The sequence below is a fragment of the Burkholderia sp. WP9 genome (assembly GCF_900104795.1).
Lineage (GTDB): Bacteria > Pseudomonadota > Gammaproteobacteria > Burkholderiales > Burkholderiaceae > Paraburkholderia.
Genome location: NZ_FNTG01000002.1, coordinates 1,313,186 through 2,235,931, shown reverse-complemented (window position 1 = coordinate 2,235,931; position 922,746 = coordinate 1,313,186). Strand labels below are relative to the sequence as shown.

General features: G+C 61.7%; 785 protein-coding genes, 4 tRNA genes, 3 rRNA genes, 9 pseudogenes and 1 riboswitch (2 of these 802 only partly in view). Of the genes and pseudogenes, 438 read left to right on the top strand and 363 right to left on the bottom strand.

From position 1 onward, the window contains the following. From BLW71_RS31175 to BLW71_RS31160, 4 genes are all read right to left on the bottom strand, one after another. Positions 1-427, bottom strand: partial view of an ABC transporter ATP-binding protein gene (locus BLW71_RS31175; RefSeq protein ID WP_091806329.1) — the 5' end (the start) only. Its footprint begins 440 nt before the window's first position; only the first 427 of its 867 coding nucleotides appear in the window; it begins with the start codon at positions 425-427; the stop codon falls past the left edge of the window. Then, positions 424-1,446, bottom strand: a complete 1,023-nt coding sequence (locus BLW71_RS31170) for a TauD/TfdA family dioxygenase (RefSeq protein ID WP_091806326.1) — start codon at positions 1,444-1,446, stop codon at positions 424-426. The genes BLW71_RS31175 and BLW71_RS31170 overlap by 4 nt, the downstream gene beginning before the upstream one ends. Positions 1,447-1,518: 72 nt before the next feature. Further along, positions 1,519-1,758 (bottom strand): MbtH family protein, encoded by a 240-nt coding sequence (locus tag BLW71_RS31165; RefSeq protein ID WP_091806324.1) that lies wholly within the window; start codon positions 1,756-1,758, stop codon positions 1,519-1,521. Positions 1,759-1,887: 129 nt separating this feature from the next. After that, positions 1,888-2,559 carry an RNA polymerase factor sigma-70 gene (locus tag BLW71_RS31160; protein WP_091806321.1) on the bottom strand — a complete coding sequence of 224 codons (672 nt, stop codon included), beginning with the start codon at positions 2,557-2,559 and terminating at the stop codon, positions 1,888-1,890. A gap of 472 nt (positions 2,560-3,031) precedes the next feature. Here BLW71_RS31160 and BLW71_RS31155 point away from each other — a divergent pair, with 472 nt between their 5' ends. The 15 genes from BLW71_RS31155 (at position 3,032) to BLW71_RS31085 (ending at position 24,313) form a co-directional block, all read left to right on the top strand. Continuing rightward, positions 3,032-5,188, top strand: a complete 2,157-nt coding sequence (locus BLW71_RS31155; protein WP_091806318.1) for a collagen-like triple helix repeat-containing protein — start codon at positions 3,032-3,034, stop codon at positions 5,186-5,188. A gap of 79 nt (positions 5,189-5,267) precedes the next feature. Continuing rightward, positions 5,268-6,536, top strand: a complete 1,269-nt coding sequence (locus BLW71_RS31150) for an isoprenylcysteine carboxylmethyltransferase family protein (RefSeq protein ID WP_091806315.1) — start codon at positions 5,268-5,270, stop codon at positions 6,534-6,536. A gap of 801 nt (positions 6,537-7,337) precedes the next feature. After that, a complete protein-coding gene (locus BLW71_RS31145; RefSeq protein ID WP_286162158.1) occupies positions 7,338-9,629 on the top strand; it encodes a YjbH domain-containing protein in 2,292 nt (763 codons plus the stop codon). A 102-nt stretch (positions 9,630-9,731) separates the two neighbouring features. Further along, a complete protein-coding gene (locus BLW71_RS31140; RefSeq protein ID WP_091806309.1) occupies positions 9,732-10,451 on the top strand; it encodes a hypothetical protein in 720 nt (239 codons plus the stop codon). 654 nt (positions 10,452-11,105) lie between these two features. Further along, on the top strand, positions 11,106-12,521 hold the full coding sequence (locus BLW71_RS31135) for an undecaprenyl-phosphate glucose phosphotransferase (RefSeq protein WP_091806307.1): 1,416 nt from the start codon (positions 11,106-11,108) through the stop codon (positions 12,519-12,521). Between the two features lie 136 nt (positions 12,522-12,657). Further along, complete coding sequence (locus tag BLW71_RS31130; protein ID WP_502686861.1) at positions 12,658-13,830, top strand: polysaccharide biosynthesis/export family protein; 1,173 nt, start codon at positions 12,658-12,660, stop codon at positions 13,828-13,830. Next, complete coding sequence (locus BLW71_RS31125; RefSeq protein WP_091806301.1) at positions 13,827-14,279, top strand: low molecular weight protein-tyrosine-phosphatase; 453 nt, start codon at positions 13,827-13,829, stop codon at positions 14,277-14,279. The genes BLW71_RS31130 and BLW71_RS31125 overlap by 4 nt, the downstream gene beginning before the upstream one ends. A 56-nt stretch (positions 14,280-14,335) precedes the next feature. Continuing rightward, positions 14,336-16,558, top strand: a complete 2,223-nt coding sequence (locus BLW71_RS31120; RefSeq protein ID WP_091806299.1) for a polysaccharide biosynthesis tyrosine autokinase — start codon at positions 14,336-14,338, stop codon at positions 16,556-16,558. 75 nt (positions 16,559-16,633) lie between these two features. Further along, positions 16,634-17,872 (top strand): UDP-N-acetyl-D-mannosamine dehydrogenase, encoded by a 1,239-nt coding sequence (gene wecC, locus BLW71_RS31115; RefSeq protein ID WP_091806296.1) that lies wholly within the window; start codon positions 16,634-16,636, stop codon positions 17,870-17,872. Then, positions 17,869-19,203: a hypothetical protein gene (locus BLW71_RS31110; protein ID WP_286162157.1), complete on the top strand. Its 1,335-nt coding sequence runs from the start codon at positions 17,869-17,871 to the stop codon at positions 19,201-19,203. The genes wecC and BLW71_RS31110 overlap by 4 nt, the downstream gene beginning before the upstream one ends. Further along, a complete protein-coding gene (locus BLW71_RS31105; RefSeq protein ID WP_091806290.1) occupies positions 19,200-20,459 on the top strand; it encodes a hypothetical protein in 1,260 nt (419 codons plus the stop codon). Before BLW71_RS31110 ends, BLW71_RS31105 begins: the two co-directional genes overlap by 4 nt. Next, the gene (locus tag BLW71_RS31100; protein ID WP_091806286.1) at positions 20,456-21,547 is read left to right on the top strand and encodes a glycosyltransferase family 4 protein; all 1,092 of its coding nucleotides are present in this window, start codon (positions 20,456-20,458) and stop codon (positions 21,545-21,547) included. Before BLW71_RS31105 ends, BLW71_RS31100 begins: the two co-directional genes overlap by 4 nt. Further along, a complete protein-coding gene (locus BLW71_RS31095) occupies positions 21,544-22,353 on the top strand; it encodes a heparin lyase I family protein (RefSeq protein WP_091806283.1) in 810 nt (269 codons plus the stop codon). The genes BLW71_RS31100 and BLW71_RS31095 overlap by 4 nt, the downstream gene beginning before the upstream one ends. Continuing rightward, on the top strand, positions 22,350-23,558 hold the full coding sequence (locus BLW71_RS31090) for a glycoside hydrolase family protein (RefSeq protein WP_091806279.1): 1,209 nt from the start codon (positions 22,350-22,352) through the stop codon (positions 23,556-23,558). The genes BLW71_RS31095 and BLW71_RS31090 overlap by 4 nt, the downstream gene beginning before the upstream one ends. Then, positions 23,555-24,313, top strand: a complete 759-nt coding sequence (locus BLW71_RS31085; protein ID WP_091806276.1) for a WecB/TagA/CpsF family glycosyltransferase — start codon at positions 23,555-23,557, stop codon at positions 24,311-24,313. Before BLW71_RS31090 ends, BLW71_RS31085 begins: the two co-directional genes overlap by 4 nt. 184 nt (positions 24,314-24,497) lie before the next feature. Here BLW71_RS31085 and BLW71_RS31080 read toward each other — a convergent pair whose 3' ends face one another. Further along, a complete protein-coding gene (locus BLW71_RS31080; protein WP_143048403.1) occupies positions 24,498-25,394 on the bottom strand; it encodes an EAL domain-containing protein in 897 nt (298 codons plus the stop codon). A 433-nt stretch (positions 25,395-25,827) separates the two neighbouring features. Between BLW71_RS31080 and BLW71_RS31075 the strand changes: the two genes are divergently transcribed. Next, on the top strand, positions 25,828-26,106 hold the full coding sequence (locus tag BLW71_RS31075) for a transposase (protein ID WP_091806273.1): 279 nt from the start codon (positions 25,828-25,830) through the stop codon (positions 26,104-26,106). A gap of 147 nt (positions 26,107-26,253) precedes the next feature. On the opposite strand, the gene BLW71_RS31070 is transcribed toward BLW71_RS31075, so the two are convergent. Together BLW71_RS31070 and BLW71_RS31065 are read right to left on the bottom strand one after the other, a co-directional pair. Beyond that, complete coding sequence (locus BLW71_RS31070; protein ID WP_091806270.1) at positions 26,254-27,648, bottom strand: sensor histidine kinase; 1,395 nt, start codon at positions 27,646-27,648, stop codon at positions 26,254-26,256. After that, a complete protein-coding gene (locus tag BLW71_RS31065) occupies positions 27,638-28,315 on the bottom strand; it encodes a response regulator (protein ID WP_091809086.1) in 678 nt (225 codons plus the stop codon). The genes BLW71_RS31070 and BLW71_RS31065 overlap by 11 nt, the downstream gene beginning before the upstream one ends. A gap of 271 nt (positions 28,316-28,586) precedes the next feature. On the opposite strand from BLW71_RS31065, the gene BLW71_RS31060 reads away from it, so the two are divergent. The 8 genes from BLW71_RS31060 (at position 28,587) to BLW71_RS31025 (ending at position 35,645) form a co-directional block, all read left to right on the top strand. Continuing rightward, entirely contained in the window at positions 28,587-29,606 is a 1,020-nt protein-coding gene (locus tag BLW71_RS31060; protein WP_091806267.1) for an ABC transporter substrate-binding protein, read from the top strand. 42 nt (positions 29,607-29,648) lie between these two features. Then, positions 29,649-30,443 carry an ABC transporter ATP-binding protein gene (locus BLW71_RS31055; RefSeq protein ID WP_091806264.1) on the top strand — a complete coding sequence of 265 codons (795 nt, stop codon included), beginning with the start codon at positions 29,649-29,651 and terminating at the stop codon, positions 30,441-30,443. Positions 30,444-30,459: 16 nt separating this feature from the next. Further along, positions 30,460-31,323, top strand: coding sequence for an ABC transporter permease (locus tag BLW71_RS31050; protein ID WP_091806261.1), 864 nt, complete (start codon positions 30,460-30,462; stop codon positions 31,321-31,323). A gap of 462 nt (positions 31,324-31,785) precedes the next feature. After that, positions 31,786-32,052: a hypothetical protein gene (locus tag BLW71_RS31045; protein WP_091806258.1), complete on the top strand. Its 267-nt coding sequence runs from the start codon at positions 31,786-31,788 to the stop codon at positions 32,050-32,052. A 361-nt stretch (positions 32,053-32,413) separates the two neighbouring features. Then, complete coding sequence (locus BLW71_RS31040; protein WP_091806255.1) at positions 32,414-33,847, top strand: tetratricopeptide repeat protein; 1,434 nt, start codon at positions 32,414-32,416, stop codon at positions 33,845-33,847. A gap of 100 nt (positions 33,848-33,947) precedes the next feature. Further along, a complete protein-coding gene (locus tag BLW71_RS31035) occupies positions 33,948-34,430 on the top strand; it encodes a glycoside hydrolase family 108 protein (protein WP_091806252.1) in 483 nt (160 codons plus the stop codon). Beyond that, entirely contained in the window at positions 34,430-35,119 is a 690-nt protein-coding gene (locus tag BLW71_RS31030) for a hypothetical protein (protein WP_091806249.1), read from the top strand. The genes BLW71_RS31035 and BLW71_RS31030 overlap by 1 nt, the downstream gene beginning before the upstream one ends. Positions 35,120-35,327: 208 nt before the next feature. Continuing rightward, complete coding sequence (locus tag BLW71_RS31025) at positions 35,328-35,645, top strand: DUF4148 domain-containing protein (protein WP_091806246.1); 318 nt, start codon at positions 35,328-35,330, stop codon at positions 35,643-35,645. A 329-nt stretch (positions 35,646-35,974) separates the two neighbouring features. Here the strand turns inward: BLW71_RS31025 and BLW71_RS31020 are convergent, their stop codons facing one another. The 3 genes from BLW71_RS31020 to BLW71_RS31010 all read right to left on the bottom strand — a co-directional run bounded on the left by BLW71_RS31020 (position 35,975) and on the right by BLW71_RS31010 (position 38,666). Beyond that, complete coding sequence (locus BLW71_RS31020) at positions 35,975-36,223, bottom strand: hypothetical protein (protein WP_091806243.1); 249 nt, start codon at positions 36,221-36,223, stop codon at positions 35,975-35,977. 94 nt (positions 36,224-36,317) lie between these two features. Continuing rightward, positions 36,318-37,490 carry an acyltransferase family protein gene (locus BLW71_RS31015; protein ID WP_091806240.1) on the bottom strand — a complete coding sequence of 391 codons (1,173 nt, stop codon included), beginning with the start codon at positions 37,488-37,490 and terminating at the stop codon, positions 36,318-36,320. 129 nt (positions 37,491-37,619) lie between these two features. Beyond that, positions 37,620-38,666, bottom strand: a complete 1,047-nt coding sequence (locus tag BLW71_RS31010) for a phytoene/squalene synthase family protein (protein ID WP_091809084.1) — start codon at positions 38,664-38,666, stop codon at positions 37,620-37,622. Between the two features lie 357 nt (positions 38,667-39,023). On the opposite strand from BLW71_RS31010, the gene BLW71_RS31005 reads away from it, so the two are divergent. The 3 genes from BLW71_RS31005 to tehA all read left to right on the top strand — a co-directional run bounded on the left by BLW71_RS31005 (position 39,024) and on the right by tehA (position 42,161). Next, positions 39,024-40,499 (top strand): ATPase domain-containing protein, encoded by a 1,476-nt coding sequence (locus tag BLW71_RS31005; RefSeq protein ID WP_091806237.1) that lies wholly within the window; start codon positions 39,024-39,026, stop codon positions 40,497-40,499. A 6-nt stretch (positions 40,500-40,505) separates the two neighbouring features. After that, entirely contained in the window at positions 40,506-40,856 is a 351-nt protein-coding gene (locus BLW71_RS31000) for a response regulator (RefSeq protein WP_091806234.1), read from the top strand. A 282-nt stretch (positions 40,857-41,138) separates the two neighbouring features. Continuing rightward, positions 41,139-42,161, top strand: a complete 1,023-nt coding sequence (tehA, locus tag BLW71_RS30995) for a dicarboxylate transporter/tellurite-resistance protein TehA (RefSeq protein WP_091806231.1) — start codon at positions 41,139-41,141, stop codon at positions 42,159-42,161. A gap of 79 nt (positions 42,162-42,240) precedes the next feature. Here tehA and bla read toward each other — a convergent pair whose 3' ends face one another. Continuing rightward, a complete protein-coding gene (gene bla / locus BLW71_RS30990) occupies positions 42,241-43,176 on the bottom strand; it encodes a class A beta-lactamase (protein WP_091806228.1) in 936 nt (311 codons plus the stop codon). Between the two features lie 100 nt (positions 43,177-43,276). Between bla and BLW71_RS30985 the strand changes: the two genes are divergently transcribed. Further along, the gene (locus BLW71_RS30985) at positions 43,277-44,155 is read left to right on the top strand and encodes a LysR family transcriptional regulator (protein WP_091806225.1); all 879 of its coding nucleotides are present in this window, start codon (positions 43,277-43,279) and stop codon (positions 44,153-44,155) included. Positions 44,156-44,159: 4 nt separating this feature from the next. Here BLW71_RS30985 and BLW71_RS30980 read toward each other — a convergent pair whose 3' ends face one another. Both BLW71_RS30980 and BLW71_RS30975 read right to left on the bottom strand, forming a co-directional pair. Next, complete coding sequence (locus tag BLW71_RS30980; protein ID WP_091806222.1) at positions 44,160-44,414, bottom strand: hypothetical protein; 255 nt, start codon at positions 44,412-44,414, stop codon at positions 44,160-44,162. A gap of 55 nt (positions 44,415-44,469) precedes the next feature. Then, positions 44,470-44,973 (bottom strand): lecithin retinol acyltransferase family protein, encoded by a 504-nt coding sequence (locus BLW71_RS30975; protein WP_091806218.1) that lies wholly within the window; start codon positions 44,971-44,973, stop codon positions 44,470-44,472. Between the two features lie 469 nt (positions 44,974-45,442). On the opposite strand from BLW71_RS30975, the gene BLW71_RS30970 reads away from it, so the two are divergent. Together BLW71_RS30970 and BLW71_RS30965 are read left to right on the top strand one after the other, a co-directional pair. Further along, positions 45,443-45,730, top strand: a complete 288-nt coding sequence (locus tag BLW71_RS30970; protein WP_091806216.1) for a hypothetical protein — start codon at positions 45,443-45,445, stop codon at positions 45,728-45,730. A gap of 5 nt (positions 45,731-45,735) precedes the next feature. Continuing rightward, on the top strand, positions 45,736-46,506 hold the full coding sequence (locus tag BLW71_RS30965) for a PP2C family protein-serine/threonine phosphatase (protein ID WP_091806212.1): 771 nt from the start codon (positions 45,736-45,738) through the stop codon (positions 46,504-46,506). Between the two features lie 34 nt (positions 46,507-46,540). Here BLW71_RS30965 and BLW71_RS30960 read toward each other — a convergent pair whose 3' ends face one another. From BLW71_RS30960 to BLW71_RS30920, 9 genes are all read right to left on the bottom strand, one after another. Then, positions 46,541-47,896, bottom strand: coding sequence for a sigma-54 interaction domain-containing protein (locus tag BLW71_RS30960; protein ID WP_091806209.1), 1,356 nt, complete (start codon positions 47,894-47,896; stop codon positions 46,541-46,543). Beyond that, positions 47,896-50,952, bottom strand: coding sequence for a peptidase domain-containing ABC transporter (locus BLW71_RS30955; protein ID WP_091806206.1), 3,057 nt, complete (start codon positions 50,950-50,952; stop codon positions 47,896-47,898). Before BLW71_RS30955 ends, BLW71_RS30960 begins: the two co-directional genes overlap by 1 nt. A gap of 67 nt (positions 50,953-51,019) precedes the next feature. After that, a complete protein-coding gene (locus tag BLW71_RS30950; RefSeq protein WP_091806203.1) occupies positions 51,020-51,772 on the bottom strand; it encodes a peptidylprolyl isomerase in 753 nt (250 codons plus the stop codon). Between the two features lie 37 nt (positions 51,773-51,809). After that, positions 51,810-53,183, bottom strand: coding sequence for a beta-barrel domain-containing protein (locus BLW71_RS30945; protein ID WP_091806201.1), 1,374 nt, complete (start codon positions 53,181-53,183; stop codon positions 51,810-51,812). Next, positions 53,161-55,734, bottom strand: coding sequence for an FHA domain-containing protein (locus tag BLW71_RS30940; RefSeq protein ID WP_091806198.1), 2,574 nt, complete (start codon positions 55,732-55,734; stop codon positions 53,161-53,163). Before BLW71_RS30940 ends, BLW71_RS30945 begins: the two co-directional genes overlap by 23 nt. A gap of 229 nt (positions 55,735-55,963) precedes the next feature. Further along, positions 55,964-57,418 carry an efflux transporter outer membrane subunit gene (locus BLW71_RS30935; protein WP_091809082.1) on the bottom strand — a complete coding sequence of 485 codons (1,455 nt, stop codon included), beginning with the start codon at positions 57,416-57,418 and terminating at the stop codon, positions 55,964-55,966. Positions 57,419-57,644: 226 nt separating this feature from the next. Continuing rightward, on the bottom strand, positions 57,645-57,926 hold the full coding sequence (locus BLW71_RS30930; RefSeq protein ID WP_091806195.1) for a hypothetical protein: 282 nt from the start codon (positions 57,924-57,926) through the stop codon (positions 57,645-57,647). 283 nt (positions 57,927-58,209) lie between these two features. After that, positions 58,210-58,644 (bottom strand): DUF4399 domain-containing protein, encoded by a 435-nt coding sequence (locus tag BLW71_RS30925; RefSeq protein ID WP_091806192.1) that lies wholly within the window; start codon positions 58,642-58,644, stop codon positions 58,210-58,212. Between the two features lie 47 nt (positions 58,645-58,691). Then, the gene (locus BLW71_RS30920; protein ID WP_091806190.1) at positions 58,692-59,195 is read right to left on the bottom strand and encodes a DUF4399 domain-containing protein; all 504 of its coding nucleotides are present in this window, start codon (positions 59,193-59,195) and stop codon (positions 58,692-58,694) included. A 368-nt stretch (positions 59,196-59,563) separates the two neighbouring features. On the opposite strand from BLW71_RS30920, the pseudogene BLW71_RS42975 reads away from it, so the two are divergent. Both BLW71_RS42975 and BLW71_RS42970 read left to right on the top strand, forming a co-directional pair. Beyond that, a pseudogene (locus BLW71_RS42975) lies at positions 59,564-60,409 on the top strand (caspase family protein); the annotation flags it as partial. Between the two features lie 18 nt (positions 60,410-60,427). Then, entirely contained in the window at positions 60,428-61,546 is a 1,119-nt protein-coding gene (locus BLW71_RS42970; RefSeq protein WP_502686860.1) for a formylglycine-generating enzyme family protein, read from the top strand. A 67-nt stretch (positions 61,547-61,613) separates the two neighbouring features. On the opposite strand, the gene BLW71_RS30910 is transcribed toward BLW71_RS42970, so the two are convergent. Next, the gene (locus BLW71_RS30910) at positions 61,614-63,815 is read right to left on the bottom strand and encodes a serine/threonine protein kinase (protein WP_091806184.1); all 2,202 of its coding nucleotides are present in this window, start codon (positions 63,813-63,815) and stop codon (positions 61,614-61,616) included. A 415-nt stretch (positions 63,816-64,230) separates the two neighbouring features. Here BLW71_RS30910 and BLW71_RS30900 point away from each other — a divergent pair, with 415 nt between their 5' ends. The 13 genes and pseudogenes from BLW71_RS30900 to BLW71_RS42800 all read left to right on the top strand — a co-directional run bounded on the left by BLW71_RS30900 (position 64,231) and on the right by BLW71_RS42800 (position 72,167). Then, the gene (locus BLW71_RS30900; RefSeq protein ID WP_091806179.1) at positions 64,231-64,509 is read left to right on the top strand and encodes a hypothetical protein; all 279 of its coding nucleotides are present in this window, start codon (positions 64,231-64,233) and stop codon (positions 64,507-64,509) included. An 88-nt stretch (positions 64,510-64,597) separates the two neighbouring features. Then, positions 64,598-64,882, top strand: a complete 285-nt coding sequence (locus tag BLW71_RS30895; RefSeq protein ID WP_091806164.1) for a hypothetical protein — start codon at positions 64,598-64,600, stop codon at positions 64,880-64,882. A gap of 183 nt (positions 64,883-65,065) precedes the next feature. Continuing rightward, positions 65,066-65,275 carry a hypothetical protein gene (locus tag BLW71_RS30890; protein WP_091806176.1) on the top strand — a complete coding sequence of 70 codons (210 nt, stop codon included), beginning with the start codon at positions 65,066-65,068 and terminating at the stop codon, positions 65,273-65,275. Between the two features lie 316 nt (positions 65,276-65,591). After that, on the top strand, positions 65,592-65,798 hold the full coding sequence (locus BLW71_RS30885) for a hypothetical protein (protein WP_091806173.1): 207 nt from the start codon (positions 65,592-65,594) through the stop codon (positions 65,796-65,798). A 515-nt stretch (positions 65,799-66,313) separates the two neighbouring features. Further along, positions 66,314-66,592 carry a hypothetical protein gene (locus BLW71_RS30875; RefSeq protein WP_091806167.1) on the top strand — a complete coding sequence of 93 codons (279 nt, stop codon included), beginning with the start codon at positions 66,314-66,316 and terminating at the stop codon, positions 66,590-66,592. A gap of 88 nt (positions 66,593-66,680) precedes the next feature. Next, a complete protein-coding gene (locus BLW71_RS30870; protein ID WP_091806164.1) occupies positions 66,681-66,965 on the top strand; it encodes a hypothetical protein in 285 nt (94 codons plus the stop codon). A 498-nt stretch (positions 66,966-67,463) separates the two neighbouring features. Continuing rightward, on the top strand, positions 67,464-67,751 hold the full coding sequence (locus BLW71_RS30865) for a DUF3303 domain-containing protein (RefSeq protein ID WP_091806161.1): 288 nt from the start codon (positions 67,464-67,466) through the stop codon (positions 67,749-67,751). A 7-nt stretch (positions 67,752-67,758) separates the two neighbouring features. Further along, the gene (locus BLW71_RS30860) at positions 67,759-69,396 is read left to right on the top strand and encodes an MFS transporter (RefSeq protein WP_091806158.1); all 1,638 of its coding nucleotides are present in this window, start codon (positions 67,759-67,761) and stop codon (positions 69,394-69,396) included. A 107-nt stretch (positions 69,397-69,503) separates the two neighbouring features. Continuing rightward, positions 69,504-70,118: a TetR/AcrR family transcriptional regulator gene (locus tag BLW71_RS30855; RefSeq protein ID WP_091806155.1), complete on the top strand. Its 615-nt coding sequence runs from the start codon at positions 69,504-69,506 to the stop codon at positions 70,116-70,118. Positions 70,119-70,213: 95 nt separating this feature from the next. After that, positions 70,214-71,443 carry a YbfB/YjiJ family MFS transporter gene (locus BLW71_RS30850; protein ID WP_091806152.1) on the top strand — a complete coding sequence of 410 codons (1,230 nt, stop codon included), beginning with the start codon at positions 70,214-70,216 and terminating at the stop codon, positions 71,441-71,443. A 153-nt stretch (positions 71,444-71,596) separates the two neighbouring features. Further along, positions 71,597-71,752: a DUF3309 family protein gene (locus BLW71_RS30845; protein ID WP_091809080.1), complete on the top strand. Its 156-nt coding sequence runs from the start codon at positions 71,597-71,599 to the stop codon at positions 71,750-71,752. Between the two features lie 150 nt (positions 71,753-71,902). Then, a pseudogene (locus BLW71_RS30840) lies at positions 71,903-72,043 on the top strand (SDR family NAD(P)-dependent oxidoreductase); the annotation flags it as partial. Next, on the top strand, positions 72,024-72,167 hold the full coding sequence (locus BLW71_RS42800; RefSeq protein WP_353615902.1) for an SDR family oxidoreductase: 144 nt from the start codon (positions 72,024-72,026) through the stop codon (positions 72,165-72,167). The pseudogene BLW71_RS30840 and the gene BLW71_RS42800, both read left to right, overlap by 20 nt. Here BLW71_RS42800 and BLW71_RS30835 read toward each other — a convergent pair. The 5 genes from BLW71_RS30835 to BLW71_RS30815 all read right to left on the bottom strand — a co-directional run bounded on the left by BLW71_RS30835 (position 72,164) and on the right by BLW71_RS30815 (position 78,455). After that, a complete protein-coding gene (locus BLW71_RS30835; protein WP_091806149.1) occupies positions 72,164-73,516 on the bottom strand; it encodes a four-carbon acid sugar kinase family protein in 1,353 nt (450 codons plus the stop codon). The genes BLW71_RS42800 and BLW71_RS30835 overlap by 4 nt on opposite strands. 26 nt (positions 73,517-73,542) lie before the next feature. After that, on the bottom strand, positions 73,543-74,841 hold the full coding sequence (locus tag BLW71_RS30830) for a ribulose-bisphosphate carboxylase large subunit family protein (RefSeq protein WP_091806146.1): 1,299 nt from the start codon (positions 74,839-74,841) through the stop codon (positions 73,543-73,545). Further along, a complete protein-coding gene (locus BLW71_RS30825; protein WP_091806143.1) occupies positions 74,838-75,377 on the bottom strand; it encodes a VOC family protein in 540 nt (179 codons plus the stop codon). Before BLW71_RS30825 ends, BLW71_RS30830 begins: the two co-directional genes overlap by 4 nt. Positions 75,378-75,480: 103 nt before the next feature. Continuing rightward, positions 75,481-77,367 carry a TRAP transporter large permease gene (locus BLW71_RS30820; RefSeq protein ID WP_091806139.1) on the bottom strand — a complete coding sequence of 629 codons (1,887 nt, stop codon included), beginning with the start codon at positions 77,365-77,367 and terminating at the stop codon, positions 75,481-75,483. Between the two features lie 62 nt (positions 77,368-77,429). After that, positions 77,430-78,455, bottom strand: a complete 1,026-nt coding sequence (locus tag BLW71_RS30815; RefSeq protein ID WP_091806136.1) for a TRAP transporter substrate-binding protein — start codon at positions 78,453-78,455, stop codon at positions 77,430-77,432. Positions 78,456-78,652: 197 nt separating this feature from the next. Between BLW71_RS30815 and BLW71_RS30810 the strand changes: the two genes are divergently transcribed. From BLW71_RS30810 to BLW71_RS30800, 3 genes are all read left to right on the top strand, one after another. Next, entirely contained in the window at positions 78,653-79,708 is a 1,056-nt protein-coding gene (locus BLW71_RS30810) for a LacI family DNA-binding transcriptional regulator (RefSeq protein ID WP_091806133.1), read from the top strand. A gap of 460 nt (positions 79,709-80,168) precedes the next feature. After that, positions 80,169-80,540 carry a hypothetical protein gene (locus tag BLW71_RS30805; RefSeq protein ID WP_091806130.1) on the top strand — a complete coding sequence of 124 codons (372 nt, stop codon included), beginning with the start codon at positions 80,169-80,171 and terminating at the stop codon, positions 80,538-80,540. A 524-nt stretch (positions 80,541-81,064) separates the two neighbouring features. Then, positions 81,065-81,538: an Lrp/AsnC family transcriptional regulator gene (locus tag BLW71_RS30800; protein ID WP_091806127.1), complete on the top strand. Its 474-nt coding sequence runs from the start codon at positions 81,065-81,067 to the stop codon at positions 81,536-81,538. Between the two features lie 58 nt (positions 81,539-81,596). Here the strand turns inward: BLW71_RS30800 and BLW71_RS30795 are convergent, their stop codons facing one another. Further along, on the bottom strand, positions 81,597-82,826 hold the full coding sequence (locus BLW71_RS30795; protein ID WP_091806123.1) for a YbfB/YjiJ family MFS transporter: 1,230 nt from the start codon (positions 82,824-82,826) through the stop codon (positions 81,597-81,599). A gap of 408 nt (positions 82,827-83,234) precedes the next feature. Between BLW71_RS30795 and BLW71_RS30790 the strand changes: the two genes are divergently transcribed. Then, complete coding sequence (locus BLW71_RS30790; protein WP_091806120.1) at positions 83,235-83,714, top strand: hypothetical protein; 480 nt, start codon at positions 83,235-83,237, stop codon at positions 83,712-83,714. Positions 83,715-83,726: 12 nt separating this feature from the next. After that, on the top strand, positions 83,727-84,626 hold the full coding sequence (locus tag BLW71_RS30785; protein ID WP_091806117.1) for a 4'-phosphopantetheinyl transferase family protein: 900 nt from the start codon (positions 83,727-83,729) through the stop codon (positions 84,624-84,626). Positions 84,627-84,653: 27 nt separating this feature from the next. Here BLW71_RS30785 and BLW71_RS30780 read toward each other — a convergent pair whose 3' ends face one another. The 5 genes from BLW71_RS30780 to BLW71_RS30760 form a co-directional block, all read right to left on the bottom strand. After that, entirely contained in the window at positions 84,654-85,352 is a 699-nt protein-coding gene (locus tag BLW71_RS30780) for a 4'-phosphopantetheinyl transferase family protein (RefSeq protein ID WP_091806114.1), read from the bottom strand. Between the two features lie 85 nt (positions 85,353-85,437). Continuing rightward, positions 85,438-86,766, bottom strand: coding sequence for an MFS transporter (locus BLW71_RS30775; RefSeq protein WP_091806111.1), 1,329 nt, complete (start codon positions 86,764-86,766; stop codon positions 85,438-85,440). A 194-nt stretch (positions 86,767-86,960) separates the two neighbouring features. After that, positions 86,961-87,200, bottom strand: a complete 240-nt coding sequence (locus BLW71_RS30770; protein WP_091806107.1) for a DUF2783 domain-containing protein — start codon at positions 87,198-87,200, stop codon at positions 86,961-86,963. 63 nt (positions 87,201-87,263) lie between these two features. Next, on the bottom strand, positions 87,264-88,973 hold the full coding sequence (locus BLW71_RS30765; RefSeq protein WP_091806105.1) for an FAD-dependent oxidoreductase: 1,710 nt from the start codon (positions 88,971-88,973) through the stop codon (positions 87,264-87,266). A 54-nt stretch (positions 88,974-89,027) separates the two neighbouring features. Further along, complete coding sequence (locus tag BLW71_RS30760; RefSeq protein ID WP_091806102.1) at positions 89,028-89,987, bottom strand: MBL fold metallo-hydrolase; 960 nt, start codon at positions 89,985-89,987, stop codon at positions 89,028-89,030. A 240-nt stretch (positions 89,988-90,227) separates the two neighbouring features. Between BLW71_RS30760 and BLW71_RS30755 the strand changes: the two genes are divergently transcribed. Then, a complete protein-coding gene (locus tag BLW71_RS30755) occupies positions 90,228-91,115 on the top strand; it encodes an IclR family transcriptional regulator (protein WP_091806099.1) in 888 nt (295 codons plus the stop codon). A gap of 14 nt (positions 91,116-91,129) precedes the next feature. After that, positions 91,130-92,008, top strand: coding sequence for an IclR family transcriptional regulator (locus BLW71_RS30750; RefSeq protein ID WP_177205146.1), 879 nt, complete (start codon positions 91,130-91,132; stop codon positions 92,006-92,008). Between the two features lie 120 nt (positions 92,009-92,128). Here BLW71_RS30750 and BLW71_RS30745 read toward each other — a convergent pair whose 3' ends face one another. The 3 genes from BLW71_RS30745 to BLW71_RS30735 all read right to left on the bottom strand — a co-directional run bounded on the left by BLW71_RS30745 (position 92,129) and on the right by BLW71_RS30735 (position 94,988). Next, positions 92,129-92,992, bottom strand: coding sequence for a MurR/RpiR family transcriptional regulator (locus BLW71_RS30745; RefSeq protein ID WP_091806094.1), 864 nt, complete (start codon positions 92,990-92,992; stop codon positions 92,129-92,131). 75 nt (positions 92,993-93,067) lie between these two features. Continuing rightward, the gene (locus BLW71_RS30740) at positions 93,068-94,150 is read right to left on the bottom strand and encodes an ABC transporter ATP-binding protein (RefSeq protein ID WP_091806092.1); all 1,083 of its coding nucleotides are present in this window, start codon (positions 94,148-94,150) and stop codon (positions 93,068-93,070) included. A 64-nt stretch (positions 94,151-94,214) separates the two neighbouring features. Beyond that, on the bottom strand, positions 94,215-94,988 hold the full coding sequence (locus BLW71_RS30735) for an SDR family oxidoreductase (RefSeq protein ID WP_091806090.1): 774 nt from the start codon (positions 94,986-94,988) through the stop codon (positions 94,215-94,217). A 334-nt stretch (positions 94,989-95,322) separates the two neighbouring features. Here BLW71_RS30735 and BLW71_RS30730 point away from each other — a divergent pair, with 334 nt between their 5' ends. The 3 genes from BLW71_RS30730 to BLW71_RS30720 all read left to right on the top strand — a co-directional run bounded on the left by BLW71_RS30730 (position 95,323) and on the right by BLW71_RS30720 (position 98,462). Next, on the top strand, positions 95,323-96,555 hold the full coding sequence (locus BLW71_RS30730; protein ID WP_091806088.1) for an ABC transporter substrate-binding protein: 1,233 nt from the start codon (positions 95,323-95,325) through the stop codon (positions 96,553-96,555). Positions 96,556-96,723: 168 nt separating this feature from the next. Beyond that, positions 96,724-97,614: a carbohydrate ABC transporter permease gene (locus BLW71_RS30725; RefSeq protein WP_091806086.1), complete on the top strand. Its 891-nt coding sequence runs from the start codon at positions 96,724-96,726 to the stop codon at positions 97,612-97,614. Beyond that, positions 97,611-98,462, top strand: coding sequence for a carbohydrate ABC transporter permease (locus tag BLW71_RS30720; RefSeq protein WP_091806084.1), 852 nt, complete (start codon positions 97,611-97,613; stop codon positions 98,460-98,462). Before BLW71_RS30725 ends, BLW71_RS30720 begins: the two co-directional genes overlap by 4 nt. Positions 98,463-98,568: 106 nt before the next feature. On the opposite strand, the gene BLW71_RS30715 is transcribed toward BLW71_RS30720, so the two are convergent. Next, positions 98,569-98,862, bottom strand: a complete 294-nt coding sequence (locus BLW71_RS30715) for a DUF1330 domain-containing protein (protein WP_091806082.1) — start codon at positions 98,860-98,862, stop codon at positions 98,569-98,571. A 246-nt stretch (positions 98,863-99,108) separates the two neighbouring features. Here BLW71_RS30715 and BLW71_RS30710 point away from each other — a divergent pair, with 246 nt between their 5' ends. Beyond that, entirely contained in the window at positions 99,109-99,780 is a 672-nt protein-coding gene (locus BLW71_RS30710) for a DsbA family oxidoreductase (protein ID WP_091806080.1), read from the top strand. 177 nt (positions 99,781-99,957) lie between these two features. On the opposite strand, the gene BLW71_RS30705 is transcribed toward BLW71_RS30710, so the two are convergent. Beyond that, a complete protein-coding gene (locus tag BLW71_RS30705) occupies positions 99,958-101,118 on the bottom strand; it encodes a porin (protein ID WP_091806078.1) in 1,161 nt (386 codons plus the stop codon). 19 nt (positions 101,119-101,137) lie between these two features. On the opposite strand from BLW71_RS30705, the gene BLW71_RS41800 reads away from it, so the two are divergent. Further along, complete coding sequence (locus BLW71_RS41800; RefSeq protein ID WP_177205145.1) at positions 101,138-101,311, top strand: hypothetical protein; 174 nt, start codon at positions 101,138-101,140, stop codon at positions 101,309-101,311. A 220-nt stretch (positions 101,312-101,531) separates the two neighbouring features. Here BLW71_RS41800 and BLW71_RS30700 read toward each other — a convergent pair whose 3' ends face one another. The 6 genes from BLW71_RS30700 to BLW71_RS30675 all read right to left on the bottom strand — a co-directional run bounded on the left by BLW71_RS30700 (position 101,532) and on the right by BLW71_RS30675 (position 107,692). Further along, the gene (locus BLW71_RS30700) at positions 101,532-102,221 is read right to left on the bottom strand and encodes a nucleoside 2-deoxyribosyltransferase (RefSeq protein WP_286162156.1); all 690 of its coding nucleotides are present in this window, start codon (positions 102,219-102,221) and stop codon (positions 101,532-101,534) included. 91 nt (positions 102,222-102,312) lie between these two features. Next, entirely contained in the window at positions 102,313-102,753 is a 441-nt protein-coding gene (locus BLW71_RS30695) for a hypothetical protein (RefSeq protein WP_091806073.1), read from the bottom strand. A 176-nt stretch (positions 102,754-102,929) separates the two neighbouring features. Further along, positions 102,930-104,621, bottom strand: a complete 1,692-nt coding sequence (locus tag BLW71_RS30690; protein ID WP_091806070.1) for a purple acid phosphatase family protein — start codon at positions 104,619-104,621, stop codon at positions 102,930-102,932. Positions 104,622-104,954: 333 nt separating this feature from the next. Then, positions 104,955-105,179: a hypothetical protein gene (locus BLW71_RS30685; RefSeq protein ID WP_091806067.1), complete on the bottom strand. Its 225-nt coding sequence runs from the start codon at positions 105,177-105,179 to the stop codon at positions 104,955-104,957. A gap of 131 nt (positions 105,180-105,310) precedes the next feature. Next, positions 105,311-105,730, bottom strand: a complete 420-nt coding sequence (locus BLW71_RS30680) for a hypothetical protein (RefSeq protein WP_091806063.1) — start codon at positions 105,728-105,730, stop codon at positions 105,311-105,313. A 30-nt stretch (positions 105,731-105,760) separates the two neighbouring features. Continuing rightward, positions 105,761-107,692, bottom strand: coding sequence for a putative bifunctional diguanylate cyclase/phosphodiesterase (locus BLW71_RS30675; protein ID WP_091806058.1), 1,932 nt, complete (start codon positions 107,690-107,692; stop codon positions 105,761-105,763). Positions 107,693-108,028: 336 nt separating this feature from the next. Between BLW71_RS30675 and BLW71_RS30670 the strand changes: the two genes are divergently transcribed. Further along, positions 108,029-108,367: a hypothetical protein gene (locus BLW71_RS30670; RefSeq protein ID WP_091806055.1), complete on the top strand. Its 339-nt coding sequence runs from the start codon at positions 108,029-108,031 to the stop codon at positions 108,365-108,367. A 307-nt stretch (positions 108,368-108,674) separates the two neighbouring features. Beyond that, complete coding sequence (gene trpS / locus BLW71_RS30665) at positions 108,675-109,703, top strand: tryptophan--tRNA ligase (protein WP_091806050.1); 1,029 nt, start codon at positions 108,675-108,677, stop codon at positions 109,701-109,703. 50 nt (positions 109,704-109,753) lie between these two features. Here trpS and BLW71_RS30660 read toward each other — a convergent pair whose 3' ends face one another. The 3 genes from BLW71_RS30660 to BLW71_RS30650 form a co-directional block, all read right to left on the bottom strand. Next, positions 109,754-110,065 (bottom strand): hypothetical protein, encoded by a 312-nt coding sequence (locus tag BLW71_RS30660; RefSeq protein WP_091806046.1) that lies wholly within the window; start codon positions 110,063-110,065, stop codon positions 109,754-109,756. Positions 110,066-110,268: 203 nt separating this feature from the next. After that, complete coding sequence (locus BLW71_RS30655) at positions 110,269-110,703, bottom strand: DUF1801 domain-containing protein (RefSeq protein WP_091806043.1); 435 nt, start codon at positions 110,701-110,703, stop codon at positions 110,269-110,271. Between the two features lie 220 nt (positions 110,704-110,923). Beyond that, a complete protein-coding gene (locus BLW71_RS30650; RefSeq protein ID WP_091806039.1) occupies positions 110,924-111,727 on the bottom strand; it encodes a helix-turn-helix transcriptional regulator in 804 nt (267 codons plus the stop codon). A 152-nt stretch (positions 111,728-111,879) separates the two neighbouring features. Between BLW71_RS30650 and BLW71_RS30645 the strand changes: the two genes are divergently transcribed. Continuing rightward, positions 111,880-113,007 carry a DmpA family aminopeptidase gene (locus BLW71_RS30645; RefSeq protein WP_091806036.1) on the top strand — a complete coding sequence of 376 codons (1,128 nt, stop codon included), beginning with the start codon at positions 111,880-111,882 and terminating at the stop codon, positions 113,005-113,007. A 56-nt stretch (positions 113,008-113,063) separates the two neighbouring features. Next, entirely contained in the window at positions 113,064-114,164 is a 1,101-nt protein-coding gene (locus BLW71_RS30640; RefSeq protein ID WP_091806034.1) for a polyamine ABC transporter substrate-binding protein, read from the top strand. A gap of 71 nt (positions 114,165-114,235) precedes the next feature. Here BLW71_RS30640 and BLW71_RS30635 read toward each other — a convergent pair whose 3' ends face one another. Continuing rightward, the gene (locus BLW71_RS30635; protein WP_091806032.1) at positions 114,236-114,679 is read right to left on the bottom strand and encodes a hypothetical protein; all 444 of its coding nucleotides are present in this window, start codon (positions 114,677-114,679) and stop codon (positions 114,236-114,238) included. Positions 114,680-115,146: 467 nt separating this feature from the next. Next, a complete protein-coding gene (locus BLW71_RS30630; protein ID WP_091806030.1) occupies positions 115,147-117,318 on the bottom strand; it encodes an EAL domain-containing protein in 2,172 nt (723 codons plus the stop codon). Between the two features lie 317 nt (positions 117,319-117,635). On the opposite strand from BLW71_RS30630, the gene BLW71_RS30625 reads away from it, so the two are divergent. Continuing rightward, positions 117,636-118,295: a LemA family protein gene (locus tag BLW71_RS30625; RefSeq protein WP_091806027.1), complete on the top strand. Its 660-nt coding sequence runs from the start codon at positions 117,636-117,638 to the stop codon at positions 118,293-118,295. Between the two features lie 49 nt (positions 118,296-118,344). Here the strand turns inward: BLW71_RS30625 and BLW71_RS30620 are convergent, their stop codons facing one another. After that, entirely contained in the window at positions 118,345-119,481 is a 1,137-nt protein-coding gene (locus BLW71_RS30620) for a porin (protein WP_091806024.1), read from the bottom strand. A 305-nt stretch (positions 119,482-119,786) separates the two neighbouring features. Beyond that, on the bottom strand, positions 119,787-121,970 hold the full coding sequence (locus BLW71_RS30615) for an FUSC family protein (RefSeq protein ID WP_091806021.1): 2,184 nt from the start codon (positions 121,968-121,970) through the stop codon (positions 119,787-119,789). 315 nt (positions 121,971-122,285) lie between these two features. Here BLW71_RS30615 and BLW71_RS30610 point away from each other — a divergent pair, with 315 nt between their 5' ends. After that, a complete protein-coding gene (locus tag BLW71_RS30610) occupies positions 122,286-122,615 on the top strand; it encodes a DUF4148 domain-containing protein (RefSeq protein WP_091806018.1) in 330 nt (109 codons plus the stop codon). 164 nt (positions 122,616-122,779) lie between these two features. Here BLW71_RS30610 and rpoD (BLW71_RS30605) read toward each other — a convergent pair whose 3' ends face one another. The 7 genes from rpoD (BLW71_RS30605) to hpnI form a co-directional block, all read right to left on the bottom strand. Next, positions 122,780-124,633 carry an RNA polymerase sigma factor RpoD gene (gene rpoD / locus BLW71_RS30605; protein WP_286162154.1) on the bottom strand — a complete coding sequence of 618 codons (1,854 nt, stop codon included), beginning with the start codon at positions 124,631-124,633 and terminating at the stop codon, positions 122,780-122,782. Between the two features lie 303 nt (positions 124,634-124,936). Then, complete coding sequence (locus BLW71_RS30600; protein WP_091806012.1) at positions 124,937-126,097, bottom strand: porin; 1,161 nt, start codon at positions 126,095-126,097, stop codon at positions 124,937-124,939. 279 nt (positions 126,098-126,376) lie between these two features. Further along, positions 126,377-126,679 carry a DUF4148 domain-containing protein gene (locus BLW71_RS30595; RefSeq protein WP_091806010.1) on the bottom strand — a complete coding sequence of 101 codons (303 nt, stop codon included), beginning with the start codon at positions 126,677-126,679 and terminating at the stop codon, positions 126,377-126,379. A gap of 553 nt (positions 126,680-127,232) precedes the next feature. Beyond that, the gene (locus tag BLW71_RS30590) at positions 127,233-128,198 is read right to left on the bottom strand and encodes a lysylphosphatidylglycerol synthase domain-containing protein (RefSeq protein ID WP_091806007.1); all 966 of its coding nucleotides are present in this window, start codon (positions 128,196-128,198) and stop codon (positions 127,233-127,235) included. After that, on the bottom strand, positions 128,195-129,046 hold the full coding sequence (gene hpnK, locus BLW71_RS30585) for a hopanoid biosynthesis-associated protein HpnK (RefSeq protein ID WP_091806004.1): 852 nt from the start codon (positions 129,044-129,046) through the stop codon (positions 128,195-128,197). The genes BLW71_RS30590 and hpnK overlap by 4 nt, the downstream gene beginning before the upstream one ends. Beyond that, positions 129,043-130,464: a hopanoid biosynthesis associated radical SAM protein HpnJ gene (hpnJ, locus tag BLW71_RS30580; RefSeq protein ID WP_091806001.1), complete on the bottom strand. Its 1,422-nt coding sequence runs from the start codon at positions 130,462-130,464 to the stop codon at positions 129,043-129,045. Before hpnJ ends, hpnK begins: the two co-directional genes overlap by 4 nt. Before the next feature lie 104 nt (positions 130,465-130,568). Beyond that, positions 130,569-131,774: a bacteriohopanetetrol glucosamine biosynthesis glycosyltransferase HpnI gene (hpnI, locus tag BLW71_RS30575; protein ID WP_091805998.1), complete on the bottom strand. Its 1,206-nt coding sequence runs from the start codon at positions 131,772-131,774 to the stop codon at positions 130,569-130,571. A 524-nt stretch (positions 131,775-132,298) separates the two neighbouring features. Between hpnI and BLW71_RS30570 the strand changes: the two genes are divergently transcribed. After that, a complete protein-coding gene (locus BLW71_RS30570) occupies positions 132,299-132,754 on the top strand; it encodes a BON domain-containing protein (protein ID WP_286162153.1) in 456 nt (151 codons plus the stop codon). A 193-nt stretch (positions 132,755-132,947) separates the two neighbouring features. Further along, the gene (locus tag BLW71_RS30565) at positions 132,948-133,919 is read left to right on the top strand and encodes an AraC family transcriptional regulator (protein WP_091805992.1); all 972 of its coding nucleotides are present in this window, start codon (positions 132,948-132,950) and stop codon (positions 133,917-133,919) included. A 17-nt stretch (positions 133,920-133,936) separates the two neighbouring features. Here the strand turns inward: BLW71_RS30565 and BLW71_RS30560 are convergent, their stop codons facing one another. Further along, positions 133,937-135,574: a 3-(methylthio)propionyl-CoA ligase gene (locus tag BLW71_RS30560; protein ID WP_091805990.1), complete on the bottom strand. Its 1,638-nt coding sequence runs from the start codon at positions 135,572-135,574 to the stop codon at positions 133,937-133,939. Positions 135,575-135,961: 387 nt separating this feature from the next. On the opposite strand from BLW71_RS30560, the gene BLW71_RS30555 reads away from it, so the two are divergent. The 5 genes from BLW71_RS30555 to BLW71_RS30535 all read left to right on the top strand — a co-directional run bounded on the left by BLW71_RS30555 (position 135,962) and on the right by BLW71_RS30535 (position 143,149). Next, positions 135,962-137,749, top strand: coding sequence for an acyl-CoA dehydrogenase (locus BLW71_RS30555; RefSeq protein WP_091805987.1), 1,788 nt, complete (start codon positions 135,962-135,964; stop codon positions 137,747-137,749). Beyond that, positions 137,749-139,440 (top strand): electron transfer flavoprotein-ubiquinone oxidoreductase, encoded by a 1,692-nt coding sequence (locus BLW71_RS30550; protein ID WP_502686841.1) that lies wholly within the window; start codon positions 137,749-137,751, stop codon positions 139,438-139,440. The genes BLW71_RS30555 and BLW71_RS30550 overlap by 1 nt, the downstream gene beginning before the upstream one ends. 60 nt (positions 139,441-139,500) lie before the next feature. Continuing rightward, the gene (gene bktB, locus BLW71_RS30545; RefSeq protein ID WP_091805985.1) at positions 139,501-140,688 is read left to right on the top strand and encodes a beta-ketothiolase BktB; all 1,188 of its coding nucleotides are present in this window, start codon (positions 139,501-139,503) and stop codon (positions 140,686-140,688) included. Positions 140,689-140,721: 33 nt separating this feature from the next. Next, the gene (locus BLW71_RS30540; protein WP_091805982.1) at positions 140,722-141,573 is read left to right on the top strand and encodes a 3-hydroxybutyryl-CoA dehydrogenase; all 852 of its coding nucleotides are present in this window, start codon (positions 140,722-140,724) and stop codon (positions 141,571-141,573) included. A gap of 427 nt (positions 141,574-142,000) precedes the next feature. Next, a complete protein-coding gene (locus BLW71_RS30535) occupies positions 142,001-143,149 on the top strand; it encodes a porin (RefSeq protein WP_091805977.1) in 1,149 nt (382 codons plus the stop codon). Positions 143,150-143,179: 30 nt separating this feature from the next. On the opposite strand, the gene alr is transcribed toward BLW71_RS30535, so the two are convergent. The 12 genes from alr to BLW71_RS30475 all read right to left on the bottom strand — a co-directional run bounded on the left by alr (position 143,180) and on the right by BLW71_RS30475 (position 158,177). Further along, the gene (alr, locus tag BLW71_RS30530; RefSeq protein WP_091805974.1) at positions 143,180-144,352 is read right to left on the bottom strand and encodes an alanine racemase; all 1,173 of its coding nucleotides are present in this window, start codon (positions 144,350-144,352) and stop codon (positions 143,180-143,182) included. 20 nt (positions 144,353-144,372) lie between these two features. After that, on the bottom strand, positions 144,373-146,223 hold the full coding sequence (locus tag BLW71_RS30525) for a hydantoinase B/oxoprolinase family protein (RefSeq protein WP_091805971.1): 1,851 nt from the start codon (positions 146,221-146,223) through the stop codon (positions 144,373-144,375). Then, on the bottom strand, positions 146,220-148,343 hold the full coding sequence (locus tag BLW71_RS30520) for a hydantoinase/oxoprolinase family protein (protein ID WP_091805968.1): 2,124 nt from the start codon (positions 148,341-148,343) through the stop codon (positions 146,220-146,222). The genes BLW71_RS30525 and BLW71_RS30520 overlap by 4 nt, the downstream gene beginning before the upstream one ends. Before the next feature lie 69 nt (positions 148,344-148,412). Then, entirely contained in the window at positions 148,413-149,582 is a 1,170-nt protein-coding gene (locus BLW71_RS30515) for a porin (protein ID WP_091805965.1), read from the bottom strand. A gap of 189 nt (positions 149,583-149,771) precedes the next feature. Next, positions 149,772-150,641 (bottom strand): ABC transporter ATP-binding protein, encoded by an 870-nt coding sequence (locus tag BLW71_RS30510; protein WP_286162152.1) that lies wholly within the window; start codon positions 150,639-150,641, stop codon positions 149,772-149,774. Further along, entirely contained in the window at positions 150,631-151,473 is an 843-nt protein-coding gene (locus BLW71_RS30505) for an ATP-binding cassette domain-containing protein (protein WP_091805962.1), read from the bottom strand. Before BLW71_RS30505 ends, BLW71_RS30510 begins: the two co-directional genes overlap by 11 nt. Next, positions 151,470-152,441: an ABC transporter permease gene (locus BLW71_RS30500; RefSeq protein WP_091805959.1), complete on the bottom strand. Its 972-nt coding sequence runs from the start codon at positions 152,439-152,441 to the stop codon at positions 151,470-151,472. Before BLW71_RS30500 ends, BLW71_RS30505 begins: the two co-directional genes overlap by 4 nt. Further along, the gene (locus tag BLW71_RS30495) at positions 152,438-153,373 is read right to left on the bottom strand and encodes an ABC transporter permease (RefSeq protein ID WP_091805956.1); all 936 of its coding nucleotides are present in this window, start codon (positions 153,371-153,373) and stop codon (positions 152,438-152,440) included. Before BLW71_RS30495 ends, BLW71_RS30500 begins: the two co-directional genes overlap by 4 nt. Positions 153,374-153,380: 7 nt before the next feature. After that, positions 153,381-154,946: an ABC transporter substrate-binding protein gene (locus BLW71_RS30490; RefSeq protein WP_091809073.1), complete on the bottom strand. Its 1,566-nt coding sequence runs from the start codon at positions 154,944-154,946 to the stop codon at positions 153,381-153,383. Between the two features lie 146 nt (positions 154,947-155,092). After that, on the bottom strand, positions 155,093-155,764 hold the full coding sequence (locus BLW71_RS30485; RefSeq protein ID WP_286162221.1) for a cysteine hydrolase family protein: 672 nt from the start codon (positions 155,762-155,764) through the stop codon (positions 155,093-155,095). Positions 155,765-155,957: 193 nt separating this feature from the next. Next, positions 155,958-157,040 carry a LacI family DNA-binding transcriptional regulator gene (locus BLW71_RS30480; protein WP_091805954.1) on the bottom strand — a complete coding sequence of 361 codons (1,083 nt, stop codon included), beginning with the start codon at positions 157,038-157,040 and terminating at the stop codon, positions 155,958-155,960. A gap of 231 nt (positions 157,041-157,271) precedes the next feature. Then, on the bottom strand, positions 157,272-158,177 hold the full coding sequence (locus tag BLW71_RS30475; protein ID WP_091805951.1) for a LysR family transcriptional regulator: 906 nt from the start codon (positions 158,175-158,177) through the stop codon (positions 157,272-157,274). A gap of 95 nt (positions 158,178-158,272) precedes the next feature. On the opposite strand from BLW71_RS30475, the gene BLW71_RS30470 reads away from it, so the two are divergent. From BLW71_RS30470 to phbB, 8 genes are all read left to right on the top strand, one after another. Continuing rightward, positions 158,273-161,872: an indolepyruvate ferredoxin oxidoreductase family protein gene (locus BLW71_RS30470; protein ID WP_091805948.1), complete on the top strand. Its 3,600-nt coding sequence runs from the start codon at positions 158,273-158,275 to the stop codon at positions 161,870-161,872. Further along, positions 161,869-162,801 carry a branched-chain amino acid transaminase gene (locus tag BLW71_RS30465; protein WP_091805945.1) on the top strand — a complete coding sequence of 311 codons (933 nt, stop codon included), beginning with the start codon at positions 161,869-161,871 and terminating at the stop codon, positions 162,799-162,801. The genes BLW71_RS30470 and BLW71_RS30465 overlap by 4 nt, the downstream gene beginning before the upstream one ends. A gap of 65 nt (positions 162,802-162,866) precedes the next feature. Further along, positions 162,867-163,280: an acyl-CoA thioesterase gene (locus BLW71_RS30460; RefSeq protein ID WP_091805942.1), complete on the top strand. Its 414-nt coding sequence runs from the start codon at positions 162,867-162,869 to the stop codon at positions 163,278-163,280. A 479-nt stretch (positions 163,281-163,759) separates the two neighbouring features. Further along, a complete protein-coding gene (locus BLW71_RS30455; RefSeq protein ID WP_091809068.1) occupies positions 163,760-165,550 on the top strand; it encodes a PHA/PHB synthase family protein in 1,791 nt (596 codons plus the stop codon). Beyond that, positions 165,519-166,964, top strand: a complete 1,446-nt coding sequence (locus BLW71_RS30450; RefSeq protein WP_502686840.1) for a bifunctional enoyl-CoA hydratase/phosphate acetyltransferase — start codon at positions 165,519-165,521, stop codon at positions 166,962-166,964. The genes BLW71_RS30455 and BLW71_RS30450 overlap by 32 nt, the downstream gene beginning before the upstream one ends. Continuing rightward, the gene (locus tag BLW71_RS30445) at positions 166,961-168,154 is read left to right on the top strand and encodes an acetate/propionate family kinase (RefSeq protein WP_091805936.1); all 1,194 of its coding nucleotides are present in this window, start codon (positions 166,961-166,963) and stop codon (positions 168,152-168,154) included. The genes BLW71_RS30450 and BLW71_RS30445 overlap by 4 nt, the downstream gene beginning before the upstream one ends. 8 nt (positions 168,155-168,162) lie before the next feature. Further along, positions 168,163-168,924: an enoyl-ACP reductase FabI gene (gene fabI, locus BLW71_RS30440; RefSeq protein WP_177205197.1), complete on the top strand. Its 762-nt coding sequence runs from the start codon at positions 168,163-168,165 to the stop codon at positions 168,922-168,924. Positions 168,925-169,011: 87 nt separating this feature from the next. Then, positions 169,012-169,734 carry an acetoacetyl-CoA reductase gene (gene phbB / locus BLW71_RS30435; protein WP_091805930.1) on the top strand — a complete coding sequence of 241 codons (723 nt, stop codon included), beginning with the start codon at positions 169,012-169,014 and terminating at the stop codon, positions 169,732-169,734. 99 nt (positions 169,735-169,833) lie between these two features. On the opposite strand, the gene BLW71_RS30430 is transcribed toward phbB, so the two are convergent. Further along, positions 169,834-170,484, bottom strand: a complete 651-nt coding sequence (locus BLW71_RS30430; RefSeq protein WP_091805926.1) for a BON domain-containing protein — start codon at positions 170,482-170,484, stop codon at positions 169,834-169,836. Positions 170,485-170,668: 184 nt separating this feature from the next. Next, complete coding sequence (locus tag BLW71_RS30425) at positions 170,669-171,115, bottom strand: hypothetical protein (protein ID WP_091805921.1); 447 nt, start codon at positions 171,113-171,115, stop codon at positions 170,669-170,671. 195 nt (positions 171,116-171,310) lie between these two features. On the opposite strand from BLW71_RS30425, the pseudogene BLW71_RS41180 reads away from it, so the two are divergent. The 3 genes and pseudogenes from BLW71_RS41180 to BLW71_RS30410 all read left to right on the top strand — a co-directional run. Further along, a pseudogene (locus BLW71_RS41180) lies at positions 171,311-171,454 on the top strand (haloacid dehalogenase type II); the annotation flags it as partial. Between the two features lie 111 nt (positions 171,455-171,565). Continuing rightward, positions 171,566-172,354, top strand: a complete 789-nt coding sequence (locus tag BLW71_RS30415) for an aldolase (protein WP_091805915.1) — start codon at positions 171,566-171,568, stop codon at positions 172,352-172,354. 85 nt (positions 172,355-172,439) lie between these two features. Continuing rightward, entirely contained in the window at positions 172,440-172,982 is a 543-nt protein-coding gene (locus BLW71_RS30410) for an SRPBCC family protein (protein ID WP_091805912.1), read from the top strand. A gap of 62 nt (positions 172,983-173,044) precedes the next feature. On the opposite strand, the gene BLW71_RS30405 is transcribed toward BLW71_RS30410, so the two are convergent. Beyond that, a complete protein-coding gene (locus tag BLW71_RS30405) occupies positions 173,045-173,659 on the bottom strand; it encodes a LuxR C-terminal-related transcriptional regulator (protein ID WP_091805907.1) in 615 nt (204 codons plus the stop codon). A gap of 117 nt (positions 173,660-173,776) precedes the next feature. Here BLW71_RS30405 and BLW71_RS30400 point away from each other — a divergent pair, with 117 nt between their 5' ends. Continuing rightward, entirely contained in the window at positions 173,777-174,397 is a 621-nt protein-coding gene (locus BLW71_RS30400; RefSeq protein ID WP_091805904.1) for an isochorismatase family protein, read from the top strand. A gap of 224 nt (positions 174,398-174,621) precedes the next feature. Beyond that, positions 174,622-175,956 carry an MFS transporter gene (locus tag BLW71_RS30395; protein WP_091805901.1) on the top strand — a complete coding sequence of 445 codons (1,335 nt, stop codon included), beginning with the start codon at positions 174,622-174,624 and terminating at the stop codon, positions 175,954-175,956. A 37-nt stretch (positions 175,957-175,993) separates the two neighbouring features. Here BLW71_RS30395 and dhaK read toward each other — a convergent pair whose 3' ends face one another. From dhaK to BLW71_RS30350, 9 genes are all read right to left on the bottom strand, one after another. Further along, entirely contained in the window at positions 175,994-176,983 is a 990-nt protein-coding gene (gene dhaK, locus BLW71_RS30390; RefSeq protein ID WP_091805898.1) for a dihydroxyacetone kinase subunit DhaK, read from the bottom strand. Positions 176,984-176,997: 14 nt separating this feature from the next. Continuing rightward, positions 176,998-177,636, bottom strand: coding sequence for a dihydroxyacetone kinase subunit DhaL (gene dhaL, locus BLW71_RS30385; RefSeq protein ID WP_091805895.1), 639 nt, complete (start codon positions 177,634-177,636; stop codon positions 176,998-177,000). After that, positions 177,633-178,679: an ABC transporter ATP-binding protein gene (locus BLW71_RS30380; RefSeq protein ID WP_091805892.1), complete on the bottom strand. Its 1,047-nt coding sequence runs from the start codon at positions 178,677-178,679 to the stop codon at positions 177,633-177,635. The genes dhaL and BLW71_RS30380 overlap by 4 nt, the downstream gene beginning before the upstream one ends. Then, on the bottom strand, positions 178,672-179,775 hold the full coding sequence (locus BLW71_RS30375) for an ABC transporter ATP-binding protein (protein ID WP_091805889.1): 1,104 nt from the start codon (positions 179,773-179,775) through the stop codon (positions 178,672-178,674). The genes BLW71_RS30380 and BLW71_RS30375 overlap by 8 nt, the downstream gene beginning before the upstream one ends. A gap of 3 nt (positions 179,776-179,778) precedes the next feature. Beyond that, entirely contained in the window at positions 179,779-179,973 is a 195-nt protein-coding gene (locus tag BLW71_RS30370; protein ID WP_091805886.1) for a hypothetical protein, read from the bottom strand. Next, the gene (locus BLW71_RS30365) at positions 179,970-180,923 is read right to left on the bottom strand and encodes a carbohydrate ABC transporter permease (protein WP_091805883.1); all 954 of its coding nucleotides are present in this window, start codon (positions 180,921-180,923) and stop codon (positions 179,970-179,972) included. The genes BLW71_RS30370 and BLW71_RS30365 overlap by 4 nt, the downstream gene beginning before the upstream one ends. Further along, entirely contained in the window at positions 180,920-181,876 is a 957-nt protein-coding gene (locus BLW71_RS30360) for a carbohydrate ABC transporter permease (RefSeq protein WP_091805880.1), read from the bottom strand. The genes BLW71_RS30365 and BLW71_RS30360 overlap by 4 nt, the downstream gene beginning before the upstream one ends. Before the next feature lie 74 nt (positions 181,877-181,950). Further along, on the bottom strand, positions 181,951-183,279 hold the full coding sequence (locus BLW71_RS30355; protein ID WP_091805878.1) for an ABC transporter substrate-binding protein: 1,329 nt from the start codon (positions 183,277-183,279) through the stop codon (positions 181,951-181,953). Between the two features lie 113 nt (positions 183,280-183,392). Next, positions 183,393-184,412 carry a LacI family DNA-binding transcriptional regulator gene (locus BLW71_RS30350; protein ID WP_091805875.1) on the bottom strand — a complete coding sequence of 340 codons (1,020 nt, stop codon included), beginning with the start codon at positions 184,410-184,412 and terminating at the stop codon, positions 183,393-183,395. 358 nt (positions 184,413-184,770) lie between these two features. On the opposite strand from BLW71_RS30350, the gene BLW71_RS30345 reads away from it, so the two are divergent. After that, on the top strand, positions 184,771-185,409 hold the full coding sequence (locus BLW71_RS30345; RefSeq protein WP_091805871.1) for a dihydrofolate reductase family protein: 639 nt from the start codon (positions 184,771-184,773) through the stop codon (positions 185,407-185,409). Positions 185,410-185,497: 88 nt separating this feature from the next. Here BLW71_RS30345 and BLW71_RS30340 read toward each other — a convergent pair whose 3' ends face one another. Together BLW71_RS30340 and BLW71_RS30335 are read right to left on the bottom strand one after the other, a co-directional pair. After that, complete coding sequence (locus BLW71_RS30340; protein WP_091809066.1) at positions 185,498-186,283, bottom strand: 1,6-dihydroxycyclohexa-2,4-diene-1-carboxylate dehydrogenase; 786 nt, start codon at positions 186,281-186,283, stop codon at positions 185,498-185,500. A gap of 130 nt (positions 186,284-186,413) precedes the next feature. Beyond that, the gene (locus tag BLW71_RS30335) at positions 186,414-187,751 is read right to left on the bottom strand and encodes an MFS transporter (protein ID WP_091805868.1); all 1,338 of its coding nucleotides are present in this window, start codon (positions 187,749-187,751) and stop codon (positions 186,414-186,416) included. 149 nt (positions 187,752-187,900) lie between these two features. Between BLW71_RS30335 and BLW71_RS30330 the strand changes: the two are divergent. Both BLW71_RS30330 and BLW71_RS30325 read left to right on the top strand, forming a co-directional pair. Next, a pseudogene (locus BLW71_RS30330) lies at positions 187,901-188,134 on the top strand (site-specific integrase); the annotation flags it as partial. 34 nt (positions 188,135-188,168) lie between these two features. After that, on the top strand, positions 188,169-188,738 hold the full coding sequence (locus BLW71_RS30325) for a GNAT family N-acetyltransferase (RefSeq protein WP_091805862.1): 570 nt from the start codon (positions 188,169-188,171) through the stop codon (positions 188,736-188,738). A gap of 142 nt (positions 188,739-188,880) precedes the next feature. Here BLW71_RS30325 and BLW71_RS30320 read toward each other — a convergent pair whose 3' ends face one another. After that, complete coding sequence (locus BLW71_RS30320) at positions 188,881-190,383, bottom strand: FAD-dependent oxidoreductase (RefSeq protein ID WP_091805859.1); 1,503 nt, start codon at positions 190,381-190,383, stop codon at positions 188,881-188,883. 111 nt (positions 190,384-190,494) lie between these two features. Between BLW71_RS30320 and BLW71_RS30315 the strand changes: the two genes are divergently transcribed. After that, positions 190,495-190,920 carry a MarR family winged helix-turn-helix transcriptional regulator gene (locus tag BLW71_RS30315; RefSeq protein ID WP_353615900.1) on the top strand — a complete coding sequence of 142 codons (426 nt, stop codon included), beginning with the start codon at positions 190,495-190,497 and terminating at the stop codon, positions 190,918-190,920. 124 nt (positions 190,921-191,044) lie between these two features. Here the strand turns inward: BLW71_RS30315 and pdxR (BLW71_RS30310) are convergent, their stop codons facing one another. Continuing rightward, positions 191,045-192,574: a MocR-like pyridoxine biosynthesis transcription factor PdxR gene (pdxR, locus tag BLW71_RS30310; protein ID WP_091805853.1), complete on the bottom strand. Its 1,530-nt coding sequence runs from the start codon at positions 192,572-192,574 to the stop codon at positions 191,045-191,047. Between the two features lie 191 nt (positions 192,575-192,765). Between pdxR (BLW71_RS30310) and BLW71_RS30305 the strand changes: the two genes are divergently transcribed. From BLW71_RS30305 to BLW71_RS30265, 9 genes are all read left to right on the top strand, one after another. Continuing rightward, positions 192,766-193,518: an SDR family oxidoreductase gene (locus BLW71_RS30305; RefSeq protein WP_091805850.1), complete on the top strand. Its 753-nt coding sequence runs from the start codon at positions 192,766-192,768 to the stop codon at positions 193,516-193,518. Positions 193,519-193,624: 106 nt separating this feature from the next. Then, positions 193,625-194,335 (top strand): SDR family NAD(P)-dependent oxidoreductase, encoded by a 711-nt coding sequence (locus tag BLW71_RS30300; protein ID WP_091805847.1) that lies wholly within the window; start codon positions 193,625-193,627, stop codon positions 194,333-194,335. 392 nt (positions 194,336-194,727) lie between these two features. Further along, positions 194,728-195,534 (top strand): hypothetical protein, encoded by an 807-nt coding sequence (locus BLW71_RS30295; protein WP_091805844.1) that lies wholly within the window; start codon positions 194,728-194,730, stop codon positions 195,532-195,534. A 625-nt stretch (positions 195,535-196,159) separates the two neighbouring features. Further along, positions 196,160-196,939, top strand: coding sequence for an acetoacetate decarboxylase (locus BLW71_RS30290; RefSeq protein ID WP_091805840.1), 780 nt, complete (start codon positions 196,160-196,162; stop codon positions 196,937-196,939). A 15-nt stretch (positions 196,940-196,954) separates the two neighbouring features. Further along, positions 196,955-197,737 (top strand): 3-hydroxybutyrate dehydrogenase, encoded by a 783-nt coding sequence (locus tag BLW71_RS30285; RefSeq protein WP_091805837.1) that lies wholly within the window; start codon positions 196,955-196,957, stop codon positions 197,735-197,737. Positions 197,738-197,747: 10 nt separating this feature from the next. Next, positions 197,748-199,019: a DUF3734 domain-containing protein gene (locus BLW71_RS30280; RefSeq protein ID WP_091805834.1), complete on the top strand. Its 1,272-nt coding sequence runs from the start codon at positions 197,748-197,750 to the stop codon at positions 199,017-199,019. 118 nt (positions 199,020-199,137) lie between these two features. Next, complete coding sequence (locus BLW71_RS30275) at positions 199,138-200,142, top strand: DedA family protein/thiosulfate sulfurtransferase GlpE (protein ID WP_091805831.1); 1,005 nt, start codon at positions 199,138-199,140, stop codon at positions 200,140-200,142. Between the two features lie 331 nt (positions 200,143-200,473). Next, positions 200,474-201,505 (top strand): LysR family transcriptional regulator, encoded by a 1,032-nt coding sequence (locus BLW71_RS30270; protein ID WP_091805828.1) that lies wholly within the window; start codon positions 200,474-200,476, stop codon positions 201,503-201,505. 365 nt (positions 201,506-201,870) lie between these two features. Then, complete coding sequence (locus BLW71_RS30265; protein ID WP_091805825.1) at positions 201,871-202,386, top strand: Ohr family peroxiredoxin; 516 nt, start codon at positions 201,871-201,873, stop codon at positions 202,384-202,386. Positions 202,387-202,577: 191 nt separating this feature from the next. Here the strand turns inward: BLW71_RS30265 and BLW71_RS30260 are convergent, their stop codons facing one another. The 6 genes from BLW71_RS30260 to BLW71_RS30235 form a co-directional block, all read right to left on the bottom strand. Next, on the bottom strand, positions 202,578-203,153 hold the full coding sequence (locus tag BLW71_RS30260; protein ID WP_286162151.1) for a YbhB/YbcL family Raf kinase inhibitor-like protein: 576 nt from the start codon (positions 203,151-203,153) through the stop codon (positions 202,578-202,580). Between the two features lie 67 nt (positions 203,154-203,220). Next, positions 203,221-204,771: a DHA2 family efflux MFS transporter permease subunit gene (locus BLW71_RS30255; protein WP_091805819.1), complete on the bottom strand. Its 1,551-nt coding sequence runs from the start codon at positions 204,769-204,771 to the stop codon at positions 203,221-203,223. Between the two features lie 105 nt (positions 204,772-204,876). Next, positions 204,877-206,190 carry an HlyD family secretion protein gene (locus BLW71_RS30250; protein ID WP_091805816.1) on the bottom strand — a complete coding sequence of 438 codons (1,314 nt, stop codon included), beginning with the start codon at positions 206,188-206,190 and terminating at the stop codon, positions 204,877-204,879. Between the two features lie 34 nt (positions 206,191-206,224). Beyond that, positions 206,225-207,742 (bottom strand): efflux transporter outer membrane subunit, encoded by a 1,518-nt coding sequence (locus BLW71_RS30245; protein ID WP_091805813.1) that lies wholly within the window; start codon positions 207,740-207,742, stop codon positions 206,225-206,227. A 90-nt stretch (positions 207,743-207,832) separates the two neighbouring features. Further along, complete coding sequence (locus tag BLW71_RS30240) at positions 207,833-208,333, bottom strand: lecithin retinol acyltransferase family protein (protein ID WP_091805809.1); 501 nt, start codon at positions 208,331-208,333, stop codon at positions 207,833-207,835. A 778-nt stretch (positions 208,334-209,111) separates the two neighbouring features. Continuing rightward, complete coding sequence (locus BLW71_RS30235) at positions 209,112-210,137, bottom strand: LysR family transcriptional regulator (protein ID WP_091805805.1); 1,026 nt, start codon at positions 210,135-210,137, stop codon at positions 209,112-209,114. A gap of 810 nt (positions 210,138-210,947) precedes the next feature. Here BLW71_RS30235 and BLW71_RS30230 point away from each other — a divergent pair. Beyond that, a complete protein-coding gene (locus BLW71_RS30230; protein WP_091805803.1) occupies positions 210,948-211,448 on the top strand; it encodes an Ohr family peroxiredoxin in 501 nt (166 codons plus the stop codon). Between the two features lie 116 nt (positions 211,449-211,564). Here the strand turns inward: BLW71_RS30230 and BLW71_RS30225 are convergent, their stop codons facing one another. Further along, positions 211,565-212,773, bottom strand: coding sequence for an NAD(P)/FAD-dependent oxidoreductase (locus BLW71_RS30225; protein WP_091809063.1), 1,209 nt, complete (start codon positions 212,771-212,773; stop codon positions 211,565-211,567). An 803-nt stretch (positions 212,774-213,576) separates the two neighbouring features. Here BLW71_RS30225 and BLW71_RS30220 point away from each other — a divergent pair. The 4 genes from BLW71_RS30220 (at position 213,577) to BLW71_RS41175 (ending at position 216,955) form a co-directional block, all read left to right on the top strand. Next, positions 213,577-214,332: an SDR family oxidoreductase gene (locus BLW71_RS30220; RefSeq protein ID WP_091805800.1), complete on the top strand. Its 756-nt coding sequence runs from the start codon at positions 213,577-213,579 to the stop codon at positions 214,330-214,332. A 5-nt stretch (positions 214,333-214,337) separates the two neighbouring features. After that, positions 214,338-215,210 (top strand): hypothetical protein, encoded by an 873-nt coding sequence (locus BLW71_RS30215; protein ID WP_091805797.1) that lies wholly within the window; start codon positions 214,338-214,340, stop codon positions 215,208-215,210. A gap of 78 nt (positions 215,211-215,288) precedes the next feature. Beyond that, entirely contained in the window at positions 215,289-216,086 is a 798-nt protein-coding gene (locus BLW71_RS30210; RefSeq protein ID WP_177205143.1) for a DedA family protein, read from the top strand. A gap of 671 nt (positions 216,087-216,757) precedes the next feature. Further along, positions 216,758-216,955: a hypothetical protein gene (locus BLW71_RS41175; protein ID WP_143048402.1), complete on the top strand. Its 198-nt coding sequence runs from the start codon at positions 216,758-216,760 to the stop codon at positions 216,953-216,955. A 6-nt stretch (positions 216,956-216,961) separates the two neighbouring features. On the opposite strand, the gene BLW71_RS30205 is transcribed toward BLW71_RS41175, so the two are convergent. From BLW71_RS30205 to BLW71_RS30195, 3 genes are all read right to left on the bottom strand, one after another. Then, the gene (locus BLW71_RS30205; protein ID WP_091805792.1) at positions 216,962-217,369 is read right to left on the bottom strand and encodes a cupin domain-containing protein; all 408 of its coding nucleotides are present in this window, start codon (positions 217,367-217,369) and stop codon (positions 216,962-216,964) included. A gap of 71 nt (positions 217,370-217,440) precedes the next feature. Further along, a complete protein-coding gene (locus tag BLW71_RS30200; protein ID WP_091805789.1) occupies positions 217,441-217,920 on the bottom strand; it encodes a carboxymuconolactone decarboxylase family protein in 480 nt (159 codons plus the stop codon). Between the two features lie 178 nt (positions 217,921-218,098). Beyond that, entirely contained in the window at positions 218,099-218,980 is an 882-nt protein-coding gene (locus tag BLW71_RS30195) for an RNA polymerase sigma-70 factor (RefSeq protein ID WP_091809061.1), read from the bottom strand. 423 nt (positions 218,981-219,403) lie between these two features. Here BLW71_RS30195 and BLW71_RS30190 point away from each other — a divergent pair, with 423 nt between their 5' ends. The 9 genes from BLW71_RS30190 to BLW71_RS30150 all read left to right on the top strand — a co-directional run bounded on the left by BLW71_RS30190 (position 219,404) and on the right by BLW71_RS30150 (position 228,860). After that, entirely contained in the window at positions 219,404-220,405 is a 1,002-nt protein-coding gene (locus BLW71_RS30190; protein ID WP_091805786.1) for a bestrophin family protein, read from the top strand. Between the two features lie 116 nt (positions 220,406-220,521). Next, positions 220,522-222,894 (top strand): bifunctional salicylyl-CoA 5-hydroxylase/oxidoreductase, encoded by a 2,373-nt coding sequence (locus BLW71_RS30185; RefSeq protein ID WP_091805783.1) that lies wholly within the window; start codon positions 220,522-220,524, stop codon positions 222,892-222,894. After that, complete coding sequence (locus BLW71_RS30180) at positions 222,891-223,664, top strand: SDR family NAD(P)-dependent oxidoreductase (RefSeq protein WP_091805777.1); 774 nt, start codon at positions 222,891-222,893, stop codon at positions 223,662-223,664. Before BLW71_RS30185 ends, BLW71_RS30180 begins: the two co-directional genes overlap by 4 nt. Further along, positions 223,661-224,221 (top strand): MarR family winged helix-turn-helix transcriptional regulator, encoded by a 561-nt coding sequence (locus BLW71_RS30175; protein ID WP_091805774.1) that lies wholly within the window; start codon positions 223,661-223,663, stop codon positions 224,219-224,221. Before BLW71_RS30180 ends, BLW71_RS30175 begins: the two co-directional genes overlap by 4 nt. A gap of 25 nt (positions 224,222-224,246) precedes the next feature. Then, on the top strand, positions 224,247-225,098 hold the full coding sequence (locus tag BLW71_RS30170; RefSeq protein WP_091805771.1) for an enoyl-CoA hydratase family protein: 852 nt from the start codon (positions 224,247-224,249) through the stop codon (positions 225,096-225,098). Between the two features lies 1 nt (position 225,099). Then, positions 225,100-226,308, top strand: a complete 1,209-nt coding sequence (locus BLW71_RS30165) for an acyl-CoA dehydrogenase family protein (protein ID WP_091805768.1) — start codon at positions 225,100-225,102, stop codon at positions 226,306-226,308. Continuing rightward, on the top strand, positions 226,305-226,748 hold the full coding sequence (locus BLW71_RS30160) for an acyl-CoA thioesterase (protein WP_091805765.1): 444 nt from the start codon (positions 226,305-226,307) through the stop codon (positions 226,746-226,748). The genes BLW71_RS30165 and BLW71_RS30160 overlap by 4 nt, the downstream gene beginning before the upstream one ends. Continuing rightward, complete coding sequence (locus BLW71_RS30155) at positions 226,745-227,140, top strand: RidA family protein (RefSeq protein ID WP_091805762.1); 396 nt, start codon at positions 226,745-226,747, stop codon at positions 227,138-227,140. Before BLW71_RS30160 ends, BLW71_RS30155 begins: the two co-directional genes overlap by 4 nt. 79 nt (positions 227,141-227,219) lie before the next feature. Next, positions 227,220-228,860, top strand: coding sequence for an AMP-binding protein (locus BLW71_RS30150; RefSeq protein ID WP_091805759.1), 1,641 nt, complete (start codon positions 227,220-227,222; stop codon positions 228,858-228,860). A 94-nt stretch (positions 228,861-228,954) separates the two neighbouring features. Here BLW71_RS30150 and BLW71_RS30145 read toward each other — a convergent pair whose 3' ends face one another. Then, positions 228,955-229,809, bottom strand: coding sequence for a LysR family transcriptional regulator (locus tag BLW71_RS30145; protein WP_177205142.1), 855 nt, complete (start codon positions 229,807-229,809; stop codon positions 228,955-228,957). A gap of 111 nt (positions 229,810-229,920) precedes the next feature. Here BLW71_RS30145 and BLW71_RS30140 point away from each other — a divergent pair, with 111 nt between their 5' ends. The 5 genes from BLW71_RS30140 to BLW71_RS30120 all read left to right on the top strand — a co-directional run bounded on the left by BLW71_RS30140 (position 229,921) and on the right by BLW71_RS30120 (position 235,930). Beyond that, complete coding sequence (locus tag BLW71_RS30140) at positions 229,921-230,907, top strand: zinc-dependent alcohol dehydrogenase family protein (protein ID WP_091805753.1); 987 nt, start codon at positions 229,921-229,923, stop codon at positions 230,905-230,907. A gap of 227 nt (positions 230,908-231,134) precedes the next feature. After that, a complete protein-coding gene (locus tag BLW71_RS30135) occupies positions 231,135-232,358 on the top strand; it encodes a dienelactone hydrolase family protein (protein ID WP_091805749.1) in 1,224 nt (407 codons plus the stop codon). 73 nt (positions 232,359-232,431) lie between these two features. Beyond that, a complete protein-coding gene (locus tag BLW71_RS30130) occupies positions 232,432-233,109 on the top strand; it encodes a glutathione S-transferase (protein WP_091805746.1) in 678 nt (225 codons plus the stop codon). A 274-nt stretch (positions 233,110-233,383) separates the two neighbouring features. Next, the gene (locus BLW71_RS30125; protein ID WP_091805743.1) at positions 233,384-234,886 is read left to right on the top strand and encodes a DHA2 family efflux MFS transporter permease subunit; all 1,503 of its coding nucleotides are present in this window, start codon (positions 233,384-233,386) and stop codon (positions 234,884-234,886) included. 210 nt (positions 234,887-235,096) lie between these two features. Continuing rightward, positions 235,097-235,930 carry an AraC family transcriptional regulator gene (locus tag BLW71_RS30120; RefSeq protein WP_091805740.1) on the top strand — a complete coding sequence of 278 codons (834 nt, stop codon included), beginning with the start codon at positions 235,097-235,099 and terminating at the stop codon, positions 235,928-235,930. 79 nt (positions 235,931-236,009) lie between these two features. Here the strand turns inward: BLW71_RS30120 and BLW71_RS30115 are convergent, their stop codons facing one another. The 4 genes from BLW71_RS30115 to BLW71_RS30100 form a co-directional block, all read right to left on the bottom strand. Further along, a complete protein-coding gene (locus tag BLW71_RS30115; RefSeq protein WP_091805737.1) occupies positions 236,010-236,729 on the bottom strand; it encodes an aldolase in 720 nt (239 codons plus the stop codon). 4 nt (positions 236,730-236,733) lie between these two features. After that, complete coding sequence (locus BLW71_RS30110) at positions 236,734-238,074, bottom strand: MFS transporter (protein WP_286162150.1); 1,341 nt, start codon at positions 238,072-238,074, stop codon at positions 236,734-236,736. Positions 238,075-238,175: 101 nt separating this feature from the next. Then, a complete protein-coding gene (locus tag BLW71_RS30105; protein WP_091805734.1) occupies positions 238,176-239,075 on the bottom strand; it encodes a LysR family transcriptional regulator in 900 nt (299 codons plus the stop codon). A gap of 325 nt (positions 239,076-239,400) precedes the next feature. Continuing rightward, a complete protein-coding gene (locus tag BLW71_RS30100; protein ID WP_286162149.1) occupies positions 239,401-239,964 on the bottom strand; it encodes a TetR/AcrR family transcriptional regulator in 564 nt (187 codons plus the stop codon). Positions 239,965-240,245: 281 nt separating this feature from the next. Here BLW71_RS30100 and BLW71_RS30095 point away from each other — a divergent pair, with 281 nt between their 5' ends. Then, entirely contained in the window at positions 240,246-240,557 is a 312-nt protein-coding gene (locus BLW71_RS30095; RefSeq protein WP_091805727.1) for an H-NS histone family protein, read from the top strand. Between the two features lie 119 nt (positions 240,558-240,676). Here BLW71_RS30095 and BLW71_RS30090 read toward each other — a convergent pair whose 3' ends face one another. Continuing rightward, positions 240,677-241,501: an IclR family transcriptional regulator gene (locus BLW71_RS30090; RefSeq protein ID WP_091805723.1), complete on the bottom strand. Its 825-nt coding sequence runs from the start codon at positions 241,499-241,501 to the stop codon at positions 240,677-240,679. A gap of 153 nt (positions 241,502-241,654) precedes the next feature. On the opposite strand from BLW71_RS30090, the gene BLW71_RS30085 reads away from it, so the two are divergent. From BLW71_RS30085 to BLW71_RS42410, 5 genes are all read left to right on the top strand, one after another. Then, positions 241,655-242,419, top strand: coding sequence for a substrate-binding periplasmic protein (locus BLW71_RS30085; RefSeq protein ID WP_091809055.1), 765 nt, complete (start codon positions 241,655-241,657; stop codon positions 242,417-242,419). Between the two features lie 29 nt (positions 242,420-242,448). After that, the gene (locus BLW71_RS30080; protein ID WP_091805720.1) at positions 242,449-243,105 is read left to right on the top strand and encodes an amino acid ABC transporter permease; all 657 of its coding nucleotides are present in this window, start codon (positions 242,449-242,451) and stop codon (positions 243,103-243,105) included. Next, positions 243,102-243,848, top strand: coding sequence for an amino acid ABC transporter ATP-binding protein (locus tag BLW71_RS30075; protein WP_091805717.1), 747 nt, complete (start codon positions 243,102-243,104; stop codon positions 243,846-243,848). The genes BLW71_RS30080 and BLW71_RS30075 overlap by 4 nt, the downstream gene beginning before the upstream one ends. 7 nt (positions 243,849-243,855) lie before the next feature. Then, on the top strand, positions 243,856-245,148 hold the full coding sequence (locus tag BLW71_RS30070; RefSeq protein WP_091805714.1) for an NAD(P)/FAD-dependent oxidoreductase: 1,293 nt from the start codon (positions 243,856-243,858) through the stop codon (positions 245,146-245,148). A 166-nt stretch (positions 245,149-245,314) separates the two neighbouring features. Beyond that, positions 245,315-245,644 (top strand): hypothetical protein, encoded by a 330-nt coding sequence (locus BLW71_RS42410; protein WP_091805711.1) that lies wholly within the window; start codon positions 245,315-245,317, stop codon positions 245,642-245,644. A 394-nt stretch (positions 245,645-246,038) separates the two neighbouring features. Here BLW71_RS42410 and BLW71_RS30060 read toward each other — a convergent pair whose 3' ends face one another. Both BLW71_RS30060 and BLW71_RS30055 read right to left on the bottom strand, forming a co-directional pair. Further along, complete coding sequence (locus tag BLW71_RS30060; protein WP_502686839.1) at positions 246,039-246,383, bottom strand: hypothetical protein; 345 nt, start codon at positions 246,381-246,383, stop codon at positions 246,039-246,041. Between the two features lie 741 nt (positions 246,384-247,124). Further along, positions 247,125-248,252: an aminotransferase class V-fold PLP-dependent enzyme gene (locus tag BLW71_RS30055; RefSeq protein WP_091805708.1), complete on the bottom strand. Its 1,128-nt coding sequence runs from the start codon at positions 248,250-248,252 to the stop codon at positions 247,125-247,127. A 241-nt stretch (positions 248,253-248,493) separates the two neighbouring features. Between BLW71_RS30055 and BLW71_RS30050 the strand changes: the two genes are divergently transcribed. Both BLW71_RS30050 and BLW71_RS30045 read left to right on the top strand, forming a co-directional pair. Further along, the gene (locus BLW71_RS30050; protein ID WP_091805704.1) at positions 248,494-249,291 is read left to right on the top strand and encodes a hypothetical protein; all 798 of its coding nucleotides are present in this window, start codon (positions 248,494-248,496) and stop codon (positions 249,289-249,291) included. Positions 249,292-249,324: 33 nt separating this feature from the next. Further along, entirely contained in the window at positions 249,325-249,708 is a 384-nt protein-coding gene (locus BLW71_RS30045) for a nuclear transport factor 2-like protein (protein ID WP_091805700.1), read from the top strand. 25 nt (positions 249,709-249,733) lie between these two features. Here BLW71_RS30045 and BLW71_RS30040 read toward each other — a convergent pair whose 3' ends face one another. From BLW71_RS30040 to BLW71_RS30030, 3 genes are all read right to left on the bottom strand, one after another. Continuing rightward, positions 249,734-250,048 (bottom strand): helicase, encoded by a 315-nt coding sequence (locus tag BLW71_RS30040; RefSeq protein ID WP_091805695.1) that lies wholly within the window; start codon positions 250,046-250,048, stop codon positions 249,734-249,736. 107 nt (positions 250,049-250,155) lie between these two features. Next, positions 250,156-252,405: a xanthine dehydrogenase family protein molybdopterin-binding subunit gene (locus BLW71_RS30035; RefSeq protein WP_091805692.1), complete on the bottom strand. Its 2,250-nt coding sequence runs from the start codon at positions 252,403-252,405 to the stop codon at positions 250,156-250,158. After that, positions 252,406-252,933 (bottom strand): (2Fe-2S)-binding protein, encoded by a 528-nt coding sequence (locus BLW71_RS30030; protein WP_091805687.1) that lies wholly within the window; start codon positions 252,931-252,933, stop codon positions 252,406-252,408. Between the two features lie 145 nt (positions 252,934-253,078). On the opposite strand from BLW71_RS30030, the gene BLW71_RS30025 reads away from it, so the two are divergent. Then, the gene (locus BLW71_RS30025) at positions 253,079-253,975 is read left to right on the top strand and encodes a LysR substrate-binding domain-containing protein (protein ID WP_091805684.1); all 897 of its coding nucleotides are present in this window, start codon (positions 253,079-253,081) and stop codon (positions 253,973-253,975) included. Here the strand turns inward: BLW71_RS30025 and BLW71_RS30020 are convergent. Next, entirely contained in the window at positions 253,962-254,849 is an 888-nt protein-coding gene (locus BLW71_RS30020; protein ID WP_091805681.1) for a LysR substrate-binding domain-containing protein, read from the bottom strand. The genes BLW71_RS30025 and BLW71_RS30020 overlap by 14 nt on opposite strands. Positions 254,850-255,090: 241 nt before the next feature. Between BLW71_RS30020 and BLW71_RS30015 the strand changes: the two genes are divergently transcribed. The 8 genes from BLW71_RS30015 (at position 255,091) to BLW71_RS29980 (ending at position 263,923) form a co-directional block, all read left to right on the top strand. After that, entirely contained in the window at positions 255,091-256,047 is a 957-nt protein-coding gene (locus tag BLW71_RS30015) for an amidohydrolase family protein (protein ID WP_091805678.1), read from the top strand. Then, positions 256,047-256,973 carry an amidohydrolase family protein gene (locus BLW71_RS30010; protein WP_091805675.1) on the top strand — a complete coding sequence of 309 codons (927 nt, stop codon included), beginning with the start codon at positions 256,047-256,049 and terminating at the stop codon, positions 256,971-256,973. Before BLW71_RS30015 ends, BLW71_RS30010 begins: the two co-directional genes overlap by 1 nt. Before the next feature lie 119 nt (positions 256,974-257,092). Further along, positions 257,093-258,487: a UbiD family decarboxylase gene (locus BLW71_RS30005; RefSeq protein ID WP_091805672.1), complete on the top strand. Its 1,395-nt coding sequence runs from the start codon at positions 257,093-257,095 to the stop codon at positions 258,485-258,487. Further along, on the top strand, positions 258,484-259,074 hold the full coding sequence (locus BLW71_RS30000) for a UbiX family flavin prenyltransferase (RefSeq protein WP_091805670.1): 591 nt from the start codon (positions 258,484-258,486) through the stop codon (positions 259,072-259,074). Before BLW71_RS30005 ends, BLW71_RS30000 begins: the two co-directional genes overlap by 4 nt. A gap of 40 nt (positions 259,075-259,114) precedes the next feature. Next, positions 259,115-260,221 (top strand): CobW family GTP-binding protein, encoded by a 1,107-nt coding sequence (locus tag BLW71_RS29995; protein WP_091805667.1) that lies wholly within the window; start codon positions 259,115-259,117, stop codon positions 260,219-260,221. Positions 260,222-260,364: 143 nt separating this feature from the next. Next, positions 260,365-261,705: a nucleobase:cation symporter-2 family protein gene (locus BLW71_RS29990; protein ID WP_091805664.1), complete on the top strand. Its 1,341-nt coding sequence runs from the start codon at positions 260,365-260,367 to the stop codon at positions 261,703-261,705. An 86-nt stretch (positions 261,706-261,791) separates the two neighbouring features. Next, complete coding sequence (locus BLW71_RS29985) at positions 261,792-263,171, top strand: isoxanthopterin deaminase (RefSeq protein ID WP_502686859.1); 1,380 nt, start codon at positions 261,792-261,794, stop codon at positions 263,169-263,171. A 20-nt stretch (positions 263,172-263,191) separates the two neighbouring features. Further along, positions 263,192-263,923 carry a maleate cis-trans isomerase family protein gene (locus BLW71_RS29980; protein WP_091805658.1) on the top strand — a complete coding sequence of 244 codons (732 nt, stop codon included), beginning with the start codon at positions 263,192-263,194 and terminating at the stop codon, positions 263,921-263,923. An 87-nt stretch (positions 263,924-264,010) separates the two neighbouring features. Here BLW71_RS29980 and thrS read toward each other — a convergent pair whose 3' ends face one another. Beyond that, a complete protein-coding gene (gene thrS, locus BLW71_RS29975) occupies positions 264,011-265,225 on the bottom strand; it encodes a threonine--tRNA ligase (protein ID WP_091805655.1) in 1,215 nt (404 codons plus the stop codon). A gap of 366 nt (positions 265,226-265,591) precedes the next feature. On the opposite strand from thrS, the gene BLW71_RS29970 reads away from it, so the two are divergent. Beyond that, positions 265,592-266,077, top strand: coding sequence for a GNAT family N-acetyltransferase (locus BLW71_RS29970; RefSeq protein WP_091805652.1), 486 nt, complete (start codon positions 265,592-265,594; stop codon positions 266,075-266,077). 30 nt (positions 266,078-266,107) lie between these two features. Here the strand turns inward: BLW71_RS29970 and BLW71_RS29965 are convergent, their stop codons facing one another. Continuing rightward, positions 266,108-266,692: a flavin reductase family protein gene (locus BLW71_RS29965; RefSeq protein ID WP_091805650.1), complete on the bottom strand. Its 585-nt coding sequence runs from the start codon at positions 266,690-266,692 to the stop codon at positions 266,108-266,110. A 211-nt stretch (positions 266,693-266,903) separates the two neighbouring features. On the opposite strand from BLW71_RS29965, the gene BLW71_RS29960 reads away from it, so the two are divergent. Next, positions 266,904-267,710 carry an aminoglycoside phosphotransferase family protein gene (locus tag BLW71_RS29960; protein WP_091805648.1) on the top strand — a complete coding sequence of 269 codons (807 nt, stop codon included), beginning with the start codon at positions 266,904-266,906 and terminating at the stop codon, positions 267,708-267,710. 44 nt (positions 267,711-267,754) lie between these two features. On the opposite strand, the gene BLW71_RS29955 is transcribed toward BLW71_RS29960, so the two are convergent. Further along, positions 267,755-268,087, bottom strand: coding sequence for a hypothetical protein (locus tag BLW71_RS29955; RefSeq protein WP_091809052.1), 333 nt, complete (start codon positions 268,085-268,087; stop codon positions 267,755-267,757). Between the two features lie 250 nt (positions 268,088-268,337). Next, on the bottom strand, positions 268,338-269,849 hold the full coding sequence (pdxR, locus tag BLW71_RS29950; protein WP_091805645.1) for a MocR-like pyridoxine biosynthesis transcription factor PdxR: 1,512 nt from the start codon (positions 269,847-269,849) through the stop codon (positions 268,338-268,340). A 109-nt stretch (positions 269,850-269,958) separates the two neighbouring features. On the opposite strand from pdxR (BLW71_RS29950), the gene BLW71_RS29945 reads away from it, so the two are divergent. Continuing rightward, on the top strand, positions 269,959-270,699 hold the full coding sequence (locus tag BLW71_RS29945) for a GNAT family N-acetyltransferase (protein ID WP_091805642.1): 741 nt from the start codon (positions 269,959-269,961) through the stop codon (positions 270,697-270,699). A gap of 70 nt (positions 270,700-270,769) precedes the next feature. Here the strand turns inward: BLW71_RS29945 and BLW71_RS29940 are convergent, their stop codons facing one another. Next, positions 270,770-271,306 (bottom strand): GNAT family N-acetyltransferase, encoded by a 537-nt coding sequence (locus BLW71_RS29940; protein WP_091805639.1) that lies wholly within the window; start codon positions 271,304-271,306, stop codon positions 270,770-270,772. A gap of 231 nt (positions 271,307-271,537) precedes the next feature. Here BLW71_RS29940 and BLW71_RS29935 point away from each other — a divergent pair, with 231 nt between their 5' ends. Further along, positions 271,538-272,206, top strand: coding sequence for a VC0807 family protein (locus BLW71_RS29935; protein ID WP_091809050.1), 669 nt, complete (start codon positions 271,538-271,540; stop codon positions 272,204-272,206). 9 nt (positions 272,207-272,215) lie between these two features. On the opposite strand, the gene BLW71_RS29930 is transcribed toward BLW71_RS29935, so the two are convergent. Beyond that, positions 272,216-273,082 (bottom strand): LysR family transcriptional regulator, encoded by an 867-nt coding sequence (locus tag BLW71_RS29930; RefSeq protein WP_091805636.1) that lies wholly within the window; start codon positions 273,080-273,082, stop codon positions 272,216-272,218. Between the two features lie 124 nt (positions 273,083-273,206). Here BLW71_RS29930 and BLW71_RS29925 point away from each other — a divergent pair, with 124 nt between their 5' ends. The 7 genes from BLW71_RS29925 (at position 273,207) to BLW71_RS29895 (ending at position 278,867) form a co-directional block, all read left to right on the top strand. Next, positions 273,207-274,151: an AEC family transporter gene (locus BLW71_RS29925; RefSeq protein ID WP_091805633.1), complete on the top strand. Its 945-nt coding sequence runs from the start codon at positions 273,207-273,209 to the stop codon at positions 274,149-274,151. Positions 274,152-274,274: 123 nt separating this feature from the next. Further along, positions 274,275-275,117, top strand: coding sequence for an AraC family transcriptional regulator (locus tag BLW71_RS29920; RefSeq protein ID WP_091809048.1), 843 nt, complete (start codon positions 274,275-274,277; stop codon positions 275,115-275,117). Positions 275,118-275,290: 173 nt separating this feature from the next. Further along, the gene (locus tag BLW71_RS29915; protein ID WP_091805630.1) at positions 275,291-276,256 is read left to right on the top strand and encodes a quinone oxidoreductase family protein; all 966 of its coding nucleotides are present in this window, start codon (positions 275,291-275,293) and stop codon (positions 276,254-276,256) included. 103 nt (positions 276,257-276,359) lie between these two features. After that, the gene (locus tag BLW71_RS29910; RefSeq protein ID WP_091805627.1) at positions 276,360-276,536 is read left to right on the top strand and encodes a DUF1427 family protein; all 177 of its coding nucleotides are present in this window, start codon (positions 276,360-276,362) and stop codon (positions 276,534-276,536) included. Positions 276,537-276,728: 192 nt separating this feature from the next. Beyond that, complete coding sequence (locus BLW71_RS29905; protein WP_091805624.1) at positions 276,729-277,307, top strand: DUF4337 domain-containing protein; 579 nt, start codon at positions 276,729-276,731, stop codon at positions 277,305-277,307. A gap of 61 nt (positions 277,308-277,368) precedes the next feature. Then, positions 277,369-277,986, top strand: coding sequence for a LysE family translocator (locus BLW71_RS29900; protein ID WP_091805621.1), 618 nt, complete (start codon positions 277,369-277,371; stop codon positions 277,984-277,986). A gap of 188 nt (positions 277,987-278,174) precedes the next feature. After that, complete coding sequence (locus tag BLW71_RS29895) at positions 278,175-278,867, top strand: class I SAM-dependent methyltransferase (RefSeq protein ID WP_091805618.1); 693 nt, start codon at positions 278,175-278,177, stop codon at positions 278,865-278,867. A gap of 36 nt (positions 278,868-278,903) precedes the next feature. On the opposite strand, the gene BLW71_RS29890 is transcribed toward BLW71_RS29895, so the two are convergent. The 7 genes from BLW71_RS29890 to BLW71_RS29860 form a co-directional block, all read right to left on the bottom strand. Beyond that, positions 278,904-280,178, bottom strand: a complete 1,275-nt coding sequence (locus tag BLW71_RS29890; protein WP_091805615.1) for an RNA polymerase sigma factor — start codon at positions 280,176-280,178, stop codon at positions 278,904-278,906. 3 nt (positions 280,179-280,181) lie between these two features. Continuing rightward, complete coding sequence (locus BLW71_RS29885; RefSeq protein ID WP_091805612.1) at positions 280,182-280,589, bottom strand: VOC family protein; 408 nt, start codon at positions 280,587-280,589, stop codon at positions 280,182-280,184. A 126-nt stretch (positions 280,590-280,715) separates the two neighbouring features. After that, entirely contained in the window at positions 280,716-281,129 is a 414-nt protein-coding gene (locus tag BLW71_RS29880; protein ID WP_091805609.1) for a YciI family protein, read from the bottom strand. A gap of 147 nt (positions 281,130-281,276) precedes the next feature. Continuing rightward, a complete protein-coding gene (locus tag BLW71_RS29875) occupies positions 281,277-281,630 on the bottom strand; it encodes a YciI family protein (protein ID WP_091805606.1) in 354 nt (117 codons plus the stop codon). A 269-nt stretch (positions 281,631-281,899) separates the two neighbouring features. Then, positions 281,900-282,373, bottom strand: coding sequence for a hypothetical protein (locus tag BLW71_RS29870; RefSeq protein ID WP_091805603.1), 474 nt, complete (start codon positions 282,371-282,373; stop codon positions 281,900-281,902). An 870-nt stretch (positions 282,374-283,243) separates the two neighbouring features. Continuing rightward, positions 283,244-283,516: a DUF1488 family protein gene (locus BLW71_RS29865; RefSeq protein WP_091805600.1), complete on the bottom strand. Its 273-nt coding sequence runs from the start codon at positions 283,514-283,516 to the stop codon at positions 283,244-283,246. A gap of 114 nt (positions 283,517-283,630) precedes the next feature. Then, on the bottom strand, positions 283,631-283,966 hold the full coding sequence (locus tag BLW71_RS29860) for a hypothetical protein (RefSeq protein ID WP_177205141.1): 336 nt from the start codon (positions 283,964-283,966) through the stop codon (positions 283,631-283,633). Between the two features lie 398 nt (positions 283,967-284,364). Between BLW71_RS29860 and BLW71_RS29855 the strand changes: the two genes are divergently transcribed. Together BLW71_RS29855 and BLW71_RS29850 are read left to right on the top strand one after the other, a co-directional pair. Next, positions 284,365-284,838 (top strand): GNAT family N-acetyltransferase, encoded by a 474-nt coding sequence (locus tag BLW71_RS29855; RefSeq protein WP_091805597.1) that lies wholly within the window; start codon positions 284,365-284,367, stop codon positions 284,836-284,838. Positions 284,839-284,873: 35 nt separating this feature from the next. After that, the gene (locus tag BLW71_RS29850; protein WP_091805594.1) at positions 284,874-285,224 is read left to right on the top strand and encodes a DOPA 4,5-dioxygenase family protein; all 351 of its coding nucleotides are present in this window, start codon (positions 284,874-284,876) and stop codon (positions 285,222-285,224) included. A gap of 52 nt (positions 285,225-285,276) precedes the next feature. Here BLW71_RS29850 and BLW71_RS29845 read toward each other — a convergent pair whose 3' ends face one another. From BLW71_RS29845 to BLW71_RS29820, 6 genes are all read right to left on the bottom strand, one after another. After that, the gene (locus BLW71_RS29845) at positions 285,277-285,588 is read right to left on the bottom strand and encodes a high-potential iron-sulfur protein (RefSeq protein WP_091805591.1); all 312 of its coding nucleotides are present in this window, start codon (positions 285,586-285,588) and stop codon (positions 285,277-285,279) included. A gap of 70 nt (positions 285,589-285,658) precedes the next feature. Beyond that, entirely contained in the window at positions 285,659-286,348 is a 690-nt protein-coding gene (locus BLW71_RS29840) for a nitroreductase (protein WP_091805588.1), read from the bottom strand. Positions 286,349-286,469: 121 nt separating this feature from the next. After that, positions 286,470-291,416, bottom strand: coding sequence for a response regulator (locus tag BLW71_RS29835; protein ID WP_091805584.1), 4,947 nt, complete (start codon positions 291,414-291,416; stop codon positions 286,470-286,472). 317 nt (positions 291,417-291,733) lie between these two features. Further along, positions 291,734-292,456, bottom strand: coding sequence for a PepSY-associated TM helix domain-containing protein (locus BLW71_RS29830; RefSeq protein WP_091805581.1), 723 nt, complete (start codon positions 292,454-292,456; stop codon positions 291,734-291,736). Further along, positions 292,453-293,136 (bottom strand): Fe2+-dependent dioxygenase, encoded by a 684-nt coding sequence (locus tag BLW71_RS29825; RefSeq protein ID WP_091805578.1) that lies wholly within the window; start codon positions 293,134-293,136, stop codon positions 292,453-292,455. The genes BLW71_RS29830 and BLW71_RS29825 overlap by 4 nt, the downstream gene beginning before the upstream one ends. A gap of 67 nt (positions 293,137-293,203) precedes the next feature. Further along, complete coding sequence (locus BLW71_RS29820) at positions 293,204-295,390, bottom strand: TonB-dependent receptor (RefSeq protein WP_091805575.1); 2,187 nt, start codon at positions 295,388-295,390, stop codon at positions 293,204-293,206. Between the two features lie 453 nt (positions 295,391-295,843). Here BLW71_RS29820 and BLW71_RS29815 point away from each other — a divergent pair, with 453 nt between their 5' ends. Continuing rightward, complete coding sequence (locus tag BLW71_RS29815; RefSeq protein ID WP_091805572.1) at positions 295,844-296,839, top strand: aldo/keto reductase; 996 nt, start codon at positions 295,844-295,846, stop codon at positions 296,837-296,839. Positions 296,840-296,881: 42 nt separating this feature from the next. On the opposite strand, the gene BLW71_RS29810 is transcribed toward BLW71_RS29815, so the two are convergent. From BLW71_RS29810 to BLW71_RS29795, 4 genes are all read right to left on the bottom strand, one after another. Beyond that, complete coding sequence (locus BLW71_RS29810; protein WP_091805569.1) at positions 296,882-297,682, bottom strand: ROK family protein; 801 nt, start codon at positions 297,680-297,682, stop codon at positions 296,882-296,884. A 35-nt stretch (positions 297,683-297,717) separates the two neighbouring features. Then, the gene (gene zwf, locus BLW71_RS29805) at positions 297,718-299,325 is read right to left on the bottom strand and encodes a glucose-6-phosphate dehydrogenase (RefSeq protein ID WP_091805567.1); all 1,608 of its coding nucleotides are present in this window, start codon (positions 299,323-299,325) and stop codon (positions 297,718-297,720) included. A gap of 160 nt (positions 299,326-299,485) precedes the next feature. Further along, the gene (locus BLW71_RS29800; protein WP_091805564.1) at positions 299,486-302,296 is read right to left on the bottom strand and encodes an MGH1-like glycoside hydrolase domain-containing protein; all 2,811 of its coding nucleotides are present in this window, start codon (positions 302,294-302,296) and stop codon (positions 299,486-299,488) included. 51 nt (positions 302,297-302,347) lie between these two features. Continuing rightward, entirely contained in the window at positions 302,348-304,330 is a 1,983-nt protein-coding gene (locus BLW71_RS29795) for an amylo-alpha-1,6-glucosidase (protein WP_091805560.1), read from the bottom strand. A gap of 211 nt (positions 304,331-304,541) precedes the next feature. Here BLW71_RS29795 and BLW71_RS29790 point away from each other — a divergent pair, with 211 nt between their 5' ends. The 3 genes from BLW71_RS29790 (at position 304,542) to BLW71_RS29780 (ending at position 307,509) form a co-directional block, all read left to right on the top strand. Further along, a complete protein-coding gene (locus tag BLW71_RS29790) occupies positions 304,542-304,880 on the top strand; it encodes a hypothetical protein (protein WP_091809046.1) in 339 nt (112 codons plus the stop codon). 59 nt (positions 304,881-304,939) lie between these two features. After that, positions 304,940-307,093 carry a phosphocholine-specific phospholipase C gene (locus tag BLW71_RS29785; RefSeq protein WP_091805557.1) on the top strand — a complete coding sequence of 718 codons (2,154 nt, stop codon included), beginning with the start codon at positions 304,940-304,942 and terminating at the stop codon, positions 307,091-307,093. A 146-nt stretch (positions 307,094-307,239) separates the two neighbouring features. Then, complete coding sequence (locus BLW71_RS29780; protein ID WP_091809044.1) at positions 307,240-307,509, top strand: cupin domain-containing protein; 270 nt, start codon at positions 307,240-307,242, stop codon at positions 307,507-307,509. Between the two features lie 43 nt (positions 307,510-307,552). Here the strand turns inward: BLW71_RS29780 and BLW71_RS29775 are convergent, their stop codons facing one another. Beyond that, entirely contained in the window at positions 307,553-308,668 is a 1,116-nt protein-coding gene (locus tag BLW71_RS29775) for a succinylglutamate desuccinylase/aspartoacylase family protein (protein ID WP_091805554.1), read from the bottom strand. Positions 308,669-308,706: 38 nt separating this feature from the next. Continuing rightward, positions 308,707-309,474 carry a transporter substrate-binding domain-containing protein gene (locus BLW71_RS29770; RefSeq protein WP_091805551.1) on the bottom strand — a complete coding sequence of 256 codons (768 nt, stop codon included), beginning with the start codon at positions 309,472-309,474 and terminating at the stop codon, positions 308,707-308,709. Positions 309,475-309,597: 123 nt separating this feature from the next. Between BLW71_RS29770 and BLW71_RS29765 the strand changes: the two genes are divergently transcribed. Continuing rightward, a complete protein-coding gene (locus tag BLW71_RS29765) occupies positions 309,598-310,518 on the top strand; it encodes a LysR substrate-binding domain-containing protein (protein ID WP_091805549.1) in 921 nt (306 codons plus the stop codon). Positions 310,519-310,531: 13 nt separating this feature from the next. Here BLW71_RS29765 and lysA read toward each other — a convergent pair whose 3' ends face one another. Continuing rightward, a complete protein-coding gene (gene lysA, locus BLW71_RS29760; protein WP_091805546.1) occupies positions 310,532-311,773 on the bottom strand; it encodes a diaminopimelate decarboxylase in 1,242 nt (413 codons plus the stop codon). A 112-nt stretch (positions 311,774-311,885) separates the two neighbouring features. Between lysA and BLW71_RS29755 the strand changes: the two genes are divergently transcribed. Both BLW71_RS29755 and BLW71_RS29750 read left to right on the top strand, forming a co-directional pair. Beyond that, complete coding sequence (locus BLW71_RS29755) at positions 311,886-312,815, top strand: LysR family transcriptional regulator (RefSeq protein WP_091805544.1); 930 nt, start codon at positions 311,886-311,888, stop codon at positions 312,813-312,815. A 174-nt stretch (positions 312,816-312,989) separates the two neighbouring features. Then, complete coding sequence (locus tag BLW71_RS29750; protein WP_091805541.1) at positions 312,990-313,844, top strand: oxidoreductase; 855 nt, start codon at positions 312,990-312,992, stop codon at positions 313,842-313,844. Between the two features lie 29 nt (positions 313,845-313,873). Here BLW71_RS29750 and BLW71_RS29745 read toward each other — a convergent pair whose 3' ends face one another. From BLW71_RS29745 to BLW71_RS29710, 8 genes are all read right to left on the bottom strand, one after another. Then, the gene (locus BLW71_RS29745; RefSeq protein WP_091805538.1) at positions 313,874-314,290 is read right to left on the bottom strand and encodes a rubredoxin; all 417 of its coding nucleotides are present in this window, start codon (positions 314,288-314,290) and stop codon (positions 313,874-313,876) included. Positions 314,291-314,743: 453 nt separating this feature from the next. Further along, positions 314,744-315,964, bottom strand: a complete 1,221-nt coding sequence (locus BLW71_RS29740) for a Rieske 2Fe-2S domain-containing protein (RefSeq protein WP_091805534.1) — start codon at positions 315,962-315,964, stop codon at positions 314,744-314,746. Between the two features lie 171 nt (positions 315,965-316,135). After that, a complete protein-coding gene (locus BLW71_RS29735; protein WP_091805532.1) occupies positions 316,136-317,587 on the bottom strand; it encodes a glycosyltransferase family 2 protein in 1,452 nt (483 codons plus the stop codon). A 48-nt stretch (positions 317,588-317,635) separates the two neighbouring features. After that, the gene (locus BLW71_RS29730; RefSeq protein ID WP_091805529.1) at positions 317,636-318,235 is read right to left on the bottom strand and encodes a cytochrome b; all 600 of its coding nucleotides are present in this window, start codon (positions 318,233-318,235) and stop codon (positions 317,636-317,638) included. Positions 318,236-318,422: 187 nt separating this feature from the next. Then, on the bottom strand, positions 318,423-319,229 hold the full coding sequence (locus tag BLW71_RS29725; protein WP_091809042.1) for a class I SAM-dependent methyltransferase: 807 nt from the start codon (positions 319,227-319,229) through the stop codon (positions 318,423-318,425). Positions 319,230-319,526: 297 nt separating this feature from the next. Next, positions 319,527-320,639 carry an SAM-dependent methyltransferase gene (locus tag BLW71_RS29720; protein ID WP_091805526.1) on the bottom strand — a complete coding sequence of 371 codons (1,113 nt, stop codon included), beginning with the start codon at positions 320,637-320,639 and terminating at the stop codon, positions 319,527-319,529. 68 nt (positions 320,640-320,707) lie between these two features. Then, positions 320,708-321,484, bottom strand: a complete 777-nt coding sequence (locus tag BLW71_RS29715) for a DUF1295 domain-containing protein (RefSeq protein ID WP_091805523.1) — start codon at positions 321,482-321,484, stop codon at positions 320,708-320,710. Positions 321,485-321,554: 70 nt separating this feature from the next. Next, positions 321,555-322,163 (bottom strand): lipocalin family protein, encoded by a 609-nt coding sequence (locus BLW71_RS29710; protein ID WP_091809040.1) that lies wholly within the window; start codon positions 322,161-322,163, stop codon positions 321,555-321,557. A 286-nt stretch (positions 322,164-322,449) separates the two neighbouring features. Here BLW71_RS29710 and BLW71_RS29705 point away from each other — a divergent pair, with 286 nt between their 5' ends. The 6 genes from BLW71_RS29705 (at position 322,450) to BLW71_RS29680 (ending at position 329,452) form a co-directional block, all read left to right on the top strand. Next, positions 322,450-323,514, top strand: coding sequence for a DMT family transporter (locus BLW71_RS29705; protein WP_091805520.1), 1,065 nt, complete (start codon positions 322,450-322,452; stop codon positions 323,512-323,514). A gap of 176 nt (positions 323,515-323,690) precedes the next feature. After that, positions 323,691-323,894 (top strand): DUF3562 domain-containing protein, encoded by a 204-nt coding sequence (locus tag BLW71_RS29700; RefSeq protein ID WP_091805518.1) that lies wholly within the window; start codon positions 323,691-323,693, stop codon positions 323,892-323,894. Between the two features lie 136 nt (positions 323,895-324,030). Next, on the top strand, positions 324,031-325,134 hold the full coding sequence (locus BLW71_RS29695) for an NAD(P)/FAD-dependent oxidoreductase (protein ID WP_091805516.1): 1,104 nt from the start codon (positions 324,031-324,033) through the stop codon (positions 325,132-325,134). 127 nt (positions 325,135-325,261) lie between these two features. Then, entirely contained in the window at positions 325,262-325,723 is a 462-nt protein-coding gene (locus BLW71_RS29690; RefSeq protein ID WP_091805514.1) for a GNAT family N-acetyltransferase, read from the top strand. 306 nt (positions 325,724-326,029) lie between these two features. Continuing rightward, positions 326,030-327,739: a molecular chaperone HscC gene (locus BLW71_RS29685; protein ID WP_091805512.1), complete on the top strand. Its 1,710-nt coding sequence runs from the start codon at positions 326,030-326,032 to the stop codon at positions 327,737-327,739. 6 nt (positions 327,740-327,745) lie between these two features. Further along, complete coding sequence (locus BLW71_RS29680; RefSeq protein ID WP_091805510.1) at positions 327,746-329,452, top strand: J domain-containing protein; 1,707 nt, start codon at positions 327,746-327,748, stop codon at positions 329,450-329,452. Positions 329,453-329,581: 129 nt separating this feature from the next. Here the strand turns inward: BLW71_RS29680 and BLW71_RS29675 are convergent, their stop codons facing one another. From BLW71_RS29675 to BLW71_RS29610, 14 genes are read right to left on the bottom strand one after another with little or no spacing between them, the layout of a single operon-like run. Then, a complete protein-coding gene (locus tag BLW71_RS29675; protein WP_091805508.1) occupies positions 329,582-330,985 on the bottom strand; it encodes an MFS transporter in 1,404 nt (467 codons plus the stop codon). Between the two features lie 25 nt (positions 330,986-331,010). Beyond that, positions 331,011-332,276 (bottom strand): NAD(P)/FAD-dependent oxidoreductase, encoded by a 1,266-nt coding sequence (locus BLW71_RS29670; RefSeq protein ID WP_091805506.1) that lies wholly within the window; start codon positions 332,274-332,276, stop codon positions 331,011-331,013. Continuing rightward, complete coding sequence (locus BLW71_RS29665) at positions 332,273-333,235, bottom strand: VOC family protein (protein WP_091805504.1); 963 nt, start codon at positions 333,233-333,235, stop codon at positions 332,273-332,275. The genes BLW71_RS29670 and BLW71_RS29665 overlap by 4 nt, the downstream gene beginning before the upstream one ends. A 16-nt stretch (positions 333,236-333,251) precedes the next feature. Continuing rightward, positions 333,252-334,742: an aldehyde dehydrogenase gene (locus BLW71_RS29660; RefSeq protein WP_091805500.1), complete on the bottom strand. Its 1,491-nt coding sequence runs from the start codon at positions 334,740-334,742 to the stop codon at positions 333,252-333,254. Between the two features lie 40 nt (positions 334,743-334,782). Continuing rightward, positions 334,783-335,613 carry an aspartate dehydrogenase gene (locus BLW71_RS29655; RefSeq protein ID WP_091805496.1) on the bottom strand — a complete coding sequence of 277 codons (831 nt, stop codon included), beginning with the start codon at positions 335,611-335,613 and terminating at the stop codon, positions 334,783-334,785. Then, the gene (locus BLW71_RS29650) at positions 335,606-337,264 is read right to left on the bottom strand and encodes a thiamine pyrophosphate-binding protein (protein ID WP_091805491.1); all 1,659 of its coding nucleotides are present in this window, start codon (positions 337,262-337,264) and stop codon (positions 335,606-335,608) included. Before BLW71_RS29650 ends, BLW71_RS29655 begins: the two co-directional genes overlap by 8 nt. Further along, a complete protein-coding gene (locus BLW71_RS29645; protein ID WP_091805486.1) occupies positions 337,257-338,054 on the bottom strand; it encodes an SDR family oxidoreductase in 798 nt (265 codons plus the stop codon). The genes BLW71_RS29650 and BLW71_RS29645 overlap by 8 nt, the downstream gene beginning before the upstream one ends. Then, positions 338,054-338,950 (bottom strand): IclR family transcriptional regulator, encoded by an 897-nt coding sequence (locus BLW71_RS29640; RefSeq protein WP_091805483.1) that lies wholly within the window; start codon positions 338,948-338,950, stop codon positions 338,054-338,056. Before BLW71_RS29640 ends, BLW71_RS29645 begins: the two co-directional genes overlap by 1 nt. After that, entirely contained in the window at positions 338,951-339,850 is a 900-nt protein-coding gene (locus tag BLW71_RS29635) for an alpha/beta fold hydrolase (RefSeq protein ID WP_091805480.1), read from the bottom strand. Between the two features lie 50 nt (positions 339,851-339,900). Continuing rightward, complete coding sequence (locus tag BLW71_RS29630) at positions 339,901-340,428, bottom strand: cupin domain-containing protein (protein ID WP_091805477.1); 528 nt, start codon at positions 340,426-340,428, stop codon at positions 339,901-339,903. 26 nt (positions 340,429-340,454) lie between these two features. Beyond that, entirely contained in the window at positions 340,455-341,222 is a 768-nt protein-coding gene (locus tag BLW71_RS29625; protein WP_091805472.1) for an SDR family oxidoreductase, read from the bottom strand. After that, the gene (locus tag BLW71_RS29620) at positions 341,215-342,306 is read right to left on the bottom strand and encodes an aromatic ring-hydroxylating dioxygenase subunit alpha (protein ID WP_091805469.1); all 1,092 of its coding nucleotides are present in this window, start codon (positions 342,304-342,306) and stop codon (positions 341,215-341,217) included. The genes BLW71_RS29625 and BLW71_RS29620 overlap by 8 nt, the downstream gene beginning before the upstream one ends. A gap of 49 nt (positions 342,307-342,355) precedes the next feature. After that, on the bottom strand, positions 342,356-342,667 hold the full coding sequence (locus BLW71_RS29615; RefSeq protein WP_091805466.1) for a recombinase-like helix-turn-helix domain-containing protein: 312 nt from the start codon (positions 342,665-342,667) through the stop codon (positions 342,356-342,358). 1 nt (position 342,668) lies between these two features. After that, entirely contained in the window at positions 342,669-342,983 is a 315-nt protein-coding gene (locus BLW71_RS29610) for a non-heme iron oxygenase ferredoxin subunit (RefSeq protein WP_091805463.1), read from the bottom strand. A gap of 440 nt (positions 342,984-343,423) precedes the next feature. Here BLW71_RS29610 and BLW71_RS29605 point away from each other — a divergent pair, with 440 nt between their 5' ends. Next, positions 343,424-344,497, top strand: coding sequence for a porin (locus tag BLW71_RS29605; RefSeq protein ID WP_091805460.1), 1,074 nt, complete (start codon positions 343,424-343,426; stop codon positions 344,495-344,497). A 79-nt stretch (positions 344,498-344,576) separates the two neighbouring features. Here the strand turns inward: BLW71_RS29605 and BLW71_RS29600 are convergent, their stop codons facing one another. Continuing rightward, positions 344,577-345,551 carry an IclR family transcriptional regulator gene (locus BLW71_RS29600; RefSeq protein WP_091805457.1) on the bottom strand — a complete coding sequence of 325 codons (975 nt, stop codon included), beginning with the start codon at positions 345,549-345,551 and terminating at the stop codon, positions 344,577-344,579. A gap of 302 nt (positions 345,552-345,853) precedes the next feature. On the opposite strand from BLW71_RS29600, the gene BLW71_RS29595 reads away from it, so the two are divergent. After that, a complete protein-coding gene (locus BLW71_RS29595; protein ID WP_091805453.1) occupies positions 345,854-346,141 on the top strand; it encodes a hypothetical protein in 288 nt (95 codons plus the stop codon). Between the two features lie 99 nt (positions 346,142-346,240). Then, positions 346,241-347,944: an acid phosphatase gene (locus BLW71_RS29590; protein WP_091805449.1), complete on the top strand. Its 1,704-nt coding sequence runs from the start codon at positions 346,241-346,243 to the stop codon at positions 347,942-347,944. Between the two features lie 52 nt (positions 347,945-347,996). On the opposite strand, the gene BLW71_RS29585 is transcribed toward BLW71_RS29590, so the two are convergent. Beyond that, positions 347,997-348,689, bottom strand: a complete 693-nt coding sequence (locus BLW71_RS29585) for a DUF4410 domain-containing protein (protein ID WP_091805446.1) — start codon at positions 348,687-348,689, stop codon at positions 347,997-347,999. A gap of 160 nt (positions 348,690-348,849) precedes the next feature. On the opposite strand from BLW71_RS29585, the gene BLW71_RS29580 reads away from it, so the two are divergent. The 3 genes from BLW71_RS29580 (at position 348,850) to BLW71_RS29570 (ending at position 350,582) form a co-directional block, all read left to right on the top strand. Next, the gene (locus BLW71_RS29580) at positions 348,850-349,209 is read left to right on the top strand and encodes a DUF3564 domain-containing protein (RefSeq protein ID WP_091805444.1); all 360 of its coding nucleotides are present in this window, start codon (positions 348,850-348,852) and stop codon (positions 349,207-349,209) included. A gap of 370 nt (positions 349,210-349,579) precedes the next feature. Continuing rightward, the gene (locus BLW71_RS29575; protein ID WP_091805442.1) at positions 349,580-350,329 is read left to right on the top strand and encodes a DNA/RNA non-specific endonuclease; all 750 of its coding nucleotides are present in this window, start codon (positions 349,580-349,582) and stop codon (positions 350,327-350,329) included. Continuing rightward, complete coding sequence (locus BLW71_RS29570; protein ID WP_091805439.1) at positions 350,322-350,582, top strand: hypothetical protein; 261 nt, start codon at positions 350,322-350,324, stop codon at positions 350,580-350,582. The genes BLW71_RS29575 and BLW71_RS29570 overlap by 8 nt, the downstream gene beginning before the upstream one ends. Before the next feature lie 71 nt (positions 350,583-350,653). Here the strand turns inward: BLW71_RS29570 and BLW71_RS29565 are convergent, their stop codons facing one another. Next, a complete protein-coding gene (locus BLW71_RS29565) occupies positions 350,654-352,393 on the bottom strand; it encodes a class I SAM-dependent methyltransferase (RefSeq protein ID WP_091805436.1) in 1,740 nt (579 codons plus the stop codon). Positions 352,394-352,728: 335 nt separating this feature from the next. On the opposite strand from BLW71_RS29565, the gene BLW71_RS29560 reads away from it, so the two are divergent. From BLW71_RS29560 to BLW71_RS29550, 3 genes are all read left to right on the top strand, one after another. Then, positions 352,729-353,109, top strand: a complete 381-nt coding sequence (locus BLW71_RS29560) for a hypothetical protein (protein ID WP_091805433.1) — start codon at positions 352,729-352,731, stop codon at positions 353,107-353,109. 259 nt (positions 353,110-353,368) lie between these two features. Beyond that, a complete protein-coding gene (locus BLW71_RS29555) occupies positions 353,369-353,710 on the top strand; it encodes a hypothetical protein (protein ID WP_091805430.1) in 342 nt (113 codons plus the stop codon). Positions 353,711-353,712: 2 nt separating this feature from the next. Further along, positions 353,713-354,597 (top strand): 4-hydroxy-tetrahydrodipicolinate synthase family protein, encoded by an 885-nt coding sequence (locus BLW71_RS29550; RefSeq protein ID WP_091805427.1) that lies wholly within the window; start codon positions 353,713-353,715, stop codon positions 354,595-354,597. Positions 354,598-354,641: 44 nt separating this feature from the next. On the opposite strand, the gene BLW71_RS29545 is transcribed toward BLW71_RS29550, so the two are convergent. Further along, the gene (locus tag BLW71_RS29545) at positions 354,642-355,196 is read right to left on the bottom strand and encodes a transglycosylase SLT domain-containing protein (protein WP_091809037.1); all 555 of its coding nucleotides are present in this window, start codon (positions 355,194-355,196) and stop codon (positions 354,642-354,644) included. 254 nt (positions 355,197-355,450) lie between these two features. Further along, the gene (locus BLW71_RS29540; RefSeq protein WP_091805425.1) at positions 355,451-356,164 is read right to left on the bottom strand and encodes a Crp/Fnr family transcriptional regulator; all 714 of its coding nucleotides are present in this window, start codon (positions 356,162-356,164) and stop codon (positions 355,451-355,453) included. A gap of 91 nt (positions 356,165-356,255) precedes the next feature. Here BLW71_RS29540 and BLW71_RS29535 point away from each other — a divergent pair, with 91 nt between their 5' ends. Beyond that, positions 356,256-356,795 (top strand): Mpo1 family 2-hydroxy fatty acid dioxygenase, encoded by a 540-nt coding sequence (locus BLW71_RS29535; RefSeq protein WP_091805422.1) that lies wholly within the window; start codon positions 356,256-356,258, stop codon positions 356,793-356,795. A gap of 49 nt (positions 356,796-356,844) precedes the next feature. Here BLW71_RS29535 and rarD read toward each other — a convergent pair whose 3' ends face one another. Beyond that, on the bottom strand, positions 356,845-357,741 hold the full coding sequence (gene rarD, locus BLW71_RS29530) for an EamA family transporter RarD (protein WP_091805419.1): 897 nt from the start codon (positions 357,739-357,741) through the stop codon (positions 356,845-356,847). A 597-nt stretch (positions 357,742-358,338) separates the two neighbouring features. Here rarD and egtD point away from each other — a divergent pair. Beyond that, positions 358,339-359,319 carry an L-histidine N(alpha)-methyltransferase gene (gene egtD, locus BLW71_RS29525; protein ID WP_091805416.1) on the top strand — a complete coding sequence of 327 codons (981 nt, stop codon included), beginning with the start codon at positions 358,339-358,341 and terminating at the stop codon, positions 359,317-359,319. A gap of 146 nt (positions 359,320-359,465) precedes the next feature. Here the strand turns inward: egtD and BLW71_RS29520 are convergent, their stop codons facing one another. Then, positions 359,466-359,759: an acylphosphatase gene (locus tag BLW71_RS29520; RefSeq protein WP_091805413.1), complete on the bottom strand. Its 294-nt coding sequence runs from the start codon at positions 359,757-359,759 to the stop codon at positions 359,466-359,468. 223 nt (positions 359,760-359,982) lie between these two features. On the opposite strand from BLW71_RS29520, the gene hpnA reads away from it, so the two are divergent. Both hpnA and BLW71_RS29510 read left to right on the top strand, forming a co-directional pair. Continuing rightward, complete coding sequence (gene hpnA, locus BLW71_RS29515) at positions 359,983-360,993, top strand: hopanoid-associated sugar epimerase (RefSeq protein ID WP_091805410.1); 1,011 nt, start codon at positions 359,983-359,985, stop codon at positions 360,991-360,993. A 136-nt stretch (positions 360,994-361,129) separates the two neighbouring features. Then, positions 361,130-361,672, top strand: coding sequence for a hypothetical protein (locus BLW71_RS29510; RefSeq protein WP_091805407.1), 543 nt, complete (start codon positions 361,130-361,132; stop codon positions 361,670-361,672). Positions 361,673-361,733: 61 nt separating this feature from the next. Here the strand turns inward: BLW71_RS29510 and BLW71_RS29505 are convergent, their stop codons facing one another. Both BLW71_RS29505 and hpnC read right to left on the bottom strand, forming a co-directional pair. Then, complete coding sequence (locus BLW71_RS29505; protein ID WP_091805404.1) at positions 361,734-362,906, bottom strand: glycosyltransferase; 1,173 nt, start codon at positions 362,904-362,906, stop codon at positions 361,734-361,736. Next, positions 362,906-363,772: a squalene synthase HpnC gene (gene hpnC, locus BLW71_RS29500; RefSeq protein WP_091805401.1), complete on the bottom strand. Its 867-nt coding sequence runs from the start codon at positions 363,770-363,772 to the stop codon at positions 362,906-362,908. Before hpnC ends, BLW71_RS29505 begins: the two co-directional genes overlap by 1 nt. Positions 363,773-364,113: 341 nt before the next feature. Between hpnC and ispH the strand changes: the two genes are divergently transcribed. Together ispH and hpnH are read left to right on the top strand one after the other, a co-directional pair. After that, a complete protein-coding gene (gene ispH, locus BLW71_RS29495) occupies positions 364,114-365,058 on the top strand; it encodes a 4-hydroxy-3-methylbut-2-enyl diphosphate reductase (protein WP_091805398.1) in 945 nt (314 codons plus the stop codon). Between the two features lie 10 nt (positions 365,059-365,068). Further along, the gene (gene hpnH, locus BLW71_RS29490) at positions 365,069-366,223 is read left to right on the top strand and encodes an adenosyl-hopene transferase HpnH (RefSeq protein WP_091805395.1); all 1,155 of its coding nucleotides are present in this window, start codon (positions 365,069-365,071) and stop codon (positions 366,221-366,223) included. Between the two features lie 148 nt (positions 366,224-366,371). On the opposite strand, the gene BLW71_RS29485 is transcribed toward hpnH, so the two are convergent. Further along, entirely contained in the window at positions 366,372-366,977 is a 606-nt protein-coding gene (locus BLW71_RS29485; RefSeq protein WP_091805391.1) for an MlaC/ttg2D family ABC transporter substrate-binding protein, read from the bottom strand. Between the two features lie 212 nt (positions 366,978-367,189). Here BLW71_RS29485 and hpnN point away from each other — a divergent pair, with 212 nt between their 5' ends. Further along, positions 367,190-369,805, top strand: a complete 2,616-nt coding sequence (gene hpnN / locus BLW71_RS29480; RefSeq protein WP_091809034.1) for a hopanoid transporter HpnN — start codon at positions 367,190-367,192, stop codon at positions 369,803-369,805. A gap of 2 nt (positions 369,806-369,807) precedes the next feature. Next, positions 369,808-370,824, top strand: a complete 1,017-nt coding sequence (locus tag BLW71_RS29475) for an MlaA family lipoprotein (RefSeq protein WP_091805388.1) — start codon at positions 369,808-369,810, stop codon at positions 370,822-370,824. A 70-nt stretch (positions 370,825-370,894) separates the two neighbouring features. Here BLW71_RS29475 and BLW71_RS29470 read toward each other — a convergent pair whose 3' ends face one another. From BLW71_RS29470 to BLW71_RS29440, 7 genes are all read right to left on the bottom strand, one after another. Beyond that, positions 370,895-371,626: a phosphorylase gene (locus tag BLW71_RS29470; protein ID WP_091805386.1), complete on the bottom strand. Its 732-nt coding sequence runs from the start codon at positions 371,624-371,626 to the stop codon at positions 370,895-370,897. Between the two features lie 3 nt (positions 371,627-371,629). Beyond that, entirely contained in the window at positions 371,630-373,660 is a 2,031-nt protein-coding gene (gene shc, locus BLW71_RS29465) for a squalene--hopene cyclase (RefSeq protein WP_091805382.1), read from the bottom strand. Beyond that, positions 373,657-374,925 carry a hydroxysqualene dehydroxylase HpnE gene (hpnE, locus tag BLW71_RS29460; protein ID WP_091805379.1) on the bottom strand — a complete coding sequence of 423 codons (1,269 nt, stop codon included), beginning with the start codon at positions 374,923-374,925 and terminating at the stop codon, positions 373,657-373,659. Before hpnE ends, shc begins: the two co-directional genes overlap by 4 nt. Before the next feature lie 4 nt (positions 374,926-374,929). Further along, complete coding sequence (gene hpnD / locus BLW71_RS29455) at positions 374,930-375,778, bottom strand: presqualene diphosphate synthase HpnD (RefSeq protein ID WP_091805376.1); 849 nt, start codon at positions 375,776-375,778, stop codon at positions 374,930-374,932. A gap of 273 nt (positions 375,779-376,051) precedes the next feature. Next, a complete protein-coding gene (locus BLW71_RS29450; RefSeq protein ID WP_091805372.1) occupies positions 376,052-376,990 on the bottom strand; it encodes a sensor domain-containing diguanylate cyclase in 939 nt (312 codons plus the stop codon). Continuing rightward, complete coding sequence (locus BLW71_RS29445; protein WP_091805369.1) at positions 376,987-377,610, bottom strand: chemotaxis protein CheC; 624 nt, start codon at positions 377,608-377,610, stop codon at positions 376,987-376,989. The genes BLW71_RS29450 and BLW71_RS29445 overlap by 4 nt, the downstream gene beginning before the upstream one ends. Then, a complete protein-coding gene (locus tag BLW71_RS29440) occupies positions 377,603-377,971 on the bottom strand; it encodes a response regulator (RefSeq protein ID WP_091805367.1) in 369 nt (122 codons plus the stop codon). Before BLW71_RS29440 ends, BLW71_RS29445 begins: the two co-directional genes overlap by 8 nt. Before the next feature lie 708 nt (positions 377,972-378,679). Here BLW71_RS29440 and BLW71_RS29435 point away from each other — a divergent pair. Both BLW71_RS29435 and BLW71_RS29430 read left to right on the top strand, forming a co-directional pair. After that, on the top strand, positions 378,680-380,971 hold the full coding sequence (locus BLW71_RS29435; RefSeq protein ID WP_091809032.1) for a hybrid sensor histidine kinase/response regulator family protein: 2,292 nt from the start codon (positions 378,680-378,682) through the stop codon (positions 380,969-380,971). A 226-nt stretch (positions 380,972-381,197) separates the two neighbouring features. Further along, positions 381,198-382,208, top strand: coding sequence for a hypothetical protein (locus BLW71_RS29430; protein WP_091805364.1), 1,011 nt, complete (start codon positions 381,198-381,200; stop codon positions 382,206-382,208). Positions 382,209-382,305: 97 nt separating this feature from the next. Here the strand turns inward: BLW71_RS29430 and BLW71_RS29425 are convergent, their stop codons facing one another. Then, positions 382,306-382,860: an NADPH-dependent FMN reductase gene (locus BLW71_RS29425; RefSeq protein ID WP_091805361.1), complete on the bottom strand. Its 555-nt coding sequence runs from the start codon at positions 382,858-382,860 to the stop codon at positions 382,306-382,308. Positions 382,861-383,226: 366 nt separating this feature from the next. Between BLW71_RS29425 and BLW71_RS29420 the strand changes: the two genes are divergently transcribed. Then, complete coding sequence (locus BLW71_RS29420) at positions 383,227-383,433, top strand: hypothetical protein (RefSeq protein ID WP_091805358.1); 207 nt, start codon at positions 383,227-383,229, stop codon at positions 383,431-383,433. A gap of 168 nt (positions 383,434-383,601) precedes the next feature. On the opposite strand, the gene BLW71_RS29415 is transcribed toward BLW71_RS29420, so the two are convergent. Further along, positions 383,602-383,871 (bottom strand): DUF6723 family protein, encoded by a 270-nt coding sequence (locus BLW71_RS29415; protein ID WP_286162148.1) that lies wholly within the window; start codon positions 383,869-383,871, stop codon positions 383,602-383,604. A gap of 11 nt (positions 383,872-383,882) precedes the next feature. After that, complete coding sequence (locus BLW71_RS29410; RefSeq protein ID WP_091805353.1) at positions 383,883-384,167, bottom strand: hypothetical protein; 285 nt, start codon at positions 384,165-384,167, stop codon at positions 383,883-383,885. Between the two features lie 329 nt (positions 384,168-384,496). Between BLW71_RS29410 and BLW71_RS41795 the strand changes: the two genes are divergently transcribed. Next, on the top strand, positions 384,497-385,165 hold the full coding sequence (locus BLW71_RS41795; protein WP_177205139.1) for a hypothetical protein: 669 nt from the start codon (positions 384,497-384,499) through the stop codon (positions 385,163-385,165). A gap of 223 nt (positions 385,166-385,388) precedes the next feature. Here BLW71_RS41795 and BLW71_RS29400 read toward each other — a convergent pair whose 3' ends face one another. Beyond that, positions 385,389-385,679 carry a DUF1272 domain-containing protein gene (locus BLW71_RS29400; RefSeq protein WP_091805350.1) on the bottom strand — a complete coding sequence of 97 codons (291 nt, stop codon included), beginning with the start codon at positions 385,677-385,679 and terminating at the stop codon, positions 385,389-385,391. A 134-nt stretch (positions 385,680-385,813) separates the two neighbouring features. Continuing rightward, the gene (locus BLW71_RS29395; protein ID WP_091805348.1) at positions 385,814-387,190 is read right to left on the bottom strand and encodes a GntT/GntP/DsdX family permease; all 1,377 of its coding nucleotides are present in this window, start codon (positions 387,188-387,190) and stop codon (positions 385,814-385,816) included. 229 nt (positions 387,191-387,419) lie between these two features. Between BLW71_RS29395 and BLW71_RS29390 the strand changes: the two genes are divergently transcribed. Continuing rightward, positions 387,420-388,406 carry a sulfonate ABC transporter substrate-binding protein gene (locus BLW71_RS29390; RefSeq protein ID WP_091805344.1) on the top strand — a complete coding sequence of 329 codons (987 nt, stop codon included), beginning with the start codon at positions 387,420-387,422 and terminating at the stop codon, positions 388,404-388,406. 36 nt (positions 388,407-388,442) lie between these two features. Here the strand turns inward: BLW71_RS29390 and arsC are convergent, their stop codons facing one another. Then, the gene (arsC, locus tag BLW71_RS29385; RefSeq protein ID WP_091805341.1) at positions 388,443-388,802 is read right to left on the bottom strand and encodes an arsenate reductase (glutaredoxin); all 360 of its coding nucleotides are present in this window, start codon (positions 388,800-388,802) and stop codon (positions 388,443-388,445) included. A gap of 1,112 nt (positions 388,803-389,914) precedes the next feature. Between arsC and parA the strand changes: the two genes are divergently transcribed. Together parA and BLW71_RS29365 are read left to right on the top strand one after the other, a co-directional pair. After that, positions 389,915-390,577: a ParA family partition ATPase gene (gene parA, locus BLW71_RS29370; RefSeq protein WP_007178644.1), complete on the top strand. Its 663-nt coding sequence runs from the start codon at positions 389,915-389,917 to the stop codon at positions 390,575-390,577. A gap of 25 nt (positions 390,578-390,602) precedes the next feature. After that, complete coding sequence (locus tag BLW71_RS29365) at positions 390,603-391,661, top strand: ParB/RepB/Spo0J family partition protein (protein WP_091805332.1); 1,059 nt, start codon at positions 390,603-390,605, stop codon at positions 391,659-391,661. 57 nt (positions 391,662-391,718) lie between these two features. Here the strand turns inward: BLW71_RS29365 and BLW71_RS29360 are convergent, their stop codons facing one another. Next, positions 391,719-393,068, bottom strand: a complete 1,350-nt coding sequence (locus tag BLW71_RS29360; RefSeq protein ID WP_091805329.1) for a replication initiation protein — start codon at positions 393,066-393,068, stop codon at positions 391,719-391,721. A 2,091-nt stretch (positions 393,069-395,159) separates the two neighbouring features. On the opposite strand from BLW71_RS29360, the gene BLW71_RS29355 reads away from it, so the two are divergent. Next, the gene (locus BLW71_RS29355; protein WP_091805326.1) at positions 395,160-396,365 is read left to right on the top strand and encodes a DNA-binding protein; all 1,206 of its coding nucleotides are present in this window, start codon (positions 395,160-395,162) and stop codon (positions 396,363-396,365) included. A 71-nt stretch (positions 396,366-396,436) separates the two neighbouring features. On the opposite strand, the gene BLW71_RS29350 is transcribed toward BLW71_RS29355, so the two are convergent. The 3 genes from BLW71_RS29350 to BLW71_RS29340 all read right to left on the bottom strand — a co-directional run bounded on the left by BLW71_RS29350 (position 396,437) and on the right by BLW71_RS29340 (position 398,744). Next, positions 396,437-397,519: a tyrosine-type recombinase/integrase gene (locus tag BLW71_RS29350; protein ID WP_091805323.1), complete on the bottom strand. Its 1,083-nt coding sequence runs from the start codon at positions 397,517-397,519 to the stop codon at positions 396,437-396,439. Between the two features lie 59 nt (positions 397,520-397,578). Next, the gene (locus BLW71_RS29345; RefSeq protein WP_091805320.1) at positions 397,579-397,977 is read right to left on the bottom strand and encodes a DUF2471 family protein; all 399 of its coding nucleotides are present in this window, start codon (positions 397,975-397,977) and stop codon (positions 397,579-397,581) included. A 113-nt stretch (positions 397,978-398,090) separates the two neighbouring features. Beyond that, the gene (locus BLW71_RS29340) at positions 398,091-398,744 is read right to left on the bottom strand and encodes a helix-turn-helix domain-containing protein (protein ID WP_091805317.1); all 654 of its coding nucleotides are present in this window, start codon (positions 398,742-398,744) and stop codon (positions 398,091-398,093) included. A 149-nt stretch (positions 398,745-398,893) separates the two neighbouring features. Here BLW71_RS29340 and BLW71_RS29335 point away from each other — a divergent pair, with 149 nt between their 5' ends. Beyond that, positions 398,894-400,093: a glycine C-acetyltransferase gene (locus BLW71_RS29335; RefSeq protein ID WP_091805315.1), complete on the top strand. Its 1,200-nt coding sequence runs from the start codon at positions 398,894-398,896 to the stop codon at positions 400,091-400,093. 13 nt (positions 400,094-400,106) lie between these two features. After that, complete coding sequence (gene tdh / locus BLW71_RS29330; RefSeq protein ID WP_091805312.1) at positions 400,107-401,138, top strand: L-threonine 3-dehydrogenase; 1,032 nt, start codon at positions 400,107-400,109, stop codon at positions 401,136-401,138. 75 nt (positions 401,139-401,213) lie between these two features. On the opposite strand, the gene BLW71_RS29325 is transcribed toward tdh, so the two are convergent. Next, positions 401,214-401,864: a YceI family protein gene (locus BLW71_RS29325; protein ID WP_091805309.1), complete on the bottom strand. Its 651-nt coding sequence runs from the start codon at positions 401,862-401,864 to the stop codon at positions 401,214-401,216. Between the two features lie 108 nt (positions 401,865-401,972). On the opposite strand from BLW71_RS29325, the gene BLW71_RS29320 reads away from it, so the two are divergent. From BLW71_RS29320 to BLW71_RS29260, 13 genes are all read left to right on the top strand, one after another. After that, entirely contained in the window at positions 401,973-402,638 is a 666-nt protein-coding gene (locus tag BLW71_RS29320; RefSeq protein ID WP_091805305.1) for a TetR/AcrR family transcriptional regulator, read from the top strand. Between the two features lie 13 nt (positions 402,639-402,651). Then, positions 402,652-403,131, top strand: a complete 480-nt coding sequence (locus tag BLW71_RS29315) for a nuclear transport factor 2 family protein (protein WP_091805301.1) — start codon at positions 402,652-402,654, stop codon at positions 403,129-403,131. Between the two features lie 211 nt (positions 403,132-403,342). Then, positions 403,343-403,861: a hypothetical protein gene (locus BLW71_RS29310; RefSeq protein WP_091805298.1), complete on the top strand. Its 519-nt coding sequence runs from the start codon at positions 403,343-403,345 to the stop codon at positions 403,859-403,861. Between the two features lie 602 nt (positions 403,862-404,463). Further along, positions 404,464-407,814 carry an enterotoxin A family protein gene (locus BLW71_RS29305; RefSeq protein ID WP_177205138.1) on the top strand — a complete coding sequence of 1,117 codons (3,351 nt, stop codon included), beginning with the start codon at positions 404,464-404,466 and terminating at the stop codon, positions 407,812-407,814. 491 nt (positions 407,815-408,305) lie between these two features. Continuing rightward, complete coding sequence (locus tag BLW71_RS29300) at positions 408,306-408,803, top strand: MarR family winged helix-turn-helix transcriptional regulator (protein ID WP_091805292.1); 498 nt, start codon at positions 408,306-408,308, stop codon at positions 408,801-408,803. A gap of 24 nt (positions 408,804-408,827) precedes the next feature. Next, the gene (locus BLW71_RS29295; RefSeq protein ID WP_091805289.1) at positions 408,828-409,235 is read left to right on the top strand and encodes a DUF1398 domain-containing protein; all 408 of its coding nucleotides are present in this window, start codon (positions 408,828-408,830) and stop codon (positions 409,233-409,235) included. Next, entirely contained in the window at positions 409,232-409,927 is a 696-nt protein-coding gene (locus BLW71_RS29290) for a DNA alkylation repair protein (RefSeq protein ID WP_091805286.1), read from the top strand. The genes BLW71_RS29295 and BLW71_RS29290 overlap by 4 nt, the downstream gene beginning before the upstream one ends. Positions 409,928-410,175: 248 nt before the next feature. Then, positions 410,176-412,566 carry a HAMP domain-containing protein gene (locus BLW71_RS29285; RefSeq protein WP_091805284.1) on the top strand — a complete coding sequence of 797 codons (2,391 nt, stop codon included), beginning with the start codon at positions 410,176-410,178 and terminating at the stop codon, positions 412,564-412,566. Positions 412,567-412,610: 44 nt separating this feature from the next. After that, positions 412,611-413,345, top strand: coding sequence for a methyl-accepting chemotaxis protein (locus tag BLW71_RS29280; RefSeq protein ID WP_091805282.1), 735 nt, complete (start codon positions 412,611-412,613; stop codon positions 413,343-413,345). Next, positions 413,342-413,884, top strand: a complete 543-nt coding sequence (locus BLW71_RS29275; protein ID WP_091805279.1) for a hypothetical protein — start codon at positions 413,342-413,344, stop codon at positions 413,882-413,884. Before BLW71_RS29280 ends, BLW71_RS29275 begins: the two co-directional genes overlap by 4 nt. A 37-nt stretch (positions 413,885-413,921) precedes the next feature. After that, complete coding sequence (locus BLW71_RS29270; RefSeq protein WP_091805276.1) at positions 413,922-414,893, top strand: chemotaxis protein CheX; 972 nt, start codon at positions 413,922-413,924, stop codon at positions 414,891-414,893. Positions 414,894-414,913: 20 nt separating this feature from the next. Next, complete coding sequence (locus BLW71_RS29265) at positions 414,914-415,279, top strand: response regulator (RefSeq protein ID WP_007178665.1); 366 nt, start codon at positions 414,914-414,916, stop codon at positions 415,277-415,279. Positions 415,280-416,134: 855 nt separating this feature from the next. Then, positions 416,135-416,881: a winged helix-turn-helix domain-containing protein gene (locus BLW71_RS29260; RefSeq protein WP_091805273.1), complete on the top strand. Its 747-nt coding sequence runs from the start codon at positions 416,135-416,137 to the stop codon at positions 416,879-416,881. Between the two features lie 101 nt (positions 416,882-416,982). Here BLW71_RS29260 and BLW71_RS29255 read toward each other — a convergent pair whose 3' ends face one another. Beyond that, positions 416,983-417,741 (bottom strand): SDR family oxidoreductase, encoded by a 759-nt coding sequence (locus tag BLW71_RS29255; protein WP_091805271.1) that lies wholly within the window; start codon positions 417,739-417,741, stop codon positions 416,983-416,985. 116 nt (positions 417,742-417,857) lie between these two features. After that, positions 417,858-418,817: a GlxA family transcriptional regulator gene (locus BLW71_RS29250; RefSeq protein WP_091805267.1), complete on the bottom strand. Its 960-nt coding sequence runs from the start codon at positions 418,815-418,817 to the stop codon at positions 417,858-417,860. 239 nt (positions 418,818-419,056) lie between these two features. On the opposite strand from BLW71_RS29250, the gene BLW71_RS29245 reads away from it, so the two are divergent. Then, positions 419,057-419,695, top strand: coding sequence for an HD domain-containing protein (locus BLW71_RS29245; protein WP_091805264.1), 639 nt, complete (start codon positions 419,057-419,059; stop codon positions 419,693-419,695). Between the two features lie 48 nt (positions 419,696-419,743). On the opposite strand, the gene BLW71_RS29240 is transcribed toward BLW71_RS29245, so the two are convergent. Beyond that, positions 419,744-421,330 (bottom strand): Na+/H+ antiporter, encoded by a 1,587-nt coding sequence (locus tag BLW71_RS29240; protein ID WP_091805261.1) that lies wholly within the window; start codon positions 421,328-421,330, stop codon positions 419,744-419,746. Positions 421,331-421,870: 540 nt separating this feature from the next. On the opposite strand from BLW71_RS29240, the gene BLW71_RS29235 reads away from it, so the two are divergent. Both BLW71_RS29235 and BLW71_RS29230 read left to right on the top strand, forming a co-directional pair. After that, positions 421,871-422,404 carry a hypothetical protein gene (locus BLW71_RS29235; protein ID WP_286162147.1) on the top strand — a complete coding sequence of 178 codons (534 nt, stop codon included), beginning with the start codon at positions 421,871-421,873 and terminating at the stop codon, positions 422,402-422,404. Then, positions 422,404-422,664, top strand: coding sequence for a hypothetical protein (locus BLW71_RS29230; RefSeq protein WP_091805257.1), 261 nt, complete (start codon positions 422,404-422,406; stop codon positions 422,662-422,664). The genes BLW71_RS29235 and BLW71_RS29230 overlap by 1 nt, the downstream gene beginning before the upstream one ends. 424 nt (positions 422,665-423,088) lie before the next feature. Here BLW71_RS29230 and BLW71_RS29225 read toward each other — a convergent pair whose 3' ends face one another. Continuing rightward, positions 423,089-423,811 (bottom strand): GntR family transcriptional regulator, encoded by a 723-nt coding sequence (locus BLW71_RS29225; RefSeq protein ID WP_091805254.1) that lies wholly within the window; start codon positions 423,809-423,811, stop codon positions 423,089-423,091. 161 nt (positions 423,812-423,972) lie between these two features. Here BLW71_RS29225 and BLW71_RS29220 point away from each other — a divergent pair, with 161 nt between their 5' ends. From BLW71_RS29220 to BLW71_RS29205, 4 genes are all read left to right on the top strand, one after another. Next, entirely contained in the window at positions 423,973-425,193 is a 1,221-nt protein-coding gene (locus BLW71_RS29220) for a pyridoxal-phosphate-dependent aminotransferase family protein (RefSeq protein WP_091805251.1), read from the top strand. A gap of 180 nt (positions 425,194-425,373) precedes the next feature. Then, positions 425,374-426,660, top strand: coding sequence for an MFS transporter (locus BLW71_RS29215; protein WP_091805248.1), 1,287 nt, complete (start codon positions 425,374-425,376; stop codon positions 426,658-426,660). A 39-nt stretch (positions 426,661-426,699) separates the two neighbouring features. After that, positions 426,700-427,449: a 2-keto-4-pentenoate hydratase gene (locus BLW71_RS29210; protein ID WP_091805245.1), complete on the top strand. Its 750-nt coding sequence runs from the start codon at positions 426,700-426,702 to the stop codon at positions 427,447-427,449. Positions 427,450-427,482: 33 nt separating this feature from the next. After that, entirely contained in the window at positions 427,483-430,500 is a 3,018-nt protein-coding gene (locus BLW71_RS29205; protein WP_091805242.1) for an FAD-binding and (Fe-S)-binding domain-containing protein, read from the top strand. 37 nt (positions 430,501-430,537) lie between these two features. On the opposite strand, the gene BLW71_RS29200 is transcribed toward BLW71_RS29205, so the two are convergent. Next, entirely contained in the window at positions 430,538-431,455 is a 918-nt protein-coding gene (locus tag BLW71_RS29200; protein WP_091805239.1) for a helix-turn-helix domain-containing protein, read from the bottom strand. Between the two features lie 157 nt (positions 431,456-431,612). On the opposite strand from BLW71_RS29200, the gene BLW71_RS29195 reads away from it, so the two are divergent. The 7 genes from BLW71_RS29195 to BLW71_RS29165 all read left to right on the top strand — a co-directional run bounded on the left by BLW71_RS29195 (position 431,613) and on the right by BLW71_RS29165 (position 437,902). Beyond that, positions 431,613-432,512, top strand: a complete 900-nt coding sequence (locus BLW71_RS29195) for a DMT family transporter (RefSeq protein WP_091805236.1) — start codon at positions 431,613-431,615, stop codon at positions 432,510-432,512. Positions 432,513-433,132: 620 nt separating this feature from the next. After that, positions 433,133-433,849 (top strand): ABC transporter permease, encoded by a 717-nt coding sequence (locus BLW71_RS29190; RefSeq protein WP_091805232.1) that lies wholly within the window; start codon positions 433,133-433,135, stop codon positions 433,847-433,849. Beyond that, positions 433,846-434,742: a glycine betaine ABC transporter substrate-binding protein gene (locus BLW71_RS29185; RefSeq protein WP_091805229.1), complete on the top strand. Its 897-nt coding sequence runs from the start codon at positions 433,846-433,848 to the stop codon at positions 434,740-434,742. The genes BLW71_RS29190 and BLW71_RS29185 overlap by 4 nt, the downstream gene beginning before the upstream one ends. Before the next feature lie 15 nt (positions 434,743-434,757). Further along, positions 434,758-435,411, top strand: a complete 654-nt coding sequence (locus BLW71_RS29180) for an ABC transporter permease (protein WP_091805226.1) — start codon at positions 434,758-434,760, stop codon at positions 435,409-435,411. Beyond that, positions 435,408-436,616, top strand: coding sequence for an osmoprotectant ABC transporter ATP-binding protein OsmV (locus BLW71_RS29175; protein WP_091805223.1), 1,209 nt, complete (start codon positions 435,408-435,410; stop codon positions 436,614-436,616). The genes BLW71_RS29180 and BLW71_RS29175 overlap by 4 nt, the downstream gene beginning before the upstream one ends. A gap of 202 nt (positions 436,617-436,818) precedes the next feature. After that, entirely contained in the window at positions 436,819-437,076 is a 258-nt protein-coding gene (locus BLW71_RS29170; protein ID WP_091809029.1) for a hypothetical protein, read from the top strand. 226 nt (positions 437,077-437,302) lie between these two features. Then, complete coding sequence (locus tag BLW71_RS29165; RefSeq protein WP_091805220.1) at positions 437,303-437,902, top strand: LysE family translocator; 600 nt, start codon at positions 437,303-437,305, stop codon at positions 437,900-437,902. Between the two features lie 20 nt (positions 437,903-437,922). Here the strand turns inward: BLW71_RS29165 and BLW71_RS29160 are convergent, their stop codons facing one another. The 6 genes from BLW71_RS29160 to BLW71_RS29135 form a co-directional block, all read right to left on the bottom strand. Next, positions 437,923-439,176, bottom strand: a complete 1,254-nt coding sequence (locus BLW71_RS29160; RefSeq protein ID WP_091805217.1) for a winged helix-turn-helix domain-containing protein — start codon at positions 439,174-439,176, stop codon at positions 437,923-437,925. Between the two features lie 97 nt (positions 439,177-439,273). Continuing rightward, entirely contained in the window at positions 439,274-439,546 is a 273-nt protein-coding gene (locus BLW71_RS29155) for a hypothetical protein (RefSeq protein WP_091805213.1), read from the bottom strand. Positions 439,547-439,715: 169 nt separating this feature from the next. After that, positions 439,716-441,449, bottom strand: coding sequence for an FAD-dependent oxidoreductase (locus tag BLW71_RS29150; RefSeq protein ID WP_091805210.1), 1,734 nt, complete (start codon positions 441,447-441,449; stop codon positions 439,716-439,718). Positions 441,450-441,539: 90 nt separating this feature from the next. After that, positions 441,540-442,532 carry a DedA family protein/thiosulfate sulfurtransferase GlpE gene (locus BLW71_RS29145; RefSeq protein ID WP_091805204.1) on the bottom strand — a complete coding sequence of 331 codons (993 nt, stop codon included), beginning with the start codon at positions 442,530-442,532 and terminating at the stop codon, positions 441,540-441,542. Positions 442,533-442,871: 339 nt separating this feature from the next. Beyond that, positions 442,872-443,123, bottom strand: a complete 252-nt coding sequence (locus BLW71_RS29140; RefSeq protein WP_007178686.1) for a hypothetical protein — start codon at positions 443,121-443,123, stop codon at positions 442,872-442,874. Positions 443,124-443,672: 549 nt separating this feature from the next. After that, the gene (locus tag BLW71_RS29135; RefSeq protein ID WP_091805201.1) at positions 443,673-445,376 is read right to left on the bottom strand and encodes a methyl-accepting chemotaxis protein; all 1,704 of its coding nucleotides are present in this window, start codon (positions 445,374-445,376) and stop codon (positions 443,673-443,675) included. 301 nt (positions 445,377-445,677) lie between these two features. Here BLW71_RS29135 and BLW71_RS29130 point away from each other — a divergent pair, with 301 nt between their 5' ends. Further along, a complete protein-coding gene (locus BLW71_RS29130; protein WP_091805198.1) occupies positions 445,678-449,217 on the top strand; it encodes an ATP-binding protein in 3,540 nt (1,179 codons plus the stop codon). 22 nt (positions 449,218-449,239) lie between these two features. On the opposite strand, the gene BLW71_RS29125 is transcribed toward BLW71_RS29130, so the two are convergent. Next, positions 449,240-449,641: a RidA family protein gene (locus tag BLW71_RS29125; protein ID WP_091805194.1), complete on the bottom strand. Its 402-nt coding sequence runs from the start codon at positions 449,639-449,641 to the stop codon at positions 449,240-449,242. A gap of 103 nt (positions 449,642-449,744) precedes the next feature. Continuing rightward, positions 449,745-451,145: a GntP family permease gene (locus tag BLW71_RS29120; RefSeq protein WP_091805191.1), complete on the bottom strand. Its 1,401-nt coding sequence runs from the start codon at positions 451,143-451,145 to the stop codon at positions 449,745-449,747. Between the two features lie 311 nt (positions 451,146-451,456). Here BLW71_RS29120 and BLW71_RS29115 point away from each other — a divergent pair, with 311 nt between their 5' ends. From BLW71_RS29115 to BLW71_RS29050, 14 genes are all read left to right on the top strand, one after another. Further along, on the top strand, positions 451,457-452,932 hold the full coding sequence (locus BLW71_RS29115; protein ID WP_091805189.1) for a sigma-54 interaction domain-containing protein: 1,476 nt from the start codon (positions 451,457-451,459) through the stop codon (positions 452,930-452,932). A gap of 87 nt (positions 452,933-453,019) precedes the next feature. Beyond that, entirely contained in the window at positions 453,020-453,280 is a 261-nt protein-coding gene (locus tag BLW71_RS29110) for a hypothetical protein (RefSeq protein ID WP_091805186.1), read from the top strand. Between the two features lie 499 nt (positions 453,281-453,779). Beyond that, positions 453,780-453,983 carry a hypothetical protein gene (locus tag BLW71_RS29105; RefSeq protein ID WP_007178697.1) on the top strand — a complete coding sequence of 68 codons (204 nt, stop codon included), beginning with the start codon at positions 453,780-453,782 and terminating at the stop codon, positions 453,981-453,983. Between the two features lie 241 nt (positions 453,984-454,224). Further along, a complete protein-coding gene (locus BLW71_RS29100) occupies positions 454,225-455,424 on the top strand; it encodes a serine hydrolase domain-containing protein (RefSeq protein WP_091805183.1) in 1,200 nt (399 codons plus the stop codon). Between the two features lie 138 nt (positions 455,425-455,562). Then, complete coding sequence (locus BLW71_RS29095; protein WP_091805180.1) at positions 455,563-455,853, top strand: H-NS histone family protein; 291 nt, start codon at positions 455,563-455,565, stop codon at positions 455,851-455,853. A 604-nt stretch (positions 455,854-456,457) separates the two neighbouring features. After that, positions 456,458-456,982: a formaldehyde-activating enzyme gene (gene fae, locus BLW71_RS29090; protein WP_091809027.1), complete on the top strand. Its 525-nt coding sequence runs from the start codon at positions 456,458-456,460 to the stop codon at positions 456,980-456,982. A gap of 83 nt (positions 456,983-457,065) precedes the next feature. Further along, complete coding sequence (locus tag BLW71_RS29085) at positions 457,066-458,103, top strand: aldo/keto reductase (RefSeq protein ID WP_091805177.1); 1,038 nt, start codon at positions 457,066-457,068, stop codon at positions 458,101-458,103. Beyond that, the gene (locus BLW71_RS29080; protein WP_091805173.1) at positions 458,100-459,539 is read left to right on the top strand and encodes an NAD-dependent succinate-semialdehyde dehydrogenase; all 1,440 of its coding nucleotides are present in this window, start codon (positions 458,100-458,102) and stop codon (positions 459,537-459,539) included. The genes BLW71_RS29085 and BLW71_RS29080 overlap by 4 nt, the downstream gene beginning before the upstream one ends. Positions 459,540-459,657: 118 nt before the next feature. Then, complete coding sequence (locus tag BLW71_RS29075; RefSeq protein ID WP_091805170.1) at positions 459,658-461,040, top strand: MFS transporter; 1,383 nt, start codon at positions 459,658-459,660, stop codon at positions 461,038-461,040. A 418-nt stretch (positions 461,041-461,458) separates the two neighbouring features. Then, a complete protein-coding gene (locus BLW71_RS29070) occupies positions 461,459-462,019 on the top strand; it encodes a fimbrial protein (RefSeq protein ID WP_091805167.1) in 561 nt (186 codons plus the stop codon). Between the two features lie 277 nt (positions 462,020-462,296). After that, a complete protein-coding gene (locus BLW71_RS29065; protein WP_091805162.1) occupies positions 462,297-462,854 on the top strand; it encodes a fimbrial protein in 558 nt (185 codons plus the stop codon). 74 nt (positions 462,855-462,928) lie between these two features. Next, positions 462,929-463,672, top strand: coding sequence for a fimbria/pilus periplasmic chaperone (locus BLW71_RS29060; RefSeq protein WP_091805159.1), 744 nt, complete (start codon positions 462,929-462,931; stop codon positions 463,670-463,672). A gap of 185 nt (positions 463,673-463,857) precedes the next feature. Next, a complete protein-coding gene (locus tag BLW71_RS29055; RefSeq protein WP_353615899.1) occupies positions 463,858-466,440 on the top strand; it encodes a fimbria/pilus outer membrane usher protein in 2,583 nt (860 codons plus the stop codon). Between the two features lie 735 nt (positions 466,441-467,175). Beyond that, positions 467,176-468,777: a peptide chain release factor 3 gene (locus tag BLW71_RS29050; protein ID WP_091805156.1), complete on the top strand. Its 1,602-nt coding sequence runs from the start codon at positions 467,176-467,178 to the stop codon at positions 468,775-468,777. 105 nt (positions 468,778-468,882) lie between these two features. Here the strand turns inward: BLW71_RS29050 and BLW71_RS29045 are convergent, their stop codons facing one another. Beyond that, on the bottom strand, positions 468,883-469,755 hold the full coding sequence (locus BLW71_RS29045; protein ID WP_091805152.1) for a LysR substrate-binding domain-containing protein: 873 nt from the start codon (positions 469,753-469,755) through the stop codon (positions 468,883-468,885). A 396-nt stretch (positions 469,756-470,151) separates the two neighbouring features. Between BLW71_RS29045 and BLW71_RS29035 the strand changes: the two genes are divergently transcribed. Further along, entirely contained in the window at positions 470,152-472,581 is a 2,430-nt protein-coding gene (locus BLW71_RS29035) for a bifunctional acetate--CoA ligase family protein/GNAT family N-acetyltransferase (protein WP_091805146.1), read from the top strand. A gap of 147 nt (positions 472,582-472,728) precedes the next feature. Here the strand turns inward: BLW71_RS29035 and BLW71_RS29030 are convergent, their stop codons facing one another. From BLW71_RS29030 to BLW71_RS29020, 3 genes are all read right to left on the bottom strand, one after another. Beyond that, entirely contained in the window at positions 472,729-473,274 is a 546-nt protein-coding gene (locus tag BLW71_RS29030; protein ID WP_091805141.1) for a hypothetical protein, read from the bottom strand. Positions 473,275-473,383: 109 nt separating this feature from the next. Next, positions 473,384-474,406 (bottom strand): fimbrial protein, encoded by a 1,023-nt coding sequence (locus BLW71_RS29025; RefSeq protein ID WP_091805136.1) that lies wholly within the window; start codon positions 474,404-474,406, stop codon positions 473,384-473,386. A gap of 104 nt (positions 474,407-474,510) precedes the next feature. After that, the gene (locus BLW71_RS29020) at positions 474,511-475,299 is read right to left on the bottom strand and encodes an IclR family transcriptional regulator (protein ID WP_091805133.1); all 789 of its coding nucleotides are present in this window, start codon (positions 475,297-475,299) and stop codon (positions 474,511-474,513) included. A gap of 345 nt (positions 475,300-475,644) precedes the next feature. Here BLW71_RS29020 and BLW71_RS29015 point away from each other — a divergent pair, with 345 nt between their 5' ends. The 9 genes from BLW71_RS29015 (at position 475,645) to BLW71_RS28975 (ending at position 484,692) form a co-directional block, all read left to right on the top strand. Beyond that, complete coding sequence (locus BLW71_RS29015; protein ID WP_091805130.1) at positions 475,645-476,694, top strand: sugar ABC transporter substrate-binding protein; 1,050 nt, start codon at positions 475,645-475,647, stop codon at positions 476,692-476,694. Then, a complete protein-coding gene (locus BLW71_RS29010) occupies positions 476,691-478,211 on the top strand; it encodes a sugar ABC transporter ATP-binding protein (RefSeq protein ID WP_091805127.1) in 1,521 nt (506 codons plus the stop codon). The genes BLW71_RS29015 and BLW71_RS29010 overlap by 4 nt, the downstream gene beginning before the upstream one ends. Further along, entirely contained in the window at positions 478,201-479,250 is a 1,050-nt protein-coding gene (locus tag BLW71_RS29005) for an ABC transporter permease (protein ID WP_091805124.1), read from the top strand. Before BLW71_RS29010 ends, BLW71_RS29005 begins: the two co-directional genes overlap by 11 nt. Before the next feature lie 25 nt (positions 479,251-479,275). Beyond that, positions 479,276-479,602 (top strand): UxaA family hydrolase, encoded by a 327-nt coding sequence (locus BLW71_RS29000; protein WP_177205137.1) that lies wholly within the window; start codon positions 479,276-479,278, stop codon positions 479,600-479,602. Between the two features lie 43 nt (positions 479,603-479,645). Continuing rightward, positions 479,646-480,965: a UxaA family hydrolase gene (locus BLW71_RS28995; protein ID WP_091805118.1), complete on the top strand. Its 1,320-nt coding sequence runs from the start codon at positions 479,646-479,648 to the stop codon at positions 480,963-480,965. Positions 480,966-481,100: 135 nt separating this feature from the next. Further along, a complete protein-coding gene (locus tag BLW71_RS28990; RefSeq protein ID WP_091805115.1) occupies positions 481,101-482,141 on the top strand; it encodes an aldo/keto reductase in 1,041 nt (346 codons plus the stop codon). A 7-nt stretch (positions 482,142-482,148) separates the two neighbouring features. After that, entirely contained in the window at positions 482,149-482,979 is an 831-nt protein-coding gene (locus tag BLW71_RS28985) for an amidohydrolase family protein (RefSeq protein WP_091809021.1), read from the top strand. Positions 482,980-483,043: 64 nt separating this feature from the next. Beyond that, positions 483,044-483,787 carry an SDR family oxidoreductase gene (locus tag BLW71_RS28980; RefSeq protein ID WP_091805112.1) on the top strand — a complete coding sequence of 248 codons (744 nt, stop codon included), beginning with the start codon at positions 483,044-483,046 and terminating at the stop codon, positions 483,785-483,787. A gap of 56 nt (positions 483,788-483,843) precedes the next feature. Next, on the top strand, positions 483,844-484,692 hold the full coding sequence (locus BLW71_RS28975) for an ureidoglycolate lyase (RefSeq protein ID WP_091805109.1): 849 nt from the start codon (positions 483,844-483,846) through the stop codon (positions 484,690-484,692). Positions 484,693-484,852: 160 nt separating this feature from the next. On the opposite strand, the gene BLW71_RS28970 is transcribed toward BLW71_RS28975, so the two are convergent. From BLW71_RS28970 to BLW71_RS28960, 3 genes are all read right to left on the bottom strand, one after another. Further along, positions 484,853-486,205, bottom strand: a complete 1,353-nt coding sequence (locus tag BLW71_RS28970; protein WP_091805106.1) for a pyridoxal phosphate-dependent decarboxylase family protein — start codon at positions 486,203-486,205, stop codon at positions 484,853-484,855. A 54-nt stretch (positions 486,206-486,259) separates the two neighbouring features. Further along, positions 486,260-486,562: an ArsR/SmtB family transcription factor gene (locus BLW71_RS28965; RefSeq protein WP_091805103.1), complete on the bottom strand. Its 303-nt coding sequence runs from the start codon at positions 486,560-486,562 to the stop codon at positions 486,260-486,262. A 116-nt stretch (positions 486,563-486,678) separates the two neighbouring features. Then, on the bottom strand, positions 486,679-487,113 hold the full coding sequence (locus tag BLW71_RS28960) for a PaaI family thioesterase (protein WP_091805101.1): 435 nt from the start codon (positions 487,111-487,113) through the stop codon (positions 486,679-486,681). Between the two features lie 269 nt (positions 487,114-487,382). Here BLW71_RS28960 and BLW71_RS28955 point away from each other — a divergent pair, with 269 nt between their 5' ends. Continuing rightward, positions 487,383-489,005: a methyl-accepting chemotaxis protein gene (locus BLW71_RS28955; protein ID WP_091805098.1), complete on the top strand. Its 1,623-nt coding sequence runs from the start codon at positions 487,383-487,385 to the stop codon at positions 489,003-489,005. A 112-nt stretch (positions 489,006-489,117) separates the two neighbouring features. On the opposite strand, the gene BLW71_RS28950 is transcribed toward BLW71_RS28955, so the two are convergent. Beyond that, positions 489,118-489,321: a cold-shock protein gene (locus tag BLW71_RS28950; protein WP_007178724.1), complete on the bottom strand. Its 204-nt coding sequence runs from the start codon at positions 489,319-489,321 to the stop codon at positions 489,118-489,120. A 218-nt stretch (positions 489,322-489,539) separates the two neighbouring features. Here BLW71_RS28950 and BLW71_RS28945 point away from each other — a divergent pair, with 218 nt between their 5' ends. Continuing rightward, a complete protein-coding gene (locus tag BLW71_RS28945; RefSeq protein ID WP_091805096.1) occupies positions 489,540-489,815 on the top strand; it encodes a hypothetical protein in 276 nt (91 codons plus the stop codon). Between the two features lie 201 nt (positions 489,816-490,016). On the opposite strand, the gene BLW71_RS28940 is transcribed toward BLW71_RS28945, so the two are convergent. Next, positions 490,017-491,126 (bottom strand): AGE family epimerase/isomerase, encoded by a 1,110-nt coding sequence (locus BLW71_RS28940; RefSeq protein WP_091805093.1) that lies wholly within the window; start codon positions 491,124-491,126, stop codon positions 490,017-490,019. Between the two features lie 297 nt (positions 491,127-491,423). On the opposite strand from BLW71_RS28940, the gene BLW71_RS28935 reads away from it, so the two are divergent. From BLW71_RS28935 to BLW71_RS28910, 7 genes are all read left to right on the top strand, one after another. Further along, positions 491,424-492,110, top strand: coding sequence for an MgtC/SapB family protein (locus BLW71_RS28935; protein WP_091805090.1), 687 nt, complete (start codon positions 491,424-491,426; stop codon positions 492,108-492,110). A gap of 132 nt (positions 492,111-492,242) precedes the next feature. Then, on the top strand, positions 492,243-493,571 hold the full coding sequence (locus BLW71_RS28930; protein ID WP_091809019.1) for a hypothetical protein: 1,329 nt from the start codon (positions 492,243-492,245) through the stop codon (positions 493,569-493,571). 328 nt (positions 493,572-493,899) lie between these two features. Next, the gene (locus BLW71_RS41790) at positions 493,900-494,058 is read left to right on the top strand and encodes a hypothetical protein (protein WP_177205136.1); all 159 of its coding nucleotides are present in this window, start codon (positions 493,900-493,902) and stop codon (positions 494,056-494,058) included. 438 nt (positions 494,059-494,496) lie between these two features. Then, positions 494,497-494,799 (top strand): hypothetical protein, encoded by a 303-nt coding sequence (locus tag BLW71_RS28925; RefSeq protein ID WP_091805087.1) that lies wholly within the window; start codon positions 494,497-494,499, stop codon positions 494,797-494,799. A 109-nt stretch (positions 494,800-494,908) separates the two neighbouring features. Further along, positions 494,909-495,862 carry a 3-hydroxyacyl-CoA dehydrogenase family protein gene (locus BLW71_RS28920; protein WP_177205135.1) on the top strand — a complete coding sequence of 318 codons (954 nt, stop codon included), beginning with the start codon at positions 494,909-494,911 and terminating at the stop codon, positions 495,860-495,862. 189 nt (positions 495,863-496,051) lie between these two features. Further along, positions 496,052-496,663, top strand: a complete 612-nt coding sequence (locus BLW71_RS28915) for a flavin reductase family protein (protein WP_091805081.1) — start codon at positions 496,052-496,054, stop codon at positions 496,661-496,663. Between the two features lie 169 nt (positions 496,664-496,832). Continuing rightward, entirely contained in the window at positions 496,833-497,267 is a 435-nt protein-coding gene (locus tag BLW71_RS28910; protein WP_091805079.1) for a cupin domain-containing protein, read from the top strand. A 122-nt stretch (positions 497,268-497,389) separates the two neighbouring features. On the opposite strand, the gene BLW71_RS28905 is transcribed toward BLW71_RS28910, so the two are convergent. Beyond that, the gene (locus BLW71_RS28905) at positions 497,390-498,850 is read right to left on the bottom strand and encodes a polyhydroxyalkanoate depolymerase (protein ID WP_091809016.1); all 1,461 of its coding nucleotides are present in this window, start codon (positions 498,848-498,850) and stop codon (positions 497,390-497,392) included. A gap of 218 nt (positions 498,851-499,068) precedes the next feature. Here BLW71_RS28905 and BLW71_RS28900 point away from each other — a divergent pair, with 218 nt between their 5' ends. Further along, the gene (locus BLW71_RS28900) at positions 499,069-499,722 is read left to right on the top strand and encodes a glutathione S-transferase family protein (RefSeq protein ID WP_091805076.1); all 654 of its coding nucleotides are present in this window, start codon (positions 499,069-499,071) and stop codon (positions 499,720-499,722) included. Between the two features lie 85 nt (positions 499,723-499,807). On the opposite strand, the gene BLW71_RS28895 is transcribed toward BLW71_RS28900, so the two are convergent. The 3 genes from BLW71_RS28895 to BLW71_RS28885 form a co-directional block, all read right to left on the bottom strand. Beyond that, positions 499,808-501,781 (bottom strand): methyl-accepting chemotaxis protein, encoded by a 1,974-nt coding sequence (locus tag BLW71_RS28895; protein WP_091805073.1) that lies wholly within the window; start codon positions 501,779-501,781, stop codon positions 499,808-499,810. A gap of 163 nt (positions 501,782-501,944) precedes the next feature. Beyond that, complete coding sequence (locus BLW71_RS28890) at positions 501,945-504,281, bottom strand: heavy metal translocating P-type ATPase (RefSeq protein ID WP_286162146.1); 2,337 nt, start codon at positions 504,279-504,281, stop codon at positions 501,945-501,947. 139 nt (positions 504,282-504,420) lie between these two features. Next, a complete protein-coding gene (locus BLW71_RS28885; RefSeq protein ID WP_091809014.1) occupies positions 504,421-505,092 on the bottom strand; it encodes an FMN-binding negative transcriptional regulator in 672 nt (223 codons plus the stop codon). 297 nt (positions 505,093-505,389) lie between these two features. Between BLW71_RS28885 and BLW71_RS28880 the strand changes: the two genes are divergently transcribed. Both BLW71_RS28880 and BLW71_RS28875 read left to right on the top strand, forming a co-directional pair. Further along, on the top strand, positions 505,390-506,808 hold the full coding sequence (locus BLW71_RS28880; protein ID WP_091805067.1) for a DUF1254 domain-containing protein: 1,419 nt from the start codon (positions 505,390-505,392) through the stop codon (positions 506,806-506,808). Between the two features lie 264 nt (positions 506,809-507,072). Next, a complete protein-coding gene (locus BLW71_RS28875; RefSeq protein ID WP_091805064.1) occupies positions 507,073-510,819 on the top strand; it encodes a DUF748 domain-containing protein in 3,747 nt (1,248 codons plus the stop codon). Between the two features lie 19 nt (positions 510,820-510,838). Here BLW71_RS28875 and pdxR (BLW71_RS28870) read toward each other — a convergent pair whose 3' ends face one another. Beyond that, positions 510,839-512,386, bottom strand: a complete 1,548-nt coding sequence (pdxR, locus tag BLW71_RS28870; RefSeq protein ID WP_091805061.1) for a MocR-like pyridoxine biosynthesis transcription factor PdxR — start codon at positions 512,384-512,386, stop codon at positions 510,839-510,841. A 129-nt stretch (positions 512,387-512,515) separates the two neighbouring features. On the opposite strand from pdxR (BLW71_RS28870), the gene BLW71_RS28865 reads away from it, so the two are divergent. The 7 genes from BLW71_RS28865 (at position 512,516) to BLW71_RS28835 (ending at position 519,510) form a co-directional block, all read left to right on the top strand. Beyond that, the gene (locus BLW71_RS28865; protein WP_091805058.1) at positions 512,516-513,613 is read left to right on the top strand and encodes an ABC transporter ATP-binding protein; all 1,098 of its coding nucleotides are present in this window, start codon (positions 512,516-512,518) and stop codon (positions 513,611-513,613) included. 110 nt (positions 513,614-513,723) lie between these two features. Further along, positions 513,724-514,773: an ABC transporter substrate-binding protein gene (locus tag BLW71_RS28860; protein WP_091805055.1), complete on the top strand. Its 1,050-nt coding sequence runs from the start codon at positions 513,724-513,726 to the stop codon at positions 514,771-514,773. A gap of 177 nt (positions 514,774-514,950) precedes the next feature. Continuing rightward, positions 514,951-516,219, top strand: a complete 1,269-nt coding sequence (locus BLW71_RS28855; protein WP_177205196.1) for an ABC transporter permease — start codon at positions 514,951-514,953, stop codon at positions 516,217-516,219. A 15-nt stretch (positions 516,220-516,234) separates the two neighbouring features. Continuing rightward, the gene (locus BLW71_RS28850) at positions 516,235-517,074 is read left to right on the top strand and encodes an ABC transporter permease (protein ID WP_091805049.1); all 840 of its coding nucleotides are present in this window, start codon (positions 516,235-516,237) and stop codon (positions 517,072-517,074) included. 152 nt (positions 517,075-517,226) lie between these two features. Then, positions 517,227-518,294 carry an OmpA family protein gene (locus BLW71_RS28845; RefSeq protein WP_091805046.1) on the top strand — a complete coding sequence of 356 codons (1,068 nt, stop codon included), beginning with the start codon at positions 517,227-517,229 and terminating at the stop codon, positions 518,292-518,294. 191 nt (positions 518,295-518,485) lie between these two features. Further along, a complete protein-coding gene (locus BLW71_RS28840) occupies positions 518,486-519,127 on the top strand; it encodes a response regulator transcription factor (RefSeq protein ID WP_091805042.1) in 642 nt (213 codons plus the stop codon). After that, complete coding sequence (locus BLW71_RS28835; protein ID WP_091804962.1) at positions 519,124-519,510, top strand: Hpt domain-containing protein; 387 nt, start codon at positions 519,124-519,126, stop codon at positions 519,508-519,510. Before BLW71_RS28840 ends, BLW71_RS28835 begins: the two co-directional genes overlap by 4 nt. A 35-nt stretch (positions 519,511-519,545) precedes the next feature. Here BLW71_RS28835 and BLW71_RS28830 read toward each other — a convergent pair whose 3' ends face one another. The 13 genes from BLW71_RS28830 to BLW71_RS28770 form a co-directional block, all read right to left on the bottom strand. Further along, a complete protein-coding gene (locus BLW71_RS28830) occupies positions 519,546-520,337 on the bottom strand; it encodes a lytic transglycosylase domain-containing protein (protein ID WP_286162145.1) in 792 nt (263 codons plus the stop codon). Positions 520,338-520,399: 62 nt separating this feature from the next. Continuing rightward, positions 520,400-521,143: a TadE family protein gene (locus tag BLW71_RS28825; protein ID WP_177205195.1), complete on the bottom strand. Its 744-nt coding sequence runs from the start codon at positions 521,141-521,143 to the stop codon at positions 520,400-520,402. Between the two features lie 89 nt (positions 521,144-521,232). Then, positions 521,233-521,583 carry a DUF192 domain-containing protein gene (locus BLW71_RS28820; RefSeq protein WP_091804955.1) on the bottom strand — a complete coding sequence of 117 codons (351 nt, stop codon included), beginning with the start codon at positions 521,581-521,583 and terminating at the stop codon, positions 521,233-521,235. Then, the gene (locus BLW71_RS28815) at positions 521,580-522,461 is read right to left on the bottom strand and encodes a type II secretion system F family protein (protein WP_091804952.1); all 882 of its coding nucleotides are present in this window, start codon (positions 522,459-522,461) and stop codon (positions 521,580-521,582) included. The genes BLW71_RS28820 and BLW71_RS28815 overlap by 4 nt, the downstream gene beginning before the upstream one ends. Positions 522,462-522,464: 3 nt before the next feature. Continuing rightward, the gene (locus BLW71_RS28810) at positions 522,465-523,313 is read right to left on the bottom strand and encodes a type II secretion system F family protein (protein ID WP_091804949.1); all 849 of its coding nucleotides are present in this window, start codon (positions 523,311-523,313) and stop codon (positions 522,465-522,467) included. 10 nt (positions 523,314-523,323) lie between these two features. Continuing rightward, the gene (locus tag BLW71_RS28805; protein ID WP_091804946.1) at positions 523,324-525,225 is read right to left on the bottom strand and encodes a TadA family conjugal transfer-associated ATPase; all 1,902 of its coding nucleotides are present in this window, start codon (positions 525,223-525,225) and stop codon (positions 523,324-523,326) included. Positions 525,226-525,247: 22 nt separating this feature from the next. Beyond that, on the bottom strand, positions 525,248-527,011 hold the full coding sequence (locus BLW71_RS28800) for a type II and III secretion system protein family protein (protein WP_091804942.1): 1,764 nt from the start codon (positions 527,009-527,011) through the stop codon (positions 525,248-525,250). Between the two features lie 24 nt (positions 527,012-527,035). Beyond that, complete coding sequence (cpaB, locus tag BLW71_RS28795; protein WP_091804939.1) at positions 527,036-528,127, bottom strand: Flp pilus assembly protein CpaB; 1,092 nt, start codon at positions 528,125-528,127, stop codon at positions 527,036-527,038. A gap of 20 nt (positions 528,128-528,147) precedes the next feature. Next, positions 528,148-528,354 carry a hypothetical protein gene (locus BLW71_RS28790; RefSeq protein ID WP_091804936.1) on the bottom strand — a complete coding sequence of 69 codons (207 nt, stop codon included), beginning with the start codon at positions 528,352-528,354 and terminating at the stop codon, positions 528,148-528,150. A gap of 1 nt (position 528,355) precedes the next feature. Next, a complete protein-coding gene (locus tag BLW71_RS28785) occupies positions 528,356-529,075 on the bottom strand; it encodes a hypothetical protein (protein WP_091804933.1) in 720 nt (239 codons plus the stop codon). After that, the gene (locus BLW71_RS28780) at positions 529,072-529,956 is read right to left on the bottom strand and encodes a hypothetical protein (RefSeq protein ID WP_091804930.1); all 885 of its coding nucleotides are present in this window, start codon (positions 529,954-529,956) and stop codon (positions 529,072-529,074) included. Before BLW71_RS28780 ends, BLW71_RS28785 begins: the two co-directional genes overlap by 4 nt. Further along, a complete protein-coding gene (locus BLW71_RS28775) occupies positions 529,953-531,485 on the bottom strand; it encodes a pilus assembly protein TadG-related protein (RefSeq protein ID WP_091809012.1) in 1,533 nt (510 codons plus the stop codon). Before BLW71_RS28775 ends, BLW71_RS28780 begins: the two co-directional genes overlap by 4 nt. 25 nt (positions 531,486-531,510) lie before the next feature. Next, positions 531,511-531,792, bottom strand: a complete 282-nt coding sequence (locus BLW71_RS28770; protein ID WP_091809009.1) for a Flp family type IVb pilin — start codon at positions 531,790-531,792, stop codon at positions 531,511-531,513. 515 nt (positions 531,793-532,307) lie between these two features. Between BLW71_RS28770 and BLW71_RS28765 the strand changes: the two genes are divergently transcribed. From BLW71_RS28765 to BLW71_RS28745, 5 genes are all read left to right on the top strand, one after another. After that, entirely contained in the window at positions 532,308-541,334 is a 9,027-nt protein-coding gene (locus BLW71_RS28765) for a YadA-like family protein (protein ID WP_286162144.1), read from the top strand. Positions 541,335-541,430: 96 nt separating this feature from the next. After that, on the top strand, positions 541,431-542,558 hold the full coding sequence (locus BLW71_RS28760; protein WP_091804925.1) for an OmpA family protein: 1,128 nt from the start codon (positions 541,431-541,433) through the stop codon (positions 542,556-542,558). Positions 542,559-542,802: 244 nt separating this feature from the next. Then, positions 542,803-543,411, top strand: a complete 609-nt coding sequence (locus BLW71_RS28755) for a response regulator transcription factor (RefSeq protein ID WP_091804922.1) — start codon at positions 542,803-542,805, stop codon at positions 543,409-543,411. Positions 543,412-543,423: 12 nt separating this feature from the next. Continuing rightward, positions 543,424-544,440, top strand: coding sequence for an Hpt domain-containing protein (locus BLW71_RS28750; RefSeq protein WP_091804919.1), 1,017 nt, complete (start codon positions 543,424-543,426; stop codon positions 544,438-544,440). Continuing rightward, the gene (locus BLW71_RS28745) at positions 544,437-545,498 is read left to right on the top strand and encodes a hypothetical protein (protein ID WP_091804916.1); all 1,062 of its coding nucleotides are present in this window, start codon (positions 544,437-544,439) and stop codon (positions 545,496-545,498) included. Before BLW71_RS28750 ends, BLW71_RS28745 begins: the two co-directional genes overlap by 4 nt. A gap of 105 nt (positions 545,499-545,603) precedes the next feature. On the opposite strand, the gene acnA is transcribed toward BLW71_RS28745, so the two are convergent. The 6 genes from acnA to BLW71_RS28715 form a co-directional block, all read right to left on the bottom strand. Continuing rightward, a complete protein-coding gene (acnA, locus tag BLW71_RS28740) occupies positions 545,604-548,321 on the bottom strand; it encodes an aconitate hydratase AcnA (protein WP_091804913.1) in 2,718 nt (905 codons plus the stop codon). A 40-nt stretch (positions 548,322-548,361) separates the two neighbouring features. After that, a complete protein-coding gene (locus BLW71_RS28735) occupies positions 548,362-549,813 on the bottom strand; it encodes a bifunctional 2-methylcitrate dehydratase/aconitate hydratase (protein WP_091804910.1) in 1,452 nt (483 codons plus the stop codon). A 25-nt stretch (positions 549,814-549,838) separates the two neighbouring features. Next, on the bottom strand, positions 549,839-550,345 hold the full coding sequence (locus BLW71_RS28730; RefSeq protein WP_091804907.1) for a hypothetical protein: 507 nt from the start codon (positions 550,343-550,345) through the stop codon (positions 549,839-549,841). 103 nt (positions 550,346-550,448) lie between these two features. After that, positions 550,449-551,636 (bottom strand): bifunctional 2-methylcitrate synthase/citrate synthase, encoded by a 1,188-nt coding sequence (prpC, locus tag BLW71_RS28725; RefSeq protein ID WP_091804904.1) that lies wholly within the window; start codon positions 551,634-551,636, stop codon positions 550,449-550,451. A 160-nt stretch (positions 551,637-551,796) separates the two neighbouring features. Beyond that, positions 551,797-552,813, bottom strand: a complete 1,017-nt coding sequence (locus BLW71_RS28720; protein ID WP_091804901.1) for an HpcH/HpaI aldolase/citrate lyase family protein — start codon at positions 552,811-552,813, stop codon at positions 551,797-551,799. Between the two features lie 268 nt (positions 552,814-553,081). Continuing rightward, the gene (locus BLW71_RS28715) at positions 553,082-554,065 is read right to left on the bottom strand and encodes a malate dehydrogenase (RefSeq protein ID WP_007178772.1); all 984 of its coding nucleotides are present in this window, start codon (positions 554,063-554,065) and stop codon (positions 553,082-553,084) included. Positions 554,066-554,559: 494 nt separating this feature from the next. Here BLW71_RS28715 and BLW71_RS28710 point away from each other — a divergent pair, with 494 nt between their 5' ends. From BLW71_RS28710 to BLW71_RS28595, 24 genes are all read left to right on the top strand, one after another. Beyond that, complete coding sequence (locus BLW71_RS28710) at positions 554,560-555,360, top strand: GntR family transcriptional regulator (RefSeq protein ID WP_091804898.1); 801 nt, start codon at positions 554,560-554,562, stop codon at positions 555,358-555,360. A gap of 168 nt (positions 555,361-555,528) precedes the next feature. Next, positions 555,529-555,945 carry a succinate dehydrogenase, cytochrome b556 subunit gene (sdhC, locus tag BLW71_RS28705; protein WP_091804894.1) on the top strand — a complete coding sequence of 139 codons (417 nt, stop codon included), beginning with the start codon at positions 555,529-555,531 and terminating at the stop codon, positions 555,943-555,945. Positions 555,946-555,948: 3 nt separating this feature from the next. Continuing rightward, a complete protein-coding gene (gene sdhD / locus BLW71_RS28700; RefSeq protein WP_091804890.1) occupies positions 555,949-556,317 on the top strand; it encodes a succinate dehydrogenase, hydrophobic membrane anchor protein in 369 nt (122 codons plus the stop codon). Positions 556,318-556,321: 4 nt separating this feature from the next. Further along, positions 556,322-558,097, top strand: coding sequence for a succinate dehydrogenase flavoprotein subunit (gene sdhA, locus BLW71_RS28695; RefSeq protein ID WP_091804886.1), 1,776 nt, complete (start codon positions 556,322-556,324; stop codon positions 558,095-558,097). Between the two features lie 24 nt (positions 558,098-558,121). Continuing rightward, positions 558,122-558,826, top strand: coding sequence for a succinate dehydrogenase iron-sulfur subunit (locus BLW71_RS28690; protein WP_012428644.1), 705 nt, complete (start codon positions 558,122-558,124; stop codon positions 558,824-558,826). 1 nt (position 558,827) lies between these two features. Continuing rightward, positions 558,828-559,100 (top strand): FAD assembly factor SdhE, encoded by a 273-nt coding sequence (locus tag BLW71_RS28685; protein ID WP_091804882.1) that lies wholly within the window; start codon positions 558,828-558,830, stop codon positions 559,098-559,100. An 81-nt stretch (positions 559,101-559,181) separates the two neighbouring features. Then, a complete protein-coding gene (gene gltA, locus BLW71_RS28680) occupies positions 559,182-560,483 on the top strand; it encodes a citrate synthase (protein WP_011490488.1) in 1,302 nt (433 codons plus the stop codon). Between the two features lie 329 nt (positions 560,484-560,812). Continuing rightward, entirely contained in the window at positions 560,813-562,222 is a 1,410-nt protein-coding gene (gene leuC / locus BLW71_RS28675) for a 3-isopropylmalate dehydratase large subunit (protein WP_091804879.1), read from the top strand. A gap of 6 nt (positions 562,223-562,228) precedes the next feature. Next, on the top strand, positions 562,229-562,387 hold the full coding sequence (locus BLW71_RS28670; protein ID WP_040124161.1) for an entericidin A/B family lipoprotein: 159 nt from the start codon (positions 562,229-562,231) through the stop codon (positions 562,385-562,387). An 87-nt stretch (positions 562,388-562,474) separates the two neighbouring features. Next, on the top strand, positions 562,475-563,128 hold the full coding sequence (leuD, locus tag BLW71_RS28665; protein ID WP_091804876.1) for a 3-isopropylmalate dehydratase small subunit: 654 nt from the start codon (positions 562,475-562,477) through the stop codon (positions 563,126-563,128). 71 nt (positions 563,129-563,199) lie between these two features. After that, on the top strand, positions 563,200-564,267 hold the full coding sequence (leuB, locus tag BLW71_RS28660) for a 3-isopropylmalate dehydrogenase (protein ID WP_091804872.1): 1,068 nt from the start codon (positions 563,200-563,202) through the stop codon (positions 564,265-564,267). A 361-nt stretch (positions 564,268-564,628) separates the two neighbouring features. Further along, on the top strand, positions 564,629-565,750 hold the full coding sequence (asd, locus tag BLW71_RS28655; protein ID WP_091804869.1) for an aspartate-semialdehyde dehydrogenase: 1,122 nt from the start codon (positions 564,629-564,631) through the stop codon (positions 565,748-565,750). A 139-nt stretch (positions 565,751-565,889) separates the two neighbouring features. Further along, positions 565,890-568,490 carry a FimV/HubP family polar landmark protein gene (locus tag BLW71_RS28650; RefSeq protein ID WP_091804865.1) on the top strand — a complete coding sequence of 867 codons (2,601 nt, stop codon included), beginning with the start codon at positions 565,890-565,892 and terminating at the stop codon, positions 568,488-568,490. Beyond that, positions 568,487-569,299: a tRNA pseudouridine(38-40) synthase TruA gene (gene truA / locus BLW71_RS28645; RefSeq protein WP_091804862.1), complete on the top strand. Its 813-nt coding sequence runs from the start codon at positions 568,487-568,489 to the stop codon at positions 569,297-569,299. The genes BLW71_RS28650 and truA overlap by 4 nt, the downstream gene beginning before the upstream one ends. Then, positions 569,296-570,009 carry a phosphoribosylanthranilate isomerase gene (locus tag BLW71_RS28640; RefSeq protein ID WP_091804859.1) on the top strand — a complete coding sequence of 238 codons (714 nt, stop codon included), beginning with the start codon at positions 569,296-569,298 and terminating at the stop codon, positions 570,007-570,009. Before truA ends, BLW71_RS28640 begins: the two co-directional genes overlap by 4 nt. 60 nt (positions 570,010-570,069) lie before the next feature. Further along, complete coding sequence (trpB, locus tag BLW71_RS28635; protein WP_091804856.1) at positions 570,070-571,263, top strand: tryptophan synthase subunit beta; 1,194 nt, start codon at positions 570,070-570,072, stop codon at positions 571,261-571,263. Between the two features lie 11 nt (positions 571,264-571,274). Continuing rightward, positions 571,275-572,180 carry a DNA-methyltransferase gene (locus tag BLW71_RS28630; protein WP_091804853.1) on the top strand — a complete coding sequence of 302 codons (906 nt, stop codon included), beginning with the start codon at positions 571,275-571,277 and terminating at the stop codon, positions 572,178-572,180. Positions 572,181-572,226: 46 nt separating this feature from the next. Further along, positions 572,227-573,039 carry a tryptophan synthase subunit alpha gene (gene trpA / locus BLW71_RS28625; RefSeq protein ID WP_091809007.1) on the top strand — a complete coding sequence of 271 codons (813 nt, stop codon included), beginning with the start codon at positions 572,227-572,229 and terminating at the stop codon, positions 573,037-573,039. A gap of 81 nt (positions 573,040-573,120) precedes the next feature. Continuing rightward, a complete protein-coding gene (gene accD, locus BLW71_RS28620) occupies positions 573,121-573,993 on the top strand; it encodes an acetyl-CoA carboxylase, carboxyltransferase subunit beta (protein WP_091804851.1) in 873 nt (290 codons plus the stop codon). Between the two features lie 284 nt (positions 573,994-574,277). Continuing rightward, positions 574,278-575,588: a bifunctional tetrahydrofolate synthase/dihydrofolate synthase gene (folC, locus tag BLW71_RS28615; protein ID WP_091804848.1), complete on the top strand. Its 1,311-nt coding sequence runs from the start codon at positions 574,278-574,280 to the stop codon at positions 575,586-575,588. A 29-nt stretch (positions 575,589-575,617) separates the two neighbouring features. After that, the gene (locus BLW71_RS28610) at positions 575,618-576,547 is read left to right on the top strand and encodes an SPOR domain-containing protein (RefSeq protein WP_091804844.1); all 930 of its coding nucleotides are present in this window, start codon (positions 575,618-575,620) and stop codon (positions 576,545-576,547) included. Between the two features lie 7 nt (positions 576,548-576,554). Then, positions 576,555-577,049 carry a CvpA family protein gene (locus BLW71_RS28605; RefSeq protein ID WP_035561040.1) on the top strand — a complete coding sequence of 165 codons (495 nt, stop codon included), beginning with the start codon at positions 576,555-576,557 and terminating at the stop codon, positions 577,047-577,049. A gap of 163 nt (positions 577,050-577,212) precedes the next feature. Then, entirely contained in the window at positions 577,213-578,763 is a 1,551-nt protein-coding gene (gene purF / locus BLW71_RS28600; RefSeq protein WP_091804841.1) for an amidophosphoribosyltransferase, read from the top strand. A gap of 308 nt (positions 578,764-579,071) precedes the next feature. Next, positions 579,072-580,262 (top strand): O-succinylhomoserine sulfhydrylase, encoded by a 1,191-nt coding sequence (locus BLW71_RS28595; RefSeq protein WP_091809005.1) that lies wholly within the window; start codon positions 579,072-579,074, stop codon positions 580,260-580,262. A 295-nt stretch (positions 580,263-580,557) separates the two neighbouring features. On the opposite strand, the gene BLW71_RS28590 is transcribed toward BLW71_RS28595, so the two are convergent. Continuing rightward, positions 580,558-581,337: an AraC family transcriptional regulator gene (locus BLW71_RS28590; protein ID WP_091804839.1), complete on the bottom strand. Its 780-nt coding sequence runs from the start codon at positions 581,335-581,337 to the stop codon at positions 580,558-580,560. A 39-nt stretch (positions 581,338-581,376) separates the two neighbouring features. Further along, entirely contained in the window at positions 581,377-581,718 is a 342-nt protein-coding gene (locus BLW71_RS28585; protein WP_027803023.1) for an FKBP-type peptidyl-prolyl cis-trans isomerase, read from the bottom strand. 186 nt (positions 581,719-581,904) lie between these two features. Here BLW71_RS28585 and BLW71_RS28580 point away from each other — a divergent pair, with 186 nt between their 5' ends. The 3 genes from BLW71_RS28580 (at position 581,905) to BLW71_RS28570 (ending at position 584,971) form a co-directional block, all read left to right on the top strand. Then, on the top strand, positions 581,905-582,711 hold the full coding sequence (locus BLW71_RS28580; protein WP_091804836.1) for a sensor histidine kinase: 807 nt from the start codon (positions 581,905-581,907) through the stop codon (positions 582,709-582,711). 92 nt (positions 582,712-582,803) lie between these two features. After that, on the top strand, positions 582,804-584,147 hold the full coding sequence (locus BLW71_RS28575; RefSeq protein WP_091809002.1) for a hemolysin family protein: 1,344 nt from the start codon (positions 582,804-582,806) through the stop codon (positions 584,145-584,147). A gap of 101 nt (positions 584,148-584,248) precedes the next feature. Further along, positions 584,249-584,971 carry a sulfite exporter TauE/SafE family protein gene (locus tag BLW71_RS28570; protein WP_091804832.1) on the top strand — a complete coding sequence of 241 codons (723 nt, stop codon included), beginning with the start codon at positions 584,249-584,251 and terminating at the stop codon, positions 584,969-584,971. A gap of 120 nt (positions 584,972-585,091) precedes the next feature. On the opposite strand, the gene treY is transcribed toward BLW71_RS28570, so the two are convergent. From treY to BLW71_RS28530, 8 genes are all read right to left on the bottom strand, one after another. Next, on the bottom strand, positions 585,092-587,950 hold the full coding sequence (gene treY, locus BLW71_RS28565) for a malto-oligosyltrehalose synthase (protein ID WP_091804829.1): 2,859 nt from the start codon (positions 587,948-587,950) through the stop codon (positions 585,092-585,094). Next, positions 587,947-590,157 (bottom strand): 4-alpha-glucanotransferase, encoded by a 2,211-nt coding sequence (malQ, locus tag BLW71_RS28560; protein ID WP_091804826.1) that lies wholly within the window; start codon positions 590,155-590,157, stop codon positions 587,947-587,949. Before malQ ends, treY begins: the two co-directional genes overlap by 4 nt. Continuing rightward, a complete protein-coding gene (gene treZ / locus BLW71_RS28555) occupies positions 590,154-592,076 on the bottom strand; it encodes a malto-oligosyltrehalose trehalohydrolase (protein WP_091804823.1) in 1,923 nt (640 codons plus the stop codon). Before treZ ends, malQ begins: the two co-directional genes overlap by 4 nt. A gap of 134 nt (positions 592,077-592,210) precedes the next feature. After that, positions 592,211-594,430 carry a glycogen debranching protein GlgX gene (gene glgX, locus BLW71_RS28550; protein WP_091804820.1) on the bottom strand — a complete coding sequence of 740 codons (2,220 nt, stop codon included), beginning with the start codon at positions 594,428-594,430 and terminating at the stop codon, positions 592,211-592,213. Positions 594,431-594,535: 105 nt separating this feature from the next. After that, on the bottom strand, positions 594,536-596,746 hold the full coding sequence (gene glgB / locus BLW71_RS28545; RefSeq protein ID WP_091804817.1) for a 1,4-alpha-glucan branching protein GlgB: 2,211 nt from the start codon (positions 596,744-596,746) through the stop codon (positions 594,536-594,538). After that, positions 596,739-600,203 carry a maltose alpha-D-glucosyltransferase gene (gene treS / locus BLW71_RS28540; protein ID WP_091804814.1) on the bottom strand — a complete coding sequence of 1,155 codons (3,465 nt, stop codon included), beginning with the start codon at positions 600,201-600,203 and terminating at the stop codon, positions 596,739-596,741. The genes glgB and treS overlap by 8 nt, the downstream gene beginning before the upstream one ends. Continuing rightward, positions 600,200-603,652: a maltotransferase domain-containing protein gene (locus BLW71_RS28535; protein WP_091804811.1), complete on the bottom strand. Its 3,453-nt coding sequence runs from the start codon at positions 603,650-603,652 to the stop codon at positions 600,200-600,202. Before BLW71_RS28535 ends, treS begins: the two co-directional genes overlap by 4 nt. A gap of 467 nt (positions 603,653-604,119) precedes the next feature. Beyond that, complete coding sequence (locus BLW71_RS28530; RefSeq protein ID WP_091804808.1) at positions 604,120-604,782, bottom strand: DUF1345 domain-containing protein; 663 nt, start codon at positions 604,780-604,782, stop codon at positions 604,120-604,122. Positions 604,783-605,142: 360 nt separating this feature from the next. On the opposite strand from BLW71_RS28530, the gene BLW71_RS28525 reads away from it, so the two are divergent. The 4 genes from BLW71_RS28525 (at position 605,143) to BLW71_RS28510 (ending at position 609,821) form a co-directional block, all read left to right on the top strand. Then, a complete protein-coding gene (locus tag BLW71_RS28525) occupies positions 605,143-605,736 on the top strand; it encodes a sugar dehydrogenase complex small subunit (RefSeq protein ID WP_091804803.1) in 594 nt (197 codons plus the stop codon). A gap of 156 nt (positions 605,737-605,892) precedes the next feature. Next, positions 605,893-607,494 carry a GMC family oxidoreductase gene (locus BLW71_RS28520; RefSeq protein WP_091804799.1) on the top strand — a complete coding sequence of 534 codons (1,602 nt, stop codon included), beginning with the start codon at positions 605,893-605,895 and terminating at the stop codon, positions 607,492-607,494. Between the two features lie 19 nt (positions 607,495-607,513). Further along, positions 607,514-608,938 (top strand): cytochrome c, encoded by a 1,425-nt coding sequence (locus BLW71_RS28515; protein ID WP_091804795.1) that lies wholly within the window; start codon positions 607,514-607,516, stop codon positions 608,936-608,938. 145 nt (positions 608,939-609,083) lie between these two features. Beyond that, positions 609,084-609,821 carry a metallophosphoesterase gene (locus tag BLW71_RS28510; protein WP_177205134.1) on the top strand — a complete coding sequence of 246 codons (738 nt, stop codon included), beginning with the start codon at positions 609,084-609,086 and terminating at the stop codon, positions 609,819-609,821. A 41-nt stretch (positions 609,822-609,862) separates the two neighbouring features. Here BLW71_RS28510 and BLW71_RS28505 read toward each other — a convergent pair whose 3' ends face one another. Both BLW71_RS28505 and BLW71_RS28500 read right to left on the bottom strand, forming a co-directional pair. After that, positions 609,863-610,564, bottom strand: coding sequence for an RES family NAD+ phosphorylase (locus BLW71_RS28505; RefSeq protein WP_091804788.1), 702 nt, complete (start codon positions 610,562-610,564; stop codon positions 609,863-609,865). After that, a complete protein-coding gene (locus BLW71_RS28500; protein ID WP_177205133.1) occupies positions 610,561-610,998 on the bottom strand; it encodes an MbcA/ParS/Xre antitoxin family protein in 438 nt (145 codons plus the stop codon). Before BLW71_RS28500 ends, BLW71_RS28505 begins: the two co-directional genes overlap by 4 nt. A 112-nt stretch (positions 610,999-611,110) precedes the next feature. Here BLW71_RS28500 and BLW71_RS28495 point away from each other — a divergent pair, with 112 nt between their 5' ends. Continuing rightward, entirely contained in the window at positions 611,111-611,794 is a 684-nt protein-coding gene (locus BLW71_RS28495) for a hypothetical protein (protein WP_091804783.1), read from the top strand. Between the two features lie 134 nt (positions 611,795-611,928). Here the strand turns inward: BLW71_RS28495 and BLW71_RS28490 are convergent, their stop codons facing one another. Continuing rightward, on the bottom strand, positions 611,929-612,780 hold the full coding sequence (locus BLW71_RS28490; RefSeq protein ID WP_091804780.1) for a LysR family transcriptional regulator: 852 nt from the start codon (positions 612,778-612,780) through the stop codon (positions 611,929-611,931). A 104-nt stretch (positions 612,781-612,884) separates the two neighbouring features. Between BLW71_RS28490 and BLW71_RS28485 the strand changes: the two genes are divergently transcribed. Further along, a complete protein-coding gene (locus tag BLW71_RS28485; RefSeq protein ID WP_091804777.1) occupies positions 612,885-613,268 on the top strand; it encodes a tautomerase family protein in 384 nt (127 codons plus the stop codon). Positions 613,269-613,352: 84 nt separating this feature from the next. Here BLW71_RS28485 and BLW71_RS28480 read toward each other — a convergent pair whose 3' ends face one another. Beyond that, positions 613,353-614,147 carry an SDR family NAD(P)-dependent oxidoreductase gene (locus BLW71_RS28480; protein WP_091809000.1) on the bottom strand — a complete coding sequence of 265 codons (795 nt, stop codon included), beginning with the start codon at positions 614,145-614,147 and terminating at the stop codon, positions 613,353-613,355. A 204-nt stretch (positions 614,148-614,351) separates the two neighbouring features. On the opposite strand from BLW71_RS28480, the gene BLW71_RS28475 reads away from it, so the two are divergent. Further along, entirely contained in the window at positions 614,352-615,188 is an 837-nt protein-coding gene (locus BLW71_RS28475; RefSeq protein ID WP_091804774.1) for a TOBE domain-containing protein, read from the top strand. A gap of 91 nt (positions 615,189-615,279) precedes the next feature. On the opposite strand, the gene BLW71_RS28470 is transcribed toward BLW71_RS28475, so the two are convergent. The 4 genes from BLW71_RS28470 to BLW71_RS28455 all read right to left on the bottom strand — a co-directional run bounded on the left by BLW71_RS28470 (position 615,280) and on the right by BLW71_RS28455 (position 618,306). Further along, positions 615,280-615,987: a sulfate/molybdate ABC transporter ATP-binding protein gene (locus tag BLW71_RS28470; RefSeq protein ID WP_091804771.1), complete on the bottom strand. Its 708-nt coding sequence runs from the start codon at positions 615,985-615,987 to the stop codon at positions 615,280-615,282. Position 615,988: 1 nt separating this feature from the next. Next, positions 615,989-616,663 carry a molybdate ABC transporter permease subunit gene (gene modB, locus BLW71_RS28465; RefSeq protein WP_012428598.1) on the bottom strand — a complete coding sequence of 225 codons (675 nt, stop codon included), beginning with the start codon at positions 616,661-616,663 and terminating at the stop codon, positions 615,989-615,991. A 22-nt stretch (positions 616,664-616,685) separates the two neighbouring features. Further along, the gene (modA, locus tag BLW71_RS28460; protein WP_091804768.1) at positions 616,686-617,456 is read right to left on the bottom strand and encodes a molybdate ABC transporter substrate-binding protein; all 771 of its coding nucleotides are present in this window, start codon (positions 617,454-617,456) and stop codon (positions 616,686-616,688) included. 148 nt (positions 617,457-617,604) lie between these two features. Next, complete coding sequence (locus BLW71_RS28455) at positions 617,605-618,306, bottom strand: phosphatase PAP2 family protein (RefSeq protein WP_091804764.1); 702 nt, start codon at positions 618,304-618,306, stop codon at positions 617,605-617,607. Between the two features lie 393 nt (positions 618,307-618,699). On the opposite strand from BLW71_RS28455, the gene BLW71_RS28450 reads away from it, so the two are divergent. Next, entirely contained in the window at positions 618,700-619,896 is a 1,197-nt protein-coding gene (locus tag BLW71_RS28450; RefSeq protein WP_091804761.1) for an extracellular catalytic domain type 1 short-chain-length polyhydroxyalkanoate depolymerase, read from the top strand. A 107-nt stretch (positions 619,897-620,003) separates the two neighbouring features. Next, entirely contained in the window at positions 620,004-620,180 is a 177-nt protein-coding gene (locus tag BLW71_RS28445; RefSeq protein WP_074766744.1) for a DUF3563 family protein, read from the top strand. Here the strand turns inward: BLW71_RS28445 and BLW71_RS41785 are convergent. The 7 genes from BLW71_RS41785 to BLW71_RS28415 form a co-directional block, all read right to left on the bottom strand. Further along, on the bottom strand, positions 620,177-620,404 hold the full coding sequence (locus tag BLW71_RS41785; protein WP_177205132.1) for a hypothetical protein: 228 nt from the start codon (positions 620,402-620,404) through the stop codon (positions 620,177-620,179). The genes BLW71_RS28445 and BLW71_RS41785 overlap by 4 nt on opposite strands. 54 nt (positions 620,405-620,458) lie before the next feature. Then, positions 620,459-621,958, bottom strand: coding sequence for a cryptochrome/photolyase family protein (locus BLW71_RS28440; protein WP_091804757.1), 1,500 nt, complete (start codon positions 621,956-621,958; stop codon positions 620,459-620,461). A 248-nt stretch (positions 621,959-622,206) separates the two neighbouring features. After that, a complete protein-coding gene (locus tag BLW71_RS28435; RefSeq protein ID WP_091804754.1) occupies positions 622,207-622,626 on the bottom strand; it encodes an organic hydroperoxide resistance protein in 420 nt (139 codons plus the stop codon). 173 nt (positions 622,627-622,799) lie between these two features. After that, complete coding sequence (locus BLW71_RS28430; protein ID WP_091804751.1) at positions 622,800-623,252, bottom strand: MarR family winged helix-turn-helix transcriptional regulator; 453 nt, start codon at positions 623,250-623,252, stop codon at positions 622,800-622,802. Between the two features lie 170 nt (positions 623,253-623,422). Further along, the gene (locus tag BLW71_RS28425; RefSeq protein ID WP_091804748.1) at positions 623,423-624,229 is read right to left on the bottom strand and encodes a BPSS1780 family membrane protein; all 807 of its coding nucleotides are present in this window, start codon (positions 624,227-624,229) and stop codon (positions 623,423-623,425) included. Then, complete coding sequence (locus BLW71_RS28420; RefSeq protein ID WP_091804746.1) at positions 624,220-625,215, bottom strand: homoserine kinase; 996 nt, start codon at positions 625,213-625,215, stop codon at positions 624,220-624,222. Before BLW71_RS28420 ends, BLW71_RS28425 begins: the two co-directional genes overlap by 10 nt. A gap of 226 nt (positions 625,216-625,441) precedes the next feature. Beyond that, positions 625,442-625,837, bottom strand: coding sequence for a hypothetical protein (locus tag BLW71_RS28415; RefSeq protein WP_091804744.1), 396 nt, complete (start codon positions 625,835-625,837; stop codon positions 625,442-625,444). A gap of 199 nt (positions 625,838-626,036) precedes the next feature. On the opposite strand from BLW71_RS28415, the gene BLW71_RS28410 reads away from it, so the two are divergent. Next, positions 626,037-627,563, top strand: a complete 1,527-nt coding sequence (locus BLW71_RS28410; RefSeq protein WP_091808998.1) for an AMP nucleosidase — start codon at positions 626,037-626,039, stop codon at positions 627,561-627,563. Positions 627,564-627,617: 54 nt separating this feature from the next. Here the strand turns inward: BLW71_RS28410 and BLW71_RS28405 are convergent, their stop codons facing one another. Beyond that, entirely contained in the window at positions 627,618-628,148 is a 531-nt protein-coding gene (locus BLW71_RS28405; protein ID WP_091804741.1) for a chromate transporter, read from the bottom strand. Further along, positions 628,145-628,714, bottom strand: coding sequence for a chromate transporter (locus tag BLW71_RS28400; protein ID WP_091808996.1), 570 nt, complete (start codon positions 628,712-628,714; stop codon positions 628,145-628,147). Before BLW71_RS28400 ends, BLW71_RS28405 begins: the two co-directional genes overlap by 4 nt. 97 nt (positions 628,715-628,811) lie before the next feature. On the opposite strand from BLW71_RS28400, the gene BLW71_RS28395 reads away from it, so the two are divergent. Beyond that, positions 628,812-629,729, top strand: a complete 918-nt coding sequence (locus BLW71_RS28395; RefSeq protein ID WP_091804739.1) for a transcriptional regulator GcvA — start codon at positions 628,812-628,814, stop codon at positions 629,727-629,729. 70 nt (positions 629,730-629,799) lie between these two features. On the opposite strand, the gene BLW71_RS28390 is transcribed toward BLW71_RS28395, so the two are convergent. Then, positions 629,800-630,543 carry an LOG family protein gene (locus BLW71_RS28390; RefSeq protein WP_091804736.1) on the bottom strand — a complete coding sequence of 248 codons (744 nt, stop codon included), beginning with the start codon at positions 630,541-630,543 and terminating at the stop codon, positions 629,800-629,802. Between the two features lies 1 nt (position 630,544). On the opposite strand from BLW71_RS28390, the gene polA reads away from it, so the two are divergent. From polA to BLW71_RS28375, 3 genes are all read left to right on the top strand, one after another. Beyond that, positions 630,545-633,286 (top strand): DNA polymerase I, encoded by a 2,742-nt coding sequence (polA, locus tag BLW71_RS28385; RefSeq protein ID WP_091804734.1) that lies wholly within the window; start codon positions 630,545-630,547, stop codon positions 633,284-633,286. A gap of 168 nt (positions 633,287-633,454) precedes the next feature. After that, complete coding sequence (locus tag BLW71_RS28380) at positions 633,455-634,804, top strand: NAD(P)/FAD-dependent oxidoreductase (protein WP_091804732.1); 1,350 nt, start codon at positions 633,455-633,457, stop codon at positions 634,802-634,804. Between the two features lie 105 nt (positions 634,805-634,909). Next, on the top strand, positions 634,910-635,782 hold the full coding sequence (locus BLW71_RS28375) for a dienelactone hydrolase family protein (RefSeq protein ID WP_091804729.1): 873 nt from the start codon (positions 634,910-634,912) through the stop codon (positions 635,780-635,782). Between the two features lie 123 nt (positions 635,783-635,905). Here BLW71_RS28375 and BLW71_RS28370 read toward each other — a convergent pair whose 3' ends face one another. After that, positions 635,906-636,775 (bottom strand): sulfurtransferase, encoded by an 870-nt coding sequence (locus tag BLW71_RS28370; RefSeq protein ID WP_091804726.1) that lies wholly within the window; start codon positions 636,773-636,775, stop codon positions 635,906-635,908. A gap of 120 nt (positions 636,776-636,895) precedes the next feature. Next, positions 636,896-638,002, bottom strand: coding sequence for an aromatic ring-hydroxylating oxygenase subunit alpha (locus BLW71_RS28365; protein ID WP_091804723.1), 1,107 nt, complete (start codon positions 638,000-638,002; stop codon positions 636,896-636,898). 287 nt (positions 638,003-638,289) lie between these two features. Here BLW71_RS28365 and BLW71_RS28360 point away from each other — a divergent pair, with 287 nt between their 5' ends. The 4 genes from BLW71_RS28360 to folE2 all read left to right on the top strand — a co-directional run bounded on the left by BLW71_RS28360 (position 638,290) and on the right by folE2 (position 642,531). Further along, a complete protein-coding gene (locus BLW71_RS28360) occupies positions 638,290-638,598 on the top strand; it encodes an exodeoxyribonuclease VII small subunit (RefSeq protein WP_007178839.1) in 309 nt (102 codons plus the stop codon). Next, positions 638,595-639,476 (top strand): polyprenyl synthetase family protein, encoded by an 882-nt coding sequence (locus tag BLW71_RS28355; protein WP_091804721.1) that lies wholly within the window; start codon positions 638,595-638,597, stop codon positions 639,474-639,476. Before BLW71_RS28360 ends, BLW71_RS28355 begins: the two co-directional genes overlap by 4 nt. Before the next feature lie 85 nt (positions 639,477-639,561). After that, entirely contained in the window at positions 639,562-641,469 is a 1,908-nt protein-coding gene (dxs, locus tag BLW71_RS28350; RefSeq protein WP_091804719.1) for a 1-deoxy-D-xylulose-5-phosphate synthase, read from the top strand. Positions 641,470-641,724: 255 nt separating this feature from the next. Then, entirely contained in the window at positions 641,725-642,531 is an 807-nt protein-coding gene (folE2, locus tag BLW71_RS28345; RefSeq protein WP_091804716.1) for a GTP cyclohydrolase FolE2, read from the top strand. A 72-nt stretch (positions 642,532-642,603) separates the two neighbouring features. Here folE2 and tsaD read toward each other — a convergent pair whose 3' ends face one another. Next, positions 642,604-643,632, bottom strand: a complete 1,029-nt coding sequence (gene tsaD, locus BLW71_RS28340; protein ID WP_091804714.1) for a tRNA (adenosine(37)-N6)-threonylcarbamoyltransferase complex transferase subunit TsaD — start codon at positions 643,630-643,632, stop codon at positions 642,604-642,606. A 122-nt stretch (positions 643,633-643,754) separates the two neighbouring features. Between tsaD and BLW71_RS28335 the strand changes: the two genes are divergently transcribed. The 11 genes from BLW71_RS28335 to BLW71_RS28285 all read left to right on the top strand — a co-directional run bounded on the left by BLW71_RS28335 (position 643,755) and on the right by BLW71_RS28285 (position 656,214). Continuing rightward, positions 643,755-644,972 (top strand): BaiN/RdsA family NAD(P)/FAD-dependent oxidoreductase, encoded by a 1,218-nt coding sequence (locus BLW71_RS28335; protein WP_091804711.1) that lies wholly within the window; start codon positions 643,755-643,757, stop codon positions 644,970-644,972. 68 nt (positions 644,973-645,040) lie between these two features. Beyond that, positions 645,041-645,253, top strand: coding sequence for a 30S ribosomal protein S21 (gene rpsU / locus BLW71_RS28330; RefSeq protein WP_028196180.1), 213 nt, complete (start codon positions 645,041-645,043; stop codon positions 645,251-645,253). A 223-nt stretch (positions 645,254-645,476) separates the two neighbouring features. Next, complete coding sequence (locus BLW71_RS28325; RefSeq protein WP_091804708.1) at positions 645,477-645,923, top strand: GatB/YqeY domain-containing protein; 447 nt, start codon at positions 645,477-645,479, stop codon at positions 645,921-645,923. An 82-nt stretch (positions 645,924-646,005) separates the two neighbouring features. Beyond that, the gene (dnaG, locus tag BLW71_RS28320) at positions 646,006-647,871 is read left to right on the top strand and encodes a DNA primase (protein ID WP_091804703.1); all 1,866 of its coding nucleotides are present in this window, start codon (positions 646,006-646,008) and stop codon (positions 647,869-647,871) included. Positions 647,872-647,963: 92 nt separating this feature from the next. Further along, on the top strand, positions 647,964-650,366 hold the full coding sequence (gene rpoD, locus BLW71_RS28315; RefSeq protein WP_091804700.1) for an RNA polymerase sigma factor RpoD: 2,403 nt from the start codon (positions 647,964-647,966) through the stop codon (positions 650,364-650,366). Between the two features lie 605 nt (positions 650,367-650,971). Further along, a complete protein-coding gene (locus tag BLW71_RS28310) occupies positions 650,972-651,835 on the top strand; it encodes an NmrA family NAD(P)-binding protein (protein ID WP_091804697.1) in 864 nt (287 codons plus the stop codon). A 226-nt stretch (positions 651,836-652,061) separates the two neighbouring features. After that, positions 652,062-652,592: a c-type cytochrome gene (locus tag BLW71_RS28305; RefSeq protein ID WP_091804694.1), complete on the top strand. Its 531-nt coding sequence runs from the start codon at positions 652,062-652,064 to the stop codon at positions 652,590-652,592. A gap of 98 nt (positions 652,593-652,690) precedes the next feature. Next, entirely contained in the window at positions 652,691-653,119 is a 429-nt protein-coding gene (locus BLW71_RS42405) for a hypothetical protein (protein WP_286162143.1), read from the top strand. Between the two features lie 202 nt (positions 653,120-653,321). Next, the gene (locus tag BLW71_RS28295) at positions 653,322-653,516 is read left to right on the top strand and encodes a hypothetical protein (RefSeq protein WP_091804691.1); all 195 of its coding nucleotides are present in this window, start codon (positions 653,322-653,324) and stop codon (positions 653,514-653,516) included. Between the two features lie 915 nt (positions 653,517-654,431). Then, positions 654,432-655,565, top strand: coding sequence for a porin (locus BLW71_RS28290; RefSeq protein ID WP_091804688.1), 1,134 nt, complete (start codon positions 654,432-654,434; stop codon positions 655,563-655,565). A 295-nt stretch (positions 655,566-655,860) separates the two neighbouring features. Further along, positions 655,861-656,214 carry a transposase gene (locus BLW71_RS28285; protein WP_091804685.1) on the top strand — a complete coding sequence of 118 codons (354 nt, stop codon included), beginning with the start codon at positions 655,861-655,863 and terminating at the stop codon, positions 656,212-656,214. Positions 656,215-656,325: 111 nt separating this feature from the next. Here BLW71_RS28285 and BLW71_RS28280 read toward each other — a convergent pair whose 3' ends face one another. Beyond that, positions 656,326-657,885, bottom strand: coding sequence for a methyl-accepting chemotaxis protein (locus BLW71_RS28280; RefSeq protein WP_091804682.1), 1,560 nt, complete (start codon positions 657,883-657,885; stop codon positions 656,326-656,328). Between the two features lie 200 nt (positions 657,886-658,085). After that, positions 658,086-658,832 (bottom strand): Crp/Fnr family transcriptional regulator, encoded by a 747-nt coding sequence (locus tag BLW71_RS28275; RefSeq protein WP_091808992.1) that lies wholly within the window; start codon positions 658,830-658,832, stop codon positions 658,086-658,088. 167 nt (positions 658,833-658,999) lie between these two features. On the opposite strand from BLW71_RS28275, the gene BLW71_RS28270 reads away from it, so the two are divergent. Then, a complete protein-coding gene (locus BLW71_RS28270) occupies positions 659,000-660,631 on the top strand; it encodes an acyl-CoA synthetase (RefSeq protein WP_091804677.1) in 1,632 nt (543 codons plus the stop codon). A gap of 132 nt (positions 660,632-660,763) precedes the next feature. Here the strand turns inward: BLW71_RS28270 and BLW71_RS28265 are convergent, their stop codons facing one another. The 3 genes from BLW71_RS28265 to BLW71_RS28255 all read right to left on the bottom strand — a co-directional run bounded on the left by BLW71_RS28265 (position 660,764) and on the right by BLW71_RS28255 (position 662,414). Continuing rightward, positions 660,764-660,988, bottom strand: a complete 225-nt coding sequence (locus BLW71_RS28265) for a hypothetical protein (RefSeq protein WP_091804673.1) — start codon at positions 660,986-660,988, stop codon at positions 660,764-660,766. Positions 660,989-661,278: 290 nt separating this feature from the next. Beyond that, positions 661,279-661,482, bottom strand: a complete 204-nt coding sequence (locus BLW71_RS28260) for a cold-shock protein (RefSeq protein WP_007178877.1) — start codon at positions 661,480-661,482, stop codon at positions 661,279-661,281. Positions 661,483-661,778: 296 nt separating this feature from the next. Continuing rightward, positions 661,779-662,414, bottom strand: a complete 636-nt coding sequence (locus tag BLW71_RS28255) for a LysE family translocator (RefSeq protein ID WP_091804670.1) — start codon at positions 662,412-662,414, stop codon at positions 661,779-661,781. Between the two features lie 466 nt (positions 662,415-662,880). Here BLW71_RS28255 and BLW71_RS28250 point away from each other — a divergent pair, with 466 nt between their 5' ends. After that, positions 662,881-663,144, top strand: coding sequence for an H-NS family nucleoid-associated regulatory protein (locus tag BLW71_RS28250; RefSeq protein ID WP_091808990.1), 264 nt, complete (start codon positions 662,881-662,883; stop codon positions 663,142-663,144). Between the two features lie 159 nt (positions 663,145-663,303). Here the strand turns inward: BLW71_RS28250 and pcaG are convergent, their stop codons facing one another. After that, positions 663,304-663,891 carry a protocatechuate 3,4-dioxygenase subunit alpha gene (gene pcaG, locus BLW71_RS28245; RefSeq protein ID WP_091804667.1) on the bottom strand — a complete coding sequence of 196 codons (588 nt, stop codon included), beginning with the start codon at positions 663,889-663,891 and terminating at the stop codon, positions 663,304-663,306. 3 nt (positions 663,892-663,894) lie between these two features. Beyond that, positions 663,895-664,599 carry a protocatechuate 3,4-dioxygenase subunit beta gene (pcaH, locus tag BLW71_RS28240; RefSeq protein ID WP_091804663.1) on the bottom strand — a complete coding sequence of 235 codons (705 nt, stop codon included), beginning with the start codon at positions 664,597-664,599 and terminating at the stop codon, positions 663,895-663,897. A gap of 108 nt (positions 664,600-664,707) precedes the next feature. Here pcaH and pcaQ point away from each other — a divergent pair, with 108 nt between their 5' ends. Continuing rightward, on the top strand, positions 664,708-665,703 hold the full coding sequence (gene pcaQ / locus BLW71_RS28235) for a pca operon transcription factor PcaQ (RefSeq protein ID WP_091804659.1): 996 nt from the start codon (positions 664,708-664,710) through the stop codon (positions 665,701-665,703). A gap of 259 nt (positions 665,704-665,962) precedes the next feature. Then, entirely contained in the window at positions 665,963-667,096 is a 1,134-nt protein-coding gene (gene hppD / locus BLW71_RS28230) for a 4-hydroxyphenylpyruvate dioxygenase (RefSeq protein WP_091808987.1), read from the top strand. Between the two features lie 19 nt (positions 667,097-667,115). Here the strand turns inward: hppD and BLW71_RS28225 are convergent, their stop codons facing one another. Further along, positions 667,116-668,048 carry a LysR substrate-binding domain-containing protein gene (locus tag BLW71_RS28225; RefSeq protein WP_177205131.1) on the bottom strand — a complete coding sequence of 311 codons (933 nt, stop codon included), beginning with the start codon at positions 668,046-668,048 and terminating at the stop codon, positions 667,116-667,118. Positions 668,049-668,213: 165 nt separating this feature from the next. Here BLW71_RS28225 and BLW71_RS28220 point away from each other — a divergent pair, with 165 nt between their 5' ends. Next, entirely contained in the window at positions 668,214-669,251 is a 1,038-nt protein-coding gene (locus tag BLW71_RS28220; protein WP_091804652.1) for a DUF1338 domain-containing protein, read from the top strand. Between the two features lie 40 nt (positions 669,252-669,291). Beyond that, positions 669,292-672,291 carry an FAD-binding and (Fe-S)-binding domain-containing protein gene (locus tag BLW71_RS28215; RefSeq protein ID WP_091804649.1) on the top strand — a complete coding sequence of 1,000 codons (3,000 nt, stop codon included), beginning with the start codon at positions 669,292-669,294 and terminating at the stop codon, positions 672,289-672,291. 31 nt (positions 672,292-672,322) lie between these two features. Here the strand turns inward: BLW71_RS28215 and BLW71_RS28210 are convergent, their stop codons facing one another. Together BLW71_RS28210 and BLW71_RS28205 are read right to left on the bottom strand one after the other, a co-directional pair. Beyond that, complete coding sequence (locus BLW71_RS28210; protein WP_091804646.1) at positions 672,323-672,955, bottom strand: helix-turn-helix domain-containing protein; 633 nt, start codon at positions 672,953-672,955, stop codon at positions 672,323-672,325. 378 nt (positions 672,956-673,333) lie between these two features. Further along, complete coding sequence (locus tag BLW71_RS28205) at positions 673,334-673,990, bottom strand: arylsulfatase (RefSeq protein ID WP_091804643.1); 657 nt, start codon at positions 673,988-673,990, stop codon at positions 673,334-673,336. Positions 673,991-674,354: 364 nt separating this feature from the next. On the opposite strand from BLW71_RS28205, the gene BLW71_RS28200 reads away from it, so the two are divergent. Beyond that, a complete protein-coding gene (locus BLW71_RS28200; protein ID WP_091804640.1) occupies positions 674,355-676,928 on the top strand; it encodes a DNA-binding protein in 2,574 nt (857 codons plus the stop codon). Positions 676,929-676,987: 59 nt separating this feature from the next. On the opposite strand, the gene pstS (BLW71_RS28195) is transcribed toward BLW71_RS28200, so the two are convergent. Continuing rightward, positions 676,988-678,013: a phosphate ABC transporter substrate-binding protein PstS gene (gene pstS / locus BLW71_RS28195; RefSeq protein ID WP_091804637.1), complete on the bottom strand. Its 1,026-nt coding sequence runs from the start codon at positions 678,011-678,013 to the stop codon at positions 676,988-676,990. A 309-nt stretch (positions 678,014-678,322) separates the two neighbouring features. Here pstS (BLW71_RS28195) and BLW71_RS28190 point away from each other — a divergent pair, with 309 nt between their 5' ends. Then, positions 678,323-679,360, top strand: a complete 1,038-nt coding sequence (locus tag BLW71_RS28190; RefSeq protein WP_091804634.1) for a transporter — start codon at positions 678,323-678,325, stop codon at positions 679,358-679,360. A gap of 61 nt (positions 679,361-679,421) precedes the next feature. On the opposite strand, the gene BLW71_RS28185 is transcribed toward BLW71_RS28190, so the two are convergent. Next, positions 679,422-680,462: a CHAD domain-containing protein gene (locus BLW71_RS28185; protein ID WP_286162142.1), complete on the bottom strand. Its 1,041-nt coding sequence runs from the start codon at positions 680,460-680,462 to the stop codon at positions 679,422-679,424. A gap of 179 nt (positions 680,463-680,641) precedes the next feature. Here BLW71_RS28185 and pstS (BLW71_RS28180) point away from each other — a divergent pair, with 179 nt between their 5' ends. Then, positions 680,642-681,676 (top strand): phosphate ABC transporter substrate-binding protein PstS, encoded by a 1,035-nt coding sequence (pstS, locus tag BLW71_RS28180; protein WP_091804626.1) that lies wholly within the window; start codon positions 680,642-680,644, stop codon positions 681,674-681,676. Between the two features lie 18 nt (positions 681,677-681,694). On the opposite strand, the gene BLW71_RS28175 is transcribed toward pstS (BLW71_RS28180), so the two are convergent. The 7 genes from BLW71_RS28175 to oxlT form a co-directional block, all read right to left on the bottom strand. Further along, on the bottom strand, positions 681,695-682,966 hold the full coding sequence (locus BLW71_RS28175) for an MFS transporter (protein ID WP_091804622.1): 1,272 nt from the start codon (positions 682,964-682,966) through the stop codon (positions 681,695-681,697). 159 nt (positions 682,967-683,125) lie between these two features. Next, positions 683,126-684,343 (bottom strand): YbfB/YjiJ family MFS transporter, encoded by a 1,218-nt coding sequence (locus BLW71_RS28170; protein WP_091804618.1) that lies wholly within the window; start codon positions 684,341-684,343, stop codon positions 683,126-683,128. 354 nt (positions 684,344-684,697) lie between these two features. After that, a complete protein-coding gene (locus BLW71_RS28165) occupies positions 684,698-685,624 on the bottom strand; it encodes a LysR family transcriptional regulator (RefSeq protein ID WP_091804615.1) in 927 nt (308 codons plus the stop codon). 169 nt (positions 685,625-685,793) lie between these two features. Continuing rightward, a complete protein-coding gene (locus BLW71_RS28160) occupies positions 685,794-686,225 on the bottom strand; it encodes a PAS domain-containing protein (protein ID WP_091804612.1) in 432 nt (143 codons plus the stop codon). 105 nt (positions 686,226-686,330) lie between these two features. Beyond that, positions 686,331-687,581: a formyl-CoA transferase gene (gene frc, locus BLW71_RS28155; protein ID WP_091804609.1), complete on the bottom strand. Its 1,251-nt coding sequence runs from the start codon at positions 687,579-687,581 to the stop codon at positions 686,331-686,333. 25 nt (positions 687,582-687,606) lie between these two features. Next, the gene (gene oxc, locus BLW71_RS28150; RefSeq protein ID WP_091804606.1) at positions 687,607-689,349 is read right to left on the bottom strand and encodes an oxalyl-CoA decarboxylase; all 1,743 of its coding nucleotides are present in this window, start codon (positions 689,347-689,349) and stop codon (positions 687,607-687,609) included. 64 nt (positions 689,350-689,413) lie between these two features. After that, entirely contained in the window at positions 689,414-690,745 is a 1,332-nt protein-coding gene (oxlT, locus tag BLW71_RS28145) for an oxalate/formate MFS antiporter (protein WP_091804604.1), read from the bottom strand. Positions 690,746-691,175: 430 nt separating this feature from the next. Between oxlT and BLW71_RS28140 the strand changes: the two genes are divergently transcribed. After that, a complete protein-coding gene (locus tag BLW71_RS28140; protein ID WP_091804601.1) occupies positions 691,176-691,565 on the top strand; it encodes a hypothetical protein in 390 nt (129 codons plus the stop codon). A 109-nt stretch (positions 691,566-691,674) separates the two neighbouring features. Here the strand turns inward: BLW71_RS28140 and BLW71_RS28135 are convergent, their stop codons facing one another. Together BLW71_RS28135 and BLW71_RS28130 are read right to left on the bottom strand one after the other, a co-directional pair. After that, the gene (locus tag BLW71_RS28135) at positions 691,675-692,460 is read right to left on the bottom strand and encodes an alpha/beta hydrolase (RefSeq protein ID WP_091804598.1); all 786 of its coding nucleotides are present in this window, start codon (positions 692,458-692,460) and stop codon (positions 691,675-691,677) included. 142 nt (positions 692,461-692,602) lie between these two features. Further along, the gene (locus tag BLW71_RS28130) at positions 692,603-692,953 is read right to left on the bottom strand and encodes a DUF4148 domain-containing protein (protein ID WP_091804595.1); all 351 of its coding nucleotides are present in this window, start codon (positions 692,951-692,953) and stop codon (positions 692,603-692,605) included. A gap of 305 nt (positions 692,954-693,258) precedes the next feature. On the opposite strand from BLW71_RS28130, the gene BLW71_RS28125 reads away from it, so the two are divergent. The 5 genes from BLW71_RS28125 to BLW71_RS28105 all read left to right on the top strand — a co-directional run bounded on the left by BLW71_RS28125 (position 693,259) and on the right by BLW71_RS28105 (position 699,577). Next, positions 693,259-694,269, top strand: a complete 1,011-nt coding sequence (locus BLW71_RS28125) for a GlxA family transcriptional regulator (RefSeq protein ID WP_091804592.1) — start codon at positions 693,259-693,261, stop codon at positions 694,267-694,269. Positions 694,270-694,414: 145 nt separating this feature from the next. Further along, positions 694,415-695,629, top strand: coding sequence for a M24 family metallopeptidase (locus tag BLW71_RS28120; RefSeq protein ID WP_091804588.1), 1,215 nt, complete (start codon positions 694,415-694,417; stop codon positions 695,627-695,629). Positions 695,630-695,708: 79 nt separating this feature from the next. Further along, a complete protein-coding gene (gene glyA / locus BLW71_RS28115; RefSeq protein WP_091804585.1) occupies positions 695,709-696,968 on the top strand; it encodes a serine hydroxymethyltransferase in 1,260 nt (419 codons plus the stop codon). 239 nt (positions 696,969-697,207) lie between these two features. Next, complete coding sequence (locus BLW71_RS28110) at positions 697,208-698,590, top strand: MFS transporter (protein WP_091804582.1); 1,383 nt, start codon at positions 697,208-697,210, stop codon at positions 698,588-698,590. Between the two features lie 333 nt (positions 698,591-698,923). Further along, a complete protein-coding gene (locus tag BLW71_RS28105; RefSeq protein ID WP_091804579.1) occupies positions 698,924-699,577 on the top strand; it encodes a response regulator in 654 nt (217 codons plus the stop codon). Positions 699,578-699,617: 40 nt separating this feature from the next. Here the strand turns inward: BLW71_RS28105 and BLW71_RS28100 are convergent, their stop codons facing one another. From BLW71_RS28100 to BLW71_RS28090, 3 genes are all read right to left on the bottom strand, one after another. After that, positions 699,618-700,181 (bottom strand): hypothetical protein, encoded by a 564-nt coding sequence (locus tag BLW71_RS28100; protein ID WP_286162141.1) that lies wholly within the window; start codon positions 700,179-700,181, stop codon positions 699,618-699,620. 116 nt (positions 700,182-700,297) lie between these two features. Next, on the bottom strand, positions 700,298-700,567 hold the full coding sequence (locus BLW71_RS28095; protein WP_091804573.1) for a hypothetical protein: 270 nt from the start codon (positions 700,565-700,567) through the stop codon (positions 700,298-700,300). 298 nt (positions 700,568-700,865) lie between these two features. Continuing rightward, positions 700,866-702,182, bottom strand: coding sequence for a PQQ-dependent sugar dehydrogenase (locus tag BLW71_RS28090; protein ID WP_091804570.1), 1,317 nt, complete (start codon positions 702,180-702,182; stop codon positions 700,866-700,868). 241 nt (positions 702,183-702,423) lie between these two features. Here BLW71_RS28090 and BLW71_RS28085 point away from each other — a divergent pair, with 241 nt between their 5' ends. Further along, the gene (locus BLW71_RS28085) at positions 702,424-702,999 is read left to right on the top strand and encodes a cytochrome b (protein ID WP_177205130.1); all 576 of its coding nucleotides are present in this window, start codon (positions 702,424-702,426) and stop codon (positions 702,997-702,999) included. Positions 703,000-703,015: 16 nt separating this feature from the next. Here the strand turns inward: BLW71_RS28085 and BLW71_RS28080 are convergent, their stop codons facing one another. Together BLW71_RS28080 and BLW71_RS28075 are read right to left on the bottom strand one after the other, a co-directional pair. Then, the gene (locus BLW71_RS28080; protein WP_091804564.1) at positions 703,016-703,729 is read right to left on the bottom strand and encodes a hypothetical protein; all 714 of its coding nucleotides are present in this window, start codon (positions 703,727-703,729) and stop codon (positions 703,016-703,018) included. Positions 703,730-703,901: 172 nt separating this feature from the next. Beyond that, the gene (locus BLW71_RS28075) at positions 703,902-704,921 is read right to left on the bottom strand and encodes an SGNH/GDSL hydrolase family protein (protein ID WP_091804561.1); all 1,020 of its coding nucleotides are present in this window, start codon (positions 704,919-704,921) and stop codon (positions 703,902-703,904) included. Between the two features lie 330 nt (positions 704,922-705,251). Between BLW71_RS28075 and BLW71_RS28070 the strand changes: the two genes are divergently transcribed. The 15 genes from BLW71_RS28070 (at position 705,252) to BLW71_RS28000 (ending at position 725,482) form a co-directional block, all read left to right on the top strand. Beyond that, on the top strand, positions 705,252-707,996 hold the full coding sequence (locus BLW71_RS28070; protein WP_091804558.1) for a winged helix-turn-helix domain-containing protein: 2,745 nt from the start codon (positions 705,252-705,254) through the stop codon (positions 707,994-707,996). A gap of 154 nt (positions 707,997-708,150) precedes the next feature. Continuing rightward, the gene (locus tag BLW71_RS28065; RefSeq protein WP_091808985.1) at positions 708,151-709,290 is read left to right on the top strand and encodes an acyl-CoA dehydrogenase family protein; all 1,140 of its coding nucleotides are present in this window, start codon (positions 708,151-708,153) and stop codon (positions 709,288-709,290) included. Positions 709,291-709,316: 26 nt separating this feature from the next. After that, the gene (locus tag BLW71_RS28060; protein WP_091804554.1) at positions 709,317-710,504 is read left to right on the top strand and encodes a lipid-transfer protein; all 1,188 of its coding nucleotides are present in this window, start codon (positions 709,317-709,319) and stop codon (positions 710,502-710,504) included. A gap of 75 nt (positions 710,505-710,579) precedes the next feature. Then, on the top strand, positions 710,580-711,515 hold the full coding sequence (locus tag BLW71_RS28055) for an SDR family oxidoreductase (RefSeq protein ID WP_091804551.1): 936 nt from the start codon (positions 710,580-710,582) through the stop codon (positions 711,513-711,515). Positions 711,516-711,551: 36 nt separating this feature from the next. Further along, complete coding sequence (locus BLW71_RS28050; protein WP_091804548.1) at positions 711,552-713,120, top strand: acyl-CoA synthetase; 1,569 nt, start codon at positions 711,552-711,554, stop codon at positions 713,118-713,120. A gap of 48 nt (positions 713,121-713,168) precedes the next feature. After that, entirely contained in the window at positions 713,169-714,326 is a 1,158-nt protein-coding gene (locus BLW71_RS28045; RefSeq protein WP_091804545.1) for an acyl-CoA dehydrogenase family protein, read from the top strand. A gap of 26 nt (positions 714,327-714,352) precedes the next feature. Further along, a complete protein-coding gene (locus BLW71_RS28040; protein ID WP_091804543.1) occupies positions 714,353-715,351 on the top strand; it encodes an acyl-CoA dehydrogenase family protein in 999 nt (332 codons plus the stop codon). Positions 715,352-715,438: 87 nt separating this feature from the next. Beyond that, positions 715,439-716,233, top strand: coding sequence for a crotonase/enoyl-CoA hydratase family protein (locus tag BLW71_RS28035; RefSeq protein ID WP_091804540.1), 795 nt, complete (start codon positions 715,439-715,441; stop codon positions 716,231-716,233). Further along, complete coding sequence (locus tag BLW71_RS28030; RefSeq protein WP_286162139.1) at positions 716,226-717,311, top strand: NAD(P)H-dependent flavin oxidoreductase; 1,086 nt, start codon at positions 716,226-716,228, stop codon at positions 717,309-717,311. The genes BLW71_RS28035 and BLW71_RS28030 overlap by 8 nt, the downstream gene beginning before the upstream one ends. A gap of 89 nt (positions 717,312-717,400) precedes the next feature. Next, complete coding sequence (locus tag BLW71_RS28025) at positions 717,401-718,957, top strand: acyl-CoA synthetase (RefSeq protein WP_091804537.1); 1,557 nt, start codon at positions 717,401-717,403, stop codon at positions 718,955-718,957. Positions 718,958-719,301: 344 nt separating this feature from the next. Continuing rightward, positions 719,302-720,660, top strand: coding sequence for an MFS transporter (locus BLW71_RS28020; protein WP_091804534.1), 1,359 nt, complete (start codon positions 719,302-719,304; stop codon positions 720,658-720,660). A gap of 141 nt (positions 720,661-720,801) precedes the next feature. Then, entirely contained in the window at positions 720,802-722,370 is a 1,569-nt protein-coding gene (locus BLW71_RS28015; protein WP_091804531.1) for an AMP-binding protein, read from the top strand. A gap of 206 nt (positions 722,371-722,576) precedes the next feature. Continuing rightward, positions 722,577-723,737, top strand: coding sequence for a CaiB/BaiF CoA transferase family protein (locus tag BLW71_RS28010; protein ID WP_091804528.1), 1,161 nt, complete (start codon positions 722,577-722,579; stop codon positions 723,735-723,737). 40 nt (positions 723,738-723,777) lie between these two features. Then, positions 723,778-724,527, top strand: coding sequence for an electron transfer flavoprotein subunit beta/FixA family protein (locus BLW71_RS28005; protein ID WP_091804525.1), 750 nt, complete (start codon positions 723,778-723,780; stop codon positions 724,525-724,527). A 10-nt stretch (positions 724,528-724,537) separates the two neighbouring features. Further along, on the top strand, positions 724,538-725,482 hold the full coding sequence (locus tag BLW71_RS28000) for an electron transfer flavoprotein subunit alpha/FixB family protein (protein ID WP_091804520.1): 945 nt from the start codon (positions 724,538-724,540) through the stop codon (positions 725,480-725,482). 73 nt (positions 725,483-725,555) lie between these two features. Here BLW71_RS28000 and BLW71_RS27995 read toward each other — a convergent pair whose 3' ends face one another. From BLW71_RS27995 to BLW71_RS27955, 9 genes are all read right to left on the bottom strand, one after another. After that, a complete protein-coding gene (locus tag BLW71_RS27995) occupies positions 725,556-726,632 on the bottom strand; it encodes an MBL fold metallo-hydrolase (RefSeq protein ID WP_091804517.1) in 1,077 nt (358 codons plus the stop codon). Between the two features lie 157 nt (positions 726,633-726,789). Further along, positions 726,790-727,614 (bottom strand): SDR family NAD(P)-dependent oxidoreductase, encoded by an 825-nt coding sequence (locus tag BLW71_RS27990; RefSeq protein WP_091804514.1) that lies wholly within the window; start codon positions 727,612-727,614, stop codon positions 726,790-726,792. A gap of 25 nt (positions 727,615-727,639) precedes the next feature. Beyond that, a complete protein-coding gene (locus BLW71_RS27985; protein WP_091804511.1) occupies positions 727,640-728,056 on the bottom strand; it encodes a MaoC family dehydratase in 417 nt (138 codons plus the stop codon). 12 nt (positions 728,057-728,068) lie between these two features. Beyond that, the gene (locus BLW71_RS27980; RefSeq protein WP_091804508.1) at positions 728,069-728,509 is read right to left on the bottom strand and encodes a MaoC family dehydratase N-terminal domain-containing protein; all 441 of its coding nucleotides are present in this window, start codon (positions 728,507-728,509) and stop codon (positions 728,069-728,071) included. A 27-nt stretch (positions 728,510-728,536) separates the two neighbouring features. Then, positions 728,537-729,721 (bottom strand): lipid-transfer protein, encoded by a 1,185-nt coding sequence (locus tag BLW71_RS27975; protein ID WP_091804505.1) that lies wholly within the window; start codon positions 729,719-729,721, stop codon positions 728,537-728,539. 31 nt (positions 729,722-729,752) lie between these two features. After that, positions 729,753-730,892: an acyl-CoA dehydrogenase family protein gene (locus BLW71_RS27970; RefSeq protein WP_091804502.1), complete on the bottom strand. Its 1,140-nt coding sequence runs from the start codon at positions 730,890-730,892 to the stop codon at positions 729,753-729,755. A gap of 45 nt (positions 730,893-730,937) precedes the next feature. Next, a complete protein-coding gene (locus BLW71_RS27965) occupies positions 730,938-732,818 on the bottom strand; it encodes a feruloyl-CoA synthase (RefSeq protein WP_091804500.1) in 1,881 nt (626 codons plus the stop codon). A gap of 210 nt (positions 732,819-733,028) precedes the next feature. Continuing rightward, complete coding sequence (locus BLW71_RS27960; protein ID WP_091804497.1) at positions 733,029-735,875, bottom strand: winged helix-turn-helix domain-containing protein; 2,847 nt, start codon at positions 735,873-735,875, stop codon at positions 733,029-733,031. Positions 735,876-736,005: 130 nt separating this feature from the next. Further along, the gene (locus tag BLW71_RS27955) at positions 736,006-736,623 is read right to left on the bottom strand and encodes a DUF2889 domain-containing protein (protein WP_091804494.1); all 618 of its coding nucleotides are present in this window, start codon (positions 736,621-736,623) and stop codon (positions 736,006-736,008) included. Positions 736,624-737,007: 384 nt separating this feature from the next. On the opposite strand from BLW71_RS27955, the gene BLW71_RS27950 reads away from it, so the two are divergent. After that, positions 737,008-738,171, top strand: coding sequence for a porin (locus BLW71_RS27950; RefSeq protein WP_091804492.1), 1,164 nt, complete (start codon positions 737,008-737,010; stop codon positions 738,169-738,171). A 99-nt stretch (positions 738,172-738,270) separates the two neighbouring features. Next, positions 738,271-738,621 (top strand): BON domain-containing protein, encoded by a 351-nt coding sequence (locus tag BLW71_RS27945; protein ID WP_091804489.1) that lies wholly within the window; start codon positions 738,271-738,273, stop codon positions 738,619-738,621. Between the two features lie 75 nt (positions 738,622-738,696). Here BLW71_RS27945 and BLW71_RS27940 read toward each other — a convergent pair whose 3' ends face one another. The 4 genes from BLW71_RS27940 to BLW71_RS27925 all read right to left on the bottom strand — a co-directional run bounded on the left by BLW71_RS27940 (position 738,697) and on the right by BLW71_RS27925 (position 744,283). Next, entirely contained in the window at positions 738,697-740,118 is a 1,422-nt protein-coding gene (locus tag BLW71_RS27940) for an aldehyde dehydrogenase family protein (RefSeq protein ID WP_091804486.1), read from the bottom strand. A 34-nt stretch (positions 740,119-740,152) separates the two neighbouring features. Then, entirely contained in the window at positions 740,153-741,073 is a 921-nt protein-coding gene (locus BLW71_RS27935; RefSeq protein WP_091804483.1) for a TauD/TfdA dioxygenase family protein, read from the bottom strand. Positions 741,074-741,226: 153 nt separating this feature from the next. After that, entirely contained in the window at positions 741,227-742,915 is a 1,689-nt protein-coding gene (locus BLW71_RS27930) for a GMC family oxidoreductase (RefSeq protein WP_091804480.1), read from the bottom strand. A 78-nt stretch (positions 742,916-742,993) separates the two neighbouring features. Further along, positions 742,994-744,283 carry an MFS transporter gene (locus BLW71_RS27925; RefSeq protein ID WP_091804478.1) on the bottom strand — a complete coding sequence of 430 codons (1,290 nt, stop codon included), beginning with the start codon at positions 744,281-744,283 and terminating at the stop codon, positions 742,994-742,996. A gap of 701 nt (positions 744,284-744,984) precedes the next feature. Here BLW71_RS27925 and BLW71_RS27915 point away from each other — a divergent pair. Continuing rightward, positions 744,985-746,655, top strand: a complete 1,671-nt coding sequence (locus BLW71_RS27915) for an electron transfer flavoprotein-ubiquinone oxidoreductase (protein ID WP_091808981.1) — start codon at positions 744,985-744,987, stop codon at positions 746,653-746,655. A 69-nt stretch (positions 746,656-746,724) separates the two neighbouring features. On the opposite strand, the gene BLW71_RS27910 is transcribed toward BLW71_RS27915, so the two are convergent. The 10 genes from BLW71_RS27910 to BLW71_RS27865 all read right to left on the bottom strand — a co-directional run bounded on the left by BLW71_RS27910 (position 746,725) and on the right by BLW71_RS27865 (position 756,661). Next, positions 746,725-748,068: a TAXI family TRAP transporter solute-binding subunit gene (locus tag BLW71_RS27910; protein WP_091804472.1), complete on the bottom strand. Its 1,344-nt coding sequence runs from the start codon at positions 748,066-748,068 to the stop codon at positions 746,725-746,727. A gap of 199 nt (positions 748,069-748,267) precedes the next feature. After that, complete coding sequence (locus tag BLW71_RS27905; protein WP_091804468.1) at positions 748,268-748,621, bottom strand: RidA family protein; 354 nt, start codon at positions 748,619-748,621, stop codon at positions 748,268-748,270. Between the two features lie 78 nt (positions 748,622-748,699). Beyond that, complete coding sequence (locus BLW71_RS27900) at positions 748,700-749,872, bottom strand: NAD(P)/FAD-dependent oxidoreductase (RefSeq protein ID WP_091804465.1); 1,173 nt, start codon at positions 749,870-749,872, stop codon at positions 748,700-748,702. Beyond that, on the bottom strand, positions 749,865-751,283 hold the full coding sequence (locus BLW71_RS27895; protein ID WP_091804461.1) for an FAD/NAD(P)-dependent oxidoreductase: 1,419 nt from the start codon (positions 751,281-751,283) through the stop codon (positions 749,865-749,867). Before BLW71_RS27895 ends, BLW71_RS27900 begins: the two co-directional genes overlap by 8 nt. Continuing rightward, entirely contained in the window at positions 751,273-751,644 is a 372-nt protein-coding gene (locus BLW71_RS27890) for a (2Fe-2S)-binding protein (RefSeq protein ID WP_091804458.1), read from the bottom strand. The genes BLW71_RS27895 and BLW71_RS27890 overlap by 11 nt, the downstream gene beginning before the upstream one ends. A gap of 7 nt (positions 751,645-751,651) precedes the next feature. Further along, the gene (locus BLW71_RS27885) at positions 751,652-752,788 is read right to left on the bottom strand and encodes an NAD(P)/FAD-dependent oxidoreductase (RefSeq protein ID WP_091804455.1); all 1,137 of its coding nucleotides are present in this window, start codon (positions 752,786-752,788) and stop codon (positions 751,652-751,654) included. After that, complete coding sequence (locus tag BLW71_RS27880) at positions 752,785-753,582, bottom strand: ABC transporter permease (RefSeq protein WP_091804452.1); 798 nt, start codon at positions 753,580-753,582, stop codon at positions 752,785-752,787. The genes BLW71_RS27885 and BLW71_RS27880 overlap by 4 nt, the downstream gene beginning before the upstream one ends. A gap of 15 nt (positions 753,583-753,597) precedes the next feature. After that, positions 753,598-754,470: an ABC transporter permease gene (locus BLW71_RS27875; protein ID WP_091804449.1), complete on the bottom strand. Its 873-nt coding sequence runs from the start codon at positions 754,468-754,470 to the stop codon at positions 753,598-753,600. Next, a complete protein-coding gene (locus tag BLW71_RS27870) occupies positions 754,457-755,536 on the bottom strand; it encodes an ABC transporter ATP-binding protein (protein WP_091804446.1) in 1,080 nt (359 codons plus the stop codon). Before BLW71_RS27870 ends, BLW71_RS27875 begins: the two co-directional genes overlap by 14 nt. A gap of 57 nt (positions 755,537-755,593) precedes the next feature. Next, on the bottom strand, positions 755,594-756,661 hold the full coding sequence (locus BLW71_RS27865) for an ABC transporter substrate-binding protein (RefSeq protein WP_091804443.1): 1,068 nt from the start codon (positions 756,659-756,661) through the stop codon (positions 755,594-755,596). A gap of 157 nt (positions 756,662-756,818) precedes the next feature. Between BLW71_RS27865 and BLW71_RS27860 the strand changes: the two genes are divergently transcribed. The 6 genes from BLW71_RS27860 (at position 756,819) to BLW71_RS27835 (ending at position 762,712) form a co-directional block, all read left to right on the top strand. Further along, positions 756,819-757,772, top strand: coding sequence for a LysR substrate-binding domain-containing protein (locus BLW71_RS27860; RefSeq protein WP_091804441.1), 954 nt, complete (start codon positions 756,819-756,821; stop codon positions 757,770-757,772). Positions 757,773-757,825: 53 nt separating this feature from the next. Further along, positions 757,826-758,260 carry a YybH family protein gene (locus tag BLW71_RS27855; protein ID WP_091804438.1) on the top strand — a complete coding sequence of 145 codons (435 nt, stop codon included), beginning with the start codon at positions 757,826-757,828 and terminating at the stop codon, positions 758,258-758,260. 598 nt (positions 758,261-758,858) lie between these two features. Next, the gene (locus tag BLW71_RS27850; protein WP_286162138.1) at positions 758,859-759,254 is read left to right on the top strand and encodes a hypothetical protein; all 396 of its coding nucleotides are present in this window, start codon (positions 758,859-758,861) and stop codon (positions 759,252-759,254) included. Between the two features lie 333 nt (positions 759,255-759,587). Continuing rightward, complete coding sequence (locus BLW71_RS27845; protein ID WP_286162137.1) at positions 759,588-760,055, top strand: HisS family protein; 468 nt, start codon at positions 759,588-759,590, stop codon at positions 760,053-760,055. Positions 760,056-760,780: 725 nt separating this feature from the next. Then, positions 760,781-761,962: a porin gene (locus BLW71_RS27840; RefSeq protein WP_091804432.1), complete on the top strand. Its 1,182-nt coding sequence runs from the start codon at positions 760,781-760,783 to the stop codon at positions 761,960-761,962. A 267-nt stretch (positions 761,963-762,229) separates the two neighbouring features. Continuing rightward, positions 762,230-762,712: a cupin domain-containing protein gene (locus BLW71_RS27835; protein ID WP_091804430.1), complete on the top strand. Its 483-nt coding sequence runs from the start codon at positions 762,230-762,232 to the stop codon at positions 762,710-762,712. A 110-nt stretch (positions 762,713-762,822) separates the two neighbouring features. Here the strand turns inward: BLW71_RS27835 and BLW71_RS27830 are convergent, their stop codons facing one another. Then, the gene (locus tag BLW71_RS27830) at positions 762,823-763,740 is read right to left on the bottom strand and encodes a LysR family transcriptional regulator (RefSeq protein WP_091804427.1); all 918 of its coding nucleotides are present in this window, start codon (positions 763,738-763,740) and stop codon (positions 762,823-762,825) included. Positions 763,741-763,879: 139 nt separating this feature from the next. Between BLW71_RS27830 and BLW71_RS27825 the strand changes: the two genes are divergently transcribed. Then, a complete protein-coding gene (locus BLW71_RS27825; RefSeq protein WP_091804424.1) occupies positions 763,880-764,644 on the top strand; it encodes an SDR family oxidoreductase in 765 nt (254 codons plus the stop codon). Positions 764,645-764,763: 119 nt separating this feature from the next. Here BLW71_RS27825 and BLW71_RS27820 read toward each other — a convergent pair whose 3' ends face one another. Continuing rightward, positions 764,764-765,378 (bottom strand): TetR/AcrR family transcriptional regulator, encoded by a 615-nt coding sequence (locus BLW71_RS27820; RefSeq protein WP_091804421.1) that lies wholly within the window; start codon positions 765,376-765,378, stop codon positions 764,764-764,766. A gap of 85 nt (positions 765,379-765,463) precedes the next feature. Here BLW71_RS27820 and BLW71_RS27815 point away from each other — a divergent pair, with 85 nt between their 5' ends. After that, entirely contained in the window at positions 765,464-766,594 is a 1,131-nt protein-coding gene (locus BLW71_RS27815) for an MBL fold metallo-hydrolase (protein WP_091808979.1), read from the top strand. Between the two features lie 187 nt (positions 766,595-766,781). Here the strand turns inward: BLW71_RS27815 and BLW71_RS27810 are convergent, their stop codons facing one another. From BLW71_RS27810 to BLW71_RS27795, 4 genes are all read right to left on the bottom strand, one after another. Then, a complete protein-coding gene (locus tag BLW71_RS27810) occupies positions 766,782-767,630 on the bottom strand; it encodes a hypothetical protein (RefSeq protein ID WP_091804418.1) in 849 nt (282 codons plus the stop codon). A gap of 398 nt (positions 767,631-768,028) precedes the next feature. After that, positions 768,029-768,247 (bottom strand): HP1242/YdcH family protein, encoded by a 219-nt coding sequence (locus BLW71_RS27805; protein WP_091804415.1) that lies wholly within the window; start codon positions 768,245-768,247, stop codon positions 768,029-768,031. 138 nt (positions 768,248-768,385) lie between these two features. Then, a complete protein-coding gene (locus BLW71_RS27800; RefSeq protein ID WP_091804412.1) occupies positions 768,386-770,020 on the bottom strand; it encodes a PEP/pyruvate-binding domain-containing protein in 1,635 nt (544 codons plus the stop codon). After that, positions 770,017-771,978: a phosphate transport regulator gene (locus tag BLW71_RS27795; protein ID WP_091804409.1), complete on the bottom strand. Its 1,962-nt coding sequence runs from the start codon at positions 771,976-771,978 to the stop codon at positions 770,017-770,019. The genes BLW71_RS27800 and BLW71_RS27795 overlap by 4 nt, the downstream gene beginning before the upstream one ends. Before the next feature lie 255 nt (positions 771,979-772,233). Between BLW71_RS27795 and mgtA the strand changes: the two genes are divergently transcribed. From mgtA to BLW71_RS27775, 3 genes are all read left to right on the top strand, one after another. Further along, a complete protein-coding gene (gene mgtA, locus BLW71_RS27790; RefSeq protein ID WP_091808977.1) occupies positions 772,234-774,912 on the top strand; it encodes a magnesium-translocating P-type ATPase in 2,679 nt (892 codons plus the stop codon). A 42-nt stretch (positions 774,913-774,954) separates the two neighbouring features. Next, positions 774,955-775,992, top strand: coding sequence for a PTS sugar transporter subunit IIA (locus BLW71_RS27785; protein ID WP_286162136.1), 1,038 nt, complete (start codon positions 774,955-774,957; stop codon positions 775,990-775,992). A gap of 586 nt (positions 775,993-776,578) precedes the next feature. Further along, on the top strand, positions 776,579-778,108 hold the full coding sequence (locus BLW71_RS27775; RefSeq protein WP_502686838.1) for a DesA family fatty acid desaturase: 1,530 nt from the start codon (positions 776,579-776,581) through the stop codon (positions 778,106-778,108). Here BLW71_RS27775 and BLW71_RS27770 read toward each other — a convergent pair. Beyond that, positions 778,099-778,617: a RidA family protein gene (locus BLW71_RS27770; RefSeq protein WP_091804401.1), complete on the bottom strand. Its 519-nt coding sequence runs from the start codon at positions 778,615-778,617 to the stop codon at positions 778,099-778,101. The two genes, BLW71_RS27775 and BLW71_RS27770, sit on opposite strands and share 10 nt — an antisense overlap. A 188-nt stretch (positions 778,618-778,805) precedes the next feature. Here BLW71_RS27770 and BLW71_RS27765 point away from each other — a divergent pair, with 188 nt between their 5' ends. The 7 genes from BLW71_RS27765 (at position 778,806) to BLW71_RS27735 (ending at position 786,816) form a co-directional block, all read left to right on the top strand. Further along, positions 778,806-780,299, top strand: a complete 1,494-nt coding sequence (locus tag BLW71_RS27765) for a cytochrome P450 (RefSeq protein ID WP_286162135.1) — start codon at positions 778,806-778,808, stop codon at positions 780,297-780,299. A gap of 157 nt (positions 780,300-780,456) precedes the next feature. Further along, a complete protein-coding gene (locus BLW71_RS27760) occupies positions 780,457-781,410 on the top strand; it encodes a nitrilase-related carbon-nitrogen hydrolase (RefSeq protein ID WP_091804396.1) in 954 nt (317 codons plus the stop codon). A 251-nt stretch (positions 781,411-781,661) separates the two neighbouring features. Continuing rightward, complete coding sequence (locus BLW71_RS27755) at positions 781,662-782,552, top strand: LysR substrate-binding domain-containing protein (protein ID WP_091804393.1); 891 nt, start codon at positions 781,662-781,664, stop codon at positions 782,550-782,552. Positions 782,553-782,715: 163 nt separating this feature from the next. Beyond that, the gene (locus BLW71_RS27750; protein ID WP_091804390.1) at positions 782,716-783,465 is read left to right on the top strand and encodes an SDR family NAD(P)-dependent oxidoreductase; all 750 of its coding nucleotides are present in this window, start codon (positions 782,716-782,718) and stop codon (positions 783,463-783,465) included. A gap of 136 nt (positions 783,466-783,601) precedes the next feature. After that, a complete protein-coding gene (locus BLW71_RS27745) occupies positions 783,602-784,930 on the top strand; it encodes an MFS transporter (RefSeq protein WP_091804387.1) in 1,329 nt (442 codons plus the stop codon). A 45-nt stretch (positions 784,931-784,975) separates the two neighbouring features. After that, positions 784,976-785,818: a transketolase gene (locus tag BLW71_RS27740; protein ID WP_091804384.1), complete on the top strand. Its 843-nt coding sequence runs from the start codon at positions 784,976-784,978 to the stop codon at positions 785,816-785,818. Beyond that, positions 785,815-786,816: a transketolase family protein gene (locus BLW71_RS27735; RefSeq protein ID WP_091804381.1), complete on the top strand. Its 1,002-nt coding sequence runs from the start codon at positions 785,815-785,817 to the stop codon at positions 786,814-786,816. The genes BLW71_RS27740 and BLW71_RS27735 overlap by 4 nt, the downstream gene beginning before the upstream one ends. Before the next feature lie 38 nt (positions 786,817-786,854). On the opposite strand, the gene BLW71_RS27730 is transcribed toward BLW71_RS27735, so the two are convergent. Next, on the bottom strand, positions 786,855-787,604 hold the full coding sequence (locus BLW71_RS27730; protein WP_091804378.1) for a Crp/Fnr family transcriptional regulator: 750 nt from the start codon (positions 787,602-787,604) through the stop codon (positions 786,855-786,857). 1,108 nt (positions 787,605-788,712) lie between these two features. Here BLW71_RS27730 and BLW71_RS27720 point away from each other — a divergent pair. The 3 genes from BLW71_RS27720 to BLW71_RS27710 all read left to right on the top strand — a co-directional run bounded on the left by BLW71_RS27720 (position 788,713) and on the right by BLW71_RS27710 (position 794,484). Then, the gene (locus BLW71_RS27720) at positions 788,713-790,260 is read left to right on the top strand and encodes a methyl-accepting chemotaxis protein (RefSeq protein ID WP_091804370.1); all 1,548 of its coding nucleotides are present in this window, start codon (positions 788,713-788,715) and stop codon (positions 790,258-790,260) included. Positions 790,261-790,715: 455 nt separating this feature from the next. Then, a complete protein-coding gene (locus BLW71_RS27715; RefSeq protein ID WP_286162134.1) occupies positions 790,716-792,593 on the top strand; it encodes an EAL domain-containing protein in 1,878 nt (625 codons plus the stop codon). A gap of 40 nt (positions 792,594-792,633) precedes the next feature. Next, positions 792,634-794,484, top strand: coding sequence for a GGDEF domain-containing protein (locus BLW71_RS27710; protein ID WP_286162133.1), 1,851 nt, complete (start codon positions 792,634-792,636; stop codon positions 794,482-794,484). A 60-nt stretch (positions 794,485-794,544) separates the two neighbouring features. On the opposite strand, the gene BLW71_RS27705 is transcribed toward BLW71_RS27710, so the two are convergent. The 6 genes from BLW71_RS27705 to BLW71_RS27680 form a co-directional block, all read right to left on the bottom strand. Next, on the bottom strand, positions 794,545-794,907 hold the full coding sequence (locus BLW71_RS27705) for a cupin domain-containing protein (RefSeq protein ID WP_091804361.1): 363 nt from the start codon (positions 794,905-794,907) through the stop codon (positions 794,545-794,547). 147 nt (positions 794,908-795,054) lie between these two features. After that, positions 795,055-796,131 carry a polyamine ABC transporter substrate-binding protein gene (locus BLW71_RS27700; RefSeq protein ID WP_286162219.1) on the bottom strand — a complete coding sequence of 359 codons (1,077 nt, stop codon included), beginning with the start codon at positions 796,129-796,131 and terminating at the stop codon, positions 795,055-795,057. 314 nt (positions 796,132-796,445) lie between these two features. Then, positions 796,446-796,667, bottom strand: coding sequence for a hypothetical protein (locus BLW71_RS42395; RefSeq protein WP_091808973.1), 222 nt, complete (start codon positions 796,665-796,667; stop codon positions 796,446-796,448). 197 nt (positions 796,668-796,864) lie between these two features. Then, positions 796,865-797,167, bottom strand: a complete 303-nt coding sequence (locus tag BLW71_RS27690; RefSeq protein WP_091804355.1) for a DUF4148 domain-containing protein — start codon at positions 797,165-797,167, stop codon at positions 796,865-796,867. Between the two features lie 170 nt (positions 797,168-797,337). Beyond that, on the bottom strand, positions 797,338-798,423 hold the full coding sequence (locus BLW71_RS27685; protein WP_091804352.1) for an aldose epimerase family protein: 1,086 nt from the start codon (positions 798,421-798,423) through the stop codon (positions 797,338-797,340). A gap of 33 nt (positions 798,424-798,456) precedes the next feature. Beyond that, complete coding sequence (locus tag BLW71_RS27680) at positions 798,457-799,674, bottom strand: XylR family transcriptional regulator (protein ID WP_091804349.1); 1,218 nt, start codon at positions 799,672-799,674, stop codon at positions 798,457-798,459. Positions 799,675-799,909: 235 nt separating this feature from the next. Between BLW71_RS27680 and xylA the strand changes: the two genes are divergently transcribed. The 4 genes from xylA (at position 799,910) to BLW71_RS27660 (ending at position 805,265) form a co-directional block, all read left to right on the top strand. Then, positions 799,910-801,232: a xylose isomerase gene (gene xylA / locus BLW71_RS27675; protein WP_091804346.1), complete on the top strand. Its 1,323-nt coding sequence runs from the start codon at positions 799,910-799,912 to the stop codon at positions 801,230-801,232. Positions 801,233-801,401: 169 nt separating this feature from the next. Further along, on the top strand, positions 801,402-802,430 hold the full coding sequence (xylF, locus tag BLW71_RS27670) for a D-xylose ABC transporter substrate-binding protein (RefSeq protein WP_091804343.1): 1,029 nt from the start codon (positions 801,402-801,404) through the stop codon (positions 802,428-802,430). 79 nt (positions 802,431-802,509) lie between these two features. Next, positions 802,510-804,069 carry a D-xylose ABC transporter ATP-binding protein gene (gene xylG, locus BLW71_RS27665; RefSeq protein WP_091804340.1) on the top strand — a complete coding sequence of 520 codons (1,560 nt, stop codon included), beginning with the start codon at positions 802,510-802,512 and terminating at the stop codon, positions 804,067-804,069. Then, positions 804,066-805,265 (top strand): sugar ABC transporter permease, encoded by a 1,200-nt coding sequence (locus BLW71_RS27660; RefSeq protein ID WP_091804337.1) that lies wholly within the window; start codon positions 804,066-804,068, stop codon positions 805,263-805,265. The genes xylG and BLW71_RS27660 overlap by 4 nt, the downstream gene beginning before the upstream one ends. A gap of 27 nt (positions 805,266-805,292) precedes the next feature. Here the strand turns inward: BLW71_RS27660 and BLW71_RS27655 are convergent, their stop codons facing one another. Next, a complete protein-coding gene (locus BLW71_RS27655; protein WP_286162132.1) occupies positions 805,293-807,155 on the bottom strand; it encodes a tetratricopeptide repeat protein in 1,863 nt (620 codons plus the stop codon). Between the two features lie 485 nt (positions 807,156-807,640). On the opposite strand from BLW71_RS27655, the gene BLW71_RS27650 reads away from it, so the two are divergent. Next, complete coding sequence (locus BLW71_RS27650; RefSeq protein WP_091804334.1) at positions 807,641-809,911, top strand: xanthine dehydrogenase family protein molybdopterin-binding subunit; 2,271 nt, start codon at positions 807,641-807,643, stop codon at positions 809,909-809,911. 43 nt (positions 809,912-809,954) lie between these two features. After that, complete coding sequence (locus BLW71_RS27645; protein ID WP_091804331.1) at positions 809,955-810,416, top strand: (2Fe-2S)-binding protein; 462 nt, start codon at positions 809,955-809,957, stop codon at positions 810,414-810,416. A 343-nt stretch (positions 810,417-810,759) separates the two neighbouring features. Here the strand turns inward: BLW71_RS27645 and BLW71_RS27640 are convergent, their stop codons facing one another. The 8 genes from BLW71_RS27640 to BLW71_RS27605 form a co-directional block, all read right to left on the bottom strand. Then, the gene (locus BLW71_RS27640; protein WP_091804328.1) at positions 810,760-812,286 is read right to left on the bottom strand and encodes an efflux transporter outer membrane subunit; all 1,527 of its coding nucleotides are present in this window, start codon (positions 812,284-812,286) and stop codon (positions 810,760-810,762) included. Beyond that, positions 812,283-813,350 carry an efflux RND transporter periplasmic adaptor subunit gene (locus BLW71_RS27635; protein WP_091804325.1) on the bottom strand — a complete coding sequence of 356 codons (1,068 nt, stop codon included), beginning with the start codon at positions 813,348-813,350 and terminating at the stop codon, positions 812,283-812,285. Before BLW71_RS27635 ends, BLW71_RS27640 begins: the two co-directional genes overlap by 4 nt. Continuing rightward, positions 813,347-813,556, bottom strand: a complete 210-nt coding sequence (locus BLW71_RS27630) for a DUF1656 domain-containing protein (protein WP_007176114.1) — start codon at positions 813,554-813,556, stop codon at positions 813,347-813,349. Before BLW71_RS27630 ends, BLW71_RS27635 begins: the two co-directional genes overlap by 4 nt. 55 nt (positions 813,557-813,611) lie before the next feature. Further along, positions 813,612-815,714 carry an FUSC family protein gene (locus tag BLW71_RS27625; RefSeq protein ID WP_091804322.1) on the bottom strand — a complete coding sequence of 701 codons (2,103 nt, stop codon included), beginning with the start codon at positions 815,712-815,714 and terminating at the stop codon, positions 813,612-813,614. A 6-nt stretch (positions 815,715-815,720) separates the two neighbouring features. Further along, positions 815,721-816,341, bottom strand: a complete 621-nt coding sequence (locus BLW71_RS27620; RefSeq protein WP_091804319.1) for a MarR family winged helix-turn-helix transcriptional regulator — start codon at positions 816,339-816,341, stop codon at positions 815,721-815,723. An 85-nt stretch (positions 816,342-816,426) separates the two neighbouring features. Continuing rightward, complete coding sequence (locus tag BLW71_RS27615) at positions 816,427-818,085, bottom strand: ATP-binding protein (RefSeq protein WP_091804316.1); 1,659 nt, start codon at positions 818,083-818,085, stop codon at positions 816,427-816,429. 4 nt (positions 818,086-818,089) lie between these two features. After that, entirely contained in the window at positions 818,090-819,607 is a 1,518-nt protein-coding gene (locus tag BLW71_RS27610) for an ATPase domain-containing protein (protein ID WP_091804312.1), read from the bottom strand. Positions 819,608-819,692: 85 nt separating this feature from the next. Then, complete coding sequence (locus tag BLW71_RS27605; RefSeq protein ID WP_091804308.1) at positions 819,693-820,595, bottom strand: LysR family transcriptional regulator; 903 nt, start codon at positions 820,593-820,595, stop codon at positions 819,693-819,695. A 186-nt stretch (positions 820,596-820,781) separates the two neighbouring features. Here BLW71_RS27605 and BLW71_RS27600 point away from each other — a divergent pair, with 186 nt between their 5' ends. The 4 genes from BLW71_RS27600 to BLW71_RS27585 all read left to right on the top strand — a co-directional run bounded on the left by BLW71_RS27600 (position 820,782) and on the right by BLW71_RS27585 (position 824,791). Further along, entirely contained in the window at positions 820,782-821,858 is a 1,077-nt protein-coding gene (locus tag BLW71_RS27600; protein WP_091804305.1) for a hypothetical protein, read from the top strand. After that, positions 821,855-823,213: an MFS transporter gene (locus BLW71_RS27595; RefSeq protein ID WP_091804302.1), complete on the top strand. Its 1,359-nt coding sequence runs from the start codon at positions 821,855-821,857 to the stop codon at positions 823,211-823,213. Before BLW71_RS27600 ends, BLW71_RS27595 begins: the two co-directional genes overlap by 4 nt. A 19-nt stretch (positions 823,214-823,232) precedes the next feature. Then, complete coding sequence (locus tag BLW71_RS27590) at positions 823,233-824,246, top strand: alpha/beta fold hydrolase (protein ID WP_091804299.1); 1,014 nt, start codon at positions 823,233-823,235, stop codon at positions 824,244-824,246. Positions 824,247-824,350: 104 nt separating this feature from the next. Continuing rightward, positions 824,351-824,791 (top strand): hypothetical protein, encoded by a 441-nt coding sequence (locus tag BLW71_RS27585; protein ID WP_091808969.1) that lies wholly within the window; start codon positions 824,351-824,353, stop codon positions 824,789-824,791. A 23-nt stretch (positions 824,792-824,814) separates the two neighbouring features. Here the strand turns inward: BLW71_RS27585 and BLW71_RS27580 are convergent, their stop codons facing one another. Continuing rightward, positions 824,815-825,408: a histidine phosphatase family protein gene (locus BLW71_RS27580; protein WP_091804296.1), complete on the bottom strand. Its 594-nt coding sequence runs from the start codon at positions 825,406-825,408 to the stop codon at positions 824,815-824,817. An 88-nt stretch (positions 825,409-825,496) separates the two neighbouring features. Then, positions 825,497-825,649: riboswitch (adenosylcobalamin (AdoCbl) riboswitch) on the top strand. A gap of 2 nt (positions 825,650-825,651) precedes the next feature. Here BLW71_RS27580 and BLW71_RS27575 point away from each other — a divergent pair. The 4 genes from BLW71_RS27575 (at position 825,652) to BLW71_RS27555 (ending at position 830,977) form a co-directional block, all read left to right on the top strand. Further along, positions 825,652-825,894, top strand: coding sequence for a CbtB domain-containing protein (locus BLW71_RS27575; protein WP_502686837.1), 243 nt, complete (start codon positions 825,652-825,654; stop codon positions 825,892-825,894). 11 nt (positions 825,895-825,905) lie between these two features. Then, on the top strand, positions 825,906-826,637 hold the full coding sequence (locus BLW71_RS27570) for a CbtA family protein (RefSeq protein ID WP_091804293.1): 732 nt from the start codon (positions 825,906-825,908) through the stop codon (positions 826,635-826,637). Positions 826,638-828,338: 1,701 nt separating this feature from the next. Then, a complete protein-coding gene (locus BLW71_RS27560; RefSeq protein ID WP_091804287.1) occupies positions 828,339-830,702 on the top strand; it encodes a DUF6531 domain-containing protein in 2,364 nt (787 codons plus the stop codon). Positions 830,703-830,788: 86 nt separating this feature from the next. Next, a complete protein-coding gene (locus BLW71_RS27555; protein ID WP_353615898.1) occupies positions 830,789-830,977 on the top strand; it encodes a hypothetical protein in 189 nt (62 codons plus the stop codon). 583 nt (positions 830,978-831,560) lie between these two features. On the opposite strand, the gene BLW71_RS27550 is transcribed toward BLW71_RS27555, so the two are convergent. Together BLW71_RS27550 and BLW71_RS27545 are read right to left on the bottom strand one after the other, a co-directional pair. Beyond that, positions 831,561-833,480 carry an FUSC family protein gene (locus BLW71_RS27550; RefSeq protein WP_091804281.1) on the bottom strand — a complete coding sequence of 640 codons (1,920 nt, stop codon included), beginning with the start codon at positions 833,478-833,480 and terminating at the stop codon, positions 831,561-831,563. Between the two features lie 314 nt (positions 833,481-833,794). Further along, positions 833,795-834,607 (bottom strand): 2OG-Fe(II) oxygenase, encoded by an 813-nt coding sequence (locus tag BLW71_RS27545; RefSeq protein ID WP_286162131.1) that lies wholly within the window; start codon positions 834,605-834,607, stop codon positions 833,795-833,797. 299 nt (positions 834,608-834,906) lie between these two features. Between BLW71_RS27545 and BLW71_RS27535 the strand changes: the two genes are divergently transcribed. Next, positions 834,907-835,749: an HTD2 family dehydratase gene (locus tag BLW71_RS27535; RefSeq protein WP_091804275.1), complete on the top strand. Its 843-nt coding sequence runs from the start codon at positions 834,907-834,909 to the stop codon at positions 835,747-835,749. A gap of 161 nt (positions 835,750-835,910) precedes the next feature. Here the strand turns inward: BLW71_RS27535 and BLW71_RS27530 are convergent, their stop codons facing one another. Further along, positions 835,911-836,279, bottom strand: a complete 369-nt coding sequence (locus BLW71_RS27530; RefSeq protein ID WP_091804272.1) for a response regulator — start codon at positions 836,277-836,279, stop codon at positions 835,911-835,913. Positions 836,280-836,753: 474 nt separating this feature from the next. Between BLW71_RS27530 and amaB the strand changes: the two genes are divergently transcribed. The 8 genes from amaB (at position 836,754) to BLW71_RS27490 (ending at position 851,752) form a co-directional block, all read left to right on the top strand. Further along, positions 836,754-838,253: an L-piperidine-6-carboxylate dehydrogenase gene (gene amaB, locus BLW71_RS27525; protein ID WP_091804269.1), complete on the top strand. Its 1,500-nt coding sequence runs from the start codon at positions 836,754-836,756 to the stop codon at positions 838,251-838,253. 139 nt (positions 838,254-838,392) lie between these two features. Further along, positions 838,393-839,565, top strand: a complete 1,173-nt coding sequence (locus BLW71_RS27520; protein ID WP_091804265.1) for an NAD(P)/FAD-dependent oxidoreductase — start codon at positions 838,393-838,395, stop codon at positions 839,563-839,565. 122 nt (positions 839,566-839,687) lie between these two features. Continuing rightward, on the top strand, positions 839,688-840,884 hold the full coding sequence (locus BLW71_RS27515) for an aminotransferase-like domain-containing protein (RefSeq protein WP_091804262.1): 1,197 nt from the start codon (positions 839,688-839,690) through the stop codon (positions 840,882-840,884). A 463-nt stretch (positions 840,885-841,347) separates the two neighbouring features. Further along, entirely contained in the window at positions 841,348-843,141 is a 1,794-nt protein-coding gene (locus tag BLW71_RS27510) for a DUF2138 domain-containing protein (RefSeq protein ID WP_091804259.1), read from the top strand. Positions 843,142-843,297: 156 nt separating this feature from the next. Beyond that, a complete protein-coding gene (locus tag BLW71_RS27505) occupies positions 843,298-844,044 on the top strand; it encodes a DUF1175 domain-containing protein (RefSeq protein ID WP_091808963.1) in 747 nt (248 codons plus the stop codon). Beyond that, positions 844,041-848,843, top strand: coding sequence for an alpha-2-macroglobulin family protein (locus BLW71_RS27500; protein WP_091804256.1), 4,803 nt, complete (start codon positions 844,041-844,043; stop codon positions 848,841-848,843). The genes BLW71_RS27505 and BLW71_RS27500 overlap by 4 nt, the downstream gene beginning before the upstream one ends. Positions 848,844-849,009: 166 nt before the next feature. Next, on the top strand, positions 849,010-850,638 hold the full coding sequence (locus BLW71_RS27495; RefSeq protein ID WP_502686858.1) for a DUF2300 domain-containing protein: 1,629 nt from the start codon (positions 849,010-849,012) through the stop codon (positions 850,636-850,638). A 307-nt stretch (positions 850,639-850,945) separates the two neighbouring features. Next, positions 850,946-851,752 (top strand): YfaP family protein, encoded by an 807-nt coding sequence (locus tag BLW71_RS27490; RefSeq protein WP_091804248.1) that lies wholly within the window; start codon positions 850,946-850,948, stop codon positions 851,750-851,752. 262 nt (positions 851,753-852,014) lie between these two features. Here BLW71_RS27490 and BLW71_RS27485 read toward each other — a convergent pair whose 3' ends face one another. Continuing rightward, positions 852,015-852,491, bottom strand: a complete 477-nt coding sequence (locus BLW71_RS27485) for a PRC-barrel domain-containing protein (RefSeq protein ID WP_091804246.1) — start codon at positions 852,489-852,491, stop codon at positions 852,015-852,017. A gap of 388 nt (positions 852,492-852,879) precedes the next feature. Next, positions 852,880-854,877, bottom strand: coding sequence for an RNA polymerase sigma factor RpoD (gene rpoD, locus BLW71_RS27480; protein WP_091804242.1), 1,998 nt, complete (start codon positions 854,875-854,877; stop codon positions 852,880-852,882). A gap of 782 nt (positions 854,878-855,659) precedes the next feature. Here rpoD (BLW71_RS27480) and BLW71_RS27475 point away from each other — a divergent pair. The 5 genes from BLW71_RS27475 to rrf all read left to right on the top strand — a co-directional run bounded on the left by BLW71_RS27475 (position 855,660) and on the right by rrf (position 860,976). Then, positions 855,660-857,192: ribosomal RNA gene (locus BLW71_RS27475) — 16S ribosomal RNA — on the top strand. Between the two features lie 66 nt (positions 857,193-857,258). Continuing rightward, a tRNA-Ile gene (locus BLW71_RS27470) sits at positions 857,259-857,335 on the top strand. 68 nt (positions 857,336-857,403) lie between these two features. Further along, positions 857,404-857,479, top strand: a tRNA-Ala gene (locus BLW71_RS27465). A 297-nt stretch (positions 857,480-857,776) separates the two neighbouring features. Further along, positions 857,777-860,655 (top strand): 23S ribosomal RNA (locus BLW71_RS27460). 208 nt (positions 860,656-860,863) lie between these two features. Next, positions 860,864-860,976: ribosomal RNA gene (gene rrf, locus BLW71_RS27455) — 5S ribosomal RNA — on the top strand. Together the 16S, 23S and 5S rRNA genes with 2 tRNA genes alongside form the textbook arrangement of a ribosomal RNA operon. Positions 860,977-861,353: 377 nt before the next feature. Here the strand turns inward: rrf and BLW71_RS27450 are convergent. Continuing rightward, positions 861,354-861,818 carry a hypothetical protein gene (locus BLW71_RS27450; RefSeq protein ID WP_091804238.1) on the bottom strand — a complete coding sequence of 155 codons (465 nt, stop codon included), beginning with the start codon at positions 861,816-861,818 and terminating at the stop codon, positions 861,354-861,356. Positions 861,819-862,560: 742 nt separating this feature from the next. Next, positions 862,561-863,418, bottom strand: coding sequence for a FadR/GntR family transcriptional regulator (locus tag BLW71_RS27440; protein WP_091804235.1), 858 nt, complete (start codon positions 863,416-863,418; stop codon positions 862,561-862,563). Positions 863,419-863,701: 283 nt separating this feature from the next. Between BLW71_RS27440 and BLW71_RS27435 the strand changes: the two genes are divergently transcribed. The 8 genes from BLW71_RS27435 to BLW71_RS27400 all read left to right on the top strand — a co-directional run bounded on the left by BLW71_RS27435 (position 863,702) and on the right by BLW71_RS27400 (position 871,337). Beyond that, entirely contained in the window at positions 863,702-864,910 is a 1,209-nt protein-coding gene (locus tag BLW71_RS27435) for an ABC transporter substrate-binding protein (RefSeq protein ID WP_091804232.1), read from the top strand. A gap of 97 nt (positions 864,911-865,007) precedes the next feature. Then, positions 865,008-865,868: a branched-chain amino acid ABC transporter permease gene (locus tag BLW71_RS27430; protein ID WP_091804229.1), complete on the top strand. Its 861-nt coding sequence runs from the start codon at positions 865,008-865,010 to the stop codon at positions 865,866-865,868. After that, entirely contained in the window at positions 865,865-866,920 is a 1,056-nt protein-coding gene (locus tag BLW71_RS27425) for a branched-chain amino acid ABC transporter permease (protein ID WP_091804227.1), read from the top strand. The genes BLW71_RS27430 and BLW71_RS27425 overlap by 4 nt, the downstream gene beginning before the upstream one ends. Beyond that, the gene (locus tag BLW71_RS27420; RefSeq protein WP_091804224.1) at positions 866,917-867,684 is read left to right on the top strand and encodes an ABC transporter ATP-binding protein; all 768 of its coding nucleotides are present in this window, start codon (positions 866,917-866,919) and stop codon (positions 867,682-867,684) included. The genes BLW71_RS27425 and BLW71_RS27420 overlap by 4 nt, the downstream gene beginning before the upstream one ends. Then, positions 867,681-868,382, top strand: coding sequence for an ABC transporter ATP-binding protein (locus tag BLW71_RS27415; protein ID WP_091804219.1), 702 nt, complete (start codon positions 867,681-867,683; stop codon positions 868,380-868,382). Before BLW71_RS27420 ends, BLW71_RS27415 begins: the two co-directional genes overlap by 4 nt. 32 nt (positions 868,383-868,414) lie before the next feature. After that, complete coding sequence (locus BLW71_RS27410) at positions 868,415-869,695, top strand: Zn-dependent hydrolase (RefSeq protein WP_091804216.1); 1,281 nt, start codon at positions 868,415-868,417, stop codon at positions 869,693-869,695. After that, positions 869,692-871,182, top strand: a complete 1,491-nt coding sequence (locus tag BLW71_RS27405) for a M81 family metallopeptidase (RefSeq protein ID WP_091804214.1) — start codon at positions 869,692-869,694, stop codon at positions 871,180-871,182. Before BLW71_RS27410 ends, BLW71_RS27405 begins: the two co-directional genes overlap by 4 nt. A 78-nt stretch (positions 871,183-871,260) precedes the next feature. Then, a tRNA-Val gene (locus BLW71_RS27400) sits at positions 871,261-871,337 on the top strand. Positions 871,338-871,602: 265 nt separating this feature from the next. Here BLW71_RS27400 and BLW71_RS42390 read toward each other — a convergent pair. The 5 genes from BLW71_RS42390 to BLW71_RS27380 form a co-directional block, all read right to left on the bottom strand. After that, positions 871,603-871,737 carry a hypothetical protein gene (locus BLW71_RS42390; protein ID WP_286162130.1) on the bottom strand — a complete coding sequence of 45 codons (135 nt, stop codon included), beginning with the start codon at positions 871,735-871,737 and terminating at the stop codon, positions 871,603-871,605. A gap of 3 nt (positions 871,738-871,740) precedes the next feature. Continuing rightward, complete coding sequence (locus BLW71_RS27395; protein ID WP_091804211.1) at positions 871,741-872,796, bottom strand: permease; 1,056 nt, start codon at positions 872,794-872,796, stop codon at positions 871,741-871,743. Positions 872,797-872,820: 24 nt separating this feature from the next. Further along, a complete protein-coding gene (gene mnmH / locus BLW71_RS27390; protein WP_091804208.1) occupies positions 872,821-873,888 on the bottom strand; it encodes a tRNA 2-selenouridine(34) synthase MnmH in 1,068 nt (355 codons plus the stop codon). Positions 873,889-874,020: 132 nt separating this feature from the next. Beyond that, positions 874,021-875,085, bottom strand: coding sequence for a selenide, water dikinase SelD (selD, locus tag BLW71_RS27385; RefSeq protein ID WP_091808958.1), 1,065 nt, complete (start codon positions 875,083-875,085; stop codon positions 874,021-874,023). A gap of 106 nt (positions 875,086-875,191) precedes the next feature. Beyond that, positions 875,192-875,455 carry a beta-xylosidase gene (locus BLW71_RS27380; RefSeq protein WP_286162129.1) on the bottom strand — a complete coding sequence of 88 codons (264 nt, stop codon included), beginning with the start codon at positions 875,453-875,455 and terminating at the stop codon, positions 875,192-875,194. Between the two features lie 287 nt (positions 875,456-875,742). Here BLW71_RS27380 and fdnG point away from each other — a divergent pair, with 287 nt between their 5' ends. The 8 genes and pseudogenes from fdnG to BLW71_RS27340 all read left to right on the top strand — a co-directional run bounded on the left by fdnG (position 875,743) and on the right by BLW71_RS27340 (position 885,850). Next, positions 875,743-878,811 carry a formate dehydrogenase-N subunit alpha gene (fdnG, locus tag BLW71_RS27375; protein WP_091804204.1) on the top strand — a complete coding sequence of 1,023 codons (3,069 nt, stop codon included), beginning with the start codon at positions 875,743-875,745 and terminating at the stop codon, positions 878,809-878,811. Positions 878,812-878,820: 9 nt separating this feature from the next. Further along, entirely contained in the window at positions 878,821-879,753 is a 933-nt protein-coding gene (gene fdxH, locus BLW71_RS27370; protein WP_007176169.1) for a formate dehydrogenase subunit beta, read from the top strand. Next, positions 879,740-880,396: a formate dehydrogenase subunit gamma gene (locus tag BLW71_RS27365; protein ID WP_091804199.1), complete on the top strand. Its 657-nt coding sequence runs from the start codon at positions 879,740-879,742 to the stop codon at positions 880,394-880,396. Before fdxH ends, BLW71_RS27365 begins: the two co-directional genes overlap by 14 nt. A 110-nt stretch (positions 880,397-880,506) precedes the next feature. Next, the gene (gene fdhE, locus BLW71_RS27360; protein ID WP_091804196.1) at positions 880,507-881,502 is read left to right on the top strand and encodes a formate dehydrogenase accessory protein FdhE; all 996 of its coding nucleotides are present in this window, start codon (positions 880,507-880,509) and stop codon (positions 881,500-881,502) included. A 40-nt stretch (positions 881,503-881,542) separates the two neighbouring features. After that, on the top strand, positions 881,543-882,973 hold the full coding sequence (selA, locus tag BLW71_RS27355; protein WP_091804193.1) for an L-seryl-tRNA(Sec) selenium transferase: 1,431 nt from the start codon (positions 881,543-881,545) through the stop codon (positions 882,971-882,973). Continuing rightward, complete coding sequence (gene selB, locus BLW71_RS27350) at positions 882,970-884,883, top strand: selenocysteine-specific translation elongation factor (protein WP_091804190.1); 1,914 nt, start codon at positions 882,970-882,972, stop codon at positions 884,881-884,883. Before selA ends, selB begins: the two co-directional genes overlap by 4 nt. Positions 884,884-884,930: 47 nt before the next feature. Beyond that, a tRNA-Sec gene (locus BLW71_RS41780) sits at positions 884,931-885,023 on the top strand. Positions 885,024-885,115: 92 nt separating this feature from the next. Continuing rightward, positions 885,116-885,850, top strand: a pseudogene (locus BLW71_RS27340) (IS6 family transposase). Between the two features lie 150 nt (positions 885,851-886,000). Here the strand turns inward: BLW71_RS27340 and BLW71_RS27335 are convergent. Beyond that, positions 886,001-886,942 (bottom strand): LysR family transcriptional regulator, encoded by a 942-nt coding sequence (locus tag BLW71_RS27335; RefSeq protein ID WP_091804187.1) that lies wholly within the window; start codon positions 886,940-886,942, stop codon positions 886,001-886,003. A 116-nt stretch (positions 886,943-887,058) separates the two neighbouring features. Between BLW71_RS27335 and BLW71_RS27330 the strand changes: the two genes are divergently transcribed. The 8 genes from BLW71_RS27330 to BLW71_RS27295 all read left to right on the top strand — a co-directional run bounded on the left by BLW71_RS27330 (position 887,059) and on the right by BLW71_RS27295 (position 894,116). Continuing rightward, positions 887,059-887,592: a PrpF domain-containing protein gene (locus tag BLW71_RS27330; RefSeq protein ID WP_091804184.1), complete on the top strand. Its 534-nt coding sequence runs from the start codon at positions 887,059-887,061 to the stop codon at positions 887,590-887,592. 95 nt (positions 887,593-887,687) lie between these two features. Next, positions 887,688-888,716, top strand: a complete 1,029-nt coding sequence (locus BLW71_RS27325) for an amidohydrolase family protein (RefSeq protein ID WP_091804181.1) — start codon at positions 887,688-887,690, stop codon at positions 888,714-888,716. Beyond that, the gene (gene ligK / locus BLW71_RS27320; protein ID WP_502686836.1) at positions 888,713-889,423 is read left to right on the top strand and encodes a 4-carboxy-4-hydroxy-2-oxoadipate aldolase/oxaloacetate decarboxylase; all 711 of its coding nucleotides are present in this window, start codon (positions 888,713-888,715) and stop codon (positions 889,421-889,423) included. Before BLW71_RS27325 ends, ligK begins: the two co-directional genes overlap by 4 nt. A gap of 121 nt (positions 889,424-889,544) precedes the next feature. Then, a complete protein-coding gene (locus BLW71_RS27315) occupies positions 889,545-890,459 on the top strand; it encodes an amidohydrolase family protein (protein ID WP_091804177.1) in 915 nt (304 codons plus the stop codon). After that, complete coding sequence (gene ligA / locus BLW71_RS27310; RefSeq protein WP_286162128.1) at positions 890,456-890,866, top strand: protocatechuate 4,5-dioxygenase subunit alpha; 411 nt, start codon at positions 890,456-890,458, stop codon at positions 890,864-890,866. Before BLW71_RS27315 ends, ligA begins: the two co-directional genes overlap by 4 nt. Then, the gene (locus BLW71_RS27305; RefSeq protein ID WP_091804173.1) at positions 890,859-891,701 is read left to right on the top strand and encodes a class III extradiol dioxygenase subunit beta; all 843 of its coding nucleotides are present in this window, start codon (positions 890,859-890,861) and stop codon (positions 891,699-891,701) included. Before ligA ends, BLW71_RS27305 begins: the two co-directional genes overlap by 8 nt. Further along, positions 891,698-892,651: a Gfo/Idh/MocA family oxidoreductase gene (locus BLW71_RS27300; RefSeq protein WP_091804170.1), complete on the top strand. Its 954-nt coding sequence runs from the start codon at positions 891,698-891,700 to the stop codon at positions 892,649-892,651. The genes BLW71_RS27305 and BLW71_RS27300 overlap by 4 nt, the downstream gene beginning before the upstream one ends. 295 nt (positions 892,652-892,946) lie before the next feature. Beyond that, positions 892,947-894,116, top strand: coding sequence for a porin (locus BLW71_RS27295; RefSeq protein ID WP_091804167.1), 1,170 nt, complete (start codon positions 892,947-892,949; stop codon positions 894,114-894,116). 54 nt (positions 894,117-894,170) lie between these two features. Here the strand turns inward: BLW71_RS27295 and BLW71_RS27290 are convergent, their stop codons facing one another. After that, the gene (locus tag BLW71_RS27290) at positions 894,171-895,112 is read right to left on the bottom strand and encodes a LysR family transcriptional regulator (RefSeq protein ID WP_091804164.1); all 942 of its coding nucleotides are present in this window, start codon (positions 895,110-895,112) and stop codon (positions 894,171-894,173) included. Between the two features lie 435 nt (positions 895,113-895,547). Here BLW71_RS27290 and BLW71_RS27285 point away from each other — a divergent pair, with 435 nt between their 5' ends. The 9 genes and pseudogenes from BLW71_RS27285 to BLW71_RS27250 all read left to right on the top strand — a co-directional run bounded on the left by BLW71_RS27285 (position 895,548) and on the right by BLW71_RS27250 (position 906,299). Then, the gene (locus tag BLW71_RS27285; RefSeq protein ID WP_091804161.1) at positions 895,548-896,870 is read left to right on the top strand and encodes a Rieske 2Fe-2S domain-containing protein; all 1,323 of its coding nucleotides are present in this window, start codon (positions 895,548-895,550) and stop codon (positions 896,868-896,870) included. Positions 896,871-896,979: 109 nt separating this feature from the next. Further along, positions 896,980-897,942: a PDR/VanB family oxidoreductase gene (locus BLW71_RS27280; protein ID WP_091804158.1), complete on the top strand. Its 963-nt coding sequence runs from the start codon at positions 896,980-896,982 to the stop codon at positions 897,940-897,942. A 134-nt stretch (positions 897,943-898,076) separates the two neighbouring features. After that, positions 898,077-899,180 (top strand): OmpP1/FadL family transporter, encoded by a 1,104-nt coding sequence (locus BLW71_RS27275; protein WP_286162127.1) that lies wholly within the window; start codon positions 898,077-898,079, stop codon positions 899,178-899,180. Positions 899,181-899,293: 113 nt separating this feature from the next. After that, positions 899,294-900,757 (top strand): aldehyde dehydrogenase, encoded by a 1,464-nt coding sequence (locus tag BLW71_RS27270; RefSeq protein ID WP_286162126.1) that lies wholly within the window; start codon positions 899,294-899,296, stop codon positions 900,755-900,757. Positions 900,758-900,761: 4 nt separating this feature from the next. Next, a pseudogene (locus BLW71_RS42965) lies at positions 900,762-900,875 on the top strand (NAD(P)-binding protein); the annotation flags it as partial. A 49-nt stretch (positions 900,876-900,924) separates the two neighbouring features. Next, a complete protein-coding gene (locus BLW71_RS27265) occupies positions 900,925-902,295 on the top strand; it encodes an IS30 family transposase (RefSeq protein ID WP_091793389.1) in 1,371 nt (456 codons plus the stop codon). Between the two features lie 73 nt (positions 902,296-902,368). Beyond that, complete coding sequence (locus BLW71_RS27260) at positions 902,369-903,859, top strand: GMC family oxidoreductase (protein WP_353615897.1); 1,491 nt, start codon at positions 902,369-902,371, stop codon at positions 903,857-903,859. Between the two features lie 137 nt (positions 903,860-903,996). Beyond that, a complete protein-coding gene (locus BLW71_RS27255) occupies positions 903,997-905,460 on the top strand; it encodes a methyl-accepting chemotaxis protein (RefSeq protein ID WP_177205129.1) in 1,464 nt (487 codons plus the stop codon). A 149-nt stretch (positions 905,461-905,609) separates the two neighbouring features. Further along, complete coding sequence (locus BLW71_RS27250; protein WP_286162124.1) at positions 905,610-906,299, top strand: substrate-binding domain-containing protein; 690 nt, start codon at positions 905,610-905,612, stop codon at positions 906,297-906,299. Between the two features lie 491 nt (positions 906,300-906,790). On the opposite strand, the gene BLW71_RS27245 is transcribed toward BLW71_RS27250, so the two are convergent. The 8 genes from BLW71_RS27245 to BLW71_RS27210 all read right to left on the bottom strand — a co-directional run bounded on the left by BLW71_RS27245 (position 906,791) and on the right by BLW71_RS27210 (position 915,134). After that, positions 906,791-907,912 (bottom strand): porin, encoded by a 1,122-nt coding sequence (locus tag BLW71_RS27245; protein ID WP_091804140.1) that lies wholly within the window; start codon positions 907,910-907,912, stop codon positions 906,791-906,793. Positions 907,913-908,209: 297 nt separating this feature from the next. After that, positions 908,210-909,802, bottom strand: a complete 1,593-nt coding sequence (locus BLW71_RS27240; protein WP_091804137.1) for a gamma-glutamyltransferase family protein — start codon at positions 909,800-909,802, stop codon at positions 908,210-908,212. 14 nt (positions 909,803-909,816) lie between these two features. Beyond that, entirely contained in the window at positions 909,817-911,187 is a 1,371-nt protein-coding gene (locus BLW71_RS27235; RefSeq protein ID WP_091804133.1) for an aspartate aminotransferase family protein, read from the bottom strand. 73 nt (positions 911,188-911,260) lie between these two features. Then, the gene (locus BLW71_RS27230) at positions 911,261-912,025 is read right to left on the bottom strand and encodes an ABC transporter ATP-binding protein (protein ID WP_091804130.1); all 765 of its coding nucleotides are present in this window, start codon (positions 912,023-912,025) and stop codon (positions 911,261-911,263) included. Between the two features lie 11 nt (positions 912,026-912,036). Next, positions 912,037-912,762 carry an ABC transporter permease gene (locus BLW71_RS27225; protein ID WP_091804127.1) on the bottom strand — a complete coding sequence of 242 codons (726 nt, stop codon included), beginning with the start codon at positions 912,760-912,762 and terminating at the stop codon, positions 912,037-912,039. Beyond that, a complete protein-coding gene (locus tag BLW71_RS27220; RefSeq protein WP_091804124.1) occupies positions 912,762-913,457 on the bottom strand; it encodes an ABC transporter permease in 696 nt (231 codons plus the stop codon). Before BLW71_RS27220 ends, BLW71_RS27225 begins: the two co-directional genes overlap by 1 nt. Before the next feature lie 81 nt (positions 913,458-913,538). Beyond that, a complete protein-coding gene (locus BLW71_RS27215; RefSeq protein WP_091804120.1) occupies positions 913,539-914,336 on the bottom strand; it encodes an ABC transporter substrate-binding protein in 798 nt (265 codons plus the stop codon). A 126-nt stretch (positions 914,337-914,462) separates the two neighbouring features. Beyond that, on the bottom strand, positions 914,463-915,134 hold the full coding sequence (locus BLW71_RS27210) for a GntR family transcriptional regulator (RefSeq protein WP_091804117.1): 672 nt from the start codon (positions 915,132-915,134) through the stop codon (positions 914,463-914,465). Positions 915,135-915,599: 465 nt separating this feature from the next. Here BLW71_RS27210 and BLW71_RS27205 point away from each other — a divergent pair. Beyond that, positions 915,600-916,302, top strand: a pseudogene (locus BLW71_RS27205) (IS6 family transposase). An 11-nt stretch (positions 916,303-916,313) separates the two neighbouring features. Here the strand turns inward: BLW71_RS27205 and BLW71_RS42035 are convergent. Next, complete coding sequence (locus BLW71_RS42035) at positions 916,314-916,685, bottom strand: hypothetical protein (protein ID WP_218157153.1); 372 nt, start codon at positions 916,683-916,685, stop codon at positions 916,314-916,316. Here BLW71_RS42035 and BLW71_RS42795 point away from each other — a divergent pair. Beyond that, positions 916,600-917,124: a cupin domain-containing protein gene (locus tag BLW71_RS42795; protein WP_218157136.1), complete on the top strand. Its 525-nt coding sequence runs from the start codon at positions 916,600-916,602 to the stop codon at positions 917,122-917,124. The two genes, BLW71_RS42035 and BLW71_RS42795, sit on opposite strands and share 86 nt — an antisense overlap. A 53-nt stretch (positions 917,125-917,177) precedes the next feature. On the opposite strand, the pseudogene BLW71_RS27195 reads toward BLW71_RS42795, so the two are convergent. After that, positions 917,178-917,741 (bottom strand): annotated as a pseudogene (locus BLW71_RS27195) (transposase); the annotation flags it as partial. A gap of 298 nt (positions 917,742-918,039) precedes the next feature. Further along, positions 918,040-918,480, bottom strand: coding sequence for an RrF2 family transcriptional regulator (locus BLW71_RS27190; protein WP_091804114.1), 441 nt, complete (start codon positions 918,478-918,480; stop codon positions 918,040-918,042). A 24-nt stretch (positions 918,481-918,504) separates the two neighbouring features. Here BLW71_RS27190 and BLW71_RS27185 point away from each other — a divergent pair, with 24 nt between their 5' ends. Next, on the top strand, positions 918,505-919,053 hold the full coding sequence (locus tag BLW71_RS27185; protein ID WP_286162123.1) for a nuclear transport factor 2 family protein: 549 nt from the start codon (positions 918,505-918,507) through the stop codon (positions 919,051-919,053). A 9-nt stretch (positions 919,054-919,062) separates the two neighbouring features. Further along, a complete protein-coding gene (locus tag BLW71_RS27180; protein ID WP_091804111.1) occupies positions 919,063-919,998 on the top strand; it encodes an NADP-dependent oxidoreductase in 936 nt (311 codons plus the stop codon). A 586-nt stretch (positions 919,999-920,584) separates the two neighbouring features. Here BLW71_RS27180 and BLW71_RS27175 read toward each other — a convergent pair. After that, positions 920,585-921,768, bottom strand: a protein-coding gene (locus BLW71_RS27175) for an IS3 family transposase (protein WP_091793237.1) whose coding sequence is annotated in 2 segments (ribosomal slippage) — positions 920,585-921,504 and positions 921,504-921,768 — 1,185 coding nt in all. Because the reading frame shifts where the segments join, the coding sequence is not laid out codon by codon here. Between the two features lie 79 nt (positions 921,769-921,847). Here BLW71_RS27175 and BLW71_RS42960 point away from each other — a divergent pair. Then, positions 921,848-922,460 (top strand): annotated as a pseudogene (locus tag BLW71_RS42960) (transposase family protein); the annotation flags it as partial. 116 nt (positions 922,461-922,576) lie between these two features. On the opposite strand, the gene BLW71_RS27170 reads toward BLW71_RS42960, so the two are convergent. Next, positions 922,577-922,746: the 3' end of an alpha/beta fold hydrolase gene (locus BLW71_RS27170; RefSeq protein ID WP_091804109.1), read on the bottom strand. 847 nt of this gene lie beyond the right edge of the window; only the last 170 of its 1,017 coding nucleotides appear in the window; the start codon falls outside the window, past its right edge; the stop codon is at positions 922,577-922,579.

The window sequence follows — 922,746 nt, the reverse complement described above, 5'->3', positions numbered from 1 at the left end:
CGACGTCGCGCGCGGCGTCGGCCGCGAGTCCGCTGGTCGCGAGCGCTTCGTCGATCGCCGCGTGGTCGGCGCGCGACAGTCCGCGCAGCCAGCCGCCGTGCGCGTAGCGGCCGTACGCGACCAACTCGCGTACGGTGAGGCCCGAAGGAATCTGGTTGAACTGCGCGAGCATGGTGAGCGTGCGGGCGAGTACACGGCGCCCGTGCGAAGCGAGCGGCACGCCGTTGACATCGACACTGCCGGACAAGGCCGGTTGCAAACCGGCGAGCGTGCGCAATAGCGTGCTTTTGCCGCAGCCGTTCGGTCCGCACAACGCCGTGACGCGGCCGGCCGCGATGTTCAGGTTCAGACCGTGGAGCACGACGTGATCGCGATAGCCGACCGTCAGCGAATGCGCCGCGAGCGCCACGCCCTGCGATTCCGTCATTGCGCGGCCATCCGTTTTTCGCCTTCGGCTTCGCTATAGCTTCGGGCCATCGCCACCACGACTTTGCGTGGCCCTTCGAACGGATCGCGAGCATGCGCGGTGAGCATGTTGTCGAGCATCAGCACGTCGCCGGTCAGCCACGGAAACACGATACGTTGCTGATCGAGCACGCCGCGGATCTCCGCGAGTGCGTCCGCTTCGAGTGGTTCACCGTCGCCGTAATAGACGTTGCGCGGCACGTTTTCCAGGCCGACTGAGTCGATCAACGCCTCCTGCATGTCTTCATCGAGCGACGAAAGGTGGAACAGGTTCGCCTGATTGAACCAGACGTGCTCGCCCGTGCGTGGATGACGCGCCACCGCCTGGCAACGCTCGCGCGTGCGCAGCAGCAGTTCGCCGTCTTCGCTATCGCGCCACTCGCACTCGATGCCACGCGCGCGGCAAATCCGCTCGACCGTGCGCGGGTCGTCCGAACCGAACGCCTGCTCCCAGGGCAGATCGAGCCCTTGCCCGAAATTGCGCACATAGAGCAGTTCACGCTTCGTAAAGCGCTCGACTAGCGACGGATCGAGCGCACGGTAGATCGCACGGCTATCGGCGATCGGCGTCGCGCCGCCTGAGCGTGCAGCCAGCGCGCAGTGAAACCAGATACGCAAAGGCCATTCGCGCGTGTACGACTGTTCGTTATGCAAAGGAATCGAGCGATGCGGCGGATATTCCGTCGACGTGTAAACCGCGCCCTCCACCTGGCTGCGCGGCGTCGATGCGAATTCATAGCCGATCAGCGGATGCCCGAACGATCCCGCGAAACGTTGAAACGCGTCGATCGAGCCCACGTGAAAACCGGTGAACAGAACACCGCCCGCGCGCTCAAGCGTGTCGTCGACTATCACGCGCAGCAGCGGCGCCGCTTCCTCCAATGAAATCGCTGCGCCCGCGCGTGGCGAGACGATAGTCGGCAGACCGGGCTCAATCGATAGATCGGCGAGCGTGGGCAGTGGCATCGAAAGCATGGTCATACTCTGAATCCTTTTGCTGAAGCGGCGTGGCCGGGCGCATGCCCGAGGCTGCCGGATTTCACTGCGCGCGCTTTACGCCGTTCCGTCCATGTGGCGGCGCAAGCTGGCAGGACGCATGTCAGTCCATACCGTCTCGATGTGCGCGAGGCATTCGGCTTTCGGACCACTCACGCCCACTTCGCGCCAGCCGGCCGGCACGTCGCGGAATGTCGGCCAGATCGAGTACTGCTCTTCGTCGTTGATGACGACCGTGTAGGCGAGGTCGTCCGCCTCTTCTGCTGCCGTGCTGGAGGTCTGCTGTGCTTGCGTCATGATGAAAGGCTCAGTCGATGAAAGGTCAAAATGCGCCCGGACAGTGCGCTCGCATGTCCCGGCACAGCGGTGTCCGCGTGTTGCGCGCGCACCGCTTCTATTCAGTTGACGTTTGGAGTGCGCGCTTTTTTACCGCCGACGCGCGCGGCCACTGCAAAACGCGGGACCCGCCACGCCGCGATTGCAGGCGTCGAGGCAATCAGCGCAATGCTTCTCCGCGTCGCGCACCATGAAATGCACCAGCGTCTGCGAGACGTCGAGTGCGCGCGCCGTGCTTTGCAGCGTTTCTTCGCGCAAACGCACCATTTCGAATGCGGCGCGACTGCGCGGCGGCAGTTGCTCGAGCGCGTTGTAGACGTGCCGCAGCGTGTCCCTTACGAGCAGCGCGGCTTCCGGCGAGGGTTCCGGTGATGGCACGTGCAGGCCGTCGTCTTCGTCGGCGTGATAGGTGTTTTCGAGGCTCTGGCGGCGAAAGGCGTCGATCGACGCGTTGCGCACCATGCGCGTGACGTAGGCGACCGGTTGCCGCACCGCGTCCTGATCCGGAAAGTCGACCAGCTTGATGAAGACGTCGTGCACCACGTCTTCCGCGAGACTCGCGCAACCCACGAAACCGCGCGCCAGGTTGACGAGCATCGGGCGGTGCTCGATCAGCACGTCGAGCAGCGTGCCCTTCTCCCAATTCACCGGGCGCGGGTGGGCGCGAGTGCGGCGCGAGACGGGGGGACAGGCGCCGCCGGCGCTGAGAACCGCTATAGGCATCGCTGTTGAAGGCTCTCGCCGGACAAGCACCTCAGCCATAGATTCGCTCCGTTTTGTCAAAGGACAGGGCACCAATCTAACGTAAACGCGAATCATTCTCAATCAAGATTGGGAATGACCTTACAGTTTTCGATAGTTTTGTATGGTGATTCGGGGGGCGTAGCGGTGGGTGGGCGACGGTCGTTGCTTCTGGCCAGCGGCAGCTTTGATTGTTTTAGGTATCCGTATGATTTTTTTCAGACGTATCGAAGGGATCTCGAACGCGGTGAGAGTTGGCTGCGCGATCGATTGACGGCAGTTTGCACTGTTACGTTAGGCTGCGGCGTTACGTAGCACGCAAGCGGAACATGATTTTGTCGAGTTGAATAAATTGCTGTTTTTGCAATTTATATTTCATATATATCAATAAAATTCGATATATATTCTTTTCATTATCAATGTTACAGCACAACAGACCTTGGCGTGCATCTTGCAAGAATGTCCCTATCAACAGTCGTTCTACGGGGACATCATGAAGAAACTTGCCGGTCGGACAGCCATCGCTGTTGCGACATCCACATTACTCGCGCTCTACGGTTGCGGATCGACACTTCATACCCCAAGTATCGGTGGGGGCGGACTGGGGGGCACTTCGGGCACTTCCTCGGGCACGTCCGGCACTTCCGGGACGTCGGGTACTTCCGGTACTTCCGGTACTTCGGGCACTTCGGGCACTTCGGGCACTTCGGGCACTTCGGGCACTTCGGGCACTTCGGGCACTTCGGGCACTTCGGGCACTTCGGGTACCTCGGGTACGTCGGGCACTTCGGGCACTTCGGGTACCTCGGGTACGTCGGGCACTTCCGGAACGTCGGGCACTTCCGGGACGTCGGGTACTTCCGGGACTTCGGGTACTTCGGGTACTTCGGGCACTTCGGGTACCTCGGGTACCTCGGGTACCTCGGGTACTTCGGGTACCTCGGGTACCTCGGGTACTTCGGGTACCTCGGGTACTTCGGGTACTTCGGGTACTTCGGGTACTTCGGGTACTTCGGGTACTTCGGGTACTTCGGGTACTTCCGGAACGTCGGGCACTTCCGGGACGTCGGGTACTTCCGGTACTTCGGGCACTTCGGGTACCTCGGGCACTTCGGGTACTTCGGGTACTTCGGGCACTTCGGGCACTTCGGGCACTTCGGGCACTTCGGGCACTTCGGGCACTTCGGGCACTTCGGGTACCTCGGGTACCTCGGGTACCTCGGGTACCTCGGGTACCTCGGGTACCTCGGGTACTTCGGGCACTTCGGGCACTTCGGGTACTTCGGGTACTTCGGGTACTTCGGGTACTTCGGGTACTTCGGGTACTTCGGGTACTTCGGGTACTTCGGGTACCTCGGGTACCTCGGGTACCTCGGGTACTTCGGGCACCTCGGGCACCTCGGGTACCTCGGGTACGTCCGGCACCTCGGGTACGTCCGGCACCTCGGGTACTTCCGGCACCTCCGGTACCTCTTCCACCCCCATCGGCACTGTCGTCACCCAAGCTAGCAATCTCATCACGGCAGTCGGCACCACAGTCGCCGATACCGGCACCAAGGTCACGGGCACGTCGATTCCTGGCGTGAACGGGGCAACGACCGCCGGCGTTGGCACCGCTCTCACCGACCTCGGCAACGGCGTGAAGGTGCTGGGTAACGGCACCGCCGCCGGCCTCGGCACCCTGGGTAGCGCGGCCAATCCGCTCGGCCCGACGCTGAACTCCACCACGGGCGTCATCTCGAATGCCGGTGCTGCCGTCACCGCACTTGGCGGTGCGGTGTCGAGTCTCTCGAGCGGCCCGCTCAAACCCCTCTCTCCGGTGACTTCGACGCTCGGCAGCATCGTCGATGGCGTGGGCAGCGGTGTCGGTTCTGTCGGAGCGGGATTGAACACCACGCTCTCCAGCGCGCCGGTCCAGCAACTCGAGACCGGACTCAGTTCCGCGATCAACCCGATCACCCTAGCCGTCTCCAACACGACGCAGACCATCGGCAACGCGACGGGCCTCGGCACGCCGCTGGACAAGCTGCTTGGCACGCTCGGCAACGGACTCAATGCGGCCGGGGTAAAAGTGTCGGGAGCCACGGGTGATCAGGTCGGCAAAGATGTCGGCGGAATCGTGAGCCAATTGGGTAACACCGTCACGAGTGCGGCCGGATTGCTCACTGGCGCGACCACCAATCCGCTCGCGCCGATCACGGGTTTGCTCGGGCCGCTCGGCGGACTCGGCGGCACTGGCAGTTCGGGCGGCGTCTCCATTCCGCCGTTGACTGGCCTGATCGGCAACCTCGGATCGCTGGGCGGCGCTACCGGAGGTTCCAGCGGCACAGGCGGCGCTGCCGGTCTGCTGGCACCCGTCACAGGGCTCCTCGGCAAGGTCGGCTCATTGGGTGGGACGACCGGCACGAGCAGTCCGCTCGCGCCCGTCGTGACCCTGGTCGGCTCGTTGACGAGCGGCGTGACGGGCGCACTCAATGGCGCCTCGCAAGGAAGCACGCCCGCCAATCCGCTCACGGGTCTTGTCAGCGGATTGACCGGCGGCTCAGCGAGCGGCACAGGCAGCAGCGGCTCGACCAGCAAGAACCCGCTTGCGCCGGTGACGAACCTCGTCGGCGGATTGCTCGGCGGCGTGGCGACAGCCGGCAAATAAGCGTTACGCAAGCACAGCGGCCGGGCGCAAAAAAACCAACAGCCCGGCCGCCGTCAATGTCATGACTACGAGGGATGACATGAACTCCACTTTCAATACGGTCGCGCGCACGCACGACCCGCGGCCGCGCTCGGCGACGCCGTTTTCGATTGGCTTGCTAGGGATCGGCGTCGGATTGCTCACGCTCTGGTTGCTACGCGACAGCGGTTCGATCGATGGCGCGACGCGCAGCACCGTTGCCTGCCTCGCAATCATCGCGACCATCGCAAGCTACGAGCTATTCGTCGCGCGAGTCTATTTGCGCCCCAGCGCCGGTCTCGCGAGTCGCGCGGTGCGGCCGCTGAGCATCGTGCGCGTCGAATTGCGCCTCGCGGCGCTGGCCTCGGTGTACGCTGGCATCGGCGCGCTTTACTGGCTGCTGCCCGAGTATCACGGCGCCTTCTATAACCCGTTCTGGTCGCTGCTCGGTACGCTAGCACCGTATGTGCTCATCGCGGCACCCTTCTACTTTGCGTGGATGGACCGGCATCAGCGCGAAACCGACGACGCGTACCTGCTATGGGCGCGCTTCTTATTTCGCGGCGTGCGGCCGGCGAACTGGCGCCCTGTCCGAGAGATGCTGGCCGGGTGGATGGTGAAGGCGTTCTTCCTTCCGCTGATGATCGTCTACCTGTCGACTAATGCGGACCATCTGAATGCGTCGTTGACGACCGCGCTGAATGCGCCGTTTTCGCTTGCGACTTTCCGGTTTATGTATGACCTGTCGTTCGCGATGGATCTGATGTTCGGCACGGTGGGTTACCTGTGTACATTGCGCATTCTTGATAGTCACGTGCGCAGCGCTGAGCCGACCACGTTGGGTTGGCTCGTTGCACTGATCTGTTATCAGCCGTTCTGGTCGCTGATTTCCAACCAGTACATCCGCTACGAAGGCTCGGTCTTCTGGGATAGTTGGCTTATTTCGATGCCTGTTGTGCGGGTAGTCTGGGGTGCTGTCATCATTGCTTTGCTGCTGTGTTATGCGCTGGCGACTATTTCTTTTGGCTTGCGGTTTTCGAATCTGACGAATCGCGGGATCATTACTTCGGGACCTTATCGGTTCACCAAGCATCCGGCTTATATCGCTAAGAATCTGTCTTACTGGATGGTGACGGTGCCGTTTGTCGAACCGATGGGGTGGAAGGTTGCGGTGACGCATTGTGCGGCGTTGCTTGCGGTGAATCTGCTTTACTTCCTGCGCGCCAAAACAGAAGAAAAACACTTGATGAATGATCCGGCGTACCGGGAGTACGCGGAGTGGATCGGGAGGAATGGGGTGTTTGCGAAACTTGCGCGGGTGTCGGGATGAGCGAGGCGGGCTGCGTGAGGACCCTGCGTCCATTGCACGTTCAACTGAAAAAAATCGACGTTCTGATTTGTTGAGTTAGCCGTTGCGGATCCATCGATTGCGTAGAGAACCCGATAGGTTCGAGGCAGAAAACGCCACCAAAAGACAGCCCACGGATACCCAAATTCGTACGCCCTGGATACCGCGATAGTGTGCAATTGAAGCGCTCGGATCGGCGCACTAGAGATAACGCTCGCCAACTCCCTTTCGCTGTTCCCGGCCGCAGCAAACCGTTACGGCCTACGTAACGTTACGAGTCCGCAAACCAGTAAGTTTGCGATCTGCTCGCATCGCTTGCGGAAGCTCCTCGAATACCGTAAAGGCCTTGTCCGACAAGGACTCTCTCCGTTCACATCAAATCCGCTCCGCCTCAACGCATCAATTGGCACGCTTGCTGCTTTAGATTTTCTGGTGCGCAACGCAGAGAACGACTGCGGGCACACACGGTGGACAGTACATTTCCTCAATCGCCTTTCCAGTTTGGTTGGCCACAGGCTTTTTGTCCTATCGGCCGAATTCCAGATTGCGTGCAATTCCGCGCTTCTTCGCGCACGCGTGTGGTTTTGTATTTGCGAAAAGTGCGATTGCTGTAGCAAGAGAGACGAGAACTGCTCAGGCAAACACAAGTTGAGCGGACCAATAAGAACGTTTGGCGCGAGAGACCAACACGGGGAATAGAATGAACAGGGCGAATTTTGCGTGGCATATAAAAGCAGGAGGTCTGAATGGTACTAACCAGGGGCAACGTGCGCAATGCGCCGAATGACCCGCGCGCAGCGCTCGCAGGGCCTCCGTTCTTCTCCGCATGCTTTTGCGTTCGCAGCAGCATTGTCATTTGCGGCGTCGGCGCAGGCGAGTGAGCCTGCGCTGAACTCGCTGGGACAGGCCGGAGGATTGGTTATTCCCTACGCTTTCGCGCTGCCCAACGGCATGGCGGAGGCACAATATAACGATTACGTGGATCCGCAGTATGGCAAGCGGGCAACTGGTTCGCAGATCTATTGGGCGGCCTTTGGCATCTTCCCGTACGTGGAAATGTCGGGGGGATTGGCGAACTATCCGACAAACGGGGGCGCAGTATTTACCAACGGAGAGCACACGATTCTCCGGCATTTGACAGCCGAAATAAAAGTAGAAGTACCTCGCTTCTTTAAATATCAGCCGTCCATCGCTTTCGGCGCGACCGACGTCGGCGGCCGGACGCATTATTTCCGCTCAAAGTATGGTGTCGCGTCGCAAGCATTCGGGCCGGCGACATTAACCTTAGGCTACGGCCAGGGTGACAGGCTCGACGGGTTGTTCGGCGGCATCCAGCTGTCGCTCTGGAAGACCGGCTTCTCGCTCCTTGCTGAAGATGACGCAAAGACACCGTATGCAGGTTTGCGCTATCAATCGCCGCGCATTAGCTGGCTAGCGGACGCAAACCTGATCGGAACGGTGACACGATCACTGCGCTCCACGGACGGCGCGTCGCCACGCACGTCGATTGCGATTGCTGTGCAGATACCTCTCGGCAGGCGCTTCGACGCAGCGCGTTGCGGCGACGGTCTTTGCGAAAAACAGCAGACGTCCGCTAGCGATACTGTGACGGACATTACTGAAGAAGAGGTCATTCGACGCGACACGCTCAGGCCTGTCAGTCTGCCCATTGCCGACACAGCACCCTCCCTTGCTGCAGCGCCGATCGCCTATGTGCCGCCGTTGCAGGCTTATGCGTCTGCGCTGTTAAGCGACGTATCGACCGCCCCACCGCAGAAGGAGATCGATACGTTCTCCGACTCACTGGACACCTCGGCGCTCGACGCAATCGCAACACAGATTTTTTCCGCGGGCCTTGAACGGGTACGCGTGGGGATGGCGGGGCATGATCTGGTCATCGAATACGAAAACCATCGTTATAACCAGAACGAGGCGGACGCGCTCGGCATTGTCCTGGGCATCGCCAGTATCAATGCGCCACATGAAACCGATAAAATTCGCGTGGTCATCAAGAAAGCAAATGAACCGCTGGGTGAAGTGGCCGTGGATCGGGAAGCATTCGCACAATTCATCAAGGGCGGAGCACCCACTGCTGCAAGCGGATCGATAACGATGCGCACGCGTCCAACCTACGACGCCGACTCCATCGCCTGGCACGGCGACGAACGCAAACATGGACTGACGCGCATCCAGATCGAGCCCATTGCGAGCTACCTGTACGGCACGGAGTACGGCAATTTCGATCTCTCTCTAGGTGCCAATATAGAAGGCTTCGTGCCGCTATGGCGTGGCGCGGAGTTCTATGCGAGTTATATCGCGCCGCTGTACAACACGAAAAACATGGACAGCGGCCGCGTCTTCAGCGACTACCGCTTACGCGGCGGCCTATCGACGGTGGCGTTGGGCCAGAGCTTCTGGATTGCGCCGCGGGTCCTTAACGTTGCGGCCATTGGGAAATTCGATTTCGATTACATCGGCGTTCAGAACGAGACGACGCTGTTCGTCCCTGGCCGCCCTGATCTGGTTCGCCTTCGGCTCGCCTATCTGCATCACGAACCCGGGCATGACACGCTGCCAAGCGAAAAGAACGCGATGCTCACGTATCGATGGGTCCAACCAGCTTGGAACCTATGGGTTGAAGCGGGTGTAGCACGCTACGTCGGCGGCGATAAAGGCCCTTTGATTGCCGTCACTCGATGGTTCGACGACGTATCAGTCAGCGTGCATGGAGAACATAGCGGTCAGGGCAGCTTCGTTGGCGCGTCAGTCAGTTTCCCGTTGACCCTGCGTCAAGGCATGAAGCCAGGTATCACCCAAGTGTACGGCTCGGAGCAGTTTGCGCTCGATTTCCGCTCACGCGTGGGCTCGACAAATTACCTGTCGCCGGACGCGGCGCAGAACATGGGCTTCCCGTACAGCACACAGCAATACCTTCTGAACCAAGGGCGATTTAGTGGTGAGTATTTCTCGACCCAGCTCTACAGAATGCGCGATGCCTATCTCCGCTACGCGAACCCGGATGACAAAGCGAATCGACCTGACTCCCTGAGCGACAGGGCGCGCGTGGAATTCTAAAGCTGCGCTTTTGCATGACAGATAAGAGTAGTGCGCAGGCGCAGGTGAAATGCAGGTGCCATCGCCAGCTAACCGTAAGTGATTTTCACCTTGGAGAAAAAAATGAAACTTCTAGACGCTGCAGCGTCGCGTACCCTTAAGTTCGGATCTATTTTTCTGGCAGCCGTGGCACTGACCGCTTGTGGCGGCGGAGGCAACCCTGCACTAGGCTCGGTTAGCGGCACCGCTGCTATCGGCGCACCGTTGGCGAACGCGAGTATCCAGTTGGCTTGCAAGAATGGCTCAGGCAGCGCCGCTGCTAATGCAAACGGTGCGTATTCGGCCGCGTTCAATTTCGACGGTCCCTGTGCCATCACTGCGTCGAGCGGCGCGGTCACCATCCACTCCTTTGCTGCCGGTACCGGCACCTACAATGTGACACCGCTCACCCAATTGCTCTTGAGCTATCTCGCGGGTCAGCTCGGAACGACCGTCGACGGGTTGCTTGCCGGCATCACCTCAAATGCCTCGTACCAGTCCGCACTGACTAATCCAACTATCATTGCGAACGCTCAGGCCGGTGTCGCTCAACTGCTGAAGACGATGTACGGCATCACGCTCTCATCTTCGTCGTTCCTCACCGTTTCATTTATACCAGGACAACCGGGCGCCGACGCCGACCTCGAGACGTTGCGGGCGGCCGGCGCGATCACCAGCGACGGCCAGCCGGCAGCGTCTCTCGCTGCAGCAGCTGTCTCGGCGGGCGCGGCTTCACCGATTGCTGGCAGTGGCAGCAACGGCGCCACGGGTGGCACGGGCGGGACTGGTACGACCACCAAGTAATGCGTCAGACGCCACACGGTGGCGTCTCTCGACTTTCAATCACACCACTGATTGCCGGCATCCCTGTCGGCTTCGTACAGCCACTTCACAGGAAATTCAGAAGCAGGACGTTACGGCACGCCGTTACGTTACGGCGCCGCGAAACCTGTGTGATTGAACGCTGCGGATGATCGCGCGCAAGCGTGAAGCCCTTGTCAGGCTTGATTCTGCAACGAGATGGCAAACTTTACGTCCTCAATTTTCATCCTGGCATATTTACTGCTTTAACCCTATCGCTGCGCAAAAGACGCAGGCAACAGAAAACGGGGAAAGCAAATGAGTATCTCTTTCAATAGCTCGGTCTGGCTCGGGGTGGGCCAGTCCCGTGGCAACTCACGCCACGGGAACGCACCGGGCGCGGCAGCACACTTTCGGCCAATGAGCGACGGCATTTTGCGCGACCGCGCAAAGCATCGGCGCTGCTGAAAGTCGTTGTGTGACCGATCAGCCAGCAGCTCAACCATCCCCTCCGGAATCAGTAAGACCTCGGCTTCGTCGACAGGCTGAGCTCTCGTAACAGAGGAATGCTAAAAAACAAAATCCATCTTGTCATGAGACGGATTATTCCAGGTGTGCGACGTGCGCCTGGAAAATGTATAGGACACGGCCCATAGCATGAACGCTACATCAATTGCACATGAGAGCAAGAAGTCGGCGGGCGTCCATGGATTGCTCGCGCGAGTCCTCGACGTCTCGTTGATCGTCGGCGGTGCTGTTTCAGCTTCGCAGATTCGCTTCGACGATCTGACAGCGGCTCACGTAGACACTGGTTTCATCGCATTTGCCGCGGCCTTCGCGTTGGCGCTCTTTCCAGTGTTCGGCGTATATCAATCGTGGCGAGGCCGCTCCATGCTTCGCCTGATCGGTCAGATCAGTCTAGCGTGGCTAGTCGTGCAAGGTTGCGGGCTGGTTCTCATGTTCTCGTTGCATCGGACCGATTTCATCTCGCGACTTTGGTTCGCCTACTGGACGGGCACGACTGGTGCAACGCTGATCGTCTCGCGATCGTTGACGTATGCACTGCTGCGGCGCGTCCGCAATGCAGGTCTGAATTTGCGCAGCGTTGCGGTTGTTGGCCGCGGATCACATTGCCAACAAGTGGTGCGTAGCATCCAGGCAGCCCGTACCAGTGGTTTTCGGGTAACCGCCGCATTCGACGTGCATCCGGGTGAAGAACGTTCCGCCTCGAACACACCACTGTTCGATGATTTCCGCGATTTCTCCGAATTCGTTCGGGCCGAGAATCTCCAGGAGATCTGGCTTGCACTGCCTCTGTCAGAGGAAAGCATGATCTCGCGCTGTCTGCACGAATTCCGTGACGACCTGGTCAACATTCGTTTCCTCCCGGATGTGAGCAGCCTGGCCTTGTTCGACAGCAGCGTCATCGACCTCATCGGCGTGCCGGCCATCAATCTCGTCGCGTCGCCTTTGTCGTCGCACGCCTTACTGAAGAAAGATATTTTCGATCGGGTATTTGCGATCGCGGCGCTGGTCTGCGTGGCCCCTCTGATGGTTTCCGTTGCAGTCGCAGTCAAGCTGTCCTCACCCGGTCCGATCTTCTTCGGGCAAAAGAGAAAGGGAGCCGATGGACGCGTATTCACGATCTACAAGTTTCGGACGATGCGAGCCCACGCCGCCGAGCCCGGCGTCATCAAACAGGCGTCACGCAACGACCCACGGATTACCCGAGTAGGCGCTTTCCTGCGTCGCACAAGTCTGGATGAATTACCGCAATTCCTGAACGTGCTGAGAGGCGACATGTCGGTGGTCGGGCCGCGCCCGCATGCCATTGAACACGACGAACTCTACCGGACCATCGTCGACGGATACATCCACCGGTACCGGATCAAACCTGGAATCACCGGATGGGCGCAAGTGAACGGCTTTCGAGGAGAAACCGACCGCGTCGAGAAGATGCAGAAGCGAGTCGAGCATGACTTGTACTACCTGAGGAACTGGTCCTTCGGACTGGACATGAAAATCGTACTGGCAACCGTGGTACGCGGATTTATGCACCGCAACGCGTATTGAGGGAATTTGAACAGGTTTCCGCGGAGCAAAAAACTATAACAACGGCTAGCGCGTCTTGATGACTCAATCGGTTGACACATCGACGACTCCGACCAGCTTACCTAAAAAAGAAATGAACGATACGAGGGTCTATCTTATGGGACATTCGAAAACAACTCCTGAACACGGTGCCGCGCGTCAATATCGACGGCACGCACGCGGACTTTTATGTGTTGCACTCTGCTACGGACTCGTGGCATGTGCAGCCGCGCCTGGTATGCGGATGCCGACATCCGCAACCTTGCCGACGGGAAACAGCGACGCGCAAGGCGCTCAAGCGGATCTGCAAATTCCGATCGTCGACATTAACACCGCACTAATCAAGAAGCTGCGCGAGACCGCCGATCAGACGAGCACGGATCAAACGCGTGAATTGTCTGGACTGTCCGGACCTTATACGCTCGGCCCAGGCGATGTACTGCAGATTACCGTCTGGGACCATCCCGAACTCGCAGCCGCATTGGGCACGCAAAACCAGAACAATGCCCGACCGTTCGATCCTGCCCAAGGCTTTGTGGTCGACAACAGCGGCAACATACAATTTCCGTATGCAGGCTCGATTCATGTATCGGGTCTCCGTGTCGAACAGGCTCAGCAAGCAGTGTATGCAGAGTTGTCGAAGGTCTTCATCAAGCCGCAACTCACCGTTCGAGTCACATCGTTTCGCGCCAAGCAGATTTATGTGGACGGCGAAGTCAGGACGCCCGGCGCTGTGCCGGTCAACGACATTCCGTTGACGCTCTACGAGGCGATCAATCGTGCCGGTGGCTTTAGCGCGACCGCCGACCAAAGCCGGATGGTTCTGGTTCGCAATGGCGTTTCACATCGTCTGAACCTTTCAAAGATGCTCGAGAGCGATCAGAACCCATCCAATATCCTGCTCAAGAACGGCGATCTGCTGAGAGTCGTATCGCGCGACGACAACGGTGTGTTCGTCATGGGCGAAGTCAATAAGCCGATCACCGCGCTACCAATGAAGAGCGGCAAGCTCACATTGAGCGATGCGCTTTCGCAAGCCGGAAGCCTGAATACCGCCAGCGCGGACGCGGCCCAACTCTATGTGATACGCGGGTCGACAGAATCACAGGCCGAGGTATTCCATCTCGACGCCCACTCGCCGGTATCAATGATCCTGGCCAATCAATTCGAATTGCAACCGAAAGACGTGGTGTACGTCGACGGCAACGGCCTCGTGCGTTTCAGCCGCGTATTGAGTCTGCTTCTTCCCGCCATCAATGCTGGTCTAACTACGGCGATTGTGACGAAATGATCGATACGGTACTCATAGTCTGTGAAGGCAATCTCTGCCGCAGTCCCATGGCGCAAGGGCTTTTGCAGCGGGAATTGTCCGACGTCGAAGTGACTTCAGCCGGTCTTTCCGCTGCCAAAGGCGCACCGATCGACAGCTTTGCGCGCGACATGCTGTCGGTTCGAGGGATCGACATGTCATCTCACGCGGCCCGGCGTCTCAACGAGCGAGTGTGTGGCGCGGCTGACCTGATCCTGGTCATGGAGTTGACTCAGAAGCAGGCAATCGAAACGTTCTACCCGACCACCCGCGGACGCGTCTACCGACTGGCAGAGGCAGAGCACGCCGATGTACCGGATCCCTTTGGCCGCTCGGCGCGCATCTACGATCAGGCAATGGCTCTAATCGAACGAGGTGTTCGGGACTGGACAAAACGCATTGCGGATCTGTCCCGGGGTTCGCGTACATAACATGATGAGTTGGTGAGTCATGCCAATAAACCGCTGAAATACGAGTTCACAAAAAAATGAAAAATCAATTTTCCCGCGACGAGGACGAAATTGACATTCGTGCACTTATTGATGTCATTTTCAAGAATAAGAAGTTGATAGCTGCGGTCACTATCGTATGCCTTGTCTTCGGCGTGACGTACGCGTTCCTCGCGACGCCGATCTATCGCGGCGATATCACGGTTCAGGTTGAAGACAACTCCGATATCGCGGGCGCGGCAGCCGGTAATCTGATGAGCGGTTTGACGTCTATTTTCGACATAAAATCGACCGATGATGGGGAAATGCAGATCCTCGACTCGCGACTTGTCACGGCGAAAATGGTCGACGAGTTGCGCCTTTACATCGACGCTAAGCCCAAATACTTTCCGCTATTTGGGGCATTCGTTGCGAAGCACAGAAGCTCGCTGTCGCAACCGGGAATTTTCGGCGTAGGCGGATACGCATGGGGCTCGGAAAATATCATCGTCGATCAATTCGACGTACCTGGTGAGTTTGAAGAAGACAAGTTTTCCGTCACCGCACTGGGTAACAACCGCTATCGACTCTCGGGCAGCGACCTCGACGCCGATGTCACCGGTGAGGTCGGCGTCCCATTGGTAGCGAACACGCCTTCCGGGGCGGTCAAGCTGCTGGTGTCGCAATTGAGCAGCAGAGAGAACGCAAAGTTCGAGCTGAAACGCTATTCCCGAATTCAGGTCCTGGAGCAACTGCGAAAAGATCTGGTGATTACGGAGATGGGCAAGGATCAATCCGGCGTGATTGGCGTGACCTATGACGATCAGAATCCCGCGCGCGCGGCTGCAGTTCTGAACAAGATCGCCGAAAACTACGTCACCCAAAACGCCGACCGAAAGGCGGCAGCAGCCGAGAAGTCGCTTGTCTTCCTGAAGAGTCAACTTCCGGAGGTAGAGCATAGCCTGAGACTCGCTGAGGATCGGCTCAATGCTTATCAGAACCGCCACAAGGTCGTGGACCTCAGCGAGCAGGCAAAGGCCGTGTTGGGACAGGCTGTCGAGGCGCAGTCCAGTCTGTTCCAGCTCGAGCAGAAACGGAAAGAGCTCGCAACGATGTACAGCGCGCAATATCCCGCTGTGCTTGCCTTGGATCAACAGATTGCCGCCGCGCGCGCGCATATCGACAACTTCAACGAGTCGATCCAGCGACTTCCCGACGATCAGCAGAATATTGTCCGACTGAATCGAGATGTGACCGTGCAAACGAGTCTCTACGTCGGCTTGCTCAACAGCGTTCAACAACTGCAACTCGCCACAGCAAGCAAGATCGGCAATGTGCGTGTGATCGACCATGCACTAGTCGCCGACAAACCGACGAAACCGAAGAGAGCCCTGGTCATCGTTCTGGCAGCCGTCATCGGGTTGTTCGGTGGAATCGGATTCGCTTTGGTCCGTTCAACGCTGTTCGGCGGTCTGACTGATCCTATGGATATCGAACGTGATCTGTCTCTTGACGTCATTGCGACTATTCCGCTGAGCGATACCCAACGTCAATTGACGCGAGTCCGGGAACGCGGTGGCCGTCGCGGTCCGTCGATTCTCGCACTGGCGCGGCCGCAGGAACCGGCCGTCGAAGCCATTCGAAGTCTCTGCACCGCGTTGCAATTCGCCCTGCTGGAGAACCCGAAGAACAACGTCATCCTGATGACCGGGCCCTCGGTCGGGATCGGCAAGTCGTTCACATCCGCAAATCTGGCCACTCTGCTGGGGATGTCCAAGAAGCGCGTGCTTCTGATGGACGTGGATCTTCGCCGCGGCCATCTGGCTGCCGAGTTCGACGTGTCCGGAAAAGTCGGTCTCTCCAATGTGCTTCGCGGCGACATGTCACTGGATGCGGCCGTCATCAAAGATGTTTCGCCGAACGTGGACTTCCTTGCGACGGGTCCGCTACTGGCGCAGCCGGTCGAACTACTGTCGTCGGGTGGCATAGCTAATCTCCTCGCGGACGTGTCCAAGCGATACGACATTGTTCTACTGGATTCACCGCCCGTCCTTCCAGTCACCGACGCCACCATCTTCGCGCCCTTCGCCGGAATTGTTCTTCTGGCAGCGCGTTCGGGCATGACCAGCAGTGGCGAGCTTCTCGAGTCCGCCAAACGAATCGAGCGCGTTGGGGCAAAAATCACCGGGATTGTGTTTAACGGCTTCAAACCAAGTCTGCGCTCCGCGCAGTACGGGGACTACGGCGGCTATGCGTACCTGAGTAATGCGTCTGACACGTAATCGGGCGACTGCAGACCATGAGGCAACCGGAAGCTTTTCTCCATTGAAAATTTATCAAGCGACGAGACCAACGCTATGTCATTCGATGTCGTTTCCATCATTGGACTTGGTTATATTGGATTGCCCACCGCTGCGGCGTTTGCCGCACGCCGAAAGAAAGTTATCGGCGTCGATGTATCGCAGCGCACAGTCGATACAATTAACAAAGGCGAGATTCATATCGTCGAACCAGAGCTGGACATGCTGGTTCACGCCGCCGTCACACAGGGATATCTGCGCGCGACCCAGACGCCGGAGCCAGCCGATGCATTCCTGATCGCTGTTCCAACGCCGTTTTGCGATGGCAACAAACCCGATCTGAGCTACATTGAGGCGGCAAGTCGTTCGATCGCTCCTGCGCTTAAAAAAGGCGATCTTGTCGTGCTCGAGTCGACTTCGCCTGTGGGAGCGACCGAGAAGATGTCGGCATGGCTCGCTGAATGCCGTCCTGACCTAACCTTCCCACAACATTCGGGCGAACAGTCCGACATTCGCATTGCGCACTGTCCGGAACGCGTGCTGCCGGGACATGTCATTCGCGAGTTGGTCCAGAACGACCGCGTAATTGGCGGCATGACTCGCCGATGCGGCGAGTTGGCTCGCGATCTCTATCAGATCTTCGTTCAGGGCGACTGTATTCTGACCGACGCACGTACCGCCGAAATGTGCAAGCTTTCCGAAAACGCGTTTCGGGACGTCAACATCGCGTACGCGAACGAACTGTCGATGATCTGCGATCGGCTCGACATCAACGTTTGGGAACTCATTCGACTCGCCAATCGTCACCCTCGCGTGAGCATTCTCCAGCCAGGGCCTGGTGTCGGTGGACATTGCATCGCTGTCGACCCGTGGTTCATCGTCGACTCCGCCCCCGAAGAGGCCAAACTGATTCGGGCCGCGCGCGGCGTCAACGACGGCAAACCGCATTACGTGATCGATCAAACGAAGCGCCTCGCCGCGCGCTTCAAGGCACCCGTGATCGCCTGCCTTGGCCTGGCATTCAAGGCCAATATTGACGACCTGCGCGAAAGTCCGGCGATAGACATCGTCAATCAACTAGCCGACGAACACGTGGCGGACATCGTTGTTGTCGAGCCCAACGTGACGGTTCTTCCGGACGCGCTTCGTGGCAAGGTCGAGCTAACAAACCTTGCAAGCGCGATTGAAGCCGCCGATATTGTTCTGCTGCTGGTCGATCATCGCGAGTTCAAGGACATCAACCGGCGCCGCTTGCAGTCGAAGCTGCTTGTCGATACGCGGGGAATCTTCGCGTGACTGAGCATGCAAAGGCGACGACGGTGCGCCACCGCTCCAGGATCGATACGCTGGCCAGCGCTGTATCCGTTCAACGTATTGAAGCCCTGATCTGCACCGGATCGCCGGGACTGCATCGCGTCGTGGTTTTCTTCGCGATACAGCATGTCTATTCGCTCGCGGAACTCGGGCGGACCGCATCAAGCATGTCTATCGCGCAGATGGTTGCTTTCTTCACCGCGATCGGATGGGCGACATTGATACTGGTGCGCGTTCCGGCGGCTACGACCGAGCGAAGTGCCGTTGCGGCTTTCTATCACGTCGGCGCAATGAGCCTTGTCACGACTGTTTTGTGCACGGTTCTTGGCCTTGGGATTGCCGTGTCCAAAGTCATTCCGTTCGATCTGTGTGCGTTTCTTGCCTTGCTGTGGGGTTGGACTGCTTATCAGATTGCTCGCCACTACTTTGTTGCCTTGAAGCGCTATCGCGCCGCGATCGCGTTCGACGTCGCACTGATCGGTGGGTCGGCCGGCATGCTTGCCATATTTCGTTACGCCGGGCTCTCCGCAGCGGCTGCGCTGGCGACGGGACTCGGTCTGATTGCAATTGCTATGTTCGTGAAGATCGGTCGACCCGACCTGCAAATGCTGCCAAGGAAACTGGAGATCGAAGGGCTTCAGTTCGGTCTTACGAACTTTCTGTCCGGCGGCATTCCCCTGATTTTCGTTCCGGCCGCGACTGTGATGTGTGGCGCCGCTTTCGCGGGGATGCTCTCGCTGCTGTCTTCGGGGATTGCGATCGGGATGCTGCTGCCGCGGGCGATATCGATGATGCAATTGGCGGACCTCGCGAAGCGTAAGGCGGCCTTTCTGTCCCTCGACGAGTCGCTTCGCCGAATGAGCCGCTGCATCAACTGGTGCAATGGAGCGATGCTGGTCTGTAACGTCATTCTGGTCCTGTTGTTCACCGCGAGACAAGCACGCGACGCAAGCTTTCCGACCGGCGTCGTATTAGCCGGATTGCTGCTCGCGATCCAATGCGCGGTCGGCATGACGGGCGTAGCAAACAGTAGCGTCATGATGATATTCGAGCAAGGTGCTGTAACAGCGAAGATCAACGTCTTAACGGCTTTGGCGTTCGCATTGCTCGTCGCCCCCTGCTATGCATCCGGCGCGCTGACCGGGTTCGCGATGATTCTTTGCTCTGCGATTGTGATCACAGTCTGGCGCAACTGGCTGATTCGGCGTCACGCGCACTTGATATACCACCAGTATCTGACTCGTTGCCGATTGGCGGATGTTTCCAATACGGAAGTCCGGTTGCAATCACTAGTCTGTGGAGCGCCCCGATGAACGCTAGCACTATGTCAATGTCACTATCGCGTGAATCTCGATTCACGGGATGGCATTCGGTCGGCGCATGGGCGATATCACTCGCCTACCTTCTTTTTTGCGTCAGCGATACGTTTTTATCGCTCGAAATGGATGGCTCTCAGTTCGTAAAGCTAGGCGCGTTCGTCCTGCTGTCGATCGCGATTTTGCTACGCCCAAGATTTCACAAGCTCGTTACATTGATGCTGCCCTTCCTGCTAACTCTCTATATAGCGATGTGGCGAGCTTTCAATGTCGACGCCGGTGGGGAAGAATTCATGCGGTTTCTCGCACCCATGGCGATCACCGTTGCAATGTTCGCGTACAGACGCAGGCTTTCACCGGTTATCTTCATGTTCTTTGCTGTCGTAGTAAGCAATGACTTGTTCCAGTGTTACTTCTACCTTGCATATGGGCTAAAACTCCCCCTGTTTCTGCCGGTTAAATTCGACTCCGGCCTGTATCTTCGCGCGCAAGGATGGATAGGTTTCTTCTCAGAGTTCAGTTTTATTAATTTTTGTGCGTTTCTCTTATGCCGTCATCACCAGCCAACGAGGCGATCAAGGCGAGTGGCGTGGATCTTCTTGACATTTTCGCTATTGGGCGTCTCCTTCAAGATTTTTGCGACGATTGGAATGTACTTTGTCGTCGCGAGAAAGTTGACCGTGCGTTCTGTGATCGCAGCCATCGGCGGAATTGGCGTCGTACTGTTCGCATTGCTGGCGGGACTGCTTGATTCACTAATCAAGGTTGCCATGGCCAAACTCTCCTTCTACGTCGTAGCAGGCAATTCGGCTCGAGCAGAATCGTATCGCGTTATGTTTCAATCGTTGATGAAAGGCAATTTCTTCGGCGAGGGCCTCGGCTCGTTCGGTGGATCGGCCTCAGTCAAGTATCACTCGCCGCTGTACAGCATCTATCACTTCAACTGGTATGGGCTTGGAAACACTCTCACGACCACCGACACGTTTTATCCACACCTCTTCGTTGAGCTCGGTGTTCTGGGCGCAATCTTATGGCTCAGTTTCATGATCCTGTATGGGCAAGTTAGTCGACGCAGGCATGTTTGGCTATTCCTAGTTGGCGCCTTCTGCTTCGACAACCTGTTCTCCTTGTCGTTCGTGTCTGCATCCTATGTCTTCTCGGCATTGATGCTCATGTATCTGTTCTCGAGCAATGCACCGTCACAAAATCGGTCCTCATCGCTCAGCCAAGAGGTTGTCGGAGCCGTGAAATGAGCGTGCGAATTCTTCAGGTTGGTCCGGGGCATGGGCAAAAAGGTGGCATCGCAACGGTGCTTTCTCAGTTGGCCACAAGCCGAGATCAATTCGAGAAGGCCGGCGTATCTCTCTCGTTCTTCGAAACGCGCGGATTCCGGAATATCGGCGGACCGCTGGCGTTCTGGATGGTCGATGTTCCGTTGTTTGCGCGATCGGCTATTTCTGTTGATGTTGTGCATTTTCATGTCTCCGAGCGGGGGTCGTTCTACCGGAAACTTGTGCTGTTCCTTATCGCGCGACTCTTTGGGAAGCGCACGGTATTTCAGCTGCATTCAGGCAATTTCGAACAATTTTTCGATAGATCGGACTGGCTGCCCCGTCGGCTGGTCGAACTGTTTCTTCGCAAGGTTGACTGCGTAATCGCGGTTTCGACGCCTCTAGCAAATTGGCTTCAGCAATGGCGGAGAAAGGATGCAGTTCGGGTTATCGGAAATATGGCGCTTGACGCAGAGCACGGTGCGCCGGTACCTAACCGCCTTGCGCACGCGAGGCCATATATTGCATTTGCCGGCCGATTGAATGAAGCCAAGGGGCTCGATGAGCTCCTTCAAGCCGTTGCCGCTCTGACGCGGAAAGGGCGCGATATCGAACTCCGTGTGGCCGGAATCGGTGACACGCACCGCTGGAGGCATATCGCCGAATCGCACGGAATCGCCGACCGCGTGGTATTCGAAGGTTGGCTGGAAGGCGATGCGAAGCTCGCGTTTTATAGCGGTGCACGTTTGTTCTGCATGCCCAGCCATTTCGAGTCGTTCGGCATTTCTACACTCGAAGCAATGTTCTGCGGCTTGCCCGTGGTAGGAACCCGCGTGGGCGGATTTCTCGATCTCATTGAAGATGGCGTGAGCGGGTATCTCGTTGATGTCCACGATTCACGCGGGCTGGCAGAGGCGCTTTGCAAACTAGTCGACGATCCGGAGCATGCAGTTCGAATGGGCTCCGCAGGACTTGCTCGCGCTCAAACGTGCTTTAGAGCGGAATCAATTGTCGAACGATATGTTCAGTGCTATCGATACGTTGATACGCAATGCGGGAGTAAGCGATGAACCCGAAACACCTTTCCTGGCTACGCCACGTTGTGACAGCCTCGCTGTGCCTCGTCACAGCCTGCTCGGCACAAACACGTGATGCTTCGGTTCTGGATATGCCGGGTTTTCACAATCTGTTCGCCACCAATTGGGCACACGGGTTCGGTCCGGCGGTAGACATTCAGAGTCCGGATACGCAAGACCTCATTGTAGTCAATGATCCGCTATCACCTGATCAACGCGCGGTGAAAGTTAGCATTCGACGCAGCGAGAACTTTTCCCACGTCGCGAACGGCACGCCCCGCGGCGAAATGGTGTTCGCACGAGCGGCAAAAATCGTTTCTGGCCGTGAGTACCGCATAGAGTGGACCACGTTGCTGCCGGCCGATTTTGTATTCGACGACGACCAGATGCAAATCATCATGCAAATCCATCAGACAGACATGTGGGTGGGCTCTCCGCCAATTATGCTGCAACTACACGGGAGCGATTACGTGTTTTCTGAGCGCGGCGGTTCCGATACCAGGCACGGCCACGACGCCAGCTTGCCCGGCGCAAGTTCGGACCGTGGTAAATGGGTTCGCTGGACTCTCCACTATCGACCTGATTCGACCGGCGAGCATGCGGTAACGGAATTATGGAAGAACGGCACTCAGGTCTTCGCTTCTCGCGGCGTCCCAAATGAGTACCCTCAGGAGCGCCACGCATACTTGAAGCTTGGAGTCTATAAGCCGAGTTGGCAAAACTTTCGTTCGAAAACTACCGAGACAGGTCTGTTCTATGGGCCCGTCTCGATCTCCGAGCGCGTGGAGTCAAGCGAATGACTATCCATCTGAACGCCAGCGAACTCGCCGATGCACTGATTACGCAATGCCGTGCCACGGACTATGCAGGATACGACCCATTCGATGGCCTCAACAGCGAGCTGTTCAAGAAACTAGGCCTTGGCTCTCTGCCATTCGCCAAAATAGCGTGGCTGCAACTCCATAAACGCAGTCTTGCAAACTTGCGGCCGTTAGTCGGTGTGGCGCGTCGCCGCAACCCCAAAGGTATTGCATTGATCATCCTCGGTCTTCTCGAGTACGAAAAACTGGTCGGTAACGGATCACAAATCGAGGAAGCCATTCGGCTTGCGGAATGGCTGCTAGAGGAGCGTTGCGATCGGAGCAGATGGAAGCATAGTGCATGGGGGTATCACTTCGACTGGGCCGCGCGAGCCTTCTTCGTACCCAAAGGCACGCCTAACGCAATCACGACTTGTTACATAGCACGCGCACTTGCGGCACTTGGAGACGAAACTGGCAATCAACGGTTCGTCGACGCCGCGACAGATGCCGGTCTATTCCTGAATTCACTTCACCGGAATGACGGCGGTTATTACGCATACATTCCAGGCGAATCCGCGTTCGTGCACAACGCCAACCTTTGGGCAGCCGCCGTTGTCGGAGAAACGGCGAAACGGATAGGCAATAGCGCTCTGATGCAGCGTGCGCTAAGCGCCACCCGAAGCTCAGTCGCGGCGCAGCGCGGGGACGGAGCATGGCGCTATGGCACGCGCGATCATCATTCGTTCGTGGATGGTTTTCATACCGGCTATAACCTGGAAGCGCTAGCGGCGCTACAACAGGCGGCAGACACCAGCGAGTTTAGCGACGCCATCAGCCGCGGGATGGACTACTACCGGAAAAACTTCTTCTTGCCGGACGGCACCGTCAAATATTACGACAATAGCATTTGGCCGCTCGATACTCATTCTGTCGCTCAAGCTATTCTGACATTGCTGAAGGTGGGGGGGGCTGATGAAGATCATCGGTTGGCGACCCGCGTATTTGAAAGAGCGTTAGAAACACTCTACATGCCGGATGAACGGCGCTTCATGTATCAGAAGAACAGACTGACAACTAATCGAATTAACTACCTACGCTGGACGCAGGCATGGGCTTTCTACGCGATCGGTACATACGCGAATCGCGTCCAGTTCAAGCGCACTGAAAAGAACTTGAGTATCGCCGGGGAGAAAACACAATGAAACGAATTGAGCTATTCGGATGCCCGATGGACCTCGCCACCATGCAGGAGACCGTGCAAATCATCGGTGACCGCATTGAAGCGCGGCAGTTCACGCAGCACGTCGTTGTGAATGTCGCCAAGCTTGTCAACATGCAGACCGACAGCGTACTTCACTCATCGGTTCGCGCCTGCGACATTATCAACATAGACGGCATGGGCGTCGTTTGGGGTGCACGTCTCTTGGGTTATCCCGTGCCGGAGCGAGTAGCAGGAGTCGATCTCTTTGACCGCCTCTTGCACATGGCGGCGACGCGCGGGTTGCCGGTGTTCCTGCTGGGCGCAACGGACGAAGTCGTAGGTCGAACCGCAGCGACCGTCGCAATGCGGCATCCAGGTCTGCAGATCGCTGGTTACCATCACGGATACTTCTGGGACGACGAGGAAGGCGTAGTCGAAAAGATCCGTCATTCCGGCGCCAAGCTTCTTTTTGTGGCGATCACATCGCCACAGAAGGAGAGTTTTATTCACCGCTGGCACGATCGCCTCGGTGTCGACTTTGTGATGGGCGTCGGCGGTACTTTCGACGTGGTCGCGGGTAAAGTGCGCCGGGCTCCGCAATGGATGCAACGCAACGGCCTCGAATGGGCTTACCGCGTTGCACAGGAGCCGGGACGTATGTGGAGGCGCTATTTCATTACAAACAATAGGTTTGCGGTAATGCTATTGAGAGCACGCCTTGCGTCGACGTTCAAGCGGATGGCGGAGGAACACTGAACATAGACGTGGATATCGGCCTTCCAATGCCCAGTGAAGGCTTACTCAAATGAGGAATAGATCGACCGGTTATCAGGTCGATCTTCTCGACCCGGCGGCGTGGGCCTCGCCTCGCCATGTTGCTCTTTTTTCTGGGACATGCAGCTTTACTTCGCGCCGAACCGTCATCGAGTATGGTCGGGCGTCATAGCGCCCGCCCTAGCCCCAACACGCTCCCCAACCCAGCCTGCGCACGCGCAAACATTGACCCCTGCACCAACGCGTCAGGCCATCGGCTCACCCACTGGAACTGTTCTTTCGTATCGACACCACTCACCACCACCCGCACATCGAGCGCATGCAGCAGGTCCATCAGCGCGGTCATCACCGCCCCCGCCCGCTTATCGTGCGGCACGGTCGCCATCAATTCCCGCGCGACGGTAACGGTATCCACATCCAGCACACCAAGCAGCGCCATCGACGAACCGCCGTTGCCCCAATTGCCGAGCGTGATGCTGATGCCCACATCCCGCAGACCCGCGGTCAACGTCCGCAAGGACAGCAGTTTCGCCGCTTCAGCGCTATCTGAAACCTCAATTTCAAACAGCGCAGGCGACACCCCATACGAGTCGGCCACACGCGCAATTTCGCCCGCGAGCGACTCATGCAGCGCCACATGAACCGGCATCGCGATCGCTACCGGCTGCAAGGGCAGCTTCGCTTCAAGACAACCGCGCAGTTCGCGGCATACACCGTCCACAACGAACAACGCCATTTCCAACCCGACCTGCGGATGCTCGATCGGCAGCATGAAACTGCCCGGAAGCAGCACGCCATAATCAGGATGCGTCCAACGAACCTGCGCTTCCAGACGTGCCAGAGTTCCGCTCGCCGCACGATATGCACCTTGAAACACAAGGTGAAATTCACCCGCGCTCAACCCCTTCAAGACACGGCTTTCGAATTCGCTCAGTCCCACAGGAACATCACCGGCATCATCCGGGTCATTTGGCGCGATAGGCGCGATAGGCGCGGCATGCGCAGCACGCTTCGTGAGCGGGAGCGCAAGCAATTCAGGTTTGGCATAGTCGAGCGTGTGCATGGCGAATTTGTTTTTTGTCTCGCCGACATATGCACATGTCGTGCCAACAGACGCGATCACTACCGCTTAAAGCCCGCCGAGTCGCCGGAAACCCCCGCCGGGCATCGCATTGCACAGCACAAGGAGCAACCTTGGCGAAGCATGATTTGCTTCGCCAAACGTTTGCGCGATACCACACGTTACGTAGCGTTCCGCTTTACGTTACGTTGCGCCGCACATCGTCGCGAGTGCGCGGAACAAATGCGAGTATCGACCAAGCTCGCCAAGTCCAGTCCACCAAGGAAGTCAAGAATATCAAGCGAGAAAATCCGGAACAATCTACCGCGACGCGTCGCAACAAGACAATTTGACCGATAAGAAAAGATTTACTAGTATCGCCACAGATGCAGCGGAAAACGACTGCGCATTCCTCACACAGTGTTCCGGGGCAGCCATGCTACAAATCCCTCTTTCCGACGACGACTGGGCGCGCGTCCAGAGTCTCTTTCCCGACCTTCGATCTACCCGCGGTCGGCCTCGCCGCAGCGATCGGGAAATTCTCAACGCGATACTCTGGTTGCAGCAAAGAAAAGAGAAATGGCACAGGCTTCCGGCCACTTTTCCGCCGCAGCAGACTTGTTATCTTCGATATATGACCTGGAAGAAGACGGGCGTGCTCGACCAGGTGAATGAGCTGCTTCCAGTATGTTGCGCAGAGCTTTCGAGTTGCTGATCGGCTATTTGATTTGCTTCGCATGCCGTAGCAAATTGGAGGCGAGCTACTGCGTTGACGGTCGTGTTTGCAGGACGCACTGATCCGCATCACCGTCAGTCATTAGATCCTCTGCAACCGTACACGCGACGCCGCTTTACCGAGGCTTTAAACCGCCTGAGGCTGCTCTGCCGCCGCGCGTGGAAACGAAACGCTGATATGCACGCCTTTGCCGCCCTCGCCCGGCTTCAGCGTGATTGCGCCGTGATGGGCATCTGCGATTTCACGCACAATGGCAAGGCCGAGTCCAGTGCCCTCCGTATCCGCGGACGCACGGAAAAACGGCTCGAAAACGCGGCTGCGCGACTCGGCCGGAATGCCGGGGCCATCATCCAATACGCGTACGGTGACGGTATCGGCTTTGGCATCCACGCCCACGGTCACGTGACCGCCACTTCCGGTATAGCGAATCGCATTCTCAGCGAGATTCGCTATCAACGCCTGAAGCAGCCCGCGGTGCCCGGCTACCGGGGCGGTCCCGTTCAGTTCGGCGCCCAGATCGATGCCCCGCGCCTGCGCGAGCAGGGCGAGATCCTCCACAACTTCCATGGCAAGTGGGACCAGGTCCACCGTTTCCACCGCCAGTTGCGTGTTGTCTGCCGCCTCGGCTTGCGCGAGCAACAGTAGCTTGTTCGTGAGCCCGACCATCGAACGATTACTGCGATGCATGGCGGCCAATGCTTCATCGAGAGCGGGGTTCAAGCCCCCCTGTTGACGCGCGAACTGCAACTGCGTGCCGAGCAAAGTAAGCGGCGTGCGCAACTGATGCGCAGCGTCGGCGATAAAGCGGCGCTGCGCGGCCACCTGAACGCCCAGCCGCGCAATGCACTGATTGATAGCTTCGACGATTGGCCGCAACTCGGTATGCAGCCTCTCGACACGAATGGGCGCGAGTTGCATTGGATCGCGGTCGGCCACATCCTCTTTCACTTTCATCAGCGGCCGTAATTCGAAAGTCAGGCCGATGCACACCAGTGCGACCGCCAGCACGATCATCTCGATCTGCCGCACAAGTTGCGGCTGCCACAACTGCTCGGCCATCGCGTCGCGCGAGCGCACGGTTTTCCCGACCGTCACGAGCACGCGATGAGTCGCGCCGTTGTCGTACATCAGACGCACAAGGCCGACCGCGCGCACGGCATGGCCCTGCAAATGCGTGTCGTAGTGATCGGGCGTATCCGCGGTCTGCGCCGGACGCGTGGGAAACTCAGGCGTGCCCGCGAGGAGCCGGCGGTCGTCGACGCTCACGCTATAGAACACCTGGTCGCGGTAAGGCGACACGAATACTTCGAGCGCGGCGGGCGGCACATCCACGCGCAGGAAACCGTCCACCCATTCCACTTCGCCGGCGATCATCCGCGCCGACGAGATCAGTTGATTGTCCTGCACCAGATCCGCCGTGCGCCGCGCGTTATCGTATTCGGCCTTGCCGGTCACGAATACATACAACGCGAGCGGCACCAGCAGCCACCACAACAGGCGCATGCGCAGGCTATTGGTCATCTTCTTTCTTGCGCAGTAGATAGCCGAGGCCGCGCAGCGTGACGATCGCCGCCGAGCTGCCGTCGAGTTTCTTGCGCAGACGCGAGATGTAGATTTCGACAGCGTCTTCGCTAGGCTCGTCCGCAAGCGTGAAGATCGCGTCGACCAGCGCCGGCTTGGTGACGGTTTTACCCAGTCGCAGGATCAGCGCTTCGAGCACGGAGCGTTCGCGCGGCGTGACGTTCAGCGGTGTCCCCTTCAGCGTGAACTGCCGCGTATCGATGTCGAACGCCAGATCGCCGCACACCACTTCGCTCGCCTTCGAGGGCGACTGCCGGCGGATCGCCACCTTGATCCGTGCAATCAGCTCACGCACTTCGAACGGCTTGACCAGATAATCGTCCGCGCCGGCCCCAAGCAGTTCGACCTTTTCGTCGATCGAGCCGCTCGCCGTGAGAATTAGCACCGGCGTCGCGTCGCCGCGCTGGCGCAGACGGCGCAGCACGTTCTTGCCCGACAGCTTGGGCAGATTCAGGTCGAGCAGGATCACGTCGTAGTGGTTGGTGCGCAGCAACTGGTCGGCCGCGTCGCCGTCCTGCACGGCGTCGAGCGCGAACGACTCCTGCTCCAGCATCTTCGCGAGCCAGTGCGCCAGTGTGGGGTTGTCTTCGATGAGCAGCAGCTTCATGGCGGGAACGGCAAAAGTCAGGCCGTCGATTGTGCCGTAAAACAAGGTCTTTGCGCGCTTCCCCTGTGGTTTGCGCCATACGCTGTCGAGTTTTCGGCGGGGTCGCGGCGAAGTTGCGGCGGGGTTGCGGCTAAGTTGCGGGTTAACACCCATGATTTGCCCCCAACCCCGAAAGCTACCAGAAGGTTTCAAATTTCTATAATCGCCGTCATTCACCCAGAAAGCGCCGCACGCATCACCCAGCGGCGACTAAACCTAAGGAGACTGCTTCATGCGTACCTTGCGCCAGATTGCCGCCGTGTCAGGTGTTGCATTCACCCTCGCCGCCGCCTCGGCCGCGGCCCACGCCGAAAAGCTCACGATCATGGTCGGCGGCGCCACCAAAATCATCTATCTGCCCGCCAAGCTCACGGAGCAACTCGGCTACTTCAAGGACGAAGGGCTCGACGTCGAAATCCTCTCGCAACCGGCCGGCGTCGACGCGGAAAACGAATTGCTCGCGGGCGCGGTACAAGGCGTGGTGGGCTTTTACGACCACACCATCGACCTGCAAAGCAAAGGCAAGGAAGTCCAGGCGCTGGTGATTTTCGGTCAGGTGCCGGGTGAAGTGGAGATGGTTTCCACCAAGGCGGCGGAGACCTTCAAGAGCATGGCCGACTCGAAGGGCAAGACCCTCGGCGTGACGGGCCTCGGCTCGTCGACCAGTTTTCTCACGCAGTACCTCGCACAACGTGCGGGCGTGCCATCGACACAATACACGCTGCTGCCCGTCGGCGCGGACAATAGCTTTATTGCGGCCATCAAGCAGAACCGCATCGACGCGGGCATGACGACCGAGCCGACTGTCTCGCAGTTGCTGAAGACCGGCGACGCCAAGGTGCTGGTCGACATGCGCACCCTGGAAGGCACGCGCGCCGCGCTTGGCGGCACCTATCCGGCTTCGAGCTTCTACGTGCAGCGCGCGTGGGCCGAATCGCACAAGGACGAGGCCGCCAAGCTGTCGCACGCTTTCGCGAAAACGCTGAACTTTATCGCGACGCATAGCGCGGAAGAAATCGCCGCGAAGATGCCGAAGGACTACTACGGCAACAATAAAGACCTGTACGTCGGCGCGCTGAAAGCATCGCTGCCGATGTTCACGAAGGACGGCAAGATGCCAGCCGACGGTCCGGACACGGTATTGAAGGTGCTCTCGGCGTTCAATCCTTCAGTGAAGGGCAAGCATATCGATCTCGCCAAGACCTACACCAACGACTACGTGTCGGCAGCGGTCAAGACCGCGGCGAAGTAACGCTCTTATATCAACGTCACGAGAACAGCGAGGCAGCAGCCGATGAATCAACCCATGTCACGCGATACGCCTGCGATCGAGATGCGCAACGTATCGTGCCGTTTCATTTCTCCCGATGGCAAGGCGACCATCGCGTTGCGCGACTTCAGCATGTCGGTGGCTCGCGGCGAGTTCGTCGCGGTGGTCGGTCCCACGGGTTGCGGCAAGTCCACCACACTCAGCATGATTACCGGCTTGCTGAAACCCACCACGGGCGAAGTACGGGTGATGGGCGCGCCGGTGGACGGCATCGATCCGCGCATCGGCTTCGTGTTTCAGGCCGATGCCGTGTTCCCGTGGCGCTCCGTGCTCGACAACGTGGCGGCGGGCCCGCTGTATCGTGGCCGCTCGAAATCGGCCGCGTATGACGAAGCCAACGAATGGCTGCGTCGCGTGGGCCTCGACAAGTTCGGCAAGCACTATCCGCATCAACTCTCCGGCGGTATGAGGAAGCGCGTGGCACTCGCGCAGACTTTCATCAACAAGCCGGAGATCCTGTTGATGGATGAACCATTCTCGGCTCTCGACATGCAGACGCGCACGTTGATGCAGGACGAGCTTCTGCAATTGTGGGGCGGTGTCGGCTCGGTGGTATTCGTCACGCACGATCTGGAAGAAGCGATTGCGCTGGCCGACCGCGTGTTCGTACTGACCGCGCGCCCGGCCACACTGAAGAAAGTGTACGAAATCGATCTGCCACGTCCGCGCGTTACGTCCGAGGTCCGCTACGACCCGCGCTTTATCGAAATCTCGCGTGACATCTGGCACGACCTGCGCGAAGAAGTGCAGATTGGTTAATCAAGGAACGGCAAACATGTCTACAAGCCCTCAACAGATGATGCCTTCGGGCATCGACGCCGCATCGCTCGCGCAAGTCGAACGTGTGGCCCAAAAACGCATCCGGCAGCGTCACGCGCTCGTGATCTCGTTGCGTATTGTCGTGCTGGTGGTCGTACTCGGCGGGTGGGAACTGTCAGCGCGCCTGAAGTGGATCGACCCGTTCTTCTTCTCGATGCCAAGCGCGATTTTCGACCAGATCGTCGACTGGTTCGTCAACGGCACCTCGCAAGGTCCGCTGCTCACCCAGGTGTGGGTCACGCTCGAAGAAACCGGCCTCGGCTTCATTATCGGTTCGGTCGCCGGGGTGTTCTGCGGCATCGTGCTCGGCCGCAACAAGCTGCTCTCCGACGTATTTAGCCTCTACATCAAGATCGCCAACTCGATTCCGCGCGTGGTGCTCGGTTCGGTGTTCGTGATTGCGCTAGGTCTGGGCATGGCGTCGAAGGTGGCGCTGGCCGTGGTGATGGTGTTCTTCGTCGTGTTCGCCAACGCTTTCCAGGGCGTGCGTGAAGCCGACCGCTATATGATCGCGAATGCGCAGATTCTCGGCGCGTCGCGCCGCCAGGTGACGACTTCGGTGGTGATTCCGTCGGCGTTGAGCTGGATTCTCGCCAGCTTGCACGTGAGCTTCGGTTTTGCGCTGGTCGGTGCGGTGGTGGGCGAGTTTCTCGGCTCGAAGCAGGGTATCGGTCTGCTGATCTCCACTGCCCAAGGCGCATTCAACGCAAGCGGCGTGTTCGCAGCGATGATTGTGTTGGCTGTGGTCGCACTCGCAGCGGATTATCTGTTGACTGCGGTCGAACAGCGGCTGTTGAAGTGGCGCCCGGCTGCGGTTTGATCGCGGAGTCGTTGTACGCTGAATAGCAACACTTGCGTCGAAGGGTAATGCCGTTCAGTCATGGACTGAACGGCATTTTTGTTTGTGCGCTCGCCACCGCCGACACATGTCGTATTCGGCGCCACTCCACCCGCCGATATTTTTTCCAAATACTCATTCAGGATGGCTGATTAATACTTGAATCCGAAAGCGATCTATACGTCTGCTTCACATGACGGAGGCAAAACCGGCTCTCTGAACCGTCCCCGAACAATAAAGCCTCAGCGCGCACCTTTCCTTGCTACACGAAGCACTTCGATAACGCACCTCTCTGGTGCGCTGCGCAGAATTCGACAAGGAAGCCGGTAATCGTCTCCGCCCTGTGTTCCGTCGGATTGTCCGCCGTGTGTTGCGTGCAGGTCCGGCGGAACTTCCGCAATGAGGTGTCGCGAGAGCGACGCCGAGGGTTTGAAGGAGATGGACATGAAGAAGGCTCTGATCATCGCAGGCGGACTGCTTTGCGCGTTCACATGGCAAGCGCACGCTCAGGACGCCGGCACGGAGAGTACGGCGCAAACTCAACCGTCGGCAGCCGACGCGGTGGGCGGGCAACCCGCCACCACTTCGATGTCCGGCAGCCCTGCAAGCACACAAGGACTCTCGCGCGCAGCTGTCTACCAGCAACTCGTTCAATCGCAGAAAAACGGCGAAGCGGCGCGCTTGCAAGATCTGTTCAAGGGCGGCAATTAAAGGGCGCAACAGCATTGAAGCCGGCGACATGACCTGGATAGTGAGTCATCCACTTCATTGCATGACGACGCCGTATTTTCGTACTCGTCTGGCTGGACGAAGCGAATGCGGCGTCTAATCGAAGTAGCCATTATTCGTAGACAGTTGGCCGCGTGCTTCGCCATTTCACACCGCCTGTCTCACTGCAACAAACTCGCGATCGGCATTCGTCGGTCCACGCACAACACATTTGCGCCGTTCACAACGGCCGTCATCCCGTACACGCCCGCCGTACAAGACACCGTGCGCTATGGCACGGTCGATGCATAAGAGTCGACACCCAGTCGTGCACTTACCAACATCGGTTGAATCGAGGTGCGTCATGTCGAGTGTGCAAAGTCAGCGTCGTCCAGTGAATTGGCGGAGCCGGTCTCTTTCCGCGGAGAGTGGTTCGAAGCATCGCACTCGAACTCATCACCTTGCCAGCGGATTCGTGCCGTTCGGATTACGGACCGCCGGTTTCATCGGGCGCGGCCCGAAGCAATTGTGGCCCTATGTTTTGCCGTGGGTCTTCGCGGTGCTCACCATCGGCTTCTTCTGTCTCGTCGTACGTGGCGTACTGACGCGGCAATTGCTGGTGCCGCCGGTTGAAACGCCGCAGTCGCTCGTGGAACGCGGCTATTCGTCGAACTTCCTGGCGGAACGCATCATGTCTTCGATGAGAGCGATCGGCCAGGACGCCGAATCGATTCCCCACGACACCATGACCGATAACGACGCGCAACCGGACATTCAAATCCCCGGTCAGGAAATGTCATATGCGACGACGGTGCGTTTCATTAAAGGCATCATCAAGCGCACGGACGTTGTCGTTCACGTCGGCATCACCAAGGTGAACGACAGCGCGGATTCCTACATCGCCCATGTGCAGATTGAAGGTGGCCCCTTCAATTCCCGTGAAAGCACGGTGCCTTTCGAAGGACGCGATCTGGAAAAGTTCGTGCACGACATCGCTGTCAAAGCCATGCGTCTGGCCGAGCCGAATATTCTCGCCAGTCACCTCTATTCGCAAGTGCAGAGAACCCGATGCTCGCTCGCGCAATGTGATTATGGCGAGATCGTCTCGATCTATGACGAAGTTCTGGCACTGCCCGCCTCCGAACAAGGCGAATGGGCGCTCGCCGGCAAAGCGTGGCTGCTCGCCAATCAGGGACTCTCCAAAGAAGCCGAACAGCAGACCCGCGAAGCGCTAACCGTCTACACACATTCGGCGGTGCTGCGTGCGAGCCTGGGCATTGCACTCGAACAGCAGCATCGCATCGACGACGCACTCGAAGCATTGCGAGCCGGCGCGAGCGAGAAGTCGAAGACGGCCGAGAATTTGCGTCTTCTCGGCGACGTGCTGCTGCATGCGAATCGTCACTCCGAAGCACTCGACGCATTCAAGCAGGCGGACCGCATGAAGCCGGATTCCGTCGACAACCTGCACGATTGGGGCGAAGCGCTCGTCACTGTCGGCCGATATGACGAAGCGATCGAAAAGCTCTCCCGCGCGGTCGCACTGCGCCCGGATCTGGCACCTTCATACGCGGAATGGGGCCGCGCACTGGATCGCGAAGGCGATCTGCTCGGCGCCTCGCGCAAATATGCGCAAGCGTTGCAACTCGACGCAGGGAGTCTGTCGGCGCGGGAGAGTCGTCTGGCGCGCGTCGCCAAAGCGGTTCAGGAAGGCGATCGCCGCGACATGACGAAACCCGATAGTCAAGTCAGACCGGTTTCCCATCCCCCCGCAGCACTTCCGTTTCAAACCGCTTAACAGGCGCCCTGTAGTACCGGATGGACCGCCACGCAAGCGGCTCGGCCCAGACACACTTTTACCGTTGCAGTCATACACACAGTGGAAGAGGAGATGATCGATGGACAACTTCGATGAAGCGTTCAAGGCTCTGATCGGAAATGAAGGCGGGTACTCCTTCAATCCGCATGATCCTGGCGGAGAAACGATGTGGGGCGTAACAGCACGCGTGGCGCGCAGCCAGGGCTATACCGGCGCCATGAAAGATCTGCCGCTGGACACCGCTAAACAGATCGCGAAACAACGGTACTGGGATCCCTTGCACCTCGATGAACTCGACTCGCGAGTGGCGTTCCAGATATTCGACGCCAACTACAACGGCGGACTGGTGGTGTTGTGGATGCAAAAGGCGTCCGGCGCGCAAGAAGACGGCAAGTTCGGCCCGGACACCCTGGACGCGGTCAAAAGCGCGGACCCGCTGAAGTTTGTCATGCGCTTTGCCGCCTATCGCTTGCGTTACCTGCGGAACCTGCATGCATGGCCGAATTTCAGCCGTGGATGGACAGAAAGAATGGCCGCTAACCTTCTCCTTGGAGCAGCATGATGGACTGGTCAAAAGTAGCATCGAACATTGGCAGCACCGCCCCGCTTCTCGCAGGGCTCGTGGGTGGTCCGGTCGGCCTCGGTGTCACCGCCGCCGCTTCGATCATTTCACATGCACTCGGAACGCCCAGCGATCCCACCTTCGTGGAACCCGCGCTGAACGATCCCGGCGCAATGGAGAAGATCCGGCAGGCGGAGAGCGCGAACTCGTTGCAGTTGCAACAACTGATGGTCACTGCCGCACAGGCAGGCCTCGCGCACGAAAGCGACATGGCGCGCATTCAGGCCGCCGATCGGGCCGACGCGCGTGCAATGGGTATCAGCAATAAGGACTGGGTGCCCAAGGTGCTCGCCATGGCGGTGACGGCAGGCTTTTTCGGCATTCTGTTGCTCATGGCGTTCCAGCCGCTGCCGGGGCCGAACAAGGATCTCGTCAACGTGATTGTCGGCGCATTGGGAACGGCGTGGATCAGCATCATCGGCTACTACTTCGGCACCTCGGTAGGATCGATGCGAAAGACCGAGTTACTCGCCAAGCCCAGCGTTCCCATTACGCCGGACAGCGCCGTCACGCTACGCGAGCCCGCCACTTCCGCGGCGCGTTCACAAGCGGCGCCCGCTCCTTCGCATGGCGAGATATTTCAGCCGTTCGCGCCGGGTGGACAAGGTCCGATCTATTCGGGCAGTTGACTCGCGCTTCGACGTCCGGACGATGCAGCGACGAGGGAACAACTCTCCATGCGCATCGTCCGTTGACGGCAGTTTGTCTCAGTTTCAGCAACAAACATTACCTGAAACGGGGATTACTCTCTCCAGATCGCAAATCTAGAATGCAATCACTGACTACGAACGAGAACGCTCGTAGCAAGACAAAAAACCGAACTGGAGGTAGTTGATCATGAAATCGCTCATTCAAGCTGTTGTTATCGCCACTGTACTGGCCGCTCCTGTCGCTTCGTTTGCGCAGTCCAACCAGCCCGCGACCCGCGCTCAAGTGCGTGCGGAATTGATTCAACTCGAGAAAGCAGGCTATCACCCGGGCCGCGACGACCCGCACTACCCGGCTGACATTCAGGCCGCGCAAGCTCGCGTCGACGCTCAGAATGGCACGGCGCAGGCAGCACAAAGTGGTTTTGGCGGTGTGGTGAGTGGCGCGTCGCAATCCGGCCGCCCGGCGCTCGCGAACGGCCCGAGGTCGGTCTACTTCGGCAACTAAGCCGGGGCCCAAGCGGTAATCAGGCAGGAACCCAGCCTTAACCCGCTGTTCAGCGGTCCGACGCACGCAGGCACCACGGCTTGCGCGTAGCCGGGGCGCTCAGCGCGCGGACACAATGCGCGCACTGATTCAAATGAACTGGCCCGCGACCGAGTCTTCCCGATCGCGGGCCAGTTGTGTATTCCTTACCTCCGTCATCGGGCTCCCGATGGCTTCCGCCTGGACCTTCGCGGTCCGGGCGCTTTTTACTGGCAACCGGTTTGGCGGCGCCACAACCCTGGCAAAATTCGGTTATGGCGCGGTTTCATATATTGGGCGAGCCAATCGCGTCAGTCGCGCGCCACCAGATCGCCCACCTGACCGCGCCCGGTGACGAGACAGCTGGATAGAAAATTCTCGCCCTGGCTGCTGGCGCCCATGTCTCCAAAGCCTTTTTTCAGCGCGTTCGATTTGACCAGCTCAGCGCCCTGGTGGCACGTTATCGTCCCCATCTCTCCCGCTTGCGCGCGCATCAGCGCCCTATCCGCCATCAGATAGCCAAGCAGCAGCACCACGGCAATATTGAACGCCTGTCTCATGGTTCGCCTCCTCTTTTGAGCAGACTAACGCGAACCTTGGATGCGTGGTCCTAGGGGTTTCCCGATCGAACGCTATTTCATGATGCAGATTAAATCAGGTAATGCTTCCGCGCGAACCGTTATGCGAGGTGACTGGATCCGGCGTGACGCGCAGAAAGCGAAACTTCTGAATGCTCTTCTGCACACGTTTTGTATTCTGCTCGAACAGCATATAGACCGCGTACGCATACAGGTAACACGCAACAAGCATGATCAGGAGCACCAGCGCGCCGCGGGCATCGAACTGGATACGCTGCCCGAATCCGACTGCGGCGACGAATAGAATGAAAGAGAAATGCGTCAGATACAGCGAATAGGAGAACGCGGAAAAGCGTACCGCGACACGCGACACAAGCGCCGGACGCAGTCGAACGTTTTCCCAGAGAATGCAGCGCAGAAACAGGAAACACGGTACGCCGACGATCCAGTCGTTGCTCCACAGGAACAAACGCGAACACACCAGCGCGGTGATGAACGCCGCTCCGCTGGCGAGCGTGAACCAGGGCAAGCCCGTACGCGCGCCGCGCGACGGAAAGCGTTTCTCCAGCACCACCAGGACGACGCCGAGCAGCCATAGTCCGAACCCGTTCAGAAGCGACGGAAACGCAATCATCGTGGCGAGTGCGAATGCAGCCGCGCCGAAGGCCACAAAGCCTCGCCGCCGACGCAATAGCACGACGCACGCGGGAAACCAGAGGTAATACCAGAACTCGTTGGCGAGGCTCCACAGCGGTCCGTTTGAACCATAAGTGCCGCACGCGAGGGTCTGCAGGAACACGAGGTTGCATGCCAGCGTCGCGCCTCCAAGATGCGACGCGACGTTGATCTGCTGATCGAACGTACCTTCGGTGCCAAGATAGAAAGGCCCGCCTGCCAGCGCGATACCCATGCGGTCCCAGAACATGGTCAGCAGCAATGCGGGAATCAGCACGATCCACAGCCGCGACATGCGTTCGGTCAGATAACGCTGCCAGTTCCATGTTCCAGCCTCGACCTGGCGCAACACTGAACCGCCCACGAAGTATCCGCTCAGCAGGAAGAACACGATCACCGCGGTGTGGCCGTAGTTGCTGATGAAATAAAACAGCTTGCCCGCCAGCCCGATTCCGGCGCTCGCTCGGTAATCGACAAACATGAGATTGCGCAGATGGCTAACGCACACCGCGCCCGCCGCTAATGCGCGGATCAGGTCCAGCGTGTCGCAATGTTGTTTGCCGGTAAGCGCCATGTAAATCTGAATCGGACAGAGGAGTTGTCCGTCAAACTACGGCCCACCCTGCTTTTATTCGGTACGCTCCCCCACATTGCATGGGAGATGGGGCGGCGCCCTACCGAAACAGCAAACGGCTCACAACATTCAGAAACGCGCTTCGATCTGGCTGATCCGCCGTTCGACAGCGTGGCGCACCAGCCCATTCGAAGGCACCAGCAACAGGGACGAAGCGATGATCTGATACACCTTGTTGCGCCTGACTTTGGAGACTTTCTGCGGATCGAGCCAGGCATTGTTGTCCACGAGAAGGATGAGCGTCTCCAGACCGATCAGAATCGGCCAGAGGCTCGCGAGACGCAGGCGTACCGCAAACGCCGGAATTGCCAGCGTATAGTCGAGCGCTTCGCGGAAATGATCGAGTGTCTTGCGCAGCAGTTCGATCATCAGCGGGCGGGCCCGCACGGAATTGGCCGGCAGCAGCAGGTCTTGCGCGCTTAGACCATATCGGTCGAGCATAGTCTGCGGAAGGTAGCAGCGGCCAATTCGCAAATCCTTGCCACAGTCACGCAGCACGTTGGTCATCTGCAGCGCCTTGCCGAAACGCACGCCGCGCCGCGCCATGGTTTCGGGCTGCTCTTTCAGCGTGCCGGGCATGTGCGCGTAAGTCATCGTGGTCCAGAATTCGCCAACGCAACCCGCCACCAGGTACGTGTAGCGGTCGAGTTCTTCGTATTCTCGCAGCGCCGCGATCTGGCCGGAACGTTCGTCCGGGAAGGTGCGAAGGTCGAACTCCATGCCCTCGGTCAGCGTCGAAACGATCTCGCGAACGGCCTTGCGATCGAATTCGCTCAGTTGCAACAACACGTCGAGCGCCGGACCGAGCGATTCGAGCAGCACCTTCTCATCCGACTGGACCTGCTGCCCGGCCACTTCGGCCGCCATGCGCTGGAACAGCGCACCGTCGTCCGCCGCGCCGTTCACCTGATCGCGCAGCGACAGCAGCAAGGCGAGGCGTTGTTCCGGAGAGATCAGCGAAGTGTCCGCGATCGTGTCGGCCGCGCGCGCCAGCAGGTAGGCAAGTCCGATCGGATCGCGCATCCCGGCGGGCAGCACGCGCAGCGTGAGATAAAAGGAGCGTGAAACGCCTTTCAGGAGCGGGCCGAGAAGGAAGGCCCGGGTCGAATTCGGCATGGACGGGATCAGGTCAGGATTAGCGAAAAGCGGGCAGAAATCTGGCGCTGCCGAATTGTATACGGCGCGGCGCTGCCACTCTTCTTCCTGTTGCCATTGCATCGATTGAAAAGCTTGCCTATATGGTGGCCATCGGATCGGCCCATTCGCGCCCATTGGCCGCGCGTCCCTTACGCGCCGCCCCGAGTGGCGGTTCGCCAACCGGGCCGCCACCAGATAGAATCCCCCGCATCCGCGCCCACGCGAGAGCGTTGCCGTGCGACAGCGGGAACGCAAATTGCTGGCGAACGTAGTTTGAGTAACAGACGGTTCGAGTGCGGGCCGTCGCTTCTGCGCACCTTGAATGACACTTCGACAATGACTATCCACGAATCTCCGACGTCTTCCCGACCCAACGTGGAAACTGGCGTCCCCGGTCTCGACGAGATCCTGGGCGGAGGTCTGGTCCGCGGCGGCGTCTACCTGCTGGAAGGCATGGCCGGCGCCGGCAAGACGATTCTGTCGAGCCAGATTGGTTTTCATCGTGTAAGCCAGGGCGAGAAGGTGCTGTACATGACCTTGATCGCCGAATCCCACGACAAGCTTTTGGGGCATCTCAAGGGTCTGAGCTTCTTCGACGAAAAAGCGGTCGCACAGCAGATGCTGTTCGTCTCCGGCTATCACGAACTGATGCAGGACGGTCTCGACGGCTTCCTCAAACTGATCGCCTCGAGCATTTACGATTACCGCCCGAGCCTCATGATCATCGACGGCTTTCGCAGCGCGCGCGAATTCAGCGAAACCGAGTTGTCGCTGTCGAAATTCATCCATGAGTTGAACGCGCTGGTCGCGGCCATGGATTGCACGACCTTGCTGCTCGCGCCGCTCTCGGGTAACGAACCGCATCCGGAACATACGCTGGTCGACGGTCTGATCGAACTGAACCGGTACAACGACGGCATGCGCCGCGCGCGCGAAATCGAAGTCCACAAGATGCGCGCTCGCAATCATTTAATGGGCAAGCATTTCTTCCGCATTGCCGAAAGCGGGCTCCTGATGTTCCCGCGTCTCGAAGCGCAATGTGCCGTACCGCCGGGTCCGGTGGATCTGAAAGCGCGCCTCGGCTTTGGCCTGCCGCATCTCGACAGCCTGCTGGGCGGCGGCTTTGCGCAAGGCTCCACGACTACGCTGATCGGGCCGTCGGGCGTCGGCAAGACGCTGCTGTGCCTGCAGTTTCTTGCGGCCGGCGTCGCGCGCGGCGAACGCTGCGTCTATCTTGGCTTTTACGAAGGTCCGCAGCGGCTGATCGGTAAAGCCGAGGCCGTATCGATCGGGCTCACCGAGGCTCACGAAGACGGCCGGCTCGTCATCCAGTGGCAACCGGCCGTTGAGCTGGCTGTCGACGAGCTCGCGGCCACCGCGCTCGCCACGGTCAAGAAGATCGGCGCGTCGCGCATCGTGATTGACGGGGTGGAGGGGTTCCGCGATTCCGCGTTGCGCACCGAGCGTTTTGGCCTGTTCCTGAATGCGCTGCTGCACCAGCTTCGCGAAGCCTGTGTCACCACGCTGCTGACTGAAGAACTGCCGCTTTATGCCGACCCCGGCCATGCGAAGAGCGTGCGGATGTCGGCGCTGACCGAAAACCTCTTGCTGCTGCGTTACGCCGAAACGGAAACGGGCCTACGGCGCATGATTTCCGTGGTCAAGCAACGTGAGAGTGCTCACGACACCTCCTTGCGAGAACTCGTGATTTCGGCTCAGGGCCTCGACGTGATCGAAAAACTGGCGAACCCCGCCAACGTGTATCCGGCGACGGGCCTGTCGGCCATGCTGCCGCCACGGCGAAATACGTAGCCGCCCATGAAAACCATTCTGGTCGTGGACGACGAGTTCGACATCCTCACAGTGTGGCGGCTGCTTCTGGAGCGGCACGGCTACACGGTGCTGGTCGCGTCGAACGGGGCCGCCGCGCTCGAACAGATACGCAAGACCCGTCCGGACATCATCGTCTCGGACTGCATGATGCCGGTCATGTCGGGACTGCAGTTGTGCGCGGCGCTCAACGCCGATCCCGATCTGCGCGCCATTCCGATCATTTTGTGCAGCGCGGCCGCGGATATCCCCACGCAGCCGAATCCCACCATTGCATACGCCCGCAAGCCGCTGTCATTCGACGCATTGCTCGCGATGCTTCAGCGCATGGCCGCATAAAGCAACGTCAGGCCGCTGATTCGGCGGGCCGACGCGCGAAACACGAAAGCGCCCGGCCGCAACCCGCCTTCAGCGCTGCGCGCTGGCATCCGGAACGCCAGCGAAACCACGCGCAACGCGGCCAACAGCTCCCAGCCCATGCCACTCCCGGCATCTTGAGACGATCGCGCCATTTGTTGAGCGCGCCCAGCGTTCTGCGTTTTGCCGCCGCCTTTTACAGTACGTCATCGATCGCGCGATACCGGAACACTGGCGCGCGACGCAACTTTCGGAGGATCGGTGATGAGCAGCAATCGCGGGAGGATTCCAGTTGCTTTCTTCGGGATCGCGGTGGGCGCACTGGCGTTTGCCAATTTGTGGCGCGTGGCGATCAGGCTCTGGCACCTGCCGGCCGCGATAGGCGGCTTGATGACGGTGGCCGCGCTCGTCGTGTGGATCGTCATTCTGGCCGCCTACGGCCAAAAATGGTTGACGCATGGCGCCGAAGCGCGCGCGGAAATGCAGCATCCTGTGCAATCGTCGTTTGCGGCGCTCGGTCCGGTTTCGAGCCTGCTCGCCGCGCAACTTATAGAGCCGTACGCGCATACGCTGGCGCTCGCGCTGTTCGGCGTAGCCGCGGTTGCACAACTTGCGCTCGGCGTGTATTTGCATGGACGGCTCTGGCAGGGCGGGCGCAAGCCTGAACTGGTAACGCCCGCCATTTACCTGCCGACGGTTGCGCCGAGCTTCGTTGCCGGCACGACTGCGGCCGCGTTCGGGTTCCATCAGTTGGGCGGGCTTCTCTTCGGCGCGGGTGTGCTGTCGTGGCTTGCGATCGAATCGCTGATCCTGCACCGCGCCGCCGTGCACGAACCACTGCCCGAAGCATTGCGCCCGCTGCTCGGCGTGCAACTCGCGCCGCCGGTGGTGGGTGGCGTGACCTATCTGAGCCTGAGCAGCGGCACGCCTGACCTGTTTGCCCTGGTGCTGCTCGGCTATGGCCTGTACCAGGCGCTGCTGCTGTTGCGCCTGCTGCCGTGGATTCGCCAACAGGCCTTCATGCCGGGTTACTGGGCCTTCAGCTTCGGCGTCGCCGCCCTGCCGACCATGGCCCTTCGGATGGTCGAACGCGGCGCGACGGGTCCGCTCGAATGGGCCGCACCGCTTCTGTTCATCGCGGCGAATCTGATCATCGGGATCCTGGTGGTGAAGACGCTGGGTCTGCTGGTGCATGGCAAGCTGATTCCCGCGGCCGCGGCCCCTGCGTCTAGCTCCCAGTCCGCATCGGACGCACCGGCCGCTTCACGAATCGCACAAGCCGGCTAGACTGCCGCTACGGATTCAGCGAGGCGCGCCGCACTTTCGCGCGGCCCAGGTTGCCAGCGCGACCCGCTGCGCGCCGCGCTCAGATGGACGCCGCCACCAGCGCGCCCACATCCGCAATCGCCGCATTGCTGCGCGCCGCGCTGCCATCCGTTTCAGTCAGGTACACGGTCACCAATACCGGACCGCGGCCGGGCGGCCACAGAATCGCGATGTCATTGGCGCTGCCGTGATCGCCAGTGCCGGTCTTGTCGCCCACGCCCCACTCCTTCGGCAACCTGGCGCGAAGCCGCGCTCCGCCGGTTTCGTTGGCGGCGAGCCACGCCAACAGTTGTGCCCGCGACGACGACGACAAATGCTCTCCAAGCAGAAGCTCGCGCAGATTGCCGAGCATGGCGTTAGGCGTGGTGGTATCGCGCGGATCGCCGGGAATGGCTTCGTTCAGCGTCGGCTCGTTACGATCCAGACGCGTGATGCCGTCGCCCAGCCCGCGCGCGAATGCGGTCAACCCTGCCGGTCCGCCGAAAGTCGCCAGCAACAGATTGGCCGCCGTGTTGTCGCTCAGCGTGATCGCCGCCTTGCACAACTCGGCGATGCTCATGCCCGCGTTGCCGGTCAGCTCGCGCGTGTGTTTGCTCGTGGCGGGCGAATTCGGTACCACGTCGCTATGTGAGAACACCACGCGCCGCTGAAGATCTTCCGCGCCGCGGTCCGTGCGCGCCAGCACGGCGCCCGCCGCCAGGACCTTGAAGGTGCTGCACATCGGGAAGCGCTCGTCGGTCCGCAGACCCGCGTGCAAGCCCGACGTCGTATCGACGATCGACACCCCCAGGCGTCCACCGCTCGCCGCCTCGATTTCGGCAAGCCGCCGACGGATCGCATCCGCCCGGGCCAACTCGCGCCCCTGCGCGGTGGCCCCCGTGTTAACCGCCTTGCCGAACGCGCCGGCACTCCCAACCGCAACCCCAGCTATCGAAACACCCAGCATCGCGCCCGCGAACTTCCGTCTCGTGATCATCGCCGCTCCTTTGTGTGAAGCCGCAACTATCGGTTTTCCGCCCGCCGCTGACAAACGATGATAAGTTAGCCAACTCACAAGAAAATCTTATGCCTTCGCCATGAGACCGTACCTGCCATTGAACGCGCTGCGCGCTTTCGAATCGTCCGCGCGGCACTTGAGCTTCACGCGCGCGGCGCTCGAACTGAACGTCACCCAGGCCGCCGTCAGCCAGCAGGTTCGAACCCTGGAAGAGCGGCTGGGAACTGCGCTCTTCAAGCGCCTGCCGCGCGGCCTTGCCATGACCGACGAGGGCCTCGCGCTGCGTCCGGTGCTGACCGACGCATTCGATCGAATCGAAGCCGTACTCAAGCAATTCGAAGGCGGCCACTTTCACGAGGTGCTGACACTCGGCGTGGTGGGCACATTCGCAGTGGGCTGGCTGATGCCGCGCCTTAAGTCGTTTCGCGACGCACATCCGTTCGTCGAACTGCGGCTGCTGACAAACAACAACCTGGTCGACCTCGCCACCGAAGGTCTCGACTTCGCGATCCGCTTCGGTGACGGCACGTGGCCCGGTTCGCTCGCGACGCGGCTGCTCGACGCGCCGCTCGCGCTGCTGTGCACGCCGGAGATCGCCGCGCGGCTGTCGAAGCCGGACGACCTCGCCAACGAGACCTTGCTGCGCTCCTATCGCGCCGACGACTGGATGAGCTGGTTCGCGGCCGCCGGTATTCCGCCGCGACCGATTCGCGGTCCGGTGTTCGATTCGTCGCGGCTGATGGTGGAAGCGGCGATGCAGGGCGCGGGTATCGCGCTCGCGCCCGCGTTGATGTTCGATCACGAGATCAACACAGGCCGGCTGGTACGCCCGTTCGAGGTGGAGGTTCACGCCGGCAGTTACTGGCTGACATGGTTGAAGGGCAAACCCATGACACCGGCGATGCTGCTGTTCAATCAGTGGATCATCAAGGAAGCGGCCGCGCAGGCGCGCAACTAGCCAGTTAGCAGAGCGCCGTGCGGCGATGGCCGTTCATTGCGGGCCGTTCGGCTTGCGGCGGGAACACATTCCACGAGCCGTCGTCATGACGGAAGAAGAAGATCGACAGCAGGCCGCCTGGCCGCAAGGCTTCCACGCAGACATAGCGCTGATGTTGCGACGCACGGTGGCAAAACTGCACGACGCGTGCGGGCATCGACGGGGTCGGGGCGAGCCATTTGTCCACAGCCCAATGCAAGGTCTTTTCCGCGGCAGCCATGATGTTCTCCTTGAATGCTTGAATGTTTGAATCACTGAAACGGGATGTGGCCGGCTCACGCCAACTGCACGGAACCTTGAGCGCCCTTCGCGCTGGCTTCCACGAAAGCCTTCACGAGGCACACCAGCGCATGCATGCCGGTACGCGGATGGCGCAGGCAGCAATGCACCTGTTCGCTACGGCTTTCGCCGAGCAGGCACCATGAGCAGAAGTGCTCGCAGTTGTTCGTCAGCAGGCGATAGTGGTTTTCACCGAGACGGGAGCGAGCGCGGCGCACGGCTTCGTCGCCGACGTAGCGGGCCGACGGAGTCGAGCGGATCGACAGCGGGTGGCCGGCAACGAAGCGTTCCAGTTCCACTTCCTCAACCGGGCCGCGATGCGCTGAACTCGCAAAGCCCGCGTAATGAACCACGCGGCCATTGCCCACATAAATGCCGTGGTGTTCGTAACCGCGACGTTGCGTGACGAGATGCGCGCCGATCGGCAGGTCGATGGTGGACGCGGCGTCGCGGCGGTCTTCGCTGCTGTCGCTGCTCGTCTGAAGAGGGTTCGTGTTCATGGCTGGCCTCGCTTCGATTTCCAACACTGTTGCGAGGTTATTTGCATCATCCAGGCCATGCGCGCAAAAGCCTTTATTTAAAGGGCTTCGCGAGAAATTGCAGCGTTTCGGATGCGACGAGTGTGCGATGTGAACCGACAGAATTTTCGGCGAACTGTTGGCGTACGACGCTCATTTACGGTTGCCGCACGAGACGCAAGCCGGTCCGATAGCGGGGGCATAGGGACGCAAGAATCTGTTGGGTCCGACACCGGTTAGCGTTCGCGCTTGTTGGCTTCCAGCCGACCGATGAATCCGCATGCGCTCATCCGGTATGTGCGCCAGGGCACGCAATCGCCCGGCCATCAAGGCATGACGACAAACCACGAAAAAGGCCGGCGAATTGGCATGGCACTTGCATTCTAACGCCCAGATTCATTAAAAACCGCGCGTCACCGCGCGCGTTACACGCGGCCAACCGGAGAACGACATGTCTTCTATTACTGTGAACGACCTCTCGCTGAATCTCGCGCTAGACCGTAAGGCGATGACAGCGATTCGCGGCGGCGGCGGCGCACCGTGGGTGTATGGCTGGATTCAGCCTTACGTACGCAGCACGCCCAGCATCGGTCCCGTCGTGAACCTGTACGACGTGACCAACAACTTCTATGCTAACCAGATGATCAACACGTTCCAGTCGGTCGACGTCCGCAACACCGGCGCGAACTCGAACATCAGTGTCTCTCCCGACGCACGCAGCAGAAACGATACGGTGTAAACGTTGTGACCTGTGCGAGCCAATTTCGCTGGACGTCGTCAGCGCGTTCCGATCCCGGACGCGTCCGCGAAATCAACGAAGATGCCTGCCTGGACCAGTCCGACCTCGGGCGCTGGGCCGTTGCCGACGGCATGGGCGGGCACGCGGTCGGCGATCTGGCGAGCCGTCTGGTGATCGACGCGCTCGCCCGGCTGACCTCGCCGGTCAGCATGAAGGCCTTCGTCGCCGACGCGCGCTCGCGCCTGCAAAGCGCCAATCGTCAATTGAGGGAAGAAGCCGCGCGCCGCCAGGTGCAGCGTATCGGCAGTACAGTCGTCGCATTGCTTGCCTGTGACCGCTTCTGCGGCTATGTGTGGGCCGGCGACAGTCGCCTGTATCTGCTGCGCGAAGGCAGCTTGCGGCAACTCACCCGCGATCACAGTCAGGTTGAAGCGCTCAAGTCGCTCGGCGTGATCACCGAGGAAGAGGCGCGGCACCATCCGGCGCAGCATATGATCACGCGAGCCGTTGGCGCGACAGACGTACTCGAACTCGACGACGACGCCATCGAAGTGATGGACGGCGACGTCTTCCTGCTCTGCAGCGACGGCCTGAGCAACGAGGTCGGCGAAGAAGACATGCTCGCGGTGCTCAGCAAGGCCGCGAACGCAAACGCCTCTGAAGAACTCGTCGAGCTGGCTCTCGCGCGCGGCGGCCGCGACAACATCACCGCCGTGGTCGTGCGCGCAGAAGACCCGAACGCATCCGACAAAACCTTGCTGAACCCATCCCCTTGAGCCCGTTGCACTGACAGCGATTAATGCTGCGGACTCAAGTCTCTTCGCTTTCGTCGTCGCGCTCGTCCGCGCCGTTCCGGGTAGCGGCCGGCACATTGCGATTGCGGAAGTCCTTTGAATGCAGGCCGTGCTTCTTCAACAGCATCTGCAGATGCGAACGGTTCATGTCGATACGGCGGGCCAGTTCCGCGACCGTGCCGCTCACTTCGCGAAGGCCGCGCTCGAGAAAGGCTTTTTCGGCGTCGTCGCTGGCTGCACGCTTTGCGTCGCTCAGCGACATCAGGTTCGTCACGCTGATCGGTTCCTGCCCTGTCGTGGTCGCCGCGTTGAACGACGCCGCGGATCCGGGCGCCGCGGGCCGCATGTCCTGCGGCAAGTGATCGATATCGGCCATATCGCCGGCCAGACACGATACGCGATACATCACGTTGCGCAGTTCGCGGATATTGCCCGGATACGCATAGTTCAGCAGAAAGTCGCGCAGACGCGGCGTCATTCGCACGGGCCTGCGCTTGAGCGTACCCGCGGCTTCATCGCCGAACCACGCGATCAGCAAAGGAATTTCATCGCGGCGCTCACGCAGCGGCGGCAGCGTGACGTGAATCACGCTCAGCCGGTAAAAGAGGTCTTCGCGGAACTTGCCCTCTTCACTGAGTTGCCGCAGATTGCGATTGGTCGCCGCGACAATGCGCGTATCCACCGCGATCGTTTCATCGGACCCGACGCGCTGAATCTCGTGCGCTTCCAGCACGCGCAGCAGCTTCACCTGCCCGGCGAGCGGCAATTCGCCGATCTCGTCGAGAAAAATCGTACCGGTATGGGCGCTTTCGAATTTACCCTTGCGGTCATTCGAAGCCCCCGTGAATGCCCCCTTGCGATGCCCGAACAATTCCGACTCCAGCAAATTGTCGGGAATCGCGCCGCAATTCACGGAAATAAAGGGCTTGTCGGCACGCGAACCGTTGGCGTGAATCACCTTCGCCATCAATTCCTTGCCGGTGCCGCTTTCGCCGTCGATCAGCACGGGCAAATCGGTCGGCGCCGCTTTCTCGGCGATTTCGAGCGATTCGAGCAAACGCGGATTGTCGCCGAACGTCCCTTCGAAAATGAAGCTGCGTTCGAGCAGCGCCTTGCGCCGCGCGCCTCGTGATTGATCGACGCGCTCCTGCGGTTCGGCGGCTACCGCCGCTTGCACGAAGCGCTCCTTGTGCGAGAGTTGCATCACCTCGTCGCGCAGCGAGGTGGCTTGCCGAAGCAGTTTGTCGATGTCCGCGCGCTCCAGCCGCGACGACCAGCGCAACGTCGAGCGCAAGATCTCGATCCGCTCGATCAGGCCCGCGTACGAAATCGCGGGGCTAGCCTCTTCAATCTGGTCGAGTATTTTCATCATCATGCGCTCAACTGTTTCTGGACCAGTTGGTAATACATGCCGCCGCGCTGGATCAGCTCATCGTGACGGCCCTGTTCGACAATCGCTCCTTCGTACAGCACGAGAATCTTGTCCGCGCGCATGATCGTGCTGAGCCGATGCGCGATGATCACCGCCGTGCGGCCTTTCAGAATGTCGTGCATATTGCCGAGGATATTGCTCTCCGACTGCGAATCCAGCGCCGAGGTCGCTTCGTCGAACACCAGCAGGCGCGGATCGTGATACAGCGCCCGTGCAATGCAAAGCCGCTGGATCTGCCCGCCGGACAAGCCGATTCCGCGCTCGCCGACAATCTGCTCGTAGCCGAGCGGCATCTTGCTGATGAATGCGTGCGCGTCGGCCATCTTCGCCACTTCCTCGATGCGACGCCGGTCGGGCGCGTCGTCGCCGCTCGCGATATTTTCCGCGATCGTGCCGGAGAACAGCAGGTTGCTCTGCATCACGTAGCCAATCTGCGCACGGTAATAGGCTTTATCGACCACGCCGAGATCGTAGCCGTCTATCGTCATCTTGCCCTCGGTCGGCGTGTAGAAGCCCACCAGCAGCTTGGCGAGCGTGGTCTTGCCCGAACCGCTGCGGCCTACGATCGCCACCAGTTCGCCCGGCTTGATATCGAAGCTGATGTTCTCGAGCACGTAGGCCGAGTCGTTTTCGCCGTAGCGGAAATAGACGCCGCTGAGGCTGATTTCGCCCTGAAGTTCGGGCAGCATCACACGCGAGGGTAAATCCTGCGGTTTCTGTTCGGGCTCGATATCGAGCACGTCGCCGAGGCGCTCCATCGCCACGCCCGCGTCGTTGAGCATGCTCCACAAGCCGACCAGTCCCATCAACGGACCGAGCACGCTACCCATGAACGCGTTGAACGCGATCAACTGACCGATCGTCATTTCACGCGCCAGCACGAGATTCGCGCCGACCCAGAGAATGGCAATCGTCGTGGCGGCGTTCAGCAACTGACTGCCGAGTCCCACGAGAATGTTGAATGCATGCGCCCGATATTGCACTTCAAGCGCCTTCGCGTACTTCTTCTCCCAGCGCAAGCGCACTGGCCGCTCGATGCCCATGCCCTTGATCGTCTCCACGCCCGCGAGCGCTTCCATCAAAAACGACTTCGATTCAGTCGAAGCGGTGAACACTTCGCGCGCATAGCCCTTGATCTTCGGCGTGGCGATCGCCGTCAGCGCCATGATCGGAATGACGAACGCGATCAGCACCAGCGTCATCTTCACGTTGTAGACGAACATAATCGTGAAGTAGATGAACACCATCAGCAGGTTCAGCGCGGTGGTGACGGTGGATTCGGTCAGGAAGGCGCGGATCGTCTGGTTCTCCTGGAAGCGCGCGAAAATGTCGCCGGTCTTGCGCTTGGCGAAAAACGAAAACGGCAGCGACAGCGTGTGCTTGAAGAACTGCGACATCATCGCGAAGTCCATGTTGCGCACCATGAAATTGGCGAGATAGGCGCGAATCGACGACATCAATTGCGAAAAGACATTGGCGATGATCAACCCGCCAATCAGCAGATGCAGCAGGCTGACATTCTGATGCACGATCACGCCGTCGAGAATGTTCTGGATAATCAGCGGCGGAATCACACCCAACACCTGAATCACAAAGGTGGCGAGAAACAGGTGGCCGAGAATCTTTTTGTACGGCGTGAGATAGCCGACAAAGCGTATCCACGGCGAACGCGCGGCGGACATTTGCAGCAGATTCGGGCCGCCGGTGAACAGCAGACAGGTACCGCTCCACCCGCGCTCGAAATCTTCCACGGTCATCTTCTTGAAGCCGACGGCCGGGTCTGCGACCCACACATACTCTTTGGAGAGTCCATACACCACGACGTAGTGGTATCCCTCCCAATGCACGATGAACGGTAGATCGAAGCCGCGCAACGAATCGAATGTGCATTGCACACCGCGCGCCGTGAAACCCAGCGATTCGCCCGCGCGGGCGAGACTGTCAAGCGTGGCGCCCTGAGTCGTGACATTGGCGAGCTCACGCAATTTGCCGAGCGTCATTGGAATGCTGTAGTGGCGGCATATCATCGCGAGGCACGCCGCGCCGCAATCCATTTCTTCAGCCTGCTCGACCAGCGCGAAGCGTTTGATGACTTTCTCGCCGAACTCGGGCTTGGTCTGCAGATCGAGCATGAGCGGCAGCTTGCGCCGCTGTTCGACCCGCTTTTGCCGCTGCAACTCGCGGTCCCCGTAGCGAATCCGCTCGTCGAGCACTTCACGCAGCTTCGGATTGCGTTCGAGAATGAAGTGAACCGTGCGCTCCGGAATCACCAGCAGGCGCGTGTCGGTTGTCGCGACAACCGAAGCCATCTGCTCCTGACGCATCAGGCACGCTTTCTCGCCGAATATTTCGCCTTCGCCGAGCGTGGCAAGCGTGTAGTCGTGGCCTTCCTCATGCCGGACGATGCGCACTTCACCCTGGCGCACCACATACAGCCGCCGGTCCTCGCGCCCGTCCTGCTTGAGAATTTCCTTGCCGGCCGCGACCCGCTTCACACCCACGCTGCGTACATATTCTTCGAGTTCCGCCTTGTTCAGTTTGCCGCGCAGATCGAACAACTGCGCGACGAAGCCGCCCGCTGAGTTGATCGCCACATAACTGGCGACGAACGCCAGCGCGGCCTGATTGCCGGCGATCACCGGCTCGATTGCGGCGCGCGGAATGAACAGCAACTCGGTTTTCGCCGACGCCCGCACCGACGCTTCATGCACATAGGCGCGCAACATCGCAATATCGGCGAAGATCTCGCCCGATTTGCGCACGCCCATGCTGGTTTCCTTGCCGTGCTCCTCCGTGAAGATCCGCACGGAACCTGAACGAACCACGTAAAGTCCGTCGGCCGTCTCACCCGCGGAGCAGACCGTTTCGCCGAATGAATAGAAGCGCGCTTGCGCATATTCGGCAAGACGGTCGATCTCGTCGCGCGAAAACGGCGAGAGAATTTCCACCGAGGTTAGAAACTCGGCTGTGGAAGGCGCGGTCTGGGGTGCATCCATGTGCTTGCGGACCTCGAATCGGCGTGTCGTTGCTTTGTTTCAATGCGGCGTGCAGGGCACGAACGCGCTAGCGCGCTTCGATCACGTGCTCCTGAGCGCGTGCAATCAGCCAGCTTTCGCGCAGCAGGCGCCGGACTTCCGAAGCCACATCGGCATCGAGCGTTGCGGGATATTTGGCCGTTACGGCGAAAATCTCGAAGCACGATCGATCCGCCGATGGAAAAGGCCCCAGCAGGTCGCCCACTGCCGCATTGAAAATCTTCGCTTCGATATCGGGCTTCAATGAGCCGCGCAGCACCTTGCCGATCACGCCGCCAGCCTCACGCGTATCAGCAATAGAGTGCTCGCGCGCCATGTCGGCGAAACTGTCGGGATCGTCGTGCAGATACGAAATCATTTCCTTCGCCTTGCCCTCGCTGTCGAGCACGATATGGCTCACTTCGATCGCGTCGAACTTCGGCGAATTCAGCGCGAAGTAGTCCTTGATCGCGGCGTCGTTGCCGATCTCGTCGAGCATCTTCTCCTGGTACAGCCCGTCGGTAATGAAGGCCTCGAATTCGTCGAGACTGACATTGAGCGCATCGAGGTACTGATTCATATCCGTCGCGCGATGCAAGCCGCGCACGCGGCGGAATTGATCGGCGCGCTGCTGGATTTCATCGGCGCTCACGGTGATGCCCTGCTTCTTCGCGGCGTGAACCGTGAGCTTGTCGCGCACGATCTGCTCGATCAGGCTTTCGAACTGGCCGGTCAGTTTCAGAAGACGAATGAACTCGGCCACGTCCACGACTTCGTCATCGATACGCACTATCGCGGTCATCTCATTCGCTCCTTTTATTGACGTGTGATCCGCGCGGTCAACCCGCCACCTGCCTGAACGGATCGAGACCCAGATCGATCAGGCGGCGCTCACGCACCACGATCTCGGCGCTTGCCGTCATGCCGTAACGCAGTGGATAGCGCGTGTCGGCAATCTGGTAGTAATCCTTGTCGAGCGTGACGCGGCCTTCGTAGACCGGCTGCTTGTCCGTCGAGGACGGTTTGGTGGCCGGCGAAATATAGGCCAGCGTGCCGCTAATCAGCCCATAGCGCTGATAGGGAAAGGCATTGAATTTCAGCTTGACGGGCAGACCTTCGTGCAGAAAAGCACGGTCGTGTTCGGCAATTTCGATCTTCAGCACGGGCCGCGCGTCTTTGGGCGCAATGCCGCCGAGCGGTGCGTTGGCCTGAATCTTGTCGCCGCGCTGCGTCGACGTGACGTCAGTGATGACGCCCGAGACCGGCGCGAGGATCAGCAGGAAATTGTCCTTGTCGATATTCTCGAAACGAATCCGCGCGGCCGCCTCGGACACCAGCCGCGCGCTTTGCAGTTGCAGGCGCAACTTGTCTTCCGCGTCGGTAATGTCGCGCACCGCCGAATCGTATTGAAGCTGCAGGTCGGTGGTCTGCTGGCCGCTGGTTTCCAGTTGCGCATTCGCCTGCGCATATTCGTGGCTCAGGCGGAAATCCAGTTCCGCGAGTTTCGATTGCGCGACACGGTATGCGTTATCCGCTTCCATCGCCGCGGTGCGTTTCTGCTCCACCTGCAATTCGGCGATGCCGCCGCCGCCCGGCTGCGCAAAGAGCCGCGAGTAGCGGTCCAGTTCCTGACGCGCCGCTTCACGCGTGCGGCGGGCATTGTCTAGCACGCTGCGCGCTTCGTCGAGTTCGGCCTTCTGCCCCTCCGCGAGTTTGGTCGTGCCTTCGGAAACGCGATTTTCGTGCTGGCGCGCTTCCACTTCCATCTGCGCCTTCAGCGCGGCGGCTTTGCGCTCCATCAGCGCCTTCTTCTCGGGAAACTGCTTCCAGTCGCGCTCGGCGTCTTCCAGTTTGAGCTGTGCTTGCAGCGCATTGCTGGCAGCCTCGATCGCGCCGCGCGCATTGAGCCGCGCGAGCACGTCGCCTTTCGATACGGGTTGCCCTTCGGCGATATACAGATCGGCGAGTTCGCCGTCGATCGGCGCATAAATCCGGCGCACCTCCGATTCGGGCGACAACGTGCCTTGCGCGCTGACGATCACGTCCGCGCGCCCCACGAACGACCACAGCAGGCCGACCACGACGAGCGCGACCATCGCCCAGATCAGCGCGCGCGCGAGCCGCACCGGCTCCGCCATCAGAATCGCAATGCCTTCGACACTGTGATCCTCCAGCGCCTCCGACAACGGTCTAGGGTGACTGTCGCGTTTCACTCTGCTCGCCTCCGATCAATGCCAGCTTCGCTTTCAGAAGTCCCGGATCCAGCACCATGCGCAACTCCGTCAGCGAGCGGCGCTGCAAATTGGCTTCGGCGTCGATATCGGCGAGCAGACGGTCGAAGTCGGCGGGATGATCGGCCTTCAGTTGCGTGTAGATGCGCGTACCCTGTTGCGCCGACGTTTGCGCATCCGAAAGCAGACGCGCCTCGCTGCGAAATCCCGGCGAAATACCCGCTTCGAGGCGCTGCGTTCCGCCGATCGATCCACTCGCGCGGTACTGCTTCCACAGGCTTTGAGCGCGCAACATCAGGTCTTGCGCACGCGCCAACGCTTTGTCGTGCAAGGCGGCCACGTCTTTCTGAATCGACTGCAGGAACCACACGTCTATTGCCGGATCGAGGCTTGCGTAGAACGACAGCAGGCGCTGGTCGTAATCCTTGTCGCCGCGCGTTTTCTGCAATTGCGCATACTGGTCGAGCAGAGCCTTCTTGTGCGCCATTTCCGCAGCGAGCACATCGGACCACGGCCCGGCGGGCATGGCTTGCAACCCGGCTAGTGCCTGTTGTGCGTCACCGTGCTGCCATGCCGCCGTCACGGCGTCATGGCGAGCAATGACATCGGGTGACGGCAAACGGCTGGCCGCCAGTTGCTGAAACTGCGCCTGAAACGGCGGCGTGCTGAAATGCGCCGCTTTCAGCATGGCGAGCAATGGCGTCAGTTGCCGGCTCAACGCGGCATTCAGCAAATCGGTGTATTGGCGCAAATCCTGGCGCACCCGGTCAATGCCCGCGAGGCGCGGATAGCGCTGCGCGTAATCGTCGAGCACGGGAGGCAGCGCAGCGGGTTTGTCGCGCGCCAGTTCGGTGCGAATCGTGCCATTCAGGCGGTCGATGGCGGCCAGATAAACCGAATCGTCGCTTTCCAGTTTGCGCAGATGGCTCAGTGCCTGCGCATAGGGGTCGGCGAACACGGGCACGTAGGAAGCGATCCGGTCGAGCGCGCGTTGATGGCTCTTCGCGTCGTCCTCCCAGCGTTGCAGCAGATTGCCGATCTTGCCCTCGTCCGTGTACATGCGAATCGGCGCTTCCATGCCACCGCGGCTCGCCACGAAGCGTTCCAGATCGCCAACCCACTGCAATTCGCCGATCAGAGACGTGGCATCCACATTGTTTGTACTCAACGATCTCATCTCGTTGAGCAGCGCGTCGGCCTGATCGAACTGCGCCTTTTCCAGCGCATTCAGCCAGTTGGGCACTTTCGCCTTCAACAGCGCTTCACTCGCGAGCGCGCTGACTTTCGTGTCCGTGGGGTGGCTCGCCAGATAGCCCTTTGCCGTGGTAACCGCGCTGCTGTAATCGCCGCTTGCCAGCAGATTCTTTAACTCGCGCTCCGACGAACCACGCATGTAGAGCGCCGAGGCGACCGCCACCAGCACCACCCCGGCCACGCCGCCCCACACCGCAATGCGCCGCACGCTCGTGCGGTCGCCGATCGCAAAAGCCTTGCCGAGTTCGCCCACGAGCAGGCGCCAACGTTGCGGTTTGCGCTTGCCCGCGCCTGCATGCGCGGCGCCATTCGCTCCGCTCGAGCCGCTCGCCACTTTTTCCGTGCCCGTCGGCGTATCGCGTTTCGCGTGCGCGGACGGGGACTGCGCCGCCTCGTTGACTTCGTCCTCGCGTTGCAGACCGGGGTCGACGCAAAAGATATCGAGGAAGGAATGCGCGGCGCCAACGAACGTTGTCTTGTCTGGATCGCCGGCTTCGTCGGCGGCCGGGTTGAGAAAGAGTTGGGTCACGGTGGGCTCGACTTCAGGGGGCTTCTGCAGCGTCACCCTGTAGACGAAGTGATCTCCGCCAAATGCAACGAGGTCTCCCTCTACGAGCGGCAGCGCGGATTCGTCCAGTCGCTTTCCGCCGACGAATGTGCCGTTGGTGCTGCCGAGATCTTCGACATACAGCTCACCGCCCTTCAGAAAGATGTGGGCGTGACGGCGCGAAATGTAGTTGACCTGATGCGGATAGCGGTCCTTGTAGCGCGAAAAGACGTCGTCTGTTTTGCTGACGAGAAACGGAAACGCCTGTACCTCAATGGGTTGCAGGCCGAGGTCGTCGCGCTGCGGCACAAGCAGCAATCCCGGCGCGGCGGGAGAAGCGGCGGCCGCCACGATACGCGCGCGCGGCTCGATGCTCACCCGGTAGCAAAGCTCGCCGCCGAAGCACAGTTCGTCGCCGGCGCGCACGCGGGCCGGCGTTTGCCGCACCGCGACACCGTTCACCGTCGTACCGTTCTTGCTGCCGAGGTCGGCCACGTAGACCGCGCCGTGTTCCGTGAAAATCCGCGCATGACGGCGGGACAGGCGCGCAATCCGTTCCGCGGGATAGTCGGTAAAAGGTGCCTCGCTGCGCCCAATTGCAAACAGATTGTCGACGATCCGGATCGCGTCAAGCGCGGGACGCTGCCCGGACGCAGCCGGCGACAACACCACGTCGAACGCAGCGTCTTCAGTCGCGCGTATCTCAGCAATCGAAGCTTCGCCGGCAGCCATTTTATCTGGATCACTAAGCGTTTACCCGTTGCGAGGAGCACGCAACGGAAACGGGACAAAGGACTACGGCGGAAAGATATTGTTTGAGTGAGCCGCGCATTAGGCGGCCCCTTAAAGATTGTAAGTCACACATGGCGAGTGTCAATTTTCCGATCGTCGGTTATGAAGGCAATGAGTGCGTCAGTTACAGCCGAAATACCCCCTGCGGCGCGCCACATTGCGGATTAGCTCAGTGCTCCTTTACTTCCGTCTGCACGTCGACGCTCGGCCAACCGCCGCCCAGCGCTTTATAAAGCAATACGGTGTCGGACAGAATTTGCTGATGGTTGGCGAGCAGTTCCTGTTGTGCTTCCAGCAAAGTCCGCTCGGTTTCGAAAACCTCCAGCTGGGACACCACGCCGAGTCGTAACTGCGACTGGATCTGGTCCGCCACGATTTGCAACCGCGACACTTCCTGCTGCAACTCCACGCGCTGTTCCTTGTGCGAATTCACATTGACCAGCGCGTTTTCCACTTCCTCGAACGCGGCCATCACCGCCACGCGATACTGCTGTTCGGCAACCGTCGATTGGGCCTGCGTAACTTTCACATGTGCCCGCACGCCCGGATCGAGCAGCGGAATGTTGATGCTGGGCATGAATCCGTACGTGAAGGATTTAAGCAGGTCGGTCAACGCAAAACTGGCAGTGCCGCCGTGCGCAGTCAGGCTGATGGTCGGCAATTGCGCGAGCTTGGCCTGGCCGACGAGGTCGTAGGCTTCCAGCACTCTGAACTCAGCGGCGACCACGTCGGGACGCCGCGCGAGCAGTTGGGCGGGCAGGCCGTCTGGTACGGGCGGCAGTTGCACACGCTGCTGCAAATGCCCCTTGGGCATCTGAAACTCGCCAGCCGGCACGCCGAGCAACGTGCAGAGGGCGTTGTTGGCAAGCGCGCGCGAGCGGCGCAGCTCGAGCAACTGATTGGTCAGGCGGTTGATCTCCGCCTGCTGCCGCAACACCTGGGTTTGCGGCACGAGGCCGTTGCGGCGCTGGCCGTCGTAAATCGTGAGGATCTGCCGGTTCGTTACGAGCGTTTTCTGCTGCTGCTCGATCTGGTCGTCGAATTGCAGAATCTGGAAGTACGTGCTGGACACGTTCGACACCAGTTCGAGATACCCGGCGCGCCAATCAGCCTCGCTGGCGTGGAATTCCGCCTTTTGCGCCTGCACGCCTTTTTCGACTTTGCCCCAGATATCGATGTCCCAGTTCACCTGCGTCGCGAGGTTGTACTGCTTGGAGAAGGTCTGGTGCGTGGTTTTTTCGAAATCGGCGCCGGCGCCCAAATCCATGGTCGGCAAGGCGCCCGCTTTGGCTTCGCCGATCTGCGTGCCGGCCACGTTGATACGCGCTGCCAGTACCTTGATGTCGAAGTTACCGGCAATTGCCTTCGCGATCAGCGTGTCGAGATAGGGATCGTGGAAACCCTTCCACCAGTCGGGTTCGATGGTCGCGGCCGCCGACACCGGCGAGCCCTTCTGATCCGACCAGGACGTTTTGGCGGGCGTGTCGGGACGCTTGTAGTCGGGCATGCTCACATCGACGCAGGCCACCAGCGAGAGCGCGCAAGCCGTTGCCGCGCAAACGCAGCGCAGCACCGATATCCTGCGGGCGAGGCGCTGACGAGTTGATGAAAGCAACGCTGACACGATGGTCTCCGATAACGCCCGTTTCAATGCACGAGGAGAACGCACCCTTTAAGTAAAGCATCTCCTGCGCGGCTTCACCATCGAAGCGATGCAAGAAGATCGGTGCGGGGTTCGTGCGGTGAAGCGGGGGGGCGCGTGGAAAGAACGATTGGCTGCGAGATCTTTTTGAGGAGCGGGCGGTAAGAGCCCGCGGAGGCCGTCTCGCCTCCGCGGCGGCCTGCGCCGTTTAGTGCACGTTGATGTTGTTGCTTGCGCTCACGTGCGGATCGATCGTGGTCGTGATGCCGGAGACGAACGCTGCGTTGTTGCCGTTGGCGTTCTGAATGTCCAGTTGCGTGTTGATCAGTTGGGTGGCATTGACCGTCTTGCTGTTGTTCGGCGCGTACATCGGCATGAAGTTGAAGTACGACGACGAAGGATAGTAGCCCATGCCACCGCGCACGGCGCTCATGGCCTTGCTGTCGAGTTGTTCGGTGATGGACAGGTCTTTGATGGTCAGCGTGTTCATGGTCAATCTCCTGGAAGGGAATACTGCACAGTTTGCGGTTGGGTTCGAGCAACTTGTCTGCTCGAGTGTCACTAATGCATGGGCTGTGCCAGTCTTCCTTTTTTCTCCTAATAAATTTGTCGGAGCGCCGTAGATAAAGGGTTGCTGGGTGGACCGGGAGACGGATCGCGAGAGAAGCGGAGAAGCGGTGCGCGGAGGATGGTGGATCGCGGCCAACATACCGCGCGAAGCTGTTGGTTGCGGCGTAACACCCGATTGCCGGAGCGTCACGCCGCGGATTGCGTCACCGCGCAATGACGGTGATCTTCTTCGAATACACAGGCGGATTGTGCGGGATATGCATGTCGTCGCCCATTAGCAACTGCAACGTGTGCTTGCCTGGCGGCAGCTGAATCGTGGTCTCCGTTTCGCCCGCACCGAAATGCAGATGGTTGCGATCCGACGGAATTTCCTGATCCATCGGCGGCAGGTCGGTGTCGATCAGCAGATGATGGTGGCCGGTATTCGGATACTTGACGCCTTTGGGCGCCACGCCCATATACCGCAGGCCGAACCACACCTTGAATGGCTTGTTGGCCGGGACGACCTGGCCGTCGTTGGGATAGCCGATATATGCATGGGCACCCGCCGGTGCGGGCGTCGTACCCGCAATGACGACATTTGGCGAAGCCAATGCCGCCGACATGACGAGCGCCGCGGCCGCGATGATCTTGTACATGGAGGTCTCTCCGTCCTGACGGATCCGCTTTGAACGAACGGATCGCGCTAGTCTTTTAGCACGGTGATGGTGATCTTCTTCGAATACACGGGCGGCACATGCGGCACGTGGTTGTGATCGCCGAGAATGAGTTGCAGTGTGTGTTTGCCCGGCGGCAACTCGATCCGCGCGTCCGTCTCACCCGCGCCGAAGTGCAGGTGATTGCGATCCGATGGGATTTCCTGATCGAGCGGCGGCAGGTCGGTGTCGATCAGCAGATGGTGATGGCCGGTGTTGGGGAACACGACGCCCTTCGGGCACACGCCCATGTTCCGCAAGCCCATGCGCACCCACAACTTGCCGCCGTGAATCACCGCGCCATCCGGTGGCCAGATGATGTATTCCTCCGCGCCCGGCGGCGAAGTGGTTGACTCGGCCAGCGCCAACGCGCCGGGCACCATGTTGCCGAACACGAGGACAAGCGTCGCGCGCAGCGCCTTGCGCCGCGCCTCGCGATGCGCATTCGCTCCATGACGCACGTCGGTAACAACGGGGGTAACGGTTCTTCGCATAGCGCACTCTCCCGACGAATGGTCATGGCGACCCGACTGCACGACGCAGGCCGGACGTTTCGGCTGGACGCCACGGGCGCACGCGCGGTTGGACAGCCGCCCCTGGATAAAACGACCGTGCCACCTTACTTTGTGAATTAGCTTAGGACGTAACTTGCCAAAAAGATACGCCACACTCGTTAACCGTATAACGCATTCGGGGCATGCCGACTGTTGTGGCGCGCAAAGCGCGTGCTATCGTTATTAAGAGGTTGCAGATGGATGGTCGATAGCGGCGTCGATGCTTCGCGCCTTTGACTCCAGCAACTGCTGCGAGTAGCGCGGTCCTCGATTGCCTATGTTCTGTCCGGAACAAACAGGATGTGAAGATGTGGCGAATATTCATGCTGGTGTGCATGGCCGGGGCAATGCAGGCGCATTGGGGCGATGCTTATGCGGCGCCGCAACCTGATGGCGTCGAGCGGGGCGCGAATGCGGCGAACATGGCGACATTGCCGCTCACTCCGTTCACGCCACAATCAGGCAAGCAGTCTTCTCCACGTATTGCGCTAGTGATTGGTAACGGCGCGTACGGTGCCGATCACGCCGATCGCGCCGAACTTGCGGACCGCACCGACACGCAAGTCGATGCACTGCGTGAGAACGCCCCACGCGATGCCGAAGACATGCGTGACAGGCTGAAAACACTCGGCTTCGACGTGATCATGCGTACCAACGCGACGCCGCAGCAAATGCGCGAAGCCATCGGTGAATTCCATGAGCGCCTGCGGTCAGGCGGCGTTGGCCTCTTTTATTTCGCGGGACACGGCATGCAAATCGGCCCGCAAACACTGCTCATCCCCGCGGGACTCGATTCTCGCTTGCCGGCTGCCGTCGTCGGAGCGGGCGTCGATCTCAACGCCGTATTGCAGGCAATGCGCGCGCCGCGTGACGGCCAGTTCAATCTCGTGATCCTCGATACGTGTCTGAACAACCCGTTCTCGGCGGACGTGGCGGGCAATACGTCCGCGCTTCCGGACAACACGGTAGTGGCCTACGCGACCGCGCCTGGCGGTTTCGCGGCGGACGGCGTGCGTCATGGCGTCTACACGAATGCATGGCTGCACGCGCTCGACAGCGCTCCGTCGCAGCCCCTGGCGAATCTGTTCCAGCGCATCGCGGCGCAGGTTCGCGACGTAACGGGTGGCGAGCAAACGCCGTGGCTGGCTTCCTCGCTGCCTCGGTCGTTGCTCGTGTCCGATGCTGCGTCCGCCGCTCTGGACAATCCCGTGATCACGCTGCGCAGCAGAGGCATCTTGCCGAAAGACAGCAGCGAACAATACGAAATCACATTCTGGAATTCGATCAAGGACAGTAATTACCCGGGCGACTACGAGGCGTATCTGAAGGCCTATCCAGGCGGCCGCTTCGCCACGCTCGCTCACGCGCGCATCGAACGTTTGCGCGCAGCGGGGGCGTCGAGTTCGCCCTCCGCAGCCACACCTGCCGCGCCTTCCGTGGCACCGGCGCCACAAGCAGCACGGCCAACGCCGCCGCCCAGTGCGCCGGCACCGAAGCCCATCGCAAGCGCCGCCCCGCCGGCCGCGCCACCTGCGGCGGCGGTAACGCAAAAGCCCGTCACGCATACGCCGGTCGCCGGCGAAAGCCGCGATTGCGCCACCTGTCCGATCATGATTACCGTGCCTGCAGGTTCATTCTCGATGGGCAACAGCACCGACGATCCATCGGAAAAGCCGGTACATCACGTGAGCATTGGTGCGCCGTTCGCGATCGGCAAGTACGAGGTGACGGTGGAGCAGTGGAACGCGTGCGTGGCAGCCAACGGCTGTCAGAAACTCACACCCGAAAGCAATACCAACAAAGCCGCCCCAGCGCGCGATCTCAGTTGGGACGACGCACAGCAGTACGTGAAATGGTTGAGCAAGAGCACCGGCAAACCGTACCGTTTACCCACCGAAGCGGAATGGGAATATGCGGATCGCGGCGGCACCACGACAGCCTACTGGTGGGGCGACCAGATGCGCAAAGGCAACGCCAACTGCAAGGACTGCGGCGACCCGTGGCACAAGGAAGGACCTGAGTCCGCCGGCTCGTTCGCGCCGAATCCGCTTGGCCTGTACGACATGAACGGCAGCGTGTGGGAATGGACCGCCGACTGCTGGCACAACTCCTACCAGGGCGCGCCTGCCGACGGCCACGCATGGGACAGCCCCGGCTGCGACATGCGCGTGATTCGCGGCGGTTCGTGGCGCGAGGGCGGCGGCTATATGCTCAGCGCGACACGCTTCAAGTACAGCTCGGGCGTGCGCCAGTCGCAGGATGGCTTTCGGGTCGTCAAGGATCTCAAGTGACTGGTGTGAGTTGTCGGGCCCGCGCCCGGCTCGCCACCGTCAAGCAAGCCGCATCCAAGGTGCGGACTTAGGGCGAGCGTGGCTTCGTCGTAATCGGCGCGAAATCGGCGACGATGTGATCACGGCCGTATTTGCCGCCGATCTGTGCGAGCCTCGCGTCGAGCGCGCGCAGATAATCGGCGCGTGCTTCGCTTTCCGGACGCGGCTTGTCGAATAGCGGCGCCGGCGTAATCAGCAGCACGACCATCTCCGATCCGAACGGCTTTGAAATGATCCAGTCCCCCGCGCTGCCGATGGTGGCGGCGTAGTGCGGCGGCGCCTGATTGTCCTTTGCGCGCGGGCTCGGCACCATGTGCACGACGCTGCCGTCGAGCTGGTAGTAGTCGAGGTTCACATACGAGTCGTAGCCCGGTGTGGTGACGTCGACAACGAGCGGGTCGCCATCGCTCAACTGTCCGCCTGACGGCCTCACATGCAAGGCCGCAACGTGTCCGGCCTGCATGTTGCCGACCCAGTAGGGCGCGAGCGCCTTGATGGTGTCGCACTTGTCGTCGGCGAGCGGCTCGACGGCCAGCGTCAGCGTATCGACACCCGGCAACGCCGCCAGCGTGTCCTTCAGATGCGCGGTGCCGTAGCGTTGCGAGACATAGCCGCGCACCGTCAGCGAATGGTCCTGTACTGAGGCGGACAGCGCCGAACAGGGCACTTGCGTCAACGCGGGTGTGATGGCGGCGAGCGTGAGCGCCGGCTTCGGCGCGGGCGTGGGTGGCGTGACGGGCACGGCCGCGACCGGACTTGCCGGGGGTGCCGTGGCAGGCGCCGCCGCGACGACATTGGCCGGCGGAGGCGGCGCTGCCGCGGCAACCGGCCCAGAGACCGTCTCAGCCGCAGACGACGAAGCCGTCTGCTCCGCCAAAGCCTGCGACGCGCCCGCCGGCGTCTGCGCCCCGTTCTGCCGGTTCGGCGCCGAGCGGAATGCGAACACCCCGACCGCCGCCGCGCACACCACCGCGAAACTCGCGAGTCCCACCTTCGCCAACGTACCCGACTTCTCCGCGCGCGCCTCGTTGTCGAACTCCGCGATGAAGCGCTCCACGCTCGGCATGCGCGTATTGCGATCGAACGACAGCGCCGAGCGCAGTGCGCGCCATTGTCTCGAGTCGAGATTGGCCGGCCGCTGCGGTTTGAAATCGGCATTGCGGGCTTGTGTCGCCGACAACCGGTCGAACGGATGGTGGCCGGTCAGCAGCTCATACGTGATGCAGCCGAGCGCGTAGATATCGTCGCGCGGATCCGGCTCGCGGTGCTCGATCATTTCCGGGCTGGCATACGCGGGCGTCAACGCGCCGAGGCTGCCCGGATCGAAAACGGTGGCGTCGCTCTCTTCTTCCGGACGCTGAAACACGCGAGCGATGCCGAAGTCGATCACTTTCACTTCAGCATTCGTCGTGAGAAATACGTTGGCGGGCTTGAAGTCGCAATGCACGAAGCCGCGTTCGTGCGCGTAAGCGAGCGCGCTGCTCATGCCGCGCACGATCGGCAGCGCGGCGCGCACCGGCATGCCCTGGTAGCCCGGCGTGCGCAGCAACTGGCTGAGCGGCTTGCCGGACAGGTACTCCATGGTCAGATAGACGATCGGCCCGTCGCGGTCGAAGTCGTACACCGTGATGATGTTGCGATGCGCGAGCACCTGCGCCTTGCGCGCCTCGCGCTGTAACGCGACAAGCGAATTGGGGTTGCCGCGGAATTGGACGTTGAGCACCTTGATCGCGAGGTACGGTTTGCGATCCGAGGCCTCGAGCTTGCGCAGGTCGAGCGCCTTGTACACCGTGCCCATACCGCCGACGCCCAGGCATTCCTCGAGCACGAAGCGGTTATTCAGCGTGTCGCCGGTTCCTTTGATCTGGTCCTGTCCCGTCGCGCCGCCGTTGCCGTTGCCGTTACCGGCTGCGTGGGATGCATTGCCGACGCTACCGGCACTACCCGCGCTCGCCGAGCGCACCGATGGAATTTCGACTGTGGTCTGGATGCCCGTTTCGTCGCCGCCCGCAGCCACGTTCGAAACGCGCAACTGTTCGATACGCCGCCGCACTTCCACATAGAGATCGTCGGGCAACGGTGCTTTGCGCTGGGCGGCGCCAAGCATGTCCAGCAGCTGCGTGGGACCGAGTCCCTCGGTCGTCAACGTGCTGTCGAGTTGAGCCACGAACTCGTCACGGGACAGCTCGCCGTTCTGAAAGTCGTGAATCACACGCGCAAGGCTAGCCATTTGTGCGAAGCACCGCCGCTGCCGTTGGGCCGGATCGCATGCGATCCCAGCCTCTCAGGCCGATAGAAAACCTGTCGTAACCAGTTACATGTGCCGCTTCGATACTAGCTCCAGGTCCGTGCTTTCGCAAACCAGGATTGGCCCGCTGCCTGCGCGCTGAACCGGTGTCGTGGGAAATCCAACAGCATGACGAGGTCTGTCGGGCGCACGCCGTCAGCCGCTCATCTCCCAGATGCCGCGATGCGCCACCACCAACCTCGCACCGCCACGCGAAAGCCTTACGCAGCAAGCCTCCTCCAACTTTCTTAGGAACCTTGAATAAAACTGGCACAGCCCGTGCATTAGTGACACTCGAGCAGACAAGTTGCTCGCAACCTTTCCCAGGCCAATGCCCTTTCCCTTCAGGAGATTCACCATGAACACGCTGACCATCAAAGACCTCTCCATCACCGAACAACTTGGCAGCAAGGCCATGAGCGCCGTGCGCGGTGGCACCGGCTACTATCCTTCGTCGTCGTACTTCAACTTCAGCCCCGTGTTCGCCCCGAACAACAGCAAGAAGGTCGATGCCACGCAGTTGATCAACAACGAACTGAACCTGCAGAACGCCAACGGCAACAACGTCGCGTTCGCCTCCGGCATCCACTCGACGGTCAACCCGTACGTCACCACGAGCAACAACATCCACGTGTAAGACGTGACGCGGCGAGGCGCCCGGCTCTCCGGCGCGCTTCACCGCCCGCCGACTACCCGCGTCCTGCGCGTACCTTTGGAGAAGCACCATGTCATCCCTCATGATTCGCGATCTGTCCGGCACCCGCGAGCTCGACCGCCGCGCCATGTCGGCGGTGGCCGGCGGCACCGGCAGCAGCGTGCCCGGCCTGCCCTCGGTTGCCGGCCTTGGCGGCATTGCCAACGTCAACGTCTCGATAAACCAGAACCTCAACCAGATGCAATACGTCAACGTTGCGGCACTCAACAACGTCGGCGTGATCGGCGCGGGATTCGTGCCGCTGCACCTGAACGTGAGCCCTTCGCTCTGGGGCGCTAACTACGCCAACGTCTGACGGCTCGCAGTAGCGAGGGCCGGGGGGCCTCACTACTGCCGGCAGGCCGTCACCGTCCGGCGAGCCGTGGATAGATTTCCTATACTGATAGTGCGAGGAGACCTCAGCACATGTCACAAGACACCCGGGCGGCAGCCGGCAATTCACACCGGCCAGCCGCTCGACTTCTTTCCTGGAGCCACCATGGCGAGACTCATCATCAAGGACCTCACCGATAGCGTCGAACTCGATCGTCAGGCAATGGCCGCCATTGTTGGCGGCGCTCGTATTGGCGCACGGCTGAATGTGGCCGCGCCGCTGGTGCCGGCTTCCGCACGCGTCGTCGAGTATCCGCCCGGATTCCCCGCGGCGCACCAGACGATCGCACGCGCGGCCATGCAGCGCAAACCTTAAACCGCGCGAACTCTCAGCGCGATATTCACGGAAGCGGCACGCGTCACACACGCGTGCCGTTTTCTTGTGCTGGAGATGGAGCGCTGCTGCCCGACAGCCCGCACGCGGTTGGTCGGGCCTTGCCGAACACTTCCTTGCCATTTCACCGTCCCCGGACGTCATGTCGATTAGGCGCATGCCGTCTCGCCCCTGCAGGCATTGCGTTGACGCCTCGCATACGGTTTCCTCGCTCAACGCGCGCAATTTGGCATAGCCCTTGCAGATGATGGACTGAGCACCGCACCGTGCTCTCCCATCCAACTTCAGGAGCAATGCCATGAAATCCGCCCTCATCATTAAAGACCTGCCGCGTTCCGCGGATCTCGCCCATGACGAACTGACGCTGACCGCCGAACAGATGAAAGCTGTTCGCGGCGGTCGTTCCGTTGTCGTCACTGTCGACGGCGGCTCGCAAGCTCACGTCGACGACTTTGGAATCAACACCGCCATCTTCGAAGGACGCATTAGCGGCACCTACCTGTAGGACGCGCGAGATGTCCGCAATTGGAAACAGGCCCCCTGCGCGACCACGTTGCGCAGGGGGCCTGTCCGTTTGATCGGGTCAATGCCCCCGCCTACCGGCCGATCGCGTTCAGGCAATCCGCGCTGACGACAGCGCGACAGCCAAGCCCCCTTGCCGCGAATTTCGCGCGCTCCGCCTCCAACTCCCGCTCGACAGTTTCCAGCGACTTCGCATTCCCGAAGTCGGCACACGCGCGCGCCGATGCAGCGGGGTTCTCCGCACCTGGTGTCGTAAGAGATCCAACAGCATGACGTGGTCTGTCGGGCGCACGCCGTCAGCCGCTCATCTCCCAGATGCCGCGATGCGCCACTACCAACCTCGCACCGCCACGCGAAACCCTTACGCAGCAAGCCTCCCTCAACTTTATTAGGAACCTTGAATAAAACTGGCACAGCCCGTGCATTAGTGACACTCGAGCAGACAAGTTGCTCGCAACCTTTCCCAGGCCAATGCCCTTTCCCTTCAGGAGATTCACCATGAACACGCTGACCATCAAAGACCTCTCCATCACCGAACAACTCGACAGCAAGGCCATGAGCGCCGTGCGCGGTGGCACCGGCTACTATCCTTCGTCGTCGTACTTCAACTTCAGCCCCGTGTTCGCCCCGAACAACAGCAAGAAGGTCGATGCCACGCAGTTGATCAACAACGAACTGAACCTGCAGAACGCCAACGGCAACAACGTCGCGTTCGCCTCCGGCATCCACTCGACGGTCAACCCGTACGTCACCACGAGCAACAACATCCACGTGTAAGACGTGACGCGGCGAGGCGCCCGGCTCTCCGGCGCGCTTCACCGCCCGCCGACTACCCGCGTCCTGCGCGTACCTTTGGAGAAGCACCATGTCATCCCTCATGATTCGCGATCTGTCCGGCACCCGCGAGCTCGACCGCCGCGCCATGTCGGCGGTGGCCGGCGGCACCGGCAGCAGCGTGCCCGGCCTGCCCTCGGTTGCCGGCCTTGGCGGCATTGCCAACGTCAACGTCTCGATAAACCAGAACCTCAACCAGATGCAATACGTCAACGTTGCGGCACTCAACAACGTCGGCGTGATCGGCGCGGGATTCGTGCCGCTGCACCTGAACGTGAGCCCTTCGCTCTGGGGCGCTAACTACGCCAACGTCTGACGGCTCGCAGTAGCGAGGGCCGGGGGGCCTCACTACTGCCGGCAGGCCGTCACCGTCCGGCGAGCCGTGGATAGATTTCCTATACTGATAGTGCGAGGAGACCTCAGCACATGTCACAAGACACCCGGGCGGCAGCCGGCAATTCACACCGGCCAGCCGCCCGATTTCTTTTCGGGCGACGCACCGCCAAGTTGCTCCCCGACGACGCCCGACTTACCCACGCCCGCAAACACCCCGCATCGCTTCTTCGGCGTGAAAAAACGGGCTTGTTCATTTAGCCTGGTGAATGTCCGCACGCGGCGACGCCGCCGGCCGTGCGCTCACCTATGATGCTTAGGACGCCACGTGGTTTTTTTCGCCGTCCGCCAATAGCACGCACTATCCGGACAGCTTGTTGGCGCTAAAGCGGTCGCGCCGCATCCACGACGCACCGCAGACCTTCAGCGACGATGGCAGCGCGCCACGAGCCGGCATCGCCAATTCGAATTGGAGACGCCCATGAAATTCATCGTCCAATGGACCGGTCAACCTACTGCCGAGGGTTCCGTCATCGAACGCTTCATGAAGACCGGCGGCCAGGCGCCGGACGGTATCAAACTGCTGGGCCGTTGGCACGCTATCGGCGGATTGCACGGCTTTGCGGTCGTCGAAGCGGACGACACGCGCGGCATCTCGGCGCTGGCGCTCGAATGGGGCGACCTGCTCACCATGAGCATCTTCCCGGCCATGACCGACGAAGACCTGGGCGCCGCCCTCGGCAGACATCTGGCCGCCCGCAACAAGTAAGCACATCATGAGCGCCGGGCTCGCCGCGCCGCTTCCGAGCGGGCAACTGCTGCCGTTCCGCGAATCGCTGCTGGCGATGCTCGGCATCGCCTTCGTCGCGATGCTGGTGGCGCTGGATCAGACCATTGTCGGCACCGCCCTGCCGCGCATCGTCGCCGAACTGAAGGGCTTCGACCTGTACGCGTGGGTCGCGACGTCGTACATGCTGGCTTCCGTCATCACGATTCCCATCTTCGGGCGACTGGGCGATCTGTTCGGCCGCAAGCGCTTTCTACTCGCCGCGATCCTGTTGTTCACCGGTGCTTCCGTCTTGTGCGGACTCGCCAACAGCATGTTGGTATTGGTGATTTCGCGCGGCCTGCAAGGGATCGGCGGCGGCATTCTGATCGGCACGGTGTTCGCCACTGTCGCCGATCTGTTCCCCAATCCGAAACTGCGGTTGCGCTGGCTGGTGTTCGTCACGTCCGCCTTCGGCATCGCCAACATGATCGGGCCGACCCTCGGGGGCATGTTGACGCAATATGGCGGCTGGCGGCTGGTGTTCTTCGTCAACGTGCCGGTCGGACTCGTGTCGCTGCTGTTCGTGCAGCGCTTTCTGCCGCCGCTTCTCCATCTGCGGCGCAAGGGTCCCGTGCGGCTCGACTGGCTCGGCGCGTTCGTGCTCGCGCTCACGTTCGGCGCAGTGCAACTGCTGATCGAGCTGCTTCCGAGGCGCGGTCTCGACACCACGACCGTCGTGCTGATCGTCGTGAGCGCGACTTGCGGACTGATTCTGTGGCTATGGGAGCGGCGCGTGGGCTATCCGATCGTGCCGGTGGACATGCTCATGGACCGCAAGCTCTCCGCGCTCTTCGCCATGTCGGTGCTCGGCGGCTTCGCGCTGTTTTCGCTGGTGTTTTACGTGCCGCTGCTGTTTCAGGGCGGCTACGCAATGTCCGCGCATGACTCGGGCATGCTGATTACGCCGCTGCTGCTCGGCACGACGGTGGGCAGCGTGGTCAACAATCGTATCGTCACACGGATCCATCGCGCGAACGGCATCATGTATGTCGGTTTTGCGCTATCCGCGCTCGCCTGTCTCAGCGTGGTCGTCTTGCGCGGCACGGAGCCGCATCTGGTGTGGATGTCGTGTATGGGTATCAGCGGAATCGGCCTCGGCCTGGTCGCCACCAGCCTGACGATTTGTTCCCAGCAGATCGTCGCGCGGGATCATGTCGGCGCGGCCACCGCGCTGCTTCAATCGCTCAGAACATTCGGCGGCATGCTCGGCACCGTGATGACCGGCGCGTTGCTCGGCCATCTCTATTCGCGCGGCGTGCATCGCTCGCTCGACTCCTATCAGGCGACGCAGTGGTTCAAATCCTTCGCCAGTCCTGAACTGCTGGTGGATCGCGCGGAACAGGCCGCGTTGATCAATCGTCTGGTAAGCGCCGGCCACGCGGGCGACGCCATGATGAGATCCGCCCGCGAAGCACTGGTGCAATCGATTCACATCGGCATTCTGGTGGCTGGCGGCGCCGCGCTGATCGGGCTGTGCCTCGCGTGGTTCGTGCCCCCCGTGCGCATCAGCTATCCGGAAAGCGACCTCACGCCCGACGGCCAATCAGCCGCAGACGCCATTCCACCGCACCGCAGCGTGCTCTAAAGACGCCGCCCCATCTTCTTCTTGCATTCTGTATCGGTCGATATATAATTCGTTTCTATATCGACCGATACAGAATAGTCGTCAGCGACGCAGGAAGGACATTCATCATGGCAAGACCTCGTGAATTCGATGAGCACGACGTGCTGGAAGCGGCGAGCGCGGCTTTCTGGACAAAGGGCTACGAGGCGACCACCACGCGCGACCTGGTCAAATCGACCGGCCTGACGCAGCCGAGCCTCTACAACGCATTCGGCGACAAGCGCGCGCTGTATCTGCGTGCGCTCGAGCATTACCTCGAGCACACGTTGCGCGAGCGCATTAATCGGCTGGAGCGCAGCGTGTCGCCGGCTCAGGGCGTTACCCTGTTCTTCCATGAGATCCTGGAGCGAACGTTCGCCGACCCTGGCAAACGCGGCTGCATGCTGGTCAATACGGCGATCGAAACCGCATCGGACGACGAAGCATTCCGTGAAATCGTCGCCACGGAATTCGCAGAAGTCCGGGCGTTTTTCTACCGCCGCATGGTCGCGGCCACCGAAAGCGGTGAGATCACCGCCGTCGTTTCCGCCGACGACGCCGCAACGCACCTGCTGGCCACGCTGATCGGCGTTCGCGTCCTCGCGCGGGTCGATCCGCAACCGGCGCTGCTGATCGGCGCGATAGCGCCGGCTCTGCTGCTGCTCGGTTTGCCTGCTCTACCGGCGCAAGACAACAACGTCTGAGCCGGGCGCCTGACAAGGCGCAACCCTCCACTTCGATTTCATCACCGCCATCCGGCAGCGCCGCCATCAGCGCGCGCACCGGTAAAGGAACCGTCATGTCCGCTGCACCGATAACGTCCGCCAGTCCAGTCTCACTCGACGCCCGCGCGCTCTTTGCAACGCTCGCCGGACTGTGCGGCAGTCTCGTCGCCATCGGCCTCGCCCGCTTCGCTTACACGCCGTTGATTCCCTCGCTGATCCAGGCGCACTGGTTCAGCTCGTCGCAAGCGGTTACGCTCGGCGCGGCGAACTTCGCCGGTTATCTGGTCGGCGCGTTGATCGGCCGGCCGCTTGCATCGGCGCTCTCGAACCGCACCGCGTTGCGCCTGCTGATGGTCGTGGTGACCGCCGCCTTCTTCGCCTGCGCGTATCCGCTTTCGGTGAGCTGGTTCTTTGCGTGGCGTTTGTTGTCGGGCATTTCCGGTGGCGCGATCATGGTGCTGGTGGCGACCTCGATTCTTCCGCATATTCCGGCGCCGCGCCGTGGCTTCGTGAGCGGCATGATCTTTCTCGGGCTGGGCCTCGGCATCGCGGCATCCGGCACGTTGATTCCGAAATTGCTCCACTTCGGCTTGCAGACTGCGTGGATCGGCCTCGGCATCGTGGCATTGGTGCTGACCGCCGTGAGCTGGTTCGGCTGGCCCTCCACGAACCCGCCCGCCGCGGTCGTGCCGCCCGGCGCACATCACACGGCGCGCCCGCACGGCTTGACGCTGCGCGTGCTGTACGCGCAATACGCGGCGAATGCCCTCGGCCTCGTACCGGCGATGGTGCTGCTCGTCGACTACGTCGCTCGCGGCTTGGGGCGTGGCGCTGCAATCGGCGCGGACTACTGGGTGCTGTATGGCCTCGCCGCGATCGTCGGTCCGGTGATCTGCGGCAACGTTGCCGATCGTATCGGCTTCGGCAAGGCGTACCGCGTCGGACTGCTTCTGCAAGCAGCAGCGGTGGCCCTGCTCGCCTTTTCAGGCAGCGCAGTGGCGCTGGCTGTATCGACCGTGATTCTGGGCATTTTCACACCGGGCGTCGTGCCGCTCGTGCTCGGACGCATTCACGAACTCGTGCCGCACGATCACACCGAACAGCGCGCCGCGTGGAGCCGCGCGACGACAGCCTTTGCGCTCTTCCAGGCACTGGGCGGATACGGCTACTCGTACCTTTTCTCGCACACGCATAACGATTACGCGTTGATCTTCACTTGCGGAGCGATAGCACTCGCTATCGCATTCGTCGCGGATCTCGTTGCATCGCGTATCGGAGCCGCCGCCCGCAACACCGCGCAGTGACGCGACAAAGAATTTCCAGGTCGACTTTCGCCTTGGGCATGCGGTTTGCTGATCCATGACATCGATACTGCAAGTACGCAGGAACGCTCGCAATGCGGGCCCTGTGTGGCTGTCGTGAAGGCAGATCTTATCAACCAGGCGGAGGTCATTCATATGTTGGGAACTATTCTTCTAGTCGTGCTGATTCTTCTCCTGATCGGTGCGCTCCCGTCGTGGCCGCACAGCCGTTCTTGGGGCTACGGTCCTACCGGCGGTATCGGTCTCGTGGTGATCGTGGTGATCGTGCTGCTGGTCGTCGGTGTCATCTAGCCGTTGATGCCGTAGCGAGGTAACAGTCTTATTCTTTGAAGTTGGGTCGAAGGCCGCCGGATATCTCTGCAGTTCGCTGCATGGATATCCGGCGGCCTTTCTTTGTCGACGGTCGACTCACATCCCAAGTTGCCACGCCGGGGGGACACGATGGAAAAATTACTCGCGAATCAGGTTGCTCTCGTCACAGGCGCCAGTTCGGGCATTGGCTACGGTGTCGCCAAAGCGCTTGCGGACGCAGGCGCGGCCGTCGTCGTGAACTATCACTCGCATGCCGAGGCGGCCGAGCGCAACGGAGGATATCGGCAGGGTCGCAATCTGGCTCGCCTCGGATGAAAGCGACTACGTGATCGGCACGACGTTGCTCGTCGACGGCGGCATGACGCTGTATCCGGGCTTCGGGGACAACGGTTAGCCGTTGCCCGTGAGCAGTTGTTCGAAGAGATCCGTATCGCCCATCTGCCCGCCCTTGAGCATGATCTCCATGCCATCGAGTTCCGCGCGATCGGCGTGAAGACGGCACACCGTGACGCCCGCCGATAACGGTGCGATATACGACAGTCCCCATGCGCCGAGCGCGCGCACGGCAAGACTCGACGTGTCGCCGCCCGCAATGCCGATGCGGTGCAAGCGCACGGCACCGAGCACCTGTTGCAACAGTGAAGCACACGCGTGCGCGAGTGCCGGCAGCGCGCCGCCTTCGCCCGACGGTTGGCGCCTTGTGAACGCAAGTACGTTGCGTCCGTCGCGCAACGGGCCGGTGATCGCCGCCAACCGGCCGGCCAGATAGTCGCTCGCCGCGTCGCCCGTCATTTGCAAGGGGTCCAGTTCCACGCGCAGATAGGATTGCGCCGCGCGGATCTGCACCTCGGTCAACGGCGACAGACTGCCCGCCAGCACGAAAACGGGTCCGCGCGCACGGGTCAACAGCGGCGCGCTTCGGGTTTGCGCCGCGGCAAGTTCGGAGCCGGTCTCACGCGCTAACGCGTACGCCTGCGCGACGCTGCTCGCGCCGATCGCGAGCACGGGCGCCGATCGCGCGGCATGACGCGCGATGAGCCGGCCAAGCGCTAGCAGATGCGAATCGTCGAGCACGTCGAACAGCAACGCGTCGGGTTTCGAATCGAGCCGGCGCTGGACTTGCGCTTCGAGCCCGGCGTCGTCGCCGGCATAGCAGCGCCAGTCGATCAATTGCACATTGTCCACACCCTGACGCTGAAGATGCACGCGCAAGTCCGCTTCGTTCATCGGCGTAACGGGGTGCCGGCTCATAGTCGGATGACGGTCGATGCGATAGACCGTCTGCGCGCTATCGTTCGCACCGGCTGCCGCGAATAGTTCGCCGAACACGCAATAGCGGCGCAAATTCGGCTGACCGCCGATCACCGCGACGAGTTCGTTCGCACAATACGCTCGCAACGTGCGCAGCGCCACGCCGATGCTGCCGGTCTCCGGCGCGCTATCGAACGTCGAACACACTTTGTAGTGCATCACCCGCACGCCGAGTTCCGCAAAAGCGGCGCCGACTTGCTCGAGCTCCTGCCGCTGCGCAGCGGGTGCCATGCTCCGAGCGGCGCCCGCCACGCCAATTGCATCGAGCCGGCCGAGCGTCGAAAGACGCGCGGCATCCGGCGGCGCGAAGAACAGCATGGTGCGCAAACCCGCGCGAGCGAGATGAGCCAGCGTGTCGGTCGCGCCGGTGAAGTCGTCGCCGTAGAAGGCGTAAGCGGGAGCGTCGCTGGATCTCTCGCGAACAGTGCTCATCGTTTGTTCCGTGTCGCGTGCAGGGGTCACGTGCGGCTGCCGAAAAACGCCAGCGCGCGCCGCAGTTCCGGCATGTGCTCGGCGTACTCCGGCAGCGGCGTGCCGGCCTGCACCGCCGCCCAAGCCTGGCGCACGCTCGTGACGCCCGCAGCGGGGCCGTCCGGATGCGCGAGAATGCCGCCGCCCGACATGAACAACAAGTCGGTCGAGCGCACCGCGTCGAAGGTCGCCTGCACGGTGCCGGCCCACTGCCCTGACGAAAACGCCGGCAGCACCGCATCGTCGCGACCGGCGGCGAGCGGTGTCGCGCAATCGCGCGCCGACTCGATCACTTCGGCGTCGCTCTGGGCGAATTTTCCGGCGAGACCGTGCACGTGCATATGATCGACGCCGCTCAAGCGCCACAGCGTCTGATAAGCCTGAAACGACATGCCGAGCGCCGGATCGCGCGACATCATGCCATAGCCGTTGCGGTGCGCGTGAAGCACCAGCGGGGTCGCGCGGCGCAGCGTCTGGATCGCGGAAAAGCCGCACCAGTTGATGCTCGCCATCACGCAACTGCCGCCTTCGCGCTCGACCAGTTCCGCGTGGCGACGCATGGCGTCGAGGTCGTCGGTGATATTGAACGCGACCATCACAGGCCGGCCGCTGCGTTCACGGTAGCGGCGCACTTCGGACATCACTGCCCGCACGCGCTCCGCAAGCGGCGCATGCGCGGGATTTGCGCACACCTCGTCGTCCTTGATGAAATCGACGCCCGCCTCGCACAGATCGCGCACCAGCGCCGCCGTTTCCGCCGCGCTCAGGCCGACATTAGGCTTGATGATGGTGCCGATCATCGGCCGGTCCTTCACTTGCGTCAGCGCGCGCGTGCCGGCCACGCCATGTCGTGGCCATTCGAAACGCGCACGATACGAAGCCGGCAAACGTAGCGAGAGCAGACGCATGCCCGTCACCTCGCCGAGATCGTATAGATTACCGGCGACGGTCGCCGCCAACGTGGGTAGATTCGCGTCGATATTGGCGAGCGGAAACGACAGCGTGATGCGCGCGCGCCGCCACGGACCCGGCGTGCCCTGACGCGCGAGCCATGCATTCGGCAAGCTGGGCTGCGCCGCCGCCTCGAGTTCTTCGACGCGCAGCACGCTCGCGCGGCTGCGTGCGCGCAGCGCATCCGATTCGTTGGCGACGCGCACGAACGTGCCGCTCGACTGTTCGCCCGCCATGACGTCCGCGACGCGGCGAGGGTCGAGCGGCGTCTCGATCAGATAGTCGGCTTCGAGCGTGTCTTCGTCGACGGTCTGTGGTTGCGGCGCCGCGCTCATAGCGTGCCCAGATCAGGAAAGCGGCGCACCGGCTCGCGGCCGTCCCAGTCGAGCGACGCCTTGTAGATCATGTCGAAGAGCTTGCCTTTCGGCCCGGCGATCTCGGACAACTCGATCACCGTACCGGGATGATTCTCCGTGTCGAAGTAGACAAAGCGCCCGTTGCGTCCCACTTCGCCGCTCATCGCGACTTTGAAACCTTGCGCCTGCAGGCGCGCGAGATCGGCGTCGAACGAGGTGGTCCAGTAAGCGTTGTGCTGCAAGCCCGTATGGCCCGCGGCGAGAAAGTCGCGATACATCGACGGTGCGTCGTTGCGCGTCTGGATCAATTCGACCTGCAACGGTCCCGAGTTCGCCAGCGCAACCGAGTTATGCACCTCGTACGTTTGCCCACGGTACGTATAGTTTTCGATCGGCACGCGTTCGTTATAAAACCACGGACCGACGCCGAGCACGCGGCTCCAATAGTCCATCGCGGCTTCGATATCCCGCACCACGTAACCTGCCTGCCGGATTTCGCCAAAGAAACGACTCATGAAACTCTCCCGATGCTGCGGGGTTGAAAGACGAGCGACGCCCCGGCGCGGCGAAAACGCAGCGCCCGAAGGTCGAACCTGTTAAGAAACCTGAGAGACCCGCTTAGAGAAACCCGATCGAAATCCAGGGAATTGCCGCGACCACGATCAGGCCGACGAGCAACGCGCCCATATAGCCGACAATCGGCCGAATTCCCGCGTCGGGATTGACCTTGCTGATCGCGCACGCCGAGTAGTAGCCGACGCCGAACGGTGGCGAAAAGAGGCCCACACCCATCGAGAGAATCACGACGATCGCGTAATGCACTTCATGCACACCCGCGAGCCGCGCAATTGGAAACAGCAGCGGTCCGAACAGCACGATCGCCGGAATCCCTTCGAGCACGCTGCCGAGCATCACGAATACGACGATCGACACCGCGAGAAAGCCGTATGCGCCGCCAGGCATCGAGCCCATGACTTGCGCGAGATCCTGCGAAAAGCCGGACTGCGTAAGCGCCCACGCCATGGCAGTGGCACAGCCGATGATGAAAAGAATCGCACCCGACAACGTCGCCGCATCCACCAGCATGCGGCCAAGCCGCCGCCAGTCGAAGCGGCGATACACCAGCAGGCCGATCAGCATCGAATACGCAATGCCGATGGTCGACACCTCGGTCGCCGTCGCCACGCCTTCGACCACGGCCATGCGAATCACAAACGGCAGCGCGAGCGCGGGCAGCGACACGATGAACAGACGCCCGATTTGCCGCTTGCTGAAACGTTGCGCGCCGCTCAGGTCTTCCTTGCGATAGCGCCACCACACCACCGCACACAGAATCAGCGCGAGCACCGCGCCTGGCAGCATGCCCGCCGTAAAGAGCGCGGAGATCGACAGGCCCGTCACCGAACCGATCGTGATCAGCACAATGCTCGGCGGAATGGTTTCGCTTTGTGCACCGGTCGTGGCGAGCAGCGCAACCAGATCGCCTTCGGAAGCGCCGCGTTTTTTCATCTCCGGGAACAGCACCGGCGCAATCGCCGCCATGTCCGCCACTTTCGAACCGGAGATGCCCGACACCAGGTACATGGCGCCGATCAGCACGAACGACAGGCCGCCATGCACATGGCCGACGAGGCTCGCGAGAAACTCGATCATCGCGCGCGCCATGCCGGTCATCTCGATCAGCAGGCCGAGAAAGACGAAGAGCGGCACCGCCAGCAGCACGAGATGCGACATGCCTTCGTCCATGCGCCCGACCACGACTTCGAGCGGCGTAAAGGTCGAGAGGCCCAGATAACCGAACGTGGCGAGCGCAAACGAAAACCCGATCGGCACGCCCGAAAAAATCCCGACCGCCACGACGCCGACGAAAAAGATCACGAGATTGGTCTTGCCGAGCGTTTGAAACCACGGCCCGGCGAACACGACCACTGCGCCAAGTACGGCGGTGATCCCGAGCGCGATCACGACGTCGCGCACGCGGCTCACCTGGGCCAGCCGGATCAGCCCGACCAGCAGCATGAGCGCGGCGCCGATCGGCAACGCGAGCGCCCGCCACGCATTGCTGATCTGCAAGGCGGGCGTCACGATCGCCGCCTCGCCGGAGGCATAGTCGTACGCAGGAGCGATCAACAGCGCGAGCAACGCGATCGATGCGGCGATCGCCAGCGTATCGACCAACGCGCGACGCGGCGCCGACAGCCGGCTGACCAGCGCGGTCATGCGCATATGTTCGCCGCGCCGCAACGCGAGCACCGCGCCGAGCATGGCGAGCCACAGGAACAGAATGCCCGCCAGTTCATCGGACCATACGAGCGGCTGGTGCAGCGCGTAACGACACACCACGCCCGCCAGCATCACGACGATCTCCATGGCGAGCAGCGCCGCCGCGCACACTTCGACGAGCGCGATCAGACCGCGATCGAAACTCCTCAGCCAGCGGCGCGGCATGCTCGCGGTGTGCAACGGCACTCCCGCTTCCGCCGGATTCAATGCGTGATTCGACATCCTGCTGCCTCCTCGCGGCGGCTCGCCGCGCTTCGTCTCAGCCTCGCCCGTATGCAGCACGGTCAGGCCAGCTTGCCGACTGACTGTTCGAGCAGGTCCCACGCCTGATTGCCGAACTTGCTTTTCCATTCGGCGTAGAAACCCGCCTGGCGCAACGCCGCGCGAAACGTATCCGGCGCAGGACGGTTGATCGAGAGCCCCTTGCTTTGCAGATCCGCGACTGCCGCGTCGTTCAGCTTGCGCACGTCCTCACGCTGCCTGAGCGCCGACTGGTTGAACGCGTCGCTGGCAATGCCCTGCAGATCCTTGGGCAAGCGTTGCCACGCGCGCGGGTTCAGCACGAACCAGTAGCCGTCCCACATGTGATTGGTCAGCGAACAGTACTTCTGCACCTCGTAGAGCTTGGCGACCTGCACGATCGGCAGCGGATTCTCCTGGGCATCGACAATATGCGTTTGCAGCGACGAATAGACCTCGCTGAATTGCAGGCTCGTCGGCGCGGCGCCGAGTCCTTTGAACATATCGATGCTGAGCGGACTCACCGGCACGCGAATCTTCAGACCGCGCATGGTCTGCGCGCTCGTGATCGGGCCATTGCTGGTAGTGGTCTGACGAAAACCGTTGTCCCACATCTTTTCGAACGATTCGAGGCCGGCCTTCTGCATCGCCGCGCGCACGTACGCGCCGAGCTTGCCGTCCATGGCGCCCCACACCTGGTTGTAGTCGCTGAACGCGAAGCCGACCGCGTTGATCGCAACCGATGGCGCAAGCGTCGATACCACCAGCGCCGACGGCGTGAACATTTCGATGCCGCCGCTGCGCACCTGCGCGAGCATGTCGGTGTCGCCGCCCAACTGGTTGTTAGGGAATATCCGGATCTCCATGCGCCCTTTCGACGCCTCTTTGATCTGGTTGGCCGCTTCCTGCGAGCGCACGTTCAACGGATGCGTGAGCGGCAGGTTGTTGCCGTACTTGAACACGAACTCCGGGCCGGACGCCGCGCGCACGATCGCCGGAAAGCCCAGCGCGCCGGCTACCGGCACGGCGGCTGCCGCACGCAGCAGTGTGCGTCTCGCGAGGTTGGTCATTTGAGCGTCTCCTTGCTTATAATTGATGTGAACGTCGAATCCATCAAAAACCATCATCGCCCGCTCTTACGCCTTGATTTCCAGTCGCCGGTGTTGAGTCGTCGCGTGATAGCTGCAAGACTAGGCGTGCGCGGCAAGCGCTGTCAAACCGCGAACTTGATGGTTTTTGATGGACTTCCTTTCTGTGAAGGACTGCTATGTCCGAAACGGTTCACCTCAGCGCCGCTGTGCGCGCGCGCATTCCCGACATTGCGCGCGCCGCCGGCGTTTCGACCGCCACAGTGGATCGCGTGCTCAATGGCCGCGAAGGCGTGCGCGCCGTGACGGCGCAACGCGTGCTGCAAGCGGCCGCCCAACTCGGCTATCTGCTCACGCCTCAGGCGCCTACCGCGTCCGCCTCGAAGCCGATGCGCATTGCGTTCCTGCTGCCCGCCGGCACCAATCGCTATTTGCGCATGCTCGGCGACTACATCGACTTCGCTCACGATCAGTGGAACGCGTTGGATATGAAGTGCCGCGTGCACTACGTCGAGAGTTTCAACCCGAAGGAACTGGCCGACCGTCTGTTGCATTACGGACAGCGTGCGGACGGCGTGGTGTTCATGGCGCTCGAACATCCCGTTGTGCGCGATGCCGTGAATGCATTGGCCGACCAGGGCGTGCCGGCCATCACGTTGATTTCGGATTTATCGAATGCGCGGCGGCTGGCTTATGTGGGTATCGACAATCGTGCGGCCGGGCGCACGGCTGCGCTACTGCTTGGACGCTTCATGGGCCCGCGGCCGAGCGGAAAGATCGCGATGCTCGCGGGCAGCCTCAACTATCGTGGACATGAGGAGCGCGAGATCGGCTTCCTCCATTTGATCGAATCGACGTTCCCACAAGTGCGCGTAATTGGATTGCGTGAAGGACACGATGATAGCGAGCGCAACTATATGCAGACGCGCAAGCTACTGGAGCAGCATCCGGATCTGGCCGGCATTTACAACAGCGGCGGCGGATCGGATGGCGTGGCGCGCGCGATTGTCGAAGCGCGTTCGGAACAGAAGATTCTGTTCGTCGGTCATGGCTTGACGCCCGACACGCGAGCCTTGTTGATCGACGGCACCATGGACGCGTTGATCACGCAAACGCCGCAGGCCATGGTGGGGAATTGTCTGCGCATTTTCCGCAACGTGCGCGAGAAGCGCGATGCATTGAGCGACGTGAAGCCTGTGCAATTCAGCATTGTTCTGCGGGAAAATTTGCCCTGAGATGACCGCGAGAGCGTCACGTAAGAGAACGTCGCACGTCAGGCACGCCGGATGCTCAATCACTTTCGTATTCAAACCTCGATACGAAAGGAGATCACACCATGCCTTATCTTCTCGGCTGGCTGCTTGGCGTTCCGTTGATCGTACTGGTCATCCTGTACCTCATTTTCCATTAACTCCTTGGTGAGAGTTCACCACTTGCGCAGTTGAACTGAACTTCGTTTCATTGCTTCGTTTCACTGCGGCGCGGCCTCTCTGAGGCTGCGACACGAAAGGCGACGCCGGTGTTCGGCTGTCGCCTTTCGTGCGTCCGCTCGATGCTCGCTTGCGGGAGCACGCGCGTGCATATCTTTCCGCTTGCACTGCAGCGAATGGCGCGTAAAACTAATCTTCGCTGGTCCACGCACGATGCCATATCTGCATACGTATGCCCGGAAAGCGTGCGAGCACGGAGGGACCGATGGCAAGCAACGAGTACACGCTGTCACACCAGGACGTGGTGGAGGCCGTCATTATTCATCAGGGTATTCATGAGGGCTTCTGGACGCTCAACGTCAATTTCGACGTGGCGGCCGGCCACGGCGCGCAAACATCCGATCCATGCCTTGCGGTGACGATCAGGGGCATCGGCATCACGCGCGCGTCGCCGGCCGATCCGTTCGCGATCGACGCCGCATTGGTCAATCCGCCGGCGCCCCAGCGTGTGGAAGGAACGGTGCATATTGCGGCGGCCGTGAACGGCACGCATGAGCACGGCATGCAATTTTGTCGCGACGTCTATCGCAATGTTGCGGTACAGAGCGCGGTAAAGGGGCCCGTCAAAGCGGGCTAACCAAGCGAGAACGTGTGGCTATTTTTCCAAGCGATCCATGATGGCCAGTGCGCTGCGCTGTAGCGGATGCGCTCAGTTTAGAGCGGCTTCCATGCTAACCAGTACACGCTCCACCCAATGATTCGCCGCACGTTGCCGCATCGGCCTATGTAAAACCGTGCATAGACGATGAGAAGAAATTGCCGTCGATGCCACGCTCCGTGCAAACACGAGAGCCAATGCATGTCGGCTGGGAACATGCGTTCATGCCCGGCGAGCGCGCCCTCCGACGTGGGTAACGCCGGAAATCGCCCGCGTGCCGCCTTCCTGTGAAAGACAGCGAGACCCGGATGGCGGCTTTTGGCCGCATGAGACCGTGGGCGCGAGGCCCGCGGCCCGGACGGTTGTCCCGGGCATGAATGCACCCTGAAAATATATCCGGAGACAGTCTGGATAGGCTTCTTAAAGCAATGAAGCTTATGGTCAGAGTCGGGACAATATTCAGCTAGAATACAAATTTAAAGAACAATCTTCCGCCATCGCCCATGAGCACCCGAAATCGCCCGCTCGACAACCAGGATCGCAAGATCCTGCGCGAGTTGCAGAAAAACGCGCGCCTGAGCAACGCCGAACTGGCGGAACTGGTTGGCATGTCGACCACCGCGTGCTGGAACCGCACGCGTCAGTTGGAAACCGATGGGTATATCCGCGGCTACGTCGCCCTGCTCGATCAGCAGAAGCTCGGCTTCGCGGACGTAGTCCTGCTCGAAGTCACTTTAGACCGTCACGACGACGACGCCCTCGCCCGCTTCGGCGCCGAACTGGCTACGCTCACCGAGGTGCTCGAGGCTTATCTCGTGTCGGGCGACTACGACTATCTGGTGAAGGTGGCGGTCGACGGTACGGCGGGCTACGAGCGTTTTCTGCGCGAGAAGCTCTACAAGATCGCCGGCATCCGTCATAGCCGTTCGATGTTCGCCTTGCGTTGCATGAAGAGCATCCCGTCCGTGCAGGTGTGACGTGTGAGGAGCGAAACGTGGGCGCGCGGCGCACTTGCCTGCATGCGCGGACCCACAATCAACGCAGCGGCTTCTGACACGCCGCCAGCACCGCGCCTGCCGCGAGCAACAGCGCGGAATACACCAGCCCGCGCGCGAGGCCCGCGCCGTCCGAGACCCAGCCGATCACCATCGGCCCGACGATCTGTCCGAACGCGAACACGATTGTGAACGCGCTGATGCCCTTGGCCCAGTGACTCGCGGGCAGATTGTGGCGCACAAAGGCCGTAGTCGACGCCACGGCCGAAAGGAATGTCGCGCCGAACAGCGCGCCGGATACGAACGCCACCCAAGGCTGCGTGAACAGCGCGGGCAGCAGCGTCGCCACTGCAAGCAATGTGTTGAGGACCGCAAGCGCCTGGCCGCCGCGCATACGGTCGAGCAGACTCGACCACACGCGCGCCGACACCACGGTCGCCACGCCGAGCAGCAGATAGAAGCCTGTGACGACAGCCGCGCTCATGCCCGCATTGCGCAGCAACGCGACGATGAACGTCATGTAGCCGATATAGCCGACGCCGAACAATCCGTATCCCGTCAGCGCCAGACTGAATCGCGGCCAGCGGGGCGCGTTGGCGGCCGTGTGTGACTGCGCAGCTGACGACAGCGTCGGATGCACGCTCTCGATTTTTCGCGCCGCACCGACGGCCACCGCGGCGAGCACCGCGCACGCGAGCGCGAGTGCGAACCACGCGAACTGCCAACCGTGCGCGACGTTGACAATGGTCAGCGGCACCAGCACCGACGACGCCACGATGCCCCACCCCGTGCCGCCGTAATACAAGCCGAGGACAAGCCCCGCGTCGTGCGGTCTCGCCGACGCAAGCCGTGCCGCCAACACGCCACCGCTGATAAAAATCCCCGCACTGCTCGCGCCGGTGACCACGCGCAGCGCGAGCAGTGAGTGCGTGTCGGCAACCAGGCCGCTGCCGGCCATTAGAAGCGCCGTCGCCACGCAACCGCCGCCAAACAGCGCGCCGGCTGACCAGCGGCGCGCAAGGCGCGGAAAAGCCAGCGCACCGAGCAGATAACCCAACGCATTAGCCGTGTTCATCGCGCCGGCTTGCGCGAAGCTCCAGCCGAGGTCGAGTTTCATCGACGGCAACAGCAGCGCGTAGGCGAAACGGGCAAGCCCGAGCGCAATCGCGCTTCCTAGCGACAGCGTGGCGGCAAGCATCAGCGTGGGGAGGCGCTGCGCCGTCTGGGCAGGCTTGGAAGTCGAGGCGGCGTCGAGTGTTTTTATCGGCATTTGGCTGGCGGAAGTGGGCAAGGAGACTGCAAGCCGTTTGTGCCGGAAAGGCTGAATTCGGCACTTCGCCATCATATCCGCGGACGCCTCGCGGGGTTGACCGTTAGTTGCGTTATGGCATCGACCTTCTGCGCCATGGCCGCGCACGTGTTGCGGCAGGCGCCGGACGTGCATCACTCTGACAACACGTCTAAATGCGAATGATTTGCATTTAGACGGAATTTGGCTCATCATCCAACCCAGCCGGCTCAAGGTGAACCAAGCAGCTGATGCCGGCACCCGACATAACCTCTGACGCAGGTTCTGCGTCATCGCCCATCCGTCGCACGACATGCGCTGGCCTGCGACGCGGCGTCTGTCCCATCTGGCCGGCGCGATTCGTTGGACCGTGTCCACCCAGGAGCATCGATGAACTTTCGCTCTCAGCACACCGGCCGCCCGGAACTGATCGACGACCATCCGGCCGATTCCGCCGACGCCCCCGATCGCACCGTCCTGAGCGCCGTGCGCACCTGGCTGCGTCCCTCTTGCGAGACGGCGAGCGGCGATGCGCACTGGCGCGAGATACTCAGCGGCGCCGGCTTGCGCCAGGACGGCATCGAACACTTCGATCTGCTGATGCGTTCGCTGATGCACGTGTCGTATCGTCCGCTCGACATGCGCTGCCGCTGCGCCCGCGATCTCGGCAAAGACGAAGCGGTGGTTTTGCAAACCATCGCGCTGCTGCAAAAAACGCACAGCGGCGCCGCGTTGCGCATGCTGAACGACTGGCTGCCGGCGCCCGCGGTTAGCGGTGTTCTGAAGTTGATTCGCTGGTTCGCCATCGATTTGCTCGACGCCGGTGTGGAACTCGACGTGCAAGCACGGCGCGTCACGTACATGCATTGAGGAAGCCGGCCTATGTCATTGGACTCGGACCAGGTTTGTCTAACGGCCTCGCGTGGGCGCGACAGCGGCGCGTCACGCGCAGTTGAAGGCGGCGTTGAAGGCGCAATTGAAGGCTCAGTTGCAAGCGCAGTTGAGCGCACCGATGAGGGCACCGCTGAGGGCGCCGCTGGCGCACCTGCAGCGCACGCCGCCCGACTCGCACGCGAGATCGCCACGGCAACGGCATTCCAGTGCCATCCACTGACGCGTAGCCGTCCACACAATGTCGTCGCACCACGCGCAGGCGAATTACATCTGTGGCGATTCCGCTGCGAATGGCTACCGGTGCCCGTGCAGGAAGGCGATAACTGGCTCTCCAAGACCGAGCGCGAGCGTGCGCGACTGCATCCCAACACCGCATTGCGCAAACGCTTCATCAGCGCGCGCGTGGTGGTGCGGTGGATCGTCGCTCACCTGTTCGACTGCGAGCCGCACGCCGTCGATCTACACGACGACGGCAACGAGAAACTGCGCGCGCGCCATCCGCGCGACGGCCGCGGCATCACAATCGATATCGCGTACGGCGGTATCTGGATCATGATCGGTGTTGCATCGACAACGCTCGGATTGAGTGTCGTCGTGCCCGCGCCCGGCGCGGCGCCGGATCAGACGCCGGAAGCATCGCGCCGGCACGCTCGCTATAGCAGCCTTTGCAGTGCGTTGCGTTACGCGCCTGTCGATATCGATCTCGAACTGCTGTTCAGTCCCACCGCGACCGGCGCGTTCGATCTCGCGGAATATGGCCGCTGGCATGTACTCGATGTGCCGATGGCCGGCAAGATTCGTGCGGCGGTCGCGCTAGCGCAGCCGCTCACACAGGTACATACGTTTGGCTGGCCGAAGTCATTGGTATTTGGGGAAGCAAACGCGTAACGCGCTGCATGGGCCGCTCTATGGCCTCTAGCGCCGCAACGCCGTCGCCGACCAGGCGACGCACGCCGCGTAGCCGTCCGGCGCGGCAAGCCAGCGCGCGTCGACTTCACGCATGTCGTCGGGAATCTGATTGCGCAGCGTCACGCGCATGCTCTCACGCGGCAGCACCGTCAGATGTTGCAACCCGCGCGTGATGCCCGCGCCCGTCGTTTTGACGAGCGCTTCCTTGGCAACCCATGCATCGTAAAACGCAGCGGTTTGCCGAGCCGCGTCGAGACCTTCGATCCATACGGCTTCTTTCGGATCGAGCGTCAGCGTCGCGATCGAATGCCAATCGAATGTGTCGCTGTGCTGCTCGATATCGACACCGACGCGCCGCATCGGCGAGATCGCGATCAGGCCATGCTCGCCCGCATGCGACACGTTGAAATCGAAGCGATCCGACTCCGCGAGATGAGGACGGTGGTTGGCATCGGCTGCAAAGCGCACGGCGTGTGCCGCGATGCCAAGGCCCCGCGCGAGTTGCTCACGCAACGCGGCACGCACGGTGGCGAAACGCAACGCGTCTTCATGACGGCGAAAGTGACGGGCGCGCGTGAGTTCTTCGTCGCTAAGGGACGCGAAAGCCGGGGCGTTCAGCGACTCGGCGAAGTCGATATCGATCCGCCACACTGCAATGTCGGACGGGCCGTCGTGCGGCAGCGGAACAGGGTCGATGAAATGCATCGCGAAGGTTCGGACGGTCTACGGGCTGTCGCAACAGAATACTCGCGACTGTACCCCATAATCCCGTCCGGACCGGTACGCGTCTTCACGCGCGTTTGCCGTCCTTCGGCACGCCGAGCACCATTGCCACGCCGCTGACGAACAGCAACGCGGTCAGCACATACAGCGCGTTGTCCATGCTCCCGGTGTGCGTCTTGATCAACCCGATCACCCACGGACTGACAATACCGCTCGTAATGCCGATGCTGCTGATCAGCGCGATCCCGGCCGCCGCCGCCGTGCCGGACAAATACCCCGACGGCACCGTCCAGAAGATCGGCAGGGCCGCGAAGATCAGCACCGCAGCCAGAGAAAGAATCGCGAGCATCGCGGGAAAGCTGCTCAGATGAAGCGTCAGCAACGAGAGCGCCACGCCGCCGCCAATCGTGCACACCGCGAAATGCCGGCGACGTTCACCATGGCGATCCGAATGACGCGCGATCAGAATCAGCCCCACCGCGCCGATGGCGTTGGGAATCACCGTGTACAGGCTGATGGCGAGTACATCGTGCACCCCGAAGTCGCGAATCATCAGCGGCATCCAGAAGTTCAGCGTGAGCGAGGCGCAGGTCAGCGAAAAGTAGACGAACGCGAACAGATAGACCCGCGGATTACGCAACGCCTGCGTGAACGAGCGGGACGAATGCGCGTCAGCCGCAGGCCGGCGGTCTTCGTCGCGTTGCGCGATCAATTGCGCTTTCTCCGCGGCGGTGAGCCACGCGGCATGTTGCGGGCCGTCCACCAGATAGAACGCGGCAAGCAGGCCGAGCACGATGGCGGGCGCGCCTTCGATCACGAACATCCATTGCCAGCCGAACAGGCCCAGCACGCCGCCCATGTCACGCATGATCCAGCCGGACACGAGGCCACCGAGCACCCCTGCCACCGCCACACCCGCGAAGAAGATCGACAGCACGGCCGCGCGCCGCCGCGCCGGATACCAGTAGGTGAGATACAGCACGATGCCGGGAAAGAAGCCCGCTTCGAACACGCCAAGCATGAAGCGCAACACATAGAAGTGCGTGGGTTTCGACACCAGCATCATGCCGACCGACGCAATCCCCCACAGCAGCATGATCCGCGTGAACGTGCGGCGTGCGCCGAAGCGGGCGAGCAGCATGTTGCTCGGCACTTCGCACAACACGTATCCCACATAGAAGACCGCGGCGCCAAGCCCGTACATTGCGTCGCTGAAGCCGAGATCGTGCTTCATCTGCAATTGCGCAAAGCCGATATTGATGCGATCGAGAAACGACACCACATAACAGAGAAACAGAAACGGAATGATCCGTAGCGAAACCTTGCGATACAGCAGGTCGTCGTGCGCGGCAGCGGATGCGCCCGGCTCGAGCGCGGGGGCGAGGGGTTGGCTCATCGGTTATCTCCAAACGTGAGGGTCCAACGGACCCGTTGGGTCCGGCGTCTTGCTGCGCCGCGTTGTTGTCTGCTACTGAAACGGCAGGCGAGGTGGTCGACACGCCGCGTTGCCGTCGTGGGTTGCGCGTGGCACGAACGGCCACGCGCGGGTTTTCGTTACAGGTACGGGTTCAGGGTTCTACGAGAGCCGGGTCAGGCCGCCAACGGATGCGACTGCGCGCCGCGCCCCGAAGAAACGTCGATCACCCCCTCGCGCGCATGCTGCATCGCTTCGAGCAGCGTGGCGTGATCGCCGATATGGTTGGCGAGCAGCAGGATCAGTTGCGCATTGGCCGATTGGCTCTGCGCATCGTCCAGATCCCGATGCATATCGATCAACGCCTCGTAGAAATCGTCGGGACGGGCGAGATTCGGTTGCGTGTTCAGTGTCATGTCTGTCTCCTGCTATTTTTTGCTGATGCGGCGCGTGCTACGCGAGCCGCTTTTGCCGGACGTTCAAGCCGTGCCTTCCACGTACAGCGCGCGTTTCAATGCGGCTTCCACATCAGCCGCAGCAAGCTGCCGCCAGCGCGCGCAAACATGCTGGTCCGGACGAATCAGATAGAACGTGCCGGGCGTTGCGTCATAACGCGAGTGGGCCAGCCCTTCGATATCGTGCGCGACTTGAGCGCCTGCCAACGCGCCGCGCTGTTCGGAGTCACGCGTCACCACCACGAGCTTCAACGGAATCGGTCCGCTGCGCAACGCGTCCAGTGCGGCCTGAGTAGACTGATCGACACCTTGCCCGCCACAGAACAGCACGCCGGTGAATTGCTGGCCGAGGTGCTGCAAGAGCCACGCGGGCTGTCCCGCCACCTGCATCGGCGCATCCACGCACGACGCGCCCGGCACCATTGCCCCTTCGAAAGGCTCGCTGTCCGCTGTATTCAGCGGAGAATCGCGCAGCACCGCCGGCACCGAGAGACGGCCGCTGTTGGTCAATTGCCGCGCGAACGGATGATGACGCGAGAGCTTCAGCACCGCGTCGCGGAACACACGGCTCACGGGGCTCTTCGGCGTAATGAAATCGGTGGAGCGGGTGGAGTTGCGGATGTTTTCGTCAGCGGCGAATTCGCGTTCGCTCGCATAGGTGTCGAGCAAAGCGTCGGAGGCCTTGCCTTCGAGCACCATGGCCAGCTTCCATGCGAGATTTTCCGCATCCTGCACGCCGCTATTCGCACCGCGTGCGCCGAACGGCGACACGCCATGCGCCGAGTCGCCGGCGAACAGCACGTTGCCGTGGCGAAAGCGGTCCATGCGCAAACACGAAAACGTATAGACGCTGACCCATTCCAGCTCGAACTTCGCGTCCGGCCCGAGCAACGCACGCACGCGCGGGATCACGCGCTCCGGCGTCTTTTCCAGCACCGGATCGGCGTCCCAACCTAACTGGAAATCGATCCGCCACACGTTATCCGGCTGACGATGCAGCAGCACCGACTGATTCGGATGGAACGGCGGATCGAACCAGAACCAGCGTTCGGTTGGAAACTCGGCTTCCATCTTGACGTCGGCGATCAGGAAGCGATCCTTGAACGTCACGCCTTTACTGTCGAGTCCCATCAGGTTGCGGATCGGACTGCGCGAGCCGTCGGCGGCAACCACATAGCGGCCGCGCAACGCATATTGACCGTTGGGCGTATCAACGCTCAGCGTCACGCCGGCGTCGTGAGTGCCGGGCGTACCGCTTTGCTGCACGCCGACCACTTTGCTTTTCCAGCGGATCTCGAGATTGGGCATCTCCTGCGCGCGTTCGAGCAGGAAGCCTTCAACGTAGTATTGCTGCAGGTTGATGAAGGCGGGCCGGTTGTGGCCCGCTTCCGGTTGCAGATTGAACGTGTACACCAGTTCGTCTTTCAGGAACACCTTGCCGACGTTCCAGCTGATGCCCTTGTCCACCATTCGCTGGCCGCACCCCAAGCGATCGAAAATATCGAGCGAGCGCTTCGAAAAGCAGATCGCGCGCGAACCGGTGGACAGCGAACAATCGTCGTCGACCAGCACGACCGGCACGCCCTGCTGCGCGATATCGATCGCGGTAGCGAGACCCACCGGGCCCGCGCCGACCACGATCACGGGATAGACCGCCTGCTCCGCGCCGCCTCGCGCGCTCTGTTCACGGCACGGCTGGTACTCGAACGACAGCGTCTGGTAGTTGGTGCTCATCTTGTGTCTCCGTCCTTCTCTGCTCTGCTTTGTCTTGCTGTGCGTCTGTCTCGGTCAGGCTTGCAGCGCGTCCCACATTTCCTTGTCGCGTTGCGCGGTCCAGATGCGCGGATGCGTGATACCGCTTGCTTCGTCGAAAGCACGCGACACGTCGAACGGCAGGCAGTGCTCGTAGATAAAGACATGGCCGAACTTCGGGTCCATCGCCTTGCGCGTGTGCGCCATCGCGGCCTTCAGGTCGAGTTGCTGCTCGACGGCTTCTCGGCCCTGCTGCAGCAGCGTGGTGACGAAGTCCTTCGTGTAATCCAGACCTTTGTTGACGTCTTCCGGCGTGGTCAGCGCGGGGCCGCGGCCCGGCACGAGCTTGTCGGCCTTCAGCGCGCGCAATGCTTCCAGCGTGGCCGGCCATTGTTCGAGTTGGGCATCGCCGCAATAGCAGGCCGCGTCGTACTCGACCAGGTCGCCGGAGAACAGCACCTTCTGCGACGGCAGCCACACCACCGTGTCGCCCTTGGTGTGACCTGCGCCGAGATGCGCGATGCGCACTTCGAGCTTGCCGAGGAACAGCGTCATTTCCTTTTCGAAGACGAGCGTGGGCCACGTCAAACCCGGCACCGTTTCGACACCGGCGAACAGGCGAGGAAAGCGCTCGATTTCCGACTTCATGTCCGCTTCGCCGCGCTCGACGATCATTTCGTACGTGCCGCGGCTCGCGATCACCTCCTGCGCGCCTTCCTCGAAATACGCCGATGCGCCGAGCACGCGCACCGCGTGGTAATGCGACAGCACGACGTATTTGATCGGCTTATCCGTCACGCTGCGAATCTTCGCGATGAGGTCTTGCGCCATGGCCGGCGTGGCGGTGGTGTCGACGATCAGCACGCCGTCGTCGCCGATGATCACGCCCGAATTCGGATCGCCTTCAGCCGTGTAGGCGTAGGCGTTCTCGGACAACTTGGTCCACGTGACTTTTTTGACTTCCAGGTCGGCCTGGGATGCGAATGCCTTTGCCATGATGCGTGTCTCCCTCAAAAGTTGGACGTGAGGCGAGACGGCCGGCTGCGCGAATGCCGCGCGGGCTGACGGTATTGGAGGATTGTCTCGCCCCGTTTTGACTCTGTGACTGCGCCGGTGTGTCGGGGTGAATGCATCTTAGGACGGCAGGCAATTATTTGTCAATAGCGAAATGTATCGCTATACGCAAATCTCAAACAGCCTAAGATCAGCACAGCGAGACGCGGCCCTTCGGTTAACATGAACCCTTTTTTACGGACGAGCGCAGGTGTGAGCAAAGCAGCGAAACCGGCCACGGGCAAAGGCGCGGACGCCCGCGAGACAGCGGACGGCGGCAAGACGCAGCGTGGCATTCAGAGCGTCGAAGTGGGCGGCCGCGTGTTGCTGGCGCTCGCGCAGGCGCGCGCTCCGCTCGCCTTGTCCGACCTCGCCACCGCCGCGCAGATCGCGCCGGGGCAGGCGCATGCTTATCTGGTGAGCTTGAGCCGGCTGGGTCTGATCAAGCGTGACGAACTGTCGGGCCGCTATGAACCCGGTCCGCTGTCGCTGCGGCTCGGGTTGCTACACCTGGAGAACCAGCCGGCGTTTCGCGCCGCCGTGCCGCGCGTGGCCGCCTTGGCCGAGGCGATCGGCTTTAGCGTCGCGATCTGTCTTGCCGGGCCGCAAGGGCCGACCATCGTTCGCTATGAGCACGCGGGCTTTCCGCTGCACGTCAACTTGCATGTGGGCACGGTGATGTCGCTGCCGGCAACATCGACTGGACGCGTGTTTTGCGCGTTTCTGCCGCGCGAGGTGCGCGATGCGATGTGGGCAAATCAGTCCGGCCCCGCGAATCGCACCATGACGCCGCCTGACGAAAGCGCCGCCTTCGAGACCGCCCTCGACGCGATCCGCGTGCGCGGCCTGGAAAGCAGCATGGATGCGCCGAGTCCGGGCATCAGCAGTCTGAGCGCGCCGGTGCTGGATGCCGATGGCCGCCTGTCGCTCGCGCTCACCGTGATCGGCTCGACCGGCGCGATCGACGTCGCAAGCGACGGGCCGATCGCGCGTGCGCTGCTTGCCACGGCGCGCGACATCGGCGCCCAACTGGCAGCAGAACCTTCCTTGTCAGCGTCTTTCGCATCGTGACCGATTCTCTCGACATGCTTCACGCCCCATCCGCCGATGCGAAACCGCAGCGCGGCATCCAGTCGCTCGACAGCACCGGCGAGTTGCTGGCGGCGCTGGTCGCAGCGGCGCGGCCGTTGAACCTGCGCGATCTCGCGGCCGCCGCCGGCATGCCGCCAGCAAAGGCGTTTCCGCATCTGGTGAGTCTGCTGAAAATCGGTTTGCTCAATCGCGATGCGTCCGGCTGTTATGAAGCCGGGCCGCTCGCGCTGGAGCTTGGGCTGATCGGTTTGCAGCGCTTATCGCCAACGCGCGAAGCGGAACCCGAGGTGGTCGAACTGGCGTCGTCCACGGGCATGAGCGTCGCGATGGCGGTGCTGGGACCGCTCGGGCCGACGGTCGTGCGCCTGGAGGAATCGGCGCGGCCACTGCATGTGAGCCTGCGGGTCGGGACAGTGATGTCGCTGGTGAACACGGCGATAGGCCGCGTGTTTGCCGCCTACGTCGCGGACGACGTGCGCGCCGGTTTGCTGAAGCAGGATCATCTGCGGTTGGCGGGGACGGATGCGGCGCAGGTTTTTGCGGGGAAAGCGGCGTCAGAGGGTGGAGCTAAGGTCCGCGGCGGCACGGAGGCAACGTCTGCGCCGCCTCCACTGACTCAACCCTACGCGCAGCGCCTCGCGCAAATCCGCGCGCATGGAATCGATACGGCGCTGAGCCGGCCTGTGCCGGGCATCGACACGCTGGCCGCGCCGGTGCTGGATCATACGGGCAGCATCTGCCTGGTACTGGCATTGATGGGACCGAGCGGCAGCTTCGACAGCGAATTGGCGGGCGGGCCGGCGCAGACGCTGCGCGCCGCGACCATGCGGTTGTCACGGCGCTTTGGATGGATGGTGGCAACGACCGAGTAATCGTTTTTTTGAATTGAAGAAAGGTCAGTTTGTAAGCGTTTGGGGAGCCGGGTAATCGAAACTGCAGAAGATTGAAACCCGCGTCGGCGTTCCGCGCGCGGCTCACCAAGGCGCCTCCAATCAATCCCCCGCCGCCTCCGGCTCATGCGAGGCCAACCTCGCCTTCGCATGCCGCATCTTTTCGAGCGTATTCGGCCCTGCTTTGAGCGCGACGCCGATCGCCAGCGCGTCCATGATGCAAAGATGCACGAGCCGCGACACGCCCGGCGTATTCGGATCGATCGGACTCGGCACGCGCAGCAGCAGCGGAATATCGACCAGCCACGCGAGGCGCGAGCCGACATTGGTCAGTGCAATCGTCGTCGCCCCACGCTCCTTGGCGATCTGAATGCTCTCGTTCACTTCGACGCTGCGGCCCGAATGTGAAATCGCAAAGGCCACGTCGCCCGGTTCCATGAGGCCCGCGTAAAGACGCTGGAGATGACCATCCGTAAATGCGGTGGACGCAATGTCGAGCCGCAGAAACCGCAACGCCGCATCTTGCGCGACCAGCCCCGAGCCCGAACCGACGCCGAAGAAAAACACCCGCCGTGCGCTCGACAACGCCGCAATCGCACTCTCGACCACTGCTGGATCCAGCGCGCCGCGCGCATGGGCGATACCGTCGATCGCCGCTTCGCCCACCTTCTCCATGAGCGTTTGCACATCGTCGTCGCGCGCCACCGCCGTGGATGCGTACGGCACGCCGCCCGCTACGCTCTGCGCCAATTGCATCTTGAAGTCGCGCAGGCCATGCGCACCGATCGCGCGGCAAAAACGCGTCACAGATGGCTCGGACACCTCGGCGCGCTGCGCAAGTTCGGTGATGCTCGCGCGCATCGCGAAGTCGACGTCGTTCAACACCATCTCGGCGACCTTGCGCTCGGCGGGCCGCAAACTGGCGAGTGCGCTGCGAATGTGGGGAATCAAGTTCGGTGCGGACACCCGGTGTTCCTTACGTGGCAGCATCAATCATGCGTGAGGGCGAGCCTGGATCGACCTCGAACGACAACACGCGGTTCAGACCAGCCTGCGTCCACTTTCCGTATCGAACAGGTGAATATGTTCGGCCGGCAGGCGTAGCGCAACGCGCTCGCCGGGCTCGACTTTCGAGCGCTGACGAGTCGTCACGCACCACGTGCTGCCGCCTATTTTCCCGTACAAGTGCGTTTCCGCGCCAGTCGGCTCGACCACTTCGACTTCCATCGTCGCGTCGGGTGCCGGCGCCATCGTCTCGATGTGCTCCGGCCGCACGCCGAGCGTGACCTTCGCGCCGAGCACGGCCGAAGCGGGCGCGCCCTCCAGCACGATCTCGCCGCCGTCCGTGAGTTTCAGCGCGAGACCCTGGCCTTGCGCGCGGTTCGCGATCACACCTTCGGCAAAATTCATCGACGGCGAACCGAGAAAGCTCGCCACGAACAGATTGGCCGGATGATCGTATAGCTCAAGCGGACGGCCGATCTGCTCGATACGCCCCGCGTTCATCACGACGATGCGGTCTGCCATGGTCATCGCTTCGATCTGATCGTGCGTGACGTAGATCACCGTATTCTTCAGCCGTTGATGAAGCGCCTTGATTTCCGTGCGCATCTGCACGCGCAGCTTGGCGTCGAGATTGGACAGCGGCTCGTCGAACAGAAACAGCGACGGCTCGCGCACCACGGCGCGGCCCATTGCCACGCGTTGCCGCTGGCCGCCCGACAGCGCGCGCGGCAAACGGTCCAGATAACTGCCCAGGTTCAGCATTTTTGCAGCGGCCTCGATCCGCGGCTTGAAGCTCGCCGCCGACTCCTTGCGAATCCGCGGCCCGAACGCGATGTTTTCGTAGACGGACAGATGCGGATATAGCGCGTAGCTCTGAAACACCATCGAGATATTGCGCTGCTGCGGCGCAAGGCTGTTCGCGCGCGTGCCGCCGATCATCAGATCGCCGCCACTGATCTCTTCGAGTCCCGCCACCATGCGCATCAACGTGCTCTTGCCGCAGCCCGACGGCCCGACCAGCACGACGAACTCGCCGTCGTCGATGTCCAGATCGATGCCGTGCACCACCTGCGTGTCGCCGTAGCGTTTGAAGATGCCGCTCAGTTGCACTGCTGCCATGCTGTCCTCATCGTCTTCTTTCGTTGACTCGAATTCACGCCGCCCGCATGTTGCTTCAGGCGGTTCACAGTGATTCGAGCGTCAGTTCTTCCGCCATCAGACGGTTGCCGGCCATCAGGCCGCCGTCCACCGGCAACGCGACGCCGGTAATCACGCGCGCCATCGGCGAGGCGAGAAACAGCACCGCGTCGGCAATGTCGTCGGGCGTCGCGAAGTCGCGCAACGGGTACCACTTTTTCAGATCCTCGAAGACCTGCGGATTCTTGTCGACGCGCGCCTGCCACGCCTGCGTCTTCACCGTGCCCGGACACACGATGTTGGCGCGAATACCGTAACGGCCGAGTTCGAGCGCAAGCGCCTTCGTATAGCTGATGAGCCCGGCCTTCGCCGCGCTGTAAGCCGGATGACCGAGCGCGGCCATGCCGTTCACCGAGCCGATCAGCACCAGCGCGCCGCGCTGCCGCTCGATCATCGACGCACGCACGGCTTCGACCGTGTGATACGTGCCGTTCAGATTCAGATGGATGTCGCGCTGCCAGCTCGCAACGTCCGTCGTGGCAAGCGTCAGACCTTGTGCCGCGCCCGCGTTGGCGACCAGCACGTCCACCGGACCCCGCACCTTGACCGCGGCGGCCACCGCCTGCTGCACTGCGGCGGCCTCGCCGAGGTCGACCGCAATCGGCGTGACATGCGCCTCGCCGAGTTGTGCGGTCAACGCGCCGAGCGCGGCGGCGTCGATGTCGAGCGCCAGCACCGTATCGCCCTGTTCCACGAAGCGTTTGCACAACACGCTGCCGATGCCGCCGCAAGCGCCCGTTACCAACACCACACGATTCATTGTCCGCCTCGCTCTTCAATCGCACCGCCAGGCCTGGATTAGCCTGTAAATTTCTTACAAGCCCGGCTTTACGCGATCGTCTAGTCATCCCGAAGATTGGGTATCCATGACATCACGCCATGCAGAATATCCCTGCTTTACAGCATCTTATGCACAAAACCGGCTCGGAAAAAATATGGCAGACCCTACGTGACAAGCCATTTTTCGTCATGTAGGATTTTTTCAAACAATTTAACCCAAAGCGGCCGGCGACGGCAGCCAACCACCCCACCATCGTTGGATGGGACCGGAGTCAGCGCCAGCGCGCTCACTCCGCTCGACACAGGAGAGAGAAATGTCGTTGCATGCCCGTGCTTCCCTCGCGCTCGGCAAAGTTGCCGTGGCGCTCGCGTTCGCAGGTATCGCCGTCGCGGCTCACGCCGACACGGTCCGCGTGACCGTCGCCCACTACAGCGACGCGACCGCGCCGTACTTCGAAAAAATGGCCCGCAACTTCGAGAAGGCCAATCCCGGCACGACCATCAAGATCGAAGACGTGAACTGGGACACGCTGCAACAGAAGCTGCAAACAGACATTTCCGGCAACGCCAACGCCGACCTCGCGATCGTCGGCACGCGCTGGCTGCTCGACTTCGTGAAGGACGACGTCGCGGAACCGCTCGACGGCTACATGGATGCGAGCTTCAAGGGCCGCTTCATCGGTCCGTTCCTCGCACCGGGTGAAATCAATGGCAAGGTCTACGGCCTGCCGATCGCCGCTTCGGCGCGCGCGCTGTACTACAACAAGGACCTGCTCGCGAAGGTCGGCTATCCGGACGGCCCGAAGACCTGGAACGACGTGATCGAAGCGTCGAAGAAACTGAAGGCGCAGGGCATTGCCGGCTTCGGTCTGCAAGGCAAGGAAATCGAAACAGACGTCTACTATTACTACGCGCTGTGGACCAATGGCGGCGACGTGGTCGGCAAGGACAACAAGGCGGCGTTCAATTCGGCGGCCGGCATCAAGGCGGCCACGTTGTACAAGTCGATGATCGATCAAGGTCTGACGCAACCGGGTGTGACTGGCTATAGCCGCGAAGACGTGCAGAACCTCTTCAAGCAGGGCCGCGTTGCGATGGTGATTTCGGCGCCGTTCCTGTCGAAGCAGATCAAGAAGGAAGCGCCGAATCTGAAGTACGGCATCGATCCGATTCCGATGGGCACGACGCACGCTACGTACGCTGTCACCGACTCGATCGTGATGTTCAAGAACTCGAAGGTGAAGAAGTCGGCGTGGAAGTTCCTCGACTATCTGTTCACGAAGGAACCGCGCGTGGAGTTCACGACGACCGAGGGCTTCCTGCCGACCACCAAGGCTGAATCGACGGATCCGGCGTTCAACGATCCGGACACGAAGGCCTTCGTCGCCTTGCTGCCGACGGCCCGCTTCGCACCCACGGTGACGGGTTGGGAAGACACCGCGAAGGCCGTGACCGACGCAATGCAGTCGATTTACCTGGGCAAGGCGAAGCCGGCTGACGCATTGAATGCGGCGGCCACGCAGGCGAACAAGTCGCTCGGCCATTGATTCCGTAGCGATCCGGTACTGATCTTGCATTGATCTCGTCTTGATCTGCTGAACCCGGAACGCGCGCCGCCACCGAGCAGGCGGTGCGCGTTCCGGCCATCACGCACTATCCGGCCCATCCCGTCGCGCCTGCTTATTCCCGCGGACGCGTCTTACGATCGAGCACGCATGAGCCGTTCCGCTTCTACGCGCCTGCAAGCGCCCTGGTTGCTGATAGCGCCGAGTCTGATATTGGCGCTTTTCATCATCAGCTATCCGATCTTCAATATCGTGTGGCAATCGCTTCACGAGGTCTCGCGCTTCGGCGCCATTCGCGATTTCACCGGCCTGCAGAATTTCTATACGATCTTCGGCGACCCTGCGTTTCTTGCCGCCGCCAAACGAACCCTCGTCTGGACCGTATGCGTGGTCGGTGGCACGGTGCTGATCTCGGTGCCGGTCGCACTGGTGCTGAATCAGGATTTCTATGGACGCGGCGTGGCGCGCACGATTGTGATGCTGCCCTGGTCCGTCTCGCTGACCATGACCGCCGTGGTCTGGCGCTGGGCCTTCAACGACGACTACGGCATGGTCAACGTCACGCTGCAACGGCTGGGATTGATCAGCGGTCCGATTCATTGGCTGGCTACGCCGGAACTCGCGTTTCCTGTCGAAATCGCGGTCGGCATACTGGTCTCGATCCCGTTTACGGTGACGATTCTGCTCGGCGGATTGTCGTCCGTGCCAGGCGATATTTATGAAGCCGCGCGCATGGACGGCGCGAGCGCCTGGCAGCAGTTTCGCAAACTCACCATGCCGCTGTTGCGGCCGTTCATCAACATGACGATTCTGTTGAATGTGATTTACGTGTTCAACTCTTTTCCGATCATCTGGGTGATGACGCAGGGCGGCCCCGACAACAGCACGCACATTCTCGTCACCTATCTCTACGAGCTTGGCTTCCGGCTCGGGCGTCCTGGCGAAGCGGCAGCCGTGTCGCTGATCATGCTCGTCATGCTGTTCGTATTCTCGATCGCCTATCTGCGCCTGCAGCCCGCGAAAGAAGGAGATCCGTCATGAGTCTGAGCGTCAAGATGAAGCGTTCGCTGTGGTGCTGGCTCGCGCTGTCGCCACTGGTCGTGGTCGTGCTGTTTCCATTTGCCGTCATGCTGTTCACCGCGTTGAAGCCGGCTTCCGAGATTTTTGTCTATCCGGCGCGGTGGCTGCCGGTGCATTGGCAGTGGAGCAATTTCTCCGACATGTGGGTGGCAGCCAACTTCGGCGTGGCGCTGCGCAACAGCACGGTGATCAGTTTGCTGTCGACCGCGCTTGCGCTGGCTGTCAGTCTGCCGGCGGCTTATGCATTGGCGAGGTTTCCGTTTCGAGGCCGCGGGTTCTATCGCCAGTTTCTGCTCGTCACGCAGATGCTGTCGCCTATCCTGCTCGTGGTCGGCCTGTTCCGGCTCGCCGCGATGATTCCTTATGGCGATGGAAACCTGGTCGACTCCAAGATCGGCGTGATCGTTTCTTACGCAGCCTTCAATATCGCGTTTGCCGTGTGGATGCTGTCTTCGTATTTCCAGACGGTGCCGCGTGATCTGGAAGAGTCGGCATGGCTCGAAGGGTGCGGACGGACCAAGGCGGTCTTCAAGGTATTCTTGCCGCTGGCCGTGCCTGCGATCGTCGTCACCGCGATCTTCACGTTCATCAATGCATGGAACGAATTTGCGGTCGTTTATACGTTGATCCGCTCACCCGAGAACAAGACGCTGACCGTGCAGGTGACCGACATGGTCGCGGGGAAATACGTCGTACAGTGGCATCTCGTGATGGCCGCCACGCTCTGCGCGACACTGCCGGTTTCGGTTGTGTTCGCGTGGCTACAACGGTATCTGGTGAAGGGACTTGCGTTGGGTGCGGTGAAGTAGAGTTTGCGGGTAAGCGCGGCAGGTGGCGGCCTGCCCGCGCATTCATCATGCCGCGTTGCCGCCCGGCCGGGGCGTGCGCCGTATGAGCGGCGCCCCATCCTCGTTGTTACTCGGCGCCGCGCACAATGCGCAGATCGCGCTCCACGCCGTCGCCCAACGCCTCCAGCGCTTTCTTGTAGGGCTCGCTGTCATAGGCGGCGACAGCCGCTTCGTAGGTCGGAAATTCGATCACGACCGTACGCTCCTTCAAACCCTGCTCACGTGCCTCGTCCGCCACGCCGCGCACGATGAACTTGCCGCCGGCAGCCGCCACGGCGGGCGCAGCGAGCTGTGCATACGCGGCCAGCCTGGCCGCATCTTTCGTCGCGCGATAAGACGTCACCCAATATCCCTTGCTCATTTGAAACTCCTTTCAACGTTGGAAAAGCAGTTGTTGCCGTAGACGACGGATTATGACGTTTATCGGCATCCCTGTTGCTCGCGTGGTCAATCGCTCTCGCCGCGGTGGTGAATTGTAAGTCCCCGGCTCGCACCCCGTCACGAGTGCGCTCCTGCAAATACCCGCGATTCGGGTTACGCTGTTCGCGGCTGTCGCCCTCGCATCAGGCCGGCCACGCAATAGATCATCTCCATCAGGAACACCGCAATGACACAAGCGCTCACCATCGATTTTGTCTCCGATATCGCATGCCCGTGGTGCGCGATCGGCCTCTCCTCGCTCCAGCGTGCGATTTCGCGCCTTGGCGACGCGCTCGACGCTCGCATCGTCGTGCATCCGTTCGAGTTGAATCCGCACATGGGGCCGGACGGCGAGAATATTGTCGACTACCTCGGCAAGAAGTATGGGCGCACGCCGGAGCAGATCGAGGAAACGCAGGCGGCGATCCGCGAGCGCGGTGCGAGCGTGGGTTTCGAATTCGGCCCGCGCAAACACGTCTACAACACCTTCGACGCGCACCGTCTGCTGCATTGGGCCGGCATCAAGGGCGAGCAGTTGCCGCTCAAACTGGCGCTGCTGCGCGCTTACCACTCCGAAGGCAAGGACACGAGCGACCACGAAGTGCTGATCGAAGCGGCGCAATCCGTAGGACTCGACGCCACGGAGGCCCGTGACGTATTGCAAAACGGAACGTACGCAGCCGAAGTTCGAGCGGAGGAGCGGAACAACGAGGCGATGGGCATCCAGTCGGTGCCGGCCATTATCTTCAATCGCCGCTATCTGGTGAGCGGCGGACAACCCGTGGAAACTTTCGAGCAGGCCATCCAGCAGATTCTGGCCGAAGCGAAGAACGAGGATTCACAGGACGCGTCGCGCTGAACCTTGTCCATGCGGTGCAACGCTGCGTGGGAGATGGGAGATGGGAGATGGGACGATTGCGCGGCTGACCCGGACCGCTCCGATCGACCGAAGGCCTTGAGCATCGCGCCTGAAGGATGACGTATGCCCGGCAGATGCCAGGCATACGCATTCATCAATCACTCGATCCGAAGCTGCTTAGAACGCGTGACGCATACCGACAGTGACCGCCACCTGCGTGTTGGTCGCCGACGGCGACAACGTGTTGATCATCGCATGCGACAGGACGGAGTCCGCCGGCGCGCCGTGCACGTTCTGATAGACGCCTTCCAGATAGAAGTCCGTGCGCTTGCTGATCGCGTAGTCCGTTTGCAGCATGGCCGTGTTCCATCCCGGCGACGAACCGTTATATGCGCCATGCGTGTACGTATAGGCGCCCGATACGGTCACCGCGGGCGTGAGCGCGTACTTTGCGTTCACTTCGTAGTTGTCGAGGCGCAGTGAACCGTTCAGCGATCCGACAGACGTGTCGCCCGCACCGAGGTAGCTGCCCGTGCCGAACGAGAACACGCCCGCTGCGTTGTCGATCTGAGAATGGCTCCACACCAGCCCGACGGTAGCCGGCCCGAATGTGTAATTGCCACCTAGCGACCAGATACGCTGGCGTTCCGCGAGGAAGTTCGCGCTCGTATCGCCCGACGTGACCGCGCCACTGCCGTTGCCCGCGTTGTTCAGTTGCAGGTAGCCCGCAGCGAGATTGATCGGACCTTGCGCATAGGAAACGCCGAATCCATATGAACGGTTATTGCCGAAGTCGCCCGCCTTGTTGCTGAACGAATACATCGTTTCGAACGTAATGCCGCGGTAGGTCGGGCTCGCGTACTTCACCGAGTTGTTGATCACGACGGAATTCGCAGCGAGGTTGTCGTTTTCGAACGGATGCGCGGCCATGTTACCGCCCCACGTATTGAACTCCGCCGTGAGCGGTCCGACGAGGTCGTTCATCACGTCGAACTGGCGGCCGAACGTCAACGTGCCGTAAGGATCGCTTTGCAGGCCGACCCATGCCTGGGAGCCGAAGCCATCACCGGAGAATGCCTGGGCGCCGTTGTTCAGCAGGAAGCCTTGCTCGAGTTTGAAGATCGCGTGCAAGCCGCCACCCAGATCCTCCGAGCCCTTAAGGCCGAAGACCGTGTTCTGAGTCGAACTGCTCACTTCCTGCCAATTACTGTGTCCGAGCTGATTGTTCGTGTACACCAATCCAGCATCGATAAGGCCGTAGAGGGTCACGCTGCTTTGCGCATGCGCCGACATTGTATATGCGCCAAAGAGCGCGACCGCGAGTAAAGACTTTTTCATACTTGTTGGCTCCGTGATCGTGATCAAGCAGTCATTGAGGGTATCAATTGCTCTTTCCGCCAGCGCCATGACCGTGCATGCAGTACGTTTCTACAACCGTTGTTGCGCAAACTGCGAGAAGCATGAGGTGTTGTTTGATTTTTATTGCGCGCAACGAAATTCAAATGGTTTTGCCATCGTGCGCGCTGATTGATTACCGGGTTTTCGAATCGCTCAGTGAATGCGTACCAGCCACTGCGGCGGAAAAACGAGCAGTCCAATCATAGGGCGATGAAAATAAACGGCGCGTCAAAAAAATAAACGGCGTGGCGTGAAAGGAACAACGAGGGGGCGAAGCTTAGCGTTTTCCGGCGCGATTGGGGAGTCGGCGGAGCGGGATTTTTGCGGTGCGTCTGCTGACGCAGGCATCGGCCTTATGGCTTTTTGAAAGCGCTGTATAGCGTCTTTGCGAGCGCACTTAACTCGCCGCCGCCCTCGCGAAGCGCCGCGATCTGCGCGCCGCTCTCCAACGTCTGCTCGGCCCTGTGGGTCCGATCGCGCGCAACAGCTTCCAGAATGGCCTGCGGCAGCGCAGCCAGTTGATCGACCACCTTGAAATCACCCAACCCGGTGAGCATCGGGTTATCGGACCCGCTGAGCATGGTCCGTGCGTCAGCTTTGAATAAAACAAGCGGCTTGTCCGCGTGCCACGCAAGCGACGCTTCGACAACCGTGCCCTCGTCGGCGACCCGGCCGTTGAGATTGGCCACAACCGCATCGCAACGCGTAAGCAATTGATACGTATCCAGACTGAAAATCGCGCGGTCGAGCATGCGCACGGCTTCTTCGACCGAGGCGCCGAGTTTCTCGAGTTCCGGCTTGAGCTTCGCGAACTCCAGCCCGTCGCGATGCGGCAGAAACGTCGACAATCCGGCAGCCTCCAGCGTGGCGGCAATCGAATCCATTTCGGATCGCTCGGCTGCGTTGAACAGCGGCCCTGCGCAATACACTCGTAGCATCGTTTTTATGTTCCGTGAGGATGGCGAAATCGTGAAGTGTTCCCGCAGCGAGCGTGCCGGCAGTCGACTGCGAAGAGCCTTTACGATAACGGCGCACGAACCCATGTCAATGCAGAGTGTGTCACGTGTTGCGCGGAGCAATCAGCGAGCGGGCAGGCAGTTTGCCTGCGAGCCCACTCGCCCGTTCGCGCGCCATTCAGTCGTCGTGCCGATGCTTGTGATGATGCTTGCGCGACCGGTAGCCGCGGGAATAGTCGTCCGCGTACGAGTTGGAGCGCGACATGTTGCCGCCGAGCGCCGACCCGGCGCCGCCGCCCAGCGCTGCGCCGACGAGACCGCCGCTGCGACCGCCCATTGCATTGCCCGCCGCGGTGCCGGCACCGCCGCCCAGCGCGCCGCCGATGATCGCGCCCGTGCGCTCCCTGCGGTTCGACGTCACCGCGCCGCCCGCGCCGCCGCCGACTGCTCCGCCGAGCACGGCGCCCGTGCTGCCGCCTAACGCACCGCCCACTGCTGCGCCGGCCACGCCGCCGAGCGCGCCGCCAAGCGCGTTATTCATATCGCCGGCGAGCGCCGACAACGATGCCGAAGCGGTGAGCGCTGCGACGGCAACCATCCGGAGGATTCTCTTCGACATAAAAAGCCCTTTCATTGTTTGGACGGCGCCGAGTATAACTGCGCTTTTGAAAGGCTTTTGTAACTACGTCGCTTCACATCCGTAAGACGTGTAACAAAATCATCCGGAAAGGTCGAGGAGGCGTAGTTCGTGCGGCGCGCGCGAGGTCATGCCGGCGAGCCCCGCGTGTTCGAACCTTATCTGCGCCGCGTCTTCTTCAACTCGATCGTCTCGAACAACTCGTAGTTCTGCGTCGGAGTCTGATCTGCGCCAGGCGCGTGATAGTAGCTCATCGTAATCGTGGTCTCGCCGCCGGGATGCCCGGGATCATGATCGAACACCGCAATGCCATAACCGGTGCCGGTATCGCGTTGCGCCGACCAGATCGCGTCTTCCACTGCGTCCGCGCCCGCACGCACGAACGTCCCGGACGTGGTGCCGGCAACCGGGCGGTTGGGCCGCGTGAAAATACGCGCCTGGGGCAGCCCCGTGCCGGCATCCACGCCATAGACATCCAGCGGCGCGCTCGTGCCGCCGCCGCCGAGAATCAGGTGAATCGTGCCGTGACTCGTATCGAACGTCGACGCGCCCGCGGACACTGCCGACATCACCGGTTTCGGCTGCAGCGTATCGACCGGCTGGCCCGTCGCGATGTCGGTGCCTTTGTGGTGATTGCAGCCGCGTACCGGGTAACTGCGTTCGTAATCGTGATCGTGCCCGCACAGCACCAGGTCGACGCCATAGCGGTCGAACAGCGGCAACCAGGCTTCTCGGATGCCTTTATCGGAACCGTTGCCGGTCTTCGATGAACTCAGCGCGTCCTGATGCATCTGGACGACGATCCAGTCGACTTCGTCGTCTTCAGCCGCACGGCGCAACGTCCTTTCGAGCCAACGCGTCTGCTCGCCCGCGCTATACCCACGCACATAGAGCGACGTGCCGGGTTGGATCGGCGGATTGCCGGTGCTCGCAACGGGCGCGAGAGGATCCGGGCCGGCGACGAAGGCCGCTGCGTCCTGATACACGACGTCGTCAGCATCGAGCGAAATGAAGAGCACGGAACTCACGCGAAAGCTGTACCAGCGGCCCTGAAAGCGCGTGTGATTGTCCGGCAGCTTATAGCGTGCGAGATACGAGGCGAGGCCCTGCTCACCGTTATTGAATTCGAGTTCGTGGTTGCCCGGACACGGCATCCACGGCCGGTTCGACGCCGAAGTCTGGCAGTTGTTGCCGAAGTCGCGCCATACCTCCGGCTGGTGCGCCGGATTCAGATTGGCGTAACACAGGTCGCCGTTGAGCAGGTGGAACAGAGGCTCAAAGCGCTCGACTGCCTGCACCGCGAAACGGCTTTGCGGCGACGACAACACCCAGCCGGTGTTCGGCGTCGCGAGATCGCCATAGCTGGTCCAGCGGAACGGCGCGCGGCCGCGCGGCGCAGTGCGAAAGCTCGCCGTGAAAGGCTGAGCCGCATGGCTGTCGTTCTCCGCGCTCACCTGGTATTCATAGCTCGTAGCGGGCTTCAGATCGCGCAGATGCGCGTGATACGTGAACACGACCTCGCCGTTCAGGCCATCCGTATAAGTGGTCTGGACGCCATGCACCGTATGTTTCGCCGCACCCGCGACACCGACACGGACTTGCGGGTTCACCGCGGGTGCAAGCGACGCCCAGGAGACCGTGACCTCACCGGCCGGATCGTTACCCCAGGTCAGGTGGACCTGCTCCGGTGTGCCGTCAGGCGCGCTGTTCGCCGCGCGCGCCGCCGATGAAAGCGTGCCCGCCGCCGTAGCGAGACTGGACGCACCGGCGAACTTCAGGAACCCGCGGCGCGAGACGATGGAAGCACCCTGATCGGTCGGCGAAGTCTTTACGATTTTTCTGTTCGACATGTCTGGTGTTTTTGTGCGGAGGTGGAAGGATGCCGGCGCATGAGCCTGGCGACACCCATCCTAGGCGCGGGGCGATGACACCCGGATGAAACCGCCCAAAGCGGACAGTTCCATGCGTCCACTCCGCATTGCCATTCAGACAATTGACAGCTTGGTCGATCGATAAAGATCTTTGATTGATTTTAAAGCTGCTAACGGTAGAACGCCCGACTACCAGCGGGTGGCAACGTGCACAACGTAATGGGGTATCTGGCGGCGCTCGGCGAAGCGCGCAGAGAATTCGCCGGCGCATGCATTCCGTCGCGGATCATGCAGCCGGCAGCAGACTTCCGCTCACGTCTGCGGATTCGTGTCGTCTGTGGGTTGGGCGTTGTCGGCAACGTCCTGCTGGTCGTTGTCTTTCTTTTCCAACATTGATTCCAACTTACCGGCACCTTCGAAACCGGCAACAGCGGCGATGCCTTTCGTAAGCAAACCCGCTTCCGGATCCACTTTTTCCGCCGCTTCAACGGCGGCGATCGCCCCCGCAATCTTTCCTACTTCGTCCAAGAGTCCCATGTCGCTTTCCTCAAGAAAAAGTGAGCATGCATCGTCTCACGAACTCAACGTGCTGTCGTCAAATGTAAAATCGAAAATGACGATTAGCTGACGCTGCGCAGTGGCGCGGCGGCCTTTGGGTTCGGCAAGCGCTAGCGCCTTGGCGGTTGCGGATTATTGGCAGGATTGGTATCGAACCTTGAGACGCGCTGAACTCCATCTTCGCTGACCAATCCCAATAGTTCGTTCTCCATGATATCCGCGACATCCTTGCCGTAAACCTCGCCGCCGTTCACATAGACGGTAAACGAGCGCAAGTACCTGGCTTGCTTCTCCGGATTCTCGATCGTCTCGAGAGTCCACTGATAGAGCGGATAATTTTCCGTACCCTGCTGTTGCGCTTCGCGCACGTAGTCGGCGAATGCGTCGAACTGGCATTTCAACGTCGCGTCATGCCTGAGCAGCACGTCACGAAGCGCGCTATGCGATGCACTCGCCGGGTCAGCACGCAATGCGTCGGCCAGTTCTGGCGAAACGGTAAGCCGCAGTTGGTATTGCAAGGTGGGCTCCATATCGGCCTCCGTGCCGGAATTGATAAGCGCTCATTGCTTCGCGGAATGCGCGGCAGCCTTTTCTTCGATCCGCGCAATCTCGTGCCCCTGCACGGGCCTGCCAAGCAGAAAACCCTGAGCATGCGTGCATCCGCACACGCGCACGAAATCCAGCTGTTCTTGCGTCTCGATGCCCTCGGCCGTGGTCGGCATGCCGATCTCCCGCGCCAATGCCACGATCCCACGCACCACCGCAGCCGATTCGCGGCGATGCACGGACTCCTTGACGAAAGAGCTGTCGATCTTGAGCTTGTCGAACGAAAAACGCACAAGAGTCGACATGGTCGAAAAGCCGGTGCCGAAATCGTCCAGCGCAAGACCAATGCCTAATGCCTGCAGCCTCGCGATATTACGCCGGGTCACGACATCGTCGTTCAAGAGTACCGTTTCCGTGACCTCGATATTCAGGCGCTGCGGCGGCAGTCTGGTCTTGCGCAGAATCCCCGCGACGGTCGACGCAAACGACTCCTCCCTCAATTGCACCGGTGAAACGTTCACGGCGACGGTGACCTTGTCGCGCCAGGTCACCGCTTCCTTGCACGATTGCAGCAAAGCCCACTGTCCCAACGCCAGAATAAGCCCCGTGCGTTCGGCAGTGGGAATGAATGAGGACGGCGGGAGTTCGCCGCGAGTCGGGTGGGTCCAGCGCATCAGCGCCTCGCGTCCTGACACCGCACCGCTGCTGAGATCGACGATGGGCTGATACTCCATGCGCAAGCCGCTGAACGAATGCAGCGCGCCTTCCAGGTCGCTGCGCAGAAGGCTCAGGCTTTCATCCGATGCGTGCTTGCCCGCATCGAAAATGGCGTACGCACTCTTGCCGCTGCGTTTCACGGCATACAACGCGCGATCGGCGCAAATCAGCAATTGCGGGCCGGTTCTCGCGTGCTCGGGATAGAGCGAGATCCCCACGCTCGCGCCGATATGCACCAGCGCCTCGCGCAGCGCGAATGGGCGCGCCAGGGTCTTGACGATGCGGTCCGCCAGAATCCGGACGTCGCGGGCCTGCCCGCCACCATCGGAAAACGCCACGAACTCGTCGCCGGCCAGTCGTCCAACGAGCTCGCCGCCGGGCAACACTTCGCGCAAGCGGATCGCCGCTTCCTGAAGGATCTGGTCGCCGGCGGCATGGCCAAGACTGTCGTTGATCGCCTTGAATCCGTCGAGATCGATCAGTAGAACAGCGAACGATTGGCCTTTGCCCAACGCTCCTCTCTCTGTGCGCTCAAGCAGCAGCTCACTGATACGCGTGCGATTGGGTAAGCCCGTCAGGCTGTCGTGATGGGCGAGCCGATGGCTGCTTTCCCGTGCGAGGAGTAACGCGACCGTATCGCGATTGCTGCGCAGCGCGACCGTAAAGAAGCCTGCGGCGCAAAAGGGCGCCTGAAACAGCAACACCAGTTTGCCGGAACCAGGAGACAGCGCCGCGCCAAGAGCAAGGGGCGCCAGAATGCACGTAATCTGCAGCATGACGAGCCGGGGCGTGCCGGCATTGCGTCCGGCCAATCCGCCAATCACGCCCACCGCGCAAACGTTGCCGAGCAGGAAAAGTGTTTGATCTCCGCTGATATTGCAAAGCAACGCGCCGAAACCGAACAGCATGCTCCAGAGCAGGCTCGCGAACAGAAACGCGGATGTCGGTGTTGGCCGCCCCTTGGCGCTACGCGAGGAGCACAACCAGATCAACGCGAGCCGTGCGATCAGCAATGCGACAACAGCGGCGCCCCAGCCTGCGTAGAGGGGTCTGGGATGAAGGAAGTATGCGGTCGCGCAGACGCTGATTTCACAAACGGACGCAAACACAATCGACGAGGTTCGCGTGAACAGATTCGCAAGCAATATCTGCCGATTGTCTGCGCTCAGGTTCTGAGCGGAAGAGACGACCCACTTGAAAAATGGAGACCTTGGTTCGCTGAAAGCCATGACCTACGCATTTTTGTTGGTGGATGGGCCGAAAACGGCTTGTACGGCAATTATTACGTAACCATAAAGTAGCAGGTTTATTCGACTGAGGAAATGGCCACGGTCGCCGGGAAGAAGAAAAAATGACGCAATAGCGCGGCTTCTTGACTGCGATTCAGCCCGCGCTCGCGGCATGCGCTTTAACCGCACGCTGCGCAAGAGCGATGAAGCCCGGCATTCACGGTATCGTCCAAGGCCTTCTGGACGGATCGAGTATCGATGTACGATGCCGTATAGTGGATGCACCGCTGATCTCCAGCGGACTGCCCGGACATTGGCGCGATGGGGGACCACACAATGACAGTCGCAAATACATCGATGCACGTCTCTCACGAACCCGTGCCGGAGTCGCTGCAGACCCTGGTCGAATATCTCGAGCTTTCCCTCGACAAGGCGGCGAGCGTGGTCATGACGCGCCATACAAACGACGCTTGCACCATCTACCTCGGCGACCCGGCCGGCCTGCTCGAGGAAATGAAGAAGGTCGGCACGATCTCCATCCCGCTCGCCAATGACATGCTGGAGCTGACCCGCTCGGGCATCAACGAGATGGAAATTGGCGGCCAGGCCTATCGTTTTGTCCGCACTTTCACGCAGGTCGAGAACGCCGCGGCGGTCGTTTTCTCCGCGGCTTAGGCGGTAACGCGCGGGTCGGCGGCTTCGCGCGGGGAAGCCGTCTGCACGCTCCGGGCGGGGGTGTCGAGAGAACGGCCGCGGCGCCGGGCTGCGACATCGTCCGGTGCGTGGTTGGCGGCATGGCAATCCGCCGCGTTATACTCCGCTCATGGATACGAAGCCGATCACGCTGAGCTGTTGGTGGCGCGCCTGACTTAGGCGGCCCGTTTCCACTCGTCCATCGAAACGTGATGCCGCCAGTCCTGGCGGCATTTTCGTTTGTGCGCGCTGACGGCTGGTGGTATCGACAAAACGCAGAACCCAGACCATGACAGACGCAAACCAGACGACGAACCCGCCCATTATTCTCACCGGCGACCGCACGACCGGTCCGCTTCACCTTGGCCATTACATCGGCTCGCTGCGCTCGCGCGTGCAGCTTCAGCACGAAGCGCAGCAATTCCTGCTGCTTGCCGATGCGCAGGCCATGACCGACAACGTGGGCCGTCACCAGAAAGTCACGGAAAACGTGATCGAGGTGGCGCTCGATTACCTCGCCGTCGGCATCGACCCGGCCAAGTCGACCATCTTCATCCAGTCGCAGGTGCCGGAGCTGGCGGAATTGACCCAGTATCTGCTCAATCTCGTGACGGTCGCGCGCCTCGAACGCAATCCCACCATCAAGGCGGAAATCGTGCTGCGCGGTTTCGAGCGGGACATCCCCGCCGGCTTTCTGACGTATCCGGTGAGCCAGGCCGCGGACATCACGGCGTTCAAGGCGACGCGCGTGCCCGTGGGGGACGACCAGTTGCCGATGATCGAACAAACCAACGAACTGGTGCGCCGTTTCAACAACACGGTCGACAAACAGGTGCTGGTCGAATGCGAAGCGGTGCTCTCGCACGTCGCGCGGCTGCCTGGCATCGACGGCAAGGCGAAGATGAGCAAATCGCTGGGTAACGCCATTACGCTGGGCGCAACTCCCGACGAAATCACGAAGGCCGTGAACAACATGTACACGGACCCCAACCATTTGCGCGTGAGCGACCCGGGCCAGGTGGAAGGCAACGTGGTGTTCGCGTTCCTCGACGCGTTCGAGCCCGACGTACCCATGGTCGACGAACTGAAGGCGCACTATCGCCGCGGCGGCCTTGGCGACAGCGTGGTCAAGCGCGTGCTGAACGAACGTCTGCAATCGATGCTCGCCCCCATTCGCGAGCGCCGCCGCGAGTTCGAAACCGACCGTGCGGAGGTCCTCAACGTCCTGCGCCGCGGCACGCTGCGCGCACGGGAAGTGGCAGGCGCGACGGTGTCGGAGGTGAAGGGCGCGCTCGGCCTGAACTATTTCGAGAACTGAGCGCACGTGGCGGCAAGGCGCCCGGTAGCCGGGCGCTCCGCCTTGCCGGCCTACGGCTTGCCTTTCAGCGTGAACGGAGCCAGCAGCGACTGCACATCGATCTGCTGCCCTTGAAGCAGAAGCAGCCTGGCGTGAAGCACGGTGTTTTCGAGCACAAGCTTGGCGGTGCTGAGAAGATACAGCGCATGAATGTCGGACACCGACAGGTTGCCGGCTTCCACCTGATGGTGGCGCTCGACGAGAGAAGTCATGACAAGACGCCTGAGCTCCTGCTCTCCGAAAGGAAGATCGGCGTAGTCGATCGGGTCGTCGGCTTCAACCTCTCTCAGCATGTCAACAAGCGCTTCCGTGCTCACTTCCATGATTCGGCTCCCACGTTGTCGGTTAGGAACAGCATAGCCAAACTACGTCGCGCAACGCTCTCAGACTAACGGGTCTAATTGTGGGCGTCTAGTGTGACGGATTGGGTTATGCGGTTCGCGCAACGTTGGATGCGTACGGTATTCGCGAGAGGGGGCGAGGCTTGATGCCGCCGGCGGGATACCACGTAAGCATAGCCATAGCTTCAGGCCTCGTCGCTTTTGTCGGCTTTCGCCCGCTTAGTCGCAGGCGCTTTCTTCTTCAATTTGCTCTGGTTGTAATCAATCGCGGCACGGATGAGTTTTTTTAGAGTACGCGCCTCGACCTTGTCGCCCTCGAAGAAATCGATTGCCCGTCGTGCGTTGCCTTCGAGGCCTGCGTTGAAGAGCTTGTCGGGATCCGCGAGGCTCGCTCCGTTTGCAAACGTGAGTTTCACCTTGCCTTTGTGGGCGTTGGCGACCGCGATCATTCCGTCGCGGTACCACACGGGACTGCCCATCCACTTCCATTCCTCGACAATCTCCTCGTCGGTCTCAAGAATGATCTTGCGGATACTGGCGAATGTTTTTCCGCGCCAATCCGTTAGTTTTGCGATCAGCTGATCGATGCGTTCCGATGGATTCGCTGGATCTTTATTCATCGAATTCTGGTTCCGTTTCGTAGAGCCGCAATGCTTGGAGCGGCGGCATTGTCAGACGAGTCGGCACGCCGTATCGGCCTGGATATGACGCGCCGTCCTACGCGCCGACCTTATACGCAAGGCGGTTCGGCGCGGTGACTACAACCGATTCTCGACGATTTCCCTTGCCGTGTCGAATGGAGAGTCGGGGAGGCACTCGCCGCATACGAACATCCCAACATCAGAGCGCTTCCGGCTCTTCGTCAAGGATGAGCAGGAATAGCGTTGCCTGCGACGATATATCCAGTTTCCTATAGAGATTTCGCCGGTGAACCTTCGCGGTCGCAGGCGACACCCCAAGCAACCGCGCCATATTCTTGGTCGAATGGCCCGCAAGGATCATCAGTGCGATTTCAATCTCACGATTGGTCAGCGATTCGGTGGAGCGCTTGCGCAAGGCCTGTTCGAAATGAAGGCGTCGGTCGCTTTCCGTCGTCGTACCTGCAGCCGGCGCGAGCGCACCGGCCTGCGCCGTCACGGCATGGCACATCAATGGAATGATCCACGCGCTGTAAAGACAGAGCGTGCCGATTTCGGAGGAATTGAAGCGCCGCTTGCTGCCTAACGATAGCGACAATGTCCCCCCGCCCGGCAGCGGCGCGAGAAACTGCATTTCATCTTCGAGTACGTTGATCGAAAAATAGCGGCGAAAGTACTCAGTCTCGCGGAAGTGATCCGGCGCAACTTCGTCGAGACAATACACACCCGGACTGATTGCACCCAGACTGAACTGGTAGAACGGATCAAGCAAATAAACGCCGTTCAAATATCCGTGGAATAGCTCGTCGTGTGGCTCGCGGGTCTGAGTCTCAGCAATCAATCTCGGCTTGTCGCCACTCCAGAAGATCACCGCCACCCAATTGTCGAAGTGGGTCACTCCACGCAATAAATCCGTGAGCGCAGTCCAGAACTGCTTGTCGTCGAGTTTTTGAACCAGACGTCCAAGCCGTTGATGAAATGCCACGTCCGACACGTCAAGCTGCATGTCTATCTCCTCCAACTACCCCTATGAGGGTAGATCGCACTGTCGTTCTAACCCTTCGGCCTGATGTTCACCCGCAGCCTCGCGCCCTAGTATCGCAGTACCCCGACGCATACGCGTGGACGGGCAGTTCGCAGCGATACAGGAGCAAACCTATGGGTGTCAGAAACATCGGCGTTCGGATCGGTCACGGCATGCCCGGCCCGTTCAACGCCATCACCGACGTGCAAGGCGTCAGAGTCGGTCATCGTACCCTGGTCGAAAACCGGAAAGACATCTCGATTCGAACCGGTGTCACGGTCATCGAACCTCGCCCTGGCATGGCGCGGCTCGAGCCATGCTTTGCCGGCTGTCACATACTCAACGGAAACGGCGACGCGACCGGTCTGGAATGGATTCGCGAGTCAGGTCTGCTGTCCACGCCGATCGCTTACACCAACACGCACAGCGTCGGTGTAGTTCGCGATGCGCTAGTCGCCGCCGAGCGCTCATCGGTCGGCGAAAGCCAGTACTGGTGCATGCCCGTCGTGCTGGAAACTTTCGACGGCGTGTTGAACGACATCTGGGGGCAGCATGTCACCGCTGCACACGTTCACGAAGCGCAGGCGCAAGCAGCGAGCGGGCCAGTCGCCGAGGGCTCGGTCGGCGGTGGTACCGGCATGATCTGTCATGAATTCAAAGGCGGTATCGGAACGAGTTCTCGCAGACTGGAAGCGCATGAAGGGGGCTGGACGGTTGGCGCGTTGGTCCAGGCGAACTACGGCCGCCGCGAGGCACTTCGCGTAGCCGGATATCCCGTTGGCGACGCGTTACGGGAAGTGCCCTCGCCATTCGGCGCGCGCCAGAGAGGCGTGCCGGGGATGGGATCGATCGTGGTGACGCTGGCCACCGACGCCCCGCTGCTTCCGCATCAATGCAACCAACTCGCGCGACGCGCGAGCATTGGGCTCGCTCGCGTGGGCGGCGGTACTGAATATGCGAGCGGTGACATCTTCGTCGCTTTTTCAGTGGGTAACCATGCTATCCCGCCTGCGGATTACGGCATGGGGGGCGAGCGTCTTATGAGCGTGCTGGGCGTCAACGGTGATTTCATTTCACCGCTCTTCGTCGCCGCTGCCGACGCCGTTGAAGAGGCGATTCTCAACGCGCTATTCGCGGCCGACGATATGCATGGACAAGGCGTTCATGTGCACGCGCTCGGCGCGGCGCGGCTTCTGGAAGCGCTGAAGCAGGGCGGTTGGCGCCACGACTCGCATCCTGTCATGCATCAGTTCGCGGGCTGACCTGCTTCGCCATATCACCGTTAAGCAAGACACCTGACTACTACCGGAAGGGCACTATGTCTCCCCGCTATCTCATCACAAGCATTCTCACCGCGGCAGGCTTGATGGCCATGAGCGCACATCATGTGAAAGCAGACGAACTGAACGTCTACAACTGGTCGGACAATATCGCGGATGACACAGTTTCCGGTTTCGAAAAGGAAACGGGCATTCACACGCGCTATGACGTCTACGATGGCGACGACACTTTGCAGGCGAAACTGCTTAGCGGTTCATCCGGCTACGACGTGGTGGTGCCATCGTCCGCATACGCTGCCAGGCAGATCGAAGCGGGCGTCTATCGGAAACTCGACAAGAGCAAGATTCCCAATCTGGCCAATCTGGATCAAGGGCTCATGAAAATGCTTGCGTCAGCCGATCCGGGCAATCAGTACACGGTGCCGTGGTCGTGGGGCACGGACGGCCTTGGCTACAACGTAACGAAAGTGACGCAACTACTCGGCAAGGACGCGCCGTATGACAGTTGGGACTTGCTGTTTAACCCGCAGTATTTATCCAAACTCAAATCCTGCGGCGTTTCCGTACTCGACTCGCCCGAGGATGCATTCTCGGTTGGGCTGATCTACCTGCATAAGGATCCGAACAGCACAAACGCTGCTGACTACCAGGCTGTCTATCAGTTGTTCAAGACGATTCGTCCTTATATCACCCAGTTCAATTCCTCCGGCTATATCAACGACCTGGCCAACAACGATGTCTGCCTCGCGCTCGCATGGTCGGGCGACGTCGGGATCGCCAAGCGGCGAGCGCAGGAGGCGCATCGCGCCTACGAAGTTCGCTACGTGATTCCGAAAGGCACGGCCGTGCTGTGGTTCGATCTGATGGGTGTGCCGAAAGACGCGCCTCATCCAGAAGCCGCGATGCAATGGATCAATTACATCCTTCAGCCTAAAGTCAGTGCGGCGATCACCAATCACGTCTTTTATCCGAACGCTAACGCTGCGGCCCGTACTTTTGTCAATGCGGATATCCTCTCGAATGAAGCGGTCTATCCGAGCGGTGAGCGAATGAAATCGCTGGTGCTGTCGTTACCGCTGCCGACCGAGATTCTTCGCCTGGAAAACAGGTTGTGGACACAGCTCAAAGCGGGACGCTGAGCCCGCCCCGAAGACCATGGCATTGCCGCTCTGTTCGTGAAGCGCTCACGCGCATCGCCGACAGATAAGAATCAAGCGCTTTTTTCCCGTAGCGACGCGACATATTGCCTGGCTGCCTCGTTGCCGTGCGCGACTGCGCGCGAGGCAAGAGAAAACCCCAACTGCGTTTCATGGGCAGCCGCGCTGCGATCGTCGTCGAAAACTTTTGCAGCGCGGCGCATGTGCTGCGCGGCCTGCGTGTGAAGTTCCGACGCGGCGGCATGATGTTTTGCGGCAGTCAAACCGCTTTCAATGGACCCTGCCGGCAATGGCGCGCCGGTATGTTTGGCGGCGAGATTGGACTCTGCGATGGCAAATAGTGCATGGCCTTGCGCCAATACCGCCTGGTGGGCAGCGTGATCGTAATCCTTGCCCGCCTCGTAAATCTGCGACGCCTCCCGGTGAAATCGCGCTGCTTGCTCATGATGCGATGCAGCAGCGTCGAGGTGTTCCTTTTTGCTTTGCTTGGTATTCACGGCAGATCCTCCGATAACGGACTGGGTTCAAGGTAGCCGACTGCTCGCGGAAGGGCAACCGGGCGGAATCCATTATCGAAAGGTACTCTCTCTCGCGGTGGCGTGGGCTTTTGGGGGGCGGCGCCCCCCTTATCCGTGCTGCCCGACCGAAAGCGAATCTGTCCCGGCGTTTGAGATTGCACACTGCCCCGCCAACGGCGAGACGCTTGCCGCAAACTGTCAATGCGGGTTTGATCGCAAAGTGCCTGACGCCGACTCGAACACGCAGAGCGATCCGGCTCTTCTCGTCAAGACAAAGAGCACAAGGCATGCCATCGCGCTAGCCGTCTATCGGCCTTGATGAATCGGGAGCGCAGGGGTTTTTCTCTGCTGGCGCCGAAGCAGTGTGCTGATGCGCTGCTTGCGTGGGAGCAGTGGACAGCACGGTAGCGGCTGACTGTCTGAGCGCGGTCGGGGAAACCGGCCGCTCACGCCGCTGTCGCAAGAATCGCTTCGACGACCGCGTCCCTAGCGAGCAGGTAAGCTTCACTGCGCGGTCCATGGTTGATTGCGGTATCGATAAATGCGCGCTTGGCGGATTGATCGGCGAATCCGGCAGGGAAGATCGAATCCATATCGGAGAAGAATGTCGAGAACGGGCAGATCTGACAGGCGGACGCGAGCGGAGCTTCCGCAAGCGTGCCGCCGGCGTTCGACGCAGACGCCGTATTGCTGATGTCTGCCAGCCGACTCAATGCGTGCCGGTCCTCGGACACGAGATGCAGCCGCTCCTCCCAGATCAGCAACTGCGCCAGCTTCACGAATGCGCTGTTGCGATCGAGGCCATGTGGCGTGCGTGGTGTACTTGGGCGCGTCGCCAGCCAGTTTGCCAGCTGGTCGGCGGGCATCGGCTCAGCGATCGCGTAGCCTTGCACGGCATCCGCGCCTAGAATGCCGATCGCGTCGAGCAGATCGACGTGTTCGATACCTTCGACCACCACCGACTTCCCGAGCGAGTGGCCGAGTCTCGTCAACTGATAGATAAAGCGCAATACGCTATTGGCATCCTGGTCCGCGAGGTTCGTGATATTGCGATCAATCTTGATCCAGTCGAACGGCAACTGCCGCAGACGATTCAGGCTGCTATGACCGGAACCCAGGTCGTCCTCCGCGAGAATCACGCCCAGCGCCTTGAAGCGGTTCAGTGCCTGCAGAATGTCGTTGCTCGCGGGCAGATCGTCGGTTTCCAGCACCTCCAGCGTGAGAACATGCGGTGTGCAGCCGTGCTGCGTGAGCGCGTGCTGCGTCGCCGCGAAATAGCGGACATCGCTGAGTGCGGCGGGCGGCAGATTGATCGAGACGGCAAGGTCGATGCCGTCCTCCAACCACACATTTCTTTGCGCGAGCGCCTGGTTCAGGCCGCTGACATAGAGGTCGAAAAAGTCGTTCGACGACATGACTGGAAAAAATGCGGCCGGACTTAGAACATGTGCGCCGTCACGCAGGCGGGCGAGTGCCTCGATCTTGGTGACCTCCCCCGTCCTGATGTCGAGCAAAGGCTGGTAATACATCAGTAACGCGTCAGAGTGGAGAAGCTCGGTCCAGCGCTGCCGCTGCGTATAGGGAACGGTGCGCGTGCGACCTTCGAAGTTCTCGATCCTGTCGATCGCCAGCCCCAGCAGACTCTGGAGCATGGCAAGGAACGCACTCTGATCTTCAGACGAATAGCCTCCCGGGTAGGGGCTGTAGAGCGAAAGAATGGCATTCGCCGTCTTGCCCGGCTGCCGCAACGGAATGGCAATGCTGGAGCGAAAACCCGCTGTTTCGGCGCGCTCCCGCCAGGGCTCCATGCTCGGATCCGTTGCAATATCGACAACTCGCTGCACCTCGCCGCTGCGCCATGCGCGCCCTGCCGGCCCCTGCCCTTGCGGCTGCATCGGGTCTGTCGTGATCTGCTGCTCGCTGCCGGCCTCGACATGCGAAACATACGTGCGGATCGCCCCGCCCGACGCGGACTCGAACCGAAACACGCCCTGTGAGTCAGGGCGGCCAACAGAACATCCCGCGACTTCTTCGTGCCGGCTAAGGAGATTCACCGTGATGCCGATCAGTTCGGTATAAGTTTCGGCCTCCCACGCCACACGTGTGAGCGACATGAGAACCTGCTGCCGCGACGCCTGGACCTGTTGATAGGCCTCGGTCTGAAAGGCGAGATCGCGCGTCAACCGGCGCGCCAGCAGCGATAGTGCCTCGTTATGCTGCGCCGTATCGACCAAACGACGAATCTCAGTCGAGAGGATGATCCTGCTGCGCACCAGTTCTTCGCGATCGAGGCCGACAATCGCGTGCACGCGGCCCACCCTCAACGCCATTTCACGATGGTCCCGTGCAGTCAGATCGGGGGACGCCATCTTCAACAGCGTGTCCTGCTGCTTCGCTTTCAGGTGTTCCAGTTCGTCTGGCGACAGCGCTTCGAGAATGGCTTTCGACCTCGGCAGTGCGGCCAGTTTCAGATAAAAGGCGTCCACTATGTGCGCGGCGTGATCGGTCATCGCGCTCAACAGATCGGTGAAAATGAGCCGGCGCGCTGGATCGTAAAGATCCGCTTCGTCATCCATCAAATGATTGATTGCGCCGCTGCTTTGCGCAGGATTCGCCATAAGCTTGCAGTCTCTTCTGTCGGTAGTGCGACGCATATCCGGCGACGAGCACCGGCGCCAACAAGGCGGTTTCGATGAGACGGCCGCGTTCCCAGCATCGCATGAATGGATGTACGTGAACCCTATCATAGGGCATCGGCGTATTCCCTCATGACAAACGCCATATTCAGCCATATTCAACGATGCAGCGCGTCGCGCTTGATCGTAGTCAAACTCAGCCGCGCCGCTTCGTCTAACCTGGTCGAAGTCGCGGGTTATGGGGACAAAGCCGCACGGCGACTACTCCTTTAACCTCTGGTCACCAGAAAGGAATCGCGATGACAGTGGCGCTGATCGCAGCGTTCGATGTGGCAACCCGATCGTTTACGAAAACGGTTTGCTTCATGGCTGCTGCCTTTGCGCTTCTGGCAACAGGTGGTTGCGGCACCTATATTGCGCCGCCGAACGACGCCGAACTCAAGGCATCATTAAGCGAGGTGCTGGATCTCTATTCGCAGCGGCTCCGGCTCGTCGACCAGGTGACAGTAATCGCACAGGCCAAGCTGAAACACGGGACGTCCGTACTCGCGGAGGTGGCGAGTGTCCGCGCCCAGATCGTTGCCATGGAGGCCACGCCTGCGCTGGCGAATAGTCCCATAGCATTCGAACGTTTCGACGTTGCGCAAAGGCAGCTTACCGAAGCGGTGTCCGCGCTGATGGTCGAAGCCGAATCCGAGCCGCGCCTCAATTCGGACGCCACCTTCCGTGCGCTTCAAGGCAACCTCGCCCTTTGGGCGACACGCATCGGTGCCGCTCGCACACGTTACGACGAAGCGGCCCAGATCTACAATGCGGCATTGCACACGTTCCCGCATAACATCGCGGCAAAGTTGTGCGCCGAACACGACAAACCTGTATTCAGCGTGGCGGACCGTCGACCATCGGGGAGCCTGCCGCACATCGATTTCCGGGAACTGCGTGGTGCTCTACGCGTCTAGCCGCCAAAGGTGCCCCACATGTCGCCGGCGATGAGCAAGCGGCGTCGCGTTAGAAGCGATGACGCAAACCGACAGCAGCGACGAATTGATTCGCCCCCGAGGCGCGAGAAAAGTTAGAAATCTGGGCGCCTTGAATACCCGTTCCTTCTAATTGGTTCGCACGCTGGTATAACGCTTCGGCATATACGTCCGTTCGCGGTGACAGGAAGTAAGTGTTCAACAGCCCGAGCTGGTGCCATTTCGGATAGCGCACGCCAGTAGGCGTGTCGAAGCGGCCGTATGTAAACACGTAATTTGCCGAGACATGCCACTTAGGCGTAATGAAGTAGCGCAAGTTGATTTCGGCGTTCTCGAAACGGATGTCGTCGTGTGGCAACGAAATGGCCGTGTCGGCGACGTTGTTGATCGACGTCGCGTTGTCGAGCCGCGTCTCGCTCAGCACGAGTCCGACGAGTGCGTTGTCGTACCGGTAGTTTCCTCCCACCGCATACGTTCGTTGACGGTCGGCGTTAAAAGGCGCACCCGCCGGCTCAGCACCATTCGTGTTGGCGGTGGCGAGATTCGAAGCGTGGTTGAACTGGAAGTAACCTGCGCCCACGCGCATTCCGCCATAGTGGTAGCTGGCGCCCAGGCTGTACTCGCGGCTGTCGTCAAAAGCCCCGGCCTTGTTTGAAAAGCCGTACGTTCCGCCGAAAGTCAAACCGTGAAACTCCGGGCTCGAGTATTTGACCGAGTTGTTCGTACGCGTATAGTTATCCAGATTATCGTTGTCGTACGGATGCGCGAAGGCTGTTCCGCCGTAAGCGGTCCCACCGAGTGCGAAAGGCTCGACGTATTGAACCACCGCGTCGAACTGACGGCCTAACGTAACCGTCCCTGAACGCTTCGAGGCCAGCCCGACGAACGACTGGAACCCGAACAGCCGGCCCTGCTGCGCGGCTGTACCCGTCATGACGGAAAAGCCGTTGGTCAGCGTAAAGAGCGCATTCAGGTCGCTGGTAATGGGTTCTTCGCCCGTCAGCGCCCAGCGGCTGATGTTGACGTCGCCGTTCTTCGCTTGCCAGGCCGACCGATGTCCCGACGCGTTACCTGCATCGCTAACGTATGCAATCCCGGCGTCCATCGATCCTGTCAGCCGCAACGAAGCTTGCGCATGCACGAATGGCGACGTAATAGCCAGAACCACAGCAACTCGCAACCGCGCGTGACGATTCGCACCGCTGCGGTGTCCGCGTGTGTCCCCGAAGTGCGCGGAAAGCGCAATGGCTCGGCTTCTGGCCGATTGCCTGTAATTGTTCATTGAATGACGCGTAGGGTTGGTATCGATGCCGGTCAGTGGTCTCCATGACCTGATTTCAATGGCATTCGATTGTTGAGCGAATATGGCGCTCGACTTTTTACCACCGCACTATCGCGCCCATACAGGTGCCAATGTGTAAAGCACTCTTCCACCACACAGCGCTAATGGCGATACGCAACGCGTCCCCACCCTCAGTCGCGCGGAAACGGCGCGTCGCGATCCAGTAGTGCGGTCCGAACGAAATGCAGGCAACCGATTATCCTCAGCATGCGATAGCGCTCCGCCGTATGAGGTGTCAACTCCTCCAGCCGGATCTGCGCCGTGCTGATCGCCACGTTGACGGTCGCGAGCGCGCTTCTAAGATGCTTCGCATTGGGTTGATCGAACAGCACCGGCAACGCGCGCACCGCCAGATCGATCGATGCGAGCCAGCGAGGCTTCGTCGTCCGGCCACTCATTTCGTTCGCCTGTTGCAATTCGCCACGCAGGTCGATGGCCGCGTGCCCCACTTCGAGCGTGGCGAGCATCCATTGCAACGCGTCGCGATGTCGATGCGATTGCGTAATGAGCAGCGTGCGCAGTTGCGACATCAGGTCGTGAGTGCTCGACTGAAAGCGCCCGTCGAGTCCGGGCAGTGGCGCGGTGCACGCCATTGTGACTTGCCCCCTCAAGTGACGCTTGATCTTCTCGACGAGCCAGGGCATTTGAGGCGGAAAGATGACCGCGAACGCGATCGCGCATAGCAGCATCGACGTGAGAATTGCCAGGCCGTTGTTCATCAGAACGTCGGGAGCGTAGTCGATTACATTGTCGGGCCCGGCGAGCAAGCAGAAAAACACTGCGAAGCCGACACCGTATGCCGCCGTGGACCGCCGCGCCGTGAGGAACGCACCGAGGCCGAGCGGCAACAGAAGCGCCGCGCACAAGAGCGGAAACCCATCGATGTTCGGATAGACGTGAGACAGGAACACGCAGCCGAACAGAATCGAGAGCGCGGCTCCAGCTGCAATCTGCAAGGTGAATTTTGGCGGCACGGGCGAGGTCGAACTCAGTGCGCAGGTGATAGCCGCGCCCGTCACCAGAAAGCTGCCGCCGGGCCAGCCGGAAGCGATCCAGAACCAGCTCGCGGCGCCGACCGCCAATACCGTGCGAACGAATGCGAGTCCAACAACATACGGACTGGTTTGTGGTTCGTACCGTACGCGCGACCGGTCAAGCGCATGTTTGCGCGAATTGGCCAACGAGAGGTAAATGTCGAAATACGACAGGAATTCGCCGGCGAACCGATGAACCAACTCCATTGCGGTGACGTAATCCAGCATGGAGCGTGGCGCGACCCGTTCGATCTCCCGCTGCGTTTCGCGCGCACGCCGCGCGAGACCGCTCTGGAAACCCTTGATTCGCTCCAGTAGCTCCGACATGTCGGCCTCCCCCTTTTGCAGCTTTTTGCCGACATCCACGAGCAACACGGAGAGTTCGTCGAGAAACGGGGAAATGGCGGCGATCGTTTCTGCCGCGCCGCTGCTGTGCAACCGTTTGAGAAGTTGGTGCAGCGCATGCAGGCGGGCGCACGCATTCATGAAGTCGCTATTCAGTCGTGCGAGCCGTGCCGCCCGGGCACGCATGTCGGGGTCTTCGTACGAGGCGAAGGTGCGGGTCGCTTCGAATCCGACGATCTCGTCGACGAGTGCGGCAAAGCGCTTCTCGAACATATCCGCCGATGATGCCGTCGACAGTACGCCGGCTGCAAAATCCGTGAACTCAATGGTTCGCCGCTTCAACGTGCGGAATAAAGTGGTCGTCGCCTTGATCGGGAAGACGAGCGCGCTCACCGCGGTCGAACACAGAATACCGATCGAGACCTCGGCAGCGCGAGTCAGCGCGGCCAGAAAAATCGTGTTCGGCTGCATCAACGCAGGAACGCCGATCAGCGCCGCCGTATAACCGGCGAGCACGAAGCCATACCACCGAAAGTGCCGGTTTCGAACCGCCGCCGCTGTGCACAGCCCAATCCAGCAGGTCAGTCCGAACAGATACAACTCCGGGTCCTGCACGCAGACGCCCGCGAGCAGAATCGCAAACACGGTGCCGACAGCCGTGCCAATTACCCGGTAAAAACTCTTCGCGAGCACCATTCCGCTGACGGGCTGCATCAGAACGAAGACCGTCGTCATCGCGGTGCGCGGCTGCTGGAGGTCGAGCAGCATCCCGATGCCGAGCGCCAGCAGCGCTGCCGCCACCGTCTTGAACAGGTGCAACCAGATCAGACCGTCATTGAGCGCCCAATGGGACGACGCCTTTCTCGCCAGCCTCAGCCAGCGCGAAACCTCGTTTCTTTGGCTCAATGAGGGACTACGTGAATATCGGAGGTCCATAGGAAAACGCGGCGGTGGTTGCCCTTTACGGAATTGAACCGCGTCATGGCTTCGTCCGTCGCCAAGGGAAGAATGTCCATTCTAGGACCGCCAAATACGCGTATTAAGCGGGCTCTTAGGGAACCTCCGTTGTCGCCAGGGTAACAATGCGCCCGTGCGGCCCACGTCATTCACGCGCGTACGGCCCGGGGGAGATCAGCAGGCTCGATCGATCTATCCTCATCCACCAAGGGACCATTCCACCCGAGGCGGCTAATTTATTACGTCATCCTTTATAAAATGAGTCATATCAATCAAACACAGATGAGGTCAATCATGTTCAGGTCGCTTTTCCCGGTTGTTGCTATCAGCGCCATTCTTGCGGCACCGGCAATTTCGTTTGCACAACAATCCGATCAGCCGGTAACGCGCGCCCAAGTGCGCGCCGAACTCGTCGAACTTGAAAAGGCCGGCTACAACCCGGCGCGCGGCGAAGATCCAACGTATCCCGCCGACATCCAGGCCGCGGAAGCCAAGGTCGCCGCACAAAAGGCCTCGGCAGCCTCGTACGGCGGCTCGACGGTCGGCACCTCGGCAACAGGCACGAGCCGCGCCGCGGTTCCGGCGGCCAGCCTGGATAGGCAGTCGCTTTACACCAAGCATTAAAGACAGACCGTGCGGAATGGAGGGCGCAGGGCCGCGAGGGTCACTGCGCCGCCAGCGTTGCGGGTCGCGTATGACTGCGACTCGCGGCGAACGGCTCATTTGCGTGCCACCAAAACCAAACGAATAGTTCGAAATGAGCGCGACCGAGCCGGATGCCAAACGGCTCAATGCTCCAGATAGCCTTTCAAGGTGTTGATCCCGTCGGAGTGACGCAGTTTCTGCAATGCCTTGTTCTGTATCTGGCGAACCCTTTCACGGGTCACGTCGAACTGATCGCCGAGTTCTTCCAGTGTGTGTTCGGAAACCGCATCGACGCCGAAGCGTAGCTTGATCACCTTCGCCTCGCGCGGCGTCAGCACACCCAACGCCGCGTCGATAGCCACACGCAGATCGGCTTGCAGCAGGGCGTCGAGCGGGGCGAGCGCGGAGGGATCTTCGACCATTTCGCCAAGCGTGGTGTCCGCCTCCTCGCCGATCGGTATATCGAGCGAAACCGGCTGTCTCGTGACTTTCTGCACGTTGCGCACCTTGTCCTCGCTCATGCCCAGGCGCGCCGCGAGTTCGCTGGAACGGGCTTGCCGCCCCGTTTCCTGACGCATTTCGCCCGCCACCCGCTTGACGCGGTGCATGGCGTCCGCCATATGGACCGGCACTCGTATCGTGCGGCCATAGTCCGCAATCGCTCGCGAAACTGACTGACGAATCCACCAGGTGGCATACGTCGAGAACTTGAAGCCACGCCGGTACTCAAAGCGGTCCACTGCCTTCATCAAGCCGATGTTGCCTTCCTGAACCAGATCGAGCAACGGCATGCCGCTCTGCACGTATTTCTTTGCGACCGAAACGACCAGCCGCAGATTGGCTTCGATCATCGCGCGGCGCGCTTCCTGAAGCGCGCGATCCGCCACGTTCATCCGTTTGCTGATCCGCTTGAGTTCCTGCAGCGACAAGCCTTCGCGCGCCTCGATCCGGGTCAGCTTTTCCTGCTGGCCTTGAATCGACGGCGCGCAGCGCATCAACGCCGCACTGCAAAGCGGTGCCGCGGCGGCCGCGCGTGCAAGCCAGCCGGAATCCGTTTCGCTTCCGACGAACGTACTAACGAACATGTCGCGCGGCATGCCGCTTTGATCCACGGCGAGCCGCAAAACGTTTCTTTCGATGCCGCGAATCTCCTCGACCGCCTGCCGGACTTCGGCGCTGAGCTCGCCGATTGTGCGCGCACTGAAGCGAATCTGTCCGACTGTGGATGCGATCAGCGCGAGCATGGCCTGTGCCGTATCGCGCTGGCTGATTCCTCCGGCCACCGCTGCCCGCCACAAGGCAAGCCGTTCGCGTGCCTGCGAAAAGATCGCCTTGCAACTCGCCGTCAATTGATTGATGCGGGTTTCGTCGGCCTCGGCCGTGGCGCCTGGTTCATCGGATGCAATGCCGTCGTCGGCCTGCCCTGACTCGCCAGCTTGCATTGTCCGGAGCGCCTCATTGGCGCATGGCTCGAAGATTCCGTCGACCAGATCGTCTATATCGAGTTCGCCGGATGCAACACGATCCGCGCGCGCGAGGATCGCCTCGATCGTGGCGGGACGCGAGGCGATTACCTCGAGCATCTCCCGCAAGCAAGCTTCGATACGGCGCGCGACGGCAATTTCGCCTTCGCGCGTCAAGAGAGGGGTTGCGCCCATTTCACGCAAATAGGCGCGCATCGGGTCGGCCGCCGGTCCGGGTTCGGATATGGCGATGGTCAGCGCCGTGGCCGTTTCGTCTTCGGCGACATCGTCGGGCGCCGATTGCTGGGCGGCGTCGTTCAGCAAAAGCGTGTCGCTGGCCGGAGCGGTATCGCGCACAGCAATACCCATGTCGCCGAACGCCTTGACGATGCCTTCAATGGCGTCTGACTCCGCGACGCAATCCGGAAGGTGGTCGACTATCTCCGTGTGGGTCAGGAAACCGCGCTCCTTGCCCAGCTTCATCAGCGCGCGTAGCTGTATTTCCCTTGAATCCTGTTCCATCGACACTTGCACCGCTTTCTCCATCCTGGCTGCATGCCTCCACAAGCAAGGTCGACGCGCGTAGCCGCATGCGTTGGGTGGCGCCGACGCACTGGCGCGGCGCCAGATGAGCGCTCGCGCCTTTGTGCTTCAGGCAAAAATTCTAGAAGTCTTGTACGGGTAGATCAATCGGACATCGAAAGAACCTCAGTTCCAGATTGGACAACAATGGTTCTGTACCGGGGTCCACCGCAATGTACGAAAACCCTTCGCCGGCGCCGGTCAGGGCGGCGGCGAAGGTGGGGACTTGGCATCCGGCCAATTCACACAGGTGGCTTAGAACATGTGCAACAAGGCAACGCGATAAACCATCTGGTTACGTCCAGACGATACGTCGGCCGAGCCTGGAATATTGGCGAAGTCGAAGTCAGTACCGGTATTCGCACTGACCGCATGCTGATACGCCCCCTCGGCAAACACAGACGTCCGCGACGACAGATCGTAATTGAGCTTCAGACTAAGTTGATGCCACTTGGGATCGAATTGCCCGACCGTCGACGAAAGCCGCGCCTGTGTGTACGTGTAGCATGCGCCGAGATATAGCGCGGGGGTGAAGTGATACAGACCGCTCACTTCGAAGTTATCGAACTTCCACGCGTTCCATGTGCCGCCAGGAGGTTGCGTGGTGCCCGTGAAGTACGCATTCGCCGTCGGATCATAAACATCGACATGCGAATACGCGAGACCGACGAGCGCCTTTCCGATCGTGTAGTTGACGCCGATGCCGATGTTCTGCTGTGACCGGGCGTTGAAAGTATTGTCGCTGGTCACCGCGCCGGACGAATTGGCTGGCGCAACCACGGCGGAACTCGCATTATTCAGCTTGAGATACGAGGCTCCGATCTGCAGGCCGCCGTTCTGGTACTGCGCACCGAAACCATACAGCCGGTTATTCGAAAACCCGCCCGCCTGATTGCTGAATGCGTACATGCCTTCGGCTGTGAAACCGTGAATGGTCGGCGTAACGTATTTGATCGAGTTGTTGACGCGGAACGAATAGTCGGTGTTGTCGTTGTCGTAAGGGTGCGCGAAGAGATATCCCGTCCAGTTACCGTTCGCTGTCATCGGCGAAAACATGTCGACGCTGGGATCGTATTGCCGCCCCACGGTGAACGTGCCGTACTGGTCCGACGCAATGCCCACGAACGCCTGGCGGCCAAACTCCCTGCCGCCTTGACCCATCTTGCCGGTGTTCACGTCGAAGCCGCTTTCGAGCTGGAACACAGCGTGATATCCAGCGCCGAGATCTTCGGTTCCCTTCAGACCCCAGCGGCTTCCGTAGTCATACCCGCTTTGCATCTGGAACGCGTCATGCCCTCGCGCGTTGGTCGTGTAATTGAAACCATCTTCAATCTTCCCGTAAAGCGTCACGCTGCTTTGCGCATGTGCGGCTGTCGCAAGCGTGATTGCGGACATCGCCACGCAGATTCGTTTCATCACCACCGCTAATCCCCTTCCGTTGAATGGTTTGAATACCTTCGTTTTTTGTCGACCAGCAACGCCTTCACGCGCCACCGCATGAAGCCATTCGATTGATCGATGCCAAACGTTAAGTGATCCAAATTTCTTCGCGTATCAGCGAAATCGGAAGAGTCCTTTGCAACCGGCGCAACAACACGGTTTGAAGGGGTGAATCATCGGCAGACAGGCCGCCGGCGTGCGTCGTTGCTGCCGAAAGCACAGCACGGTTCTTGCGCGCTAGCTCGCAACAAGCACTTATTTTCGGGGTCCGCCGGACTCCGACTTACCCTGATCATCTTCGCCATATCCGGCCTGTGCTTCCTTGCGGCCGGCAGCATGACGCGCAGCCACTACCGCTTCCGCGGCAAGGATGTCGTCCGGGTAATGCGGGTCGCTGCCCGCGCCGGGGTGCCACCCTGCCAGTTCCAGTTCAACCAGTTCTGCTCTTACCTGAGCACGCGTAAGAGGCGTGGTCGATTGTGCGAACGCGAGTGCGGGAATAGCGGCGGCAAGTGCGACGAACGCGCTGAGCACGCCATGTTGGAACGTAGACTTCATGTTGAACGGCCTCGTGGGACGTAATGGTTTGAGCGACAGCCAGTGTTGCTATTGGCTGCCGCAGTCTATCCATGTCCTCTCGAATCGGTAACCGTCGCGCCTGGAAAGTATTGTTTCCGAAAACGCGCTGTTTCAGACAAAGTTCGCAATAGTGGCTGCATGTGCCATGCAAAGTCGTATCGGCGGCATGGCAACGACCAGGCGGTGGCCGAACCTAGCGCACTGCCCAAACAAAACCACAGTCTTTGCACACGACAATAGCCGCCAGCGCAGCCTCGATCTGCGCTGTTCGCGCTTGCTCATTGCTGGAAAAGCACAGCGATTCGCACATGTCACCCTCGTACGCATACGTCAGATCGGGTGAGTCGCATAGGACACATTCCGCAGGGACGCCTCCTTGAACGGAGCGTGCGCCCATATCACGTGAAGGAGCGGGCTGAACTGGCGTTTGCGTCATCTATGCTTTTCTACCTTGATTGTGTGTGTACTGTGGCGCCGGCGCGGCTTGATTTACCGCAACGAACATCGAAGCCGATAAGATATCGGCTCCGATTCACCTCACGCGCCCGCGCACGATTTCCGCCGCCTGCCATGAAACAAGCGCAATGCAGCCGAATGTTACCTCGCGTGCCCGCTTGACGAGTGCCAGCGATAGCGCTGCCTCCCGATCCACGCCGACCACCAGCGCGAGAAGCATGACCGCTGCCTCCTGCACACCAAGACCGGCCGGCACCATGAACGCCGCGTGACGCACGGCTTGGGTCAAAGCTTCGATTGCCAACGCGCCGCTCACCGACACCGGATGCCCCAGCATGGACAGCGCCCAATATGTTTCGAGCGCGCCCACAACGTAGCCGGCGAATTGCCAGAGGAAAGCGCCCAGAAGCAGGCCCGTGCGCGACATCAGTGCGTCGATATCCGCATCGAGCCGCTTTCCGTCGATATCGCGCAGCAAGGGGTGCGCGTGGCCCAACAGTCTCGCTGCGAAGCGCTCGATCCTGTGAAATAGCCAGCCACGACGTAGGAGTACGGCCGTCAGGACCGGGAGCGGCAGTGAGAGCGCCAAGGCGAGCCCGATCGTCTTTATCGCGCTGACTTGATGCGTGGATGTGGCGATCAGTACGAGCCCAAGCGCGGCAAACGCGTATTGCACGGCCATCGTGACCAGCACCTCGACGACGACCGACGCACTGACCGCGCTCGCGTCCCGGATGCACCAGCGTGCGAGGCCGATTCCGACGAATTCGCCGCCAATGCTCGCGACCGGCAGCAATCGGCTGACCGCCTCGCGCACGGTCGCGACCCACCAGAGAAACGGCAACGAGGCCCGCTTGCCCAACAACAGATACCACGCGTAGGCGTCTAGCAACAATGGCAATGCGTGTAGCGGCAGCAACCACAGCAGCCCGAATCCGGCTTTAGCGATGACGCGCATGACATCGCCCGCACCTTCATGCAATACGAGCGCGATGAGTATCGCGATGCCGAGCGGCAATCCTATCCAACGCAGCCATTTCATGTCGATTGCACGCGCCTTGCGAGCAAATCGACAAAACCGCCCCGCGTCGCGCCCGCGGCACCGATCGCCTCTGCCACGCGCGGGGATAGCAGCGCGTCGAGTTCATCTGCGTGACGGTACGACTGCATGCCGGGCGTCAATGGAGCGTCGCCCGGTGTGGCAGGGTGACAATAGATTTCGCCGACACCGCCGGGCAGCCCTTCGAGCGCGGCAAGCCAGGCCGATTCGCTCATGCGCCCGGTGTCCGCGAGTCCGACCACATAGTCGTTGTGTGCGATGCCGGCGCGGTCGAGCCGGCATCGCACCAGGCTCATCCATGGCCGCAACCAGAGGGGTGCATCGCGTTCGATCGGCAGACGCATCGCGTGCATTCCGAAGTCGCGTCCGATTTCGATGATCAGCGAGAGCACGGTCGGATGCAGGTGAAAATGCTTGTGCGTGTTGACATGATCGAGTCGCAAGCCCGTCTTCGCGAACGCCGCGAACTGCGCGCGAATTTCGAGAGCAAGCTGTGCGCGAACGTGTGGCAGAAAATAGAAGCGGAAGCCGTCGCGCACCATGTTGCTGCCGAACCGGCCTTCTGCGTTCACCAGTGCGGGAATCACCTCGCGTGGCAGTAGAGCCATGCCATCGGCGAGGACCAGATGCAAGCCGACGCACAGCTGGGGAAGCGAGCGGGCGCGCGCAACTGCGTCCTCGGCCGCGGGCGCGCCCACCATCAGGCTCGCTGCGGTCAAGACGCCGTGCCGGTGGGCGAGTTCAACCGCTTCGTTTACGCGAGGATGCAAGCCGAAGTCGTCGGCCGTGATAATCAGCATCCGTTGACGCAAGCGATCAGTGTCGTTCATGCCTCGTGCGCGCGCAGGAAACGGAAGAATTCGACGCCTTCACGCAAGCGCCGCTTCATCATGTCCCAGCTCGTCAGCATCTCGCGCAGGATTTCCCAGATCTTCGACGGCCGGAAATAGAAACGCTTATAGAAATTTTCTAGCTGATGGTAGATCTCGTCGCGCGAAAGATGCGGATAGCCGATCGCCGCGAGCTGCACGCCTGATTTGCTGACGAGGTTGATCACCTTGTTCTCTTCGAGCCAGCCGTTTTCAACGGCCTCGTTGTAAAGCCTGGTGCCGGGATACGGCGCGGCGAGCGACACCTGGATCGTGTGCGGATTGATCTCCTTGGCGTATTCGATCGTCTTCTGGATCGTGTCCTGCGTCTCGCCGGGCAGACCGAGAATGAAGGTGCCGTGAATCTTGATGCCGAGATTGCGGCAATCTTCGCTGAAACGGCGCGCGATGTCGGTGCGCAGACCCTTCTTGATGTTCAGCAGAATCTGGTCGTCGCCGGACTCGTAGCCGACCAGCAGCAGGCGCAGGCCGTTTTCCTTCATGATCTTCAGCGTCGAGTACGGCACGTTCGCCTTCGCGTTGCACGACCACGTCACGCCCAATTTTCCGAGCCCGCGGGCGATTTCCTCAACGCGCGGCTTGAAATCGGTGAACGTGTCGTCGTCGAACATGATCTCCTTCACTTCGGGCATGTTGTCGCGAATCCACTTCACTTCGGCCAGCACGTTCTCGACCGAGCGCGTGCGGTAGCGGTGGCCGCCCACGGTTTGCGGCCACAAGCAGAACGTGCACTTCGAGCGGCAGCCGCGGCCCGTGTAGATCGACACGTACGGATGCTTCAGATAGCCGATGAAGTAGTTGTCGATCTTCAGATCGCGCTTGTAGATGGGCGCCACGAACGGCAGCTCGTCCATGTTTTCGAGGATCGGGCGCGCTTCGTTGTGCTCGATCGAACCGTCGGCGGCGCGATAGCTCAAACCCTTGATCTGCGAGAACGGTTTGCCTTCGGCCACTTCCTGACAGGTGAAGTCGAATTCTTCGCGGCAGAGGAAATCGATCGCCTCGGTGGCAACCAGCGAATTGTGAGGATCGACGGCGACCTTCGCGCCCACCATGCCGATCAAAACCGACGGCTTGCGCTTCTTCAGGTCTTCGGCGAACAGGGCGTCGGTCGGAAAGGACGGCGTGCTGGTATGGATCACCACCAGATCGTATTGCTGCGCAATGTCGAGCGTTTGATCCACCGACAGACCATCTGCCGGTGCATCGAGCACGCGGCTATCGGGCACGAGTGCCGCAGGCTGCGCAAGCCACGTCGGATACCAGAACGAGCGGACTTCGCGTTTGGCCTGATAGCGCGAACCCGCGCCACCATCGAAGCCGTCGTACGACGGCGCCTGCAAAAAAAGCGCTTTCATGATTGCTCCGGCAACTTGTGTTCTATAGGGAAAATTTCGCGTTGCGCGAGCGAACTGTATGTCATTTCAAAGTCCATCGGATGCTTCAGTGGAATCCGGCGCGTTTATACGGAAGGATTGATCGGGTTGCTGGACGGTGCGACCGGCACGCGCGCTCCGCGCCACACAACGTGAGAACCGAACGCTCCCGCAAGCCATTGCAACGCCAGCAACGTATCACGCAGCGGCACGAGTGGCAGATCTCGCCAGAACGAATGTGAATCACGCGCGCCACGCGCGTGGAGCACTATTCGCGCGGCCACGCCTATGGCCGAATTCACCGCCAGCGCTGTTGCCCCCCAGGGATGCGCGCTCGCTAGCTCGCCCGAACGAAAATCTAGCGCCAGCCATGCACCGGCCACAATCCATGGTGTGGCAAACGTGATGATGAGCGACGCGAACCCCGGCTGATTCACTGACCGGATCGTACGCAACCAGCGGGTTTCCCTCAGCCACAGGGACGCGAATGTCGGTTCAATGACGTCCGTAGCGACCATCACAGGTGACAGCACCGTGCGGAGTCCAAGGTTACGGACGTGCTCCGCGAGCCAGTAGTCGTCGGCCAGGCAATCTTTCAGCACGGCGAAGCCGCCGATGCGCTCAAGCGTCGTGCGTCGCAATGCGAGGGTCGCGCCAAAGCCAAACCGGCGGGAGCCAACCGCGTGCGCCACCCGCACGGAAGGCGCAAACCACTCGTTGATGAAGAGCGCGCCCAGGCGAGGCCAGAAGCCACCCACACTCTGCGCGACGTAAAGACACGTCACCACGCCGACTCCGGCATCGGCCAACGGCGCGGAGACAGTACGCAAATAGTCGGAGTTGACTGCGATATCGCTGTCGGCGATCACGATGATGTCGTACTTGGACCGTTCAACCAAGTTGATGAGATTACTCACCTTCAGATTGCAGCCATGCACCCGGGAATCGATTGCGAGTTCAATGTCGCGGTCCGGATACGCAGCCTGCAAACGCCTCACAACTGGAATTGCGGCATCGTCGGGCGAGGACACGCCGAACAGAATCTGGAAGTGGGAATGCGTCTGCTCGCAGAACGTGGCGAGATTCTCGTATAGCCTCGGCTCAGCCCCGCACAAAGGTTTCAATACGCTGACGCCGTCGACCATTGCCCCGTATTGCTGAAATCGGTTTCTGCCCGACCGGCTCGCGCGTAGAAACGGTGTCGCGAGCGCTGCGACGACCGCGTATAGCGTGGCCATGAAACACAGCACAACCAGTGGCCACCGGAAAGCGGACAAAACGACGTGCATCATTGAACAGTACCCCGTGCTACTTCTCTCGATGACCGGCCCGGCCGGCCAACGCGCATCCAATACAGTTGACTACCGGGACGCAACAGCAGTTTTCATCGAATCTCGAGATGGTGGTGTAGGCGAGGCCCGTGTTATTGATCTCGCGCAATGCTTTTGCAATTGCGTTATCGAAGCTCTCGCAGCAGACCGGAAATAGTGCTTCCCGGTTAGGCGCGACGGCATATTAAACGCGTCCTCACTCCCGATATACGCGACAACCTCGAAAACACCTTTACAGAATTAGCCTGTACTACGCGCGTGGGCTATTGCGCTGAACCGAATGCGCTGCGCGGAGCGCCAAGGCCCGATTCGAAACAGAACGCTTCCAGACAAACTGGCCACTTCTATACGCGCTTCGAAAGCGCTCGATTTACTCACCGTTTCGACAACAGTCTCTTCCTGCGACATCGACGAATACAGGGGAATCATCCCCATAGAATGGCGATTGCCAGGTGCGGCGCTCCGCCCTGCATATCGATGATGTGATGGCAAATTTCTACGAAAGCGCGCCCCTCTCAAAAGCGCGGTCGATATTTACCCAGCAAAGCTCTCTTGGAGTTTTTATGAAATCAGCAGTCGTTCAGACGATCACATTGTGTGTCGCATCCATCATCTCGGTTTCGGCGCTGGCACAGACCGCAGCGTCCGACGATATAGCGTCGTCCGCGCCCGTGGCTGCACCCCAGGCTGCACCCCAATCCGGCCCGAAAGCGCGTCGCGCGCAGAATCACCTGGTGCAGAAGAACGTTCGGCACGCGCTGACTGCATCGAAGGGGCTTAACTCGTCGGGAATTTCGATTCTTGCGAAAGACGGTGTGGTGACGCTGGTCGGCAGTGCGCCGGATGACAAGCAGATCGCTCGCGCCGTTACCGTTGCGCAGAGCGTCGCCGGTGTGCAGCGCGTCGACAATAGACTGAAGGTATTCCAACCCGGTAACTAAGCAAGCGCGGCGGCTGGCAGATCATGCGACAGCTGTCTTCAGCCGTTTCCGCCCGCGAGGCGTACGTTTGCGCGCCTCGCCTATCGCCCATTCGCATTCGGCCCCGACCTATGACAAAATAAGCCACGCATAACATCGAGCAGTTGCGCACAACTGTACCGCCCCCTTGAACTCGCTCTCGGCTACCGTCTCAATGTCCTTGGTCAACGGCTTTCTAGCCGGCGCAGACCCCATGGCGATTGAGAGGCTGGCTGAACGATCCGGCATCCCGCATGCATTGCTGCACAGACCGGGAGCGCGCGTTACGCAGGAGCAGTTCTCAACACTCTATCGGTTGCTTGCGGCCGAATATGACGATGAAATGCCTGGCATTTTCAGCCGGCCATTGCGCAATGGCACGCTCAAGTATCTGTGCCTCAGCCTGCTCGACGCTCCTCGGCTGGATGTCGCGATGCATCGGTTCGGGCAGTTCTTCCACCTGATTCTCGACGACTTCACCGTGAAGTCGCAACGCGACGAGTCGCTCTGCAGGATCGAACTCATCGCGAACGAGGCAAACAGGTCTCAGAATGCGCTTGGCCAGGAGCTGATGTTAAAGCTCGTGCACGGTGTGGCGTCCTGGCTAATCGGGCAGAAAATCCCTCTGGTCAAGGTGGAGTTCGATTTCCCGCGGCCATCGCGGGAGACCGATTATCTCTACCTGTTTCCCGGACCGGTGCATTTCGGTTGCACTCAGACTTGCATGTCGTTCGACGCCAGATATCTCGACATGGCCATCCGGCAACACAAGTCCGATCTGAAGAAGTTTCTGGCGCGCGCGCCAGAAGACTGGATCTTCGTGTCGTTCGCCGAACAGATGGTTTGTCACCAGGTGCGCCAATACATTGCGGGTTGCCTGCCCGAGATTCCCACAATCGGAGTCGTCGCACAGGGTCTGCACTATTCAGTGAGAACGCTGTGCCGCCGCCTCTCGATTGAAGGTACGACCTTCCAGGCAATCAAAGACGAACTGCGCCGCGACATTGCTGTCCAGCGTCTCACGCGTTCGGCCGACGCCATCGGCGTGATTGCCTACGAAGTGGGTTTTGACGATCCGACCGCCTTTCACCGCGCGTTCCGCCACTGGACGGGCAGTACGCCGCAGGCCTACCGCAAGATGATTTGAGTGATTTGCGCTCAAGGCTACGCCGAGGGCTTCGCTGCATCGACGAGATGCTTGCCAAATCGCTGCTTGAGAACCAGTTTCTGGAGCTTTCCCGTCGCGGTCAGCGGCATCTCCGGAACGAAAACCACATCATCTGGAATCCACCACTTGGCGACCTTACCACCGTAAAACGCCAACAATTCCTGCGCGCTCAATGTGCTGCCAGCACGCCTTACCGCAATCAACAGCGGACGCTCGTCCCATTTCGGGTGCTCGCACCCAATGCAAGCCGCTGATTCGATCTCGGGATGAGACATTGCGACATGTTCGAGTTCGATCGATGAAATCCATTCGCCGCCGGATTTGATGACATCCTTGCTTCGATCCGTGATCTGCATATAACCGTCGGAATCGATCGTTGCAACGTCGCCCGTTGAGAACCAGCCGTCTTCCAGCGCCGTTTGCTCGACGCCGTAGTAACGATCCAGCACCCAGTGGCCACGCGCCATCAGATCGCCCGCCGATTTACCGTCCCACGGCAACTCCACGCCGCCCGAACCGACGATCTTCAGATCGATGCCGGGCACGGCGCGCCCCTGTTTTGCATCGGTGCACTTCTGCTCCTCAGCGGACTTCTCCTCGTAGCCATGCGACGGCGAGCATACGGTGCCGAGCGGCGACAGTTCCGTCATACCCCACGCATGCACGGCTTTGATGCCAAGCTCGCGCAACGACGAAGCGAGTTGCGGCGGGCACGCCGATCCCCCGACGATCGCGCGCTTGAAGTGCGTGCTGTGCTTGCCCGCACGCCGCATGTAGTCGACGAGGCCAAGCCAGATGGTCGGCACGCCGGCCGAGAAGGTGACACCTTCCTGTTCGAACAGCGTCCACAGCGACTCGCCGTCGAGCTTCGGCCCGGGGAGCACCAGCTTGGCGCCCACGAGCGGCGCCGAAAACGGCAACCCCCACGCATTGACATGGAACATTGGCACGACGGGCGCAACCGTATCCGTCGCGGACAGACACAGCGTATCCGGCAACGCCGATCCATAGGCCATCAGACTGAGCGAGCGATGCGAATACAGGACGCCTTTCGGATTGCCGGTCGTCCCGGACGTGTAGCACAAAACCGCTGCGCGCTGCTCGTCGAAGCGCGGCCAGTCGAACGACTGAGGCTGACCGGCGATCAACGTTTCATAGCTCTCCAATGGCACAGCGAATGTTTCCGGCAATGCCGACTCGTCGCACAACATGATCCACTTCTCGACAAGCGGACATTGGTGGGCAATCTGCTCGACAAGCGGTGCAAACGACATGTCGAAACAGATGAACCGGTCTTGCGCGTGGTTGACGATATAGGCGATCTGCTCAGCGAAAAGCCGCGGATTGATGGTATGACAAACGGCGCCAATGCCGGATACGCCATAGTACAGTTCCATGTGGCGATACCCGTTCCACGCGAGCGTGCCGATCCGGTCGCCAGGTTGGATCCCGTACGCTGTCAGCGCATTCGCGAGCTGCATCGAGCGGATATGGCAGTCGCGATAGGTGTAGCGGTGGATATCACCCTCGACGCGGCGCGACACGATCTCGACCTTACTGGAGTGCCGCGCGGCCTGCTGGAGCAACGACGACAACAATAACGGCGCGTACATCATCTGGCCAAACAGGTCCATGGGCTTGTCTCCGGTAGGGTCTTCACTCGCGATGCTTTGGAAGGTGTCGAACGCCCGGCATGACAAATATGGCCAGTCAGTCCAGTCGCAAACATCGCTGAGGGCAGCGTCAGGCTGCATGTTCAGTCTATTCTAGATTCGCCCGCTTCCCTGAGCATTAGCAAGCTTGGCCGATTCATTGACATAATCGGCCAATCCTTTCCCGGCCAGGTCCGCACTTTCTGCCGACGGAAAAACGGCAGCTTTTGTCAATGAAACGGCAGATTTCGCCATCGGGCGTACGCACGCGAGGCAGTAGGATGGGTCATCCGAGCTGCCGTCCATGCCCGAATTGCGGGTTTCGCATGGCAAGCCTCTCGTTCGCATACCCATATCAAGGAGACGGAGATGTATAGCGCACCCATCAAGGACATGCTGTTCGTGATGAAAGAACTGGCCGGTCTCGAAGACATCGCGACGCTGCCGGGCTTCGAAGACGCGAATCTCGACACCGCGCAGGCCGTGCTCGAAGAGTCGGCGAAACTGTGCGGCGAAGTGCTGGCGCCGCTGAATGTCGAAGGCGATCGCAATCCGAGCAGCTGGAAAGATGGCGTGGTCACCGCGACGCCTGGCTTCAAGGAAGCGTTTCGCCAGTTTGGCGTTGGCGGCTGGCAGGGCGTGCAACATCCCGTCGACTACGAAGGCCAGGGCCTGCCGAAGCTCATCGCCACCGCCTGTATCGAGATGCTGAACGCGTCGAACCTGTCGTTCGCGTTGTGCCCGCTGCTCACGGACGGCGCCATCGAGGCGCTGCTCACGGCGGGTAGCGAAGCGCAGAAACAGACCTACGTGCCGAAGCTCATTTCCGGCGAATGGACCGGCACGATGAACCTGACCGAGCCGCAGGCCGGCTCCGACCTCGCGCTCGTGCGCACGCGCGCCGAGCCGCAGGGCGACGGTTCGTTCAAACTGTTCGGCACGAAGATTTTCATCACGTGGGGCGAGCACGACATGGCGAAGAACATCGCGCATCTCGTGCTCGCGCGCACACCCGACGCACCGGAAGGCGTGAAGGGCATTTCGCTTTTCATCGTGCCGAAGTTTCTCGTCAACGAAGACGGCTCGCTCGGCGAGCGCAACGACGTGCATTGCGTGTCGATCGAACACAAGCTCGGCATCAAGGCGAGCCCGACCGCGGTGCTGCAGTTCGGCGACCACGGCGGCGCGATCGGCCATCTGATCGGTGAAGAGAATCGCGGCCTCGAATACATGTTCATCATGATGAACGCGGCGCGCTTTGCGGTCGGCATGCAGGGCGTGGGTGTGTCGGATCGCGCTTACCAGAAGGCGGTGGCGTACGCGAAAGACCGTGTGCAAAGCCGTCCCGTGGATGGCTCGGCGAAGCAACCGGTCGCAATCATTCAGCATCCCGACGTACGCCGTATGCTCGCCACGATGCGGGGTCTGACTGAAGCCTCGCGCGCGCTGGCGTATGTGGCCGCGGCGCACTGCGACATCGCGCATCGCCATGCCGACGAAGCCACGCGCGCGGAACATCAGGCGATCTACGAATACCTCGTGCCGATCGTGAAGGGCTGGAGCACGGAGCTGTCGATCGATGTGACGAGCCTCGGCGTACAGGTGCACGGCGGCATGGGCTTCATCGAGGAAACCGGCGCCGCGCAGTATTACCGCGACGCGCGGATTCTGCCGATCTATGAAGGCACGACCGCGATCCAGGCGAACGATCTGATCGGCCGCAAGACCGTGCGCGACGGCGGCAAGGTGGCGAAGTCGCTGCTCGCCGGCGTGGCCGAAACGGTCGACGCGCTCGGTGCGCAGCAGGGTCCGGCGTTCGAATCGATGAAGAAGTATCTTGCGCAGGGGCATCGCTCGTTGGGCACGGTGGTGGATTTTGTTGTCACCAATACGAAGAGCGATCCGAATGCGGTGTTCGCGGGCAGCGTGCCGTATCTGAAGCTCGCGGGCATCGTGCTCGGCGGCTGGCAGATGGCGCGTGCGTTGCTCGTGGCAGCCGGGAAGCGTGACGAAGATCCTTCGTTTTACGGTGCGAAGATCGCGACCGCGCAGTTCTATGCTGAGCATGTGCTGACGCTCGCATCGGCGCTGGAGGCGTCGATTGTCAGCGCGAAGGGTGGCGAGAGTGTGCTGGCGCTGTCGGAAGATCAGTTCTGATGGGCACCGGCAAAACAATGACCCCCGCAAGTCTCATTGAGCAGTACGGCCCGCGCGAGTCGATGGAATACGACGTCGTGATCGTCGGCGGCGGCCCGGCTGGGCTGTCCGCGGCGATTCGCCTGAAGCAGCTGGCGGCGGAAAAAGGCGCTGAAATTGGCGTGTGCGTACTGGAAAAAGGCTCGGAGATCGGGGCGCATATCCTCTCGGGCGCGGTCATGGATCCGCGCGCCATGACCGAGCTGATTCCGGACTGGAAAGAAAAAGGCGCACCGCTGACCGTGGATGTGACCGAAGACAAGTTCCTGTTCCTGACCGAAACCGGTTCGAAGAGCGTGCCGGTCTGGGCGTTGCCGGATAACTTCAAGAATCACGGTAATTATGTGATCAGTCTCGCGAATGTGACGCGCTGGCTGGGTCAGCAGGCTGAGGCGCTGGGCGTGGAGATTTTCCCGGGCTTTCCTGCGGCCGAAATCCTTTATAACGACGACGGTTCGGTCAAAGGCGTCGCGACCGGCAACCTGGGCATCGGCAAGGATGGCGAACCGACCGAGAACTTCCAGCTCGGCATGGAGCTGCACGCGAAGTACACGCTGTTCTGTGAGGGCGCGCGTGGGCATCTTGGCCGTCAACTGAACGATAAATTCAAGCTGCGCGAAGGCGTCGATCCGCAGGTCTACGGTATCGGCATCAAGGAACTGTGGGAAATCGATCCGTCGAAGCACAAGCCGGGTCTCGTGATGCATACCGCCGGCTGGCCGCTGGAGAACGACACGTATGGCGGCTCGTTCCTCTATCACATGGATAACAACCAGGTGGTGGTGGGTTTTGTGGTCGGACTTGGCTACACGAATCCGTACCTGTCGCCGTTCGAGGAATTCCAGCGCTACAAGACACATCCGGCAATCCGCGCGGTGCTCGAAGGCGGCAAGCGGGTGTCGTACGGCGCACGGGCGATCACGGCCGGTGGCCTCATGTCACTGCCGAAGCTCGTGTTCCCGGGCGGCGCACTGGTCGGCGACGATGCGGGCTTCCTGAACGCATCGCGGATCAAGGGTTCGCATGCGGCGATCAAGACCGGCATGCTGGCCGCCGACGCCGCTTTTGAAGCCGTGCAGGCTGGACGCACCAGTGATGAACTCACCGCGTACCCGGAGAGCTTCAAGACCTCGTGGCTGCATACCGAACTGAATCGTGCGCGCAACTTCAAGCAGTGGATGAGCAAGGGTCTGTATCTCGGCACGCTGATGGTGGGCATCGAGCAGAAGCTGCTGGGCGGCAATGTGCCGTGGACGCTGCATCACCAGCATTCGGATCACGAGATGCTGAAGCCGGCTTCGCAGTGCAAGCCGATCGTCTATCCGAAGCCCGATGGCAAGCTGACGTTTGACCGGCTCTCTTCAGTGTTCATCTCGAACACGAACCACGAAGAGAACCAGCCCGCTCACCTGACGCTGAAAGACCCTTCGGTGCCAGTGAACGTGAACTGGCAGACCTACGCCGGCCCGGAGTCACGTTACTGTCCGGCAGCAGTGTATGAGTTCGTGAAGAACGACGACAACACCGAACGTCTCGTGATCAACGCGCAGAACTGCGTGCACTGCAAAACCTGCGATATCAAGGACCCGACCCAGAACATCGTCTGGGTCACGCCTGAAGGCGGCGGCGGTCCTAACTACCCGAACATGTAACTTCCTCACGCGCACAGCGGGACAAGCTGCGCGCGTTCAAGTGATTCCAAGGAGTCTCAAGTGCAAAGAGAAGTGGTTGTTGTCAGCGGTGTGCGCACCGCGATCGGCAAGTTTGGCGGAAGCCTGAAGGACATTCCGCCCTCCGAACTCGGAGCGCTTGTCGTACGTGAGGTGCTGGCACGGGCCGGCGTGGAGGGCGATCAGGTCGGTCAGGTCGTATTCGGCAACGTGATAGCCACCGAACCCAAAGACCTGTACCTGTCGCGCGTAGCTGCGATCAACGGCGGCGTTAGCGAAACGGCACCGGCTTTCAACGTCAATCGTCTGTGCGGCTCAGGCTTGCAGGCCATTGTCTCCGCAGCGCAATCCATTCTGCTCGGCGATGCCGACATCGCGATCGGCGGCGGCGCGGAAAATATGAGCCGTGCGCCCTACATCACGCCTGACGCACGCTTTGGCGCACGAATGGGCGACACCCGCCTGATCGACATGATGCTCGGGGCGTTGAACGATCCGTTCCATACAGTACCGATGGGTGTGACTGCCGAGAACGTCGCCAGCAAGTACGGCATTACGCGCGAACAGCAGGACGCACTCGCAGTCGAATCGCATCGGCGCGCCGCCCATGCCATCGCCGAAGGCCGCTTCAAGGATCAGATCCTGCCGATTACGCGGACCGTAAAAGGCAAGCAGGTCGTTTTCGACACCGACGAACATGTGCGTCTGGAACTCGATCCCGCTGAACTGAGCGGATTGCGGCCCGTTTTCCAGAAGGAAAACGGCACGGTCACCGCAGGCAACGCATCCGGCATCAACGATGCGGCAGCCGCTGTTCTTTTGATGTCGCGCGAAGCGGCGGATACGCGCGGCCTGAAACCGCTGGCCCGGCTCGTGTCATACGCGCATGCCGGCGTCGATCCTCTCTATATGGGCATCGGCCCGGTGCCCGCCACGCGCATTGCACTCCAGCGCGCCGGCCTCGGCATCGGCGATCTCGACGTGATCGAGGCGAACGAGGCCTTTGCCGCGCAGGCCTGCGCCGTGACGCAACAGCTCGAACTCGACCCGCTCAAGGTGAACCCGAATGGCTCCGGCATTTCGCTCGGTCATCCGATCGGCGCGACGGGTGCGCTGATTACCGTCAAGGCGCTGTATGAATTGCAGCATATCAACGGGCGGTTTGCGCTGGTTACGATGTGTATCGGAGGCGGCCAGGGTATTGCGGCTATTTTCGAGCGCCTACAATAGAACACTGTGTCGCATTGCTGACAAGGAATAGCCATGACAATCAATACCGTTGGGATAATTGGTGCAGGGACGATGGGCAACGGCATCGCTCAGGTCGTTGCAGTCGCGGGACTGAAGGCGATCATGATCGATGTCAACGAGGCGGCGCTTGCGAAGGGCCTGGCCACGCTGACAGGCAGCCTCGAACGGCTGGTCGCCAAGGGCAAGCTCGACGCGGCGGTGAAAGAGGCTGCCCTCTCGCGCATCGAGACGTCCACCGACTATCAGCGCCTCACCACCGTCGACCTCGTGATCGAGGCCGCCACGGAAAATACCGATCTGAAGATCCGCATCTTGCGGCAGATCGAATCCGTCGCGCGGCCGGAGACGATCATTGCATCGAATACCTCGTCGATCTCGATCACCGCACTCGGGGCCGCGCTGACCGATGCGTCTCGCTTCATCGGCATGCACTTCTTCAATCCGGTGCCGCTCCTGCCGCTCGTCGAAATCATTCGTGGCATACAGACCAGCGCGGCCACGATTGAGGCTGTACGTGAGCTGACAGTCAAGCTCGACAAGTCACCGATCAGCGTAAAGAACGCACCGGGCTTCGTGGTGAACCGCATTCTGGTGCCGATGATCAACGAAGCGTTTTTCGTGCTCGCTGAAGGCATCGCCACGGCGGAGGAGATCGACCTCGGCATGCGCCTCGGCGCGAATCACCCGATTGGCCCTCTGGCGCTCGCGGATCTGATCGGGCTCGACGTTTGCCTGTCGGTCCTCGATGTGTTCCTGAAGGACTTCGGCGATTCGAAATATCGCGCAAGCCCGTTACTGCGCGAGTTGGTAGCGGCAGGCCACCTTGGACGCAAGGTGGGTCAGGGCGTCTATCGCTACGACTAGAGGTTCAGCAAGGCGATCGGCCACGGTGTCACCCGTGGCCGATTGCGAGCCATTAGCCGGCGAACCGGTGCGCGCCAATCGGTAACAACATGTGCCGAACGCGACATCCGGTCAGGGAACACGGCCCAGCAATCGTGGCTTTTTAGCGACACGCTGGCGCTTGCAAAAGCGAGCCGATGGTCTATGGATACATCTCGAATGGCGGCTCCTGCCGCCTTAAACCGCTCGCAAGCCTGCTGCACATTGCAGGCATTTCCATCAGACGTGTGACCGCCTTATTGTTCCTGATTCTGGAAGGAACCAATCCATATTATGCGATATGAGGCAAAAAACTCACCGACTATGCTCCCGGTTTCAGCCTCACCCAGCCAGTCTTCAAGGGCATTGAGGCGGTCAAATGAACAATCATAGTTAGGACAACCGTCTGATGAAAAAAGCCGTTATTTCCAGTGCCGCCGTGTCACTTTTCGTCCTTGCCGCGTCCCCCGCATTCGCACAGAGCTCGGTCACGCTGTATGGTCTCGTCGATACGGCGCTCCGCTATCAGACGAATGCCGCCGCGGATGGCAAAGACCAGTTCAGCATGACGGTCGGCCCGGAAACCCACAGCCGTTGGGGCCTGAAAGGCACCGAAGACCTGGGCGGCGGCCTGTCCGCGATTTTCCGCCTTGAAAACGGCTTCGAACTCAACTCCGGGCAACTGCATCAGGCAAACACGCTGTTCAGTCGACAAGCGTTTGTCGGCCTGTCGAGCGACAAGTACGGCACGCTGACCTTCGGTAACCAATATGCGCCGCTCTACGACACCATGGGCGATGTGTTCGACCCGATGACCGTCGGCGATTACTGGCAAGACAGCTGGGCATGGAATGGTATTGGCCCGTACCTCACGATCAACAACTCGGTGAAGTACAAAGCCTCGTTCAACGGTCTGAGCATCGACGCAATCTATGGCTTCGGCAATCAGGCGGGCGCGGTCGGCCTCGGCAGCACGTATGGCGTGGAAGTAACGTACACGCACGGTCCCGCATCGCTCGACGCAGGCTTCCAGCAAACCTCGGTGACGTCCGCAAGTGGCAGCCTCGTCAATGGCGCAAAGATCAACATGCTGCACGTGAGCGGCGCGTACCAGATCACGCCCACCGTACGCCTGCTGGCCGGCTGGTTACGCGCGCAGGATCGCAGCGGCACCACTGACGCCAACATGCAGCAAGCGGGCGCGCCGAAACTGCCGGGCAGCAGCCCGAACCGTATCGACGACACGCTCTACATTGGCGGCAACTGGCAGGCAACGGGGCCGCTTCTGATCACCGTGGCCGGCTACTACGGTCACGCTCGCAATGCCGAAAAAATCGACGGCACGCTCGGCTCGGGTATCAACTACTCCGCCACCGTTCTCGCCGAATACTCGCTGTCGAAGCACACGGAAGTGTATGGCACCGTGGACTTCGCGCGCGGCAATGGCGCATTCGCCGCCGACTACCCCGGCTCGACCAACCCGGCCACCGGCGCGGTCGACACCGTTGGCCGCACCAACAACGTCGGCGCGGCAGTCGGCATCCGCAAAATGTTCTAAAGCCGTAGGGGACGGATCTGCCGACACGCGTCAGTCGGCGCCCGGCAGATTCGTCGCCGTCACATCGACGTGAGGCAGACTCCTCGCCAGTCGCGGGATCAACTCCATGACGGGCAGCCGCAGCGTTTCCGCCATCTCGTCAATCGTGATCGACTGGTCGCCGTCCTGACCCAGCAACGTGACGACACTGCCAGTTCGCGCCTGTGCAATGTCCGTGATATCGATCACGGTATGCTGGAAGGAGCGGCGTCCGACGATGCGTGCCGCTTGTCCGTGCACCAGCACGCGACCCAACGGCGGCACATGATTCAGACCGTCCCAGAAGCCGATCGGCACCACACCAATGCGCACACCGCGTTCGAGCCGGATCGGCTCCGCATAGCCGATGCCGAGCATGGACCCGGCCGGATGCTCCTGAACGTGAATGATGCGCCCGCGCACGGCCCGCAACATCGGTCGCAACGGTGCGCGGGCCATCCAGCCCGCGTCGAGCGCGCCGTATAGCAGTCGCCCGGGATCAACCGCCTGATACGCCAGATGCGGATGCGCGAGCATGACTCGCGAGCTCGCCAGCATCGTCGTCACGTTATCGAATCCCGCCGCGCGCGCATCGGCCAGCGCCGCATCGAATACGCCGGCCTGCTTGCGCGTCACATCATCGCTCTCCGGCGAACTAAGATGCGTGTACACGCCTTTGAGCCGAACGGTCGACTGATCGCGCAGTGCTTCGAACGCGGCCTGCCATTGCGACGGCAGAAAGCCGAAGCGCCCGAAGCCCGGATCGATTTCGACGAAGGCATCGACGGCCACGCCGGCCTCGATGAATGCGCGCAGGCTTTCCTGACTCTGGATCGTCACCGTCAATCCCAACGCTGCGACCCGCGCCGCATCCTCGGGCAAGGTCGACGCAAACAGCAGAATGTCGCGATCGATGCCCGCGCGGCGAATCGCGACGCCCTCTTCCGGGCTGCCGACGCAAAAGCCGTCCACACCCGCTTGCGCCGCCAGCCGTGCAACCTTCGCGGCACCGAAGCCAAAACCATCGCCCTTGCAAACGAAGTAGATTTTCGTGGCTCGCCCCACCTGTTCGCGCGCGAGCGCCAGATTCGCCGCGATAGCGCCATAGTCGAGCTCGGCCCAACTGGGACGCAGCAAGCGCATGCGTTGAGTATCAGTATCTGGCGCGAGGATTGAACCGGTCATAGTCAAAGCACCTGTCGTAGTCAGAGTTTGCCGAGAGCCGCGGCATCGGCACCGGTGGATTGCAGGAACAGCGCCTCCTGCTTCGCCACGCGCTCCTGACTGGTCAGCGTCTGGAGGCGCTCACGCAGCTCGGCGGTGCGCTGCCCGTCTATGTCGCGCGCCGCGCCTTCCAGCACGACGCCGTACACTTCGCGCGCCAGCTGCTCCGTGATGCGATCGTCCAGCACGTCCTCGCGCACGGCTTGCGGCGAACGCGTCAACGGATCGCCATGACCCGCGCCGCCCGCCGCGATATGGCAGAAGCGGTCGCCCTTGCGAAGCGCGGTCACCGTGCTCGGCATGGTCGGCAGCAATGTGCTTTGACCGTCGCGTGTCAGCAGATTGAGTGACGGCGACCCGCTCAGCCCACCGTGCGAGCCAGTCGGCCGATGCGCGCGCCGGTCCGAGCGCAGTCCGAGCAACGCATGGTCGCTGCGCAGTTCATAAGCGCGGCGCATGGCGAGGCCGCCGCGATGCCGGCCCGCGCCGCCCGAGTTGGTGACGAATCCGTATTCGGTGATCTTGAGCGGCAGACGTGCCTCGATCAATTCGACCGGCTGGTTCGACAGGTTGCCGAGCGGATTCGCAATGCCTTCGCAACCGTCGTTGCGGCCACCGCCCCAACTGCCGAGCACGCCGTCGGTAATCAGCCAGTTGCCGCCACGCGCGCCGCCCTCGCCATCCGGATTGCGCCCGGAAATCGACACGACCGACGGACCGCCTTCGCCCAGCGCCGGAATCGTATCCGGGACGATCTGCGCGAACGCGCCTTGCAACACGTCGAACATACGGTAAGCGATGATCCCGCGCGCCGCGCAGGCCGCCGGTTCAACGGGATTCACGATCGAGCCGCTTTCGGCGTACACCTGCACAGGCCGCGAAAACCCTTCGCAGTTCGGCACATCGACGCCGATCGCGCAACGCACCGCCGCATACGCGACCGATTGCGTGGTCGCGAACGGACCATTGATCGCGCCCTGCACCTGCGCGTCGGTCCCCGTCCAGTCGATGTTCACCACGTCGTCCGCCACCGTGACCTTGACGCGAAACGCGATCGGCACCGGCGTATCGCCCAGGCCGTCGATGAAATCCTCGTAACGGTATTCGCCATTCGGCATCGTGCTGATGGCCTGGCGCGTCAGACGCTCGGCGTAATCGTGCAGCGCTTCGACCAGCCTCCCGAAACCATCCGCGCCGTACTTGTCGAGCAATTGCACGAGCCCCCTTTCCCCCGCCTTGCACGACGCCACCTGGGCACGCAGATCGCCGCGCAACTGGCCCGGCATGCGCGAGTTCGTCTCCAGCAGCGTGACGAGCGCGTCGTTGACCTCGCCGGCATCGCACAGCTTCATCAACGGAATCCGCAGACCTTCCTGATAGATTTCCGTTGCGCCGATCGCCATGCTGCCCGGCGCCATGCCGCCGACATCGGCATGGTGGACGATGGTCGCCACATAGCCTTCGATACGCGAGTCGTAAAACACCGGCTGAATCAGATACACGTCCGGCAGATGCATGCCGCCCGACGTGTAGGGGTCGTTCATGATGTAGATGTCGCCGGGCTTGCCGGCCGTGCCGAAGCGGCGCACCACGTTATCCATCGCGGCCGGAAACGCGCCGAGGTGAATCGGCAACGTCAGGCCCTGCGCGATCACGCGGCCGGCACGGTCGAATACCGCGGTGGAGAAGTCCATGGAATCGCGCACGATCGGCGAATAGGCCGTGCGCAGCACGACGAGCGCCATTTCGTCGGCGATCGAGCCGAGCGCGTTCTTGACGATTTCAAGCGTGATGGCATCGGTGCCCGCCGAAGCGGCCTGCAGGGTAGTCATGCGGATTGCTCCAGAAACGTGATGACGATGTTTTCGTGGGCATCGACGCGCGCGCCGGCGTTCGGCGGCACGACGCAAGTCGAGTCGTACTCTTCGACGATCAACGGGCCGGTCATCGGCGCGGCGCGCAGATCGGCCCGCGAGATCACCGGGGTGTCGATGAAGCCGTGCGTCTTGCCGAAATACGCCCGGCGCCGCACCGGCGCGCGCGCAGCCGGCGAATTCGCGCGACTGCCGCCGGCGCGTTGCGCGTCGTAGGCGCGGTCTTTCTGCGAGCGCAGCGAACCGACCGCGCGCAGATTGACGAGTTCGATAACCTCGTCTGCGGACGCGTGGCCGTAAGTGCGTTCGTGTTCCGAATGAAACGCGGCGGCAATCGGCGCAATGTCGAGCGGTTCGCCGGCACGCCATTCGATCGGCACAGTCAGCTCGTAAGCCTGGCCCGTGTAGCGCAAATCCAGCGCGCACGTCACAGCGATATCGGCGAAGGCATTGCCCTCGGCCGTCATGTCCGCCGTGGCGCGCGCTACGAGGTCTTCGAGCGCGTTGCCCAATTGCATCGCGGCGGAGTGATCGAGGCGGCAGAACATCGTCTGCATGAACTCGTGTTGGGTCGACGAGAACAGCAGACCGAGCGCGCTGAACACGCCGGGGCTCGGCGGCACGATCACCGTCTTCATGTCGAGCAGTTCGGCGATCGCATGGACGATGACCGGCCCGTTGCCGCCGAACGCGAAGAGCGCGAATTCGCGCGGATCGCGGCCGCGATACGTCGATACGGCTTTCACCGCGCGCGTCATCGTAGAGGCCGCGATCGAGAACACGCCATACGCGGCTTCGTACAGATCCGTGTGCGTGGGCTCGGCGATCTGCGTGCGCATTGCGTCGAGCGACTTTTGCTGATTGATGCGCAACTCGCCGCCGGCAAGGAACGCCGGATTCAGATAGCCGAGCGTCAGCACGGCGTCGGTCAGCGTCGGAATCGTGCCGCCCGCGTCATAGCAGACGGGGCCGGGCACCGAACCCGCCGAATCGGGGCCGACCTTGACGAGCCCGCCCGCGTCGATACGCACCAGACTGCCGCCGCCCGCGCCGATCTCCGAGACGTCGATGAACGGCAGCTTCACCGCGTGGCCGCCACCCTTCACGAGCTTGCTGCTGACGTTGATGCCCGCACCCACCTCGTACTCGGTAGTGCGCGCCGGCTCACCCTTCTCGATGATGGCCGCCTTCGCCGTGGTGCCGCCCATGTCCACCGTGATGCAATCGACGTAACCCGACGCGCCGGCGACCGAAGCGCCCGCGATCACACCGGCCGCCGGCCCGGACTCGATGATCGTGGCCGGCTTCTGCATGACCATGGCCGCGCTCATCACGCCGCCGTTCGAATGCATGATCTGCACCGGGCCGGTCATGCCGATGCCGCGCAGCTTGTCGATCAGCGAATGCAGATAGCTCACCACCACGGGCCCGAGATACGCGTTGACGACGGTCGTGCTGGTGCGTTCGTATTCGCGGATTTCCGGCAGGATTTCATGCGAGCAGGTCAGATAGACGGAGTCGCCCAGCACACTGCGCAACAGATCGCGAATGCGGATCTCGTGTTCCGGATTCGCATACGCATGAATCAGGCTGATCGCGACCGCTTCGATTTTCTCGTCGGCGATACGTTGCGCAATTTCCAGCACTTGCGCATCGTCGAGCGGCGTGTCGACCGAACCATCGGCGAGCAGGCGTTCGTCCACCTCGTAACGGTGCCGGCGTTTCACGAGCGGCTCCGGTTTCTGATACGCGAGGTTGTAAAGCATCGGCACCCGCAGGCGGCCGATCTCGACCACGTCGCGAAAACCGCGTGTAGTGATCAGCGCCGTGCGCGCGCCTTTGCCTTCGAGCACCGTATTGGTGGCGACGGTGGTTGCATGAACCAGTTCGGTTATCTGGCACGGTTGCGCATCGAGCGAGGCGAGCAGCGCCTGCACACCCGCGACGATCGCAATGCCGTAGTCCTGCGGCGTGGACGAAACCTTCCTGGTATGAATCACGCCGTCATCGCCGATCACGACGATATCGGTGAAGGTCCCGCCGATATCGACACCGGCCCGGTAAAGTCTTTCAGTCATTACACACCTTGCTTGTTAGTCGATGCGGCGCAAACGCTTGGCGGGTTTGCGCCGGTCAATGCAGTGCTGCTAGAACTTGTGAACGAGTCCCAGGCTGAACACGGCCTGGTTCTGTCCCGAAGAAGGCAACATGGTCTGAATCTGCGAGGCGAGCAGACCGTTCGAGGTCGCGGGCAATGGTCCGCCCGTAGGTCGCGGAAAACCGCCGCCGGCCGCGCGCAAATAAATCACCTCGGTGTAGATGGAGGTCCGCTTGGAGAGGAACTTGTCGACCAGCAGATTGACCTGATGCCAGTGCACCTGCGTAGGACCGCCCGGTCCGCCGGTGATGTTGTCGCTCGTGTACGTGTAGGCCATGCCGAAGAACAGCGTTGGATCGATCGTGAAGCGCGCATTCGCTTCATAGTTGTTGAAGCGATAGTTGATGCCGCTCGTCAGCGTCGTGCCCACGTTGTTGTAGATCGCGTTGCTGTACATCAGGCTCAGCTTGGCCGGTCCGATCACATACGACGCGCCGATGCCCGCAATCTGCTCGCGTTTGGACGTGATCGGCGCATCGCAACAAGTGATCGCACCGTTGGTGTTCACATTCGCGGTGGTGTTCACGCCCGGTTCGTTGTAGAGCGAATAGGCCGCCGCGATAGAAAACGCACCCTGCGAATAGATGCCGCCCACCGACCACATGCGGTTGTTCGCAAAGGCGCCGGGCGCGTTGCTGAATGCGTACATGGCCGTACCGGTGAAGCCCTTCAGATTCGGCGAGACGTATTTGATCGAGTTATTGACGCGCAGAAAGTCGTCGGTATTGTCGTTGTCGTACGGGTGCGAAAACATCACTCCTCCCCACGCGCCGTTGGACGTCATGGTCTGCAAGGTGCCGACGATCGCGTCGTACTGGCGGCCGAAGGTCAGCGTGCCGTAGTTCGTATTCGAGAAACCCACGAAAGCCTGGCGGCCGAACATGCGGTTGTTCTGACCAAGCGCACCGTTGACCGGATTGAAGCCGCTCTCGAGCGTGAAGATCGCCTTGGTGCCGCCGCCGAGGTCTTCGGCGCCCCGCAGTCCCCAGCGGCTGCCGTACTCGCCGTTGCCGGTGAGTTGCACCGCGCTGTGGCCACCCTGATTCGACGAGTAGGTGATTGCCTCGTTGATGATCCCGTACAGCGTGACCGAACTCTGCGCATGAACGAGACCGCTCCCGCCCATCAAAGCCGCCATGATGAATAACTTTTCCTTCACCGCTCTTCTCCAAACAAGGAATCGCGACACCCCGGTCGGCTAGCGATCGATTGATAATAGCAAGTGAATCGATTCACCAAAGGTTCAAAAAAATATCCTAAGGTGGGCCGGCTCACTGCTTGACCCGGATCTTCTTTTCTACTGCTCGGACCGCCTCTCCTGTGTCGACCAGCGTTAGTGCTTTACCACTTACTGTGGTCCCACCCCTATGGTGTGCCGGCCGATGCCTTTCGGGATCGCAGCCAGCAACTCCCTCGTGTAGCGCTCGCGTGGTTCGAACAGCACCTGATCCACGGCTCCCGCTTCCACCACGCGCCCTTCCCGCATCACCACCACCCGCTGACACAGCTCGCCAACCAGCGCCAGATCGTGGCTGATCACGACCAGCGAGACACCGGCGCTTTGATGAAGATCGCGCAACAGGCGAATGATCTCCGCCTGGATCGATACGTCGAGCGCGGAAGTCGGTTCATCGGCAACGACCAGTTCCGGACGGCGCGCGAGCGCCCTTGCAATACCCACGCGCTGGCGCTGACCGCCCGACAGCTGATGCGGATAGCGCGCCAGCACGAATGCAGGCAGCCGCACCATGTCGAGCAACTGGCGCACCGGCACGCCGTCGTTGCCGATCGCTTCCGCGAGCGTCGTGGCGATCGTCTTGCGCGGGTTCAGCGAGTTCGTCGTGCTCTGGAACACCATCTGCACGCGCTGGCGGAACGTGGCGTTCTGCGAGCGCGTCATCGTGTTCAATGCATCGCCCCTGAAACGGATCGAGCCGGCCGTCGGCGCGGTGAGGCCGACCATCATGCGCGCGACAGTCGATTTGCCGCTGCCGCTTTCGCCGACAATTGCGAGCGCATCGCCCTTCGCCACTTCCAGACTCACGCCCGACACGGCATGGAAGCGGCGCCGGTTGAACATGCGCTCCAGCGGCGAGCGCGCCAGCGCATAGGACTTGCCGACCTCCTGCAGCGCGAAGATCGGCTGCGCGGCATGAGCGGCATGAGCGGCATGAGCGGCCTGAGCGGCCTGAATGCCGTTCGGCACGTTAGCGGACATTACGCGTCTCCTCAGGTTGATGACGGCCGGCAGCACGCGTAGCCGGCAAACGCGGAATGCTCGCGATCAGATGCCGCGTGTATTCGTGCGAAGGCCGCAGAAAGATGTCTTCCACCGGGCCGGCTTCGACCACGTACCCCTGTTTCAGCACGACGGCGCGTGAACACAATTCGGCCATCAGGTCGAGGTTGTGCGTGATGAACACGAGGCCGAGATCCATTTCGTCCACCAGCGTTCTCAACAATTCGACGATCTGCGCCTGCACGGTCACGTCGAGCGCGGTGGTGGGTTCGTCCGCGAGCAGCAGCGCCGGTTCGCAGACAATCGCGGCGGCGATCATCGCGCGTTGCTTCATGCCGCCGCTCAGTTCGTGCGGATACGCCCGCGCCGTGGTGCGTGGATCTTTGAAGCCGACGCGTGCGAGCACGGCATGCACTTCGTTGCGGATCGCACGGCCGCGCAGTGGACGGTGGGCGCGGACCACGTCGGCGAGTTGCGCGCCGATCGTGAAGGCGGGATTGAGCGCCGTAGCCGGATCCTGAAAGATCATGGAGATGCGCCGTCCGCGCAATGCGCGCATGCGCGCCTCCGATGCACGGCCCAGATCTTCGCCGTCGAGCACGATACGCCCGCCGCTGATACGGCCAGCGTTGCCAAGCAGGCCGAGCACCGCCAGCGAAGCAACGCTCTTGCCCGAACCCGATTCGCCGACGAGCCCGACTGCCTCGCCACGTCCCACTTGCAAATCGAGCCCATGCAACACTTCGGTCTGCGTCTTGCCCGAACCGAACGTGACGTGCAGGTTTTCAATCGACAGCAGCGCTTCGTTCATAGCGACGCTCCCGTCAGGTTCGCCGCACGCGCATTGCGCCGCCGCGGATCGAGAATAGTGCGCATCGAGTCGCCGAACAGATTGAAGGCAAGCACGCTGACGAACACCGCTGCGCCCGGGAACACCGACACCCACCAGTTGTCGGTGAAAATCAGTGCGCGTGCATCGGAAAGCATCGCGCCCCAGCTCGGCGTAGGCGGCTGCACACCGAGTCCGATGAAACTGAGCGACGCCTCCACGATGATCGTCACGCCGAGCAGCAGCGACGCCTGGATCAGCACGGGCGAGATGATGTTGGGCAGCACATCGGACAACATGATGCGCGCGCCGCTCGCGCCTTGCAGAACCCGCGCCGCGACATACTCCGCTTGCGACTCGGCCTTGGCGAGACTATGGGTAAGCCGCGCAAGACCCGGCGCGTAGAGCACGCCGATCAGCAACACGAGCTTGGTCTCGTTCGAAATAGCGAAAAAGCCGATATGCAGCGTATCAGTGCCGGTAATGCCGACGAGCGCGATCGCCCAGATCAACAGCGGAATCGACGCGAGCACTTCCATCACTTTCATCAGCGTTTCGTCGAGCCAGGAGCCGGCCTTGTAACCGGCCACTAACCCAATGCCCGTACCCAGCACGAGGCCGATCGCAACCGCGCAGAGTCCTATCGACAGCGACGCGCGAGCGCCCCAGATCGTGCGGCTCAGAATGTCACGGCCCACCTGGTCGGTGCCGAGCCAGAACGCCGCACTCGGCGCCTCCAGACGATGTTCGATATAGAGCTGCAGCGGATTCTTCAAGGGCAGCCACGGTGCGCACACGGCAATCACGCCCAGCAGCACGATCGTCACGAGACCGATCGCACCGGCCGGTTCATGCATCAGCGCGCGCAGCAGCCGGCCAGCCGATGCGAGCCAGGCGCCGATAACATGCGGCTTGCGTTGCACGTTGGGTAGAGATGAATCAGCCATCATGTTCTATTCGCCTTCGGATCGAGATAACCATGCAGGACGTCGGCGCACGTGTTCGACGCGATGAAGATCGTGGTGATGACGAGCACGATGGCCTGCACGGTCGGATAGTCACGCTGGAAGATCGCCGTGAGCAACGCGCGCGAGACGCCGGGCAAATTGAAGATCTGTTCGACGATCAATGCCCAGCCGAACATGTAGCCGTAACTCATCGCGGCCGTGCTCACGAGCGACGGCAATGCGTTCTTCAATGCATAGAGGCGAATACGCGACGGCGACAAACCGAGCGCCCTGGCGGTTCGCACGTAATCCTGCGAGAGCGCGTCGACCATGTTCGCCCGCACCAGGCGGCTCAGCACCGAGACGTAGTACACCGACATCGTGAGTACGGGCAGCACCAGCGCGAGCAGATGCGTCGCCGCGCCGTCCGACCAGGGCGTGAGACCACCTACCGGAAACCACCCGGTTTTCAGCGCGACATAGCGGATCAGCAGCAGCCCCAGCCAGAACGACGGCACGGATAGACCTACGATTGCCACCGCACGCAGCAGATGGTCCGTGCCGCTGTTCTCTTTCAATGCCGCCACGGTGCCGAGCACGATCGACACCACAATCGTGAAGATGAACGACAGCGTGACGAGCTCGACGGTATTCGGCAGCGTATCGGCGATCTGCGGGCCGATCGGATTGCCGGTCACGTAGGACTTGCCGAAATCGAGCGCGAGCGCACCGTTCAGCCACGTGCCGTACTGCGCGGCGACCGGCCGGTCGAGCCCATACTGATGATTGAACGCGGCGACCTGTTCGACGCTGGCGTCGCTACCCAATGTCAAACGCGCGGGCGATACGGGTGTCGCGCGGCACATGGCGAACAGCAGCGCGCTGACCACCAGTAGCACGAGCACGGACGAAAACAGCCTCGAAACGGCTTTCATATCGACCTCATACCTTCGCCAGATAAACGTTGTCGAGCTTCAGCGAGAAGCCGGTGTTCACCTGGAAATCCTTCACGTTGCTGCGCCACAAATTCTGCACTTCCAGCGCACCGATCCAGACCGCCGGACAGTCACGCGCCAGCACTTGTTGAAGCTTCGCGAGGATCGGCTTGAGCACAGCAGGATCGTCGACCAGATAGCTGTCGTCGATCAGCTTCAGCAGTTCTGCGCTTTCGTAGCCGCTCGCTTTCCACAGACTCTCGGTTGGGCGGAACAGCGCGTTGAGCAGGTAAGTCGGCTCTGGCGGTGCGATGAATCCGGTCAACGCCGCTGCGTGGTTGCCGACCAGCACCTGCGAGATCATCTGCCCAAAATCGAGCGGACGCAGATTGACGCGGACGCCCAGCGACGCGAGTTGCGCCTGAATGAAAAGCGCCGTCGACGACGTGTCGATCAGATACGCAGGCTGCACGTACAGCAAATCGAACGAAGCGCCGCTCGCGTATTTCGAGCTTTTCAACGCCGCTCGCGCGTGGTCGAGATTGAATGCCAGACTTCCCGCCGAGCCTGCGTCGTACCACGACGACGCCGGCGCAAACGGCATGCTGTTCGCCTTCACTGCGCCGTAGCACAGATCACGGCAGATCTTCGCGCGGTCGAGCACGAGCGAAACGGCACGGCGAAACGCCAGATCGTCGAAAGGCGCCTTGCGGTTGTTCACGCACATCATCAGCGGGCTGGTCGGCGAGGGACGGCTATCGCCCGCGAGGCCCGCCGACGTGCGGATCTGTGCAAACGTCTGGGCCGGCGGCGCACTGATGATCTGCGTCTGGTTCGACATCAGCGACGCGAGCCGTGACGACTCTTCCGGAATGATGCGAAACACGATCTTGTCCCAATGCGGCTCGCCTTTACCCCAGTAAGCCGGATTGCGCTTCAGTTCGACGAAGTCGTTCGCCTTCGACTGCACGAAGATCGCCGGGCCCGTGCCGACTCCGATCGGCGTCTGCTTGAAGTATTCCGCCGGGTGTTGCTCACGGCTGCCCACTGGGAAAATGCCCATGTACTTCGACATGTAGTCGAGCAATGGCCGGTAGGGACGCTTGAGGCGGATCACGGCGGTATGCGCGTCCGGTGCGCTGACTGAGTCGATCACAGTCCAGAACGGCCGGCGGAATGCCTTGTTCGCGGGGTTCAACACGTAGTCGAAGCTGTACTTCACGTCGGCCGACGTAAAAGGCTGGCCGTTCTGAAAGTTCACGCCGCGCTGCAAATCGAACGTGTACGTGAGTTTGTCAGGCGAAATCGTCCACGCGCGCGCCAGTTGCGGCACCCGCTGGCCGCGTGCGTCGATGCCGACCAGATTCTCGAAGATCAACTGGTTGATCGCCATGACGTCGTGATTCGGCTGGTTGAGCGGATCGAGCGTTTGCGGATTGCTCGGAATGGCAACCGACAGTACCCCTGCTTCGGCCGCGAATACCCGGCCTTCGAGCGCGAACGGCAGGGAAAGCCCCGCAATGCTTGCGGCGCCCGCGCGGAGCAGTTGGCGTCGCCTGTTGCTGAAAGTCATGAAATCCTCTGCTTTTTCAATGCCGCGCAACTCACCGCGTCTTTCGTGAATCGATTCACAGACAATAGTGAGCTTAGCGCAGCGAGTCAACTTTTCAAAAATATCGGAAACCCTGGTTGGCGGGTTCAGCGCGCGTTGCGACGGGCCTAGGCGAGCAGCAGCGAGGCGTCGGCGAGCGACAGCACCGCAGTGCGCGAATCGAATGCGGTGGAAAAGAGATGATCATGGACGACCTGATCCGGGTCGAAACAGCAATCCTTCACGGTGTATAAGCGGAAGTCCGAATCGCTCGCATAGGCGACTGACGACAGCACCACACCGGTCGACGCAATGCCGGCCATGATCAGCGAATCGATACCCTGCGCGGAAAGCCGCGCCTGCAGATCAGTGCCGAAAAATACGCTGGCCCGATGCCCGATGATGAGCGGCTCGTTGGCCTGCTGGCCGAGTTCCGGCGCGATCCTGTCGTTGATGAAAAGGCCGAGTTGCTTGAGCCCCTGCCCGTTCTTGTTCAACGGACTGACTTCCGGATAGCCCGGACTGAACTGGATCTTGGCGAAGTAGACGCTGACGCCTTTAGCCCGCGCGGCATCGCACAGCTTGCGTGTATTGGCGAGCAGAGTAGGCGCGACGGCCGGAAAGAGCGCCAGGATGTCGGTCTGATAATGCATGACCACCAGCGCCGTTTGCGCCGGCACGATCGCGGGAATCCGCGCGCCCACGCTCTGCGCGGACGCGGCGCTGATTCCGCCCTCCCCGCAGCCATCGAGACCCAGTCCGGTCGCCACTGCGCCGGCAAACACGCCCGCCGTTTTCATAAACCGTCGGCGGCCTGCGCGGCCGCCGCCCTTGCTGTTGTCCTGACCCGACTGTACCCCGTTCTTCCTGTCGCTCATATTGCGCCTCGCGTTTTGGTGAATCGATTCACTACAGGTAGGTACGCACTGTCGGCGGCGAAAAATCCGCTGTCAAGAAACTTTGCGATCGGATAAACCCTGGGATCGAATCCGGCTAGCGCTTTCTGCGGCGTGCAGCGCTGGGGGGCGCGCCGCACGACTCGCGCACGATCATCCGCATGGGATGTTTCGAGCGGCGGATGCCGGACGGCGCGGTGCCGTCGATCAGTTGCAACATCATGTCCGCTGCTTCGCGGCCGACATCACGCGGGTTTTGCGTCACCACGGTCAACGCCGGCGACGCGATGCCCGAATACTCGTGCTCGCCGATCGATATCACCGACAGGTCGGCCGGAATCGACAGCCCGGCTTCCCGCACGACTTCGAGCACGATGGCCACGTCGTTCAGCGTGGCGATGATGGCGGAGGGCCGGTCGGGACCGCTGAGCAAGGCGCGGCAGACCTCCTTGTTAAAGGCGCTGGTACGCAGCACGAGCGCGGGGTCGAGCGCGATGCCGGCGGCCTCGCACGCGGCCTGATAGCCGCGCACCATCTCGCGGCCCACCCACGTGTTTTCATGACCGGCGACGAGCGCAATGGCGCGATGTCCGAGCGATGCGAGATAGCGCACGGCCTGGCGGCAGCCGTCGGCGTGATCGGTCAGGACCGAATTGAATTCGCCCTGTGCATCGCGCTCCCACAGCACGACCGGCATATTCAGCGTATGTAGGAAGTTGAAATAGGAAGGCGTTTCGTCGTCGGAAATCGCGCCGATGAATCCGTCGATACGGCGCTGCTTCAGGCTCGACAGAATGGCGCGCTCGCGTTCGAGATCGTAGTGGGAATTGGCGATCAGAATTTCGAAACCCCTCGCCCGCAGACGCTCTTCGGCGGCGCTGACCATCTGTGCGGCGGTGTGCTGCGTGATGTCCGAAATCAGACAGCCGATTGCGCTGGAACTGCCTTTGCGCATGCTGCGCGCCACCACGTTCGGCACGAAATTCAACTCGGCCACCGCGGCGCGCACCGCCTCCTGAATGGCTGGCGCCACATTCTCGCGGCCGTTCAGCACACGCGACACCGAGCCGACCGACACCTTCGCGAGACGCGCGACGTCCTGCACGGTGGGCGAACCCTGGGGGGATTTGCGGCTGCGCAACGCGGGCTGAACGGGTTTGCTGGCTTTCTCTTTGGGCATGACGGAAGGCGAAAAGGTCGTCGATCGACTCTTAATGAATCGATGCATCGAGCCGATTATAGTGCGTCCCGGCTCCGGCCAATGCCGGCGCGGCTTCGCGGCGGAAATGAGCGGCCCCACCTACAGACAGAAAACAGCCGCCAGGGTATGCGAAAAACAGATACACGTGAAACTGCGACGTGGATTCGGGCGATGCACCGCCTCTTTCGTCGCTCCGCCCACTCCTCGCTTTCAACTCCCGCATGCATGAATGAGGAACTGCTGAAACGCAACGGCCGGCGTATCCAGCGTTGCGCCTTTGCGCCACAACATGCCCGCGTCCATCTGGGGAATCGCGTTGAGAATCGGCCGCGCGTCGATCCGCTTGCCTTCCAGCGACCACGGACGAAACACCATATCCGACAGAATCGTCACGCCAAAGCCATGCGCCACCAGACCGCGCAGCGCTTCCATTGAACTGGTGCGAAACGCGATGTTGGGTTCGACATTGTTCTGCTTCCAGTACCGCAGCGTCGATTGCTCGCCTTCGTCCACGGTAATCAGGATGTACGGATAACTTGCGATATCCGCGAGCGAAGGCGCGTTCAGTTGCGTGAGCGGATGGGTCGGAGAAGTCCACAACTGCCGGCGCGACCGGATCAGCACGTGGTGCCGGAATTGCCTGATATTTTCGACGTTGGACAGCAGGACGATACCGAGATCGACGACTCCATCGAGCACGGCCTGTTCGATCGACTCGCGGTCGAGGTCATGCAGATCGATTTCGATGTCCGGATACGTCGCGCGAAAACGCCCCATCAACTCGGGCAAAAAGTACCCCAGCACCGTATACGACGCAGCAATGCGCACGGTTCCCTTCAGATCGTGCGAGCGGAACGGCGCCTTGTAGACCGCGTCGCGCACCGAATCGAGTATGTGCCGCGCGTGGTTCAGGAAATCGTGCCCGTCCGGCGTCAACGTAACGCCCTGAGGCAGGCGCTCGAAGAGCCGCGTACCCAGGGTTTCCTCCAATGCCAGCACCGCATTGGTGATCGCCGATTGCGACACGTGCTCAGCCGTCGCCGCCATCGAAAGCTGCCCGCTCTGGGCTGCCGCCACGAAGTAACGCATCTGCCGCAGGGTAACGTCTTTTGACATGTGTTTTTCGAATAGCAGGATTCGGTATTCGTGATTTTACGTTGGAAATTCCGCTTCCTATACTCCGCCCCAATAAAGCCGCCGGAGACTTCACCATGAACGCCCCGCTAACGCCCCCGCTACGTGACGCGCTTGCCAACGTATCGCTCGACGATAAATACACACTCCAAAAGGGCCGCGTCTATATGAGCGGCACTCAGGCGCTGGTGCGGTTGCCAATGTTGCAAAAGGCGCGCGACCGCCGCGCCGGCCTGAACACCGCGGGTTATGTATCCGGCTATCGCGGCTCGCCGCTCGGCGCGCTCGATCAGGGTCTATGGAAAGCGAAGCAGCATCTGAAGGAACACGATGTCGTGTTTCAGCCGGGGGTGAACGAAGATCTCGCGGCGACCGCCGTGTGGGGCACGCAGCAACTCAATCTCTGGCCGGGCGCCAAGGTCGACGGCGTATTCGGCATGTGGTACGGCAAGGGGCCGGGTGTCGATCGCACCGGCGACGTCTTCAAGCACGCGAATTCGGCCGGCACCGATCCGAACGGCGGCGTGCTCGTGCTGGCGGGTGACGACCATGCGGCGAAGTCGTCGTCGGTCGCGCATCAGTCGGAGCATATGTTCGTGGCCAGCGGCATTCCGGTGCTGTATCCGGCAAGCGTGCAGGAGTATCTCGACTACGGTCTGCACGGCTGGGCCATGAGCCGCTACGCGGGTCTGTGGGTCGCGATGAAATGCGTTACGGACGTAGTCGAATCGAGCGCGTCGATCGACATCGACCCGGACCGTTTGCAGATCGTCCTGCCGGACGACTTCGAGATGCCCGAAGGCGGCCTCAATATCCGCTGGCCCGACCCGCCGCTCACGCAGGAAGCGCGTCTGCTCAACTACAAGTGGTATGCGGCGCTCGCCTACATTCGCGCGAACAGGCTGAACCGCGTGGTGATCGACAGCCCCAACCCACGCCTTGGCATCATGACCGCCGGCAAAGCGTATCTCGACGTACGGCAAGCGCTCGCCGATCTTTCGCTCGACGACGAAACCTGCGCGCGTATCGGCATACGCGTGCTGAAGGTAGGCTGCGTATGGCCGCTCGATGCGCAGAACGCACGCGATTTCGCCACTGGCCTCGACGAGATTCTGGTGGTCGAAGAAAAACGCCAGATTCTCGAATACGCGCTCAAAGAGGAACTTTATAACTGGCGCGACGACGTGCGCCCGAAAGTATTCGGCAAGTTCGACCAGCGCGACGACGAAGGCGGCGAATGGTCCGTGCCGCGCGGACAGACCCTCTTGCCCGCGCACTACGAGCTGTCGCCGGCCTTGATCGCGAAAGCGATCGCCCGGCGCCTCGCCAAAGCCGATCTGCCAGCGGATCTGCGCGCGCGGATCGAGGCGCGCATTGCCGTGATCGAGGCCAAGGAACGTGAGGCGGCCACGCCGCGTTCCGTGACGGAACGGCAACCGTGGTTCTGTTCGGGCTGCCCGCACAACACGTCGACTCGCGTGCCGGAAGGCTCGCGCGCACTGGCCGGCATTGGCTGCCACTACATGTCGATGTGGATGGATCGCAAGACGGAGACCTTCAGCCAGATGGGTGGCGAAGGTGTTGCGTGGACCGGCCAGATGCATTTCACGAACGAGCGGCACGTATTCGTCAATCTGGGCGACGGCACCTATTTCCATTCCGGCCTGCTCGCGATTCGCGCGTCCATTGCTGCGAGTGCGAACGTCACCTATAAAGTGCTCTACAACGACGCGGTCGCGATGACCGGCGGCCAACCGGTGGACGGCGTGCTCACGGTCCCGCAGATCGCGTTTCAGGTCGTGGCCGAAGGCGCGAAGCAAGTGCTGATTGTCACCGACGAGCCTGAGAAATACGACGCGAACGTGCGCCTCCCGGAAGGCGTCAAGGTGTATCACCGCGACGAACTCGACCGGTTGCAGCGCGAGTTGCGCGAGGTGGCGGGTACGTCGATTCTGATCTACGACCAGACGTGTGCGACCGAAAAGCGCCGGCGTCGCAAACGCGGCACCTATCCCGATCCGGCGAAGCGCGCCTTTATCAACGACGCGGTATGCGAAGGCTGTGGCGATTGCTCGGTGCAATCGAACTGCCTGTCGGTCGAGCCGCTGCAAACGGCGCTCGGCACCAAGCGCAAGATCAACCAGTCGTCTTGCAATAAAGATTTTTCGTGCGTGAAAGGCTTTTGCCCGAGCTTCGTCACAGCGGAAGGCGCGCAGGTGAAGAAGCCCGCCAAGCATGCATCCGCCGCCGCGTTGCCCGATTTCACGGCACTGCCCCGGCCCGCGATTGCGTCACTGTCGAAGCCGTATGGCGTGCTGGTGACAGGTGTCGGCGGAACCGGCGTCGTGACGATCGGCGGCTTGCTCGGCATGGCGGCTCACCTCGAAAACAAGGGCGTCACCGTGCTCGATATGGCTGGGCTCGCGCAGAAAGGCGGCGCCGTGCTCAGTCATGTGCAGATCGCCGCGACACCCGAACAATTGCACGCCACGCGGATCGCGGCTGGTGAAGCACGCCTGATACTGGGCTGCGACGCGATCGTCTCCGCTTCCGCTGAAGTGCTGGCACGCACGCAACACAGCGTGACGAAAGCAGCGATCAACAGCGGCGCCACGCCGACCGCGCAATTCGTGCGGGATCCGCACTGGCGCTTTCCGGCCGATCAGACGCAACTGGATCTGCGCGCGAGCATCGGCGAAGACTGCGACTTTATCGACGCCAATCGTCTCGCGCTCGCACTGTTAGGCGACACGCTCTATGCCAATCCTCTGTTGCTCGGCTTTGCATGGCAACGCGGCTGGCTGCCGCTTAGTTACGAAAGTCTCGATCGCGCGATCGAACTGAATGGCGTGGCCGTCGAAAAAAATCGTCTGGCGTTTGCATGGGGACGCTATGTCGCACAGCACGGTGAAGCAGGAGTGGACGCTTTCGCGCCATCGAGCGGCGCGCAGCAGGCCATTGTCGTGCAGATGCCGGAATCGCTGGACCGGCTGATCGAGCGTCACGTCGAGCAGCTGAGTCGCTATCAGAACCCGCGCTATGCGGCGCGCTATGTTGAAGCCGTCCAACGTCTGCGCGCGGAGGAAACGGCTGTCATGGGTGGGGCGAAACCGCGCCTCACACCGGTCGTCGCGCGCAACCTGGCGAAACTGATGACCTATAAGGACGAGTATGAAGTCGCCCGTCTCTATGCAGATCCGGCTTACATGGACAAGTTGCGCGCACAGTTCGAAGGCGAACCGGGTCGCGATTACAAGCTCGCGTTCCATCTCGCGCCGCCATTGCTCGCCAAACGCGATGAACACGGCCACCTGAAGAAACAACGATTCGGGCAATGGACGCTCACCATGTTCCGCGTACTCGAAAAATTCAGATTCCTGCGCGGCACGGCGTTCGACGTCTTCGGCAAGACGGAGGAACGGCGCAATGAACGTGAGTTGATCGAGCAGTACTTCACGCTGATCGACGAATTCTGCGTAACGCTCGACACCGCCCGATTCGATGCAGCGATGAAGCTCGCCAATCTGCCCGACGAGATTCGCGGTTTCGGTCACGTCAAGGAGCGCAACGTGCTCGCCGCGGCGAGTAAGCGCGAACGCTGGCTTGCCGAATACCGGACCGATGCGGCCAACATGTCACCCGTTTCATCTTCCTCACTTTTCGAAAAAGCGATATGAACACGAACATGCACGACCGTGATGGCGTGATCTGGATCGACGGCGAACTGGTGCAGTGGCGCGACGCGCAACTTCACTTTCTGACTCATTCGCTCCACTACGGCATGGCGGTATTCGAAGGCGTCAGAGCGTACGAAACCGCTGCGGGACCGGCGATCTTCCGGCTCGACGACCATACGAAACGACTCTTCAATTCCGCGAAAATCTTCGAAATGGCCGTGCCCTTCAGCTTCGAAACGATTCGCGAGGCTCAGTTGGAAGTGGTGCGCCGCAATCGGCTGACGGCGTGCTATCTGCGCCCGCTTGTCTGGCTCGGCAGCGAACAGATGGGCCTCGGTGCGCGCGGCAATACAGTTCATGTGGGCATCGCTGCATGGCCTTGGGGCAGCTATCTCGGCGAGGAGGGCCTCACGCGCGGCATTCGTGTCAAGACTTCGTCGCTGTCGCGCCACCACGTGAATGTGTCGCTGGTGCGCGCCAAGGCGAGCGGCTATTACATCAATTCGATCCTGGCCAATCGCGAAGTCACCCGCAATGGTTACGACGAAGCGCTGCTGCTCGATACGGAAGGCTATGTGTCCGAGGGAGCGGGCGAAAACGTCTTCATTGTGCGCAATGGCGTGTTGTATACGCCGGACCTTGCCTCGTGCCTCGACGGCATCACGCGTGCGTCGGTCATGGAAATCGCACGGGACCAAGGCCTTCAGGTCGTCGAAAAACGCATTACCCGCGACGAAATGTACTGCGCCGACGAAGCCTTCTTCACGGGCACGGCAGCGGAGGTCACGCCCATTCGTGAACTCGACGATCGCGTGATCGGCAACGGCGAGCGCGGACCAATCACCGCGTCGCTGCAGGAAACGTTCTTCGCCGCGGTGGCCGGCAAGTCGGAGCGCTACGCGCACTGGCTCACGCACGTGGCCCGCTAAACTCGATTTTGCACGGGCCGGGCGCCGGCGCGCCGCTCCCGGCCTACCTACGACACCGGACCATCATGCCCCACTCTTCGTCATCAGAACGCCTTCCCGCCGACGCAATGCCCGTGCTGCGCGTCGTGCCCCAACCGTCGAGCGCCAATGTACACGGCGATGTGTTCGGCGGCTGGATCATGTCACACGTCGATATCGCCGGATCGATTCCCGCGAGCCGACGCGCGAACGGACGCGTCGTCACCATCGCCGTCAATTCGTTCACGTTCAGGCAGCCCGTTTTTATCGGCGACCTGCTGAGCTTCTACGCGAATATCGTCCGCGAGGGACGTACGTCGATCACCGTCAACGTGGAAGTGTTCGCGCAGCGCATGGGCATGGCCGCGGACCTCGTCAAGGTGACGGAGGCCACGCTGACCTTTGTCGCTACTGACTCGGCGCGAAAGCCACGCCCCTTGCCGCCCATTGAAGCGGTTTGACGCTGTTTGACGCCGTTTCCGCACCTTCTGCCACCCCGACCCTATGCGTGGCCTCGCCGAATCCCATCGGCTAACTGTAGAGGGGCCGCTCCTCACGAACCCCAGCTCGCCGACAACATTGAATTGTCACGCCCGACGCGTTTGGCATCGTGCCAACGTGACTGAAATCAAGGCAGCAGGTCACATCTAAAAACGACCAATCACCTGTGCCTTGCGCGGCGAACCGCCGACCGGGTGTCTCTTGACCCAGATCAAGAGCGACGCCCAGGGCGCCGCTAAAGTCACATTCACGACACTTGTTGCGCCGCACAATCATGGAGCATAAAACGCTCCGTCCGCCCGCGATTTCGTCGTGCCAGCAATTGCTGCTGTCACCGACACAAGTCGACCCGGCGCGGCTCATCCGTCATAGCTATCCCGCTGTCGTCAGTGCGTTCGGCCATGTCGCCGTGCGCACAGGGCAATCAAAAGGAATTCAGATGGACACTCGCTCCAGGTTGGCTGCCGCAGGCAATCACACACTGCCCGACAGATCCGCCGCCTCCGCTTCAGCCGCACCCTTCCGGGAACTGGATCACGCCAAAGAGGCGATGATCGCGCGATTGACGGCGGGCCTGTCGCCGGCCGCGTTGGGCGCGGCATTCTCCGACTGGCTTATCCATCTCGCGGCGGCACCCGGCAAGCAACTGGAACTCGCGTCGCTTTGGGTATTGAACACACGGCGTCTCGCCGACTATTGCGCCCATGTCTCTTCCGGCGCATACGCTCCCTTGCCGGCGGAGCCGTCGCCGAAAGACGATCGCTTTCGTGCCGACGTGTGGCAGACCGAACCGTACCGGCTGTGGCAACAGACATTCCTGCTCGCCGAGCAATGGTGGAATACCGCAACGCGCGAAGTCCCCGGTACCACGCGTCACCATGAAGACGTCGTGTCGTTCGTCGCGCGACAGTTGCTCGATATGCTGGCGCCTACCAACTTTCCGCTCACCAACCCGGAGGTATTCCAGCGCGCTATGTCGACAGCGGGCCTGAGCCTGGTTCAAGGTGCGGGCAACGCACTCGAAGACGCCACACGCCAGGCGAGCGGCATGCCGCCTGCCGGACTGGAGCAGTTCAAGGTGGGCGTCAATCTGGCCGTCACGCCGGGCAAGGTCGTGTTTCGCAATCACCTGATCGAACTGATTCAATACAGCCCCACGACTGACGAGGTGATCGCCGAGCCTGTGCTGATCGTCCCCGCCTGGATCATGAAGTACTACATCCTGGACCTGTCGCCGCAAAACTCGCTGATCCGTTATCTGGTCGGACAGGGACACACCGTATTCTGCATTTCGTGGCGCAACGTCGACGCCGACGACCGCGACCTCAGTCTCGAGGATTACCGGCAACTCGGTGTCATGGCCGCGCTCGACACCGTCTCGAAGATCGTCCCGGATCACAAGATCCACGCAACCGGCTATTGCCTCGGCGGCACGCTGCTGTCGATTGCTGCGGCAGCAATGGCCGGCTCGGGCGATCATCGGCTGGCATCGGTCACGCTGTTCGCGGCGCAAACGGATTTCACCGAGCCGGGCGAGTTGCAGCTCTTCATCGACGACAGCGAAGTCTATTTCCTCGAAAGCATGATGTGGTCGCAAGGCTATCTCGATGCCAGGCAAATGGCCGGTGCGTTCCAGCTCCTGCAATCGAACGACCTGATCTGGTCGCGCATCGTGCATGACTACCTGCTGGGCGAGCGCGCCCCGATGATCGATCTGATGGCCTGGAACGCGGACGCCACCCGCATGCCGTACCGGATGCACTCGGAATATCTGCGTCAACTTTTCCTCGACAACGACCTCGCCTCCGGCCGATATCAGGTCGACGCGCGCCCGATCTCGATTCGCAACATCCGGGCGCCGATGTTCGTGGTGGGCACCGAACGCGATCACATCGCGCCGTGGCGATCGGTCTACAAGATTCACGATCTTGCCGACACGGCAATCACCTTCGTGCTGACGAGCGGCGGTCATAACGCCGGGATTGTCAGCGAACCGGGCCACCCGCACCGGCAATTCAGAATCAAGGAGACCGCCGCCGACGATCTGCTCGTGAGCCCCGACGAATGGACGGCCGCCGCCGCCCAACAGGAAGGCTCGTGGTGGCCCGTCTGGTCCGACTGGCTCAAGGCCCGATCGAGTCCCGAGCGGGTCGCGCCGCCGGCCATCGGCACCGAGCCGGGCGCGCACGCGCTTGCGGATGCGCCAGGCACCTACGTTTTCCAGAACTGAGGGGGCACTCGTGAACGATCTTCAGTTGCATAACCGGACCTTCGACGAACTGGCGATTGGTGAATCCGCCTCGCTCGAGCGGACAGCGGGGCAGCTCGACATCGATCTGTTCGCCGCCGTGTCGGGCGACGTCAATCCCGCGCACACCGACGCGACCTTCGCGTCGAGCGACATGTTCGGCCATATCGTCGTGCACGGCATGTGGACCGGCGCGCTGATCTCCGCGCTGCTCGGCACCCGGCTGCCGGGCCCTGGCACCATCTATCTGGATCAGGACCTGCAGTTTCGCCATCCGGTCACGCCGGGCGACACGATCACCGCCACGGTGACGGTGAAGGAAAAGCGCCCCGACAAGCGGATCGTGCTGCTCGACACGCGCTGCACGAACCAGAAGGGCGACATTGTCCTGCTCGGCACGGCCACGGTGATTGCGCCGTCTGCCCCGATTGTCTGGCATCCCTCCCCGCAGCCTGAAGTGTCCGTGCGCCGGCACGACCGTTACGAGGCGTTCATTCGTGAAGCGCGCACCCATACCGCACTGCGCACGGCCGTCGTGCACCCGTGTTCACCGGACGTCATTCAGGCAGTCCTTGAGGCGCGTGACGCAGGCTTGCTCGATCCCCTACTCATCGGACCCGAAGCGAAGATCCGCGCCGCCGCCGAGGCCGCCAACGTGAGTCTCGACGGCATCACGATCGAAGCGGTCGCGCATAGTCACGCCGCCGCCGCGCGCGCCGTCGAGTTGGGCGCAGCCGGCAAGGTTGCCGCATTGATGAAAGGCAGCCTGCATACCGATGAACTGCTCTCCGCGGTCGTCGCCGCCGGATCGGGCCTGCGGACTGGCCGACGGATCAGCCATGTCTACGCCATGGACATCCCCGCTTACTCCAAGCCGCTGATCGTTACCGACGCGGCGGTCAATATCTCGCCGACCCTCGCGCAAAAGCGCGATATCTGTCAGAACGCGATCGACCTGCTGCATGTTCTGGGCGTCGAGCAGCCGCGGGTCGCCGTGCTCGCCGCGGTTGAAACCGTTAATCCGGCAATGCCGACCACGCTCGACGCGGCGGCGCTTACCGTGATGGCCGCACGCGGCCAGATAACCGGTGCGCTTGTCGACGGACCGCTCGCCTTTGACAACGCGATCAGCCTTGCCGCGGCGCAGACGAAAGGGGTTCACTCGCCGGTGGTCGGTCAGGCGGACATCCTGCTGGTTCCGGATCTCGAGGCGGGCAATATGCTGGCGAAGCAGCTAGTCTATTTCGCCGGAGCCGACGCCGCAGGGCTCATTGTCGGTGCGCGACTGCCGATCATCCTGACGAGCCGCGCCGATAGCCTGCGGGTGCGCCTCGCGTCGGTCGCGCTGGCGAGGCTCGTCGCCGAAAGCAGCCTTGGCGATCTGCTCGAATCATGAACGCCCCACTGCTCCTCACATTCAATCCTGGCTCTTCGACGGTCAAGATCGGGTTGTTCCGCGTGGTCGCCGGTGAAGCCGTGAGAATCGGCCAGGGCATGATCGACTTCCGGCACCAACCGTTGCAGTTGCATCTCGTGAACGACGGCAAGACGACGGACATCGCACTGCAATCCGCCGTCACCGACGATCTGCACGACGTGCTCGACGAAACGCTCGGCTGGTTCGCCACGCACTTTTCGCTCGACGATCTCGTTTCAGTCGGTCATCGTGTCGTGCATGGCGGCGATCGCTTCGCCGGTCCCGTCGCCATTACTGACGAAACGCTGGAGGCCATTACCGCGCTGGTCCCGCTTGCGCCGTTGCATCAGCCTCAGAGCGTCCGGTTGATCAAAGCGATTCGGCACCTGCGGCCTCATCTGCTGCAGGCCGCGTCGTTCGACACGGCATTTCATCGCACGCAGTCGGCTCTCGTCCAACGTTTCGCGATTCCACGCGGACTCTTCGACAAGGGCATCAAGCGCTACGGCTTTCACGGTCTGTCATATCAATTCATTCGCGGCCAGCTCGAACTTCAGTTCCCGCCACTCGCACGCGGCAAGGTCATCGCCGCGCACCTGGGCAGCGGCGCGAGCCTGTGCGCGTTCGAGGCCGGCGCAAGTCGCGATTCGAGCATGGGTTTCTCGACACTCGACGGCATTCCCATGGCGACGCGATGTGGTGCGCTCGACGCCGGCGTCGTGCTTCACCTGCTCGAACAGCAGGGTCTCAGCGTCAGCGAGGTCGAGCATATGCTGTATGAGCAGTCCGGCCTGCTCGGTGTTTCCGGCATCAGTGCGGACAGCCGCGAGCTGCAGGCAAGCCACCGCCCGGAAGCCCGCGAAGCGCTCGATCTGTTCGCTTTTCGTATTGCGGGCGAGGTCGCGCGGCTTGCCGCCACACTCGGCGGCCTGGAGAGTCTGGTCTTCACAGCCGGGATCGGCGAGCATCAACCCGAAGTGCGACTTGCCGTATGCGAGCGCCTCGCCTGGCTGGGCGTCGAACTCGATCGCGATGCGAACGACAGCAATGCGCGTGTGATCAGCAGCGCCCGCAGCCAGATCACGGTCCTCGTGCTGCCGACAGACGAAGAGCAGATCATCGCCAACGAGGCTATTGCGGTACTGCATCGCGAGGCAATGAAATCATGAATTCCATCATCGATCTTTCCGGCAAGCGGGGGCTGGTTGTCGGCATCGCGAACGAGCACAGCATCGCCGCGGGCTGTGCGAAGCTGTTTCGAGCAGCCGGTGCGGAACTGGCGGTCACTTATCTGAACGACAAGGCCGAACCGTTCGTCCGCCCGGTTGCCGAGGCGCTTCATTCAACTCTCGTGATGCCATGCGACGTACGCGTTGCGGGCCAGTTGGAAGCAGTTTTCGAACGGATCACGAAAGAGTGGGGACGGCTCGACTTCGTGCTCCATTCAATCGCCTTCGCCCCCGCCGACGACCTGCACGCGAGCCTCGTCGACTGTTCGGCCGAAGGTTTCGCACTCGCGATGGACGTGTCTTGCCATTCGTTTATCCGCATGACGAGACTTGCGCTCCCATTAATGCCCGATGGCGGCAGCCTGATGACCGTAAGCTTTTTAGGCGCCGAACGCGCGGTCGATCATTACAACGTGATGGGGCCCGTCAAGGCCGCGCTCGAATCGAGCGTGCGCTATCTTGCTGTCGAACTGGCGGAGCGTCGCGTCCACGTCCATGCCATTTCAGCCGGCGCGGTCAAAACGCGCGCCGCGTCCGGCATCGACCATTTCGACGCGTTGCTCGACGACGTCCGCACGCATACGCCCGCGCAGCATCTCGTCACGATCGACGAGATCGGCCGGATTGCAGCCGTGCTCGCGAGCGAGGCGGGCATGACGCTGACTGGATCCACTATTTACGCCGACGCGGGCTTTCATGTCACCGCGTGAGCCGATCGAGCCCGTAAACGGTGCTCATCCAGATCATGGGCCTCACACGGCTCTCACTACATACAAGCTTTCCAAAAGGAGCACGCGATGACAAGAACGGCACTGATTACCGGCGGAGTAAGTGGAATCGGCGCGGCAACCGCGCGACAGTTGAAGAGCGCCGGCTATTCGGTGATTGCCAACTACTTCGGAAACGATGCCGAAGCCGATGCGTTTTATAAGGAAACGGGCATTCCCGTGTTCGGCTGGAACGTGGCCGACTTTGATGACACTCAGCAAGCGATTGCCAAGGTCGTCGCGCAATCGGGGCCGATCGACGTGCTCGTGAACAATGCCGGCATCACCCGTGACAGCACGCTGCACAAAATGACGCTGGAGCAATGGCGCAGTGTGATCGACGTGGATCTGGGCGGCTGTTTCAATACATGCCGGGCCGTCATAGAAAGCATGCGTGAGCGCCGCTTTGGGCGAATCGTGAATATCAGTTCGGTCAATGCGCTTTCCGGGCAATTCGGCCAGACGAACTATGCCGCCGCCAAAGCAGGGCTTATCGGTTTCACCAAGTCGCTCGCGCTCGAAGGCGCATCCCGCGGCATTACCGCTAACGTGATTGCCCCAGGCTATACCGATACGGGTATGGTGCATGGTGTGCCGGATGACATTCTCAAAGCGATTGTCAGCGGCGTGCCCGCGGGACGACTGGCAACGCCGGATGAAATCGCGCGCGGCGTCCTCTTCCTTGTTGCCGATGACGCTGCGTTCATCAACGGCGCCACGCTGTCGATCAACGGTGGCAAATATATGGCGTGAGAGTTGCGATGCTGTCGCATTGGCAGGACAACTGCCGCTGCGGGCGCATCGCCGGATCTCCTTCTCCGCGATGCGCCCGCTTCGTTGCAAACGGTATGGCTATCCGATCGTCAATTCGTCGTTGACCGCGTGCACGCCGGGTGCCGCCCACGCCGCTCCGCGCGCGATCGATCGCTCCGCATAGGAGCCGACCTTTCCGGTCAGCGTGACCGTGCCGTCACTCACGCTAACGCCGATGCGATTCGCTTCGCGCTCGACATGCCGAACGAGCGCTTTGCGGATACTGTCAGCAATATCGTCACCCGCCGGATTCTCGTGCACAGCGATGAGATTCGAAACCCCCGTCACACCGCGCATAGGGTTGATCATGCGCGTGGCGAGATGACGCTGATAGGCCCGCTCGAGCTTGCCTCGCAATGTTACCCATCCATTGTCGACCTGAACCTGCACGTGGACATCCGATACGCCCACGGTCCACTTCAGGATCGACCGGACAGCGTTCGCAATGTCCTCGTCCGTTCTTTCATCTCCGTGCGGCAGGCGAATATCCATTCTGACCGTCACCGCTTTCACGCCCGCCACGCGTTTTGCCGCCTTCTCGGCGGCCAGCTTTTCCGCATAGCTCGTGGGATGGCCGGACAGCGTGACAACCCGGTCTTTCACCTCGACGTCGATGTCAGCCAGCGACACCGCAGGATCCCACGCCAACTCGTCTGCAACTTCTGCCTCCAACTGCTTGTCCGTTTTCATTGCGCTCTCCTGTCAGTTCCATGTGCTCATCTGCCACTTGCAATTCATGATGCCGCTCGCAATAGTTCGTTTCCATGGTTCGTCGCCTTCAAAGGGTGGGATAGCAGGCTCCTCACGCCACGTTTGAATGGACATACGGCCCGCGTCCTGGAGATCCAGCCGCGCGCATTACCATGACACTTCTCTAGCGCCGTTGAGCATGCCGGTAGCGGGCATGCATGGCGCGAAACCCCAACGTCAACGCAAGCGCTGCACCTACCGCCATCAGCGACAAAAGGGATACGTAGCCGATCAACTGCGTGAATTCGTCGGTACGATCCTGCCCGATCGATGTGATGTACGCGCGCGTGTTATCTGTTGCGTCGGCCGATGTCGTTCGATACAGGAAGAAAGATCGGCAGATATCGTCGTCCGGCTGCCTTGCCGGCAACAGTGAACCGGCCGCAACGCTGCGCACCCCGGCACACTCGGGCGCCGCCATGCCGGCCATGACCGCCGTGTCCAGCGGATGGTCATAGACGGAACCCGTCCACGTTACGGCGACCGCGAGCAGTGCGCTCAAGGCGACGAACTGAAACGACCGGATCCACCGTCGATGCCGGGTGCGTTCAGGTTCAAGCGCGTAGTTCATCGGACCCTCCGGCGCTTCGTCGCGAAGCGCTACTCAACTTAGGGTAGCTTTCGAAGCCGCTGCTCCAGTTGAGGTACATCAATCCGTGACTAGAGCGCGTCGGCGTCCGGATGAGCGTTCTGCGGCCTATCGTTGAATCAACGAGCCGCAGTGAGCACCTATGCACACTTGAACCCGTTTTTTTGCGAGCGCATCATGTCACTTCAGAACACCAGCCGCCCACAATGGCTCACTTTCGACTGCTACGGTACATTGATTCAATGGGATAAAGGCCTGCGGGCCGCCGTCGGCGAAATGCTCCGGCGCAAGCACGGCAGCCACGTCGACCCGGCAAGACTAACGGGGCGTTCATTGCTGCCCGACTACACGCGGGACGCAACGCTCGCGACACTCGATCAGGTGCCGACACTGTTCACTACACCCGGTTGGTAAATTTCAGGGGCAACGATCATGGCGCATACACTCTTATCCACCGGCTCCACGGCGGCGTCACGCAACGTGCGACTCGATGCAGACGCAGTGATGCAGGCCCGTATCGAACTGGCCGCCTGTTTTCAGCTCGCCGCGCGGCATGGCCTGGAGGAAGGGATTTGCAATCACTTCTCGGCCATTGTGCCAGGCCACGATGATCTGTTTTTCGTGAATCCGTATGGCTACGCGTTCGCCGAAATCACCGCGTCGCGACTTCTGGTTTGCGATTTCGACGGACATGTTGTCGACGGTGAGGGCAAGCCTGAAGCGACTGCGTTCTATATTCATGCGCGGGTACACCGGTTGATGCCACGCGTGAAGGCTGCGTTTCACACGCATATGCCGAATGCCACTGCGCTGTGTCTGCTGGAGGGTCCGCCGCTGCTATGGCTTGGGCAAACGGCTTTGAAGTTTTACGGCCGCACGGCCGTCGATGAGCAGTACAACGGCCTGGCACTGGACGACTCGGAAGGCGACCGGATCGCCGCCGCGATGGGCGAGGCCGACATCCTGTTCCTCAAGAATCACGGTGTGATGGTGGCGGGGGCGAGCATCGCGGAAGCATGGGACGACCTGTACTACCTGGAGCGCGCCGCAGAGGTGCAGCTCAAAGCGATGGGCTCCAATCAGGCACTCAAGCCCGTGCCGCATGATGTCGCGCAGCGCGCTTACGAGCAAATGCGTCTTGGCGATAAAGAAAGCGCTTGCGCGCATCTCGACAGCGGTATGCGGGAACTACGCAGGTACGGAATTGCGTTCGACAAGTAAGTCCTGCTCCACGAAACAGCAGCAGGTTGATCCGCCGCTCCGCAGTAGAATAAATGTCTCTCGTGCGCGTCGAATACAGAGCGCTATGAAAACCCGTACACGGTTCGCCACGGCGATACTGGCTGTGGCCGTCGTCATCGCGTTGCTCGTCGTCCCACTGCCTCGGCAGGTTGGGTTCGACACGCATATCGTGACGGTTGCGTCGATTCAGCGCCCTCCCAACGTCGTGTTCGACTTCGTCACGACCCCGGCTCACTGGCCGGACTGGCATCCGTCATCGCTCGCGGTCAGCGGCTCGGCCGACCATTCGCTCAATCCGGGCGAGCAGGTGACGGAGGACTTCCGTGTAGCGGGCAGGCGCGGCCGCGTCGTATGGACAGTCATTGCGCGGGAGCCTCCGGGCAAGTGGACGATAGAAGGGAAGATCGACGGCAGACCGGCAGGCACTGTCACCTATTCGCTGACATCGAGCGGAAGCGGAACCCGCTTCCAACGTGAATTCACGTATCGCGCGCCTACGTTGTGGTTCGCGATTCTTAACTGGCTCGTGCTGCGCGCGCGGATTCAACTGGAATCCGACACGGCGGTTTCGCAGCTAAAGCGCCTTCTGGAAGCAGCGCAGCATTAGCCGACTCGCTCGGCTGGTGTGGCGACTTGCGGTTTCGCGGCCGGCGGCGATCGGCGGATACGCTAGGCAAGCAGTGTTTTAACCAGCGCGTTTGTCGAGGGCGCGTCGAACTTCTTCAACAGCTTCCCCCGAAAGACCTCCACGGTGCGAGGACTGATTCCCAACGCGATTCCGATCTCCTTCGCGGTCTGGTTCTGGATCAGCAGTGCCGCCACATCGCGCTCGCGCCTGGTCATTGAATTCTTGGCGTCCGCAATCAGCTTGTTGGCGGAACTTGCACCGCCCGACAGGCTCGTTGCGACACCCATCTCCGAGAAGAACCACAGCGCCTCGCGATACGGGTCGTCCCGGTGTTCACTGACACCCGTCACGTTGACCCAGAAAAGTTCGCCGTCGGCACGCTGCATGGCGCGCGGTTCCGCGATGCGGCCGAACTTCTTCAGCGCCGGAATCACGCGTGCCCCGAACCGTTCGAACGCCACCTGATTGGGGTAAAGCATTCGGACTGACTGCCCTATCAGGGTCTCGCTCGTGGCGCGAAACATGTCCATGAACTGCAGGTTGCAAGCGAATATCACACGCTGACGCGTGACCATCAGCGCGACCGGTACGTGCCTGAAAACCTGTTCAAAGTCGATCGGACCAGACGCGGGCGCGGCAGCCGGCATGCCTTTCATACGACCTCCTCACAGTAAGGGTGACTCCGTACGTAACCGATACGTATTGTTGTACGTATCTTGCACTCCTAGACTTCTACGTGCAATGACAATTAACCCGTTGAATTGGAGGAAAAAATGGACGACTACAAAAATCGCTCGTACGGAGCGGTCGAGATTGGTATGAAGGGTAAGGTCGGGATCGTCGTGGTGGACTATCAACTGGCTTTTACCGAGTCGAAATACCCGCTTGGCGGCGCGCCACTCGTCATGCGCGGACTGGAAAATACGGCGCGTCTTCTGAAGGTGGCTCGCGCGCACGACGTGCCCATTGCGACATGTTTCACCGCTTACAAGACCGAGCGTGATATGCCGCACTGGAAAATCGCCGCTGTCCGCGATCAATTCAGGCTTGACCATCCGAGTTCCGAACTGGACCCGCGCATCTACGATAAGGAATACGACGTAGTGGTTTGCAAGTTCGGACCGTCGATTTTCTTCCAGACGCCGGTGGTGCCGTACTTCATCAGGGAAGGCGTTGAGACAGTCATCATCACTGGCTGCAATACGAGCGGGTGCATTCGCGCATCCACGATCGACAGCTTCCAATGGGGCTTCCGCACCATCGTTCCGGAAGACTGTGTGGGCGATATCGAAGAGGGCCCGCACCGCGACAATCTGCGCGACGTCGGTCGACGATATGCGGACGTGTCGAGCGCCGACGAAGTGATTGCGTATATCAAACAGTCGACGAGATAACGCACGGCAAACAATGGCCGGTATCGGCTTGTGCAAGGACGGCACGCTTATCCGAGGCGTCCGTCCGTCAGCACACCGGACTGGCGAACTACTCGACTCAGCGCGTTCAACTCGACGGTCGCCTCTGCGGACCTGAAAGAACCCGTACGTCCCGCTCCGCTCCTTATCCGCATAGTGTCCAGCTCGGATGGTCGGCGCGCGCTCAATTTCCCATGGAGTTTCCCATGATTCACGCACGCACTCTCGACGGCACTCTCGTACCGGATGAAGTCGAGCACAGCATGAGAAGAATTGCCGTCGCGAGTGTCATTGGCACGACCGTCGAATGGTACGACCTGTTCGTCTTCGCGACTGCTTCGGCCCTCGTGTTCAACAAGGTGTTTTTCCCGAGTTTTGTGCCGTTGATCGGCACCTTGCTTGCGTTCGGCACGTTTGCCTCGGCGTATCTGGCGCGTATTGTCGGCGCGGCGCTGTTTGGCCATTTCGGCGACCGGTTGGGACGCAAGTCGATGCTGCTCGTGTCACTGGTGATCATGGGCATGGCCACGTTTTGCATCGGGCTCCTGCCCTCCTACGCGTCGATCGGCATCTGGGCGCCGCTTCTGCTGCTCACGCTGCGCATCGTGCAAGGCCTCGCGCTCGGCGGCGAATGGGGCGGCGCAGTGTTGATGGCAGTCGAACATGCGCCCGCAAACAAGCGCGGGCTTTACGGTTCGTGGGTACAAATCGGCGTGCCGGCAGGTACGTTGATCGCCAACCTCGTGTTTCTGCTGAGCAGTTCACTGCTGCCCAACGCCGCGCTGCTTGAATGGGGATGGCGTCTCCCTTTTCTCGTCAGCGTATTGCTGGTCGCCGTCGGCCTTTACGTTCGCTTGAACACGTCGGAAACGCCGTCGTTTCGTAAGATCAGAGACACTGACGCCCAGCTCAAGGTGCCGTTGGCCGAGTTGCTGGGCAAACACTGGAAACAGGTGCTGCTGGGTGGCATCGCGACCATGTCGACCGGCACGTCGTTCAACCTGATCGTTGCGTTTGGACTGACCTATGGTACGCAGACACTTGGCTTTTCACGCAATGCGATGCTATCCATTGCGCTCATCGCCTGCGCGCTTTGCATTGTGCTGTTGCCCGCGTTTGGACGGCTTTCCGATGTGATTGGGCGCAAGCCTGTGATCGTCGGTGGAATCGTCGCCGAGGCATTGCTCGCATTCCCGCTCTTCTGGCTGCTCGACACGCGCGAGTTTTCCTTCGCGTTGCTCGGATATCTGCTAATGATGACCGCTTTCGCGGCCAACTATGGGCCGATCGCCACGTTTCTCGCGGAACTGTTCGGCGCTCAGATCCGGTATTCCGGCCTGTCAGTCAGCTACATGCTGTCCGGACTGTTGGGCAGCGCCGCGACGCCGATCGTCACGACAGCACTGCTGTCGGCAACCGGAAAAGGTTCGTCGGTTGCCTGGTTCATGGTCGGGTCGGGGGTCATTTCGGTTGCCGCGCTGCTGCTGATTGCGGAAACGCGGAGGAGGGATGCGCGTACGGCCACCTCGCTCAGCTTCTGATCCACCACGTCGGCGCGTTTCTCACAGCCAACGCGCCCTACATGCCCCAACGCAACGACGGTGTATGCACCGGGCTATCCCAGTGGCGCGTCATTTCGTCGTCCAGCACACATAATGTGATCGACGCGCCCGCCATCTCCAGCGAAGTCGTCAGTGCGCCCACCTGGGCCCGGCCGATCTTCAGGTCGCGTTGCTGGAGCCATGCTCGCGTCGAATTGAATAGCAGGTAAAGTTCGCCAAGCGGTGTTCCACCCAGGCCGTTGACGAGTACCAGCAATTCAGCTCCGGCCTGGGGCTTGAGGTCATCGACGATCGCCTTGAGCAGCTCTCCCGCGATCGCATCGGCCCCCGCGAACCGCGCCCGGCGCCGGCCCGGCTCGCCATGAATGCCGACGCCGACTTCGATCTCGTCGTCGCCGATCTTGAACGTCAGGGTGCCGGCCGCCGGCACGGTGCAACTGGTGAAAGCGACGCCCATGGACGCCGTGCGCTTGTTGATCCGGTCGCCAAATGCCTTGCACTGTTCAAGGTCTGCGCCGCTTTCCGCCATACTGCCAACCAGCTTCTCCACTATCACCGCACCCGCGACCCCGCGCCGCCCGGTGGTATAACTGGAGTTCTCTACGGCCACATCGTCGTTGATCAGCACCATCGCGTTCGGAACCTCCGTCATCTCGGACGCCATTTCGAAATTCATCAGATCACCAGAATAATTTTTCACGATGAACAGTACGCCGGCCCCGGTATCGACGGCGGCGGCAGCAGCCATCATCTGGTCCGGTGTGGGTGACGTGAAGATCTGGCCCGGACAGGCGGCGTCGAGCATCCCGTAGCCGACAAAGCCTGAATGCAGTGGTTCATGTCCCGAGCCGCCTCCCGATATCAGGCCCACTTTGCCAGGCTTCAGTGTCTTGCGCCTCACGAACACAGGTTCGTTGTTGAGCACGACCAGGTCGCTATGCGCGGCGGCAAATCCCGCCAGGCTTTCGGCAAGGAAATCGTCCACGTGGTTGATGAATTTTTTCATGGTCTGGCCTCCATTCACGGTTGGTTTCGCGCGAGGTGCGCGCACACCGCCGCAATCATGATCTGACTGGAACGCGCGCCGGGATCGATATGACCACGCGAGCGTTCGCCCAGAAACGATGCGCGCCCTTTGGTCGCGAGCATGTCGCGGGTGGCAAGCATGTTCTCTTCAGCCACCCGTGGCAACGTATCGAGCACCGTCTGCCGCATAGTGGGCGCCCCGGTTGCGGCCAGTTCGCTAAAACGCGCGGCGACCGGAATCAGCACGTCCATCATCGTCTTACTGCCGACGCCCGTCTTGCCCCGCTGCCCGACCGCCTCGACGCCGGCCGAATAGATACGCGCAAAACCCGCAACGTCCAGGGGATTGTTCGCGGCGGCTTTAGACATCCCGCTCAGCAAGGAAAAGAACAGCGGCCCGGATGATCCGCCGACCGTCGACAGCACCTTGCTCGCCGCCCGTTCCAGCGCGACCCCGAAGGTTTCCGCTTCGATGTCCGCGCGCATTGCAAGCAATGCCTCCATGCCGCGCAGCAGGTTGAAGATGTGATCGCCATCGCCGATCTGCTGGTCGAGTAAGGCTATTTCGTCCGAGTGTTCTTTCAGCGCTGCGTATGCGGCGTCGATACACTCCATGACCGTTTTGCCGTTCATGTCGGGATCCTCCTGCCGTCTGCACGGAAATATAAGAGGCTGCGAGCGGGCAACGACACCCGCACCGACTGCCCGGGGCTGAAGTTGCGTTCGGCCATTGTGGTCGCCACTACCGAGGTTCCAGCGCGATCCAGAATCAGCAGATGACGCAACGGTGAGTATTCGAGCACCTTCAGGTCCAATGCGCCGCGTGCCTGATTTGTGCCGGGTGCATCACGTGCGTCGCCATCGTGCAGCACCACGTCTTCAGGACGAATCGCCACGGTCGCGGTGCCGGCCGGCACCGCTGCTGAATCGAACAGCGTGGGCGGCAGTAGATTGATCGGCGGCGAGCCGAGCCGTTGCGCCGCGCTCAATGAGGCCGGATTACCGTAGACGTCGCGCGGCGTGCCGAGTTGTACCAGTCGGCCGTGTTCAAGAATGCCGATGCGGTCGGCTAGTGTGGTGGCTTCCACCTGGTCATGCGTGACGTAGAGAATGGTCGCGCCAATCGTACGATGGAGCCGCTTCAGCTCGATGCGCAATTCCTCGCGCAGTTTTGCATCGAGCGATGACAGCGGTTCGTCCATCAGAAACACTTTCGGCTCGCGCACGAGCGCACGCCCGATCGCAACGCGCTGCATCTCGCCGCCCGACAAATGCGTCGCCATGTTGTCGAGCTTCGCTTCCATATGCAGCATCTTCGCAACCGCTTGCACGCGCGCGCGGACCTGTTCCTCGCTGCTGCGACGACGTGGCGAACGCAGTGGAAACGCCAGATTGCCGAACACGGTCAGATGCGGATACAACGAGTATTGCTGAAAGATAAACGCAACATCGCGATCGGATGGATGTACACCGGTGGCGACCGCGCCGTCGATCAGCACGTCGCCGGCATCGGGACGTTCCAGTCCCGCGATCAGGCGCAGCGTTGTGGTTTTGCCCGCGCCGCTCGGCCCGAGCAGCACGACGAATTCGCCGTCTTTCACGTCGATCGACAGGTCGTCCACCGCTACGATGTTGCCGAAGCGCTTCGATACATTGCGTAGCCGGATTTCAGCCATGACCCTCTCCGCTGACAGAAAGCGTGGCAGCAGCGCCCGGCAGCAGGCGCTCAGTAGCGGCGTCATACAGCAGCGCGCGTTCTTTCCGAAATGACAGACCGATGGTCGTGCCCGCGGCAACACCATCGTCTTTTCTTGCCCGCACACGCACGACACCCAACGCAGTTTCAACCACCAATATCTGGTGCGAACCGAGATACTCGTCGGCGATCACCTGACCGCGCAGCGGACCGCGCTCGTCAATCATGATGTGCTCCGGTCTGATTCCCAGCAACACGCGCGCGGCCGCCGCATCGCAACGTGGTACGGAGACCGCGGCGCCATGCAGACTCACCTGCTCCTGGCCCGCGATAACCGCTCCGTCGACCGGCAAGAAATTCATGGGTGGACTGCCGATGAAGTTGCCGACGAACACAGTGGCGGGAAAATGATAGATCTCGTGAGGCGAGCCCGCCTGCAACACCTCGCCCTGATTCATCACCACAATATCGTCCGCCATGGCCATCGCCTCACTCTGATCATGTGTGACGTACACCGTGGTGGCGGTGAGCGCGTTGTGCAGTTTGCGCAACTCCAGGCACATCAGTTCACGAAAGTCCGCATCGAGCGTGCCGAGCGGTTCGTCCATCAGGAATGCTTTCGGTTGCCGCACGATCGCGCGGCCGAGCGCCACGCGTTGCCGGTCGCCACCGGACAGGCCGCCCGTCTTGCGATCGAGAATGCTCTCGATGCGCAGCATATGCGCCGCTGCATCGACGCGGGCAGCAATCTCGCTGCGCGACACGTGTTCGTTCTTTAGCGGAAACGCAATGTTATTGCGCACTGTCATATGCGGATACAACGCGAACATCTGGAACACGAAGGCGATATCGCGTTGACGCGCGCGCAACGCAGTCACGTCCTCACCATCGATCAGTATCTGCCCGGAAGTCGGCAGCTCGAGACCCGCTATCATCCGCAGGGTTGTGGTTTTTCCGCAGCCTGATGGTCCGAGCAGCACGACGAAGCGTCCCGCGCCGATGATCAGACTGGTGTCGCGCACCGCGACAAAATCGTCGAAGCGCTTGTGGAGATGAGCGAGAACGATCGTGGACATGATTCAGTCAGGGAAATGGCTGGTAACGACGAACGCAAGCGCACCCACCAGGATGACCGGAAACGACCAGGTGAAAAGAGCCAACGAAAACGGCTGCACGAGCATTGCGATACCTAAGCCAATCAGTACTGTCGACGCACCCTCGCTGTACCTGCGACGTAACAGCCAACAGTGCGGTGGAATGAATTCGCGTTTCATTTGCGCACGGCTCCGAAGGTGATGCCCCGCAACAGATGCTTGCGCAGCAGAACGGTGAAGAAGAGAATCGGCAGCACGAACAAAGTGGTTGCAGCGGCAACAGCCGGCCAGTCCTGACCGCCTTCTCCGATAATGAATGGAATGAACGGCGGCATGGTCTGCGCATCGCCGCTTGTCAGCAGCGAAGCAAATGCGTATTCGTTCCATGCAAAGATCAGGCAGAAGATCGCCGTGGCGGCAATGCCCGTCATCGCTTGCGGTAGCACCACCTTCACGAAGGCCTGCAAACGTGTGTAGCCGTCCACCAGCGCGGCCTCCTCATACTCGCGCGGAATCTCATCCATGAAACCTTTGAGCAGCCATACCGCGAGCGAGACATTCACCGCCGTGTACAGCACGATCATGCCGACATAGCTGTCGCTCAAGCCCAGCGCGCGATACATCAGGTAGATCGGAATGGCGACTGCAATGGGCGGCATCATGCGTGTAGAGAGAATGAAGAACAGCAAATCGTCGGAAAGCGGCACCTTGAAGCGCGAAAACGCGTATGCCGCCAGCGTGCCGAGAAATACCGCAAGAAACGTCGAGCCGAATCCAATCACAAGCGAATTCACGAAGCGCGGCAAAACCTTTGAAGGTCCGGCGATCACCATGTTGCGCTTGCGCACCTCACGCTCATACCAGGTCTGCGCAGGCGGCAGGCTTGCAATGAACTCCGGCGTCTGCCGCGAGCGGATCGTGAACAGGTTCACATAGCCTTCCATGGAAGGCTGAAACAGCACGACGGGCGGATACGCTATCGCATCTTCCTGCGTCTTGAAGCTCGTCAGGAAAATCCAGACCATCGGCAACGAAGCCGCCAGCGCGTACGTGATAACGACCGCCGCCGCGAAGCGCTTGGCTCGCGGAGATGACGCCACCACGGAATGTTGTGTCGCAGTCGGTCTCATCGCTGTTTGATCCGGTTAAGTGCCTTCACGTAGATATTCGCCGCACCGAATACCGTCACGAACAGGATGATTGCGAGCGCCGACGAATAACCCGTCTGCCACTTTTCAAACGCGGCACGCTTGAGCGTGATCGATACCGTTTCAGTCACCGAACCTGGACCGCCGGATGTCAGCAGGTTCACCATATCGAACATCTTGAAGTTTTCAATGCCGCGAAACAGCACCGCCAGCATCAGGAACGGCATGGTCATGGGCAACGTGATCGACCAGAACTGTCGCCACGGCGTTGCGCGATCCACTTCCGCCGCTTCGTAGATATAGTCGGGAATTGAGCGCAGGCCCGCCAGGCAGATGAGCATGACGTAAGGTGTCCACATCCATGTATCGACCATTACAATGGTCCACGGTGCGAGCGATACGTCACCGATCATCTGGAACGATCCCGGCGCGATGCCGGTGAAGAAGCTGACGATATCGTTGAAAAGCCCTGTCTGCGGTTGCAGCAGGAACGTCCAGAAGTTGCCCACAACTGCGGGCGATAGCATCATCGGCAGCAGGATTAGCGTGGTCCAGAAGCTATGTCCGCGGAACTGCCGGTTGATCAGCAGGGCAAGACCGAAACCCAGCAATACCTCCAGCCCGACCGACCAGAAAACGAAACGCGCGGTCACCTGCATGGCGTACCAGATATCTTCGTCGTTCAGAATGTCGATGTAATTTCCGATACCGACAAAACGCGCCGGTACGCTCGGCATGTTCGACTTGAAGTTGGTGAACGACAGTCGAAGCGCCCAGAGCAAAGGGAAGATATTGATCGCGAGCAGCAGCAGAACGGTCGGAAGAATGAAGATCCACGCGATCGCCCGATCCGACAGCCCGCTTAGCCGTTTCGAAATGCGCATTGGCGCACCCGCTTCGAGACGCGTGGAAGAAAAAGGCTTGTCTGCGAACATGCCTGACTCCTTTAAGCGGACCGGAGACAGGCTGCTCAGCCCTCACCGGTCCAGTCAAGTCCAGCTAAACGCTATTACTTTCCCTCTTCCTTAAAGACCTTGTTCCAGTCTTTCACCAGCAGATCCAACGCCTCTTTAGCTGTGCCCTTGTCGGCTACGACGTAGTCGTGCACGCGTTTTTGCATGTCGAGCAACAGTTCGGCATAAGCGGGCTCCGCCCAGAAGTCTTTGACGATCGCCATTGATTTCAGGAACGCGGGTGCGAACGGCGCGCTCTTCGGAAAGTCCGGCGCATCGACCACTGATTTAGCCGCCGAATAGCCGCCGAGTTGCCACCATTTCTTCTGTACGTCCGGTTGCGCAAACCACTTGATGTATTCGAGCGCGTCTTCCTTATGGTCCGAGTACGAGACCACTGAGATGCCCTGCCCGCCCAGTTGCGTGTATTGCTTCACCTCACGCGGATTCACGAAGAAGCCGATCTTGTCGCCGCCGACGTTCGGGTCTTTGTAAAGCCCTGGAAAGAACGCGAACCAGTTCATCTGCATCGCCACCTGGCCTGATTTGAACGCGTCGAGTCCTTCCTGCATGTAGGCGTTGGTCATGCCCGGAGCCGTGCAACACTTATAGAGCGCCTTGTAGTATTCGAGCCCTTTCACCGCGCCTGGCGAGTTCACGAAACCGTCGAGGTGATAGGGCTTCTTCGGATCCTGATACTCAAAGCCGAAGTTGTACAAGGCGTTGGTCACGCCCATCGTGATCCCCTCGGATCCACGCTCGGTGAAGATATACACGCCGTAGACCGTCTTGCCGTCGATCTTGCGCCCCTGAAAGAACTCCGCGGTCTGCTTGAGTTCATCAAGCGTCGTGGGCGGCGCGAGTTCACGGTTGTATTTCTGCTTGAATTCCGCGCGCAGCTCCGGGCGCGCGAACCAGTCTTTACGGTAGGTCCATCCGACCGCGTCAGCCATCGCAGGCAAGGCCCAGTAGTTCGGCGTATTCTTTGGCCACTCGGAATATCCCACCACCGTGGCCGGCACGAAGTCGTCCATCGAAATCTTGTTCTTGGTGAAGAAGTCGTTGAGCTTCACGTAATGCCCATTGACCGCCGCGCCGCCAATCCACTGACTGTCCCCAATGATCAGATCGCACAGCTTGCCGTGCGAATTGAGTTCATTGATGAAGCGGTCGGCATAGCTGGTCCACGGCACGAACTCGAACTTCATCTTGATGCCGGTCTTGGCCGTGAAATCTTTCGACAGTTCGACCAGTGCATTGGCGGGATCCCAGGCCGCCCAGCAGAGTGTCAATTGCTTGCCCTGTGCGTGCGCGCCCGTTGCAATGCCGAGCCCCAGCGATATGAGGGTTGCCGCCACTACCCTCGCTGACGTTAGACGTAACATGTCTCTTCTCCTTGTCTTTCTCGGGTCTCCAACCTGATGACATTCAGCGCCCATGCGCCGGGCGCCGTATTTCGGCTCTGGCGGATCAGAAGTCGGTCCGCGTGTCGCGAGCGTCAGGCATGCGCATTCTCACGAAGATAAATCCGGGTTTCCGGCGTGGGGATGGCAAGCGCTCCCCGAACGTCGTTTAGAAAGTTGATGGCGGCGAGCCCCGCCCAATGAACGATGCCGCGGACGTCCTGATCCAGGATCACGTCGATCGCGCGTTCGGATAGTTGAGTGCGAGTTTCCGCGGTGCATTCGTGGCCGATCAGGACCAGGCGGGCCTTGTCGCCGGACTCCTGCAATGCCGCTGCGATGCCGGAGATGCCGCCGCCGGTCACGTAGACGCCGACGAGATCAGCATGGCGCGCGCGCAAACCCTGCACGGCAAGACCGGCACCGTCGTCGTCTTCCGCGAAATCCGGCTCGGCAACCCAGCGCAGGTTGCGGAAATCCTCTTCCAGCACCTGCGAGAATCCGGTGCGCCGCTCCACCTGATCATGCAGGCGGGACGATCCCGACAGCACGGCGACCGTGCCGAGCCGCGTGCCCAGAAAGCGGCCCATCAGCAGTCCTGCGGTGCGACCGGCAATCCGGTTGTCGACACCGACATACGCGGCGCGGCGGCTTGCAGGTAAATCGGAGAACACCGTGACGACCGGCACGTCGGCCTCGCTCATCTCTTCAATGAAACGCTCCACCCACGGATAGTCGAGCGGTGCGAGAACCAGTGCGTCGTAGTCGACCACCTGGGCGGCGAATGCAGCGGTGTCGCGCTGGGTGGAGAAGTCACAGCGATAGAACGAAGGGGTGATTCGATGTTCGCGAAAGAAACTGGCGGACAGCGCAATGTTGCGTTCGACGTGATCCAGAAAGCGCGAGTTGACTTGTGGCAGTGCGAACGCAACGCGGAATGAACCGACTTTTGCTGGACGGCCGCGGCTTGCCCGCTCGTCGCGTAGATTGGCGAGCGCCAGATGGACACGCTCGGCGGTTTCCGGTCGCACGGCATGATCGTCGCGTAAGACGCGATCGACCGTGGCGACGCTTACGCCGGCACGACGCGCAATCATCGTACGAGTAGCCGGCATGGGTCTCCTCCGGTGCCGAGCGTAGAACGGTTTTGTTTACCGAAGGTAGTTTTTCCTCGAAAAAATGCAAGCTTTTTCTCCAAGAAAAAAGCGTCATTGTTTTGCTGTGCGTAGTTGTGCATCGCATTGGGGGTTCCCAATGCGCAGCGGCAAGGGCGGCGATCCCGAGGATAAAATCCGGTAGCGGACGCCTGCCCGCCTATGTGACGGTTGAACGGTGGTGTGAAAGAGAGGTTTGAAGTCATCGCTTACTGCGTCGCAAGCGGTGACTACGAGGAAATTGAGGGGGAAGTTGGGGTGCACAAATTTCACATCATATTAAAGTTAGGACGACATCCGAACATGCGAGAGGAGAATCATGAGTAAAGTATTCGTCAACATTGGACTCAGCCTAGACGGCTACATGGCACCGGAAGGAATGACCATGGAGAATTGGGACAATCCTGAGTACAGGAACTGGGGTGCCAAGTGGGGCGCGCTGATGGCCTGGATCTTCAATCAACAGTACTTCCGCGAGAACCTCAAGCTTGGACCGGGGGGAGAGACCGGCCCGGTCAATGACCTGCTTCGCAGCACTACGGAGCGCATTGGCGCCAACATTATGGGCAAGCGAATGTTCGACCAGGGCGAGCGCGCCTGGCCGGAAGAAGCTCCGTTTCACACACCGGTTTACGTCCTGACCCATGAAAAACGCGAAGCCTGGGTGCGCCCGGGTGGGACGACCTTCTACTTCATCAATGACGGGCCGGAGCGTGCCCTTGAGCTCGCTCGGGAATCCGCAGGCAGTCGGGATATTCGTATTGCGGGCGGAGCCGATGTGATCCAGCAGTACCTGACCATGGGCGTCATTGAAGAGCTCGAAATCGCTTTGTCGCCCGTGTTGCTCGGCGGTGGGCGGCGTCTCTTCGAGAACCTGCGCGAGCCCGGGCCGCGGTTTCGCATTGACAAGGTTCTTGATGGTCCTGCTGCCACACACTTGCGCTATGTGCGTCTGTGAGGACGGGCTGATACCCGGTGCAGCGGACGGCGCGCTGCTGCAATGTTTCAGGATATAACGCAGCGATGCGCTGGGTCGAGCCTTCGCATTAGCCCTGGTCGCCGCCACCGACAGGCAGTACCGTACCCGTGATATACGACGCTTCATCTGAAGCCAGGAACAGAATCGCACTCACCTGCTCGTCGATTGTTCCGTAGCGATGCATCAGGCTGGACGCTATCGTCTGGTCGACGATACCTTGATACCACCCGGCCTCCCGGTCGCTTTGCCTTTCGGCATTGCGTGGTACTTTGCGCGGAGGCGCTTCAGTGCCACCGGTAGCGACAGCGTTCACGCGAATACGATCCTGCGCATGCTCGAATGCGAGACTCGCGGTCAATGCATTGACACCCCCCTTGGATGCTGCATATGGCACACGATAAATGCTGCGCGTCGCGATCGACGATACATTGACGATGGCACCGCCCTGCTGCGCGATCATGGCCGGCAAGACGGCACGACAGCACCACAGCGTCGGAAAGAGCGAGCGTCGAACTTCCGCCTCTATCTGTGCTTCCTCGTAGTGCTCGTACGGTTTGGCCCAGATGGTGCCTCCAACGTTGTTCACCAGAACGTCGATGCGCGCGTAGGTTTCAAGCGCTGCCTGCATCAACAGGCTTGCACCAGCGTAGGTTTCGAGGTCGGCAATGACAGTCAGGCACCGTGCACCCCGCGCGGTGATTTCCGCGGCGGTGTCATGCACCAGTTCCGAACGGTCGCACAGCACGATCGCAGCACCTTCTTCCGCGGCACCAAGGGCGACGCCGCGCCCGATGCCCTGGGCCGCGCCGGTCACAACGACCACTTTGTTCTGAAATCGATGGTTCCTGGTCATGCCTGTCATGGTTGTCATGCAACGTCGTTTGTCGAGAACTTCTCGTAGTGGAAGCGTGCGTGAGTCACACCGATATCGCGCAGGCTATTTCCTCGGGCCGCTTCGGTAGCCCACGCGATCGGGAGGTGGATCAATGCGCTACGACAATATCGCTGTCGGTCACGCGCGCGGTCGTGCGAATCGCGATGACGCCAAGCATCGCTGCCGCAAGAGGTACGGCCAACGCCAGATAGAATCCGCCCGGGCCTCCGTGGGCAAGGACCGTACCGCCCACAGCGGAACCCGCGATCGCACCGACCCGCCCCATTCCGATTGCCCACCCGGTCGCCGTTGCACGCAGTGTCGTTGGATAGGCGCCCACCACCAGATAATTCAGCGCGATCTGCTGACCGCCGATACCAAGCCCTGCCGCGCCCGCAAGCGCAAAGACCAGGCCCCACGCAGTCCCGGCATAAGCAAGCCCGACGGAAATCGCAATGCCAAGTCCTAGCAGCGCCATCAGCAAACGGCGAGTGCTTACTCTGGGAAGCAGCATCGAGAGGGGAATGGCGCAGACGATGAACACGGCATTCACGATTACCGTACCCATCGGCGCTTGCGAAACTGGCAGGCCCGCGGCTTTCAGCACGGTAGGCAGCCACGACAGGAACATGAACCACGCAACCCAGTTGCACAGATAGACGGCCCAGATAGCAACCGTGTTGCGCGCATTGCCATTGCTGAACAGCGCGGTAACGCTGGCGCGGGCAGTCGTCTTCGGGGCCTGGAATGTCGCGTCGGCCGGCAACGCAACGCTCACGATGCGACGCAGTGTGTTGCGCACACGCTGCGCACTGTCGTTGCCTGACCGACTGACCAGATATTGCAGAGACTCCGGCAACGCAAAATACAGCACGACGAGGAGCAGCAGTGGCGCGCCTCCGCCGACGACGAACACACCCTGCCATCCGATCACGGGCATCAAGCGCGCAGCCAGCAGCCCTCCCAGCATCGCTCCGGCTGGCAGGCCCAGCAGAACACCTGTCATGATCGAGCCTCTGTGGCGCGCCGAGCCGTACTCTGCGGCAAGGGCGAGCAGAACCGGTGTACAGCCGCCCATGCCGAGGCCGGCGATAAATCGCAAAGCCAGAATCTGCACGGTGCTACTCGCGAACGCGGTGAGCAGCGACGCAACGCTGAATACAGCGACGCCAACGAGCAGCGCCGGACGGCGGCCGATCCTGTCGCCGATCAGACCCAATGTCATCGCGCCAATCGTCATGCCGAGCGTCCCGGCGATCAGGATGGGCGCAAGATCGCCCGGACGCAAACCGAACGTCGCGACAATCGCCGGGCCCGTAAAGGCGATGGCTTGCGTATCGAAACCGTCGAACACTGCGGTTGCAAAGCAAAGAAGGAAGATGCCCCACTGATAGAGCCGAAGCGGCTCGCGATCAATGAGCGATGCGATGTCGAGAGGCTTGTTCAAGATGTCTCCGTGCGTGCGCGACAGCGTCGCTTTTGTTTTATATCGGTCGGTAACGGGGCTCAGGTTATGCGAATCGGCACTAATCCGCCAATACCGATTGGGACTGCCTCCATACCGTCAGCGCATGAAGGTGCTGGCGATCCAGCAGCCTGATGAGCAGGATGCATCCCGTTCGTGTGCCCCGCACGTTGCCCGCCATCCTGAGTCAGGAGGCGGTGCGGCGGCTCATCGCAGCAGTCGGGAAGCTGAAGCAGCAGACCGCACTGCAGCTCGCCTATGGCGCCGGATTGCGCGCGAGCGATGAGTTGGCGCTGAAGGCAGCGACACCGACAGCCAGCAGATGACCCCTGCGCCTCGAACAGAGCAATTGCCGCAAGGACCGCTCCTCCGTATCCCACGGGAATTTATAATTCAGCCATGACTTTCGATACTTCAGACCGTGGCATCGCGACGCCCCGGCTAACATTGGTGCCCGCGAGAGATGAGTTCGCTGGCATCTTGCGCGACTTTTATCTCGACAATCGTTCGCATCTTCAACCTTGGGAGCCCCTTAGGTCCGATAGCTTTTTCGACTTGAGCGAGATTCATCGCAGGCTTCAGTCGATGGAGGCGAACTCTGCTTCAGGAAATGCGTTGCACCTGTTTCTATTCCTGGACGAAACAGGCGAATTGGTTGGCGAATGCAACTTTACAAACATCGCACGAGGCCCGTTCCAGGCGTGTCACCTCGGCTTCTCTCTCGGCAGGCGATTTGAAGGAAAGGGGCTGATGTACGAGGCCTTAGCGGCAGCGATTCCATACGTTTTCGCCAATCTCGGGTTACATCGCGTAATGGCGAATTACCGTCCGGAGAATGTGCGCAGCGGCCGGTTACTCCAACGCCTGGGTTTTGAGCGCGAAGGCTTGGCTCGATCGTATTTGAAAATCAACGGAGTTTGGACGGACCATGTTCTTACGTCCGTTATCAATGAAGCAGCGGAGTACTAGCCTGTGAATCGTCGCGGACGAGAGCGCTTGCACAGGCCGCGGCAGAGTTGATTGGCGCATCAACCAGAGAGTGAGAGTGAGATGGCTGATTGCCACATCAGCCGCCACACCCATGTGCGCTCCCACAGGCATACGAGAGTCATCAGTTCGCGAGCGCTAGTCCACCAATGCGGAAGTAACGCTCCAGCGACTCTATCCGGTCACTTGCGACGATCGCTCCGACATAACCGTCCGGGCGCACAAGCACCCAATCTCCGGACTGCAGCGCGTACGCATCACGGAAATGACCTCCGTCGTCGATGACATCACCGCGAGCACCAAAGGTATGAATGCGCAGGCCAGCTCGCGGCGCCACCTTATCGCGTTCGACGTCGTAGCCTAGCAGTGTCCAGTGAGTGCCCCTAAACAACTCGAAGACACGCGTTGAATGGCCGGTTGCACGACGAATGGGCGCATCGGGCGCGCGGTCGCCTGCCAGCAGACCGGCAGAGCGTTCAGGACACTCCATCGCCAGCGAGGACTCGGGGTAGCCGATGTCGAGTTGCTGAACTTCGCGGCCGCGCCGAAGCTCTCCCCGCTTCATCTCGTCGAGAAGCCTGGTCGAAAGACCAAGCATGTCGCCCGCGATTGGCCGGCGTTCTTCCTCGTAGCTATCGAGCAGCTCATCGGAAGCGCCGGCACTCACCGCTGCCAATTTCCAGCCAAGATTGTAGGCATCCTGCACGCTGGTATTGAGCCCCTGGCCGCCCGTCGGCGGATGAATGTGCGCAGCATCCCCGACGAGAAACACGCGACCGTCCCGGTAGCGATCGGCGAGACGCGCGTTCATGGTATAGGCAGACGCCCAGGATACCGAGTGGACGCGCATATCGTCGCGGCCAGTGCGTTCGGCCACCATGGCAGCAAGGCCTGCGGCGGTGAGGTCGACATCGCCTTCCAGCGCAACGGGCGCCTGTATCTGGAACAGATCCGTTCCGGCGAGCGGGCATAGCGATAGCTGCCGCTCCATCGAACCCTCGTTGAATCGATGCCAGGCGTCGCGCTCCAGCCCCGTCAGGAAGACGTCGGCCACGACGGCACGCACGCCAAGTGTCTTGCCTGGAAAAGCGATGCCGAGTGCCGCGCGCACAAAGCTGCGGCCACCGTCGGCGCCGACCAGATAGCGCGCATGAACGGTCTGGTCGCCAGCCTGAGCGGCAATACGCGCCGTCACACAGTCCAGTTCCTGTTCGACGCCGACCAGTTCGCAACCATACTCGACCCGATGACCCAGTTCAGCGAGTCGCTCGCGCATGACCGATTCAGTCAGGAACTGAGGAACGAGCAACGGCAGGCGATAAGGTTCGGCGGGCGTCGGGGATGCATGCTCGACGACGTCCGATTCGACGTAGCTGCCGTCGTCACGATATTCGCGCTGCGGCGGATACACGCCCCCTGCCACGACCACGCGATCGATGATGTCGAGATCCTCGAAAATTTCCTGCGTTCGCAGCTGTATGCCTTTGCCCCGCGAGCCCCGGAACGGTTCGTCCATCTTGTCGAGCAAACGGAACGACACGTTTCGTCGCGCCAGCTCGATAGCGAGAGTCAGACCGGCGGCGCCCGCCCCGCAGATCAACACGTCTACAGCCGGATTTCTCGTCATCACCCGCTCCATTATGTGTAATATGCACGCAATAGGAGGAATGGTATGTCGCCAAGAAGAAATGTGCAAGATACACATATATCCGAGCGTATCCGGGAGTTGCATCTGGCATTGATCAGCATCGTCAGCGTGATGAACCGCCCCGAACTGGACGAGAGAATGGTCCGGGAGGCAGGCATTTCGCTCGATCGTGCGTTGTTTCCATTGCTCGTCATAGTCGAGCGGCTAGGCCCCATTGGCGTGGTCGATCTCGCCGGACGGGTCGGGCGCGATCACACCACGGTCAGCCGTCAGGTGGGGAAACTCGAGAGCCCCGGGCTGGTCGAGCGGCGAGCCGGTATCGAGGACGGTCGCGTTCGGCAAGTCGTCGTCACGCCCAAAGGGAAGGCGATGACCAACGCGGTGGATGCAGCACGCGATCGGCTGGGCCGCGCGTTGTTTGCCAAGTGGGAGGAGGCGGAAATCGACGAACTCGTCCGGCTGATGCGGAGGTTTGCAGAGGATATCGAAACCCAGGCGTCCGGAGCCGGGACGTAAAACGGAAACAGATTCCATCCCGGCATTCACTTCACGGAAGTCGTTTCGATTCAGGTCCCGGCGGCGGCGAAGGTCGACCGCCGCCGTGAAACGACCTCGCTCAGCAACCCGTGCGCGGCGTGACTCATTCGTCCAGACACGCCCGCAACATTCGTGCGAGACGATCCGCTTCACGCGCATCGACAATGTTTGCGAAGCCCATCACGAGGCCGCGCGGCGTACGTTGCGCGCGGGCGTTCGCGTACCAGATCGACAGCGGCAGCACCGCGAGCCCCGCATCGCGGGCGCGCGAGGCCACGGCAACATCGTCGACCGGGCCGTCGGGACCGTGGGCGAATTGCGCCGTGAACTGGATTCCGCCTGGTGGCAAGTCAACGATCAGCCGCTCTCCAAAGGCCTGCTCCAGCGCATGCATGATCAGCATGCGCCGCTCGCTGTACAGCGCACGCATCCGCTTCAGATGCCGCGCAAAATGCCCCTGCTCCATGAAGTCCGCCGCCGTCGCCTGAAATAGCGGCGGCGACCCGGCGTTCATGCTGCGTGCCACCCGCCCGACCCGCTCGACGGCCCGCTCCGGCACGACCGCATACGCGAGCCGCAAACCGGGAAACATGACCTTGCTGAACGTGCCGCAATAAACCACGCGATCACGCCGGTCGAGGCTCTTCAAAGCTGGTAATGGGCGGCCCAGATAGCGGAACTCGCTGTCGTAGTCGTCCTCGATGATCCAGCCCGACATTTTCTCCGCCCAGTCGAGCAGCGCGATGCGTCTTGTGAGTGACAGCGTGTGACCAAGCGGGTTCTGATGCGACGGCGTAACCAGTGCGAAGCGCGCGTGCGCATCCAGAACTATGCCGCGTTCGACATCGATCCCTTCGCGGTCCACCGGCACCGGCACGAGTTGCACGCCCGTCTCGGCCAGAAAACCGCGTGCGAGCAGATAGCCGGGGTCCTCGAACCACATGCGATCGGTTGGGCGGGCGAGACTGCGCAATACGAGTTCGAGCGTCGCACGGTAACCGCCGGTCACGAACACTTGTTCCGGCAGGCAGGTCACGCCGCGCGACAGCCCGAGATAGGTGGCGATATGTTCGCGCAGCGGCCGGTAACCCGCCGGATCCGGGTACGCGAACATCGCCCGTTCGCCGCTACGCGCGCGACGCGAAAGGAGCCGGTTCCATACCTTGCCCGGAAACGCGTCGAGCGCGGGCAGTCCGGGTTGCAACGGCCTTGGCTCTCCGCTCATCGCAGCGGCAATCGCCGGCTGACGAGGCGCCGGCCGACCATCAAGCGCTTCGGCGGGAGTTTGCGGCGCGCCCGTTGCTTCGGCACTCCGCTTGCCGTACGCATCCGGAACACCTTGCGCCTGAGGCGGGCGCGTCACCGACGCCGGCAGCGACGGCGATACGAAGGTGCCCGCCGCGCCACGCATCTGCAGGTAGCCTTCATCGACAAGGATGGTGTAGGCCAGCTCGACCGTGCCGCGCGCCGTGTTCAACTGCGTGGCGAGGCCGCGCAGCGCCGGCACGCGATCGCCGGGACGCAGATGCCCCGCGGCAATCGCGGTCCTGAAACGCTCGCAAATCTGCAGATAGATCGGCAACTGCTGCTGCCGATCGATTTCTATGGTCAAGCCGGGAGTCGGCGCGGTCATGACGGTTTTTGTCGGGCAAGGGGTGAGGGAACAACATGGACTAGTCAGATCGACACTTCTTGGCACTTCTCGATAAAGCATGATTTTTCCACAATAGCCTCACGCGATGCGACTGCGGTGAACACTTTCACTCGATACGCCACCCGCCAGGCGACCCGCGCGTTCATTTACTTTGATCTGGAGAATTTGCCATGAAAATCGTCGTAATCGGTGGGTCGGGCCTGATCGGATCGCGTCTCGTCACGCTGCTTAGCGAGGCGGGGCATGAGGCAATCGCCGCGTCGCCGCGTACCGGCGTGAACAGCGTGACAGGCGACGGCCTGAGCGACGTTCTCGCGGGCGCGGATGTCGTCGTGGATGTAACGAACGCGCCGTCATGGGAGCCGCAGGCGGTGCTCGACTTCTTCCGCACCTCGGCGCGCAACCTCGGCAAGGCTGAAGTGGCCGCAGGCGTGCGCCATCACGTCGCCCTATCAATTGTCGGCTGCGACCGCACGCCGGAGAACGCCTATTTCACTGCCAAGGTCGCGCAGGAAGAGGTGATCGAAGCAGCGGGTGTGCCGTACACGATCGTGCGCGCCACCCAGTTCATGGAGTTCATCGGCGGAATCGCGGATTACGGCACGGACAGCGGCACGGTGCGCATCGGCGACGGCCTGTTTCAACCGATCGCCGCGGACGATGTCGCGGCAAACCTCGCGCAGGCCGCGCTCGCCGCGCCGCTGAACGGCACCGTCGATATCGCCGGCCCGGATCGCGCGCCCTTCGCGGAGATCGTCGCGCGTTACCTGAAATCGGCAGGCGACACGCGCCCGGTGGTGATGGATCCCGATGCGAAATACTACGGCGGTCGTGTCGAGGAGCAGTCGCTCGTGCCGCTCGGCGACGCGCGGATTGGCCGCGTCAGTCTCGATCAGTGGCTGACGCAGGCTAAGAAGGGGTGAATGCCCGCGGTCTTTTAAAAAGCTGCATCAACGTGTCTACGTTTGCCTTGATCGGAGCCGTCGGCCCGATCCGCGTTGAAGCCAAACAAAATTTTTTGGGTCAAGCATGAGCACGTCACACAAAGTTGTCGTCGTTACCGGTGCGTCGCAAGGAATAGGCGCCGAAGTCGTCAAGGCGTTTCGCAAGCTCGACTATCGCATTGTCGCGACTTCACGTTCGATCAAGCCATCGGAAGATCCGAACATCCTGACGGTTGCGGGTGATATCGGCGATCCGGCAACCGCCCAACGGATCATTTCCGAAGGCGTCGCGAAGTTCGGCCGGGTCGACACGCTGGTGAACAACGCCGGCATTTACATCGGCAAGCCCTTCACCGAACACACGGCAGAAGACTACGCCGCTGTGGTGAACGTGAATATGGCGGGCTTTTTTTACATCACGCAACTCGCCATCGCCGAAATGGAAAAGCATTCGAGCGGCCATGTGGTCAGCGTGACCTCCAGTACCGTCGACGCTGCGATCAGCGGCGTGCACTCGGTACTGGCGGCGCTGACGAAAGGTGGCTTGAACGCCGCCACGAAGTCGCTAGCGATTGAGTACGCGAGGAAAGGCATTCGCGTGAATGCCGTGGCGCCGGGGATCATCAAGACGCCTATGCACCCGCCGGAAACCCACGAAACGCTGGATGCTTTCCATCCGCTCGGGCGCATGGGCGAGATGAGCGATATTGCCGACGCGATTCTGTTTCTTGATTCCGCACCGTTTATCACGGGAGAAATCCTGCACGTCGACGGCGGCCAGAGCGCCGGTCGCTAATAACCTCGGGCATCGCAAGGCGGTGCTCGGTTTTTTTCCCACTCGGCTGAGATGCACACGCACTGTGAAATGCTGCGGAAGCGAGGATTGTTGCCGACAAGGCAACGCGACGAGTTCCTCTAGCTATCTACCGGAATGCAAGCGTTGAACCTACGATAACTTCCGAACGACATAGTAGTCCCCTACCCACCCTTCGACTGTGTCGAGCGTCGGTGAACTCGTTTCGAAACACGCCAGGTTCTGGTCGCCATTACCTGGTTGTTTCCCTGAGCATTTGCCACATGAGTTTGCCGGCAGAAGCCATGGTGGGAGCCAGGGTGGATTGGTCACGCATCTGAACCGAACCAGCATGGCTTCGCGACAGCCTGTGTTGGAATACGAGGGGCATTATCGTGTTTCATCTGAAATCCAAACGAGTCTTATTGAACGCCACGTGCACCCTCTTATGTGTGTTTATGCTGGCAGAAGTCGGAACACAGGCAAATGCGGCAACAGTCACGCGTGCGCCGGAGATTGAAACCTCCGGTTTGCAAGCTTCTTCGTCGGGCCCCCCTTTCGTAGGCGATGACCCGCTTGCCATTCGGGACAGGATCGTGAATCAGCACTTGAGTGGAGGCTCGTCGTCTTTGGGCGATCGTGTCCTGCGCCTGATCCGCATTCCCACCGGTAGCCAGCGCCACAATACCGACCTGACGGTAGCCCATCTCGATCGCGACCTCGCCTTCGTCGTACCCGTTCCGTATGGGATCAGGTATCAGGCGGAGAAGCATCTGTTGACGGTAAACGTGGACTTGTCCGATGCCGACAATCACGCAGACATCCTCCTCAAAAAGACAGTAAGCGGCCCCAGCGGCCGAAGGCTTGTGGTCGCGCCGGAAGCGAGGTTAAAGGGGTTCATTCAGCATATCGATATGATTGAACTCCAGTCCGGCGACAGTAAGAAGACAACGGTTCACGGACGTGTAACGCTCTCACGCGCGGCGTACGCAGAAGCGAACGGGGACTACGCGATTGTTCTCATGGGTCGCCTGGTGCCACCCTATGTCAACGACCGGATCGATCGCAGCGATCCTACCGATGACGAGCCTACTGACATCACGACAAGAACTTCCAGGCTCTATGTTGATATCCACGCCATCTGGCTGGTGAGCCCGCAGCGGGGGATCGTGCTATCGAAGGCACTGCATTTGTCGAAGTAACTCAATCTGATAGTGAATATGGCGCACGGTTCGCTCTTCCGAATGACTTAGGATTTCCCGGCCACGCCAGAGAGGGCTGCGCAACGCGCCGACGACCTCTACCTGGCATTTCCAAATTCGGCGATGGGTGGCTCGCAGACAACACAGTGAGCCCGTTCGCATATCAACGTTACACGCCGCGCCACTTACGATGATTTCGTACGGCTTACTGGCGCTAACGGCACACTACCGACAAACAACGCCATCGCGAAACAGAAGAAAAGCACTGCATAGACTGGCTGGACTCGACCAACAGTTCATGGTTGCTCGATGGGAACCGCAAGAATTCTACGCGACCACCTCCACAACGCGACAAAGCCCTATCCGCCCGTCATTAATTGTTGCCGCCGAGGCAACACTATGAGGTCCTTTTCAGGGCTACTGCCGCAAGACGACCACGCTTACGCTTTGTCCTGACGGTGACGGCACACGCTGCCTGATACAAGTCGTGAAACACAAGAGCGTAAAAGAAACGTGAAAACGCGCAGGACAAGCCTTCACTGCATTGCGCGCACGTCATTGCCCGCGACAGCAAAAGCTGTTGCGATGCGCGTTACGCAAACCCTCACCATCCGAGGAACGATCCGTGACAGAAGAAGATATTCGCAACAATGCCTTTGCGATGCCCGTACACAATCCAGCATATCCGCGTCCGCCCTTCCGTTTCATCAATCGGGAGTACTTCATCATCTCGTATGAAACGGACATGGATGCCCTTAGGGCCGTCGTTCCGGAACCGCTGACGGTCGACAATGCAATTGTCCACTACGAATTTATCCGCATGCCCGATTCTTCGGGGTTCGGCGACTACACGGAAAGCGGCCAGGTGATCTCGGTGCTGGACGAGGACGGCAATCGCGCCAACTTCACACACGCGATGTATCTCGACGACGAAGGCCCAATCGCAGGCGGCCGAGAAATCTGGGGGTTTCCCAAGAAGCTGGCTTCACCGAAGCTCTGCGTCGACGGCAAGGACACGCTGCTCGGCACGCTCGATTACGGAACGCAGCGCATCGCCACCGGCACGATGGGCTACAAGTATCGTCCTCTCGAGACGGCTGCTGAGCGCCGCAAGCTCGCGGATACGCCCAACTATCTGCTCAAGGTCATTCCGCACGTCGATGGTTCGGTGCGCATCTGTGAACTGGTGCGCTTCTTCCTGCGCGATGTCGATGTGATCGGTGCGTGGGAGGGGCCTGCCGCGCTCGAACTGCATCCGCATGCACTCGCATCGGTGGCCGATCTGCCGGTTCGCAAGGTGATCGGCGCACGTCACATCATTGCAAATCTCACGCTCGACGTCGGCGAAGTGGTCTATGACTATCTTGCCCCTGCCGAGTCGTTGAAACTCGCAGTCAACCAGTAAGCTCTCGGAGGACGTATGGCATTGAATGATAAGGTCGCGCTCGTTACGGGTGCAGCAAGTGGTATTGGCGAGCACTGCGCACGCAAGCTCGCATCAGACGGTGCGACGGTCGTGATCGCGGATCTGAATCTCGATAACGCTCAAAAGGTAGCTGAAGATATCGTTGCCAAGGGCGGCAAAGCGCTCGCCGTCGCGATGGACGTAACCAGCGAAGAAGCGGTCAATGCGGGCGTGGCCGAAACGGTGAAACGGCTGGGCGGCATCGACGTGCTCGTGTCGAATGCGGGCATCCAGATCGTCAACCGGATCGAGGATTACGCATTTTCCGATTGGAAGAAGATGCTGGCCATTCACCTCGACGGCGCGTTCCTGACCACCAGGGCCGTCATCAAGCATATGTACGCATCGAACAAAAGCGGCGCTGTGATCTACATGGGTTCGGTGCACTCGCACGAGGCGTCGCAGCTCAAATCGGCTTACGTGACCGCGAAGCACGGGCTGCTCGGTCTCGCCCGGGTTGTCGCGAAAGAAGGCGGACCGCGTGGCGTGCGCGCCAATGTCGTGTGCCCGGGCTTCGTCAGAACGCCGCTGGTCGACAAGCAGATCCCCGAGCAGGCGAAAGCCTTGGGAATCTCCGAGCAGCAGGTTGTGAAAGACGTCATGTTGAAGGACACGGTCAACGGCGAATTCACGTCGCTAGCCGACGTTGCGAACACGGTTGCATTCCTCGCCGGCTTCGAGTCGAACGCGCTCACCGGACAATCGATTGTTGTCAGCCACGGCTGGTTCATGCAGTAAGGAGACGACCATGTATCCGAGCCAGCGCAACAAACTGCAGCAACCCCATCGCATCAAGCTCCCCGCCTATGACGAAATTGGACTCGTGCTGCAGGGTGGCGGTGCATTGGGCTCATATCAGGCCGGCGTGTATGAAGGAATGGCCGAGGTCGGCGTGGAACCAACACGAATATCCGGAGTATCCATCGGTGCGCTGAATACGGCGATCATCGCCGGCAATGCGCCTGCGGACCGGGTGGAAGCGCTGCGCGGCTTCTGGAACACGATTAGTCAACCTGCGGATTTCTTCTCACATATCGGTGCGCGCATTCCAGCGTGGCCGGGGTTTGAAGATATGGGGCGCAGGTGGTCGAGCGCATGGGCTGCGACGCGTACGCTGATGGAAGGTCAGGACGGGTTCTTCTCTCCGCGCACGCCTATGCCTCTCGCCGGGCTCGGCAGGAAACGGCCTGACCAGGTCAGCTATTACGACACGTCGGCGTTGCGTGAGTCGCTTTTGCGGTACGCAAACTTCGATCGCATCAATGACGGGAGTATTCGCGTATCCGTTGGGGCGGTCAACGTGCGAACGGGCAATCTCGTCTACTTCGACAATTCGGCAATGCGTCTGGCGCCGGAGCATTTCATCGCATCCGGTGCGCTGCCGCCCGGCTTTCCGGCAGTCGAGATCGATGGAGAGTTCTACTGGGACGGCGGACTGGTTTCCAACACGCCGCTTACCGAGATCATCAAGGAAAGCCAGCATAAGGACACACTCGTTTTCCAGATCGATCTGTGGAGCTCGCGAGGCAAGCTGCCAGGCGACTTCCTCGACGTCAGCGAGCGCACCAAGGACATTCAATATTCGAGCCGAACACGAGCGATCACCGCGTTCATGTCGCAGAACCAGAAGCACGCGCAAATGATCAAGGCGCTGCTCGAACACATTCCTGAAAAAGTGCGGCTTGCGCACCCGTTGCTGCAGGAGGCGCAGAAAACGGCGGATGGCAGTGCGGTGAATGTCGTGCACCTGATCTACAAGAACAAATCGTTCGAGGGGCACTACAAGGACTATGAATTCAGCAAAGATACGATGCGTGAGCACTGGGCCAGCGGTCTCGAGGATATTCGCCGCTCGTTCGGACACCCCGAGTGGTTCGATATTCCGAGCCGCGAAACCGGCTTCGTCACGCGGGACGTGCATCGTTATCGGCAGGAAGTCAGCGAAACCGCCGCACTGGACAAGGATGCTTTGCCGCCATCGAAACGCACGCCAGAAGAAGAACTGTCTGGCGCAAAGTAGCGCGTATCGACACCACACCCTCCGGTTTGGTAGAGCTTGCAAGGATACCTCAGCGACATTCATGCAAAGCGATGAACGAACTTCGAGACGGGTACGCGCAAGCCGCAAGGAGAGCACCATGTTGTCCCATGAATTGATCGCACGGTATGGAATGCTAGTCGTATTCCTGAATGTGCTGGGTTCTTCGCTTGGCCTGCCGTTGCCTGTCATTCCGACATTGATCACCGTTGGAGCAGGCACTGCGCTCGCCATGCACACGGTGTCGTCGACATTGTTGCATTTCGCGACGATACTCGGCTCCGCTGTCATTGGCGGTGTGCTGGGCGACCTGATCTGGTTTCAGGGTGGCAAGCGATACGGCGAACGCACGCTCCATACCGTTTGCAAACTGTCGCTCTCGCGCGAAACGTGCGTCAGGAAGACGGAGCGCTTCTTTGGGCGATGGGGAGTCCGCGTGCTGGTCGTTGCGCGCTTCGTACCTGGCTTATCGCTCGTTGCCGTGCCACTGTGCGGCGCGATGGCGGTCAGGTTGCGTTCCTTTGTCCTGCATGATTGCGCAGGCGTTGCGCTGTGGGCATCGGTCGGCCTGGCGATCGGTGCGCTATTCGCGTCGCAGATTGACGTGGTGTTCGTACTTATCTCCCGCCTTGGCTGGCAGGCATTGATCGTGATCGGCATCGCGCTGGTGCTTTTCGTGTTGTATCGATACTGCCGGAGAATCATGCTGGCAAAAGCGCTCGAGAAGGCGCGGATCAGCGTGGGCGAGCTGCATGCGTTGCTCGCGAATAATCCGCGGCCAATCCTGTTCGATATCCGCTCCGCCGAGCGGAGAATGCTCGACCCGTTTGTCATTCCAGGCGCCGTATTTGCCGATGAACGGAAACTGCCGCAGATCGTGGAGCGCTACGGGGCGAACCGGACGCTCGTCATCTATTGTTCTTGTCCAAACGAAGTCTCCGCGGCGTGGATGGCCAGGCGGCTGCGACTGGCCGGCGTCAAGCTTGCATTACCACTTACTGGCGGTATCGATGCATGGCGTGTGGCGGGCTTCGACGTCGAGCCGATAATCGCGCTGAGCGACGCTGCAATCAGCGAAGAAGGGAGAAAACTTTTTGCGCATTGATTACATGCGTGTCCACAAAGCGACAAGGCGGCCCGCGGGAGGCACCCTCACGGCGATGGCCATTCCAGAATGACAAAACCGCTAACTAATGCCGAGCCCACCTTCCACGGGGATGACTTGCCCTGTCACGTCATCTATTCGCCAGGGGTTACCGCGGACGCCACGAGATTCCACGCCCGACCGCTTCCTGCCATCTCCGGCCCATTGACCATGTGAGAACTTCGCCCACTCCTCGTACCGGGGAAATAGCGCGGTGAGGACGCCCACACATCCATCGCAAAAAAACTGCGAACGATGTCACAAATAACAGTGGTAATACGTCTGGCTTAGCATGGACTCCCCAACCCGCGCTCCCATCTTAGCTTTCCCATCACGCTGCCCTACCGCCGGCGCCGACGATCCGTTTGCAAGCAGATTTGCGACCAGTTACGCCGGCGTCGTTTCGTTTCTGGCCGTTGCCAGTGAAGGCAGCTTTGCCCGCGCAGGCGACCGCCTCGGCATTGGTCGTTCCTCGGTTAGCCGCAACGTGCAGAAACTCGAAGCGCAGCTCGATACACGTCTCTTCCTGCGCACGACTCGCAGTACGTCGCTGACACGCGAAGGCGAACTCTTCTATGAGAACTGCCAGCCGGGTATGGAGCGCATCGCCCAGGCGCTGGAAGACATGCGAGAGCTGCGCAACGGGCCTCCACGCGGCCATTTGCTCATTGGCTCCACGCCTGGCTTCGGCCGCAAGATTGTCGCGCCGCTGCTGCGAGGTTTTCACACGCAATATCCCGAGATCGCCCTGGAACTGTTGCTGAACGACCGCCCCGCCGACGCCGACTTCACTACCGATCGCGTCGACGTATCGTTTCGCGATGGGCGCATGGAGGACAGCGGAATCGTAGCGCGGCAGCTGATTCCGATGCAGATGATCGTCTGTGCGTCGCCCGCTTATGCGCGAATTCACGGCTTGCCGCGGCATGTCGATGAACTGGCGGATCATCGCTGTATCAACTTCCGGACGGCGTCTGGCCGCGTTCGGACGTGGGAATTCAAGGTCGACGGTCTCGCGCAGCGGCGCCAGCCTGTCGCGCTGCATACGTTCAACGACGAGGATCTGATCCTGCAGGCGGTGCTCGATGGGGTCGGCATCGCGCAGTTGCCTGCCTACCAGGTTTGCGATCGGCTTGGCAACGGGCAGCTCCTCCGCTGCCTCGCGCAGCATGCACCCGAAGACGGCGGTCACTACCTCTGCTATCTCAGCCGCAAGCATCTTCCGGCCCGGATCCGTGTGTTCATCGACTACATGACCGAGCACACGAGAGCACTCGATCTGCAGTGTCTGACGACTATGACGGCGTTATCGGCCGTCGACTGATGCCCTCAGAACGACGCGGCGTTGACTGATGTTTCTGATGCAACACAGCGAAGCATTCAGGGGTCCTACCGCGTGACGTAGCGCACGCCTAAGATGCTTCCTGTACAGACGGCCCGCGAATCGCGGCCAGGCCAGCAAGACACAGCAAAGCACATACGCAATATGATGCAAGCCGAATTCTAAAAATCGCCAACGGTTTGACAGCCGCACTCGCACTCACGCCGTCGTTGCGGCGTCGCCCACATCGGGCGAAAACCTGAAGGAAGCACTGACGGTCACAATGTGCGTCATTGCTCCGTGAACTTCGACGTCGTTCCGAGAGACGCACGCCGCGCAATAAGCGGCAAGCATCCACGAGGCACACCATGACAACATTGCGTCCACCGCCGCTGACATTGCTCGATAAGTATGACGGGCAAGTCGCGCAAACGCTGTATTCAACCACTGTCACCGTAACAGGCGGCGACGCGGGTCACGGACGCGCGTCGGGAATTGCCCGCTCGGATGACGGCCAGCTCGCAGTCGATTTGCGATTACCGGAGGCACTAGGCGGCCCTGGCGGCGGCACCAATCCGGAGCAGCTATTCGCGGCGGGCTACGCAGCCTGCTTTCATGGCGCGATGAGTCTGCTTGCGGCCCGGTCGGGCATTCCGATTCCCGGCGCCTCCGTGGACGTCACGGTCGACTTCGGCCGCGACCCGATCGACGGCTTGTTCAAGCTGACGGCGCACACCCGGGTCTGCTTGCCCGGTGTCGAGCGCGCCGTCGCGGGGGAACTGGTGCGCAACACGGAACGCTTTTGTCCTTACACCAAGATGGCACGGCATGGAATTGAAAACGTCGTCGCGCTTATGCCGTCGGACGACGACAGCAACTCATAACGGCGCGTGCTTGATTTCTTGAGGGAACTCGAACAGGAACAAAAGCGGCTCTGTCGAAAGAAGGCGGTTCGCCATGATGAGCTAACCGGCATGAGCGACTGAAACTCTCGTTTCCAACTGCGTATCAAGCGCCCGCAAGGGGCGCTCCTTCGTCAACCGCGCCCGGGCATGGTCGTTTGTCCGGCCGTACGTTACCGGCCGTAGTAGCCAACAAAAGATGCCTTGCCGAGCACCTTGTCACCCAACGCCTTGTTCAGTGCAAAACCATGCAGCGCAGCGGTGCCGGTCTTTGGAATGCCCGTCGCGGCGTAGAAATCGTCGACCGACAGCGCATACAGCGTAAAGATATAACGGTGGGGCTTGTCGCCCTCCGGCGGGCACGGGCCACCATAGTTGCCGTTGGCTCCTGCCGCGCCGGTGTCCTGGAAGTCGTTCATGCCCGCATTGGCGCCGACGGGCAAACGGGACGGATCGTTGCCGGCCCCTCGGGGCAGTTGCGTCACGGCTGCGGGAATGTTGTAGACCGTCCAGTGCCACCAACCGCTACCGCTCGGCGCATCCGGGTCGTATACCTGTAGTGCGAACGACCGCGTCCCCGCCGGCGCATTTTTCCAGACGAGTGCGGGTGACACGTTGCCACCGGTACAACCGAAAGCGTGGAGCACGAATTTGTTATCGATCTTGCCGCCCGGAGCAATGTCGGGGCTCGAGAGCTCGAAGTCGGTCGGCGGCTGCGCAACGGCCGACGCAGCCAGAAGGATAGACAAGCTTGCGGCAGACAAAAGACGACAAAGTAGCTTCATTGAAATCCTCGCGTATGTGAAGCGTGCTTACTCAGTGGGCACCCGCCGCCCCGGCGCCACCCTTGCCGGGCTTGGTGAGCCAGACAAGCGGAATGATCACAATGAAGATCATCGACGAGAGCCAGAAGATATCGTTCAGTCCGAGCATCGCGGCCTGCGCATTCAGTGAGCGTTCGAAAAACGCCGCGGCCTGGTCCATGCCACCGCCAAGCGTCGCCTGGAGGTTCGCGATCGCACCCATATAGTCGGGGTTGTTCACGCTCGACTGTTCGGCGAGTTGCGCATGGTGCAGAATCGTGCGGTCATTCCAGCCCGTCGAGATCAATGACGTGCCGACGCCGCCCGCGAACACGCGCACGAAGTTGGACAGGCCGGCGGCCGCCGGAATTTTGTCGGGTGACAGCCCAGACAGGATAATCGCGGTGAGCGGTGTGAAAAAGAGCGCCATGGGGATGCCTTGCAGCAGCGTCGGCAACACCAGGGTATAAGGATCGACGCCCGTCGTGTAGTGCGAGCGCATGAAAAACACGCCCGCAAAGCCGAGGAAAGCCAGCGTCGCGAGTACCCGTGCATCGGACTTCGGCATGATCTTCGCCATCACGGGTGCGAGCAGCACGGCAAAAATTCCGAGCGGCGCGGTCACGAGACCCGCATCCACCGAACGATAGCCGAGATAGCCCTGGATCCACTGCGGCAAGATCACAAGGTTCGAGAAAAACACCGCGTAAGCGACCGAAATCGCAATCGTGCCGCCGCGGAAATTGCGTCCTGCGAAGAGGCGGAGATCGACAATCGGGTTCTTCTCCGTGAACTCCCAGATCAGGAAGAACAGGAAACTGATCGCCGCGACAATCGCAAGAATGCAGATCACGGCCGAGCTGAACCAATCGAGATCCTTGCCCTTGTCGAGCATGATTTGCAGTGACGCGACCCAGACGACGAGCGACATCAGGCCGACCTTGTCGATGGGTAGTTTGCGCGCCGGTGTCTCGCGGTCGCGGTAGATCATCCACGTCACGGCCGCGGCAAACAGACCCACTGGAATGTTGATGTAGAAGATCCACGACCAGCTATAGCTATCGGTGATCCAACCGCCTAGCGCGGGACCCGCGATCGGCCCGACTGTCGCCGTCATCGCCCACAGCGACAGCGCCGTCGAGCTTTTTTCCTTCGGATACGAGCCGAGCAGAATCGCCTGCGAGAGGGGAATCAGCGGGCCAGCGACGGCGCCCTGCAATACGCGCGCAGCGAGCAGCACGATCAGGTTCGGCGCGACGCCGCACAGCCACGACGAGAACACGAACAGCACGATCGCAGCCACGAACAGTTTGATCTGGCCCACACGCTGCGTGAGCCAGCCCGTCAGTGGAATCGCGACCGCATTGGCCGCCGAGAACAGCGTAATCACCCATGTACCTTCATCGACGGATACGCCGAGATTGCCCGAGATAGTTGGAATCGCAACATTGGCAATGGATGAGTCGAGCACGTTCATGAACGTCGCGAGCGCGACGGCGATTGTCGCGAGCACCAGCTTTCCACCTGTCAGCGGAGGCGGTGCAAGTTGCGTCGAAGAATTCATCTCGCTTCCAGTCTGAAGTTTTCGACAGATCCGGCGCATTGATCCGGCCTGTCAGACTATTGAAAAAACCAGGGCGCGACTACGAGGTGCACCCCGGGATGCGATTTAACCTGCTCGCTGTTTAGCGCCACGCTTGTCGCTTGCGTCGCGCTTCTCGGAAGGTGTCGACGATACGGCGTTGCCGATGGACCCGGCATGCAAAGGGACCATGTTCTGCGCGATGATCTTCTCGATCTCGGCGTCTGCCTGCGCGCCGTATTCGGCAAACACGTCTGTGCGATACGACGTGTTCGTCGCCGCGCCGAGCTGCGGGCCCGTGTCGTCGCGCGTATCGACATCGACATCCATCGACAGGCCGATGCGCAGCGGATGCGCCTGGAGTTCCTTCTGATCGAGCTGGATACGTGCAGGCAGACGCTGGACGATCTTGATCCAGTTGCCCGTTGCGTTCTGCGCCGGCAGGCTCGCGAATGCGCTGCCCGTACCCGCCGAGAAGCCGACGACGCGGCCGTGATACTTAACCTTACCGCCATACACATCGGCCGTCAGCGTGACAGGTTGGCCGATACGCATGTTGCGCAACTGGCTTTCCTTGTAGTTCGCGTCGACCCACACGCCGTCGAGCGGCACGATCGCCATCAACGGTGTGCCCGACGACACGCGCTGGCCGACCTGCACCGATCGCTTCGCGACATAGCCAGTGACGGGCGCCGGCAACGTGTTGCGCGCATAGGCTAGATACGCATCGCGCACTCTCGACGCGGCGGCTTGCACGTTCGGGTGCTGTTCGATCGTCGTGCGGTCCGTCAACGCACGGTTGGCTTGTGCCTGTTGACGCGCGGCGTCGAGCGCGGCCCGCGCGGCCGTCATGGTGTCGCGCGCGTGCGCGATGTCTTCGGCCGACACGGCGCCCGTCTCGGCAACGGTCTGGCGGCGGCGCAGATCGTCCTGCGCGCGAGCCAGATCGGACTGCTTCTGGGCGACGTTCGCCGCATAGAAATCGTTGTTCACGTACAGGCTGCTCACCTGCCGTACGGTCTGTCCCAGTGTCGCCTCGGCGTTGCCGAGCGCGACTTTCGCATCGGCGTTGTCGAGCGTGACGACCGGGTCGCCGGCCTTCACGATCTGCGTATCGTCGGCATTCACCGCGACGACGGTGCCGGCCACCTGCGGCGTCAGTTGCACGAGGTTGCCGCTGACGTATGCATCGTCGGTGGATTCGTGATGGCGCGCATAGGTCATGTAATACGCGCCATAGGCCGCCGCCGACACGACGACAGCCACGCCGAGCAGCGCAAGCAGCGCCTTGCGCTTGCGTGTGTTGGGTTCCGTTGCAACAGAAGCTTTCGTCTGTGCCGCGTCATGTTTCGCGCCCGCCACTTGGGTCTCCTGGCGCTCCGTTGCATCGATTTCGCTCATTTCAAGTCTCCAGACAGAATCGGTAGGCAGCTGCTCAGCGCGCGGCGACGACAGGCGTGATGGGTGCGGACGCGTCGGCGCGCGGCGCAGCTCCGGCGTTTGCGTTCGAGGTATCGACGAAACCGCCGCCCAGCGCAGAGGCCAGTGCTATCTGCTGATCGAGGCGATTCATGCGCAAATTCGCGACGCTCTGATTGGCGGAAAGCGCGTTGACGTCGGCGTTCAACACGGTCAGTTGATTTGTGAGACCGGCCTTGTATTGCACCAGCGCGAGTTCGGCGGCTTTGCTAGCGGCGTCTTGCGCGGTCTGCGCATCGACAAGCTGCGCATCCGTCGAACGCAGGTCGGCGAGTTGCGTTGCGACTTCGCTCAACGCTGCGACGAGCGCCTGGTTATAGGTCGCGACGGCATAGTCGAAATCGGCATAGCGGCCCTTCAGTTGCGCACGCAGCTCGCCTGCGTCGAAGATCGGCAGGTGGATTGCCGGACCGACCGACGCCGTGCGGCTCGCTGCCGTCAGAAAGCGGCCGAAGCCAAAAGCGTCGAGTCCGATTGCAGCGCTCAGGTTGATGTCGGGATAGAACTCGGCCTTCGCTTCCTTCACGCCATGCGTCATCGCGTCGACGCGCCAGCGCGCAGCGACGATCTCCGGGCGGCGACTTACGAGATCGGCCGGCAGGTTGTCCGGCAGGCGCACTTCGTCGCCAATGCCAAGCGTCGGCCGTGCGATCTGCAGGCCACGGTCGGGCCCCGCGCCGAGCAGCGCGGCGATCTGATAACGCGTCGTGAGGATTTGCCCATCGAGCGATTTCAGCGCAGCACGGCTCGTTGCAAGATTGGCCTGCGCGGTCTTGCGTTCAACTTCCGTTTCAAGGCCCGTCGCGATGCGGCCCGCGGTAATACGATCGATCTGTTCGCGCTGCGTGATTTCCTGTTGCGCGATATCGCGCAACACATACAGACGCGCGAGCTGGTTGTACGTGCGGGCAATCGACGTCGTCAGAGTCAGCTTGACGATTTCGACGTCGGCCTCGCTTGCCTGAAGCTGCGAGATCGCCGCTTTGAGCGCTTCGCGGTTTTTCCCCCACAGATCTAGATCATAGGAAGCGCTCAGCAGGCCTTTGTTCTCCGTCTGCCACGAGCCACCAAACGGAGGCGGTATGAATGTCGTATTCGAGAACTGTTGACGTGTGAGCGAATAGCTCGCGTCGACGCGTGGCATCGTGCCCGCCCGTGCCGTTTCGCTGTATGCCGATGCAGACGCAACGCGGGCATGCGCCTGGTCGAGCGTCGGGTTGCTCCTCAGCGCTTCGTCGATCAGCGCCTTGAGTTGCGCGTCGCCGAACTGGTCAGCCCAATTGGCGCCGGGCCAATGTCCTTGCTCGGCAGGAAGGCTTTGCTGCGTCGCGTACTGCTGCGGATCGGCCGTTTTCGCGTCGCTGTGAATGCCGGCGTAGTTCACGCACGCCGACAGCACCGCCGCTAACATCGCCGAGACACCCAGCTTGGGCACGCGTGATGCGCGCTCTCCGGTGTGTGACTGAATGCTCATTTTTTGGCCTATCGGATCGTTGAGTAGAAGAGTTCTTCGTAGAGAAACGCGGTGCACATGTAGTGCGACCTCGACGACATGCAGTGCAGCTTAAACAGCGACGGTCCCGGCGAGTCGGCTTCGCGTGGCCTTGGGGGGCATACATTCGGTCCTTGCGAGCGCAAAGAGCGTCTTGATGCCTGTCCACGGATTCCTTAAGCAGCGGCGTACCTGTTCACTACGCCCAACGCCTGATACACACCATGTGCAGAAGTGTTCGCAGTTATTGGTCAGCAACCGATATCGGTCTTCGCCGAGGCGGGATCTAGCCCTCGCCACAGCATCAGTTCCGGTATAGATGGCGTCTGGTTCAGAGCGAACTTTTATTCCCTTTCCTGCTGCAAAACGGTGCAGCGGAATATATTCAATGGGGCGTCGTTTCGCGGAATGATGAAAGCCCCCATAGTGAATAACCTGTCCATTCCCGACATAAATTCCGTGGTGTGTATAGCCATCCCGCTCGCTAACAAGATGGGCACCAACCGCGATGACGCGTTCTGCGCCGGTCAACGCCGGCGAAGTTGCGAGCCAATCAACATATGGAGTTTCCATGGCGAGCTACCAATGTCATATCCGTGATGAGTTCAGCACTACCGGCGAAACTTTTCATCAACACATCAAAGAGCCAATTCCCCTCCCCAGGGCGGAAGGCAAAGCGAGTCCTTCCGAGGAGCCTCCCCTCAGGAAAAGTGGGCCACTTCATCACAGTGGATTTACATTCACCGGCCGTCGACAAATGGGCGGCCAGGCAGATGGAGCGGCGCGGTCGCCTCAATCACATCCATGCGGATTGCCAATCCAGTTAAATGTCCGCTTGCGAGCCGGGTCTTTCAGTTCTCGTGCTTCGCTGGCTATGGGAGAGCGCGTTTAGGAGGCAGATATCAGACTCAGAAAATGCCGCTGAACGAGACAGCAACTGCAAGTCCGACACTGACCGCGGATAGCATGATCCAGCCTACAAACACCGACAGGGGTCCGAGACGCAACATGACGCCCTCCACTAGCGACCTCAACGACCTGTCAAGTCAGTCGAGTCAATCGCGAAGCCATGTTGGAATAGTAGGCGCCGAGTCCCGACCTCGGTAGATACGCATCGGACCACTCACTGTTGCCGCGTAGACACCAATAGGTGCAGCCACGGTACCGCTCGCCGAAGCCGTCGGGATATGTACGATTTCGTCGACCACAATGGCTCTTTGAAGAGGGAAGTGATTAAAGCCCTCAGCCGGTCATTACCGACGCAAATATCTTTGTGCAATGTGAGTGGGGTTTGTGACCGCGAAGCATATCGATAATGTGATCGCACCACATATGGGGTCTATGAGTCGCCTCACGCCTGACGCCCGTTTTCCAGATCGTCCGGATTGAATTCCCCCAGGCAGAATGGGTTGAGCGCCCGAATCTCCTCCGTCATGAAATCGACAAGCACGCGAATGCGCGACGGCAGATTCTGTCGGCAGAGATAGCAGATGTAGTGGCCCCGGTCGTCCGGCAAGTACCGCCTTAAGGCCATGACAAGTTCGTTGCGCGCGACGTAATCACATATCTGATAGCCCGGCATCTGGGCAATTCCGCGACCTTCCAGGACTGCCCGCAATACCAGGTCTGCATCATTGAACGTCAATCTGGCGGTCGGCAGATACTTTCGCATATGTCCGTCGACCTTGAAATCCCACTCAAAGACGCGACCGTTGGATCGCAGGTTGATACAGTCGTGCTGCGCCAGATCTTCCAGCGTAGAGGGTAGTCCCCGCTCTTCGGCATAAGCAGGGGATGCGCAGAGTACCCTCTGCATTGGAATGAGCTGTTTCGCAATGATGCTCGAGTCCTCAATGAACCCATCGCGAAACGCGACATCGATCTGTTCTGCAGCGAAATCGGCGGGCCTGTCATCCAAGCTTAGATCTACCGCGATATCCGGGTAAACCTCGGAAAACTTGAAAAGCAACGGAGCAACCACCTTGCGTCCAAATCCAACTGTCGAGCGGATTCGAACGAAGCCACGAGGTGGACCTTGGCGGAGGTCCAGCATATCGTTCATTGCCTCGACGATATGGGTAACGCCCTGGTTGCAGTTCTCGAAGAACCTTTCGCCCTCCTGCGTCAGGTTTGTGGTCCTTGTCGTTCGGAGAAAAAGGCGAGTGCTTAGCTGTGTTTCAAGCTTCTGAACATTTCGACAGACGGCCGAGCGTCCAATCCCCAATCGTTCCCCGGCTTTGACGAAGCTTCCCTCGGTCGCGACCGCCATGAACGCGATGATCCCCGCGTAGCTCGTCGCGAAACAGGTAGACAAGGCATCAGCGTTATTTGGTATGCCAACGCGAAAGCCTCGCTGTGATGTATCCGATTGATCCATTGATGGCCCCACTACTGACACATGAACGGGTGAGTCGTCCAGGGCGCCAGCATGCGTTCTCGCGCCGACAACGACTATTCGTGCTACAGCTGGTGACCGTGATTGACGCCGCCCGGGCGAGACGGGGAACGCCTATGAATGCAGCTCGGGGACCATCGCACAACAGTCCGGGACCAACGCTTTAGCCGGACAGATACCGCCGGCTGCATCAAGGACGGTCAGGATTTCCTTACAAGTGTTCCTTATTCCGCTCTGTCTGGCCCGTCGAGACGGCCGCATACGGCGCCGTCAGACTGCGGTCTGACGTGTAGAAGTCTAGCACTTGCCTGGTGCAAAAAAATTGCTGAACTCGGCCGCTATCATCTGGCCGATGCGATTGGGTTCACTCAATTTTCATCTGCTTCGCCCGGCTCGATGGAGACCCGCCCGTCTTGATATCCGACGTCCATCCACACGCCCGCGCGCGATCCACCATTCGATCAGCCACCTTGAGCGCGTGTCGCGCGCGTTTCAGTTTCGTATGACCAATTTGGATTGGCGCCAAACCGGAAACATCATGTCTCCCTGGACGACTCTACCGTTGCCATTCGCGCTCATCTACCATGGGACGGCGTTGTCCCGTCGCCGATCAAGAAATCGGGGCGAGCGAGAGGTCGCCCCATTTACTATATGATCGTTCGTTCCATTCAACGCCTCGAAGTCCCGGAGACCGTGCTTGCTCCTGCGAGTGCGGGCCGCACCGATAAGGCAGGCTTCGACAAATTGACGGCTGAGAGCCGGAACGCGCTTCACTGAACTCGAGACCGCACCATGGACGACAAGAAGCTGCAAGCTCCCCCGCTTTCTCTCCTCGACAGGTATCGGGGCCGGGATTTTCGTCCACTGTACACAACCACTGTCACCGTTTCCGGCGGCGAGACGGGACACGGTCGTGCATCAGGTGTGGCTCGTTCAGATGACGGAAATCTTGTCGCGGAACTGCGGCTGCCCACTGAGTTCGGCGGCCCCGGTAATGGGACCAATCCCGAGCAGTTGTTCGCGGCGGGTTTTGCGGCGTGCTTTCACGGCGCGCTAAACCTGATCGGCAAACGCGCTGCAATGGATATCCACGATGCTGTTGTGGAAGTGCAGGTTGCGTTCGGTCGTGATCCCATGGATGGAGGCTATGCATTGGTCATCGATGTTCGGGTTCGGATGCCGGGCGTTGACCGAGGCGTAGCGGAAGAGATGGTTCGGACCGCTGAACGCCTGTGTCCGTATGCGAAGATGGCCAGACAAGGGACTGTCAATATCGTGACCGTTGTTGATTGACTCAACGCCTCTCGCGCGACAGCAACGTGTGATTGTCTGTTGAAGACGTTCATTGCCGCTGCCGCACGTGACTGACGCACTCCGCTCACCGCAACAGCCAGGGCGGCGCCAACAGGTTAGCCGAAGGACGCCTGCGGGTTACCCGCTGCCAACGCTTCGGTACGGTTCGGCGCCGGCGGGTAGATCCACTGCGTGTTGATCATCTGTTTGCGTGTCTTTCCTTCTGCGTGCGTCAGTTTGATCTGTCTATCCCATCCTTCCGAGTAAATAGCCCCCCACTCGCCGAGGTCGAGGCAGGTCGCATAGAACGGCTGCCTGTATTCGAGTGTCGGAACGCCGATCAGGTCTGCTGCCACGTTGTGTCCACCGAATTGCCCCATCACGATAGCGTGTTGACAGGACATCAATGCATAGTGCCCGTCGTCGTCGCTCCGAGCTCGCGCAACATCGCCCGCTACGAATACTTCAGGTGCTTCTGGCACGCGAAGATCAGGTGTGACCTCGACACGTCCAAGTGGGTCAAGATGCGAGGAAACTTGCGCAGTCAGCGAGCTGGCACGCATTCCACCCGCCCAGATCACGGTCATGGCTTCGATACGGTTACCCGCCGCAGTGCGAACCCCGTCCGCGTCGACCGACACCACGCCAGATCCAAGTACTGTCTCAACGCCCAGCGAGTCAAAAGCTTCAGATACATACGGTCGAGGATTGGGGCCGAGATCGGGACCGATATCGTCCTGGGATCCGATCACGACCACGCGGACTGCCGCGTCGGCGCCAAACAACTCGCGGATTCGCTTAGGCAATTCAGTTGCAACCTCGATACCCGTAAAGCCACATCCGACAACTGCAATAGTGTTGCGTGCCGGCGAATCCGGCCGTTTCGCCAGTTCTCTTAAGTGGTTGTCGAGCACTACCGCGTCCTCGATACGATCGACAGAGAACGCGTACTCCGCCAGGCCCGGAATTGGTGGCCTGTTCAACCTGCTGCCACTGGTCAACAGCAACCGGTTATAGGCGAGCGAAAGCGTCGACCCGTTGGCCGACACGACACTTACCGTTTTGTCATGAACGGATATCGCTTCGACACTGCCTTCCAGAAACTTTACGCCCACGGCGTCCAGAAGCGGACCCAGCGGTGCAGCCATCCGCTGCGGCTCGCTTTCATACAGCCGCGGACGGATCTGCAATTCGGGCTTCGGAGAGATCAATGTGATTTCAACGTCACTGGTCCTTACGCCAGCACCATCGAGGACGCGAGCTGCGCCTAGTGCACCCCACACTCCAGCGAAGCCGGCACCCACTATCAGGATTTTCTGCGACATGATGATTGCCTTCGGTTGAAAAATTACGAAGTCGACGATAAGCACCGAACTCATAGCAACGGGTGCCTGCTTTATTCAGCGGCGAGTGTCGAGATCGCTGAGCATGATTCCCGAACTCGGAGAACGATGGCGGCCGCGCACGCAAGCGACGTTACAGACGTCGCTTGCGCGGCACCGTCAGGACAGATCGTAGGCTCGGACATCGAAGGGCAGTAGCCCCGCGAGCGAACTCATCATGTTGCCTCGAGTGCAACAATCAACGAGACGGTACGACAGTGGCATCAATCGCCCCGCTTACGTCCTTTGCGCAAAACCGAGTCGATGTCCGAGTGTGAGTGTGGGCAATTGCCCGTAGATGACATGCGCAGTGAAAGGGCGGCGCTTTCCGACGGGCGGAGTCCTTGATCTGTCTTTGATTGGTGCCGGACGGGAAACGCCGTGTGTCTGTTTGGATGTCTACCGCAACAGACGGCACCCGCCTACGATCACGATGTGCTTTAACGAGCATAGCGCATGCTCAGGGCACATCCGGCCCGCAAAATGCACTGTCGGAGTCCACTTCAACCAGCGACACCGAGGATGACTGTCCATCGGAACCAGCGCTGCGACGGACAGTTGGACCCACGCGCCGGCCACCCGTGGTTGTCGGCCTCAAGGCAGCCCGAACGCGGGTCACTAAAGTGCGAGTTGATCGTGGGAATATCGCGAATCAGGTCGATTCATCCGCGAAAAATCCCAGGTTTTTCCTCATCTGCATTCGAACCCGCGTGGGGTATCGAGTGGTCGACAAAGGATAGCAAACCATGAAAATCGTCGTCATCGGCGGCACCGGCCTGATCGGCTCGAAGGCCGTCGTCATTCTTCGCCAGAACGGACACGAGGTCGTCGCCGCCTCGCCAAGAAGCGGAATCAACAGCATCACAGGAGAGGGGCTCAAGGACGCCTTGGCCGGCGCGCAGGTGGTGATCGACCTCGCTAATTCACCATCGTTTGATGACAAGGCGGTATTGGAATTCTTCGAGACGTCCGGCCGAAACATTCTCGCGACTGAGGCCGCAGCAGGTGTCCGGCACCATGTTGCGCTATCCATCGTCGGAATCGACCGGACGCCCGACAATGGCTATTTCCGCGCCAAGGTCGCGCAGGAGAAGCTGATCGAGACCTCCGGCATCCCCTACACCATCATCCGCTCCACGCAGTTCATGGAATTCCTCGGCGGTATCGCCGCGTCGAGTGCGGATGGAAACGTAATCAGGGTTTCGCCAGGCCTGTTCCAGCCCATCGCGGCTGACGACGTTGCCGCGATCGTTGCCGATGTGGCGCTCACGGCGCCGCGAAACGGCATCGTCGAGATCGCCGGCCCGGACCGAACGCCGTTCAACGAAATCATCGCCCGCTATCTGACGGCCGCCGGCGATCCGCGTGAGGTCGTAAAAGACCCCGAGGCACGATATTTCGGCGGCCTGGTCGAGAAACATTCGCTCGTGCCTCTGGGCGAGGCGCGCCTCGGCCGCATCGGTCTCGACGAATGGCTCCAATTGATTGACATGACTAACTAACCATCATGCGTACCATCCAGATCCTGCTTCAAACGACCATCCTGCCTTGCAGCGACGACTGGTCGATCGCGCGATTCAGCCGCCTGGCGGAATTACTGCAAACACATCAGGATCCTGAAGGGCGCGTGACGTTCAGGGTCGTTGCTCGGGACCGCGAGCGGCTTGGGCAACCGGACCCGATTCTTTCCCGACTCGATGAAACCGGGTTCGACGAGTTGTGGTTGTTTGCCGTTGACGAAGGCGACGGTCTGACCTCCGAAGATTGCGAGGGGATCACGCGATTCCGACGGGCAGGTCGTGGTTTGTTGGTCACCAGGGATCACATGGATCTGGGCAGTTCGCTGTGCAGTTTGGGCGGGGTGGGCAAGGCACATCACTTCCACACGCGCAATCTCGACCCCGACCAATCCAGGCGTGTGGCGGACGACCCATTCTCACCCCACATCTCCTGGCCCAATTTTCACTCGGGCACAAACGGAGACTTTCAGGAAGTCACGATTGTTGGACCCACCCATCCCGTACTGGCAGACCCTGACTCTCCTGGTGGCGCAATCCGGTTCCTGCCCGCACACCCCCATGAGGGTGCCGTCGACGCTCCCGAGCATGAACCGGCTCGAGTGATCGCACGAGGCAAAAGCAAAGTAACAGGAAAGAGTTTTAATCTTGCAGTCGCATTCGAACCTTCGGTCCGCGGAGGTCCCGCAATCGCCCAAAGTACTTTTCATCATTTTGCGGACTACAACTGGGACACGCGACTGGGTTGCCCGAGCTTTGTGACCGAACCTCCTGGGAACGGGATGCAGACCGACCCGCAAGCCCTTCGGGACATCCACCGTTACTCGGTCAACCTCGCGCTGTGGCTAGGTGGAGCACTCTGAAGCTGTTTGCGCACAATCGGACTATCGAAGCGAGCCATCGGGGCTGCACCGAGTTCAAATCGCATTCAGATTCGCTTCATGCGCCATCAACGCAAACGATTTCTTAATTCACCAGAAACAAGTACTGATAAATCTCATGCTGATCTTTCCCGCTCGAATGCTACGACCACGACAAAATCATTTCCACAGGATTACCCAATGTTTACCCATGAGTTGCTTTCCCAGTATGGAGCGTTGATCGTATTCTTCAGCGTGCTAGCCTCGTCGCTCGGTCTACCGTTTCCCTCCATCACAGCCCTGATGACGGTCGGCGCGAGCATCGCTACTGCAAGATATGACCTCGCGCGCGCACTGCTCCACTTCGCCATTCTGCTCGCCGCCGCCGTTTCCGGTGGAGTTCTTGGCGACTTGCTCTGGTTTCAAGGCGGCAAGCGGTACGGCAGACGCGCCCTTCAGTTGGTATGTAAGCTGTCGTTCGTGAAGCAATCGAGCGTTGCCAGGTTCGAGTGCTTCTTTTCTCAACGTGGCGCGCGTGCATTAATGATTGTCCGTTTCGTGCCCGGCCTTTCGTTGATCGCCGTTCCTCTTTGCGGAGCAATGGCAATTAAAACGCGCTCCTTTATTTTGCACGACTGCGCCAGCGTATGCATATGGGCATGCGCTGGTCTCCTCGCAGGTGCGCTGCTGGCCGATCGACTCCACGGATTGTTCGCACGCGTTCACCAATCTGGATGGCAGGTGTCGTTGTTGGGCATCGTCGCGGTGGGTCTTCTTTGCCCTGTATGGTTTGCTCATAGGGCTCTCACACGCCCCCCGGTCGTAGACAGGCAAGCGGGCACGCCCCTCTATGCCGCCGACATCGCGGGTTATTGCTGATCAACGCGGGACCACATCGGCACGAACACCGCATGCCCTCACTCAAGCGTCGAATAGCCCGGACTCGTCTGGTCCGATATTCGTAAGCCTTGTGTCTTTTCTCGTCACCAGGTACATGGTTTCGCGCAAACACAGAATTGAGTCTTCAGTCTCACTGCCTTGCAGCACCCCATGGTTGGTCGAACCGGGAGTGGAAATTTGAGCAATGCCAGACTCAGACGTTTGCTCATACGCATTGTTTCCAGGATTCGCGAGATCATCAGGATTGTCGAAGGTCGCGAGTGCGACCTGGCCAAGGCAAGCGTAGCGCCGTTCGAAAACGAGGCGGTCAATACCCCGTCAGGGCCAACGGAGAACGACGTGATTCGCGTCACTTCTCGGAAATCGACTCGCGCACAGGCGTTTGAACACACGGCGCTGACACACTGGCAAGGTTTGATCGAGGTCCCGTTGGCTTGTGCCGGTCTGGACGTCGTGAGCCGCCTGTCACAGCTAGACGAGTGCTCTTCCGTTCGAAGAGTGACGTCCGCCCGTGTCGACGCGGCGCCATTGGGACGATAGACCCGGCGGCATAGCGTGGCCCAAGGTCTGGTGATGGATGTCGTGCCCTTCAATGAAGATGAAATGGACCCAGCCGCGCAAAGCATGGCCGCGGCCTTACGGGAGAGCACATGCGCAGCTCAACCGAGGCAAGCCGGCACCTGTTGACGCCGCTTATGGCAAAGTCTAATGCTTCCAATCTCTGTGGCGGATGCATCTGGGCGCGCTTTCGCTGCGCAGATCCGCCGGAAGTGAAAGCGGCCCGCGACGACGCCAACGCCGATGCCCTTGACAAGCCAAACAGGCAAAATCAGAGCGTCGCCGCATGAGCGTACTTACTTCTCTGGCACGAGAACAGGCGCACCCTTGTTCTTCAGAAGAAGCACGATGAACTTCGCGGGTTGCGTCTGGCTCGCGTTGCGCCCGACGGTGTGCACGTCGTTAGGACCTTCATAGAAAGTCTGTCCAGGCGTGAGCGTGACCTCCTTGCCGCCCTTGACCTGCATCACGATCGAACCCTCCAGCACATAGACGAAGGCGTCCGCGTAATGCCGATGAACTGGATCGACAGAACCCGGCGGATAGGTCACGGTGATCATCAGCGCTTCCTTGCCCGGAAAGTCATCGAGCGGCTTTGTCATCAGCGGTGTCACGACGGCTTCAGGAGCCGCCGCACAGGCCCCGCCGATATGCGCGCCCGCGACGACGAGCACTACGATTGCGGTGTTCTTGAGTGAAAACATGATGTGCCTGCCAAATAACGCGTTCCGCACATGCGGAACGACGGTGGAAAGGAACAGAAGAACCAGACGGTTCAGGTGAGGTTAGCCTTGTCGAGGCCGAATACCTTGTCGGCCGAACCCGGCACGGTCCTGAATGCGACGTTCGCGCGGTTCCATGCGTTGATCGACATGATTTCGTACGTCAGGTCGGACAGTTCCTTCTCGGAGAACTGGGTACGCACGCGTTCGTAGATATCGTCCGGCACGCCCAGCTCGGCAAGCTTGGTCAACGCTTCAGTCCACGCGAGTGCGGCGCGCTCGCGCGGCGCGAAGAGCGTCGATTCGCGCCACACCGCCAGGTGATGGAGTCGCAGTTCACGCTCGCCGTGCAGGCGTGCTTCCTTGACGTGCATGTCGACGCAAAAGCCACAGCCATTGATCTGTGACGCGCGGGTCGAAACGAGATCGCGGATCGATTGTTCGATTGCGCTGTCCTTCAGTTGATTGCTGAACTCAAGGAATTTCTTGAACAGTTCCGGCGATTGCTGAATGTAGTTGATACGCTGTGTCATGGACTTCTCCTGGTGAGTACTCGCGCCTGGCGGATGTCGTCAGCGGCAATGCGCCGCACGAAGTCATCGTAGGTCGACGTGGCGTAGCGCGGTAGACCCGCAAACGGGATCACGGTGTTGTCTCTTTGGCACCAATCAAACGCAACCTGGCGCGCACAGGCAGGAGAAATAGCAGCGTTCAGGTGTTGCAGTGTGCCGCGGCGATACGCGCCAGCTTGTCGGGATTACGCTGCACGAGAATACGGACGATGCGCGCGCCATCCGTTTCGAATGACTGCGCCGATTCGAGCTTGCCCTCGACAAATCGCAGCAGCGCCCATTGACCGTTGAGCATCACGAGCTTGACGCGGAGTTCGCTGCCGTAGCGCCGGTACGAGGCGTAGAAAAGCTGTGCGATGCGCCGGCCGCCCACCATCGGCTTCGGAAAACTCGGCACCTTGCCGCCGCCGTCGCCGATCAGCATTGCGTCGTCGGTCAGCAAGGCATTGATCGCGGTGAAATCGCCTCGCTCCAGCGCCTGCGCGAACGTCTGCAGCAAGCGTAGATGCGTTTCGCGCGGCACGGCATAGCGTGGCCGCTCTTCGCGTAGTTGCGCTTTGGCGCGGCTGACCAGTTGGCGGCACGCGGCCTCCGTCTTGCCGATGGTTTCGGCGACTTCGTCATAGTCCGCGTCGAATACCTCGCGTAGCAGGAACGCTGCGCGTGCCTCCGGGGTCAACCTCTCGAGCAGCATCAGAAAAGCCACGGAGACGTCGTCGGCGCGTTCCTTGACCCCTTCTGGTGTAGCAGAAGGGTCGGTCATTTCAGGTTCCGGCAACCATATACCTGAATAATGCTCACGTTGAATTTTTGCGGCGCGAAGACGGTCGATGCACAGGCGCGTCGCAACCGCGACGAGCCACGCCTCAACATTTTCGATGGCCTCCCGGGGCGCCGCATGCCAGCGCAGCCAGACGTCCTGCACGATATCTTCGGCCTCGGCAATCGACCCCAGCATCCGATACGCAATCTTGTGTAACCGAGGGCGAAGCCCATCGAACGCACGAGCGTCGTCATTCATGAACATGATCTCTCCAGCCGTGTGAATACATGAGCGCCGGTCCAATAACGCTCTGACACCAGGATATTGCCACGCATGGAATTGAGGTGGCCGTGTGAGACGTCGTTGGCCGGATGGTCCGAGCATAGTGCGACGCCGGAATCGAACCTGGCCGTCAGCATATGCATGTCTTGCCTTCAACAGAAGACCAAAAACGGACGCTTCGGTGTTGTCTAAAGAACAACAGTCACAACTTGGGTCAACCATTTAGCATGAAGTCTGACGAAAGATTTTTCGGTCATATGTCACAGAATTCGAGCGTGCAACGTCTTAGTGGGGAGCGGTCCGGACGGTACCAATTGGAGGAGGAACGTGGCGCTGCTGGGTGCGCACGTTGTCCGCGTCCTTTTTCACTACTCACCTACGGTAGCCTGAGACACAAAAATGCACCTTGGAAAATCCTATAAGCTATTGGAGTTTTTGATCTGGACTCGGCGACAAATCTACGGACTTCTCGTTTGCGGTTCTGTACCGGTCGTTCTGTACAAGTTTTTCGGTCTTACATGGCTGTCGGTACCTCTGACGATTGTGGTTTTGCTCGGAACCGCAACGTCGTTTATCGTTGGCTTCAAAAACGTTCAGACATACAACAGGGCAATGGACGCCCTCGACATCTGGATTGACATTTTGAGCAGAAGCCGCCGCTGGGGCCAGGCCGCACGGGATCTTGTCAAAGACGAAGACATTTCCCGAAAACTGGTGTATCGACACCTTGCCTGGCTGACCGCGTTGAGATATGAACTGCGTCGACCCCGTATCTGGGAAAGCGCGAGCAGGCGTCCCAACGCTGAATATCGTCGGTTCTATCGTGTGCCGGAGTGGGAAAGAGACATTAGCGAATTATTGCCGGAATATTTGTCTCCCTCGGAAACCGCGCAAGCCCTTTCCTCCACTTCTATCGCTACATTCATTCTGAGCCTGCAAGGCGCTTCGCTCAAGATGCTTCACATTGCGGGGCACCTGAATTCAAGCTTCTATATGGAGCTCCAAAAGGCGGTTGGGGATTTCATGGATCTCCAGTCGAGATCGGAACGTTTCAAGAATTTCCCCTATCCACGTCAATATGCAACGGTCAGTTCGCTATTCGTGAGGTTCTTCTGTTTGTTTTTTCCATTCGGGCTGCTTCACGAATTCGATAAGCTGAATGATGGAGTGAGTGGCTTTATGCATGGCAACATGGTATGGCTGGTGGTGCCATGCAGTGTCGCAGTATCGTGGATGTACACGTCGCTCGAACAAGTTGGGGAAAGCACGGAGAATCCGTTTGAAGGCGGCGCAAATGACGTTCCCATTTCAACGCTGTGTAGCATCATTGAGCGCGATCTGAAAGAGATGCTCGGAGAACATGCGGACGATCTATCGAGCCAGACAATCATTGCGCTATAGAGAATACCGGTACAAGCGTCGGGGTTGCCTAGCGGGAACTTCATCGATTACTTGACATCTAAACTATCTAAGCCTAAATTATCCCCATCGGCAGCGTTCACATATGGGGAACAAGCATGCGCATCGTTTGTATTGGCGGCGGCCCGGCCGGGTTGTACTTCGGTCTGTTGATGAAGGGCCGTAACCCGGCCTACGATGTCACGGTAGTCGAGCGTAACCGCCCCTACGACACCTTCGGCTGGGGCGTCGTCTTCTCCGACCAGACGCTCGGCAACCTGCGCGCCGCCGACGCCCCCAGCGCCGACGCGATCCTCGACGCCTTCAATCACTGGGACGACATCGAGATCAATTTCCGCGGGCAGCAAATCCGTTCGTCGGGTCACGGCTTTTGCGGCATCGGCCGTAAGCGCCTGCTGAATATCCTGCAAGCGCGCTGCGAAGAACTGGGCGTGAAGCTGGTCTTCGAAACCCAGGTTACGGACGACAGCGTCTACGAAGCCGATCTGATCATCGCCTGCGACGGCGCCAACAGTGCGATCCGTCAAAAGTACGCGGCCACCTATCGCCCCGCCGTCGACATGCGCGATTGCCGCTTCGTGTGGCTCGGCACGAAAAAACTTTTCGACGCCTTTACCTTCGCCTTCGAAGAAACCGAATTCGGCTGGTTCCAGGCGCATGCCTATCGTTTCGACGATCAGACTTCCACCTTCATCGTTGAAACGCCGGAGCGCGTGTGGCGCGCCGCCGGTCTCGACGAAATGAGCAAGGAAGACAGCATTGCCTTTTGCGAAAAGCTGTTCGCCAGGTATCTGGACGGCAATGCGTTGCTGTCGAACGCGGCGCATTTGCGCGGCTCGTCGCAATGGATTCGCTTCCCACGCGTGGTCAACGAAGAATGGGTGCATTGGCGCGGCAACGCGGACGGCACCCAAACGCCTGTTGTTCTCATGGGCGACGCCGCGCATACTGCCCATTTTTCGATCGGCTCGGGTACCAAACTAGCACTCGAAGATTCGATTGAACTCGCCAACAGCATCGGCGCGCATCCCGGCGATCTCGCCGCTGCCTTGAAGCACTATACGGACGTCCGCAGCATCGACGTATTGCGTATTCAGAATGCCGCGCGCAATTCGACGGAATGGTTCGAGCATGTCGACCGCTATACGTCGTTCGAGCCGGAACAATTTGCGTATTCGCTGCTCACGCGCTCGCAGCGCATTTCGCACGAAAATCTGCGTGAGCGCGACGCCAACTATCTATCCGGCTTCGAAGATTGGCTGGCCCGGCGCTCAGGCGTGGAACGCGCGCCGGAGAAGCATTCCGTGCCGCCCATGTTCACGCCCTTCACCTCGCGCGGCGTCACGTTGAAAAACCGCGTGGTGGTGTCGCCCATGGCGCAATATTCGGCCGTCGACGGCATCGCGGGCGACTATCACCTGATGCATCTCGGCGCCCGCGCAATGGGCGGTGCGGCGCTCGTCATGACGGAAATGACCTGTGTCTCGCCCGAAGCGCGTATCACGCCCGCGTGTCCCGGCATGTATGCGCCTGAACATGTCACCGCGTGGAAGCGTATTGTGGATCTAGTGCACCGCCAGTCAGATGCGAAGATCGGCATTCAGCTCGGCCATTCCGGCGCGAAAGGTTCGACTCGCGTCGCATGGGAAGGCATCGATCAACCGCTGACGGAAGGCAACTGGCCGCTCGTCTCGGCATCGCCGCAACAATATCTGCGCGGCGTCAGCCAGCATTCGCGCGAAGCCACGCAAGACGAGTTGCGCGAAATCGAAGCGCAATTCGTCCGCGCGACGCAAATGTCCGCCGAAGCAGGTTTCGACTGGCTCGAACTGCATTGCGCGCACGGCTATTTCCTGTCGAGCTTTCTGTCGCCGCTGACCAATCAGCGCACTGACGAGTACGGCGGTTCGCTGGAGAATCGTCTGCGCTACCCGCTGCAGGTTTTCAAGGCGATTCGCGCGGTGTGGCCGCAAAACAAGCCGATTTCCGTGCGTATCTCCGCGAACGACTGGGTCGAAGGCGGCACGACGCCCGACGACGCGGTCCAGATCGCGCGAGCCTTCAAGGCCGCCGGCGCCGACATGATCGACGTGTCGTCGGGCCAGGTCAGCAAGGAAGAAAAGCCCGTATTCGGCCGCATGTTCCAGACGCCGTTCGCCGACCGCGTTCGCAACGAAGCGGGAATCGCGACCATCGCGGTCGGTGCGATTTCCGAGGCGGATCACGTCAACAGCATCATCGCCGCAGGCCGCGCGGACCTGTGCGCGATTGCCCGCCCGCATCTGGCCAATCCCGCCTGGACGTTGAACGAGGCCGCCAAGATCGGCTATTTCGACGTGACGTGGCCGAAGCCCTATACCGCGGCGAAATCTCAACTCGAACGCAATCTTGAACGCGAGCGCGCCCAAGCCACTGCAAACGCGGGTCTATCGCCGCAAGAACGTGCGCAACGCGCCGAAGGAACCACGTGAACACACTCCATTCGACGCTCGCTGGACAGCACGCGGTGGTCACAGGCGGCGGCAGCGGAATTGGCGCAGCGATTGCGGAAGCCCTGCTACGCGCCGGCGCGCGTGTCACGTTGATGGGGCGCAACGCGGGGCGACTCGACGCGCAGCGCGAGAAATGCAGCGTATTGGGCGACGTGGCTTGCATCAGCGTCGACGTCGCGCAGGAGCACTCCGTTGCCAATGCGTTCCGCGAAGCCGGCGCGGTCGATATCCTCGTCAACAACGCGGGGCAGGCGCAGGCCGCACCGTTCGTCCACACCGACATGGCGCTCTGGCAGCGCATGCTCGACGTGAACCTCATCGGCGTCTTTCTCGGCACGCGCGCGGTATTGCCCGGCATGCTCGAACGCGGTCATGGCCGCATCGTCAACGTGGCGAGCACGGCAGGACAGATCGGCTATGCGTACGTCGCCGCTTATTGCGCTGCGAAGCATGGCGTGATCGGTCTCACGCGTTCGCTTGCGCTGGAAGTGGCGACCAAAGGCGTCACTGTCAACGCCGTGTGTCCCGGCTATACGGAAACAGAACTGCTGCACGCATCGCTTGAACAGATCACCAGCAAGACTTCGCGCACCGAACAGCAGGCGCGCGAAACCTTGCTTCGCTCGAATCCGCAACATCGCTTCGTGAGTCCCGAACAGGTCGCCAATGCAGTGCTTTGGCTCTGCCAGCCCGGCTCGGACGCCGTCACGGGGCAATCCCTTTCCGTCTCCGGTGGAGAAGTCATGTGACCAAGTCAACGAACATCAGGAAGCCCGCAGCGGCGGCTGAAACGAAACCGCCGCGCAAAGGCGTCGCCAAACCCGCCGAAAACGTCGTGGACCTCGAAATGAGCACGGGCGCGGATAGTCACATGGGCTTGCGTCTGTGGCTGCGCATGCTGACCACGACCAATCTCGTGCAGGCCGAATTGCGCAAGCGCTTGCGCAACGAATTCGATACCACATTGCCGCGTTTCGATTTGATGGCGCAGTTGGAGCGTCATCCGGAAGGCCTGAAGATGACCGAGCTTTCCCGTCGTTTGATGGTGACGGGCGGCAACATCACCGGCATTACGGATCAGCTCGAGAAAGAAGGACTCGTGTCACGCGACACCGACCCGAACGACCGCCGCTCGATCAGCGTGTGCCTGACACCGGCGGGTCGCAAGGCGTTCGACAAGATGGCGGTCGCGCATGAGCAATGGGTAGTCGAACTGTTCGGTGGTTTGAGCCTCGATGAAAAATCGCGCACCCATCAGCGTCTCGGCAAACTCAAGAAACATCTGCTCGACAGTCTGAAAGACTGATTCGCATCGAAACGAGGAGACATTCATGACACGATCCAACGCCGACGCCCTACTGGCCGGCAACCGCCTCACGTTGGCGAACTATGAAGCGCGGCACTTCGGCTGGTCGGTCGCCGACAAAGTCGCGACGATCACGCTGAATCGCCCCGAACGCAAAAACCCGCTGACCTTCGAGTCGTATGCGGAATTGCGCGACCTGTTCCGGCAATTGACCTATGCGACCGACGTCAAAGCAGTGGTCATTCACGGTGCAGGCGAAAACTTCTGTTCCGGCGGCGACGTGCACGACATCATCGCGCCGCTGATCGATCTGCCCATGCCGGAGCTGCTGCTCTTCACGCGCATGACCGGCGATCTCGTGAAGGCCATGCGCCATTGTCCGCAGCCTGTGATCGCGGCCGTCGACGGCGTTTGCGCCGGTGCCGGCGCCATCCTCGCGATGGCGTCCGACATGCGGCTCGGCACCGCCCGCAGCAAGCTCGCCTTTCTGTTCTCCCGAGTCGGCCTCGCCGGCTGCGATATGGGCGCTTGCGCGATCCTGCCACGCATCATCGGCCAGGGGCGCGCCGCCGAACTGCTCTTCACTGGCCGCTCGGCAAGCGGCGACGAAGGCCACGCATGGGGTTTCTACAACCGGTTGTGCGAACCTGCCGCGCTGCTTGAAGACGCGCAGAAGCTCGCCGCCGATCTCGTCGCGGGTCCGACCTTCGCGCATGGCATCACAAAGAAAATGCTGCATCAGGAATGGAGCATGAGCATCGACGAAGCGATCGAATCGGAAGCGCAAGCGCAGGCGATCTGCATGAGCACGCGCGATTTCGAACGTGCATATAGCGCGTTTGCTGCGAAGTCGCGTCCTGTGTTCGAGGGAGACTGAATTGAGCGCCCACACCGAACCGGATCTGCATAGCGCGCTGGCGTGGCCGTTCTTCGAGCCGCGCCATCGCGAACTGGCCGCGGGTATCGAAGCGTGGTGCCACGCGAATCTCTCGCACCAGGATCACAAGGACGTGGACGCCACCTGCCGTCATCTGGTACGTGAACTCGGCGCGGCGGGCTGGCTGACATATGGCGTGGGCGGCGTAGCCTACGGCGGCCACGGCGACACGATCGACACGCGCGCCGTCTGCCTGCTGCGCGAAACACTCGCCAAACACTCCGGACTCGCGGACTTCGCGCTGGCGATGCAAGGACTCGGTTCGGGCGCCATCTCGCTCGGCGGCACGCACGAACAAAAGACGCGCTATCTGCCGCGCGTCGCCAACGGCACGGCAATCGCGGCGTTCGCGCTGTCCGAGCCCGACGCTGGATCGGACGTCGCCGCCATGGCGCTCGCCGCTCGCGAAGACGGCGACGCCTACGTGCTCAACGGCGACAAGACGTGGATCTCCAACGGCGGCATCGCCGATTTCTATGTGGTGTTCGCGCGAACCGGCGAAGCGCCGGGCGCGCGCGGCATCAGCGCGTTCATCGTGGATGCGGATACGCCGGGGCTGGAAATCGCGGAGCGCATCGACGTGATCGCGCCGCATCCGCTCGCGCGTTTGCACTTTGCTGGAGCGCGCGTACCGCGCAGTCAGATGCTCGGTGCGCCCGGCGAAGGCTTCAAGCTCGCCATGCGCACGCTGGACATTTTCCGCACGTCGGTGGCGGCGGCGTCGCTCGGTTTTGCTCGTCACGCGATGGCCGAAGGTCTCACGCGGGCCGCCTCGCGCAAGATGTTCGGGCAGACGCTTGGCGATTTTCAACTGACGCAAGCCAAACTCGCACAGATGGCCTTGACCATCGACAGCAGTGCGTTGCTGGTCTATCGCGCGGCCTGGTTGCGCGACCAGGGCGAAAACGTCACACGCGAAGCCGCGATGGCGAAATGGCACGCGAGCGAAGGCGCGCAACAGGTGATCGACGCCGCCGTGCAACTCTATGGCGGCATGGGCGTGCAAAGCGGCACGGCCGTCGAGATGCTGTATCGCGAGATTCGCGCGCTGCGCATTTACGAAGGCGCAACCGAAGTACAGCAACTGATTGTCGGACGCGATCTGTTGAAAGCACATGCTGCCGCCACTGCCGGAGCCCATACGCAATGAGCGCATCTTTCGAACGGCCCGTGCGGATCCGCTTCTCGCATTGCGACCCGGCCGGCATTGTGTTTTTTCCGCAATATCTGGTGATGACCAACGCGCTGGTCGAAGACTGGTTCAACGAAGGTCTGCACATCGACTACGCGCAGATGATCGCTCAACGCCGCGTCGGCTTGCCGATCGTCAAACTCGATTGCGAGTTTTCGCGGCCGAGCCAGATGGGCGAAACGATCACGCTGACTCTCAAGGTCGAGGCGATCGGCCGTCGCTCGATCAGGATCGAGATTGTCGGCCATTGCAACGGCGAAACCCGCTTCCGCGCGAAACAGGTGCTCGTCACGACTTCGCTGGAAATCGGCACCTCCATTGATATTCCCACCGACATCGCGAGCGCGCTCGCGACGTTCGCCCCACAGCCCGACTCCATTGAGGCGCATCGCTCATGAAAAAAGCTCTTCTCCCCGCCGGCTGGGTCAAACCGCGTGGCTACGCGAATGGCGTCGCGGCGACCGGCACACAGGTGTTCATTGCCGGCCAGATCGGCTGGGACGAACAGGCGCGCTTCCAGACCACCGACTTCGCCGCGCAAGCCATCCAGGCGCTCAAGAATGTGATCGCCGTTTTGCACGAAGCGGGCGGCAAGCCTGAGCACCTGGTGCGATTGACGTGGTACGTCACCGACAAACGCGAATATCTCGCGTCGTTGAAAGACATCGGCCGCGCGTTTCGCGAGTTGATCGGCGACTACGACATCGCGATGAGCGCGGTGCAGGTCGTCGCGTTGATCGAAGACGAAGCGAAAGTCGAAATCGAGGCGACCGCCGTGGTCCCGCAGTAACAGAGCAACAAAGCACACGAAAAGAAACCACCAAGCCAACCGAAGCGCATTTAGCCGGCTCAACGCCCGGGAGACCATGATGGAACCGTCAGCACACGTCGATACCTTCGCGCGCGACAATCTTCCGCCGCAGGATCAATGGCCTGTCTTTCTGCTCGACAACCCTGACGTTGCCTACCCGGCGCGCTTGAACTGCGCGACGGAGTTGCTCGACAGAACCATTGAGGCGGGCCACCGCGATCGTCCCGCGATCTGGTCCGATGTGGCCGGCACCCCACGCGCCACGACGTATGGTCAACTGTTGGCGCTGGTGAATCGCAGCGCGCATGTGCTGGTCGATGAAATGGGGCTAAAGCCCGGCAACCGTGTCCTGCTGCGTGGCCCCAACTCGCTGCATATGGCCGTGACGGCACTCGCGGCGCTCAAGGTCGGCCTCGTCGTGGTGCCGACCATGCCTTTGCTGCGAGCCAAGGAACTGAAACAGATCATCGACAAGGCGCAGGTTGGCGCGGCGTTGTGCGACGCCCGCCTGACCGCCGAACTGGCACGCTGCACCGATCCGCAAGACGAATTCTATTGCGCCGGCCTGAAGCAAACGCGCCTCTTCCACGACGACGCACCGGATTCGCTCGACACGCTCGCGATCAACAAGCCCGACCACTTCACCGCGTGCGACACCGCCGCCGACGACGTCTGCCTGATCGCGTTCACCAGCGGCACGACGGGCGCGCCGAAGGGCTGCATGCACTTTCATCGCGACGTCGTCGCCATGTGCGATCTGTTTCCGCGTCATGTGCTCAAGCCCACGTCGAACGATATTTTTTGCGGCACGCCGCCGCTCGCGTTCACGTTCGGCCTCGGCGGCTTGCTGTGCTTTCCGTTGCGCGTGGGCGCTTCCACGGTGCTGATCGAGAAGCTCACGCCCGAGACTCTGCTGCAGACCGTGGAGCGGTTTCACGCGACCGTCATGTTCACCGCGCCAACCTTCTACCGGCAAATGGCGCCACTGGTTGCGCACCACGACATCTCGACATTGAAGAAAACCGTATCGGCGGGAGAAGCGTTGCCCGATTCGACGCGGCGACTCTGGCACGACGCGACCGGTATCGACATGATCGACGGTATCGGCGGCACCGAGTTGATCCACATTTTCATTTCGGCGCAGGGTGACGAGATTCGCCCGCATGCGATAGGCCGCGCCGTGCCGGGATACGTGGTGCAGGCCGTGGATGACGACATGCAACCGGTCGCGCCTGGCACGATCGGCAAGCTCGCGGTACGTGGCCCGACCGGCTGCCGCTATCTCGCCGACGAACGGCAAATGAAGTTCGTGCGCGACGGCTGGAATCTGCCCGGCGATTCGGTCTATCTCGACGAGGACGGCTATGTGTTCTACCAGGCGCGCGCCGACGACATGATCGTCTCCGCCGGCTACAACATCTCCGGCCCTGAAGTGGAAAGCGTCTTGCTGCAACACGACGCGGTGTCCGAATGCGGCGTGATTGGCGTGCCCGATGAAACCCGCGGCCAGATCGTCAAAGCGTTCGTCGTGGTCAATCCCGGTTACGTCGCGGACGGCGAGCTGGTCGCGCAACTACAGGATTTCGTGAAAACTAGCGTGGCGCCGTATAAGTATCCACGCGAAATCGTTTTCGTCGATGCACTGCCGCGTACCGAAACCGGCAAGCTCAAACGGTTCGAGTTGCGTACGATGGGTTAGTGCGCATTTCCCGGGCAACCATCTTGCACGTGAGCGCAAACTCACCGCATGGCCGCCACTTTCTTAGCGGCCATGTCGATCAATCCGCGAACGATTAAACGTTCGATATGCGGTCGATGGCGAGATCGAGAAACGCCCGCAATCTGCCCAACCTGCGCAGATCGCGATGGTAGCCAAACCACACATCTCGTCCTGGCGGCGCTTCCCCAAGATCGATTCGTTCGATCCCGGCGGTGTTGTCGCCCAACGGGCAAGGCAGAACAGCCAGCCCGCCTCGTTCCGCGCACATGCGCGCCTGCGCCTCGCGGTTGTTGCTGCCGAAAGCCACATGCGCGTTCGGCAAAACTTCACGCAGCCATTTCACGTCGGGTAGCGTTTCAAAGGCGCTGTCCATGGTGAGCAGCGCGTATCCCGTACCGTCGCCGCGCTGCGGCGGCACGATGTTCAACGGGCCGTACAGCGCGTAGTCCATTTTGATGAACTTGCGCTGGATGACGTCGGCTTCATCGAACGGCGTGATCCGGAATAGCAGATCGGCGTCGCGACGCGCCAGATTGAGCCGCCGCGAATCGGTCACGAGTTCGATCGACACCAACGGGTTCACACGCAGAAACTCCGCGACGACCGGCGTCAACACATGCACGCCAAACCAGTCGGACGACGAAATCCGCAGCAAGCCGGTAAGTTGCTGTTGCTTCCCCGCTAACGCGCGCTCGAACGCGTGCGCTTCGTCTTCCATCCGCTCGGCAGTGGCGAGCACGGCGGAGCCCTCTTCCGTCAGCACGAAGCCGTCCGCTGTGCGCTGAAACAGCGTCTGCCCGACCGATGCCTCCAGCATCCGCAGCCTGCGGCCGATAGTCGGCTGGGTCTGGCCAACCTGGCTTGCCGCGCGGCCCAACGTTCCCTCGCGGGCAATTGCCAGAAAGATCCGAACGTCGTTCCAGTCCATATAAGCCCATGCAATTTTGTTTAGATAACGTGCAAAAACGTCGATTTACATACTTTCTCGCATGAACCACTATTAATCAAGCCGTTCCGGCACACCATCGAGAGAAATGTCATGACTATGCAAGCGCTTGTGCTCAACCGTTACAACGGTCCTCTGGAACTTACCGACCTCCCGACGCCGACAGCCGAACGCGGGCAGGTGTTGGTGCGCGTGAAGGCTGCCGGCCTCAATCCGCTGGACACCAAAATCCGCTCGGGTAACGCCGCGCATGCGAAGCACCCGTTGCCGCTGGTGCTTGGCATCGACATGGCCGGGACTCTCGAGGCAGTCGGCGAAGGTGTGAGCGGCTTCAGCGTCGGCGATGACGTGTACGGCATGACCGGCGGCGTGGGTGGCTTGCAGGGCTCGCTCGCGCAGTTCCAGGCCGTGGATGCACGATTGCTCGCTCATAAGCCGGCGAATCTCTCGATGAAAGAGGCCGCGGCAATTCCTTTGAGCTTCATCACATCCTACGAAGGCATCGCGGACCGGGCAAAGTTGCGGGCGGGTCAAACGGTGCTCGTGCAGGGCGGCGCAGGAGGCGTTGGCCATATTTCCGTTCAGTTGGCGATTGCGATGGGCGCTCAGGTCTTCGCGACGGTCAGCGCAAAGGATCTGGACGTGATCAAAGCGTATGGCGCTACGCCGATTGACTATCGTGCGAACTCGGTCGAAGCGTATGTCGATGCGTTGACCCAAGGCGAAGGGTTCGATCTCGTCGCCGATACCGTGGGTGGCGCTTCACTCGATGCTTCGTTCAAAGCCGTTAAGCAATTTGGTCACGTTGTCAGCGCATTGGGCTGGGGAACGCATGCGTTGGCTCCGTTGTCTTTCCGTGAGGCCACGTATTCGGGTGTCTTTACGCTGTCGCCGCTGCTCACCGGGAAACATCGCGAGCACCACGGCGACATGCTGCGCATAGCGGCTCGACTCATCGAGGAAGGCAAGCTGGTGCCGAAGCTGGACTCACGTAGTTTCGACTTCGGCAACGTGGAGCTTGCTTACCAGTCGATTGTCGATGCGACGAACACCGGAAAGATCGTGGTCGACGTGAAATAAGAACCGGGCGGGAATGTACCGTACGACGAAACGGGTCGCGCATTCGCGGGATTTCGGGAAAAATAGCGAGGCGTCGTAGAGATGCCCTCGCGTCATCGTTATTGCCGATGCATTTCCGCATACCGAAACCGGCAAGCTCGAACGCTTCGAGTTGCAGACGATGGCCTGGCTCACATTCCCCAAGCAATCATTTTGCGTGGGATCGTTTTGCATGGGAGACACACCGCATGGCCGCCTCTTTCATCGAAGTCGTCGCCCAGGATGGCGGCCGGTTCAACGCCTACGTCGCGCGTCCGGCGCAAGGGTCGGGACCGGGACTCGTGCTGCTGCAGGAAATTTTCGGCATCAACGACACCATGAAAGCGACGGCCGACCGCTTCGCCGAAGAAGGTTACGTCGTACTGGTGCCGGACCTGTTCTGGCGGATCAAACCGGGCATCGAGCTCGGTTATGGCGAGGCCGACATGAAACAGGCGCTCGATTATCTCGGCCAGTTCGACACAGACCTGGCCATCGACGATATCGCCGCCACCATCGCGGCGTTGCGCGCCCTGCCCGAACAGGCCGGCAAGGTAGGCACAGTGGGTTACTGTCTTGGCGGCAAGCTCGCGTTCCTGAGCGCCGCGCGCACCGATATCGACTGCGCGGTCAGCTACTACGGCGTGGGCCTCGAAGCGTATCTGGATGAAGTGCCGGCGATTCGCTGCCCGATGGTGTTTCACTTCCCCGAAAACGACTCGCACTGTCCGCCGGCAACCCGCGAACGGATCAGCGCGGCGTTACGTACGCGGCCGCAGATCGAGCAATACGTGTATCCCGGTTGCGATCACGCGTTTGCCGCGCCGTCGCGCCCGCAATACGACAAACCCGCCGCGATGATGGCGTATTCGCGCACGCTTGCGCTGCTGCGCAAAGTGCTGGGGCCCGTCTACGATCTCAACGCGCTGTGGGAAGCTCACTGCTATTACGAGTTCGCCACGCGCGACGTGGACGCCGTCATGCCGACCATGGTCGCGCAGCCCTACGTCAATCACGTTCCGACCATGACCGGCGGTGTCGGCCATGACAACCTGAAGCGCTTCTATACGCATCACTTCGTCAACTCGAATCCCGCCGATACGAAGCTGATTCCGATTTCGCGCACCATTGGCGCGGATCGTATCGTCGATGAATTCATTTTTAGCTGCACGCATAGCTGCGAGATCGACTGGTTACTACCGGGCGTCGCTCCAACCGGTAAGTATTTCGAGGTGCCCATGCTGGCTGTCGTATGTTTTCGCGGCGACAAGCTCTATAACGAGCACATCTATTGGGATCAGGCTTCCGTATTCGTGCAGGTCGGCTTGCTGAACCCCGAAGGACTGCCCGTCGCCGGAATCGAAAGCGCGCGCAAGCTGCTCGACGAAACGCTGCCGTCCAATCAGTTGATGGGCGCCAAATCACGCGTGTGAGCTGCGACTAGAGGCCTGCCTCTGCACAACGTCCTTATGATGTGACACTTCATTGGCCAACATCCCCCGACCCATGCTGACCGTTCATCATCTGAACAACTCCCGCTCGCAACGCGTCTTGTGGCTGCTCGAAGAACTTGGCGTTCCCTACGAGATCAAGCGTTACGAGCGCGATCCGAAAACGATGCTCGCGCCGCCCGAGTTGCGCGCAGTGCATCCGCTCGGCAAGTCGCCCGTCATTACCGACGATGGCCAGACTATCGCCGAGTCGGGCGCGATCATCGAATACCTGATCGACAAATACGGGCAGGGACGCTTTGCGCCGGCACCTGCCACGCCGGAGCGGCTGCGTTATACCTACTGGCTGCACTACGCGGAAGGTTCGGCGATGCCGCCGCTGCTGCTCAAACTCGTCGCACTGCGCATTGCCAGCGCGCCGATGCCGTTCTTCGCCAAGCCGATTGCGCGCAAGATCGCCGCCACACTGCAATCGAGTTTTATCGATCCGCAGTTGAAGCTGCACCTCGGCTATATCAACCAGGAGTTGAGCAAGACCGGCTGGTTCGTCGGCAACGACTTCACGGCGGCGGACGTGCAAATGAGTTTTCCGCTCGAAGCCGCCACGGCGCGCGGCGGTATGGAAGGCCAGATTCCGGCGGTGGTCGATTTTCTCAAGCGCATTCATGCAAGACCGGCTTATCAGCGGGCGCTGGAACGTGGCGGCAAGTACGAATTGCTTGGCGGCGATTGAGATCTGCGCGGCCCTGGAAATCGTAGTTGTGGGCCAAAAGTCGCGGATGCTAGACTGGAAAATCCCATTGTCGGTACCGCGCCTCGTCGAACGCGTTTTTGACGGCACGGTTGTCTGCGCGTTTCGTCAGCGCGTTTTGTCAACGCGTTTCGTCGTCAACGAATTGTCCACTGGCTGGTCGGCGCTGCCGCCGGGTTGCGTTTCTTTTGGCGCGGCGCCGACTTCAGCAGCCGCGCATCCGGCATCCATCGACCACGGCCAAGGAGCCGCCTGCATGACCCATTCCATCCACGGCAACAAACGCTGGCTCGCACTTATCGTGCTTTGCCTTGGCGTGCTCATGATCGTGCTCGATACCACGATCGTGAACGTTGCGCTGCCGTCCATCGCGGCGGATCTCGGTTTTACCGAAACGTCGCTCGTGTGGGTGGTCAATGCGTACATGCTGACCTTCGGCGGCTGTCTGCTGCTGGGTGGACGGCTCGGTGATCTGTATGGACACCGCAAGTTGTTTCTTATCGGCATCACGTTGTTTACGTTGGCGTCGCTTGCATGCGGCATTTCGAACTCGCAAGTGCTGCTCGTGTGCGCGCGGGCCGTTCAAGGTGTGGCGGGCGCTATCGTCTCTGCTGTTTCGCTATCGCTCATCATGAATCTGTTCACCGAACCCGGCGAGCGAGCGAAAGCCATGGGCGTGTACGGCTTCGTGTGCGCGGGCGGCGGCAGCATCGGCGTGTTGCTCGGTGGGTTGCTCACCAATCTGCTGAGCTGGCACTGGATCTTTCTCGTCAATCTGCCGATCGGCATCGCTGTGTACGCACTGTGTGTTGCGCTGTTGCCGTCGGCACGCGGGCATGCGCATGGAGAGAAGCTCGACGTGGCCGGCGCGGTGTCCGTCACCGTTTCGCTGATGCTCGCCGTCTATGCCGTCGTGAATGGCAATGAAGCTGGCTGGACTTCGGCGCAGACGCTCGGCTTGCTGTTCGCCGCGTTGGCGCTGCTTGCCGTGTTTCTGGTGATCGAATCGCGCGTCCAGCATCCTTTGATGCCGCTCGGTCTGTTCCGCTTGCGCAATGTTGCGACCGCGAACGTGGTCGGCGTGCTGTGGGCGGCTGCAATGTTTGCGTGGTTCTTTATTTCCGCGCTGTATCTGCAGCGCGTGCTCGGTTATCGGCCGTTGCAGGTCGGGCTCGCGTTCTTGCCGGCTAATCTGATCATGGGGTTCTTTTCGCTTGGGCTGTCGGCGCGGGTGGTGATGCGCTTCGGCCTGCGTGTTCCGCTTGCGGTAGGGCTGCTGGTCGCGGCGTGCGGTCTTGCGTTGTTCGCCCGAGCGCCGGTTGGCGGCAGCTTTGTGCTCGACGTCATGCCGGGGATGATTTTGCTGGGCTTCGGCGCCGGTATTGCATTCAATCCGATGCTGCTGGCCGCTATGAGCGATGTCGATCCGAGTGATTCAGGACTCGCGTCCGGAATCGTTAATACGTCGTTCATGATGGGTGGCGCGCTTGGGCTTGCGGTACTGGCGAGTCTTGCTGCGGCGCGGAGTGAGGCGATGCTCGGGGCGGGTGATGCCGTGGCCGCGCTGAATAGTGGGTATCACGTCGCGTTTTTGTTCGGGGCGATTTTTGCGGCCGCGGCGGGGGTGATGGGTGGGGTGTTGTTGCGGACGGGGGTGGCGAGTGGAGTTCAACACGAAAGCCACGCTGACCAGCACGCGCCAGCCACAGAAGGGCAGTCGAGAGCCGCTGGAAACAATGCCGCAAGCGAGAATTATTGAGCAGCCGTAGACCTGTTGCCGGGCGGCTGGATTTGTGCGTTTCGATCGGGCTTGTGGGAGCAAGGCACTGTTTGACGATAAACGGTCCGAACGCGATCAGGCTAAGCATGTGGCGGCTGCAAGCCGCTTCGCTGTTGAAAACCGCAAGCACGATCAAATACGGCAGCCTGCGTCGAGCTACGCTGGTTCCATGCTGACATGAGATCCCACATGAACCCGGTTGGAAAAGCGCTGTGGTTTATCGAAAGCCACTTTGCCCGCGAGTTGTCACTGGAAGACATCGCCGACTGCGGATGCGTGTCGCGCTTTCATCTGGCGCGCGCCTTCGAAGCGGCTACAGGGTTTTCGGTGATGCGCTATGTTCGCGCGCGTCGGTTGAGCGAATCGGCGCGCCGCCTGGCAAGCGGCGCACCAGACATTCTCGCGGTCGCCATCGAAGCCGGCTACGGTTCTCACGAGGCATTCACGCGCGCATTTCGCGAGCAATTCGGGCTCACGCCCGACGCGCTGCGCGCGCGTGGCCATCTCGACAACCTCGCCCTCGTGGAGCCGATCAAAATGGACGAAACCCTGCTAGCCCATCTCGAACCGCCGCGCTTTGAAGACGGTAAAGCGCTTCTGGTTGCGGGTCTGAGCGAACGCTATACCTGCGAAACCTCCGCTGCGATCCCATCGCAATGGCAGCGCTTCAACCACTACTTCGGCAAAGTGCCGGGCCAGATCGGCAACGTGGCGTACGGCGTCTGCTACAACGCCGACGACGCCGGCAACATCGACTACCTATGCAGCGTCGAAGTCGGCGATTTCTCGGCCTTGCCACGCGAGCTGAGCCGCTTGCGCATTCCCCCGCAACGCTACGCGGTGTTCAGTCACCGCGAGCATGTTTCGGCCATCCGTCGCACCTGGAACACGATCTGGAATCAATGGTTGCCGACATCGGGACATGTGCCGGCGGATGCGCCGAATTTCGAGCGGTATGACGCGAAGTTCGATCCGGTGAGTGGAATGGGCGGGCTCGAGATCTGGTTGCCGTTGAAGATATGATCGACGCGATTGACGACGCGCGGGTGGATGCGTATCGACACACACCCCCGCCCGCGTATGACCAGCATCCACCCGCAGCTCATCGAACATCTCCCGCCCAATACGCGAACGTTGCATTAACGATCGCCGGTTGCAACAGGAAGTCGTGCGCCGCCTGCGCCAGATCTGCCCGCACGGGTTTGATCGTCCCGGCAGCCATCGCCAGCAAGGCGAGTTCGGCCGCGTTCTCCATCGAGACCGCGAGATAAATGCTTTCTTCAATCGAAGCACACGCACAGATATAGCCGTGATTGACAAGCAAAGCCGAGCGCCGGTCGCCTAATGCCGCGCTGATGATTCGGCCTTCTTCATCGTCGATCGGCACGCCGGGCCATTCCTCAAGAAAGCCGCAGTCGTTGTAGAACATGCAGGCGTCCATATGCGCGACCGGCAACGGTATACCCAGCATCGAGAGCGCGCTGATGTGTCGCGGATGCGTGTGCACAATCGCATGAACGTCCGGCCGATGGCGATAAACCCACGTATGAAACCTCACTGCCGGGTTCGGAGTTCCGTCGCCTTCAAACACCGTCAGTTCATCGTCCACCAGAATCATCGATGCGGGCGTCACCTCTGCAAAGCTTTTTCCGAGAGCCGGCGTCCAGTATCCGCGGCTCGACGCATCGCGCCACGTAATCTGACCGGCGAGACTCGCCATATGCCCTTTCGCATGCAGGATGCGGCAAGCATCGGCGAGTTTTTCGAGGGGAAAGGACGCTTGCGCGTTCCCGATGCCCGTAATGGCTGACCGTTGTTTCATTGAATCACTCTCCTTGCGAATGGGGCGGCGTTGGCGTCGTGGGGGCGCTTTTCATCAAACGTGTGCAAAGCACGGCGAGCGCTGCAAGTGCGCCGACATAGATCGCGATCGGCTGCAGACCGTGATATTGCGCCACCAGTGAAGTCGCCACGATCGGCGCCAGCCCGCCACCAATCGCCGCTGCAAACTGAATACCGATCGATATGCCGGAAAGCCTCACATTGACTGGAAACTGCGCGGCAAAGAGCGCCGACTGCGGACCGAATAGCAACGCATAGTTGAACCCTAGCGCAATAGCCACCGCAACCTGTAACGCCGTGAGGCTGCCGCTATCGATCCACCGCAGCAGAGGCACGACGCTAAGCGCCATGACGACAGCGCCGAACATATAGAACCGGCGTACGCCTACCCGGTCGGCCAGCCAGCCGAATAGCGGCAAGGTGACGATCTGGATTGCCGCGCCGATCATGACGGTCTGCAACACCGCGCTACGGCTGAATCCCAAACGCGTCGACGCGTAAGAAACCAGAAATACGGTGAGTACGTAGTAAAGCGTCACTTCGGGAAGCTTCGCGCCGATTGCCAGCAGCAACGACTTCTTATGACGCGTGAGCAGTTGCCACAGCGGCACGTCTACCCGTTGTCGCCCGCTTGCGGCTTTTTCGAAGGCGGGCGACTCACCAACGCTTCGCCGTACGAATGCGCCTAGCAAGACCAGCGCGATGCTGGCAAGAAACGGAATACGCCATCCCCAGCTTTGAAAAGCCTCTTCCGGCAGTCGGCTCAAGAGACTGAACGCCGATGTGGAAAGAAGTAAGCCGATCGGCGGACCCATTTGAGGCAGGCTGCCGAAGAGGCCCGCGCGACTGGACGGCGCATGCTCGACTGCCATGAGCACGGCTCCGCCCATTTCGCCGCCCAGCGCGATGCCCTGCAAAATGCGCAGCGCGACGAGCAGCACCGCGGACCACGTGCCGATCACGGCGAAGTTCGGTATCAGACCAATCGCGATGGTAGAAAAGCCCATCAGGAACAACGAGAAGGTCAGCACCGACTTGCGGCCGAGCCGATCGCCAAAATGCCCGAACAGGATGGCGCCGAGCGGCCGCGCGAACAGCCCGGTCGCGAATGCGCCGAACGACGCGAGTGTCGCGCTCGTCGGGTCGAGGTTGGGAAAGAACTGCCGGTTGAATACGAGCGCGGCGGCCGTGCCGTAGGCGATAAAGTCAAAGCCCTCGATGATCGATCCAACTGTGGCCGAGATGACCGCCTTATAGCGGGCCGGCAGCGGCGATCTGCGCGTTGTTGTGCTCACGCCTTCGAGCGCGGAAAACGGGTCGTTCACGGGTGATCTCCTCACTTCGGTGGTCGGCGGGAGGCGGCCGAACTGGCGTCAGTATTGGTCCGGTGAACGACGCGGGATATGTGCCCAGAAATAACTCTGGATTAACCTGAAGTTATCGCGCCTTGCGGGCCCGCGCGCAAGGCAATTTCAAGTGCGGCGTCGAACGCCCGCGACTGACCGCGCACGCTGCGTGATATCGCGACCAGCCGGCGCGATGGGACCGCATTCAACGGTGTACGGCGCAGCCCACGATCTTCGACCATATCGCGCGGCAAGCTCTCCGGCAGGACAGTCACGCCGCCGCTGATCGACACGAGCCGCAAACTTAGTTCGAGCGAATCGCATTCGATATACGGCTGCACACTGCCGCCCAGCGATCGTTCGACCATGCGGCGCAACGCGTAAGGTTTTGGCGGAAGGATCAGTTTCAGCGCGGCCAGGTTGGTCAATGCATGCGCGTCGGTATCGTCGTCTGCGGCGGTGTACAAGGCCAGCCGCTCTTCGAAAAGCGGTTCGCTGATTAGATCCGGCACATCCACTGCGGTCTCGTAGACGAAGCCGATATCCGCTTTGCCGCGCTCCACGCTTTCGACCACGTTCGCGGAACTGTCGCAGTGAATGGTGAGGTGAACATCGGGATACAGCGCGAGCATCTGCCGGCTCAACTCCGGAATGAAATACGCGATCAACGTTTGAACGGTTGCAATGCGTAGCGTCCCGCCATGCCGCGACAGATGCCCCGAATGTTCGAACGCGGCATCGAGTGAATTCAGCAGGGGCTCGACTTTCAAAAAGAGCGCTTGACCGTCGGGCGTCAATTGCATGCCGCGGCCGTGGCGAAGAAATAGCTTCGTGTCGAGCGCTGTTTCGAGTGCGCGAATCTGTTTGCTCAGAGCGGGCTGCGTGATAGCGAGAATCTCGGCTGCCTCGCGCAGTGAACTCGCCTTCGCTACGGCGACGAACATGCGCAATTGATTGTCCCGGCTGGCAAGCGTTTTCATAGAAAGGAGGATTGGTGGATGAAATGCCGCTGGCGTACATGTTACCCATCCGGCGAGCCGATCGCGGCGGGCAGCATCGATCGACTGCGGATGTTGTCCGTGCAGTCGATGATCACGGCATGGACACGGTTCTATGATTGTCGGCGCTTTATGAGCCGACCCCGATCAGGAACAAGACCGCAGCGAGACAGCGGTTGTCGGTAGTCTGGAAGACTGTGCCCAATGAGCTATATCGAGCGATGCGGCGCTGCACCGCATCTGCTTCGGAATGCGCTTGCCGTTCGTTCCGAGCTCTGAAGATTCGCTGCGAACGACAAGCGCAGGTTCATGAGCGCACAGATGGCGCCGCGGCTAACAAGCCGCGCAGAAACACCATGATCATATGGCCGATAGGTGCGTCGGAAAGCAGCGACCGCTGCAAAGCGAGGCCCTGCGAAAGCCCCATGAAGGACGCCGCCAAGACGGTCGGCGATTCCGGCGGCACTTTTTCCAGTCTGGCGAAAATCTGCCCGATGCAATAGGCAAGGCCATCACGGTGAGCGTCCAGCAACGCCTGTGAGGCTTCTTCAAAAACGGGATTGCGACGCCCCTGAAGCTTGAATTCAACGCCCAACACCGACCACTCGGGCTCGGCATCGAGTGTCTGCGCCCAGACTTCCAACGCGCTCAAAATGTCGTCCGCGGACGCGGATGGGTCGCTCAGCGTACGGGCGATATCGCCCACTTGCGCCTTTGACCGCTCTCGCATCAATTCGACGAACAGCTCTTCCTTGCTCGCGAAATTCGAATAGAAAGCGCCCTGCGTGTAGCCTGCTTCGGCCGCGATATCTCTTAGAGAAGTGGCGCCGAAGCCTCGCTCGACAAACAGCCGCTTCGCCGCGGCAAGCAAATGCGTGCGCGTTTGCAATCGGCTTTCTTCGCGGCTCAGGCGCGGGGGTGGGGTCGCCTTCTTCATGGCCGGAAGGATATCAGTTGATATTTAAAATTCAACTGGCTATTATTACGAATCCATTTCGCATATCACTTGATATGCGAAATCAGGAGCCTCGGGTGGTCCTCTGAGCGTGCTTACGCAACGCGATGAGGGCGAGCCTGCGGAGTCAACTGCGAGCCAACCGCAAACACCAGGGCGCAATGCAACAACCTGGTCATGTACTACGGAAAGAAAGCATGAGCAGCAGGGTAAAGATGTTGAAGCAGCAACTCGCCCAACTCGATGAGCGGATATTGGTCGCCTGGCAGCAGGAACAGAAAGCCGCGATCGAACACGTCCGGCAGGTCATGAACTTCTTCAACCTTGTGCCGAACCAGTTGCGCGTCGACCGGCGCGGCAGGTACAACACCAGGCCGCCTCAAATGAAGTATCAGGACCCCGTCACCGGCGCGACGTGGAGCGGCCGTGGCCGCGCGCCTTCGTGGATCCGCAACCGGCGCTACGACGATTTTCTGGTTAAGCAGCCTGACGACGCCGGATCGAACTAAGGGTTGCAGACGTTCAAGCGTATTCCATGCGCCCTTGATCCGCGAGTTTGATAAGGATGTCTATCTCTTTGCGAATCATCATGGTGCGCACAGAGTAACGTCGATCAAGCCGCCCGCCCTCAGGCAAGCGTTCGAATCGAGTTGCTGATACCGCGCGCGCAATCGATCACGGCGGGGGCCAAGCGTGCTTCAGCTTCCGCCGGCGTCCACCGGCTCGTCGGCGCAACGACGTGAACCGCACCGACCGGCCGACGCTCCCCGTCGAGCACCGGCGCCGCGATCGTCATATCGCCAATGAACAGTTCCTCGCGGTTCGACGCATAGCCATTGCGCCGTCCGAGCGCGAGCCGCGTCACGATCTCGTCGATATCCGTTACGGTGTACTGCGTATGCGCAACGCGATCGCTCGCGAGCAGCAGCGCATGTGACTCGTTTTCCGGGAGCGCCGCGAGATACGCTCTCCCCGACGCCGTGCAGTACATCGGAATGCGGCTGCCGATCGGCATGTGAATCGGCACGAACTTCATACACACGAAGCGCGCCACGTAGACCATATCGACGCCATCCGGCTCGGTCAGATTGGTCGTCTCGCCCGTGACATTGGTGAGCTCGGACAGAAATGGATTGGCGACGTCGATCAACGTGTCCGCAGCCAGATAGTTGAAGCCGATCTGCATCACACGCGGCGCCAGTTGATAGCGCCTGGTACGCGGATGCTTTCGCACGTAACCGAGCTTCTCCAGCGTATAGATCATGCGTTGCGCAGAGCTTTTGGTGATTGCCGTGGCCTCCGCGACTTCCGGCAATGTCATCGACCTTCGCTGTGCACTGAACGCGCGCAGCACCGCGATGCCCTTCTCCAGCGACTGATTGAACAGTGCGTCTGGCGTTTCCTCCGGTTCCGGGGACACTTCCGGCGGTGCGCTGAGCGTCTTGCGTGTCATGGAATCACCCAATTGTTCTCTGTCGTTATTGACTCTAGCATATCGAATATCGATACGCAAATTTCGTCCACCGATATTTTTGATTCGAATAATATGCACCAACTGACGGTTACCGATATTCCGACCGACCGTCTTCAACTCGTGGAGAGATTCATGTTCCAGTTCGCCAAACGCTTCGCCAGTGTCTTTGCAACAGGATTGCTGCTCGCCGGTGCGCCGGCCTTGTCGGTGGCCGCCACTACGTACGAGATTGGAGCGACGGCCACCGGTGTGCCGTTCACCTTTCTCGATGTGAAGACCAATTCGATCCAGGGCCTGCTGGTCGATGCGATCACCGCGACCGGCAAGGCGGCGGGCTTCGACGTGAAGATCGAACAAACCACGTTCTCCGCGTTGATTCCGTCGCTGACCACGAAGAAGATCGACATCATCTCGGCGGCCATGCTGAAAACGCCGGCGCGCGAGCAGGTCGTCGATTTCTCCGACACCGTGTACTCCTATGGCGAAGGCCTGATCGTGCGCGCCGACGACAAAGGACAGTACACGTCCATGGACGACCTCAAGGGCGAAGTGGTCGGCGCGCAGGTCGGCACCGCGTTCGTCGATGCGTTGAACAAGAAGGGGATCTTCAAGGAAGTGCGCACCTACGATTCAGTCGCCGACATCATGCGCGACGTCGCACTCGGCCGCATCAAGGCGGGCTTCGGCGACCATCCGATTCTGGCCTACCAGCTTCAGCACAATCCCAATCCGCAATTGCGCCTCGTCAGTGGCTATCAACCGTCCGTGAAAGGCCAGGTGTGTTTTGTCGTGCGCAAGGGTGACACGGCGACGCTGGAGCAGTTGAATGCCGGCATCAGAAAGATCAAGGCCGACGGTACGCTCACGCAAATCGTCAAGAAGTGGCAGGTGGAATGACGTCGTTTTCCGAATAAGGACCGTCCGCCATGTTCTTCCAGAACGCCGTCGAGTTTCTGCCGATCCTGCTCAAAGGCGCGGTTGTCACGATCGAGATCACCTTCTGCTCGTTCGTTCTGAGCACCGTGCTCGGCCTCGTGCTCGCGCTGATGCGCGTGTCCAGCAACCGCATCGTATCGAACGCCGCCGCGACTTTTATCAACGTGATCCGCGGCCTGCCCATCATCGTTCAGCTCTTTTACATCTACTTTGTGCTGCCGGACCTCGGCGTGCAATTGTCGGCGTTCCAGGCGGGTTTCATTGGCCTTGGCGTCGCGTACTCGGTGTATCAGGCGGAGAACTTTCGCGCCGGCATTCAGGCGATCGATCACGGGCAGATCGAAGCGGCGCAGTCTATCGGCATGCGCGGCGCAATGATCATGCGGCGCGTGGTATTGCCGCAGGCGTTCCGGATCGCACTGCCGCCATATGGCAATACGCTCGTGATGATGCTCAAGGACTCGTCGCTCGCATCGACTATCACCGTCGCCGAAATGACGCGCGCCGGACAGCTCATCGCTTCGTCCACGTTTCAGAACATGACGGTCTTCACGCTGGTCGCGTTGCTTTACCTCGGACTCAGCCTGCCGCTCGTCTATGGATTGCGGCGGCTCGAACGCCGTCTCGGACTGAAGGGAAAACGATGATCAAGGTCGACTCGATTCACAAGCGCTTTCACGATCAGCACGTGCTCAAAGGCGTCAGTCTGAGTGTCGAACGCGGTCAGGTCGTGTGTCTGATCGGTCCGTCCGGATCAGGCAAATCGACGCTGCTTCGATGCATCAACGGACTGGAGCGGCACGACGCCGGCACGATCACGGTGGAAGGCCAGGCCGTCGACGCAGCTTCGAAGCAGATCCACGATCTGCGCGCGCAGGTCGGCATGGTGTTCCAGCGCTTCAATCTGTTTCCGCATCGTACCGCGTTGGAAAACGTGTTCGAAGGTCCGGTATTCGTGAGAAAGGAAGTGCGTGCACAGGCACGCGAGCGGGCCCGCCATCTGCTCGAGAAGGTCGGCCTCGCGCATCGCATGGACGCGTACCCCGCCGAGATGTCGGGCGGACAGCAACAGCGTGTGGCCATTGCGCGCGCGCTGGCCATGGAACCAAAAGCGATCCTCTTCGACGAGCCGACTTCGGCACTTGATCCGGAACTGGTCGGCGAAGTACTGGGCGTGATGCGCCAACTCGCCGACGACGGCATGACCATGATCGTCGTCACGCATGAGATGGGCTTTGCGCGCGAGGTCGCCGATCGCGTGTGCTTTCTTCATGACGGCACGATCCACGAGGAAGGCTCCGCCGCCGATCTGTTCGAACGTCCGCGCAATCCTCGCACTCGTGAGTTTCTCGGCAGGATGCCCACGCTTACCGACGCCCCCCGGATTTGAAAACATCATGAGCCTGGTTGAAGTTGCAAAGCCATTGCCTCCCTCTTTGTGGGCGGCAACGGCGGAACCCGCGGTCGATACACCGCCGCTAGACGGCTCGGTCACAGCGGACGTGGCGATTGTCGGCGCCGGTTACACGGGTTTGTCGACGGCCTTGCATCTCGCGGAACAAGGCATACGCGTCTGTGTAATCGACGCCAACGAGCCCGGTTGGGGCGCGTCCGGCCGTAATGGTGGCCAGGTGATTCCCGGCCTGAAATACGAGCCCGACGAACTCATCCGACGCTACGGCCCACGCGATGGCGAAGCACTCGTGCAAATGGCGGGCGGCGGCGCCGATTCGGTTTTCGCACTGATCGAGCGCCATGGCATTCAGTGCAACGCGACTCGCGCCGGCTGGATTCAGCCGACCCATTCGAGCAAGCTGCTCGGCACACTACACAACCGGGCGCAGCAGTGGGCGTCGCGCGGCGCGCCGGTTGAACTGCTCGACCGTGCGCAGATATCGAAGCGGCTCGGCACGGACGCATTCGTCGGCGGTTGGGTCGACCTGCGCGCGGGCAGCGTGCATCCGTTGAGCTATGCGCGCGGCCTCGCACGCGCGGCGCAAACGGCGGGCGCGGCGATACACAGCGGAACCCCTGCTGCGAGCGTCGAGCGTGGTCCGAAAGGATGGAGGATTCGCACGGCACAGGGTTCGCTCATCGATTCGAAGCAGGTGCTGCTGGCAACCAACGGTTATACGGATGGGCTTTGGCCGCAACTCGCTCAATCCGTGATCGCCGCAAATAGCTTTATCGTCGCAACGAGGCCGCTACCTGATGATGTCGGCGCAACGATTCTGCCCGGTGGCGAAGTGGCTTCCGATTCACGGCGACTGCTGCTCTATTTCCGCAAGGACGCACATGGACGTCTGCTGATGGGCGGACGCGGCCCCTTTCGCGAGCCTCGCAATGCCGCGGATTGGGCGCATCTCGAACGTGCCGCCCGGCTGATGTTTCCACAACTGAAGGACATCGAATACGAATACCGATGGGCGGGTCGTATCGCCATCACCCGCAACTTTTTGCCGCACGTGCATGTGCCGGCAGAAGGGATGACGATCGCGCTGGGTTACAACGGACGCGGCATTGCAATGGCGACGACGTTAGGAAAACATCTGGCCGCTTTGATCGGCGGGACGACACGTGGCTTGCCGCTTCCGCCGACCTCTATCGAGCCTGTGCCGTTTCATGCGTTGCAGCGGTTTTATATCAGTGCAGGCGTGGCGTGGTATGGACTGCTCGATGCGCTTTCTTGATGCATAAGTTCGGGTGTATGCGGTGTGGCTGGCGCAGCTCCTATTGAATCGGTACGCATCCTTTTCGGCATGAATAAGAGTCGGCGGCACAGCGATTGCTGCGCTTTTGGTCGGGCAGGCGACGACCGTCTGTTTCTTTATTCAGTCCGATAAGGAGGGATGGATCATGAGCAAGGCAACCAGCACATTGATCGCGGCCATCGCCGCACTTACGCTGTCGGGTGGCGCTTATGCACAGACAGCGGGAGGTTCGAACGGCACCGGTTCAGCGGGTAGCACGGCAAGTCCCGCGAATCAGGTGAATCAGCCGAACAGTGGAATGAGTGGTTATGGCACGCCTGGCGCTACGAATTCGGATAGCGGGATGGCGACCAGGGCGCCGAATTCGGGTTTGCCGAGTGGGACGAATAGTAGCTCCAACTCCGGCAATAGCGCTCCCAAGAGCAACAATACGCTGGCGAGGCCGAGTGTAGTGTCGCCTGCGGCGGGTCAATAAGCGTTGTAAAGGTGACGACCGGCGGCAAATCACGGTGAAAGTAATTTCGACCGGAGCCGCGAGTTCGCGGTTGGCATGCGCGAGTCAATACGACAGGTCTGCACGGTCGCTCGGTTCGTGACGAGCAACGTTATTGATGCGTGAGTGTGATGAGGTCGTGATCCAGTTGAGCTTCGGCGCAGAGGAACATTGTGAGGCTGGGCTGCGCTGGGCTCGATTCGTATCGAGCGCTTCTCGACTCTCAACGACCTTCACAAAGCTAGCGTTCGAGTTCTTTATTGGTCCTGTGTCGCATGACAGACCGCTGCCGTCTCGGACAGCGGTCTTTTCGTTTCTGCATGACATTGTCTTTGCGGCGGCACTACCCAATGCTTAGTTGTTAGTTTTCCGTCGCTTAGTGTGGCGCGGGAACCAGTTGCTGGATCGCGTCCGCTCTCAAAGTCGCTGCACTGTCCGATGGTGGGCTTTTGTGCTTTGGCGTGTCGGCGGCGGTGGCGGATGCTTTCGCCCTCTGGGATGCCTCGGCCAGCAGGGTCGCCGCATGGCGCGCCGTGATGCGGCTTTGCGAGACACCCTTCGCATCGAGTGCGATCACCTGGAACAGTTCGCGGTCGTATTCGAGTTCCTGCTGATATTGTTCAGCTGTGTCTACCAGTAGTTCAAGGAGCGTCTGACGACGCCGTCTTTCATCGCTCGTGATGGCAGGATTCCTACATATTGAAGACGCAAGTGTGATCAAGGTGTCCAGTTGGCCTACCTGCCGGTCGCATAAGTCAAATGCGGATAGGGCGAGCGTTTCGTACTGGAGCGCGTCGACGGGCGGACGCGATGAAGGCTGGTTTTTTGATGGATTTGGTCATGGCGCGATCTCTCTGGTGATTCTTTGGATCGCCCGACACTCGCTTGTAAAGGGGTGAGCGGGCACGTGGCGGGATTGGAAGACCGGCGCTAAACCAAACCGGCGAGCCTTGCGGCTCCCCCACCACAGCCCGCCCGTTGATATGTATAGGCGTGCAGAGGTAGACGCACGCCCCGCGATGAGCGGGTGTGCGAGTTTAGCTAGCAGGCTTCCAAACCTGGTCGCTGGGTGTTTCCCGAGACTTGGGAATTATAAATCAGGGCGGACGGGTTGCTGCCAACTGAGTAGGCTAAATGCTTAATTTGGTCGGAAGGGTAATCGCAGCGGGCCGAGGACGTCGGCAGGGGTGCCCATTAGCGGACGGTGCCGATTGCGACGATTACGTGCTTTCGGCTCACAAGCTATCGCTCATGGGCTCGTGTATCGGGACCGATTTTCTTGGGGTTTATTCAACGCCTGCCCGCACGCGCCGTCGCGCGCTCCAGAGCCCGCGGACATGGGCAGGTGTCGAACAAACCTCCAGATTAGTACGCATAGCCTGCCCGCAAGGTTTCGGTTTTCCGGCCTAGCCAGTTGCGTTAACGAGCAATACGCGCATCCTCCGCAAAGGAAAAACCCCCTCTAACCAATACTGTCCAGCGCCTTCGCAAGCCTGGCGACCGCACCTTCCACATCATGCAGCTTGTCCAACCCAAACAATCCAATGCGGAAGGTCTTAAAATCCTCAGGCTCGTCGCATTGAAGCGGAACGCCAGCCGCAATCTGCAAACCCGCATCGGCAAACTTCTTACCCGATCGAATTCCATCATCGTCGGTGTAGCTGACGACAACGCCCGGTGCCTCAAACCCTTCAGCCGCCACGCTTCTAAACCCCTTATCCGCGAGAAGTGACCGAACACGCTTCCCAAGCTCAAGCTGCTCCGCTCTCACTTTATCGAAGCCGTATGCCTCGGTCTCCTTCATAACGTCACGCAACGTAGCAAGACCGTCCGTAGGCATCGTCGCGTGATACGCGAACCCACCGTTCTCGTAGGCTTCCATGATCTGCAGCCATTTGCGAAGATCACACGCGAAACTGGTACTCGTCGTCCCGTTGATTCTTTCGCGGGCAAGCTCGCTCAGCATGACCAGACCGCAGCACGGCGACGCGCTCCATCCCTTTTGCGGTGCGCTGATCAGGACGTCAACGCCGCTCGCCTTCATGTCGACCCAGACCGTACCGGAGGCAATGCAATCCAGTACGAACATGCCGTCGACGGCATGCGCAGCGTCGGCCACCGCGCGCAAATAAGCGTCCGGCAGCATGATCCCGGATGCGGTTTCGACATGCGGCGCAAAGACCAGATCCGGCTTGTGTTCCCTGATTGCGGCGACCACGTCTTCGATAGGTGGCGGTGCATAGGCAGCCTGTCTCCCTTCTTCGACCGGGCGCGCCTTCAGCACGATCGATTCAGACGGAATGCCGCCCATGTCGAAAATCTGCGTCCAGCGGAAACTGAACCAGCCATTCCGGATGACCAGGCACTTCCTGTTCGTTGCGAACTGCCGGGCGACGGCTTCCATGCCGAACGTCCCGCTGCCAGGTACAACAACGACCGACTTCGCGTTGTAGACCTTCTTCAGAGAATCGGAAATATCGCGCATCACTCCTTGAAAGAGCTGCGACATATGATTGATTGATCGGTCGGTGTAAACGACTGAGTATTCGAGGAGCCCCTCGCGGTCGACATCGGGAAGTAAGCCTGGCACGTTTGTCTCCGGTTATAGATGAATATTTGTACGTGAAACAGATTCTAGCGAAAGCTATGTGCGGCTGCGGCAAAAAGCATTTTGCATTGCTGCTGCCGGCCCGTGGCGCCGGTCGCTGCCAGGCCAGCGGGGCATCCGCCTGGCTTGATAGAACGAGCCACTCCGTCGGTTTGAACCGTCGCCTCGCCCTCCGCAGACCCGCTTCCTACTTGGAACTATACTAGGACACTTGGAGGTCCCCATGCCCGACCACGACAAACCGCATCCACTCCGCCCGTTCCTGAAAAATTGGATTTGGGAGCATGGACGGATCGGCACTCGCTATCTTGACTACGCGGATGCCGAGATCAAGTTTGATGAAGGCAAGAAATCGCATTTCGCAGCCGAGAAATACACCTACGTACCCCTCGGCAAGGACGCTCAAGACGACGTATCCAAAGATGGTCCCGCGATCCAGGAAGCGGGACTCGCCCGCTTTCTGCGAGCCGCGCAATTGGGCACGCCAGAGGAAGCAGGTTCTGTCGCCGAGGTTCAACGCGCCGTGCAGGACTGCGTCGAACTCGGCCTGTTCAGCGCCTATCAATCACAGGCTCGAGAAGCATTTGCCCGCTACGCGCAAGAACCCATGTTCGACGACGAGATTCGCGCAGCGGTTGTCGACGACATCAGGGGTATGTACGCTGGCATGCCAGAACAACTGGCGCTATACGATTTCAGCGTGCTTTACGGCTTGCCCACGCCGCTGCTGATCAACGAGGCGCCGTTCATCGACTGGCGTGTGCGCGCCAGTCCGGCACTTCCGTTTGTATCGCTTCCGCTGGGACCTTACTGCCTGCTCGTAGGTGCGCCGTCTGGGAGGCAAAGCCGAATCGGATCGGTGGTCTGGAAAGCAGCTGCGGCGATGGGCCCGTTGAAGGACCACAACCGCCAGATCGCGGAGCACGCACGTCTTTGGCTGGTGGCGACCAATGATGACCAACTCGTCGCTGAAAAAAACCGCATCGCCGCGGCGTCGGGGGTTATTCCTCGACGCACGTAACTGTTGAACGTAGACGTTATCCGGAGGCACGCCATGCAGGACGAGACAATACGTGAGGCACTGAATGCGCACTGGCAAGCGTCGGCGGCCGGCGATCTCGACGCGGAACACGATATTTACGATGACGATGCCATCTGTGACTATCCGCAGTCAGGCGAGCGAATCCTCGGGCGAACGAATTTGCAGGCACTGCGGAGTCATCATCCAGGCAAGCCAGCAGGTTTCGATGTCAGGCGCATTCAAGGGGAAGGCAATCTATGGATAACGGAATACGCCATCAACTATAACGGGCGGCTGGCGTACACGGTCAGCATTATGGAGTTCTGCAACGGCAAGGTGATTCACGAGACGCAGTATTTTTCCGATCCATTTGAAGCGCCGAGTTGGCGGAGTCAATGGGTTCAGCAAATCGCGTGACTATGCGATGGATTGCCCCTCTTCCCTACGCCTCCTTCAACCAACCCATTTCCACAGGCGACACCACCAACTGCCTACCCTCGCGCTTCAGTTCGAAGATAAACCCCACCAGAATCATAGAATCGGCATAAGGGATCGGAAATACGTGTGGATTTTCCGCAGCGCGCAGCGGCCGAGCCGGCGTGTCCGCCGTCACCGCAGCATTCTCGCGGACGCTTTCCAGCTCGTCAGCCATGGCCTGACCACTGAGTTTCACGACACGGCTACGCAGGTCGCTGAAGGGTTCGATACGTGCCGCATCTTCGTTGTATTCGGGCACTTCATAGATGAACCAAGACATGTGCAGCTCCCAAGGAAAGGGCAGCCATTCTAACAGCGGCTTAATCGGTCGCGGATTCAACCGGTCGATGCAATAGCCAGATCGAATCGCGCAACCCCGCCTCAAGCCTACGCCTTCCGGCCCACTTTCTCCAACTCAAACGGCGTATCGCGCAACCGCTTCCCCGTTAGCCTGAACACCGCATTAGCAACCGCCGGCGCCACCGAAGGACTCGACAACTCCCCCACGCCACCCGGTTTCGACGTATCCCCCTGCACAATCAGAACGTCGACCTCGGGCATATCACTCATCCGCATGACCCGATAACTATCGAAGTTCTTCTGCTGAATCTGCCCATGCCGAATATCAATGCGATCCGCTGTCGCATGCCCGAGCCCCCACATCAATCCACCATAAAGCTGTTCCTCTACACCACCAGGCGAGACAGCCAACCCACAATCCGCGACACAGGTGAGCTTCTCGACTACAACCCCATCGCCCTTGCGAGCCACCCGCGCCACGACCGCCACATAACTGCTATACGCCTGATTCGTCGCCACACCCAAAGCAGTCCCGGCAGGCAACGCCTTTCCCCACCCGGCCCGTTTCGCCGCCTCACGCAAAACAGCCTGATGCCTCGGATCGTTCATATGCGCGAGCCGAAACTCGACCGGGTCCTGATGCCCCGCATGCGCCGCCTCATCCATGAACGACTCGACCGCGAACACATTCGGGATATAACTCACCGCCCGATACCACCCGGTCGGCACCCCCGTCTCATGCCGCACCCAACCGATATCCACATGCGGCGCGCCATAAGCGAACTCATACTTGCTGATCGCTTCGGTCGTGCTGTAATCCATCCGATCCGGCCGATCGAAGTACCCCGGCTCCCATTGTTCCGGCGAAGCAGGCATGACCGCGCGCAATTGCAGCGTCGCCAGATTGCCGCGCGCATCGAGCACGGCCCTCGCCCGGTGATAGCTCGCCGAGTGATAGTAAAGCGCGCGCATTTCGTCCTCGCGGCTGTTCATCAGCTTGACCGGCTTGCCAACCTTCAACGCAAGCCACGTCACTTCAAAAAGCCAGTACTTCGATTCACGCGACCCAAAGCTCCCGCCTGAAACCAGCTCGTGCAGCACCACACGATCCGCCGGAATGCCGCCGATCACCTCGGCCGCCTCCTGCACCGTCGAAGGCACCTGCAGACCACCCCAATACTCGATCTGCCCATCCTTCGCCCACGCAGTGACGTTGATCGGTTCGAGCGGATTCTGCGCCTTATAAGGCATCGAATAAGCAGCTTCGATCACCCGCGCACCATGCGGCCACGCCGTCTTCACATCGCCGCTCTGAATGGTCGGCACCACCCTTGCCGCGGGATCGTCGAGCCACGCCGCCTGACGCGCAGCAAGCGTGCTGCTATCGAAAGTTTCAAGCGGACTATCTTCCCACTCCACATGCAACGCCGCCTGCCCCTTATGCGCCGACCAGTAGTCATCAGCCAATACGGCCACGCCCGCCTGATTGCCGCCGAGAATGTCCGGCCTCCCAGGAATCTGCACGACCTGCCGCACACCGGGCACGGCCAGCGCGGCTTTGGCATCCACGCTGCGCACGCGCGCATCAATCACCGGCGCACGTGTGACGACCGCGACCAGCATGCCCGGCAACGACACGTCGATGCTGTATCGAAACGCGCCTCTCGCCTTCTCCGCCGCGCCGCGTTTCTTCTGCAATTTGCCGATGTATCTGAACTGCGACGGGTCTTTCAACGCGACGTCCTTAGGCGCGGGCAATTGCGCGGCGACCTGCGCCAGCGAGCCGTAGTTCGCACGCTTGCTGCCAGCCTTGTCGATTACGAAGCCGTTTTCCGTCGAACACGCCGACGGCGCCACATTCCATTGCTTTGCCGCGGCAGCGATCAACATCGCCCGCGCTGTCGCGCCTGCACGTCGCAAGCGGTCGTATTCCAGCGAGACGCTCGTACTCCCGCCCGTCGAAAACACCTTCCACAACGGATGAATGTAATCGCCGTAAAACGGATTCTCCGGCGTAATCACATCCACGCGAAACGGATCGACATCCAATTCTTCCGCGACCAGCGCAGCGAGCGCGGTACGCGTTCCCGTGCCGGAGTCGTGTTTATGGACGACGAGCTTGATCGTGTCGTCCGGCAGTACGCGCACCCACGCATTCGGTTCGAATTCGCCGGCTTGCGGTTTGGGGTCGCCGCTTGGGCTATTACCGTTGGCGAACGCTTCAGGCAACTGGAAGCCGATCGCAAGCCCCGAGGCCAACAGCGCCGAACTCTGCTTGATGAAGCGACGGCGCGCGGCGCCGCGAGCGCTGGTCAGCGCGTCTTTGTCGTTGCGCATTCAAGCCTCCTCGTTCGTAGCATGAAACGAGCAGGCGGACGCGCAAGCAGGCATCTCTAACGCCGCCAGCGATGCATCACCCAAAGCCGCCCGCTTGATCGCCTTGCGAATCCGCGAGTACGTGCCGCATCGACAGATGTTGCCCGACATCGCCGCCGTGATGGTTTCGTCGTTGACGGTCGGCTTGTCCTTGAGAAACGAGGCCGCCTGCATCAATTGACCGGACTGGCAGTAGCCGCATTGCGGTACATCCTCGGCGACCCACGCGAGTTGCAGCGGATGCCGGCCGTCCTTCGACAATCCTTCGATCGTCGTGATGCGTTTGCCGGCCACCGCGGCTATCGGCAGCAAACACGAGCGAACCGCCTCGCCTTCCAGATGCACCGTACACGCACCGCAAAAGCCGCCGCCGCAGCCGAACTTGGTGCCGGTCAATTTGAGCCGGTCGCGCAACACCCACAACAGGGGCATGTCTTCCGGTACATTGTCGAGCGAGTGCCGCGTATCGTTGACCACGATCTCGATCATGCGCTGTCTCCTGAATGTTGTTGTGCAGCGCGGCGCATGCATGAACGAGAGCGTGAAAGACCGCGTGCTTGCGGCCATTATTGAAAGCCGTAAAGCACAACGCCAGCGACGATTTCTTCCATCACCCGTAAGTCCGGCTAACACCATGTTGAAGCGCTATCCGTCCATCCAGTCGATGCAGGCCTTCCTGCTGGCAGCGCGCCTCGGCAGCTTTTCGAGCGCGGCGCGGCAGTTGTCGCTCACGCATAGCGCGATCAGCCAGCAGATTCGCACGCTCGAAGAATTCGTCGGCCAGCCGCTTTTTGTGCGCGAAAGCGGCCGCGTGGTGCTGACGGATGCCGGTGTGCTGTTCGCCAATCAGTTGGCCGATGGCTTCGAGCAGATCGATCGCGCGTTGTCGTCGGTGAAAGAGCGCCCGGTCAAACAGTCGATCACGCTCGACGTCGATCCCGAACTCGCGCAAAGCTGGCTGGTGGCGCGCTTGGCGGCTTTGCTCGGCGCGTTGAGCGGCACATCCCTCACGGTGTTGTCCACGCCGCGCCATGACCGCAGCGCGTTCGAGCGTGTGGATATTGCGTTGCGGTACGGATATGGCGAATGGGACGGCTTCGAAAACACGCTGATCTGCGGCGACCGTCTAACGGCCGTGGGCTCGCCATCGCTGCTGGAGGAACGCGGGCTTACCGTGCCGCTCACGCCGGAGCAACTCCTTGAATTGCCATTGCTCGGCTATACGAAGCGTTCGTGGATTCCCTGGCTCGCCGCCGCGGGTCTACCCGAAGTCGAGCCCGATGCGGTAGCGGTTTTCGACAACGCAGCCGGCTTGATCGCCGCGGCGAGTGCAGGCGTGGGCGCGGGTTTGGCGCGCGGCCTGCTCGCCGCCGACGCGCAACGCAACGGCACGTTAGTCGAACTAACACAGGTGGAAATTCCCACGCACTACAACCTCTACGCGGTATGGCCGCGCGAGAAAGCCGAGCGCGTGGCACCGCTGATCGACGTGATACGCGACCTGGTAGCGAAAACGGTCAGCACACGCTAGCCGCCACTTCCCGCACAGTATCGAGAAAGAGCGACAGCACCGGCGAAGGCGTCCCCGCACGATAACGCGCATACAGCGACACTTCGGGACGCGGCGCCGCCACCGGCACAAACACGACACCACCCGTCGACAATTGCCGCGCGGAAGAAGGCAGCAAGGCCACACCCAGCCCTTCCCGCACGAGGCACAACAGCGTATGCACCTCGACCACTTCCTGATCGATTCGCGGTGTAAACCCCGCCTCGACGCAACAGTCCTGTAGAAACCGCGCCAATTGCGACTGCCGCAGCCCGAACGACACGAAGCGCTCGCTCTCCAACTCGCGCAACGCAATCTCTTCACGCGATGCCAGCGCATGCCCCAACGGCAGCGCAATCACCGCAGATTCGCGCATCACCACTTCGCTGCGAATCTCCGGATCCTCATGCGAGACGCGGAAGAAACACACATCGAGCCGGCGCTCCTTCAACGCGAGAATCTGCGCGGCCGGCGTCATCTCATGCAGCGTCCACCGCACTTGCGGATGCTTCTGCGCGAATACCCGTAGCGCGCGCGGAATCGGCTCGACCATCGCCGAGCTGATGATGCCGATCTCGAGACTGCCCACTTCGCCGCGCCCCGCGCAGCGCGTCAGATCGATCGCGCGTTCGAACTGCGCGAAGATCAGCGGCACCTGTTCTTTAAGTGTTTTCCCTGCCTCGGTGAGTTCGACACGGTGTTGCGAGCGCATGAACAGCGCGGTGCCCATCTCCTCTTCGAGGATGCGAATCTGCTGGCTCAGCGGCGGCTGGGAAATGTGCAGCCGCGCGGCTGCCCGGCCGAAATGCAGTTCGTCGGCAAGCACCGCGAAGTAACGCAACAGCCGGATGTCCATATCGCAAACGTATCAAGATCGTGGTTAAAAAATATTGTACAGAGCGTTTTTATCTTGTGAGACTGCATCGCAAGCAGCAGTGCACATCAGTGTGACACTCGATGCCGGCGAGGGGAAGGCGCACAAACACTGCGTCTTGCAAAGGGCCGCATGGGCAAGCCCAACGGGCTGAGTTCCATCGATGCGCCTGCCCGCGATCCGGCAACTGGATACACCAGTTCCTCTCAAGGAGATCGAGTACATGATCATCGACACTAGCTGTTATCCGACCAATCTGGTCGACCTCGCGTGGCGCCATGACGGCGAGCCATTTTCCGGCGAGCGTCTGATCGAGGTGATGGACGGCCCCTACATCATCAACGGTAAGCCTCGCCGCATCGACAAGGCGTTCATTCAGCCGCCGCAAGGCAACACCATCTATACGTGGACCGACGGCGAACGCTCGGGCCGCGAGTCGATCGACGACTACATGGCGTACACCGTGGAATGCGTTCAGAAGTACCCGGACCGTCTGCTCGGCTGCTTCGTCTACAACCCGCGTTGCGGTCCGGAGAACGGCGCCGAAGCGATCGAGTTCTATGCGAAGGAACACGGCTTCAAGATGGTGCAGTTGCAGGCCAACATGCATGCGTATCGCCCCGACCGCGCGCTCGACTGGCTGCGCCCCGCGTTGCGTAAATGCGCAGACCTCGGCCTGCTCGTGAAGCTGCACACCGGCGACGGCCCGTACAGCATTCCGAGTGAGTGGTATCCGCTGATTCGCGAATTCCCGTCGGTGAATTTCATCATGGCGCACTTCGGTGTGCAGACGGGCGGCGTGTATTGCTTCGAGCCGTATCAGATGGCGCTCGATACACCGAACGTGTATTGCGAATCGAGCTGGTGCCTGCAATCGCGCATCGTCGAATTCGCGAAGGTGCTGCCCACGCACAAGATTCTCTACGGTTCCGACACGCCGCCGAACGAGCCGGGCATGTGGCTGCGTTTGCTCGAAGTGTTGTGTCACGAGCCGCCGCAAGGCCTGAATCTCGACGAAGACACGCTCGAAGACTATCTCGGCAACAACCTCGCCCGCATGATCGGCATCGAGCCGAGCGCGCCGCCGAGGAGCGTCGAAGAAGCGCAAGCCTATCTGAAACACCATGCCGGCACCGCGAAGAAACACGCGGGCGAGGCCCACTACGCAGGAGCCCGCTGATGATCATCGATACCCATCTGCACCCCACGAACCTCGTCGACGAAGCCTGGCGCCACACCGGTGAGCCGTTCACCGGCGAACGCCTGCTGAAGATGATGGACGGTCCGTACATCATCAACGGCAAGCCGCGCCGGATCGACATGGGCTTCATTCAGCCGCCGCCCGGCAACACCGGCTATCGCGACGGCAATCGACGCGGCCGCGAAGGCATTCGCGACTACATGTCATATATCGCCGAGTTGACGCAGAAGTACCCGGATCGTTTTATCGGCAACTTTACGTACAACCCGCGCTGGGGCCCGGAAAATGGTGCGGCCGAGCTCGAATTCCACGTGAAGGAATACGGCTTCAAGATGCTCAAGCTGCACGCGAACATGCACGGCTACCGGCCGGATCGCGCGCTCGACTGGTTGCGTCCCGCGATGAAGAAGTGCGCGGAGCTCGGCGTGGTCGTGCTGATCCACACCGGCGACGGACCGTACACGATCCCCACGCAGTTCTATCCGATCATCCGCGAATTTCCGATGGTGAATTTCATCATCGGTCACTTCGGGATTCAGACGGGCGGCAACTATTCGTTCGAAGCCTTCTGGATGGCGATGGACACGCCCAACGTGTACTGCGAATCGGGCTGGTGCTACCAGTCGCGCATCGTCGAATTCGCTCGCGAGCTGCCGCGCAACAAGATCGTGTTCGGCACGGATTCGCCGCCGAACGAGCCGGGCATGTGGTTGCGCGAACTCGAAATGCTGTGCGGTCCCGCACCGCAAGGCATGAATCTGGATGAGGACGGCCTCGAAGACTACATGGGCAACAACATCGCCCGTCTGGTCGGAATCGAGCCGACCAAGCCGCCGAAGGATCTCGCCGAAGCGGAAAAGCGTTTGAAGTCGACGTACGTGAATGATGTGACGCAGCCGGCTTAACGCTGACTGCCCGATGGTTTGAAAGCAGGCGCGGTTAGCGCCGCGCCTGCTTCTTTCGTCTCACGCGTTTCGACTCAACCAGCGGTCCGCTTTCGTTATCGCTTTCGACGGAGTTCACTATGGCGGATAACCTCTTCCGCGCTACACAGGATTTTCACCGCTTCGCGCAGACGTATCGCGAGCACTGTTCCGACGATGTATTGACGCTGACTCAGCCGCTGTCCGCGGACCAGGATGTCACAGCAGTCGTCGCGGAACTCGCCGCGCGCGGCCAGCATCCCATGCTGATCTGCGAGAAGGTCGACGGTATCGCGACACCTCTCGTCACCAACTTTTTCGCTTCACGCACACGCATTGGACGCCTGTTCGATGTCGACGCGTCCGGCCTCTTCGAAGCGTATCAACGACGCGCCAATGCACCCATCTCGCCCTCGTACGTGGCGAACGGTCCCGTGCTGGACCAGGTGATAGAAGGCGACGCCGTCGATCTCGCGCAGTTGCCGATGATCCGCCACTTCGATACCGACCGCGGCCCGTATATCACCAATGCGGTGATCGTCGCCGAAGATCCGGTCACGGGCGTCGCGAACCTCAGCTATCACCGCTCCATGCAGCACGCGAAGGACGCGTTGGCCACCAGCCTGCATTCGCGCGGCCATCTCTGGCGCATGCTGCAAACCGCCCAGGCACGCGGCGACACGTTGAAAGTCGCGATGGTGATCGGCGCGCATCCGCTCTTCATGCTGGCCGCAGCCGCACGCGTACCGTTCGGCACAGACGAGCGCTCAATTGCAGGCGGTCTATTCGGTGCTCCGTTGGAACTGGTGCGCACGCCGCGCTACGGCATCGGCGTGCCCGCTTCCGCGGAGTTCGTGCTGGAAGGCACGATCGATCCTTCAGCACACGCCGAAGAAGGCCCGTTCGGCGAGTTCACCGGTTATTCATCCGACCGCTCGACCAACAACGTGCTGCGCGTCGACACGATGATGCGCCGTCACGATGCATGGCTGGTCGATGTGGTCGGCGGCCCCTACGCAGAACATTTGACTTTGGCCCGCTTGCCGCGAGAAGCGGAGATGAGCGAGAAGCTGAAGGCGCGCTTCCCGTCGGTCACCGCCTTGCACTATCCCAACTCCGGCACGCATTTTCACTGCTACGTCGCGCTGAATCAGACGCGAGACGGCGAAGCACGCCAGATCATGCTCGCGCTGCTCGGCTGGGACCCGTATCTGAAGAACGTCGTGGCGGTGGACAGCGACATCGACATCACCAGCGACTCGCAGGTGCTGTGGGCGATCGCGACGCATTTTCAGCCGCACGAGGACGTGTTTATTGTCGACGGCTTGCCGGGCAGTCCGCTCGATCCTTCGTCGTCCGCGGCGGGCACCACGTCGCGTATGGGGATCGACGCGACACGCGGCGCGCATTTCGACGGCATCCGCGCACGGATCAGCGAACGTGCCTCGCAACAGGCCGTGGACATTCTGACCCGCGCCGCCGGAGCACAGCGATGAGCGCGCGGCGACTCGTAGTCGGCATCAGCGGCGCATCCGGCTTTGCGTATGGTGTGCGCCTGCTGCAACTGCTGCGTCAACTCGATATCGAAACGCATCTGACCGTCTCGCGCAGCGCGCTGCTCACGATGACGCACGAGACCGACTACAAGTTCGCCGAAGTCAGCGCGCTCGCCAGCGCCACCTACCGTTGCGACGACATGGCCGCGGCCATTTCGAGCGGCTCATTCCGCTCGCTGGGCATGATCGTCGCGCCCTGTTCGATGAAGACGCTTGCCGAAATTGCCAGCGGCATGTCGTCGAGCCTGATTTCACGCGCCGCCGATGTCACGTTAAAAGAGCGCCGTCCTCTGGTGCTGCTGGCGCGCGAAACACCGTACACGTTGGCGCATCTGCGCAACATGATTGCCGTAACCGAAATGGGCGCGATCGTCGCGCCACCCGTGCCGGCGTTTTACGCGCGCCCGGCTTCACTCGACCAGATGATCGATCACACGCTAGGCCGCGTGCTCGATCTGTTTGGTCTCGAAGCGGGCACCGTCAAACGCTGGCGAGACGTGGAAATACCCGCACCGCAAATCGCCTGATAGCCGCACCGCAGTACGAACGAAGAAACGGAGACGAGCCATGAATCACATTCACACCACCCACAATGAAATCGAGAAAATCCCCGTCACGGTGCTGACCGGGTTTCTTGGCGCCGGCAAAACGACGCTGCTCAACTACATCCTGCGTGAGAAGCACGGCCGCAAGATCGCGGTGATCGAAAACGAGTTCGGCGAGATCGGCATCGACGGTGGCCTTGTGCTCGAATCGACCGAAGAGATTTACGAAATGACCAACGGCTGCGTCTGCTGCGTCGGCGCGGTGCGCGAGGATCTGGTGCGGATCGTGCGCATGCTGGTGGAAAGGCCGGACCGGCTCGATCACATCATTGTGGAGACGAGCGGTCTCGCCGATCCGTATCCGGTGGCGCAGACTTTCTTTCTTGACGATCCGATTGCGAAGCAGGTCACGCTCGACGCCGTCGTCACGATGGTGGACGCGAAGCATATCGCGGCGCATCTGGACGATCTGGTGCTGGACGGTAGCGACAACCAGGCGGTCGATCAGATTGTGTGTGCGGACCGCATCGTCATCAACAAAGTCGATCTGGTCGGGCCGGACGATATCGCGTCGCTCACGCAGCGTATTCGCGGGCTCAATGCCACGGCAGAGATCGTGGAATCGAGCTATGCGCGGATCGACCTCGACAGGATTCTCGGCGTGGGCGCGAACGAGTTCTCGCAGATTCTCGTCGAAACCGATGGCTTGCACGAGGGAGAACACGCGCACGGCCACGAAGAACATCAAGCGCATCACGACCACGAACATGAGCACGATCACGCTCATTTCGACGACGATCACGCCGACCATCAACACGACGAAAGCGTGTCCTCCGTCGGGATCGAAGTCGACGCGGATATCGACCTCCACGCACTACAAGCGTGGCTCGCGGAACTGCGCGACTCGGACGCGGCGAACCTGTTCCGCATGAAGGGCATTCTCGCCGTGCAAGGCCAGTCGCATCGCTATGTGTTGCAGGGCGTGCACAACGTCATCGAATTGCGCGCGGCGCAAGTATGGGGCAGTGAACCGCGCTCGTGCCGCATTGTTTTCATCGGACGCGATCTCGATCGCGCCGCGCTGACCGACCGCTTCCATGCCTGTCTTGCCGTGCCGGTTGCGGCCTGACGGGAGACCCGGTCGGCGCGCGAAGTGATGCCGTACGGCGAGGCCCGTGCGGCGCGTTCCGATCGAAAACGAAATGCAAGTACCTTGCATGCGACCGGAGTAAGCGCTGAAGCGTTAATGCCGGTCGACATAGGAGACACGTCATGAACACCGCCATACACCCCGTCGATCGGATTCTGCCGAAGCGCCAGATGATCACGCTCGGTTTGCAGCACATGCTAGTGGCTTACATCGGCGCGATTGCTGTTCCGCTGATCGTCGCGTCGGCACTGAAGATGTCGCCGGCCGACACTACCGTGCTCATCAGCACGGCGCTGTTTTGCTCGGGCATTTCGACGATCCTGCAGACCGTCGGCTTCTGGAAGTTCGGTGTGCGCCTGCCGATTCTGCAAGGCGTCGCATTCAGCAGCGTCGGGCCGGTGATCGCGATCGGCACGAGTCCGGGCGTCGGCTTCGCCGGCGTATGTGGCGCGGTGATTGGCGCGGGTCTCTTCACGATGTTCGCCGCGCCGCTGGTCGGGCGCTTACGAAGGTTCTTTCCACCCGTCGTGACCGGCTGCATCGTAACCGTGATCGGCTTGCAACTGTTTCCCGTCGCGTATCAGTGGGCCGGTGGCGGCGAGGCCGCGCAACAGCAGTTCGGCGCCCTGCCCTTCCTGAGCGTCACGCTATTCGTCGCGTTGGTCATTCTCGCGATCAACCGATTTGCCAATGCGTTCCTGCGCAACCTGTCGGTACTCATCGGCCTGGTGGCGGGCGGCATTCTGGCGTGTTCGCTCGGCATGGGCAATTTCGCGAGCGTGGCACAAGCGCCGTGGTTCACCTTGCCGCTGCCGTTTCACTTCGGCACGCCCGTGTTTTCGCTGGTGCCGGTGCTGACGATGATCGTCGTCATGGTCGTGCAGATGGTCGAATCCATGGGCCTCTTTGTCGCGATCGGCGACATCGTCGACAAGGACGTGAGCGAGGAAGACGTGGTGCGCGGCATGCGCGCCAACGGACTCGCCAGCGCGATTGCCGGCATGTTCGCGGCGTTCCCGTTCATCGCTTTCATGGAGAACGTCGGGCTCGTGATTCTGACCGGCGTGCGCAGCCGCTGGGTGGTGGCGATCAGCGGCGTGCTGATGTGCGTGGTGGCGCTGGTGCCGAAGATCGGTGCGGTGGTGGCCTCGACGCCTTCGGCGGCGCTCGGCGGCGCAGGCATCGCGATGTTCGGTGTCGTGGTCGCGGCCGGTGTGCAGACGCTGGCGAAGGTGGACTTCGAGCGCAATCGCTACAACGTGCTGATCGTCGGCTTTACGATCGCCACCGCGTTGATTCCAGTGATGGCGCCGCAAGTCTTCAAGCATATGCCCGATTGGACGCAGCCGTTCCTGCATAGCGGCGTGGTGCTGGCGTGCCTGGTTTCCGTGGTGCTGAACGCGGTGCTCAACGGCGCGCATGAAGAAGACCTCGTGCCGGCACACAACATGGTCCGCGAATAACGGACGCGGCATGACGAGCGCGGCCGGTACGCCTGTATGGATCGCCGGCCGCTTCGCAGTAACTGAAAGGACATTGAATCGTGAGCATGCAAACTGAAGCGTTGCTGATCAAGAACCCTGTTGCGGTGATGAACGGAATGAGCGGCGAGCGCGCGCGGCTCGGTCAGGTCGATCTGCGCATTCGCAACGGCCGTATCGAAGCCATCGCCCCGAACCTTGAACCGCGCGCCGACGAGCGCGTGATCGACGCGCGGTCTTGCGTCGTCTATCCGGGCTGGGTGAATACGCACCACCATCTGTTCCAGAATCTGCTGAAGGCCGTGCCTTCCGGTATCAATGCGGACTTGCAGGACTGGCTGGCCGCCGTGCCCTATCCGCGGCTTGCGCGGTTTACGCCGGACCTCGCGCGTGTCGCGGCGCGTCTGGGTCTCGCCGAACTGCTGCTTTCCGGCGTGACGACTTGCGCGGATCATCACTATCTCTATCACGCCGACGGCAGCACTGAAACCGGTGATCTGCTATTCGACGAAGCGGCTTCGTTCGGCATGCGCTTCGTGTTGTGCCGCGGCGGCGCCTTGCAGGCGGCCGGCGATCATCCGGGCTTTTCGAAAGTCGCGCTCAAGCCCGAGACGCTCGATCAGATGCTGGCCGACATCGAACGTTTGAAGGCGCGCTATCACGATAGCGGCGCAGCCTCGATGCGTCGCGTGGTCGTCGCGCCCACCACGCCGACGTTCTCCCTGCCGCCCGAACTCCTGCCCGAAGTCGCGCGCGCAGCTCGGCGGATGGGTCTGCGGATGCATACGCATCTGTCCGAGACGACCCGTTATGTCGATTTCTGCAAGGAGCGTTTCAACCAGCTGCCGGTCGAGTTCGTCGCCGATCACGAGTGGCTTGGACCGGACGTCTGGTTCGCGCACCTCGTGCATCTGCAAGCCAGCGAAATCGCCATGCTCGCCGAAACGGGCAGCGGTTGCTCGCATTGTCCGGTCAGTAATGCGCGCTTAGGCAGCGGCATCGCGCCGGCGCCGCAAATGGCGGCCGCCGGCGTGCCGATGTCGCTCGCGGTGGATGGCGTGGCGTCGAACGAATCCGGCAGCATGACCAACGAAGCGCATTTCGCGTGGCTCGTGCATCGTGCGGCGCAGGGCGCGTCGGCGACCACCGTCGAAGAGACGATCCATTGGGGCAGCGCGGGCGGGGCCGGCGTGCTCGGTCTCGATGCGGTCGGCACGCTCGAAGTGGGCAAGGCGGCGGACTTCGTGCTGTACGACATTAGCGATCTGCGTTTCAACGGCTTTCACGATGTCGCGGTGGCGCCGGTGACGGCGGGCGAACCGGCGCGCGTTCGCTATAACGTGGTGAACGGCCGCGTGGTGGTGGATAACGGCGTGATTCCGGGTCTCGATCTCGACGAACTTCGTTACGAAGCCGCCGAGGGGGTGAAACTGTTGCTCGCTGACTAAAGGACAGGGGACGCTTCAGGATGCAAAGCAAACGAATCCGGCTCGGCATGCTCACGCCGTCGTCGAACACGGCGCTAGAGCCGATTACCGCTGCGATGCTGAGCGAACTGCCGCACGTCAGCGCGCACTTCGCCCGCTTCACGGTGACGGAGATCGCGTTATCCGAGACGGCGCTCGGTCAATTCGACGCGAGCCGGATTCTGGCCGCCGCGCGTCAACTCGCCGATGCGCGGGTGGACGTGATCGGCTGGAGCGGCACGTCGGCGGGTTGGCTGGGGTTCCAGCGCGATCAGGCGCTCTGCAGGCAGATCACCGAGGCGACCGGCATTCCCGCGACCACCTCGGTGCTGGCGCTCAACGAAATCTTCGAGAAGACCGGGGTAAGGCGGTTCGGTCTGGTGTCGCCTTATACCGATGACGTTCAGCAGCGAATCGTGCGTAACTACGAGACGCTCGGTATTGAATGCGTGGCGGAGCGGCATTTGGGGCTACAGGATAATTTCAGCTTTGCCGAAGTGCCCGACACACAACTCGCAATCATGATGCGCGAAGCCGCGTTCGCGAGACCGGACGCGGTGACCACCTTCTGCACGAATCTGCATGCAGCGCATCTGGTGCGCGCGTTCGAGATGGCGACGGACATTCCCGCGTACGACACGGTGGCGACAGTGGTGTGGAAGGCGCTGAGAATGCTGGCGGTGGATACGAAGCCGTTGGTGAGCTGGGGGCGGTTGTTTGGCGAACTGCGATAGCTTTGCGTTCGAGCGTTTCGTTCGAGCGTCGCGCCAGATTGAAAGGCTGAAGGGCCTCATTCAATGCGCCCTTCAGCCACCGCTGCGTCAGATCACTAGAGGCACCGGAGGCGGCAACGCGGCCAACCGCAAATGCTCGACGCCGTCGGCCAATGCAAACGTCGACTGCTGTCCATCCCGCATGCGAATGCTGATCGTCCCGTCACGCTCATCACGCGAGCCCACCACGACCAGAATCGGCGCCTGCTTTTCCCGTGCATCGACGATCTTTTTCTCCAACCGCTCAGGCCGGCTGTCCAGCGCCGCTCTGACACCGGCAGCGTCGAGCGCACGCGTCACCTCTTGCGCGTAAGCCAGATTCGCGTCGCTGATCGTCGCCACCACGACCTGTTCGGGAGCGAGCCACACCGGCAACCATCCCTCATGATGTTCGAGCAGCATCGCGATGAACCGCTCCATGCTGCCGAGCACGGCATGATGGATCATCACCGGCCGCTCACGCTCATTGCGCTCGTTGACGAACTCGGCATCGAGCCGCTCGGGCAACACGAAGTCGAGCTGAATCGTGCCGCATTGCCAACTGCGCGCGCGGCTGTCCGTCAGATGAAACTCGAGTTTCGGTCCGTAAAATGCGCCCTCTCCTTCGAGCACATCAAACTCCAGCCCGGCCGCGCGCGCCGCATTCGCCAACGCCTCTTCCGCCCGATCCCACGTTTCATCGCTGCCCGCACGCATCGCCGGGCGCGTCGCGAGCGCGACCTTGAACTCGGGAAAACCGAGGTCCGCATAGACCGCGCGCAATAGCGAACAGAAGCGGCCGACTTCCGCCTCGATATTTGCTTCCATGCAGAACACGTGCGCATCGTCCTGCACGAAAGCCCGCGTGCGTTTCAGTCCTTCGAGCGAGCCGGAAGGCTCATCGCGGTGACACGCGCCGAACTCGCTATAGCGAACCGGCAACTCGCGATACGAACGCACACGCTGGTTGAACACCTGCACATGACAGGGACAGCTCATCGGCTTCAGCGACAGCGCGCGGCCTTCTTCGGCGTCGGCCAACGAATACATCGCCGCGCCGAACTTCTCCCAATGCCCGCTTTTTTCCCACAGCGAGCGCGCCAGCAATTGCGGCGTGCGAATCTCCCGAAAACCCGCGCGACGCATGCGGGCACGCACATAATCTTCGAGCACGCGATACAGTTCCCAGCCTCGCGGGTGCCAGAACACCATGCCGGCGCCTTCTTCCTGTTGATGGAAGAGGTCGAGTTTATTGCCCAATACACGGTGGTCGATGTCGTTCACAGTCTTGCTCCGTTTGATCGCTTAGCGCTGATGGATGCCGCAAACGGAGGTCCAGAAACGCCAAAGGCCCCGTCCGTTTCCGGCGGGGCCTTTGGTGGTTTGCCACTGCTTCTGCTCCTAGCGCGTGCAACCTCCAGACGACCCGCCTGTGAAGGTGGTCGTCGTGGTGGTGACGGCAGCGAAGGGAATCGAGTGGAAGTCCATGGCTCGACAGTAAACGATTCGGCGACGCTACGTCAATCGCATTCTCGACGCGCTCTGGTCAGAACAGCACGTTAAACGCTACGATGTATGTCTGATCCGAAACCGGCGCGCGCTTCGCAACACGCCGGTCTGCAACTCAACTGATCCATCGAGCCTCCAACCTTGACCATCCATATCCGCCCCGCTCGCGCAACCGACGCCGCGTTGATTCTTCGCTTCATCACTGAACTCGCGGTGTACGAAAAGGCCGAGCATGAAGTCGTCGCAAGCGTCCACGACATCGAAGCGAGCCTGTTTTCCGCCGAGTCCAGCGCGAAGGCGTTGATCTGCGAAATGAACGGTGAGCCAATTGGCTTCTGCGTTTACTTTTTCTCGTATTCGACCTGGCTCGGCAAGCAAGGGCTTTATCTGGAAGACCTGTACGTATCGCCGGCATCGCGCGGCAGCGGCGCGGGCAAACAGATGCTGCGCCACCTCGCGAACATTGCCTGCGACACCGGCTGCGGCCGCTTCGAATGGAGCGTGCTCGACTGGAACGAACCGGCGATCGGCTTCTACGAATCGATCGGTGCCAGCGCGCAAAGCGAATGGGTGCGGTATCGCCTGGCGGGGGATGCGCTCAAGAAATTTGCCGAGGGTGACGTTTGAGCGGTGTGTCTATATGCGCAACCCCCGACGTCACTGCGCCGCGCCATTCGCCACGGCGTCCACCTCGAACGCATCGCCCGTCGCAAAGAACGTTCCGCCGGCCACGTAGTGACAGGTGCGCAGATCGGGATCGTCGCCGAAGTGCCAGCGGTTATTCGAGTACACGCGGCTATCCGCATACGCCGCGACAACCTCGCCAATGATCAGGTCGTGGCGCTGGCTATCGTCCGGAATGACCTTGCACTCCATCCACGTGATGCAACCTGCGAGCATCGGCACGTCGATTTCTTGCGCGGGGAATGTCTCAAGATCGAAAGCTGAGAACTTGTCAAGTTCAGTGCCGGCGTTCGAGCCCACCGCCAGCGTTTGTGCCGCGAAGCCAACGCTCGGCAACTGCAGACCGAACACGCCGCTTGCCTCGATCAGTTGCCGCGTGAGCGTGCGGCTATCCACGACCACGACCACCTTCGGCGGATTGAAGTCGAGCGGCATCGCCCAGGAGGCCGCCATGACATTCGAGCGGCCGCCGTGCGCGCTGGTGATGATCGTGACCGGACCGTGATTGAGTAATTGCGTGGCCCGCGACAACGCCACAGGTTCTCGGGTGACTTTCATACATAGGTTCCGCGTCGAATGAATGAGAGCGATTGTAGCGTCGGGGCTCGATGCGTGCTGCGCGTGCCATTGCGGGTCGATTCGGGTGAGAATGAACCACCATCAACCCGTTGGAGAAACCGTGCTCGCCGTCTGCCCATATCCCGCTGACAGCAACATCGTTATATTCGACGAAGCAGTTCGCGCGGCCGCGCGAGGAAGGTGACGTTCGATGTTCACCGAGTACATCGTCAAATGGGACTTAAAGCAGGACGGCGAGCCGATTCGCACGCACAGCAGCCGGCTTCTCCCCGTGCGCCACCACGGCGTACCGGCAATGCTGAAAGTCGCCCAGGAGCCGGAAGAGAAATTCGGCGCGCGGTTAATGGTGTGGTGGGACGGCGAAGGCGCGGCCCGCGTACTCGCCCACGATGCGGACGCACTACTGCTCGAGCGCGCGCAAAGCAGCCACGCGCTGGCGGACATGGCGCGCACCGGCAACAGCGACGCGGACGACCGCGCAATCGACATTCTCTGCACGACCGCCGCGCGGCTTCACAGGCCGCGGAACAAGCCGCTGCCCGATCTGATCGGTTTGCCACGCTGGTTCGAAAGCCTGTGGCCTGCTGCGCAAAACCACGGCGGCTGGTTGCAGGACAGCGCGGCCGTCGCCCGAGCGCTGCTCGCGGCTCCGCAAAATCCGGTGGTGTTGCATGGCGACATCCATCACGGGAACGTGCTCGATTTCGGCCCACGCGGCTGGCTGGCTATAGACCCCAAAGGTCTCTACGGCGAGCGCGGTTTCGACTACGCGAACATTTTCTGCAATCCGGACGAAGCGTCGGCGTTGCGACCAGGATGGTTCGAGCGTCGCGTCGAACGGGTCGCGCGACTGGCGGGCCTCGAGCGGCGCCGCTTGCTGGAATGGATACTGGCGTGGTCCGGCTTGTCCGCAGCGTGGATTCTCGAAACGGGCGAGACACCGGACATCGATAAGGAAATCGGCAAACTGGCTGCCGAAGCGCTCGAACGCGCGTAAGGCGAATCAGGGCGGCAACTCACGAGCCGCCGCCCCGGCGTCAGTCAGTGGGGCGCTTTGCCGTTGGGCACGGCGTCCAGTGGTTTGTGCTGTTCTTCACCGAGTCCGGGGAAGAACGCGTTCCATGCGGCGCGCACGCCTTGGGCCGCGGTGGCCTCGGCGGCGATCGACTCGGCTTCGCCATCGGCGGCTTTCGATGGATCGGCGGATAGCCCGCGCCAATGCGTAAACACGAGCAGCGGTTTCTCGGTCCATACGCCGTCGCCATACTTCGCGAAAGCCGTGTCTCCGCTCGTCAATTGCACCTCGTACCAGCCTTCACGGACGGGCGTGTGGGCCGCAAGCTCAAACCACGCGGTCGGTTCGATTTCCTTCATGTCGTCTCCGGTCGGATAAATCGTCATAGATAACCACAGCAAAGGCATTCTTCATGCCCGGGCCGACAGCGGCCCGGCCAGCCCACGCCCTGAAGGCAATCCGCCTTGCAGGCATTGCCTGTCACACGATGTTGCAGTGCGGCGCGCGCGGCATGATTTGCGGGCGATCGGTCGATTTCACTCCGATCGAAATGGCCTCGCATAATCGACACGATAGCGCGACATGGCCCACGTGGACAAACTCAAAAAGTTACACGCGAAGCTTCGCGCTCGAGACCTCGCTGGACCGGCGCTTCGGCTTGCCGTCCATCTTGGCCGCCAGCCCGGCCAGCACGCCGACGGCGGGCGCCAGTTGCTCCGCGGGCGTGCTGCCATAGCCGATCACCAACCCGTTCGTCTCAGCGCGCGGCTGGAGCGCGAACCCCGATAGCGCGCGCGGATTGAGCCCTTTCGCAAGCGCTTGTTCACTGAGAGTTTGATCGCTTAGGCGCGCCGGCAAGCGCAGCGTCAAATGCATGCCGCAATTGCCGCCGAGGATTTGCGACGGCGCGAAATGCGCGGTGAGCGCGTCGCGCAACGCGTGCTGTCGCTCGCGATAGAGACGCCGCATGCGCCCTAGGTGCCGCCCGAACTCGCCGCTCTCAATGAAATGCGCGAGCGCCAGTTGCTCCAGCCGGTGCCCGCCGCGCAGCATCTCCTGCAACGCGACGGCGGTATGCGCGGCGATCGGGCGCGGCAGCACCACGAAGCCGATGCGCAGCGCGGGAAACATCGTCTTGCTGAACGAGCCCACGTACAAAACCGGCGCGTCGTCGACCAGCCCTTGCATGCTGGCGATCGGCTCGCCGGTGTGGCGGAATTCACCGTCGTAATCGTCTTCGATCAGCCACGCGCCGCTTTGCCGCGCCTGAGCGATCAGTTCCAGACGGCGCGCCACCGAGAGCACCGAACCCGTCGGATACTGGTGCGCCGGCGACGTGTAGATCAGCTTGGGCGGCCGGGTGCGCCATGCGTCGGCGGGTGCCGCCATGCCTTCCGAGTCGACCGGGATCGGCACCGTGATCAGGTCGCCCTGATTGAAGGCCGCCTTCGCGCCGCGATAACCGGGATCCTCGACCCACGCGACATCGCCCGGATTGGTGAAGAGCCGCACGCACAGGTTCAGCGCCTCCTGCGCGCCCTCGGTGATCACGACCTGCGAGCCGTCGCAACGCACCCCGCGCGCCATGCGCAGGTGCGCGGCGATGGCGTCGCGCAATGCCGGCTCGCCAGCCGGCGTGCCGTAGCCGAGCGCAAGCGGCAACGCGCGCTCCATGGACCGTTCGAGCGCGCGCCGCCACGCGGTCACCGGAAACCGGTCCAGGGCGGGCGTGCCCGGCGTCAGCGGCAAGGTGTTGTCCGTGTGGGTGAGCGTGGCCGCGAACTGCCCGACGCGCGCCGCGTAGGCCACCTCCGGCGCGGCAGGGTGTGTGCGCGGCTCGCCGCGCGCAGAGGGGCTGGAGAGCGGGCTCACGCGTGTGCCTCGCTTGTCGGCGACCACGTAACCGACCGCGGCCAGATGCTCGTACGCGATCACCACGGTGTTGCGCGACACCCCCATTTCCTCCGCGAGCAGACGCGACGCCGGCAGCAGCGATCCCGCCGGCAAGCGCCCCGCGAGAATCGCCTGCTGCAAGCGCTCGATCAGCTGTTTTTGGAGCGGTTCCGGCTTCGCTCCGCTGCCACCACTCGCGGAAGCAAGCGGCCCAATGATTTCGATCATCGCTGCTGGACCAATCAAATGAGTTTCTCGTGGATCTTTTTAACATACCACGTTTGCCGTATCGTTCTTCATCAACGACGATCATTCGTAACCGAACAGGAGAATATCCATGGAACCCAGACGCAATGCGTTCGAGCAGCCGATCGGCGCCCCCGTGCCGGGCTGGAACGGCGCTCAGGCGCCCGGCCGCGAGCCGCTGGTGGGCCGCTATTGCCGGATCGAGCCGGTGGACGTGGAGCGCCACGCCGAGGACTTGTACGAGGCGTACCGCTCGGCCACCGACGGCAGCGACTGGACCTACCTGACGGTGGGTCCGTTCGAGAGTCTTGCGGCTTATCGCGAGCATCTGACGCGCGCCGCCGCATCGGCCGATCCGCTGCACCGTACGGTGATCGATCTGGCGACCGGCAAGGCGGTCGGCACGCTGGCGCTCATGCGGATCGACCGCGCCAACGGCGTGATCGAAGTCGGCCACGTCACGTATTCGCCGCGTCTGAAGCGCACGCGCATCGCCACCGAGGCGATGTTCCTGCTGATGTCGCAGGTGTTCGACAAGCTGGGCTACCGGCGCTTCGAATGGAAGTGCGATTCGCTGAACGGTCCGTCGCGCACGGCGGCATTGCGCTATGGTTTTACGTTCGAGGGCATCTTCCGCCAGGCGATCGTGTATCGCGAGCGCAATCGCGATACCGCGTGGTTTTCAGTTATCGACAGCGAATGGCCCGCGCTGCGCTCCGCCTATGCGCGCTGGCTCGACGCCGGCAACTTCGACGCGCAGGGCCAGCAGGTTGAACGGCTCGCGGATCTGATCGCAAAGCAGCGGGCGGCGGCGGGCAACGACCCGCAATGAAGCGCGTGTCGCGCCGGCCGGCACGCGGCTAGCGCGACACACCCGGCGGCGACGCCCGTCGCGCGCCGGTTCAGACTTCGTGTGAGCCGCGACGCAGCACGATGGTCGGTTTGCCTTTGTACGTGGTGCGAAGTTGCTCGCGATAGCCGCACTTGTGAGCAACGCGCAGTGACGGCAGATTCTCCGGCGCGACGATACAGGCCGTTTCGCCGCCGGGCCACTGCTGATCGGCCCACTCCAGAGCGGCAAGCACGGCTTCCGTTGCGTAGCCGTGGCCGTGTACGGCCGGATCCAACGCCCAGCCGACTTCAGGCGTGCCGATCAATGACGGCTCGATCTCACGATGGTAGTCGGCAAAGCCGACTTCGCCGAGAAACCGGCCGCTCTGCTTGTCCCGCACGACCCAATAGCCGTAGCCGAGCATCGCCCAGTGTCCGGCGTAGCGCAGCAGACGCGCCCAGACCTCTTCGCGCGTGAACGGTTTGCCGCCGATGTAGCGAATCACTTCGGGATCGGACCACATCGCAAAGCTATCGAGAAAATCGTCGCGCGTGTGCGGGCGTAGGGATAGGCGGGAGGTAGTGAGAAGCGTCGGACGGGTAGACATTGCGTAAGAGCGGATCGTGGTTGAAGTGGCTCGGCAGGCAGTGCGCTCGATCATCGCAGATTTTTTCCGCGCGAGGGGCGTGGCCAAAATCCGGACCGAGCGCGCCGCAAGCTATGGCAGGAGAAGAGACTTCGCCATACACTCCCCGATACGTCCGCGCACACGGGTCGACGCGATAGACGCATCGACAACAGCATGCGCTGCGTCGCACCGCTCACCACCGGTCTATCGATGAAACACCGCCTGCGCTACCTCACCGCGCTGATCGTGAACGTCGCCTTGCCCTGGCTCGCCTACCGGCTCGCCCTCCCGCACTGGGGCCACCTCGGCGCGCTAGCCGCCTCGGCGTTGCCGCTGCTCGCGTGGATGAGCCTGGACCTGCTGCGCTATCGCCATTTCGACGCGCTCAGTGCGATGGTGCTGGTCGGCATCGTGCTTTCCATACTGGCCACGGGCGCGGGCCTCGCCAGCAACGCCCGGCAGCGCGCGATCGAAGAACCCATGGTGTCCGGCATGATTGGCGTGTCATTCCTGATATCGCTCGCGCTGCCGCGGCCGTTGGTGTTTTATCTCGGCCGCTCGACCATGTCGCGCGAGGATCATCGCAGCGTCGAGAGCTTCGAGCGGCATTGGCGCGAGCGTCCCACGCTCGTCGCCTATATCCGCTTGATGACGCTCGTGTGGGGCATCGGCATGACGGGCGAGAATCTCCTGCGCAGTCTGATCGTCTGGCAATGGGCAGACGACCCGCGCTCGGCCATCGCCTCCAACGTGCTGAGGTACGGCGTCTACGCCGGCCTGACGGCCTGGACTTTCTGGTGCCGCCGGCTCATCAAACGCGATGCGCTGCGCTATCCGGACGACGCCGTGGACCAGGCAACCCCGCTCGCCAGTCGATAAGCGCCGCGTTCACGCCAGTTCGAGAAAGCGCGCCAGACACGGATTGCGATTGGCCGGCGACCACGCCAACACCTGTTCGATCAGCGGCGCATCGACCAGCGGCCGGAACACCACACCCGCGAGTTGCGCCTTGCGCATCGACGCCGGCACCAGCGCCACGCCCACCCCTTCGTCGACGAGGCTCAGCACTGTTTGCTGCAACTGCACTTCGAAGCGTATGTCGGGTTCGAAGCCGCCAGAGCGGCAATGCTCGACGATCGTCGCGCGCAAAGTGGGCGCCACGTCCTCGGACGCGAGCACGAACGGCTCGCCCGCCAGTTGCGCGATCTTCAGACGCCGCGCGCGCGATCGTGGATGACTGCGCGACAGCGCAACGCACAAAGGCTCGCTGAGAATCGTGCGTGTGGCGAGCCCCTTGTCCGGGATAGTCGGGAACATGATGGCCGCGTCGATATGGCCGGCGAGCACCTGCTCGGCGAGGTCGTTCGAGACGACTTCACGGAGGTGCAGCGCGACCTCGGGAAATGCCGCGCCAAAAGCCCGCGCATAGCCGGGCACGACGTTATAGGCCGCGCACATCGTGAAGCCGATAGCGAGCTTGCCCGCATCGCCCTGCGCGGCAGCTTGTGCGTTGCTGACGGCTTGCTCCACGGCGGCGAGGATCGCCTTCGCGTCGGCGTAAAAACGCTCGCCCGCGGCGGTCAAGGTGACGCTGCGCGGACTGCGCTCCACCAGCGTGACGCCGAGGCTCGCCTCCAGCGCCGCCAGTTGCCGGCTCAACGGCGGCTGCGACAGGTTCAGACGCGCCGCCGCCCGGCCAAAATGGCGCGTTTCGGCAAGCGTCACGAAGTAGCGCAGCGGCTTGATATCGATCACGATGCTCTCGCGCGAAATGACAATGCAAAAAAGGTATTGTCGGGCACAAAAAACGGTATTGGATTGTATCAACGCTAGCCACTACGCTGGCGGATCGCCATGTCTTCCCGAGATTTTTTCGCCGATGTTAGCCACCCTCGAAATCCTGCTTCCTGTCTTCGGACTGATTTTCGCGGGTTTTGCATGTCGCCGGCGCAACGTGCTCGGGCCGAACTCGGCCTCGGAACTGAACCGCTTCGTGGTCTGGCTGGCGCTGCCGGCGTTGCTGTTCGACATCATGGCGCACGCCACCTGGCAGCAGCTCTATCAGCCGGCCTTCGTCGCTACTTTTTCGATTGCGTGCGTCAGCGTGTTCGTGCTGATTCTCGCGATACGCTTGCTGAGCGGCCGGCACCTCGCCGATGCAAGCGTCGATGCAATCGCGGCGTCGTATCCGAACACCGGTTACATTGGCTTCCCCCTGGGACTGATCGCGTTCGGCCCGGCCAGCCAGACGCCGACCACGATCGCCACGATCCTCGTCGCCTGTGTGCTGTTCGCACTTGCGATCGTGCTGATCGAGGTGGGGCTGCAGAGCGAGCGCACGCCGCATAAGCTGGCGTTGAAAGTGCTGGGCTCGCTGGCGCGCAATCCGCTGATCGTGTCGCCGATTGTGGGCGTGCTGTTCGCCAGCCTGCATGTCGCGTTGCCGGCAAGCGTCGAGACATTCCTGAAACTATTGGGCGGCGCGGCGAGCCCGTGCGCACTGGTGAGCCTCGGCTTGTTCCTCGCGGAAAAGCGCCCATCCGAGGCCGGCACACGCGGCATTTCCTGGTTGCTGACCGGGGTCAAGCTGCTGGTGCAGCCGGCGCTGACGTGGTGGTTCGCGGCGCGCGTGTTCGGACTCTCGCCCACGCTGGTCGAGATGGCCGTCGTGCTGGCCGCGCTGCCCACCGGCACCGGCCCGTTCATGCTCGCCGAGTTCTACGAACGTGAAGCGCACATCACCTCACGGACAATCCTGCTGTCCACCGTTGGCTCCGTCGCGACCCTGTCCTTGCTGTTGATGTTGATGGGCCATCGGACCTAAGCGCAGCTGAACGCGCCGGCCGGCACGTAAACATACGTAGGCCCGCGCCTCGCGTTATGCTTCGAACACGGACCGCCTCGGTCCGCGATCCGCTTGCGCGAAGCCGACCCGAACCGCCCCGCCGTGCCGAAAGCCCGCCCACCCGAACTGCATGACGACGCCGACGCCCGTTCGCTCGCGCGGCACTATCCGCGCGGGCTGCGCATCGACCCGCACTCGCACACGTGGGCGCAGGTGCTGTACGCGGTATCGGGCGTGATGTGGGTGGAAGTCGGCCGCGAAGCACTGGTCGTGCCGCCGCAACGGGCGGTCTGGCTGCCGGCCGGCACGCTGCATTCCATCCACATGATGAGCGAAGTGGAAATGCGCAACCTCTACCTTCACGAGCGCAACGTCGGTCACCTGAGCCGGCGCAGCGACGTGTTCGAAGTGAATGGCCTGCTGCGCGAACTGATCACCTCGATCGCGGAACACGAGGGCACCGGCGCACGCGATCAAGCCTATCTCGACGCCGCGTACCGTCTCGCCATGCTGGAACTCGGACACGCGCCGCGCTCGTCGCTGCGCATCGCGCTGCCCGATGCTTCGGACCGGCGGCTCGAGGCGCTATGCCGCGCGGTGATCGACAACCCGTCGATCGCCATCAGTTTCGAGCAGCATGCGGCTTCGGTCGGAGCGAGCGTGCGGACGCTGGCGCGGCTCTTCACGCGGGAACTGGGTATCGGCTTTGCCGAATGGCGCCGCCAGGTGCAACTGGCGGTGGCCGTCTCCTGGCTCGCCGAAGGGCGGCCGGTCAGCAGCGTCGCGCGCTCGCTCGGTTTTCAGCCGAGCAGCTTCAGCGACATGTTCCGCCGCGAACTCGGCGCGCCGCCCACTGGCTTCGATCCGAGCGGCACATTGAGCGAAGCGGCTTCCGTTGTCTCACCCGCACGCGAATCCGAACTGGCGAACACACGTGCCGGCTGATTACTCGTCGCGCGTATCTTCTGCGCGTCGTGCGCATGCAGACCCAACGCCTTGTCCGATATTCGAAAGTCTTTGTCTCAACGCCTTTGTGCCGGTCACCTAGACTACGTTCAATCTGCTGCGCGAAATAGCGCGGAATCCAGCAGCACCCCTCTTGCATGGAGCGACGCACGATGAAAGCCGTCCAGTTCAAATCCTTCGGCAGCCCCGAAGTGCTCGAATACGTCGATCTGCCCACGCCGCAAGCCGATGCGGACAACGTCGTCGTGCAGGTCAAGGCGGCCTCGGTGAATCCGAGCGACGTTAAGAACGTCTCCGGACATTTCGGGCACACGGTTTTGCCCCGTACGCCAGGGCGTGACTTCAGCGGCGTGGTGGTGGACGGTCCGCAAAACTGGCTCGGCGCCGAAGTGTGGGGCACCGGCGGCGATATCGGCTTCACGCGCGACGGCACGCATGCCGAATTCATCAAGGTGCCGCTCGCGGCGCTTTCGCGCAAACCCAAAACACTGAGCCACGCCGAAGCGTCCGCCATAGGCGTGAACTTCGTGGTCGCCTGGCTCGGCACGGTCGAGTACGCGCATCTGCAAGCGGGCGAAACCATCGCGGTGATCGGCGCGGGTGGCGGCGTGGGTGGTGCGGTGGTGCAGATCGCGAAGGCACACGGCGCGCGGGTGATCGCCGTGGACCGTCATCCACTCGATGCGGATACGCCGGCGGGCCGCCTGATCGACGACTACGTGCCGCTCGACGAAAACGTCACCGATCGCTTGAGAGCGCTGACCGGCGGCGCGGGCGCGGACGTGGTGTACGACACGGTCGGCGGTGTGGCCTTCGAGACCGCATTGACCCTCGTCAAGCGACGCGGCCGGGTGCTGGAAATCAGCGCGACGGCCAAGCGCCGCGTCGAGTTCGATCTGATCGACTTCTATCACAACGAGACCCAGTTGCTCGGTGTGGATAGCGCGAAGCTCGGCGTCGCCGACTCGGCGCCGTTGATGTCAGCGCTGGTCGAGGGTTTCGAAACCGGCAAGCTGACCGGGCCGGTGATTGCGCAGGCCTTCCCGCTCGAGCGCGCACGCGAGGCGTACGACGCCGTCGCCAGCGGCACGCGCGGCCGGGTCGTCATCACGATGTAGTCGCCGTCGCGGCCGGCGGGCGTGGCGGCCCGCTTTTCACGTGGCTTTTCACGTGGTTTTTCGAGTGGTCTGTCACGCGGCTTCTCACCTGGGTACAACAGTCATGAAAGCGTATTTGATCTCGCTGGCTGCCGGAGCGGTGGTCGGCCTCCTCTACAGCGTAATGGAAGTGAAGTCGCCCGCGCCGCCGACCGTCGCGCTGGTCGGACTGCTCGGCATGCTGGGCGGCGAACATGCGATTCCGTTCGTCCGCACCTGGCTGGCCGCGGGCGTTCACTGACCTGCTTCCAGCCGCCGCGCGTTGCTTGCGCTGAAGTCAGCGCATCGATCGAGTCAAGCCAACTCGGACACTTCTTCAGGCTCTGCAGGCCATCCCCTTTTCCGTCACTGTGCGTCACACGCTAAGATTGAGGCCCGACGGGCCCGTGCGCTGCCCGGATATGACAGGAAAAGCTTCGCCTCGGAGAATCAGATGCCTGAAGAATACGAAGTACATGGTCCGCACGACCATGCCGTGGAACACGCCGGCCATCACGACGCGGACCCGTTCGCAAGCCGCATGGCCGTGATCACGGCCATCCTCGCAACGATTGGTGCGCTGTGCGCCTATCAGAGCGGCAACAGCGAAAACCTCGCGCTGTATTACAAGAACGAAGCCGCGATCAAAAAGACCGAAGCGTCGAACCAGTGGAACTATTACCAGGCGAAGGGCGAGAAGCAGAACCTCGCCGAACTCGGCGCGGCGCTCTCCGCCGCGAATACCGACGCGCATGCGAAATTCCTCGCCGACGTCGATAAATACAAGCAGCAGAAAGAGCCGATCCGCGCGAAGGCCGAAGCCATAGAAAAGGAAGTCGTCGATAACGACGTGAAGAGTGAAACGCTTCTGCACGGCCATCATCGTTGGGCACAGGCCACCACGCTGATCCAGGTGGCGATTGCCCTGTGCGCGATCACGTTGCTGACCCGCAAGAAGTGGCTGCGCAATCTCTCGTTCGTGGTGGCGGGAGCGGGCGTGATCACCGGCGCCCTGGCGTTTTTCTCGGCTTGATGGATCAAGGGCCGCACAGCCGCCGTGGTTGGCTGCGCGGCGCAAATGAAGGGAGTGAAGCGTGATTGATGGGTCCGCCGTTCTAGGCGTTTTTTCGGTGTATGTGGCCGGCGTGGTGATCCCCGGCCCGAACTTCGTCGCGGTCGCGCATAAGGCCGCATCGGCGACGCGAGTCGAAGCGCTCGCGATGGTCGGCGGCATCGTGCTGGTCAATCTGTTCTGGGCAAGCTGTGCGATTCTCGGCGTCGGCATTGTGTTCACGGCTTTTCCGTGGCTCGCGCTGGCAGTCAAGGTGGCCGGCGCCGGCTACCTGATCTGGTTCGGCGGACGTCTGATCGTCAATGCATCGGCGGGCAAGCCGGCTGGCAGCATGCATGCGGCGAGCGGCGGTTTCCGTCAGGCATTCGCGCAAGGCTTTGCCACCAACATCGCGAATCCGAAGTCGATGGCGTTCTTCGCCGCGGTGTTCTCCTCCGCCATGCCGGCACACGTCGGCGTCGGCACGTTTGCCGCAATGCTCGGCATGGTGTGCGTGGTGGCAAGCAGCTGGTATGGGTTCGTTGCGCTCACCTTGTCGCACGCGCGGATTGCCAGCGCCTATCGCCGCTGCAAGGCATGGATCGACCGCGTTTGCGGCGGGCTGATCGTCGCGTTGGGTGTGCGTCAATTGATACGATAGCTTCAGCAGTCCCTAATCTCGAGACGCGTGTTAAATACTGTTTTGCACGCAGTCTCGCCTCCATCAACGCCAGCAATAAAGAGATAAGCACGGCGCAGCTTCATGACATAAATTAAGGATGCCGTATTACTGTTCGCACCCCTGCAGCGAACGTCACATCCGGCACGATCTGTCATGGAGGAATCGCTGTGAGAGAAACTATTGATCCGTCAGACGAGGTGACGACCGCCAACCTCGAAGCAAACATTCTCCTTCCCCAGCTCGGCTGCCCGGCAGGCAAGATCGGCATAGCGGTCGGCGACATGCTGGAACGCTCGAATCGCGCGGTTATCGAAACGGCATTCGATCTGCTCGATCTGCACGCAAACGAGCGCGTGCTCGAAGTTGGCCTCGGCAACGGCGGGCATATCGCCTACGTGCTCGATCAGGCCGCGAGGCTGCGTTTCACCGGTATCGATCTATCGCCTACCATGATCGCCGTCGCTCGTTGCCGCAACGCGGCTTTCGTGCGCGACGGCCAGGTCAGGCTCGAAACCGCGGACGTCGCCGCCATGCCGTTCGCCGCCGCTTCGTTCGACAAGGCCGTCACGATCAACAGTACGTGCTTCTGGCCCGACCTGACCGCCGGCCTGGCGGAGATTCGCCGCGTGTTGCAAGTGGACGGCACGCTGGTGATCGCGGCCATCACGCCGGGTGCCGCGATTGAGATGCCGTTTGCCGAGTACGGCTTCACGGTGCATGACGCAACGGCGCTGGAGGCCGCCTGCGTGGCCGCGGGTTTCGATCGGATCGGCATCACCCGCTTCGTCGAGCCGCTCAGCGACCCGCCGCAGCAGTATGGCCCGCGGGAGTTTTATCTGCTTAGGGCGTGCGCCGTCTGATACGGCGGCTTGCATCGGCGCTTCACGCGGCAAGACTCAATGTGCAATGCCGCGCGCACGCTCGAGCAACAATTCGCGCTCACGCGCATTGCGCGTCATACCGGCCGCACGTTCGAATTCGGCACGCGCCTCATCCACGCGGCCGAGTTTCGCCAGCAGATCGCCACGCACGCTCGGCAACCAGTGGTAGTTCGCGAGCGCGGCATCGGTTGCCAGCACGTCGACGATCTCCAGTCCGGCAGCCGGGCCGAACGCCATGCCGACCGCCACCGCGCGATTCAACTCGACCACCGGCGACGGCGCCACCTGTGAAAGCGCGTCATACAACGCGACGATCTGCACCCAGTCGGTATCGTCCGCGCGACGCGCACGCGCATGACACGCTGCAAGCGCCGCCTGCAGCGCGTAGGGGCCGCTCGCGCCGCCCAACGCATGCGCGCTGTCGAGCGCGGCGAGCCCGCGACGGATCAGCAGTGGATCCCAGCGGCTGCGGTCCTGATCGAGCAGCAGCACGGGGCGGCCTCGCGCATCCGTGCGTGCATGCGTGCGCGACGCCTGAATTTCCATCAGCGCGACAAGGCCATGCACTTCGCTCTCATCCGGCACGAGACCGCTCAGCACGCGGCCAAGCCGCAGCGCTTCCTCGCATAGCGCCGGACGCATCCAGTCGTCGCCGGCAGTGGCCGAATAGCCTTCGTTGAAAATCAGATAGATGACTTGCAGCACCGAGGCGAGCCGCGGCGCGCGCGCGTCCGCCTGGGGCACTTCGAACGGCACCTTGGCGGCCGAGAGCGTGCGCTTGGCGCGCACGATACGCTGTGCGATGGTCGGCTCCGGCACGAGAAACGCGCGCGCGATTTCGTCCGTGGTGAGGCCGCCGAGCAGCCGCAGGGTGAGCGCGACGCGCGCGTCGGTGGAGAGCACCGGATGGCACGCGGTGAACACCAGCCGCAGCAGATCGTCGCCGATATCGTCGGCGCGAGCGGCATCGAGGGCATCGACGAAATCGGGCACGAGATGAGCCTCCAGCGCGTCGAGATCGTGACCCAGCTCCTGATGCTTGCGAGCATGCAACGCTTCCTGCCGCAAGCGGTCGAGGGCGCGGTTCTTTGCGGTCGCCATCAGCCACGCTCCAGGATTGTCGGGCACGCCCGCGTCGGGCCAATGTTCGAGCGCGGCCACCAGGGCGTCTTGCGCCAGTTCTTCGGCGAGCCCCACGTCACGCACGATTCGCGCGACGTGGGCGATGACCTTGGCGGATTCGATCCGCCAGACTGCCTCGATGGCACGGTGGGTGGCTGCCGTCGTCACGCGTCAGCCCGCCGCCTTGGCGTTCGGGTCCATGTAGATGAGCTCCCAGATGTGGCCGTCGATATCTTCGAAGCCATGCCCGTACATGAAACCATAATCCTGCGGCGCGCGCGGTATCGCGCCGCCCGCGGCGAGCGCTCGCGCGACCATCGCATCCACCTCTTCCCGGCTTTCACACGACAGGCCCACCAGCGCCTCCGTGCTCTCCTTCGGGTCGCACAGCGATTTGCGCGTGAACGACTTGAACAGGTCCTTGACCAGCAACATCGCGTAGATGTTTTCGCCGAGGATCAGACAGGCCGCCTGCTCGTTCGTGAATTGCGGCTCGAACCTCAAGCCGATCGCGCTGAAAAAGGCTTTCGACCGTTCGAGGTCATTCACCGCGAGATTGACGTAGATCTGCTTATGCATGATGGAGTCCATTGATGAGGTTGCGGTCGCACGGCTCTCACCACGCACTACGCTCAGTGCGCACGTTGCGCCAGTTGCGCCGCGTCAGCAGCCCTGCGCCGCGTTCAGCGCGTTTCCGTTCCCGCCTCAGCGCTTGCCGGCTTCCAGTTCGCGGAAGCGGTCCAGCTCGGGGCCGGGCTCGAAGTCGTCGAGTTCGAACAACTGACGCACTTCGATTTCGCCGTCGGCTTGCTCGCCGAACGGCGCCGGAAAACGCCGCGCCCATTCCATGGCTTCTTCACGCGAGCGCACCTGGATCAGCGTGTAGCCGGCAAGCAGTTCCTTGGTTTCCGCAAACGGGCCGTCGACCACCGAACGCTTGCCGCCGCTGTAGCGTATGCGCCAGCCTTTAGAACTCGGTTGCAGACCGGTGGCGTCGAGCAGCACGCCGGCTTTCGCCAGTTCTTCGTGGTACGCGCCCATTGCGGCCATGAGGGACGCTTCCGGCATCTCCCCGGCTTCGCTCGCGGCCGTCGCTTTTACAAGGATCATGAATCGCATCGCCGTTACTCCAATTCGTTGTGAGAGGGAAAGCCGCACAAACTGGGAGGCTTCTTACTCACACGACGAGCAACGCGCGGCCGGATCGACACGCCTGCCGACCCACCAGGGAAAACCCCGAGACAACGCTATCGATGCGCGTATCGCCTAGGCGAAACAAGGTCCGAGCTTGCGGACTTCGACGGTGCACCACGTGGCCGCCGGGCAAGCTTGGGCGATAGCCACGGCTTCTTCACGGGTATCGCAGTTGAGGAGGAAGAACCCGCCGATCATCTCTTTAGCCTCGGCGAACGGGCCGTCGAGCAGTTTCGGCTGGCCGTCGCGGACCTGCACTCGGACCGCGTCGCTAGAGGACGTGAGCGACTCGACTGCGACCAGTTTGCCGCGCTCTTTCAGATCGGCGGCGAAACGGACCATCTGGTCGTAGACTTCGCGGCCCGCAGCTTCACCGCGTTCAATGCGTTGGTTCGGGGGTTCGACGATGAGCAGCATATAAGACATGGCGTCTCCGATTGATCGCGTCGCAAACGTGAACGCCCTGGAAGCGTAAGAGGGAGAAATCGCGCTCACGGCCGGTTTGCGAGAGGCAGTCTAACAAGCGCGGATGACTCCAGCAAACCAGTTGCGGCGCTGTCATGGCTGCGCAAAGGGCGCCTTACGGAGACTCGTAATATCCGCACGTCGATGCGAGGTTTGAAAAAAACGCCCCATGGGGGCGTTTCATTTGCGCGAACCAGAAAGGAAATAGCCTAACCAGGCCACCCTGCTCCTCAGGCAGCAGCTTCTGCAATCGCCTGAACCTGCGCGGACCTCATCAGTCCTTCAATCATTTTCGCTTCCGCGCTCGCAATCTCGCTCAACGATGCCACGGACAGTTGCGCGTCGAGAATCTCCAGCGCCGTGCACAAGCGGGCGTATTCGCCGTCTTCCAAAGCCCATGCGCCTTCGCCGAGTTCACGCGCGTCGAGTTGAACCATCGCGGCATGTGCGCTTTCGATGTCGGCAATCGCGTCCTCGCCGAGACCGAGCCGCGCAAGCTCTTGCGACACCAGTAAATGCCGGCTCAAGGTCATGTGCAGATTCCGCGAGCCGTGGCCGTGGCGGAATGCATCGAGGGCGGTGTAGCACTGCAGAAGCATCGCCGCGGTGACCGGCTCATGAGCGGTGCGGCTATAGGTCAGCGCACGCAACAGCGGGGACATGGCCGGCTGGTTGTGCTTGCGGACTCGCGATTTACTGGACATATCGGTTCAACCTCCTTCTCTAACTCTCGGCTTCGCCACCGGATTCTTGCGTTCAACGGCGGCAATCGCCGCCGATACGCCGGCGGCTCGACAGGCCCGAAGCGAGTCTGTGTGGCCATCATGGCAAGCAACTATTAAGACAGACTTAAACGACCTCAAGTCCTGTTTAGATGCAGCGTGCGTCACAGCGCGCAGCCGGCCGCTTGTCCGGTGCCGCCGCAAAAAACGCAGTGCAACGCCGGCATATCGGTTCGAACCCGCCGATTGCAAGCCTTGCCGCGCAACGAGACGAAAAAAAACCCTGTTCCCGCGAAGGAACAGGGTCGGACAGGATGGAACAGTCGTACTCGCGCGTGGATGCTTGCCGACCTTCACCACCACAAACTAACAGAGTTGCTACTTGAACTACATCTGCGAAAAGCTGTTGTTTCTTGAACTACTGCTGCATCACAGCCGGGTCCTTCGCCTTCAACATCGCCTGACTGCAACCCCCTGCTGATTCACGCGCTAATTCATGGATCGCGCGCCGTTTGCATTGCTTCTCTTACCTACTGCTTTACTGCCCTGCCGCGTACCACAACCGCGGCAAACTGCCATCAACGGTACGGTTCAAAACAACGCGGGGGAAGACCGCGTCGATGGGCTCGGTGATTTGTCGCGCCATGGAAAACAGTGTATGCCGGCACTTGCGAATGCAATTGCGCGAAGCGAGGGGAATTGGCAGGCCAGTTTGGCGAATCGGCGTAACAGGCCGATTTCCTCAGACATGAGCGACGGCGCCTTCGCCGTCGCTCGTTCATTTTCGAGTGGGTGCGATTAACCGACGCGACACCGCGCGGACAACTCTCGCGCTCCCGTCGGGCCGGGTCATCAACCTCGAGCGACGAAGTCGCTGATCGTCAGCAGCACTTTTTCGCCCGGCCGCGCCAGCATCTTTCTCTCCGCCACAGCGGTGATGCGTTTGCGCCCGTCCGCGAAAGTCTTCAATACGCGCTCCTCGCCGGCGTCGCGTTGCAGCCAGAAATGCTGCTCCAAGGCCTCACGCGTGACGGCGCACTCGAGGTCCCGTCCTCGCGTCGAAAGCTGGAAAATCACCGCGCGTCCGTCTGCCGAGACGCTTGGCTCAAGCTCGATAATCTCCATAGCCCACCTCGCAAAGTTCGTTAAGCCGCTCGCCGTGTTGAACGAACGACACCGGAAGAAACTGAATACGCACGCAAAGCCACGCGCTGAGTTTTTCGGCTGATCAGATGCACCCTATCGCGCCACGGCCTCGTTCGTTGTGAGCTGAGCCATTGTCGCGTGAACCGGCGCGTGCGTCGACAGCGTCAACGGCACATGCGACGGTCGGCGCGCTGAACCGCTCAACCAGCGCGGACGTTTCGCGCAGAACTCATGCAGCAATGCATTCAACCCTTCCGTCATGGCTTGCGTGCTACGGCGCACGCCGCGCGATGCGGACGAAATCGCAAACCAGGAATGCGGCGGCCGAAGCTCGTGGCAAATGCCGCGCGCATCGACAAAGCGCAGACAACCGGTGTCGGGATAAAAGACGAGCGTCATCGCGTCGCCGTCGACCCCGTGCGTGACCATGTGTGGTTTCGTATTCAGCATTTTCGTTGTTATGCCAGGTTGGCGTATTTTTGTTGACGGTCCGGCTTCGAGGCCGCCCGCGCCAGCAATTCGCGCATGAGGCAAAAGCAAAGCGCATGCCAATGAGGGCACAACGCGTCGCGTGAACCGAGGCGACTGCAACGCGACCTGACGACGCCGTGCCACTGGCGCGCCGCAAATGCCGATCACGCCTGAGGCGAGCCACGCGACAGCACGCGATTGCGCGGCGGCGCGGACCGCCAACTGTCGGCATCGGCGCGACCGGCGCACTGCAAAGTCGAGAGGCACACACATAACCGCGTGGTAAAAAAGCGCTGCTGGCGCGACAATTCACGACCATTCTTACTAGCCGCCGGCACACCGGCAACGTGACCAACATGCCCGCTCAAGAACCCGGCTTCACCCTGCGCCCGGCGCTGGACTCGGACATACCCTTCCTGTTCGATCTGCGCAAGGCGACCATGACTGAGCACCTCGCGCGCGTTGGCGAACCGTCGGACGATACCGAGCATCGCGCGCGTCTGCTGCATCGTTATGACACGGCGCGCGTAATTTGCATCGACGGCGAACCGGCCGGTTTGCTCAAGGCGCATCGCACCGGCGCCGGATGGGTCGTCGTGCAATTGCAGATCACGCCGGCACTTCAGGGGCGCGGCATCGGCGAACGCGCGCTGCATTGGGTATTGCGCGCCGCGCAGGCCGACGCATTGCCGGTCACCCTCAAGGTGCTCAAAGGCAATCCCGCGATGCGGCTCTACGAGCGGCTCGGCTTCGAGATCGTCGGCAAAGATGAGAGACAGTTTTACATGAGGCGCGCGCCGCGCGCGTCGGCGGAAATTGAAGCAGAATGAATGTCGGATAAAGACTGATACGTAACGGACCTGCCATGACCTTTCGCGACACTTCCGCCATCGCTAGCTGGCACGCCCATGTGTACTTCGATGCGAGCACCCGCGACGCCGCGTGGACCTTCCGCGAGCAGATCGAAGCGCACTGGAGCGGCAAGCTGCAAATGGGCCGCTTTCACGAGCGCCCGGTCGGACCGCATCCCATGTGGTCGTATCAGCTTGCATTTACGCAGGACCAGTTCGCCGATCTGGTCGGCTGGCTCACGCTGAATCACGGCTCGCTGGATATCTTCCTGCACCCCAACACCGGCGACGCACTGCGCGATCACCGCGACGCCGCCGTATGGATCGGCCATTCGCACGAACTGGTGCTGAGCGCGCTCGGCTAACCGCCTCGAACGCGGCGCGCAGCGAATCGCACGACGCGCCGCCGCTTGCGGTTCACATATTCGAATACGAACTGCACCAGCCGCGCGCGGCGACCTGTTTGTCGCCGAACAGCGTGCAGCCGCCGTATGTATCGGTGGCTTTGCCCTGGAACAGCGAGCAGTTGCCGCAATTCTGTCCGGCGGTGTAGCCGGGGAATTTCGCCTTGTCGACCTTGGAAGCGTCCTCCTTATAGCCGACGGCTTGCGCCTTCGGATCGGCTTCGCTGAGCGTATTCGCGGTCTCGGCGAAAGCGGTACGGGCGAGTGCGAGCGCTGAGCCCGCGCTCACGCCCAGCAGCAGAAAATGGCGGCGCGATGTTTTCATATGGGTCCGATGGAAAGTGGGAGGCGTGCCTCGATCGCGATCAAGTGCAATCAAGTGGGATCAAGCGCCGTCAATCGAGAAATCGCGTGAACCGCTCAACCGGTTCACGCTCGGTGCGCAACGTGTTGACCAGCGCGCTTTCGTCAGCAAAGCCGAGGGACATGCCGCACACCAGTTGTTCTTCGGGCGGCAGGCCGAGGTGTGCCGCAATCACGCGATGAAACGGCGTAAACGCGGCCTGCGGACAGGTATCGAGACCACGTCCGCGCGCGGCCGTCATGATCGCCTGCAGGAACATGCCATAGTCGAGCCAGCTGCCGCGCTCCAATACCCGGTCGATGGTGAAGAACAAGCCCACCGGTGCGCCGAAGAAGCGGTAGTTCTGCGCATGCTGCTCATGCATGCGCGCCTTGTCGCCCTTTCCGATGCCGAGCAGGCCATACAGATCCCAGCCGATTTTGCGGCGCCGGTCGATATACGGCGACACCCATTGATGCGGGTAGTACGGATACTCTTCCTGGTACAGCGCGTCGCGCTGCGGGTCGTCGTGGGCGGCGAGCAAGGCCCCCGAGAGGCGCGCGAGCGACTCGCCCGTCACCACATAGACTTTCCACGGTTGCGTGTTGGTACCCGAAGGCGCGCGGCTGGCGGCTTCGAGAATGGCTTCGATTTCGCCGCGTGGCACCGGTGTAGGCAGAAAGGCGCGAATGGAACGCCGCGTGATGAGCGCGGTGTCGACGGCGTTATCGGATGTGGTCATCGGCGGATTCCGGCAGAGCCAACGGTTGTGGCGGTCTGCGGGAATTCTAGCGCGAGCGCCACCTTCTCCGCTGACAGGCCGGCAACTGCCGGCCCGCTTCATCAGCTTTAACGCGGCGGCCTCAGCCGAGCGGCGTTTTCAGCGCATCGATGAGATCGAGCAGATCATAGGGCTTGCGCAACAAGATGGCCTGCGGCAATACCTTGCGCTGCTCCGGCGTCAGCACGAGGTCGTAGCCGGTCAAAAAGATCACGCGCAGATCGGGCCGCTCGCCACACACCTCCAGCGCCAGATCGATGCCCGACTTGCCCGCCAGCCCTACGTCGGTGAGCATCACGCTGATCGCATGTTCGCTGAGAATCTGCCTGGCGTCGTGCTCGCCTTCGGCCTCCAGAATGTCGAAGTCGAACGTGCGCAGCAATTCGGCGGTGCTCGCGCGAATCAGTTCGTCGTCTTCCACCAGCAGAATCCGTGGCCGCGTCTGAGCCGCGAAACTGTCGGCGCTATCCGGAGTGGCAGGGGGATCGACCTCAAGAAGATGCTGCTCGGCCTCGGCGATTTCGGCCGCCAGTGGATTCTGCGTTTGCAGCACATAGCGGACTTTGCGCGCCAATGCTTCGTGCGTGTAGGGCTTGCTGAGCAATTCGATGCCTTCATCGAGCCGCCCGGAATGCACGATCGCGTTGTCCGTATAGCCCGACGTGAACAGCACCGCGATCGCGGGCAACCGTTCGCGCGCCTTGCGGGCGAGTTCGGTGCTGCGCAGCGGGCCGGGCATTACCACATCGGTGAACAGCAAGTCGATCGGCACGCCGCTTTCGACGATCGCGAGCGCGCTTTGCGCGTCTTTCGCTTTCAGCACGCGATAGCCGAGATCGGACAGCATTTCGACCACCGTCGTGCGCACTTCCTCGTCGTCCTCCACCACCAGAACCGTTTCCGTGCCGCCCTTCGCGGGACCGGCGTCGATATTCGTTTCGAGGTCTTCCTGCTGGCGCACCCGCGGCAGATAGATGCGAATCGTCGTACCGTGCCCCTCCTCGCTGTAAATCTTCACATGGCCGCCCGACTGCTTGACGAAGCCATATACCATGCTCAAGCCGAGGCCGGTGCCCTGACCTTCGGGCTTGGTCGTGAAGAACGGCTCGAACACGCGCTCGCGCACTTCCGGCGACATTCCGGCGCCCGTGTCGGTGACGGCCAGCATCACGTATTGGCCCGGCGTAACTTCCGCGTTGCGCTTGGCGTAGGCGTCGTCGAGCGCGGCGTTGCCGGCTTCGATCGTGAGCTTGCCGTGGCCGTTCATCGCGTCGCGCGCGTTGATCGCGAGGTTCAGCAGCGCGTTCTCGACCTGGAAGGGATCGACCAGCGTATTCCACAAGCCGCCCGACACGATCGTTTCGATTTCGACGCCGTCGCCGAGCGCGCGTCGCAACATGTCGTCGAGTCCGCGCACGAAGCGGCCGAGATTGACGACCTTCGGCGCGAGCGGCTGACGCCGCCCGAACGCCAGCAACTGCGAGGCGAGGTTCGCGCCGCGGGCCACGCCCGCCAGCGCATTGCGCACGCGCTGCTCGGGCTTCTCGGAACCGGCGACGTCTTTCGCCAGCAGTTGCAGATTGCCGCCTATCACCTGCAGCAGATTGTTGAAGTCGTGCGCGACGCCGCCCGTGAGCTTGCCGATCGCTTCCATCTTCTGCGCCATGCGCAGCGCTTCTTCGGCGTGGCGCAGCGCCTCGGTGGTTTCCTTGTCGGCGGTGACGTCGCGGCCCACGCCGTGAATGCGCGCCGTGTCGGGATCGAGCGCGAGCGTCCACGCGACCCAGCGCCACGTACCGTCGATCCGCTTGAAGCGGTTTTCATAGCGCACCGGCACGCCCGTGCGACGCAATTCGGCCAGATGCGTGCTGACGACCGCGACATCGTCCGGGTGAACCAGGTCGACGTAGGAACGTGACATGAGCCAATGCATGTTATGGCCGAGCGCATTGCTCCACGACGGACTCACGCGCTGCAAACGGCCTTCGATATCGGCCACCACCAGTAGATCTTCGCTCAACTCCCACAGACGGTCGCGGTCCGCCACCGTCTCGATCACACGGCGCTCCAGCGTTTCGTTCAGATCGTGCAGCGCGCTTTGCGCTTTGGCGCGCTCGGCGATTTCGCTTTGCGCGGCCTGGTACAGACGCGCGTTGTCGATGGCAATGGCCGCTTGCGCGGCGATACCGGCCACGATCCGCTCGGCGCGTTCGGTGAATACGCCAGGCTCCGGATGGCCGAAGAACAGGCCGCCGACCACCTCCCCGCTACGCGACTGCACGGGCGTGGCCAGATAGCTGCGCACCTTCAGGTGGCCTTCCGGCATGCCACGATGCGGCACGTTATGGCCATAACGCGGATCCTGAGTAATGTCGTCGACGCGAACGATGCCTTCGCCCTTGAACGTCGGTGCAAACACCGCCGTGTTGCGCGGCATCGGAAAGCCCGCAAACGCTTCCTTCGGCACACCGGACAGCGTGTACAGCATGTAGCTGCCGCCCTTGTCGTCGAGCACGTTATAGAAGAACGAACCGAACGCGGCGCCGGTCAGTTCGGTGGCCGCGTCCGTCACGATCTGCACCGCGCGGTTCAGATCGAGTTCGGCCGCCACCGTCGAGCCCACGCGATTGAGAATCTCCAGCGTGCGCGATTCCTCGCGCAGCTTCATCTCGGTCTCGCGGCGCAAGCGGGCGAGTTGCAGGTTGCCCGACACGCGGGCCAGCAGTTCGCGCGCCGAGAAGGGTTTGGTCAGATAGTCGTCGGCCCCGTGCTCGATGCCGTCCACGCGCGCTTCCTCGCCCGCGCGGGCGGACAGCATCAGCACCGGCGTGTCGCGCAGGTCCGGATCGGCGCGCAGTGCACGCAGCAGGCCAAAGCCGTCGAGGCGCGGCATCATCACGTCGGAGAGCACCAGATCGGGACGCTCCTCGCGCGCGGCTTCGAGCGCGGCCTGGCCGTCGGTCGCAAGACGCACGTCGTGCCCTGCCGCACGCAAGATGCGGCTCATGTACTCACGCAAGTCCGCATTGTCGTCGACAACCAGGAGCCGCGCGGCAGTGACCGGCGCGGCGTCGGGCGACACCTCGCCGGCCGGCGTCGCATCGATTGGCGCATCGGTGAGGATTTCGTTCTCCGGACTCCAGCGCAACGCGGCATCGACATAGGTGCGCGCGTGTTTGCTCATGGCGGCATGCACGGCTGAGTCTTCGGACTGGGGCTGCACGGCGCCACGCGGCAGAGAGACGGTGAAGCACGCCCCCTGGCCCAGCACACTGTCGACCCGCACCGTACCGTTGTGCAGCTTCACGAGTTCCTGCACCATCGCGAGCCCAATGCCACTGCCTTCGACCGAGCGTCCGGGCGCGCCCGCCACGCGATGAAAGCGCTCGAAGAGGCGCGGCGCTTCTTCTTCGGCAATACCGATCCCGCTATCCGTCACGCTAACCTCGACGCCACCGCCAACGACCTCACGAACCGCGACACGAATCGTGCCGAAGAACGTGAACTTGTAGGCGTTGGACAGCAGGTTCATCACGACCTTTTCCCACATCTCGCGGTCGAGTTGCACGACCACGGGCGCGGCCGGAATCTCGACCTCGAGCCGCAGGCCCGCTGTTTCGATCGCGGACTGGAACAGCGATGCGAGTTCGGCCGTGAAGGACGCGATATCCGTGGGTTGCGGATGGCTCTGCATGCGGCCCGCTTCGATGCGCGAAAAATCCAGCAGCGCGTTGACGAGCTTGAGCAGCCGCAAGCCGTTGCGATGCGTGATCTCGATCAGCGCGCGGTCCTCGATATCGCTGCCCATCCGCGCGTTGTCGCCGCTCGCGGCAAGTTGCGGCTTGGCGAGCAGTTCTTCGAGAGGGCCGAGCATCAGCGTCAACGGCGTACGAAATTCGTGGCTGATGTTGGAAAAGAACGTGGTTTTCGCGCGGTCGATTTCAGCCAGCGCCTCCGCGCGCCGCCGCTCTTCCTCATAAGCGCGCGCGTAGCCGATCGCCGCGCCGATCTGGCCGGCGCTCAGATTCAGGAAGCTGCGATAGGCGTCGTCGAAAAGGCGGCAAGGATTCAGGCCGGCGATCAGAACCACGGCTTGCGTCGCCTCGCCGCCGGGCGACACCGGCAGAACGACCGCCTGCTGCGGCGCGAGATGCCACGGCCCGCGCGGCATCTCGGTGCCGAATCGCTGCGTCAAATCACGCACAAGCTGCGGCGCCTGAATCTCCATCACGTCGCCGACCGGCCAGAGCGAGTCGCCGTCGAGCTTGATTGTCCGCGCCGCCGCCGGGTGATCCGGCTCGATGCCGCTCGAACCGACCAGCGTGGCCGTGTCGCCGCCGGGTTCGGCGGCGTACAGCAAGGCGAACGGAAGATCTTGCAGATTAGACTGCAAGGCACGCGCGCTGAGCTTGCATGCTTCGCGCCAGTCGCGGCCGTCGGGGCTGACCGCTGCCAGTTCCTTGAGCAGCGCCAACTGCCGCTCTCCGACCACCTGTGCGGTGCCGTCGCTGTTGGCGCAGATAATGCCGCCGGGTTCGCCGTCATCGCCGGGAATGGGGCTGTACGAGAAGGTGTAATACGTCTCCTCGGGAAAGCCGTTGCGCTCCATGATAAGCAGCTTCTGTTCGACGAAGATGCCTTCCGCGCCGGCCAGCGCGGTATTCAGAAGCGGCTCGATGTCGGTCCAGATTTCGCGCCAGACGACCTTGGTCGGTTGGCCGAGCGCGACCGGATGCTTGCCGCCGATGATCGATTTGTACGGGTCGTTGTAAAAATAGATCAGCTCGTCACCCCACCCGATCCAGATCGGCTGACGCGATGTGAGCATGATGCGGATCGCGATCTTCAGCCCTTGCGGCCAGGTGTCGGGCGCGCCGAGCGCCGTCTGCGTCCAGTCGTAGGCGCGGATGAGCGCGCCCAGTTCGCCGCCGCCGGCAAGGAATGACGGCGCGGCGAGGTCGGCGGGCAATGCATCCGATAAGAAGCGGTCCGGCTCGTTCAACGCGATCTCCTCGACGCGGTGGCTCATAGTCGTGCGGACCGCGATTGCAAAAGCGGTGCCTGATCCAATGGATAGCCAACGTTAGCGCGCAATTGATGTAGCGCGATTCTCGCACGTAGACGGATGCCGGAGGAAGTTGAGACGACGCGCGGAGCGGGCCTTTCGCCGCGCCGGAGAGCGTGTGCCGAACGGAACGCTGGCAGCGTGGAAGGGATACTGCGAGGGGAGCTTGAACTGCCGGTAAAACGTACCTCGGTGCAATGTTCTGGAAAGGCGATCTTCCCGAGCGCGAGTCAGGCAAGGCGGCGGATTTCTCCGGGATTACGCCCTGCCCGCAGCGGCATTTACAGCAATCCGACGCATACCGCGGCGACGATCGATCCCAGCACCAACACCGCGCCGACGGTCTTGCGTTTGTTCAACTCCGTCCAGAGCAGAACGCCGGTAAGGGACAAGAGAATGATGCTACCGGCCAGCGTGTCGATCAGCAGCACCCAGCCGACGCTCAAGCCCACCCCCTTGTGCAGATTAGTCAGCACCGCGAGGAACGTGTTCTCGCTGCGCTTGACCGTCACGTAACCGTTGCCCACCCAATATTCGGCGGACGTGTTCTCTCGGGGCGACGCGAAATTGAGCTGCCAGTGCTCCGGCTGGACTACGCTGCGCTCGCCCCAAGCGACCGGATGCGCAGGCTCTTTCTGAACACGCCCCGGCGTGCCCGCCAGTTTCAGTTCATGCTTGAGCCACTTGCCCAGATCGCGTGGCGTCTCGGGCGCCGGTTGCGGCAACGGCACCTGCAACACCGCGACCTGCGGCTCGCCGGTCGATACCTTGAGCGGACCGCCGCGATGATTCAGCAGAAACCCCGTGGTGCCGAACAGCAAACCCAGCGCCGCGCCCCACAAACCGACCCAGCCATGCACCTTGCGCAGCCACTTGATGAAGGTGGCGCGGCGCGAGCGCTGCTGGCGCGCCTTCAACTCGCCGCCGTCAAGGCGCTGCGGCTCGCGGGCCGCGCGGTCGATGCCCTCGGGCGCTTGGATGTCGATTGCCTCGGGTACGCTCACGGTTCGCTCCAGTTACGCAACAGGTTGTGATAGATCCCGACGAGGCTGCGGCGCGCGGCGTCGTCGGCGTTGGTGGCATTGAGCCGTTGAATGGCGGTGTCCATGTCGAACAACATCGCACGCTGCGTATCGCTGCGCACGAGGCTTTGCACCCAGAAGAAACTCGCGACGCGCACGCCGCGCGTGACCGGCGTGACCTGATGCAAACTCGTCGCCGGATAGACGATCATGTCGCCCGCCGGCAGCTTGACCTGCTGCACGCCGTACGTGTCTTCGATCACGAGTTCGCCGCCGTCGTAGTCTGCGGGGTCTGAAATGAACAGCGTCACGGAGACGTCGGTGCGCAGCTTCACGCCGTTGGGCAGCACTCGCACGGCGCCGTCGACATGACTGCCGAACTGCATGCCGCCTTCGTAACGATTGAAGAGCGGCGGATACACCTGGTTCGGCAGCACCGAGCTGATGAACAGCGGATTGCGTTCGATCGACGCGAGAATCACGTCGCCGAGTTGGCGCGCAATAGGCGTGTGTTCGGCAATCTGCTGGTTACGTTTGACCGGTGCGCCCTGATAGCCCGCGGTCGCGCGGCCGTCGACCCACGCGTCGCCGGCATTGTCGAGCCGCTCGCGCACGACGCGCAACTGCTCGGCGCTCAGTACATTCGGAATGTGCAGCAACATGATGGTTCCTTTGCGTCGACTTGCCGTCTTCGAAAACGGCAAGCCTAACGCACCCGTTCAACGTGTATCAAAAGCGGTAATCGAACGTCGCCAGCAACGTGCGTCCGATACCCGGTACGGAACGGCCGCCGTCCGACGGAATCAACGCGTCGTAGTACGTCTTGTTGGTCAGGTTCAGCAGGTTCAGGCGGACGTCGTATTTCTTCGCGTGATACGCCGCGGTCGCATCCCAGCGCGTGTAGCCCGGCACCTGCACGTAATTCGTGTTCGATGCGTAACGCGGCGACATATACGTCGGACCGCCGCCGATTTCCCAATGCGGCGTGAACGCGTAGGTAGTCCAGAACGTCAGCGTGTTACGCGGCGTGTTGGCCGGCACGTGACCTTGCGTGCCGTCGCGCGCCTTCAGGATGATGGCGTCCATGTAGGTGTAGCCGCCGAACACTTGCCATTTGTCCGTAATGTGGCCCGTCACCCCGGCCTGGAATCCGTCTACGCGAACGTCGCCGTCCAGCTCGTATTCCGTCGGCGACACCTGGGTGCGCGCGTTGGTTTTTTCCTGGCGGAAGAATGACGACGTCACCGAGAGATTGCCGCCGAGCAGATCCCATTTCGCGCCGACTTCGTACGATCTGGTCGACTCGGGCGCGAGGTTCTGCGTAAGGTTGGTCACCGTCAGCGCTTCGAGCGACGGATTGAACGACGTGCCGTAGGAGACGTAGTACGACTGCCAGTCGGTCGGCTGATAGATGACCCCGGCGCGCACGCTGGTGAAGAAATTGGTTTGCGTGGCGTAGCCCGGCAGGCTGATCGTGTTGTGGATCTGCGCCTGGAAGCGATCCCAACGCAAGCCGCCAATCACCTTCCATTGCTGGCCGATCGATACGGTGTCGTTCAGGTAGGCGCCGATTTCGTTCGACCCGGAGTCCGCATGGTTGCCGACCGTCGTCGTCACACCTGCGGGCGTAGACAGATACGCCGGATTCACCATCGAAACGACCGGCAGATTGTTACGCGTGTACGCCTGGTTCGAATAGCTGTCGTGACCGAGGCTGACACCGGCGATCAGGTCGTGCTTGATCGGGCCGGTCACGAATTTGTATTGCAGCATCGTGTCGTTGTACAGCGAGTGGTTCTCGATCACACGGTCGTGGCTTTGCAACTTGATGAACAGTTGCGACGGCGACAACGTCGTGTAATTGCCGTTGGTCAACGCGGTGCTGCTGGCGAGCGGCCCCGTCAGCACCGCTTGCGGCGCGGTTTCGCGCGCGTCGGTCATCGAGTGCGAGAACTGCGTCTGGTTGGTCAGGATCAGGTTGTCCGAAAACTTGTGCTTGATCGCGGCGGTGACCGTCTGCACGTCCTGAATCGTGCGGTCGGTGGTCAAGCCGTAGAAGGTGTTCTTCGGCACCGGCGACGGGTGGCCGTTCAACGCCTGCACGCCGTAGTCAGGCATGTCGTAGTTGTGCTGGATCAGCGCGGAGATCGTGACTTCGGTCGGCGTGCCGATCCCGAAGCGCACTTCCGGCGCGATGCCGTAGTCCTTGTTCTTCATCTCGTCGCGCGTCGAACCGAGGCTTTGGCCGAATGCGTTCAGGCGAATCGCCGAGGTCTCCGTCAGCTTATGGTTCACATCGACGGTGCTGCGATATTTGGCGTCGGTGCCGATCATGCCCGTGACTTCCGCCGAGTCCTTCAGGTTCGCCTTCTTGCTGACCTGGTTGATCACGCCGCCCGTCGAACCGCGGCCGAACAGCATCGACGAAGGACCGTACAGCACTTCGATTTCTTCGAGGTCGAACGTGTCGCGATAGTACTGGTTGCGATCGCGGAAACCGTCCAGATAGATGTCGTTCTGTGCGGTAAAGCCGCGCAGGTTGATGTTGTTGCCGATCTGACCGCCTTCGGCCGCGCCGATCGTCACGCCCGGCGCGTTGCGCAGCGCGTCCTGGAACGAGGTCGCGCCTTGCGATTGCAGCACGGCCTTGTTGATGACCGTGACGGTCTGCGGAATATCGCGCAGCGCCGTGGGGGTCTTTGCACCGACCGTCGACCGCTCTGCCTGGAAGTCCTGTTGTTCAGCCTGTGCCGAGACGCCGATGGTCGGCAAGGTATGGCTGTCGGCGGTGGTGGTCGCGGCCGGCGGCGCGGCCGGCGACGCGGTTTGCGGAGCAGTCTGCGCGACCGCCGGAGTCGCAAAAGGAACGGCAAAAGCTAGCGCTAACGCTGTCGCAAGCGGCGTGTGGTTGAACATGGAAATCCCGTCAGAGATGCGCTTGCCCGATTCGCATACCTGAGATGGAATCAATGACAAATTCGCAATTGGCTGGCTGCCGGTCTCGTGCGCACGGCACCGATGACGGGATGGCTGGCTGCTGTTAAATGAGAATCGCTATCATTCCACACGCATAAAACCGCATCAATCGCAGCGTCGCTTACCCCTCGTAACGGAATTGTTTCTATTTTTTACGATTGAAAGGCTTATGTAATGTAATGCGTTCGAGTTATGCCTGAATATTACATTTCAGTAATGTTACTTGTATTGAAATAAAAGGCTTTCTGGCTTGTAAGTTCAAAACACACCGAACCGAAGCTTTCAACTTACTAACGGTTTACAGCGATCGCAGCCGGCATCAATTCCCGACACGGTTTATCCTTTTTGCAACACTGCATCTTGAACTGTTCCGTTCATCCCCCGGAGTTGACCATGCAATACCGCAAATTCGGCCGTACCGGCCTGACCGTTTCGCGCCTGTGTCTCGGCACGATGACCTTCGGCCTGCAGACCGAAGAAGATGACTCGCATCGCATTCTCGACACGGCGGCGGATGCCGGCGTGAACTTCATCGATACGGCCAATGTGTATCCGCTCGGCGGCGGCGAGAATATTGCCGGTCGCACGGAGGAGATCGTCGGGCGCTGGCTGAAGGGCAAACGCGACCGCTTCATTCTGGCGACGAAAGCGGTCGGCAAGATGGGACCGGCGGCGTGGGACCAAGGGGCATCGCGCAAACATCTGCTGGACGCCATCGACGCCTCCTTGCAGCGCCTCGGCACCGATTACGTCGACCTCTACCAGCTTCACTCCGACGACGCGAATACGCCGCTCGACGAAACCCTCGAGGCGCTGGACGTGATCGTGCGATCAGGCAAGGCGCGTTATATCGGCGTGTCGAATTTTCTCGCGTATCGGCTCGCCCGCGCCTTGGGCCGCGCCGATGTTTTGCGGGTGGCGCGCTTCGTCTCCGTGCAGCCTCGCTATAACCTGCTGTTCCGGCAGATCGAGCGCGAGTTGCTGCCTCTCGCAGACGAAGAGCAACTGGCCGTAATGCCATACAACCCGCTCGCGGGTGGGCTGCTCACGGGCAAGCATCAACTGGATGCGACGCCGACGTCCGGCCGTTTCACCGAAACCGTCGGCAAGGCCGGCGCGATGTATCAGCAGCGGTATTGGCACAAACGCGAGTTCGAGACGATCGAGCAATTGAAAGCCATCGTGGCGCCAACCGGTGAATCGCTGACGCGGATTTCGCTCGCCTGGGTGCTGGCGAACCCGCTCGTCACATCCGCGATTATCGGTGCGAGCCGCGCCGAGCAATTGAGCGATACGCTCGCGGCGTCCGAGTTCGTGCTCGATCCGCAGATCAAGACGCAACTCGACGAAGCGAGCGTGGAATACCGTTGGGGTGACGCGGCGCGTTAAGCGCAACCGCCTGCCGCGAGGGCTGCAGGCGCCGCGCGAAGATCACTTGAAGCGGCCCGTCCGTTGATTGGCTTCCGGCAATTGCCGCGATTCACGCATGGACTTTGCATGCCATAGACGCGCGCCGCCTTCAATGCCCGCATCGTTCGAAACGGTCGCCACGTTTGCCGGCAGATCGAACTTGAGCCGCGCGGCGTTGCCGCCCCCAATCCACAGTTTGTCGTAGTTCACCAGCGCGCTCAGGATCCCGATCACCTTCTGAACGCGCCGGTTCCAGCGTTTGTTTCCGACTTTCTCACGCGCCGCCTCGCCGATGTATTCGTCGTAAGCCACGCCCTTCTTGCTGACCGGGTGATGCGCAAGCTCCAGATGGGGCATCAGCTCACCGTCGCGAAACATCGCCGTCCCCGCGCCCGTGCCGAGCGTCAGCACGAATTCGAGGCCTTGGCCCTGGATCGCAGCGAAACCCTGCATCTCGGCGTCGTTGATCATACGAACCGGCAATCCGCCCAGGCGCTGTGCCAGTGAATCAGCCAGTGGAATATCGTGCCAGCCTTCGACGCCAAAGTGCGGCGCGGTCAGAATACGGTTGTTGCGCACCACGCCCGGAAAGCCGATCGACATCAGCGTAGGCGGCTCCTGTTCGACGAGCGGAGCGACCAGCGTCGCCAGCGCGTCCACGAGTTGATCCGGCGTACACGGATGCGGTGTCGCCACTCGCACGCGCTCCGTTTTCATCTTGCCGTCCGCGTCGATGATCGCGGCTTTCAAACCCGTGCCACCAACGTCGATCGCCAGAATTCGCTCGGTACTGCTTGTCACTTTCGTCTTACGTGTCGCCACGGTGTCCCCCGATTGCGTTAGTGCGGCTCGTTGAATTACTTCTTCTGAACGGCGTCCTGTTTCAACAGCCGCCATTTGTGACCGTCGCGCGCCAATAGCGCGTCTGCTTCCGCGGGACCTTCGCTGCCGGCCGCATAACCATGCACCGGCATCGCACCGCCCGATTTCGGATGCAGCACGTCGTCCACCGCGCACCAACTCGTTTCGATACTGTCGGCACGCTGAAATAGCGTCTCGTCGCCGAGCATGCAGTCGTAGAGCAAGGTCTCGTAGCCGACGTTCGCCCGCTCCGCGAAAAAGTCGCCATAGTCGAACGACGACTGCACTGGCCCGACTTGCATGACCGGCCCCGGCGTCTTCACGTTGAAGTCGAAGCTCGTGCCATGCGCGGGATCGATGCGCAAGGTCAGCACGTTAGGCGTAAGTGCGTCCACTGGAGTGTCACGAAACAGGCGGAACGGCACCGGCTTCAGTTGCACCGAGATTTCCGTGCGACGCGCGGCCAAGCGCTTGCCGGTGCGCAGATAGAACGGCACGCCGGCCCAACGCCAGTTCTCGACGAACACGCGTGCCGCTGCGTAGGTTTCCGTCGTGCTGTCCGGCGCGACGTCCGGCTCCTCGCGGTAGCCGACACCCGCCGGGCCCTTTGCATATTGACCGAACACGACGTCGTCCGGAGTCAGCGGCTGGATGGCGTCGAAGATCTCGGCCTTCTTGTCGCGCACGGCTTCGGCGTCGAACGAATTGGGCGGCTCCATGGCGACCATGCCGAGCAACTGGAACAGATGATTCGGCACCATGTCGCGGAACGCACCGGTCTGTTCGTAGAATTTGCCGCGCCCTTCCACGCCGATCGTCTCCGCGGCGGTGATCTGCACACAGTCGATATATTCGCGCCGCCACATCGGTTCGAACAGCGCATTGGCGAAGCGCACCGCGAGAATGCTCTGCACGGTGTCCTTGCCGAGAAAGTGATCGATGCGATAGATCTGCGATTCCTTTGCGTACGACAGGATATGCGCGTTCAGATCGCGTGCCGAAGCGAGATCGGTGCCGAACGGTTTTTCGATCACAAGCCGGCGGAAGCCGCCGCTGTCGCCCTCGTTCAGCAGGCCAGCATTGCCGAGACGCTCGACGATCGGTTTAAAAAACCGCGAGCTGACCGCGAGGTAGAAGATCACGTTAGCGCCCGGCGCTTGCTCGATCTTTTGCTTGAGCTTCGCGAAGACATCGTCGGTTTCGAATTCGCCGGCCATGTATTCGAGCCGTTGCGCAACCCAGTCCCACGCCTGGTCGTCGAGCTTGCCGGCGTGGAAGGTGCTGGCTTTGTCGGCGGCAAACTGCTCGAGCGACTTGTGCAGGTCTTCGCGCCACTCGCTCGTCTCGCGCTCGCCATGATTCACACCGATGATTTTCATCCCGCCGTCGAGCAGGCTGTCCACCGCCAGGTTGTAGAGCGCCGGCATGAGGAGCCGTTTGGTCAGGTCGCCGCCCGCGCCGAAGATCACCAGCGTACAAGGTGGCGCGGGCCGCTTGCCAGCCGGCGAAGCCGGCGCTTGCTGCGGGCTCGCGCTGACTTTGCAACTCGGCTGTTGACTGGCGGCTGGGCGAGCGGATGTTCGGTTATTCGGTGTAGTCGACATGGGATTCACTTTTGGAAACCAATGGAACGAGCGTGGTGATACATGAAAGACCACGCTTGAACCCACACAGTTCAAAAACCGCCGCGCACCCCTGTTCGCCGTGCGATGTTGTAGGGCTTATGTAACCTCACTCACCTCATAGACTCGGCGCCGCCGCGCACTACTTCGCCGATGCGTGCGCGGGCTCGGGTGCGGATGCCGGCGCGGGCTCGGGCGACCGTGCCGCCGCTGTGGCTTGCGCCGACGGTGAAGCCGCCACAGGCTCCCGATCCGTTTCGCCCGGCAACGGCACGTTGCCCGATGCGCCCATCACGCGCGGCTGCAATAACAAGGCGACCAGACCGGTCCAGCCGGTTTGATGCGAAGCGCCCACGCCGCGCCCGGTATCGCCATGAAAATACTCATGGAACAGGATCAGGTCGCGCGAGCGCGGGTCGGTCTGCAATAACGGATACGCGCCCATGACCGGACGCTCGCCGTCCTTGTTCTTGAGAAACAGCGTGGTACACCGGCGCGCCAGCTCGTCTGCAATTTCGCTCAGCGTGAACGCCTGGCCCGAGCCGGTCGGATACTCGACTTTAAAATTGTCGCCATAGTAGCGATGAAATTCATACAGCGATTCGATCAGCAGATAGTTCACCGGCATCCACACCGGACCGCGCCAGTTCGAATTACCGCCGAACACGCGCGTATCGGATTCGGCCGGCAAATACTTCACGGTGAAACTGTCGCCGTTGTGATTGAACACGAACGGCTGATCGCGATGAACGCGCGAGAGCGCTCGCACGCCGTGATCGGAAAGAAACTCGCTTTCGTCGAGCGCACGGCGCAGCAATGCTTTCATCCGATGCCCGCGCAATAGCGAGAGCAACAGCGAGTTACCCTTGCCCGGCTCGTTCCAGCGCGAAACCAGCTTCGCCAGATCCGGACGATGTTCGAGGAACCAGACAAGCCGCTCACGCAAACACGGCAAGCCACCATGCAGACGCTCTTCGAGCACATGCACGGCAAACAGCGGAATCAGCCCCACGATCGAGCGCAGGCGCATGGGAACGCTGCTGCCGTCCGGCAAACGCAGCTTGTCGTAGAAGAACTCGTCCTCGCTGTCCCACAAGCCGGTATCGCAGCCGTCGTCGCAACTCACGGCTTGCGCGATATACAGAAAGTGCTCGAAGAACTTCACGCCGATGTCGACGAAAACATGATTGGCGTACGCGAGTTCCAGCGCGATACGCATCAGGTCGAGCGCGTACGCGGCCATCCATGCGGTACCGTCGGCCTGGTCGATGTGGCCGCCGGTCGGCAGCGGCGACGAGCGGTCGAAAATACCGACGTTGTCCAGCCCAAGAAAGCCGCCCTGAAAAATGTTGTGGCCGTCGGCGTCCTTACGGTTTACCCACCAGGAGAAGTTCAGCAGCAGCTTGTGGAAAACGAGTTCGAGAAAATCGCGATCGCCCTTGCCCGTGAGCGCGCGGTCGATTTCGTACACGCGCCACGCGGCCCACGCATGCACCGGCGGATTGGCGTCGCCGAGCGCCCACTCATACGCAGGAATCTGGCCGTTCGGATGCTGATAGCGGTCCTTCACCAGCAACAGCAATTGCCGCTTCGCGAACGCCGGGTCGATCAGCGCGAACGCGGCGGCATGAAACGCTAGGTCCCACGACGCGTACCACGGGTATTCCCACTTGTCGGGCATCGACACGATGTCCGCGTTGCACAAGTGCCGCCAGTCCATATTGCGGCCATGCTTGCGGCTCGCAGGCGGCGCCGGCTGAAGCGGGTCGCCCTCGAGCCAGCGTTGCACGTCGTACTGGTAGTACTGCTTCGACCACAGCATGCCGGCGAGCGCCTGACGCTGCACGAGGCGCGCGTCGGGGTCGGTAATATCGTGCTGCAACGCGCCATAGAACTCGTCGGCCTCGGCAATGCGGTGCGCGAATATCGCGTCGGCGTCGAGTTGCACGTCGTCGGGACTCGACTGCGGACGCCAGCGCATGTACACGACCGCACGTCCACGGGGTCCGAGCTCGATCGCAGCATGCGCGCCGGCCTTGGTGCCAGCGTTTCGGCGAATCGCGTGTTCATCGCCGTGCACGAGATAATCGTTGAAACCGTCTTTGAACGGACCCGCGCCATCCGTATTGAAGAGACGCTTGACGTTGGTGTCGTTCTCGCAGAAGAGCCATGTCACCGGCGCGTCTTTCGACCATGCCGTGACGACGATCGGCTCCTGGCCATGCTGATGCCCGACCACATGCGCCTCGCCATTGTGGTCCTTGCCGGCAACGAGCGAGGGCTTGTCCTTGTTCTCCTTCCACGACCACGAATTGCGCGCCCAGATTTGCGGCAGCACATCCAGTGAGGCCGCCTGGTCCGCGCGATTCTCGATGGTCACGCGCATGAGGATATCGTCCGGCGCGTGTTTCGCGTATTCCACCTGCACGTCGAAGTAGCGTAAATCGTCGAACACGCCCGTGTCGAGAATTTCGTACTCCGGCATGTCGCCGCCGCGTCGCGCGTTTTCCTGCACGAGGTCTTCGTAGGGATAGGCGGCATGCGGGTATTTGTAGAGCATGCGCATGTACGAATGCGTCGGCGTGCCGTCGACGTAAAAGTACAGCTCTTTCACATCTTCGCCGTGATTACCTTGAGCATTCGTGAGACCGAACAGGCGCTCCTTCAGGATCGCGTCCTTGCGATTCCAGAGCGCGAGCGAAATGCACCAGCTCAGCTTGTCGTCGCCGAATCCGGCAATGCCGTCTTCGCCCCAACGGTAAGCGCGGCTGCGCGCATGGTCGTGCGGAAACGAGTCCCACGCTGTACCGTCCGCGCTGTAATCCTCGCGCACGGTGCCCCATTGACGCTCGCTGAGATACGGTCCCCAGCGCTGCCAATGCGCACAGTCGGCCGAATGGAGCCGTGAACCCTCAATGGTGGCGAGCAGATTGGCAGCGCGCAGCGGTGGCATGACTACGTCCTTGCATCAGGCTTGGCGGTGGGACACACATCGTAGCGCGGTTTAGGCGCCGGCGGTCGGCAACCGGGCAAGCAGCGTTTCCATGCGCAGCAACTCGCCCAGCGACCAGGCCTGAAAGGGCGTGCCGGCCGGAGCGTGCGGCGCGTCGCCATCGGCGATTTCAGAGAGATGATCGAGGCCGGCATGATCGAGATGCGCGTAGAGCGGGTCGAGAAAGCGCGTTTTCGCTTGCATGCGGGCGTCCGCCTCGCCGCCGTGGATTCGCAGCCACGCTTCGACAAACGGACCGAGCAGCCACGGCCACGCGGTTCCTTGATGATAGGCGCCATCGCGCTCCAGTGGAGGCCCGCCGTAGTGTCCGCGATAAGCAGGGTCGGACGGTGCGAGCGTCCTCAGCCCCAGCGGCGTGAGCAACTGCGCTTCGACCTGGTCCAGCACTGCGCGCGCCGCCGCGCCTTGCAGCAAGGGAAACGGCAGGCCGCCTATGGCGAAGATCTGGTTGGGGCGGATCGAGCGGTCGATCGCGCCTTTGACGTGATCGACATCCACGTTGTCGAACAGACCTTGCGTGGCAGGATCGATGAAGCGTTCATGAAACGCTTGCAACGCTCGGTCGGCACCCGGCTGCCATTGCGAATTCCACGTTGCTGCAATGCGCAATGCGTTGATCCAGAGCGCCTGCACCTCGACCGGCTTGCCGATGCGCGGCGTCACCACCCAGTCGCCGACTTTCGCATCCATCCACGTGAGTTGCACGCCGGGTACGCCGGCGCTGAGCAGGCCGTCGTCGGCGGATGCCTGGATGTTGAAGCGCGTGCCTTTCGTGTAGCCCGCGAGGATGGATTCGCTCGCCTGTTGCAGACGCTGCTGCGTCGCAAGGCTAGCGTGATGGGTCGCGAGATAGTCGTGCACGGCGACGATGAACCACAGCGACGCATCCACCGAGTTGTATTCCGGCGTGTCGCCATAGTCGGGGAAGCGATTTGGCAGCATGCCTTCGGATAGCGTGCCTGACCATTCGAGCAGGATCGCTTCAGCGTCGTCGAGCCGGCCCGATGCGATCAGCAAGCCGCGCATTGCGATAAAGGTGTCGCGTCCCCAATCGGTGAACCATGGAAAACCCGCGAGGATCGTGCGGCCTTCGTTGCGCTCGACCACGTAGGTATCGGCAGAACGTTGCAGGCGAGAGCCAAGGGCGTCGCGGCGCTGTTGTTCGATGCGCGCGAGTTCTGTCGCATGCGCGGCTGCCGCCATTGCGTTTGGAGATTGCGTTGCGCTCGCAGTGTGAGAAGCGCTGAGAATCATCACGGCTTCACCATCGGCGAGATTGAAGGTGAGCACGCCGGGCGTCGCGAGATCCTCGCTGAAATCGAGCCCACGTTCTCGCTCGCGAACGTAGCAGAAGTTGCGATACCAATCCGGCGCGTGGGTGTAGACGCCGTTCGTCGCACACTGGATCACCGGCAGATCGCCGTAGGGTTGCCAGTTCACGCTGGTCCGATCGTCGCTCGTCTGCGCATTGAAATTGAACGCGGCGTTTTCATGATGCAGTGCGTGGTAGTCGCGGCCCGATAGTAGCGGCCTGACGTTCAATGTGAGAGGGATTGCTTCAGCTTTGTTTCCGACACCCTCCAGACGCCAGCGCAAAACCGTTTCGCCGGTCGCCTTGCTAACGAACACATCGGCGGTCAACACGAGATGCGTGTCGAGTTGCATACGCCACGTCGGCCACGGTGCGGTGTCGAACGTAACAAGACTCGCTGTCAGATCGGGATGGATCAGATCGGGCACGTATCGCTGCATGCTCAACGGATAACGCTTGCCATTCGCCTCCAGCCACGCCTCCACGCCGTTGACAAGCACGACACGCCCGCCTGGCGCACGCGTCGCCGAGAGCAGCAGCGCGTGATAGCGGCGCGTGCGCAGCATGCCGACCGTACCCGACGCGAACCCGCCGAAGCCATCCGCTTCCAGCCATTCGTCTTCGAGACGCGTGATGTCGAAAGGTCGTTCGATGTGTGTCATGAACTTACCGGTTGAACAAAGCCGTCAATCATTCGGTGTGCCCGGACGACAGACACATGGCGCTGCGGTGACCATTCTCCTACTTATCACTTTCCGCTTCCTTTCGGAAAACCGACTCGCAGACGCAAGTTTTACCACTCGCAAACGTTTCACAATTATTTCTTGAAAGGGTTGGAGACTGCATCCGCTTTCACGAAACTGGATGCAAAACATGAGAAGAGACAAAGGCCTCACGAGTGCCGCCTGGGTTGCCGCTCGGGCTTCCGCTTTGGTTGCGCTTGCAACTTTAGCGTTGAGCGGTTGCGGTGCGGATGATTCCGCGCCTTCCGCGGCGTCTTCATCGCAAGCCGTTGCCGGCACCGATGCCGCGCCCAGCGCGGCGATATCGCCCGCCACGCCGATCCTCAACGCATCTTCAACGCTTGCGGCAGACCCGGCCGCGGCCTCCGATCCAATCACGCAGAGCATGCAAGCCAGTCTCGCCGCGGACAACCAGCAAGTCGCACCCGTCATGCATTACGCGCCCGGCGACAACGGCAGCAGCAACTGACGCAATTCCACCGGCGCGCGAGCCGCGCTATTCTTTTCCCACGCAGAAGGTGATATTCGATGACATCAACTAGCCGTCGCCGTTTCCTGCAGACCGTGGCTTCATCCGCGGGCGCTGCTGCCGCACTGACCGCACTGCCCGAGTCGATTCGCAACGCACTTGCCGTTCCCGCGTTTTCGCGCACCGGCACGATCCGCGATGTCGAGCACATCGTCGTGTTCATGCAGGAGAACCGCTCGTTCGACCACTACTTCGGCCACCTGCGCGGTGTGCGTGGCTACAACGACCGCGTCCCGATTCCGCTGCCCAACGGCAAGCCGGTGTGGTATCAACCGTCGAAGGAAGATCCGACCCGGCCGGTCCTGCCGTTCCATCTGAACACGGCGACCACCAGCGCGCAATGCGTCGGCGATCTGGATCACTCCTGGTACAAGACCCATGCCGCAATCGACGGCGGCCGCTACGACCAATGGCCGGCCACCAAGACCGACATGACAATGGGTTATCACCTGCGCAGCGACATTCCGTTCCATTACGCGCTGGCCGATGCGTTCACCATCTGTGACGCGTACTTCTGCTCGCTGCCGGGACCGACGCACCCGAACCGCTCGTATCTGATGACCGGCATGGTCGATCCGACCGGCACGCTGGGTGGTCCGCTGCTCGACAACAACGATTTCGTCGACGGCGACGGGCCGCCGAATTACCAGTTGCTCTCGTGGACCACGTATCCGGAGCGTCTGCAGGCCGCGGGCATTTCGTGGCAGGTCTACCAGCAAGGCCTGACTGGCGCCGATCCGCTGAACGGCAACTACGGCACCAACATCCTGCAGAACTTCACGAACTTCATCAACGCGCAGCCGGGTTCGCCGTTGTATGAGCGCGCGCAAACCGTGCGCACCATCGCCGACCTGAAGGCCGACGTGCTGGCCAACAAGCTGCCGCAAGTGTCGTGGTTGTGCCCGCCGGCTGCGTACTCGGAACACCCGAGCTACACGCCCGCATACGGCGCGGAATACACCTCGCAGATTCTGGATGCGCTGACGTCGAATCCCGAAGTCTGGAGCAAGACCGTGCTGTTCATCATGTACGACGAGAACGACGGCTTCTTCGATCACCTCGTGCCGCCGCAACCGGCCACGACCGGCGCGCAAGGCAAGTCGACGGTCAGCACCGAAGGCGAAATTCACAACGTGGTGAACCCGTTGCGCGGCGGCAGTTACACCGCCGACGGCCTGCCCTACGGCCTCGGCCCGCGCGTGCCGATGACCATCGTGTCGCCGTGGAGCAAGGGCGGCTTTGTGTGCTCGCAGGTGTTCGATCACACGTCGGTGATTCGCTTCATCGAAGCACGCTTTGGCGTGTATGAGCCGAACATCACGGCATGGCGCCGCGCGGTGTGCGGCGACCTGACCACGGCGTTCGACTTCCGCACGCCGGACTCGAAGGTGCCGCCGCTGCCGGACACGAGCAACTACAAGAGCATCGCCGACAACCAGTGCGCCACGCAACCTAAGCCGACCGTCCCCGCGACGCCGGGCGCGATCGACCCGCAGGAAAGCGGGATTCGTTTCGCGCGCGCGTTGCCGTACGAGTTGCATGTGAACGGGCACGCAGACGCGAAGAAGAACACGTTCGAAATCTCGATCGGTAACACCGGCGATCAGGGCGCGCATTTCTATCTGTACTCGACCAATCGCACGGATGGCCCGTGGCGTTACACCGTCGAAGCAGGCAAGTCGCTCAACGAAACGTTCGATCTGACGGTGACCAACGGCGTGTACACGTTCGAAGTGTTCGGGCCGAATGGTTTCGTGCGCAAGTTTGCGGGCAACACGCAGCAGGCGACGGCGCAGAACGCGCAGTTCGCAGGCGGCCACGGCAGCAACAAGCGCGCGGAGCCGGAAGTGAAGGTGCAATACGACGTCGCGAACGGTAACGTGTTCCTCAAGTTCAGCAACAAGGGCGGCGGCATTGCGCGTTTGACGGTGACGGACAACGCCTACGGTGCGCGCGCTCGTCCGGTGCTGGTGCCGGCAGGCGCGCATATCGAAGAAGCGTGGGTACTGGCGTCGAGCCATCACTGGTACGACTTGACGGTGACGAGCAACGACGACGCCAGCTTCTCGCGCCGTGTTGCGGGTCACGTCGAGAATGGGCGGCCGAGCATTAGCGATCCGGCGGCGGTCGCGCCGGTGTTGGTGGCGAATTAAGAGCGGGTCATGCGCGCTGGGCTTCAATCGGGTAGGTGCCTGGTTTGGAAGGCTCGATCGAGGCCCAGTTGCGCGAGCACGCTCTGCAGAAAATCGCGCGCGGCGTTAAAGTGAAGCTCCACTATCGCTTTGCCGAGGCACACGCTATGGACCGTAACGCATTCACCGAAAGCCTGACGAAAGAAGGCTTCCCCGACGCCGTGGTTGTCACGCGCGAGGCGAACGTAGAGATGGAAGTTCACGAGCATCCCTTCGAAGCCAAGGCACTGATCCTGGAAGGCGAAATGAATATACGCGTGGGCGACGAAGAGCGCGCGTATCACGTCGGCGACGTTTTCCGCGTGCCTGCGAACAAACCTCATTCGGAGCGCTATGGCCCGAACGGCGTGACGTATCTGGTGGGCAGGAAGCAGTAAGACGCGGCCTGATAGACAGTCCGCGCCCAGAGAAAGAAAACTGTCAGGCGCCCAGCAATACCCCGGTCCTGAAAGGGCGCGTGCCCGTTACGCGCCCGAGCGGTGCGCCGGCCGTCACAAAGCGAATCGCGCGCCGCATGTAAAACACACCTTCCGTTTTGCTGACGATCGTTGTCGTCTCGTCCGTCAGCGGATCGACGATATCGAATAGCGGTTGCCCGACGCGAATCGTGTCGCCAATCTTCGCGCGATGAATGAGGATTCCGCTCACAGGCGCATAGAACTGTTCGCTGCCGGCCAGCGGGGTGGCCGGCGCCAGCAATTCCGGTAAAGGCTTCGCTTCGAGCTGGATCGCTCTGCGCCACACGAGGTAATCCACCAGCGCGTCGGCATCTTCCTGGGCGACCTCGTAGGAGACGTCGCGCTGTCCGCGGCATTCCACGGTCACGGCAATCGCACCGTTAGGCACCGGCTTGTCGGCCGGCAACGCCTGCTGCAATTGCCACCACAACAGGCTATGCGTTTCGTCGAATGCTTCGCCGCCCGAGTTGGTGGCGAGCAACGACGCCTGCGCCCCGAGATAGCGCGACAAAGGCTCGAACTCGGCCCACGCGGCCTCGCTCGTATAGAGATGCATCGCGGCTTCGAGCGAACAGTGCAGATCGATAATCACATCCGCATCGAACGAGAGTTTCAGCATTGCCAGTTGCAGCGATTCGAATTCCGTCAACGGTTTCTGCGCGGCCAGTTCTTCGCCAATCAACTGGCGAACAATCCGCACATTCTCGGCGGCATCGGAACCCAACGCTTCTTTGGCTTGGGCCACCAACTTCGGAAACTGCAGGAAGTGGCGATTGAAGTTCTTCCCGCTGCCCAGATCGAAGCGGCCAAGAAACTGGCCGAGCACATATTGTCCGAGCCCGACCGGATTCGCTACCGGCACCAGGACGATTTCCGCGTTCAGCGCACCCTGCTTCTCCAGTTCGAGCAAACGGCGCTTGAGCAATACCGTCGTCAGCATGGCGGGCGTTTCATCGGCATGCAGCGACGACTGGATATAGATCTTCTGACCGCTATTCGCGGGTCCGAAGTGAAACGACACCAGTTCACGGTGCGTGCCGATAGCCGGCGAGAGAAGCGGAATCGATTGCCTGTTCATGAGCGTGAGTCTTTAGAAGAAAGTCGGGAGTCGGAGAATCAGTTTCCGTACGGATCGAAGTCGAAGTACTTCTTCGCGATCTGCGCATACGTGCCGTCCTTGCGCATCGAGGCGATCGCCTCGTTGATCGAGGCCTGCACCGCAGTCTCGTCCTTACGCAAGCCGATGCCTACGCCGCGATCGCCCATCGAGAGCGGTTCGCCCACGAACGCAAAGCCCTTGCCCGCCGGCGTGCGCAAGAATCCATAGTCCGCCTCCACCGAACCGAGCAACGCGCCGTCGAGTCGCCCGTTCTCCAGGTCGGCGAAGACTTCTTCCTGGCTCTTGTACGCCACCACGTGCACGCCGAGCGGCGCCCAGTTCTTCAACGCATACCCTTCGAACTGCGTGCCAGACTGCACGCCGATCGACTTGCCGGCCAGCGCGTTCAAGCCGCCCGCGAGCGCGGAGCCTTGCCGCGCGATCAGCCGCGATTTGAACTGGAACAGCTTCGACGAAAACAGAATCTGCTGCTCGCGCTTTTCCGTGATCGCCATTGAAGACAGGATCGCGTCGATCTTGCGCGCCTGCAACGCAGGAATCATCCCCGAAAATTCGAGTTCCACCCACTGGCAGCGCGCGTGAATGCGCTTGCAGATTTCATTGCCGAGATCGACGTCGAAGCCTTTGAAACTGCCGTCGGGCGCTTTGGAGTCCATCGGCGGATAGGTCGGATCGATGCCGAGGCGCAGCGTGGTGGAATCAGCGGCAAACGCGCCGCTGCTGAAAGCCAGCGCGGCGCTCAAGATCATCAGCGAAATTTTCATGGGAGGACGGAGTGTGAGGTGGGCGGATTGACTACGGTGCCATCCTATGTGGCGCCCGCGCCTCAAAGAAGTCCCGATCGGACTATCATGATCACTTTTCCCGATCACCGGATGGCAGCCTCCATGGCGTTGACGATCTCCCAACTCCGGGCATTCACCGCCGTCGCCGAGCACGGCAGCATCCGCGCGGCCTCGCGGGCGCTCGGCATTGCGCAGAGTGGCATCACGCAGCAATTGCAGAACCTCGAATCCATGCTCGGCGCCACGCTCTTCACCCGCACGAATCGGGGCATTGCGCTGACCGCGCTCGGCCAGCGGCTGTTGCAGCGGGCCGGCGCGATCATTGGCGAATGCGAACGCGCGGAGCAGGAAGTGCAGCAACTACAAGGCGACTATGTCGGCGAGGTCACGTTCGGCATGACGACCGAGCCGCTCGTCGATGCGTTCGCGCCGGTGCTGATGGAATTTCGCACGCGCTTCGAGCGGGTCGCCGTGCATCTGCGGACCGGCACCTCGCGCATGATGATTTCGTGGATTCGCGAAGGCACGCTGGATTTCGCGGTTGCGCTGGTATCGAAGCATACGGATACCGCCGATCTCTCGGTCATGCCGCTTTATCCGTCCGATCCGGTGATCGTCTGCCGCCAGGGGAATCCGAAAGCGGGCGCGACGTCGCTAGCCGAACTGGTCGATTGCACGTGGGTCGCCACGCGCTCGCCGAATCTCACGGCCGACCCGCAAATCAATCGACTGAGCCATCTGTTCGAGAGCCACGGCTTGCCGCCGCCGAAAATCGTCGCGACGGTGGAAGGCTTGTACGAGACGCTGCATCTGGTGGGCGCAACGGATTGCCTCTCGCTGGAGTCGTCGATCGTTGTGAAGCGTGGGCCGTTTGCGAGCACGCTCACCTCGATTCGCGTGCGCGAGCGCGCGGTCGAGCAGAACGTCTGCTTGTTGCAGCGCGCCGCCATTCCGCTTACGCCCGCTGCGCAGGAACTCGCCACCATGATCGCTTCCTACACGCGCACGGTGCGGGCGCGTTGAAGCGGCGCTGGAATCAAACCGCTATTTCGAGCGCGAGCAACTCATCGAGCGTTTGACGACGACGAATCAGTCTAGGCTTGCCATGCTCCAGCAACACCTCGGGCGCGAGCGGCCGGCTGTTGTAGTTCGAAGACATCGACGCGCCGTACGCACCCGCATCGTGAAACACGATGAAGTCGCCCACTTCGGGCGCCGGCATTGACCGGCTCGTCATGACACCACCCTCCGCTTGGGTGAAAACGTCGCCGGCTTCGCACAGCGGCCCGGCCACCGCGAACGAATCGGCCGGTGCGTCACTCGGCGAGCCATCACGTCTCAGCACCGTCATCTCATGATGGCTGCCGTAAAACGACGGCCGCACCAGATCGTTGAATCCAGCATCCACCAAAGCAAACTGCTGCGTGGGGCGCGAGTTCAACGCGTGGACTTCCGCCACGAGCACGCCCGCCTGCGCAACCAGAAAGCGCCCCGGTTCGATCTCCAGCCTCACGCCATGCCCGACGTGCGCTTCGATCTGCCGCCGCGCCGCGTCCCAGAGCCGGAAGTAATGCGCCACATCGATATCGGGCTCGCCTTCGCGGTACGGCACCGATAGACCGCCGCCCGCGGAAATTGCTTCGATATCGTGGCCCAGCCCCTTCACAGCTTCGACCATCGCCTCGCAGACGCGCGACAGATGCCCATAATCGACGCCTGAGCCGATATGCATGTGCAACCCGACCAGCTTCAGACGATAACGCCGGACCAGTTCAATCGCGCGCGGCACGTCGTCGAGCCAGATGCCATGCTTGCTATGCTCGCCGCCCGTGTTCGTCTTGTTGCTGTGCCCGTGGCCGAAGCCTGGATTGATCCGCAGCCAGACGCGATGGCCTTCGGGCGCATGGCGTCCTATCCGCTCGAGCATATCGAGCGAACCCGCGTTGACTGTGATGCGGTGTTCGACAACAGTGGAAAGCGTCGCATGATCGATCAGATCCGCCGTGAACACGACGCCTTCTGGATCGCCTTCTGGTGCAAAACCCGCCGCAAGACTACGACCGATTTCGCCCAACGAGACGGCGTCGACCATGACGCCTTCGTCGCGCATCAGTTTGAGGATATGCAGGTTCGAACACGCCTTCTGCGCGTAGCGGATCACGTCGAAGCTGCGCAATTCGGCAATGCGCTCGCGGATCAGGTCTGCGTTGTAGACCCAAAGCGGCGTGCCATGCTCTTGCGCGAGTCCGACGAATTGTTGCGGATTGAATGGCGTCACGGTTTCCGTCTCTCGATGTCAAAGCGTTGGTGTCAACGACATCATGCTAAAAACGTGGCATTCAGTAAAATACCAATTCCTGGCAACTCCATTCACTTCTGATATACCCATCATGGCGCTCACGCATCGGCATATCGAAGTCTTCCGCGCGCTGATGACAGCGGGCAGCGTCACCAAAGCGGCGGAGATGCTCTTCACCTCGCAGCCCACCGTGAGCCGCGAACTCGCGCGCATGGAACAGAGCATCGGCTTTGCCTTGTTCGAGCGCACGAATGGCCGGCTGCGCCCCACACTGTCCGCGCTCATGCTGTTCGACGAGATCAAGCGCGCGTATGTCGGGCTCGAACGTGTGGCGTCCACCGCCGCCAGCCTGCGTGAATTCCAGGGCGGCCAGTTGTCCGTGATCGCTTTGCCCGCGTTTTCGCATTCGATCCTGCCGGGCGCGGCGAAGCGCTTTCACGACGCCCAACCCGGCGCGAGTTTGTCGATCGCAACGCAGGAATCACCGTTTCTGGAAGAATGGCTGACGGCCCAGCGCTATGACCTCGGCTTGACCGAACATGGCGCGCCGCCAGCGGGCACGCGCCTCACGCCATTGCTCGAAGTGGATGAAGTGTGCGTGCTGCCTGACGGGCATCCATTGCTCAACAAGCGCGTGATCGCGTTGAAAGATTTCGCGAATCAGCCTTTCATCAGCCTGTCGTCGAACGATCCGTACCGGATTCAGATCGACGAAGCCTTCGCGCAAGCGAATATCGCGCGCCGCCAGCTCGTCGAGACGCCCACGGCGGTCTCGGTGTGCAGTTTCGTGCGGCAAGGTCTTGGCGTCGCGATCGTCAATCCGCTAACCGCTCTCGATTTCGCGGGCCGCAACCTGCATATCCGGCCGCTCGCCGTGTCGTTGCCGTTTCGCGTGAGCGTGATTCATCCGGAACATCGTCCGGGCCACCCGCTCGCCGGCGCGTTCGTTCAGGCGCTGCAAAGCGAAGCCGCCGCCCTCCGGCTACAATTGAAGATCCACACCGGACGCAAGCAGCAATAACGGCGTCGTTCTCGCATCCACGCACGCGAACGGCCGCCGGCACCCACCGAAACAAGTCCGGGCACGCTTCAAGCTAAGCACTGCAGCAAACCGATTGCGCACGCGAACGGTGCACAGCGCGCTCGCGCCGCATGGAGTCCTCTTATGTCGTAGACATCAACAGGAGTTTCCCAAATGATGAATCGAGACAATCCCGTCTGGCTGATCACAGGATGTTCCACCGGATTCGGCCGCGAGCTGGCAAAGCTGGTGCTGGAACGCGGCTGGCGCGCCGTGGTCACCGCCCGCGACCCGTCGAAAGTAAAAGATATCGTGGAAGGCCACGCCGATCGCGCACTGGTTCTGCCGCTCGACGTGACGAACCCCAAGCAGATCGAAGACGTGGTCACGCAAACCAGGCAACGTTTTGGCCGCGTCGATGCGCTCGTCAACAACGCGGGCTATGGTTATCTGGCCGCGATCGAGGAAGGCGAAGACGACGAAGTCCGCGCCATGTTCGAAACCAACGTGTTCGGTCTGGTCGACATGACCAAGGCCGTCTTGCCGATCATGCGTGAGCAGCACAGCGGCTTGATCGTCAATGTGTCGTCGATTGGGGGCATTGCGAGCTTTGCCGCGACGGGCTATTACCACGCCACCAAATACGCGGTGGAGGGTCTTTCCGAATCGCTGGCAACCGAGGTGAAACCGCTCGGCATCGACGTGTTGATCGTCGAGCCCGGACCGTTCCGCACCAACTGGGCGGGTCCGTCGATCAAACAGTCGGCGACAGTGATCGACGACTACGCGGCCACGGCCGGCGAACGCCGCAAGCAGACCGAGGCGCGCAGCGGCAAGCAGGCGGGCGACCCGGTGCGCGCGGCGCAGGCAATCATCGACGCTGCGCTGTCGGACAAACCGCCGCTGCGTTTGCTGCTCGGCAAAGTCGCACTCGAACTGGCGCGCAAGAAGCTGGACTTCATGCGTGGCGATTTCGATGCATGGGAAGCCACCACGGTAGGCGCGGATTTTCCGGAGGGCGCGGGTTAATCAGCCGCGCGAGTTATCCGTTGGCCGGGTTAAAACTCGACCAGCGCGAAGTCTTCCTTGCCCACGTCGCAAAGCGGGCAGCGCCAGTCGGCCGGGACGTCCGCCCAGCGGGTGCCCGGCGCAATGCCTTCGTCCGGCAAACCCGCCGCTTCGTCGTAGACCCAGCCGCAGATCACGCAGACCCACTGCTTGAAATCGTCCGCGCAGGCCGCACCGTCGGCGGACGCCTGCGGCGCTTCGGCCGCGTGAGACGCCGGCGTTTCATCCAGGCTCACCACCAACGGCGCGGCCGTGCCTTCGCCGGTTGCCGCGAGACGCGCCTGCAGGCTTTCCAGCAGCCGCTCTGCCTCGGCCTGCGTCAGATCGATCCAGTAGGGATCGCCGGCGCCGTCGTTGAGCCGCTCGGGGGAAAACTGGATTTCTACGGCTACGCCCTTCTTGTACATGGCAAATCGGAATATCGATGAAGCCGGCAGCGCGCCCCAAAGAGACTTTCTTCGAGACGTGCCGGCAGGGGTCGGAAGCGTTGCGTCGAGACTTCGCGCAGAGATTAGACGAACTGGTTCAGCACGATGGCGGCGATCAGGCCGGCGGCGCCGATGAGGCCCAGCAATTGCAGCAGAGTGAGGGATTTACGGGTTGCGGTAGGGATGTGTTGCGTAGTCACGGGCTAGTCTTGAAGATCGGAAAAAGCGAAATGGTACACGGGTACGCGGCCGGCGCATGTCGATTAGCGCAAACCGCCGTGCATTAGCTGCCATTATCGCCGCTCGATCGCCCGGGATTCCCTACCGTCCGGAGATGGATTAATTCCCCACGAAGGGGAAAGTTTTTCTTACGAATTATCCGCGCGATATTGTCACTGGCGCGAGGCGTCCGGCTTCAAAGAGGCCGGCCTATCAGCTCTTCGCGAGCGGGCTGCCCTGACGCGAATCCCAGAAGCGAATCACCGCCGTATCGCCCGTGCCGGCGCCCACGACCTGATCCGGCGCGCCGCTCTCGCGCAGCAACGCGCGCAGTTCGTTGATGACCGGAAATACCTCGTGATTCCAGTCCGCGCCTTGTGAATCATGGGCGCGCTGTTCGGCTTCGACGATTTCGCGGTCTTCCTTGAAAATGCGTTCGGTGAACCACACCAGCAACGGCCACGCGAGATTCAGCACGCCGGGAATGCCCGGTTTGCGAATCGACAGCAGCCCGAACGTGCGGTTGGTGCGCTGCTCACGATCGAGCGGCACGTAGACGATCCACAGATTCATCACCAACGTCTGCTCGGACGTGCGGATCTGCAGCGTCTGATACGGATATTCGGTGCGGATCGTCATCACGTCCTTGTCGTTGTCGCCGCCGGTTTTGCGGCTCTGGCCGAACACGATCGCTTCGCCGATCGGCTGCTGACCGGCCATGCGCGCAAACGTGTAATCGACTTCGACCCAGCCCTCGCCACGGCGCCGGCCGAGCGAACGCGCCCGCATCTGCCCCATCTGCTTGCGATGCAAAAACTGATGGTTCATGTCCATCAGGTTCTCGTGCATGAACGAGTAGTGGCAATTCACCGGACGGCCGAAACGGCGCGTCTTGTACTTCGTGTCCGACACCGAGCCGAGATCCGGCATGGGCCGTTGTTCGGCCAGAGCGGCGTCGCCGGGGAAAACGAAGATCAGGCCTTCGACTTCGCGGCACGGATAGGAACGCACGCCATTCGGCAGACGGTCGCGGCCCAGATACGGCACGTCGATGCACTTGCCCGAGCAGTCGTACGTCCAGCCGTGGTAGCCGCAGCGAATCGATTCGCCATCCACCACGCCTTGATGCAATGGCACCTGACGATGCGCACAGCGGTCCTCGAGCGCGAACACCTTGCCGCCCTCCGTGCGCGCCAGCACGATCGGGTCGCCCGCGAACGTGACACCATGCGTCTTGCCCCGCTTCACCTCATGCGACCACGCAAGCGGATACCAGTAGTCTGGGTGAATACCGACGCGGCGCAGATCGCGCACCGGCGCGTCGTTGGCAGCCTGGCCGGGCGCGTGAGCGGCTTTTTGCGATGCTGTCTGGGGGGGCGACACATCGACGGTCGCATCGCCGGTGTCTTGTTCTAGCGGGGGCACAGCATGCATAGGTGAGTCTCCGTGCACGGGCGGATAGAAGGTTGCCGCCCCGCAGGTTGCGGGCGGCGTCGTCGCCAGTCTACTAGAACCCGACACCGCTTGGGTTCGCGGACCGCGTGCCTTGCCGCGCAAGCGCACCGTCCCGTCACCCGGAACACGGCCTTGAAGAAAGGCGCCGTGTCAGCCTTCGTCGTGCGCCACCAGCCCTGAGCGGCGCTGCACGCCCCACGACCGTCCGCCACGCAGGAAATGCAGCCAGCCGAGCGTGGCGCCCACGTGCCGCACCAGTTGAAACGTGAACGGCTCGGCAATCGCCGCGAACACCGCCATCCATAAACTGGAGCCGGTGCGCTCGCCGGTCCAGCGCCGATACAGATGGATGCTCCACAGATAGAACGCGAGATCGATTGCCGTTTTCAGGCCGATCACGCTGAAGATCGACACGACGATCGCGCCATGCCCACCGAGCAGAAAAGCGAGCAGCAGCGCAAAGGCGGTCAAGCCGTAGATCGGCTGCATGGTGTCGATCGCCTTGACCGGCAGCATCAGCATGCCGAGCGTGCCGTAGCGCGGATTGCCGGTCATGTCGCGGTTCCAGTACTGCGTTTGCAGGAAGCCCGCGAACCAGCGGCGCCGCTGACGCAGAAAACTGGCGAGATTGTCCGGTGCGTCGGTGTGGGCATGCGCCTCGCCGACCACGCGCACGTCCCAGTCGAGGCCGTGGTCGACCGAATAACGGCGCAGCCGGTGAATCAGCTCGTAGTCTTCAACCAGGCACTGCGGATCGAAGCCGCCCACGTCGACCAGCGCGTCGCGCCTGAACGACGCGAAGGCCCCCGAAATCAGCAGCAGGCTGTCGGCGCGCATCCACGCAAAACGGGCGATGAAGTTGCGCATGTACTCGTAGGTCTGGAACCACTCGAACACGCGCCCCGACACCGACTTGCCGCATACCGGCACCAGAATGCCGGCGGCGGCGACGAGCCTCGGTTCGCTCGCGAAAGCGGCGCGCATGGCGTAGGTGGCGTCGTCGTCGAGCAGGGTGTCGGCGTCGACCGTCATGACGGTTTCCGTGGTCATCACGGTGATCGCGGCGTTCAGCGCGCGCGCCTTGCCGCCGTGCGGCACGCGCAGCCAGAACAGGTTCGGATACAGCGCGCTGGGTGCGCTCAGCACGCCGTCAGCGGCCGCCGTGAGGCCGAAGCGCTCGATCAGCAGCTCGCGCGTCGAGTCGGTAGAGCCGTCGTCGGCAATGACGATCTGCGCCGGCCCATGCGTCTGCCGCAACAGCGCGGCTAGCGTCACCGGCAGCACCGTCGCTTCGTTATGGGACGCGACGATCACGCCCATGCTCGGCAAGCTGCGCCGCTCGAACTCAGGCTCGAGCGGCGGCGTACGCCGCATCAGGGGCAGCGTCTTCCACGTGACGAACGCCAGCAGCAAGGTGTCGTACACCACGTAGGCAATGCCCGTCGACCACGCGAGCGCGCCCTGCAGAAAGAAGGCGCGCGCGAACAGCAGCAGCCACAGCACGACCACGCTCAGGTGAATCAACGTACTCAACGGCGTCGAGCGACGCGGCACAATGCGCGGCGACGCGAGCGCGAGAGCCTGTTCCAGGGTTTTCTTCAAAATGACTGCCGGGTAGTCTGTGCTGCGGTTGATAAGTGGACGCGGCGCTTACGGCACCATGCGCTTCAGAACCGACTTGCGATCGATCCACTGATGCTTCAACGCCCCGCCGATATGCATTGCCAGCAGCGCATAGAGCGCGTAGCCGAGCCACGTGTGCAACGCGCCGAAGCGGTCGTGCAAGCTTTCCTTGAGCGTCGGATCGAGATTCATCACATAGCCGATACGCGGCCAGGGGAACAGGTCGAACAGGCGCATGGGGTGCGTCGCCGCGTCTTTCCATGCGGAATCGTGCAGCCAGCCGGACAGCGGCAGCGCAATCATCAGCAGATACAGCAGAAAATGCGCGACGTGCGCGGCGATCTTCTCCCACGACGGAAACTCGCGCGGCAACGGCGGCGGCTTGTGCGACACACGCCACAAGATGCGCATGAGCGCGAGACCCAGCACCGTGATACCGATCGACTTGTGGGTGTCGATCACCGGGCGCACCCAGTCGTCCGGCAACGAATCCGCGCTCAGGCCGAGCACCACGTTGCCGATCATCAGCAGCGCGATCAGCCAGTGCAGCACCATGGCCGTGCGGGTGTAACGGGACGGCACTGGCGTGCCGCTCGAGTCGGTCAAAGAGTCGGCGTGCGTGTTCATGATTGTTCCGTCCGCAGATTCATTGCTGCGAAAGCTGTTTGATATTCCCGTCATGCCGAGGCGGATTCAGGCGCATGGCACCGCAGCACGGTAGGAGAACGCCCCAGTGTGCGGCTTTATTCCGCCACACGCTTAATAGTATGTTTCAGATTATTTCGCGCGCGCGGCGCAAAGCCGCCATTGCAGCCTAGCCGAGCGTTGCCTCGCGCCGTGCGATCAGCGCGATCGACTCGATTCGCTCCTCGACCCAGCCGTTGGTTGCATGCGCATCCAGTAGCTGCCGGATGCGGGCTTGCAGTTCGTCCAGCCGCTCGCCGAGCCGCTCACGCGACAGACTCGACATCGACAAGGGCCGCTCGACCAGCGATTCAACCGACGTCCGCCGTGTTTCGACAATCGACACGCGCTCCAGCGCCGAAAATGACGACTTTGCGAGCACCGTGTCGTGACTCTCCCAGTCGTCCGACTTGCGCTGCACGCGTGCCGGGTCGCTCTGCGCGTATTCTTCGAGCAACGCCTGATAGGGCGCGAGCCAGGCAATCGGCGCGTCGGTGACCATCGCCGTCGAGAACAGTGCGAGCGCGCCTTCCGGCTCAATCAGCGCGTCCAGCCTCGCGAGCGTGTCGGGCCGGTCCATCCAGTGAAACGCGCGGCCGATGACAGCCAACCGAAAGCGCCCGAATGCCGGCGACAGGTCATAAGAGCTGCCCTGGCGGTATTCGATATTCGGAGCAATTCCAGCGCCCAGGCCTGCCGCGATGCGCAGCATTTCCGGTTCGGGGTCGAGTGCGAGACCCGAACCGACCCACGAGGAAAACGCCAGCGACAGCTGCCCCGGCCCGCAGCCGAGATCGAGCAGCCGGTGCGAACCGCCGAGTTCGCAGGACTGAGCGACACGGCGAATCAAGCGCGGCGAATACGGTTGACGCCCCGCCAGGTAATGCGCGGCGTTGGTCTTGAAGCGGTCGGGGACGAAGGGAATCGGAGCGGTCATCGGCAGTTCCTGGCAGGTGGGTTGCGGCAACAGGCAAGCGAACAGAACGCCATTGTCGTTGCTGCGGCACATTTCCGCCGACGTTGCCATGCAATTCGATCAGATCGGGCGTCCATACTTCAGGATCGATTCTGATTGGATACCCATATCACTGCGCAGTTTCCGGCAACACGACAAATCGTCAGTGCTGCTTCTACGAGACGGCGCCGCTCAGAAAGGCGCGCGCGCAAACCCAATGAAAGGCGGCCGGCACGCCGTATCCCGCTTTGGGGGTTGGTGAACCTCGCCGGCCGTCGCTCAACGCTTCACAAGCCGCTTCACAAACCGATAGTGACCGACGCCCCACTCGTTCCCATTCGCGTAGCCGAACAGCTCGGCCACGGCCATATAGAACATGCGCCAGCGTTGCAGCCACACGGCCGCATCGCGCGCGCCGTAGGTATCGACGAGCATCGGCATTACCCGGTCATGTGCCGCGTCGAGCGCGGCGAGCCAATGATTCGCCGTGCGCTCGTAATGCGTGCCGCTCACCCACCACTGCCGCTCCATGCGCAGGTCGTCCTGGAAATTGAGCAGCAGCGCCTCGGACGGCATGGTGCCGCCGGTGAAGAAATATTTCGACATCCAGTCGCTGCCGTCCTGCACCTGAAAGTGATACGCGAGCGTGCGGTGTACGAAGATGTGCACGAACAGCTTGGCGTCCTCGCGCATCCAGCCCGCAATTTTCGCGAGCAGCAAGCCGTAGTTTTTCATATGCTCGAACATCTCGATCGATACCACGCGATCAAAGCCGCAGCCAAGCTGTTCGTCATTGAATTCGAAATCGACAATGTTGCCCGTGACCACCGAGAGGTTGCGCAAGCCCACCCGCTCCGCGCGCGCTTCAATGAACGCGCGCTGCCCGTGCGAGTTCGATAGCGCGACGATCCGCGAATTCGGATAGCGCGCCGCCAGCCATAACGACAACGAACCCCAGCCGCAGCCGAGATCGAGAATCCGCTGACCGTCGGCCAGCTCCGCGCGCTCGGCGTAGCGTTCCAGCATGGCCGCCTCGGCTTGCGCAAGCGTCTCGCTGCCGGTCGGATACAGGCAGCACGAATACTTCAGATGCGGCCCGAGATGCGCGTGAAAGAACGAAGCCGGCACCTCGTAATGCTGCGTGTTGGCGGCTTGCGTTTCGATCGCGATCGGGCTCGCACGCAGATCATCGAGCAGACGGTTGAGGCGTTGCGCGCGCACCTCGCCGTTATTGTGCGCTTCGTCGCGCAGGCGCTGGCGCATCAACTGCCGCATGCCGAAACGGATCACGCCGTCGGGCAGCCAGCCACGTTCGCAGCTCTGAATGAGCCAGCCATCGCCGGGCTCGGCGGGTGACGGCGGCAGGGTGTGACCGGTGGTGGAAAGGCTCATGAAACAGACTCCCTATCGTTTTTTCGCGATTTTTATTTTGAAAGTGTGCAGGCGCCCTGCGCGAGCGTTCAATGCCGCGGCGGCCACGGAATCAATGCGCTGGTGGTGCGCATGTAATCGGCGTAACCGGGCCGCCGCTTTGCCATGCTTTCTTCGAGCAGCGGGATGCCGGAGAGCTTCAGCAATAGAAACGCCATGAGTACCGGCGGCAGCAGCGTGAACCAGCCCCACGGCGTGCCGATCGAGAGTGCGATATACGCGAGCCAATGCACGCATTCGAAGAAGTAATTCGGATGACGCGAGTAACGCCATAAGCCGACGCGGCACACGGTATCGCGATTCGCCAGATTGGCCTTGAAGTCTCGCAACTGGCGGTCCGCTATACCCTCGCCGGCCACGGAGACGATCCACACCACCACGGCCAGTACGATCCATCCCGTGGCCGGCGCGGTGCCGCGATACGACGGCACCAGAAACGCGATCGAAAGCAGCATCGAAATCACGACTTGCAACTGGAAAAACCAGAACATCCTGCTCGCCGCCTTGTCGCCCCATTCTTCGCGGAAGCGGTGATAGCGCGCGTCTTCGGGCTTGCCGGCATTGCGCTTCCACAGATGCGTGCCGAGCCGAACACCCCAGATCAACCCACCTAGCGCGGTCAGAGCGCGCGCGACCGGGTCGCCTGTGCCGAGCACCGCGTAGAGCACGGCCACGAGACCGAGCGAATACGCCCAGATGGGATCGACCATGCCGGCGTTTTCGGTTTTCAACTGCCATGCCCAGACCGCGCTGAAAATCACGACGAGCCCAATCAGGGCAATCACGGCGGCGGCAAGTGCTGGCATGGATTCCTCGTTCAAAGGCGATGCGGGTTATACGCTTCGAAAGCGCGATCGGATGCGTCCGGCGCGCCCGCTAGTCCTTGTCGCCCGGCGAGGCGAAACCCGGCTTGCCCAACTGATCCGGACGCTGCGGCACGCGCCTGAAGCGCGCCGTGTCGTAGCCCATCGCGTCGAGCCGGCCGAGCAGGGCACGATACGTTTCGTCGCTCATGTCCGGCTCGCGGGAAAAAATCCAGCCGAGGTTTTTGCCGGGATAGCCGAGGATCGTGTAGCGATAGTCCGGATCGACGTAGAGCGTCAGTTGCGTCACGTGGACCGGCCAGAACAGTTGCACGCTCCACTCGCCACCGTCTTTGCCCGGCACGGGCGTGTCGAGAAACTGATAGTGCTTTTCCTCGGCGTCGAAACTCTTTTTGCGGCCGTAGTACGAGTCCTCGATCTTGCCGTCGTCGCGCAATTTCCATTCCGCGCGGCTCCCCACCATGTCGCGCTCGGCGAAATAGGGAATGTTCGCGATGATGTACCAGCGGCCCATATAGCGCGGCAAGTCGACCGGCACCGTGGAGAGCGGTTCGCTCGCGCGCGGGTTGGGATTGGGCGGATCGTTGGAGCAGCCCGCGAGCGAGAACAGTAGAACTGCCGCAACAGCGGCGGCGACGGTGGTAAGCACAACACGGCGCATGGCAATGGCCTCGAACGTGGCGGATATAAAGGTATTACGTTCGATGGGGCCGGATGGATGCGCGCGCCGACCGCGAATCCGCGCGGCGACCCTGCAAAGCATGTGCGGGCGACGCTCGGCGCGTGCGGGACAGTTTCCGGCGATCAGACCGCCCTGCCTTCGAGGCTAGCCGATCCTGCCTTCGGGGAGTTTCTATCCAAAACGGCGGTTCAGCGCAGCGTAAGCCGCGCCATCCGGTTAGCATTGAGGTGTCTGCAACGCCCTCTCCTACCTGAATCGCCCGCTCATGCCTTCCCGCTTCAATGCCGCGTTTACCGCCTTGCTCGCCGCCGCCCTGTTCGGCGCGACGACCCCGCTCGCCAAAGCGCTGCTCGGCTCGCTCTCGCCGTTCCTGCTTGCCGGGCTGTTCTATCTCGGCAGCGGCGCGGGCCTTGCCGCCCTGATTCTGGCGCGCCGGCTCAAAGGCGGGCGCACCGGGCAACCGGCTGACCACAGCCGCTTCCCGTTACGCGAGGTACCGTGGCTGGCCGGCGCGATCGTGGCCGGCGGCGTCGTGGGGCCCGCTTTATTGATGCTGGGTCTGAAAACAACGCCCGCCGCCACCGGTTCCCTGCTGCTCAATCTGGAAGGGGTGTTCACCGCTCTGATCGCCTGGGTCGTGTTTCGCGAAAATGTCGACGTGCAGGTGTTCCTCGGCATGGCCGCGATCGTCGCGGGCGGCGTGGCGCTCTCCTGGCAGCCGGGCGCGGCGGGCCTGCCGCCCGGCACGCTGCTGCTGGCTGGCGCGTGCGCGTGCTGGGCCGTCGACAACAACCTCACGCGCAAGGTGTCCGCGCACGACGCCATGTTCATCGCCTGCGTAAAAGGGCTCGTGGCCGGTTCGGTCAACGTGACGCTCGCGTTCGTACTCGGTGCCGCATGGCCCAGCGTGCCGACCGTCGCGCTCGCCATGCTCACGGGTTTTGCGGGCTACGGCGTCAGCCTCGTGCTGTTCGTCGTCGCGTTGCGCAATCTCGGCACGGCGCGAACGGGCGCCTACTTCTCCGTCGCGCCGCTATTCGGCGTGACCTTGTCGTGGCTGCTCTGGCCGGAAATGCCGCCGCCGCTGTTCTGGATCGCCGCCGCGCTGATGACGTTGGGTGTGTGGCTGCACATTCGCGAGCGTCACGAACATCCTCACACGCACGATCCGCTCGAACATACGCACCGTCACCGGCACGACGCGCATCATCAGCACGAGCACGACTTCGCGTGGGACGGCGCCGAGCCGCACACGCATCCGCACCAACATGCACCCATCACGCATGCGCACGCGCATTTCCCAGATATTCACCACCGGCATACGCATTGATTTTCCGGCTAGCCGCGCCACACGGTGACTTGCTGCACCGCAAGACAAAAATCTCTGTGAATTGAATCATGTGATAGATCGATTCAATTGGCATGCCCGTGCATCGCATCCTCTAATGAAACTCCTGCTGTGCGCGCTGTGTCCGTCCAACCTGCCTGGCATCCTTGGAGAAGCCCATGTCTCAACCCGAGCCCAACGTAGACGAATTGGTGAGAAGCATCGCCGAGGAAACCGACACGCCAACGGAAACGGTCTCGAAGCTGTACGCGGACATCCTGGCTGTTTATCGTCAGGACGCGCGTGTATTCGATTACGTACCGCTCTTTGCGGCGAAAAAAGTCCGCAATCAGCTTCGTCATAGCCCGGACCGCAAACACTGACACCGCGGCGCGCGGAGACGCCTGCTCGCTGAACGTTTTGTCTGAATAGACTCGCGCGCGAACGTACGCGACGCGCGCCGATTATTTTTCCCGCTGCTAGACTCTGACCCAGGACCATTGACTGGGGGGAGTTGGCATGCGGATAACAATCGTAGGCGCGGGCATTACCGGCTTGAGCACGGCGTGGTCGCTCTCAAAACAGGGACACGACATCACACTGATCGAACAAGGCTCGATTCCCAATCCACTCGCCGCTTCAGGCGACCGGCATCGCATGATTCGCCGTGCCTACAGCGATGCGGACGGCTACGCGCACACCATCGACGAGGCGTTCGACAGCTGGGACCTGCTGTGGAACGACCTCGGCGTTTCACACTATGCAAACTGCGGAGTACTCGGCATTTCACAATTCGCGGGCGACGGCGCCGAGCAGTTCCGCGCCGGACTCGACCGCATGAATTTCGAGTATGAAAGGCTTGAGCCACGCGATGCCGCCGCGCGGTTTCCCTTTCTCGACCCCAACACCTTTCGTTATGCTTACTTCGATCGCGACGGTGGTGCGCTGTTCAGCGAACGCATTGCACGCGACATGAAAGCGTGGCTCAAGATGCGCGGCGCCGATATTCGCATGCACACGAAGGTGCTCGCGGTCGATCCGCACACCGCTTCCGTGCGTCTCGAAGACGACACTCTCGTGCGTGCCGACAAGCTCGTGGTCGCCGCGGGCGCATGGACGTTGCAACTGTTCCCGGCGCTCGCCGAAAACCTGATGACTTATCGCAATACCGTCGCTTATCTGGAGCCGCCGGCGGATCTGGAAGACGCGTGGTCGACGGCACCCGCGATCGTCGACATTGGCGGCAAGAATGACGGCTATGTGCTGCCACCAATCGACGGCGTCGGTCTGAAGTTCGGTGCGGGTGTCAATAAAACGCTTGCGCTGGACCCCGACGCCAATCGCGTTGCCGCGCCTGGCGATGGCGACCGTTTGCGCCGGATGTTTTCGCCGCCGTTCGGCCGCATAGAAGAATATACGGTATCCGAAGTAAAAACCTGCGCGTACACCTTCACGGCGGACAAGCGGTTCTTTTCGAAGCGGATTGGCAACACGCTAGTGGTGTCGGCTTGCTCCGGACACGGATATAAATTCGGCGCGGCGGTGGGACGCCGAATCGCGGAGTCGCTGGAAACCGGCGACGATGCGCTGCTCACGCGATGGCTCAAGGCGGAAACGGTCTAGCGCGCCATGGCGGAGGCGATCACCCTGCGCGTGGCTCCAAGTTCTGGCCGCTTTGTGGAGCTAACAATCGTGCGACAAATTTCTTATGCTGACGGTTTGAGAATCTTCACTTAACGAGGAATCAAACATGTCAGGCCCGATTCAGATCCGCCCTGTCGCACCCGCCGATTTCGACGCGTGGTTGCCGCTATGGGACGCCTACAACGCGTTCTATGGCCGCTCGGGCGAAACAGCCTTGCCGCGCGAAATCACGAAAATCACTTGGGGGCGTTTCTTCGACGGCTATGAGCCGATGCATGCCATGGTCGCCGAACGCAACGGCCAGTTGCTCGGTCTCGTGCATTTTCTGTATCACCGTCACACCACCATGGCGGGACCCATCTGCTATCTGCAAGACCTCTATACGCTCGATAGCGAACGCGGCAAAGGCGTGGGCCGAGCATTGATCGAGGCGGTATATGCACGCGCCAAAGCCGATGGCTCGCAGCGCGTTTACTGGCAGACACACGAAACCAATCAGACGGCGATGAAGCTGTATGACCAGGTCGCGGACCGCTCGGGTTTCGTGGTTTATCGCAAAGCGCTGTGATGTCGACGTTGCGATAGCGATCGCTATCGCGCAGCACGCTCGTCTAGCGCGCTTCGAGTACCTCTCTCCACGCCGTGTGCCACGCACGGCTCGCCGCTTTCGCATGTCCGGCCGATCATCCGGCCGCCATGCGCAGCGCATCCCACGATCCGATTCCCTCAGCGACCTTTTGTCCGCGCCGCTCAAGTTTGCGTGCGGTCTGCCGTTATCGCCATTGGACGGAGCTACACCCGGCTCCACGCAATGCATCAGCGAAAACCTGGGCGGTCTCCTCACGGAGGGGCGCAAACGAATCGGAAACCGTACATGCCTTCGATCATCGGCATCGATCTTGGAACCACGCATAGTCTCGCGGCAATCTGGCGCGACAATCACGCTGTCCTCATCCCGAACGCGTTAGGCGAGACGCTCACGCCCTCGTGCGTTTCCATCGACGACGACGGCTCGATCCTCGTCGGCCGCCCCGCCCACGATCGCCTGCATACGCATCTGCAACGTACCGCTGCAAACTTCAAGCGCTACATGGGCACGAGCCGCACCGTGTCGCTCGGCGCGCAAACGCTGCGCCCCGAAGAGCTGTCTTCTCTCGTACTCAAATCATTGAAGGCCGATGCCGAAGCTTTTCTCGGCGAAGCGATCAGCGACGCGGTGATCGCCGTGCCCGCCTATTTCAGCGATGCACAACGTAAAGCCACGCGCATCGCCGGGGAACTGGCCGGTCTCAATGTACTGCGTCTCGTCAACGAACCGACAGCGGCCGCGCTGGCGTATGGCGTGCATCAACGCGATTGCGAGCGCAAATTTCTGATCTTCGATCTCGGCGGCGGCACCTTCGACGTTTCCGTGCTCGACTTCTTCGAAGGTGTGATGGAGGTGCGCGCGAGCACCGGCGACAATTTTCTGGGCGGTGAAGATTTCACCGAGGCACTGGTCGAGTTGTTCTGCCAGCGCAACGGCCTCAAGGTCAGATCGCTCGCGCCGGTTGCAGCACAGCGTCTGCATCAGCAGGCCGAACGTGCGAAGCGTCAGTTCACGCAGAGCGGCGTTGAAAGCGTCACCCTCGAGCTTGCAGCCGGCGACGACAAGTACACGCTCCAACTCGACGCAGCCGCCGCGGAGCGCACTTGCGAGCATTTGCTGGAACGGCTGCGTAAGCCGGTGGAACGCGCCTTGCGTGATTCGAAAATCGCCGTGGCTGCGCTCGACGAGATCATTCTCGTGGGTGGTGCGTCGCGCATGCCGATGGTCCGCAAGCTGGTCTCGAAGATGTTCGGTCGCCTGCCCACCGGACATTTGAATCCGGACGAGGTGGTCGCACTCGGCGCTGCGGTACAGGCCGGTCTCGTTGGACGCGACGCCGGGCTCGAAGAAATGGTGCTGACCGATGTCGCGCCGTATAGCCTCGGCATCGACACGGCCATGCAGGTGGGTCCGGGCCAATTCGTGCCGGGTCACTTCCTGCCGATCATCGAGCGCAATACGATCGTGCCGGTGAGCCGCATGCAGCGCATCTTTACCGTGCGCGACCGTCAGCCGATACTCAACCTCAAGGTGTTTCAGGGCGAAGCGCGGCTGACCGCGGACAACGTATCGCTCGGCGAATTCACGCTCGAAGTGCCGCTCAAACCAGCGGGCGAAGCAGGCGCGGATGTGCGCTTCACTTACGACATCAACGGTGTGCTCGAAGTGGAAGCCACCGCGTTTCCGGACGGCAAGAAACGCGCAATGGTGATTGAAGAAAACCCCGGTGTGATGACGCCGGAAGAAATCCGCGAGCGCCTCGCTGCATTGAGCGCGCTGAAGATTCATCCACGCGACCAACTGGAGAACCGGACGTTGTTGACGCGCGCGGACCGTGTCTACGAAGAAACGCTGGGCGACCATCGGCAATATCTGGCCGCGCATATCGCTCGCTTCCAGGCGCTGATCGAGCATCAGAATGCCGATGAAATCGCGCAGGCGCGCGGCGAACTGGGCGCGCTGCTCGACCGCTTTGATGTGCATGTGACCTATTGAGCGGCCATGAACACGATTGCGAACAATCATTGGCCTTGGGACGTGCTCGGGATCGAGTCGAATGCCGACGAGCGTGCGGTGCGTCGCGCCTATGCGCGGCTGTTGAAGCAACAGCGTCCGGACGAAGATGCCGAGGCGTTTCAGCGTTTGCGGTATGCGTATGAGTCCGCGTTGCAGATGGCGAGCGGTACGGCCGCACAGGAATCGACCACGGCGCCCACGCAGGTGAATGTGGACGGCATCGCGACTGCGGAGTTGACCGAACCCACGCAGATATCTACAAAAGCGCCTGTGATGCTGTCCATTACGGCCGACACCTCTGAAGTTCAGGCCGCTCGCGAACTGGACGCTTTCGAAACCGCAGTCCAACTCTGGCAAAACTTCGTCGCGCACGCGGATGATCTCGGGTCGCGGCGGACACTGCAAGATCTATTTGCCCGCGTTATCAACATTCCGACGCGCGACGAACTCGAATGGCAGGCGCTGTGCCATTGTCTAAACGAGGACACGCCGGCCACGCTGCGCACGAACCTAAGTGCGGTCCTCGGCTGGCGGGACAGCGCGACGCATCTGCGGCGGCGCAATGCGGCCATTGCGGCGCTCGCGCTGGACCGCGTGTTTGCCGACGAGGACTACGACGCGCTGCGTCTGCGCTTTCCCAACGCGATGGCGTTGCTCGAAGGGCCATTGCCTCAAATGACGGTCGGCGCTAGAGCGCTGCTTCGTGCCGGCGTGCGCGCCGAGATGGAGCAACTGCTGATCGCGCTATGCCGTTACCATCCCAACGTCGTGCGGCTGAGGCTCAATGCCGAGAAGGTCGATTTCTGGGGCCGCTGCCTCAAGTTTCGCATTAGCGCGGGCCGCCTGCTTGGTCCGGCGCTCGCGCTGAATGCGTGGTGCGGATTGCTGTTTGCCGATGCTTCGCTCAATTCCAGTCGCGGCCGATGGTTCGATCAGTGGGCGCCGGCTCAATTGGGCATTCTTGTTTCGACACTCATGCTTGCTTTGGTGATGGTCGCTGCCGCCACCGTGTTGCTGTCCGAAGGCCAGCAACAAAAACTGCGGGCGTTACGCGCGATCGGTTGGCTGCGCTATGGGTGGGTTCCTGTGTGGCTTGGTGCGACCACCATTGCGCTGTGCGAAGACGGGAGCGGAAGATCGACTTCGATCGCGATGGCCACGCTAGGGGTCTGCACGATTTGGGCTGCGTTGATTTACGGGTGGCCGCCTGTCAAGGAACTCGCGATACTTGCGGCCTTCAGTGCGACGGCGCTGGGCTTTGCCGGGCACTGGATCGCTACGGACTCGCATGCGTGGTTGATGCCTTATGCGCACGGTGTGTTGTTCGCGTTCTTCATTTCGTTTTCGCAGGCGGAATGGCGCGAATGGGTTGCGCGTCGGCCGCCTGTGTTTTGGGCCTGTGTGCCTGTATGGTTCGCCGGGTTCGCAGCGTTGATCGTGTTGCTGGTACAGCGCGAAGCGCGCGCGACACAGTTTGCGTGGGCCTTGTTTGCGGTGATGTCGGCGACGGGTGGCGTGCTGGCGACGACGCGTTGGAGCGATCTGCGTGCGGCTATACCGTCGTTTTTTCGCGGGTATACGAATCTCGTGTGGATGGCGTTGGCGATTTATAAGCCGGATATCGTCGCGTGCGCGGGCGCGGGGTTGATGAGTGTGTGGGTGATTGAAGGGTGCAGGCGGCGGGTGGGGTAGGTGGAGGGAACTACCCCAAAAACGAAAGGGCGCACCACCCAGTGCGCCCTTCGTCTTCCTGCTATCGCGGTACTACAACATCAACCGCCCACCAAACTCATTCCCACCTCAAACCCGAACCGGCATACCTCAGGCCTCAAGCTGCTCCAGCACCTTGCCCTTGGTTTCAATACCCAGAAAATGCACCGCCACCGCCGCGAGGAACGGCACGGCCGCGAGGATATAGAACGCAACCTGCAAATTGCCGCCGATCATCGTCTTGGACACGATAGCGGGAGCAAAAATCGCCGCCACCTTCAACCACGCGCCGCCAACGCCGCAACCCATCGCGCGGATGCTGGTCGGATAAAGTTCCGGCGTGTACACATAGGCCGTGATGAAGCCGCATGCAAGGAAGCCCAGCGAAAGCGCGCAGAACGTGGCCACCACATACACCGACGAATCGTGGAAAACACCCGCCAGCAGCAATGAAATGGCGCATGCCACGAACGACAGGTTAATGATCGGCTTACGCCCCACCCTGTCGACCAGCAACGCACAAGTCAGCGACCCCACCACGCCGAGCACCGAAGCCGCCACCGCCAGATTCAGCGCGAGTTGCAGCGGCGCGTGATAAATCGTGCGGTAGATCGTCGGCAGCCACGTCGAGAGACCGTATTGAATGAAGCCGCAGGTGATCCACAACATCGCCACCGCCAGCGTGCGTTTCAGATACGCGGGACCGAACAGGTCGCCCATGCGGCGCTTCGGGTGCCGATTGGCCATCGCTTCAAATTCAGCCGAGTGCGTGACCGGCGGAAGTGGACCTTTGACCGCACGTTCGAATACATGCACCGCCGCATCCGCATCGGCCATGCGCTCACGTTCGGCGAGCCAGCGCGGCGATTCCGGCACGAGCTTGCGCAGCACGAAGAACAGAATCAACGGCATGCCGCCAATAAAGTACATGGCTTGCCAACCGAAACGCGGCACGATCCACGCGCCCAACGCATTCGAGGCGAGCAGGCCGACCGGGAAAACGATTTCATACAGCAGCACAAAACGGCCACGGCCATGCGCACGGCTGATCTCGTTGATGTAAGTCGCGGCCACCGGCAATTCCCCGCCGAGCCCGAGCCCCTGAATCACACGCAGCACGACGAACGCCGCGAACGTCGGCGCAAAACCGCAGGCAATACTCGTAATGCCGATAATCCCCGAACTCAACGCAATCGCTTTCACGCGGCCGCTGCGCTCCGCGTACCACGGAAAAACGAATGCGCCGATCAGTTGTCCAACCGAACCGGAGCCGATCAAAAAGCCGATTTCCCACGGCGTCAGATGCCACTTCGCGATCAGGATCGGCAGCGTGGCCGCGATGGCGATCACGTCGAAGCCGTCGAAGAACGTCGCGAGACCGATCAGGATACGCGCGCGCACCTGCATTGCATTCTTGGGCAACCGCTCCAGACGCGCGATGATCGAGCCCCGGGTCACAGGGCCTGAGACACCGGCGCTGCTGCGGTCCCCCATGGTGTTGTCGATGGTTCTCATGCCGTTGTGCCGTCCGTAGATGTGGTTAGGCAAGTGCCGTTGAGGCGTCGGTCAGGGTGGCAAGGTCGATGGTCCGGCCTTGGTTCATCCATTTGCGCGACAGTTTCAGTTCGCGCGGCGTATTGATAGCGATCACGCCGCGAATCGCGCTGTCTTCCAGATGGAACAGCGTGGCGCGTTTGCCGGGCAAATCGCCGCGCACGGCGAGCTGCGCGTTGCCCGGAATGTCGCCGAGAATCTGCAGATTGACGTCGTACTGATCGGACCAGAACCACGGAATGTCCGCATACGGTTCGAAGGTGCCGAGCAATGCTTTGGCGGCGGCAATCGCCTGGTTTTGCGCGTTGGCCCACGATTCGAGCCGCACGCGGCGCTTGAGCCATGCGCTCGGATGATTGGCGACGTCGCCGCACGCGAAAATGCGCGGGTCGTCGGTCGCGCCGAAATGATCGACCACGATGCCGTCTTCCACCTTCACGCCCGCCGCTTCGGCCAACGCCGTGTGCGGCGTGAGACCGATGCCGGCCACCGCGAAATCGGCATCGAGTGTCGAGCCGTCCGCGAATGTGGCGCGAATGCGGTTACCGTCGTTCGGATGATCTTCGAGCGACACGAGCGAGGCGTTCAAACGCACGTCCACGCCGTTCGAGCGATGCAGGTCGAGCAGGAAGTCGGACACCATCGGCGGCAACGAACGCGCGCACAGACGCGGCGCGCCTTCCACCACCGTCGCGTCGACGCCGAGCTTGCGCGCCGTGGCCGCGACTTCAAGGCCGATCCAGCCGCCGCCCACCACCAGCACACGCTTGCTGGCACGCAAGCGTTCGCCCAATGCGACGGCTTCGTCGAGCGTGCGCAGATAAGCAACGTGCGAGGTCTTGACCAACGAGTCCGGCAACTTGCGCGCCGCGCCGCCGGTCGCGATCACCAGACGGTCGTACTGCACTTCGCGTCCCGACTGCGTGCGCACGATGCGCTGTTCACGATCGATCGAAGTCGCGCAATCCGGTTGCCATGCTTCGACGTTCAGCGCGTCGAAATCGTCGGGCTTGACGAGCCGCACGGTATCGATATCCGCTTCGCCCGCCAGCACCGCTTTCGAGAGCGGCGGGCGTTCGTATGGCAGATGGACTTCGTCGGCGATCATCACGAGGCGGCCATCGAAGCCTTCCTTACGCAAGGTCTTCACAACCCAGCCGGCCGCCTGGCCGCCGCCGATCACCACGATCGTGCGCGGCGCTTCGAGTCCGGCATGGGCGGCTTGCGCCTTTGCAGCAGCAGCGTCCGTCATTTTTTCTGCTCCGTCATGAACTTGCCCTCGGGCGCCTTCGCGTTTTTCTGGCGCCGCGTATTGCCGTCGATGCCGCCGTCGATCGCCCATTCGGCGAACACGGTCGGACCCGGTTCGAAATCGCGCGGCTGCCATTCGGGCGTGAGTTGGTCTTCGTCGGCGTAGTACTCGATCAGGCCGCCGGCCGGATTCTGGAAGTACCAGAAGTAAGCCGACGACACCGGATGACGCCCCGGCCCGAGTTGCGTATCCCAGCCGCAGCGGCTGATATGCATGCCGCCGCCGAACACTTCGTGGATATCGCGCACAGTGAACGCGACGTGATTCAGGCCGCGCTTACCGTTGGGCAACGCCAGCAGGAAAATGTCGTGGTGGCCGCCGTGCGGCGCGCAACGCATGAACGCGCCACGACCCGGATAACGGTCCGACATTTCGAAACCGAGCAGTTCCTGATAGAACTTTTCCTGTTCGGCGAGTTTGTTCGTGAAGAACACCACGTGACCGACTTCGACAGGTTCGGCACGCTCGTAGATCGGCGACGGCTGATCGACGCGCAACGTCTGGCCCCACACATTGGATGGCGAACCGTGCACGTCGAGCGCGCGCTTGCGCGTCACTTCAACGCGAATCGCCATGCCGTTCGGGTCGATGCAGCCGACGGCGTCGTCGGTTTCGAAATGGCCCGGCTGGCCGGCAAAGCGTCCACGCAGTGCGTCGAGTTCGGCTTTGGTCGCCACACCCCAGGTCACTTCGCGCAGCGTCGGGCCTTCTTCGAACGCGGGCGGCAGCGACGCATCGTTCGCATTCACGACAAGAACCGTGCAGCCGTTCAGCGTTTCGAAGCGCGCCTGGGTTTCGTCGTGTGCGACTTCCTTCAAACCCCAGTCCGCGAAAAAGCGGCGGCAGGTGGCGAGATCCGTCACGCCATAAATAATCTGTTCAATGCCGAGAATCGTCATACGTGCCTCTTGCGTATTAGTTCGCCCACGCCAGCGGCGCGTCGTTCAAGCCCCAGTAGAGGCTTTTCTGTTGCATGTATTCGCGGATGCCGAGCCGGCCTTTCTCGCGTCCCATGCCGCTCTCTTTCCAGCCGCTGAACGGCGTCGAGATCGAGAACAGCTTGTAGGTGTTGATCCAGATGGTGCCGGCTTCGAGTGCGCGGGCAATCCGGTAGGCGCGCTTGTAGTCGCGCGTCCAGATGCCGGCGGCGAGGCCAAACACGCTGTTGTTGGCTTCTTTCAGCAGCGAGGCTTCGTCGTCGAAAGGCATGGCCACCAGCACCGGGCCGAAGATTTCTTCCTGGCAGATGCGGGCATTGTTGGTCAGTCCTTCGAGAATCGTCGGCTGGAAATACGTGCCGGCTTCGCGGCCATCGCCGACCGGGCGCTCGCCGCCGCACAGCAGACGACCGCCCTCTTCCAGACCCAGCGCGACGTAACGCTCGACGGTTTCGCGGTGCGCCGCCGTAATCAGCGGGCCCATCTGCGTGTCGCCACGCGACGGGTCGCCGACGCGCAACTTGCGCGCGCCTTCGGCGAGACGCTTCATGAACGCGTCGTAAATCGAGCGCTGCACGAAGAGGCGCGAACCCGCGATGCACGCTTCGCCCGACGAACTGAAAATGCCGTACAGCACACCGTTGACCGCGTGATCGAGATCGGCGTCGTCGAACACGATGGTCGGCGACTTGCCGCCAAGCTCCAAAGACACCGGCATCAGCTTGTCCGCCGCGATGCGCGCGATACCGCGGCCCACTTCAGTGCCGCCCGTGAACGACACTTTCTTCACCAGCGGATGGCGCACCAGCACGTCGCCGATCACCGAGCCTTTCCCAGGTACAACGCTCAGAACACCCTTCGGCACACCAGCCTCTTCGCAGATGCGCGCCAATGCCAAGGAAACCAAAGGCGTCACTTCAGCAGGCTTCAACACGACTGCATTGCCGCCCGCGAGTGCCGGCGCGAGCTTCTGCGCGTCGGATGCGATCGGCGAGTTCCACGGCGTAATCGCCGCGATCACGCCGATCGGCTCATAGATGCTCATGGTCAGATAGTCGCCGCGCGAAGGCGTGACTTCTTCGTCGAGCGTTTCGAGGCAGGCCGCGAAATAACGGAAGGTATTCGCGGCGCTCGCCACGAGCACGCGCGTTTCGCCGATCGGCTTGCCGTTGTCTCGACGTTGCAGTTGTGCGAGCGCCTCGTGGCGCGCCATGATCAGATCGGCGATGCGGTACAGAATCAGCGCGCGTTGATGCGGCTTCAAACCCGACCAGTCCGCGCGGCGCCATGCGATATCCGCGGCTTCCACGGCGTCGCGGGCATCGTCGGCATTGGCCGTCGAGATTTCCATGTTGACCGACTGATCCGCCGGATACAGGCTTTTATACGGGTTGCCACGCCCTTGCCGCCATTCGCCGCCGATGAAAATATCGCCGTTGGGCACGAGGCTGGTATCGAAGTGAGTCATGTCGGTCATTCCGGTTTGCTTCAGCTATTCAACTGATGGCTTAAATCACACAGCGGGCCGCGCGGTTGCGCAGCGCACGCATCGCGCTGTAGGCGGTCAATGCAGACGTCTTGGGGTTGTCCGGCAGCGGCTTGCCGCACATTTCCAGCGACATCTCGCCGAACGCGCCCCGCGCCACGACGCGATGCACGTTGCGCGTCACGTTCGGGTCGGCGATCAGGCGAACCGTGGTGTGGTCCAGACCGAGGCCGGCCAGCGCGATCGTCGCGGCCACGTTGGCGTTCTTCGGATAGAGGCGCGCCGCTTCGCGCGCGCTGCCTTCGAAGATCACCTTCTCTTCATTCAGCGTATTCAGATCGCAGACCTGTTCCGCCAGCGTGCCGAGCCAACCCGTGGGCGGCTTGCGGCCGGTGTACAGCACCTCGTCGAGACCGCCGAGCTTGGCCGCGGCCAGCGCATCCACGCCGCCGATCGCGCCAGAGAGCAGCGTCAGCGTGGCGTCGCCTTCATCGGCGGCGGCGGACAGTGCGTCGAGCAGCATCATGTCGGAGAGCGCGCCAATCGACGCGACCGCGCAGTCCGTGCCCGCTTTCAGCAACGGCACTACGTGATCGACCAGCGCGCTATGGCCCGCGCATTCCAGCGCGAAATGCGGCTGGCTGCTCAAAGCGGACACGGAGGTCACGACATCCACCGAGTCGCCTACTACTTCACGCACCGAAGCCATATGGCGCTCCGGCACGATCACGTGCGACACGCGCACCGTCGGATCGGCGGCGACCGAGCGGTACACCGCCTGGCCGATCGCGCCGAAGCCGATCATCGCGACGTCGACGGGTGCGTGATGCCCCGCGTAGTCCGCGTCACGCATGTTCCGGCTCCTGTTCCTTGACCGGCGGGCCCGCGAAGGCAGTGGCGAACGAGCCGACCGACAGCATGTCCACTTCGACCAGCACGGGACCGGTCTTCGCCATGCCTTCGCGAATGATCGCGTCGGCCTGGTCGAGCGACTTGATGCGGTAGTGCGTGAGTTTCAGGCTCTCGCAGAACTGCGCGAAATCCGGTTGATGCAGATCTACGTAGCAGCGGCGGCCGCCGTATTGCGCGTCCTGAATGTTGCGGATCACGCCGTAGCACTGGTCGTTCATCAGCACGATCATCACGTTGGCGTTTTCCTGCACGGCCGTTGCCAGTTCGCCGACGTTGACCATCAAGCCGCCGTCGCCGACGAGGCACACCGTCTTCGCCGCGCTACCCGCGAGCGCCGCGCCGATGCCCATCTGCATGCCCTGGCCGATGCCGCCGCCGAGCGCATGAACGCCAGCACGCGGCGAGAAAATCTTCAGCATGCGGTTGCCCCACGTGCTGTTCGAGATCGTGACGTCGCGCACCCAGTTGTAGTCGCGGCCCACTGCGGCTTGCAGCGCGTCGACCAGACGCTTGTACGGGCCGAGACCCTTGCCCACGTCCGCGACGGCGCTTTCGCGCGCTGCGGCGAGGTCTTGCGCGAATGCCGGATCGACCTTGATGCGTCCTTCGAGCAGCGTCGCGAGTTCTTCGAGCACAGCCGATGCATCGCCGTGAATGAACATCTCGTTGCGATAGCCGCGGTTATCGGCGAGCGCGTCGGCGTCGATGCGATACAGCGGTTGCGGCAGCGCGAGCTTGTACTTCAGCGTTTCATTGCCACGCAGACGCGAACCGACCACCACCAGTGCATCACACGTCTTGTAGAAGCTCTCCACCGACGCATGCACGTTGAACGCGCCGAGCGTCGCCGGATGATCTTCCGGCAGCACGCCGCGGCCTTGCACGCTGGTCACCACGCCGAAGCCCAGCTTCACCAGACGCTCGACCGCCTGCGTCGCGTGACGCGTGCCGCCACCCAGCCACAACAGCGGGCGTTTCGCCGTGGCCAGCGAATCGGCCAGCTGCGCAACGCGCTGCTTGCAATGCGTGAGCGTAGTGATGTGCGGCGCGGCCAGATCGGCGGGCCATTCGACTTCGGCAGCCTGAATGTCGATGGGGATTTCGACGCTCACTGGACCGCTCGGCGCAGTCTGCGCGACGCGCACGGCTTCGCGGATCGTCGGCAGCGCGGTTTCGACCGAACGCACGCGAAACGCGGCCTTCGAGATCGACGACAGCATCGACAGTTGATCCGGCGCTTCGTGGATATACGCGAGGTCCTGATCGAGGTATTCGGTTTCGATCTGACCGGTGACGTGCAGCAGCGCGGTGCCCGCGGTCAATGCTTCGACCATCGCGCCCGCGGCGTTGCCCGCCGCAGTGCCCGTGCTCGTGAACGCGACGCCGAGGCCGCCGGAGACGCGCGCAAGACCATCGGCCATGTTCACCGCGCCGGCTTCGCCGCGCGCGCCGACGTAGCGAATCTTGCCGCGGTTATGAATCGCGTCGAGGATCGGCATGTTGTGGATCGAGATCACGCCGAATGCGGTTTGAACGCCGCATTGCTCGAGAAAGGCGGCGATCAGTTCGCCAACGGTGGTTGTGTTAGACATGTCGTGCAACGCCTCCAGAAACATCGATATGACTGCCCGTCGTATAGGACGACAGCGTCGTAGCCAGATAAAAGAGTGCTTGAGCGGCTTCTTCGGGGCGACCGAAGCGGCCTAGCGGAATGTTTTTCTTGCGCGCCAGTTCCGCCGTCCAGTCTTCCCAGCTCTGGCCCGGCTGTGCTTCTTTCGCGTAACGGCGGCGCCATTGACCCGATTCGACAATGCCGATCAAAATCGAATTGACGCGGATGCGCTGCGGCGCGAGTTCCACCGCGAGCGACTTCAGCAGGTTCTGCACGCCGGCGCGCGCTGATGAAGTGGCCACCATGTGCGGCTCGGGTTGCAGCGCGAGCAGCGAATTCACGCAGACCACGGAAGGGTTCGCCGCGTCGCGCAACATCGGCAGGAACGCGCGGGTTGGGCGAATCACGCTGAAATACTTCAGGTCGAGTTCCTCGCGCCAGGCGTCGTCCGTGGTGTCGGCGAACGTCGACACGCGGCCCTGGCCAGCGTTGTTCACCAGCATGTCGGTACGGCCGAAGCGCGCCTGCACCGCTTGCGCGAACGCGTTGACTTGCTCGGCGTCGAGCACGTTGCAGGTTTGCGCGAGCAATTGCGCCTGCGGAATTTTTGTCTTCAGCGCCGCTTCCGCCTGTGCGAGACGCTCGCTGTCGCGGCCGCAGATCGCGACCGAGGCGCCCGCCCGCAGAAACAGTTCGGCGGTCGCGAGACCGATGCCGGACGAACCGCCCGTCACCACCGCCACCTGTCCGGTCAAGTCGATTTGGATCATCAGAGCCCCAATGCCTTCATGTAATTGCTGCCCGATTTCGGGCCACCTTTCGGCCGATAATTGAGCCGCTGCGAAAGTTCGTCGGCCGCGCGGCGGACCTTGTCGATCAGGCCGCTGTCGAGCAGCGACGCGTCGATCTCATGGCGCGGAATCGTCGTCGTGATGACGGCGACAATGCGCCCCGTGTCATTGCGCACGGGCGCGCTCACTACCGAAATGCCACGCTCGAACGACGACTCGCTGATCGCGAAACCGCGCCGCGCGTCGTCGCGAATCCGCTCATACAGATCGTCGATGGTGGCGGGCGTCTGCTTCGTGAAGCGCTCGAGTTCCGGCTCGGGATAGAGCTTCTTCAACTCGTCGAGCGTCATGTCGCCCATCAGCACCTGTCCGTGCGTCGTGGCATAAGCCGGCAGACGCGTTCCCACGTTGACCTTCACCGAGCTGAAAATCGGCGTGTGGCTTTGCGCCTTGGCGACGAACACCACGTCGCGTCCATCGCGAATCACGATATGGCTGGTGAGCCCCGTTTCAGTACGCAGCGCTTCGATGATCGGCAAGCCGAGGTCGGTCAGTTCGAGCGAGCTCAGATATTCGAAACCGAGCCGCAGCACCGCGACGCCGAGGCGATAGTTGCGGTCCTTGTCGGCGCGCTCGAGAAAGCCGAGCGATTCGAGCGTTTGCAGCAGACGGAACACCGTCGTGCGAGGAATCTTCAGGCGCTTGGAGAGTTCCGGTGCGCCGAGAACCGGCTCGCGCGGCGAGAATTCCGTGAGAATCTTCAAACCGCGTTCGAGACCCGGCACACGGTAGGCGGTGTCGCCAGTCGTCTCGTTGCCGGTATCGTTGCGGTCTTCGTCCGCGTCGCGCTCGGCGCTAATGGTGTCGGGCGTCATTCATTGGCTCCGTTGTCCGTCGCTCGTGCGACAGAACGTGTCGATGATCGCGGTGTACGCGGCAGGTGCTTCGATATAGCCGGCGTGCCCCGCGCGAGGCACGACCTGCAACTTGGTGCCCGCGGCCAGCGCGATGCGCTCGCAGGCTTCGGGCGTCGTAATGGTGTCGTCGGCGCCCACGGCCACGTTGATGCGGCCTTTATGGCGCGCGAGATCACTCGCGAGATCGGCGTTGGCAAGCAGATGCGTGGCCTGCGCGTAGCCGTGCGGAATGACGCGCGACATGTTCCAGCGCACCCATGCGCGAGCTTCGTCGCTTGCGTGAGCGGACAACATATTGGTGCTGCGTTGTTCGGCGAGACCTTGCGGGCCGAGTTCGTTCAGCATGGCGAGACGCTGGTCGCGCTTCGTGTTGCGGACATCCGCGGATGCCGCGCCATAACCACCGGCCGGCGACAACAGCAGCAAGCCGGCCACGCGCTGCGGATGCGTCACGGCAAACGCCCCGGCGATAATCGCGCCGAGCGAATGGCCGAGCAGCACGCAACGTTCGATGCCGAGCGCGTCGAGCCAATCGTTTAGCACGCTCGCGTAATCGGCCGCTGCTGGCGATTCGGCCGCAACCGGCGTGGAAGCGCCATAACCCGGCGCGTCCCACGCCAGCACGCGGCGCGTGGCGCCGAGAACTTCGAACTGCTGCACCCACGACGCCGCGCCCGAACCGATACCGTGCAGCAGCACGAGCGGCAGCGCGCTGCTGTCGGCGCTATCCACTTCGCGATAGCTCACCGCGCGTTGCGACGCCAGCCAGATCTGCTGCGCCGGGAAGCGCGCAAGGCGCGCTTCGAGCGTAGCGTGCTGAGCGGCGCTATCAGCGGCAGGGGACGGGACTGCGGACATGATTTCCTTCGGGGGTGTTGTCGAACTTGAGGCGGCGGCTTGGCGCTCGATTAGCGCTTGAGCTTGGCCAGCGGCGAATCCGGCGGATACGTCGGCGTAATCGGCTTCGGCGAACCGAGCATCACGCACATCAACGCGTCTTCTTCACCAATGTTGATTTCCGTGCGATACACGCCCGGCGGCACCGAAATCAGATCGCGTTCGCCCAGCACGGCTTCCCACGTTTGACCGTCTTTCTCGCAGATCACCTTCATCTTGCCGCGCAGCACGAAGAAAATTTCTTCGACATCCATATGAATATGGCTCGGGCCGATGTTGCCGGCCGGGATCACCATGGTCGAGAATGTGAAGCCGCCGGCGGGCACCGTATTCATGTCTTTCGCGACACCCGTGCCGCCCGTGCCGACATAGCGCATTTGCGCGCGGCGATACTTCGGGTCGTAGTCGGCCTGGAACTTCAGTGCGTCCCAGTCATAGCGACGCGTTTCCAGGCGCGCGACGCGGCTGTCCAGCCATTGGGCAAAGCTCGCGTCCGCGGGTTGTTCCCACGATTTGCGTTCGATATCGGCGTCCGCCATCTCTTTCTCCTTTCGATTCGACAAGATCAATTCATCACGAAGCCGCCGTTGACCGGCAGCAATTGGCCGGTCACGAAGCGCGCGGCATCGGACAACAGGAACAGCACCGGCCCGGTGACGTCGTCGGGCACTTGTGCGCGCGTGAGCGCGCGGCCTTGCAGGTAATACTGGTGACGCTCGGCGGGCACGTACGCGGTGGCTTCGACTTCGGTCAGGCCCGGCGCAATTGCGTTGACCGTGACCTGGTGTGCGCCGAATTCGCGCGCGAGCGAGCGGGTCATCGAAATCACCGCGCCCTTGCTGGCGACATAGGCGAGCAGCTTCGGCGCGCCCCACATCGCCGTGTCCGAGGCAATATTGACGATGCTGCCGCGGCCCGAGTCACGCAGATAAGGCAGCGCTGCCGTGCTCATCAACCAGGTGCCGCGCACGTTGACGTTCATCACGGCGTCCCACGTCTCGACAGACAACTCGTCGGCGAACTTGCCGCCGGAGTTGGTGATGGCGGCGTTGTTGATCAGTGCGTCGATACCGCCGAGTTGCGCCGCGCCTTGCTCGGCGAATTCCTTGATGCTCGCGGGGTCGGCGAGATCGAGCGGCACATAGGTAACCGCTTGACCTTGTCCGGCGAGCGACGCCGCGAGCGCGCGGCCCTCTTCATGCAAGACGTCGCCGAACACCACGCTCGCGCCGGCTTGCACCAGCGAGCGGACGAACGCCGCGCCGAGACCACGCGCGCCGCCCGTCACGAGGACGCGCCGGCCGTTGAGCGCTGCGGACGCATCGTTATGCATGGCTGTGACTCGCTTCTGCCGAGGCCGGCGCAGCGCTTGCCGCTTGCGTGCGATGCGCGTCCAGATCGGCGAAATGCTGCTGGGCGCGTTGACGCAACATGCGGCGCACACGCGTCATGCCGACATCGTGCTGATACAGAAACTCGTGATCGCGCGCATTCGGTGCCATGCTTTCCAGCACGTAGCGGTCTTGCTCGAGCACGGCCCAATGCAGACCTTCCAGACGGTTGCGATACATGAAACGCCATGCGTCGCGCTGCCAGCCTTGCACCTTGCGAGTGCGCCAGAAGTAGACCTGGCAGTTGTCTTCGTCGACGGGCACGGCGAAGCCGATAATCCCGAAGCTGCCGCCCGGGCCGAACTTCTTCTTGTACGGAATCGCGAGGCGCATCCACAGCGTGCCGGTTTCGCCGAGTTCCACCCAGTCGAAGTTCACGTCGCGCTGCCCGACCTTTTCGAACATCAGTCCGGTTTCGGTCTTGCGCACACGCATGTCGGCCTGCTTGTCGCCTTCGGCCATCGAGTGCGAGGTCGCGTGCAGATACGCGCCGTGCATCGGGTCCATCACGTTGTCGATCGCGTACTGGTAATTGCACTTCCAATGCGACATGCACAGGAAGCTCGCGTATTCCTCACCGACCAGTTCTTCCGGCAGCACGAGCGGCGCGGGTTCCTTATGCGCTTCATCGCCGAACCACAGAAAGATCGCACCGGCATGCTCTTCGACCGGATACGACTTCACGCACTTCTGGCCTTCCAGCGGGCAGTTCGACACCGCCGGCACTTTGGTGACCGTGCCGCCGCCGTCGACTTCAATGCCGTGATACCAGCACGCGACGCTGCCTCCGAGGTTCCAGCCGAGCGACAGACGCGCGCCGCGGTGCGGGCAGCGGTCTTCGAGCGCACGGACTTTGCCTTCCTTGTCGCGCCACAGGACGATCTGGTCGCCCAGGCGCGTGATGCCGACTGGCGCGTCGCCGACTTGCCAGCTCGGCGCGACGGGATACCAGTAGTTACGCAGGCCTTTGTTCAGATACGACTGGATCGGGTCGGCCGCGCCTTGCGTTGGATTGGGGGACGTCATGAAGAGACTCCGGGTACGGATGCGATAAATCGTGTTCGGGAAAGCGCGCTTATTCGGCGAGCAGGCGGAATTCGGCGGCGAGGCGGTCGGCGTCCCACGTATTGCCTTCCGGCGTGCGGAAGCCGACGCGGTTCAAGCCGTCGACCACTTCCTGCAACTCCATCGCGCCGGCTTCGAAAACTTTTTCGAGTGCGTCGCCGAAGTCGTTTTCGTACTGGGTCGGCTCGGCCTTGCGCGTTTGCCAGATGAAGTTTTCGCTCTCGCCCGGCTTCTCGATCACGCCCTTGCCTGCGACGTTGTTCGGCTGCGGCGCCAGCCACGGCTTCAGGAACGGATTGAAGTTCACGATTTGCTCTCGCATGTCATTCCACCTTGATCTGGATTTCTTCGCCGGCGAGACGTACGGAGTACATCTTCAGGTCGCGGCCACCGGGCTCTTTCAAGCATTTGCCGGTCGGGATATGGAACACGGCTTCGTGCAGCGGGCACTCCACGGTGTCGCCGTCGATAAAGCCCTGCGTCAGCAACGCGTACGCATGGGGGCAGACGTTTTCCAGCGCGTACAGCGCATCGCCCACCTTGTAGATGCCGATTTCCGTGCCGTCGAGCTTGAACTCGAGCGGAGCATCGTCGGACAGGTCGCCGGCATGGCCGGCGCAGCGCCATTGTTCAGTCATTTCTCACCTTCTCCTGAAGCTTCATGTTCCATACAAGGAACGTCAGTTCGTGTATGGATAATTATAGGAGCGGCTTCGAAGAGAAAAAATAAAAATCTGGACTGGTAGGGGAAAACACCGAGTGTGGCGTGCGCAACACAATATTGCGCGAACCGGCGCGAGTGCCTCGGGCGCTCGGCGAGCCTTTGGGGGCTTAGGTTCGAGCCATATTTTCAGACGAGACCCACAGCCCGCATGCGGGTTTGTACGGGGTCCGAAAATTTATTTTGACCACTTCCAGACTCACTATACTTTTCCATAGGCGATACAGACGCCCATAGGTGGAACATAAAGCGTAGCAGTTTTGGCGCATAAACCCAGAACTGCATTCAACCCCAATGCAAGGATCAGGGGCGACGAATCGGGCGAAAGCTTTCGTCGCGTGATCAGGAGAACCAACGGTGAAGCACATCATTGCGGCCGGCTTGACGGCAATCTGCGCAACGACAGGCGCATGGGCGCAGAGCAGCGTGACGCTATACGGCAGCCTGGATGCCGGTATTGCGTATGTCAGCAATGTAGGCGGCCATTCGAAATGGATGGAAGAACAAGGCAACATGCAGCCTGACCGCTGGGGCCTGAAGGGTGTGGAAGATCTGGGCGGCGGGCTGAAGACGGTCTTCCAGTTGGAAAACGGCTTTTATACGAACACCGGCGCGTTCGCGAAATCCGGCGTGCTGTTCAATCGGCAGGCGTTTGTCGGCTTGAGCTCCGACACGGTCGGCACGGTGACGCTCGGTCATCAGACGCCGTTCAGCTTCGACGTGCTGGGTCCGCTGAGCACCGCTTATCTGGCTGCGAGCTGGTACGCGTTCCACCCGGGCAATATCGACGAACTGGCCGACACGGGCGTGGTGCCGTTCGACAATTCGGTGAAATTCCGCTCGGCGAGTTTCAACGGCTTCCAGGTCGGCGCGATGATGGGTCTTGGCAACACGACCAACTTCTCGACCGGCAAGACACTGAGCTTTGCGCTTAGCTATGCGAACGGTCCGTTCAAGGCCGGCGCGACGTATGCGAACGAGCACAATCGCACGCCGTCGATCGTCACGACGGGCATTACCAACTTCCAGGGCGTGGCCGCAGCCAATTACACCGCAGACAAAGTGGAAAACATGGGTGCGGGCGCGTCATACCAGTTCGGTAAGCTGCTGGTGCACGGTCTGTACACGCGCGTGAAGCTGGAGTCGGCCGGGCATTCGGACACGTATCAGAGCTACGATGTCGGCGCGAACTATCAGTTCACGCCGTTCAACTCGGTAGCCGGCGGCGCTGCCACGACGACGTTGGCGGGCCACCGCTGGACGCAATTCGAAATCGGCGATATCTACGCGCTGTCCAAGTCGACGCAGCTGTACGTGAATGCGCTGTACGAGCGCGCGGGTTCGAACACGGATGCAGCGTTCTTTACGGCGGGTGTGTCGAGTGGCCGGAATCAGACGATCATCCTGACCGGCATTCACCACTCGTTCTGATGGCTTGATGAGGCTGTGAGGCAGGCAGCCCGGCTGTGAACGCAGCCGGACTCATGGCGAAGTGAATGCGCAAACGCAATCAGCTCGCCGCCACCGGCTTGCGGCGCGCCTGAGCCGCGGTCGGATCGTCCGGACGCGGCCGATAGCTGAGTCGCTCGGAGAGTTCGAGCGCCGCCTGGCAAACCGCAATGATGAGCGGCTCGCGCTCTTCGGCTTCGCCGATATCCGAACGCGGAATGGTGACGGTCAGCGCGGCCACGATCTTGCCGCTCTGGTCGCGCACCGGCGCGCTCACCACTGAAATACCGCGCTCGAACGACGCTTCGCTCAACGCATAACCGAGCGCCGCGCTTTCGCGCACTCTCCCATACAGTTCTTCCACGGTGGCCGGCGTGCGCTCGGTGAAACGCTCGAGCTCCGGCTCGGGGTACAACTGGCGCAACTCCTCGAAGCTCAGATCGCCCATCAACACCTGACCGTGCACCGTCGCATGAGCGGGCAAACGCGTGCCGACATGGACCTTCACTGAACTGAACATGGGCGCATGGGTTTGCGCCTTGGCGACGAACACCACGTCGCGCTGATCGCGAATCAGCAGATGCGTGCTCAAACCCGTGGCGTCGCGCAGGCGTTCGAGAATCGGCGTGCCGACATCGGTCAATTCGAGCGAACTCAGATATTCGAAGCCGAGACGCAATACCGCAACGCTCAGGCGGAAATAGCGGTCACCGTTGACGCGCTCCAGAAAGCCGAGCGCTTCGAGCGTCTGCAATAGGCGGAACGTGGTGGTGCGCGGAATGCCGATACGCTTGGACAATTCCGGTGCGCCGAGCACCGGCTCACGCGCGCTGAATTCCGCAAGAATGCGCAGGCCGCGTTCGAGGCCAGGCACGAGATATGTCGATCCGCCGGCGCTGTCTTCGTCGGTGGCATCCGGGGATTCGGCGGCGTCCAACCGGGCCGGCGACGACACGTCGTCGTGCGAAATCGAGGCTGCCGTGCCGCGTGCCTTTGCGTGCTTGCGTCCCGCTCCTGTCTGCTCTTCTTTTGCCATCTTGGCTGCCGTTTCTACTGTTCATCAAGGTCAGATCAGCATGATAGCGCGTGCCGCCGCGCGCCCCACTGCCTTCATTATTTCTTACGCGACTGCCTCGCCGCGAGCCGTTCGATCGTCGACGCTCGCAAAGCGCTCGTGATGCGCGGGCTCGTGTTCGGGATCGTGCCCGAAAATCGTGGTTAACCATGCCTTTTGCCGCACCGCCACGATTTAACGCGGTGCTATGCTTTGAACCGGTCCACTGCGCGAAGCCTCACTGCCGCGCATTCGCTCAGCTCAAGCGTTCGGAGGCCGCACCCATGTCCGATTCCATTCAGATTCAGGTTGCCGACTCGCACCTTTATCCGGGCTGCGCGGTGCGCATCGCGCACTTGCCCGAGCAGGCGCGGGCGGCGGCGGCGGTCGTCGAATTCGCCGACGGTTCCGGCGCCAACGCCACCTGCCATCGGCGAACGCTCGACGAACTCGAATTGCTGGTGGACCGCTATGCCACGCAAAAGCGTCATCCCGTCGACGTCCGGCATTGGCTTCTGCTTGCCGTGGACGCAACGCATAACAGCTGGCGTGTAAAGCGCCGGCTGCCTTAGCCTGCCTGTTCCGCCCGCTTCGAATCTGCAAACGGCTCCGCGCGCATGCGGCGCCGCGCGGAGCTTGAGCGCCCGTCACAGCCACTTCGAAACCCAGCGATGACTGATCACGACTCCACCCTGCCGCCGCATGCCGGCAACGCCGACAACACCCCCGACGCGCCCGACGACCCAGACCGCCGCCGCGTCCTGACCGGCCTCGCGGCGGTCGGTCTCGGACTGGCGCTTACGGGCTGCAAAACCGACCAGAGCATGTCGAGTAACGGCGCACCGCGCAGCGCCGCCGACCTGCGCCTCGACGCCGCGCTGCACGATCAGGTCAAGCACATCGTGGTGATTTACGCGGAGAACCGCAGCTTCGCCAACCTGTACGGCAATTTCCCCGGCGTCCAGCACCCTCTCGATGCGGTGAGCGCCGAGCGCTATCTGCAACTCGACCGCGATGGCAAGACGCCGCTGCCGCGCTTGCCGGCGATCTGGGGCGGCCTCGTGCCGCAAGCGCAGGAAGTGGACGGCAAGCGCTACATGATCGGCCAGAAGGATATCGTCGACCTGCACAACCGCCCGTTCCATATCGCAGACGCGCACGGGGCGCCGCTGCCCGCCGGCGTGATCACGCGCGACCTGGTGCATCGCTTCTATCAGAATCAGATGCAAATCAACGCCGGCCGCAACAACCAGTTCGCTGCGTGGGGCGATTCCGGCGGTCTGGTGATGGGGCACTACCGCAATTCGGCCGACACGCTGCGTCTGTGGAACCTCGCGCAGCAGTACACGCTGTGCGACAACTTCTTTATGGCGGCCTTCGGCGGCTCGTGGCTGAACCACATCTTTCTGATCTCGGCGCAGGCGCCGTTCTATCCCGACATTCAGAACAGCCCGGCCAGCAAGATGGTGTCGGTGGTCGAAGGCAGTGATCCGACCGGCACGCGGCTGAAGCAGGCGGAGGACTCGCCCGCTTCCGCACTCGACGGCCCGCCGAAGTTCGTCAACGACGGCGCGTTCACCGCCGACGGCTACGCCGTCAACACCATGGCGCCGCCGTATCAGCCGAGCAACGTTCGGCCGGCGGAAGGCGGCAACCCGGCCTTCGCGGATCAGTCGAATCCGCGCGTGCTGCCGCCGCAGCATTACGCGACGATCGGCGACCGGCTGACGGACAAAGGTGTCGACTGGGCGTGGTACAGCGGTGCATGGCAGTACGCGCTGGAGCATCAGGATACCGGCGCGGTGCCCGACTTCCAGTATCACCATCAGCCGTTCAACTACTTCGCGAATTACGCGCCGGGCACGGCGGCGCGCCGCCGGTATCTGCGCGACGGCGGTCTCGGCAATGACGCGTCGACCAACCGTCTGATCGCGGATATCGACGCGGGGCGATTGCCCGCCGTCACGTTCTACAAGCCGCAAGGCGACCTGAACATGCACGCCGGCTACGCGGACGTCCAATCGGGCGACCGTCACATCGCGACGGTGATCGAGCATATTCGGCGCGGCCCGCAGTGGGCCAATACGGTCGTGGTCGTCACCGTCGACGAGAACGGCGGCTGGTGGGATCCGGTCTCGCCGCCGAAGGGCGACCGCTGGGGTCCGGGCTCGCGGATTCCCGCATTGGTGATATCGCCGCTGGCGAAGAAGGGTTACGTCGACCACACGGTGTACGACACCAATTCGATTCTTCGCTTGATCAGCCGCGTGCATGGCCTCGCGCCGCTCGACGGCGTGGCGGCGCGCGATCGGGCATTCGCGAGCAACGGACTCGCGCCGTTAGGGGATCTGACGGGTACGCTGGATCTGGCTTGAACGTTGGGGAGTGATAACGCCTGTGGCCGCGCCGCAGGCGTTTCAGAGCGAATCACTGCGATTGCGACTGCGGCTGCGCGGCGCCATGCAGTTTGGCGGTCACAGCATCTGAAATCTGCTGAGCCGTCTTGCTGATCGTTTTTTTCTCGTCGCCGCTCGCCATCACGAACTTGGCGGCGATCACGTAGGGATTCAGTTTGATGGCCGCGCCCGGCATGCCTTTGCTGTCGGCTTCGTCGACGGCCTGATAGAGCGGCGGCAGGTCAGCCGCGCCGAGGCTGTCGCACGACACCGCCACCTGGATGTCGTTCTGGCCGGCGCCCAAACCCACCATCGCACGCCTGAGGCGATTGCCGTCGTCGACGCTCAGAAACACGCCGCGCACCTGCCAACCAACAGTCGGCAACGGCTGACCCGGCGTACTACGACGCGCGTCGACGCCAGCCTTTCTCAGATCGTCCGTTAGCGCGTCCGCCATTTCGTTCACGATGTGTTTGGCGTGGTCCTGCGGATTCTTGTCCTGTCCTATCGGCCCCGGTCCGCTCGGCAGCAAGCCGCGCAGCCGGCGCACGCGTTGGCCCGGTCCGCTGTCCGGCGTTACGTTCGCGACATCCAGTTCGAAGTCGGCCACATAGACAATCGGCGCCGGTGCGGCGAACGGCGCGCTATCCGCCGCGGCGCTGACGGCGGCCGTCGCGCCCAGGCATCCCGCCATCAACATGCATTGCAGAAATCGATGCGGCATGGCGCGCCTCCGCGAGATTCAACACGACGCGGCTATCGTACAACCGTCCCCATTACACGTCCGTTTTTTCGTGCCCGATCGTCATACGTTTTGCCTTGCATAACACTCGTTGCGGCGTAGACTGGTAAAGCACAACTTCGCACTTTGTACGGAACCCGCCATGCGACTGACCATCCTCATCAACGGTTCCGATCCCACCGTCAACCACGACTATGCTGTGCTATGGCTCGATACCGAAGAACACCGGTGGTCGAGAGAAGCACACCAAGGGATCGATCTCCCCCCGTGGGGCGAGCTACGCGACGATAACGGCGTGACGACTCTCTGTGCGCCCAGCACAGATGCGCCGCTGTGTACGTTGCGCGGCTTGCACGTGGACCGCAAGCAACGCGTGAGCGCCGCGCAAGGCGCCGCGGCATGGACCGCACTGCCCACGCGCGCGCCGACCAGCGGTTTCTGGCGTCTGCAAGCGGTGGACCGTCAGACGGTCCGCGCCGAGAACAGCGTGTTCGGCAATTAGGTTTCAGCACTCATTTTTCGTCGGTCGAACTTTCCGCGTGCGCTGCGCTTTGCTTGCGCATGCATGAATTCGCACGCGCGTTCGCACGCCGATTTTTTTTGCACTTTCCTCGCGTGCAAATTTAAGGTCGCCTTAAGTTTGCGTGCGTAGAGTTGGAAATCCACGCATTAGGGTCGCTGCAAAGCGGCCCATTTTTTTTGTGCGGCGCGCAGTGGAGGCACTTCGTGCGCGCCTCATGCCGGCATCGTTTTCATTGCGGCGCGGAGCGCGTGAATGCGCTGTCATTCTCTGTGCCGTTCGTCTATTTCACGTCGCGCGAGACGGGTTCGCAACGCTATACTTGCGCCCCCATCCCTCGACTGACTGACACATGAAGAAGTGGTTTGCCTGTCTGCTGTTCGCTGTTGCCGCTCATGCCAGCGCAGCGCCCTCCTGCACCCAATTCACGCCGAATGCGCAATGGCCTGTTCTGAGCAATCAGAAGATGGCCCCGAAAACGCGCATGCTTTGCTACAGCGATTTCGCGGTTTTGCATTCGGGCATCACGCATGGTCCGTTGTGGTCCGCCGAGCATCTCACGCGCGACCATATCGAAGCCGCCAAAGACATGGTGCGCACCAACAAGTTTTTCGAAGACGCGCGCTTGCCGGATGGCGAAGGCGCCACGCTGGCGGACTATAAGCGCAGCGGGTTCGATCGTGGCCATATGAGCCCGGCCGGCAATCGCTGGAATCAGGAGGCGATGGCACAATCGTTCTCGCTCGCCAACATCGTGCCGCAAAACCGCGAGAACAATCAGCGTCTGTGGGCGCGCATTGAAACCTCGGTGCGCAAGATCGCCGTGCAGTACGACGATACCTATGTTGTCACCGGCCCGATCTTCAACGGCCAGCAGTTGCAGACTATTGGACCGACGCGCGTGTTCGTGCCGACGCAGTTGTTCAAGGTGGTTTATGTGCCTTCGCGGCAAATGGCGTTCGCCGTAGTGGTGGACAATGTCTCCACCAACCGTTACGACATCAAGACGATTCACGAACTCGAAGCGGCATCGGGCATCCGTTTTCCGGGCATTCCGGAAAGCCTCAAAGATCAACGACCGGGAGGACTGAAAGGTGTTTAAACCCTATTCGAACGACGACGACGTGCTCAACATTCAGGGCGATGCGCTAACGGTGAGCAACGGCACGACGCGCATCGTGCTGAACGGCACGCTGGAGTTGACGCAGGATCAGCGCGGATTGAAGGCGGCGTTGGCACTGAAAGATGCGGTGGATGCGATCGTGGCCAGCTTGCAGGCCCAGAGCAATTTGCCCGCGAAGGTCAAGGACGAGCCGGATGCGAAACCCGGCGTCGTGCAGAACCCGTTCAACTAGTCACGTAAAGCGCCGATAAACGGCAACCGGCGTGCGGCGTGATGCATTGTCTTCGTGCGAGCGGCCGGCCATCATCGTGTGTTCCGCAGTTCGATCAAAGCCCGGCGAATTCGCTCCACGACCTCAGGCCACCCTCTGCCTTTTTCCCGAAACAGGCGGGCAGAGGGAAACCACGGACTGTCTTCCCGTTCGAGGTGCCACCTCCAGTCGCCCAGCATGGGCAACATTAGCCACAGCGGCCGACCCATCGCGCCAGCCAGATTGGCCGCCGATGTGTCCACGCTAATGATCAGGTCCAACGCGTCCATCATTTTTGCCGTATCGCCAAATGAACGAAGACGAGGTCCGAGATCATGCACGTTGCGCAAGCGCACGGCGTAGTCGGCGGCTTCGTCTTCGCCTTGTCCTTTCTGCATGATGTAGAACTCCACGTCGTCGAGCGCGAAGAGTGGATCAAGACAGCTGAGCGACGGCAGCGATCTGGCAGCATCGTTCTCGTGCGTCGGCGCACCTTTGAAGATCACGCCGACTTTGAACGCCCGCGGGTTGCCCGGCAAAACCATCGGTGTGTGCTCGCCCCCCATCCGCAGATACGGCACCACGTCCGGCAAATGATCGACGTGAAGAGACGCCCACACCGGAATCGCATGCGGATAGACCCAATAGTCATGAAGCGGCAGTTGTGGCGCATCTTCGACGGAGCAGATCACCGCGGCCTCGCCTGAGGCCCTGAACAATTCGACGAGCGGCGCCTGACACACCACCGTCACCCACGCCGCCCCGTGGCGCTCGCGAAAAATCCGCGCAAACCGAAAAAAGAAAATCTCGTCGCCCAGACCGAATTCGCTCCAGATAACGATCGATTTGCCTTCGAGCGACTCGCCACACCAGTTTGCGTAAGCCGGCGGTGCCACGGTGGTCCGGCCTCGCCAATCCGCGCCGTCGAACAGCGCCTCACGTCGACGAAAACCCTCGGTAAGTTTGCCGAGAGCAATCAGCATCAGCGCATTGAAGAGCCGAGGCAAGCGTTCGTTCGGGAGCCGTTGGACGCTTTCGTCCCACAGGTCCTCCAGTTGATCGCAAAGGCCTCGACGCACCAGTTCGAAGTTGATGTGGAAGTAGGTCTGGAATCGATACGGATACAGCCTTAGCGTTGCGTGGCAAAGGTCAAGCATGGCCGAATCGGTTCGCGCACCGGGCATGGCAGTGACCAGGTCGAAGAGTGGAGGCACATCGCGCTTGCGCAGCACGATTTCTATCGCGTACGCGGCCGCTTGAGGCTGTCTGTCCGCCGACTCCTCTTGCCGATTCTCGTCGAACTCGCGGAGCAGGCACATGCGTTCGCACGATGAAACGGCCGAAGCATCGTTCACCAGGTCGAGCACATTCACGGAACCCGCGATCGCCGCGTCAGGCCGATCCAGGGTGAAGATGCGTTCGTGATCGACATCCGTCAGGATCGGCGATATTCTTTCTTCGACGCGAGGATCGGCCGGCAACGTCAAAATCAGATAACCGCCGGGCTTGATGAGTTCGAGCCACCTGGCGAGCACTTGCTGAGGATTGGCGAAACGCCCAAGGCAATCCGAATGAACAAAATCAAATACATCGGCCGGCGCGTCGTCCATATGGATAACGTCACGCTCATTCACGTTCCAGGCGATTAGTTGGTCGATGCCGGGAAAGAGACCTGCGTAGTCGAAATCAGAATCGCGCCCAGCGCCCATGTTCAAGCCGACGCCGGAGAAGTAGCCATGCAGAAACGCCGGATCCTGCGTGCGCCGCAGCGCGAGTTTGAGTGACTGGTTCATCTGGTGTTTCGCACGAGTTAGATGGGAAATCAGGCCACTCTAGCGATAGCCAGCCCGCCCGATTGTGACATGGAGGGCAGATGATATTCCGCTGGCAAAAACTCCTATATCACAATACAGGTAAGGCCCTGGGTGCTAACACGCCCGTTTCCAACTTGCCGCCAAGGCGCAAGCCGAACCGCCGAAACTGCTTCGGGATCCCCAATATGTTTCAGCGGTTACGTTTTGTCACTACAACGTCGTCAACTCCTGTCGTCCCGTCAACGTTAAACCGGCAGCGCTGAAACATTTCAGCCGCGACACAAGAATCAACCGGTTAAACCAGGAGTTAAACCATGAAGACGCTTTTCGCCGCTCTCGCTTCCGCTATGCTCGTGTCGACCGCTTTCGCTCAAACGGCCGCACCGTCCAGCACGCAAACTGCGCAGCCCGCGCAAACGCAACCCGCCGGCCAGGCGAATCTGAAGGCGAGCACCGCCGTGCAAACCGGCGCGACAGATGAAAGCGCAGCGGCAACGAAAGCGCCGGCCAAAGCCACGCCCAAAGCGCATGTGAAGAAGACCTCCGCGCATCACACGGCGAAAGCCCACAAGACCACCAAGAAAGCCGCAGCAGACACGAGCGCAGCAAAGACTAAAACGGAGAGCACGAAAGAGGCCAGCAATGCCCCGGCAAAAGCCGACGGCACTAAAACCGACACGACAAAAACGCAATAACACGTGATCGGTTTCGGCACGCACCGGCCAGGCATGTGCAGATAATCGAAGCCGAACTGTGCCGTTCAGGGAGGGCGAGTCATATGACTCGCCTTTTTTTATGCGCGTTCGAGCTGCGAGTGCTCGCACAGCGAGCGAACCGGCATAGCGCCCGCATGATTTTTTCAGCGGACGCCTCAATTTTTGCACTGCGTTTACCTGCGGAAGTCTAATCTCGAACTGTCTTGATCAACCATGGCGTCGACGAACGCCGCATGACATGGCTCTCACACAAACAATTCGTAGCTTCGCCGCGCAGCCCTTCAACGAGGCACGCGTTCAACGCAACAACGTCATTCCCTTTCCCGCGGCTCGCGTGCGCTTCCAGGTGACCCTGCCTCACCGTTCAGGCGAACTGCCCGGCACCCAACTTCGCGTCCTGCTTCATTCTCCGCTCGGTGTCTACGTCGTCGCCACTGAGGCCATGCGCGAGGAAATTCGCGTTCAACTCGACATCGCCTTCGACGACCTCGACTTCACACTGCACACGCTGATCTCGACGCTTCCCGCCGCGATGATCGGACCTTTGAAGCGCCGCAGCGCGGCCGCAAAGGTGCGCTGATCATGTTTTCAGGTATCTGGTTGCCTATCGTCACGCCGCTGCGTAACGGCGAAGTCGATATCGACGCATTGCAGCGTCTCGCCGACTACTACTTGCGCACCGGGATCGCCGGCATTGTCGCGCTGAGTACCACCGGCGAAGCCGCGTTGTTACAGGACGCCGAGCGTCTGACGGTGTTGCAGGCCTTAAGCGAAGTAGTCCGCTCCCGTTTGCCGATGCTGATCGGCGTCGGCGGCTCGAACACGCGCGATGTCCTGCACGATATTCAGCGCTACGAGCGCTGGGATTGCGCGGGCTATCTGGTCTCCGCGCCGTCCTACGTGTGCCCGGATCAAGCGGGCGTGCAGTGGCACTTCGAGCAGGCCGCGGGCGCGACCGAGCACCCGATCGTGCTGTACAACGTGCCGCACCGGACCGGCGTGACGATCGCGCCGGATAGCGTCGCGCGACTCATCGAGTGCGGCAACATCGTCGCGATCAAAGAGTGCGTGAAGGAGCATTTCAGCCAGTTGAGCACGCTGCCGATCAACGTCCTGTGCGGCACCGACGAAGCCTTGGACGACTGTCTGCATCACGGCGGAACAGGTGGCATTCTGGCGAGCGCGCATGTCTGCGCCGACCTGCTGGTCGCGTTTCAGGATCTGCTGCGGGCCGAGCACGACGTGGACGCGCGCAATCTGTTCGCGAGTTTGCTGCCGGTCTTACGGCTCCTGTTCGCCGCGCCCAATCCGTCCGCCATCAAAGCGATGCTCGCCTTCGACCATTCGCTCAGCGACGAAACACGCATGCCGATCTCGCGTGCATCGGCGCAACTTGTCGAGCGTCTGAGCACCGCGCGCGACCGGCTACAGGATCTGCGCGCCGAATTTGCCGGAGTGGTGAACTAGCCGGTTCGCAGTTCGATCTCTCCACCGCGCCGCGAATGAGTCGTTCATTCGCGGCGCAGGCTTGCGTCGAAACGCTGCATACGCAATACCACGCGCCGCGCATAGCCGCGGCCTCCGCCGCTGTAGCGCAGCAAGGCGGCGTCGAGATCGCCACCGCTTTCGTCGAGGTAGCGGCGCAGGATGGTCGAACCGATCCGCACGTTGATGGCCGGATCGGATAGATCGGCCGCGCCTGCAATCAATTGCGGGTGAGCCGCAGGCAGGATTTGCATGAGTCCTCGCGCGCCCGCGACGCTGACCGCATAGCGATCGAAGCTCGACTCGACCGCCATCACGGCAAGCAGCAGGATGGGAGAAATGGCGTGGCGGTCCGCTTCGGCGAGCACTGCGCGGGCAATCTTCAACGACTCTGTCGGCGCCACACGAAACTGTGCGCGCAACATGGCGGTGATATCGCCGAGAGTCGGCAAGCTGGCTTCCAGCGTGGCATCGCTCGCGAGGATCGGAGCAGCGGATGCAGTCGGCTGCGCATCGGCAGCAGTATCGGCGCCGGCGGCATGCGCGGCATTAGCCAACGTGAAGACGATCGCTGCAAGCATGCTCGTCAAGCGGCGTACCGCGTAACGGTCGGCCTTTCGTTGTCGTGACACACCTTGCAGAGCGCTAACCCCATGCATATTTTCGCTTCCTGACCCGGATGCCTCGACCTTACCGGGCTGGAGATAGCGAATCGCAATAGAAATAGGCGCGCGCCGTAAAATGCTTATAAAAATGCGTCGGCGTTTGGTCGGCGTTTGGTCGGCGTGTCGTCTATCGCGCAGGGCGCAAGCAGGCGAGAACAAACGCTCAGCCGTCAATCCGCAGGCAGATTCAGCTCCGCCAGAACACCCAGCTTCTGCACGTCGGTAATTTCGATTTCCGCATAACCGAGCTTCAGCGCGCCTTGCGTTTCGAATTGCTTCAATACCTGGTTGATGGTTTGCCGGGACAGCGCCAGCATCATCGCGAGATCTTCTTGCGGGACTTTGAGCACGCGCCGCAATGCGCCGGGTTCGCCGTAGCCGCCAGCCATCAATAACAAACGGCGCGCCACGCGCTGCGCGGCGGGCAGCAACGCGGCCTCTTCTATCGCGTCGAAGGCAAGCCGCAGCTTTTGTGTCAACAGCAAGCCGAACACATGCCAATAAGCGGGCGAGCTTTCGAGCAGCGCGGCCAGCGCGGCGCGTGGCACATGAAACAGCGCGGAATCGCGCTCGGCATACGCATCGTGGGTTCGCGGCCGATTGTCGAACAGCGCGATCTCGCCGAACCAGTTCACTGGCTCGATAACGGCGAGCAAGGCCTCCTTGCCCGCCGAACTCGCTGCACCGATTCTCACGAGGCCATCGAGCACGCAATAGAGGCCGTCGTCGGAATCGCCGCGAGTAAAGAGCCGCTGACCGCCGGCGAGGTGCTCGACACGCCCTACGTCGACCAACTGCGCACGCATGGGAGCCGGCGCCGAGCGAAACCACGCGCTGCGCTCGAGCAGCGCGACCAGCTCATTCGATGGAAAAATCGCAGTCATAGAACGGCTTCCGTGGCCGATTGTCGGCTACCCGATGGTTTCAAATTCCGCTGCCCGCGATTATGCTGACTTTAACCACGGAGCGGGATTCATGAGAACGCTGACACAACAGCTGACGCAGTACGCGGCCTACCATCGTGACCGGCGCAACATCGCCACGCATTTCGTCGGCATTCCGATGATCGTGCTTGCGTTGGCAGTGTTGTTGAGCCGGCCCGCTTTTGCGATCGGCGCGCTGCCGCTAACGTTATCGCCGGCATGGGTATTGTTCATCGCGGCAACGCTCTACTACCTCGTGCTCGACGTACCGCTCGGCCTGCTGATGGCGCTCGTGTCCGCACTGTGCGTCGCGTTTGGTCGGTGGAGCGCGGCGCAATCCACGCTGACGTGGCTCGTGATCGGCGTCGGGCTTTTTCTGGTCGGTTGGGTGTTTCAGTTCATCGGCCATGTCGCCTACGAGCATCGCAAGCCGGCCTTTGTCGACGATGTGATCGGGCTGCTGATCGGACCGCTGTTCGTTCTCGCGGAAGCGTTGTTCGGCTTCGGTTGGCGGCCCGCGCTACGCGAAGCGATCGAGGCGCAAGTCGGCCCGACGCGCATCAATGCGGACCGTACGGCGGCACATCACTAAAGCGCGCCGCCGGATTCGTGGACTGCATGCTCGATGCGGATCGCCCGGCTCAGCCAGGCGCGAAGCGAACGAGGCGCACGCTATGCAATGCCGTCAACGCAACCGCGATCCAGATCGGAACGTAGGTGGCCAACTGTGCGGCGCTGAGCGTTTCGCCGAGCAACGTGATCGAAACCAGCACGAGCAGCACCGGTTCGACATAGCCGAGAATGCCGAACAACGCGACCGGCAACAGGCGGCTCGCCTTCAGATACGAAGCCAGCGCAATGGTGCTCAGCGCGCCGAGACCGGGCAACAAGAGAAACCACATCGCGAGGCGTCCGGAGATTAACGTCAGCGAAGCGCTGCTCAACACCTGCACGACCGCCACGGGCAACAACAGCGCCATCTCCACGGTGAACATGGCAAGCGAATCCTGATTGATTTTGCGGCGCAACACGAAATACGGCGGATAGCCGATCGCGACCAGCAAGGTCGGCCACGAGAAGGCGCCCGTCACCCACAGTTCATGGCCGACGCCCACCGCTGCGCACACCACCGCCAGCCACTGCAAACCATCCAGCCGCTCGTGATAATGAAAGCGCCCAACAAGCACCATCACCAGCGGCAACAGGAAATATCCGAGCGACACTTCGAGCATCCGGCCATGCAGCGGCGCCCATAGAAACACCCACAATTGCGCGCCGAGCAACGCCGCGCTCACGATCATCGCCACGCCGAGTGCCGGCTCCGTCACCATGCGGTAAAGAAGCTGCCGCAGAATCGGCAGACGCTTGCGCAAAGCGACCAGCAATAGCGCGCCGGGCACGGTCCATACAATGCGCCACGCGAAAATATCGAGGCCGCTCAGCGGCGCGAGCAGTGTTGCGTAAGCGGAGAGTAATGCGAACATGGTTGACGCGCAGACCGACAACGCGATACCGCGCTTTGGGTCATACTGGTTCATCGTGCGCTCCATCGTGCGGGCGCTTCGGCGCTCGCCGCGGATAAACGTATGTGCGCGAATAGCTGGGATTGCAGCGCAGCATCTGGCCGCGCGGCGTTTGTCGGTGTCATTGGAACTGAAGTCTCACAAGCGGGCAGCGCGAAACAGGCACTGCGTTTTTTATCTTTTAATACGACGCAAGCCGGCATTCTAGACGGGTATCTGTTTGGAGATCGGCCAGCTTCTGTCGGCAGGCTGCAATTATTCCGTGCGCATTGCGCGTCGGTGCACTAGAACATAACTTCACGCGCGGCTGGAACAGCCGGGCTTTTTCACCGGCAACATCGCTCGCGATCCCGCGCAAAGCGGCTCAAGCGCGAAACTTGCTAAGAAGTCTTGCGACCTTGTTGCAGCGTCGTTGGCAATGCCTCGCAGAACGTCCTTTCGGGGACAGCATACGCAGCCATGAGCCGGGCCGGCAGTGGCAGTTTCACGGACCATGCCCGCCCTTCCCCTCCACGGCACGCCTGAACTCGCGTCTCACCACGCGTGCCGCCGCCCCCGGCAACAGCATCCCTCATCGCATGTGATTCATCGAATGTGACTACTGGAGATAGCATGACGCAGCCAGCCCTATCGCACGACGCATCACCCGACCTACGCTCCGCCTTCGCCGCCGACGTTCGCGCAGGCCTCACCCATACGCCTCAGAAAGAGTTGCCGTCGAAATATCTGTACGACGAAGTGGGCTCCGCACTGTTCGAAGTGATTACCGTGTTGCCGGAATACGGCGTGACCCGCGCCGAAGAACGTCTGCTCGCGAAGCACGCGGCCGACATCGTCGCGCATCTGCCGCATGACGTGACCGTCGCCGAACTCGGCAGCGGAAGCGGCCGTAAAACACGGCGCATTCTGGAAGCGCTGTGTAAAAAGCGCCCTACTTCTTACTGCCCGATTGAAATTTCGCGCAGTGCATTGCAGTTGTGCAGGCGCGAACTCGGCGACATCGAGCGTATTTCGATCGTCGGTTATGAACGGGACTATCTGGCAGGTCTCGCCGAAGTGAGCAAGCAACGCGCGGCGGACGAACGGTTACTCGTACTGTTTCTTGGCAGTACGATCGGTAATTTCGGCAGACTCGCGGCGACGCGTTTCCTGCGCGACATCCGCAACATGCTCGCGCCCGGCGATGCGTTGCTGCTCGGTACAGATCTGATCAAGCCGACGCCCGTATTGGTCGCCGCCTACGACGACTCGATCGGCGTGACCGCATCGTTCAATCTGAACCTGCTGGCGCGGATCAATCGCGAACTCGACGGTGACTTTCCGCTCGACGCGTTCGAGCACGTCGCGCGCTTCAACCCGGACGCGCGCAGCATCGAAATGCACCTGCGTGCGAAGCGCGATATCACCGCGCACGTGGGCGCGGCGCAATTGACGGTATCGCTCAAAGCGGGCGAAACGATCTGGACCGAGAGCAGCCACAAATATCGCGCGGAAGAAATGCCCGCGATTGCAGACGACGCCGGCTTCGTCTGCAGCCATCAATGGGTCGAAGAAGAATGGGGCTTTGCGGAGAGCCTGCTCGTGGCGCGTTGAACGTGGGGTGAGCGTGCCTCGAACGTGCGGTGACCGTGGCGGCGCCGCCGAATGACTCGAGCGGCTTAAGTAGCCGCGCAAAAACGGCAAGGCGTCGCGCCATCGGCATGATGGCGCGACGCCTTTTGCTTTGCGTGGAACGCCGCTCAGTGCTGTTCGAAACGCTCGTAGCGCTTTTCGGTGGAGCGTTCTTCACCGCTCACCTCGGTCACGCGCGCCGCCGGCGGCCCGTGACGCAGCCACGACAACATGCGGTCGACCTGGTTGGCCGAGCCCTGCAACATGGCTTCGACGGAACCGTCTTCGAGATTCGCCACCCATCCTTTGATTCCAAGCGCGTGGGCCTGCCGCACGGTCGCGTGGCGAAAACCGACGCCCTGCACGGTGCCGCGTACGCGCACATAGTAAGTTTCGATCCGCTGATCCAGATCCGGGGCCATGCCGTCTTCTCCTCTGTCAGCCGGAGTGAGCGCTTCAGCTCCCATGCAAAGCACTGACTCCGATCCGATGCACACATTCTTTCAAGCCGGCATTCTAGTCGCGTCGCGGCGAGCTTGCTCGGCAATGCGCGCGTCCCGCCGACGCGTTTGAGGCCGTTCGCGCGACATGCAACACGCGCGCCACGTACAATCCGTCGACTGTCACGCAGGAAATGGAAACAGAATGACCGAACAGAATCGCGATCTCGTGCTCGTGACCGGCGCCTCCGGCTTCGTTGGCTCGTCGGTGGCGCGCATCGCGCAACAGAAAGGTTTCAAGGTGCGCGTGCTGGTGCGCGCGACCAGTCCGCGTCAGAACGTCGAGTCGCTGGACGCGGAAATCGTGGTGGGCGACATGCGCGACGAAGCGTCGATGCGCAACGCACTGCGCGGCGTGCGCTATCTGCTGCATGTGGCCGCCGACTATCGCCTATGGGCGCCGGACCCGAGCGAGATCGAGCGCTCGAACCTGGAAGGCACCGAGGCGACCATGCGCGCGGCGCTGAAGGAAGGCGTCGAGCGGATTGTCTACACGAGCAGTGTGGCGACGCTGAAAGTGACCAGTTCCGGCCAGTCCGCCGATGAAACCTCGCCCCTCAAAGCCGACCAGGCTATCGGCGTCTACAAGCGCAGCAAGGTGCTCGCCGAACGCGCGGTGGAACGAATGATCGCCGAAGACGGCTTGCCCGCGGTGATCGTCAATCCGTCCACGCCGATCGGTCCGCGCGACGTCAAACCGACGCCGACCGGACGCATCATCGTGGAAGCGGCGCTCGGCAAGATTCCCGCGTTCGTCGACACAGGACTTAACCTCGTCCACGTGGACGATGTCGCGGCCGGCCATTTCCTTGCGCTTGAACGCGGCAAGATCGGCGAGCGCTATATTCTCGGCGGCGAAAATCTGCCCCTTCAACAGATGCTCGCGGATATCGCGGCGCTGACCGGCCGCAAAGCACCGACGCTCAGCCTGCCGCGCTGGCCGCTTTATCCGCTGGCCATGGGCGCTGAGGCAGTCGCCAAGATCACGAAACGCGAACCGTTCGTCACCGTCGACGGCTTGAAAATGTCGAAGAACAAGATGTATTTCACATCGGCGAAAGCGGAGCGCGAACTCGGCTACCGTGCCCGGCCCTATCGCGAGGGTCTGAGCGATGCCCTCGACTGGTTCCGGCAAGCCGGCTATCTGAAGGCCTGAGCCTGCCCGAACACGCGGCCCGCGCCGGACGATCCGGCGCGGCCGCAAGCATTTTGTTACAACGTCACTGTGTTAGCGAAAGGTAAAAGCCTACGCGCAGCAGGTAAAATTGTGGGTCTTACCAGAGAAACCTCGCATGAATCTTCACGAACAGCTCGGCGCGCTGGAAGTGGGCGTCGATCAGCTCATTCAGGCTGTCGTGGCCCCGCAGGCCGAAAACATCCCCGAGACACCCGCAGACACCACTGCGCCGCAGGCGCCGGTGGAGCAGGTCGCGTCCGAATCCAGGGCTGAAGCGGTTGCGGCCGACACTGAGGCGGCCGTAGTCGAAGACAAGGCGCCGGCCCCGCAGGTTCAGCCCACGCTCGAAATCAATCGCCCCGCGCAGAACGAAATCACCATGACGATCGGCGGCCAGACGGTCGCGCTGCGCGCGGAGCAGATCGGCCAACTGATCGAGGAGTTGTCGAACGCGCGTGCTTCAATGACGCCTGAACCGCCGCCGGGTATTCCGCCAGGCTGGCGCTTCGTGTCCACGAAGAATCCGGTCATGGCAGTGCAGAAGCAGTCGAACGGCGACCGTCTGCTGGTCATGCGCCATACCGGGCACGGCTGGGTTCCGTTCACGTTTTCGCCGGACATGGTGATCCAGCTCTACATGATGCTCACCAAAGGCTGATGCAAAAAAAGCGGCGCCCGAGAGCGCCGCTTTTGCATTCCACCTTTGTCTGACCGCTGTTTCAGCGCTCCTGCACCGGCGCCTGAACACGCGCCTTCCACTGCCCACCCTTGCCACGCCAGTAGCGCATCGCCGACGCGAACGTCGCGCCGACATAGAACAACGCGACCAGCGGCAAAAACGGCGCCCACAGCGGCGAGCGGCGATAGTAGCTGAGCATCGGCGCATAAGCGCAGCACATGGCCGCCCATGCGAGCCACGCGGGCCAGCCCGTCGGGCCGAGGACCAGTGCGGCTACCGGCGGCATCAGGTAAATGATCGTCATGCCGACCAGCGTGCCTGCCAGCAGCAACGGCGAGTAATGCAGTTGAGTGAAGGCCGTGCGCGCGATCATGTTCCAGATCTCACGCCAGTTGTCGTACGGACGCAGCGACACGCTGCGCGCCGCCACGTCCAGCCGGATCGGATGACGCCCCGTGCCGCGATGCTTGATGCGCGCCGCGAGGCTGCAGTCGTCGATCAGCTCGGCGCGGATCGACTCGATGCCGCCCGCTTCTTCCAACGCGCTCCGGCGCACCAGCATGCAGCCGCCCGCGGCCGCAGCCGTACGATTGCGCGGGTTGTTGACCCACGAGAACGGGTACAGCTTGGCAAAGAAGAAGACGAAAGCGGGAATCAGCGCCTTTTCCCAGAACGAATCGCAGCGCAGGCGCACCATCAGCGAGACGAGGTCGCGCTGTTCCGCGTCAGCACGCGCGACGAGTTGCGCGACCGCGTCGGCGGGATGGCCGATGTCGGCGTCGGTAAGCAAAAGAAAGTCCGCGGGCAAGCCGAGCGTGCGCACCGCCTCGATGCCTTGCGACTGCGCCCACACCTTGCCGGACCAGCCCGGCGGCAGCGGCTTCGCGCTCAGCACGGTCAGGCGATCCGGGCACTGCAACTGCAACGCGGCCGCGCGAGCGGCGTCGGCGGTGCCGTCGGTGCTGTGGTCGTCCACGACGATCACGTGGAATTCGCCCGGATAGTCCTGCTGAAGCAGGGTGGTGACCGCTTCGGCGATCACGTCGACTTCATTGCGGGCCGGCACCACGGCGGCGACAGCCGGCCACGAAGCGCGCGGCGCGATGGTGAGCGGCGCGGCGGGACGCGCGCGCCAGAAACCGCCGCGCGCGAACAGCAACACACACCAGATCAGCAGGGAAAGACACGAAAGAAGAAACAGAACCACCGCCATTAAACATTACCCTCGATTGAACGCGCTGCCACACCGACACGCCGCGACAGCCACATCACCACAGTGCGGGCCGCGACAACGCACCAGTCAAATGTATTGAGCACCGGCGGCTCGCGAAACACGTCGTAGCCCGCCGTCTCGATTTTGTCGAGAAAGCGCAGCCCGCCATGAACGGCCCCGCATAACTCGATTCCCAGACGCCCGGGAATGCGCAACGCGAGCGGCGCGCCGCGCACCAGCATGTCCCGGACGAAACACACTTCGTGTGCCATGAGCGCCCGCCAGTCCTGATCGGCAACCCCGTTGGCGATGTGCGCCTCGCTCACGTTGAAGCGCCGCAAGTCCGCCAGCGGCAGATACACGCGGTCCTTTTTCCAGTCGGCGGAGACGTCGAGCCAGAAGCTGATCAATTGCGACGCCGTGCAGATCGCGTCGGCGTCGGCGAGGTTTTCCGGCGTGGCCGCGCCGATCAGATGCAGCATCAGATGCCCGAGCGGGTTCGCCGAGTGGCGGCAATAATCCAGCAGCGCGGCCCGGTCGGCGTACCGGTTGGTGTCGATGTCCTGAGCGCACGCTTGGAGCAGATCGTAGAACGGCGCGAGCGGTAGTTTATACTGCGCCACAACACCGGCCAGCTTGCCGAACAGCAGTGGATGAACCGGCGCCGCGCGCCGCTGTGCGACCGCGTCGAGACCGGCGCGGAAGTCGGCGAGACGGGCGTGCCGTTCGGCCGCGCTCCAGTCGCCTTCGTCGGCAATGTCGCCCGCCGTGCGGACCACCTGATAGATGATTCCGATAGGCGTGCGCAGCGCTTTTGGCAGCAACACGCTCGCGACCGGAATATCTTCGTATTGATCGACGTCCATCCAGCGAGCCTCGAAACCCTTTTGTAATGTGGGCGCCGGGGCGCCGCAGGACTACGTAGTTTAAGGGTTCCGTTAAACCGCTGCAGCGTGTAATGATTGCCGCATCCGCACTGGCATGGGCCGGCTTGCGGCTTCAACCGTGGGTCCGCCGCTGCGGCGGCCGCCCAACACCGGCCGGGCGCCGCCAAAGCAAAGCCGGCCTGATAGCGTTAGAATGCGCGTTTGGTTTTGCTGTACCGGCAAGCGCCGGGCTCAAGACGTCAACTAAATTAGATGATCGCGGCGATAAAGTCAGATTTACCGACTTCTTCGAACCCGCGTCAGTCGGAGTTCGCCAACTTATGCGAGTCATCCTTGCTCAACCCCGCGGCTTTTGTGCGGGCGTTGTACGTGCAATCGAGATCGTCGACCGCGCGTTACAACAACACGGCGCACCCGTGTATGTCCGCCACGAGATCGTTCACAATCGCCACGTGGTCGACAATCTGCGCCAGAAAGGCGCGCGCTTCGTCGAAGAGCTCGACGAAGTGCCGCAAGGCGCCGTGGCGATTTTCAGCGCCCACGGCGTTGCCCAAACCGTCGAGCGTGACGCCGAAGCGCGCGGTCTCGACGTGCTCGACGCAACCTGCCCGCTGGTCACCAAAGTGCATGTGCAGGGTCGCCAATATGTCGGCGCCGGCCGCACGCTGATCCTGATCGGCCACGCCGGTCATCCGGAAGTGGAAGGCACGATCGGCCAGATTCCGGGCAAAGTGCTGCTGGTGCAGAGCGAGGCCGAGGTCGAAACGCTGGACCTGCCGCTCGACACGCCGCTCGCCTATGTCACGCAAACCACGCTGTCGGTGGACGATACGCGTGGCATCATCGACGCCCTGATGAACCGTTTCTCCGACATCGTCGGTCCGGATACGCGCGACATCTGCTATGCCACCCAAAACCGCCAGGCGGCGGTGCGCGAGTTGAGCAAAGAGGTGGAGGTGCTGCTGGTGGTGGGCGCAACCAATAGTTCGAACTCGAACCGGCTGCGCGAGATCGGCAGCGAAAGCGGCGTGGCGAGTTATCTCGTCGCCGACGGTTCGGAAGTGAAGCCGGAATGGTTTGCGAACGTGCAGACCGTCGGCATCACGGCCGGTGCTTCGGCGCCGGAAGAGATGGTGAAGAACGTAATCGATGCGCTGAGCGCATTGGGGCCTGTCGATGTCACGACGATGGCGGGCCGTGAAGAGAAAGTCGAATTCAAGTTGCCATCGAAACTGATGCAACCACTCGCCGCACGCGAAGTTTAAGGAGGACCTTTTGTCTATTCCGCTGCTACAGAAAGTCCGGGTCGGCGCATACATCATGCGTCAGCATCTCTCCGGCAATAAACGCTATCCGCTCGCCCTGATGCTGGAGCCCCTGTTCCGCTGCAACCTCGCCTGCAATGGCTGCGGCAAGATCGACTATCCGGATCCCATCCTGAATCAGCGCCTGTCGCTGGAAGAATGCCTCGGCGCCGTCGACGAGTGCGGCGCACCGGTGGTGTCGATCGCAGGCGGCGAACCGCTGCTGCACAAGGAAATGCCGCAGATCGTGAAGGGCATCATCGCGCGCAAGAAGTTCGTGTACCTGTGCACGAACGCGCTGCTGATGGAAAAGAAGATGGACGACTACGAGCCGAATCCGTACTTCGTGTGGTCGGTTCACCTCGACGGCGATCAGCAGGCGCACGATCACTCGGTGTCGCAGGAAGGCGTGTACGACAAGGCTGTCGCCGCCATCAAGGAAGCAAAGCGCCGTGGTTTCCGCGTGAACATCAACTGCACGTTGTTCAACGACGCCGTGCCGGAACGGGTTGCCGCATTCTTCGACACGCTGGGCCCGATGGGCGTGGACGGTATCACCGTCTCGCCGGGTTACGCGTATGAGCGCGCGCCGGATCAGCAGCACTTCCTGAACCGCGACAAGACCAAGCAACTGTTCCGCGAGATTTTCAAGCGCGGCAACAATGGCAAGAACTGGTCGTTCAGCCAGTCGGGCATGTTCCTCGACTTCCTGGCCGGCAATCAGACGTACGAGTGCACGCCGTGGGGCAACCCGGCACGTACCGTGTTCGGCTGGCAAAAGCCGTGCTATCTGGTCGGCGAAGGTTACGTAAAGACCTTCAAGGAACTGATGGAAACCACGGAGTGGGAAAAATACGGCACGGGCAACTACGAGAAGTGCGCTGACTGCATGGTTCACTGCGGTTTCGAAGCGACCGCCGTGATGGATACGGTGGCGCATCCGCTGAAGGCGCTGAAGGTCAGCCTGCGCGGACCGAAGACGTCGGGCGCTTTCACGAAGGATATTCCTCTGGATAAGCAACGTCCGGCCGAGTATGTCTTCTCCCGCCATGTCGAGATCAAGCTGGAAGAGATCAAGGTTTCCGGCAAGGGCAAGAAAGTGCAGACGGCTACAGCAGCACACTAAGCGGCCGGTGGCGGCAGTTTCGCGCCACCTGTGATCGCGAATTCAAAAAAAGCGCGGTGGTTTGATAGCCACCGCGCTTTTTTTACGCCCATACCACTTGCCTTGTGCCTCTTACCTCGTGCGTCATGCCTCACGAGGCAATCAACCGTTACCCCGCGCTGCGCGCGTTGTGCGCGGTCAGAAACTTGATCAGCCCGTCTATGCCGCCTTTGGCAATCTGATCGGCGAACTGCGTCTGGTACACCTGGATCAGCCAGGCGCCCATCATGTTGATGTCGTAGACCTTCCAGCCAGCGGGATCTTTGGTCATGCGATAGTCGATCGCGTCGTCGCCGCCATTGCTGAGCACGTGCGATTGCACAACGACGTCTTTGGCTCCCGCCGGCACGGTGATCGGCAGGAAATTGAACTTCACGTCCTGATCACGCAGTTGCGAGAGCGACGCAGCATAAGTGCGCGTGAGCAGCAGCGTAAACTGCTCGTAGAGTTGCTTTTGCTGTTCGGGCGTTGCGGTGCTCCACGCCTTGCCCACCGCGATGCGCGTGGTGCGTTGAAAGTCGGTGGCCGGCAGGAAGCGCGACTGGACGAGTTGGGTGATCTTCCCCATGTCGCCGCCGCGCGCTTGCGGGTCAGCCTTCATGGCGGCCACCGTGCCCTCGACGGCACTTTTTACTACCGCATCGGGTGCGCTTTGCGCATAGGCCGCGGTGGAGACGACGGCCGCGGCCAGAAAAACAGACAGATAACGTTTCATACGCTCGACAGAACCTGAAAGAAGAAAGCGCCGCCGGGCTCGCGAGCACGCGGCGTAAGCAGGATAGACCAGTATACCGACATTGCGTTCCCGCCCCAAAGCACCCGCCGGGAGCCGTACTTGCTAGCGAACACGAGCCTGATCGCTCCGGCTCTGTATACTTGTGCACTTTCGTCAAAAACATCACCCGTGATAAGGCCAAGTTCGCCTACATGCTGAAGTCATCTATTGTCCGTCTCGTCGCCTATTCAGTGCGTCATCCACTGCGGATCGTCGCGGTGTCGTTCGTGCTCGCCGTTTTGAGCGGCTTCTACGTTGCTCATAACTTCAAGATCAACACGGACATCAGCCGTCTCATCGAGACCGACAAGGAATGGTCGGCGCTCGACCACGCCATGGACAAGGCCTTTCCCGATCGCGGCGAAACCGTGCTGGTGGTCGTCGAAGCGCGCGCGCCGGAATTCGCCGACGCCGCCGCGCAGGCCCTGACCGCCGCGCTCAAGGCCGATTCCAAGGAGTTCGTGGCGGTTTCGCAGCCGGCCGGCGGCGCTTTCTTCGAACATAACGGCCTGCTGTTTCCGTCAACCGACGAGGTGATGTCGACCACCTCGCAACTCGTCCAGTCGCGCCCGCTCGTCAACGCCCTCGCGCACGATCCGAGCCTGACCGGCCTCGCCGGCACGCTCACCACGAGCCTGTTGCTGCCGCTTCAGATCGGTCAGGTAAAGCTCGGCGACATGAGCCATCTGCTGACGCAAAGCGCGACCACGCTCGACCGTGTGCTGGCCGGCCAGCCGGCCGCCTTCTCGTGGCGCGCGCTGGTCGACAAGAGCGCGGCCACCGATCCGGCGCGCGCCTTCGTGGTGGTGCAACCGGTCGTGAATTACGACGCACTGGAGCCGGGCGCAACGGCGTCGAAGTCGATCCGCGACACCGCCGCCGCGCTGCACCTCGACGCGCGCTACGGCGCTACGGTTCGTCTGACCGGCGAACAGCCGCTCGCTGACGAAGAATTCGCTTCGGTCCAGGACGGCGCGGTGCTCAACGGCATCGGCACCTTTATCGTCGTGCTGATCATTTTGTGGCTGGCGCTGCGCTCGGGCCGCATGATCATCGCCGTGTTCATCACGCTGTTCGTCGGGCTTGCCATTACCGCGGCGCTCGGCCTGCTGATGGTCGGCGCGCTCAATATGATTTCGGTCGCCTTCATGGTGCTGTTCGTCGGGCTCGGCGTCGATTTCGGTGTGCAGTTCGGCGTCAAGTATCGCGAGGAACGGAATCGCGACGACCGCCTGTCCGCCGCCCTCATGCATACGTCGCACAGCATTGGCGTGCCGCTCACGCTCGCGGCGGTGGCCGTTGCGCTGAGCTTCTTCTCGTTCCTGCCGACGGCTTACCGCGGCGTGTCCGAGTTGGGCGAAATCGCGGGCGTCGGCATGTTCATCGCGTACTTCACCAACATGACGCTGCTGCCGGCCCTGCTGAAGCTCTTCAATCCGCCGGGCGAAGCCGCTTCACCGGGCTTCAAGCAACTCGCGCCCGTCGACGACTTCCTCGATCGCCATCGCAAGCCTGTGCTGATCGGCACGCTGATCGTCGTGATCGGCGCCACGCCGTTGCTTACGCATTTGCGCTTCGACTTCAATCCGCTTCATCTGAAGGATCCGCACACGGAGTCGATGGCGACGCTGTTGTCGCTGAAGGATTCCCCGGAAGCCGCGGTCAACAACGTGCATGTGCTGGCGCCCTCGCTCGCCGACGCCGACCGCATGGCCACGCGTCTGCGCGCGTTGCCGGAAGTGGGCCGCGTCAACACGCTCGACACCTTCGTTCCCGCCGACCAGCAGCAGAAGCTGATGCTGATTGCGAGCGCCGCGCAGCAACTGTTGCCCGCGCTGCAGCAACAGCCCGCGCAGCAGGCAACGGACGCGGTGCGCGTCGCCGCGCTCAAGCGCGCGTCGAACCAGCTCTCGCTCGCCGCCGACGATCACCCAGGCCCAGGCGCCGCCGAAGCCAAGCATCTATCGGCCACACTACAGAAGCTGGCCGCCGCCGATGCCGCCACGCGCGACCGCGCCGAAACCGCGATGTCCGGTACGCTGCGCATCGCGCTGAGCCAACTGGCCAACTTGCTGCAGCCAACTGAAATCACCCGCGAGAACCTGCCCAAGGAAATCTCCGCAGGCTGGGTATCCAAGGACGGCCGCGCGCTCGTCGACATCTCACCGAAGGTGAAGCCCGGCACCGATCCGAACGACGACGCCATGCTCGCCCGCTTCGCCCATGCGGTGAAGAAGGCGGAGCCAGGCGCGATCGGCGGGCCGATTTCGATCCTCCATTCGGCCGACACCATCATCAAGGCGTTCCTGCAGGCCGCCGCGTACGCGCTCGCGTCGATTGCGATCCTGCTGTGGATCGCACTGCGGCGCGTCAGCGACATGTTGCGCACGCTGGTGCCGCTGCTGGTCTCTGCGCTCGTGACGCTCGAACTGTGCGTGGTATTCGGCATGCCGCTGAACTTCGCGAATATCATCGCGCTGCCGCTGATGCTCGGGGTCGGCGTGGCGTTCAAGATTTACTTCGTGATGGCGTGGCGCCATGGTCAAACCAGCCTCCTGCAGTCGAGCCTGACGCACGCCGTGCTATTCAGCGCGGCGACCACGGCGACGGCATTCGGCAGCCTGTGGCTGTCGCACCATCCGGGTACATCGAGCATGGGGCGCCTGTTGGCGCTCTCGTTGTTCTGCACGTTAATCGGCGCAGTGGTTTTTCAACCCGTGCTGATGGGTAAGCCGCGCGCACGTCGCGCGAAGCAAAAAGGAATATAAGCATGAAGCTGCGTAACGCCGCGCTGGCACTCGTCGCCACCGGTTTGATTTCAGGCTGCGCCACCGGCCCCGACCGCAAACCCGGCGACCCGTTCGAACCGGTGAACCGCGCGGTATTCAGTTTCAACGATGGCCTGGACCGCTACGTCGCCGTTCCGGTGGCGAAGGGGTATCAGAAGGTGACGCCGCAGCCGTTGCGCACGGCGGTGAGCAACTTCTTCTCGAATCTGGGCGATCTGACCAACGCGGCTAACGCGCTGCTGCAATTGAAGATCACCGACGCGACCGAGGACATCGTCCGTTTCGCGTTCAACTCGACCTTCGGTCTGGGTGGCCTGCTCGATTGGGCGACGCCTGCCGGCCTGCCCAAGCACCATCAGGATTTCGGGCTGACGCTCGGTCACTGGGGTATTCCGTCGGGCCCATATCTGGTCCTGCCGCTGTTCGGCCCGAGCTCGGTGCGTGACAGCATGGGGCTGATCGTCGACGTGAAGTTCAACCCGCTGAACTACATGGAGCCGGCGGTGCGCAATCCGCTGTACTTGCTGCAGTTCGTGAGCGTGCGTTCCGACCTGCTGGGCGCGTCGGACCTGCTGCAACAGGCCGCGCTGGACAAGTACTCGTTCGTGCGCGACGCCTATACGCAGCAACGCCGTTCGCGTCTGCGCGGCACGAGCGACAACGGCGCGCCGCTGCCGAACTATGACGATCAGGGGGATTCCGGCGCTTCGTCGGTGCCCGCAGCCGGCGCGCCGGCGGCAGGTGCCCTGCCGAATTACGCCGATCCGGGCGACGCGGCGGAAGCGCCGAACGCAGCCTCAGGCGCCGCTACCGGCGCCCCGGCGGGCGTGCCCAACTACTCCGATCCGGGCGACACGCCTGCGAGCGGCGCAGCAGGCTCCACGCCGAGCGCACCTTCCGCCGCACCCACCGGCGCTTCAGACACGGCCGCGCCGACGCTGCCCGCCGCGCCGCCGGCCGGCAACACGCAGCCGGCGTCGGCACCAGTGACGCAATAGGAATTGGAAAAGCAGAACGGTGCCGCGATTTAGACTGACACTCGCGCGGCACCCAATTGACGGGGCTCTTTCAGGCGATCGCCATCCGCAGCGCCCCGGCCTCGCTCATCGCGCGCCGCGCCTCGACCAGGGAGATGCGCGCCGCCCGGGCGTCGATGGCAACCTGGATCAGTGCGCCGAGCTGCGACGGCTGTCGCAGCAACTCCCGCAGAATCGGCGCGAGCGCCGTGCTGCCGTCATCGCGCAGGCCAGCAGTGGCCGCGGATGGCAGCGTGCGCCACGCCGGATCGACAACCGCCCGGCAAACGGCGAACGGCACGCCACACGCGGCAGCTTTCGCGCCGGCAATATGCGACTCCATATCCACCGCCAGCGCGCCGTTCGAGCGATGCAGCACGTCCTTGTCGCCCGCGCTCACCAAAGGCGCGGTAACGGCCGCCATGAGGCCGCGGCGTACACGCGCCGAGCGCGGCCCCGCCGCTAGCGCGGCCGCGAGCCTGTCCGCCCATGGACGATCGGTCTGGAGCCGCCCAAACGGCCCCTCGACGGCATCCGCGACGATCAGTGCGCCCGGCTCCAGATCCGGCGCCAAACCGCCCGCCGTACCGAAACTCACAATGCCCGAACAGCCGCGCGCGACCGCCGCACTCAACGCGCGCTCCAGCAGATCGGCGCGCGCCGCGTAGACGACTTCAACGCCTTCGCCGCGAGCAATTCGCGCCTCGAACGCCATGCCCGTCACCACGATCACCGGCAAGGGGCTGCGGCGGCCGTCCGCTGACCGATTGGTCGAAAGCGGCATCCGTTACATCCCGACCGCGACGCGCGTGAGACCGTTGCGCTTCAGATGACGGAAGCGCGCCAGCGCCCACAACGGGAAGAACTTACGGTAGCCGTGGTAACGCAGATAAAAGACGCGCGGGAAACCGGTCGCGGTGAAACGCGTTTCGTCCCACAAGCCATGCTCGCGCTGTTCTCGCTGCAAATACGCGACGCCGCGCGCCACCGCTTCGTGATTGACCTCGCCTGCCGCCATCAAGCCCATGAGAGCCCACGCGGTTTGCGAAGCCGTGCTCGGCGCACGCTCGTAGCCGTGGTAGTCGAGCTTGTAGCTCTCACCGCCCTCGCCCCAGCCGCCGTCTTCGTTCTGGATCGACAGGAGCCATTGCGCGGCGCGCTTCATACGCGGGTCGTCGTGCGGCAGACCGGCTGCGTTCAGCGAACACAGCGCGGTCCACGTCCCGTAGATATAGTTCAGACCCCAGCGGCCATACCAGCTGCCGTCCGATTCCTGTTCCTTCAACATGTAGGCGAACGCGCGCTGCGCCGGCTCGCTGCCTTGCGGCAATTCGCCGAGTTGAGCGAGCATCGACAGACAGCGGCCGGAAACGTCCGCGGTGGGCGGATCGAGCAAGGCGCCGTGATCGGAGAACGGAATGTTGTTCAGGTAGTACTGCGTGTTTTCCGGCTCGAACGCACCCCAGCCGCCGTCGCTGCTCTGCATGCCGACCACCCATTCGCGCGCCCGCGCGATGGCTTCGCGATCGACGCCGGATTGCGTAATCCCCGCCGAGCGATGCATCGCCATGACGACCACCGCCGTGTCGTCGACGTCCGGGTAATAGTCGTTGTTGTACTGGAATGCCCAACCGCCCGGCCGCACATTCGGGCGACGCGAAATCCAGTCGCCGCGCACGTCGAGAATCTGCAGCGGACGCAGCCACGCGAGCCCGCGCTCGGCGGCCTGCTCGGCATGCGCCTCGCCAGTTTCGAGCAGCGCGTGCGCCACGAGCGAGGTGTCCCAGACCGGCGACAGACACGGCTGGCAATATGCTTCGTCATCCTTGATGACGAGCAGCTTGTCGATCGATTGGCGAGCAATCGCGCGATTCGGGTGATCGGCGGGATAACCGAGCACGTCGTACATCATCACCGAGTTCGCCATGGCCGGGAAAATCGCGCCGAGCCCGTCTTCGCCGTTCAGGCGTTCATCGACGAAGGCCACCGCCTGGCGCACCGCGCGCTCGCGCGTGGTTTTCGGGAACAGGCCGTCGACCGCGCGCAGCAGCACGTCCACGCCGCTGAAGAAGCGGAACCAGCCGGCATGCTGATGCGGCGCCCGATCGCGCGGGCCGGTGTTGACCGGCGCGCCGCGGAACAACTCGTCGATGCGCACGCGGCGCGGGTTGCGCGCGACCGGCCGCTTCGCGTTGAGCACGAGCAGCGGCACGATCACGGTACGCGCCCAGTACGACACCTTCGACAGATGGAACGGGAACCACACGGGCAGCAGCATGATCTCCACGGGCATCATCGGCACGGCGCGCCACGACACCACGCCGAACAGCGCGAGCAGAATCCGCGTGAAGACGTTCACGGCTTCGGCGCCGCCATGAGCGAGAATCGCCTCGCGTGCGCGGACCATGTGCTCGGCGTCCGCCGGGTCGCCGATCATCTTCAGTGCGAAGTACGCCTTGACGCTCGCGCTGATGTCGAGCGCGCCGTCGGTAAAGAGCGGCCAGCCGCCGTCGGCTAACTGGATGCGGCGCAGATAGCGCCCGATCTTCTGCTCCAGCTCCACGTTCGGCGTTTCGCCGAGATAGTGGACCAACAGCACGTATTCGGCGGGAATCGTCGCGTCGGCTTCGAGTTCGTAGACCCAGTGGCCGTCCGGCTTTTGCGCCGCGAGAATCGCGTCAGTTGCGCGCGTGATGGCGGCGTCGAGCGAGGCGGCGGGCGCTTCGCCCGCAACGGCCGGCGCGGGCGCGTTCGGCGCCGCGTCGGCGACTTCGGACAGGACGGCGTCCAGCGGCTGGGTTTGGGATAAATCGTTCATCGGCGTTCCATCGGTTCATTCAGCAACGTATCCGCGGCCTTCTGGCCGGAGCGGATCGCGCCTTCAATCGTCGCGGGCAGGCCGGTGGCCGTCCAGTCGCCCGCGAGCATCAGGTTGTTCCAGCGAGTGCGCGTGCCGGGCCGCAGCGTTTCCTGATCCGGCAGCGCGGCGAATGTCGCGCGTTTTTCCACGACCACTTGCCAGGCCGGCATTGGTGCGGCAGGCAAATTGGCCGCCTGAGCCACTTCAGCCCAGACGGTGGCCGCGAGTGCTTCATGCGGCGTATCGAGCAGCTGCTCGGCGCCGTTGACGGTCACCGACAGGCGGCCGTCGAAAGCGAACAGCCATTCGGCCGTGCCGTTGAGCAGCCCGGTGACCAGCGGCAAACCAAACGGCGGATCGATCGCGAAATGCACGTTGACGCTCGCCGCAAAGCGCGTCGGCGCGCGCAAACCGGGTACGAGCGCGCGTGCGGTCTCCGGCGGCACCGCGAGAATCACCGCGTGCTTCGCTTCGAGCGCGATGCTTTCGCCGGCGAACTTCAGCGCTTGTACGCGGCGGTTGTCGGCGGCGAAAACCACTTCTTCCAGACGCGAACCCAGCCGGATCGCCGCGCCGCCATGCTGCAGCAGCCGCAACGCCGGATCCACGAACGCGCTGCCGAGACCGTTGCGCGCGACCAGCGGCCGGCACGCAAGGCCGCCGGCCATCACGGTCTGCCGCACCATGGCGCCGGTCAGTTCCGCCGACGCTTCGCGTGGCTCGACGTTCAACATGGCGTGAAACAGCGGGCGCAGCAGGCGATCCCACAACGGGCCGCTGCAACGCATGGTCTGCGCGACGCTGCGCCCGGGCTTGGCGAACAGCAGCGGTACGAGCGCCAGGTAGTCGCCCGGCCCGGTGTTCGGCACGCGCGCGTTCGCGTCGAAGATCCACCACGGCAAGCGTCCCGGCGAGAGGCGCACGGTCCAGCGCGCCCGCGTGGCCAGATCCACGAACGGAAACTCGGGCTGCGCCGGGCCGGCCAGTTCGTCGGCGGCGCCGATCGCCCGCGTGTAGTTGAGCGTCGCGACGTTGCCCGACAGGACCATGTGATTGCCGCTGTCGAGCGTCGCGCCTAGCTTGGAGTCGTAATACGTCCGGCAACGGCCGCCCGCCTGGGCAGCCGCTTCATGCAGCAGGACGTGCGCGCCGCGCCGCTGCAGCTGCACTGCGGCGGCGAGGCCGGCAAGGCCTGCGCCGACCACATGTACGAGCTTTTGCATCAGCTCAGAAGAGCGCGTAACGCGCGACGATCCACAGCATGCGGAGCTTCGGCTTGCGGACCTTCGTGCGCGGAATGTCGAAGCCTCGCTCGAGGGTCCGTTCGAGCAGCACGCGATACACGCCCGACATGATGCGCGGCGCGCGCACCTGGTTGCGCGGCTCGCGGTCCATGATCGCGTCGGACGCGGCAAAGTGTTGCTTGGCCCGCTCGGCGAGCGTCGCGCACACGCGCGGCAGCGACGGATCGTCGGCGATCTGCGTGGGGTTCGTCACCGCAATGCCTTCGCGCGCCAGCAATTCGTGCGGCAGATAGCAACGGTTGATGCCGGCGTCTTCGTCGATATCGCGCAGGATGTTGGTGAGCTGAAGCGCGCGGCCCAGATGGTGAGCAAGCACTCGGCCCGGCTCTTCGTCCATCCCGAATATCCTCACCGATAGACGGCCCGCCGCACTCGCGACGCGGTCGCAATAGAGGTCGAGCGTGGCTTCATCGGGCGCGCAGATGTCGGCGGCGGCGTCCATCGCCATGCCGTCGATCATGGCGTGAAAATCTTCGCGTTGCAGATGAAACGTATGAATGTGCCGCGTCAGCGCGCGCAACGAAGCACGTGGCGCGCCGGCATAGCACGCGTCGATATCGGCACGCCAGCGCTCGAGCGCGGCAGCGCGCTCGGCGCGCGGCATGTCGCTGTCGGCGATATCGTCGACAGCGCGGCAGAAAGCGTAGACCTGATACATCGCGTCGCGCTGCGCGGCCGGCAGGATGCGCATGGCGAGATAGAACGAGCTGCCGGACGTGGCGGCAGCGGCGTCGATTTCTGTATCGTCCACGACAAGATTGGAAACAGCCAAGACGATCTCCGCTGGAGGCGCCCGCTGAAAGGCGTTCAAGAAGTTTATGCCGGCCCGCAAGGCAGACGGCACGCGCGCGCGGACACGCGCGAAACACCCGGCTGGGAGGCCGGAAACGGCGAAAAGTATATCAATCTTTGTAAGAGGCCGCAGTGCCGCCAGCGAATACGGGGTCGGAAGCGGGCCTGAAGCCGGCAAGGCGGCGCGCCCGGCGACCTACCGTGGGGCGCTCGCGGCGCCTCTGGCGAGGCGGAACAGCGCCGCCGTGCGGCGTCAGACGAAGGCCACCGAACGATTGCGCCCTTGCCGCTTGGCGCTGTAGAGCGCCGCGTCGGCTTCGTTGATGAGCACGTCGTACGAAGGCACGCCCGCACGCGCCGACGCGCCGCCGACGCTCGCCGTTACCGGCACGCTCGTGCCCTGCACTTCGACCGGCGTGTCGGCGATCGTGCAGCGGATCTTTTCCGCCACGCGCATCGCGTCGTCGAGCGGCGTGCACGGCAGCAGCAAGGCGAACTCCTCGCCGCCGAAGCGCCCGAAGGTGTCCTGCGCGCGCACTACCTCGGCGACGCGTTGCGCCATCACGCGCAACACCGTGTCGCCGACGCCGTGGCCGAACTGGTCGTTGATCTTCTTGAAGTGGTCGAGATCGAACAGCAGCACCGACATATCGCCGCCGTAGCGCTGCCAGCGCGTGTATTCGTCGCGCAGGCGCGTTTCGAAGAACCGACGGTTGGCGATCCCCGTCAGGCCGTCGCGGTCGGCATATTCCTGCAGCTTCGCGACCGCTTCTTCGCGTTCGCGCTGCACGATGCTCACGTGCGTCACGTCGCTAATGGTCACGCACACGGCCACCACTTCGCGCTCGCGCATGAGCGGCATGAACGTGCAGTCCTGCTGCATGAAATCGACGCCCCCGGTGATTGGCCGGTCGTGGTCGAACTTGAAGAGATACGGGCGTTGCTCCCACGAGCTGAACGCAAAGCTGCCGAGCTGAAAGACGCTCTCGATCTTGCGCGCCAACCACACGCGCGGCAATTCCGGAAAATGCGTGAACAGCGATTTGCCGACCACCTGTTCCGGCAATAGTCCGCTGTGATCCTGCATGAAGCGGTTCCACATGAGCACGTTCATGTCGCGATCCAGCACGAAAATGCCGAACCCGACACGTTCGACCACCAGATCGCTCAACGAGTCCACGGGCACATTCATAGGCTCGACAGCAGCGCGTCGAGCGCTCCGTTCATGTGGCGAATGGATTCTTCGGCCATCAGCATCACGAGGTGGGCGCGAAAGCTCTGGTCCTCGAGCGCGAAGTTCACTTCGACCAGCAACGCGACCTCCCACTGCAGCACGCCCGGCTGGAAGACCGCGTCGAGCGTCATGGCTTCGCCGAGCAGGCCCGGCGCGGAGAACACCGGCGTGCGGCCGAGCTGGTCGAGAATGCACGACACGCATGCGCCGGTCAGCACATTCGCGACGTCGAACACCAGTTCTTTCTGGCTCACCGCCTCGTAGGCCGAGCGCGAGTACGGATCGCTGACGAGCGAACAGAGTTGCTCGATGCTGTCGCTGCGGCAGATCACCAGCGCCTCGCCCTTGATGTCGGAGCGAAAGCCCTGGCGCACCGCGCTCACGGTGTCCTCGATCCCGGTCATCTCCCGCATCGCCTGCGCCGCTTCGCCGACCGCCACCACCTTCACGCGCGGCACCGACAATTCGATGAACGCATCGAGCAGCCGGGCAAGACGTGTCGCGGCTTGGCCCATCGCCAGATTGGCGACCTCTTGCAGCGCGTCGCGCTGATCTTCGGTGAGGACTGGCTCAGACATACAACCCGTACTCCTTGAGGATAGGTAGTACCGCCTGGGGCGTCACGGGCTTGGCGATGAACGCGGCCGCGCCGAGCGCGCGCACGCGCTGCTGGGCCACCGGTTGAACATCGGCGGAGACGACGATGACGAAGGTGTTCAGATCCTCATGCTGCAATGCTTCCAGCACCTGATAACCGGTCATGTCCGGCATGGTCAGGTCGAGGAACATCACCGACGCTTTGCCTTCGCGATACAGATCGAGCGCTTCGCGCCCGTTCGTTGCGTAAGACACGTCGACCTCCCAATCCGGCGGCAATGCCTTGGTGAGCACTTTGCGGGCAAGCAGCGAATCATCGGCGATCACAATAGGCAAAGGCATGGGCGGGTCGGAAAGCGGAATTAGCTCTTTCGCGTTAACGGCGAAGCGAGGTGAGTTCTTTAGCGTGACGTCTGTTGGCTAGCGGCACAGTGCGCTGAGGCTTGCTGAAGTGCGGAATGCGGGCGAACGGGTGGTGCGCCCGGCGAGGCGTAATGGACAGAACCGGTGGGCACGCATGAAAGCGTACGCGCACGGTGGACAACGGCGATGACCGGCATGTTCGAAGCCTACCCCGTAGATGAATCTGCGCGGCCTGCGTGGATGGGCTGGTCTTTGCCGCGCGCGTGACTCCGCGAACGCCTTCCGCCACGCGTGGTACGCATGGTGCGGCTGGGTGCCCCGCGGCAGATGCGTCCGAACGTAGCGGACGCATTTTTATCATGGTGCCGATTCTCGAAGTAAAACGGCGGAAAAGCAACTCGCCAATTTCACTTTCATTAAAGAGATTTTCCCATGAAACACTATTCTTGAAAATATATGTGTAGATTCTGACCGAACTCGATCGTTTTATCCTTTTGTGTACGTTTGCGCTTCTTGTTTCCTCGCTGTTTCAAAAATCAGACGATTGAGTCGTGGCTCGATGCGAAGGACGCCGACCCCGAAGCGGCCCATCCGCCGCGGTAACTTCTACCGCCGCACCGAGTCTATGCTTCTCGTATGATGCCGACTCCCGGCCTCCGCGTTCCGAAAGACCTTCGTACAATCGACATGACACAAGACCGGTTCGACCCGTCATCCGCGAGCCGCCTTCCCCCGGGACGGCAGGATGGGGCGTTATTCCCCGCCGTGCCGGAGCAGAACTTCCAGGTGCGGCGCATTACGCTGATCGCACTGCTGATCGCGGCGATCGTGCTGCCATGTCTGTATGTGGCGGCCATGGCAATCAGCGATCTGCGCACGCGCGAGGCCGAGGCCACCGACATGACCCTGCGCACGGTGCGCGTCGCGGAAGAACACGCGCTGAAAGTGTTCGACATGAATGAGACGCTCAACTCGCGCATCGTCGATCTGACCAGCGGTCTGGACGACAACGGCATTCGCGCCCGCGAAGCGGCTATTCACGAGAAATTGCGCGTGATGGGCGGCGGCTATCCGCAGGTGGCCGCCGTATCGATTTTCGGGCGCGATGGCGCGTTGCTCGTTAGCAGCCGCTATCTTCCGTCGCCGGCCATATCGATTGGCGAGCGCGAGGATTTCAAGGGCATTCGCGACGGCAAAAGCCTCGAACATGTCTCAAAGGTCATGACCGGGCATGTCGCCGGCGAACAGGTGTTCAACATGGGCGTCGAACGAACCGGCGCGGACGGCTCGTTCGACGGCGTGGTTTCCGTCGCGCTGCGGCCTAGCTATTTCGACGCGTTCTACCGCGAATTGCTCGGCGGCAACGGCAGCGGCAACGGCACGGCGATGACCATGAGCCTCGTGCGCGTGGATGGCGCGATGCTCGCGCACTATCCACGCGCGCCGCGCGAACCTTCCGCCATGGCGTCGCAAACGCCTTTAGCCGAAGCCCTCGCGCAAGGACGGCGCGCAGGCGTCGTACGCATGTACTCGAACGTGGACGGCGAAAATCTGATTCTGGCGTTCCGTCACGTTGGTTCGTATCCCGTGTACGTGGTGTGCGGCTATCGTGCTTCGGCGATCTGGGCCGCGTGGTACCGGCACCTCGGCGTGCTGATCCTGTCGATGTTCACGCCCTCCATCGCTTTATGGTGCGTGATCTGGTTGTCGCTGCGCCGGCTTGGCGCCGAGGAGCAAGCCTGGGAGCGCTGGCAGGCCGAAGCGTCGATGCGCCGCTCGATTGAGTCGACGTATCGTCAGTCGCGCAAGATGGAAGCGCTCGGCACCCTGGTCGGCAGCGTCGCGCACGATTTCAACAACCTGCTGATGATCCTCTCGGCCAACGTGCAGATTGCACGGCGACGCGGCGCCACCGGACTCGACCGCGAATTGTCGGCGATGGAACGGGCGCTCAAGAGCGGTCAGTCGCTTACCCGTCAATTGCTCGGCGTAGCGCGCAAGCAGCCGTTGAGCAACGAGACCCTGTCACTCGAACGCTGGCTGCCGGCGTGCCGCGAGTTGCTGCGCGCGTCGCTCGGCGCGAAGGTATCGTTGGTTATCGATATCGGTGTCGAAATCTGGCCCATGTGCGTCGACGTCGCGGAACTGGAACTCGCACTCATCAACATTGCCGTGAATGCGCGCGACGCCATGCCGAGCGGCGGACGCTTCACGGTGCGAGCCACCAATATCCATTTCCGTCCCGCCGATGGCTTTCCGCTCACCGGCGACTTCGTGCAGTTGTCGCTCGAAGACACCGGGGCGGGGATGGCGCCTGACGTACTCGCGCGCGCCTTTGAGCCGCTTTTCACGACCAAGCCGAACGGCATGGGCACGGGCCTCGGCTTACCGCAGGTTTTCGCGTTCTGCGAGCGTTCCGGCGGCCTCGCCGCGATCGACAGCGCTGTCGGCGCCGGCACTTCGGTGCGGCTCTATCTGCCTCGCGCCACGGCGGAACCGGATTCCGAGGTGCCACCTGAAGCCAGCGCGGAGGTCAGCGGCACACCTCAGGGCCTGCGCATTTTGCTGGTCGAGGACAACGAGGAAGTGGCCGCGGGCACCGAAGCCCTGCTGCAGATGATGGGCCATCAGGTCACGTGCGTCTTCAACGCCGACACCGCACTACGCCTGTTCGACGATGCCCACGCACGGCGAGCACGCACGGGCGAACCGCTGCCGTTCGATCTGGTGTTATCCGACATCCATATGCCGGGCACCATGAACGGCATTGATCTGGCCGAGGCGGTACTTGCATTCGACACCAAACTGCCCGTCATTCTGGTGACCGGCTATGCGGAGGAGCTCGATCGCGCGCGCCACGTCAACGTGCGGGTGCTCTCCAAGCCTTTCGATATCGGTTTACTGGAGAAACTCCTGCAAGGCATCCAGCACGATCTGACGCAAACGGGCGCCGATCCGGCAGCGCATCCGGCGCAGTAAGGCTCGCGCTGGCGGGCGATCGACCAGATTTGACCTTTACCTGATGTTGTAAAAGCGCGGCAGCGGATGTCGCGCTTTTTTGCGTGGCCGACCGCGTGCGAGCAGGCCGCAAAGGGCGCGCGGCTCCGTCGCCTGGACCCGGCATGATCGTTGCGGCGTAACGAGGGAAGGAGGGCGGTGCGTTTGCGCGTCGTCCGTTCCGCCTAACCACGTCGGGAGACAAGCCATGCAACACACAGTGATTGGTTTATTCGACACCTATTCTCAAGCGGAAGCCGCCCGCGACACGCTTGTTCAGACCGGCTTTGCACGCGAAACCATCGAGTTGCAGGCGAATCCGGAACCCTCAGTCGGCTCCGCAACTGACGAAGTCGCTGGTTCGGGCGTGCTGGCGAATATCGAGCGCTTTCTGTCGAGCCTGTTCGCCAGCGGTCCACGCGCACCGGAGACCGCGCGCTACGCCGAGGCTGTGCGCCGCGGCGCGGTGCTGGTATGCGTCAACGCGGCAAGCGAAGCGCATGCGGATCTGGCTCGCACTACGTTCGCGAGACTGGGCGCGGCCGACATCGGCGAACGCGCGCCGGATTGGGATACGCAGACGGAATCCGGGCGCGAGCACTCTGTCCTCGATGAACTCGGCATCGGCGCGATGACGCCGGGCACGCCGCGTACACCGAATGTGTCGACCCCAGCCGCGGGAATGGCCGACCGGCCTGCCACGACGGCCGATCCCCTGTACACCGTGCCGCCAGGCAGCACAGACGCGGAACCGTTCGTGCCGCCGCCGCTCGGCGAGCGGCCGTTGATCGATCCGGTCAACGAGCCGGTCAGGGATCCGTTGGTCGGCGACGTGGGGCGTAGCGCGGTCGCCGCTGGGTCGATGCCGGGTTCCGGCGCGGTCATGCAACCGTCTGAAGTCGTCTCGGAAGCGGGCCAACCGACCGCGGGATTAGGCGGTCAGATGCCGAACGAATATCTGGAGTATGAGGAAGATTTTCGCGCGCACTACGACGAGCAGTACGCGACCGAAAATGCCCGTTATGAAGACTACGTGCCCGCCTATCGCTACGGCGCGGAAATCGGCAGAGACGCGCGTTTTCGCGACCAGCCGTGGGACGACGTGGAGCCCGAAGCACGACGCCATTGGGAAACGACCTCGCCGGAAAGCACATGGGAGCGCTTCAAGATGGCCGTGCGTCATGGCTGGGAGCGGGTGACGGGGCATCACCACGTGTAAACGTGGCAGCGCACGTAGCGGCAATGCGGTGCGCTGACCGCATTGCCGCCGTGTTCAGTATGATCCGATCGCTTCGATCATCAGCATCGTGATCGCGTCACGCTGCAGCGTGCAGCTTGACCCACGCAACGTAGCGGTCGACGAAAGTTTGCAAGAATTTACGCGTGCCGTCGTTCAGGATCTCGCCTTTTTCGTTGATGACAGCAGGGTCGTGCTTGATGAACACCTCGGGCTGGCCAAGCGTCGCGACATCGAGATACGCCAACACATTGCGCAAATGCTGTTGCGCCAGCGCGGAGCCCGTCGCGCCAACCGACGTGCCGATCACCGCGCCCGGTTTGTTGCCCCAGGAATTGGTGCCCCACGGACGCGAACCCCAATCGAGCGCGTTTTTCAGCACGCCGGGGATGGACCGGTTGTACTCGGGAGTGACGAATAGCAGGCCGTTGGCGGCTTCCACGCGCTGCTTCAACTGCTTGCCGGCTTCGGGATAGTCGGCGTCGTAGTCCTGGCTGTAGAGAGGCAACGAGCCGATGTCGATGAATTCAAAGGTGAAGTCGGATGGCGCGAGCGAAATCACCGCCTGCGCCAACTGCCGGTTGAACGATTCGCGGCGCAAGCTGCCGACGACGACTGCAATGTGATAGGCCATGATTCGCTTCCTTCTGGTGTGGTGCCCGTGGGCGCAAAGGGTACGAGTTGTCCATCATAGGCAAAAGCGGGGTGGGCCGCGACGGCGGACGCCAAAATGCATGTCCACGGCTATTGGGGACGGTACAACCGCGTTTTTGCCGGTGGATAACCCTAGGCCACGAAAAGTTATCCACAGATTCACTGAATAACCTTGTGGATAAGTGGTACTTTTGCCTTGTCAATCAAGCGCGCTTTCGGTCTAGGAATTTTTGAGGCAAACGGCTGTTTGCGGTCGTCGCGCGAGTCTGAAACGCGCAATGTCCGGCACAAATGACCGGTAACGCACGCGGCACATGAGCGAATTTACTTTTTGGAGGGTCGAGCCATGAGTCTGAATTACGCAGGAAAGTCGCACGACGAAGCGGTAGCTGCTCGCAAGAAAGTAAAGCAGAAGGCACAGGAACAGCCGGGCGGCGAGATGGCCGTCGAGGGTACGGAAGCGGACGCCCTTCACAGCAGCGGTGAATTGTCCGAACGCGGCAAGGAAGTATGGCGGCGCGGTAGCGGGATGGACGGCGGGGGGAAGATCTAATCGCCTCAAGCCGCTGATCAGCGGTCGCCACGCGTGGCGCCGGGGCCGATGGCTCTGCCGGCTCGCTTTGCGCCGCAAATTGCCGTCGCAGAGAAATGGCGCGTCAGCGCAGTTGCAAAGCTGTAGTCAGCGCGACGTTTTAATACGGATCGACGGGGTGAAACGCAATCACTCCGGCACCGCGATGTCGCCATCCACCAATTGCCAGCCGTAAGTCTCGGCAAACAACTGTGCCGCGTCGGCGTCGTCGAAAAAAGGCATGTCAGCGTGCCCCTGAAATGGGTAGATCACCCGCTCGTCGCTCAAGCGGATCACTTTCAGCGTCGGCACCGTACCGCTCGAGGTACGGCGCGACGACGCCGTCACCTGATAGTTCGTGCGGCCATTGAGGGCCGGAAGAATCGCGCGCTGCGCGCGCCTGGAAATCTGACTTGCCATTGGCGCGCGCATCAGAGGCCGGCGATCGACTGACCGGCAACCATGCCGTCAATAACCTGCTCCGCGTAACTGGCCGACGCAATGCGCGCATCGCCTGCCGCGCCGAACGGCGAACGGCTCGGCACGCGGAACACGCGACTGCTAGTCATCGTGTCGTCGGTGCCGCGTCGGCAGATTCGTACGGCGGCGTCGAAGCCGGAGTCGTAGTGGCGGGCGCCATCGAGACCGCTAGGCTGATGCGCATAGACCAGCGGATAAATCTCAAGACCTCGGTAACTTCTGATCGTATTGCTCATGGTGCTCGTCTCCGGTGAAGGCTTTCGTCGAACGGGGCGTCTGCCGGGCGCAAGGCCCCGCAGATCGCGGCAGATCCACGAAACGTGATATTGATCGACGATGCACGCGAAAAACGACCGTTTCAGTCAGGCCGGGTTGACGACACCGTGGAGCTATGTAGGAGGAAGGGGACCCCGTTCGGATCGGGGCGCTCTGATGCGAGGCGTTTGCGACAGGGACTGCGCGGTACGCGCAGGAGAACTGCAAGCTGTTGACCTACTGTAACACGTTAGTAGGGTGAGCGTTACACGCATTTGCGCGCCGGGCCCAAGTGTTGCTTCGGAGTGCCGTGTATTGTTTGCTGGTGCTGCTGGTGCTGCTGGTGCTGCTGGTGCTGGTGCTGCTGGTGCTGGTGCTGGTGCTGGTGCTGGTGCTGGTGCTGGTGCTGGTGCTGGTGCTGGTGCTGGTGCTGGTGCTGGTGCTGGTGCTGGTGCTGGTGCTGGTGCTGGTGCTGGTGCTGGTGCTGGTGCTGGTGCTGGTGCTGGTGCTGGTGCTGGTGCTGGTGCTGGTGCTGGTGCTGGTGCTGGTGCTGGTGCTGGTGCTGGTGCTGGTGCTGGTGCTGGTGCTGGTGCTGGTGCTGGTGCTGGTGCTGGTGCTGGTGCTGGTGCTGGTGCTGGTGCTGGTGCTGGTGCTGGTGCTGGTGCTGGTGCTGGTGCTGTTACACGCTATATGGGTCCAGAGATCTCCAGACGAACAAAGGGCGCCACTGCGGGCGCCCTTTCTCGCGTGCTACGGGGTTTCGACCGATCAGTTGCCGAAAAACACGTTGCAATACGAAGCCGGTCCGTTGCACTGTGCCGGGGCGGCAGCGTGCGCTGCGCCGGAAGCGGCAGCAAACAGGGCAACGGAAGCGATCAGGACGGAAAAAATGCGTTTCATGGTACGACTCCTCTTCAGCGTTTGGTTCGCGATCAAGTGCGATCGATGGAGTGAAGAATATCGATTCAGCGTCCGCTGACAAACAGCGGAGACAGGAAGACAATTTCTTGAATAATGAAATAATCCGGAAGAATTCCGTGGTGAGTTCCACGGAAAGGTGCGCTTAGCCCGTTTGTAATCGGGCGCAGACGCCGTCGAGGAGACCGTCGGTACGGTGAAGCGCGAGAGCTGAAGCGTGGGTCGAGTGGGGGGGCGGCGGATCGCGGTTTGGGCACGACGGGCGCGTGAGCGCGCCGCGTCGTCTAGCGCTCGCTGGGTGGTGTATCCCGATAACGATCGAAGAAACGCGCGTGCGACGCTTCATCGACGGAAATGGGATGCGGGGTCGTACCGGCCGGATGCTTTTCGAGTTGAGCCCGGGTGCGAATCGGCCGACGCTGGAAATTGCCGCCGCAATTCGGGCACACGTTACGCAGCCTGGTGAGCGCGCACACCTCGCAGAAGGTGCACTCGTAGGTACAGATCATGGCGTCGGATGCATGTGGCGGCAGTGACTTGCCGCATCCTTCGCAGGACGGTCTCAGTTCAAGCATGGTGGCTCCGCGTTTTCAGAAAAGCGAGGCGCGTTATGGCACCTCGCCTGCCGGCCAGTGTAAGCGGCGCCGGCAACCCGCAATGGACAGCCGGGCGTCAATTCCTGCCAATGCCGCGAAAGCCAGTTCCACCGTTACGTGAGCACCGTCCATAACGCAAACGTGAGCACAAGACCGACGACGGACACGATCGTCTGCAATACCGACCAGACCAGAACGGTCTGCTTCAATTGCAAGCCGAAGTATTCGCGGACCATCCAGAAACCGGCATCATTCACGTGGCAGAAGAACACCGAGCCCGCGCCGATCGCGAGCGCCATCAGCGAATTGTGCGTCGTGCTTAAACCTGCGACTACCGGCGCCACGATACCCGCCGTCGTGGTGGTGGCTACCGTCGCCGAGCCCGTCGCCTGGCGCAGCGCGACGGCGATGAGCCAGGCCAGCAGAATCAGTGGCATGTGCGCGCCGACCGCGATCTTGCCGATCGTCGTGCTGATACCGGCTACCACCAGCGCCTGCTTGAGCCCGCCGCCGGCACCGATGGTCAGCAGCAGCGCGGCAATCGGCGGCAAGCTCTTGCGCAGAATGCCGCCGACCCGGTCGCGCGCCATGCCTCGCGACCAACCTAGCGCCACCACGGCGAACAGCACGGTGAGGCCGAGCGCGACCAACGGCTCACCCAGGAAATTCAGCGTGTTGAACAGGAACGTCTCGGGTTGAAGCAGCAGCTTGGCGACCGTGCGGCCCAGCATCAACACGACCGGCAACAGGATCGTAATGAGTGAGATCGCGAAACTCGGCGGCTCGCCGGTGTCTTGCCTGCCGCTGAAGAGCTTGCCCATTTCTTCCGGCTCGGCGACATGCATCCGCTTGGATAACCAGATGCCATAGAGCGGACCCGCGAGAATCACCGCGGGAATCGCGACGATCAGGCCTAGACCGAGCGTCAGGCCGAGATCGGCATGCAGCGCGCTCACCGCGATCAGCGGACCCGGATGCGGCGGCAGCAGCGCATGCAGCGTGGTCATGCCGGCCAGCGCCGGAATCGCGATACGCAGGATCGGCTGCTGCGAACGGCGCGCCATGACGAAGATGATCGGCACCATCATGACGAGGCCGACTTCGAAGAAAAGCGGTAAGCCGATGATCAGCGCGACGAGCGCCATCATCCACGGCAGCGTACGCGGCGTGGAGTGCTTGAGAATGGTTGAGACGAGACGGTCGGCGGCGCCGGATTCGGCCATGAGCGCTCCGAGCATGGCGCCGAGCGCAATGATGATGCCGACGTCGCCGAGCAACGCGCCAGCGCCTTTACTGAACGCGCTGGCGACGGCCTCGAGCGGCAGGCCGGCGGAAAAGCCTGCCGCGAACGTGCCGACCAGGATCGACAGAAACGGCGCGAGCTTCAGCACGCTGATGAAAACGATGATCAGTGCCAGCCCGAGCGCGCAAGAGAGGATCAATTGGGTGTCGTGGGATGACCACGGCGCGAGTGTTGTTGTCAGATGCACAGTGTCCCTTTTGGTCGAGCGAGTGACGCAGCCGCAGTTGCGCGCGGATGCCGAATTGTAGCGACGGGCGGTGGTTCAACGCAGGAAGGCGGCGAGATCGAGGTCCGGCAAACTTCGTTTGCTCGCGTGATTTGCTTATGCGAATTTATCGGTTCGTCCAGGCTTGCAGACGAATTATTGTCGGAGCCAACCGGTCCGTTTCGCGTCCGTCTTCATAACGAGCATCTTTATGTCACGTCATCCACTGCTCACGCGCCGCGCGTTTATCGCTGGTGTGGGCGCTTCGCTGGCCGCCGCCACGCTGCCCGTCGTCTCCCCGTCCGTCTTTGCCGCCGATGCGCACGCCAAAGAATTCCGCATCGGCTATCAGAAAGCCGCCAATACGCTGGTATTGCTGAAGTCGCACGGCACGCTCGAAAAGCGTCTCGCGCCGCTCGGCATCACTGTCAAATGGACCGAGTTTCCTGCGGGGCCGCAGTTGCTCGAAGGACTGAATGTCGGCGCCATCGACTTCGGCTATGTCGGCGAGGCGCCGCCGGTGTTCGCACAGGCCGCCGGCGCGAACTTCGTCTACGTCGCCTATGAAATTCCGACGCCGCACGCCGAAGGCATCCTGGTGCATCAGGATGCGCCGATCAAAACGTTGGCCGATCTGAAGGGCAAGAAGATCGCCTTCAACAAGGGCTCGGATGTTCACTGGTTTCTGGTTGCGGCCCTGCAGAAAAACGGCGTGAAGTACAGCGACATTCAGCCGGTCACCCTGGTGCCCGCCGATGCCCGCGCGGCCTTCGAGCGCGGCGCGATCGATGCCTGGGCGATCTGGGATCCGTTCCTCGAAGCGGCAAAGCGCCAGTCGAATGCGCGCTTGCTTGCGGATGGCGAGGGGATCGTGAGCCATCATCAGTTCTTCCTGAGCGCACGGTCGTTTGCGCAACAGAACGGCGATGTGCTTGCGATCACGATGGACGAAGTCGGTAAAGAGGGAGGCTGGGTGCGGGGCCATTACAGCGAGGCCGCCGCACAGCTCGCGCCGATTCAAGGGCTCGACGCCGGCGTGATCGAAGCGGGCCTGCGGCACTACGCGCACATCTACAAACCCGTCGATGCGAGCGTGCTCGCGGAGCAACAACATATCGCTGACACGTTCAGCGAATTGCACATCATCCCGACGAAGATCGTGACCAAGGATGCCACCTTGCCTGCTAGCAAGGTATAGACAGCCGGCGTCCGCTTGCTCGCTCTTTTAGGCCATTCAGGCGAATAGTGCGGCGACGTTTTCGGGCGGGCGGCCGATCACGGCGCGCCCGTTTCGCACGACAATTGGCCGTTGCAGAAGAATGGGATGGTTCGCCAATGCTTCGTATAACTGAGTGTCGGTCAGCGAGACGTCGGAGAGGCGGAGTTCTTTGTACTCGGCTTCGGTGTCGCGGATCATGTCACGGACTGCGCAGCCTAGTTGCGCGTTGAGTTGCTTGAGCTGTTCAACATTAAGGGGATGCTTGAGGTATTCGACGATTTCCGTTGCTTCGTTTGCCTTGTTGTAGGTGGTGGTAATGAGCTCGCACGCGGCGCGCGATTTTGAGCAGCGAGGGTTGTGATAGATCGTGATCATGGGTTGGCTGGGGTAGTGGTGGCCGTCGGTCTCGCGTGCGTGGAGGCGATGGCCGGGTGGGTCGGTTGTTGGGTAAGGATTTTAGCGGGTGGGGAGATGCGCTGCCGCTAAGCATTCGTATTGGCGGGCTCGGCGGGTTGTTGGAGGCCTCTGATCGGCTGAAGCAGGAGACTTTGTTCATCTCGCGAGCGAGGGGTGATGAGAATGCTCGGCTAGGCTTTTACGTTGAGGGTGTTATTTTTTTGGTCCACGCGTAAAACGAATTTATTAAGGTGTGTGGAATGGGGATTGGTGTGCTGGACCGAGCTAGGGTTTTAGGGCATGGGCTACCTTTGCATGGACCCAATCTCGTGAGCTCGCACAGAGTCATGGACACTTGAACAACATATAGGCTGCCCTCTTTCATTCGCAAATGCCATGGGCACCCGGCCTATACCAAGACGCCGTCAAATCCTGTGCGGGCGTTTTTGTTTGTAGTGGTTAGAGTTTTCGCTTTATGCGCATAAAGCGCGTGAACCGGCGTTTCGAAACCAACTCTCTTGCGGCGTAGATCACTCTTTGGAGGCATGGCGCTGTTGAGCCTTCTGCAGGCGAGGCCCGGCTATCGGCTGTATGCGCGAGGTCCGGAACTTCGATCGCCGTGCTGACGCCTCAAAGCGTAGACATCACTCGCCTCGCGAGGCGTCATCGGCACAGATGATCCCTGCGGCCACTTTATGCGCATAAATTTTTTTGGCCGGCATACGCGGACCTATCTGTGCGCTCGCAACCAACCCAAGTCGCCCGACCATCGATGCACGCGTCGAGCAACCGCAACTCTGCGGCCACTGCCTTGCGCCGAGTTCGCTAAACGGCAAGAGCACCTCCAAGCGCGAAGTGGCTATTAGACCTAGGCCACCGCCCGTCGTTATGACCCAGCGGTATCCGCCGTGCACGCGTAGCGCCCGCAAGCATCCCGTCACTTCGGCAACGTCTGCATCGCTACGCCGCTCCTCCTTTATGCGCATAAACCTATCCCAAACGGCTAATCCTTATCGCGTTTACACAAAAACGATTGAAATACAAAATCATCCAGGTAAAATCCATCTGCGTCTAAAAAGAGGAGGTGAAGATTGGCAGCAGAAATCATCGCGGTAACTCAGCAGAAGGGTGGGGTCGGGAAGAGCACTATCGCGATGCACTTGGGCGCTGCGTTTCATGAGAAGGGCAAACGCGTTCTTGTCGTCGACGCAGACGGCCAAAACACATTGATCCACTGGGCCAGTGCATCATCCGACGGCGATACCGGGATCCCCTTTCCCGTCGTCAATCTCTCCGAGGCCGGCAGCCAGATCCATCGCGAGATCAAGAAGTTCGTAGCTGACTATGACATCATCGTCGTCGATTGCCCACCTTCTATCACTGAGAAAGTCTCCGGTGTGGTTCTGCTCGCCGCGAGCGTTGCCGTGATTCCGACATCGTCATCGCCTGCAGACTATTGGTCGAGTATTGGACTGGTGAAGCTCGTCCAGCAAGCGCAGCTCATGAATGAAGACCTGCGTGCCGTATTCCTCCTCAACAAGACCGAAGAAAAGCGGATGCTGACGCGCGAACTAAAGCGTGCGTTGGAAGAGCTTGGGTTTCCGTTGCTAAAGACACAGATTCCGACTCGCGAGGCCTATAAGCAGGCCATGGCTTTAGGGCAGACAGTGCTTCAGATGAACGATCGCGGCGCCAAGCTTGCCGCCATTGAAGTACGGGCATGCGCGAATGAGATCGCCGCTTTGCTCCCGTGAAATTTATGCGCATAAAGGACCCTGAATGAAACCCTCCCAATTCGCCAAAGGCTTTCAAGCACGTCCTGATTCGACCAGCAGCGAAAAGCGAACCGCGCTCGATCGGCTGAATGCCATCGACGGTCTGGTTAAGAACGACCCCAGGAATAGCGAAGCAGCGGCGCGCATCGTCGCACCCGTTACACCGTCGCAGAGCATTACCGAAGTCGACGCCGTCGATGTTGCCAATGAATCCGCAGCCTACCGCGCATGGCGGATTGAGCACGGCTACCGGCCTGGACAGATCATCGAGCTGGCGCTCAAAACGATCAAGCCTAGCCCGTTCAATCCGCGGCATTTCTATTTGAAGTCGTCGATTGCCGAACTCGCAGTCAACCTGGCAAAGCAGGGACAGCAGCAGGCAATCCACGTCATTCCCGATTACGACAATCCCGGCACCTATTTCGTCAGCGATGGCGGACGGCGGGTGCGCGCATTGAAGGAAGCGAACAAGGAATCGGTGAAGGCAACCGTCATCGATCTGCCCATTGGTATCCAGAGCTACAAGCTCGGCTACGACCTCAACGTCCAACGCGATTCGCAGACCGTGTTCGACAATGCGGTTGTATGGAGGCGCTTTCTCGACGATCGGCATTTTCAAAGTCAGAAGGAACTCGCCGAACACCTCGGGTTGGACGAATCGACGGTGGCCGTCGCCTTGTCGATCTCCAAATTGCCCGAGGTCGTCATGCATGAGATGGTCGCGCGACCGGACCGCTTCGGCTCGAACATGGCCTATCAGGTGGGTCGTTACCATGCAGCTCGTGGAGCCGACGCAACCCTGCGTTTGATCAACAAGATCCTCTCGGACGACCTGAGCACGCGGCAAGTCGCTGACATCGTCAAAGGGAGAGCCAGCGCACAGGAAAGCACTAAACCGGCAGGCCGCCAACGCTACGCGCAACGTCTGGAAATCAAACTCGATGGTGTATCGGTCGGTGATCTCAAATCGTACGGGGACGATCGAATCGAACTGCGCTTGAAAGGGCTCACGCGCGAGAAGCGTGACGACATCCTTCGCCAGATTGAGAAGATGCTGAAGTAAGAAGGGCTGATACAGTGGTGGGGTGGGGCGACATCGACAGCCCCACACTCCGCTCGATTACGCCGCGCGCGATTGGCTCAGCGTGAAGGCTAGCAAGTCCCCGTCGGTAGGTTCACCCCAAGTCTTGCGAGCCAGCCAATCGAAGAATGCCGTCTCGACAATCTTCGAATCCAACCCGCGACGGCGCCAGTCGTCGCGCATATGTGTGCCGAGTCCCGGCAGTTCATCTTCCTCAAACGACTGCCGCGCGATCTCCCGCTCGGACTCACCTTGCTCGTCGTACAGCTCGCGCGCTTCCTTGCGGCGATATGCCGAATACTCGCCGAGCAGTCGGGCTTTGAGGTCGTCGGCCGGCGCGGCCACCGCGGCCTTGCCCGCGCTACCGGACGGCAGCGCTTCGACCGGCGGCGCATAACCCTTCTTCAACGCGTCCTTGAACAGCGCCGGCGCGCTGCGCACCGGCGGCAACGACGTGCTGCGCATGCGTTGCTCGGTCATCTGAAGCGCGGCGCGAATGCGATTTTCTTCGCTATCGGCGTACAGCGTTTGCGCCTCTTTCAGCGGGATGCCGATCTTCACCATACGGTCGACCAGCGTGCTGTCGAACACGTTCGGATGTTCGTCGAGTGCGAGCATGGGTTGCTTGCGCTCGGTCACGCGAAACTGGATTTCGGCGACGCGGCGTCCTTCGCGATGTTCGATCAGTTCGACGAAAATATTGGTGACGGCGTTGACCTCGGCAATAGCCGGGCGCAAATAGTCACGCTTGAAGTACTTGTACTCGCGCTTCGCCTCATCTCCCGCTTCAGTGTCCGGCGTGCCGGAGAGGATAGGACGCCACCATTCCCACGTCTCGCGCATCGTCAGGTGACTCGGGTTGGTCAGGTAGCGCACGCAAATCTCGTAAAGCGCGAGACCCGCGCTACTACGCAGTTGACTCTGGAACTGGAGACTCAGACGCGCGTACTGAACCGGATCGAGCAGCTTCTTCTTGATCTTCGGCGCAAACGAGAATTCCACCCAGACGCGACGGGTGGTGGGATCTTCGAGAATTTCAGCGTCGGCGATCAACGTGGAAATACCCCATTTCCGACCCGGCTTCTGACTGGACGTGCCGGTGCTCCATTCGACCTGCACCGAAACCATACGCCGCAAGTGCTCCTTGACGAGCGCTGTGTCGTTGGAATCAAACGCCGAGTTCGCGACGATGTCGGACAGCAAAGCCCGATAGGTGTCGCCCGATTCGTCTGCTTGCTGGGCCACGGCGAGGAGCACGTTGAACAGCTTGCGGGTAAGGAGCGTGATTTTGCCGCTCTTGGGCTGAATCGCGATCGCCTCGACGGCTTTGCGCAATTCGGCCGAACTCGGGCTGACTACATCGGTCTTCTTGGCGCGCTTCGTGGCCATGCGTCTGGTCGAGGAGGGATTTGGCGAGAGCATACCGGCTGCGGTGATACCCGTCTATAGCGTAGGTCTCACCGTTCGCGGTGAAGTGAGTTTACGAGGTGCGACTCACCTCCAGCAACTCCCGAAAACCCTCACCTCAGCTATTTCGCGCCAGGTTCGGGGCATCCTTGCAGGTCGCGGACTTGGCAATTTCGGGCCATTTGTGAGCCGCGGACGAACGCATGCGATTCCCTCCCGAATCTTCTCACCTCAAAAATTTTCGCGAATTTCGATGCGTGGCGCGCTCGCGGACCGGGTGCAATCTCGCACCGCTCAAACTGATGAACAAGTTTCGACCATCGTTGGCAGCAGGGGAGCGGAGCGCCGGCGCAAAACGTGTGAAGCCCGCAAGCGAAGCGTTGAATCGGCGTCACCTGGCCTAGCCCGTACGCCGGGACGTGCACCGCGCAACAACAGGCGTCAGACCGGCTACAAGCCTCCCGCCGCCCTAATACGGCCCCGCCCACTAGCCTCTGGCGTCCACGCGACGCAATCCCCGGTCGAGAGAGGCCCCGCACAGCCAACGCAAGCATGGCACTGGATCGCCTAGTCGGGACACCGGCGCAATTGCCTTTCGCGCATCGCTACAACTACCACTTGTGCACGCCTTATTGGCGGTACCTAACCAGAGCGCCCAACTCGACGGGTTCGCTCGATCGTCTCAAATCCCCCCGAAAAAGCTCACCTTACCGCTGGTGGAGCGCTTGGAACGACGCGGCCTCCAGAGGTGATGGGCCCCCAAACCATCGAAAAACCGTCCCGAAAAGCCTCACCTCAGAGGCATCCGGAGGGATCATCCGACCTGCAAACAGAGCCCCCGAAAAACCTCACCTTTGCGAAACACCCACAAATTAATCAATTATTTCAATGACTTAAGTTTGATGTATTCGCGATGCCATCTAGGACAGCCCCCGTAAAGTCTCACCTTAAAGCGCATTTCGGTGAAATGCGGCATTGCCGATCGCCGCCACGACGGTCCCGAAAAACCTCACCATTCGAATTCTTCGACCACAAAACAGAATCGGATTCGGTGCCGTCAGCAGAGCCTTTCCGGCCTATAACAGGCATTTTGATCCCGTATTTACTCACCTCACGGATCACGCGCCCGTAAAAAGACTCCTGAAAACTCTCACCTTTACTGCGATTCGAGCACATTTCGCAGACGGCTCCTCACGCAGAAGCCTGCCTCCCGAATTTCCTCACCTTAGTCATCCCGGGGATCGACGAAGCTCATCAACAACACACCGAAGGTCAGGTCGAAACACAGCCTCACTCCCGAAAACCCTCACCTCAAGTGCCGGAATGCACAGAAATAAGGCAAAAACGCCACCCGTGCCCCGTAAAACCTCACCTTCGGTTCCCGTTTTCTCCCGACTTGACTCACCAATGGGGTAAACGAACTCAAAATAAGGCCAGAATTGAGCCTCGGCGCGCATCCCGAAAGCGCTCACCTTACCTGTTACCAACCCTCGAACTGACTTTTACGCATGGCCGGGCGATCCAGGGGATTCAGGTCCCGCAAACCCTCACCTTTGCCTCTACTGCACTTTGGGGGTGGTTCCTGAACCCGCTCACGTTCTGTCCCGGACCCGCTCACCGAGGCCCCCGAACCTAATCACTCGAGAATCCCGCAAGACCTCACCACCTCTCCCGCAAAGCTTCACCTTACCAGGCTGGAACCCTTGCCAGATAAGGCTTTGCCGTGGCGTTAACGTTTTTAACTTGGGTTCAAAGGTGTTTACTTTTATTACTCTCTAGAATTTCACCCCGCGTGTCCTTCGGACAAAGCCTTCCAACCCAAGTAGCCTCCACGACATGTTCGTGAAACAGTACGCGATCGCTGGAAAAGCTTTAAAAGCTCTTTCTTTACAAGAACTTATTGGCTATTCTTCGTTTTGTTTCACGGAAAAAACCGGGTAGTACTAATCCGTCACTGCACATTGGCCACCCAAGTACGCCTTTTTGCCGATTCATGATCGACCAAGACAAATACGTAGCAAACAATACGTAAATTGTTATGATCTATCCAATTCGAGCGACATCGAGGTATACATGAATCTGGATCAGGAACGGCAAACCATTCGGAGCGAGCTTGAGGCGCTGCGCGCCAACGGAGCTCGGCGGCAAGATCTTTCGCTACATGCGTGCAAGCGACTCTTTTTTGATCTGGGCATTCGCCCATCCATGGCAGCGGTTCGCGATCTGACCCAGACCGGCAGCGCGAGCGATATCCCAAAAGACATCGACCACTTCTGGGAACGCATCCGAAATGTGTCGCGCGTGAAAGTTGGCGCCGGCGCTATCCCCAAAGCATTGGAAGACCGTGCCGGTGAATTGCTCGGCGCACTTTTCGAAGAAGCCGTCACACACGCCCATGCGACGCTCGCTGAAGAACGTGAGGAAATGCGCGCGCAAATCGCCGCCGCCGATCAGCGTGCTCGAGAAGCGGAAATTCGCCAGCAAGCATCCGAAGACGCGATCAAGCGCAGCGAACTTCGAGCGGAGGCAGGCTGGGAGCGCGCTCGCGCCCTCGAGACCGAGTTATCGAGCGCGACCACGCACGGCAATGCTCACCAAGAGGGGTTACAGGCAACAGTGCGCCGGCTCGATCAAGAAAACGAAGCGCTTCGTCAACGTCTCGACAACGAATTCGCGACCAATGCGACGCTGCGGGACCGGATCGACGCATTGCACGTCGAACTACGCCAAAGCACGGAACACTATGCGCAGCAGATCAAGGATGCAGTGGCTGAAGCCGAGCGGCGCGTCAAACCGATGTTGGTCGAACTCGATTCGTTGCGCAGCATGGCGGCCACCTACCAGTCCGGTCTCCGCGACGCGAGTCGCAAAGAATTTGAATTTATTCAGCAGATCGCGTCGGCCAAGGCGCGCGGCGACCGACTCGACGCCCAACTGCGCGAGCAATCCGACGAAGTCGATGCGTTGACAAAAGAGGTAGAAGTTTTACGCGGCCAGCAAGGTATTGATCCCGCAATCGCCAGCCTACTCTGCTCACTGGTCGAAGCTGGCCGGCTGACGGACGACGAATTGAGAATGATCGGCACCGCAGCGGACGGTCATGTGGCCCTGCCGCTGCGATGCCCCAAATGCGAAGAAGGTGAGCCGGAGTTGTCGCAAGTGGATCACCGTTTCGAGCTGCAATGTCCCGAGTGCGATCACTCGTCGGGCCTCGGCGAATCAAGGCTGGAGGCGGTTCGCCGGTTTCAGTCGAGCGGAGCGGTTTCGGCCTCCGCATGACGTTTAACGCGCCGCAATAGCGGATAAGGCGGCAAAGGTGAGGAAATTCGGGACTAGAAAGGTGAGGAACTTCAGGACTCGCCAGCTCCCCTTTTCCTCATCAAACGCCCGTCACGCCTAGGTGCGGCCAACGGAGGAACGGCCGGATCCGGAATATCCGCCGCAGGGGAATCCTGCTGATCCACCCAGTTTTGCCATGCGCGATACAGCCGGTTTGCTGACACCGCCTGCACAAATCCCAGCCATTGCCCGACCAGTTCCGCCTCGACCCCGCTCTCGAAGAGATCCGCCGCAAAAGTGTTGCGCAATGTCTGCGGACTGGCTCGCGACGCCCTCGATGCGGCAATTCCCGCGCCATCGATCAAGGCGTCCACCGCGCGCAGCATGGTGGCTTTATGCATGGGCCTTCCAGAGGGCGATGCCGGAAAAACCAGATTGCCGGCCAAATCCGAAAGACGCCTTTCGGCGAGCCATGCATCGAGAATCGCTGCGGCGAACGGTGCGAGCCGTGTGCGCCGCGTGAGCATGGGATTCGGGGACTCGATCGTCACCCAGGGCGAGCCGACGATCACGCAACTAACCGTAAGTGAAGCGGCTTCACCGGTTTTCAATCCACCACCTAAGAACACTGCGATCAACGCACGGTCGCGCCGCTCTCGCCAACGCTGCGCCACGGACAGATTCGGCAACGGTGAAAACAGATGTGCAATCAACGCGGTTCGTTCGGCGTGGCTGAGAAAGCCAGTCGGCTCGTTATCGCGCGCGTTGCGCCACGCTGCTTCGCCATCCTGAGCAATGAAGCGCGCCGGATTGGTCGAAGCCGATTCGATTTCCCGCACATGATCGAGTACGCGTTCGATGAGTCGTAAATAGCGTACGCGCTGAGTCTTTCGTACGTCGAGCCCGGCGACGAATTCGGCAATCGTGTGAGCATCGACCGTGGTCAGACTCTTCTCGCGCATGCCCAGCCAATCGAGAAAAAGCCCCCACTGCGCCTGATAGACTTCAGCGGAAGAACGCCGAAAATGCTGCTTGGCAAGCCATGCGTCGAAAGCGATTTGCGGGTCACGTCGCCAGTCTTCACGTTGTTGATCGAACAGATCCGTGGAAGGCGCCGGACGAGGTACAGGGTCAGTCAGATGAGGGGGAGACATGCGCTCATATTTCCGTTAGTTGCACCTATTGTAGGTGGCAACGGATGGAAATGCAGCGACTAGTCGCCCCAGGCGCGTGCGCGCTTGAGAGGCGCATTCTGCGGTGACGGTTGTGCAGCGCGGCGTGCCGCCTCTTCATAGGCGCTCACTGCGAACGCGAAAACCGCCGGCAACGCCGTGGAGGTACCAAAGTCGACTGCCTCATCCGTTTCCGGATAAGGCAGATCGGATGGCCGCTGAAAGAGTCCCAGCATCAACGCGTCGTGCCGGCTGGCGAACCCGAGATCGGCGAGCGCTTCGGCTTCGATGGCATGCAGCAACCGCCATGTGAGCGGCACCTCCTGCACGATGTAGCGCGCGGCAATATTGCGCACGATGCGTTCGAGATCACGCGCCGCGGTTTGATAGCGCAGCGCGGCCAGAGCATGGTCGGTCGAGTCGGTTATCAGGTTGTTCATTATCGGCTCCAATCGATACCCTGTACTGTACAAATATACAGTGCTCGATGCAACCTTGTCTGAAGTCCCGATTCCGCCAACTGCTAGTCACGGCGCGCCTGACTGCCTGACGATCAGCCGTGTATCACGACGAGCAGCGCCTTCGCCTCGCCCTTGCCGGCGTTGCGGATAGCATGCGGTTCGTCGGCGACATAGCGCGCGGTGTCCGCCGCCTTGAGCCGTTTCGTCGTGCCGGCCGCCTCTATCTCGATCGATCCGTGCAGCACGGTCAGATGCTCGCGCGTGCCAGGCTCGTGCGCGTTCGAAGCCAACGCCCCGCCCGGCTGCAGCGTCAATTCATACCACTCGAACTTGCCGGCGAGATCGATCGGCCCCCACACGCGCAACTGATACTTGGCATCGTGCCCGCTCAAGGTGGGAATCTCGTGCGGACCGGAGACGGCGATCGCTTCCGGCGTCTTTTGCGGCGCGAACAGTGAATCGAGGCTGACGCCGAGCGCGTTAGTCAGGCGCCAGGCGACCGCAATGGTCGGATTGGCCTTATCGCGCTCGATCTCCGAGAGCATCGATTTCGACACACCGGCTGCGCGCGACAGGTCGTCGAGCGTCATGCGCCGTTCGGCGCGTAAGCGCTGAATCTGCTCGCCGACGCGCGGCGGCGCCGCGATTGCGGGGCCCGCGGTTGCGGGGCCCGCGGTTGCGCCTGAGGCGGGTGCCGCGTTGGCCGCAGCGCGGCGGATACCCGAACTTGCCATTTCCTGACCCATCGTTTAGAGTTGTTCGACATACCGGATTTTAGTTCGGAAAAACGAAAATATCCGATAAAACTGACAGCCGACTATAACAGGCCGCTCCGTGGTCGCACATGCCGAACACGCTGACACGGGCGCTTTCACCCATTTCAGGAGTCTGGTTCATGCGTGACCTTTACCTCGCCCATTTGCGCGACACCCTCGAGCAGATTCGCGCTGACGGTTTTTACAAGAACGAGCGCGTGATTGCCAGCCCGCAATCGGCTGACATCCGTCTTGCCAACGGCACGTCCGTGCTGAACTTCTGCGCGAACAACTATCTGGGCCTCGCCGACGACGCACGATTGATCGACGCCGCCAAGCAAGGTTTGGATACCGACGGCTTCGGCATGGCGTCGGTGCGCTTCATTTGCGGCACGCAAACCGTGCACAAGGATCTGGAAAAAGCGCTTGCCGCGTTTCTGCAAACCGACGACTGCATTCTTTACTCCAGTTGCTTCGATGCGAATGGCGGCCTGTTCGAAACCTTGCTCGACGAAAACGACGCGATCATCAGCGACGAACTGAATCACGCGAGCATCATCGACGGTGTGCGGCTTTCCAAGGCGAAGCGCTTTCGCTACAAGAACAACGATCTTGCCGATCTCGAAGCGAAACTGATCGAAGCGGACGCTGCTGGCGCGCGCTTCAAGCTGATCGCCACCGACGGCGTGTTCTCCATGGACGGCATCATCGCCGACCTCGCCGGCATCTGCGATCTGGCCGACCGTTACGGCGCGCTCGTGATGGTCGACGACTCGCACGCGGTGGGTTTTGTCGGTGAACACGGACGGGGCACGCCGGAACATTGCGGCGTGCTGTCGCGCGTCGATATCATCACCGGTACGCTGGGCAAGGCATTGGGCGGCGCTTCGGGCGGCTATGTAGCCGCGCGCAAAGAGATCGTCGAGTTGCTCCGGCAGCGCTCACGTCCTTATCTGTTTTCGAACACGCTGACGCCGAGCATTGCCGCCGCATCGCTCAAGGTGCTCGAACTGCTGGCCAGCGAGGAAGGCGCGCAACTGCGCGCACGCGTGCGCGAAAACGGCGCCCACTTCCGCGGCAAGATGAGCGCGCTCGGCTTCACGCTCGTGCCCGGCGAACATCCGATCATTCCGGTCATGCTCGGCGACGCGCAACTGGCTTCGAAAATGGCCGATGCACTTCTGAAGGAAGGCGTCTACGTGATCGGCTTCTCGTTCCCGGTGGTGCCGAAAGGCCGCGCGCGCATTCGCACGCAGATGAGCGCCGCGCATACGCGCGAGCAGATCGACCGGGCGGTGGATGCATTCGCGCGCGTCGGCCGTGAACTCGGTGTGATCTGATACGGAGGCGCACATGAAAGCATTGGCAAAACTCGAACGCGCTCCGGGCCTCACGCTCACGGGCGTCGAGAAACCCGAAGTCGGCCATAACGACGTGATGATCCGCATCACGCGCACTGCGATTTGCGGCACGGACATTCACATCTGGAAGTGGGACGACTGGGCGCAGAAAACGATTCCTGTGCCGATGCATGTCGGCCACGAATATGTCGGTGAAATCGTCGAGATGGGCCAGGAAGTGCGCGGCTTTGCGATTGGCGATCGCGTGTCGGGCGAAGGACATATCACGTGTGGCTTCTGCCGTAATTGTCGAGCAGGCCGCCGACATTTGTGCCGCAATACGGTGGGCGTGGGCGTGAATCGTGAAGGCGCGTTCGCCGAGTATCTGGTGATTCCGGCTTTCAACGCGTTCAAGATTCCGCCCGAGATTTCCGACGACCTCGCCGCCATTTTCGATCCGTTCGGCAATGCTACGCACACAGCTCTGTCGTTCAATCTGGTCGGCGAAGATGTGTTGATTACCGGCGCCGGACCCATTGGAATCATGGCGGTGGCGATCGCCAAACATGTCGGCGCGCGCAATGTCGTGATTACCGACGTCAACGATTATCGCCTCGAACTCGCGCGCAAGATGGGCGCGACGCGTGCAGTCAACGTTTCGCGCGAATCGTTGCGCGACGTGATGGCGGACCTGCACATGACGGAAGGTTTCGACGTCGGGCTGGAAATGTCCGGTGTGCCTAGCGCGTTTACCGGCATGCTCGAAGCGATGAACCACGGCGGCAAGATCGCGCTGCTCGGCATTCCGCCCGCGCAGACCGCGATCGACTGGACTCAGGTGATCTTTAAAGGCCTCGAAATCAAGGGCATTTATGGGCGCGAGATGTTCGAGACCTGGTACAAGATGGTCGCCATGCTGCAAAGCGGTCTGGATCTCTCGCCGATCCTCACGCACCATTTCAAGGTCGACGACTATCGGGAAGCGTTCGCCACGATGCTCTCAGGTGAGAGCGGCAAGGTGATTCTCGATTGGACTGCCGCGTGAGTTAGTACGCCGACACGCGTCAGCGCGCAATCGCTGCTAGCAGCAAAAACGTCCCGCCCAACGCCCGCACCGCGCTCACCCGCCTGCGGGCGTTTTAACGAATTCGGCCTGAATGCGCACGTGAACATCGTCGCCGACAGCCGGATACCATGTCGCCAGACCGAACTTGGCGCGGCTGAAATGGCCCTCGGCGGAAAAACCGAGCGTGTCTTTTTTCGTGAGCGGATCCGGCGCAAAACCGTTGAAGGTGACGTCGAGCGTGACTGTTTGCGTGACGCCGTGAATTGTCAGATCACCGGTCAACGTGCCGCGCGATTCGCCGGTGCGCTCAAAACGCGTGCTGACGAAACGGATCTCCGGATAGCGCTCCACGTCGAGCAAGCTGGCGCTCTTCACCATTTTGTCGAGCAGAGGCACATTCGTATCGATGCTCGCGGCGTCGATCGTGACCGACGTCGTGCTCTTGTCCAGACCGCCTTCGTTCCAGTCGAGCTCCCCCTTCTTGCGATCGAACCGCGCCGTAAAGCGTGAATACTTGAAGTGATCGATGTCGAAGGTAATGCTGCAGTGATCCGGATCGATTTCATAACGGCCGGGCGGCACACGCGCTTCGTTCTGGCTGACCGAATGCGTGAGTACTTGCACAGGCGTGCAGGCCATTGCCGTTAACAACGTTGCGCTCAGCAACGCGCGCACGAACGCGGCGCGCAGACTCAGTGTGCTCATGAAGTTCGTTCCCGTTGACCGATCCCGCTCACGATAGCAGTTCGCGCGCTCACGCCGCAAAAACACAAAAGTCTTGACGAAGGAGAATGATCGTTCTACCCTTCGTTCATGGCTACTGACACTCACACTGAATCAATCTCGCCCGGCAGTGCGCGCGAGCGGCTGCTGGATGCGGCTGAAGCGTTGATCTACGCCGGCGGGATTCATGCCACCGGCGTGGACGCGATCGTCAAACAGTCCGGTACGGCGCGTAAAAGCTTTTACACGCATTTCGAATCGAAAGACGCGCTCGTGGCGGCCGCGCTCGACCGGCGCGACGAACGCTGGATGAACTGGTTTATCACCGGCACGCAGCGGCACGGCAAGACGGCACGCAAACGCCTGCTCGGCATGTTCGAGGTGCTGCGTGAATGGTTTGCATCGGAGAATTTTCACGGTTGCGCATTCTTGAATGCGTCCGGTGAAATCGCCTCCGCGGAGGACCCGATCCGGATCGTCGCGCGCCATCACAAAGAACGCCTGCTGGCGTTCGTGCGAACCGAATGCGACGAATTCGCGGCGGAGTCGGGCATGGACGCCCGCCGCGTCGCGCGCCTGTCGCGTCAATGGTTGATCCTGCTCGACGGCGCAATCGCCGTCGCGCTGGTAAGCGGCGAGCCCGACGCGGCGCTCGACGCACAAGCTGCAGCCGAAGTCCTGCTCGACGCGCAATGTGCGAGCGAGCCAGTTACACCGCCAAGCAAACGACCGCCATCCCGGCGAACCGCAACCTGACTGAGGAACCATCATGGCCGACCCGATCGAAACCCGCCCGCCGCTGCCACCGTTCACACGTGAAACCGCGATCCAGAAAGTGCGCGGCGCGGAAGACGGCTGGAACACCCGCGATCCTGAGCGTGTGTCGCTCGTCTACACGCAGGACAGCGTTTGGCGCAACCGCGCGGAGTTCACGCATGGCCGCGCGGAGATTGTCGCTTTACTGCGCCGCAAATGGGCGAGGGAACTCGACTACCGGTTGATCAAGGAACTGTGGGCGTTTACCGATAACCGCATTGCCGTGCGCTTTGCCTATGAATGGCACGACGATTCGAACAACTGGTTCCGTTCGTACGGTAATGAGAACTGGGAGTTCAACGAGCATGGACTGATGGCCCGCCGTCATGCCAGCATCAACGATATGCCGATCCGCGAAGCGGACCGTCTTTTTCATTGGCCGCTTGGCCGCCGTCCTGACGATCACCCGGGTCTGTCCGATCTCGGTCTTTGACCCGACAGGCGAACGCCCAATGCGCGTTCACCGCTCCGACATCGGTTCTCGGCTATGGTTGCGTCTGCGCTAACGGGCACGTCTCGTGCCCGGGCGTCCGAGCGTGTCCTCAACATCGTGCTGAAGGGTTGAGGTACAGTGCGCGACGGACGGCAAGCAACCCTACCCAGAACACAGATGACGCCGGCGCTCGACCGGTGGCGGAGAGGACATGCATTTTCGGCAGATCAAGAAGAACATCCGACGCGCGGCCATTGCGCTTGTAGCGAGCCTTGCCGCGGCGTCCGCCGCACATGCGGGCAACTGGTGCGAGGGTGGCGTGTGGGTCGATGCCATGCTGGGTTCGTATCACATCAACCCTGACCCGAACACCCATTTCGAACAGTTCAATCCGGGCCTCGGTGTCGAATGCTGGCTCAATAATCAATGGGCGTTGACTGCCGGCGGCTTTCGCAATTCGCTGCGCCGGCCTTCTTATTATGGCGGCGGTGTGTGGGCGCCGGAGTTCGCGCATTGGGGCATCGTGCGGATCGCGGCGATCGGCGGGATCATCTCGGGCTATAACTATGGCAATTGGGGTTTGGGCCGCGATCATACGATCGGACCGGTCGTCGCACCGATCGTCATGCTCGAATACAAGCGCGTGGGCGCGAACTTCATTGTGATTCCGCCCATCCCGTCGGACAATCTTCCGTTTACGATCGGGTTTCAGTTGAAGGTGAAGTTCTGACACGGAACGTCACCTGGACAAATAACGAGCGACCACACCTTTGGGCAATCCGGAAAATCGCCGAACAAAGCACGCCGGAATAAGCCTTTGTCAATCCGGCAAAGGTGAGACGTTCCAGGAGATCGCCAGCAAAAAGGCGAGAAACACCAGCAGGTGAGTTCACCACGACACAGGCAGAGCCACCCTGACAGTCGATGCTTCAGACGGCCACGATGAACGCGGTACGCCATATCCGCGTACCACAAGGTGGAAACCGTCGTTGCTACGATCAGCCGCAGGGTTCTCGTATTCCGCGAGATAGCCCGTTTGGTATTCCACCTCCTGGAGCATCAATCATGCGCGTCTCCGGTTCAAGCCCGAATTGCGTCCCCTGTCGCTGCTGCGAGCTTCCGAACGAGGAGCAGGACGCTACTCGACATAGCAGCACGCAACCGGCTACCCAGCCCGCGAGCGCAAATGCCGCAGTCGCCAATGCCTGCAAATCCTTGCAGGAAAAGCCACGTAACACAGGTAGCCATCCGCAGCCCTCCTCGAAAAGTCCAGGCGGGCCTCGCAATGCGCGGCCGGACTATTGCGCTGGCGACGTTCCTCGAGCGGACCTCATGACGAAACACCGCATGAATCGCCACGCTCGGCAGCAAGCGTCAGCCTTTCACGATGCGAGGACATGGTTCACCGGCAGTGCGCGCTCAATTGGGACTGACGAAGCCAGAAACGGCTACCGCGCGGGGCGCGCCGCGCCTGCCGCACCCAATCTCGCAGTCCCAAACGACGACGGCGGCCCGCGGGTCAAACGCGGCCCGGTTCTCAGCAAATGCATCAGGGATCTTGGCGGCGACGCATTGAAGGAAGGCAGCATTGCCTCCGAAGGCTTCGCGCAGCCCGAATATAAAGAAAGTCGAAATCAGGCGAGCGGCGGCCTATGTGATGGCATGGTCCGGGAAGCCATCCGCCGGCTCGATCGCGGCACGAGCGATCAGCCGACGACACCCGGATTGCCCGGTCAGCGTGAATCGACGCTCATCTCTGCGGTGCGAGCCATGCGCGCGGACACCCGTAACGCCGTCTCGCGAAGGGAGATGTTCGGTCGCATCACAAACTTCCAGACCGGTGGCGCCAAACTTGGCCTAAGCCGCTATGCGCCGCAGCCACCCATTACGTTCGCCGGCGTTAGAGACCGCAATTACCGCATCGATTTATTCAATCACCAGACACAGAATTTGCTGCGCCATCCCAACGATATCGCGTACGTCCAGCTGAGTCTGGAGTCGCCAACGGATAGAAGGGACTATGGGCACGCCATTCTCATCCAGAGAGGAGTCGGCAATCGCTATACGATTTTCGATCCCAACAATGGCGCATTCGAATATGCAAACTGGGGTAATACAGAGCAAGCGTTGAACCGCTTCATGGCAACCGCCTTCAGGACGCGCTCCTCTTTCGACGAGCTGGAAGGCGACTATCGAGTCACGCCGTTCAAACTGCAGGTGTATTCGACGACACCGTCTGAAAATCGAACGCCTACGCCAGTCCTCGGCCCGCGACCGGGAGCTGCCGGTAAGGGGCCGCCCATCCCCGAATGTGAAAACCTCATCTACCAGCGACATGCAGCCTCTTCGAATGCCCTATCACTCGATACGCTTTTTCCGGGCGGTGCGGCGCGTTCCGGCTTGCGCAGCCCAGACGAAAGCCTGGCAACCTCCGCGTTACGGGCCGTTGCCGACGGGAGAGCACAATCGCTCGGCATTTTCATCGGAAGCCTACGCAGCTTGCGGAACGATCCAGATGCACGTCAGCGGTTCATCAACAGTTCGAATTACGTTCACGACCATTTCCAGTCGGCCTCTACCAGCGTTCTGGCGAACTACATCCGGCACAGCGGCATGCATCGCGTCACGACAGCAGACGATCTCCTGAGTGAACTGAGAACACACTTCGCCGAAGCGTATAACAGCGACAGCGGCCCCGTGGCTCTGCGCAACGACTTCGCGGTTATCGATCTTTCGTTAAGCGCTGAAGCGGGAGGAACGTCGAGACGAGAGCCTAGCCGGCCGGTCGTCGTACAGCGGCTCAACCACAGTCCGGATGTTTCGCGCGATCACTACGAGCTTTACGATCCTAACTTCGGTGCCTATACGTATAACAACTTTGACGATTTGTCGGCTGCAATAGGTGGCGTCTATGACGGGGGATACAGCGCCGAAGGCGGAGTCATTGGCGCTACGACGGCATGGTTCGCCCGTGAAGCCGATTTCGCGGCTGCCGGCGTGCGCAGAGCAGACATCAGTCTGGACAACGCAGAACGAAGAGCGTGGTCAGCGCCAACCGTTCAGCTCGTCACCCCGCGCCTGGACCTGCCAACCGCACCGCCGGACAGTCGTCCTTCGATCCAGACTTATGTGGACAAGCGCTTGGAATTCAAACGTTCAACCGACTCGACATTGACCGCCGATCCGTGGGTGCTACTTCGCCCATCAACGGACAAACCGGCCGAAGTCGCGAAGAGAGGCGGGTTCGACGCTGCAATTACACCGCTGCGCGATGTCAATTTGTCCCTGCACAATTTCGACATTGCCTCCCACGAGGGGGAAACAGACAGTGGCGGCTATCTCGGGACGTTCGAAACATCGGGGGTTGCCATCGACCGCCAGCGCCATCAATCGGAGAACGGGTATATCTATGCTATCGCGCCGTCCCCTAACATGGTCAATGTGAACGCGAGCCTCGGCGCACATACTCTCGGCGCGGAAAACCATGAATTTGCCGCCATGGGCCACATCGACAACACGCAGATATTGGGTTGGTGGGAGACGAAGGACGTGAAACAAGGGCACTTATGGCACTACCACGAAAATCCTGCCTTCCGTTGGGACGTGTACAGGCGGACGTGGACTGCGGGAGCGCAACCTCAGCTTGCCCGATTTCCGATCGATAGCGCCGCCTGGAATGAACCCGAATACAAGCGGTTTTCGGCCCCGAGGCAAGAGCCTAATCTGGCGCAGGCCGAGTTCTATCTCAATACCCGTTTGCAAGTCCATCAGTTGGCGGCCCGGCAGTCAGCCGGGAAAGACTATCTGGGGCCGATGACCTTGCAGGCGTATGGCGGCGACTATCCGTACATCCTGTATGCCGACGCAGGCAAGAACGTTTGGGTCTACAACAAGACTTACGCCTCCAATCGACCCAACAGCACTACGCAATTCGTCATGGGCGAGGACGGTCGTTTCCACTTTGCGAATAACTACAGTAAGGTCCTGAGTGTAGAAAGTGATGATTCGCTCTCGGTCGGCACGATCCCCAAGGATCCGCGCAACCTGAATGGTGTTTTTCGCCTCGCTGGAAGCAATCCGTTCCATCTCGTTCATGAAGAGAATCTGAAATACCTGACTGTGGGCCTTAGCTGGGCTACGCCGTTTCTGACAGACTACGATGCCGGAGACCGGTCACGGTGGAAACTGACGGATCAGCGCGGCGCTGAGGTCACACCGCTCGCCGTCAACAAAAACTCCTATCTGCATAGCACGACCGGCACGCCCGAACAGCTGTATGCGTTCAATCAAAACCCGGATTCCCTGTTGCCGCCTGGTGCGACTCATTTCGTGACGGAAAGATTGTTTGATCCATTCAACGGTTTCAACTTTCTTGACTACGCGAACCTTGCACGTTCAACCGGCGGACTGGGTATGACCATCTCGTTGCTGAAGTCGGAAAATGCCGCATGGCTCTTCCGGGATGGCTTTTACGCAGTCCCAATCGGTAAGAACCAGCTGGAAGTGCGAACGATAGGCGGTAAGCCTGTGTGGCGCGCGACGGTCGATCCGACGACGGATCACGAGTCGTATGAGAGTCTCGGTCCAGTCTCGAGCGGTTTCAAAATTAGCGACGATGTCTGGAACGACCTTCGGTTTCGGGAAGACGCACGCTTGCGGCTGGAAGAGACGCTGCCGGCGTAGTTAGTACATTGCCGCAAGCGCATCCTGTTCAGTTTCATCAATGGTGAAGCTTTCCAGGAGGCCGTTCGAATCCGCTCAAAGGTGAGTCGTTCCAGGAGCAGATCAGCACCTCAACGCTCCGCAAACTTGCGTCAAGGTGAGGAGTTCCAGGAGATCGCGTTGAAAGGTGAGTGATTCCAGGAGGTGAGCAACCGGCGCACCGGATCCGCACCTAAGAAAAGGTGAGGATTTCCAGGGAGTTGCGATCATACGCGCTGACTGCGAGCAAGGCGGCCCGGCGGCAGGTCGCTAGATCGCCAACCGATAGGTGAGAAGATTCGGGATGCGTCGAGGTGAGAATATGGCAACCTGTCCGCGCACTTCAACCCCGAAGGTGAGGGAATTCGGGAGTGCAATGACAGGCCTTCGCCAACCTCGGTATCCGCGAATATTGACATTGGTTTCCTAGGAAACTAATATGCCGTCAATGCTCCTGGAGATGGCGTTACCCCATGCAAGGTCCTCGTCAAAAGAACAGCACCCGCGCGCCGGCTCGAAAGAAACCTGTTAGCGGACTTGAAGCGCATGTCGGTTACTGGCTGCGCTTCGTGTCGAATCACGTGTCGCATGGCTTCCAGATGAAGGTCGAAGCCCACGGCGTGACTGTGTCCGAATGGGTATTGCTGCGCGAGATCTACGACTCGGGCCCGACATCTGCCACGGCGCTCGCGGCACGCACCGGCATGAGCAAGGGTGCGGTGTCGAAGCTGCTCACGCGGATCGAAGCCAAGGCACTGCTCGAACGCGAGACGGTCGAAGAAGACCGCCGCAATCACGTCGTTGCACTGAGTACGGAAGGACTAAAACTCGTGCCTGAACTCGCGCGACTGGCCGATCAGAACGACGAAGAGTTCTTCGGCCACCTGCCCGCTGGTGTAAAAACGGCGATCGTCGACGCAATGAAAAACGTGGTCGCCGTCCACGGCCTGAAGGCGGTTCCCATCGAGTAAACGCTCTCCCTGCTGGAGATAGACATGTCCGCGAAGTTCAATGAAGCCAGCCGCCTCGTGGCTGAAGACTGTGCGAAGCGCTCGCACGAAGGCACGATCGATTTCGCCTCGGTGGTGCGCGCGCTCGGTGAGGCCGGCGTCGAATCGTACTTCACCGATTACCGTCGCGGCGAGCATACGTACTATGCGCCCGGCGGCGAGACGCACGCAATCGTATTGCCGCTACCGGACATCGCGATTGCGAATGCCTTCGACGCCGACGCGGTCAACCAGGCCGTGCGCGGCGCGCAAAGCGGCGCGGTCAAGTACGCGGAGTTCGTGAGCCGAACCATGGCTGCGGGATGCATCGGTTATTTCGTCTGGATCGCGGGACGCCAGGTGCAGTATTTCGGTCGGCGCGGCGAAGTGCACGTGGAGCGCTTTCCTCAATGACGCCTGACGCTTTCGCGAGGGACATTCAGGCGGCGCTCGCGCCGCACGCCGACGCGGAGCGCGCGCTCGCGATGCGCGCGTACATGCGCCACCAGTTCGAATTCATCGGCGTGCCGACGCCGCAGCGGCGGCAAGCGGTATTGCCGGTTTTCAAGCGGCTGCAGGTGGAGAACACCGATCATCTGCTGGCGTGTGCGCACGTTTTGTGGACCCTTCCGGCGCGCGAATTCCAGTATGTCGCGACGGATCTGCTGGCGCGTAAATGGAAGGCGCTGGGGATCAACGACATCGCGCATCTGCTGACTATCGCGCAGCAAGCTTCGTGGTGGGATTCGGTCGATCCGCTCGCGGGCGTAGTCGGCGACGTGCTGAAAGCGGCGCGGGTCGAGACGCCACAGGCGCAGGCCGTCATGGACGCGGCGCTTCAGCACGAATCACTATGGGTGCGGCGCATTGCGATGATTCATCAACTCGGCTGGCGCGAGCATACCGACGAAGATCGTCTGTTCGGGTACGCGCGTGCGCTGGCCGCGGAAAGCGACTTCTTTATCCGCAAAGCGATCGGCTGGGCCTTGCGAGATTACGCGTGGCACGCGCCCGACGCGGTGATCGGCTTTCTGTCGGCTTCACGCGACCTTATTTCACCGCTCAGTCTGCGCGAAGCGTCCAAGCATCTGCCTTCGATTCGCTGACGCTTTGAACGCTCGGACTTTTGCAGCGGTGACAAAAACGCAAATGAAAAAGCCGCTTGTTAACGGCGCTTTATCCGAAAACTTGAGAATTATATTTGACGCGTTAAATGCGGTTTAAAAGTCTGTAGTCATCGCTTAGTAACATGCGTGGGCAATACTCCGCAGCGCTGCAAGTCAGACCATATTTCGCATAAAACGCGCTGCTCCCATTGAGGGCTGACGCGAAGGCCAGACCCCGGGGGGTTCACATGACTATTCGTCATCGCATCACGCTATTGGTTGTTCTGATGTTCGTCGCCTTATCGGCGATTGGCGGCTACGCTGTCTACCAGACGCGCGGCAGCGCGGCCGAGGTGCGCAAGGTAACCGAAGGCGTCGTTCCGAGCGCGCTCGCTTCCGCCGACCTCGTGTCGCAAGTCAAAGACGTGCAACTCGCCACGATGACACTGGTCTACGCGCCCGACGCCAACATGGTCGCCCAAGCTCAGGACGAACTGAAAAAGAAGCGCGCTTCGTTGCAACAGGCGCTCGCGTTGCAGGATAAAGATGCCGCGAGCCACGCCCAGAAGGGCCTTGTTTCGCAAGCTAAAGACAGTCTCGAGAACTATTTCTCCGCGATCGCCGAGACGGCCAAAATGAAGGCCGACGGCAAGAACGAACTCGCGCAGGCCTATCTGTTCGCCAATGTCGCGCAGTATCGCGACGAACTCGAAGGAATCGTCGAGACCTTGCGCGTCGAGAAGAATCGCGAGAAAGACGAGGCGATTACCGCGCTGAACGCCACACTCGCCACGACCACCACAGCGATCGCGGCGGTCACGGGTATAGCGATCATTCTGCTGACTTCGATCGGCTCGCTGCTCTACCGTCAGATCACGCGCCCGCTCAGCCGCATGCAGGCCATGATGAGCGAGATCGCCTCCAGCCAGGATTTCACGCGGCGCGTGCCGGTAGGCCGGCTCGATGAAATCGGCCATTCGATCGTCGCCTTCAACGGCATGATCGAGAAGATTCAGGAGAGTTCGGCGCAACTCAAGCAGAAAACCGCGGACATTCAGGCGATGTTGCAGAACATGCAGCAGGGCATTCTGACGGTGATCGACGGCGCCGTGATCCACGCGGAGTACTCGGCCTATCTGGAAGACATCTTCGAAACGAAGGACATTGCCGGGCGCGGTTTGATGGATCTCGTCTTTGCCGACACGGACCTCGGTTCGGACGCGCTTTCGCAAGTCGATGCGGCCGCGCATGCCTGCCTCGGCGAAGACTGCATCAACTTCGCGTTCAATCAGCATCTGCTGGTCGGCGAGATTTCCCGACGCATGCCCGATGGCCGCGTGAAGATTCTCGACCTGAGCTGGTCGGCGATCACCGATGAAAACGACGTGATCGTGCGCCTGATGCTCTGCGTGCGCGACGTCACCGAATTGCGCAAGCTGGCCGCTGAGGCCAGCGAGCAGCGCCGCCGACTCGACATGATCGGCGAAATTCTCGCGGTCAGTGAAGAGAAGTTCCACCATTTCATCGAGAGTTCGGCCGGCTTTATCAGCGAGAACGAGCGGATCATTCGCAAGCATTCGGCGGCGGATCACGCGGCGATTGCCGAGTTGTTCCGCAATATGCACACCATCAAGGGTAATGCCCGCACTTATAACCTGCAGCATCTGACCAACGTCGTTCACGAAACGGAACAGAGCTATCACGAGCTGCGCCAGCCGGACGCGGGCCGCTCGTGGGATCAGGAGCATCTGATGCGCGAACTGACGCGCGTGCGCGAAGCGATCGAGAGCTACGCGAAAATCAACGAACAGAGCCTTGGCCGCAAGGGCAAAGGCCAGATTAACGACGCGGGCAACTCGGCTCACTACGTGATGGTCGCGAAAGAGCATATCCAGCACACGCTGAGCATGCTGGAGCAGACCGACGCCGGCGAACTGCACGAACTTCAGTCCATGCGCGAAGCGCTGCGCCGCACGCTGCGTGCACTAGGCAGCGAAAGCGTGCGCGACGCGCTATCCGGCGTGCTGGACTCGCTGCCGTCGCTTGCGAGCGAGTTGGGCAAGCCCGCGCCGAACGTGCATATCGACGACAACGGTTACCGTCTGCGTGGCGAGGCCGGCGGCACGTTGAACAATGTGTTCATGCATCTGTTGCGCAACTCGATGGATCACGGCATCGAAACCGCAGAGACACGCAGCGAGCACGGCAAGAAGCCGGCCGGCACGATCCACATTGAAGTGGGTGTGGACAGCGGCGCGTTGCAGATCACGCTGAGCGATGACGGCCGCGGCCTCGCGCTCCATCGCATTCGCGGTATCGCAATGGAACGCGGCTGGATTGGTAGCAACGACACGCTGAGCGATGAAGCGATCGCCGATTTCATTTTCCGGCCGGGCTTCTCGACTGCGGAAACGGTCACGGAATTATCGGGCCGTGGAGTCGGCATGGACGCCGTGCGCGATTTCCTCAAGCGTGCGAACGGCAGCATCGAGCTGCGCTTTACCGACGATCAGAAGGGCGCGGCGTTCCGTCAGTTCCAGACGATTGTTTGCCTGCCGGATAGCGTCGCCGTCGATACGCTCGGTGTGGAAGCACGCGGCGAAGCCGGCGCGCTGCAACTCGCCGCGATGGCGGACTGAACGCCGCATCGGCGTACGGCGCGACGGAATTCGAAGGAACGGTTGTGATTCAACAGTATGTATTGGCGGCGGCAGCAGGCAGCGCGGTGACCGCGCTGCTGGCATTTGCCGCCCACAAGCTGCACAGCGCGAAGCTGACGGCACAGTTGCGCGCCGAAGCGCAAACGCGGATCGACACGCTCGAAGCCGGGCAGGCCCAGCATGGCGGCGCCATTCGCGAGCGTGAGCAGGCTGAGCAGGCATTGCATTCGCTGACCACGCAGCTACGCGAGGAACTTGCGCTCCAATCGGCTCGCGCCGACGAACTGCGTGACGCGCTGAAAGCGGCCACCGAGGACAAAGACCAGTTGGCGCATCAGGCCCGGCAGATCGCCGGCGAGGCCGAGCGCCTGAAGAGTCTCGGCGCGACATTCGAGCGCTGGCACGAACAGATGATTTCGCTCATGACGCAAAACCACGACATGCACGCGAAGAATCAGGAGCTGTCCTCGATTGTGCGGCACGTGGTGATCGTGTCGCTGAACGCGTCGATCGAAGCGGCGCGAGCGGGTCCGGCGGGCCGCGGCTTCGCGGTGGTGGCGAGCGAAGTTCGCTCCCTCGCCGCGCGTTCCGAAGAGTTGTCGAAAAGCTATCGCGACAGCCTGCATCGCAATGACTTGACCACGACGTCGACGTTTCAGGACATTCAGGCCGGCGGCAAGATGATCGCGGCGTCGCTCGCCAGCGTCGAGTCGCTGGCCAATCAGTTTCATTCTAAGCTGCACGAGGTGGCGGTGTGATTTCGGCCCACGCCAGGGACAGCTTCGAGCGCATTTTCCGCCAGGCGGCCGAAGTGCGCTTGCCGCTGGATGCCGGCGATCTGTGCGAGATTGCGCCGCTTGCCGAGGCCGGCCTTGGCGCATCCAAAGACTCGCAAGTGGTCGTGCTGACCATTTCGTCGATCGTGTTCAGGCTGCTGCTGATCCTTCGTTTCGACGAAGACGACAGCACTCGAGCCTACTACCTGAAAGACACCGCCGACGAGCGGCCCTTCCAGGAGGTCTTTCTGGAAATCTGCAATCTGTGTTGCGGGGCGATGAATCAGGCGTTGTTGCGCTACTTTCCAGACCTCGGCATGTCGACGCCTTACGTGCTGAACGCGCGTTGCCTGCCGCATCTGCATGAATTGAAGCCGGGTCTGCTGTCGTCGTATTCGGTCACGCTGAATGGTACCGTGCGGCTCGCCGCGACGGTATGCGTGTGTGCGCATGCGCCGATCGACTTCATCGCCGACACTGGCGCGCTCGAAGAAACCAGCGGCGAGCTGGAGTTGTTTTGATCAGGCGGCGAATCCCCGCTGCGAGCAGGAACGCAACATGAACATGAACAAGCCGGTCAGCAAGGTGCTGGTGCTGGACGATTGCCCGGCTCACAAAGAGGCGCTGAAGCGCTTTTGCGACGAGAACAACCTGGTCGGCGTCAAGGTCGGCAAGAACCGCTTGCAGTCGGTGCTGCGCTCGAATATCGATCTGGGCGCGGTGTTGTTTGCCGAGCATTACGGCGGCTCGCCGGAAGCCAGCGCCGAGATCGCGATCAGGATCAACGCGGTGCGTCCCGAGTTGCCGATCATCATGAGGCGGGACGACGGCCCTGGCATGGACGGCTTGCCGGAGAGCTTGCGGCGCGTGGTCTGCGCGGCGTACGTTGCGCACGATATGGCGCCGCTGCGGCAGGTGATCGACGAGTACATTTTCAGCCTCGATTATCCGAACGCACTGGTGCGCGGCATCGCCGACATGACACAGGCCATTCTCGGCGACGTGTTCAAGGATCTGACCATCACGTGCGACACGCCGCATATCGTGCGCGACCGCATCATCTTCGGCGAGGTGTTCAGTCTGATTCCGCTCGAAAGCGCATGGTGCCGAGGTTACATGATGATGCAGGCCGAAGAGACACCGATTCTCGACCTGCTGGATCGTTACCGGATGATCGACGACGCGCAACACGGCGAAGCCGACTTCCGCGACCTGAACAGCGTGCTCGGCGAAGTGACGAACCTGATCTGGGGTTCCTTCAAGAACCGCTATGTCGGCGATGCGGACGCCTGGGCGCGCAGCCAGGTGCAGGTGCCGCTGCTGGTGAATCACAAGCACAAGTACATCTCGTTCGGCAGCGGTAATCCGCAATTGTGCTTCACGTATTGGTTGAAGGACCCGCAGTCGAGTCGGGCGGTCAAGTTGCATCAACGTTTTGTGTTCAGCCTGAGCTGGTCGCCGGAGGATTTCAAGGAAGTCTCGGACGACGTCGGCGCAATGGTCGAGGCAGGCGAACTGGATCTGTTCTGAGTGTGATCATAGGAAAAAACATGTCGAAAATTTTGGTGGTGGATGATTCGAGCACGGTGCGCGACGAAGTGGCCGGCTTTCTGAAGAAGAACGGTCTTGACGTCGACACGGCGGTGGACGGCAAGGACGGCCTCGCCAAGCTGAAGGCCAGCCCCGGCATCAAGCTGGTGATCAGCGACGTCAACATGCCGAATATGGACGGCCTCACGATGGTCGAGAAGATTCGCGGCGAGCTCGCGAACAAGACCGTCAACGTCATCATGCTGACCACCGAGAGCAGCCCGGCGATGAAGGAGCGGGGCAAGGCGGCCGGCGTCAAGGGATGGATCGTCAAGCCGTTCAAAGGCGACGCCGTGCTGGAAACGTTCCGCAAACTGGCGAGCTAAACGCTGCTGCGCGAGAGTCGCACGCAAAGGTGAGTGTTTTCGGGAGCCGCGTGCAAACGTGTCTTTGAGTCGGTTTCCGCATTCGCTGCGGCGGTCGAAACACGCTAAATACGCGAACAAACCGATCCGCGCGGTGATTGAGGCCGCGCATCCGGACACGCTCGCTCGTTCAAAGGTGAGGATATTCGGGACCTTTCCTGTATCGCGTGAAGGCGCTCAGAAAGCATGGTTCGTTGAGGCGCGCGGTCCGTGCGCATGCTCCGCTCAAGGACCTCGGATCGAACACGGTGAGTGGCGGAATCGATCGGCACTCACCCGGCCCCTGTTTCAGCACGATGGTGTCGAGGGCCGGACCACATCGTTCAAAACACCCATTCTCTCGCGCAAATCGCGCATTTCCATCTTGAGGCAAGGCCCGCACACGCACGGCCGCTTACCTGGGTATGCAAATTACTCTGCCGGTTCTAAAGGTGAGGGTTTGCGGGAGTGGCCTGTTCTCAAGCATCCGGGCCACGCCCAGCTTGCCCTTGCGGCCTGCCCCCAAGCTCGAAAGGTGAGCGTTTTCAGGAGCAGTTCAACGCGCGCCTCGTGCCAAACCCAAAGCGCTCCATGCCAAAGGTGAGCCTTTTCGGGAGCGAGACGGCAACGCTTACGGGGCGGCACATGCGGCGTGCCATATCACGTTCCGAGTTGAAAGAGTTGGGAAGAAATTGGCAACCTTGGGGGCTGTTCCGCGTTTTGAGAACACCCGCATGCAGGGATGATGGCGACGCGGACGACAGCGGGCGCGGATTGACTATATCCGCACGCCAGGTGCCTGTCTCTGAACAACGATCGTCTCCTGGAATCAGTTGGATGAGTCAGCATATTCTTTTCGTGGGCGCCGATGCCGGCTTGACTGCCGTGGTGGGCGAATCATTGCGCGGCCAGGGCTGCGGTGTGTCCGCACGTCCGCCGGGCGCCGGGCTCAAGCATGTGGTCGAGATGGAACGGCCTTCGCTGCTGGTGCTCGACATTTCGGCGCCGCATGGCGATGGTCTCGCCGTCTTGCGCGACCTGCGCATGGGCGGCAACGATGTGCCCGTGATTCTGCTCTCGTCGAGCAACAAGGCGATTGATCGTGTGATCGGTCTCGAACTCGGGGCCGACGACTTCATGAGCAAGCCCGCCGACCCTGCCGAACTGCTCGCCCGCATTCGCGTGCTGCTACGGCGGCGCGGCACGGTCGCTCCGGGTGCGCCGGAGACGCGGCCGCCGTATCGCTTTGGCCGCTGCGAACTGAACTTCTCCGCGCGCGAATTGCGCCGCGACAACGAGCACTTCGCGTTGCGCAGTTCCGAGTTCGCGTTGCTCAAGATCTTCGTCAATCACGCGATGACCGTGCTCACGCGCGTGCAGCTCAACGAGAAGCTGCGCGGCAATAGCGTGTTGCATCAAGGGCGTAGCCTCGATGTGTCGATCTGGCGGCTGCGTCGTCTGATCGAAATCGATCCTTCCGAGCCGCGTTACGTGCAAACCGTGTGGGGACGCGGCTATGTGTTCGTGCCGCACGGCGAGCTGGGTGCGGCCGAGCGCGGCGCGCTGGTCGCGCCCGGCGTGTAGATCAGCGGCGAGCGACCCAAAAGGTGAGACTTTTCGGGAGCGCTCGATGCGATCCAATGTCGCGCCGTTTTTCGCTCCGTGTTTTGCGCCGTTTTTGCTGGTTACGCCGGCTTCGCGATCTCGCGAATGTCGGCGACCGGCGTTTGACCGAAAGCATCGCTCAATGCGTAGTCGAGCAACTGGGTAGCGCATTGTTCAGGTGACGACAGTTGGCCGTTGCGCTTGAGCTCTTCGAATTTCTCGCGCATTGGGAACTGTTCGGCCCCGCTTCCGCGAATCTCGGCCTGCATATTCGTATCGATCACGCCCGGCGCCAGACTGCAGATACGCAGCGCGCGATTCGCATCGAGCGAGACGGCGCGCGCGTGATGATCGAGCGCGGCCTTCGTTGCACAGTAGGTGCTCCATCCGGCATACGCGTTGCGCGCCGCGCCGCTGGAGATGTGCACGATGCGCCGGTCGGTTGCGTCGGCGGCGGCTGCGGCGAGCGCGCTGGCGAGCATCAACGGCGTGGCGACATTGAGGCTCACCGCGCTTGCGATGGCCGCTGCGTCTTGTCCTTCAATCGGGCCGATCGGCTGCACCATCCCCGCGTTGTTGATCAGCAGCACGGTTTGCGCGCCGCTGACGAATTCGCGCAACGCATGAGTCGCGATCCATTGCGAGACGCGGGTCGTGTCGGCGAGTTCGAGTTCGATTTCTTCGAGCAGCGCCGGGAAATGGTTTTTGAGCGTGGCATGACGCGAGCGGGACAAACCCAGCACCGCGATTCCGCGAGCAAGAAGTTGTTCGGCGAGCGCCGCGCCCAGGCCACGGTTGTGGCCGGTGACGATCGCACGGATCGGAGAAGAGGTGGTCATGTCGGTCCTTGAAATCGTTGGCGTGAGCAAGGCCGCTATTTTCTCACGCAATATTTTCCTGCGTCTTGCGCCCTGTGCCGACCGTCAGACGCGTTCATGTCCGCGTACGCTCAGGTTCAAGGCGAGCGAAAGCGTTCCCGATACTGCATGGGCGTCGCGCCGATCCGCTTGGTGAAGACAATGCGCATGCGATCTGCTGTGCCGAAGCCGCAGTCGTACGCGATCGCCTTGAGCGCCGCGCCACTGCTCTCGAGCAGCTTGCGCGCGGCATCGACACGAGCACGCTCGACGAATTCATGCGGCGTCACGCCGGTCTCCTGCACGAACACTCGCGCGAAGTTGCGCGCGCTCATCCCTGCGACGTCGGCCAGTTGCTTCACCGTGAAGCTCTCGCGAATCCGTTCCATGACGTGCGCCTGGACTTTGGCAACGGGCGACGTCTCGTCGACGGGCGCGGTCAGGTAGGGGCTGAACTGCGACTGGCCACCTTGCCGCTGCGCGAACACCACCAGGCGTTTGGCGACCGCGAGCGCGATGTGCGGCCCATGATCTTCAGCAACCAGGGCGAGCGACAGATCGATGCCGGCCGTCACGCCGGCTGATGTGACGAGTGGTCCGTCGCGCAGGTAAATACGGTCGAAATCGACGCGCGCGTTGGGAAATTGCGCCGCCAGTTGTGCTGCATGCTGCCAGTGCGTGGTGACGTGGCGGGCATCGAGCAGGCCCGCGTGGCCGAGCGCGAATGCGCCGGTGCAGATGGAACCGTAACGGCCGCCCTGCGTGGCGACGTTGGCGAGCCACTCCAGCACGCGCGCGTCGGGCGCACGATCGGGCAGCGCGGGCCCGCCCGCGACAAGGGCAAGATCGAACGGACGACGCGCTTCGCTGAAGGTGGCGTCGGCGACCAGCGTCATGCCGTTGGACGCTCGCAATGGTGCGGATCCCGCGCCGATCAGCTTCACCTCGTAGTGATCTTCGGGCGCGGTGAAACGGTTGGCTTCGGAAAACACGTCGACGGGGCCGGCGACGTCGAGCGCCTGCACGCCGGGAAAGATGGCGATCGCAACGGTGGGCATCGAAAACTTCCTGTGACGATGGACGGACTCCGCATGCCGCGGCAGTCAACGCGGTGCGTTTGGCAGTGTTCAACGGTCCACGACGATTGTTTGCGGCGGCGCGTTGACCAATACTGGACTTCATCGGACGCGTTGCTTGAATCGCTGAAATAAGCGCCGCGGACCAGCATACCAAACGCGCTTTCAAGTCACAAAGACCGCGCGTTCCGTTCATTCGAATCCATTACGGAGTTCATTACATGACCACGATCGCAGGCATTCAGATTCCCGACAGCATGATGGCGCGCGAAGCCACCCAACTCGTGCGCGATACCGAAACCGACTTGCTGTATCACCATTCACGGCGCGTTTTTCTGTTCGGCTCGCTGGCTGGCGCGCGCAAGCAGCTGAAGTACGATCCCGAACTGCTGTACATCGGCGCGATGTTTCATGACATGGGGCTGGTTGCGCCGTATAGCAGCGAGCACGACCGCTTCGAGGTGGACGGCGCGAACGCGGCGCGTGATTTCCTGCGACGTCACGGCATTGGCGAGGACGACATCGATCAGGTGTGGAACTCGATCGCACTGCACACGACGCCTGGCATTCCGCAGCATATGAAGCCGGTGATCGCGCTGGTCACGGCGGGCGTGGAGATGGACGTGCTGGGGCTCGCCTACGATGAATTTACCGAGCACCAGCGCCACGAGGTCACGCACGCGCATCCGCGAGGCGCGCATTTCAAGGAAGGCATTATCGACGCGTTCGCGCACGGCACGATTCACAAACCGGAGACCACCTTCGGGAACGTGAAAGCGGACGTGCTGGCGCTGAAGGACCCGCATTACCATCGCGAGAATTTCTGCACGATGATTTTGGGTTCGGCGTGGAAGGAGTGAGTTGCCGGTGAGCGTTACGAGCCAATTCGGAGCAGATGACATAGGCGCTCAGCCCCTGCCATGCAACGCGGCGATCTCCTGCAGATCGAGATCGTGTTCGAGAATGGTCAACAGTTCATCGTGAAGCAAGCCCGTTCGATGCAGATGCAATAGCTCGATGCGAGCCGCGGAGACGGCTGCCAGCACAACGTCGTAATGGGCAGCGCGTTCTGCGGCGGGGAAGGCTGCTTCGTTCTGATAGCCCTGCGTGATGCGCGCGCGGTAACTGTACTGTTCCAGCAAACGTGGATGAATCACGCTGCCATCCGGCCCGTGCACCAGCGGCTGGATCGCGGCGAGTTGCGCGGCTTCGAGCCGTGCCCACGCCTGCGGCTCGGTCAGATGCCGTGCGTTTCGTTCGGCCGCGTGGTCCGGATTGATCCATTGAATCAGTGGTCCGATCGTCGTGCCCTGCCCGAGCACCGTTACCAGAATCACGGCAAATGAGGCGACCAGAATCAGATCGCGGCCGGGCATGGTCTCCGGCAAGGAGAGCGCGATAGCCAATGTGACCACGCCACGCATGCCCGCCCAACTCGTGACAGTAGCCGAGCGCCAGTCGGCCGTGCCGCCCTCGCGACGCGTCAATTTGCACACGAGCGCTTTCAACCATTCCGTCACGAAGACCCACACGAAGCGTGACAGCACGACCGCCGCGAGCACCGCGCCGACGGCCGGCGCGAATGCGGTCAACGTATCGCCGACGCCGCCCAGCCGCACGATCACGCCGCGCAGCGATAGCCCGATCAGCATGAACACCAGCGCTTCCATCAGGAAGATCAGGACCTGCCAGAAGGCGGTGCCGCGCATTCTCACCGCGGCCGAGAAGACTTCGTGCTGATGCCAGCCGAGCACCATCCCGCAGCTCACCGTCGCGATCACACCCGATACATCCAGCACGTCCCCGACGATGTAGCTGATCCAGGCAGAAAGCGTCGATGCGACGATGACAAGGTACGCGTCGTCGAGATAGCGCAGCAGCTTGACGACCAGGAAGCCGACCGCCACGCCTACCGTCACGCCGCCCAACGCGAGCACGGCGAAGCGTCCAATCGCATGCTGTGCGCTGAACGTACCGGTTAGCGCGGCCGCGACGGCGAAGCGGAACAGCACGAGGCCGGCGGCGTCGTTGAGGAGGCTTTCGCCTTCGAGGATCACCATCAGGCGGCGCGGTAGCGCAACGCGTTCGAGCACGGCCTTCGCGGCGACGGCATCTGGCGGCGAGACGATCGCACCCAACGCGAAGCAGGCGGCCCATGGCAACGCGGGCACGACCCAATGCACGACCAGACCGACGGCGAGCGTAGTGAACGCGACGGCGCCGATCGCGAGCAGCAGGATGCCGCCGAGATTGCGCTTGAACTCGTCCCAAACGGAGAAGTAGGCGCCGTCCATGAGGAGCGGCGGCAGGAACACGATCAGGACCAGCTCGGGGTCGAGATTGAAGCGCGGGAGTCCGGGCACGAAGGCCATCGCCGCACCGCCGACCAGCAGTGCGGCGGCTGGCGGCAGACGCAGCCGCTTGGCGAGCAGTTCCAAACCGATAATCGCGACGAGCGACAGCAGAACGACTTTGAAGCCCATGACGGACGACATGCGCGGCCTCGCTGGGTGGCAGGAGAACTACTTTTTATCACACGGTGGGTGGGGTGCCTGTGGTTGCGCCGACACAGGATAGGTGTGTGGTATCAATCACTTGGGTGGACTCTGCGCAGGTTGTCCACAGCCTTGCGAACAATTTGTGGGGATAACTGACGCGCGCCTGCCAGGAGGATGCGGGTTGCCGCCAGTTGCATTCCTCCGCACCGTCGGTGACAAAACCATTCGCTTCAAGCACTTAAGCGTGCAGCCCCCGAGTTATCAACAGCCCTGTCAACACAAACTGGGGATAACGTGTCCTGCGATGCACAAGGTCTCCAAATATCTACTCCACTTGAATCGACAACCTGGTAGTTGGCACACGACCTCCGGTTGTCCGTGTCATCGGCACACGGCCCGTCTTTTGTGGGGAATATCGTTCACCAAAGAACCTGATATCTGCGCTTGATCTCCACGGCGAGAATGCGGAGCTTATTTTTCTGAAGTGAAGGCGGTGCGCCAGTTCTTGAGCCTTGGCTCAACCCTATCTGACGATTTTTGTTAAAGGTTCCTACAGCTTGCGTTGGCAATGATGCCGAACTGGGTGTCTGGCTGACGAACTGGGAACTCGGGAACGACCCGGTTGCGCCACCTGCGAACCTGACAGGACTCCAGTCGGATGCTCCAGCATTTGTGCCTGATATCTGCGTCGAATGCTACATGGCCTGGAAGGCGTTGCCGACAGGTAAGCTATTCGGCCAGGAACTGGGCGAAACACTGCCGGCATGGCGCGAAACCACCGAGTTGATGCTGAGCGATCAGGCGCAGGTTCCCTATCCTTCGCTCGTGCCGGATTTGACGAGTTCTGCGAAGCGGTCAACGCTTTACAGCGCTCTTTTCAAATCTGGAACCGGCGACGGCGGATTAGTGAAGTGCGGTGGCCGGGAAGATCACGAAACAGCATGCTTCGCACAGTATGATGCTCAGATGACTATGTGCAATTCGGTTGCTCGTCATATGGGCGGCGCGCGGGCAATCGCGCTGTGTAAAGAGAAGGCATTTCAAATCTATCAAAAATGCAGAGGATATTAATGGAAAAAAATAGACCGTTTTCCATAGTCCTGACCTACATCGAAGATCGTCAACAGTTTGCAGTGCAAGCGGTTGAGCGAAGCAGATTGGCACCGGTCGTGGCCGGGACGTTTGAGGTGCCGATTCTGCTGGACGAGCATAGGTTCAAGCTTGACGATGCGTTCGCGCGAAGGCTTGGGGCAGCGATGCTTACGCTGATTGCATTGGGGCAGCCTGAGCTTAACCAATACATGAGTCTTACAGAGGATCCGATCGACTAACTTGATGGAGACAATGAGAACCGAGCCTTAGAGAAATAGACTCTGCTTAGAGAAATAGACTCTGCTCTGCACCTGAAAAGAGCGGGGACGCGGTTACTGCGCTGCAGGCTGCCAAGGATAGGGGCGATACAGAAGGCATGGTCGCCGCGCTGGTTGACTACAACAATTGGCGCGAAGGAGGTGATTCGCGTGCCGAACTGCACGCGACTGGCGGTGTGGTGAATTGGTTGCCTTGGCAGCCGCAGTGCGTTCAGCACGATTGGCGGCGCTGCCGGTGCGGGTATGTCTTCGCTCCTTGCGCCGCAGACAAAGAACTTAGCGACGCCGTTGCAGGTGCGACGGGCTCGTCGCTGATCGGCCACCTGACCGGGAACATCGCATCGGCCAAACACCGCTTAGGTGCCTTAGCTCAACCCGCCCCGCCTCAAACCTTCAACCCCCCCGCCGCCGCTTCCTGCGATTGCACCTGCAAAACCGCATCGCGCTTATCAAGCAGATGCTGCCGGAGAATCGCGCTCAGCTTCTTCCCGTCACGCGCCTCGAGCGCCTTGAGCATTTCGTCGTGGTCGTGAATCGCCCGGTCCCATTTCGGAACCTGAAAATTCGACCTGAACCGGAGCGCCTGCAAGCGTCGATTCACCGAGACATAAGTCTGCCGCAGTGCTGAATTCCTGGCCGCCTCGTTGATCTTGTCGTGAATTGCCTGATTCCTGCTGTAGTACCCCGCCAGATCATTTTGCGTACGGCACGCGAGCATGGCGTAATGCAGCGCCTTGATCTCGGCGAGTTCGGCCGCCGTCATCCGCTCAGCCGCCAACTCGCCCGAAAAAGCCTCGAGACCACTCATCAACTCGAAGGTCTCGCGCAACTCGGCCTCCGACATCTTCGACACGGACGCGCCGCGATTCGGCGAAATCTCGATCAGCCCTTCGGCGGCCAACACCTTCAGCGCCTCGCGCAACGGCGTGCGCGAAATGCCGAGCGTTTCGCACAGCTCGCGCTCGTTCAGTTTCTTTCCCGGCTCCAGCACGCCTTCGACGATAAAGCCGCGAATGTGCTCCACCACCGTATCGTGCAAGCGCTGCCGCTCGACCTTCGGCATGAGCGGCGACGGGGAGATGCCCGCCTCGAAATCCGAATTTTGCATACAAAAGCCCTCCACATCTCATTAGGCGGGATTTTATAGGAAGCTGAAAGATTAGTTAACGGCGCGGGTAAACACCGGTGTCGACGGCCAACTTTCGCCTTGGGTCGCTGAAGATCGTCTGATATAGTTTTTTGAATGCAAAATTCAATCGGAGGAGCCCAATGCTCAAATTAGACTTTCACCCCGCTGGCCGTCACTTTTTGCAGATCCCGGGTCCGAGCCCGGTGCCCGACCGTATCCTCCGGGCGATGAGCTATCCGACCATCGACCATCGCGGCCCGGAGTTCGGCGAGTTGGGTCTCGCGGTACTCGACGGCATCAAGAAAATCTTCAAGACGCAGCAGCCCGTGGTGATTTACCCGGCCTCGGGCACGGGCGCCTGGGAAGCGGCGCTGTCGAACACGTTGAGCCCCGGCGATCACGTACTGATGTTCGAGACTGGCCACTTCGCCACGCTGTGGAAAAAGATGGCGGAAAGCCTTGGGCTGAAGCCGGAGTTTCTCGGCCTGCCGGGCATTGAAGGTTGGCGTCGCGGCGTACAGCCGCAAATGATCGAGGAGCGCCTGCGCGCCGACACACAACACACCATCAAAGCGGTGTGCGTGGTGCACAACGAAACGTCGACCGGCGTGACCTCCGACATCGCCGCCGTGCGTCGCGCAATCGACGCTGCGGGTCACCCGGCCTTGCTGCTGGTCGACACGATCTCGGGCCTCGCCTGCGCCGACTACCGTCATGACGAATGGGGCGTCGACGTTACCGTCTCGGGCTCGCAAAAGGGTTTGATGCTGCCTCCGGGCATCAGCTTCAACGCGATCTCGCCGAAGGCCATGGCCGCCAGCAAGCAGGCAAAACTGCCGCGCAGCTTCTGGGACTGGAGCGACATCGTCGAGATGAACAAGACGGGCTACTGGCCGTACACACCCAACACGAACCTGCTTTACGGCCTTAACGAAGCGCTCGAAATGATTCTCGGCGAAGGGCTCGACAACGTGTTCGCCCGTCACGAACGTCTCGCCGAAGCGACGCGTCGCGCAGTGCGCGCATGGGGCCTGGAGATTCAGTGCGCCGATCCGTCGGTGTATAGCCCAGTGCTCACGGGCGTGATGATGCCCGACGGTATCGACGCCGATGCGGTGCGCAAACTCATCTATGAACGCTTCGACATGTCGCTCGGCACGGGTCTCGGCAAGATGAAAGGACGCATGTTCCGCATCGGCCATCTCGGCGACTGCAATGACCTGATGCTGCTGGCCACGCTTGCCGGTTGCGAGATGGGACTGCGGCTCGCGGGTGTGCCCCTCAAGGAAAGTGGCTTGCCTGCCGCTATGGAGTGGTTGAGCCAGCCGATCAAGACGCAAGGCCTGAGTATCGCGGCCTGAGTATCGCGCGCGACCAGCGACTCGCAGAGATAGGGAAGGCATGCTGCGCTTCCCTCAAGGAGCCGCGCATAGAAAGCGGTCCGAACAACATGCGATGGGCTCGCTGAGCAAAACGCCGACGGGCCGCGACGCAGCGCGCCATATCAGGCCCGCCGTCAACACATGCAATGGAGAGAGACGATGAAGCGGTTTCGTGTGACCAGTGCGACCAGTATCGTTCTAGTGATGCTATGCATCATGTACTTCATCACCTACCTCGACCGCGTCAACGTCAGCACCGCGGCGGCGGGTTTCGGCAAGGAATTCCATCTCTCGCATACGGAAGTCGGCTTGGTGTTCTCGGCCTTCGCGTATCCGTATCTGATCTTTCAGATCATCGGCGGATGGGTCAGCGATCGTTTCGGCGCGAAACGCACGCTGATTTTTTGCGGGGCCATCTGGGGCGTCGCGACCTTGCTGACCGGCTTTGCCGGCGGTCTGGTTTCGCTGCTGGCCGCGCGCGTGCTGCTCGGCTTCGGCGAAGGCGCGACGTTTCCGGCCGCCACCTCCGCGATGGCCCGCTGGGTTGCCAAGGAAAAACGCGGCTTCGCGCAGGGCATCACGCATGCGGCGTCGCGAATCGGCAATGCGGTAGCGCCTGGCCTGATCGTGCTCGTGATGGCGACCTGGGGCTGGCGTGAATCGTTTTATATCTGCGGCGTGTTCAGCCTGTTGTGGGTCGCCGTGTGGGCCATTACCTTTACCGAGCATCCGAAAGACCACCCGCGTATCACGACCGACGAACTCGCCGTGCTGCCCGCGCCAAAGCCGAAAGCCGCTGGTGTGCCGTGGGGCAAACTGTTTCGCCGCATGTGGCCGGTCACGATCGTGTACTTCTGCTACGGCTGGACGCTCTGGCTGTTCCTGAGCTGGATTCCCCAATACTTTCTGCACAGCTATCACCTGCAATTGCAGAAGTCGGCCATCTTCGCTTCGGTGGTGTTCTTCGCCGGCGTGATCGGCGACACGCTCGGCGGCATCGTGACCGACTGGATCTTCACGCGCACTGGCAGCCTGAAACGCGCACGCAGCTGGATGGTGTCGGTCTGCATGTTCTTCTGCCTGCTCTCGCTGATTCCGCTGATGTTCACGCACAGCCTGTATCTGTCGATGGCCTGTCTCGCATCCGGCTTCTTCTTCGCCGAAATGACGATCGGTCCGATGTGGGCGATTCCGATGGACATCGCGCCGGAATTCTCGGGCACGGCGAGCGGCATGATGAATACCGGCTCGGCATTGGCCGCGATTATCTCGCCAGTGGTCGGCGGCTTTCTGATCGACTACTTCGGCAGTTGGGAATTGCCGTTCGTCGGCAGCATGCTGTTGATGGCGATCGGCGTGGTGCTCGCGTTCCGCATGCAGCCGGAAAGCAAGTTCGCGCTCAACGCAGGCGACAAGGCTCAAGTTCCCACCAGCATGGGCGTTTGAGCACACCGCACCGTTCCCTCTCTATTTGCCTTTGACGACATGACGACAGCACTCAGCCGGCTTCTTGCCGACGCACGCCGCAATCACGCCACGCTCGACACGTTGTCGCCGGAGCACACGCCCGCCGATGCCGCGGCAGCCTACGCAATCCAGCACGAAATCCTGGACGCATGCGGCGCGCGGATCGCCGGCTGGAAGATCGGCGCGAAGTCCGACAGCGGTCCGATCCAGGGCGCGCCGTTGCCCGACCTCGACTTGCATGCAGACGGTGCGCGTCTGCCCCGTGAAGTTTTCGCGCCGCTGGGGCTCGAACTGGAAATCGCGTTTCGCTTCGGACGCAGCTTCGAACCGTCCACCACGCCGTATAGCGAGGACGAGGTGCGGGCGGGCATTGGTTCGATCGGCGCGACCATTGAAATCGTCTCGAGCCGCTACGCGGCGTGGCCCTCGGTCGACAAGCTCGCACAACTCGCGGATCTGCAGAACCATGGCGCGTTGATCGTGGGCGAATTCACGCCGTATCGCGAGGACTTTTCGTTCATGGCGCCGTCGCTGCGGTTCAGTTTCGACGGGCACGATGTGGTGCAAAGCACGCCTGCCAATCCGGCCGGCGATCCGCGGCGTCTGTTGACGTGGCTCGTCAATCACGCCACGTCGCGCGGCATTGCCGTGACGCCGGCCATGGTCGTCACGACTGGTTCGTACACCGGCATGTTCTTCCCGAAGAACGCGGGCACGGCAAGCGGGCGCATTGAAGGGCTCGCGCCGGTCAGCCTCACGCTCTACTAGCCGCTTCCCGTGTTATTGCCATAGGGCGACGATATGCCGAACCCCACTTCCGCTCTACTCGTCAAGCCGATCCATCTGGTCCCTTCCGCCGCGCGTCTGACGAGTCCGCTCGCGCAGCATCTGCGTAAATCGCTGCGCGGCGACGTGTTGTTCGATGCGGCGAGCCGCGGCCGTTACGCGACCGACGCGTCGATCTATCAGATCACGCCGATCGGCGTGGTGGTGCCGCGCGACCAGGACGATTTGCGCATCGCGCTGGAAATCGCGCGCAGCGAGAAGGTGCCGCTCCTCGCGCGCGGCGCGGGCACGAGCCAATGCGGCCAGACGGTCGGCGAAGCGCTGGTGATCGATACGAGCAAGTGGTTGAACAATATCGTCGCGTTCGACGCCGAAGCGCGCACGGTGACGGTCGAACCGGGCGTCGTGCTGGACCACCTGAACGCCTGGCTCAAGCCCTACGGTCTATGGTTTCCGGTGGATGTGTCGACGGCCGCGCAATGCACGATCGGCGGCATGGCCGGCAACAACTCGTGCGGCTCGCGCTCGATCGAATACGGCAACATGGTGCACAACGTCGACGCGATCGACGCGATTCTCGCGGACGGCAGCGAAGCCCATTTCGGCTCGTTGCGCGACGCGCCGCAAGGTGCGCGCCTGCAGCAGATACTCGCAGGCGTGAAGCAGATCGCCGAGCGCGAGCACGACGAAATCGTGGCGCGCGTGCCGAAGGTTTTGCGACGCGTGGCGGGCTACAACATCGACGTGTTCGATTGCCAGAACCCACGCGCTTATACCGACGACGGCATCGCGAATCTCGCGCATCTGCTGGTCGGCTCGGAGGGTACGCTCGCGTTCAGCCGGCAACTCACGCTCAGGCTTGCGCTGCTGCCATTGCATAAAACGCTCGGTGTGGTCAACTTCCCGACTTTCTGGCAGTCGATGGATCTGACGCAGCACATCGTCAAGCTCAAGCCGGTGGCGGTGGAACTGGTCGATCGCACGATGATCGATCTGGCGATGAGCAATCCGGCGTTTCGTCCGGTGATCGGCAAGGCGCTGGTCGGCGAGCCGCAGGCCATTCTGCTGGTCGAGTTCGCGGGCGAGGACCGCGAAGCGCAACTCGCGTCGCTCAAGCAGCTCACGGAACTGATGGCCGACCTCGGCCTGCCCGATTCGGTCGTCGAGATGCCGGACGCGAACGAACAGAAAGCGTTGTGGGAAGTCCGCAAGGCCGGGCTCAATATCATGATGAGCATGAAGGGCGACGGCAAGCCGGTGTCTTTCATTGAAGATTGCGCGGTGCCGCTCGAACATCTGGCCGAGTACACGAGCCGTTTGACCGAGGTGTTCCATCGGCACGGCACGGAGGGCACCTGGTACGCGCACGCGAGCGTCGGCACGCTGCACGTGCGGCCGATTCTCGACATGCGGCGCGACGGCGCGCAGAAAATGCGCGCCATCGCCGACGAAGCCGCGGCGCTCGTGCGCGAGTACAAGGGCGCGTATTCCGGTGAACATGGCGACGGATTGTGCCGCGGCGAATGGGTCGCGTGGCAATACGGGCCGCGCCTGAATCAGGCGTTCACCGAAATCAAGATGCTGTTCGATCCGGATAACCGCTTCAATCCCGACAAGATCGTGCGTCCGCCGAAAATGGACGATGCGCGCAATTTCCGCTTCGCGCCAGGCTACAAGGAACAGCGTATCGACACGGCGCTCGACTGGTCGGCATGGAATGTCGAACGCGACCCGCTGACCGGACGGGAGACGCCGCCCGGCACCGGTAACGATCTGTCCGGCGGGCTCGCGAAGGCCGTGGAGATGTGCAACAACAACGGCCACTGCCGCAAGTTCGACGCGGGCACCATGTGCCCGAGCTATCGCGTGACGAAGGACGAACAGCACCTCACACGCGGCCGTGCGAATACCTTGCGTCTCGCGATTTCCGGTCAACTCGGCGAAGCGGGCCTCGCCAGCGACGACGTCAAGGACACGCTCGATCTGTGCGTGTCCTGCAAGGGCTGCAAGCGCGATTGTCCGACGGGCGTCGATATGGCGAAGTTCAAGATCGAGGCGCGGGCCGCGCGCGTCAAGCATCACGGACTGCGTTTGCGTGACAGGCTGGTGGCTTTCATGCCGCGTTACGCGTCGGCGGCGAGCCGCTTTCCGGGGTTGATGGCGCTGGCCGACAACGTGCCGGTGCTGTCGGCGTGGTTCAAGCGGTCCGTGGGCTTCGCGCCCGAGCGGAGCTTGCCGCGCTTTCAGAAGTCGTTTCTGGCTAGTGCGGTGCCGGCCAAGGCGACTCGCGGCGCCGCGCTGAAAGAGGTGCTGCTCTTTGTCGATACGTTCAACAACAACATGGAGCCGGACAACGCGCGCGCTGCGCAGCAAGTGCTGGAAGCCGCGGGCTACACGGTGCACTTCAATCAGCGCCAGGGCGAGCGGCCCGTATGTTGCGGCCGCACGTTCCTCGCGGCGGGTCTCGTCGATGAAGCGAAGCAGGAAGCGCGGCGCATGCTCGATCTGTTCAAGCCGTTCGTGGAGCGCGGTGTGCCGATCGTCGGACTGGAGCCGTCATGCTTGCTGTCGTTGCGCGACGAGTTTCTGCACTACGGTTTCGGCGACGAAGCGCGCAGGCTCTCCCAACAGGCGTTTCTGTTCGAAGAGTTTCTGGTGCGCGAGAACGAAGCCGGACGTTTGCAGCTTGCGCTGAAGCCGTTGGCCAAACAGCAGGCGCTGGTGCATGGCCACTGCCACCAAAAGGCCTTCGACGCCTTTACGCCCGTGCAGACGGTATTGAAATGGATTCCTGAGTTGAAGGTGTCGACCGTGGAATCGTCGTGCTGCGGCATGGCGGGCAGTTTCGGCTATGAAGCCGAGCACTTCACGACGTCTCAGGCGATGGCGGAGCTATCGCTGCTGCCGGCGGTGCGCAAGATGGACGGCAACACGCTCATGGTCGCGGACGGCACGAGTTGCCGGCATCAGATTCACGACGGTGCGGGCGTCGAGGCGATCCACGTGGCACGCTTGCTGGCAATGGCGTTGTAATAACGGCGCGTAGCGCGGGACATGCCGTCATTCCGCATCAGCCGGCAACCGCCTGCCGATACGCGGTCGGCGCGACGCCTACACTCTCGCGGAACCGGTGGCTGAAATGGCTGGCATTCGCATAGCCGCATTGTTCGGCGACCTGCGTGAGCGGCAGCGTCGTAGTCCGTAACAAAGTACGCGCGCGTTCGAGCCGCTGTTGCGCGATCCACGCGGCGGGTGGCAGTCCGAACGAAGTGCGGAACATGCGCGCAAGATGAAATTCCGACAACGCCGCGACGCCGGCAAGCTCGCCGAGCGTGAGCGTCTGCGCCAGATGGCTTTCGATATAGTCGCGCAGCCGCCGGCGAGTCGCGACGGACAGACCGCCTTTGAGCGACGCATCCGTGCGGCGCACGCCTTGGGCGCGCAACAGCAGACTGAGCACCTGATGGGCGGTTTCATTGGTGCGCAGCAAGCCGTCAGGATCTTGCCAGTCCTCATTCGCCAGCGATTGACACAGACTGGCGATGCGCGCGTCTTCGAAATACGTGCGGTCGGCGAGGGTCAGTTCGCGCGGCTCGCGATCGAGCTCCTGAACGGCGCGCTGGGTGAAATGCTCCGGCAGGAAGTACAGATGCATGAAATGCATGTGCCCCCGTACCCACCAGCGTGACTCGTGGTCACCGGGCAGTGCGCAGAGTCGCGACGGAGCGCCGTAATGCCCGGGCATTTTTTGGCGCTCGGTGCGATAACCGCCATCCAGGTAGCACGACAGCGTGTGATGGCCGGGGCGTTCGTAGATGGTTTCGGCTTCTTCCGTGTCGCGCGTCCAGACGGCGATGGCCAGCCGGTCGCCGAGCCACGCGAAACGGTCCAGATTGGCGTTGGCGCTGCTCAGCGTGTGACACACCGACTGAAGGCCGAACGGCGTTTCGGCGGAGTGGGTCGCGGTGGCGGGCGGTCTGGCGTTCACGAAACGGGCGGAAACTTGTCTTGACTGAATGAGCGTCAGTATACGGCGACCCGCGCGAGGCGGCTTGCCACTACCGGAAAATGCGCAATTTTGGACAAGTGCAACCGACGGGGCTGCGGCATAGTGAGTTCCCGTATTCGCTGTTGCAGGCTTGGCCATGAATCTTTCGCTGTATGTCGCCACCGTTCTGATCTGGGGCACCACGTGGATCGCAATTAAATGGCAACTGGGGGCCGTACCGCCGCCGGTGTCGATTGCCTGGCGTTTCTGGATCGCCGCACTGGTGCTGTTCGCTTTGCTGCGTATCATGCGCCGGCCGATCTGGCCGCCGCGCGCCGCGTGGCGATTTCTGGTCGCGCAAGGGTTGGCGCTCTTCTGCCTTAACTTCCTGTGCTTTTACTACGCCGAACAGGTCGTGCCGAGCGGCCTCGTGGCAGTGGTGTTTTCCACCGCGCCGCTGCTGAATTCGATCAACGGTCGGCTGTTCATGGGCCGGCCTTTGCAACCCACGGCAATTGCCGGGGCGTTGCTCGGGCTCGTTGGCATCGTGTGTCTGTTCGTGCAGCAGATGGCGGGACATCTCGGCGATCACGCCGCGTGGTTGGGTCTGGGAATCGCGTTTCTCGGCACGCTGTGCTTTTCGGCCGGCAACCTGCTGTCAAGCCGCATGCAATCGATGGGCTTGCACCCTTTCGCCACCAATAGCTGGGCGATGATGATCGGCGCTAGCGTCCTGACGGTGGGAAGCGTATTGGCAGGTTTCTCGTTCGCTGTCGAACCGTCCGCGCGTTATCTCGGCGCGCTCGCCTATCTCGCCATTTTTGGCTCGGTGATCGGCTTTACGGCTTACCTGATGCTGGTCGGGCGCATTGGACCCGAGCGTGCGGCTTACTGCACGGTGTTGTTCCCGATCGTGGCGCTGGCGGTATCGACAGTATTCGAAGGTTATCAGTGGTCGGCGCTAGCCGTGGTCGGCCTGTTGCTGGTGGTCGCCGGCAATCTGGTGGCATTCGATCTTACACGGCGCATCTTCGTGCGACGGGTGCGAACCTCCTGACGGGCATCCTGGCAGGGGGCGGGCGTCGCATTGATCCGTTCGCTCAAAGGTGAAATTCCCAACGGTCGTCTGCGCACCCGCCGGCGTTTGAGGTGAGCGTTTTCGGGGGCTAATGACGCGGTCGGTCAGCGCATTGGTGAGCTTATTCGGGACCCCGAGTACAGCCGGAAATGGAGGCGTGCGAACGCCGCCAGCGCCTCCGCATTAACCACATGGGTAGACGGATCCGCCCAACGCACTTATAATCGTTGCATCCTAATCGCGAGATAGCAGCCAAATAGGCTAAGTTGGAAGGGGTTGAGTGCAAACTGGCAACACTTTGCAAACGCCCTAGCGCCGGTGCGAACCGGCACTCAAAGGAGGCCCCAAACCTCCGTCGGACAAGCGGCTCGACGCTGCTGTCCAAATCATCGATGGATCTGGCACCAGTTTTGCTGACTGGTTCGCCACCGAAGGCGAATTCACCCCGCCCTCGCGCCGGGCAAACACAAACGCCTTGGCACCCCTCGGTTCACCTCGCGGCATGTGCCGCGTCCCGAACTTCCCATTCGCAGCGTCGTCACGACGCCTGTGCGGCGTGGCTGTTTGCGCGCGTCGCTCGAACAAGGAGGCGCATCTTCATGATTCATCGTCCTGCCAGACTGATCGGCAGTCTTGTAGCCATCGGTATTGTCATCGCGTTGCTGGGTCGCGCGATCGACCCCGCTGCGCTGCATCAGTACGCACCTGATCTGGTCTATTACACGAAGCGGCATCTGCTGCTCGTCGGCTATTCCATGGTTCTTGCGCTGCTGGTCGGCATCCCCGCCGGTGTGTTGCTCAGCCGCCCGTCGTTCGCGCGTCACGCCGAACGCTTCATGCAGATTTTCAACATCGGCAACACGATTCCCTCGCTGGCCGTGCTGGCCATCGCGCTAGGCATCTTCGGCATTGGCGATATACCGGCGCTGGTCGCGCTGTTTCTCGCGTCGTTGCTGCCTATCACACGCAATGCCTACGAAGGCATGAAGAACGTGTCGCCCGCGCTGCGCGAGGCGGCGCGCGGGCTCGGCATGACAGGCTGGCAATCGCTGTTGCGCGTGGAGTTGCCCAACGCGATGCCGATTATCGTCGGCGGCGTGCGCACTGCGCTGGCGATCAACGTAGGCAGCGCGCCGCTCGCCTATCTGATCGGCGCGGATAGTCTCGGCACGCTGATTTTCCCGGGCATCTACCTGAACAACCAGCAGCAGCTTCTGCTCGGCGCGGCGGCCACCGCGATTCTCGCGCTGGTGCTGGACGGCATCGTCTCGGCCGGCAGCCGCTACCTGCTCGCACGGCGCGGGGTGACGGCATGATCGATCTGTTCAAACGCGGCCGCTGGATCGCGGCCGGTGCTTTGCTCTTCACGAGCCTTCACGCTAGCGCGGCAACGCTCGTGCTCGGTGGAAAAAACTTCACTGAGCAATACGTTCTTACCGAGATCACGTCGCAATACCTGCGCGCGAAGGGCTACACGATCGATGCGCGCACCGGTCTCGGCAGCACGCTGTTGCGCAGCGCGCAGGAGAACGGACAGGTCGATATCACGTGGGAATACACGGGCACGGCCGCGATCGTCTACAACAAGATCACCGAAAAGCTCGATCCGAAGACCATGTATGAACGCGTGAAAGCGCTGGACGCGAAACGTGGCCTCGTCTGGCTCGATTGCTCGCCGTTGAACAACACATACGCGCTCGGCTTGCCGCAACAGGTGGCGCAGCAAACCGGTATCCGCACGATTTCGCAACTCGCCGCGAAGATGGCGGCGGAGCCGAAAAAGAAGCACGTGTTCGCCATGGACGCGGAGTTCGCCAATCGTCCGGACGGCCTGAAGCCGCTCGAAGCCGCCTACGGCATGCAATTCAGCCGCGAGGAAACGCGGCAGATGGATCCGGGCCTCGTCTACACGGCGCTGCATAACAACCAGGTGCCGATCGGGTTGATCTACACGACGGACGGCCGGGTGAAGGGCTTCAACATCGTGCCGCTCGAAGACGATCGCCACTACTTTCCCGCGTACAACGCCACGCCGGTGGTGCGCAAAGCGACGCTCGACCAGAACCCGCAACTCGCGCCGCAGTTGAACGCGTTGTCCGACGCGCTGAACAACGACACCATGCTCGAGATGAACAAGCAGGTCGACGTCGACGGCAAACCGGTGCGCGAGGTCGCGGCGGAATTCCTGCGCACGCACAAGCTGCCCTGAGCGGAGAACCTCACGATGACTGTATTCGACTATCTATCGGCCAACTGGCCTGAATTACTGCAACTCACGGCGCAACACGTGTGGCTGGTGGGGATCGCGGTGGGCTGCGCGATTGTTGTCGGCGTACCCCTGGGTATCCTGATCAATCGGCACGAATGGCTCGCCGCGCCGCTGCTGAGCATTGCGACGGTGGTGCTGACCTTGCCGTCCATCGCGCTCTTCGGCTTGATGATTCCCGTGTTCTCGCGCTTCGGCCAGGGCATCGGCGCGGTGCCGGCGATTACCGCCGTGTTCCTCTATTCGCTGCTGCCGATCATGCGCAACACCTACCTCGCGCTACGCAACGTCGACGCCGGCATCAAGGAAGCGGGTATCGGCATCGGCATGACGGTGTGGCAGCGGCTGCGCCTCGTCGATTTGCCGCTCGCCGTGCCGGTGATTCTCGGCGGTGTGCGCACGGCGGTGGTGATGAACATCGGCGTGATGACGATTGCCGCGGTGATCGGCGCGGGCGGTCTCGGCACGCTGATCATCCGCGCGATTGGCCAAAGCAACATGATGAAACTGTTGGTGGGCGCCGTGCTCGTGAGTTTGCTCGCGATCGTCGCCGACCTGCTGCTGCAGGCGCTGCAACGCTTTCTGACCCCGAAGGGAGTACAAAAGACATGATCGAACTCGACAAACTGACCAAGACGTTTACGCAAAAGGACGGCCAGCAGGTGAAGGCGGTCGACTCGGTGAGCCTCACGGTGGGCGAAGGCGAAATCTGCGTATTTCTCGGCCCGTCGGGCTGCGGCAAGACCACCACGCTGAAGATGATCAACCGTCTGATCGCGCCGACCTCAGGGCGCGTGCTGATCAACGGTGAAGACACTTCGGGTTTGAATGAAGTCGAACTGCGCCGCCACATCGGCTACGTGATCCAGCAGATCGGCCTGTTCCCGAACATGACGATCGAAGAGAACATCACCGTCGTGCCGCGCTTGCTCGGTTGGGACAAGAAGCGTTGCCGCGAGCGGGCCACGGAGTTGATGTCGATGGTGGCGCTCGATCCGAAGCAGTATCTGAAGCGTTATCCGCGCGAGCTGTCGGGTGGTCAGCAGCAGCGCATCGGCGTGATTCGCGCATTGGCCGCCGATCCGCCCGTGCTGCTAATGGACGAGCCGTTCGGCGCAGTCGACCCGATCAATCGCGAGTCGATTCAGAACGAGTTCTTCCAGATGCAGCGCCAACTGAACAAGACGGTGATCATGGTGAGCCACGACATCGACGAGGCGATCAAGCTCGGCGACCGCGTCGCCGTGTTCCGCCGTGGCCAACTGGTGCAGTACGACCATCCGGATACGCTGCTCGCGCATCCACGCGACGAGTTCGTCGGTGCGTTCGTCGGTCAGGACAGCACGTTGAAGCGCCTCTTGCTGGTGAAAGCCGGCGACGCCGCCACCCAGCCGGAGACCGCGCGCGCCGATACGCCGGTCTCGCGTGCGTTCCAGATGATGGATGACAACGACAGCCGCTATCTGACCATCGTCGACGGAAACCAGCAGGCGCTCGGTTATGTGACGCGCCGCGCGGCGCGTGCGGGCGAAGGCGTGTGCGGCGACCACCTGAGCGCGTTCAAGGCGACGGTCGGCGCGGACGAGCATCTGCGCATCGTGCTGTCGAAGATGTACCAGTTCAATTCGTCATGGATGCCGGTGCTGGACGGCGACGGCCGTTACGTCGGCGAAGTCACACAGGATTCGATTGCGGACTACCTCAGTTCGGGCCGCTCGCGCCGGCAGACGGGGCAGCCGTCGATCGTGTCGCCTGCCGTCGCCGTGGCGGAGGCGGCCGCGGCGGCCGCGCAGGCTGCCGCGACTCAACACGCGTGAAATCGGCGAATAGGTCAAGCTGAGCGTGCGCCGTCCTCCTCGAACACGACAGCATCCGCGCGAAATTTCTGATTTATCGATCGACACCTTAACGTCGATCGCATTCGCTCTGATCACGAATAGACGGCAACGCACGATCGGTATATAACAACGTGAAAGGATGGCTTGTTCACCGATGCATCAACAGGAGCGAAGTTTCATCATGACGCAAGACGTAACGCCCAAACCGCCCACGGGCGACCGGCCGGACCTGGAGCACCTCGACGCAGCGCTCACTCACGTGGATCAGCAGGTCTCCTCGGGCAGCATTGCATCGGGTGCCGCGAAGGGCATTCTGTATAGCCTGATCGAAACGCTCGGTACGTTTGTCGGCGACCCCGATTTGCCGGAGCACGCACGTTCGGGTTACGAAGGATTGCTGGAAGCCGCGCGCGAATTACGCGCGAAGCTGGATCACTAAAGGCAATGGCGCGGCGTCTGCGGGCGGCGCGATTCGCATCGGCATGCTGGCCGATCTGGCGCGGGCGTTGCCATTGTCAGGTGATTTCCAAGTGATCGCCCGGTGTGGCGGAATAACGCGGCGGCGAATCGCCGTTCGATTCCCACCGCATCGAGCCGCTACATTTCGGCGGGACGGCTGTCTATGATAAAAAGGGCGCACTGTTTCCAACACTGCGTCCTTTTTTATGCTCTCTGCGTCTGCTATCGCGCTACTGGCCGTCGGCATTGTCGTCGTGCTGATTACGCCTGGCCCCACCAATACGCTGCTTGCGGCAGCCGGCTTGCGCCAGGGCGTGCGGCGCTCGCTGCCGCTGATCGCAGCCGAACTGGGCGGCTATTTCATCTCGATCTCGGTCTGGGGACATTTCCTAGCCCAGGCCGCCCATGCGCTGCCGTGGTTGCCCTCGCTGCTGCGCGTGGCGGCTGGCTTGTACATTGCCTACCTCGCCGTCGACATGTGGCGTGCGGCGGTGGCGTTGCCCGATTCGGCGCAGCGCGCGAGCGGCATGCGCACGCTGTTCGTGGCGACGCTGCTTAATCCTAAGGGCTTGTTGTTCGCCGGCACGATCTTTCCGGCTATCGCCTTCGCGCAGCTGCCGGCCTACGCGTTTGCGATGCTGATGTTCGCGTGCCTGTTGGTGCCGATCGCGCTCGCCTGGATCGCGTTCGGTGCCGCGCTTGGCAGCGGCAAGCTCACCTGGCTGAATCCGGTGAAGGTACAGCGCGGCGCTTCGATCGTGCTCGGCGTGTTTTCCTTGTCGCTGGCATGGGCGGCGCTGCATTGAGCGTGGCGCTGATCTCGCATTCAGGCGACCGCGCCGGCTCGCGAGCGGACTTCTTCTTGCGGGGCGTCGTCGACGCTTAGTGCTTCGAGCCATTCTGGCGGCGCGGCAGTGATTTCCAGTTGCGGCGTGCCGTGCCAATCCGCGCAGCGTTGCAACGCGCGGCGCAGATCGCCGGCAAGACGGGCGCTCAGCCGCACGCCCGGTTCGATGTGCAACGACTTCAGTTCGAACACGCCTTGGGTCCGATGCGCTTTCGCATCCACGCGGCCGACCAGACGCCCGCGGCTCAGCAGCGGCAACACGAAGTAACCATATTTGCGCTTCGCGGCGGGCGTATAGCATTCGATCGCATAGTCGAAGTCGAACAGCGCAGCGGCGCGCTTGCGATCCCACACGACCGGATCGAACGGCGACAACACCGTGGTGACAGTCGACGCGAGCTTGCCGCTCGCGGCGTCGTCGAGTATCGCGGCGAAGTCGTGATGAGCGAACGTGTCCTGCTTCCAGCCTTCCACGCGCACCGGAATCAGCTCGCCCTGCTCGGCGAGCGCATGCAGTTCGTCGCGGTAGGGGCGGCGCGGCAAGCGGTAGTAATCGGCGACCCAATCGGCGCGCGCCACGCCGAGCGCACGGCAGGTGCGGCGTAACACTTCTTCGGTCACGATGTGCGCCGGCGGCAGATCGCGTGCGTCGTCCCAGTCGGGCAGCACGCGTTCGGCCAGATCGTAGACGCGATGGAAATTGCGCCGCTCGGCCACCATCAGTTGCCCGATCGCGAACAGCACTTCCAGATGGCGTTTCTCCGGCTTCCAGTCCCACCAGCCGTTGCCCTTGCCCGCCTCGCGGGCGAAATCCGCGGAGCGGACCGGACCGGTCGCGCGAATATGGGCGAGCAGCTTCTCAATGTCCTTGCGATGCTTCTTGTGCCACTCGGCCGCGTATTTCCAACCCATGCCGCTCGGATCGAGCATGCGATGGCGCAGCAGGCCGTAGTCTTCGGTCGGCACGAAACAGGCTTCATGCGACCAGTACTCGAACAGCTTGCCTTCGGCGAGATGCTCGTCGAGCCACTGCTGCGGATAGGTGCCGAGCCGGCTGAACAACACCAGATAGGGGCTGCGCGCGACGACGTGGATCGTGTCGATCTGCAATTGCGCCATGCGGCGAATCGCGTCGAGCACGTCTGCTTTGACAGCCTTGCGGCGCGGCGGCGTCAGCAAACCTTGCGCGGCCAGATGCAAGGTGCGGGCGGCGGAAAGCGGAAGGGTCTTCACGCGGGCTTCGATCAGTGAGTGAGTGCGATGGTGGCGGACATCCGGTCCGGCCTGAATCAGCAGCCGCTACTGTAGCGTGAAGCGCCCAACCATGTTGTCACCACCCGCGGCCGTGATGCCGGTCCCAGCCGCGGTGACGGCCATGATCGTGATGCCAGCGGCGGCCGCGGTAGTAGTCGTCCCGGTAGCCGTAGCCATAGGCCGGTTGCGGCGCGTACACGACCGGCGGTGGCGCATAGACCGGCGGTGCTGCATACACGGGTCCCGGCGTGTTGACGAAGACGCCGACGTCCACCCTGGCCGAGGCGGCAGTCGAGGCGCAGGCGGCGGCAAGGCCGAAGGCGGCGAAAAGGATCGCGCGTTGGATCATGCTTGTCTCCTGTCGTGTCGAAAGAGCCGGCCATTCGCTGTCGAATGGCTGACTACAATATTACGAGACAGTAAGAAAAGCAGGTGCAACCAGTTGAAGGGGTGTGTAACAGCAGGTTACCCGCCGGCCGGCGGTTGCAAGGCCGGCGGGCGGTTCAGGAGAGATTGTTTCAGGCGCCCAGCGCGACCGCGTCGCCCGCTGTCACTGCCAGTAGTTGATGGATTTGAGCGACCACGGCAGCGCCTTCTCCGACCGCCGCCGCCACCCGTTTCGTCGAGCCGGCGCGAGCGTCGCCGATCGCGTACACGCCTTCGACCGTGGTGGCGAGATCGCAGACCGACGCTCCTTCAACGCTCGTGCCCGTCAGCACGAAGCCCTTGTCGTCGAGTTCCACGCCGCAGGTGCGCAGCCAGTCGGTATTCGGATCCGCGCCGGTGAACAGGAACAGATGGCGCGTGTCGAAATGATCGGTGCCATCGGGCAACGGTTTTTTCAGGCGGACTGACGACAAGCCGCTTTCGTCGGCATCCAGCTTGCCGATTTCCGAATTCGGATGCACGAACACATTCGGCAACGAGCGGATCCGGTCGATCAGATAGCGCGACATGGTGGCTTCAAAACCACTGCGCCGGATCAGCACGTGGACTTTGGCCGCATGCGTGGCCAGATACACGATCGCCTGGCCGGCCGAGTTGCCGCCGCCCACCAGCACGACTTCCTGGCGCTTGCACAGCTTCGCTTCGACGGGCGACGCCCAGTAGTAGACCCCGCGCCCTTCGAAGCGGTCTAGCCCTTCGAGCGCCGGGCGCCGGTAAACCGCGCCGCTCGCAATCACAATGGCGCGCGCCGTGATATGCCCGCCGCACTTCAGTTCCAGCCGATGTGGCCGCTCTGCGCAATGCAGCGCCTTCACGTTGACCGGAATCGCGACGTGCGCGCCGAATTTCTGCGCTTGCACGAATGCGCGGCCGGCCAACGCCTGGCCGGAAATACCGGTCGGAAAGCCGAGATAGTTTTCGATTCGTGAACTTGCGCCGGCCTGGCCGCCTGGCGCGCGGCTGTCCAGCACGATCACCGACAGGCCTTCGGAGGCCGCGTACACAGCGGTGGCGAGCCCAGCCGGGCCCGCGCCGACAATCGCGACGTCGTACACATGCGCATCGTCGAGATCGGGCAGCAAGCCCAGGCACGTGGCAAGTTCCGGCATGCTCGGATGACGCAGCACCGAGCCGTCCGGGCAGATCACCAGCGGCATGTCTTCTTTTTGCGCGGCGAATTGCTCGATGAGACGCAACGCGTCTTCGTCGCGTTCGTCGATCACGGAATGGGGATGGCCGTTGCGCGACAGAAAGCCTTGCAGCATGACAAGCCGCGCGTCGTTACTGCTGCCGATCAGGATCGGCCCGCCGGCGCCTTTTTCGATCAGCGACACGCGCCGCAGAATCAACGCGCGCATGATGCGCTCGCCGAGTTCCGCTTCGGCGACGATCAATGCGCGCAGCCCCTCCGGTGGAATCAGCAATGCCTCCACCGAACTGAGCGCCATGCCGTTGACCAGCGCGGGCCGTCCCGACAATTGACCGACTTCGGCAAGAAAATGCCCTGCGCCGTGCTCGCCGATCAGGACTTCACGCCCGATGCCATCGCGCTGATAGACTTTCACGCGTCCTTCGAGCAGCACGAACATGCCGGGACCGGTGTGGCCGGTCTCGAACAGCAGCTCACCCGCCTTCCAGTGACCGATCTCGCCGAACCGCCGCAGGCGACCGATTTCCGCGCAGGTGAGCGCGGGGAACATCTGATGCATGCGCGTCGAGAGAGACGAAAACGGCGCGTCGGCGACGACGGCCTGCTGTTGCCCTTCCGCTTGTTGTTGTGCTTCAGTTTCTTGAGTCGAAAGCATTGAACCGCTCCTTCGTGTTCATTGACGGATCGAACGGGAGGCGAAGCGGCGCGGCGCCGAATGGCGCAAATGCAAGTTGCGCTGCTTGCGCTACACGGCCTTCGGCGCGACGTCCTCGACCGCCACTTCCGGCGGCGGCATGTCGGGCAGCGAATCCACCGGCTTGCCCGAGTCGCGCCAGGCTTCCATGCCACCGCGCAGCGGCAGCACGTCGGAGAAGCCGGCTTCGTTCAATTGTTTGGCCATCCATGCCGCGGAAATCTCATTCGGGCAGGAACAGTAGATCACCAACTTTTGATCGCGCGGATAGGTCGCGACGATCTCGTCGAGCTGCCGCTCGTCGGCGAATTGCGAGCCCGGAATCACGAACGGATCGAGCTTGCGCTTCTCATGCGAACGGATGTCGAACAGCACCGGCGTCTTGCCGGCCTTCACCAGCGCCGCCAGTTCGTCGACTTCGATGCGCGCCGACGCGAGCTTCGCAATCAGCTGGCGCCGGCGGATCCAGCGGTACGCGGCATACGCCAGCAGCAACGCGACCGCGACCAGCGCGGCGGTGCGGCCGAGGCGCCCGGCCAGGGCGAACAGCATATCGATCTGCTTCGCGAACAACGCACCGATGATCAGGCCCGTACCGGACCACAACGCGGCGCCGATGCTGTCGTAAGTGAGAAACGTGCGATAGCGCGTGCCCATGGCGCCCGCCATCGGAATCGAGACGATCGACAGGCCCGGCACGAACTTGGCCACGGCCAGCACGCGCACACCCCAGCGGCCGAAAAACCGTTCGGTCTTTTTCACGCAGGTGTCACGCGAGAGCGACAGCCGGCAAATCGCTTTCAGCGTGTTGCCGCCGTACATCCGGCCGGCGAAATACCACGCGCTGTCACCGATCAGCGTGGCGAATATCGACAGGATGAGCACCGGCGCCAACTGCGTGCCCACTGAGCCGGGATGCATGGCCGCCATCGCCCCGAACAGCACGAGCGAGGGCATGGCCGGAACCGGCAGCCCGATCGAGGCGGCGAGCACGTTCACGAACACGAGCGCCGGCCCATACTGCTCGACGAGATCATGTAGCATCGGCTTACATCCGCAGCCCTTTCGGGCGCGGCGCAGGTAGGGAATGCGAAGGAGAATGCAAGGATTATGGACGCATTTTCGAGACGAGGAAACGCCCCGAAAAGACGTCCGTTATTCGGGCGTTCAAAGCGTTATCGCAAGCACACTGAACCGTTCGAAAGGCGCATTAGGAGCGCAATTCGAACAAAGCGAAAAGGCTTGAATGACACGCCGCATGCCGAAGCGGAAATAATGCCCGATTGATATGCCGTAGGCGTCGTATCGGTAAGCAATTTAAGAGCGGCGCCGCGTAAGCGTCACGCGGCAATTGCACCCGAGTGCAATGCCGCGTGATGTATTTCATTGACGATGATTGTGCTGTTCGCCTGGCAGTTCGGCGCCATGCGCGCGAATCGCGGCAATCAGTTCGGCTGGCGTGATTTCGTAGCGCACTTCGCGGTGAATGCCTGGCTTGCGCTCATCGACTTCGATCAAAAGAATGCCTTTGCCGTCTTCTGTCGATTCGAGGCGCAGCGAGCGGAGTTCGCGCGCCGTTGCGTCGTCGTATTCGGTGAGCAGGGCCATTGACCCGGAGGACCCGGTAGTGCGCATCGAAGTTGTCCTTGTTCCGTTGTTGATCGAGCCATTGTACGGGCAGGATAGTGCGACGTCTGTCGCGCCACGGTCACGCTCTACGGATTTGCCCGTTCACCGGCCTGTGTGCCGCGTACCGCCAGGCGTGTTGACTGGCGCGGCCCGCCGGGCAACGCGTGTCGTGACGTCCCGCCGTGATAACCAGTTTAACGCGACTCCCGGCAACGACGAATGCATTTTTCGTGCCCCGAGGCGGTGCGCTTCTTCTCCATGACTGTCACGCTGTTGACGCGCGCATTGGTTAGGCGGATGCGGCGACCCACTGCCGGTCGGTCGCTCCGCGCTAGTGCATCGCGCAGACCAGCTGCGCGCGAATAGGGCAGTGCGATGTCGAAAGTGGTGAGAGGTGGTGAGAGCCGGCAAAAAAATAGCCCGTCCATGAGTGGGACGGGCCGCTAAACGCCGTTGTTACTTGGGTCAGCCTGCCCTTACAACCAACTGGGCGCTGACGGGATCCATCCTGCTGCGCCAATACTGGGCTGTCGAGGTGGGAGTAACGCCGATCTATCAGACCATTGTGGCTTCGTCCTGTTCGAGATCGCGTGCGACGCCCGGCGCGCTGCGTCGCTCGATGTCGGCGGCAACGGTTTGCGCGGCATCGGGCGTGAAGCCCTGATGACGCTTCGTGCTGGTGACGCGTTGCGCGGGCGTGGCTTGCGCAACGGTGAACAGACGCACCGCCTCATCCAGCACGTCGGCCTGTTCCGCGAGACGCTGCGCGGTCGCCGCCGCCTGCTCGACGAGCGCCGCGTTCTGCTGCATGGCGCCATCCAGATGCGAGACCGCCTGATTGACCTGGCGAATCCCTTCCGCCTGTTCGCTGCTGGCATTCGCCACTTCGACGATGATCGACGACACGCGGCCCACCGCTTCGTCGATCACGCGCATTTGCGAGGTGGTGCGCGCAACCAGTTCCGTGCCCGCCGCGACTTCGGTCGTACTCGCTTCGACCACCGACTTGATTTCCTTCGACGACGCCGCGCAGCGTTGCGCCAGCATTCGCACTTCGCTCGCGACCACGGCGAACGAGCGGCCTGCTTCGCCCGCCCGCGCGGCTTCGACGGCCGCATTGAGCGCGAGAATGTTGGTCTGGAATGCAATGCCGTCGATCACGCTCGTAATGTCGGCGATACGCTGCGACGCCGCCGTGATGCCGGCCATGGTCTGCTCGACCTGGCCCGCGATCTTGCCGCCGACTGCTGCGGCTGCCTGCGCGTCCCGCGCCAGATCGAGCGCGCGCACGGTGGCGTCGGCGTTGGCCTGCACCGTGGTGGTTAGCTCTTCCATGGTGGCGGCGGTTTCCTCGAGCGACGCCGCCTGCAACTCCGTGCGCCGCGCAAGATCCACATTGCCGCTGGAAATCTCGCGGGCGTTGTCGAGCATGCCGGTGATCTGCGCGCGCACGTCGTAGACGATTGCGGCGAGATTCGCCTTCAACTGATTCAGTGCCTGGAGCACTTCGCCAAGATCGTCGTGGCGCGCGATTTGCAGATCCGCGGTCAGATCGCCCGCGGCGAGCCGTGTGGCGAATCCCGACATATCGCTGATCGGTGCGGCGAGTTGCCGCTTCAACATCTGCCACGACACGATGCTGACGACCGCGGTCACGCCGAACGCAATCCAGAACGGCACAGGCGGCGTGCCTTCCCAAGCCACGAGGCCGGTCAGCAGCAGCGCCAGCAACGTGATCGCGTAGCCGGCCGCCGCGCGCGTGGCGACAGGCAGGCGCATCAGCGCCTGCAGACGCCCGAGCAGGCCGGTGCGCACCACCACGCCGCGGCGCAGCCGGATGCCGCGCGCCTCGCCTGCGCGCATGCGCGCGTACAGCGTCTCGGCGGCGCGCACCGCGTCACGTTCCGGTTTCACGCGCACGCTCAAATAGCCGACCACAGTGCCTTTTTCGACCACCGGCGTGACGTTGGCCTGCACCCAGTAGTGATCGCCATTCTTGCGGCGGTTCTTCACGAGCGCCGTCCATGGGCGGCCGTCGCGGATCGTCGCCCACATGTCGGCGAAGGCCTCGCGCGGCATGTCCGGATGACGGATCAGGTTGTGCGGCTGGCCGATCAGCTCGTCGCGCGTAAAGCCCGAGACGGCGATGAAAGCGGGGTTGCAGTACTGGATGCGGCCGGTCAGGTCGGTCGCGGAGACAAGCATATTCGACGAAGGGTACTCGTACTCGTGCCCGGTGACAGGCTGGTTATTGCGCATGGCTTTCCTTGCTGGTGCTGACGCGCATGTGCGCGCGCTGCTTACTGGGTCGCAAGGATTAACGGCAATTAACCCCGTGCCCTTTAGGGTTTCCCAGTAAACCACTCAGGTTTAGCCGGGGTCGGGCCGTTAATGCAAGGTTGTCTGATGTGTGTCCGGATGCCGCCGGAAACGGTGCCGGATGCGTCGCGCGATACCTTCAAAAGGGCTACACTGCGCCCGTATATAAGGCCTGCAGACGTAGTTCGTCCCTCGATTTCGCAGTGGTCTGCCTGCACGAATCCGCTATTCCAGCGAGCTGATGCAGAAGATCCTCGACCGCACACAAGAGTCATTGGCGCTGGCTTTCGCCACGCTCGCGCAGAACGCGAAGCGCCAACAACGGGTTTATCTGGCGACGATCGGTTCCCTCATGCTGATCGTGGCGATTTTCGCGCTCGTGCTGGCTGTCGTTGCCGGGCTCGCGCAACTCGACTATCGCCGCACTTTCGCGTCGCAAAATGCAACCGACATCTCCCTTCTGCTGCACCAGGAGGAGTCGTTCTCGCGACGCGTCGAGCTCACGTTCGACTATTACTACACCGCTGTCCAGGTGCGCAGCGCGCCGGATGCCATTCAGCAATCGGTTCGACGGACCGGCATGGTGAGCGGCAAGGTGGACAGGATCGACGCGGGCTTCGACATGCTGGTCGGCGAAGCCACCGTCGCCGCGTGGGGCGCACGACTCGGCGAGAAGCTTGGCCGCCTCTACGAAGCGTCGCAGTCGACACTTGCGACGCAGCAGGCCTTCGAGTTGCAGCAACGGGCAACGCTGGTCGGGCTGAAGGAAGACTATGCGGTGATCCTGCCTTCGCTCTCGCAACCGGTGGCGGGAAAAGCCGCCGCAGCGGACCTGTCCGCCATGCCCCAGCAGCGGCTGGCAGTCATAAGGACGCTGCGCGACACGCTCGAGCGCCAACTCGAGGTGCAAACCGGCAAGCGCCTGCCCGGCAAAGGCGAGCGTGTCTGGCTCGGTCCGTATGTCGATCCGCTGGAGAACGTGCCGGTGATCTCCGCGGTGAGCGTCTACTACGACGGCGACACGCCCACTACGCTGATCAGCATGACGATCCGGCTCGATGTGCTCGCGAGGCGCATTGCGCCACCCGGCAACGAGGGCACGATACTGCTCATGACCGCGGATCACCGCATTGTCGTTTCCTCGGAGCCGATCAGCGCGCCGACCGGCAAAATGTTGCAACAGACGGTGGCGGCAACGCCGTCGCATGTATTTCATTACGGGCGTGAAGGCGTGATCTTTCATGAGCCGCTGAAGCCTGGGTTTGGCTTCCTGGTCGGCTATATGTCGTGGGGCGCGCTTGCTGTCGCGCTTGGCTGGCAACTCGCTGTGATCGGCGGCCTCGCGGCGCTGATCCTTCTGGCGGTTGCGCTGACGGCGCGTTATTTCGGACTTCGGCTGCTGCGCAATGCATTTGCCGAGACTTCCCGCTCATTGGAAAGTGAGACCATCAATCATGTTCTGGTGAGTGCGACGCCGGTCGGTCTGTGCGTCGTTCGGCAAAGCGACTATTCCATTCTGACCGTCAACGCGCTGGCAGCGGAGTTGCTGCCGTTCGAACCAGGCAGCAACCGGTTGCCGCCGCATATTGTGAGCGAATTTCGCACGCAGACGTCTGATAAACCTTCGGCCGCGGCAATTGCACGGATCACCGCTTTCGTCGTGGTCGCTCAGCCGCACCCGCAGGCGTCGGCTTCGCCGTCGTCAGACGAAGGCGCTACGCCCGCGCGGTTCTTGCAGTTTACCTATGCGCCCGCGCGGTACGCCGGTGAGAACGTGCTGTTTTGCGCGATTCTCGACGTCACCGCTCAGACCCTGCTCGAACAACAATTGCGGCACGCGCAGCAGGCGTCGGACGCCATGATGCGTGCGAGGACGAATTTCTTTGCGGCGATGAGCCACGAAATCCGCACGCCGTTGAATGCGCTGCTCGGCAATCTCGAACTGCTCGCACGCACACCCGGTCTCGAGGCGCATGCGCAGCGGCTTGCAACGTTGGGCGTGGCGTCCGATGCGCTGCGCCGCGTCGTCAACGACATACTCGACTTCTCGAAGATGGATGCCGGCGAGATGCTGCTCGCGAACGACGCCTTCCGCCCCATCGACGACTTTGAAAACATCGCGTTCTCTCACGCGCCGATGCGCGGAGACCGCCCGATCCGTTTCTATGCACTCCTTTCGCCGACACTCGACTGCACCCTGATCGGCGATCGCATGCGAATCGCGCAAGTCGTCAACAACCTGTTGAGCAACGCTTTCAAATTCACGTCCTCCGGCAAGATTACGCTGTACGCGGAAGTGAAGGACGACTCGCTGGGCCGCCCGACGCTACGCTGCCGGGTTTCGGACTCCGGCGCCGGCATGAGCGAGGCGCTTCTGGCACGACTGTTCAAGCCATTCGTGCAAGGGGAGTTGGGTACGTCGCGCGGCACTGGCGGCACCGGTCTCGGGCTCGTGATCTGCGCGCGCCTGTGCGAATTGATGGGCGGTCGGATTTCCGCCGAAAGCGTGCCTGGCGCGGGCAGCGTATTTCACGTATCGATCCCGCTCGTCGCGGTGCCCGACGAGCAGCGCGCGTCGGCGAGTCTCCCCGCGCCACGCGGGACGGCGCTCGTGTTGTGCACCGAGCAGCAAGCCGGCGAGTTTCTGGACGGCTGGCTTCAGCGAGCGGGCTGGTCGAGCCACGCAGTGGTGTTGCTCGCCGACGCGCAGGCATGGTTGAAAGCGAATCGGCCGGTAGTGTTGATCGTGTCCGGTGAATACGATCTCGAAGCGATTGCTACGTTGCGCGCGTTGCAGGCGGTCGGCGCGGTGTGGATGACGAGCGGCGGCCCGACCCGGCCGGAGGCGCGCGGTCAGGGTGTGCTCGAAGTGAGCGAGTTCAGCCGGACCGCGTGTTTGACCGCAGTCGAGCTGGCTGTCGAAGGCACGGCCGCCGCGCTGGACGAAGGGTCCGCGCGCGTCTGCGCTGTGCCTGCTGCTGAGATCGATCCCGCGTTGTTGGGTCTTGCAGTCCTCGTCGCCGAAGACAATCCTCTGATTCAGAACCTGATCGCCGAGCAACTGGCGGCGCTCGGCTGCGTGCCCACGATCGCCGCGGATGGGCAGCAGGCGCTGACGTTGTTCGAACGCGCACCCTTCGAGGTGGTGCTGACCGACATCCATATGCCGGTCATGGATGGCCACCAACTGCTGGCGGCATTGCGCGAGCGGCACGCGGAACTGCCGGTGCTGGCCTTCAGTGCCGTGGCCGAAGAGCAGCAGGCCCAGAGCTGGCACGAGAGCGGCTTTAGCGGGTATGTCTCCAAGCCAGCGTCGTTGAGCGAACTGCAAGCGGCTTTGCTGGCGGTGGTGCCCGCGCAGGCTGAGGTGGCTTCTGCTTCGGCATCGGCATCGGCATCGGCTTCGGCTTCGGCATCGGCATCGGCATCGGCTTCCGCTCCCGCGGACTCCACGCCTCCCGTCGCCAACGCAACGAGCACGCTCAGCGCGGACGACAAGGCGCGTTACACGGCCATGCTCAGGGACCACTTGCAGAAAGATCTGCCGAGGCTGCTCGCGATTGTCGAAGAAGAGGACGTGCAGGCGTTGGCCGGCTGGGCGCACAGCGCGAGCGGTGCATTCGTGGTCGTGCAGGAACCGCGGTTTTTCGAAGAATGCCGGCAGTTGCAAAGGCTATGCGCCGACTCCAGCCATTGGACAACCGAGATGGACGAACGGGCCATCTCGCTGCACGAAGCCTTATCAGATCACTACGGAGTCGACGAGCAACCCGCGCGTTGAGTTGCCGTCCAACCCTGCGAAATCAACCCGGCCGTTTGACGACGAAGTCGATTTCGACCAGCGCATCGCGCGCCAGCGCGGTCACGCCGATACAGGTTCGCGCGGGCAGCGCATCGGCCGGAAAGTAGGCGCGGTAGATTTCGTTCATCGGCGCGTAGTCGCGCTTGAACTCGGTCAGGAAGATACGTGTGGCAACCACGTTATGCAGGCCGAGGCCCAGCCCCTGAAGAACCAGCACGAGATTGTCCATCACGCGCTTGGTCTGGGCGACGACACCCTCGGGCAGCGGTGCGGCGTCGTCGGTGGGGGAGGTCGGCATCTGGCCGGTCAGAAAGACCCAGCCGTCGGCCTCGGCAGCATGCGAGAACGGGCCGACCGGCGTGGGTGCTGAGGGAATCATCCAGAAGGAGGGGGTTGAGCTCATGGGCGGGTGCGCTGGGTCGGATCGAATGTCGGGATGACAAGGTAACCGATCAAAACTCAGGATGCCGGCGCAGTGCGCGGCATCCTGCCCAACTCCCGCCCGATCAGACCAAACCGGTCGCGTAGTAGACCGCGATCACAAAGAAGACCGCCATGGTCTTGATCACGGTCACCGCGAAAATGTCGCGATACGACTGTCGATGCGTCAAGCCCGTGACCGCCAGCAGCGTAATCACCGCGCCGTTGTGCGGCAGCGTGTCCATACCGCCGCTCGCCATCGCGACGACACGGTGCAGCACTTCCATCGGGATATGCGCGGCTTCCGCGCCCTTGATGAACGTGTCCGACATGGCCGCGAGCGCGATGCTCATGCCGCCCGACGCCGAACCCGTGATACCGGCCAGCGAGCTCACCGAAACAGCTGCATTGACGAGCGGATTGGGAATGCTTTTCAGTGCGTTGCTGACCACCAGAAAGCCCGGCAACGCTGCGATCACACCACCAAAACCGTATTCCGACGCCGTATTCAACGAAGCCAGCAACGCGCCGGCCACGGCGGCCTTGGTGCCAATTGCGAAGCGTTCGCGCACGCGGTTGAACGCCGTGACGACGACCATGATGATGCCGAGAAGCAGCGCGCCTTCCACGGCCCAGATGGCGACCACGGCCTTGATCGTCGTGGTGACCGGTGCGTGGATGCCCGGCAGGATGTCCGGTGCAACCGTGTACGACGCGCCGTACCAGTTCGGGATCCAGCGGGTCAGGAGGAAGTTCGCGACACCGACCAGAACCAGCGGCGCGACTGCCAGCAACGGATGCGGCAGTTGCTTCGATTCGACGCGGTCCGGCTCGTTGACCAGATCCGTGCCGTAACCCTCGCCGGTTGCCATTGCTGCGCGGCGGCGCCATTCAAGATACGTGAGGCCGACCACGATGATGAACAGCGAGCCGATCACGCCCAAAGCGGGCGCGGCCCACGAGGTGGTCTTGAAGAACGTGGTCGGGATGATGTTCTGGATCTGCGGCGTGCCGGGCAGCGAATCCATGGTGAACGAGAACGCACCCAGGGCGATCGCGCCGGGCATCAGGCGCTTCGGAATGTTGCTCTGGCGGTACAGCTCGGCGGCGAACGGATAGACCGCGAACACCACCACGAACAGCGAGACGCCGCCGTAGGTGAGCAGCGCGCACACCGCGACGATCACCGCATTGGCGCGCGAACGGCCAATATAGCGAATGGCAGCGGCCACGATCGATTCCGAGAAGCCCGACAATTCGATGACCTTGCCGAACACGGCGCCTAACAGGAACACCGGGAAGTAGAGCTTCACGAAGCCGACCATCTTCTCCATGAAGATGCCGGTGAAAACCGGCGCGACGGCGGCCGGATCGGTCAACAGAACGGCGCCTAGCGCGGCGATCGGCGCAAATAGAATGACGCTGTAGCCGCGGTAGGCGGCAAACATCAGGAACGCCAGCGCGGCGAGGACGATAACAAAGGACATTGAGTCTCCAAAGCTTGGTTGTTCTACATGGTCGCCGTCCCGAAGGTGCGACGGCACGGCGCCGGCAAACGCAGGTTTCGTGCCACGCGCACGCTAGCGGCCAGCCGCCTGATAGCGCGGGCCGAAGCTCGAAACGTGGTGCGGCCGATTGTACCCAAACGTCTCCAAAACGGGACGTAAATCCGCTGAACATAGGCCAAACCAAGGTTAAACCCTTATGCCGCAGGCTTGCTGGCGATCTCTTCGATGAGATAAGCTTGTCTACAAAATGAGACAATCATAAAAAGATGTTAGCCGGAGACAGCGACAGCATGATGAACGACTGGGCAGGCCTGCCTGCCACTTACGGCGACGTATTGCGCCGGGCGATGGATTCGCTCTTTCGCACATTCGAAAATTTCAGCGAAGGCACCTTTATCGTCGACGCGGACGCGCGCGTGGTCTGGATCAACAAGCGCTATGCGGCGCGCTTCGGTTTTTCGGACCCCGAGCAGGCGATTGGCCGCGATTGCGAGGCGGTGATTCCCAATAGCCTGATGCGCGAGGTCGTCAACACCGGCAAACCGATTCTGCTCGATATTCTGGAAACGGACCGCGAACCGCTCGTCGTGACGCGTCTGCCGCTAAAGGACGACGCGGGCGTCACTGTCGGCGCCGTCGGCTTTGCGCTTTTCGATGAGCTAAAGGCGCTGACGCCGCTCTTTTCCCACTACTCGCGCGTGCAGGAAGAGTTGATCGCAACGCGCCGGTCGCTCGCCCAGGCGCGTCGCGCGAAATATACGTTCGGCAGTTTCGTCGGCACGAGCGCGGCCAGTCTCGAAGTGAAGCGGCAGGCGCGCCGCGCGGCGCAACTAGAATCGCCCGTGCTGCTGCTCGGTGAAACCGGCACCGGCAAGGAGTTGCTGGCGCATGCCATCCACGGCGGCTCGGCGCGCGCGAATCAGCCGCTCGTGACGGTCAACGTCGCGGCGATTCCCGACACCTTGCTCGAAGTCGAATTCTTCGGCGCCGCGCCCGGCGCGTACACAGGCGCGGACCGCAAAGGGCGCGTCGGCAAGTTCGAACTGGCGAACGGCGGCACGCTGTTTCTCGACGAAATCGGCGATATGCCGCTGCCGTTGCAGGGCAAGCTGCTGCGCGTGTTGCAGGACAAGGAGTTCGAACCGCTGGGCTCGAACCGGATCGTGCGCGCGGATGTCCGGATCATCGCGGCGACTTCGGCCGATTTGCCGGCACTGGTCGCGGCGGGGCGCTTTCGCGCCGACCTGTTCTATCGGCTGAATGTGCTGACCATCCACGCGGCGCCGTTGCGCGAGCGGGTCTCCGATATCGAAGCGCTCGCCTACGCCATGCTCGAAGACCTGTCGACGCAGGCAAGTGGCGGCAGTCACTTCGAATTGCAGGACGACGCGCTGCGGCTGCTGTGTTCCTACGACTGGCCGGGCAACGTGCGCGAATTGCGCAATACGTTGGAGCGCGCCGTAATGCTTTCCGACAGCGAACGGATCGATGCGCGGGCGCTGGCGCCGTTTATCGGCTCGGCGCAGGGCGGCGGGCATCGTCGTTTGGCGGCAGCCGAGGCGCTGTCCGCGGCGCACGCTTCGGGCGCGCAAGCAGGCGCGCCCGAACCGGCGTCGTGGAGCGACGCGATGGCGGCGTTCGAGAAGCGTTTCCTGATCGACGCCTTGCGCGCCAACGGTGGCCGCGTGATCGAGACGGCCAATCAGATCGGCATGGGCCGCGCGACGCTCTACAAGAAGATCGCCGCTTACGGCATCGGCGTATGACCGCGTTCGGCGACGTCGAGTGACGCAGCGTAATTGCCGCGTGGCACAATCGCGTGATCGAAAAACAAGATGTGATCGGGGTTTCAGATGAAACGCAGTCTCTCCTCCTTTGCGAGCCGGGCCAGCGCCACGCTGGCGGTCGGCGCCGTGGTCGTGCTGAGCGGTTGCAGCAGTAGCGCGCCGCTGTTTCTGTCGGATGGTCGCGCAACGACGCTGGTGCAGTGCCCGGCCGGTTCCGACTCCTGCTCGCAGCAGGCCAGCGCGGGTTGCGGCGGCGCGTTCGACGTGGTGCGCCAGTCGACCGAGAATGGCACGCTCAATCTGATTTACGCCTGCCGGGCGAAGTAACGGCGCGGGCGCGATAAGCGTCTCTGGCATTCTCTTCCTTCGGCCCGCCGCTCGATCGTGACGGCGGGCGCCTCTATCGCAGCGCCGAGTTCATCTGCACCCGGCAAATCGGTTCATTCGATTCCTCGAGATCGGGACGACAAGTGCATGGCGGTCGTAAAGACCTGCGTCTAATGCAGCTTCGCCCTGCGGCACTTATGCGTAATGGTTTTTAATGCCGCGCTTCATATTATTTCCAACCGCCGACCGAAATTAAATCCGCGAATTTTTTGCCGTTAAGCTAAGTCGGTGCGGAACCTAACGGAACGCGAAGTTTAGCGGCGCTATTCTTTTCTGACAGCCTTGGAAATCAGGCCGCAGGCAGGTTTTGCCGCTTCAGTCCTTGCGTGGAGGGTGCTCAGGAAGGATTTTCCGTTTCAGTTAAAAAGAACCAAAACGGCACGCTTTATGCTTTTATTTACGCAGTGAAAATAGTTCAACGAGTAATCCGGGGAAAGCAATGAATCACCACCAACTCGAAAAAGATATTGAACATCTTGAACACGTAATCTCGCATATCTCCGCTGAGGACCGCATCCCGCTATCGTATTGGCGCAGCCGCATCGATTCCGTATCGGGCGCGGTTCGGGTGCCGGCGCAAGCGAGCCGCGTGAAACGGCTCAACGCCGCGCTTTCGGCGCTGGAAGAGCGGCAAAAAGGCTGAACTACCGCAACGGTGGGCGGCTTCGACGTTCCCTTTCATCGGGTAACATCGTCTGCAAAAATTAAGGAACGTAACGGCCGGGCAGGTTGCCGCGTACCGGACGGTTGTCTCGATGCAAGCCGCGCATTTGCTGCGTACGCGCCAGACGGACGGATGCGGGCATTAGACCAACTGCGGACGGACGGCGCCCCCAAGCCATAACGAGCAGGCCGGCATTCCTACCCACTGACTCAGGACGAACATGCAACGAGCAGGACTCTCTGCGTCTCGATTGACGGCGTTGACCAACGCCATGCAAGGCTATGTGGAACGCGGTGAAGTGGCGGGCGTGGTTTCAATGGTCTGGCGGCGCGGCGAGATCGGCTACTTCGAGCCGCTCGGCATGCGGGACGAAGCCGCGCAATTGCCCATGGAGCGCGATACGCTGTTTCGCATTGCCTCAATGACCAAGCCGGTCACCAGCGCCGCGATCCTGATGCTGATCGAAGAGGACCGGCTCGCCCTCGACACGCCTATCTCCCTCTGGTTGCCTGAACTGGCCGCACCGCGCGTGCTGCGCGACCCCACCGGTCCGCTCGACGAAACCGACCCGGCCAGAGCGTCGCTCACCGTGCTGGATCTGCTGACGCATCGCGCGGGCTTCGCCTATGCCTTCACCGCAACCGGGCCGCTGTCCAAAGCCTACGCTGCCGCATTCAACGGTTTCGAAGCGCGCATGGACGCCAACACGTGGCTTGCCCGCATCGCGGATTTGCCGCTGATGTTTCAGCCCGGCTCACGCTGGCACTACGGCATCGCGACCGACGTGCTCGGCGTGCTGATCGAACGCGTGAGCGGCATGCCGCTCGGCGAGTTTTTCCGGACGCGGATTTTCGAGCCGCTCGGCATGCGTGATACGGCGTTCTGGGTGCCCGACGCACAACTCGCACGGCTGGCCACCGCCTATGGCGTCGAAGCGGGCTCGGGACGGCGTGTGGTCGAGGATCATCCTGCTTCGAGCCGATGGGCGAATCGGGATCGATTCCAGAGCGGCGGCGGTGGCCTGATTTCGACAGCGCAGGACTATCTGCAATTCGCGCAACTCCTGCTCGGACGTGGGCGGGTCGGTACGACGCGTTTGCTGTCGCATCGCTCAGTCGATCTGATGCGCTCGAACTTCCTGACGCGCGACCAACGCCGCGTGCCGGCCTTCGGACATGTGCTGTGGGCAGGCCAGGGGTTCGGCCTCGGCGTGTCGGTCGTCGATGATCCTGCGCAGCAGTTGCCGCTCGGCTATCGCTCGGCGGGGTCGTTCGGCTGGCCGGGTGCCTATGGCACGAGCTGGTTCGCCGATCCGGTCGAGGACCTGATTGGGCTGATGCTGATTCAACGGCGGTCGATCGAACCGTTTTCTATGGCAGTTGACTTCGAACGCCGCGTGTACGATGCGATTGACGATTGAGAGACCGGGCTGCGGCGGGCAGGCCGACGGCTGCTGGCCGCGTCAACGGCGCCTGGCTTTACGCCTCTCTATCCGGTAATTTATTCGTCTGATAGTGTCCGCACTTCAGTACTCGTCAAAACGATCGGAGCACCCGCCATGGCCTCGTACAAGCAGTTGACTGCCCAACTCGAAAAACTCCACAAGGAAGTCGCAGCGGCCCGCGAGAAGGAAATTGCGCAGGCGATCGCCGACATCAAGCAGAAGGTGGCCGAATACGATCTGACGGCCGAAGAGTTGGGTTTTACGAGCAAGCGCACTACGGCCCGCAAAACCGCTTCGGTTGCCAAGTATCGCAACCCGAAAACCGGCGAAACCTGGAGCGGCCGTGGGCGCTCGCCCGCGTGGCTTGCCGGCAAGAATCGCGAGCGCTTTCTGATCGAAGTCTGAAGCGCGTCGGCGCATGGCGTGTCTGCTCGTCGTGCGCCGGATTGTCTGGAGTGATGTCGCGAGCGGAGTTTCTCGCACCGTCACGCAGGTCCCGAAAACGCTCACCTTTCGCGTGAACCTGGAGCCGGAGTCGTTCGACAGGCTGTGCGGTTTGCGCCTCGGCTCTCTGCTTCGGTGAGCCAGGTTTTGGCGAGTGACGCACCTTGCGTCCAGCTTGACGCCGCGCCTCGCGGCGACTCATCCTGTTTCGCGGAAACCCGCGCCAGCCATTGCTGGCGCGCGTTCCCAGGCTCTGCGAAGAATCGCGGCGGCCCCAGCCCCATTCCCTTTCCAGTTGTCGCGTTGCCCTCGACACGCCGCACATCGCGTTCGCGCAGGTGCGAGAACGAGCTTCGGCATGCTCACCTTTCATCGCCATTCGAGGGTGCGTCGGCGAGAGTCCCGAAAACCCTCACCTTTGCGCTCACCGATACGCGCACACCACTGCGCTCCGGACTAACCCGGAGTTGAGTTCCTCTCATACCCCGCATCAAAACTCATCGATACAGGGTCGCGGATGCCGAACGTCACAATCGGCCATCCACTCAACCTCGACGGAACGACCATGAGCGTATCGACGGACAAACAACTCTTTATCGGCGAAGGATTCGAAGGCCCCGGCGTCAACCTCGCGCACATCAACGTACTGGTCGGCCCGCGTAACGGCCCGGCAGGGCAGGCTTTCGCCACCGCACTGGCGACGCCGTCCGCGGGCCACGCGCCGTTCGTCGTCATCGCGCGTCCGGGCGTGCCGACCAAGCCGCTGACGCTCTATGTGAACAAGGCGCAGATCGGCAGCGACTTCCACGGCAATGCGACGTGGGGCGCCTCGCAAGCCGGCATTGCGAAGGCGGTGGCGGAGTCGTTGGAGAACGGCACGCTGCCGCCCGAAGCAGAAAACGATTGGGTGGTGGTGTCCGCGAACTGGGTCAACCCGAGTGCGGACGATCTCGACGCCGTCTTCGAAAACAACTACCGCGCATGCAGGAACGCGATCCTCGCGGCGATGAAAGGCCTGCCGCATCGCGAAGAAGTATTCGCCGCGGCACGCGACGTATCGAACCCGTTCTACACACCGAAACAACGTTAATCGCATGGCGGGCGGTTCGGTGAGCGCGGATGCGCCACTCACGGTCCGCGCCGCTGGATGCGACCAGGAAGGAGACAAGCACAATGGAATACATTCGCCTCGGCCAATCCGGCCTGAAGGTTTCGCGTCTGTGCCTCGGCACGATGAATATGGGCACGCCGCAATGGAAGCCGTGGATTTTCGATGAAGCGCAAAGCGAGCCGATTGTCCGTCATGCGCTGGAAGCGGGCGTCAATTTCATCGACCTCGCCGACTTCTATTCGACCGGCGTGGGCGAAGAAGTGGTGGGGCGCATTCTGAAGCGTATTGCGCGCCGCGAGGAAATCGTCGTGACGACCAAGGTCGGTTACGACATGGGGGCGTATCAGAACGCCGGCGGCCATTCGCGCAAGCACATCATGGATGGCATCGACGCCTCGCTCACGCGTCTCGGCATGGATTACGTCGACATCTACATGCTGCATTTCTTCGACGTGAATACGCCGGTCGAGGAAACCATGGGTGCGCTCAACGATATCGTCCGCGCCGGCAAGGCCCGCTACATTGGCGTATCGACCATGTACACGTGGCAGTTCGCGAAGATCATGCAGGTCTGCGAGCGCAACGGCTGGCACAAGCCGATCAACATGCAGTTGCAGTTGAACCTGGCGTACCGCGAGGAAGAGCGCGAAATGATTCCATATTGCCAGGATCAGGGCGTCGGCGTCTCGGTGTTCAGTCCGCTGGCGCGTGGGGTGCTGACGTGCGATCCGGGTTCGACGCGCAATCAGACCGACTTCTTCACCGCGCAAATGTATGGCGATGTGGCTTCGCGTGAGATTGCCGCTTCGGTGGCGCGCGTGGCCGCACGGCGCGGGGTGTCGGCCGCGCAAATCGCGCAGGCGTGGGTGCTGAACCATGGCGGCGTCGCAAGCATGCTGGTCGGCGCGGATACGCCGGCGCAGTTCGATAGCGCGCTCGCGGCGCTCGGCACGACGCTCTCGGCGGACGAACTGTTCGAACTCGAACGCAACTACACGCCGTGCGATCTGATCAACGATTACACCGCCGGCAAGCGTGTTGCCCGCGAACCGCGGCTCGCACAAGGTGTGTTCGTCGAAACGCTGGAGAAGGCGGCATGAACGAATTTCTCCGCACAGCGCATTACATCGGCGGCGAGTGGTACGAAAGCGCCGGCACATACGCCGTATTGAATCCCGCAACCGGCGAGGTGGTTGCGCAAGTGGCCAAAGGTGGCGTGGCGGAAACCGCGCAAGCCATCGCGGCTGCCGAGCGCGCGTTTCCCGCATGGCGTTCGCTGACCGCAAAAGAGCGCAGCGTGCGCGTCAAACGCTGGGGCGAGTTGATGCTCGAGAATCGCGACGCGCTTGCAGAACTGCTGACGCTCGAACAAGGCAAGCCGCTTGCCGAAGCCCGCGGCGAAGTCGGCTATGCGGCCAGCTTCTTCGAATGGTTCGCGGAGGAAGCGAAGCGCGCGTATGGCGACGTAATCCCGAGCCCCAATCCGAACGCGAAGATCATTGTGACGCGCGAACCGGTGGGCGTGGTGGCGGCGATTACGCCGTGGAATTTTCCGCTCGCCATGATTACGCGCAAGGCCGGTCCCGCGCTTGCGGCCGGCTGCACGATGGTGCTCAAGCCATCGGAGGAAACGCCGTTATCCGCGTTCGCTCTGGCGGTGCTCGCGGAGAAGGCGGGCATTCCGCCGGGCGTGTTCAACATCGTCTCCGGCGATGCCGTCGCGATCGGCAGCGTGCTCACCGAATCCGACGTGGTGCGCAAGCTGTCGTTCACCGGCTCGACGCGCGTCGGCAAGCTGCTGGCGAAGCAATCGGCGGACACGTTGAAAAAGCTCTCGCTCGAACTCGGCGGCAACGCACCCTTCATCGTATTCGACGACGCGGATCTCGACGCCGCCGTGCAGGGCGCGATGGCTTCGAAATTCCGCAACACCGGGCAGACATGTGTGTGCGTGAATCGCTTCTACGTGCAGGACGGCATCTACGAAGCATTCACGTCGGCGCTGACGCAAGCCGTGTGCAAGATGCGCGTAGGCAACGCGTTGCAAGGCGAGGTCGAACAAGGTCCGCTGATCAATCAGGCGGCGCTGAAGAAGGTCGAAACGCACGTTGCCGACGCATTGCAAAAGGGCGCGAAGATTTTGACGGGCGGCAAACCGCATGCGCTAGGCGGCACGTTCTATGAGCCGACCGTTCTTGCCGACGCCTCCAGTTCGATGCTGATCGCTGGGGAAGAAACCTTCGGCCCGGTGGCCGCATGCTTTCGTTTCAAGACCGAAGAGGAAGCGATTGCCGCGGCTAACGACACGCCGTTCGGCTTGTCGGCGTATTTCTATACACGCGACCTGGCCCGCGCCTGGCGCGTCGGCGAAGCGCTGGAGAGCGGCATGGTCGGCATCAACGAAGGAATTCTATCCACGGAAGTCGCGCCGTTCGGCGGCGTCAAGCAGTCAGGGCTCGGTCGCGAAGGCTCGAAGTACGGGCTCGATGAATACACGGAACTGAAATACATGATGATGGGCGGCCTCGGGCGCTGATCTTCAGACCGCGGGCCGCGGCGGCATGCACACGCATGCCGCACTGGCGGACCACGCAATCGGGCGACCGGTAGCACGCCAGCCACGCCCGACGACTCATACCAACGAAGGAGACAGCGTGAGCAATCAGGACATGCAGGCAGCCACTCTCGGCCTCGCCCCCACTTTGCCGGCGGCGGCAGCACCCGCGCACCGCCCCATTCCTCTCGACGATGTTCCGCTCAATGCCTTTCACGTCAAGATCGCCGGCCTGACGTTCGGCGCGCACTTTACCGAAGGCTTCGCGCTCGGCACGATCGGTTATGCGCTCGCGTCGATGAATCGGCAGATGCCGCTCGACGCTTTCTGGATGGGCATGATCGGCAGTTCCGCGTTGATGGGCATTTTCTTCGGCAGTCTGGTTTTCGGCTGGTTGTCCGATCGCCTGGGACGACAAAAGATTTTTCTGCTGAGCTTTCTGATCATTACCGCAGCCGCGTTTGCGCAGTTCTATGTGCGCTCACCGCTCGAATTGTGTCTGCTGCGGGTGGTGATCGGTTTCGGCATGGGCGGCGATTTCGCGGTGGGGCACGCCATTCTCGCGGAATTCTCGCCGCGCAAGCACCGTGGCACGTTGCTCGGGTCGTTCAGCGTGGTGTGGACGATCGGTTACGTGGCGGCGAACGTGCTGGGCATGCATTACGCCGATGCTTCGCCGGATGCATGGCGCTGGTTGCTTGCGTCGGCGGGCGTGCCGGCGTTGGTCGTGCTCGTGTTGCGCGTAGGCACGCCGGAGTCGCCGCGCTGGTTGCATGGCAAAGGCCGGGTCGCGGAGGCCAAATCGGTCATGCTCAAGCATTTTGGCGCGAACGTGACCCTCGACGGCGGTCATGATGAACACGCGCAAACGGCGGGCGGCTTTATGCGTTTGTTCAAACCGGATCTGATTCGACGCACGATTTTCAATTGCGCGTTCTTTGTGTGTCTCGTCATTCCGTATTTCGCGGTCTATACATTTCTGCCGACCATTCTGAAAGCGATTCATTTGAACAACGATTCCAGCGCGGATTTTCTGCTCAATGGGTTTCTCGTGCTCGGCGCGCTGATTGGTATCTGGCTGACGATCAAGCTGCCGCGTCGTGTCTTCCTGATCGGTTCGTTCGCGGTGACGTGTGTTTCGCTGATCGCATTGAGTGTGCTGCCGGAGTCGGCGGCATTGGGGATGATTGTCGCATTCGCGATTTTCACGCTGACCATGTCGGCGTTTTCCAATCTGGTTGGCGTGTTTCCGCCGGAGTGTTTTCCCACTGAGGTGCGTGCTTGCGGCGTTGGTCTCGCGATTGCGTGCAGCCGTCTTGGCTCGGCGGTCGGCACGTTTTTGCTGCCGCTCGGCATCGTGCATCTGGGTTTCCATATCACGATGATGGTGCTTGCCGCAGTATTGCTGATCGGGATGGTGGTGTCGATTGCGTGGGCGCCCGAGACGAAGCATTTGACGTTGAACGAGGCGAGCGGCGCGTAGCGCTTTTCTCTGCTAGAAAATAACCCGCCGCATTGGCAACGATGCGGCGGGTTTTTATTTGGACAGGCTGATCAGCTTGCTGGCCGACACAAATTTTGCGTGGCGTATTGCCGCGTCCAGCCTATTCACGAAGAGCCAGTTTGACCGATTCTTCGTGCATTGATGCATCACTCTGCCGGACACACAGCCAGCCACTTGGTGCCGGATATCCCCGTCGAAATCTCAGGAAAGGCAATTTGCCTCATGTATTTCTTATCCAGTAAAACTTACGATTGACTTTTTTTGCGCGAAATCAAGTTATTCGGCATTTATTTTGCCTGTATGCCTTGCGAAATCAGCGTGATCAAGGTGGGCAACGGTACGACGTATCTCCGCGACTGCCGTTGAGTTTTCTGTCTAATCTTTAGGAATACAAGCAATGAAATCGATGATCTCCGCATTCGTGATCGCTACTGGCGGTGTGTTGAGTCTCGCGCCGGCTGGCGCCAATGCGGCGGACGGTACGATCACCATCAGTGGCACTGTGACAGACACCACTTGCTCGATCAACGGCTCGGCGAGTGGCACGCCCGCCAACCTGTTAGTCACGCTGCCATCGGTTCCGGCCAGTGCGCTTACGACATCAGGTGCCGTGGCTGGTACGTCGAACGCGGCAGATCTGAGATTCGTTTTGACGGGTTGCACTGGCGCGGCTACCAAGGCGATTGCCAACTTCGAAAACGGCCAGACAGTCGACCAGTCAACGGGCCTTCTGGCGAACCAGGGCGGCACCGCGAAAAACGTGGAAGTTCAACTGCTCAACGCGCAAATGCAGCCGATCAATGTGCTGACGGGCAGGAACAACGATATCAGTACGAGCGGGGTGGCTATCACCGGCGGCGCGGCAACGTTGCAGTATTTCGCACAGTATTACGCGCTCGATGCAGCCCAGGCGGGTACGGTCTACACGTCGGTTCAATACACGATGCAATATCAGTAAATTGCAGATAGAGACGCTCCTTACCGGCGTGCATTGATTCAATCAATCCATTGACTGAAATCACGGAAAGAGGCGATTTGTCTCATGTAATTTTGATGTTGGACAACTTAACATCGCATTCTCCTATCTCGGAAGGATAGGTCAGGCGTTTAGAGCAGGAACTATCGTATTCCTGAACTGAATGATTGGCATGCTTGACGCATGGGGCGATCCTTGAGCAATACAAGGATCGCTTTTTGATTTGATCGGCTTTTCTTAGTTTATTGGACTGAACGTTATGAAGTTATCCCTCCCCGCAATCGCGATCGCCGCCGGCACTCTGTTTGGTCTAGTACCCCTTGGCGCCCATGCGGCGGATGGCACGATCTCCATCTCCGGCACCGTGACCGATAGCACGTGTTCGATCAACGGCAGCGCAAGCGGCACCCCGGCCGACAAGGCAGTCACGCTGGCGCCGGTCCCGACCGGTTCGCTTTCGTCGTCAGGCGAAGTGGCCGGTACGTCGAACCCTGCAGATCTGCAACTGAAACTGAGCGGCTGCAGCGGCACGGCCACCAAAGCAGTTGCGCGTTTCGAGAACGGCCCGACGGTCGACCAGACGAATGGCTATCTGTCGAACAGCGGCACCGCGCAAAACGTGGAGGTTCGTCTCCTTAACGCGCAGATGCAACCGATCAACGTCACGACGGGCGCGAACAACGATGTCTCCACGGACGGGGCAACCATCACGGGCGGCGCGGCAACCCTGCAGTATTTCGCGCAGTACTACGCGACAGGCGTTGCGGCTCCCGGTACGGTCACCTCGTCGGTTCAATACTCGATGGAATACCAGTAAGCGAAGGTCCGAAGCGCTCGCCGGGCGGGCGCCTTTTTGCGACCTTCCTCTGGATTATTGAAAGACAGACTGTAATGAAGCTGCTCAAAAATATGCCGATAGTAATCGGCTTTGCCTGTGCGCTATTGGCCGGCAGCACACAGGCCAGCGTGACTATTGGCGGTACGCGTGTGGTGTATCCACTCGAGCAGCGTGAAGTCTCGGTCAAACTGGATAACGACAGCCACAAACCCTCCCTCGTGCAGGTCTGGATCGACGACGGCAATGCCGATGCCAAACCCGGCGAAATCAAAGTGCCGTTCGTGATTACGCCGCCGATTTTCCGCATGGACGCGAAAAAGGCGCAGACGTTACGCGTGATGTACACGGGCGAATCATTACCTCAGGACCGCGAGTCGGTCTATTGGCTCAATGTGCTGGACATCCCACCAAAGGCAAGTGCTGCTTCGGACGCCAATACTTTGAGCCTCGCGTATCGCACCCGCATCAAGGTTTTCGCGCGGCCGGACAAGCTACCCGGCAAACCTGAAGATGCGGCCGCGCAACTGCGATGGAGCATCGCGGCGTCGGCGGATGGCAAAGGGCAGGCGCTCAACGTCTCGAATCCGACGCCTTACCACGTCTCGTTCAGTGAGATCGACGTCGAGAGCAATGGCCACACCTTCAGGAACGAGCAAGGCGGCATGGTTGCACCGCGCACCTCAGCGGTCCTGCCGATCGCGAAGATGAATGGTGTCGCCGCGGGCGCCAAGGTGCACTACATCGCGATCAGCGACTACGGCGGCCCGATCACCGGCGACGCGGCGCTCGGCGACTAGACCGCCACAGCCCGGCCGGGGGGCGGCAGCGTGCCGCCTTTGGCCAACCCTTTCTCCTGCACGGCGCGCGTTGCGCCGGCAACGCATGGATGACGCACGCCTGCGGCGGGACATTCAATTCCGATCACATCATGAAGGACCTACGCTGTCGCAGGTCGGCCGCTCGTGGCACTGAACGCGCGGGTGTGTTCAGTCTCAACCCGGTCGCCGCCGTTGTCACGTTGGCATTCGCGGTGCTGGGCGGCGTTCAGCCGACAGGCGCACAGGCGTCCGAACCCGCTCAAGCGGGCGCAGCCGTGGAGTTCGATACGACATTTCTGCGCGTCGATCCGAATGCGACGGTGGACGTCTCGCGCTTCGCGCGTGGCAACCCGGTATCTGAAGGCATTTATTCCGTCGATGTGTACCTCAACGGCATTCGTGTCGCGCGTCATGACGTGCGGTTTGTCGCCGCGAGCGGAACGACTGCGGCGCGTCCTTGCCTTAGCCGGCAAATGCTGGAGAAGCTTGGCGTCGACTTCGCCAAGGTCGCGGCGAGCAGCGAGGCGAAGGTGAAGGCGGAACCGGCGGCCGACACCGACGTTACCGGCGAATGCGTCGACCTCGCGGCGGCCGTGCCCGACGCGACCGTTGACTTCGATTTCGCGGAACAGAAGATCAGCCTCAGCGTGCCGCAAAAGTTCATGCGAAACACCGCGCGCGGTTACGTGCCGCCCGAGATGTGGCAGAACGGAGTCAACGCAGGTTTCTTGAGCTACAACGCGAACGCGTACCACAGCGCTGGATCGGCTGTTGAATCGACTCAAAGCTATGTCGGTTTGAATGCCGGCGTGAACATCGGCGCGTGGCACTTCCGCCATCAGTCCTCGGTGACCCAGCAAGCCGGTGCCGCCACGCAGTTCGACAACATTGCGACCTACCTTCAGCGCGATATCACCGCGATGAAGTCGCAGTTGACGGTCGGCGACGGCTACACGACCGGCGATGTGTTCGACAGCGTGCCATTTCGCGGCGCGCAGATCGCCACCGACGACCGCATGCTGCCAGAATCCCTGCGCGGCTATGCGCCGGTCGTGCGTGGCACGGCTGAATCGAATGCGCGCGTGACGGTTCGGCAGAACGGGCAGGTGATTGATGAAACCACCGTGTCGCCGGGCCCGTTCGAAATCAGTGACCTGTACGCGACCGGCTATGGCGGCAACCTGGATGTCACCGTCACCGAAGCCAATGGCCGCACGAAAAGCTTTACCGTGCCTTACGCCTCGGTCGCCCAGTCGTTGCGGCCCGGCACCACACGGTTTTCGGTCACTGCCGGTGAACTTCGTAACGCCACGCTCGAAACCAACCCGATTTTCGCGCAGGTCACATTGCAGCGCGGGCTGACCAATCTGATCACGCTCTATGGCGGCGGTGTCGCTGCGGACGGCTATCTGGCCGCCGACCTGGGCACCGCACTGAACACGCAGCTGGGTGCTTTCTCCGTCGACGTGACGGCCGCCGAGACGCAGATTCCGAATCAGGCCACCTCGCGTGGCACGAGCTTGCGCGTTGGTTATAGCAAGTTCATCAATCCGACCAACACCAACATTGCGATCGCGGCGTATCGCTATTCGACGGCCGGGTACATGAACTTGTGGGATGCCGCGTCCGCGCGTGACCTCGCAATGCGCGGCGGCGATCCGAATTCGGTGTATCGCCAGCGCAATCGTTTTCAGGCCACGCTCAATCAGAATTTCAAGGAATACGGCACGGTCTATTTGAACGCTTCCGCACAGCAATACTGGAATCGCAGCGGCAGCGATCTGTTCTATCAGGCCGGCTACACCAATCGTTTCAGGTACGGTACGTACAGCATCAGCGCAGGGCGCACGCGCAGCTCGAACGGATCGATGTCGGACCAGATCATGCTGAGCACCACGTTGCCGCTCGGCCATGATCCGCATTCGCCGCTCATGTCGACGAACCTCAGCAGTTCCGGCGGCAACACCAGTTTGCAGGCCAACGTGAGTGGTTCGTTGGGCGAGCGTAACCAGTACTCCTACAACGCGTATGGGACGTACGGCGGCGGCTCCGGCGCCAGCACGGCGAGCGCGGGCGCGAGCGGTACCTATCGCGCACCGTACGCGCAGTTGGCGGGATCGGCGAGCGGGGGAACCGGATCGCGCCAGGTGTCGGCAGGGGTGAGCGGGTCGATCGTCGCGCATCCGGGCGGCGTCACCTTCTCGCAGACGGTGGGCGACACGTTCGGCGTTATTGAAGCGCCGGGCGCCGCAGGCGCGAGCGTCACCAGTTCACCCGGCGTCAAGCTCAACGGAGGCGGCTTTGCGGTGGTCCCGTATTTGACGCCGTATGGCATGAACACGGTGGATATCGATCCGAAGGGCACCTCGACCGATGTCGAGTTTGAATCGACGTCGGAGCAGGCGGTGCCGCGGCTGGGCTCAGTGGTGATGATCAGGTACAAGACGGTGACCGGACGCGCCGCGCTGATTCGCGCGCCGCAACTCGGCGACAAGGCGTTGCCGTTCGGCGCGGATGTCGTCGATGCAAGTGGACGCACGGTAGGCGTCGTTGCGCAGGACAGCCGGATTTTCGCGCGCGGGATCGAAGACAAAGGCTCGCTGTTCGTGAAATGGGGTGCGACGGCCTCCGAGCAATGCCACATTGACTATGTGCTGCCGGCGCAGACGCGTAACGCGGGGGCGGTCTACATGTCTGTGGAAGGGCACTGCGTGGATGGGACGCCAACCGGGAAAGGCGAACCTTGATTGCCGTAGTACTCAGCAACTGAATTCGAAGGGTGATTGAATCTCAGCGTTCAAATCTTGTCTGCAACTTTGCAGTCGAAAAGCGACAGTCTATGAGGCATTGTTCTGTGCGACCGTTGCGCGGCGCGACCGCCGTTCGCGCATTCGGATCGTCGGGTGCCTCATGTTATTACTCGTTTTCAATTTGTTCGCGGCCAGGGCAGCTCACGCAGTGCTTATCTGTAATGCAAGCGGTGCAAACAACATAATCAGCGCGGGATCGATCTCCGTGCCTGCCAATCCAACGGTTGGTGCGACGATTGCCACGCTTGCGCCAACACAGTTTCAGATGCCCTGCAGATTTGACGATTCAGCACCGGTAGAGACGACTGCTACGCTTTGGCCGAACGGGAGATGTGGAGGCAGGCTCGATCAGAGCGCTGGCCACTTTCACGATGTCCTATCAGTAGGCCTCCTGGGGCAGACCCGCCTGCCGCTTCTCCGCCGCACCTGCCCCTTTTCGATACGCCGGTCCCCATGACGTGTATCATTCGTTCCCTGCGCTGTTCTGCGCTGGCGATTCCCGTATTGTCGAACGCTCGTTCGTGACCTGTTTCCGACGCGGTCGAGTTGTCATTGTGACGCGGGCCGCCGGCCCAACTCCCGCAGCTCGACGCCGCCGCGCAAGGCGTGGCACACCGGCAGCCACAAGCCGCCGGGAACCGCCCGAACCCCTATCCGTGACCGCCAGACCCGATGTCAGTCTCCGAACTCAAACGCCGCCGCACGTTCGCGGTCATTTCCCACCCGGATGCGGGTAAGACCACGCTCACGGAAAAGCTGCTGCTGTTCTCGGGCGCGATTCAGATCGCCGGTACTGTGAAGGGCCGCAAGAGCAACCGCTACGCGACGTCCGACTGGATGGAGATCGAAAAGCAGCGGGGCATTTCGGTGGCGAGCTCGGTGATGCAGTTCGAGTACGGCGACGCCGTTATCAATCTGCTCGACACGCCGGGCCACGAAGACTTCTCTGAAGACACCTACCGCGTGCTGACCGCGGTCGACGCCGCCGTGATGGTGATCGACGGCGCGAACGGCGTCGAAGCGCAAACGCTCAAGCTGCTCGAAGTCTGCCGCAGCCGTAAGACGCCGATCGTCACCTTCATCAACAAGCTCGACCGCGAAGTGCGCGAACCGCTCGAACTGCTCGACGAAATCGAACAGCATCTGGGCGTCGCCGCCGTGCCGTTCACGTGGCCGATCGGCATGGGCAAGGACTTCCAGGGTGTCTACGACATCCAGCGCGATCAGGTGCGCATTTTCCGCGCGGGCCAGGACAAGGCTGGCGGCGAAGTGGAAACGCTGCAAGCGCCGAGCGACGAAGAAGGCGAACGCCGCTTCGGCCATGCCTGGATCAAGGCGAAGGAAGAGATCGATCTGATCACCGGCGCTTCGCCGGATTTCGATCGCGAGCAGTTCCTCGCCGGTCAGCAGTCGCCCGTGCTGTTTGGCTCGGCGATCAACAACTTCGGCGTGAAGGAAATTCTCGACGCGCTGGTCGATCTGGCGCCGCCGCCCTCCATGCGCATGACCGTGCAGCGTCCGGTCATGCCGGACGAGCCCAAGTTCACCGGTGTCGTGTTCAAGGTGCAGGCGAACATGGACCTGGCGCACCGCGACCGTGTGGCATTCATCCGCGTGTGCTCGGGGCATTTCGAACGCGGCATGGCTGTGAAGGTGACGCGCACGAACAAGACGTTCCGTGCGAACAACGTGGTGACGTTCCTGTCGCAGCGTCGTGAGACGGTGAGCGAGGCGTATCCGGGCGACATCATCGGTATTCCGAATCACGGCACGCTGAGTCTCGGCGACACGCTGACCGAAGGCGAGCAGTTGCAGTTCGTCGGCCTGCCGTTCTTCGCGCCGGAGATTTTCCAGACGGTGGAAGTGGTCGACCCGATGCGCGCCAAGCAGCTCGGCGAGGCGCTCAAGCAACTCGGCGAGGAAGGCGCGATTCAGGTGTTCCGCCCGGAAGTGGGCGGCTTGATGATTCTCGGTGCGGTCGGCCAACTGCAGTTTGAAGTGGTGTCGCACCGTTTGTCGACCGAATATAAGGTTGACGTGCGTATGGCGCCGGCGCGCTACCGCATGTCGCGCTGGGTAACCTGCGACGATCCGGCCGAACTGCGCCGCTTCACCGATTCGTACGCGGCGCGCATTGCGCTCGACGCGTCGGATGCGCCGACTTATCTTGCTTCGCACGTGTCCGAGATCGAAGTCGCGCAGAAGGCTTGGCCGAAGATCGTGTTCAACGAATTGCGCGAGCATTCGGGCGCGCCGTTCAAGAAGGCGATGTAAGTCTGTGGCGCCCGTAGTCGGGCGCAACGCACGGCAATGCAACGCAAATGGCCCCGTGAAAACGGGGCCATTTGCGTTAACGGCACTAAGGTTGCTGCTGGTTCATCATTGCGGGTCCAGCTTCAACACCTCTTCCCGCAGCCACCCCGCCAACGCCTGCACATGTTCGAGCCCCACGTGCCGTTGCGGAATATCGAGCCAGTAGCCGAACGGCCCGCTCACTTCGACATCCGAAAACTGCGCGAGTCTGCCGTCCGCCAATTCTTCCACAATCATGTTCCGGTCCACGACCGCCAGGCCCGCGCCTTTGCTCGCCGCGCGAATCGCCTGTTCGAGTGTCGAGAACTCGATGCCGTTGTCCGCGTAACGCGCGGGCCTGCCCGCCTTGGCGAGCCAGTTCGGCCACAGGTCGAGCCGCGCGTCGTTATGCAGCACATGCAACGCCGGCATGCGTTCGAGCAGCGCGTCGAGCGGTTGATCGAGCAGGCGAGGTGTGCCCACGAGCACATGGCGCTCGGTCATCAGCAATTCGGAATGCCCGTCCGGCAGCGCGTGGCGGCCAAAGCGGATCTGACAGTGAAAGTCGCCGTGCGCTTCCGTGCGAACCGACAGTTCGACGTCGGGCAACTCCACCGCGAGCGAACCGAGCCTCGGCGAAAACCATTGCGTGGCGAAAGTGGGCGGCACGGCGAGCACGAGCCGCCGCCCCTTGGCCACCGAAATCTGACGAAAGCCGCGCTCGATCGTGTCGAAGGCTTCGGACAGGCACGGCAGCAATTGCAACCCGGCTTGCGTCAGACGAATGCCCTTGTGGTCGCGCTCGAACAGTTTCGCGCCGAGCGATTCTTCGAGCAGCTTGATTTGCCGGCTCACGGCGCCTTGGGTCACGCACAGTGCAATGGCCGCGCGATTGAAACTCATGTGACGGGCCGTCTCTTCAAAGAAGCGCAACGCGATCAGCGATGGCAAGCGCCGCATAAATCACCTTCTATTGCTTTTAGTCGTCCACAGTCCGGCCGGCGGATATCGGGCGGAACGGCGGATCGAGTTCGTGGTGCGTCGCCAGCCGCGCGTTGTCTCTCAAGCACACGTCCTTGCGAGCGTCTCCTGCGCGCATGATTTGAATCACCATGGGCCAGCGATTATTCAAAATAGGCCGCCATCGTGGCGGCCTGGCGATTGTCGCATTTGCCTCTGTCATTTTGCTTGATCTCGATAAGAAATATCCGCTGCGCGCCCAGGGCTGTCGTCGGCGATGCGCCGCAACCGACGTGTTCGCCGAGAAGCGCCGCGCGAGCGCCCGACTTCGCCTATGCTGACGGAGACGCATGCCCGGCCGCCACGCGGCTCGCTGTCCCCAGTCCTGGAGCGCCCGTGACCGTTCGCAATCTCGACGCCTTGTTTCGACCCAAATCCGTCGCCGTGATCGGTGCCTCCGAGCGGCCCGGCAGCACCGGCGCGATGGTGTGGACGCGCGTGCTGGAAGGAGGCTTCGACGGGCCGCTCTGGCCTGTCAATCCGAAGTATCAGACGCTCGGCGGCCATGCCGTGATCGGCGAGACCGGCGACTTGCCGGAAGCGCCCACAGTCGCGGTGATCTGCACGCCGCCGGCGACGTGGCCGGGCATCATCCGTCAGCTCGGTGGCTTGGGCACGCGCGCGGCGATCATTGTCGGCGAGGTGCGCAGCGATGACGACCGGCTCGCGCTGCGGCATGCGCTCTCGGCAGCGCGGCCCAATCTGCTGCGGATCGTCGGGCCGGGCAGTCTCGGCGTGGTGTCGCCGGCGCTGCGCGCGCATCTGGGCGCGCCGTCGTGCACGGTGAAGGCGGGCGGCGTCGCGTGGGTATCGCAGTCGAACGCGCTGACCAATGCCGTGCTCGGCTGGGCGCGGGCGCGCGGCCTCGGCTTTTCGCACGCCGTGGCGCTCGGCGGCGAGGCGGACGTGGACGCGGGCGACGTGCTCGACTATCTGGCCAGCGACCCCGGCACACGCGCCATCCTGCTCGAACTGGACAGCGTGCGCGCGGCGCGCAAGTTCATGTCGGCCGCTCGCGCGGCGGCGCGCAACAAGCCGGTGCTGGCGCTGCGCTCCGGCCGCGCCGATCCCGCCGACGGACTCTACACCGCTGCGTTCCGCCGTGCGGGCATGGTGCGGGTCGACTCGCTCGACGATCTGCTCGACGAAATCGAGACGCTGGGCGTGGGCCGCGTGGCGGCGGGTGCAACGGCCACACTGATTACGAGCGACAGCGGCCTCGCCACGCTCGCCTGCGATGCCTTCGCGGCGGCCGGCGACACGCTCGCGCCGTGGCCCGACGAAGCGTCCGAGGCATTGAAACAGGCATTGCCGCATGCGATCGGCGGCAATCCACTGCGGCTCGGCGACGACGCGCGCCCCGAGCACTTCGGGACCGCCCTCGAACTGCTGGCGAACCAGCGGAGTACGGGCACGGCTTTCGTCGTGCATGCGTCGACGCACAGCGCACCGGTGGGCGAAGTGGCGCAAGCCTTGATCGCGAATCAGCGCTTCGCGTATCGCGGTTTGCTCGCGTGCTTTTTCGGCGGCGTGGATGCCGCCACGCGCGACGCGCTCCATGCGCAGGGCATTCCCGTTCATACGACACCGCAGCGGCTGGCGCGCGCCTTCGCGCGGCTGGTCGATTATCGGATGGGACGCGAACTGCTGATGCAGACGCCCGAGGGTTTGCCGGCGCAAATCCCCGCCGCAATCGACGCGGCTCAAGCACAGGCACGCGAAGCGCTCGCCGCAGGTGAGCACCAACTCACCGGCGAAGCAGCGGCGCGGTTTCTGGAGCGATTCGGATTGCGGGTGGAGACTGCGCCGCAGGCCGCCGATGGCACGGAAGCCAGCTCTGGATCAGCCGGCAAGCCCGTAGTCGACCTCATCGTCGAACTTCACGACGACGACAACTTCGGCCCCGTATTCCGCTTCACGGCGCCGTCGGTTGATGGCCTGGCCGAGCCGCTGCGGGTTTACGGCTTGCCGCCGCTCAATCCCATGCTCGCACGTGACATCGTCGCGCGCTCGCACTACGCGCGGCTGGTTGCGCCGGAACCGGCATTGGCCGCGCTCACGGGGCTCTCGCAAGCCGTGTGCGACGTCAAGGAACTCGTCGGACTTACGCTGACGCTCAGGGTGTATCGCGATCAGGTGACGGTGGTCGATCCTTCCTTGAGCGTCGCGGCGAAGCGCAGCCGCCTCGCGATCGTGCCGTATCCGCGCCGCTTCGAAGAAACGCTGGACTGGCAGGGTTTGCGGGTGACGGTGCGGCCCATTCGTCCGGAAGACGAGGCCGCGCATCATGACTTCGTCGAAGCGATGACGCCCGAAGATTTGCGCCTGCGATTTTTCGGCGCGGTGAGCAGCTTCGACCACTCGCAACTCGCGCGCATGACGCAGATCGACTACGACCGCGAAATGGCGCTGATCGCCACCGTGCGAAGCGAAGAAGGTTTCTCGCGGACACTGGGCGTGGTGCGCGCGGTCGCCGATCCCGACAACGAAACGGCCGAATTCGCGGTGGCGGTGCGCTCGGACCAGAAAGGCCGGCGTCTCGGCCAATTGCTGATGGACCGGATCATCAAATACGCGCGGGCGCGCGGCACGCATTGGCTGATCGGCGAGGCACTGCGCGAGAATGTGGCGATGATCTCGCTCGCCAAAGCTTGCGGCTTTACGATTACGCGGACGGAGGATCCGGGTGTCGTTGGCTTTCGTATGGCGCTGGATGAACCGGCCGACGCAAGCGCGGAAGGCGGTGCGCCAACGGTGCAGAGTTAAATGGATCACCGTCGCGTCGCCGGTACAGCGGGTCGGCGGCGCGGCGCGGCAACTGCGGCAATCGCAGCGGTGATCGAAGCTGTGATCTAAGCGGCGAGAGGCGCTGGAGGCATCTCGCCGCAGGAAGCGTGAATGAGCTAAACCGCCTCAGGCCGCCAGCTTGGCCGCAGCTTCGTCAACTTGCGTGCGCGTCACCGACAGTTCTTCAAGCCACGCATCGCCATACACCGCGCCGGTCTCACGCTCCAGGCGCGCAATGGTCGCAGCGCAACGGCTCGCATCCTTCGGCGTCGCGATGAACGACTTGACCGACTCACCGGCCTTGAACGCATCGAACAGCGGCACGCGAATATCGTCCGGCAGCGGACGCGCCGTCCACTGGTACGGCTTGCCGTTGAACGTGAATTGCGGCGGCAGCACGCGTTCTTTCTTCGCGGCCGGAATCAGGCCATATGTGCGCGCGGCCTCGCCGATCTGCTCCGGCGAAAACAGCTCGTCCGGGCTGATGTCGAATTGCTGAATAAAGGTCTCGATGCTTTGCATCGCCGCCGCGCGATCGTCGCGCCGCTTTTGCGCGTGAGCGACGATGTCGCGCAGTTCGTCGGCTTCTTCAGGCGTGATCGTGAAGCTCGACTGCTTCTGCTGGAGTTCGGAAAAACGCTGGAATTCGGAATCGGTCAGAAGTTTCGCCATTGCTTATCGATGGGCGCGCATGAGCGAACCCATGCGGCGTGATTTTTGAGAGGGTCGCCATTCTAAACCATGTGCGGGAGCGGTCCGGTTTCGAGCCCGGGTGCTTGGCCTATTGATAGCTCAATGTAAAGGTCATCAGCCCCTTTACCGTGCCAGGTGAAACCTTGCCGGTTGAAACGTATTGTGCCGTGAGCGGGATGCCGGTTGTGGTCGCTGACGGGCCGACCAGCCATTGATTTGTCGTACCCGGTGCAGCCGAGTCCGGTCCGAAACTGACCGGCGATCCGTTACTGTCCAGCACACGGAGATTGACGCCCGAGGCGGTCGAATCGCCGGTGAGTGTCAAACTGCTCGTTGTGTTGCCCGGATCGGTAGCGTCGGTCAGCGTAACGAAAACGTTGGCGCCAGGCTGGCAGGACAGACCAATGCTGAAATTCGTATTGCCGGCCGTTGCACCCCGCGCGGGAAATGCATTCGCAGCGACCGGCGGTAGCGAGACGCTGAGAGACGGCGTCGTCACGTCGCAGGTACTCGCGGCGATTGTCGCTGTACCGATCGACAAAGTGTTGAGAGGCGCGGAGTCGACATTGTGACTAATGTCGTGACTTTTCAGCAACGCCAACACGAGGTTGAGGATTTGTCCGTTGCTTGCTTCAGCCGAGGTTTTCACGAGTTGAAATGTGAAAACATAGTTGGCGTTATACGTTACCCCGGACCCGACGGCCGGCGCAAAATCCCCCTCCCGTGTACGCGACAGAATTGCGTTGTTATAAGTGACGTCGGTGACCCGGACTCCGATGCCCGTCAAGCTCGTATCCCACACATCGCGCACGGATGCGTTTACACCTGCGTAGGCGGCGTACTGGAGAAAATAGCCGTGTCCGCCATCATAGTCATTGCGCGGACAGCTTACCAACAACGTGATGGACACGGGCGGACCAATCGATGAACCAATTGGCGCATCGTGCGGCACCGTTATCGTGCCAAAGTCGACGGATCCGTTCCCGGTGACCGTGCACTGTGGAAATGCATCAGCAGGCATGCTAACTGTCAGTGCGCCGAGCGCGGCGGCGCCCAGAGTGGCAACAGCGAGACATCGACGACGTGCAATTCGGGGAGGGTACTCGTGCATGGCAGAGTTTCGTATGCGAGTGAATTCGCAACTGCCTGAGGGAATTCGGGCGGCCTCGCATAGTACTTGTTTAGCCCGGTGAATACACGCGACGGTTCGTCACGCTACGCGGCATTCTCACGAAACATTGACAACGCCTCTACTGTCTCGCGCAGCAGCGCGGTGGCGGCTTCCAGCGTCGGCGCGACGTATTCGTCGATACGCCGCAGGTACGGACAGGTGAGGGCCGCGATCGCCTGGCCGGACGGCCCCTGGATCGGAAACGTGACGTCGGTCACGCCGAACGTCTGCTGGCTGTCCTTCTGCGAGAAGCCCGCCGCGCGAATCCGCGCGCAAGCCTGTTCGAGCGCGTCACGGTCGATCGTCACCTCGCCCTTCACCTTGGTATGTTCGGCCAGCATCTGTTCGCGCTGCTCGATGCTTTGAAACGCGAGCATCACGCGGCCCGACCCCGTATCGATCAGACCGACGCGCGAACCGAGTCGCACCGACATACCCCACGTGCCGGGACCATCCACCTGCGCGATCACCAGCAGATTGCCGCGGTCGTACACCACGAGGTGACACGATTGTTCGGCAGCATCGGCAAAGCGCTGCATGAGCGGCAGCGCTTCGGAGATCAGACGGTTCATCGGCGGATGACGATGGGCGAGCGCGTACAGCTTGAGACTGAGCGAATAGCGGTCGCCCGCCGCCGAGCGCACCACGTATTGGCGCGCGACCAGCCGTTCGAGCATGCGATACATCTCGCTCGCGTTGCGTCCCAGCAGTTTGGTGATTTCGGCGCGCGTCAGGCCTTCCTTCTGCTCGGCGAGCAGTTCGAGGATGTCGAGGCCTTTGTCGAGCGCCGGGGCACGATAACGGTCGGCGTCGTCTTTGTCTTCTGCGTCCATCGTGAGCGAGGTTCCGTGTGCAGTTCTCATTATCTGGCGCGTGAGTGTAAGTGCGTGACGAATCTCGTGCGAGCTGGCACCGGTCCAGGGAAAACACGGACGCTTGGTGCAGTGCACATTGCTTGACTTCGAAAAGTCCGTATATGAATAATACGTTCATTGGTGAATGAACGCACGCCAATACTCGACAAGAAAAACACTGGGCCATCCCAAATTCTTTCGCGCACCCTCGGGGGCCTCGCGCGAATCGGCAGGTTTGGGGGCCCTCAATAAGAAAGCGCAGGACGAAGTGCTGGCATTCCGTGTCGGTTCACGCAGTTCAACAACGCAAATCAGGAGACAACCATGTCGTTCGCGAAAGGGCCGCACGCGGCTCGCAGTTTGTTCCGCAGTTCGCTATCCGCCGCGGCGGCCGCCGTCTGTCTCGCCGGCCTTGGCGTGACCGGCGCCGCGCAGGCCGCCGACGCAGGCAAGATCGGCCTCGGCCTGCCGCTGCTCACGTCGCCATTCTGGCAGTCGTACAACAACTATCTGCCCAAGTACGCGAAGGACATAGGCCTCGACATTCTTGCGCCCGTCAATTCGAACGGTGATCCCGCGCAGCAGATCACGGACATGAACAACCTGCTGAACCTCGGTGCGAAGGGCATCGTGGTCGGCCCGCTGGATTCGGCGGCGATCAGCCGCGCGCTCGACGCCGCCGCGGCTAAGAACGTGCCCGTGGTCGCCGTGGACGTCGCGCCCACACAAGGCAAGGTTGCGATGGTGGTCCGCGCCGACAATCGCGCGTATGGCGAAAAGGCCTGCAAGTACATTGGCGATCACGTGAAGTCGGGCAAGGTCGTGCAGATCATGGGCGACCTCGCCTCGGTCAACGGACGCGACCGGTCCGAAGCGTTCCGCTCTTGCATGAAAGGCTATCCTGGCGTGTCGGTGCTGGAGATTCCCGCGGCCTGGAAAGGCGACGTCGCGGCGACCGCGCTCGACAGCCTGCTGACCGCGAATCCCGACGTGAAAGGCATCTACATGCAGGCAGGCGGCGTCTATCTGTCGCCGACGCTGCAAACCCTGCGCCGCAAGCAAATGCTCTTTCCTGTCGGCGACGCGAAGCATGTCGTGATCGTCAGCAACGACGGCATTCCTCAGGAGTTCGATGCGATCCGCCGCGGCGATATCGACGCAACCGTGTCGCAGCCCGCCGATTCGTACGCGAAGTACGGGCTGTTCTATATCAAGGCGGCGCTGGCAGGGCAGACCTTCAAGCCGGGCCCGACCGATCACGGCAGCAACATCATCCAGCTGGCGCCGGGCATTCTGGAAGACCAACTGCCCGCACCGCTCGTGACGAAGTCGAATGTCGACGACAAAGCCTTGTGGGGCAATACCGTCAAATGAGCGATTCCACGCCCTCCGTGCCCGTCGTCGAAGCGTTCGAAGTCACCAAACGCTTCGGTTCGACGGCCGCGCTGAAAGACGTGAGCATCCGCGTGATGCCCGGCGAGTCGCATGCGCTCGTCGGGCGCAACGGCGCGGGTAAATCGACGCTGGTGTCGATCCTCACCGGCCTGCGCAAGCCCGACACCGGCGAGGTGCGTTTCAGCGGCGCGGCCGCGCCGTCGATCGCGGATCGCGACGCGTGGCGCGAGCGCGTGGCGTGTGTCTATCAGCATTCGACGATCATCCGCGACCTGAGCGTCGCGGAGAATCTGTTTATCAACCGGCAGCCGCTGCGCGGCGGCGTGATCGATTGGCAAGCCATGCGGCGCGACGCGCGCGAGCTGCTCGATCACTGGAAGATCGACGTGCGCGAAGACGCCCGCGCCGGCGATCTGACGGTGGAGGCACGGCAGCTCGTGGAAATCGCGCGTGCGCTGTCGTACGGCGCGCGCTTCATCATTCTCGACGAACCGACCGCGCAGCTCGACGGCGACGAAATCAAGCGCCTGTTCCGGCGCATCAGCGAGTTGCAGCGCGAAGGCGTGACCTTCCTGTTCATCTCGCACCATCTTCAGGAAGTCTATGAAATCTGCCAGGCCGTGACGGTGCTGCGCGACGCGCGGCATATCGTCAGCGCACCGGTTTCAGCGCTGCCGCGCGAACAGTTGATCGAAGCGATGACCGGCGAACGCGGCGGTCTGGCCGTCGCCGACGCGGCGGCGCGCGACGCATTGCCCGCCGACACGGCGATCGCGCTGCACGTCGACGGCCTCGCGGGCGCCGATTACGAAGGCGTGTCGTTCACCGTCAGGCGCGGCGAAGTGGTCGGCCTGACCGGCGCGACGAGCAGCGGCCGTACGAGCGTGGCCGAAGCGATTGCCGGCCTGCGTGCCGCCAAACGCGGCGCGATCCGGGTGGATGGCAAGACCTTGCCGCCCGGCGACGTGCCCGCGGCGCTCGCGCACGGCATTGGCTGTGTGCCGAAGGATCGTCATCACGAAGGCCTCGTGCTCACGCAATCGGTCGCGGAAAACGCCTCGATGACGATCGCGCGTTTGCTCGGCAAGTTCGGCATCGCCCCGCCGGCGAAGAAGAACGCGTTTGGCCAGAAGATGATCGACGCGCTCGGCATCGTTGCGCAAGGTCCGGAGCATGTGGTGTCCGGCCTGTCGGGCGGCAATCAGCAGAAGGTGGTGATGGCGCGTGCGCTCGCCACCAATCCCAATGTGCTGGTGCTGATCGATCCCACGGCAGGCGTCGACGTGAAATCGAAAGAAGCACTGCTCTCCGTCGTGGATCGCGTGCGCGAAGAGGGCAAGGCCGTGCTGGTCGTGTCCGGCGAACTCGACGATCTGCGCACCTGTGACCGCGTGCTGGTCATGTTCCGTGGCCGTGTCGCGGCCGAATTTCCGGCGGGTTGGCAGGACCACGACCTGATCGCATCCGTTGAAGGAGTCAGTCTCCATGAAGAATAGTGTGCCCAGTCCCGCCTTCGGCACCGCGCAAGCTCAGGCTCAGCCGCTGGCGCAGTCCACTCGCGGCAAACGCGCGCGCTCCGAACTCGCGCGCCTGCGCGAGTTGGCATTGCTGCCCGCGCTCGCATTGCTGATCGTGATCGGCGCATTTGTCAGCCCCAGCTTTTTGACCAAAGCGAATCTCATCAGCGTACTGGGCGCCTCCGCGGCGTTGGCGCTGGTCGTGCTCGCCGAATCGCTGATCGTGCTGACCGGCAAGTTCGATTTGTCGCTCGAATCGACGGTTGGCATTGCGCCCGCCGTGGGCGCGATGCTGGTGATGCCGGCGGCGTCCGCGGGCTTCGGCCTGCAATGGCCTGCGGCAGCCGGCTTGCTGGCCATCGTGGCGGTCGGCGCGGTGATCGGTTTCATCAACGGCTTTCTGGTTGTGCGTTTGCGGCTGAACGCGTTCATCGTCACGCTGGCCATGCTCATCGTGCTGCGCGGCATGCTGGTCGGTGCGACCAAGGGCGGCACGCTGTTCGATATGCCGCCGTCGTTCTTCACGCTTGCGACCACCATCGTGTTCGGTTTGCCGCTGTCCGTGTGGCTCGCGGCGGTGGCGTTCGCGATCGCGGCCTTCGTGTTGCGCTATCACCGGCTGGGTCGCGCGTTGTATGCGATCGGCGGCAATCCCGAGGCGGCGCGCGCCGCGGGGATTCGCGTTGAGCGCATTACGTGGGGCGTGTTCGTGCTCGGCAGCGTGCTCGCGTCGCTGGGCGGTTTGATCGTGACCGGCTATGTCGGCGCGATCAACGCGAACCAGGGCAACGGCATGATCTTCACGGTGTTCGCGGCAGCGGTGATCGGCGGCATTTCGCTCGACGGCGGCAAGGGCACCATGTTCGGTGCGCTCACCGGCGTGCTGCTGCTCGGCGTCGTGCAGAACCTGCTGACGCTTGCCCAGGTGCCGTCTTTCTGGATCCAGGCGATCTACGGCGCGATCATCCTGGGCTCGCTGATGGTGGCGCGCCTCGCAAGCGGCGAAGGCCAGAACTAATGCACACGCATTCCGGAGACCTCACTTGACCAGCCGCCCCATGCAAACGGACCCACGCCTGATCCTGCTCAGCCCCGCCGACAACTGCCTGATCGCGGCGGCGCGGCTGGACGGCGGCACGCAGGTCGAGATTGAAGGCGAGCGCGTGACGCTCACCAAAACCATCGAACTCGGTCACAAGGTGGCGCGCCATGAACTCGCGAAAGACGACAAGGTGCTGCGCTACGGCGCAGTGATCGGTCACGTGACGGAAGCAGTGGCGCGCGGTGCGCATCTGCATACGCACAATCTCGAGAGCGACTACCTGCCCACCTATACGCACGACGCGGGCCACGAGTTCGTCCATCACTGATGTGAGCACAATGTCGTGGCTTTTACGCCGCGCTGGAATGATCATGACTGACACTTCCGTAGCATCTCCATCCGCCGCATCGCAGCAGCCCACGCTGCAAGGTTACCTGCGCCGCGACGGCCGCAAGGGCATCCGCAATGTGGTCGCGGTGGCTTACCTGGTCGAATGCGCGCATCACGTCGCGCGCGAGATCGTCACGCAGTTTCGTGAGCCGCTCGATGCGTTCGACGATCCTTCCGCAGAACGCGAACCGCCCGTTCATCTGATCGGCTTTCCCGGCTGCTATCCGAACAGCTATGCCGAAAAAATGCTCGAGCGGCTCACCACGCATCCCAACGTGGGCGCGGTGTTGTTCGTCTCGCTCGGCTGCGAGAGCATGAACAAGCACTATCTGGTGGACGTGGTGCGCGCAAGCGGCCGGCCGGTCGAAGTGCTGACCATCCAGGAAAAGGGCGGCACGCGCAGCACGATTCAATACGGCGTCGACTGGATTCGCAGTGTGCGCGGGCAACTCGCCGCGCAAGAGAAAGTACCGATGGCGCTGAGCGAACTGGTGATCGGCACGATTTGCGGCGGTTCGGACGGCACCAGCGGCATCACCGCGAATCCGGCCGTGGGCCGCGCGTTCGACCATCTGATCGACGCGGGCGCGACGTGCATTTTCGAAGAAACCGGCGAGCTGGTGGGTTGCGAGTTCCATATGAAAACGCGCGCGTCACGGCCCGAACTTGGTGAAGAGATCGTTGCCTGTGTCGCGAAGGCAGCGCGCTATTACTCGATTCTCGGCCACGGCAGTTTTGCGGTCGGCAACGCGGACGGCGGCCTCACCACGCAGGAAGAAAAGTCGCTGGGCGCCTATGCCAAGAGCGGGGCGTCGCCGATTGTCGGCATCGTCAAACCCGGCGACATTCCGCCAACCGGCGGCCTGTATCTGCTCGACGTGGTGCCCGACGGCGAACCGCGCTTCGGCTTTCCGAACATCAGCGACAACGCCGAGATCGGCGAGCTGATCGCCTGTGGCGCGCATGTGATTCTGTTCACGACCGGGCGCGGCTCGGTGGTCGGCTCGGCGATCTCGCCGGTCATCAAGGTGTGCGCGAATCCGGCGACGTATCGCAACCTCGCCGGCGACATGGATGTCGACGCGGGTCGTATTCTCGAAGGCCGCGGCACACTCGACGAAGTCGGCCGCGAAGTGTTCGAGCAAACCGTGGCGGTGTCGGGTGGCGCGGCCTCGAAGTCGGAAACGCTCGGCCATCAGGAATTCATCCTGACCTACAAGACGTTCGATCCGGTCGGCCCGGCTTGCTTGCCCTCGAGCGCCGCGTCGCAGCACCGGGTCGTCGCGATCGAGCCGCACTGAGCGGTTTGTCCGCAGGCCTTCCGGCAAGCAGGTCGTACACGCTGCGGGCACATGCTGCGCGTGCATGGTAAAACACGAATGGGACCGGAGTTAGCGCTGAAGCGTCAACTCCGGTCGATACTGGAGACGCGCTGAATGACGGCAACGATCGCATCGAAGATCGGGCAACGGCGCCGCATCGGCCGTGGGGCGGTGCAGGTGAGCGGATTGGGACTCGGCACGGCGCCCTTGGGCGGCCTCTACCGCGACCTGTCCGATGAAGAAGCCCACGCCACCATCGCCGCCGCGTGGGACGCCGGCGTGCGTTATTTCGACACCGCGCCGCATTACGGCAACACGAAGGCCGAGCATCGCCTGGGCGACGTCTTGCGGCGCTATCCGCGCGGCGACTACGTGCTGTCCACCAAGGTGGGCCGCCGTTTCGTGCCGCGCACCACGCCTTTCGACGACAAGGAAGGCTGGCAAAACCCGCTCCCTTTCGAAGCCATTTACGACTACACGCACGACGGCATTCTGCGCTCGTTCGAAGACAGCCAGCAGCGCCTCGGTATCGTCGATATCGACATTCTGCTGGTGCACGATATCGGCCGCGCCACGCATGGCGACAATCATCCCCATTACTGGCGGCAACTGACCGAAGGCGGCGGGTTTCGCGCGCTGGACAAATTGCGCTCGGCGGGCGCGATCAAGGCCGTCGGACTCGGCGTCAATGAAGGTGCGGTAATACTCGATGCGATGGCCGAGTTCGATATCGATTGCGCGTTGCTCGCGGGCCGTTATACGCTGCTCGAACAGACCACGCTCGACGACCTGCTGCCGGCCTGTGAAGAACGCGGCGTCAGCATCCTGTTAGGCGGCGCGTTCAACTCGGGCATTCTGGCGCGCGGCGTCGAAGGTGATCTGAAATTCAATTACGGCGAGGCGCCGCGCGAAGTGATCGAGCGCGTCGCGCGGCTCGAAGCGGTGTGCCGTGCGCACGGTGTGCCGCTGGCGGCCGCCGCCTTGCAGTTTCCGTATGCGCATCCGGCGGTCGCCACGGTGTTGACCGGCGCGCGCAGTGCCGACGAATTGCGCGAGAACGCGGCGTCGTTCGAGCAGCCGATCCCCGCGGGCTTGTGGTCCGCGTTGCGTGACGAAGGCTTGCTCGACAACCGCGCGCCCGCGCCGGAGAGTTGATTTGACGATGCTTATCGATGCCCACCAGCACTATTGGGACCCCGCTCGCGGCGACTACGAGTGGCTCACGCCGGAACTGAAGATTTTGTACCGGACGTTTGGCCCGGCGGATCTCAAACCGTTGCGAGAGCGCGTGGGCATTGAACGGACGGTGGTGGTGCAGGCGGCCCCGACCATCGACGAAACTCGCTATTTGCTGGACCTCGCGCGGCATGAGCCGTCGATTGCCGGGGTGGTCGGCTGGGTGCCGTTATTGTTGCCCACGGCGCCGGCCGTGATCGAAGCGCTGGCGCACGAGCCGAAGTTCAAGGGCGTGCGGCCGATGCTGCAGGATTTGCCCGACGATACCTGGATTACCAACCCCGATCTCGCCCCCGCGATCGAAGCGCTGATCGCACACGACCTCGCGTTCGACGGTTTGATTTACGCGCGACACGTCGAGCCTTTCGAAACGTTCGCGGCGCGGTTTCCGGCGCTGCGTATCGTGGTCGATCACGGGGCGAAGCCGCCCATCCGCTACGGGCACGCCGGTTATCCAGGCTGGGCCGACGCGATTACGCGGCTCGCGAAACTGCCGAATGTGCACTGCAAACTGTCGGGTCTCGTGACCGAGGCCTCGCCCGGCTGGACCGAGGCAACGCTACAGCCGTATGTCGAGCATCTGCTGAAGTCGTTCGGGCCGGCGCGGTTGATGTGGGGCAGCGACTGGCCGGTGCTCGATCTGAACGGCGACTATCTGCTCTGGCATTCGGTGGCAAATATGCTGCTCGGCTCCTTGAGCGAAGGCGAGCGCGAAGCCGTTTTCGGCGGCAATGCCGCTGCGTTTTATCGACTTTGATTTCTGGAAGAGACAAGCAGCAGAAGCAAAAGCAAATGCACAGCCCATTCAACTGGAGTCGTAGATGACACAAAGACTGGCCGGCAAGACGGCCCTGATCACGGCGGCAGGACAAGGCATCGGACTCGCCACCGCCGAACTCTTCGCACGCGAAGGCGCGCGTGTGATCGCCACTGACATCCGCATCGACGGACTTGCCGGCAAGCCGGTCGACGCCCGCAAGCTCGACGTGCGCGACAACGCGGCGATCAAGGCGCTGGCCGCCGAACTGGGCGCGATCGACGTGCTGTTCAACTGCGCGGGCTTCGTGCATGCGGGCAACATTCTCGAATGCAGCGAAGAGGATTGGGACTTCGCGTTCGACCTGAACGCGAAGGCGATGTACCGCACGATCCGCGCGTTCCTGCCCGCCATGCTGGACAACGGCGGCGGTTCGATCATCAATATGTCGTCGGCGGCGTCGAGCGTGAAGGGCGTGCCGAACCGCTTCGCGTACAGCGCCTCCAAGGCCGCGGTGATCGGGCTGACCAAATCCGTTGCTGCCGACTTCATCACGCGTGGTGTACGCTGTAACGCGATCTGCCCGGGCACTGTGGCTTCGCCGTCGCTCGAACAGCGGATCGTCGACCAGGCTCAGGCACAGGGCGCGACGCTGGACGCCGTGCAGGCGGCTTTCGTCGCGCGTCAGCCGATGGGCCGTATCGGCAAGCCGGAAGAGATCGCCGCATTGGCGCTGTATCTCGCGTCCGACGAATCGTCGTTCACCACGGGCCACGCGCATGTGATCGACGGCGGCTGGTCGAACTGAGGTACGCCGACCCAAGCTGAACCACGAACCGAACACCACTCAAAGGAAGTGTCAGGATGAAACTGCTTCGTTATGGGCCGAAGGGCCAGGAAAAGCCGGGCTTGCTCGACGCACAAGGCAAGATTCGCGATCTGTCGAAAGTGGTCGCCGATATCGACGGCGCCGCGCTAACCGACGAAGGTCTCGCCAGGCTGCGCGCGCTCGATCCGGCCTCGCTGCCGCTGGTCGAAGGCAATCCGCGCATGGGTCCGTGCGTCGGCAAGATCGGCAAGTTCATCTGTATCGGCTTGAATTACGCGGATCACGCGGCGGAATCGAATCTGCCGGTGCCGGCCGAACCGGTCATCTTCAACAAGTGGACGAGCGCGATCAGCGGCCCGAACGACGACGTGGAAATTCCGCGCGGCTCGAAGAAGACCGATTGGGAAGTGGAACTCGGCGTGGTGATCGGCAAGCCGGCGAAATATATCGACGAAGCCAACGCGCTCGATTACGTCGCCGGTTACTGCGTGATCAACGACGTGTCGGAACGCGAATGGCAGATCGAAAAGGGCGGCACGTGGGACAAAGGCAAGGGCTTCGACACGTTCGGCCCGATCGGCCCGTGGGTGGTGACGCGCGATGAAGTCGCCGACCCGCAGAACCTGAGCCTGTGGCTCGAAGTGGACGGCCATCGCTATCAGAACGGCAGCACCAAGACGATGGTGTTCGGCGTCGCGAAGCTGGTCTCGTACGTATCGCAGTGCATGAGCCTGCAACCGGGCGACGTGATTTCGACCGGCACGCCGCCGGGCGTCGGCATGGGCGTGAAGCCGAATCCGGTGTACCTGAAGCCGGGCCAGACGATTCGCCTGGGAATTGAAGGTCTGGGCGAGCAAACGCAGAAGACCTACGCGGCGGAGTAAGTCTCGCTGGCGAGTTTGGCTGCATGAAGAAAGGCGGTTCCTGTATCGAGCAGGAACCGCCTTTTTTGTGTGCGCCGCTGCGGTTTGATGGCGCTGCTCCGTGAGCCGTTGCGCGAGCGGAGCCGCTCGACGATCGACAGGCGAGCCGCCGGCGCGTCGCTCAGGCGCGCTGCTCGGCGAGCAAACGCGCAAGCAACGCCACCAACTGATCGACGTGCTTGTCTTCCGTGCGCCACGACGACACGCTGATGCGAAACGCCGGCCGGCCTTGCCAGACAGTCTGACCGAACCACGTTTCGCCCGACGCCTGCGCCGCTTCGCGAATCGCGACGGTCTGCGCGTCGGTCTTCGCTCGCACCAGCACCTGGTTCAGCACGACACGGTTCAACACCTCGAAGCCGGCGGCGCGCAGACCTTCGGCAATTCGCGAAGCCTGCGCGCAATGCCGGTCGACCATCTCCTGCACGCCGCTGCGCCCGAGCGAACGCAAGGCGGCCCAAATTGGAATGCCGCGCGCGCGGCGCGAGAACTCCAGGTTCAAATTCTTCTGCGCGTCATGCGCGCCGCTCAGATAGACCGCGTCACTGTTCATCGCCGCCGAGATCGCGCGCGCGTCGCGGCAGATCGCCATTGCGCCGTCGTACGGTGTGTTGAGCCACTTGTGGCCGTCGGTGGTCCAGCTATCCGCGCCGTCGATGCCCTCGGTCAGCGCCCGTTTCGACGAGGCGCGCGCCCACAGGCCGAACGCGCCATCCACGTGGACCCACGCGCCGGCCGCCTTGGCGCGAGGAATCACTTCCGCGAACGGATCGAATTCGCCGGTGTTCACTTCGCCGGCTTGCACGCAGAAGATCGTCATGTCGTCGAGCGGCGGCAACTGCGCGGGATCGATGCGGCCATGCGCATCCACGGGCGCGGCGATCACGCGCTTCATGCCGAAGCCGAGCACGCGCAACGCCTTTTTCACGGTGATATGCGCCATCTCGGAGATCACGACGCGCACCGGCGGCGCGCCGTCCAGGCCGTCGTTGTCGAAATCCCAACCCTTGCGTGCGAGCAGCGCGCGCCGCGCGGCCGCGATGCACACGAGCGTGCACGCCGTCGCGCTGGTGCCGAAGCCGATCGCCGCTTCGCGCGGCAAATCGAGCGCGTCGAGCACCCAGCGCGCCGCGATCTTCTCGATGGTGGCCGCGACCGGCGAGTTGTCGAAGGTCGACGCGCACTGGTCCCACGCGCCCATCAAACGTTCGGCCGCCGCCGCGGCCGGCAACACCGCGCCGATCACGAAGCCGTAGTAGCGCGGATCGTTCGACGCGACCGTGCCGGGCGATCCGCTTTCGTCGAGCAGGCGCAGTACGTCGGCGGGCGCGTGGCCGTGTTGCGGGAAGGCTTCATCGAAGTCCGCGAGTTGCTGAAGCGCGGCCGCGTCTGGAAACACCTGGCGTTTGCCGATACCGGCAAGGTAAGCGTGCGCGCGCTGGTCCGCGTCGGTGGCAAGTGCGAGTTCGTCCATGTGGCTCCTGAGCTGTCGGGAAGGTGGCGGCGCGGTCTCGTGAATACCGCGCGCCTACAGATTGGCGAGGTCGCGGCCGAGCTTCTGCAACTCGGCGTCGATGCGTTTGTAATAGGTGAATTTGCCGATCCGCTGCGCGCGAACGAGTCCCGCATCGGCGAGGATGCGCATGTGGCGCGTGGTCGTGGCGGGTGCGATGCCGAGCTTGTCGGTGATGAACGTGCAGCATACGCCGACCGTTTCGATATCGGCGTGGTCCTGATACGGGAAATGCAGCGTCGGCTCCTTCAGCCAGCGCATGACGGCGAGCCGGCTGGCATTCGCGAGCGCGTTGATGCGCGTGAGGTCGTCTGTCATGAGGCAGTGCGCCGAATGGAGCCATCGGTGGATAACGTTTCGTATATTAGCTAAATGACGAAACGTGAACAAGCGCCTCGATGACGGCGCGATGTGCTTCAGGAAAGGCTACGGTCTCAGTTGCCGTGTTCGTGTTCGCCGCTTTCGCTGATCCGGTTCACGGTGCCCTGCGCGACGGCAATCAGCTTTTCGCGGTTGCCTTCCATCACGAACACGTTGCATTGGCAGGTGGCCTGATGCTGGCCCGCGTAGACGACCTTTGCGCGCGCGATCAGCGTGCCGTTGATGGCCGGGCGCAGGTAATTGATCTTGTATTCCCCGGTCACGACTTTGGGCCCGAGTAGCAGCGCACCGGCGAACGTCAGTGCATTGTCGACGAGATAGCTGATGACGCCGCCATGCACGAAGCCGTGCTGTTGCCGCAACTCGTCGCGGATCGGCAGACTCAGCGTGAGTTCGTTGGTGCCCGTGTGCATCAACTCTGCGCCCAACAGCATGCTGAACGGCTGGGCATGCAGTGCGCCGCGCGCCCGGTCGAGGAGGTCGGTCATTGTGAGTCCTTCGGGCATAGCCCGCGGTGGCAATCTGCACTGGCCTGCGTCGTGCAGTCCCTACCCACTCTAGGAAGCGCGCACGCGCCGCGTCAAGGGGAATCGGTAATTTGCTCCATGCATTGTTGTGCGAAGTGATTGCAATGGTGAAGTTGGCCGATGTAAAGGGGACGTAAGACGATCTTTGATGGAATTGGTCTCAAGCGCGGCTCGGCGATGCCGTTAACCCTGACGTAGCTCCCGTTATTCTTTGCCTTCAGGTATTCACGATGTTCAGCAAGATCAAGGTCGCATCCGGCCTGTTGTGTGTTCTGGCCGCATTCTGCGTTTTCCAGCTTGTCACGGTCGGTTTGGGGTTCTGGTCGCTCACGCGTACCCACGACGACGTGAACGATCTGTCTAACATCGCCTTGAAGCAGGTGGACGCGGTCAACGAAACGACCCAGCATCTGATGGACGCGCGCATCAATCTCTCGCGCGCCGGCACGCGCATGGTGCGGGGCGGCTCCGAGCCGACCGACATCGTGCAGCACGCCCGCGAACAGTTGACGGCCGCCGACCAGTCGTTCGCGGCCTTCATGAGCGCCCCCAAGACCGGCGACGAGAACGGCGCCCGTGCCGCGGCCCTCGCCGAGCGCTACAAGAAGCTACACGACGCGCTCGCGGAGCTGGTGCAGTTTCTCGACGCGAACAACATTCAGGCCTTTCTCGACCAGCCGACCCAGTCGTTCCAGGACGCCTACCTCGGCGAGTCGCATAACTTCGTGCAGTTCGGCAACGCGGCGAGCCGCGCATCGCTCGATTCGATCGATACGCGCATGGCCACGTTTCGCGCCGTCAGCATCGTGATCCTGCTGGCGCTGGTGGCCGGCACGTTCGCCGTCTATGCGGCGCTGCGCCGGGGCGTGGTGGCGCCGCTGGAAGAAGCGGGCCGACACTTCGACCGTATCGCGCAAGGCCGCCTCGACCAGCCGATCGCCGCGCGCGGCACCAATGAGATCGGCCGGCTGTTCTCGGGCCTCGCGAAAATGCAGGCGAGCGTCGCGCGTACCGTGCAAACCGTGCGCGAATCCGCGGACTCGATCCACCTCGGCGCCGACGAAATCGCGACCGGCAACGCCGACTTGTCGGCGCGCACGGAAAGCCAGGCGGCGTCGCTGGAAGAAACCGCGTCGAGCATGGAGGAATTGACCGCCACCGTGCGTCAGAACGCCGAGCACGCCCGGGAGGCCAATGCGCTCGCCGAAACCGCGCTTGAGGCGACCTCGCGCGGCAGCGAAGTGGTCAACGAGGTGGTCGACAAGATGCGCGGCATCGCGCAGAGCTCGGACAAGATCGCCGAGATCATTTCGGTGATCGACGGCATCGCGTTCCAGACCAATATTCTCGCGCTCAACGCGGCCGTGGAAGCGGCCCGCGCCGGCGAGCAGGGGCGCGGCTTCGCCGTGGTGGCGGGCGAGGTGCGCGGCCTCGCGCAGCGCAGCGCGCAATCGGCGAAGGAAATCAAAACGCTGATCAGCGAATCGGTCGCCGAGATTCAGGGCGGTTCGGCGCTGGTCGAGCATGCCGGGGAAGCGATGAGCAACGTGTCCGCCTCGATTTCGCGCGTCACGCAGATGATGGCGGAAATCAGCGCGTCGTCGCTCGAGCAGAGCACGGGTATCGAGCAGGTCAACCAGGCGGTGGTGCAGATGGATGAGATGACGCAGCAGAACGCGGCGCTCGTCGAACAGGCCGCAGCAGCGGCGGCTTCGCTGCATCAGCAGACGCAGCAGTTAAAGCAGGCGGTTTCCGTGTTCGAAATTTCGGAATCTGTGTTGCGCACGCAACAATTCGACGAGGCGCGTGGCCCATCAGCCGATTTTTCGTTGTCCGGCATGCGCGCGATTTAGCCCTCTCAAGCACAAAAAACTAAACCGTCAGACAAAGAAAATGGCCCGCCAAAGCGGGCCATTTTGCATTAGACGCAAGCGCCTAAGGGTGCCTCAAAGTACCTGACGGTACTTAGGCCGGCTGGATGTTCGCAGCTTGCTTGCCCTTCGGGCCTTGCTTAACTTCAAACGTCACTTTTTGGTTTTCCTGCAGGGACTTGAAGCCGCTGCCTTGAACTTCCGAAAAGTGCGCGAACAGGTCTTCGCCGCCGTCGTCCGGCGTGATGAAGCCAAAGCCCTTTGCATCGTTAAACCACTTCACAGTACCTGTTGCCATTTTTAATCCAGTAAATGTTGTGTGTTGCATTCGCGACCGCTATTTCTCAACGCGAGATCGAGCGCGAAGTAGGAGTTGTATCACGTCTTTATGACGGACGCCAACCAACCAGTATTCGGGTATTCCCCCGCATCGGCATTTTTCCGGCTTGGGAAGCAATTGGAAGGCCGCTCCGCCCGGTAGGGTAAACTGCTTGTATTACTCTTCCAGGAAAAACATTGACACATTATTTGCAAGAAGAACTTACCTCGTTCTGGAGTCGTTTGACCCCCTATCTGGCGATATTGGAGTCTAAATCCCCTCAAGAAGGCGCCCCGGACCCGATCGGCCGTATTACGGTCGATACCGCGGACCGCCAGGCTTTCGCCCTCCACACGACCGATCGCAAGCCGCATGGCGACGCATCGGACACCCCCACCGGGCAAAGCGCAACTTATATGCGTTTTAAATCTGCCGACACCGGTTGGAGCACCTGGCAGCGCGAAGAGTACTGATCGGCCAGGCGGTCGGCTTTTTGTCCGGACCCGTCATGACGTCGTGAGATCGCGGCCGGCGCCAGCCGGCTTCGCGATCGCTCGGGTGCCCAAGTCGCGGACGCTACCGGGGTTGGTCGAGTTTTTAGCGGCCTCGGCAGCGTCGGACAGGTTGGTGGGCGGACACAAGACAGCCGCACGATGCGCGTCTCACCGGCGGCCTTACGCCGGCAAGGCCTCATAGGCGGTCGCCAGGTGGTAAGGCGTGGTCGACGGCATGTCTGCCCGGGCCACCTCACCGGCCGGCGTTTTGCACTCGAACCAGCCCTGCGGACGCAGGAAGCGTTGTTGGAACCGTTCGATTTGCCGGGGCAGCGCGGCGAGCGCCGTCTGTTCGTCCTGGCTTGCCAGCGCACGCAGATACTCGGTTTGCGCCCAGATCCGCTGGGTCGCGTCCTTCACCCGCCCGGTTTCATCAAGCGAGGCGCACACGCCGCCTGTCTCCCGGTCCACCCCATGTTGCTGCGCGAAGCTGAACGCTCGTGGCATCGCTTCGGCAAGACCGGAACCTTCGAACACGGCGCCCGCCTGCTTGACCAGCCAGAACCATTCGAACTGATGACCGGGTTCCAGACGGTTCTCGGCCGCACCGATCGGCAGTTCCGCGATGCAACCCGTAGGCGCGTGCAGGAAGTGACGGGCGACCGCGCCGGCGAGGCGCCGCAATGCGGCGTCGAAAGCGTTGTCGTGCGTGGCTTCGCGAGCGGCCAGCCAGGCTTCGGTCAGGTGCATCAAAGGATTCTGGATCGGCGTGCCCGTCACGCCGGCGAAGTCCGCGGTCAGCGCGGCGTTGAACAGATCGCCTTCGGCGGCGAAGTTCGACTGGATCACCGCCGACGTGCGATGCACGAGCTCCAGCGCGTCGGGATTGCCGGAGCGCCGGCCAAATTCCGCGCAGGCAAACACGACGAATGCGTGCGTGTATAGATCCTTGGTGGTGTCGAGCGGTGCGCCTTGCGGATCGACGCTGAAGAACCATCCGCCGTGGCGGGTGTCCTGAAAGGTACGCGTCAACGAATCGAACAGCACTTGCGCGTGAGCTTCGTCGCCCGCCTGGGAGAAGACGAACAATTGCCGCGCGCAGGCCATGGCCCGGTAACGCTCGGCAGGTAGCGGCTGATGGCCTTCAGCGCTAACCGCTTCGTAGGGCAGCTTCAGTGCGGCGTTGAATCCCGGGCCCCGCCACATGGGCAGCACCACGCCTGTGAAGTGGTCGCGCAGCCTCTTCGCGAGGGCGATGGTGGAAGCGGCGGAAGGGTTCGTGCTCTGCATAGTCAAATTGGTCAAACGCGTATTTCGAAGGGCCTACGGGCGCGTGCCGTAGCCAAAGTTGCAGCGCGGCGCATTCGCCGGCCAACCTGTTGGTGAGCGCGGATGCTACCTGCTTTGCCGGCAGCCAAGCCGAAATCAGCACCACGACTCGCAGTGCGCCCGGCTCAACCTGCCTGGCAACCCGCCTGGCAACCCGCCTCGCGGCGTGCGGCCTAGCATAAAGCAAACAGGTCCCGCCGGCACTCCGGCGCCGGTGCGGAAAACATCTCAAATAATTGCCGATAAGGAGGAAAAACAATGTTGGGGAATTTCGAACTCATCGCCCGTCTGGGGCTGGCCGCGGCGCTCGGCAGTGTCATCGGCTTCGAGCGGGAGCGGCTTTCGTGGGCCGCGGGTCTACGAACGCACATGCTCGTGTGCGTCGGTTCGACGCTCATCATGATCGTCTCGGCCTACGGTTTTGCCGAAGTGCTGGGCGGGGAGCACGTGGTGCTCGACCCGTCGCGGATGGCCGCGCAGGTCGTGTCGGGCATCGGCTTTCTCGGCGCGGGTTCGATCCTGCTGCGCGGCGAGATCGTGTGCGGCCTGACGACGGCGGCGAGCCTCTGGTCGGTCGCCGCCATCGGGCTGGCGGTGGGCGGCGGGCTGTACACCGCGTCGATCGCGGCGACCATCATCATTCTGATCATCCTTGCCGGCATCAAGCCGCTCGAGCGCCGCTTCATCACGGTCAAGCAGCGGCGCCAACTGACGATGATCGTCGATCGCGGCACTATGACGTTCCACTCGCTGCACGACGAACTCGGCGCCGCAAGCCCGCGCGTCAAACAGTTCGTGATGCAGCAAAGCGAGGACGCGCCCGAATGCGACGAGGTGATGATCACCTTGCATCGCGTGTCGAATACGGAATATGAGGCGATCTGCGGCCGCTTGCGACAACTGCACGGCGTGAAGCAGTTCCGGCAGGACGACGCGACTTCGTGAAAACGGAAAATCCTCGGCGAATGGCTTCGGCGGGCGCGGGCGGCCATGCGACAATGCGGTCTCGAAAAATTCCAACGGCATTGACGAGCGGTGCTCGGCGCCCGCTTTCCGGCGACGACCGCTTTTTTCTCTATGGCAGATTCCGTAGCATCCACGCAGTCCCGGCCTTCGCGCACAGCTTCGAAGAAGCGGCGTCAGGCCACCGTCTCGACCGAAACTGAAAACAAGCTGGCGCGCGCCGCGCGCTCTGCACAACGTCTCGCGCAACTGAGCGACGCCTCTCGCGACGACAGCACGCTCGACCTGTTCCCCGACGATCCCACCCGCGCCACGCTGGAAGCGATGAATATCGACATCCGGCAAGGCACGCTGCACGGTTTCGAGTTACCCGATGTAGTGCTGGCGGCGGTCGGCGCGATCGATGCCGGCGACAGCGGGCCGCTCGACGCGCGCTCGGCGCGCCGCGCGCCCCGCGCCGCGAAGTCCGATGAACCGATGCCGGTCAACGCGCAACTGAGCGGGCTCGAAATGGAGCCGCTGGCGGCGACGGCTTCGCCGGTCGGTGAATTGGCTTTGGGCGACACGAAGTCGGCAACGGATGCTAATGCCGACGAGAAACCGGCGGCGCCGTTGACGCCAGCCATGGCGGCAGCAACCGTGGCGCGCAGCGTGACCGCGCTGCGCCAGGCGTCCGAGGCGGGCGCGACGACGGGTGCGTCGACTGATGCCGCGTCCGCGCAGACCTTGGGCGGCAGCAATGCGCCGCAACGTTTTGCTGCGACTTTCGCCAAGGCGGCATCGGCATCGGCATCGGCTTCGGCATCGCGAGAAGCGACTTCAGTTGAACCCCCGAATACGGTGGATGAAACCGCTTCGGCGCAGGCGAGCGCTGCATCCGCCGAGCCGACGCCTGCCGCGCAGACATCGACGAATTCATCGGCATCCGCACAAGCGAGCGCCGAGTTCGCCGCGCCGTGGCGCGAAGCCCGGCGCGCCGAAGCGGCCGCGGCCGCGCTGCGCGCCGCGCCGGAACTCGATCGCGCGCGGGCCACCGCCTTCGCCGATACCGTCGACGCGCTGTATGGCGTGATCGCCGATCAGCGCCGCGCCGCGACCGATCATTCGCGCCGCATGAAGTGGATGCTGTCGATCGTGGTGGGCGCGTTGCTGGTGACGGTTGCGATCGGCATCACGCAGACCGTGTTGCTGATGCGCCTGACGCGTGAAACCACTGCCCAGCAGCATCGCATCGAACAGATGATGGAGAACCAGCAAGCGGCGATGGCCAGTTTGCTCGACACGCATATGGCGATGGCGAATGCCGCGGCCGCCAGTGCCGCTTCCGGCGCGGCCGCGGCCGCCGCCGCCACTTCTCCGCAAGCTGCCGTCACGGCGGCGCATACCAAACGCGCCGCGCGGGCGCAGCATTCGCATAGGCCGAAAGCGGTTATTCCGCAGTGATGGTCAGTGACCGCCGCGCTGGTAACGCACCGGCCGCGGCGATCCGAACAACGATCGCCGACCGGCGGTGCTCTTGCTCCCTTCCCCTCTCAAAGCCGGTTTCAACAGAAATCGCGTCAAGACCGCGCTGCGCGCGACTCTCCCTTCCGGCCCTGAATGCCCGAAAACGGGGACGTTGTCATGATGCGACGCACAATGTGGGAAATGCGCCGTGACAAGACGCCACGCCAAAAAATTGCTGCATTGCACTAGCGTTACTCTAGGGAAAACCCTATAATGCTTCTTAAGGGAAAACCCTAGCTAATGCAGTAACCAACCGGGAGTCGCCATGAGCTTCATCTTTGCATTGTTCCAAAAGGTCAGCGACCTCTTTGCGTCGCCCCATCTGCCGCTGGACGCTGAGTACTCGTACGAAGCACGCAGCCGCGAAGCAGAACGCGTGCGCAGGGCACAAGCCACGTTGTTCGGCATCAAGCTGACCGACTAAAAGCCACGCTGCACCGGCCTGAGGCGCGGATTACCGCGTACGGGCGCGCACTTCGGGTGCGCATCGCATGATTGAAGCCACAGTTCGCGAAACGCGTACCGTGGCTTTTGTTTTTTGGGGCCCATTTTTCGCCCGCAGGCCTGCTGTCCGAATATTTCTACCCCGGAATGAATGTAACGGCGGCTGACACTGCGCCGGTTTGCCGCACGGTCAAATCATCTCGCATGGCCTGACGGACGGGCGTAGACCGCTAAAACGCTGACCGTTCATTCGTCCCTTTCTTTGAAATGAGCGCTTACAAGTGCTCACGTCTTCACGCGGTTTGCGCCGCTAAAGTTGGTCTCAAGCGTACGGCGTCTGGTTCGAGCCTGACATTGCAGTTCGAGGCCGAACGAGCACGGACGCCGGCTTGATACAAAACTTTGATGGGAGGTCACAATGAAAACCTTTAACAAGACATCGCGTTCGATCATTGCAACGCTGCTGGCGGGCGGCGCGCTGCTCGCAGCCGGCAGCGCATTCGCCCAGGAACGGGTGGTCGTGGAGAACGGTCCGGGACCGGCGGTCTACGGTCAGCCGCACATGACGCCGGTGGGCGTGTCGATCAATATCGGCTGGCATGGCGATCGTTACTACGACGGCCACCGCTACTGGGCTCATGACGACTGGATGCGCCATCACCCGCACGATTACGACCCGCACCACCACGGCGACCATCGTCCGCCGCCGCAGCGCTACTAATGGCCGAATGACGGCGCCGCGCGACGCGGCGTGAAGCGCACAAAGCCGGTCCTTCCTCGCGGAAGACCGGCTTTGTCGCGTTCGGCCTTGAGAATCGGCGCGCTGCGCTATGCTTCGAAGCTTTTATCGACGGCAGCGGGAGAGCGGCGTGGACAAGGCAGTCATAGGGGTAGTTGGCACAGGATTGATGGGCGTCGGCATTGCGACGCAAAGCGCGCTGCACGGACACAGAACGATCGTCCACGACGTCGATCCGGCGCGTCTTGCGAGCGTTGCTTCGAAAGCGGAAGCGGTGCTCGACGAGCTGATCGACGCCGGGCGCATCGATCAGGCGGCACGGCAAGCGGCGTTGGCGCGCATCGAAACCCATGCGCAACTCGACGTGATGGCGTCGGCGCAATTCGTGATCGAGGCCATTCCCGAAGTGCTCGAACTGAAGCATCGCCTGTATGCGGCGCTGACTGAGTTGCTCTCCGATGACGCGATTCTCGCGAGCAATACCAGCGGTTTCCCGCCTGATCAACTGGTCACGCCGTTGCGCGCGAAAGAGCGCTTCGTGATCGCGCATTTCTGGAACCCGCCGCACATGATTCCGCTCGTTGAAGTCGTGCCGGGCACGGCGACCGCGCCGGAAGTGACCCAGCAGACCGCCGCGTTGATGAGCGCGATCGGCATGGAGCCGGTGGTGCTGGCGAAGGCGATTCCGGGCTTTGTCGGCAATCGCTTGCAGTTCGCGGTGCTGCGCGAGGCGTTGAACATTGTCCGCTCCGGGGCGGCGACGCCTGACGTGGTCGACCGCGTGATGAAGGCGTCGCTCGGACGCCGCTGGGGGATCGTTGGGCCGCTCGAGGGTGCGGATATGGGCGGGCTCGACACCTTCCTCGATATCTCCACGCATCTGATGCCCGAACTGGCCAAAGACGAAGACGTGCTCGACTTATTGCGCGAGCAGGTCGACGCGGGGCGCGTCGGCGTGCGCAGCGGCGCCGGTTTCTACGAATGGGACGACGCGCATCTGGCGCAGGTGAAAGAAGGACGCCGCCGCGTGATCAGTCGCGGTTGATGAACGGACACGGCGACGGCGGCTGATTGCGGAACGGGGGCGAGGCTTCTTGCGCATCATCACGGCCTCACCGGAAATGGCGCGGGGTGCCTTGCGGGAAATGCCATGCCCAGCAGCGGCCGCCGCTCTGCTGTATAAATGCCCTCTAGCCCACAATCCAGCCTCAATCCGTCAAGCCGACTCAGCGCCATGTCCCACTACTTCTACGATCCCGCCACGGGCCACGGCCTTGCGCACGATCCCTTCAAAGCCATCGTCGCACCGCGGCTGATCGGCTGGATTTCGTCGCGCGACGCCGAAGGTACTTTGAATCTCGCGCCATACAGTTTCTTCGGCGCGTTCGCCACCTTCCCGGCGATCATCGGTTTTTGCAGCGAAGGTCGTAAAGACAGCGTCACCAACATAGAAGCCACCGGCGAATTCGTCTGGAACCTGGCCACCAAACCGCTCGCCGAGCAGATGAACCGTTCGTCGGCGCCGGTCGCGCCGTCTGTCGACGAATTCGCACTCGCGGGTCTCACGCCTGCGCCGGGCCGTAACGTCGCCGTGCCGCACGTCGCCGAATCGCCGGCCGCGCTCGAGTGCAAGTTGCTGCAAGTGGTGCGTCTGCATACACTCGACGGCAAACCGATGGACAACTACCTGTCGCTCGGCCAGGTGGTCGGCGTGCACATCAACGAGGCCTATCTGAAAGACGGCCTGTTCGACACGCATGCGGCGCAGCCGATCATGCGCGCCGGCTATCGCGGGGACTATGCGGAAATCGGCGACATGTTCCAGATGTTCCGCCCGAGCGCCTAAGCACCGCAGCGTTTGAAACCAGATCGCGCCGCGCGAGGCGGCGCGGCAATCAGCGCAGCGCCTGCGAATCGTGCAAAACCGGCTCCAGTGGACTGGCCCGCTTGATGCTTGCAACCGACGCTCCAATGCGTCGTTTTCAACTGCCGGCTCACTCGCGAGGAGCGCGATCATGTCCACCGAATTCGCCACGCAATTCAGCCATGTCCGTCCGCAAGACACGTCCTACGTGGATCAGGGCTTACGCGACTTTTTTCTCTACCGTGATTTAGGCATCGCGCAGGCGACCGGCGGCAAGGTGCTCGCGCAACTCGTCAAGGCGAATCACGCACCAGAGCAAGGCACCGGCTGGCACCGTCATGAGGCCGATTTCCACATTGTGATCATGCTGAAGGGCTGGGCGCGCTTCATGTACGGCGACAAGGAGACGCTCGTCGCCGCCGGCGATTGCGTGCATCAGGCGCCGGGCATCGTTCACTATCTGTTCGATTATTCGGAAGATATGGAGTACATCGAAATCGTCTCACCGGCCGATTTCAAATCGATCGACGTCGAAGGGCCGTGTGACGTGCCGGCGGTGACGCCCTGGAAGGGCGTCGCGGCATAGCGAAGGGAACGCGTCTGCGTGTGCAGCGCGCATCAACGCGCGGCCACGCACGCAGACCTCCCGCCGACACAGCGCCGCTAAAGGCGCTGGGAAAGCGCCACGAAAGCACCAAGAAACGCGCATTACGCTGCAGGCGGCCGCCTGCGCGGAGCGCGTGGCGTCTGCGGCTTGATGGCAGCGGCCGAACTTTCACTCGGCGCAGCACCCGATCCATTCGACCCGACCCTCACCGCCGCATCCACTTCCACATCGACCACCGCCGTCGCGGCCGGCGCTGCCGCCGTGACCTCGGCAGCCTTGGCCGCGGGCACTGGCTGGATCGTGCGCGCCCGCGATCCGACCAACACCGCGCGCGGCTCATTGTCGTAAATCACGGCCCGTACGCGCGGATAGATTTGCCGCTCCCAGCGGTGTCCATTGAACACGCCGTAATGCCCGACGCCGGTCTGCACGTGGTGCGTCTTCAGATAGGGCCGCAATTTGTCGCACATGTCTTGCGCCGCGAGCGTCTGCCCGACGGCGCAGATATCGTCCTTCTCGCCTTCCACCGTGAGCAAGGCCGTGCGGCGAATTTTCGACGGCTCGACGAGACGCCCCTTGACTTCGAGCGCATGCATCGGCAGCGCATGCCGCTGAAAAACCGTATCGACGGTTTCCAGGTAGAAGTCGGCGGTCAGGTCCATCGTCGCGAAGTATTCTTCGTAGAACGTGTGAATCGTGTCGGCTTTAGCAGGATCGCCTTTGGCGCGTTCGTAATGCATCGTCTCGAACGAATCGAGATGGCGGTTGAGATTCATCGCCATGAACGCGGTCAACTGTACGAAGCCCGGATACACGCGCCGGTGCGCGCCCGCAAAACCGAACGGCACCGCGCTGATCAGATTCTGCTCGAACCACTCGATCGGCTTGCTCTTCGCGAGGTCGTTGACGCGCGTCGGGTTGATGCGGGTGTCGAGCGGACCGGCCATCAGCGTCATGCTCGCAGGCTGCGCGGGATGATCGTCGGCGGCCATGAGCGCGACCGCAGCCAGCGCGGCGACTGTCGGCTGGCACACGGCCAGCAGATGCGCGCCGGGCCCGATCGCTTCAGTGAAGTCGATCACGTGCTGCACGAATTCGTCGAAGCCGAAGCGGCCCTGGCTCAATGGAACGTCGCGCGGGTTGTGCCAGTCGGTGATGTAGACGTCGTGTTCGGTCAGCATGGTGCGCACAGTGCCACGCAGCAGTGTCGCAAAGTGACCGGACATGGGTGCGATCACCAGCACACGGGGCTGCGGCACCGACGGCGGGGTCTGCTTACGGAAATGCAGCAGCGAGCAGAATGGCGTGTGCGCCGCGACTTCTTCGACGATCGCCACGGATTTGCCCTCTGACACCACGCTATCGATGTCGAACGGCGGCCGCACGGGCGTGAGACCGGCGAGTGTCAACAATTCGCAGGCGGCGCGGATCGATCGGCCATGCGACGTTTCGCCGAACGCGGGCCACGCGTCGAGCGAATGATTCATCAGTGCCGCACCGTGCCGCATGGGCAGCATCATGTCGGCGAAAGCCTGATATGTGGGATATGCGAACAGGTTCATAACCTTCGCACGAATGCTGAAGAGGATGGAACCCAAATAGAGGCAAGTCATGTGCCAATCAGCATAAGCACGGGGGCGGCCCTGCCTGCACGTTGGCATAGCATTTGCGCGAGTCAGGGCAACGGGCCGAAATTGCCGCGCTTTGGTGCGCGCGCGCACGGCAACGTGCACGCACGGCGTCAGGCGTCGACCGAACGCCTCATCTGGAGGAGAATCGTATGGCGAATACCACGCTCACTATCAGCAGCAAGAATTATTCGTCGTGGTCGTTGCGCGGCTGGCTGTTGACCCGGTTCAGCGGATTGCCTTTCGAAGAAGTCGTCATGCCGATCGACGATCCAGCGGCACGCGCCGAACTGCTGCTGCTGTCGCCATCGATATTGGTGCCGTGCCTCGTTCACGACGGCATCGAGATCTGGGACACGCTGGCGATTGCCGAATATCTGAACGAACTCAAACCGGACGCGAAGCTGCTGCCAGAAGACATTCGCGCACGCGCGCATTGCCGCTCGATTTGCGGCGAGATGCATTCGGGTTTCGGCTCCCTGCGCTCGGCCTTGCCGATGAACCTCAAAGCGCATTTTCCAGGCTTCAAGGTGTGGGCGCGCGCTCAATCGGACATCGACCGGATCGTGACGATCTGGAGCGAGTGCCTCAAGCAGTATGGCGGGCCGTTTCTGTTCGGCGAGCGGACCACGGCGGACGCGATGTACGCGCCCGTGGTGACGCGATTCGTCACCTACGACGTCAAACTCGATCCGGAAATCGTCGAATACGGACAGCGGATCATGGCGCTGCCCGAGATGCAGGAGTGGATCGCCGACGCGCAACAGGAAGTGGAAGAGATCGACGAGCTGGACGTCGAATTCTGAAGCGGGTGTATTGAAGAAACGCTGTTGCTGCTGCAACGGCGCGCGGCGCGCTGCGGCACGCAACGCCGTGCCGCGATGCTCACCCTCAATTGCGCGCGCTTTCCAGCTTGAACACGCTGACCACCTGCGCAAGGCGCGCGGCCTGATCGCGCAACTCGGCCGCTGCAAGTTCCGCTTCGCCGACAATCGTAGCGTTCTGCTGCGTGGCTTCGCCGATCTGCGTGACGGCGAGATTCACCTGTTCGATGCCGCCCGATTGCTCGCGCGAGGCGACGCTGATTTCGCCCATGATCGCGCGGACCTGGCTGACCTGTTGAACGATGCCCTGCATCGTCGAACTGGCTTCTTCGGCGATCCGGAAGCCGCTTTGCACGGTCGCCGTGGAACTCGCGATCAGGCTCTCGATCTCCTTCACCGAGGCCGCGCTGCGCTGCGCCAGCGCGCGCACTTCCGAGGCCACGACCGCGAAGCCCTTGCCGTGCTCGCCGGCGCGCGCCGCTTCCACGGCGGCGTTCAGCGCGAGGATATTGGTCTGGAAGGCGATGCCCTCGATCACGGTCGTGATCTCGGCGATTTTCTGCGACGAGCGGCTGATCTCGCCCATGGTCGACACCACGCGTTCAACCGCGCGGCCGCCTTCGAGCGCGGCGTCGGCGGCGCGCGTGACGAGCGTGTTGGCTTGCGCGGCGTGGTCGGCGTTCTGCTGCACCGTCGAGGTGATCTCTTCCATGCTCGCCGCCGTTTCTTCGAGGCTGCTCGCCTGCGTGGCGATCCGCGCGGCAATATTGCCGCTGCCGGTGGCGATCTTTTCGGTGCCGTGGGACATGTCCGTCGATGCATTGCGCACCTGCGAAACAATGCGCGCGAGTCCTTCGCCGATGCCGTCGATCGACTGCATCAGGCGGCCAATTTCATCGGCGCGCGCGTTTGCGCCATTCGCCACGCGCACGCTCAGATCGCCCGAGGCGAAACGTTCGGACGCCTTGGCGGCTTCTTCGAGCGGACGGCTCACGAGGCGCCGCACCGCAATCAGAAACACCACCGCGAACACGCCGACGAGGATGAAGCCGAGCAGTAGAAATTCATTGCGGGTGGCGACGACGTCGGCCATCACTTCGTCGCGCGGCGCGACGCCGCCAACCAGCCATTGCCATTCCGGCACGGTAACGAACGACACGAACTTGTCGCGCGAGCCGCGCTCGCCGAGCGTGGCGTCGGCCGAGCTGTATTCGAGCTGGCCGTCCTTCATGTCGAGCATCTGCTGATACGGTGCGTTCGCGTTGTCGGCGTTCTGGCCGGCCGCTGCCGGATGCACGATCAGCTTGCCGCGATCCGCGCCCTTCGACGCATCGACAACAAAGTAGTAACCGCTGTCGCCGATCTTCAGATTGCGAATCCCGTCTTCGACCGACTGAATTTCCTTGTCCACATTGACGCCGACAAACAGCGCGCCGATCACGCGGCCGCTCGCGTCGGTGATCGGGCGGTACTGGGTGATCAAACGTTTGCCGAAGAGCGCGGCGAGTCCCGTATAGGGTTTGTTCGCGAGGAGCAGTGCGTAGGCCGGTGCCTTGCGGTCGAGCAGCGTGCCGATGGCGCGCGAGCCGTCCTGTTTCTTCAGCGAAGTGGTAACGCGTACGAAGTCGTCGCCATTGCGCGCGAATACGGTGGCGACCGCGCCGCTGCGTTCGAGAAACAGATCGGGGATGGAAAAGTCCAGGTTCAGGACTTTGTCGCCCGCCTTGATGGTCGGCGTGGCGATACCGCCGATATCGACTTTCTGGGTCTCGTCGAGCGTGTAGCCGGTGGGCAGGAAACTCGCGAACAGCGACATCGAGCGGTCGACCTCGTTCGATAAGGCCTTGTCGAACAACTTGATCATCGCGGCGATCGAGCGGTCTTTATCGGCGATGCGTTCGAGCACCTGGTCGCTGATCTGCTTGCCGGCGGTGCGGGTGAGCGCCCAAGTGAACGCGGCGAAGATCAACGCGACCAGCACGCACGACAGGATAGCGAGCCGCGCGCCAACGCTGGCACGGCGCAAAGAGAGAAATTCCATGGGCGGTTGCGGAGTAAAGAAGCACAAGCGGAATGCCTGGTCCATGCATAGGCATGACCGGCATCGATGGCTGGTTTACGGCCGCTGCGTCCGCCTTCTTTAAAAATTCGAAAGTAGTTCGTAATAACCGTACGGCGCACAGGGTATTTAGGCTCGTACTCGCTTAGCGTGCCGAACCATCCTGCGCACCGCGCCACGTGCGCAGCAGCAGCGCATTGGTGACTACGCTGACGCTCGAAAACGCCATTGCCGCGCCGGCCAGCATCGGGTTCAGCAGGCCGAAGGCGGCCAGCGGAATGCCGATCAGGTTATAGACGAAGGCCCAGAACAGGTTCTGCTGGATCTTGCGCCAGGTCCTGCGTGAGATGTCGATGGCGTCGGCCACCAGCGCCGGATCGCCGCGCATCAGCGTGATGCCGGCTGCATGCATGGCGACGTCGGTGCCGGTCGCCATGGCAATGCCGATGTCGGCGGCGGCGAGCGCGGGCGCGTCGTTGATGCCGTCGCCGGCCATCGCGACAATGCCGGCGCTGCGAATTTTCAGGTCGCGGATAACGCGGGCTTTGTCGTCGGGCAGCACTTCCGCGTGGAATTCGTCGATGCCGAGCGCCTTGGCGACGCTCGCCGCGCTGCCGCGGTTGTCGCCGGTGACCAGCACGCTCGTGATGCCCATGCGTGCCAGCCGTTCGATGGCTGCGCGCGCCGTCGGTTTGACGGTGTCGCCGAATGCGATCAATGCCAGAGCCGCGGGCGCTTGCGGATCGCGCTGCATGAGCCAGGAGACGGTGTTGCCCGCGGCCTCGAGTTCGTGAGCCCGCGCGGCAAGTTCAGGCGGCAATTCGATGCCGAGTTCGTTGAGCCAGCGTCCGCTGCCCAGCGCGAGCGTGCGGCCGTCGACTTCCGCTTCGACGCCGCGGCCCGCGACCGCGCGTGCGGCGCTGGCGTGCAGCGCGCGCGTCTGCGTGGGAGCCGCAACGGTGTCGCCAATCGCCGCGGGCATGTCGGCGGGCTGCGTCGTAGCTGCTTCATAGGCTTTGACCACTGCGCGAGCCAGCGGATGATCGCTGTTGCGCTGAACCGCTGCCGCAAGCTCCAGCGCCTCTGCGCGGCTGATGTCGCCAATCGGCTCGAACGCGGTGACGGACGGCTGGCCGAGCGTCAGCGTGCCGGTTTTGTCGAACGCGACAATCGTCACCCGATGCGCGGTTTCCAGTGCCTCGGCGTCTTTGATCAGCACGCCGCGCCGCGCCGCGACGCCGGTGCCGGCCATGATGGCCGCCGGCGTGGCCAGTCCGAGCGCGCACGGGCACGCGATCACCAGCACGGCGACCGCGTTCAGAATCGCGGTTTCGCCGCCCGCGCCGGCGATCAGCCAGCCTACCAATGTGAGCGCGGCAATCGCCAGGATCGCCGGCACGAAGATTTCGCTGACCCGATCGACCAGCCGCTGGATCGGCGCCTTCTCGGCCTGCGCGCTTTCCACGAGGCGGATGATGCGCGCAAGCGTGGTTTCCGCGCCGATCGCCGTGGTCGTCACGGCAATCGCGCCTTCACCGTTGATCGAGCCGGCAGTGACCGGGTCGGCCACCTGCTTCGGCACCGGCAGGCTTTCGCCGGTGATCAGGGATTCGTCGATATGCGTGCGGCCTTCGAGCACCGCGCCGTCGACCGGCACGCGCTCGCCAGGACGCACGAGCACCACCGTGCCGACCCGCACTTGCGCGAGCGGCACGTCGCGCTCGTCGGCGCCGACACGAATGCGCGCGCGATCGGGGCGCAGCGCGTTGAGGGCGCGGATGGCGTCGGTGGTCTGGCGTTTGGCGCGTGCTTCGAGCCACTTGCCGAAGCGCACCAGCGTAATCACGACCGCCGACGCTTCGAAATACAGATGCATCATGTCGCCGGGATGGGTCGCCAGTTCGTAGACGCTGATGCCATACGCCGCCGATGTGCCGAGTGCCACCAGCAAGTCCATGTTGCCCGCGCCGGCCTGCACCGCTCGATAGGCCGCGCGATAGAAGCGCGCGCCGAACACGAACTGCACGATCGAGGCGAGCGCGAATTGCAGCCAGGGCGACAGCATTGCGTGCAAACCGAACCATTCGCCGACCATCGGCACGGCGAGCGGCAGCGTCAGGACGGCCGAGGCGAGCACGGCGGCCAGCTCGCGGCGGGTCTGATCGAGCTTGCGGTCGGCGGACGCGGCCTCGTCGGCGGCGGTGGAGGTATCCGGCGGTGCGCTCAACGTCGCTTCGTAGCCCGCTTTCTTGACGGCGGCGATCAGCGCGTCCGGGCCGGCGGCTGCGCCGTCCAGATCGACAGTCGCGGTTTCAGTCGCCAGATTCACCGACGCGCTCACGACGCCCGGCACTTTGGCGAGCGCCTTTTCGACGCGCATCGCGCACGAGGCGCAAGTCATGCCGCCGATGTCGAGTTCGGTGGTGTGGGCGGAAGCGTCGGCGGCATCCGCGGGGCGCTGGGCGGTGGCAAGTTCGGTCATGGTAGGCAAGGCTCGTGGCGGCATCAGGCCGCATCATGAGGCCAGTATTGACCTTCCCATAATGGGAAGGTCAAGGACGAATTGCAGTGCGTGCTTTAACCGCGCCGGTATGGCGCTGATTTATCGCGGAAACGTCCGCTCAGAAGGCGGGCGGCGCGTTCAGCATGGCCTGGCCGACCGCCTGCTGTTCGTCGCTTGAGCGCGCCAGCAGGGTGTCGGCCGCGCCGCGCCGGTCGGCCGCCGCCTTGTTCTGACCGAGCTTCCACTTGCCGACGAGGCGCGTCACCTCGATTTCGATGCCGACGATCGCACCGAGCATCTGCGCGATGAAGTCGGCGGGCGCGTCGCCCATTTTCCAGGGCACCGGTTCGCCTGCTTCCATCTTGCGGGTCAGGCGCGCGACGAGGCCGCGCACGAAAGACTCGTCGTCGCGCACGACGATCCGGCCGTGCGCATGCACCACCATATAGTTATAAGTCGGCACCTGCCGATGCGCCTCGTGCTTGCTCGGATACCAGTTCGGCGAGATGTAGGCGGCCGGGCCCTGAAAGATCACGAGCGCTTCCGGGTTCGCCGCGGCTTCCTGCCACACGGGATTGGCGCGGGCGACGTGAGCGCGGAGGATGCCGTGCGTCTCACCCGTCGCCGCATCGGACTGGCTCCCCGCAGCGGGCGCTTCGAATTCGAACGGCAAATGATTCGCGTCGAGCCCGTTCGGCCCGTGAGTAATCAACGCGCCGAAGGGCTGCTCGGCGATCAGGCGGTGGAGAACCTCTGAACGGTTCTCTTCGAAATGGGCAGGCATGTACATGAAGCGCTCCGGATACGAGGGGGCGAAAGAGCAGCGATGAAAGTCGCCCGAGGCTTCGACGCCCGGGCGGATGTAATAAAAAAACGTCAACGGTACTGCAAAAAGGACTGTATGCGCGCGCGAACCGGCGCTATTGCTGCCTTTGCGCTTGCCTGGTGACCAAGGATACGATACAACCCGGTGTTGTCGGCATCGCGAACCGCGGACTGGATGCGTTGGGCTTTGGGAGGCCGCGCAAGCAGGGTTCGTCGCGCACCGGCGTCTCCCTTAGGACCACACGTTCCGCCACCTGAACGAATGATAAAAAATCGCCGAGAGCTGTACTCGAGTCATTGGACCTGCGCATCGCTCGCAGGCCTCGTATTTCTGGCGGGTTGCGCGTCGACTCCCACCGCAACGCAGAAATCCACCGGTTGGATCAAGGACGAAGTCGCCGATTCGTACGTATTCGGCTATCCGTTGGTGCTGATGGGTGTCGCGCGCGACGCGGCGGTCGGCACCGATCCGGGCCGCGCGCCGCTCAATACCCTGCGCCACGCTCAGGCATTGCCGCCGATCGGCGCAGCCAATCCGATGCAGCCGAGTCTCGATACGTTCGATTCGACCGGCTGGCTGGACCTCGGCAGTGAACCGGTGATCGTGGCGCTGCCCGACTCGCACGGCCGCTACGTGGATGCCCGCGTGCTCGACATGTGGACTAACGTGGTCTGGTCGACCAGCTCGCAGTTCGCCACTCGTGCGGCTGGCATCAAGCCGCAGGCGATCGCCTTCGTCGGCCCGGGCTGGCAGGGCGAGTTGCCCAAAGGCGTGAAGCGGGTCGACGTGCCGACTCGCAATGCATGGGTGAGCGTGCGTATCCAGTCGAACGGCACACGTGATCTGACGGCAGTCCGCAAGCTGCAGCGCGCCATTCGCGTCGCGCCGCTGAGCGTCTACGCGGGCGACACGCGTTCTGCCTCCATCGCACCCGCGCGCAGCAATGCCGCCGATGCCGCCGTGCCTGCTTCTGGCACGCCGGCCGCGCAAGTCGCCGCGCTCGATGCCAATGGGTTCTTCAACCGGCTCGCGCAGGCCTTGCCCGACAATCCGCCGACGCCGGCCGATCCGCACGCGCTCAAATTCCTTTCCGACCTCGGCGTGACGCCCGGCGAGCCGGTCAAGCTGCCGAATGCGCCGGAAGCCATTACGGCGGGTCTTGCCGACGGTCATGAGCGCGTCGTCACGCCGCCGTCCAATCTGCTGAACGGCAACGGCTGGAGCTGGTTCGGCGACGGCGTGGGCACCTACGGTCCCGACTACGCGCTGCGCGCCTATGCCGCATACGCGCAACCGGGTATCGGCACGAAAGACGACGAAGTTCGCGCGGTCGTCACCCAGGACAGCGACGGTCGTGCGCTCAACGGCGCAAACCGCTACGTGATCCACTTCGCGCCGAATCAGTTGCCGCCGGTGCGCGGCTTCTGGTCGATCACCGCCTACACGAAGGACGGCGCGTTGGGCGAAAGCGCGCCGGCGCGTCTCGCGGTCGGCGACCGCAATGGCGCGCGCCGCAATCGCGATGGCTCGCTCGACGTGACCGTGTCGTCCGCTCGCAGCAAGAGCGGCAACTGGCTGCCGGCGCCGCGCGCCGATCTGCAACTCGTGCTGCGTCTGTACGCGCCCAAGGCGCAAGCCACCGACGGCAGTTGGCAACCGCCGGCCGTCGTGCGTCAGTGATAGCAGCGTGTCCGTGACGTGACAGCCGTGCTTCAATAGCGGCCGGCTAGAGACGACCCGCGGACTACTCGCTAACAACCCGCTAACGCATCGAGCAAAGCATGTCCGCCAATTCACCGCGGCGGGCATGCGGCGCTATCGCGCAGGGGAATGTGTAAGCCTCGCCTTACATTTATATCCCGCGAAACATTCAAGACTTATACTGCCGCTTGCGGGATTTTCGTTTTCGCGGCGGGCTTGCCGCCGCACTACCCAAGACCGAGCATGGCAAGCCTTAATAAAGCATCACTAGCATCGTCCATGCAGACCGTGCGCGATGTCGCGCAGTCGCGCCGCACCCGGCGTGTCATTACCGGCCTGCTGATCTTCCTCGTATTGTTCGGTCTGCTGGGCTTCTTTGCTGCACCGCCGCTGATTCGCCACATTGCCGAGCAGCAGCTCAGCAAACAACTGGACCGTCCCGCCACCATCGGCCGTATTGCGCTCAATCCGTATACGCTCCGGCTCGAAGCCGATCGCGTGCATATTGGCGAGCGCGGCGGCGCGGGTGACTTCGTGGATATCTCGCGGCTCATCGTGCAGCCGTCATGGAGTTCGCTGTTTCGCGCGGCGCCGATCATCGACGAAGTGCAGCTCGATTCGCCGCGCTTCCATATTGTTCGTTACGACGCGCAGCGTTTCAATTTCACGGATCTGATCGAGAAATTCTCGAAGCAGCCGGCCAAGCCTGATAGCAAACCGACGCTATTTTCCGTATCGAACATTCGCCTCGAAAACGGCCAGATCACATTCGACGACAAGCTCCTCGGCGCCACGCACGTCATCGATCAATGGAAGCTCGGCATTCCGTTCATCGCTACGCTGCCTTCGAAAACCGATATCTTCGTCGAGCCGCTGCTGCGGGCGCGCATCGACGGCAGTCCGCTTGCCATCGACGGTAAGACCAAGCCGTTTGCCGCGTCGCGTGAGTCCGAGGTGTCGTTGCGCTTCGACGGGCTCGATGTGCCGCGTCTCATCTCCTACGTGCCGACCAAACTGCCGGTGATCGTGCAGTCCGGCAAACTGTCCACTGATCTCAAGCTCAACTTCGTGGTCTCCAACGACGCGCCTTCGCTGCGCGTGGCGGGCACCGTGGATATGAACGACGTGGACGTGCAGGATCAAAGCAAGGCGCCGTTCTTCGCGGCGCGCGCCGTGCATGTGGCCGCCGCCACGCTGGAGCCGTTCAAGAGCCTTTATCACTTGGACGAGATCCGTATCGACGCGCCCACCGCCAATCTCGCGCGTGATAAAGACGGCGTGCTGAGCGTCGAGAAGATGTTCGCGCCGGAACCGGCTGCTGCTGCCGCACAACCGGCCGCAAGCGCGCCGCTTGCCGCATCCGCCGCCAATGCCGCCGCCGCGAAGGCCGCGCCGCCACTGGACCTGGCGATCAAGCGCTTCGTGCTCAATGACGGCACCGTCAATGTTCGCGACAACGCCGCCTCGCGTCCCGTCGATGTCGGTATGCAAAAGCTGGCCGTGACGCTGACCGATTTTTCGACGCTCGCCACCGCACCCGCTCATTACACGCTCAATACCGATTTCAAGGACAGCGGTGGATCCCTTGGTGTGGCCGGCGCGTTCGGCTTCGTGGCGAAAACGGCGAGCGCGAAGCTCGACCTGAAGGCGTTGAACCTGCCCAGGTTGCAACCGTACCTCGACACCGCGACCGCGGCGCAAGTCATGGACGGCACGCTCTCCGCCACGGCCAATATCGGCGCGAACTGGTCGAAGTTGCCGGCGGCCGTGATGGTCACCGACACACAGGTGAACCTGCAGTCGCTGAAGCTCGCGGCGCGCGGCAGCAAGGATCCGGTGATTGCGCTCACGCAAGGCAGCGTAAAGGTCAAGCAGGTGGATGTGACGGCGCGCACCGCCGAAGTGACCAGCATCGACACGACCGGGCTAGCGGTCGATGCCCAGCGTCTGAAAGACGGCAGCATCAACCTCGCCGCGCTTGGCGGACAGCACGAAGCCACGCCGGAGCGCACCGCGATCCATGCGGTCAAGAAGGCGCACGCGGAAGGGCCCGCGTGGCGTTACAAGATCGGCGAGTTGAGCCTGAAGGACGCCACCGCCAATTTCACGGACAACACCACGCCGCAGCCGGTGAAACTGAACATCACGCCGCTGCAACTGAAGGTGCAGAACATCAGCGACGACCTGAGCCGTCCGCTGCCGGTCGATCTGCAGGCCACGCTGAACAAGAAGGGCACGCTGGGCGTCAAGGGTGACGTGACGGCGACGCCGCTCAAGGTGGCCGTCAAAGTGAATGCCAACCGGCTCGACGCGGCGGCCTTCGAACCGTACTTCGGCAGCAAGCTGAATGCGGTGATCGCGAGCGCGCTGCTCAATGCGGACGGCGATCTCGCGTTGAGCCAGGCGAAGTCGCTGAAGGCGACCTATCGCGGCGACATGGCGCTCGTCGAAGTGCGCATGCTAGACAAGGCGACCTCGGATCCATTCGCGGGATGGGGCTCGCTCGCGTTGTCCAACCTGAAAGCCGATTACGACGAGCATGGCACCGTGGTCGACGCGGGCCGCGTCACGTTCACGAAGTTCTATGGTCGCGTGCTGCTCGACGCGCAGGGCAAGCTCAACCTCAAGGACGTTGTCGCGCACGAATCCGGCGCCGCGCAATCGCTGACGCGCGACAAGAGTGGCGCCGAACCCGTGCCGCTGACGCCGCAAGCGGCTTCGACGGTGGCGGCCGCATCCGCACCGCCGCCGGCGTCGGCCGCAAACGCCACGGTCACGGCTGCTACGCCGCCGCAAAGCCCGGTCAAGCTGCACTTCGGCCAACTGGTTCTGCAACAGGGCCGCGTGACGTACACGGACAATTTCATCAAGCCGAATTTCACGGCGAACCTGGTCGGCATTCAGGGCACCGTCGGCGCGTTCGGCACGCAATCCACCACATCCGCGCCGGTCGACATCGCCGCGAAGTTGGCTGCCAACGGTCCGCTGTCGATTCGCGGCACGGTCAATCCGCTGATTGCGAAACCGGCGCTCGATCTCACGGCGGTCGCGCACGATATCGAGCTGACCAATCTCACGCCGTATTCGGCGAAATATGCCGGTTATCCGATCACCAAGGGCAAGCTGAATGTCGATCTGCACTACCAGCTCGAAAACGATCAACTGAACGCGAACAATCACATTTTCATCGATCAACTCACGTTCGGCGATCACGTCGACAACAATACGGCGACCAAACTGCCCGTGCGTCTCGCGATCTCGCTGCTGAAGAACTCGCGCGGCGAAATTGACGTGAACCTGCCGGTGTCCGGCTCGCTGTCGAATCCGGAATTCAGCATTGGCGGCCTGATCTGGCATGCGGTGCTCAATCTGCTCCAAAAAGCGGTGACTGCGCCGTTCTCTCTGATCGCCAATGCGTTCGGCGGCAATGGCGAGGAGTTGGGTTATGTCGAGTTCGAGCCGGGCTCGGCGAAACTCACGGACGCCGACACCCAGAAACTCGACACGATCGTGAAGGCGTTGAGCGACAAGCCGTCGATTCGCATGGACCTGATTGGCCGCGTCGATCCGGCTGTGGACGAACCCGCGTTGCGCACCGGCTATGTGGACCGCCTCGTCAAGCAGCAAAAGATCAAGGACGTGGTGGGCAATGGCGAGAGCGTCGATCTCTCGACCGTCACCGTTGATCCGAAGGAGTACGACAAGTACCTGAGCAAGGCCTACAAATCGGCGGACTTCAAGAAACCGCGTAACTTTGTCGGCCTGACCAAGAGCTTGCCGGACGACGACATGAAGAGCGCGCTCGCCGCCAACGCACCGATCGATGACGCCAGCCTGCGCCAGCTCGCGCAACAGCGGGCGCAGAGCGTGCAGCAGTATCTGGACGGCAAGATCGACAGCAGCCGCGTGTTCATCGTCGCGCCGAAGCTGACCGCGGACGGCATCAAGGACAAGGGCGCGACGACGCGAGTCGACTTCGGCCTGAAGTGAGCAAACTCAGACCTGGCGCTCAAGCGGCGCGCGTCGGCGTCTTCAATGCGGTTTGCTCGATGACGCGCGCAAGGGTGTCGAACGCGGGACCAATCTTGTCGTTCGGCACACAGGCATAGCCGAGAAGCAGTCCGCGCCGCGCGGGCGGGTCGCTGCTGTAGTAGCTCGCGAGCGGGCGCACGATGACGCCGGCGTCGAAAGCGGCGGCCGTCACCGCGCGATCGTTCGCGTGATCCGGCAAGCCGAGCACCAGATGCAGCCCGGCTTCATCGCCCATTACCGGCAACTCGGTGCCGAAACGCGCGGTGATCGCGTCGATCAGAATCTGCCGGCGCTCGCCGTATAGCGCACGCATGCGCCGAACGTGCGAGGTGAGGTGGCCGTCCATGATGAAGTCGGTCATCACCGCTTGCTGCATCAACTGACCTTCGCGGTATAACTCGGCCACGCCCGTGCGGAACGTGTCCACCAGATGCTCCGGCGCGATCATGTAGCCGATCCGCAGGCCCGGAAACAGCATCTTCCCCAGACTGCCGACGTAGATCACCTGGCCGGCATCGTCGAGTCCTTGCAGCGAGGCGAGCGGACGGCTGCCGTAGCGGAACTCGCTGTCGTAATCGTCCTCGATGATCCACACGTTGTGCTGGCGCGCGTATTCGAGCAGCGTGCGGCGGCGCGCGAGGCTCATCACCATGCCGAGCGGATATTGATGCGACGGCGTGACGAGTGCGAGCCGCGGCGGCTGTTGCAAATCCTGTTCGCGCGGATTCAGACCTTCGTCATCCACCGGCACCGGCACAAGGGTAATCCCCGATGACTGCAGCACACTACGCGCGCCCCAATAGCAGGGTTCTTCGACCCACGCGCGGTCGCCCACATCGGTCAACAGGCGCACAGCCAGATCGATCGATTGATGAATGCCGGTGGTGATGATGATCTGATCGGGCGTGCAATTCACCGAGCGCGCGACGCGCAGGTAATCCGACAATGCCCGCCGCAATGGCCGGTAGCCACCGCCTGGCGCGTAGGTCAGCAGATCGGGATTGGCTTCCTTCCACAAACGCGCCTGCAAGCGGCTCCACGTGCGCGCGGGAAATTCCGCGACGTCGGGCACACCCGGCATGAACGCGCCCCATTGTTTGGCGGACACGCCGGCTTTATCGATCAGGCGCCGTCCGCGAGTCGACAGGTCGCCCAGATCGCGCTTCGGCGGCTTCGGGGTTTCCGTGGCCGTACTGCCTGCCTTGTCGACGCTCGCCACCGCCGGCTTCTTGCGCGTATTCACGGCTGCCGTGTCCGGCCTCGTGTCGGCGACGTAAGTGCCGCTGCCGGTGGTCGAGATCACGTAGCCCTCAGCGGTCAACTGATCGTAGACGTGCAGGACCGTGTTGCGCGCAATGCCGAGGTCTTCGGCGAGCGTGCGCGAACTGGGCAGTTTGGTGCCCGGCGGCAACTGGCCGGTCAGAATGGCTTGCTGCATGAGCCGCAACGTCTGCCTGTAGACCGGTTCGGCGGCCGTGCGGTCGAGCCTCGCGGCCAGCCAATCCGACAAGATCACGGTGTCCAAGTGGTTCTATCCGGAATAATGAAATGGTTCCATATTGTAGAACCGTAACGGTCTATAGTGAGCCACGCAATGGATGCAATCCCGCTGCTTTGCGGGGGAGCCAGCCGGACCGCAGAGGAGACTTAACCGATGAAAACCGATGACGTGATCGTCAGCTTTCGGGGTGTGCGCAAGACGTACGACGGCGAAACGCTGGTCGTCAAACAACTTGATCTGGATATCTATCAGGGCGAATTTCTGACCCTGCTCGGGCCGTCCGGATCCGGGAAAACCACCTGCCTGATGATGCTGGCGGGTTTTGAGTTTCCCACCGGCGGCGAGATCTGGCTGGACGGCACGCTGCTCAACACAGTGCCACCGCATAAGCGCAACATTGGCATGGTGTTTCAGAACTATGCGTTGTTTCCGCATCTGACAGTCGAACAGAACGTTGCCTATCCATTGACCGTGCGCAAGATTTCGGCGCAGGAGCGCGCGGAACGCACCCATAACGCGTTGAAGATGGTGCGCATGGAGAGCTTCGCAAAGCGCTATCCCGCGCAACTTTCAGGCGGACAGCAGCAGCGCATCGCGCTCGCCCGCGCGCTGGTGTTCGAACCGAAGCTCGTGCTGATGGACGAGCCGCTCGGCGCGCTGGACAAACAGTTGCGCGAACACATGCAGTACGAACTTAAATCATTGCACGAGAAACTCGGCGTGACGTTCGTGTACGTCACGCACGATCAGGGCGAGGCACTGACCATGTCCGACCGCGTCGCCGTGTTCGATAAAGGCATCGTGCAGCAACTCGATACCGTCGATCGGCTGTACGAATCGCCATGCAATGAGTTCGTGGCGAACTTCATCGGCGACAGCAACAAGCTGCGCGGCACGATCGCGAATGTCGAGGGTGAGTTCTGCGAATTCCGTCTGAGCGACGGCACGCGGCTCACCGGTCGCAATATCGGCGGCGCGCGGGCGGGTACGCCGGCGGTTGCATGTATTCGCCCCGAGCGCATGAAGCTCGCCAACGGCCTGTCACGGCCGGGCGCCAACGCGCTGGCCGGCGAGGCACGCGGGCTGATCTATTTCGGCGACCACGTGCGCATGCGTTGTGGTTTGCATGAACAGGACGAGTGCTTCGTCAAGGTGCCGCTCGGCACCGACGCGCTCGACACCTTCGCGCCCGGCGCGCCGGTCGCACTGGAGTTCGCACCCGAGCATCTGCGGGTATTCGCAGGGGCGTGAATGCGCCGGACACGCACTGTGTTCGACGCAGGCAGGTCAGATCAGGCCGCACATAACAAAGTCGCACTGTATTGAGCTGGAAGCACACCACCAAAGGAGAGCAACACACCATGAGCAAGATCGGGAAATCGCGCTGCGCCATCGCTGTCGGTGCTGTGGCGCTCGCACTGGGCGCCGCGCAAGTCAATGCGGCCGAATTGACGGTCGTCAATTTCGGCGGCGCGAATGGCGACGCGCAAAAGGTCGCCTTCAACCAGCCGTTCGAAAAGGAGACCAGCAATAAAGTCACCGCTGTCGAATACAACGGTGAGCAGGCCAAAGTGAAAGCGATGGTCGAAGCCAAGCATGTGAACTGGGATGTGGTGGAAGTCGAATCGGGCGATATCGGCCGCGGCTGTGATGAAGGGCTGTACGAGAAACTCGACTGGTCGAAGATCGGCAAGAAGTCCGATCTGATTCCCGAAGCACCGCAAACCTGCGGCGTGGGCTTCTTCGTGTGGTCGACGGCGCTCGCATACAACGCCGACAAACTGAAAACGGCGCCGACCGGCTGGGCCGATTTCTGGGACGTCAAGAAATTCCCGGGCAAGCGCGCCATGCGCAAGGGCGCGCGCTATAACCTCGAATTCGCGTTGATGGCCGACGGCGTGCCGCCGAAGGAAGTCTACAAGGTGCTCGCCACCAAGGCAGGCCAGGACCGCGCGTTCAAGAAGCTTGACGAACTGAAGCCGAACATTCAGTGGTGGGAAGCAGGCGCGCAGCCGCCGCAATTCCTCGTGGCGGGCGACGTGGTGATGTCCACGGCGTACAACGGCCGGATCGACGCCGCGCAGAAGGAAGGCAAGAACCTGAAGGTGGTGTGGAACGGCAGCATCTACGACCTCGACTACTGGGCGATTCCGAAGGGCACGCCAAACAAGGCGCTGGCCGAGAAGTACATCGCCTATTCGATTTCGTCGAAGCCGCAACAGGACTACGCGCACAACATTGCGTACGGTCCGGTGAACGTGACGGCCATCAAGGCGCTCGATCCGAAGACGCTCTCCAATCTGCCGAACTCGCCGGCTAACGGCAAGAACGCGGTGCTGCAGAACCTCGCGTTCTGGACCGATCATGGCGATGAACTGGAGCAACGCTTTTCGTCGTGGGCTTCGAAGTAGGGCGTGAGGTGTGAAGACGCGGGTTGACCTAGGGTGAACCCGCGCTGGGTTGTTGTAGTGAACGCATGGGACCCGAGTAAGCGCTAAAGCGCTAACTCGGGTCGACAGCTTTGCATGGGGCAGGAGTAAGCGCTAAAGCGCTAACTCCCGCCGACAAAGGAGACGGGTTTGACCTCGATGACCATTGCTGCCGATTCGACGCCTGAATCAAGTGGCCGGCTCAAGCGCGAGCTGAAGGCCGCGGAATCCAGAAAGCGGGCCATGGCCCTGCTGCTGATCGCGCCGCTCGCGATCTTTCTGCTGCTGATCTTTGTCGTGCCAATCGGCGCGCTGCTCACGCGTGCCGCGCAGAATCCCGAAGTGGTCAACGCGCTGCCGCATACCCTCGCGGCGTTGAGCGCCTGGGATCGCAAGAGCACGCCACCAGACGCCGCCTATACTGCCCTGGCCGTCGACCTCGCCGCAGTCGCCGACAGCGACGGCATGGGCGCACTCGCGCGACGCCTGAACGTCGAGATTCCGGGTTATCGCTCGCTGATTGCCAAATCCGCGCACGCAATGCCGTTCGTCGACGACAACAGCAAACCCTTGCAGCTGACGCCCGCCCAGGTCCACGCCAAATTCGTCGAACTGGACGAACGCTGGAACGACATTACGTACTGGCAAGCAATAGCCAAAAACTCCGGCGCGTATTCGCCGTTCTATTTGCTTGCTTCACTGGATCACAAACAGGACGCGTTTGGCCACATCATCCCGACCGATCCCGATCAACAGATCTACTTGGCCGTGTTCAGCCGCACCTTTGTTATCGGCGCCGCGGTAACGGTCTTCGCGCTGTTGCTCGGCTACCCGCTTGCATACTGGATTTCCACGCTGCCCGAACGTCGCGCGAATCTGGTGATGATTCTCGTGCTGATTCCATTCTGGACCTCGATCCTCGTGCGCGTGGCAGCATGGATCGTGATTCTGCAAAGCGAGGGGCTGGTGAACAAAGCGTTGATCGGCAGCGGGCTGTTGCATGACCCGCTGTCGCTGCTGTTCAACCGCACCGGCGTCTACATTTCGATGACGCATATTCTGCTGCCGTTCATGATCCTGCCGCTCTATAGCGTGATGAAGTCGATCCCGCCGACCTATCAGCGCGCCGCGGTCTCGCTCGGCAGCCATCCGTTCGCCGCATTCTGGCGCGTGTATGTGCCGCAGACCTATCCGGGCATCGGCGCGGGTGCGCTGCTGGTCTTCATTCTGGCAATCGGCTACTACATCACGCCGGCCTTGCTCGGCGGACCGAACGATCAGATGGTCAGCTACTACGTTGCGTACTACACCAACGTGACGATCAACTGGGGCATGGCGTGCGCGCTCGGCGGTCTGCTGCTCGCCGCCACACTCGTGCTGTATGTCATTTACGGGCGCTTCACGCGTTCGTCACTGAGCCTCGGCTGAACGGAGTTTATTGCGATGAAACTTGCCAAGCCATTGTTCGCCCCGCATACGTCATGGGTCGAGCGCGTCTGGTATTTCGCGCTGCGCGGTCTTGCCGTGCTGACGTTGCTGTATCTCATCTTGCCCGTGCTGGCGATCGTGCCGCTCTCGTTTTCGTCGAGCACGTTCCTGGTGTATCCAATTCCGGGCTGGTCGCTGCGCTGGTATCAGAACCTGATCGCATCCGATGAATGGCGCATGGCCGCCAAGAACAGCTTTATCGTCGCGCCTTCGGCGACGGTGGTCGCAACCGTGCTCGGCACGCTCGCGGCAATCGGACTGACCAAAGCGAATTTCCGCGGCAAAGGCTTGCTCATGGCGATCCTGATCTCGCCGATGATCGTGCCGGTGGTGGTGGTCGGCGTGGGCATGTATCTGTTCTTTGCGCCGCTCGGGCTGGCCAATACGTACATCGGGCTGATTCTCGCGCATGCGTCGCTCGGTGTGCCCTTTGTCGTGACGACGGTCGCGGCGACGTTGCAGGGGTTCAATTACAACCTGGTGCGGGCGAGTTTGTCGCTTGGCGCGAATCCGTTGAAGACGTTTTTCCGCATCACGTTGCCGGTGATCGCGCCGGGCGTGATTTCGGGTGCACTGTTCGCATTCGCGACTTCATTCGACGAAGTCGTCGTGACACTGTTCCTTGCGGGCGCGGATCAGACTACGTTGCCCCGTCAGATGTTCACCGGCATTCGGGAAAACATCAGCCCGACTATCGCGGCGCTGGCGACAATTCTGATTGTGTTCTCGACCAGCCTGTTGCTGGCGCTCGAGTGGCTGCGTGGGCGAAACGCAGCACGGGCGGTCAAGGCCTGAATGCAATGCGAACGGCAACGTGTTGTTGTTCGCATCGCATGATGCGCAACAAATTTCAGACGATATTCTAAGATTGTTCCCATTCCCTGCGTATCAGCGTCTCTTCATACTCGTAGCCGTCGATAAGAAGATGCGCTCGTCGCAGAGAATCAATGAAACACCAGCTAACGGTGCTTGTGTGCGCGCTGGCCTTGACAGCCTGCGCGGACCACGCCGCGCGTGAACGGCTCGGCATCCAGGATGCCACGTTGCTGCAAACCGGCTTCGGCGCCACGCAAGACGAAGCCGCAGGCGCGGTCAACGCGCAATGGGTCAGCACCTACGCACCCATCGCAAGCAGTAGTGCGGCGCTGACCAGTCTGCAAGCGCGGCTCGATCGGTTGCCGGGCGACAAGAACGGCTATTTTCACGCCAAGGCGCAATGCTGGATCACTGCCGCCAAACAGGCGCACCAAGCTAACGACCACTGGGGCTTCGTCGAAGAAGCGATCGGCCAGGCGGCCACGATCACGCTCAGTCTGGAGAATGGCACGCCGTTATCCGCAGCCAATCCCGCCCTGCGCACGGTGTCCACGGTGCGCCCCGATCTGTGGAAAATCGTCAATACCATCAAGTCGGATCCCGCCGTCGCTTCATGTCCGCCGGCGCAGCTGCCGCTCGCATGCGCTGAAGTCGAACTGATGCAAGCCGGGCATGACGCATGGCGCCGCAGCTTCACCAACGCCGAGAAGCGCTTGCCGGAGGTACAGGACAACTTGCGCCAATCGGCGCAACGGGCTCTGCAATGCGGGCAGCCAATACCAACCCCGCCAACGGCTGCTGCCTCTGCTGCAAAGTCGCCGCAAAAGATCACACTAAAGGCCGATTCGCTTTTCCGCTCCAACGGCGGCGAAGAAGCCGCCATCTTGCCTGCCGGCAAGCGCCAGCTTGATGACGTGGCGACAGACCTTAGAGACGTTCCCGCATTGCACGCGCTGAAGATCACCGGCTACGCCGACCGCCTCGGCGACAAGTCATACAACCTTGGCTTGTCGTTGCGACGTGCGCGCACGGTCGAGCGATATCTGCGAGCGCATGGCGTGAGCTTGCCGATGACCGCGCTGGGCAGAGGCAGTGCGGACCCGCTGGTCGATTGCCGGCAGACCCGGCGTGATGCCTTGAGGCGATGCCTCGCGCCCAATCGCCGCGTCGAGATCGAACTTGTCTCGGCGCGTTCCTAGTGCCCTTGCAGCTAACACGATCCTGCGTTCCGGCGTGCGAACAACAGCGCGCAGAAGGTCGATCGTTTCGACGAGTCCGTGTCGTACCACCATTCGCCACGGGCAATTGTGCCCGCACACATACGTGCGTTCTCAAGCTTGACGCTGACAACAATCGGCGTCGCAACGCGTGTTCAGAAGGATTAGGAGATATGTCAACTATTCTGGTTATCGATGACCATCCGGCGTTCCGTATGGTCATCAAAATGCAGCTCATGCAATTGCTCGGCGTGGAAGAAGTGATCGAGGCCGACAACGGCCAGACCGCCGTGGAGATGGCCCGGGTGCACACCCCGGAACTCGCCATACTGGATCTCGACATTCCGCGCATTAGTGGGCTCGATGTGATTCCGCGTCTCAGGCTCGTTCATCCACCCATTCGAGTGATGGTGTTGTCGGGCCACGACCCGGCCACGTTCGCGCCGCGCGCAATGCGCTCGGGCGTCCACGGTTTCGTGGGCAAGTCGCAGGAAATGAAAGAGATCATGCGCGGCGTGGAGGCGGTGCTGGCCGGCTATACCGTGTTCCCCGTGGCGGCCAACGGAGCCGGCATAGCGGCGGCCGCTGGTGCCGGCGGGGAAGAGCAAAGGATCGGACTGCTGTCGGATAAAGAACTCGTGATACTGCAGATGCTCTCGAAAGGCATGTCGAACAAGGCGATTGGAGATGCCTTGTTCATCAGCAACAAAACCGTCAGCAGCCACAAGACGCGCATCATGCAAAAGCTCGGTGTCAAATCGCTCGTTGAACTCATCGATCTGGCGCGGCGTTGCCGGATCGCCTCCGTGCAATGAAAGTCACTGGTGCGACAAACCAGGTCGTGCCTGCCGGCGACCCTTCCATGTTCCGGCAGAAAGCGCTGGAACTGGCGGGTGGCGACCAGGTCACCGCTCGGCGTCTGCTCGAAATGATCGCGCAGACCAATCGAACGTCGCTCGCCGCGTTGCATGACAGTTTCAGGGCGGCTTCATGGGATAGCGTGGGCAGCGCGGCACATCGGATTGCGGGATCGGCGCGTATGCTCGAATGCCACGAGGGGATCACGCTGCTGACGCGGCTGGAAGCGGCGGCGCGTAAGCGCGATATCGTGCTCGCAACGGCACTGCTGCCGCGTGTGGCCGACGCGCTTGGAGAGTTCGACACGTCGATCGGAAAAGCGCTGACCAGTACCGACTAGCGGGGATTCGGGAGCGCTTCTTCGCCAGGTTACGTTCAGTCGGCGCCGCCGGAGCCCACCAGGAGAAAGCGTCCCCGAGTGCCGCTGGAGACCGCTTGCACCAATGCCGGTCCGGGAGAAGACGAGGCGTCCCGATACCACCGGTATCGCGCGATCACTTTGGGCACGTAAGCCATGGTTTCCGCATACGGCGGTATCTGTCCGCCGTATCTTTGTACGGCACCTTCACCTGCGTTGTATGCCGCCAAGGCAAGCGGAAGGCCGCCGAACTGGCGCATCAGTTCTTTCAGGTAGCGTGCTCCGGCCGCGATGTTCTGGCGCGGATCAAACAGATTGGACGCGCCGTGCTGCGCGCCCGTGGCGGGCATCAACTGCATGAGACCTGTTGCGCCCTTGGGCGACACGGCTAGCGGATTGCCACCGGACTCCACCTCGATGACCGCCATCAGCAGCGCGCTGTCCACATCGGCGGCGTGGGCGGCTTCGCTGATGATCGGCGAAAGTGCCATGACACGCGAAGCGGCCGAAGCGGAGATTTGCCGTGCCGCGTCGTTCCATGCCACGCTGCCTGGCTGGAGCACGACAGACTGCGCGCCGGCGTCGCCGGATGCCGCAACGGGTGCGACCGTTGCCGCGCGCGCCGGCGGCGCGATGGCATCTTCGCCGCGTGTCATTCCACCAATCATCATGACCACGCCAGTCGAGCGACGTTCGTGCGCGGTGGTGGTGGTGGCGGTGGCGGTGACGTCGGCGGCCTTGGCTCCGAGCGGCACACACGCACTCGCGGCGATCAGGCCGCCGAGCAGCAGTGCACGGCTCGGCGTCATGCTGCATCCCTTTGCCCTTGGGCCTCGCAACGCAGGTAGTTCGTCCTCAACGTGATGCGACATCAATTGCCCGTCGGGTTCGGAGCGTCGTTCAATGCGGATGCCCTAAGCGGCGACTGCATACGCACCATCGCCTCAGAATCGAGCGCGATCGGCCAGTGGCCAGTCGCGATACCGTCAGCGAGTTTGGTCTTGCAGAGATAGTCACCCTGTTGCGGATCGCCGTACGGATCCTGACTCAAGTTGGCCGGCTCACGAGTCAGAATGCCTCCCGCACCGATCGTGCCGATCACGTTGGTGGCGTAATAGATCACTTTGTTCACCACGGGCACGTACATGTTGTAGCAGTAGTGCACATGAATTTTCAGCAGGTTGGCGTCCTGGATGTTCATGTGCGACGTTGCACCCGGTGGTACGGAGGAATCGCGATACATCAGCGAGTCGTTGGGTATCTCCGAATAGGTCGCCGCCTGGTCCGCATAGTAGCGCGGTCGCGAATAGTCCTGAATGGCCGCGGGAGTCGGGTTGAGCACGGTGATGCTGCTGAATCTGGTGGCGTCGGCTTGCGCGCTCGCGAGCGCCGCTGCGACGCCGTCGGCGCTTGCGTGATGCACGTAAATGGGCGCTAGTCCGCGTGCGAGACCGCTGCGCATGGACTGCATCGAGCCGTGGTTGACCGCGCCTTCGCGCGCGGCCTCCAGAACGGCCACGTCCAGCGTCGACTTCGCCTGATAGAGCAGCACGAACTGCAGAATGCCAAAACAGACGAACAGCAGAGCGGGTGCGACGATGATGAATTCTGTCATCGACTGACCCGACTGCGTGGTCCCGCGTGCATTGCCGATCAGTCTCGTGTGGCGGCTCGGAATCCGCAACGAATTTAAGGATGGACGTTTCACGAGGTCGCCTCGAATACAAGTGGGTCGCCGATAGCCAGTCCATGCCGGCGCGCCGAGTCGGCCGACATTTCCAGGGTGTGGCTCGCGCGCAGGCTGAACACCATGCGCCGCTTGGGGACGCAGTGATGGATCGCGACCACGCGCTGCTGCCGGTCGAGAAACACCACGTCGATGGCAAAGCGCATGCCGAAGGTGTGGACCGATCCGCAACGATTGAGTAGCAGCGCCTCGCCGGACGCGAGCGCGGCGCGCCCCAGCAGACCGCGCATGCGTTCCCCCGCGGTCTCGGTGATCGACACTTCGATGCCGATGTCGCGTCCACGAACGAGAAGGCGTGCTGACTTCACAGCAAACCCTCCTGGACGAACTTCATCGCGATCGGGAATCCCAGCACAATGAACGTGATGGGAAAAAAGAACGCCAGCAGCGGGAACACGAGTTTCACGGGCGCTTCCATCGCCTGTTTTTCGGCCCGCTGGAAGCGTTCCGAGCGGCGCTGTTCGGACTGGAAGCGCAACGACTTCGCGAGCCCTGAACCCATTCGTTCCGCTTGCACGACGGTGCCCACCAGATTCGTGACTTCCTTGATGCGCAACCGGTCGTCGAGTCGGCGCAGCGCCTCCATGCGGTTCAGGCCGGACTTGAGGTCACGCAGCACGTGTTCGAGCTCCCGGCGCAACGGACCTTCCGGGCCTTTTTCAACGGCCTTCTGAATTGCACCGTTGATATTGAGGCCGGCTTCGACGGCGAGCGTCAGAAAGTCGAGATAGATCGGCAGATGTTTGAGAATCTGACCGACGCGACGGCGGCGCACGTTGCGCGTCCAGATGCGCGGATAGAAGTAGCCGAGGACGGCGACGGAAATCATCACCAGCAGCGAGAACCAGCCTACCAACAGCATCAGCAACAGCGTAACGAGCGACGCCAGAACCGAAGCGATAATCGACAACGCGATGAACTGGCGCGCGTTCATCAGGAATGTGAGCGAGGTGAGCCGCAATTGCAGATCGGTCTTTTCCACCAGCTTTGCGCTGAACGAGTTGCCGAAATGGTGAACCACAAAATTGACGAGTGGCCACAGCGGACGAAGCGATTTCGGCAATGGGTCGAGGAAGATGCGGTCCTCTTCGGGCACGGCGCCGGCTAGGCCGTTGAGCGACTTGCAGCCGACGGCGATAAATACGATCAAGCCGAAGCTGACCATAAAGGCAATGAATAGCAGCATAGGTCACACGTCGATGTTGGTGATCTTGGTAATCCAGATGTAGCCGAGGAGCTCCATCACCCCGATGACCGCCAACGTGGCCCAGCCGACCGGCTCGTTGAAAAGCGGCGCCATGGCCTTGGCTTCCATGAAGCGCAATACCAGCATCAGAAAGAGCGGCAGACAGGTCATCACGATGCCTTGCATGCGGCCTTGCGATGTCAGTGCCCTGATCTTGCCTTCCATCTGCAGCTTCTCGCGCAAGGTGCGCGCAACGGACTCGAGCGCCTCAGCGAGATTGCCGCCCACTTCACGCGCGATCGTGACGGCCGCGGTCATCATCAGCAAGTCGGGAATCGGCATGCGCTTTTCGAGGTTGCGCATGGCGATGTCGAGATCGATGCCGAGACGGATTTCCCGCATCAACAGGTCGAATTCCTGGGAAATAGGCGGCGTCGTCTCGTAGACGACTGCCTCGAGCGCGGAGGGAAAGCTCGCGCCGGCACGCAGCGCGCCGGACATCATCAGCAGCGCATCCGGCAGCTGTTTTTCCAGCGCTTCGATCCGCTTCTTGCGCATGCGCTTGAAGTACTTCTTCGGCAGCATCATGGCGAGTGGCACCGACGCCAGCGCCAACAGGATGCTATGGCTGAACACCAAGACAATGGCCGGCAAGCCGACCATGACAACCATGCTCCACGTCGCGGCTTTCTGGCGGTTGACGAACACGAAGGCGTCGGCGAGCGACGACTCGATTTCGCCCGCCATCTGGCGCGAGCCGGCCCTGATAGTGGACGTGCCCATGCGCGAGAGCAGAAATATCAGGAACAGGGTGCTGAAGAACGCCAGCGCAAGAATAATGGGAAGGCTCATGACGAAGCGCTCATTCGGCGCGCGTGAAGATGTCGGTATTCACCGGGATGCGCCTGCGAATCAGCTCCTGATAGAAATCGGGCACATAGGCCGTGGGGACGAATTTGCCCTGAATCTTGCCGTGCTCGCTGAAACCTTCCTCCTTGAACACGAACACGTCTTGCAACGTGATCACGCCCGATTCCATGCCACTTACTTCGGTGACGTGCGTGACGCGGCGCGAGCCGCAGGAGAACCGCGACTGTTGCACGATGATGTCGACAGCGGAGCAGATCTGTTCGCGAATGGCCTGCACCGGAAGATCGAGACCCGCCATGAGCGTCATCACTTCGAGACGCGCAATACAGTCGCGCGGCGTGTTCGCGTGGGCGGTGGTGAGCGAACCGTCGTGGCCCGTGTTCATGGCCTGCAACATGTCCAGCGCTTCGCCGCCGCGGCACTCGCCGATCACGATCCGGTCCGGACGCATCCGCAGGCAGTTTTTCACCAGATCGCGTATCGGGACGGCGCCTTTGCCCTCCATGTTCGCGGGGCGTGCTTCGAGCGAGACGAGGTTCGGTTGCGAGAGTTGAAGTTCCGCGGCGTCTTCCACGGTGACGATGCGCTCGTCGTCGGGAATGTAGCTCGACAGCACGTTCAGCAAGGTGGTCTTGCCCGAGCCCGTGCCGCCCGAAATGACAATGTTGGCGCCCTGCTTGACGGCCGTGTGCAGGAACTCCAGCATGCTGGCCGACATCGAGCCGAACCTGATCAGGTCTTCGCCGCCGAGTTTCTGCCTGGAGAACTTCCGGATCGTGATGCTGGGGCCTTTCAGCGCGAGCGGAGGAATCACGGCGTTGACCCGTGAGCCGTCGGCGAGCCGGGCGTCGACCATTGGCGAGCTTTCGTCGATACGGCGGCCGATAGGCGCGACGATCCGTTCGATTGCGCCGAGCACCGCGCGGTCGTCGGTGAAGATCACGGGCGAACGGGTGAGCTGGCCGTTCTGCTCGATGAAAATCTCGTTGTGGCAATTGACCATGATTTCCGACACCGTCGGATCGGCGATCAGCTCCTCGAGCGGCCCGAGTCCGATGATTTCATCAAACACACTCTTCTTCAGGTCGCCGAGCGGAATGTCCGCTGTCCGGAAGCTGGGGTCGTGATTCAGAATGTCGTCGAGCGCCGCGCCGACAGTCTTACGCAATTCGTCCTCTTCCATACGCGCAACATTCAGGCGACGCAGGTCGAGTGCCGCGATCACCTTCATGTGCGCCTGTTTGCGCAGTTCGATACCGAGCGGACTGTTGATCGGCGCAACCGGCAACGCCGCCGCGGCGGTCTTCTTCGCCTGGGCGGGTTGCATGCGCAGCGGGGCTTCGGCTGCGGGCTGCTTCGGCGTAGGCAGATTCTCGTGCCGCGCGGGCGTGGGTTGGCCGGCGGTCGCGACGTTGTGCGCATAAGAAGGCTGTGACGACGAAGACACCGGAGCCGTAACGGCAAACGAGGGCTCCCTATGCGCCAATGCATGAGCTTGCAGCGGCAACGGGGCTGGCGGCGCGCTCTGGTCGGCATGACCCGCCGCAACCGGCTGCTGCGCCTGTTGCCCTTGCTCAACCACTTGATGCGCTGGCGGCGTCGCGACCGCGGCACGAACGATCCTGATCGTCGTCACGCCGATTTCAATCTGATCCGCCTCGGTCAACGGGCCATAACGGGTGATCGGCGAACCGTTGACGAGCGTGGCCGCGATGCCGCCCTGGTCTTCGATGTAATAAGCGTTGTGTTCTCTGACGATGCGCGCCTGCAGCTTGCCGATCAGCATGCCCTTGACGATCACGTCGCAACTCGCGTCCTTGCCGATCGTGCAACCCTGTTCGACCTGTAGTGCGCGAACGGGCGCATTTCGCGCGTGTACCTGAAGATTGAGCATGATGCTTCTCCGCGAAGTCCGTTCAGTTGTTCGACGTGCCGAGCACGCCGATTTGCTGCTGCGGCACCTTGCCGTTCGAAGCGGGTTGCACGGCGTCATGTGTCGGCACGGCTTGCGGATGCTGCTGTGTGTCGTTCAACATACGCAGCGCTTCGGCGACGCCGGCTGGCGGCATGCTGGCCGGCGGCAGTTGAGCCGGCGCGCTGGCGGCCTGTGTCTTGGCCGGAGCCTGAACCGGGACTTGTTCCGTTGCCGGGGCTGGGATCTGCGACGAAATCCGGGCTGATGTTTGACGTGACACCGGAACCTGCATCTGCGCTGGACCTTCAACGCCAGCCCCGACTGATGCGCTCGCCTGCGGCATCGCCGGTACTTGCGGCGTGCTGCGGATAGGCGTGGGAAGAAGCGCGGACGTGGCCCCGATCGGCTGACGCGGCGTGGTGACATGTTTCGCCTTGTCGTCGTCCGCGACAAGCGGGTCGGTATTGCCATACTCTTTGCGGAAGTTCTCGTCGAGCTTATCGGCACGCGCGAGCAAATCCGTATTGGGCGAAAGATCGGGATCCGAAATGACCGGCGTCACGAAAATCACGAGATCGCTTTTCTTCGCACGGAAGCTGTCCGAGCGGAACAGCTGCCCGATGATCGGCACCTGGCTGAGAAAGGGCATGCCATTGGAATCGTTGGCGGCGTCCGCGCTGACCAGCCCGGAAATGGCCAGCGTTTCGCCGGCTCGCATGGAAATGTCGGAACTCGTGTTGCGTGTCAGGAAGCCTGGCATGCCGGCGTATGTCACCGAGGGGTCGATCTGACTGATCTCCGTGGTGAGATGCGCGGAGATGATGTTGTTCGCGTCGACAACGGGAACGATGCTCAGCTTGATACCGTAGTCCTTGTATTCAATGCTGGTCGTGCCGAGCGCGCCTGACTGAGGAATCGGCACCTGGCCGCCCGCCAGAAAGCTCGCCGTCCCGCCGCTCTTCGTATTGAGCTCGGGCGCGGCGAGAACGTACGCGTCGCCGTTCTCCACCGCGAAGTTGATTTGCGAGGTGATGTTCGAGGCGATGCCGGCAAGAAAGTAGCTCGTGCCCGCCGTGATGGCTTTGGCGGCGCCCGTTGCGACGCTCGCGGCGCCGCCGATCTGTGGACCCTTGAAGGCGCTGTCCCACGCAATACCGAGATTGCGCTGGCCGGTGCGGGTCACTTCCATGATCTGCACCTTGAAGTGGACGGTCTTGCGCAACGCGTCGCCTTCGTCGACCGTGGTCGTGTCGACCACGTTCTTCATCTCTTGCGTAGCCGCCTTGACGATGCCCGCCATGTCGCGGTGAACGACGCCCGACAGCACGATATTCGAACCGATTGCGTCGATACGCAGCCCCGCGACGGACTTGAGCACGGCCCGCAACTGTTCCAGCGAAGCGTTCACTTCCGCTTTGGCGATGCGCACCGTGGTCTGCAACGCAATGCCCTTGTCGTTCCACACCACGAGCGACGTGATGCCGTCCTGCTCGCCGAGCAGCATCAGGCTGCCGTCGACTACATTCGCGGTCAGCAGCTTGCCGTTGCCGATGGCAATGCGCTTGATCGTGCCGGGAATATGCAGGATGCGCACTTCGCCACGAAACATTTCGAGCACACGGGTGCTCGCCGACGCGCTGTCCATGGCTGCGGTTGACCCTGTCTGGGCGAGCGCCGCCGGGGCGGCCTCGCACAACAACATGCCGGCGAGGACAGACGGCAGGACCCGGCGGCGCCATTGCGCCGCATTGTTTTTGACTTTCATGGTGTGAAACCTGGGCTCAGTACTTTAGTTCTGCTTCGACGTGCCGGGCGCAGCGGCCTTCTGCAGTTGTTGGGCAATGGCGTTGGCCTGCTCATACAGGCTCGGCTGACGCTGCGGCGAAGCGGGCGCCGGCTGGCCTGCATCGGCCGGCGCGGCCGCTTGCGGTTGCTGGGCGGATGCGCTCGACGGGCCTTGGGAGACGAGCACGTTAGTGCTATTCGCACCGCCGCCCGAAATCACTTCGACCGTTTGGGGCGCGGGGCCCGTGCCGCCGGTGACGCGTCCGCGGGCCGGGTCGATGAACACGTCGCTTTCCTGAACCAGGGACGGGCCGTCCGCGCCTTTGTCGTCCGAATTGCGCAAGATCAGTCGCAAACCGCCGATCTTCTGCGCAAGGGCGACGCGCGGGACGTCGTCTACCGGCACTTCCAGCGTGACCGTGGTGTAGCCCATGCCCGCCTGCCGGCTCATGGCGCTGCTGTTGGCGTTCGCCTGATCCTGCTGGGCGGCCTCGCCCGCGTCGCGCGGGCGCATGTCCTCGCCGGTCGCGAGAACCAGCACGTTGGGCATGACCAGTTGCGCCACTTTCTTTTCATCCGAGGCGCGATCCTGATGGAAGACCTTGCCGACCCAGTACACGTCGACACGATTGCCGGGACGAAGCAACAGAGCCGTGGAGTTGACCGTGTCGATTTCCACCGTGAGCGCGCGCGTACCGGGTCGCAGGACGTCGGAAAAATCGCGGCCACGCAACGCGTCGATGTCGCCGGCGCGCAAAGGCAGGCCGCGGCGTACCGGTTTCACGAGATGCGACGTGCGGTATTGGTCGAAGTTGTCCGCGCGGATCGTGTCGTCATAGACCAGATCGCCGGAAATCTCGCGCGCGACGAAGTCGCCGCTGGACAAAGGCGTGCCGACAGGAACATCCTGCGCCGGAACCACGACTACCACGCCTGCGCGCACGCGGTGCGCGTCCAGGTCCGCCTTGAGTTTTTTCTCGCGGTCGTTGAGGTATTTGTAGAGGAGGAACGTGAGCCCACCCGCAACCAATACGGCGAGAAACAGCAGTACCCATGAATTCGCGAGAAGTGAGCGGAGTTTTATTTTCTTAAGCATGACAAATTGACCGTTGCGGGTCAGGGAAGCGAAAGGGTGAAGCTGTAGGCGCTGAAGAACGACTTAAGGCTCGAGACGAGAGCAGCGAACGGCGCTATGGAGTTGGTATCCGCCAGCAGCAACGCCCCGGCAAGAACAGAGGTGACCACGAGATACTCCGCGTAAGCCTGGCCACGCTGCCGGCTGCGCTGCGTCGCAAAGGAAGAAAGACGTTCTGCTTTTGACATTTCAACGATTCCTGATTGCATTGACGACGGCGGCCGTTCTGCCGCCGCGATCCGAAAAACTGACATCCACACTGTCAGCGCCGTGCTGCATGGCGAATGCGGTTCCTTGCGCGGCGCGGGTGCCGGTGGACTGATAATCCGGTTGGCGGGCAACGTTCACCCAACCTCGCGCGGCGAGCGTGTTGCGATATCGTTGTGCATTCCATTGCGGATCTCCCGGCATATCGAGGAGCCAGGTGCGTCCCGTCTGGCCAGGATCATGGCTTTCGACGTCCGAGAGGATCGCGCTTTGTTCGGGCAGCGGAATCGCGGAGTCGGGAATCCGATGGTTGGCCTGGTCGCTGCCGAGGCGGACCACGCTCATGAGTCCACGGGTGTGATCGCCCTCGTTTTGAGGCGGGATACTGAGTATGTACAGGCACTGATCGTCCAGCGCGCTGAGCAGCAGTCCGGAGGCATTCCCCCGGCCCTTCGCAGGCACGTCTTCGCGAATCCAGAATTCGCGAAAGGCCCTGGATACGTCTTCGGTTGTTCCCGCGAATTGCATGCCGACTACCGACGTGGGCACACCGTTCACGATCATGTCGCGCCCGATCGCCTGGACGCTTTGCGGCTGCACGGGTGTCTTGTTGCACGCATTGCCCGCCACCGCGTTGCCGACGAACAGCAACGCGCTGCCGATGCACACGCCTCGCGCGAGGTGATAGACATGTCGATTCATTGTTTCAGCCGGCTTGCAGGTACGACGTCTTGCTGGACGACACCGAACTGGAGCGATGAAATCTCCGGCGCGTACTTCCGCAAACTCTGGTAGCCGTTCGATGGCACCAGTGCGACCTTGGCGGCCGGCACGGCCTGACTGAACAGAGCCTTGTTGCTGGCGGAGCCGTCCGGTGTCCAGCTGTTGGTGATCAGCACATTGGTGTCAGAGAACGTAAGGCCGCTGAATGCCGGCAGCGGGTCGTCTTTCGGCCAGAACCGCTTGAGCACGTCGCTGTTCCGGCCGACCGAAACGCTGAGCGTGCCGGATCGCATCGTGCTCGTTGGCAAGCTCAGGTGGGCGAGATACTGGCCGCCGGCTGCGGTCGAGACGGACCACTGGGAGAGCGCGGTGCCGTTCAGACTACTCGCGGGATCGGCGGCCACGCCGGTACTGACCGCGATATCGGACGACGAGGCGAGCAGCGGATTGCCACCATAGTCGTTCCACATGGCAGGCAGTGAAGCGGGTAGTTGGTTTTGCTTGAGATCGGCGCTGGAAATTGGCGAGCTGTCGTGTGCCATCAGGCGCTGCATCAGCTCGCCCTTGAGTTCGGTGTCCAATTTGTTCGCCGCCAGGGCCGAGCCGCCATAGGTGCTCGACCAGCCTTCCGTGGTGCTCGGATCGCTGGCGAGATTCTTCGAGGCGTCGCCGTCCGACCACACGGTGCGTTCCCATGCGAGGTAACGCGAGCCCATGAGTGTTCGGTTGCGGATGTCGTTGAATTTGCCGAGCATGGCGATGCCGAGCAACAGCACGCTCATGACCATGGTCATGGAAATGAGGAACTCCACCATCGCCTGGCCCGACTGCGCCGTGCTTCTCATGTCGATTCGCTTCATGGTTTCTGGGCCTGCGTTGCTGCGGAGATCTGGCTCGCCTGGGCGGCTGCGCGTTCACTGGCGCTGACCGGTGCAAGCCGCGCTTGCCAGTAAGGACTGAAGAGGCTTGGATATTCGGTGGCATGATCGGCGCGCGCCCATTGACTGCTGTTCAGCAGGCCGCCCATGAGCGAGCCGCCGAAGGAGGTCTCATCGGGTCGCACAAAATAGGCGTTGGCGCTGGACAGCGCGCGCATGGCACCCGCTGCCGCGTTGTCGGCAAGCTCCATTCGCCCACCGCCTTGCAGACCTATGGTCTTCACCAGCGTGTTGCTGTTGCGCGTGACTTCGATGGTGATGCGTGGGGCCTCACTGGCAAGGGTTGCGCCAGTCATTTCCTGATACGGTAGCAGGCCGCCGTTGGCCGGGTCGAGCGAGGGGCCGGGGCCGGCGCGGAATTGCTCCGCCATCGCTTCGGGCACTTGCCATCCCGGCGACAGACTGCCCTGATAACCGAAGTTGAAATAGCCGCCATAGCCTTGCCAGTCTTGCCACGCGGCAAAGGGCGGGTTGGTCATGAAACTGGTGATGTTACCGTTGGCGCTGCCGCCTGAGCCGGCTACGTCGCCAAAGGCCCCGAAACAGCTCACGCTCAGTTGCGCAGTACTCGCGTCGATGGATTGCCAGCCGGATTTGTCGCTGCGTAATTGGGTGCCCCCGGCATGCGTGACGTTCACGGTAATCGTGCTATTCGCGCTGCCGCATATGCGAATGGCCGTGTCGTTCAGTTGCTGGAAATTGGGCGCGACGCTGCGATTGGAGTTGCGGTTCTTAACGAAGCCGTCGAGGGTGGCCGGAGCCGTCACCACGTCGGCGAATTCATCGGGTCCGATCGTCCCCGCGGGAGTGACCGTGGCCGTGTAGGAGGTCCACGCCGCGAGTTGCGCCGCGTTGCGCGAACCCGTGAAATATCCGCTCGTGACGTGCGTGTCGGGTTGATTGAGTTGCGCGACCGCGTCCGCGGTGTCGGGGACCGTGGTCACGACCGCCGCGTGGTAGTTGGCCTGCGCAACGCTCAAGGCTCGATTGAGCGAGCCGATATTCCTGGCCACGGTGGGCAGCAGTGCGTCCAGCGCTGCGCGCACCGGCGCGATGTCGGCCTTGCCGAGTTGTTTGGGCGTGCTCCATTGAGCCGGATGATCCGCTAGCGAATTGACCACATTGTCGAGTTCCGACTGCGAGTAAGTGGCGTCGAGTTCGTCGATCCACGACTTCAGTGCGACCACCTGGGCGGCCGTGACCTGATTGGCGATCATTGCCCGGTTGGTGTATGCGGAGAAGTTGTAGTCGCGCGCCTGCAATACGGCGGCGCTATAGGCGGCGGCGTCGGCAGTGTTCTGAAGTTTGATCCTGGCGCTCGTCATCTGGAACGAGTTGAATGCCACATAGAGGCCGATACAGCCGGCCAGAAGAAAAATCAGCGCAGGGACCAGCGCCTGCCCGCTAGCGCCGGCGACCCTGGCCCTGCCCTTGCGGGCAGAGCGTTTCATCATGGATATGGCTAATCTGAAAAGATTAGTTGCCCGTGTTGTTGCTGTCGTTATACGTACCCATGTTCTTCGTGTGATTGGCGTTGGTGGTCGCCGTGTCGGCGTTGGTCTGCGCCGTCGAGATGTTGCTCTTGGCGTCCTTGCCGGACATTTCAATCGCGAGGCCGGAGGTCTGGTTACGCAGCGTTTGGCCGAACAGCGAATACACGCCGATTGCCGACACGGCGATCAGAGCGACGATGATGATGTACTCGGTCATGCCTTGACCGAGTTGCTTATTTTTGCGACAGATTGGAGAAATTTTCATAATCTCGTTATTGAAAAGGTGAAACAGATGATTGAGTAATGCCTGGACACGGTTTTGCAATTCTTCGTGTCTTGAACAGAAATAGAAAATATAAATTCACTGTTCAAAACGCACGGACAATGGTGTCGGGGCGGAGTATAAGAATCTGTGGACTTCTTAGGGTTGCGAAGTTTCTGAGGCTTGGCGGCGTAATTCCGCATGCCGAGCTGCATATCCGGAAGAGGCTTTCAATTCATGAATCAGGCGGGCTGGCAGGCAAATGCGGTGCTGTATAGCCCCTTGTTTTGTCGCGGCGACGCCACAGAAATGCAAGAAGACGGCTTGGCTTATAGGTAGTGAAAGCACTGCAGATTCAAGCTGGCTGCGGTAATTAGGCGAGCTATGACTTATCTTGCGCCAATTCAGAAAATTCCTACGCGCATTTCGCGTGCTCTGATTTTTAGGGATAGGGCTGACGGTTAGATTTGCACCGCATGAAAGAGCGGGGCTGGCCCGTTAGTCATACTGGGAAATTTATGAATAAGTCTTATATCAGCGTCTGGAACGACGCTTCAGGAACGTGGGTGGCTGCGCCCGAGACTGCCAAGGTGCACAGCGGTTCGGGCTCTGCGTCTTCCTGCACGATCTCGTCCGCGAGTGACGTGGCGAGCCGTCAGGGAGCTCCGCTGAAAACAGCGTTTATGCCGCTTGCCATGGCAATCGGCGTGGCCATGCTGCCGGGCACGGCAGCCGCCCAGGCGGTCACCGGAAACGGCGGTCTGGAGTTGTGCCCCGCAGGCGTAGGAGGCTTGGGGTCTTCGTGGGGACCGCTGTCGAGCGCCGTCGGTTTCATGAGTTGTGCTCCTTATGGTGGCGGGAATGCGTCCGGTGACGGCATGTCGTTCTCGTTGAACAACGCGGCCTCCACCGACGGTGCATGGGGTTTCAACAGTGGTCAAATCACTGCCCGCGTAACGGGCTATCAGGATGGCCACCTGGAGCTCGCGGCCGAGACTGGCATCTACATGATCAACGATGTCAACATGAGCGGCAACAAGATCACCGCGTTGGCGCCCGGCGACATATCGTCGACGAGCACGGACGCGGTGAACGGCGCTCAGGTCTATCAGCGCACGCGGTACTTCCAGGCTAACTCCCCGTCGAGCGATCCGTCTACGGACGCGCGAGCCATTGGCACGAGTTCCGTCGCTTCCGGACCGTCGTCGCTGGCGATTGGCAAAAATTCCAGCGCATACGGTGCAAACACCTCCGCGATCGGCACGAATTCTGTTGCGCTCGGCGCCGGTTCGGTCGCCAGCCGCAGTGACGCTGTGTCGGTGGGCTATCTGTCGGCGGATGGAAAATCGCAGTACACGAGACAGATCGTCAACGTGACCGCGGGCGCCGCGGGCACGGACGCTGTCAACGTCGACCAGCTGAACGCCGCGATCGCAAGCGTCAGCGGTGGTGGGGGCGGTGAGGTCACTCCCAACGCCGTGACGTACGACACTTCGGCATCTACGCAGATCACGCTCAAGGGAGCGGGCGGCACCAAGATCACGAACCTGACGGCTGGCGACATCTCGTCCATCTGGAGTACGGATGCGGTGAATGGCTCGCAGCTGTACCAGACGAACCAGAACGTAACGAACGTCGTCAATAACGTTGCGAACGTGGCGGGCAATCTTGCCAACGTGACGAACGTCGTCAACAACATCGTGAACAACGGCATTGCGGGCTCGCCGCTCGTGGTGACCTACGACACATCGGCGCGTGACAAGGTCACGCTCGGCGGCACCGACCACACGACGACGGTCAAGCTCACGAACGTGGCGCCGGGCGATATTTCGTCGGCCTTGAGCACGGACGCGGTGAACGGCGCACAGTTGTACGCGACGAACCAGAACGTTAGCGCGCTGGCAAGCAATGTCGGTGACATTGTGGTGAATCTGTACAACCGCGGCGCCAAGTACTTCCACACGAATTCGTCGCTGGCCGATTCGTCGGCAGTCGGTACGAATGCGGTGGCGATCGGCGGTGCGGCGGTCGCGACGGCAGCCAACTCGGTGGCGCTGGGTGCCAACTCGTTGTCCGACCGCGCGAACTCGGTGTCCGTGGGCGCGACCGGTTCGGAGCGCCAGATCATCAATGTGGCGAACGGTACGAGTGCCACTGACGCGGTCAACCTGCAGCAGTTGCAGGCCGTGGCAGCAAGCATCAGCAGCAGCACGGTGACAGACAGCTTCGTTGCCTATGACGACTCGACCAAGGGCTCGGTCACGCTGAAGGGCGCGAGCGGATCGACGATCACGAACCTGAAGGCAGGTGTACTGACGGCATCGAGCCTGGACGCGGTAAACGGCAGCCAGCTGTACCAGACAAACGCGAACGTGGCGAATGTCGCCGGCAATGTCGCAAACGTCGCGGGCGACGTCACGTACGTGACCAACACCGTCAACAATATCCAGAACGGTGGCGGCATCAAATATTTCCACACGAATTCGTCGCTGGCCGATTCGTCGGCAACGGGCGCGAATGCCGTGGCGATCGGTGGTGCAGCGAATGCGTCGGCAGCCAACTCGGTCGCACTGGGCGCCAACTCGGTGGCGGGCCGTGCGAACGCGGTATCGGTAGGCGCGACCGGCGCTGAACGCCAGATCATCAACGTCGCGGCGGGTACGCAAGATACCGACGCGGTGAACCTGGCGCAGATGAACACGGCAATTACCAACGCCTCGATTAGCGGCGGCGGTTCGCCTGACGCGGTGGTCTATGATTCGTCCTCGCATACCAGCCTTACGCTGGGCGGCGTGGGTGCTTCGGCTCCGGTAGCGCTGACGAACGTGGCGGCCGGCCGGATCGCATCGGGCAGCACCGACGCAGTGAACGGCGCTCAGTTGTACAACGTGTCCAACAGCGTGGCCGCCGCACTCGGCGCCGGCTCGACGGTCAACAAGGACGGCACGGTCTCGGCGCCGGGCTACACGATCAGCGGCGCGACATACGGCAATGTTGGCGACGCGCTGAACGCGCTCAATACGGCCGCCGGCGATCTGGTCGGCGCGGCGAAGTACGTCAAGGTGGTCTCATCGGCGGGTGCGGCATCGGCAAGCGGCAGCGAATCCGTTGCGATTGGCGGCAATGCAATGGCGACCGGCTCCAACTCGCTGGCGATCGGCGCAGGCTCGACTGCAAAGTACAACAATTCGACGGCGATCGGCGTGAACGCCACCACGGACGCGGACAACACTGTGTCCGTTGGCGCCCGCGGTGCGGAAATGCGCATCACGCACGTGGCAAACGGTCTTAACGACACCGACGCAGCCACGGTGGCCCAGCTTAATGCGCTTCAGTCAAAACTGCAGAGTACGCAGCAAAGCAGCGGTGTGAAATCCTTGCTGCTGGGCGCCGCAGTGCCGGTGACGAGCTACATCGCAGTGAGCTCGAACGTGACCGGCGGCGGAAGCACGTCCGCTTCGAGCGACCTGAACGCAATGGCAATTGGTCCGGTCGCGGCTGCAACCGGTGTTGGCGCGCTGGCTGTAGGCTCGGGCTCCGCCGCCGGCAGCGATGCTTCCACGGCAATCGGCACGGGCGCTGGCGTGGCGTCGGTGGCCTCGACTGCAATCGGTTACAGCGCGATAGTCGGTGCCAACTCGGTCAACTCGCTGGCGATCGGCTATAACTCGCGTGCGAATTCAAACAACACCATGGCTCTTGGCTCCTTCGCCAGCGCCACGAGTGCCGGTTCGGTCGCGCTTGGGTACGCAGCCTTCGTGAACCAGTCCGCCACGAACGGTTTGGCATTGGGGCTGAATGCGTCAGTGAGCGCCGTGAATGGCGTCGCGATCGGCTACAACTCGGTCGCGGATCGGGCTAACGCCGTGTCGGTGGGCAGTTCGAGCAAGCAGAGCCAGATTACCTACGTGGCGGCTGGTACGAGCGGCACCGACGCGGTCAACGTCAACCAGTTGTCGGGCGTGACCTCCATCATTGGCGGCGGCGCGGCTGTGAACTCGGACGGTACGATCAAGAAGCCGAACTTCACGATTGGCGGTCAGACCTACACCGACGTCGGGTCGGCCATCAACGCGGCAGTATTGACCGGCACGGCCAACGGCGTGCAATACGACACGACGGCGCGAACCAAGGTGACGCTGGGTGGTACAAGCGCCACAAACGCGGTAACGCTGACCAACGTGGCAAACGGCGTGGCGAATAGCGACGCAGTCAACGTGGCGCAGCTCACGGCCATGGGTGCGGCTATCGGCACCAGCGGTGTGGTGACGAACAGCTTCGTCGCCTATGACGACACGACGCTCGGCAAGATCTCGCTGAAGGGTTCGAGTGGCACGACGATCACGAACGTGAAGGCGGGGGCATTGACGTCCACGAGCCTCGACGCGGTGAACGGCAGCCAGCTGTACTCGACGAATGCGAATGTGGCGAACGTCGCGGGCAATGTGACGAACGTTGCAGGAAACCTGGCCAACGTGACCAACGTGGTGAACAACATCACGAACGGTGGCGGCATCAAGTATTTCCACGCCAACTCGACGCTGGCCGATTCGTCGGCAACCGGCACGAACTCGGTGGCAATCGGCGGTGCAGCGAGCGCGTCGGCGACCAACTCGGTGGCGCTGGGCGCGAACTCGGTGGCTAGCCGCGCGAACGCGGTGTCGGTCGGTGCGGTCGGTTCGGAACGCCAGATCATCAACGTGGCGAACGCGACGAACAGCACCGACGCGGTCAACCTGCAGCAGTTGCAGGCCATGGGTGCGAACGTCAACAGCAGCGGCGTGGTGACGAACAGCTTCGTTGCCTACGACGACACGAGCAAGGGTAAGGTCACCCTTGGCGGCTCGGGCTCGACGAAGGCGGTGACGCTGACGAACGTGGCAAACGGCGTGGCGAATAGCGACGCAGTCAATATGGCGCAACTCACGGCCATGGGCGGCACGATCGACAGCAGCGGTAACGTAACGAACGCATTTGTCGCCTACGACGATACGACGCTCGGCAAGATCTCGCTGAAGGGCACGGGTGGCACGACGATCACGAACGTGAAGGCGGGGGCATTGACGTCCACGAGCCTCGACGCGGTGAACGGCAGCCAGCTGTACTCGACGAATGCGAATGTGGCGAACGTTGCGGGCAACGTGACGAACGTTGCAGGAAATCTGGCCAACGTGACCAACGTGGTGAACAACATCACGAACGGTGGCGGCATCAAGTATTTCCACGCCAACTCGACGCTGGCCGATTCGTCGGCAACCGGCACGAACTCGGTGGCGATCGGCGGTGCAGCGAGCGCATCGGCGACCAACTCGGTGGCGCTGGGCGCGAACTCGGTGGCTAGCCGCGCGAACGCGGTGTCGGTCGGTGCGGTCGGTTCGGAACGCCAGATCATCAACGTGGCGAATGCGACGAACAGCACCGACGCGGTCAACCTGCAGCAGTTGCAGGCTATGGGTGCGAACGTCAACAGCAGCGGCGTGGTGACGAACAGCTTCGTTGCCTACGACGACACGAGCAAGGGCAAGGTCACCCTTGGCGGCTCGGGCTCGACGAAGGCGGTGACGCTGACGAACGTCGCCGCCGGCGTGGTGAGCGCGGACGCGGTGAACCTCGGTCAGCTCAAGCAGATGGGCGTGACTGTCGACACCAGCGGCAACGTGACGAACTCATTCGTCGCCTATGACGATACGACGCTCGGCAAGATCTCGCTGAAGGGCACGGGTGGCACGACGATCACGAACGTGAAGGCGGGGGCGTTGACGTCCGTGAGCCTCGACGCGGTGAACGGCAGCCAGCTGTACGCAACGAACGCGAACGTGACGAACGTGGCGGGCAACTTGACGAACTTGACCAACGTGGTGAACAACATCACCAGCGGTGGCGGCATCAAGTATTTCAACGCGAAATCGACGCTGGCCGATTCGTCAGCAAGCGGCACGAACTCGGTGGCGATCGGCGGTGCAGCGAACGCGTCTGCGACCAACTCGGTGGCGCTGGGCGCGAATTCGGTGGCTGGCCGCGCGAACGCGGTGTCAGTGGGTGCGGTCGGTTCGGAGCGCCAGATCATCAACGTGGCGAACGCGACGAACAGCACCGACGCGGTCAACCTGCAGCAGTTGCAGGCCATGGGCGCGAACGTCAACAGCAGCGGCGTGGTGACGAACAGCTTCGTCGCGTACGACGATACGACCAAGGGCAAGGTGACGTTAGGTGGCGCCGGCTCGACAACGCCGGTAACGCTGACGAACCTCGCCGCCGGTGCGGTTACTTCAACGAGCAGCGACGCCATCAACGGCTCGCAGCTGTACCAGACGGCCAACAGCGTGGCTGGCGCGCTCGGCGGTGGCGCGGCGATCGCCAAGGACGGCACGATCACGGCGCCGGCCTATGAGATCACCGGCTCGACGTACAACAACGTTGGCGATGCACTGGCTGCCGTCGATACCCAGCTCGGCAATATCAACACGAACTTCTCGACTAACCTGAAGTACGTGAAGATCATTTCGCAGAGCGGCGCAGCACAGGCAAGCGGTAGCGAATCCATTGCAATCGGCGGCAACGCAATGGCGACCGGCACCAACTCGCTGGCGATCGGTTCAGGCGCGACTTCGAAGTACGACAATTCGACAGCCATCGGCGTGAACGCTTCTACGGATGCGGCGAACACGGTGTCGGTCGGTGCGCGCGGCGCGGAAATGCGGATCACGCACGTAGCAAACGGTATCAACGACACCGATGCGGCTACGGTGGCCCAGCTGGACGCACTCCAGTCCAAGCTTCTGCAGTCCACGCAGCAAAGCGGTGCGAAGTCGCTACTGCTGGGCGCGGTGCCGGTGACGAACTACATTGCCGTTAGCCAAACCATCACCCCGGGTCTGACCACGTCCGCCTCGAACGACCTGAACGCGATGGCGATCGGTCCGGGCGCGGCGGCAACCGGTATCGGCGCGCTGGCTGTAGGCGCTGGCTCCATTGCCGGCAGCGATGCTTCCACGTCGGTCGGTACGGGAGCGGCGGTAGCGTCGGTGAATTCGACGGCAATCGGTTATAGCGCGTCGGTCGGTGCTAATTCGGCCAATTCGCTGGCCATCGGTTACAACTCGCGAGCCCAGGCGCTCAACTCGCTGGCGATCGGCACGGAAGCGAGCGCCACGAGCGCGGGCTCAGTTGCGATTGGCTACCGTACGTTCATTAGCCAATCCGCCACGAACAGCATGGCGCTAGGTTTGGGCTCGTCGGTGAGCGCAGCGAATGCTGTCGCGATCGGCTACAACGCAGTGGCTGACCGCGCGAACGCTGTCTCGGTGGGTAGCAGCACTCAGCAAAACCAGATCATCAACGTCGCCGCCGGTACGGCGAATACCGACGCGGTGAACCTGGGTCAGATGAATGCTGCGATCAACGCGGTTGCGGGCGGCGGCTCGCCTAACGCGGTGGTCTACGACACATCGGCGCATACGTCGGTGACGCTGGGCAACGCAGGCACGCCGGTGAAGGTGTCGAACGTGGCCAACGGTGTGGCGAACAACGACGCGGTCAACGTGGCGCAGTTGCAGGCCATGGGCGGCACCATCAACAGCAGCGGCGTGGTGACGAACAGCTTCGTGGCGTACGACGACACGACCAAGGGCTCGATCACGCTGAAGGGCACGGGTGGCACGACGATCACGAACGTGAAGGCGGGCGGCTTGACGGCCAACAGCACGGACGCGGTCAACGGTGGCCAGTTGTATCAGACCAACGCAAACGTCGCGAACCTGGCGGCTAACGTCGCAAACATCACGGGTAACGTGACCAACACGGTCAACAACATCGTGAACGGCGGCGGCATCAAGTATTTCCACGCCAATTCGACGCTGGCCGATTCGACGGCAACGGGTGCGAACTCGGTGGCGATTGGCGGCGCAGCGAACGCGACAGCAGCCAACTCGGTGGCGCTGGGTGCGAACTCGGTGGCCAGCCGTGCGAATGCGGTGTCGGTGGGTGCGGTGGGTGCGGAACGCCAGATCATCAACGTGGCGAACGGTACGAACGGCACGGACGCGGTGAACCTGCAGCAGTTGCAGGCCATGGGCGCGAACATCAACAGCAGCGGCGTGGTGACGAACAGCTTCGTAGCGTACGACGATTCGACCAAGAGTAAGGTCACGTTGGGTGGCGTTGGCGCATCCGTTCCGGTCGCGTTGACCAACATTGCGGTGGGTCAAGTCACGTCGGGCAGCAAGGACGCGATCAACGGCTCGCAATTGTATGGTACGGCAAGCAGCGTAGCGTCCGCGTTGGGCGGTACATCGTCTGTGGGATCGAACGGCAACGTTACGGCCGCCTTTGCGCTGGATGGCAAGACGTACAACAGTGTCGCTTCGACAATGGACGCGTTGAACGCCAAGATCGCTACGGGATCGACGGACGGCGTCGTGTACGACACGTCGGCGCATAACAAGTTGACGCTTGGCGGGGTCAACTCGACCACTCCCGTGACAATTGCAAACCTCGCCGCCGCGACGAGCGACGATCAGGCAGTGAACCTTGCGCAGTTGAAGGCCGCTGGTTTGAACGTCGACACGTCGGGCAACGTGACCAACTCGTTCGTCGCCTACGACAACCTGGCCAAGGGAACAGTGACCTTCAACGCTGGCGGTGCGCCGACCCAGTTGAAGAACGTAGCAGCGGGCACGGATCTGACCGACGCGGTCAACTTCGGCCAGATGCAATCGTATGTCGCGGAGAACGGCGGCGGAGGCGGCACCACGAACGGCGTTTCGTACGACGACGCATCGAGGGGCAAGGTAACGCTCGGCGGCGCAGGTTCCACGACACCGGTGACGCTGACGAACGTAGCGGCGGGTTCAGCCGCAACGGACGCGGTCAACTACTCGCAGTTCTCGACCCTCGAAAGTCAGGTGAACAACCTGGCGAACGGCGGCGCGGGCAGCTCGACCTTCGTCAACATCAACACGCCAGCTTCGGGCGGTACGGCAGCAGTCGCCTCGGGCTCGGACTCGATCGCGATCGGTAACGGTGCTTCGGCAACCGGTAGCGAATCGATTGCAATCGGCAAGAACACGGTGACGACGGGCAACAACTCGGTCGCGATGGGTACGGGCGCTTCGGCTCCGAACGCCAACGCGGTCGCACTGGGTGCCAACTCGACGACGGATCGCGACAACTCGGTGTCGGTGGGTTCCGCCGGTGCGGAGCGTCAGATCACCAACGTCGCAGCCGGTACGCAAGGCACCGACGCGGTCAACCTGAATCAGTTGAACAGTGCCATGGGCAACATGAGCAACTCGATCAACAACGTTGACCGTAACGCAGCCAAGGGTATCGCTTCGGCATCGGCGCTGAACATCGTTACGCCGTATCTGCCGGGCCGTACCACGCTGAACGCGGGTGTCGCCAACTATCGCGGCTACCAGTCCGTCGGTCTGGGCGTGTCCCGCTGGAATGAGAAGGGCACGATCAACTACAACCTTGGCGTGTCCACCTCGGGCGGCAATAGCACCATCGTTCGCGCTGGTATCGGTATCGTCCTCGGCAACTAAACAACGGCCGCGAGGCTTTGATTAGAGGCTCGAAACGTTAGCCGTCTGGGTCGCACGGGAAGTTTCCGTGCGACCCTCTTTCCATGAGAAACAGACATGAAGTATTCGTTAATTGCCATCGCGCTTGCCGCGATGCTCGCAGGATGTTCGTCGTCCGCGACGCGTGACCGGCTGCAGATTCAGGACCCTACCGTTCTGCAGAACGGGTTCAGCGCGACGCAGAGCCAGGCAGCCGGCGCCGTGACGCCGCAGTGGATCGCGACGTATGGCGGCATCAAGAACGGTGCGATGTTGAGCGCCGTGCAGACCCGTCTGAATGCACTGGGTGAGCGCAAGAACAACTATTTTGGCGACAAGGCGCAATGTTGGCTGAACGCGGCCGCCGATGAACGCTCCAGTCACGACGGTTGGGGTTTTGTCGAAGAAGCGTTGACCCAGGCCAATCGCCTGACCACCGCACTGGAAAGTGGCCAGGGTCTCTCAGCGGACAATCCCGACTTGCGGACCGCTTCGGTACTCCGGCCGGATTTGTGGAAGCAGATCCTTGCGGTCAAGACGTCGCCGCTGTTCCCGCAATGCCAGGAAGCGCAGCGCCTGACAGCATGCTCTGAAGTCGAGTTGATTCACGCCGGCCACGAGGCGTGGACGCGTGACTTCGACGAGAGCAAGCGCCTGGTCGATGGCGTGGAAAAGAGCATGCCCGGCGTCGGTGCCGCGCTCGAGGCCTGCACGCCGCCGCCGGCCGCCGCACCAATCGCGGCGATTCCGCAGAAGATGACGCTGCAAGCCGACGCGACTTTCAGATTCGATCGGGGCGACCTCGCCGGCATGCTGCCGGCCGGTAAGGCCAAGCTCGACGAACTGATCCGCAATCTCAAGCAGACTGACGACGTGACGAGCATCCGCATTGATGGCTATACGGACCGACTCGGCACCGACAGCTACAACCGTCAGCTGTCAGCCAAACGTGCTGAGACTGTGAAGCGTTACTTGCAGAGCGGCGGTGTCACCACACCGATCTCGGCACGCGGTCGCGGTAAGGAAGACCCGGTGGTGCAGTGTAACGAACGCAACCACGAGGCTCTGATCGCCTGTCTGGGACCGAACCGTCGCGTCGAACTGGACTTCGTGCACGCAAGTGCGGCGAGCGCGCGGACGTCGGCCCTGCCGCAGTACCAGCGGACGCAAAACCAACCCGATCTGCAAGACCAGCAGGAGCATTGAGGGTGAAGAATGGCCCGGCTGTCACGGCCGGGCCATTCCTGCTTTCGCGAGTGTTGGCAATGGCGGTCTGCACGTAAGGAATTTCAATGTTCCGTGAAAGAAAAATCCCCTGAATATTGCGGAAATATCGCTGTGTCGCCTCGAAGAAATGTTTCCGCAATATTGCTAATATTTAATTTGATTCTTGTTGGGCTATGTCGATTCGGTTTCGCCCATTAATTAATATCAGAAAATGGAGCGGCTAATGAAGAGAATCGTGATTATTGACGATCATCCGATCATTCGGGGGACAATAGCCAGCGTGTTGCATGCTGACCCGGAACTGGAACTGGTCGGCGCATGCGGCGACGGGGAGGAAGGTCTGGCCATGGTTTTCGCGGAAAGTCCGGATCTGGTTATTATCGATCTCGACTTGCCGAGGCTCGACGGGCTTTCCTTGATTCGCCGAATTCGAGATAAAAATACAAAAATATGTATTCTTGTTCTTTCTGCCAAACCTGAACATATTATGGCCGGTTATGCGCGCAGCGCCGGCGCAAATGGTTATGTCGGAAAAGGCCGGGAAATCAGTGAACTGCTCACTGCGCTAAAAACGGTCTTGTTTGGCTACGACTGCTTCCCGGCTGACAGCGCCGAAGCTGAGGCCGTGAGCGGACTGAGCGCTTTGTCAGCGCGAGAGGTGGAGGTATTGCAATATCTGGCGCGCGGTGTGAGCAATCGGGACATTGCCGTCCGCCTATCCTTGAGCGACAAAACTGTCAGCACCTACAAGAGCCGCATCCAGGAAAAACTCGGTCTTTCGTCATTGGCAGGACTAATCGAGTTTGCGACTTCGCATCGTTTGGTCGATTAGGTTGTGTAGGCTATGACCATTGTGAGCCTGTCCCGTTCTTCCGCGTGTACGTGGCGTCAAACGCTTAACGATCTGCTGGACGCCTCGCCATTGGAATCCCGCGCTTTCGTTCTCGACGAGAGCATGACGGATCTGCGCGAAGTGATAGATGGTGTTATCGCTCTGCTCACTCCATTCGCACGTCGTCGCGACTTGCGTTTGCGCGTGTGTGTCGATCAATCGGTAGCTGAAACGATTCTTGCCGACGGTGCCCGCCTGGGGCAGCTCGTTTTCCATTTGCTCAATCGAACGATTCAACTCACCGTGCAGGGAGAGATTTCGCTCGTCGTGCGGGCACAGCCGTTGAGTTCGAACTCGCAACGAATTTTTATCAGCGTGGTCGATGCGCCCGTCAAACACGCGCCCGCTGTCCCGCAGCCACTTTACGCTCCAACTATTGAAGACCCACAGATGGCCAGATGGCTTGGCGACGCTGAAGCATGTTTGTCGCTTTGCAGAATATTGGCGCAACGCATGCGCGGCGAACTCCGCGTCTCGAGCGGTCTTGAGGAAGGCCCTCGAGCAATCTTCAACGCGCCGTTTTGCGTCGAACAATCGGTGCGGTCCGCGCAAACGACTTGCGGTAACGTCGAGACGCCTCCTTTCTCCAGAGCCGCGCAGCCACGGGATCGCTCAACGAGCGGCTCCTTTGAGCCCTTCGACAGCCGTTATCTGGATGCCTTGTCTGAAGAGGGCGTCGATCTTCAAGCGTTTATCGCCAACTGGCGTGAGGCAATGAACGACGACCTCGGGCGGCTCAGCGGGTTGCTTCGTGAAGGTCACTTTGAGCATCTCCAAGGTGTGCTGCACCGTTTGAGTGGCGCAGTGGGGCTCGTCGGCGCGCGAGATTTGATGGACGCGTTGCGGCGCGCGAGCGTATCGCCTCGTGAGCACAGAGCCACCTTAGCCGACGCGCTAATGGCGCGCGCGAGAATCCTTGTCACGCAACTCGAAGCAACGGCCTGCGCGTACCGGAGCACCTCACGATGAGCCGACCGCTGGCTTTGATCGAAGGCGATCTGGCGCTTCCGGTCGCGCGGCCGTTCGATGCATTGCCGCCGCCCTTCGGATCGCGGCGGCGGCCGGCGCAGACCGCGGCGCAACGCGAACCGCAACCCGGAGCACGCACCGGCGCTCAACAGGTAATCGAGAATGCGGTACAACGCGGGGCGTCGGCGGCACGTCGCGGGCCGTTTCCACCGGGCGTGAAGTTTCTGTTGTTCTATAAACTGCCTCAACGGCGCGACCACTCGCGCCGCTTCGACGAGCAGCTGGCCGAAGCGAGGTATTACCTGGAGATGGGGCGCGTGCGCCCGCGTTCGACGCGGTCGGATCATCTGCTTGGAGCGGCGATCTTCGCGGGCTGCAGCATTGCGCTAGCCTGGCTGCTGACCACCTGTACGACGCACGACGCCGGCAAACTGGCGGCCACGGCGGTAACACGGCCGGTGGCGCTTCGTTCGCCAGCTGAATTCGCCGGAACGATTGCGCAAGACGAAGCCTTGGCGGCTAGTTCAATGGCGACACCAAAGGCTGCTGTGTCCGGAGCGCCCGCGCAGACAAATGCGACACCAAAGGCCGCAGCGTCCGGAGTGCCTACGCCCACTAATACGTCCCCGCGCACGGCGTTTGGCCATGTCCCGACTGCGAAGCCGCAACGTATCGAACAGATCGCGTCACATGCCGAGCTGCGAGAGCCAACGCATCGAACGGCGCCAAGCCGTCCCGCGAAGGCGGATCAACCGCTTCCGATCGTGCGCTTCAGCAAAGCCCAAGTCGACGGGCGCCTCGCATTGAGCCGCACAGCCAACCCGGCCACGCGGCCCTCCGCGTCGAAGTCATCCGAGTGGACTGCACACTCCTCGTCCGCAAACGAAACGGCCGAGCGCACGGCGCTGCTCGATTGGGCGGCGCAGATGCGTCGCGCGACAATCACAACGCGCACCGGCGCGCCGACGCCGGGTGATACCGACTGGAGCGTCCACATGACCCAGCGCAGGATCACCGACAACCCGGACGCGTTCCAGACAGGTCGCATCCCGAAGTAGCGGCGAAAAAAAAGCCCGACCAATGGTCGGGCTTCAAAGTCGGCCACGTCCTCCACAGGACGCAGCCCCTGCAAAACAGCCAAGCTGTTTACGCTATTGCCAGCCTTAAGCAGCCAGCAGCGAACGCAGCACGAACGGCAGAATCCCGCCGTGCTTGTAGTAGTCGACTTCGATCGGCGTGTCGATACGCAGCAGTACCTGCACGCGCTTCTCCTTGCCGTCCTTGCCGCGAATCACCAGCGTCACTTCCTGTTGCGGCTTGAAGTCAGCGCCGAGGCCTTCGATGTCGTACGTTTCTTCGCCGGTGATACCGAGCGACTGCACGCTATCCGAGCCCTTGAACTGCAGCGGCAGAACGCCCATGCCGACCAGGTTCGAACGGTGGATCCGCTCGAAGCTGCGTGCGACCACAGCCTTCACACCCAGCAGTTGCGTACCCTTTGCAGCCCAGTCACGCGACGAGCCCGTGCCGTACTCTTCGCCCGCGAACACGACAGTCGGCGTGCCGGCGTCGATGTACTTCATTGCCGCGTCATAGATCGACAGTTGTTCGCCGCTCGGCTGGTGAATCGTCAGGCCGCCTTCCACGCGCGAGCCGTCTGCCTTCGCCGGGATCATCAGGTTCTTGATCCGCACGTTCGCGAACGTGCCGCGCATCATCACGTCGTGGTTGCCGCGGCGCGAGCCGTAGCTGTTGAAGTCGGCCTTCTGCACGCCGTTTTCCTTCAGCCACTTGCCTGCCGGCGAGTCTTCCTTGATCGAGCCAGCCGGGCTGATGTGGTCGGTCGTGACCGAGTCACCGAAGATGCCCAGTGCACGCGCGTTTGTCACAGCAGCAATGCTGTCGGCCGGCGTCATCGAGAAGTCCTTGCCGAAGAACGGCGGCTCAGCGATGTAGGTCGACTTCGGCCAGTCGTAGACTTGACCTTCTTCGCCTTCGATCTTGCTCCACAGGTCGCCCTTCTTGGTCAGCGACGCGTAGTTCTTGCGGAACGCGTCGGCGTCCAGCGCGAACTTGAGCAGTGCGTTGACTTCTTCGCTGGTCGGCCAGATGTCGCCCAGGTAGATGTCCTTGCCGCCCTTGCCCTTGCCGACCGGTTCGGTCATCAGGTCGCGCGTGATATTGCCGGCGATCGCGTAAGCGACGACCAGCGGCGGCGAGGCCAGGAAGTTGGCGCGGATGTTCGGGTGAATACGCGCTTCGAAGTTACGGTTGCCCGACAGAACCGCTGCCGCGACGATGTCGTTCTTCGTGATCGCTTCGTTCAGTTCCGGCGTCAGATCGCCCGCGTTACCGATACAGGTCGTGCAACCGTAAGCGGCCAGCGTGAAACCGAGCTTGTCGAGATACTTCATCAAGTCGGTCTTCGTCAGGTATTCCGTGACGATACGCGATCCCGGCGCCAGCGACGTCTTGATGTGCGGAGCGACCGTCAGGCCGGCTTCGACAGCCTTCTTCGCCAGCAGGCCGGCGGCGAGCAGTACGCTCGGGTTCGAGGTGTTCGTGCACGACGTGATGGCCGCGATCAGGATGTCGCCGTTCTTCACGTCGACGCCGTTGCTCGTGGTGTATTGCGCGTCGAGGTCTTCCGCCTTCTTCGCAAAGCCGTTTTCCGCCACCGGCTTCGAGAACAGGTCGCTGAAGGTCGACTTCACATGACCGATTTCGATACGGTCTTGCGGACGCTTCGGACCTGCCAGCGACGGCGTGACCGTGCCGAGATCCAGCGTGACGACCTTGGTGTAGTCGATCTGGCCGGCCTTCGGAATACCGAACAGACCTTGCGCCTTGAAGTAGTTTTCGAAGGCGGAGATTTCCGCGTCGGTGCGGCCCGTGCCCTTGAAATAGTCGATGGTCTTTTCGTCGACCGGGAAGAAGCCCATCGTTGCGCCGTATTCCGGCGCCATGTTGCCGATCGTTGCACGATCCGGCAGCGACAGCGACTTCGTGCCTTCGCCGAAAAATTCGACGAACTTGCCGACGACCTTTTCTTTACGCAGCAGTTCGGTGACGGTCAGGACCAGGTCGGTCGCCGTCAGGCCTTCGCGCAGCTTGCCCTTCAGTTCGACGCCGACCACGTCCGGCGTCAGGAAGTACACCGGCTGGCCGAGCATGCCGGCTTCCGCCTCGATGCCGCCCACGCCCCAGCCCACCACGCCAATACCGTTGATCATGGTGGTGTGGCTGTCGGTGCCGACCAGCGAATCCGGGTAGTACACCGTGTCCGCGCCTTCAGCCTTCTTGTGCACGCCGCGTGCGAGGTATTCCAGGTTCACCTGGTGAACGATACCGACGCCCGGCGGCACGACCTTGAACGTGTCGAATGCCTGCATGCCCCACTTCATGAACTGGTAGCGCTCGTTGTTGCGCTGGAATTCCAGTTTCATGTTCAGGTCGAGCGCATTCTTTTCGCGGAAGTGATCGATCTGCACCGAGTGATCGACGACCAGATCGACCGGGACCAGCGGTTCGATCGACTTCGGATCCTTGCCCATCTGTTTCGCGACACCGCGCATCGCGGCGATGTCGGCGAGCAGCGGCACGCCAGTAAAGTCTTGCAGCACGACACGCGACACCACGAACGGAATTTCATCGACACGCGCTGCGGTCGGCTTCCAGTTCGCGAGTTGCTCAATGTGTTCTTCGGCGATTTTCTTGCCGTCGTAGTTACGCAGCACCGATTCCAGCACGATACGGATCGAAACCGGCAGGCGGTCGATCTTGATGTTCAGTGCCTTGCCGAGTTGCGGCAGGGAGTAGAACTTGCCTTTGCCGGAACCGCTGTCGAATTCCTTGAGCGTTTTGTGGAGGTTGTGGGCCATGGTGTTTTCCTTGGTTTGATCGCGGAACTACTGTACCTGACTAGATGACGTACAAATCGACGTATTCATTGACCGGCATGGCTTCGAGCCTTGCCTGATCCAGCGACGCGTCGAGAATCGCCAGTTGTTGCTTGACCGGAAAGCGGCGCGCGAGGTTGGTCTTGAACTTCTCGACCAGCAACGGAATCCCGTCTTCGCGACGACGTTTATGACCGATCGGGTATTCGACTACGACTTCGTCGAATGTCGAACCGTCGTTGAATTCGATCGTCAGTGCATTGGCGATCGAGCGCTTCTCCGGATCGTGGTAATCCTTCGTGAACTGCGGGTCTTCGACACATTCCATCTTCGCGCGCAGCACGTCGATGCGCGCGTCCTGTGCGGTCGAATCTTCATAGTCCGCGGCCGTCAGGCGGCCGTGGATCAGCGGCACGGCGATCATGTACTGAATGCAATGATCGCGGTCGGCCGGATTGTTCAGCGGGCCTTTCTTATCGATGATGCGAATCGCGGCTTCATGCGTGCGGATCGTGATCTTGCGAATGTCGTCCACATGCTTTCCGGCTGCGTTGAGTTGCGCGTGCAACTTCATCGCGGCTTCCGCCGCCGTTTGTGCGTGGAATTCTGCCGGAAAAGAAATCTTGAAGAGCACATTTTCCATCACATACGAACCGTACGGACGCTGGAACCTGAATGCGTTGCCTTTGAACAGAACGTCGTAAAAGCCCCACGTCTTCGCCGTCAGCACCGACGGATAGCCCATTTCACCGGTCTTCGCGATCAGCGCGAGACGCACCGCGCGCGATGTCGCATCGCCCGCGGCCCACGACTTGCGCGAACCGGTGTTCGGCGCGTGGCGGTACGTGCGCAGCGCATGCCCATCGACAAACGCCTGCGAGACCGCATTGATCAGCTCGTCGCGCGTGAGACCGAGCAACTGGCCGACCACCGCGGTCGACGCCAGTTTCACCAGCAGCACATGGTCGAGCCCAACCTTGTTGAAGGAGTTCTCGAGCGCGATACAGCCTTGAATTTCGTGCGCCTTGATCATGGCGACCAACACGTCTTTCATCGCCAGCGGCTCTTTGCCGGCTGCGATGGCGCTGCGCGAGAGCCAGTCGGCTGTCGCGAGAATGCCGCCGAGGTTGTCCGACGGGTGGCCCCATTCGGCGGCGAGCCATGTGTCGTTGAAGTCGAGCCAGCGGATCATGGCGCCGATATTGAAGGCGGCCTGCACGGGATCCAGCTGGAACGACGTGCCGGGCACCTTCGCGCCGTTGGGGACGATCGTGCCCGGCACGATCGGTCCCATCAGCTTGGTGCAGGCTGGGTAGGTGAGCGCCTCGAGTCCACAACCGAGCGTATCGATCAGGCAGTGACGCGCGGTTTCCAGCGCGAGCGTGCTGTCGATCTGATACTCCAGCACGTAATCGACGATATCGACCAGGACTTGGTCCGGGTCGGGTCGCACGTTGGAAATCGGAGCGGACATCGGGACGTTTTCCTGATGACGATACTTAGTTGCTGCTCTTGTTGATCGCGTTCGATTGCGTCGGAGCCGGAGCGCCTTCAACCATGGCTGCTGTCTTGCACTCGTCGGCCAGGCGCGAGCTGTCCTTGTCCGAGAACAACATGGCCTTCGTCGGGATCACGACGAGATCCATGCCCGTTGCGGCGTCGTGGAAACGGTCTGCGCCCGTGGTGGTTGCTTCGCGCGGCAGATTGTAATTTTTGTTAGCCCAGTGAACCGTGACGATCTGGTCACGCTTCATGTCGCCCTTCAGTTCGAACGCGAGGCCTTCGTTGCACGACCACTTTTCCGCGCCTTCCGGCACCGGATCGACCTTTGCTTCCTTGGCCGGGTTCGGTTTGCGCTTGATCAGGCGCTTCGGCTGCGGTTTTTTCGGGACAGCGTTGGCTGCCGGCTTCGTGGTGGTCGCCGGTTGCGCGACGGCGTCAGTCGCGACGGCCAGCATCGTCGTGGACAGGGCGCCAATCACGGCGGCGATCATCAGCTTTTTCATGGAGAAAACCTTTCTATCTAGTTTCAGTTAAACATTCCGCGGGCTACCGGTCCTGGCGACCGCGTGGTTAAACTGCACGCGCTTTGAAAGCGCACAGCGACCGCTATTTTCTCCTATTTAGCGGCAGGTACTTCAAATTCTCGGGTCCGGTGTAATTTGCGCTCGGACGAATGATCTTGTTGTCGATGCGCTGCTCGATGATGTGCGCGCTCCAGCCGGCCGTGCGCGCGATCACGAAGAGCGGCGTGAACATCGCCGTCGGCACGCCCATCATGTGATACGAGACCGCGCTGAACCAGTCCAGATTCGGGAACATCTTCTTCGCCTCCCACATCACCGACTCGAGCCGCTCGGCGATGCTGAACAGCTTGGTGTTGCCGGCTTCCTTCGAGAGCTTCTTCGCGACTTCCTTGATGACCTTGTTGCGCGGGTCCGAAATCGTGTACACCGGGTGGCCGAAACCGATCACCACTTCCTTGTTCTCGACGCGGCGGCGGATGTCCGCTTCGGCTTCGTCCGGCGTCTGGTAGCGCGACTGGATCTCGAACGCGACTTCATTGGCGCCGCCGTGCTTCGGCCCGCGCAGCGCGCCGATCGCGCCGGTGATCGCCGAATAGATGTCCGATCCCGTGCCCGCGATCACGCGGCCCGTGAAGGTCGATGCGTTGAATTCATGCTCGGCGTACAGGTTCAGCGACACGTGCATTGCGTCGACCCACGCCTTCGACGGCTCCACGCCGTGCAGCAGATGCAGGAAGTGGCCGCCGATCGAGTCGTCGTCGGTTTCCACTTCGATGCGCTTGCCGTTGTGCGAATAGTGATACCAGTAGAGCAGCATCGAACCGAGCGAAGCCATCAGCTTGTCGGCAATGTCGCGCGCGCCCGGCAGGTTGTGGTCGTCTTTCTCCGGCAACACGGTGCCCAGCACCGACACGCCGGTGCGCATCACGTCCATCGGGTGCGCAGCGGCCGGGATCCATTCGAGCGCGGCCTTGACGTTCGCGGGCAGGCCGCGCAGCGCCTTCAGCCTGGTTTTGTAGGCGGTGAGTTCGGCCTGGGTCGGCAGCTTTTCGTGGACCAGCAGGTACGCGATCTCTTCGAATTCGCAGGCGCCCGCAATATCGAGAATGTCGTAGCCGCGGTAGTGCAGGTCGTTGCCGGTCTTGCCGACCGTGCAGAGGGCGGTATTGCCCGCCGTCACGCCGGACAGGGCGACGGATTTCTTCGGTTTGAAGCCGCTTTGGGGTTCGTTGCCGCCTTGTGCACCGGCGGTCTGCGTTGTCTCGCTCATCTCCCGCAATCTCCTTTGTGCCTGCTCATTGCTTCTGGTTGACCTACGCGTTCGACGTCGCTCGCCCGCAGCGCCAGATGATTCAGTGTTTCGATTGCAAGACGGTGTACAGGTACACCATTCAGCGCCGCCGTGCCGATCGCCGCATGGACGCGCATGCTCATGATGCGGCGTGCACGTTAGTGCCCACTTTCGCGAAGAGCGGCGCGGCGTCTTGCGGGACGGTGCGACCGGTGGCTTGCGCGCGACGCAGCACCGACCAGTAATAGCGATAGCTCGCCCGATCATGCAGCGTGTCGTGATGGCGCGTCGGGCCCCATTGGGCGGACTGCGCGGCCAGCAGGATTTCGGTGGCCGTGGCGATCTCTTCGTCGCGCGGCGCGAACGCGGCGACGATCGACTCGATTTGCGCCGGGTGGATGCTCCACATGCGCGTGTAGCCGAACTCGTTGCGGGCACGCGCGGCGTCGTTTGCCACCACGCTCATGTCGCGCACTTCCGTGCTGACGTTGTGCGATGGCACTTTGCCGTAGGCATGGCAAGCCGCCGAGATTTCCAGCTTCGCACGTCGCACCAGCGGATGATCGAACTGGCCGGGCGAGCGCATGGCCGTGTCGGGAATCGCGCCGTCGTGCGCGGAGACGAAGTCCATTAGCCCGAAGCTCAGCGCCTCCACGCCGGGCAGTGCGGCCAGATCGAACACGCGCGTCAGCGCGCCGTGCGTCTCGACCAGCAATTGCACCGGCACCGGTTGCGCGATGCCGAGTTCGCGGCGCGTGGCCTCGATGAACGCGACCATTTCGGCGGCATCGGGGACGTTGCGGATTTTCGGCAGGGTGATGTAAGCAGGCGCTCGCTTCGCGGCACGCAGAATGAGGCGGACGTCGTCGCGCCAGTGCGCGTGGTCGAAGTCGTGAATTCGCACGCCGACGCGGCCAAAGCGGTCATGCTCGCTGCCGAGCAGGGAGGCGACCAGTTCCGCGTGCTGTGCTTCGCGGCCGACCTGCGCGCCGTCTTCGCAATCGAGCGTGATATCGAACACCGGGCCGATCTGTTGCTGCAACGCGAGCGATTTCAGCATCAGCTTTTCGCTGCCGGCGTAGTGATCGCAGGCAGGCAGCACAGCGGGCGGCACTTCGCCGTCAAACAGCACTTCGGCGGGTGTGAGGGCGCGCATCTTCGGCGTCAGGGTGTGGGTAGGGTTTGGAAAAACTGTTTGGAGAAATCTGATTCGGGCGCGCTCTGCCAGACCGTCGCGGCAACTACGCAAAACGCGCTCGAATCAGATGCGAATAACTGCGTTCGCACAAAAAAAACCGGAACCCGCCACGTTGATGTCTGGGAGCACCCAGACCTTTCGCTTTGCGCCAAGCCCCCAAGCGGGATAACAAGCTTGGGGCGGCCCGGCGTTTTCTCAGGAGTTCCGGTTTGTCTGCATCAGCCGCTTAGCCGAGCAGATGTTGAACGCCGTCGCGCTCTTCCAGCAGTTCCTGCAGCGTGCCGTCCATCTTCTCGCGCGAGAATGCGTCGATTTCCAGACCTTCGACGCGCTTGTACTCGCCGTTTTCGCACGTAACCGGCACACCGTAGATGATGTCTTCCGGGATGCCGTACGAACCGTCCGACGGAATGCCCATGGTGACCCACTTGCCGTTCGTGCCAAGCACCCAGTCACGCACGTGGTCGATTGCCGCATTAGCCGCCGACGCTGCCGACGACAGGCCGCGTGCTTCGATGATCGCCGCGCCGCGCTTGCCGACGGTCGGGATGAACGTGTTGCGGTTCCATTCTTCGTCGTTGATCAGCTTGGTCAGGTCCTGACCTTCTGCCGTTGCAACGCGGAAGTCCGGGTACATGGTCGGCGAGTGGTTGCCCCACACGGCCAGCTTTTCGATCGAAGCGACCGGCTTGCCCGACTTGGCCGCCAGTTGCGACAGCGCGCGGTTGTGGTCCAGACGCAGCATGGCGGTGAAGTTCTTCTTCGGCAGATCCGGCGCCGACTTCATGGCGATGTAAGCGTTCGTGTTGGCCGGGTTGCCGACCACCAGAACCTTCACGTCGCGGCTGGCGACTTCGTTCAGCGCCTTGCCCTGAACCGTGAAGATTTCGGCGTTCGCCGACAGCAGGTCCTTACGTTCCATGCCTTTCGAACGCGGACGGGCGCCGACCAGCAGGGCCACGTCTGCATCCTTGAATGCGACCTTGGGATCGTCGGTGATCACGACGCCCGACAGCAGCGGGAATGCGCAATCATCCAGTTCCATCACGACGCCTTTGACGGCGCCTTGTGCTTGCGGCAGGTCGAGCAGTTGCAGGATAACCGGCTGATCCTTGCCGAGCAGGTCGCCATTGGCGATGCGGAACAGCAGGGAGTAAGCAATTTGACCTGCGGCGCCGGTGACGGCAACGCGCTTTGCGGGCTTAGCCATTGAGAAATCTCCAGGACGATGCGTTAGACGCTAGGGAAAACGCCATTCTATATGCGCGTTCAGCGAAGCGTTATGAAACACGGCGGAATTCACTGTTCGCGGACTGCCTCGTAATCTGCCGAGGGCGAGCGGCGCGTTGCGGCGAGACCGCCGTGCCGGAAACCTGTACAACTGCATGGGAGCGGGAATACGAAGCGCCGGGTAGCCGTTGCACGGTGCGGGCTCCTGCAAACAGCGCGTTTCGGCAAGCGTCTGGCCAACGAATGGCGGCGAAATCGAAACCTGAACTGCGTGGGAACAGCATGGTGCAGGGTGGCTGCCGGGGCGTCGCGGCGCTGCGCGAAACAGCCTCCGAAAACCCGCAAACCCTTGTTCGACAAGGAGTGTAGGAGTCGCTAGACACAAAGTCAACATTATCTTATGTCTTATATAAGACATATCTATTGAGGGGAAAACCCTAGACGCGGCCCAGCCCTTTATGATGAAATGCGCGGATGAATTCGAACCCGGCGAACACCACGAATCCGAACGGCCAAGGCGCCGCAGGCGAGGGTGTACCCGCTGCCGCCCCGGCCACGTCGCCCACTTTCAGCCCTTTGTATCAGCAGATCAAGGGGCTGATCACGCAGAGCCTTGAAAGCGGCGAGTGGAAGCCCGGCGAGATCATTCCTAGTGAAGTCGAATTGGCGGCCAGATACAAGGTCAGCCAGGGAACGGTGCGCAAAGCGATCGACGAACTTGCTGCCGACAACCTGCTGGTGCGCCGCCAGGGCAAGGGCACTTTTGTTGCAACGCACAACGAAGACCGCGCCCAGTTTCGCTTCCTCAGATTGCTGGCCGATGACGGAGCGGAACACCCGCACGTGAGCCGCCTGCTCGAGTGCCGGCGTTTGCGCGCTTCGGCGGACATCGCACGGCAACTTGATCTGAAACCCGCCGATCCGGTTGTATTGATCAAGCGATTGCTGCAGTTCGACGGCGAAGTCACCGTGCTCGACGAAATCTGGCTGCCCGGCGCCGTGTTTCGCGGCCTCACGCTCGAGCGGTTGTCGGAGTATAAAGGTCCACTCTACGCGATGTTCGAGACGGAATTCGGCACGCGCATGATCCGCGCGACGGAGAAGATCCGCGCGGTGGCGGCCGAGCCCGCCGTGGCCGACCTGCTGCACGTGCCCGCGGGTTTTCCGCTGCTATCGGTCGAGCGCGTGTCCTATACATACGGAGACCGGCCGGTCGAAGTGCGCCGTGGTTGGTATGTCACAACCGGGTACTACTATCAGAACGATCTAAGTTGAAACGGGTTTGAAACGGTTTGAATGAGGGTGCCGCGTCCCACGCGCGTGCCTGTTTGAAGGCGCCTTTATCGCGCAGGCTGCAACGGACTACTCGTGGTTTTCGCTGCAGCGCGATATAAAAAGGCGCTAAAATTGCGGATTAGTGTGACTACATAGTAGGGGTCTAGCATGGCTGAAGCCGTAAAAAAACCGAGGCCGGAATTCCGGAACATCGGTATCGGGCAGATATTGACGGCGTACCGTCTCCCGCTAGCGGGGCGAGTATCGATCTTGCACCGCGTAAGCGGTGGTCTGCTTTTTGTTTTTCTTCCGTTCCTGCTGTACCTCTTCGATCAGAGTCTGACTTCTGAACTCAGCTTCGAAGTCTTCAAAGGCTTCCTCTCCAACATCGTCGTCAAGCTCATCACGCTCGTTCTCGCGTGGGCCTTCCTGTTCCACTTCTGCGCCGGCGTCCGTCACCTGTTGATGGACACGAACCACAATGCGGTCACGAAGGAAAAAGGCAAGTCGACCTCTATCGTGGTTCTCGTCGTGTCGTCGCTGCTCACCATTGCATTCGCGGCAAAACTGTTCGGAGCATTCTAAAAAATGTCAGCTAATAACCGAATCGGTTCGAAGCGTCTTGTCGTCGGCGCGCATTACGGTCTGCGCGACTGGCTCGCCCAGCGCATTACCGCCACGATCATGGCGATCTACACGGTGATCCTGCTCGTCTGGTTCTTCGGCGCGCGCGATTTTTCGTATGAAGGCTGGGCGTCGATCTTCGCGACGCAATGGATGAAGCTCGCCACGTTCGTCACGCTGCTCTCGCTGTTCTATCACGCCTGGGTTGGTATCCGCGACATCTGGATGGACTATGTGAAGCCCGTTGGCACGCGCCTGTTCCTTCAGGCGCTGACGATCGTCTGGCTGCTCGCATGTGCGGGCTACGCTGCGCAGATTCTCTGGAGAGTGTAAAAGAATGGCTGCAATCAAGAATTCTCTGCCGCGTCGCAAGTTTGACGTGGTTATCGTCGGCGCAGGCGGCTCGGGGATGCGCGCTTCGCTGCAACTCGCGCGCGCTGGTCTGTCGGTTTGCGTGCTGTCCAAGGTGTTCCCGACGCGTTCGCACACGGTCGCTGCCCAAGGCGGCATCGGCGCTTCGCTCGGCAACATGAGCGAAGACAACTGGCACTATCACTTCTACGACACGATCAAGGGCTCCGACTGGCTCGGCGACCAGGACGCGATCGAGTTCATGTGCCGCGAAGCACCGAACGCAGTCTACGAACTCGAACACTTCGGCATGCCGTTCGACCGTAATGCCGACGGCACGATTTACCAGCGCCCGTTCGGCGGCCACACCGCCAACTACGGCGAAAAGCCGGTGCAACGCGCTTGCGCGGCGGCTGACCGTACCGGTCACGCGCTGCTGCACACGCTGTATCAGCAGAACGTCGAGGCCAAGACCCAGTTCTTCGTCGAATGGATGGCGCTGGATCTGATCCGCGACGCCGAAGGCGACGTGCTCGGCGTGACCGCGCTGGAAATGGAAACCGGCGACGTCTACATTCTCGAAGGCAAGACCACGCTGTTCGCCACGGGCGGCGCGGGCCGTATCTTCGCGGCGTCCACCAATGCGTTCATCAACACCGGTGACGGCCTGGGTATGGCGGCGCGCTCGGGCATCGCACTGCAAGACATGGAATTCTGGCAATTCCACCCGACCGGCGTGGCCGGCGCGGGCGTGCTGATTACCGAAGGCGTGCGCGGCGAAGGCGGCATTCTGCGTAACTCGAACGGCGAGCGTTTCATGGAACGCTACGCGCCTACCCTGAAGGATCTGGCGCCGCGCGACTTCGTTTCGCGTTCGATGGACCAGGAAATCAAGGAAGGCCGCGGCGTGGGTCCGAACAAGGATCACGTGCTGCTCGACCTGTCGCACATCGGCGCCGAGACGATCATGAAGCGTCTGCCGTCGATCCGCGAAATCGCGCTGAAGTTCGCGAACGTCGACTGTATCAAGGAGCCGATCCCGGTCGTGCCGACCATCCACTATCAGATGGGCGGCATTCCGACGAACATTCACGGCCAGGTCGTGGGTACGTCGAAGGGTCACGAAGAGCCGGTCAACGGTTTTTACGCAGTGGGCGAATGCTCGTGCGTGTCGGTGCACGGTGCGAACCGTCTCGGCACGAACTCGCTGCTCGACCTGGTGGTGTTCGGCCGCGCCGCCGGCAATCACATCGTCAAGCACGTGAAGGAAATCAAGGAGCACAAGCCGCTGCCGGCCGACGCCGCTGATTTCGCGCTGTCGCGTCTGGCGAAGCTGGAAAGCTCGTCCTCGGGCGAGTACGCGCAATCGGTCGCAAACGACATCCGCGGCACGATGCAGAAACACGCCGGCGTGTTCCGTACCTCGGCGTTGCTGTCGGAAGGCGTCGAGCGCATTCGCGAAGTGGCTGACCGCGTCGACAGCATCCATCTGAAGGACAAGTCGAAGGTGTTCAACACGGCACGTGTCGAAGCGCTGGAAGTGGCGAACCTGATCGAAGTGGCACGCGCCACGATGGTTTCGGCCGAAGCGCGTAAGGAAAGCCGTGGCGCGCACGCGCAGAACGACTTCGAACATCGCGACGACGAAAACTGGCTGCGCCATACGCTGTGGTTCAGCGAAGGCGATCGCCTCGACTACAAGCCGGTTCACATGCAACCGCTGACGGTCGAATCGGTTCCGCCGAAAGCGCGGACCTTCTAAGGCACAAGTCAAAGGAATTCAGAAATGGCAAAGCGTACATTTGAAATTTATCGCTACGACCCGGACAAGGACGCAGCGCCGCGCATGCAAACGTACGAGATCGAAATCGACTCGCACGAACGCATGCTGCTCGACGCGCTGCTGAAGTTGAAGGCAGTTGACGAAACGCTGTCGTTCCGCCGCTCGTGCCGCGAAGGCGTGTGCGGTTCGGACGCCATGAACATCAATGGCAAGAACGGTCTGGCCTGCCTGCAGAACATGAACGATCTGCCGCAAAAGATCGTGCTGCGTCCGCTGCCGGGATTGCCGGTCATTCGCGACCTGATCGTCGATATGACGCAGTTCTTCAACCAGTATCACTCGATCAAGCCGTACCTGATCAACGATACGCCGCCGCCGGAAAAGGAACGTCTGCAGTCGCCGGAAGAACGCGACGAGCTCGACGGCCTGTACGAATGTATTCTGTGCGCGAGCTGCTCGACTTCGTGCCCGAGCTTCTGGTGGAATCCGGACAAGTTCGTTGGCCCGGCCGGCCTGTTGCAAGCCTACCGTTTCATCGCGGACAGCCGCGACGAAGCGACCGGCGAACGCCTCGACAACCTGGAAGATCCGTACCGTCTGTTCCGTTGCCATACGATCATGAATTGCGTCGACGTTTGCCCGAAGGGCCTGAACCCGACCAAGGCGATTGGCAAGATCAAGGAATTGATGGTTCGCCGCGCTGTTTGAGATGGACGACACATCGCATCAGTCCGACCCTCTCCGCCGCGCGCGCCTTCGCTGGCGCGCGCGGCGGGGCCTGCTGGAAAACGATCTGATCTTTGAACGTTTTTTCGGCCGATATGAGCATGACCTCAGCGATGCCGACGTGGGCGCTCTCACGCGCCTGCTCGAGCTGAGCGATAACGACCTGATGGACTTGCTGCTCGCGCGCAAGGAACCGGAGGGCGACCTTGCCGACCCGGATGTGATCCGGGTGCTGGAGTTGCTGCGGAATGCCTGAGCGGCCCGTGTGCCGCTTGTCCGTTGTTCCAGGCGTGCAATTATCGAAAACCTGTTTCCATACTTCGATTGAGGATCTGCTATGACCCCGTCAGATGTTAAAGCCACGCTATCGTTCAGCGACAATTCGCCGAGCGTTGAAATGCCGATCTACAAGGGCACTCTCGGCCCGGACGTGATCGACATCCGCAAACTGTACGGCCAGACCGGCAAGTTCACGTACGACCCGGGCTTCATGTCGACGGCGGCGTGCAATTCCGCGATCACCTACATCGACGGCGATAAGGGCGAGCTGCTGTACCGCGGCTACCCGATCGACAACCTCGCGGAAAACGCGGACTTCCTCGAAACCTGCTATCTGCTGCTGAAGGGCGAACTGCCGAACGCGCAGCAGAACGCCGAGTTTGTGAAGACGGTCACGAACCACACGATGGTGCATGAGCAAATGCACTTCTTCTTCCGTGGTTTCCGTCGCGACGCACACCCGATGGCGATTCTGGTCGCTGCAGTCGGCGCATTGTCGGCCTTCTATCACGACTCGCTCGACATCAACAATCCGCGTCACCGTGAAGTGTCGGCCATTCGCATGATCGCGAAGCTGCCTACGCTCGTCGCCATGGCGTACAAGTACAGCATCGGCCAGCCGTTTGCGTACCCGAAGAATGACTTGTCGTACAGCGCGAACTTCATGCACATGATGTTCTCGAACCCGTGCGAAGAGTACAAGGTCAACGACGTACTGGTGCGCGCACTGGACCGTATCCTGATCCTGCACGCGGACCACGAGCAGAATGCATCGACCTCGACCGTGCGTCTGGCCGGTTCGTCGGGTGCGAATCCGTTCGCGTGTATCGCCGCCGGTATCGCGTGTCTGTGGGGCCCGGCGCACGGTGGTGCAAACGAAGCCGCGCTGAACATGCTGGAAGAAATCGGCTCGGTCGACAACATTCCTGAGTTCATCAAGCAGGTGAAGGACAAGAACTCGGGCGTGAAGCTGATGGGCTTCGGTCACCGCGTCTACAAGAACTACGATCCGCGTGCGAAGCTGATGCGCGAAACCTGCCACGAAGTGCTGGAAGAACTGGGCCTGCACGACGACCCGCTGTTCAAGCTGGCCATGGCACTGGAAAAGATCGCACTGGAAGACGAATACTTCGTGTCGCGCAAGCTGTACCCGAACGTCGACTTCTACTCGGGCATCGTGCAGCGCGCGCTGGGCATCCCGACCTCGATGTTCACGTGTATCTTCGCGATGGCACGTACGGTCGGCTGGATTGCACAGTGGAACGAAATGATCGCTGATCCTGAACAGAAGATTGGCCGTCCGCGTCAGCTGTTCATCGGCGACACGCAACGTGAAGCCAAGCCGATCGCGCAACGTTGATTGGGTTAAGTCCGCATCGTTCGCAGTAGTCGGTTCTGCTGCGAGCTGACGCGGAATGTGGTTGATAAGAAATGCCCCGACGGGTTCTCCCGCCGGGGCATTTTGTTTTCGGATTCGATCTCGCGCGTTCGAGCATGAGATCACGCGGCGGTGCAGCAAGCTGCAAGCGCGCGCAGGCGTGCCGGGTAACGTCGATACAGGTATCGGCACTACCACCCAACTCCCTGTTTTTTATCGGTTTTCTTCCTGATTGAGCGGCCCAAAGCGGGATTCTGCGTGGCATAATCGACCGACACGGTCAGCCCGCAGTCATTACTACCCCGCATACCATGGCACAGACTCTCTACGACAAATTGTGGAACACACACGTGGTCCACTCGGAAGAAGACGGTACGACGATTCTCTATATCGACCGTCACCTGCTGCACGAAGTCACCAGCCCTCAGGCGTTCGAAGGCCTGAAGCTGGCTGAGCGTCCGGTGTGGCGCATTAGCGCGAACCTGGCGGTATCGGACCACAACGTGCCGACCACAGACCGCAGCCACGGCATTGCCGATCCGGTTTCCAAGCTGCAAGTCGACACGCTCGATTCGAACTGCGACGCCTACGGCATCACGCAGTTCAAGATGAACGATCTGCGCCAGGGCATCGTGCACATCATCGGGCCGGAGCAGGGCGCCACGCTGCCGGGCATGACGATCGTCTGCGGCGATTCGCACACGTCCACGCACGGCGCGTTCGGTGCGCTCGCGCACGGCATCGGCACGTCGGAAGTCGAGCACGTGCTGGCCACGCAAACGCTCTTGCAGAAAAAGAGCAAGAACATGTTGGTGAAGGTAGAAGGCGCGCTGCCGCGCGGCTGTACCGCGAAAGACATCGTGCTCGCCATCATCGGCAAGATCGGCACGGCAGGCGGCACCGGCTACGCGATCGAATTCGGCGGCTCGACCATCCGCGCGCTTTCCATGGAAGGCCGCATGACGGTCTGCAACATGGCGATCGAGGCAGGCGCGCGCGCCGGCATGGTCGCGGTCGACGACACCACCATCGAGTATCTGAAAGGCCGCCCGTTCTCGCCGGAAGGCGTGGAGTGGGATCACGCGGTCGAGTATTGGAAGCAGTTCAAGACGGACGAAGGCGCGCACTTCGACCGCGTGGTCGAACTGAACGCCGCGGATATCGTGCCGCAAGTCACGTGGGGCACGTCGCCGGAAATGGTCACGGCCGTAGACGGCCGCGTGCCGGATCCGGACCGTGAAAAAGATCCGGTCAAGCGCGACGCCATGGAGCGCGCGCTGAAATACATGGCGCTCGAACCGAATGCGCCGATCGAATCGATCAAGCCGGATAAAATCTTCATCGGGTCGTGCACCAACGCGCGTATTGAAGACATTCGCGCCGCGGCTTACGTCGTGAAGAAACTGGGCCGCCGCGTGGCGCCGAACATCCGTCTGGCCATGGTCGTGCCGGGTTCGGGTCTCGTGAAGGCACAGGCGGAACGTGAAGGCCTCGACAAGGTCTTTACCGACGCCGGGTTCGAATGGCGTGAACCAGGTTGCTCGATGTGTCTCGCCATGAACGCCGACCGGTTGGAACCGGGCGAGCGTTGTGCGTCCACGTCGAATCGTAATTTCGAAGGTCGTCAGGGCGCCGGTGGGCGTACCCACCTCGTGAGCCCCGCGATGGCTGCGGCCGCCGCCATCGAAGGGCATTTCGTCGATATTCGCAAGCTTGGATAAACACGCATGATGAAGAACATGAATCGCACCACTCTATTGCGTCGCTTCGCGCTCGGTTCCCTGGCTGGGCTATTGCTCGGTCTAGCCGGTTGCAACACGGTGCACGGATTCGGCGAGGACATGTCGCACCTCGGCAATTCGATCAGCAATCACGCTGATAAATAAGCGGTTTTTGATTTTTGCCGGCCATGCGCCGAGCGGCTTTGCGGCCGCCGCGCGCATCGCCCGGTCTTGAAACAGGTGCCAAGCGTCATGGATAAATTCATCGTACACACCGGCGTCGTGGCGCCGCTCGATCGCGAGAACGTCGACACGGACGCGATCATTCCGAAGCAATTCCTGAAGTCGATCAAGCGCACGGGTTTCGGCCCGAACGCATTCGACGAATGGCGCTACCTCGACCACGGCGAGCCGGGTCAGGACAATTCGAAGCGTCCGCTGAACCCGGATTTCGTGCTGAACCAGCCGCGTTATCAAGGCGCTTCGGTGCTGCTGGCGCGTAAGAACTTCGGCTGCGGCAGCTCGCGCGAGCACGCGCCGTGGGCATTGGAGCAATACGGTTTTCGCGCGCTGATCGCGCCGAGCTTCGCCGACATTTTCTATAACAACTGCTTCAAGAACGGCGTGTTGCCGATCGTGCTGACCGAACAGCAAGTCGATCACCTGTTCAACGAAACGTATGCGTTCAACGGCTTCAAGCTGACGGTCGATCTCGAAGCGCAAGTCGTGCGCACGTCGGACGGCGGCACGGAGTATCCGTTCGAAGTCGCGGCGTTCCGCAAGTACTGCCTGCTGAACGGCTTCGACGACATCGGCCTCACGCTGCGCCACGCGGACAAGATTCGCCAGTTCGAAGCAGAGCGGATCGCGAAGCAGCCGTGGCTCGCGCACCGCATCGTCGGTTGAAGGCGTAAGGGCGTAGCGCGCGCTTACGGATTCAAGCTCAAAAGTCTCGAAGAAAATCTCAAGGAATTCGCATGAAGATCGCAGTGTTGCCGGGCGACGGCATTGGTCCCGAAATCGTCAAGGAAGCCGTCAAGGTCCTGAATGTACTCGGCGAGAAATTCGAACTCGAAGAAGCGCCGGTTGGCGGCGCGGGCTACGAAGCGAAGGGCCATCCGCTGCCTGATTCGACGCTGGCGCTGGCAAAAGAAGCCGACGCGATCCTGTTCGGCGCCGTTGGCGACTGGAAGTACGACTCGCTCGAACGCGCGCTGCGCCCGGAGCAGGCCATTCTCGGTCTGCGCAAACACCTGCAACTGTTCGCGAACTTCCGCCCGGCAATCTGCTATCCGCAGCTCACCGGCGCATCGTCGCTGAAGGAAGAGATCGTCTCGGGCCTCGACATCCTGATCGTGCGCGAGCTGAACGGCGACATCTATTTCGGCGCGCCGCGCGGCGTGCGTTCGGCGCCCGACGGCCTGTTTGAAGGCGCCAAGGAAGGTTTCGACACGATGCGTTATTCGGAACCCGAGGTGCGCCGCATTGCGCACGTTGCGTTTCAGGCAGCGCAAAAGCGTCAGAAGAAGCTGACGAGCGTGGACAAGGCGAACGTGCTTGAGACCTCGCAGTTCTGGCGTGATGTGATGATCGACGTTTCGAAGGAATACGCGGACGTCGAACTGTCGCACATGTACGTGGACAACGCGGCCATGCAGTTGGTCAAGGCGCCGAAGGCGTTCGACGTGGTTGTCACCGGCAACATGTTCGGCGACATTCTCTCCGACGAAGCGGCCATGCTCACGGGCTCGATCGGCATGCTGCCGTCGGCCTCGCTCGACAAGAACAACAAGGGCTTGTACGAGCCGTCGCATGGTTCGGCACCGGACATCGCCGGCAAGGGTGTCGCGAATCCGCTGGCCACCATTCTGTCGGCTGCCATGATGCTGCGCTATTCGTTGAACAAGGCCGAGCAAGCCGATCGCATCGAAAACGCCGTGAAAAAGGTGCTCGAACAAGGTTTCCGCACCGGCGACATTCTCACGCCGGGTTGCAAGCAGGTCGGCACGGTTGCCATGGGCGACGCGGTCGTCGCAGCACTGTAAAAAAAGCGCGCGAAGCAAGAAGAAGTCAGGTCGTCAAACGGCCTTTAAAACGCGAATTGGCCTCGAATGAGGCCGATTCGCGCGTAATACGGGCGACAGCGGCGGACATTGACGTCGCCAGATTCCGGTTTTCGTGTATATTGTAGCGATGGCGCACACAGCTCAAATCTCCTCGATTTCGACACTGCACGGCAAAACGGCCCGTGTGGTTGAGCTCGCCATTACCGCCAAAGCTTCCATTAAAACGATTACCCCGAAAACGATCACGAAGCGCTGATCGTCCGTCGTGCCCGCTCATCTTCCCCGCGCGGTCACTGCGGGCAAAGATGCGGGGAAGTTTCCATTCGAAGGGTATGAAGTCATGAACGTAGGTCTCGTAGGTTGGCGCGGCATGGTCGGCAGCGTCCTGATGCAACGTATGCAGCAGGAAGGCGATTTCGATCTTATCGAACCGGTGTTTTTCAGCACCAGCAACGCGGGCGGCAACGCGCCGTCGTTCGCCAAAAACGAGACCAAGCTCAAAGATGCGACAAGCATCGAAGACCTGAAGAAGTGCGAAGCGATCATCTCCTGCCAGGGCGGCGATTACACGAACGAAGTGTTCCCGAAGCTGCGCGCGGCGGGCTGGAACGGTTACTGGATCGACGCGGCTTCGTCGCTGCGCATGAAGGACGACGCGGTCATCATTCTCGATCCGGTCAACCTCGACGTGATCAAGAACGCGCTGGTCAAGGGCCAGAAGAATTTTATCGGCGGCAATTGCACGGTCAGCCTGATGCTAATGGCGCTCGGCGGCCTGTTCCGCGAAAACCTCGTCGACTGGATGACGGCCATGACGTATCAGGCCGCTTCGGGCGCGGGCGCGCAAAACATGCGCGAGCTGCTGCAGCAAATGGGCACGCTGTACGGTGCGGCCAAGGAAGATCTGGCTGATCCGTCGTCGGCGATTCTCGACATCGATCGCCGCGTGCTCGCCGCGATGAACAGCGACCGCATGCCGACCGACAACTTCGGCGTGCCGCTCGCCGGCTCGCTGATTCCGTGGATCGACAAGGATCTCGGCAACGGCATGTCGAAAGAAGAGTGGAAGGGCGGCGCTGAAACCAACAAGATTCTCGGCAAGCCGGCCATGGGCACGCCGGGTTCGATTCCGGTCGACGGCCTGTGCGTGCGGATCGGCGCAATGCGTTGCCACTCGCAGGCGCTGACCATCAAGCTGAACAAGGACGTGCCGCTAGACGAGGTGAACAGCATCCTGGCGTCGGGCAACGACTGGGTCAAGGTGGTGCCGAACGAGCGTGAAGCGTCCATGCGCGATCTGTCCCCGGCGGTCGTGACGGGCACGCTGACGGTGCCGGTCGGCCGCGTGCGCAAACTGGCGATGGGCGGCGAATATCTGTCGGCTTTCACGGTCGGGGATCAGCTGCTGTGGGGTGCTGCGGAACCGCTGCGTCGCATGCTTCGCATTGTGCTCGACAAGTAAAGTAAACTACGCGCTCACGACGCGTAGAAAACTCAAGAAGCGTCGCGCTTGCGCGGCGCTTTTTTCATTGTGTGCTCCGATTATCTTGTCTCTCTCCAACCGCAAAAAAGGGCTGCGCGCTGACGCGCCAGGAGTCCCGATGAACCTTCGACTCTCATCCCTTCGGGCTATGTTCGTTCATCAAGGTGCGCGCCGACTGACGGCCGCCGCCGCTTTGGCGCTCGCGCTGGGTCCCGCCGCCGTGGGCAGCGCGCTCGCTGCGCCGGGCGACGCCGCGAGCGCGCCGGACGCGGCCTCCGTTTCCTACGCGAACGGTGGTCAATTCACGGTTCGTCCAGGGCAGTCGCTGAACGACGTGGCGATTGCCGTCACGCAGTCGCACGACCGGGCGACCCTCGCACGCGCCTCGCGCGCGTTGTTCGAGGCGAATCCTAACGCCTTCATGAGCCATGATCCGAGCCGGATGCGCGTGGGTGCGGTGTTGACGGTGCCGGCGCTGGACGCCTCGGGGGCGCTGGCTGCGTCGTCGGCGGGTGTTGCGTCTGCTGGTTCTGCAGCAGCTGCGCCTGCTTCGGCACCGAGCACAGCTACGGCGAGCGGCGTCGCGCAGGTCAATGCAGCGCCGTCAAGCGCGGCGACGCCAGCCGTCCCTGCCGTGTCTGCGACGACAGCCACTCCTGCCGTGTCGGCGCCGGCCAGTGCAGTTGCCGAGGCAAGCTCTGCGACGGCGGGCGGTACGGCTTCCTCTGCGCCGATCGCCGGATCGCAGGCAGCAGTATTGCCGGCCAGCACCGCTCATGAATGGACCGGCTCGATTCAGCCCTCAGCTAGCGAGCCTGTTGAAGGCGCCTCGGCGGCCGGTGCCGGAACAATTGGCGCGGCGAGCGCCGCACAACCGGCTTCGCAGCCGCGTGTGCAAGTCTCGAGTTTGCAGCAATTGCTCGCATTGAAAAACCGCGTGCTGATGGAATTGCAGAAGCATGGCATTGGCGGTACGCCGGCCGTTAAGGGCGGCGCGTCGAACAGCGTCGCGCCGTCGGCGCCCGGCGCGTCCTCGGTGGCGGCTGCGCCCGGTCACGCCGTTACGCCGGCAGCTTCGACGTCGAAAGATGTCGGCATGTCGCAGACGGAACTGAGCGTGGCGGCTGCGGTTGGTGCGGCGCTGGTTGCGCTGCTCGCGGCGTTGCGTATGGGGCGCCGGAAGCGCGAGCGCGCCGCGGCGGCTGAAACTGCGCCGGAGGGGAGCGATTTGGCGGCGTCCGGGCGGTCAGTGGGCCCGCAGGAGGTTGTTGAGACGCGCGCGCAGACTCCGTCGGTACACGAAACGCCGGACGCGAACGACGAGGTGGCGGCCCGAAATGCGGCGGCGCTGGCGGCGACTGAACGTGAGGCCGCGGAAGGTGACGCGGCGGCGCGTGAGATGGCGGAGCGAGTAGCAGCAGAACGCGACGCGGAAATTCGCCGGGCGGCGGCGCGGGAGGCCGAGGAGCAGGCGTTGGCGCGCGCAGCCGCAGAACAGGCTGCGGCGGAACGTGCGGCTGCAGAAACGGCGGCGGCGGAACGCGCAGCCGCAGAAAAGGGCGCGGCAGAGCGTGTGGCCGCAGAACAGGCCGCGGCGGAACGTGCGACCGCAGAGCAGGCCGCAGCGCAGCCCGCAGCCGCAGAACAGGCCGCGGCAGAACGTGTAGCCGCAGAGCATGCAGCCGCAGAACCGGCGGCGGAACAAGTGGCAGCCGAACAAGCGGCAGCCGAACATGCAGCAGCGGAACACGCAGCAGCGGAACACGCAGCGGCAGACCGCGCAGCAACTGAACAATCCGCATCGAGCCACGCATCCACCAGCCACGCAGCGGCACCCGCACAAGACCCTGCCGCACCCCAGCACGTCGGGCACGAACACGACACAACATCCGCATCCGCCGAATCCGCGCACGTCGAGCCGAACAACGCGCCGTCCGCTCAAAGCGATTTCGCGCCCGAACCCCTTCCTGCGCCCCCGCTCGATCACTTCGATGACGCGACCATGGCCGCGAGCCTTGCCGCCGCCGCGGAACTCGGCGCCGAGGCTCTGCCGCTGGCGCCGCCCGAGCCCCTCGACGAAGCCTTCCCGCACGAGGAACCCGTCCATCGTTTGCAATGGGACGATGTGCCCGCCGAACCGCAGGGACCGTCGGTCGAACTGCATCAATCGGCGCAGACTGAGCACGCGCCGTCGGTGCCGACCGAGTTTCCGCGCGACGCCGTCGATGCCTTCGGCAGCCTCGACATGCCGTTGCCACCGCGCGTCGAGTCGCCCGCTGACCGCGTGCATGCACCCGCTTCGCTGTCGACGCAACCGGTGGCATCGCCGGAAGCCACGGCGAAACAGTCCGCCGCCGAGCACTATCCGAACGACACACCGCACGTCGCCGATGAGATCGCAGCCGGTACCGCAGGTCACGCGTCCGTCGCCGGCTTGGGCGCCGGTTTCGGCGCCGGCTTCGGTGCGTCCGGCTTCGGCGCGCTGAAGCTCGATTTCGACCTCGAGTTGCCGCCCAGCCCGGCCGAGCCGTTGCCGGCATTTACGCCGGCCGATCTCACCCGCATCGCTCGCAACAAGCTCGATCTGGCTGCCGAGTACATCGAACTTGGCGATCTGTCCGGCGCGCGCGCGCTCATCAACGAAGTGATCGAGACGAACGATCCGGGAACGCGCACCGAGGCCCGCGCGTTGCTCTCGACGCTCGCCCCGTTGTCGTGAAGCGTATCGCTCTAGGCGTCCAGTACGACGGTTCGGCATTCTGCGGTTGGCAGTCGCAACCGCATGGCAACACCGTCCAGGACGAGCTCGAACGGGCGCTGCGCGAGTTCGCGCAAACGCCGGTGCCCACCGTGGTTGCGGGCCGCACCGATACGGGAGTGCATGGCCTCGGCCAGGTCGTGCATTTCGATACCGAACTCGACCGTGCGGACGTTTCCTGGGTTCGCGGCACCAACTCGTTTCTGCCGAAGACGATCTCGGTGCAGTGGGCCAAGCCGATGCCCGACGAGTTCCACGCACGTTTCTCGGCATTCGAGCGGACCTATTACTACGTGCTTTACGTCCATCCGGTGCGCTCGCCGATGCTGGCGACGCGCGCCGGCTGGCTGCATGCGGCGCTCGACGTCGACGCGATGCGGGCCGCCGCCGCTCATCTGATCGGCGAGCACGACTTTTCGGCGTTCCGCTCGTCGCAATGCCAGTCGAAAACGCCGGTCAAGCATCTGTATCAGATCGACGTGCAGCAGCAGGGCGACTTCGTCCATTTCCGTTTTCGGGCGAACGCGTTCCTGCACCATATGGTGCGCAACCTGATGGGCTGTCTCGTCTACATTGGCCGTGGCCGTCGCCCGGTTGAATGGATGGCCGAGGTATTGGCGAGCCGCGATCGCGAGGTCGCCGCACCGACCTTCATGCCCGACGGCTTGTATCTGGCGCAGGTGGGCTATCCTGAGCAATTCGCCGTGCCCGCGCCGCAGACGGGCAGCGTGCCGTGGAGTACCGTATGGACCGAGCAGGCGCAAACATGAAATCAACTGAAAACTTCGCGAACGAATCCAATACCGGTGTGGACCAGCAGGCCATGCCGCATCGCACGCGCATCAAGCTGTGCGGCCTTTCGAAGCCGGAAGACGTGGCCCACGCGATCAACCTCGGCGCCGATGCGATCGGCCTCGTGTTTTACCCGCCGAGCCCGCGTTCGGTCAGCATCGCGCAGGCCGTCGAGCTGGTGCACGACGTGCCGCCGTTCGTCTCGGTGGTCGGCCTTTTCGTCAACGCTACGCCGGACTGGATTCGCGAGGTGGTGAGCAACGTCGGGCTCACGCTCCTGCAGTTTCACGGAGACGAGACCGCGGAGCAGTGCGAATCGCTTGCCGGCGTTGCGGGTTTGCCTTGGTTGCGTGCGTTACGCGTTGCGGCGGATACTCAGCCGGCCGATTTGGTAAAATCGGCTCTTAGCTATTCAGCAGCCAGCGGCCTTCTGTTCGACACCCATGTCGAAGGATACGGCGGCGGCGGGAAGGTCTTCGATTGGTCACTTATTCCAGCAGGGCTCGCGCGTCGGGCCGTTTTGAGTGGTGGGTTGAGCGCGCAAAACGTCAGTGATGCGATCCATCGCGTGCGCCCGTACGCGGTCGATGTCTCGAGCGGCATCGAAACGCCGGGCGCCAAGGGCGTGAAAGATCACGCCCGGATGGCGGCGTTCGTACGCGCAGTGCGCGCAGCGGACGCTGAATGATTCCGGCGCCGCGATGCTCTCGCACGAGAGCCGCGCGCCACACTGAGAAGAGTGATCACCATGTATAACTTGCCTGACGAAAGAGGCCATTTCGGCCAATTTGGCGGCTCGTTCGTCGCTGAAACGCTGGTTCACGCGCTCGACGAATTGCGCGAAGCCTACGAGAAATACCAGAAAGACCCCGACTTCGTCGCCGAATACGAGCGCGAACTGAAGTATTTTGTTGGCCGTCCGTCGCCGATTTACCACGCACAGCGCTGGAGCGAGATGCTCGGCGGCGCGCAAATATTCTTCAAGCGTGAGGATCTGAATCACACCGGCGCGCACAAGATCAACAACGTGATCGGCCAGGCGCTGCTCGCCAAGCGCATGGGCAAACCGCGCGTGATCGCGGAAACCGGCGCCGGCCAGCACGGCGTAGCCACGGCCACCATCGCCGCGCGTTTCGGCATGGAATGCGTGGTCTACATGGGTGTCGAAGACGTGCGCCGCCAGGCCGCCAACGTCTACCGTATGAAACTGCTCGGCGCGACCGTCGTGCCAGTCGAATCCGGCTCGCGCACGCTGAAAGACGCGTTGAACGAAGCCATGCGCGACTGGGTGACGAACGTCGAAGACACGTTCTACATTATCGGCACGGTGGCAGGTCCGCACCCGTATCCGATGATGGTACGCGACTTCCAGCGCGTGATCGGCGACGAATGCAAGGTTCAAATGCCTGCATTGGTTGGCCGTCAACCGGACGCCGTGATCGCGTGTGTTGGCGGCGGTTCGAACGCTATGGGTATCTTTTACCCGTATATTGACGACACATCGGTGAAATTGATCGGCGTGGAAGCGGCCGGCGACGGCATCGAAACCGGCCGCCACGCTGCTTCGCTGATTGGCGGAAGTCCCGGCGTCCTGCACGGCAACCGCACCTACCTGCTTCAGGATGAAGATGGGCAGATCATCGAGACGCATTCGGTGTCGGCGGGCCTCGATTATCCGGGCGTCGGTCCTGAGCACGCGTGGTTAAAAGAGAGCAAGCGCGCGGAATATGTCGGCATCACCGACGAAGAAGCGCTCAAAGCGTTTCACGACTGCTGCCGCATCGAGGGCATTATTCCGGCGCTGGAATCCAGTCATGCGCTGGCCTATGCCGCAAAACTCGCGCCGACGTTGCCGAAGGATAAATACCTTCTGGTCAATCTGTCGGGCCGCGGCGACAAGGACATGCATACGGTCGCCGAGCGATCGGGCATTCAGTTCTGAGCGCCGCGACGATGCGTGACGAGTTCGACGAGCCGCAGCCGGCAATTGAAACCACGCCGGCCGCCGATGTACCGGCGGCCGAGGCGCCTGCACTGCTGTTGCCGCAGGTACCCGCCGGCATTCAGCTGTTGAACCGCGATTTTCTGTCCGATGTGGCGAACATTCCCGACGGGTCGATCGACCTGATCCTGTGCGATCCGCCTTATGGGCTCGGCAAGGATTACGGCAACGACTCCGACATGCGTACGGGCGAAGACTTTCTCGCCTGGACGCGTGGCTGGCTCGAGCTGGCTATTCCGAAGCTCAAGCCGTCGGGTTCGCTCTACATTTTCTGCACATGGCAGTACGCGCCGGAAATCTTCAGCTTCCTGAAGACAAAACTCACGATGATCAATGAAATCATCTGGGACCGGCGTGTGCCGAGCATGGGCGGAACGGTGCGCCGTTTTACCTCGGTGCACGACAACATCGGCTTTTTCGCGGTATCGAAGGATTACTTCTTCGATCTCGATCCCGTCCGCATCCCGTACGATGCCGCCACGAAGAAGGCGCGTTCGCGTAAATTGTTCGAAGGCAGTAAGTGGCTCGAGGTTGGCTATAATCCAAAGGATGTCTGGTCGGTTTCGCGTCTGCATCGGCAACATGCCGAGCGCGTCGCGCATCCCACCCAGAAGCCTCTGGAAATTGTCGAGCGGATGGTGCTGGCAAGTTGTCCGAAGGGCGGCCGCGTGCTCGACCCTTTCATGGGCAGCGGCACCACCGCAGTCGCTTGCGCCCGTCAGCAGCGCGAATTCGTCGGCTATGAGATCAATGAAAGTTACTGCGCGATCGCGCGTGAGCGGGTCAGCGCTGCTGCCGCTCCGCCGGTGGCGCGCCGGGTCAAAGCCAAAACTCAACGGCAGACCGAAGTGCAATGAGCGTGCAATGAGCACGCTGCGCGGTAACTCAATTCGAGAATATTCCATGTCCCGTATCAAGAACACGTTTGCTGCGCTGTCCGCCCAAGGCAAGAAAGGCCTGATTCCGTTTATGACGGCCGGCGACCCGGATCCTGCCCGTACGGTCGAATTCATGCATGCGCTCGCCGCCGGCGGCGCGGATGTGATCGAACTCGGCGTGCCGTTTTCCGACCCGATGGCCGATGGCCCGGTGATCCAGCAGTCGTCGGAGCGCGCATTGGCGCACGGTGTGACGCTGCGCCGCGTGCTCGCCGACGTCAAACGCTTCCGCGAAACCAATGACACGACGCCCGTCGTGCTGATGGGCTACGCGAATCCGATCGAGCGCATGGGCGCCGAGGCTTTCGCAAAGGCCGCCAAGGAAGCTGGCGTGGACGGCGTTCTGGTTGTCGACTACCCGCCCGAAGAGTGCGCTAACTTCGCCGAACAGATGCGATCTGCCGGCATCGACCCGATTTTCCTCCTTGCGCCCACGTCCACCGACGAGCGTATCGCGGAAGTCGGCAAAATTGCCAGCGGCTACGTCTACTATGTGTCGTTGAAAGGGGTGACCGGAGCGGCGAATCTGGACGTTTCCAGCATCGCGAGTAAAATCCCGGCCATCAAGTCGCGCGTCCCCTTGCCGGTGGGCGTCGGTTTCGGCATTCGCGACGCGCAAACCGCGCGTTCGGTGGCCGAAGTCTCCGATGCCGTCGTGATCGGCAGCCGTATCGTGCAATTGCTGGAACAAGCGGCGCCCGACACCGCCGCCGAGACGCTCACGCGCTTCGTCGCCGAGGTGCGCGAGGCGCTGGATAGCATCGCGACTGCCCGATAACAGTTAATTTTTGTCTTCTGTAGTGTGAGCGGCGGGCTTGTCCCGCCGTTTGCGCGATCGTAGACCCCAGAAGGATTCAATATGAGCTGGCTCGATAAACTGCTGCCGCCGAAAATCAAGCAAACCGACCCGAAGAACCGCAAGGGGATTCCGGAAGGCCTGTGGATCAAGTGCCCGTCGTGCGAAGCGGTGCTGTACCGCAACGACGTCGAGGCCAATCTGCACGTTTGCCCGAAGTGCGATCATCACATGCGCATCGGCGCGCGTGAGCGGCTCGACGGCCTGCTCGATCCGGAAGGTCGCTACGAAATCGGCCAGGAAATCGTCCCGGTCGACGCGCTCAAGTTCAAAGACAGCCGCAAGTATCCGGATCGTCTGAAAGAAGCCATGGACGACACCGACGAAACCGACGCAATGGTCGTCATGGGCGGTGCGATTCATACGCTGCCGGTGGTGGTGGCCTGCTTCGAGTTCTCGTTCATGGGCGGCTCGATGGGCTCGGTGGTCGGCGAGCGCTTCGCGCGCGGCGCGCAGAACGCGCTCGAACAGAAGGTGCCGTTCATCTGCTTTACCGCATCGGGCGGCGCGCGGATGCAGGAAAGCCTGTTGTCGCTGATGCAAATGGCGAAGACCACGGCCATGCTGACCAAGCTCGCCGAAGCCAAGCTGCCGTTTATCTCCGTGCTGACCGATCCGACCATGGGCGGCGTGTCGGCCAGTTTCGCGTTTCTCGGCGACGTGGTGATCGCGGAGCCGAAGGCGCTGATCGGCTTTGCCGGCCCGCGCGTGATTGAACAAACCGTGCGCGAGAAGCTGCCGGAAGGTTTCCAGCGCGCCGAGTTCCTGCTCACGAAGGGTGCGATCGACATGATCGTCGACCGCCGCAAGCTACGTGAAGAAATCGCTCAATTGATGGCGCTGCTGAGCCATCAGCCGGCTGACGCGGTGGCGTAAGCGGGCTGCGCGGTGGGGCGTCACGCTTTGTCGAGCGCGCCCGCCGTCAAAAAAAGCAGTAAAAATAGCGCGCCGCGTGAGGGATCAAGCGGCGCGCTGTCATTTCCGGGATAATCACGGTCTCGCAACGCAGCGCCGGTTGCCGACGAAGGCCGGCGCAGGCGCTGAGTTTCCGCGCATAAACCGCCCCAGAGACTAGGCTCTGGCCGCAGCCGCAGCCGCAGCCGACCGCTCGCGGCGCACATTCGCAATACTGCCAAATCGATTCACTCGCGATTCACCCGATGACCACATTCCCCACCCTCGACGCGTGGCTCACGCACCTCGAATCCGCGCATCCGGTCGGCATCGACATGGGTCTGGCCCGCATCACCCAGGTGCGCGACGCCATGCAATTGTCGTTCGCGTGCCCGGTCATCACGGTCGGCGGCACGAATGGCAAGGGTTCCACGTGCGCGATCCTCGAATCCATTCTGCTGCGCGCTGGGTTCACGGTCGGCTGCCACACGTCGCCACATCTGCTGTCGTTTAACGAACGCGCGCGGGTGAACGGCCAAATGGCCAGCGACGCGGATCTGCTGCCGCACTTCGAGGCCGTCGAAACGGCGCGGCTGAGCCTCGCCGAACCGGTCACGCTCACCTACTTCGAATTCACGACGCTGGCGATCATGAGCCTGTTCGCTTCGCGCGGCCTGGATGCGGTGATTTTCGAAGTCGGCCTGGGCGGCCGCCTCGACGCGGTCAATATCCTCGATACGGATTGCGCGATCATCACCAGCATCGATATCGATCACACGGATTATCTTGGCGATACGCGAGAGAAAATTGCCTTCGAAAAAGCCGGCATTTTCCGGCCGGGCAAGCCGGCGATCTGCGCGGACCCGGTGCCGCCGCAATCGCTGATCGATTACGCTGAAAAAATCGGCGCGGAATTGTGGCTGTTCGGCCGCGATTTTCGATACGAAGGCCAGGCAGGCAGCGAACGCCAGCAATGGAGCTACGTCGGCCCGACCATGCGGCGTTCGGCGCTGGCCTATCCGGCGCTGCGCGGCGCGAATCAGTTGATCAACACGTCAGCGGCGCTTGCCGGTCTCGAAGCGCTGCGTGACCGCTTGCCGGTGTCGGCCCAGGACATCCGCCTCGGCCTTGCGAATGTAGAACTGCCCGGGCGTTTCCAGGTGCTGCCGGGCAAACCTGCCATTGTGCTCGATGTCGGTCACAATCCGCACGCGGCCGCCGTGCTGACGCAAAACCTCGGGAACATGGGCTTCTTCCCGTACACGTACGCGGTGTTCGGCGCAATGCGCGACAAGGACATAGCCGGCGTACTGGCGCACCTGAAAGGCGAAATCGACCATTGGTGCGTGACCGATTTGCCGACGCCGCGGGCGGCGTCAGCGGAAGAGCTCGAAACGGCATTGCGCGAGCAGGGCGTGGGCGAGGGCGCCGACAGCAGCGTGACGCGCTACGCCACACCAGCAGAGGCTTTCCAAGACGCGCTAAAACGAGCGTCAGAGAATGATAGAATCGTGGTTTTCGGCAGTTTCTATACGGTAGCAGGCGTCATGGCCTACCGTAAATCGCAGCAACACTGAACGGGCGCCAGGCTCGAACCAAGCGATTCATGGGAATTTTCTCGTTCGGCAAGAAAGACGACGCGCCCAACCGGCGCGGCGCAAATACCAGTTCCACCCGGGCCGCCCGTGGCGAGCGCGTGGAGCGGCGAACCCGCCGCACGGAGCGCACCGTCGACGCCGATGCGATGCTGCTCGACCCTACGTTGCCGGAAAAGCAGCGTGCGCGTCGCCGCCTGGTGGGCGCGATCGCAATGGTCGTGGCCGCGGTCGTCATCTTGCCGATGGTGCTGGACTCGCACCCCAAGCCCGTCACAGACGACATCTCCATCGACATTCCAAGCCGTCCCGCGCCGAAGCTCGCCAAAGCCGAGGAAGACACGCAGGCCGGTGTAGCACCCGACAATCCCACGCCAGACTCAGCAATCGCCGCATCCGGTCTCGCGCCGGCCACGGCAGCAGCCAAGCAAGCCCAACCTGGCGTCACGAAACAATCGAGCGCGGAAGCAAGCGCAGCGGCAGCCTCCGCGGTCAAGCCGGCGACGAAACCGCAGGCGCCGTCCGTTGCTGCCAACACCACGCCGGCGGCGCCCGCAGCGCCAGCCAAGCCGGCCAAGCCTCCGGTTACGCATAACGCCGCGACCGTTCCGGCGCCGACCGCTCAGGCCACGAGTTCCGACGACACGAACACGGCCGCCAGCGCGGACGCGAATTCCGGCACGCCGGCCTCGCCGGCTGGCAGCCGTTTCGCCGTGCAACTCGGCGCGTTCGCGAACGACGCCAACGCGCGAAACTGGGCTGCCAAGTTGAAAGCGGCAGGTGTGCCCACATATACCGAACATCGGAAGCAGGCAGACGGCTCCACGCTTACGTTACTGCGGGCCGGCCCGTTCGCCGACCGTGCAGCGGCGAGCGCCGCCATTGCAAAGGTTCGCGAGGCCGGCTTGATGTCGGGCGCGAACAGCGGCGCCGCACAGTAAGTCGGCGATGTTCACTGCCTTCGACTACGCTGTAATGGCGGTGATCGGTTTGTCGGCGTTGCGCGGCACATGGCGCGGGTTTTTGTCCGAGATATTCGGGTTGATCGGCTGGATCGCGGCATTTTTCATTGCTTGCCGCTTTGTCGGTTACGTCGTGCCGTTTATCCCGTCTACTTGGCCGGGCGGCGCGTTGACCCAGTGGCTGCTGGCGTTCGCGCTGGTGGTGATCGGTGTGGTGCTGGTGGCGAGCGTGCTGAACGCCCTCTTGAGCCGCATCGTGCAGGCAACCGGCTTGAGCGGCGTGGACCGCTCGCTCGGTTTGATGTTCGGCCTCGTGCGCGGGGTCATTCTGGTGCTGATTCTGGTCGCCCTGGCTGGCTTGACCGAACTGCCCCAACAGGAATTCTGGCGCAACGCCTTGCTTCGGCCCTATGCGGTCGAGGGCGTGCACGTAATGAAACCGCTGCTTCCCGAGACGCTTGCTGCCTACGTCCGAGTGTGACGATCAGGCGAGTGATGAGGGAAACGCAGCAGGACTCCGGCGCAAACCGGCTGCCGTTACGTTCGGTCGCGTAACTTGCATACGCTCCGAAGCAGGTCCCCTCGGGGACTCCGTTGCAGGCAGCGGTCGCCATGACGAATTTCGTACCTTTGAAGGACATGCCATGTGCGGCATCGTAGGCGTAGTTTCCCACTCTCCGGTCAATCAGCTGATCTATGACAGCCTGCTGCTTCTGCAGCACCGCGGTCAGGACGCCGCCGGCATCGCGACAGCGAACGGCAGCAATTTCCACATGCACAAGGCTAACGGCATGGTGCGCGACGTGTTCCGCACGCGCAACATGCGCAGCCTGCCCGGCACGACCGGTATCGGCCAGGTCCGCTACCCGACCGCTGGTTCCGCGTCGAGCGAAGAAGAAGCCCAGCCGTTCTACGTGAACGCGCCGTTCGGCATCATCCTCGCGCACAACGGCAATCTGACCAACTGGCAGCAGCTGAAAGATGAGATGTTCCGCATCGATCGCCGCCACATCAATACCAATTCCGACACGGAAGTGATGCTCAACGTGCTCGCGCACGAACTGCAGCTCTCCAGCTCGGGCCTGCAACTCGATCCGGCCGCGCTGTTCAACGCCGTGTCGGGCGTGCATCGCCGGGTGCGCGGTTCGTACGCAATCGTGTCGCTGATCGCGGGCTACGGCCTGCTGGGTTTCCGTGACCCGTTCGGCATCCGCCCGCTGTGCCTCGGCAAGCAGGAAACGGCCGAAGGCGTCGAGTGGATCCTGGCGTCGGAATCGGTGGCGATCGAAGGTATCGGCTTTGAATTCGTGCGCGACGTGGCGCCGGGCGAAGCGGTTTTCATCGACATCGAAGGCAATCTGCACTCGCAGCAATGCGCGACGAACCCGAGCCTGAACCCGTGCATTTTCGAACTCGTGTATCTCGCGCGTCCGGACTCGGTGCTCGACGGCGTGCCGGTCTACAACGTGCGCCTGCGCATGGGCGACTACCTCGCCGAGAAGATCAAGCGCGAACTGCCCGACGTTCCAATCGACGTCGTGATGCCGATTCCCGATTCGTCCCGTCCGGCCGCGATGCAGGTCGCGAAGAAGCTGGGCGTGGAATACCGTGAAGGCTTCTTCAAGAACCGTTACGTCGGCCGTACCTTCATCATGCCGGGCCAGGCTGTGCGCAAGAAGTCGGTGCGCCAGAAGCTGAACGCCATGGGCATCGAGTTCAAGGGCAAGAACGTGCTGATCGTCGACGACTCGATCGTGCGCGGCACCACGTCGCACGAAATCGTGCAGATGGCGCGCGACGCCGGCGCGAACAAGGTGATCTTCGCTTCGGCGGCGCCGCCGGTGAAGTTCCCGAACGTCTACGGCATCGACATGCCCACGCGCGGCGAACTGGTCGCCCACGGCCGCTCGGACGACGAAGTCGCGCGCATGATCGGCGCGGACCATCTCGTTTATCAGGACGTCGATGCGTTGAAGCAGGCAGTGCGCGACATCAACCCGGCACTGAAGGAATTCGAAGCGTCGTGTTTCGACGGCAACTACGTGACCGGCGACGTCACTACCGAGTACCTCGACCGCATCGAGACCGCGCGTCTCGCGCCGTCGTCGCAGTCGGATCGCGACGCCGCGAGCGAAGCGATCGACGGCGGCGCGCCGGCCCGTTCGCAACTGCATCTGCAACTGTCGGTGGGTTGAGCGCGGACTGAACGATGCCGCTCGCGGCGTGGCACGCGCTGCACGCCACGCCGCGAGCGTGTTAGCATGATGGCTTGCGTCGATTTGAACTCAGCTTGCGGACGCGGGGCAACCCGAAACAGCTAAAGCGAATGGTGGACAAGCCGCATTCATCTACCTCCGCTCCAGCTATCCCCCGCACATGAAGCCCGCTTATGCCGACGCAAAAGCGGGCTTTTTTGTCGCTGCCGTTCGGCAGCACGAGCGTCTCCCGTACGTGGGACGCACGCGCCGAACGCAGCCATGGAACATTGGAAACCAGAACCAACATGGACGACTCCCTGAACTTCGATACGCTGGCAGTCCGCTCGGGCACGGTGCGCAGCGACTTCAACGAACATTCGGAAGCGATTTTCCTGACCTCGAGCTTCGTATTCGCGAGTGCCGCGGACGCCGCCGAAAAATTCAAGAATTCCGAAGACAACTACACCTATTCGCGCTTCACGAATCCGACCGTCTCGATGTTCCAGGATCGCCTGGCCGCGCTCGAAGGCGGCGAAGCCTGCATGGCGACGGCGTCGGGCATGGCCGCGATCATGTCCGTGGTGATGTCGGCGTTGCAGGCAGGCGACCATCTGGTGAGTTCGCAGGCGCTGTTCGGCTCGACGCTCGGCATGTTCTCGCAGATCTTCAGCAAGTTCGGCATCACGACAACGTTCGTCGATCCGACCGATCTGGACGCATGGAAGAACGCCGTGCGCCCGGAGACGAAGATGTTCTTCCTCGAAACGCCGTCGAATCCGCTGACCGAAGTCGCCGACATCGAAGCGATCAGCAAGATCGCCAAGGCGTCGAACGCGATTTTCGTGGTCGATAACTGCTTCTGCAGCCCGGCCTTGCAACAGCCGCTGAAACTCGGCGCGGACGTCGTGATGCATTCGGCCACCAAGTTCCTCGACGGTCAGGGTCGCGTGCTGGGCGGCGCGCTGGTCGGCTCGAAGCAGTTCATCATGGAAAAGGTGTTTCCGTTCGTGCGTAGCGCCGGGCCGACGCTCTCCGCGTTCAACGCGTGGGTGCTGCTCAAAGGCATGGAAACGCTGTCGCTGCGCGTTGAAAAGCAGTCGGCGAATGCACTCGAAATTGCGCGCTGGCTGGAGACGCATCCGGCTGTGAATCGTGTGTTCTATCCGGGGCTGGAATCGCATCCGCAGCACGCGCTGGCCATGCGGCAGCAGAAGGCGGGCGGCGCGATCCTGTCGTTCGAACTGAAGGGCGACACGCCCGAGCAGATGCGCGCGAATGCATGGCGAGTGATCGACAACACGAAGATCTGCTCGATCACCGGCAACCTCGGCGATACGCGTACCACCATCACGCATCCGGCGACGACCACGCACGGTCGTGTGACGCCGGAAGCGCGCGCGGCGGCCGGTATCAGCGAAGGTTTGATCCGTCTGGCGGTCGGTCTGGAAAACGCCGGCGATATCCGGGGCGATCTGGAGCGCGGTCTGGCGGGTTGAACGAAGATGTGAGCGTAAAGCTCGATGCGGGACAAGCGGGCCGCTCTGCCGGGCGGCTCGCGCAGTGAATAGGCGCGCTGAGAGTCGTTGTGGTGAGGCTTAGCGCAGTAGGACTTAACGCAGTAGGAGTCAGCGCAGTAGGACTCAGCGCAGTAAGACTCAACCCTGTAAGACTCAGCACAGTAAAACTCGTCGCGCCAGGACCCAGCGCGGTACGCCGCCACGCGTGAAGACCCAGCGCGCTAAGACGCCACGCTGCAGAACCCACCGCAGCAAACTCCACCGCGCTAAAAACTCAATGGCGCAACGCGCGCCATTGACCGGGCGCCAGCCCGAAACGCCGCGTGAACGCGTGCGTATACGCGCTCTGATCGCCGAAGCCGATATCCAACGCGATATCGGTCAACGAAAGGCGCGGATCGGCGAGCAATGTGAGCGACGTATCCAGACGCAGACGCTGCAAATAGCGATGCGGCGTTTCGCCGAAGGCCTCGATAAAAAGCTGATGAAAGCGCCGCATACCGAACCCGCAATGGGCGGCAAGGTCGGCGATCCGCAGAGGCTCTGATAAATGCGCGCGCAACCAGCGGTCAATACGCGCAAAGTCGAGACCGGCGCCGGCCGCCTGGGCGCCCGCCGTCGTGCCCGCGTCTGTCACTAGCGCGGCGCCGAGGCGTGCTGCTGCGTCCCAATGAAAACGTCGTGTGTCCAGGTCGTCGCCTTGAGTGCCGCCGGTGGCGTGCGCGGCGATGCGATGTACAAGCTGCGTCAGCGAGGCGTCCACCGTGACGGCCCGCGCGCGGTCGAACAGCCGTTCCGGCACGGCGAGCGACGACGCCGGCAAGTCCAGAACCAATTGCCGGTTCTCGCCGATGCCCGCGTAATCGTGTCGCGCGCCTGCCGGGATGAGCCACGCGGAGCCGGCGTCGATCTGGTGCGCGACGCCGTCTACCGCCATTACCATCGCGCCGTCGAGTCCCAGCACGACCTGATGAAAATCGTGCACGTCCGACGCTTCGATTGCGCCGTAGCGGCGCAATGAAACGCTAGGTGCGGTGACGGCGGGGTGACTCATAGACGAGACGGTGCGCGGCAACAGAACGGCGAAAAAAACTTAGACGCCGAGCAGTTCGACTTCGAATACGAGCGTCGCATTCGGCGGAATCACGCCGCCTGCGCCGCGCACGCCGTAGCCGAGTTGCGGCGGGATGGTCAGCTTGCGGGTGCCGCCGACCTTCATGCCTTGCACGCCTTCGTCCCAGCCCTTGATGACCATGCCGCCGCCCAGCACGAAAGCGAACGGGTCGTTGCGGTCCTTGCTCGAGTCGAACTTCTGACCATCGGTCAGCCAGCCGGTGTAGTGAACGCTGACGGTCTTGCCGGCCACTGCCTCGGCGCCGGTGCCTTCAACGATGTCTTCGTACTTCAAACCGGATTCGGTAGTCACAGTCGACATGTGTCGCTCCTTATCAAAAACGTAAAAACCGACATTGTAGGCGTGTTGACGCCGCGTCGCCCAGGAATGCCGCGTGGCACGCGGATTGCGTGAACACTGGTCGTCCGGCCAGGCTGAACGCGCCGGATCGCGTGCCTATAATGGGGCTTCTTTCAATCATCATGCACCGCCTGAGAGGGCTCGATCGTGACAACGTCTTCAACCGGAAATGCTGGCGCAAAGCTGGTGCCTTCCGGCTTCGCCGTCTCCGAACGCACCGCGCATCTGCGCGCAGAAACCGCGCTGTTCATGCGTGACCATGTGTTGTCACTGGTGTCGCACGACCTGCGTGGTCCATTGAATGCCATTCATAGCTGGGCGTACGTGCTGGAGCGCAAGCTCGACGCGAACGACCCCAACGCGCAACGCGCCGTCACCGGCATTCGTAATGGCGTGGATCAGCAGGTCAAGCTGCTCGAGACGATCGTGGACGCCACGCGCGCCGAAACCAAATCCCTGGCGCTTGCCTACGCGCCATTTTCCCTGCATCCGTTACTCGATGAGACGGCCGAAGAAGTCCGCTCGGGCCTCGCTCGCGCGCGCGGCGTGGAAGTCACGGTCGATTCGCAACTTGCCACCCAGCAGCTCAATGGCGACCGCGAGCGCCTCGCGGCTGCGCTATGGCTAATGATCACGTTCGCGGTCGAAACGAGCGCGGAAGGCGCCACGGTCACGCTGGTCACGAAAGCGGATACGAGCGCATGGCACGCTAGCGTCGCCTACGAAACCAACAGCGCCGCGTTGGAAGATCCCTCCTTGCCGCATGTCCTCGAAGCGTTTGCCCGCAAGCAGGCGCGCGAGCCGCGCGAAGCGAAGCGGATCGCGTGGGTGCTCGCGCTGTGCAAGCGCATTGCGGAAGCGCACGGCGGCAGTTTCGAGCAAGGCGACGCGACCGACGGCACCACGGCCACGCTCGCGCTGCGCGTCCCGCTGCACGCAACGGCTGCGAAATGAGCGGTTCGACATAGCTGCGTGCTCCGCGCGAAAAGTTTTCACCGAGCTTTCACCCTCTATACTGACAACTTTTGTTGCCGGAGCCTTTCGCTTTGATCCAGGTTGTCGCCCTTATCGGTGCGTTGTTTCTCGTCGCCCTCAACGGTTTCTTTGTTGCCGCTGAATTCGGACTCGTCAAACTGCGGCAGACGCGCGTGCAAAGCCTTGCCACCAAACACGGCATGCGCGGACGTCTGCTGGGCAAAGTGCACGGACGCCTCGACGCTTACCTCTCCGCATGTCAGCTCGGCATCACGCTGGCGTCACTCGGGCTTGGCTGGATCGGCGAGCCCGCGTTCGCGGAATTGCTCACGCCGGTTTTCAGCCTTCTCGGCGTCGAATCGGAGAAACTGATCCACGGCATCTCGCTCTTCTTCGCGTTCTCGTGCATTTCGTTCCTGCACATCGTGGTGGGCGAACTCGCGCCGAAGTCGCTGGCGATTCGCGAGGCGGAGAAGGTCTCGCTATGGGCCGCCACGCCGCTGTACGGCTTTTATTGGGCCATGTATCCGGCGATCTGGGTGCTCAATACGAGCGCCAACGCCGTGCTCAAACTGGCCGGGCTCGACGCCGATCACGGCCACGACTCGCACTATTCGACCGACGAACTCAAGCTGATCCTGCGCGGCCGTCGCGCCAACGTCGCGACGGAGTTGGGTTCGCCGGACGGCGCCTACAGCCAGGACGAGTGGAACACGATCGCGCACTCGCTGGACTTTTCGCGTATGACCGTGTCGGACCTCATGCGTCCGGCCTACGAGATGATCGGCCTGCGCCGTGATCTGCCGTTGCGCGAAAACATGCAGGTGGTGGCGCGGCACCGCTTCAGCCGCTATCCGCTGTTCGAAGACGCATCCGGCGAACGCGTGGCCGGCATGATCCATTTGAAGGACTTGCTGTTGGCCCGCCACGCGGGCAGCACGCTCGACGATCTCTCCAAATACGCGCGCCCGGTGCAGTACGTCACGCCGGATTTGCCGGCGCTCGAACTGTTTCGACGCTTCCGCAAGGGCGCGCCGCACTTCGCGCTGGTCGGCCATAAGCGCGAGAAGCCGATCGGTTTTCTGACACTCGACAATCTGCTAGGTGCACTGGTCGGCCAGATCCACGACGAATTCCGTCAGGGCGACGCCGACTGGACCCGCATGGACGACGGCACCTTGATGGGCAAGGGCAGCTTGCCTGTGGTGTCGCTGGAACGTGCGTTGGGCATCGACATCGACGAAGGCAAGGCCGAATCGGTCGGCGGCCTCGTCATTCAGGCGCTCAACGATCTGCCCACCGAAGGGCAGCGAATCGAGTTCGACCGCTTCGACGTGGTGGTCAAGAAGATGAAAGGGCCGCGTATCGTGCTCGTGCGCGTCTATCCGAAAACTTTCGACGACGAAGGCGGTTAACGCGCAATAGCGCCGCCCGTGATTCAGCGAAAGGCGGTATCCGAAGGCGCGCGCCGCAGCGTCGCGCAGGTAGAATTGGCGTCCACACCATTGGGGGCGACATGGGATATCTGTTGGTGCTGTGCGTCGGATTGCTGGCCGGCACATTGAGCGGCGTGGTCGGCACCGGCTCGTCGATGATGCTGATGCCCGTCCTCGTGATGCTGTTCGGTCCGCAACAGGCAGTGCCCATCATGGCGATCGCGGCAATCATGGGCAACTTCGGCAAGGTTCTCGCGTGGTGGCGCGAGATAGACTGGCGTGCGTGCGGCGCCTATTGTGTGACCGCCGTGCCGGGCGCGGCATTGGGCGTGCGCACGCTGCTCGCGTTGCCGCCGCACGCGGTCGAAATTGCGTTGGGCTTGTTCTTTGTCGCCATGGTGCCCACGCGGCGCTGGCTCGCACGGCGCGCCATCAAGTTCTCGCTGTGGCAGCTTTCCCTGATTGGTGGCGCGGTGGGTTTTCTCACCGGGATCGTCGTGTCTACCGGCCCGATCACGGTGCCTGTTTTCATGTCCTATGGTCTCGTGAAGGGCGCTTTCCTTGCGACCGAAGCGGCGGGCTCACTGACCGTCTATGCCGCCAAAGTCGCGGTTTTCAATCATTTCGGCGCTTTGCCCTTACACGTGGTGATCGATGGCCTGATTACCGGCTCTGCGTTGATGGCCGGCTCGTTTGCCGCGCGGACAATCGTGGTTCGGATGAGTCCCACAACGTTCAAACTGGTAGTCGACGGGTTGATGCTGTCGTCGGGGCTGTCGCTGCTTTGGGCGGCGGGGCGCTAGGCCCGGCAGACAGCTTCCGAAAATCACGCCGCTTGCGCTTCTGCCTCTGATAAAAGACCCATAAGAAAGGAGGTTTGAGCGCGTCCGCTCAAACCTCCTTCGCTCTGCCAATCTCGCGGATCAACTGCGTGGCACGCCGTCCTCCACCAAAACCGCGATCGGCATGGCGCCCAATGCATCGCGCAGATACAACAATCCGTTCTCATCGACCTTGGGCGCTGCGGGGCTTAGCCAATCGAACAGCGCTCTCGCGGACAGATCGGGCGGCATCTCTACCGCCGTGTCCTCCCATTTCGCGGGATCGACCATCGGCAAATTGCCTTCCTCGCCGAGCAAACCGGCGGCGAGCCGGCTCGCCACCACCACGGCCCACGCATTGCCATGGCGACGCGCAAACGCGATCACATTCGACGCGTGCTTGCCGCGCACGGCAAGCGGCAGATATTCGCTGTGGCTCAGCAACTCGGGCAAATGCGCCCGCAATGCCAGCACGCGCTGCACCACCGCGAGTTTTACGCGTCCGTCATGCCAACTCGACAGGAATTCGGACGGTGGCGTTTGCGCGAGCCATGCCTCGCGTTTGGCGAAATCGACAGGCCGCCGATTGTCCGGATCGACCAGACTGAAATCCCACAACTCGGTGCCCTGATAAAGATCGGGAATCCCAGGCGACGCCAACCGCAACACCGACTGCTGCAAGCTATTGAGCGCACCGGCGCGGCCGATTCGCTCGACGAACGCGGACAATTCCTTCAGGAATCCGTCACGCCGCTGCGGCGCCAGGATGTCGAACAGGAACTCACGGCAGGCAGCTTCGTAGGCTTCGTCCGGGGCGAGCCAGTTGGTTTGCAGCTTGGCTTCGCGCAACGCCTTCAATTGCCACTGCGCGACGCGTTCGGCCAGTTCCTTCACGCCGGCTTCGTCGTCCGGTCGCAGGTCGGGCGGCCAGCAACCCACCAGCGTTTGATACAGCATCGCTTCGGCGGCGGGGCCGGGCGCCCAGTCGTAGCTCGTGTCCTGGCCGACGCTGCTGACGGGCTTGCCGTCGAGCGCACGACGATGCGGCGCATTCAGCGTGGACCACGCACGCAGCGTCGCGCTCCAGTCTTGCGCGATCTCACTCAAGACAGCGATCCGCGCGCGCACGTCTTCGCCACGTTTGTGATCGTGGGTAGCGGTCGCGAGCATGGCGTGTGGGAAGCGCTGGGATCGCTCCAGATTCGACGCATGAAACTGTTCGACCGACAACGAGAACTCGCCCGGGTCCGCACCGACTTCATTGCGCGACAGCAACCGGCCATAGCGATAGCACGCCGTGTCTTCCACCGCCTTCGCGGCAACCGGCGCGGTCAACTGCGAAAACAGCGTCTGCGCGGTGCGCCGCGCGGAACCGGCATGACTGGGCGGCGCGCCGTTCGGGCTTTGCTGCTGCGGCGCGCCGCTTCGTCCGGCCGGCGCTTCTTCGGCGCTGCCGCCAAGCCACGCATTCACGCGTTCGAGTGCGACATGGTCCGCGCGCGCAAGCGAGCGTCGCGCGCCCTCCAAGGCCTGCTCGAAATAGACGTTATCCGCCGTGCTGCGCAGACCGTTCTGCGGATAGATTCGATACACCGGAAAGTGCACGACCAGCTCAGTCAGCACACGCCGCAGCGTGGTAAAGGTGAAATCGCGCGTGGTCAGCGAATCGCGTGCAATGCGATGCAAGGCACGCGCCGCGCGGTCCAGTTCTGCCGAGAGGTTTTCCGCGAGTATCTTGCGGCGCGCGGCGAGGGCTTCGTCGGCGAAACGCGGGCTGCGGCCAGTCAGTTCGGCCCACGTTTGCGCGAGCGGCTCGGCGCCGGCAGGATCGTGCAGCAGCGCACCCACGTCGTTCATGAAGTCATAGCCGGTCGTGCCGTCCACCGGCCAATCGTCGCGCAGCGGTTCGCCACGTCCGAGAATCTTTTCGACCACCACATATGGCGCGGTGTCGCGCAGTTCAGTGAGGCGCTGCCGCAAACGCTGACAGTATTCACGCGGCTCCGCGAGGCCGTCGACATGGTCGATCCGCAAGCCGTCCACCACGCCTTCCTGATACAGGCGGAAAGGCAGCGCATGCACGGCCTCGAACACTTCGGGCCGTTCCACGCGCACACCGGCGAGCGTCGAGATGTCGAAGAAACGCCGCCAGTTCACTTCGTCGGACGCGGTGCGCCACCACGCAAGGCGGAAGTGCTGCCGCTCGATCAGTCGATGCAGGCGGTCACGCGTCACCGGGTCGCCCGATGAATACGTTTCGAGTGCGAACTCGATCGCCGTGCCGCCGTTCTGCGCGACGAATTCGCGCAGCATGTCGCGGCCTTCAGCTGCGCGCGGATGATCGGTGGGCTGGGTCGTCAGTCCGTGGAAACGCTCGGCGAGCGCGTTGAGATCGGAGCGGTCGGCGCTTTGCAGGACCGAGGCGTAGTCGGTCGGACACACCGGAAACACGTGCGGTCCGTAGCCGATATAAAAACGCCCCAGGTCGGCGGCGAAATGCAGCGCAATGCGGCCAGCCGCCAGTTCCTCGCCGTACGACGCACCGAGCGTGGGCAGCAGCACCTTGCCGCGCAACGCCGGATCGGGCGAATGCCAGTCCACGTCGAAGTGACGCGCATAAGCGCTGTGACGCCCCCATTCGAGGATATCGAGCCACCATGCGTTGCTGGAGCCGCCAACGCCCATATGGTTCGGCACCGTGTCGATGATCAGCCCCATGTCATGCGCGCGCAATTTGTCGACGAGGCGTTTCAGGCCCGCCTCGCCGCCGCATTCGGCGCTGACCTGGGTGTAGTCGACGGTGTCGTAGCCATGCATGGAACCCGGTTCGGCCGTGGTGATGGGCGACGCGTACACGTGGCTGATGCCGAGCGCGGCGAAGTACTCGACGTGCTTCGCGGCATCGTCGAAGGTAAAGCCTCGATGGAACTGGAGGCGAAGCGTGGAGCGCGGGACGGTCATGGCGTATCAGGCTCCGAAGAAGCGTTGGAAGAAGGAACAGAGGCAGTGGCGGCGCGGCGCTCGCGATCGACCGCGAGCAGGCGGTCGCAGAAGGCGTCGTTCTCGAACAGTTCATTGACCGGCAAGGCGACGCGGCGCCGCCAGTTCGGATGCTCGTCGATCGAGCCGGGCAGGTTCGGCTGCTCGACCTGCGCGAGCAGATCTTCGAGCGGGAATGTCACCAGCGGGCCGGGCGTTGCGGCGACGAAGGCGAGCGCTTCGTCCACCGGCGCGTTGTCGGGCGGCGGCGCAAAGACGTGGTGCGCGGCCACGCCGGCCTGCTGGAACGCGCGCCACAACAATGCACGGTCTTTCGCGCGCTCTTCCTGGGCGGCTTCCTCGGGATCGCGGCCGTCGGCGCGCGCCATCGTCTGGCCGATCTTGTTGCGCCATGTAATGTCGCTGCCGCGCCACCAGCCGGCGACGGTCGGCAAATCATGTGTGGTCGTCGTGCCGACTGCATTGCGGTCCCAGGCGGCGGGCGGCTTGAACCCTTTGCCGTCGTGCGCGCTCTCGAACCACAGCACACGAATGCCGGCGATGCCGTGCTCTTCGAGCCGCTCGCGAAAACCGGGTGGCACGGTGCCGAGGTCTTCACCAATCACGATGGAGCGATGCCGCCACGATTCGAGTGCGATCAGACGCAGCAAGTCTTCGAGCGGATAGCGCAGATAGGCGCCGTTACGCGCGCTTTCGCCTTCCGGCACGAGCCATAGCCGCCGCAAGCCGAGAATATGATCGATGCGGATGCCGCCGGCATGCGCGAAGGCCGCGCGCAGCATGTCGATAAAGGCGGAGAAGCCCTGCATGCGCATGGCACGCGGGGAGAACGTAGTGAGCCCCCATGCCTGGCCGGCCTGGTTGAACAGATCCGGCGGTGCGCCGACCGATACGCCTTGCAGCATGTCGTCACGGTAGGACCACGCGTGACTGCCTGCGCTATCGCAGCCGACTGCGAGATCGGCGATTAGTCCGACGGACATGCCGGCATCGCGCGCCGCATGCTGCGCGTGCGACAAGCCCTTGGCGGCAAGCCATTGCAGAAATAGATGGAAATCGACCTCGTGACGATGGGCCTCGGCGAAGGCTTCGACTTCCGGGCTGCGCGGATCGCGCAACGCCTCGGGCCAGTTACGCCAATGTCCATTGCCGCCTTCCTGCGACAACTGCGCTGCCTGCAGTGCTTCGAAGCGTGCGTGATCTTCAAGCGCGCGTCCGGCGCGTTCGCAGAAGCCGTGAAATTCCAGCGCGCGCGCCGTGTTCTGCGCGCGATCGTTCGCGCAGAATTGCTCGTACAGCGCGCGCAAGACCTTCAGTTTCAACACGACCGCGTTCGGCCAGTCGATCAACGGCAGGTCTTCGAGTTTCGACCAGGTGTCGGTGGCCTGCGCGGCTTCGAGCGCGGCGTGAACCGCATTCGCGCCGAACACGGCGGCGGCGTCGATATGCGTGACGTTCAACCACAAACGCGACGACGGCGAGTATGGACTGAAGCGGTTCGGCTCCGCGCTGAACATGGCGTGAGTCGGGCTGACGGCGAGCGCGTGCGCGCCACGCTTCGCGCTTTCAACGGCGAGCTGCGCGAGCGCGGAATAATCGCCGATGCCGCCGTCGCCGATCCGGCGCAAGCCGTACAACTGTGCGGCGATGCCCCACAGCGGCGGCGCGGGCGTGTCGTCGCCGGCGTCATGATCGTGCAGCGTGCGCCAGGCGTCGGCGACGGTGTAGCAGCGCGGCGGCGCGACGGCGAGCGTCACCCGTTGCTCGTTGATCACGAGCGTGTGATAGCCGGGTTCGTCGATCGGTGCAAGCAAGGCTTCCTCGCCTTTGGGCGCCGTGAACCGGCCGTCGATGATCGAGCCGCTTTCGAGTTCGATCCGATAATGGCTGCCCGACTTGATCGCCGCGGCGGGCAGGGCGATGCCGCGCCCGACTTCCGCGGTCATCAGTGGCGGGAGTTTGCGGCCCGAAAGTTCGGCCTCCAGAGCAGCCGAACTTTGGCGGATTTGCGTAGCGTTGCCGCACGGCAGACCCATCCGCTCGAGCAGCACGGCGAGCGTGGTCTCGGGCACATGTTGCGTCGTATGGTGCGCGTCCTGCCACTCCACCTCGAAGCCGGCGCGCGAGGCGAGAGTGACGACAGTGTCGTGATGGCGTCGGGTTGTCACGCGTGGCGCTCCTGTTGACCCGCAATGCGCGCGTCGTGGTGGATCGCATAGTCGCTGACGTCGCCGGTCAGCCATGCGACGAACGCGTATGCCGGCAAGACCTTCACATCGACCTGTTCGCGCACGCGCGGCGGCGTTTCGAAAATGACTTTGCCGGCTGGCGCCTCGGCCAACGCGACATTCTCTTTCGAGAGGTTCAGCGCAATCGACAACGTCTCGCCGTCGGCGAGTTTCCAGCGGGCGACGAGCGCATTGGCATCGCCGCCGTTCGCGGCGGTCAGCACAGTCACGCCGCACGCCTTGCTGTGTTTCAGGCGCGGTGTGATCAGTTTGGCGCGCACCGTCAACGCGGATTTGTAGAAGTGCATCCAGTCGAGCCGGTCTCTCGCTTCGTCTTCGCTGTACTGTGTCGCTTCATCCGGCGCGGGCGGCGACGATGCCGCGAACGTCTTTACGTCGTTCGGGTCGGGAATCTGGGCGCGCCGCTTCTCGTCGCTGAACGACGAAAAGCGCGCGAATTCACGGCGCCGTCCTTCGCGGACCGCGTCGGCGAGATCGCCCGTGTAGTCGGTGAAAAACAGGAAGGGTCGCGTCGATCCGTATTCCTCGTCCATGAATAGCAGCGGGATTTGCGGCGACAGCAGGAGCAGGGCGGTGGCGGCGCGCAACGCTTCGTCCGAGGTCAGTTTGCGCAAGCGCTCGCCGAACGCGCGGTTGCCGATCTGATCGTGGTTCTGCAGGAACATCACGAAAGACGTGGGCGGTAAATGTCCGCTCGCTTCGCCGCGCGGCTTGCCGTCATGAATCGGCGACGCGTCGCCCTGATAGGCAAAGCCTTCCGACAGTACGCGCGCGAGGCGGCGGATAGGCTGGTCCTCATATGCGTGGTAGTAGCCTTCCGTTTCGGCGGTCAGCAGAACGTGCAAGGTGTTGTGCGCGTCGTCGTTCCACTGCGCGTCGAAATGCGTTTCCAGCAGGCTCGCGCTGTTGTGCTCGTTTTCCAGCACCAGATGCACATGCCGGCCGTGCTGCACTTTGGCGCGGATATGATCGGACAATTCACGCAGCCATGCATGGTTGTCGATGGCGTGCACCGCGTCGAAACGCAGACCGTCGATGCGATATTCGTTGATCCAGTACACGGCGTTATCCGCGAAAAAATCGCTCACTTCACTGCGCTCGAAATCGATCGCCGGGCCCCACGGCGTGTGTGTGCCTTCGCGGAAAAACGAGCGGGCGTACTGGTGCAAATAATTGCCATCCGGTCCGAAGTGGTTGTAGACCACGTCGAGGAACACCATCAGGCCGAGCCCGTGTGCCGTGTCTATCAGCGCTTTCAACTCTTCCGGGCGGCCGTAGGCGGAATCAGGCGCATACGGCAGCACGCCGTCATAGCCCCAATTGTGCTTGCCGGGAAAGTCGTTCAGCGGCATCAGTTCGATGGCGGTGACACCGAGCGCGGCGAGCGCAGGCAAGCGCTTCTGCACGCCCGCATAGCCGCCCATGGCGCCAACGTGCAACTCGTACAGCACCGTTTCTTCCCAAGGCCGGCCGTGCCAGCCCGTTTGTTCCCAACGGTACGCGCGTGGATCGATGACTTCGCTCGGTCCATGCACGTCTTGCGGCTGAAAGCGCGATGCCGGATCGGGCACCGCATGTTCACCGTCCGGCCGGAAGCGGTACAGCGTGCCCGCGCCGCTATCGACGCTTGCTTCGAACCAGCCATTGCCGGCGGGCGTCATGTCGTGCGCGCCTTGGGCGGGTCCGTTCTCGATTTCCACCTGAACCTGCTTGCAGGAAGGCGCCCAGAAGCGAAACCGCGTGCGCGGCTTCGTACCCGCCGCGCCGATGAGTTGCGCGCCAAACGGCAGACAATGCGCGTGATGATGCGCGTGGGGATCAATCGGACTTTCGGACATGATTCGTCACCATTCAGTTTTACTTTCGAGCCGCGTTGTGACGCGTCGATCGCGCCGCGATATCTGACGCACCATGAAGCGGCCGCCCTGCATGTTGCCGTGCCTCGCCGTGCTTCGCCGCCGCTGCCTGCCGCCTAAGTGGTCGGCGACGGATCGCTACTGGGCGGATGCGCACCCGGATCGGGCGGAAGCGCCGTGAGGAGCCGCGGCCCATGTTGCGGGCCGGGTTTCCAGCCTGCCTGCCAGTCGGCTTCGCCCACCGGCTGCGCGGCCAGCATCACGAGGCTATGCGCGGCCACTTCGACCTCTGAAACCGCCAGCCGATGCGGCGCGCTCTCCGGTTCAGCAGTGTCTAACAGCACGTGCCATTCCAGATGCGGTGCGGGAGGCGTAAACCGCAGTGTTTTCTCGTTGGCGTTGAGCATCATCAACAATACTTCTGTTTCGCCGTTTAAGCCCGGCCCTGCGCGACGCAGTGTGAACGCGCGGCCTTCGGGGTCCTGCCAGGCTTCAATGGTGAGCGGATCGCCGCGTTCGTCGAACCAGCCCACATCGAACAGGCCCGGCAACACTTCACGATCGCCGAACAGAAATCGCGTTTCACGCAGCAGCGGATGGTGCTTGCGCAGTGCGATCACGCGCGCGACGAACGCGCTCATCTGGCGTCCGTCTGGCGACTCCGCGCGTTCCCAGTCGATCCACGATATTTCGTTATCCTGGCAATACGCGTTGTTGTTGCCGTTCTGCGTGCGCAGCGATTCGTCGCCGGCCAGCACCATTGGCGTGCCGAGCGCCATCAACAGCGTGGCGATCAGCGAGCGGGCCACGCGTTTGCGGGTGGCGAGAATCGCCGGGTCGTCGCTCGGGCCTTCGGCGCCCCAGTTGCGGCTGCAATTCTCGTTGTGGCCGTCGTTGTTGTCTTCGCGATTGGCTTCGTTGTGCTTCTGCTCGTAAGCGGTGACGTCGGCTAACGTAAATCCGTCATGCGACGTGACAAAATTGACCGACGCCCACGGCTTTCTGAAGCGGCGGTTGAACAGATCGGCCGAGCCGGTCAGCCGTGCGGCGAGATCGGGCCGCAAGCCGGCGTCGCCGCGCCAGAAACGGCGCACGGTGTCGCGGAACCGATCGTTCCATTCGCCGAAGCCCGGCGGATGATTACCCAGCTGATAACCGCCCGGCCCGATATCCCAAGGCTCGGAAATCAGCTTGCGTTGCGACAGGATCGGGTCCTGGCGCAACGCGTCGAAGAAGCCGGAGCCCGGATCGAAGCCGTGTTGCTCGCGGCCGAGCGTGACGCCGAGATCGAAACGGAAGCCGTCGATATTGAATGCCGTCGACCAGTAACGCAGCGAATCCATCACCATTTGCAACACACGCGGATGCGGCAAGTTCACGGTATTGCCGCATCCGGTGTCGTTAATATGGTGACGTTCGTCGCCGGGAATCAACCGGTAGTAGCTGGCGTTATCGAGGCCGCGCCACGAGACGGTCGGGCCCATCTCGTTGCCTTCGCAGGTGTGGTTGTAGACCACGTCGAGAATGACTTCGATGCCGGCCGCGTGCAACTGGCGCACGGCAATGCGCATTTCGTCGAGCCGGTGCGTGCTGAGGTAGGACGGTTCGGGCGCAAAAAACGCCGCCGTGTTGTAACCCCAGTAATTGCGCAGGCCGCGCTCCACCAGAAAGCGGTCGTTGAGAAACGCATGCACGGGCAGCAATTCGACCGCGGTCACGCCGAGTTTCAGCAGATGGTCGATGAACTCCGGCGAAGCCAGCGCCGCGAACGTGCCGCGTTCGTGCTGGCGCAAATCCGCACGCAACATGGACGCACCACGCACATGCGTCTCGTAGACGATGGTTTCGCCCCAAGGCACATTCGGGCGCTTGTCGTGCGACCAGTCGAATGCCTCGTCGATCACCACGCACTTTGGCATGGCCGGCGCCGAGTCGCGCCGGTCGATGGAAAGGTCCGCGCGATTCGAATGCACCCGGTAGCCGAACAGCGCATCCGACCAGCGAAACTGTCCCACCAGCTTGCGCGCGTACGGATCGAGCAGCAGCTTGTGCGGATTGAAGCGATGCCCATGTTGCGGCTGATACGGCCCGTGCGCGCGAAACCCGTAAGCGGTGCCCGGATGCGCGTTAGGCAGATAGCCGTGCCAGACTTCGTCGGTGCATTCGGGCAGCGTGTAACGGCGGATTTCCTTGCGGCCGGTGGGATCAAACAAACAAAGCTCGATTTTTTGCGCGTTCGCGGAGAACACCGCAAAGTTGACGCCGAGGCCATCCCAACTGGCGCCGAGCGGATAGGGCGAGCCGGGCAGAAGCCGGTCGGGCATTGCATGCGACATGATTCCCCTTCCTGTTCTGATTGTTGAACGCTATCGTGGGTCTTCATGCAACGAGCGCGCGGCGCGAAATGTCGCACGCCGCGCGCTCGCCTTACAGCACCTGCGTCAATCCGCGCGCAATACGATCGTCGCGAGCGGCGGCAGCGTCAGTGCGGCGGAATGCGGCCAGCCGTGGCTCGATTGCGGATCGGTGTGGATCAGTCCGCCGTTGCCCATATTCGAGCCGCCGTACACGCCGGCGTCCGTATTGAGCACTTCTGTCCAGCGCCCGGCGCGCGGCATGCCGATCCGGTAACCGACTCGCGGCACCGGCGTCATGTTGCAGACTACGACGAGTTCGCGGCCGGCGCCATCGGTGCGGCGATAGGCGAAGACGCTGTTGCCGCTGTCGTCGCCGATCAGCCATTCGAAGCCGCCGGGTTCGCAGTCGAGCAGATACAACGCGGGTTCGTCGCTATACAGACGGTTCAGGTCGCGCACCAGCTTCTGCAGGCCGTGGTGGTTCGCATCGTCGAGCAGATGCCAATGCGGCGACGTATCGTGGTCGAATTCCGCCATCTGGCCGAATTCGCCGCCCATGAACAGCAGCTTCTTGCCCGGATGCGTCCACATGAAACCGAAATACGCGCGCAGGTTGGCGAACTTCTGCCACCTGTCGCCCGGCATCTTGCCGAGCAATGAGCCTTTGCCGTGCACCACTTCGTCGTGTGACAGCGGCAACACGAAGCGCTCCGAATACGCGTACACCATCCCGAACGTCATGTTGTGGTGATGGTATTGGCGGTAGACCGGGTCTTCTTCCATGTAGTGCAGCGTGTCGTGCATCCAGCCCATGTTCCACTTGAACTGGAAACCGAGGCCGCCGTCTTCGACACGCGCCGTCACGCCAGGCCATGCAGTCGATTCCTCGGCGATCGTGATCGCACCCGGCACGCCCGGCACATAGCCGACTTCGTGATTCAGGCGCTTCAGGAACGCAATCGATTCGAGGTTCTCGCGGCCGCCGTAAATGTTCGGCACCCACTGATCAGCGGCGCGCGAATAGTCGCGGTACAGCATCGACGCCACCGCATCGACGCGCAAACCGTCGACGTGATAGCGCTTGAGCCACGCGAGCCCGGAGGCGATCAGGAAGGCGCTCACCTCGTTGCGGCCGAGGTTGTAGATCATCGTGTTCCAGTCCTGGTGATAGCCTTCGCGCGGGTCGGCGTGCTCGTAGAGCGGCGTGCCGTCGAAATCGACGAGACCATGCGCGTCGTTCGGAAAATGCGCGGGCACCCAGTCGAGAATCACGCCGAGTCCGGCTTCGTGCGCCTTGTCGACGAAGCGCGCGAATTGCTCGGGTTTGCCGAAGCGCGCGGACGGCGCGAATTGCCCGAGCGGCTGATAACCCCACGATCCGCCGAACGGATGCTCGGCAATCGGCATGAACTCCACGTGCGTGAAGCCCATGCTTTTCACGTACGGAATCATCCGCTCCGCGAGTTCGTCCCAATCGAGTCCGCGCTGACCTTCTTCCGCGACGCGCAGCCAGGATTCGGCGTGTACTTCGTAGATCGAAATCGGCGAGCGCGGAGTCTGCTTGTCGGCGCGCGATTGAATCCACTCGTGGTCGGTCCACGGAAACTGCTCGACCTCGTCGACGTGCGCCACGACGGAAGCGGTGCCCGGCGGCTTCTCCGTTTGCATCGCGCACGGGTCGGCCTTGAGAGGCAGCGGGTGCCCATCGCGCGACAGCAGTTCGTATTTGTAGCGCGTACCAGGACCGACACGCGGCACGAACAATTCCCACACGCCGGCCTGGTGCCGCAGCCGCATTGGATGCCGGCGGCCGTCCCATGCATTGAAGTCGCCCACCACCGAGGCGCGCCGCGCATTCGGCGCCCATACTGCGAAGCGCACACCCGGCACGCCGTCCACTTCCATCGGACGGGCGCCGAGGCATTCGAGCACCGCATAGGGATCACCGCTGGCGAGGCGCCCCAGCGGCTCGTCGCCGAGAACGGGACCGAACGAATACGTGTCCTCGATTTCCTGCACCACGCCATGCCAGTCGATCCGCAAACGGTACGGCGCCGCGGACGTGACGCGGCCGGCAAAGAGCCCTGGCCGTAGCTGTTCGAGCTCGCCGAGCAGCGCGCCATCGGCGCGCGAAATTACGCTGACGTGCGCGGCGTTGGGCAACAGCGCGCGCACCACCGGACCCGCGTCCGTGTGATGCAACCCGAGCTGCGAGAAAGGATCGGGGTGGCGCGCTTCGACGAGCGCGTCGATATCGAGCGGTTGGAGGCCCGCGGCCGGATCATGCTCACTCATAGTCGCCCTCGGCCGGATTAGGCGGTGTGGCGGCGCCTGGCGCCTGGGTTGAGGAATCGTGTGCCTGCGTGCCAGTATCGCCGAGCAGGCGGCTGGTGAGCGCGGCGAGGCCGCGCACGGGCAAGCTGAGCCACGTCGGGCGGTTGGCCGCTTCGTAACGGATTTCGTAGGCGGCCTTTTCGATCAGGAACAGATCGAGCAAGGCCTGTTCGGCTTCGGGCGCGACGAGCGGCGTCGGCGCCTCGGCGGCGGCCGTGCGGTACTCGCTGAGGAACGTTTCGGCGGCATGCATGCGGAAACGTTCGAACAACGCCCGCTTGCGGTCGGCGGTCTGTTGCGGCGCGGCTTCCGTGGTGGATTGCGCCGCTGCGCTCGCATACGACAGCGAGCGCAGCAGACCGGCCACGTCGCGTAGCGGGCTCGACTTCTGACGACGCTCTTCGAGCGTGCGTGCCGGCTCGCCTTCGAAGTCGATCAGATAGGCATCGCCCTGCGCGACCAGCACCTGGCCGAGATGGAAGTCGCCGTGAATGCGAATGCGCAGCGCGCCCGCGTTGGCGGAAACGAGCGAACCGATGGCGGAAACCAGCGCAGCGCGGCGGTCGATCAGGCTTTGCGCCAGCGCCTTGGTTTCGGGATCGCTCATCTGCTCGATGCGCGGCGCGAGCAGATCCAGCGCGCTGGCGAGCATTGCCTGCGTGCCGTCGATCCATGCCTTCACCTGCTCCGCGCTGGCCGGTTCCGGCGCGAACGCCGGGTCGTCCGTCGGCGAAGCAAGCGCCACGTGCAGTTCGCCGAGCCGCCTGCCGATAATGCCGGCCAACGCGCTGTAGCCTTCCATCAGGATCGATTCATTGGCACGGTCCGGCGCCGACTGCGCTTCGGTATCGACGGCGATGGCGAGTTCGTCCACCGAGCGGCGCAGATAGTCGAGCGACCAGTTCCAGGCGTCGCCCTGATTGTCGATGAAGCCTTGCAGAATACAGAGCGTGTGCGGCACGCCTTCCGGATCGACGCGCACCACTTCGCCATACAGCGGCGCGGTGTTCGCGTAGCCCAATTGCGTCAGGTAGCGGCTGATCTCCGCTTCGGGATGGACGCCGCTGACGAGACGGCGCACCAGTTTCAGCACGGCAGCATCGGCGATGATCAGCGAACTGTTGCTTTGCTCCGCCGCGAGCCACCGAATCTCCGGTCGCTCGCCCAGTCCTTCGAGTTCGGCGAAACGTTCGGTCGGCAGGAACCTGATCTCGCTCTTCTGCACGGTCGGCACGACGGCGCGCTCGCGCAGCTTGCGCATCACGCCATGCGCGAAGATCGGCAACGCAAACGCGTCCGTCAGATGCCCGACATTGCGGCCTCGCCGCACGCGCGCAAGCGCCAACTGCATGAACAGCGGGAAAGTCGTTTCGCCGCCCCATGTGATCGCGATCGGCACGACGTAGCGCTCGGTGTGATTGCCCACGTCCGCTTCGATCTCGGTGAAGGCGAAGCCGCCGTTCGGGATCGTGGTCAATGCCGCCAGCCGCACGGCATGCATCTTCTGATCCTTCGACGCAAACCAGCGGCGCCGGCTCAGCCACGACGGCAACACTTCCGATTCGAGCAGGCGCACATTCTCCGGCGTCGGGCCAACCTGGCCTTCGCGAATCACGATCGTGACGAATTCCGGCAGCGGTTCCGAATGCGCCTGAGCCCACGTCGGACGCTGGCCGCCGGGGCACAGCATGAACCACAGGAAGCCATACGGGGGGAACGTCAGCAGATAGGTCAACTGGCCGATCGCCGGGAACACGGAATCCGCGGTCATTTCGATCGGCACCGAACCGTTGAACTCGGACAGATCGAGTTCGACCGCTTGCGGCGCGCGCGACAGATTCGCCACGCACAGAATGGGCGGCTCACCCGGCATCTCACGCAGATACGCGAGAATCTTGCGGTTTTCCGGCTTCAGGAAACGGATCGTGCCGCGCCCGAAAGTCTGTTTCGCGCGGCGCGTGGCGAGCATGCGCCGGGTCCAGTTCAGCAGCGAATGCGGGTCGCGGCTTTGCGCTTCCACGTTGACCGCGTCGAAACCGTACAGCGAGCCCATGACCGGCGGCAGCACCAGTTGCTCAGGGTCGGCGCGCGAGAAACCGCCGTTGCGATCCGACGACCACTGCATTGGCGTACGCACGCCGTCGCGGTCGCCGAGGTGGATGTTGTCGCCCATGCCGAGTTCGTCGCCGTAATAGATCACGGGTGTGCCGGGCATGGAAAGCAGCAGCGAATTGATCAGCTCGATGCGGCGGCGGTCGCGCTCCATCAGCGGCGCGAGCCGGCGGCGAATGCCGAGATTCAGCCGCGCGCGGCGATCGCTCGCGTAGGTATTCCACAAATAGTCGCGCTCGGAATCCGTGACCATTTCCAGCGTCAGTTCGTCGTGATTGCGCAGGAAAATCGCCCACTGGTTCGTGGCGGCAAGGTCCGGCGTTTGCCGCATGATGTCGGTGATCGGGAAACGGTCTTCGCTCGCAATCGACATGTAGATGCGCGGCATCAGCGGGAAGTGGAACGCCATGTGGCATTCGTCTTCGTCGCCGAAATATTCCTTCACGTCTTCCGGCCACTGGTTGGCTTCGGCGAGCAGCATCCGGTTCGGATACTCGGCGTCGATGGTGGCGCGGATCTTTTTGAGCACCGCGTGCGTTTCCGGCAGGTTCTCGTTGTTCGTGCCTTCACGTTCGACCAGATACGGCACTGCGTCCAGCCGCAACCCGTCAATGCCCATATCGAGCCAGAAGCGCATGACCTGCAGCACCTCCTTCAGCACGGCCGGATTGTCGAAATTCAGATCGGGCTGATGCGAGTAGAAACGGTGCCAGTAATACGCGCCCGCCACCGGATCGTGTGTCCAGTTGGACGGCTCCGAGTCGATGAAGATGATCCGCGTTTCCTGGTACTTCTGATCGGTATTCGACCATACGTAATAGTTGCGATGGTTCGAACCCGGCTTCGCGCGGCGCGCGCGCTGAAACCACGGGTGCTGGTCCGACGTGTGGTTGATCACCAGCTCGGTGATCACGCGAATGCCGCGCGCATGCGCTTCCTGAATGAAGCGCTTCACATCGGCCAGGTTGCCGTAATCGGGGTGCACATTGCGGTAATCGGCGATGTCGTAGCCATCGTCGCGCCGTGGCGACGGATAGAACGGCAGCAGCCAGATTGCATTCACGCCGAGTTCGGCAATGTAATCGAGCTTCGCAATCAGGCCGGGGAAGTCGCCGACGCCGTCGTTATTCGCGTCGAAGAACGACTTGATGTGTACCTGATAGATGATCGCGTCTTTGTACCAGAGCGGATCGTCGCTCAACGCCGCAGGTTTGCCGCGCCGATTCGTGCGCGGCTTGGCCGTGTTGCCAGGGGCATTGCCCACGGGTGACTGTGTGGTGGTTTGAGCTGGATCGTCACGCTTCATGTCGCACCTTCCGTTGGGGTTGGGTTGCCAGCGTCTGCGTGATGAACGCTGTCGGAGTCGCTGTCGGCTTCATCCGGCCGTTCGGCGGGCAGGCCGCCGAGCGGCGCGATGCGCCAGATCGAGAACGGCTGGCCCGACCCGAGCTGCACGTGCTGCCAGCGGCCGTGCCATTCGAAGCGCGCGCCGGTCATCTGGTCGGTGACTTCCAGCGGGCCATGATCGTGCAGATTCCATTTCTGGAAAGTCTCCCACGACAATTCGATATCCGCGCCCTGTTCGTTGAACGGGTCGAGATTGATCGCGACGAGAATCACGTTGTCGCGTGATTCGGTGGCCTTCTCGAAGAACAAAACGTTGTCGTTATGCGCGGGCAGGAATGTCAGGCCGAGATGCGTTTGCAATGCCGGGTTCGCGCGGCGAATCCGGTTCAGCGCAGTGATCTCGGGAACGATGTTGCCGGGCCGGTTCCAGTCCCGCGCGCGTAGCTGGTACTTCTCGGAGTCGAGATATTCCTCGCTGTTCGGCAGAGCAGCGGCTTCGCACAACTCGAAACCGCTATACACGCCCCACAAACCGGCCAGCGTCGAGGCGAGCGCGGCGCGAATCAGAAACCCCGTGCGGCCTTGCGATTGCAGATGCCTCGGGTTGATATCCGGCGTATTGACAAAGAAGTTCGGCCGGTACGAATCACGCGCGCCGGTTTGCGTGAGTTCGGTCATGTACTCGATGAAATCGCGCTTCGATTCCCGCCACGTGAAGTACGTGTACGACTGCGAGAAGCCGATCTTGCCGAGCCGGTTCATCATGCGCGGCCGTGTGAACGCTTCGGCAAGGAAGATGGTGTCCGGATAGCGCGCGCGCACATCGCCGATCACCCATTCCCAGAACGGCAGCGGTTTGGTGTGAGGGTTGTCGATGCGGAAGATATGCACGCCCGCTTCGATCCAGAACAGGAACACGTCGCGCAGCGCGAGCCATAAATCCGGCTTGGCGTCGTGCGCATAGAAGTCGGGGTTGACGATGTCCTGATACTTCTTCGGCGGATTTTCCGCGTAGCGCAGCGTGCCGTCGGGGCGCCACGCGAACCACGTTGGATGCTCCTTGAGCCACGGGTGATCCGGCGAGCACTGCACTGCGAAGTCGAGCGCGATTTCAAGGCCGTGCTCATGCGCGGCGGCGAGCATCGCCTTGAAGTCGTCGAGCGTGCCCAACTGCGGATGCACGGCGGTGTGGCCGCCTTCGACTCCACCTATCGCATACGGGCTGCCGACATCGCCGGGCTGCGCGGTCAGCGTGTTGTTACGGCCTTTGCGATTGGCCACGCCAATCGGGTGGATCGGCGGGAAATACAGCACGTCGAAGCCCATGTCGCGAATGCGCGGCAGTTTCTTCGTCACGTCGGCGAAGGTGCCGTGGCGCGATTCGTCGTCGCTCATCGAGCGCGGGAAGATCTCGTACCAACTCGCGAAGCGCGCCGCGGTGCGGTCTGCGTCGATCTTGTAGATGACCGGATCGCGGCTCAGGAACGGCCGGTGGCGCGCAGCGGTCATCGCCCTCGCCGTGGTCGGCGCGAGCAGCAGCGCGAGCTTCGTTTCAGCGTCGGCTTTGGTGAACTCCTTGACGATATGTTCGAGCGGCGCGGTAAGCGCGCCTTCCGAGGTTTCCACTTCGGCAAGCACGAGCGCGAACAGATGCGCGGCTTCGTCGAGTTCGAGTTCGACGGTTTGCCCCGCCTTCAGCTTCTTCTGAATATGTTCGACCAGCGAAGCGAAGTCGTCGCGCCACGCGATCACGGTGAACTCGTGGCGGCCCATGCGGTCGAGCGGAATGCGCGCTTTCCAGATGTCGAGCCCGGCGGGTTGAGCCGGCGTCATCAGCACTTCATGCCACGCAGTTTCGTCGGCGGCGCGCCAGATCACGGCGGCGGCAATCTTGTCGTGACCTTCGGCGAAAATCGCGGCGGTGATTTCGGCGCGTTCGCCCACGGTTCGCTTGGCCGCAAAGCGGCCGTTATCGACCGAAGGCGTTACGCTTTCGATCGCCACGCGCGGCGCGTTGATCGCTTCGACGACGGTCTTGCGGCCGCTACGCTTGCTATTCGCTTTGTCGATGGGCGGCGCGAGACGGATCGGTTTCTCCGTGATGGCGCGAAACAGGCGAACCGCGCCGGGTGCGAGCGCGAACGGCGTGAGCGTGGCGGGCGAAGCGCTGGCGGAGGCGTCGAGCGGCACGAAGCGCGTGAAGTTGCCCGGCACGCCCGCGAGGAAGCGCGCAGGATCGACGCGCACCGGCGCGCCGAGGTCGGGATTGATCGCGATCAGGATGGCCTCGTCGGCATCGCGTAGGTCGCGTTGGTCGGCGCGCAACAAGACCGCTGCAGGTGCGCCGGGCCCGCTCAGCGGGCGCAATTCGCCGTTGGCGTGCAGCGTATTCGTATCGCGCGCAATGTGGTTCGCGTGCGTGACGTGTTTCGAGAGATCGAATGGTTTGGCCTGAACAGCGAGGGCGAACTGCGAAGCATCGCCACGCGTTTGCGACATGGGCTCGGTGATGCCGTATTCGAAGCCCATCGGCATCATCCAGCCCGTGCCGATCGAAACCGACGTGTACAGCGCGCGCCGGTAAGCCCGCTCGACGATGGCGGCGTCGTGAGCATCGCTTAACTCGGCGGCGAGGCGGGTGCCATAAGGCGCTTCCGGAAACGCGATCGGTGTGCCAAGGCGCGCGAGCGCAGCGTGTTCTTCGACCATCCAGCTGGAGCGGAAGTCCCACCAGCGCACCGACGAGAACACGCTGTCGAAGCCGGCGCCGTCGAGGCCGGGCAGATCGGCGCGAGCAAGGCCGGGTGTGGCGGCGAGAAAGCGCACCTCGGGATGCTTCGCGCGAACCGCGTCGACCAACTGCCGCCAGACGGCGCTCGGTACGCGGTGCGGCGAATCAAATCGGAAGCCGCCCACGCCGGCGTCGGCGAGCGCCAGCAACTGCCGGGTCCACCATTCGACCAGCGCGGCGCTGCTGCCGGCGTCATTGAAGTTGGCATAGGCGACGTTGTCCTCGCGATGCACATGGCGCGGGTCGAGCCGCGCCTCTTCAGACTCCAATGCGTGGAACCAGTCGGCATGTTCGGCGTAAAGCGCGCCATCGGCGGCCATCCGGTCGATCACCAGATCGACCAGCAAGGTCAGCCCGTTCTGCCCGGCGCCGCTGGCGAGCGTGCGAATTGCCTCGGCGGCGGGCTGCCGGGCCTCGAATACCGGATGAAGACGGTCATGGTTGCCGACCACCTGTCCGTGGCCGGCTTGTCCGGGCTCGAAAAGGCTGCCGATCAGCGCGTGATCGAAGCCCAGCGCGGCTGCATGCGCGAACTGCGCAGGCCATGCATCGAGCGGCCCAACCAGAAGTGAATGAAAAAAGTAAATCCGCGGCGCGTACCCGTTTGGAGATTCCATCGATCGTTTCCAGATTCGTCCTGCTGCGGTGTGGATGCAATTGGCATGCGATCACAGCGCTCATTGGGCTTCCAGAGCCGGATACCGCGCGATGCAAGAAGCGAGGGCGCGTACTGGTCAATGTAGTGCAAAGATCGTCACGCCGCTGGCCAGTAAGGGGTGCTTTGACGCCAGGCGTCGATTGCACGGGCTGGCCAGATCGATTCGGAAGACGCAGCAAACGCTGTGCCAGTGCGGCTCGGGCGCAGCGAAGGACGGGAGGGCCGAGCGTCCCGCAGTGGGCCTGGCCGGAAGATGCGGCGGCAGACGCGAGGCATTGGCGCGAGGCCGCGAACGGCTGCCGCGTGTAAAACGGGCGGGTGGCGCCCGGGATTTACACGCGAAGGGTGAGGGGCGGCGCGATTGCCCGCAAAAGGCGGAGTTCTATGCTGCAGGGGCGGCGCGAGGGCGCGCTCGTGCCAGCAGGTTCACGAGCCGAGCAGGCCCGCTGCGATATTCACGCACAACCCGAACACAGCGACGTTGAAGTAAAACGACAGGACCGATTGTGCGAGGGCGGCGCGGCGAACCGAACGCGAACGCAGCATCACGTCCGACGTCTGCGAGGCCACGGCGATCGTGAACGACAAATACAGGAAGTCCCAGTAATCCGGGTGAAGCGCCTTGTCGGGAAACTGCAGCGGCGTCTCCGGGGCATCCGGGTCGTAGTAAAGGCGCGCGTAGTGCTGGGTGAAGATGGTCGGGATCAGGAACCAGGCGCCGAACATCGTCAGTCCGGTCAGCGCGTAGTGCCAGACCGTGGAAGCGCCCGCTGTTCCCTTTGCCGACGCCAATTCCAGCACGATGGCCGCAATACTCGCAATGGTCGCCAAGCAGATCACCATGAGCACGACGCCCGCGTTCTCGTCGTCGCGACGGGCGGATTCGCGTACGCCGCCTTCGTCGGCAAGGGCCATGTAGACCCAGATCATCGCCAGATAACTCCAGATGGCGGCGTCCCAGCCGACCAGCACGCGAACCATCGGGCGCGTGTGCGCCGGCACGGCCAGCGCCGCGATGATGCCGAGCGCAAGGCCGACCAGCATGCGTGGCCGATTGCGAAGAACTTGTGGAAGATATTTTGTCAGCATGGAATGGCGTGTGAAGGACTCTTGGTTTCGCGGATTCTACCCGGGCTTCGACCTGTATTTGTCGAATGGGCGGGACACAGGCTATAGTCTTTCGCAACGCGCTTGCGTGCCGCTTTCAATTGAAAGGCGATTGGCAGGCGGCAGTTTTTTGCCCGTTCATGCCATGCAGTGCGCACGGTTTCATACGGATGTCATCAGCACAACGTATCTCGGCTCGCATTGGGGTTCGTGCGGGCTAACAGGAAAGACCGCTTAAGCGGCTTCAGGCCAGGTTTGGGGTAGAAGATCGACGCCACGCGCGAACGGCAGACCGCCGGGGCCGTGTGGCAAGTTGAGAACGACTCACCATCTGGAGTCCCCATGACAGATGTTCCCGAGAATAATGATGCGCACCACGAAGTGACGCATCCCGCAGGCTTGTCGTCATCAGCTTCGTTTTCAGCGTCGCGTAGAGCGTGGGTGCTCGGTGCATGCGCCGCGGCCGCGGCGTTCGCATTTGCCGGCGCCGGCCGCTCACTTTCATGGATCGCCCCGGCATGGGCCGATGCGCCCGCAGGCGGCGGGCTCGATGCCTTCCTCGCGCTCTCGCAGCGCCTCACAGGCCGCACCGGCTTCGACGCCACGCTCGGCAAACGCGTCTATGACGCCCTGGCCAAATCCGACAATCATTTCGACCAGAACGTCGCCGCGCTCAACACGTGGCTGCAGGGCCACGGCGGCGTGCCATCAGATACCGTCACACAAGCCTTGCAGGCCGATCAGCCCGCGCTCGCGAAATCCGTCGGCGCGATCATGCGCGCGTGGTATCTCGGCCTCGTGGGCGACACGCCGCATGTGGAAGTGGTCGCTTATGAAAAGGCGCTGATGTTCGAGCCCGTGAAGGACGTGCTGACGATTCCGTCTTATTGCCGCGACGTGCCGTTCTATTGGACAAAGAAACCGGTGAGTGCCTGAACGTCGTTTCTCTTGCGTGTGCCGCAACGTTCGATCGAATCGTTCGACGCAGCTCGGGCACGCGCGTACAGCAAGCCAGCATAAGTGCTCTGCACGGGATCCGCGTGACGCGTTCAAGCGAACTCGGGTCGACACAAAAGAAGAGAGAGGGCAACAATGGCAAACGCAAACTCTGCCGATATCGTCGTGGTCGGTTCGGGCGTGGCAGGCGGACTGGTTGCGCATCAGATGGCGCTGGCCGGCGCGTCGGTGATTCTGCTCGAAGCCGGGCCGCGCATTCCGCGCTGGCAGATCGTCGAGAACTTCCGTAATTCGCCGGTCAAGTCCGACTTCGCGACGCCTTATCCGTCGACGCCTTACGCACCGCATCCCGAGTACGCCCCCGCCAACCATTATCTGATCCAGAAGGGCGACTATCCGTACAGCTCGCAGTATCTCCGGCTGGTGGGCGGCACGACCTGGCACTGGGCGGCCGCGGCATGGCGGCTGTTGCCGTCGGACTTCCAGTTGTGCAAGCTGTACGGCGTGGGGCGCGACTGGCCCTATCCCTATGAAACGTTGGAGCCGTGGTATTCGGCGGCGGAGGTACAACTCGGCGTGTCGGGTCCCGACAATTCGATCGATCTCGGTTCGCCGCGCTCGAAGCCGTATCCGATGAGCCAGCTTCCACTCTCTTACATGGATCAGCGCTTTAGCGACGTGCTCAATGCGCACGGCTTCAAGGTCGTGCCCGAGCCGGTGGCGCGCAACAGCCGTCCTTACGATGCGCGACCCACTTGTTGCGGCAACAACAACTGCATGCCGATCTGCCCGATCGCCGCGATGTACAACGGCGTGGCGCATGCGGAGAAGGCCGAACAGGCCGGTGCGAGGCTGGTTCCCGAGGCGGTGGTGTACCGCGTCGAAGCGGACAACAAAGGGCTGATTACAGCGGTTCACTACAAGGACCCGAACGGCAACAGCACGCGCGTGACCGGCAAGCTGTTCGTGCTCGCCGCGAACGGCATCGAAACGCCAAAGCTGATGCTGATGTCCACTTCCGATAAATTCCCGCACGGCGTGGGCAACAGTTCCGATCAGGTGGGCCGCAACCTGATGGATCATCCGGGCACGGGCGTCACGTTTCTTGCCAATGAACCGCTGTGGCCCGGACGCGGGCCGATGGAAATGACCTCGATCGTGAACTTCCGCGACGGCGCGTTCCGCTCCGATTACGCGGCGAAGAAACTGCATCTGTCGAATGGCGTGCCGACCATGGCCGTGACCGCCGCACTGCTGAAGCAGGGCCTTACCGGCGCCGAGCTCGACCGGCAGATTCGCGACCGTGCGTCGCGCACGCTGAATATCAACAGCTTCCATGAGCATCTGGCGGAGCCGCAGAACCGCGTGTTGCCTTCGGCGGATCACAAGGATTCGCTCGGCATTCCGCAGCCGGAGATCTACTACTCGATCAACGACTACGTGAAGAAAAGCGCGGCCAATACGCACGAACTGTACGGGCAGATCGCCGCGCTGTTCGGCGGCGCCGAGGTCTCGTTCGACGACACCTTCGCACCCAACAATCACATCATGGGCACGACGATCATGGGCAGCGATCCGGCGGATTCGGTCGTGGATGCGGACTGCCGTACGCACGATCACTCCAATCTGTTCATTGCCAGCAGCGGCGTGATGCCGAGCGCGGCATCGGTGAATTGCACGCTGACGATCGCGGCCTTGTCGCTGAAACTGGCCGACAAGCTCAAGCGTGAAATCTGAGCCTGAACGGAGCACCACAATGAAGAAGAACACGTCTCGCGTGCAGCCGGTCGATGCGCTTGTGCGAAACGCCCGGCGCCGTCACTTCAGGGTCGCGACGCTCGCAGCGATCTTTTCGCTGTTCGCGCTCTATGTCGCCTGGCATGAGGCGCACGGCCCCAAGGTGCAGCGCAACGACGAGTTGCCTATTACGCAGGCCCGCGCGGACGACGCCTCGCGGTCGGCCAATGGCGAGGCCATCTCGGCTGAGGTGGCCGGCGGCAATCTGGTCAAGCGCGGCGAGTACCTCGCGCGCGCCGGCGATTGCGCGGCCTGCCACACGGCGGACAAAGCGCGGCCGTTCGCGGGTGGGCTGCCGATCAACACGCCGTTCGGCACGATCGTGACGCCGAACATCACGCCCGATCCGGACACCGGCATCGGCCAATGGAGCGACGCCGATTTTCTGCGCGCCATGCATGAGGGCATTGGTAGAAGTGGCCAGCGCTTGTATCCGGCCTTTCCGTACGCGGAGTACACCAAGGTCACGGATCAGGACGTGCTGGCCATTCGCGCGTATCTGAATACGCTCACGCCAATCCACTATTCGCCGCCGGGCAACAGCCTGACATTCCCATTCAATCAGCGCTGGTTGATGGTGTTCTGGAATCTGTTCAATTTCACCGAAGGCCGCTTCGTTCCCGATCCGAAGCAAAGCGCGCAATGGAATCGCGGCGCTTACCTGGTGCAAGGACTCGCCCATTGCGAGGAATGCCATACGCCGCGTAACTTCACGCAGGGTTTGAAGTCGAGCTCACGTCTTTCGGGTGCCGTGCAGGCCGGCTGGCACGCGTACAACATCACGTCTGACAAGACGAGCGGCGTGGGCAACTGGAGCGACGACGAGCTGGTGTCGTATCTATCGACCGGCGCGGCGCCGGGCCGTGCCAACGCGGCCGGCCCAATGGCCGAAGTGGTGGCCGACAGCACGCAATATCTGACGCGCGAAGATCTCGGCTCGATCGTCGCGTATCTGCGCGCCGTGCCGCCGATCAACGGTGGCGAATCGCGCCCGCGCGACCAGTGGGGCAATCCCGCCGACGACGTGACGGCACTGCGCGGCACTGCCATTCATGCCGTGAACGGCGCGCAATTGTTCGTCGCGAACTGCGCGAGCTGCCATAGCTGGACGGGTCAGGGTGTGGGCGCGAGCGCGCCCGGGGCGTATCCGTCGCTGATCCATAACTCGGCGGTGGGCGCGAGCGACGCCAACAATCTGGCGCTGGTGATCCTGCGCGGCGTCAGTCGTACGACGAAACAGGCGGACGTGTTGATGCCGGCATTCGGCACCCAGCTCAGCGACGATCAGGTGGCCGCCATTACGAACTACGTGACCAGACAGTTCGGCAATCCACAATCGACCGTGACGGTCGATCAGGTGGCCAAACTGCGCACTCAGCAATAGTGACCGCGTTAGGTGTGTATTTCCGGTAAGGGCTGCCGGAAATATGCCAGTTTTGCGTCGATTTGCGTCGTTTCAGCTCGCTGCGGCGCCAGGATACGATGGGCAGCGCGCATACACGTCGCGGATGCCGCATTATCATGGACCCATGGCTTCCGTACTCGTCAATTCCGTTGAACATCACCCGGCCAACCGGAGCGGTCGCGACTTCGTGGTCGGCGACCTGCATGGCTGCGTCGATGCATTGCGCTATCTGCTGCGCGTGATTACGTTCGACCCGGCGCGCGACCGGCTCTTTTCGGTCGGCGATCTGGTGGATCGCGGCGAGCATTCCGAACTCGCTTTGGCTCTGCTCGACAAGCCGTGGTTTTTCGCCGTGCTCGGCAACCATGAAGACATGCTATGCGCCGTCGCCGATGGACGCTTGCGGCGTCAGTCGTGGTATGGAATCGGCGGCCTATGGGCGGCGCAACTTTCCGACGAACGCCTGCAACACTACGCCGAAATCCTGCGCGGGTTGCCGCTTGCGCGCGTGATCGGCAGTGGCAAGGAGCGCTTCAACGTGCTGCATGGGGAATTCTTCGGCACGGATGCCGAGCTCGATGCGGGGAATTTCTCCGCCGAAACCCGCCAGCAATTGCTGTGGGGACGCGAGCTGGCATTGGGCAATGGCGATCCGCAGCGGCAGCGCGGTCTCTCGCTGACCTACTGCGGCCACACGCCGATGCGTGACATCAAGCAGGTCGGCTCGCAGGTGTTTATCGACACTGGCGCGTTCGGCCCGGAAGGCAAGCTCACGATCGTGGAGCCGCTGGCGCTGCGGCGCTGGTCGATCTCGGTCGAAGAGGCGCGCGCGGAAGGGGCGGCAGCGCTGGCGCTACCTTGACTCTGCCTTGACGGCTTGGGCCCGCGCGCGGGTTTGGCAACCTAGCCCACCTGGTTGAGTTCGAAAACCATATCCACCTCGTTGCCGTTCCAGTTGTATTCCAGATACGCCGCGTGATGACAGTCGCGCAGGAGCGTGGTTTTGAACGCGGCGAGGCATTCGCCTTCGTCGTCGCGCACCGACGGATACACGATACCCGGCGCACCCGCCTCGCGGACCGCCCGGCCGAGGGATTGTCCGGCCAGATAATCATCCGGCGACAGCACCGCGAGATCCACCGACTTGTCGGCGCGAATGTCCACCACGTTGCCTAGCGCGACGACGGTATAGAGGCGCATCTGCTGGCGCATGGGCGGTTCGGCCGTTGCTTCCAGAAATTTCCCCGTGTGATAGCGCGTTTCCGCGATCGCGGTGGCGCGTGAACGGGCGCAATAAAACACGCCATAGGTGCCGTCAGAGAAGCGGCTGCCGAGCGGGTTCAAATGGGTCAGCGCGGCCATGATCGGCCCATAGCCCGGTCCGAAGCGACGCTCTTCGCGCGGCACCAGATCGAGTTCGCCGACTTCGGTGCGCAGACGGTCGTTGGTCATGGCTTCGAGCGCGTAGAGCGCGTCGAAATCTTCCGGCGAGGCGACCCGGTCGAACAGATTGACGGCCGGAAAGCGCGTCGGAATCACGCGATACGCGGGCGACCAATCGAGCGGCGCGGTACGCCAGCGGTCCTGCCAATGCGGTTGTGTCACGCCCAGCCGCCTCGCATTGCGTCGAGATACTGGCGCACGGCCACGAGGTCGCTAATGTTGCCCGCCAGCATGCGGTCCAGCGCGCGGCGGCCGCCGAACGGTGGCGCGCTGTTGGGACGTTTGATCCAGGTGTCGGCGATGCTGGCTTGCGGCAGCAGGATTTGCAGCGCCTTATAGATACCGAGCAGCAGCGACAGGCGTTCGAGCGTGTCGCGCCCGAGGCGGGCCGTTTCAGGCGCCGCCTTCCATTTGAAATAAGTCGAGCGGCCCGGCGAGCCTAGCAGCACGATCTGCTCTTCCGCGCTCAAGTCCCAGTCGCGGGCGATGTTGAAGAACGCGCGCAGCCCTGCCGCGGACATTTCCGTTAGCGTGGGTGCTGAAGGCGGCCGGCGAATCGGCTCTTCAGGTTGGGTGGCACGAGCAGCGTGAGCCATGAGTGGAAAAGTCCTAATGTGTACTTGAAATTAATCTTAGTCTAAATGTGGATTTTTGCAAGAGAATATAATCCAGGCTCGTTATAAAGTCGAAGATCAGGAGAGGCAGGAGATGGGCGTTCGAGCAGTAGCAGTGGGAGCGGCGTTCGCCGTGTGGTGTATGTCAGGACCGGTCATGGCCGCGGGTTATACGGAAGTGTGGAACCCGTCCGAACAGAGCGGGCATGTCACGAAGCACGCTGGGACAAAGACGGGGGCAGCCGCCAACGGGCAGTCTGGCGTTGGCTCGAAAGGCGCTTCGAAGTCGGCTTCAAAGTCGGCTTCAAAGTCCGCCGCAAGGTCTGCTCCGAAGCGTGTGGCGGGCACCAAGCATGCCGCGCCGCACGTTGCATCAGCGTCGGGACACGGCGGTAAACCGTCGGCGCATGGCAGCGTTAACAAGGTGTCGGCCAAGGGCGCCACGAAGAGCGGAACCCAGGCAGCAGGCGCGAACAAGACCCAAGCGAAAGCGGCGGTCGTGACGCAGCGTAAAAAGCCGCACGCGCAAGTCGTTCAGGCGAAGCCGGGACACGGCAAGGTCATGCACGCCAATCTGGTCGCGAGCCGTTCGACGCATCCGCAGAAGGTCAAGGTTGCGGCGAAACCTGGCGCGATAAAACCGGCTGCGTCCCCGGTGAATTCGGCGTCGTCATCCGTCAATACGGCGCCATCCGCAAACATTGGCGCCAATCCGGCGAGCGCAACGAGCAATCCCGCTACCGCCAGCAGCGGCTCGCTGCCGCCGATCATTCACTGATCTCGAAACCGGAGCGCGCGTTCGCGCTTCGGCTGGCTGGTCGACCTCCGCCTTTATGCCGCGGACGAGGATTTTTCTGGGTTAAAAGAAAGGCGTCGACCTTCATTTGTGGATCAACGTGACGAGGCGCTTCGTCATTGTGTCGCCAACCCATTCGTCACCAACCGCAATGTTTCCAATGACCGCGCGTCCCTGACCCGCGAATGCAGCGTAACGCGCGATTCCGGCAGTTGGGGCAAGCCCAACCGTTGGCCGACATCGATCAGACCGCGCGGCGCCACGCGGCGCGCCAGCGGCGACACCGCCAGACCTGCCGCCACCGCCGCGCCGACGGCCGCCACGCCACCGCCGACGAACACCTCCTGCCACCCGATACCAGCCTGCGTGAGCGTGCGCAGCGCCACGTCGCGCACGTTGCACGGCGGACTCAGCAGCGCCAGCGCCAACGGTTCGCCGACTCGCGGTAACCACGCCGGCGTGGCGAGCCAGGCGAGCGGTTCGCTGAATAGCACTTGCGCGTCGTCGCGCGGCGGTTCGTCGGCGCCATAGCGGATGATTACCGCGTCGAGGCGGCGTTCGTCGAATTGCGCAAGCAGCGCGGAAGACGTGCCCAGATGCAATTCGATTACCAGACCCGGATCGTGCGCATTGAGCCTGCCGAGCAGAAGCGGCAAGTCCGGTCCCGCCACGTGCTCGCTGAGCCCCAACGCGAGCCGCCGACGCTCGACCGACAGCGACCCCAGCGCGCGTTCATGCGCGTTGAGCAAGTCGCGCGCGGCGCCGAGGAACGCGTTGCCGTCCGCGGAAAGACGCACGACGCGCGGCGTGCGCTCCAGCAATTGCTTGCCCAGATGCGCCTCCAGCCGTTTGAGCTTCAGGCTGACGGCCGATTGCGTCGTGTCGAGCGCGTCCGCGGCACGCGTGAAGCTGTGCAGATCGGCGACCAGGACGAATGCCCGGACCGCATCGAGATCGAGAACTTTCATTTCAAATGAATATAGATGAAATCGCCATTGATGTCTGTTTATTATGACTGAGCGCGCCTAAGCTGTCCTTACCGCATCACCACAACCAGGGAAGGAGGTTCATCATGCCGCTCACACGAATCGCTTTACGCGCCGGCAAGCCCGTCGAATACCGGAAGGCGCTGACCGATAGCATCCAACGTGCGCTGGTGGCGACGTTCAACGTGCCGAAGGACGACATCTTCATGCTGATCACCGAGCACGAGGCCGGCAACTTTGTGTATGACAACCAGTATTTGAACGTGGAGCGAAGCGACGATCTCGTGATGATTCAGATCACGCTGAACAACACGCGCACGCTCGAGCAGAAGCGGGCGCTATACAAGCGGATGGCGGACGAATTGGCGGAATCGCCGGGGCTGCGACGAGAGGATGTGTTGATCAATCTCGTCGAGGTGCTGAAGGAAAACTGGTCGTTCGGCAATGGGATTGCGCAGTACGCGCTGTGAGCGCCACGCCGACCCGTTAGCGCGAGCTTCGGAAACGAAAACGGGCGGCCGTGCCGCCCGTCGGTCGTCAGATGCGCGGCAATCTCAGGCAATCGTATCGACCACGCCGCCGTCGACGCGCAGCGCCGCGCCGGTGGTCGCCGACGCCTGCGGCGAGCACACGTAGACGACCATGTTCGCCACTTCCTCGGTGGTGGCCGCTCGCTGGATGATCGAACTGCTGCGATGCGCGCGCACGAACTCCGTGGCAACCTGTTCGACCGTTTTGCCTTGTTCTTTGGCTGTCTCTTCCACCATTGCCCGCAAGCCGTCGGACAGGGTCGGTCCGGGCAGCACGGCATTCACGGTGACGCCGCTGCCAGCCGCTTGCTTGGCGATGCCGCGCGCAATGCTCAACTGCGCGGTCTTCGAAAAGCCGTAAGCGAGCATGTCCGGCGGAATATTCAGTCCCGATTCGGACGAGATGAACACCACGCGGCCCCATTTGCGCTCCATCATCCCTTTGAGATAGTGGCGCGTGAGCCGCACGCCCGACATGACGTTGATCTGGAAGTAGCGCTCCCAGTCGTCGTCTTCGGTGGAGAAGATGTCGCCAGGGCCGAAGACGCCGAGGTTGTTCACCAGAATGTCCGCCTGCGGCACGGCCTGGATCAAGGCGTCGCAGCCCTGCGCCGTGCCGAGGTCGCCCGCGAAGCCTTGCAATTTCGCTTGCGGCGCCGTCTTGCGGATCGTTTCGATAGCGCGGTCCACCGCGTCCTGCTTGCGTCCGTTGATGATGGTCTGCGCACCCGATGCGGCAATGCCGGTGGCGATCGCAATGCCGATGCCCGCGGTGGATGCACTGACGATCGCAGTCTTGCCGGATAGATCGATGTTCACTGTCTTGCTCCTCGCTGAAGTTACGGCGAAGCGGCCGAGGCTGGCCGCGCCGGAAAATACAAAGGGCCTGGTGTTCGAAGCGTCGAGCGGAAAGTATCCCATCTATCCGCGCGCAAGTCCGGTTCGGTGCCAGGACGGTGGCGCGGGTTGGCGTCGCTATAATGATCCGTCGTTCTTTTTGCGGTTAGCGACCGCTTCCCCGCCATGTCATTCGATCGCACCGATCTTTCCCGCGAAACCCTCGAACTCGGCGGCTCCGTGTGGTTTCAGGCAGGCGCGCAGACGCTGGGCGGCGCGTCGCGGATTGCGCTGCTCGCGGCGATCGGCGAGACCGGTTCCATCACCAGCGCGGCCAAAGCCGTCGGCATGAGCTACAAGGGCGCGTGGGATGCTATCGACACCATGAACAACCTCGCCGGCGAGCCGCTCGTGGTGCGCCTGACCGGCGGCAAAGGCGGTGGCGGCACCACGCTGACGCCGCGCGCCGTGAAGCTGATCGAGACGTTTCGCGCGGTGGAGCGCGAGCATCGGCGCTTTCTCGAACGCGCGGGTGCGGCGATCGAAGGATTTGCGACGGACTGGGATCTGATCGGCCGCATCGGCGTGAAGACGAGCGCGCGCAATCAGCTGTATGGCACGGTGTCGGCGATCATGCGCGGCACCGTCAACGACGAAGTCACGCTGGCGCTGCCCGGCGGCCAGGCGATCGTCTCCGTCATTACGCATGAAAGCAACGAGACACTCGGCCTCGTCGAGGGTGCGGCGGCGTTCGCGTTGATCAAGGCCTCGTGGGTCGTGCTGCTCGTCGGTGACGAAAGCGGCGCGCCGCTCAAACTCTCGGCGCGCAATCAGTTAAGCGGCACGGTGCAGAGCGTGAAGCGCGGCGCGGTCAATGCCGAGGTGTCGCTGGTGCTGGACGGCGGCACGGTGATGACGGCGGTCGTCACCAATGAAAGCGTCGACACGCTCGGCCTCGTGGAAGGCAGGCGCGCTGTCGCGGCGTTCAAGGCGTCGAGTGTGATACTCGGCGTGAAAGACTGAGCGGGCGAAACGCTCGCGCCCGCTTTGAAAGTTCGAGCGCGGCAAGCGCTCGCCTCGGCGTGAAGGGAATGAGCGTGCGAAGCCTCGCTGTTCAGGCTCGAGGCTCGCTGCGCGCGTAGCCTGCGAACGAATGATTCTCGCGCACGCGGCCGTCGCTGACCTGCACGACCTGATCGCCGAAGGCGGCGACATCGTCGGGGTCGTGGGTGATCAACACCATCGGAATATCGAGCCGCGTTTGCAGTTCGGACAGTTCGCGGCGCATGCGCTGACGCAACGCGCTGTCGAGCGCGGAAAACGGTTCATCCAGCAACAGCAGCTGAGGTTGCGCGACGAGCGCTCGCGCCAGCGCCACACGCTGCTTTTGTCCACCGGACAGCTGCGCCGGATGATCACCCGCGACGCTCTTCAACTCCAGCGCATCGAGCCAGTAATCGATCTGCGGATGCGTGATTCGCGCACGCGGATTGAGCCAGCCGTGCTGCAAGCCGAAGCCGATGTTCTGCCGCACGTTCAGATGCGGAAATAGCGCGTAGTCCTGAAACACATACGCGATCTTGCGCGCTTGCGGTTTCAGATCGATGCCGCGCGCGCGGTCGAACAGCGCGTTGCCACGCAGCGTGATCGTGCCTTCGTCGGGGCGCAGCAGGCCTGCGATAGCCTGCAACGTCAGACTCTTGCCCGCGCCCGATGGGCCGAACAGCACGACGCGTTGCGAGGCGGCCTGAAAGGCGACGTTGAGCGTGAAGCGACGCTCGGCGCTCTGGAAGGTCTTGCGGATGTCGACGGCGAGCAACATATCAACCGGACTTCAAAAGCGTGTGCTGCGGCACGAGTCGCCCCGCGAGCAACAGGATCACGACGCACGTCACCGAAGTTACGAGCACGAGAAAGTTCGCTGTGCTGTCATCGCCCGCCTGCACGGCTGAATAGACCGCCACCGAGAGCGTCTGCGTGCGTCCCGGCAGGTTGCCGGCGATCATCAGCGTCGCGCCGAATTCGCCGAGCGCCCGGGCGAACGCCAGCAGGCCGCCGGCGAGAATGCCACGCGCGGCGAGCGGCAGCGTCACGCGAAAGAACACGGCCGTTTCGCTGACGCCCAGCGTGCGCGCGGCCCGTTCGAGTTGCGGATCGACGGCTTCGAACGCGGCGCGCGCGGACTTCAGCACGAGTGGAAAGGCCACCACCGTCGACGCGATCACCGCGCCCTGCCAGGTGAACACCAACTGAATGTCGAAACGGTCGAGCCAGCCGCCGATCACCCCGCGCCGGCCGAGCAGGACTAGCAGGTAATAGCCGAGCACGGTGGGCGGCATGACGAGCGGCAGCATCAGCAGCGAATCGATCACGTCGCGCGCGCCGGAGCGCCAGCGCGACAGACCGAAGGCCGCCGCGACGCCGAATACCAGATTGAGCGCGGTGGCCCAGCCCGCGACTTTCAACGAGAGCAGGAGCGGAATCCAGGCCTGTTGCATGAGCGTGCGCCGTCCTCTGAAGTTAGTGCGCGGGCTTGAAGCCGTACTTGGCGAGCACGGCCTGGCCGGCCGGCGACAGCACGAAGTTCATGAACGCCTGGGCGTCCGCCGCGTGACGGCTGCCTTCCACTTGCGCGATCGGATAGGTGATCGGCGTTTGCGTCGGCACGTTCATCGCGACCTTGACCTTGTCCGGCATGACGGCGGCGTCGGTGCTGAACACGAAACCGGCGTCGACTTCGCCACGCGACACATAGTCGAGGCTTTGACGGACGTTCGCCGCCAGCACGGCCTTCGCGCTCACGGCGTCCCATACGCCCGCGGACTGCATCGCGCCCTGCGTGTAACGGCCAACCGGCACGGAAGCCGGATCGCCGTACGCGACCCGCTTCACGTTTGCCGATGCCAGATCGTTCAGACTTGTCGGCGCGAAACGGCTGTCCGTGGGTACGATCAGCACCAGCGAATTGGCGGCGAAATCCTTGCGGGTGGCCGGCACGATCACTTTTTCGGCGGCTGCCTTGTCCATGGCCTTCTGATCCGCGGACGCGAACACGTCGGCGGGCGCGCCCTTGACGATCTGCTGCATGAGCACGTCGGAGGCGCCGAAGTTCAGCAACACTTTGGTGCCCGGATGCTGCTGCTCGAAGACTTCGCTGACCGCCTTGAACGCGTTGGTCAGGCTGGCGGCGGCGGAGACCACCAGTTCGTCGGCGCGCGCATTGGCGCTGAGAACGACGGAGATGGCGCTGGCGACGAACAGCGCTTGCTTCAAATGGCGGCGGAATGTCATGAAGGCTTTGAAGACCGGCAGGCGCCGGATCGGCGGGTTAAAACGCTATCGTAATATACGAAAGGTTATAGCGGTGAGCCATGACAATCATTCAGCCGCGCGCATGAAACGGCTTGTTGAACAGCGGGGAAAAGGTACAGGCGCGGATTCAGACGTCGGACGAATGCGGCGGCGCCAGCGTGTTGAGTGTCTGCGACAGCGGCGCGGTGGCTGGACGGACATCGCGCACGGCTCTCCACTTTGCGCGGATGAACGGCCGGTCATGACCGGACACTTTCAGCGCGATGTGCGTGACCCAGCGCTGCGTCGGCACATGGACGCCGTGCATCAGCACCGCGAGGACCATCATGCTGAGGGCGACGGGCAGCGCCGACAGCCGGCCCGGCTCCGCATGCCACGCGAGACGGACGAACACCAGCGCCGCCACGGCGCCGGTCAGACAGCCGGTAATGGCTTCAGAAGGGGAGTGAGCGCTCAGCACGACGCGTGACAAGCCCACCGCGATCCCCGCCGCAAGGCCGAGCAGGACGCCGATCAGACGAATCGCCGGGCGCGCCGGCAACAGCATCAGGAACAGCACGACCGGATAGACGGCGGTGGACAGCATGGCGTGGCCGCTGACCCCGGTGAAGTCCAGCCCGCGCACGCCGACGCCCCAGCCCAGGAACGCGAGCTTTGTCACGGTCACCACGCCGATCGCCGCACCCAGAAGCAGCAGCCAGCCCGCAGCCATACGCCACGTATAGCCGACCGCCAGCCACAGCGCGATGGCGAACGCGAGCGGCAGCGTCATGCCGGCGCCGCCGAGGCTGGTGATCGAATACCAAAGGTGGGCAGGTAAATCGAGCATGGCAAATAGCGCGACCCAGGCCGCGTAGAATCGGGTTGGTAATGAGAATTTAACGCGCGAGCGGCACAAGTCGCCGACCGGAGCAGACCCGCAGGTCACAGAGCTAACCGCCAGTATAGACGGGTGTTGCAGGCCGGTCGCGCCGCGGGCGAGGCTTTTTGCCGCCGGACGTGGGTTGCCGAACAAGCGGCGAGCACTCGGCGGACGACCTGCGCACGAATAGTGCAAGGGTTTGATGCCAGCCTCGCGGCAAGGTTCGCCGAACGGAAATTTGGTTACAGAATGGCGTGCCCAGGTTCCAGCATCGCATGAGGATTGGTGTTATTGTGCAATGCACAACGAATTGCCGTTCTACCGGACGGACCCTGTCCCTTTTTGCGAGGTTATGCGCCAATGGCAAAAAGTTTATCGAAACTGTGGCTGCGCGGTCTTAAGCGGTTGCTCGCGATCCAAACCGAGCAAACTCGCAAAACTCCCAAGCGCACCACGACACGACCGGCCCGGCCCGCCGCTCCCAAGACGTCCACCAAAGTTCGCCCGCTCAAGCCGGCAGCTGCAGTGCGCGCGCCCGCCAAGCGCGAAGTGCCGCGCGCCACGGCCCGCGAATCGCGCGTGCGCCCGCGGGCGTCGGCATGGGCGAGCGGCTCGTGGACGCGCTCGTTCCACTCCGCGCCTGCTGCGCCCGACCGGCTCGTCAATCATCTTCAGTACGGCTTGTACATCCCGACGGGTCATGCGCTCGAGGCCATGCCGCTGGTGGTGATGCTGCACGGCTGCACACAGTCAATCGATGAATTCGCCGAAGGCACGCGGATGAACGTGCTGGCCGACCGATTCGGCTTTGCCGTGGTCTATCCGGAACAGTCGAAGCACGTGCATTCGCATCGCTGCTGGCATTGGTACGACGCGGGCGATAGCGCCGGCGGTGCCGAAGCGCGCGCAGTCGTTTCGCTGGTGGACGCGCTGGTCGCGCAGCATGGTTTCGATAGCGAGCGCGTGTATGTCGCCGGAATCTCCGCTGGTGCCGGACTGACGGCGTTGCTGGCCGTCAACTATCCGGAGCACTTCGCGGCGGTCGCGCTGCATTCTGGCCCCGTTTTTGGCGAGGCGCGTTCCGGCATTGCGGCGATGGACGTGATGCGGCGCGGCGCTCGCCGTGAACCGGCCGAACTGGTCGACGAGACCGCCGACGTCGCCAATTATCCCGGCATGCCGGCCATCATCATCCACGGCGACGCCGACCATGTGGTCTCGCCGGTCAACGCGGACCAGTTGGCGGTGCAGTTTCTCCGTCTGAACCGTGTCGTCGACCAGAACGGCGCGCGCAAATCCGGTGAAGTGCGCGAAGAGCGCAAGGGCGGCGTGGTTATGCGTGACTACCTGCGCGGCGGGCGGCGCGTGGTGCGGCTGTGTCGCGTGCAAGGGCTCGCCCATGCCTGGAGCGGCGGCGACGAGGCGGTGCCGTTTCATTCCGCCAAAGGTCCGGACGCAAGCGCCATGGTGTGGGAGTTCTTCAAGCATCAGCGCCGCACGGGCACGGGCCGTATTGCGGAAGCTGCCGCCACAGCGGCCTCCGCAGGCTCCCGGTGACGTAGGAACAACAATTCGAAATGAGTGCTGGCGCGAAACTAGGGTTTTCCCTATAATAGGGGTTATCCCTTAGGCGTTAACGCCTAAATTCATTTTCGAGGTTGACCATGTATCTGCTTAGCCGCCTTTTCCTGTTTTTGACCAAGTCGCCCGATCAACTCGCCAAAGAACGCGCTGACGCGTTCCTCGCTGAAGCAACGGATCTGTACGATCTGGAATTCCGCATGCGCAAGCTGGACCGCGAGGCGAATGTCCGCCAGCCGTCGTGGATGAGCCAGCACTAAGCTGCGCGAATTAAAACATCGGCGCGCATTGAAACGTCGATGTTCTGGGTGAAGCGCCCAAGCTGTCGCAAACTCGCACACGTGCACAGACAGCCGGATTCGATTGCCACCACGCGTGATTCAACTCCGCGGCGAACGCCACCCAAACTCTGTAGCGCATCAACAAGTCCGCCTGCCCGGCCGTTCATTTCAGGCAACGCCAGCAGCGACGGCAATCGGCTCATCAGCGATTCTTCTTTTTACGTGCTGAACCCACGCAAAGCGAGGTGAGCAGGTGCTCACTTGCCAAAACGGGCCAGCGTGCGCGCCCGTGCTTCGGCATGGTCCACGATCGGCGCCGGATAGTCTTTACCCAACACCACACCGCAATCGGCGAGCCGCTCCGCGCCCGCTAGCCAAGGCGCATGAATCCACTTCGACGGCAGCTTTGCCAGTTGAGGCAGATAGCGTTTGATGAAGCGTCCCTCGGCGTCGAATTTCTCAGACTGCGTGACCGGATTGAAAATCCGGAAGTAAGGCTGCGCATCGCATCCCGTCGAGGCCGCCCACTGCCAGCCGCCGTTATTTGCCGAGAAATCGAAGTCGTTGAGCTGTTCGGCGAAGTACCGCTCGCCGAGGCGCCAGTCCACGCCGAGATCCTTCACCAGAAAACTCGCCGTCACCATCCGCAAGCGGTTGTGCATGTAGCCGGTGCGGTTCAGTTGCAGCATGGCGGCGTCGACCAGCGGGTAGCCCGTGCGTCCGTCGCACCACGCGGCAAACGCCTCGTCCGCTTCCGGGCCTTGCTCCCAGCGCAGCCGGTCATACTCTTCCTTGAACGACGCACCGCTAGCCAGCCGCGGATGATGCGCCAGAATCATGAAGTAGAAGTCCCGCCAGATCAGTTCCGACAGCCATGTTGCCGAGCCTTGTCCATCGGGTTGCAGCGACATCTCATGGGCAAGGCGCGCGAGCGTGCGGATCGAGACTGTGCCGAAGCGCAGATGCATCGACAGATAGCTCGGGCCCTTGGCTGCGGGGAAGTCGCGCCGGTCGGCGTAGCTGTCGATGCGGGTCATGAAATCGTCGAGCAGGGTTTGCGCGCCGCTCATGCCCGTGGGCAACTTGAGTTCACCGAGATTGCTCGGCGCGAAGCCGAGTTGTTCGAGCGACGGCAACTGGCGGTCCAGCTTCGATGGCGGCGCGGCCAGATGTTTCGCGTACGTTTCCACGGGATACGGCTTCAGATCGAAAGCGTTCAGTTGCTTGAGCCATGCATTCTTGTATGGCGTGAACACCGTGAACGGTTTGCTCTGGCCGGTGAGCACCTCGTCGCGCTCGAAAATCACCTGATCCTTGAACGTCAGCCATTGGCGGCCGGCATCGGTGAGCTGCTCGCGCACCGTCTCGTCACGCTCGATAGCGACCGGCTCGTAGTCGTGATTGGCGAACACGGCGTCTACGCTGAGTTCGTCGGCCAGCTTCGGTACCAGATCGGCCGGATTGCCGTAAAGCACGATCAGACCGCCGCCCTTCACGCGTAACGCCTCGTCCAGTTCGCCCAGCGCCGCGAGAATGAACTCGATGCGGCGGTCCTGCGGCTGCGTGTCCGGATGACGAGCCCGCCACACGTCGACCAATGGTTGCAGAATCGTCGTATCGAACACGAACACGCACCACACGCGCTCGCAATGCTTGAGCGCGTAGTAGAGCGCGGCATTGTCCGTGTTGCGCAGGTCGCGGCGAAGCCAGACCAGCCCGGTATCGAAGGTGTCGTTCAGTCGTCGGACGCGTGTCATCAGGAAATATGGATTGTTGGACCAGGACGGATGGTGGCGCTATTTCCGGCCGCAAGCGTGAAGCGTAACAAGCCTGGCAAGCGGTGGCACGGACCCGTTTTGCACATTGCATGCCGCGTCCGCAAATTGGGACAGCGCCCGCCCCTATTGTGCAGGGTGCGGGCGCTGTCTGTGTAGTGGTGACGCGGTTTTCAGCGTCGCTTCACCGCTTCTTCAGCGCTTCTTTGGCGATGCGCCGAAGAGGCAGCTTAGGCGATTTGCAAACGAACCGCGACGTTGTTGCGCGTGGCGTTCGAATACGGGCAGACCTGATGCGCGGCGTCGACCAGTTCCTTGGCCGCGCTTGCGTCGAGACCCGGAAGCGAAACGCGCAGGTCGATGTCGAGCGCGAAGCCGCCCTTGTCGTTCGGGCCGATACCGACTTCCGCCGTGACTTGCGTGTCTGCCGGCAAAGTTTTCTTCTGCTGACCGGCGACGAACTTCATTGCGCTCAGGAAACACGCCGAGTAGCCGGCTGCGAAAAGTTGTTCCGGATTCGTACCCGCCGCGCCCGTGCCGCCCAATTCGCGCGGCGCGGCCAGCTTAACGTCCAACGCATTGTCCGACGACACTGCGCGGCCGTCGCGGCCACCGGTGCTCGTTGCGCTTGCTTTGTAGAGGATGTTCATGGTGCTGCTCCTTTGTCCGGGTTATCAGGATTTGCGTGTTTGCCGCTCTTTGCTGGCCTGCCGTTCCGGCAGAGCATTCATCGCTTGGCATGTGACAAAGATAGTGTACAAATCATTTGTGTGCAAATGATTTTTTGCATCATGGCGATAGCGCATGGTCTGGAGCGGACCGTCTAGTGGTCCATGTAATCGTTGAGGGTGCCGCGCAGGCGAGTCAGGTCATCCCGCAAGCGCAGCAGGAATTCGGGTGTCTGCTGCGTTGCGCAGAAGATTTCCGCGGGCACCTCGCGTGCCTGGCGCTTGAGTGCCGAACCGGCTTTGGTGAGCCGGACGTAGACGAGACGCTCGTCGTCGGTGCCGCGTACGCGCTCCACCAGCCCTTGCGCCTCGAGGCGCTTGAGCAGCGGCGTGACCGTCGCCGAATCGAGGTTCAGGCGCGCGGCCATGTCTTTGACCGTGACGTCGTCGCTCTCCCACAGTGCCAGCATCGCGAGATATTGCGGGTACGTCAGGCCGAGTTTATCGAGCAGCGGCTTGTACGCCTTGGTCATGGCGAGCGAGGTGGAGTAGAGGGCGAAGCAGAGTTGCTCGTCGAGGGTGAAGGGCAAAGCGGGGCGCTGGGTCATGATGCATCTCGCAAAAAATAGCGTGCAAATCGATTGCGCGCAAACCATTGTGCCGCAAATCGACGCACGTTGACGAGTGCGGTTGGGGATGGCTGAAGCGGGAAAGACAGACGCCGCGATGAAGGCGGCGCAGGGTCCGGCGCTAGAACCGCGCCGGACCTGAACGGAATTCAAGCCGCCGGGGTGGTCGGCAAGTCCGGTGTTTCGGGCGTTTGCACACCGAAACAGCCGCGATAGGTTGCGTAGAACGAGCAGTACAGCATGGTTGTCACGATCATCGTGGCGGGCATCAGCACCGCGAACGCGAAGTCGCCCGCACCCAGCGCCTGCATCAGCGCGGACAAGCCGAGCGACACCGTGATCGCTACCGCGAACCACAGCGCGCCGAACACAATGAACGCGCCGCGGTTGCGCCAGCAACTGACGATGCTGAAGAACATCGCCTTGACGGGCGGCACGTCATGCCATGCCGTGAGAATCGGCGAGAACCAGAAGATCATGGCGACCGGAAGGTAGAGCGCCAAAGCCGTGATTACCGCTAGCGGAATATTGCTGTTGGCAATTGCGTCCTGGTCCATCGTGGCGCCGCCGAGCATCACTTTGAGCAGCATACCACCGTCGGCGAGCGCCGAACCGGCCAGCACCAGCGCCATCGCGAGGACATAGAGCACACCGAGCACCAGCAGCCGTTTGGCGACCACCGGGCCGTACGAGTGAAAACCGTCGACCAGAATGGTGGGGAAGACCGGCTTGCCCGCGATCGTGTTGCGGCACGCCGCCATGAAACCGACCGCGACGCCCGGAATGAACGCCAAGGGCAACACGCCGCCGATCACTGGAATCTGCGACACGAGCGTCATTACCAGCAGATAGGTGAAGAACAGCGTCAGAAACGCGAGCGGGTTCTTGCGGAACAGCCAGATACCCTGCCGGAACCACACATAGCCGGTTTTCGCGGGGACTTCGATCAGTTGCATGAGGTATGAATGCCTGGAAGTGCAACGCCGGACAGGCGTTCGCGCAGAATGCGCTCGAAATGGCCGGGATCGTGCGGTTTGAGCAACTCGGCCGCGCGCGGCAAATGGAAATCATACAGGCGCGAGACCCAGAAACGATATGCACCCGCGCGCAGCATGTCGCCCCAATGACGGTTTTCTTCTGCGGTGAACGGGCGCACGGTCTGGTAAGCGCGCAGCATGGCTTCGGTGCGCGCGTCGTCGAGCTTGCCGGTGGCGAGGTCGACGCACCAGTCGTTGACCGTCACCGCCACGTCGAACAGCCATTTATCGCAGCCGGCGAAATAGAAGTCGAAGAAACCGCCCAGGCGTACCTCGTGGCCCGTGTCCGGATCGGCGTGGGCGAACATGGCATTGTCGCGGAACAGATCGGCGTGGCATGGGCCTTCGGGTAGAGCGGCGTAATCGGCCGAGGCGAAAAAGGCTTCCTGATGCGCCAGTTCGGACGACAGCAGGTCGCGTTGCTCGCCTTCCAGAAACGGCAGAACGGTCGGCACGGTTTCCTTCCACCACGGCAGGCTGCGCAGATTGGGCTGATAGGCCGGGTAATCGCGTCCTGCCAGATGCATGCGCGCCAGCATTTGCCCGACCTCGATGCAGTGCTCGACGCCCGGCGCCAATTCCGGCGCGCCCTCGAGTTTGGTCACGATCGCAGCGGGCTTGCCTTGCAGCAGGCCGAACAGCGCGCCGTCTTCGCGTGGCATGGGGTCCGGCACCGGCACGCGGTGCGCGGCCAGATGCCGCATGAGGTCGAGATAGAACGGCAGTTGTTCGGCTGTCAGCTTTTCGAAGATCGTGAGGACGTATTCGCCGCGCGTTGTCGTCAGAAAGAAGTTGCTGTTTTCAATACCGGAGGAGATGCCACGAAATTCGACGACGTCGCCGAGATCGTAATGGCGCATCCATTCTGCAAGTTGGGGTTCAGTGACAGCGGTGAAGACAGCCATGCGGGAAACGTCGAGTCAGGTTGGTCGGGCTGGCGCAGTGCGGCCAGTGCGATGTGTGGCAAATGCGGTACGAAACGTGTTCTCTGGGACCGTGAAGCGCTGCGGCATTTCAATGCCGAACCGCCCAGGTTGGAATCCGGCAAGCAGGCCGAAGGCCAGGACGACACCTTGCGGGCGGCGTGGATCCGGGCGGCGGCCCACTCCGGGGCCGCCGTGCCGGCATGCATCAATAGGTCAGGTTCACCGACGGCAAGCGCGTGCTTGCGCGGCCGTTGTCGCGCACGGTGGGCGACGTGTCGAGCGGCGCGCTCATCTGGTAGCGCGTGCCGAGGTTCGAATGCACGTTGATTTCGACGGGCTTGCCTTTGTCGCGGTATTCGGTGATTTCGGTGCCGTTCGGGCTGCGCTCGTAAAAGCTCGGCGTGCGCGGAACATTGATTTCGACCTTCGAGCTGACCTCGGCGGCCGGACGATTGATCTTCTCCAGGTCCGGCAGACCCGCCCGTTCATTGGCGGACTGGGGCGCGCCGGGGGGCGGAGTGTCATCGACAGGCTGGGCAGCCATCGCGGCGTTGCCAAAGGCGAGGGCCAGTGCAACGGCGACGGGAAGGAGCGGCTTCATGGTGATTCTCCGATAGGGTGCCCCGATTCTAGCAAATCCAGCCTGCCCATCGGGCGCGATCGCCTTATTTTGCGCCGCTTTCGCGCGGCGTGCCCGCAATCTTGCGAGCCGCGTGCGAGCGTGTGTTGTGGCGCCGCCAGGTCATTTGGCGATCACGCGTTCCGTGGTAATGTCGCCTCATCAATCGAGGCGAATGAAGATGAACAACGATACCAATCAACGCGCGGTGCAGACTCCCGCCAACAGCTTCCCGACCGAATCCTTCGACGACGCGACCGAGGCCGTTACCCGCCTCTCGGCGATCTACGAAGCGAACACTTCGTTCTTGCGCGACGCCTTCGCGCGCTATCGCCGCAACGAACTGTTCCCGAGCCGCGTGCGCGCCTGCTATCCCTTCGTGCGCGTGTGCACCGAGGTCAACACGCATATCGACTCGCGCCGCTCGTATGGTTTCGTCGCGGGTCCGGGCGTGTTCGAGACGACCGTTACGCGCCCTGACCTGTTTGGCAATTACTATCGCGAGCAATTGCGCCTGCTGGCGAAGAACCATCACGTGAAGATCGAAGTCGGCGTGTCGGATCAGCCGATTCCGATTCATTTCGCGTTCGCCGAGGGCATCCACCTCGAAGGCGATCTGGATCGCGAGCGTCTGTTCCTGATGCGCGATGTGTTCGACACGCCCGACCTCGCGCTGCTCGACGACCGCATCGTCAACGGCACCTATGAGCCGCAGCCGGGCGAGCCGCATCCGCTCGCGCTGTTCACGGCGGCGCGGGTCGATTTCTCGCTGCACCGGCTGAAGCACTACACGGCCACGTCGCCCACGCACTGCCAGAACTACGTGCTGTACACGAACTACCAGTTTTATATCGACGAGTTCGTCAAACTCGGCCGCACGATGATGGCCCATACCGACGACGAAGAACTGCGCGCCTATCGCAGCGAATACACCTCGTTCGTCGAGCCTGGCGACGTGGTCACGTACAACGAGAACCTCGGCGAGCAGGCGCAGGAAGGCACCGCTCCGCCGCGCCTGCCGCAGATGCCGGCGTATCACCTGAAGCGCGCCGACGGCAGCGGCATCACGATGGTCAACATCGGCGTGGGTCCGTCGAATGCGAAGACCATTACGGATCACATCGCCGTGTTGCGTCCGCATGCGTGGATCATGCTCGGCCACTGCGCAGGCCTGCGCAATACACAGCGTCTCGGCGACTATGTGCTCGCGCACGGCTACGTGCGCGAGGATCACGTGCTCGACGACGACCTGCCGCTATGGGTGCCGATTCCGGCGCTCGCCGAAGTGCAGGTCGCGCTGGAACGCGCGGTCGCGCAGGTTACGCAACTGGACGGCGTCGAATTGAAGCGTGTGATGCGCACGGGCACGGTGGCAAGTGTGGACAACCGTAACTGGGAATTGCGCGATCACCGCGAGCCGGTGCAGCGGCTGTCGCAAAGCCGCGCGATTGCACTCGACATGGAAAGCGCGACGATCGCCGCCAATGGCTTCCGTTTCCGCGTGCCTTACGGCACCTTGCTCTGCGTGTCCGACAAGCCATTGCATGGCGAGCTCAAGCTGCCGGGCATGGCCGATCAGTTCTATCGCGCGCAGGTCGATCAGCATCTGCAGATCGGCGTGAAGGCGATGGAGCTATTGCGGATGAACGGGCTGCATCGTTTGCACAGCCGCAAGCTGCGCAGCTTCGCGGAAGTGGCGTTCCAGTAAGCGCCTTTTCACAAGCGGGCAAGGCGAGCGCAGGTTCGGCTCGCCTTTGTTCGATCAAAGCTGCCCGAAGCCGGTCAGCCCGATCAAACTGCCGGCTGCCAGCAGCCACAGTGGATGAATGCGCGTCTTCATCGCCATCACGGCGGTGAAGGCGGTAATCGCCCATGCAATGGCCGTCGGGTTCGACGCTTCGGCAATCAGCGCCGCGCTCGCGGCGACAATGCCGGCAGTCACCGGCACCAGTCCCAATTGCGCGTAACGACGCCACGGGCGGTCCTTGAATCGCTCCCACGCATGCATGGCGAGGATCGTCACGAGCGACGACGGCCCGAACTTTGCCACCGAGGTCACCAGCATGCCCGCCCAACCGGCCACATGCCAGCCGACCAGCGTAACGATCATCAGATTCGGACCGGGCGCCGCTTGCGCGAGCGCGAACAGGGCGCTGAATTCGCTGGCCGGCATCCAGTGATGCACATCCACCACTTGCCGCTGCATCTCCGGAAGAATCGTGTTGCCGCCGCCGAACGCCAGTAGCGAAAGCTGGCTGAAAATAACGGCGAGGGAAATGAGCGTGTCGTTCATCGTGCGCTCCGCGAGGCGATGTAAATGCTGAGCGGCGTCAGCACGAGCATGGTGGGCAGAAGCGGTAGACGCATGATCGCAATCGCAATGAAGCCGAGTGCCGCGATAAGCGCGGCCATCGGACTATGCCGTAACGGCAGCAGGATTTTCACGGCCATCGAGATCAGCAGGCCGGCAGCCGCTGCGGCAAGACCGGCAAACAGATGGCGAACGTGCGGGTCGTTCTGCGTGTGTTCGTACAGCACGCCAAGGCCGATCACCACCAGCGACGGTCCCGCGATCAGTCCGAGGAGGCCGGCCAGTGCGCCCGGCACGCCGCGAAAGCGCATGCCCATTGCTACCGAAAGATTGATCACGTTGCCGCCCGGTAAAAACTGGCATAGGCCGAGCAGGTCGGTGAATTCGTCGGTGCTCAGCCAGCGGCGTTGTTCGACCAGCGCGCGCCGCGCCAGCGGCAGTGCGCCGCCGAACGAGATCAGCCCGAGGCCGAGAAAGCCGCCGAAGATTTCCCGCACGGTGGGCGTGGGCGCCAGCGCGGGCTCGGACAAGGTGAGATCGTGGTCCATGTCGGTTCGCTTCCAGTTCAAGCTCAGGAGGTTAGCGCCGAACCCTCGGCGGGCAAAACGATTTTTGAGCGCCGGCTTGTGATCTAGAATCACAAGCATGGCTCGTAACCTTCCTCCTTTTCCGGCGCTGCGCGCCTTCGAAGCCGCGGCGCGGCATGAAAGCTTCACCGCCGCGGCGACCGAGCTGCATGTGACGCATGGTGCAATCAGCCGGCAGGTTGCGGCTTTCGAAACGTGGCTCGGCGTGCAGGTGTTCCATCGTCGCGGCAAACGCGTGCGCCTGACCGAGGAAGGGCGGCGCTACCTGTCCACCGTTCAGGCCGCGTTCGACAGCATCGCGCGTGCAACGGACCAATTGCGCGACACCGGCGTCGTCCATGTGCTGCGCGTGAATGCGTTGCCCACGTTCGCGATGAAATGGCTGCTGCCGCGCCTGCATCAGTTCCAGCGCAAGGTGCCGAATGTGGAGTTGAGACTGTCGACCTCGAACGCGCCGGTCGACACCCTGGACGGCTTCGACGTTGCGGTTCGTCGCGGTCCCGCACACTGGCCCAACTGCGTGAGCGGCCATTTTCTGGGTGAAAGCGAGATTCCCGTGTGCAGTCCGGCGCTACTGCAGCGCTCGCCGATCAACGTCGCCGACGATCTCGCGCGGCACGTGCTGCTGCATTCCGACACGCGGCCGGATGCCTGGAGCAACTGGTTATCGGCGGCCGGCGTGATGGTGAAATGCCGCACGAAGCAATCGTTCGATCACTTCTATCTGGCCTTGCAGGCCGCGGTGGACGGCCTCGGTGTCGCGCTCGGTCCGCTGCCCCTGCTCTCGGATGAGCTGGCGTCGGGTCGGCTCGTGGTGCCGCTGGCGGCTCCGCGCATCGATGCACGCGGCTATTGGTGGGTCGCACGGCGCGAGGTCGCGCATGCGCCGCTAGTCGAGCAGTTCTGCGAATGGTTGCAAGCGCAAGGCGATCAAACCCGCGAAAAGGAAACGGGCAGCCTCGAGGCTACCCGTTAGTGATCTGCGTGTTCATGGCGCATGGAGTTGCATTCGCTTCGCTTCGCGCCGCAGCGCGAAGCGCGCAGACTCACAGATAGAACATCCGGTCTTCATCCGACTTGGTCGGCTGCGGCTCGGTTTCTTCGCGGTCTTCATAGAACTTCAGCACCGCTTCGAGCACCTGGTCCGGATCGTCGATGACCTGCATCAGGTCCATGTCGGCCGGGTTGATCAGGCCCATGGGCGTGAGCGAGTTCTTGAACCACGCAAGCAGGCCTTCCCAGAACTCCGCGCCCACCAGAATGATCGGCACATGACGCGACTTCTTGGTCTGGATGAGCGTGAGCACTTCGGCAAGTTCGTCCAGCGTGCCGAAGCCGCCGGGCATGACGATCACGGCGTCCGAGTTCTTCACGAACGTGACCTTGCGCGTGAAGAAATGGCGGAAGCGCAGCGAGATGTCTTGCCATTGATTGCCCGATTGCTCGTGCGGCAATTCGATGTTCAGACCGACCGACGGGGCCTTGCCCGCATGAGCGCCCTTGTTGGCCGCCTCCATGATGCCCGGGCCGCCGCCCGAGATCACCGCAAAGCCGGCGTCGGACAACTTGCGCGCGATTTGCGTGGCAAGTTTGTAGTAGGGCGAGTTCGGTTTCAGGCGAGCCGAACCATAGATGCTGACAGCCGGGCGAATCTCCGAGAGGTACTCGGTCGCCTCGATAAACTCTGCCATAATCGTGAACATCTGCCACGATGCGCGGGCCTTTTTGGCCGTTGCGCGCTCTTGATCTGCGAGTGATCGCAGACTCGGAATCACTTTTCTCTTAGTCATAATGCCTGAAGAACGAAGCCTTGAAGGTAAGACCCTGCTATTGGTCGACGGTTCGAGTTATCTGTACCGGGCCTACCATGCGATGCCTGATCTGCGCAGCCCCGACGGTGGTCCGACAGGTGCGCTCTACGGGATGATCAACATGCTGCGGCGCATGCGCAAGGAAGTCACAGCAGAGTATAGCGCGTGCGTGTTCGACGCCAAGGGCAAAACGTTTCGCGACGACTGGTATCCCGACTATAAGGCGAATCGCCCGTCCATGCCGGACGATCTCTCGCGTCAGATCGAGCCGATTCATGTGGCCGTGCGCGCGCTCGGCTGGCCGTTGCTGATGATAGAAGGTGTCGAGGCCGACGACGTGATCGGCACGCTCAGCACCGAAGCGGAAAAGCGTGGCATGAATGTGATCGTGTCGACGGGTGACAAGGATCTGGCGCAGCTTGTGTCGGATCATGTCACCCTCATCAATACGATGACTAACGAAACGCTCGACCGCGCCGGTGTGCTCGCCAAGTTCGGCGTGCCGCCGGAGCGCATTGTCGACTACCTGTCGTTGATCGGCGATACCGTCGACAACGTGCCGGGCGTCGAGAAATGCGGGCCGAAAACAGCGATCAAATGGCTGACGCAATTCGAGTCGCTGGATGGCATCGTCGCACATGCGGACGAAATTAAAGGTGCGGTAGGAGACAATTTGCGCCGTGCGCTCGATTTTCTGCCGATGGCGAAGAAACTCGTCACGGTGGATCGCAACTGCGATATGACCGACCATATCGTCTCGATCGAGGAAAGCCTGCAAAGCCGGCCGGAATCGCGCGAGGAATTGCGCGAGGTGTTCACGCGCCACGGCTTCAAGACGTGGCTGCGCGAAGTGGAAATCGCGGACGCCGTGGAAGGTCCGGAAACCGACGTGGCGCCTGCTTTGTCGGTGGATCACGAGCGCCATTACGACACCGTGCAGACGTGGGAGCAATTCGACGCGTGGTTCGAGAGGATCAACGCGGCCGAGTTGACCTCCTTCGATACGGAAACCACCTCGCTCGACCCCATGGTCGCGCAGATCGTGGGGCTGTCGTTGTCGGTCGAGGCAGGCCGTGCGGCCTATGTGCCGCTCGCGCATCGCGGCCCGGACGCTCCCGTGCAATTGCCGCGCGACGAAGTGCTCGCAAAGCTCAAGCCGTGGCTCGAAAGCGTGCAGCACAAGAAGGTCGGCCAGCATCTCAAGTACGACGAGCAGGTGCTGGCGAACTACGGCATCGAAATGCGCGGTATCGAACACGACACGCTGCTGCAATCGTACGTGGTCGAATCGCATCGCACGCACGACATGGACAGCCTCGCGCTGCGTCATCTCGGTGTGAAGACGATCAAGTACGAAGAGGTGGCGGGCAAGGGCGCGGGGCAGATCGGCTTCGACGAAGTCGCGTTGGACAAGGCCGCGGAATACGCAGCGGAAGACGCCGACATCACCTTGCGGCTGCACCAGGTGCTGTACCCGCAGGTGGCGGCGGAGAAAACGCTCGAGTACGTCTATCGAGACATCGAACTGCCCACCTCGCGCGTGCTGCGGAAGATGGAACGCACGGGCGTGCTGATCGATGCGGAGAAGCTGCGTCAGCAAAGCAGCGAAATCGCCACCCGCCTGATCCAGTTGGAAAGCGAGGCGTATGTGCTGGCCGGCGGCGAATTCAATCTGGGTTCGCCGAAGCAGATCGGGCAGATCTTCTTCGAGAAGCTGGAGTTGCCGGTGGTCAAGAAGACCCCGAGCGGCGCACCGTCCACGGACGAAGAAGTGCTGCAAAAACTCGCGGAAGACTTTCCGCTGCCGAAGATCCTGCTCGAACATCGTGGCCTGTCGAAGCTGAAATCGACCTACACGGACAAGCTGCCGCGCATGGTCAACGCCACCACGGGACGCGTGCATACGAACTATGCGCAGGCCGTGGCGGTGACGGGACGTTTGGCATCGAACGATCCGAACTTGCAGAACATTCCCGTCCGTACCGGCGAAGGCCGCCGTATTCGCGAAGCGTTTATTGCACCGCCGGGGCACAAGCTGGTCTCCGCGGACTACTCGCAGATCGAATTACGCATCATGGCGCACATTTCGGGCGACGAATCGTTGCTGCGTTCGTTCTCGCAAGGGGAAGACATTCACCGCGCCACCGCGGCGGAGATATTCAGCGTAACGCCGCTCGAAGTCTCGAACGACCAGCGCCGCGTGGCCAAGGTCATCAACTTTGGTCTGATCTACGGCATGAGTTCGTTCGGGCTCGCCTCGAACCTCGGCATTACGCGCGACGCGGCCAAGCTCTATATCGACCGCTATTTCGCACGTTATCCGGGCGTGGCGCGTTATATGGACGAAACGCGCGTGAGCGCGAAGGCCAAGGGCTACGTCGAAACGGTGTTTGGCCGCCGGCTGTGGCTGCCCGAGATCAACGGCGGCAACGGTCCGCGCCGTCAGGCCGCCGAGCGCGCCGCGATCAACGCGCCGATGCAAGGCACGGCCGCCGATCTGATCAAGCTCTCGATGATCGCGGTGCAGAAATGGATCGAAGAGTCGAAGATCGGTACGCGCATGATCATGCAGGTGCATGACGAACTGATTCTCGAAGTACCGGACGCGGAATTGTCCGACGTGCGCAAGCGCTTGCCCGAGTTGATGTGCGGTGTCGCCGACCTGAAGGTGCCGCTGGTCGCCGAAGTGGGCGCCGGCCTGAACTGGGAAGAAGCGCATTGACTTGCGTATGACGGGGCGCGATATCGTCGTGCGCATGTCACACATGCGCATTGATGGCTTGTGACAACCCGTGTTGCTCGCGGACAATCGCTCAAAGGCGGCGCGCTCGGGTGAGATATCGTGCGCGTCGCGGCGACGCATAACCCATCGGCAAACACGGAGAGTTCAATGCATCGTTTTATCGTCGTTGGCGGAGGCGCGGGGGGACTGGAACTGGCGACGCGTTTGGGCGATCGCTACGCACCCCACAAGAACAAGGGCAGCGTGCGGGCGCAGGTCACGCTCGTCGACCGGAATCCGACGCATATCTGGAAGCCGCTGTTGCACGAAGTGGCGGCCGGTAGCATGGACCCCTTCACGCAGGAACTCGAATATGCGGCGCAAGCGCGCTGGCATGGCTTCGAATTTCAGCAGGGCGAACTGACGGGCCTCGACCGCGCGAACCAGCGCCTCACGCTTGGAACCGTGCTCGACGACGACGGCGCCGAACTGCTACCCGAACGCGAGCTTGAATACGACACGCTGATCATCGCGATCGGCAGCACGACCGCATTCTTCGGCGTAAAGGGTGCGCCCGAATTCTCCCTTGCGCTCGACACGGTCAGTCAGGCCGAGCGTTTCCGCAAACGCCTGATCGCGGCCTGCATGCGTGCCGAACACCAGGTGCACGAGCCCGTCGAATCGGGTCCGGGCACGTCGTCCACGGGCGAGCCGCGCATTCAGGTGGCGATTGTCGGCGGCGGCGCAACCGGTGTGGAACTGTCGGCGGAATTGCGCAACACCGCGCAGGTGCTGTCCGCATACGGCCTGCATAAGCTCGATCCGCGGCATGACGTCGGGATCGTGCTGATCGAGGCGGGGCCGCGCATTCTGCCGGCTTTGCAGGAAAGGGTTTCGACAGCTACGGCCGAGCTGCTCACCAAGCTCGGTGTGAAGCTGATGATCGGCGAAACCGTGGCCGAAGTCGCGCCCGGCCTGATCCGCACCGCAAGCGGCAAAACCGTGCGCGCCGATTTGACGGTGTGGGCGGCGGGTATCAAGGCGCCGGCGGTGCTGAGCCAGCTCGACGGCCTGCCGGTGAATCGTCTGGGCCAGCTCGTCGTGCGCCGCACGCTGCAAACCGAAATCGACGACAACGTTTTCGCGCTTGGCGATTGCGCCGCTTGTCCGTGGCCGGGCAATGAGCGCAACGTGCCACCGCGCGCGCAGGCGGCTCACCAGCAGGCGAGCTTTCTGATGAAGGCGCTGGCGGCGCGGCTCGATGGCAAGCCGTTGCCGGAATTTACCTATCGCGACTTTGGTTCGCTGGTGTCGCTCGGGCATTTCAGCGCCGTCGGCAATCTGATGGGCGGGGTGATCGGCGGCAATATGCTGATCGAAGGGCTGTTCGCGCGCTTCATGTACATGTCGCTGTACCGGCTGCACATCGCCGCGCTGCACGGCTACGCGCGGATGGTGCTCGATACGTTCGCTCACTGGTTACGCCGGACAACGCTGCCGCGGGTCAAGCTCCACTGACTTGGGCTGTGCCGCGCCTGGTCGGCGCCCGGAAACGTTGCTTGTGCAACAGGATGCGTGTCAGGCGTATCCTGTTGCCTCCAACGTTCAACCGAGGAGCGCCGCATGCTGAAACCCGAGATCGACAGCCTGGTCCCGCACGTCCCCTTCGACCGTCGCACTTTCATTAAAGCAGCGCTCGGCACCGGATTCGCCGCCGCCGTGCTGCCGGTATCCGCGCAAACTATCCATACGGACAGCGACGGTCTCGAAGCAGGCGAAGTGGCGGTACGCTCCGGCGACACGTTGGTGCCGGCGTACCGCGCGCAGCCGAAGGGTAAGACGCACTTGCCGGTGATCATCGTCGTGCACGAGATTTTTGGCGTGCACGAGCATATCGCCGACGTGTGCCGGCGCTTCGCCAAGCAGGGCTATCTCGCGATCGCGCCGAATCTGTACGAGCGGCAGGGTGATCCGACCGTTTATACGAGCATGCAGCAGCTCAACGAGCAACTGGTCAGCAAGGTGCCGGACGATCAGGTCATCGGCGATCTCGACGCGACGGTTGCCTGGGCGGGCGAGCATGGCGGCGATCTGAACCGCCTAGGCGTGAACGGCTTCTGCTGGGGTGGGCGCATTGCATGGCTGTACGCCGAACATAACCCGCGATTGAAGGCGGGCGCCGCCTGGTATGGACGAGTAACGGGCGCAAAGAACGCGATAACGCCGGCCAATCCGCTCGACGAGGTCGCGCAGCTTCATGCGCCGGTCTTGGGACTCTATGGGTTGCAAGATCAAAGCATTCCGCAGGACACGCTCGAACAGATGAAGCAGGCCATCGCGCAAGGTCCGCAAGTGGGACGCGGTTCGCAGTTCGTCGTGTATGAAGATGCGGGTCACGCGTTTTTCGCGGATTACCGCCCCAGCTACAAAAAGGCCGACGCGGAAGACGGCTGGCGCCGTACGCTGGCGTGGTTCAAGCAGCATGGCGTAGCCTGAACCGCCTGTTTTTTACGCTGACCGGCGAGCCCTCGCGCTCGCGGTTCAAGAAGGCCGTTGCTGCCTGAGCGTGGTTGAACGGCCTTTTCCAACTTCTCGCCTACCGGGCGCTGACCTTGACGCTCAAGGATTCGGGCCCGTTGCGATGGGCCGCTTCGGATCCGAACTCCACTCGCTCCACGATCCCGCATACAACGCCGCGCCGTGCAGGCCGGCGACTTCCATCGCCAGCGCATTCACACAGGCCGTCACGCCGGAACCGCATTGCAGTATCACGTGCTCCGGCGGCGTGTCGGCGAGCAGCGCGTGGAATTCCTCGCGCAGCGTATGAGCCGGCTTGAAGCGGCTGTCGGCGGTGAGGTTGTCCTTGAAGAAGCGGTTGAGCGCGCCGGGAATGTGGCCGCCGACACGATCCAGCGTCTCGTTCTCGCCGCGATAGCGGTCGGCTGCGCGCGCGTCGACCACGACCCGTTCCTTCGAGCCCAGATTGCGCTCGACCGTTTGCGCATCGACCGTGACGGACAGCGGCGCGCCGGCTTTGAAGTCGCCGGTGTTCTGGGCGGGCGCGTCCTGCGTCAGCGGATGGCCGCCGGCCTCCCATGCTTGCAGTCCACCGTCGAGCAGCGCGACCGCGTCGTGACCGAGCCAGCGCAGAAGCCACCATGCACGGGCGGCGTACATGCCGCCTTGCGCGTCATAGGCGACGACTTGCTGTCCTTGCTTCAGACCTCGCGACTCCAGCGTCTCTACCAGCCGCGCACGATCCGGCAACGGATGGCGGCCGTTCTGGCCGTTCTTCGGCCCCGACAGGTCGCGATCGAGGTGCAGGTAATGGGCGCCGGGCAGATGCCCAGCCAGATAGGCTTTTTCGCCCGCTTCGGGGTCGGCCAGATCGAAACGGCAATCGATGACGAACACGCTGCCCGGCGCGGCGGCGAGGCGTTCCGCGAGATTGGCCGCGGAGATCAGAGTGGTGTAATGAGTGTGGGGCATGACGTCTCCTCGATACTGGCGATGGCGGCCGAGCTATGTTGTTAGTCTAAACAAAAAAGACGGACCGAAGTCCGTCTTTCCATGCGTGCGTGCTGCCTGAGGAATACGGGCAGGCGCCAATCAGATCGTGCCGAGTTCACGCCGCAGGAACTCGTGGAAGTGCTGCATGCCATCTTCCATCGGGCTCTGATACGGGCCGACCTGCGATTCGCCGCGATTCATCAGCGCACGGCGGCCAGCGTCCATGCGCTCGGCGATCTCGTCGTCTTCGCGGGCCGTTTCCATGTAGGCGGCGCGCTCGGCTTCGACGAACTCCCGTTCGAACAGCGCGATTTCCTCAGGGTAATAGAACTCCACCACGTTGGTGGTTTTCTGCGGACCGCGCGGAATCAGCCACGACACCACCAGCACATGCGGATACCACTCGATCATGATGCCCGGGTAGTACACCATCCAGATCGCGCCGAATTCCGGCGGATTGCCGCCGCGAAAACGCAGCACTTCGTCGTGCCACTTGCGGTACGTCGGGCTGCCCGGCTGCTCCAGATCCTTGTGCACACCGACCGTCTGCACGCTGTACCAGTCGCCGAACTCCCACGTCAGGTCGTCGCAATTGACGAAGCTGCCGAGGCCCGGATGGAACGGCGCGACGTGATAGTCCTCCAGATAGACCTCGATAAAGGTCTTCCAGTTGTAGTTGCACTCGTGGACTTCGACGTGATCGAACATGAAGCCCGAAAAATCGAAATGTTCTTTGGTGCCAAGACGCGCCAGATCGCGCGCGACGTCGCGCCCCTGCGCTTCGAACAGCAGGCCTTGCCAGTTCTGCAGCGGCGTGGCGCCGAGATTCAGGCAGGGGTTATCCGCAAAATGCGGCGCACCGAGGAGCTGGCCGTTCAGGTCGTAGGTCCAGCGATGCAGGGGGCAGACGATATTCTCCGTCTGGCCGCGGCCGTTGAGCATGATGGCTTGCCGGTGGCGGCACACGTTCGACAGCAGTTCGACTTGTGACTGCTGGTTACGGACGAGCACACGCCCTTCGCTCTCGCTCGGCAAAGCAAAATAATTCCCCGCTTCGGGCACCATGAGATCGTGGCCGATGTAGCGAGGACCTTTCTTGAAAAGGGTGTCGATTTCGCGCGTTAGAAGCGCTTCGTCAAAGTAAGCCGTGACTGGCAGCTGGCTGTGGACAGACCGCAACTGCAATGCATTGCTCAGATTGGACATTCCCACTCCCGTGAAGACGTGAAAGCAGTGAACAACCCAACCATCGAAGGTTTCGATTTAGGGAGCCCGCGATTATACCCGTTTCCCCTTTCTTGGGGCGCTTAAGTGCCTGATTTGGGTCAAAAATGTCAAGTAAGTTCGACCTTTTCGCCGCAGACCGATCACTTTTTTTCTGCGAGACTGGTAAGGCAGCGGAGGGCCGGAAGGCGGGGCGTAGGGCGGCGAGCGGATCGGAATTGTCGCTTTTGCCGTAGAATGTCCGACTTGTTTTAATTTTGCGACTATTCATGGCGAAGACCGCGTCGAAAGATACTGCTGCCACGCCAGCCGAAGGCGTCGACACTACGCCGCTGCCCGAGAATTACGAGGCCGCTCAGGCGGAGCTGGAGGGGCTGGTTGCGCGCATGGAAAGCGGCAACCTCAGCCTCGAGGAGTCGCTCACCGCCTACCGGCGTGGCGCGGCCCTCGTGGCGTTTTGCCAGCAGCAGCTCGAGAAGGTCGAGCAGCAGGTGCGCGTGCTCGACGGCGAGACGCTCAAGCCGCTGCCCATGAATACCGCAGGCACAGCCGCTACTGAGAGCGGGGACGACCTATGACATTCGAACAATGGATGCGCTCGGTGCTGGAGCGCGTCGAAACGGCACTAGAACATTACCTGCCGACCGAGGCAACCGAGCCCGCCACGCTGCATGAAGCCATGCGCTACGCGGTGTTGGGCGGCGGCAAGCGGGTTCGCCCGCTGCTGTGCCACGCGGCCGGCGAGCTGACCGGCGCGCGCGCCGAATGCCTCGACGCGGCAGCGGCGGCACTGGAAATGATTCATGTGTACTCGCTCGTCCACGACGACATGCCGTGCATGGACGACGACGCGCTGCGTCGCGGCAAGCCCACGGTACACGTCAAGTATGACGAAGCCACGGCATTGCTGGTCGGCGATGCGCTGCAATCGCAAGCGTTTGTCGCGCTGACCTCGGACGTGCTGGCCCCGGCGCAACAGGCCGCGCTCGTGCGCGAACTGGCGCTGGCGAGCGGCTCGATCGGCATGTGCGGCGGGCAGGCCATCGATCTGGCGAGCGTCGGCCACACGCTGACGCGCGTGCAACTCGAAACCATGCACCGCATGAAAACCGGCGCCTTGTTGCGTGCCGCGGTGCGCATGGGCGCGCTTGCGGGTGAAACGCCGAGCGCGGAAGCCATGCGTTCGCTGGACGCATATTCGGCCGCTGTCGGCCTCGCGTTTCAGGTCGTCGACGATATTCTCGACGTCACGACCGATTCCGCGACGCTCGGCAAAACGGCTGGTAAAGACGCGAAGGACGGCAAGCCGACCTACGTGTCGATTATTGGACTCGACGCGTCGCGCGCGCTCGCGGCACAGCTGCGCAGCGATGCCCACGCTGCGCTGGCGCCGTTTGGCGCACGCGCACAGCGTCTTGCCGAATTGGCCGACCTGGTGGTGAACCGGGTTAGCTGAACGCGAAAGCCCGCCGCCGCGCGCCTCCGTCATGGGGCGCATGTATGAAGTGCGGGCGCGTAAGTTTTCCTACAATGGAACGACGATGTACGACTTGCTGAAAACCATTGACGACCCGGCAGCACTGCGCCGCCTCGATCGCCGCCAATTGCAACCGCTTGCCGACGAGTTGCGTGCCTTTGTGCTCGACAGCGTATCGCAGACGGGCGGCCATCTTTCGTCCAACCTCGGCACAGTCGAGTTGACCATTGCGCTGCACTACGTGTTCGACACGCCGCACGACCGGATCGTCTGGGACGTGGGCCATCAAACTTATCCGCACAAGATCCTGACGGGCCGCCGCGACCAGATGCACACGCTGCGTCAGTTGGGTGGCATCTCGGGCTTCCCGAAGCGTGACGAGTCGGAATACGACACCTTCGGCACGGCGCACTCCAGCACGTCGATTTCCGCGGCGCTCGGCATGGCGGTCGCGAGCAAGCTGCAGGGCGACAACCGCATGGGCATCGCCGTGATCGGCGACGGCGCAATGACGGCCGGTATGGCGTTCGAGGCGATGAACAACGCCGGCGTCGAAGACGACGTGCCGTTGCTGGTCATTCTGAACGACAACGACATGTCGATTTCGCCGCCGGTCGGCGCGCTGAATCGCCATCTGGCGCGTTTGATGTCGGGCCGCTTCTACGCCGCCGCGCGCGCGGGCGTCGAACGCGTGCTGCGTGTCGCGCCGCCCATGCTCGATCTCGCGCGTAAGCTCGAAGAGCACGCGAAGGGCATGATCGTGCCGGCCACGCTGTTCGAAGAGTTCGGCTTCAACTACATCGGCCCGATCGACGGTCACGATCTCGATTCGCTGATCCCGACGCTGCAGAACATCAAGGAGCTGCGCGGTCCGCAATTCCTGCACGTGGTGACGAAGAAGGGCCAAGGCTACAAGCTCGCCGAGGCCGATCCGGTGCTGTACCACGGCCCGGGCAAGTTTAATCCGGCCGAGGGCATCAAGCCGGCCACCACGCCGTCGAAGAAAACGTACACGCAGGTGTTCGGCGAATGGCTGTGCGACGCCGCCGAGCTGGACGCGCGTGTGGTCGGTATCACGCCGGCCATGCGCGAGGGCTCGGGCATGGTGGAGTTCGAGAAGCGCTTCCCGGATCGGTACTTCGACGTCGGCATTGCCGAGCAACACGCGGTGACGTTCGCCGGTGGCCTCGCTGCGGACGGCATGAAGCCGGTCGTCGCGATCTACTCGACCTTCCTGCAACGCGCTTACGACCAACTGATTCACGACGTCGCACTGCAGAACCTGCCGGTGGTGTTCGCGATCGACCGCGCGGGCCTCGTCGGCGCCGACGGTGCAACGCACGCCGGCGCTTACGACTTGGCGTTCCTGCGCTGCATCCCGAATATGACGGTGATGGCCGCGTCGGACGAAAACGAATGCCGCCAAATGTTGTACACGGCATTGCAGCAGCCGAATCCGACGGCGGTGCGGTATCCGCGTGGCGCCGGCACGGGTGTTGCCACCGTCAAGCAAATGGCCGCGCTGCCGATTGGCAAGGGTGAGATTCGTCGCGAAACGTCGCAGCCGGCTGGAAAGCGCATTGCGATCCTGGCGTTCGGCACGATGGTCGCGCCGTCGCTGGCAGCGGCCGAGCAACTGGACGCGACGGTCGCGAACATGCGCTTCGTGAAGCCGCTGGACGCCGATCTGGTCCGTCAACTGGCCGAAACGCACGACGCCATCGTCACAGTCGAAGAAGGCTGCGTGATGGGTGGCGCGGGTTCGGCGTGCGTGGAAGCCCTGCTTGCCAGTGGGGTTACTCGGCCGGTACTACAATTGGGCCTCCCCGATCAATTCATCGATCACGGAGATCCGGCCAAGCTGCTCGCCGCGTGCGGTCTCGACGCCGCGGGCATTGCCAAGTCGATCCGCGAGCGTTTTCTGTTGAGCGGCGCAGTCGGCGGCCAGTCGTCGGTGAAGCGCGTCGCTTAAGCGGCGCTGCTTGCTGCGCGGCCGTCATGCTATGGCGGCCATAGCAATCTCCAACTTGAATCGGTGGGCCTTCGGGCCCATTATTCGACGCCGGCAGGGGCCGGCGTTTGCCGTTGCGCGCCTGGATTCGCGCGGCCGCTGAGCGCCCCGAAGGCTGTTGCCTTGCGGCAGCTCCCGAAGGCGCAAGCCCCCAAAGTGATTTTCTCCGGGGTGGAAGACTTGGGGCGGCCCGGCGTTTCCTGAAAGGACAAGACAATGAACCAGATGAATCCCGCCTTTGTGATGCCCGACGTGCAAAGCACGCCCGACACCCGCCAGATCCCGATTCAACGGGTTGGCGTGAAGGCCGTGCGCCATCCTTTGACAGTGCGCACGCAAGCCGGCGAGGTTCAGCCGACGGTCGGCACATGGAATCTCGACGTGCATTTGCCGGCTGACCAGAAAGGCACGCACATGTCGCGTTTCGTCGCGTTGCTCGAAGAGAACAAGGCGCCGCTGGAGCCCGCAACGTTCCGCACCATGCTCGCCGCGATGCTCGAAAAGCTCGAAGCCGAGGCGGGCCGCATCGAAGTGTCTTTCCCTTACTTCGTGAACAAGACCGCGCCGGTGTCGGGTGTGCAAAGTCTGCTGGACTACGAAGTCACGTTGACGGGTGAGACCCGCAACGGCGCAACGCGTCTGTTCCTGCAAGTGCAGGTGCCGGTTACCAGCCTCTGCCCGTGTTCGAAGAAGATCTCGCAGTACGGCGCGCATAACCAGCGCTCGCACGTCACGATCAACGCCGAGCTGGCCGGCGACGTCGCCGTGGAAGAGCTGATCCGTATCGCCGAAGAAGAAGCCTCGTGCGAACTGTGGGGCTTGCTCAAGCGCCCGGACGAGAAGTTCGTCACCGAGCGCGCCTACGAAAATCCGAAGTTCGTCGAAGACCTGGTGCGCGACGTCGCGCAACGACTGAATGCGGACGAGCGGATCGTCGCCTATGTGCTCGAAGCCGAGAACTTCGAGTCGATTCACAATCACAGCGCCTATGCGGTGATCGAGCGGGATAAGCGCGCCGGTTGATGCGCGGGTTTGCCGACTGCATGAAAAAAGCCGCTTCTTGAAGCGGCTTTTTCAATTCAACGATGACGGCGCTCAGCGTGCGAGGGACGTCAGATCCCAGCGTGGTTTCACCGTAAACGCGTAGTCCTTGCCCGACTGATCCGGCCAGCGTTGCAGGCGCAAAGCGCCGGCCAGCGCGATCATCGCGCCGTTGTCCGTGCATAGCGACAAGTCCGGATAGTGCACGTAGAAATTGCGCTTCTTCGCGGCGGCAGACAGCGCCTCGCGCAGTTGCCGGTTCGCGCCGACACCGCCCGCGACAACCAGCCGGTTGAGTTTGGTTTTCTTGAGCGCCGCCAGCGACTTCGCGGCCAGCACGTCGACCGCCGCGTCGACGAAACCGCGCGCCAGATCGGCTTTCGCCTGCTCACAGATGTTGGTGCCGCCAAGCTTCTTGGCGTGCGTAAGGACAGCGGTTTTCAGGCCACTGAAGCTGAAATCGAGATCGCCGGAATGCAACATGGGGCGCGGCAGGACCACCGCGCCGGGCGTGCCGAATTCCGCCATGCGCGAGACTTCCGGGCCGCCCGGATAACCGAGGCCGAGCAGCTTGGCGGTTTTGTCGAAGGCTTCGCCGGCGGCGTCGTCCAGCGTTTCGCCGAGCGTCTCGTAGACGCCCACGTCCGTCACGCGCATCAATTGCGTATGACCGCCGGACACGAGCAGCGCGACGAACGGAAATGGCGGCGGCTCGTCCACCAGCAATGGCGAGAGCAAATGCCCTTCCAGATGATGAATGCCAATGGTCGGCTTGTCCCACGCCATGGCCAGTGCGTTGGCAACGCTCGCGCCAACCAGCAGCGCGCCCGCGAGCCCCGGGCCTTGTGTGTAGGCGATTGCGTCGATGTCGCCGCGGGCCGTGCCGGCGCGTTCCATCACCTCTTCGAGCAGCGGCAGCGCGCGCCGGATGTGATCGCGCGACGCCAGTTCCGGCACCACGCCGCCGTACTCCCGATGCATCGCAATTTGCGAATGCAGCGCGTGCGCGAGCAGGCCGCGCTCCGTGTCGTAGAGCGCGAGACCGGTTTCGTCACAGGAGCTTTCGATGCCGAGAACGAGCATGATGGGTGGGCCTGGGCGGACGCACGCGTAATGACACTGCGGCGCCCGAAAGTGAAAAAGCAAGCCTGAAAGTATAGCAGTGCGCCAGAAGGGCCGCAGACGCACAGGTACAATGCGACCGCATGGAATCCTTCGATATCGCAGTGATCGGCGCAGGCGCGGCCGGGATGATGTGCGCGGCCGTGGCCGGGCAGCTCGGCCGCCGCGTGGTGCTGATCGACCATTCGCAGCGCCTCGCGGAGAAGATCCGCATCTCCGGCGGCGGGCGCTGCAACTTCACGAATCTGTATGCCGGCCCGGCCAACTACCTGTCGGCCAACCCGCATTTTTGCCGCTCGGCGCTCGCGCGCTACACGCCGCGCGACTTCATGGCGCTGCTCAAGCGCCATCATGTGACGTGGCACGAGAAGCACAAAGGCCAGCTCTTCTGCGATCAGTCGAGCGACGCCGTCATCGACGTGCTGAAGAACGAATGCGACGCGGGCCGTGTGGCATGGCGTACGCCGCTGTCCGTGGAAGCGGTGCGGCAAGACGCGGAAGGGCGCTTCACGCTGGATACGCAGTCGGGACCGATCAGCGCGCGTGCGCTCGTGATCGCAACCGGTGGGCTATCCATTCCGAAGATCGGCGCCACGGATTTCGCCTACCGTCTTGCCAAGCAGTTCGGTCACAAGTTGATCGATACGCGCCCCGCGCTGGTCCCGCTGACCTTCGCCGCAGCGGACTGGGAGCCGTTCTCGGCGCTGTCCGGCGTCTCACTGGAAGTGCAACTCGCGACCGGCGACAAGAAGACCGGCGCGCAATTCAACGAAGATCTGCTGCTCACCCACCGCGGCCTGTCCGGCCCGGGTGTGCTGCAGATTTCGAGCTACTGGCAGCCCGGCGAGCCGATTCACATCAACCTGTTGCCCGAGCAGGATGCCACGACCGCTTTACTGGAAGCCAAGACCGGCACGAAGCGCCAGATCGCCAATCTGTTGTCCGAGTGGGTGCCGCAGCGGCTCGCCCATGTCTGGCTGGAGGCCCATCAGATTCCGGCCGAAGCCCGTGTGGCCGATTTACCGGATAAAACCCTGCGCCGGGTCGGTGAGGCCCTGTCGCGCTGGACGCTCACCCCCAACGGCACGGAAGGCTATCGCAAAGCCGAAGTGACGCGCGGCGGCGTCGACACGCGCGACCTGTCGTCATCGACGATGATGAGCGCGCGCGCGCCGGGCTTGTACTTCATCGGCGAGGCGGTGGACGTCACCGGTTGGCTGGGCGGCTACAATTTCCAGTGGGCCTGGGCCTCGGGCGTGGCCGCCGGCCAGGCGGCTGCGGAGTATGCCAGAGGGGCTTGACGGCGCTCTGGCTTTGTGAGAAAGCTCTGCTATACTCCTGAACCTTTACAAAGTTCCGTTATTGAAAAATGACGACCATCCGCGTAAAAGACAACGAGCCGTTTGAAGTTGCCATGCGCCGTTTCAAGCGCACCATGGAGAAAAACGGCTTGTTGACGGAACTTCGCGCTCGCGAGTTTTACGAAAAGCCTACGGCTGAGCGCAAGCGCAAGAAGGCGGCTGCGGTGAAGCGTCATTTCAAGCGTCTGCGTGGCCAGATGCTGCCAAAGAAGTTCTACTGATTCTGGCGTTGCCGCGGTTCCGGTCGAACGGAGCGGCGACATCCAACCGGTGACGGCACAGCAGGCGCCATCACGGAAAACACGGCCCTTCGGGCCAGTCGGCAGGGTCGCACCCACAACGCACATTGTGCCAACCCGCTTGAGGAAGCAGTCCCAAGCGGGTATTCGTGTTGATGCGGTTAGCCCGGCCGATTTTTCAAATTCCAACGCATTCAGGTGAGTGATGAGTCTCAAGGACCGTATCAACGACGATATGAAGGCCGCCATGCGGGCACGTGAAACCGAGCGTCTCGGCACGGTCCGCCTGTTGCTCGCCGCGATCAAGCAGCGCGAAGTCGACGAGCGCGTGACGCTCGACGACACCGCGATCACCGCTGTGATCGACAAGATGATCAAGCAGCGCAAAGATTCGATCAGCCAGTTCGAAGCGGCTGGCCGCACGGATCTGGCCGACAAGGAAAAGGCCGAACTGGCGATCCTGTCGGCTTATATGCCGGAACAGATGTCCGAGGCGGAGATCGTCGCCGAAGTTCAGGCGGCGGTCGCGCAAACCGGCGCAGCGGGTCCGCAGGACATGGGCAAGGTGATGGGCGTGCTCAAGCCGAAGCTGGCCGGCCGTGCGGACATGACCGCCGTCTCGGCGCAGGTCAAAGCCGCGCTCGCGAAGTAAGTTCTGTTTTTCCGGTCTGCGCGCGCCGCCGCTCGACGGGCGGCGTGCGCAGCCTTGAGCCTTTAAGGTAGCGTCATTTACTGTGATTCCTCCGTCATTCCTGCAGGACCTGCTCAACCGCGTCGATATCGTCGACGTGGTGGGCCGGTACGTGCAGTTGAAAAAAGGCGGCGCGAACTTCATGGGGCTTTGCCCGTTCCATAACGAGAAAAGCCCTTCGTTTACGGTTAGTCCGACTAAGCAGTTCTATCACTGCTTCGGTTGCGGCGCGCACGGAACGGCCATTGGTTTCCTGATGGAGCACGTCGGCTCGTCGTTTCCGGAAGCGGTCAACGAACTGGCGCAGTCGGTCGGCTTGACCGTGCCGAACGAACCTTCGCCGGGATATGGCGGCGGTTCCGGCGGCTATGCGCCGGCGGCGTCCAAAGCGGTCACCACGGCGCTTTCCGATGTCATGCAGACCGCCTGCGACTTTTACCGCAAGCAACTGCGCAGCGCGCCGGTCGCGATCCAGTATTTGAAGAAACGCGGCTTGACCGGCGAGATCGCGGCCCGTTTCGGGCTCGGCTACGCCCCGGACGGCTGGCAGAACCTCGAAGCGGCATTTCCGAACTACCGTGACGATTCGCTGGTCGAATCGGGATTGGTGATCGTCAGCGAAAAATCTGACGCACAGGGTCAGAACCGCCGGTACGACCGCTTTCGCGAGCGGATCATGTTCCCGATACGCAATGTGAAGGGGCAGGTGATTGGCTTCGGCGGCCGTGTGCTGGACGGTGGCGAGCCGAAATATTTGAATTCGCCCGAGACGCCTCTATTTAACAAGGGCAGCGAGCTGTACGGGCTGTTCGAAGCGCGTCTGGCGATTCGCGAGCAGCACTACGTGCTTGTCGTGGAAGGCTACATGGACGTGGTCGCGCTGGCCCAATTAGGGTTCCAGAACGCGGTGGCCACGCTCGGCACGGCCTGTACGCCGATTCATGTGCAGAAACTGATGCGCCAGACCGACACGGTCATCTTCAGTTTCGACGGCGATTCGGCGGGCCGGCGTGCCGCGCGTCGCGCGCTGGACGCCTGTTTGCCGCACGCGGCGGACAACCGCACTATCCGGTTCCTCTTCTTGCCGTCCGAGCACGATCCGGACAGCTACGTGCGCGAATATGGCACCGAGGCGTTCGCCGAGCAGGTCGAGCGGGCCATGCCGCTGTCGCAGTTCATGCTCAACGAGGTGCTGACCGGCAAGGAGCTGGACCAGCCGGAGGGCAAGGCCCGCGCGCTGTTCGACGCCAAGCCGCTGCTGCAGGCGTTGCCGGCCAATGCGCTGCGCGCGCAGATCATGCATATGTTCGCCGACCGGCTCGATGTGCCGTTCGACGAAGTCGCCGCGCTGTGCGAGGTCGATTCACGCATCGCGGCGGCCGCTCGCGCCGCGCCGGCCCGAAAAGACCGGCGCAGTGTGACGGGAATCGAAGAAAAAACGCTGCGCAATCTGGTGATGCATCCGCGCACGGTGGCGGTGCTGGACGAGGAGGCCGAACAGGCGCTCCTTACGGTTACGCGGCATGGCGAGCTATTCGAAGAAGTCACGACGCACGCGCGTGCGCTGGGCGATTCGGCGGAGTTTCAGTTGTTGTCCGACCTATTGCGAAACGGCGCAAACGCCCCAACTTTCGAGGAAATCTTTCGCAAAATTCTAGACTATGATGAAAATGTCCGGGATTTGCTGCTGAAAGACCCGGAGGATGCGACCGTCATCGAGGAACGGCGCGAGCAGGAACGGATCGTAGGAGAGGAGCTGAAGGCGGCGATCCTGAAGATGCGGTACGACGCATACTGCGATCGGCTAGAGCAGCTTTCGCGGCAATCGCGGCACACGCCGGAGGAATTCGCGGAGCTGTCGGAGCTCAATCGGAAGCGGGCCGACATGAAGCGCCGGCTCGGGCTGTAGGCGGAATGAAGGAAGCCTGGGTGCTATAATAAAAAGTTTCCAGCGGTTTGTTTTTAAAAGGGTTTTCCTAGCAAAGGCGACAAGGCGATGCGATGGCAAAGACTAAAGACGCAACTGCGGGCGGCAAGAAAGCAACAGGCACGAACTCCACGGAGCAGACCAGAAAGGTCATTGAGGCCAAGTTAGTTTCTTCCGCCAGAAGAGCGTCTTCTGCCAGCATTGCACCGGGTGCAGGGAAGAAGTCCACGACCACTTCGGCTGCGCGAGCGGAGCCGGTCAGGGCGGCGAAAGTTGTAGCAGTACCGGCCACGAAGGGGTCGGGTGTCAGAAGCGCAAGGGAAGCGGCTGCCGCGCAGGACGATGCGGTAGTGCGCGAGGTTCCAGTATCCACGGTTCAACCGGCTGGCGTCCACCAGCCGCGAGTCGAGACTACAGCCGGTACGGCGAACTCCATGACGAAAAAGCTGAACGAAGTACCCGTCGATGACGACGCAACCCAAAGCGAAGAAACCCCCGCGGCTGCTCCAGCCAAGGTGGAAAAGGCCAAGGCTCGCGACCGTCGTGCAAAGGAAAAAGCGCTGCTGAAAGACGCTTTCGCGTCGTCACAGCCTGGCACGGTCGAGGAACTCGAGGAGCGCCGCTCCAAACTGCGCGCGCTGATCAAGCTCGGCAAGGAGCGCGGCTTCCTCACGTACGCTGAAATCAACGACCACCTTCCGGATAACTTCACTGAGACCGAGGCGATCGAAGGCATCATCAGCACGTTCAACGACATGGGCGTGGCTGTGTACGAGCAGGCCCCGGACGCTGAAACGCTGCTGCTGAACGACAACGCGCCGGCGGCTTCTTCGGACGACGAAGTGGAAGAGGAAGCGGAAGTCGCGCTGTCCACCGTCGACTCGGAATTTGGCCGCACCACCGACCCGGTCCGCATGTACATGCGTGAAATGGGCACGGTCGAACTGCTCACGCGCGAAGGCGAAATCGAAATCGCGAAGCGGATCGAAGACGGCCTGAAGCACATGGTGATGGCCATCTCCGCATGCCCGACCACGATCGCCGACATCCTGGCGATGGCGGAGCGCGTCGCGAATGAGGAAATTCGCATCGACGAACTGGTCGACGGCCTGATCGACGCCAACGCGGAAGACGCGGACGGCTTTTCCGCGCAAGAAGCGGAAGCGATCGAGAGCGAAGACGAGGAAGTCGAAGAAGAGTCGGAAGAAGACGAGGAAGAAGACGACGGCACGGCGCAAGCCACGGCCAACGCTGCGCAGATGGAAGCGCTCAAGCGTGCGTCGCTCGAAAAATTCGCGATGATCAGCGAATGGTTCGACAAGATGCGTCGCGCGTTCGAGAAGGAAGGCTACAAGTCCAAGTCGTATCTGAAGGCGCAGGAAACGATCCAGAACGAGCTGATGACGATCCGCTTCACCGCGCGCACCGTCGAGCGTCTGTGCGACACGCTGCGCGCACAGGTGGACGAAGTGCGTCAGGTCGAGCGCCAGATCCTGCACACGGTGGTCGACAAGTGCGGCATGCCGCGTGCGGAATTCATCGCGCGTTTCCCGGGCAGCGAAACGGATCTCGAGTGGGCCGACAAGATCGTCGGTGAAGGTCACGCGTATAGCGCGATCCTCACACGTAACATTCCGGCCATTCGCGAACAGCAGCAACGTCTGCTCGATCTGCAAGCGCGCGTCGTGCTGCCGCTGAAAGACCTGAAGGAAACCAACCGTCAGATGGCGGCGGGTGAACTGAAGGCGCGTCAGGCGAAGCGCGAAATGACCGAGGCGAACTTGCGTCTCGTGATCTCGATCGCGAAGAAGTACACGAACCGTGGTCTGCAGTTCCTCGACCTGATTCAGGAAGGCAACATCGGCCTGATGAAGGCGGTGGACAAGTTCGAATATCGCCGCGGCTACAAGTTCTCCACGTACGCAACGTGGTGGATCCGTCAGGCCATTACGCGTTCGATCGCGGACCAGGCGCGCACGATCCGGATTCCGGTTCACATGATCGAAACGATCAACAAGATGAACCGTATCTCGCGTCAGATTCTGCAGGAAACCGGTCTCGAACCGGATCCGGCAACGCTGGCCGAGAAGATGGAAATGCCCGAAGACAAGATCCGCAAGATCATGAAGATCGCGAAGGAGCCGATCTCGATGGAAACGCCGATCGGCGACGACGACGATTCCCATCTGGGCGACTTCATCGAGGACAACAACACGGTTGCACCGGCCGACGCCGCATTGCACGCCAGCATGCGCGACGTCGTGAAGGACGTGCTCGACTCGCTGACGCCGCGTGAAGCGAAAGTGCTGCGCATGCGTTTCGGTATCGAGATGAGCACCGATCACACGCTCGAAGAAGTCGGCAAGCAGTTCGACGTGACGCGTGAACGCATCCGGCAGATCGAGGCGAAGGCGCTGCGCAAGCTGCGTCACCCGAGCCGTTCGGACAAGCTGAAGTCGTTCCTCGAAGGGAATTGATCGAGGTCGGTCATTCACTGTAGTGACGCAGTAGTTTGAAGGAGCCTCGCGGTTGTTTCGGCGGATCGAAGCGGTTGCGAAGGCTCCTTTTTCGTGTAGTATGTCGGCCAATTAAGGTTTTAGGGCCTCTAGCTCATGCTTGGTTAGAGCAGCGGACTTAGCAACGACTCACCTAAACCGCGCAGCATGGCATGGTGAGTCATGAATGGGTTGCCTTGGGGTAAGTTAGCTCTGCTCCTTGGTAGAACTGCTCAAATTCGGGGAACCCTCTGCTGCTTTGGCGGCGTGGCAATCCCGAGCGAAGCTCTCCTCGAGAGAACGTGTAGAGACTGAACGGGCAGGTCGTAAAGACAAGAGACAGTCCAGACCACAAACCCGAAAGGGACGGTGAAAACCGTAGCTGGTAAGCATAATCCGTTGGTGCCGTGTTCGACTCACGGGAGGCCCACCAAATTCTAGAAAGCCACTCTTAGGAGTGGCTTTCTTTTTTTCGGCTTCATGCGTGATCAGCATATATGAAATGACATTCATGCTATTCACGCGGCATAGCCGCACCTCCACAATTCTCCTCAAGCGGTTCGTGCCGCATTCAACCGGAGAGTGGAATGTTTGCAGTTACTGGTATCACAGGTCAGGTGGGCGGCGTTGTTGCTCGTGCATTGCTAGCGGCTGGAGAGGACGTTCGCGCCGTGGTTCGCAGCGCCGCGAAGGGTGCCGATTGGAATGACCAAGGTTGCGAAGTCGCTATCGCAGAGATGTCCGACACAAAAGCGCTGTGCTCCGCGTTTTCCGGAGCCGACGGCGTGTTTATCTTGCTGCCGCCGAACTTCGATCCGTCGCCGGACTTTTCGGAGTCGCGCCACCTGATCGGGACGGTGCGCGACGCATTGAAGCAAGCCAATCCGGCGAAAGTGGTCTGCCTGTCGACGATTGGCGCTCAGGCTGTCCAGCCGAACCTCTTGCAGCAACTCGGACACATGGAGCGGGAACTGGGCTCGCTGCCCATGCCGGTCGCTTTCCTGCGCGCTGGCTGGTTCATCGAGAACGCGGCGTGGGACGTGGGCCCCGCACGCACGGCGGGCGTCATCCCCAGCTTCCTGCAGCCGCTCGATAAACCGGTTCCGATGGTGGCTACCGCCGATGTCGGCAGGGTCGCCGCCAGCATGCTGCAACAGCAATGGACCGGTACGCGGATCGTTGAACTGGAAGGTCCGCGGCGCGTCACCCCAAACGATATTGCGAGTGCGTTCGCGCAGTTGCTTGGCAAGGACGTACGCATGGAGACGGTGCCGCGTGATACGTGGCAAGCGCTCTTCAAGTCGCAGGGCATGAAAAATCCCACTCCTCGCATGCAGATGCTGGATGGCTTTAACGAGGGCTGGATCGAGTTCGAGAAGCCCGGCCAGACGATAAAAGGCAATGTGGCGCTGGAAACAGTGTTGCAGTCGCTAATCGAACGGCTTGCATGAGTGTCTGTCGGCCAACCGCTCATCGACTGAGAGCGCCGGGCCTCGCCAACGCAGTGTTGCGAGGCCGTCCAGCCAACATGACAAGACGGTAATCCAGGCGACGGAGTCCGGTAACGGCGTGCGCGCTACGATCGGTCGCTCATCCCCATCGCTCGTCCGGCGTTTGAACAGGCGATGAGACGGTACGACCACTCTGCGCGCTCAGCGCGACCCAGGAGCGTTATCCATGCCACTCCGTCATTCCGTCGCCAGCGTGGCTGCGACGATCGTTGTCACCCTCATCCTGCTGGCAGTCGGCGCGTTTCTGTTCAGTTCTTCGGGCCTTTACGACGTATCCGCAAGCTCGAAAGACAGCCCGATCATTGCATGGATGTTGCACTCGACCTATGAGGCGTCACTACATCATCACGCTGGTAAAGACGTGCCGCCCGGCGATCTGATGTCGCTAAAGAATATCGAGGCCGGCGCGCGCTTCTACGATTCGACCTGCGCTGCTTGCCACGGTGTGCCAGGAAAGCCGCTGAGCTTCATTGGACAGGGGATTCAGCCGGCTGCGCCGGCGCTACTCGCCGCCAGTCGCCGCAACAATCCCAAACTGATGTTCTGGGTCATTAAACATGGCGTGAACATGACGGCCATGCCGAGCTTCGGAAAGACGCAAGCTGATCAGACGATATGGCAAACGGCCGCATTTCTCTACGACGCAAGGGGCATCACTCCGGAGCGATACGAGACGCTTGTACATGGGGCGAAGTAGGGGGCTGTTTTCTTTGGCAGTCTGAACTTCACTTTCGGCCGCAATGACGGACTCGTGCACGCCATCCCAGGGATCGACGTGGCGACGAAGATGGCCGAATGGAACTGCCGAGGAAAAGCAGTCTCGTCGACGGCTACGCTCATCCCATTCGACGCCAGGCCGCTAGTGGCCGCTCACACGATCAGCGACTGGTCGCCGTTCCGATCGACCGGGTTATCGCGGGCGATTCAGCACCGAGTCTCCTGATGGCGCTTTTCCATGGAGTGGCACGTCGTTTGCATGAGGTCGGCTTCCGGACCATATCAATAACGAGAACGACCATGCGACCCGACCACACCGCGACTGAGTTTGCCCAGACTCCATCTTTGCTCGCCACGCCGCTGGAAAGCGGCGGCGAAACCTTGCCGCAACGGCAGATCAACGCTTTCGCGCGAGTCACCTTCTGCTTCGCGTGGCTTTTCGGGCTTGAGCCTTTCCTGACGGGGTCGGCCGACGAAAGGCCTCAGTCGCGACTCGATCGCCATTGACGTCACATCGTTGCGCGACATGCCGGGCCACGCTAACAGACGTTGAAACTTTCGCCACGCAACACGGCAATTTCTACATCGGGAAAGAGGCGAATCGAGGCTGGCTCGCAGGCCTCGAAAGGTGTCACCTTGGCGCCGAGTCGCGGGAATAGTGGTTGCGCGAGAGCGGGCGGGAGCCATTCCCATCCTCTGGACGCTCATCATGCAAACCGATCCCACCATCGACCCCGTCGCCGACCCTGCCAACCAGCCACTCGATGAACCCGGCGAGCAGCCGCGGCCATTGCCCGACGTGCCGCCTGAAGCCGATCCGCTCGCACCGGGCGCGGCGCCCGAGGACGGAGCGGCGCTGCGTCCTCGCGAGACACGCCATAACGTCGTGGTTGGCGGTAATTAGGGAAACTCCGTGTAAAAAAACGCACGGCCGTGCCGTTTAATGGTTACGGAGGGCGGTTCGGAAGTTTGCCATCCGTTTTCAGCACGGGTTTTTGTCACGCGGCGGTCGGCGCCGCATATCACCTCCGGACAACGCCCGTGCTGAAGGCTTTCCTCCTCTTCAACAGACGGAATGCGAAGTCGTGCCAGAAAGCGTCGGGTTGACTTGGTGTCGACGGCCTCTTGGAAGAATTCTGCCTGGACCGAATGCCACAACGTCCATCTAACGACGTATGCCGCCCCGCTGTGGCCGACTCGCCTACAGTTCAAGCAGCCGCGCGCTCGGCGCGACCGATCCGCTTTAGCGTATAGCGTAAAAGCGGGCTATTAGATCCACTCCCTCGCAACAAGAAAGAGTTAATCGCCGAATTCGGAGGGCCAGTCATTAAGCGCGACCAAACGAGACCGTATTAATTAAAATAAGTTCCCGGTTTTCTAAAATAAATTTACTCCTGCTTTCACGCATACCTTCTATTGCCTCATTTGCGAGCATTCAAACATTCTGTATTTTTCGTTTCGTTCCGACCCGATTACGTCACGCATATTAAACGCTGTTGCATACACGCAACTGGCAATATTGAAAAGTTGCCAATTACTTATGAATAAAGCAGGTGCGACAGCCCCTTTATTTTGCGATAAGTAGTGAATAAACAAAGACTTAACGCCAGTGGCGCATGGATTGTTGCTGAATCTGGAAAATCCTGTTGTGTGAATTGCCAACATCCCTATCAGGGTGTCCCCCTACACTCACGCTTCTTTTCAAGGGTGCCCGGCCGATCCGAAACGGGTCGGTGAACAGGGCGGCAATGGGTGCAAAGCGCGCGTTGCCGAGGCAGTTCCCGCTCCCCGCGTAAATTTATCGAACAGGAGTCCCAGCATGAAAAAGAGTCTCATCGTCGTTGCGGTTGCCGCATCGTTCGCTTCCGTCGCTCACGCACAAAGCAGCGTGACCCTGTATGGTCTGCTCGACGCCGGCCTGACGTACACCAGCAACGTCAACCACAACTCGAAGTGGGCAGCTGGTAGCGGCGGCATCAATCAAAGCATGTTCGGTCTGCGCGGCTCGGAAGATCTGGGCGGCGGTCTGAAGGCAATCTTCACGTTGGAAAGCGGCTTCAACATCAACAACGGCAAGTTCGCTAACAACAACGGCATGTTCAACCGTCAAGCGTTCGTCGGTCTGTCGAGCGCGCAATTCGGTACGGTCACGCTGGGCCGTCAATACGACGCAGCTCAAGACTACCTGGCACCGCTGACCGCAACGGGCAGCTGGGGCGGTACGTACTTCGCGCACCCGTTCAACAACGACAACCTGAACACGAACGGCGGCTACGCAGTCAACAACTCGATCAAGTACTCGAGCGCTAACTACGCTGGCTTTACGTTCGGCGGCACGTACGGCTTCTCGAACCAGGCTGGCGCATTCGCAAACAACCGCGAATACAGCGTTGGTGCTGCATACCAGTGGCAAGGTCTGCACCTGGGCGCTGCTTACGCACAGCAGAACAACCCGGGCGCCGGCAACAACGGTGCTTCGGATAGCTCGTACGTCAACGCACTGGCAGGCAACGTCGGCAACTTCCGTCAACGTGAATTCGGCGTTGCTGGTTCGTATGCATTCGGCCCGGCAACCGTCGGTCTGGCATGGACGCAATCGCGTTCGGACAACTTCGTGGGCGGTCAGCAATCGCTGCGCGCTAACAACTACGAAGTCAACGGCAAGTACAACCTGACGCCGGCTCTGGGTCTGGGCGTTGCTTACACGTTCACGGACGGCAAGGGCTACGGCGTTGGCGCGAACGGTGGTTCGGAGTCGGTGCGTTACCACCAGATCGGCGTGCAGGCTGACTACTCGCTGTCGCGTCGTACGGACGTCTACGCTCAAGCCGTGTACCAGCACGCAATGGGCGACGGCGGTGTCGCTTCGATCTACAGCGGCGACAACACGCAACTGCCGTCGTCGTCGAAGAACCAGACGGCTGCTACGGTCGGTCTGCGTCACCGCTTCTAAGCTTCAGCAGAAGCCGGTTGTACAAAAAGGTGCCGTTCGCGGCACCTTTTTTTATGCGCAGGCGATTCGCTGGCCGGCACCCGGCGTCCATGCCTGATGCCGCATACCTTGCCCGGCCCCGGTGGCCGTATGCTGTTCCAGAACTCGTCTCGCATTTTCTGACGATTGCGCCTCGCCATCTGACAAGAGTTAACCTTCGCGAAAGCCTGCCTGGGTTAGTCTCAAATTCATTGATGGATAGACCCTATTTCGTGACGGCGTCAGCACGCGTCCTGCGGCGGTGCCTTCTTACCGCATGAATACTTCCGCTTCGCAGTCGCAGCCTCCTCCGCCGCCCGCTTACGATCTCACCGACGAGCAATGGCGCCGCATCGTGCCGCTGCTACCCGAAATGAAGGAGCACGGGCCCCGGCGCGGTCGCCCCTGCATCGATATCCGCTGGGTGGTGAATAGCGTGATGTGGGTGCTGCACGCGCGCGCGCCATGGAGCGCCATGCCGAAGTGCTACGCGCCGTATCAGACTGCGCATCGCTACTACTTGCGCTGGAAGAAGTCCGGCGTGCTGGCCAACATCGTTCTCGCGCTGTTCGAGACCGATACGCTCCTTGAGCGGCCTGTCACGCGCCGAGGCGGTGTGCGCGCCGCGTAGCCCGCAGCTTTCGCAATGGCAAACAGAAAGGCTGTCACCGGGAAACCGGTGACAGCCTTTTTCAACCACAACCGGCCTGAAGGTCCGCAGGTCTGTCAGTGCGCCACTCGATCATGCAGATTGTTCGACCCTGAACACGGCAACGGCATCTCGGAGTTGATCCGTCTGCTCATCGAGGGAGCCGGCCGCGGCCGCAGCCTGTTCCACGAGTGCGGCATTGCGCTGCGTCACATCGTCCATCTGGCGAATCGCGAGATTGACTTCGCCGATACCTGAGCTCTGTTCCTTCGAAGCCGCCGAGATCTCGTTCATGATGGCCGTCACGCGGCGCACCGCGTCGACCACCTCGCCGATCGTGCTGCCGGCCTTGCCCGCGAGCGCCGAGCCCTCGCCGACTTGCGCGACCGACTGATCGATCAGCACTTTGATCTCCTTGGCCGCCGTCGCGCTGCGCTGCGCGAGATTGCGCACCTCGCCCGCGACCACCGCGAAGCCGCGGCCTTCTTCACCGGCGCGCGCGGCTTCCACTGCGGCGTTCAGCGCCAGAATATTGGTCTGAAAGGCAATACCCTCGATCACGCTGATAATCTCGCCGATCTTGCTCGAACTATCGGTGATACCCGCCATCTTCTCGACCACGTCGTTGACCACCTGGCCGCCGCGGGCGGCGATGTTCGACGCGTCGCGCGCCAGTTCCGATGCGGTCGCCGCATTGTCGGCGTTCTGCGTGACGGTTTTGGTGAGCTGGTCCATGCTGGCGGCGGTCTGCTGCAACGAAGCGGCCTGCTCTTCGGTGCGGCTCGACAGATCCAGATTGCCTGCGGCGATTTCCTTCGACGCGGTGGTGATCGTCTCCGCCGAGGTCTTGATGCGCGCGACTGTCGACGCAAGTTGATTGCGCATCTCACGCAGTGAGAACAGCAAGCTCGAGGTGTCGTCGCGGCGCAGGTCGATGCGGGTGGCGAGATCGCCGCGGGCGATCTGCATGGCGATCGCGGCGGCTGTGGCGGGCTCGCCGCCAATCGAGCGCGACACGCTGCGCACCACGCGCGAAGCGACGAAAGACACGATCACGCCCAATACCACCAGCATGCCCGCCGAGCGCGTGAGCGTCGCGTAGAACTGTGCCTGAATGTCGTCCATATAGGCGCCGGCGATGAAATCCCAACCCCAAGGCGCGAAGCGCTTCACATAGCCGATCTTTTCGCTGGGCGTCGTTTCGCCGGGCTTCGGCCACCAGTAGCGCAGGTAACCGGCGCCGCCCGCCGAGGCGCCGGTATGGGCGATGTCCTGATACAGCGCGTTGCCTTTGGCGTCGCGAAAGCCGCTCATGTCCTTGCCGTTCAGCTTCGGGCTCATTGGATGGTCGATCATGACCGAATCGCTGCGCACGATCGTCACGTAGCCGGATGCGCCGTAGCGCTGCGCGCTGACGCGGGCAATCGCCTGTTGCTTTGCTTCGTCGACGGAGAGCTTGCCGGCGTCGGCCTGTTTCGCATAGTCCGCGACGATCGATATCGCCATATCGGTGACATCGGCCAGATCCGCGCGCCGTGCGTCCATTTGCGCGTTACGCGCTTCGTACGCGTTCACGACGGTCACGATCAGGAGCGCAGCCCAGCACAGCAGCAACGGCACCCACAGTTTCTGTTTCAGTGTCAGACGGTTCATTATCGGATTCGACAATACGTTGAGCTCGGAATAGGGAGGGCTGCAATCTACGCTGCATAGTTCGCATAACGGCGCGCGCGGCGCTTTCTTGATCCGGTTGCTCAAAAAACGGGCTGACAGACGGGCCGATAGACGGGCTGGCCGCGCGTCGGCGGCGCCCGAAAGGGTGGCGTGGCCGCAGGCCCGGCCGGAGGTTGGCGCTAGATCTGCTCGCGGCCGAACGCGCTCAGGCGCTCGAGGTCGAGTACATGGATCTGGTTGTACGAGAGGCGCAAAATCTGCAGTCGTTCGAGGTTTTGCAGCGCCTGATTGATCCGCTGACGCGAGACGCCCGCCAGCAAGCCGACTTCTTCCTGCGAAATGGCCAGCGTGCGGCCGGTATCGGGATAGAGGTCCGGGTTGAACAGCTGCGCGAGCGACTGTGCGACGCGCGCGTCGACATCGAGCAGCCGGCTATTCTGGATCGACGCGATGAACTCGCCCATGCGGTTGTTTAGCTGCCGGATCACGAAGCCTGTGAACGGCAGGCTCGACTCCAGCAGCGCGTGGAACGTATCCGACGGCACGAACATGACGAGCGAAGGTTGGATTGCCGCGACGTCGTATTTGCGCAGTTCGCGCTTGATCACGCTGCCTTCTCCGAACCAGCCGCCAGGCGGCACGCCGGACAGCGTGCAGCTGCGTCCGGAAGCGTTGTAGATGGCCAGCTTGAGAAGGCCGGAATGCACGCCGATCCAGTAATCCGACGGTTCCTGGCGGCGCGCGATCCACGCGCCGCCTTCCAGATGCTCGGCATGCGCGCTGGCGATCACCATGGCCTGATGCTCCGCGGCGAGCGCCCGAAACCACGCGCAAGTGGCGAACAGGGCCGGCAGGTCGGCGCGCGCGACCCGTTCCAGCCGGTTCGGACGGGCATCTGCGGGAGCGATGAGCGGGGCGTCGTTCATGGCGAATGGCGGGATCGATGGGGACTTATTGATCAAATCGAGGTTCGAAAGCGCCAAGGCGTGCCACTCTGTCATTTGAATGACAGACAGTTCACCATGACCATTGTTAGCCTAGTTTATCAATCAGAATAGTTGATGGCGCGGCGAGCGCCTCAGGAGACAACGCGATGAAACATATGTTCGAAGCAGGCCTTGAGCGCCGTGAAGCCAATAATGTCCCGCTGACGCCGATCGATTTCATCGTTCGCGCGGCAGAAGTCTACGGTGAGCGGCTCGCAGTCGTCCATGGGGAGATTCGCCGCAACTGGCGCGAAACCTACGAACGCACCCGGCGGCTGGCCAGTGCGTTGGAGCGCGCCGGCATCGAGCGCGGCGATACGGTCGCGGCCTTGCTCCCCAACATTCCTCCGATGATAGAAGCACACTTCGGCGTCCCCATGGCCGGCGCCGTACTCAATACGCTGAATACGCGGCTCGACATTTCGTCGCTGTTGTTCATGCTGCGTCATGGCGAAGCCAAGGCGCTGATCGTCGATACGGAATATGGCGAGTTCGCGCACCGCGCCGCGCTCGAATTCCCGAACCTGCGCGTGATCAGCGTGGCGGATGCGATGCCTGCCGACGCCGATCAATTTATCCGCGCAACAGACTACGAAGCATTCCTGCAATCCGGCGACCCCGAATTCGCGTGGACCATGCCTCGCGACGAATGGGACGCCATTGCGCTGAACTACACCTCGGGTACGACAGGCGATCCGAAGGGCGTGGTTTATCACCATCGCGGCGCCTATCTGAATGCGGTGAGCAATATCCTCGAGTGGGATATGCCCAAGCACGCGATTTATCTCTGGACCTTGCCGCTCTTCCACTGCAACGGTTGGTGTTTTCCATGGACGGTGGCCGCGCGTGCCGGCGTCAACGTCTGCCTGCGCAAGTTCGATGCGAAGACGGTGTTCGATCTGATTCGCCGCGAAGGCATCACGCATTACTGCGGCGCACCGATCGTGCAGAGCGCGCTTGCAAACGCGCCGGCCGAATGGCGCGAGGGCATCACGCAGCGCGTGTCGACCATGGTGGCGGGTGCGGCGCCCGCGCCGGCGGTGATTGCGAAGATGAAGGAGATCGGTTTCGATCTCACGCACGTGTACGGACTCACCGAGACTTACGGGCCGGCTGCAGTCTGCGCGAAACAGGAAGAGTGGGATACGCTCGACGACGCCGAGCGCGCCGAACTGAACGCGCGCCAAGGCGTGCGCTACCACTTGCAGGCAGCGGTGACAGTGCTCGACCCGCAGACGCTGGCGCCCGTTCCCAACGATGGCGAGACGATCGGCGAGATCATGTTTCGCGGCAACATCTGCATGAAGGGCTATCTGAAGAACGAGCGCGCGACGGAAGCGGCCTTCGAAGGCGGCTGGTTCCATACGGGCGATCTCGGCGTACGGATGCCCGATGGCTATATCCGCATTCGCGACCGCAGCAAGGACATCATCATTTCAGGCGGCGAGAACATCTCGAGCATCGAGCTCGAAGACACGCTGTATCGCCATCCTGCGGTCGCCGTTGCGGCCGTGGTGGCGATGGACGATCCGAAATGGGGTGAGGTACCCTGCGCCTTCATCGAGCTCAGGGAAGGGGCTCAGGTGAGCGCGGAAGAGATCATTGCGCACTGCCGGCTATTTCTTGCGGGATACAAGTTGCCGAAAGCGGTGCGCTTCGGCGAATTGCCGAAGACATCGACGGGAAAAATTCAGAAGTTCGAACTACGCGCGCGCATCAAGAGCGAAGAAAACCGGTAACCGAGTTGCGCGTTCGATGGTGTGGCGTGCCGAATGGCACGCCAGCGCCGTTAGTTCATGCCGCAGACGAAGGCGCATGAGCGCGCGGATGATGTGCGCCTCATCGCGCAGGTTCGCATGCCTGTCGCGAGCTTAGCCTCGCGTGTCGACCCAGTGACGAGCCCAGCGTGCCGAGTGCTGCAAGGCCTGTTCTTCGTTCGTGAAGTAATCGAGCGAATAGAACTGGTAGCGCCCTTCGGCACGCGCGCTGTCGGCGCGTTCGAGCAGCAGATTGGATGAAAATGTGCCATCGGGCAAACGGTGCGCCGAGGGTTTGACGGCATAGCCGTTGTAGTGATGAATATGTTTGTTTTGCATTTTAATTTTTTAATAATTGTCGAGTGCGCGCCTGCCTTGCGGACTCATGTGCGAGTCGCGCGGCCAAGCTGATTCAAGCCATTGCGAGCCGAATCCTGACGCAGTCGGAAAGCGAAAAATGGGCGTTGAAGCCGGAGGGGAGAATGAGGTGCAACGAGGCGTTTGGCGCTTAGGCAAGCTGCTTGAATGGCATGCAGCTCAAAGCGATCGCGCCAACTGTGGGAGACAAATGCTCCGCGAGGGTGTCGCTGCAGCCCGATGTCCGTTGCCGGACACCGAGCCCTTCAAACTTACATCGGCTTGATGTTAGCCGCTTGCAGACCCTTCGGGCCTTGCTTCGTTTCGAAGCTCACTTTCTGATTCTCAGCCAGCGTCTTGAAGCCGTCGCCGCTGATTTCGGAGAAGTGCGCGAACAGGTCGTCGCCGCCCTTGTCCGGGGTGATGAAGCCAAAGCCTTTGCTGTCGTTGAACCACTTAACGGTACCGGTATCCATGAAGAATCCTTGAGGTAAAAATAGAAAGATTTTGCTCTGTGAGAGAGCGCGTGAAGCGTCAAGGAGGGAGAGGACAACGAATACCGCTTAGGGAGCGAGACATTGATGAACAGCAATCGAACTTCTTGAACTTCGGGTGCCACAGTAACCGCCGGGTGGTGTCAGCGTCAACACTTAACTTGTAACTGTTTGGCTGCGCGTCATGAATGGCTTGCCGCAGGCGTTGGGCGGCAATGCTCGGCTGTCCCGCTCGCCGTGTCTTGCGGCACGGCGGGCGCTTCAAACCGCCGCACGTGTCAGATGCCCACTTTGTGTGCCGTCAGGATCAGGCGCAATCCCAGCGCGGCGACCGCGCTCGCGGCGACGCGATCGACCCAGGCTTTCCATTGCAGATAGATTTCGCGCGGACGCTTGCTCGAGAAACACAACGCGACGACGGTGTACCAGCCGGCTTCGATAGCGAAGATCGCCGGCGGCAATGCAAAGTAGCACCACAGCGGCGGATGTTGCGGCAGCAGCGCCGCGAAGATACTGCCGTAATAGACGGCGGTTTTCGGATTGCTGAGTTGTGTGCTCAAACCGATCCAGAAAGATTTGCGTGCATTGGCCGGGACGGCTTGCGTCGTATCGAAGGCGAGCGGTTTGGCGGCGCCGCGCCAGATTTTCGACGCAAGGTAAATCAGATAGAGGCCGCCGGCCACTTTCAGTCCCACGTAGAGCCATTCGACACTGGCCAGCAACGTGTAGAGGCCGAGCAGCGCGATGCCGCTGAAGAAAACCCCGCCGACGCCCATGCCGATCGCGGTGGCGAGTCCATCGCCGCGCGACAATCCAATCGCATTGCGGGCGACGATAACGAAGCTCGGCCCCGGACTCATCGCGCCCAACAGGAGTGCGGCGAGGATGGTGATGATGGCGGTAGAAGCGGACATGATCGGCTCTCTCCTATGTGCAGGCGTGTTAGTCAGTGGAACATAGCATGAGAGCGCGGAGATTTGCGCCTTGAGTTTGTTGCCAGCTCATTTCATGACGAGGCCTATTTGCGTGGGTTTGCGACATTACATTGATTAAACCGGACGGAATTGAAAAGCCTCGCATCGCGGACTAACAGCCCATTGCTGCAAGCAGCAGAAATTGGATGCTAGAATTCCTTTCCATACGCTGAAGCAGCCCTGAACGACGGGCGAGACACGAGTGCAATTGATCCGGTTGCCGGCGAATCCCCATAATCCAAGATTTATCGGGCATGTTTTCCAGGTGCGAGTGTTTACGCATGGGAAGAGGTATGGTGAGTTCGATCCGCACTCGAGCCATCTGAATCACGCATAGGCTTCGCGTTATTTAGCGAAGCCTTTGTTTTTCTAACGCGAGCATGAATAGCCGCGATACCGACACATGATGAAAGAGCGAGAAGAACAACGGTTGTTCGACCTCGATGGAAACGCACGTGAGCGCCTGATCGTGTGGATCCACAGGCGAATGGATGAATACGGCATTACGATGGAAGCGCTCGCGGAATCGATCGAAGCCGATGCGGCCGCGACCCGGGCCGTGATGTATCGCGACGCCTACGGCCATACATGGGACGGTCACGGCGATAAACCGGACTGGCTCGCGCGGGCGATTTACGCTGGACAGAACATCGATCACTTCCGCTGCTGAGGGTGTGCGTGGCGTATGCGTGCCGATTGCTTCGGTATCCAAAGATCAAAAAAAAGCCCGCGCAAGGCGGGCTCAACTACTCGGAGTTTCGCGATCCAGTCGCTAGAAGGATCATGTTCAGTGTATGTGAAAGCAATATGAAAGTGTAGAAAAACCGTATTACAGGTCGAAAAAGACGGTTTCCTTATCGCCCTGCATGTAGATATCGAAACGGTAAACGTTCGCTACATTCGGCTCGCGGCGTGCAATCAGGGTGTTGCGGCGCTCCGCCGGAACCGCTGCCAGCACCGGGTCTTTCTCATTCGCCGCGGCTTCGTCTTCGAAATAGACGCGTGTGAAGGTGTGCAGCAGCATGCCGCGCATCGTCACGATCACATTGAGGTGCGGTGCTTCATCCGGGCCGACGCGGCCGGGCTTGACCGTCTCGACCACAAAGCGCTTGTGCGGATCCGTGCCGGTGCCGACGCGCGCGAAGCCACGAAAGCCCGTCTTCAGAATTTCCTCACGCGACTCCGGGAAGCGGCCATTCGCGTCCACTTGCGACACTTCGAGCATGGCGTCGCCGATCACCTTGCCGTCGCCGTCGAACACCTGGCCCACAATCGTGATGTGCTCGCCGGCCGCTTCGCGGTCGGCCAGAACGGGCGTAAACAGGCTCTTGAAGTCGAAATCGTATTGCTGCGGGCACAGACCGTACGCGAAGTAGGGTCCAACCGTCTGCGAAGGCGTTTGTTTGAGAGTGGTCATGGCTTAGCGCTCCATCGGAGTTTCGTTGCGGCCGCGCAGCACGATGTCGAAGTCGTAGCCGAGCGCATAGGCTTCCTGCGTGGTGTCGAGCGAAAAGTTCGCGATCAGGCGGTCACGGGCATCTTCGGGCGTGCCCTGGAAGATCGGGTCGAACGCCAGCAGCGGGTCGCCGGGAAAGTACATCTGCGTGACGAGGCGCGAGCCGAAGTGGTCGCCGAACAGCGAAAAGTGGATATGGTTCGGGCGCCACGCGTTCGGATGGTTGCCCCACGGATACGCGCCCGGCTTGATCGTCAGGAAACGGTAGCGGCCTTCGTTGTCCGTGATGCAGCGGCCCGCACCGAGAAAATTCGGGTCGAGCGGCGCGTCGTGCTGGTCAGCCTTGTGCACGTAACGGCCGGCGGCGTTGGCTTGCCAGATTTCAACCAGCGTATTGCGCACCGGGCGGTTGCCTTCGTCGAGCACACGGCCCGTCACGATGATGCGCTCGCCAAGCGGCTCGCCGTTGCGCACGGCGTTGCGCGTCAGATCGTGATCGAGCGCGCCGAGGTCTTCGGTGCCGTAGACCGGCACATGCTGGTCGCGCAGCTTTTCCTTCAGCGGAATCAGCGGACGCGTAGGGCCGCGTTTAACCGAGGAACCGTAGCCGGGATAGATATACGGGGGATGCGACGCGAAATCACGCGCGGTGAGAAAGGAATCGTCCATCAGTGTCTCCTTGGAGGAATTGTGAAATACAGATTGATGGAGAGACTTTATCCAAGCTGAGAGGTTATGCAAAATGACGTTTTCGCCCTTTTCGTATAACCTCCCGTTATGCAACGCAGTCTCGCGGATAGCCGCGTCAAATTCCGTCATCTTCAGTGCTTTCTGGCCGTTGCGCAGTTCGGCAGCGTCCAGCGGGCCGCCGACAGCCTGTCGATCACCCAGCCCGCCGTTTCCAAGACGGTCGCCGAACTCGAAGCGATTCTCGGCGTGAAGCTGTTCGAGCGCGGCCGTCACGGCGCCGTGCCGACCCGCGAGGGCCAGCTCTTCATGCCGCACGCGAGCGCCTGTGTGAGCGCGCTGCGGCAGGGTGTCGATCTGCTCGCACGTGCGGAAGGCGCGGCCGCGGCCACCCTGGAAATCGGCATTTTGCCGACCGTCGCGGCGGCTTTGATACCGCCGGTGCTGAAGCAGTTTGCCGCGCTTTGGCCACGTGTGATCGTGCGCCTCGCGACCGGCGCCAACCCGGAATTGCTCGAGCGCCTGAAAGCGGGCACGATCGAATTTGCCATCGGTCGGTTGGCCGATCCCGAGCGGATGGTCGGGCTCAGTTTCGAGCAACTATTCAGCGAGCCGTTGATCGCGGTGGTCAGGGCCGGGCATCCGTTGGCGCTGGGTGCGGGATTGCCGGCCACCTCGCTCGAAGAATTTCCGGTGGTGTTGCCGCCGTTCGGCACGTTGATCCGGCAGTCGGCGGAAAGTCTGCTGAGCGCCTGGGGTGTGCCGCCGTTGTCGGCGTTCGTGGAGGTATTGTCGGTTTCCACGGGCCGCGCGTTGGCGCTGGAGAACAGCGCGGTGTGGTTCGTGCCGCTGAGCGCGGTCGAATATGAACTGGCGCACGGCATGCTGGTCCGTTTGCCGTTGCCCTTTGCCGGCACCGGCGAGCCGGTCGGCTTGATCCGGCGCTCGGACACGCAGCCGTCGCCGGCTGGACGGGCGTTTATCGATGCGGTGCGCGAGGTCGCGCAGCAGCGCATGGTGGCCAATGCGGACAAGGCGGCGGACGAGGCAGCGGGTAAAGGAGTGCGGAAACGGGGCCGCAAATAGGGCGTCCCGCTTCAGGTCGGTGTGTGGTTGGGCACGAGCATGGTGGGACGGTCGGATAAGCTGCTACGCGCCCTGTGAACTATCCAGTACAAAATGAAGGTTGCGAACGGACTGCTAGCCGGTGTACAAACACGGTGCAAAAGCCGTCGCGGCCCGCGTTGCTGCGGCGCATGCCGATCATCGGCGGCTTGCAGCGAAGATCAGCATCGAACATCGGAAACGCCGGAAACAGCGTCGAAAGACTGTAAAGGAGATTGCCATGCCCAGCGACTTGCCCACTCCAGACGCCGCGCTGCGCGCCGTGTCGGCACCTGAGCACAATCCGCTCGGCACCGCCGGCCTCGAATTCGTGGAGTTTGCCGCGCGCGATCCGCAAGCGCTCGGCGAAACCTTCACCAAACTCGGCTTCAAGGCGATTGCGCGCCACATCAGCAAAGACGTCACGCTGTATCGCCAGGGCGAGATGCAGTTCCTCATCAATGCGGAGCCGGATTCGTTCGCCGCGCGCTATGCCGAGGAATACGGCGCGGGCATCTGCGCGATCGGCATTCGTGTGGCCGACGCGCAGCGCGCTTTTGACCGTGCGATCGAACTCGGCGCATGGGCATTCGAAGGCGAGAAGACCGGCGCCGGCGAGTTGCTGATTCCGGCTATTCAGGGCATAGGCGACTCGCATATCTATTTCGTCGACCGTTGGCGCGGCCGCGGCGGCCAGCGCGGCGGCCTTGGCGACATCTCGATCTTCGATATCGACTTCCGGCCCATTCAGATCGACACGGCGCAGGCCGACTTGAGCCACACGGGCACGGGCTTGGTCGCCGTCGATCATCTGACGCAAACGGTCGGCGAGGGCCGCATGCAGGAATGGCTCGACTTCTATCGCGACCTGCTCAACTTCCGCGAGATTCACGAGCTGCACGCCAACTGGCATGTATCGGCGGAATCGCGCGTGATGGTGTCGCCGTGCGGCGCGATCCGCGTGCCCTTGTATGAGGAAGGCACGCGCCGGACCAGCCTGATGCACGAGTATCTGCCGGACCATCCGGGCGAAGGCGTGCAGCATATCGCGCTCGCAACCGACGACATTTTCGCGTGCGTCGAGCAGTTGCTCGCGAACGGCGTGGAGTTCGTCGAACCGCCGCCGCGCTATTACGATCAACTCGACGCGCGCTTGCCGGGCCACGGGCTCGACGTCGAGCGGCTCAAGCGCACGCACGTTCTGGTGGACGGCGAAATCGGCGCCGACGGTGTGCCGCTGCTGTTCTTCCAGACCTTCGTGCGCCGCCGAGCCGGCGAAATCTTCTTCGAGATCGTGCAGCGCCAGGGTCACCACGGCTTCGGCGAAGGCAATCTGAGCGCGTTGGCCCAGGCGCGCGAACAAACCGGCGCGTGATGCTTCATCCGATACGCGGTCAATCGGTATCGGGAGGGGCTGCCAACTCGGGATTCACCGCGCTGTAGGCCGCGGCTTCGTGCAACAGCCACTCGCGGAAACTCGCCAGCGGCTTGCCGTGACTCAACTCGGTCGGATAGACGAGGTAGTACGCCGAATCGGCGACCGCGGGGGCATCGAGCGGGATCACGAGCCCTAGTTGTTCGAGCTGCGCGTCGACGAAAAAGCGCGGCACCAGCGCGATACCGAGGCCGGCGGCCGCCGCGCTGATCAGCATGGTGTGGAGTTCGTAGCGCACGCCCTGCATGGTCCGGTTGTCCTCGACGCCCATGTTGGCGAACCATGCTGCCCAGCCGTCGGGCCGGGTAGTGGAGTGGACGAGCGGATAGTCAAGAAGATCGGCGGCGTTCTGCACAGGCCGCTTCAGCAGACTCGCCGCGCACACCGGCACGACCTCTTCGCTGAACAGAAAATCCGCCGACGTGCCCGGCCACGTGGGCTTGCCGTAATGAATCGCGGCCTCGAAATGGGTCTCGGCGAACGGGAACGTGCCGGTTCGCACGCCCATGTTCACGCGCACGTCCGGATACTGCGCGTTGAATGCCGCGAGCCGCGGAATCAGCCATTGCGACGCGAAAGTCGGCAGAACAGCCAGTTCCAGATAACCGCCGCCACTGCCATGCGCGATGATGGACAGCGTGTCGCGATCGAGCTGTTCCAGCGAGCGCCGCACCTGCGCGCTATACACCTTGCCTGCCTTGGTCAGCACCACGCGCTGTTTGACGCGCACGAACAACCGCACGCCAAGGTTGCTTTCCAGCGTGTTGATTTGCCGCGACACCGCGCTTTCGGTCAGGAAGAGTTCGCGCGCCGCGTGCGTGAAGCTCTCGTGCCGTGCGGCCGCTTCGAAAGCGAGTAGCGCACCCATGTTGGGGATCTTGAACTTTCGCACGTTGATTCCAAAAACGCATTAAGTGGCGATTTTATCTCTCTTTACGGCGACCCTGGCGTTTTGAATAATCACGCCTTTGATCATGCCGTTCTGTGCCTTGCGCGCCGACCGGCGTGGTACTCCAGCACGTCAGATAGCGCGCGTAGAGTCATTTAGAGAACCGATATGCCAAACATCAAGAATGCGAATCTCGAACAACTGCTGCTGACGCTGCTCGGCGCCGACAAAACCGCCCGGCTCTTTGCGACGCTGAATCATCCGCAGATCCTCAACGAATGGGAAGACGGCATCGTCACGCGCGCCGAACTCGCGCAGGCGATGAACATGGCGCTCTTCGAGGATCTGCTGGCGCGCTCGGCGAATGGCCGCCGCTACACGGAAGAGACGGTCGCGGCGGGCGGCAGCGTGTACTTCGACCACGGCGCGCTGCGCACGGTGCGCTGGCCGCACAGCGGCGCGCTGCCGACTGGCGAAGCCGCATTTGCCCGCATTCTGCGTCCGCTCGGTTTCAGCATCAACGGCCGGTATCCGCTCGATCGTCTCGGCATGACCGGGCGCGCGTGGGCGCATGACGACGCGCCCGATGAGATCGCCCAGTTCTTCGTGAGCGAGCTGCATCCCGAGCGGTTCTCGGCGGAGTTTCAACAGGCGGTGACCAACGTGATCGGCCAGTCGCGCGATCCGTTGACGCCGCGCGCTGTCGGCCAGTTGTGGGAGCTCGAGCGCGACGGCGTGCTGCCGCTCGAGGCGGCCCATGAACTGCTGCCGGTCATCGTCGGCGCATTTGCGCGCCAGCACGAGACGCCACGCGAAGCCGATTACGAAGTATTGTTGAAGGAATCGCCGGAAATGGCGTGGATCGCGACCGAAGGCAATGCGTTCAACCACGCCACCGATCGCGTCGCGGACGTCTTTCAACTCTCCGACGACGAGAAGGCCAAGGGCCGTCCGATGAAACCGGAAGTGGAGCGTTCGCGCTCGGGCCGCGTGTTTCAGACAGCGTATCGCGCGGACACGGTGCTGCGCGAGTTTCGTGCGGCTGACGCAAGCGTGGTGACGCGCGAAGTGCCGGGCTCGTTCTACGAGTTCATCACGCGCAAGCGGACTTTCGATCAGGACGCGCGTCGCTGGGAAACGGACCTGCGTTTCGACGCGGGCAACGCACAGGGCATCTTCAAGATGACCGCGAGCCAGGCTGCCTGAGCGCAGGGCGGCGGTCCAGGCACGAGAAACAGGGAGCGCGGTGGGAACGTCATTGGATGAACAGCAGGGCGCGGGCCTGAACGGGTTGGACGCCGCCGGCCGTCGCGCGCCGAAGAATGCGCCGCGTGTTGCCACGCCTTTCGCAGGCAGCGCCGCCGTGATGCAGGCGCTCGAAGCCGATTTGCGCAGCCATGTGCGCGGCGAAGTGCGCTTCGATCAGGGCTCCAAAGCGTTGTATGCGGCAGATGCGTCGAACTATCGGCAAGTGCCACTCGCCGTGGTCGTGCCCGCTGATGTCGACGATCTATTGGCAACACTCGCCGCCTGTCGTCGCAACGACGTGCCGTTTCTCGCGCGCGGCGGCGGCACCTCGCAGAACGGCCAATGCGTGAACGTCGCGGTGGTGGTCGACGCAAGCAAATATGTGAACCGTGTCGTGTCGGTCGATCCGGTCGCGCGCGTCGCGATCGTCGAGCCGGGCGTGGTCTGCGATACCTTGCGCGATGCCGCCGAACAGCATGGCCTCACGTTCGCACCCGATCCGGCTACACACAGCCGCTGCACGCTCGGCGGCATGATCGGCAACAACTCGTGCGGCGCCCATTCGGTGATGGCCGGCAAGACCGTCGAAAACGTCGAGGCGCTGGAGATCGCGACCTTCGACGGCGCGCGTTTCTGGGTCGGTCCGACATCCGAAAGCGAACTCGAACGCATCATCGCGGCAGGCGGCCGCCAAGGCGAAATCTACGCCGCGTTGAAACGGTTGCGCGATACCTACGCTGACCAGATCCGCGCGAAATTCCCGCAGATCAAACGGCGCGTGTCGGGCTTCAATCTCGATCAACTGCTGCCGGAAAACGGCTTCAACGTGGCGTGTGCCCTGGTCGGCACCGAGGGCACCTGCGCGGTGACATTGCAGGCGAAAGTGCGCCTCGTGAAGAGTCCTGCGAAGCGCGTGATCGTGGTGGTCGGCTTCACGGATATCTACACGGCCGCGGATGCCGTGCCGCATTTCATGCGCTGCGGGCCGATCGCTATCGAAGGACTCGATCGCGCGATCATTCGCGGGCTGGAGGCGCGCGGGTTGAAAAAAGACGAGATCGCGTTGCTGCCCGAAGGCGATGCGTGGGTCGTGCTCGAATTCGGCGCGGACACGCAAGAGGCGGTGATGCTACAAGCGCAAGCCGCTGCCACCTATTTTCGCTCGGGCGAGGCGGGGCCGAATGTCTCTGCGATGCTCGTCGAAGATCGCGCATTACAGGCCAAGGTATGGTCGATTCGTGAGACCGGCGCCTCGGCGGTGGCGTTGTCTGTCGATTCCGGCACGCCTGATCCGGTGGTCGGCTGGGAAGATGCGGCGGTCGATCCGCTGCGTCTCGGCGATTATTTGCGCGCGTTCCAGTCGCTAGTGGATCACTACGGCTACGAGACGAGCCTCTATGGTCATTTCGGCGATGGCTGCGTGCATGCGCGCATCACGTTCGATCTGCGCAGCGCGGAAGGTATCTCGACTTGGCGCAAGTTTCTGCGCGAAGCGGCCGAGCTGGTGGTCGAATTCGGCGGCTCGCTCTCGGGCGAACACGGCGACGGCCAGGCCAAAGCCGAGTTTCTGCCGATCATGTACGGCGCCGAGCTGATGCAGGCAATGGAACAGTTCAAGGCGATCTGGGATCCGGCCAATCGTCTGAATCCGGGTAAGGTCGTGCATGCGTATCGGGCCGACGAGAATCTGCGCATGGGTCCCACCTATCAACCTGTCACGCTGCAAACCAGGCTCACCTTTGCCAGCCAGGAAGGCGACGGCTTTCAGCGCGAGATCGAGCGATGCATCGGCATGGGCAAATGCCGTTCGCTTGAAGGCGGCACGATGTGCCCAAGTTATCGCGCGACCCGCGAAGAGAAATATTCGACCCGTGGCCGTGCGCATCTGTTCTGGGAAATGCTGCAAGGCGACGTGATCGTCGATGGCTGGCAAAGCCGCGAAGTGAAAGAAGCGCTGGATACATGCCTTGCGTGCAAGGGCTGCAAATCCGATTGCCCGACGCATACGGATATGGCTTCATACAAAGCCGAATTTCTTTCACATTACTACGAGACGAATCGACGGCCACGGCAGGCGCTGTTCATGGGGCGCATCGGTGAATGGGCGCCGTGGGCGGCGCGCTTCCCGCGTTTGACGAACTTCATGACGTCGGCGCCGGGCTTGGCTTCGTTCGGCAAGTGGGTGGCAGGCGTGGCGCAAGCGCGCGAACTGCCACGGTTCGCAGGCGCCACTTACAGGCAGATCGCACGGCGTTCGCCGCAAACAGCGTCCGCCTCTCGCGGCGAAGCGAAAAAGGTCATTCTGTGGGTCGATACTTTCAACGATCACTTCACGCCCGAGGTCGCTGAAGCCGCCGCCGACGTTTTAAAGCAGTTGGGCTGGCACGTCGTGTTGCCGAAGAACCGGCTGTGCTGCGGGCGTCCACTCTATGACTTTGGCCTGCTCGAACGTGCGCGCGAACTTCTCGCGCACATCCTTGACGACCTCGCGGACGATATCGCCGCGGGCGTGCCGCTGGTCGGTCTCGAACCGGGCTGTTTGTCGGTATTCAAGGACGAATTGCTGAAGCAACTGCCCGGTCATGCGTTAGCGAAGAAGCTCTCCGCGCAGACGTTCCTGTTCTCCGATTTCGTCGCGCGGCAGCCGTTCGATTGGCCGACGCTGACCGCCGACGTGATCGTGCACGGACATTGTCATCAAAAGGCGCTGTTCGGCATGCAGGGCGACACTGCGTTGCTGAACAAGCTCGGCGTGAAATGGAAGCTTCTCGATACAGGATGCTGCGGCATGGCGGGATCGTTCGGCTTCAACGCAGAGCACCACGCGCTTTCCGAAAAGATCGGCGAAGACAGACTATTTCCGGCGGTGCGCGAGGCGGCCGTGGACACGATCGTGCTGACCAATGGCTTCAGTTGCCGCGAACAGATCGAGCAAGGCACGGGGCGTCACGCAATGCATATTGCGCAACTCGCGCAGCGGGCGTTGGCGGCTCGTTAAGCCCGCTTGCTGCGCGGTGTGGGGGCATGCGTTACTTCTTTGTCGATTCGGTGGCGGGCGGGGCGTGCGGAATGTCGGCGCTGGTGGCCATCCACAATACTTCGGCGTCTTCTTCGCTCGTGGAGACCGCCGCGTGGCCGGTGCGGCTGTCGAAGTAGAGACTGTCGCCGGCGTTCAGGTGCGTCGGCGCATACAGCTCCGAATACAGGCACACGCTGCCGCTGATCACATACAGAAATTCCTCGCCTTCGTGACGGCCCCAGTCGTCGAAGGCGTCGAGCGTGTGCGCGGAGATGCGGATGCGAAACGGCAGCATCGCTTTGTGCGCGAGGTCCGTGGCAAGCAGTTCCATCTGGTAGCCGCGATAGGCATGACGCTGGCCTTCGTCCTTGCGGGTGAGCGCGCGGCGGCCGCTGGCGCTGACTTTCGGCGTCGAGCCGAACAGCTCGCCGATCTCGATCTTCAGTCCGAGGACGATTTTCTGCAGAACATCGAACGTGGGGGACATCAGGCCGTTTTCGACCTTGGAGAGCGTCGAGCGCGAAACGCCGCAGAGGCGGCTGGCCGTTTCCAGCGTCAGGTCCTGCGCCTGGCGGGCGGCGCGGACGCGGCGGCCGAGGTCGGTGGTGGACGGGTCGGCGGATTTTGCGAGATGGGTGTCCATGGGGCTTGATGCTTCGAATGCACGCTTTGAGGGGACGGTGTTGTTTCCGATAATAACATTTGGAGGGATGGGTTCCGATCGGAAGGCGGTGGGACGTCTGCGGCCGCGTCCGCGGAAAATGCCCGGATCGCTTGTGCATGGCCTGAGTGACGGCGCTGTTGAGGTTGATCGGTGGCGGAGAAGCATTCAGGTGCTTTTCTCATCGGAAACTTCCGCGGGTGCAGACTGGGTCGCGCCTTGCACGTGTCGCGTGACCAGTTCGGCGGCGCGTCTCTTTCATATCCCGGGCGAGATAATCGCTTCGCCTTTAGATTTATTTTGATTGGCGAAGCTATTGCGGGCTTAAGCCTGTGATGGCGGATTGAGTGCCGCTCGGAGTCAGGCGTCGCTCGGGTGTTCGCCGAACCGTTGCATTGCAGCGCGAAGCGCCGCGCTCGGACTATCGAGCGGCCGCTTTCCCGTTCGAACGAGGTCCGCGCCGGGCGCCATCCACGGATGAGCGAATGCGACAACCGTCGCGCCCGCCTCGTATGCGACTTCCGCGGCCAATGCGGTTGCAGCCAGGCACGCTTCGAAATCACCCGCTTTGAACCGTGCCCAAACCTGAGGAAGGTGAACGACCTCCGCTGACGCACCGGTTCCGTGTATGTGCTCCGCAAACAGCATTCTGGTGGATTCGATTGCAGAGTCAGCGGCACACAACACGACGATTTTCCCGCCCAGCTCCGCTGCCGCAGCGGCCAAGGCGATATCCGCCCTGACGATGGGCACCGGTGGACTCTCGATATCCGCCACGGCCGGCCCAAGCGTGGCGCAAGTCAGAATAACGGCGTCGGAATGGGCTGCCAGCGCGAGAAGACGCTGGTTTGTCTCGGCTTTCAATTCGTGTGAGAACGTCCCTGCCAGACCGACCGCCTCGCGCAGATCCGCTCTCACTTCGTGGTGAAGATCATCAGCACGCATGCCGAGTGCTTTTGCGGCCTGCTCAAAGACTTGCCGGTTCCCGTCCATCGTGTGCAAAAACGAAATACGCATTGCCGTATGCCTCGGTGAAGTTGCGTGAATCAGATGCATCGTGCCGATGCCGGTTCGTGGCGTTCACGCCCAAGGGCGGGCCAATCGATTCGTCTGCATTGTTGCAACGTCGCCGCAGGCCAACAAGGCGGGAGCTTCTACCGGTATCGCTAGTACCCGTCTCCGATAGGCGTTGCGCGGCGATTTGGCAGCGTTATGGTCCGTTGTTCCCCGGATTCGAAAAAGTCATTGAGCTATAAGATGCCATCCGCGTCAGGCTACCTGTCATTTGCCTTGTATTGCGAACGTCGCCGGACGTCTGCAGACGTAGTAACGTATTGAAGATTTAACCTTTCGCCCCGTTACATTGATTCTTGAGGCGCTTATGTCCACGGACGCAGACACAATCACCGATGAACAGATCGCCGCCATCGCCGATCGCATGGTCGAAGAAGGCAGAAGAGTTTCGCCGGTGACGATCTGGAAAGAGGTTCGCGGCGGTTCGCTTGCGTCGATCGTCGCGGCCTTGCAGCGCTGGCGCGAAGCGCGGCAGGCCGAAACGCCGGCACCGCAGGTCCAGCCCGGGTTGCCGGAGGGCCTCGCTGAGACAGTGATGAGCGCGGCGGATCGCATCTGGACGGCATCCCAGCACGACGCCGAACGGGCTTTCAATCAGCGTTTGGCTGCAGTGAACCAGGACCTCGAAGCTGCCCGCGCGGAACGGGACGAAGCCCTCGCCGAGTATCAGAAAGCGATCGACGACGTCGAAACGGGGCGCAATCGGGTCGTCGCGCTGACGGATGCGCTGAGTGCCTCGGAAAGTACCGCTCTGCGCCTCGAAACGGAACTCGCAACCGCTGCGGGCCGGGCGGAGGCGGCTGAAATTCATGTCGAAGAACTCGCTCAGCGTGTGTCTGCACAAGACGCCGATCTGGCGGCCATGAAGGCATTGCTCGACGAGGAACGCCTCGCACGCGAAGAGTTGGCCACGGCGCTCGCGAGCAAGAACAATGAAGTTGCTCAGGTCGCTCAGGAGCGAGATCAGGCGCGGCAGGAGATCGTCGCATTGAGCGATGCCTGCCAGGCGAAGACAGAAGAAGTGATGCGCTGGTCGGAGCAGGCAGGCGCGGCCGCATTGCGTGCTGAGGCGGCCGAGGCGCGCGTCGAAGAACTCGCGCAGCGTGCGTCGGTGGACCACGCCAACCTGGAAGCGGCGAACGCATCGCTCGAAGAAGAACGCAAAGCTCGTGAAGAGTTGTCGGCGGATGTCGCAAGCAAGAGTGATGAAGTCACGCGCGTCACTCGGGAGCGCGATCAGATTCAGCAGGAAATCGCCACTCTACGCGACGCCTATCAGGCCAAGTCGCAAGAAGTCGCGCAATGGTCGCAAGAGGCAAGCGAGGCTGCATCGCGTGCACAGGTCGCGGAAGCGCGCGTGGAAGAACTTGCGCTGCGTGTAGCGTCGCAAGATGCCAGCCTCGAAGCGACGACGGCGTCGCTCGAAGCCGAAAGCAAGGCTCGTGAAGAATTGGCAGCAATTGTTTCGAGCAAGAACGATGAAGTAACGCGAGTCACGCACGAGCGCGATCAGGCGTTGCAGCAGGTCGCGACGTTGGACGCCGCTTATCAGGCAAGCTCGCAGGAAGCGACGCGCTGGTCACAGGAAGCGAATGCGGCGACGTCACGCGCCGAGGCAGCCGAGGTACGTGTAGAAGAACTCGTGCAGCGTGCGTCGGTGGATCAGGCCAATCTGACCGCGGTCAATGCGTCGCTGGAAGAAGAGCGCAAAGCATGTGATGAACTGAACGCGGTCATCTCCGGCAAGAACGACGAAATAACGCGAGTCACTCAGGAGCACGAGCAGGCGCGGCAGCAGATCGCCACTCTGCGTGACGCCCATCAGGCAAAGTCAGAAGAAGTGACGCGACTCGCCGACGAACTGAACGCGGCGACGTCACTTGCGCAAGCGGCACAGGCACGTGTTGAAGAACTCACGCAGCGCGAAACGGCACACGCTGCCGATCAGCAAGCCACGACGGCATTGCTGGACGAAGAGCGCAAGGCGCGAGCGGAGTTGTCCGCAACTGTGTCGAGCAAGAACGAAGAAATAGCGCGCGCCACTCAGGAACGCGACCAGGCGCAGCAGCAGTTCCTCAGTTTGAACGATGCCCATCAAGCCAAAACGGAAGAAGCGGCAAAGTTGTCGACGGAGCTGGACGCGGCCTTGGCGCACGCGAAAGCCGCCGAGGCGCAGGCAAGCGAGCGCCTCACACAACTCGCAACGCTGGAGGGCGAACTGGAGCAAGCTCGCGCCGCGCTGGCAGCGGAGCATCAGGCAGCTGCGGCGCGGGCCGACGAAATGTCGGTTCACCTTAACGAACTGCAGCGCGTCACCCTGGAACTGGAAGAGACGCGGCGGCAGATCGAGAGCATGAACGAGGCGAAGGTGGCCACGAGCGCCGACCTGGCTCGGCTATCGCAGGATGCGTCTGCCGCGAGAGACCGCGCAGAGGCCGCCGAACAGCAGGTTGCGCAACTGGAACAACGGCTGGCCGCGCAAGCCGAAGCCATTGCACAACAAGCTCGAACCGACGAGGCCGAGGGCGCGGAGGAGATCGCGGCGTTGCAACGCCAGATATCAGCGCAAGCCAAAGCTCATGCAAAGGCGCTCAGCGAGCTTCGCGGCACGGCGGAACAATGGGTCGCCCACGCGAAAGACCTCAAACAGCGGCTTGGTCTGGCAAGCGAGAGGATCTTGTTCATCGACGCACGCAGCACCGGTGAGGTGGCGCTCGTCAGACGGCTTTCATCCGAACTGGAACGGCTCAAGCCGGATCACGAGTTGATCGCCAGAGAGACGCAGCAGAAGCTGATCAGCTCGACGATGAGCCACCAGCTCGCGCAAAAGGGCTACCGCTATGACCCGGCCACGGCGGTGATGTCGAAGGTCGTGACCTGACGGGCGCCGAATGGGCGGTTGCGTGTTGATGAACGGCGCGCGCCGAATTTATCCGCAGCCTAGGGCGCGACAGGCTTGCCTGACGCGTCCTTGACCTTCTGTTTCCACTGCGAGCGGATTTCGGCCGTCACGGACTCGGGCAGCGAAATATAGTCGAGATCGTCGGCTGCCTTGCCGCCGTTCTTGAATGCCCAATCGAAAAACTTCAGCGTTTCCGCGCCTTGCGGTGCTTTGTCCTGCGTCGTATGCAATAGCACGAACGTCGCGCCGACCACGGGCCACGCGTTCTTGCCCGGCTCGTTCGTCAGGATCTGATAGAACGACTTCGACCAATCGGCGCCCGCCGCTGCCGCCTTGAATGTGTCGGTCGACGGCTCGACCACAGTCCCCGATGCATTTTTCAGCGCGGCGTAGGTCATGTGGTTCTGCTTCGCATAGGCCCACTCGACGTAGCCGATCGCGCCCGGCAGACGCTGCACGAATGCCGCCACGCCGTCGTTGCCCTTGCCGCCGGTGCCGGTCGGCCAGTTCACCGTAGCGCCTTCGCCCACTTTCGATTTCCACTCCGGGTTCACCTTGGAGAGGTAGTTCGTCCAGATGAAACTCGTGCCCGAACCGTCGGCGCGGCGCACCACCGCGACGTCGGTATCAGGGAGCTTGATTTTCGGGTTCAGCGCGACGATTGCGGGATCGTTCCACTTCTTGATCTTGCCCAGATAGATGTCGCCGACCACTTGACCCGACAGCACCAGTTCGCCGGCCTTCAGACCCGGCACGTTGATCGCCGGCACCACGCCGCCGACCACCGTGGGGAACTGGAACAGGCCGTTCCTGGCCAATTCGTCGTCTTTCAGCGGCGCGTCCGAACCGGCGAAATCCACGGTCTTCGCGATGATCTGCTTGATGCCGCCCGACGAACCAATGCCCTGATAGTTGACCTTGCCGCCGCCTGTTTTCTGATAGGCATCGGCCCATTTCGTGTAAATCGGCGCGGCGAAAGTACTGCCGGCGCCGGTTATGTCGGCGGCGTGCGCGGCGCTGGCACACAGCGCACACAGAAACAGCGTAAGTTGCTTGAGTTTCATGTCGAGACTCCTTGTGGCGATGAGGTCGCCTTCGATGGGCTGCAACTTAAGGCTGAAATATGACGTTCTCGTGACCGTTCAGGTTAAATGATTCGACTGCGGAATTATAAGGATCATCCAGGTCGATCAAGCGAGAACGACCACGTTAACCTTCTTTTGATGGGTCGCGATATGCTCGGGCCTTTGCATCCAGTTCAATCCGTGCGACGCCTGCGGCCGGCATCGGTTGGCGATCGTCACGCTTCCATTATCGGCCGGCAAATTACTGGATATGCCAATCCCGCATGGGAAGCAAACGCTGAATGACCTATGAAATCTGACCTGCTACTGCAAACCTACGGCGCCGACTCGTCCGGCATGGTCTGTGGCTTTCTCTTTTCTTCGACTCATGCCGGCCGGCCCGTCGACGCGGATGAAGTCGTCGAATGGTTACAGGCGCACGACGCGAACGGCACCGCAAGAGAAGGGAGCGAGTTTCTTTGGCTTCACTTCAATCTGGCGCATAGTGCGAGCGAACGCTGGATGAGAGCGCAACTCGATCTACCCGAGACTTTTTTCGACGCATTGCGCGAAGGCTCGCACTCGACGCGCATCGAGCATGCGGACGGCGCGCTGCGCGCGGTCGTCAACGACGTCATGTTCAATCTCGAGTTCATTCCCTCCGAAATAGCGACGCTGTGGATTTACGCGAACCAGCGGATTATCGTGACCGCGCGTCTGAAGCCACTGCGTTCGGTCGACAGATTGCGCGCGTCGGTTCGGGAAGGCGAGATTTTCAGGTCTCCGGCGGAATTGCTGGTTCACCTGATGCGCGACCAGGCCGACCTGCTCGTGCAGATCGTGCGCCGAACCAGCGCCGACGTCGACCGGATAGAGGACCGATTCCTGTCGCAACGGCCGACGCAGAATCGCATCGATCTGGGCGCGATGCGTCGTATGCTGACGCGTTTGCAACGCATGCTCGCGCCTGAACCTGGCGCGATCTTCCGGCTGCTGGCGAGACCGCCGCGCTGGCTTCATTCAGATGACGTGCAGGATCTGCGCGAGTCGACCGAGGAGTTTTCGGTGGTTCTCTCGGATGTGGCCGGTCTGATCGAACGGGTCAGGCTGTTGCAGGAGGAGATCATTTCCCGTCTGGAAGAGCAGAACAATCGCACGCTCTTCACGCTGACATTGGTGACGGTACTGGCTATGCCGATCAATATCGTTGCGGGTTTTTTCGGAATGAATGTGGGTGGTATTCCGCTCGCTGAGAACCGGCACGGTTTCTGGGTGATGGTGTTGCTCGTGGCCGGTTTTACAGGGCTGGCCGGATGGTGGGCATTTCGCCGGCGCAAGGAACGGTAGGGTAAGCCAGCGCGAAGCAATGCGCCCGATTTCAGCGTTCGCGGCTTTTCTCGCAGTACCGCTAGTTGATGCCAAAGCCGGCACGCTCGTCAGCGAGCCTATCGCTGAGCGCGCGTAACAATGCTTCGGCGCTCTGCATGCGATCGCCTTTGAGATTCCTCAGATACGCGATTGCATCGTCGGCAACGCCGCGCTCGCCGAGGCGAAGCGCATGTGTGAGAAGCAGCGATTCACTCGCAACGATGTCGTTGAGTTTTCCCAGCTCGTCCTGCATTTGCGTGAGTTCGACGATGCCTATCCCGTTTCCGCTCTGGATCAGGGGCGCAAAAAACTCCAGCAGGTAGCGCACCTTCTTCGCGGCGATTCGGACCTCGTGAAACTCCGCGTATCCGGAATCGGGATCCCTAAGCAAACGCTTCATCCGTTTTCGCAGCGCCCTCCTGGCCGTTGCAATACGGTTCGCGGCGAATACCGAAAGCGACTCGTCAAACGAACGAGGTTCGAGTTGCTGCATCACGCCCGCGATTGCCTGGTTCAATACTGCTTCAACGTTGGCGTCGGCGATCGTTGCGCGACTGTGCAGGAGCGCATCGCCGCGCAATAAATCGACACCTTCGATCAGCGCCGCAAAAGAACGCGGCATTGCCGTCTCCTCTGCCAGTAAGTGTTTCAGAATATCCCAGTCACGTGTTTGACCAGCGGAGTCGGCCAGCGCCTTGAATTCGCGCCGCTGTCGCCTCGCTCGCGATCCGTCGATAAGCGGATCGTAAGCCCACCACAGCGAGCGCAGACGACGCAGTACGACACGAAGTTTGTGCAGACTTTCCGGATCGGCACTGACGCATAGAGTGCCCACGCGTTGCGCCACCTGCGCGACCATTGGCGTGACCAGTGTCGAGAAGGCCACGGCCGGCGACATGTCCGGCAAAACCGTCCCGCCGCGTTTGCCGGAATCGTCCGGAACCCGCTCTTCTGCAGAAGCAACGTCGCGCATGGGTGGTGTGGAGTTCATCGGTTCAAATCGATTGAGTCCCCGAAGCGGACGGTAGTGAGGTGAACGTAAGGTGGCGCGGGTCAGGCAGTTTGCAAACTGCGATTTCAATCCTACAGCGTATCAATTTTCAAAACCATGCCGGCATCGCGTTGGAAGCAATGCGGCTGTGATAGAGCGATTCAATTTGCCTCCCGACCTTCAGCATCCTGTAATGGGGAGAACTGGTTTCGTTACTCGGCGAGCTTCACTTCATGAGCCTCAACAACAAACCTAAAGTGAGGTCTTTCGTGAGTTATACACAAACACTGTTGACCGGTGTGATCGGCGCGTTCTTGTCGGTCACAGCGCACAGCGCTGACATCACCGGCGCTGGCAGTACCTTCGCCGCACCCATCTATACGAAATGGGCCAGCGCATACCAGCGGGCAGGCGGCGGCACGGTGAGCTATCGCGGTGTCGGCTCGACCGAAGGGGTGAAGGAAATCATGGAGAGTCAGGTGGATTTCGCCGGGTCGGATGCGCCGCTCAGCGACGACGAGCTTGCCAGGAACGACCTGCTCCAGTTTCCCATGGTGATCGGCGGTGTCGTGCCGGTCGTCAATCTGCCGGGTATCAAGCCCGGTGAGCTGGTTCTCTCGGGGCGTGTGCTTGGGGATATCTATCTCGGCAAAATCATCAGTTGGAATGCTCCAGCCATTGCTGCCATCAATCCCGGGCTCAAGCTGCCCGACGCGCCAATCGCCGTTGTGCGTCGCCTCGACGGTTCCGGGACCTCACTGATCTGGACGCATTATCTGGCGCAGGTCAACCCCGAGTGGAAGAGCAGGGTTGGTGAGGGAAGTTCAGTGCGCTGGCCGCGCGGCATAGGCGGAAGAGGCAATGAAGGGGTCGCCACTTTCGTGCAACATCTGCCAGGCGCAATCGGCTACGTTGCATGGGATTTCACTAAGCAGAATCATATGTCGTACACGGCCATGGAAAATGCCGCGGGTACCGTGGTTCAGCCGGGACCCGAGACATTCAAGGCCGCTGCCGCGAGCGCGGACTGGTCCAGATCTCTCGTTCCAATGCTGACCAATGAACCGGGCGCGAACGCGTGGCCTGTCGTCGGCGCGACGTATGTGTTGCTACATGGCACGCTGAACAAACCGGAACGCGGTGAGGCAACGCTGAAATTCCTGGACTGGGCGCTAACCAACGGCGACCAGGCCGCAGAGGACCTGGACTATATCCCGCTGCCGCCGGCGGTGGGGAACGAGGTTCGCGCGCAGTTGCACGCAAAGGTGAGGAATCCGTCGGGCGGAGCCGTCGCAGGTCAATGAGGTGAGCGATCGCCCCGATCAAAGCACCGCGCGCTGACGGGTACGCGCCCAGTGCGCGAGCGCGGCGCACGCCACCAGCAACGAACCGGTCACGAAGAACACGGCATGCAGCCCGAGATGAACAGCGATCGCGCCGCCGATGATCGGACCGACCACCTGTCCGCTGAATTGCGCCGACTGCAGATAACCGAGCATCTGACCGGTCTTGTGTTCTTCCACTGCGTGGCGCGCCAGTTTCGCAATCGCAGGCAGGAGACCGGCTAACGTCATGCCCATCAGCGCGCGCAATCCGGCCAGTTGCCACCACGCGTGAACGAACGCTTGCGGAACCATCACGAGACCGGTCAGCACCAGGCAAGCGACGATCACGTTCCAGCTGCCGATCCGATCGGCCAACGCGCCGAGGCGCGCGGCCGTCAGCATGCTGCCGAAAGCCGAACAGGCCATTACGACACCTGCCACGCGGGCGAGATGAAGCGACGGCACGCCGAGACTGCCGACATAGACTGTGATGACCGGTTCGATCGACATGTTGGCGAGCAGCACCATCATCGCCGTGACCAGCAATGCGGCGACCACTGGGTAATCGTTGCGATGCGTGCTCGCCGGCACATGTTCCGCGGCTCGCCGGCTTGAATGCGTGGCCGGGTCGAAATCTTCCTTGACGACGAAAATCGTCAGCAAAGCGGCCACCGCGATCATGGCGCCGCCTGCGAAGAACGTGCCGCGAATGCCGAGCCATCCCGGCAGAAAACCGCCGACGAGCGGCCCGATCAGATTGCCGGCGAGCGCACCGGTCGAGAGCACGCCCAGCGCCCAACCGGCGCGCGCTTTCGGAGCCTGCGTACCGACCATTACCGTCGAAGCCGACGAATAGCCGCCCACGAGTCCAGCCAGCAAGCGCAGGCCGACGAGTTCGTGCACGTTGTGGGCGATGCCGATCAACGACATCACCACCGCCATGCCGACGGCCGCGCGCACCAGCATCGGCTTGCGGCCATAGCGATCGGCGAGGCGTCCCCACAAGGGCGCGGTGACGGCCGTACCGAGAAACGTGGCGCCGAACGCGATTCCCGACCATTGAATGACGGCGGACTGCGACTGCACGCCGAGTTGCTGGACGTAAATGGGCAAAAACGGCAGCAGCATGCTCAGACTGACGAGCGTGGTGAATGAGCCGAACACGCACACGGCCAGATTACGGCGCCAGTAACGCTCGTGTCGCGCCGAATAGTCGAGGCCGCGCATATCCGGAGCGGCCTCCAAAGCGAGATTGGGACGCGCGCTCATATCGTCTTCTCCAACACCGAATGTGCGTACAGCCGAGCCTCTGCTTCGGCGAGTTCGTTCACGGGTGCGCAGTCCTTGCGGGGACCGTGTGTCGGGATCATGGGGTTCTCCCAGTTCGAGTGAGGGATGCCGTCGGCTGAAAACGGGGTGACGCCAACGCTATTGCTGCTTCGGAGCGCCGCGAAGCGCCGTGAATAGATCGACCACCAACGCAAGCGCCAACGAGGTCGCGCCGATCAGGAATAGGCTCGCGTAATTGCCACCGTCGTGCGCGAACAGAAATGACAGGCCATACGCCGCGACTGCCTGCAATACCGCGAAACTGGTGGTCGCCGCGCTCCACGCGCCCTTTTGCGCAGCGGGATGGTGCGCGAGCAATTCATTGACCCGGCCGAGCACGAGCGGCACGATGCCCGGCACGAACGCGCCGACCACGACGCTCGACACGATCAGCGCGACGGGTCCCGGTACGACAGCCGGCAACGCGACTGCGGCGATCTGCAGGACATAGGCCGCGCGCAGCGCAGGACCGAACCCGGCACGGTCGGCCAGGTGACCGGTCAGCAGAGGGCCTGCGATCGCTCCCAGTCCGAACAGCACCCAGTATTGCGCGCCGGCATCGAGACCCTTGCCAAGACCGCGCGCCACGAAATCCACGAGAAAGATCATGTGCGGGACGAGGCCCGTGGCATTCAACGCATACTCGGCGTACAGCGCGCGCATCGAGGCCGCCGGATAGGCGCGGCCGTGGCCGGCGTGAGGCGCCGCGTGCTGCACGGCGGGTTCGGCCCGCCCGGGCCAACCGTTCCATGCGACGGCTGTCAGCGCCAGAGAGAGCGCGGCGAGACCCAGCCACGTTTGGGTCAGACCTTGACGCAGCAGGAGCGGCACGATTGTCCCGGACGCCGCGATACCCAAACCGATACCGCTGAAAATCGCGCCGCTTGCAAAGCCTCTGCGCGATGGGTTCACATGGGCGAGGATCGTCGGCGCGGCCAGCACCATCAGTGCACCGCCCGACAAGCCGGATGCGAAGCGCCAGACGAAGAACCAGAGAAAGGAAACCGGAAAGGCGCAGGCGACGAACGCAACGGTCGCGAGCAGCATCATCGCGCGCAGCACGGACGCGGCGTCGAATCGCCGCGCCAGCCAGCCGCCTGCGAGCGCGCCGGCCAGATAGCCGCCGAGATTGGCTGCGCCGAGATAGGCTGCAGTCGACGCCGGAAACCAGTGCGCGCTGACGATAGCCGGCAATAACGGGGTATAGGCGAAACGCGCGAGGCCTATCCCGACAAGGCTCGCGCTGGCTCCCGCCAGCGTGCCGCGCCAGACATTGAATGCGGGCGCGATCGATCCATTGGCGACTGCTCGTTGCATGACTGCCTCCACTGTTCCGTTACGCGCCGACCCGGCCGCCGGGCGGCCGCGACGCGATAAGCGCGAAACTCACAGCTCGCCATGCATTTCATGAGGATCGCAAATCAAATCCACAATGAGTTGCAACGTGACATGCAGTGCCTTGGGCGTCGACGCCGTTGCCGCCGTCTATGCGTGGGCTAATGCCCGTTACGAGGAATGCCGGTTCGAGTCGGGTGCGGGGAAGGGCGTGTCAGTGAATTCGCCGGTACGGCCCGAAGGCATGAGCTGTGCAATCTCGATGAACACAGTCTAGATTGAACCGATTGCAGAGAGAATCCACGTAGACCGGCAGACATTCTTCCGCGAGTCGATTCAATTGCGCTTCGTAGTCCGCTGGGGTTGCGTGAAGTGGCGGCGCAGGCGCGGCGCCGCGAAATCGACGAATTCTCGCACCTTGGGAACCGCGAGACGCCCTTGCGGCGTCAACAGGTGGACTGGTAGCGGGGCGGGTTCGTTGTCGCTCAGGACGATCTCGAGCGATCCTTCCTTGACCTGCTCGGCGACGTGATAGGAAAACATGCGGGTGACGCCATGTCCCGCGACGGCCGAAGCCACGGCCGCCTGAATACTGTTGACGATAAAGCGCGGAGTGAACTGCACGACACGTGGAATCGTCGAGCCATTCGGCGGCGGAAAGCTCCATGAATCCAGGCCGAAGTGGCTCATGGAGATGATCTGATGCCGGGCAAGATCGGCGGGTTCGACGATCGGCGGGTGCTTGGCCAGGTAGCGAGGCGACGCCGTGACGACCCGCCGCGTTTCGCCCACCGGGATCGCCACGAGCGTCGAATCGGGCAGGTGAGCGATGCGCAGCGCCACGTCGATTCCTTCGTCGATCAGGCTCACTGGGCGGTCGAGCATATCCAGCCGGACCGAGACGGCCGGATAGCGATCGATGAAATCGTCGATGATCGCCCGCAGCATGTCCTGACCGGCCGCCACCGGTGCGGTGATCGTGAGCAGCCCGCGCGGTGCGGAGCGCTCGCCGGCGATCAGCAGATCGGCTTCTTCCAGGTCGGTGAGAATGCGGCGGCAAGCGGCGGCGTATCGTTCGCCGGCTTCGCTCAGTCTGATCGTCCGCGTCGTGCGATGCAGCAGAGCCGTTCCGACATGTTCTTCGAGGAACGCGATAGCCCGGCTCACCGCCGCAGGTGAGCGGCCGAGTCGACGGCTCGCGCCGACCAGGCTCCCTTCGTCGAGCGTGGCGACGAACACCTTCATTGCGTCGATGCGGTCCATGTTGCCTGATCCGGGCGTGATTGAGAGCGGGATTCGGCAGAGTTTACAGCGTGGACGCGGGCAGCGGCGAGAACGGTTTGAAGCCGGCGCAGGTGATGCGGCTCGCGCCGGCCTTCAGTGGGTCTGTGGGTATCGGATTATGCGTGTGTGCGTGTGCCAATGCGCGTGCTCATGCGCCGGCGGACGCCTCCAGTTCCGCGAGCCGTTTGCGAAGCAGACGATCCTCCTGAAAGCGGCTGGTTTCGTCACGGATCACGGCGACAATGCCGGTGAGCTCGTGTTGCGGCGAATGCAGCAACGCGACCGTAAAGGCAATCGACATGGACCGCCCGTCCTTGTGCACCGCGGGCACACGCAGCACGTCGTTGCCATAGCGGGTTTCGCCCGTTGCCATGGTCTTGTGGTAGCCGTCCCAATGGCGGCCGCGCAACCGTTCCGGAATGATCAGGTCGAGCGACTTGCCGAGCGCTTCGCCTGGCGCAAACCCGAACATGCGTTCGGCCGCGGGGTTCCAGAATGTGATGCTGCCTTGAGCATCCGAAATGACGATCGCGTCGCCGATTGCGTTGGCAAGTTGCTCGAAGTCGATGGCATGTTGCATGACGCCCCCCCGATTGTGAAAACACGGATGCCTGAATGGGATACGGCGTCGCCAGCGACGCCGTATCCGCAAGCCCGAGCCGATGGCCGGGCTAGCGTAGCACCATCAAACCGCTTTGACTTCGCGCAGGTTGAAGATTTGCTGCTGGCTGTAGCCGAGGCTCGCCAACACTTCCTCGGTGTGTTCGCCGAGCAGCGGCGACGCGGTGACTTCCGGCTTCAGATCCGAAAACTTGATCGGGCTGCCGACAGTCAGATACGTGCCGCGTTTCTTGTGCGGCACTTCGACGATCGTGCCGCTCGCGCGCAACGACGGGTCGTTGGCCAGTTCCTTCATGGTCAGCACTGGCGCGCACGGAATGTCGAACTTGCGCAAGATGTCGACCGCCTCGAATTTGGTTTTGTCGGCGAGCCAGGCTTCGATGGTCTGGAAGATATCGAAGATATGCGGTTGACGTGCTTCCGCGGTCTTGTAGGCCGGGTCATCGATCCACTCGGGCTTGCCGAGCGCCTTGCAGATCGGCTCCCACGCGTGGCCCTGAATCGTGAAGTAGATGTACGCATTCGGATCCGTTTCCCAGCCTTTGCACTTGAGCACCCAACCCGGCTGGCCGCCGCCGCCCGCATTGCCGCCGCGCGGCACCACGTCGCTGAATTCGCCGTGCGGATATTGCGGGTACTCCTCGAGATAGCCGACGCGCTCCAGCCGCTGCTGGTCGCGCAGCTTCACGCGGCACAGATTCAGCACGCTATCCTGCATCGACACGGCGACCTTCTGGCCTTTGCCCGTTTTGTCGCGGCCGAGAAGCGCGGTCAGAATGCCGATGGCCAGATGCATGCCGGTATTGCTGTCACCGAGCGCGGCCGCGCTGATAGTCGGCGGACCGTCCCAGAAGCCGGTAGTGGAGGCCGCCCCGCCCGCGCATTGCGCCACGTTCTCGTAGACTTTCAGGTCGTCGTAGTGGTGACCGTCGCTGAAGCCCTTCACCGAGGCGACGATCATCTTCGGATTGAGTTCGTTCAGGCGTTCCCACGAAAAGCCCATCCGGTCCAGCGCGCCCGGGCCGAAGTTCTCCACCAGCACGTCGGACTCGCGGATCAACTTTTCGAGGACTTCCTTGCCTTCGGGCTTCTTTGTGTCCAACGTCAGCGACTTCTTGTTGCTGTTGAGCATCGTGAAGTACAACGCGTCGGCGTCGGGAATGTCGCGCAACTGATTGCGCGTCACGTCGCCCGAACCCGGCCGTTCCACCTTGATGACGTCCGCGCCGAACCAGGCGAGCAACTGGGTGCAGGCGGGACCGGCTTGAACATGGGTGAAGTCGATGATCCTGATGCCTTCGAGAGGTTTGGTCATGTTGAAATCTCCGTGGTTGCCCAGATTACTTTTTCATTGCCGCGCTTTGCGGATTCAGATTGGTCAGTCGACCGCTTTCGGTGCCGGCCGCTTCGTCGATGACGGCGTTGATCAGGCTCGGTTTGCCTGAGGCGATCGATTCGAGCAGTGCCTTCGTCAGTTCTTCCGGCGTGGTGGCGTGATAGCCGACGCCGCCGAATGCCTCGATCATCTTGTCGTAGCGCGCGTTCTTCACGAACACGGTCGGCGCGACATCCTTGCCGCCGGTCGGGTTCACGTCCGTGCCGCGATACACGCCGTTGTTGTTGAATACGATCGTGCAGACCGGCAACTCGTAACGGCAGATGGTTTCGAGCTCCATGCCGCTGAAGCCGAATGCGCTATCGCCTTCGATCGCGACGACGGGTTTGCCGCTCGTGACCGCCGCGCCGATCGCGAAGCCCATGCCGATACCCATGATTCCCCACGTGCCCGAATCGAAGCGTTTGCGCGGTTCATACATGTCGATGATGCTGCGCGCGTAGTCGAGCGTGTTCGCGCCTTCATTCACGACGTTGATGTCAGGGCGTGTTTTCAGCACATCGCGGATCGCGCGCAACGCGCTGTGGAAATTCATCGGCGACGGGTTCTTGTCGAGCGTCGCGGCCATCTTGGCGAGATTCTTGTTCTTGCGCTCCGCGATTGCACCGGTCCACTCCGTGGCCGGCTTCGTGAAACCCGCAGCGATGCCGGCGCGCAGCGCCGCTACGCACGAACCGATGTCGCCGATCACCGGCGCGGCAATCGCCACGTTGCTGTCGATTTCGGTCGGCGAGATATCCACCTGAACGAACTTCTTCGGTGCCGCGCCCCACGTTTTTCCCTTGCCATGCGACAGCAGCCAGTTCAGACGCGCGCCGATCAACACGACGACGTCGGCTTCCTGCAGCACGAACGAGCGCGCCGCCGAGGCGGATTGCTCGTGCGTGTCCGGCAACAGGCCTTTGGCCATCGACATCGGCAGATACGGAATGCCGCTTTCTTCCACGAACGCGCGAATCTCCGCGTCAGCCTGGGCGTATGCGGCGCCCTTGCCGAGCAGAATCAGCGGCCGTTTGGCGCTCTTGAGGACATCGATTGCGCGCTTGACCGACTCCGGTGCCGGCAACTGGCGCGGCGCCGCGTCGACCACTCGTACCAGCGACTGCTGCGCCTTCACGGCATCCAGCGTTTGTGCGAGCAACTTGGCGGGCAAGTCCAGATACACACCACCGGGTCGTCCCGACACGGCGGCTCGAATCGCCCGCGCTACGCCGATGCCGATATCCTCCGCGTGCAGCACGCGATAAGCGGCCTTCGCATAAGGCTTGGCCGCGTTCAACTGATCCATTTCTTCGTAATCGCCTTGCTGCAAGTCGACAATTTCGCGTTCACTGGAGCCGCTGATCAGGATCATCGGGAAGCAGTTGGTGGTCGCGTTGGCAAGCGCGGTCAGGCCGTTCAGAAAGCCCGGCGCCGAGACCGTCAGGCAAATCCCCGGCTTCTGCGTCATATAGCCGGAAATGGCCGCCGCGTTGCCCGCGTGTTGTTCATGGCGAAAGCCGATGAAACGCATTCCTTCCGCTTGTGCTAGCCGCGCCAGGTCGGTGATCGGAATGCCGACCAGGCCGAAGATCGTGTCGATGTCGTTCAGTTTCAGCGCATCGATGACGAGATGGAATCCGTCGGTCGTTTCGGTCGCCTGTTGTTTCAACGTTTCGTCTGTTGTGGGCTGGTCGGCTTCTGCCATGACATCTCTCCTTGTTGGCGGGGCGTTGTGGGGTGTGTCGCGAGCTGGGTGCTCACGGTGTCGGTTATTCGGGGGAGCCGCCGGACGACGGCTGCAGCCGCGCTTCGGCCATGACCACGCCGGCTCGCGCACCCGAGTTTTCGATCCAGCGCTTTCTCATGGGGGCGAGGACGAACTTGGCGGACACGGCTGCCGCGATCGACACCACGGCCGCCGAGATGAACACCGTGCTCCACCCGCCGTTCGCCGACAACACCGAGGCAATCGGCACCAGCATCGAAGCGGTGCCCTTCGCGGTATAAAGCGTCCCGGCGTTGGCGGCGGCGTATTTGCTGCCGAACGTGTCGGCGCAGGTGGCGGGGAAGATCGAGAAGATCTCGCCCCAGCACAGGAACACGGCGGCTGCGAAGAACATGAATGCGTAGGGGTTATGGCCGAACTGCATCAATCCCAGCAACGCGACCCCTTCGCCGAGAAAGATCATGAACATCGTGTTCTCGCGGCCTATGCGGTCAGACAGAAAGCCGCACAGGGGACGGGTGAAGCCGTTGCAGAGGTTGTCGATCGAGAGCGTCATGGTGAGCAGCGGCAGCGTGATGCCCATGAGACTCACCGGCAGCTTGGCAAAGCCGAACTCTTTCGCAATCGGCCCGAGCTGCGCGGTCGCGATGATGCCGCCAGCGGCGACGAACACGAACATCAGATACAGCACCCAGAAGAGCGGCGAGCGGATCATTTCGCCAGGTGTGTAGTCGATCTTGCTTGCCACCACGCGCTTGGCGACGACCGCGGTGGCGGGCGGCTTCGGCCGAATCAGCATGGTGGCGAGCAACAGGATGCAAACACCCTGGAAAATGCCGAAGAACATGAACGTGTGCTCGTAGCCCGAACGCTGGATCATGTCGGCGATTGGAATCACGGTGACTGCCGCGCCTGCGCCGAAACCCGCCGCGGTCAAGCCTGCCGCGAGACCGCGTTTGTCCGGAAACCATTTGAGCGCCGTGCCGACGCACGTGCCGTACACGCAGCCGGCGCCGATGCCGGCAATGACCGCTGCAACGTACAGCGCGGTCAGACTGCTGGCATGCGCGTCGATGATCCAGCCGAGCGCCGCGCATACCGAACCGCCGATCACAACCGGGCGCGGCCCGAACTTGTCGACGAGCCAGCCTTCGACTGGCACGAGCCAGGTTTCGGTAACGATGAAGATCGTGAACGCGCTCTGGATCGCCGCTTGTCCCCAATGGTGGGCGTTGTCCATCGGCACGACGAACAGCGTCCACGCATACTGCAGATTCGCGACGAGCCCCATGCAGACAATGCCGATGGCGAGTTGCACCCAGCGGTGATGTGTGAACACGGTACGGCCTCTGTCCGATACGTCGGAATGTCCCATGTCTCCGTCTCCTGTCTCTTCCGTCGCGCTCGAGCGGCACGCTGGACTTACATGATCGAATCGCTTCGTCGCCGGTTGGTTGTCAGGCAGTGAAGCGCCAATGGTCGGCCAGAAAGAACTGCACCAATGAAAACCCTAATCGTAGGTGCAGCACGTCTGAGAAGATGCTGCGCGAGAACAGGAATAAGGGAAAGTTAAAACATTTTATGGTTTGCATTAGGTATTCATAATGGATGGGGCGCAGCCCTTATCCATAGGGCGATCTGGGGTGGGAATCCCTCTGCGGACGGACGGATTTCGATCGCTTTTTGCGGGTTGGGGTAAACCAAAATATAAACAATAGGTTATTGTTTTTCGAAATAACTTTAACTGTTGTTTATTCGTGCGTGCTTCTACTCTTCGTCCTGCTACCTGCCTGAAGGAGAAGACCGTGAATCCCGCCCAATCTAACGCTGGCGACAGCGCGCATGATGCTGAAATCCAGGCGCAACTATGCGCTTACAACGCCGCCTTCGACGAACTCGGCCTGCGCTTCCGCTGGGATGCGCATACGCTCGCGTCGCTGGCTATGATCGACGGCGAACAGGCGCAGATCGCCGCGTATATCGAAGCGCACCATGGGCACTTGCTGAACGCCTATAGCGCCGAGTTTCTGAGTCAGGCCATTCTCGGAAAAAAACGCGCGCGCTATCCAGCGCCTTTGCCACGACGTATGGAGGACGCGCCGCGTTCGACGCAGGTGACACGTCCGCATGAGGTAAGCGGCCGACGCGACAGCGTTTCGTTCGCGATAGATCTGCCTGCGCTGGCGGGGGTATAGGCGCGGAGTGCGGCGTGCCCGCGTTCCTTGCCGGGACGCGGGCAGCGAGGGACGGTCGGACGTGCTGTCCGGACGCCTATTGCGTGCGGATTCCCGACCCTGTCGCGCGTTAGTCGTGCGCGTGCCGTGCGGCGTCTTCGATGACTGCCGCCACTTCCTTCGGACGCGACTCATACACCGAGTGGCTCGCGCCGGGAATGACCGTCGTGTGGCTATGCGCTCGCGCGTAGTACCAGCGCTCGAGATCGGGATTGATGATCTTGTCGTCGGCGGCCACGATGCCCCAACTCGGCTTGGTCGTCCAGGCGGCGGCCGTCAGCGGGGTCGAGAACACCTTCGCCGCAGTCAGGATCTGAGCATTCGATTCGAATGTTGCTGTCTTGAGCGGCAGGTCGGCGGCGAAGTCCTTCGGAAAATCCGCGGGGTTCAAGTACGTGTAGCCATCGTCGGTTTTCCTGATCGCGCCGGCCTGTTGCGACGTGTAACTGGGCATGCCTTTGCCGAGCGCCGCTTCGTCTTCGCCGACGTTCGGCGCATGCGCGGCGACATAGACCAGTCCGACCACATTCGGATGAACGCCCGCCTCCGTGATGACGGAGCCGCCATAGCTGTGAGCCACGAGGATGGTCGGGCCGTTCTGCAAATCGAGAACGCGCTTCGTTGCGGCTACGTCGTCTTCAAGTGACGTCAACGGTTCCTGCACAAGGCTGACGTGGTAGCCGTCTTTGGTCAGAATGTCGTACACCGGTTTCCAGCCGGATCCGTCCACCCACGCTCCGTGCACCAGAACGATATTCTTGATTGCAGCGGTTTTGGGCGGGGCGCTTTGTGCCATTGCGCCGCTCGACGCGAGAAGACCGGCTGACAATGACAAGGCTGAGGCTAAGAGAGGCATCAATCTCACGAGAGACTCCGTTTTCGACGAAAGCGAGTGAGTGGTGTTGAAAATCAAATGGCGAAGATCACATCAGGATCAAGTCAGGCCCCGCGCGCGCAGTGACGGCACGAGACCCGAAAGAGACCTGAGACTGCACCATTCAGCTGCCGAAGTACGGCGTACAGAAGCTGGCCGGACCGACGCAGTTGGTATGCGTCGCGGCGTACGAGCGCGAACCCGAGGACGAACTGCCGCTGTGCGCCAAACCGCCATAACCCTGCGTCGCCTGTTGCTGGCTGGTTTGCGCCACGACCTTCGCTTCTGCGGCCTGGATATCAGCCGGATAGGTAGCGTCATCACGTTCGGCCGGGTTGTAGCCTGCCTTTTCAATCTTCACGAGATCGCTGCGAACTTCGGCGCGTGTCACCGGCGCGTTTGATTGCGCGAGGGCGAGCATCGGTGCGGACAGGGCGCTTGCGGCGAGGGCGAGACAAACAAGAGCTTTCTTCATGATTTGATACTCCTAAATAAATGCGATGTTTAATTGGCGAGCATTTTGCGAGAATACTTGGGGCTGCATGTCGAACTATCATCGGAGAGAGGCGCTCCGGGCTCGCTTTCCGTGAACGTCTGGACACCATATTGCGACTTTGAAGGTGACGCGACGCCCACCGCTTGATTACAAGATTGACAGAAAGCGCCGAGGCCTTGTCCGGCTGGGAATTTTGATCTCTGCGGCAGTCGAAGGAAACGCCGTTATGATGGTGGCTGCACCATCAAGCGCCTTCCATTGTTCGTCCCGTCCGCATTCCATTTATGCCAGCCACTGTGGTCGCGTCTGAAGAATCCAACCCGAACGGGCTGCATGACCTTGGCGTCAGAAAATATGGATTTCTGCTGCTAGACAATTTCTCCCTGATCGCGCTTGGCGCTGCAGTCGATCCTTTGCGAATCGCGAACATGATCGTTGGGCGCAGAGTCTACGACTATCAGTTGATCGGAACGGGCGGGGACTATGCGCAGTCCAGCGACGGCATCAAGGTCCTGCCCGATGCAACGATCGCCGACTCGGGGTCGTTCGACGCCGTGTTCGTGGTCGGCCCCAATCCGATTCCACGCAAAGGCATTGGCGCGGTGCTCGACTGGCTCCGTCTGCACGCACGCAGCGGCACGGCGTTAGGCGGTCTCGACACGGGCAGCTACTTTCTCGCCCGTGCGGGTTTGCTGAATGGTTACCGCTGTACGATTCACTGGGAAGATCAGGATGTATTGCTAGGGCAATTCCCGAAACTGATCGTCTCCAACCGTCTCTACGAGGTGGATCGTGACCGCTATACCTGCAGCGGCGGCGTCGCGCCACTGGACCTGATGGTGCATCTGCTCGGCATGCCGCCCGGCAGCCGGTCACTTGCTGCGCGCGTGCTCGAATTGCTGGTCGCCGAGCGGCGCAGTCACGAGCAACGGCAACGTACGTCGCTGCGGCAATACATGGGCGCCGAACATGTCAAGCTCGACGAGGCGCTGCAAATCATGGAGAGCAACGTGGAAGAGCCACTCTCCGTGGCGGAAGTCGCTTCTTATCTGGGCGTCTCGCAACGCCAGCTCGAACGCTGGTTCAGTGAGCGGCTCGGCAAGACACCGGCTCAGGCGTATCTGGAGATCCGGCTGCTGCGTGCCCGGCAGTTGCTCTATCGCACCGGCAAGCCGCTCGAAGAAGTGTGCGCGCGCACTGGCTTCGCTTCCATGACGCACTTCGCGACGCGCTACAAGGCGCAGTTCCAGATTTCGCCGATGGCGGACCGCCGGCGCTACCAGAACGCACTGTAAAGCTGTATAGCCGGAAAGCCCCCCGCCGTGGTAAACCCTCGATGTCGAATTCAATTAATGTAGTGTCGCTTTAGAAAACTTTCGAAACCACCGAACTCCTACCATTCGCTCACACCTACTGGCGTTTTCACCAAGGAGCGAGCGCATGAAACTGGAAAATCTGATTCGAATCGAGAATGGCGAAAAGGTAAAGCACACCTTCTCGGATGCGGAATATGCGAACCGCCAAGGCAAGCTGCGCGCGTTGATGGCCAACGAGAATATCGACGCCGTGCTATTCACGTCGTATCACAACATCAACTACTACGCGGACTTCCTGTATTGCTCGTTCGGCCGTAAGTACGGGCTCGTCGTGACGCCGGGAAAAGTGGTCTCCATTTCGGCGAATATCGACGGTGGCCAGCCATGGCGTCGAACGGTCGGCGACTACAACGTGGTCTATACAGACTGGCAGCGCGACAACTTCTTTCGCGGCGTGCAGCAGGAAATCGCTAACAGGGGGCGCGTGGGCATCGAGTTCGATCACGTGCCGGTGGAGGTGCTGGAAAAACTCAAAGCGGCGCTTCCGTCCGTGGAGTTCGTGGATATCAGCGCGCAAACCATGCGCATGCGCATGATCAAGTCGGCCGAAGAAATCGAAATCATCAAGCACGGTGCCAACGTTTGCGACGTGGGCGGCGCGGCCCTCGCGGCGGCCGTGCACGAAGGCGTGCCCGAACATGAAGTCGCGCTGGCCTCGACTCAGGCGATGGTCCGCGAAATCGCCAAACGTTTCCCCGATTCCGAACTGATGGATACGTGGACATGGTTCCAGTCCGGAATCAACACGGACGGTGCCCACAATCCGGTCACTACGCGCAAAGTTCAGAAGGGCGACATTCTTAGCCTGAACTGCTTCTCGATGATTGCCGGGTACTACACGGCGCTCGAGCGCACCATGTTCTTCGATCACTGTTCCGATGCGCATTTGCGGTTGTGGAAGGTCAACGTCGAAGTGCATGAAGCCGGTTTGAAGCTGATCAAACCCGGTGCCCGATGCAGCGATATCGCTCACGAATTGAACAAGATTTACGCGGCGTACAACCTGCTGCAATACCGCACGTTTGGCTACGGCCATTCGTTCGGTGTGCTTTCGCACTACTACGGCCGCGAAGCGGGGCTCGAACTGCGTGAAGACATCGACACCGTACTCGAACCGAACATGGTCGTTTCAATGGAGCCGATGATCATGGTGCCGCAAGGCTTGCCCGGTGCGGGCGGTTACCGCGAGCACGACATCCTGGTGGTGGGCGAAAAAGACGCCACCAACATCACCGGTTTCAAGTACGGCCCAGACCACAACATCATCAAAGCTCGCTAGGGGCTGAACCGGATCAGTCGCGACCTGGTCCTGCGGCTGGGGCCGCAGGCGTAAACATGATGTTGCAGGAGACGTTTCGATGTTTTCAAAAGAACACACCATCGCCGGATTCGATCCGGAGTTGTCCGACGCAATGCGCCTCGAGCGCAAGCGTCAGGAAGCGCATATTGAGCTGATTGCGTCGGAAAACTACGCGAGCCCGCGTGTGCTGGAAGCGCAGGGTTCGGTGCTGACGAACAAGTATGCGGAGGGCTATCCGGGCAAGCGGTATTACGGCGGCTGCGCACACGTGGATGTAGTCGAGTCGCTGGCTATCGAGCGGGCCAAGCTTCTCTTCGGCGCGGATTATGCAAACGTGCAACCGCATAGCGGCTCACAGGCGAACGCGGCGGTGTATCTGGCACTCCTCGCACCCGGCGACACGGTTCTCGGCATGAGTCTCGCGCATGGCGGCCACCTCACACACGGCGCGAAGGTGTCCTTCTCGGGCAAGCTCTACAACGCCGTGCAATACGGCGTGGATCCGCAAACCGGTCTGATCGACTACGACGAGATTGAACGTCTGGCCGTCGAACATCAGCCGAAAATGATCGTGGCCGGCTTCTCCGCGTATTCGCGTGTACTCGACTTTGCGCGTTTCCGGCAGATTGCGGATCGTGTGGGCGCTTATCTTCTTGTCGATATGGCGCATGTGGCGGGACTGGTTGCCGCAGGCCTTTATCCGAACCCGCTGCCGTTTGCGGACGTGGTCACGACGACCACGCACAAGACACTGCGCGGGCCACGTGGCGGCCTGATTCTCACGAAGGCGAACGAGGCGATCGAGAAAAAGCTGAACTCGATGGTGTTTCCCGGCACGCAGGGTGGCCCATTGATGCACGTAATCGCGGCCAAGGCGGTGGCGTTCAAGGAAGCGTCGGGCCCGGAATTCAGGGCCTATCAACAGGCAACGCTGGCGAATGCACGTGCGATGGTGACCGTATTCAACGAGCGCGGCTACGACGTCGTGTCCGGCGGGACCGACGATCATCTGTTCCTGGTGAGCCTGATCGCAAACGGCATCACCGGCAAAGACGCGGACGCTGCGCTTGGGCGCGCGCATATCACGGTCAACAAGAATGCGGTGCCGAACGATCCGCAGTCGCCCTTCGTGACAAGCGGCATCCGCATCGGCACACCCGCGATCACGACGCGCGGATTCGGAGAGGCTCAAGCGGCACTGACCGCGACGCTGATCTGCGACCTGCTCGACAACCTTAACGACGCAGAAACCGAAAACCGTGTGCGCGAACAGGTGTCGCAATTGTGCGCACGCTTTCCGGTGTATGCGGGTTTTTGAGCGTAAGCCGCGAGGTGAGCGGCAGCACTTTCGAATTTGCTCGTGCCCCGATTGACGCCAACCCTACCAACCGATGCGGGCGCTCGGCGTCAAGCTGACCGGCGCCACAGCGCACTTGGCTACCGATGATTGGCGCAAACGGCCTACGCGTGTGTCGAGCAAACGAGACCCGTAGAGACCGTCTCAAGAGTCGTCAAGGCATCCTGACAGTTTCATGCTTTCACGTTTGGAGATCGTAGATGAGTACCAGAAAAGCGGTTTCAGGTCATTCAGCAGGTGCCGGCGTGATGGAGCCGGGTGGCGTCGCTCCATTGCAAGGATCGGGCGCCGCGCAGGGGCGTAACCATGCCGACGGACGTCTGCTTAAACGCGCGGCGACGGCGAGCTTTATCGGCAACTTTGTCGAGTGGTTCGATTACGCGTCGTACGGCTATCTTGCGACGATCATTGCGGTCGTCTTTTTCCCGAAGACGGATTCGGCGACAGGACTGCTTGCCGCGTACGGCGTGTTCGCGATTTCATTTATCGTCAGGCCGATTGGCGGCATAGTCTGGGGCCATTTCGGCGACAAGATCGGGCGTAGAACGGCACTTTCGCTTTCTATCCTGATCATGTCCTGCTCGACATTCGTCATCGCGTTTCTGCCTACGTATGCGCAAGTCGGCGTGCTCGCGCCGGTCCTGCTTTTGCTGGTTCGCGTGGTGCAGGGCTTTTCGGCTTCCGGCGAATATGCCGGTGCGTCCGCCTTCCTCGCCGAGTACGCGCCCGAGGGCAAACGCGGCGTCTATACGAGCATCGTGCCGGCGAGCACCGCGGCGGGGCTGCTGTTCGGCTCGGTGTTCGTGGCGGTGTTGCACGGCGTGCTGACGACAGAACAACTGCACTCATTCGGCTGGCGTTTGCCTTTCCTCCTTGCCGCGCCATTCGGACTGATTGGGCGATATATTCGCGTGCGTCTCGAAGACACGCCAAAGTTCAAGGCCATGGAAGCGTCGCATCACGTTCCGCGCGCACCGGTAAAAGAGTTGATGAGCGTACATCGCGGCAAGATGCTGGTCGCTTTCGGCGTGACCTGCCTGAATGCGGTGGCGTTTTATCTGGTGCTCAGCTATATGCCGACGTATCTGTCGACGGAAATGGGCGTGGGCGAAACGGAGTCGTTCATCGCCGCAACGATTTCGCTTGCCGCATACATCGGGCTCATCTTCCTGATGGGGGCGCTGTCCGATCGCGTCGGCCGCAAGACGATGTTGATTGGCGCGTCGATTCTGTTCGCGGTGCTGACCGTGCCGCTTTTCAAGAGCCTGGTTGGCGCAAACTTCGTGACGATTGTCATGATTCAGATTGCCTTCGGCGCGTTGCTAACGATGAACGACGGTACGCTGCCGTGCTTTCTGTCCGAGATCTTTCCGACGCGCGTGCGCTACAGCGGCTTTGCGTTCTGCTTCAATGCGGCGAATGCGCTATTCGGCGGCACGGCGCCGCTGGTCGCCACGTGGTTGATTGGCGTGACGGGCAACAAGCTCGCGCCAGCGTGGTATCTGGTAGGTGCGGCAGGCATTGCACTCGTGGCGATGCTCGCGAGTAAGGAGACGTCGCGCAGTCCGCTGGCAGATGATTGAGTAGCGGTAGCGTGGGGGCAACCTTACTGGCATCTCGTCGCCGATGAGCAGGAGAAGAACAGTCGACTCGCTCAGGTTGAGCGTCCTGGCCGGGTCGATAGCGGTTCATTAGCCTTTGACATTCGATTCGTTCGAGACGTGTTTTCAACACATCACGGACAAAGCTGTGACGTTCTAAATCATAAGTACCCAGTTCCAGGCGCTCACAGGTGAAATCCGCTCTCTGCAAGAAACAAACCGGAAGGTCCGGACAGTTACAAAATAGCGTTCGACATGCGCAGTCAACGGAACATGATGAAAGGGCAATCTCGCTCCCTTTCCATGAGAGTTTCCATGATCAAGGTGGCAATATCTGATGCGCACGGCGTCGTGCGGGAGGGTTTACGCGCGATTCTCCGTTGCGCGGGGGACTTCAGCATCGTTGGCGAGGCCTTTGATGGCGCAAGCACGCTCTTGCTTGCGGGAACAACTGATGCGGCCGTTTTGACGCTCGGCTTGCTCATGCCTGGCGTCCACGGACTCGATCTCATTTCCCTGATCAAGAGCGAAAATCCCGCGCTGCGCATTCTCGTTGTCACCATGCGCGCCGAGGAATCGTTTGCGGCCCGTGCATTCAAAGCGGGAGCATCCGGGTACATCACCAAAAATTGCTCGGCCGCGGAATTCCTCGACGCCGCGAGAAAGGTTGGGACAGGCGGTATATATGTGAGTGTTGCAATGGCCGATCAATTCGCCCACGGCCTCGCCGATACGGGTTCCGCATTGCCTCACCAGCGTTTGTCGGCGAGGGAATTCGAAGTATTTCTTCTGATCGCGGCAGGCGAATCCGTGACTGCTATCGCCGAGAAACTAGGGTTGAGCGCGAAAACGGTCAGCACCCACAGGACGAAGATTCTGGAAAAATCGAGCCTTCCTAACGACGCGGCCCTTGTGCGATACGCGGTGCACCACAACCTCTTTGAGGATGGCGGTCTCGAAGCAATCTGAGCCATCCAGACAATTCAGGAGACCAGTCCACCACGCACTATCACTCCTGCTTACGCAGTGCGTCGCGAAACTGCGCAAGATGTGCCTGATACTGCTCCGCTTCGCCGTAAGTCAGAAATCGCTCATACCTTGCATGAGTGCCTAACACTTTGCGAGCGTGTTTGATGGGACACCAGTACTGCTCAGTGCGCGCGGCGATTTCTGTAGCGTAAGCGATGAGGCCGTTGGCATATTCACAATATGCGCAATGGAATCGTTCCATAAAGTTCAGATAGCGCAGTTGCCAGCGATCCGTCACGATATAGTCCGCACGTTTGACTTTGATGATGCCGTAGATCGGGAAGCAGATTGCCTGGTAAGCCGAAATGCAAACATCGAGAAATAGCAAAGGGAAAACGAGCCCATAGACGAACGGAGCCGCGAGAAAGTTCTGTGGACGGCTGGAAAGAATCCAGCTAACAATGCTCACTTTCAATTCCCGGTGGACCTTGCCCACCGCTTCGTCGAATTCGACACGTTTGCCGGTGATTCGATAGAAAAGCTTGATTTCGCGTTGATGCAGCTCCGTCTGCAGTTCGGACTCCAGTACGCTGATCTGGTTCAAGAGATGCTGTATCCGCTCTTCCACAGGAACTCCGTTGGCTTGGACGAGAAGTGGCGCAAGGAAACAGCCGACTGCGAGCCGACTGTGGCCTACGCCAGAGTCGGCTTCCGGCCACTTCAGCTACTACCTCCTCCCGAGTGGGCGGCCTCGATGGCTTTGGTCCGCTCGGCTTGCGCCTTGGCAACTTCGCGATCCCGGACTTTGTTCGCCGCGCGTACTTTCGCACGGTAAGTCTCATTTGCGGCACGGATTTCACTTCTCATTTGCACAATGGTGTCGCTGGATTCAGCGCCCGGTGCACCGGACGGTGCGGCGTTTTGAGCCCAAGCCTGCGTCGTGCCGACAGACGCGAGCACAATCAATAGGGCCGGGAGAATTCTTTTCATGCTGGTACCTCCAGAAGGTCAAGGCGTCAAAGAAAAGTTTCTATCCGCTAGTAGCGCGGATTGACGGCCATTGGCGACCAATCTCCGGCCCCGATCTTCGAAAGAGACATGGCAGACAGTGCAATGGGGTCATCAACGTCTATTTGGCGCCTTGGGCGCTGGAGGCGGTTGACCAGGATCAACTGGTTTGACATGGGTAATGCGATCGGGCTGTGAATCGGGCTGTAAATCGGGCACGGCTGAACGTCAGCATCGACCTTGGCCGTTCCCGAAACCCGTTCGCACAAGTGCGCATCCGTCACATGCTGCTACGTGGCGCGATTCGCCAGACAGTGTTACCTACGTCGTCCGCCACGAGCAACGCCCCGTGCGCATCCAGTGCGACGCCAACGGGCCGTCCTACCGCGTGGCCATCCGCGGTCAGAAAGCCGCTCAGGAAATCCTCAGGAGCGCCAGCAGGTTTTCCGTCGACGAAAGGCACGAACACAACCTTGTAACCAGCGTGCGGCTTGCGGTTCCACGAGCCGTGCTGGCCGACAAATGCGCCGCCTCGATAGTGCGCGGGAAACAGCGTTCGGTCGTAAAAGACGAGACCTAGCGAAGCCGTATGATTGCCCAGCGCATAGTCCGGTGCAATCGCCGCAGCAACGCGGTCGGGACGTTGCGGTTTGACTCGCTGGTCGACGTGCTGGCCGTAGTAGCTGTAGGGAAAGCCATAAAACGCGCCATCTTTTACCGCGGTCATGTAGTCCGGTACGAGGTTGTTGCCCAGATCGTCCCGCTCGTTGACCGCCGTCCACAATGCGCCGCTGTCGGGTTGCCACGAGAGGCCATTGGGATTGCGCAGTCCCGTCGCATACGGACGCAAACCGCCGGTTTTCACGTCGAACTCGAGTATCCGTGCGCGGTCCTGCTCGGCGTCGATGCCATTTTCGCCCGCGTTGCTATTCGATCCCACCGTGATATAGAGGTGCTTGCCCGAGCGGTCGGCGAGAATATTCTTGGTCCAGTGGTGGTTGATCGGACCGGCTGGCAAATCGGCGACCTTGACCCCGGGGCCGGTGATCTGTGTGGCGCCTTCGACATAGTCGAAACGCAGGAGAGCGTCCGTATCGGCCACGTAGAGTTCATTGCCAATCAGCGCCATTCCGAACGGCGAATGCAGGCCGCCAATAAACACGGTTTGCATCTGGGCAACGCCCGTGTTGTTCGCGTCGCGTAGTAGCACGATACGATCGGGACTGCTCACGCCCGCGCCCGCGCGCTTCATTACCTGCCGTCTGACCCAGCCGAACAGGCCGCTTCCTTCGTCGTGTTCTTTCGGTGCATCGCTTTCCGCCACGAGCACGTCACCGTTGGGCAGCGTGTAAATCCAGCGTGGGTGCGCGAGGCCGCCGGCGAACCGGGTGACGGAAAAACCGTCGGGGGCGCTCGGCATAGAGCCATCTGGGCGCGCCTGAACAGGCGCGATGTTGACCATCGGAAGCAGCGTCGATTGCGGAGCCGGCATGGCGGGCGAGGCGCCGAAACCGTTATCAGCAGAACTCGATGGGCCGATCGCGCACGCGGTCAGCGGCAAGATCAGTAAAACTACCAGACGTTTGAATAGGCGCATTTTTTCTCTTGGCGATCGGCTTTGGGGATGCTGCTGAAAGCTGTGCAGCAAGAAGCCTGCCTATCAGGTGGCAGGACGCGGCATTGGCCAATTTCCCGGTTCCATGCGCGGCATCAGATTTCCTTAAGATAAGGTCGTTAGCATTGTTTAGAATGGATATCTGTTTGTCGGCAGTCGATCTGGGTCGCCGGCCACGCGTTTTATCAATTCAATGCGGTACGGGAAACATCGAGGAGAGGGAGTGGCTAAAGTTCTGCAAGGTACGCGTCCGGCCTATGACGCAGTCGCACGCACGCTACATTGGCTAACTGTCCTGTTGATCGCGGTGCAGTTCGTGATCGGCTGGACGATGCCGGACATACACAAGGACACACAGCCCGTTGGCCTGATTGCCTGGCATCTCGGCGTCGGCTCGGCGCTGATCGCCGTCATGGTGATTAGAGTGATCTGGCGTTTGACTCACTGGCCGACGCCGGACGAGTTGCCGCCGCTATTGAGCGTCGTCTCGCGCATCACGCATTTTCTGCTTTACGCTGCGCTGGTGGTGGTGCCGCTGCTTGGCTGGATCAACGCGTCTTCACGCGGCTGGACAGTCAGTTTGCTGGGCCTTGTGCCATATCCGGCACTCAGCGAACAGGGCTCGGCTTTTGGCCACGAAATGGGTGATGTGCACGGCGTTCTCGCATGGGTGCTGTTCGCGCTGATTGCGCTGCATGTGGCCGCGGCGGTGTTCCATCGCGTTGTTCTGAAAGACCACGTACTCCAACGCATGCTGCCCCAAGCGGGGCCGTCGAATAATTCGCCGCGAAACCGCTGAGGTCTGGCCCCGACGATCAGTCAGCCCGGCACCAGCGGCCGGAATCGGGGCACACAATGGCCTGTTCGCCGTTCACCCGGATTTGTTCCGCATCCAGGTGCAATGAGGTCGAAGGGGCCGTGTCGAAGGTGACACCCAGTGCATGCGCCACATGGGTATTTTCGATGGGGAGCTCCCAGGTCAGGAAGATCTGGATGCAATCCCGATCAGGCGCGAACTCGGCTGCATCAAAACCGCTGCTGTGGCGCTGAATGACGCCATGTGGCTGGCCCGTGTCGAATATCACGACCGTTCCTCGCGAGAGAGGAATGCGCCGGCCCAAAGACGGGAAATGCAGGTCCAGCCCCTTGTCCTCACTCATGAAGAGATTGCAGAAGGCCGCACTGCCATATTGTTCGGCGTCTTGATGATACCGCGCGCCGCGGCAGACCATCAGGGCGACGTCGCTGGCGGCAAGTACCGCCGGCATTCCTAGCGCGGAGGTCCAGTCGGACACGGCCTGCACGCAGCGCGAATAGTCGGGCCAGCGCATCCGCGCCCGCGCGAGAGGCATGGCTTCCACGTCTCCGGGTTCGAGGACCATGTGCGACGCTATTTCCCGTTCCCAATCCGCAAGCAGGCGTACAGGTGGGACAGGTACGTCGAGCGAGCCTGAGAGCACGATGTCGCTCACGCGTCGACTGCGAATGGCGTCGCCACTCCAGAAATGGGAAGTCAGTATGTCCGGCACTTGATGCTGTTAGGGGAGGTCATCTGGCCATTGTAACGATTCGACAGGGCCGCTTCGGCACATTGGCCGGGAACGGTCTCTCGCGGCCAGCGGCTTCCCCCAGGCATCGGCGAAAAGGGCTGCGCGGCGGCCTTCTCCGCGCTCATCAGATCGACAGCCTCCGGGTGCTGCGTCAATGGCCCAGGCCGGTGCTGGCGATCTGGTGCTCCACGTACTGCGCGAATAGCGCGTGCAGGTGCGTGGTCGGATGAAGGTCGTCGGCGAACATGTACGTCTGGTCCGCGTTGGCGCTCACGTAGGTTGGCGGCGAGCACAGCAGTGCCGTGTCGTCGGGCGTTTTCTTGGGGTCGCAAGCAACGCCGGTGTTCGACACGGCGAAGCCGTTGGCCTGAAAATTCGCCATGATTCCGTTCAGCCAGGTATAGGAATCGATCTGGATGACCTTGCCCTGCAGGCCATCGGTCTGCAAAGCGGCGTTAAGGCTGCTGTTGAACAGCTGCGATAACTGGGTCAAGTTAGCCCCGCCATCGGACGAGGCGATGCCGTGCGGCGACAGTCCGATATTCGGCACATTGACCACCACGACATGCGTGGCGCCGTTCTGGACGATCTGACCGACAACCTGAGCGAGGGTGGCAGCCGCCGTGTTGACCGTCTGTGCAGCCGCTGGCAGAGCCCCGGCGCGTAGCACATCGTTCGCGCCCGCCCAGACGAGCACTAGTTGATTCGAGTTGAAACTCCCGTGAGCGGCCAGATAGCTCGAAACCTGCTGATTCACCGGCATTTCGATGTTGCCGATCACGCTGGTCAGAAAATCGGACTGGTTTGCCGGCGTCGCCACCGTGGCGCCACCCTCCGCATAGCCGAGGCCGCCTTGCGCGCTGAGCTTATGCGTGATGTCGATGGTGTACGCGACATTTAGCGTGTCGCCGTAGTATTGCGCGATATTCTGAGTCCACACCTGTCCGGGATTGGTCGTGAAACGCCCTCCGCCAACCGCGCCGGCGATTGGCGCGTAGGTTCCGACATCCGAAAGGCTGTCTCCGAACGAGACAATTTGCAGATGGACGCCGCCTGCCGGCGTCGCCGTGCGGCCATTATTCGAACTGCCGTCGTGCCCACCGCACGCCGAAAGCAGTGAGACCGCGACGGCAAAAATTGCAGCGCGTACCGTGTCATTCATTCCTCGCATAACGACTCTCCCTGAACTGGCGGGGAGGTCCGGCCACGTTGCGGGATGATCGCGCGTCGCCTTCCCGACAAGCACATTGCCGAAGCAAGAAGCATGCGCTATTGCGCCTGCGGCGGCGGGTGGCTGGCTCACTGAGCGCGGCACAAGTGACCCACGGCTTCCATAGAGTCGAACCCTCCCTGCGCCTTTTACCCACCCGAATCGGGTAGGTGGGCGCTAAATTGCCCGACGGGTGGCGTCGCACTCCTATACTCGGCAAAGCGCGTTCCGGCGTGACGGTACGCGTCGCGAGACTTCTCTCACGTTATCCGGTCTCTCAGCTTTCCCCGTATGCCCGAATCCAATGAACACTCAGGAGACGTGCGCGTCTCCCCCAGACTCGCTATCGAGCCCGTCACCGGTACGAGATTGATTCCGCCTCGGGCGGCGCGCCAGCTCATGCCGCGCGAAGCCTTGATGGCGCGCCTGCTCGAAGCGCGGCGGCAGCGTTGCGTGGTGATTCAGGGGCCGGCCGGCAGCGCCAAAACCAGCACGATGCTGGCCCTGCGGCAAGCCATGCTGACGCTGGATTTCGACGTGGCCTGGCTGTCGCTCGCGCCTGAGGACGACGACCTGACCGCGTTCTTTCACGGTCTGCTCGCGAGCCTTGCCAGCGTGGATCCGGCGATCGCGCGCGAAGCGGAACTGCTGGTCGGCCGTGAAAGCGACGAGACGGCGGTCGAGCATTGGGTAATCACGCTCGTTCGTGGGATTGCGCGCCGCAAGCGCGAGCTCGTGCTGATGCTAGACGACGTTCATTACCTTCAGAACGCCCGGATTCTCGAAGCGATGCGCTGGCTGCTCGATTACGCGCCACCACAGCTTCATGTCGTACTGGCTTCGCGGCGGGCGTTGCCCGTTTCGCTGGCGCGCCTGCGCTCGCAGGGTCTCGCGACCGAACTCGATCGACGGGATCTGCGCTTTTCGGCCGAAGAATCAGAGCGGTTCTTGCGCGAACAACTCGGCGACATCGCCAAACGGGACGCGCAGGTCGTGCATGAACTGACCGACGGCTGGGCGGCGGGCCTGCAATTGTTCGCGATCGACCTGAAGACCCGCAAAGGTGCGGCCTTCGCGCCTGCAACGGTGCGCGACGCCGAGACGTTCGCCCGCTACTTCGAACGCGAAGTGCTGGTGCGCCTCGCGCCGGACGATCTGCTTCTGCTTACTCGCGCGGCGTTGTGCGAACGATTTTGCGCACGCCTTTGCGCGAGCTTGATGCAGCATGCAGATGCGGTTGCAGACGTCGCCTCCCGACTCAGTCGCCTGGAGGGCGACAATCTGTTCATCAGCCAGATTGGTGTCGGACAGGACGGCGAAACCTGGTATCGCCTGCATCCTCTGCTGCGCGAGGTGCTGCAGCGCCGGGTCGCCGGGCTGCCGGCCGCGGAATTGCGCGAACTGCATGCGGCGGCCTGGCTGTGGCTCAGTGAGCAAGGTTATGTCGACGAAGCCGTGCATCACGCCGTGCTGGCCGACAACGCACAGGCTGCCGCCGACCTCGTGGAGGGCTGCGCGCACGATCTGCTCGCGCGCGGCGAACTCCGGCAGCTGGCGGGCCTGGTGCGCCGGTTGCCTCCGGCGCAGATCACGGCGCGTTTCGATCTGCGCGTGATCACCGCCTATCTGCAAATGTATGCGGGGGAAACCGATGCGCTCATGCAGAGCATCCAGCAGATAGCGTCGCGCAGCGAGCGGCCGGACCCGCGTCAGCGCTACGCGCTCGCGCTGCTTCGCGGTGGCCTCGCGCTACAGCGCGACGACACGGATTCGGTCGTCGCGCTATTGCCTGAACTGCAGCGCGTCCCCGCGGACGCGGACGATTTCACCCGTGCGGGTCGCGGCAATATTCTCTCGTGGATGTTCATCCATCGTGGTGAATATGAACAGGCGCGCAAGGTGTTGGAGGAAGGTGCGCCGCATGGCGGCGCGCCGCGCGGCATTCTGCTTGGCCGGTGCATGAGCGGTATGACGCACGCCGCCGAGGGGCAGGTGCTGCTCGCCGAGCGGGTCTTTTGCGACGTGCTGGCGGAAGCGGAAAAACAGGGGCCGGCCTACGTCGGCATTGCGTGCATGGCCGCGGCGCTGCTTGGCGAAGCGCTCTACGAACTGAACGATGTCGATGCCGCACTCGGTCTGTTGGACGAACGCATCGACGTGCTAGAGCGTGTGTCGATTCCGGACACCGTGTTGCGAGCGCTGGTGGTGCTCGCCGGCGCGCACTGGTTCGCGGGCCGTCGGCTCGAGGCGCGCGACTATCTCGATCGACTCGAAGACTATGCGAAGCGTCATGGTGTGGATCGTCTACTCGCCAACGCACTCTGCTTGCGCTCCCGCTGGCTGCTGGAAGAAGGCAGTCTCGATGAAGCCGAGGCGGCGCTGCTGCGCTGCGAAGCGCTCGCGGCGCGTTATGCCGGCGCGGCACGCAGCACGGCATGGGAAATCAGCGTCTGCGCCGATCTTGCGCGCATTCGCATGTGCCTGCATCTGAACGATTTCGACGGCGCGATGAACCGGCTGAAGCCCCTCAGCGCGCTGTCCGAAGCGGGAGGGCGGTGGTGCCGCGTAGCCGGGTTGCGGTTGCAGATGTCGATTGCCGAGATGGGGCGCCACAACGAGAGAGCGGCGCGTGAGCATCTGGTCGAGGCGCTGCGTCTCGGGCACCGGCTGGGGCTGATGCGCAGCCTGCTGGACGAGCTTGGACCCTGCCGGCAGATTCTCGACCCGCTGCCGTCGGAACAGGGCTTCGATCCCGTCCTCGCTTTCTATGCCCAACGGCTGATCGAAGCCGGACAGGCAACGGCACCTGCCGCGCCACAGACGGCTGCGATGCACGTGCCGATCCAGTCGCTCAGCGAACGTGAAAACGAGGTCCTGGGTCTGCTTGCACTTGCATTGCCCAACAAGAAGATTGCGCGGGTCATGGACGTTTCGCTCGATACGGTGAAGTGGCACCTGAAGAACATCTACAGAAAGCTCGAAGTGTCGGGCCGCGACGGCGCCGTCGCCAGGATGCGCGACGCGGGCGCGCGATAACCGCCGTCTCATCCGCAGTCCTCCATCCGCCTACCCCCACTCTACGGGGGTAGGCTCGCTCCCCACCCCCGCCACGCACAATGCGTTTATGGAAGCAGCCGGCCGGCAAACCCGGTCCGCGCTGCCAACGCATTCAATCGATAAGGAGCGTGCGGTGGAAGTCAAACGTAATGTCTATCGCGAGGATCACGAGATGCTGCGTGAAACCGCGCGGCGTTTCTTCGAACGGGAATGCCTGCCGCGTCAGGCGCAGTGGGACGAGGCCGGCTGTGTCGATCGCGAGACGTGGTTGAAGGCCGGGCGGGAAGGTCTGCTGTGCGTGACCGTCCCGGAAGAATACGGCGGTGGCGGCGGCGATTTCGGTCATTCGGCGATCGTCGCGGAAGAGTTGCATCGTGCGGGCGTGTCGGGTTTCAGCTATTCCGTGCACTCCGATATCACCGCGCCGTACATCGTGCGCCTCGGCACCGAAGAGCAGAAACGCAACTGGTTGCCGCCCATTTGCCGCGGCGAAAAGATTCTCGCCATCGCGATGACCGAGCCCGGCACGGGCTCTGATCTGAAGTCGATCCGTACCACCGCGGTGCGCGATGGCGACGACTACGTGATCAACGGCAGCAAGACTTTCATCTCCAACGGCCTGAACTGCGACATGGTGGTGGTGGTCTGCAAGACCGACCCGTCGGCGGGTGCGAAGGGCGTGAGCCTGATCATGGTCGAAACCGACCGTGCCGGTTTTCGCCGTGGCCGCAAGCTCGAGAAAGTCGGGCAGGCCGCGGCTGACACTGCCGAACTCTTTTTCGACAACGTGCGCGTACCGGCAAGCAACCTGATCGGTAACGAGAACGGCGGCTTCATTCACCTGATGGAAGAGTTGCCGCAAGAGCGCCTGATCATCGCGGTGTATTGCGCCGCGAAGCTGGAGCGGCAACTCGAACTGACGTTGCAATACGTGAAGGACCGACGCGCTTTCAATCAAACCGTGTGGGACTTCCAGAACACCAAATTCAAGCTGGCCGATGTGAAGGCGCAAGCCGTCGCGGTCCGCACGCTGGTCGATTACTACATCCGCGAGCACATGGAGCGCAAGCTCACGCTGCAGGAAGCGGCCATCGCCAAGCTCTTCGCGACCGAAGCGATGTGGAAGTGCATCGACGAAATGGTCCAGTTGCATGGCGGTTACGGCTACATGCTGGAGTATCCGATTGCCCGTGCCTTTGCCGACATGCGCGTCACGCGCATTTTCGGTGGGACCAGCGAGGTTCTGCGGGATCTGATCTCGCGCAAGCTTTAAGTCTCCTTACCTTTTGAGGCAGCATCATGAGCGAAAAAGTACTGGTGGCGGGCGTCGGCATGATCCAGTTCGCCAAGCCCGGCGCGAGCCAGAGCTACACCGAAATGGGCGCTGAAGCGACCCGCCGCGCGCTGGCCGATGCGGGCATTGCGTACGACCTCGTAGAGCAGGCATTCGCGGGCTACGTCTACGGGGACTCCACGTGCGGCCAGACCGCGCTGTACGAAGTGGGCATGACGGGCATTCCGATCGTCAACGTCAATAACAATTGCTCGACGGGTTCGACCGCGCTTTATCTGGCGCGCCAGGCAATCGCGACCGGCGACGCCGACTGCGTGCTCGCGCTCGGCTTCGAGCAGATGCAGGCGGGTGCATTGAAATCGCACTGGGACGACCGGCCGGTGACGCGTGCGCGTTTCGTGCCGATCATGCACGGCCTCACCGCCGACCTGGCGCATCTTCCGCAGGCACTGCGCACGTTCGGCGGCGCGGGCCGCGAGCATATGCAGCGTTACGGCACGCGCATGGAAACCTTCGCCGCGGTGCGCGCGAAGGCGAGCCGCCACGCGGCCAACAACCCGCTCGCACTGTTCCGCAAACAGGTGACGACCGAAGACGTGATGAACGACACGGTGCTGATACCCGGCGTGATGACGCGTCTGATGGCCTGCCCGCCGACATGCGGCGGCGCGGCGGCGATCCTCGTCTCCGAGAAGTTTGCGAAGAAGCATGGCTTGCGCACCGGTGTGCAGATCGTTGCGCAATCCCTCACGACGGATCCGCCGGCTTCGTTCGATCCGCCGTCGATGCTGAACTACGTCGGCACGCACATGACGCGTTCGGCCGCGAACAAGGTCTATGAACAGGCCGGTATCGGACCGGAAGACATCGACGTGTGCGAGCTGCACGACTGTTTCGCGCACAACGAAGTCATCTGCTACGAATCGCTTGGGTTCTGCCCGGAAGGCGGCGCCGAGAAGTTCGTCAACGACGGTGACAACACGTATGGCGGCAAGGTGGTGGTCAATCCGTCGGGCGGCCTGCTTTCCAAGGGGCATCCGTTGGGCGCGACCGGCCTCGCGCAGTGTTATGAGTTGACCCAGCAGTTGCGCGGCACCGCTGACCAGCGCCAGGTGCAAGGCGCGAAGCTCGCGCTTCAACACAACCTGGGCCTGGGCGGCGCGTGTGTCGTGACGCTGTACGGCAAGCACTGAACGCGTGAGCGCAGGCCGGCGGCAAGTCGTCTCCTGCGCAAACGTCTGGATAGCAAACAGCACTGAGGATTTCCCATGCAGCAGCTTTGCAAGAATCGCGTTGTAGTCGTCACCGGCGCCGGTCGAGGCCTCGGACGTGAATACGCTCTGGAGTTCGCCCGTCAGGGGGCGAAAGTCGTCGTCAACGATCTCGGCGGCAAGGGAGATGGTTCGGGCGCGGCGAGCGGCCCCGCGCTTGATGTGGTCGCCGAAATCGAAGCGCTCGGCGGCGAAGCTGTCGCGAACTTCGACGACGTGGCCGACTGGCAGGGCGCGAAGAACATGATCGACACGGCGATTTCCGTTTTCGGCGGACTCGACGTGCTGGTCAACAACGCGGGCATTCTGCGCGATCGCACGCTGGTCAACATGAGCGAGGAAGACTGGGACTCGGTGATTCGCGTGCACATGCGCGGCACTTTTGCGCCGTCACGCCACGCCGCCGCATATTGGCGCGAGGAGGCCAAGGCGGGTCGCGAGCGGGTGGCGCGGCTCATCAACACCAGTTCGTCGTCGGGTCTGTACTGCAATCCTGGCCAGGCCAACTATGGCGCGGCAAAGGCCGGTATCGCCGCCATGTCGGTGATTGCGGCTCGCGAACTGGAGCGCTATGGTGTGACCGTGAATGCGATCTATCCGACCGCAATGAGCCGGCTCACTGAGGACATCTTCGCGAAGCGGCGCGACGAATTCACCGCGGGCGCCGCACCGGGCTTCGATCCGCTGGATGCCGGCAATGTCGCGCCCCTCGTGGGATGGCTGGGCAGCAGTGCGTCGAGCGGTATCACCGGGCGTGTGTTTGGCGTGCGCGGTGGCCGTATCACGGTGGCCGAAGGCTGGCATGCCGGCCCGCGCATCGAGAAGGACGGGCGTTGGGATGCGGCGGAACTCGGTGCTTTGATACCGGGGTTGGTGGAGCAGGCCGCGCCGAATGCGCTGACCTCCGGCGAAATTCCGGAGACGGTAGCGTAAGCGCCCGAAACCCTCACGCATCGCAGGAGAGTCTGCATGAGCGGAACCCCGAAATACCTCGGCGACCATGCCGAACTGACACCGGATAAGGCCGCCGCGATCAACAGCACGAGCGGCGAGGTGTTGACCTATCGCGAACTCGACGAGCGTTCGAATCGCTTCGCGCAGTGTCTGTACGCAGCGGGGCTGCGGCGCGGCGACCATATCGCGATGGTGCTCGAGAACAACATGCGCTGCTTCGAGGTGTGTTGGGCGGCGCTGCGTTCCGGCTTGATGATCACGCCGGTCAACCGCTATCTGACCGCGGCGGAAGCAGCCGGCATCATCGAGGACAGCAACGCGCAAGTGGTGGTCAGTTCGTATGCAATGCGCGAGCTCGCGGCCGGACTGACCAGCATGATGCCGACGTGCCGTCTGCGGCTGATGGTCGACGGCACCATTGCCGGCTGGGAAAGCTATGAAGCCATGACCGGCCGCTATCCCGCCAGTCGTCTTGAGGACGAATGGCTGGGCGCCATGATGATCTATAGCTCGGGCACGACCGGCCGTCCGAAGGGCATTATTCGCGCGCAGCCTCAGGGCCGGGTGACAGAAGGTTCCGGTTCCGCGCGCCGCCCGCAGTTCGAGCGCTATGGTTTTGACGCGCAAACGGTGTATCTGTCACCGGCTCCGCTCTATCACACCGCGCCGCTCGGCTACGGAATCGAGACGCAGTTTGGCGGTGGCACCGTGGTCTTCATGGAGAAGTTCGATCCGCTCGAAGCGCTGCGGGCGATCGAGCGCTATCGCGTCACGCACAGCCAGTGGGTGCCGACCATGTTGATCCGCCTGCTCAAGCTCGGCCCCTCGCTGCGCGATGCATTCGACCTGTCGAGCCACCGGGTGGCGATTCATGCGGCCGCACCGTGCCCACAGGAGGTCAAGCGGCAGATGATCGACTGGTGGGGGCCGATCATCGAGGAGTATTACTCGTCGACTGAGGGCAATGGCGTGACCACGCTCAGCACCGAGGAGTGGCTCGCGCATCCCGGTTCGGTGGGCCGCCCGCTGCTCGGCGTCATTCATATCTGCGATGACGACGGCAACGAGTTGCCGGTCGGCGAAACCGGCACCGTCTATTTCGAGCGGGACCAGTTGCCGTTCCACTACCACAACGATCCCGACAAGACCCGTGCCGCACAACATCCCCGCTATCCGGCGTGGACGGCGGTCGGCGACATAGGTCATGTGGATAGCGACGGCTATCTGTATCTGACCGATCGCAAGGCGTTCATGATCATCTCCGGCGGAGTCAACATCTATCCGCAAGCGATCGAAGACGCGCTGGCCGTGCATCCCGATGTGCAGGATGCGGCGGTGATCGGCGTGCCCGACGCCGAGATGGGCGAGCAGGTCAAAGCGATTGTCGAACCGATGCCCGGCGTGGTGCCGTCGGACGCGCTCGCGGAACGGCTATTGGCCTACCTGCGTACGCGAGTGGCGCGCTACATGGTGCCGCGCTCGATCGATTTCATCGACGCGATGCCGCGCCTGCCTACCGGCAAGCTGTACAAGCAGGCACTGCGCGAGCGCTATGACGCACGAGCGGAGCGTGCGGATTCATAACCCGCAGACGCGCAGCGGCGAGGCGACTACAAAAATCTGGAGTGAGACGTGAACAACCTGTTGGATGCTTTCCACCTGACGGCGCTGCCCGCCGCGGCCGAAGCGTTCCGTGCGGACGTGAAGCACTTTCTTGACGAGCACCTGCCAGCGGCGCCGGACGATGTTCGTGCCCGTTCCTGGATGGGCTTCGACGCGGAATTCAGCCGACGTCTCGCGGCGCGCGGCTGGATCGGGTTGACCCTGCCGGCGAGTTACGGCGGCGCGGGCATGGACGCGTTTCGTCGCTTCGTGCTGGTCGAGGAACTGCTGGCCGCGGGTGCACCGGTCGCGGCACACTGGATCGCCGACCGTCAAAGCGGCCCATTGATTCTGCGCTACGGCACCGAGGCACAGAAGGACTTCTACCTGCCGCGCATCTGTGCTGCGAGCGCGTTCTTTTGCATCGGCATGAGCGAGCCCGACTCGGGTTCCGATCTCGCGAGCGTGCGAACCCGTGCGGTGCGCTGCGACGGCGGCTGGCGTCTGACCGGGCGCAAGATCTGGACGACCAACGCGCAGCATTGCCAGTACATGATCGCGCTGGTGCGATCGTCGGGCGTGCCGGAGGATCGGCAGAAGGGGCTGTCGCAGTTCATCGTCGATCTGTCGCTGCCCGGCGTCGACGTGCGGCCGATCGTGGATCTCACTGGCGACGCCCACTTCTCCGAAGTGACGTTCGACAACGTATTCCTAGCCGACGATGCGTTGATCGGCGACGAAGGCGCCGGCTGGCAGCAGGTCACAGCCGAACTGGCTTTCGAACGCAGCGGCCCTGAGCGGCTTTATTCGAGCGTGGTGCTGCTCGACTGCTGGCGCGCGCAACTGCGCCGCCACGGCGCGAACGACGCCGACCTCGCCTTGCTCGGCGGCTTCGCAACGCAACTGGCCACGCTGCGCTGCCTGTCGATCGCGGTGACCGCGAGACTCGCGCATGGCGAAAGCCCGGTGGTCGAGGCGGCGCTCGTCAAGGACATCGGCACCGAGTTCGAACAGGCCATTCCCGCGCAACTGGAAGCGGCGATCAGCGCCGACGCTGCCCAGACCATCGATCCCGAGTTGTATCGCACGGTGGCCTACCTCAGCCAGATCTCGCCGACCTTCTCGCTGCGCGGCGGCACGCGCGAAGTGCTGCGCGGCATGATCGCGCGCGGTCTTGGTTTGCGCTAACCCATCTGGACGAGGAAGAGACCTGCATGTTCACCGAAGCCATTGAAGCTATTCTGCGCGACCGCGCCACCCCCGAAGCGATCCGCGCGATCGAGAACGGCGGCACGCCCGCGTCTATCTGGAACGCAGTGGAGGAGGCCGGCTTTCTGGAGTTGCTGACGCCGGAAAGCGACGGCGGCGCCGGACTGTCGTTGCCGGCAAGCGCGCCGGTTTTCACGGCCCTTGGGCGCTATGCGGTCCCCGTGCCGCTCGCACAGAGCATCGCGGCGCGCGCGCTTCTGCGCGGCACCGGAGTCGCAGCGCCTGGCGGCATGACGACGCTCGCCGGCGCTTGCCGCAGTGGCGAGAACGGCGCGTTGGAGGCGCCTCAGGTGCCGTTCGGCATGACCTGTGATCACGTACTGGCCAATGTCGACGGTGATTTGCTGCTGCTCGACGCCGCGCGAGCCGAACGCAAACCCTGCGGCGTGCACGGCAGCTTTAGCGGCACGCTGAGTTGGGGCATCAATGCCGTGCCCGCGCCGCTCGGCGCGAACGGCGAAGAGGTGCTGCGGTTTAGTGCTGCGATCCATGCGGCAGCTATCGCCGGCGCGATGGATCGCGTGTTCGCCATGACGCTGCAGTACTGCAACGATCGCTCGCAATTCGGCAAGTCGATTGGCAAATTTCAGGCGGTGCAGCATCAGTTGAGCGTGATGGCCCAGCACGTGGCGTCGGCCGGGATGGCATCCGAACTGGCGTTCTCGGGCGCGGGCGCCGTGCCCGAGCGGCTCGCGACAGCGATCGCCAAAGCGCGCACGAGCATGGCGGTGCCGCTGGTGGCGTCGACGGCGCATGCGTTGCATGGCGCAATCGGCGTCACCGCCGAATACGATCTCCAGCTCTATACGCGCAGGCTGCATGAATGGCGCATGGCGGACGGCTCGGAGGCATTCTGGAATCGCATGGTGGGGAACGCGGTGCTCGCGCAGGAGCACGGCACGTTCGCGGACTTCGCGCGAACCGCGCCATGCGCCGCCGCATGAAGAGGCGAATGGCAGAGAGCGCATCTGCTCACGCCGCTCCGGCGTCAGCGGAAAACCTGTACAGCAGCGGAGACGATTAGACATCCTATGAGCCAATTTCTGAAGTACGAACAGGACGGACACATCGTCACGCTGACGATGAACGAACCGGAACGGCGCAATCCGCTCACCGGCAACACAGCGGTGGAGGAGTTTCTGACGGCGATCGCGCGCATCGAAGCCGACCGTTCCGTGCGGGCCGTTATCCTGACGGGCGCCGGCACGGCGTTCTCGTCGGGCGGCAATATCCACGACATGGAACGGCATGCGTCGGGCACGCTGCCCGGCATGGAAATTCGCCAGGACTACCGGCGCGGTATTCAGCAACTTCCGCTGGCGTTGTTCAATCTGGAGGTGCCGGTCATTGCCGCCGTGAATGGCGCGGCGATCGGCGCGGGACTCGACCTTGCCTGCATGTGCGATATCCGCATTGCGTCCGAGCTTGCAAAATTCGCCGAGAGCTTCGTCAAGCTCGGCATCATTCCCGGCGACGGCGGCGCGTGGCTGCTACCGCGCATCATCGGTTTGTCGCGCGCCGCGGAGTTGACCTTCACGGGCCAGATGATCGACGCGCAACAGGCGCTCGAATGGAATCTGGTTTCCCGCGTCGTGCCACACGGCGAACTCCTCACCGTCGCGCAAGGCCTCGCGCGTTCGATCGCCGCCAACCCGCCTCACGCAGTGCGGCTGGCCAAGCGCTTACTGCGCGAAGGCATGCATTGCCGGCTGGATACGCTACTGGAAATGTCGGCGGCTTATCAGGCGCTCTCGCATCAAACGGCAGACCATCGCGAGGCGGTTGCGGCGTTCATCGAGAAACGGTCGCCGTCGTTCAATGGATAGAGCGGCCGCCGATCGTCTGGCATGCGAAGGCGCTCGCGAGCCGGCAACCACGCAGCGCTTTCGCACACGCATTACCGATTGCTTCGGCATTCGCCATCCGATCCTGCTCGGCGGCATGCATCACCTCGGCCAGTCGGGCATTGTCGCGGCGGTGGTGAACGCGGGTGCGATGGGCTTTATCACCGCGCGCTCGTTCAGCAGTGCGGATGCACTGCGCGGCGATCTACGCCGTTGCAGAACGCTGACCGAGGGCCGGCCCTTCGGCGTGAATCTGACGTTGTCGCGCCGCGCGGAACTGAATCGCGACGTCGCCGACTGGATCAGGATCGCGCTCGAAGAGGGCGTGCGTCACTTTGAAAGCGCGGGCGCGTCGCCCGAGCAACTGGTAGAGCCGATTCGACAGGGCGGCGGTGTGTTGATTCACAAATGCCCGAGCGTGCGCCATGCGGTGAGCGCGCAGCGCCTCGGTGTGGATGCACTCGCGTTGGTCGGCCTTGAAGAAGGCGGCCATCCCGGCGCCAATCAGCTTTCCGCATTCGTGAACGGGGCTTATGCGCTAGAGAAGATTCATGTTCCGCTCGTGATCGGCGGCGGTATCGGCAACGGTCGTCAGATTGCCGCCGCGCTTGCGCTAGGCGCCGACGGCGTGGTGATGGGCAGCCGCTTCATGGTCGCCTCGGAAATCGCCGCACACGATGCGTTGAAGCAGCGCATTGTCGCCGCCGACGCGCATTGCTCGACCGCGATCCTCGCATCGCTCGGCGATACCTGGCGCGTGCTGGATAACGAGGCGGCGCGCGAGGTCCAGCGGCTCGAAGCCGCGGGTGCTCGCCGGCACAGTGACTTCGGCGATCTGATCCTGTCGTCGCGGACGCGGCAACGCGTCTATCAGGACGGCGACGTGGAGGCCGGCATCGTGTCGCTCGGACCGGCAGGCGGCTTCGCGGACGCGATTGTTCCGGCCGCGCAGATCGTCGAGCAATTGATCGGCGACGCGGCGCAGGCAGCGCACGCGTTCGCGCAGCGCGTTGTCGGCGCGGACGCGCGCTCGTGTCCCGCGTCCACGTCCGTGGCCTGAACACCTCTTGCCTCGCGTGCGTGCACGAGATCCGGTGAGGTTCGCAGCACGGCGGCCTTAAACGCTCATACACAGCCAAGGAGACCAGCATGTATCTGACCCAGGGCCTGCATCGCTCGCTTCAGCAGAACCCGGACCGGGTGGCGATTTCGTTCAAGGGACGTCGGCGGACGTTTCGCGAGTTCGCGGATCGGGCCGCGCGTCTGGCGGCCGCGTTGCGTGGAATCGGCATGGCAGCGGATGATCGCGTCGCCATGCTCGCGCTCAATTCCGACCGCTACCTCGAATACGTAATGGGCGTGTGGTGGGGCGGTGGCGTGCTGAACCCGGTCAACATTCGTTGGAGCGTGGCGGAGATCGCCTATTCGCTGAACGATTGCGACACGCGCATCCTGATCGTCGACGACCACTTCGCCAATATCGCGCCGGAAGTGTGCGCGCTCGCCCGGACCGCGCCGATCCTGATTCATGCCGGCGACGGCGCGGCGCCGCCCGGCATGCTCTCGTTCGACGCGTTGATCGCGGCCGCTGCGCCGATGCCGGACGCCGGCCGTGGTGGCGCCGATCTCGCGTGCATCATGTACACCGGCGGCACGACCGGTTTTCCGAAGGGCGTGATGCAGACGCATCTGAACGTCTGGTCGTCGTGCATCATGCGGATTGCCGAGTCCGCGCCCTTGCCCGATAGCGCGGTTTTGCATGCGGCGCCGTTCTTCCATGTCGCCGGGCTCGGACGCGCGCTCGTGCAGTTCATCGCCGGCGAGGCGCATGTCGTCATTCCGGCCTTCGACGCGGGCGAGGTGCTCAAGGCGATCGGCGAGGAGCGCGTAAGCGACACGCTGCTCGTGCCGACCATGATCCAGACGGTGCTCAATCATCCCGACTTTGCCCGCACCGATCTGACCAGCCTGAAGCGCCTCACCTACGGCGCGTCGCCGATCCCGGAAACGCTATTGGACCGGCTGATCGAAGCCCTGCCTGGTCTGCAGCTCGCGCATTCTTACGGGATGACCGAGGCGTGTCCGAGCATTTCGGCGAACTCACCTTCCAACCACGATGAAGCGGGCCGCAAAAGCGGCCTGTACCGCTCGATCGGTCGCGGCTTGCCGGGACTGATGGTGAAGGTGGTCGATAGCGACGGCGAGGAAGTGCCGCGTGGCACGGTCGGCGAGATCGTCGTGCGCGGGCCGAACGTCATGGCCGGCTACTGGAAGAAGCCCGAGGAGACCGCGCAGGCCGTTCGCGACGGCTGGCTGCATACCGGCGACGGCGCGTACATGGACGCGCAGGGTTATCTCTACATTGTGGACCGCATCAAGGACATGATCGTCAGCGGTGGCGAGAACGTTTACTCCGCCGAAGTGGAGAGCGTGATCGCGCGGCATCCCGCGGTCGCCGCCTGCGCGGTCATCGGAATTCCGCACGACACGTGGGGCGAGGCCGTGCATGCCGTGGTGGTCTGCAAGCCTGGCGAGACGCTCGGCGAAGACGATATTCGCGGACATTGCCGCCTGTTCATCGCCGCCTATAAGTGCCCGAAGACCGTCGAGTTCCGGGAGCAACTGCCGTTGTCGGCTGCCGGCAAGGTTCTGAAGCGGGACATCCGTGCGCCGTACTGGGCGGGCAGGCAACGCAACATTAATTAACCAGCCTCGCCATCGCGCGCCATGGCGTTCGATGTGGTTGAGGACACCAGTACTACCCATACCAAATGGATTGAGTTGTTATTTTTTAAATAAGTATAACTAATACAAAAGGAGAAAAATCTGTGAGGAAGTCGCTCTGGCAATGACGCTGATGGACATGGCAAGCGGAGCGACGGGTGTGGATCTAGGGATGCGACAAACCTTCCAGGCGGAATCGAATTGCCTGCTTGATGTTCCCAGTAGCAGTCGAATGAGGTCGGCGGTTCACTCATTCCGCGTGCCATGAATGACGATATTTCTAAAACTCCGTGAATGTTGCGGACCGGTAAGAATAGGAGACGGGCATGCATTTGCCATCGCAGACAATAGACGTAAAGCAGTTCATCGACAACCGAAGCTTCTCGCACTATCAATGGCTCGTCATCGCGTTGTGTTTTCTGATTCTCACAGTCGACGCGTATGACATTGCCGCCATCGGCTATGCGGCGCCATCACTCATTGGCGAGTGGCATATCACGAAAGCCCAATTGGGCACTGCAATGAGTGCTGGCGTGCTGGGAATGACGGCTGGCGCGCTGCTCGGGGGGGCGCTGTCAGACTGGAGCAGCCCTAAACGGGTGTTGATCATCATGATGATGACGTCCGCAATCGGGAGCATTCTGACCGCGTTGGCCGGCAGCGTTGCCGCACTCGCGGCACTGCGCTTTATCACCGGCCTGGGGTTGGGGGCGGCGATGCCGGTGGCTTTAACGGTTGTGTACGAATACACCCCGACTCGCCGCGGTCCGCTTCTCGTCAATTTTGTGAATTGTGGCGTCATGCTGGGCGCGGCGGCGTGTGGACTGATTGCGGCGGTCCTGGTCCCCGCGTTTGGCTGGGCGAGCATTTTTGTCGTCGGCGGCGTGGTACCGCTTGTCCTCGCCGTAGTGTCGATATTCGTGCTGTCCGAGCCGCTGCGATTCATGGTATCGCGAGGCTTGCCGTCTGAGCGCGTGGCAACTGTGCTGCGACGCATCGCCCCCGATACATCCTTCGACGGGGCTCACTTCGTGATTTCAGAGGACGCGGAAACCCGGGGAAAGCAGGGCGTGTCAGTGATTTTGTCGCGCGGTTTCCGGTTCGGTACGCTGATGCTGTGGTGCGCCTACTTCTGTGCTGCGTTTGTGTATTACCTGTTGAACGGCTGGATGCCGCTGTTGCTTCGGGGCAGCGGCGTTACCACTAGTCAGGCTTCCTTCATTACCGGGCTGTTCTCGCTAGGCGGAATGGCAGGCACCCTTTGTCTGGGGTGGTTGATGGGGCGCTTCGAGAAGAACAGCGTCGTGGCGATTGCCGTTGCCGGCGGGGCGCTGGCCATCTGGCTACTCGGCGAGCAAAAGGGCAGTCTCATGCTTCTCGCGGTCAGTACGTTTGCTGCCGGCGTGTGCGTGAATGGCGCGGTGATGTCGATGGCGGCTTTGGCAGCGTCGTTCTATCCAACCAGTGGCCGCGCGACCGGCGTGTCGTGGATGACCGGCATGGGCCGGTTCGGCGGTATGTTGGGTCCGGTTGCAGGCGGGTTGATGCTGAAATTCAACCTCGACGTGAGCACGGTGTTTTCGCTGCTGGCGATTCCACTGTTGATCCAGGCGGTGGCGCTGTGGCTGAAACGTTCCGCAACCGACGGCTCCGCACCGGTCGAATACCCGTCGAACCTCGCGTGAACCTCGCGTGAACCTCGCGTGAACCGTCACGCGCTCAGGCGTGGATCGATTGTATAAGCTGCCTCCCGCGAGGCAGCGCAACGATCCCGGGCACCGGTCAGCTCCCGTGTGCCCGAGCACTACAGCAAAAAGGACGTTGAAATGCCCAGCAAGATTGCCCCCCATGAAGGCGCCACGGTAGGCGCGCTGTACCGTTCGGCCTTTAAGGCCTTTGCGTCGCGCGAAGCCCTCGTGGGTGATGGCGTGCGGCTAAGTTATGAAGAGCTTGCTTGCCGTTGTAAGCGTATGGTGGCGTATTTCGAGTCCGTCGGAGTTCGCCCCCAGGATGGCATCGGGCTATTGTCAGGCAACAGTCCTGATGCGGTGGTCGTGCTGATCGCCGCGCAACTGTTCGGACTGCGTCTTATCCCGTTGCATCCGCTTGGCTCTGAGGATGATCAAGCGTATGTGCTGCGCGATAGCGGAATGAAAGTGCTGGTGGTGGACACCGCCCGCTATGCCGAGCGCGGGGCCGCATTGGCACGCCTGGGTATCGTCGGGCACGTGCTCACGCTGGGTCCGTCTGCGTTTGGCACAGATATCCGGGTGGCCTCGGCCAGCATGGATCCTTCCGAAGCGGAATATGACGCCCAGCCCGACGACATTGCGAAGATCTCCTATACCGGAGGCACAACTGGGCAATCCAAGGGCGTGCTCCAACGGCATCGCGCAATCGTAACGATGACACTGCAGCAACTGGCGTGCTGGGAATGGCCGGCGCAGCCTCGTTTCCTCGCGGCAACGCCGATCTCCCACGCAGCGGGCGCGTTCATCCTGCCCACCTTTCTACGCGGCGGCACGGTCTTCTTTATGGACAAGTACCACCCGGAGCGATTCCTCGAGACTATTCAGACCCACGGCATTAATTGCACGTTTCTTGTGCCCAGCCAGATCTACGGGCTCCTCGAGTCGCCGGTCCTCGGCGACTACAACCTGGCGAGTCTGCAACGCCTCTGGTACGGGGCGTCTCCTATCACGCCCGCGCGTCTGCAGGAGGGACTGCAGAAGTTCGGTCAGATCTTTGGGCAGATTTATGGTCAGGTGGAAGCCCCCATGACGGTGAGCTATCTGCGCTCGGACGAGCACGATCCTGCGAGGCCGCATTTGCTGGCTTCTTGTGGCCGTGTACTTCCCGGCAACGAAGTCAAACTGCTCGACGCCGATCACGCGGAAGTGCCGGCCGGCGAGGTCGGCGAGCTTTGCGTGCGTGGATCGCTGGTCATGTCGGGTTACCTGAACCGGCCTGACGAAACCGATAAAGCCTTCGCGGGTGGCTGGCTGCACACGGGCGACATGGCACGTAGGGATGCCGAGGGCTATGTGTATCTGGTCGACCGGGCCAAGGACATGATTATTTCCGGCGGTTTCAACGTCTATTCCAGCGAAGTGGAGAACTGTCTCGCGCTCCATCCGGCGGTGGCCATGTCTGCCGTGATTGGCGTGCCCGACCCGAAGTGGGGCGAAGCGGTGACCGCCGTGGTCGTGCTGAAACCACAGGCGACGGTGAGCGCAAGCGCGTTGATCGAGTTCGTTGCTGCGCGCAAGGGCGTTGTGTCGGCGCCGAAGACTCTATTCTTCGAAACTGCTTTGCCTCTGACGGCGATCGGCAAGGTCGACAAGAAAGCCATTCGCGCAAAGTACTGGGTGGGTCAGGATCGCCAGGTCAGCTAGTGACAGCGGGTCAGCGTTCTGTCAAAAAGAGCCCGCGCTGTATCAGTGGCCGTTAGATTGATCCGCCCTGCTACCCGACCGGGGTGGTGCCGGTTTGCGCGCATTCTGGCTTACTTCTACTCAGGCAGGGCCGACTTCAACGGTGGGTGCCAACCAATAACGGTGCGCGCGGCGCACCGTCATGCAAAACGCAGAGTGGAGGGACGATGGGTGTTTTGAGCGGTATTCGCGTGCTGGAATTCGAGGCGATCGGTCCGGGGCCCTTCGGCGCCATGTTGCTGGCCGATATGGGCGCAGATGTCTTGCGTATCGACCGGCCGCTTCCACCTGCCGATCTGGGTCCGAAGACCAACGGCAAGCGTGCGGACGTCACAGGGCGCGGCCGTCGCTCGGTCACGCTCGATCTGAAGCAGCCGCAGGCGGTCGAGGCCGCGCTGGATCTGATGTCGCGCGCCGATGTCGTGATCGAAGGGTTTCGCCCCGGCACGATGGAGCGTCTCGGGCTTGGACCGCAAGCCGCTTTGGCTCGCAATCCCCGGCTCGTGTACGGGCGCATGACGGGGTGGGGGCAAACCGGGCCACTCGCCGAGCGGGCTGGCCACGATCTGAACTACATCGCACTGTCCGGCGTGTTGTCGGGTATTGGCCGCGCCGGTGAGCCGCCCGTGCCGCCGTTGAACCTCGTGGGCGACTACGGCGGTGGTGGCATGCTGCTGGCGTTGGGTGTGGTGGCGGCATTGTTCAACGTGCAGCGCGGCGGCGAAGGCCAGGTCGTCGACGCCGCGATGATCGAAGGCGCGGCGCAGTTGGGCTCGGTGATCTGGGGTCTGCTCGCCTCGGGTAACTGGCGGGAAGAGCGCGCCAGCAATCTGCTGGATGGCGGCACGCCCTGGTACGACAGTTATCGCACGAAAGACGGCGGCTACATGGCGGTTGGCGCGGTCGAAGCGCGCTTTTACGCGGAGCTTCTGTCGAAGCTCGGCCTCGCGCAAGCGGGCCTGCCGGCGCAGCACGATCGCAGCGGCTGGCCCGTGCTGCGCGAACGCTTCACAGCGGCCTTTCTCACGCGCACGCGCGATGAATGGTGTGCGGTGTTCGAAGGCAGCGATGCATGTGTTGCGCCGGTGTTGAGCTTCTCGGAAGCGCCGGCGCATCCGCAACACCGTGCTCGCGGCAGCTTCGTCGAGGTAGCGGGTGTCGTGCAGCCGGCGCCTGCGCCGCGCTTTTCCGCGACGCCTTCGAAGATCGCGCAGCCGGCCCCGCAGCGCGGTGAACACGGCCTGGCCGCATTACGCGATTGGGGCTTCGACGAAGCCGCTGTTGCACGCATGCGCGATCACGGCTTGGGCTACCGGCCTGAAGCGTAAAGCGCCATCAGAAAAGACAAGTTGGGTTTGGAGACAAAAGATGAAAGTACTGGTCGCGGTGAAACGCGTGGTGGACTTCAACGTCAAGGTTCGAGTCAAGTCGGACGGCTCTGGCGTCGAGTTGGCGAACGTCAAGATGAGCATCAATCCGTTTGATGAAATCGCCGTCGAAGAAGCGGTGCGTCTGCGGGAAAAAGGCGTGGTCAGCGAAGTGATCGCGGTGTCGTGCGGCACGGGCGCCTCTCAGGAGACTTTGCGCACGGCGATGGCGATCGGCGCCGATCGCGGCATTCTGGTCGAGACGGATGCAGAGTTGCAGCCGCTCGCCGTCGCCAAGCTGCTGAAGGCGCTGGTCGACAAGGAGCAACCGCAGCTGGTGATCCTCGGCAAACAGGCGATCGATAACGACTGCAACCAGACCGGGCAGATGCTGGCGGCGCTCGCTGGTTTTCCGCAGGCTACATTTGCAAGCCGGGTGGAGGTGTCGAACGATTGCGCGACGGTGACGCGCGAAATCGATGGGGGGCTCGAGACGTTGCGGCTCAAGCTGCCGGCGGTGGTTACGAGCGACTTGCGCCTGAACGAACCGCGCTATGCGACGCTGCCCAACATCATGAAGGCGAAGAAAAAGCCGCTCGATGTCGTCACGCCGGAACAACTCGGCGTGGATGTCGCGCCGCGTCTGAAGGCGCTCAGCACGACGGAGCCGGCCGCGCGCAGTGCGGGCGTGAAGGTGCCCGATGTCGCGGCGCTGGTCGCGAAGCTCAAGAACGAAGCGAAAGTCATCTGAGGGAATCGATATGACTGCATCCAATCAAGTGCTGGTCGTGGCTGAACACGACCAGGTTTCGATCAGGACCGCCACGCTGAACACGGTTGCGGCCGCCCTGCAATGCGGCGCCGAGGTTCATGTGCTCGTAGCCGGGCATGAAGCAACCGGTGCGGCAAAAGCCGCCGCTGCGATCACAGGCGTGAAGCGCGTGCTGCACGCAGACGCGCCGCATCTCGGCGACGGTCTCGCCGAGAATATCGCGGCTCAGGTTCTCGCGCTCGCCGCGGGTTACGGCCATATCCTGTTTCCGTCCACTAGCGCTGGCAAGAACGTCGCGCCGCGCGTCGCGGCGCTGCTCGACGTGGCGCAGGTCTCGGATATCGTTCGGGTGGTGAGTCCGGACACGTTCCAGCGTCCCATCTACGCGGGCAATGCGCTGGTGACGGTGCAAAGCAGCGACCCGGTGAAGGTGCTGACCGTGCGCGTGACGGGATTCGATGCCGTGCCGGCCGAAGGCGGCGCGGCGCACATTGAAACGGTCGACGCGGTTGCGGACAGTGGTTTGTCCACCTTCGTCGAACGCGTGGTCGCGAAAAGCGACCGGCCGGAGCTCGCCGGCGCACAGATCGTCGTGAGCGGCGGGCGTGCGCTTGGCAGCAGCGATCGATTCAACGAAGTCCTCACACCGCTCGCCGACAAGCTCGGTGCCGCGCTGGGCGCGAGCCGCGCGGCGGTGGACGCGGGATTTGCGCCGAACGACTGGCAAGTGGGCCAGACGGGCAAGATCGTCGCGCCGCAACTGTATGTGGCGTGCGGAATCTCGGGGGCGATTCAGCATCTGGCGGGCATGAAGGATTCGAAGGTCATTGTCGCAATCAACAAGGATCCGGAGGCGCCGATCTTCAGCATCGCCGATTACGGCCTGGAAGCCGATCTGTTCGATGCCGTGCCGCAACTGGTCAACGCGATCTGAGGCTTCTCAACGCAGCATGGAAGGCAAGAAGGGGGCATCGCCGCGTCGCGCGGCGATGCCCCCTTCTGCATTTTTACGACACCAGCGAATACCAGTTGGTCCCGTCATTACGAAGTTCGCGCCGAACTTCACCACGCCCGATCAGGTAGTTCAGGCACGCGAGGCTTTCGCCTGTCGCGAGGCTCATTTGCGACATATCCTCTTCGCCGATCTTGCGCGCAAACAGCGCGCCGAACACGTCGACGGCGCGCCGCGGTTCGCTGAGCGCTTGCCGCAACCGATCGAGGCTGCGGTCCTGGCTGCGTCGCAGATGATCCAGCCGCGCATGCAGGCCGCGGAAACAGTCGTTATGGGCGGGCAGCACGAGCACGTCGTCCGGGACCTGCTCCTTCAGTTTTGCGATCGACGCATACCAGTCCGCCATCGGGTTGGCGTCCGGTTCGAGCGGATACACCGAGACATTCGATGAGATTCGCGGCAGCACCTGATCGCCGGAAATCAACACCTTCAACTCCGGGCAATACAGACACGCGTGCTCCGGCGAATGGCCGGTGCCGACGATCACATGCCACGTGTGCCGGCCAATCACGATTTCCTCCGCGTCATGCACGCGCCGAAAACTGTCCGGCAGCGCATGAATATGCTGCCCGAAGCGGCCGAAGCGTGCGCGATAGAGTTCGATCGCCGCCGCGCTCCAGCCGGCGCGACGGTAGAACGCCACGCCGTCGTCGGGCGCCTCGCGGCCGGTGTCCGACGCGGCGACGCGGCAATTGAGGTATTCGAGGCGCGTCATCCACAGACGGCAGTCGAAAGTCCGCGTGAGCCAGCCTGCCATTCCCACGTGATCGGGGTGCATGTGCGTGACGAACACGCGCGTGACAGGGCGGCTCGCGGAAGACTCGGTGCAAAGGCGACGCCATAAGGCCGTGGCGGCATCCGTGCGTGCTCCCGTGTCGACGATAGCCCAGCCGTCACCGTCCGCGATCGTCCACACGTTGATGTGATCGAGCGAGTAGGGCAGCGGCATGCGAATCCATTGCACACCTGGCGCAACCTCCAACACGTTGCCGGACGTTGGCGGCGACTCGAAGGGATAGCTCACGGAAGGAAGCGCGCTGCCGGCCGGCGCGACGCGGGTGTCATCGGTCATGATTGGTTTGGCTCCGGAAGACGTCGGCTAGTCGACAGGGCGAGTAAGCAGACGGCACGAAGTGCGTACACCCGGTCGTTGAAATGCAAACGCCGGCATGCGTGACGACACATGCCAGCGCAGACGAGGCCCGGTCGAATGCCGGGACCGTGTGGAATTACTGCAGATTGCCCGCGACCGCGATGGTCTGACCGGTGATGTAGTTCGACTCGGGCGAGCAGAACAGGTAGACACCGCCGGCCGCTTCTTCAGGCGTGCCGCCGCGACCGAGCGGATTGCGCTGCGCGTGCGACTTGAGCAATTCCGGATTCAGGCCGACGCGGATATCCCGGCCTTCGATCGAGACCGTCGCCCCGGCCTTCGCATCAGCCGAGGTCATACGTGTGTGGATCAGACCGAACGCCACGCAATTCACGTTGACGTTGAAGCGCCCCCATTCGCGGCTCAGCGCGCGGGTCATGCCGATCACGCCGGCCTTGGCCGACGAGTAATTCATCTGCCCGGCATTACCGTTAAGCGCGGACGTCGACGAGATGTTGACGATCTTGCGGTACACGTCGCGGCCGGCTTCCTTGTCGGCGGCATGCAGCGCCTTGATGTGCGGGTACGCCGCACGCAGGATGCGAAAGGGTGCAGTCATGTGGCAGTCGATGATCGCGTACCACTGCTCGTCGGTCATCTTCTGGACCACGTCATCCCACGTATAGCCGGCATTGTTGACGATGATGTCGATGCTCTTGAACGTGCTCATCGCCGTGTTGACGAAACGCTCAGCGAAATCCGGTGCGCTCACGTTGCCAGGGCACGCTACTGCTTCCGCGCCCATCTTCTTCAGCACTTCGACCGTTTCGTGCGCCGGATCGGCGTCGAGGTCGTTGATCACGAGGCGTGCGCCTTCGCTCGCCAGTTTCTCGGCGATCGCGCGGCCGATGCCGCGACCCGAACCGGTGACCAGCGCCACCTTGCCGTCAAGCTTTCCCATGTGTTGTCTCCTTGATTGATGCAGGTTACAGGGCGATCACGGCGTCGCCGAGGACGCGCGGTTCGCCATATTGATTGGCCGTCCGAATCTCTACTTTCACGCGGCGCTCTCCTTCGGCTTCGAACTTCTCGACGACCCGGCCACTGCACGTGATCCGGTGTCCGAGATGCGTGATGCCGACAAAGCGCACGCCGAATTGCCGCAGTTGCCGCTGATCGACCCAGGCGTTCAGCAAGCGTCCGAGATACGCCATCGACAGCATGCCGTGGGCGAATACGTCGGGCATGCCGCTGCGGCGCGCGAAGTCGAGGTCGATGTGGACCGCGTTGTGATCGCCCGAAGCGCCGGCAAAGAGCGCCAGCGTCGTGCGGTCGATCGGCGCGAGCGTCAGCGGCGGCAGCGTGTCGCCCACCTTGACGTCGTCGAAGCTCAATGTGCTCATTCGTGTCTCCTCTCAGCCGTTGCGGTGGACCAGCACGCTGCGCATGTCGGCCACATGCTCGCCTTTCTGGTTGGTCACCCGCGTTTCGCGCACCACGAAATCGAGCGCGCCACCTTTCTTGTCGTAGATGTCGGCGATGTGGCATTCGAAGAGCAGCACGTCGCCGGCGTAGGCCATCCGGTGATAGGTGAACGACTGTTCGCCATGCAGGATGCGCGCAACCAGGATGCCGATCTCGTCGCGCCAGCTTTTGTCCGGCTGCTCCAGTTCGAGCGAGAACAGGAACGTGGGCGGCAAGGGCAGACCCGGGTGACCCGCGTCGCGGGCAGCGGATTCGTCGAAGTAGACCGGGTTGGTTTCGCCGGTTGCCTTGGCGAAGAACCGCAGCCGGGCCGCGTCGGTCACGGTGCGAAACGCGGGAATGACTTTGCCGATGTGTTTTTTATCGATCATGTCGGGCACTCCGTTAGAGGTGGCGCACTACGCGGCCTTGTACACGGTCGTGACGCATGCTCCGCCGAGCCCCAGATTGTGCGCAAGCGCGACCTTCGCGCCTTCCACCTGGCGTTGCTCGGCCGTGCCGCGCAACTGATGCGTCAGTTCGTAGCACTGCGCAAGACCGGTCGCGCCCAACGGATGCCCTTTCGACAGCAAACCGCCCGACGGGTTGACCACCCACTTGCCGCCATACGTGTTGTCGCCGTCGTTGACGAGTTTTTCCGCTTCGCCTTCTCCGCACAGACCCAGACCTTCGTAGGTCAGCAGCTCGTTTTGCGCGAAGCAGTCGTGCAGTTCGATCACGTCGATATCTTCCGGGCCGACGCCGGCCTGCTCATAAGCGAGCTTCGCGCCGGCGCGCGTCATGTCGAATCCGACCACGCGGATCATGTCGCGCGAGTCGTAGGTGCTGGGCAGATCGGTGGTGAGGGACTGGCCGGCGATCAGCACGTCGGTGCGCAGGCCGCGTTTGCGGGCGAATTCCTCCGACACCACGATGGCCGCGGCCGCGCCGCAGGTCGGCGGGCAGGCCATCAGACGCGTGAGCACGCCTTCCCAGATCATCGGCGAGGCGAGCACTTCTTCCGGCGTTACGACGGTGCGGAACACGGCGAGCGGATTGCGCGCCGCGTGCCGGCTCGCCTTCGCGCGAATCTTCGCGAACGTCTCCAGCTTCGTGCCGTACTTTTCCATGTGAGCCCGGCCCGCGCCGCTGAACTGACGGATCGCGCTCGGCAGATCGGTGCGATCCACCAGTTCGTTGACCAGATTCAGCGCACGTTCGAGCGCCGGCGCACGGTCGCTCCACTTCGACGACAGCGCGCCCGGCTGCATGAATTCGAATCCGACGGCGAGCGCGCAATCGACCACGCCGCTTTGCACCGCCTGACGCGCGAGGAACAGCGCCGACGAACCCGTCGCGCAGTTGTTGTTCACGTTGATGACGGGAATGCCGCTCATGCCGACGTGATAAAGCGCTTTCTGACCGCAGGTCGAGTCGCCGTACACATAGCCGGCGTAGGCCTGCTGCACATCCGCGTAGTCGATTCCGGCATCGGCCAGTGCTTCGCGCACGGCGCCCGCGCCCATCACGTCGTACGGGTCGCTGGTGCCGGGCTTCTTGAACGGAATCATGCCGACGCCGGCGACGAACACGTTACGAGTCATATCACTGCTCCTTGAAAATGGAATGTTCGAATTACAGCTTGCGGGAGATGAGGTCGCGCATGACCTCGCTCGTGCCGCCATAGATGCGGTTGACGCGTGCGTCGGCGAACGCGCGGGCCACGGGGTACTCCAGCATGTAGCCGTAACCGCCGTGCAGTTGCACCATGTCGTCGAGTGCCTTGCCGAGCGATTCCGTGGCGAACAGCTTGGCGATCGCGGCTTCCTCCAAAGTGAGGCGCCGGCGCACGTGTTCGGCGAGGTAGTGGTCGACCAGCACGCGCACCGCGGTTGCCTGCGCCTTGATGTCGGCCAGCTTGAACTTGGTGTTCTGGAAGTCCCACACGGTCTGATTGAAGGCCCTGCGGTCCTTGACGTAATTGATCGTGTGCTCGAGACAGGCTTCGAGTTTTGCGGCGGCGCCGATCGCAATCGAAAGACGCTCCTGCGGCAGTTCGCCCATCAGATAAGCGAAGCCTTTGCCCTCTTCACCGAGACGATTGCCAACCGGCACGCGCACGTTGTCGAAGAACAGTTCAGCGGTGTCCTGCGAGTGCATGCCAACCTTGTCGAGCTTGCGGCCACGGCGGAATCCCTCACGGGTCGCCTCGACGACGATCAGGCTGACGCCCTTGGAGCCCGCGCTAGGATCGGTCTTGCACACCAGAATGATGAGGTCGGCGTTCAGGCCATTGCTGATGAAGGTCTTGCTGCCGTTGATCACATACTCGTCGCCGTCGCGCAAGGCGGTGGTGCGGATCGCCTTCAGGTCGCTGCCGGTGCCGGGCTCGGTCATGCCGATCGCGAGAATGGATTCGCCGGTACACGTTTTCGGCAGCCATTTCTGCTTCTGCTCTTCATTGCCGATGCGCGCGATATACGGTGCAATCACGTCGGAGTGCACGCCGAAGCCGAGGCCACTCAGCCCGGCGCGATTGGTTTCCTCATTGAGGATCGCCGCGTGGCCGAAGTCGCCGCCGCCACCACCGTATTCGGTCGGCAGCGTCAGGCACAGCAGACCCTCGCGGCCTGCCTTCAGCCACGTCTCGCGGTCGACGCGCCCGGCTTTGTCCCACTCGGCCTGTTTGGGAGCGCACTCCCGTTCCAGGAAGCGACGCACCGTGGTGCGTAGCATTTCATGATCGTCACGAAAAACAGTACGGGTAATTTGCATCACTAAATTCCTGAGGATGAGTGCGGCATGAGCGGATAGATGGCGTTATCGCGCGCAGGCGATATGTGCCGCAGGTTCGGTGTGGTAGAGCTGTTCGATCAGATGAGCGCGGCGCGCGCGGGTCACGGCCTGGTTCACGTAGCCTTTCTCGGCGATCTCATTGGCGTCGATCGACGGGGGCTCGGCCATCAGCATCAGGCGTTCGATCGTGCGGCTCGCGCCGCCGCCTTTGTGGCCGGCGAGGCGTTCGCGCAGCGCGGCGACCACGAGCGGATGCTCGACCAGCGCAGCCGCGTCGAGCTCGGCGAGTTCGGGCGCGAGGCGCCGGCAGGCGGCCACGTTAGGCCAGGCGAGCGCGGCGAGAAATTCGTGGTCATGGCCGCAGATCACGGCATCTGAAATGAGCGGGGCGCATTGATCGAGCAAACCGAGCCGCACCGCGCCGGTTCGAACCCAGGTGCCGTTCGTCAGCTTGAAGTCCTCGACCACCCGCCCTGCGAACAGCAGGCCTTGCGCCGGATCGTCCGGATTCGCAAGGCGCACGGCGTCGCCGAGCCGGAAGTAACCTTCTTCGTCGAAAGCGGCGGCGGTGAGCGCCGCATTGCCGATGTAGCCGCCGAACACGTTCGCGCCGCGCATGCGGATTTCGTAGCGGCCGTCGCCGCCTTCGAGCGGCAGCAGCTTCACTTCCGAACCCGGCACAGGGCCGCCGATGTTGCCGAGATCGGTCGCGGGCCAGCCGCAGTAGGTGCCCATTCCGCTCGTCTCGGTGCAGGCAAGGCCTGTCGAAAAGACGATGCGCTTGCCGATCGTGTCCACCGCCACGCGCTGGATGCGATGCCACACGTCCGTCGGCAAGCTTGCGCCGCCATAGCCGAAGTACTGCACATTGGCGAACAGGCTGCGGGCGAGCACGGGGTCGCGCTCGAGTTCGCCGGCCAGCACGGCCCATGCGGAGGGGACGCTGGTAAAGACCGTGGGCGACACTTCACGCAGGTTGCGCACGGTGCGCTCGATCATGCCAGGGAGCGGGCGTCCGTCGTCGATATAGTGCGTTGCGCCGAACTGGACGGAGCGGCCGATGTTCAGCACGCCGCCAAGGCCGTGGTGCCACGGCAGCCAGTCGAGGAACACCGGCTGCGATTCGCCCAGCCAGCCGAGATTGTCGGCGTAATAGGCGGCGACTGCCTTGAAGTTGCTGTAGGCGAGCGGCACGCCTTTCGGCGTTCCGGTCGAACCCGACGTGAAGAGGACGCGCACGGTATCGTCCTTGCGGATCGCCGCGTGCGCTGCGGCAACGGCGGCGGCGCGTGCCGGCGTCATGTCGACGGCAAGCAGGTCGGCCCATGCGTGTTGCGAAGGCTGCGCGTTGCGTACCGCGATAACCGGCGTTGCCGCCAGTTCGGTGATCGCGAGCGCGCGTTCGAACGACGCCGCGTCCTGCACGAACACCGCCGCCGGCGGCACCAGTTCGAGCACGCCCTTCAGACGTGCGAAGTTTTTGCTGAGCGTGGAATAGGCGGGCGAAACCGGTGCAGCGGGAATGCCTACATACTCGGCTGCGAGCAGAAGCACGGCCTGCTCGATCGAATTGCCCGAGAGCAGAACCAGCGGGTGCTGCTGGCCGAGGCCCATTTCCAGCAGGCGGGCAGCGACCGTTTGCACCTGATGCCACAGGTCGCGCCAACTGATCGTGCGCCAGGCGCCGCTGCCATCGCGTTCGCAGAATGCCGGACTATCACCGCGGCGCTCGGCCCATTCGGGGATGAAATCGGCGAAGCTGTTGTGTGCGATGTCGGGGGGCGGACTGGCGGAACTCAGCATCAACGTGCCGTCGGCGCGGCGTTCGACGAGCGGACGCCGTTCCGGAAAGCGTACGGGACGGTAAGGGGCTGCCGTGTATTCACTAGCCATGAGCGTACTCATTACGCTTGTCTCCTGAGCTTCAGCGCGCGACAGGGTGCGCACCGGCGTTTGTTGTGTGAGGCGCGCACGCCGTGAAGGGCTGCGCGCGACCCCTTGACTTAGAGCATAGTGGCTCGTGGCGACGAGCGAACCACCCGAGGTGGGTGGCGAGGAGGGATGGAGCCGAACGAGGAAGGACGAGCCGGCGGGGCACGTCAGGACGCGGGTGCGTCAGTCGGTCTCTTCGCCGGCAACGGGCGTCGAGCCCAGTTCGAGGTCGCGGACGCGTGCGACCGCTTCGTCACGGCTGGTCACGCCGAGTTTGCCGTAGATGTTCTTTAGATGCCACTTGACGGTCTCAGGCGAAATGCCGAGCGTGCGAGCGATTTTCTTGTTGGGCAACGCCTGCGCAAGCAGGCCGACAACCCGGGCTTCGCGCTCGCTCAGCGTTTCGGCGGCGGTGGGCTGCGAGTTACGGTTGGCGGGTTTGACAGCCGGCTCCGCGTCGCTTGCCGAGGTGGCCTTGTGCGCGGTCTGGAGCCGGCTCACATAGAAGGACAAGACCGGATCGTGCGCTTCGCCTTGCACCACGGCGGTAATGAGGTCCAGCGCGCCGGGATCGGCGTCGAGCAGGCTGCGGACGAGACCCAGCCGGTGGCCCCGGCGCAACGCGGCGAGCACGGCTTCGCGCGCGGCTTCGGCCCGGCCTCGACGGGCGTCGACCACCGCAGCTTGCATCTGGAAGTGCGCAAGGTGCCGTTGCCAGCCGCGCGCCTCGCAGAACGGAATCAGCGCCTGAAGACGGCTCGCGGCGCCTTCGAAATCCTCGTGAGCGATACACCAGTTGATGTGCGAGCTTTCCGCCATCGCGTGGATTTCCGCAGCGGTGCCCGCCGTGCTGGCCACCGGTGTGCTCACCACGCGCGCCGCGATCATGTCGAGCCGCGCGAGCCCGGCTTCCGCTGCGTCGAACTGACCGCTCAGCAGATGGCGATGAATCTGCTCGGCCACACTATGCGCGATGAGCCGCTGCAAACCGTATTGGGTCGCGTATTCTTCGAGACGTTCGAGATAGGCGAAGGCATCGAGCCGGTGTCCCGCGGCCCAATGGACCGCTGACAGCACGGTCAGGACGCGCAATACGGAGTCCGGAATGGACACGCGTTCGAGCACGTCGACGCGGTCCTCCAGAAGTTTGCGGGCCGCGTCCAGTTCGTTGAATTCGTACAGCACTTCGCCGAGCAGCGCTGCCGCGAAACATGCCGCTTCGGCGGTGGCGCTGCCGTGTTGATCCGCCTCGAACAGCACGTCGCGACTGATGCGCTCGACCTGGATGAACTTGCCCTCCAACGCATAGCTGAACCCCGCAATGCAGCGGCCGTTCAGCGTGCCGGCCGAGGTGCCCATGAGCGGCGCGCCGTCCACGAGAAGTTGCGGCGCCTCGCTCTGAACACGCCGCGCTTCATCGTACTCGCCGCGGCGCATGTGAATCCACGAGAGCAGGTTGTTGCGGCCGCCCACGGTGAGGCTGTCGGCGTGAGCGGGAATTTGCCGCATGTCCGGCAAGACCGATATCGCCTCGTCCGTGTCGTCGCGCTGAACGGCGAGCGCTGCGCGTAACAGGATGAGGCGATAGCGCGAATTCGCATCGCTTTCGGGGATATCGGTTTGCAGGCGCGCGATAGCCGCGGCGCACGCGTCGAATTCGCGTGCATACAGTTGCAGGTGCACCATCCACAGGCGCAATCCGATGCGCGCCTGGACTTCGGCGAGCGGGAGCAGGCGGATCAGCCCGACGAGCTTACGCAGGTCGCCTTCAATCTGCATGGTCCGCGCAACGCGTAGCACGAGATCGGCGGCCGCCGCCGACTCGCCCGCGAGTAAGGCGTGCCGCACGGCGTCGTCGTGCTGGCGGTGGTCGCGAAACCAGATCCATGCCGCCAGATGCACCTCGCGTTGATGCAGTTCGCTGCGCGCGCGAAAACGCTCGAGCAGTGTCTCGCGAAAAAGCGGGTTCAGCCGATACCACGTCTCGCTGCCCGAACTCTCGATCGGGGCGATGAACAGGTTGTCGTTTTCCAGTCTCGTCAGCAACGCACGCACTTCGGCAGGCGACTGCTCGTCGCCGATCAAGGCGATGCACAGCGGCGCGCAGACGCGCGTGCAGCTCGCCATGCGGACCAGCATTTCCACTTCGGAGGGCGCAAGGCGCGACAACACCTCGCGTTCGAAATACGTTGCAAAACCGCGGGCGTCCAGCAGTTGTGCGTTCGCGAGCGGGTCTGACGGCGCGAGGTCCGTTGCGCCCTGTTTTCTTCTCTTCAGACGCATGGCGAAGAGTTGCAGTCCCGCCACCCAGCCGTCGGTCAGTTCATGCATGTGCCGCGCTTCGCGCTGGCCGATCTCGCCCAACTGCGCTTTGAGAAACGCCTCGGATTCGGCGGCCGTGAAGCGCAGATCGCGCATGTCCAGTTCCAGGACGAGGCCCTGGTCGCGCGGGCGCCCCAGCGAAAGCGGCACGGTGCCACGCGAGACGAGCACGAGATGGAGATTCGCCGGCGCGTAGTCGAGCAGCCATTGCAATGCTTCGTGATTGCGCGCATTGGCAACGTGATGCAGGTCGTCCAGCACCAGCATGACGTCGTTCGAATGGGCGGCGATACCGCGCACGAGCGCGATGATCGTGCGCTCGACCGCTTCGTCGTCCATACCGCGGCCGCCTAGCAAGGCCGCTTCATGGCACATCGCCGGGTCGACCTGGGCGAGACTTGCGACGAGGTAGTCGAGAAAGTGCGCGAGTTCGTTGTCCTCAGGTGCGAGTGTCAGCCAGGCGATGTCGAACCCGAGCGAAAGCAATGCTTCGCGCCACGCGATCAGCAGGCTCGTCTTGCCGCAGCCGGCCGGCCCCTGAAGCACGACGCAACGGTTGCGCCGGGCGTCGAGTAATTGGGCCAGCAGACGTTCGCGCGCGACGACGCGGGCGGTATTACGTGGCGGAATCAATCGGGGATCAGCTCGGGAGTCCGCGGAGCCGCCTTGGGAGCGGCGTGGGTCCACGGGAGGGGAATTCTGCGACATCGTGACCTGCGCCTTGCGCGCCCTGGCTTCGCGCCGGGTCGGCGAGGGCCAAAGGACGAAATGATAATCGGCACATTGTAGCGCAGCGCTCGCAGCGTTTTCACGTTGGACAGGGGAGTGTCTTCCCGGATCAGCCTGGGTCCGGCAGGTGGGTCGCGCCGGCGGTGTGTGCTGTATCGCGCACGGATTCCTGCTTGCGCCGCGACACGAATTGCACGACGTCGCCACCCGCGCGCCACGCATAACAGGTGTCGACCATGGGATGAGGCTGAACGTTGTTTGCCCCGTCGGCGGACTCGCCGTTGGCGGGGGCGCTTTTGCGCCAACCCATCAACGTCTGGATAGCCGTCGTGGCGATGGGGCCGAGCAACTCGGTCAGATGCGTGCAGCCTTTCGGACCGGTAAGGCGGCTCTTGACCTCCTTCATGAAGCCCGCGCCGATGGTCACGCCCTGTAAGCCGGCATAAGCCTCGTTGATTTCCGTGCAATAGCGGCTCGGTGACGAGTCGGTATGCGCCTCGATGCGATGGATCAGGAGATTTGAATCGATCGTGACCACGATGCGCATGTCGTGAATCGGTGAGCCGGCCGGCACGGTCTTGAAGAGCAGATCGGCATCTTCCGCCTTCGTATCGCGGATGCGACCTTCGATATCGAACAGGCCGTCGCTTCGTTCGAAGCCCATGCACTCGACCCGGCGGGTGTGAACGAGCCGCCGCGTTGAAGGATTCAATGGGATGGCAGGCATAGGTACCTCGTTGACAGAAGCAGTCATTCGATTGATGGAAGACGAATCAGGCCGGGTGTCGATCGAAACACACGGACATCTCGTGGTTTAGCGCGAGGAGCACGTCGGCCCTTGAGCGATCGATATCACCGAGCCTATTTGAGCGCAGAACGCCAGCCGCCCCCTGCATCGGGGGGGCGGGTTCGATGCATGTCGCTACATCTTTCACCGCTCGGGGTATTCCCGTCCCCCCTCTGTTTGGGTAGGTCATCTGCCCGGACGTCCCTGCAATATGGGCTCGCGACGACCGGCCGGGCTGGTGCCGGCCGTCGTCCCGTCGGACATCTGCATGAGTTTGCTTTACCCGTGTCCGTGGGGCACGGCAAACACAAAGAGGAGACATGCATGCGTTTCATGAGTCAGAGCATTTGCGGAGCTACATTGATTCTCGCCGCCGGAGGAGCGGCGGCCCAGTCGAGCGTGACGCTATATGGGGTGGCGGACGTATTCGTCCAGTACCTGGATAACGGCGGAAAACATTCGTTTTCCGAACGAAGTGGCGGCTCCACGGGTTCCCTGTTCGGCCTGAAGGGATCCGAAGACCTCGGTAACGGTCTGAAGGCGGTGTTCGACGTCGAAACCGGCTTCAACATCAACAACGGAGGCTTCTTCGCGGACAGCACGGCAATGTTCTACCGGCAATCGTGGGTGGGAGTGAAGCACGATTCGTATGGCCAACTGAGTTTCGGGCGTCAGTATCAACCGAGCTTCTGGGCTGTCTACTTCACCGACCCGTTCCGCGGTAACGAAGTCATGTCGCCGCTGGCAGCGGCCGACCTCGCCGGCGCAACCGACCGCTCCACGCTCGCAACGCAGTACGTGTCCGGGCGAACCAGCAATTCGATCTTCTATTCGTCACCCGACATGCGAGGCGTGCACGTCTACGCCATGTACGCGATGCCAGGCACTGTCACGCAACCCGTGCCCGTGCGCTCCGGCGCGATGGTCGACGTGGCCGCGAACTATTCGGGCTACGGCTTCTATGCGGGCGTTGGCTACCAGTATCAGCATGGATCGCAGGAGAGTGCGCCGCTGGTGCCAACCGCGCCGACGCTGCTGACCACATTCGATCTGATGGGAACGGAGCACTTCACCGGCGCGCTGGCATACCGGCTGGGCATCGTGAATTTTCAGTTCAACTATTCGTATAACCGGCCGAAGGATGCACCTGCCGGCTCGCTCGTCACCATCACGCCGGCAGTCAAGTTGCCGCTCGCTTCGCTGGTTCACTCGTACAGCATTATCGAGCTGGGCGCGACGATCCAGGCCACACCCGCGGACGTGATCGAAATCGCCGGCATCGAACGGGATGTGCGTGGCGTTCACGACAATACGCCGGGTATCGAAGTCGGCGTCGACCACAGTCTGTCAAAGCGTACGAGTCTCTACATGCGCGCGGGCTACCTGAAGAACAACGGCAGTGCGAACATGAGCTGGCCTGGTGTGACGGGCGTCGCCAGCGGTTCGAAGCAGGTTCTTGCGGTGCTCGGCATGACACATCGTTTCTGACGACAGCATGCGTTCACGAAAGACGCCGCGAGGCGGCGTCGTTCGTGAGCACTGTGTCACGGTTTTAAGCGGGTCCGATATCACAACAGGAAAACATCGATGAAACAAAACAAGGTATTCACGCTGGTAGGCAGCGCGCTGCTCGTTCTGGCATCACTCGACGTGCACGCGCAGAGCAGCGCTGCGGCCCCTGCATCCGGCCGCTCATATGCGTCGGACGCGAAAGCCGTTAAGGCCGCCGACCGCGCGCTTCAGAAGAACGTGGTTCGCGCGCTGAGCAAAACGAAAGGGCTGAGGGCCACCACGATTACGGTGCGGGCGCATAACGGCGTGGTGATCCTGGAAGGAACAGTGCCGGAACAGTCGCAGGTCGGACTGGCGACTCAGGCTGCTGAAGGGGTTGAAGGCGTGGACTCAGTCACGAACGCATTGACGTTATCCACGTTGTAAAGCGTTGAATCTGGCGTTCCTGCAGCGAGGTCGGGGCCCGCTCACGGTGTGTGAGCGGGCCCTTTGTTCAGGGGTTTAGCCTGTCACCGATTTGCATTCGAGAAACTCGGCCAACCCTTCTCGACCATACTCGCGTCCGTTCCCGGATGTCTTATAGCCGCCGAAGGGAACCGTAATGTCCAGCATCGCGCCGTTGATCCGCACCGAGCCCACGCGCAGGCGCGCGGCCACACGGCGGGCGCGTTCGGGGTTGCTGGTGGCGATATAGGCGGCGAGCCCGTATTCCGTGTCGTTGGCCATCGTAATGGCGTGTTCCTCGCTGTCGTATGGAATCGTCACCAGCACCGGTCCGAAAATTTCCTCGCGCGCGATCTTCATGTCGTTGCGGACATCCGCGAAAACAGTAGGGCGCGCGTAGAAGCCCCGCGCAATTCCTTCGGGCCTGCCGGGGCCGCCGGCAATGACCCTCGCGCCTTCCTCGATGCCGGCCCGGATCATGTGCTGCACCTTCTCGTATTGCGCTCGGTTCGAGATCGGGCCCATCTTGGTGGCCGGGTCCGCGGGATCGCCGACAACGATCCCATTGGCGACCGCCGCGGCAATCGCCATGGCCTCGTCGTATCGTTCGCGTGGCACCAGCATGCGGGTCGGCGCAACACAGGTCTGTCCTGAATTGACCATGCACTGGGCCACGCCGCTCGTCACAGCGGCCTGCAGATCGGCGTCGTCGAGAATCAGCAGAGGCGACTTGCCGCCGAGTTCCTGCGCCACGCGCTTGACCGTGGGCGCGGCGCTGACGGCCACTTCCACGCCGGCACGCGTCGAGCCGGTAATCGACACCATGTCCACGTCGGGATGCGACGACAGCCGTGCGCCGACGACGCGCCCTTCGCCAAAGATCATATTGAAGACGCCGGGCGGCGTGCCCGCTTCGTGCATGATTTCCGCGAAGATCACAGCATCGAGCGGAGCGATCTCGGAAGGCTTCAGCACGACGGTGCAACCCGCTGCCAGGGCCGGCGCGACTTTGGCGGCGATCTGGTTCAACGGCCAGTTCCACGGCGTGATCAGCGCCGCGACGCCGACCGCTTCGCGGCGCACGTAGCTCTTGTCGTGTTGAGTCTCGAACTCGAAATGGCGCAACGTCTCCACTGCGGCCTGAAGTTGCGAGAGGCCGATCGCGGCCTGCAGATGCTTGCACAGCGTAATGGGCGCGCCGATCTCGATACGGACCGCCTCGGCAATGTCGTCGAGCCGCGCGCGGTAGCATTCGATGATCCGCTCGAGCAGCGCGACCCGCTCGGCGCGACTCGATTCCGACCAGACCGGAAAGGCGGATCGCGCCGCGGCGACGGCGCGATCCGCGTCTTGCGCGGTTCCCATCGTGAGCTGGCCGGTCAGCGTCTCGGTGGCGGGATTGACGATGTCCGTCTGCGTGCTGCCGGCGGACGGCTCGACCCATTGGCCGCCGATATAGAAGGTGTTCAGCGTTTTCATTTCGTTTCCTGGGATTCTGTGGGGCGCGTCGAACTCAGGCTGCCACCGGACGATCGCCGATCACCGTCGCACGCATCATGTGGCGCGGCGCCGGGAAGTAGTCCTGGACCGCATAGTGCTGGCACGAGCGGTTATCCCAGAAGGCGATCGTGTTCGGGCGCCACTTGAGGCGGACCTGATATTCCGGCGCCTGGGCCTGGCGGAACAGGTACTGCAGCAGTTCCATTTCGGCGAGCTTGTAGTCGAAGCCAACGCGATACTCCTTCGCGGTCAAATGGCCGTAATTCGACAGATGCGTGGTAAACGCTTCGTTGACGTAGAGGATATTCTCGCCAGTTTCGGGGTGGACTCGCACGACCGGGTGCTCGACGGGCGGAAACTTCGCGCGCATCGTTGCGTGCTGGTCCACGGGCACCGCAATGCCGAATAGCGGAAGGAAGTCGTGGACCGCCTTGAGGCCGGCGATTTTCGCCTTCACGTCGCCGGGCAAATTCTCGTAGGCTGCGACCATGTTGATCCACATGGTGTCGCCGCCGACCTCGGGGCATTGCACGCATCGCAACATGGAGCCCATGGAGGGAATCTCGCGCCACGATACGTCGGAGTGGTACAGGTTCTCCCGGCCGCGCTTGGTATCGTTGCGGCCGAGGATCACCAGTTCCGGATGCTCCGGGTGATGCGGAAACGCGGGATGAATCTCCAGTTCACCGAATCGCTTTGCCACGGCGACGTGCTGGGCTGGGCTGATGTCCTGGTCGCGGAAAAACAGAACCTTGAACTTCAGCAGTGCGCGGCGCAATGCAGCGTAAGTGTCGTCGTCGAGCGGATCGCGCAGATCGACGCCGCGAATTTCCGCGCCGATTGTCGGTGTATAGCGTTCGACGGCGAACGGCCAGGCGTCGTTGGAATTGGCGTGCACCGCTGTCGAATCGGGCGCGATCTCTGTTGCTTGCATGTCATGTCTCCATTTGTCAGGGCCCGCATGTGCCGCGGCGCGTGGGGCTCGCGGCAGTTGCGGCAGTTTCACAGGCGCACGCGGTGCGCGTATGCCGGGTTCTGGTTTCGTGCGACGCCGTTTGCGCGCCGCTTCAGCGCGCGGGGCGGCCGTCTAGCGGTGGTCGGCGCGGATCAGATCAGCGGCTTTCTCGCCGATCATGATGGCCGGTGCATTCGTGTTGCCGCCGATCAGCGTCGGCATGATCGACGCGTCGGCCACGCGCAGCGCTTCAATGCCGCGCACGCGCAGGCTCGGGTCGACCACGGCCATTGCGTCGATTCCCATCTTGCAGGTGCCCACCGGGTGAAAGACGCTGTCGGCATGGCTGCGCACGAACGCCCGGATCGCTTCTTCGTTCGAATCGTCCGGTCCGAAATCGTCCGTCAACAGTTCCTTTCCGCCCGCTTCGGCCAGCGCCGGCTGCGCGAAAATACGGCGGACGATCCTGACACCGGCGACCAGCGCTTCCATGTCGGCTTCCGCTGACAGAAAGCGTGGATCGATCGACGGCGCGTCGCGCATGTCCGCGCTACGTAGGCGCACGTGACCGCGGCTCTGCGGGCGCAGAATATAGGCGTGACAGGAATAGCCATGTCCGAGTTTGCGGCGTTTCGCCACGTTGCGATTGCCGAGCAAGGCGAGAACGAAAGCTAACTGCACGTCCGGGATGGCCAGGTCGGGGCGGCTTTTCACAAAGGCGCCTGCCTCCGCGAAATTGGAACTGACCATGCCGCTGCGATCGCGCCGGTAACGCCACATGCCGGATGCGAGCCGCAAAAAGCCGCCTGCGGAGTAGCCATAGAGGTCGTTGGATTTGACCTGTTTGTTGACGATCACGTCGAGGTGGTCCTGCAGATTCTCGCCCACGCCGGGCAGATCCTGCACGACCTCGATACCGTGGCTGCGCAGATGCCCGGCCGCACCGATGCCCGAGGCCATCAGCAACTGCGGCGAATTGAAGGCGCCACAACTGAGCACGACTTCGCGCCGCGCCCGCAAGGTTTGCTTGACGCCTGCCCGCACCACGCTGACGCCGCGCGCACGTTTGTTCTCGATGACAAGACGCAACACCTGCGTGTCCGGGAGCACGTGCAGGTTCGGGCGGCCGCCGTTCAGGTCCGGATCTTTCGCATTGCCGTTGTGCAGGTAGGCACGCGCGGCATTCCAGCGTTCGCCATTGAACTGCGTGACCTGATAAAGGCCGGCGCCTTCCTGCTCCGCGCCGTTGAAGTCCGTGTTCAGCGGCAATCCGGCTTGCAACGCGGCATTGACGAAACGATGCGAGAACGGGTTGGGCGTTCGCAGGTCGCTCACGTGCAGCGGACCGTCACCACCGTGCCACGGATCGTCAGTACGTCCGGCGTGGCGCTGGTTGCATTCACTGCGCCGGAAGTAGGGCAGGACGTCGTCGTAGCCCCAACCCGTACAACCCAGAGCGGCCCATTCGTCGTAATCGTTGCGATGTCCACGAATGTAGACCATGCCGTTGATCGACGAACTGCCGCCCAGTCCGCGTCCGCGCGGCTGAAAGGATGGGCGTTCGTTAAGGCCGGGCTGACGTTCGGTGAGGTAAGCATAGTTGCGCGGACCGGCCTTTTGCACGGTCGATGCCAGACCGATCGGCACCCATACGCTCATGTGATGGTCATGCGGGCCGGCCTCGAGCAGAGCGACCGTGACCGATGTGTCCTCCGCCAGTCTGGCGGCCACCGCGCAGCCTGCGGAGCCTGCGCCGACGACGATATAGTCGTACTCGGCCGCGATCATGCTGTTGCGAGCGTTGTTACCAGTTCTGATCATGGCGCCTCTGTTCGTTGAAAGGGATGTGTGCACGCGCAGCGGCCGTTGTCTTTGTCGCCGCAGCCATAGCCAGATCAATCAAGTGGCGGCTTGCGTGGCGAAGTGATTGAGGGTTCTGTGCGAGCGATCAGGATGAAGCCAGCGCACGGCGGCGAGGGAGGCCGCGATTAGCAGGACGGCGCTGACCGTGAAGCCGAGTTCATAGGCATGGCTGTTGCCGCCGCCATAGACCTGTACGATCCGTCCCATCACGGCCGGTGCGAATGCGGCGCCAAGACTTGCGAGTGCCGTGTGGATGGCGACGAGCGCCCCGCGCTGAATGTCCGGGACCATTTCGGCGAGCAGCGCGGGAGCCAGCGTGAAGCTCAACGTCGGCAATGCGCCGGCCACCGCGAGTAACGCCACTTTCTGCAACGGCGGCAGGTGAAGCAGCATGAGGGTGATATACAGCAGAGCCCCGGCAACCGCCGACAAACAGATCAGATGGACACGCGCCTTGCGTGTGGACACGCCGCGTCCGAGCATGCGTTGGGATAACCAGCTCAGGCCCACGTTGACCGGAGTCGCGGTCGCGACCACCACGGCGAAGCAACGACCCGCATCGACACCGCTGAATCCGAGCCCTTTTTCGAGGTAGGTGGGGATCCAGGTCAGGCTCAGGCCCAAGGTCCAGTAGGCGGTGAATCCGAGTGCGAACACCGAGAGGACCGAACGGTCCGTGAGGATTCTCCGATACGGTAGCCGCGACGTGCGGTTTCGCGCGATCGGCGCGGCTTGCTGCCTACCGAGGCCGCCCTCGCGCCCGAAACATGCCCACAGTACGCTCCACGTCGCGCCTATCGCGCCGAGGAGCAGAAAGTTCATACGCCATCCCCACTGTCTCGTGACGAGCGGAATCAGCAGGCCGGCCAGCAGCATGCCGAAAGCCGCGCCCTGGTTGATGATGGCGACAGGCAGATTGCGTTTGCGGTCGGGGAACCACTTGTACAACGCATGCACGGAAACCGGAAACGCCGGGCCTTCGGCGGCGCCCAGGATCACGCGGCAGATGAGCAGCCCCAGCGCGCTCGTCGCCATGGCCTGCGGCAATTGAAGTACCGCCCAACTGAGGCCCATTGCCAGCAATAGCCAGCGGGTCTGGAAGCGGTTCGAAAGAAACCCCACGAGGACGGTCGAAATGGAAAAGAGCCAGAAGAAGCTGCCGGCGACAAGTCCGAATTTTTCCGGAGACAGGTGCAGTTCGGCCGTCAACGGCACGGCCACCAGACCGAGCACGATCTTGTCCAGGAAATTGATGAGGGCGAGCCCCGTCAGCAGGAAGGTCATCGTCCACGCGGACTTTGCCTGGAAATCAGGGGAAGCGGTCATAGGTTGTCTCCGGTAGTCCTGCTCCCGGCGGACTTCGCTGTCCCGGCCGGTAATGCGGACTTTGTAGCGCCACGGTAATGGGTGCGCGAGGGTGGGCAACCACCCGGAACAGGTAGGCTAGGGAAAACCTTGTTGCCCTGGATGGGGAAATGTCCCGTTATTCATGCGGTGTTGCCGCGGAGGAACGGCGTTCTACCCCACCGGGGTGGTGGCACGGGAAGCGCATTGCCTTACTGTGAGTCCATGAAGTATCGAGCGGGATCGCGGTTCCGATCCGTGTCAGCCTTCATGAGAGGAGAGGCAGTGAATACCCGGGAAACATCGTTGCGCGGTCTCGTGGAAAAGTGGTTTGGACCTGAATCGCAAATGCGGGCGCGGGTGACGCTTTTCAGTCACTCCCGGGCCGGCCGTTGGCGTTATGTGTGCGTGGCGTCGAGGCGGGCGACCGGTGAGCTGTCGATTTTTTTCTTCCGCCACGACGATGGTTCGTGGTCGGTGTTTCCCCCGGAAACAAAGCGGCCGTCAATGAACGTGGCGCGCATGCCGGTATTGCCCGGCGCGGCAGGACCGGTTGCGTTGCCAGGTTGAGCGGCGTCCGCTTCGAGGTGGAAGCCGGAGATCGACGGGTTCGAATCGTTTGCTCAGGCGCGGCATGTTGTTGTGTTATCAACTAGAAAATATTGGAGATCGGTGCTGTGTCAATCCCGACATTCCTGGGTGACGATGAGTTCGCCCGCGAAGCAATCGAATACGACGTCGTGATCGTCGGCGGCGGCCCGGCTGGGCTGTCCGCGGCGATTCGCCTGAAGCAGCTGGCGGCGGAAAAAGGCGCTGAAATTGGCGTGTGCGTACTGGAAAAAGGCTCGGAGATCGGGGCGCATATCCTCTCGGGCGCGGTCATGGATCCGCGCGCCATGACCGAGCTGATTCCGGACTGGAAAGAAAAAGGCGCACCGCTGACCGTGGATGTGACCGAAGACAAGTTCCTGTTCCTGACCGAAACCGGTTCGAAGAGCGTGCCGGTCTGGGCGTTGCCGGATAACTTCAAGAATCACGGTAATTATGTGATCAGTCTCGCGAATGTGACGCGCTGGCTGGGTCAGCAGGCTGAGGCGCTGGGCGTGGAGATTTTCCCGGGCTTTCCTGCGGCCGAAATCCTTTATAACGACGACGGTTCGGTCAAAGGCGTCGCGACCGGCAACCTGGGCATCGGCAAGGATGGCGAACCGACCGAGAACTTCCAGCTCGGCATGGAGCTGCACGCGAAGTACACGCTGTTCTGTGAGGGCGCGCGTGGGCATCTTGGCCGTCAACTGAACGATAAATTCAAGCTGCGCGAAGGCGTCGATCCGCAGGTCTACGGTATCGGCATCAAGGAACTGTGGGAAATCGATCCGTCGAAGCACAAGCCGGGTCTCGTGATGCATACCGCCGGCTGGCCGCTGGAGAACGACACGTATGGCGGCTCGTTCCTCTATCACATGGATAACAACCAGGTGGTGGTGGGTTTTGTGGTCGGACTTGGCTACACGAATCCGTACCTGTCGCCGTTCGAGGAATTCCAGCGCTACAAGACACATCCGGCAATCCGCGCGGTGCTCGAAGGCGGCAAGCGGGTGTCGTACGGCGCACGGGCGATCACGGCCGGTGGCCTCATGTCACTGCCGAAGCTCGTGTTCCCGGGCGGCGCACTGGTCGGCGACGATGCGGGCTTCCTGAACGCATCGCGGATCAAGGGTTCGCATGCGGCGATCAAGACCGGCATGCTGGCCGCCGACGCCGCTTTTGAAGCCGTGCAGGCTGGACGCACCAGTGATGAACTCACCGCGTACCCGGAGAGCTTCAAGACCTCGTGGCTGCATACCGAACTGAATCGTGCGCGCAACTTCAAGCAGTGGATGAGCAAGGGTCTGTATCTCGGCACGCTGATGGTGGGCATCGAGCAGAAGCTGCTGGGCGGCAATGTGCCGTGGACGCTGCATCACCAGCATTCGGATCACGAGATGCTGAAGCCGGCTTCGCAGTGCAAGCCGATCGTCTATCCGAAGCCCGATGGCAAGCTGACGTTTGACCGGCTCTCTTCAGTGTTCATCTCGAACACGAACCACGAAGAGAACCAGCCCGCTCACCTGACGCTGAAAGACCCTTCGGTGCCAGTGAACGTGAACTGGCAGACCTACGCCGGCCCGGAGTCACGTTACTGTCCGGCAGCAGTGTATGAGTTCGTGAAGAACGACGACAACACCGAACGTCTCGTGATCAACGCGCAGAACTGCGTGCACTGCAAAACCTGCGATATCAAGGACCCGACGCAGAACATCGTGTGGGTGACGCCTGAAGGCGGCGGCGGTCCGAATTATCCGAACATGTAGTCGATCTCGCAGGGCGACCTGACATGGCCGCCTCGCGTGGGATCCGAGCCCTTCGACTTTCCTGTCAGGCTATTTATTTATCTGCGCAGCCATGTGGGAAATCCGCCCTCTAACGACTTCAATTGCCAGCTTGAGGGCGTACACATCTGGAAGATAACGCTGCGGCATGCGTATCTGGTTAGCGTTCGCGTCGATCTGTTCGATCTCGGCGCTCCATTGCGAGATCTGTTCCTGGCTCGGCCGTTCACTTCGCCATATCTCATCTTCCAGCAGTTTCACTTCGCGATACCAGACTACGAGGCGGTTTTTGATCCGTGTCTCCGCGATTCGGGGCAACGCCTGAAGCACGCCAAGCAGCAAAGCCGCGAAGGGCAGAAGAATCAGAAGACGCCGCTCGATAAAACTGGCCAGCCAGAACGGAAGGTAGCGTTGCAGGAACGGACGGCCAGATTTGAAGTAGCGAATGCTTTCGTCGGAAACGGGAAATTCGTCGGTGTTGACGTTGGGAAACGTGCCGAGTGGCGTGAAGTAATCTTCGCGGCCATGGACGGCGCTGGCCGCATCCAGCAACAGATAGACGAAGGCCGGGTGCAACGAGTCTTTCGCCACGAGCAAAGCCGTTGCGGCGAGCAGGGTGACATCCGCCGACGGACGATCATTGGCAATGCTCGTCGAGCCGCGCGGAAAAATGACTTTGGAGAGAGCCGGAAATTTTTGGACTAGCGCGTCGGCCTGAGCAAAGCTCATTAGCTTCAGATTGCTGTTGAGCAGGGTTCGTTGCATATCGGCATCCGGCCTGCCAATAAAGAATGCCGCATCGAGTTGTCCCGTTTCGAGACCTTGATACGCTTTGGTAGCGTCCATTTGCAACAGCTTGGCGTCGTCGCCGGAGACACCGCTGTAGGCGAGCAATTGCAGCGCGACGTTCAGCAGACCACTGCCAGGAACGCCAATGGAAATCCGCTTGCCACGCAATTGCGCCAACCGGTCAATCGTGGTGTCGCCGCGATAGAACACCCAGATCGGTTCGTACGACACCGCGGCGATCGTTTTGAGGTTGTCGGTCTCTTTCGGACTGGTCGTGCCTGACTGGATAAAGCCGACCTGGTAAGCGCTGTCTGGATCCTTCAGCCGCTGATAATTTTCGATCGAACCGGAAGAACTGCGGATATCGAGCGTCACGCCTTTGCGTTTCAGGATCGGGCCGTAGCGGTCCGCAAAGCCGCGATAGATTCCCTGGTCTGCCCCGGATGTGATGACGATCGTATGCTGAAACGCGGGTTCGAGAATGATCGCCAGCAACCAGCCCGACACGGCCACCAGCAGAATCGCACCCGTGATGAAGAGCCACGGGCGCTTCGGCCTGATGGGTCCTTTCCGGGCGCGATGGAGAACGGGGTTGTTCCTTGGCACGTTTCGGCCTCTTTGGTCAGCCCTCCGAACGGGAGGAGCACAACGCTGCCCTAACGTGCGTAGACTGCAGGCTACCCGGCTTCATGTCAACAATCCGGCAGGCGCTTTCTTCCTGCGCTGTATCGGCAATCAACCAGGCAGAAGGCGTTTGTCGGCGAACCCTCAGACGCCAGATAAACACCCGCGCCAGCAGCACCTCTCAGGCAAGTGCCACCACCGCGATTTCGACCAGCAACTCGGGCGCGGCAAGCTTCGCTTGCACCGTCGCGCGCGCGGGTGCGCTACCTTGCGGAACCCATGCGTCCCATACCTCGTTCATTCCCGCGAAATCGCGGGTAATGTCCGCGAGCCAGACCTGTGCGGAGACGAGTCGCGTCTTGTCGATGCCGGCCTTCTCCAGAAAATTGTCGATCTTCTCCAGCACCTTCGCGGTCTGGAGTTTCACGTCAGCGGTGTGATCGGCGGAAGTCTGGCCGCCGACGAATACGAGGCCGGCCGCCTTGACGACGCGGCTCATACGTTGATTGGTTTCGATACGAACGATATCGGTCATGACACTCTCTCCAGTTGAAGTCGAACGAAGTCGCCGCGCGCTGACTGCTCGCACGACGGCGCAAAGAAATAAGAGCGTTTAATGCGTCGCTAGAGACGAAGCACCGCTAAAGGACGACTCCGCGGTGCGGCCAAAGCGATCGATGGCAAACGCATCGAGCGAAATCGACGGCGCGCCGTCGAGCATCAGTTCGGACACCAGCTTGCCGCAGCCCGGCCCGAGCTGAAAGCCGCTGCCGCAATAGCCAAACGAGTAATACAGATCCGACGCCTTGCGGCTCGCGGAGATGACCGGCAGTTCATCTTCGGTAAACGCTTCGACGCCGGCCCACGCGCGGTTCACGCCAAGATTGCGCAGATGAGGAAACAGATCGGTCACGGTGCGCGCACTGCGCACGAGACGAACGAAATCGACTTCGCCGTGACGATTGGCCAGATCCGCAATGCCGATCAGCTTGCCGCCAATTACCACGGTGCCGTTGTCGAACTGCTTGAAAGACAGCGGCCTGCCCGTTGCGCCGAGCGTCGCGGAGCAGAACGGTGCAACACGATGCGTGACCATCAGCATCAAACCTTCGGGGTGCACCGGCACGGGCTCGCCGACCTGCTTCGCCAATTCGCCGGACCACGCGCCCGCGGTGACGAGCAGCTTTTGCGCGCTGAACGTGCCGTGTGACGTGACGGCGAACCATCGCGTGCCACGCTGTTCGATGCGGCGCACCGGCGTGCCTTCCAGAAACCGCGTGCCGAGTCGTTGCGCGGCGAGCCGGAATGCGGTGGTGGTTCGATAGGGCAGCGCGTAGCCGTCGCGCTCCACCCAGATTCCGCCAGTGACATGCCGTGCGAGCGCCGGTTCGAGTTCGAGCACGCTTTCCCGGTCGATGACCTTTTCGTGCGTGAATCCATGCGATTCGAGCAGGGCGACGCGCTCGCGGCATGCTTCGAGTTCGTCATCCGTTTCCGCGATCTTCAACTGACCGGAAGGAACGAAGCCGCCATCCTCACCGAGCAGATCGGTCATGCCGTGCCAGATTTCCCGCGACATCAGCGCAAGCGGAATCTCGGGCAATGGACGGCCCAGCGTGCGCACGCCGCCTGCATTCACGCCCGACGAATGACGCGCGACGTAGTCGGCTTCGAGCACGATCACCTTCGCGCCGCGCCGCGCCATGTGGAACGCGCTGCTCGTGCCATGCAGCCCGCCGCCGACCACGAGGACATCGGCTTCCTGAATGTCGGTCGTGTCACTCACCAGCGAGTTCTCCGAGCGTGAGCGGCTTGATCGGCGGACGGATGCGGTAGTAGCCGACTTCGGCGGGCGAGACGCGGCGCGCGTCGGCGATCACTTCCGTCACGGTGAGGCCGCACATGCGTCCCTGACACGGACCCATGCCGCAGCGTCCGAACGACTTCGCCTGATTCGGTCCGACACAGCCGAGTTCGACGAACTTGCGCAACTCGCCCGCGGTGACTTCCTCGCAACGGCACACGATAGTCTCGTCGCGCGGAATGCGATTGACGTCGCGCGGACGATACAGGCTGTCGAGAAAAGGCCGGATGCGCATCACGCCCGCCAGTGCGCGGCGATGCGCGACGGCTTCCGCGTCGCGTGTCGCCGGGGTGATCGCGCCGAGTTGCGCGGCCGCCGCGAGACCCGCGAGCGTGCCCTGCAAGGCCGCTGCCTGCGCGCCGCCGATGCCCGCGCCATCGCCCGCGACGAAAATGCCGGGCACGTCCAGTTCGCCCCATGCATCGACTTTCGGGGTGAAGCAGAGCTGCGCGTTGTCCCAGCGGTGCGACGCGCGCAGCGCTTGCGTGAATTGCGTGTTCGGCACGACGCCTTGGTGCAGCAGGATCACATCGGCTTCGATACGATGCGCCGTGCCTTGTGTCGTGAAGTGAAGCGCGGCGGCGCGCTCCACGTGATCCGTGCCGATGCGCGCTTCCACGCGCAGATCGTCCGCCGCCTCGAAGATCGGCACACCCGCTTCGCGCAGCGTGCGGATCAGTTGCAAGCCTTTGCTCAGAAACGGCCACGCGCGCAGCGCCGCCAGCGCGTGACGCTTCGCGCGCCAGCGGTCCTCGTGACGCGTGGTATCGACCAGCGCGCGGATCGGCACGCCGGCGCGCACATACTGCCAGCCGAGCAGATACAGCAGCGGCCCGCAGCCCGCCAGCACCGGCGGCGCGGCCGGCACTTCGCCCGCGCTCTTCAACAGAATTTGCGCTGCGCCCGCCGTCAGCACGCCGGGCAGCGTCCAGCCCGGAATCGGGAAGGGCCGCTCCAACGCACCGCTCGCGAGAATCACGCATTGCGCGTCGACGCTGCTGATCTTGCCGTCCTTCAGATAATTGACGCCGCGCTCGCGCGTGACCTGCCACACCGTCGCATGGGTCACGTGGCGCGCGCCGGAGGCGGCGAACGCATCGGCAATGGCGGAGCCCGCTGCGTAGTCCGGCCCGAGAATCTCCTTGCGGCGCGCATCGGCGCGGCCGATGCCGCGATAGATCTGGCCGCCCACGGCGTCCTGTTCGTCGATCAGCACGGTTTTGAGGCCGGCACGCGCGGCGCGCGTCGCTGCGCTCATGCCCGCGGGGCCGGCGCCCACCACGACGACGTCGACGGCTTCGGAAGCGAAATCGGATGCGAAATCAGCGGCCATGGGCGTTCTCCAACGGTGCGTCGGTCAGGTTTGCGGGCGGCAGGTCGCGCGCGCCTTCCTGCGAGCGGATTCGCATGCCGGCTTTGACTTCGACCATGCAGGCCTGGCGGCTCGGCACGCCATCGATTTCGACGAGACATTCGAAGCACGCGCCCATCATGCAGAAAGGCGCGCGCGCTGCGCCCGACACGGGCGTCGCACGAAAGCGCGATACGCCTGCGGCGAGCAGCGCCGCCGCCACGGAGCGGGCGCCCGGCACGGACAGCGGCCGGTCGTTGAACCAGATGTCGACGCTCGCAACGGCTGCGCCTTGCGCGTCCGGTAGCGGCTTGAAGAGTGTGTGAGTCGATTGGGTAGTCATGTCGAATTCAATGAGCGGGAGTCAGTTCTCCGGCGTGCTCGAAGCGGCGCGCGGAGAAAGTGGGCAATTCCTCGGGCATCGGCGCGCCCATGATCCACGGCGCGACGCGCAGCGCATGCGCGGCCGCCAGCGTCACGCCGCTATGGCAGGTGACGACGAACGCGCCGGGGTGTGCCTCGGACTGGTCATAGATCGGAAAACCGTCGGGACTGTAGACGCGCAACGCGGCCCACATGCGCACGAGCCGCACGTCATGCAACATCGGGAACGCGCGCACGCCGCGCCGGGCGATGTCGGCGAGCACATGCGTGGTCGTGAAATCGTTGAAGCCGACTTCTTCCATCGAATCGCCGAACTGCACGCTGCCTTCGTCGGTCTGGCGTACGTTGAGCGTCGGATACTCGAGAAACGGTGCGACGCGCTCGCTCACCAGCACCTGGCCGCGATTGGGCGCGACCGGCGCGTCGAGTCCGACGAACGGCGCGAGCGTGCGATTGCCGAGCCCGGCAGCGAGCACGACCCGCGCCGCGCGATACGTCCCGCGCTTTCCATGCACGACGAAGCCCTGCGCTTGCGGCTCGATGCGTTCCGCGCGTTCGCCCGACACGAGCCGCACGCCGCGCGCCTGCATGGCGGTGTGCAGTCCGCGCAGGAGCTTGAGCGGGTTCACGTGACCATCCATTGGCGTATAGCTCGCGCCGATCACCGCGGGGCCTATCTGCGGAATGCGCGCGCGAACTTCGGCAGCGTCGAGCATCTGGTAGGGGTAATCGCCCAGTTCGGCTTGCAGTGTCGAGAGGCGTTTTTCGCGTTCGGCGAGTTCGTCGTCGTCGAAGCAGAAGTGAAAGCCGCCGGGCTGACGCAATGCCACGTTCACGCCTGTTTCCTGCAACAGCGCTTCCGCGAGTCCCGGCCAGCGCGTGGCCGAACTGCGCGACCACCGTGCATAAGGCGACAGGCCATAGCCCTTGCCCTGAACCCAGACGAGGCCGAAATTGCCGCGCGACGCGCGAAAGCCGCCGTCGTCCTCGTCGAGCACGGTCACGCGCGCGCCTTCGCGGGCGAGTCCGTAGGCCACGGCCGAACCGACGAGGCCGCCGCCCAATACAAGGACGTCGGGGCTGGCGGTGCTAGTCAATGTCATCGGGTTTCTCCGATCAGAATGCGATCCAGGCCGACCATGCGGTCGAGCAGGATCATCAAAAGGACCGTGCCGACGATCAGCACCGCCGACACCGAAGCGACCAGCGGATCGATCGTCTGCGCGATCTGGTTGTACATGGCGACGGGCAGCGTGGTGGTGCCGGGCGTCGCGACGAAAATGGTCATGGTCAGTTCGTCGAAGCTCTGGATGAACGAGAGCACCCAGCCGCCCGCCACGCCGGTGCGGATCATCGGCAGCACCACGCGGCGAAAGGCGGTGAAGCGGCTCGCGCCACAGGAGAGCGCGGCGCGTTCGGCATCCCGATCCAGCCCGACCGCCGACGACAGCGCGAGCCGCAGCGCATACGGCAGCACGATGATCACGTGCGCGCACACCAGCGACCAGAACGATCCGGACAGATGCAGCAGCGACAGAAAGCGCAGGAACGCGATGCCGAGCACGACTGCCGGAATCATCATCGGCGAGAGGAAGAAGCTCGTGAGCGCGGCGCGGCCCGGAAAGCGATAGCGGGCGATCGCCAGCGCGGCAGGCACCGCCAGCAACACGCCGATCGTCGCCGCCGCGAACGCGAGCCGCACCGAGAGCCAGAATGCCGCGACGATGTCGCCGTTCTCGAGGATCGCGCGGAACCAGCGCAGCGACGCGCCGTCGAAAGGCATCGAGATGAAGCCCTTGTCGGTGAACGCCACGAGCATCACCACCGCGAGCGGCGCGAGAATGAAAGTCAGAAAGAACGCGTTGTAGACGAGGCCGAGAATGCCGTTCTGTTTCATGATCGTCTCCTTCGCTCAGTCGAAGATGTGCTGGAAGCGGCGTTCGGCGAGCCGGCTGCAACCCATCACGATCGCCACATTGGCGATCAGCAGTAGCACGGCGATAGTCGCGCCGAGCGGCCAGTTGAGCGTGCCGAGGAACTCGTCGTAGGCCGCGGTGGCGACCACCTTGAGGCGCCGGCCGCCGATCAGCGCGGGCGTGGCGAACGCCGAGGCCGACAACGCGAATACGATGATCGAGCCCGACAGCACGCCCGGCATGATCTGCGGCAGCACCACGCGGCGGAACACCGCGAACGGCGAGCCACCGAGCGAGCGGCCGGCCCATTCCACCTGCGGATCGAGCTTCTGCATCGTCGCCCAGACCGACATCACCATGAACGGCACCAGTACGTGGGTGAGCGCGATGATCATGCCGGTCATCGTGAACACGAGGCGAATGGGTTCGCTGGTGATGTGCAGCGCTTGCAGAACGTTATTCAGCACGCCGTTGTTGCCGAGCAGAATCTGCCAGCCGAGCGTGCGCACCACCACGGAGATGAGCAGCGGGCCCAGCACGATCAACAGACAGAGCGACTGCCACGGACGCTTCATGCGTGCGAGCACGATGGTCTCCGGCACGCCGAGCACGATGGACAGCAGCGTGACGGCGAAGGCGAGGCCGGCGGTGCGCAGGAAGATCGTGCCGTAATATGGGTCGCTGATGACTTCCCAGTAGTTCGCGAGCGTATAGGCGGCCGTGACACCCGCCGTATCGCTGAAGACGCGGAACGACAGCATCAGCGTGAGCAGCATCGGCACCAACAGCAAGCCAATGAACAGCAACAGCGCGGGGCCCGATAGCAGCCACGGCGCGGCACCGGGGCGGGCGTCGTCAAGCGTGGCCATGAGGGCTCTCCTGGTTGTCTCGCGTGAGCACGCGCAGGTCGTCGTCGGTCCACGCGAGGCCGACTTCGTCGCCTTCCTCGGGCGGTGGCGCGCCGTGATTCGGTTGCGCGATACGCAGCTTGCCGAGTTCGGTGTCCACTTCGAGCAGCCATTGATTGCCGACGAAAACACGTGTCGAGATGCGGCCGCGCACCCGCGCATCGCCATTGGCCAGATGCACCTTTTCCGGACGGATGTACACGTTCACCGCGCCGTTGACATGACGGCCTTCGTGCGGGACATGCAGGGTAGTGCCCGCGACCTCTACCTCGGCGCAGCGCGGATTGCGGCGCAGCACTTCGCCGGAAAACGCGTTGGTGCGCCCGAGGAACGTCGAGGCAAACGGCGTGGCGGGGCGCTCGTACGCGTCGTAAGGCGTGCTCAGTTGCGCAATCACGCCGCGATGCATCACCGCGATGCGATCGCTCATGGTCATCGCTTCGACCTGATCGTGCGTGACGAGAATCGTCGTGATGCCGAGCCGCTTCTGGATCGCGCGCAATTCGATGTGCATCTCTTCGCGCAACTTGGCGTCGAGGTTGGACATCGGCTCGTCGAGCAGCAGCAGTTCGGGCTGCATCGCGATAGCGCGCGCAATCGCCACGCGCTGCCGCTGGCCGCCCGACAGTTCCTTCGGATAGCGGTGCCCGAGGCCGTTCAGGCGCACGAGCGACAACGCCTCGGCAACGCGCTCATCGCGCTCCTTGCGCTTGACCTTGCGCATCTCCAACCCGAAGCCGACGTTGCCTGCCACCGTCATGTGCGGAAACAGCGCGTAGCTCTGGAATACCACGCCGATGCCCCGTTTCTCGGGACGCTCGTGCGTAATGTCGCGGCCATCGAGCAGGATGCTGCCGGTGGTCGGCGTGACGAAGCCCGCGACCATTTGCAGCGTAGTGGTCTTGCCGCAGCCGGACGGTCCGAGCAGCGAAAGCAGTTCGCCGCGTTCGACGGAAAGATCCAGGTGTTCGATTGCCGTGAAATCGCCGTAGCGTTTCGAGATGTTTTGCAAAGTCAGGAAGGCCATACGCCTTGCTCCTTCATCAGATCGCGCGCCGCGCGAGGGACTTGCTGGTGTCGGAGTTCAGCGTTCGACCGAACGGTTCCAGCGCTCGGTCCACTCGGTGCGATGCTGGTTGATCGTGGTCCAGTCCATCGCGGTCAGCTTCGAGATCTGTTCGGGACCGTAGGGCACGCGCGCGGCAATCTCCGGCGTGAGTTTGACGGTCTTGTTGACCGGACCCAGGCCGATGCCTTGCGCTTGCAACGTCTGCACTTCCGGGCTCAACAGGTATTGCACGAACTGCTGCGATAACTGCGGCTGGGCGTTTTCCGCGACGGCACATGCCGCTACCTGCAGCGCGACCGCGCCTTCCTTCGGGTAAATGAACTTGAGCGGAAAGCCGGTGTTCTGCAATGCGACTGCGCGGCCGCTGCCATAGGGCGCGAGAATCACGTCGCCCGCCTGCATCTGGCCGTCCATTTCGCCGGGCGTGGGCGCCCAGGAGAGTACGTTCGGCGCGACGTCCTTGGTCATCGCGGCGAAACCTGGATCGATGTTCTTCTCGCCGCCGCCGGAAAGACGCGCGAGCATCACGAGCGTATGCAGACCGTAGGTGTTGGTGATCGGCGGCACGCCGAGTTTGCCCTTGATGCGGCTGTCGGTGAGCGCCTTCCACGAATCGGGCGGCGGCAGGCCGGCCTTCTTGAACGCCTCTTCGTTGTAGCCGATGCCGGTCGCCACCATGCCGACGCCGATCGCGGTCGGTCCGAGCTTCGCGAGCGGGTAGAGGTCTTTCATCACGGGCGCGTCGTCGAGCTTTGCGCACAGGTTGAGCTGCATCGCCTGATACATGGGACCATCGTCCATCACCGCGACGTTGATCTGCTGATGGCCTTTCTGCGCCTGCAACTTGGCGAGCGTATCGCTCGAATTTCCGGCGACGTAGACGATCTTGACGTTGTGCGCCTTTTCGAACGGCGGAATGATTTTTTGCCGGTAGACCTGCTCGTTTGAGCCGCCGACATTGGCGACATACAGCGTGGTCTCGGCTTGTGCGAAGAGCGGCGCGGCGAGGGCGGACGTGAATGAAAGCGCCGCGATGGCGGTGCGGGATGGGGCGGACAGACGGCGATGCAACGCTCTTCTCATGACGACGATCTCCAGTTCCGGTGTGGGGAGGCGGGCTTCACTGCCCGTCGTTACAATGCAGTGTCGCGCCGGCTGGTCATGTCGTCCAATACGAATAAAATACCTATCTATGCATGGATGATATGGATTGGTGGGCCTCGTCTAAGGGAGAATACGGATGAATCTCAAGCACATCGAGGCGTTTCGCGCGGTGATGGTGTCGGGATCGATGACCGCCGCGGCCAAGGCGCTCTTCACTTCGCAGCCGAACGTCAGCCGTCTGATCGCGCAACTGGAGCGCGATACGGGCTTGCAGCTCTTTCAGCGCAGCGGCGTGCGTCTGATTCCAACCAGCGAGGGCGAGGCGTTCTTTCGCGAAGTCGAACGCGCGTTCGTCGGCTTGCAAGGGTTGGTGGCTGCCGCGGCGCAGATTCGCAATCTCGGCAGCGGGCGTTTGCGCATCGCGGCAATGCCTTCGGCGGGCATGACGCTGGTCCCGCATGCGATCAAACGCTTTGTCGAGCTATTCCCGGAAGTCACCGTGTCGCTGCACGTGAATACGTCGAGCACTGTCAATCATTGGACGGCGTCGCAGTTTTGCGACCTCGGCGTGGCCGTGTATGTCAGCGAGGCATCCGATTGCGAGGTCGAGCAACTGTCGGATGTGGCTGCCGTGTGTGTGTTGCCCGCGGCGCATCGGCTGGCGGCGAAGCGCAGCATCAAGCCGGAGGATCTGGAAGGCGAGTCGTTCATCTCGCTGTGTCACGGCGACGGCACGCGTGCGCAGATGGACGAGGTGTTCCAGCGCGCGGGCGTGCAGCGCGTCCTCGCGATCGAAGCGCAATACACTGCGATGTGCTGCGAGATGGTGCGTCACGGCATGGGGGTGACGCTCGCACATCCGATCGTCGCGCGCGACTTCGCAGGACCTGGGATCGAGATTCGCCCTTTCTTGCCGGCTACGCGTTTTCAGACCTATCTGCTGTTTCCTCCGCACCGGCCGCGGGAGCGGCTCGCATCGGCGTTCGTCGAGGTTTTGCGGGGCTTGCACGAGGAATTGCTGGCGGAGGTCGTGGCGCCGGCGCGGAGTGTGGCGGGACGCCGGCGGGTACGGGTGCGGAGTGGGGCGTGAGCGGTGAGCGGTGAGCGGCCGGCGTCCCAATGTAGACACTTGTGAGAATCCACATGAATCAAATGAGACAACCCGAAGACGCGCTCCACGCGTTTCAGAACGCCTGGAACCGCCACGACATGGAGTCCCTCGGAGCGTTGTTCCATGAGGACGCGACCTTCGTGAACCGGTTCGGGCACTACGTGCGCGGCGTCGAGGCGATCATCGAGCTGCATGCGCCCATCCACGCCACTATCTACAGCGATTCGACGCTGGAGAACGAGTTGATCGACGTGGTCGCGATCGGCCGCGATGCGGCGCTCATGCACTTCTGGAGCCGCCTCACGGTCGGTGCGGCGCATCCGGCGGGGCCGCATGCTGTCGATACGCTGATCCTTGCGGTGCTGACGCGGCAGGCTGGCGAGTGGCGAATCAAGGCGCTCGAGAACGTCACCCTGACGAATCCTCGCACGGGAGAAGCCATCTTGAGAGACGGCGGGGTGGTGTGATCGGGCAGCACAATCACTTTCACGACGTACGTTACCGGAAGCACCTGGGTTTACCAGATCAAACCTGCCTTTTCCGGCACAGCGTTATAACATTGTGTGGATAAGGCGGTAATAAGCAGCGGCGTTCAAGGCCGTGCGATTGCAATTGCGCTTACGAGCGCTTTGCGGTTCCGGCACTCCAGCCCACTAGCGTCCTATAGTGAACCGCTTTGGTCAATAGAGAGGTGTGCTCAGTTGATCGCTGGGGAACCTCGCCGGATACTCGTAGCGTCGCCCTTCGCTGACAGCCTCATGCTATCCGACGAAGGGCGCAGACCGATACGCCGCGGCCCCGGACTCGACTGAACTTGCCGGAAGGCTTCGGACATGGGAGACGAAGTATAAGCGGGACTGAAGGGGGCCTGAAATGGCGCACGCTGATCTGGCTGTACTTGGGGGTGTGGGAATTCTCTCGCTGGCTTGTCTTGTCGTATGCGGAATGTATCTGTACCTGTGCAGCGACAGATGCCGCAACCGAAAGCACCGACCGGAACCGCAACCCGGCGGCACCCGATCCACCGGCCAAAATGGCGAACCGTCTTCAGCAATCAAGGCAACCATGGGCACGCAACTCAGCGATCGCTGCAGATCCTCGCTCTATCGGGCCGTATTCAGTCACGCCGACGAAGACAGCATGGTGTTCGTGTTCGCCGGCACCCGCGAAGACGCCCGCGAGCGCGCGGCGAGCGCACTGGCTGCCATTCACACGATCCCGGTGCGGAACGTGCAACTCGCCGATCTCGCGTCGTTCCGTGAAATGGTCGACATTGGCGTGAGCGAGGACGAAGATCTGCGAATCTTCGAAATGGCCTGGAAAGGCGCGGACGTGAGCGCGTGGGCCGAACATCCACTCTTTCTTACTGACGACCCTGGATTGCTCGGCAAATGGGCCGAGTTGTACGGCGACCTCGCGCGCCAACTGGCCGTCGGCGCAATTGAAAAAGCGCGGAACTGATCTTCTGCCGACAGGTTGAATTCGCGGGGCGTGGGCTGTACGGAAGCGCCCCGTTTCGTTTGCGCTCGCGTCGACGAGTTCAGTGCAGGATGGTGCTTCCAGGTTTTGTGTGTCAGTATTGTCTATATGGAACTTCGTAACGTACCGACCCGGCTTTACCATCATCACGGCCACGATCCAGTGCGCCGTGATTCGTTACGTCCATAGCAAGGAATTCGGGAGTTCGTTTTCTCCGTCTCCATGCACAAACGATCAAGGCGCCTCAGGCGCCTTTTTTTATTTTCCGGACTCGCGAGGATCTCATGACCATGATTCGCGGAACTCGTTTTATCGTTGGGAAGGAAGCCGCACAAATACGCACTCTGGAAGATCGGTTCCGGAGCTACCTTCATTGATGCTGGAGCCGAAGAGGCTATCGTGCCTGCCTTGTGGTCGCAGGATACGTTCGTCCAGAAGGCCGGCGGCAGTGAGATCATCGGCCAGATGTGGGCCTTTCCGGATAAGAAGGGACGACCTTGCTGTCTGATCCCGGAAGCCACGGCCTTATTCCAGGAGAGGTGCATCGCACTGCTTGGTCAACGAGAGGCGCGCATGCTGTTCTACGTTGCGCGCTGCTATCGATACGAGCGACCGCAGGCCGGCCGCTATCGGGAGTTTTCGCAACTGGGATTCGAATATCTTTGCGCAAATCCTGAACTGGCTGCGAGGCGGAGCCTGGAGATTGCGTCGGCTTTCTCGATTCACTCGGAGTGCGCTATGAGATCGATGATGCGGCTCGCAGGGGACTCAGCTATTACCTGAACGGCCAAGGTTTCGAGATGCGCTGCACCGAACTCGGCGCGCAACAGCAAGTTGTAGGCGGAGGGGCATACCGGGAGGGCGCGGGTTTCGGCATTGGGGCAGAGCGGTTGCTGTTAGCCATGGCTGCTCAAGGGCTCATATAGCGAAGGGAAGATCGAGGGGGCATTCACATGTCCCCTGTTCTCAGATAGTGGCCGTTCGCCCGCCGACCTGACTCATGCGCTGAAAGGCCGTTTGAGTTAACACGCGATCGCCTATTGAATCACGCGTGTTAACTTCATTTTTTCCAATTCGGCAGATTGGAGTCGAATCATTAATCGGACGCCATTCCGGCAAAGAGCCGTCAACCAATAAATAGTGATTTAGTAATCTCGACTAACCCGATGGACCGAGGTTCGTTACGCCCGGGGCGCGTACGCCGACGTTGAGCTATCCATAACAGTCTCTTCCTGAAAATACGCTTTATCGGCCCCGGCACGTACGCCGACTATATGCCTGCGTCACGCGTCGAGCCATGGACGTGGACGCACGCAGCTCCCTAATCCCGGCAAGCAGCCGCTTACACGATCAGACCGCACAACATTCGGCCTGCAGCCAGGTGCATGAAAGCATTTTCAGGAAATGGAAAATGCAATCCACACAATGCGCGCATTAATCGTCTCCTGCCGGCATATCGACATATATCGACATATATCGCAACCCCTCGCAAAGCATCAGATTAATATATGAATAAAAGAAAGTTGAAGATGAAAATTCGGATAACGAGCGTTTTGCTCGCGTTCGCCAGTCCGGCCGTGCACGCACAAAACTCGGTGCGCCTGTCAGGATCGGTCGACGCGGGTCTCGCCTACGTCAGCGACGCGGGCAACGCGAATGGTCATCGAAGTGCCTGGCAGGCGAAGAATGGCGACATCAACATCAGCCGATGGGCATTGTCCGGCAACGAGCAGATCTCCAGCGATCTCAGCGCGATTTTCACGCTGACCAACGGCTTTAACGTGATGAACGGCACCGCCGCGCAACAGGGCCGCCTGTTTGGTTTTCAGTCGTGGATGGGACTTGCTTCGCAGTCGACAGGCACGCTCACATTCGGTCGTCAGTTCGACGAAGTCGTTCAGTTCGTCGAGCCGTTCGCGCTGGGCGGCACACGATACGGCGGTACCGCTTTCGCGCACGTTTTCGACAACGACAACCTCGACAATTACACACGCACGAACAATTCGGTCAAATACACGAGTCCGGTGTTGCTGGGTGGACTGAAGCTCGGCGCGCTATATGGCTTCTCGAACGAAGCGGGCGGCTTCGCGGATAACCGTGGCTACAGTTTTGGTCTCGGGTATCAGTACACCAATCTGGACCTCGGTGCGGGCTACTTTCAATTCAATAACGCATCGAACCTCGCGACGGCCAATACGAACGGCGCCGAACCGGCCGGCGCGCCGTTCAACGCGGAGCGGCAGCGCACCTGGGCGGCGGGCGGCCTTTATCATTTCACTCAAACGGCGGTCGGCCTCATATTGAGCGAAACGCGGCTGGACAAAGCCTCGTCGATCAACAACGTGGCCGATACCGCTATCAGCCTGCCCGGCGACGACGTGCGCTTCGACAACGTCGAAATCAACGTGCGCTACGCCGTCACTCCGAGGTGGGATATTTCGGCTGCCTATACATTCACGCTCGGCCGCTTCGCCACGCCGACGGGCGTGCGCTATCCGAAGTGGCATCAGGCCGGCATCGTCAACACCTACTTCCTGTCGCCCAGCACCGACGTCTATGCGGAAGCCATCTATCAACGCGCCAACCAGTTGCAAGGAACCGGGATTCAGGGCGCGCAGATCTCGAACTTCTCGCGCGCGTCCGGCGCGAACCAGTTCGTCGCCGCCTTGGGGCTGAGGCACCGTTTTTAGCCGACCCGTCATGGTCGGCGCGCCGAGGGGCTCTGTCGCAATCCGCAGCGGCGGCCGTGGCTGCGCTGGCCGGACCGCGCGTTATCGAGCGGGTCGATAGCTCTGGCTTTAGCTGAAGACAACTGATCAAACCCCGCCACGCCGTTCCTCTGAACAGCAAAGGCGGGGATTGCTTCAGGCATTGAAGGCCACCGCGCGAGGATCGTGCGTCGTTCGTTCTCTCTGTAACCCGCTATCATCGTTTTTCGTCACCAAGGAGAACAAGCGATGAGTCGCCCGGATTTCATCAAGCACTGGACCGAACTGGAAGAGCCGCATGCGCATTGCTATCGGGGTGACTCCGAGCCGATGGGACTCGACGCGCCCCTCTCCGCCGCGATGGGTATTACGCGGATCGGCATACATCATGTCAGGCTCTTGCCGGGTCGGCGCACTTCATATCCGCATGCTGAAAGTACCGAGCAAGAGTTTGTCTACGTGCTTCAAGGCAAGCCCGATGTCTGGATCGACGGCGTTCTGCACGCTCTTGTCGAAGGCGACTCGGTTGCGTTTCCGGCCGGCACCGGTATCTGCCACACGTTCATCAACAACACTGCCGACGAAGTCAGGCTGATGGTGATCGGCGAGCGCCCGCGCGAAGACAACCGTATCCGATATCCGCTAAATGAAGCGTACGAACTGACGCGCGCGGACCGCTGGACGGACTGGCCAATCAGACCGATCGGCGATCATGACGGGAAGCCGGAGTAACGTCCGCTTCCAAAGCGCGGACAGTTCATACGCGGCGTAAACGGCAATGTCGGCGCGCGCTGGACGCAGTTTTCCATGCGCCTTCGATTCGTCGGCGCTGCGACACGCGCTTACGCGTGGTCGGGCCGATCCCACGGAGGCGTTCCGCCGAATGCATCGACGAGGAAATCGATCAACGCGCGCATCTTGGCGCTCATGTGTCGACGACTCGGGTACAACGCGAGCACGTCGATGTCAGGCAGACGATACTCAGGCAGGACCCGAACGAGATGGCCGGCACGCAGGTCGTTGCCGACCAGAAACGTGGGCTGCCAGATCACGCCTTGCCCGGCAAGCGCGGCAGCACGCGCTGTGTCGCCATTGTTGGTGCGCATGTGGCAGTTGACCTTCACGATGTGAGCCTTGCCATTTCTGTCGATCAGTTGCCATTCGTCGCCGGTGGCCGCATACGAGTAGCCGATGCATCGATGTTCGTTCAGGTCCGCGGGCGCTGCGGGATATCCGTAATGCGCGAGGTAAGCCGGCGACGCACACAGAATGTTGGTGGATGTCGCAAGCTTGCGGGCTGCGTAGTTAGTCGAACCGGCGCGTGAGATGCGAATGGCGAGGTCGTAACCTTCATCGACAATATCGACCACGCGGTCGATCAGCGAGACGTCGAGTTCCACTTCGGGATATTTCCGCATGAACTCGGGCCATAGCGGCGCCAGGTGCAGAATTCCAAAACTCACAGGCGCGTTGATGCGCAGCCGGCCGCGCGGTTCGATCGACGCGGACGACACGAGCCGCTCGGTCTCGGCGACGTCGTCGAGAATGGATTTGCAGCGTGAGTAAAAGGTCTCGCCGCCCTCGGTGAGCGAGAGTTTGCGTGACGTGCGATTCAGCAGGCGCGTGCCGAGATGCGCCTCCAACTCATTCACGTAGCGGGTCACGTTGGCGGGCGAGGTTTCGAGCACATCGGCTGCTCGCGTGAAGCTGCCTCGGCTCACCACGGTCACGAAGACTTCAAAAGCGCGCAGCCGGTCCATGTCTGCCCCTGATCATTCATAATTGCTGAATGATATACCTATGTTTTGCGCCTTTCTGCATGCATGGCTGAAGCCTATAGTGCTTTCCACGGACCGAGGTATTCGGCCTCGGTCGACAAACTGCTGCAGGAGATTGAACATGCAACGCTTGAATGGAAAAGTCGCCATCGTGACTGGTGCCAGCGCGGGAATTGGCCGGGCCACCGCAAAACTATTCGCTGCGGAAGGTGCGAAAGTGGTGATCGCGGCGCGCCGCGAAGCTGAACTTGAAACGCTCGCTGCTGAGATTGCCGACGCGGGCGGTGAAGCCGCTTTCCTGGCGGGCGACGTGCAGTCGGAGGCCTTCGCGAAAGCGCTGGTGGCGCTCGCCGTCAGCCGCTTTGGCCGGCTCGACATTGCCTATAACAACGCCGGCACGCTGGGCGAAATGGGCCCGAGCACGGGCGTGTCGGAGGCTGGCTGGTCGGCGGCATTGGCGACCAATCTGACGAGCGCCTTTCTGGGCGCGAAGCACCAGATCCCCGAAATGGTGAAGCAAGGCGGCGGATCGATCATCTTTACGTCGACGTTCGTCGGGTATTCATTCGCGTTCCCCGGCACCGCGGCCTACGCTGCGAGCAAAGCCGGACTAATTGGGCTGACGCAGGCGCTCGCTGCCGAGTACGGCCCGCAAGGCGTGCGCGTCAACGCGATTCTGCCCGGCGCCGTGGATACGCCAATGTATCGCGATATGAATGATACGGCCGAGTCACAAGCGTTCGTCACCGCGTTGCATGCGCTCAAGCGGGTTGCGCGGCCGGAGGAACTTGCCCGTTCGGTGCTCTATCTGGCGTCCGACGACTCGTCTTTCGTGACCGGCACTGCTTCGCTAGTGGATGGCGGCGCATCGATTACACGCACGTGAAATTCCGGGCGGCGTCCGGGACCTCGATTGAAGAGATCGTCCACGTGAACAGGCTGCGCTTCGTGGCCCACACCAGTTCGCGGCATGTGAAGTTCGAATCGCGAGCCCCGGACGCCGGCTCACGCATAGCGCGCGAGGAACAGGTCAGCGACCGATTCCGCGAGCTGACTTTGCTCCTGTTCGCCGAGCGGCGCCTGGCCCATCGTCACCTGCGGCCAGAATGCAAAGCCCTTCACCAGCACCTGCAACTGCAGCGCTGCGAAACGCGGGTCGTCGGTCTTGAGACGGCCGTCCGCGGCGGCCGCCCGGACCCACACGGTCAGGTCTTCTTCGCGTTCACCGAGGCGGGCGACCATATCCCGCGCGCGTTCCGGCGAATGAATTCCGGCCGCTATTGCCACGCGTGCAAGCGACAGAAAAGACTCGTCGTTTAGCAGCCGCAGCTTGCGGCCCAACAGGTCGAGCAACTGTGTGCGCAATGGTTCGTCGGCACGGTAGGCGGGCGCGTCGCCCTGCTGGCTCGCGTCCCAAAGCCGATGAAGAATCGCCGCGAAAAGGGCTTCCTTGCTTGGGAAATGGTTATAGACCGTACGTTTCGAGACGTTCGCGCGGGCGGCGATACGGTCCATGCTGGTCGCGTCGTAACCGGCCGCGAGGAATTCCTCGATCGCGGCGCCGACAATGGCGGCACGTTTGCGGTCTGTCAGGCGTTGAGGGGTGTCACTTGAATCCATGAGCGGATTTTACACCGGGCAGTTTACTTTTCTCGAAAATAAACTACACTGCCGAGTGTACATTTTTCTTTGGACCGCCTATCTCATGACGTCGCTCCCCGCCTTTGTCAGCCGCGTGCTCGGCGTTACCGCCGCGAAACGCGGCCGCGCGTTGTCCAGCCACTCACCGCAGCACGACGGTGAACGTTTTCGCAACGTCAAGCCGCGTCCCGTCGAAGGCCTGCGCAAGACGCTTGGGATCGCGTGGAACCTGCTGTTCAACAAACCGCGCGGCACGGTGCCGACGGTCGCGTTGCCTGTGGGCGCGCTGACGCGTTCGCAACTCGACGAGGCGCCCGACCGCAGCCTCTACCGGCTCGGCCACTCGACGATGTTGCTGAAGCTGCGCGGCCAGTTCTGGCTGACCGATCCCGTTTTCGCCGAGCGTGCGTCGCCGTTCCGGAATCTGGGCCCGAAGCGCTTCCATGCGCCGCCGATCGCGCTGGCCGATTTGCCGCCGCTACGAGGCGTGATCCTGTCACACGATCACTATGACCATCTGGATCGCGAAACCGTGCTCTCGCTCGCGCAGAGCACCGGTGTGTTTCTGACACCGCTCGGCGTGGGTGACCGGTTGATCGAATGGGGCATCGACGCTGAGAAGGTACGGCAGTTCGACTGGTGGCAAGGCACGGAGGTGGATGGCATGCAGTTCACCGCGACGCCCGCGCAGCACTTTTCCGGTCGTAGCCTGTTCGACGGCAACAGCACGTTATGGGCGTCGTGGGTGATCGTCGACGATGATCTGCGTGTTTTCTTCAGCGGCGACACCGGCTACTTCGACGGCTTCAGGACGATCGGCGAGCGCCTTGGACCATTCGACGTCACGCTGGTCGAGACCGGCGCATACGACCCGCAGTGGCCGTACGTTCATATGCAGCCCGAAGAAACCGTGCAGGCGCACATCGATCTGCGCGGCCGCTGGCTCGTGCCCATTCACAACGGCACGTTCGACCTCGCGATGCACCACTGGCAGGAGCCGTTCGAAAGGGTGAGCGGCCTCGCTCTCGTGCATGGTGTCGCGCTCTCGACGCCCGGCATGGGCGAGCGGCTGGATCTGAGCGCCCCGCATCGCGGCGAACGCTGGTGGCGCCATGCCGTCGAGACCGCCGCTGCGCCGAAGACCGCATGGCGCCTGTGCGCGTCGCGCAATGCCGCAGACGCGGAGTCTTCCTGAAGCCTGATTGGCGCCGCCTGGTCGTCGGGTGATTGCGCCTCGCAATACCTCATTCGCCAACACTCATTTACAGGTCTCCGCTACTCAGAAGTGGAATATCGCACAGGCTACAAAGCGAGCCAGTCTATCGGCGCAACTTCGCAATTGATGAGGATGGCAGGGAAGTCGGCGATAGGCTTACCAGAACCTATGAGCCGACCCTGATCAGGAGCGTGATGTCTTTGGCAATGACAGCCTGCTCGGATCCGAACACACCGGCGGGAATAACAAACTTCCCACCATAGTGAATCGTGTGCAACCCTGCGGATAGTGGCTCCAGAAGCAGGTAGTAGCCGTCAGCGACGGCAGTCCCTGTTCCACCAGTATGGCCAAAAATCCACGGGCTCGGAGCAGAAAACGAGAATTGGCCGATCGGCGTGCGATAAGCCGAGATGTTGCCTACGGAAACACCGTCGATGGTGCAGAACAAATCACGGATGTCGCTTGCGAAGGCACTGACAATTTTCAACTGGTCCGGCGTGAACGCCTGGAGTGGTGGATTGTTCAGCGACGACGTCCCATTGAACATGGGCAGGAAGATAGACGTTCCGTCGAGCACCGACAGAAAGATAGACGTCCCAGCAGGAATGGTTGTCGCCAGCTGATTGCAGGTCAGCGGTGCAGAATTGGGCGTGGCCCAATACCAGACGTTTCCCGTTTGCGCCGCTGAGATGGGACGATGGTTGCAGTCGTCGAACGGATGGGGAAGGGGGCCGAGCGGCAATTCCAGCGCCCACCGCCAGAACGAGACCGCCCACTGACTATATGTTTTGCCGCGGAACTGCACATTGAGCGACACGACATGGCGATTCACGACCACGTCCTGTGGATTCACGCTATTGGCGATCACCGAGGTGGCGGCGCTGTCACTCCCGGCACCTCCGCCACATCCAGCTAAAAGAATGGCAAGCGCGATCGTCCCTGCCGATGTTCGCAGTCCCCTCGTAGCAAGCGTGATGATCGCGGTACGTTCTCGCGTTTTTACGTGGACGTTCATGCTGTTCTCCTGCCGGGGCGAGCTTCATCTGCTGCTACCCAATGCATAGCCGAGGGTGCCGCATTGTTGGCATGCCTCAACAGGTGCTGAACCGTCGCACGGAATCTGCCTGATGTATCTTGACGAGGCGCCCACCGCCGTGGGAGCGCATCGCATGATTCGTTATATGTCGGCGTTGAATCGAATACAAGACTGCAACCACGCGGCTGTTGTCAGCAGTCTAAAGGTGCGTCACCGTGAGTTGCACCGGACGCTACGTCGCTGTCATGCCGATCATTCGGGCCACCGTGGCCACAGCTCCAAACCATATCGACAACGTTTGAGAAGAACGCGGCATTACGTCAGTGCTTGCAAAATATTTGGCTTGCCTCACGGAAGTGATCTCGGCGGAAAGCAGCTTACGCAGCAGAGGCCTTCTTCAGCACCGCATAAAGCTGATCTTTGAGCTGGAGCTTTTCTTTCTTCAGCGTTTCGATAGCGGGGTTGTCAGACGGGGTCACGCCCGCTTCCATGTTGCTGATCTGGTGGTCCAGTTCATTGTGACGATCAAAGAGCCGCGAGAAATGAGCGTCTTCGGTTTTCAGGCGGGAAATCAGGTCGCGAAATTCAGGGAACATCACACACTCCTTTTTCGATCACGGGGGAAAGATCTGGCCTTGCAATTCGTTAGTATTTCACCCGCAGGAATGCTCGGCCTTGATTCTTATCAAGGCGCTATCGGACGGGCGCGGCACCCGCTTGCCGCACATCCCGATTCATGGCGCACGCAATCGCTCAAGACGTGCCTGCAATTCGGCCAACGGCTCGACGACCGTGCGCACCGTGCCCGCATAGATCGCACCGTCGTTGCCGTCGAGGGTCACTTCGTCACCCTCATGCATCACCGTATCTCCTATTTGCAGAGTACGTGTCGATTCATCGAGATGCAGCGCCGCGCAGCCGACAAGGCAAACCCTGCCAAGTTGACGCGCGACGACCGCAGCATGCGAGGTGCGTGCGCCTCGCTGCGTGAGCAGACCCGCAGCCACCTCCAGTGCGGCGATGTCGTCGGTCTCCGCATCGCGACGCACCAGGATGACCGACGCACCAACAGCATGACGCGTGCGCGCGCGTGCTTTGTCGAAAGCGATTTCCCCTGACGTGATCCCGCTACTCGCACTCGCGGCGTGCGCGAGTGGCGTGAGCGGGCGATCGTTATCGGATGCCGCGATAGACATGCGCATCAACGCAGCGGGCTTCAGCGCGGCCGTGCGCTCACGCGCCACATCAGCACTGATCGAGCCCTCGTCGAACAGATCCAGCGCAATCCGCGCGGCGGCTTGCGGCGTGCGTTTTCCATTGCGCGTCTGCAGCATGTACAGGTGTGCATCCTGCACAGTGAACTCAATGTCCTGCATGTCGCCGAACGCGCGTTCGAGCCGCGTCGCCGCATCGCGCAATGCTTCCCAGACCGCGGGCATTGCCTGGGCGAGCTCTTGGTGGCCGCGCGCGCTACGGCGGCCCGAGACGACATCTTCTCCTTGCGCGCTGAACAGGAAGTCGACCCAAAGCGCCGGCTCGCCGCTGACCGGATCGCGCGTAAACCCGACGCCCGCGCCCGAACGCCCGCCCGCATTGCCGAACACCATGGCCTGCACAGTCACGGCCGTCCCGATTGCATCGCTGATGCCGCACTGTTTGCGGTACGCACAGGCCCTGGATGATTGCCAACTCGTCAGCACCGCGCCGATGGCGTTCGCCAGTTGAACCTGTGGATCTTGCGGAAATGGCTGGCCGGCAGCACCCTCGTAGGCGGCGATGCAACGATGCGTGAGTTCGCGTAGTTCCGCGAAATCGAGCCCGTGCTCGTCGCGAGTTCCGGCGAGCGCGGCGTATTCCGCTTCGAAGATCGACGGGGGCACGCCCGCGACCAGTTCACCGTAGCTCGCAACGAGTCTGCGATAGGTGTCCCAGACCAGACGCGGATTGCCGGTCTGGCGGAGCATGCCGGCAAGGGTGGTGTCGCACAGGCCGACGTTGAGCAGCGTATCCATCATCCCCGGCATCGACACAGGCGCCCCCGAGCGCACCGAGAGCAGCAGCGGCACGCGCGCGTCGCCGAAGCGCTGACCGGTGGCATGCTCCAGTTCCCATAGACCGGGTGCCCACACCGCGCTCGCGGTGGCAGTTTCGCGGGCTCGAGCGTCGCGACAGTAGTGCGTGCCCAGCACGAAAGCCGGCGGCACCGGCAGGCCGAGATCAGCCATGCGCAGCAGATTGTAGGCCTTGAAGCCGACCGTTTCCGCCGACGCATGGGTCGCTTCGGGATTGCCGCGTGGTGTGGCGTCGCAGCCGATCAGGTAGACCTCGTCGGGCCAGCGTTGAGCGGCATCCGGTTGAAGGGCTGTCATGTGTTCGCTCCGGTTTCGCCGAAGGCGACATCGCGCAACGCATAGCCGGCCACCAGCAGACGATCCGAGGCCAGTTCGAGTGTCGTTGCGAGATCGTTGGCGAGCATCAGGCTGGCGGCATCGCGCACGACACCGAGAATGGCGCGGCGTGCCGCGCGCAGCAGTTCGTCACACTGGCGCTCCGAGCGCAGCACGTTCCACGACGCGGCAAGAAACGCATCGCTGTCGGACGTATCGCTGGCGGTGCCGAGGCTGCGTGCGATAGCGAGCGACTTGACGTGCTCCTGTGTCGCCATCAGCACGGTTTGTGCGAGGCGCGACAGCGATTCGTGGACGTTGCTGTCCCAACCTTGCTGGTGGCCGTCGGCGATCAGGCTCATCAGGAACGCGGCTTCTTCGAGCGCGTCGGCGATGTCGTCGGAGAGTTCAAGCAGTTGCTTGAACGGCTGCCAGCGAGGCTGACGCTGCGCCTGCTCACGCGCGCGCATTACCAGATGGTCCGCCTGCCGCTCCCATGCCTTCGCTCTCGCGGCCAGCGCCTGCGCAGGGTTCTCGCCCGCCGGCGGCGCGCACATGACGTCATGCGTCAGGCCGTCGCTTACCGCTTGCGCCAGTGCGTGGCAGTACGCGGCGTGCTCCTCCAGCAGCTCGAACGCGCTGCTGTGCTGGCGCACACGCCGGGCGAGCAGCAACCGCGTTTGATCGGCGACGAGCGCCGCCGGCTGCCCGCCGATCAGCGCGTGACTGGCCATCTGCAGCACTTCGACCATGAACGCCTGCGCATCGCGCGAGCCGAGCACTGCGTCCAGCCGGTCGCCGATGCGGAACGCCCCTTGACCGACGGCCTGCATCGCAGCGTAGATGAGCGCTTCACCACCGGCCTTCAACCACGCCATGTGACCCACGTCGAGCCGGGCCGCATCGCGCAGAACCTCGATAGCCGCGTCTTTGTCGACAAACGACAGCAACCGCTTGCGGGCCCGATTCCAGTCGATCAGAAAAACAATGCGTGACCCGATTCCTTCGAGCGCGGTGTCGAGCGTGCGCTCGTCGGCACAATCAAAGCGCGCAATGCCGAACGTGTAAGCGTCACCTTCGTTCAGCGCGGCATTGACCTTCGATTGCAAGTCGCTCCACTGCGCACCGTAAGGCACCAGCAGCGACTGGAAGAACGCGAAGCGCGGCCGGTGCAGATCCGAATAACTCAACGTAATCGTCAGGCCTTCAACCTGCACGACCAGCACATGAACGTCGTTGGTGCCGATGTCGTTTTGCAGCAGCAGCCGCTCGCCGTCGCGTGTCGCGGCGGTGTCGAGCCCCGGATGATCGAACTTCAGTGGCGCCGTGCGGTTCAGCCCACGCATGAACGCGACGACGCGCGCGCGGTCGGCCGGTTGCAGTTGCCACACGTGCGCACCGTCGATCTGCTCGCTCGACACCGTATTCGCCAGTTGGTTGAGCGCACGGTGAAGGTCCATCACCAGCAGGTGCAGGCTGTCGTCTCCATTCGTTCGCTGGCCGCGCGTTAGCGATTGCAGTTGTGCGCGGCTAAGGCGTTCGCCGCGCAGTGCGTCGAATCCGTCCAGCCAGTGCTGGACACGTGCGTTCAATGTGTCTGTCTGATCGTCCGGTTGGAGCAGCGGTCGGGCCATCGTCTCCAGATCTTCGGCGAGACGCTGCACGAGACGCGCGAGGTCGGGCAGCAGCAACGTGCCGTCGACTAGCGAAGCGCTTGCAGGCATGTTGCGAAGCCATGGCGCGTCGACGTGTGCGGCGACCAGTTCCGCGGTCAGGTCCGGCAATTCGCGGTCGGGATGTTCGGCGTGCGCGAATGCAACCTGCAGCACGCTCAGGTAGAGCTTAAGACGGTCGTTGGCGGACAGTGCCGCCTTGATCCAGCCTGGCAGCAGCAGACTGCGCTGTCCCATTGCAGCAATTGCCTGGGTCTTTTGCGTCATGGGAGCCACTTGTGCGGGTAGGTGGTCCAGTCTCGGCTGCGTATATGACACTTTCCTGACAGCAGCGACGAGGCCGGAGTATTCGTTGATACACATCAACTGCGCACCGATTGACCTGCGCGAGCATCCGCAGAAACGCGTATGACGCGTTCAGGGTGCATGATGGTGAAGGGGGAATCGCCCGGCGAATTGTTCTTCTTCTTTCGTTTCCTGCAGGCGAAGGAAACCGCTGTTCAACTTTCGATCGACCAGGCCATGATACTTCTCGACGGCAAGTATGGAATGCGCACCATGATCCCTTTCTTCAGGACCTGGCTGCGCCGTTCGCCGTCGCCGGCAGGCGCGCATGGGTCCGCCACGAGCAGCGAAACGCTCAGCGAGATCGCCGGGCTTTCACCTGACGAAGCGCTCCAACGCTTGCACAGCACGGCGAGCGGCCTGTCCGCCGACGAGGTAGCGGAGCGCTTGCGCACTACCGGCGCCAATCAGGTGGCTCACGAAGTGCGCCATACGATCCTCGGTGAACTCGCGAATCGATCGATCAATCCGCTGAACCTGTTGCTGTTGTCGCTGGCAACTGCATCGTACTTTCTGGGCGACTCACGCGCCGCGATCATGATCGCGGTGATGGTGGTGCTTAGCGTTTCGCTGGGTTTTCTTCAGGAGCACCGCTCGAACAAAGCCGCCGACGCACTGCGCAAAATGGTGCGAACGAACGCCAGTGTACGCCGGCGTGCAACGGCGGCTGAAGCGGATCATATCGACATTCCAATCGAACAGATCGTTCCTGGCGACGTCGTCCTGTTGTCCGCTGGCGATATGATTCCCGCTGACCTGCGGCTGATCTCGGCGAGAGATCTATTCGTCAATCAATCGGCGCTCACTGGCGAGGCAATGCCACTCGAAAAATTCGCGCATGCCTGCAGCACTTCTGCCGAAACGCATTTCGACCTGCCGAATATCTGTTTCATGGGTAGCGCCGTTGTCAGCGGCGTCGGCTGCGGCGTCGTGGTGCTGACCGGAGGCAGGACGGCTTTCGGCCGCGTCGCTGATCTGATCGCCGCGCAGCGTGTCCAGACGAGCTTCGACAAAGGCATTGCACGATTCACCTGGCTGATGATGGCTTTTATCCTGGTGATGGTTCCGCTCGTATTCGTTATCAATGGGCTGACCAAAGGTGACTGGTTCGAGGCGTTGCTTTTCGCGGTCGCCGTGGCAGTGGGGCTCACGCCCGAGATGCTGCCGATGATCGTGACGGTCAATCTGGCCAAGGGCGCGATTGCGATGTCGCGGAAGAAAGTCATCGTGAAGCGTATCAACGCGATCCAGAATTTCGGCGCGATGGATATTCTTTGCACGGACAAGACCGGCACGCTGACGCAGGACCGAATCATCCTCAAGCGCCACCTCGATTTCCATGGTGACGAATCGGATCAGGTGCTCGAATATGCGTATCTGAACAGCGCTCACCAGTCGGGCCTCAAGAACCTGCTGGATGTCGCCGTGTTGAAGCACGTGGAGCTTCATGAGCAACTCAAGGCGCACGAGCAGTACACCAAGATCGACGAGATGCCATTCGATTTCGAGCGCCGCCGGATGTCCGTCGTGCTGGCACGGGGGGACGGTACTCACATTCTGATCTGCAAAGGGGCGGTCGAGGAGATTTTTTCGGTATGCACCCGTTACGTGATCAACGGCGTAATGGGCACGCTCGACGAACGCAATTTCACCGCGGCAAAAGACGCCACCGCCGCGCTCAACGCCGATGGGTTTCGCGTCGTCGCGGTGGCCTACAAGGAGATGCCGCCGCAGCAGGCCACCTATGCGGTCAAGGATGAGGCCGATCTGATACTGCTCGGCTACATTGCGTTTCTCGATCCGCCCAAAGAGACGGCGGCGGCGGCCATTGCAACGTTAAAAGAGCGCGGCGTGCAGGTGAAGATTCTCACCGGGGACAACGACATCGTTACCCGCAAGATTTGCCATGAAGTCGGGCTTGCCGTGGATCGGGTCGTACTGGGCAAGGAACTCGAATCACTATCGCCCGAGCAACTAGCCGATCTGGCGGAGACCGCCTCTGTCTTCGCCAAAGTATCGCCGGCGCAGAAGGCTTCCGTTATCGACGCCTTGCATCGCAAGGGGCATGTCGTGGGTTTTCTGGGTGACGGCATCAATGATGGACCGGCGCTCAAGGTCGCGGACGTCGGCATTTCGGTCGATAGCGCGGTCGACATCGCGAAGGAATCGGCCGATATCATTCTGCTCGAGAAGAGCCTCGCCGTGCTTGGTGAAGGCGTGCTCGAAGGCCGCAAGGTGTTCGGCAACATCACCAAGTACATCAAGATGGGCGCCAGTTCGAACTTCGGGAATATGTTCAGCGTGCTCGGCGCCAGCATCATCCTTCCGTTTCTGCCCATGGCGCCAATCCAGGTGCTCACCAACAACCTGCTATACGACTTTTCGCAAACCGCCATTCCGACCGACAACGTGGATGAAGAATATCTGCGTGTGCCGCGTCGGTGGGATATCGGCAACATCGTCAAGTTCATGCTGCTGATCGGGCCGATCAGCTCCATCTTTGACTACGTCACGTATTTCATGATGCTTTATGTGTTCGGTGCATGGGACAAGCCTTCCTTGTTTCAGACGGGCTGGTTTGTGGAGTCCCTGCTTACCCAGACGTTGATCATCCACATCATCCGGACTTCGAAAGTGCCATTTCTGCAGAGTCGAGCAAGCGCGCCGCTGATTGCGACGAGTCTCGTCATCGCCGCGGTGGGAATCTCCATACCCTATACGTGGCTCGGCACATTCCTGGGCTTCATTCCCTTGCCGCCGGCTTACTGGCCAGCCCTTCTGTTGATTCTCCTGAGTTATGCCGTGTTGACGCATCTGATGAAGACCTATTTTGTTCGGCGATTCGGGCTGGATTGAGTGCCGCGACTCGGCTAGTGGAACATCACCAGGGCGGTCAATGTGCCGGACATTGCTGACTACTGCGATTTTTTACGCCGGGTTAACGCCAATTCGCGTAGCCTGATAAAAAGCAATGGACAGGTGGCACACATGACGCGCGCATTGGTTGGTCTGCGGACCTTCTTTGGAATGGGTAAGGCATCGCCACAAGGCCGTTCGCGGTCCGTGCCGAGCCGCAATGTGATGATGCGCGTGACCCTGGACGCCCAACACGCCACACCTTTGCGCCAGGCGCTGATCCGGGACTGCGGCGATCAGCAATGGACCATTCGCGTGGCCCCTCTGCACGGAACGGGGCGCGTGCGGCTATCGCTCTATCTGCCCAAAGACGCGGTCAATGGGGCCATGCAACGGCTTGCGCATCTGGCGCCGACTGCGGAGGTGGGACAACTGCTTGAAATCCCCCAGGCGCCAACCAACGCCTGGCGGGCTCTGATGCATACCCCGTCGCAGCCGCGCGCCGATTCGTCTGATTATCAGGCTGAATCAGTAGGGAAAGCAGACACGCTTGCCCAACTGCTTGCCCCGGATCATGTTCTACTTGGCTGGGACGTAGCAGACCGCGAGACCCTGTTCGAACAGTTTGGCCATTTCTTCGAGCAGCGCTACGACATGCCGGCAACAAGCGTGACCACTGGGCTGATGGCGCGCGAGGCGCTAGGCTCGACCGGTCTCGGCCAGGGTGTGGCTGTTCCTCACGGTCAAATCAGAATGCTGCGCCACGCCATGGCGTTTTATGTGCGCCCCGCGCAGCCAATTCCATTCGATGCCCCGGATGGGCAACCTGTGAGCGACGTGATCGTTCTGCTGGTTCCGGAATGGGCAAACAGCACGCATCTGCTTTTGCTGGCTGACGTGGCACAGCGTTTCTGCGACCATCAGTTCCGCGAGCTGCTACATCGCTGTATCGACGCGCGGGCCGTATCCCAACTGTTCGCCAGCTACGAGGCGGTGGGTGATGTTGGACGTAGGGGGCCGCACACAAATCCCGCGGGTGATCCACCTGCGGGCGTCAAACGGGTCCGCCCGCGCGGGTAGGGTTTTTAGCCGTACGTGGATCATCGATCCGCGGGTTTCTTTGTTGACGCGAGCAGTGCAACGCTGACGCAAGCGCTCGTAGGAAAATATCCTCGGTGTTCGGCGGAACCATACACTTGGTGCGGTTTTCGGCGCCCACACACCTTGGCATGCTCCTGCAAGCGCTTGCGGCAGCCGACTATGACACGAATGCGAACGGCAAAATGGCCGCGACGGCGATGGCGACGCCGACCGTAGCAAACCCCAGGCTAAGCGCAAACATGGTGGAAACGCTCGCAATGACCACGAGCGCCAAACACCAGCGACGCTGAATCTGATGGGCAACAATGAGGCTCCTGCCCTTACCCGTATCCTCGATACTCGCTGCTGCAATTGTCTTGTATTGACGAAATCTCAACCGGAGCATGTAGAACCTCGTTCTTTGAATTGAGATTCTGTCATCAACGGTATAACGAATTTATAAAACCGCAGGGCGTGTGCCGTTAATGCGCTATATCGAAGCGCGCAGTTCCGGATGTAAACCGCTGCAACTTTTGGCGCTCGGTCGACGCGACTTGCTCTCGCCAAGCTCCGCCTGCGGGACGCCGTGCTGTCTTCCGTGCGTCGTTACAAGACGTGGCCCGCGCAAGAATATCCCTCGTTAAACGCATACATCGTGTGCCCGCGATTCGTTGGCGCCCGGTGCGGCACCGTACCGACGTCTCTTAAAGTTTCAGACATCATTGAAGATACGCTCGCTGAAAGAGTCGTGACTGCACGGTCACCTCGCGTCCGGATCGCCAACCCCCGTCTTGCCGGTGTCGATCAGTCCGTCCCGAATCCTTTGCTGCGTGCGTTGAGCTGTTGCCTGCCCGGAGCGTCAGGCCGGTGGCCATGTGTTTCTGGATTGGCGCCACGCCGTTGTAGAAAGAGGGTTCACTTGTTTAGTCATACACTCGCATTCTTCTCAGAGGGCCTACTGGCCATTTCGTGGTGGCAGATCCTGCTGGCCACGCTGGTGTCGACGCACATTACGATCGTCAGCGTGACGGTCTATCTGCACCGGTGCCAGGCGCATCGCGCGCTTGATCTGCATCCTCTCGCCAGTCATTTTTTTCGTTTCTGGTTATGGATGACAACTGGGATCGTGACCGGCAAGTGGGCCGCGGTTCACCGCAAACACCATGCGAAGTGCGAGACGCAGGAGGATCCTCACAGCCCACAGGTCAGCGGAATCTGGAGGGTCTTGCTTGGTGGCGCCGAACTGTACCGCACCGAAGCGAAGAACGAGGAGACGCTGCGCCGGTTCGGGCACGGTACGCCGGCCGACTGGCTGGAGCGGAATGTCTATGAAAAATATCCGGATCTGGGTATCAGCCTGTTGATGGTGATCGACGTGGCGCTGTTTGGTATTGTCGGCGTATCGGTGTGGGCCGTTCAGATGATGTGGATTCCTTTCTGGGCCGGCGGCGTGGTCAACGGGCTGGGCCATTTCTGGGGTTACCGAAATTTCGGTCCGCCTGATGCGAGCACGAATGTGATTCCGATCGGCATTCTGATCGGCGGAGAAGAACTTCACAATAATCACCATGCGTATGCAACGTCCGCAAAGCTGTCGAACAGGTGGTACGAGTTCGACATGGGCTGGATGTATATTTGCGTGCTTTCCGCGCTCGGGTTGGCCACAGTCAGGAAAGTGGCGCCTAGACCGCGAATGGTCGAAGGCAAAGCGGTTCTCGACGACGAGACGCTGCAAGCCGTGCTTCGAAACCGCTGCGAGGTGATGGCAAGCTATGCGAGAACGGCTGAGCGCGCTTATCGGCAGGAACTTGCGCGAGTGAAGCATATCAGCCGGAGGGAGAGAGCCTTGCTGATGCGTGGTGTGAAAAAATGGTTTCGCGACGGGGAGGCAGGGCAAGGCGGAGCGGGTCATCCCGTGCCCAAGGAACTCTGCGGCAACGACGCGAAGCTTCTTGTCTACGTCGAACTGCGCGAGGATCTGGCGGCAATCTGGGAGCGCTCGAATCGCTCTCGCGAACAACTCCTGTTCCAGCTGGAAGACTGGTGCCGACGCGCAGAACAAAGTCGAATCGACGCACTAAGGGAGTTTTCGCTTCGTCTTCGCCACTACGGTTGAGGTTCAAGGCTGTCGCTTCGGCCGCCGTCGATCTCGAGCTCAGCCTCGCACTCGACTGGCACATTCAGAGGAAGCGCCACGCCCACTGCCGAGCGAGAGTGCGTGCCAATGTCCGGCCCAAACACTTCAAGAATGAGATCAGAGTAGCCATTGGCGATCTTTGGCATCTGATCGAAGCCCGGCACTACATTAATCATTGCAAAAACGCGCAGCCATGCCGTAATGCGATCCAGGTCTCCAAGCGCTTTCTGCAGGCTCGCCAAATGCGCGAGCGCCACGAGGCGCGCCGCTGTATAGCCTTCGTCCACCGATACTTCAGCGCCAACTCTGCCGGCCGGTTGCGCAATTGTCCCGTCGAGGTTAAGCGGAACGTGTCCTGAAACGAAGGCTCGCGGACCCCTTACTCGAACCCATGCAAAAGGCAAAGTCATGCGGATGTTTGCCGGCATCTGTGGCGGCGCAGGCAACGTCAAGCCTAATTCCGCCAACTTCGCTTCGATTCGCGCCATGATCACCTCCTCAGAGTTCCGCCTACCGGACTAGGCATGGTTCTTTGCTGCTCGACCTGGCAGGGCAGTCTAAATTTATCGCTTCCCAGAATCGTTCTATTGAAGCTAGTAGTACGTAGTACTGCACCGCCTGATTTATGAAAGCAGGCATTCTCCCGACTCCGCGCATGCTGGATGATCTATGCTGAATGACTGATAGTCAGCGCCAGGCTGCGGCCGTCTCGATCAAGGAACCGCGAAACAAGGGGCATTCCATGGATACAGTGTCCACTTCCCACATCCGGTACAGGCAGGTGGCCGATCTCCCATGTCCTAAGGGTTTGCCTTTTTTTGGCAACCTCCATCAGCTATCCCCGACCCGGCTGCACCTCGTACTCGAACAATGGGCGCGGGAGCTAGGCTCGCCTTTCAGATTTCAGATCTGTCGAATGCCGGTGACAGTGTGGACCGATCCGGAGCTATGTCAGACCATCATGCGCGAACGTCCGCACCGGTATCGCCGTTATGCGTCGATAGAGTCGGTGCTGGAGGAAATCGGCTGCAACGGTCTCTTCTCGGTCGAGGGCGCAGCGTGGGCGCCGCAACGAAAGCTGATCATGCATTCGTTGTCCATTCCGCATATCAAAGCTTTTTATCCCAGTCTGAAGGCCATCACGGAAAGGCTTTACCTACGCTGGCAACGCGCAGCGGCGCACGGAACTGTAGTCGAGATGACTGACGATCTCAAGCGCTACACGGTGGACGTCACCAGTGCTCTTGCTTTTGGCGAAGACTCGAGGACCATCGACCAGGACCGTGGCGTCATACAGGAGCATCTCGCGCTGATCTTTCCCATGTTGATGAAACGTATCAACGCGCCTTTTCCCTACTGGCGATATGTGAGATTTCCTCGGGACCGCGAACTCGACCGCTCTCTGATCGAAGTTCACCGGTATGTGCGAAATATGATGAGCCGGGCACGTGAGCGGATGCGCGATGACCCCTCGGAGTCGCCACGTCATCTCCTTGAAGCGATGCTCGTCATGCGCGACGCGCCACAGTCCGACGTAACCGATGACCAGGTGGCTGCGAATGTTCTCACGCTACTGCTTGCAGGCGAAGACACGACGGCGAATTCCATAGCGTGGACGCTGCTATACGTTGCTACGGATCCGGCTTTGCAACAGCGGCTCTTTGACTCGTCGCGCAGTGTGCTCGGTTCTTCATCGGTATGCCCGGACTTTACGTCGTTAAAGCAGTTGGATCTGTGCGAGGCAGTGTGCACGGAAACCGGAAGGCTCCGTCCGGTCGCCGCGGTGAATTCGTTTGAGCCATTGGAAGACGTGTGTCTCGCCGACATCTTGTTGCCGGCCGGCACGAAAATGTTTTTCCTGAATCGGCCCGCCACTATCGACGCGCGCAATTTTTCGAATCCTTTGCAGTTCGACCCGGATCGCTGGCTGCATGACGATAGCCGCTCGCGTACAGTGCACGACTCGCGTGCATATCTGCAGTTCGGTGCCGGGCCACGTGTATGTCCGGGACGTTATTTGGCCGCTGTGGAAATGCGCCTCGTGCTGTCGATGCTGATGGCCAATTTCACGGTCCGAATGGCGGTCGACCCGGATACGATTCGGGAGATCACTGCGTTCACCATGGTCCCGAGTGCCATGCCGGTGCATCTTTCGGCACGGACCGTATAGTTGTCCTCGGTGCGCTCGTGCATTCGGCCGATCCGGGTCCGACTCCGACTTCCGCTTGCTTGCGAATCTCAGCGAGGAGTTGCCTGGAGTCGTTGCAATCCAGGTTGGCCGTGCTCGCAGTCTACGATTGCGGCGATGACACCAATGGAGAATTCTGATGCAACAGAGATTACGTGCCGCGGTGGCGCAATCGGGTTCTGTCGTGTTCGATGCAGACAGAACCATCGATAAAGTCTCGACGCTCACAGCCGACGCCGCGCGACAAGGCACACAACTTATCGTATTTCCAGAGGCATTCGTTTCGGGCTATCCAAAGGGTCTCGATTTCGGCTCGACCGTCGGTGGAAGAACGGCTGCCGGGCGCGACGACTATCGTCGCTACTATGACAGCGCTGTCGAAGTACCGGGTTCCGGTGTCCGCCGGTTGGCCGAGATTGCCGGCGAGCACAAGCAATACATCGTGATCGGTGTCATCGAGCGAGATCGCGGCACGCTATATTGCACTGCGCTGTTTTACGGTCCGGACGGTACGATGCTCGGCAAGCATCGCAAGCTGATGCCGACCGGCTGCGAGAGGGTGATCTGGGGCTATGGCGATGGGGCGACCCTGCCGGTTTTCGACACGCCGTTCGGCCGGCTCGGCGCGGTGATCTGCTGGGAAAACTATATGCCGTTGCTGCGTATGGCAATGTACGCCAAAGGCGTCCAGATTTACTGTGCCCCCACCGCGGATAGCCGGCCCACCTGGGCATCCTCCATGCAGCACGTGGCCCTGGAAGGGCGCTGCTTCGTGTTATCGGCCTGCCAGCACCTGCGCCGATCCGATTGTCCTGTCGACTATGCCGCGATCCAGGGTAACGACCCGTCCACTGTGCTGATGAGCGGTGGAAGTTGCACGTTCGGCCCGCTTGGCGAACTCATTGCCGGGCCAATCTTTGAGCAGGATGCGTTGCTTGTGGCCGATCTTGACCTCAACGATCTTGCGCGCGCGAAATATGATTTTGACGTCGTGGGAGACTACTCACGCCCGGACATCTTCCGTCTGCATGTCAATGAAGCAGCGACACCTCCCGTCGTGTTTGAGAAGAATGGATTCGACAGCGGCTTCTGAAGGTCGAACTGGCGGGCAGAAAAACATGAAGAAGCGGGTCAGCGTTCAGCGAGCGACCGCGCACGCCTGGTATCCAGAGATAAAAGCGGCTCTGGGTCACTCCACGCGAAAAGACTGCGCCCATCGACGAGCGCCAGTCAGCCGAACCACCGCTTGCCTTTACCTATCGAATGCGCGAGATTTCTGGAATCGCCAGAAGCGCGGCAGAATATGCTGAAGCAAGACGGTTTGCACCCCTGCACCCAAAAACAATGCGCATCCCTCCACTAAAAGCTATCGTCGCGTTCGAGAGTGTCGCTCGAACAAAGAGCGTCAATCGGGCGGCTGACGAACTAGGGTTAACACCGTCGGCAGTGAGCCATCAAATTGCCAACCTCGAATCCATTGTGGGAAGGCCCTTGTTCACAAGACTGGGGCGAGGACTGGTGCTGACGCCAACGGGGCAGCAATATCTGGCGGATGTCACCGGATCGCTCGCCGACCTGAGCCGCGCAACCGAGCGGGCATCGAGTCAATCGGGTGTCGAGATTCTTCGCATTCACTCGAGTCCCAGCTTCGGGCTGATGTGGCTGCTGCCGCGGCTGGCCTTGTTTCAGGAAGCGAACGGCGACATTCAGTTGAATCTCGCGTGCTCGTACGAGGACGTGTCGTTCACCTCGGGCCACTATGATCTCGACATAAGGCATGGCTACGCGCATTGGACCGATGGCGAGATCAAAACGCTACGCAACGAGTTCATCGCGCCGCTTGCCTCGGAGGAGTATCTCAAACGACACCCGGTGCGTACCCCCGAGGATCTGCTCGAACGGCGCCTGATTTTCTCGGAAACGCCTCTCGTGCAGTGGAAGCAATGGTTCGGCAAATTCGGCGTCGCGGTGTCGCACAAGGCATACGATTTCGCGTTCGACCGCTCGTATATGTCCCTCGAGGCCGCGGCATTGGGACATGGCATCGCGCTCGAAAGCACGATGCTCGCATCCGTCCATCTCAAACGAGGTTCACTCATACCGGTCTTCGATCGCACGTATGCAGTCGAGGTCGGAGCTCATCACCTCGTTTACCCTGCTCGGAGCGTGGATTTGCCACGCGTGGCCAAATTTTTGGCCTGGGTCGAGCAGGAGACCAGCCGCGCCGCCGTGTAGCGCCAGGCGACGCCAAGCGGGGCGGCGGCACCCCAGCGTGATGCCAGAGGGTCGCAGCGACACCTGAAAATTCTTCAGCAATAGTTGAGCCGAACTGCATTGATCGAGATGGTCGAAGCACTGAAACTGCGTCTACCAACTAACGTGATCGATGGAGACAAACATGTTGCTCGACAGCAAAGTAGTAATCGTAACCGGTGGAGCCTCGCCGCGCGGTATTGGCAAGGCGACCGCAAAAGCGCTCGCTGCCCAAGGCGCGCGCGTGGTGATTCTGGACCTTCGCAAGGAAGACGCCGAGCGTGCCGCGCGTGAACTCGGCGAGGACCACCTCGGCCTCGCCTGCGACGTGACCGACAAAGCCGCATGTGTTGCTGCCGCCACGGCCGTGATCGAGAAGTACGGTCGTGTAGATGGATTGATCAATAACGCAGGCATCACGCAGCCTTTGAAGACGATGGACATCGGCGCTGACAATTTCGATGCCGTCATCGACGTGAACCTGCGCGGCACACTCTATATGTCGCAAGCGGTCATTCCGCAAATGCGGGCGCAAAAGAGCGGCAGCATCGTCTGCATGTCATCCGTTTCCGCGCAACGCGGCGGTGGCATCTTCGGCGGGCCGCACTACAGCGCGGCCAAAGCCGGCGTGCTCGGTCTCGCTCGCGCGATGGCACGTGAACTCGGCCCGGACAACATCCGCGTCAACTCGATCACGCCAGGTCTCATTCAGACCGACATCACCGGCGACAAGCTTACGACGGAGATGCGCGCCGACGTCATCAAGGGCATTCCGCTCGGCCGGCTCGGCGATGCCGCGGACGTCGCGAACGCCTGCCTGTTCCTCTCAAGCGGCCTGTCGACTTACCTCACTGGCATCACGCTCGACGTCAACGGCGGAATGCTGATCCATTGAGTACGACATCTGTCGCGACTGCGGCAGATGGGTCAATGCACCCGGCGGTAAAACCCGGGGCGATATGTCCGCAAACATCTTGCATGGGGCCAGAAGTAAGCGCTAAAGCGCTAACTCTGGCTGACAGGAGACAACCATGAAAACGAAGGCAACCGCGCCGTCAATGGCGGGCGATGTCACGACGCTCGCCGACTCGGCGAGCTTCGAATCAAAAACGTATGCGAAAGTCGGACGGCGCCTGATACCGTTCCTGATGCTCTGCTATCTGGGCGCTTATCTCGATCGTGTCAACGTGGGCTTTGCAAAACTGCAGATGCTCAACGACCTGCGATTTAGCGAAACCGTGTACGGCCTTGGCGCCGGCATTTTCTTTCTCGGCTATTTTCTCTTCGAAGTACCGAGTAATCTCATGTTGCACAAAGTGGGCGCACGAAACTGGCTCGCCCGCATCATGCTGACCTGGGCTGTGATCTCCGCCTCGTTCGTCTTCGTCAAATCGCCCACCACGTTCTATGTTCTCCGCTTCATGTTGGGCGTGGCCGAGGCGGGGTTCGCGCCAGGCGTCATTCTGTATCTGACGTACTGGTTTCCTTCGGCACGGCGCGCAAAGGCACTCTCACTCTTTTTCATGGCGATTCCGCTGGCCGGCATTGTCGGCGGGCCGCTGTCCGGTTACATCCTGCATGCGTTCCAGGGGGTGCATGGACTGGCTGGCTGGAAGTGGCTGTTCATCCTCGAAGCCCTGCCGTCGCTGCTCCTTGGCGTCGCCATTCTGCTCTACCTCGACAACGGTATCGCCGCCGCGAAGTGGCTCACCGATGCGGAGAAAGCACTCCTTGCACGAAACGTGGCCAACGACAACGCACACAAGATCGCGCATGTGTCGATCAGGTCATTCATTGGCGATCGTCGTCTGTGGTTGATGGCCTCCATCTACTTCTGCGTAGTGCTCGGTCAATATGGGCTCACATTCTGGCTGCCGACGATCATCCGCAAATCCGGCGTAGCCGATCCGCTGTGGGTGGGCGTCTTTACAGCCATCCCGTACCTGTGCGCCATCATTGCGCTGCCGCTGGTGGGAGCGAGTGCTGACCGCCATCGCGAACGCCGTCTGCATCTTGCGATCCCGATGCTCGTATCGGCAGCTGGCTTTGCAACGCTTCCGATGCTGGGCGGAGTCGGCGCATCGCTGGTGTGTGTCAGTGTTGCCGCAGCCGGCATTCTCGCTTCGTCTTCACAGTTCTGGTCACTGCCGACCGCGCTTCTTGGTGGCATGTCCGCCGCGGCGGGTATCGCGGCGGTGAACTGTTTCGCCAATCTCGCCGGCTTCTTCTCGCCGGCCATCGTGGGCTGGTTGAACGATCTGACCGGTAAATCGACGGCTGGGCTCATCTTCATCTCCGTCGCCATCGTCATCGGTGCCGGGCTTGTTTTCCTCGTGCCAGCCAAAACCGTCAATCGCTGACACCGGCCGCTGCAAAGACTCACTTTTTTGAATCAAGGAGACACCATGAACAGTTCGTCATCAGATGGGGTGACGCTCGCCGAGCGCGCCTACCGGATTCGCAGAAACGCCTTGCTGATGGGCGAAGTACAGGGCCAGGGCTATATCGGCCAGGCACTCGATATCGCCGATGTACTCGCGGTTGCCTACTTTGGCGCGATGCGCTACCAGCCCGACAACCCCGACTGGGAAGGCCGCGATCGCTTCCTCTTGTCCAATGGCCACTATGCAATCGCGCTTTACGCCGCGCTTTTCGAAGCCGGCTTCCTGCCACCGGAAGAACTCGAAACCTACGGCAGCGACGACAGCCGGTTGCCCATGTCCGGAATGGCGAGCTACACGCCTGGCATGGAGATGTCCGGCGGTTCGCTCGGCCACGGTCTCACGATCGCGGTGGGCCGCTGCCTGGGACTGAAGCGCAAAGGCTCGAACGCCTTCGTCTACACGCTTTTCTCCGACGGCGAACTCGACGAAGGCGCGATCTGGGAGGGCTTGATGTCGGCCGCTCATTGGAAGCTGGACAATCTGATCGCGATGGTCGACGTTAACAACCAGCAAGCCGACGGTCCTTCTTCGAAGATCATGGCATTCGAGCCGCTCGTCGAGAAGCTCGAAGCATTTGGCTGGTTCACGCAGCGGGTGGACGGCAACGACATCGAAGCAGTGAAGGCGGCCTTCGATGCTGCACGCAATCATCCGAAAGAGCAGCCGCGGATTATCGTTTGCGATACCCGCATGGGCTGCGGCGTACCGTTCCTCGAAGAACGGGAGAAGAACCATTTTATCCGCGTCGATGCCCACGAGTGGCAACTGGCGCTCGCAGCACTCGAAGCAGGGAGACAAGCATGAGCGACACCACCACCCAAAAGCCGCGTCTGAAGACTTCGGCGATGATTGCATCGATCGCCGGCGAGGGACAGGTCACGCGTTCCGCTCCGTTTGGTCACGCATTAGCCCAGTTGGCTCGGGAGAAGAAGAATGTCGTTGGCATGACAGCCGACCTCGGCAAGTACACGGACTTGCACATTTTTTGCAAGGAATTCCCTGAACGTTACTACCAGATGGGCATGGCCGAGCAGTTGCTGATGGGCGCGGCCGCCGGTATGGCACACGAGGGCGCCCAGCCTTTCGTGACGACGTATGCCGTATTCGCAACCCGCCGCGCGTATGACTTCATGCACCAGGCCATTGCCGAGGACAACCTCGACGTAAAGATCATCTGCGCACTGCCTGGCCTCACGACCGGCTACGGCCCGAGCCATCAGGCGGCAGAGGATCTCGCCCTGATGCGTGCGATGCCGAACATGACGGTCATCGATCCGTGCGACGCGCTGGATACCGAACAGATGGTGCCAGCGATCGCCGCGCATAACGGCCCGGTGTACGCGCGCCTGCTGCGTGGCAACGTTCCGGCCGTGCTCGATGAGTACGACTATCAGTTCGAGTTGGGCAAGGCGAAGCTGCTTCGCGACGGCGCGGAGGTGCTGATTATTTCTTCGGGCATTATGACCATGCGCTCGCTGGAAGTCGCGAAGGCGCTGGAAGTGGACAATGTCGGCGTCGCGGTGTTGCATGTGCCGACCATCAAGCCGCTCGATACTGAGACGATCTTGCGCGAAGCCCGGCGTACGGGGCGCATGGTGGTGGTCGCCGAAAATCACTCGGTAATCGGCGGTCTCGGAGAGGCGGTCGCGACCACGCTGCTCACGGCCGGCGTCACGCCGATGTACCGTCAGATCGCGCTGCCCGACGAGTTTCTCGCTGCCGGCGCGTTGCCGACCTTGCATGATCGCTACGGCATCTCGACCCATGTCATGACAGCAACCATCAAGGGCTGGCTTGGATAAGCCCACCATAGGGCCGTTGTACGATCGTGCGCAGGCATTCAACGCGACTCTGAAAACCATCTCCGCAAAAGCTGCACGTCCGGGATGCGGATATGCCGGCCCTTGGCCTCGATGAGATTCAGATCGCAAAGGCGGGTGAATGCCCTGCTCACGGTTTCCAGTCGCAGACCGACAAAATCAGCAATATCGGTCCGACTGAGGGGAAGCGAAAATTCGGTGAAATGCTGTTTGCGCGCGGCAAGCTGGTCCGAGAACCAGAGGAGGAAACCACACACACGCCGTTCGGCATTGGCGCTCGCGGTGGACAGGAACGCCGCCTGCCGTTGTTGCATGACGCGCGCGACGAGACGTTGAAACTGGGTGCCAACCAGCTGGTTCTGGGAGATACGCCGCAACAGGTGCCGGTAAGGGATAACACAGAAGACCGAATTCTCAAGGGCAACCACCGTAACGGGTTGTGCCCCGGACGCAGCGCCGAGAAAACCAACAACATCACCTCTCAGGGCAAGCGCCGCGATCTGAAGACGCCCGTCGACGGATCGCACTACGGCTTTTGACGAACCGCTCGCAATCGCGAAGACATGCGTGAACGGGGATCCTTGCTCATAGAGAACCTTGCCTTGTTCTACGCGCCTTCTTTCGACGACCACGTCGGCGAGACTCGACATCTGATGCGAGTCAAGCCCACTCCCAAGACACAGGTCGCGGATTCCGCATTGAGCACAATGATTGGGGCGCTCGCTAGCGAAAGATTGCTTGCCAAGGGCGATGAGGAGTTCGTGGTCCATGAATGATGAGTACCGGGTGAGCCGCGCGCGTGGCGTAGTTTTGATTGGCGGTGCATGACCCTTTCGTCAACGAAATGGCGAGGGGGGTGTTTATTCGCAGTTGGATGCGCCAGCGCGTTTGCGCCAGTCGTGCCGGCGGTGCCTGGCCATCCACACCGTGGCCTACGTCGCGTCGATTGGCTGTCTCAATCTAAATGTAGTCATTAGCCAACGTTGCAAGGGCGAGCCGAAAACGCCGATTAGGCTCACGGCTGCATGTCCCATCCGCGCAGGTTTCTCCGTGAACCTGACATGCTGGCAAAACTGTGTCCTGAACCGATCATATTCCCCGCTCGACTTTAAGCGCTTACCGGTACAGCGCATGAAGTTGACTAAAGTCAAACGAGAAGGTTTGCCGGGCCGCCAATGGGCCAAGTGTGGCGATATGAACCGGTATCTTGGTAGGGACCTTAAACCAACGATCTAAAGCATCGCATGAACGGGCGTGCATTCATCAGACTTTTGCTATTTCAACTCATATGACCCGCCCATTTGCAGGCGCACTTTCTTATGCGTGATCGATGGTGTTTGTGCATGCGGTCAGCGGATGACCATTGTCTGACGTTGTTCGACAAGTGGTGCGAGAGACGCGCGGTGCTGCCGCTGTGCTACTTGATGAATGCATGGCCCATCACGTCCGCGTTGGGTTCAGCGATCAATCGCCTTTACGCGCTGTTAGATGAACTACTAGCTGACGAGTCTGCAGGACTGCGCGAAAGCGAGCGTAAGACAATCAACATGATTCTGCGGAACCGATGCATCCATATCGAGGGCGCGGCTGACGAAGTTGCGAACGTGCTATGCGAAGTGTGTTCGCGCCGGCGCTACGAGCTGCCTATCGTGCAACGGCACGCCTGCTAGCGGGGACTGAATTGTTCCGTGAGCGCGGGCGCAGTTTGCAGGTGGCGATTGAGTAAACGTCAATCTGCCTTGTCGATGATAATTGGTAGACCGAACATTATATTGAAGTGAGGTTTTCTCTAAAGATATCGAGGCTGAGGCCGTTAGCAAGCTGTGGGGATGCCGCACTGTCTGATCGTTGTGATCAATTTGAGAGGTTTGTTAGCGTATGAAGTTGTCCTTCTCCCAGAAGCTCTGGCTCCCGCTCGTTCTGAGCCTGTCATGTGTTGCCGGCATGTCGATCTACAACGCCTACGAAGAGAGGGAGGGGCAGTTGGATGATCGAAAAATGGATCTGGTCCACGCTTCGGATATCGCCCTTAGCATCGTCAAGACATATGGTGATGCGGTAGCGGCGGGATCATTGTCCGAGACGGAAGCCAGGAAACAGGCCATGGATAAGGTCCGTGCTATCCGGTATGGCGACGAAGGCTATTTCGCGATCATCAATTCGCAAGCAACAGTGCTGATGCATCCGACACGGCCAGAGTTGAACGGCAAGGACGCGAGCAACTACAGGGACCCGAACGGCGTGTATGTTTTTCGCGCCGCGGTGGATGCCGTCAAGCGCGACGGCAAAGGGTTCAACGAGTATGCATTTCCGCGGCCGGGCTCGACCGCGGCCTCTCCTAAAATTTCGTACAACGTGAGCTATCAGCCGTGGGGCTGGATTCTCACGACAGGAGTCTATGTCGACGACATCGACGCGGCGTTCCGTTCAATGTTGTATCGCAGCCTTGGAATCATGCTGGTGCTAGTCGGCGCTTTGTCGACTGTCGTGGTGCTGTTCAATCGCGGCATCCTGCGCGCGATGGGCGGAGAACCATCCTACGCGGCCGAACTCGCTAACCAGATTGCGAGCAATGACCTGACCGCGGTGGTCAGAACGAATCGGGATGATCAATCGAGCCTGCTATTTTCGATGAAGAGCATGCAGGAGCAACTCACGCGAACGATCGGCGCGATCAAGGTTTCTGCCGATTCGATCGCGACGGCTTCGCATCAGATTGCAGTCGGCAACCAGGACCTGTCGCAGCGCACAGAGGAGCAGGCCGCGGCCCTGGAGCAAACAGCAGCCAGCATGGAACAACTCATTTCCACGGTTACTCAGAACGCCGAGAATGCGAGCGAGGCTAATCATCTCGCTGCTCAGGCGGTCAAAGTGGCCGAACAGGGCGGTGTCGTAGTGACGCGCGTGGTGGAAACCATGGGCGGGATCAACGCCAGTTCCGACAAGATTGCCGATATTGTCGGCATGATCGAAAGCATCGCATTCCAGACGAATATCCTCGCCTTGAACGCGGCGGTGGAGGCGGCGCGTGCCGGCGAGCAGGGCAGAGGCTTTGCGGTGGTCGCCTCCGAGGTGCGCTCGCTCGCGCAGCGTTCGTCGACCGCGTCGAAAGAGATCAGGGAACTCATTCTTGATTCCGTGCAGCGGGTGCGCACCGGTGCCGGCTACGCGCAGGAAGCCGGCGAAGCCATGGACAGGATTACGCAGGAGGTGAAGCGTGTGACGGATCTCATGAGTGAAATCGCAGCTTCTTCGCAGGAACAGAGCAAGGGCATCGGCGAGGTCAATGAGGCTGTTACGCAGATGGATCAGGTCACGCAGCAGAACGCGGCACTGGTCGAAGAAGCCGCGGCCGCAGCCAGTTCGCTGGAGATGCAGGCAGACGATCTGAAGGCTGCCGTTTCCATGTTCCGGCTGGATGCATAGCGTGGTGCCGGCGTGTGCTTCGCCGCTCAGGCGCGCAGTGGGGTTCCGGCGCATCTCGATGCATCGCGAAGCCCGCCTTGATGCCAACGGCACTCATGCCCGCACGGACTGCGCGACGCGCTGCCAACAACATGCAAGAAAGCCTACACCCCGGAGCTTCCATGGCCATGTCGAAAGAGGTTTCCGACGCAACGCCTGAGAACGACCTGATGGACGACGGTTCACATCTGTACAGCCAGGCATGGGCGTCGTCGCTCACCTCGCTGACGGAGGTGTTGCGGCACAATGCCGCCGATATCGTCAAGCGATTCTATGATGGCCTGATTCGCCTGCCCAAGTCGGAGCACACGCTTGCGGCGCTGTCGGAGCGGGAACTTCAGCATCTCAAGACGCAACAGATCCAGAATCTGTACGCGCTGGCGTCGCCGGAGCTAACCGCAATGGATCATCGCGCAATGGCGTTGCGGGTCGGACGTATCCACGCCATTGTCGGGTTGGAGTGGGAAGACCTGATTCGCAGCCGGGGCATTCTTTCCGCTGCGATTCACGACACACTCGATACGACACTGCACGGCAGGGCGCTGGCGGTATTGGGAAGGCGATTGACGCAGGATCTGGCGTGGCAAACGGAGGCCTACCAGCGTCTGCAGACTTCGCGTCAGGACGTACTGTTGCGCGTGACCCGGTTGGCGTGGGAAGTGGAGAGTTACACGGATCTAATCGGCCGGGTTGTTCAGATCCTCGGCGAACACGACGAGGTCGCGGGCTGCTCCGTTGGGCGACCCGATAGTCAGGGGATTTTTCGCTTCGAGTCGGTGTCAGGCAAAACCATGGAGCGGTACCTTGCCGACATGGAGAACTCGACCCAACGGCCGATCTCGAATGGCGACCTGCCTCAAGGCCAGGGCCCGGTCGGGCGCGCCTGGCGTAGCGGGAACGTGGAGCGAAGCATCAACTTTGCGACGGATCCCCTGATGGCGCCGTGGAAGACACTGGCAATGCAGGAGAATTTCCGCTCCAGCGTGGCGATTCCTTTACGTCAGCCCGGGCATGCTCCCAAAGCCATTCTTTTGCTCTATAGCGCGTTTCCCGGCGGGTATTCGGCAGCGGATCAGATGGCTTTCATCACGCCATTACAAACTCTTTTGGGGCTCGCGATTGCGCGGATCGAGAATCAGGAAGGGCGGACTCAGGCGGTCCCTTATGCGACGCGACAGCATTGGGCGGCGCTGCTCAGATCGGATGCGCTGGAAATGTACTATCAGCCGCTATTGGACCTCAAAACCGGGCAGGTGACCAAAGTCGAAGCGCTGGCTCGACTGCGCGACGGCGATAGGGTTCTGACGCCTGGTGAGTTTTTCCCGGCGCTGTCCTCGGATGATTTCCTCGACCTTTACGTCCGGGGCTTGGCACAGGTGCTGTCGCAGCGCAATCGCTGGCTCCAGGCGGGTTTCGAGTTGAAGGTGTCGGTGAATCTGCCGTCCAGTGCGTTGGGTGACAACCGCTATTTCGAAGCCACCCGGCAAGCCTTGACGGAATACGTTTGCTGCCCGGACATGCTGACCCTCGAAATTCTGGAAACGGATGCACTTCCATCCGGCATGGATGTGTGCGGCGAACTGGCGAAATTCAAGTTGCTCGGCATCAACCTGGCCGAAGACGATCTCGGATCCGGGCACAGCAGCCTGAATCGGTTGCGTGAACTGCCGTTTGACTGGATCAAGATCGACCGCAGTATCGTGAGTGTTGCGGGTCAGGATGCCTCTAATGTGTTGCGTTTCGTCTATCAGTTGACAAGGCTTGGCCGCTCGTTGGGTAAATCGGTGGTCGTGGAAGGGATTGAAGATGCGGGCATGCTGGAGGCCATCGTCATTCTCGGTGCCGACGTCGCTCAAGGCTATGCGATTGCGCGCCCCATGCCCGCGCAGCAGTTGACGGCGTGGATGCATAACCGGCCCCAGTTGCCGCGCTCTCTGAGCGCGAAAAGCGCGTTGGGGAAACTGGCGACGTTGTTGATCTGGGAAGAACGCCTGCATCTGATTTGCGAGGACCCGCGCGCTTTTGGCAGGCTGTTTGACATTGTGACGACGCAGCCCGCGATCGGAGTCGTTGCGGCGGCTGCGCCGGCGCCACTCGACTCTGCGTGTCAGGTTTGTCCATTCTCCAGGTTCTTTAGTGAAACGGAGTCCATTCTGCCGAGGGAACTGTCGGATCCGACCGCGCAGCGAGCGCTGATTGCGGCGGCGGTAAGTCACGGACCGGACAGTGTGGCCTATCGGTCGGCACGCCAGAGGTTGGTGACCGCCATCATGAGCGAAGCGGTGGAACACTGAGCGATGTCACCTCCCGCAGGCGGCTGCAACGTACCGGGATGTGATCGCATACGTGTGCGCCCGTTCTCGGGGTATCCCTCTTCTTTTTGACGCGCGACGTCTTGCGCAAGTTTCCATGATCAGGAATGCATTCTCCGCCATGTCCATAGACAGGCGTTTTAGTCTCAGTGTCGCAGTCGCACTCCTTCCGGTCCTGGTTTTGTGCGGCAGGCTGGTTGTGCACGAGTGGCACTCGTATATTGTCGCTGACGACGCCCTCTACGCGTTCCAGAGCTATCGCGCCGGATTGCAGGCAATCGAGCGCGTCTCGGCTGAGCGCGGCCCGACGAACAGCGTGCTGGGCGAAGACTTACCGACTCCTGACGCGAGAAGTGCGAAGCTGCGTCTCGCGCGCGAGGAGAGTGATGCCGCGATCGAGAAGTTGATCGAGATGCTTCAGTCCGGCCACTGTCCAGCATGTGCCGTGGAGCTTGCGCATATCAGGGAAGCACGCGACGAGCTCGCAGCCGCACGGGTGAATGTCGATGCGCTCATCCGTCTGCCGTTGGCACAACGGCGGGAGCGTGCGGTGTCGAGCGCAGTGGACGGGATGATCAAGGTCATTCCACAGTTTGCGCCCGCGATCGACGCGTTGGCCGCAAATGTGGTCAAGGGCGATACGCGTGCGTTGAATTGCCTGATCCTTGCCACGCTGACCGCGGATCTGCGGGAAGCGGCTGGCCAACTCGGCTCACACTTTACCGCGACCCTGACGGCGCGCAGAGCGCTCGGTGAAGACGATCAGCTCGCCATCGAGCGGACGCAGGGGAGAGTCGACCAGTTGCGTGAACTGATCGATGCGCATGTCCGGGACCGGTCGGCGCTGGAATCAACGGCGTTCGACAAAATGAATCAGCAGTATTTCGGGGAGGGCATTGCCTATATCGCAGAGGTTCGCCGCCTCGCGAGCCGGCCGGGCGGCGCCGGCATATCCCCCGCGCAGCTGGCGGATCACTACGTGCCGCTGATGCGGCCGGTTACGGCGTTCCGCGACCAGGTGTTGGATCTTGCTGACACGGAGATCCGTCAACACCGTAGCAATGCCTTGATGCTACTCGCGGCCAGCGCCCTCTCCGTATTTCTGCTGTTGGCGATACTGCTTTCGATCGCGACGTTATTCAGAAGACGCGTGATTCGACCGCTCCTCGACGCAACGCATGTAATTGGCGCGATAGCAAACGGCGACCTCACCGCGGAAATCCCGGCAGCGCGCTATCGGGGTGAGATCAAGGCCATGTTCAATGCAATCGGCGTGCTGAAAGCGAACAGCGTCGAGCGGCAGCAGCTCGAACGCGAGCGCGGCCGTCTGATCCATGAACTGAAAGCCATGGCGGAAACCGACTTCCTGACCCACCTGCTCAATCGCCGCGCGTTCGAGAGCAGAGCGCGCGTAAGCTGTGCCGAACGGAATGCGGCCGAACCGGAACTCGCGCTGATCATGTTCGACATCGACCACTTCAAGAGGATCAACGATACCTATGGTCACGCCACAGGCGATCACGCGTTGCAACTCGTCGCCCGTCTTTGCCGTGAAACCTGCCGGGATTCGGATGTCGTCGCGAGATGGGGTGGGGAAGAGTTTGCGGTACTCAGCCGCGTGCACGACGCGGCAGAGGCGCTTGCGATAGCGGATCGCTTGCGTCGCAAGATCAGCGAGACCCGAATCCCTTGCAACGGCGGCGATGGCTTCACTATCACCGCAAGCTTTGGCGTCGCGCTCGCGTCAGCCTGCGAATCGCGCGACGTGGGCCGCCTTTTCAGGCACGCCGATCGTCTGCTGTATCAGGCAAAAGAGGCTGGGCGTGATCGGATCGTTGCCGATCCGCTCGGCGTGCCAAGCGGCAACGCCTGACAACATGGCTTAATGGCGGGCGCGCCTCCTTCATCAGCCGCAGCGAAGCGGCGACACAATCTAGCCTTTGAACTCGACCGAAACAAAGACCTTCCTGCACGGCTCGACAACCTCCCAGGTTCCCTGAAATCCTGCGGGAATCAGAAACCGGTCCCCCGCGCGCACGGTTTTCGCGGTTCCATTCGCATCCCGAATGACCGACACGCCTTCGAGAATCTCGCAGTACTCGCTTTCGGTGAAATTCACGGCCCACTGACCGCAAGCCCCTTCCCAGATTCCCGCCGCAAGCTGTCCGCACGGGCTGGCGAAATGCGTATGAACGGTTTGGAAAGGATCACCGGCCAGCACCGCTTCTGCCTTCGGCATGTACTCGGCGCTTTCCTTGGCAGGCGCTGAAAAATCCACGATGTTCAGAATACTCATAAAGTCTCGAATGGAGGAATAAAGAGAACGCAACGGAAAAGAAGCGCAGCGCGCGCACCCACTGCCCGCGCCGCGCCCAAAAGAATGTCGCCCCATAGCAATAGCGCAAAGAGCGATTCAAAACACAATCACCAGGCACTCAGTCACTCAACTGCCTGACTTCAATTGGGCCCAAAGCCGGTTCTCGAGCCGCATGATCGGCGCAGGCTGTGGCCGCATCAACGTCATCTTGTTCAGCACGGCTTCAGGCGGATACACATTCGCATCCTGCTCGATCGCCGGCGTCACATACTGCCGCGCTGCGCGATTCGCAGTCGGATAGAACACTTCGTTCGTAATCTCCGCACTCACTTTCGGATCTTCGATGTAGTTCATCCATTTCATCGCCGCTTCGGGGTGCGGTGCATCTTTGGGTATCACCATCACGTCCATCCAGACGAGGCCCGCGTCCTTGATGTTCGAGAACCGCACCTCATACGCGCGTCTGGCTTCCGATGCGCGTCGCCGTGCAATCCCCACGTCGCCGGAAAAGCCGAACGCCACGCAGATGTCGTTGTTTGCCAGATCGTTGATATAGCCGGACGAATTGAATTGCGTGATATACGGCCGGACTTTCTTCAGCACCTCATATGCGGCCTGGTAGTCGCCGGGATTGGTGCTGTTCGGATCCTTATGCATGTACTGCAGCACCGCGGGGAAGACGTCGGCGGCCGAGTCGAGAAACGACACCCCGCAGCTTTTCACCTTCGCGAGATTCGCCGGGTCGAATAACAGCGACCAGCTATCCACAGGCGCTTCGCCTCCAAGCGCTTTCTTCACCGCTTGCACGTTGTAGCCGATACCGTCGGTGCCCCACGCCCACGGCACGCCGTATTGATTGCCGGGGTCCGCGTCGGCAATCAGTTTCATCAAGCCAGGATCGAGGTTGGCGAGGTTCGGCATCTTCGACTTGTCGATCTTCTGATAGATGCCGGCTTCGATCTGCCGCGCCATATAACTCGATGTCGGCACCACGATGTCATAGCCGGAACTGCCCGCAAGCAGTTTGGCCTGCAGCGTGTCGTCGCTGTCGTAACTGTCGTATTTCACGTTAATGCCGGATTGCTTTTCGAAGTTGGCAATCGTGTCCTTGCCAATATAGTCCGACCAGTTATAGACATTCAGCGATGTGTCCGCAGCGCGCGCGGCGTTCATTGCGGTCAAAGCGGTCAGCGAGCACAGCATCGTGCCGGCAAGCGAAAGCAGCGTGGCGTGACGAGTCTTCATTCTGCAATCTCCTTGATATCGATCTTCAGTTTTCACCGCAGTACGGGCGTGCGCGTGCCTTCCTTCTCGATTCGCGCAATCCGCAACGAATGCGAACGACGACAAGAGACGTGGCGTCGCCTGCCGCGGCGCAAGCGCACAGCAGAGCTAAAAAGAATGCGGATAAGCGCCGGCAAGCGAGCTTGCCGGGCATGAACGGACGACGTTGCAGGCGCGAGCGCTAAACGAACGGCCCCTCGCACGCAACACGGGTCCGCGAAAAGAGAAGGGGGCTAGGGCAGAAGCGACGCGATCTCGTCGGTGCGCACAGGAATGGCCGAGGGTGCTGCAACGACGTTATGCCGGCGTACGGAGCGACGCGACAATACCGTGTCGATAGACAGGGGGCGGGATGGCGAAGCGCAGTGACTTCCCTGATGAGCGATCGGACAGCCGAACAGGATCGTTCTTTCCCGACCGCGCTGGTATCTCACCAATGGACCACGGACTTTCACGATTGAACCCGAAGCGACGTTGAGTAGAAGTTCTCGATAATGCACATGCATGCACGGTGAGAACCACCGAACTGCCGTCCTAGGATAGCCGAGCCATTATTTTCGTCAAAGGATTTTCTGACAATACGCTGGTGAACGTACTAATGCGAGCGCATGACATGAAGCATGGCTCGCATCGAATGCGCGACGATGAAGCGCTATTGACCCTGCAGATTCGGATTGCCGGCGGGAACGCCAGAGCCGGTTTCGGACGAGCCTGTCGTGGAGGGACCGTATCCGGTAGCCACATTGTTCTGCGCGGAAACGCGGGCTTCGGCCGCCTGAATGTCGGCGGGATAGGTGGAGTCCGTTGCGACCGCGGGGTTGTAGCCGGCCTGTTCGAGCTGCTTCAATTGCGCCTTGACCTCGGCACGCGTGAGCGGTTGCTCGGATTGCGCGAACGACGCCAGCGGGGCGGCCAGCACGACGACTAGCGCCACTGCCTTGATGAGCGATTTCATGATGCTTCCCTCCGAGAATTTTTTTGGGGCGCCGCACCAATCTTCGGCACCATGCACGGATTCTAGGAAGCGAGTGCTCCAGGGGAAACCACTAACGCGGTAATTCAGTGTTGCGGCAAACAACAAGTCGGCGTGATGTAATGTCCGCCGTAATATTTGAGTAAACGTTTTTACACGCCCTGGCGTACATCCACTCGGTAGGCGGTGACCTGCCGATAGGTGTCGCCTGCGCGCACGATCACCTCGTCCTGTTCGGCCATGTTGACCTGATTCGGAAATCCGCCTGCTTCGAGACAAAAGCCCGCGTGCGGTTGATACGCAATGCCGCCGCGTCCCACATCGCCATTCAGCGAATTGCCGCTATAGAACTGTAAGCCGCGTTGATCGGTCGACACGGTCAATTCACGTCCGCTAGCAGGGTCGTAGGCGCGGGCAACCTGGCGCATGGCCGGCGTGCCGCTATTCGTGCCGAACTCACGCGTATCGCGCAGCACGTAGCAATGATCGAATCCGCCGGCCGTCGCCAACTGTGCGTGCGGCCATTCGAGCCGCGCACCGATCGGTGCGCTCTGCCGAAAATCGAAGGCGTTGCCCGCCACCTCGGCCAGCTTGCACGGAATCAAGTCGGTGTCGACTTCGAAGAATCGGTCGGCATCGATCGACAGCATATGGCCACGAATGTCCGCACCCGCGCGGCCAGTGAGGTTGAAGTACGGATGGCTCGTCAGATTGAGCGGCGTAGCCGCATCCGTGACGGCTTCATAGGCGATGGTCAGCGTGCCGTCGTCGTCGAGCGAGTAGCGCACTTGCGTTGTCACATTGCCCGGAAAACCGGCGTCGCCTTCGGGCGACTCCAGACGCATGAGCAGTGCACCGTTGTCCTCGCTCACATCCCATAGCGCGCGATGAAACCCGCTCGTGCCACCATGTAACAGGTTCGTGCCGTTATTCCGGTCGAGCGTGTATTCGATACCGTCGAGTGTGAAGTGCGCATTGGCGATGCGGTTCGCCCAGCGTCCTATCAGTCCGCCCATATAGGTGTTGGCCGCTACATACTCGGCGGGCGTGTCGTGACCGAGCAGGATATCGCCGAGTACGCCGGCACGATCCGGCGCATGCCACGACACCAGCGTCGCGCCAAGATCGCTGATGGCGACTTTCATGCCGTGCGCGTTACGCAGCGTGAAGAGCCGGACGGCGTCGCCGCTGCGCAATGTGCCCCACGGCTCAGAAGAAAGTTGTGCAATGCTGATCATGTCGTTGGTGAGAAGTAAAGAGAATAGGCATGCTCAGCCCGGCGCCGGTGCCGAATTCACCCGCTCCTGGTACTCGCGCGGCGTGCAACCGAGTTCACGGCGAAACACCGCATACATGTATTGCAGTGACGTGAAGCCGCAACGGATCGCCACTTCCGCGCTCGACGCATCGCGCTTCGCCAATAGCGCCTTCGCGACATCGAGTTTATGGCGCAGGATTTCCTGATGCACGGTGCACTGCCGCTCGCGCCTGAAGTACTCTTCGAGCGACGAACGCGACACGCCCACATAGTCGGCGACCTGTTCGGTGCGAATACCCTGGCACGCGTACTGGCGAATAAAGTGGCGAGCCCGCATCACGTAAGGACTCGCAAGCGGTTGGTGCCTGGTCGACTCGAGCACGTTGATGCCGACTGGCGGCACGAGAATGCGCCGCCCCGGAAAGCGCGCGCCATGCAGCATTTGATGCAACAGGTGAGCCGCGGTGCGGCCCATTTCCTCAGTGCCCTGAATCACCGAAGACAATGGAATTCGCGTCAACGTGCGTGTCAACGGATCGTTGTCGATGCCGATGATCGCGACTTCCTCCGGCACGGGAATTCCGGCAATCAAACACGCCTGGAGCAGATGCCGGGCACGAGCATCGGTCACGGCAATGATGCCGACCGGCTTCGGTAGATCCCGCAGCCATGCGGTGAGCTGCTCGGTCGCCTGATTCCATGACGGTGCGCTGGTCGACAGGCCGCGATACATCTCGCTGGTGATCTGCGCGGCGCTGCGGCCATCGGCACTGCGCAAATGGGCGAACGCGAGTTCGCGCTGTTGCGCCCAGCGGTTTTCCTGCGCTTGCGGCAGGCTGTACAACGCGAAGTGCTCGAGACCCGCGCCGATCAGATGCGTATAGGCGAGCGAGATGAGCTTGCTGTTGTCGGTGGCGATATAGGGTAAATCCGGGGGGTAGTGCGCTGGATCTTCGAACGACGAACCCACGGCAACCACGGGCAACGGACAATCGCGCAACGCTTCGCCCACTGCGGGATCGTCGAAATCCGCAATGATGCCGTCGCCGTCGAAGCGTTCAATGCCCGTTAGCCGGCAGCGAAAGTCTTCTTCGAGAAAGAGGTCCCACGCCACACGCGTGGACAGCAGGTAATTACCAATGCCGGTGATGATCTCGCGATCGTAGACCTTGTTCGCGTTGAACAGCAGTGCGATCCGATGCGTCGTCTGTGGTATTTGCGGACGGGTCATGGCGGTAAGCGGCGTTGGGTGCCCGTTTAGCGCGGCACCGGTTTTAAGCGTCTGGTTATTCTAGGCCTCGAATCACGCCCTGGTGCGAAACAAAATGGCGGGCGGTAAGAAACATCAAGCACGCTGCGCAATTTCGCAATTGCCGATGCATCTTGCAAGCGGCAGCATGGCGTCACCTTGTCGACCGGCGCGACGACGTCGCACGGGTTGCGGTGCAACATAACTGGAGACACAGATGTCTTACTTCGAACACATTCCCGAGATCCGCTACGAAGGCCCGCAATCGGATAATCCGCTTGCGTACCGCCACTACGATAAAAGTAAAAAGGTACTCGGCAAAACCCTCGAAGAACATCTGCGTATTGCCGTGTGCTACTGGCATACGTTCGTCTGGCCGGGCGTGGATATTTTCGGGCACGGAACGTTTCGACGCCCTTGGCAGCAAGCCGGCGATGCCATGGAGCGGGCACGGCAAAAGGCGGATTCCGCATTCGAGTTCTTCTCGAAGCTCGGCACGCCGTACTACACGTTTCACGACACCGACGTCGCACCCGAGGGGTCGAGCCTGAAGGAATACAGCGAAAACTTCCTGCATATTGCCGACTATCTGGCGCGCAAGCAGGAGGATAGCGGCATCAAGTTGCTGTGGGGCACCGCCAATCTGTTCTCGCATCCTCGTTACGCGGCGGGCGCGGCCACCAATCCGGATCCAGAGGTGTTCGCATTTGCGGCGACGCAGGTCCGCCATGCTCTCGATGCGACGCAAAGACTCGGCGGCGACAATTATGTCTTGTGGGGTGGCCGTGAAGGTTACGATACGTTGCTCAATACCGACCTGGTGCGCGAACGTGATCAGCTCGCCCGTTTTCTGCATATGGTCGTCGATCACGCGCACAAGATCGGCTTCAAAGGCTCGCTGCTGATTGAACCCAAGCCACAGGAGCCGACCAAGCATCAATATGATTACGATGTCGCGACCGTACACGGCTTCCTGCTGCAACACGGACTCGAGAAAGAGATTCGGGTAAACATCGAGGCCAATCATGCGACGCTCGCGGGTCATTCGTTTCATCACGAGATCGCGACGGCCTATGCGCTGGGTATTTTCGGCAGCGTCGACGCGAATCGCGGCGACCCGCAAAATGGCTGGGATACCGATCAGTTCCCAAATAGTGTGGAAGAGCTGACGCTCGCCTTCTACGAAATTCTCAAACATGGCGGCTTCACAACGGGCGGCATGAACTTCGACTCGAAAGTACGGCGGCAAAGTGTCGATCCGGAAGACCTGTTCTACGGCCACATTGGGGCAATCGACAACCTCGCGCTCGCTGTCGAACGCGCCGCGGTGCTGATCGAAAACGATCGTCTGGATCAATTCAAGCGTCAACGCTATGCGGGCTGGGAAGCGGAGTTCGGCCGCAAGATCCTGTCCGGCGACTATTCGCTCTCCACGCTGGCGACGGATGCGTTGGCGCGCGGTCTGAATCCGCAGCATGCCAGCGGCCATCAGGAGCTGATGGAAAACATCGTGAATCAGGCTATTTACAGCGGACGCTGATCCGGATCGCAGGAAGACGTGGCTGAGAAGTCGTAGCACCTCATAAAAATCGCGCGGCCACGTCGACCGCGCGAAACAGGAAGCTTTGGGTTGTCGCTTGTCCGGTCCTGCGGCTCGCAGCGCAGGCCGTCCAATCCGGTATTCCGGCTATCAGAAGAAGGAGAGAGACATGAAATTCGCAACGCGTCGTACCGTGTTGAGTTCGCTCGTGTGTGGAGCGGTGCTCGCCAGCCTGTCGCTTGTCGCGCCGCTCGCGCATGCAAGCAAGGATCATCCGGAAATCGGCTTCTGTATCGACGATCTGCGCGTGGAGCGCTGGTCGCGCGATCGTGACTATTTCGTTGCCGCGGCAGAAAAGCTTGGTGCGAAAGTGTCGGTGCAATCCGCCGACGCGAGCGAAGAGCGGCAGATCTCGCAGATCGAAAACCTGATTTCGCGCGGCGTCGACGTCATCGTAATCGTGCCGTTCAATTCGAAGACGCTCGGCAATGTGGTTGCGGAAGCAAGGAAAGCCGGCATCAAGGTCGTCTCGTATGACCGCCTGATTCTCGATGCCGATGTGGACGCCTATATCTCGTTCGACAACGAGAAAGTCGGCGAATTGCAGGCGCAAGGCGTCTACAATGCGCAGCCAAAGGGCAACTACTTCCTGCTCGGCGGTGCGCCGACGGACAACAACGCCAAGATGCTGCGCGAAGGCCAGCTCAAAATCCTGAAGCCCGCCATGGACCGGGGCGACATTAAAGTAGTCGGTCAGCAGTGGGTGCCGGAATGGAGTGCTTCCACGGCGCTGCGCATTGTCGAAGATGCGCTGACGGCCAACAACAACAAGATCGATGCGATCGTCGCATCGAACGACGGCACCGCAGGTGGCGCGATTCAGGCGCTCGCCGCGCAGCACCTGGCGGGCAAGGTGCCGGTCTCCGGGCAGGACGCGGACCTCGCGGCCGTCAAGCGTGTGATTGCCGGCACGCAAACCATGACCGTCTACAAGCCGCTGAAGCTGATTGCCGGCGAAGCCGCCAAGCTCTCGGTGGCTCTCGCGAAGGGCCAGAAGCCCGCCTATAACGCGCAATACGACAACGGCAAGAAGAAAGTCGACACGGTGCTCCTGCAACCCACGTTGCTCACCAAGAGCAATGTCGACGTAGTCGTCAAGGACGGCTTCTATAGCCAGGCCCAGCTCGCGAGCCAATGAGCGTAACGTGTGCGCGGCGGACGGCGATGCGCGTGGTGCGTATCGGCGCCGCCGTGCGCCTTGCAGCGAGGCATAGCGAATGACGCAACCTCTCATGACGATGCGCGGCATCGTCAAGGCGTTTTCCGGCGTGAAGGCGCTCGACGGTATCGACCTCACGATCGCGCCGGGCGAGTGCGTGGGTCTGTGTGGCGAGAACGGCGCGGGCAAATCCACGCTGATGAAAGTGCTCTCCGGCGTGTATCCGTGGGGCACGTGGGACGGCGAGATCATCTGGGAAGGCGAGCCGTTGAAAGCCGCCAGCGTGCGTGACACCGAGCGCGCCGGCATCATCATCATTCACCAGGAGTTGATGCTGGTGCCGGAATTGTCGGTGGCGGAGAACATCTTTCTCGGCAATGAAATCACGCTGCCCGGTGGCCGCATGAATTACGCGGCGATGTACCAGCGCGCCGACGAACTGCTGCGCGAACTCGGTATCAGCGGAATCAATGCCGCACAGCCGGTGATGAACTATGGCGGTGGGCACCAGCAGTTGATCGAGATCGCCAAGGCGCTAAACAAGCGCGCCAAACTGCTGATTCTCGACGAACCGTCTTCTTCGCTGACCGCATCCGAGATCCGTATTCTGCTCGACATCGTGCGCGATCTGAAGCGGCGCGGCGTGGCCTGTGTGTACATTTCGCACAAGCTCGACGAAGTGGCGGCCGTCTGCGACACGATCAGCGTGATTCGCGACGGCCGTCACGTCGCGACGGAGCCGATGCGCGCGCTTACGACCGACCGCATCATTTCGCTGATGGTGGGCCGCGAGATCAAGAACCTGTTTCCGCGCGAGCCGCATCCGATCGGCGAGGTGATCTTCGAAGCTCGTCATGTCACCTGTTTCGACGTGACCAATTCGCGTCGCAAGCGGGTCAACGACGTGTCGTTCGCGCTGCGGCGTGGCGAGATTCTTGGCGTGGCCGGCCTGGTCGGCGCGGGCCGCACGGAGTTGATGCAGGCGATCTTCGGTGCGTACCCGGGGGTGAGCGAAGCGACCGTGGTGATGGACGGCAAGCCGCTCAGGATTCGCGCGCCCGTTGACGCGATTCGCGCGGGCATCGCCATGGTGCCGGAAGATCGCAAACGCCACGGCATCGTGCCTGGGCTGAGCGTCGGCCACAACATCACGCTCGCGGTGTTGGCGCGCTTTGCCTCGGCTGGCCGGATTGATTCCGCGGCCGAACTCGATACGATTCACACGGAGATGAAGCGGCTTTCGGTGCGCGCCGCGCATCCCATGTTATCGATTGCGAGTCTGTCCGGCGGCAATCAACAGAAGGCCGTGCTGACACGCATGCTGCTGACCGACCCGAAAGTGCTGATTCTCGACGAACCCACGCGTGGCGTGGATGTCGGCGCGAAATACGAAATCTACAAACTGATTTTTCAACTGGCGCAGCGCGGCATGTCGATCGTGATGGTGTCCTCCGAATTGCCCGAAGTGCTCGGTATCAGCGATCGTGTGCTGGTGATCGGCGAAGGCGAGTTGCGCGGCGATTTCGTCAATGACGGTCTGACTCAGGAGGACATACTCAGCGCTGCGATCCGTCCCGTGCCACGATCCCCGAACCCAACCGTAGCGAGTGCCGCATGACGCCCGACGTTACTTCCCACCGCGCCGATGAAGCCGTGCCGCGAGGCGCATTCGGCGGTCCGCAGCGCCTTCAGCAACTGTTCGCGCGCTACAAGATTCTCGCGCTGCTGATCGCCGTGGCCGCGATCTGGATTTTCTTTTCGGTGCTCACGCACGGCGCATTCGTTACGCCGCGCAATCTGTCGAACCTGCTGCGGCAGATGTCGATTACCGGCATGCTCGCGTGCGGCATGGTGTTCGTGATCATTGCCGGCGAGATCGATCTGTCGGTCGGCTCGCTGCTCGGTTTGCTCGGCGGCGTGGCGGCGATACTCGACGTCAACCGACACTGGCCGCTCGGCGTCACGTTGCCGGTGGTCATGCTGCTTGGGGTACTGATCGGCATGTTCAACGGATGGTGGTCGACTTACCGGCGCGTGCCTTCGTTCATTGTCGGGCTCGGCGGCATGCTTGCCTATCGCGGCATTCTGCTCGGTGTGACAGGCGGATCGACGATTGCACCGGTGTCGGATGGTTTCGTGTTCGTCGGCCAAGGGTATCTGCCGAGACTCGCGGGCGATACGCTTGCGGTGGTGCTGTTTCTGTTGCTGGCGTTTCTGACGATACGCCAGCGGCGCAACCGCGAGCGCTATCAACTGCGGGTGGTGCCGTTCTGGCAGGACGTCGTGAAGGTGGTCGGCGCGGGTGTGATTCTCGCCGGCTTCGTCGCCACGCTTGACCGTTACGGTGGCATTCCCGTGCCGGTGCTGTTGCTGCTCGCGCTGCTGGGCATCTTTACGTGGATCGCCACGCAGACGGTGTTCGGGCGGCGCATCTACGCGGTCGGTTCGAACCTCGAAGCGACCCGGCTCTCAGGCGTCAACACTAACCGCGTGAAACTGGCGATCTTCGCGCTGATGGGGCTGATGTGCGCGTTCGGCGGCATCGTCAATACGGCGCGGCTTGCGGCGGGATCGCCTTCGGCCGGATCGATGGGCGAACTCGATGCGATTGCCGCGTGTTTTATCGGCGGGACGTCGATGCGCGGAGGGTCCGGCACGGTCTACGGCGCGCTGATCGGCGCGCTCGTCATGGCGAGCCTCGATAACGGCATGTCGATGCTGGACGTGGATGCGTATTGGCAGATGATCGTGAAGGGCAGCATTCTCGTGCTGGCCGTTTGGATCGATGTGGTGTCGGGGTCGAATAGGCGGTGAGATGAAAAGGCGGGAGAGGTGCGGCGGCTACTTTGGTCCGGTGCCGCACCAATCCGTCAGAGCTTCCCCCATTTCTTCGATAACGGGGTTCCAATCTCCGAGTTCGCGCTGGCGGAATAGCCGCATTGATGGGTACCAGGGGCTATCTGTTCTGGCGGTTAGCCAGCGCAACTCCGAGTACGCGGGCAAAAGTACCCAGACTGGAAGGTTTGCCGCACCGGCGAGATGTGCAGCGGCAGTATCGACGGTAATGAGCAGGTCAAGCGTTTCAAGAATGGCGAGCGTGTCGGTGAAGTCTTCAATGATGGGTCCGAGCGTGTGTAAATCAAATTGGTCTGCCAGCGGTACGCCGTCGCATTCATGCTCCCCTTTCTGTACGGAAAACCAGGTCGTTCCCGGATGGGAAAGAAGGGGTTTCAGCGTTTCGATACCGATCGATCGGAACCGATCTAGAGCGGTGTGCGCACCGCCCGCCCACACTACACCGATTCTCGTGCGTTTCTTATGCGCCGCTAATGGTGAGATGACATCGAGCTTTTGCCGCCATTGGTCAATATGGAGTGGCGCGGCCGAAACGTATGGCATGGCAATAGGCAACATGGAGAGATCAAGGTTCATATGCGCTGGCATTCTCAGCATATGGCTCCAATAGTCGTAAGGGCCGGCGGGTGTTGTTGTAAAAACCGACCGTACGCTCCTCATGCTTGCTGCGATTTTGGCGACAGGTTGGCTGACCAGCACATCGACAATAGCACCCTGCCGGTGTAGCCATTCGGCAAACCGGATGAACTGGATTTCGTCGCCCCGTCCTTGTTCGCCGACGAGTAGGAAACGACATCCGCAAACTGGTTCGCCATTCCACACCTGAAAATCTGGAAAGACCAAAGTGGCACGTGTTAGGGGCATGGCGTAAGCGGCATTGCGACGCGCCCATCCGCTCTTAAAATCGCCCTGACTCAGTTCGAGGCATGCAAGTTGGCACTGCATGACAGGATCATCAGGTGTGAGTCGGACCGCTTCCCTGCTGTAGGCCAGCGCTTCCGCAACTCTGCCGCGGACGCTCAGCGCATGTGCCGCGTAGTGGTGCAGCGTGACGCGTCGCGGATCGATCTCGAGTCCCTGGCGGGCGACACTCAGCATATCGGCGAAACGATCCGCTCTATATAACGCGAGACACAGCGCCTGCAATGTTTCGGGATTGTCCGCTTCCCGTGTTCTGATCTGTGCGATCGCACGGCTTGCCTGTGCCGTACGCTTGGCTTTGGCTAGTGCTGCGATTAAATCGAACCCGTCTTGCAGGGAAGATGAGTCGAGCGCCCATGCGGCTAGCCAATAGTCGGCGGCATCGTCAGCCTCCCCGAGTTCGGCGCTTATGCGCGCGATGGCACGCGTCGCATGATGAAGGTCCGTCTCTATGGAAAGAGCCGCTTTGTATTGCGCTTTCGCTTCGGCGAGGCGGCCGCCGCGTCGCAGGCAATCCGCCAGATTGCGATGCAAGGTTGCGGTGCTTCCAGAGAGATCAATCGCATGACGGTAGAACGCTTCCGAACGTGGGTAGTCGCCTTTCATCGCGGCGATCAGGCCGGCGTGTTCCCACAGATCGGCACGCGCTGGGTCGGCCTTTAGAGCGCGTTCCAGATACGCGTCTGTTTCTGGGATTTTTTCCAGGTGCACGCATACCAACCCCATACGGTGTAGTGCATGGACATTGTACGGGTTCGAGGCCAACGCCCGTTGGTATCCGCTTTCCGCGTCTTTCATGCGGAAGGCGGAGTAGTCGGCGTCTGCACGAGCAATCAGGGTCTCTACGTCGATTTCATCCGAATCGAGGGCGGTGGCGTTCGGCATTTCAAAGATAGCTAATTCGTCTATCGGATCGGAAAACAACACAAAAGCCTGTACTCATTTGTCACGTGAGGGTAATCGTTTGAAAAAATGAGAGGCAGCGGAAAGCGCCGCATTGCGTGAGAGGAGATTTCCCTTCGACGTCAGGAATGGCGCAGCGGCGATTGCTAGATGCATCAAGGACCATGGGAAATCGCCGAAGCTCCCGCGCGTTTTTGCTGAATCCTCTGCTCCGCCGAGTCGTTTTCGCAGGCACAGCCACGATGGCATGCTCGCACGAGCGCCGGCCTTCTGCCCGCAACGAACCGCCCTTACCAAGCCGTTCCCGCCTCATTTAATGAAACACCCCACGGCTTACCTCCATCACCGCCATCCTCCCCATCCCCCGCCCCAAGCCCTCCTGACTTAAATGCATGCATTTAAGTCCCACATCCACTCCACCGTCTTATTACTATTCGGAGGACCAACGCCAGGCGCGGACCCGCGCTTCACAGCTTCCCAGCCATCGTGCGAGCTGATCGAGCCATGCCATGTTAAAGCGCAGAACCTTCCTGCTCGGCGGCGCCGGCGCTGTCGGCGCGCTGCTGGTCGGCTGGTCGGTGCTGCCGCCGGGGCAGCGTTTGACCACGTCCATGCCGCTGCCGGCGCAAGGCACGCAGGTGGCGCTCAACGGCTGGGTCAAGATCGCCGCCGACAACAGCGTGACGATCATGATGTGCAAGGCGGAAATGGGACAGGGCATTCACACTGGCCTCGCCATGTTGCTTGCCGAAGAACTGGACGCCGACTGGTCGCAGGTGCGGGTCGAAAACTCGCCTATCGACAAGATCTACAACAGCGTGCAGAACATCATCGACGACCTGCCGTTTCGCCCCGACGACGATAGCGCCATTAAACGCACTATCGTCTGGATGACCCGCAAGGTGGTGCGCGAAGCTGGCACGATGATGACGGGTGGTTCGTCCAGCATCAACGACCTTTGGACGCCGATGCGCGAGGCCGGCGCCTCGGCCCGCGCCATGCTGATCGGCGCCGCGGCAGCGCAATGGAAAGTGCCTGCCGGCGAATGTCGCGTCGAAAGCGGTCAGGTGCTGCACCCCTCGGGGCATAAGGCGAGCTTCGGCGAATTGTCGTCGATGGCGGCGCAGCAACCGTTGCCGCGCCAGGTGGCGCTCAAAAATCCCGCCGACTTCAAGCTGATCGGCAAACCGTTACGCCGTATCGAAGCGGCGTCGAAGATCAACGGCACGGCGCGCTTCGGTATCGACGCGCTTCCCGACGGTCTGCTCTACGCGAGCGTCGTCATGTGCCCGACGTTGGGCGGCACGGTCGCGAAGTTTGATGCAACGCCGGCGGCCAGCATGCCGGGCTTCATCAAGGCGTTTGCCGTCGCGCCCTACAACGGTGGAACCGGCGGCATCGCGGTGATCGCGGACAACCCGTTTCGGGCGATGAACGCGGTCACCGCCATCAACGTGGATTGGCACGACGGCCCGGCGGCAAAGCTGTCTAACGCGGAGGTGGACCGTCGCCTCGCACAAGCACTGGACGACGGCGACGGCCACGCCTACTACCATCTGGGCGACGTGGACGCCGCGTTGAGTCGCGCGGCTCGCACCATCAGCGCCGAGTATCGCGCGCCGTATCTGGCGCACGGCGCGGTCGAGCCGCCCAACTGCACTGTGCAGGTCACGGACGGCTCGGCCACGGTCTGGGTCTCCACGCAAGTGCCCGCGCTCGCCCGGCATCACGTGGCAAAAGTGCTGGACATCGAGCCCGACAAGGTCGACGTGCAAATGCTTCTATTGGGCGGCGCATTCGGGCGGCGTCTGGAACTCGATTTCATCGCCCAAGCCGCGGCGATTGCGCGCCAAGGCGGCGGCCGTCCGGTGCAAACCCTCTGGTCGCGCGCGGAGGACTTCACTCACGATTTCTATCGTCCGGCATGCGTGTCGCGCCTCAAAGCCGGTATCGACAACAACGGCAAACTGCTGGCGTGGCAAGCCACGTCGGCAAGTCAGGCGATCGTGCCGGAATCCCTCGCGCGCTATTACGGCGTGCCGCGCATTCCGATCGACAAGACGACCTGCGAAGGCGCCTTCGATCAGCCCTACGAATGGCCCGCAGCGCGCGTGGCGCACAAGATTGTCGACCTGCCGGTGCCGGTCGGATTCTGGCGCTCCGTGGGCCATTCACATCAGGCGTTCTTCACCGAGGGCTTCACCGACGAACTTGCCGCGGCCACCGGCCAGGACCCGATTGCGTTTCGCGCGGCGCTGCTCGCGCAGCATCCGCGGCATCTGGCGGTGTTAAAGCGTGCGGCGGTTTTATCGGACTGGGGACACCCGTTGACGCATGCCGCCGACGGCGCGCGCCGCGCGCGCGGCGTGGCGTTGCACGAGGCGTTCGGCAGTGTGGTCGCGCAGGTCGTGGAAGTGTCGATCGGGCCGGATAAGCGGATTCGCGTGCATCGGGTGGTCTGCGTGATCGATTGCGGTATGCCGGTGAATCCGAATCTGATTCGTCAGCAGATGGAGAGCGCGATCGTGTTCGGTCTCTCCACCGCGTTGCAGGATGAAATCACGCTCATCAACGGTCAGGTGCAGCAGAAGAACTTCAGGGATTTCCCGGTCGTGCGAATCAACGATTGCCCGGCAATCGACACGGACATCATGCCGAGCCAGATGCATCCGCAAGGCGTGGGTGAACCGGGCGTGCCACCGGTCGCACCGGCGGTGGCGAATGCCGTGTTTGCATTGACGGGCCAGCGCTTGCGCTCACTGCCGTTGAGGCTTGCGTGAAGCACGGCGAATTCGAAAACTCAGGAACCCAGGGAGATTGGCGATGGGATCGTTGAACATCAACGGGCGGGCGGTGGCGGTGCAGGCCGACCCCGACATGCCGCTTCTGTGGGTGCTGCGTTGTGAACTCGGCATGACGGGCACCAAGTTCGGCTGTGGCGTGGGGATTTGCGGCGCGTGCATGGTCCATGTGGACGGCGAAGCAAGCTTCGCGTGCCAGACGCTCATGTCGAGCCTCCACACGCAGAAGATTACGACCATCGAAGGTTTGCAGGGTCCCGAAGCGCAGGCGCTGAAAGCCGCGTGGATCGATCTCGACGTGGTGCAGTGCGGCTATTGTCAAAGCGCGCAACTCATGGCGGCCTGCGCGCTGCTCAAGCACAACCCCAAGCCGACCGACGCCGACATCGACGCGGCCATGTGGCACATCGTGTGCCGTTGCGGCACGTATCCGCGGGTTCGGGCGGCGATTCACCAGGCGGCGGCAAAGCGTCGGCCCGCCTAGCGCCGCCGACGCTTTTCGCACCAACGCAAGAAGCCGCGAGCGTTCAACCTGCCAGCATTTCGACCACGGCGACGACGGCCGTGAAAACGCCGATGCAGCCGCCCAGTGCGGCCGCGCTCTTCATGAATTGCGACATACGTGTCCCCGTAATGAGTGGTTGATGGGACGTATTTAACCCGAAATGAAAGGCAAAAGAAAGATTATCAAAAATAATTCGTAAGCTTTGCGGGGAGGGGCAGAGCGTGCGGGTGGCGCTGCTCTGCCGCGACGGCGGGCCCGCAAAGCTGAGGCAAGCGAGCCGCAACGAGAGGCTCGCTTTAGACGTGCAAAATCAGAAGTCGCCTCAAGGCGCTTTTGCCGCAGCCGCCGTTGGCGCCGGAGCCGGCGCAGCTTTGACCGATGCCGCAACGGCGGGCGTCGAGCCGCCGGACGCGCTCTGCGGATCGATCTCCCATCCACCGCCCAGCGCGAGGAACAGGTTGACCTGATCGATCGCCACCTGGCCTTCCGCGGCGGCTGCCTGAGATTTCGTCGAGGTCAGTGTGCGCGTCGCATCCAGATCCGAAATGAACGACTCACGCCCGGCCAGATAGAGCCGATGCGTTTCATCCGCCGACTCGGCCGCCGACTTCACGGCGGCGCGCAAAGCGTCGGCGCGGGCGTAGTCCGACGCATACGTTGCGAGACTGGTTTCGGTCTCGCGCAGCGCGGTCAGCACCACGCCGTCGAACTTCGCCAACGCCACCTGGCTCGACGCCTGCGCTTCACGCACGCGGCCACGCGCGCCGTTCGCCGGGAAGGTCCAGCTGATCAGCGGGCCGAAGCCCCAGCGCGCCGTGGGCGAGGTGCCCAAATCTTCGAGAATCCCGGTCAAACCCGCCGAGGCACCGATGCTCACCGTCGGATATAGCGCCCCGGTGGCGACGCCGATACGCGCGGTGGACGCCGCCAGTTGACGCTCGGCCTCGCGCACATCCGGGCGGCGCTTGAGCAGCGCGGCGCCGTCGCCGATCGGAATCGGCTGGCGGATTTGCGGCAGCCTGTCGCAAGCGAGTACGGCCGGCGGCAAGTCGGATGGCGCGCGGGCGAGCAGCGCCGCGAGGCGGTACTGCGCGATCTTGCGGCGTGCCGTATAGCGCGGAATATCCGCCGACAAGGTATCGACCTGGGTCTGCCCGCGCGTCACGTCGGGCTGATTGCCACGGCCCGCGTCACGCAGGCGGCGCGAGACGTCCACGCGCTGTTTCTGCAGGGTCAGCGATTGTTGCGCAATCCTGAGTTCTTCCGCAGCGGAACATTGTTCGACGTAAGAGCGCACCACGTCCGCCACCACGGTGATCCGTGCGAGATCGGCGGCGGCCTGCACGGACTCGCTGTCGGCTTGCGCCGCTTCCACGCCGCGTCGCAGCTTGCCGAACAGATCGATTTCATACGAGACGTTGATGCCGATGTCGCCTTCATTGACGACCGGCAGCTTCTCGGTGAGGAGGTATTGTTCGGCGGATTCCTGGGCCCGTTCGATCACGGCCGAGGCCTTGCCGGAGAATCCGCCCTGCGCCTGCGCCACGCCCAGCGCTTCACGCGAGCGCGCAAGATTCGCCGCCGCGACGCGCAAGTCGGTGTTCGATTGCAGCGCCTGATCAACGAGTCCGTTCAGCACCGGATCGTCGTAGAGCTTCCACCACACGGGCGGCACGTTGCGGCGCGTCGTCAGCGCCGTGTCGGCGCCTTCGATCGGCGCGTTGGCCAGCGGCGCGTTGACAAGCGCCTGTTGCGGCAACGCATAGTTGGGACCGACGTTCATGCAGCCGTCGAGCGCGACGGCCAACGGCAACAGAGGCAATAAGGGCAGGGCGCGCGACAGCTTCATTGCGACGCGCCCGAGGTGACCGCGGCCGACGCCGGTCTGGCAGCGGAAGCAGCCGGAACAGCGGAGGTAGCCGAAGCGGAAGCGGAAGACGATACCGAAGCAGAAGATACCGCCGCGGAGTTAGAAGCCGAAGCCGTACCCTCCGACGCGGCCACCGCGCCCGATGCGCCCGCATCCGGATGCTTCCTGCCTGCCGGCTCGAGATCGCGCACCGACACCGTCGCGGTGCGTCCTGCGATCATGCGGAAATCGGCGGGCACTTCGTCGAGTGCGACGCGCACCGGAATCCGTTGCGCGAGCCGTACCCAACTGAACGCCGGGTTCACGTTCGGCAGCAGATTCGAGCCTTGCGTGCGGTCACGATCCTCGATACCTGCGACGATACTTTGCACGTGTCCGCGCAGCGCGTTCGGTTCGCCCATCACCTTGATATCGACGGGCTGGCCGATGTCGATGCCACGCAGCTTGGTCTCCTCGAAGTAACCGTCGACGCGGAACGAATGCATATCGACCACCGCGACCACCGCCCGCCCCGCCGCGACGAATTCGCCGGCGCGTGGCGCGCGGTCGTTCAGATAACCGTCGACCGGGCTCACGATCGTGGCGCGTTGCAGATTCAGCCGCGCGGTGTCGATGGCGACGTTTGCATCGGCGAGCGCGGCTTCGCCCTGTTCGACGCGCGAGCGGCTTTCTTCCGACACTTCCGCCGCGACGAGGTTGCCGAGCTTGCGGTTGCGCGCATCTTCGCGGCGCGCCTGATCGAGCGTGGCGCGGCGTTGCTGCGCGGTGGCCTGCGCCTGGCGCAGCGCGAGCGTATAGCGCGCCTGATCGATCACGAACAGCACCTGGCCTTGCTTGACCTGCTGGTTGTCCACCACTTCGACCGACGAAATCAGCCCCGAGATATCCGGCGCGACCTGGATTACGTCGGCGCGTACGTGTCCGTCGCGAGTCCACGGGGCGAACATGTAGTAGTCGACCAGTTTCCACAGCACGAGGGCCGCGGCCGCGACGACGATCAGGGTCAGCAGAATCTGACCGACGGAGAACCAGGTTTTTTTCACGTTATTAGTCTGTGCGAAACGACAACGACAAGGCCCAGCACCAGCACATAGATGCCGAGATCGAAGATGGAGCGATGCCAGACGAAGCGGTAAAAGCCGACGCGCGCGAGCACCGTGCGAATGGCCAGGTTGATCAGATACGCGATCAACATCAGCACGAGCACGGCCGGCACGAACACGCCGAAAATATCGATTTCACCGATCATCGCGGAAAGTGGAAAGGGTTGGAAACGGCTTGAAACCGGAAATGGACGGTGCGCATCAGGCAGCGGCCTCCGGCTCCGGCGGCGTGGGTATCAGCAACGTGGCCGGAAACAGCGAAAGACGCAAGCCGACCAGCGCATGCAGCGCGTCACGCAACTGGCGCGCCGACGTTTGCGAGGTCGCGCTCGGCGCGCCGGCGTTGGCGAGTCCCTGTGCCGTCACGCGTGCCACGGCGGCGTCGATCGACGACATCAGGCTTGCGGGTACCGGCTCGCGCTTGCGTCGGGCGACGCAGCTTTCGTAGTATTGGCGCACGTCGTCGAGCACGTGCTCGATCGCGGCCGGCGCTTCGCCACCCAGCTTGCGGGTCAGGCGGCGCAGATCGAGCGCGTTGAAGGCGATGCGCAGGTCGCGAAAGCTCTCGATCGACGGATGGCGATGGTCGTCCGTCGCGCCAAGGCGCGGGATCAACTGCATCAGGCGGTCGACCATGCGCGCGGCGAGATTGCGCGGATCCTCGATCGGCCGCGTGGACGCGGTGAGCGCCACGTCGGCCCAGCTCGAACGCAGCAGGCGGGCCGCCGCGAGTTCGGCGCCGAACGGGCGCGTGACGCGAGTCCACACATACGCGTAGAGCAAGCCGGCGAGGCCCGCGAGATTGCTGTTCATGAACACCAGAAAATTGGCGTCGTACGCGTCCTGAATGCTGATGAAGGTGGCCGTGTTCACGGCGACAAGTACCGTGGCCAGATTGAACTGCGGACGCGGAATCAGCGTGCCGACAAAGATGAACGGCGCGGCGAACAGGACCACCAGCATCGGAAAGTCATGCACGTGCGGCAGCACGGCGAACAGATACACGCCCGCCGCCACCACACTGATCGCGGTCGCCACGAAAAAGCGGAACACGAACGGCGCGGGCTCGTCGAGCGCGGCAAAAAAGCAGCACGCCACGGCCGCGAGCGTGACCGCGCTGGCACCGTCGTTCCAGCCTGAACCGATCCACAAACTGCACGCGAGAATCACGGCCGCCGCCGCTGAGCCGGTCGAGAACAGCATGATGCCGTGATCGTAGAAGCGCTCGGTGCCGCCCAGCCGCCAATGGCGAAACCGCGGCCGCCAGTAGCCTTCTTCGCGTGTAATGATGACGCGCAGCGAGCGGCAGTCCTGCCAGACATCGATCACCTGTTTCATACGCCACAGCGCGTTCGAGAGCAACGCGCCGTCCCAACCCGCGAGCGCGGACGGCGGCGGCTGCATGGCCGCGATCCGCTCTCGCAACGCGTTGGCTGTCGGGTCGGGATGATAGCCCTCGCTCACGGCGGGCATCGGTTCATTGAACCATTTGATGAGATCGGCGAGCAGGCTTTCCAGACCGTCGGGCCACGTCTGGCGGCCGCTGTTATAGAGCGCGATCAGCGGATCGGCGAGCGCCGACATGATCGGCAGCAGCAATTGCATGCGCCCGCGCAGTTCATGCGCGCGCGCCAGCACGTCGGGCCGCGTGTGATCGTACGCAAGCTGGCTCAGCAGCAATTCCAGACCATTGATGGTGGCCGCGATACGCTGCCGCGCGCCCGAAATCGCCGAGCCGGCAATGCGGCCGGACAAAGTTTCGGTCGCATAGAACGCGGCGTCGCGAAACCATGCGTCGGTGCGTTCGATGATGGTCGGGGCAAGCCGGCTCGGAAACAGCGCGCTGCCGACAATGCTCGCGCACACGATGCCGAGCGTAATCTCCTCGGTGCGGCTGATCGCGAGATCGAACACGCCGGTCGGATTGGTCACCGAAGGCAGCGCGATGATCGGCATCGTATAGCCGGCCAGCAGGAACACGTAGCTGCGCGCGGTGCGGTCGGACACCGCCAGATACAGCAGTGTGCCGGTCCATAGCGCCACGATCACGCTGAACAGATACGGCGATTCGACGAAGGGCGGCACCAGCAGCACCGCGGCCGAGGCGCCGAGCATGGTGCCGAGCGCGCGATAGAGCGCCTTGGAACGGGTCGCGCCGACAAACGGGTTCGATACGATGTAGACGGTCGCCATCGCCCAATACGGCCTCGGCAGTTCGAGCGCGAGACCGATGTAGAGCGCGATCATCGCCGCGGCAAAAGTCTTGACTGAAAATAGCCAGTCGCGAAGGGATGGGTAGACCATAAACCGTTACGCCGGATCGCCGGCCTCTTGCGGCGCGGCGGTGTCCGCTTCGCCTTTGTTCGACTTGTTCGCCTTGGCTGCGTGACGGACCCGGCCGCCGGCCGGCGCCCGTGCGCGCGAGGCGCGCTCATCGGGTTCTTCCCGGGCTTGGACGGCTGGTTCGTTGCCGGGGTTGCTGCTCTCATCAGCAGGTTCGCTGACCTCTCCCGTGAAAGCGGCCAGCACGCGCAAGGTCGCTTCGAGATCGCTGCGCGAGACGTCTTTCAACGCCTGCGCGCGCAGCGTGACCAGTTCTTCTTCCATTTTCGCGGTGACGGCGCGGCCTTCTTCGGTGAGCACCACGGTTTTTGCTCGACGGTCTTCGGGGTCTTCGTCGCGGCGCATCAAACCCGCAGCGCACAGTTGATCGAGCAGCCGCACGAGCGACGGCCCTTCGATGCCGATATGATCGGCGAGCGTGACCTGGCGCACCGCCGAGCCGAGCCGGCTCGCGGTCAGCAGCGGTGTGGCGCATGCCTCGGAGACATTGAAGGCCGCCAGCACGCCATGGCTCGTGCGCCGCCATTTTCGGGCGGCGACGACCAGTGTGCTGCTGACCGTGCGGCGCAAGGTATCGAGATTCGACATGGCCGCTATTGTATTTCTTTAAAAATTCGTTAGCAAACTATTGAATCGACCTTCTCGTGACTCGGGCTCATCATTAGAATCGCGCTCACGCCGCGAGCCCGAGCCGTACCGTACGCGCCAGGTCATCGAGTTGAAACGGTTTGCGCAAGATCGTGCAGCGCTTCACCGCCAGCCCGGAAATATCCACATCCGCATAGCCCGTGGCGAGGATCACTGGCAAATCCTCGCGTAGCTTGCGCGCCTCGGCGATCACGTCGATGCCGTTCATGCCGGGCATGGCGAAGTCCACCATCAGCAGGTCCGGCTTGTCGTCCTGTAAACGGTTCAGACCGGCGCGTCCGTCGGCGGCTTCGGTCACGGTGTAGCCGAGCATTCGCAGCGACTCGACCAGCATGGCGCGCACCTCGCCATCGTCTTCAACCACCAGCACGCGTTTTTCGCCCACCACGTTCGCTTCCGCGTTCGCTGCGGCTTCGGCCTGCGGCGTCACGCGTTCGCGCAATGGCAGCCAGATCTCCACAGTGGTGCCGACGCCTTCCTCGCTGAACAGACGCGCAGTGCCGCCGGCTTGCGTCGCGATGCCGTAGACCTGGCTCAAGCCGAGTCCCGTTCCCTTGCCGATCGGCTTGGTGGTGAAGAACGGATCGAACACGCGCGACACGACATCGGGTGGCACGCCTGAACCGGTATCGGCTACTTCGATGACCACGTAGGGGCCGCCTTCGAGTGTCTGATCCGGCGCTTCGCGCTCTTTCACGCGAATGCCGAGCTGGCCGCCGGCCGGCATCGCATCGCGTGCGTTGATGGCGAGATTGAGAATGGCCAGTTCGAGCTGATTGGCGTCGGCCTCGGTCCACATCTCTTCGCCGTCGAAGTCGTTGGTATAACGGATGCTCGACCCGAGCGACACCGTGATGATGTCGCGCATGCCTTGCAGCAACGTCACCACGTCCACGGCTTTCAGATCGAGGTTACTGTTGCGTGAGAATGTGAGCAACTGACCCGTCAGTTTCGCGCCGCGTTCGGTCGCCCGCTTGACGGTGGCGGCCATGCCACGAAGACGCTCATCGCTGCTCACGCGTGCGATCAACTCCGCGTTGACCATGATCACGTTCAACAGATTGTTGAAGTCGTGCGCAATGCCGCCGGTGAGTTGCCCGAGGGCTTCCATTTTCTGCGATTGCACGAGCACGGCCTGCACTTTGGCGCGCTCGTGAATCTCCATCATCAACCGGTTGTTGGCGGAAGCCAGTTCGTGGGTGCGTTCGGCAATGCGACTCTCCAGCGAGTCGTTCAGTTGCACCAACGCCTCCTGCGCCTGGATCCGTTCGGCCAGATGGCGGCGCGACTCGTATTGCCGCGCCCGTGCCCGCAATGACGACGCCACTGCGCGCCGCAGTGTTTCCGAGTTCAGCGGACGTTCGAGCACGACCACGTTGCCGAGCCGTTCCAGCACTTGCAGCCCGCGTTCTGAGCGATGCCCGACGCGTGAGGCGGCGAGCAGGGTGAACGGGAAGTCGGACCAGGCCGGCTGTTTTTCGAGCCAGTTGAACAGGCGCATGGCGTGGTCGCCCGCGAGCGCTTCTTCGGCGATCAACGCCGCGCCCGCGCCGGCGTCGAGCGCCTCGGTGAGCGCGTCGGCATCGCGGCATGCCATGCAGATGCGGTGGTCTTTTTGCAGTACTTCGGCGATCACATCGGCGTCGCGGCCAAACGGTGCCAGGATAAGGACGCGTTGCTCCATGAACTCACTTCCCGGGCGTTTCGATGACGCGGTTCGTTGCCCCGAGCAGGGCGGTACTGCCACGATAAGCCGGCAATCCGGACAGCACGCCTTCGAAGTCGCGCAGCGCCTCGCCGACTTCCACGCCGCCGCTACCGAGACGGAACTGGCGGATCGAGCGTTCGTGGGCGTTGGCGCGGCTCTTCACGGCAGTCACGGCGGTGAGCACTTCGCCGTGGTGCTCGAAATAGCGGAACAGCACGACCACGTCGCTCAGATAGCTGATGTCGATATCGTTCTGCACCTCGCCGATAATGCCGTGCTGCCCCAGCACGAGCATCGTGATGACGCCTTGCTGATTGAGATAGCCAAGCAGTTCGTGCATTTGCAGCAGCAGATAGCGCTCGCCGGGCATGGCCTGGAGATAGGCGTTCAGGCTGTCGATCGCAACGTACCGGACGCCTCTGTGTTCGACCGACTTGCGCACGTCGCTGGCGAACTCGCCCGGCGAGATTTCCGCCGGATCGATCTGGCGCAACGTCAACAAACCGCTCTCGACGTGCGGGGCGAGATACATGCCGAGCGCCGCACAGCGGATCATCAGCGTGGTCAGCGTTTCGTCGAATACGTAATAGACGCAACGTTCGCCGCGCTCGAGCGCCGCGATCAGGCACGACACCACCGTGGTGGTCTTGCCGACGCCCGAGGGGCCGATCAGCAGCGCGTTGGTGCCTGGGATCAGTCCGCCGCCAAGCAGCGCGTCGAGGCCTTGCGTTCCGGTGCTCACCACCTCGGCGTTGAACTCCGTGTGGTGCTCGGCGGCGACGAGGCGCGGATAGACATGGATGCCGCCGGTGTCGAGCGTGAAGTCGTGGTACCCCTCGCGAAACTTGATGCCGCGCATCTTGGCGACGCGCGCGCGGCGGCGATTGCCGCCATAGTCGTGTACCAGATTGTCGAGGCTGATCACGCCGTGCGCGATGCTGTGCAACTGCACGTCGCCCGGGTCGGACGTATTGTCGTCGAGTAGCAGCACCGTGCATTCGCGGGTGGCGAAATAGCGCTTGAGCGCGAGAATCTGTCGCCGGTAACGCAGCGGGTTCTGCGACAGCAGACGCAACTCGGAGAGGCTGTCGAGCACGATGCGTGCGGGTTTGAGTTCGTCGACCTGCTGGATCACGTTGCGCACGGTTTCGCCGAGTTCCACTTCGGCCGGGTGCAATACGGTCTGCTCGTACTGGGGGTCGAGGCCTTCGTCGGAGAGCAGTTCCAGCACCGTGAACCGGCTGATGTCCCAGCCGTGACTGTCGGCCACCGCGATCAATTCGGAGCGGGTTTCGGAGAGGGTGATGTACAAGCCTCCCTGACCTTCTTCTACACCCTTGAGTAAGAACTGCAAGGCCAGGGTAGTTTTACCTGTTCCGGGCGCGCCCTCCACCAGGTACATGCGGTGCGCTGTCAGACCGCCTCCGAGGATGTCGTCGATTCCATCGATTCCGGATGACAGGCGGGCCGGTGTGTTGGCGACGTGTCTGTTTGACATGGCGTGGCGTTTCGCGTGAATGAGTGGCTGATCATTTCCAGCCGGTACGCCGAGAATGCAATTTGCGTGCCCGTCGACGCCGGCCTTACGCGCCGGCGCGTGCCATCACCAGTTGAATGAAGCGCGTGGCAGCGCTGTTATGCAATGCCGCCGGATAGGCCAGATGCAACGGCGCGCTCAGTTTCGACGGATTCGCGAGCGTGCAATACACGGTGCCTACCGGGTCGTAACGTTGCATGGAAGCAGGCACCAGCGTCACGCCGAGACCCGCGGCAACGAGGTTGATGCCCGACAGCATGCGCGGCACTTCACGCGCGATCCGCGGGACGAAACCCGCTTGCCGGCAGGCCGCGAGGATGTCGGCATACATGCCGGGCGCGCCCGGGCGGCGGACCAGAATGAAATCTTCGTGCGCCAGCGCCTTCAGCGACACGTGCGGCCGCTTCTTGCCCTTGAGCAAGGGATGGCCGACCGGCAACACCACGACCATCGGCTCGTCGAGGAGCAACTCGAAGGCCACGCCCTCGCGCGCTTCGACGGGCTTGCGCAGAAACGCCGCCTGAATCTGCCCCGCAGCCAGGCGCTCGATGATCTCCGCCGCATTGAGTTCGGCAAGCTCCACGGCGACTTCGGGACACACCTTGCGAAACGCGCGGATCGCCTCGGTCGTGAACGGATGAAACGCCGCGGAACTCGTCAACCCGATCGACATCGTGCCGAGTTCGCCGCGCGCAATCCGGCTCGCCTTGTCCACCGACTGCTGCAGGTTCTGCAGCAAGCGTTGCGCGTCTTCCGCAAAGGCCTGCCCGGCCGGTGTCAGGGTGACGCCTCGTGGCATGCGCACGAAGAGTTCGAAGCCGATCTCTTCTTCGAGCGTTCGGATCTGCTGCGAGAGCGGGGGCTGCTGCATGGCAAGGCGCTCAGCCGCACGCGTGAACTGGCCTTCTTCAGCGACTGCCAGGAAGTAACGCAGATGCCGCAATTCCATGGTGTTTCGTCTCCCGGCTGCATTCGAACGCCTGCCCACTGCCATATTCATAAAATATGGGTTGTGCGTAAAACAGGTATTTTACATTTGCCACAGCCGACCCTACGATCGTAGTCGAGTTTTTCAACGACAGATTTGACGATGCACCGCGTTCAAGACAGTGCACGGTAATCAGGAGCAAGCTACATGACGGTCAATCTCTCACGACGTTTCGGTATGCGCTGCGCGTTGACAGGCGCTGCACTGCTGATGACGCTCGCGCAACCCGCGCTCGCGGTCCATCCTTACGAGCCGCATATGAAGCCGGTGGCGACAATCTCGGATACGCGCTTCACGCTCGACACGCCGCAAGGGCACGCGGAATTTCCGCTGTATCTGTCGAAGGACTGGCGTGTCGCGCAACCGCAGGTGACGCGAGCGGTGATCGTGATTCACGGCAAACTGCGCAATGCGGACGTGTACTTTCGCACCGCGCAGAACGCCCGCGATGCCGCGCATGCACACCCCGACGCCACGTTGCTGATCGCGCCGCAATTCCTCGCCACGCTCGATACGCGCGTTCACGACGAACCTGCCGATTTGCTGCGCTGGACAGGCGACGCCTGGATGGGCGGCGAGGCGGCTCGCGCGCCGCTGCCCATCAGTTCCTACGAGGTGCTGGACGCGATCGTCGCGCGGCTCGCCGATCGCAAGCTGTTTCCCAATTTACGGCACGTGGTGTTCGCCGGGCATTCGGGTGGTGGACAAGTCGTGCAGCGCTACGCTGTCGCGGGGCACAACATCGCTGCGCTGACTGGCGAGGGTATCGATGTGCGCTACGTGGTGGCAAGTCCTTCAACCTATGCGTATTTCGACGCGCAACGGCCCAACGCGCAAGGCGTGGCTGCGCCGTTCGATGCCGCGCAATGCCCCGACTTCAATCAGTGGAAATACGGCATGGACAACCGGCCGCCGTATCTCGACAACCGTACACCCGCGCAACTCGAAGCGGCCTATGCGGCGCGGCGGATCGACTACCTCGTCGGCGGCGCGGACGATGATCCGCAGCAGAGCGCGCTCGACAAGACCTGCGCGGCCGAAGCGCAAGGGCCACAGCGCGTCGCGCGTGCGCAGGCGTACTACCGCTATATCCAGTCGCGCCACCCGGACGGCTTGAAGCAGAGCTTTCACATCGTGCCCGGCGTGGGGCACGACGGTTCGCGCATGCTGACCTCGGTGTGCGCGCTGGCGGCGATGTTCGACACTCAGGGATGCGAACAATGAGCGAAGCGACCTTCAATCAGCGTGAAGGTGGGGCGTCCGGCGCCGGGGCCTCGAACGCATTGAGTCCCGCGATGGTGCGGCGCGCGATCTTCGCCTCCGTACTCGGCAACGGGCTCGAGTGGTTCGACTTTCTGATTTACGGCTACTTCGCGAAGATCATCGCGCAAGTGTTCTTTCCCGGCGGTAGTGGTTTCGTGTCGATCATGCTGACGCTTGCCACGTTCGCGGTCGGTTTCATCGTGCGGCCGATCGGCGGCATTCTGCTAGGCATTTATGCGGACCGGGCAGGGCGCCGTAAAGCGCTGTCGCTGCTGATCATTTCGATGGCGGCCAGCACGTTGCTGATGGGCCTTACGCCGGGTTATGCGCGCATCGGCGTCGCGGCGCCGATGCTGGTCGTGCTCGCTCGCCTGCTGCAAGGGCTCTCCGTGGGCGGACAGTTCGCGACCGCATCGGCGATGTTGGTCGAGTATGCGCCGCCGCACAAGAAGATGTTCTATGGCAGCTTCAACATGTCGGCGCAGGCGTTTGCGCTGCTGTTGTCTTCCGGGGTCGGTTATCTGCTGACCACGCAGCTCACGCATGAGCAACTCGTGGCGTGGGGCTGGCGTCTGCCGTTTCTGTTCGGTGCGTTGGCCGGGCCGTTTGGGTTTTATATTCGCCATCGCGTGGCCGAGTCGCCGGAGTTCGAGCGCCTGCTCGACCACAAGGACAAGCCGCCGCGCGTCACGATCCGCCAGTTCTTCCGTGACAACGGCGATGCGGCGGTCTGCGCGATGGGCGTGATCATCATCGGCGCGGCGACCAATTACGTGTGGCACTCGTATCTGTCGGTGTATGTCGAGCGGCAATTGCATCTGCCGCTCTCTACCGCGTTGCTCGGCGCGTTCGTGTCGGGTGTGCTCAATCTGTTTCTGTTTCCGCTCTCGGGCAAGCTCGCCGATCGTTATGGCGCGTACAAGCTGTTCTATCCGATCGTGATTGCGTGGATGGTTTGCGTGTACCCGCTTTATCACTTCGTCGTGACGAATCCGACGCCGGGGCATCTGTTCATCGCGCAGATGGTCGCGACGGTGTTTCTCGCCGCGATGTCCGGTGCACATCCCGGCATGCTCGCCACCTTGTTTCCGGTGCGCAGCCGGTCGGCGGGCGTGGCGCTGTCGTACAACATTGCGGTGACGCTGTTCGGCGGCATGGCGCCGCTCACCATTACCGGCTTGACGCGCGTGACAGGCAGTAGTCTTACGCCCGCGTTTTACCTGATTTTTGCCGGTTTTGTGTCGCTCGCGATGGTGTACTTCACGCGTGCCGGACGTATGGCGGGTGACGCGGCGCCGAGGCCCGCCACTCATTGATCAACCACGAGCGTATTGCATGACCCAGTACTTGATGACAGACGACGAGCGAGCGCCGAATGAACGTCCGGTGGCGGTGGTCGCGAGCCGGCATCTGAGCGTCGCGACGAGAGCCGGCAGCGGCACTGTGCCCGTGTTCGCGAATGGCGACTGGCTGGCGCCGACGCGCGAAGTTCGACGCGCAGTGATTCTGATTCACGGCCGCCTGCGCAACGGCGACACTTACTTTGATCTCGCCGAGCGGTCGTGCGCACTTGCCGGCGGCAGCGCGGCCGATACGCTGCTGATCGTGCCGCAGTTTCTCGCGACCGCGGATGTCGAAGCGCATGCGTTGCCGCCGTCCACCTTGCATTGGGACTGGACGAGCTGGATGGGCGGCGAAGACGCCGAAGGTCCCGCGCCGATCAGTTCATTCGATGTACTCGACGCCATTATGCACACGCTTGCATCACGCGAGCAGTTCGCGTCGCTCGCCGAGGTGGTGGTCGCCGGGCATTCAGGCGGCGGCCAGGTCGTGCAGCGCTATGCGGTGGTCGCGCGCAGCGAGGCACCGCTCACCGCACGCGGCATTGTGCTGCGCTACGTGGTGGCGAATCCTTCGTCGTATGTGTATTTCGATGCGCTGCGGCCTACAGCCTCTGGCGAGTTCGCGGAGTTCGATAGGGCGATGTGCCCGTCGTTCAATCGCTGGAAGTACGGGCTCGAAGATTTGCCGGCTTACGCGCGCGAGTCGGGCGACGCTGGTTCCGCGGCGGCGCTCGAAGCGCGCTACGCGCAACGCGACGTCACCGTGCTGCTCGGCGGCGCGGATTGCGATCCGCAGCATCCTGCGCTCGACCGTTCATGCGCCGCGCAAACGCAAGGAAGCCACCGTCTCGGGCGAGGACTCGCTTATGCGCGTTATATGGCGGCGCGGCATGCGGAAGGATTGGCGACGCATCGGACGTTCGTGATCGATGGTGTCGGGCACGATGCCAAAGGGATTTTCTCATCGCCTCAAGGACTGGCTGCTTTGTTTGGTGCTGGTCTGTGATGCGCGTTGCGCGAGAGCGAGCGTGAGGCGCTCGGCGCGCATGGGCACGAAGCGTGCTACTTCGCTTCATGCTACTTGTAAGCCACTTCGAGGACCGCGCCGACATGAACAGAACCCGATTGCTTGCCTCCGCGCTTGCCGTTGCATCATTCGGCGCGTTGCTGCCGTGCAGCGCCAATGCCGACGACGCGCCTAGCCCCTGTGCATCACTGAAACGCATCGTAGCGGCGGCGCCTGGCGGCCTCGCGTCGTTGACGCCGGACGATGGCAAAGGCGTCGCGCAACCCTACGGCGACGACGCGCAATGTTCGGCGAGCCACGGCAGCTACCAATGCACGTGGACGCCGCATCACGACGCCGGTTCAAATGCGGACGCGCTGCAAGCGGTCGCGGCCGACGTCGCGTCGTGTTTGCCCGACGCGACACACGACCAGAATTCGCCGGGACGGCAGCACTTTTATCTCGGTGCGAAGGGCAAGCGGACCGACATTGCCGTAACGCCGACGGGTTCGAACAAGTTGCGCCTGGTGGTGTCGGGCAAGTGAATCGGGCTGCGGCGTGAAAGCGGCTAATGCGTCGCCGGCCACCACGACCAGCCGCGTGATGAGCGCCGCAACTCGATCATCGAAAGCGGTGCGATTTCAATGCGCGAAAACACCACGGGCGATGCCCCCAGCGCATACACGATCGCTGCTCTGAGAAGCGGCGCGTGCGTGACGGCGACCACGTTGCACATATCGGCCGATGCAAGGTCGGGCGTGCCGCCTAGCGCAACGAGCCATTCTCCTACCCGCTTTACGAGCTGACTGAACGACTCGCCGCCGTGCGGCGTGGCGTCGGGATCGCGTGTCCATGCGGCGAGATCTTGCGGCGCTTCGGCTTCGAGATCGGCAAGCCGCCGCCCTCGCCAATTGCCATAGTTCATGTCCGCCAGCGCGACATCGACCGACGCGGCGAGGCCGAGGGCCGCCGCCGTATCTCGTGCGCAGACGGCCGGGCTCACATAGGCTGACGCGCTTTCCGCGATCGCCAGACGTGTGTTCGTGGCGTGGACGCGGGCTTCTGCGATAGCGCGGGCGTCGAGCGGGTCATCAGCGGGAAAACGGCCTGCACGCTGGGCTGCGGTCGATGCGTGGCTGATCAGTAATAGCCGTATGTCCACTCTGTTCATTTCCTGTGAGGCTGCGCCGAAGCCTGGCGTTGGCGGAAAGGGTGCATCCGCTTTGCGTTGCCGGGTGCCGGAGTTTAGCGCGTAGAATAGCCGGACTGCGAAGCACGGAAGCCGGTGAAAACCCGGCGCGGTCGCGCCACTGTAATCGGCAGCACATGCCGAAAGCCAGACCTGAGCTTCGCATCATTCCTCTGCAACGACTATCGGGGCGCGTAACCCCAGGAGATGTCCATCATGACAGCTGTTTTCGATCCCGCTTCGCAGGCCGCTTCTCAGCCCGCTTCTCAGCCCGTTTTTGAACCCACGCCGATTCCGTTGCGCGAGTTGCTGCCGTGGGTCGTGTTCGGGGGGCTGCTGCTGTTGCTCGCGCTTTACTTCGTGGGTGCGGAACAGGGCGCCACATCGCTGGTGCCCGGCATGTACGTGCATGAGTTCGTGCACGACGGTCGCCATCTGCTCGGCTTTCCCTGTCACTAACGGAGTCGGACATGGTCGGTAAATTGTTGGTGCGCGGGATGCTGGCAGGCATCGCCGCGGGACTGCTCACGTTCGGCTTCGCCCGGGTCGCGGGCGAGCCGCAAGTCAATCAGGCGATCTCATTCGAAGAAAGGGCCGATGCCGCGAAAGACGAGGCGCCCGAACCCGCGATGGTGAGCCGCGAGACGCAACAAGGACTCGGCCTGTTGACCGGGGTGGTGGTGTACGGCGCGGCGTTTGGCGGGTTGTTCTCGTTGGTGTTCGCTTACGCGTATGGGCGCGCGGGGGCATTGAGCGCACGCGCGTTGTCCGCGTGGCTGGCGCTCGGTGCGTTCATTGCGCTGGCGGTCGTTCCCAACCTGAAGTATCCGGCGAACCCGCCTGCGGTCGGCGACCCGGAGACGATCGGGACGCGCACGGGCCTGTTCTTTCTGATGATTGCGATCTCGCTGGCCGCGATGGTGTTTTCGCTCAAGGTGCGGCGCCGTGTGGCCGCGAAACTCGGCTCGTGGAATGGCTCGATCGTGGCGGGGTTGGTGTTTGTCGTCATTATCGCGGCGGTGCAACTGTCGATGCCGTCTTTCAATGAAGTGCCGGAGGGTTTTCCGGCGGCGCTGCTGTGGAAGTTCCGTGTGGCGGCGCTGGGTATGCAGGCGATCATGTGGACGACGATTGGACTGCTGTTCGGCGCGCTCGTTGAGCGCGGTGCGTTTATGCGGTTGGGCGGTCGGCCGGCGGTGTAGTCGGCTTGATGGTTGGTGGAGGCGATGGGCGCAACCGCCTCGGTGGTTGTGCCCGGCGTTCTCTGCCTGGCTCGTCGCTGTTTGCGCGCAGGGGTCGAGAAGGTTTGTGCGTCAAGGAGTTGGGGCTGTTGTGGGGTGGTTATCCACAGGCTTGAGCACAGAATCTGTGGATAAAGTTCCAGCATTGAGACGTCCCAGCTTCGCGGCCCGGTCGTCGGGGGCAAAGCAGAGCAATCCTATGCCCGCGCCAATCCAGCCGGTCTGCCGGGCATAGCCGTTGTTGTTCAGGTCGAAGTAAGGCGCGCCGGTGTTCAGGGGGCAGGTTTATTCCTGAGCCGGTCAGGTCAAGAACTAATGGGCTGGTTGAGTCCAACGGAGGGCCGTCGTATTTGCCCAGGGTGCCGCCACCTGCGCCTGATCCGGGCCAACGCATCGGCGACACTCGCAATTACCGCTCCAATGGTATTCAGCACGTCCGCGACAGTACTTGCCAGGTTCAGACCACTTGCGTTTAGCCGATTCGAGCCCGCCCGCATGGGCGCGGGAATGCGGTCGAACGCGATCGCCGAGGAACCGACAGGCGGAGCCCATCGAATGCGGGGTACCGGACTTTAGCTACTGGCTCGCGCTAACCCCACGCGTCTTGCTGGAAGGTGTGCGGGTATTCGCTGACTGGAGGTCAAACTGATTACCCACCGCTACTGCTGACCGAAGTACCGATGCAAGGCACTGCCCCCTCTCATCGACAAACCGCCCCGCATTTCAAATGTGAGATAGCCCTACGACGCAAGGTGAAAGAATACGGCTTTGACGCATAGCTAAGCGAGCAAATGACATTCAGTGAGGAAAGCAAATCAGAGAACGGTTCCACTCGAACGCCTTTGCGCCTATTTATCCTGCCTATTCTCGTGTGGTTCACCGGAGTAGTGCTGTCCGTCAACTGCCACGTTGGCGTGTGGGTAATCCGGGACGTGTATCTAGGCGATTTCTCGGTGGTGCTTGGTCTGCTTTGGGCCTACACATTCAAGAGACTTCGCGAGCCGCTGAGAAACATCGCTGCTCACATCACAGTAACTTCGGTAGCCATGGGACTGCTTGTGTGTGCCGCCGTATGGCAATGCATATTGGCCCTGCCACGCTTCACCGCGCAGTCTTCACGAACTTTCGATGTCACATACGAGCGAATCGGTGGCAGGAAGGGATGCCGGTTTGGCGTTGAGTTTAGGGATGATTTCATCCGGGACACAATCAGGGTATGCGGACCAGCCTCGAATATTCCGGGCAATCGAGCCTACGGCCGGCTTCGTGTCCATGAGGCGACTGGCCCATGGGGCGTTTATATCCTGAAGTTGGTGGCTATCAAGGAAAATCGGACCTAGAGCCCTATGCGTCAACTGGCAAAGAAGTGACATGTCCCTGTCGGGGCGAAACGTATTCGCGAGTGATGCTAATCGCTACCGAGGTTCGTGGTGCGAGGGACTACGCTGTACCTCCATTCGTCTTGCGTTCGCCATTTCACTAATTGCAGTTCGCGGTATCTGACGGTTGTCGTTATAAATTCCTACGCCTCGTGTCGACATTCCCGAGCCATGGTTTATGTGAATGCACGGAGAGCGTGATTTTAGGAGTTATCGCATTCTGCGGTAATCGTGATCCCTATAGGTTACCTGTGCGTCAAGCAAATAACCTATAGGAATAAGAATGAGAAGACACAGACTGTACGGAGAGGCGACCGGATTTTTAGGCCGCCTGGTGGTTGCCTTCACGTTATTGGTTCTTGCGTTCACCGCGAACGCAGACGACTGCTTCTCACTGTACGCAAAGTCCGGCGCCACGCCGGGCTCCAAGACATGCAAGCTCGACGTCACAAGCAATACGCCTGGCGGAATGGGCAACTATGCGTGTATTAACGACCTCGCACTAATTGATCAATGGTGCAGCTCAACCGAAACCCCGCCTGACGATACCTGCCCGGTGGCGGACCCGGTGTTTCCGGCAAATGGAGTTGTCACGCTTTCTGAAACTGACTTTGCTAGCGGCGATACGTCGCCGCTTGTGTTCAGTCGTAGCTATTTTTCGAAGCCGTTCGACAAAACCCAGACGGCGATGGGGGGCTATTGGGTCAGCAACTGGCAGCGAAGGCTTGATCTGACCGCAGCCAATGCGAGCACCCCAAAGATCTCCGCTTATCGGAGTAACGGGCAGCCTCTGATATTCAAGTGGGTTAATGGAGCGTGGGCGGTGCCAGGAACGTCGGGTCTCGCCCTGACGAAAGCTGGCGATGGTTACTTCCACCTGAAAGATGAACGGATCGGTACGACGGAAACGTACTCGGTCAGCACAGGTCTGTTCCACTCCGAGACGACCCGCACAGGTATGTACCGCGAGGTTCAGTACGTCGGACAAAGGATTGATTCAATTGTGCAGTGGCCTGTCGATCGTATTGGACAGAACGCATCGCGGCTGACACTTAGTCTGGCCTACGACGGTAGCGGTCGCATCTTGAGCGTCGTGCCTCCTTCGGGCAATGCCACGCATTATGCGTACGATGCGAAAGGTAATCTGGCTTCGGTAACCGCGCCAATTGGATACGTTCGCCAGTATCTGTACGAAGATGTCCGCTTTCCAAACGCATTGACCGGCATCAAGGACGAATCAGGCTCGAGGATTGCAACATGGACCTACGATTCCAGTGGACGTGCGATCTCGGTCACGCATCCTGACACGACGCGTAATGTTTCACTGAGGTATGGCTCGGGCACGACCACGGTCGGCAACCTGGCTGGGAACAGCACATATTCCTTTAGTGTCGGCGACACGTCGCGCCCTGGCTCTATTGCCACACCTGGTGGCACGGTGTCACGTACGTGGGATACCTCAGGGAACTTGAAGCAAAGAGTTACCCCGGATGGGAATACACAGTACACGTGGGACGGCGCCAACCGGCCAACGAAAGCAGTTGCAACGGTCGCGGGCAGCAAGACGGTAACAACCGTTGAGTACAGCGACAGCAGTTCACTGCGTCCGCATCTGGTCGCGATGCCGAGCAAGATCAGGGCGTTCGTCTACGACACAGAAGGTCACGTCACCGGCTACGCAGAGTGGCAGACAACCGACCCGACGGGCGAACAGGGAATGCAGGCGGTTGCGGCGGGCGATCAGATGACGGTCGGGGCGCGCTACGATCAGGCGGGCCGTCTCCTGTCTGCCACTGTCGTCCGGAATGGTGTGAAGACTGAGGACTGGACCTACACCTATGATGCGCGTGGCAACATCGCGACGACGCGGGACGCCGTATCCGGTTGGGCAATGCGAACCCTCGGTCGCGATGCCGAGAACCGCGCGACGCAAATAGCGGGTAATAGCGGTCAGGCAAGCATTGGATACGACGAGCGTGGTCGCGTAAAGTCCTTTCAGTATAACGAACCGGCAAGTTCGTTGAATGGCGGACTTGCCCGTGTACTGGCAGTCGATTACCAGTACGCCGCGAATGGCTCGGTCTCGTCACATTCGGCTAAGGTCTCAGCTAACGGCGCATGGTGGCAGCCGATCAGCGACGCCGAGTTAGGAATGTGGCTCACCAACTGGGAACTGGGCAATGACCCGGTTGCACCGTCCGCCAGCCTCACGGGATTGCAGTCAGATACACGGGCCTTCGTACCAGGCATCTGTGTCGAGTGCTACATGCGGTGGAAAGCTACGCTAACGGAGAAACTTTTTGAAAGTGAACTGAGCGCTGCACTTCCAGCATGGGGCGAGGCAACGGAAGTGATGCTGAGCGATCAGGCGCAAGTCCCTTATCCTGTTCTGGTGCCGGATCTGACCAGTTCGGCGAAAAGGGCGATGCTTTACAGTACTCTCTTCGGAGCTGGAAGCGGCGACGGTGGGATGGTCAAGTGTGGGAGCAGCGGGGATAATGAGTGGCGTGAGGCGGACTGTCACGCGAAGTATGAGTCCGATATGTTCAGGTGTAACTCGCTTGCCAAATATATGGGTGGTTTGGCGGGCCTCGCACTTTGCAAGAAGAATGCATTTGACGACTATCAGGAGTGCAGGGGGCACTGATGATCAGATTTCCACCATGTTCCGTGGTTGTAACTTACGACCAAGACCGTCAACAGTTGATCTTGCAGTCAGTCGAGCGAGGAAGGATGGCCACGGCGTTGAAAGGGGCAATTGAAATGCCCGTTTTACTGGATGAATTCGAGTTCCGACTTGACGACGAATTTGCGCGTCGGTTTGGCGCTGGTGTGCTCAGTCTCATCGCGCTGGGTCAACCTGATCTCAAGCAATACATTACTTTTACAGAGGCACCGATCGACAGACCGTCTGAAGAGTAATCTTTCCGAGGTTCGGTGACTTGGTCGACCGACGCTCAGTCATCACAAAGGCATGTTCCAGCGGGTGGCGCCGCCTAGGCGTCGTCCGCTGGCATCCAATTCGGACTCTTGTCGATCCGCGAAAAAAAGGCAGAGCAGCGTGCCGGTTCTGGCGCTGCGGCTTTGTTCAACGTCGTGGGTCGAACCTAATCATCAATTCCGCGAGCAGCTTGGGTCGCGTACGGATAGCGAATTGGCAATGTGCGCGGTGGACACAACGGTGTGGAACGCTTCTTCTCGACCGGCTCCAGCGGCAGCATTCAGACGGCGCACGCGCCCAAACTGGGATTTTGACGATCCGGACCGTGTGCACTGCGCTCGCCGGCCTGACGAGCCGTCGCTTACAAGCGCCGTGCATGCCAAAAGCGTTTGCACGATATCAAGAATGCAGAGGTTATCGATGGCTAAACATCCGCCGTATTCCGTGGTTCTGAACTACGACGAGAGCCTGCAAAAGTTGGTCGCTTACACACTTGATCCAAACCCGCTGGCTCCGCTCCTCGTAACCTCATCGCCAATGAGCTTTACACCACCCCCGGCACTCCTAAACCCCCCGCCCCCGCAACGCCCAATTAAACACCCGCCGCGCATCCGACGCCGGCCGTGTCAATCGATCGAACAACTGCGCGACCGCGCCATCCAGTTGCGCGAGTGCCGGCGCCTTACGTGCATCAACATGAGCGGCAGCCGTCACCGATGCAAGCTCATCCCGCCCACCCCACGCATCACGCACCACGGCGCCGTTGTACCGCGCAATCAACGAATCGAGCCGCGCCACGATCGAATCGACATGCGCCGCGCCCACCTCCGCCGCATTGAGCGCCACCTCTTCGCGCAACCCGCCGCGCCGTGCGGAATCGCTCATCACTCGCGCCCAATGCAGACAACACAGCAGCGAGCCGGTGGCCAGTTCGACATCGGGATTCCACACCACCACGCGCTGCGTCTGCAGCGGCCGCAGCGCGATCCGCAGGTCGTGCCAACTGCGATCGAGCTGACGCATGGCCGGAACCGCATCAGCCGCTGGCGCTCCCGACCCGGCGAGCCGCACCACTTCACGCAACGCGCCCAGCACCGAACTCAGCTTCGTCTCGACATGCCGCGTCGCGGCGAGCGGCATCATCAGTATCGCGACGGCGAACGAGACGACACAGCCCACCAGCACTTCTTCAATTCGTATTTCGACCAGCGGGCCCATTGCGAACCCCAACTCGCCGTAGACCAACCCCACGAGCACGGTGATGAAAAACACACCCGGCGCATACGCGTTCAGGATGAAGTAAGCCCAGCCGAACACGCATAGCACCATCGCGGCGACCAGCAAAACCGGTGAGTCCTGCAGCGGCGCGACCAGCGAAACGCTGACGAGCGCACCGCCCAGCGTCCCCACGAGGCGCTGCGCGCCGCGGTACACCGTATCGGCGCGCGAGCGCGTGCCAAGAAAGACGACGAACGTCGTAATGACCGCCCAGAACCAGCGCTCCGGCGAAAGCGAGTGACCGATCAGCATCGCGAGTAGTGCAGCCGTCGTCGCGCGCGTGGCGGGGAGCCAGCAGAGCTTGCTGCGCAAGTCGGCGAGGCGCTGCGCCGCAGTCAGCGCAGCTGCACCGCTCGCATGTGCAAATGAAGCGCATCGAGCGATGTGGCCTCGATTTGCTATTTCCCTGAGCCGCGCAATCGCGTGACGCAACACGTCGGCACTTGCCTCGCCGCCGCCATCCGCATGCCCCGATGCAAACGCATACTGCCCGGCGGCCACTTCCACTTCGACGATCCGTTCGCGAATCGTTTCCGCATCGGACGGATTCAACAGCGCCAACTGTTCTTCGAGCGAAAGCGCAGCTTCGTTCAACGCCGAGAGATGCGCCGCCGCCGGAGCGTGAAGCACACGCGACGCGCGCAGCGTGACCGTATGCACAGCCAGGCGCAAGCTCGTCGCGGGCCGCATCGGTACGATCACGCGACCCACCAGCGTGACCATCAACGGGCCGAACGCGGAGAGCAGGAGCGACTGCACGAGATGCGTCGTCGATGGATGCAGATACAGACCGAGGTAAAAACACACCACGCCCAGCATCGCGCAGCCCAACGCACGCGGACCGCATGCCTGGCACAACATGCCAACGAACATCACGACGAGGAAGCCGGCGTCGCCGGCCAGCGGATAGCGGCTCAGCACGCTCGCCGTAGCGAAGCACACACAGGCGCACAGATAGAGGCAGAAGAGCGTGCCGAACCATGCGGGCCGCCGCGCATCGCGCACGAACAGCGGCGCGACCATTGCGAAGAGGATGCCGGGTGCGGCGAGCGTGACGGGTTGGTGGACGGAGACAGTCCACGCGACGCTGGCCACGCCGGTGAGCAGGCAGGCAAGCGCAACGCGCAGCGCGGTATGGAGGCGTACGAGTCCGGGATCCGCGGCAAGCAGGCGGTCGGCGACGCGCGAAAACGCGGCAGCAATCATGATCGATGATGTCCAGGCTAATTGGCCGCCTTCGGCTTTTGACCGACTGCGACGAGGCGGGCGCGCGGGCCCGCCAGCTTTGTATCGCCGGATTGGGCCGCCATGCCGGGATCACCGGCTAACAGCCCCACCCGACAACGGGCGATGACACTCGAACAGACACGCCGACATACGCTGCAAGGGGTGGCGCAGCGCATCCGGCGGGTTCGGGTTTTCCCGAATCATACCTGGTCAAAATCACGATTGTCGAATTTTTGCGGCGGCGCAGCAGCACGCGTAACTAACTGCGGCAAGCCCGGCAATCGGAGGCCGGCTCAAGTCGCGTCGTGGAAAATCACCCCGAGCGTATGCCGTTGGCCCGAGCGCAGGCGGCTCACGCCATGCCGCAAATTCACCCGGTACGCGCCGCGTGTCCCTTGCACCGGACGGTGGTGGACCGCGAACACTGCCGCGTCGCCTTTGCCGAGCGGCACGACTTCCGTGCGCGATTGCATGCGCGGACGCTGCTCCGTCATGACGAATTCGCCGCCTGTGAAGTCCGCGCCGGGCTCGGACAGCAGAATTGCGACCTGGAGTGGAAAGACGTGTTCGCCGTAGAGGTCCTGATGCAGGCAGTTGTAGTCGTCGATCGCGTATTGAAGCATGAGCGGCGTGGGGCGCGTCTGACCGGCGGCGTGGCAGCGTTCGATGAATTCCGCATGCGTAGCCGGATAGCGGACGTCGATACCCATCACCTCGTTCCAACGGTTCGCCACGGGCGCGAGGCACGGATAAAGCGCGGTACGCAAATCCGCGATCAACGGCGGCAGCGGATAAGCGAAATACTTGTATTCGCCGCGGCCGAAACCATGTCGCGCCATCACGACGCGGCTGCGGAACAGGGCTTCGCGCGGGTAGAGCGCAGTCAGCGCATCGCATTCCCCGGCACTGAGCAGATTACGCAGCATCGCGCAGCCATACGCGTTCAAGCCTTCTTCTATTTCGAACCAGTCGACCGACCCGATGCGCTGCGCAAGCGAGCCGGCCGTCTGCGCCTCACCGTCTTTGAGATCCGGCTTCTGGATCGCACCGGCTCCGAACTCCAACTCCAGCGAGTGCGACTGTTGACCCTTCGCAATCGTATCCATGAACTCTCTCCATCACGCTATTACCAGAACGATGACTGAGTGTAAGTACAGGCGTTCTGTCACGCCCTCCGACTCTTGCTCTTCAATTCTGCGCGTTTCGCAGTCGTTGCTCGGGCAACGGGTGCATGATGTTCAGAACGATCCAGCCCCGGCGCGAGCCGTGCGCTTCCGCACGCGGCAGTCCTGCGAACTTTAAGCAAATCCCGACGCCCGCTTTGGAAATGCCGACTTCGCGCGACGTGCTGCCCTGTTCATAGTAAAACCCTGTTAAGCCCAACGCACATCTGGAGACTTTGCCTATGTCTGCTTCCCCGCAGAAACTCGACGACTGGCTCGACAAGGAGATGGTGGCCGAAGACGACATCACGGCCTTTCCGCTGACGGCAATGGCCGCCACGCTCGATCGCGAAGAACGCGGCGATAGCGTGCCGCCGCTCTGGCACTGGCTGTACTTTCTGCCGACTGCGCCGATGTCCGAGGTCGGCCCCGACGGCCATCCAAAGCGCGGCGGTTTTTTGCCCCCCGTGCCGCTGCCGCGTCGCATGTGGGCCGGCGGCCGGCTGACGTTTCACGCGCCGCTGAAAGTGGGTGAGCGCGCCACGCGGACCTCGACCATCGCCAATATCGAAGACAAGACCGGCCTGTCCGGCCGTCTCGTGTTCGTCACGGTGCAGCACACCATTGAAGCGGGCGGCGAACTGAAGCTCGAAGAGGAGCACGACATCGTCTATCGCGACGAGCCGCAGGAGGGCGCGCGGCCACCGCAGGCGCAACTCGCGCCGGAAGGGGAAACGTGGCGTCGCACGATCGATGCCGGCCCCGTCATGCTGTTCCGCTACTCGGCGCTGACCTTCAATAGCCATCGGATTCACTACGACTACCCGTACGTGACGGAGGTCGAGGGCTATCCGGGGCTCATCGTGCATGGTCCATTGATTGCGACGCTGCTGGTCGACCTGGTGCGCCGCGAACAACCGGACGCCACGCTGCAGAGTTTCGCCTTCAAGGCGGTGCGCCCGACATTTGCGGGGCAGGCGTTCACGGTGTGCGGCAAGCCATCTGGCGAGGGCAAGATCATCGACCTGTGGGCCAAAGACCACGAAGGCTATCTGACCATGCGCGCCACCGCGGCGCTTGCGTGAAATTCAAGCGATTCGATCTTTCAGGAGCGATTGCGCGCGGAGGCCACCGCACCGCGAAGCCGCATGGCCGCGCTCATGAGTCCATCGCGTGCCCCGCTTCTGTGCGTGATTCAGGCTGGCGAGCGCATCGACGATGCTCGCCCGCGGTCGCAACACCGCGTTCAGCAGACAGCGGGCAGCGCCGCGTCGCTTTCGCATTCGACCAACAATGAGAGCAGCTTGTCCAGCGCGAACGGTTTCCTGAGAAAGCCTTTGACGGGCAACGCGGGCGCCTCGCCGCTGCCGCTCGTCAGAATGACGGGTACGGACGCCAGTTCACTGCGCGCCTGCATCGATTCGATCAGCTCGGCGCCGTCCATATTGGGCATGCGCCAGTCACACACCACGGCGCTGACGCGCGTGCGTTGCAGTCGTTCAAGAGCTTCGGCGCCGTCCGCCGCCGTGGCGACCGTGTAACCACGGCCGACCAGCACGGCGCGCAGCGCGGACAATGCCTCGGGTTGGTCGTCGACCAGTAATACGCGACTCATAATGCTTATGCCTGAAATGTCGGTTGGACTGGGCCTCGGATGTTCGTGGTGCCAGTCGTGACAGGGGAGCGGGCTGAATTGCCACGCGTTGTGGTCCTGTCGAGCCGCAAGAAAAAGCAAGGGTCGTGCCTGAGACTTGATTCGTGCCAGTTTATTTGGCCTTTGTCTTGTGAGCGCTGAAGGCGCGTCAACCTCTGCTTTCATCATGCCTGGCGATTCCACGATACCACCAACGGCAGCCAGTATTTCCAATAAGAAACGAGTGCGACGCGGCCAGAGCGCGGCTACCGCTCCGGCGCCGACGCAGGCGAAAGCTGGCAGCGATGCATTCGCTTCGCGCGTTACTCAAGCTCAGTAAGCCTTCAGCAGTCTTTTGCCCGCCGTTACCGGGCAAATACCCTTGCCGCCAGAAAAACCCGCGTGTATAGTTTCCGAACTTACTCTTGTTTCGCATCGGAAATAAAAGGGATCTTCATGGACGCTTCCACCATTCTCGCCGACCTCGGCATCGCCCACGCGGCGCAAGCCGGCGACATCGCGGTTCATTCGCCCATCACGGGCGAACTCATTGGCCGCGTGGCCAGCAACACCGTGGCGGAAGTCGACACGGCTCTCGCTCAGGCCAAAGAGGCGTACACCGTCTGGCGCAACGTCCCGGCGCCGCGCCGCGGCGAACTGGTGCGTCTGCTAGGCAACCGTCTGCGTGAGAAGAAGCAGGCGCTCGGCAGCATCATCACGCTCGAGACCGGCAAGATTCTCCAGGAAGGTATGGGCGAAGTGCAGGAAATGATCGACATCTGCGATTTCGCGGTAGGTCTGTCGCGCCAGTTGTACGGTCTGACGATCGCCTCGGAGCGTCCCGGGCATCGTATGGCTGAAACGTGGCATCCCATGGGCACTTGCCTCGTGATCTCGGCATTCAATTTCCCGGCTGCGGTGTGGTCGTGGAATGCGGCGCTCGCGCTGGTCTGCGGCAACGCGGTGATCTGGAAGCCGTCGGAAAAGACGCCGCTCACCGCGCTCGCCGTCAATCAGATTCTCAACGAGGCACTGCAAGAGTTCGGCGATGCACCGGCCGGTCTCACCGCGCTGATCAACGGCGGCCGCGATGTGGGCGCAAAGCTGGTGGCCGATCCGCGCGCGTCGATTGTCAGCGCCACGGGTAGCACGGAAATGGGCCGTACCGTCGGCGTGGAAGTGGCGAAGCGCTTCGGCCGCTCGCTGCTCGAACTCGGTGGCAACAATGCGGGCATCGTCACGCAAACGGCGGATCACGAACTCGCCATGCGCGGAATTCTGTTCTCGGCGGTCGGTACGGCCGGGCAGCGTTGCACGTCGCTGCGCCGTTTGTTCGTGCACGAAAGCGTGTACGACAAAACCATCGAACGTCTGAAACAGTTGTACAGCAAGGTGCCGATCGGCAACCCGCTCGAAAAGGGCACGCTGATGGGTCCGCTGATCGACAAGCAATCGTTTGGCCGCATGCAGGAAGCGCTGCAACAGGCCACGGCTGAAGGCGGCAAGGTCTTCGGCGGCGAGCGCGTCGACGTGAAGGGCTATGAAGGCGGCTACTACGTGCGTCCGGCGATTGTCGAAATGCCGTCGCAAACGGCGGTGGTGCTGAAGGAAACGTTCGCACCGATTCTGTACGTGCTGCGCTACACCGATTTCGCCGATGCGGTCGAAGCGAACAACGCGGCGGTGCACGGTCTCTCGTCGTGTGTATTCACAACCGATCTGCGCGAAGCTGAACGCTTCCTGTCCGACTCGGGCAGCGACTGCGGCATTGCGAACGTCAACATCGGGCCGAGCGGCGCGGAAATCGGCGGCGCGTTCGGCGGCGAGAAAGAAACCGGCGGCGGCCGCGAGTCGGGTTCGGACGCGTGGAAAGCCTATATGCGCCGCGCGACCAACACGGTCAACTACTCGTCGGCATTGCCGCTCGCGCAAGGTATCGACTTCAATATCGGTTGATACCGCTCGCGCAATCCGTTCGTTTATCCGTAACAGGCAGCGGCGCATTCACGCGCCGCTGCGGCTTTGCCCAACCTTCTTCAGCAATCCGTTTGCGCCGCCGGCGTTAAGAGCGGCCACGCTACTCGTGGGGTAAGACGTGAGTTCCAAAGTCGTGATCGTCGGCGGTGGGGTGATCGGCAGCTCGATCGCGTATTTCTTGCGGCTGTCCGATCCGACAGTCAGCGTCACGGTGATCGAGCGCGATCCGACTTATGCGCGCTCGTCGTCGGCCTTATCGGCGGCGTCGATCCGGCAGCAATTCTCCACGCCACTTTCCATTCAGATGTCGTTGTTCGGCATCGAGTTTCTGCGCTCGATCGGTGAACGGCTCGAAGTCGACGGCGCCAAACCGTCGATCGATCTGCACGAAGGCGGCTACCTGTTCCTCGCGACGCCGGCCGGCGAGACGACGCTGCGTGAGAATCACGCACTGCAAAAAAGTCTCGGCGCCGATATCAGTCTGCTGGACAAAGCTGCATTGCAAGCGCGCTTTCCCTGGCTCAATACAGAAGACCTCGTGGCCGGTGCGTACGGTGAGAGCGGCGAAGGCTGGTTCGACGGCTACGGGCTCGTGCAGGCGCTGCGCAAGAAGGCGCAATCGCTCGGCGCGCGCTACATCGCGGCGGACGTTACCGCGCTCCAGCGCGACGGCAAACGTGTGACTCACGTGCAGACCGCGAACGGCGAGACCTACGCCTGCGACGTGGTGGTCAATGCCGCCGGCGCGTGGTCACGCAAAGTCGCGCAGATGGCCGGTATCGACATTCCGGTTTATGCGCGGCGCCGCAGTATTTTCAATGTCACCTCGCCGGGGCAGCTCGAACGGTGTCCGTTGCTGATCGATCCGACCGGCGTGTATTTCCGCCCCGAAGGCAAATCGTTTATCTGCGGGACGTCACCCTCGGCGGATAACGACCCCGACGATCTGCCGCTCGACGAAGTCGATCACGCGCTATTCGACGATGTGATCTGGCCGACGCTCGCGCATCGCGTGCCGCAATTCGAAGCGCTGCGTGTGCAGAATTGCTGGTCTGGCTACTACGAATACAACGTGCTCGATCAGAACGCGATCATCGGCTACCACCCGGATGTCGATAACTGTATTTTCGCCAACGGCTTTAGCGGACACGGTTTGCAGCAAGGACCCGCAACGGGCCGCGGCATCAGCGAACTGATTCTGCATGGCCGATACACGACGCTCGATCTGGGCTCGTTGAGTTTCACGCGAGTGCTCGAAAACCGGCCTATCGTGGAGAAAAACGTGGTGTAGCCGCGCGCGCCGGGGTGATGCGAAAAACGCAATACGTAGTGCGTAGATATCGTTTGCCGCTCACTCTGACACTGGCCACAATCGACGCCGATCCTCCCTCTAGAGATAAGCGGCCCGTCACCATGTTCACGTTCAATCCCGCATTCGAAGCACCGACCGGTTCGCCGATTCGCGAGCTTTTCAAGTATCTGGCGCAACCCGGCATGATCTCGTTCGCCGGCGGCTATCCGGCGAGCGATCTATTCGATCGTGAAGGACTCGACGCCGCCGCGGCACGGGCGACACAACACACCACGCTTTGCCTGCAATACGGCCCCACCGACGGCCTCGTCGTCCTCAAGGAACAACTCGCGCATTTAATGATGCGCCGAGGCACCCCTTGCACGCCGCAGGAATTGCTCGTGACGACCGGTTCGCAGCAGGGCTTCGATCTGCTGCTGCGCGTGATGGTCGCGCCCGGCGACGTGGTGCTGGTCGAACAGCCCGCCTATCCCGCGACCTTGCAGGCGCTCAAGCTGCAAGAGGCCGATGTGGTCACGATTCCCGTCGATCAGAATGGCCTCGACGTCGACGCACTCGCCGCGCAGCTCGAGTCGGGCAGGCTGCGCCGCGCGCCGAAGCTGCTGTACACCGTGCCCACCTTCGCCAATCCGACCGGTGCGACCTTGTCGCTCGAACGTCGCATGGCGTTGCTGAAACTGGCGGCGCGTTACCGCTTTCTGATCGTCGAAGACGATCCCTATGGCGATCTGCGCTTCAGCGGCGCAGCACTGCCTTCGCTGCTCGCGTTGAGCGAGCAGGTGCCGGGTTCACGCGATTGGGTCGTGCATTTCTCCAGTCTGTCGAAGATCGTCGCGCCCGGCCTGCGCGTTGGCTGGATGCTCGCGCATGCGGAGATTCTGCGCCGTTGCGTGGTCGCCAAGCAGACGGTCGACCTGTGCAGCTCGCCGTGGACCCAGGCGATTGCCGCGGAGTACCTCGCAAGCGGCGCGCTCGAGCGGCATTTGCCGCGCATCGTCGACGCCTATGCCGTGAAATGCCGCACGCTGTGCGACGCGCTGGAAGCGCAACTGCCGGAGCACATTGCGTTTCATCGCCCGGCTGGCGGCATGTTCGTGTGGGCGCGACTGAAAGCCGGTCAGAATGCGTCCGATTATCTGCGCGCTTGTATCGAGCGCAATGTGATGTTTGTGCCGGGCGTGGCTTTCTATAAAGACAATATCGATACCGCCGCGCTGCGCTTGTCGTTTGCCGCGCCCGGCGTAGCCGATATCGAAACCGGCGTGCAGAGAATGAAACAGGCGCTCGAACGGTTTTGACAGCGGCTAAGACAGATCGATATCAAAGTAGTAAGCGCGATGCGCAATTAACCCGGCGGGCACTCTCTGTGCCGCCGGGTTTTTTACATGCGCGTTTAATTGCGTGGATTTAGCATAAAACCCGCGTACCGTAATGCCTTGCATGACCGTTCACGGATAAAGGCATTATTCACGGCGCGCTGGACGCAAGGGGCGTGCATGCCTAGCAAATAATCTCCGATCCTGTTCGTGCCGGTTTGGCGAATCAGATCGCCGCATCGAATGGACTCGGTTCCCAATCGTCTTAATTAGACGTGTGTCCGATTTTTGTCAAACCTTGAAGTGGCACGACTGTTAAATAGGAAGTGCCGTTGGTTTTGCGTTAAAAATATCGGTTATCATCGCTGCCTTCGGCCATGATCCCGCTGGTTTAATCCGCCGGGCATTCCCGTTAATACCGTCGCATCGAACCAGAAGAAATCAGATGAAGATGTCGCGAAAAAAGATTGCAATCCTGGTTGTCGGTCTTCTGGTTGTGGCCGGCGTGGTCATTCAGGCGGTGTGGCGTCCATTTGCGCATCGCAAAGCCGCCGGGAATGGCGAAATCGTCCTCGACATTCATCACCCTGACGCGGTGATCGACAGTGAAGCGCTCTCGCGTTTGCCGCGCGACATTCTGAGCGTGCCATTGCTGCACGACGTGCTCACGCAAGACTTCGTCGACTACTACGAATCGAGCAATACGCGGCTGTCCGCCGAAGGCGCGCTGCGCCGGCTCGCGTTCGAACATCAGCTCGACTGGCGCGACGAAGTGATCCGCCGTGTATTCGACGAACCCGCGCACGTGCTGCTGTGGCGCTCGCCTGACGGCCGCCTCGGCTACTGGGTGATGTCGATGCATCGCAACGGTTTCGCCAAGCTGCTGCAAGGCGTCGGCAATGTCGCCACGAGCGACGCGCAATTGAGCCAGGTGGCGAAGCTCTCCGGCGACGTGCCGGTCTACGCATTGAAACTGGCGGTAGGCCGCACGCTGCTGTTCGCCAGCAAGGACGACCGGCTGGTCGTACTGTCCGCGCCCGGCGTGCTGCTCGACGAGAAGGGCGGCCTGCTCAGCGAGCGGGCCGATGCGGTGTCCGCGATGCTCTCCTCGGGCCGCGACGATGCAGCGCGCGCCTATCAGCTCGACGCACCCGGCGAGGCGCCGAAGGGTCACCGGCTGGTGGTGTCGGCCAACTATCTGTCGTTCGGTTATCAGGCGTTCTTCTCCGGCATCGACGCACTGCGCTTCGATTTTTCGTCGAATGCTTCGGGACGTGCAGCGGCGAACTGGCAAACCTCGGCGCTGATCGACCCGGGCAAGTTACCGCAGCAGTGGAACAGCGCCGATTTGTGGCGCGCGTTGCCGGCCAATCCGGCGGCCTGCACGAGCTTGCCGGCGGACTGGAAAGAAGCCTCGGGTCTGTTGGGCAAGGTGGCCGGCGGCGGCGCGGATAACGCTGCCGCGATTGGCGATCAGCTCGCCGGTCCCGCAGCGGTGTGCTGGTATGCGAAGTCCACGCTGGTCGCCCCGGTGTTCGTCGCTCGCGTGAAGAAGCAGGACGCGGCCGGTGTCGCCGCATTGAAGGCGGCGCTCGGCAAGACCTTCGGCGATGTGATCGGTGCCTATGAAGCGAAGGCCGCCAAAACGGACGGCGCGGACTCGTCGGCTTATCGCCGCTTGCCGGTCACCACGCGCGACCAGGGCGCGGATGTTACCGTGTGGCAGCGTCCCGTCAGCGCGCGGTCGGGCACGGCACTGACCAGCAAGGCGTCGTTCGCGTCGCAGTTGTCGGCGGAGCGCTATTTTCCGGTCACGCTCGCCCTCGCGCACGGCTATCTGATCTTCTCGCCGGACGGGCGACTCGTCGACGACACGCTCGCGGTGCTCGACAAGCGCTATCCGGCGCTGGCCGATACGCTCGCGCCGCAGCGTCTGCCGCGCACGATTCTGACGCTCACGCCTTCGTCGGCCGCCGCGCTGATCGAGCGCGAGGCGGGCGCGGCGTTGCCGGCGGATCAGGAAGCGGTGTTCCGCAACGCGTCGCGCACGCATCTCGTGCCGAAGCTGCACGCGCTCGCTCATTACCCGCCGGTCTCGCTGACACTGCCGCAAAACCTGCCGGGCTCGACGGGCTGGGTGCCGGTGGAGTGGTGGTTCGATCGCGCGAAAGCCGGGGCCGGTTCGACAGAAAGCGCTGCGGATACGCCCGCGGATCAACCCGGCACCGAGGGCGACTGAGTGCGCCGCCTTCGCGTACCCGACGCGACAGTCGCGACGTGCGTGCCTGAGCGCGCGCCGCAAGGCACGGTCGCAGCAAGGCCAGCGCATGCCGCGCATGCTGCGCAGTTCGGGCATGCCGCGCAGACCGCGCATGCTGCGCAGTCGACGCGGTCCGTGCATGTTGCGCAGTCCACGCATACCACGCCTGTCGCACGCCACGCCGCCACCGCCTCGCGCCGCGCGTGGCTCGCACGCGTTGCATGTGCATTCGCCGTCGCGAGCCTCGCGCCCTACACCCCTTACGCGCGCGCGCTCACCAGCACCACCGCATCACCCGACCCCGACGCACTCTCACCGCAGCAATCGGCGGCATTTCGCGCGTGGTTCGTGCGTATCGTCGACCAGCAGATGCGGCGCGGACCCACGCCGCGCTGGACCCAACGCGATTGCGCGGGGCTCGTGCGCTTCGCGGTCGGCGAGACGCTCAGGCTGCACGACACCCGATGGCTGCGCGCCAACGGCATGACCAGTCTCGCGGATACCGGCAGCATGCCGCCCGAACTGCAACTGTCCGCAGCGCAGCGCACGATCGCCAACCGCTGGACCCAGCTCGATGGTTCCACCGGCGCGTACGCATCGGCAATCGCACTGATTCAACGCAACAGCCGTTTTGTTTCGAAGGACGTGAACCAGGCGCTGCCTGGTGATCTGCTGTTCTTCGACCAGGGCGACGACCAGCATCTGATGATCTGGCTGGATCGCTACATCGCTTATCACACAGGCACCGTCACGCCGACCGATACCGGTCTGCGCGCCGTGGCCGTTTCCGACCTGATGCAATGGAAAGATTCCCGCTGGCAACCGCTCGACGGCAATCCGAATTTCGTCGGCGTGTTTCGTTTGGACTTTCTGACACCATGACCCGAATGATCTCCGTCACGCCATCGCGCGGTTGGTTGGGCAACGCGCGCCGTCGCGCGGCATGCGCGTTCGCGGCGCTGCTTCCCGTCTTATTCGCGGCCATGACGTTCGCCGTCGCACCGGCTGCTTATGCGGACGACGAAGCGTCGAACACCGCCGCCGATGCCAACATCGCGGGAAATCCAACGTTGCAGACGGCGCCGTCGAGCAACTTCAGTTCGCAGAAGGTGGACGGTCAGCCGTTCTTCCTGCTCTCGGACGCGAGCTTCGCCAGCAATCAACTCGCGCAGGTGCGGCTCGAAGCGCCCGGCCGCGACTTCAAGGACGCGTTGCAGGCGTATGGCGGCGCGGATATCGTCGTGTATCGCGTGCCGAAGCCGCTCGACTTTTTGAAGGCGCAGAAGAATCTGCACCGGCTGAACGTCGCGGCGAATTATCAGGGCGAAGGGCTGGCGAATACGCTCGCGTATCTGTGGGACCGCTGGTTCACCGAAGCGCGCCGCGCGTGGCAGCGTGTGCTGTCTTTCGCGACCCGCAGCAAGGCGACCGAAGCGGCGCCGCAATTCAAGCTCGGCGAGCAGACCGGCAAGCAGACGCAATTCGAGCCGAACTCGCAATTCGCGCCGCTCAAAGGCTACGACACGGTCGCGCGTTTCCGCTATCCGATCTGGGACGCAAAAGTGATCCAGCCGCCCAAGGGTGTGAATCTCGCGGGCAGTAGCAGTAACTTTATCGAAGCCAGCGCAGGCAACGTGATGATTCCGGTCGGCAAGCTGCCGCCGGGGCTATATATCGTCGAGGCGGTGATCGGCAATTATCGCGCGCATACGCTCCTGTTCGTGTCCGACACGGTGGCGGTCGTCAAAGCCACGCCGAACGGCATGCTGGTATGGGCCACGCGGCGCGACAACGGCAAGCCGGTCGCGAATACGGAAGTGAACTGGACCGACGGCGTGGGCGTCCTGCAAAGCGGCACGACCGGCAACGACGGCGCGCTGGTGCTGCAACACGTGAGCCCCGAGCGCAGCTATGTGCTCGGCACCGATCCGCAGGGCGGTGTGTTCGTCTCCGAGAATTTCTATTACGACAGCGAGATCTATAACACGAAGATCTACGCGGTCACCGACCGGCCCATGTACCGGCCGGGCGATCCGGTACATGTGAAGTTCATCGGCCGCACGTTCCAGAACGCGACGCAATCGTCCGCGCCCGCCGAGGCCGATCTCAAGCTCGACGTGCTCGATCCGAACGGCGCGCCGGTGGCGAGCAGCAAGGTGCATTTCGCTTCCGACACGGGCGCGGATACCGCGTTCACACTGCCCGCCGACGCCACCGCCGGCGGCTACACGTTGCGCTTCGACTACAACGGCGATGTATACGGCAGTGCATTTCGCGTCGCCGAATATGTGAAGCCGCACTTCGACGTGAACCTCTCGATGGATAAAGCCGACTATGCGACCGGCGAGGCGCTGAAGGGCAAGATCCAGTTGCGCTATCCGGACGGCAAGCCGGTGCGCGATAGCAAGATCTCGGTCACATTGCGCGCGCAAAAAGTGACGATCGTCGACGGCGAATTGCGTTATGCGGGTCTGTTCCCGGTCAAGCTCGACCAGCAGGAGTTGAAGACGGACAGCGACGGCAACGCGAGTCTCACGCTGCCGGCCGCGAAAGAGCCGAGCCGCTATGCGTTGACGCTGTTCGCGCAGGACGGCGCGGCGTACAAGGTGCGTGTTACACGTGAAGTGCTGATCGCGCGCGGCGCGACACCGTATCGTTTGACCACGGCGAAATCGTTCTCGCAACCGAAGGAATTGGTCAGCTTCGATCTGCAGGCGCTCGGTGCGATCGATCCCGCGTCGCATGCGCCGTCGAAATACGAATGGACGCGTCTCGAATCGCAAACGCATGGCGAAGGCGCGTTGAAGAGCACGAGCGCGGGCGGCAAGCTGTCGTTCCCGGTGCAATTCGACGAACCGGGCTCGTACATGCTGTCGGTCAAAGATGACCAGGGCAACCTGCTCGCCGCCGCCAGCCATTGGGTTGCGGGCGACGGCGTGAAGGCGATTCCGGGCAGTGTCGAGATCGTGTTCGATCGCGACAGGTACAAGATCGGCGATACCGCCGAAGCGCTGATCACGTTCCCGATGCCGGTCGACGACGCGTTGCTCACGCTCGAACGCGACAACGTGGAACGTCGCGCGCTGCTGACGGCAGGCGGCGACTGGCTGCAACTGCAACGCGTCGCGCCGTCGCAATGGAAAGCGCGTATCAAGGTGGGCGCTGATTTCGCGCCGAACATGACGTTCTCGGTGCTGTACGTGCACGCCGGCGAATACGTGTTCCAGAACGCGGGCATCGTGGTCGCCCAACCGCAGATCGAACTCAACGTGAAGAGCGACAAGCCGGTGTACGGTCCCGGCGACACAGTCACGCTGAATCTCGACAGCACGGTGAACGGCAAACCGGAAGCGGCGAACCTGACCGTGAGCGTGGTCGATGAGATGGTCTACGTGTTACAGCCGGAGATCGCGCCGAATATCGTCGATTTTTTCTATCACCCGCGCCGGAATAACGTGCGGACTTCGTCGAGCCTGTCGTTCATCACCTACGACCTCGCGCGCTCGCCGTTGAAGGGCGCGCCGGGCGGACCACAGCGCGCGAACTACAACGAGCGCGGTGTGAAAGTGCTCGAACGGCCGCGCCGTGACGATCAGGACACGGCCGCGTGGGAAGCCAACCTGAAAACCGACGCGAACGGTCACGCCACCATGACGTTCAGGATGCCGGATTCGCTGGCGCGCTGGCGCATTACCGTGCGCGCCGCGGCGCCGGATGGCATGGTTGGTCAGCGTACCGCCTACGTGCGCTCGGACAAGGCGCTGTATCTGAAGTGGAGCGGACCGTCGCATTTCCGCGTCAACGATCAGCCCGCCATCGACATGATCGCTTTCAATCAGACCGACGCGGACATGGACGCGCAGTGGGTGGTGGAAGGCGGCGGCCTTTCGTTGAATCAGAAGGTCACGCTCAAGCGTGGCGCGAACTATTTGCGCCTGCCGAGCGGCGCGCTGAAGGATGGCGTGATCAACGCGACATTGCGCAGCGCAGGTAAAGATGTGGATCGTTTGCAAACCACGATTCATCTGGACGCGAGCGGCTGGCTCGATCTGCATCAGAGCACGCTGGCGCTCGACGGCACCAACAAGCCGCTCAATCTGCCGCAAGACGCGCAGGACGTCAGTGTGCGGTTCATCGGCAGCGCGCAGAGCCAGTTCATGCGCGTCGCCGACGATCTGATCGCCTATCCGTACGGTTGCGCCGAGCAGACTTCGAGCCGCCTGATTCCGCTCGCGCTCGCGCATGATGCGATCGGCCATGCCGACAACGCGAGTTCGACGCAAGGGCTCGAAGCGCTGCTGCGCAATCAGCGGCAGCGTCTGGCCATGCTGGCGGGCGTCGGCGGCACCTTCGGCTGGTGGGGCGATACCACCGGCGGCAGCGCGCTGATCACGGCTTACGCGTATTACGCGGACTGGCTCGCGAGCCGCAGCCTCGGCATCAGCCTGCCCGCCGACAACTGGCAGCATGCCATGGACGTCTATCGTGACGCGGGTGCAAAAGAGCCGCTGCTGCATCGCGCACTGGCCTTGTGGCTGATACAGCAGATGGGCTTGCCGGTTGCGACGCCAGTGTCGGGCGTGGCCGCCGACCTGATGAGCGACGCGGTGGCCACGGCCAATGCGCCGGCGCGCAACGGCACGTATAACGCGTCGGACAGCATCGTGTTCGCGCAAGCCGATTCGCCGCGCGGCAAACAGATGGCGACGCTGCTGATCGCGAGCATGGCGCGCAGCGCGAATGCTCAATTGCCCGATGGTTTCGACGCTGCGGCGAGCGCCGCGCGTACTGCGTTGAGCAGCGATCCGGCACCGCTCGTGCAAAGCCTGCTGGTCATGTCCGGCGGCGACGGCGGCGCGGCAGTCGATGCATCGGCTTTGCTAGCGAAGAGCAGCGCCGATTACCCGACGCTCGATCGCGCGCTGACGCTCCTGTGGTTGCGCAAGGCATTGGGCGGCGAGGTGGTGGCGGCGTCGTTGCCGTCGCTGCAAGGCTCGGGCTGGACGCGCGCCGCGACGCCCACCGGCACGCCGCTCTACAAGTGGGCGGGCGCGACGCTGCCGGCCACGCTCGACGCCGGCGCCGCGCGCACCGACGTCAACGTGCTGGTCTCGTTCCGCAGTCACACGAGCGAGGACAGCCGTCTGAACATCACTGTTGCGCGGCGTTTCTACAAGCTCGAACCGGTCGAGATCGCGGCCGATCCGAAGAAAAAAGATGCGGCGGCCGAGAGCCAGGTGGGCCGCTCCGCGTTCACCGCGCGTCTGGTTAAGCCGGGTGATGCGATCGACAGCAATGCGCTCTACGTCGACGAAGTCACGCTCACGCCGCGCTCGGGCAACGCTTATCACTACGGCTTGCTCGACGTGCCGCTGCCGCCGGGCGGCGATGTCGAGGCGACGAGCTGGGGCGTGTCGATCGACGGGCTGCCGGGCGCGAAAGAGGGCGTGAGCGGTCCGCAGCCGTTCCAACGCGTGGCGTCCTACGAGATGGGCGAGCTCGCATATCACCAACCCGTGCCGTTGCTCGACCGGCCGGTCACGCTGCGGCAACTGGTGCGCTTCGCGTTGCCCGGCACGTTCGCGCTGCCGCCCGCGCGCTATTTCCGCATGTATCAGCCGGACGCGAAGGCGTTCGAAGGCGGCAAGAGCGATCGCGTGACGACGTTGCGCATCCAGTAAGCGAGACGAGACCGCCATGTTCCGCGCGCTACGGCCTTTAAGCGATCGTCTGGCAGCCACGCTGCGGATCGCGCTCGCCGTGAGCGTGGTGTGCGGTTTCAACGGAACGGCAACGGACGCGGCGGCTTCGTCTTCAACTGTGTCGGCCACGGCCTCCGCGCCGCAGATGCTGCGCTTTGCCTGGTTGCGCGACGGCCAGGACCGGCTTTGGCAAGCCGACGGCAGCGGCACGCCGGTCGGCTTCTCGCCTCAGGCCGCGAATGACTTGCCACGCACGCTTGAGACGCCGCTCGGCAGCGTGTGGAAACTGTTCGTCTACGGCTATCTGGTAGATCGCAACATCGCCACCCCGGATTACGCCTGCAACGGCGACGACCCGGAAGAAGTGTATTGCTGCATGACCGGCGGCCACATCGATCGCGAACATGCACTAGTGCAGTCGTGCGGACTCTTTTTCGAGCCCGCGCGCCTGCAACTCGATTCCACCGACTGGCGCAAGTACTGGACTGCCGCTCACGCGCCCGTCTGGCTGCGCGATCTGCACGCCATGACGCCCGCGCGCCGCGTGCCGGTAGCCGAATTGCTCGCCGCGTTGCAGGCCATGCCGAGCCGTGCTCGCGAAGCCGCCGCGAGCACGCTCGTGTCGGTGCTGACCAGCGGACGCGGCGAAGGCACGGTGTCGCTGTACGGCAGTGTCCTGCGCGCCAAGACCTGGACGATGCCGGATACGGCGCGGCCGGGTGCTTCGATTGGCGGCGCGGCTGGCTGGCTCGCCGACGGCACGCCGGTGTGGCTGGGCGGTTCGGGTGGCAGCGCGCGCGTGCTGGCGGCCGCCGCGCCGCGCATCGCGCCGCTGCTCACGCAGATCACCGTGCCGGACGATACGGCTTGCGTGCTGGTCGATTTCTTCAGCCGCTATCCGATTCGCGAAGTGCTCGGCGATAAAGGGCCGGCCTCCGTGCCGGATGGTCCATTGCGCGGTGATTTCAGGGTCGGCTTCGTGAATGGCAATTGGGCGCGCGTGACGAGCCGCGGCGAATTGCGGCTCGATCGCGATGCTGTGGGCGCGCCGCAAGTGGTCGGCCGGTTCGGCATGAACGACTACGTGGCGCGCGTGGTCGAGCGCGAAGGCGACACCAGCCAGCCGGAGGCGGCCAAGGCGCTAGCCGTCGCGGCGCGAACCTACGTCGTGCAACATGGCAGCCACGATCACGGCTGTTTGCGTATCGACGACAGCAGCAGCACGCAGCGCGTCCTGCCGCGCGCGCCGACGGCAGCCGCGCGTCATGCCGCCGATCTGACCGATGCGCTCGTGCTGACCGGCGTGCCCGTCCAGTATCACCACGACAAGGCCGCGCCGGGACAGATGAGTTGGCTGGCCGCGAAGGCCTCCGCTCAAACCGGCCTGACGTTCGACGCCATTCTCGCGCGCACCTGGCCGCAAGCGACGCTGACGTCGTTCCAGAGTCAGTTATCGGGCGACTGCATCGCGGTGGCCGGCGCGCAGGCCTGGCTGCAGCGCAACGCGCTTTTGTGGGCGCGGCGCATGGACGGCGCGGCGGGCTACGAAACCCCCGATCTGCCCGCGGTGTGCGCTGTGCGTGAAGGGCGACCGTATGCCGACGCGCAGCGCAATCGCGTGTACGTGTATCGCTTGCAGACCGAAGAGGATCGGATCGCGTTGGCGCATGAATATATTCACCTCGCGTTCCAGCATCATCCGCGTGGTCTCGATGAGACGTTCGTCGAGCGGACCGCGCGCACGCTGATTCGTACCGACAATCCGATCCAATGAATATCGTCACGCGCTTGCCGTTATGTCTGTAGAGCCGGCCGTCTTTGGTGCGTCATGCGGGCGTCTGCTCGGGCGTGAAGCGTGACTGTGGTACGTAAATTAGCAGGGCGATTTCGATTCGACCGGCTACAACGTCGATGCGCGCTTCGCATGTTGGCGACGTGATCGGGACGACGCTGAAGCAGTGGTTCCACGAAACCACGCCGAACGAATGGCATGAAAACGAGGGTCGCGCCGCTGCGCAAGATCGGCGACCTGATGCTCGCGAACAGCGAGCGACTCTGACAGCGGGATGGGAGCAAGGAAGATGAAGGTCAACACGACGGGTTGGATGAAAGCGCGTCACAAGTTGTTCGCAATAGCCTGTTTGGCGTGCCTGCAGGCAGCGCCGGCGGCGCATGCAAGCGACATCGACTTCGCCGCGCCGTTGAATGGCTGGCGCAACACGAGCGGTGACAGCGAGCGTTATACGCAGGACGTGCATTACCCGGCAGTGTCGGTATCGACGCCGGAAGGGCAGTCCAGATTCGCGCTGATCGAAGGGCAGATCCGCAACACGCCGAAGAAGAAGGGCACCACGGTAGGCACGCTCGTGGTCGACGGCACACCATTGCCGCAGCGCGTGGAAGAGGACGGCAAGTTCTCGCGGCCTTTCGCGTTTCCTGCCGGCAGTAACGGCGTCGAACTGCGCGCGCCGGACGGCAGCCGCAAACGCGTGCAGTTCTACGACGCCTACAGCGGCAAGACCCAGCCGAAGCTGCGTGTGCTGCTCGCGTGGGACACCGACAGCACCGATCTGGATTTGCACGTCGTGTCGCCCGACGGCGCGCACACCTGGTACGGCGAGCGCGTTGCGCCGAATGGCGGCGCGCTCGACGTCGACGTGACGACCGGCTATGGACCGGAAATTTACTCGTCGGCAGCGCCGTTGAAGGGCACATATCTGGTGTTTGTGAATTACTACGGCAGCGGCAATAGCGGCGCCGATATGACCGTCGCGCAGGTCACTATCATCACGAACGAGAATACGCCGAACGAAAAGAGCGAAACGATTCGGGTGCCTATGCGCAAGGCCGGTGAACTGACGCTCGTGAAAACGTTTGTGTTGCCGTAACTGTGTTGCCGTAATACCGCGAAGCCACGCCTATGTCCGCCAAGCGGTGAGACCCGCGACTCATTGAGAGCGCGCAGGTGAAAGCCAATGCGTTCAACGAGTTGCGTGGGTCATGCGCAGGTTGTCCACAGGCTTGCGAACAGTTTCTGTGGACAAATACCGTGGACAAACTCAGCGCTATGCACGCCTTCTGTTAAAGAACGGCTCGCGGCACTTTTCCTCGCTCAGGTTGACGGCCTGATCCCGACCAACCATGCGCCAATCAAAGATCGGAGTCCGATTCTCGCCCCTCCACCACGTCGCGCGTGGCTTCCCAATACGGCCGACGGTTGTAATACTCGTGCACGGTGGCGCCCCATTGCGTATCCGCCATGGAAGGCCAGTTATCCTTATCGAAGCCCGGCGAGTTCTTGATCAGTTCTGCGCTTGCGTCGAGCACGAAACATTTGTCGTCCGTATCGAGCGTGAGCGCGCTCCACGGGATAGCGTGAAGTGTGTCGCCTATGCCGAGAAAACCGCCGGTGGACAACACCGCGTAAGCGATCCGACCGCCGCGCACGTCGAGCATGATGTCGGAGATTTTGCCGACATGTTCGCCGTCGGACGAGATCACCTTGTTGCCGTCGAGCGTGGATGCGGCCATGACGTCCGGTCCGGGGCCGTCGCCGATACCAACGCCAACAATAGTTGCGCCTTGCGCGCCGGCGGATGCCGGGATGTGGGGATCGAGGGTAGTCATGATTTGCTCCTCATAAAAGGTATACGGAGGAGCGCGCAACGACTGTGCCCGTTGCCTGCGGGGATGATGGACGCGGGAGCGCTTTGCGGCGATTGGCGCTGTGGCGGCCGCATGTGGCGGGCGTAGTACGCCTGGACGTGCATGCGCCTGATCGGCAATTGCGGGGAGATGTATTGGAGAAAGTTGCGCGGACGCGCAATGACGTCGGGCGCTTTTCGCGATTTTTCAGCGCGAGTCTGGTGCGTTCTATACGGCTGGAAGGCGGGCGGCAGCGCGAATCACCCACCGCGGGATCATTTCGCTGCTTGCTTGCTTGCTGAGCGAGGGGGAGTGGTGCGCTTGCCGTGCGTGACGCACGACAAGCGCAATTACTGGCTTAATTGCTGACTTAGCGGTCGAGGAACGACTTCAGGCGGTCGGCGCGGCTCGGATGCATCAGCTTGCGCATGGCCTTGCTCTCGATCTGACGAATCCGCTCACGCGTCACGTCGAACTGTTTGCCGACTTCTTCGAGCGTGTGGTCCGACTTTGTGTTGATACCGTAGCGCATGCGCAGCACCTTGGCTTCGCGCGGCGACAGCGAGTCGAGCGCGTCGTCGATGGCGGCGCGCAAGTCGGCCTGCATGGCTGCGTCGGCCGGCGAGGAAGCTGCCGAGTCTTCGATCATGTCGCCGAGCGTGGCGTCACCGTCGTCACCGACCGGCGTTTCCATCGACACCGGCTGCTTGGCGATCTTCAGAATGCCGCGCACCTTCTCTTCCGAGAGTTCCATGCGTTCCGCGAGCACGGACGGATGCGCTTCCTGACCGGTCTGCTGCAGGATTTCGCGCGAAATGCGGTTCAGCTTGTTGATCGTTTCGATCATGTGCACCGGCACGCGGATCGTGCGAGCCTGATCGGCGAGCGAACGCGTGACAGCCTGGCGGACCCACCACGTGGCATACGTGGAAAACTTCCAGCCGCGACGGTATTCGAACTTGTCCACGGCCTTCATCAAGCCGATGTTGCCTTCCTGGATCAGATCGAGGAACAGCATGCCGCGGTTCACGTACTTCTTCGCGATCGAGATCACGAGACGCAGATTCGCCTCGATCATCTCGCTCTTCGCCTTGCGCATCTTCGATTCGGCCGCGACCATCTGGCGGTTGATCTCTTTCAGATGCTTCAACGGAAGCGAAACCGTTGCTTCGATTTCGATCAGCTTCTGCTGTTCGGACTGAATTGCCGGCAGATGACGCTCCAGCGCCGCGCCGTACGATGTATTCGAGCGTGCGGCGCGTTCCGTCCAGCCGAGGTCGGCCTCATGGCCGGCAAACGACTCGATGAACTTCTCGCGCGGCATGCCGCTCTTCGTGACGACGATTTGCAGAATGTTGCGCTCGATCGCGCGAACTTGAGCAACCTGTTGCTGCACGTCGCCGCACAGGCGGTCGATGGTGCGTGCCGTGAAGCGGATCTTCGCGAGGTGCTGCTGGATCTCTTCGCGCGCGCGCTGGTACGCCTTCGAGGTGACGTCGCCGCGTGTGTGCGAAGCGTTCATCTGGTCGGACAACATGCCGACCTGGGCGAAGATTTCGAGGCAGTCGCTCGTGAGCTGCTTCAGGCGTGCTTCGTCTGCGGCCGAAGAGTCGGCCGGGCCGACGTCGTCGTCGCTGTCTTCGTCTTCGTCGCTGTCCGCGTCGGCGTCGACATCGGCCGACGCGTCCGCGCTAGCGCTGTCTTCTTCGGCGGCGACCGTGTCTTCATTGAGGCCGTCGACCAGTTCGTCGATGCGCAGTTCGCCGTCGGCAACCTGCTGGGCGCTCGCCAGAATGGCCGAGATCGCGAGCGGGCAGGCGGCAATCGCCTGCACCATTTCGTGAAGGCCGTCTTCGATGCGCTTGGCAATCGCGATTTCGCCGGCGCGCGTCAGCAGTTCGGTCGCGCCCATTTCGCGCATGTACATGCGCACCGGGTCGGTCGTGCGGCCGAACTCGGAATCGACGGTCGACAGCGCGACTTCGGTTTCCTCGTCCGCCTGATCGTCCGACACCACGGCGGGGGCGTTCGAGTTGAGCAGGAGCGTTTCCGCATCCGGCGCCTGCTCGTAGACCTGCACGCCCATGTCGTTGAACGCGCTGACAATGCTGTCGATCGCCGCCGTTTGCGCGAAGTTGTCGGGCAAATGGTCGTTGATCTGCGCGTGGGTCAGATAGCCTTGTTCCTTGCCGAGCTGGATCAGCGCGCGCATCTGGCGCTGACGTTCTTCGGCTTGCTGCGGCGGCAGCTCGGCCGCCACGGGGATCGCTTTGCCGGCGCCCTTGCCCTTGGCCGTACGGCCCGAGGGAGCTTTGGCGGCGTAGCCGGCGGTTTCGTGTTGCGAATCTTCGCGATCAAAAGGGTTCACGTATTCTCCTCTAGAGGCTTCGCTATGAGACGCAAGACGCGACCGTCAGGCGTTTCGAGCATGGCTCAACATCACCTGAGTGACTCAACGCGGTTGTTTGGCTGTGCTCTGGGGAGCAAAAAAGATGAGCCCGCTCGAAGCGGGCCGATAGAAATGTGCGAAATTCGCGCGGCTCGCATTATATACGAGCTTCAGCCTTCGCGCTCATTGTGTGCACATCATTTCATCATGCGCGTTTGTTGCAGGTGCATCCCCGGGCCGCTGGTCGGGCTTGGAGCGGTTGTCGGGTCCGTGTTCCAAGGTGCGTGCGTATTGGTGGATTTCAAGCTCCTCACTATAGAGGAACTTGGTCGTTCTCACATGACGCGGGCCCGCTGGTCCTACTTCCCTATATGTAGGGGCGGCTTGGTTCTGGCGTGGATCGGCACTTGGTCAAAAGAAAATTCACAAAAGGGGGTTGACGATGTGTCAATCGTTCTCCATAATCTCGTTTCTCTGCTGCTGATGCAGCGACGCAGAACGAAGCGGTGCCGGGTAGGTGAAAGTACGGTGCTGGTTCGGTAGTGAATGCGGACTCGATCTTTAAAAATTAACAGCCGATAAGTGTGGGCGCTTGATGCGCGATGCGAGGTGGATCTTTCGGGATCTGCCGGCAAGCAAAAGTATCAAGTCTCACACAGTAATGAAAGGAAGGTTTGACTGTCGCAAGATGGTTGGATCATTCGTCAGTACGTTGAGTGAGCGACCGGTTCTTAACGGAACCGAAAAACAGTAACAGGTTTGAACTGAAGAGTTTGATCCTGGCTCAGATTGAACGCTGGCGGCATGCCTTACACATGCAAGTCGAACGGCAGCACGGGGGCAACCCTGGTGGCGAGTGGCGAACGGGTGAGTAATACATCGGAACGTGTCCTGTAGTGGGGGATAGCCCGGCGAAAGCCGGATTAATACCGCATACGATCTGTGGATGAAAGCGGGGGATCCTTCGGGACCTCGCGCTACAGGGGCGGCCGATGGCAGATTAGCTAGTTGGTGGGGTAAAGGCCTACCAAGGCGACGATCTGTAGCTGGTCTGAGAGGACGACCAGCCACACTGGGACTGAGACACGGCCCAGACTCCTACGGGAGGCAGCAGTGGGGAATTTTGGACAATGGGCGAAAGCCTGATCCAGCAATGCCGCGTGTGTGAAGAAGGCCTTCGGGTTGTAAAGCACTTTTGTCCGGAAAGAAAACCTCGTGGTTAATACCCGTGGGGGATGACGGTACCGGAAGAATAAGCACCGGCTAACTACGTGCCAGCAGCCGCGGTAATACGTAGGGTGCAAGCGTTAATCGGAATTACTGGGCGTAAAGCGTGCGCAGGCGGTCCGCTAAGACAGATGTGAAATCCCCGGGCTTAACCTGGGAACTGCATTTGTGACTGGCGGGCTAGAGTATGGCAGAGGGGGGTAGAATTCCACGTGTAGCAGTGAAATGCGTAGAGATGTGGAGGAATACCGATGGCGAAGGCAGCCCCCTGGGCCAATACTGACGCTCATGCACGAAAGCGTGGGGAGCAAACAGGATTAGATACCCTGGTAGTCCACGCCCTAAACGATGTCAACTAGTTGTTGGGGATTCATTTCCTTAGTAACGTAGCTAACGCGTGAAGTTGACCGCCTGGGGAGTACGGTCGCAAGATTAAAACTCAAAGGAATTGACGGGGACCCGCACAAGCGGTGGATGATGTGGATTAATTCGATGCAACGCGAAAAACCTTACCTACCCTTGACATGTATGGAACCTGGCTGAGAGGTCAGGGTGCCCGAAAGGGAGCCATAACACAGGTGCTGCATGGCTGTCGTCAGCTCGTGTCGTGAGATGTTGGGTTAAGTCCCGCAACGAGCGCAACCCTTGTCCCTAGTTGCTACGCAAGAGCACTCTAGGGAGACTGCCGGTGACAAACCGGAGGAAGGTGGGGATGACGTCAAGTCCTCATGGCCCTTATGGGTAGGGCTTCACACGTCATACAATGGTCGGAACAGAGGGTCGCCAACCCGCGAGGGGGAGCCAATCCCAGAAAACCGATCGTAGTCCGGATCGCACTCTGCAACTCGAGTGCGTGAAGCTGGAATCGCTAGTAATCGCGGATCAGCATGCCGCGGTGAATACGTTCCCGGGTCTTGTACACACCGCCCGTCACACCATGGGAGTGGGTTTTACCAGAAGTGGCTAGTCTAACCGCAAGGAGGACGGTCACCACGGTAGGATTCATGACTGGGGTGAAGTCGTAACAAGGTAGCCGTATCGGAAGGTGCGGCTGGATCACCTCCTTTCTCGAGCTAACGCGTCAATGTGTTGAGCGCTCACGCTTATCGGCTGTGAAATTTAGACAGACTCAGGGGTCTGTAGCTCAGTCGGTTAGAGCACCGTCTTGATAAGGCGGGGGTCGATGGTTCGAATCCATCCAGACCCACCAAAGTCTTGTCTGGTGTGCTGATCGATAACCTCTGGGTATCAACAGGTAGAGATTATCTGTGCATGACTGGGGGATTAGCTCAGCTGGGAGAGCACCTGCTTTGCAAGCAGGGGGTCGTCGGTTCGATCCCGTCATCCTCCACCAATCCTCAATGCGTAGCGTTCTGTGAGAAGCAGAGCGTTGTGCATTGGCGATTGAGCCAGTCAGAGTGATACGCGGTTATAGCAACTGCGATATCGGCTGTCGTTCTTTAACAATCAGGAAGAAGTAGTAAAGAGATTCACGAAAGATCACTTAGAGATGGGTGGTTGAGTAGGTGAATCAGGGTTGTGATTGTATCAATGTATGAAAAGGTGATCGAAAGATTGCCTTGGAATACGGCGCAACACGAATACTCAACCTGTAGCGGCATGTGAATCGAGAGAGACACACCCGTTATAGGGTCAAGCGAACAAGTGCATGTGGTGGATGCCTTGGCGATCACAGGCGATGAAGGACGCGGTAGCCTGCGAAAAGCGGTGGGGAGCTGGCAAACGAGCTTTGATCCACCGATATCCGAATGGGGAAACCCGGCCCGTATGGGTCATCCGTAGCTGAATACATAGGCTACGTGAAGCGAACGCGGTGAACTGAAACATCTAAGTAACCGCAGGAAAAGAAATCAACCGAGATTCCCAGAGTAGTGGCGAGCGAAATGGGACCAGCCTGTACTCTTTATCTTCATTGTTAGTCGAAGGCTCTGGAAAGTGCCGCCATAGCAGGTGATAGCCCTGTAGACGAAAACAGCGAGGAAGAACTGGGTGTACGACAAGTAGGGCGGGACACGTGAAATCCTGTCTGAAGATGGGGGGACCATCCTCCAAGGCTAAATACTCGTGATCGACCGATAGTGAACCAGTACCGTGAGGGAAAGGCGAAAAGAACCCCGGGAGGGGAGTGAAATAGATCCTGAAACCGCATGCATACAAACAGTCGGAGCCTCGCAAGGGGTGACGGCGTACCTTTTGTATAATGGGTCAGCGACTTACATTCAGTGGCAAGCTTAACCGATTAGGGCAGGCGTAGCGAAAGCGAGTCCGAACAGGGCGTTCAGTCGCTGGGTGTAGACCCGAAACCAGGTGATCTATCCATGGCCAGGATGAAGGTGCGGTAACACGTACTGGAGGTCCGAACCCACTAACGTTGAAAAGTTAGGGGATGAGCTGTGGATAGGGGTGAAAGGCTAACCAAACCTGGAAATAGCTGGTTCTCTCCGAAAACTATTTAGGTAGTGCCTCGTGTATCACCTTCGGGGGTAGAGCACTGTCATGGTTGTGGGGTCCATTGCGGATTACTACGCCATAGCAAACTCCGAATACCGAAGAGTGCAATCACGGGAGACAGACATCGGGTGCTAACGTCCGGTGTCAAGAGGGAAACAACCCAGACCGCCAGCTAAGGTCCCCAAATATTGCTAAGTGGGAAACGAAGTGGGAAGGCTAAAACAGTCAGGAGGTTGGCTTAGAAGCAGCCATCCTTTAAAGAAAGCGTAATAGCTCACTGATCGAGTCGTCCTGCGCGGAAGATGTAACGGGGCTAAGCAATATACCGAAGCTGCGGATGCACATTTATGTGCATGGTAGGAGAGCGTTCCGTAAGCCTGCGAAGGTGCATTGAAAAGTGCGCTGGAGGTATCGGAAGTGCGAATGCTGACATGAGTAGCGATAAAGGGGGTGAAAGGCCCCCTCGCCGTAAGCCCAAGGTTTCCTACGCAACGTTCATCGGCGTAGGGTGAGTCGGCCCCTAAGGCGAGGCAGAAATGCGTAGCTGATGGGAAGCAGGTTAATATTCCTGCACCATTGTTAAATGCGATGGGGGGACGGATCGCGGAAGGTTGTCCGGGTGTTGGAAGTCCCGGTCCTTGCATTGGAGAAGGCGCTTAGGCAAATCCGGGCGCGGAATTCAAGGGTGCGAGGCCATTCACTTCGGTGAAGAAGCAACTGGAAGTGGTTCCAAGAAAAGCCTCTAAGCTTCAGTTTAACAAGACCGTACCGCAAACCGACACAGGTGGGCGAGATGAGTATTCTAAGGCGCTTGAGAGAACTCGGGAGAAGGAACTCGGCAAATTGGTACCGTAACTTCGGGATAAGGTACGCCCCTGTAGCTTGACTGGCCTGCGCCAGAAGGGTGAAGGGGTTGCAATAAACTGGTGGCTGCGACTGTTTAATAAAAACACAGCACTCTGCAAACACGAAAGTGGACGTATAGGGTGTGACGCCTGCCCGGTGCCGGAAGATTAAATGATGGGGTGCAAGCTCTTGATTGAAGTCCCGGTAAACGGCGGCCGTAACTATAACGGTCCTAAGGTAGCGAAATTCCTTGTCGGGTAAGTTCCGACCTGCACGAATGGCGTAACGATGGCCACACTGTCTCCTCCCGAGACTCAGCGAAGTTGAAGTGTTTGTGATGATGCAATCTCCCCGCGGCTAGACGGAAAGACCCCATGAACCTTTACTGTAGCTTTGCATTGGACTTTGAACCGGTCTGTGTAGGATAGGTGGGAGGCTTTGAAGCGTGGACGCCAGTCTGCGTGGAGCCGACCTTGAAATACCACCCTGGTTTGTTTGAGGTTCTAACCTTGGTCCGTTATCCGGACTGGGGACAGTGCATGGTAGGCAGTTTGACTGGGGCGGTCTCCTCCCAAAGTGTAACGGAGGAGTACGAAGGTACGCTAGGTACGGTCGGAAATCGTGCTGATAGTGCAATGGCATAAGCGTGCTTAACTGCGAGACCGACAAGTCGAGCAGGTGCGAAAGCAGGTCATAGTGATCCGGTGGTTCTGTATGGAAGGGCCATCGCTCAACGGATAAAAGGTACTCTGGGGATAACAGGCTGATACCGCCCAAGAGTTCATATCGACGGCGGTGTTTGGCACCTCGATGTCGGCTCATCTCATCCTGGGGCTGTAGCCGGTCCCAAGGGTATGGCTGTTCGCCATTTAAAGAGGTACGTGAGCTGGGTTTAAAACGTCGTGAGACAGTTTGGTCCCTATCTGCCGTGGGCGCTGGATATTTGAAGGGGGCTGCTCCTAGTACGAGAGGACCGGAGTGGACGAACCTCTGGTGTACCGGTTGTCACGCCAGTGGCATCGCCGGGTAGCTATGTTCGGAAGAGATAACCGCTGAAAGCATCTAAGCGGGAAACTCGCCTTAAGATGAGATATCCCCGGGGCTTCGAGCCCCTTGAAGGGTCGTTCAAGACCAGGACGTTGATAGGTCAGGTGTGGAAGCGCAGTAATGCGTTAAGCTAACTGATACTAATTGCCCGTAAGGCTTGATCCTATAACAGGTGTGTCTTGCGATGATCGTTAGTGCTTCAGCACTTACGAGCATCCCACCCCCGAAGGGGGCAGGGACGCCACACACGGTTGAGTGATCAGTGTTGTGCCAGAAACAACACAACCCCAAGCTTCTCTGGTGAGCATCACCAGAAACTACTTCTTCCAGATTGGTTGGGCTGTCCCCAGAGACAGCGCAGCAACAAGTCATGCCTGATGACCATAGCGAGTCGGTCCCACCCCTTCCCATCCCGAACAGGACCGTGAAACGACTCCACGCCGATGATAGTGCGGATTCCCGTGTGAAAGTAGGTAATCGTCAGGCTCCCCAGCAGCATCAGAAACCCCACCCCGAAAAGGTGGGGTTTCTGCGTTTACGGCCGCCCGCTGGCAAACGGCAAGCGGCAAACGCCCCGCAGGCGCGGACGAACACGAACAGACACAAACGAACACGAACAGACACAAACGAACACGTGGAAAACGGCCCGGAATCCGCGCGAAACTATCCACGCGAACCCGCGCCTTCACTCCCTGCCCGGCCGCACCGCCTTCGCATAGCCCGTCAGTATCCAGATACGCCTGTCCCACCTTCACACCTGCGCGGCTCACCCGCACTGCACTTTCTCAGTACATCACGCTCGTTGAATGCCGGGAAACGCTTCGGCGGAGTTTCCCCGCCATCCCAACTCACACGCGATCGGTCTAAGCCCGTTTGCGTATTGGCGCCTGATACGGCATGCCCGCGGTAAATCGATCAAGCCGTTCGCTTGCATCGGTGATTGCCCAGAGGGGGGCGCTATGCAACTGTTGGTCATAGTTCGTCGCAATTGTCGCAAAAAGCGCGAACCCCGCATCGTCCAAGCTCCACCTGCCGGTCTCACGGCCGATATCGAACACTGTCGACACCGCGCGCTCCGCTGCGCTCGTCTGTTCGCTGGTTGCCGAACCGAAGCCTGACTCAGCCAGAAAGCCGGTCAACAGCATGATCTGCGTAAGTGTTTGCGCATCGGTCATGCTGCCGGCGCCGCGGCGCAACGCGTCGAGCGCCAAATGGACTCGCAACGCCAAGTCGTCGGCGGTCTGCCGGGCGATCGGAAACAGCATCGCCTTGGCATGCCGCGCACGCGCAACGCCTGCATTACGAGATAACGGGATAGGTTGTGCCATGAAGGTCCAATGTTTACGCCTGTGCAGATGCAATAACGGCGCGGCCCGTAAAAGGTTGAGCCCTCGTTATGCATCCGGCCGGCGAGCCGGCTGAAACGCCGTTTCTTGGCTGGCTGGGGGGGGGCTCCACGACTTTCCCTCGCGGGGCTGGCGCGCGACGTTTCCGCAGAAGTTGGCCGATGTCTTTGGATCTTTCTCCACGCTGCGGCGCGTCTCATCGATCAGGAGCCTCGCGTCGCCGGCGCATCTTGTCCATGGCGAGCGCGCCACGCCTATGGCTGTATGCCAGACGCATCGAGCGATTCACATCCGTTCAACGGAGAGAAAGACCCACGGTGCGTCGAGCAACATAGCGACCGTCCCAGGCGAACCTATGTCCAGCGGAATCGTCCTCGGCTTGTCACCCGTCACCCGTCACCCGTCACCTGCCACCTGCCACCCGACACCCGACACCCGACACCCGACACCCGACACCCGACACCCGACACCCGACACCCGACACCCGACACCCGACACCCGACACCCGACACCCGACACCCGTCACCTGCCACCCGACACCCGACACCCGACACCCGACACCCGTCACCTGCCACCCGACACCCGACACCCGACACCCGACACCCGACACCCGACACCCGACACCCGACACCCGACACCCGACACCTGCCGCCCGCCACCTGCCACCTGCAATCTGCAATCTGCAATCTGCAATCTGCAACCTGCCACCCACCCTCAACCTGCATCAAACGTCACCGAACTCGTCATGGCCCTCATCAGGCGGCGTCACGCTTCGCGCCCGTACGCGCCGACGAATTTCCGAATCCAGGATCAGACGCCCACGCAGTTTTCCTTTCATTCGCTTCACATAGCGTGGCGCCTCGGTCATATGGATCACCATCAACTCACGCACTTTCTCCGCATCACGCTCACGTGCCGCTTTCGTGATCGCTTTATGAATCTTGACGTTAGCCTGACCAAAGCGCTCATGTTCGGACTGCGGAGTATCGTTACGAAACTCGATCAGTTGCCGGATCATTTCGTTGATCAGCTCACAACTGAAGCGCAGGAACGGGTTGGGATTCGCCGCCGCGAGGATATCGTGGAAATTCACGTCTTCCTGACGCTGCCGAACGATGTCCTGCCCGCCATGTGACGAAGCCGGTCGATCGCAACATGCAATGCTCGCGTCGAGTGCCTCGAAGTCCTGCTCTGTCAGATATGGCACGGCCCCCGCCGCGAGTTCGGGCTCCAGCAATTTGCGTACGGTGTAGATGTCATCGATCGATACATCCTTGAAAAACAGGTAGTTCTGCAGAAGTTGTAACGTACGATCGAGCGGCACCTCGACCACCATGCCGCCGCCGCTCGGACCCGTGGTCACTTTGATGAGACCTTGCACTTCAAGCGATTTCAACGCCTCGCGGATCGTGCTTTTACTTACCGAAAAGAGTTGCTGCAACTCCACCTCGCGAGGCAGCCGGTCGCCTGGCTTCAGGTCTTTCTCGGTGATGAGCCGCTTGATCTCCTCCGCGACCAGATCGCCGCGTTTCTGCTGCTTGATCTCGATCGCGGCGCCAGCCTTGGCGCGGTCCATGGCCATAGTCGATGCTCCCTAGTTTGTCCTGCACGATCCTCGATCGACCCGCCGCCGCCGTCGCAGCCCGGAAGGTCGCCTCATGCTGCCAGGAATTTTGCCTTATTGACACTCGAATTTATTGTACCTACGATCGAGTCCAACCTATTTATCATGATAAATAGAACAAAGCCCGTGTGGTGGAAAACTTCACGACGGCCAGCAAGCCAAGTAGTCGATCTAGTCGTTCGCGCAATGCGTGCAGTTTCGTAGTCGGTCAGTGCGTGTCTCTTTCCTAAGGAGCGTCATTTTGAATCGCCGAAATATGTTGAAGCTGGCCGCGTTGTCGGCCGTTCCGGGGACGTTGGGCTCGCTGGTCGCGCGAAGCGCGTTCGCGCAGGCTGGCACCTTGCAGTTCGCCTGTCCGGTGCCCATGTCGGGTCCGTTTGCGGCAAACGGCAAATATGCCGACCTCGGCATGAAGCTCGCTATCGAGCAGTACGGCAAGGTGCTGGGTCAACCGCTCGCGTACACGGTACTCGACACTGAGGGCAAGCCGGCAACTGCGGTGCGCCGTGTGCAGGAAATCGCGCAGCAGAAGAATGCACGCTTCTTTGCCGGCGGTATTCTGTCCTCCGAAGCATTGGCAATGGGCAAGGAAGTCCAGAAAGCCGGGGGCGTATTCATCACCACCGCAGGTGCGGACGAAATCACCGGAAAGGACTGCAACGACGCCACGTTCCGCTGGTCGGTGCCGACCTACGGCGCGATCGAGCAAACGGTGCGTCCGCTGATCCAGATGCTGCCCAAAGCAAAACGCTGGTACACCATCACGCCGCAATACGTGTTCGGCGATGGTTTGCTCTCGGCCGCCAAGGCCATCTTCAAAGAGAAGGGCATCGAGCATGTGGGTAACAGCTACCACTCACTCAATGAGAAGGAGTTCAGCGGCTATCTGACGAACGCAGTTGCTGCGAAGCCCGACGTTTTGCTGATTCTGAACTTCGGCTCGCAGTCGTCCGATACGTTGCGCCAGGCCGTGAGCTTTGGCATGAAGAACAATTGCACGATTCTGTTGGCGTGGGCATCCGGACTCGAGCAGTTCGAATCGCTTGGCGCGGACCTTTGCGAAGGCGTCTATTTCGGCGCGCAGTACTGGCACGACATCGATTCGCCGCTCAACCGCGATCTGGTCAAGCGCACGAATGCTGCTTTCAAAGCGAACCCCAACTACAGCCTCGCGGGCTCCTATATCTGCACGAAGATTCTGCTCGACGGTATCGTGAAAGCAGGTAACGTCGATCCGAAGAAAGTGGTCGCCGCCCTTGAAGGCATGAAATACGACGGTTTGACAGGCCCGGAGGAAGTCCGTAAAGGCGACCACCAGGTACTGAAGAACTATTATCTGCTGAAGGGCAAGGCGAAGAACAAGATGAAAAACGCCGACGACTACGCGGATATCGTGAGCTCCGGCCAGTCGTTCCTGCCGCTCGACAAGACCGGTTGCAAGATGGCTTGACGCCTGCCTGCCCTGGCGCAGGCGAGCGCGGTATGCACATCGCGGCACAGCGGCGCCACAGCGCGTGCCCCTTCGCACCATCCTTTAGACGGACGCCATGAACGTTTATCTCCTGCAAGTCGTCAACGGCATCGGAGTGGGAATGCTGTATTTCCTGCTCGCGGTCGGTCTGTCGATCGTGTTCGGCTTGCTGCGCTTCGTGAATTTCGCGCACGGTGCGTTCTACCTGCTCGGCGCGTACTTCTGCTATCAGGCGATGCAATGGTCGATGAGTTTCTGGGCCGCGCTCGTGGTCGTCCCCATCGTAGTGGGCGCGCTCGCCTGGGTGGTGGAGAAGCTGATTCTGCGGCATGTCTACGCGCAGCAGCATGAGTTCCATATTCTCGTGACGGTCGGTCTCGCACTCGTCGTGCAGGAATGCGCGATCCTGATCTGGGGGCCGCTGGGCGATAACGTTGCCGTGCCCGACATGCTGAACGGCGTAGTGATCTGGGGCAGCTTTGTGTATCCGAAATACCGCCTCTTCGTGATCGGCTTCACGGCGGTATTGGCGGCGCTTTTGTGGTGGGTGCTGGAAGGCACACGACTAGGCAGCGCGGTGCGCGCGGGCAGCGAATCGACTGAGATGGTCTCGTTGCTCGGTATCAACGTATTGCGCGTTTTCAGCCTCGTATTCGCGCTTGGCGCTGCGACGGCCGCATTGGCCGGCGTGCTTGCAGCGCCGATTCGCGGCGTCGATCCGTTCATGGGCATCGAAGCGCTCAGTGTCGCGTTCGTCGTGGTGGTGGTCGGCGGAATGGGTAATTTTTTGGGTGCATTGGTCGGCGGCCTACTGGTTGGGATCGTGCAAAGCGTGATGAGTACCTTGTGGCCGGAAGGTGCGCGACTCATGATCTACGTCGCAATGGCCGCGGTCCTGTTGTTGCGACCGAATGGTTTGCTCGGGAGGGCGGCATGATCGATTCCTCGAAGCCCATTGTGCAAAGCGCTTCATCGGCAAGAACTCAACCGGGCCTGAAGCATTCACTGCATCGCTATCGCTTCCTGTTGCTTGCGCTGCTGGTGGTCTGCATTTTGCCGCTGACGCTGCGCTCCGGATCGCTGGCCACAGAAGTTCTGGTGTTCGCGCTCGCCGCACTCGGTTGCAATTTGCTGCTCGGCCACACAGGCTTGCTTTCGTTCGGGCAGGGCATTTTCTTCGGACTAGGCAGCTATAGCGCGGGACTGGTTCTGACCAAAGCGGCGTTACCTGTGCCCGTGGCGTTGCTTGCATCGGTTGTAATCGGCGCGGCGGCTGCGGCGCTCGTCGGCTGGTTTTCGATTCGTCAGCGCGGCACGTATTTCGTCATGCTGACGCTCGCGTTCGGGCAATTGTTCTATTTCCTCGCCTACACCACGCCCGATCTGACCGGCGGCGACAATGGGTTGCTCGACATCCCGCGCCCAGCGCTCGGGCTGTTTGGCAAAACACTCTTGCCGTTGACTTCACCGTGGCAATACTACGGCTTCGTCGCCGTGCTCTTTCTCGTGGTGTTCTGGTTGTTGATGCGCGTATCGCACTCCGTGTTCGGCCGTACGTTGCTCGCGATTCGCGACAACGAAGCCCGCGCCGCCGCAGTGGGCTACGACGTCAAACGCTTCAAGCTGATGGCGTTCGTGATCTCCGGCGCGGTCACCGGGCTCGCGGGCGCGCTGCACGCGCTGATGACCGGCATCGCGCCGCTCTCGAACATCGACTATCACACGAGCGAGATGATCCTCGTGATGACCGTGATCGGCGGCACAGGCAATCTGTTCGCATCCGTATTAGGCGCCGCGTTTTACGTGCTGTTCGCCGATTGGCTCTCCACTTTGTGGCCGCGCTGGTTGTTGCTGCTCGGCATCGTGCTGATCGCCGTCAGCCTGTTCATGCAACGCGGGCTGTGGGGGCTGGGCGAGCGCATCTGGCAATCGCTGCGCCGCCAATCATCCGCCAATGCCGATAATGCCGCGGACAAGGAGCCCGTATGAGCGAAGCCATTCTGCGAGCGAGTGGTGTGGTGAAGCGCTACGGCAAATTCACGGCGCTCTCCGACGTCACGTTGAACATCATGCCGCGCACGGTGCATTCCGTAATCGGTCCGAACGGCGCGGGAAAAACCACGCTGTTTCACGTGTTGACCGGCACGCTGCCGATCACCGAAGGCAAGATCGTATTCGACGGCCACGACGTGACGCGTGAGCCGGATCATAAACGTGTGCGGCGCGGCGTCGCGCGTTCGTTTCAGGTGACGAGCCTGTTCGCCAATCTGAGCGTACGAGAAAATCTGCGGCTCGCCGCGCAGGGTGTGGACGCGGTACGCGCGCTCAATGCGTGGACGCCGCCGCATGGTGCGCTCACTCATTCGGAGACTGTCGACAGTGTTCTCGAACGGCTCGCACTACAGCGTTTCAGCGAGGTATCGGCAGGCGCGCTTTCGCACGGTCAACAGCGGCGGCTGGAAGTCGGCATGGCGCTCGCCGCGCGACCCAAGGCGATCTTTCTGGATGAGCCGACCTCGGGCATGGGTATCGACGACCTCGACGATATGAAGCAGTTGATTCGCGGCTTGCGCGACGATTACACCGTCGTGCTGATCGAACACAACATGGGTATCGTGATGGACATTTCCGACACGATCACCGTCATGCAACAAGGGCGTGTGCTGGTGGAGGGGCGCCCCGACGACATTCGCGGCGATGAGCGCGTGCGCAGCGCCTATCTCGGCAACATGATCACCGGAGGCCGCGCATGATTCTCGACGTGCAGCAGATTCACGGCTTCTACGGCAAAAGCCATATCCTGCAAGGCGTGTCCCTGCAGATCGACGACGGTGAAACGGTGACGCTGTTGGGCCGCAACGGCGCCGGCAAGTCGACCACGCTGAAAGCGATTGCCGGCGTCGTGGCACCGCAGCGCGGCGCGATTACGTTTAATGGCGCCAAAATCAGCGGCCTGCCGCCGCACAAGATCGCCTCACGAGGTGTCTGTTTCGTGCCCGAGCATCGCGGCATCTTTCGTTTGCTCACGGTCGAGGAAAACTTGCGGCTTGGCGCACGCAAAGATTCGCCGTGGCAGCTCGACGACATCTACCGCATTTTTCCGCGCCTCAAAGAGCGGCGTACCAACGGGGGCGCGCAGCTATCCGGCGGCGAACAGCAAATGCTGGCGATTGGCCGCGCGCTGATGAATCACCCGCGTTTGCTGATGCTCGACGAGCCGGTGGAAGGCCTCGCGCCCGTGATCGTGGAAGAGATCGTCGCGCAACTCAAGCTGATCCGCGAGGCGGGCGTGGCGATTCTGCTGGTCGAGCAGAACCTCGAAGTTTGCACGCAACTCGCCGACCGCCATTACATCATCGAGCAAGGTGTGATCGTCTATTCAGGCGATAACGCGTCCTTTTCCGCGGACGATTCGATCAAGGACCGTTATCTCGGCGTCGGCGTGGTCTGACGCGCAGCAGTCTTCAACACGAGGAAGCATCGATGCAAGTTCATGAATCAACAACCGTCGCGACGTTCGCCGATCTGCGAGTCGACGGCGCGCGGCTCTGGGACAGTCTCATGCAACTCGCGCGAATCGGCGCGACCGATAAAGGCGGCGTATGCCGCCTCGCACTCACGGAGTTGGACCGCGAGGCGCGCGACCTTTTTATCGCGTGGACGAAGGAGATTGGTTGCAGTGTGCGGGTCGACGCGATCGGCAATATCTTCGCGCGCCGTGCCGGTTTGCGTGATGATCTGCCGCCGGTCATGACCGGTAGCCACATTGATACACAGCCCACGGGCGGCAAGTTCGACGGCAATTACGGCGTGCTTGCGGGTCTCGAAGTGCTGCGCACGCTCGCCGATGCCAATGTGCGGACGCTCGCGCCGCTGGAAGTCGCGGTGTGGACCAATGAAGAGGGCTCGCGCTTCGTGCCGGTGATGATGGGTTCCGGTGTGTTTGCCGGCGCGTTTACCTTGGAGCACGCACTCGAACAGCGCGACCGTGAAGGCGTCACGGTGCGTGACGCACTGTCGCAGATCGGATATGCCGGCGCGAACGAGAAGCCGCACGCCGTCGGCGCCTACTTCGAAGCGCATATCGAACAAGGGCCGGTGCTGGAAGCACATGACAAAACAATCGGCGTGGTGCAGGGCGCGCTCGGCCAACGCTGGTACGACGTGACCGTGCAGGGCATGGAAGCGCACGCCGGCCCGACGCCGATGGAACTGCGCCGCGACGCGCTGCTCGTCGCGGCGGATCTGATTCATGCCGTCAACCGCATTGCGCTCGATCACGCGCCTCATGGGCGCGGCACGGTCGGCTGGCTCGACGTGCATCCGAATTCGCGCAACGTGATTCCGGGCCGCGTGACACTCACCGTCGATCTGCGCGCCGCCGACGATGCCACGCTCACGGCCATGGATAGCGCGTTGCGCGCCGCATGCTCGTTGGCGGGCGAGCGAGCCGGCATCGAGGTAGGCGTCGAGCAGGTCGTGTATTTCCCGCCGCAACCGTTCGCCGCGGAACTGGTCGGCGCCGTGAAGCAGGGCGCCGACACGCTCGGTTTTTCGTCGATGGACGTGATCAGCGGCGCCGGCCACGACGCCGTTTATCTTGCGAGAGTCGCGCCCGCGGCGATGATCTTCGTGCCGTGCAAAGACGGCATCAGCCACAACGAGATCGAAGACGCGCGCGCGGACCATCTCGAAGCCGGTTGCAACGTGCTGTTGCAGGCCATGCTGAGCGCCGCGCAGAAAGCGGGGAGCGCAGACGCATGAAAGTCCTCATCGCGCGGATGAATCACGAGACCAACACGTTTTCGCCGGTGGCCACGCCGTTGGCCGCGTTCGGGCGTAACGGCCCGAGCTATGGGCAAGACGCGTTCAACGAGAACAAAGGCATGCAAACGGCGATGGCCGCGTTCATCGACGCCGCCGAAAAGGAGCATGCGCAGATCGTGACGCCCGTGTCGGCGTCGGCGAATCCGAGCGGACCCGTTGAGGCCGCCGCTTACGACGCGATCTGCGAGGCGATCGTGTCGGCCGCGGCGGGTTGCGACGCCGTCATGCTCGATCTGCATGGCGCCATGGTCGCCGAGAATTCGAACGATGGTGAAGGCGACCTGCTCGAACGCGTGCGTGCGTTGCTGCCGGACGCGCCGATCGCGGTCGCGCTCGATCTGCATGGCAATGTCACGCAGAAAATGATCGACAACGCCAATGTGATCGTCAGCTTCAAGACCTATCCGCACGTCGATATGTACGAGACCGGCGCGCATGCGGCGCGTCTGATGTTCGACCTGGTGCACGGCAAGGCGAAGCCCGTGATTGCGTGGCGCCAGCCGCCGCTCCTCACGCATACGCTGCGCAGCGCGACTGCCGAAGGCGCGATGAAACGTGCCGTGGATGCCGCGCGCGCAGCCGAAGCCGATGGCATGCTCGCGGTGTCGGTGCTATCTGGCTTCTCGCTGGCCGATATCGCGGCGCCGTGTATCAGCGTCGTGGTGGTGGGCAACGGTGAGCGCGGCGAAGCAGACGCGGTGGCGGAGCGGATCGCTCGACAGATCTGGAGCGAGCGAGAAGACTTCGTGTATCGCAGCGCGCCGCTTGCTGAATCCGTCGCGCAAGCGGCGGCGCTCGCGAGAGACGCCGACAAGCCCGTGCTCCTGCTCGATCATGGCGACAACTGCATGTCGGGCGGCACATGCGACACGATGGATCTGCTCGAAGAAGCATTGAAGCAAAAGCTCGATGGTATCGTGAGCGGGCCGTTGTGCGACCCGCAAGCGGTCGCGGCGTTGATGGCGGCCGGCGTCGGCAGCACGGTGACGGTGACCATCGGCAACAAGGTTGCGAGCGATGCGATAGCGCCGCGCCTGCCGCTTGCCGTGACGGGTGTGGTGCGCGCGCTGACCGACGGCGAGTACATCATCAGCGGCCCGACCTACACCGGACAGCGTGCTTTCATGGGGCACGCGGCGGTACTCGACACCGGCGCCATCAAGCTCGTGATCACCGAGCGCACGCACGAACCATGGGACCTCGGCGTATTCGAGAGCGTCGGCATCGATCCGCGTCGCGCGCGTTTCCTGTTGCTTAAATCGCGCATGTACTGCCGACCGGTTTTCGTGCCGATCGCCGCAGCGCTGGTGGAATGCGACAGCCGCGGCGTGACGAGTTCGGATTACGGGCTGTTCGCTTTCGAGCACGTGAAGCGGCCGGTGTATCCGCTGGATGCACAGACCGAGTGGGCACTCACGAACTGATTGCCACGCGCTCGCCAACTTAAGTGGCGTTAGGGGCTTGTGCAGGGCGCAGAGGTTCTCTATAATTCGCGCCTCTAAAGGCTCGTAGCTCAGTTGGTTAGAGCACCACCTTGACATGGTGGGGGTCGTTGGTTCGAATCCAATCGAGCCTACCAACGCATCCTTGACGTAGACGAAAGCGGCTCCGCTTTCGTCTACTGTCAGGTTCTCGCATTACCTCGGCGCACTGCTTGATCGTGCCGCTGTCCTGTCTGTCGGTCTTCCCTTTCCGTATTATCTCCACCTCGTCATTAGCGTGGCGCACGTGCGATCGTTCAGGCGCTGGACAGGTATCCGCTCGAAACGACGCCCAGCGCTATTGCGAGACCTTCGCGTCAGCAATCAGGTCTCGCGCCTTTTCAGAGCGGATGCAGCGCGCTGTTACGGGCGAAGCAGATCGAAGCCGGCCAGCGCGACGACCCCGCTCACCACGATCAGCGCGACCGAATGCTGTCCGAAGTAGAGCAGGCCGGCGGCCGACCAGCTCGTCATTGCAAATGCGGCAATACGTTTCATGCTTTAAAACCCCAAGGCGACTGCCAGCAACCCACTGACCACGCCGCACACCGCCACGGCCAAGGCTACGACCGTCAGCACGCGGCGCGGGAAAGAGCGGGAGAGCATGGCCATTGAAGGTACGCTGACCAACGGCAGCGTCATCAGCAACGCGCCCGCCGGACCGGCGGCCATGCCGAACGAGAGCATGGCCTGGATGATCGGCACTTCGCCCGCGGTCGGAATCACGAACAGCGTGCCGGCGATAGACAACGCGATGATCCACAGCAGGCTGTTGTCGATCTCCGGTCCGACATGCGGAAACAGCCACGTGCGCGCTGCGCCGAGAATCAGCACCAGCACGATGTATTCGGGAATGAGCCGCAACGTCATCGTGCCGAGGATTTTTACCCAGCGTGCGAAAGCCGTGCTGGGCACATCGGCGGAGATCAGTTGCGCCATGGCTTCGCGTGACGCTTCGGCTTCCTTTGGCGTGACCATGCGATTCACCAGGTAGCCGAGGCCGAACACCATCACGATGCCCAGCGCGAGGCGCAGGCCCATCCACTGCCAGCCGAGCACGAAGCCCATGAAGATCAGCGTAGCCGGATTCAAAGCGGTATTGCCGAGCCAGAACGCGATCGCCGCGCCCGGCGCCGCCTGGCGCGCGCGCAAGCCGGCTACGACCGGCGCCGCGCAACAGGTGCACATCATGCCCGGCAGCGACATCAGGCCGCCTTTCACCACGCTGCTGAAATCAGTCCGGCCGAGCGCACGCGCGACCCATTGCGGCGGAATCAGCGCCTGCACCGACGAGCCGAGCAGCAGCCCCAGCACCATGGCTTGCCAGATCGCTTTGCCGTAGGCGAGGGCGTAATCGATTGCCGCCTGCCATGACGCCGCCGGTGCGCTCGCCGACGTACCCATCAGAATGGATTTGCCGATGGAGTGCTGGCTCGCGGCAACGAAGGCGCGGTTGTAGTACGGGAACCACTTCACATAAAAGAGGCCGACGACGGCAATCAGCAGAAACACGATCCAGCCAAGCGCGACGCGCGGTTGTCGAAGGGTTGATTGCATGGTGGTCTTAAGCGTTGGTTTTAATCAGATGACAGTGAGCGCGCTGCTGTCGACCTGCGCAAGCAGTGCGCTTGCCTGGTCGACGACATCGGCGCCGTTGGGCCGGAAATTGAACTTCAGGGCGTGCGGCAATTGAACGAAATGTTCATGGCTGCTGCGCGCATAGGCGGGATCGTAGTGCCGCTCGATCAACTCATGCGCGAGTTCGGCGCGCCGGTTGTCGTCGACGAGCCGTTGCCAGCCCGCGACGCGTTCCCGGCTGTGCAAGCCGATCAGTCTTTGCAGTTGTCCCTTCAGTAACTCGGGATCGTCGAACAGATGCGCATAGTCGTGCAGCAGGAACGCCGCGCGATCTTCGCGGCTCGACATCACCTCGACGCAGCGGCCCCGATGAAACGTGTCGAGCAGCGCGAGCGGCAATGCGACGGAGCCGATGCGCCGGCTCTCCGCTTCCACGAAGACCGGCCGTGACGGATCGAACGTGCGCAGAGCGGTGACGAGCAGCGTATCGAAACGCTTCTGCGACGGCTGCGGCACGCCGGCCCACGCGCCTAGCAGCGAGCCGCGGTGCGAGGCCAGCGCTTCGAGATCCAGCGTCTGCGCGCCCGCCGCGTTCAAGGCCGCCAGCAGGCGTGTCTTGCCGCTGCCGGTCGGGCCCACCAGCGCAATGTATGAAAACGTTGCCGGCAAAGTGTCGAGCGTGTCCAGCGTGGCCCGCCGGTAACTCTTGTAGCCGCCGTCCAGCTGACGCGCCTGCCAGCCGATCATATTGAACAGCGTGGTCACCGAGCCGGAGCGCTTGCCGCCGCGCCAGCAATAGATCAGCGGTCGCCAGTTGCGCGGCCGGTCGGCGAAGGTGGTTTCCAGATGCTGCGCGATATTGCGCGCGACCAGCGCAGCGCCGATCCGCGTGCCTTCGAAAGGTGACACCTGCTTGTAGGTCGTGCCGACCAGCACGCGCTCCTCATTGCTCAGCACCGGCGCATTGAGTGCGCCCGGAATATGGTCTTCCGCGAATTCGAGGGGCGTGCGCACATCGATGATTTCATCGAAATCACCGGCTTTTTCGAGGCTGACGAGTAGGTTTTTCAAGGAGTTAGGGGCGAAACAGGCCTGCGGGGAGGTCGAAATTATCGCATGCGCCGGAAATACCGGCTGGCGGAGCGCTCAGGACAGCTTGCCGGACATACGCGCCCCGGCCGTTGCTTGCGCCGGCCGGCTCCTTCAGATCACCTCGACGCGCCCTTCGCCACTGACCATGTCGCCGATCACGCACGCCTCGCCGAACCCGTCGGCGTGGAATAGGGCGAGAACCTCGTCGACGGCTTGTGGCGCGCACGAGACCAGCAAGCCGCCCGAGGTTTGCGGATCGGTGAGCAGGGTGCGCGCCGTCGCCGGCAATGAGGAGGGCAAAACGATATCTCGACCGTATGCGTCCCAATTGCGTCCCGAAGCACCGGTGAAGATGCCGGCTTCCGCGAGGCCGACCACGTCCGGCAGCCACGGTAGGTCCTCATAGCGCACGCGGGCGGTCAGGTTCGAGCCGCGCGCCAGTTCCAGCGTATGGCCGAGCAGGCCGAAGCCCGTGATGTCCGTAAGCGCATGCACGCCGTCGAGCTTCGACAGCTCGGCGCCCGGGCGATTGAGCTTGGTCGTCGCGGCGATCATGGCCGCGTAGCCGGCTGCGTCGAGCCGGTCTTTCTTCAGTGCCGCCGAGAGAATGCCCACGCCCAACGGCTTACCGAGAATCAGCACATCGCCCGCTTGTGCGCCCGCGTTGCGCTTCACGCGCTTCGGGTCGACCACGCCGATGGCGACGAGGCCGTAGATCGGCTCGACCGAATCGATCGAATGACCGCCGGCGAGCGGAATGCCGGCCTCGGCGCATACGGATTCGCCGCCCTTCAGCACGGCTGCGATCACGTCGTGCGGCAGCACGTTGATCGGCATGCCGACGATGGCCAGCGCCATGAGCGGCTTGCCGCCCATGGCGTAGACGTCGGACAGCGCATTGGTCGCGGCGATGCGGCCGAAGTCGAACGGGTCGTCGACGATCGGCATGAAGAAGTCGGTGGTGGCGACGATCGCCTGCTCGTCGTTGAGTTTGTAGACGGCGGCGTCGTCGGCTGTGTCGTTGCCGACCAGCAGGTCGGGAAAGAACGGCAATGGTGCACTGCGCTTGAGCAGATCGGCCAGCAGGCCAGGCGCGATCTTGCAGCCACAGCCTCCGCCGTGCGACAGACTGGTCAGGCGGGGAGACGTGCTTGCTTGGGCTGGGGTATCGGTCATTGTGGCGGGCATTTCAGGCTACGAATCACCGCATTATGAATGGTGTTCGTTCTCCGCGCAGAGAAGCGGCGCAAAGCGCGCCGCCATGACGCGGCGAGTCGACGCGCTATTTATTGCTGCCCGCCCCTGTGCCGTAGAGCCCGTTTTCGAATCCGCCCGCGCCTTGCGTCTTGTGTCCTTGCCCAGCGGTCTTGCCGCGTGAATTCGCCGAACCGCCATCCTTCGTTTGCGGCTTATTCGATTCATGCACCATGGACGCGGACGAATCGGGCGCCGATCCCATTGAAGACGTGCGCTTTTCCTGCTGCGACGAGCCGCTGCCTTGAGTGATCTGAGCAAGGCTGCATTGACTGGACGCGAGCATCGCCATGCCGAACACAAATGACGCGACACCTGCAGGCAGCCGCTGTTTTACTGCGCTGCAAAAATTGCCTGCGTGAGATGAATGGAGCGGATGGTGGGTCATAGGTGGGTAAGGATCCAAGTGAGGGTGGGTTTGTCACTTACCCACTCAGCAAAAACAATGCCCCGCGTCGAGATACCGGCTGTTCCGCTTCATATTTGCTCGCCTCGCAGTTGGTAGAAGTTCTCGCTGCAGGACTTTATATCGGCCTCTATAATCATGATCAGTATCCCAAAAAGAGCCGAGGCCATTCAATGCCCCATATGTCCCGGCGACAATTTCTGAAGGTCTCCGCCACCACGCTAGCCGGATCGAGTCTCGCCCTCATGGGCTTCTCACCGACGCCCGCGTTAGCGGAAGTCCGTCAGTACAAGTTGTCGCGCACAACCGAAACCCGCAATACCTGCCCGTACTGTTCGGTAGGCTGCGGCATCCTGATGTATGGACTGGGCGACAACGCCAAGAACGCGAAGTCCAGCATCATTCACATCGAAGGCGATCCCGACCACCCGGTCAATCGCGGCACGCTATGCCCGAAGGGCGCGAGCCTGATCGACTTCATTCATAGCCCGAGCCGTCTGAAGTATCCGGAGTACCGCGCGGCCGGCTCGAATGAATGGAAGCGCATTTCGTGGGAAGACGCGCTCGACCGCATTGCGAAATTGATGAAGGAGGATCGCGATGCCAACTTCGTCGAGACAACCGCAGACGGCAAGAAGGTCAACCGCTGGCTGACCACCGGCATGCTCGCGGCATCTGCCGGTAGCAATGAAGTCGGTTATTTGACGCACAAGACTGTCCGCAGTCTTGGCATGCTCGCATTCGATAATCAAGCACGTGTCTGACACGGCCCGACGGTGGCAGGTCTTGCCCCGACGTTTGGCCGTGGAGCGATGACGAACCATTGGGTCGACATCAAGAACGCGGATGTGATTCTCGTGATGGGCGGCAATGCGGCCGAGGCACACCCATGCGGTTTCAAGTGGGTCACCGAAGCCAAGGCGCACCGCAAGGCAAGATTGGTCGTGGTCGATCCGCGCTTTACGCGCACGGCATCGGTTGCGGACTATTACGCACAGATTCGGACCGGCTCGGACATCGTGTTCCTGGGCGGGGTGATCAACTATTTGCTCACCAACGATAAGATCCAGCACGAGTATGTAAAGAACTACACGGACATGCCGTTCATCGTTCGTGAGGACTTTTCGTTTACCGACGGCCTGTATTCCGGCTACGACGCCGAGAAGCGCAAGTACGACAAGAGTTCGTGGGATTACGAACGCGGCGACGACGGCTTTGCCAAAGTCGATCCGACGTTGCAGCACCCGCGCTGTGTCTATCAACTGATGAAGCAGCACTACTCGCGCTATACGCCCGAGCAGGTCGAGAAAATTTGCGGCACGCCGAAGGAAAAATTCCTCAAGGTGTGCGAGATGCTGGCATCGACGGCAGTGCCGGGACGCGCCGGTACGATCCTGTACGCGCTCGGCTGGACGCATCACTCGATCGGCGCGCAGATCATCCGCACCGGCGCGATGGTGCAATTGCTGCTGGGCAATATCGGCATTGCGGGCGGCGGCATGAATGCGCTGCGCGGTCACTCGAACATTCAGGGTTTGACCGACCTCGGCCTGATGTCGAACCTCTTGCCGGGTTACATGACGCTGCCGCTGGAAGCCGAGCAGGACTTCGACGCCTTCATCACGAAGCGCGCGAGCCAGCCGTTGCGGCCGAATCAGTTGAGCTACTGGCGCAACTATCGCGCATTCCATGTCAGTTTCATGAAGTCGTGGTGGGGCGACAACGCGACCGCGGAGAACAACTTCGGGTTCGACTATCTGCCGAAGCTCGATAAGTCATACGACATGCTGCAGGTCTTCGAGCTGATGAATCAAGGCAAGATGACCGGCTACATCGCGCAGGGCTTCAACCCGCTCGCCGCCGCGCCGAACAAGGCGAAGATCGGCGCGGGTCTGGCCAAGCTGAAGTGGCTCGTCATCATGGATCCGCTCGCCACTGAAACGTCCGAGTTCTGGAAGAATTTCGGCGAGTTCAATGACGTCGATCCGTCGAAGATTCAAACGGAGGTGTTCCGTTTGCCGACCACCTGTTTCGCGGAAGAACGCGGTTCGCTGGTCAGTTCCAGCCGCGTGCTGCAGTGGCATTGGCAGGGCGCGGACGGCCCCGGCGAATCGAAGAGCGACCTGGAGATCATGTCGGGGTTGTGGCTGCGCATTCGCGAGGCTTATAAGAAGAACGGCGGGAAGTATCCCGATCCGATTCTCAACATGAGCTGGCCGTATGCCAACCCGGAAAGCCCGACGCCGGAAGAAATCGCGATGGAGTTCAACGGCAAGGCGCTCGCCGACGTCACCGACGCGACCGACAAAACCAAGGTGCTCGCGAAGAAGGGCGAACAACTGGCGAGTTTCGCGCAGTTGCGCGACGACGGCAGCACCGCGAGCGGTTGCTGGATCTTCTGCGGCTCGTGGACCCAGGCGGGCAACCAGATGGGCCGGCGCGACAACTCCGATCCGACCGGCATCGGCAACACGCTCAACTGGGCATGGGCCTGGCCTGCGAACCGGCGGATTCTGTACAACCGCGCGTCCTGCGACGTCAGCGGCAAGCCGTTCGATCCGAAGCGCAAGCTGATCGCGTGGAACGGCAAGACGTGGTCGGGAGCGGATATTCCCGACTTCAAGGTGGACGAACCGCCCGAAAACGGCATGAATCCGTTCATCATGAACCCGGAGGGCGTGGCGCGCTTCTTCTCGCGTGACGGTCTGGTGGAAGGGCCATTCCCCGAGCACTACGAACCGTTCGAGACGCCGCTCGGCTACAACCCGCTGCATCCGGACAACAAGCTGGTGGTCAGCAGTCCGGCGGCACGCGTGTTCCCCGACGACAAGGCAGCGTTCGGCACGCACGAGAATTTCCCGCATACCGCGACCACGTATCGTCTGACCGAACATTTCCACTACTGGACCAAGCACGCGCGCCTGAACGCGATCGTGCAGCCGCAACAGTTCGTGGAGATCGGCGAGGATCTGGCGAAGGAGGTGGGCGTGGTGGCCGGGGATCGCGTGAAGGTGTCGTCCAATCGCGGGCACATCATTGCCGTGGCGCTCGTTACCAAGCGGATCAAGCCGCTAATGATCGAAGGAAAGAAAGTCCAGACCGTTGGCCTGCCGTTGCATTGGGGCTTCAAGGGACTCACGAAGCCGGGCTATCTCGTCAATACGCTGACGCCCTCCGTGGGCGATGGGAATTCGCAAACACCGGAATTCAAGTCGTTCCTCGTCAAGGTCGAAAAGGCATAAGGAAAAGAGATGGCACTGCAATCACTGGACATCAAACGCCTCTCGGCCACGACCTTGCCTGAACCGCAAGTGCGTGAGCCGGTCACGGGCACGGTCGCCAAGCTCATCGACGTGTCGAAGTGCATTGGCTGCAAGGCGTGTCAGACCGCCTGCATGGAGTGGAACGATCTGCGCGACGAAGTCGGTACGACGACCGGCATCTACGACAACCCGCGCGATCTGAGCGAGCATTCGTGGACCGTCATGCGGTTCTCGGAATACGAGAACACCGAAGGCGATCTCGAGTGGCTGATCCGCAAGGACGGCTGCATGCACTGCGAGGATCCGGGCTGTCTGAAGGCCTGCCCGTCGCCGGGCGCGATCGTGCAGTACACGAACGGCATCGTGGATTTCCACGAGGAAAACTGCATTGGCTGCGGCTATTGCGTAACCGGTTGCCCGTTCAACGTGCCGCGCATTTCGAAAAAGGACAACCGCGCGTACAAGTGCACGCTGTGCTCGGACCGCGTGGCGGTCGGCCAGGAGCCGGCTTGCGTGAAGACGTGCCCGACCGGCGCGATCATGTTCGGCACCAAGGAGGACATGAAGCAGCAGGCCGCCGACCGGGTGGAAGATCTGAAGGAACGCGGGTTCCAGAATGCCGGTTTGTACGATCCTGCCGGGGTGGGCGGCACGCACGTCATGTACGTGCTGCATCACGCCGACAAAGCGAACCTGTATCACGGTTTGCCGCAGAATCCGAAGATCAGCGCGATGGTCGGGCTGTGGAAAGGACTGGCCAAGCCGCTGGCGCTCGCGGGTATCGCGTTCGCGGCGGTGGCCGGGTTCTTCCACTACACGCGTGTGGGTCCGAACGAGGTGAGCGAGGCGGAAGAAGCCGAAGCCCAGCACGAAGCCGACGAAGCACGCCGTTCGCGGGAGGCATCCAATGAAGCACCCTGAGCATACCGAGTTGAAGGACGTGAGGGGCAACAGCCTGATCGTGCGCTACACGCCCAATGAGCGTACGAATCACTGGATCACCGCCATCACGTTCGTGCTGCTGGCGCTCTCCGGCCTCGCCATGTTTCATCCGGCCATGTCGTGGCTCTACGCGATCTTCGGCGGCGGGCAATGGACGCGGATTCTGCATCCGTTCGTGGGCTGCGTGATGTTTCTCTCGTTCCTGATTCTTGCGTTGCGCTTCTGGCACCACAACTATCTGGACAAGGCCGACATTCAGTGGATGAGGCAGATCGACGACGTGCTCAACAATCGCGAGGAAAAGCTCCCCGCGATCGGCAAGTACAACGCCGGTCAAAAGCTGCTATTTTTCACGATGGTGATCTGCCTGCTGCTGTTGCTGGCGAGCGGCATCGTGATCTGGCGGCGCTACTTCTCGTTCTATTTTCCGATCGAGATTATCCGGCTCGCGGCTGTGGTGCATGCCGCGGCGGCGTTCGTGCTGATCGTCGGCATCGTCGTGCATATTTATGCAGCGTTGTGGATCAAGGGATCGATCGGCGCCATGACGCGCGGCACCGTGACCTACGGGTGGGCGAGAAAGCATCATCCGAACTGGTTCAAGGAAATCATCGGTAAATAGCGGGCCACGCCCAGGCAACCCAGGCAGCGCGATGCAAAGCGTGCTGCACCCGAGCCGCCGCCCTTGTTCGATGAAGGGCGGCGGCTTTTCAGTTTTCAGAGGTCGATACTGTGGTTCAACGTATTCTCGAAGCCGGCGATATCGAGTCGCTCGACCATTCGGCGATTCCGCGCATCCGCACACCGGAGCGGCTCGCGGTGTTTTCGGCGCGCGCTGCGCGCCTGCGCCAGCTCGCGGCGCTTCACAATCCGATCGCCGGTTATTTGCGCCTGATGGCGGTGCTCGCCGACGCGCAGCAAGCCGTGATGGCGAACTTCAAGGCACAGCCGCCGAGCCCCGAATTGATCGCGAGCGCGCAGCAACACTCCATGCCGCTGATTCCGGCGCTTTCCGGCGTGCGTGATCCGGCATGGCGCGACGTGCTGCGCCAACTGCTCGACAAGGTGGCGGTAGCGGGGCCGCTCACGCCGCCGCTCGAAGCGCTGATCGCCCGCCTGCGCACGCTTGACACCGCCGCGCTCGAATTCCAGGCCGACGCGATCTTCGCGCAGCGCTTCGAAGAGGTCGATCCGGCGAGCGCGCCGTTCATCGTCGCCGCGTTGCAAGTCGTGTGGACCGACCTTGCCGCCGATATCGACAAGCGCGAGGTGCCATACATCGAAACCCTCGGTTTGTGCCCCGTGTGCGGATCGCATCCGGTGGCCAGCATCGTGCGCGTGGGCGGAGCGTATGATAACTACCGCTACCTGCAATGCGGGCTGTGCTCGACTGAATGGCACATGGTTCGCGCGAAGTGCTCGAACTGCGACTCGACCAAGGGCATTGCCTATCACACGGTCGGCTCGCCCGATGCCGACGAAGCCACGCGCGAAACCGAATCGAAGAATGCCGCGCTGAAGGCCGAATCGTGCGACGAATGCCATACTTACCGCAAGATCGGCATTCAGTCGAAGGACTACGATTTCGAACCGTTCGCGGACGATCTCGCCAGTCTCACGCTGGATCTGCTGATGGGCGCGGAAGGTTACCGGCGGGCGTCGCCGCATCCGTGGCTGTGGCCCGAACAGGCCGACAGTGCGGCGGAGTCTTCTGGCGAGTCCGACTAGCAGCAACTGGACACGACTAGACTAGAAAAGGGATTGCCTCGTGAGCGATGTAAGCGGCTCTGAATTGCGGGCGCTGATGGCGCGCGTGCCGTCGGTGGAAAAGGTGATGGCGTCGGCCGAGTTCGCGGCGCTGATCGGCGAGTACGGCCGCACGCAGGTGTTGGGCGCGGTGCGTGAGGCGCTCGACAACTGGCGCGCGAGCGCGCAGTCGGGCGCTGCATCCGTGAGCGCGCTCGACACCGCGCAACTGAAGGGCGCGGTCGAAGCCGCGCTGCGCCAACGCAACCAGTCGCGCTTGCGTAGCGTTTTCAATCTGACCGGCACCGTGCTGCATACCAACCTCGGCCGTGCATTGCTGCCGGACGAGGCCGTGCAGGCCGTCGTGAAGGCACTGACGCAACCCGCCAACCTCGAATTCGACCTCGACACCGGCAAGCGTGGCGATCGCGACGATCTGATCGACGAACTCATCTGCGAATTGACGGGAGCCGAAGCGGCTACCGTGGTCAACAACAATGCGGCTGCGGTGCTGCTCACGCTTTCCGCGCTGGCGTCGAAGAAAGAAGTCATCGTGTCGCGTGGCGAGCTGGTGGAAATCGGCGGCGCGTTTCGCATTCCGGACATCATGAGCCGCGCGGGCGCGAGGCTTCGCGAAGTCGGCACCACGAACCGCACGCATCTGAAGGACTATGACGAAGCCATCGGCCCGCAAACCGCGCTGCTGATGAAAGTCCACGCGAGCAACTACGCGATCAACGGCTTCACCAAAGAAGTCGGTCTGGATGAAATCGCGCCACTCGCCCATGCACGCGGTCTTGCGGTTGCCGTGGACCTCGGCAGCGGCACGCTCGTCGATCTGGGCCAATGGGGTTTGCCGCGCGAAACGACCGTGCGTGAAACCATCAAAGCCGGCGCCGACCTCGTCACCTTCAGTGGCGACAAGTTGCTGGGTGGACCGCAAGCCGGGTTGATCGTCGGGCGGCGCGATCTGATCGCGAAGATCAAGAAGCATCCGCTCAAACGCGCGTTGCGTGTCGGCAAACTGACGCTCGCCGCGCTGGAGCCTGTGCTGCAGCTTTATCGCACGCCGGAGAAGCTCACGCAGCGGCTCACCACGCTGCGCTTGCTCACCCGTCCCGCCGACGAGATCCGGCTCGCTGCGCAGCGCGTACAGCCCGCCTTGCAGCAGGCGCTCGGCGAACGCTATGCGGTGGCGGCAGAGCCCATGTTCAGTCAGATCGGCAGTGGCGCTTTGCCTGTCGATGTGCTGCCGAGCTTCGGGCTCGTCGTCAGAATGGCGGACGGCAAGCGAGGTGGCCGTCAATTGCTCGCGCTCGAAAAGCTGCTGCGCGAGATGGCGCGGCCTGTCATCGGCCGTATCGCCGACGACGCGCTGCGTCTCGATCTACGCTGTCTCGAAGCCGCCGATGAAGCGCAACTGATCGAGCAACTGAAAGGCGCGCACGCATGATCGTCGGTACGGCGGGACATATCGACCACGGTAAAACGAGCCTGGTGAAAGCGCTGTCGGGCGTCGATACGGATCGTCTCAAGGAAGAAAAAGCGCGCGGTATTTCGATCGAATTGGGTTATGCGTACGTGCCGCTCGACAACGGCGACGTGCTCGGCCTGATCGATGTGCCCGGCCACGAAAAGCTCGTGCATACCATGACCGCTGGTGCGAGCGGTATCGATTTCGCGCTGCTCGTGATTGCCGCCGACGACGGCGTGATGCCGCAAACCCGCGAGCATCTGGCCATTATCGAGTTGCTCGGCATTCAGCGCGGCGCCGTCGCGCTGACCAAAGTGGACCGGGTCGACGCGCAGCGTTTGCGGGAAGTGCACGACGAAGTGAGCGCGTTTCTGAGCGGCAGTGTGCTCGAGGACGCGCCCGTGTTCGACACCTGCGCGACGCATTCCGATGATCCCGGGGTGGCTGCGCTGAAGGCGCATTTGTTCGCGGCGGCCACGGCATGGCGCATGAAGCGCGATGACGGGTTGTTCCGTCTCGCGGTCGATCGTGTCTTCACACTCGCGGGCCAAGGCACGATCGTGACCGGCACGGTGGTATCGGGGAGCGTGGCGGTCGGCGATACGATGCTGCTCGCGCCGAAGAATCAACCGGTGCGCGTGCGCAGCATTCACGCGCAGAATCGTGCGGCGCAGAAGGGGCGAGCCGGCGAGCGCTGCGCGTTGAACCTCGCGGGCATCGAGAAGAGTGCGATTGATCGTGGTGACTGGATCGTCGACCCGCGCCTCTCGCAGGCGTCGGAGCGGGTCGACGTCATGCTGACGCTGCTCGCCGATGCATCGGTCACGCTGGAGCATTGGGCGCCGCTGCATGTGCATCTGGGCACGCAGCATCAGGTTGCGCATGTTGCGTTGCTCGATGGGGAGACACTCGGCGCCGGTCAGCGTGCCCGCGTTCAACTGGTGTTCGAGCGTCCGGTCTGTGCGCTGCCCGGCGATCGCTTCGTAGTGCGCAACGCGCAGGCCGATCGCACGATTGGCGGCGGCCATGTGCTCGATCCGTTCGCGCCGTCGCGCAAGCGTCGTTCAGTTGAACGGCTCGCGTGGCTCGACGCGCTTCAGATCATGCTCGATACCGGCAAGCTGGACGCCATCTTCGCAAGAGCGCCGCATGGTTTGTCGCGCTCGCTGCTGGAACGCTTGACGGGTATGCCGGCTGCTGCGCTTTCGTTGCCGCCCGATACGCACGTGGTCGATATGCCTGGCGAGGACGCATTGCTGGTCGCTGATACGCCTTGGCAAACGCTCAACACACGATTGACGACCACGCTCGCCGAGTACCATGAACGCTCGCCGGACGAATTGGGCCCGGATGTCTCGCGCTTGCGGCGGATCGCGGCGCCGTTGGTGGACGATGCGTTGTGGCGCGCGCTCGTCGACGATGCCGCCATGCGTGGTGAGATTGTCAAACGCGGGCCCTGGCTGCATTTGCCAGGCCACACAGTGACGCTCGACGACGCCGATCGCGCGCTCGCGGCGGCGCTGCTGCCCGCGGTGAAAGCGGGACGGTTCGATCCGCCGTGGGTGCGTGATCTGGCGAATGCGAACGGTGTAGGTGAAGAGCGCGTGCGTCAATTGATGCGCAAGCTCGCGCGACAAGGCGAGCTGTTTCAGGTCGTGCGTGATCTGTTTTATCACCAGGAGGTGATAAGGGAACTGGCTTCGATTGCGGCCACCGAGGCGCAAAAGAATGCCGGTACGGTTGCAGCCGCACCGTTTCGCGATGTGACGGGACTGGGGCGCAAACGGGCTATTCAGCTTTTGGAATTCTTTGATCGGGTTGGGTATACTCGCTTCCACCGTGGGCTGCATCTGATGCGCGCGGATAGTCGCTGGCTCGATCTGCTTTGATCGGCTTTCGTCGATTTTGATCGGCGACGTGTAGTTCAATCACCGTAGGAAGGCATTCGTATCCGGTGGTGCGGCTGGGCTTCAAACCCAGTTGAGGGCGTCAGACGCTCTCAGGTCGGTTCGACTCCGGCTGCCTTCCGCCCGGCAAGGTTTCCCGGGCAATCCAATATCTTCCGCAGACATCCTCCAAGGGCGCTATCAAGTTGGCGGGGTGTTCGCATAACATGACGGGATGACGAAAACGAAATCGCTTTACCACGGCCACCGGTTCCCGGCGTCGGTCATCAGCCATGCGGTGCGTTGGTACTTTCGGTTCCAGCTCAGCCTGCGCGACATCGAGGAGTTACTGTTCGAGCGCGGCGTAACGGTCGGCTACGAGACGATTCGCCGCTGGTGCGACAAGTTCGGCACAGGCTTTGCCCATCGGGCGACAGCGGCGCGTCGCAAGCCGGGTAGTACGTGGCATCTCGACGAGATGTTCATCTCCCTGCGTGGCGAACCGTACCTGCTGTGGCGTGCAGTCGACGAGCACGGCGTCGAACCCGACATCTTGCTGCAATAGCGACGCGACAAGACCGCCGCCAAACGTTTCTTCAAGCGTGTGCTGCGCTCCAACCCGGTGCCACGCAAGATCGTCACCGATCAGCTGCGCAGCTATCCGGCCGCGAAAGCCGATATCCCGGAGCTGGCCAACGTGAAGCACGTCTTCGTCAAGGCTGCGGCCCGTGTCAACAACCGTGCTGAGAACAGCCACCAACCCACGCGGGAGCGCGAGCGGCGCATGCGCGGCTTTCGCGATCCGAAGCGCACGCAGGTCTTCCTGTCGAGCTTCGGTCCGATCCGACAGCACTTCGCACTGAAACGACATCTGTTGCGCGCTGCTCTCTATCGCAAACACCTCGCGGCGCGGTTCGCCTCATGGCGCGAATTTACCAATGTCACCCAAACTCCGTTGAATGCTTTCTGAGCAACAGTGCATTATGCATTTTCGTCGACGAAGTCCCGCAAGTTGACAGTGCCCTACGTCCGGATATCCGCGACCTCGTGTGCGTGATTGCGGTTCATTGCTCGGGCGTGCAGCCCCAACTAAATTGGATGCGTGGCTTCCTGGTGCGATTTAACCGGTGATAATTCCGTTTCCGACGCCCGTCATCCAATGGTCGCGCAACAGATCTTGCAGTAGGGGTACGGTCTGATTAAGTAACGGCCCTCGCGGACGCTGCGCGGACGTTGCGATCCATAGCGTGGTTTCTAAAGTGGGTTGCCGGATGGGTCGCACGTGAAAATCGTTCTCGTGTCCGCTTGAGCGCACCGCTTTCAACGACAGTATTGCGTGCACCCCCTCATCGCGTACGAGCGTCAGAATTGCCGGAATGCTTTCGATTTCGAGCGCGATGCGTGGCTTCAGCGACGCCTGAGCCATCGTCGCTTCTAGCAGCATACGAATGGAATGAGGCCGGCTCGGCATAACGAGATTTCGCTCAGCGACTTCTGCCAGACTGATTTCATCATCGACCGACGCGCCGCTTGAAGAAGGAGCGGTTCCGCGGCTAGACACAAGATAAAGCTGCTCGTTGAGCACCGGAGCCAACTCCACGCCCGAAGAAGTGGGGACGGTGTAGACGACGGCGCAATCGGCGCGACCGATTGTCAGCCACTCCAGTACGTAAGTGGACAGCCCCTCAAGCACGCAAAGTGTCGCTTTGGGGAAGCGCACGCGGAAGGCTCTGACTAGCGGAGCCGTAAGCGTGAGGCTCACGCTCGGCGGTAGCGCCACCACGAGCCTTCCCGTCGAGGCGCCTCGGCCTTCCTCCATGTCGAGCGTGGCGCGTTCGATCTGTGCCAGAACACTACGGCCATGCTCAAGAAAACGCTTGCCAGCCTCGGTCAATGTCACGCCCCGACCGTTGCGCTCCAGAAGTGCCTGACGGAACTCCACCTCCAATGCGCGCACCTGGCGGCTGAGCACAGGTTGGGCGACCGAAAGGAAGTTGGAAGCCCGAGTAAAGCTTCCGAGCTCTGCGACATGGACGAAGGATTCAAGTTGTCGAAGCTCCATGACAAATCTCCTGAATTGCATTTTGTGCATATCTAATATACTGGATATGTCATTGCAGAATGGCAGATAATGCAAAATAATGCAAGCAAGCCAACGGTGCCAGGTCGATAGAGTCCATGCAACACGCCATATCCTGTCTGTTCATGCGCGGCGGCACTTCACGCGGTCCATTCTTTAATGCGGCCGATCTTCCGACCGATGTGGTCACGCGTGACCGCATATTGCTCGATGTGATGGGATCGCCTGACCAACGTCAGATCGACGGGCCAGGCGCAGCGAACCCGCTTACCAGTAAGGTTGGAATCGTGAGTCACAGCAGCAGGCCAGGCATAGATCTGCAGGTTCTGTTCGCGCAACTGCAGCCGGATGCAGACACGGTCGACGCGACGCCTGATTGCGGAAACATGCTTGCAACTGTCGTTCCGTTCGCACTGGAAACCGGTATGGCGATGCACTGCGTTATCCCGCGGGTGTGTCATGAAGCGACTGGTGTAGTGGCCTCGGTTACCGTCGCCGCTGCATGCGTGCTCGAAGACAGTGTTGCGCAGGGACTGGCATCAGGTCCACCGGGTGCCATCAAGCGGATCTCGCTCGAACGTCCGTCGGGCGAATCTAGCGTCGAGCTTGAGACCGATCTGGGCAATCCCTAGACAGTCAAGCGTGCGGCGTTATTTCGAACTGCGCGTCTGATTACGCGCTGCGAGGTCATGGTGAGTGAGTCGGTCTTTATGGAAGGAGATGCAGCATGATCATTGATTGCCACGGCCATTACACGACAGCGCCGAGAGCGCTTGAAGATTGGCGTAACCGGCAGATTGCCGCTTTGAACGACCCGGCCCAGCAACCGAGAGTCGCTGATTTGAACATCAGCGACGACGAGCTTCGCGAATCCATCGTCGGCAATCAGTTGAAGAAGATGCAGGAGCGTGGCAGCGACCTGACAATCTTCTCTCCGCGCGCCAGTTTTATGGCGCATCACATCGGTAGCTTCGAGACCAGTTCGACCTGGGCCGCGATCTGCAATGAGCTCTGCTATCGCGTGGCACAACTGTTTCCCGACAACTTTATCGGTGCCGCAATGCTGCCTCAGTCTCCGGGTATCGACCCGAAGAGCTGCATTCCGGAGTTGGAGAGGTGCGTGAAAGAGTACGGCTTCGTTGGCATTAACCTGAACCCGGACCCTTCGGGTGGTCATTGGACTTCGCCACCTCTGTCGGACCGCCACTGGTATCCCATCTACGAGAAGATGGTTGAGTACGGGATCCCGGCGATGGTCCACGTTTCGACCAGTTGCAACGCCTGTTTCCACACAACGGGCGCACATTATCTGAACGCCGATACCACAGCGTTCATGCAATGCCTGACCTCGGACCTGTTCAAGGATTTTCCCGATCTGAAGTTCGTTATCCCACACGGCGGTGGGGCTGTGCCGTATCACTGGGGCCGCTTCCGTGGCCTCGCGCAGGAACTGAAGAAGCCGATGCTTAAGGAGCATCTGCTTAACAACATCTTCTTCGATACGTGCGTATATCACCAGCCTGGCATCGATCTGCTGACCAAGGTGATACCGGTCGACAACATCCTGTTTGCCAGCGAGATGATCGGTGCCGTACGAGGCATCGATCCCGAGTCCGACTTTTACTATGACGACACCAGGCGCTATATCGAGGCCTCGGTCAATTTGTCGCCCGAAGACAGACGCAAGGTCTACGAAGGTAATGCGCGGCGAGTTTACCCGCGTCTCGACGCGACACTGAAACGGAAGGGACTATGAGCACCATGACCGATACCAACCTTGTATGCCAGCTTGGCGTTGTCAGACGCAACATTGTTCGCGCTGACGAGGCTGTCGTGAACAAGCTTTCAGGCTTCGGCGTGGCAACCATTCACGAAGCGATGGGACGCATGGGTTTGATGAAGACCTACATGCGTCCGGTTTATGCCGGTGCATACGCCTGCGGCACCGCTGTGACTGTGCTTCTTCATCCGGGCGACAACTGGATGATGCATGTCGTAGCCGAGCAGATCCGGCCGGGTGACATTGTCGTCGCTGCGGTAACGGCCGACACCACAGACGGTTTCTTTGGCGACTTGCTAGCCACCAGCTTCCGCGCGCGCGGCGCGGTGGGCCTCGTGATCGAAGGCGGATGCCGCGATGTCAAAGACCTCACCGCCATGAAGTTTCCTGTGTTCTCGAAAGCGGTCAGCGCAAAGGGTACGGTCAAGGCGACTATCGGCTCGGTGAACGTCCCTGTTGTGTGTGCTGGCGCTCTGGTTAATCCGGGCGATGTGGTGATTGCCGACGACGACGGTATTGTTGTCGTCCCGATGGAACTCGCACAGAAGGTTGCCGACGCGGCCGCGACGCGCGAGGCCAGTGAAGCGGATAAACGTCAGAAGCTGGCCGCCGGGGTGCTCGGGCTTGATATGTACTCAATGCGTGAGCCGCTGGAACGAGCGGGTCTCAGGTACATCGACTGACGTCGATTGGGCGCTAACCATGCGCAGCATTTTTTTGCATGGGTCGATGGCGGTCCACCAGCGCTAAGGATCATGCAGAAGTGAATCTGAAAAATAACCCCGAAATGGCGCGAGAAAGAAGATGAGCGAGCGTTTCCCCAAGACACCTGGTTGGCTGGACTGGCACCAGGCCCCCTCCAAACCGCAGTTCCAATTGCCGTCCGGTGCGGTGGATGCCCACTGTCATGTTTTCGGTCCGGGCGGACAGTTCCCCTATGCGCCAGAGCGCAAGTACACCCCCTGTGATGCCGGCAAGGAGCAACTGTTCGCGCTTCGCGATCACCTGGGTTTTGAGCGCAATGTGATCGTGCAGGCCACGTGTCACGGTGCGGACAACCGTGCATTGGTCGATGCCTGCGTGAATTCTGGCGGTAGGGCGCGCGGCGTTGCAACTGTCAAACGCGATGTGAGCGACCAGGAACTGCACGAGTTGCATGCCGCCGGCATACGCGGAGTGCGATTCAATTTTGTCAAGCGACTGGTCGACTTCACGCCCAAGGATGAACTGATGGAGATCGCGCATCGCATCGCCAAACTGGGCTGGCACATTGTTGTCTATTTCGAGGCTGTAGATTTACCCGAGCTGTGGGACTTCTTCAGTGGTTTGCCAACGGACCTGGTCGTTGATCATATGGGGCGCCCCGACGTTTCCAAACCCGTAGACGGTAAAGAGTTCGAGTTGTTCGTGAGGTTCATGCATGAGCATCCCAATGTATGGTCGAAGGTAACCTGTCCGGAGCGGCTGTCTGTGTCCGGGAAGCCAGCGCTGGATGGTGAACAGGCCGCCTATGACGACGTGGTGCCATTCGCCCGGCGGCTGGCTGAAACGTTCCCTGATAGGGTGCTCTGGGGCACCGACTGGCCGCATCCTAATCTGAAGAGCCATATGCCCGACGATGGTTTGCTCGTGGAGTTCATCCCCCGAATCGCTACTACGCCGGAACTCCAGCGCAAGCTGCTTGTGGACAACCCTTTGCGACTGTACTGGGGGGAATGATGAACACACCAACCGGGCGCGACTATCGCCAGATTCCCGGCACCTATGTATTCGATGGGGAGCATTGCCGCAAAGGATACGCGTTGAACATGTTCTGCAAATCGCTAGACCTGGAGAGCAATCGCATAGCCTTTCGGGCCGATTCCACCATGTATCTCGACAAATTCGAACTGAGCGTCGAGCAACGCCGCGCGGTACTCGATCGCGACTGGATCGCGATGCTGCGCCTGGGCGGCAACATCTACTACACCTTCAAGCTCGCGATTTTCGACGGTTTGACAATGCAGCATGTGGGCGCCGCCATGTCGGCCGAAAGGATGTCCGTGGACGAGTTCCGCGCAATGATGATCTCCGGTGGCCGTCCGATCAAGGGCAACCGCAACGTGGAGGAGTGGTCCCATGGCTAAATTCGTTGGAGGTGTCGGCACCTCACATGTGCCGTCGATCGGCGCAGCCATCGATCACGGAAAAACTCAGGAACCTTACTGGAAGCCTTTATTTGATGGGGTGAAGGCGGCACGCGACTGGATCGACGAGGTCAAGCCCGACGTGGTCATCGTTATCTATAACGATCACGCGTCGCGATTCGGGCTCGATATGACACCCACGTTTGCAATAGGCCTGGCGGACCAGTTTGCGCCGCACGACGAAGGGTACGGGCCTCGACCTGTACCAGCGTGCCTGGGCGACCCTGCGTTGGCGTGGCACCTGACCGAATCGCTGATATTGAACGCCGAATTCGATTTGACGATGGTCGGTGAGATGTCGGTAGATCACGGTCTCACTGTGCCGCTGTCGCTGCTATTTGGTCAGCCAGATCAATGGCCCTGCCGTGTGATCCCCTTGTGTGTCAACGTAATCCAGTACCCTCAACCATCCGCCTTGCGCTGCTTCAAGCTCGGACAGGCGCTCAGACGCGCGATCGATTCGTATGGTCCCGACATCAAGGTCGCGGTACTTGGGACCGGTGGCATGTCGCATCAACTGCAAGGGGAGCGTGCCGGACTGATCAACGCCCCCTACGACAACCAATGGCTCGACAACATGGTCAGCGATCCGCTATCGCTGACGAAGATCGGCCATACCGAACTGTTGCGCGAGGCGGGGTCTGAGGGTCTTGAGATCATCATGTGGCTCATCATGCGCGGCGCGATGAATGAAACAGTTCGTCAGGTTCATCGTTTCTATCACGTACCTGCGTCGAATACGGCCTATGGTCTGCTGGTGCTGGAGGACGCGTGACAAGGCCGATCAAGGTCGCTGTGGCCGGTGCCGGCGCGTTCGGCATTCAACATCTGGACGCGATCTCAAGCTTGGGCGGGGCGGATGTGGTGTCGCTCGTGGGTAGGGACCTGCAAAAGACCGGTGACATTGCCCGCCGCTACGGCATCGCGCAGGTCAGCGTCGAGCTGGACGACATACTGACTCGGCCTGAGATAGAGGCAGTAATTCTATGTACGCCGACGCCGTTGCACGCACAGCAGGCAATCGCTTGCCTGAAGGCTGGGAAGCATGTGCAAGTCGAGATCCCTCTGGCAGACTCCCTCGTTGACGCTGAAGCGGTTGCCCTGTGGCAGCGACGCACAGGCCTGATTGCAATGTGCGGGCATACGCGACGTTTCAATGCTGGGCACCAGTGGCTGCGCGAACGCATACTGACTGGGGAATTCTCGTTGCGTCAGCTCGATGTGCAGACGCATTTTTTGCGCCGCTTCAACACGAATGCCCTGGGCCAGCCGAGAAGTTGGACTGATCATCTGTTGTGGCACCACGCGGCTCATACAGTGGACCTGTTTCAGTATCAGACCGGTGAAGAGGTGATTGCCGCCAATGTGCTGCAGGGGCCAATCCATCCAACGCTGGGCATTGCACTAGATATGTCAATCCAGCTCAAGAATCGCGGTGGCGCATTGTGCACTTTATCGCTGAGCTTCAACAACGACGGGCCGTTGGGATCGACATTTCGATATATTGGCGACGGCTTGACCTACATCGCCCGCTATGACGAGTTGACCAACGGCACGGGTGAAAGCCTTGCCCTCGATCTGCCCGAGCCGGCATTGAGCGGGGTAGCGCGGCAAGATCGGGAATTCTTCGTCGCGATTCGCGAGGGCCGCGAGCCGAACGCCAGCGTGGCAAGTGTGCTTCCCTGTTATCAGGTATTGGATCAGCTCGCCCGACAACTGGACTGAATTCTCGGCGCGTTGATCGCACTTGATGCGGCAAGTTAGCTCATTTGACGGCGCTGGCATAGGAGTTATGCAAATTAAAGGAGTTGCCGGCCGATGTCATTCGAATACTCTAAAGCATAGCTAATCTACATAATGTTTAGTATGACGTAATTATATGGCGTGTCCGACTGTCTAGTTCGAACACGCTGCGCAACTTCTTTGCCGTGCCGGTTGTGTGGTTTGCACGTAGGTGACTCCGACTCCACGATCGCGAGTCCCGAAAAATATAAAAATATTCTTCTAAAGGATTGGAGACATGAAAAAAGTTATGACCGCGGCCGTACTTACGTCTGCGCTCCTGGTGTCCGTTCATGTACGTGCACAGGGGAGCGTGACGCTTTATGGAATTATCGACACAGGTGTGGATTGGGAGAACAACGTGGCCCGGGCGCCCGGTCAAAAAAGCGCGTCCGGTTCAGCTATACGGATGACCTCGTTATCCGCTTCGCTTCCGTCACGATGGGGATTGCGCGGCAAGGAAGAGCTCGGTGCAGGACTGAGCGCCATTTTCGAGCTGGAAAGTGGTTTTGCACCAAACTCCGGTGCTCTTCAGAACGGTAACCGGCTTTTTGGCCGGTCTGCGTGGGTTGGACTTGAAACACCTTACGGCACGATTCGCGCGGGACGTCAGATCAACATGACGTACATCGCGTTGATGAAATCGACCGTTCTCGGGCCAGCCTTATACTCGCTGGCGGCGCTCGACCCCTACCTGCCCAACAGCCGTTCCGATAACACACTAAGTTACTTCAACGATTTCCATCATTTCGTGGTGGGAGCCACTTACAGCACCGGCCGGGATGCCGCGAGCAGCCCGGGCAGCGCAACGGTGAATGGCGGAGCGGCTTTTAATCCCGGTGCAACGAACTGCCCGGGTAATGTTGCCGGAAGCTCGACCTCATGCCGGCAGATTACAGCGCTGGCCGGGTATTGGGGGCGGGAGTTCGGTCTGCAGTTTGTGTACGATCAGTTGCGCGGTGGACCCGGTTTGTTGCCCGGCAGCGTTTCCTACGATCCGTCGATGCCGCTATTGCTCTCGAATGCTGGCCAGAATACGACGCGATACATGGTTAGCGGCTATTTTCAACTTGGCGACCTTGCATTGCGGGGCGGCGTGATCCATCGCATGACGATCACGGCAACGGACTATCAGACCAACATTTTTTATGGCGGCGCGTCGTACATGATCAGGCCGGATATCGAACTTGACGGTGAGATATCGAGAATTGCCACAACGGATCAGAAGAACGCCAACTACTACGTGATGCGCGCGACGTACCTGCTTTCGAAGCGAACCTCCATCTACACGATGCTCGGGTTCATGCAGAACAATAGCCGCGCGTCCTATTCCGTTGGCGCGGGCTATTCCACGGTGGCGAGCGCAAAACAGACCGGTGTGCTTTTCGGAATTCAGCAACGCTTTTAAAAAGCACCTCCGTCCCCCGCACGGGGGGCTTGGCTACGCAAGCGGTGCCGCGCATTATGCGTCTATTGCTTTCTCGACCTCGGCATGGAATTGGACGAGTTGCTGTCGCACGACGTCGCGTACCAACGATGTACCTTGTCCGATCAGCGGGTCATTCAGCGCACGTGCCGGCGTGGCGACGGATAGACTGCATCGTAGTACCGGTTTGCGGATGCGATGCAGTCGCAACTTTGGATCCCCGATGCACGGGTGCACCCCACTCAACGGGATCACAGCGTTTCCATATCCCTTGCGAACCAGATCGAGGATTGCCGTAAGGTTCTCGATCTCGTGCACAACTTGCGGTTTCAGGCCGAGCGCGGCCATTGCCGTCGCCAATGCCGCGTGCACGGCGTTCGTCGTGCCCGCCGTCACGAGCGGCAGTGTAGCCACGTCTGCGAGTGTCAGCGAACGCGGCAATGCCTTTCCCGCGCCTTGACTCACAGGTCCGGAGACAAGATACAACTCCTCGTCGGCAAGCAGACGCAGTTCGGCGACATCGCTGGGCGGTTGGTTGTAGACCACTGAACAGTCGAGCTTGCCGATACCGACCAGATCAACCAGATTCGCCGACAAGCCGTCAACAGTGCGCAGTGTTACTTCAGGCAATTGTTCGCGGAAGGTGTCGATCAGTGGCACGACGACCGTGCGCGCAAGGCTAGGTGGCAGTCCGAGTACCAGGGTGCCGTGCACCGGCCCAACGCTGCCTCTGACCGCGCGCTCGGCAAGTGCAATCTGACGCAGGATCATGGGGACGTGATCAAGCAGTCGCTGACCTGCCTCGGTCAGGACAAGTCCGCGGCCATTACGCCGGAATAGCTCAGTGCCGAGCTCTGCCTCGAGCTGCGCGACCTGGCGGCTCAGGGCCGCTTGGGTCAAGCCAAGCACGCTGGCTGCCCGTGTCAGGTTGCCAATCTCGGCGATGCGCGAAAAGTGTTGGAGCTGTTTGATTTCCATGTGCCGAGTCCTACTGAATGTGCATATCAGATATGCAGAAAAGGCGATTTTTTTAAGTCAGATATCAATATATCTTAACACTCATTGAGGCCGGGCGAGTTGGCAATGGATTTACAGCGATGGGTCATTTTATGGCGGCGCGGCTGCACTGTTATCAGGATGGGCCTGTTCTGCTCATTTCTGACCTGTCTCGCCGGCACGCTGCTTAACGCGTTACTTGACCGACATTTTGACGTTCTCGGACCGATGGGTTTGATACGGCGGCTGATCGTCGGCTACGCCGGGTCAGCTGCGGTTGTGGTGCTGGCATTCCCGTTTCTGTCTGGAGGTCCGCGTCGGCGGAGGTCTGACGACGCCACGTAGGTGCTGCCGGTTTCAGCCGACTGCGCTGACTTTTTACTTCGATTGCCCTTTGAACAGAACATAGGAGACTTCATGGACACCTCCACACATCCGATTACCATCAAGCCGCGTCCGCGTGGAGCCGATCGTTACCAGTACCTGACGCAGACCAATGCAGGTACGCCGGCTGGCGAACTGCTTCGACGGTACTGGCAGCCAGTGGCATTGATCGATTCATTGCCTGCCGGCGCTGCGCCACAGCCGATCCGCATCATGGGAGAGGATCTGGTGTTATTCCGCGACGACGATGGTCATGTCGGTCTGATCGACCGGAAGTGTGCTCACCGCTGCACCGATCTCGCGCTGGGTCGTATTGAATCTGGTGGTATTCGTTGCCCCTATCATGGCTGGCTATTCGACGTGAATGGCCGCTGTCTGGATCAGCCTGCCGAAGCTTCATTGACCGCCAAAGACCGGATCCGGATGAAATCCTATCCGCTTCATGAGGCGGGCGGTGCGTTTTGGGCGTATATGGGTCCTGGCGAGCCACCGCTTTTTCCGAACTATCCCGCGCTGGCCGGCGGTAGCGAATATCGCTACACGACGCGCTGGTTCGGCGACTGCAACTGGATGCAAGCGAGCGAAGGCAATATTGACCCGGTTCACACTTCTTATCTGCATCAGCTGGAACTTTCTAGTGCTGACATGCAAGCCCGCTGGGGTGTGTTTTCGAATCAGGCCAGACCTGAGCTGGCTGTCGAAGACACCCGCTTTGGGGTGAGGCTGTATACGCTGCGCAAGATCGAAGGTGCCGATCGGTCGTCGATTCGCATTACCAACTTCGTAATGCCTAATGCCTGTGCAGTCGGTGGCTTCGAGGGATACCTGGGCGATGGCGGTGTCACCATGCTGTGGGACGTTCCTATCGACGACGAACATCACTGGCGCTGGGAGTTCATCTTTCATCGCAGCGGCAAACTGGATAAGGCCGCGCTTGAAGAGCAATACGAATCAGAGAAGGCTGAGGGCGATCGTATGCGACGCGCCAAGGACGACCTGTATTCGCAGGATCGCGAATCAATGAAGCGGCAGGCTTACCTGGGCTTGGGTGAATGTTTTTCGGTCCACGACATTGCGATCACCCAGTCGCAAGGCACGATTCACGAACAAAGCGGTGAGCACCTTTCGTCATCGGACATTGCCATCGTGCGCGCGCGCCGCATGCTTGATGAGGCGGCACAGGTCGTTGCCGAAGGGGGCGATCCTCGCGGCGTGATTCGCCACAAGGAAGACAACGATTTCCGGGACATGGTCGTGATAACCGGCGAGATCGGCGCAGGTGAGTCGAAGGAAGCGTATTGCGCTAGTTACACCGAGACCGCGGAGCTGTTCAGGCTGCAGCAAACCACAACGTAACGCAGCGCCGGCGCGTCTCGCTTCGCCGTTTCGGCTGGCGCGACGCGAGCAATCTTTGCCGCAATGACTTCGTCTTTGTGTTACCCGAATCTTCCTGAAGTATCTTGCCATGAATACCATCCCCGTTCGCGTCGTTGCCGCCGAAACCATTGCAGAAGGAATCCGCCTGTTGAAGCTGGCGCCCCAGGACGGATCCATGTTGCCAGCGTGGGAGCCTGGCTCGCACATTGATTTGCATCTCGAACAGGGGATCACCCGACAGTACTCCCTGTGCGGATCGTGCGCCGACACATCGACCTACGAGGTTGCTGTCAAGCGGGAGGCAGAATCGCGCGGTGGGTCGGAGATTGTCCATGAGGTATTGCGCGTTGGCAGTGAACTGACCATCTCGACGCCGCGCAATCACTTCACGACGAGTGCCGAAGCGGGCCACAGCCTGCTCGTGGCCGGCGGGATCGGCATTACACCGATTATCAGCATGGCGCGGCAGTTCCACGATCGGGAACATACGTTCGAGTTGCTTTATTTCACTCGATCCGAAACCCACACCGCATTCCGCGACGAACTGGTCAATGGACCGCTCAACGGCTCGTGCCGGCTGCTGTTCGGCCAGGAGCGCGACGCCGTCGAGGAGACGCTGGACAACGCGCTTCGCAACCGTCGAGACGGTGGGCATCTGTACCTGTGCGGGCCTAAACCGTTCATGGACACGGTTCGCATGGTCGCCGCGCGCCACGGTTGGCCCGACGACGCGGTTCACCTCGAATATTTCGCGGCGGGGGCGTCGTCGGACACCGAGGCTCAAACGTCATTCGACCTGAAACTTGCCCGGTCGGGCAAGACGTTCACGATCCCCACGGACAAGACGATTGTCGATGTGCTCCGTGAGCACGGAACGGAGATTGAGACGTCCTGCGAGCAGGGAGTTTGCGGAACCTGCGTCGTCAAGGTACTGGAAGGACGCCCTGACCATCGCGACTTCTTTCTCACCGCACACGAGCACGCGCAGGGTGATTGCATGGCGGTGTGTGTATCACGTTCGCGTTCAAAGTTGCTGATAGTCGATCTGTAAATCGGGGCCGCCGTTAGGGGTGGAACCTCATAAAAGAATATCTGGAGACAAGGATGTCAAAGCGATTTGGCAGGACCGGCTGTGTGCGCGTGTTAGCTGCAAGTGCCCTCGTAATACTCCCCACGAAATATGCAGTGGCGGTCGACGGTATCGCGCTCAGCGGATCTGGCGTCATGTCCGCCGGTATGGGCGGAACCTCGATCGCGTTTCCCCAGGACAGTACGGCGGCTGCCGACAATCCCGCTGGCATGGGGTTGATCGGGTCACGAACCGACTTCGGCGTACAGCTTCTCGAACCGTTGACTGACTTCGACTACGGCAGCTCATCCAACAGGCTGCATACCGGCAAGGTGTATCCGGTTCCCAGTGGTGGCGCGAATTGGCAGATCACGCCGCGGCTCACGTTGGGCGTGTCGCTGTTCGGGGTTGGCGTGGGCACGAGTTATGGTCGGTCGGCGCTCCCGATTGCAGGTGCGGGGGTGGCTCAATCGAGCTTGCAGACCGCGATCGCTGCACCGACCGTAACGTACAGGATTACAGAACACAATATCATCGGTGTCAGTCTCGCGCTGGCATACGAACGGTTTTCGGCAAACGGTGCAATCGTTCCCACGGACGATGGAACACTCCAACCGCTACCTTCACACGGCGTATCGAACGCTTTTGGCTACGGCGCACGGATTGGTTATATCTGGCAGCCGATACCGGCTTTTACATTTGGCGCGAGTTACGCAAGCCGCATCCGGATGAGCAAGCTGGCCGGCTACGAAAACGACCTGTTGGCGGGCGGCGGCGGCCGAATCGATATCGGCGCCCAATACGGGGCCGGCATTGCATACAAGATCATACCGGGCGTCACGCTTGCGGCGGACTGGTTGCATATGGAGTTCTCCAACACGGTCATTGGCTCCGCGCAGGGATTCGGCTGGCAAGACCAGGACTTCTTCCGCATCGGTGCGGCGTGGGACGTCAATTCACGGTGGACCCTGCGCACGGGTTTCTCGCGTGGCAATCATCCGATTGGACCGTCGGTGGTTGCGCAGAATCTGCTTTCGGCGATGCCGGTCTCAACGGCGGTTTCGGCGGGCGCGACCTATCGGTTCAACAAGAACGATGAAGTTAGCGGAGTGTTCGAATATGGATTTCCTGTCACGGTGACCGGGGACGGCGCCAGTACCGGATTCAGCGAAAAAACTAAAACCGAGGTCGTCGGCGTCAGTTACGGCCACCGCTTCTAGGTCGCATACCCGGGATTCGATGCCGGCGCGACCGGATATCGGGTTCCGTAACGAACGAGCAGCCAACATCAGGAAATTCCATGTCAACTTTTCCGTTTGACTCGAAGTCAGAATTGAGTGGCAACGTGCAGTCCAGGTTCTACATCGATGGGCAGTGGTTGCAACCAGGCTCCAATGCATCCGTCTCGCTCGTCGCGCCTTCCACCGGTCAGGTATTCGCTTCGGTTCCGCTTGCGGATGAAGGAGATGTGGACAAGGCCGTCAATGCCGCGCGCAGGGCATTCGACACGGGGCCTTGGCCACGCATGTCCGGCGCCGAACGGGCTGCCTGCCTGCGAAGGATGTCGGCGGCGCTTGCTTCCCGCATGACGCTGCTGTCGCGTATTTGGACCGCGGAAGTCGGCGCACCGATCTGGTTCGCCGATATGTTCGTGCCCACCGCGACCGCGATGCTTGATTACTACGCCGAATTGGCGTCCACATTCGCTTTCGAGGAAACCCGACCGACGCGCAATGGGGAGGCCAGGATAATTCGACAGCCGGTCGGCGTCTCGGCGCTGATTGCGCCGTGGAACGCGCAGTTGCCCATTCTCTCTTACAAGCTGGGCGCGGCACTGGCTGCTGGATGTACGGTTGTGGTCAAGGCACCGCCTGAAACTCCGTTCGACGCGCTTGTCGTCGCGGAGTGCGCGCACGAGGCGGGCCTTCCCCCGGGCGTGCTCAATGTGATAACCGCTGACGCAGACGGCGGTGCCTATCTGGTGGCCAGGAGGGAAGTCGATAAGGTCAGCTTCACCGGCAGCACCGCGATCGGAAAGGTAATTGCGAAAGCCTGTGCAGACCGGCTGGCGAGGGTGACGCTCGAATTGGGCGGCAAATCCGCCGCCATCGTTCTGGACGATGCGGAACTCAAGCCGACGCTTGCCGCCCTGGCGCCGTTCACCATGCCGTTCTCAGGTCAGATCTGTTTCGCACAGACCCGGATTCTGGTGCCGCGCACTCGAGAGCGGGAGTTCATCGAAGCGTACAGCGCCGTCATAAGCGGTCTCAAAGTGGGAGACCCTTGGGATATGACCACGCAGATCGGCCCGCTTGCGAGCCAGCGTCAGCTCGATCGGGTCATCGGGTACGTCGAAGCGGGGCGCAATGAAGGGGCGCAGATTACGACCGGCGGTCGCAGAAATCCTCAACACGATGCAGGATTCTTCGTCGAGCCCACGGTGTTCGCCGGCGTGACGCCCGACATGACGATTGCCCGGGAAGAAATCTTCGGGCCTGTCGTTTCGATCATGGCATACGACGACATCGACCAGGCGTTGGCACTCGCGAACGACACGGACTTCGGTTTGAGCGGCACGGTATTCACTAGCGACGCTGAGCGCGGCTATGCCGTCGCGCGAGGGATCAGGACCGGCAACGTCTCGGTCAATGGACTGGAAATGGCGCCCAATGTGCCTTTCGGGGGCTTCAAGCAGTCGGGGATCGGCAGGGAGGGCGGTCCCGAAGGCTTGCACGCATTCCTCGAAGACCAGGCGATTTATCTTCCTGCGGGTTTGTCGTCCGATCGGCAGGAGTGACGCGATGGACTATGACTACATCGTGATTGGTGCGGGCAGTGCTGGCTGCGTGACGGCGAACCGACTGGTTCGTGAATGGAAGGCCAAAGTGCTGCTGCTGGAGGCAGGGCCGCCTGCCAACGGCGGATTCAACTGGTCGTTGCAACATCTCCTAAAGGAGGTGCCAAATGGGACGAGCACAGGGTTGGGGTTCGGAACAGACAGGAAGACCAATAATGCAATCGCCCGGCAGGCCAGGTGTCAATCAGCGAGATACAAAGCGAGCGTTCTGGACTTGTGTCGCGCAAGGCATGGAGAGCGAGGCTGCGGCGCGCGCGTGTGGCGTGTCCCAACCTTTGGGGCCAAGATGGTTTCGTGATGCAGGCGGAATGCCGCCGATCGAGCTGACGCCGGGCACTGCGCCTTATCTGTCTTTTTCTGAACGCGAGGAAATTGCGCTGCTACGGGCGCAGGATTGCGGGATCCGTGAGATCGCGCGAAGACTGCAGCGCTCACCTTCGACCATCTCGCGCGAGTTGCGCCGTAATGCTGCAACCCGTAGCGGCACATTGATATACAGGGCGACAGTTGCTCAGTGGAAAGCTGAGCGGGCCGCGGAACGTCCGAAAGCTTCCAGACTGACCAAGAACGATAGATTAAAGAATTATGTGCAGAGTCGATTGGCGGGAGCGGTCACCGATTCAGAAGGCAGGCCGATTGCCGGACCCAACGTACCATGGAAAGGACGACGGCAAGGCCGCCGCGCGGACCGTCGTTGGGGCACCTGCTGGAGTCCCGAACAAATCAGTCGACGATTGGAGGCCGACTATCCAGAAGACCAATCCATGAGAATCTCTCACGAAGCCATCTATCAGGCGCTTTACATTCAGGGCCGTGGCGCTCTGCGCAAGGAGCTTACTGCCTGTTTGCGTACGGGCCGTGCACTTCGTGTGCCTCGAGCCAGGACGCAACAGCGAGGAAAGCATTTCATTACTCCGGAGGTCATGATCAGTGAACGTCCGGCTGAGGCTGATGATCGTGCCGTTCCGGGTCACTGGGAAGGTGACCTGATCATCGGCCTTAATCGATCCGCAGTGGGTACGCTGGTCGAGCGGACTACCCGCTATACAATGTTGCTCCATCTCCCACCTATGGAGGGACATGGCACTGGCGTGCGGGCCAAGAATGGGCCACCCTTGGCGGGTCATGGAGCGGAGGCCGTCCGCAATGCCATAGCTGCGAAGATCGTATTATTGCCTGAGCACTTGTGGCGATCGCTCACATGGGATCAAGGCGCAGAGATGGCCCAGCACGTGCAACTTCGAATCGATACGGGTCTGGAGATCTATTTCTGCGATCCTCAAAGCCCATGGCAACGCGGGACCAACGAGAATACGAATGGTCTGTTGCGTCAATACTTTCCGAAAGGCACCGACATCAGCCGGTACACGCAGCGCGAACTTGATGCCGTCGCAGACGCACTAAATTGCAGACCGCGTAAAAGCCTTGGATGGAAATCACCAGCAGAAGCACTAAGAGATCTACTACTTGCGTCATAAGCATTAGGTGTTGCAACGACCCCTTGAACCTAAGAACAGTGCGCTTATCCGTATGCCGGCGGGAACGTTCAAGATGCTGTTCGACGGTAGCCCGTATATCAAGCGCTACACATCGGCCGGGCAGCCATCGCTGGGTGGCCGGACGGTCTCCATCCCGCAGGGGAACGTTGTCGGCGGCGGCAGTTCCGTGAATGCTATGGCCTACACGCGAGGATCCAGGAGCGATTACGAACGCTGGGTCGCCGCTACGGGCGATTCTGGTTGGTCATGGGATGGCCTGGTCCCGTATTTCCGCAAACAGGAAGGCAATCAGCGACTCGATAACGAAGACCACGGCGCGGACGGCCCGCTAAAGGTGTCGGATCCGTTGTACAAGGTCGACATAGCGGATCGGTTCGTGCGGGCGATGCAGCGCCAGGGCTTGCCGTTTGCGACGGACTTCAACGCTGGAAGCTTGCGCGGGGTCGGCTACATGCAGACGACCATGTACCGGGGGAAAAGATGCAGCGCCGCGGACGCATTTCTCGCTCCTACCATGTCCGATCCGCGTCTGTCGTTGGTCACACAAGCCAACGTTCAGCGCATTCTGTTTGACGGAGACCGCGCGGTCGGCGTCGAGTACACGGCAAGCGGCGCGCTCGTGCGTGCGCGAGCGTCGTCTGAAGTGATTGTTTGCGCCGGTGCGTTCGCGACGCCCAAGCTGCTGATGTTGTCCGGCATCGGTCCTGCCGCGCACCTGCGCGAGCATGGCTTGGGGGTGCGGGTCGATTCGCCGGGTGTGGGCGAACACCTGCAGGATCATAACGTCGCGGTTGTGTCGATGACCACCCGTGGCCAGTACGGCTATTTCGGCGAGGATCGAGGCGTACGCGCACTGTGGAACGGACTGCAATATCTCGCGTTCCGTAACGGACCTATTGCGTCGAACGGGGCGGAAACGATGGCATTCGTCAATCTCAGGGATCCGCATGGGGACCCGGATCTGCAACTCTATTGCGTTGGTGTCATGTGGCCGGATCCGCTGGCGCCAAAGCCGACCTATGGAATGACGCTGATGGCAAATCTCGTGCGGCCACGGTCTCGCGGAACGGTGCGGCTAAGATCGGCGGACCCTGCGGACGATGCACTCGTCAGTCCGAACTGGCTCGACGATGACGAGGACACGAGGCGACTCCTTGAGGCGATCCGGTATCTGAGAACCATTACGGCGCTTGAGCCGTTTGCGTCAATCGTAGGAGAGGAGGTCGGACCGGGGCCCCATTTGCAGTCGGACGATGAACTCTGCGACTACCTCAGGCGGACCACGGATTCAAACTACCATCCTGTGGGTACGTGCAGGATGGGGCGCCCGGGCGACCCCATGTCGGTCTTGACCCCGGATCTTAAGGTAAAGGGTGTCAGCGGGTTGCGTGTGTTCGATGCATCTATGATGCCGTCGATCATCAGTTCCAATACAAACGCGACGGTGATGGCGGTCGCAGACCGTGCGGTCGACATCATGATGACGAGCGCCATAGGCGTATCTGCGACTAGCTCAGGTGTGCATGCGATGCAGTCCGAGTGAAGACATGACGGCACTACAGCGTCTCGCCGCGAGCGATTTTATCGCTACTTCAACCGCGTTTCCTCGGGCGTTTGGGCAAGTACTCTTTGCGCAAACAGGCTGAACATATGATCTTAAACGCACGCCGCCCACTCGTCATGGCGGCCCTTGATGGCCAGGTGGAATACGTGAATGACACGTTCGTGGAATCGCTTGGGTGGTCACGCGACACGGTGGTCAATCTGGCAGCGTCGTCGTTACTCGCAGATATACCTAAGGCTGTCCTGCTGGATATCCAGAAGACAGTGCGAAGCAATCGTCCATGGATTGGCTGTCTGCCTTATCGAACTGTGACTGGAGGGGTCTTCTGGGCGCGCTCAAATATCATGCCCAGCCGTTCCGGCAAGCGGGCAATTGCGCTTATTGAACCTATCGAGCCGGAACAGGCTGCATATGTGGAGTATGCGTACCAGAGGATGGGCGATGTCAATGCAGAGTGGTCGATAAGTGCCGGGAGAATCAACAGGCGAAGATGGTTCGGTTCGACCGCCGGAGTCAGGCGCGTGACCTTACGTTGGAAGATCGCGAGCATTGTTCTTGGGCTATTTCTGGCATCGCTTGCCGCTTGCGCGCTATCGTCAAAGGGCACCCCTTTGGAAATCGTAGGTGTGGTTCTATTTCTGATTTTCTTCATTGCCGGTCTACAGTTGATCAACCTGTTTTACCGGCCTTTGCGGGAAATCACACGGGTGGCTGTAGGTTTGGCCGCCGGACAGTTGGACATGGAGCCTCACGCGCCGGGGGATGACGAGATAGGGGACGTGCTGGCTTTGCTGAATCAGGCCACCCTGAACTTGCGGACTACGGTCGCCGATGTCCGTGATGGCGTAATACAGATGGTGTCAAGAATGGGAACGCTCTCTGGCGGAAATCGGGATTTATCGGCACGGACGGATCAACAGGTCTGCGCTATTCAAGATACTGCTGCCAGTGTTGAGCAGCTCAACGCGACGATTTCCAACAACACGGAGGCGGCCAGGGAGGTCGATCGACTTGCGCGCGAGTCCACGCTTGTGGCGCGCGCAGGTGGCGAGGTAGTTGAGCGAGTGATCGAGATCATGCGCCAGGTTGATACATCGAGCTCAGAGAGCGAGAACATACTGGGGTTGATGGAAGGAATAGCGTTTCAAACCAACATTCTCGCGCTCAATGCCGCGGTCGAAGCGGCTCGCGCGGGGCCTGAGGGCCGCAGCTTCGCGGTGGTCGCCTCCGAGGTGCGGGCCCTGGCTCAACAAAGCGCGGCGGCCGCTAACAAAATTCGTGTCCTTGCCGCCAATAGCCTTGATCTGGCACGGGAGGGGCGCGGCGTGGCGGAGAAAGCAGGCGTCGGAATGCTGGAAACGGAGTCTGCGGTGGCCGTAGTGAGCGACCTGATGCGAGAGATAAACGATGCGTGCTCCGAGCAACGACATGAGATGGTGAAAATCGAACAGGCTATAGCGGCGATTGACCTGGCAACGCAACATAATTCGGCACTCGTTGATGCTGTTGCGTCGATCTCGGAAGAGATGCGCCAGCGAGCCGATGGGGTGGCGCAAGCCGTGTCGCTGTTTGACATTTGAGATAAAGCTATTGAAGACAGGAGGGGCTTCAGAAGACCGACACAATGACAAAGCCGCGCTTCTCTTGCTCGCCATTCTCGTTGCGCTTGTCGGCGCGCGCCGTTGCAACAGGCTGGACTGCAATATATCGACTAAAAGGTAGAGAAATCATGCATGAGCCGATCATCGGCATCTCTTCGATGGCCACGCGCCAAGTGCTGGCTGAACTGATTGAAGAATACGGGCGGCTATCGGGGCGGCGTGTTGCCATCGAGTCAGTTGGTGGCGTCGCCGCTGCCCGACGCGTCCAGGAAGGTGAGCCGTTCGATATCGTCGTGCTCGCGTCCGACGCGATCGACCGGCTCGCCGCAGCCGGCCGGATCGATCCGGCCAGTCACACCGATCTGGTCCGTTCCGGCGTGGCGATTGCTGTAGCATCCGGGTCGCTGAGGCCCGATATTGGCACTGAAGCCGCGCTGCGCGACGCCATTCTGGCCGCGCGTAGTATCGGCTATTCGACAGGTCCTAGCGGCTCACACCTGAGCCGCCTGTTCAGACGTTGGGGTATTGACGAAACCATCGCGTCGCGCATCGTGCAGGCGCCGCCCGGCGTGCCGGTGGGTACGCTCGTCGCGCGCGGGGAAGTCGAGATAGGTTTTCAGCAATTGGGCGAGTTGATGCACTTGCCGGGCATCGACATCATCGGCTCTTTACCCCCTGAAGTGCAGATCATCACTGTGTTTTCTGCCGCCGTGTGCACAGCATCCCGGCAGAAAGATGCGTCGAGGGCGCTGCTCTCATTTCTAGCCTCCCCAGGGACCGCCCCCGCCAAGCGGCGTCACGGCATGGAGCCGGCATGACAGCCGATAACCTTGCCGAACTCGCCTTGCACGCGACCGCGGCGCTCATCATCAGGCAGGTGTCGTAGCTACGCGAGTGCGGAAAGCTTCATTGCGATGGCGTGTCCGCGAATGGACCCGTCCCGTCGGACGGGCAGCTGCCGCCCACTCGGCGTATCGTGAGCCGTCTGTGTGTCGGCCGGGAGTGATGTATCGTTCCTGTCTGTTTGCCCGTACCGGACGCTGAGTGCCCGTGTCAGCTGCTCTAACGAGGCGGGTGGACGCGTTTAAGCGCAGTTGCCCCGATTGCGGCACGTCATGGAGCAACGGGTCGCATGAAACTCGCTACCCACCTCTACGCTGGCCATTGAACGTGCGTTACTCCATCGCCCGGGGGGAGTGTGCAGTCAGTCATGACGGGCGGCCTTCATCATGCCTTACCTGCTATTGGACCGAAGCACATCGGGGCGCGAGGCTTCGGTCTCTTTCTTTTCATCTACACGCAGCAAGCGTCAGAACCGGTGCCTGATGCCCGCGATCAACAGTTCCTGCGTCTCATTCCCGCCATCGACGTACGCGTCCGAAATTACCGCCTGCGCAGGGCCCGCGCCGTTGTTTCCCGACGCATGCCCGTAGCTCATCGTGCCGTAAAGGTCTGTGCGCTTGCTAAGCGCGTAGTCCGCTGCAAGGGTGACCTGCTGATACATGGCGGATGAATCGCCGTGTGACTTTAGCAAGTTATAACCTGTCTCGAACTGTAGAGCCGATGTAGCCTGCCAGACCGCGAATGCAGACGCGTTGTTGTAGCGCTCGGCGGACCGGAAAGTTGAATCGCCGTCTGCTAGATATTCCGCATAACTGTAGTACCCGCCGAGTGTGACAGGGCCCACCACGTAGGTCGCCCCTGCACGGGCGATGCTGATCGCGCTTGCTGTTGCGTATGCATCGTTGACAGGCGAAAGAAAGATACTGTCGGCGCTGCTTGTGCCTCGCGTCGACAGCGCTGCATTGCCGTTGTCGGTGTGAGAATACCCGGCTGCGAGTGTTAACGGCCCCTTGCTATAGCTGATTGCCGCGTTGTATGCCTGCCCGGACCCCACCGAACCGGCAACACCGCCGAACCCGTACATTGCCGCCGCCTGCAGCCCACCCCACGACGGGCTCGTCCATTTGACCGCATTGCTGTTGCGCACCGAACCGTCCGCATTGTCGATGTCGCCGGGCGCGGTGAAGTATTCGAGAAAGTTGTCGCCTTGAACTGCCAGAACGAAGTCTTGCAAAGTATCCTGCTGGCGCCCGATTGTTACCGTCCCGAATTGCCCCGCCAGACCCACATATGCCTTGCGCCCAAACAGCAGTCCGGAATTCATCTTGCCGGTATTGACGTTAAAGCCGTTCTGCAAGTTGAACAGCGCGCTCAGGCCGCCGCCCAGATCTTCGGTGCCCCGCACGCCCCACTGGCTGATGGACATTTGCCCAGACTGTAGCTTGATCTGGTTGTTCGCGCCACCTGTGTTGTGCGTGTATTGAATCGACTCATCGATGATGCCGTAAAGCGTGACGGAGTTTTGCGCAAAAGAAGTATTACATATGCCCGCAGCACACAAGGCCGCTGTCGTTGCTATCCATTTCATTGCTCTACTCTCCCTTAGGTGCATGGTTAAAGAAGTTGGCGGATGGTATACATTGTTCCAATTTTTTCAATGAAGTTCGTATACCTAATTGTTTAGCGTGAATCGAACTCAGCGGACAATAGCGCTGAAGGCCGTTGATAAAAATCTGGTGCCATGCGCCCGCTCGCACAGGCGACATGCTTGCTCCGGCTACCGCAGATGGCGGGTCCGATGTCTGAACAGGCAGATCAGTTAGCTTGCCACATGCTTTCCCTGGTGCGGGTCCAATTCCTTGTAGCGCCGCTCGACACGGCTCGATCAGATGCCGAGCGCGCAACCGTCCTTGCGATGGTCTGATGCGCCGATCAGCGAGCCTGCGTCCCAGTCGATCCGGATTGCTTGCGCGCCCCCGATCGCCCAATGGGGCGCAACAAGTTGGAAGCCGCGGCGAGTGAGTTCGTCGCGCACCGGTGTCGGCAATGTGCTCTCCGCTTCGACAAGATTGGTGCCCGGCCGTGGGAACAGGCGCGGCAGATTCATTGCCGTTTGCATATCGAGGCCGTAGTCCAGCACCTTCGACAGTAGATTTGCGTGCCCCATCGCCTGGTAGTGGCCGCCCATCACACCGAACGTCATCTGCACCTTGCCGTCTCGGGTCACCATGCCGGGGATGATGGTGTGCATCGGTCTCACGTGCGGCGCGATCGCATTCGGGTGTCCTTCTTCAAGCGCAAAACTCTGCCCACGGTTGTGCAGCATCACACCGGTTTCAGGCCCCATGATGCCGCTGCCGAATGGATGGAACAGTGAATTGATGAAGCTTGCGCAATTGCGATCTTTATCGACCACGCAAATGTAGACGGTGTCTTTGTGTTCCGCGGTCTTTGTAGATGGTGTGCCACCCGGTGCATGCTGTGTACCGATGCGTGCGCGCAGCGCCTTTATAGATTCGTCGGACAGCAGTCGATCGACGTCCATTGGTTGGCCGCGGGGGGCGCCCAGCGACGCATCCCGAATCGCGTACGCAATGCGTGTTGCCTCGATTTCGCGCTGTAGGCGGTCGGCGCCGAGCGGATCGTCGTTCGCTTCGAATCCTTCGAGAATCTTCAGAATCAGCAGCGCGATGATGCCTTGCCCATTTGGCGGGCATTCGTGCACGTCGTAGCCCCGAAAGCTGGCCTTGATAGGCTTCACGTATTCGCCGTGGAATTGCGCGAAATCGTCGATCGTATGTAACCCGCCCATGCCGCGCAGGCACGCAACGATGTCCTGCCCGATGTACCCTTCGTAAAACACCCGGGCGCCGGCTTCAGCGATGACCTCCATCGAGCGGGCGAGCAACGGCTGCCGGTGCACGCTCCCCGCGCGCGGCGCCTGACCATCGACCAGCATGAGTTCGCGGCTGGTTTTATCCAGTGACAGAAGTTGCGCCTGATGCGCCCAGTCCGACGCAGCGCGAGGCGCCACCGCATAGCCGTCGCGCGCGAGTCTAATGGCGGATGCAAACAACTGCTTGAGCGGCAACGAGCCGTGATCGCGTGCCAGCGTCGCCCATGCGTCGACCGCCCCGGGAACCGTCACCGCGTGTGGCGAATGCCGGTCGATCGCTGTCACACCCAGCGAGCGCAGCGTGGTTACGCTGGCTGCCGCCGGCGCCCAGCCGGATCCGTTGAAACCGATGATATCGTCCGAACCCCGGCGTGAATAAAGTGCAAAACAATCGCCGCCAATGCCTGTCGAACCAGGTTCGACGACGCACTGTACCGCGCAAGCGGCAATTGCGGCGTCCATCGCATTACCGCCCGCTTCAAGAATCCTGACGGCGGCGAGTGTCGATGCAGGATGCGACGTCGCCGCCATCCCGTCCCTAGACATTACGAGCGAACGTCCAGGTTGTTCAAAGTCTCTCATTTTCAGCTTCCTGTTCAACGGTTTGCCAATGAATTGCGCCAGGCGAGCGTATCGTCAAGCGCCTTTTCAGACGCATCGAACAACTCGTCTATCTGATCGTGTGTGATGATCAGCGGCGGGCAGAAGTTGAACGCGTCGCCAAGAGCACGCGTAATTACGCCATGGGTCAGCGCGCGCGTGCCGGCATAAGCCGCCACGGCTTCGGAAGGCGGGAACGGTTCCCTGGTTTCCTTGTTCGCAACCAGTTCGACGGCGGCAAGCAAGCCCGCGCCGCGTGCCTCGCCAACCAGGGGATGCTTGCCGAGTTCGGCCACTCGTGCCTGAAAGTGCGGTGTAACGCTCCTGACGTGTTCGAGAATGCCATCCTCTTCGTAGATATGCAGCGTTTCCAGGGCAACGGCAGCACACACAGGATGGCCGCTATAAGTAAAACCATGACCGAAAGTACCGATCTTTTTACTTTCCGACACGAGCCCACGGTAGATCTCGTCGCTGACCATCAGTGCGGAAATCGGCAAATAGCCGGAAGAAAGCTGCTTGGCCATGACGATCATGTCGGGGCGCATACCGTACGTTTCTGAGCCGAACATATTGCCTGTACGGCCGAAACCGCAGATCACCTCGTCTGCAACAAGCAAGATGTCGTATCGTTTCAACACCGTCTGGATCTTTTCCATATAAGTGGCAGGGGGAACAATTACTCCACCGGACGCCATGATCGGTTCTGCAAAGAACGCGGCAATCGTGTCGGCGCCTTCATTCAGGATCAGCTTCTCGAGCGAGTCGGCACAGCGTGTCGCGAACTGTTCTTCCGACTCGCCAGGTTTCCCATAGCGGTAGTAGTGCGGGCAATCCGTGTGCAGGATGCGATCGATCGGCAAGTCGAAATCGCGATGGTTGTTCTGCAAACCCGTCAAGCTAGCCGACGCGATCGTCACACCATGATAGGCACGTGTACGCGATATGATCTTTTTCTTGTTTGGTCGCCCGAGCGCATTGTTGTAATACCAGATTAGCTTGACTGCGGTGTCGTTGGCTTCGGAGCCGGAGTTCGCAAAGAACACTTTCGACATCGGTACAGGCGCCATCGCGATCAGTTTTTCCGCCAGCAAAATGGCCGGTTCCGACGACTTGTGCCCGAACGAATGATAGAACGGCAATTTTCTCATCTGCCGGTCCGCCGCATCAGCGAGTCTCGATTCGCTAAAGCCGAGAGACGCGCAGAAAAGGCCGCCTAGTCCTTCGATATAGCGCTTTCCTCCCGTGTCGTACACGTAGACGCCTTCACCGCGGTCGATCACCATCGGCCCGACTTCCTGATGCAGGCTCAGATTCGTATAGGGATGAAGATAGTGATTGATATCGTTTTGTTTCAGATTTTGCATTGGAACCGTCCTTGAATCGTTCTTTACATGACTGCGCGCTCGATTGTCTGGTGCTATGTTCGGCGCAATCGATTTACTTCATTGCCCCGCACAAGAACTTCTGAAGGCGTTCGCTTCTCGGCGTTGCCAGTACGTCGCGCGGATGCCCCTCTTCTTCGATGACGCCTTGATGCAGAAATACGACGTGGTCCGACACCTCGCGCGCAAATTTCATTTCGTGTGTCACGACGATCATCGTGCGGCCTTCTTCCGCGAGATCACGCATCACTTTCAGTACGTCGCCGACCAGTTCGGGATCGAGTGCCGAAGTCGGCTCGTCGAACAGCAACGCCTCGGGCTCCATGGCGAGCGCACGTGCAATCGCAACGCGCTGTTGCTGCCCGCCGGAAAGATGTGACGGATAGGTGTCCCTGAAGCGGGACATGCCGACCTGCTCGAGGTAACACTCTGCGCGCTCGGCAGCTTCTTTCCGGGTGAGCTTCAGAACGTGCCGTGGCGCTTCGACGACGTTCCCCAGAACAGTCATATGCGCCCATAGATTGAAGTGCTGAAACACCATTGCAAGCTTGGTGCGCATCTTGCGCAGCTGAACCGGGTCCGATATCCGTATCTGGCCGCCCTTGTCGACGCAGGTTTTGACTTCGCTGCCGTTTAGCGTCACGCGTCCCGACGAAGGCAATTCCAGAAAGTTGATACAACGCAGCATCGTGCTCTTGCCCGAGCCGGACGACCCTATCATGCTGACCACGTCTCCGCGCTTCGCGACCAGCGAAACGCCTTTCAGCACTTCGTTATCGCCATATCGTTTATGGAGATTTTCTACAGTTAATGCATTCATATGACGTCGCTTTAGCCTCTGGCAAGTTTGGCAAAATGCAGCGGGCGCAGATGCACGAGATATCTGCGTTCGGCAAGCCGGATCAGGAGCGTAAAAATTGCGGTGAGTCCGAAATAGACGGTGCCCACTGAAACAAATGCTTCGAACGGCGCGTAGTAGTTCGCATAGAAATCCCGGGCCGCCCCGGTCAGATCCACCAGCGTGATTGCGCTAACGAGCGACGTGCCGTGCAGCATCAGGATGATCTCGTTGCTATAGGCCGGAATGAATCGGCGCAACGCCGACGGCAGAAGAATTCGCCGCCATGCGGTAAGCCGGCTCATGCCATAGGCCTGAGCGGCCTCGATCTCTCCATATGGCGTCGCCTTTAACGCACCGGCGAGAATTTCAGTGGTGTACGCACAGGTGTTTGCTGTCAGCGCGATCATTGCGCAACTGAACGGATCGCGAAGCAGCAACAGGACGGGGTTGCCGCGCTGCCATGCATCCTGCACCCATGAAAACTGTCCGAAGCCGTAATAGACGATCATCAGTTGCGCAAGCAGCGGTGTGCCCCGCATGAACCATGTGTACGCCGCCACCGGGCCGCTGAACAGCCGGTTGGGAGAGATCCGCAATACAGCAAGCGGAACCGCCAATAGCAGACCGAGGCCCAATGAGTACACAGTCAACTGCACGGTTACCCACAGGCCGCTTGCATAGGCCGCGAAAAGCGGGGCGAGTTCGTCGTAACTCATCAGTGGAGCCTCCCTTCTCGCACACCGCGGTTCAACTGCAGGCGCGCACGCGCGAGGCAAGCGGTCGAGCCGGAAGTCACCAGCAGATAGACCACGCACGCTGCGAGATAGAAAGTCATCGGTGCCTGGGTCGTGCGGCCCGCCTGGTCCGCAATAAACATGACGTCGTGCAGACCGATCAGCGACGCGATCGCCGTAGTCTTGAGCAACACCAGCCAGTTGTTGACGGCTGCCGGCAGGGCAAGACGCACCATCTGCGGAAACAGAATGCGGCGGAACGCGAGCCAGGCGGAAAAACCGTAAGCGCGCGCGGCCTCCATCTGGCCGCGCGGAACGCCTAGAATCGCGCCACGGAAAGTCTCGGTGTAGTAGGCGCCGAAAATGAAGCCGATCGTGAACACGGCGGTCACGAAGGCGTCAACGTCCGGCGCATGAAAACCGAGCGCAGCGGAAATGCGGTTGAGGACGATCTGGCCGCCATAAAAGACCAGTAGCATCATGACGAACTCCGGCACACCACGAATCAGGGTCGTGTAAGCGGTGGCAAGCGACACCAGCAAACGCGAATTCGACAGCTTCGCCATCGCCCCTGCCATCCCGACGCATACGGCAAACGCGACGGATGAAATCGCGAGCAGGAGCGTGACCTCCGCGCCTCTTATCAACGCGGGCAAATATTGCTGCAGTTCTGACATGGCAAACCCCTCTGGATTTTCCCCAGGCGCTTTGCGTGGCGCCTAGCCGGCGTTCGCGGCATTACCGGCCGCGCGCCTGCATCAGTAGATATCGAAATTGAAGTACTTCTTTTCGATCGACTGATACGTCCCGTTTGCGCGAATCGCTTCGATTGCCTGATTGAGTTGTAATCGGAGATCGTCGTCGGTCTTGCGGATCGGAATGCCGTAGCCTTCGCCAAGCAACGTCTTCTGCTCGGGTGTGGTGCCGGTAATCGGCGCGCCGACGAACATGTAATTGGCGCCTTCAGGTTTCACCAGAAATGCGGAGTAGGCTGCCGTCGCATCCTGCAGAGCGGCGTCAATGCGACCTGAGCGCAGGTCGAGGAACACTTCGTCCTGGGTCGGGTAGCGCACCAGTTGAACGCCGGCCGGCACCCAGTAAGCATTCGCGTATTTGTCCCCCAGCGTGCCACGCTGCACGCCGACGCGCTTGCCCTTTAACTCTGCGGGTGTAGCATCCTTTATCGGGCTATTTTTTCCCACTACCAGCCGGCGCGGCGTGTTGTAGTATTTCTCGGTGAACGAGACTTTCTGCTTGCGCTCGGCGGTAATTGCCACGGATGCGACGATTGCATCTATCTTTTCTGCCTGCAGCGCCGGAATCAGACCGTCCCAGCCGATTTGCACCAGTGTACAATTCGCATGCATCTGCGCGCACAGCGCATGAATCATATCGATGTCAAAGCCAACCGGCGTGCCGTCAGGCTGAATCGAGGAAAACGGCGGATAGGCGCCCTCATAGCCGATGCGAATATCTTTCCACTCTTTCGCGTGGACGTTCATCGCCCCCAATGCAAAAGCCAGGAGCAGCAGGTACTTCTTCGCGCGTCGTTTCATGTCGATACTCTAAAAAGTAACTCGTTAAAAAAATAACTACGGATTGAAAGACGTTAATTGCAATGCGTATATAAATAGTAGAACTTAATGATTTTAATCGCGAGCGGTCAAGGCACGAAAGCATGCTCAATTTTCAGTGGTCATCCAGTCGCGCAATGCGGGCACGGTTGCCTCAATGTGTTCCCGCACGGCCGCTTCGAGGAGCAGCGGGTCTCCGGCCTTTATCGCGGTGACAATAGTCATGTGATCGTCGCGGGAGGTCGTCGGTTTATCGGCAAGTTCCACCCATAACCGCATATGCGGTTCCACCACCGTATGCAGCCCGCCGACCTGCGCAATGAGACGTTGCCGACCAGACAATTGGCAGAGGTACTCATGGAAATTACGGTGTGCGGTGACCCACCGTTGAACGTCCGGTTCAAGGCTTTCCATCACATCGATCAGCCTCGTCAACTCCGCGACGTGTTTCGAGGTGATCTTCGGCAGGGCCATGCGTGCGGCGAGTCCTTCGAGCGCGCCGCGCATGCAGAACACTTCCTCCATCTCGTCCGCATCGAGTCCGCGGACGATTGCGCCTCGATTGGGGCGGATTACCACAAGCCCTTCGCTCGCCAGTCTGCGGAACGCCTCGCGCACCGGCATGCGGCTGGTGTTGATTTCAGCGGCGATGTCTTCGGGAATGAGTCGGTCGCCGGCTCCGTAAGTACCCATACGGATGCGGTAGAGAACGTAGGCGTATGCCTCTTCTTCCGCTGTGGCGGGAAAGCGGGTGTGCAAAGAATGTGCGTCGGTATCCATGTCTAGCGGACGGTAGCGTTGGTAAAGCGGTTTCTGCGCAACTGCGCAAATTTCGCGCAATGGTATCCGCTAACTAACAAGTTGGTTTTGAAACCTATTTGTAATAGTGGATATGTGTATTTACGGATGCAATATAGCCGGTCAAAAAAGATGCCACATAGTTGTTAACCCTGGGATGGTTTCAGCACGTCGGTGTGGCTTGAATGTCCGAATCTTTCCGCGCACTGGCGCAAACGTTGATGACGCCGACGGCAGGCGGGACGGACGACGTCGAGCCTTGCGACGGCGGCATTGCTGGGAAGTCGAAGCCTGTTTTGCCGCGGTACAGATCAGCGTCCGTAACTGGCGCCGTTACAGAGGTTTGCCGGTTGCGTAGCGGGAAGATCTGGACTGTAGAAATCGGACTACACGAGTTGCCAATGAGAGAATTGATGACGATGCCGAACCCGGCGTTGGCCAGAGGTACTGAAATGCTCGCACTATCTGCTGGCGGAGATTCTGGAGTGCGTGCGTTCGTATAGCGCGTATCCGCTGGGTCTGCGTCATCTTGAAGAAATGATGGCCAAAGGCGGTATTGCAGTCGATCATTTGACTGTCCATCGCTGGGCAGCTCAAGCTGCGCCTGTTATTGGACAAAGCGTTTCGCCGTCGTGGACGGCCACTTGGAAAGAGCTGGCGCATGGATAAGATTTGCATCCGCGTCCAAGGCGACTGGAAATATCTCGACCGGGCTGTTTACAAGGGCGGGAACACCATCGACTTCTGTAGCGCGCCCTTCGTGACAAGAATGCAGCGCGGCGTTACTTTGAGAAGTCGATCGAGCAAAATGGCGTGCCCGAGACGGCGACCATCGACAAGGGGGCGAGTCTCGTCGCGCTCGAAGCGATCAACCCTGATCGTAGGACGACTGTTAATATCCGCCAGTCCAAATATCTCAACATCCTCGTCGAGCAGGACCAGCGGGCGATCAAACGGCGCACCCAGCCAAATGCTGGGCTTTACGAATTTTCGCTGTGACTGGATTTTTCTGGCCGACATTGAGGTTATGAGTATGATGGCGAAAAGACATCCGAAACGCGCTCACGGAATCCATCCATCCATTCGTCCGCGGTTGGTCAATTATGCGATCAAAAAATATAAGCAATACTTTGCATATCAATCTCGCTAGTTCACCGATCCTTACCGCGATAAAACCCATCCGACTTTGGGCCAAGGTCCGATTGCGGCCTGATCGATGAGCGCAGCAACTTCATCGGGATGCGATACCGGAGACGCATGGCTGGACTGCAGTGTCACAGTCGTTGCATTCATGCGCTTGGCGAAGAAGGCTTTGGCCACCATCATATCGTTGGCCGAAATCGCATAGTACGACGGCTTTATATCCCAGGCTGCAACAGCGGACGGCGCGCCGAAGGCCGCACCGCTGATCGGCCGCTGCTTCTTGGCTAGTTGCTCGTCTTCTATCGTGGGCACGTCGCCGAAGAAGGCATGCGGGAAGGCCCTACCCAGACGCATCCATATTCGACGGGCGGATAGCGCCGGATTGCTCAAGGGGATAGTGCACGTTCTGATGATCGAAGCTGACGATATCCAACCGGGCGCTGCCTGGTCGGCTTCTCGACTGATTGATCTAGTGGTCATCCGCACGTTGCAAAGCTGGATCCAGCAGGGCCCCGCGTCCGCATGGTTGGGCGGACTTTCCGATTCGCGCATAGCAAATACGCTGAAGGCAATTCATGAGCGGCCCGTGCAGCGGTGGAGCACAGAGAGCCTCGCGGTCATTGCGGCATGTCTCGCTCCAGCCTTTTCGAGCGCTTTGCCGCGCTGGTCGGCGGAATCGGGCTCAGTATCAGTTACGAATCGGAGGCTGCGTTCAGCCGCGCTTATAAGGCGCTGTTCGGTCACTCGCCTAACCGCCGCTGGATTCGCGTGCGGCGACCACGCGACGCTGCCGTTGCCTGGGAGTTCGTCCGCTACAGCGAGCCGCTAACCGTCAATATGAACGGCCCGTTGCTGCCGGACGAACCTACGCTGATGGCCTGTTGGGCTGGTGCGGTCCACACTCTCAATCATGTCGAGATATCGCTGAACGCTTTCCTCGATTTGCTGTTGACGCTTATCGATCTTGCCGGCGGTGTAGTTCCTGTCGCGGCTGCTCACTGCCTTGAACTTGCTGCCGTCGATGGCCGCCATGTCGCTAGATAGCAGCTTCAGTCCACGACACAGTTCGACGAAACGACGGCATACGTTGCGGATGGCCGGTCCGTTGTCGCGGCGAAAGTCTGAGATCGTCTTGAAGTCTGGCGCCAGACATCCTGTCAGCCACATCAGCTCGACATCGCGCTGACATTCGCGCTCAAGACGCCGGCTGGAAGGTACCCGGTTCAGATACCCGTAGATATAGATCTTGAGCATCACACCTGGGTGGTAGGACGGGCGGCTCGTGATTGCGGGCGTGGTGCCGTTGAAGCCGAGCGTCGTGAGGTCCAGTTCGTCCACGAACACGTCGACGATTCTGACCTGGTTGCCCCGGCTGATGTAGTCATCGACGCATTCGGGAAGCAGTGCGACCTGCTTGCGGTCATCGCCTTCAACGAATCGCTTCATGAGTCACCCGGTCTCAATGAGTTGATTCAGTTTAGGCGATGAGTGCGTTTTCACGCAGGCTCGGACGGCTTTGGCCTCGAGTTCGGTGTGTTCCGCTCGGAGAGTTATCTGGAACCCAACACCGTGATCGAAGCCTGAGGAGTTCAAGCGATTAGCGCATTCCGCGCATAGTGCCCGACATGCGGAACATTATCTGGCGATGCTGGCGAGCATCCATTCGCGGCAGCGCCGCATGGCTAGCTGATCGTGGAAAACCTGCAAACGATGCGTGGCCTTCTGCGATTCGGCGAGCCGCCTGCTAAGCGCGCTCCGCGTCGAGGGTGCGCATTTCCAGGAGCGCGTCGGCCAGTGTTCGCTTGCTCAGCAAGTGCGTCACCGATTCATCCACTTCGTCGGCCAGATTCCCAAAGAATTGTTCGACGTTGCAACTGACGAGGCATCGGTGGGGGATGTCGCTACGAGCGATCCATAGCTTCTTGCCTTCCATCGTCGCCTTATAAATTTCGCCGAGCGTGATTACGGCGGCATCGGCATTTAGGCTGACGCCACCATCTCGACCCATGGTCGAACGAACGAGGCCGGCGCGCATCAACGGCACCAACAATCGCCTGACAAAGGTTGGATTGGAGTCGACCCCCTCGGCTAGTTGAGCCGAGCTTAATCGTTCGACCCCTTCAGCGTGGGCGAATGCCAGGCTGAGCATCATTTGCAAGGCAGTCGGAAAACGGACGTCAATCATGAACAGCCTCAGTCTTCACAAGATATGTATCTATTATTATTGCATATAATACACGATGCGTGTATCGTGTCGGAGGTCTATTTTTTAAGGGGATATTCCGTGTCGGATCAACGTGAAATTCAAGAGGTACTAGCGCGGTACGTTCGGGCAGCCGATCACCGAGACGGAATTGCTATGAGCAACCTCTTCTTGCCTGAAGGCAGGGTCGATATCTTCTACAACAATGCCGGCATACCTGAGCACCTTGGAGAGCTGGTCGGGCGAGAAGCTATCGCTGCCGCAGTCACCACGGTGATGAAGCCGCACCCGCTACGAGGCTGGAGCCATCACACTACTCATGATCCGATCGTAGAGGTACAGGGTGATATCGGGACACTCGACGCACAATTTATCGTGTTCAATATCGTCGGTGCAGAGAAGCCTGAAGGCGGCTGGCCAAAAGGAGTCTATGGCGCGCAGGGGAAGATCACCCCTATCGAGTCGGGCTATTACCGACCAATTTTGAAGAGAGTCGATGGCCGCTGGCTGATGGCAAACCACCGAATTTATCTCGACCTCCCGATGGCTTTTTAAGAGACCGAAATGAAGGGTGTTTTCTATAGCCGCTTCGGCGGATCCGATGTTCTCGAGTATGGTGAGCTGCCAGAGCCGAAGCTGTCGCAGAACGCCGTGCTTGTCCGCATGAAGGCCGCGGCGATCAATCCGGCCGATATCATGCTGCAGGCGGGTTTGGGCGATAGATTCATGGAGACATGGTTTCCAGTCGTACCTGGATGGGATCTCGCTGGCATCGTCGAACGCGTAGGCGCTGGCGTCGTCGAGTTCCGGCCGGGCGACGAGGTCGTCGCTTATACGCATCAGGAAATCCTGCACAACGGTACTTATGCAGAACTTGTAAGCGTTCCAGTGGAGCGACTGTGGCGAAAGCCAAAAAGTGCTTCGTGGGGCGAAGCGGCCGGACTTCCGCTCGCCGGATTGACGGCTTATCGCGCGGTGTTTGATACGCTAAACGTGTCCGATAGGGACAGCGTTCTTGTGCTTGGTGCGTCAGGAGGCGTGGGCTCGCTGGCAACCCAACTGGCGGTGGCGTCCGGTGCCACTGTGTTCGGAGGTGCGTCCACGTCGCACCAAGCCTATGTGAAATCGCTCGGCGCGGAGCCAGTGCAGTACCGAGGTGACATTGCGGATCAGGTTAGACAGCTTGCTCCCGCTGGCGTAACCGCCATCGTGGATTGCGCCGGTCATGGTGGATTGGCAAAGGCTATGGCTGCGGCGACCCCGGGCGCGAGAATCTGCTCAATCGCAGACGGCGGTCCTGGTATAAGAACTGTCTTCGCCCGCCCTGATAAAGAGGTTCTCGGTCGGCTTGTTGATCTGGTCGAAGCCGGATCCCTACGAGTAACAGTTGCGAGTTCCTTTCCCTTGGAGGATGCAGCAAACGCCCAAGACGCGCAGAAGGCAAAGACCTTTGGACCAGGAAAGATCGTGCTCGTTCCCGATATAGCCGAGCGAAATTGAACGTCATCATTGGAAGATCGACATAGTGTTGTGAGAACTGCCGATAAGCCGATCCGGTTTGCGAGTGAATCCACGAAACGTAGCTTTCCTATGGAATGAACTGCGGTAGCCGCGTTGCTATCGCAGCGAAGGTTGGTCTTGCCTACATTTGGCGATTTTCAAACCGAGCATGCTATGGGCCTTGCCGGCGGCGCCGAGAATCAGTCATTTTCGAAAATAAGGGGCGTGACGAGTGTGATTCACACACATCGTTTTCAACTAGAATAAACCGAGAAACCGCGAGATCTCGACTCCATTGCCCTGGGTGCTGATGTACCACGAGAACGGCGTTGCCGCTGTCGTATGCGCGCGGCGTGGCATCTTGATGTCGGACACTTCGCAATGGTTGCCTCGCTACGAGGATGCTGGAAGAGAGGAGATTCCCTGTCACAGTCGCCGCCTCTAAATAGTCCAAAACGAAACGTCGTTGACGCTGATCCGGAGAGGACTCAGCCGCTGCGTGCCGAGCACAGAGGGGCACGGCGCGTCCAGAAATAAGTTGCGGTTTGACCTTGCCCCCGTTTGACGAATCCCATAGCTGGGTGAATTATGCGGCTTCGCCTCTATGAGCCGCGAACCAGTTCTTTTCGAATGTCATGGGGCTGACGTAATCGAGCGTTGAATGTAACCGGCGCGCGTTGTAAAAACCCAGCCAGTCAATCACCTCATCCATTGCTGCCCGCCGGGTGGGGAAGTGTCGTCCGTGCATGCGTGCTACCTTCAGCGAACCCCATAGACTTTCCGTCGGCGAGTTATCCCAACAATTTCCACGTCGGCTCATCGACGAACGCATGCCGTAGGCCTTCAACGCGTCCTGAAACAGGCCGCTGCAATACTGGCTGCCCCTGTCGCTATGCACGATTACGCCGGCGTCAGGGCGACGCCGGAACCACGCCATTCGCAATGCGTCCGTGACCAGTTCAGCCTTCATGTGCGGCTGCATCGACCAGCCCACCACCTGCCTGCTGAACAGGTCGATGATGGCCGCGAGGTAGACCCAGCCTTCGGCTGTCGCCAGGTACGTGATGTCGGTCGTCCAGACCTGGTTCGGTGCGTTAGCGGTGAAGTCGCGCTCCAACAGATTCGGCGCCACCGGCAAATCGTGGTTCGAGTTCGTCGTCGCGATGTACTTGCGCTTGTGGCGGGCTCGAATGCCATGCTGCGCCATCAGTTTGCGAACCCGTTCTTTGCCCACGCGCACGCCTTGCGTGAGCAACTCCTTCCACATGCGAGGCCAGCCGTATTCGCCCTTGACCTGCATGTGAATCGCCTTGACTTGCGCGAGCAGCGCATCGTTGCTTACGCGGCTACGGTGCGGCTTGTCGTGCGCGGTGCGTTGCCGGCGCTGATGATATCCGCTGGGACTGACTTCCAGCACTTCGCATAGGACCGAGACTGGCCAGCGGCGTCGATTGTGCTCGATGAACGCGTACTTCACATCGATTCCTTCGCGAAGTACGCTGCGCACTTTTTTAATATGTCTCGCTCCATCTTCAGGCGCGCTACCTCCGCACGCAGCCGCGCCAGCTCCATCTGTTCCGGGCTCACAGGCTTCGTGCCTGCGCCCGCCAGCTTGCCTTCCCGGTCAGCCTTCACCCAGTTGTACAGCGTCTGTTCAACCACACCCAGTGTCGCCGCCACTGCTGCCATGCTTTGCCCGGCTTTGACCAGTCGTACCGCTTCCAGCTTGAACTCGAGCGTGTACTGTGCCCGCTTTGCCTTGCTTGTCATCGTTCTTCTCCTTGCTTGAGTTTACCTGCTCAGCAAGGGATTCGTTTTTCGGGGGCAAGCTCAGTTCCATGATTGAGGAGAACTGTCCCTCTCGACCGTTCATAAGGTTCGGACCGAGTCCTTGATGAAGCCGTCAGTGCATTCCAGGTGGCCGGCATATCCCAAACTCCATAGCGAACCGTTCACAGGGATCGGGTCCCGATGGACACGAATGAAAACCATGCGAGGCATCTATCAACACACGGCGTCGACTACTGCGCGAGCTTCCACGTATTGGCTGTCTATCCATTCAGAATCGCCCGGATTCGCTACTTTTCTTGATCGTGTCATAGAAAAGACGTGATTTCAGTTACAGCGTATGCAGATTGACAGGGGAGGGGCGTTCCTCGCCGAATCATTACAACGGCGTCTGATGACTGAGTGCATCAAATTCCACACACCCCGCCGCGCTCGTCCCACCTTACTGGCAAGGTCGAGCGTTCACAACTCCATGACCTCAACGAGTTCTGGGCGGCGAATTAAGGAGTGGCAGTTCGATACAACTGGCGCCGCCTACACGGCAAGCTCAGCGGCAAGATGCCCGTCGAGCGCATTGCAGAATGCACGAAATCACACCGCTCGCGCAGCAAGTGCAAAGCGCCTTCGACGCACACAAGGCGCGAATCGGGCGCTGCGAATGGCGACTCGACAGAACTGCTTGATCGAATATCATCAGTGCGAGCTCGCGAGGAAAGCGATCACAAAAGAGTGAGATGATGCCCGTGAATCGCACGTGTAAAAAGAACTGCGCGCAAAGAGCATCCGACAACTACATAGCCAGAATTTCCCTTACCGCGTTGTCGATGAACTTGACATCGACCGCATTGGCCGCGGGCCCACCCGCGAAATGCCCCCATACCGACTCAATGGGCCGCAACTCAGCGTTGCGCATCTTCGAAACTTCATACTCACTATCTTCCGGCGGGAAGTACAGATCCG

Bases quoted from the DNA above. Each gene is read 5' to 3' on its own strand.
- BLW71_RS31010 (WP_091809084.1), bottom strand. From the start codon at position 38,666: ATGCCGAATTCGACCCGGGCCTTCCTTCTCGGCCCGCTCCTGAAAGGC.
- BLW71_RS29060 (WP_091805159.1), top strand. From the start codon at position 462,929: ATGAAGCTGCTCAAAAATATGCCGATAGTAATCGGCTTTGCCTGTGCG.
- BLW71_RS29860 (WP_177205141.1), bottom strand. From the start codon at position 283,966: ATGGTCACGCACGGGGTCGACGGCGACGCGATGACGCTCGTCTTTTAT.
- BLW71_RS29425 (WP_091805361.1), bottom strand. From the start codon at position 382,860: ATGGCCTATCACATTGCAGTCGTCGTCGGCAGCTTGCGCCGCGAATCG.
- BLW71_RS30070 (WP_091805714.1), top strand. From the start codon at position 243,856: ATGAGCCTGGTTGAAGTTGCAAAGCCATTGCCTCCCTCTTTGTGGGCG.
- BLW71_RS30690 (WP_091806070.1), bottom strand. From the start codon at position 104,621: ATGTCGAACAGAAAAATCGTAAAGACTTCGCCGACCGATCAGGGTGCT.
- trpB (WP_091804856.1), top strand. From the start codon at position 570,070: ATGTATAACTTGCCTGACGAAAGAGGCCATTTCGGCCAATTTGGCGGC.
- BLW71_RS30920 (WP_091806190.1), bottom strand. From the start codon at position 59,195: ATGCGAAGAACCGTTACCCCCGTTGTTACCGACGTGCGTCATGGAGCG.
- BLW71_RS27925 (WP_091804478.1), bottom strand. From the start codon at position 744,283: ATGACCGCTTCCCCTGATTTCCAGGCAAAGTCCGCGTGGACGATGACC.
- BLW71_RS30090 (WP_091805723.1), bottom strand. From the start codon at position 241,501: ATGACACGCAAGACGCTCAGCGCACCGCCGGAAGTGTCCCCGGAACCG.
- BLW71_RS31105 (WP_091806290.1), top strand. From the start codon at position 19,200: ATGAACGCTAGCACTATGTCAATGTCACTATCGCGTGAATCTCGATTC.
- BLW71_RS29845 (WP_091805591.1), bottom strand. From the start codon at position 285,588: ATGAAAACATCGCGCCGCCATTTTCTGCTGCTGGGCGTGAGCGCGGGC.
- BLW71_RS31160 (WP_091806321.1), bottom strand. From the start codon at position 2,559: ATGGCTGAGGTGCTTGTCCGGCGAGAGCCTTCAACAGCGATGCCTATA.
- BLW71_RS29335 (WP_091805315.1), top strand. From the start codon at position 398,894: ATGCGTGACCTTTACCTCGCCCATTTGCGCGACACCCTCGAGCAGATT.
- BLW71_RS29715 (WP_091805523.1), bottom strand. From the start codon at position 321,484: ATGCCAGCACTTGCCGCCGCCGTGATTGCCCTGATTGGGCTCGTCGTG.
- BLW71_RS28070 (WP_091804558.1), top strand. From the start codon at position 705,252: ATGCCCGAATCCAATGAACACTCAGGAGACGTGCGCGTCTCCCCCAGA.
- hpnA (WP_091805410.1), top strand. From the start codon at position 359,983: ATGACCGAACAGAATCGCGATCTCGTGCTCGTGACCGGCGCCTCCGGC.
- BLW71_RS30885 (WP_091806173.1), top strand. From the start codon at position 65,592: ATGAAATCCGCCCTCATCATTAAAGACCTGCCGCGTTCCGCGGATCTC.
- BLW71_RS28770 (WP_091809009.1), bottom strand. From the start codon at position 531,792: ATGAAAATTTCTCCAATCTGTCGCAAAAATAAGCAACTCGGTCAAGGC.
- BLW71_RS29430 (WP_091805364.1), top strand. From the start codon at position 381,198: ATGCAACACACAGTGATTGGTTTATTCGACACCTATTCTCAAGCGGAA.
- BLW71_RS30195 (WP_091809061.1), bottom strand. From the start codon at position 218,980: ATGAATGACGACGCTCGTGCGTTCGATGGGCTTCGCCCTCGGTTACAC.
- selB (WP_091804190.1), top strand. From the start codon at position 882,970: ATGATCGTCGGTACGGCGGGACATATCGACCACGGTAAAACGAGCCTG.
- BLW71_RS27265 (WP_091793389.1), top strand. From the start codon at position 900,925: ATGGGACGAGCACAGGGTTGGGGTTCGGAACAGACAGGAAGACCAATA.
- BLW71_RS29555 (WP_091805430.1), top strand. From the start codon at position 353,369: ATGGCTCTCACACAAACAATTCGTAGCTTCGCCGCGCAGCCCTTCAAC.
- BLW71_RS28855 (WP_177205196.1), top strand. From the start codon at position 514,951: ATGACCATTGCTGCCGATTCGACGCCTGAATCAAGTGGCCGGCTCAAG.
- BLW71_RS30695 (WP_091806073.1), bottom strand. From the start codon at position 102,753: ATGTCGAAGAGAATCCTCCGGATGGTTGCCGTCGCAGCGCTCACCGCT.
- BLW71_RS30045 (WP_091805700.1), top strand. From the start codon at position 249,325: ATGCAGGACGAGACAATACGTGAGGCACTGAATGCGCACTGGCAAGCG.
- BLW71_RS29485 (WP_091805391.1), bottom strand. From the start codon at position 366,977: ATGAAACGTTATCTGTCTGTTTTTCTGGCCGCGGCCGTCGTCTCCACC.
- BLW71_RS28030 (WP_286162139.1), top strand. From the start codon at position 716,226: ATGGATAGAGCGGCCGCCGATCGTCTGGCATGCGAAGGCGCTCGCGAG.
- BLW71_RS29835 (WP_091805584.1), bottom strand. From the start codon at position 291,416: ATGAGCCACCGCGTCGAGGAGATCGCGTTGAACGAGCCGGACCGCTTC.
- BLW71_RS29910 (WP_091805627.1), top strand. From the start codon at position 276,360: ATGAAAGCGTATTTGATCTCGCTGGCTGCCGGAGCGGTGGTCGGCCTC.
- BLW71_RS29690 (WP_091805514.1), top strand. From the start codon at position 325,262: ATGTCAGGCCCGATTCAGATCCGCCCTGTCGCACCCGCCGATTTCGAC.
- BLW71_RS27260 (WP_353615897.1), top strand. From the start codon at position 902,369: ATGCTGTTCGACGGTAGCCCGTATATCAAGCGCTACACATCGGCCGGG.
- BLW71_RS28255 (WP_091804670.1), bottom strand. From the start codon at position 662,414: ATGTCCGCTTCTACCGCCATCATCACCATCCTCGCCGCACTCCTGTTG.
- BLW71_RS29940 (WP_091805639.1), bottom strand. From the start codon at position 271,306: ATGTCTACCCGTCCGACGCTTCTCACTACCTCCCGCCTATCCCTACGC.
- BLW71_RS30270 (WP_091805828.1), top strand. From the start codon at position 200,474: ATGGACTCCCCAACCCGCGCTCCCATCTTAGCTTTCCCATCACGCTGC.
- BLW71_RS27615 (WP_091804316.1), bottom strand. From the start codon at position 818,085: ATGGAGCAACGCGTCCTTATCCTGGCACCGTTTGGCCGCGACGCCGAT.
- zwf (WP_091805567.1), bottom strand. From the start codon at position 299,325: ATGTCGACTACACCGAATAACCGAACATCCGCTCGCCCAGCCGCCAGT.
- BLW71_RS27630 (WP_007176114.1), bottom strand. From the start codon at position 813,556: ATGATCGGTGAAATCGATATTTTCGGCGTGTTCGTGCCGGCCGTGCTC.
- BLW71_RS30005 (WP_091805672.1), top strand. From the start codon at position 257,093: ATGGCGGATAACCTCTTCCGCGCTACACAGGATTTTCACCGCTTCGCG.
- BLW71_RS27395 (WP_091804211.1), bottom strand. From the start codon at position 872,796: ATGCAATCAACCCTTCGACAACCGCGCGTCGCGCTTGGCTGGATCGTG.
- BLW71_RS30325 (WP_091805862.1), top strand. From the start codon at position 188,169: ATGACTTTCGATACTTCAGACCGTGGCATCGCGACGCCCCGGCTAACA.
- BLW71_RS28585 (WP_027803023.1), bottom strand. From the start codon at position 581,718: ATGTCGACTGTGACTACCGAATCCGGTTTGAAGTACGAAGACATCGTT.
- BLW71_RS29705 (WP_091805520.1), top strand. From the start codon at position 322,450: ATGCCTTCCCGCTTCAATGCCGCGTTTACCGCCTTGCTCGCCGCCGCC.
- BLW71_RS29885 (WP_091805612.1), bottom strand. From the start codon at position 280,589: ATGCATAAGCAGATCTACGTCAATCTCGCGGTGAATGACCTCGAACGG.
- pstS (WP_091804637.1), bottom strand. From the start codon at position 678,013: ATGAAACTCAAGCAACTTACGCTGTTTCTGTGTGCGCTGTGTGCCAGC.
- BLW71_RS30810 (WP_091806133.1), top strand. From the start codon at position 78,653: ATGTCCGAAACGGTTCACCTCAGCGCCGCTGTGCGCGCGCGCATTCCC.
- BLW71_RS30820 (WP_091806139.1), bottom strand. From the start codon at position 77,367: ATGTCGAATCACGCATTGAATCCGGCGGAAGCGGGAGTGCCGTTGCAC.
- BLW71_RS28175 (WP_091804622.1), bottom strand. From the start codon at position 682,966: ATGAGCGCGCGTCCCAATCTCGCTTTGGAGGCCGCTCCGGATATGCGC.
- BLW71_RS28220 (WP_091804652.1), top strand. From the start codon at position 668,214: ATGCCAAACATCAAGAATGCGAATCTCGAACAACTGCTGCTGACGCTG.
- BLW71_RS31140 (WP_091806309.1), top strand. From the start codon at position 9,732: ATGAAACTTCTAGACGCTGCAGCGTCGCGTACCCTTAAGTTCGGATCT.
- BLW71_RS28730 (WP_091804907.1), bottom strand. From the start codon at position 550,345: ATGAAAAAGCTGATGATCGCCGCCGTGATTGGCGCCCTGTCCACGACG.
- pcaQ (WP_091804659.1), top strand. From the start codon at position 664,708: ATGCAACGCAGTCTCGCGGATAGCCGCGTCAAATTCCGTCATCTTCAG.
- BLW71_RS29955 (WP_091809052.1), bottom strand. From the start codon at position 268,087: ATGAAGGAAATCGAACCGACCGCGTGGTTTGAGCTTGCGGCCCACACG.
- BLW71_RS29505 (WP_091805404.1), bottom strand. From the start codon at position 362,906: ATGGCGGTGGTTCTGTTTCTTCTTTCGTGTCTTTCCCTGCTGATCTGG.
- BLW71_RS28780 (WP_091804930.1), bottom strand. From the start codon at position 529,956: ATGAAGCGAATCGACATGAGAAGCACGGCGCAGTCGGGCCAGGCGATG.
- BLW71_RS29215 (WP_091805248.1), top strand. From the start codon at position 425,374: ATGAAGCGGTTTCGTGTGACCAGTGCGACCAGTATCGTTCTAGTGATG.
- BLW71_RS28015 (WP_091804531.1), top strand. From the start codon at position 720,802: ATGCCCAGCAAGATTGCCCCCCATGAAGGCGCCACGGTAGGCGCGCTG.
- BLW71_RS29660 (WP_091805500.1), bottom strand. From the start codon at position 334,742: ATGACTCACTTCGATACCAGCCTCGTGCCCAACGGCGATATTTTCATC.
- BLW71_RS30400 (WP_091805904.1), top strand. From the start codon at position 173,777: ATGGACGACTACAAAAATCGCTCGTACGGAGCGGTCGAGATTGGTATG.
- BLW71_RS27180 (WP_091804111.1), top strand. From the start codon at position 919,063: ATGAAGGGTGTTTTCTATAGCCGCTTCGGCGGATCCGATGTTCTCGAG.
- BLW71_RS29240 (WP_091805261.1), bottom strand. From the start codon at position 421,330: ATGTCGTCCGTCATGGGCTTCAAAGTCGTTCTGCTGTCGCTCGTCGCG.
- BLW71_RS28640 (WP_091804859.1), top strand. From the start codon at position 569,296: ATGAAATCAACTGAAAACTTCGCGAACGAATCCAATACCGGTGTGGAC.
- BLW71_RS30105 (WP_091805734.1), bottom strand. From the start codon at position 239,075: ATGAAAACGCTTGCCAGCCGGGACAATCAATTGCGCATGTTCGTCGCC.
- BLW71_RS30615 (WP_091806021.1), bottom strand. From the start codon at position 121,970: ATGGACCTCCGATATTCACGTAGTCCCTCATTGAGCCAAAGAAACGAG.
- BLW71_RS29795 (WP_091805560.1), bottom strand. From the start codon at position 304,330: ATGACACACATCGAACGACCTTTCGACATCACGCGTCTCGAAGACGAA.
- BLW71_RS30660 (WP_091806046.1), bottom strand. From the start codon at position 110,065: ATGGAAGTGAGCACGGAAGCGCTTGTTGACATGCTGAGAGAGGTTGAA.
- BLW71_RS29870 (WP_091805603.1), bottom strand. From the start codon at position 282,373: ATGTCCAGTAAATCGCGAGTCCGCAAGCACAACCAGCCGGCCATGTCC.
- BLW71_RS29655 (WP_091805496.1), bottom strand. From the start codon at position 335,613: ATGCGTGACGCGGACTACGCGGGGCATCACGCACCCGTCGACGTCGCG.
- BLW71_RS30685 (WP_091806067.1), bottom strand. From the start codon at position 105,179: ATGGGACTCTTGGACGAAGTAGGAAAGATTGCGGGGGCGATCGCCGCC.
- BLW71_RS29560 (WP_091805433.1), top strand. From the start codon at position 352,729: ATGAAGACGCTTTTCGCCGCTCTCGCTTCCGCTATGCTCGTGTCGACC.
- BLW71_RS28250 (WP_091808990.1), top strand. From the start codon at position 662,881: ATGAAAGAGCGAGAAGAACAACGGTTGTTCGACCTCGATGGAAACGCA.
- BLW71_RS30500 (WP_091805959.1), bottom strand. From the start codon at position 152,441: ATGATGGCTGATTCATCTCTACCCAACGTGCAACGCAAGCCGCATGTT.
- BLW71_RS27970 (WP_091804502.1), bottom strand. From the start codon at position 730,892: ATGCAAATTACCCGTACTGTTTTTCGTGACGATCATGAAATGCTACGC.
- BLW71_RS28905 (WP_091809016.1), bottom strand. From the start codon at position 498,850: ATGAACCTGTTCGCATATCCCACATATCAGGCTTTCGCCGACATGATG.
- BLW71_RS29725 (WP_091809042.1), bottom strand. From the start codon at position 319,229: ATGACCGCTCCGATTCCCTTCGTCCCCGACCGCTTCAAGACCAACGCC.
- BLW71_RS28880 (WP_091805067.1), top strand. From the start codon at position 505,390: ATGATAAAAAATCGCCGAGAGCTGTACTCGAGTCATTGGACCTGCGCA.
- BLW71_RS31100 (WP_091806286.1), top strand. From the start codon at position 20,456: ATGAGCGTGCGAATTCTTCAGGTTGGTCCGGGGCATGGGCAAAAAGGT.
- BLW71_RS30955 (WP_091806206.1), bottom strand. From the start codon at position 50,952: ATGGATGCACCCCAGACCGCGCCTTCCACAGCCGAGTTTCTAACCTCG.
- glgX (WP_091804820.1), bottom strand. From the start codon at position 594,430: ATGTCGCATGCAATGCCCGACCGGCTTCTGCCCGGCTCGCCCTATCCG.
- BLW71_RS31170 (WP_091806326.1), bottom strand. From the start codon at position 1,446: ATGACCATGCTTTCGATGCCACTGCCCACGCTCGCCGATCTATCGATT.
- BLW71_RS30740 (WP_091806092.1), bottom strand. From the start codon at position 94,150: ATGGCAGCAGTGCAACTGAGCGGCATCTTCAAACGCTACGGCGACACG.
- pcaH (WP_091804663.1), bottom strand. From the start codon at position 664,599: ATGGACGATTCCTTTCTCACCGCGCGTGATTTCGCGTCGCATCCCCCG.
- BLW71_RS29740 (WP_091805534.1), bottom strand. From the start codon at position 315,964: ATGCATGCTGTGCCCCCGCTAGAACAAGACACCGGCGATGCGACCGTC.
- BLW71_RS30895 (WP_091806164.1), top strand. From the start codon at position 64,598: ATGTCATCCCTCATGATTCGCGATCTGTCCGGCACCCGCGAGCTCGAC.
- BLW71_RS31165 (WP_091806324.1), bottom strand. From the start codon at position 1,758: ATGACGCAAGCACAGCAGACCTCCAGCACGGCAGCAGAAGAGGCGGAC.
- BLW71_RS27955 (WP_091804494.1), bottom strand. From the start codon at position 736,623: ATGCCTGCCATCCCATTGAATCCTTCAACGCGGCGGCTCGTTCACACC.
- BLW71_RS28900 (WP_091805076.1), top strand. From the start codon at position 499,069: ATGGCGAATACCACGCTCACTATCAGCAGCAAGAATTATTCGTCGTGG.
- BLW71_RS29100 (WP_091805183.1), top strand. From the start codon at position 454,225: ATGCAACGAGCAGGACTCTCTGCGTCTCGATTGACGGCGTTGACCAAC.
- BLW71_RS28995 (WP_091805118.1), top strand. From the start codon at position 479,646: ATGACTGACACTTCCGTAGCATCTCCATCCGCCGCATCGCAGCAGCCC.
- BLW71_RS28445 (WP_074766744.1), top strand. From the start codon at position 620,004: ATGTATCTGCTTAGCCGCCTTTTCCTGTTTTTGACCAAGTCGCCCGAT.
- BLW71_RS27795 (WP_091804409.1), bottom strand. From the start codon at position 771,978: ATGACGCAAAAGACCCAGGCAATTGCTGCAATGGGACAGCGCAGTCTG.
- BLW71_RS27700 (WP_286162219.1), bottom strand. From the start codon at position 796,131: ATGCTGTGCTCGCTGACCGCTTTGACCGCAATGAACGCCGCGCGCGCT.
- folE2 (WP_091804716.1), top strand. From the start codon at position 641,725: ATGAACCAGATGAATCCCGCCTTTGTGATGCCCGACGTGCAAAGCACG.
- BLW71_RS28360 (WP_007178839.1), top strand. From the start codon at position 638,290: ATGGCGAAGACCGCGTCGAAAGATACTGCTGCCACGCCAGCCGAAGGC.
- BLW71_RS27765 (WP_286162135.1), top strand. From the start codon at position 778,806: ATGACTGATAGTCAGCGCCAGGCTGCGGCCGTCTCGATCAAGGAACCG.
- BLW71_RS29125 (WP_091805194.1), bottom strand. From the start codon at position 449,641: ATGAGCTCAACCCCCTCCTTCTGGATGATTCCCTCAGCACCCACGCCG.
- BLW71_RS28500 (WP_177205133.1), bottom strand. From the start codon at position 610,998: ATGGCTCACGCTGCTCGTGCCACCCAACCTGAAGAGCCGATTCGCCGG.
- BLW71_RS28305 (WP_091804694.1), top strand. From the start codon at position 652,062: ATGCCACTCCGTCATTCCGTCGCCAGCGTGGCTGCGACGATCGTTGTC.
- BLW71_RS28475 (WP_091804774.1), top strand. From the start codon at position 614,352: ATGTCATTCGATCGCACCGATCTTTCCCGCGAAACCCTCGAACTCGGC.
- BLW71_RS28390 (WP_091804736.1), bottom strand. From the start codon at position 630,543: ATGACTAAGAGAAAAGTGATTCCGAGTCTGCGATCACTCGCAGATCAA.
- BLW71_RS28765 (WP_286162144.1), top strand. From the start codon at position 532,308: ATGAATAAGTCTTATATCAGCGTCTGGAACGACGCTTCAGGAACGTGG.
- BLW71_RS30235 (WP_091805805.1), bottom strand. From the start codon at position 210,137: ATGGATCAATCGGATACATCACAGCGAGGCTTTCGCGTTGGCATACCA.
- BLW71_RS27830 (WP_091804427.1), bottom strand. From the start codon at position 763,740: ATGGACCGGCTGCGCGCTTTTGAAGTCTTCGTGACCGTGGTGAGCCGA.
- BLW71_RS29550 (WP_091805427.1), top strand. From the start codon at position 353,713: ATGTTTTCAGGTATCTGGTTGCCTATCGTCACGCCGCTGCGTAACGGC.
- BLW71_RS28205 (WP_091804643.1), bottom strand. From the start codon at position 673,990: ATGCGTATTTCGTTTTTGCACACGATGGACGGGAACCGGCAAGTCTTT.
- BLW71_RS31035 (WP_091806252.1), top strand. From the start codon at position 33,948: ATGGACAACTTCGATGAAGCGTTCAAGGCTCTGATCGGAAATGAAGGC.
- BLW71_RS29005 (WP_091805124.1), top strand. From the start codon at position 478,201: ATGAAGAATAGTGTGCCCAGTCCCGCCTTCGGCACCGCGCAAGCTCAG.
- BLW71_RS29565 (WP_091805436.1), bottom strand. From the start codon at position 352,393: ATGAACCAGTCACTCAAACTCGCGCTGCGGCGCACGCAGGATCCGGCG.
- BLW71_RS27185 (WP_286162123.1), top strand. From the start codon at position 918,505: ATGTATCTATTATTATTGCATATAATACACGATGCGTGTATCGTGTCG.
- BLW71_RS30565 (WP_091805992.1), top strand. From the start codon at position 132,948: ATGTCCTTGGTCAACGGCTTTCTAGCCGGCGCAGACCCCATGGCGATT.
- BLW71_RS29710 (WP_091809040.1), bottom strand. From the start codon at position 322,163: ATGCGCCGTGTTGTGCTTACCACCGTCGCCGCCGCTGTTGCGGCAGTT.
- BLW71_RS30040 (WP_091805695.1), bottom strand. From the start codon at position 250,048: ATGTCTTGGTTCATCTATGAAGTGCCCGAATACAACGAAGATGCGGCA.
- BLW71_RS31065 (WP_091809086.1), bottom strand. From the start codon at position 28,315: ATGAAGCTGCTGCTCATCGAAGACAACCCCACACTGGCGCACTGGCTC.
- BLW71_RS29650 (WP_091805491.1), bottom strand. From the start codon at position 337,264: ATGTCTAACACAACCACCGTTGGCGAACTGATCGCCGCCTTTCTCGAG.
- BLW71_RS27895 (WP_091804461.1), bottom strand. From the start codon at position 751,283: ATGGCCGCTGATTTCGCATCCGATTTCGCTTCCGAAGCCGTCGACGTC.
- BLW71_RS28325 (WP_091804708.1), top strand. From the start codon at position 645,477: ATGAGTCTCAAGGACCGTATCAACGACGATATGAAGGCCGCCATGCGG.
- BLW71_RS27535 (WP_091804275.1), top strand. From the start codon at position 834,907: ATGTCTGCTTCCCCGCAGAAACTCGACGACTGGCTCGACAAGGAGATG.
- BLW71_RS28935 (WP_091805090.1), top strand. From the start codon at position 491,424: ATGTTGGGGAATTTCGAACTCATCGCCCGTCTGGGGCTGGCCGCGGCG.
- BLW71_RS27440 (WP_091804235.1), bottom strand. From the start codon at position 863,418: ATGGCCATGGACCGCGCCAAGGCTGGCGCCGCGATCGAGATCAAGCAG.
- BLW71_RS29210 (WP_091805245.1), top strand. From the start codon at position 426,700: ATGACGACAGCACTCAGCCGGCTTCTTGCCGACGCACGCCGCAATCAC.
- treS (WP_091804814.1), bottom strand. From the start codon at position 600,203: ATGAAGCGTGACGATCCAGCTCAAACCACCACACAGTCACCCGTGGGC.
- BLW71_RS28595 (WP_091809005.1), top strand. From the start codon at position 579,072: ATGGACGACTCCCTGAACTTCGATACGCTGGCAGTCCGCTCGGGCACG.
- BLW71_RS30050 (WP_091805704.1), top strand. From the start codon at position 248,494: ATGCCCGACCACGACAAACCGCATCCACTCCGCCCGTTCCTGAAAAAT.
- BLW71_RS28885 (WP_091809014.1), bottom strand. From the start codon at position 505,092: ATGTACATGCCTGCCCATTTCGAAGAGAACCGTTCAGAGGTTCTCCAC.
- BLW71_RS30755 (WP_091806099.1), top strand. From the start codon at position 90,228: ATGAACCCTTTTTTACGGACGAGCGCAGGTGTGAGCAAAGCAGCGAAA.
- BLW71_RS29030 (WP_091805141.1), bottom strand. From the start codon at position 473,274: ATGGCGAAACTTCTGACCGATTCCGAATTCCAGCGTTTTTCCGAACTC.
- BLW71_RS30275 (WP_091805831.1), top strand. From the start codon at position 199,138: ATGTTGTCCCATGAATTGATCGCACGGTATGGAATGCTAGTCGTATTC.
- BLW71_RS27605 (WP_091804308.1), bottom strand. From the start codon at position 820,595: ATGGAATTGCGGCATCTGCGTTACTTCCTGGCAGTCGCTGAAGAAGGC.
- rpoD (WP_091804700.1), top strand. From the start codon at position 647,964: ATGGCAAAGACTAAAGACGCAACTGCGGGCGGCAAGAAAGCAACAGGC.
- BLW71_RS27295 (WP_091804167.1), top strand. From the start codon at position 892,947: ATGAAAAAAGTTATGACCGCGGCCGTACTTACGTCTGCGCTCCTGGTG.
- pdxR (WP_091805853.1), bottom strand. From the start codon at position 192,574: ATGACCGCGCCGACTCCCGGCTTGACCATAGAAATCGATCGGCAGCAG.
- trpA (WP_091809007.1), top strand. From the start codon at position 572,227: ATGTCCCGTATCAAGAACACGTTTGCTGCGCTGTCCGCCCAAGGCAAG.
- BLW71_RS30230 (WP_091805803.1), top strand. From the start codon at position 210,948: ATGGACGACAAGAAGCTGCAAGCTCCCCCGCTTTCTCTCCTCGACAGG.
- BLW71_RS29815 (WP_091805572.1), top strand. From the start codon at position 295,844: ATGCAATACCGCAAATTCGGCCGTACCGGCCTGACCGTTTCGCGCCTG.
- sdhA (WP_091804886.1), top strand. From the start codon at position 556,322: ATGGCTGCAATCAAGAATTCTCTGCCGCGTCGCAAGTTTGACGTGGTT.
- BLW71_RS28295 (WP_091804691.1), top strand. From the start codon at position 653,322: ATGCAAACCGATCCCACCATCGACCCCGTCGCCGACCCTGCCAACCAG.
- ligA (WP_286162128.1), top strand. From the start codon at position 890,456: ATGATGAACACACCAACCGGGCGCGACTATCGCCAGATTCCCGGCACC.
- phbB (WP_091805930.1), top strand. From the start codon at position 169,012: ATGACAAGAACGGCACTGATTACCGGCGGAGTAAGTGGAATCGGCGCG.
- alr (WP_091805974.1), bottom strand. From the start codon at position 144,352: ATGACCGGTTCAATCCTCGCGCCAGATACTGATACTCAACGCATGCGC.
- BLW71_RS27705 (WP_091804361.1), bottom strand. From the start codon at position 794,907: ATGAGTATTCTGAACATCGTGGATTTTTCAGCGCCTGCCAAGGAAAGC.
- BLW71_RS29220 (WP_091805251.1), top strand. From the start codon at position 423,973: ATGCTCAAATTAGACTTTCACCCCGCTGGCCGTCACTTTTTGCAGATC.
- BLW71_RS28980 (WP_091805112.1), top strand. From the start codon at position 483,044: ATGACACAAAGACTGGCCGGCAAGACGGCCCTGATCACGGCGGCAGGA.
- BLW71_RS28630 (WP_091804853.1), top strand. From the start codon at position 571,275: ATGCGTGACGAGTTCGACGAGCCGCAGCCGGCAATTGAAACCACGCCG.
- BLW71_RS29150 (WP_091805210.1), bottom strand. From the start codon at position 441,449: ATGCTTTCGACTCAAGAAACTGAAGCACAACAACAAGCGGAAGGGCAA.
- BLW71_RS28005 (WP_091804525.1), top strand. From the start codon at position 723,778: ATGAAAGTACTGGTCGCGGTGAAACGCGTGGTGGACTTCAACGTCAAG.
- BLW71_RS30625 (WP_091806027.1), top strand. From the start codon at position 117,636: ATGACAGTGGCGCTGATCGCAGCGTTCGATGTGGCAACCCGATCGTTT.
- BLW71_RS30445 (WP_091805936.1), top strand. From the start codon at position 166,961: ATGAACGCCCCACTGCTCCTCACATTCAATCCTGGCTCTTCGACGGTC.
- BLW71_RS30030 (WP_091805687.1), bottom strand. From the start codon at position 252,933: ATGATCGAGATCGTGGTCAACGATACGCGGCACTCGCTCGACAATGTA.
- BLW71_RS29145 (WP_091805204.1), bottom strand. From the start codon at position 442,532: ATGCTACATGATCTCGTCGAGCAGTATGGGCCGGCGCTCGTGTTCGTG.
- BLW71_RS27680 (WP_091804349.1), bottom strand. From the start codon at position 799,674: ATGACCCGTCCGCAAATACCACAGACGACGCATCGGATCGCACTGCTG.
- xylF (WP_091804343.1), top strand. From the start codon at position 801,402: ATGAAATTCGCAACGCGTCGTACCGTGTTGAGTTCGCTCGTGTGTGGA.
- BLW71_RS30610 (WP_091806018.1), top strand. From the start codon at position 122,286: ATGTTCAGGTCGCTTTTCCCGGTTGTTGCTATCAGCGCCATTCTTGCG.
- selD (WP_091808958.1), bottom strand. From the start codon at position 875,085: ATGACCGATACCCCAGCCCAAGCAAGCACGTCTCCCCGCCTGACCAGT.
- BLW71_RS29250 (WP_091805267.1), bottom strand. From the start codon at position 418,817: ATGCCCACCGTTGCGATCGCCATCTTTCCCGGCGTGCAGGCGCTCGAC.
- BLW71_RS30980 (WP_091806222.1), bottom strand. From the start codon at position 44,414: ATGGCTGCCGCGGAAAAGACCTTGCATTGGGCTGTGGACAAATGGCTC.
- wecC (WP_091806296.1), top strand. From the start codon at position 16,634: ATGTCATTCGATGTCGTTTCCATCATTGGACTTGGTTATATTGGATTG.
- hpnK (WP_091806004.1), bottom strand. From the start codon at position 129,046: ATGAACGACACTGATCGCTTGCGTCAACGGATGCTGATTATCACGGCC.
- BLW71_RS30395 (WP_091805901.1), top strand. From the start codon at position 174,622: ATGATTCACGCACGCACTCTCGACGGCACTCTCGTACCGGATGAAGTC.
- BLW71_RS27380 (WP_286162129.1), bottom strand. From the start codon at position 875,455: ATGGCGATGCTCGCGTCCAGTCAATGCAGCCTTGCTCAGATCACTCAA.
- polA (WP_091804734.1), top strand. From the start codon at position 630,545: ATGCCTGAAGAACGAAGCCTTGAAGGTAAGACCCTGCTATTGGTCGAC.
- modB (WP_012428598.1), bottom strand. From the start codon at position 616,663: ATGCAACAGGCCTGGATTCCGCTCCTGCTCTCGTTGAAAGTCGCGGGC.
- BLW71_RS27800 (WP_091804412.1), bottom strand. From the start codon at position 770,020: ATGACAGCCCTTCAACCGGATGCCGCTCAACGCTGGCCCGACGAGGTC.
- BLW71_RS30015 (WP_091805678.1), top strand. From the start codon at position 255,091: ATGATCATCGACACTAGCTGTTATCCGACCAATCTGGTCGACCTCGCG.
- BLW71_RS29340 (WP_091805317.1), bottom strand. From the start codon at position 398,744: ATGGGTCAGGAAATGGCAAGTTCGGGTATCCGCCGCGCTGCGGCCAAC.
- BLW71_RS27835 (WP_091804430.1), top strand. From the start codon at position 762,230: ATGAGTCGCCCGGATTTCATCAAGCACTGGACCGAACTGGAAGAGCCG.
- BLW71_RS29540 (WP_091805425.1), bottom strand. From the start codon at position 356,164: ATGACTGCGATTTTTCCATCGAATGAGCTGGTCGCGCTGCTCGAGCGC.
- BLW71_RS29245 (WP_091805264.1), top strand. From the start codon at position 419,057: ATGACCACGATCGCAGGCATTCAGATTCCCGACAGCATGATGGCGCGC.
- BLW71_RS30710 (WP_091806080.1), top strand. From the start codon at position 99,109: ATGACACAAGCGCTCACCATCGATTTTGTCTCCGATATCGCATGCCCG.
- BLW71_RS28515 (WP_091804795.1), top strand. From the start codon at position 607,514: ATGAAGAAGAACACGTCTCGCGTGCAGCCGGTCGATGCGCTTGTGCGA.
- BLW71_RS27650 (WP_091804334.1), top strand. From the start codon at position 807,641: ATGTTAAAGCGCAGAACCTTCCTGCTCGGCGGCGCCGGCGCTGTCGGC.
- BLW71_RS28760 (WP_091804925.1), top strand. From the start codon at position 541,431: ATGAAGTATTCGTTAATTGCCATCGCGCTTGCCGCGATGCTCGCAGGA.
- BLW71_RS28285 (WP_091804685.1), top strand. From the start codon at position 655,861: ATGAATACTTCCGCTTCGCAGTCGCAGCCTCCTCCGCCGCCCGCTTAC.
- BLW71_RS30170 (WP_091805771.1), top strand. From the start codon at position 224,247: ATGACACGATCCAACGCCGACGCCCTACTGGCCGGCAACCGCCTCACG.
- BLW71_RS30730 (WP_091806088.1), top strand. From the start codon at position 95,323: ATGTCGTTGCATGCCCGTGCTTCCCTCGCGCTCGGCAAAGTTGCCGTG.
- BLW71_RS28530 (WP_091804808.1), bottom strand. From the start codon at position 604,782: ATGCTGACAAAATATCTTCCACAAGTTCTTCGCAATCGGCCACGCATG.
- BLW71_RS28265 (WP_091804673.1), bottom strand. From the start codon at position 660,988: ATGCAAAACAAACATATTCATCACTACAACGGCTATGCCGTCAAACCC.
- trpS (WP_091806050.1), top strand. From the start codon at position 108,675: ATGACAGACGCAAACCAGACGACGAACCCGCCCATTATTCTCACCGGC.
- BLW71_RS29270 (WP_091805276.1), top strand. From the start codon at position 413,922: ATGAACATGAACAAGCCGGTCAGCAAGGTGCTGGTGCTGGACGATTGC.
- BLW71_RS29580 (WP_091805444.1), top strand. From the start codon at position 348,850: ATGCGACTGACCATCCTCATCAACGGTTCCGATCCCACCGTCAACCAC.
- BLW71_RS28990 (WP_091805115.1), top strand. From the start codon at position 481,101: ATGACGGCAACGATCGCATCGAAGATCGGGCAACGGCGCCGCATCGGC.
- BLW71_RS30035 (WP_091805692.1), bottom strand. From the start codon at position 252,405: ATGCGCAACGACAAAGACGCGCTGACCAGCGCTCGCGGCGCCGCGCGC.
- BLW71_RS29205 (WP_091805242.1), top strand. From the start codon at position 427,483: ATGCCGAACCCCACTTCCGCTCTACTCGTCAAGCCGATCCATCTGGTC.
- BLW71_RS29085 (WP_091805177.1), top strand. From the start codon at position 457,066: ATGGAATACATTCGCCTCGGCCAATCCGGCCTGAAGGTTTCGCGTCTG.
- BLW71_RS29765 (WP_091805549.1), top strand. From the start codon at position 309,598: ATGGCGTTGACGATCTCCCAACTCCGGGCATTCACCGCCGTCGCCGAG.
- BLW71_RS41785 (WP_177205132.1), bottom strand. From the start codon at position 620,404: ATGAGCCGATTGCCGTCGCTGCTGGCGTTGCCTGAAATGAACGGCCGG.
- BLW71_RS42410 (WP_091805711.1), top strand. From the start codon at position 245,315: ATGAGCAAGGCAACCAGCACATTGATCGCGGCCATCGCCGCACTTACG.
- BLW71_RS27450 (WP_091804238.1), bottom strand. From the start codon at position 861,818: ATGGCACAACCTATCCCGTTATCTCGTAATGCAGGCGTTGCGCGTGCG.
- BLW71_RS28365 (WP_091804723.1), bottom strand. From the start codon at position 638,002: ATGTCCAATCTGAGCAATGCATTGCAGTTGCGGTCTGTCCACAGCCAG.
- BLW71_RS30125 (WP_091805743.1), top strand. From the start codon at position 233,384: ATGACCCATTCCATCCACGGCAACAAACGCTGGCTCGCACTTATCGTG.
- BLW71_RS29105 (WP_007178697.1), top strand. From the start codon at position 453,780: ATGAATCACCACCAACTCGAAAAAGATATTGAACATCTTGAACACGTA.
- BLW71_RS28495 (WP_091804783.1), top strand. From the start codon at position 611,111: ATGGGCGTTCGAGCAGTAGCAGTGGGAGCGGCGTTCGCCGTGTGGTGT.
- BLW71_RS27545 (WP_286162131.1), bottom strand. From the start codon at position 834,607: ATGGATACGATTGCGAAGGGTCAACAGTCGCACTCGCTGGAGTTGGAG.
- BLW71_RS27720 (WP_091804370.1), top strand. From the start codon at position 788,713: ATGAAGTTGTCCTTCTCCCAGAAGCTCTGGCTCCCGCTCGTTCTGAGC.
- BLW71_RS28450 (WP_091804761.1), top strand. From the start codon at position 618,700: ATGGCAAAAAGTTTATCGAAACTGTGGCTGCGCGGTCTTAAGCGGTTG.
- BLW71_RS27560 (WP_091804287.1), top strand. From the start codon at position 828,339: ATGAGAAGACACAGACTGTACGGAGAGGCGACCGGATTTTTAGGCCGC.
- BLW71_RS28950 (WP_007178724.1), bottom strand. From the start codon at position 489,321: ATGGCAACAGGTACTGTGAAGTGGTTTAACGATGCAAAGGGCTTTGGC.
- BLW71_RS30540 (WP_091805982.1), top strand. From the start codon at position 140,722: ATGACAATCAATACCGTTGGGATAATTGGTGCAGGGACGATGGGCAAC.
- BLW71_RS27485 (WP_091804246.1), bottom strand. From the start codon at position 852,491: ATGACTACCCTCGATCCCCACATCCCGGCATCCGCCGGCGCGCAAGGC.
- BLW71_RS29140 (WP_007178686.1), bottom strand. From the start codon at position 443,123: ATGCGCACTACCGGGTCCTCCGGGTCAATGGCCCTGCTCACCGAATAC.
- BLW71_RS28590 (WP_091804839.1), bottom strand. From the start codon at position 581,337: ATGAGTCACCCCGCCGTCACCGCACCTAGCGTTTCATTGCGCCGCTAC.
- BLW71_RS27860 (WP_091804441.1), top strand. From the start codon at position 756,819: ATGAATCTCAAGCACATCGAGGCGTTTCGCGCGGTGATGGTGTCGGGA.
- BLW71_RS31090 (WP_091806279.1), top strand. From the start codon at position 22,350: ATGACTATCCATCTGAACGCCAGCGAACTCGCCGATGCACTGATTACG.
- BLW71_RS29905 (WP_091805624.1), top strand. From the start codon at position 276,729: ATGCCTGAAGAATACGAAGTACATGGTCCGCACGACCATGCCGTGGAA.
- BLW71_RS28510 (WP_177205134.1), top strand. From the start codon at position 609,084: ATGGCTTCCGTACTCGTCAATTCCGTTGAACATCACCCGGCCAACCGG.
- BLW71_RS29315 (WP_091805301.1), top strand. From the start codon at position 402,652: ATGGCCGACCCGATCGAAACCCGCCCGCCGCTGCCACCGTTCACACGT.
- BLW71_RS27960 (WP_091804497.1), bottom strand. From the start codon at position 735,875: ATGTCGCAGAATTCCCCTCCCGTGGACCCACGCCGCTCCCAAGGCGGC.
- BLW71_RS27430 (WP_091804229.1), top strand. From the start codon at position 865,008: ATGAACGTTTATCTCCTGCAAGTCGTCAACGGCATCGGAGTGGGAATG.
- BLW71_RS30930 (WP_091806195.1), bottom strand. From the start codon at position 57,926: ATGAACACGCTGACCATCAAAGACCTGTCCATCACCGAACAACTCGAC.
- BLW71_RS30365 (WP_091805883.1), bottom strand. From the start codon at position 180,923: ATGAGACCGACTGCGACACAACATTCCGTGGTGGCGTCATCTCCGCGA.
- BLW71_RS30855 (WP_091806155.1), top strand. From the start codon at position 69,504: ATGGCAAGACCTCGTGAATTCGATGAGCACGACGTGCTGGAAGCGGCG.
- BLW71_RS28165 (WP_091804615.1), bottom strand. From the start codon at position 685,624: ATGGACCGCATCGACGCAATGAAGGTGTTCGTCGCCACGCTCGACGAA.
- BLW71_RS28810 (WP_091804949.1), bottom strand. From the start codon at position 523,313: ATGAGCCTTCCCATTATTCTTGCGCTGGCGTTCTTCAGCACCCTGTTC.
- BLW71_RS27280 (WP_091804158.1), top strand. From the start codon at position 896,980: ATGAATACCATCCCCGTTCGCGTCGTTGCCGCCGAAACCATTGCAGAA.
- BLW71_RS27325 (WP_091804181.1), top strand. From the start codon at position 887,688: ATGATCATTGATTGCCACGGCCATTACACGACAGCGCCGAGAGCGCTT.
- BLW71_RS31080 (WP_143048403.1), bottom strand. From the start codon at position 25,394: ATGCACACGCTCGACTATGCCAAACCTGAATTGCTTGCGCTCCCGCTC.
- folC (WP_091804848.1), top strand. From the start codon at position 574,278: ATGACCACATTCCCCACCCTCGACGCGTGGCTCACGCACCTCGAATCC.
- BLW71_RS28940 (WP_091805093.1), bottom strand. From the start codon at position 491,126: ATGCAGAGCACGAACCCTTCCGCCGCTTCCACCATCGCCCTCGCGAAG.
- BLW71_RS27595 (WP_091804302.1), top strand. From the start codon at position 821,855: ATGAGCGAAGCGACCTTCAATCAGCGTGAAGGTGGGGCGTCCGGCGCC.
- BLW71_RS29010 (WP_091805127.1), top strand. From the start codon at position 476,691: ATGAGCGATTCCACGCCCTCCGTGCCCGTCGTCGAAGCGTTCGAAGTC.
- BLW71_RS27810 (WP_091804418.1), bottom strand. From the start codon at position 767,630: ATGAACGTCCACGTAAAAACGCGAGAACGTACCGCGATCATCACGCTT.
- BLW71_RS27575 (WP_502686837.1), top strand. From the start codon at position 825,652: ATGACAGCTGTTTTCGATCCCGCTTCGCAGGCCGCTTCTCAGCCCGCT.
- BLW71_RS28895 (WP_091805073.1), bottom strand. From the start codon at position 501,781: ATGGAATTTCTCTCTTTGCGCCGTGCCAGCGTTGGCGCGCGGCTCGCT.
- BLW71_RS27885 (WP_091804455.1), bottom strand. From the start codon at position 752,788: ATGACATTGACTAGCACCGCCAGCCCCGACGTCCTTGTATTGGGCGGC.
- BLW71_RS30265 (WP_091805825.1), top strand. From the start codon at position 201,871: ATGACAACATTGCGTCCACCGCCGCTGACATTGCTCGATAAGTATGAC.
- BLW71_RS29400 (WP_091805350.1), bottom strand. From the start codon at position 385,679: ATGCTTGAACTGAGACCGTCCTGCGAAGGATGCGGCAAGTCACTGCCG.
- BLW71_RS27335 (WP_091804187.1), bottom strand. From the start codon at position 886,942: ATGGAGCTTCGACAACTTGAATCCTTCGTCCATGTCGCAGAGCTCGGA.
- BLW71_RS30595 (WP_091806010.1), bottom strand. From the start codon at position 126,679: ATGAAGTCTACGTTCCAACATGGCGTGCTCAGCGCGTTCGTCGCACTT.
- BLW71_RS30010 (WP_091805675.1), top strand. From the start codon at position 256,047: ATGATCATCGATACCCATCTGCACCCCACGAACCTCGTCGACGAAGCC.
- BLW71_RS31040 (WP_091806255.1), top strand. From the start codon at position 32,414: ATGTCGAGTGTGCAAAGTCAGCGTCGTCCAGTGAATTGGCGGAGCCGG.
- BLW71_RS31130 (WP_502686861.1), top strand. From the start codon at position 12,658: ATGGGACATTCGAAAACAACTCCTGAACACGGTGCCGCGCGTCAATAT.
- BLW71_RS27225 (WP_091804127.1), bottom strand. From the start codon at position 912,762: ATGAGTTACGACGAACTCGCCCCGCTTTTCGCGGCCTATGCAAGCGGC.
- treY (WP_091804829.1), bottom strand. From the start codon at position 587,950: ATGACCGTCCCGCGCTCCACGCTTCGCCTCCAGTTCCATCGAGGCTTT.
- BLW71_RS27945 (WP_091804489.1), top strand. From the start codon at position 738,271: ATGAAACAAAACAAGGTATTCACGCTGGTAGGCAGCGCGCTGCTCGTT.
- BLW71_RS27330 (WP_091804184.1), top strand. From the start codon at position 887,059: ATGCAACACGCCATATCCTGTCTGTTCATGCGCGGCGGCACTTCACGC.
- BLW71_RS27610 (WP_091804312.1), bottom strand. From the start codon at position 819,607: ATGTCAAACAGACACGTCGCCAACACACCGGCCCGCCTGTCATCCGGA.
- BLW71_RS27620 (WP_091804319.1), bottom strand. From the start codon at position 816,341: ATGTCGAATCTCGATACCTTGCGCCGCACGGTCAGCAGCACACTGGTC.
- BLW71_RS27940 (WP_091804486.1), bottom strand. From the start codon at position 740,118: ATGAAAACGCTGAACACCTTCTATATCGGCGGCCAATGGGTCGAGCCG.
- BLW71_RS29410 (WP_091805353.1), bottom strand. From the start codon at position 384,167: ATGAGCAATACGATCAGAAGTTACCGAGGTCTTGAGATTTATCCGCTG.
- BLW71_RS30115 (WP_091805737.1), bottom strand. From the start codon at position 236,729: ATGAAACAACGGTCAGCCATTACGGGCATCGGGAACGCGCAAGCGTCC.
- BLW71_RS29670 (WP_091805506.1), bottom strand. From the start codon at position 332,276: ATGACGGACGCTGCTGCTGCAAAGGCGCAAGCCGCCCATGCCGGACTC.
- sdhD (WP_091804890.1), top strand. From the start codon at position 555,949: ATGTCAGCTAATAACCGAATCGGTTCGAAGCGTCTTGTCGTCGGCGCG.
- BLW71_RS29595 (WP_091805453.1), top strand. From the start codon at position 345,854: ATGTCCGATTCCATTCAGATTCAGGTTGCCGACTCGCACCTTTATCCG.
- BLW71_RS27245 (WP_091804140.1), bottom strand. From the start codon at position 907,912: ATGAAATGGATAGCAACGACAGCGGCCTTGTGTGCTGCGGGCATATGT.
- BLW71_RS28335 (WP_091804711.1), top strand. From the start codon at position 643,755: ATGGAATCCTTCGATATCGCAGTGATCGGCGCAGGCGCGGCCGGGATG.
- BLW71_RS27990 (WP_091804514.1), bottom strand. From the start codon at position 727,614: ATGGGAAAGCTTGACGGCAAGGTGGCGCTGGTCACCGGTTCGGGTCGC.
- BLW71_RS30355 (WP_091805878.1), bottom strand. From the start codon at position 183,279: ATGTTACGTCTAACGTCAGCGAGGGTAGTGGCGGCAACCCTCATATCG.
- BLW71_RS28845 (WP_091805046.1), top strand. From the start codon at position 517,227: ATGAAACACCAGCTAACGGTGCTTGTGTGCGCGCTGGCCTTGACAGCC.
- BLW71_RS29730 (WP_091805529.1), bottom strand. From the start codon at position 318,235: ATGAACACGCACGCCGACTCTTTGACCGACTCGAGCGGCACGCCAGTG.
- BLW71_RS29965 (WP_091805650.1), bottom strand. From the start codon at position 266,692: ATGAAAGTCACCCGAGAACCTGTGGCGTTGTCGCGGGCCACGCAATTA.
- mgtA (WP_091808977.1), top strand. From the start codon at position 772,234: ATGATACTTCTCGACGGCAAGTATGGAATGCGCACCATGATCCCTTTC.
- BLW71_RS30900 (WP_091806179.1), top strand. From the start codon at position 64,231: ATGAACACGCTGACCATCAAAGACCTCTCCATCACCGAACAACTTGGC.
- BLW71_RS28025 (WP_091804537.1), top strand. From the start codon at position 717,401: ATGTATCTGACCCAGGGCCTGCATCGCTCGCTTCAGCAGAACCCGGAC.
- BLW71_RS28410 (WP_091808998.1), top strand. From the start codon at position 626,037: ATGAACAACGATACCAATCAACGCGCGGTGCAGACTCCCGCCAACAGC.
- BLW71_RS29165 (WP_091805220.1), top strand. From the start codon at position 437,303: ATGCTCTCTGCGTCTGCTATCGCGCTACTGGCCGTCGGCATTGTCGTC.
- BLW71_RS28275 (WP_091808992.1), bottom strand. From the start codon at position 658,832: ATGAACGACGCCCCGCTCATCGCTCCCGCAGATGCCCGTCCGAACCGG.
- BLW71_RS30360 (WP_091805880.1), bottom strand. From the start codon at position 181,876: ATGTTCGCAGACAAGCCTTTTTCTTCCACGCGTCTCGAAGCGGGTGCG.
- BLW71_RS30770 (WP_091806107.1), bottom strand. From the start codon at position 87,200: ATGACACTGAACACGCAACCGAATCTCGCCCGTCCCGACGATTTCTAC.
- BLW71_RS29415 (WP_286162148.1), bottom strand. From the start codon at position 383,871: ATGGCAAGTCAGATTTCCAGGCGCGCGCAGCGCGCGATTCTTCCGGCC.
- BLW71_RS29185 (WP_091805229.1), top strand. From the start codon at position 433,846: ATGATCGATCTGTTCAAACGCGGCCGCTGGATCGCGGCCGGTGCTTTG.
- fdxH (WP_007176169.1), top strand. From the start codon at position 878,821: ATGGCACTGCAATCACTGGACATCAAACGCCTCTCGGCCACGACCTTG.
- ispH (WP_091805398.1), top strand. From the start codon at position 364,114: ATGCGAGTCATCCTTGCTCAACCCCGCGGCTTTTGTGCGGGCGTTGTA.
- BLW71_RS28485 (WP_091804777.1), top strand. From the start codon at position 612,885: ATGCCGCTCACACGAATCGCTTTACGCGCCGGCAAGCCCGTCGAATAC.
- BLW71_RS28775 (WP_091809012.1), bottom strand. From the start codon at position 531,485: ATGAAACGCTCTGCCCGCAAGGGCAGGGCCAGGGTCGCCGGCGCTAGC.
- BLW71_RS28925 (WP_091805087.1), top strand. From the start codon at position 494,497: ATGAAAACCTTTAACAAGACATCGCGTTCGATCATTGCAACGCTGCTG.
- BLW71_RS31150 (WP_091806315.1), top strand. From the start codon at position 5,268: ATGAACTCCACTTTCAATACGGTCGCGCGCACGCACGACCCGCGGCCG.
- BLW71_RS30410 (WP_091805912.1), top strand. From the start codon at position 172,440: ATGAAAACCCGTACACGGTTCGCCACGGCGATACTGGCTGTGGCCGTC.
- BLW71_RS30590 (WP_091806007.1), bottom strand. From the start codon at position 128,198: ATGAAATGGCTGCGTTGGATAGGATTGCCGCTCGGCATCGCGATACTC.
- BLW71_RS29990 (WP_091805664.1), top strand. From the start codon at position 260,365: ATGAACACCGCCATACACCCCGTCGATCGGATTCTGCCGAAGCGCCAG.
- BLW71_RS29080 (WP_091805173.1), top strand. From the start codon at position 458,100: ATGAACGAATTTCTCCGCACAGCGCATTACATCGGCGGCGAGTGGTAC.
- BLW71_RS30925 (WP_091806192.1), bottom strand. From the start codon at position 58,644: ATGTACAAGATCATCGCGGCCGCGGCGCTCGTCATGTCGGCGGCATTG.
- ligK (WP_502686836.1), top strand. From the start codon at position 888,713: ATGAGCACCATGACCGATACCAACCTTGTATGCCAGCTTGGCGTTGTC.
- BLW71_RS29635 (WP_091805480.1), bottom strand. From the start codon at position 339,850: ATGTCCGCAGTCCCGTCCCCTGCCGCTGATAGCGCCGCTCAGCACGCT.
- BLW71_RS29620 (WP_091805469.1), bottom strand. From the start codon at position 342,306: ATGACGTCCCCCAATCCAACGCAAGGCGCGGCCGACCCGATCCAGTCG.
- BLW71_RS27365 (WP_091804199.1), top strand. From the start codon at position 879,740: ATGAAGCACCCTGAGCATACCGAGTTGAAGGACGTGAGGGGCAACAGC.
- BLW71_RS30450 (WP_502686840.1), top strand. From the start codon at position 165,519: ATGCGCCAGGCACCTACGTTTTCCAGAACTGAGGGGGCACTCGTGAAC.
- BLW71_RS28975 (WP_091805109.1), top strand. From the start codon at position 483,844: ATGAAACTGCTTCGTTATGGGCCGAAGGGCCAGGAAAAGCCGGGCTTG.
- BLW71_RS29615 (WP_091805466.1), bottom strand. From the start codon at position 342,667: ATGCGAGAGCAAATCGTGAACTTCAATCCGTTCCTGAAGCCGTGGCTG.
- BLW71_RS27495 (WP_502686858.1), top strand. From the start codon at position 849,010: ATGCTGCGCTTTGCCTGGTTGCGCGACGGCCAGGACCGGCTTTGGCAA.
- pcaG (WP_091804667.1), bottom strand. From the start codon at position 663,891: ATGACCACTCTCAAACAAACGCCTTCGCAGACGGTTGGACCCTACTTC.
- BLW71_RS27770 (WP_091804401.1), bottom strand. From the start codon at position 778,617: ATGGCGCGAATCGAAGCGAAGTTGGCGGAATTAGGCTTGACGTTGCCT.
- dhaL (WP_091805895.1), bottom strand. From the start codon at position 177,636: ATGAACGGCAAAACGGTCATGGAGTGTATCGACGCCGCATACGCAGCG.
- BLW71_RS29295 (WP_091805289.1), top strand. From the start codon at position 408,828: ATGTCCGCGAAGTTCAATGAAGCCAGCCGCCTCGTGGCTGAAGACTGT.
- BLW71_RS29470 (WP_091805386.1), bottom strand. From the start codon at position 371,626: ATGCCGCTTTCGACCAATCGGTCAGCGGACGGCCGCCGCAGCCCCTTG.
- BLW71_RS29825 (WP_091805578.1), bottom strand. From the start codon at position 293,136: ATGTTGCTGCACATTCCGAATGTACTGAGCGCCGAGCAGTTGCGCGTC.
- BLW71_RS30850 (WP_091806152.1), top strand. From the start codon at position 70,214: ATGTCCGCTGCACCGATAACGTCCGCCAGTCCAGTCTCACTCGACGCC.
- BLW71_RS29510 (WP_091805407.1), top strand. From the start codon at position 361,130: ATGAATCTTCACGAACAGCTCGGCGCGCTGGAAGTGGGCGTCGATCAG.
- BLW71_RS27660 (WP_091804337.1), top strand. From the start codon at position 804,066: ATGACGCCCGACGTTACTTCCCACCGCGCCGATGAAGCCGTGCCGCGA.
- BLW71_RS29475 (WP_091805388.1), top strand. From the start codon at position 369,808: ATGAAGCTGCGTAACGCCGCGCTGGCACTCGTCGCCACCGGTTTGATT.
- BLW71_RS29190 (WP_091805232.1), top strand. From the start codon at position 433,133: ATGATTCATCGTCCTGCCAGACTGATCGGCAGTCTTGTAGCCATCGGT.
- BLW71_RS30455 (WP_091809068.1), top strand. From the start codon at position 163,760: ATGGACACTCGCTCCAGGTTGGCTGCCGCAGGCAATCACACACTGCCC.
- BLW71_RS28750 (WP_091804919.1), top strand. From the start codon at position 543,424: ATGACCATTGTGAGCCTGTCCCGTTCTTCCGCGTGTACGTGGCGTCAA.
- BLW71_RS31070 (WP_091806270.1), bottom strand. From the start codon at position 27,648: ATGACCAATAGCCTGCGCATGCGCCTGTTGTGGTGGCTGCTGGTGCCG.
- BLW71_RS28610 (WP_091804844.1), top strand. From the start codon at position 575,618: ATGGGAATTTTCTCGTTCGGCAAGAAAGACGACGCGCCCAACCGGCGC.
- BLW71_RS30465 (WP_091805945.1), top strand. From the start codon at position 161,869: ATGAACACGAACATGCACGACCGTGATGGCGTGATCTGGATCGACGGC.
- BLW71_RS29610 (WP_091805463.1), bottom strand. From the start codon at position 342,983: ATGACTGAACAATGGCGCTGCGCCGGCCATGCCGGCGACCTGTCCGAC.
- BLW71_RS27410 (WP_091804216.1), top strand. From the start codon at position 868,415: ATGCAAGTTCATGAATCAACAACCGTCGCGACGTTCGCCGATCTGCGA.
- BLW71_RS29070 (WP_091805167.1), top strand. From the start codon at position 461,459: ATGAAATCGATGATCTCCGCATTCGTGATCGCTACTGGCGGTGTGTTG.
- BLW71_RS28375 (WP_091804729.1), top strand. From the start codon at position 634,910: ATGCTGAAACCCGAGATCGACAGCCTGGTCCCGCACGTCCCCTTCGAC.
- BLW71_RS30255 (WP_091805819.1), bottom strand. From the start codon at position 204,771: ATGAATTCTTCGACGCAACTTGCACCGCCTCCGCTGACAGGTGGAAAG.
- BLW71_RS29780 (WP_091809044.1), top strand. From the start codon at position 307,240: ATGGACCGTAACGCATTCACCGAAAGCCTGACGAAAGAAGGCTTCCCC.
- BLW71_RS29135 (WP_091805201.1), bottom strand. From the start codon at position 445,376: ATGCGCAATAACCAGCCTGTCACCGGGCACGAGTACGAGTACCCTTCG.
- BLW71_RS29225 (WP_091805254.1), bottom strand. From the start codon at position 423,811: ATGCAAAATTCGGATTTCGAGGCGGGCATCTCCCCGTCGCCGCTCATG.
- BLW71_RS30345 (WP_091805871.1), top strand. From the start codon at position 184,771: ATGAGTAAAGTATTCGTCAACATTGGACTCAGCCTAGACGGCTACATG.
- BLW71_RS31095 (WP_091806283.1), top strand. From the start codon at position 21,544: ATGAACCCGAAACACCTTTCCTGGCTACGCCACGTTGTGACAGCCTCG.
- BLW71_RS30150 (WP_091805759.1), top strand. From the start codon at position 227,220: ATGGAACCGTCAGCACACGTCGATACCTTCGCGCGCGACAATCTTCCG.
- BLW71_RS28170 (WP_091804618.1), bottom strand. From the start codon at position 684,343: ATGCAACGAGCAGTCGCCAATGGATCGATCGCGCCCGCATTCAATGTC.
- BLW71_RS29995 (WP_091805667.1), top strand. From the start codon at position 259,115: ATGAATCACATTCACACCACCCACAATGAAATCGAGAAAATCCCCGTC.
- BLW71_RS30705 (WP_091806078.1), bottom strand. From the start codon at position 101,118: ATGAAAAAGTCTTTACTCGCGGTCGCGCTCTTTGGCGCATATACAATG.
- BLW71_RS28650 (WP_091804865.1), top strand. From the start codon at position 565,890: ATGAACCTTCGACTCTCATCCCTTCGGGCTATGTTCGTTCATCAAGGT.
- BLW71_RS27850 (WP_286162138.1), top strand. From the start codon at position 758,859: ATGGGCACGCAACTCAGCGATCGCTGCAGATCCTCGCTCTATCGGGCC.
- BLW71_RS30000 (WP_091805670.1), top strand. From the start codon at position 258,484: ATGAGCGCGCGGCGACTCGTAGTCGGCATCAGCGGCGCATCCGGCTTT.
- BLW71_RS30570 (WP_286162153.1), top strand. From the start codon at position 132,299: ATGGCAAATTTCTACGAAAGCGCGCCCCTCTCAAAAGCGCGGTCGATA.
- BLW71_RS29290 (WP_091805286.1), top strand. From the start codon at position 409,232: ATGACGCCTGACGCTTTCGCGAGGGACATTCAGGCGGCGCTCGCGCCG.
- BLW71_RS27930 (WP_091804480.1), bottom strand. From the start codon at position 742,915: ATGATCAGAACTGGTAACAACGCTCGCAACAGCATGATCGCGGCCGAG.
- BLW71_RS28470 (WP_091804771.1), bottom strand. From the start codon at position 615,987: ATGTTGCTCGCCGTCGACATCCGCAAGACCTTCCAGAGCGCCGAGCGT.
- BLW71_RS29285 (WP_091805284.1), top strand. From the start codon at position 410,176: ATGACTATTCGTCATCGCATCACGCTATTGGTTGTTCTGATGTTCGTC.
- BLW71_RS28835 (WP_091804962.1), top strand. From the start codon at position 519,124: ATGAAAGTCACTGGTGCGACAAACCAGGTCGTGCCTGCCGGCGACCCT.
- BLW71_RS27980 (WP_091804508.1), bottom strand. From the start codon at position 728,509: ATGATCGATAAAAAACACATCGGCAAAGTCATTCCCGCGTTTCGCACC.
- BLW71_RS29820 (WP_091805575.1), bottom strand. From the start codon at position 295,390: ATGTTCAACCACACGCCGCTTGCGACAGCGTTAGCGCTAGCTTTTGCC.
- BLW71_RS28160 (WP_091804612.1), bottom strand. From the start codon at position 686,225: ATGCAACATGCCATCGACTTCGAGCAACTTGCCAACGCAATCGGCGAC.
- BLW71_RS31155 (WP_091806318.1), top strand. From the start codon at position 3,032: ATGAAGAAACTTGCCGGTCGGACAGCCATCGCTGTTGCGACATCCACA.
- BLW71_RS30370 (WP_091805886.1), bottom strand. From the start codon at position 179,973: ATGAAACGCGAATTCATTCCACCGCACTGTTGGCTGTTACGTCGCAGG.
- BLW71_RS27255 (WP_177205129.1), top strand. From the start codon at position 903,997: ATGGCGGCCCTTGATGGCCAGGTGGAATACGTGAATGACACGTTCGTG.
- BLW71_RS29015 (WP_091805130.1), top strand. From the start codon at position 475,645: ATGTCGTTCGCGAAAGGGCCGCACGCGGCTCGCAGTTTGTTCCGCAGT.
- BLW71_RS28420 (WP_091804746.1), bottom strand. From the start codon at position 625,215: ATGGCTGTCTTCACCGCTGTCACTGAACCCCAACTTGCAGAATGGATG.
- BLW71_RS30205 (WP_091805792.1), bottom strand. From the start codon at position 217,369: ATGTTTTCACTCAAGAACACCGCAATCGTAGTGCTCGTCGTCGCGGGC.
- BLW71_RS28010 (WP_091804528.1), top strand. From the start codon at position 722,577: ATGGGTGTTTTGAGCGGTATTCGCGTGCTGGAATTCGAGGCGATCGGT.
- BLW71_RS28875 (WP_091805064.1), top strand. From the start codon at position 507,073: ATGGCAAGCCTTAATAAAGCATCACTAGCATCGTCCATGCAGACCGTG.
- BLW71_RS30865 (WP_091806161.1), top strand. From the start codon at position 67,464: ATGAAATTCATCGTCCAATGGACCGGTCAACCTACTGCCGAGGGTTCC.
- BLW71_RS29915 (WP_091805630.1), top strand. From the start codon at position 275,291: ATGAAAGCCGTCCAGTTCAAATCCTTCGGCAGCCCCGAAGTGCTCGAA.
- BLW71_RS28415 (WP_091804744.1), bottom strand. From the start codon at position 625,837: ATGAAGCCGCTCCTTCCCGTCGCCGTTGCACTGGCCCTCGCCTTTGGC.
- BLW71_RS30790 (WP_091806120.1), top strand. From the start codon at position 83,235: ATGAACTTTCGCTCTCAGCACACCGGCCGCCCGGAACTGATCGACGAC.
- BLW71_RS28720 (WP_091804901.1), bottom strand. From the start codon at position 552,813: ATGCGCGCCCTCACACCCGCCGAAGTGCTGTTTGACGGCGAAGTGCCG.
- BLW71_RS29260 (WP_091805273.1), top strand. From the start codon at position 416,135: ATGAGTCAGCATATTCTTTTCGTGGGCGCCGATGCCGGCTTGACTGCC.
- BLW71_RS30280 (WP_091805834.1), top strand. From the start codon at position 197,748: ATGTATCCGAGCCAGCGCAACAAACTGCAGCAACCCCATCGCATCAAG.
- BLW71_RS28805 (WP_091804946.1), bottom strand. From the start codon at position 525,225: ATGCTCAATCTTCAGGTACACGCGCGAAATGCGCCCGTTCGCGCACTA.
- BLW71_RS27640 (WP_091804328.1), bottom strand. From the start codon at position 812,286: ATGAAGCTGTCGCGCGCCCTGCCCTTATTGCCTCTGTTGCCGTTGGCC.
- BLW71_RS29355 (WP_091805326.1), top strand. From the start codon at position 395,160: ATGAATCTGGATCAGGAACGGCAAACCATTCGGAGCGAGCTTGAGGCG.
- BLW71_RS29925 (WP_091805633.1), top strand. From the start codon at position 273,207: ATGTTAGCCACCCTCGAAATCCTGCTTCCTGTCTTCGGACTGATTTTC.
- BLW71_RS30430 (WP_091805926.1), bottom strand. From the start codon at position 170,484: ATGAAAACGGACAAGCAGTTGGAGGCAGAAGTTGCAGACGAGTTGGCG.
- BLW71_RS42405 (WP_286162143.1), top strand. From the start codon at position 652,691: ATGGAACTGCCGAGGAAAAGCAGTCTCGTCGACGGCTACGCTCATCCC.
- BLW71_RS28090 (WP_091804570.1), bottom strand. From the start codon at position 702,182: ATGCGCCTATTCAAACGTCTGGTAGTTTTACTGATCTTGCCGCTGACC.
- BLW71_RS30700 (WP_286162156.1), bottom strand. From the start codon at position 102,221: ATGGGTTCGTGCGCCGTTATCGTAAAGGCTCTTCGCAGTCGACTGCCG.
- BLW71_RS30670 (WP_091806055.1), top strand. From the start codon at position 108,029: ATGACAGTCGCAAATACATCGATGCACGTCTCTCACGAACCCGTGCCG.
- BLW71_RS29170 (WP_091809029.1), top strand. From the start codon at position 436,819: ATGACGCAAGACGTAACGCCCAAACCGCCCACGGGCGACCGGCCGGAC.
- BLW71_RS28785 (WP_091804933.1), bottom strand. From the start codon at position 529,075: ATGAATCGACATGTCTATCACCTCGCGCGAGGCGTGTGCATCGGCAGC.
- BLW71_RS29575 (WP_091805442.1), top strand. From the start codon at position 349,580: ATGAAGAAGTGGTTTGCCTGTCTGCTGTTCGCTGTTGCCGCTCATGCC.
- BLW71_RS31125 (WP_091806301.1), top strand. From the start codon at position 13,827: ATGATCGATACGGTACTCATAGTCTGTGAAGGCAATCTCTGCCGCAGT.
- BLW71_RS27995 (WP_091804517.1), bottom strand. From the start codon at position 726,632: ATGACCGATGACACCCGCGTCGCGCCGGCCGGCAGCGCGCTTCCTTCC.
- BLW71_RS28830 (WP_286162145.1), bottom strand. From the start codon at position 520,337: ATGACGCCGAGCCGTGCACTGCTGCTCGGCGGCCTGATCGCCGCGAGT.
- BLW71_RS28075 (WP_091804561.1), bottom strand. From the start codon at position 704,921: ATGCGAGGAATGAATGACACGGTACGCGCTGCAATTTTTGCCGTCGCG.
- BLW71_RS29695 (WP_091805516.1), top strand. From the start codon at position 324,031: ATGCGGATAACAATCGTAGGCGCGGGCATTACCGGCTTGAGCACGGCG.
- BLW71_RS28850 (WP_091805049.1), top strand. From the start codon at position 516,235: ATGAAACTTGCCAAGCCATTGTTCGCCCCGCATACGTCATGGGTCGAG.
- BLW71_RS29045 (WP_091805152.1), bottom strand. From the start codon at position 469,755: ATGCGGCGCTTGCCATCGCTGATCGCGTTGCGCTTCTTTGAAGAGACG.
- BLW71_RS29305 (WP_177205138.1), top strand. From the start codon at position 404,464: ATGACGAAACACCGCATGAATCGCCACGCTCGGCAGCAAGCGTCAGCC.
- BLW71_RS27985 (WP_091804511.1), bottom strand. From the start codon at position 728,056: ATGAGCACATTGAGCTTCGACGACGTCAAGGTGGGCGACACGCTGCCG.
- BLW71_RS28930 (WP_091809019.1), top strand. From the start codon at position 492,243: ATGGCAGATTCCGTAGCATCCACGCAGTCCCGGCCTTCGCGCACAGCT.
- BLW71_RS27730 (WP_091804378.1), bottom strand. From the start codon at position 787,604: ATGGACCACGAACTCCTCATCGCCCTTGGCAAGCAATCTTTCGCTAGC.
- BLW71_RS28685 (WP_091804882.1), top strand. From the start codon at position 558,828: ATGGACGACACATCGCATCAGTCCGACCCTCTCCGCCGCGCGCGCCTT.
- BLW71_RS27220 (WP_091804124.1), bottom strand. From the start codon at position 913,457: ATGTCAGAACTGCAGCAATATTTGCCCGCGTTGATAAGAGGCGCGGAG.
- BLW71_RS29745 (WP_091805538.1), bottom strand. From the start codon at position 314,290: ATGTACAAGAAGGGCGTAGCCGTAGAAATCCAGTTTTCCCCCGAGCGG.
- hpnI (WP_091805998.1), bottom strand. From the start codon at position 131,774: ATGATGCACGTCGTTTTGTCCGCTTTCCGGTGGCCACTGGTTGTGCTG.
- hpnE (WP_091805379.1), bottom strand. From the start codon at position 374,925: ATGCAAAAGCTCGTACATGTGGTCGGCGCAGGCCTTGCCGGCCTCGCC.
- BLW71_RS29175 (WP_091805223.1), top strand. From the start codon at position 435,408: ATGATCGAACTCGACAAACTGACCAAGACGTTTACGCAAAAGGACGGC.
- BLW71_RS31045 (WP_091806258.1), top strand. From the start codon at position 31,786: ATGAAGAAGGCTCTGATCATCGCAGGCGGACTGCTTTGCGCGTTCACA.
- BLW71_RS30750 (WP_177205146.1), top strand. From the start codon at position 91,130: ATGCTTCACGCCCCATCCGCCGATGCGAAACCGCAGCGCGGCATCCAG.
- BLW71_RS27875 (WP_091804449.1), bottom strand. From the start codon at position 754,470: ATGGCCACGCTTGACGACGCCCGCCCCGGTGCCGCGCCGTGGCTGCTA.
- BLW71_RS30860 (WP_091806158.1), top strand. From the start codon at position 67,759: ATGAGCGCCGGGCTCGCCGCGCCGCTTCCGAGCGGGCAACTGCTGCCG.
- BLW71_RS30075 (WP_091805717.1), top strand. From the start codon at position 243,102: ATGATCAAGGTCGACTCGATTCACAAGCGCTTTCACGATCAGCACGTG.
- BLW71_RS27530 (WP_091804272.1), bottom strand. From the start codon at position 836,279: ATGAGTCGCGTATTACTGGTCGACGACCAACCCGAGGCATTGTCCGCG.
- BLW71_RS29625 (WP_091805472.1), bottom strand. From the start codon at position 341,222: ATGCATAACGATGCGTCCGCAGCGCTCAACGGCCGGCGCGTCCTCGTG.
- BLW71_RS30640 (WP_091806034.1), top strand. From the start codon at position 113,064: ATGTCTCCCCGCTATCTCATCACAAGCATTCTCACCGCGGCAGGCTTG.
- BLW71_RS29865 (WP_091805600.1), bottom strand. From the start codon at position 283,516: ATGGAGATTATCGAGCTTGAGCCAAGCGTCTCGGCAGACGGACGCGCG.
- BLW71_RS28890 (WP_286162146.1), bottom strand. From the start codon at position 504,281: ATGACCGAACTTGCCACCGCCCAGCGCCCCGCGGATGCCGCCGACGCT.
- BLW71_RS28915 (WP_091805081.1), top strand. From the start codon at position 496,052: ATGTCCCACTACTTCTACGATCCCGCCACGGGCCACGGCCTTGCGCAC.
- BLW71_RS28985 (WP_091809021.1), top strand. From the start codon at position 482,149: ATGCTTATCGATGCCCACCAGCACTATTGGGACCCCGCTCGCGGCGAC.
- oxlT (WP_091804604.1), bottom strand. From the start codon at position 690,745: ATGGGACATTCCGACGTATCGGACAGAGGCCGTACCGTGTTCACACAT.
- BLW71_RS27825 (WP_091804424.1), top strand. From the start codon at position 763,880: ATGCAACGCTTGAATGGAAAAGTCGCCATCGTGACTGGTGCCAGCGCG.
- BLW71_RS29935 (WP_091809050.1), top strand. From the start codon at position 271,538: ATGAAACACCGCCTGCGCTACCTCACCGCGCTGATCGTGAACGTCGCC.
- BLW71_RS28310 (WP_091804697.1), top strand. From the start codon at position 650,972: ATGTTTGCAGTTACTGGTATCACAGGTCAGGTGGGCGGCGTTGTTGCT.
- BLW71_RS29450 (WP_091805372.1), bottom strand. From the start codon at position 376,990: ATGAATGTGCCCGTGGACTCGTTGAGCGATCTGGTGGTCGAACGTGTC.
- BLW71_RS29800 (WP_091805564.1), bottom strand. From the start codon at position 302,296: ATGCCACCGCTGCGCGCTGCCAATCTGCTCGCCACCATTGAGGGTTCA.
- asd (WP_091804869.1), top strand. From the start codon at position 564,629: ATGAACGTAGGTCTCGTAGGTTGGCGCGGCATGGTCGGCAGCGTCCTG.
- BLW71_RS30680 (WP_091806063.1), bottom strand. From the start codon at position 105,730: ATGGAGCCCACCTTGCAATACCAACTGCGGCTTACCGTTTCGCCAGAA.
- BLW71_RS28865 (WP_091805058.1), top strand. From the start codon at position 512,516: ATGAAAACCGATGACGTGATCGTCAGCTTTCGGGGTGTGCGCAAGACG.
- modA (WP_091804768.1), bottom strand. From the start codon at position 617,456: ATGACATTCCGCCGCCATTTGAAGCAAGCGCTGTTCGTCGCCAGCGCC.
- BLW71_RS27555 (WP_353615898.1), top strand. From the start codon at position 830,789: ATGGCCACGGCGTTGAAAGGGGCAATTGAAATGCCCGTTTTACTGGAT.
- BLW71_RS28125 (WP_091804592.1), top strand. From the start codon at position 693,259: ATGCCAGCCACTGTGGTCGCGTCTGAAGAATCCAACCCGAACGGGCTG.
- BLW71_RS29390 (WP_091805344.1), top strand. From the start codon at position 387,420: ATGTCACGTCATCCACTGCTCACGCGCCGCGCGTTTATCGCTGGTGTG.
- BLW71_RS29980 (WP_091805658.1), top strand. From the start codon at position 263,192: ATGCAAAGCAAACGAATCCGGCTCGGCATGCTCACGCCGTCGTCGAAC.
- BLW71_RS42800 (WP_353615902.1), top strand. From the start codon at position 72,024: ATGCCGAGGCGGCCGAGCGCAACGGAGGATATCGGCAGGGTCGCAATC.
- BLW71_RS30550 (WP_502686841.1), top strand. From the start codon at position 137,749: ATGGGCACCGGCAAAACAATGACCCCCGCAAGTCTCATTGAGCAGTAC.
- BLW71_RS29065 (WP_091805162.1), top strand. From the start codon at position 462,297: ATGAAGTTATCCCTCCCCGCAATCGCGATCGCCGCCGGCACTCTGTTT.
- BLW71_RS27285 (WP_091804161.1), top strand. From the start codon at position 895,548: ATGGACACCTCCACACATCCGATTACCATCAAGCCGCGTCCGCGTGGA.
- BLW71_RS27840 (WP_091804432.1), top strand. From the start codon at position 760,781: ATGAATAAAAGAAAGTTGAAGATGAAAATTCGGATAACGAGCGTTTTG.
- tsaD (WP_091804714.1), bottom strand. From the start codon at position 643,632: ATGCTCGTTCTCGGCATCGAAAGCTCCTGTGACGAAACCGGTCTCGCG.
- BLW71_RS31030 (WP_091806249.1), top strand. From the start codon at position 34,430: ATGGACTGGTCAAAAGTAGCATCGAACATTGGCAGCACCGCCCCGCTT.
- BLW71_RS27305 (WP_091804173.1), top strand. From the start codon at position 890,859: ATGGCTAAATTCGTTGGAGGTGTCGGCACCTCACATGTGCCGTCGATC.
- BLW71_RS27210 (WP_091804117.1), bottom strand. From the start codon at position 915,134: ATGGATACCGACGCACATTCTTTGCACACCCGCTTTCCCGCCACAGCG.
- BLW71_RS28815 (WP_091804952.1), bottom strand. From the start codon at position 522,461: ATGCTGCTATTCATTGCCTTTATGGTCAGCTTCGGCTTGATCGTATTT.
- BLW71_RS28910 (WP_091805079.1), top strand. From the start codon at position 496,833: ATGTCCACCGAATTCGCCACGCAATTCAGCCATGTCCGTCCGCAAGAC.
- BLW71_RS27965 (WP_091804500.1), bottom strand. From the start codon at position 732,818: ATGAGTACGCTCATGGCTAGTGAATACACGGCAGCCCCTTACCGTCCC.
- BLW71_RS28755 (WP_091804922.1), top strand. From the start codon at position 542,803: ATGAAGAGAATCGTGATTATTGACGATCATCCGATCATTCGGGGGACA.
- BLW71_RS29590 (WP_091805449.1), top strand. From the start codon at position 346,241: ATGACTGATCACGACTCCACCCTGCCGCCGCATGCCGGCAACGCCGAC.
- BLW71_RS27855 (WP_091804438.1), top strand. From the start codon at position 757,826: ATGAATCAAATGAGACAACCCGAAGACGCGCTCCACGCGTTTCAGAAC.
- BLW71_RS30975 (WP_091806218.1), bottom strand. From the start codon at position 44,973: ATGAACACGAACCCTCTTCAGACGAGCAGCGACAGCAGCGAAGACCGC.
- BLW71_RS28405 (WP_091804741.1), bottom strand. From the start codon at position 628,148: ATGAACGACACGCTCATTTCCCTCGCCGTTATTTTCAGCCAGCTTTCG.
- xylG (WP_091804340.1), top strand. From the start codon at position 802,510: ATGACGCAACCTCTCATGACGATGCGCGGCATCGTCAAGGCGTTTTCC.
- BLW71_RS30800 (WP_091806127.1), top strand. From the start codon at position 81,065: ATGAGCACCCGAAATCGCCCGCTCGACAACCAGGATCGCAAGATCCTG.
- BLW71_RS30560 (WP_091805990.1), bottom strand. From the start codon at position 135,574: ATGGACCTGTTTGGCCAGATGATGTACGCGCCGTTATTGTTGTCGTCG.
- fae (WP_091809027.1), top strand. From the start codon at position 456,458: ATGAGCGTATCGACGGACAAACAACTCTTTATCGGCGAAGGATTCGAA.
- BLW71_RS27190 (WP_091804114.1), bottom strand. From the start codon at position 918,480: ATGATTGACGTCCGTTTTCCGACTGCCTTGCAAATGATGCTCAGCCTG.
- BLW71_RS28110 (WP_091804582.1), top strand. From the start codon at position 697,208: ATGAGTACCAGAAAAGCGGTTTCAGGTCATTCAGCAGGTGCCGGCGTG.
- BLW71_RS29155 (WP_091805213.1), bottom strand. From the start codon at position 439,546: ATGATCCAACGCGCGATCCTTTTCGCCGCCTTCGGCCTTGCCGCCGCC.
- BLW71_RS29195 (WP_091805236.1), top strand. From the start codon at position 431,613: ATGAATCTTTCGCTGTATGTCGCCACCGTTCTGATCTGGGGCACCACG.
- BLW71_RS28120 (WP_091804588.1), top strand. From the start codon at position 694,415: ATGAAACTGGAAAATCTGATTCGAATCGAGAATGGCGAAAAGGTAAAG.
- BLW71_RS30415 (WP_091805915.1), top strand. From the start codon at position 171,566: ATGGCGCATACACTCTTATCCACCGGCTCCACGGCGGCGTCACGCAAC.
- BLW71_RS27880 (WP_091804452.1), bottom strand. From the start codon at position 753,582: ATGAAACAGAACGGCATTCTCGGCCTCGTCTACAACGCGTTCTTTCTG.
- BLW71_RS29095 (WP_091805180.1), top strand. From the start codon at position 455,563: ATGGCCTCGTACAAGCAGTTGACTGCCCAACTCGAAAAACTCCACAAG.
- BLW71_RS28825 (WP_177205195.1), bottom strand. From the start codon at position 521,143: ATGACAGAATTCATCATCGTCGCACCCGCTCTGCTGTTCGTCTGTTTT.
- BLW71_RS29360 (WP_091805329.1), bottom strand. From the start codon at position 393,068: ATGGCCACGAAGCGCGCCAAGAAGACCGATGTAGTCAGCCCGAGTTCG.
- BLW71_RS30780 (WP_091806114.1), bottom strand. From the start codon at position 85,352: ATGCATTTCATCGACCCTGTTCCGCTGCCGCACGACGGCCCGTCCGAC.
- BLW71_RS41175 (WP_143048402.1), top strand. From the start codon at position 216,758: ATGCGCAGCTCAACCGAGGCAAGCCGGCACCTGTTGACGCCGCTTATG.
- glyA (WP_091804585.1), top strand. From the start codon at position 695,709: ATGTTTTCAAAAGAACACACCATCGCCGGATTCGATCCGGAGTTGTCC.
- BLW71_RS27865 (WP_091804443.1), bottom strand. From the start codon at position 756,661: ATGAGAAGAGCGTTGCATCGCCGTCTGTCCGCCCCATCCCGCACCGCC.
- BLW71_RS30475 (WP_091805951.1), bottom strand. From the start codon at position 158,177: ATGTCAAAAGACGTTACCCTGCGGCAGATGCGTTACTTCGTGGCGGCA.
- BLW71_RS28535 (WP_091804811.1), bottom strand. From the start codon at position 603,652: ATGGAATCTCCAAACGGGTACGCGCCGCGGATTTACTTTTTTCATTCA.
- BLW71_RS27315 (WP_091804177.1), top strand. From the start codon at position 889,545: ATGAGCGAGCGTTTCCCCAAGACACCTGGTTGGCTGGACTGGCACCAG.
- BLW71_RS28715 (WP_007178772.1), bottom strand. From the start codon at position 554,065: ATGGCTAAGCCCGCAAAGCGCGTTGCCGTCACCGGCGCCGCAGGTCAA.
- hpnN (WP_091809034.1), top strand. From the start codon at position 367,190: ATGCTGAAGTCATCTATTGTCCGTCTCGTCGCCTATTCAGTGCGTCAT.
- BLW71_RS28690 (WP_012428644.1), top strand. From the start codon at position 558,122: ATGGCAAAGCGTACATTTGAAATTTATCGCTACGACCCGGACAAGGAC.
- BLW71_RS30715 (WP_091806082.1), bottom strand. From the start codon at position 98,862: ATGAGCAAGGGATATTGGGTGACGTCTTATCGCGCGACGAAAGATGCG.
- BLW71_RS31050 (WP_091806261.1), top strand. From the start codon at position 30,460: ATGTCTACAAGCCCTCAACAGATGATGCCTTCGGGCATCGACGCCGCA.
- BLW71_RS30460 (WP_091805942.1), top strand. From the start codon at position 162,867: ATGCCCCACTCTTCGTCATCAGAACGCCTTCCCGCCGACGCAATGCCC.
- BLW71_RS29115 (WP_091805189.1), top strand. From the start codon at position 451,457: ATGATGAACGACTGGGCAGGCCTGCCTGCCACTTACGGCGACGTATTG.
- BLW71_RS31000 (WP_091806234.1), top strand. From the start codon at position 40,506: ATGAAAACCATTCTGGTCGTGGACGACGAGTTCGACATCCTCACAGTG.
- treZ (WP_091804823.1), bottom strand. From the start codon at position 592,076: ATGTCCGAAAGTCCGATTGATCCCCACGCGCATCATCACGCGCATTGT.
- BLW71_RS30145 (WP_177205142.1), bottom strand. From the start codon at position 229,809: ATGGACTGGAACGACGTTCGGATCTTTCTGGCAATTGCCCGCGAGGGA.
- BLW71_RS30645 (WP_091806036.1), top strand. From the start codon at position 111,880: ATGGGTGTCAGAAACATCGGCGTTCGGATCGGTCACGGCATGCCCGGC.
- BLW71_RS30185 (WP_091805783.1), top strand. From the start codon at position 220,522: ATGCGCATCGTTTGTATTGGCGGCGGCCCGGCCGGGTTGTACTTCGGT.
- rarD (WP_091805419.1), bottom strand. From the start codon at position 357,741: ATGAACCAGTATGACCCAAAGCGCGGTATCGCGTTGTCGGTCTGCGCG.
- BLW71_RS27490 (WP_091804248.1), top strand. From the start codon at position 850,946: ATGAAGGTCAACACGACGGGTTGGATGAAAGCGCGTCACAAGTTGTTC.
- BLW71_RS28355 (WP_091804721.1), top strand. From the start codon at position 638,595: ATGACATTCGAACAATGGATGCGCTCGGTGCTGGAGCGCGTCGAAACG.
- egtD (WP_091805416.1), top strand. From the start codon at position 358,339: ATGACGCAGCCAGCCCTATCGCACGACGCATCACCCGACCTACGCTCC.
- BLW71_RS30815 (WP_091806136.1), bottom strand. From the start codon at position 78,455: ATGACCAACCTCGCGAGACGCACACTGCTGCGTGCGGCAGCCGCCGTG.
- BLW71_RS29770 (WP_091805551.1), bottom strand. From the start codon at position 309,474: ATGAAAATTTCGCTGATGATCTTGAGCGCCGCGCTGGCTTTCAGCAGC.
- BLW71_RS29120 (WP_091805191.1), bottom strand. From the start codon at position 451,145: ATGTCCTTTGTTATCGTCCTCGCCGCGCTGGCGTTCCTGATGTTTGCC.
- BLW71_RS28605 (WP_035561040.1), top strand. From the start codon at position 576,555: ATGTTCACTGCCTTCGACTACGCTGTAATGGCGGTGATCGGTTTGTCG.
- gltA (WP_011490488.1), top strand. From the start codon at position 559,182: ATGACCCCGTCAGATGTTAAAGCCACGCTATCGTTCAGCGACAATTCG.
- BLW71_RS31135 (WP_091806307.1), top strand. From the start codon at position 11,106: ATGAACGCTACATCAATTGCACATGAGAGCAAGAAGTCGGCGGGCGTC.
- BLW71_RS29255 (WP_091805271.1), bottom strand. From the start codon at position 417,741: ATGACCACCTCTTCTCCGATCCGTGCGATCGTCACCGGCCACAACCGT.
- BLW71_RS29720 (WP_091805526.1), bottom strand. From the start codon at position 320,639: ATGAGCCTTTCCACCACCGGTCACACCCTGCCGCCGTCACCCGCCGAG.
- BLW71_RS30220 (WP_091805800.1), top strand. From the start codon at position 213,577: ATGAAAATCGTCGTCATCGGCGGCACCGGCCTGATCGGCTCGAAGGCC.
- BLW71_RS30775 (WP_091806111.1), bottom strand. From the start codon at position 86,766: ATGAGCCAACCCCTCGCCCCCGCGCTCGAGCCGGGCGCATCCGCTGCC.
- BLW71_RS31145 (WP_286162158.1), top strand. From the start codon at position 7,338: ATGACCCGCGCGCAGCGCTCGCAGGGCCTCCGTTCTTCTCCGCATGCT.
- pdxR (WP_091805645.1), bottom strand. From the start codon at position 269,849: ATGATCGAAATCATTGGGCCGCTTGCTTCCGCGAGTGGTGGCAGCGGA.
- purF (WP_091804841.1), top strand. From the start codon at position 577,213: ATGTGCGGCATCGTAGGCGTAGTTTCCCACTCTCCGGTCAATCAGCTG.
- dhaK (WP_091805898.1), bottom strand. From the start codon at position 176,983: ATGAAAAAATTCATCAACCACGTGGACGATTTCCTTGCCGAAAGCCTG.
- BLW71_RS30140 (WP_091805753.1), top strand. From the start codon at position 229,921: ATGACTATGCAAGCGCTTGTGCTCAACCGTTACAACGGTCCTCTGGAA.
- BLW71_RS30480 (WP_091805954.1), bottom strand. From the start codon at position 157,040: ATGCCCAAAGAGAAAGCCAGCAAACCCGTTCAGCCCGCGTTGCGCAGC.
- BLW71_RS29300 (WP_091805292.1), top strand. From the start codon at position 408,306: ATGCAAGGTCCTCGTCAAAAGAACAGCACCCGCGCGCCGGCTCGAAAG.
- BLW71_RS31085 (WP_091806276.1), top strand. From the start codon at position 23,555: ATGAAACGAATTGAGCTATTCGGATGCCCGATGGACCTCGCCACCATG.
- BLW71_RS28400 (WP_091808996.1), bottom strand. From the start codon at position 628,714: ATGGACCACGATCTCACCTTGTCCGAGCCCGCGCTGGCGCCCACGCCC.
- BLW71_RS30025 (WP_091805684.1), top strand. From the start codon at position 253,079: ATGTTGAAGCGCTATCCGTCCATCCAGTCGATGCAGGCCTTCCTGCTG.
- BLW71_RS27425 (WP_091804227.1), top strand. From the start codon at position 865,865: ATGATCGATTCCTCGAAGCCCATTGTGCAAAGCGCTTCATCGGCAAGA.
- hpnJ (WP_091806001.1), bottom strand. From the start codon at position 130,464: ATGAAAGCGCTTTTTTTGCAGGCGCCGTCGTACGACGGCTTCGATGGT.
- BLW71_RS29700 (WP_091805518.1), top strand. From the start codon at position 323,691: ATGTCTCAACCCGAGCCCAACGTAGACGAATTGGTGAGAAGCATCGCC.
- shc (WP_091805382.1), bottom strand. From the start codon at position 373,660: ATGAACGATTTATCCCAAACCCAGCCGCTGGACGCCGTCCTGTCCGAA.
- BLW71_RS27740 (WP_091804384.1), top strand. From the start codon at position 784,976: ATGAACAGTTCGTCATCAGATGGGGTGACGCTCGCCGAGCGCGCCTAC.
- tehA (WP_091806231.1), top strand. From the start codon at position 41,139: ATGAGCAGCAATCGCGGGAGGATTCCAGTTGCTTTCTTCGGGATCGCG.
- BLW71_RS27600 (WP_091804305.1), top strand. From the start codon at position 820,782: ATGACGGTCAATCTCTCACGACGTTTCGGTATGCGCTGCGCGTTGACA.
- BLW71_RS30425 (WP_091805921.1), bottom strand. From the start codon at position 171,115: ATGAACTACGCGCTTGAACCTGAACGCACCCGGCATCGACGGTGGATC.
- BLW71_RS30350 (WP_091805875.1), bottom strand. From the start codon at position 184,412: ATGCCGGCTACTCGTACGATGATTGCGCGTCGTGCCGGCGTAAGCGTC.
- BLW71_RS28435 (WP_091804754.1), bottom strand. From the start codon at position 622,626: ATGAACATCCTCTACAAAGCAAGCGCAACGAGCACCGGTGGCCGCGAC.
- BLW71_RS27415 (WP_091804219.1), top strand. From the start codon at position 867,681: ATGATTCTCGACGTGCAGCAGATTCACGGCTTCTACGGCAAAAGCCAT.
- BLW71_RS28290 (WP_091804688.1), top strand. From the start codon at position 654,432: ATGAAAAAGAGTCTCATCGTCGTTGCGGTTGCCGCATCGTTCGCTTCC.
- BLW71_RS30985 (WP_091806225.1), top strand. From the start codon at position 43,277: ATGAGACCGTACCTGCCATTGAACGCGCTGCGCGCTTTCGAATCGTCC.
- BLW71_RS28525 (WP_091804803.1), top strand. From the start codon at position 605,143: ATGACAGATGTTCCCGAGAATAATGATGCGCACCACGAAGTGACGCAT.
- BLW71_RS31120 (WP_091806299.1), top strand. From the start codon at position 14,336: ATGAAAAATCAATTTTCCCGCGACGAGGACGAAATTGACATTCGTGCA.
- BLW71_RS27750 (WP_091804390.1), top strand. From the start codon at position 782,716: ATGTTGCTCGACAGCAAAGTAGTAATCGTAACCGGTGGAGCCTCGCCG.
- BLW71_RS30240 (WP_091805809.1), bottom strand. From the start codon at position 208,333: ATGGAAACTCCATATGTTGATTGGCTCGCAACTTCGCCGGCGTTGACC.
- BLW71_RS30305 (WP_091805850.1), top strand. From the start codon at position 192,766: ATGAAAATCGTCGTAATCGGTGGGTCGGGCCTGATCGGATCGCGTCTC.
- BLW71_RS27645 (WP_091804331.1), top strand. From the start codon at position 809,955: ATGGGATCGTTGAACATCAACGGGCGGGCGGTGGCGGTGCAGGCCGAC.
- BLW71_RS27215 (WP_091804120.1), bottom strand. From the start codon at position 914,336: ATGAAACGACGCGCGAAGAAGTACCTGCTGCTCCTGGCTTTTGCATTG.
- BLW71_RS30835 (WP_091806149.1), bottom strand. From the start codon at position 73,516: ATGAGCACTGTTCGCGAGAGATCCAGCGACGCTCCCGCTTACGCCTTC.
- BLW71_RS29230 (WP_091805257.1), top strand. From the start codon at position 422,404: ATGGAAAAAAATAGACCGTTTTCCATAGTCCTGACCTACATCGAAGAT.
- BLW71_RS30215 (WP_091805797.1), top strand. From the start codon at position 214,338: ATGCGTACCATCCAGATCCTGCTTCAAACGACCATCCTGCCTTGCAGC.
- BLW71_RS29775 (WP_091805554.1), bottom strand. From the start codon at position 308,668: ATGAACAGGCAATCGATTCCGCTTCTCTCGCCGGCTATCGGCACGCAC.
- glgB (WP_091804817.1), bottom strand. From the start codon at position 596,746: ATGAGTGAGCATGATCCGGCCGCGGGCCTCCAACCGCTCGATATCGAC.
- rpsU (WP_028196180.1), top strand. From the start codon at position 645,041: ATGACGACCATCCGCGTAAAAGACAACGAGCCGTTTGAAGTTGCCATG.
- BLW71_RS30910 (WP_091806184.1), bottom strand. From the start codon at position 63,815: ATGGCTAGCCTTGCGCGTGTGATTCACGACTTTCAGAACGGCGAGCTG.
- BLW71_RS27240 (WP_091804137.1), bottom strand. From the start codon at position 909,802: ATGAGAGACTTTGAACAACCTGGACGTTCGCTCGTAATGTCTAGGGAC.
- BLW71_RS28960 (WP_091805101.1), bottom strand. From the start codon at position 487,113: ATGACCGACCTCCTCGACCGGGCGCGCGGCGCACTGCATGCCCAGCCG.
- BLW71_RS29750 (WP_091805541.1), top strand. From the start codon at position 312,990: ATGATGAATCGAGACAATCCCGTCTGGCTGATCACAGGATGTTCCACC.
- BLW71_RS29325 (WP_091805309.1), bottom strand. From the start codon at position 401,864: ATGAGCACACTGAGTCTGCGCGCCGCGTTCGTGCGCGCGTTGCTGAGC.
- BLW71_RS30470 (WP_091805948.1), top strand. From the start codon at position 158,273: ATGAACGCCCCGCTAACGCCCCCGCTACGTGACGCGCTTGCCAACGTA.
- BLW71_RS28135 (WP_091804598.1), bottom strand. From the start codon at position 692,460: ATGCCTCTCTTAGCCTCAGCCTTGTCATTGTCAGCCGGTCTTCTCGCG.
- BLW71_RS30495 (WP_091805956.1), bottom strand. From the start codon at position 153,373: ATGAAAGCCGTTTCGAGGCTGTTTTCGTCCGTGCTCGTGCTACTGGTG.
- BLW71_RS30720 (WP_091806084.1), top strand. From the start codon at position 97,611: ATGAGTCTGAGCGTCAAGATGAAGCGTTCGCTGTGGTGCTGGCTCGCG.
- oxc (WP_091804606.1), bottom strand. From the start codon at position 689,349: ATGGCAGAAGCCGACCAGCCCACAACAGACGAAACGTTGAAACAACAG.
- leuB (WP_091804872.1), top strand. From the start codon at position 563,200: ATGAAGATCGCAGTGTTGCCGGGCGACGGCATTGGTCCCGAAATCGTC.
- BLW71_RS27690 (WP_091804355.1), bottom strand. From the start codon at position 797,167: ATGAAATCGCTCATCAAGGCAGTGGCGCTAGTCGTCGTGCTGGCCGCC.
- BLW71_RS30555 (WP_091805987.1), top strand. From the start codon at position 135,962: ATGTATAGCGCACCCATCAAGGACATGCTGTTCGTGATGAAAGAACTG.
- BLW71_RS29435 (WP_091809032.1), top strand. From the start codon at position 378,680: ATGACACAAGACCGGTTCGACCCGTCATCCGCGAGCCGCCTTCCCCCG.
- tdh (WP_091805312.1), top strand. From the start codon at position 400,107: ATGAAAGCATTGGCAAAACTCGAACGCGCTCCGGGCCTCACGCTCACG.
- BLW71_RS28210 (WP_091804646.1), bottom strand. From the start codon at position 672,955: ATGGACACCCATCTCGCAAAATCCGCCGACCCGTCCACCACCGACCTC.
- acnA (WP_091804913.1), bottom strand. From the start codon at position 548,321: ATGGCCCACAACCTCCACAAAACGCTCAAGGAATTCGACAGCGGTTCC.
- BLW71_RS29535 (WP_091805422.1), top strand. From the start codon at position 356,256: ATGAGAACGCTGACACAACAGCTGACGCAGTACGCGGCCTACCATCGT.
- BLW71_RS27975 (WP_091804505.1), bottom strand. From the start codon at position 729,721: ATGACTCGTAACGTGTTCGTCGCCGGCGTCGGCATGATTCCGTTCAAG.
- BLW71_RS28745 (WP_091804916.1), top strand. From the start codon at position 544,437: ATGAGCCGACCGCTGGCTTTGATCGAAGGCGATCTGGCGCTTCCGGTC.
- BLW71_RS29520 (WP_091805413.1), bottom strand. From the start codon at position 359,759: ATGGCCCCGGATCTGGATCAGCGGATCGAAACTTACTATGTGCGCGTA.
- BLW71_RS30250 (WP_091805816.1), bottom strand. From the start codon at position 206,190: ATGAGCGAAATCGATGCAACGGAGCGCCAGGAGACCCAAGTGGCGGGC.
- BLW71_RS30485 (WP_286162221.1), bottom strand. From the start codon at position 155,764: ATGAAAACGGCGGGCGTGTTTGCCGGCGCAGTGGCGACCGGACTGGGT.
- BLW71_RS30200 (WP_091805789.1), bottom strand. From the start codon at position 217,920: ATGACACAGCGTATCAACTACATTCAGCAATCGCCGGAACTGTTCAAG.
- BLW71_RS27685 (WP_091804352.1), bottom strand. From the start codon at position 798,423: ATGATCAGCATTGCACAACTTTCTTCTGAGCCGTGGGGCACATTGCGC.
- BLW71_RS28440 (WP_091804757.1), bottom strand. From the start codon at position 621,958: ATGACACGCGTCCGACGACTGAACGACACCTTCGATACCGGGCTGGTC.
- BLW71_RS28260 (WP_007178877.1), bottom strand. From the start codon at position 661,482: ATGGATACCGGTACCGTTAAGTGGTTCAACGACAGCAAAGGCTTTGGC.
- BLW71_RS30520 (WP_091805968.1), bottom strand. From the start codon at position 148,343: ATGACTGAAAGACTTTACCGGGCCGGTGTCGATATCGGCGGGACCTTC.
- BLW71_RS29960 (WP_091805648.1), top strand. From the start codon at position 266,904: ATGTTCACCGAGTACATCGTCAAATGGGACTTAAAGCAGGACGGCGAG.
- BLW71_RS29585 (WP_091805446.1), bottom strand. From the start codon at position 348,689: ATGCCGCATCGATTTCTGCAATGCATGTTGATGGCGGGATGCCTGGGC.
- BLW71_RS30970 (WP_091806216.1), top strand. From the start codon at position 45,443: ATGTCTTCTATTACTGTGAACGACCTCTCGCTGAATCTCGCGCTAGAC.
- BLW71_RS30095 (WP_091805727.1), top strand. From the start codon at position 240,246: ATGAGCAGCAGGGTAAAGATGTTGAAGCAGCAACTCGCCCAACTCGAT.
- BLW71_RS27590 (WP_091804299.1), top strand. From the start codon at position 823,233: ATGACCCAGTACTTGATGACAGACGACGAGCGAGCGCCGAATGAACGT.
- BLW71_RS29445 (WP_091805369.1), bottom strand. From the start codon at position 377,610: ATGTCTGAGCCAGTCCTCACCGAAGATCAGCGCGACGCGCTGCAAGAG.
- BLW71_RS28670 (WP_040124161.1), top strand. From the start codon at position 562,229: ATGATGAAGAACATGAATCGCACCACTCTATTGCGTCGCTTCGCGCTC.
- BLW71_RS27250 (WP_286162124.1), top strand. From the start codon at position 905,610: ATGCATGAGCCGATCATCGGCATCTCTTCGATGGCCACGCGCCAAGTG.
- BLW71_RS28430 (WP_091804751.1), bottom strand. From the start codon at position 623,252: ATGACCCAGCGCCCCGCTTTGCCCTTCACCCTCGACGAGCAACTCTGC.
- BLW71_RS31060 (WP_091806267.1), top strand. From the start codon at position 28,587: ATGCGTACCTTGCGCCAGATTGCCGCCGTGTCAGGTGTTGCATTCACC.
- BLW71_RS29680 (WP_091805510.1), top strand. From the start codon at position 327,746: ATGAACACGATTGCGAACAATCATTGGCCTTGGGACGTGCTCGGGATC.
- BLW71_RS28060 (WP_091804554.1), top strand. From the start codon at position 709,317: ATGAGCGAAAAAGTACTGGTGGCGGGCGTCGGCATGATCCAGTTCGCC.
- BLW71_RS29130 (WP_091805198.1), top strand. From the start codon at position 445,678: ATGCAGAAGATCCTCGACCGCACACAAGAGTCATTGGCGCTGGCTTTC.
- BLW71_RS28020 (WP_091804534.1), top strand. From the start codon at position 719,302: ATGCATTTGCCATCGCAGACAATAGACGTAAAGCAGTTCATCGACAAC.
- BLW71_RS27405 (WP_091804214.1), top strand. From the start codon at position 869,692: ATGAAAGTCCTCATCGCGCGGATGAATCACGAGACCAACACGTTTTCG.
- BLW71_RS30535 (WP_091805977.1), top strand. From the start codon at position 142,001: ATGAAAAAAGCCGTTATTTCCAGTGCCGCCGTGTCACTTTTCGTCCTT.
- hpnC (WP_091805401.1), bottom strand. From the start codon at position 363,772: ATGGACGTCGATCAATACGAAGATATTCCGGTCGCGAGCGTGTTGCTG.
- BLW71_RS30655 (WP_091806043.1), bottom strand. From the start codon at position 110,703: ATGAATAAAGATCCAGCGAATCCATCGGAACGCATCGATCAGCTGATC.
- BLW71_RS30525 (WP_091805971.1), bottom strand. From the start codon at position 146,223: ATGACTACCCTGCAGGCCGCTTCGGCGGGCACCGATGCCATCACGCTT.
- BLW71_RS30735 (WP_091806090.1), bottom strand. From the start codon at position 94,988: ATGAATCGTGTGGTGTTGGTAACGGGCGCTTGCGGCGGCATCGGCAGC.
- BLW71_RS29645 (WP_091805486.1), bottom strand. From the start codon at position 338,054: ATGATCCAAATCGACTTGACCGGACAGGTGGCGGTGGTGACGGGCGGT.
- BLW71_RS30210 (WP_177205143.1), top strand. From the start codon at position 215,289: ATGCGCCATCAACGCAAACGATTTCTTAATTCACCAGAAACAAGTACT.
- BLW71_RS27510 (WP_091804259.1), top strand. From the start codon at position 841,348: ATGAAGATGTCGCGAAAAAAGATTGCAATCCTGGTTGTCGGTCTTCTG.
- BLW71_RS29875 (WP_091805606.1), bottom strand. From the start codon at position 281,630: ATGTCTTATATGCTGCTCATCGTCGAACCCCCGAACCAACGCATTGAA.
- BLW71_RS29025 (WP_091805136.1), bottom strand. From the start codon at position 474,406: ATGCACGAGTACCCTCCCCGAATTGCACGTCGTCGATGTCTCGCTGTT.
- BLW71_RS27815 (WP_091808979.1), top strand. From the start codon at position 765,464: ATGACGTCGCTCCCCGCCTTTGTCAGCCGCGTGCTCGGCGTTACCGCC.
- BLW71_RS28050 (WP_091804548.1), top strand. From the start codon at position 711,552: ATGAGCGGAACCCCGAAATACCTCGGCGACCATGCCGAACTGACACCG.
- BLW71_RS28490 (WP_091804780.1), bottom strand. From the start codon at position 612,780: ATGAAAGTTCTCGATCTCGATGCGGTCCGGGCATTCGTCCTGGTCGCC.
- BLW71_RS30940 (WP_091806198.1), bottom strand. From the start codon at position 55,734: ATGGCTGCCGGCGAAGCTTCGATTGCTGAGATACGCGCGACTGAAGAC.
- BLW71_RS30960 (WP_091806209.1), bottom strand. From the start codon at position 47,896: ATGATGAAAATACTCGACCAGATTGAAGAGGCTAGCCCCGCGATTTCG.
- BLW71_RS29855 (WP_091805597.1), top strand. From the start codon at position 284,365: ATGCCCGCTCAAGAACCCGGCTTCACCCTGCGCCCGGCGCTGGACTCG.
- BLW71_RS29785 (WP_091805557.1), top strand. From the start codon at position 304,940: ATGACATCAACTAGCCGTCGCCGTTTCCTGCAGACCGTGGCTTCATCC.
- BLW71_RS28200 (WP_091804640.1), top strand. From the start codon at position 674,355: ATGTCCACGGACGCAGACACAATCACCGATGAACAGATCGCCGCCATC.
- BLW71_RS27760 (WP_091804396.1), top strand. From the start codon at position 780,457: ATGCAACAGAGATTACGTGCCGCGGTGGCGCAATCGGGTTCTGTCGTG.
- BLW71_RS28380 (WP_091804732.1), top strand. From the start codon at position 633,455: ATGCATCGTTTTATCGTCGTTGGCGGAGGCGCGGGGGGACTGGAACTG.
- BLW71_RS29630 (WP_091805477.1), bottom strand. From the start codon at position 340,428: ATGGCGGACGCCGATATCGAACGCAAATCGTGGGAACAACCCGCGGAC.
- BLW71_RS29440 (WP_091805367.1), bottom strand. From the start codon at position 377,971: ATGCCTTTGCCTATTGTGATCGCCGATGATTCGCTGCTTGCCCGCAAA.
- BLW71_RS31020 (WP_091806243.1), bottom strand. From the start codon at position 36,223: ATGAGACAGGCGTTCAATATTGCCGTGGTGCTGCTGCTTGGCTATCTG.
- BLW71_RS30020 (WP_091805681.1), bottom strand. From the start codon at position 254,849: ATGGACATCCGGCTGTTGCGTTACTTCGCGGTGCTTGCCGACGAACTG.
- BLW71_RS29790 (WP_091809046.1), top strand. From the start codon at position 304,542: ATGAGAAGAGACAAAGGCCTCACGAGTGCCGCCTGGGTTGCCGCTCGG.
- BLW71_RS28455 (WP_091804764.1), bottom strand. From the start codon at position 618,306: ATGCTCGATTTACCTGCCCACCTTTGGTATTCGATCACCAGCCTCGGC.
- BLW71_RS27905 (WP_091804468.1), bottom strand. From the start codon at position 748,621: ATGACCGATATCGTTCGTATCGAAACCAATCAACGTATGAGCCGCGTC.
- BLW71_RS28130 (WP_091804595.1), bottom strand. From the start codon at position 692,953: ATGAAGAAAGCTCTTGTTTGTCTCGCCCTCGCCGCAAGCGCCCTGTCC.
- BLW71_RS41790 (WP_177205136.1), top strand. From the start codon at position 493,900: ATGAGCTTCATCTTTGCATTGTTCCAAAAGGTCAGCGACCTCTTTGCG.
- BLW71_RS29945 (WP_091805642.1), top strand. From the start codon at position 269,959: ATGGAACCCAGACGCAATGCGTTCGAGCAGCCGATCGGCGCCCCCGTG.
- BLW71_RS29850 (WP_091805594.1), top strand. From the start codon at position 284,874: ATGACCTTTCGCGACACTTCCGCCATCGCTAGCTGGCACGCCCATGTG.
- BLW71_RS27735 (WP_091804381.1), top strand. From the start codon at position 785,815: ATGAGCGACACCACCACCCAAAAGCCGCGTCTGAAGACTTCGGCGATG.
- BLW71_RS29020 (WP_091805133.1), bottom strand. From the start codon at position 475,299: ATGGACGCAGAAGACAAAGACGACGCCGACCGTTATCGTGCCCCGGCG.
- BLW71_RS28370 (WP_091804726.1), bottom strand. From the start codon at position 636,775: ATGCCCCACACTCATTACACCACTCTGATCTCCGCGGCCAATCTCGCG.
- BLW71_RS28095 (WP_091804573.1), bottom strand. From the start codon at position 700,567: ATGAAAAGAATTCTCCCGGCCCTATTGATTGTGCTCGCGTCTGTCGGC.
- BLW71_RS30380 (WP_091805892.1), bottom strand. From the start codon at position 178,679: ATGGCTGAAATCCGGCTACGCAATGTATCGAAGCGCTTCGGCAACATC.
- BLW71_RS29365 (WP_091805332.1), top strand. From the start codon at position 390,603: ATGAAACCCTCCCAATTCGCCAAAGGCTTTCAAGCACGTCCTGATTCG.
- BLW71_RS28800 (WP_091804942.1), bottom strand. From the start codon at position 527,011: ATGAAAGTCAAAAACAATGCGGCGCAATGGCGCCGCCGGGTCCTGCCG.
- BLW71_RS29840 (WP_091805588.1), bottom strand. From the start codon at position 286,348: ATGACCACATCCGATAACGCCGTCGACACCGCGCTCATCACGCGGCGT.
- BLW71_RS29545 (WP_091809037.1), bottom strand. From the start codon at position 355,196: ATGCTTGCAGCGATCGTCTTCACGTTGGCTAATGCCGCGCATGCCGCC.
- BLW71_RS28790 (WP_091804936.1), bottom strand. From the start codon at position 528,354: ATGTCAAAAGCAGAACGTCTTTCTTCCTTTGCGACGCAGCGCAGCCGG.
- BLW71_RS30845 (WP_091809080.1), top strand. From the start codon at position 71,597: ATGTTGGGAACTATTCTTCTAGTCGTGCTGATTCTTCTCCTGATCGGT.
- BLW71_RS30085 (WP_091809055.1), top strand. From the start codon at position 241,655: ATGTTCCAGTTCGCCAAACGCTTCGCCAGTGTCTTTGCAACAGGATTG.
- BLW71_RS29880 (WP_091805609.1), bottom strand. From the start codon at position 281,129: ATGCGATTCATGATCCTTGTAAAAGCGACGGCCGCGAGCGAAGCCGGG.
- BLW71_RS28040 (WP_091804543.1), top strand. From the start codon at position 714,353: ATGTTCACCGAAGCCATTGAAGCTATTCTGCGCGACCGCGCCACCCCC.
- BLW71_RS30630 (WP_091806030.1), bottom strand. From the start codon at position 117,318: ATGGCGAATCCTGCGCAAAGCAGCGGCGCAATCAATCATTTGATGGAT.
- BLW71_RS27890 (WP_091804458.1), bottom strand. From the start codon at position 751,644: ATGACTACCCAATCGACTCACACACTCTTCAAGCCGCTACCGGACGCG.
- BLW71_RS31005 (WP_091806237.1), top strand. From the start codon at position 39,024: ATGACTATCCACGAATCTCCGACGTCTTCCCGACCCAACGTGGAAACT.
- BLW71_RS28735 (WP_091804910.1), bottom strand. From the start codon at position 549,813: ATGTCCGCTCCGATTTCCAACGTGCGACCCGACCCGGACCAAGTCCTG.
- BLW71_RS29985 (WP_502686859.1), top strand. From the start codon at position 261,792: ATGCAAACTGAAGCGTTGCTGATCAAGAACCCTGTTGCGGTGATGAAC.
- BLW71_RS27625 (WP_091804322.1), bottom strand. From the start codon at position 815,714: ATGGTCTACCCATCCCTTCGCGACTGGCTATTTTCAGTCAAGACTTTT.
- BLW71_RS27745 (WP_091804387.1), top strand. From the start codon at position 783,602: ATGAAAACGAAGGCAACCGCGCCGTCAATGGCGGGCGATGTCACGACG.
- BLW71_RS30160 (WP_091805765.1), top strand. From the start codon at position 226,305: ATGAGCGCATCTTTCGAACGGCCCGTGCGGATCCGCTTCTCGCATTGC.
- BLW71_RS30245 (WP_091805813.1), bottom strand. From the start codon at position 207,742: ATGAGCATTCAGTCACACACCGGAGAGCGCGCATCACGCGTGCCCAAG.
- BLW71_RS30130 (WP_091805746.1), top strand. From the start codon at position 232,432: ATGCTGACCGTTCATCATCTGAACAACTCCCGCTCGCAACGCGTCTTG.
- BLW71_RS27515 (WP_091804262.1), top strand. From the start codon at position 839,688: ATGTTCACGTTCAATCCCGCATTCGAAGCACCGACCGGTTCGCCGATT.
- BLW71_RS30825 (WP_091806143.1), bottom strand. From the start codon at position 75,377: ATGAGTCGTTTCTTTGGCGAAATCCGGCAGGCAGGTTACGTGGTGCGG.
- BLW71_RS28860 (WP_091805055.1), top strand. From the start codon at position 513,724: ATGAGCAAGATCGGGAAATCGCGCTGCGCCATCGCTGTCGGTGCTGTG.
- BLW71_RS29345 (WP_091805320.1), bottom strand. From the start codon at position 397,977: ATGAACAACCTGATAACCGACTCGACCGACCATGCTCTGGCCGCGCTG.
- BLW71_RS30805 (WP_091806130.1), top strand. From the start codon at position 80,169: ATGGCAAGCAACGAGTACACGCTGTCACACCAGGACGTGGTGGAGGCC.
- accD (WP_091804851.1), top strand. From the start codon at position 573,121: ATGAGCTGGCTCGATAAACTGCTGCCGCCGAAAATCAAGCAAACCGAC.
- BLW71_RS27805 (WP_091804415.1), bottom strand. From the start codon at position 768,247: ATGTTCCCTGAATTTCGCGACCTGATTTCCCGCCTGAAAACCGAAGAC.
- BLW71_RS27235 (WP_091804133.1), bottom strand. From the start codon at position 911,187: ATGCAAAATCTGAAACAAAACGATATCAATCACTATCTTCATCCCTAT.
- BLW71_RS29675 (WP_091805508.1), bottom strand. From the start codon at position 330,985: ATGAGAACCATCGACAACACCATGGGGGACCGCAGCAGCGCCGGTGTC.
- BLW71_RS30120 (WP_091805740.1), top strand. From the start codon at position 235,097: ATGAACCCGGTTGGAAAAGCGCTGTGGTTTATCGAAAGCCACTTTGCC.
- bla (WP_091806228.1), bottom strand. From the start codon at position 43,176: ATGATCACGAGACGGAAGTTCGCGGGCGCGATGCTGGGTGTTTCGATA.
- BLW71_RS30870 (WP_091806164.1), top strand. From the start codon at position 66,681: ATGTCATCCCTCATGATTCGCGATCTGTCCGGCACCCGCGAGCTCGAC.
- BLW71_RS28055 (WP_091804551.1), top strand. From the start codon at position 710,580: ATGCAGCAGCTTTGCAAGAATCGCGTTGTAGTCGTCACCGGCGCCGGT.
- BLW71_RS30285 (WP_091805837.1), top strand. From the start codon at position 196,955: ATGGCATTGAATGATAAGGTCGCGCTCGTTACGGGTGCAGCAAGTGGT.
- BLW71_RS31025 (WP_091806246.1), top strand. From the start codon at position 35,328: ATGAAATCGCTCATTCAAGCTGTTGTTATCGCCACTGTACTGGCCGCT.
- BLW71_RS30650 (WP_091806039.1), bottom strand. From the start codon at position 111,727: ATGCAGCTTGACGTGTCGGACGTGGCATTTCATCAACGGCTTGGACGT.
- BLW71_RS28280 (WP_091804682.1), bottom strand. From the start codon at position 657,885: ATGAACCGTCTGACACTGAAACAGAAACTGTGGGTGCCGTTGCTGCTG.
- BLW71_RS27755 (WP_091804393.1), top strand. From the start codon at position 781,662: ATGCGCATCCCTCCACTAAAAGCTATCGTCGCGTTCGAGAGTGTCGCT.
- xylA (WP_091804346.1), top strand. From the start codon at position 799,910: ATGTCTTACTTCGAACACATTCCCGAGATCCGCTACGAAGGCCCGCAA.
- dxs (WP_091804719.1), top strand. From the start codon at position 639,562: ATGTACGACTTGCTGAAAACCATTGACGACCCGGCAGCACTGCGCCGC.
- BLW71_RS29350 (WP_091805323.1), bottom strand. From the start codon at position 397,519: ATGTCTCCCCCTCATCTGACTGACCCTGTACCTCGTCCGGCGCCTTCC.
- frc (WP_091804609.1), bottom strand. From the start codon at position 687,581: ATGACCAAACCTCTCGAAGGCATCAGGATCATCGACTTCACCCATGTT.
- BLW71_RS30675 (WP_091806058.1), bottom strand. From the start codon at position 107,692: ATGGCTTTCAGCGAACCAAGGTCTCCATTTTTCAAGTGGGTCGTCTCT.
- BLW71_RS28270 (WP_091804677.1), top strand. From the start codon at position 659,000: ATGAAACATATGTTCGAAGCAGGCCTTGAGCGCCGTGAAGCCAATAAT.
- BLW71_RS29110 (WP_091805186.1), top strand. From the start codon at position 453,020: ATGAAACGCAGTCTCTCCTCCTTTGCGAGCCGGGCCAGCGCCACGCTG.
- BLW71_RS27570 (WP_091804293.1), top strand. From the start codon at position 825,906: ATGGTCGGTAAATTGTTGGTGCGCGGGATGCTGGCAGGCATCGCCGCG.
- prpC (WP_091804904.1), bottom strand. From the start codon at position 551,636: ATGAGCGAGACAACGCAGACCGCCGGTGCACAAGGCGGCAACGAACCC.
- BLW71_RS28105 (WP_091804579.1), top strand. From the start codon at position 698,924: ATGATCAAGGTGGCAATATCTGATGCGCACGGCGTCGTGCGGGAGGGT.
- BLW71_RS28840 (WP_091805042.1), top strand. From the start codon at position 518,486: ATGTCAACTATTCTGGTTATCGATGACCATCCGGCGTTCCGTATGGTC.
- BLW71_RS29755 (WP_091805544.1), top strand. From the start codon at position 311,886: ATGGCGCTCACGCATCGGCATATCGAAGTCTTCCGCGCGCTGATGACA.
- BLW71_RS30830 (WP_091806146.1), bottom strand. From the start codon at position 74,841: ATGAGCGCGGCGCCGCAACCACAGACCGTCGACGAAGACACGCTCGAA.
- BLW71_RS30375 (WP_091805889.1), bottom strand. From the start codon at position 179,775: ATGTCCACGATCGTTCTCGCTCATCTCCACAAGCGCTTCGACGATTTT.
- BLW71_RS28520 (WP_091804799.1), top strand. From the start codon at position 605,893: ATGGCAAACGCAAACTCTGCCGATATCGTCGTGGTCGGTTCGGGCGTG.
- BLW71_RS27550 (WP_091804281.1), bottom strand. From the start codon at position 833,480: ATGATTGCTGCCGCGTTTTCGCGCGTCGCCGACCGCCTGCTTGCCGCG.
- BLW71_RS27820 (WP_091804421.1), bottom strand. From the start codon at position 765,378: ATGGATTCAAGTGACACCCCTCAACGCCTGACAGACCGCAAACGTGCC.
- BLW71_RS30725 (WP_091806086.1), top strand. From the start codon at position 96,724: ATGAGCCGTTCCGCTTCTACGCGCCTGCAAGCGCCCTGGTTGCTGATA.
- BLW71_RS27420 (WP_091804224.1), top strand. From the start codon at position 866,917: ATGAGCGAAGCCATTCTGCGAGCGAGTGGTGTGGTGAAGCGCTACGGC.
- BLW71_RS30190 (WP_091805786.1), top strand. From the start codon at position 219,404: ATGCACCTTGGAAAATCCTATAAGCTATTGGAGTTTTTGATCTGGACT.
- BLW71_RS30950 (WP_091806203.1), bottom strand. From the start codon at position 51,772: ATGACCGCGATAGTGCGTATCGATGACGAAGTCGTGGACGTGGCCGAG.
- BLW71_RS30225 (WP_091809063.1), bottom strand. From the start codon at position 212,773: ATGTCGCAGAAAATCCTGATAGTGGGTGCCGGCTTCGCTGGAGTGTGG.
- BLW71_RS29600 (WP_091805457.1), bottom strand. From the start codon at position 345,551: ATGGCAAAAGAAGAGCAGACAGGAGCGGGACGCAAGCACGCAAAGGCA.
- BLW71_RS27870 (WP_091804446.1), bottom strand. From the start codon at position 755,536: ATGGCCTTCCTGACTTTGCAAAACATCTCGAAACGCTACGGCGATTTC.
- BLW71_RS30490 (WP_091809073.1), bottom strand. From the start codon at position 154,946: ATGACTTTCAGCAACAGGCGACGCCAACTGCTCCGCGCGGGCGCCGCA.
- BLW71_RS29420 (WP_091805358.1), top strand. From the start codon at position 383,227: ATGAGTCTGAATTACGCAGGAAAGTCGCACGACGAAGCGGTAGCTGCT.
- BLW71_RS27950 (WP_091804492.1), top strand. From the start codon at position 737,008: ATGCGTTTCATGAGTCAGAGCATTTGCGGAGCTACATTGATTCTCGCC.
- BLW71_RS30405 (WP_091805907.1), bottom strand. From the start codon at position 173,659: ATGAAAGGCATGCCGGCTGCCGCGCCCGCGTCTGGTCCGATCGACTTT.
- BLW71_RS30300 (WP_091805847.1), top strand. From the start codon at position 193,625: ATGAGCACGTCACACAAAGTTGTCGTCGTTACCGGTGCGTCGCAAGGA.
- BLW71_RS30785 (WP_091806117.1), top strand. From the start codon at position 83,727: ATGTCATTGGACTCGGACCAGGTTTGTCTAACGGCCTCGCGTGGGCGC.
- leuD (WP_091804876.1), top strand. From the start codon at position 562,475: ATGGATAAATTCATCGTACACACCGGCGTCGTGGCGCCGCTCGATCGC.
- BLW71_RS28395 (WP_091804739.1), top strand. From the start codon at position 628,812: ATGGCTCGTAACCTTCCTCCTTTTCCGGCGCTGCGCGCCTTCGAAGCC.
- BLW71_RS27715 (WP_286162134.1), top strand. From the start codon at position 790,716: ATGGCGTTGCGGGTCGGACGTATCCACGCCATTGTCGGGTTGGAGTGG.
- BLW71_RS31055 (WP_091806264.1), top strand. From the start codon at position 29,649: ATGAATCAACCCATGTCACGCGATACGCCTGCGATCGAGATGCGCAAC.
- BLW71_RS28955 (WP_091805098.1), top strand. From the start codon at position 487,383: ATGTTCAGCAAGATCAAGGTCGCATCCGGCCTGTTGTGTGTTCTGGCC.
- BLW71_RS31075 (WP_091806273.1), top strand. From the start codon at position 25,828: ATGCTACAAATCCCTCTTTCCGACGACGACTGGGCGCGCGTCCAGAGT.
- BLW71_RS42390 (WP_286162130.1), bottom strand. From the start codon at position 871,737: ATGAAACGTATTGCCGCATTTGCAATGACGAGCTGGTCGGCCGCCGGC.
- BLW71_RS29685 (WP_091805512.1), top strand. From the start codon at position 326,030: ATGCCTTCGATCATCGGCATCGATCTTGGAACCACGCATAGTCTCGCG.
- amaB (WP_091804269.1), top strand. From the start codon at position 836,754: ATGGACGCTTCCACCATTCTCGCCGACCTCGGCATCGCCCACGCGGCG.
- BLW71_RS29265 (WP_007178665.1), top strand. From the start codon at position 414,914: ATGTCGAAAATTTTGGTGGTGGATGATTCGAGCACGGTGCGCGACGAA.
- hppD (WP_091808987.1), top strand. From the start codon at position 665,963: ATGCCCAGCGACTTGCCCACTCCAGACGCCGCGCTGCGCGCCGTGTCG.
- BLW71_RS30340 (WP_091809066.1), bottom strand. From the start codon at position 186,283: ATGACCAGGAACCATCGATTTCAGAACAAAGTGGTCGTTGTGACCGGC.
- BLW71_RS28970 (WP_091805106.1), bottom strand. From the start codon at position 486,205: ATGGACGAACTCGCACTTGCCACCGACGCGGACCAGCGCGCGCACGCT.
- BLW71_RS29640 (WP_091805483.1), bottom strand. From the start codon at position 338,950: ATGACGCCCGACACCATTAGCGCCGAGCGCGACGCGGACGAAGACCGC.
- BLW71_RS30155 (WP_091805762.1), top strand. From the start codon at position 226,745: ATGAAAAAAGCTCTTCTCCCCGCCGGCTGGGTCAAACCGCGTGGCTAC.
- BLW71_RS30795 (WP_091806123.1), bottom strand. From the start codon at position 82,826: ATGCCGATAAAAACACTCGACGCCGCCTCGACTTCCAAGCCTGCCCAG.
- sdhC (WP_091804894.1), top strand. From the start codon at position 555,529: ATGGCTGAAGCCGTAAAAAAACCGAGGCCGGAATTCCGGAACATCGGT.
- BLW71_RS27585 (WP_091808969.1), top strand. From the start codon at position 824,351: ATGAACAGAACCCGATTGCTTGCCTCCGCGCTTGCCGTTGCATCATTC.
- BLW71_RS29310 (WP_091805298.1), top strand. From the start codon at position 403,343: ATGCATTTTCGGCAGATCAAGAAGAACATCCGACGCGCGGCCATTGCG.
- BLW71_RS29050 (WP_091805156.1), top strand. From the start codon at position 467,176: ATGTCAGTCTCCGAACTCAAACGCCGCCGCACGTTCGCGGTCATTTCC.
- BLW71_RS27500 (WP_091804256.1), top strand. From the start codon at position 844,041: ATGACCCGAATGATCTCCGTCACGCCATCGCGCGGTTGGTTGGGCAAC.
- cpaB (WP_091804939.1), bottom strand. From the start codon at position 528,127: ATGCTTAAGAAAATAAAACTCCGCTCACTTCTCGCGAATTCATGGGTA.
- BLW71_RS30890 (WP_091806176.1), top strand. From the start codon at position 65,066: ATGGCGAGACTCATCATCAAGGACCTCACCGATAGCGTCGAACTCGAT.
- BLW71_RS28920 (WP_177205135.1), top strand. From the start codon at position 494,909: ATGCTTCGAAGCTTTTATCGACGGCAGCGGGAGAGCGGCGTGGACAAG.
- leuC (WP_091804879.1), top strand. From the start codon at position 560,813: ATGGCACAGACTCTCTACGACAAATTGTGGAACACACACGTGGTCCAC.
- BLW71_RS30320 (WP_091805859.1), bottom strand. From the start codon at position 190,383: ATGACGAGAAATCCGGCTGTAGACGTGTTGATCTGCGGGGCGGGCGCC.
- BLW71_RS27290 (WP_091804164.1), bottom strand. From the start codon at position 895,112: ATGGAAATCAAACAGCTCCAACACTTTTCGCGCATCGCCGAGATTGGC.
- BLW71_RS30080 (WP_091805720.1), top strand. From the start codon at position 242,449: ATGTTCTTCCAGAACGCCGTCGAGTTTCTGCCGATCCTGCTCAAAGGC.
- BLW71_RS28035 (WP_091804540.1), top strand. From the start codon at position 715,439: ATGAGCCAATTTCTGAAGTACGAACAGGACGGACACATCGTCACGCTG.
- BLW71_RS28965 (WP_091805103.1), bottom strand. From the start codon at position 486,562: ATGACAGACGACCTCACGCGCATCAACGCGCTCGCGAATGCCAGCCGG.
- BLW71_RS27935 (WP_091804483.1), bottom strand. From the start codon at position 741,073: ATGCAAGCAACAGAGATCGCGCCCGATTCGACAGCGGTGCACGCCAAT.
- BLW71_RS31015 (WP_091806240.1), bottom strand. From the start codon at position 37,490: ATGGCGCTTACCGGCAAACAACATTGCGACACGCTGGACCTGATCCGC.
- BLW71_RS30760 (WP_091806102.1), bottom strand. From the start codon at position 89,987: ATGGCAAAGGCATTCGCATCCCAGGCCGACCTGGAAGTCAAAAAAGTC.
- BLW71_RS30135 (WP_091805749.1), top strand. From the start codon at position 231,135: ATGGCCGCCTCTTTCATCGAAGTCGTCGCCCAGGATGGCGGCCGGTTC.
- BLW71_RS30600 (WP_091806012.1), bottom strand. From the start codon at position 126,097: ATGAAACGAATCTGCGTGGCGATGTCCGCAATCACGCTTGCGACAGCC.
- BLW71_RS29320 (WP_091805305.1), top strand. From the start codon at position 401,973: ATGGCTACTGACACTCACACTGAATCAATCTCGCCCGGCAGTGCGCGC.
- BLW71_RS27230 (WP_091804130.1), bottom strand. From the start codon at position 912,025: ATGAATGCATTAACTGTAGAAAATCTCCATAAACGATATGGCGATAAC.
- BLW71_RS30875 (WP_091806167.1), top strand. From the start codon at position 66,314: ATGAACACGCTGACCATCAAAGACCTCTCCATCACCGAACAACTCGAC.
- BLW71_RS28570 (WP_091804832.1), top strand. From the start codon at position 584,249: ATGGGATATCTGTTGGTGCTGTGCGTCGGATTGCTGGCCGGCACATTG.
- BLW71_RS28190 (WP_091804634.1), top strand. From the start codon at position 678,323: ATGAAATCTGACCTGCTACTGCAAACCTACGGCGCCGACTCGTCCGGC.
- BLW71_RS28000 (WP_091804520.1), top strand. From the start codon at position 724,538: ATGACTGCATCCAATCAAGTGCTGGTCGTGGCTGAACACGACCAGGTT.
- BLW71_RS29665 (WP_091805504.1), bottom strand. From the start codon at position 333,235: ATGACGATTCTCGGCATTGAACAGATTATTTATGGCGTGACGGATCTC.
- BLW71_RS28710 (WP_091804898.1), top strand. From the start codon at position 554,560: ATGAATTCGAACCCGGCGAACACCACGAATCCGAACGGCCAAGGCGCC.
- BLW71_RS30765 (WP_091806105.1), bottom strand. From the start codon at position 88,973: ATGAGCACCAACTACCAGACGCTGTCGTTCGAGTACCAGCCGTGCCGT.
- BLW71_RS28425 (WP_091804748.1), bottom strand. From the start codon at position 624,229: ATGCAACTGATCGAAGTCCCCGCGAAAACCGGCTATGTGTGGTTCCGG.
- arsC (WP_091805341.1), bottom strand. From the start codon at position 388,802: ATGATCACGATCTATCACAACCCTCGCTGCTCAAAATCGCGCGCCGCG.
- BLW71_RS30510 (WP_286162152.1), bottom strand. From the start codon at position 150,641: ATGTCCGCTAACGTGCCGAACGGCATTCAGGCCGCTCAGGCCGCTCAT.
- BLW71_RS29180 (WP_091805226.1), top strand. From the start codon at position 434,758: ATGACTGTATTCGACTATCTATCGGCCAACTGGCCTGAATTACTGCAA.
- BLW71_RS30505 (WP_091805962.1), bottom strand. From the start codon at position 151,473: ATGAACGAAGCGCTGCTGTCGATTGAAAACCTGCACGTCACGTTCGGT.